The organism is Streptomyces sp. NBC_01264 (assembly GCF_026340675.1).
In the GTDB taxonomy this organism is placed as follows: Bacteria; Actinomycetota; Actinomycetes; order Streptomycetales; family Streptomycetaceae; genus Streptomyces.
Genome location: NZ_JAPEOX010000001.1, coordinates 3,192,477 through 4,104,526 on the forward strand (window position 1 = coordinate 3,192,477; position 912,050 = coordinate 4,104,526).

The 912,050-nt window shown below is 71.7% G+C and carries 835 protein-coding genes, 16 tRNA genes, 3 rRNA genes, 2 other RNA genes, 14 pseudogenes and 2 riboswitches (2 of these 872 cut by a window edge); of the genes and pseudogenes, 400 read left to right on the plus strand and 470 right to left on the minus strand.

Annotated elements, in window-relative coordinates:
• Positions 1-4,274, minus strand: the 5' portion of a protein-coding gene (locus OG435_RS14560) for a BTAD domain-containing putative transcriptional regulator (protein ID WP_266881743.1). Its footprint begins 538 nt before the window's first position; only the first 4,274 of its 4,812 coding nucleotides appear in the window; it begins with the start codon at positions 4,272-4,274; its stop codon lies off the left edge, out of view.
• A 72-nt stretch (positions 4,275-4,346) separates the two neighbouring features.
• On the opposite strand from OG435_RS14560, the gene OG435_RS14565 reads away from it, so the two are divergent.
• Positions 4,347-5,171 carry a site-2 protease family protein gene (locus OG435_RS14565; protein WP_266877252.1) on the plus strand — a complete coding sequence of 275 codons (825 nt, stop codon included), beginning with the start codon at positions 4,347-4,349 and terminating at the stop codon, positions 5,169-5,171.
• Between the two features lie 51 nt (positions 5,172-5,222).
• On the opposite strand, the gene OG435_RS14570 is transcribed toward OG435_RS14565, so the two are convergent.
• The gene (locus OG435_RS14570) at positions 5,223-5,417 is read right to left on the minus strand and encodes a hypothetical protein (RefSeq protein ID WP_266877254.1); all 195 of its coding nucleotides are present in this window, start codon (positions 5,415-5,417) and stop codon (positions 5,223-5,225) included.
• A gap of 173 nt (positions 5,418-5,590) precedes the next feature.
• On the opposite strand from OG435_RS14570, the gene OG435_RS14575 reads away from it, so the two are divergent.
• The gene (locus OG435_RS14575) at positions 5,591-7,699 is read left to right on the plus strand and encodes a TerD family protein (protein WP_266877256.1); all 2,109 of its coding nucleotides are present in this window, start codon (positions 5,591-5,593) and stop codon (positions 7,697-7,699) included.
• Positions 7,700-7,786: 87 nt separating this feature from the next.
• Here OG435_RS14575 and npdG read toward each other — a convergent pair whose 3' ends face one another.
• Complete coding sequence (gene npdG / locus OG435_RS14580) at positions 7,787-8,512, minus strand: NADPH-dependent F420 reductase (RefSeq protein WP_266877257.1); 726 nt, start codon at positions 8,510-8,512, stop codon at positions 7,787-7,789.
• A 150-nt stretch (positions 8,513-8,662) separates the two neighbouring features.
• Between npdG and OG435_RS14585 the strand changes: the two genes are divergently transcribed.
• A complete protein-coding gene (locus tag OG435_RS14585) occupies positions 8,663-9,268 on the plus strand; it encodes a hypothetical protein (RefSeq protein ID WP_266877258.1) in 606 nt (201 codons plus the stop codon).
• A 22-nt stretch (positions 9,269-9,290) separates the two neighbouring features.
• Here OG435_RS14585 and OG435_RS14590 read toward each other — a convergent pair whose 3' ends face one another.
• Positions 9,291-9,530, minus strand: a complete 240-nt coding sequence (locus OG435_RS14590) for a hypothetical protein (RefSeq protein WP_266877259.1) — start codon at positions 9,528-9,530, stop codon at positions 9,291-9,293.
• A 59-nt stretch (positions 9,531-9,589) separates the two neighbouring features.
• On the opposite strand from OG435_RS14590, the gene map reads away from it, so the two are divergent.
• Positions 9,590-10,447, plus strand: a complete 858-nt coding sequence (gene map / locus OG435_RS14595; protein ID WP_266877260.1) for a type I methionyl aminopeptidase — start codon at positions 9,590-9,592, stop codon at positions 10,445-10,447.
• Positions 10,448-10,619: 172 nt separating this feature from the next.
• Entirely contained in the window at positions 10,620-11,267 is a 648-nt protein-coding gene (locus OG435_RS14600) for a heme oxygenase (biliverdin-producing) (protein ID WP_266877261.1), read from the plus strand.
• Between the two features lie 175 nt (positions 11,268-11,442).
• Here the strand turns inward: OG435_RS14600 and OG435_RS14605 are convergent, their stop codons facing one another.
• The 3 genes from OG435_RS14605 to OG435_RS14615 form a co-directional block, all read right to left on the minus strand.
• A complete protein-coding gene (locus OG435_RS14605) occupies positions 11,443-12,111 on the minus strand; it encodes a PhzF family phenazine biosynthesis protein (protein ID WP_266877262.1) in 669 nt (222 codons plus the stop codon).
• Between the two features lie 19 nt (positions 12,112-12,130).
• Positions 12,131-13,606: an HtaA domain-containing protein gene (locus OG435_RS14610; RefSeq protein WP_266877263.1), complete on the minus strand. Its 1,476-nt coding sequence runs from the start codon at positions 13,604-13,606 to the stop codon at positions 12,131-12,133.
• A gap of 237 nt (positions 13,607-13,843) precedes the next feature.
• Entirely contained in the window at positions 13,844-15,484 is a 1,641-nt protein-coding gene (locus tag OG435_RS14615) for an HtaA domain-containing protein (protein WP_266877264.1), read from the minus strand.
• A gap of 152 nt (positions 15,485-15,636) precedes the next feature.
• Here OG435_RS14615 and OG435_RS14620 point away from each other — a divergent pair, with 152 nt between their 5' ends.
• The 6 genes from OG435_RS14620 (at position 15,637) to efeU (ending at position 22,283) form a co-directional block, all read left to right on the plus strand.
• Positions 15,637-16,656, plus strand: coding sequence for a heme/hemin ABC transporter substrate-binding protein (locus OG435_RS14620; RefSeq protein ID WP_266877265.1), 1,020 nt, complete (start codon positions 15,637-15,639; stop codon positions 16,654-16,656).
• 91 nt (positions 16,657-16,747) lie between these two features.
• Positions 16,748-17,806, plus strand: a complete 1,059-nt coding sequence (locus tag OG435_RS14625; RefSeq protein WP_266881745.1) for a FecCD family ABC transporter permease — start codon at positions 16,748-16,750, stop codon at positions 17,804-17,806.
• Positions 17,803-18,726, plus strand: a complete 924-nt coding sequence (locus OG435_RS14630) for a heme ABC transporter ATP-binding protein (RefSeq protein WP_266877266.1) — start codon at positions 17,803-17,805, stop codon at positions 18,724-18,726. The genes OG435_RS14625 and OG435_RS14630 overlap by 4 nt, the downstream gene beginning before the upstream one ends.
• 187 nt (positions 18,727-18,913) lie before the next feature.
• Entirely contained in the window at positions 18,914-20,065 is a 1,152-nt protein-coding gene (gene efeO / locus OG435_RS14635; RefSeq protein ID WP_266877267.1) for an iron uptake system protein EfeO, read from the plus strand.
• Between the two features lie 34 nt (positions 20,066-20,099).
• Entirely contained in the window at positions 20,100-21,416 is a 1,317-nt protein-coding gene (gene efeB, locus OG435_RS14640) for an iron uptake transporter deferrochelatase/peroxidase subunit (RefSeq protein ID WP_266877268.1), read from the plus strand.
• A gap of 18 nt (positions 21,417-21,434) precedes the next feature.
• Positions 21,435-22,283, plus strand: a complete 849-nt coding sequence (efeU, locus tag OG435_RS14645; protein ID WP_266877269.1) for an iron uptake transporter permease EfeU — start codon at positions 21,435-21,437, stop codon at positions 22,281-22,283.
• Positions 22,284-22,393: 110 nt separating this feature from the next.
• Here the strand turns inward: efeU and OG435_RS14650 are convergent, their stop codons facing one another.
• Together OG435_RS14650 and OG435_RS14655 are read right to left on the minus strand one after the other, a co-directional pair.
• A complete protein-coding gene (locus OG435_RS14650; RefSeq protein ID WP_266877270.1) occupies positions 22,394-23,257 on the minus strand; it encodes a PhzF family phenazine biosynthesis protein in 864 nt (287 codons plus the stop codon).
• A gap of 121 nt (positions 23,258-23,378) precedes the next feature.
• Complete coding sequence (locus tag OG435_RS14655) at positions 23,379-24,149, minus strand: SDR family oxidoreductase (protein ID WP_266877271.1); 771 nt, start codon at positions 24,147-24,149, stop codon at positions 23,379-23,381.
• Positions 24,150-24,258: 109 nt separating this feature from the next.
• Here OG435_RS14655 and OG435_RS14660 point away from each other — a divergent pair, with 109 nt between their 5' ends.
• Both OG435_RS14660 and OG435_RS14665 read left to right on the plus strand, forming a co-directional pair.
• A complete protein-coding gene (locus OG435_RS14660) occupies positions 24,259-25,566 on the plus strand; it encodes a Bcr/CflA family multidrug efflux MFS transporter (RefSeq protein ID WP_266877272.1) in 1,308 nt (435 codons plus the stop codon).
• A 66-nt stretch (positions 25,567-25,632) separates the two neighbouring features.
• Positions 25,633-26,637, plus strand: coding sequence for a small ribosomal subunit Rsm22 family protein (locus tag OG435_RS14665; RefSeq protein ID WP_266877273.1), 1,005 nt, complete (start codon positions 25,633-25,635; stop codon positions 26,635-26,637).
• 66 nt (positions 26,638-26,703) lie between these two features.
• On the opposite strand, the pseudogene ddaH reads toward OG435_RS14665, so the two are convergent.
• Positions 26,704-27,522, minus strand: a pseudogene (gene ddaH / locus OG435_RS14670) (dimethylargininase); the annotation flags it as partial.
• 115 nt (positions 27,523-27,637) lie between these two features.
• Here ddaH and OG435_RS14675 point away from each other — a divergent pair.
• Together OG435_RS14675 and OG435_RS14680 are read left to right on the plus strand one after the other, a co-directional pair.
• Positions 27,638-28,336 carry a TetR/AcrR family transcriptional regulator gene (locus tag OG435_RS14675; RefSeq protein ID WP_266877275.1) on the plus strand — a complete coding sequence of 233 codons (699 nt, stop codon included), beginning with the start codon at positions 27,638-27,640 and terminating at the stop codon, positions 28,334-28,336.
• Between the two features lie 137 nt (positions 28,337-28,473).
• Positions 28,474-29,223, plus strand: a complete 750-nt coding sequence (locus tag OG435_RS14680) for a bifunctional DNA primase/polymerase (RefSeq protein ID WP_266877276.1) — start codon at positions 28,474-28,476, stop codon at positions 29,221-29,223.
• A 10-nt stretch (positions 29,224-29,233) separates the two neighbouring features.
• Here OG435_RS14680 and OG435_RS14685 read toward each other — a convergent pair whose 3' ends face one another.
• Positions 29,234-30,190, minus strand: coding sequence for a hypothetical protein (locus tag OG435_RS14685; protein WP_266881747.1), 957 nt, complete (start codon positions 30,188-30,190; stop codon positions 29,234-29,236).
• A gap of 187 nt (positions 30,191-30,377) precedes the next feature.
• Here OG435_RS14685 and OG435_RS14690 point away from each other — a divergent pair, with 187 nt between their 5' ends.
• The gene (locus OG435_RS14690; RefSeq protein ID WP_266877277.1) at positions 30,378-31,016 is read left to right on the plus strand and encodes a MerR family transcriptional regulator; all 639 of its coding nucleotides are present in this window, start codon (positions 30,378-30,380) and stop codon (positions 31,014-31,016) included.
• A gap of 64 nt (positions 31,017-31,080) precedes the next feature.
• Here OG435_RS14690 and yaaA read toward each other — a convergent pair whose 3' ends face one another.
• Complete coding sequence (gene yaaA, locus OG435_RS14695) at positions 31,081-31,881, minus strand: peroxide stress protein YaaA (protein WP_266877278.1); 801 nt, start codon at positions 31,879-31,881, stop codon at positions 31,081-31,083.
• Positions 31,882-32,148: 267 nt separating this feature from the next.
• Between yaaA and OG435_RS14700 the strand changes: the two genes are divergently transcribed.
• Entirely contained in the window at positions 32,149-33,591 is a 1,443-nt protein-coding gene (locus OG435_RS14700) for an RNB domain-containing ribonuclease (RefSeq protein ID WP_266877279.1), read from the plus strand.
• A 25-nt stretch (positions 33,592-33,616) separates the two neighbouring features.
• On the opposite strand, the gene OG435_RS14705 is transcribed toward OG435_RS14700, so the two are convergent.
• Positions 33,617-34,993: a TerD family protein gene (locus OG435_RS14705; RefSeq protein ID WP_266877280.1), complete on the minus strand. Its 1,377-nt coding sequence runs from the start codon at positions 34,991-34,993 to the stop codon at positions 33,617-33,619.
• Positions 34,994-35,146: 153 nt separating this feature from the next.
• On the opposite strand from OG435_RS14705, the gene OG435_RS14710 reads away from it, so the two are divergent.
• From OG435_RS14710 to OG435_RS14730, 5 genes are all read left to right on the plus strand, one after another.
• Positions 35,147-36,052 carry a helix-turn-helix domain-containing protein gene (locus OG435_RS14710; protein WP_266877281.1) on the plus strand — a complete coding sequence of 302 codons (906 nt, stop codon included), beginning with the start codon at positions 35,147-35,149 and terminating at the stop codon, positions 36,050-36,052.
• A gap of 578 nt (positions 36,053-36,630) precedes the next feature.
• Entirely contained in the window at positions 36,631-37,143 is a 513-nt protein-coding gene (locus OG435_RS14715) for an XRE family transcriptional regulator (RefSeq protein ID WP_266877282.1), read from the plus strand.
• Positions 37,144-37,286: 143 nt separating this feature from the next.
• Positions 37,287-37,988 carry a hypothetical protein gene (locus tag OG435_RS14720; protein ID WP_266877283.1) on the plus strand — a complete coding sequence of 234 codons (702 nt, stop codon included), beginning with the start codon at positions 37,287-37,289 and terminating at the stop codon, positions 37,986-37,988.
• A 1-nt stretch (position 37,989) separates the two neighbouring features.
• Positions 37,990-39,162, plus strand: a complete 1,173-nt coding sequence (locus tag OG435_RS14725) for an MAB_1171c family putative transporter (protein ID WP_266877284.1) — start codon at positions 37,990-37,992, stop codon at positions 39,160-39,162.
• Complete coding sequence (locus OG435_RS14730; protein WP_266877285.1) at positions 39,159-39,755, plus strand: hypothetical protein; 597 nt, start codon at positions 39,159-39,161, stop codon at positions 39,753-39,755. Before OG435_RS14725 ends, OG435_RS14730 begins: the two co-directional genes overlap by 4 nt.
• A 22-nt stretch (positions 39,756-39,777) precedes the next feature.
• Here OG435_RS14730 and OG435_RS14735 read toward each other — a convergent pair whose 3' ends face one another.
• The 4 genes from OG435_RS14735 to OG435_RS14750 form a co-directional block, all read right to left on the minus strand.
• Positions 39,778-41,265 carry a S8 family serine peptidase gene (locus tag OG435_RS14735; protein ID WP_266877286.1) on the minus strand — a complete coding sequence of 496 codons (1,488 nt, stop codon included), beginning with the start codon at positions 41,263-41,265 and terminating at the stop codon, positions 39,778-39,780.
• A 31-nt stretch (positions 41,266-41,296) separates the two neighbouring features.
• The gene (locus OG435_RS14740; protein WP_266877287.1) at positions 41,297-42,730 is read right to left on the minus strand and encodes a S8 family serine peptidase; all 1,434 of its coding nucleotides are present in this window, start codon (positions 42,728-42,730) and stop codon (positions 41,297-41,299) included.
• 221 nt (positions 42,731-42,951) lie between these two features.
• Positions 42,952-43,788 (minus strand): hypothetical protein, encoded by an 837-nt coding sequence (locus OG435_RS14745; RefSeq protein WP_266877288.1) that lies wholly within the window; start codon positions 43,786-43,788, stop codon positions 42,952-42,954.
• The gene (locus OG435_RS14750; protein ID WP_266877289.1) at positions 43,785-44,570 is read right to left on the minus strand and encodes a MerR family transcriptional regulator; all 786 of its coding nucleotides are present in this window, start codon (positions 44,568-44,570) and stop codon (positions 43,785-43,787) included. Before OG435_RS14750 ends, OG435_RS14745 begins: the two co-directional genes overlap by 4 nt.
• Positions 44,571-44,646: 76 nt before the next feature.
• Between OG435_RS14750 and rnpB the strand changes: the two genes are divergently transcribed.
• The 3 genes from rnpB to OG435_RS14765 all read left to right on the plus strand — a co-directional run bounded on the left by rnpB (position 44,647) and on the right by OG435_RS14765 (position 45,703).
• Positions 44,647-45,056, plus strand: an RNA gene (rnpB, locus tag OG435_RS14755) — RNase P RNA component class A.
• A gap of 120 nt (positions 45,057-45,176) precedes the next feature.
• Positions 45,177-45,452: a type II toxin-antitoxin system Phd/YefM family antitoxin gene (locus tag OG435_RS14760; RefSeq protein WP_266877290.1), complete on the plus strand. Its 276-nt coding sequence runs from the start codon at positions 45,177-45,179 to the stop codon at positions 45,450-45,452.
• A complete protein-coding gene (locus OG435_RS14765) occupies positions 45,449-45,703 on the plus strand; it encodes a Txe/YoeB family addiction module toxin (RefSeq protein ID WP_266877291.1) in 255 nt (84 codons plus the stop codon). The genes OG435_RS14760 and OG435_RS14765 overlap by 4 nt, the downstream gene beginning before the upstream one ends.
• Positions 45,704-45,759: 56 nt before the next feature.
• Here OG435_RS14765 and OG435_RS14770 read toward each other — a convergent pair whose 3' ends face one another.
• From OG435_RS14770 to OG435_RS14780, 3 genes are read right to left on the minus strand one after another with little or no spacing between them, the layout of a single operon-like run.
• Entirely contained in the window at positions 45,760-47,229 is a 1,470-nt protein-coding gene (locus tag OG435_RS14770; protein WP_266877292.1) for a bifunctional RNase H/acid phosphatase, read from the minus strand.
• Entirely contained in the window at positions 47,229-47,972 is a 744-nt protein-coding gene (locus tag OG435_RS14775; protein WP_266881749.1) for a zinc ribbon domain-containing protein, read from the minus strand. Before OG435_RS14775 ends, OG435_RS14770 begins: the two co-directional genes overlap by 1 nt.
• Positions 47,969-48,838 carry a Nif3-like dinuclear metal center hexameric protein gene (locus OG435_RS14780; RefSeq protein ID WP_266877293.1) on the minus strand — a complete coding sequence of 290 codons (870 nt, stop codon included), beginning with the start codon at positions 48,836-48,838 and terminating at the stop codon, positions 47,969-47,971. Before OG435_RS14780 ends, OG435_RS14775 begins: the two co-directional genes overlap by 4 nt.
• Positions 48,839-48,939: 101 nt before the next feature.
• On the opposite strand from OG435_RS14780, the gene OG435_RS14785 reads away from it, so the two are divergent.
• Positions 48,940-51,348, plus strand: coding sequence for a serine/threonine-protein kinase (locus OG435_RS14785; protein WP_266877294.1), 2,409 nt, complete (start codon positions 48,940-48,942; stop codon positions 51,346-51,348).
• Between the two features lie 70 nt (positions 51,349-51,418).
• On the opposite strand, the pseudogene OG435_RS14790 reads toward OG435_RS14785, so the two are convergent.
• Positions 51,419-52,478, minus strand: a pseudogene (locus OG435_RS14790) (ABC transporter substrate-binding protein).
• Between the two features lie 219 nt (positions 52,479-52,697).
• On the opposite strand from OG435_RS14790, the gene OG435_RS14795 reads away from it, so the two are divergent.
• A complete protein-coding gene (locus tag OG435_RS14795; RefSeq protein ID WP_266877295.1) occupies positions 52,698-53,864 on the plus strand; it encodes a hypothetical protein in 1,167 nt (388 codons plus the stop codon).
• A 20-nt stretch (positions 53,865-53,884) separates the two neighbouring features.
• Here OG435_RS14795 and OG435_RS14800 read toward each other — a convergent pair whose 3' ends face one another.
• The 4 genes from OG435_RS14800 to OG435_RS14815 all read right to left on the minus strand — a co-directional run bounded on the left by OG435_RS14800 (position 53,885) and on the right by OG435_RS14815 (position 57,495).
• Positions 53,885-54,352, minus strand: coding sequence for a hypothetical protein (locus OG435_RS14800; protein WP_266877296.1), 468 nt, complete (start codon positions 54,350-54,352; stop codon positions 53,885-53,887).
• Between the two features lie 171 nt (positions 54,353-54,523).
• Complete coding sequence (locus OG435_RS14805; RefSeq protein ID WP_266877297.1) at positions 54,524-55,468, minus strand: 3-oxoacyl-ACP reductase; 945 nt, start codon at positions 55,466-55,468, stop codon at positions 54,524-54,526.
• A 24-nt stretch (positions 55,469-55,492) separates the two neighbouring features.
• On the minus strand, positions 55,493-56,569 hold the full coding sequence (locus OG435_RS14810) for a Zn-dependent alcohol dehydrogenase (RefSeq protein ID WP_266877298.1): 1,077 nt from the start codon (positions 56,567-56,569) through the stop codon (positions 55,493-55,495).
• Between the two features lie 53 nt (positions 56,570-56,622).
• Positions 56,623-57,495, minus strand: a complete 873-nt coding sequence (locus OG435_RS14815) for a MaoC/PaaZ C-terminal domain-containing protein (protein ID WP_266877299.1) — start codon at positions 57,493-57,495, stop codon at positions 56,623-56,625.
• A gap of 282 nt (positions 57,496-57,777) precedes the next feature.
• On the opposite strand from OG435_RS14815, the gene OG435_RS14820 reads away from it, so the two are divergent.
• Positions 57,778-58,155 (plus strand): DNA-binding response regulator, encoded by a 378-nt coding sequence (locus OG435_RS14820; RefSeq protein WP_266881751.1) that lies wholly within the window; start codon positions 57,778-57,780, stop codon positions 58,153-58,155.
• A 145-nt stretch (positions 58,156-58,300) separates the two neighbouring features.
• On the opposite strand, the gene OG435_RS14825 is transcribed toward OG435_RS14820, so the two are convergent.
• Positions 58,301-59,611 (minus strand): cytochrome P450 family protein, encoded by a 1,311-nt coding sequence (locus tag OG435_RS14825; RefSeq protein WP_430625632.1) that lies wholly within the window; start codon positions 59,609-59,611, stop codon positions 58,301-58,303.
• A gap of 179 nt (positions 59,612-59,790) precedes the next feature.
• On the opposite strand from OG435_RS14825, the gene OG435_RS14830 reads away from it, so the two are divergent.
• The gene (locus OG435_RS14830; protein ID WP_266877300.1) at positions 59,791-60,963 is read left to right on the plus strand and encodes an amidohydrolase family protein; all 1,173 of its coding nucleotides are present in this window, start codon (positions 59,791-59,793) and stop codon (positions 60,961-60,963) included.
• Positions 60,964-61,676: 713 nt separating this feature from the next.
• Here the strand turns inward: OG435_RS14830 and OG435_RS14835 are convergent.
• The 3 genes from OG435_RS14835 to OG435_RS14845 all read right to left on the minus strand — a co-directional run bounded on the left by OG435_RS14835 (position 61,677) and on the right by OG435_RS14845 (position 65,774).
• The gene (locus tag OG435_RS14835) at positions 61,677-62,864 is read right to left on the minus strand and encodes a lipid-transfer protein (RefSeq protein WP_266877301.1); all 1,188 of its coding nucleotides are present in this window, start codon (positions 62,862-62,864) and stop codon (positions 61,677-61,679) included.
• A 37-nt stretch (positions 62,865-62,901) separates the two neighbouring features.
• Positions 62,902-65,034: an acyl-CoA dehydrogenase gene (locus OG435_RS14840; RefSeq protein ID WP_266877302.1), complete on the minus strand. Its 2,133-nt coding sequence runs from the start codon at positions 65,032-65,034 to the stop codon at positions 62,902-62,904.
• A 287-nt stretch (positions 65,035-65,321) separates the two neighbouring features.
• Complete coding sequence (locus OG435_RS14845; RefSeq protein WP_266877303.1) at positions 65,322-65,774, minus strand: hypothetical protein; 453 nt, start codon at positions 65,772-65,774, stop codon at positions 65,322-65,324.
• 61 nt (positions 65,775-65,835) lie between these two features.
• On the opposite strand from OG435_RS14845, the gene OG435_RS14850 reads away from it, so the two are divergent.
• Positions 65,836-66,693: a hypothetical protein gene (locus OG435_RS14850; protein ID WP_266877304.1), complete on the plus strand. Its 858-nt coding sequence runs from the start codon at positions 65,836-65,838 to the stop codon at positions 66,691-66,693.
• Positions 66,694-66,711: 18 nt separating this feature from the next.
• Here OG435_RS14850 and OG435_RS14855 read toward each other — a convergent pair whose 3' ends face one another.
• On the minus strand, positions 66,712-68,790 hold the full coding sequence (locus tag OG435_RS14855) for a serine/threonine-protein kinase (protein ID WP_266877305.1): 2,079 nt from the start codon (positions 68,788-68,790) through the stop codon (positions 66,712-66,714).
• Between the two features lie 100 nt (positions 68,791-68,890).
• On the minus strand, positions 68,891-69,277 hold the full coding sequence (locus OG435_RS14860) for a hypothetical protein (RefSeq protein ID WP_266877306.1): 387 nt from the start codon (positions 69,275-69,277) through the stop codon (positions 68,891-68,893).
• A gap of 275 nt (positions 69,278-69,552) precedes the next feature.
• Here OG435_RS14860 and OG435_RS14865 point away from each other — a divergent pair, with 275 nt between their 5' ends.
• Together OG435_RS14865 and OG435_RS14870 are read left to right on the plus strand one after the other, a co-directional pair.
• Entirely contained in the window at positions 69,553-69,930 is a 378-nt protein-coding gene (locus OG435_RS14865) for a hypothetical protein (protein WP_266877307.1), read from the plus strand.
• Between the two features lie 213 nt (positions 69,931-70,143).
• The gene (locus tag OG435_RS14870; RefSeq protein WP_266877308.1) at positions 70,144-70,617 is read left to right on the plus strand and encodes a hypothetical protein; all 474 of its coding nucleotides are present in this window, start codon (positions 70,144-70,146) and stop codon (positions 70,615-70,617) included.
• A gap of 33 nt (positions 70,618-70,650) precedes the next feature.
• Here the strand turns inward: OG435_RS14870 and OG435_RS14875 are convergent, their stop codons facing one another.
• Positions 70,651-70,968, minus strand: a complete 318-nt coding sequence (locus tag OG435_RS14875) for a hypothetical protein (protein ID WP_266877309.1) — start codon at positions 70,966-70,968, stop codon at positions 70,651-70,653.
• Between the two features lie 38 nt (positions 70,969-71,006).
• The gene (locus OG435_RS14880; RefSeq protein ID WP_266877310.1) at positions 71,007-71,762 is read right to left on the minus strand and encodes a CTP synthase C-terminal region-related (seleno)protein; all 756 of its coding nucleotides are present in this window, start codon (positions 71,760-71,762) and stop codon (positions 71,007-71,009) included.
• 77 nt (positions 71,763-71,839) lie between these two features.
• Here OG435_RS14880 and OG435_RS14885 point away from each other — a divergent pair, with 77 nt between their 5' ends.
• Entirely contained in the window at positions 71,840-72,739 is a 900-nt protein-coding gene (locus OG435_RS14885; RefSeq protein ID WP_266877311.1) for a LysR family transcriptional regulator, read from the plus strand.
• A 21-nt stretch (positions 72,740-72,760) separates the two neighbouring features.
• Here the strand turns inward: OG435_RS14885 and OG435_RS14890 are convergent, their stop codons facing one another.
• On the minus strand, positions 72,761-73,480 hold the full coding sequence (locus OG435_RS14890) for a hypothetical protein (protein WP_266877312.1): 720 nt from the start codon (positions 73,478-73,480) through the stop codon (positions 72,761-72,763).
• Positions 73,474-73,815, minus strand: coding sequence for a hypothetical protein (locus tag OG435_RS14895; protein WP_266877313.1), 342 nt, complete (start codon positions 73,813-73,815; stop codon positions 73,474-73,476). Before OG435_RS14895 ends, OG435_RS14890 begins: the two co-directional genes overlap by 7 nt.
• A gap of 275 nt (positions 73,816-74,090) precedes the next feature.
• Here OG435_RS14895 and OG435_RS14900 point away from each other — a divergent pair, with 275 nt between their 5' ends.
• A complete protein-coding gene (locus OG435_RS14900; RefSeq protein ID WP_266877314.1) occupies positions 74,091-74,786 on the plus strand; it encodes a uridine kinase family protein in 696 nt (231 codons plus the stop codon).
• Positions 74,787-74,805: 19 nt separating this feature from the next.
• Here the strand turns inward: OG435_RS14900 and OG435_RS14905 are convergent, their stop codons facing one another.
• Positions 74,806-75,429 carry a hypothetical protein gene (locus OG435_RS14905; RefSeq protein WP_266877315.1) on the minus strand — a complete coding sequence of 208 codons (624 nt, stop codon included), beginning with the start codon at positions 75,427-75,429 and terminating at the stop codon, positions 74,806-74,808.
• A 196-nt stretch (positions 75,430-75,625) separates the two neighbouring features.
• Here OG435_RS14905 and OG435_RS14910 point away from each other — a divergent pair, with 196 nt between their 5' ends.
• The 4 genes from OG435_RS14910 (at position 75,626) to OG435_RS14925 (ending at position 79,451) form a co-directional block, all read left to right on the plus strand.
• The gene (locus OG435_RS14910) at positions 75,626-76,267 is read left to right on the plus strand and encodes a class I SAM-dependent methyltransferase (protein ID WP_266877316.1); all 642 of its coding nucleotides are present in this window, start codon (positions 75,626-75,628) and stop codon (positions 76,265-76,267) included.
• 128 nt (positions 76,268-76,395) lie between these two features.
• Positions 76,396-77,373 carry an N-acetylmuramoyl-L-alanine amidase gene (locus OG435_RS14915; protein WP_266877317.1) on the plus strand — a complete coding sequence of 326 codons (978 nt, stop codon included), beginning with the start codon at positions 76,396-76,398 and terminating at the stop codon, positions 77,371-77,373.
• 148 nt (positions 77,374-77,521) lie between these two features.
• Positions 77,522-78,337 carry a hypothetical protein gene (locus OG435_RS14920; protein ID WP_266877318.1) on the plus strand — a complete coding sequence of 272 codons (816 nt, stop codon included), beginning with the start codon at positions 77,522-77,524 and terminating at the stop codon, positions 78,335-78,337.
• 103 nt (positions 78,338-78,440) lie between these two features.
• On the plus strand, positions 78,441-79,451 hold the full coding sequence (locus OG435_RS14925) for an LLM class F420-dependent oxidoreductase (protein WP_266877319.1): 1,011 nt from the start codon (positions 78,441-78,443) through the stop codon (positions 79,449-79,451).
• On the opposite strand, the gene OG435_RS14930 is transcribed toward OG435_RS14925, so the two are convergent.
• Together OG435_RS14930 and OG435_RS14935 are read right to left on the minus strand one after the other, a co-directional pair.
• A complete protein-coding gene (locus OG435_RS14930; RefSeq protein WP_266877320.1) occupies positions 79,448-79,912 on the minus strand; it encodes a hypothetical protein in 465 nt (154 codons plus the stop codon). The two genes, OG435_RS14925 and OG435_RS14930, sit on opposite strands and share 4 nt — an antisense overlap.
• Positions 79,913-79,988: 76 nt before the next feature.
• Complete coding sequence (locus OG435_RS14935) at positions 79,989-80,624, minus strand: hypothetical protein (protein ID WP_266881755.1); 636 nt, start codon at positions 80,622-80,624, stop codon at positions 79,989-79,991.
• 169 nt (positions 80,625-80,793) lie between these two features.
• Here OG435_RS14935 and OG435_RS14940 point away from each other — a divergent pair, with 169 nt between their 5' ends.
• Positions 80,794-81,096, plus strand: a complete 303-nt coding sequence (locus OG435_RS14940; RefSeq protein WP_266877321.1) for a hypothetical protein — start codon at positions 80,794-80,796, stop codon at positions 81,094-81,096.
• An 11-nt stretch (positions 81,097-81,107) separates the two neighbouring features.
• On the opposite strand, the gene OG435_RS14945 is transcribed toward OG435_RS14940, so the two are convergent.
• The 3 genes from OG435_RS14945 to OG435_RS14955 all read right to left on the minus strand — a co-directional run bounded on the left by OG435_RS14945 (position 81,108) and on the right by OG435_RS14955 (position 84,377).
• A complete protein-coding gene (locus tag OG435_RS14945; protein WP_266877322.1) occupies positions 81,108-82,196 on the minus strand; it encodes a prenyltransferase in 1,089 nt (362 codons plus the stop codon).
• Positions 82,193-82,963 carry a class I SAM-dependent methyltransferase gene (locus tag OG435_RS14950; protein WP_266877323.1) on the minus strand — a complete coding sequence of 257 codons (771 nt, stop codon included), beginning with the start codon at positions 82,961-82,963 and terminating at the stop codon, positions 82,193-82,195. The genes OG435_RS14945 and OG435_RS14950 overlap by 4 nt, the downstream gene beginning before the upstream one ends.
• Positions 82,964-83,024: 61 nt before the next feature.
• A complete protein-coding gene (locus OG435_RS14955; protein ID WP_266877324.1) occupies positions 83,025-84,377 on the minus strand; it encodes a glycosyltransferase family 4 protein in 1,353 nt (450 codons plus the stop codon).
• 261 nt (positions 84,378-84,638) lie between these two features.
• Between OG435_RS14955 and OG435_RS14960 the strand changes: the two genes are divergently transcribed.
• Positions 84,639-85,307 (plus strand): TetR family transcriptional regulator, encoded by a 669-nt coding sequence (locus tag OG435_RS14960; protein WP_266877325.1) that lies wholly within the window; start codon positions 84,639-84,641, stop codon positions 85,305-85,307.
• Between the two features lie 63 nt (positions 85,308-85,370).
• Here OG435_RS14960 and OG435_RS14965 read toward each other — a convergent pair whose 3' ends face one another.
• From OG435_RS14965 to OG435_RS14975, 3 genes are all read right to left on the minus strand, one after another.
• Positions 85,371-86,042: a hypothetical protein gene (locus OG435_RS14965; protein WP_266877327.1), complete on the minus strand. Its 672-nt coding sequence runs from the start codon at positions 86,040-86,042 to the stop codon at positions 85,371-85,373.
• A gap of 150 nt (positions 86,043-86,192) precedes the next feature.
• Positions 86,193-86,426: a ferredoxin gene (locus OG435_RS14970; protein ID WP_266877329.1), complete on the minus strand. Its 234-nt coding sequence runs from the start codon at positions 86,424-86,426 to the stop codon at positions 86,193-86,195.
• Positions 86,426-87,904, minus strand: a complete 1,479-nt coding sequence (locus OG435_RS14975) for an aldehyde dehydrogenase (protein WP_266877331.1) — start codon at positions 87,902-87,904, stop codon at positions 86,426-86,428. Before OG435_RS14975 ends, OG435_RS14970 begins: the two co-directional genes overlap by 1 nt.
• 180 nt (positions 87,905-88,084) lie before the next feature.
• Between OG435_RS14975 and OG435_RS14980 the strand changes: the two genes are divergently transcribed.
• The 7 genes from OG435_RS14980 (at position 88,085) to OG435_RS15010 (ending at position 96,345) form a co-directional block, all read left to right on the plus strand.
• Positions 88,085-89,161, plus strand: coding sequence for an MBL fold metallo-hydrolase (locus OG435_RS14980; protein WP_266877333.1), 1,077 nt, complete (start codon positions 88,085-88,087; stop codon positions 89,159-89,161).
• 42 nt (positions 89,162-89,203) lie between these two features.
• Positions 89,204-89,304, plus strand: a riboswitch (cobalamin riboswitch).
• Positions 89,305-89,463: 159 nt separating this feature from the next.
• Positions 89,464-90,720 carry a prenyltransferase/squalene oxidase repeat-containing protein gene (locus OG435_RS14985; RefSeq protein WP_266877335.1) on the plus strand — a complete coding sequence of 419 codons (1,257 nt, stop codon included), beginning with the start codon at positions 89,464-89,466 and terminating at the stop codon, positions 90,718-90,720.
• On the plus strand, positions 90,720-91,409 hold the full coding sequence (locus OG435_RS14990; RefSeq protein ID WP_266877337.1) for an SCO2322 family protein: 690 nt from the start codon (positions 90,720-90,722) through the stop codon (positions 91,407-91,409). The genes OG435_RS14985 and OG435_RS14990 overlap by 1 nt, the downstream gene beginning before the upstream one ends.
• Positions 91,410-91,618: 209 nt before the next feature.
• Positions 91,619-92,734: an energy-coupling factor transporter transmembrane component T gene (locus OG435_RS14995; protein ID WP_266877338.1), complete on the plus strand. Its 1,116-nt coding sequence runs from the start codon at positions 91,619-91,621 to the stop codon at positions 92,732-92,734.
• 9 nt (positions 92,735-92,743) lie between these two features.
• Positions 92,744-94,726 (plus strand): ABC transporter ATP-binding protein, encoded by a 1,983-nt coding sequence (locus OG435_RS15000; RefSeq protein WP_266877340.1) that lies wholly within the window; start codon positions 92,744-92,746, stop codon positions 94,724-94,726.
• Positions 94,723-95,607: an ECF transporter S component gene (locus OG435_RS15005; protein WP_266877342.1), complete on the plus strand. Its 885-nt coding sequence runs from the start codon at positions 94,723-94,725 to the stop codon at positions 95,605-95,607. Before OG435_RS15000 ends, OG435_RS15005 begins: the two co-directional genes overlap by 4 nt.
• Positions 95,608-95,940: 333 nt before the next feature.
• The gene (locus OG435_RS15010; RefSeq protein WP_266874998.1) at positions 95,941-96,345 is read left to right on the plus strand and encodes a transglycosylase SLT domain-containing protein; all 405 of its coding nucleotides are present in this window, start codon (positions 95,941-95,943) and stop codon (positions 96,343-96,345) included.
• Between the two features lie 127 nt (positions 96,346-96,472).
• On the opposite strand, the gene OG435_RS15015 is transcribed toward OG435_RS15010, so the two are convergent.
• A complete protein-coding gene (locus OG435_RS15015; RefSeq protein WP_266877343.1) occupies positions 96,473-97,642 on the minus strand; it encodes a steroid 3-ketoacyl-CoA thiolase in 1,170 nt (389 codons plus the stop codon).
• A 275-nt stretch (positions 97,643-97,917) separates the two neighbouring features.
• Here OG435_RS15015 and OG435_RS15020 point away from each other — a divergent pair, with 275 nt between their 5' ends.
• Both OG435_RS15020 and OG435_RS15025 read left to right on the plus strand, forming a co-directional pair.
• Entirely contained in the window at positions 97,918-99,162 is a 1,245-nt protein-coding gene (locus tag OG435_RS15020; RefSeq protein ID WP_266877344.1) for a cytochrome P450, read from the plus strand.
• Between the two features lie 144 nt (positions 99,163-99,306).
• A complete protein-coding gene (locus tag OG435_RS15025) occupies positions 99,307-99,657 on the plus strand; it encodes a DUF6193 family natural product biosynthesis protein (protein WP_266877345.1) in 351 nt (116 codons plus the stop codon).
• 317 nt (positions 99,658-99,974) lie between these two features.
• Here OG435_RS15025 and OG435_RS15030 read toward each other — a convergent pair whose 3' ends face one another.
• Positions 99,975-101,933 (minus strand): bifunctional glycosyltransferase 87/phosphatase PAP2 family protein, encoded by a 1,959-nt coding sequence (locus tag OG435_RS15030; RefSeq protein WP_266877346.1) that lies wholly within the window; start codon positions 101,931-101,933, stop codon positions 99,975-99,977.
• A 221-nt stretch (positions 101,934-102,154) separates the two neighbouring features.
• Between OG435_RS15030 and OG435_RS15035 the strand changes: the two genes are divergently transcribed.
• Positions 102,155-102,517: an antibiotic biosynthesis monooxygenase family protein gene (locus tag OG435_RS15035; RefSeq protein WP_266877347.1), complete on the plus strand. Its 363-nt coding sequence runs from the start codon at positions 102,155-102,157 to the stop codon at positions 102,515-102,517.
• Between the two features lie 78 nt (positions 102,518-102,595).
• Here the strand turns inward: OG435_RS15035 and OG435_RS15040 are convergent, their stop codons facing one another.
• The gene (locus OG435_RS15040) at positions 102,596-102,991 is read right to left on the minus strand and encodes a nuclear transport factor 2 family protein (protein WP_266877348.1); all 396 of its coding nucleotides are present in this window, start codon (positions 102,989-102,991) and stop codon (positions 102,596-102,598) included.
• A 294-nt stretch (positions 102,992-103,285) separates the two neighbouring features.
• Between OG435_RS15040 and OG435_RS15045 the strand changes: the two genes are divergently transcribed.
• Positions 103,286-103,717: a GNAT family N-acetyltransferase gene (locus tag OG435_RS15045; RefSeq protein ID WP_266881757.1), complete on the plus strand. Its 432-nt coding sequence runs from the start codon at positions 103,286-103,288 to the stop codon at positions 103,715-103,717.
• A 21-nt stretch (positions 103,718-103,738) separates the two neighbouring features.
• Here the strand turns inward: OG435_RS15045 and OG435_RS15050 are convergent, their stop codons facing one another.
• The gene (locus OG435_RS15050; protein ID WP_323187941.1) at positions 103,739-105,799 is read right to left on the minus strand and encodes an MDR family MFS transporter; all 2,061 of its coding nucleotides are present in this window, start codon (positions 105,797-105,799) and stop codon (positions 103,739-103,741) included.
• A gap of 1,340 nt (positions 105,800-107,139) precedes the next feature.
• On the opposite strand from OG435_RS15050, the gene OG435_RS15055 reads away from it, so the two are divergent.
• Both OG435_RS15055 and OG435_RS15060 read left to right on the plus strand, forming a co-directional pair.
• Positions 107,140-107,847: a peptidoglycan-binding domain-containing protein gene (locus tag OG435_RS15055; RefSeq protein ID WP_266877350.1), complete on the plus strand. Its 708-nt coding sequence runs from the start codon at positions 107,140-107,142 to the stop codon at positions 107,845-107,847.
• Between the two features lie 132 nt (positions 107,848-107,979).
• Positions 107,980-108,663, plus strand: a complete 684-nt coding sequence (locus tag OG435_RS15060; protein WP_266877351.1) for an HAD-IA family hydrolase — start codon at positions 107,980-107,982, stop codon at positions 108,661-108,663.
• A 464-nt stretch (positions 108,664-109,127) separates the two neighbouring features.
• Here the strand turns inward: OG435_RS15060 and OG435_RS15065 are convergent, their stop codons facing one another.
• Positions 109,128-109,580 carry a VOC family protein gene (locus OG435_RS15065; RefSeq protein WP_266877352.1) on the minus strand — a complete coding sequence of 151 codons (453 nt, stop codon included), beginning with the start codon at positions 109,578-109,580 and terminating at the stop codon, positions 109,128-109,130.
• 645 nt (positions 109,581-110,225) lie between these two features.
• Between OG435_RS15065 and OG435_RS15070 the strand changes: the two genes are divergently transcribed.
• From OG435_RS15070 to OG435_RS15090, 5 genes are all read left to right on the plus strand, one after another.
• Entirely contained in the window at positions 110,226-110,879 is a 654-nt protein-coding gene (locus tag OG435_RS15070; protein ID WP_266877353.1) for an HNH endonuclease family protein, read from the plus strand.
• A 165-nt stretch (positions 110,880-111,044) separates the two neighbouring features.
• Positions 111,045-112,697: an alkaline phosphatase D family protein gene (locus tag OG435_RS15075; RefSeq protein WP_266877354.1), complete on the plus strand. Its 1,653-nt coding sequence runs from the start codon at positions 111,045-111,047 to the stop codon at positions 112,695-112,697.
• Between the two features lie 159 nt (positions 112,698-112,856).
• Positions 112,857-113,489: a DedA family protein gene (locus OG435_RS15080; RefSeq protein WP_266877355.1), complete on the plus strand. Its 633-nt coding sequence runs from the start codon at positions 112,857-112,859 to the stop codon at positions 113,487-113,489.
• A 1,155-nt stretch (positions 113,490-114,644) separates the two neighbouring features.
• Positions 114,645-115,178, plus strand: coding sequence for a hypothetical protein (locus OG435_RS15085; protein WP_266877356.1), 534 nt, complete (start codon positions 114,645-114,647; stop codon positions 115,176-115,178).
• A 115-nt stretch (positions 115,179-115,293) separates the two neighbouring features.
• Positions 115,294-116,196, plus strand: a complete 903-nt coding sequence (locus OG435_RS15090; RefSeq protein ID WP_266877357.1) for a universal stress protein — start codon at positions 115,294-115,296, stop codon at positions 116,194-116,196.
• A gap of 14 nt (positions 116,197-116,210) precedes the next feature.
• On the opposite strand, the gene OG435_RS15095 is transcribed toward OG435_RS15090, so the two are convergent.
• From OG435_RS15095 to OG435_RS15115, 5 genes are all read right to left on the minus strand, one after another.
• Positions 116,211-116,441, minus strand: coding sequence for a DUF2277 domain-containing protein (locus OG435_RS15095; protein WP_266877358.1), 231 nt, complete (start codon positions 116,439-116,441; stop codon positions 116,211-116,213).
• A 156-nt stretch (positions 116,442-116,597) separates the two neighbouring features.
• Positions 116,598-116,735 carry a hypothetical protein gene (locus OG435_RS15100; RefSeq protein WP_266877360.1) on the minus strand — a complete coding sequence of 46 codons (138 nt, stop codon included), beginning with the start codon at positions 116,733-116,735 and terminating at the stop codon, positions 116,598-116,600.
• Between the two features lie 164 nt (positions 116,736-116,899).
• The gene (locus tag OG435_RS15105) at positions 116,900-118,249 is read right to left on the minus strand and encodes a hypothetical protein (protein WP_266877362.1); all 1,350 of its coding nucleotides are present in this window, start codon (positions 118,247-118,249) and stop codon (positions 116,900-116,902) included.
• A gap of 61 nt (positions 118,250-118,310) precedes the next feature.
• Positions 118,311-118,469 (minus strand): hypothetical protein, encoded by a 159-nt coding sequence (locus tag OG435_RS15110; RefSeq protein WP_266877363.1) that lies wholly within the window; start codon positions 118,467-118,469, stop codon positions 118,311-118,313.
• Positions 118,470-118,626: 157 nt separating this feature from the next.
• Complete coding sequence (locus OG435_RS15115; RefSeq protein WP_266877364.1) at positions 118,627-119,130, minus strand: helix-turn-helix domain-containing protein; 504 nt, start codon at positions 119,128-119,130, stop codon at positions 118,627-118,629.
• 216 nt (positions 119,131-119,346) lie between these two features.
• On the opposite strand from OG435_RS15115, the gene OG435_RS15120 reads away from it, so the two are divergent.
• The 34 genes from OG435_RS15120 (at position 119,347) to OG435_RS15285 (ending at position 134,442) form a co-directional block, all read left to right on the plus strand.
• Positions 119,347-119,556: a helix-turn-helix domain-containing protein gene (locus OG435_RS15120; RefSeq protein ID WP_266877365.1), complete on the plus strand. Its 210-nt coding sequence runs from the start codon at positions 119,347-119,349 to the stop codon at positions 119,554-119,556.
• Positions 119,553-119,858, plus strand: coding sequence for a hypothetical protein (locus OG435_RS15125; protein WP_266877366.1), 306 nt, complete (start codon positions 119,553-119,555; stop codon positions 119,856-119,858). Before OG435_RS15120 ends, OG435_RS15125 begins: the two co-directional genes overlap by 4 nt.
• Before the next feature lie 107 nt (positions 119,859-119,965).
• The gene (locus OG435_RS15130) at positions 119,966-120,238 is read left to right on the plus strand and encodes a hypothetical protein (RefSeq protein ID WP_266877367.1); all 273 of its coding nucleotides are present in this window, start codon (positions 119,966-119,968) and stop codon (positions 120,236-120,238) included.
• Positions 120,231-120,458: a hypothetical protein gene (locus OG435_RS15135; protein ID WP_266877368.1), complete on the plus strand. Its 228-nt coding sequence runs from the start codon at positions 120,231-120,233 to the stop codon at positions 120,456-120,458. The genes OG435_RS15130 and OG435_RS15135 overlap by 8 nt, the downstream gene beginning before the upstream one ends.
• Entirely contained in the window at positions 120,455-120,640 is a 186-nt protein-coding gene (locus tag OG435_RS15140; RefSeq protein WP_266877369.1) for a hypothetical protein, read from the plus strand. The genes OG435_RS15135 and OG435_RS15140 overlap by 4 nt, the downstream gene beginning before the upstream one ends.
• On the plus strand, positions 120,637-120,843 hold the full coding sequence (locus tag OG435_RS15145) for a hypothetical protein (protein ID WP_266877370.1): 207 nt from the start codon (positions 120,637-120,639) through the stop codon (positions 120,841-120,843). Before OG435_RS15140 ends, OG435_RS15145 begins: the two co-directional genes overlap by 4 nt.
• A complete protein-coding gene (locus tag OG435_RS15150) occupies positions 120,843-121,313 on the plus strand; it encodes a hypothetical protein (protein ID WP_266877371.1) in 471 nt (156 codons plus the stop codon). Before OG435_RS15145 ends, OG435_RS15150 begins: the two co-directional genes overlap by 1 nt.
• On the plus strand, positions 121,313-121,690 hold the full coding sequence (locus OG435_RS15155; protein WP_266877372.1) for a hypothetical protein: 378 nt from the start codon (positions 121,313-121,315) through the stop codon (positions 121,688-121,690). The genes OG435_RS15150 and OG435_RS15155 overlap by 1 nt, the downstream gene beginning before the upstream one ends.
• 107 nt (positions 121,691-121,797) lie before the next feature.
• Positions 121,798-122,607, plus strand: a complete 810-nt coding sequence (locus OG435_RS15160; RefSeq protein WP_266877373.1) for a Rad52/Rad22 family DNA repair protein — start codon at positions 121,798-121,800, stop codon at positions 122,605-122,607.
• A complete protein-coding gene (locus OG435_RS15165; protein ID WP_266877374.1) occupies positions 122,604-123,137 on the plus strand; it encodes a hypothetical protein in 534 nt (177 codons plus the stop codon). The genes OG435_RS15160 and OG435_RS15165 overlap by 4 nt, the downstream gene beginning before the upstream one ends.
• 174 nt (positions 123,138-123,311) lie before the next feature.
• Entirely contained in the window at positions 123,312-123,725 is a 414-nt protein-coding gene (locus OG435_RS15170; RefSeq protein WP_266877375.1) for a hypothetical protein, read from the plus strand.
• Positions 123,722-124,030 carry a hypothetical protein gene (locus OG435_RS15175; protein WP_266877376.1) on the plus strand — a complete coding sequence of 103 codons (309 nt, stop codon included), beginning with the start codon at positions 123,722-123,724 and terminating at the stop codon, positions 124,028-124,030. Before OG435_RS15170 ends, OG435_RS15175 begins: the two co-directional genes overlap by 4 nt.
• The gene (locus OG435_RS15180) at positions 124,027-124,278 is read left to right on the plus strand and encodes a hypothetical protein (RefSeq protein WP_266877377.1); all 252 of its coding nucleotides are present in this window, start codon (positions 124,027-124,029) and stop codon (positions 124,276-124,278) included. Before OG435_RS15175 ends, OG435_RS15180 begins: the two co-directional genes overlap by 4 nt.
• Positions 124,275-125,093, plus strand: coding sequence for a hypothetical protein (locus OG435_RS15185; protein WP_266877378.1), 819 nt, complete (start codon positions 124,275-124,277; stop codon positions 125,091-125,093). Before OG435_RS15180 ends, OG435_RS15185 begins: the two co-directional genes overlap by 4 nt.
• Positions 125,094-125,287: 194 nt before the next feature.
• Positions 125,288-126,040 (plus strand): hypothetical protein, encoded by a 753-nt coding sequence (locus OG435_RS15190; protein WP_266877379.1) that lies wholly within the window; start codon positions 125,288-125,290, stop codon positions 126,038-126,040.
• On the plus strand, positions 126,041-126,871 hold the full coding sequence (locus tag OG435_RS15195) for a hypothetical protein (protein WP_266877380.1): 831 nt from the start codon (positions 126,041-126,043) through the stop codon (positions 126,869-126,871).
• A gap of 71 nt (positions 126,872-126,942) precedes the next feature.
• Entirely contained in the window at positions 126,943-127,992 is a 1,050-nt protein-coding gene (locus OG435_RS15200) for a hypothetical protein (RefSeq protein ID WP_266877381.1), read from the plus strand.
• Entirely contained in the window at positions 127,989-128,693 is a 705-nt protein-coding gene (locus OG435_RS15205; protein WP_266877382.1) for a zinc finger domain-containing protein, read from the plus strand. The genes OG435_RS15200 and OG435_RS15205 overlap by 4 nt, the downstream gene beginning before the upstream one ends.
• Positions 128,690-128,905 carry a hypothetical protein gene (locus OG435_RS15210; RefSeq protein WP_266877383.1) on the plus strand — a complete coding sequence of 72 codons (216 nt, stop codon included), beginning with the start codon at positions 128,690-128,692 and terminating at the stop codon, positions 128,903-128,905. The genes OG435_RS15205 and OG435_RS15210 overlap by 4 nt, the downstream gene beginning before the upstream one ends.
• Complete coding sequence (locus OG435_RS15215; RefSeq protein WP_266877384.1) at positions 128,902-129,207, plus strand: hypothetical protein; 306 nt, start codon at positions 128,902-128,904, stop codon at positions 129,205-129,207. The genes OG435_RS15210 and OG435_RS15215 overlap by 4 nt, the downstream gene beginning before the upstream one ends.
• Positions 129,204-129,671, plus strand: a complete 468-nt coding sequence (locus OG435_RS15220) for a DUF4326 domain-containing protein (RefSeq protein WP_266877385.1) — start codon at positions 129,204-129,206, stop codon at positions 129,669-129,671. The genes OG435_RS15215 and OG435_RS15220 overlap by 4 nt, the downstream gene beginning before the upstream one ends.
• A gap of 73 nt (positions 129,672-129,744) precedes the next feature.
• Positions 129,745-129,918, plus strand: coding sequence for a hypothetical protein (locus OG435_RS15225; protein ID WP_266877386.1), 174 nt, complete (start codon positions 129,745-129,747; stop codon positions 129,916-129,918).
• Positions 129,919-129,964: 46 nt separating this feature from the next.
• The gene (locus tag OG435_RS15230) at positions 129,965-130,192 is read left to right on the plus strand and encodes a hypothetical protein (RefSeq protein WP_266877387.1); all 228 of its coding nucleotides are present in this window, start codon (positions 129,965-129,967) and stop codon (positions 130,190-130,192) included.
• A gap of 73 nt (positions 130,193-130,265) precedes the next feature.
• Positions 130,266-130,688, plus strand: a complete 423-nt coding sequence (locus OG435_RS15235; protein WP_266877388.1) for a DUF4326 domain-containing protein — start codon at positions 130,266-130,268, stop codon at positions 130,686-130,688.
• On the plus strand, positions 130,685-130,930 hold the full coding sequence (locus OG435_RS15240; RefSeq protein ID WP_266877389.1) for a helix-turn-helix domain-containing protein: 246 nt from the start codon (positions 130,685-130,687) through the stop codon (positions 130,928-130,930). The genes OG435_RS15235 and OG435_RS15240 overlap by 4 nt, the downstream gene beginning before the upstream one ends.
• Positions 130,927-131,106, plus strand: coding sequence for a hypothetical protein (locus OG435_RS15245; protein WP_266877390.1), 180 nt, complete (start codon positions 130,927-130,929; stop codon positions 131,104-131,106). The genes OG435_RS15240 and OG435_RS15245 overlap by 4 nt, the downstream gene beginning before the upstream one ends.
• Complete coding sequence (locus OG435_RS15250) at positions 131,103-131,315, plus strand: hypothetical protein (RefSeq protein ID WP_266877391.1); 213 nt, start codon at positions 131,103-131,105, stop codon at positions 131,313-131,315. The genes OG435_RS15245 and OG435_RS15250 overlap by 4 nt, the downstream gene beginning before the upstream one ends.
• A 165-nt stretch (positions 131,316-131,480) precedes the next feature.
• Positions 131,481-131,825, plus strand: coding sequence for a hypothetical protein (locus OG435_RS15255; RefSeq protein WP_266877392.1), 345 nt, complete (start codon positions 131,481-131,483; stop codon positions 131,823-131,825).
• The gene (locus OG435_RS15260; protein ID WP_266877393.1) at positions 131,822-132,103 is read left to right on the plus strand and encodes a hypothetical protein; all 282 of its coding nucleotides are present in this window, start codon (positions 131,822-131,824) and stop codon (positions 132,101-132,103) included. Before OG435_RS15255 ends, OG435_RS15260 begins: the two co-directional genes overlap by 4 nt.
• Positions 132,100-132,291: a hypothetical protein gene (locus OG435_RS15265; protein WP_266877394.1), complete on the plus strand. Its 192-nt coding sequence runs from the start codon at positions 132,100-132,102 to the stop codon at positions 132,289-132,291. Before OG435_RS15260 ends, OG435_RS15265 begins: the two co-directional genes overlap by 4 nt.
• On the plus strand, positions 132,288-133,211 hold the full coding sequence (locus OG435_RS15270; RefSeq protein WP_266877395.1) for a hypothetical protein: 924 nt from the start codon (positions 132,288-132,290) through the stop codon (positions 133,209-133,211). Before OG435_RS15265 ends, OG435_RS15270 begins: the two co-directional genes overlap by 4 nt.
• A complete protein-coding gene (locus OG435_RS15275) occupies positions 133,204-133,812 on the plus strand; it encodes a DUF6221 family protein (protein WP_266877396.1) in 609 nt (202 codons plus the stop codon). Before OG435_RS15270 ends, OG435_RS15275 begins: the two co-directional genes overlap by 8 nt.
• Positions 133,809-133,952 (plus strand): hypothetical protein, encoded by a 144-nt coding sequence (locus OG435_RS15280; protein ID WP_266877397.1) that lies wholly within the window; start codon positions 133,809-133,811, stop codon positions 133,950-133,952. The genes OG435_RS15275 and OG435_RS15280 overlap by 4 nt, the downstream gene beginning before the upstream one ends.
• A gap of 139 nt (positions 133,953-134,091) precedes the next feature.
• Complete coding sequence (locus OG435_RS15285; RefSeq protein WP_266877398.1) at positions 134,092-134,442, plus strand: hypothetical protein; 351 nt, start codon at positions 134,092-134,094, stop codon at positions 134,440-134,442.
• Between the two features lie 43 nt (positions 134,443-134,485).
• Here the strand turns inward: OG435_RS15285 and OG435_RS15290 are convergent, their stop codons facing one another.
• Positions 134,486-134,758: a hypothetical protein gene (locus OG435_RS15290; RefSeq protein WP_266877399.1), complete on the minus strand. Its 273-nt coding sequence runs from the start codon at positions 134,756-134,758 to the stop codon at positions 134,486-134,488.
• Between the two features lie 231 nt (positions 134,759-134,989).
• Here OG435_RS15290 and OG435_RS15295 point away from each other — a divergent pair, with 231 nt between their 5' ends.
• The 12 genes from OG435_RS15295 to OG435_RS15350 all read left to right on the plus strand — a co-directional run bounded on the left by OG435_RS15295 (position 134,990) and on the right by OG435_RS15350 (position 141,173).
• Entirely contained in the window at positions 134,990-135,148 is a 159-nt protein-coding gene (locus OG435_RS15295; protein ID WP_266877400.1) for a hypothetical protein, read from the plus strand.
• Complete coding sequence (locus OG435_RS15300) at positions 135,145-135,327, plus strand: hypothetical protein (RefSeq protein WP_266877401.1); 183 nt, start codon at positions 135,145-135,147, stop codon at positions 135,325-135,327. Before OG435_RS15295 ends, OG435_RS15300 begins: the two co-directional genes overlap by 4 nt.
• The gene (locus tag OG435_RS15305) at positions 135,327-135,494 is read left to right on the plus strand and encodes a hypothetical protein (RefSeq protein WP_266877402.1); all 168 of its coding nucleotides are present in this window, start codon (positions 135,327-135,329) and stop codon (positions 135,492-135,494) included. Before OG435_RS15300 ends, OG435_RS15305 begins: the two co-directional genes overlap by 1 nt.
• 39 nt (positions 135,495-135,533) lie before the next feature.
• Complete coding sequence (locus tag OG435_RS15310) at positions 135,534-135,698, plus strand: hypothetical protein (RefSeq protein ID WP_266877403.1); 165 nt, start codon at positions 135,534-135,536, stop codon at positions 135,696-135,698.
• 35 nt (positions 135,699-135,733) lie between these two features.
• Complete coding sequence (locus tag OG435_RS15315; protein WP_266877404.1) at positions 135,734-135,889, plus strand: hypothetical protein; 156 nt, start codon at positions 135,734-135,736, stop codon at positions 135,887-135,889.
• Positions 135,889-136,071, plus strand: a complete 183-nt coding sequence (locus tag OG435_RS15320; RefSeq protein WP_266877405.1) for a hypothetical protein — start codon at positions 135,889-135,891, stop codon at positions 136,069-136,071. The genes OG435_RS15315 and OG435_RS15320 overlap by 1 nt, the downstream gene beginning before the upstream one ends.
• A gap of 12 nt (positions 136,072-136,083) precedes the next feature.
• Positions 136,084-136,395: a hypothetical protein gene (locus OG435_RS15325; RefSeq protein ID WP_266877406.1), complete on the plus strand. Its 312-nt coding sequence runs from the start codon at positions 136,084-136,086 to the stop codon at positions 136,393-136,395.
• Positions 136,392-137,663 carry a hypothetical protein gene (locus tag OG435_RS15330; RefSeq protein ID WP_266877407.1) on the plus strand — a complete coding sequence of 424 codons (1,272 nt, stop codon included), beginning with the start codon at positions 136,392-136,394 and terminating at the stop codon, positions 137,661-137,663. The genes OG435_RS15325 and OG435_RS15330 overlap by 4 nt, the downstream gene beginning before the upstream one ends.
• A complete protein-coding gene (locus OG435_RS15335) occupies positions 137,660-139,735 on the plus strand; it encodes a hypothetical protein (protein WP_266877408.1) in 2,076 nt (691 codons plus the stop codon). The genes OG435_RS15330 and OG435_RS15335 overlap by 4 nt, the downstream gene beginning before the upstream one ends.
• Positions 139,736-139,872: 137 nt before the next feature.
• A complete protein-coding gene (locus tag OG435_RS15340; RefSeq protein ID WP_266877409.1) occupies positions 139,873-140,481 on the plus strand; it encodes a hypothetical protein in 609 nt (202 codons plus the stop codon).
• A complete protein-coding gene (locus OG435_RS15345; RefSeq protein WP_266877410.1) occupies positions 140,481-140,957 on the plus strand; it encodes a DUF6197 family protein in 477 nt (158 codons plus the stop codon). The genes OG435_RS15340 and OG435_RS15345 overlap by 1 nt, the downstream gene beginning before the upstream one ends.
• Before the next feature lie 42 nt (positions 140,958-140,999).
• Positions 141,000-141,173, plus strand: a complete 174-nt coding sequence (locus OG435_RS15350) for a hypothetical protein (protein WP_266877411.1) — start codon at positions 141,000-141,002, stop codon at positions 141,171-141,173.
• Here OG435_RS15350 and OG435_RS15355 read toward each other — a convergent pair whose 3' ends face one another.
• The 3 genes from OG435_RS15355 to OG435_RS15365 are packed head-to-tail and all read right to left on the minus strand — an operon-like array spanning position 141,174 to position 142,196.
• Positions 141,174-141,371, minus strand: coding sequence for a hypothetical protein (locus tag OG435_RS15355; RefSeq protein WP_266877412.1), 198 nt, complete (start codon positions 141,369-141,371; stop codon positions 141,174-141,176).
• Between the two features lie 40 nt (positions 141,372-141,411).
• Complete coding sequence (locus OG435_RS15360; protein WP_266877413.1) at positions 141,412-141,951, minus strand: DUF6221 family protein; 540 nt, start codon at positions 141,949-141,951, stop codon at positions 141,412-141,414.
• Positions 141,948-142,196, minus strand: a complete 249-nt coding sequence (locus OG435_RS15365) for a hypothetical protein (protein WP_266877414.1) — start codon at positions 142,194-142,196, stop codon at positions 141,948-141,950. Before OG435_RS15365 ends, OG435_RS15360 begins: the two co-directional genes overlap by 4 nt.
• Positions 142,197-142,263: 67 nt before the next feature.
• On the opposite strand from OG435_RS15365, the gene OG435_RS15370 reads away from it, so the two are divergent.
• From OG435_RS15370 to OG435_RS15530, 33 genes are all read left to right on the plus strand, one after another.
• Entirely contained in the window at positions 142,264-142,641 is a 378-nt protein-coding gene (locus tag OG435_RS15370) for a hypothetical protein (protein WP_266877415.1), read from the plus strand.
• Between the two features lie 90 nt (positions 142,642-142,731).
• The gene (locus tag OG435_RS15375) at positions 142,732-143,217 is read left to right on the plus strand and encodes a hypothetical protein (RefSeq protein WP_266877416.1); all 486 of its coding nucleotides are present in this window, start codon (positions 142,732-142,734) and stop codon (positions 143,215-143,217) included.
• The gene (locus tag OG435_RS15380) at positions 143,217-144,551 is read left to right on the plus strand and encodes a phage terminase large subunit (protein ID WP_266877417.1); all 1,335 of its coding nucleotides are present in this window, start codon (positions 143,217-143,219) and stop codon (positions 144,549-144,551) included. Before OG435_RS15375 ends, OG435_RS15380 begins: the two co-directional genes overlap by 1 nt.
• A 191-nt stretch (positions 144,552-144,742) precedes the next feature.
• Positions 144,743-146,350: a phage portal protein gene (locus tag OG435_RS15385; RefSeq protein WP_266877418.1), complete on the plus strand. Its 1,608-nt coding sequence runs from the start codon at positions 144,743-144,745 to the stop codon at positions 146,348-146,350.
• Positions 146,347-146,625 (plus strand): hypothetical protein, encoded by a 279-nt coding sequence (locus OG435_RS15390; RefSeq protein ID WP_266877419.1) that lies wholly within the window; start codon positions 146,347-146,349, stop codon positions 146,623-146,625. The genes OG435_RS15385 and OG435_RS15390 overlap by 4 nt, the downstream gene beginning before the upstream one ends.
• 161 nt (positions 146,626-146,786) lie before the next feature.
• Positions 146,787-147,653, plus strand: coding sequence for a head maturation protease, ClpP-related (locus OG435_RS15395; RefSeq protein ID WP_266877420.1), 867 nt, complete (start codon positions 146,787-146,789; stop codon positions 147,651-147,653).
• A 10-nt stretch (positions 147,654-147,663) separates the two neighbouring features.
• Positions 147,664-149,004, plus strand: coding sequence for a phage major capsid protein (locus OG435_RS15400; protein WP_266877421.1), 1,341 nt, complete (start codon positions 147,664-147,666; stop codon positions 149,002-149,004).
• Positions 149,005-149,086: 82 nt separating this feature from the next.
• Positions 149,087-149,497, plus strand: coding sequence for a hypothetical protein (locus OG435_RS15405; RefSeq protein WP_266877422.1), 411 nt, complete (start codon positions 149,087-149,089; stop codon positions 149,495-149,497).
• Positions 149,494-149,955 carry a hypothetical protein gene (locus OG435_RS15410; RefSeq protein ID WP_266877423.1) on the plus strand — a complete coding sequence of 154 codons (462 nt, stop codon included), beginning with the start codon at positions 149,494-149,496 and terminating at the stop codon, positions 149,953-149,955. The genes OG435_RS15405 and OG435_RS15410 overlap by 4 nt, the downstream gene beginning before the upstream one ends.
• A 458-nt stretch (positions 149,956-150,413) precedes the next feature.
• Positions 150,414-152,132, plus strand: a complete 1,719-nt coding sequence (locus OG435_RS15415) for a hypothetical protein (protein WP_266877424.1) — start codon at positions 150,414-150,416, stop codon at positions 152,130-152,132.
• A gap of 1 nt (position 152,133) precedes the next feature.
• Entirely contained in the window at positions 152,134-153,180 is a 1,047-nt protein-coding gene (locus OG435_RS15420) for a hypothetical protein (RefSeq protein WP_266877425.1), read from the plus strand.
• Entirely contained in the window at positions 153,180-153,566 is a 387-nt protein-coding gene (locus OG435_RS15425) for a hypothetical protein (protein ID WP_266877426.1), read from the plus strand. The genes OG435_RS15420 and OG435_RS15425 overlap by 1 nt, the downstream gene beginning before the upstream one ends.
• Positions 153,567-153,570: 4 nt before the next feature.
• Positions 153,571-154,029 (plus strand): hypothetical protein, encoded by a 459-nt coding sequence (locus tag OG435_RS15430; protein ID WP_266877427.1) that lies wholly within the window; start codon positions 153,571-153,573, stop codon positions 154,027-154,029.
• Positions 154,026-154,772, plus strand: coding sequence for a hypothetical protein (locus OG435_RS15435; protein ID WP_266877428.1), 747 nt, complete (start codon positions 154,026-154,028; stop codon positions 154,770-154,772). Before OG435_RS15430 ends, OG435_RS15435 begins: the two co-directional genes overlap by 4 nt.
• An 8-nt stretch (positions 154,773-154,780) precedes the next feature.
• Positions 154,781-155,215, plus strand: coding sequence for a hypothetical protein (locus OG435_RS15440; RefSeq protein WP_266877429.1), 435 nt, complete (start codon positions 154,781-154,783; stop codon positions 155,213-155,215).
• Positions 155,212-155,580 carry a hypothetical protein gene (locus tag OG435_RS15445; RefSeq protein WP_266877430.1) on the plus strand — a complete coding sequence of 123 codons (369 nt, stop codon included), beginning with the start codon at positions 155,212-155,214 and terminating at the stop codon, positions 155,578-155,580. Before OG435_RS15440 ends, OG435_RS15445 begins: the two co-directional genes overlap by 4 nt.
• Positions 155,581-155,608: 28 nt before the next feature.
• Complete coding sequence (locus tag OG435_RS15450) at positions 155,609-156,016, plus strand: hypothetical protein (protein ID WP_266877431.1); 408 nt, start codon at positions 155,609-155,611, stop codon at positions 156,014-156,016.
• A gap of 31 nt (positions 156,017-156,047) precedes the next feature.
• Positions 156,048-156,449, plus strand: a complete 402-nt coding sequence (locus OG435_RS15455; protein ID WP_266877432.1) for a hypothetical protein — start codon at positions 156,048-156,050, stop codon at positions 156,447-156,449.
• Between the two features lie 129 nt (positions 156,450-156,578).
• Entirely contained in the window at positions 156,579-159,731 is a 3,153-nt protein-coding gene (locus OG435_RS15460; protein WP_266877433.1) for a hypothetical protein, read from the plus strand.
• A gap of 41 nt (positions 159,732-159,772) precedes the next feature.
• Entirely contained in the window at positions 159,773-162,460 is a 2,688-nt protein-coding gene (locus OG435_RS15465; RefSeq protein ID WP_266877434.1) for a hypothetical protein, read from the plus strand.
• Positions 162,460-163,071 carry a hypothetical protein gene (locus tag OG435_RS15470; RefSeq protein ID WP_266877435.1) on the plus strand — a complete coding sequence of 204 codons (612 nt, stop codon included), beginning with the start codon at positions 162,460-162,462 and terminating at the stop codon, positions 163,069-163,071. The genes OG435_RS15465 and OG435_RS15470 overlap by 1 nt, the downstream gene beginning before the upstream one ends.
• Positions 163,072-163,083: 12 nt before the next feature.
• Entirely contained in the window at positions 163,084-163,563 is a 480-nt protein-coding gene (locus OG435_RS15475) for a hypothetical protein (protein ID WP_266877436.1), read from the plus strand.
• Positions 163,564-163,895: 332 nt separating this feature from the next.
• Positions 163,896-164,534, plus strand: coding sequence for a peptidoglycan recognition protein family protein (locus OG435_RS15480; protein ID WP_266877437.1), 639 nt, complete (start codon positions 163,896-163,898; stop codon positions 164,532-164,534).
• 2 nt (positions 164,535-164,536) lie between these two features.
• Positions 164,537-164,800: a hypothetical protein gene (locus OG435_RS15485; protein ID WP_266877438.1), complete on the plus strand. Its 264-nt coding sequence runs from the start codon at positions 164,537-164,539 to the stop codon at positions 164,798-164,800.
• A 2-nt stretch (positions 164,801-164,802) separates the two neighbouring features.
• Positions 164,803-165,123, plus strand: coding sequence for a hypothetical protein (locus OG435_RS15490; RefSeq protein WP_266877439.1), 321 nt, complete (start codon positions 164,803-164,805; stop codon positions 165,121-165,123).
• Positions 165,123-165,563 carry a hypothetical protein gene (locus tag OG435_RS15495; RefSeq protein ID WP_266877440.1) on the plus strand — a complete coding sequence of 147 codons (441 nt, stop codon included), beginning with the start codon at positions 165,123-165,125 and terminating at the stop codon, positions 165,561-165,563. Before OG435_RS15490 ends, OG435_RS15495 begins: the two co-directional genes overlap by 1 nt.
• On the plus strand, positions 165,560-165,943 hold the full coding sequence (locus tag OG435_RS15500; protein ID WP_266877441.1) for a hypothetical protein: 384 nt from the start codon (positions 165,560-165,562) through the stop codon (positions 165,941-165,943). The genes OG435_RS15495 and OG435_RS15500 overlap by 4 nt, the downstream gene beginning before the upstream one ends.
• 103 nt (positions 165,944-166,046) lie before the next feature.
• Positions 166,047-166,439 (plus strand): hypothetical protein, encoded by a 393-nt coding sequence (locus OG435_RS15505; RefSeq protein WP_266877442.1) that lies wholly within the window; start codon positions 166,047-166,049, stop codon positions 166,437-166,439.
• Positions 166,436-166,849, plus strand: a complete 414-nt coding sequence (locus tag OG435_RS15510; RefSeq protein ID WP_266877443.1) for a hypothetical protein — start codon at positions 166,436-166,438, stop codon at positions 166,847-166,849. The genes OG435_RS15505 and OG435_RS15510 overlap by 4 nt, the downstream gene beginning before the upstream one ends.
• Complete coding sequence (locus OG435_RS15515) at positions 166,846-167,862, plus strand: hypothetical protein (RefSeq protein WP_266877444.1); 1,017 nt, start codon at positions 166,846-166,848, stop codon at positions 167,860-167,862. The genes OG435_RS15510 and OG435_RS15515 overlap by 4 nt, the downstream gene beginning before the upstream one ends.
• A gap of 8 nt (positions 167,863-167,870) precedes the next feature.
• Positions 167,871-168,104: a hypothetical protein gene (locus OG435_RS15520; RefSeq protein WP_266877445.1), complete on the plus strand. Its 234-nt coding sequence runs from the start codon at positions 167,871-167,873 to the stop codon at positions 168,102-168,104.
• Positions 168,105-168,184: 80 nt separating this feature from the next.
• On the plus strand, positions 168,185-168,361 hold the full coding sequence (locus OG435_RS15525) for a hypothetical protein (RefSeq protein ID WP_266877446.1): 177 nt from the start codon (positions 168,185-168,187) through the stop codon (positions 168,359-168,361).
• Between the two features lie 397 nt (positions 168,362-168,758).
• Positions 168,759-169,574 (plus strand): phage antirepressor KilAC domain-containing protein, encoded by an 816-nt coding sequence (locus OG435_RS15530; protein ID WP_266877447.1) that lies wholly within the window; start codon positions 168,759-168,761, stop codon positions 169,572-169,574.
• A gap of 580 nt (positions 169,575-170,154) precedes the next feature.
• Here the strand turns inward: OG435_RS15530 and OG435_RS15535 are convergent.
• The gene (locus tag OG435_RS15535) at positions 170,155-170,442 is read right to left on the minus strand and encodes a hypothetical protein (protein ID WP_266877448.1); all 288 of its coding nucleotides are present in this window, start codon (positions 170,440-170,442) and stop codon (positions 170,155-170,157) included.
• A 233-nt stretch (positions 170,443-170,675) separates the two neighbouring features.
• Between OG435_RS15535 and OG435_RS15540 the strand changes: the two genes are divergently transcribed.
• The gene (locus OG435_RS15540) at positions 170,676-171,338 is read left to right on the plus strand and encodes an HAD family hydrolase (protein ID WP_266877449.1); all 663 of its coding nucleotides are present in this window, start codon (positions 170,676-170,678) and stop codon (positions 171,336-171,338) included.
• Here the strand turns inward: OG435_RS15540 and OG435_RS15545 are convergent.
• Positions 171,319-172,539: a transcriptional regulator gene (locus OG435_RS15545; protein ID WP_266877450.1), complete on the minus strand. Its 1,221-nt coding sequence runs from the start codon at positions 172,537-172,539 to the stop codon at positions 171,319-171,321. The genes OG435_RS15540 and OG435_RS15545 overlap by 20 nt on opposite strands.
• Positions 172,540-172,731: 192 nt before the next feature.
• On the opposite strand from OG435_RS15545, the gene OG435_RS15550 reads away from it, so the two are divergent.
• Entirely contained in the window at positions 172,732-172,959 is a 228-nt protein-coding gene (locus tag OG435_RS15550; protein ID WP_266877451.1) for a hypothetical protein, read from the plus strand.
• A 432-nt stretch (positions 172,960-173,391) separates the two neighbouring features.
• On the opposite strand, the gene OG435_RS15555 is transcribed toward OG435_RS15550, so the two are convergent.
• Complete coding sequence (locus OG435_RS15555; protein ID WP_266877452.1) at positions 173,392-173,622, minus strand: helix-turn-helix transcriptional regulator; 231 nt, start codon at positions 173,620-173,622, stop codon at positions 173,392-173,394.
• A gap of 389 nt (positions 173,623-174,011) precedes the next feature.
• A tRNA-Val gene (locus OG435_RS15560) sits at positions 174,012-174,083 on the minus strand.
• A gap of 116 nt (positions 174,084-174,199) precedes the next feature.
• Here OG435_RS15560 and OG435_RS15565 point away from each other — a divergent pair.
• The 3 genes from OG435_RS15565 to OG435_RS15575 all read left to right on the plus strand — a co-directional run bounded on the left by OG435_RS15565 (position 174,200) and on the right by OG435_RS15575 (position 177,367).
• Positions 174,200-175,447, plus strand: coding sequence for a hypothetical protein (locus OG435_RS15565; RefSeq protein WP_266877453.1), 1,248 nt, complete (start codon positions 174,200-174,202; stop codon positions 175,445-175,447).
• A gap of 286 nt (positions 175,448-175,733) precedes the next feature.
• The gene (locus OG435_RS15570; protein ID WP_266881759.1) at positions 175,734-176,276 is read left to right on the plus strand and encodes a DUF4383 domain-containing protein; all 543 of its coding nucleotides are present in this window, start codon (positions 175,734-175,736) and stop codon (positions 176,274-176,276) included.
• 398 nt (positions 176,277-176,674) lie between these two features.
• Positions 176,675-177,367: a FadR/GntR family transcriptional regulator gene (locus OG435_RS15575; protein WP_266877454.1), complete on the plus strand. Its 693-nt coding sequence runs from the start codon at positions 176,675-176,677 to the stop codon at positions 177,365-177,367.
• A gap of 91 nt (positions 177,368-177,458) precedes the next feature.
• On the opposite strand, the gene OG435_RS15580 is transcribed toward OG435_RS15575, so the two are convergent.
• The gene (locus OG435_RS15580) at positions 177,459-177,641 is read right to left on the minus strand and encodes a hypothetical protein (protein ID WP_266877455.1); all 183 of its coding nucleotides are present in this window, start codon (positions 177,639-177,641) and stop codon (positions 177,459-177,461) included.
• Between OG435_RS15580 and OG435_RS15585 the strand changes: the two are divergent.
• The 3 genes and pseudogenes from OG435_RS15585 to OG435_RS15595 form a co-directional block, all read left to right on the plus strand.
• Positions 177,567-177,806, plus strand: a pseudogene (locus OG435_RS15585) (enolase C-terminal domain-like protein); the annotation flags it as partial. The gene OG435_RS15580 and the pseudogene OG435_RS15585 overlap by 75 nt on opposite strands.
• Before the next feature lie 247 nt (positions 177,807-178,053).
• The gene (locus OG435_RS15590) at positions 178,054-178,671 is read left to right on the plus strand and encodes a bifunctional 4-hydroxy-2-oxoglutarate aldolase/2-dehydro-3-deoxy-phosphogluconate aldolase (RefSeq protein ID WP_266877456.1); all 618 of its coding nucleotides are present in this window, start codon (positions 178,054-178,056) and stop codon (positions 178,669-178,671) included.
• Positions 178,668-179,660 (plus strand): sugar kinase, encoded by a 993-nt coding sequence (locus OG435_RS15595; RefSeq protein WP_266877457.1) that lies wholly within the window; start codon positions 178,668-178,670, stop codon positions 179,658-179,660. Before OG435_RS15590 ends, OG435_RS15595 begins: the two co-directional genes overlap by 4 nt.
• A gap of 55 nt (positions 179,661-179,715) precedes the next feature.
• Here the strand turns inward: OG435_RS15595 and OG435_RS15600 are convergent, their stop codons facing one another.
• The gene (locus OG435_RS15600) at positions 179,716-180,105 is read right to left on the minus strand and encodes a hypothetical protein (protein ID WP_266877458.1); all 390 of its coding nucleotides are present in this window, start codon (positions 180,103-180,105) and stop codon (positions 179,716-179,718) included.
• Positions 180,106-180,253: 148 nt separating this feature from the next.
• Here OG435_RS15600 and OG435_RS15605 point away from each other — a divergent pair, with 148 nt between their 5' ends.
• On the plus strand, positions 180,254-180,466 hold the full coding sequence (locus OG435_RS15605; RefSeq protein ID WP_266877459.1) for an FmdB family zinc ribbon protein: 213 nt from the start codon (positions 180,254-180,256) through the stop codon (positions 180,464-180,466).
• A 6-nt stretch (positions 180,467-180,472) separates the two neighbouring features.
• On the opposite strand, the gene OG435_RS15610 is transcribed toward OG435_RS15605, so the two are convergent.
• The 4 genes from OG435_RS15610 to OG435_RS15625 are packed head-to-tail and all read right to left on the minus strand — an operon-like array spanning position 180,473 to position 185,676.
• The gene (locus tag OG435_RS15610) at positions 180,473-181,132 is read right to left on the minus strand and encodes an O-methyltransferase (protein WP_266877460.1); all 660 of its coding nucleotides are present in this window, start codon (positions 181,130-181,132) and stop codon (positions 180,473-180,475) included.
• 19 nt (positions 181,133-181,151) lie between these two features.
• Positions 181,152-181,982, minus strand: coding sequence for an HAD family hydrolase (locus OG435_RS15615; RefSeq protein ID WP_266877461.1), 831 nt, complete (start codon positions 181,980-181,982; stop codon positions 181,152-181,154).
• Positions 181,979-184,501, minus strand: a complete 2,523-nt coding sequence (locus OG435_RS15620; RefSeq protein ID WP_430625633.1) for a phosphoribosyltransferase — start codon at positions 184,499-184,501, stop codon at positions 181,979-181,981. The genes OG435_RS15615 and OG435_RS15620 overlap by 4 nt, the downstream gene beginning before the upstream one ends.
• Before the next feature lie 8 nt (positions 184,502-184,509).
• On the minus strand, positions 184,510-185,676 hold the full coding sequence (locus tag OG435_RS15625) for an HpcH/HpaI aldolase/citrate lyase family protein (RefSeq protein ID WP_266877464.1): 1,167 nt from the start codon (positions 185,674-185,676) through the stop codon (positions 184,510-184,512).
• 193 nt (positions 185,677-185,869) lie between these two features.
• On the opposite strand from OG435_RS15625, the gene OG435_RS15630 reads away from it, so the two are divergent.
• Positions 185,870-186,607, plus strand: coding sequence for a TerD family protein (locus OG435_RS15630; RefSeq protein WP_266881761.1), 738 nt, complete (start codon positions 185,870-185,872; stop codon positions 186,605-186,607).
• A gap of 47 nt (positions 186,608-186,654) precedes the next feature.
• On the opposite strand, the gene OG435_RS15635 is transcribed toward OG435_RS15630, so the two are convergent.
• The 6 genes from OG435_RS15635 to OG435_RS15660 all read right to left on the minus strand — a co-directional run bounded on the left by OG435_RS15635 (position 186,655) and on the right by OG435_RS15660 (position 191,256).
• Positions 186,655-187,395, minus strand: a complete 741-nt coding sequence (locus OG435_RS15635) for a TerD family protein (protein ID WP_250745558.1) — start codon at positions 187,393-187,395, stop codon at positions 186,655-186,657.
• A gap of 145 nt (positions 187,396-187,540) precedes the next feature.
• Complete coding sequence (locus OG435_RS15640; RefSeq protein ID WP_266881763.1) at positions 187,541-188,656, minus strand: DUF475 domain-containing protein; 1,116 nt, start codon at positions 188,654-188,656, stop codon at positions 187,541-187,543.
• Positions 188,657-188,681: 25 nt separating this feature from the next.
• Positions 188,682-189,257 (minus strand): TerD family protein, encoded by a 576-nt coding sequence (locus OG435_RS15645; RefSeq protein WP_266877467.1) that lies wholly within the window; start codon positions 189,255-189,257, stop codon positions 188,682-188,684.
• Positions 189,258-189,416: 159 nt separating this feature from the next.
• Positions 189,417-189,992, minus strand: a complete 576-nt coding sequence (locus OG435_RS15650) for a TerD family protein (protein ID WP_112446263.1) — start codon at positions 189,990-189,992, stop codon at positions 189,417-189,419.
• Positions 189,993-190,155: 163 nt separating this feature from the next.
• Entirely contained in the window at positions 190,156-190,614 is a 459-nt protein-coding gene (locus OG435_RS15655) for a peroxiredoxin (protein WP_250745560.1), read from the minus strand.
• A 216-nt stretch (positions 190,615-190,830) separates the two neighbouring features.
• Positions 190,831-191,256 carry a DUF3052 domain-containing protein gene (locus OG435_RS15660; RefSeq protein WP_266877468.1) on the minus strand — a complete coding sequence of 142 codons (426 nt, stop codon included), beginning with the start codon at positions 191,254-191,256 and terminating at the stop codon, positions 190,831-190,833.
• Between the two features lie 444 nt (positions 191,257-191,700).
• Between OG435_RS15660 and aceE the strand changes: the two genes are divergently transcribed.
• Together aceE and OG435_RS15670 are read left to right on the plus strand one after the other, a co-directional pair.
• Positions 191,701-194,433: a pyruvate dehydrogenase (acetyl-transferring), homodimeric type gene (aceE, locus tag OG435_RS15665; RefSeq protein ID WP_266877469.1), complete on the plus strand. Its 2,733-nt coding sequence runs from the start codon at positions 191,701-191,703 to the stop codon at positions 194,431-194,433.
• A 72-nt stretch (positions 194,434-194,505) separates the two neighbouring features.
• The gene (locus OG435_RS15670; RefSeq protein ID WP_266877470.1) at positions 194,506-195,309 is read left to right on the plus strand and encodes a potassium channel family protein; all 804 of its coding nucleotides are present in this window, start codon (positions 194,506-194,508) and stop codon (positions 195,307-195,309) included.
• Here OG435_RS15670 and OG435_RS15675 read toward each other — a convergent pair.
• Positions 195,290-195,796 (minus strand): peptidase inhibitor family I36 protein, encoded by a 507-nt coding sequence (locus OG435_RS15675; protein WP_266877471.1) that lies wholly within the window; start codon positions 195,794-195,796, stop codon positions 195,290-195,292. The genes OG435_RS15670 and OG435_RS15675 overlap by 20 nt on opposite strands.
• A 261-nt stretch (positions 195,797-196,057) precedes the next feature.
• Positions 196,058-197,674, minus strand: coding sequence for an MFS transporter (locus OG435_RS15680; protein WP_266877472.1), 1,617 nt, complete (start codon positions 197,672-197,674; stop codon positions 196,058-196,060).
• A gap of 91 nt (positions 197,675-197,765) precedes the next feature.
• Between OG435_RS15680 and OG435_RS15685 the strand changes: the two genes are divergently transcribed.
• From OG435_RS15685 to OG435_RS15695, 3 genes are all read left to right on the plus strand, one after another.
• On the plus strand, positions 197,766-198,425 hold the full coding sequence (locus OG435_RS15685; protein WP_266881765.1) for a TetR/AcrR family transcriptional regulator: 660 nt from the start codon (positions 197,766-197,768) through the stop codon (positions 198,423-198,425).
• Between the two features lie 256 nt (positions 198,426-198,681).
• A complete protein-coding gene (locus OG435_RS15690) occupies positions 198,682-199,821 on the plus strand; it encodes an alpha/beta hydrolase (RefSeq protein WP_266881767.1) in 1,140 nt (379 codons plus the stop codon).
• Between the two features lie 64 nt (positions 199,822-199,885).
• On the plus strand, positions 199,886-200,731 hold the full coding sequence (locus OG435_RS15695) for a DUF4429 domain-containing protein (RefSeq protein WP_266881769.1): 846 nt from the start codon (positions 199,886-199,888) through the stop codon (positions 200,729-200,731).
• Positions 200,732-200,913: 182 nt separating this feature from the next.
• Here OG435_RS15695 and OG435_RS15700 read toward each other — a convergent pair.
• Positions 200,914-201,954, minus strand: a pseudogene (locus OG435_RS15700) (aldo/keto reductase); the annotation flags it as partial.
• Positions 201,951-202,367: a MerR family transcriptional regulator gene (locus OG435_RS15705; RefSeq protein WP_266877473.1), complete on the minus strand. Its 417-nt coding sequence runs from the start codon at positions 202,365-202,367 to the stop codon at positions 201,951-201,953. The gene OG435_RS15705 and the pseudogene OG435_RS15700, both read right to left, overlap by 4 nt.
• A 51-nt stretch (positions 202,368-202,418) precedes the next feature.
• On the opposite strand from OG435_RS15705, the gene OG435_RS15710 reads away from it, so the two are divergent.
• Positions 202,419-203,246, plus strand: a complete 828-nt coding sequence (locus tag OG435_RS15710) for a serine hydrolase domain-containing protein (protein WP_266877474.1) — start codon at positions 202,419-202,421, stop codon at positions 203,244-203,246.
• A 21-nt stretch (positions 203,247-203,267) separates the two neighbouring features.
• On the opposite strand, the gene OG435_RS15715 is transcribed toward OG435_RS15710, so the two are convergent.
• Positions 203,268-203,948, minus strand: a complete 681-nt coding sequence (locus tag OG435_RS15715; protein WP_266877475.1) for a pirin family protein — start codon at positions 203,946-203,948, stop codon at positions 203,268-203,270.
• 111 nt (positions 203,949-204,059) lie between these two features.
• Between OG435_RS15715 and OG435_RS15720 the strand changes: the two genes are divergently transcribed.
• The 5 genes from OG435_RS15720 (at position 204,060) to fabF (ending at position 208,940) form a co-directional block, all read left to right on the plus strand.
• Positions 204,060-205,247: a PucR family transcriptional regulator gene (locus tag OG435_RS15720; protein ID WP_266877476.1), complete on the plus strand. Its 1,188-nt coding sequence runs from the start codon at positions 204,060-204,062 to the stop codon at positions 205,245-205,247.
• A gap of 89 nt (positions 205,248-205,336) precedes the next feature.
• On the plus strand, positions 205,337-206,263 hold the full coding sequence (locus OG435_RS15725; protein ID WP_266877477.1) for an ACP S-malonyltransferase: 927 nt from the start codon (positions 205,337-205,339) through the stop codon (positions 206,261-206,263).
• Between the two features lie 19 nt (positions 206,264-206,282).
• Entirely contained in the window at positions 206,283-207,287 is a 1,005-nt protein-coding gene (locus tag OG435_RS15730; protein WP_266877478.1) for a ketoacyl-ACP synthase III, read from the plus strand.
• A 62-nt stretch (positions 207,288-207,349) separates the two neighbouring features.
• On the plus strand, positions 207,350-207,598 hold the full coding sequence (locus OG435_RS15735) for an acyl carrier protein (RefSeq protein WP_266877479.1): 249 nt from the start codon (positions 207,350-207,352) through the stop codon (positions 207,596-207,598).
• Positions 207,599-207,674: 76 nt separating this feature from the next.
• Complete coding sequence (gene fabF / locus OG435_RS15740) at positions 207,675-208,940, plus strand: beta-ketoacyl-ACP synthase II (RefSeq protein ID WP_266877480.1); 1,266 nt, start codon at positions 207,675-207,677, stop codon at positions 208,938-208,940.
• A gap of 74 nt (positions 208,941-209,014) precedes the next feature.
• Here fabF and OG435_RS15745 read toward each other — a convergent pair whose 3' ends face one another.
• Positions 209,015-209,509: a DUF3145 domain-containing protein gene (locus OG435_RS15745; protein WP_254385450.1), complete on the minus strand. Its 495-nt coding sequence runs from the start codon at positions 209,507-209,509 to the stop codon at positions 209,015-209,017.
• 250 nt (positions 209,510-209,759) lie between these two features.
• Between OG435_RS15745 and OG435_RS15750 the strand changes: the two genes are divergently transcribed.
• The gene (locus tag OG435_RS15750; protein ID WP_266877481.1) at positions 209,760-210,671 is read left to right on the plus strand and encodes an SGNH/GDSL hydrolase family protein; all 912 of its coding nucleotides are present in this window, start codon (positions 209,760-209,762) and stop codon (positions 210,669-210,671) included.
• A gap of 90 nt (positions 210,672-210,761) precedes the next feature.
• Here the strand turns inward: OG435_RS15750 and OG435_RS15755 are convergent, their stop codons facing one another.
• A complete protein-coding gene (locus tag OG435_RS15755; RefSeq protein ID WP_266877482.1) occupies positions 210,762-213,221 on the minus strand; it encodes a beta-glucosidase family protein in 2,460 nt (819 codons plus the stop codon).
• A gap of 149 nt (positions 213,222-213,370) precedes the next feature.
• On the opposite strand from OG435_RS15755, the gene OG435_RS15760 reads away from it, so the two are divergent.
• From OG435_RS15760 to OG435_RS15770, 3 genes are all read left to right on the plus strand, one after another.
• Positions 213,371-213,949 carry a TetR/AcrR family transcriptional regulator gene (locus OG435_RS15760; protein WP_266881771.1) on the plus strand — a complete coding sequence of 193 codons (579 nt, stop codon included), beginning with the start codon at positions 213,371-213,373 and terminating at the stop codon, positions 213,947-213,949.
• A 112-nt stretch (positions 213,950-214,061) separates the two neighbouring features.
• Positions 214,062-214,835: a carbon-nitrogen hydrolase family protein gene (locus OG435_RS15765; protein ID WP_430625634.1), complete on the plus strand. Its 774-nt coding sequence runs from the start codon at positions 214,062-214,064 to the stop codon at positions 214,833-214,835.
• 242 nt (positions 214,836-215,077) lie between these two features.
• A complete protein-coding gene (locus OG435_RS15770) occupies positions 215,078-215,812 on the plus strand; it encodes a class I SAM-dependent methyltransferase (protein WP_266877483.1) in 735 nt (244 codons plus the stop codon).
• 16 nt (positions 215,813-215,828) lie between these two features.
• On the opposite strand, the gene OG435_RS15775 is transcribed toward OG435_RS15770, so the two are convergent.
• Positions 215,829-216,179 carry a winged helix-turn-helix transcriptional regulator gene (locus OG435_RS15775; protein ID WP_266877484.1) on the minus strand — a complete coding sequence of 117 codons (351 nt, stop codon included), beginning with the start codon at positions 216,177-216,179 and terminating at the stop codon, positions 215,829-215,831.
• A 97-nt stretch (positions 216,180-216,276) separates the two neighbouring features.
• On the opposite strand from OG435_RS15775, the gene OG435_RS15780 reads away from it, so the two are divergent.
• Positions 216,277-217,200, plus strand: a complete 924-nt coding sequence (locus OG435_RS15780; protein ID WP_266877485.1) for an NAD(P)-dependent oxidoreductase — start codon at positions 216,277-216,279, stop codon at positions 217,198-217,200.
• Here OG435_RS15780 and OG435_RS15785 read toward each other — a convergent pair.
• The 3 genes from OG435_RS15785 to OG435_RS15795 form a co-directional block, all read right to left on the minus strand.
• A complete protein-coding gene (locus OG435_RS15785; protein ID WP_266877486.1) occupies positions 217,190-218,056 on the minus strand; it encodes an EI24 domain-containing protein in 867 nt (288 codons plus the stop codon). The genes OG435_RS15780 and OG435_RS15785 overlap by 11 nt on opposite strands.
• Positions 218,057-218,146: 90 nt before the next feature.
• Positions 218,147-218,569, minus strand: coding sequence for an organic hydroperoxide resistance protein (locus OG435_RS15790; protein ID WP_266877487.1), 423 nt, complete (start codon positions 218,567-218,569; stop codon positions 218,147-218,149).
• Between the two features lie 65 nt (positions 218,570-218,634).
• On the minus strand, positions 218,635-219,657 hold the full coding sequence (locus OG435_RS15795; RefSeq protein ID WP_266877488.1) for an NADP-dependent oxidoreductase: 1,023 nt from the start codon (positions 219,655-219,657) through the stop codon (positions 218,635-218,637).
• A 98-nt stretch (positions 219,658-219,755) separates the two neighbouring features.
• Here OG435_RS15795 and OG435_RS15800 point away from each other — a divergent pair, with 98 nt between their 5' ends.
• Positions 219,756-220,178: a MarR family winged helix-turn-helix transcriptional regulator gene (locus OG435_RS15800; RefSeq protein WP_266877489.1), complete on the plus strand. Its 423-nt coding sequence runs from the start codon at positions 219,756-219,758 to the stop codon at positions 220,176-220,178.
• Between the two features lie 26 nt (positions 220,179-220,204).
• Here the strand turns inward: OG435_RS15800 and OG435_RS15805 are convergent, their stop codons facing one another.
• Positions 220,205-221,011, minus strand: a complete 807-nt coding sequence (locus OG435_RS15805; RefSeq protein WP_266877490.1) for an SCO2400 family protein — start codon at positions 221,009-221,011, stop codon at positions 220,205-220,207.
• Positions 221,012-221,090: 79 nt separating this feature from the next.
• Between OG435_RS15805 and OG435_RS15810 the strand changes: the two genes are divergently transcribed.
• Positions 221,091-221,708 (plus strand): hypothetical protein, encoded by a 618-nt coding sequence (locus OG435_RS15810; protein WP_430625635.1) that lies wholly within the window; start codon positions 221,091-221,093, stop codon positions 221,706-221,708.
• A 7-nt stretch (positions 221,709-221,715) separates the two neighbouring features.
• Here OG435_RS15810 and OG435_RS15815 read toward each other — a convergent pair whose 3' ends face one another.
• On the minus strand, positions 221,716-222,492 hold the full coding sequence (locus tag OG435_RS15815; protein WP_266877491.1) for an esterase/lipase family protein: 777 nt from the start codon (positions 222,490-222,492) through the stop codon (positions 221,716-221,718).
• Positions 222,493-222,733: 241 nt separating this feature from the next.
• Here OG435_RS15815 and OG435_RS15820 point away from each other — a divergent pair, with 241 nt between their 5' ends.
• From OG435_RS15820 to OG435_RS15830, 3 genes are all read left to right on the plus strand, one after another.
• Positions 222,734-223,771, plus strand: a complete 1,038-nt coding sequence (locus OG435_RS15820) for a rod shape-determining protein (protein WP_266877492.1) — start codon at positions 222,734-222,736, stop codon at positions 223,769-223,771.
• Entirely contained in the window at positions 223,768-225,363 is a 1,596-nt protein-coding gene (locus OG435_RS15825; RefSeq protein ID WP_266877493.1) for a sensor histidine kinase, read from the plus strand. Before OG435_RS15820 ends, OG435_RS15825 begins: the two co-directional genes overlap by 4 nt.
• Positions 225,364-225,615: 252 nt before the next feature.
• Positions 225,616-226,983: a carboxyl transferase domain-containing protein gene (locus OG435_RS15830; protein ID WP_266877494.1), complete on the plus strand. Its 1,368-nt coding sequence runs from the start codon at positions 225,616-225,618 to the stop codon at positions 226,981-226,983.
• A 30-nt stretch (positions 226,984-227,013) separates the two neighbouring features.
• On the opposite strand, the gene OG435_RS15835 is transcribed toward OG435_RS15830, so the two are convergent.
• The 3 genes from OG435_RS15835 to OG435_RS15845 all read right to left on the minus strand — a co-directional run bounded on the left by OG435_RS15835 (position 227,014) and on the right by OG435_RS15845 (position 229,628).
• Positions 227,014-227,550 carry a hypothetical protein gene (locus OG435_RS15835; protein ID WP_266877495.1) on the minus strand — a complete coding sequence of 179 codons (537 nt, stop codon included), beginning with the start codon at positions 227,548-227,550 and terminating at the stop codon, positions 227,014-227,016.
• A gap of 9 nt (positions 227,551-227,559) precedes the next feature.
• Positions 227,560-228,651 (minus strand): esterase-like activity of phytase family protein, encoded by a 1,092-nt coding sequence (locus OG435_RS15840; protein ID WP_266877496.1) that lies wholly within the window; start codon positions 228,649-228,651, stop codon positions 227,560-227,562.
• Positions 228,652-228,803: 152 nt separating this feature from the next.
• Positions 228,804-229,628 carry a helix-turn-helix domain-containing protein gene (locus OG435_RS15845; RefSeq protein WP_266877497.1) on the minus strand — a complete coding sequence of 275 codons (825 nt, stop codon included), beginning with the start codon at positions 229,626-229,628 and terminating at the stop codon, positions 228,804-228,806.
• Positions 229,629-229,988: 360 nt separating this feature from the next.
• On the opposite strand from OG435_RS15845, the pseudogene OG435_RS50690 reads away from it, so the two are divergent.
• A pseudogene (locus OG435_RS50690) lies at positions 229,989-230,072 on the plus strand (hypothetical protein); the annotation flags it as partial.
• Between the two features lie 187 nt (positions 230,073-230,259).
• Complete coding sequence (locus tag OG435_RS15855) at positions 230,260-230,673, plus strand: cupin domain-containing protein (protein ID WP_266877498.1); 414 nt, start codon at positions 230,260-230,262, stop codon at positions 230,671-230,673.
• Between the two features lie 34 nt (positions 230,674-230,707).
• On the opposite strand, the gene OG435_RS15860 is transcribed toward OG435_RS15855, so the two are convergent.
• A complete protein-coding gene (locus tag OG435_RS15860) occupies positions 230,708-231,982 on the minus strand; it encodes an MFS transporter (protein WP_266877499.1) in 1,275 nt (424 codons plus the stop codon).
• Positions 231,983-232,490: 508 nt separating this feature from the next.
• On the opposite strand from OG435_RS15860, the gene OG435_RS15865 reads away from it, so the two are divergent.
• The gene (locus OG435_RS15865) at positions 232,491-233,666 is read left to right on the plus strand and encodes a carboxylate-amine ligase (RefSeq protein ID WP_266877500.1); all 1,176 of its coding nucleotides are present in this window, start codon (positions 232,491-232,493) and stop codon (positions 233,664-233,666) included.
• A gap of 71 nt (positions 233,667-233,737) precedes the next feature.
• On the opposite strand, the gene OG435_RS15870 is transcribed toward OG435_RS15865, so the two are convergent.
• A complete protein-coding gene (locus OG435_RS15870; protein ID WP_266877501.1) occupies positions 233,738-234,667 on the minus strand; it encodes an AraC family transcriptional regulator in 930 nt (309 codons plus the stop codon).
• 210 nt (positions 234,668-234,877) lie between these two features.
• Here OG435_RS15870 and OG435_RS15875 point away from each other — a divergent pair.
• Together OG435_RS15875 and OG435_RS15880 are read left to right on the plus strand one after the other, a co-directional pair.
• Positions 234,878-235,731, plus strand: a pseudogene (locus OG435_RS15875) (SDR family NAD(P)-dependent oxidoreductase).
• On the plus strand, positions 235,686-236,849 hold the full coding sequence (locus OG435_RS15880; protein WP_266877502.1) for a hypothetical protein: 1,164 nt from the start codon (positions 235,686-235,688) through the stop codon (positions 236,847-236,849). The pseudogene OG435_RS15875 and the gene OG435_RS15880 overlap by 46 nt, the downstream one beginning before the upstream one ends.
• 173 nt (positions 236,850-237,022) lie before the next feature.
• Here the strand turns inward: OG435_RS15880 and OG435_RS15885 are convergent.
• The 3 genes from OG435_RS15885 to OG435_RS15895 form a co-directional block, all read right to left on the minus strand.
• A tRNA-Ile gene (locus OG435_RS15885) sits at positions 237,023-237,099 on the minus strand.
• 189 nt (positions 237,100-237,288) lie between these two features.
• Positions 237,289-237,361 (minus strand) — tRNA-Asn (locus OG435_RS15890).
• Positions 237,362-237,366: 5 nt separating this feature from the next.
• Positions 237,367-237,439, minus strand: a tRNA-Asn gene (locus tag OG435_RS15895).
• Between the two features lie 146 nt (positions 237,440-237,585).
• On the opposite strand from OG435_RS15895, the gene OG435_RS15900 reads away from it, so the two are divergent.
• The 4 genes from OG435_RS15900 (at position 237,586) to OG435_RS15915 (ending at position 243,304) form a co-directional block, all read left to right on the plus strand.
• Entirely contained in the window at positions 237,586-237,894 is a 309-nt protein-coding gene (locus tag OG435_RS15900; protein WP_266877503.1) for a YtxH domain-containing protein, read from the plus strand.
• 139 nt (positions 237,895-238,033) lie between these two features.
• The gene (locus OG435_RS15905; RefSeq protein WP_266877504.1) at positions 238,034-239,485 is read left to right on the plus strand and encodes an FGGY family carbohydrate kinase; all 1,452 of its coding nucleotides are present in this window, start codon (positions 238,034-238,036) and stop codon (positions 239,483-239,485) included.
• 163 nt (positions 239,486-239,648) lie between these two features.
• Entirely contained in the window at positions 239,649-241,382 is a 1,734-nt protein-coding gene (locus tag OG435_RS15910; RefSeq protein ID WP_266877505.1) for an ABC transporter ATP-binding protein, read from the plus strand.
• Entirely contained in the window at positions 241,379-243,304 is a 1,926-nt protein-coding gene (locus OG435_RS15915; RefSeq protein WP_266877506.1) for an ABC transporter ATP-binding protein, read from the plus strand. The genes OG435_RS15910 and OG435_RS15915 overlap by 4 nt, the downstream gene beginning before the upstream one ends.
• Positions 243,305-243,368: 64 nt before the next feature.
• Here OG435_RS15915 and OG435_RS15920 read toward each other — a convergent pair whose 3' ends face one another.
• Positions 243,369-244,484 carry an RNA polymerase sigma factor gene (locus tag OG435_RS15920; protein ID WP_266877507.1) on the minus strand — a complete coding sequence of 372 codons (1,116 nt, stop codon included), beginning with the start codon at positions 244,482-244,484 and terminating at the stop codon, positions 243,369-243,371.
• Between the two features lie 175 nt (positions 244,485-244,659).
• Between OG435_RS15920 and OG435_RS15925 the strand changes: the two genes are divergently transcribed.
• Both OG435_RS15925 and OG435_RS15930 read left to right on the plus strand, forming a co-directional pair.
• Positions 244,660-245,241 carry a hypothetical protein gene (locus OG435_RS15925; protein ID WP_266877508.1) on the plus strand — a complete coding sequence of 194 codons (582 nt, stop codon included), beginning with the start codon at positions 244,660-244,662 and terminating at the stop codon, positions 245,239-245,241.
• Entirely contained in the window at positions 245,238-246,233 is a 996-nt protein-coding gene (locus OG435_RS15930; RefSeq protein ID WP_266877509.1) for a nucleotidyl transferase AbiEii/AbiGii toxin family protein, read from the plus strand. The genes OG435_RS15925 and OG435_RS15930 overlap by 4 nt, the downstream gene beginning before the upstream one ends.
• On the opposite strand, the gene OG435_RS15935 is transcribed toward OG435_RS15930, so the two are convergent.
• The 4 genes from OG435_RS15935 to OG435_RS15950 all read right to left on the minus strand — a co-directional run bounded on the left by OG435_RS15935 (position 246,230) and on the right by OG435_RS15950 (position 250,047).
• On the minus strand, positions 246,230-248,329 hold the full coding sequence (locus OG435_RS15935; protein WP_266877510.1) for a molybdopterin oxidoreductase family protein: 2,100 nt from the start codon (positions 248,327-248,329) through the stop codon (positions 246,230-246,232). The two genes, OG435_RS15930 and OG435_RS15935, sit on opposite strands and share 4 nt — an antisense overlap.
• Before the next feature lie 46 nt (positions 248,330-248,375).
• Positions 248,376-248,522, minus strand: coding sequence for a hypothetical protein (locus OG435_RS15940; RefSeq protein ID WP_266877511.1), 147 nt, complete (start codon positions 248,520-248,522; stop codon positions 248,376-248,378).
• 73 nt (positions 248,523-248,595) lie between these two features.
• Positions 248,596-249,417 carry a glucose 1-dehydrogenase gene (locus tag OG435_RS15945; RefSeq protein ID WP_266877512.1) on the minus strand — a complete coding sequence of 274 codons (822 nt, stop codon included), beginning with the start codon at positions 249,415-249,417 and terminating at the stop codon, positions 248,596-248,598.
• Positions 249,418-249,432: 15 nt separating this feature from the next.
• Positions 249,433-250,047 (minus strand): SanA/YdcF family protein, encoded by a 615-nt coding sequence (locus tag OG435_RS15950; RefSeq protein ID WP_266881777.1) that lies wholly within the window; start codon positions 250,045-250,047, stop codon positions 249,433-249,435.
• Positions 250,048-250,387: 340 nt separating this feature from the next.
• Between OG435_RS15950 and OG435_RS15955 the strand changes: the two are divergent.
• The 4 genes and pseudogenes from OG435_RS15955 (at position 250,388) to dnaG (ending at position 256,019) form a co-directional block, all read left to right on the plus strand.
• A pseudogene (locus OG435_RS15955) lies at positions 250,388-251,265 on the plus strand (sirohydrochlorin chelatase).
• 76 nt (positions 251,266-251,341) lie between these two features.
• Complete coding sequence (locus OG435_RS15960) at positions 251,342-252,685, plus strand: deoxyguanosinetriphosphate triphosphohydrolase (RefSeq protein ID WP_266877514.1); 1,344 nt, start codon at positions 251,342-251,344, stop codon at positions 252,683-252,685.
• A gap of 93 nt (positions 252,686-252,778) precedes the next feature.
• Positions 252,779-254,053, plus strand: a complete 1,275-nt coding sequence (locus OG435_RS15965) for an NAD(P)/FAD-dependent oxidoreductase (RefSeq protein WP_266877515.1) — start codon at positions 252,779-252,781, stop codon at positions 254,051-254,053.
• A gap of 34 nt (positions 254,054-254,087) precedes the next feature.
• Positions 254,088-256,019, plus strand: a complete 1,932-nt coding sequence (dnaG, locus tag OG435_RS15970; protein WP_266877516.1) for a DNA primase — start codon at positions 254,088-254,090, stop codon at positions 256,017-256,019.
• A gap of 16 nt (positions 256,020-256,035) precedes the next feature.
• On the opposite strand, the gene OG435_RS15975 is transcribed toward dnaG, so the two are convergent.
• Positions 256,036-256,500, minus strand: coding sequence for a gamma-glutamylcyclotransferase family protein (locus OG435_RS15975; RefSeq protein ID WP_266877517.1), 465 nt, complete (start codon positions 256,498-256,500; stop codon positions 256,036-256,038).
• Between the two features lie 213 nt (positions 256,501-256,713).
• On the opposite strand from OG435_RS15975, the gene OG435_RS15980 reads away from it, so the two are divergent.
• The 4 genes from OG435_RS15980 to OG435_RS15995 all read left to right on the plus strand — a co-directional run bounded on the left by OG435_RS15980 (position 256,714) and on the right by OG435_RS15995 (position 260,266).
• Entirely contained in the window at positions 256,714-257,424 is a 711-nt protein-coding gene (locus tag OG435_RS15980) for a hypothetical protein (RefSeq protein ID WP_266877518.1), read from the plus strand.
• An 8-nt stretch (positions 257,425-257,432) separates the two neighbouring features.
• Positions 257,433-258,698, plus strand: a complete 1,266-nt coding sequence (locus OG435_RS15985; protein WP_266877519.1) for a sensor histidine kinase — start codon at positions 257,433-257,435, stop codon at positions 258,696-258,698.
• A 220-nt stretch (positions 258,699-258,918) separates the two neighbouring features.
• Positions 258,919-259,482, plus strand: a complete 564-nt coding sequence (locus tag OG435_RS15990; protein WP_266877520.1) for a hypothetical protein — start codon at positions 258,919-258,921, stop codon at positions 259,480-259,482.
• A gap of 151 nt (positions 259,483-259,633) precedes the next feature.
• Complete coding sequence (locus tag OG435_RS15995; protein ID WP_266877521.1) at positions 259,634-260,266, plus strand: class F sortase; 633 nt, start codon at positions 259,634-259,636, stop codon at positions 260,264-260,266.
• 11 nt (positions 260,267-260,277) lie between these two features.
• Here OG435_RS15995 and OG435_RS16000 read toward each other — a convergent pair whose 3' ends face one another.
• A complete protein-coding gene (locus OG435_RS16000; RefSeq protein WP_266877522.1) occupies positions 260,278-260,892 on the minus strand; it encodes a helix-turn-helix domain-containing protein in 615 nt (204 codons plus the stop codon).
• Positions 260,893-261,007: 115 nt separating this feature from the next.
• Here OG435_RS16000 and OG435_RS16005 point away from each other — a divergent pair, with 115 nt between their 5' ends.
• A complete protein-coding gene (locus OG435_RS16005; RefSeq protein WP_266877523.1) occupies positions 261,008-262,429 on the plus strand; it encodes an MFS transporter in 1,422 nt (473 codons plus the stop codon).
• On the opposite strand, the gene OG435_RS16010 is transcribed toward OG435_RS16005, so the two are convergent.
• The 4 genes from OG435_RS16010 to OG435_RS16025 all read right to left on the minus strand — a co-directional run bounded on the left by OG435_RS16010 (position 262,426) and on the right by OG435_RS16025 (position 266,698).
• The gene (locus OG435_RS16010; RefSeq protein ID WP_266877524.1) at positions 262,426-262,938 is read right to left on the minus strand and encodes a hypothetical protein; all 513 of its coding nucleotides are present in this window, start codon (positions 262,936-262,938) and stop codon (positions 262,426-262,428) included. The genes OG435_RS16005 and OG435_RS16010 overlap by 4 nt on opposite strands.
• Entirely contained in the window at positions 262,935-263,945 is a 1,011-nt protein-coding gene (locus OG435_RS16015; RefSeq protein WP_266877525.1) for a class I SAM-dependent methyltransferase, read from the minus strand. The genes OG435_RS16010 and OG435_RS16015 overlap by 4 nt, the downstream gene beginning before the upstream one ends.
• Before the next feature lie 51 nt (positions 263,946-263,996).
• Positions 263,997-264,773, minus strand: a complete 777-nt coding sequence (locus tag OG435_RS16020; RefSeq protein ID WP_266877526.1) for a sulfite exporter TauE/SafE family protein — start codon at positions 264,771-264,773, stop codon at positions 263,997-263,999.
• 623 nt (positions 264,774-265,396) lie between these two features.
• Entirely contained in the window at positions 265,397-266,698 is a 1,302-nt protein-coding gene (locus tag OG435_RS16025; RefSeq protein ID WP_266877527.1) for a ferredoxin reductase family protein, read from the minus strand.
• A 167-nt stretch (positions 266,699-266,865) separates the two neighbouring features.
• On the opposite strand from OG435_RS16025, the gene OG435_RS16030 reads away from it, so the two are divergent.
• The 3 genes from OG435_RS16030 to nirD are packed head-to-tail and all read left to right on the plus strand — an operon-like array spanning position 266,866 to position 271,285.
• Positions 266,866-268,371 (plus strand): NAD(P)/FAD-dependent oxidoreductase, encoded by a 1,506-nt coding sequence (locus OG435_RS16030; protein ID WP_266877528.1) that lies wholly within the window; start codon positions 266,866-266,868, stop codon positions 268,369-268,371.
• A 2-nt stretch (positions 268,372-268,373) separates the two neighbouring features.
• Positions 268,374-270,947: a nitrite reductase large subunit NirB gene (gene nirB, locus OG435_RS16035; protein ID WP_323187831.1), complete on the plus strand. Its 2,574-nt coding sequence runs from the start codon at positions 268,374-268,376 to the stop codon at positions 270,945-270,947.
• Positions 270,944-271,285: a nitrite reductase small subunit NirD gene (gene nirD, locus OG435_RS16040; RefSeq protein WP_266877529.1), complete on the plus strand. Its 342-nt coding sequence runs from the start codon at positions 270,944-270,946 to the stop codon at positions 271,283-271,285. Before nirB ends, nirD begins: the two co-directional genes overlap by 4 nt.
• Here nirD and OG435_RS16045 read toward each other — a convergent pair whose 3' ends face one another.
• Together OG435_RS16045 and OG435_RS16050 are read right to left on the minus strand one after the other, a co-directional pair.
• A complete protein-coding gene (locus tag OG435_RS16045; protein WP_266877530.1) occupies positions 271,286-271,693 on the minus strand; it encodes a VOC family protein in 408 nt (135 codons plus the stop codon).
• A 113-nt stretch (positions 271,694-271,806) separates the two neighbouring features.
• Entirely contained in the window at positions 271,807-272,313 is a 507-nt protein-coding gene (locus tag OG435_RS16050) for a group III truncated hemoglobin (RefSeq protein ID WP_266877531.1), read from the minus strand.
• 265 nt (positions 272,314-272,578) lie between these two features.
• Between OG435_RS16050 and OG435_RS16055 the strand changes: the two genes are divergently transcribed.
• The gene (locus OG435_RS16055; RefSeq protein WP_266877532.1) at positions 272,579-273,739 is read left to right on the plus strand and encodes an alkaline phosphatase PhoX; all 1,161 of its coding nucleotides are present in this window, start codon (positions 272,579-272,581) and stop codon (positions 273,737-273,739) included.
• A 53-nt stretch (positions 273,740-273,792) separates the two neighbouring features.
• On the opposite strand, the gene OG435_RS16060 is transcribed toward OG435_RS16055, so the two are convergent.
• The 3 genes from OG435_RS16060 to dusB form a co-directional block, all read right to left on the minus strand.
• On the minus strand, positions 273,793-274,878 hold the full coding sequence (locus tag OG435_RS16060) for a helix-turn-helix domain-containing protein (RefSeq protein ID WP_266877533.1): 1,086 nt from the start codon (positions 274,876-274,878) through the stop codon (positions 273,793-273,795).
• A 457-nt stretch (positions 274,879-275,335) separates the two neighbouring features.
• Positions 275,336-278,044, minus strand: coding sequence for a pyruvate, phosphate dikinase (ppdK, locus tag OG435_RS16065; protein ID WP_266877534.1), 2,709 nt, complete (start codon positions 278,042-278,044; stop codon positions 275,336-275,338).
• Positions 278,045-278,419: 375 nt separating this feature from the next.
• Positions 278,420-279,562, minus strand: coding sequence for a tRNA dihydrouridine synthase DusB (gene dusB / locus OG435_RS16070; protein WP_254382970.1), 1,143 nt, complete (start codon positions 279,560-279,562; stop codon positions 278,420-278,422).
• A 64-nt stretch (positions 279,563-279,626) separates the two neighbouring features.
• On the opposite strand from dusB, the gene OG435_RS16075 reads away from it, so the two are divergent.
• Positions 279,627-281,087 (plus strand): MFS transporter, encoded by a 1,461-nt coding sequence (locus OG435_RS16075; RefSeq protein WP_266877535.1) that lies wholly within the window; start codon positions 279,627-279,629, stop codon positions 281,085-281,087.
• A gap of 59 nt (positions 281,088-281,146) precedes the next feature.
• Here OG435_RS16075 and OG435_RS16080 read toward each other — a convergent pair whose 3' ends face one another.
• On the minus strand, positions 281,147-281,602 hold the full coding sequence (locus OG435_RS16080) for a MarR family winged helix-turn-helix transcriptional regulator (RefSeq protein ID WP_266877536.1): 456 nt from the start codon (positions 281,600-281,602) through the stop codon (positions 281,147-281,149).
• A 90-nt stretch (positions 281,603-281,692) separates the two neighbouring features.
• Between OG435_RS16080 and OG435_RS16085 the strand changes: the two genes are divergently transcribed.
• From OG435_RS16085 to OG435_RS16110, 6 genes are all read left to right on the plus strand, one after another.
• Positions 281,693-282,037 carry a DoxX family protein gene (locus OG435_RS16085; RefSeq protein WP_266877537.1) on the plus strand — a complete coding sequence of 115 codons (345 nt, stop codon included), beginning with the start codon at positions 281,693-281,695 and terminating at the stop codon, positions 282,035-282,037.
• A gap of 111 nt (positions 282,038-282,148) precedes the next feature.
• Positions 282,149-282,565 (plus strand): polyketide cyclase, encoded by a 417-nt coding sequence (locus OG435_RS16090; RefSeq protein WP_266877538.1) that lies wholly within the window; start codon positions 282,149-282,151, stop codon positions 282,563-282,565.
• A complete protein-coding gene (locus tag OG435_RS16095; RefSeq protein WP_266877539.1) occupies positions 282,565-282,993 on the plus strand; it encodes a MarR family winged helix-turn-helix transcriptional regulator in 429 nt (142 codons plus the stop codon). Before OG435_RS16090 ends, OG435_RS16095 begins: the two co-directional genes overlap by 1 nt.
• Before the next feature lie 106 nt (positions 282,994-283,099).
• Entirely contained in the window at positions 283,100-284,143 is a 1,044-nt protein-coding gene (locus tag OG435_RS16100; protein ID WP_266877540.1) for an aldo/keto reductase, read from the plus strand.
• Between the two features lie 21 nt (positions 284,144-284,164).
• Positions 284,165-284,758 (plus strand): TetR family transcriptional regulator, encoded by a 594-nt coding sequence (locus OG435_RS16105; protein WP_266877541.1) that lies wholly within the window; start codon positions 284,165-284,167, stop codon positions 284,756-284,758.
• Positions 284,759-284,882: 124 nt separating this feature from the next.
• Complete coding sequence (locus OG435_RS16110) at positions 284,883-285,611, plus strand: VC0807 family protein (RefSeq protein ID WP_266877542.1); 729 nt, start codon at positions 284,883-284,885, stop codon at positions 285,609-285,611.
• A gap of 69 nt (positions 285,612-285,680) precedes the next feature.
• Here the strand turns inward: OG435_RS16110 and OG435_RS16115 are convergent, their stop codons facing one another.
• Entirely contained in the window at positions 285,681-287,063 is a 1,383-nt protein-coding gene (locus OG435_RS16115; protein ID WP_266877543.1) for a glycine--tRNA ligase, read from the minus strand.
• 156 nt (positions 287,064-287,219) lie between these two features.
• Here OG435_RS16115 and OG435_RS16120 point away from each other — a divergent pair, with 156 nt between their 5' ends.
• From OG435_RS16120 to OG435_RS16135, 4 genes are read left to right on the plus strand one after another with little or no spacing between them, the layout of a single operon-like run.
• On the plus strand, positions 287,220-288,218 hold the full coding sequence (locus OG435_RS16120; protein ID WP_266877544.1) for a metal ABC transporter substrate-binding protein: 999 nt from the start codon (positions 287,220-287,222) through the stop codon (positions 288,216-288,218).
• A 35-nt stretch (positions 288,219-288,253) separates the two neighbouring features.
• Positions 288,254-289,045, plus strand: coding sequence for a metal ABC transporter ATP-binding protein (locus OG435_RS16125; RefSeq protein WP_266877545.1), 792 nt, complete (start codon positions 288,254-288,256; stop codon positions 289,043-289,045).
• On the plus strand, positions 289,045-289,911 hold the full coding sequence (locus tag OG435_RS16130; RefSeq protein ID WP_266877546.1) for a metal ABC transporter permease: 867 nt from the start codon (positions 289,045-289,047) through the stop codon (positions 289,909-289,911). The genes OG435_RS16125 and OG435_RS16130 overlap by 1 nt, the downstream gene beginning before the upstream one ends.
• 59 nt (positions 289,912-289,970) lie before the next feature.
• Positions 289,971-290,402: a Fur family transcriptional regulator gene (locus OG435_RS16135; RefSeq protein WP_323187833.1), complete on the plus strand. Its 432-nt coding sequence runs from the start codon at positions 289,971-289,973 to the stop codon at positions 290,400-290,402.
• On the opposite strand, the gene OG435_RS16140 is transcribed toward OG435_RS16135, so the two are convergent.
• The 6 genes from OG435_RS16140 to OG435_RS16160 all read right to left on the minus strand — a co-directional run bounded on the left by OG435_RS16140 (position 290,399) and on the right by OG435_RS16160 (position 295,489).
• Positions 290,399-290,923 carry a YcxB family protein gene (locus OG435_RS16140; RefSeq protein ID WP_266877547.1) on the minus strand — a complete coding sequence of 175 codons (525 nt, stop codon included), beginning with the start codon at positions 290,921-290,923 and terminating at the stop codon, positions 290,399-290,401. The genes OG435_RS16135 and OG435_RS16140 overlap by 4 nt on opposite strands.
• A gap of 23 nt (positions 290,924-290,946) precedes the next feature.
• Positions 290,947-291,768: an isoprenyl transferase gene (locus OG435_RS16145; protein WP_266877548.1), complete on the minus strand. Its 822-nt coding sequence runs from the start codon at positions 291,766-291,768 to the stop codon at positions 290,947-290,949.
• 11 nt (positions 291,769-291,779) lie between these two features.
• Entirely contained in the window at positions 291,780-292,526 is a 747-nt protein-coding gene (gene recO, locus OG435_RS16150) for a DNA repair protein RecO (RefSeq protein WP_266877549.1), read from the minus strand.
• Positions 292,527-292,659: 133 nt separating this feature from the next.
• Positions 292,660-293,721: a nucleobase:cation symporter-2 family protein gene (locus OG435_RS16155; RefSeq protein ID WP_323187834.1), complete on the minus strand. Its 1,062-nt coding sequence runs from the start codon at positions 293,719-293,721 to the stop codon at positions 292,660-292,662.
• Positions 293,606-294,160 (minus strand): solute carrier family 23 protein, encoded by a 555-nt coding sequence (locus OG435_RS50120; protein WP_323187835.1) that lies wholly within the window; start codon positions 294,158-294,160, stop codon positions 293,606-293,608. The genes OG435_RS16155 and OG435_RS50120 overlap by 116 nt, the downstream gene beginning before the upstream one ends.
• Before the next feature lie 633 nt (positions 294,161-294,793).
• Complete coding sequence (locus OG435_RS16160) at positions 294,794-295,489, minus strand: TerB family tellurite resistance protein (RefSeq protein WP_266877550.1); 696 nt, start codon at positions 295,487-295,489, stop codon at positions 294,794-294,796.
• Positions 295,490-295,697: 208 nt separating this feature from the next.
• Between OG435_RS16160 and OG435_RS16165 the strand changes: the two genes are divergently transcribed.
• Positions 295,698-296,456, plus strand: coding sequence for an SDR family NAD(P)-dependent oxidoreductase (locus tag OG435_RS16165; protein ID WP_266877551.1), 759 nt, complete (start codon positions 295,698-295,700; stop codon positions 296,454-296,456).
• 69 nt (positions 296,457-296,525) lie between these two features.
• On the opposite strand, the gene leuA is transcribed toward OG435_RS16165, so the two are convergent.
• Positions 296,526-298,289: a 2-isopropylmalate synthase gene (leuA, locus tag OG435_RS16170; protein ID WP_266877552.1), complete on the minus strand. Its 1,764-nt coding sequence runs from the start codon at positions 298,287-298,289 to the stop codon at positions 296,526-296,528.
• Positions 298,290-298,859: 570 nt separating this feature from the next.
• Here leuA and OG435_RS16175 point away from each other — a divergent pair.
• From OG435_RS16175 to OG435_RS16195, 5 genes are all read left to right on the plus strand, one after another.
• Positions 298,860-299,915, plus strand: coding sequence for a M4 family metallopeptidase (locus tag OG435_RS16175; RefSeq protein WP_266877553.1), 1,056 nt, complete (start codon positions 298,860-298,862; stop codon positions 299,913-299,915).
• Positions 299,916-299,939: 24 nt separating this feature from the next.
• Complete coding sequence (locus OG435_RS16180; RefSeq protein WP_266877554.1) at positions 299,940-300,209, plus strand: protealysin inhibitor emfourin; 270 nt, start codon at positions 299,940-299,942, stop codon at positions 300,207-300,209.
• A 27-nt stretch (positions 300,210-300,236) separates the two neighbouring features.
• Positions 300,237-301,058, plus strand: coding sequence for a GNAT family N-acetyltransferase (locus OG435_RS16185; protein ID WP_266877555.1), 822 nt, complete (start codon positions 300,237-300,239; stop codon positions 301,056-301,058).
• Entirely contained in the window at positions 301,055-301,717 is a 663-nt protein-coding gene (locus OG435_RS16190) for an SMI1/KNR4 family protein (RefSeq protein WP_266877556.1), read from the plus strand. The genes OG435_RS16185 and OG435_RS16190 overlap by 4 nt, the downstream gene beginning before the upstream one ends.
• Positions 301,718-301,824: 107 nt before the next feature.
• Complete coding sequence (locus OG435_RS16195) at positions 301,825-302,490, plus strand: SAM-dependent methyltransferase (RefSeq protein WP_266877557.1); 666 nt, start codon at positions 301,825-301,827, stop codon at positions 302,488-302,490.
• Positions 302,491-302,500: 10 nt separating this feature from the next.
• On the opposite strand, the gene era is transcribed toward OG435_RS16195, so the two are convergent.
• From era to OG435_RS16215, 4 genes and pseudogenes are all read right to left on the minus strand, one after another.
• A complete protein-coding gene (gene era / locus OG435_RS16200; RefSeq protein WP_374213701.1) occupies positions 302,501-303,451 on the minus strand; it encodes a GTPase Era in 951 nt (316 codons plus the stop codon).
• Positions 303,452-303,952: 501 nt separating this feature from the next.
• Positions 303,953-304,759: pseudogene (locus tag OG435_RS50125) on the minus strand (WxL protein peptidoglycan domain-containing protein); the annotation flags it as partial.
• Complete coding sequence (locus OG435_RS16210; RefSeq protein WP_266877558.1) at positions 304,756-306,177, minus strand: beta-xylosidase; 1,422 nt, start codon at positions 306,175-306,177, stop codon at positions 304,756-304,758. The pseudogene OG435_RS50125 and the gene OG435_RS16210, both read right to left, overlap by 4 nt.
• Positions 306,178-306,297: 120 nt before the next feature.
• A complete protein-coding gene (locus tag OG435_RS16215; protein WP_266877559.1) occupies positions 306,298-307,347 on the minus strand; it encodes a GlxA family transcriptional regulator in 1,050 nt (349 codons plus the stop codon).
• Positions 307,348-307,418: 71 nt separating this feature from the next.
• Here OG435_RS16215 and OG435_RS16220 point away from each other — a divergent pair, with 71 nt between their 5' ends.
• Together OG435_RS16220 and OG435_RS16225 are read left to right on the plus strand one after the other, a co-directional pair.
• Entirely contained in the window at positions 307,419-308,777 is a 1,359-nt protein-coding gene (locus tag OG435_RS16220; RefSeq protein ID WP_266877560.1) for an MFS transporter, read from the plus strand.
• Between the two features lie 25 nt (positions 308,778-308,802).
• Positions 308,803-309,294, plus strand: a complete 492-nt coding sequence (locus tag OG435_RS16225; protein WP_266877561.1) for an ankyrin repeat domain-containing protein — start codon at positions 308,803-308,805, stop codon at positions 309,292-309,294.
• 25 nt (positions 309,295-309,319) lie between these two features.
• Here the strand turns inward: OG435_RS16225 and OG435_RS16230 are convergent, their stop codons facing one another.
• From OG435_RS16230 to OG435_RS16255, 6 genes are all read right to left on the minus strand, one after another.
• Positions 309,320-309,676 carry a cytidine deaminase gene (locus OG435_RS16230; protein WP_266877562.1) on the minus strand — a complete coding sequence of 119 codons (357 nt, stop codon included), beginning with the start codon at positions 309,674-309,676 and terminating at the stop codon, positions 309,320-309,322.
• A gap of 206 nt (positions 309,677-309,882) precedes the next feature.
• Positions 309,883-310,245, minus strand: a complete 363-nt coding sequence (locus OG435_RS16235; protein WP_266877563.1) for an MmcQ/YjbR family DNA-binding protein — start codon at positions 310,243-310,245, stop codon at positions 309,883-309,885.
• 4 nt (positions 310,246-310,249) lie between these two features.
• On the minus strand, positions 310,250-311,557 hold the full coding sequence (locus OG435_RS16240; protein ID WP_266881783.1) for a hemolysin family protein: 1,308 nt from the start codon (positions 311,555-311,557) through the stop codon (positions 310,250-310,252).
• Positions 311,554-312,051 carry an rRNA maturation RNase YbeY gene (ybeY, locus tag OG435_RS16245; protein WP_266877564.1) on the minus strand — a complete coding sequence of 166 codons (498 nt, stop codon included), beginning with the start codon at positions 312,049-312,051 and terminating at the stop codon, positions 311,554-311,556. Before ybeY ends, OG435_RS16240 begins: the two co-directional genes overlap by 4 nt.
• 13 nt (positions 312,052-312,064) lie before the next feature.
• A complete protein-coding gene (locus OG435_RS16250; protein WP_266877565.1) occupies positions 312,065-313,111 on the minus strand; it encodes a PhoH family protein in 1,047 nt (348 codons plus the stop codon).
• A 545-nt stretch (positions 313,112-313,656) separates the two neighbouring features.
• On the minus strand, positions 313,657-314,754 hold the full coding sequence (locus tag OG435_RS16255; protein ID WP_266877566.1) for a carbohydrate kinase family protein: 1,098 nt from the start codon (positions 314,752-314,754) through the stop codon (positions 313,657-313,659).
• Positions 314,755-315,034: 280 nt separating this feature from the next.
• On the opposite strand from OG435_RS16255, the gene OG435_RS16260 reads away from it, so the two are divergent.
• Positions 315,035-316,435, plus strand: coding sequence for an MFS transporter (locus tag OG435_RS16260; RefSeq protein ID WP_266877567.1), 1,401 nt, complete (start codon positions 315,035-315,037; stop codon positions 316,433-316,435).
• Positions 316,436-316,724: 289 nt separating this feature from the next.
• On the opposite strand, the gene OG435_RS16265 is transcribed toward OG435_RS16260, so the two are convergent.
• The 7 genes from OG435_RS16265 to hrcA all read right to left on the minus strand — a co-directional run bounded on the left by OG435_RS16265 (position 316,725) and on the right by hrcA (position 322,942).
• Positions 316,725-317,054, minus strand: coding sequence for a hypothetical protein (locus tag OG435_RS16265; protein WP_266877568.1), 330 nt, complete (start codon positions 317,052-317,054; stop codon positions 316,725-316,727).
• A 272-nt stretch (positions 317,055-317,326) separates the two neighbouring features.
• Positions 317,327-318,235 carry a ribonuclease Z gene (locus OG435_RS16270; protein WP_266877569.1) on the minus strand — a complete coding sequence of 303 codons (909 nt, stop codon included), beginning with the start codon at positions 318,233-318,235 and terminating at the stop codon, positions 317,327-317,329.
• A 3-nt stretch (positions 318,236-318,238) separates the two neighbouring features.
• Positions 318,239-318,598, minus strand: coding sequence for a histidine triad nucleotide-binding protein (locus tag OG435_RS16275; protein ID WP_266877570.1), 360 nt, complete (start codon positions 318,596-318,598; stop codon positions 318,239-318,241).
• 167 nt (positions 318,599-318,765) lie between these two features.
• Positions 318,766-319,509 (minus strand): 16S rRNA (uracil(1498)-N(3))-methyltransferase, encoded by a 744-nt coding sequence (locus OG435_RS16280; protein ID WP_266877571.1) that lies wholly within the window; start codon positions 319,507-319,509, stop codon positions 318,766-318,768.
• Positions 319,506-320,597, minus strand: a complete 1,092-nt coding sequence (locus tag OG435_RS16285) for a nitronate monooxygenase (protein WP_266877572.1) — start codon at positions 320,595-320,597, stop codon at positions 319,506-319,508. The genes OG435_RS16280 and OG435_RS16285 overlap by 4 nt, the downstream gene beginning before the upstream one ends.
• A 191-nt stretch (positions 320,598-320,788) precedes the next feature.
• Positions 320,789-321,925, minus strand: coding sequence for a molecular chaperone DnaJ (gene dnaJ / locus OG435_RS16290; RefSeq protein ID WP_266877573.1), 1,137 nt, complete (start codon positions 321,923-321,925; stop codon positions 320,789-320,791).
• Complete coding sequence (hrcA, locus tag OG435_RS16295; RefSeq protein WP_266877574.1) at positions 321,926-322,942, minus strand: heat-inducible transcriptional repressor HrcA; 1,017 nt, start codon at positions 322,940-322,942, stop codon at positions 321,926-321,928.
• Between the two features lie 154 nt (positions 322,943-323,096).
• Here hrcA and OG435_RS16300 point away from each other — a divergent pair, with 154 nt between their 5' ends.
• Both OG435_RS16300 and OG435_RS16305 read left to right on the plus strand, forming a co-directional pair.
• The gene (locus OG435_RS16300; protein WP_266877575.1) at positions 323,097-323,822 is read left to right on the plus strand and encodes an MBL fold metallo-hydrolase; all 726 of its coding nucleotides are present in this window, start codon (positions 323,097-323,099) and stop codon (positions 323,820-323,822) included.
• A gap of 28 nt (positions 323,823-323,850) precedes the next feature.
• Positions 323,851-324,648, plus strand: a complete 798-nt coding sequence (locus tag OG435_RS16305) for a DUF3097 domain-containing protein (RefSeq protein WP_266877576.1) — start codon at positions 323,851-323,853, stop codon at positions 324,646-324,648.
• Positions 324,649-324,676: 28 nt separating this feature from the next.
• Here OG435_RS16305 and hemW read toward each other — a convergent pair whose 3' ends face one another.
• The 3 genes from hemW to lepA form a co-directional block, all read right to left on the minus strand.
• A complete protein-coding gene (gene hemW, locus OG435_RS16310; RefSeq protein ID WP_266877577.1) occupies positions 324,677-325,909 on the minus strand; it encodes a radical SAM family heme chaperone HemW in 1,233 nt (410 codons plus the stop codon).
• A gap of 57 nt (positions 325,910-325,966) precedes the next feature.
• Positions 325,967-327,859 (minus strand): AMP-dependent synthetase/ligase, encoded by a 1,893-nt coding sequence (locus OG435_RS16315; protein WP_266877578.1) that lies wholly within the window; start codon positions 327,857-327,859, stop codon positions 325,967-325,969.
• A 286-nt stretch (positions 327,860-328,145) separates the two neighbouring features.
• On the minus strand, positions 328,146-330,011 hold the full coding sequence (lepA, locus tag OG435_RS16320) for a translation elongation factor 4 (protein ID WP_266877579.1): 1,866 nt from the start codon (positions 330,009-330,011) through the stop codon (positions 328,146-328,148).
• 254 nt (positions 330,012-330,265) lie between these two features.
• On the opposite strand from lepA, the gene rpsT reads away from it, so the two are divergent.
• Complete coding sequence (rpsT, locus tag OG435_RS16325; protein ID WP_250739437.1) at positions 330,266-330,532, plus strand: 30S ribosomal protein S20; 267 nt, start codon at positions 330,266-330,268, stop codon at positions 330,530-330,532.
• A 952-nt stretch (positions 330,533-331,484) separates the two neighbouring features.
• Here the strand turns inward: rpsT and OG435_RS16330 are convergent.
• Positions 331,485-332,141 carry a TetR/AcrR family transcriptional regulator gene (locus tag OG435_RS16330; RefSeq protein ID WP_266877580.1) on the minus strand — a complete coding sequence of 219 codons (657 nt, stop codon included), beginning with the start codon at positions 332,139-332,141 and terminating at the stop codon, positions 331,485-331,487.
• Positions 332,142-332,233: 92 nt separating this feature from the next.
• On the opposite strand from OG435_RS16330, the gene OG435_RS16335 reads away from it, so the two are divergent.
• Positions 332,234-333,631, plus strand: coding sequence for an MFS transporter (locus tag OG435_RS16335; RefSeq protein WP_266877581.1), 1,398 nt, complete (start codon positions 332,234-332,236; stop codon positions 333,629-333,631).
• A 548-nt stretch (positions 333,632-334,179) separates the two neighbouring features.
• On the opposite strand, the gene holA is transcribed toward OG435_RS16335, so the two are convergent.
• Entirely contained in the window at positions 334,180-335,172 is a 993-nt protein-coding gene (holA, locus tag OG435_RS16340; protein WP_266877582.1) for a DNA polymerase III subunit delta, read from the minus strand.
• Between the two features lie 55 nt (positions 335,173-335,227).
• Here holA and OG435_RS16345 point away from each other — a divergent pair, with 55 nt between their 5' ends.
• Together OG435_RS16345 and OG435_RS16350 are read left to right on the plus strand one after the other, a co-directional pair.
• On the plus strand, positions 335,228-335,488 hold the full coding sequence (locus tag OG435_RS16345; protein WP_266877583.1) for a hypothetical protein: 261 nt from the start codon (positions 335,228-335,230) through the stop codon (positions 335,486-335,488).
• 56 nt (positions 335,489-335,544) lie between these two features.
• Positions 335,545-335,793: a hypothetical protein gene (locus OG435_RS16350; protein WP_266877584.1), complete on the plus strand. Its 249-nt coding sequence runs from the start codon at positions 335,545-335,547 to the stop codon at positions 335,791-335,793.
• Positions 335,794-335,895: 102 nt separating this feature from the next.
• Here the strand turns inward: OG435_RS16350 and OG435_RS16355 are convergent, their stop codons facing one another.
• The 14 genes and pseudogenes from OG435_RS16355 to OG435_RS16420 all read right to left on the minus strand — a co-directional run bounded on the left by OG435_RS16355 (position 335,896) and on the right by OG435_RS16420 (position 350,502).
• On the minus strand, positions 335,896-336,777 hold the full coding sequence (locus OG435_RS16355; protein ID WP_430625636.1) for a YceI family protein: 882 nt from the start codon (positions 336,775-336,777) through the stop codon (positions 335,896-335,898).
• Positions 336,778-336,913: 136 nt separating this feature from the next.
• Positions 336,914-339,145: pseudogene (locus OG435_RS16360) on the minus strand (ComEC/Rec2 family competence protein); the annotation flags it as partial.
• A 212-nt stretch (positions 339,146-339,357) separates the two neighbouring features.
• On the minus strand, positions 339,358-340,353 hold the full coding sequence (locus OG435_RS16365) for a ComEA family DNA-binding protein (protein ID WP_266877585.1): 996 nt from the start codon (positions 340,351-340,353) through the stop codon (positions 339,358-339,360).
• A gap of 98 nt (positions 340,354-340,451) precedes the next feature.
• Positions 340,452-341,297 carry a DegV family protein gene (locus tag OG435_RS16370; RefSeq protein WP_266877586.1) on the minus strand — a complete coding sequence of 282 codons (846 nt, stop codon included), beginning with the start codon at positions 341,295-341,297 and terminating at the stop codon, positions 340,452-340,454.
• Between the two features lie 492 nt (positions 341,298-341,789).
• A complete protein-coding gene (locus tag OG435_RS16375) occupies positions 341,790-342,476 on the minus strand; it encodes a hypothetical protein (protein ID WP_266877587.1) in 687 nt (228 codons plus the stop codon).
• A gap of 145 nt (positions 342,477-342,621) precedes the next feature.
• Positions 342,622-345,495 carry a leucine--tRNA ligase gene (leuS, locus tag OG435_RS16380; protein ID WP_266877588.1) on the minus strand — a complete coding sequence of 958 codons (2,874 nt, stop codon included), beginning with the start codon at positions 345,493-345,495 and terminating at the stop codon, positions 342,622-342,624.
• A 287-nt stretch (positions 345,496-345,782) separates the two neighbouring features.
• Positions 345,783-345,855: transfer RNA gene (locus OG435_RS16385), tRNA-Ala, on the minus strand.
• 131 nt (positions 345,856-345,986) lie between these two features.
• Entirely contained in the window at positions 345,987-346,220 is a 234-nt protein-coding gene (locus OG435_RS16390) for a hypothetical protein (RefSeq protein WP_007264019.1), read from the minus strand.
• Between the two features lie 136 nt (positions 346,221-346,356).
• Positions 346,357-346,429 (minus strand) — tRNA-Ala (locus OG435_RS16395).
• Positions 346,430-346,541: 112 nt separating this feature from the next.
• Complete coding sequence (locus OG435_RS16400; RefSeq protein ID WP_430625759.1) at positions 346,542-347,246, minus strand: histidine phosphatase family protein; 705 nt, start codon at positions 347,244-347,246, stop codon at positions 346,542-346,544.
• Complete coding sequence (gene rsfS, locus OG435_RS16405; protein WP_250739445.1) at positions 347,243-347,689, minus strand: ribosome silencing factor; 447 nt, start codon at positions 347,687-347,689, stop codon at positions 347,243-347,245. The genes OG435_RS16400 and rsfS overlap by 4 nt, the downstream gene beginning before the upstream one ends.
• Positions 347,690-347,830: 141 nt before the next feature.
• Positions 347,831-349,567 (minus strand): LCP family protein, encoded by a 1,737-nt coding sequence (locus OG435_RS16410; RefSeq protein WP_266877589.1) that lies wholly within the window; start codon positions 349,565-349,567, stop codon positions 347,831-347,833.
• Positions 349,568-349,591: 24 nt separating this feature from the next.
• A complete protein-coding gene (gene nadD / locus OG435_RS16415; RefSeq protein WP_266877590.1) occupies positions 349,592-350,209 on the minus strand; it encodes a nicotinate-nucleotide adenylyltransferase in 618 nt (205 codons plus the stop codon).
• Between the two features lie 125 nt (positions 350,210-350,334).
• Positions 350,335-350,502: a hypothetical protein gene (locus OG435_RS16420; protein ID WP_266877591.1), complete on the minus strand. Its 168-nt coding sequence runs from the start codon at positions 350,500-350,502 to the stop codon at positions 350,335-350,337.
• Positions 350,503-350,643: 141 nt separating this feature from the next.
• Here OG435_RS16420 and OG435_RS16425 point away from each other — a divergent pair, with 141 nt between their 5' ends.
• Entirely contained in the window at positions 350,644-351,747 is a 1,104-nt protein-coding gene (locus tag OG435_RS16425; RefSeq protein ID WP_266877592.1) for a M48 family metallopeptidase, read from the plus strand.
• On the opposite strand, the gene OG435_RS16430 is transcribed toward OG435_RS16425, so the two are convergent.
• From OG435_RS16430 to OG435_RS16460, 7 genes are all read right to left on the minus strand, one after another.
• Positions 351,731-352,903 (minus strand): hypothetical protein, encoded by a 1,173-nt coding sequence (locus tag OG435_RS16430; protein ID WP_266877593.1) that lies wholly within the window; start codon positions 352,901-352,903, stop codon positions 351,731-351,733. The genes OG435_RS16425 and OG435_RS16430 overlap by 17 nt on opposite strands.
• 67 nt (positions 352,904-352,970) lie before the next feature.
• Positions 352,971-353,531, minus strand: a complete 561-nt coding sequence (locus OG435_RS16435) for a hypothetical protein (RefSeq protein WP_266877594.1) — start codon at positions 353,529-353,531, stop codon at positions 352,971-352,973.
• A 77-nt stretch (positions 353,532-353,608) separates the two neighbouring features.
• Positions 353,609-354,886, minus strand: a complete 1,278-nt coding sequence (locus tag OG435_RS16440) for a glutamate-5-semialdehyde dehydrogenase (protein WP_266877595.1) — start codon at positions 354,884-354,886, stop codon at positions 353,609-353,611.
• A gap of 234 nt (positions 354,887-355,120) precedes the next feature.
• Positions 355,121-355,519, minus strand: coding sequence for a hypothetical protein (locus tag OG435_RS16445; protein WP_266881789.1), 399 nt, complete (start codon positions 355,517-355,519; stop codon positions 355,121-355,123).
• 98 nt (positions 355,520-355,617) lie between these two features.
• A complete protein-coding gene (gene proB, locus OG435_RS16450) occupies positions 355,618-356,745 on the minus strand; it encodes a glutamate 5-kinase (RefSeq protein WP_266877596.1) in 1,128 nt (375 codons plus the stop codon).
• 78 nt (positions 356,746-356,823) lie between these two features.
• Complete coding sequence (locus OG435_RS16455; RefSeq protein WP_266877597.1) at positions 356,824-357,306, minus strand: GtrA family protein; 483 nt, start codon at positions 357,304-357,306, stop codon at positions 356,824-356,826.
• Entirely contained in the window at positions 357,306-358,334 is a 1,029-nt protein-coding gene (locus OG435_RS16460; protein ID WP_266877598.1) for a glycosyltransferase family 2 protein, read from the minus strand. The genes OG435_RS16455 and OG435_RS16460 overlap by 1 nt, the downstream gene beginning before the upstream one ends.
• Before the next feature lie 156 nt (positions 358,335-358,490).
• Between OG435_RS16460 and OG435_RS16465 the strand changes: the two genes are divergently transcribed.
• Positions 358,491-361,370, plus strand: a complete 2,880-nt coding sequence (locus OG435_RS16465; RefSeq protein WP_266877599.1) for a bifunctional glycosyltransferase/CDP-glycerol:glycerophosphate glycerophosphotransferase — start codon at positions 358,491-358,493, stop codon at positions 361,368-361,370.
• Positions 361,367-362,572: a glycosyltransferase gene (locus OG435_RS16470; protein ID WP_266877600.1), complete on the plus strand. Its 1,206-nt coding sequence runs from the start codon at positions 361,367-361,369 to the stop codon at positions 362,570-362,572. The genes OG435_RS16465 and OG435_RS16470 overlap by 4 nt, the downstream gene beginning before the upstream one ends.
• A 97-nt stretch (positions 362,573-362,669) precedes the next feature.
• On the opposite strand, the gene galE is transcribed toward OG435_RS16470, so the two are convergent.
• The 20 genes from galE to folC all read right to left on the minus strand — a co-directional run bounded on the left by galE (position 362,670) and on the right by folC (position 387,945).
• The gene (gene galE, locus OG435_RS16475) at positions 362,670-363,659 is read right to left on the minus strand and encodes a UDP-glucose 4-epimerase GalE (protein WP_266877601.1); all 990 of its coding nucleotides are present in this window, start codon (positions 363,657-363,659) and stop codon (positions 362,670-362,672) included.
• A 71-nt stretch (positions 363,660-363,730) separates the two neighbouring features.
• Complete coding sequence (locus tag OG435_RS16480; RefSeq protein ID WP_266877602.1) at positions 363,731-365,353, minus strand: glycosyltransferase family 2 protein; 1,623 nt, start codon at positions 365,351-365,353, stop codon at positions 363,731-363,733.
• A gap of 129 nt (positions 365,354-365,482) precedes the next feature.
• On the minus strand, positions 365,483-366,925 hold the full coding sequence (obgE, locus tag OG435_RS16485) for a GTPase ObgE (RefSeq protein ID WP_266877603.1): 1,443 nt from the start codon (positions 366,923-366,925) through the stop codon (positions 365,483-365,485).
• 179 nt (positions 366,926-367,104) lie between these two features.
• Positions 367,105-367,359: a 50S ribosomal protein L27 gene (gene rpmA, locus OG435_RS16490; protein ID WP_030384676.1), complete on the minus strand. Its 255-nt coding sequence runs from the start codon at positions 367,357-367,359 to the stop codon at positions 367,105-367,107.
• 13 nt (positions 367,360-367,372) lie between these two features.
• Positions 367,373-367,693: a 50S ribosomal protein L21 gene (gene rplU / locus OG435_RS16495; protein ID WP_214950890.1), complete on the minus strand. Its 321-nt coding sequence runs from the start codon at positions 367,691-367,693 to the stop codon at positions 367,373-367,375.
• A 426-nt stretch (positions 367,694-368,119) separates the two neighbouring features.
• Entirely contained in the window at positions 368,120-372,226 is a 4,107-nt protein-coding gene (locus tag OG435_RS16500; protein WP_266877604.1) for an Rne/Rng family ribonuclease, read from the minus strand.
• 246 nt (positions 372,227-372,472) lie between these two features.
• Positions 372,473-373,264 (minus strand): TIGR03936 family radical SAM-associated protein, encoded by a 792-nt coding sequence (locus OG435_RS16505; protein ID WP_266877605.1) that lies wholly within the window; start codon positions 373,262-373,264, stop codon positions 372,473-372,475.
• A gap of 139 nt (positions 373,265-373,403) precedes the next feature.
• Entirely contained in the window at positions 373,404-374,483 is a 1,080-nt protein-coding gene (locus tag OG435_RS16510) for a hypothetical protein (protein ID WP_266877606.1), read from the minus strand.
• A 51-nt stretch (positions 374,484-374,534) separates the two neighbouring features.
• Positions 374,535-374,960 carry a PIN domain nuclease gene (locus tag OG435_RS16515; protein WP_266877607.1) on the minus strand — a complete coding sequence of 142 codons (426 nt, stop codon included), beginning with the start codon at positions 374,958-374,960 and terminating at the stop codon, positions 374,535-374,537.
• Positions 374,961-375,179 carry a type II toxin-antitoxin system VapB family antitoxin gene (locus OG435_RS16520; protein WP_266877608.1) on the minus strand — a complete coding sequence of 73 codons (219 nt, stop codon included), beginning with the start codon at positions 375,177-375,179 and terminating at the stop codon, positions 374,961-374,963. It lies immediately after the preceding gene.
• Positions 375,180-375,345: 166 nt separating this feature from the next.
• A complete protein-coding gene (locus OG435_RS16525; protein WP_266877609.1) occupies positions 375,346-377,271 on the minus strand; it encodes a TIGR03960 family B12-binding radical SAM protein in 1,926 nt (641 codons plus the stop codon).
• 73 nt (positions 377,272-377,344) lie between these two features.
• Positions 377,345-378,871: a CYTH and CHAD domain-containing protein gene (locus OG435_RS16530; protein ID WP_266877610.1), complete on the minus strand. Its 1,527-nt coding sequence runs from the start codon at positions 378,869-378,871 to the stop codon at positions 377,345-377,347.
• A gap of 135 nt (positions 378,872-379,006) precedes the next feature.
• The gene (rodA, locus tag OG435_RS16535; protein WP_266877611.1) at positions 379,007-380,209 is read right to left on the minus strand and encodes a rod shape-determining protein RodA; all 1,203 of its coding nucleotides are present in this window, start codon (positions 380,207-380,209) and stop codon (positions 379,007-379,009) included.
• Between the two features lie 15 nt (positions 380,210-380,224).
• Positions 380,225-382,405: a penicillin-binding protein 2 gene (mrdA, locus tag OG435_RS16540; protein ID WP_266877612.1), complete on the minus strand. Its 2,181-nt coding sequence runs from the start codon at positions 382,403-382,405 to the stop codon at positions 380,225-380,227.
• Positions 382,406-382,418: 13 nt separating this feature from the next.
• Positions 382,419-383,123: a rod shape-determining protein MreD gene (gene mreD, locus OG435_RS16545; protein ID WP_266877613.1), complete on the minus strand. Its 705-nt coding sequence runs from the start codon at positions 383,121-383,123 to the stop codon at positions 382,419-382,421.
• Between the two features lie 12 nt (positions 383,124-383,135).
• Positions 383,136-384,083, minus strand: a complete 948-nt coding sequence (mreC, locus tag OG435_RS16550) for a rod shape-determining protein MreC (protein WP_266877614.1) — start codon at positions 384,081-384,083, stop codon at positions 383,136-383,138.
• Positions 384,084-384,246: 163 nt separating this feature from the next.
• Complete coding sequence (locus OG435_RS16555) at positions 384,247-385,266, minus strand: rod shape-determining protein (protein ID WP_069923827.1); 1,020 nt, start codon at positions 385,264-385,266, stop codon at positions 384,247-384,249.
• Positions 385,267-385,562: 296 nt separating this feature from the next.
• Positions 385,563-385,973: a nucleoside-diphosphate kinase gene (ndk, locus tag OG435_RS16560; RefSeq protein WP_214950910.1), complete on the minus strand. Its 411-nt coding sequence runs from the start codon at positions 385,971-385,973 to the stop codon at positions 385,563-385,565.
• 94 nt (positions 385,974-386,067) lie between these two features.
• Positions 386,068-386,427, minus strand: a complete 360-nt coding sequence (locus OG435_RS16565; protein WP_266877615.1) for a DUF4233 domain-containing protein — start codon at positions 386,425-386,427, stop codon at positions 386,068-386,070.
• Between the two features lie 3 nt (positions 386,428-386,430).
• Entirely contained in the window at positions 386,431-387,945 is a 1,515-nt protein-coding gene (gene folC / locus OG435_RS16570; protein ID WP_266877616.1) for a bifunctional tetrahydrofolate synthase/dihydrofolate synthase, read from the minus strand.
• Positions 387,946-388,063: 118 nt separating this feature from the next.
• Between folC and OG435_RS16575 the strand changes: the two genes are divergently transcribed.
• Positions 388,064-389,113, plus strand: coding sequence for a rod shape-determining protein (locus OG435_RS16575; RefSeq protein WP_266877617.1), 1,050 nt, complete (start codon positions 388,064-388,066; stop codon positions 389,111-389,113).
• A gap of 33 nt (positions 389,114-389,146) precedes the next feature.
• Here OG435_RS16575 and OG435_RS16580 read toward each other — a convergent pair whose 3' ends face one another.
• On the minus strand, positions 389,147-390,295 hold the full coding sequence (locus tag OG435_RS16580) for a sensor histidine kinase (RefSeq protein WP_266877618.1): 1,149 nt from the start codon (positions 390,293-390,295) through the stop codon (positions 389,147-389,149).
• A 140-nt stretch (positions 390,296-390,435) separates the two neighbouring features.
• On the opposite strand from OG435_RS16580, the gene OG435_RS16585 reads away from it, so the two are divergent.
• Positions 390,436-391,017 (plus strand): vitamin K epoxide reductase family protein, encoded by a 582-nt coding sequence (locus OG435_RS16585; protein ID WP_266877619.1) that lies wholly within the window; start codon positions 390,436-390,438, stop codon positions 391,015-391,017.
• An 88-nt stretch (positions 391,018-391,105) separates the two neighbouring features.
• Here the strand turns inward: OG435_RS16585 and OG435_RS16590 are convergent, their stop codons facing one another.
• Positions 391,106-393,727, minus strand: a complete 2,622-nt coding sequence (locus tag OG435_RS16590) for a valine--tRNA ligase (protein WP_266877620.1) — start codon at positions 393,725-393,727, stop codon at positions 391,106-391,108.
• 127 nt (positions 393,728-393,854) lie between these two features.
• Here OG435_RS16590 and OG435_RS16595 point away from each other — a divergent pair, with 127 nt between their 5' ends.
• A complete protein-coding gene (locus tag OG435_RS16595) occupies positions 393,855-394,811 on the plus strand; it encodes a hypothetical protein (RefSeq protein WP_266877621.1) in 957 nt (318 codons plus the stop codon).
• 85 nt (positions 394,812-394,896) lie between these two features.
• On the opposite strand, the gene OG435_RS16600 is transcribed toward OG435_RS16595, so the two are convergent.
• The 6 genes from OG435_RS16600 to OG435_RS16625 form a co-directional block, all read right to left on the minus strand.
• Positions 394,897-395,190: a hypothetical protein gene (locus OG435_RS16600; protein WP_266877622.1), complete on the minus strand. Its 294-nt coding sequence runs from the start codon at positions 395,188-395,190 to the stop codon at positions 394,897-394,899.
• A gap of 188 nt (positions 395,191-395,378) precedes the next feature.
• A complete protein-coding gene (clpX, locus tag OG435_RS16605; protein ID WP_250739478.1) occupies positions 395,379-396,665 on the minus strand; it encodes an ATP-dependent Clp protease ATP-binding subunit ClpX in 1,287 nt (428 codons plus the stop codon).
• A 153-nt stretch (positions 396,666-396,818) separates the two neighbouring features.
• Positions 396,819-397,469 (minus strand): ATP-dependent Clp protease proteolytic subunit, encoded by a 651-nt coding sequence (locus OG435_RS16610; RefSeq protein ID WP_250739479.1) that lies wholly within the window; start codon positions 397,467-397,469, stop codon positions 396,819-396,821.
• 107 nt (positions 397,470-397,576) lie between these two features.
• Entirely contained in the window at positions 397,577-398,194 is a 618-nt protein-coding gene (locus tag OG435_RS16615; protein WP_250739480.1) for an ATP-dependent Clp protease proteolytic subunit, read from the minus strand.
• A gap of 320 nt (positions 398,195-398,514) precedes the next feature.
• Positions 398,515-399,927, minus strand: a complete 1,413-nt coding sequence (gene tig, locus OG435_RS16620) for a trigger factor (RefSeq protein WP_266877623.1) — start codon at positions 399,925-399,927, stop codon at positions 398,515-398,517.
• A gap of 187 nt (positions 399,928-400,114) precedes the next feature.
• A tRNA-Pro gene (locus OG435_RS16625) sits at positions 400,115-400,191 on the minus strand.
• A gap of 201 nt (positions 400,192-400,392) precedes the next feature.
• On the opposite strand from OG435_RS16625, the gene OG435_RS16630 reads away from it, so the two are divergent.
• A tRNA-Gly gene (locus tag OG435_RS16630) sits at positions 400,393-400,463 on the plus strand.
• Between the two features lie 333 nt (positions 400,464-400,796).
• On the opposite strand, the gene OG435_RS16635 is transcribed toward OG435_RS16630, so the two are convergent.
• From OG435_RS16635 to OG435_RS16660, 5 genes are all read right to left on the minus strand, one after another.
• The gene (locus OG435_RS16635; RefSeq protein ID WP_250739483.1) at positions 400,797-400,991 is read right to left on the minus strand and encodes a hypothetical protein; all 195 of its coding nucleotides are present in this window, start codon (positions 400,989-400,991) and stop codon (positions 400,797-400,799) included.
• 130 nt (positions 400,992-401,121) lie between these two features.
• Entirely contained in the window at positions 401,122-401,577 is a 456-nt protein-coding gene (locus OG435_RS16640; RefSeq protein ID WP_266877624.1) for an HD domain-containing protein, read from the minus strand.
• Complete coding sequence (locus OG435_RS16645) at positions 401,574-402,974, minus strand: pyridoxal phosphate-dependent decarboxylase family protein (RefSeq protein ID WP_266881791.1); 1,401 nt, start codon at positions 402,972-402,974, stop codon at positions 401,574-401,576. The genes OG435_RS16640 and OG435_RS16645 overlap by 4 nt, the downstream gene beginning before the upstream one ends.
• A gap of 185 nt (positions 402,975-403,159) precedes the next feature.
• Positions 403,160-404,017 carry an ABC transporter ATP-binding protein gene (locus OG435_RS16650; RefSeq protein WP_266881793.1) on the minus strand — a complete coding sequence of 286 codons (858 nt, stop codon included), beginning with the start codon at positions 404,015-404,017 and terminating at the stop codon, positions 403,160-403,162.
• A 938-nt stretch (positions 404,018-404,955) separates the two neighbouring features.
• The gene (locus OG435_RS16660) at positions 404,956-406,101 is read right to left on the minus strand and encodes a PP2C family protein-serine/threonine phosphatase (RefSeq protein WP_266877625.1); all 1,146 of its coding nucleotides are present in this window, start codon (positions 406,099-406,101) and stop codon (positions 404,956-404,958) included.
• 116 nt (positions 406,102-406,217) lie between these two features.
• On the opposite strand from OG435_RS16660, the gene OG435_RS16665 reads away from it, so the two are divergent.
• A complete protein-coding gene (locus OG435_RS16665) occupies positions 406,218-407,453 on the plus strand; it encodes a GNAT family N-acetyltransferase (protein WP_266877626.1) in 1,236 nt (411 codons plus the stop codon).
• A 17-nt stretch (positions 407,454-407,470) separates the two neighbouring features.
• Here OG435_RS16665 and OG435_RS16670 read toward each other — a convergent pair whose 3' ends face one another.
• Together OG435_RS16670 and OG435_RS16675 are read right to left on the minus strand one after the other, a co-directional pair.
• Complete coding sequence (locus OG435_RS16670; RefSeq protein ID WP_266877627.1) at positions 407,471-408,277, minus strand: Fpg/Nei family DNA glycosylase; 807 nt, start codon at positions 408,275-408,277, stop codon at positions 407,471-407,473.
• An 80-nt stretch (positions 408,278-408,357) separates the two neighbouring features.
• Positions 408,358-408,843, minus strand: coding sequence for a ribose-5-phosphate isomerase (locus tag OG435_RS16675; RefSeq protein WP_266877628.1), 486 nt, complete (start codon positions 408,841-408,843; stop codon positions 408,358-408,360).
• A 220-nt stretch (positions 408,844-409,063) separates the two neighbouring features.
• Here OG435_RS16675 and OG435_RS16680 point away from each other — a divergent pair, with 220 nt between their 5' ends.
• Positions 409,064-410,503 (plus strand): amino acid permease, encoded by a 1,440-nt coding sequence (locus OG435_RS16680; protein WP_266877629.1) that lies wholly within the window; start codon positions 409,064-409,066, stop codon positions 410,501-410,503.
• 88 nt (positions 410,504-410,591) lie between these two features.
• On the opposite strand, the gene OG435_RS16685 is transcribed toward OG435_RS16680, so the two are convergent.
• Entirely contained in the window at positions 410,592-411,173 is a 582-nt protein-coding gene (locus OG435_RS16685; RefSeq protein WP_266877630.1) for a biotin transporter BioY, read from the minus strand.
• Positions 411,174-411,457: 284 nt separating this feature from the next.
• Here OG435_RS16685 and OG435_RS16690 point away from each other — a divergent pair, with 284 nt between their 5' ends.
• The gene (locus tag OG435_RS16690) at positions 411,458-412,858 is read left to right on the plus strand and encodes an amino acid permease (protein ID WP_266877631.1); all 1,401 of its coding nucleotides are present in this window, start codon (positions 411,458-411,460) and stop codon (positions 412,856-412,858) included.
• A gap of 73 nt (positions 412,859-412,931) precedes the next feature.
• Here OG435_RS16690 and OG435_RS16695 read toward each other — a convergent pair whose 3' ends face one another.
• Positions 412,932-413,714, minus strand: a complete 783-nt coding sequence (locus OG435_RS16695; RefSeq protein WP_266877632.1) for an SDR family NAD(P)-dependent oxidoreductase — start codon at positions 413,712-413,714, stop codon at positions 412,932-412,934.
• A gap of 166 nt (positions 413,715-413,880) precedes the next feature.
• Here OG435_RS16695 and OG435_RS16700 point away from each other — a divergent pair, with 166 nt between their 5' ends.
• Together OG435_RS16700 and OG435_RS16705 are read left to right on the plus strand one after the other, a co-directional pair.
• A complete protein-coding gene (locus OG435_RS16700; protein WP_266877633.1) occupies positions 413,881-415,302 on the plus strand; it encodes an amino acid permease in 1,422 nt (473 codons plus the stop codon).
• Positions 415,303-415,486: 184 nt separating this feature from the next.
• The gene (locus OG435_RS16705; protein ID WP_266877634.1) at positions 415,487-416,143 is read left to right on the plus strand and encodes a superoxide dismutase; all 657 of its coding nucleotides are present in this window, start codon (positions 415,487-415,489) and stop codon (positions 416,141-416,143) included.
• 38 nt (positions 416,144-416,181) lie between these two features.
• Here the strand turns inward: OG435_RS16705 and OG435_RS16710 are convergent, their stop codons facing one another.
• Together OG435_RS16710 and OG435_RS16715 are read right to left on the minus strand one after the other, a co-directional pair.
• Positions 416,182-416,877, minus strand: a complete 696-nt coding sequence (locus tag OG435_RS16710; protein ID WP_266877635.1) for a hypothetical protein — start codon at positions 416,875-416,877, stop codon at positions 416,182-416,184.
• A gap of 77 nt (positions 416,878-416,954) precedes the next feature.
• Entirely contained in the window at positions 416,955-417,602 is a 648-nt protein-coding gene (locus OG435_RS16715; RefSeq protein ID WP_266877636.1) for a DsbA family protein, read from the minus strand.
• Between the two features lie 110 nt (positions 417,603-417,712).
• On the opposite strand from OG435_RS16715, the gene pepN (OG435_RS16720) reads away from it, so the two are divergent.
• Both pepN (OG435_RS16720) and OG435_RS16725 read left to right on the plus strand, forming a co-directional pair.
• Positions 417,713-420,268 (plus strand): aminopeptidase N, encoded by a 2,556-nt coding sequence (gene pepN / locus OG435_RS16720; protein WP_266877637.1) that lies wholly within the window; start codon positions 417,713-417,715, stop codon positions 420,266-420,268.
• Between the two features lie 255 nt (positions 420,269-420,523).
• Positions 420,524-421,483, plus strand: a complete 960-nt coding sequence (locus OG435_RS16725; RefSeq protein ID WP_266877638.1) for a hypothetical protein — start codon at positions 420,524-420,526, stop codon at positions 421,481-421,483.
• Positions 421,484-421,503: 20 nt separating this feature from the next.
• Here OG435_RS16725 and OG435_RS16730 read toward each other — a convergent pair whose 3' ends face one another.
• Together OG435_RS16730 and OG435_RS16735 are read right to left on the minus strand one after the other, a co-directional pair.
• A complete protein-coding gene (locus OG435_RS16730) occupies positions 421,504-422,409 on the minus strand; it encodes a pyridoxamine 5'-phosphate oxidase family protein (protein ID WP_266877639.1) in 906 nt (301 codons plus the stop codon).
• A complete protein-coding gene (locus OG435_RS16735) occupies positions 422,409-422,867 on the minus strand; it encodes a VOC family protein (RefSeq protein ID WP_266877640.1) in 459 nt (152 codons plus the stop codon). The genes OG435_RS16730 and OG435_RS16735 overlap by 1 nt, the downstream gene beginning before the upstream one ends.
• 119 nt (positions 422,868-422,986) lie before the next feature.
• On the opposite strand from OG435_RS16735, the gene OG435_RS16740 reads away from it, so the two are divergent.
• The gene (locus OG435_RS16740; protein WP_266877641.1) at positions 422,987-423,559 is read left to right on the plus strand and encodes a CGNR zinc finger domain-containing protein; all 573 of its coding nucleotides are present in this window, start codon (positions 422,987-422,989) and stop codon (positions 423,557-423,559) included.
• A 273-nt stretch (positions 423,560-423,832) separates the two neighbouring features.
• Positions 423,833-427,150: a S8 family serine peptidase gene (locus OG435_RS16745; RefSeq protein ID WP_266877642.1), complete on the plus strand. Its 3,318-nt coding sequence runs from the start codon at positions 423,833-423,835 to the stop codon at positions 427,148-427,150.
• Positions 427,151-427,236: 86 nt separating this feature from the next.
• On the opposite strand, the gene OG435_RS16750 is transcribed toward OG435_RS16745, so the two are convergent.
• Complete coding sequence (locus OG435_RS16750; protein WP_266881795.1) at positions 427,237-428,727, minus strand: M28 family peptidase; 1,491 nt, start codon at positions 428,725-428,727, stop codon at positions 427,237-427,239.
• Between the two features lie 251 nt (positions 428,728-428,978).
• Here OG435_RS16750 and OG435_RS16755 point away from each other — a divergent pair, with 251 nt between their 5' ends.
• Positions 428,979-430,007 (plus strand): aspartate-semialdehyde dehydrogenase, encoded by a 1,029-nt coding sequence (locus OG435_RS16755; protein ID WP_266877643.1) that lies wholly within the window; start codon positions 428,979-428,981, stop codon positions 430,005-430,007.
• A gap of 107 nt (positions 430,008-430,114) precedes the next feature.
• Here the strand turns inward: OG435_RS16755 and OG435_RS16760 are convergent, their stop codons facing one another.
• Positions 430,115-430,624, minus strand: coding sequence for a DUF1203 domain-containing protein (locus OG435_RS16760; protein ID WP_266877644.1), 510 nt, complete (start codon positions 430,622-430,624; stop codon positions 430,115-430,117).
• A gap of 140 nt (positions 430,625-430,764) precedes the next feature.
• Between OG435_RS16760 and pepN (OG435_RS16765) the strand changes: the two genes are divergently transcribed.
• The gene (gene pepN / locus OG435_RS16765) at positions 430,765-433,347 is read left to right on the plus strand and encodes an aminopeptidase N (RefSeq protein ID WP_266877645.1); all 2,583 of its coding nucleotides are present in this window, start codon (positions 430,765-430,767) and stop codon (positions 433,345-433,347) included.
• Between the two features lie 83 nt (positions 433,348-433,430).
• Here pepN (OG435_RS16765) and OG435_RS16770 read toward each other — a convergent pair whose 3' ends face one another.
• Genes OG435_RS16770 through OG435_RS16780 form a run of 3 tightly spaced genes read right to left on the minus strand, consistent with a single transcriptional unit; the run spans position 433,431 to position 436,263 of the window.
• Complete coding sequence (locus OG435_RS16770) at positions 433,431-434,333, minus strand: LysR family transcriptional regulator (RefSeq protein ID WP_266877646.1); 903 nt, start codon at positions 434,331-434,333, stop codon at positions 433,431-433,433.
• A gap of 10 nt (positions 434,334-434,343) precedes the next feature.
• Positions 434,344-435,270: a DMT family transporter gene (locus tag OG435_RS16775; protein WP_430625637.1), complete on the minus strand. Its 927-nt coding sequence runs from the start codon at positions 435,268-435,270 to the stop codon at positions 434,344-434,346.
• Positions 435,271-435,312: 42 nt separating this feature from the next.
• Complete coding sequence (locus OG435_RS16780) at positions 435,313-436,263, minus strand: EamA family transporter (RefSeq protein WP_266877648.1); 951 nt, start codon at positions 436,261-436,263, stop codon at positions 435,313-435,315.
• A 141-nt stretch (positions 436,264-436,404) separates the two neighbouring features.
• Between OG435_RS16780 and OG435_RS16785 the strand changes: the two genes are divergently transcribed.
• On the plus strand, positions 436,405-436,905 hold the full coding sequence (locus tag OG435_RS16785; RefSeq protein ID WP_266877649.1) for a MarR family winged helix-turn-helix transcriptional regulator: 501 nt from the start codon (positions 436,405-436,407) through the stop codon (positions 436,903-436,905).
• 86 nt (positions 436,906-436,991) lie between these two features.
• Here OG435_RS16785 and OG435_RS16790 read toward each other — a convergent pair whose 3' ends face one another.
• The 3 genes from OG435_RS16790 to OG435_RS16800 are packed head-to-tail and all read right to left on the minus strand — an operon-like array spanning position 436,992 to position 439,573.
• Positions 436,992-437,231 (minus strand): hypothetical protein, encoded by a 240-nt coding sequence (locus tag OG435_RS16790; RefSeq protein ID WP_266877650.1) that lies wholly within the window; start codon positions 437,229-437,231, stop codon positions 436,992-436,994.
• 20 nt (positions 437,232-437,251) lie between these two features.
• Complete coding sequence (locus OG435_RS16795) at positions 437,252-439,324, minus strand: 4-alpha-glucanotransferase (RefSeq protein ID WP_266877651.1); 2,073 nt, start codon at positions 439,322-439,324, stop codon at positions 437,252-437,254.
• 15 nt (positions 439,325-439,339) lie between these two features.
• Positions 439,340-439,573 carry a hypothetical protein gene (locus OG435_RS16800; RefSeq protein WP_430625760.1) on the minus strand — a complete coding sequence of 78 codons (234 nt, stop codon included), beginning with the start codon at positions 439,571-439,573 and terminating at the stop codon, positions 439,340-439,342.
• A 405-nt stretch (positions 439,574-439,978) separates the two neighbouring features.
• Between OG435_RS16800 and OG435_RS16805 the strand changes: the two genes are divergently transcribed.
• Positions 439,979-443,014 (plus strand): beta-N-acetylglucosaminidase domain-containing protein, encoded by a 3,036-nt coding sequence (locus OG435_RS16805; protein WP_266877653.1) that lies wholly within the window; start codon positions 439,979-439,981, stop codon positions 443,012-443,014.
• Between the two features lie 260 nt (positions 443,015-443,274).
• On the opposite strand, the gene OG435_RS16810 is transcribed toward OG435_RS16805, so the two are convergent.
• Positions 443,275-443,829 carry an HNH endonuclease gene (locus OG435_RS16810; RefSeq protein ID WP_266877654.1) on the minus strand — a complete coding sequence of 185 codons (555 nt, stop codon included), beginning with the start codon at positions 443,827-443,829 and terminating at the stop codon, positions 443,275-443,277.
• A 261-nt stretch (positions 443,830-444,090) separates the two neighbouring features.
• On the opposite strand from OG435_RS16810, the gene OG435_RS16815 reads away from it, so the two are divergent.
• The 10 genes from OG435_RS16815 to OG435_RS16860 all read left to right on the plus strand — a co-directional run bounded on the left by OG435_RS16815 (position 444,091) and on the right by OG435_RS16860 (position 456,539).
• Positions 444,091-445,194: a mechanosensitive ion channel family protein gene (locus tag OG435_RS16815; RefSeq protein WP_266877655.1), complete on the plus strand. Its 1,104-nt coding sequence runs from the start codon at positions 444,091-444,093 to the stop codon at positions 445,192-445,194.
• A 149-nt stretch (positions 445,195-445,343) separates the two neighbouring features.
• On the plus strand, positions 445,344-446,591 hold the full coding sequence (locus tag OG435_RS16820) for an ROK family transcriptional regulator (RefSeq protein ID WP_266877656.1): 1,248 nt from the start codon (positions 445,344-445,346) through the stop codon (positions 446,589-446,591).
• 330 nt (positions 446,592-446,921) lie between these two features.
• Entirely contained in the window at positions 446,922-448,256 is a 1,335-nt protein-coding gene (locus OG435_RS16825; RefSeq protein ID WP_266877657.1) for an ABC transporter substrate-binding protein, read from the plus strand.
• A gap of 4 nt (positions 448,257-448,260) precedes the next feature.
• Positions 448,261-449,211 (plus strand): carbohydrate ABC transporter permease, encoded by a 951-nt coding sequence (locus tag OG435_RS16830; protein WP_266877658.1) that lies wholly within the window; start codon positions 448,261-448,263, stop codon positions 449,209-449,211.
• Positions 449,208-450,137 carry a carbohydrate ABC transporter permease gene (locus tag OG435_RS16835; RefSeq protein WP_430625761.1) on the plus strand — a complete coding sequence of 310 codons (930 nt, stop codon included), beginning with the start codon at positions 449,208-449,210 and terminating at the stop codon, positions 450,135-450,137. Before OG435_RS16830 ends, OG435_RS16835 begins: the two co-directional genes overlap by 4 nt.
• Positions 450,138-450,142: 5 nt before the next feature.
• The gene (locus OG435_RS16840; RefSeq protein ID WP_266877661.1) at positions 450,143-451,408 is read left to right on the plus strand and encodes a 6-phospho-beta-glucosidase; all 1,266 of its coding nucleotides are present in this window, start codon (positions 450,143-450,145) and stop codon (positions 451,406-451,408) included.
• The gene (locus OG435_RS16845; RefSeq protein ID WP_266877663.1) at positions 451,399-452,412 is read left to right on the plus strand and encodes an N-acetylglucosamine kinase; all 1,014 of its coding nucleotides are present in this window, start codon (positions 451,399-451,401) and stop codon (positions 452,410-452,412) included. The genes OG435_RS16840 and OG435_RS16845 overlap by 10 nt, the downstream gene beginning before the upstream one ends.
• 280 nt (positions 452,413-452,692) lie before the next feature.
• Entirely contained in the window at positions 452,693-454,018 is a 1,326-nt protein-coding gene (locus tag OG435_RS16850; RefSeq protein ID WP_266881797.1) for a hypothetical protein, read from the plus strand.
• A 152-nt stretch (positions 454,019-454,170) separates the two neighbouring features.
• On the plus strand, positions 454,171-455,106 hold the full coding sequence (locus OG435_RS16855; protein ID WP_266881799.1) for a glutamate ABC transporter substrate-binding protein: 936 nt from the start codon (positions 454,171-454,173) through the stop codon (positions 455,104-455,106).
• 116 nt (positions 455,107-455,222) lie between these two features.
• Positions 455,223-456,539: a hypothetical protein gene (locus OG435_RS16860; protein WP_266881801.1), complete on the plus strand. Its 1,317-nt coding sequence runs from the start codon at positions 455,223-455,225 to the stop codon at positions 456,537-456,539.
• A 70-nt stretch (positions 456,540-456,609) separates the two neighbouring features.
• On the opposite strand, the gene OG435_RS50695 is transcribed toward OG435_RS16860, so the two are convergent.
• The gene (locus tag OG435_RS50695; RefSeq protein ID WP_430625638.1) at positions 456,610-456,963 is read right to left on the minus strand and encodes a hypothetical protein; all 354 of its coding nucleotides are present in this window, start codon (positions 456,961-456,963) and stop codon (positions 456,610-456,612) included.
• Between the two features lie 10 nt (positions 456,964-456,973).
• On the opposite strand from OG435_RS50695, the gene OG435_RS16865 reads away from it, so the two are divergent.
• Genes OG435_RS16865 through OG435_RS16880 form a run of 4 tightly spaced genes read left to right on the plus strand, consistent with a single transcriptional unit; the run spans position 456,974 to position 463,749 of the window.
• Positions 456,974-459,292, plus strand: coding sequence for a tetratricopeptide repeat protein (locus OG435_RS16865; RefSeq protein WP_430625639.1), 2,319 nt, complete (start codon positions 456,974-456,976; stop codon positions 459,290-459,292).
• A gap of 3 nt (positions 459,293-459,295) precedes the next feature.
• A complete protein-coding gene (locus OG435_RS16870) occupies positions 459,296-461,251 on the plus strand; it encodes a protein phosphatase 2C domain-containing protein (protein ID WP_266877665.1) in 1,956 nt (651 codons plus the stop codon).
• A gap of 26 nt (positions 461,252-461,277) precedes the next feature.
• Positions 461,278-462,603 carry a vWA domain-containing protein gene (locus OG435_RS16875; protein ID WP_266877667.1) on the plus strand — a complete coding sequence of 442 codons (1,326 nt, stop codon included), beginning with the start codon at positions 461,278-461,280 and terminating at the stop codon, positions 462,601-462,603.
• A 60-nt stretch (positions 462,604-462,663) separates the two neighbouring features.
• Entirely contained in the window at positions 462,664-463,749 is a 1,086-nt protein-coding gene (locus OG435_RS16880) for an FHA domain-containing protein (protein ID WP_430625640.1), read from the plus strand.
• Between the two features lie 75 nt (positions 463,750-463,824).
• Here OG435_RS16880 and OG435_RS16885 read toward each other — a convergent pair whose 3' ends face one another.
• Genes OG435_RS16885 through OG435_RS16895 form a run of 3 tightly spaced genes read right to left on the minus strand, consistent with a single transcriptional unit; the run spans position 463,825 to position 466,131 of the window.
• Positions 463,825-464,700 carry a hypothetical protein gene (locus OG435_RS16885; RefSeq protein WP_266877668.1) on the minus strand — a complete coding sequence of 292 codons (876 nt, stop codon included), beginning with the start codon at positions 464,698-464,700 and terminating at the stop codon, positions 463,825-463,827.
• Positions 464,697-465,074, minus strand: coding sequence for a PadR family transcriptional regulator (locus OG435_RS16890; RefSeq protein WP_266877669.1), 378 nt, complete (start codon positions 465,072-465,074; stop codon positions 464,697-464,699). Before OG435_RS16890 ends, OG435_RS16885 begins: the two co-directional genes overlap by 4 nt.
• Positions 465,075-465,117: 43 nt before the next feature.
• On the minus strand, positions 465,118-466,131 hold the full coding sequence (locus OG435_RS16895) for a methyltransferase domain-containing protein (protein WP_266877670.1): 1,014 nt from the start codon (positions 466,129-466,131) through the stop codon (positions 465,118-465,120).
• A gap of 126 nt (positions 466,132-466,257) precedes the next feature.
• On the opposite strand from OG435_RS16895, the gene OG435_RS16900 reads away from it, so the two are divergent.
• The gene (locus tag OG435_RS16900) at positions 466,258-466,662 is read left to right on the plus strand and encodes a globin (protein ID WP_243334938.1); all 405 of its coding nucleotides are present in this window, start codon (positions 466,258-466,260) and stop codon (positions 466,660-466,662) included.
• Between the two features lie 54 nt (positions 466,663-466,716).
• On the opposite strand, the gene OG435_RS16905 is transcribed toward OG435_RS16900, so the two are convergent.
• From OG435_RS16905 to ettA, 3 genes are read right to left on the minus strand one after another with little or no spacing between them, the layout of a single operon-like run.
• Complete coding sequence (locus OG435_RS16905; protein WP_266877671.1) at positions 466,717-467,430, minus strand: hypothetical protein; 714 nt, start codon at positions 467,428-467,430, stop codon at positions 466,717-466,719.
• Positions 467,427-467,900, minus strand: a complete 474-nt coding sequence (locus tag OG435_RS16910) for an acyl-CoA thioesterase (RefSeq protein WP_266877672.1) — start codon at positions 467,898-467,900, stop codon at positions 467,427-467,429. The genes OG435_RS16905 and OG435_RS16910 overlap by 4 nt, the downstream gene beginning before the upstream one ends.
• An 18-nt stretch (positions 467,901-467,918) precedes the next feature.
• The gene (gene ettA / locus OG435_RS16915) at positions 467,919-469,583 is read right to left on the minus strand and encodes an energy-dependent translational throttle protein EttA (protein ID WP_266877673.1); all 1,665 of its coding nucleotides are present in this window, start codon (positions 469,581-469,583) and stop codon (positions 467,919-467,921) included.
• Between the two features lie 292 nt (positions 469,584-469,875).
• On the opposite strand from ettA, the gene OG435_RS16920 reads away from it, so the two are divergent.
• A complete protein-coding gene (locus tag OG435_RS16920) occupies positions 469,876-470,433 on the plus strand; it encodes a hypothetical protein (RefSeq protein WP_266877674.1) in 558 nt (185 codons plus the stop codon).
• A 38-nt stretch (positions 470,434-470,471) separates the two neighbouring features.
• Here the strand turns inward: OG435_RS16920 and OG435_RS16925 are convergent, their stop codons facing one another.
• The 5 genes from OG435_RS16925 to OG435_RS16945 all read right to left on the minus strand — a co-directional run bounded on the left by OG435_RS16925 (position 470,472) and on the right by OG435_RS16945 (position 477,411).
• Positions 470,472-471,965, minus strand: a complete 1,494-nt coding sequence (locus OG435_RS16925; RefSeq protein WP_266877675.1) for a bifunctional phosphatase PAP2/diacylglycerol kinase family protein — start codon at positions 471,963-471,965, stop codon at positions 470,472-470,474.
• Positions 471,966-472,010: 45 nt separating this feature from the next.
• Complete coding sequence (locus OG435_RS16930) at positions 472,011-473,339, minus strand: thioester domain-containing protein (RefSeq protein ID WP_323187837.1); 1,329 nt, start codon at positions 473,337-473,339, stop codon at positions 472,011-472,013.
• A 68-nt stretch (positions 473,340-473,407) separates the two neighbouring features.
• Positions 473,408-473,815 (minus strand): single-stranded DNA-binding protein, encoded by a 408-nt coding sequence (locus OG435_RS16935; protein WP_266877676.1) that lies wholly within the window; start codon positions 473,813-473,815, stop codon positions 473,408-473,410.
• Between the two features lie 136 nt (positions 473,816-473,951).
• A complete protein-coding gene (locus OG435_RS16940) occupies positions 473,952-475,778 on the minus strand; it encodes a GTPase (RefSeq protein ID WP_266877677.1) in 1,827 nt (608 codons plus the stop codon).
• 4 nt (positions 475,779-475,782) lie between these two features.
• Positions 475,783-477,411 (minus strand): dynamin family protein, encoded by a 1,629-nt coding sequence (locus OG435_RS16945; RefSeq protein WP_266877678.1) that lies wholly within the window; start codon positions 477,409-477,411, stop codon positions 475,783-475,785.
• A 332-nt stretch (positions 477,412-477,743) separates the two neighbouring features.
• Between OG435_RS16945 and OG435_RS16950 the strand changes: the two genes are divergently transcribed.
• Positions 477,744-477,816, plus strand: a tRNA-Arg gene (locus tag OG435_RS16950).
• A gap of 224 nt (positions 477,817-478,040) precedes the next feature.
• Here the strand turns inward: OG435_RS16950 and OG435_RS16955 are convergent.
• Positions 478,041-479,267 carry a cytochrome P450 gene (locus OG435_RS16955; RefSeq protein ID WP_266877679.1) on the minus strand — a complete coding sequence of 409 codons (1,227 nt, stop codon included), beginning with the start codon at positions 479,265-479,267 and terminating at the stop codon, positions 478,041-478,043.
• Entirely contained in the window at positions 479,264-481,072 is a 1,809-nt protein-coding gene (locus OG435_RS16960) for a non-ribosomal peptide synthetase (RefSeq protein WP_266877680.1), read from the minus strand. The genes OG435_RS16955 and OG435_RS16960 overlap by 4 nt, the downstream gene beginning before the upstream one ends.
• Before the next feature lie 267 nt (positions 481,073-481,339).
• Between OG435_RS16960 and OG435_RS16965 the strand changes: the two genes are divergently transcribed.
• Positions 481,340-482,095, plus strand: a complete 756-nt coding sequence (locus OG435_RS16965) for a thioesterase II family protein (protein WP_266877681.1) — start codon at positions 481,340-481,342, stop codon at positions 482,093-482,095.
• Between the two features lie 98 nt (positions 482,096-482,193).
• Here the strand turns inward: OG435_RS16965 and OG435_RS16970 are convergent, their stop codons facing one another.
• The 3 genes and pseudogenes from OG435_RS16970 to OG435_RS16980 all read right to left on the minus strand — a co-directional run.
• Positions 482,194-482,517: a branched-chain amino acid transporter permease gene (locus OG435_RS16970; protein ID WP_266877682.1), complete on the minus strand. Its 324-nt coding sequence runs from the start codon at positions 482,515-482,517 to the stop codon at positions 482,194-482,196.
• Positions 482,514-483,248 (minus strand): AzlC family ABC transporter permease, encoded by a 735-nt coding sequence (locus OG435_RS16975; RefSeq protein ID WP_266877683.1) that lies wholly within the window; start codon positions 483,246-483,248, stop codon positions 482,514-482,516. The genes OG435_RS16970 and OG435_RS16975 overlap by 4 nt, the downstream gene beginning before the upstream one ends.
• 279 nt (positions 483,249-483,527) lie before the next feature.
• Positions 483,528-484,235 (minus strand): annotated as a pseudogene (locus tag OG435_RS16980) (glycosyltransferase); the annotation flags it as partial.
• A 600-nt stretch (positions 484,236-484,835) separates the two neighbouring features.
• On the opposite strand from OG435_RS16980, the gene OG435_RS16985 reads away from it, so the two are divergent.
• From OG435_RS16985 to OG435_RS17005, 5 genes are read left to right on the plus strand one after another with little or no spacing between them, the layout of a single operon-like run.
• Positions 484,836-485,534 (plus strand): AfsR/SARP family transcriptional regulator, encoded by a 699-nt coding sequence (locus tag OG435_RS16985; RefSeq protein WP_266877684.1) that lies wholly within the window; start codon positions 484,836-484,838, stop codon positions 485,532-485,534.
• Complete coding sequence (locus OG435_RS16990) at positions 485,506-486,918, plus strand: condensation domain-containing protein (RefSeq protein WP_266877685.1); 1,413 nt, start codon at positions 485,506-485,508, stop codon at positions 486,916-486,918. The genes OG435_RS16985 and OG435_RS16990 overlap by 29 nt, the downstream gene beginning before the upstream one ends.
• A 10-nt stretch (positions 486,919-486,928) precedes the next feature.
• A complete protein-coding gene (locus OG435_RS16995; protein ID WP_266877686.1) occupies positions 486,929-487,186 on the plus strand; it encodes an acyl carrier protein in 258 nt (85 codons plus the stop codon).
• Positions 487,183-488,343 (plus strand): acyl-CoA dehydrogenase family protein, encoded by a 1,161-nt coding sequence (locus OG435_RS17000; RefSeq protein WP_266877687.1) that lies wholly within the window; start codon positions 487,183-487,185, stop codon positions 488,341-488,343. The genes OG435_RS16995 and OG435_RS17000 overlap by 4 nt, the downstream gene beginning before the upstream one ends.
• Positions 488,340-489,161, plus strand: coding sequence for a hypothetical protein (locus OG435_RS17005; RefSeq protein WP_266877688.1), 822 nt, complete (start codon positions 488,340-488,342; stop codon positions 489,159-489,161). The genes OG435_RS17000 and OG435_RS17005 overlap by 4 nt, the downstream gene beginning before the upstream one ends.
• Positions 489,162-489,333: 172 nt before the next feature.
• On the opposite strand, the gene OG435_RS17010 is transcribed toward OG435_RS17005, so the two are convergent.
• The 7 genes from OG435_RS17010 to OG435_RS17040 are packed head-to-tail and all read right to left on the minus strand — an operon-like array spanning position 489,334 to position 495,920.
• Positions 489,334-489,936, minus strand: a complete 603-nt coding sequence (locus OG435_RS17010; RefSeq protein WP_266877689.1) for an O-methyltransferase — start codon at positions 489,934-489,936, stop codon at positions 489,334-489,336.
• Positions 489,933-491,150 carry a cytochrome P450 gene (locus tag OG435_RS17015; protein WP_266877690.1) on the minus strand — a complete coding sequence of 406 codons (1,218 nt, stop codon included), beginning with the start codon at positions 491,148-491,150 and terminating at the stop codon, positions 489,933-489,935. The genes OG435_RS17010 and OG435_RS17015 overlap by 4 nt, the downstream gene beginning before the upstream one ends.
• Positions 491,150-491,854 (minus strand): RraA family protein, encoded by a 705-nt coding sequence (locus OG435_RS17020; protein WP_266877691.1) that lies wholly within the window; start codon positions 491,852-491,854, stop codon positions 491,150-491,152. The genes OG435_RS17015 and OG435_RS17020 overlap by 1 nt, the downstream gene beginning before the upstream one ends.
• Positions 491,851-492,105 carry a hypothetical protein gene (locus tag OG435_RS17025; RefSeq protein WP_266877692.1) on the minus strand — a complete coding sequence of 85 codons (255 nt, stop codon included), beginning with the start codon at positions 492,103-492,105 and terminating at the stop codon, positions 491,851-491,853. Before OG435_RS17025 ends, OG435_RS17020 begins: the two co-directional genes overlap by 4 nt.
• A 46-nt stretch (positions 492,106-492,151) precedes the next feature.
• A complete protein-coding gene (locus OG435_RS17030; protein WP_266877693.1) occupies positions 492,152-493,324 on the minus strand; it encodes an aminotransferase class III-fold pyridoxal phosphate-dependent enzyme in 1,173 nt (390 codons plus the stop codon).
• On the minus strand, positions 493,321-494,988 hold the full coding sequence (locus OG435_RS17035) for an amino acid adenylation domain-containing protein (protein ID WP_266877694.1): 1,668 nt from the start codon (positions 494,986-494,988) through the stop codon (positions 493,321-493,323). The genes OG435_RS17030 and OG435_RS17035 overlap by 4 nt, the downstream gene beginning before the upstream one ends.
• A complete protein-coding gene (locus OG435_RS17040; RefSeq protein WP_266877695.1) occupies positions 494,985-495,920 on the minus strand; it encodes a 3-oxoacyl-[acyl-carrier-protein] synthase III C-terminal domain-containing protein in 936 nt (311 codons plus the stop codon). The genes OG435_RS17035 and OG435_RS17040 overlap by 4 nt, the downstream gene beginning before the upstream one ends.
• Before the next feature lie 246 nt (positions 495,921-496,166).
• On the opposite strand from OG435_RS17040, the gene OG435_RS17045 reads away from it, so the two are divergent.
• The gene (locus OG435_RS17045) at positions 496,167-497,441 is read left to right on the plus strand and encodes an MFS transporter (protein ID WP_266877696.1); all 1,275 of its coding nucleotides are present in this window, start codon (positions 496,167-496,169) and stop codon (positions 497,439-497,441) included.
• Positions 497,438-498,133, plus strand: coding sequence for a 4'-phosphopantetheinyl transferase family protein (locus OG435_RS17050; RefSeq protein ID WP_266877697.1), 696 nt, complete (start codon positions 497,438-497,440; stop codon positions 498,131-498,133). Before OG435_RS17045 ends, OG435_RS17050 begins: the two co-directional genes overlap by 4 nt.
• Here the strand turns inward: OG435_RS17050 and OG435_RS17055 are convergent.
• Positions 498,117-498,542 (minus strand): phospholipase, encoded by a 426-nt coding sequence (locus OG435_RS17055; RefSeq protein WP_266881808.1) that lies wholly within the window; start codon positions 498,540-498,542, stop codon positions 498,117-498,119. The two genes, OG435_RS17050 and OG435_RS17055, sit on opposite strands and share 17 nt — an antisense overlap.
• Positions 498,543-498,839: 297 nt before the next feature.
• Here OG435_RS17055 and OG435_RS17060 point away from each other — a divergent pair, with 297 nt between their 5' ends.
• Entirely contained in the window at positions 498,840-499,424 is a 585-nt protein-coding gene (locus OG435_RS17060; protein ID WP_266877698.1) for a hypothetical protein, read from the plus strand.
• A gap of 20 nt (positions 499,425-499,444) precedes the next feature.
• On the opposite strand, the gene OG435_RS17065 is transcribed toward OG435_RS17060, so the two are convergent.
• Together OG435_RS17065 and OG435_RS17070 are read right to left on the minus strand one after the other, a co-directional pair.
• The gene (locus tag OG435_RS17065) at positions 499,445-499,984 is read right to left on the minus strand and encodes a deaminase (RefSeq protein WP_266881810.1); all 540 of its coding nucleotides are present in this window, start codon (positions 499,982-499,984) and stop codon (positions 499,445-499,447) included.
• A complete protein-coding gene (locus tag OG435_RS17070; protein ID WP_266882315.1) occupies positions 499,981-500,103 on the minus strand; it encodes a hypothetical protein in 123 nt (40 codons plus the stop codon). The genes OG435_RS17065 and OG435_RS17070 overlap by 4 nt, the downstream gene beginning before the upstream one ends.
• 228 nt (positions 500,104-500,331) lie before the next feature.
• Between OG435_RS17070 and OG435_RS17075 the strand changes: the two genes are divergently transcribed.
• The 5 genes from OG435_RS17075 to OG435_RS17095 all read left to right on the plus strand — a co-directional run bounded on the left by OG435_RS17075 (position 500,332) and on the right by OG435_RS17095 (position 506,165).
• Positions 500,332-500,745 (plus strand): GNAT family N-acetyltransferase, encoded by a 414-nt coding sequence (locus OG435_RS17075; protein ID WP_266881812.1) that lies wholly within the window; start codon positions 500,332-500,334, stop codon positions 500,743-500,745.
• A gap of 88 nt (positions 500,746-500,833) precedes the next feature.
• On the plus strand, positions 500,834-502,105 hold the full coding sequence (locus OG435_RS17080; protein ID WP_266877699.1) for a S8 family peptidase: 1,272 nt from the start codon (positions 500,834-500,836) through the stop codon (positions 502,103-502,105).
• A gap of 344 nt (positions 502,106-502,449) precedes the next feature.
• Positions 502,450-503,742 carry a hypothetical protein gene (locus tag OG435_RS17085; RefSeq protein ID WP_266877700.1) on the plus strand — a complete coding sequence of 431 codons (1,293 nt, stop codon included), beginning with the start codon at positions 502,450-502,452 and terminating at the stop codon, positions 503,740-503,742.
• A 101-nt stretch (positions 503,743-503,843) separates the two neighbouring features.
• Complete coding sequence (locus OG435_RS17090) at positions 503,844-504,866, plus strand: WxL protein peptidoglycan domain-containing protein (RefSeq protein WP_266877701.1); 1,023 nt, start codon at positions 503,844-503,846, stop codon at positions 504,864-504,866.
• Between the two features lie 75 nt (positions 504,867-504,941).
• The gene (locus tag OG435_RS17095; RefSeq protein ID WP_266877702.1) at positions 504,942-506,165 is read left to right on the plus strand and encodes a hypothetical protein; all 1,224 of its coding nucleotides are present in this window, start codon (positions 504,942-504,944) and stop codon (positions 506,163-506,165) included.
• 81 nt (positions 506,166-506,246) lie between these two features.
• On the opposite strand, the gene OG435_RS17100 is transcribed toward OG435_RS17095, so the two are convergent.
• From OG435_RS17100 to iolC, 4 genes are read right to left on the minus strand one after another with little or no spacing between them, the layout of a single operon-like run.
• Positions 506,247-507,746, minus strand: a complete 1,500-nt coding sequence (locus tag OG435_RS17100; protein WP_266877703.1) for a CoA-acylating methylmalonate-semialdehyde dehydrogenase — start codon at positions 507,744-507,746, stop codon at positions 506,247-506,249.
• A gap of 11 nt (positions 507,747-507,757) precedes the next feature.
• Positions 507,758-509,638, minus strand: coding sequence for a 3D-(3,5/4)-trihydroxycyclohexane-1,2-dione acylhydrolase (decyclizing) (gene iolD / locus OG435_RS17105; protein ID WP_266877704.1), 1,881 nt, complete (start codon positions 509,636-509,638; stop codon positions 507,758-507,760).
• Positions 509,635-510,702, minus strand: a complete 1,068-nt coding sequence (gene iolB, locus OG435_RS17110; protein ID WP_266877705.1) for a 5-deoxy-glucuronate isomerase — start codon at positions 510,700-510,702, stop codon at positions 509,635-509,637. Before iolB ends, iolD begins: the two co-directional genes overlap by 4 nt.
• Positions 510,686-511,792: a 5-dehydro-2-deoxygluconokinase gene (gene iolC, locus OG435_RS17115; RefSeq protein ID WP_266877706.1), complete on the minus strand. Its 1,107-nt coding sequence runs from the start codon at positions 511,790-511,792 to the stop codon at positions 510,686-510,688. Before iolC ends, iolB begins: the two co-directional genes overlap by 17 nt.
• Before the next feature lie 66 nt (positions 511,793-511,858).
• Here iolC and OG435_RS17120 point away from each other — a divergent pair, with 66 nt between their 5' ends.
• From OG435_RS17120 to OG435_RS17135, 4 genes are all read left to right on the plus strand, one after another.
• Positions 511,859-512,773 carry a sugar phosphate isomerase/epimerase family protein gene (locus OG435_RS17120; RefSeq protein WP_266877707.1) on the plus strand — a complete coding sequence of 305 codons (915 nt, stop codon included), beginning with the start codon at positions 511,859-511,861 and terminating at the stop codon, positions 512,771-512,773.
• 53 nt (positions 512,774-512,826) lie between these two features.
• Positions 512,827-513,840, plus strand: a complete 1,014-nt coding sequence (locus OG435_RS17125) for a Gfo/Idh/MocA family protein (protein ID WP_266877708.1) — start codon at positions 512,827-512,829, stop codon at positions 513,838-513,840.
• Positions 513,841-513,873: 33 nt separating this feature from the next.
• Positions 513,874-514,410: a GNAT family N-acetyltransferase gene (locus OG435_RS17130; RefSeq protein ID WP_266877709.1), complete on the plus strand. Its 537-nt coding sequence runs from the start codon at positions 513,874-513,876 to the stop codon at positions 514,408-514,410.
• 258 nt (positions 514,411-514,668) lie between these two features.
• Entirely contained in the window at positions 514,669-514,869 is a 201-nt protein-coding gene (locus OG435_RS17135; protein WP_266877710.1) for a helix-turn-helix transcriptional regulator, read from the plus strand.
• A gap of 44 nt (positions 514,870-514,913) precedes the next feature.
• On the opposite strand, the gene OG435_RS17140 is transcribed toward OG435_RS17135, so the two are convergent.
• Entirely contained in the window at positions 514,914-517,169 is a 2,256-nt protein-coding gene (locus OG435_RS17140) for an MMPL family transporter (RefSeq protein WP_266877711.1), read from the minus strand.
• A 141-nt stretch (positions 517,170-517,310) separates the two neighbouring features.
• On the opposite strand from OG435_RS17140, the gene OG435_RS17145 reads away from it, so the two are divergent.
• Positions 517,311-518,081 (plus strand): TetR/AcrR family transcriptional regulator, encoded by a 771-nt coding sequence (locus OG435_RS17145; protein ID WP_266877712.1) that lies wholly within the window; start codon positions 517,311-517,313, stop codon positions 518,079-518,081.
• Here OG435_RS17145 and OG435_RS17150 read toward each other — a convergent pair.
• Positions 518,059-519,306 carry a cation:proton antiporter gene (locus tag OG435_RS17150; RefSeq protein ID WP_266881814.1) on the minus strand — a complete coding sequence of 416 codons (1,248 nt, stop codon included), beginning with the start codon at positions 519,304-519,306 and terminating at the stop codon, positions 518,059-518,061. The genes OG435_RS17145 and OG435_RS17150 overlap by 23 nt on opposite strands.
• Before the next feature lie 186 nt (positions 519,307-519,492).
• Between OG435_RS17150 and OG435_RS17155 the strand changes: the two genes are divergently transcribed.
• Positions 519,493-519,726: a heavy-metal-associated domain-containing protein gene (locus OG435_RS17155; RefSeq protein WP_266877713.1), complete on the plus strand. Its 234-nt coding sequence runs from the start codon at positions 519,493-519,495 to the stop codon at positions 519,724-519,726.
• A gap of 129 nt (positions 519,727-519,855) precedes the next feature.
• Positions 519,856-522,120 carry a heavy metal translocating P-type ATPase gene (locus OG435_RS17160; RefSeq protein WP_266877714.1) on the plus strand — a complete coding sequence of 755 codons (2,265 nt, stop codon included), beginning with the start codon at positions 519,856-519,858 and terminating at the stop codon, positions 522,118-522,120.
• 293 nt (positions 522,121-522,413) lie between these two features.
• Here the strand turns inward: OG435_RS17160 and OG435_RS17165 are convergent, their stop codons facing one another.
• Together OG435_RS17165 and recD2 are read right to left on the minus strand one after the other, a co-directional pair.
• Positions 522,414-523,703: a citrate synthase gene (locus OG435_RS17165; RefSeq protein WP_243335006.1), complete on the minus strand. Its 1,290-nt coding sequence runs from the start codon at positions 523,701-523,703 to the stop codon at positions 522,414-522,416.
• A 183-nt stretch (positions 523,704-523,886) separates the two neighbouring features.
• Positions 523,887-526,133 carry an SF1B family DNA helicase RecD2 gene (gene recD2, locus OG435_RS17170; RefSeq protein ID WP_266877715.1) on the minus strand — a complete coding sequence of 749 codons (2,247 nt, stop codon included), beginning with the start codon at positions 526,131-526,133 and terminating at the stop codon, positions 523,887-523,889.
• A 299-nt stretch (positions 526,134-526,432) separates the two neighbouring features.
• Here recD2 and OG435_RS17175 point away from each other — a divergent pair, with 299 nt between their 5' ends.
• Entirely contained in the window at positions 526,433-527,041 is a 609-nt protein-coding gene (locus OG435_RS17175) for a DUF937 domain-containing protein (RefSeq protein WP_266877716.1), read from the plus strand.
• 159 nt (positions 527,042-527,200) lie between these two features.
• Here the strand turns inward: OG435_RS17175 and OG435_RS17180 are convergent, their stop codons facing one another.
• The 15 genes from OG435_RS17180 to OG435_RS17250 form a co-directional block, all read right to left on the minus strand.
• Positions 527,201-527,575, minus strand: coding sequence for a nuclear transport factor 2 family protein (locus tag OG435_RS17180; protein ID WP_266877717.1), 375 nt, complete (start codon positions 527,573-527,575; stop codon positions 527,201-527,203).
• Between the two features lie 63 nt (positions 527,576-527,638).
• Positions 527,639-528,883: a PLP-dependent aminotransferase family protein gene (locus OG435_RS17185; RefSeq protein ID WP_266877718.1), complete on the minus strand. Its 1,245-nt coding sequence runs from the start codon at positions 528,881-528,883 to the stop codon at positions 527,639-527,641.
• The gene (locus OG435_RS17190; protein WP_266877719.1) at positions 528,880-530,229 is read right to left on the minus strand and encodes an MFS transporter; all 1,350 of its coding nucleotides are present in this window, start codon (positions 530,227-530,229) and stop codon (positions 528,880-528,882) included. The genes OG435_RS17185 and OG435_RS17190 overlap by 4 nt, the downstream gene beginning before the upstream one ends.
• A complete protein-coding gene (locus OG435_RS17195; protein WP_266877720.1) occupies positions 530,226-532,838 on the minus strand; it encodes an ATP-grasp domain-containing protein in 2,613 nt (870 codons plus the stop codon). Before OG435_RS17195 ends, OG435_RS17190 begins: the two co-directional genes overlap by 4 nt.
• A gap of 97 nt (positions 532,839-532,935) precedes the next feature.
• Positions 532,936-534,216 (minus strand): ATP-grasp domain-containing protein, encoded by a 1,281-nt coding sequence (locus tag OG435_RS17200; protein WP_266877721.1) that lies wholly within the window; start codon positions 534,214-534,216, stop codon positions 532,936-532,938.
• A complete protein-coding gene (locus OG435_RS17205) occupies positions 534,213-535,502 on the minus strand; it encodes an amidohydrolase (RefSeq protein WP_266877722.1) in 1,290 nt (429 codons plus the stop codon). Before OG435_RS17205 ends, OG435_RS17200 begins: the two co-directional genes overlap by 4 nt.
• A gap of 55 nt (positions 535,503-535,557) precedes the next feature.
• Entirely contained in the window at positions 535,558-536,937 is a 1,380-nt protein-coding gene (locus OG435_RS17210) for an MFS transporter (RefSeq protein WP_266877723.1), read from the minus strand.
• A complete protein-coding gene (locus OG435_RS17215) occupies positions 536,924-537,637 on the minus strand; it encodes a hypothetical protein (RefSeq protein WP_266877724.1) in 714 nt (237 codons plus the stop codon). Before OG435_RS17215 ends, OG435_RS17210 begins: the two co-directional genes overlap by 14 nt.
• 72 nt (positions 537,638-537,709) lie before the next feature.
• Positions 537,710-539,044: a diaminobutyrate--2-oxoglutarate transaminase family protein gene (locus OG435_RS17220; protein WP_266877725.1), complete on the minus strand. Its 1,335-nt coding sequence runs from the start codon at positions 539,042-539,044 to the stop codon at positions 537,710-537,712.
• Positions 539,041-541,488: a carbamoyltransferase HypF gene (gene hypF, locus OG435_RS17225; protein WP_266877726.1), complete on the minus strand. Its 2,448-nt coding sequence runs from the start codon at positions 541,486-541,488 to the stop codon at positions 539,041-539,043. Before hypF ends, OG435_RS17220 begins: the two co-directional genes overlap by 4 nt.
• 23 nt (positions 541,489-541,511) lie before the next feature.
• Positions 541,512-542,537, minus strand: coding sequence for a hydrogenase expression/formation protein HypE (hypE, locus tag OG435_RS17230; protein ID WP_266877727.1), 1,026 nt, complete (start codon positions 542,535-542,537; stop codon positions 541,512-541,514).
• A 43-nt stretch (positions 542,538-542,580) separates the two neighbouring features.
• Positions 542,581-543,165: a cysteine hydrolase family protein gene (locus tag OG435_RS17235; RefSeq protein ID WP_266877728.1), complete on the minus strand. Its 585-nt coding sequence runs from the start codon at positions 543,163-543,165 to the stop codon at positions 542,581-542,583.
• A gap of 295 nt (positions 543,166-543,460) precedes the next feature.
• Positions 543,461-544,042: a GNAT family N-acetyltransferase gene (locus tag OG435_RS17240; RefSeq protein ID WP_266877729.1), complete on the minus strand. Its 582-nt coding sequence runs from the start codon at positions 544,040-544,042 to the stop codon at positions 543,461-543,463.
• 200 nt (positions 544,043-544,242) lie between these two features.
• Complete coding sequence (locus OG435_RS17245) at positions 544,243-545,046, minus strand: hypothetical protein (RefSeq protein ID WP_266877730.1); 804 nt, start codon at positions 545,044-545,046, stop codon at positions 544,243-544,245.
• Between the two features lies 1 nt (position 545,047).
• Complete coding sequence (locus OG435_RS17250) at positions 545,048-545,239, minus strand: hypothetical protein (RefSeq protein WP_266877731.1); 192 nt, start codon at positions 545,237-545,239, stop codon at positions 545,048-545,050.
• A 208-nt stretch (positions 545,240-545,447) separates the two neighbouring features.
• Here OG435_RS17250 and OG435_RS17255 point away from each other — a divergent pair, with 208 nt between their 5' ends.
• Positions 545,448-546,323, plus strand: a complete 876-nt coding sequence (locus tag OG435_RS17255) for a helix-turn-helix transcriptional regulator (RefSeq protein ID WP_266877732.1) — start codon at positions 545,448-545,450, stop codon at positions 546,321-546,323.
• Positions 546,324-546,385: 62 nt separating this feature from the next.
• Here OG435_RS17255 and OG435_RS17260 read toward each other — a convergent pair whose 3' ends face one another.
• A complete protein-coding gene (locus tag OG435_RS17260) occupies positions 546,386-547,354 on the minus strand; it encodes an EamA family transporter (RefSeq protein WP_266877733.1) in 969 nt (322 codons plus the stop codon).
• Between the two features lie 108 nt (positions 547,355-547,462).
• Between OG435_RS17260 and OG435_RS17265 the strand changes: the two genes are divergently transcribed.
• Together OG435_RS17265 and OG435_RS17270 are read left to right on the plus strand one after the other, a co-directional pair.
• Positions 547,463-548,419, plus strand: a complete 957-nt coding sequence (locus OG435_RS17265; protein WP_266877735.1) for a LysR family transcriptional regulator — start codon at positions 547,463-547,465, stop codon at positions 548,417-548,419.
• A gap of 10 nt (positions 548,420-548,429) precedes the next feature.
• The gene (locus tag OG435_RS17270; RefSeq protein ID WP_266877736.1) at positions 548,430-550,310 is read left to right on the plus strand and encodes a glycoside hydrolase family 3 protein; all 1,881 of its coding nucleotides are present in this window, start codon (positions 548,430-548,432) and stop codon (positions 550,308-550,310) included.
• A 45-nt stretch (positions 550,311-550,355) separates the two neighbouring features.
• Here the strand turns inward: OG435_RS17270 and OG435_RS17275 are convergent, their stop codons facing one another.
• The 3 genes from OG435_RS17275 to OG435_RS17285 all read right to left on the minus strand — a co-directional run bounded on the left by OG435_RS17275 (position 550,356) and on the right by OG435_RS17285 (position 554,008).
• Positions 550,356-551,825, minus strand: a complete 1,470-nt coding sequence (locus OG435_RS17275) for a S28 family serine protease (RefSeq protein WP_266877737.1) — start codon at positions 551,823-551,825, stop codon at positions 550,356-550,358.
• Between the two features lie 84 nt (positions 551,826-551,909).
• Positions 551,910-552,323, minus strand: coding sequence for a hypothetical protein (locus OG435_RS17280; protein ID WP_266877738.1), 414 nt, complete (start codon positions 552,321-552,323; stop codon positions 551,910-551,912).
• Between the two features lie 71 nt (positions 552,324-552,394).
• On the minus strand, positions 552,395-554,008 hold the full coding sequence (locus OG435_RS17285) for an aldehyde dehydrogenase family protein (RefSeq protein ID WP_266877739.1): 1,614 nt from the start codon (positions 554,006-554,008) through the stop codon (positions 552,395-552,397).
• 99 nt (positions 554,009-554,107) lie between these two features.
• On the opposite strand from OG435_RS17285, the gene OG435_RS17290 reads away from it, so the two are divergent.
• The 4 genes from OG435_RS17290 to OG435_RS17305 all read left to right on the plus strand — a co-directional run bounded on the left by OG435_RS17290 (position 554,108) and on the right by OG435_RS17305 (position 556,444).
• Positions 554,108-554,662, plus strand: coding sequence for an EF-hand domain-containing protein (locus OG435_RS17290; protein ID WP_266877740.1), 555 nt, complete (start codon positions 554,108-554,110; stop codon positions 554,660-554,662).
• A 159-nt stretch (positions 554,663-554,821) separates the two neighbouring features.
• Positions 554,822-555,223 carry a hypothetical protein gene (locus OG435_RS17295; RefSeq protein WP_266877741.1) on the plus strand — a complete coding sequence of 134 codons (402 nt, stop codon included), beginning with the start codon at positions 554,822-554,824 and terminating at the stop codon, positions 555,221-555,223.
• 274 nt (positions 555,224-555,497) lie between these two features.
• A complete protein-coding gene (locus OG435_RS17300; protein ID WP_266877742.1) occupies positions 555,498-555,932 on the plus strand; it encodes a hypothetical protein in 435 nt (144 codons plus the stop codon).
• 80 nt (positions 555,933-556,012) lie between these two features.
• Complete coding sequence (locus tag OG435_RS17305) at positions 556,013-556,444, plus strand: hypothetical protein (protein ID WP_266877743.1); 432 nt, start codon at positions 556,013-556,015, stop codon at positions 556,442-556,444.
• Between the two features lie 71 nt (positions 556,445-556,515).
• Here the strand turns inward: OG435_RS17305 and OG435_RS17310 are convergent, their stop codons facing one another.
• Positions 556,516-557,277, minus strand: coding sequence for a hypothetical protein (locus OG435_RS17310; RefSeq protein ID WP_266877744.1), 762 nt, complete (start codon positions 557,275-557,277; stop codon positions 556,516-556,518).
• A gap of 389 nt (positions 557,278-557,666) precedes the next feature.
• Between OG435_RS17310 and OG435_RS17315 the strand changes: the two genes are divergently transcribed.
• A complete protein-coding gene (locus OG435_RS17315; protein WP_266877745.1) occupies positions 557,667-558,101 on the plus strand; it encodes a hypothetical protein in 435 nt (144 codons plus the stop codon).
• A 262-nt stretch (positions 558,102-558,363) separates the two neighbouring features.
• Positions 558,364-558,783: a hypothetical protein gene (locus OG435_RS17320; RefSeq protein WP_266877746.1), complete on the plus strand. Its 420-nt coding sequence runs from the start codon at positions 558,364-558,366 to the stop codon at positions 558,781-558,783.
• 68 nt (positions 558,784-558,851) lie between these two features.
• Here OG435_RS17320 and OG435_RS17325 read toward each other — a convergent pair whose 3' ends face one another.
• Positions 558,852-562,709 (minus strand): ABC transporter ATP-binding protein, encoded by a 3,858-nt coding sequence (locus OG435_RS17325; protein WP_323187838.1) that lies wholly within the window; start codon positions 562,707-562,709, stop codon positions 558,852-558,854.
• Between the two features lie 83 nt (positions 562,710-562,792).
• Complete coding sequence (locus OG435_RS17330; protein ID WP_266877748.1) at positions 562,793-563,557, minus strand: GntR family transcriptional regulator; 765 nt, start codon at positions 563,555-563,557, stop codon at positions 562,793-562,795.
• Between the two features lie 163 nt (positions 563,558-563,720).
• Between OG435_RS17330 and OG435_RS17335 the strand changes: the two genes are divergently transcribed.
• Positions 563,721-564,131, plus strand: coding sequence for an ATP-binding protein (locus OG435_RS17335; protein WP_266877749.1), 411 nt, complete (start codon positions 563,721-563,723; stop codon positions 564,129-564,131).
• Here the strand turns inward: OG435_RS17335 and OG435_RS17340 are convergent.
• The 5 genes from OG435_RS17340 to speB all read right to left on the minus strand — a co-directional run bounded on the left by OG435_RS17340 (position 564,121) and on the right by speB (position 570,078).
• Positions 564,121-564,678 (minus strand): hypothetical protein, encoded by a 558-nt coding sequence (locus OG435_RS17340; RefSeq protein ID WP_266877750.1) that lies wholly within the window; start codon positions 564,676-564,678, stop codon positions 564,121-564,123. The genes OG435_RS17335 and OG435_RS17340 overlap by 11 nt on opposite strands.
• Positions 564,679-564,775: 97 nt before the next feature.
• Positions 564,776-566,926: a DUF6571 family protein gene (locus OG435_RS17345; protein ID WP_266877751.1), complete on the minus strand. Its 2,151-nt coding sequence runs from the start codon at positions 566,924-566,926 to the stop codon at positions 564,776-564,778.
• 16 nt (positions 566,927-566,942) lie between these two features.
• Positions 566,943-567,317, minus strand: coding sequence for a hypothetical protein (locus tag OG435_RS17350; RefSeq protein WP_266877752.1), 375 nt, complete (start codon positions 567,315-567,317; stop codon positions 566,943-566,945).
• Between the two features lie 82 nt (positions 567,318-567,399).
• Positions 567,400-569,067 (minus strand): thiamine pyrophosphate-binding protein, encoded by a 1,668-nt coding sequence (locus OG435_RS17355; protein WP_266877753.1) that lies wholly within the window; start codon positions 569,065-569,067, stop codon positions 567,400-567,402.
• A gap of 42 nt (positions 569,068-569,109) precedes the next feature.
• A complete protein-coding gene (gene speB, locus OG435_RS17360) occupies positions 569,110-570,078 on the minus strand; it encodes an agmatinase (RefSeq protein WP_266877754.1) in 969 nt (322 codons plus the stop codon).
• A 117-nt stretch (positions 570,079-570,195) separates the two neighbouring features.
• On the opposite strand from speB, the gene OG435_RS17365 reads away from it, so the two are divergent.
• From OG435_RS17365 to OG435_RS17385, 5 genes are all read left to right on the plus strand, one after another.
• Entirely contained in the window at positions 570,196-571,683 is a 1,488-nt protein-coding gene (locus tag OG435_RS17365) for a PucR family transcriptional regulator (protein ID WP_266877755.1), read from the plus strand.
• Positions 571,684-571,724: 41 nt separating this feature from the next.
• Positions 571,725-572,219 (plus strand): hypothetical protein, encoded by a 495-nt coding sequence (locus OG435_RS17370; RefSeq protein ID WP_266877756.1) that lies wholly within the window; start codon positions 571,725-571,727, stop codon positions 572,217-572,219.
• Between the two features lie 161 nt (positions 572,220-572,380).
• The gene (locus tag OG435_RS17375) at positions 572,381-573,538 is read left to right on the plus strand and encodes an acyl-CoA dehydrogenase family protein (protein WP_266877757.1); all 1,158 of its coding nucleotides are present in this window, start codon (positions 572,381-572,383) and stop codon (positions 573,536-573,538) included.
• An 18-nt stretch (positions 573,539-573,556) separates the two neighbouring features.
• Positions 573,557-574,435, plus strand: a complete 879-nt coding sequence (gene tesB / locus OG435_RS17380; RefSeq protein WP_266877758.1) for an acyl-CoA thioesterase II — start codon at positions 573,557-573,559, stop codon at positions 574,433-574,435.
• A gap of 27 nt (positions 574,436-574,462) precedes the next feature.
• The gene (locus OG435_RS17385; RefSeq protein WP_266877759.1) at positions 574,463-575,425 is read left to right on the plus strand and encodes a cation diffusion facilitator family transporter; all 963 of its coding nucleotides are present in this window, start codon (positions 574,463-574,465) and stop codon (positions 575,423-575,425) included.
• A gap of 44 nt (positions 575,426-575,469) precedes the next feature.
• Here the strand turns inward: OG435_RS17385 and OG435_RS17390 are convergent, their stop codons facing one another.
• The 14 genes from OG435_RS17390 to OG435_RS17455 form a co-directional block, all read right to left on the minus strand.
• On the minus strand, positions 575,470-575,889 hold the full coding sequence (locus tag OG435_RS17390; protein ID WP_266877760.1) for a hypothetical protein: 420 nt from the start codon (positions 575,887-575,889) through the stop codon (positions 575,470-575,472).
• 262 nt (positions 575,890-576,151) lie between these two features.
• Entirely contained in the window at positions 576,152-576,574 is a 423-nt protein-coding gene (locus OG435_RS17395; RefSeq protein ID WP_266877761.1) for a hypothetical protein, read from the minus strand.
• 415 nt (positions 576,575-576,989) lie between these two features.
• Positions 576,990-578,060, minus strand: a complete 1,071-nt coding sequence (locus tag OG435_RS17400) for an aspartate-semialdehyde dehydrogenase (RefSeq protein WP_266877762.1) — start codon at positions 578,058-578,060, stop codon at positions 576,990-576,992.
• 340 nt (positions 578,061-578,400) lie between these two features.
• On the minus strand, positions 578,401-579,576 hold the full coding sequence (locus OG435_RS17405) for an ATP-grasp domain-containing protein (protein WP_266877763.1): 1,176 nt from the start codon (positions 579,574-579,576) through the stop codon (positions 578,401-578,403).
• The gene (locus OG435_RS17410; RefSeq protein WP_266877764.1) at positions 579,573-580,145 is read right to left on the minus strand and encodes a flavin reductase family protein; all 573 of its coding nucleotides are present in this window, start codon (positions 580,143-580,145) and stop codon (positions 579,573-579,575) included. The genes OG435_RS17405 and OG435_RS17410 overlap by 4 nt, the downstream gene beginning before the upstream one ends.
• Entirely contained in the window at positions 580,081-581,355 is a 1,275-nt protein-coding gene (locus OG435_RS17415; protein ID WP_266877765.1) for a methylaspartate mutase, read from the minus strand. The genes OG435_RS17410 and OG435_RS17415 overlap by 65 nt, the downstream gene beginning before the upstream one ends.
• 1 nt (position 581,356) lies before the next feature.
• On the minus strand, positions 581,357-581,857 hold the full coding sequence (locus OG435_RS17420; protein ID WP_266877766.1) for a cobalamin-dependent protein: 501 nt from the start codon (positions 581,855-581,857) through the stop codon (positions 581,357-581,359).
• A gap of 90 nt (positions 581,858-581,947) precedes the next feature.
• Positions 581,948-583,198, minus strand: a complete 1,251-nt coding sequence (locus OG435_RS17425) for an MFS transporter (protein WP_266877767.1) — start codon at positions 583,196-583,198, stop codon at positions 581,948-581,950.
• Between the two features lie 11 nt (positions 583,199-583,209).
• A complete protein-coding gene (locus OG435_RS17430) occupies positions 583,210-584,451 on the minus strand; it encodes an ATP-grasp domain-containing protein (protein ID WP_266877768.1) in 1,242 nt (413 codons plus the stop codon).
• A 48-nt stretch (positions 584,452-584,499) separates the two neighbouring features.
• On the minus strand, positions 584,500-585,585 hold the full coding sequence (locus OG435_RS17435) for an LLM class flavin-dependent oxidoreductase (protein WP_266877769.1): 1,086 nt from the start codon (positions 585,583-585,585) through the stop codon (positions 584,500-584,502).
• A gap of 10 nt (positions 585,586-585,595) precedes the next feature.
• Positions 585,596-586,756 (minus strand): hypothetical protein, encoded by a 1,161-nt coding sequence (locus OG435_RS17440; RefSeq protein WP_266877770.1) that lies wholly within the window; start codon positions 586,754-586,756, stop codon positions 585,596-585,598.
• Positions 586,746-587,966 (minus strand): hypothetical protein, encoded by a 1,221-nt coding sequence (locus OG435_RS17445; protein ID WP_266877771.1) that lies wholly within the window; start codon positions 587,964-587,966, stop codon positions 586,746-586,748. The genes OG435_RS17440 and OG435_RS17445 overlap by 11 nt, the downstream gene beginning before the upstream one ends.
• Positions 587,963-589,366 carry a diaminobutyrate--2-oxoglutarate transaminase family protein gene (locus OG435_RS17450; RefSeq protein WP_266877772.1) on the minus strand — a complete coding sequence of 468 codons (1,404 nt, stop codon included), beginning with the start codon at positions 589,364-589,366 and terminating at the stop codon, positions 587,963-587,965. The genes OG435_RS17445 and OG435_RS17450 overlap by 4 nt, the downstream gene beginning before the upstream one ends.
• A gap of 130 nt (positions 589,367-589,496) precedes the next feature.
• The gene (locus OG435_RS17455) at positions 589,497-590,783 is read right to left on the minus strand and encodes an ATP-grasp domain-containing protein (RefSeq protein ID WP_266877773.1); all 1,287 of its coding nucleotides are present in this window, start codon (positions 590,781-590,783) and stop codon (positions 589,497-589,499) included.
• A gap of 483 nt (positions 590,784-591,266) precedes the next feature.
• On the opposite strand from OG435_RS17455, the gene OG435_RS17460 reads away from it, so the two are divergent.
• Positions 591,267-594,329, plus strand: coding sequence for an AfsR/SARP family transcriptional regulator (locus OG435_RS17460; RefSeq protein WP_266881816.1), 3,063 nt, complete (start codon positions 591,267-591,269; stop codon positions 594,327-594,329).
• Between the two features lie 17 nt (positions 594,330-594,346).
• On the opposite strand, the gene OG435_RS17465 is transcribed toward OG435_RS17460, so the two are convergent.
• The 3 genes from OG435_RS17465 to OG435_RS17475 form a co-directional block, all read right to left on the minus strand.
• On the minus strand, positions 594,347-594,499 hold the full coding sequence (locus tag OG435_RS17465) for a hypothetical protein (RefSeq protein ID WP_266877774.1): 153 nt from the start codon (positions 594,497-594,499) through the stop codon (positions 594,347-594,349).
• 258 nt (positions 594,500-594,757) lie between these two features.
• A complete protein-coding gene (locus OG435_RS17470) occupies positions 594,758-595,537 on the minus strand; it encodes a phosphatase (RefSeq protein ID WP_266881818.1) in 780 nt (259 codons plus the stop codon).
• Between the two features lie 77 nt (positions 595,538-595,614).
• Positions 595,615-596,193: an SACE_7040 family transcriptional regulator gene (locus OG435_RS17475; RefSeq protein ID WP_243337072.1), complete on the minus strand. Its 579-nt coding sequence runs from the start codon at positions 596,191-596,193 to the stop codon at positions 595,615-595,617.
• A gap of 100 nt (positions 596,194-596,293) precedes the next feature.
• Between OG435_RS17475 and OG435_RS17480 the strand changes: the two genes are divergently transcribed.
• The 5 genes from OG435_RS17480 (at position 596,294) to OG435_RS17500 (ending at position 603,269) form a co-directional block, all read left to right on the plus strand.
• Positions 596,294-597,910, plus strand: coding sequence for a carboxyl transferase domain-containing protein (locus tag OG435_RS17480; protein WP_266877775.1), 1,617 nt, complete (start codon positions 596,294-596,296; stop codon positions 597,908-597,910).
• Between the two features lie 16 nt (positions 597,911-597,926).
• The gene (locus OG435_RS17485; protein WP_266877776.1) at positions 597,927-600,002 is read left to right on the plus strand and encodes a biotin carboxylase N-terminal domain-containing protein; all 2,076 of its coding nucleotides are present in this window, start codon (positions 597,927-597,929) and stop codon (positions 600,000-600,002) included.
• Positions 599,999-600,931: a hydroxymethylglutaryl-CoA lyase gene (locus OG435_RS17490; protein WP_266877777.1), complete on the plus strand. Its 933-nt coding sequence runs from the start codon at positions 599,999-600,001 to the stop codon at positions 600,929-600,931. The genes OG435_RS17485 and OG435_RS17490 overlap by 4 nt, the downstream gene beginning before the upstream one ends.
• Before the next feature lie 8 nt (positions 600,932-600,939).
• The gene (locus OG435_RS17495) at positions 600,940-602,100 is read left to right on the plus strand and encodes an acyl-CoA dehydrogenase family protein (protein WP_266877778.1); all 1,161 of its coding nucleotides are present in this window, start codon (positions 600,940-600,942) and stop codon (positions 602,098-602,100) included.
• A gap of 125 nt (positions 602,101-602,225) precedes the next feature.
• A complete protein-coding gene (locus OG435_RS17500) occupies positions 602,226-603,269 on the plus strand; it encodes an ABC transporter substrate-binding protein (protein ID WP_266877779.1) in 1,044 nt (347 codons plus the stop codon).
• Between the two features lie 100 nt (positions 603,270-603,369).
• On the opposite strand, the gene OG435_RS17505 is transcribed toward OG435_RS17500, so the two are convergent.
• Positions 603,370-604,962 carry a beta-N-acetylhexosaminidase gene (locus OG435_RS17505; RefSeq protein ID WP_266877780.1) on the minus strand — a complete coding sequence of 531 codons (1,593 nt, stop codon included), beginning with the start codon at positions 604,960-604,962 and terminating at the stop codon, positions 603,370-603,372.
• A gap of 52 nt (positions 604,963-605,014) precedes the next feature.
• On the opposite strand from OG435_RS17505, the gene OG435_RS17510 reads away from it, so the two are divergent.
• The 3 genes from OG435_RS17510 to glmS all read left to right on the plus strand — a co-directional run bounded on the left by OG435_RS17510 (position 605,015) and on the right by glmS (position 608,286).
• Complete coding sequence (locus OG435_RS17510; RefSeq protein WP_266877781.1) at positions 605,015-605,995, plus strand: DUF4429 domain-containing protein; 981 nt, start codon at positions 605,015-605,017, stop codon at positions 605,993-605,995.
• A gap of 120 nt (positions 605,996-606,115) precedes the next feature.
• Positions 606,116-606,391, plus strand: a complete 276-nt coding sequence (locus tag OG435_RS17515; RefSeq protein ID WP_214951593.1) for a hypothetical protein — start codon at positions 606,116-606,118, stop codon at positions 606,389-606,391.
• A 77-nt stretch (positions 606,392-606,468) separates the two neighbouring features.
• On the plus strand, positions 606,469-608,286 hold the full coding sequence (gene glmS / locus OG435_RS17520; RefSeq protein ID WP_266877782.1) for a glutamine--fructose-6-phosphate transaminase (isomerizing): 1,818 nt from the start codon (positions 606,469-606,471) through the stop codon (positions 608,284-608,286).
• Between the two features lie 100 nt (positions 608,287-608,386).
• Here glmS and OG435_RS17525 read toward each other — a convergent pair whose 3' ends face one another.
• Together OG435_RS17525 and OG435_RS17530 are read right to left on the minus strand one after the other, a co-directional pair.
• A complete protein-coding gene (locus OG435_RS17525; protein ID WP_266877783.1) occupies positions 608,387-608,953 on the minus strand; it encodes an acetate uptake transporter in 567 nt (188 codons plus the stop codon).
• Between the two features lie 99 nt (positions 608,954-609,052).
• Positions 609,053-609,583, minus strand: a complete 531-nt coding sequence (locus OG435_RS17530) for a universal stress protein (protein ID WP_214951587.1) — start codon at positions 609,581-609,583, stop codon at positions 609,053-609,055.
• A gap of 475 nt (positions 609,584-610,058) precedes the next feature.
• Here OG435_RS17530 and OG435_RS17535 point away from each other — a divergent pair, with 475 nt between their 5' ends.
• The 4 genes from OG435_RS17535 (at position 610,059) to OG435_RS17550 (ending at position 612,789) form a co-directional block, all read left to right on the plus strand.
• On the plus strand, positions 610,059-610,379 hold the full coding sequence (locus OG435_RS17535; RefSeq protein ID WP_430625641.1) for a hypothetical protein: 321 nt from the start codon (positions 610,059-610,061) through the stop codon (positions 610,377-610,379).
• 376 nt (positions 610,380-610,755) lie between these two features.
• Positions 610,756-611,925 (plus strand): helix-turn-helix domain-containing protein, encoded by a 1,170-nt coding sequence (locus OG435_RS17540; RefSeq protein ID WP_266877784.1) that lies wholly within the window; start codon positions 610,756-610,758, stop codon positions 611,923-611,925.
• A gap of 92 nt (positions 611,926-612,017) precedes the next feature.
• Positions 612,018-612,620, plus strand: coding sequence for an oligoribonuclease (gene orn / locus OG435_RS17545; RefSeq protein WP_266877785.1), 603 nt, complete (start codon positions 612,018-612,020; stop codon positions 612,618-612,620).
• Positions 612,621-612,716: 96 nt separating this feature from the next.
• Positions 612,717-612,789: transfer RNA gene (locus OG435_RS17550), tRNA-His, on the plus strand.
• A 51-nt stretch (positions 612,790-612,840) separates the two neighbouring features.
• Here the strand turns inward: OG435_RS17550 and OG435_RS17555 are convergent.
• Together OG435_RS17555 and OG435_RS17560 are read right to left on the minus strand one after the other, a co-directional pair.
• Positions 612,841-614,565 carry an FG-GAP repeat domain-containing protein gene (locus tag OG435_RS17555; RefSeq protein ID WP_266877786.1) on the minus strand — a complete coding sequence of 575 codons (1,725 nt, stop codon included), beginning with the start codon at positions 614,563-614,565 and terminating at the stop codon, positions 612,841-612,843.
• Positions 614,566-614,648: 83 nt separating this feature from the next.
• Complete coding sequence (locus OG435_RS17560) at positions 614,649-615,488, minus strand: NAD(P)H-binding protein (protein WP_266877787.1); 840 nt, start codon at positions 615,486-615,488, stop codon at positions 614,649-614,651.
• Positions 615,489-615,590: 102 nt separating this feature from the next.
• Between OG435_RS17560 and OG435_RS17565 the strand changes: the two genes are divergently transcribed.
• Entirely contained in the window at positions 615,591-616,094 is a 504-nt protein-coding gene (locus OG435_RS17565) for a MarR family winged helix-turn-helix transcriptional regulator (protein ID WP_266877788.1), read from the plus strand.
• Positions 616,095-616,229: 135 nt separating this feature from the next.
• Positions 616,230-617,516 (plus strand): MFS transporter, encoded by a 1,287-nt coding sequence (locus OG435_RS17570; protein ID WP_266877789.1) that lies wholly within the window; start codon positions 616,230-616,232, stop codon positions 617,514-617,516.
• Between the two features lie 82 nt (positions 617,517-617,598).
• Here the strand turns inward: OG435_RS17570 and OG435_RS17575 are convergent, their stop codons facing one another.
• From OG435_RS17575 to OG435_RS17595, 5 genes are all read right to left on the minus strand, one after another.
• On the minus strand, positions 617,599-618,273 hold the full coding sequence (locus OG435_RS17575; RefSeq protein WP_266877790.1) for an NADPH-dependent F420 reductase: 675 nt from the start codon (positions 618,271-618,273) through the stop codon (positions 617,599-617,601).
• A 139-nt stretch (positions 618,274-618,412) separates the two neighbouring features.
• The gene (locus OG435_RS17580; protein WP_266877791.1) at positions 618,413-618,655 is read right to left on the minus strand and encodes a hypothetical protein; all 243 of its coding nucleotides are present in this window, start codon (positions 618,653-618,655) and stop codon (positions 618,413-618,415) included.
• 178 nt (positions 618,656-618,833) lie between these two features.
• The gene (locus OG435_RS17585; protein WP_266877792.1) at positions 618,834-618,998 is read right to left on the minus strand and encodes a DUF5993 family protein; all 165 of its coding nucleotides are present in this window, start codon (positions 618,996-618,998) and stop codon (positions 618,834-618,836) included.
• Positions 618,999-619,114: 116 nt separating this feature from the next.
• The gene (locus tag OG435_RS17590; protein WP_266877793.1) at positions 619,115-620,488 is read right to left on the minus strand and encodes a sensor histidine kinase; all 1,374 of its coding nucleotides are present in this window, start codon (positions 620,486-620,488) and stop codon (positions 619,115-619,117) included.
• Between the two features lie 7 nt (positions 620,489-620,495).
• Positions 620,496-621,182 carry a response regulator transcription factor gene (locus tag OG435_RS17595; protein ID WP_266877794.1) on the minus strand — a complete coding sequence of 229 codons (687 nt, stop codon included), beginning with the start codon at positions 621,180-621,182 and terminating at the stop codon, positions 620,496-620,498.
• Between the two features lie 79 nt (positions 621,183-621,261).
• Here OG435_RS17595 and OG435_RS17600 point away from each other — a divergent pair, with 79 nt between their 5' ends.
• On the plus strand, positions 621,262-621,807 hold the full coding sequence (locus OG435_RS17600; protein ID WP_266877795.1) for a hypothetical protein: 546 nt from the start codon (positions 621,262-621,264) through the stop codon (positions 621,805-621,807).
• Positions 621,808-621,884: 77 nt separating this feature from the next.
• Positions 621,885-623,378, plus strand: a complete 1,494-nt coding sequence (locus OG435_RS17605) for a class I adenylate-forming enzyme family protein (RefSeq protein ID WP_266877796.1) — start codon at positions 621,885-621,887, stop codon at positions 623,376-623,378.
• 1 nt (position 623,379) lies between these two features.
• Here OG435_RS17605 and OG435_RS17610 read toward each other — a convergent pair whose 3' ends face one another.
• Together OG435_RS17610 and OG435_RS17615 are read right to left on the minus strand one after the other, a co-directional pair.
• Positions 623,380-624,279 carry a spermidine synthase gene (locus OG435_RS17610; protein WP_266877797.1) on the minus strand — a complete coding sequence of 300 codons (900 nt, stop codon included), beginning with the start codon at positions 624,277-624,279 and terminating at the stop codon, positions 623,380-623,382.
• Between the two features lie 34 nt (positions 624,280-624,313).
• On the minus strand, positions 624,314-624,730 hold the full coding sequence (locus OG435_RS17615; protein WP_266877798.1) for a hypothetical protein: 417 nt from the start codon (positions 624,728-624,730) through the stop codon (positions 624,314-624,316).
• Between the two features lie 304 nt (positions 624,731-625,034).
• Here OG435_RS17615 and OG435_RS17620 point away from each other — a divergent pair, with 304 nt between their 5' ends.
• Positions 625,035-626,387 carry a tetratricopeptide repeat protein gene (locus OG435_RS17620; RefSeq protein ID WP_266877799.1) on the plus strand — a complete coding sequence of 451 codons (1,353 nt, stop codon included), beginning with the start codon at positions 625,035-625,037 and terminating at the stop codon, positions 626,385-626,387.
• A gap of 27 nt (positions 626,388-626,414) precedes the next feature.
• On the opposite strand, the gene OG435_RS17625 is transcribed toward OG435_RS17620, so the two are convergent.
• Positions 626,415-627,008, minus strand: a complete 594-nt coding sequence (locus OG435_RS17625; RefSeq protein ID WP_266877800.1) for a histidine phosphatase family protein — start codon at positions 627,006-627,008, stop codon at positions 626,415-626,417.
• A 148-nt stretch (positions 627,009-627,156) separates the two neighbouring features.
• On the opposite strand from OG435_RS17625, the gene OG435_RS17630 reads away from it, so the two are divergent.
• Genes OG435_RS17630 through OG435_RS17645 form a run of 4 tightly spaced genes read left to right on the plus strand, consistent with a single transcriptional unit; the run spans position 627,157 to position 632,246 of the window.
• Positions 627,157-628,155 (plus strand): phosphatase PAP2 family protein, encoded by a 999-nt coding sequence (locus tag OG435_RS17630; RefSeq protein WP_266877801.1) that lies wholly within the window; start codon positions 627,157-627,159, stop codon positions 628,153-628,155.
• Positions 628,136-629,314 carry a hypothetical protein gene (locus OG435_RS17635; RefSeq protein WP_266881822.1) on the plus strand — a complete coding sequence of 393 codons (1,179 nt, stop codon included), beginning with the start codon at positions 628,136-628,138 and terminating at the stop codon, positions 629,312-629,314. Before OG435_RS17630 ends, OG435_RS17635 begins: the two co-directional genes overlap by 20 nt.
• On the plus strand, positions 629,302-630,906 hold the full coding sequence (locus OG435_RS17640) for a hypothetical protein (RefSeq protein WP_266877802.1): 1,605 nt from the start codon (positions 629,302-629,304) through the stop codon (positions 630,904-630,906). Before OG435_RS17635 ends, OG435_RS17640 begins: the two co-directional genes overlap by 13 nt.
• Positions 630,903-632,246, plus strand: coding sequence for an AAA domain-containing protein (locus OG435_RS17645; RefSeq protein ID WP_266877803.1), 1,344 nt, complete (start codon positions 630,903-630,905; stop codon positions 632,244-632,246). The genes OG435_RS17640 and OG435_RS17645 overlap by 4 nt, the downstream gene beginning before the upstream one ends.
• Before the next feature lie 81 nt (positions 632,247-632,327).
• Here the strand turns inward: OG435_RS17645 and OG435_RS17650 are convergent, their stop codons facing one another.
• Entirely contained in the window at positions 632,328-632,816 is a 489-nt protein-coding gene (locus OG435_RS17650) for a MarR family winged helix-turn-helix transcriptional regulator (protein WP_266877804.1), read from the minus strand.
• A gap of 129 nt (positions 632,817-632,945) precedes the next feature.
• Here OG435_RS17650 and OG435_RS17655 point away from each other — a divergent pair, with 129 nt between their 5' ends.
• Positions 632,946-633,509 (plus strand): NADPH-dependent FMN reductase, encoded by a 564-nt coding sequence (locus OG435_RS17655; RefSeq protein ID WP_266877805.1) that lies wholly within the window; start codon positions 632,946-632,948, stop codon positions 633,507-633,509.
• Here OG435_RS17655 and OG435_RS17660 read toward each other — a convergent pair.
• Positions 633,499-634,761 (minus strand): M20 metallopeptidase family protein, encoded by a 1,263-nt coding sequence (locus tag OG435_RS17660; RefSeq protein WP_266877806.1) that lies wholly within the window; start codon positions 634,759-634,761, stop codon positions 633,499-633,501. The two genes, OG435_RS17655 and OG435_RS17660, sit on opposite strands and share 11 nt — an antisense overlap.
• A gap of 138 nt (positions 634,762-634,899) precedes the next feature.
• Between OG435_RS17660 and OG435_RS17665 the strand changes: the two genes are divergently transcribed.
• The 3 genes and pseudogenes from OG435_RS17665 (at position 634,900) to OG435_RS17675 (ending at position 636,028) form a co-directional block, all read left to right on the plus strand.
• On the plus strand, positions 634,900-635,247 hold the full coding sequence (locus OG435_RS17665; protein ID WP_266877807.1) for a hypothetical protein: 348 nt from the start codon (positions 634,900-634,902) through the stop codon (positions 635,245-635,247).
• Positions 635,248-635,390: 143 nt separating this feature from the next.
• Positions 635,391-635,964, plus strand: a pseudogene (locus tag OG435_RS17670) (bifunctional DNA primase/polymerase).
• Positions 635,955-636,028: transfer RNA gene (locus OG435_RS17675), tRNA-Lys, on the plus strand. Before OG435_RS17670 ends, OG435_RS17675 begins: the two are co-directional and overlap by 10 nt.
• Positions 636,029-636,117: 89 nt before the next feature.
• On the opposite strand, the gene OG435_RS17680 is transcribed toward OG435_RS17675, so the two are convergent.
• On the minus strand, positions 636,118-637,353 hold the full coding sequence (locus OG435_RS17680; RefSeq protein WP_266877808.1) for a M6 family metalloprotease domain-containing protein: 1,236 nt from the start codon (positions 637,351-637,353) through the stop codon (positions 636,118-636,120).
• 399 nt (positions 637,354-637,752) lie between these two features.
• Between OG435_RS17680 and OG435_RS17685 the strand changes: the two genes are divergently transcribed.
• Positions 637,753-639,627 carry a putative bifunctional diguanylate cyclase/phosphodiesterase gene (locus OG435_RS17685; protein ID WP_266877809.1) on the plus strand — a complete coding sequence of 625 codons (1,875 nt, stop codon included), beginning with the start codon at positions 637,753-637,755 and terminating at the stop codon, positions 639,625-639,627.
• 126 nt (positions 639,628-639,753) lie between these two features.
• Here OG435_RS17685 and OG435_RS17690 read toward each other — a convergent pair whose 3' ends face one another.
• The gene (locus tag OG435_RS17690; protein ID WP_266877810.1) at positions 639,754-641,445 is read right to left on the minus strand and encodes a glycosyl hydrolase family 18 protein; all 1,692 of its coding nucleotides are present in this window, start codon (positions 641,443-641,445) and stop codon (positions 639,754-639,756) included.
• Between the two features lie 516 nt (positions 641,446-641,961).
• Positions 641,962-643,095 (minus strand): LLM class flavin-dependent oxidoreductase, encoded by a 1,134-nt coding sequence (locus OG435_RS17695; protein ID WP_266877811.1) that lies wholly within the window; start codon positions 643,093-643,095, stop codon positions 641,962-641,964.
• Positions 643,096-643,334: 239 nt separating this feature from the next.
• On the opposite strand from OG435_RS17695, the gene OG435_RS17700 reads away from it, so the two are divergent.
• On the plus strand, positions 643,335-644,093 hold the full coding sequence (locus tag OG435_RS17700) for an IclR family transcriptional regulator (RefSeq protein ID WP_243337173.1): 759 nt from the start codon (positions 643,335-643,337) through the stop codon (positions 644,091-644,093).
• Positions 644,094-644,207: 114 nt separating this feature from the next.
• On the opposite strand, the gene OG435_RS17705 is transcribed toward OG435_RS17700, so the two are convergent.
• From OG435_RS17705 to OG435_RS17725, 5 genes are all read right to left on the minus strand, one after another.
• Positions 644,208-644,281 (minus strand) — tRNA-Lys (locus OG435_RS17705).
• 111 nt (positions 644,282-644,392) lie between these two features.
• Positions 644,393-646,069 carry an AMP-binding protein gene (locus OG435_RS17710; protein ID WP_266877814.1) on the minus strand — a complete coding sequence of 559 codons (1,677 nt, stop codon included), beginning with the start codon at positions 646,067-646,069 and terminating at the stop codon, positions 644,393-644,395.
• A 58-nt stretch (positions 646,070-646,127) separates the two neighbouring features.
• Positions 646,128-646,754: a lytic polysaccharide monooxygenase auxiliary activity family 9 protein gene (locus OG435_RS17715; protein ID WP_266877816.1), complete on the minus strand. Its 627-nt coding sequence runs from the start codon at positions 646,752-646,754 to the stop codon at positions 646,128-646,130.
• Positions 646,755-646,999: 245 nt separating this feature from the next.
• Positions 647,000-649,222, minus strand: coding sequence for an SPFH domain-containing protein (locus OG435_RS17720; RefSeq protein ID WP_266877818.1), 2,223 nt, complete (start codon positions 649,220-649,222; stop codon positions 647,000-647,002).
• An 890-nt stretch (positions 649,223-650,112) separates the two neighbouring features.
• Positions 650,113-651,465 carry a peptidoglycan-binding protein gene (locus OG435_RS17725; RefSeq protein WP_266881824.1) on the minus strand — a complete coding sequence of 451 codons (1,353 nt, stop codon included), beginning with the start codon at positions 651,463-651,465 and terminating at the stop codon, positions 650,113-650,115.
• Between the two features lie 248 nt (positions 651,466-651,713).
• On the opposite strand from OG435_RS17725, the gene OG435_RS17730 reads away from it, so the two are divergent.
• A tRNA-Lys gene (locus OG435_RS17730) sits at positions 651,714-651,787 on the plus strand.
• Between the two features lie 87 nt (positions 651,788-651,874).
• On the opposite strand, the gene OG435_RS17735 is transcribed toward OG435_RS17730, so the two are convergent.
• The 13 genes from OG435_RS17735 to OG435_RS17795 all read right to left on the minus strand — a co-directional run bounded on the left by OG435_RS17735 (position 651,875) and on the right by OG435_RS17795 (position 664,723).
• Positions 651,875-652,537 carry a class F sortase gene (locus OG435_RS17735; RefSeq protein ID WP_266877820.1) on the minus strand — a complete coding sequence of 221 codons (663 nt, stop codon included), beginning with the start codon at positions 652,535-652,537 and terminating at the stop codon, positions 651,875-651,877.
• A gap of 12 nt (positions 652,538-652,549) precedes the next feature.
• On the minus strand, positions 652,550-653,221 hold the full coding sequence (locus tag OG435_RS17740; RefSeq protein ID WP_266877822.1) for a hypothetical protein: 672 nt from the start codon (positions 653,219-653,221) through the stop codon (positions 652,550-652,552).
• Between the two features lie 92 nt (positions 653,222-653,313).
• Positions 653,314-654,093 carry an HAD-IIA family hydrolase gene (locus OG435_RS17745; protein ID WP_266877823.1) on the minus strand — a complete coding sequence of 260 codons (780 nt, stop codon included), beginning with the start codon at positions 654,091-654,093 and terminating at the stop codon, positions 653,314-653,316.
• 179 nt (positions 654,094-654,272) lie between these two features.
• Positions 654,273-655,799 carry an alkaline phosphatase family protein gene (locus tag OG435_RS17750; protein ID WP_266877824.1) on the minus strand — a complete coding sequence of 509 codons (1,527 nt, stop codon included), beginning with the start codon at positions 655,797-655,799 and terminating at the stop codon, positions 654,273-654,275.
• A 148-nt stretch (positions 655,800-655,947) separates the two neighbouring features.
• A complete protein-coding gene (locus tag OG435_RS17755; RefSeq protein ID WP_266877825.1) occupies positions 655,948-657,027 on the minus strand; it encodes a 2-aminoethylphosphonate ABC transporter substrate-binding protein in 1,080 nt (359 codons plus the stop codon).
• Positions 657,028-657,083: 56 nt separating this feature from the next.
• On the minus strand, positions 657,084-657,881 hold the full coding sequence (locus OG435_RS17760) for an ABC transporter permease (RefSeq protein ID WP_266877827.1): 798 nt from the start codon (positions 657,879-657,881) through the stop codon (positions 657,084-657,086).
• Positions 657,868-658,857 carry a 2-aminoethylphosphonate ABC transporter permease subunit gene (locus OG435_RS17765; protein WP_266877828.1) on the minus strand — a complete coding sequence of 330 codons (990 nt, stop codon included), beginning with the start codon at positions 658,855-658,857 and terminating at the stop codon, positions 657,868-657,870. Before OG435_RS17765 ends, OG435_RS17760 begins: the two co-directional genes overlap by 14 nt.
• The gene (locus tag OG435_RS17770) at positions 658,850-659,899 is read right to left on the minus strand and encodes an ABC transporter ATP-binding protein (protein WP_266877830.1); all 1,050 of its coding nucleotides are present in this window, start codon (positions 659,897-659,899) and stop codon (positions 658,850-658,852) included. The genes OG435_RS17765 and OG435_RS17770 overlap by 8 nt, the downstream gene beginning before the upstream one ends.
• Positions 659,896-660,627 (minus strand): phosphonatase-like hydrolase, encoded by a 732-nt coding sequence (locus tag OG435_RS17775; protein ID WP_266877832.1) that lies wholly within the window; start codon positions 660,625-660,627, stop codon positions 659,896-659,898. The genes OG435_RS17770 and OG435_RS17775 overlap by 4 nt, the downstream gene beginning before the upstream one ends.
• Positions 660,628-660,632: 5 nt before the next feature.
• The gene (locus OG435_RS17780) at positions 660,633-661,754 is read right to left on the minus strand and encodes a TIGR03364 family FAD-dependent oxidoreductase (protein ID WP_266877833.1); all 1,122 of its coding nucleotides are present in this window, start codon (positions 661,752-661,754) and stop codon (positions 660,633-660,635) included.
• A gap of 147 nt (positions 661,755-661,901) precedes the next feature.
• Positions 661,902-662,675, minus strand: coding sequence for a GntR family transcriptional regulator (locus tag OG435_RS17785; RefSeq protein WP_266877835.1), 774 nt, complete (start codon positions 662,673-662,675; stop codon positions 661,902-661,904).
• 9 nt (positions 662,676-662,684) lie between these two features.
• Positions 662,685-663,467 (minus strand): hypothetical protein, encoded by a 783-nt coding sequence (locus tag OG435_RS17790; RefSeq protein ID WP_266877836.1) that lies wholly within the window; start codon positions 663,465-663,467, stop codon positions 662,685-662,687.
• A gap of 200 nt (positions 663,468-663,667) precedes the next feature.
• Positions 663,668-664,723 carry an ROK family protein gene (locus OG435_RS17795; protein ID WP_430625642.1) on the minus strand — a complete coding sequence of 352 codons (1,056 nt, stop codon included), beginning with the start codon at positions 664,721-664,723 and terminating at the stop codon, positions 663,668-663,670.
• A gap of 107 nt (positions 664,724-664,830) precedes the next feature.
• Between OG435_RS17795 and OG435_RS17800 the strand changes: the two genes are divergently transcribed.
• Complete coding sequence (locus tag OG435_RS17800) at positions 664,831-665,928, plus strand: Gfo/Idh/MocA family oxidoreductase (RefSeq protein WP_266877839.1); 1,098 nt, start codon at positions 664,831-664,833, stop codon at positions 665,926-665,928.
• A gap of 126 nt (positions 665,929-666,054) precedes the next feature.
• Here the strand turns inward: OG435_RS17800 and OG435_RS17805 are convergent, their stop codons facing one another.
• The 6 genes from OG435_RS17805 to OG435_RS17830 all read right to left on the minus strand — a co-directional run bounded on the left by OG435_RS17805 (position 666,055) and on the right by OG435_RS17830 (position 670,944).
• On the minus strand, positions 666,055-666,912 hold the full coding sequence (locus tag OG435_RS17805; RefSeq protein WP_266877840.1) for a fumarylacetoacetate hydrolase family protein: 858 nt from the start codon (positions 666,910-666,912) through the stop codon (positions 666,055-666,057).
• Between the two features lie 122 nt (positions 666,913-667,034).
• Positions 667,035-667,778, minus strand: coding sequence for a YidC/Oxa1 family membrane protein insertase (locus tag OG435_RS17810; protein ID WP_430625643.1), 744 nt, complete (start codon positions 667,776-667,778; stop codon positions 667,035-667,037).
• Positions 667,779-667,896: 118 nt separating this feature from the next.
• Complete coding sequence (locus OG435_RS17815; RefSeq protein ID WP_430625644.1) at positions 667,897-668,247, minus strand: DUF6412 domain-containing protein; 351 nt, start codon at positions 668,245-668,247, stop codon at positions 667,897-667,899.
• A gap of 77 nt (positions 668,248-668,324) precedes the next feature.
• On the minus strand, positions 668,325-669,890 hold the full coding sequence (locus OG435_RS17820; protein WP_266881830.1) for a sodium:solute symporter family protein: 1,566 nt from the start codon (positions 669,888-669,890) through the stop codon (positions 668,325-668,327).
• 38 nt (positions 669,891-669,928) lie between these two features.
• Positions 669,929-670,111, minus strand: coding sequence for a DUF3311 domain-containing protein (locus OG435_RS17825; protein WP_266877841.1), 183 nt, complete (start codon positions 670,109-670,111; stop codon positions 669,929-669,931).
• 50 nt (positions 670,112-670,161) lie between these two features.
• Positions 670,162-670,944, minus strand: a complete 783-nt coding sequence (locus OG435_RS17830; protein WP_266877843.1) for a class E sortase — start codon at positions 670,942-670,944, stop codon at positions 670,162-670,164.
• Positions 670,945-671,000: 56 nt separating this feature from the next.
• Here OG435_RS17830 and OG435_RS17835 point away from each other — a divergent pair, with 56 nt between their 5' ends.
• Complete coding sequence (locus tag OG435_RS17835) at positions 671,001-672,008, plus strand: SEC-C domain-containing protein (protein WP_266877845.1); 1,008 nt, start codon at positions 671,001-671,003, stop codon at positions 672,006-672,008.
• Here the strand turns inward: OG435_RS17835 and OG435_RS17840 are convergent, their stop codons facing one another.
• From OG435_RS17840 to OG435_RS17850, 3 genes are all read right to left on the minus strand, one after another.
• Positions 672,009-673,130 carry an MrcB family domain-containing protein gene (locus tag OG435_RS17840; protein ID WP_266877846.1) on the minus strand — a complete coding sequence of 374 codons (1,122 nt, stop codon included), beginning with the start codon at positions 673,128-673,130 and terminating at the stop codon, positions 672,009-672,011.
• A 116-nt stretch (positions 673,131-673,246) separates the two neighbouring features.
• On the minus strand, positions 673,247-674,350 hold the full coding sequence (locus OG435_RS17845) for a hypothetical protein (protein WP_266877848.1): 1,104 nt from the start codon (positions 674,348-674,350) through the stop codon (positions 673,247-673,249).
• Between the two features lie 606 nt (positions 674,351-674,956).
• Positions 674,957-675,499 (minus strand): GNAT family N-acetyltransferase, encoded by a 543-nt coding sequence (locus tag OG435_RS17850; RefSeq protein ID WP_266877850.1) that lies wholly within the window; start codon positions 675,497-675,499, stop codon positions 674,957-674,959.
• 197 nt (positions 675,500-675,696) lie between these two features.
• Between OG435_RS17850 and OG435_RS17855 the strand changes: the two genes are divergently transcribed.
• The 3 genes from OG435_RS17855 (at position 675,697) to OG435_RS17865 (ending at position 677,104) form a co-directional block, all read left to right on the plus strand.
• A complete protein-coding gene (locus OG435_RS17855) occupies positions 675,697-675,873 on the plus strand; it encodes a hypothetical protein (protein ID WP_266877851.1) in 177 nt (58 codons plus the stop codon).
• Positions 675,874-675,938: 65 nt separating this feature from the next.
• Positions 675,939-676,238, plus strand: a complete 300-nt coding sequence (locus OG435_RS17860; RefSeq protein WP_266877853.1) for a hypothetical protein — start codon at positions 675,939-675,941, stop codon at positions 676,236-676,238.
• Positions 676,239-676,333: 95 nt separating this feature from the next.
• Complete coding sequence (locus OG435_RS17865) at positions 676,334-677,104, plus strand: class I SAM-dependent methyltransferase (RefSeq protein WP_266877854.1); 771 nt, start codon at positions 676,334-676,336, stop codon at positions 677,102-677,104.
• 64 nt (positions 677,105-677,168) lie between these two features.
• On the opposite strand, the gene OG435_RS17870 is transcribed toward OG435_RS17865, so the two are convergent.
• From OG435_RS17870 to OG435_RS17890, 5 genes are all read right to left on the minus strand, one after another.
• On the minus strand, positions 677,169-678,539 hold the full coding sequence (locus OG435_RS17870; protein ID WP_430625645.1) for a DUF445 domain-containing protein: 1,371 nt from the start codon (positions 678,537-678,539) through the stop codon (positions 677,169-677,171).
• 122 nt (positions 678,540-678,661) lie between these two features.
• Entirely contained in the window at positions 678,662-679,399 is a 738-nt protein-coding gene (locus tag OG435_RS17875) for a DUF1707 SHOCT-like domain-containing protein (RefSeq protein ID WP_266877858.1), read from the minus strand.
• A 125-nt stretch (positions 679,400-679,524) separates the two neighbouring features.
• Positions 679,525-680,502, minus strand: coding sequence for an ABC transporter ATP-binding protein (locus OG435_RS17880; RefSeq protein ID WP_266877859.1), 978 nt, complete (start codon positions 680,500-680,502; stop codon positions 679,525-679,527).
• 2 nt (positions 680,503-680,504) lie between these two features.
• On the minus strand, positions 680,505-681,455 hold the full coding sequence (locus tag OG435_RS17885) for an ABC transporter permease (protein ID WP_430625646.1): 951 nt from the start codon (positions 681,453-681,455) through the stop codon (positions 680,505-680,507).
• Complete coding sequence (locus OG435_RS17890; protein ID WP_266877860.1) at positions 681,448-682,284, minus strand: ABC transporter permease; 837 nt, start codon at positions 682,282-682,284, stop codon at positions 681,448-681,450. Before OG435_RS17890 ends, OG435_RS17885 begins: the two co-directional genes overlap by 8 nt.
• 186 nt (positions 682,285-682,470) lie before the next feature.
• Here OG435_RS17890 and OG435_RS17895 point away from each other — a divergent pair, with 186 nt between their 5' ends.
• Positions 682,471-684,936: a transglycosylase domain-containing protein gene (locus OG435_RS17895; RefSeq protein ID WP_430625647.1), complete on the plus strand. Its 2,466-nt coding sequence runs from the start codon at positions 682,471-682,473 to the stop codon at positions 684,934-684,936.
• Positions 684,937-685,037: 101 nt separating this feature from the next.
• Here the strand turns inward: OG435_RS17895 and OG435_RS17900 are convergent, their stop codons facing one another.
• The 4 genes from OG435_RS17900 to OG435_RS17915 form a co-directional block, all read right to left on the minus strand.
• Positions 685,038-685,979 (minus strand): FG-GAP repeat domain-containing protein, encoded by a 942-nt coding sequence (locus OG435_RS17900; RefSeq protein ID WP_266877861.1) that lies wholly within the window; start codon positions 685,977-685,979, stop codon positions 685,038-685,040.
• A gap of 334 nt (positions 685,980-686,313) precedes the next feature.
• Positions 686,314-686,634: a DMT family transporter gene (locus OG435_RS17905; protein ID WP_030026576.1), complete on the minus strand. Its 321-nt coding sequence runs from the start codon at positions 686,632-686,634 to the stop codon at positions 686,314-686,316.
• Between the two features lie 31 nt (positions 686,635-686,665).
• Positions 686,666-686,759, minus strand: a riboswitch (guanidine-III (ykkC-III) riboswitch).
• Between the two features lie 52 nt (positions 686,760-686,811).
• Positions 686,812-687,156 carry a GroES family chaperonin gene (locus OG435_RS17910; protein ID WP_243337241.1) on the minus strand — a complete coding sequence of 115 codons (345 nt, stop codon included), beginning with the start codon at positions 687,154-687,156 and terminating at the stop codon, positions 686,812-686,814.
• 46 nt (positions 687,157-687,202) lie between these two features.
• On the minus strand, positions 687,203-687,571 hold the full coding sequence (locus OG435_RS17915; protein ID WP_266877865.1) for a DUF3618 domain-containing protein: 369 nt from the start codon (positions 687,569-687,571) through the stop codon (positions 687,203-687,205).
• Positions 687,572-687,635: 64 nt separating this feature from the next.
• Here OG435_RS17915 and bcp point away from each other — a divergent pair, with 64 nt between their 5' ends.
• Together bcp and OG435_RS17925 are read left to right on the plus strand one after the other, a co-directional pair.
• Positions 687,636-688,103: a thioredoxin-dependent thiol peroxidase gene (gene bcp, locus OG435_RS17920; RefSeq protein ID WP_266877867.1), complete on the plus strand. Its 468-nt coding sequence runs from the start codon at positions 687,636-687,638 to the stop codon at positions 688,101-688,103.
• 1,072 nt (positions 688,104-689,175) lie between these two features.
• Positions 689,176-689,259, plus strand: a tRNA-Leu gene (locus tag OG435_RS17925).
• 60 nt (positions 689,260-689,319) lie between these two features.
• On the opposite strand, the gene rdgB is transcribed toward OG435_RS17925, so the two are convergent.
• The 4 genes from rdgB to OG435_RS17945 all read right to left on the minus strand — a co-directional run bounded on the left by rdgB (position 689,320) and on the right by OG435_RS17945 (position 691,707).
• The gene (gene rdgB, locus OG435_RS17930) at positions 689,320-689,937 is read right to left on the minus strand and encodes an RdgB/HAM1 family non-canonical purine NTP pyrophosphatase (protein WP_266877869.1); all 618 of its coding nucleotides are present in this window, start codon (positions 689,935-689,937) and stop codon (positions 689,320-689,322) included.
• Positions 689,938-689,980: 43 nt separating this feature from the next.
• The gene (locus OG435_RS17935; protein WP_323187840.1) at positions 689,981-690,424 is read right to left on the minus strand and encodes a hypothetical protein; all 444 of its coding nucleotides are present in this window, start codon (positions 690,422-690,424) and stop codon (positions 689,981-689,983) included.
• A gap of 68 nt (positions 690,425-690,492) precedes the next feature.
• Entirely contained in the window at positions 690,493-691,224 is a 732-nt protein-coding gene (gene rph, locus OG435_RS17940) for a ribonuclease PH (RefSeq protein WP_266877871.1), read from the minus strand.
• 144 nt (positions 691,225-691,368) lie between these two features.
• A complete protein-coding gene (locus OG435_RS17945) occupies positions 691,369-691,707 on the minus strand; it encodes a PTS glucose/sucrose transporter subunit IIB (protein WP_323187841.1) in 339 nt (112 codons plus the stop codon).
• 175 nt (positions 691,708-691,882) lie between these two features.
• Between OG435_RS17945 and OG435_RS17950 the strand changes: the two genes are divergently transcribed.
• Both OG435_RS17950 and OG435_RS17955 read left to right on the plus strand, forming a co-directional pair.
• Complete coding sequence (locus tag OG435_RS17950) at positions 691,883-693,184, plus strand: PTS transporter subunit EIIC (protein WP_266877873.1); 1,302 nt, start codon at positions 691,883-691,885, stop codon at positions 693,182-693,184.
• A 408-nt stretch (positions 693,185-693,592) separates the two neighbouring features.
• Positions 693,593-694,858: a PTS transporter subunit EIIC gene (locus tag OG435_RS17955; RefSeq protein WP_266877874.1), complete on the plus strand. Its 1,266-nt coding sequence runs from the start codon at positions 693,593-693,595 to the stop codon at positions 694,856-694,858.
• An 86-nt stretch (positions 694,859-694,944) separates the two neighbouring features.
• Here OG435_RS17955 and OG435_RS17960 read toward each other — a convergent pair whose 3' ends face one another.
• The gene (locus OG435_RS17960; RefSeq protein ID WP_266877876.1) at positions 694,945-695,697 is read right to left on the minus strand and encodes an MBL fold metallo-hydrolase; all 753 of its coding nucleotides are present in this window, start codon (positions 695,695-695,697) and stop codon (positions 694,945-694,947) included.
• Between the two features lie 205 nt (positions 695,698-695,902).
• Here OG435_RS17960 and OG435_RS17965 point away from each other — a divergent pair, with 205 nt between their 5' ends.
• Together OG435_RS17965 and OG435_RS17970 are read left to right on the plus strand one after the other, a co-directional pair.
• Entirely contained in the window at positions 695,903-696,337 is a 435-nt protein-coding gene (locus tag OG435_RS17965; protein ID WP_266877878.1) for a hypothetical protein, read from the plus strand.
• Positions 696,316-696,678 carry a DUF488 domain-containing protein gene (locus OG435_RS17970; RefSeq protein WP_266877880.1) on the plus strand — a complete coding sequence of 121 codons (363 nt, stop codon included), beginning with the start codon at positions 696,316-696,318 and terminating at the stop codon, positions 696,676-696,678. Before OG435_RS17965 ends, OG435_RS17970 begins: the two co-directional genes overlap by 22 nt.
• A 209-nt stretch (positions 696,679-696,887) precedes the next feature.
• Here the strand turns inward: OG435_RS17970 and OG435_RS17975 are convergent, their stop codons facing one another.
• The 7 genes from OG435_RS17975 to clpS all read right to left on the minus strand — a co-directional run bounded on the left by OG435_RS17975 (position 696,888) and on the right by clpS (position 701,726).
• Positions 696,888-697,838 carry a PLP-dependent cysteine synthase family protein gene (locus OG435_RS17975; RefSeq protein WP_266877882.1) on the minus strand — a complete coding sequence of 317 codons (951 nt, stop codon included), beginning with the start codon at positions 697,836-697,838 and terminating at the stop codon, positions 696,888-696,890.
• The gene (locus OG435_RS17980; RefSeq protein ID WP_254383264.1) at positions 697,838-698,125 is read right to left on the minus strand and encodes a MoaD/ThiS family protein; all 288 of its coding nucleotides are present in this window, start codon (positions 698,123-698,125) and stop codon (positions 697,838-697,840) included. Before OG435_RS17980 ends, OG435_RS17975 begins: the two co-directional genes overlap by 1 nt.
• 88 nt (positions 698,126-698,213) lie before the next feature.
• Entirely contained in the window at positions 698,214-698,321 is a 108-nt protein-coding gene (locus tag OG435_RS50130; protein ID WP_323182362.1) for a putative leader peptide, read from the minus strand.
• Between the two features lie 99 nt (positions 698,322-698,420).
• On the minus strand, positions 698,421-698,843 hold the full coding sequence (locus OG435_RS17985; RefSeq protein WP_266877885.1) for a M67 family metallopeptidase: 423 nt from the start codon (positions 698,841-698,843) through the stop codon (positions 698,421-698,423).
• A gap of 197 nt (positions 698,844-699,040) precedes the next feature.
• Positions 699,041-700,462 (minus strand): amino acid permease, encoded by a 1,422-nt coding sequence (locus tag OG435_RS17990; RefSeq protein WP_266877887.1) that lies wholly within the window; start codon positions 700,460-700,462, stop codon positions 699,041-699,043.
• Between the two features lie 335 nt (positions 700,463-700,797).
• Positions 700,798-701,412 (minus strand): DUF2017 domain-containing protein, encoded by a 615-nt coding sequence (locus tag OG435_RS17995; protein WP_266877888.1) that lies wholly within the window; start codon positions 701,410-701,412, stop codon positions 700,798-700,800.
• The gene (gene clpS / locus OG435_RS18000; RefSeq protein WP_243337276.1) at positions 701,412-701,726 is read right to left on the minus strand and encodes an ATP-dependent Clp protease adapter ClpS; all 315 of its coding nucleotides are present in this window, start codon (positions 701,724-701,726) and stop codon (positions 701,412-701,414) included. The genes OG435_RS17995 and clpS overlap by 1 nt, the downstream gene beginning before the upstream one ends.
• 81 nt (positions 701,727-701,807) lie before the next feature.
• Between clpS and OG435_RS18005 the strand changes: the two genes are divergently transcribed.
• On the plus strand, positions 701,808-703,136 hold the full coding sequence (locus tag OG435_RS18005; protein WP_266877890.1) for a nicotinate phosphoribosyltransferase: 1,329 nt from the start codon (positions 701,808-701,810) through the stop codon (positions 703,134-703,136).
• A gap of 243 nt (positions 703,137-703,379) precedes the next feature.
• A complete protein-coding gene (locus OG435_RS18010; protein WP_266877892.1) occupies positions 703,380-703,988 on the plus strand; it encodes a nicotinamidase in 609 nt (202 codons plus the stop codon).
• Here the strand turns inward: OG435_RS18010 and OG435_RS18015 are convergent.
• Together OG435_RS18015 and OG435_RS18020 are read right to left on the minus strand one after the other, a co-directional pair.
• A complete protein-coding gene (locus tag OG435_RS18015) occupies positions 703,969-704,337 on the minus strand; it encodes a hypothetical protein (protein WP_266877894.1) in 369 nt (122 codons plus the stop codon). The two genes, OG435_RS18010 and OG435_RS18015, sit on opposite strands and share 20 nt — an antisense overlap.
• 111 nt (positions 704,338-704,448) lie before the next feature.
• Complete coding sequence (locus tag OG435_RS18020; protein ID WP_266877896.1) at positions 704,449-706,854, minus strand: immune inhibitor A domain-containing protein; 2,406 nt, start codon at positions 706,852-706,854, stop codon at positions 704,449-704,451.
• 469 nt (positions 706,855-707,323) lie between these two features.
• Between OG435_RS18020 and OG435_RS18025 the strand changes: the two genes are divergently transcribed.
• Positions 707,324-707,611 carry a hypothetical protein gene (locus OG435_RS18025; RefSeq protein WP_266877897.1) on the plus strand — a complete coding sequence of 96 codons (288 nt, stop codon included), beginning with the start codon at positions 707,324-707,326 and terminating at the stop codon, positions 707,609-707,611.
• A gap of 84 nt (positions 707,612-707,695) precedes the next feature.
• Here OG435_RS18025 and OG435_RS18030 read toward each other — a convergent pair whose 3' ends face one another.
• Together OG435_RS18030 and OG435_RS18035 are read right to left on the minus strand one after the other, a co-directional pair.
• On the minus strand, positions 707,696-708,466 hold the full coding sequence (locus OG435_RS18030; protein ID WP_266877898.1) for an RDD family protein: 771 nt from the start codon (positions 708,464-708,466) through the stop codon (positions 707,696-707,698).
• 88 nt (positions 708,467-708,554) lie between these two features.
• Complete coding sequence (locus tag OG435_RS18035; RefSeq protein ID WP_266877899.1) at positions 708,555-710,306, minus strand: RDD family protein; 1,752 nt, start codon at positions 710,304-710,306, stop codon at positions 708,555-708,557.
• Between the two features lie 295 nt (positions 710,307-710,601).
• Here OG435_RS18035 and OG435_RS18040 point away from each other — a divergent pair, with 295 nt between their 5' ends.
• Complete coding sequence (locus OG435_RS18040) at positions 710,602-711,081, plus strand: SsgA family sporulation/cell division regulator (RefSeq protein ID WP_266877900.1); 480 nt, start codon at positions 710,602-710,604, stop codon at positions 711,079-711,081.
• Positions 711,082-711,139: 58 nt separating this feature from the next.
• Here OG435_RS18040 and OG435_RS18045 read toward each other — a convergent pair whose 3' ends face one another.
• Positions 711,140-712,522 (minus strand): FAD-binding oxidoreductase, encoded by a 1,383-nt coding sequence (locus OG435_RS18045; protein ID WP_266877902.1) that lies wholly within the window; start codon positions 712,520-712,522, stop codon positions 711,140-711,142.
• A 9-nt stretch (positions 712,523-712,531) separates the two neighbouring features.
• Here OG435_RS18045 and OG435_RS18050 point away from each other — a divergent pair, with 9 nt between their 5' ends.
• Entirely contained in the window at positions 712,532-714,097 is a 1,566-nt protein-coding gene (locus OG435_RS18050) for a tetratricopeptide repeat protein (RefSeq protein ID WP_266877904.1), read from the plus strand.
• Between the two features lie 126 nt (positions 714,098-714,223).
• Here the strand turns inward: OG435_RS18050 and hppD are convergent, their stop codons facing one another.
• Complete coding sequence (gene hppD, locus OG435_RS18055; RefSeq protein WP_266877906.1) at positions 714,224-715,375, minus strand: 4-hydroxyphenylpyruvate dioxygenase; 1,152 nt, start codon at positions 715,373-715,375, stop codon at positions 714,224-714,226.
• A 133-nt stretch (positions 715,376-715,508) separates the two neighbouring features.
• On the opposite strand from hppD, the gene OG435_RS18060 reads away from it, so the two are divergent.
• The 7 genes and pseudogenes from OG435_RS18060 (at position 715,509) to OG435_RS18090 (ending at position 720,276) form a co-directional block, all read left to right on the plus strand.
• Positions 715,509-715,979 (plus strand): Lrp/AsnC family transcriptional regulator, encoded by a 471-nt coding sequence (locus tag OG435_RS18060; protein WP_266877907.1) that lies wholly within the window; start codon positions 715,509-715,511, stop codon positions 715,977-715,979.
• A gap of 38 nt (positions 715,980-716,017) precedes the next feature.
• Positions 716,018-716,170: pseudogene (locus OG435_RS18065) on the plus strand (ABC transporter permease); the annotation flags it as partial.
• Positions 716,158-717,003 carry an ABC transporter permease gene (locus tag OG435_RS18070; RefSeq protein WP_266881838.1) on the plus strand — a complete coding sequence of 282 codons (846 nt, stop codon included), beginning with the start codon at positions 716,158-716,160 and terminating at the stop codon, positions 717,001-717,003. The pseudogene OG435_RS18065 and the gene OG435_RS18070, both read left to right, overlap by 13 nt.
• A pseudogene (locus tag OG435_RS18075) lies at positions 717,004-717,990 on the plus strand (glycine betaine ABC transporter substrate-binding protein).
• 92 nt (positions 717,991-718,082) lie between these two features.
• A complete protein-coding gene (locus tag OG435_RS18080; RefSeq protein WP_266877908.1) occupies positions 718,083-718,691 on the plus strand; it encodes an ArsR/SmtB family transcription factor in 609 nt (202 codons plus the stop codon).
• A gap of 38 nt (positions 718,692-718,729) precedes the next feature.
• The gene (locus tag OG435_RS18085) at positions 718,730-718,975 is read left to right on the plus strand and encodes a hypothetical protein (protein ID WP_266877909.1); all 246 of its coding nucleotides are present in this window, start codon (positions 718,730-718,732) and stop codon (positions 718,973-718,975) included.
• Positions 718,972-720,276 carry an MFS transporter gene (locus tag OG435_RS18090; protein ID WP_266877910.1) on the plus strand — a complete coding sequence of 435 codons (1,305 nt, stop codon included), beginning with the start codon at positions 718,972-718,974 and terminating at the stop codon, positions 720,274-720,276. Before OG435_RS18085 ends, OG435_RS18090 begins: the two co-directional genes overlap by 4 nt.
• Here OG435_RS18090 and OG435_RS18095 read toward each other — a convergent pair.
• The 5 genes and pseudogenes from OG435_RS18095 to OG435_RS18115 all read right to left on the minus strand — a co-directional run bounded on the left by OG435_RS18095 (position 720,206) and on the right by OG435_RS18115 (position 726,036).
• On the minus strand, positions 720,206-721,006 hold the full coding sequence (locus OG435_RS18095; RefSeq protein ID WP_266877912.1) for a S16 family serine protease: 801 nt from the start codon (positions 721,004-721,006) through the stop codon (positions 720,206-720,208). The genes OG435_RS18090 and OG435_RS18095 overlap by 71 nt on opposite strands.
• Before the next feature lie 93 nt (positions 721,007-721,099).
• A complete protein-coding gene (locus OG435_RS18100) occupies positions 721,100-721,741 on the minus strand; it encodes an IclR family transcriptional regulator (protein WP_054222485.1) in 642 nt (213 codons plus the stop codon).
• A gap of 402 nt (positions 721,742-722,143) precedes the next feature.
• The gene (locus OG435_RS18105; RefSeq protein WP_266877913.1) at positions 722,144-723,928 is read right to left on the minus strand and encodes a DEAD/DEAH box helicase; all 1,785 of its coding nucleotides are present in this window, start codon (positions 723,926-723,928) and stop codon (positions 722,144-722,146) included.
• 199 nt (positions 723,929-724,127) lie between these two features.
• A pseudogene (locus OG435_RS18110) lies at positions 724,128-724,346 on the minus strand (type II toxin-antitoxin system death-on-curing family toxin); the annotation flags it as partial.
• A 229-nt stretch (positions 724,347-724,575) separates the two neighbouring features.
• Positions 724,576-726,036: an MFS transporter gene (locus tag OG435_RS18115; protein ID WP_266877915.1), complete on the minus strand. Its 1,461-nt coding sequence runs from the start codon at positions 726,034-726,036 to the stop codon at positions 724,576-724,578.
• A 204-nt stretch (positions 726,037-726,240) separates the two neighbouring features.
• On the opposite strand from OG435_RS18115, the gene OG435_RS18120 reads away from it, so the two are divergent.
• Positions 726,241-726,312: transfer RNA gene (locus tag OG435_RS18120), tRNA-Cys, on the plus strand.
• A gap of 82 nt (positions 726,313-726,394) precedes the next feature.
• Here the strand turns inward: OG435_RS18120 and OG435_RS18125 are convergent.
• The 15 genes from OG435_RS18125 to OG435_RS18195 all read right to left on the minus strand — a co-directional run bounded on the left by OG435_RS18125 (position 726,395) and on the right by OG435_RS18195 (position 737,534).
• Positions 726,395-727,669: a tyrosine-type recombinase/integrase gene (locus OG435_RS18125; RefSeq protein WP_266877916.1), complete on the minus strand. Its 1,275-nt coding sequence runs from the start codon at positions 727,667-727,669 to the stop codon at positions 726,395-726,397.
• A gap of 11 nt (positions 727,670-727,680) precedes the next feature.
• Positions 727,681-727,917, minus strand: a complete 237-nt coding sequence (locus OG435_RS18130) for an excisionase family DNA-binding protein (RefSeq protein WP_266877918.1) — start codon at positions 727,915-727,917, stop codon at positions 727,681-727,683.
• 279 nt (positions 727,918-728,196) lie between these two features.
• Positions 728,197-729,747, minus strand: a complete 1,551-nt coding sequence (locus OG435_RS18135; protein ID WP_266877919.1) for a YfjI family protein — start codon at positions 729,745-729,747, stop codon at positions 728,197-728,199.
• Positions 729,744-730,670: a bifunctional DNA primase/polymerase gene (locus tag OG435_RS18140; RefSeq protein ID WP_266877920.1), complete on the minus strand. Its 927-nt coding sequence runs from the start codon at positions 730,668-730,670 to the stop codon at positions 729,744-729,746. The genes OG435_RS18135 and OG435_RS18140 overlap by 4 nt, the downstream gene beginning before the upstream one ends.
• Before the next feature lie 86 nt (positions 730,671-730,756).
• A complete protein-coding gene (locus tag OG435_RS18145) occupies positions 730,757-731,047 on the minus strand; it encodes a hypothetical protein (protein WP_266877922.1) in 291 nt (96 codons plus the stop codon).
• A 12-nt stretch (positions 731,048-731,059) separates the two neighbouring features.
• Positions 731,060-731,362 (minus strand): hypothetical protein, encoded by a 303-nt coding sequence (locus OG435_RS18150; protein WP_266877923.1) that lies wholly within the window; start codon positions 731,360-731,362, stop codon positions 731,060-731,062.
• A complete protein-coding gene (locus tag OG435_RS18155; RefSeq protein ID WP_266877925.1) occupies positions 731,359-731,964 on the minus strand; it encodes a hypothetical protein in 606 nt (201 codons plus the stop codon). The genes OG435_RS18150 and OG435_RS18155 overlap by 4 nt, the downstream gene beginning before the upstream one ends.
• Positions 731,961-732,161: a hypothetical protein gene (locus OG435_RS18160; protein ID WP_266877927.1), complete on the minus strand. Its 201-nt coding sequence runs from the start codon at positions 732,159-732,161 to the stop codon at positions 731,961-731,963. Before OG435_RS18160 ends, OG435_RS18155 begins: the two co-directional genes overlap by 4 nt.
• A 4-nt stretch (positions 732,162-732,165) precedes the next feature.
• Entirely contained in the window at positions 732,166-732,447 is a 282-nt protein-coding gene (locus OG435_RS18165) for a hypothetical protein (RefSeq protein ID WP_266877928.1), read from the minus strand.
• Between the two features lie 140 nt (positions 732,448-732,587).
• On the minus strand, positions 732,588-734,744 hold the full coding sequence (locus OG435_RS18170) for a cell division protein FtsK (RefSeq protein ID WP_266877929.1): 2,157 nt from the start codon (positions 734,742-734,744) through the stop codon (positions 732,588-732,590).
• Positions 734,745-734,843: 99 nt separating this feature from the next.
• A complete protein-coding gene (locus tag OG435_RS18175; RefSeq protein ID WP_266877931.1) occupies positions 734,844-735,101 on the minus strand; it encodes a hypothetical protein in 258 nt (85 codons plus the stop codon).
• A gap of 27 nt (positions 735,102-735,128) precedes the next feature.
• Positions 735,129-735,473, minus strand: a complete 345-nt coding sequence (locus OG435_RS18180) for an RRQRL motif-containing zinc-binding protein (protein WP_266877932.1) — start codon at positions 735,471-735,473, stop codon at positions 735,129-735,131.
• Positions 735,473-736,570 (minus strand): conjugal transfer protein, encoded by a 1,098-nt coding sequence (locus OG435_RS18185; protein WP_266877933.1) that lies wholly within the window; start codon positions 736,568-736,570, stop codon positions 735,473-735,475. Before OG435_RS18185 ends, OG435_RS18180 begins: the two co-directional genes overlap by 1 nt.
• Positions 736,570-737,217, minus strand: coding sequence for a GGDEF domain-containing protein (locus OG435_RS18190; protein WP_266877935.1), 648 nt, complete (start codon positions 737,215-737,217; stop codon positions 736,570-736,572). Before OG435_RS18190 ends, OG435_RS18185 begins: the two co-directional genes overlap by 1 nt.
• Complete coding sequence (locus tag OG435_RS18195) at positions 737,214-737,534, minus strand: hypothetical protein (RefSeq protein WP_266877937.1); 321 nt, start codon at positions 737,532-737,534, stop codon at positions 737,214-737,216. Before OG435_RS18195 ends, OG435_RS18190 begins: the two co-directional genes overlap by 4 nt.
• A 259-nt stretch (positions 737,535-737,793) precedes the next feature.
• On the opposite strand from OG435_RS18195, the gene OG435_RS18200 reads away from it, so the two are divergent.
• The 4 genes from OG435_RS18200 (at position 737,794) to OG435_RS18215 (ending at position 740,852) form a co-directional block, all read left to right on the plus strand.
• A complete protein-coding gene (locus OG435_RS18200) occupies positions 737,794-738,171 on the plus strand; it encodes a winged helix-turn-helix domain-containing protein (RefSeq protein WP_266877939.1) in 378 nt (125 codons plus the stop codon).
• A gap of 247 nt (positions 738,172-738,418) precedes the next feature.
• Entirely contained in the window at positions 738,419-739,429 is a 1,011-nt protein-coding gene (locus OG435_RS18205) for an AAA family ATPase (protein WP_266877941.1), read from the plus strand.
• Positions 739,426-740,013, plus strand: coding sequence for a guanylate kinase (locus tag OG435_RS18210; RefSeq protein WP_266877943.1), 588 nt, complete (start codon positions 739,426-739,428; stop codon positions 740,011-740,013). Before OG435_RS18205 ends, OG435_RS18210 begins: the two co-directional genes overlap by 4 nt.
• Positions 740,010-740,852 (plus strand): NAD(P)-dependent oxidoreductase, encoded by an 843-nt coding sequence (locus OG435_RS18215; protein ID WP_266877945.1) that lies wholly within the window; start codon positions 740,010-740,012, stop codon positions 740,850-740,852. Before OG435_RS18210 ends, OG435_RS18215 begins: the two co-directional genes overlap by 4 nt.
• Here OG435_RS18215 and OG435_RS18220 read toward each other — a convergent pair.
• On the minus strand, positions 740,831-741,553 hold the full coding sequence (locus tag OG435_RS18220; protein ID WP_266877947.1) for an HAD family hydrolase: 723 nt from the start codon (positions 741,551-741,553) through the stop codon (positions 740,831-740,833). The two genes, OG435_RS18215 and OG435_RS18220, sit on opposite strands and share 22 nt — an antisense overlap.
• Positions 741,534-742,496: a HEAT repeat domain-containing protein gene (locus OG435_RS18225; RefSeq protein WP_266877949.1), complete on the minus strand. Its 963-nt coding sequence runs from the start codon at positions 742,494-742,496 to the stop codon at positions 741,534-741,536. Before OG435_RS18225 ends, OG435_RS18220 begins: the two co-directional genes overlap by 20 nt.
• Before the next feature lie 105 nt (positions 742,497-742,601).
• Between OG435_RS18225 and OG435_RS18230 the strand changes: the two genes are divergently transcribed.
• Positions 742,602-742,913, plus strand: coding sequence for a hypothetical protein (locus OG435_RS18230; RefSeq protein ID WP_266877951.1), 312 nt, complete (start codon positions 742,602-742,604; stop codon positions 742,911-742,913).
• A gap of 667 nt (positions 742,914-743,580) precedes the next feature.
• Positions 743,581-743,778, plus strand: a complete 198-nt coding sequence (locus OG435_RS18235; RefSeq protein ID WP_266877953.1) for a hypothetical protein — start codon at positions 743,581-743,583, stop codon at positions 743,776-743,778.
• 276 nt (positions 743,779-744,054) lie between these two features.
• Here OG435_RS18235 and OG435_RS18240 read toward each other — a convergent pair whose 3' ends face one another.
• Complete coding sequence (locus tag OG435_RS18240) at positions 744,055-744,609, minus strand: hypothetical protein (RefSeq protein ID WP_266877955.1); 555 nt, start codon at positions 744,607-744,609, stop codon at positions 744,055-744,057.
• A 1-nt stretch (position 744,610) separates the two neighbouring features.
• On the minus strand, positions 744,611-745,054 hold the full coding sequence (locus OG435_RS18245; protein WP_266877957.1) for a hypothetical protein: 444 nt from the start codon (positions 745,052-745,054) through the stop codon (positions 744,611-744,613).
• A gap of 172 nt (positions 745,055-745,226) precedes the next feature.
• Between OG435_RS18245 and OG435_RS18250 the strand changes: the two genes are divergently transcribed.
• Positions 745,227-746,432: an ISAs1 family transposase gene (locus OG435_RS18250; RefSeq protein WP_266874681.1), complete on the plus strand. Its 1,206-nt coding sequence runs from the start codon at positions 745,227-745,229 to the stop codon at positions 746,430-746,432.
• Here OG435_RS18250 and OG435_RS18255 read toward each other — a convergent pair.
• From OG435_RS18255 to OG435_RS18305, 11 genes are all read right to left on the minus strand, one after another.
• Positions 746,401-748,284, minus strand: coding sequence for a DUF6571 family protein (locus OG435_RS18255; protein WP_266877959.1), 1,884 nt, complete (start codon positions 748,282-748,284; stop codon positions 746,401-746,403). The genes OG435_RS18250 and OG435_RS18255 overlap by 32 nt on opposite strands.
• A gap of 16 nt (positions 748,285-748,300) precedes the next feature.
• Positions 748,301-748,726, minus strand: a complete 426-nt coding sequence (locus OG435_RS18260; protein WP_266877961.1) for a hypothetical protein — start codon at positions 748,724-748,726, stop codon at positions 748,301-748,303.
• Positions 748,727-748,780: 54 nt separating this feature from the next.
• Positions 748,781-749,980: a type VII secretion-associated serine protease mycosin gene (mycP, locus tag OG435_RS18265; RefSeq protein ID WP_266877962.1), complete on the minus strand. Its 1,200-nt coding sequence runs from the start codon at positions 749,978-749,980 to the stop codon at positions 748,781-748,783.
• Positions 749,981-751,462, minus strand: a complete 1,482-nt coding sequence (locus OG435_RS18270; RefSeq protein ID WP_266877964.1) for a hypothetical protein — start codon at positions 751,460-751,462, stop codon at positions 749,981-749,983.
• Positions 751,462-751,959 (minus strand): hypothetical protein, encoded by a 498-nt coding sequence (locus OG435_RS18275; RefSeq protein WP_266877965.1) that lies wholly within the window; start codon positions 751,957-751,959, stop codon positions 751,462-751,464. Before OG435_RS18275 ends, OG435_RS18270 begins: the two co-directional genes overlap by 1 nt.
• A 145-nt stretch (positions 751,960-752,104) precedes the next feature.
• Positions 752,105-754,345 (minus strand): xanthine dehydrogenase family protein molybdopterin-binding subunit, encoded by a 2,241-nt coding sequence (locus OG435_RS18280; RefSeq protein WP_266881840.1) that lies wholly within the window; start codon positions 754,343-754,345, stop codon positions 752,105-752,107.
• A gap of 89 nt (positions 754,346-754,434) precedes the next feature.
• Positions 754,435-756,375: a 2Fe-2S iron-sulfur cluster-binding protein gene (locus OG435_RS18285; protein WP_266877966.1), complete on the minus strand. Its 1,941-nt coding sequence runs from the start codon at positions 756,373-756,375 to the stop codon at positions 754,435-754,437.
• Entirely contained in the window at positions 756,372-757,304 is a 933-nt protein-coding gene (locus tag OG435_RS18290; protein WP_430625648.1) for an FAD binding domain-containing protein, read from the minus strand. Before OG435_RS18290 ends, OG435_RS18285 begins: the two co-directional genes overlap by 4 nt.
• A gap of 312 nt (positions 757,305-757,616) precedes the next feature.
• The gene (locus OG435_RS18295; RefSeq protein WP_266877967.1) at positions 757,617-759,266 is read right to left on the minus strand and encodes a beta-N-acetylhexosaminidase; all 1,650 of its coding nucleotides are present in this window, start codon (positions 759,264-759,266) and stop codon (positions 757,617-757,619) included.
• Positions 759,267-759,419: 153 nt separating this feature from the next.
• Positions 759,420-759,707, minus strand: a complete 288-nt coding sequence (locus tag OG435_RS18300; RefSeq protein WP_243337322.1) for a DUF3039 domain-containing protein — start codon at positions 759,705-759,707, stop codon at positions 759,420-759,422.
• Between the two features lie 82 nt (positions 759,708-759,789).
• Positions 759,790-760,350 (minus strand): YqgE/AlgH family protein, encoded by a 561-nt coding sequence (locus OG435_RS18305; protein WP_266877970.1) that lies wholly within the window; start codon positions 760,348-760,350, stop codon positions 759,790-759,792.
• Between the two features lie 273 nt (positions 760,351-760,623).
• On the opposite strand from OG435_RS18305, the gene murA reads away from it, so the two are divergent.
• Positions 760,624-761,967: a UDP-N-acetylglucosamine 1-carboxyvinyltransferase gene (murA, locus tag OG435_RS18310; RefSeq protein WP_266877971.1), complete on the plus strand. Its 1,344-nt coding sequence runs from the start codon at positions 760,624-760,626 to the stop codon at positions 761,965-761,967.
• Between the two features lie 188 nt (positions 761,968-762,155).
• On the opposite strand, the gene OG435_RS18315 is transcribed toward murA, so the two are convergent.
• The 8 genes from OG435_RS18315 to OG435_RS18350 all read right to left on the minus strand — a co-directional run bounded on the left by OG435_RS18315 (position 762,156) and on the right by OG435_RS18350 (position 772,204).
• Positions 762,156-762,437 carry an HU family DNA-binding protein gene (locus OG435_RS18315; RefSeq protein ID WP_007264399.1) on the minus strand — a complete coding sequence of 94 codons (282 nt, stop codon included), beginning with the start codon at positions 762,435-762,437 and terminating at the stop codon, positions 762,156-762,158.
• 331 nt (positions 762,438-762,768) lie between these two features.
• A complete protein-coding gene (locus tag OG435_RS18320) occupies positions 762,769-764,193 on the minus strand; it encodes an NAD-dependent malic enzyme (protein ID WP_266877972.1) in 1,425 nt (474 codons plus the stop codon).
• A 447-nt stretch (positions 764,194-764,640) separates the two neighbouring features.
• The gene (locus OG435_RS18325) at positions 764,641-766,971 is read right to left on the minus strand and encodes a HelD family protein (RefSeq protein ID WP_266877974.1); all 2,331 of its coding nucleotides are present in this window, start codon (positions 766,969-766,971) and stop codon (positions 764,641-764,643) included.
• Between the two features lie 128 nt (positions 766,972-767,099).
• The gene (locus OG435_RS18330) at positions 767,100-767,678 is read right to left on the minus strand and encodes a CGNR zinc finger domain-containing protein (RefSeq protein WP_266877975.1); all 579 of its coding nucleotides are present in this window, start codon (positions 767,676-767,678) and stop codon (positions 767,100-767,102) included.
• Positions 767,679-767,801: 123 nt separating this feature from the next.
• Positions 767,802-768,344 (minus strand): GNAT family N-acetyltransferase, encoded by a 543-nt coding sequence (locus OG435_RS18335; protein ID WP_266877976.1) that lies wholly within the window; start codon positions 768,342-768,344, stop codon positions 767,802-767,804.
• 47 nt (positions 768,345-768,391) lie between these two features.
• Positions 768,392-769,552 carry a uroporphyrinogen-III synthase gene (locus tag OG435_RS18340; protein ID WP_266877977.1) on the minus strand — a complete coding sequence of 387 codons (1,161 nt, stop codon included), beginning with the start codon at positions 769,550-769,552 and terminating at the stop codon, positions 768,392-768,394.
• 168 nt (positions 769,553-769,720) lie between these two features.
• Positions 769,721-771,091: a nitrate/nitrite transporter gene (locus OG435_RS18345; RefSeq protein WP_266877978.1), complete on the minus strand. Its 1,371-nt coding sequence runs from the start codon at positions 771,089-771,091 to the stop codon at positions 769,721-769,723.
• A gap of 141 nt (positions 771,092-771,232) precedes the next feature.
• On the minus strand, positions 771,233-772,204 hold the full coding sequence (locus tag OG435_RS18350) for a LysR family transcriptional regulator (protein WP_266877980.1): 972 nt from the start codon (positions 772,202-772,204) through the stop codon (positions 771,233-771,235).
• A gap of 94 nt (positions 772,205-772,298) precedes the next feature.
• On the opposite strand from OG435_RS18350, the gene OG435_RS18355 reads away from it, so the two are divergent.
• Entirely contained in the window at positions 772,299-773,711 is a 1,413-nt protein-coding gene (locus OG435_RS18355; RefSeq protein ID WP_430625649.1) for an MFS transporter, read from the plus strand.
• The gene (locus OG435_RS18360) at positions 773,687-773,875 is read left to right on the plus strand and encodes a Txe/YoeB family addiction module toxin (RefSeq protein WP_266877981.1); all 189 of its coding nucleotides are present in this window, start codon (positions 773,687-773,689) and stop codon (positions 773,873-773,875) included. The genes OG435_RS18355 and OG435_RS18360 overlap by 25 nt, the downstream gene beginning before the upstream one ends.
• A gap of 58 nt (positions 773,876-773,933) precedes the next feature.
• Here the strand turns inward: OG435_RS18360 and ssrA are convergent.
• The 3 genes from ssrA to OG435_RS18375 all read right to left on the minus strand — a co-directional run bounded on the left by ssrA (position 773,934) and on the right by OG435_RS18375 (position 776,156).
• Positions 773,934-774,322, minus strand: a transfer-messenger RNA (tmRNA) gene (ssrA, locus tag OG435_RS18365).
• A gap of 127 nt (positions 774,323-774,449) precedes the next feature.
• On the minus strand, positions 774,450-774,935 hold the full coding sequence (gene smpB, locus OG435_RS18370) for an SsrA-binding protein SmpB (protein ID WP_250741074.1): 486 nt from the start codon (positions 774,933-774,935) through the stop codon (positions 774,450-774,452).
• 18 nt (positions 774,936-774,953) lie between these two features.
• The gene (locus tag OG435_RS18375; RefSeq protein WP_266877986.1) at positions 774,954-776,156 is read right to left on the minus strand and encodes a S41 family peptidase; all 1,203 of its coding nucleotides are present in this window, start codon (positions 776,154-776,156) and stop codon (positions 774,954-774,956) included.
• Between the two features lie 184 nt (positions 776,157-776,340).
• Here OG435_RS18375 and OG435_RS18380 point away from each other — a divergent pair, with 184 nt between their 5' ends.
• The gene (locus OG435_RS18380; RefSeq protein WP_266877988.1) at positions 776,341-777,063 is read left to right on the plus strand and encodes an RNA-guided endonuclease InsQ/TnpB family protein; all 723 of its coding nucleotides are present in this window, start codon (positions 776,341-776,343) and stop codon (positions 777,061-777,063) included.
• A gap of 35 nt (positions 777,064-777,098) precedes the next feature.
• Here OG435_RS18380 and ftsX read toward each other — a convergent pair whose 3' ends face one another.
• Together ftsX and ftsE are read right to left on the minus strand one after the other, a co-directional pair.
• Positions 777,099-778,022 carry a permease-like cell division protein FtsX gene (ftsX, locus tag OG435_RS18385; RefSeq protein WP_266877990.1) on the minus strand — a complete coding sequence of 308 codons (924 nt, stop codon included), beginning with the start codon at positions 778,020-778,022 and terminating at the stop codon, positions 777,099-777,101.
• Positions 778,023-778,039: 17 nt separating this feature from the next.
• Complete coding sequence (ftsE, locus tag OG435_RS18390; protein WP_243337359.1) at positions 778,040-778,729, minus strand: cell division ATP-binding protein FtsE; 690 nt, start codon at positions 778,727-778,729, stop codon at positions 778,040-778,042.
• A gap of 225 nt (positions 778,730-778,954) precedes the next feature.
• Between ftsE and OG435_RS18395 the strand changes: the two genes are divergently transcribed.
• Positions 778,955-779,149, plus strand: a complete 195-nt coding sequence (locus OG435_RS18395) for a hypothetical protein (protein WP_266877993.1) — start codon at positions 778,955-778,957, stop codon at positions 779,147-779,149.
• 112 nt (positions 779,150-779,261) lie between these two features.
• Here OG435_RS18395 and prfB read toward each other — a convergent pair whose 3' ends face one another.
• Positions 779,262-780,371: a peptide chain release factor 2 gene (prfB, locus tag OG435_RS18400; protein ID WP_266877995.1), complete on the minus strand. Its 1,110-nt coding sequence runs from the start codon at positions 780,369-780,371 to the stop codon at positions 779,262-779,264.
• 327 nt (positions 780,372-780,698) lie between these two features.
• Here prfB and OG435_RS18405 point away from each other — a divergent pair, with 327 nt between their 5' ends.
• Positions 780,699-781,733: an isopenicillin N synthase family dioxygenase gene (locus tag OG435_RS18405; RefSeq protein ID WP_266877996.1), complete on the plus strand. Its 1,035-nt coding sequence runs from the start codon at positions 780,699-780,701 to the stop codon at positions 781,731-781,733.
• A gap of 423 nt (positions 781,734-782,156) precedes the next feature.
• On the opposite strand, the gene OG435_RS18410 is transcribed toward OG435_RS18405, so the two are convergent.
• Together OG435_RS18410 and OG435_RS18415 are read right to left on the minus strand one after the other, a co-directional pair.
• The gene (locus OG435_RS18410; protein ID WP_266877998.1) at positions 782,157-783,425 is read right to left on the minus strand and encodes a serine/threonine-protein kinase; all 1,269 of its coding nucleotides are present in this window, start codon (positions 783,423-783,425) and stop codon (positions 782,157-782,159) included.
• Positions 783,426-783,620: 195 nt separating this feature from the next.
• Complete coding sequence (locus OG435_RS18415; RefSeq protein WP_266878000.1) at positions 783,621-785,399, minus strand: serine/threonine-protein kinase; 1,779 nt, start codon at positions 785,397-785,399, stop codon at positions 783,621-783,623.
• 495 nt (positions 785,400-785,894) lie between these two features.
• On the opposite strand from OG435_RS18415, the gene OG435_RS18420 reads away from it, so the two are divergent.
• The 5 genes from OG435_RS18420 (at position 785,895) to OG435_RS18440 (ending at position 796,511) form a co-directional block, all read left to right on the plus strand.
• On the plus strand, positions 785,895-790,046 hold the full coding sequence (locus tag OG435_RS18420; protein WP_266881846.1) for an FHA domain-containing protein: 4,152 nt from the start codon (positions 785,895-785,897) through the stop codon (positions 790,044-790,046).
• Positions 790,047-790,405: 359 nt separating this feature from the next.
• On the plus strand, positions 790,406-791,794 hold the full coding sequence (locus tag OG435_RS18425) for an ABC transporter substrate-binding protein (protein WP_266878001.1): 1,389 nt from the start codon (positions 790,406-790,408) through the stop codon (positions 791,792-791,794).
• 4 nt (positions 791,795-791,798) lie between these two features.
• Positions 791,799-793,205, plus strand: a complete 1,407-nt coding sequence (locus OG435_RS18430) for a carbohydrate ABC transporter permease (protein WP_430625650.1) — start codon at positions 791,799-791,801, stop codon at positions 793,203-793,205.
• A complete protein-coding gene (locus OG435_RS18435) occupies positions 793,202-794,107 on the plus strand; it encodes a carbohydrate ABC transporter permease (protein WP_266878003.1) in 906 nt (301 codons plus the stop codon). Before OG435_RS18430 ends, OG435_RS18435 begins: the two co-directional genes overlap by 4 nt.
• Before the next feature lie 154 nt (positions 794,108-794,261).
• Positions 794,262-796,511, plus strand: a complete 2,250-nt coding sequence (locus tag OG435_RS18440; protein ID WP_266878005.1) for a bifunctional glycosyltransferase/CDP-glycerol:glycerophosphate glycerophosphotransferase — start codon at positions 794,262-794,264, stop codon at positions 796,509-796,511.
• 189 nt (positions 796,512-796,700) lie between these two features.
• On the opposite strand, the gene OG435_RS18445 is transcribed toward OG435_RS18440, so the two are convergent.
• On the minus strand, positions 796,701-797,333 hold the full coding sequence (locus OG435_RS18445) for a TetR/AcrR family transcriptional regulator (protein ID WP_266878007.1): 633 nt from the start codon (positions 797,331-797,333) through the stop codon (positions 796,701-796,703).
• Positions 797,334-797,489: 156 nt separating this feature from the next.
• Between OG435_RS18445 and OG435_RS18450 the strand changes: the two genes are divergently transcribed.
• Positions 797,490-798,449, plus strand: coding sequence for an ABC transporter permease (locus tag OG435_RS18450; protein ID WP_430625651.1), 960 nt, complete (start codon positions 797,490-797,492; stop codon positions 798,447-798,449).
• Positions 798,442-799,254: an ABC transporter ATP-binding protein gene (locus OG435_RS18455; protein WP_266878009.1), complete on the plus strand. Its 813-nt coding sequence runs from the start codon at positions 798,442-798,444 to the stop codon at positions 799,252-799,254. The genes OG435_RS18450 and OG435_RS18455 overlap by 8 nt, the downstream gene beginning before the upstream one ends.
• Positions 799,255-799,326: 72 nt before the next feature.
• On the opposite strand, the gene OG435_RS18460 is transcribed toward OG435_RS18455, so the two are convergent.
• The 3 genes from OG435_RS18460 to OG435_RS18470 form a co-directional block, all read right to left on the minus strand.
• Entirely contained in the window at positions 799,327-804,309 is a 4,983-nt protein-coding gene (locus OG435_RS18460; protein ID WP_266878011.1) for an NAD-glutamate dehydrogenase, read from the minus strand.
• A gap of 402 nt (positions 804,310-804,711) precedes the next feature.
• Positions 804,712-805,392, minus strand: coding sequence for an HAD family hydrolase (locus OG435_RS18465; protein ID WP_266881852.1), 681 nt, complete (start codon positions 805,390-805,392; stop codon positions 804,712-804,714).
• 116 nt (positions 805,393-805,508) lie between these two features.
• A complete protein-coding gene (locus OG435_RS18470; RefSeq protein WP_266878012.1) occupies positions 805,509-806,009 on the minus strand; it encodes a DUF6912 family protein in 501 nt (166 codons plus the stop codon).
• Positions 806,010-806,706: 697 nt separating this feature from the next.
• Between OG435_RS18470 and OG435_RS18475 the strand changes: the two genes are divergently transcribed.
• Positions 806,707-807,486, plus strand: a complete 780-nt coding sequence (locus OG435_RS18475) for an Rv3235 family protein (protein ID WP_266878013.1) — start codon at positions 806,707-806,709, stop codon at positions 807,484-807,486.
• Positions 807,487-807,583: 97 nt separating this feature from the next.
• On the opposite strand, the gene secA is transcribed toward OG435_RS18475, so the two are convergent.
• Positions 807,584-810,358, minus strand: a complete 2,775-nt coding sequence (gene secA / locus OG435_RS18480; RefSeq protein ID WP_266878015.1) for a preprotein translocase subunit SecA — start codon at positions 810,356-810,358, stop codon at positions 807,584-807,586.
• Positions 810,359-810,611: 253 nt separating this feature from the next.
• Between secA and OG435_RS18485 the strand changes: the two genes are divergently transcribed.
• Entirely contained in the window at positions 810,612-811,193 is a 582-nt protein-coding gene (locus OG435_RS18485; RefSeq protein ID WP_266878016.1) for a GNAT family N-acetyltransferase, read from the plus strand.
• Positions 811,194-811,202: 9 nt separating this feature from the next.
• A complete protein-coding gene (locus OG435_RS18490; RefSeq protein WP_266878017.1) occupies positions 811,203-812,372 on the plus strand; it encodes a winged helix-turn-helix domain-containing protein in 1,170 nt (389 codons plus the stop codon).
• A gap of 206 nt (positions 812,373-812,578) precedes the next feature.
• Here OG435_RS18490 and OG435_RS18495 read toward each other — a convergent pair whose 3' ends face one another.
• From OG435_RS18495 to mtrA, 6 genes are all read right to left on the minus strand, one after another.
• Positions 812,579-813,307: a response regulator gene (locus OG435_RS18495; RefSeq protein WP_266878018.1), complete on the minus strand. Its 729-nt coding sequence runs from the start codon at positions 813,305-813,307 to the stop codon at positions 812,579-812,581.
• 280 nt (positions 813,308-813,587) lie between these two features.
• Entirely contained in the window at positions 813,588-814,289 is a 702-nt protein-coding gene (gene hpf, locus OG435_RS18500; protein WP_389434907.1) for a ribosome hibernation-promoting factor, HPF/YfiA family, read from the minus strand.
• Between the two features lie 359 nt (positions 814,290-814,648).
• Entirely contained in the window at positions 814,649-815,413 is a 765-nt protein-coding gene (locus OG435_RS18505; RefSeq protein WP_266878021.1) for a ComF family protein, read from the minus strand.
• A gap of 132 nt (positions 815,414-815,545) precedes the next feature.
• Positions 815,546-817,381 carry an LpqB family beta-propeller domain-containing protein gene (locus OG435_RS18510; RefSeq protein WP_266878022.1) on the minus strand — a complete coding sequence of 612 codons (1,836 nt, stop codon included), beginning with the start codon at positions 817,379-817,381 and terminating at the stop codon, positions 815,546-815,548.
• Positions 817,371-819,425, minus strand: a complete 2,055-nt coding sequence (gene mtrB, locus OG435_RS18515) for an MtrAB system histidine kinase MtrB (RefSeq protein WP_266878023.1) — start codon at positions 819,423-819,425, stop codon at positions 817,371-817,373. The genes OG435_RS18510 and mtrB overlap by 11 nt, the downstream gene beginning before the upstream one ends.
• A 1-nt stretch (position 819,426) precedes the next feature.
• Entirely contained in the window at positions 819,427-820,116 is a 690-nt protein-coding gene (mtrA, locus tag OG435_RS18520) for a two-component system response regulator MtrA (RefSeq protein ID WP_274552971.1), read from the minus strand.
• A 261-nt stretch (positions 820,117-820,377) separates the two neighbouring features.
• Here mtrA and OG435_RS18525 point away from each other — a divergent pair, with 261 nt between their 5' ends.
• The 6 genes from OG435_RS18525 to OG435_RS18550 all read left to right on the plus strand — a co-directional run bounded on the left by OG435_RS18525 (position 820,378) and on the right by OG435_RS18550 (position 826,952).
• Positions 820,378-821,598 carry a hypothetical protein gene (locus OG435_RS18525; protein ID WP_266878025.1) on the plus strand — a complete coding sequence of 407 codons (1,221 nt, stop codon included), beginning with the start codon at positions 820,378-820,380 and terminating at the stop codon, positions 821,596-821,598.
• Between the two features lie 7 nt (positions 821,599-821,605).
• Positions 821,606-822,268: a DUF4129 domain-containing protein gene (locus OG435_RS18530; protein ID WP_266878026.1), complete on the plus strand. Its 663-nt coding sequence runs from the start codon at positions 821,606-821,608 to the stop codon at positions 822,266-822,268.
• Complete coding sequence (locus OG435_RS18535; protein ID WP_323187843.1) at positions 822,265-823,779, plus strand: DUF4350 domain-containing protein; 1,515 nt, start codon at positions 822,265-822,267, stop codon at positions 823,777-823,779. The genes OG435_RS18530 and OG435_RS18535 overlap by 4 nt, the downstream gene beginning before the upstream one ends.
• Positions 823,776-824,738, plus strand: a complete 963-nt coding sequence (locus OG435_RS18540) for an AAA family ATPase (RefSeq protein WP_266878027.1) — start codon at positions 823,776-823,778, stop codon at positions 824,736-824,738. The genes OG435_RS18535 and OG435_RS18540 overlap by 4 nt, the downstream gene beginning before the upstream one ends.
• Positions 824,738-826,048 carry a DUF58 domain-containing protein gene (locus OG435_RS18545; protein WP_266878028.1) on the plus strand — a complete coding sequence of 437 codons (1,311 nt, stop codon included), beginning with the start codon at positions 824,738-824,740 and terminating at the stop codon, positions 826,046-826,048. Before OG435_RS18540 ends, OG435_RS18545 begins: the two co-directional genes overlap by 1 nt.
• A 73-nt stretch (positions 826,049-826,121) precedes the next feature.
• Positions 826,122-826,952: an alpha/beta fold hydrolase gene (locus tag OG435_RS18550; protein WP_266878029.1), complete on the plus strand. Its 831-nt coding sequence runs from the start codon at positions 826,122-826,124 to the stop codon at positions 826,950-826,952.
• 52 nt (positions 826,953-827,004) lie between these two features.
• Here OG435_RS18550 and rrf read toward each other — a convergent pair.
• The 4 genes from rrf to OG435_RS18570 form a co-directional block, all read right to left on the minus strand.
• Positions 827,005-827,122, minus strand: a 5S ribosomal RNA gene (rrf, locus tag OG435_RS18555).
• 74 nt (positions 827,123-827,196) lie between these two features.
• Positions 827,197-830,320, minus strand: a 23S ribosomal RNA gene (locus tag OG435_RS18560).
• Positions 830,321-830,604: 284 nt separating this feature from the next.
• Positions 830,605-832,129: ribosomal RNA gene (locus OG435_RS18565) — 16S ribosomal RNA — on the minus strand.
• Together the 16S, 23S and 5S rRNA genes form the textbook arrangement of a ribosomal RNA operon.
• Before the next feature lie 604 nt (positions 832,130-832,733).
• Positions 832,734-833,741, minus strand: coding sequence for a stage II sporulation protein M (locus tag OG435_RS18570; RefSeq protein ID WP_266878030.1), 1,008 nt, complete (start codon positions 833,739-833,741; stop codon positions 832,734-832,736).
• A 118-nt stretch (positions 833,742-833,859) separates the two neighbouring features.
• Between OG435_RS18570 and OG435_RS18575 the strand changes: the two genes are divergently transcribed.
• Positions 833,860-834,771 carry an RDD family protein gene (locus OG435_RS18575; protein WP_266878032.1) on the plus strand — a complete coding sequence of 304 codons (912 nt, stop codon included), beginning with the start codon at positions 833,860-833,862 and terminating at the stop codon, positions 834,769-834,771.
• Here OG435_RS18575 and OG435_RS18580 read toward each other — a convergent pair.
• Together OG435_RS18580 and ahcY are read right to left on the minus strand one after the other, a co-directional pair.
• The gene (locus OG435_RS18580; RefSeq protein ID WP_266878034.1) at positions 834,768-835,406 is read right to left on the minus strand and encodes a hypothetical protein; all 639 of its coding nucleotides are present in this window, start codon (positions 835,404-835,406) and stop codon (positions 834,768-834,770) included. The two genes, OG435_RS18575 and OG435_RS18580, sit on opposite strands and share 4 nt — an antisense overlap.
• Positions 835,407-835,526: 120 nt before the next feature.
• Complete coding sequence (gene ahcY, locus OG435_RS18585) at positions 835,527-836,978, minus strand: adenosylhomocysteinase (protein ID WP_266878036.1); 1,452 nt, start codon at positions 836,976-836,978, stop codon at positions 835,527-835,529.
• A 365-nt stretch (positions 836,979-837,343) separates the two neighbouring features.
• Here ahcY and OG435_RS18590 point away from each other — a divergent pair, with 365 nt between their 5' ends.
• Positions 837,344-839,437 carry a fructose-specific PTS transporter subunit EIIC gene (locus OG435_RS18590; RefSeq protein WP_323187844.1) on the plus strand — a complete coding sequence of 698 codons (2,094 nt, stop codon included), beginning with the start codon at positions 837,344-837,346 and terminating at the stop codon, positions 839,435-839,437.
• Between the two features lie 64 nt (positions 839,438-839,501).
• Here the strand turns inward: OG435_RS18590 and OG435_RS18595 are convergent, their stop codons facing one another.
• The 6 genes from OG435_RS18595 to OG435_RS18620 all read right to left on the minus strand — a co-directional run bounded on the left by OG435_RS18595 (position 839,502) and on the right by OG435_RS18620 (position 845,237).
• A complete protein-coding gene (locus OG435_RS18595) occupies positions 839,502-840,446 on the minus strand; it encodes a cation diffusion facilitator family transporter (RefSeq protein WP_266878038.1) in 945 nt (314 codons plus the stop codon).
• Between the two features lie 93 nt (positions 840,447-840,539).
• A complete protein-coding gene (gene manA / locus OG435_RS18600) occupies positions 840,540-841,712 on the minus strand; it encodes a mannose-6-phosphate isomerase, class I (RefSeq protein WP_266878039.1) in 1,173 nt (390 codons plus the stop codon).
• A 39-nt stretch (positions 841,713-841,751) separates the two neighbouring features.
• Entirely contained in the window at positions 841,752-842,885 is a 1,134-nt protein-coding gene (locus tag OG435_RS18605) for an SIS domain-containing protein (protein WP_266878040.1), read from the minus strand.
• An 83-nt stretch (positions 842,886-842,968) separates the two neighbouring features.
• On the minus strand, positions 842,969-843,157 hold the full coding sequence (locus tag OG435_RS18610) for a Trm112 family protein (RefSeq protein WP_266878041.1): 189 nt from the start codon (positions 843,155-843,157) through the stop codon (positions 842,969-842,971).
• 256 nt (positions 843,158-843,413) lie between these two features.
• Positions 843,414-844,784, minus strand: a complete 1,371-nt coding sequence (locus tag OG435_RS18615; RefSeq protein ID WP_266878042.1) for a phosphomannomutase/phosphoglucomutase — start codon at positions 844,782-844,784, stop codon at positions 843,414-843,416.
• A gap of 78 nt (positions 844,785-844,862) precedes the next feature.
• Complete coding sequence (locus OG435_RS18620; RefSeq protein WP_266878044.1) at positions 844,863-845,237, minus strand: DUF3499 domain-containing protein; 375 nt, start codon at positions 845,235-845,237, stop codon at positions 844,863-844,865.
• Positions 845,238-845,351: 114 nt separating this feature from the next.
• Here OG435_RS18620 and OG435_RS18625 point away from each other — a divergent pair, with 114 nt between their 5' ends.
• Positions 845,352-845,846, plus strand: a complete 495-nt coding sequence (locus OG435_RS18625; RefSeq protein ID WP_430625652.1) for a metallopeptidase family protein — start codon at positions 845,352-845,354, stop codon at positions 845,844-845,846.
• A gap of 239 nt (positions 845,847-846,085) precedes the next feature.
• Here the strand turns inward: OG435_RS18625 and OG435_RS18630 are convergent, their stop codons facing one another.
• From OG435_RS18630 to OG435_RS18640, 3 genes are all read right to left on the minus strand, one after another.
• A complete protein-coding gene (locus OG435_RS18630; protein ID WP_266878046.1) occupies positions 846,086-847,576 on the minus strand; it encodes a DUF5719 family protein in 1,491 nt (496 codons plus the stop codon).
• On the minus strand, positions 847,573-851,229 hold the full coding sequence (locus OG435_RS18635) for a glycosyltransferase family 2 protein (protein ID WP_266878048.1): 3,657 nt from the start codon (positions 851,227-851,229) through the stop codon (positions 847,573-847,575). The genes OG435_RS18630 and OG435_RS18635 overlap by 4 nt, the downstream gene beginning before the upstream one ends.
• A 322-nt stretch (positions 851,230-851,551) precedes the next feature.
• Entirely contained in the window at positions 851,552-851,815 is a 264-nt protein-coding gene (locus OG435_RS18640; RefSeq protein ID WP_112450237.1) for a WhiB family transcriptional regulator, read from the minus strand.
• Positions 851,816-852,475: 660 nt separating this feature from the next.
• Here OG435_RS18640 and OG435_RS18645 point away from each other — a divergent pair.
• From OG435_RS18645 to OG435_RS18655, 3 genes are read left to right on the plus strand one after another with little or no spacing between them, the layout of a single operon-like run.
• On the plus strand, positions 852,476-853,015 hold the full coding sequence (locus OG435_RS18645) for a cysteine dioxygenase (RefSeq protein ID WP_266878051.1): 540 nt from the start codon (positions 852,476-852,478) through the stop codon (positions 853,013-853,015).
• Between the two features lie 30 nt (positions 853,016-853,045).
• Positions 853,046-854,005 carry a 2-phospho-L-lactate transferase gene (gene cofD, locus OG435_RS18650; RefSeq protein ID WP_266878053.1) on the plus strand — a complete coding sequence of 320 codons (960 nt, stop codon included), beginning with the start codon at positions 853,046-853,048 and terminating at the stop codon, positions 854,003-854,005.
• Entirely contained in the window at positions 854,002-855,306 is a 1,305-nt protein-coding gene (locus OG435_RS18655) for a coenzyme F420-0:L-glutamate ligase (protein WP_266878054.1), read from the plus strand. Before cofD ends, OG435_RS18655 begins: the two co-directional genes overlap by 4 nt.
• Before the next feature lie 35 nt (positions 855,307-855,341).
• On the opposite strand, the gene OG435_RS18660 is transcribed toward OG435_RS18655, so the two are convergent.
• Both OG435_RS18660 and OG435_RS18665 read right to left on the minus strand, forming a co-directional pair.
• Entirely contained in the window at positions 855,342-856,376 is a 1,035-nt protein-coding gene (locus tag OG435_RS18660) for a DNA-3-methyladenine glycosylase family protein (protein ID WP_266881860.1), read from the minus strand.
• Positions 856,377-857,189: 813 nt separating this feature from the next.
• Positions 857,190-858,626, minus strand: a complete 1,437-nt coding sequence (locus OG435_RS18665) for a peptidoglycan recognition protein family protein (protein ID WP_266878056.1) — start codon at positions 858,624-858,626, stop codon at positions 857,190-857,192.
• A gap of 150 nt (positions 858,627-858,776) precedes the next feature.
• Between OG435_RS18665 and OG435_RS18670 the strand changes: the two genes are divergently transcribed.
• The 4 genes from OG435_RS18670 to OG435_RS18685 all read left to right on the plus strand — a co-directional run bounded on the left by OG435_RS18670 (position 858,777) and on the right by OG435_RS18685 (position 864,690).
• Entirely contained in the window at positions 858,777-859,526 is a 750-nt protein-coding gene (locus OG435_RS18670; protein ID WP_266878057.1) for a TIGR03089 family protein, read from the plus strand.
• Between the two features lie 179 nt (positions 859,527-859,705).
• A complete protein-coding gene (locus OG435_RS18675; RefSeq protein ID WP_266878058.1) occupies positions 859,706-860,941 on the plus strand; it encodes an LCP family protein in 1,236 nt (411 codons plus the stop codon).
• 222 nt (positions 860,942-861,163) lie between these two features.
• Complete coding sequence (locus tag OG435_RS18680; RefSeq protein ID WP_266878060.1) at positions 861,164-862,921, plus strand: LCP family protein; 1,758 nt, start codon at positions 861,164-861,166, stop codon at positions 862,919-862,921.
• 101 nt (positions 862,922-863,022) lie between these two features.
• Positions 863,023-864,690, plus strand: a complete 1,668-nt coding sequence (locus OG435_RS18685) for an LCP family protein (protein ID WP_266878061.1) — start codon at positions 863,023-863,025, stop codon at positions 864,688-864,690.
• A gap of 97 nt (positions 864,691-864,787) precedes the next feature.
• On the opposite strand, the gene OG435_RS18690 is transcribed toward OG435_RS18685, so the two are convergent.
• Positions 864,788-865,813 (minus strand): glycosyltransferase family 2 protein, encoded by a 1,026-nt coding sequence (locus OG435_RS18690; protein WP_266878062.1) that lies wholly within the window; start codon positions 865,811-865,813, stop codon positions 864,788-864,790.
• A gap of 141 nt (positions 865,814-865,954) precedes the next feature.
• Between OG435_RS18690 and OG435_RS18695 the strand changes: the two genes are divergently transcribed.
• Positions 865,955-867,484: an LCP family protein gene (locus OG435_RS18695; RefSeq protein ID WP_266878063.1), complete on the plus strand. Its 1,530-nt coding sequence runs from the start codon at positions 865,955-865,957 to the stop codon at positions 867,482-867,484.
• Between the two features lie 41 nt (positions 867,485-867,525).
• Here OG435_RS18695 and OG435_RS18700 read toward each other — a convergent pair whose 3' ends face one another.
• The 4 genes from OG435_RS18700 to OG435_RS18715 all read right to left on the minus strand — a co-directional run bounded on the left by OG435_RS18700 (position 867,526) and on the right by OG435_RS18715 (position 870,563).
• Entirely contained in the window at positions 867,526-868,437 is a 912-nt protein-coding gene (locus OG435_RS18700) for an SDR family oxidoreductase (protein ID WP_266878065.1), read from the minus strand.
• Positions 868,434-869,069: a TetR/AcrR family transcriptional regulator gene (locus tag OG435_RS18705; RefSeq protein ID WP_266878066.1), complete on the minus strand. Its 636-nt coding sequence runs from the start codon at positions 869,067-869,069 to the stop codon at positions 868,434-868,436. Before OG435_RS18705 ends, OG435_RS18700 begins: the two co-directional genes overlap by 4 nt.
• A gap of 80 nt (positions 869,070-869,149) precedes the next feature.
• Positions 869,150-869,977 carry an SGNH/GDSL hydrolase family protein gene (locus tag OG435_RS18710; RefSeq protein WP_266878068.1) on the minus strand — a complete coding sequence of 276 codons (828 nt, stop codon included), beginning with the start codon at positions 869,975-869,977 and terminating at the stop codon, positions 869,150-869,152.
• 43 nt (positions 869,978-870,020) lie between these two features.
• Positions 870,021-870,563 (minus strand): acyl-CoA thioesterase, encoded by a 543-nt coding sequence (locus OG435_RS18715; RefSeq protein WP_266878070.1) that lies wholly within the window; start codon positions 870,561-870,563, stop codon positions 870,021-870,023.
• A 106-nt stretch (positions 870,564-870,669) separates the two neighbouring features.
• On the opposite strand from OG435_RS18715, the gene OG435_RS18720 reads away from it, so the two are divergent.
• Positions 870,670-872,025, plus strand: coding sequence for an LCP family protein (locus OG435_RS18720; RefSeq protein ID WP_266878071.1), 1,356 nt, complete (start codon positions 870,670-870,672; stop codon positions 872,023-872,025).
• Positions 872,026-872,092: 67 nt separating this feature from the next.
• On the opposite strand, the gene OG435_RS18725 is transcribed toward OG435_RS18720, so the two are convergent.
• The 3 genes from OG435_RS18725 to OG435_RS18735 all read right to left on the minus strand — a co-directional run bounded on the left by OG435_RS18725 (position 872,093) and on the right by OG435_RS18735 (position 875,275).
• The gene (locus OG435_RS18725) at positions 872,093-873,175 is read right to left on the minus strand and encodes a nucleotidyltransferase family protein (RefSeq protein ID WP_266878072.1); all 1,083 of its coding nucleotides are present in this window, start codon (positions 873,173-873,175) and stop codon (positions 872,093-872,095) included.
• Between the two features lie 133 nt (positions 873,176-873,308).
• On the minus strand, positions 873,309-873,959 hold the full coding sequence (locus OG435_RS18730) for a hypothetical protein (protein ID WP_266878073.1): 651 nt from the start codon (positions 873,957-873,959) through the stop codon (positions 873,309-873,311).
• Positions 873,960-874,102: 143 nt separating this feature from the next.
• Positions 874,103-875,275, minus strand: a complete 1,173-nt coding sequence (locus tag OG435_RS18735) for an acyl-CoA dehydrogenase family protein (RefSeq protein ID WP_266878075.1) — start codon at positions 875,273-875,275, stop codon at positions 874,103-874,105.
• Positions 875,276-875,526: 251 nt separating this feature from the next.
• Here OG435_RS18735 and OG435_RS18740 point away from each other — a divergent pair, with 251 nt between their 5' ends.
• Both OG435_RS18740 and OG435_RS18745 read left to right on the plus strand, forming a co-directional pair.
• A complete protein-coding gene (locus OG435_RS18740; protein ID WP_266878076.1) occupies positions 875,527-876,882 on the plus strand; it encodes a UDP-glucose dehydrogenase family protein in 1,356 nt (451 codons plus the stop codon).
• A gap of 126 nt (positions 876,883-877,008) precedes the next feature.
• Positions 877,009-878,331, plus strand: coding sequence for a glycosyltransferase family 87 protein (locus tag OG435_RS18745; RefSeq protein ID WP_266878078.1), 1,323 nt, complete (start codon positions 877,009-877,011; stop codon positions 878,329-878,331).
• Between the two features lie 7 nt (positions 878,332-878,338).
• Here the strand turns inward: OG435_RS18745 and OG435_RS18750 are convergent, their stop codons facing one another.
• From OG435_RS18750 to OG435_RS18765, 4 genes are all read right to left on the minus strand, one after another.
• Positions 878,339-879,415, minus strand: coding sequence for a membrane dipeptidase (locus OG435_RS18750; protein WP_266878080.1), 1,077 nt, complete (start codon positions 879,413-879,415; stop codon positions 878,339-878,341).
• Positions 879,416-879,621: 206 nt separating this feature from the next.
• A complete protein-coding gene (locus tag OG435_RS18755) occupies positions 879,622-880,833 on the minus strand; it encodes a dipeptidase (RefSeq protein WP_266878081.1) in 1,212 nt (403 codons plus the stop codon).
• Positions 880,830-881,366 (minus strand): 5-(carboxyamino)imidazole ribonucleotide mutase, encoded by a 537-nt coding sequence (gene purE / locus OG435_RS18760; RefSeq protein WP_266878082.1) that lies wholly within the window; start codon positions 881,364-881,366, stop codon positions 880,830-880,832. The genes OG435_RS18755 and purE overlap by 4 nt, the downstream gene beginning before the upstream one ends.
• On the minus strand, positions 881,363-882,481 hold the full coding sequence (locus OG435_RS18765) for a 5-(carboxyamino)imidazole ribonucleotide synthase (protein ID WP_430625762.1): 1,119 nt from the start codon (positions 882,479-882,481) through the stop codon (positions 881,363-881,365). The genes purE and OG435_RS18765 overlap by 4 nt, the downstream gene beginning before the upstream one ends.
• 244 nt (positions 882,482-882,725) lie before the next feature.
• On the opposite strand from OG435_RS18765, the gene OG435_RS18770 reads away from it, so the two are divergent.
• On the plus strand, positions 882,726-883,277 hold the full coding sequence (locus OG435_RS18770) for a GtrA family protein (protein WP_266878086.1): 552 nt from the start codon (positions 882,726-882,728) through the stop codon (positions 883,275-883,277).
• A 36-nt stretch (positions 883,278-883,313) separates the two neighbouring features.
• On the opposite strand, the gene OG435_RS18775 is transcribed toward OG435_RS18770, so the two are convergent.
• Entirely contained in the window at positions 883,314-884,579 is a 1,266-nt protein-coding gene (locus OG435_RS18775) for an ATP-binding protein (RefSeq protein WP_266878087.1), read from the minus strand.
• Positions 884,580-884,640: 61 nt separating this feature from the next.
• Complete coding sequence (locus tag OG435_RS18780; protein ID WP_243335168.1) at positions 884,641-885,318, minus strand: response regulator transcription factor; 678 nt, start codon at positions 885,316-885,318, stop codon at positions 884,641-884,643.
• Between the two features lie 498 nt (positions 885,319-885,816).
• On the opposite strand from OG435_RS18780, the gene OG435_RS18785 reads away from it, so the two are divergent.
• Positions 885,817-887,313, plus strand: a complete 1,497-nt coding sequence (locus OG435_RS18785; RefSeq protein ID WP_266878091.1) for a peptide MFS transporter — start codon at positions 885,817-885,819, stop codon at positions 887,311-887,313.
• A gap of 89 nt (positions 887,314-887,402) precedes the next feature.
• Here the strand turns inward: OG435_RS18785 and OG435_RS18790 are convergent, their stop codons facing one another.
• From OG435_RS18790 to hutU, 8 genes are all read right to left on the minus strand, one after another.
• Positions 887,403-888,692: a hypothetical protein gene (locus OG435_RS18790; RefSeq protein ID WP_266878093.1), complete on the minus strand. Its 1,290-nt coding sequence runs from the start codon at positions 888,690-888,692 to the stop codon at positions 887,403-887,405.
• Between the two features lie 14 nt (positions 888,693-888,706).
• A complete protein-coding gene (locus OG435_RS18795) occupies positions 888,707-889,903 on the minus strand; it encodes a neocarzinostatin apoprotein domain-containing protein (RefSeq protein WP_266878094.1) in 1,197 nt (398 codons plus the stop codon).
• Between the two features lie 5 nt (positions 889,904-889,908).
• Positions 889,909-890,958, minus strand: a complete 1,050-nt coding sequence (locus tag OG435_RS18800; protein ID WP_266878096.1) for a hypothetical protein — start codon at positions 890,956-890,958, stop codon at positions 889,909-889,911.
• Between the two features lie 17 nt (positions 890,959-890,975).
• Positions 890,976-891,635, minus strand: a complete 660-nt coding sequence (locus tag OG435_RS18805; RefSeq protein WP_266878097.1) for an LPXTG cell wall anchor domain-containing protein — start codon at positions 891,633-891,635, stop codon at positions 890,976-890,978.
• A gap of 187 nt (positions 891,636-891,822) precedes the next feature.
• On the minus strand, positions 891,823-893,001 hold the full coding sequence (gene hutI / locus OG435_RS18810) for an imidazolonepropionase (protein WP_266878098.1): 1,179 nt from the start codon (positions 892,999-893,001) through the stop codon (positions 891,823-891,825).
• Positions 893,002-893,244: 243 nt separating this feature from the next.
• Positions 893,245-894,606 carry a formimidoylglutamate deiminase gene (locus OG435_RS18815; RefSeq protein WP_266878100.1) on the minus strand — a complete coding sequence of 454 codons (1,362 nt, stop codon included), beginning with the start codon at positions 894,604-894,606 and terminating at the stop codon, positions 893,245-893,247.
• On the minus strand, positions 894,582-895,787 hold the full coding sequence (locus OG435_RS18820; protein ID WP_266881862.1) for an allantoate amidohydrolase: 1,206 nt from the start codon (positions 895,785-895,787) through the stop codon (positions 894,582-894,584). The genes OG435_RS18815 and OG435_RS18820 overlap by 25 nt, the downstream gene beginning before the upstream one ends.
• A 44-nt stretch (positions 895,788-895,831) precedes the next feature.
• Positions 895,832-897,496, minus strand: a complete 1,665-nt coding sequence (gene hutU / locus OG435_RS18825) for a urocanate hydratase (protein ID WP_266878102.1) — start codon at positions 897,494-897,496, stop codon at positions 895,832-895,834.
• Positions 897,497-897,600: 104 nt separating this feature from the next.
• Between hutU and OG435_RS18830 the strand changes: the two genes are divergently transcribed.
• Positions 897,601-898,956, plus strand: coding sequence for a diaminopimelate decarboxylase (locus tag OG435_RS18830; RefSeq protein WP_266878104.1), 1,356 nt, complete (start codon positions 897,601-897,603; stop codon positions 898,954-898,956).
• Positions 898,957-899,516: 560 nt separating this feature from the next.
• Here OG435_RS18830 and OG435_RS18835 read toward each other — a convergent pair.
• Positions 899,517-900,359, minus strand: coding sequence for a MurR/RpiR family transcriptional regulator (locus tag OG435_RS18835; RefSeq protein WP_266878105.1), 843 nt, complete (start codon positions 900,357-900,359; stop codon positions 899,517-899,519).
• A 229-nt stretch (positions 900,360-900,588) separates the two neighbouring features.
• Here OG435_RS18835 and OG435_RS18840 point away from each other — a divergent pair, with 229 nt between their 5' ends.
• Together OG435_RS18840 and OG435_RS18845 are read left to right on the plus strand one after the other, a co-directional pair.
• Positions 900,589-901,851 (plus strand): MFS transporter, encoded by a 1,263-nt coding sequence (locus tag OG435_RS18840; RefSeq protein WP_266878107.1) that lies wholly within the window; start codon positions 900,589-900,591, stop codon positions 901,849-901,851.
• Positions 901,852-901,860: 9 nt separating this feature from the next.
• Complete coding sequence (locus OG435_RS18845; protein WP_266878108.1) at positions 901,861-902,244, plus strand: hypothetical protein; 384 nt, start codon at positions 901,861-901,863, stop codon at positions 902,242-902,244.
• Between the two features lie 393 nt (positions 902,245-902,637).
• On the opposite strand, the gene OG435_RS18850 is transcribed toward OG435_RS18845, so the two are convergent.
• Positions 902,638-904,023, minus strand: coding sequence for a cystathionine beta-synthase (locus tag OG435_RS18850; RefSeq protein WP_266881864.1), 1,386 nt, complete (start codon positions 904,021-904,023; stop codon positions 902,638-902,640).
• Positions 904,024-904,190: 167 nt separating this feature from the next.
• On the opposite strand from OG435_RS18850, the gene OG435_RS18855 reads away from it, so the two are divergent.
• From OG435_RS18855 to OG435_RS18865, 3 genes are all read left to right on the plus strand, one after another.
• The gene (locus OG435_RS18855) at positions 904,191-905,294 is read left to right on the plus strand and encodes an SGNH/GDSL hydrolase family protein (RefSeq protein WP_266878110.1); all 1,104 of its coding nucleotides are present in this window, start codon (positions 904,191-904,193) and stop codon (positions 905,292-905,294) included.
• A gap of 67 nt (positions 905,295-905,361) precedes the next feature.
• Positions 905,362-906,582: an acetyl-CoA C-acetyltransferase gene (locus OG435_RS18860; RefSeq protein WP_266878111.1), complete on the plus strand. Its 1,221-nt coding sequence runs from the start codon at positions 905,362-905,364 to the stop codon at positions 906,580-906,582.
• A 313-nt stretch (positions 906,583-906,895) separates the two neighbouring features.
• Positions 906,896-907,711, plus strand: coding sequence for a hypothetical protein (locus tag OG435_RS18865; protein WP_266881866.1), 816 nt, complete (start codon positions 906,896-906,898; stop codon positions 907,709-907,711).
• 28 nt (positions 907,712-907,739) lie between these two features.
• Here OG435_RS18865 and OG435_RS18870 read toward each other — a convergent pair whose 3' ends face one another.
• Complete coding sequence (locus OG435_RS18870; RefSeq protein ID WP_266878112.1) at positions 907,740-908,150, minus strand: hypothetical protein; 411 nt, start codon at positions 908,148-908,150, stop codon at positions 907,740-907,742.
• A gap of 106 nt (positions 908,151-908,256) precedes the next feature.
• Between OG435_RS18870 and OG435_RS18875 the strand changes: the two genes are divergently transcribed.
• Positions 908,257-908,487: a DUF4287 domain-containing protein gene (locus OG435_RS18875; RefSeq protein WP_250736957.1), complete on the plus strand. Its 231-nt coding sequence runs from the start codon at positions 908,257-908,259 to the stop codon at positions 908,485-908,487.
• A 125-nt stretch (positions 908,488-908,612) separates the two neighbouring features.
• Here OG435_RS18875 and OG435_RS18880 read toward each other — a convergent pair whose 3' ends face one another.
• Positions 908,613-909,476: a Bax inhibitor-1/YccA family protein gene (locus OG435_RS18880; RefSeq protein WP_266878116.1), complete on the minus strand. Its 864-nt coding sequence runs from the start codon at positions 909,474-909,476 to the stop codon at positions 908,613-908,615.
• Positions 909,477-909,664: 188 nt separating this feature from the next.
• Positions 909,665-909,746: transfer RNA gene (locus OG435_RS18885), tRNA-Leu, on the minus strand.
• Positions 909,747-910,337: 591 nt separating this feature from the next.
• Here OG435_RS18885 and OG435_RS18890 point away from each other — a divergent pair.
• Together OG435_RS18890 and OG435_RS18895 are read left to right on the plus strand one after the other, a co-directional pair.
• Positions 910,338-911,102 (plus strand): ABC transporter ATP-binding protein, encoded by a 765-nt coding sequence (locus OG435_RS18890; protein WP_266881868.1) that lies wholly within the window; start codon positions 910,338-910,340, stop codon positions 911,100-911,102.
• Positions 911,103-911,165: 63 nt separating this feature from the next.
• Positions 911,166-912,050, plus strand: partial view of an ABC transporter permease gene (locus OG435_RS18895; RefSeq protein ID WP_266878118.1) — the 5' end (the start) only. It continues 1,668 nt past the right edge of the window; only the first 885 of its 2,553 coding nucleotides appear in the window; the start codon lies at positions 911,166-911,168; its stop codon lies off the right edge, out of view.

Consider the following 912,050-nt stretch of genomic DNA (forward strand, 5'->3'; position numbering starts at 1 on the left):
CCGAGGAGGGAGGTGAGGATCTCCTCCGCCTCCTCCAGGTGGCCGTCCTCGGCCAGGGCGCCGGCCATCCGCACGCGCAGCACCGAGACCTGGGCCTTGGCCCCGAGCCGCCCGGCGTGCTCGATCGCGGCCCGGTAGTCCGCGGCGGCCAGGGCGTATTCGCCGTAGCGCTCGCGGGCCTCGGCGCGGGCGGAGAGCGCCTCGGCGCAGCCCCAGTCGTCGCCCAGGGCCGCGTAGAGGGCGAGGCTCTCCTCGGCGTCGCGGGCGGCGTCGTCGGCCCAGTCCGCGCGGTTGGCGAGGATGTTGGCCCTCAGCTGGAGAGCGGCGGCCAGCTCCCAGCGGTAGCCGAGGGCCCGGGCCGTCTTCACGGTCTCCACGGCGACGGTGAGCAGCAGGTCGGGCTCCCCGGAGATCATGACGGCGAAGATCCACAGCGAGGCGGGGGTCCGACAGGTCTGCGGCAGGCCGGGCCGGTAGACGGCGTTCATCCGCGCGACCTGGGCCCGGATCCCGGGGTCGGCCCAGTTCTCGTGGTGGTGGTCGCGCGAGGACAGGAGCAGCAGTTGGACGCCGCGCCACGCTTCGGTGAGCAGTTCGCCCTCGTACGGCGGAGGCGTGTCGACGATCCGCTCGTGGACGGGCTCGGCCGGGACGACCGGCTCCGCGAAGGGGTCCGGCCCGAGCGCGGCGGCGGCCTCGGCCCAGTGCCGGATCTCGGCCCGCAGGTCGTGCATCTGCCAGTACCAGGCCAGAGAGTGCAGCAGGCACAGGACCTCGCCCGCGTCCCGGGTGGCGACGGCCCGGCGCAGCGCGGTGCGGAGGTTCTCGTACTCGGTGGCGATCCGGTCGGCCGCGGCCCGCTGGCCGTGACCGCGCAGCAGCGGCTCGGTGGTGCGGGCCAGTTCCCGGTAGTGGGCGAGGTGACGCCGCTCGGTGCGGTCCCGGTCCCCGCCTGCTTCCGTGAGGCGGTCGGAGGCGTACTCGGCGACGGTTTCCAGCAGCCGGTAGCGCATCCCGGCGGGGCCGTCGGGGGCGGCGACGACGAGGGACTTGTCGACGAGGGAGCCGAGGAGGTCGGCCGCGTCGAGGCCCTCGGCGGCGTCGGTGCAGACGGCCTCGGCGGCGTCGAGGTCGCAGCCGCCCGCGAAGACGGACAGCCGGCGCAGGACGGCCCGTTCGGGCTCGTCGAGGAGGTCCCAGGACCAGTCGACCACCGCGCGCAGGGTCTGCTGGCGGGGCAGGTGCGTGCGCGAGCCGCCGGTCAGCAGCCTGAACCGGTCGTCCAGCCGGTCGGCGATCTGGCGCGGGGTGAGCAGCCGCAGCCGGGCGGCGGCCAGCTCGATGGCGAGCGGCATCCCGTCGAGCCGGCGGCAGATCTCCACGGCCGCGGCCGGGTCCTCGTCCACGGTGAACCCCGCCCGGGCGGCTGCCCCGCGGTCGTCGAGGAGCCGCAGTGCGACGGGGTCGGGCAGCGGCTCCACCGGGCGCAGGGTCTCCCCGGGCACGCCGAGCGGCTCGCGGCTGGTGGCCAGGATCTGTACGCCGGGGCAGCGCGCGAGCACTTCCTCGGCGAGGCGGGCGGCGGCGTCGACGACGTGCTCGCAGTTGTCGAGGATCAGCAGCATCCGGCGCCGCGCGCAGTGCTCCGCGAGGCGGTCGAGGGGGCTGTCCGCGCGCTCGGTCAGCGCCCGCATCTCCTCGGCGGATCCGCCGCGCAGCTTGGTCTCCCGGGCACCGAGCGCGGCGAGCACGGCCTCGGGAACGTCCTCCGGATCATCCACGGGAGCCAGCTCCACGAACCACACCCCGTCACCCCACGCGGACCCCCCGCCGGGGGCGGAGGCGGGGCCACCGGGGGCGGAGGCAGGGCCGCTGGGGGCGGAGGTGGAGCCGCCCGGGGCCGTGTCGGGGCGCCCGAGGGCGGAGGTGGAACCTCCGGGGGCCGCCCCTGGGCCGCCGAAGGCGGACGCGGAACCGCCCGGGGCCGCCCCCGGCCCGCCGAAGGCGGAGGCGGAGCCACCGGGGCCGCCGGGTGTGCAGGCCCCGGCGCCGGGGCCTCGGCCCGTGGTGGCGGGGCCGGGGCCGCCCGGGGCCGTGTCGGGGCGCCCGAGGGCGGAAGTAGAGCCGCCGGGGGCCGCCGCCGGTCCGCTGAAGGCGGAGGTGGAGCCGCCCGGGGCCGCCCCCGGGCCACCGAAGGCGGAGGCAGCGACGCCCGGGGCCGCCCCCGGCCCGCCGAAGGCGTAGGCAGAGCCACCCGGGGCCGTGTCGGGGCCACCGAAGGCGGAGGTGGAGCCGCCAGGGGCTGCGGGCACGGAGGCCCCGGCGGCTGGGCCTGGGCCCGTGGCGGCTGGGCCGGAGCCGGCCGGGGCGGGGCCGCCGGACAGGTGCTCCGGGGTGGCTGGGCCGGAGCTGGCCTGGGCGGGGTCGCCCGACAGGTGATCCGGGGTGGCGGGGCGTGTGTCCGGCGTGCCGCGGCCGGCCCGTGCGTGTGCCTCGGCGGCCTCCTGCGACAGCCGGGTCTTGCCGGCGCCGCCGGGTCCGAGCAGGGTGACGAGCCGGGACCGGGCGAGGTCGTCGCCGATGACCCGGATGTCCTCTTCCCGCCCGACGAAGGTGGTCAGCCGCATCCGCAGGTTTCCCGCGCCCGCACCGGGCGGCACGTGCCCGGCCCCGGCCCCGTAGGGGTACCCATTCCCCGGCCCGGCTCCGTACGGGTCTACGCTCCCCGGCCAGGCCGGACCGGAGCCCCCGCTCGGTCCGGTGGTACGGCGGGAGCCCGAACCGTCAGGTCCGGACGCGTAGCCGGAGCCCGTACCGGCAGGCCCGGGCGCGTAGCCAGAACCCGAACCGGCAGGCCCCGCCGCATAGCCAGAACCCGAACCGGCAGGCCCCGCCGGGTGGCCGGAGCTCGAACCATCAGGTCCGTCCCCGATGCCGGAGCCCGATGCACCAGTTCCCGCCGCGTAGCCCGAGCTCGAACCGTCAGGTCCCGCCGCGTGGTCGGCGGCCCGGTCCGGACGGGCCGAGTCGTCGGAGTTCGCCCGGTCGGGGCCGGACGGGAGCGCAGTGGTGGTCCCGGGCTGCGCAGCACGGGGCGTCCCGTCCCCGGACGGTGCCGGGCGGGACCGGTCCGGCTCGGCCGGGGCGGTGGGCCCGCCGTGCCGGCCGAGGCCCGGTCCGGGGGTGGCGGAGGCGGGGCCGGCGGAGGCGGAGTCAGCAGAGGTAGCGGCAGAGGCGCCGGGCGTGTTCCCCGCGAAGGCGTCGGCCCCGCCCGGCTTCACCCGGCCGGTCAAGGGCGCGGCGGCTTCGCCGGGGCCCCCGTCAGGACCGGATCCGGCCTGCCCGGTCCCGGCCGGCCGTCCGGACCGCTCCGGCCCGGGGACCGACTCGGAGCGCTCGGAACCAGCCGCCGATTCGGTGTAGCCAGGGCCCGCCGTCGCGGCGGCGTACCCAGAGCCCACCATCGTGTCGGCGTACCCGGGGCCCACTGCCGTGTCGGCGCGCTCGGGGCCCGCCGTCACATCGGTGTACCCGGGGCCCGTCGTCGGACGTGCCCGGCCGGGGCCGGGTGTCGGGGGTGTCGGCGACAGCAGGGCCGCGTGGAGCATGCGCAGGGCGGGGCCCGGGGTGGTGCCCAGGCGGGTGGCCAGGTCCCGGCGGACCTCGTCATAAGCGGCCAGCGCCTCCGCCGGGCGCCCCGCGTCGCCCAGCGCGCGGATCCGGAGGGCCTGCAGGGGTTCGTCCAGCGGCAGCTCCGCGCACAGCGCGGTCAGCTCTGGCAGGGCCCGCCCGGCCTCCCCCAGCGCCAGCGCCGCGTGCAGGCGGCCCCGGCGCGCGTCCAGCCGTAGCGCCTGCCAGCGGGCGGCCTCCGGCCCGGAACCCGGCAGGGAGCTCAACGGTTCGCCCCGCCACAGGGCGAGCGCCTCGTCGTACAGGGCGGCCGCCTCCGCCGGGGCGGCCTGCGCCGCGGACCGCGCGAGCCGCTCGAAGCGGTACAGGTCGATGTCGTCCCGATCGGCGACGAGCCGGTAGCCGCCCTCCCCGGACCCCACCGCCTCGCGCCCCAGCGCCCTCCGCAGCCGCCCCACCAGCGCCTGGAGCGCCGCGGGGCCGTCCGCGGGCGGGTCGCCGTCCCACACCTCGTCGATGAGCGAGGCCACCGGCACCGGCCGCCCCGGCCGCAGTGCGAGCGCGGTCAGGAGCGCGCGCAGCCGCGCTCCGCCGACCGGGACCGTACTCCCGTCGTCGCGGATGGCCTGGGTGGTGCCGAGCATCGCGTAACGCACCGGCCCATTGTCTCCGGCCCGGGGGCCCACCGGGCGCCGCCTCCGGGATAGGTTCGCCGCATGGGTTTCCAGGGCAGTCGCAACCGTAGCCACGACCGCACTCACGACCGCGGCGACCGGCGGATCAGTCCCGTCTTCCTCGGCATCTTCGCCGTCATGGCGGTGACGGGATGGGCCGTGTGGACGGAGTACGCGACCAGCACCGGTCTGGCCGTCTTCCTCTTCGTCACGTCGGCCTGGATCGTCTCCCTGTGCCTGCACGAGTACGCGCACGCCCGCACCGCCCTGCACAGCGGCGATCTCAGCGTCGGCGCGAAGGGCTACCTGACGCTGAATCCCCTCAAGTACACGCACGCGCTGCTCAGCATCGTCCTGCCGGTCCTCTTCGTGATCATGGGCGGGCTGGGTCTCCCCGGCGGCGCGGTGTACATCGAGCGCGACCGCATCGAGGGCCGGTGGCGGCACAGCCTCATCTCGGCGGCCGGCCCGCTGACGAACGTCGCCTTCGCGGCCGTCTGCACGGCCCCGTTCTGGCTGAACGCCCTGGACGGGGTCCCGATCCCGTTCCGCTTCGCGCTCGGCTTCCTGGCGCTGCTCCAGGTCTCGGCGGCGATCCTGAACTTCCTGCCGGTCCCTGGCCTGGACGGCTACGGCATCATCGAGCCCTGGCTCTCCCACCGGTTCCGCCGCCAGGTGGCGCCGCTGGCGCCGTTCGGCCTGCTGGCCGTCTTCGCGCTGCTGTGGATCCCGGAGATCAACGCGTACTTCTTCGACGCGGTGTACGCCGTGCTGTCGGCGCTGGGCGTGAGCGACCTGGAGGCCTACTGCGGCCGCGACCTCTACCAGTTCTGGCGGGACACCAACGGCCTCTGCCAGACCTCGTAACCGGCGGCTCGGAGGCCCGGAGGCCCGACCCCCGGCCCCGGCCCCGGCGTCCTAGGCCGCGGCGCGGGCCGCCGCCGCGGCCTTCTCGATCTTGGCCTTGCGCACGTAGAACCACGCCATGTTGGACGTGATGCCCGCCATGAACACCCACACGATCCCGAGCAGGCTGCCCTCGACGAAGGACACCACGGCGGCGGCCACGGCGAGGACGCAGAGGACGACGGCGAACACGGCAAGGCGGGGCATGGCGAAGGCTCCTCGAAGACACTGAAGCGGTTCAAGCCCCTCCAGTGTCCCCCATGCCCCGCCGTGCTCCCGTCCGGCCCATTTCCGCCATCCCGTGATCTTTTCCTCCTCCCGCCGCTACGGTTCGCCGAGACGCACCGCTCAGAGGGGTGCGGAAGGACCGGGGGTAGGACATGCAAGAGATCCCGAAGGGCGCGAACGTCAGCCTGACCGCCCTCAGCGAGGACGCCGGGGCGGTCGTCGTGAGCCTGGGCTGGAGCAGCGCTTCGGGAGCCGGCGACGCCGACGTCTCGGTGCTGTTGCTGGACGAGAACGGCAAGATCCGTGACGAGAACGACTTCTACTTCTACAACAACCCCGCTGCCGCCGACGGGAGCGTGCAGCTGCTGGGCAAGGTCCCGACCGACAACGGCGACGAGGACCGCATCAGCGTGGACCTGACGGCGGTCCCGGAGGGGGTCGCGCGGATCGTCGTGGCGGCCAGCCGATACGCCGGCGCGCGCTTCGGAGACCTCGACGACCTGCGGATGACGGTCGCGGACCGGTCCGGGGAACCGCTGGTCGGCTACTCCATCGAGGACGCGGGCGTGGAGACCGCCTTCATCTTCGGCGAGCTGTACCGGCGGGGCGAGGAGTGGAAGTTCCGCGCGGTCGGCCAGGGGTACGAGACCGGCCTCGCGGGACTGGCCACGGACTTCGGCATCCCGGTGCTGGAGGACTCCGAGGAAGCGGAGGAGGCCGGCGAGACGGGGCCGGCGGGGGAAGGGGATCCGGCGGCGGCCGGTGAACCGGCGCAGGCCCCGGCCGCCGTGCCCGTCACCGGACCCGGCGCCGAACCCTTCGCGGAGCCCACGCCCACGCCCACGCCCACGCCCACGGCCGCGTCCGCGTCCGTCGAGACCGCCGAGGCCGCCGCCCCCGTCGCCGTACCGGCGCAGACCCGCGGCCGGGGCCCCCGTACGACCAGGAAGAAGGTCACCCTGCCCAAGGTGGCCAAGAAGTCCCTCGCCGAGAACGAGTCCTGGAGCCAGGCCCGTCTCTTCCCCGTCCCCTCCCTCAAGAGCGACCGGGAACGGGAGGTGCGCGCCACCTCGGTCCTGCTGTCGGTCATGGCCCAGGTACCGGAGTTCGGCCGCCGCCTCACCGCCGGGTTCGGCGCGCCCGCCGGACGGATGCAGACCTTCACGGAGGTCTCCCTCCCCCACGGGGACACCCCGCGACGGCCGGACGGGGTGATCCGGGTGGAGCGCGCGGGCAAGCTGTGGACGGCGCTCGTGGAGACGAAGACGAACGGCAACCCGCTCAAGGCGGAGCAGGTCCAGGCGTACATGGACATCGCCGCGCGCCGCGGCTACGAGGCCGTGATCACCCTCTCCAACGACGTGGCCCTGGAGGGCCGCCCCATGGTGGAGGTGAAGATCGACGGCCGGCGCAAGCACAAGGTCAGCCTCTGGCACCTGTCCTGGGCCGAGGTCGCCCATCAGGCGCAGCTGCTGATCCGGCACGAGGGCGTGGGCAACGCCGCGCACGCCTGGCTCCTCCAGGAACTCCTGGAGTACCTGCGGCACGAGCAGTCCGGCTGCCACGGGTTCCAGAACATGGGCGCCGCGTGGGTGCCCGTACGCAAGGGCATCGAGGACGAGACCCTCGGCCTCGGGGACGCCCGGACCGTGGAGGTCGTGGAGAGCTGGGAGCGGCTGATCCGGCAGGTCTGTCTGCGGCTCGGCGGGGAGCTCGGGCAGAAGGCGCTGCCGGTGCAGCGGGCCCGGCGGGGCAGTGATCCGCAGGCACGGCGGGTCGCCGCGGCGGACCGGCTGTGCGCGGACGGGAAGCTCTCCGCGGAGCTGCGCGTCGACGGCACCAGCAGTGTCATCGCGGTGAGCGCCGACCTCAGGACCTCCAAGGTCCGGACGTCCGTCGACGTGCCGGCGCCGGAGGGCGCGTACCCGCTGGTCATGGTGAAGCGGCTGCTCAGGCTGCTCGACGGGGCTCCGGCGGACCTGCACGTGGAGAGCCTCGTCGAACTGGGGCCGGGCGCCGGGCCGGGGAGCGGGCCGCGCGGGACGCTGGAGCGGTTGCGGCCCGAGCCGGGCGACCTGCTGCCCGTGGACGGCTCGGCCGTCGTCGGCTTCCGGCTGTCGCTGCTCAAGGGCATGGGGAGCACGCGGGGGAACACGGAGTCCGGGTTCATCCGCAGCGTGGACGATGCCGTGGAGCGCTTCTACCACGGTGTGGTGGCGCAGCTGGGCCCGATCGAGGGCCGCGGCGGGCGGCGCGGCTGAGGGGACGGGACGGACGCGGTGCCACCCGTCCGCCGACCCGTCGGACGGGTGGCGGGGCGGGTGGCCCGGGGCGGGTGGCCCGGGGGGTCAGACGTCCGTGATGCGCAGGCCTGCGTGGGCCTTGTAGCGGCGGTTGGTGGAGATCAGGTTGGCCACCAGGGACTCGACCTGGTGGGCGTTGCGCAGGCGGCCCGCGAAGACGCCGCGCATGCCCGGGATCCGGCCGGCGAGGGCCTGGACGATGTCGGTGTCGGCGCGGACCTCGCCGAGGACCATCACGTCGGTGTCGATCTCGTCGATCGACTCGTCCTGGAGGAGCACCGCCGAGAGGTGGTGGAAGGCGGCCGTGACGCGGGAGTCCGGCAGGAGGGCGGCGGCCTGCTGGGCGGCGCTGCCCTCCTCGACCTGGAGGGCGTACGCGCCCTGCTTGTCGAAGCCGAGCGGGTTGACGCAGTCGACCACGAGCTTGCCGGCGAGGTCCTCGCGCAGCGATTCCAGGGTCTTGGCGTGGCCCTCCCACGGCACCGCGATGATCACGACGTCGCTGCGGCGCGCGCACTCGGCGTTGTCCGCGCCCTCCACCCCGAGGCCGAGCTCGTCGGCGGCGGTCCGCGCGCGGTCGGCGGCGCGGGAGCCGATGATCACCTTCTGGCCGGCCCGGGCGAGCCGGTAGGCGAGGCCCCGGCCCTGGTCGCCGGTACCGCCGAGGACGCCTACGACGAGGCCGGACACGTCGGGGAGGTCCCACGGGTCCTTCGCGGGGGCCTTGGCGGGGGCCTGCGCGGGCTGCTGCGTGCTGTCTGTGGAGGTCATGGGGGCGAGGGTAACCGCGAGATCGTCAGACGCGAATGCGCGGACACTGTGAGATGCGCGAGGAGGCGGACCCGCCGAAGTGGGCGGGACCGGGGAGGGAGATGGGGGGAAGGGCTCCCGTATGTCCCTTCCATGGGGCAGGATGCCGATATGGACGCCGTGAGAGTCGCGCTGCTGCGCGAGGTGCTCGCCGGTACGGAGTGGCCCGGCGCCGCGCGCCGGTTCGCCGGGACGCTGCGGCGGTCGGTCGTTCCGGCCGGCGGGAACCTGCTGCTGGTCGGGACCGAGCAGTACGAGCCCTGGCACCTGGCGGCGCACCTGGTCGACGAGGCCGCCTGGTCGGGGCTGCCGGAGCTGGCACCCACGCTCGTACGCCACCACGTGCTGCCCGGTGACGCCCCGCACCTGTCGGTCGGCCTGAGCCGGCTGGAGGCGGCCCGGCGCGGTCACACCCTGCTGGTGGTGGCTCCTGAGCAGCCCGGGGACGGGCTGCTCGAGCGGGTGCACGACGCCCGGCGCGCGGGGGCGACCGTACTGTCCCTGGACGGCGGGGACCCGGATCTCGGGACGCTGGCGCACGAGGTGCTGTCCGTACCGGCGCAGGCCGCCGAGCTGGACCTGGACACGGTGCAGCACCTGGTCAGCGCCGCGGCCGGGGAGAACAGCCTGCCGGTGCAGCGCGGGCCGCGGCGGTTCCGTGACCGGCTGGCGCGGCTGGCCGACCAGCTCGCCGCGCCGCCGCCCAGCCGCTGGTAGCCGCGGACATGCGCGGCCGTGGCTACGGCGCGCCCGTGCCTTCCTCGGACTCGCGCGTCTTGTCGTTCCATTTGGGGTCGTTCTGCCATTCGAGATTGCGCTCCTGCGCCGTCTCCATGGCGTGGTTCGCCTCTTCGGGTGTCGCGTAGGGCCCGAAACGGTCCTTCGCCGGGCACTCGGGGCCTTCCTCGACCTTCTTGTGGACCAGGCAGTAGTACCACTCGCCGGGTTTGCCCACCTGGCGCTTCTTGAACAGGGCCATCGTCAGGCTCCTCTCTCTGTCGCCATGCTGCCCCATACCCGCTCGATACACTCGCTCGTATGTCTGGCCAGTCGCTGCTCGTACCAGGCGAGCTCACTCCCGTCCGTTCCGTTCCCGGAAACATCCGCCGGCCCGAGTACGTGGGCAAGCCCGCGCCCACTCCGTACACCGGACCGGAGGTGCAGACGCCCGAGACCATCGAGGCGATGCGCATCGCCGGCCGGATCGCCGCCCAGGCGATGGAAGAGGCCGCCAAGCACATCGCTCCGGGGGTGACCACCGACGAGCTGGACCGGGTCGCCCACGCATACATGTGCGACCACGGCGCCTACCCCTCGACGCTGGGTTACCGCGGCTTCCCGAAGTCCCTGTGTTCCTCGCTCAACGAGGTGATCTGTCACGGGATCCCCGACTCGACCGTCCTGCGGGACGGCGACATCGTCAACCTCGACGTGACCGCGTACATCGGCGGGGTGCACGGCGACAACAACGCCACGTACCTGTGCGGCGACGTGGACGAGGAGTCGCGGCTGCTCGTGGAGCGCACCCGCGAGGCCCTGAACCGGGCCATCAAGGCCGTCAGGCCGGGCCGCCAGATCAACATCATCGGCCGGGTCATCGAGTCGTACGCGAAGCGCTTCGGCTACGGCGTCGTCCGGGACTTCACCGGTCACGGGATCAACTCGTCCTTCCACTCCGGCCTGATCGTCCCGCACTACGACAGCCCGCACGCCACCACCGTCATCGAGCCCGGGATGACCTTCACCATCGAGCCGATGCTGACCCTGGGCACCCACGAGTACGACATGTGGGAGGACGGCTGGACGGTGGTCACGAAGGACCGCAAGCGGACCGCGCAGTTCGAGCACACACTGGTGGTCACGGACACCGGAGCGGACATCCTGACGCTCCCCTGAGCATCCCTGGGCATCCCCTGGGCAGAAGAACCGACCTCGCGGAGGCTTTTGCCGACAAGGCGTCGGGAACACATTGACTTAGGCAAGCCTAAGTAGGAGGATCGGGCGTGGCGGCACTCGCTGTCGCCACGTCCGGCTCCCCCTTTTTCTTCCGATTCCTCGGAGGTCCGTCTTGGACGCCTTCTCCACCGTCATCCGTGTCGCCTCGCACGAGCAGCACACTGAGGCCGAGACCTCGTCCTTCATGAGCGACCTGCTCGGCGGCCGGCTCGGGGTGGACGCCTACACGCGCTACACCGAGCAGCTGTGGTTCGTGTACCGGGCCCTGGAGGACGCGGCCGAATCCCTCCGGGACGACGCGGTGGCCGGGCCGTTCATACAGCCCGAGCTGATGCGCCTCTCCGAGATCGAGCGGGACCTGGCCCACCTGCGGGGTCCCGCGTGGCGCGAGACCCTGGTCGCGCTGCCCGCCACCGAGGCCTACACGGCCCGCGTGAGCGAGTGCGCCGCCTCCTGGCCGGGCGGGTACGTGGCCCACCACTACACCCGCTACCTGGGCGACCTCTCCGGCGGCCAGATCATCCGCGACAAGGCGGAGCGGACCTGGGGCTTCGAGCGCAAGGGCGACGGCGTCCGCTTCTACGTCTTCGCGGACATCTCCAACCCGGCCGCCTTCAAGCGGACCTACCGCGAGCTGCTGGACGCGATCGCCGCGGACGACCTGGAGAAGCAGCGCATCATCGACGAGTGCAAGCGCGCCTTCGACTTCAACGGCGCGGTCTTCCGCGAGCTGGGCGAGCAGTTCCCGCTGAGCGCGTAGCGCGTGCCGCCTGCGGCGGGCTGAACGGGGAAGGGGGTGGGCCCATCGGGCCCACCCCCTTCCGGGCTTCGCCCCCCAGGGCACGGCGGCCTGCGGCTCGGCGGCACCCCCGGGGCTCCACCCCGGACCCCGGTCGTCAAACGCCGGACGGCTGAGAAGCCCCCGCCCCCGCGCCTCAGAGGCCGGCGGGGCCGACTGCGGCGAAGCGGACGCGGCCGCCGATCTCCACCGTGCCGTCCGGGCCCGGGGCCGTGAGGATCTGGGAGCCCCTGCCCTGGGTGATGTTCAGGGCCCGGTTCAGCTCGGCCGTCAGCAGGATCGCCGCCGAGCCGGTGGCCTCGTCCTCGACGATCGCCCCACCGGGGCGGCGCGGGAAACCGCGGGCCCGGATCCGGCCCGCGGCCTCGTCCTCCCAGGCCCAGGCGTACAACCAGCCCTCGCCCGGCGGCGGTCCGGGCAGCGCCTCGACCGCGGCGGCGTCGGCGTACCGCTCGGTGCGCTTGCCCTCGACCCACTCGGGCCGGGCCGTGATCCAGGTGAACTCCCCGTCGTCGCGCGCCCATACGGCGCCCGCCGGGGGCTGGAGCTCCTCGATGTCGAGCAGCCACGCGACGCCGACCAACGGGTGCCCGGCGAAGGACATCCGGGTGCCGGGGGTGCGGATGTCGACGACCCCGCGTTCGGGATCGTCGACGAACACCGTCTCGCTGTAGCCGAGTTCGGCGGCCAGCGCCTGCCGTGACGCGTCGTCGGGGCAGGACCGGCCGTCGCGTACGACGCCGAGCGTGTTGCCGTGGCTGCCGTCACCCGCGCAGAAGACCCTCAGGACGTCGAGATCGTTCACGCGGGAATTGAAGCACGGGTCAGTTCTGGGCGGTGCGGCGCCTGCGCGCGACGAACACCGCGCCCGCGCCCGCTGCCACGATGGCGGCGGAGGAGCCGAGCAGGGCGCCCGCCGGGATCTCGGATCCGGTGGCGGCGAGGCCGCCTCCGACCGTGCCGCCGCCTCCGGTGCTGCCGGCGCCGCCGGTGCCGGCCGGGGTCGTGGGCAGGACGGCGTCCTTGTCCACGGAGACGGTCAGGTTGACGTCGTCCGCCCGGGTCCCCACCGGGTACATCGAGCCGGTGGTGTCGTTGGCGAAGGCCGCGGAGCCCTCGGCCGTGAGCGCGGTGCGGACCGCGTTGAGGGCGAGTACGCCGTCCTTGGTCTTGTAGTCGGCCTTCGCGAGGTCGAGCGTGGCGAACGGGATGTCCGCCTTGACCCCGGCGGGCGTCTTCACGTCCAGGACCAGGGTTCCCTTGTCGCCCTCGGCGTTGATGCGGACGTTGCCGAAGGTCATGTCGATGCCGTGGGCCGCGTACTGGAAGCGCAGGTTGCCGGCGAAGGTGGCGTTCAGCTTGCGCGCCTTGGTGTCGAGGGTGCCCTTGCCGCCGCCGAAGGCGAAGCTGTCGCCGTTCGCGACCGCGCCGTCCGCCGGGGTGACGGTGCCGCCCGCGGTCTGGACGTACTTGCGGAAGGACTCCTTGATGCCCCAGGCCAGCCTGCCGCTGAGGATCTGCTGCGGGCCGCCGGTCGCCGGGGAGCTGGTGGAGGCGGAGGGCGAGCCCGGCTTCGACGGGGACGGGGACGCGCTCTGGGAGGGGGACGCCGAAGCCGATGCCGACGGGGACGCGCTCTGGGAGGGGGAGGGGGACGTGGGGGCCGAGGCGGACGGGGAGGGACTGGGGGACGGCGGCGGCGGGAACTCCAGTACGGCCGTCAGCGGGTCGCCCGCCTTGTCCTTGTAGCTGTCCGAGCCGAGGAGCGCCGCGGCGTCGGCCGTCAGCGTGGTGCCCAGGTCTGCCATCGACTGCCCGCCGAAGGCGACCTTCGCGAAGCCGACGTCCTTCGTGAGCACGCCGTCCCGGGTGACGTCGACGATCAGCAGCTTCTTGCCGGTGTCGATGCGCAGGTTCGCGAGCTTCACCTCGAAGCGGTGCGCGGCCGACTTGAAGGTGACGCTGCCCTTGAAGGCGGCGGTCACGAGGTGGGTGGCCGGGTCGTACTGGCCGGTGGCCGAGCCGAAGGTGAAGCCCTTGGCGGTCTTCTTCGCGCCGTCGGCGACGGTGATCTCACCCTGGGCGATGGTCGTCACGTAGGTGCGGTAGCTCTCCAGGACGCCCCAGTCGAGGGTGCCGCCGACGACCGGGATCGCCGCGCGGGCGGCCTGGGCGTTGGCGCCCGCGGGGCCGGCGGCGGAGCCGGCCGCGGTGGCGGGCAGCACGAACGCGGTGGCGGCGATCGCGGCGGAGGTGGCCACGGCGGCCGCGAGGGCGATGGGACGGCGGATCGATGACATGGCGGAGTCTCCTGAAACGGGGGTGAAGGAGGGGGTGGTGCGGGGCGGGGCGGGGCTCGGGAAGGCACGGCGAAGCCGAGCCCTGGCGGTACGGGGCCCTGCGGGGCTTGTGCGGGGGTGCGGGGGTTGCGGGTGAGTGCGGTACGGGGCTTGCGGGCCGGGCCCTTCGGTCGGGCCCGGCCCGCACAGCGGGGCGGTGCGATGCCCGACGGGTGCGGGCCGTACGGGCGCTACGGGTCAGCCGCGCGGAGCGGCCCCGTCGGCCCCGGCGCCACCGGTGGAGCCCGGGGAGTCGGGCTTCCCGGGGGCCGGGACGGCCGGGGTTCCGGCGCCCGGAGCCGGGGCGTCCGTGCCCGGGGCCTGGGCCTGGGTCGGGGCGTCCGTGCCCGGAGCCGGGGCGGGGGCCTGGGCCGGGGCCGGGGTCGGTGCCGGAGCCTGGGCGCTCGGGGTCCGAGTCGGAGCCGGGGTCGCGGTGCCGGTGCCCGGCGGGGGCGTCGGCGGCTGGTTCTTCGTCCGGTTGCGCAGGGTCAGGAAGGCCGCTCCGCCCGCCAGGACGAGGGCGGCCACCGCGAGGGCCGCGTGCAGGCCGGTGTTGGAGGGCTCGTCCGGCTTCGCGGCGGTCGCCGGGGCCGGGGCCGGCGGGGCGGCCGGGGTGGCCGTGGAGCCGAGGTTCGGGAGGGCCGGGAGCTTCGCGGCTCCGTCGAGGGCTACCGCGAGGGAGACGGGGTCCATCTCGGTGCCGGATTTGTACATGGAGTTGAAGGCGGCGGCTCCGCCTTCCGTCAGCGTGGCCGGGGCTTCCGCGAGGGTGGCGAGGCCGCCCTCGGTCTTGAGGGCCTTGGCGTCGAACTCCACGAGCGGGACGGCGGGCTTGGTGTCCGTGCCGGTGGTGACGTCGGCGGAGAGCACGCCCTTGCCGTTCTCCACCTTGGCCGTGAACTTCGCGAGCTTCAGGTCGAGGTGCGCTCCGGTGAAGTGCACGGAGCCGGCGAAGGCGGCGTCAAGGGTGCCCTTCGCGCCGTCGTACGCGCCCTTGCCCTGCGGGAAGCGGAACAGCGCGCCGCCGTCCTGGGCGCCCTCGGCCAGCTCCCACTTGCCCTGGCCGATGGAGCCGGAGACGTACTCGCGGAAGGTGCGCCGCACGCCCCAGTCGACGGCGGCGTCGGTGAACTGCCCGGCGGCGGCCTGCGGGGAAGGGGAGGCGGACGGGGCACTCGGCGAGGGCGGGGCGGGCTGCTCGGCCGCCGCGGCCTTGACGTCCACGGACAGCGAGACCGGGTCGAGCTGCGCGCCCGCGGCGTAGTAGCCGGCGAAGGCCTTGGCGCCCTGGTCGGTGAGGGTGGCCGGGATGTTGGTGAGGGCGATCGGGCTGCCGCCGCCCTTCATGTTCACCCCGCCCACTCTCAGCTTGGCGAAGGGGACCTGGGAGGCGGTGGTGACCGCTCCGCCCTCCTTGGCCTTGCTGGAGACGTCCACGTAGAGGGTGCCGCTACCGCCGCTGATCTTGACGGTGGGCCGGCTGACGCTCATGTCCAGTTCGTACGTGCCGTCCGGCTTCTGGTGGCCCTGGAAGGTGACGCCGCCGCTGAAGGAGGCCTCCAGGGCGCCGCTGTCCGGGTCGTAGGAGCCGTTCGCGGAGTGGAAGCGGAACAGGCTGCCGCCCGCGGTGGCGGCTCCGCTCTTCAGCTTGAACCCACCTTTCGCCACCGGCCCGGTGACGTAACTCTGGAAGGAGGATTTAATGCCCCAGTCGAGCCGGCCGCCCTCCACGGTGCGGCCCGCGGCCTGGGCGGCGGTCGCCGGGAGCAGGGCTCCCAGCAGGGCCGCCAGGGTCGCCAGCAGGGCGACGGCGGAAGCACGGGCGGGTCCAGCGGACATGAATGTCCCCTCCAGGGTCTAGCGAGCGAGGTTAGGCTAACCTAAGCTACGTTCGGCCGGGTGTGAAACCCCCTGGCCCACGGAACCTTCGGAACCCTCGGAACCTCGGATCCGGGCCCAACTCCCAGTCGGACGATCAGGACGGTGCCTTCGTGCCTACGCCCGCCGCGTCAACCCGCGTGTCCCGCTTCGCCGTCGCCCTGACCTCCGTGGCCCTGGCACTCGCCGTGAGCGCCTGCGGAGGTACGGCCGCCCCCTCCCCCACCGCCGGAGCCGGCGCCCCCGCCCTCCCGGACCGGGTGGAACCGCTCGCCCAGGCACCCGCGCCCGTGCTTCCGGCGACCGTGGCCTCGGCGGACGGCGCGCAGGTCACCGTCACCTCGGCGGAGCGGGTGGTCCCGCTGACGGGCGGCCTCAACGAGATCGTGTTCACCCTCGGGCTCGGCCCCAAGGTCGTCGCCAAGGACATCACCGCCACCTTCGAACAGGCCGCGGACCTCCCGGTGGTGACGCGGGGCCACGACGTCTCCGCCGAGAGCGTGCTGTCGCTGCGTCCGACCCTGGTGCTGGCCGAGACCACCTCCGGCCCCGCCGAGGCGATCCAGCAGATCCGCGACGCGGGCGTCCCGCTGCTCGTGGTGGCCCCGGCCAAGTCCCTGGAGGACGTGGCGAAGCGGACCGGTACCGTCGCCGCCGCGCTGGGCGTCAAGGAGGCCGGTGCGCAGCTGAACCAGCGCACCGCCGACCGCATCGCCGCCGCCCGCAAGGCCCTGCCCGCCTCGGGCGAGAAGCCGCGCGTGGCCTTCCTCTACCTGCGCGGCACCGCCTCCGTGTACCTGATGGGCGGCTCCGACTCCGGCGCCGGCTCCCTGCTCGAGGCGGCCGGCGCGGTGGACACGGGCCCGGAGTCGGGGCTCGGCAAGGACTTCACCCCGATCACGAGCGAGGCCCTGGCGGCCGCCGCGCCCGACGCCATCCTCGTCATGTCCAAGGGCCTGGAGTCCGTCGGCGGCGTGGACGGGCTGGTCAAGATCCCGGGCGTGGCCCAGACCCCGGCGGGCATGGACCGGCGGGTGGTCACCGTCGACGACGGGGTCCTGCTCAACTACGGTCCGCGCACCGACCAGGTCCTGACCTCCCTCATCACCCAGCTCTACGGCAAGGCCTCCTGACGTGTCCCTCTCCTCCGAAGCCCCCGAGACGCCGCCCGCGCCGCCCGGAGCGGATCCCCTTCCCGCTCCCGGGCGGGCGACGTCCCGGGCCCTGCCCACCGCCGCCGGCGCACCGCCCCGGCGGCGGTGGGGTTCCGCCTGGCTCACCGGCGCGCTGGCCGCCGTGCTCGTCCTGCTCGCGCTGGTCTCCGCCGGAGTGGGGGCGTACGAGATCCCGCTCGGGGAGGTGATCGGGTCGGTGCAGCACCGCCTCGGCCTCGGGGGCGCCGCCCTCGACCGGGTCGGGGAGAGCGTGCTGTGGAACGTACGACTGCCCCGCGTGGTCCTCGCCCTGCTCGTCGGGGCCAGCCTCGGCTGCGCCGGGGCGTTGATGCAGGGGGTGTTCGGCAATCCCCTCGCCGAGCCCGGGGTCATCGGGATCTCGGCGGGTGCGGCCGTCGGCGCGGTCGCCGCGATCGGGCTGGGCCTGAGCTTCTTCGGCAACTGGACCATCACCGCCTGCGCGTTCGTCGCGGGGCTGGTCACCGTCGCCGCCGTGTACCTGCTGTCCCGCAACGGCGGCCGGACGGAGGTCGTCACCCTCATCCTGACCGGCATCGCCGTCAACGCCTTCGCGGGCGCCCTGATCGGCCTGTTCGTCTTCTTCGCGGACAGCGGCCAGGTCAACCAGATCACCTTCTGGCAGCTCGGCTCCCTCGCCCAGGCCACCTGGCCCAAGGTGCTGGCGGTCCTGCCCTGCGCCCTCGCCGGTCTGCTGGTCGCCCCCTTCTACGCGCGCAAGCTGGATCTGCTGTCCCTGGGCGAGCGCCCCGCCCGTCACCTCGGCGTCGACGTGGAGCGGCTGCGCCTCGCGCTGATCCTGGTCGTCGCGCTGCTCACGGCGGCGGCCGTCGCCGTGGCCGGGATCATCACCTTCGTCGGGCTGCTCGTACCGCACCTGCTGCGCATGGCCAACGGTCCGGGCCACCGCTTCCTGGTGCCCGGCAGCGCGCTGGCCGGAGCCGTGGTGCTGGCCGCCGGGGACCTGGCCGCCCGAACCCTCGCCCAGCCCGCCGAGCTGCCGCTCGGCGTCCTGACCGCCCTGCTCGGCAGCCCGTTCTTCTTCTGGCTGCTGCGCCGCACCTGCCGCAAGCAAGGAGGCTGGGCATGAGCGTCCGGCTGCGTTCCGGCCTCGCCGCACTGCGCCTGCGCGGGAGCAGGCGCACCGTTCCCGTCCGTCCGGCGCCCGGAGCGCCGCTCGCCGAGGTCACGGACCTGCGCGTACGGCTGGGCGGGCGCGAGGTGCTCGCCGGGATCGGGCTGACCGTGCGCGCCGGGGAGGTGCTGGCCCTGGTCGGGCCGAACGGCGCGGGCAAGTCCACCCTGCTGGCGGCCCTGTCCGGGGACCTGCCGGCCGCCTCCGGGGAGGTACGGATCCACGGTCGCCCGATGGCCGACTGGCCGGCCCCCGAGCTGGCCCTGCGCCGGGCGGTGCTCCCCCAGTCGGCGGAACTGGCCTTCCCCTTTCCCGTGGAGGACGTCGTACGGATGGGCCGCGCCCCCTGGGCGGGCACCGAGGCCGCCGGTTCCGACGAGGAGGCGGTGGCCGCCGCCATGGCGGCCACCGAGGTGACGGGCTTCGCGGCCCGCCCGTTCTCGGGGCTCTCGGGCGGCGAGCGGGCCCGGGTCGCGCTGGCCCGCGTACTGGCCCAGGCGGCCCCGCTCCTGATGCTCGACGAGCCGACGGCTGCGATGGACCTGCGCCACCAGGAGCTGGTGCTGCGGATCTGCCGGGAGCGGGCGGCGGCCGGGGACGGGGTCGTGGTGGTCCTGCACGACCTGGGCCTGGCGGCGGCGTACGCGGACCGGGTCGCCGTCCTGCACGACGGCCGGATCGCGGTGGACGGCCCGCCGGCGGAGGTGTTCGAGGAGGGGCTGCTGAGCCGGGTCTACCGCCAGCCCGTGGAGGTGCTCCCGCACCCGCGCACCGGGGCGCCGCTGGTGGTCCCCGTACGGGACGGGGAGCCGGGGAAGCCCGGAGGGGAGCATTCCGGCGTACGGAACGGTCACCTGGGCTTGACCTCCGCTTGACCTCGGCATGGGGGCGGCGTGGGGCACCCGTAACGGCCCCGTGTCCGACCCTCGAATGTGTGGGCTGAATCACTGGACGCACGGGTATGGGTCAGGTAAGCCTCGGTTAAGTTAGGTCCGCCTCACCGGCCGCCCCCACTAGATCGGGGCGGTCGTCTGCCGAACGCCAGACTGCCAGGAGCCCCCTATGCGCCCCGTCCGCCTCTCCGTCGTCACCGCGGCAGCCGTCGTGGCCGCCCTCACCGCGGTCACCGGCTGCTCCGAGAAGAGCGACGCGTCCGGCGACGGCACCATCAAGGTGGCGGCGTCCGACTCCGCGTGCGAGGTCTCCACCAAGGAGTTCCCCGCGGGCAAGGTCGCCTTCGAGGTCGAGAACAAGGGCTCCAAGGTCACCGAGCTCTACGTGCTCTTCCCCGACGACCGCATCGTCGCCGAGCGCGAGAACATCGGCCCCGGCACCAAGGCCACCATCACCGCCGAGCTCAAGGCGGGCGACTACGAGATCGCCTGCAAGCCCGGCATGAAGGGCGACGGCATCCGCCAGCAGGTCAAGGCCACCGGCACGGGCGGCACCGAGAAGCGCAGCCCCGAGGCCGACGCCGCGGTCGCCGCGTACCGCAAGTACGTGCAGGAGCAGGCCGACGAGACCATCCCGAAGGCGCAGGCCTTCGCGGACGCGGTCAAGGCCGGCGACGTCGAGGCCGCGAAGAAGGCGTACGCCCCCTCGCGCATCGGCTGGGAGCGCACCGAGCCGGTCGCCGAGTCCTTCGGTGACATCGACCCGAAGGTCGACGTCCGCGAGGACGGCCTGGAGGCGGGCCAGGACCCGGAGAAGGACTGGACCGGCTGGCACAAGCTGGAGAAGTCCCTCTTCGAGGGCAACAAGATCGACGACAACGACAAGAAGCTCGCCGACACCCTGATGGCCGACCTGGCCGTGTGGCAGAAGAAGGTCGGCCAGGCGGAGATCACCCCCACCTCGATGGCGAACGGCGCCAAGGAGCTCCTCGACGAGGTCGCCACCGGCAAGGTGACGGGTGAGGAAGAGCGCTACAGCCACACCGACCTGGTCGACTTCAAGGCCAACGTCGAGGGTGCGGAGAAGGCGTTCGAGCTGCTCAAGCCGATCACCTCGAAGACGGACCCCGCGCTCACCACCGAGCTGGAGAAGCAGTTCGCGGCGCTGAACAACCTGCTGGAGAAGTACCGCCCGAACAAGGCCGCCTACGAGTTCACCTCGTACGACAAGGTCGGCGAGGCCGAGCGCAAGGAGCTCTCCGACGGCGTCAACGCCCTGGCGGAGCCGCTCTCGAAGCTCGCCGCCGCGGCCGCGAAGTAACTCCGGAACAGCAGAGCAGGCGGGAGAACCTCACATGAGCGAGTCGGTGTCCGGGCAGCAGCCCGCGCAGGACGAGCCGCACGGCGCGCCCGAAGCCGCACCGGAGCAGACGGGCCCGGTCACCGGCGCGCCCTCGCGCCGGGCCGTCCTCGGCTGGGGCGGCGCGGGCCTCGCGCTCGGCGCGGCGGCGGCCGGCGGTACGGCCATCGCCCTGAACTCCAGCCCCGACATGGTCTCGGCGGCCTCGGCCGGCGCGGCCGTGCCGTTCCACGGTGAGCACCAGGCCGGCATCGCCAGCGCCGTCCAGGACCGCCTGCACTTCGCCGCCTTCGACGTGAAGACGAAGGACCGCGCCGAGCTGGTCCAGCTCCTCAAGGACTGGACCGAGGCGGCCCGGCTGATGACGGCCGGGCAGCCCGTCGGCGAGGGCGGCTACGGCGGCCTCCCGGAGGCCCCGCCGGACGACACGGGCGAGGCGCTGGGCCTGAAGGCCTCCCGCCTCACCCTGACGATCGGTTTCGGGCCGGGCCTGTTCGCCAAGGGCCGCTTCGGCCTGGAGGGCAAGCGCCCCGGCGCCCTGATCGACCTGGAGCTCTTCCCCGGCGACAACCTCGACGCGGCCCGCTCGGGCGGCGACCTGTGCGTGCAGGCCTGCGCCGACGACCCGCAGGTCGCGGTGCACGCCATCCGCCAGCTCGCCCGCATCGGCTTCGGCAAGACGGCGGTGCGCTGGTCGCAGCTCGGCTTCGGCAAGACCTCCTCGACCACCCCGGACGAGCAGACCCCGCGCAACATGATGGGCTTCAAGGACGGCACCCGGAACATCTCGGGCACCGACAAGGCGGCCCTGGACAAGCACGTGTGGGTCGGCGCCGGCGACGGCAGCGACTGGCTGGCCGGTGGCTCGTACCTCGTGGCGCGCCGGATCCGGATGAACATCGAGACGTGGGACCGCACGCCCCTGGGCGAGCAGGAGGACATCTTCGGCCGCGACAAGGGCGAGGGCGCCCCCGTCGGCAAGTCCAAGGAGCGCGACGAGCCGTTCCTGAAGGCGATGAAGCCCGAGGCGCACGTCCGCCTCGCGCACCCGGACTCCAACGACGGTGCGACGATCCTGCGCCGCGGCTACTCCTTCACCGACGGCACGGACGGACTGGGCCGCCTCGACGCGGGCCTGTTCTTCCTCGCCTACCAGCGCGACGTGCGCACCGGCTTCGTACCGATCCAGCGCAAGCTGGCGAAGTCCGACGTCCTCAACGAATACATCCAGCACGTGGGTTCGGCCGTCTTCGCTGTCCCGCCGGGCGTCCGCGACAAGGACGACTGGTGGGGCCGGACGCTGTTCGCGTAAGGGACCGGGAGAACCGAAGTGTTCAGCAACTATCTGATCGGGCTGCGCGAGGGGCTGGAAGCCAGCCTCGTCGTCTGCATCCTCATCGCCTACCTGGTCAAGACCGGGAACAAGGACAAGCTGGGGCCGCTGTGGCTGGGCGTCGGCCTGGCCGCCGCCCTGTCCCTGGCCTTCGGCGCCGGTCTCGAATTCGGCACGCAGGAACTGACCTTCAAGGCCCAGGAGGCGATCGGCGGCACCCTGTCGATCGTCGCGGTCGGCCTCGTCACCTGGATGGTCTTCTGGATGAAGCGCACCGCACGGCACCTGAAGGCCGAGCTCCAGGGCAAGCTCGACGCGGCGCTCGCGATGGGCACCGGCGCCCTGGTGGCGACGGCGTTCCTGGCCGTCGGCCGGGAGGGCCTGGAGACCTCGCTGTTCGTGTGGCGCTCGGTCCACGCGGCCGGTGACGGAGCGGCCCCGCTGATCGGCGTGCTGCTCGGCATCGGCTCGTCGATCCTCCTGGGCTGGCTGTTCTACCGGGGCGCGCTGAAGATCAACCTGTCGAAGTTCTTCATGTGGACCGGCGGCATGCTGGTGGTGGTCGCCGCAGGCGTGCTCGCGTACGGCGTCCACGACCTCCAGGAGGCCGACTTCCTGCCGGGGCTGACCGACAAGGCCTTCGACATCAGCTCCACGATCCCGCCGGACAGCTGGTACGGGACCCTGCTGAAGGGCACCCTCAACTTCCAGCCGGACCCGACCGTGCTCCAGGTCGTCGTGTGGGCCCTGTACCTGGTCCCGGTGCTCGCCCTGTTCCTGGCGCCGTCCCTGGTCAAGCGCGCCAAGTCGGAGCCGAAGCCGGAGTCGGCGGCGAGCGGCTCCTGAGTCACCAGAGCCTGTCGAGGGTCCCCGGGTAGACGGGGACCCGGATGCCGGTGAAGGCCGCGCGGACCTGGTCCGCGCGGCCTTCGTCGTCGCCGGTGAAGAACGCCCGGCTACGGGATCAGCGCCCCCGTGCCGCTCACCCGGACCCGGGTGTCGCCGGAGCGCAGCTCGACGGTGAGCACGCCGGGGCGGCCCATGTCGGCGCCCTGGTGGAGGGTCAGCACGGCTTCGTCGGGGACGAGGCCGAGCTCGCGGGCGTACGCCCCGAAGGCGGCCGCGGCCGCGCCGGTCGCCGGGTCCTCGACGACGCCGCCGACCGGGAAGGGGTCGCGTACGTGGAACTCCGCCGGGCCGGCCCGGTAGACGAGCTGGACGGTGGTGAGGTCGAGGCGCAGCATCAGCGCCTCCAGCCGGTCGAAGTCGTACGCGAGGTCGGCGAGCCGGGCCCGGGTGGCGGCGCCGAGCACCAGGTGGCGGGCGCCCGCGTAGGCGATCCGAGGCGGGAACGCCGGGTCCAGGTCGGCGGCGGGCCAGTCCAGTGCGGCCAGGGCCTCGGCGAGGTCGGCCGGGTCCAGGTCCTCGGTGTGCGGTTCGACGCTGGTCAGGGTGGCGCGCAGGCCGCCGGCCCCGTCCTCCCGGGTCACCGACACCGGCACCGTGCCCGCGCGGGTGGCGAAGACCAGCTCGCCCGGGCCGATCCGCTCGCCCAGGGCCACGGCGGCGGCCACGGTGGCGTGCCCGCAGAAGGGGACCTCGGCCTTGGGGCTGAAGTAGCGCACGGTGAAGGCCCTGCCCGGCTCCCCGCCCAGGCCCTCGGGCGGGGCGGTGAGGAAGGCCGACTCGCTGTAGTCCAGTTCGGCGGCGATCTTCAGCATGGCGGCCTCGTCGAGGCCCGCGGCGTCGAGGACGACGCCGGCGGGGTTGCCGCCGGCCGGGTCGTCGGAGAAGGAGGTGTAACGCAGTACGCCGGTCATGATGGCCTCAACGGTGCACCCCGGGCCCGCATTCCCGAATCCGGAGCGTATGCGCAGGTCGGGACGGGGGCGGGCACGGGGCGGGGCACGGGAGCCGGACCGGGTGCGGGGCCGAACCGGGTCAGCCGCGCCCGATGTAGGGCATCGCGGTCGCCATCACGGTCGCGAACTGCACGTTCGCCCCGAGCGGGAGCTCCGCCATGTGCAGCACCGTGCGCGCCACGTCGGCCGCGTCCATGACGGGCTCCACCGCGAGCTGTCCGTTGGCCTGCATGATCCCGGTCTGCATCCGCTCGGTCATCTCGGTGGCCGCGTTGCCGATGTCGATCTGCCCGCACGCGATCCCGTACGGACGCCCGTCCAGGGACAGGGACTTCGTCAGGCCGGTCATGGCGTGCTTGGTCGCGGTGTACGCGATCGAGTTCGGCCGGGGCACGTGCGCCGAGATGGAGCCGTTGTTGATGATGCGGCCGCCCTGCGGGTCCTGGGCCTTCATCACCCGGAAGGCCGCCTGCGCGCAGAGGAAGGAGCCGGTGAGGTTGACGTCGACCACCGAGCGCCAGGCCTCGTAGGAGATGTCCTCCAGCGCGACCCCGGCCGGGCCGAAGGTGCCCGCGTTGTTGAAGAGCAGGTCGACCCGCCCGTAGCGCTCCCGGACGGTCTCGAAGAGCGCGGCCACGTCGTCCGGGTCGCTCACGTCGGCCCGGACGCAGAGCACCTCGGCGTCCGGGTGGGCGGCCCTGGCGGCCTCGGCGGTCTCTTCCAGCGGCCCGCTCCTGCGGCCGGCCACCGCCACCGCCCATCCGGCGGCGGCCAGCGTGATGGCCACGGAACGGCCGATCCCGGATCCGGCTCCGGTCACCACGGCGATCTGCTTCATGCGTGCGTTCATGGGGCCGCAGGCTACGTCACAGGGCGCATCGGCTCCGGGACGTTCCGATTGCTGAGAACATGGGGCGATCAGGGGGTGTGAAGACACGATAAGAAGACTGGAGTTCCGTATGCCGGAGCGAGGCCACGCGACAGCGCCCTCGAAGGATTCGTCACCCGCGATTCCCTCCCCCCTCACCACCGCTCCCCTCACGGCCGCCCGCCGGACGGGACTGCTCGTCACCTTCATCCTCGGCGGACTCACCGCCCTCCCCCCGCTGTCCATGGACATGTACCTGCCGGCCCTGCCGACGGTGACCACGGCCCTGAACAGCCCGGCGGCGACCGTCCAGCTCACCCTCACCGCCTGCCTCGCCGGCATGGCCCTGGGCCAGCTGGTGATCGGCCCGATGAGCGACAAGTGGGGCCGTCGCCGCCCCCTGCTCATCGGCATGGTCGTCTACGTCCTCGCCACCGCCATCTGCGCCTTCGCCCCGACCGTCGAGCTGCTGATCGCCTTCCGGCTGCTCCAGGGCCTGGCCGGCGCGGCCGCGATCGTGATCGCGCGGGCCGTCGTGCGCGATCTGTACGACGGGGTCGAGATGGCCCGGTTCTTCTCCACCCTGATGCTCATATCCGGCGTGGCGCCGATCATCGCCCCGCTCATCGGCGGCCAGGTGCTGCGCTTCGCCGACTGGCGCGGGGTGTTCGTCGTCCTCACCGTCGTGGGGGCCCTGCTGACCCTCCTGGTCTGGCGCAGGCTCGGCGAGACCCTGCCGCCCGAACGGCGCCAGACCGGCGGCGTCGGCGCCGCGCTGCGGACCATGCGCGGACTGTTCGCCGACCGCGTCTTCGCCGGCTACACACTGGCCGGCGGGTTCTCCTTCGCGGCGCTGTTCGCGTACATCTCCGCCTCGCCGTTCGTCGTGCAGGAGATCTACGGGGCTTCGGCCCAGACCTTCAGCCTGCTGTTCGGCGTCAACTCCCTCGGGCTGATCGCGGTGGGCCAGATCAACGGCAAGCTGCTGGTCGGCCGGGTCAGCCTGGACAAGGTGCTGGGGTACGGACTCGCGGTCATCACGGCCGCCTCGGTCGCCCTGCTCCTCATGACCGCCGGGGTCTTCGGCGAGGTCGGGCTCTTCGCGATCTGCGCCGGGCTGTTCGTCCTGATGTCCGCGATGGGCCTGGTGCTGCCGAACACCAACGCGCAGGCCCTGATGCGCGCCCCGCACGCGGCCGGCTCGGCCTCCGCCCTGCTCGGCACCTCCTCCTTCCTGGTCGGAGCGGTGGCCTCCCCCCTGGTCGGCATCGCGGGCGAGGACACGGCGGTACCGATGGCCCTGGTGCAGGCGGCCTGCTCCTTCCTGGCGGTCCTCTGCTTCGTCGCCCTGTGCCGTCCGTGGCGCACCGGCTCCGCGCCGGCAACGCCCACGGCCTGACCGTCCGGGCCGGGACCGGGCTTCGGCCCCGGTCCCGGCCCGTCCCCCGCCCCGTAAACTTGGCGGGTGAACGACACCGCCACCACCACCGCCGAAACCCTGCGCAGCGCCCTCGCCGGGCTGCTCGAAGGCCTCCCACAGAAGCAGGCCACGGCCGCCGTGGAGCGGCTGATCGCCAACTACCGCGGCACCATCCCGACCCACACCCCGGTCCTGCGCAACCGCTCCGACGTGGCCGCGTACGCGGCGTACCGGATGCCCGCCACCTTCGAGGCCGTACGGTCCGCCCTGGACGGGCTCGCCGAGGCCGCCCCGGGCTGGTCCCCGGCCTCGCACGTGGACGTGGGCGGCGGCACCGGCGCGGCGGCCTGGGCCGCGGACTCCCTCTGGGGCGGGCCGCGCGAGACCGCGGTACTGGACTGGGCCGACCCCGCCCTGGTCCTCGGCAAGGAGCTGGCCGCGGCTTCCTCCTCCCCCGCGCTGCGGGCCGCCGAGTGGCGCCAGAGCGTCATCGGGGCGGGCATGAACCTCCCCGCGGCGGACCTGGTGACGGTCTCCTACGTGCTGGGCGAACTCACCCCCGAGGCCCGCCGCGAGGTCGTCGCCGAGGCGGCGCGGGCCGGTCAGGCCGTGGTGCTGGTCGAGCCGGGCACGCCGGAGGGGTACCTGCGCATCCGCGAGGCCCGCGACCAGCTGATCGAGGCCGGGTTCCAGGTGGCCGCTCCGTGTCCGCACGACGGGACCTGCCCGATCGAGGTCGGCAAGGACTGGTGCCACTTCTCGACGCGGGTCAGCCGCTCCTCCCTGCACCGCCAGGTCAAGGGCGGCTCCCTCTCCTACGAGGACGAGAAGTTCAGCTACGTGGCCGCCACCCGCTTCCCGGTGGAGCCGGCCGCCTCCCGGATCACCCGCAGACCGCAGATCCGCAAGGGGCTGGTCCTGCTGGAACTGTGCGGACCCGAGGCCGAGGGGCAGACCAAGGTGAATGTGACCAAGCGCCACGGGGACCTGTACAAGGCCGCCCGGGACGCCGACTGGGGCCAGGAGTGGCCGCCCCCGCAGGACGCGTAGGGGGCTTGAGTCCGTAGGGGCCCGAGCCCGCAGGCCCGGGCCCCTCGTCCGGACGTGCGCCGCCGGCTAGGGCCTCAGCTCCTGCGTGCAGCACTTCACGCTGCCGCCGCCCTTGAGCAGCTCCCCCAGGTCCATCGGGACCGGTTCGAACCCCCGCTCCCGCAGGGGGGCGAGGAGTCCGGTCGCCTCCTGCGGGAGCAGCACGTGCCGGCCGTCGGAGACCGCGTTGAGCCCGAGGGCCGCCGCGTCCTCGGCCCGCGCGATCAGCGCGTCGGGGAAGAGCCGGCGCAGTACGGCCCGGCTGCCCTCGGAGAAGGCGTCCGGGTAGTACATGATCTCGTCGCCGTCGAGCACGGACAGGGCCGTGTCCAGGTGGTAGTAGCGCGGGTCGACCAGGTCGAGACCGATGACCGGGCGGCCGAAGAACTCCTGGGCCTCGTCGTGCGAGAGCGGGCTGGAGCGGAAGCCCCGGCCGGCCAGGAGGTAGGTGGCGGTGACGGCGAAGTCACCCTCTCCCTCGTTGACGTGGGACGGCTCGTGGACGTCCTGGAAGCCGTTCGCACGGAACCAGTCGAGGTGGATCTCCGCCTCGGCGGCCCGCTCGGGGTAGGCGAACCGCGCACCCAGCACCCGGCCGTCGACGACGAGGGCGCCGTTCGCCGCGAAGACCATGTCGGGCAGTCCCCGGTCGGGGACGAGGGTCTCGACGGTGTGGCCCAGGGCCACGTAACGGTCGCGGAGGTCCTCCCACTGGGCCATGGCCAGGGGCAGGTCCACCGGTTTCGTGGGGTCCATCCACGGGTTGATGGAGTACGTGACCTTGAAGTGCGCGGGTGGGCACATCAGGTAACGCCGGGGTGTGGCGTCTCTGCGCAATGAAGGCTCCTCACGGTGATGAGAAGAGAATCGTCCCTCCTCCGCGGGGACGGCGCAGTGAACTGATTGGGTGGTTTCCCGAACGGCTGAAAGTCGAGTGGTTCGGGGTTGATAAGTTTCCGAAATGAGCTCCCGCCCCCTCCCCGCGCCCGACTCCGGCGCCGACTCCGACTCCGGCACGGGCACCGGGACCGGCACCGGCACCTCCGCCCCCCGGTCCCCGGACGCCACGCGCCGCAGCGACCGTTCACGGCGGGCCATCCTGGACGCGGCGCTCGAGCTGGTGGGGGAGGTCGGCTACAACAAGCTGACCATCGAGGCCATCGCCGCCCGCGCCGGGGTCGGCAAGCAGACCATCTACCGCTGGTGGCCCTCGAAGGCCGCGGTCCTGCTGGACGCCTCGGTCGCGCTCGCCGGGGACGCACAGACCGAGGGGGCGTGGACCGGCTTCCCCGACACCGGGGACCTGGCCGCCGACCTGAAGTACGTACTGCGGGCGACGGTGGACGAGTTCGCCGACGAGCGGTACGCCGCCCCCGCGCGCGCCCTGACGGCGGCCGGCGCGACCGACCCCGAGCTGGGGGCGCGTTTCACCGAGCAGCTGCTGGAACCGCAGCTCGCGCTGTACGAGGCACGGTTGCGGTCCGCGTGCGAGGCCGGACAGCTCCCGCCGGACACCGACCTGCGGCTGACCGTGGAGATGCTGCTCGGACCTCTGACCTACCGCTGGCTGCTGCGCACGGCGCCGCTCTCGCACGCGTACGCGGATGCGCTGGTGGACGCGGTGCTGGGCGGGGCCGGGGCGGGGTGGGATAAGTCATGACCCCCTGACGGCCGAGAACGTATGGCCGAATTATGTGCTTATGTGGTAGTCCTGGTCGGGGGGTGCGGTCACCCGGCGCCCAGGATGGTGGGAACATGTGAGGGTCTGCCGGGGCAACGCTGTAGGTGAGGGGATAGATGGGGTCTGAGTCGGGCCGCGTCAAACGCGGCGAGCAGAGCAGGATTTCCCAGTGGCTGCGCCGCAAGCCGAAACCCGACGCCGAGGACCCCGCACGGGAACGCGAAGCCCTGCTGCTGGCCGTGGCCGCCGCGGGTCTGCCCATCTCGCCCGCCGCGCATCCGGCCGGCTACCGGTGTTCGTGCGACCGGATCGGCTGTCCGACGCCCGCACGGCACCCCATCTCCTTCGCCTGGCAGACGCAGTCCACGACGGACCGCGCGCAGGTCGAACGCTGGGCCCGCAACCAGCCCGCGGCCAACTTCATCACCGCGACGGGCATGGTCCACGACGTACTGGACGTCCCGCTGGAAGCCGGCCACAGCGCCCTGGAACGCCTGCTGGCCGCCGGCGTCGAGGTCGGCCCGGTCGCCGAGTCCGGCGGTACGGGCGACCAGGCCCGGATGCTCTTCTTCACCGCGACCCGGGGCACGCCCGAGGACGAGGACGAGTGGTGGCCCTGCGAACTGGACTGCCACCCCGAGACGATGGACGAGCACCCCGGACTGCGCTGGCACTGCCGGGGCAGCTACGTCCTGGTACCGCCGGCCGCACTGCCGGGGGACTTCGCGGTGACCTGGCTCCGCGGCATGGAGCATCCGCTCGTCGATCCGCTGACCCTGCTGGAAACCCTCACGGACGCGTGCGCCACCTACGCGGGCGCGTCGGACCAGACCCCCGCCACGGTCGCCTGGCCCCTGGGCCGCTGACGGCCTAGGCCTAGGAGCCGGAGCTCCGCACCGAAGACCGCGGCACGGAAGCGGGGCCCGCCGGGTCGGCGCCCTCGCGCACGCCGGGCCCGCCGCCCCGGCGGAGGCTGAGCAGGGTCCCCAGTCCGGTCGCCGCCAGGATCAGCGTGGCCGCGCCCAGCGTCGGCCCGTCCGGGGAGGTCAGCGGCCGACCGCGCAGCGCCTGCCAGACCAGCAGGGCCAGTACCGCCGCGTACGCCGAGCCGGCCACCCCCACCAGGCGCAGCCGTGCCCGCTCCTCGCGCAGTACGGGCAACCGCACCGCGAGGACGGCCAGCAGCAGGACGAACAGCGGCAGCAGCTGGAGCGCGTGCATCCCCACGAAGTGCGGGATGCACAGGTCGCCGCCGGTGGTGGACCAGCCGGTGAGCGGCATGCCGGGCCCGCCGTCGGGCACTCCCACGGCGTGCCCGCCCACGATCGGGGCGTCGTCGTCGCCGGCCGCGAGCTGCTCGGCCGTCGGCTGGGTCATCAGGAAGCCGAGCCCCGCACCGGCCAGCGCCAGGGCCGCGGCGATCCGGATCGACCAGGTGGTGGCCCGGTCGCCGATCCGGGCCCGGAACAGCAGGACGGCGATCACCAGCGCACCCAGCCACAGCGACACGATGGTCCCGGCCATGACGTCGTACAGCCGCGCGTCGAAGGGAGTGGCGTGGTTGAAGTGGCTCTGCCGGCCGCGGAACACCTGCGCGGTGATGAGCACCATCTCCACGGCGCCGGCCACCGCCACCACCGTGCCCGCCCACCACGCGGGCCGGGCGAGCCGGGGCCGGGCCCGTGCGAGCAGGGAGATCATCCAGGCCAGGCTCAGCGCGTAGGCGAGGATCGAGGCGGCGAACTTGAAGGGCTTGGCCCAGATCGGGGCGCCCACCAGGATCCGGTCGTCGACGAGGATTCCGACGGCGGAGCCGGCCGTCCATAACGCCATGAGGCCGGCGAGCACCACCAGTGGACGGTGCCAGGTACGCGGGAAAGCCAACGGTAACGACATCTCTCTACCCCCAGACAGAAGACCAAATGGATAGTGACACTTACCGCTATCCAGTAGTGCCACTATCTATGATGGGCACGGCACACGCAAGGGCCCCAGGAACCAGGGACGGACGGAAGCGACCATGCGCATCGGAGAGCTGAGCGCGCGGACCGGGGTACCGGTACCGACGATCAAGTACTACGTACGGGAGGGCCTGCTCCCGGCCGGCCTGCTCAGCAGCCCGAACCAGGCGCACTACGACGAGACGCACGCACGCAGGCTGCGTCTGATCCGCGGCCTCCTGGAAGTGGGGAAGCTCCCCGTGGCGGCCATCGGGGAAGTGATCCGCGCCATCGACGACAAGGAGCGGTCGGTCCACAATCTGCTCGGCCCGGTGGCGAACGCGCTGGTTCCCGAGCACGGCGGGACGGCTGACGCCGAGACCGAGCGCGCGCGGGCGAAGGTGGCCGGGATCATCGAGCGGCGCGGCTGGCAGGTGGGCGCGGACACCCGCGCGGGCGAGGCACTGGCCGCCGCGCTGGCCGCGCTGGAGCGGGCCGGTCACGGAGCCTTCGCGGAGGTGCTCGACACGTACGCGGAGGCGGCCGAGCTGGTCGCCGGCGCGGACCTGGCCTACACGACCCAGGTGGCGGCACGGGAGGACCTGGTCGAAACGGTCGCGGTCGGCACGGTCCTGGGCGACGCGATGTTCGCGGCGCTGCGCAGGCTGGCCCACTGGGACGCCTCGTCCCGCACCTACGGCACCCCGCAGCAGGACTGACCGCGCGGGGCCGGGGCCGGGCCGGACCGGCCATGCCCCGGCCCCGGCCGGGAGTCGCGCCCGGTCAGTGGATCTGGGTGACGACCACGTCGAGGGACCAGGACTTGCCCGGCTTCGCGGGGGCTTCGGCCTCGACCGTGAAGCCCAGGTCGCGCAGGGCCGTCACCAGTTCCGCCGGGGACGCGGGGGCCGCGCCCGCCGACAGGAGGTCGCGGACCAGCCGGCCCTTGGTGGCCTTGTTGAAGTGGCTCACCACCGACCGCTTCTCCACGCCGTCCACCATCTGCGAGTGCAGGACCCGGACCGTGGCCGTGCGCCCCGCCACCTCGCCCTTCGGCTTCCACGCGGAGGCGTACGCCGAGGACCGCAGGTCCAGGACGAGGCCGTCCCCCGCCGCCTCCGGCATCACCGAGGCCATCGGTTCGCGCCAGAACGCGCCCAGCGCCCCCAGCCCCGGCAGCTTCACACCCATCGAGCAGCGGTAGGAGGGGATGCGGTCCCCGACCCCGACCGCTCCCCACAGGCCCGAGAAGACCAGCAGGGACTCCGCGGCCAGCGACGCCGCCGCCGGCGTGAGGGTCGACAGGCCCAGCGCGTCGTACAGGACGCCCGTGTAGATCTCCCCGGCCGGCCGGGCGACCGCCGTCAGCAGCTCCGCGTTCTTGGCGACCTCACCGCGCAGGCCCTCGCTCAGGCCCAGCACCTCGCGGGCCTTCGGCTCGTCGCCCACGCACAGCTCGACCAGCTCCTCCAGCACCGCCGCCCGCGCCGCGGCCAGCCCCGGCAGCGAGAGCGTCTCCGGCTTCAGCGGTGCGCCGGAGCCGCCGGCGGCCTTTCCTTCGGACGGCGGCAGCAGCACGAGCACGGTGGTTCTCCTTCGACGGGCACGGCACAGCGGTGGGGGTGCGGCCCCCGACCAGGGTAGACGGCTCACCGCGCCGCCCAAGCCCACCGGCCCCAGGGGGTGTCTTGCCGATCGGACCGGGCTCGCGGCGTCTGCCACGCACGCTCGCCGCGTTGTCGTCACTCGCCGACGCTCCGCGTCGACTCCCTCCTCCGCCTTGCGATCGCACGCGTCAGACACCGCTCCCTGATCCGGCCCGATCGGCAAGACACCCCCTAGGCTCGGCTCATGCCACGCCGTCACATGATCATGACCGGCGCAGACGGGGCTGCTCTGCGGGCCGCGCTGCGTGAACTGCGGACGAAGCTGGAGGTGCCGGAGGAGTTCCCGGCGCCCGTACTCGCCGAGGCCGAGCGGGCCGTACGCAGCCCCCGCCTGCCGGACTTCGACGCGACCGACATCCCCTTCTTCACGATCGATCCACCGGCCTCGCGCGATCTGGACCAGGCCATGCACCTGGCGAAGCGTCCCTCCGGCGGCTACCGGGTGCACTACGCCATCGCCGACGTCGCCGCCTACGTCACCCCCGGCGGCGCCCTCGACGCCGAGGCCCACCGCCGGGTCTCCACCCTCTACTTCCCCGACGAGAAGATCCCCCTGCACCCGGCCGTGCTCTCGGAGGGCGCCGCCAGCCTGCTCCCCGACCAGACCTGCCCGGCCCTGCTGTGGCGGCTCGACCTGGACGCCGAGGGGCGGGTGGAGAGCACCGGGGTCCGCCGCGCGCTCGTGCGCAGCCGGGCCAAACTTGACTACGACGGCGTCCAGAAGGCCATCGACGCGGGCACCGCCGAGGAGCCGCTCGCCCTGCTGAAGGACATCGGGAGGCTGCGCGAGGCCTTGGAGGCGGAGCGCGGGGGGATCTCGCTGGACGTGCCCGAGCAGGAGATCGTCGAGCACGAGGGCTCGTACAGCCTGGCCTACCGGGCTCCGCTCCCGGCCGACGGCTGGAACGCGCAGATCTCCCTGATGACCGGCATGGCCGCCGCCGATCTGATGCTCGCCGCCGGGACCGGCATCCTACGGACCCTGCCGACCGCTCCCGACGGAGCCGTCGGGCGGCTGCGCCGGACGGCGAAGGCCCTGCGGATCGACTGGCCGCACCACGTCCCGTACGCGGAGCTCGTGCGCGGGCTCGATCCGCACCGGCCCGCCCACGCCGCCTTCCTCCAGGAGTGCACGTCCCTGCTGCGCGGAGCCGGCTACACCGTCTTCACCGGCGGCGAGACCCCGGACCCCGTCCTGCACGCCGCGGTCGCGGCCCCGTACGCCCACTGCACCGCGCCCCTGCGCCGGCTCGTCGACCGGTACACGGGCGAGCTGTGCGTGGCGGCCGTGGCCGGGGCCGAGCCCCCCGGGTGGGCGGTGGAGGCGCTCGACGCCCTGCCGAAGGAGATGGCGGACGGGACCCGGCTGGCGAACTCGGCGGAGCGGGAGGCCGTGGACCTGGTGGAGGCGGCGCTGCTCAAGGACCGCGTCGGCGAGACCTTCGAGGCGACGGTCATCGACGTCAAGGACCGGGAGCCGCTGGTCGGCACGGTCCACCTGGAGGAGCCGGCGGTGATCGGCCGCGTGGAGTCCACGTCGGCGGAGCTGCCGCTGGGCGGCCGGATCAGGGTCCGGCTGACGGAGGCGGATCCTGGGCGGGCGAAGGTGCTGTTCGCACCCGTCTAGAGGGTGTTGGGGGGCGGGGTGCAGGTCAGCGGTGGCGGAGCCAGAAGCTGACGGGGTTCAGTTCCGTGGGTTCGATGGACCAGGGGCCGGGAGCGTCGATGATCAGCAGGCGCGGGCTCAGGGGGAGCGTGGCGACGCCGCGGCCGCGGTCCGGGCGGTAGAAGACGCGCTCGCGGTTGTCGTTGTTCCGGACGGCCTGCACCTCCATGGGGCCCCGTTCCTCATCCTTCCCGAGGTTCCTGACCTTGATGTCGAGGAGGTGGTGGCTGTGGGCCAGTACGTCCGGCCCGTGCCCCTCGACCCGGTCGACGAGCTCGGGTACGACCGTCACCGGCCGTAGGGTGACCGTCCACGCGCACCGTGTGTCCACCTCCAGCCGCAGCGGACGGTCCGCGAGGTTGCGGAAGACGGCCCGGCCGTGCAGATCGTCGATCCGGCTGGACATGATCTGCTTCGTCCGGCGGCCGTTGGGCTTCAGGAGGGCGAGGTTCACGTACCCGGCGCCCGCCTTCATCAGCTCGACCACCACGAAGCCGCGCGGGAGCCGACTGCCGATCTCCACGATGCCGGGGCCCAGGCCCGATTCCCGGATCGGCGGGAACTCCTTCCCGAACTCGAAGGGAAGGGAGTTGAGCCGACCCGCCGGCACGCGGGGCGGGGCATCGGAGACCGGCACCGCATCCGCGGTCTTCAGGACGACCTGGGGCTGCGGAGGTTCGGGCGGCGGCACGGGTACGGGTACGGGTACCCGTACGGGCTCGGCCGCCGTCGCCGGCTCCGGCAGGGGCGGCGGGGGTGGGAGCCGGTCGGGCATCGGCGCCGGGGTGGGGGCCGCCGCCGGCTCCTCGCGCGGCTCCGCGGATGCCTCGTCCGGCACGGTGAAGCCGAAGTCGGTGGCCAGGCCCGGCAGTCCGGACGCGTAGCCCTGCCCCACGGCGCGGAACTTCCATCCGCCGTCCCTGCGGTAGAACTCGCCCAGCAGGATCGCGGTCTCCGTCGTCGCGTCCTCCACGGAGTACAGCGCGAGCTGCTCCCCCGTGGCCGCAGCGACCGCCCGCAGGTACAGGTCCGCGACCTCCCCGAACGTCCCGCCGTCACAGGACGCCGCGACCACGATCCGTTCCACGGCCGGCTCCACGCGGCCGGGGTCGATCTCCAGCCAGTCCGCGGTGACCCCGCCCTCGCCCCGGGCGTCGCCCAACAGCCGTACGGCGCTCGCCGCGTGCTCGGGCTGGTTGTAGAACACCAGGTCGCCGCGGCCCCTGACCTTGCCGCCCGCCCCGACGAGCAGGGCGGCCGCGTCGACCGCCGGCGAGCCGGGCCCGCCGTCACGGCGTACGACGGCGACGCGCATCGGCTCGCCGCTGAGCGGAAGGTTTCCCCCCTTGATGATCTCTGTCATGCACGCATCCTGACATCACGGCCCGGCCCGCCGGCAGGGGCGGCGGACCTGATCAGCTGCCGGACCGCTCTGGTCATCGCGCCCTGTGACCTGCCATCATCGGCCGACCGCGCGGTATCACCGACCGCGCAACAGCGGTGGGAGGGACCGGACATGGGCTCGGTCGACGTCTTGGATCCACGCGCGATGCCCGCCGCCGCCCCGGGCAGCCGATCGGCGCGCCGCCGCCCGCCGGCCGCCGCGCTGCGACCGTTCATCATCAACTACACGGGCTTCCACACCGAGTTCACCACCCCGAGGCGCCGTCTGGAGCTGCCCACCGGCTGCGTGACGCTGGTGTTCAGCTTCTCCGAGGGCCTGTGGGTCTCCCGTACGGAGAACCTCGCGACGGCCCAACTGCGGCCCGCCGCCCGGGCCATGATCAGCGGCCCGCGCACGGTGCCGGCGATCGGGGTGCACGCGGGGGTGGTGCACGGGCTGGAGGTGAACATGACCCCGCAGGGCTGCTACCGGCTGTTCGGCATCCCGATGTGGCACTTCGAGGACGCCCACGTGGATCTGGTGGAGGTGCTCGGGCGCCAGGGCCACCACCTCACCGAACGGCTCCAGGCGCTCCCCTCGTGGACGGAGCGGTTCGCCCTGCTGGACGCCCTCTTCTGCGCCCGACTCGACGCCGGCCCCTCCTGCGCGCCCGAGGTCGTCGGCGCCCTCTCCGGGCTCTGGGCCGACACCCGCTCCCTGACCCGGGTGAGCGCGGCGACGGGCTGGAGCGCCCGTACCGTACGGGCCCGGTTCCGCGAGCAGGTGGGCCTGTCCCCCAAGGCCATGGCCCGGGTGTTCCGGCTGCAGCACGCGCTGCGGATGCTGGCGGCGGGAACGGCGGCGGCGCAGGTGGCGGCGGCCTGCGGCTACCACGACCAGGCGCACCTGAGCCGCGAGGTGAAGGCGATGACGGGGCTGCCCCCGTCCCGGTTCGTCGTACTGCGGGGCGGACTGGCACCGGGCTCGGTCCTGGACCGGATGCGGGGCCGGGTCAGCAGCGTGATGCTGTCGGGCTAGACAGGCCGGATCAGGGTCCGCCCGGGTCCGGCTCGGATCGCGACCCGAGACCGGGTCAAGACCGGGCCCGGACCCTGACCCGGACCCGGATCGCGACCCGGGGCGCGCCTCGGATCGCGTCCCGGGTCGCAGCCCGGCCGTGCGGCCCGGCGGCGGCTCCCCCGTTGGAATTCCGCCGGACCCCGTCGGCGGGCGTCGGCTCCCGTCGACGGGCGGTTCACCCGCTCTGGGCTGAGGACCCCCGTACCCCAGCCCACGAGCGAGCGCTCCCTCTTCCGGCTGCGCCCACCGGCTCCACCACTCAGCCCGCTAGACGCTGCGCGTCGAGCGGTTGAGCGCGGAGCCATCTAGTGCGCTAGACGGCTGGACGAAGATACGCCGTCGCACACACGCCCTGTCAAGGCTCTATGGGGCGCCCCGAGGCCATTATGACGTGGGTCACATTCCCCCGGGTCCGCTAGCTGGGTAGACGGAATTCGTTGCACTGTGTGGCGAAGCCATCTAGGCAGGTAGATAATGCTGGTGATGATTTAGTACTGGACTACACGATCCAGCAGCAGACGGGAGCAGTGACGGTGATGGGTGAGGAGACCCCCACCGGCCGGCGGGACACCATGGGTGACCGCCTCGGCTTCTTGATCGAGACGATCCACCCGGCGGGCCGCGGTCCGTACACGTACCAAGAGATCGCCGAAGGCACCAAGAAGCTGTCCGGACCCTCCGTCTCGCACGGCACGGTCCAGACCATCCGCCTGAACAACAACCCCAACCCGGGCATCGACTCGATCCGCGCGATCGCCAACTTCTTCGGCGTCACCGTCGGATACCTGGCCGACGGCGAGAACGCCCAGGCGATCGAGCAGCGGATCGAGGAGCGGATCGCACGGCTGCGCGAGGAGATGGGCAAGGCCGCGGCGGCCGACGAGTTCGCCCAGGTCCTCGAGGACGAACAGGTCAAGGCCGCGGCCTTCCGCCTGAGCGGACTGTCCGCCGGATCCATGCGCTCCGTCACCGGCCTGATCAAGCAGCTCCGCAAGGCCGAAGGACTTCCGGATGTGAACCCGCGCCGGCGCCGCGGCAAGGATTCCTGAGGCGCGAATCAGCCACGCGCTTCCCCCTGGTAGCCGTATTCCGGCCACCGATAGGCCCTCATCCGGCCCCTGCCCCGCTTCCGGTTACTCTCAAACCCGATCAGGTGTGCGGACTGGGCGACGAGGGGCGGGGAGGGGCGACGATGCGCTGGTGGAAGCGCGCCGACGCGGAGTGCGCCGCCGTCGCGGACCGGCTCGTCATCCCCCGGCCGTTCGACCTGGAAGCCTTCTGCGAGGGGATCGCCGCGCAGCGCGGCCGGCCGCTGATCCTGCTGCCCCTCGACGGACCACCCGACCCGTCCCTGCCCTGCGGGATCTGGCTCGGACTGGACGTCGCCGACCTCGTCTTCTACGACGCCGTCGCCGCCGAGATCCTCAAGGTGCAGATCGTCCTCCACGAGATCTCGCACATGCTGCTCGGCCATGTCGCTCCCGAACTCGACATCCCCGAACAGGCGTCGGACCAGGAGATCGCCCGGGCCTCCGAGCACTTCCAGCGCCTGCTGACCCGTACGCACACGGCCGTCTCCGGAATCGACCGCCCCGAGCTGCCCGTGGCCTCGATCATCCGCACCGAGGCGGCCCGGATCAGGAGCGTGGCGCGCGCGACCGAATCGATCGACGAGGAACTCGGCCTCGACATCGACCGCCTGGCGCACCTCATGGGGCGGAGCAAGTTCGCCAGCCCGCAGGAGCGGCAGGCGGAGACCCTGGCCACGCTCATCCACGAGCGGGCCGGCCGCTACGACACGACGCAGTCGACCTCCAGTGACAGCGAGGCCGAGGACCGTCTCGTACGCCTCCATGACGCCCTCGGGCACCCCGTTCGAAACACGTGGTCGTGAAGTGAAACACCTCGAAGCAGCCATCCTGGTCATGCTGTGGACGGTGACGCTCTGGCGCGCCCCCTCGGCCGTCCGCTCGGTCAAACAGCGGGCCCTGTGGGCGGCGTTCGCCGCCCTGACCGTCTCCATGACGCTGCGCCTGCCCGGAGTGATGCGCACGCTGGACGACTGGGCGGGGGTCAACAACCTCTCCACCCTCTTCAAGCACTGGCTGGGCATGATCGCGGCCGGCGCGGTCGTCGACTTCGTCGTCGCCATCGCCCGTCCGGAGACCGGCCGCCGGCTGCGGGTCCGTCACTACGCCGCCCTGACCGCGATGACGGCCATGGCGGTGCTCTTCGCCTTCTTCGTCCCGCGGCCCCACGAAATGACCGACTTCTTCGAGGAGACCGCCGGCAACGGCTGGGCCACGGTCTACTACCTCCTGTTCGTCGTCTACCTCGGCATCGCCATGGCCACCGCCACCTGGCTCTTCTGGGGCAGCGCCCGGCACGCCAGCGCCCTGTGGCTGCGGACCGGCGTCCGCCTCATGGGCATCGGGACCGCCGTCGGCGTGCTCTACACCCTGATGCGGGCCGGGTACATCGCGAGCCGCCTCGCGGGCCTCACGGACGACACCAGCGATGTCGCGGTCGACAACGTCACCGACGCCCTGAAGTACCTGGCGATCGGCTTCATCCTCATCGGGAGCAGCATCCCCGCCTTCGGCGTGGCCTGGCGCACCGTCCAGGACGGCCGCCACCACCGCCAGCTCCAGCCGCTCTGGCAGGACCTGACCGCGGTCACCCCCGACATCGTCCTGAAGACCGGGCTCCTGCGCAGCCCGCGCCTGCGGCTGTACCGCAGGGTGATCGAGATCCGCGACGCCGCCCTGACCCTGGACGCGTACACCGCCCCGGAGGTCCGCGAGCGCGCGCACCGCGCCGCCCTGGAGGCGGGGTTCGACCCGGCGACGAGCCCGGCGGCCGAAGCCCTCCGGATGCGGGCGGCCCGCGAGGGCAAGGCCCGCGGGGCGCTGCCGCTCCACGGCGCCCAGGAGCCGGCCGCCACCGTCGGGATCGACGACCTCGACTTCACCACCGAAGTACTGCGCCTCATCCAGCTCGCCCGGATCTACCACTCCGCCGTGGCCGACGAGTTCCTCACCACCACCAGCCAGGAGGCCACGGCGTGACCGCCACGCTCGACCAGCCCACCGAGTCCCGATCCGCCCGTCTGATCACCGACGGCCTCGATCCCAAGACCTGGATCATCGCCGACACCCTCCTGATCGGCTGGCACACCGCCGGCCTCGAGGGGATCGGCTGGGGACTCCTGGGCTGCCTGTTCGCCGCCGTCATCCCGCTGGCCTTCATCAAGTACGGGATCCGGCGCGGCCGCTGGGCCGACCGGCACGTCGGCCAGCGCCAACAGCGCATCGTCGTGATGGTGTTCATCATCGGCTCGGTCGTCACCGGCATCCTGCTGATGTCGTTCCTCGGCTCGCCCCGCACGATGATCGCGCTGATCGCGGCCATGCTGACCACCCTCGTGGCCCTGCTCGCCGTGACCCCCGCCTGGAAGATCAGCGTGCACGCGGCCGTCTCCTCCGGGAGCGTCGCCATGCTCGCCCTGACCTACGGGCCCTGGCTGCTGCTCGCCTACCCGCTGGTCGCCGTCGTCGGCTGGTCCCGGGTCGAGCTGAAGGACCACACCCTCGCCCAGGTCCTCGCGGGCACCGCGGTGGGCGCGGCCGTGGCGGCCACGACCTTCGCGCTGATCCGCTAGCCCGGTCGCGGGACCGGAGCCGTCAGTAGCGGGCCGCGGACACCAGGGGGCCGTAGTGCCGGCCCCTGATGGGCCTCGAGGGGTCCCCGTAGAAGCCGTACTCCTCGTGACGCCGGCTGTGCGCGGCCGCGTCGTCCACCAGGGTGCGGATGGTGCGCGCCGGGGCACCGTCCTCGCAGCGGCCGGAGTGGACGCACAGGGCGGCGATGCCGGTGACGACGGGGGCCGTGAGGCCGGTCCCGAAGTAGATCGCGGGAAGCGGATCCTGCGGACGGGGCGTGGTCGCGATGCAGATGCCGGGAGCGGCGACGATGTGGCGCCGGTCGGCGGCGGAGCGCGCGAACTCGGCGAACCTGAGCGTCGCCTGGTCGTCGGCGTGCCCGACCGAGCCCAGTTCGATGCCGTAGCACTCGGGGGCCGCCTTCGCGCCGGGCCGGCCGTCCATGTCCGACATCGCGGTGGAGGTGAGGACCTCGTCGTACGAGCCGGGTGCCTCCATCGCGATGCCGACGTTGGCGCCCGCACCGCTGGCCACGAGGGTCACGCCCGCCCGGGTCGTATTGCAGACGGCGAGGTGCAGCGCGTCGTTGTTGACGGTCCCGCAGTGGCCGTCGTCCGCCTGCTGGTACAGCCGCAGGGTGCCGAAGCTCATGTTGGCGACGGTGATGTCGTTGCCCGGGTCCGCGTCGGCACGGGTCGAGGCGACCCAGTCGAGGGCGCACAGCACACTGCTGTCGAGGGCGGCCCGGCCGTCGTCGGGGAACACCTTCACCGACCACAGCGGGGCTCCGGGGGCGACTCCGACGATGCCCCGGTCGTTGTCCTTGGCTCCGACGACGGCGGCCAGGGCGGTCCCGACCTCCTGGGGGTCCTGCAGGGCCGCGCCCGGCAGCACCGGGGTGCCGGTGAGGCAGTCGGCGCCGCCGCGCACGTTCAGGTCGGGGTGGCCGCCCGCGATGCCGGAGTCGATGAGCGCGACGTTCACATCGGTGGCCCGACCGCGGCCGTCTCCGGAGCGGGCGGAGGACTTCTCCGCGTCGATGCGGTCGGCCCACTCCGGCAGGCACTGCCGCACGGTGAGGTCCGGTACGGCGCCGCACCGTACGGCGGCACCGGGTGCGGTGGCGCCGGGTGCGGCGGTACGGGGAGGCACGGTACGGGGCTCCGCCGAGACGGGGTGCCCGTAGGACCGTTCCGCCGCGACGAACCGTACCGCCCGGTCCCGGCGCAGTTCCGCCGCCTGGCTCTCGGTCAGCTCGGCGGCGTACCCCTTGAGGGCGTGCCGGAACCGCGCGGTGGGGGTGGTGCGGAAGCGGCGGGTCTGCCGGTCGGCGAGGGCCGCGGGGTCGGGGGCTGCGTCCGCGAGGACGACGATGTACCGGGCGCCCTTCTCCCCGGCGCCGGCCGTTCCCGCGGTCGCGGCGGCGGAGGTCAGCGGGGCCAGGGTCGCCGTCAGCGCGAGGGCGAGGGCGACGGCGGGCAGCGCGGTGGAGCGCCGGGGAGGGGTCATGCCTGTTCCTGTCTCACGGCCGCGGCCGCCGTCAGTAGCGGCCGGCATGGACGAGCGGTCCGTAGTACCGCTTCGGGAAGGGGTGGTTGGGGTCGCCGTCGAAGCCGTAGTCGGGGTGCCGGCGGGTCTGCCGGGCGGCGTCGTCCACGATCGTGCGCAGGTTGCGGGCCGGGGTGGAGTGCCCGCACGGGCCGTGCGCGATACACAGGGCGGCGGTCCCGGCGACCACGGGTGTGGAGAAGCTGGTGCCGTCCACGGCGGTGTAGGGCGCGGCCGGGTCGGAGCTGGTGGTCGCCACGCACACGCCGGGCGCGGCCACCGTGTGCTCGCGGTCCCGGGGCACCCGGACGAAGTTGCTGAACTCCAGGGCCGCCTGATCGTCCTCGTCGCCGAACAGCCCGAAGTCGAGGCCCTGGCAGTCGGGCCTTCCCCCGGCCCCGGGCTTGCCGTCGAAGTCCACCATCGCGGTCGCGGTGAGCACCTCCTGGTAGGCGGCGGGCCCGTGCCGCGCCAGATCGTGGCTCTCGTTGCCCGCCCCGGCCACGACGGTGATCCCGGCCCGGACCGCGTTGCACACCGCGAGGTGGAACGCGTCGCCGTTGAGGGTGCCGCACGCCTCGTCGTCCTGGTCGGGAACCGCGTCCAGGGAGGTGAAGCTCATGTTCGCGACGTGGATGTCGTTGGCGGGGTCGCCGTCGGTGCGGGTGGAGACGATCCAGTCCATGGCGCACATGCCCGCCTCGTCCGAGCCGAGCCCCGAGCTGTCGTCCGGGAAGATCTTGACCGCCCACAGCTCCGCCCCCGGCGCCACGCCCACGACCCCGATCCCGTTGTCCTTCGCGCCGATGACCCCGGCCGCCTCCGTCCCGTGCGGGTCGGGGGCGATCAGGCTGGTGCCGGGGACCTCCGGGCTGCCGCTGAGGCAGTCCGTACCGCCGAGCACGTTGAGGTCCGGGTGGGTGCCCTGGATGCCACTGTCGAGGACGGCGACGCGGACGCCCTTCACCGTGCCCTTCCCGTCGCCGGAGCGGGCGGAGGAGCGGTCGGCCTCGATCCGGTCGGCCCACTCGGGCAGGCACTGCCCGGGCCCTCCCAGGGCCTCCCCGCAGTGCACGGGGGTGTGCTTGCGCGGCGGGTCGAGCCGGTAGCGGCGCTGCTTGCTGACGAACCGTACGGCGGAGTCCGCGCGCAGTCCGGTGGCCTCGGCCTCGGTCAGCCGCGCGGCGTAGCCCTTCAGCGCGTGCCGGAACACGGCGGTCGGCGGCGCCCCGTACCGCTGCCCGAGCCGCTTCGAGGCGGTGGCCGGGTCACCCGCGCCGTCCTTGAGGACGACGATGTACGGCTCTGCGCGCCCGTCCCGCTTCTCGGCGCTCACGGCGGCCGGGGCGGCCGGGGCGGCCGCGGCAAGGGCGAGCAGGGCCAGTACCGAAGGCCCCAGCAGCGCGAAACGCGCCCGATTCCTCATACCCGGTCCCGTCGGACGGCCGCTGTGTCAACGCGCCCATCCGACCCGAAGCCGCGGCCCGCGCCGCCGCGCGCACCGTGCGCCACCCGCGAGTTCACCCGGCCGGACCGGTGCGGGCCTCCGTTCGGCCGCGCTGCGGAGACAGCCGTGCCGTTTTTGACAAGACAGGCGCGCGGCGGCTTGTCACGCTCGGCGGACACCCTCGGCACTGCGGCAGCCCGTCACGGGGGTGCGGGCTGCCGCAGTGCGTCGACCAGCGCGCGGGGCTCGTCCGCGTGGAAGCGGATGACCCGTGCCTCGCCGCGGGCCCCGAGCGGGCGGCGGAAGGCGAGCGGGCGGGTCAGTTCCACGGTGACCGTGGTCTGGCTGCCGACGATCAGGTCGAGCACCCCGTCCTCGGAGAGGGTGACGAGCCGCCCCTCGGGATAGCGCCGGTCCACCCGGACCGAGGCCACCGCGTCCGGCGGGACGGTCAGGTCGAAGAGGGCTCCGTAGCGGACGCGCAGGGTCCCGTCGGGGCTCACGACGTGCGGCCGGGTGACGCAGGCGGCGTGCAGTCCGAGCATCAGCAGCACCCCGTACACGTCGAGGACGAGCACCACGCGGTGGACGGCAGGCCAGGGGATCAGGAAGGCCAGCGCCACGGTCTCGATCAGCGACACGAACACCAGCCCGTACATCATGGCCGTCTGCGGTCCGGTGTACGGGGCCGCGTGGTCCGCGGACCGCACCCCGTGCGGGGGCCTGCGCAGCGCCCACCGCAGCAGTGAGGCGGACGCGCGCAGTTCGTGCAGCACGAGGCGGCGTACGGGGACGGGGACCACGGCCCGTACGGCCTCGCGGCGGGCCGCGCCCGGGCCGGCGCCGCGGGCGCGGGCGGCGGCGTACAGCGAGTACAGGACGCGGGCCTCCAGGAGGAGGACCCCCAGCACCAGCGCTTCGGCGACGGCGAGGGCCCAGCCGGGCGGGCGCACCCCGGCCGCCACGCACACCACCAGCGCCAGCTCCATGGGGAGCACGGCGGCCACCCCGATCCGTGCCGCGCGTATCGCGCTCATTCCCGGCCCCTCTCCGTCTGCGTCGCCCACGTGTCCGTGAAGGCCTCCATCACCCGGCGGACGACCTCCGCCTGCGCCGGGGCGTACTCGGCGAGCAGGGCCTCCAGGAAGCCCGGCAGCTCCTGCGGCCCGCCGGCCGCCCCCTCCGTCACCGCCGTCGCCGGCGCCATCGCCGCGAACGCCTCGGCGGGCACCGCGGCCACCAGTTCCGCGGCGAGCGGCCCGATCCGGGGGTCGTCCTCGTCCGCGTCGGCCAGCTCGTCGAGCCGCTCGTACAGCGCGAGCACGGCCGGGTCGGCGGCGACCGTCCCGAGTGCGGCGTAGAGCTCCTCCCCCACGGCGCCCGAGGCGTCCAGCAAGCCCAGGTGCTCGCGGTCGAGCGCGGCGGAGGGCGAGGCCGTCGCGGGCGCCTTGGACAGCAGCTCCGCGAGCGCGGGCGAGACCGGCTCGGCCTCCCCGGGCGGGGCGGCGAGCAGGACGGCCAGGCGCCGCCTGCGCTCGGCCAGTTCGGCCTGCTGGCGGGCGAGGTCGGCGTCGAGCTCGGCCAGTACCTCGGCGAGCTCGCGCCCCGCGTCGTCCGCGAGCACGTCGCGCACCTCGTCGAGGCTCAGCCCGAGCTCGGTCAGCCGGCGCACCCGGGCCAGCCGGACGGCGTCGCGCACGCTGTAGGTGCGATAGCCGTTGGGGCGCCGGTCCGGCTCGGGGAGCAGGCCGACGTGGTGGTAGTGCCGGATCGCCCGGGTGGTGAGCCCGACGAGCGCGGCGATCTCTCCGATCCGCATGAGCCCAGTAGAAGCCTTGCCGCTGCGTCAAGGTCAAGCGCTGACACGTTGCAGGTAGCATGGGCGGCACGACAGACGAGTCGGCCGGGCGGCCGCGTCGGGATCTCCGGATCCCGCCGAGGAACGTCCGGGCTCCACAGGGCAGGGTGGTGGCTAACGGCCACCCGGGGTGACCCGCGGGACAGTGCCACAGAAAACAGACCGCCTGGGGCTTCGGCCCCCGGTAAGGGTGAAACGGTGGTGTAAGAGACCACCAGCGCCTGAGGCGACTCAGGCGGCTAGGTAAACCCCACCCGGAGCAAGGTCAAGAGGGTCCGGCCGTTTTCGGACGGCAGGACCTGCGCGAACGTTCGAGGGCTGCTCGCCCGAGTTCGCGGGTAGACCGCACGAGACCGGCGGCAACGCCGGTCCTAGATGGATGGCCGTCTCCCCGGCGACCGCGAGGTCCCCGGGTGACAGAACCCGGCGTACAGGCCGGCTCGTCTGCCACACCTCTCCGACCCGCGGATACGCGGTACGGGGAGGTTTTTTCTTGCCTCGCGCACCGAACCGGCCAGACTGGTACGGTAACACCGTACGAGTCCGCGTGACAGGGAGGTTCAGTCCATGCCTATCTCCGCGAATGAAGCCCGCACACGCTTCTACCCGCTGATCCGGCAGGTCAACGAGGACCATGAACCGATAGAGGTCACCTCTCGAGAGCACGGCGACGTGGTCATCATGGCCGCCGAGGACTTCCGGTCCTGGCAGGAGACGGTGTACCTCCTGCGCTCACCCCGTAACGCGCAGATCCTCATGGAGTCCATCGCCGAGCTGGACGCCGGCCACGGGCAGGCGCGCGAGCTCATCGAGCCGATGGACAGCTCCGGGTCAGCCGCGTGAAGGTGATGTTCTCCAGCCGCGCTTGGAACGAGTACACGTTTTGGGCGACGGCCGATCCGAAGATCCTCAAGCGGATCAATCGGCTGGTCAAGGAGATCCAGCGCACACCGTTCGAAGGCGTCGGAAAGCCTGAACCGCTCAAGGAGAACCTTTCCGGCTGGTGGTCCAGACGGATCACCGATGAACACCGCCTCGTCTACCGCATCAACGACGAGGCCGTGGAAATCGCCCAGGCCCGCTACCACTACTGAGCGACAGCGGTTCCCGCCGCACGGCGGCCCCCGCCCAGCGGGGGCCGTCCCGTCGGCTACCTCAGGTGGGACGTGTCGTTCAGGAGGCGGACCGAGGCGTTGCCGTCGGCGTAGTAGGCGACCGCCGACAGGGAGGCCGCCGAGAGTTCCATGCGGAACAGGGCCTCCGGCGGGGCGCCCAGGGCCAGGCGGACCAGGATCTTGACCGGGGTCACGTGCGAGACCAGCAGGACCGTGCGGCCCGCGTGCTCGGCGAGGAGCCGGTCCCGGGTCGCCGAGATGCGGCGGGTGGCCGTGGCGAAGCTTTCGCCGCCGCCCGTGGGGGCGGCCTCCGGGGAGTCCAGCCACGCCTGGAGGTCTTCGGGGTGGCGCTCGCGCGCTTCCGCGAAGGTCAGCCCCTCCCACGCGCCGAAGTCGACCTCGCGCAGGCCCTCTTCGACGGCGACCGTGAGCCCGAGCCGGTCGGCGACGGCCTGCGCGGTCTCCCGGCAGCGGCGCAGCGGGGAGCTGATCACCGTCTCGATGGTGCCGCGCGCCGCGAGCGACTCCGCGACGGCGGCGGCCTGGCGGCGGCCCGCCGCGGAAAGCTCCGGGTCGCTGCCACCGCTGCCGGAGAACCGCTTCTGCGGGGTCAGCGCGGTCTCTCCGTGGCGCAGCAGCACGAAGGTGGCGGGCGGCCCCATGTCGGGCCCCCAGCCCTGCCCGGCGGGGGCGGTCGTGGGCGCGGCGCTGGTGGACGTGACGCCCGGCGCATCGGCGGTGGCGGGGGTGGCCGAGACTGCCGCGTCGGCCAGCGCCGACGGGCCGACCGGGACCACCTGGTCTGCCGGACCCGCCGAGTCGGCGAGGTCCGCCGGGCCCGTCGGGGCGGCCAGGTCCGTCAGGTCCGTCGGGTCCCCGAACAGGGTGTCGGCGGCGGCCGGTGCGGAGCCAGCCCGGGCGGGCGCAGCCGTGCCCGCGCGGGTTCGCGTACCGCCGCCGGAGGCCAGGGCGGCGCGGACCGCCGCCGCCCCCTTCGCCGCGTCGCCCGGAGGGCCCTGCGGCGGCGGGGCCGCCAGGGTGCGGGCCGCGGAGGCGTCCAGGGCGGCCGAGGAGTTCGCGGGCTCCCAGCGCTCGCCCCGCTTGCCCGCGTCCATCGCCTCGTTCGCGAGCCGGTCCGCGTGCTTGTTCTTCTCGCGCGGGATCCACTCGTACGTCACCTGCGCGCGCGGCATGACCTTCGCCGCCTCCGCCGCGAGCGGCTTCATGTCCGGGTGCTTGATCTTCCAGCGGCCCGACATCTGCTCGACGACGAGCTTGGAGTCCATGCGTACGAGGACCACCGCGTCCGGGTCCAGCTCGCGGGCGGCCTTCAGCCCGGCGATGAGGCCCTTGTACTCGGCCACGTTGTTCGTCGCGACGCCGATGTACTCCGCGCGCTCGGCCAGCGTCTCGCCCGTCACCGGGTCGAGGACGACGGAGCCGTACCCGGCGGGCCCCGGGTTGCCCCGGGAGCCGCCGTCGGCTTCCACAACGAACTTCGGCATCAGATGCCCGAGTCGGCCATGCGGACCAGGATGCGGCCGCAGCTCTCGTGCCGGACGACCTGGTCGCGGGCGGCGGCCTTGATCTCGTTGACCTCGGCGAGGTCGAGCTCCAGGCGGCAGCCCTCGCAGCGGCGCTGCGACAGGCGGGCGGCGCCGACGCCGCCCTGCTTCACGCGGATCTTTTCGTACAGGGCGATCAGCGCGGCCGGCATGGCCGTGACGATGACCTCGCGGTCCTTGGCGATGCCCGCGATCTCGGCGTCGATCTCGCCGGTGGCGGCGTCGCGGCGCGCGGTGGCGTCGACGAGCTTGGTCTCCAGGGAGGCGACCCGGTCGGTGAGCTCGGTGACGCGCTCCTGCGCACCCTCCAGACGCTCCATGACCTCCAGGACCACGTCCTCCAGGTCGCCCTGGCGCTTCGCGAGGGAGACGACCTCGCTCTGCAGGTTGGCCAGGTCGCGGGCGGAGATGCCGACGCCGGTGTCCAGGCGGGCCTGGTCGCGGGCGGCGCGCTGGCGCACCTGGTCCACGTCCTGCTCGGCCTTGGTCTGCTCGCGGGCGGCGTCGGTGGCCTGCGTCTGGGCGGCGACGAGGAAGTCGCGCTGCTGGGCCAGGTCGCTGGTCAGCGAGTCGACCTCGGCGTGCTCGGGCAGCATCTTGCGCTTGTGGGTCAGCTGAGACAGCCGGACGTCCAGGGCCTGGACGTCGAGAAGTCGGATCTGGTCGGCGGGCTCGGCGTTCAGTTGGGGGCTCCAGGGAGAGAAGGGGAGTTCGAAGGGGATGTCACGGACGGAGCGTGAGCCGTCCACGGGTCTGTGGCCGTGCGCGAGACGTGGGTCCGCAGACCCCAGCCGTTGCGCTCGGAGATGGCGTCGAGCTGGGCCGCGGCCTGCTCGCACCAAGGCCATTCGGTGGCCCAGTGGGCGGCGTCGACGAGGGCGAGCGGGCTCTGCTCGCGGGCCTCGGACACCGGGTGGTGGCGCAGGTCCGCGGTGACGTACGCGTCGACACTGGCAGCCCTGACCTGCGCGAAGAGGCTGTCGCCGGAGCCGCCGCTGACGGCGACCGTACGGATCATCGCGTCGGGGTCACCGGCCACCCGGATGCCCTGCGCGGTCGGCTGGAGCCAGGCGGCGACGCGCGCGGTGAACTCGCGCAGGGTCTCGGGCCGGTCCAGCTCGCAGAGCCGGCCCAGGCCCCGGCGGCCCTTGGGGTCGCTCGGGTCGGGCACCAGCGGGCCGGTGACGCGCAGGTCGAGGGCGCCGGCGAGGGCGTCGGAGACGCCCGGGTCGGCGGTGTCGGCGTTGGTGTGGGCGACGTGCAGCGCGATGTCGTTCTTGATCAGCGTGTGCACGACGCGGCCCTTGAAGGTGCCGGCCTCGACGGTGGTGGTGCCCCGCAGGTAGAGGGGGTGGTGGGTGACGAGCAGGTCGGCACCCAGCTTCACCGCTTCGTCGACGATCTCCTGGACGGGGTCGACGGCGAACAGGACCCGGGAGACCTCGGCGTCGGGGTCGCCGCAGACGGTGCCGACGGCGTCCCACTCCTCGGCCCGCGAAGGGGGCCACAGAGCGTCCAGCGCGGCGATGACTTCAGAGAGACGGGGCACAGGCCAAGGCTACCGTCCGTGGCGACCGGCCCCGGTCTTCCCGTCCCATCCGCGGGCCGATGCGGATACTGTCTGCGGCGGCAGGGGAAACGGGGGGATCCATGCGTGCCGGAGAAGTGCTCGACGCCCGATATGAGCTGGTCCGGCGGCTGGACATGGGCGGCATGGGCGAGGTCTGGGAGGGCATCGACCGGCGCATCCGCCGCAAGGTCGCGATCAAGCTGATCCGTGAGGAGGCCGATCCGGCGCTGGTCCCGGAGCTGGTGTCCCGGCTCGGCCGGGAGGCGACGGCGGCGGGACGGCTCGCGCACCCGCACATCGTCGCCGTGTACGACTACAACAGCGTGGAGCAGGACGACGTACCGCTCGTCTACATCGTCATGGAGCTCGTACGGGGCCGCTCGCTCGCGGAGGAACTCGCGCAGCGGCTGCCCCCGCTCCCGCAGGCGCTGGCCTGGGCCGAGCAGATCGCGCTGGCCCTGGAGTCGGCGCACGGACCGGAGGCGGGAGTGGTCCACCGGGACCTCAAGCCCGGGAACGTGATGGTCACCTACGGCGGGCTGGTCAAGCTCCTCGACTTCGGGATCGCCCGCTTCCTGGAGGACAACGACACCCACCACACGAAGCTCACCGGTGCCCGGATGGTCGGCACCCCGGCCTACATGGCGCCCGAGCAGTGCGAAGGCCGGCCGGTGGACGGGCGGACCGACCTGTACGCCCTGGGCTGCCTGCTCTACACGATGCTCACCGGGCGTCCGCCCTTCACCCTGGAGCGGGGCCTGCTCCAGGTCATGTACCAGCAGGTACACGAGCTTCCGCCGCCGCCGAGCGCGTACGGGCCGGTGCCCGCGCCCGTGGACCGGCTGGTCATGGAACTGCTGGCGAAGGATCCGGCGGACCGGCCGGCGGACGCCGCCCAGGTGGTGGACCGGCTGCGCACGCTGAGCCGGACGCTCGCGGCGGCGTCGGCCCCGGCCACGGAGGCCCCGGAGCCCGCGGCCGCCGCTGCGGGGGCGTACGTACCGACCGAACCGGACCTGCCGCCCGCGCCGCCGTTACGAGAAGCCCGGGAGGCCGACGCCAACGAGGACGAGGTACTGGAGGGCGAGTACGCCGATCCCGACCCGGGCGAGGCCTTCGGCGCCCGGATCCGCGCCGCGCTGGTGGAGCGCGGCCGGGCGGCGCGCGCGGAGGACGACCCCGGGATCGCGCGGCTGGCGCTCGGCGAGCTGCTCGCCGACACCGTCCGGCTGTTGGGCGCCGAGGACCCGCTGACCGTGGAGTTCGGCTTCGACCTGGCCTGCACCTGCGCCCGCGACGGCCTCTTCGGGGAGGCCTCCGCGCTGCTCGGCGAGATCGTGCCGCGAATGGAGGCCCTGCACGGGCCCGGGGACCGGCGCACCCTCTACGCCCGCTGCCTGCTGCCCCGGTACCTGGCGAACGCGGGGGCCCTGCGCGAGGCCGCCGAGCTCTACGCGGAGATCGTGCGCGATCTGCGGCGGGTGCTCGGCGAGACCGACAGCCTCACCCTGCACACCCGCTACCAGTACGTCGCCCAGCTGGCCAAGGCCGGTGACGACATCGGCGCGGTCCAGCTGTGGCTCTCCCTGATCCCGCGGCTGGACTCCGAGCAGCGCACGGTGGGGTCGCTCGGCGCGGACGCGCGACGCGAGCTGTGCGACGCGGTCCTGCGGCTGCGGGGCAACCCGGAGGCGGCCGTCCGGCTGCGCGTGCTCGTGTCCCATCTGGTGGGGCTGCTGGAGGACGGCCGGGAGGAGGCCTACGCGGCCCGGATCGTGATGGCCGGCTGGGTCGCCGAGGCGGGGACCGCGCAGGAGACGCTGCCCACCTGGCGGGTGCTGATCAGCGACTGCACCGCGGCGCTCGGCGAGGAGCATCCGCTGACGCTGCTGGCGCGGTTCCGGCTGGCCGAGCACACCGAGGGCGCGGGCCGGCCGGCGGAGGCGCGCGCCCTGCTCGTGGCACTGATGCCGGCGCTGTACGCGCACCAGGGCCCGGCCGGGGAGCTGGTGCTACGGGCCCGCTACCTGCTGGCGCTGACCGCGCGGGCGGCCGATCCGGCGGCGGACCTCGCGCAGTGGGAGGAGCTGGCACCGGACCTGGAGGCGCTGCTCGGGAGCGGGGACCGGCTGACGGTGGACGCCTGGTTCCGGCTCGCGCTGGCCCTGTCCGCGCGGGACCGGCAGGCGGAGGCGCTGCCGCTGCTGAACGCCGTACTGCCGCGGCGGAGCGACCTGTTCGGGGCGGACGAGCCGGTCACCCTGCGGGGGCGGTACGCGCAGGCCGCCGGGGTGGCCGCGCTGCACGGGGAGGCGGTGGCCCGGCCGATGTGGCGGGAGCTGCTCGCGGAGGTGACGCGGGCGATGGGCGGCCGGCACTACCTGACCCGCGCGGTCCGGGAGCGGCTGGGGCTCGCTCCCGAGCCGGAGGGGGCGGGGTCGGCGGACCTCCCCGGGCCCTGCCCGGTCTGGACCGTGCGGGCCACGTGACGGCCGGCCGCCGACGTGACGGCCGGACACCTGACGGCCGGCCACCTGACCGGGACCGGGACCCTGCGGGCTACTTGACCAGGAAGCCGCGCAGGTCGTCCAGGACCTTGTCGGCGGCGGTCACGCCGAGGCCCAGGTACCAGGTCTCGTCCGGGACGTCCTTGGCCCGCCCCTGCTTCACGGCCTCCAGGCCCTTCCACAGCGGGTTGTCCTCGGCGGAGTCGCGCTTGGTCTTGTCCTTGGCCCCGTAGACGCCGGTGAAGATCCAGTCGGCGGCGGCCTCGTCCATGCGCTCCGGGCTGATCTCCACCGCGAGGTCCTACCTGCTGGTTCTGCGGGCGCGGGATGCCGGAGTCCTTCAGGATCGTGCCGATGAAGGAGGCGCCGGCGTACAGCCGGGTCTTGCCGGGCATGTAGCGCAGCATCGTGACGGTCGGCTTCTTCTCCCCGAGGTCCGCGCCGAGCTTCTACGCCTTGGCCCGGTAGGCGTCGAGCTTGGCCTTCGCCTCGGCGGTCTTGTCGAGGGCGGCCGCGTTCAGGAGGTAGTTCTCCTTCCACGGGAAGCCGGGGCGGATGGAGAAGACGGTCGGGGCGATCTTCGAGAGCGCGTCGTACTTGTCCGCGGAGCGGAGCCGGCTGCCGAGGATCAGGTCGGGCTTGAGTGCGTTGATCGCTTCGAGGTTGAGTTTGTTGATGGTGCCGACGGACTTGGGCTCGCCGGCGTCCTTCTTCAGGTAGCCGGGGATGCCCTCGTCGCCCTCGGTGGGCGCGTAGCCGACCGGCCGCAGGCCCAGCGAGACCACGTTGTCGAGCTCGCCGACGTCGAGGACGACGACCCGCTTGGGCGCGGCCTTGAGCTCCGTGGAGCCCATGGCGTGGGTGACCGTGCGCGGGAACTGCCCGGCCGGCGCGGTGGTCCCGAAGGCCGCCGTCTTCTTCGCCGCGTCGGAGAAGTCCTTGCCGCCCTGGGCCGCGGCCTTCTTCTCGGTGCCTCCGGCCGGGGCCTCCTTGCCCGACTTAGCGGCCCCGCCGTCCTGGCCTCCGCAGGCGGTGAGGACGAGTGCGGCGGCAGCGGCCAGGGCGACGGCGGCGACGGAGCCACCTCGGGGCGTGCGGCGTCGGAGGGACATGGATCGTCTCCTGAGAACGGGAAGCGTGCAAAGACCGGAAAGGTGGGTTAGGTGTACCTAACCAGGACTCTCACCCTAAACAACCCGATATCGCACAGCACAATCGCCTCCCCTTCCACAGCCGAATCACCGCCCCGCCACCCGTATGTGTGAAGCGGGGATTGTCGCGTTGTCCGGAGGGAAGCTCGATCACTACCTTCCTCGGCGGAGGTAACCGCGATGACTGTCTGTTCCATCGAGAAGACCAGCGCGACCCCGTTCACCATCGCCGCCGACGGGTCCTACGCCGCCCGGCTGGCCGGGGAGGGCGAGGCCCGCTACCCGGAGCGCTGGACACTGACCGGCCCCGAGCCGTACGCGGTGCCCCTGCCCCTCGCCCAGCCCGAGGAGGCCGACAGCGAGGTGCTGCCACTGACCGACGGGCGGGTGCTGATCCGCCGGCGGGTGGCGGAGCGGCACGCCTTCGCGCTGCTGTACCCGACGGGCGGGGGAACCACCGGGAACGGGGCCGCCGGACCCCGGACCGGGGAGCTGCAGCTCGGCGCGATCACGCCCGGGCCCCAGGAGGAGGATCCGGGGACGGGCGAGGGCGTACGGATCACCCTGCTCCCCCCGTCCCCCGACGGGCACGGGGCCTTCGCCCTGGCCGTGGGGGCCACCTCGACCACGGTCTGGCAGGTGGCCGGGGTCCCCTTCGGGCCGGAGCGGGTCGCCCGGATCCCGGGGCGCTGCTCGGGTGGGGTGTGGCTGGACCGTACGGGCCGGCTGCTGGCGCTGGACCGCGAACTGGACGGCCCGGCCGGGCCGGTGACCAAGGCGGTGGCCGTGGACCTGCGGCGGGGCGGGGAGGTCTCGCCGCTGCTCCAGATCACGGAGGACAGCAACGACCGGCTGCTGCTGGCCGACGCCGACAGCGGGCTGCTGCTGATCCGCTCGGACGCGCCGGGTGAACCCCGGCTCGGCTGGGGGGTCCTGGGCAGTGCCCGGCCGGTGCGCTTCCCCGACTGCCTGCGGGCTGTCGGGGCCACGGCGACGCCGTTCGCGGTGCAGCCCGGGCAGGTGCTGATGCCGGAGAGCTGCGGGGTGGCCCTGCGGGTGGACGAGGCCGGCGACGGCTACGGCGGCTCGGTGGCCGGGCTGGCCCTGTGGCGCCCCGCCGACCGGCACGTGTTCCGGCTCGGCGCTCCGGCCGGCTGGCTCGGCGGCACGGGCCGCTGGACCACGGAGGGCCGCCTGCACCTCCCGTACTCCACCCCGGAAGTCCCCTGCGGCCTCCTCGGGGTGAACATCCCGGTCTCCCCGCCGCCGCCGATCCGCCTGGACCCGATCCCGCTTCCACCGGCCCCGGCTCGCCCGGTCCCCCTCCAGCAGGCCCCGCTGGGGTGAGGCCGGCCGCCGGGGTCGGGCTATCCGTCCTCGTCGCTCCGCTGGAGGTATCCGGTATCGGCGCAGCCCTCGTCGGCGTCGGGGGCCGGGCACATCGCGGGGTCGGCGTCGTCGCCGTACAGGTAGACGTCCACGCTGCACCGGCGGCCGTCGAACTTCAGGGACAGCATGGTGCCGCGCGTGGCGGTCTCCTCCACGGTGAAGGAGGTGCCGCCGGGTTCGATGGGGGCCCAGAACGCCCAGGTGCCGGAGGTCAGGTCCTCGGGGTTCCCGCACTTCGAGGTGACGGGGTACTTGTCGAGGGACTCGCTGCTGAAGGTGTGGTCCGCACGGAAGGTCAGGGACGCGGTCCCGCCGTCGGTCCACCGCCCCTCCAGCCGGTCCGCGGTGATGTCGGCGGCGTAGATCCCCGCGGCGAGGTCGCACGACGCCGTCAGCGCCATCGCCGCGGCCGCCAGAGCGACCGGCTGCCATATCCGTCGGTTCACGCGCACACCCCTCCAACTGCCCGGACAGCATCACGGGTTCGAGCCCTTACGACTCACCCCCCACACTAATTGAACACATTCAAATTTCCTAGCCGTCCCCCGGAACGACGCCGGGCCCGGGGTGTGGAACCCCGGGCCCGGCGCTTGTGTACCTGTGTACCTGTGTATCCGTCAGCCGTCGTGCTTGAGGCCGAGGACTTCTGTCGCCGCGAAGGTTTCGTTCGGGGGGCGGGAGTCGTAGTGCGGGGTGAGGACCTCGTCGAGTTCCTCGTAGGAGAAGGACTCCTTGGTGGTGTCGAACTTCGCCGCCACCTTGGGGCGTTCCATGACGACGACTATGCCTCCGTGGACGACGAACAGCTGGCCGTTGGCCTTCGCCGAGGCCGGGGAGGCCAGGTACCCGACGAGCGGGGAGACGTGCTCGGGGGCGAGGGCGTCGAGCTTGCCCTCCTCCGGGACCTGGAAGCCCGCGAACACGTCCTCGGTCATACGGGTACGGGCGCGCGGGCAGATGGCGTTGGCCGTGACCCCGTACTTGCCGAGGGCCAGGGCGGTGGACGTGGTCAGGCCCACGATCCCGCCCTTGGCCGCCGCGTAGTTGGGCTGGCCGGCCGAGCCGCCGAGGAAGGCCTCGGAGGAGGTGTTGATGATGCGGCCGTAGACCGGTCCGCCCGCCGCCTTGGAGCGTTCGCGCCAGTGCACGGAGGCGAAGTGGGTCGTGTTGAAGTGGCCCTTGAGGTGGACCCGGATGACCGAGTCCCACTCCGGCTCCGACATCGAGAAGACCATCCGGTCGCGCAGGATGCCCGCGTTGTTGACCAGGATGTCGAGCTTGCCGAAGCTGTTCACCGCCAGCTCGACCAGCTCGCGCGCCTGCTCGAAGTCGGCCACGTCGCCCAGATGCGCCACCGCCTGTCCGCCCGCGGCACGGATCTCCGCCGCGACCTCCTCCGCCGGAGCGGCCGAGGCCTCGCCGGAGCCGTCGCGGCCGGGCTGCCCGAAGTCGTTGACGACCACGCTCGCGCCCAGCCGGGCGAGTTCGATCGCCTCGGACCGGCCGAGGCCGCGGCCCGCCCCGGTGACGATGGCGACGAGTCCCTCAAGTGGCAGTGACATCCGTACGGTTCCTCTCGAAACGGGTCAGAGTTCGATGCAGGTGCGCAGGGCCACGCCCGTACGCATCTGGTCGAGCGCGTCGTTGATCTCGGCGAGCTGCACGCGGTGGGTGATCAGGCCCGCCAGGTCCACCCGGCCGGCCCGCCACAGCGCGATGGTGCGCTCGTAGGAGCGGAGCACGTCGCCGCCGCCGTACATCGACGGCAGGATCTTCTTCTCGTCGAGGAAGAGGGAGAACATGTTGATCGAGTAGTTGTCGTCGAGCGCGCCGGCGCCGACCACGACGACGGAGCCGCCGCGGCGGGTCATGTCGTAGGCGGTCTTGGTGGTCGCGGACTTGCCGACGACCTCGAAGACGTAGTCGAAGCCCTCGCCCGCGGTGATCCGGTTCTTGGCGTCGGCGAACTCCTCCGGGGAGACCGCCTCGGTGGCGCCGAAGCGCAGCGCGGCCTCGCGCCGGGAGGCGACCGGGTCGACGGCGATGATCTGCGCCGCGCCCTGAACCTTGGCGCCCTGGATGACGGAGATGCCGACGCCGCCGCAGCCGATGACGGCGACCGAGGAACCGGCCTCCACCTTCGCGGTGTTGATGGCGGCTCCGAGGCCGGTGGTGACCCCGCAGCCGATCAGGGCGGCGATGTCGAAGGGCACGTCGTCGGGGATCGGTACGGCACAGCCGGCCGGGACCACCATCTCCTCGGCGAAGGTGCCGGTGCCCGCGAAGCCGAAGATGGGGCTGTCGCCGCGCTGGAAGTTGGGGGTGGCCACGTTGCCGAAGGCCTCCAGGCACAGGTGGCCCTGGCCGCGCTTGCAGGAGGGACAGTGCCCGCAGGGCGGGAGCCAGCAGACCAGGACCCGGTCACCGATCTTGTGGCTGGTGACACCGTCACCGACGTCGGTGATCACGCCGGAGCCCTCGTGGCCCGGGATGAAGGGGGCGGGCTGCGGGAGGACGCCGCTCATCGCGGAGAGGTCGGAGTGGCACAGGCCGGTGGCCTTGATGCGGATCTTGACCTTGCCGGGGCCGAAGCCCACGGCCTGCATGTCCTCGACGACTTCGAGTTTGTCCTGGCCTATCTCGCTCTGCAGTGCTGCGCGCACGGTGCGGCTCCTTCGGTCTGCCTGACGGTGTCTCTGGCGGTGTCTCTGACGGGTTAGGAGTGTTCGACGACGGTGTCGGCGAGGACCGGGGCGTCGTCCCGGTCGGCGGCGCTGACCGTGACGAGGACGCGGCCGGGCTCCTGCCACATCCGGATCCGCAGGGTCTCCCCGGGGAAGACGATCCCGGCGAAGCGGGTGCGGTAGGCGCGGACGCGGGACACGTCGCCGTCCAGGAGGGTGTCGACCACGGCCTTCAGGGTCATTCCGTACGAGCACAGGCCGTGCAGGATCGGCTGGTCGAAGCCGGCCAGCTTGGCGAACTCGGGGTCCGCGTGGAGCGGGTTCCAGTCCCCGGAGAGGCGGTAGAGCAGCGCCTGCTCCTCGCGGATCTTCCGCTCCTCCACCCGGTCGGGCGCCCGCTCGGGCTGCTCGGCCTTGACGGAGGGGCCGCGGTCGCCGCCGAAGCCGCCTTCACCGCGTACGAAGATCGACGCGTCGGAGGTCCACAGCGGCCCGTCGGCGTCCGCGACCTCGGTGCGCAGGACGATCACCGCCGCCTTGACCTTGTCGTAGACCGCGGCGACCGTGGCGGTGGAGGAGGCCTCCCCCTTGACCGGGATGGGCCGGTGCAGCTCGATGGACTGGCTGCCGTGCAGCACGTGGGCGAGGTTGACCTCGATGCCCGGGGCGGCGAGGCCGCCCATCATGGCCATCCCGGCGCCGGCGACGGTCGCGAAGCTGGGGAGCACGTGGAGCTTGGACTCCAGGGTGTAGCGCAGCTCGTCGGGGTCGGTGGCGGCCCCGGGATTGTTCGGGGAGGTCCCCGCGCCGAGTCCGAGGTGGTAGAGCTGGATGTCCTTGTGGTCCCAGGCGATGTTCCCCTTGCGGGGTTCGGCGGCGAGGGCCTTGGCGGCATCGATCGGCATGGGCGTGCTGCTCCCTGTGTTGGAAACACCGTCTTTGAGGCACCGGCTGTGGAAGCGCGGTGCCTTGGAAGACCTCGGCGCGGCCGTCCGCACCGTCGGCCGCACCGAGGTCGTATGCGGGACCCGGCACTCTAGAACGCGTTCTAGGTTGCCCGGTGAAGGAATGTATAACGCACGCCCCAGCACTTGGGAAGACTCCTGACGATCTGTCAGCCACACTTCCCGTGCGGCGCGTTGCGCCGGTACGGGACACTTCGCCCCTACCCTGGCCGGGTGGATGAGATGCCCGTTGCCCAGCGCCCTGCCCGATCCCTGCGGGTGCTCCTGGACCCGCCGAACCCGGCCCTGGCGGTCCTCCTCGGCCTCCAGCCGGACATCGAGGTCGTGACTTCGCCACTGGCCCGCCCGGCGGTGGCGCTGACGGAGTCGGTGGACCGCGTCCCCGCGCTCCTGGCGGAGGATCCGGAATGCCGGATCCTGGTGCTGACCGGCTCCGCGCACCCGGGCCTGCCCGAGGCCGCCCTGGCCGCCGGCGCGGCCGGCCTGGTCCTGCGGGACGGCCCGGTCGAGGACCTGGCGGACGGCATCCGCCGCGCCTCCCGGGGGGAGTCGGTGGTCGACCCGGCGCTGGAGACTCCGCGGGCGCCGCAGGCCCCGTAAGCCCGTAAGCCCGTAGGCGCTACCGGACATGCGCCCGCCCCGCGGATCCTCCGGGAGGATCCGCGGGGCGGGGGGGGCTTCGGCGGCGGCGCGAAGGGCGGTCCGGGTACGGCGGACGACTCGGCCGGAGCCGGACTACGGCGACTCAGCCGGAGGCGTTCGTCTCGGTCCAGTCGTCGACGGTCCGCGACGGGTCCAGGGCGACCGGCAGCCTCTCCAGCCCGCGGAAGGCCGGGAACGGCCCCTTGAGCCACTCCTCGTGGCCCGGCTCCGGCGTTGCCAGGACCATGTCGGGGAACCGGTCGAGCAGGGCCGTCAGCGCGGTCTCCAGCTCCATCCGGGCGAGCGGGGCACCGAGGCAGTAGTGGGGCCCGTGGCCGAATCCGAGGTGGGTGCCCTGCAGCCCCTTCCGCGTCACGTCCAGGGTGTCCGGCTCCTCGAACTTCTCCGGGTCGCGGTTCGCGGAGGAGATCGCGATCTGGACCAGGGAGCCCCGCGGGATCGCGACTCCCCCGATCTCCAGGTCCTCCAGGACGTAGCGGAACGTGGAGGTCTCCACGGAGCACTCGAACCGGACGAGCTCCTCGATCGCCTGCGGCAGCAGCTCGCGGTCCTCCCGTACGAGCGCCAGTTGCTCCGGGTGGGAGAGCAGCGAGAAGACCGCGTTGCCGATCTGATAGGTGGTGGTCTTGTGCCCGGCGAAGAGCAGGACCCACATCATCGAGACCAGTTCGTCGTCGGTCAGCGCCCCGTCCTCGTGCTCCGTCTGGATCAGCACGGTGAGGAAGTCGTCCGCGGGCTCGGCGCGCTTGCGGGCGACCAGGCCGAGGAAGTGGTTCCGCAGCCAGTCCTCCGCCGCGGCCAGGTCGTCGGCCATGTCCTTGCTGAACCGGGACCGCGTCACCTGCCCGAACCACTTCAGGACGTCGGTGCGCTCGTCCCCGACGATGCCGAGCAGCTCACAGATGACCATGACGGGGAGCGGCAGGGCGAAGGCGGCCATCAGGTCGACGGGTGTGTCCGTAGGGCACTTGGCCAGCAGTTCGTCGGCGAGCTCCTCGATGCGCGGGCGCAGGAGCTTGACGTGGCGCGGGGTGAAGGCCTCGTGGGCGATGTGCCGCAGCCGGGTGTGCCGAGGGGGGTCGGCGAAGATCAGGTTGTCGTCGAGGGCGTCGCAGGTGTCCCCGAAGACCGCGTGGTAGATGTCGATGCCCTCGTGCATGTCCTTGCCGATGCGCGGGTCCGACAGCGCGAGCCGGGCGTCCTCGTACCGGGTGATGAGATACGTGTCCACCCCGTGGCGCGTGGTCAGCTTGCCGACGGGGGCCTGCTCGCGCAGGGACCGGTAGACCGGGTAGGGGCACGTACGGTATTCCGGCGTGCCCATGGACACCGCCGCCAGGGCTTCGCCGACGGGGAGGCCGTCACTCACGGCCACTGCGGGTTCGGTCGTCACGGCTCAGACCTCTCGTGGGGCTCGGGACTCGACTGTCCAGCCACCTCACTCCCGCGGCCCGCGGCCCGCATAACCTCCGTTACCCCGTTCGGACCCGAAACTACGCCCGCCTGAGCGGATCGGCCGGGTCCCGGAGCCGTCCCGCGATCACTCGCGCGGCCCCGCCATAAGGTCCCCCCATGCCGGACATCGCAGACATCACCCCACTCCAGCCGGACGACGGCAGCCACGACAGGATCGACGTCCACCACCACTTCTGCGCCCCGGAGTGGCTGGAGTGGGCCGAGGGCCAGGGCCTGGCGAACCGCAAGGCCCTGCCGCCCTGGGCACGCTGGGACGCGGCGGCGGCCTTGGACCTGATGGACCGGGCTGGGATCGCCACCGCCGTCCTCAAGCCGATGCTGCCGGCGCGCTACGCGACGTCCGCGCAGCTACGCGAGGCCACGGCCGTCACCCTGCGGGCGGCGGCGGAGGTGACGCGGGCCCATCCGGGCCGCTTCGCGTTCCACGCCCCGCTCTTCCTCGACGACCCGGAGGTCGCACGCTGGGCGCTGCGGCTGGGGCTCGACGAGCTGGGGGCGGTGGGGGTGAACGTGACCGCGAACTACGGCGGCGTCTACCTGGGCGACCCCTCGTACGACCCCCTCTTCGCGGAACTCGACGAACGCTCCGCGGTGGTGGACACCCACCCCCACAACCTGCCGGGCGTCGGCGGGGGCGGGGGCGGCGGCGGGATGGCACCGGCGGGCGGGCCAGGACCGGATGCAGGGCCCGGCGCGGGCCACGGGTCGGGCGGTGGGCCGGGGGCGGGCCTCAGGACAGGGGCGGACGCGGGGCCCGGCGCGGGCCGGGGTCCGGGGGCGGGCGGTGGGCCGGGGGGCGTGGCCGTTCCGGGGATTCCGCACTTCCTGTGCGACTTCCTGCTGGACACCACGCGGGCCGCGCTGAACATGATCCACAAGGGCACCCTGGACCGGTTCCCGAACCTGTCGGTGATCCTGCCGCACGCGGGCGGCTTCCTCCCGCACATCGCCACCCGGGTGCAGGCCTTCGCGGGATCGCTCACCCCACCCGTCGACCCGGCGATGGTCCGCGACTACCTGCTCCGCTTCTACTACGACACGGCCGGGCCCATGTCCCCGGCGGGCACCCTGCTGGCGATGGCGTCCCCCGACCGGATCCTCTTCGGCAGCGACTGGCCTGCGTGTCCTTCGGACATGGTGACCGGCATCGCCCTGCCGGGGCTGGCGGACGACCCCGCGCTGACTCCGGCACACCGGCGGGGGATCAACCGGGACAACGCCGTGCGCTTGATGCCGAGCCTGGCTCCGCTGAGCCCTGCGCGCGTCTGAGCGACGCCCCCCTGGCCGCTGCGCGGGGCCGCGCCCGCCGCCGCACCCGGCTGCGGATGTGCCGCTGTGCGGGGCCGCGCCCTTCGCCGCACCCCGGCTGCGGATGTGCCGCTGCGCGGGGCCGCGCCCTTCGCCGGAGCCCGGCTGCGACCCTTGCCGCTGCGCGGGGCGGAGTTCCCCTACCCGCCCTTCCACCGTTCCCCGGGCGCTGCCCGGACCCGCGCCTCAAACGCCGGCGGGGCTGGGAGGCGCCCCGGGCTGCGCCCGGACCCCCTGGGGCTCCGCCCCAGACCCCGGTCCTCAAACGCCGGACGGCTGAAAGACCAAACCCCGGCCGGGGCTAGATGTCCCCGGCCCGGGACCGAATGCCCCCGGGCTGGGACTGAACTGTCCCCCGGCCGGGACCGAATGCCACCGAGCTGGGACTGAACTGCCCCCCCCCCCCCCCCCGGCCGGAGTCGGGGGCTGTGGGGCCAGGGCCGGGGACGGGGGCGGGGTGGGGTGTCGGCCGGGACGTAAAGCGTGATTTGTGGCGCACAAGAAAACCATGACTGTCGACTGTTGGGCACAGGGCGCCTAAATCATGCAGTCCAGGCCGACACCCCACCCCGCCCCCGGCACCGGCCCACCACCCGCAGCCAACCCGCCGCGCAGGCCACCCCCAGCCCCGCCGGCGCTTGAGGCGCAAGGGCCCGGGGACCGGGACCCGGCGGCTACCGCCGCAAGAGGGTGACCACCGCCGCACCCCCCAGCCCGATGTTGTGCGCCAGCCCAACCCTCGCCCCCGACACCTGCCGAGCCCCCGCCGCCCCCCGCAGCTGCCACACGAGTTCCGCCGCCTGCGCGAGCCCCGTCGCTCCCAGCGGGTGGCCCTTGGAGATGAGGCCGCCCGAGGGGTTGACCACCCACCGCCCGCCGTACGTCGTCGCGCCCGACTCCACCAGCGGCCCCGCGCCGCCGTCCTCGCACATGCCCAGCGCCTCGTACGTCAGCAGCTCGTTGATCGAGAAGCAGTCGTGCAGCTCGATGACGTCCACGTCCCCGATCCCGAGCCCGGACGCCTCGAACACCGCCCGCCCCGCCGCCGCCGTCATCGGCTTGCCGACCACGTCGATGCAGGAGCCCGACGCGAACGACGCCTCCGTGTCCGTCGTCATCGACTGCGCGACGATCTCCACCGCCCGCTCCCCCAGCCCGTGCCGCTCCACGAACCGCTCCGAGACGACCACCGCCGCCGCCGCGCCGTCCGACGTCGGCGAGCACTGCAGCTTCGTCAGCGGCTCGTGGATCGTCTTCGCCGCGAGGATCTCCTCGACCGTGTAGACGTCCTGGAACTGCGCGTTCGGGTTGTTCGCCGAGTGCCGGTGGTTCTTCGCCCCGACCGCCGCCAGCTGCGCGGCCGTGGTCCCGTACAGCTTCATGTGCTCGCGCGCCGCGTTCCCGAAGATCTGCGCCGTGGGAGGCGACATCTCGAAGCCGTGCCCGGCGGCCATGATCCCGTAGTGCCGGGCCACCGGCGAGGTCTTGAAGTCACCCCCGTCGGCCCCGCCCCCCAGCGCGCCGCGCTTCATCTTCTCGAAGCCCAGCGCCAGCACGCAGTCGTTGATGCCGCCCTCCACGAACTGCCGCGCCATCATCAGCGCCGTCGAGCCCGTCGCGCAGTTGTTGTTGACGTTGTAGACGGGGACCCCGCTCAGCCCCAGCTCGTACGCCGCCCGCTGACCGGCCGTGGAGGCCTGGAAGCAGTAGCCGACCGGCACCTGCTCGACCAGCCCGTAGTCGATGCTGGCGTCCGCGAGCGCCGCGTCGCCCGCCTCCTTCGCCATGTCCCAGTACTGCCAGTCCCTCGACTCCGGCTTCTCGAACTTCGTCATGCCGACGCCCACGATGTACGACTTCATGCGTGTCCCCACTGCCCTTCGGTTCAGTTCGGTTCGGTCAGTCCCTGGGAAGGCCGAGAATCCGCTCGGCGACGACGTTGAGCTGCACCTGCGTGGTGCCTCCGGCGATGGTCAGGCAGCGGGACATGAGCATGCCGTGCACCGCCCGCTTCCCCGCCCCCTCGCTCACCGCGCCCGCCGGGCCCAGCAGTTCGAGCGTGAGCTCGGCGGTCCGCTGCTGGTGCGGGGTCTGGACGAGCTTGCGTACCGACGCGCCCGCGCCCGGCTCCAGTCCGGAGACCTGCTGGAGCGTGGTGCGCAGCCCGATGCAGGCCAGGGCGTGCGCCTCGGCGGCCAGGGCCCCGATGCGGACCCGGTACCCGCCTTCGAGTTCGGCGGAGCGGGCGAGCAGCGCTTCCAGGCCGGTGTCGAAGGTCATCTGGTCGGCCATGTGGACGCGTTCGTTGCCGAGGGTGTTGCGGGCGACCTTCCAGCCGCCGTCCGCCGCGCCCACCAGGGCGTCCGCCGGCAGCGGCACGTCGTCGAAGTAGACCTCGTTGAAGAGGGCCTCGCCGGTGATCTCCTTGAGCGGCCGGATGTCGATCCCGGGGGTCTTCATGTCCACGATGAAGTAGCCGAGCCCCTTGTGCTTGGGGGCGTCCGGGTCGGTGCGGGCCAGCAGGATCCCGTAGTCGGCGCTGTGCGCGGAACTCGTCCACACCTTCTGCCCGTTCACCACCCAGGAGCCGTCCCCGGCCGCCGCCCGCTCCGCCTTCGTCCGCAGCGAGGCGAGGTCGGACCCCGCCCCCGGTTCGGAGAAGAGCTGGCACCAGGTGACGTCCCCGCGCAGCGTGGGCAGCAGGTAGCGCTCCTGCTGCTCGGGGGTCCCGTAGGCGAGGATCGAGGGCACGACCCAGGTGGCGATGCCGAGGTCGGCGACCTTGACCCCGGCGGCCGCCAGTTCCTGCTGCACGACGAGCTGTTCGACCGGGCCCGCGCCGAGTCCGTACGGGGCCGGGAGGTACGGGGCCGCGTACCCGGTGGGCGCCAGCACCCGCCGTGCGGTGGCCGGGTCGAGCCCGGCCGCGTCGGCGATGGCGCTACGGGCCTTCGCGCGGTGGGTCTCGGCCCGCGCGGGCAGCTCCAGGCGCAGCTCGCGCCGGGCGCCCGCGGCGGCGAGCCGTACGGCCCGGACCCGGTGGCCGTCGCCGGAGCCGAGGAGCTGGCGGGCGACGAGGGCCCGGCGGAGGTAGATGTGGGCGTCGTGCTCCCAGGTGAAGCCGATGCCGCCGAGCACCTGGACGCAGTCCTTGGCGCAGGAGTACGCGGCGTCCAGCGCGGTGCCGGCCGCCAGCGCGGCCACCAGGGAGCGCACCTCGGCCGGTTCCGCCGCGGCCTGCGCGGCGTCCCAGGCGAGCGCCCGGGCCTGCTCCACGCGCACCAGCATGTCGGCGCACAGGTGCTTGATGCCCTGGAACTGCCCGATGGGCCGCCCGAACTGCTCGCGCACCTTCGCGTACTCGGCGGCGGTGTGCAGCGCCCAGGCGGCGGTGCCGCAGGCGTCGGCGGCGAACAGCACGCAGGCGAGGTCCCGTACGAGGGCGGCGTCGAGTTCCAGCAGGGCCCCCGGCCCGGCGGTGACCCCGCGGGCGCGGACCTCGGCGGTGGGCCGGGTCGGGTCGGCGCTGTCCTGGGTACGGACGTCCAGGGCCGCGGCGTCGACGGCGAACCAGCGGGTCCCGTGCGCGGTCTCGGCGGCGAGCAGGACCAGGTCGGCCTCGCCCGCGCCCAGCACCGGCGGCGCGGTCCCGTCGAGGAGGTAACCGCCCTCCACGGCCACGGCGGTCAGGTCCCCCGGCCCGAGCGCCACGGCGCCGACCCGCCCGCCGAGGGGCTCGGCCCCGGCCCGGTCCAGGAGCACGGAGGCCAGCACGCTCGGCAGGTACGCCCCGGGCAGCGCCGCCCGGGCGGCCTCCTCCACCACGACGGCGAGGTCGAGCAGGGTGCCGCCCTCCAGGTGCGGTTCCAGCAGCCCGGAAGCGAGCAGCCCGTCCCAGTAGGCGGGCCGCGAGCCCGTCTGCGGCGGGGTGTCGAGGAGCTTGCGCACCTCCTCGGGCGGCACGGCCCGCGCGACCCAGCCGCGTACGGCCTCGGCCAACTCCCGCTGTTCCTTTGTGATTCCGATGCCCATGCGCGGCAGAGTAGAACACGTTGCATTCTGACGGAAGGTCAGAACTGAAACGTGTTCTCACTTTGCGAAGGGCGTGCGGGGGCGGCCGGGGAGCCGCCGGGGGCCGGGAGGCCGGGACCGGGAGGCCGGGACCGGGAGGCCGGGACCGGGAGGCCGGGACCGGGAGGCCGGGACCGGGAGGCCGGGACCGGGAGGCCGGGACCGGGAGGCCGGGACCGGGAGGCCGGGACCGGGAGGCCGGGACCGGGAGGCCGGGACCGGGAGGCCGGGGCCGGGAGGCCCGGAGGTCAGGGCATCAGGGCTAGGCCCGTCACGGCCGCGGCGCACATGGCGATGGCCGCGATCACCGTCCACACGGCGGCGCGGAGGAACGCCTCGTGTTCCGCGCGCTCCTTGCGCACCGCGGACATCGTGCCCATGTGGACCGTCATCGCCGGGCCCGGCAGCCGCACCAGCGCGTACGTCTCGCCCACGACGTACAGGGGGTTGGGGCCGACGTCGGCGGTGTGCCGGGCCGTCGAGCCGTCCGCCGCCGGATACTCGTAGGAGACGCGCAGGCCGTCGGCGTCGGCCAGCGGCTCCAGCGCGACCAGGACCGCCTGGACCTCGACACCGGTCTCGTCGAGTTCCCTCATCTCCTTGAACTCGTCCCGCCCGCCGATGATCGCCAAGAGGGTGAGGAGAAGGGCGCCGCCACCCGCCGCGACGGACCAGCCGAGCACCTGGGAAACCGTGTCCACAGCCGTGACCGTACGGCTTCGGGACACCTCCGGGAAACCCCCGGCCCCTACGCTCGCGGCCATGTCGTCCATACCCGCCCTCCTGGGTGACCGAGGTACCGAACTCCGTGCGGACAGCGGCGCGCTGGTCTTCCGCCGCCTCCACGAGGAGGTCCGCATCCCCCTCGCCGCCGTCGCCCGCGTGCACGCGAGGGGGCGGGCGGTGGCCGTGGAGTTGAGGGTCCCCGCCGGGACCAGGCCGGTCCCGTACCGGATCGGGGGCGTGGGCCGCGCCTCGGCCGCCGCCTTCGCTGCGGCGGTGAACGGCTCCGTTCCCCAACCCCCCGCCGGACGGGCACCTGCGGACGGATCGGCACTCGTGACGGTCACGCCCCGGGACGACGCGGTCACGCCCCGGGAGGGCACGGCCGCCGCCGGTGAGGAGGACGCGGAGCAGCTGCAGCCGGCCGAGTTCGTCGGCCGCTGCGCGATGGCCGCGGCCGGCCTCGGACTCGTCGCCCTCGCGGCGCGCGTGGTGATCGCCGGGGACCACGTGAGCCGCGCGCTCGCGGTACTGCTGCTCGGCGTCCCCGTCCTGCTGATCGGCAGGCTGGCGGTGACCACGGTGGCGATGGTGTGGAACGAGTGGTATCTGCCCCGCCACGGCATCACGACCGAGGCGCGGCCCCTCCTCATCCACGGCCAGGTCGCCTACGGCTACACCGCCACCGACGGCAGGATCCGCCCCGCCCCCACCTATGGCGCCGCGCACGGCACCACGTTCCAGGTCGCCTACCACCCCAAGTACCCCGCGCGCGCGGTCGTGTTCGGGAGCCCGGGCCAGGTCCTCCAGTTGACGGTCCTGCCGACGGTCTTCGTGACCGTCACCGCCCTCCTCTGCTGGGCCACCCTCGCCCTCGCCCAGCCCGCCGCCCGCTGAGGCGCCCCTCGGCGGGAGTCAGGACTTCTCGTAGTAGTAGCCCTCGCCGTGGGAGGGGCCGACGTTGTGCTGGAGGCCGACCGGGAGGCTCTTGGTGAAGAAGGAGGGGTCCAGGACCCCGCAGAACTGGCTGGTGGACTTGGATTTGTCCACCGCCGCCGCGCCGATGTTGATCCGGGTCCCGCCGGAGGCCAGTGAGGTCACCTTCGCGATGTTCTCGCAGTGGCCCATCTGGGTCTCGTTGATCAGGCGGACCGCCCCGGACCGGGTGATGATCACCGTCCCCGGCTGGCCGATGTTGAGGTTGTCCTTGTAGGTCCAGGTCCCGGCGAAGTACGCGGGGACCGCGTCGCCGCCGCCGGAGCCGCCACCGCTCGGCGAACCGCCGCCACTGGGCGAACCGCCGCCGCTCGGCGAGCCCGATCCCCCCGGGGTGGCGCTCGGGCCGGTGCCCGTACCGGCGCCGCCGGCGGCCGGGCCCCCGGCGCCGCCCTGGCTCGCACTGCTCCCGCCCGGGGTGCCGGAGCCTCCGCCGGGGGTACCCGCGCCCGCCGCGGCGCCCTGTCCGGCGGTGGCCTGTCCGTCCGGCGCCGGTACGGGCGGGCTCTGCGCGGCCTGGGGGCTTTCGGGGTTCGGTGTGCCCGGGGCGGGCGAACCGCTCCCCGCCGAAGGGGAGCCCGAGGAGGCGCCGGGCGTCACGGAAGCACTGCTCGCCGGGGGCGAAGCCTGCGATCCGCCGCCGTCGCCGCCGAACGGCTGGAGTAGGGCCACCGTGCCCCCGCCGACGGTCAGCACCAGGACCGCCGGCACGGCGACGGTCAACCGCCGCCGGGCCCCGCGCCGCTCGCCTTGCGCCGCGCCGCCGGCGGCCGGGCCGGCCACCGGCGCGGGCACGGGCCCGCCCGACGGGCCGCCCGACGGCCCGCCCGACGGCTCGACCACCGCGACGACCTGCTCGCCCGACGTACCCACCCCGCCGGACGCTTCCGCCTCCGGCCGCGGCCCGAGCGTCGCCCGGTCCGGGCTCGGCGCATCCCCCGCTCCCCCGTCCCCCGCGGGCGCGGGCCCGGGATCCGACACCGGCACGGGATCAGACACCGGCAATGGCGCCGGAACCGGCACCGACAGCGGTTCCGAAACCCGCACCGCCTCCGCGTCGAGGAGCCGCGCCGCCTGCCGGGCCAGCCGTTCCACCACCTCGGGCGGCAGCCACGCCCCGCCGCGCGCCGCCGGGAGGACCCTCTCGGGGTCCGCGAGCAGCTCGTCCACGCCCGGCCGGTCCTCCACACCCTTGACCAGGCAGCGGCCGATCAGCGCGCGCAGCGGGGCGTCCGCCACCCGCTCCAGGGCCGGTTCGCCCTCCACGATCTGGAACATCACCGCGTGCTGGTTGCTGGCGCCGTGCCCGAAGGGCAGCTCGCCCGTGGCCGCGTACATCAGGACACAGCCGAGCGTGAACACGTCGCTCTTCGCCCCGGCCCGCTGACCGCGCACCTGCTCGGGCGACATGAACCCGGGCGAGCCGACGACCATGCCGGTGCTGGTGAGCCGCGATTCGACGGAGGTCTCCAGGGCGCGCGAGATCCCGAAGTCGATGACCCGGCTGCCCTCGACGGTCAGCATCACGTTCGACGGCTTGAGGTCGCGGTGCACGATCCCGGCGGTGTGGATGTCCTTCAGCGCGTGCAGCAGCCCGTCCGCGAGGGCGTGTACGGAGTCCACGGGCAGGGGGCCGTACCGGCGCACGATCTGCTCCAGCGAGAGCCCGGGTACGTATCCGGTGGCCACCCAGGGCCGCTCGGCGTCGGGGTCCGCCTCCAGGACGGGCGCGGTGTACCGCTCGCCCACCTTCCGGGCGGCGTCGATCTCGCGGCGGAAGCGGGCCCGGAACTGCGCGTCGGCCACGTGTTCCTCGTGCACCACCTTCACGGCGACCGTACGCCCGCCCTCGGACCGGGCCAGGAACACCCGCCCCATCCCGCCAGCCCCGAGGCGCCCGAGCAGCAGGTACGGTCCGATCCGGCTCGGATCCCCGGCCGCGAGCGGCTTTATGCCGCCGTCGGCGTTGTCGTCGTCGCCCTTGCGCGCGCTGCTCATACTGCCCGTCCCCCGATGGTCCGCCGCGGCCGGCCGGACTGGCGTGTCCGGCCGAACCCGCATCAGGGTAAAGCCAGTTACGTTCAGGATGAAGCTACGCCTACGCGGCGGTGCAGACGACCCAGGCCGAAGCGGTGTTGCTCTGGCCGCTGTCGGTGTTCTTCACCCCCACCGTCCAACCCGTGGGACTGGGAAGGGAGTCGGTGACGAACGTGAGCACGCTGCTGGTCTGGCCGCCGCCCCCGGTGGGCACCATGCCCGCCGGACAGTTCACGTGCACGAAGCTGAAAGCGCCGGCCGGGATGGAGACGCTGTCACCCCGGTACTGCGGATGCGCGCTCTGCGGCGCGACGACACCGGGCTCGGTGGGGGGCGCGGGCTTGGGCGGATCGCCTCCGGAGTCCCACGCGTTGGCGGAGAACGCGCTTCCGGCGAGGAGCACGATCGAGGTCACGGCGGCCAGGGCGAGAGAGCGGGCGGGTTTCATACCGGCCTTCCTTTGCACACGCGGGTTCGGGTCGGCCCTGGACTTCCCCGAACCAGCGGGGTGACCCGCCCGGCCACCCGTCCGGCGGAGGAAGAAACGTATGTGCGCATGCCGAACGAGTGACCCCCGCATCACGCGACCACGGTGGGGGACGTGTGGCCTTCGACCGCAACGCAACGAGGAGGCCGCGATGATCCGCGCGCGAAGTTTCCGAACCGCCGCACTGACGACCGGTGCTCTTTCCGCCGCCGCCCTCCCTGCTCCGCCCCGTACGCATGGGCACACGGCGAGCCGGCGGCGCCGACCACGATGTCCACGACCCGCAGTGCGACGCAGCAGCCGGGCCACCCGATCGTCCCGTACCCCGGCAGACAGGGCACCGCGGTGGCGGCTCCCAGCACGTCGTGGGCGGCGGCTTCCAGGCCGGACCTCGCACGTTCGCCAGCGCATCGGACTGGGAGAACGGAGCGACGGGGACGGCCCACGCGGAGTGCCCCGCCGGGCAGGTGCCGAGCGGAGGCGGCGGATCCGGCAGCTTCGACGTCCTCCTCACCACCTCGGGCCCGACCGAGACGGGCTGGACGGTCCGGGCGAAGAACATGGGCTTCGCCCAGAACACCCTCTTCGCCTCGGCGATGTGCACGGCCCCCTGAAGGCTGTACCACCGGCCGTACGGGTACTTCCGCCGGGCCGGGCCGGTTCGGGGAGGCCTCTCACCCGAATCCTTTCTGCTCAAGGCAGGGCGGGCGGTGCCGGCCGCCCTGCACGGCTCACGGGACGCCGGAGCCCCTAATGGGCGCTATGCCCGCCCCATGGATGTTGCTTGAGTGCGCGTGTTCCGTGCACGCCGTCACCAGGGAGTCCCCATGTCCTACCGCCCCCGCCTCCGCAGCGCGTTGATCGGCGCGTGCACCGCGGCGCTGCTCGCCGGCCCCGGACTGCTCGCACTCCCCGCACAGGCTGAGAGCCCGCAGGCTCCGGCGGCAGCGTCCCGGATGTCGACGCGGCCCGAGATGCAGGTCATGACGTTCCTCGGCGACTACCGGGACGCCGTGCTGGGCCAGCACTCGGAGGGCAAGAGCACGGCCGACGTCCGGAAGGACTTCCTCACGTCCGGCCTCGACGGCAGCCTGTACGACTGGGGCGCGGCGAACCAGAAGGACGCGATCTTCCGCACGAACGAGCTGCCCAGCGGCTGGTCCGCGGTGGAGCAGGAGCAGGCGAACGGCCACGCCAAGGTCGTCCTGACCCAGACCTTCGAGAACGGCACGACGTCCGAGGTCTGCTACCAGGTGAACCTCGACGGCCTGCTCATCGACGGCCTGACCGACCCCTCCTGAACGCCCCGCCGGCCGACGGACCGTGAACCTCCGTCAGGCCAACCGCGCACCCGCCGAGTCCGGCGCGGGGGCGATCCGCCGCTCGGGCAGCCAGGGCCCGGGCTCGGGTACGGGCACCGGCTCCGGCTCGGCCGCGGAGTGCCCCTCGGCGAAACGGGGCAGGTGGTCCCGGTCCAGCACCAGGAACTCCTCCGCGAGTCCGTGCGTGCCGGACGCCCGGGGTCCGAGGGGGTGGACCGTGCACGGCACGCCGAGGTCGGCCGCGATGTGCGAGGGCGGCAGCGGGTGCCAGTCCTCGTCCAGGTAGGAGTTGGTCTCCAGCGACACCACCGCCACGGCGTCGTTGGCCACCGCACCACCCCCCGAGAACCCGATTCGGTCACCGCCGGTCAGCGGGTGCGCGCGTGCTCGACGGCCGCCGTCGCCAGGCCCGCCACGAACGGGTGGGCGCGGGTGCCGTCGCCGTCCAGTTCGGGCTGGAAGAGGGTGGCCAGGAAGAAGGGGTGCCCGGCCAGTTCGGCGATGCGGATGTCGCCGGATTCGTCGGCGCCGGTGAAGGTCATGCCGTGGGCACGGAGCATGTCCAGGTGGAGGGGGTTGGGGCCGTAGTTGCAGTGGTACCGGGCCTGCGTGCGGTCCGCGCCGAGCAGGCGGGCGGCGCGGGAGCCGGGGGTGACCCGTACGGCGCCTTCGTGGCCCACCAGCGAGCAGGCCAGCGGGACGACCACCGCGTCCGTCTCGGCGGCCGCCGGGTCGTTCTCGGCGTGGGCGGCCCGGTCGAGGCCGCAGACCGTACGGGCGAACTCCAGCAGGGCGTGCTGGAAGCCGCCGCAGGTGCCGAGGAAGGGGATGCCGTTCTCGCGGGCGTCCCGGATCGCCCCGAGCACCCCGCCCTCGCTGCGGTACGGGCTGCCGGGCAGGACCCAGACGGCGTCGAAGCCGGCCATGCCCTCGCCCGCCTCCTCGGTGGGGATCCAGTAGGCGTCGAGGTCCAGGCCCTCGCGCAGGCGCAGCGCCTCCAGCAGGCCGGGGACGCGGGCGTGGGACCGTACGGCGTCGGAGCGGTCCGCGATCAGGGCGATGCGGGCGGGTGACACGGGGGCGGGTGCCGTGCGGGCGGGTGACGTGGGGTGGTTCGCGTTCATGACCGCCATCCTCCGAGCCGCCGGCCCATCACGTCCAACGATGATCCTCACTACCCGCATAAGCGATACTGATGCCCATGGATCCGCATCTCCTCCGCACCTTCGTCGCGGTCCTCGAACACCGCTCCTTCTCCACCGCCGCCTCGGTCCTCGGCTACACGCAGTCGGCCGTCTCCCAGCACATCGCCGCGCTCGAGGCCGACCTGGGCGCCCGCTTGGTCGAGCGGCGGCCCGTCGCCCCCACCGAGGCGGGGGCCCGGCTGATGGAGCACGCCCCGGCGCTGCTCCTGCGCCTGGACGCGGCCCGCGCCGACATCGCCCGCCTGCACTGGACCCCCGACGCCCGGCTGACACTGGCCTGTTCCCCCGCGGCCGTCGGCCCGGCGCTCGCGCGGGCCCTGGCCCGGCTGCGCGCCGCGGGACCGGTGGAGATCGACCTCCATGTCCTGGGCAGGGACTCCGTCCTCGAGGAGGTCCTGACCGCCCGCGCCGACCTCGGCCTCGTGGACGGAGTGGCCGCGCCCAGCGACCCCCTCCCGCTGCCGGACCTCGGCCCCACCGTCACCCTCGCGGTCGCCGAGGAGCCCCTGGCCGTGCTCTTCCCGCACACCCATCCCCTGGCGCGCCGGAGTTCGGTCCGGCTGCCCGACCTCGCGCAGGCGCAGTGGATCGACGCCCCCGACACGGCGGTCCCCCTCGCCCGGCTCCGCGAGGTCAGCCACACCCCCGGCTTCCGCCCCCGGATCCGCCACCACGGCACCGATCCGCACGCCCTGGCGGCCCTGGCCGCCGCCGGCCACGGCCTGACCGCTCTCCCCCTCTCTGTGGCCGCCAACTTCCCCGCCACCACGGCGATCCCGGTCCGCACCCCCCGCCTGGTCCACCGCACGGAACTCCTCCACCCCACGACCCCGACCCCGCACGCGGCGGAACTGGCGGCCCTCCTCACGGTCACCGGCGCGCAACGGGGTGGGTGACCCGGGATCACGACACGGCGCCTACTTCCAGTCCACGCCCTTGACCGACAACTTGGTCGCCCCGTACGCGTCGGTGGAGAGGACCGTCGCAGGTCCACCACCCTTCAGGACCTCCACGACCGCTGTCACGCTCCACACTTCCTCGAGGCTGGCCCATTTGCGGCGCCCCCCACCGAGCAGCGCCCCCGATGTGTTCTCCGCGCGCATCTCGATCCAGTTCCCCGCAGTGCGGCCTCGGTCCCTGTAGATCCCCTCGAGCGTGCACGTGACCAGGGAGCCACCGTTCTCCAGCGCGAAGACCGGCAGTTCTTCCCCCACCGGCCGGTAGGAGAAGCTGCGCTGCAACTCGTCCTCGTCCCACCCGTTGAAGTGGTCCACCAACTTGCTGGTGAAGTCACCGCGTTCGAAGTGCGGACTGTCCGGCTTCCCGGCCGGCACGGTGAAGCTCAAGTAGTCCGCGTATCGCCCCCACACACCGAGGTCCGCCGTCGCGGTCGGTGACAGCCGCACACTGCCGACCGCTTCCCGGGCCGGCGCCGGCATCACCTTCGGCCGGGCCTTGACGACTCCGTCCTTCGGAGACTGCGTCGGCGTCGGCTCGTCGCTCCCGCCGGGCGGCGGGGGCTCGGTGACCACCCAGGTGGCCGCCACCGCCTTCCATCCCGCACCGTCTCCGCCGCGAGTGAAGTAGTGCAGGACGGAGCTCCGGTCCGTCTCCGCCCCCTCCCGCTTGCTCAGCACGGCGAATCCCGGGGAGCCGGGGCACCCTCCACCACCGACGGAATCAGAAAGGTCGGCCGCACGTACCGGACGGGCGTGTCCTTGGTCCCCAGGGCCTGGTGCAGCCGCGCCGAAGCCCGGCTCTCCTCCAGCAGCCGACCGCCCTCCACACGGGCGAGCGCCTCGGGGTCCCCCTTCGCGTCGGCCGCGGCGTTCTCCAGCACGTACCTGTCGAAGACCTCCTTGGCCTGCGCCTCCGTCAGCAGCGGCGCGGCGGCTTCAGTGCCGGGCGAAGAGCGGCCGGGGGATCCAACGGCCCCGCCGCCGCTCGTGCACCCGGCCACGACCGTCCCCACCAGGACTACGGCTCCCCACGCACTCCACGCACGCCCACGAACGACCATCGCCCGCCCCCCCCTGTCGGTCCATCAGATCGACGTGATCATAGAGTGCGAGGATGGCCGTGATCGTCGAAGGAGTTGAGTCCCCGTGCCCGCAAGCCACTACGGCTTTCCTCCCGAACGCGCCGCTCTCCTAGCCCACTTGGTCGGCCGGTGCACACCGTTGCTCGAGCGGGGCGAGGGCATGGAACACCGTCCAGCGGCTGCTGCGGGAGCTCGGGACGGGGGTGATGGACTCGATCATCGTCACCCGGGAACTGCTGGGGGTCGGCCTCATGGAGGCGCAGGAGATCGTGGTGTCGAGTGCCGCCTGGACACCCGGGCTGCCGGAGGACCGGCAGCCCGTGGATCCGGCGGAGCGGGCCGGGGATGTCACCGAAGCCCTCCTGCGGCTGCCCCCGACCCGACGGGCCACCAGGCTCCTCGCCGTCGACGGCGCCGGAGGATCGGGCAAGACGACCTTGGCCACGGTGGTGGCCGCGCGTCTCGACGGCGCCGTCGTGGTGCACGTGGACGACTTCTACCGCCCCATGCCCGAGCGCGAGCGACTCGACGCGGAACAGGGCTACCACCGCTACTTCGACTGGGAGCGCCTGCGTGACCAGGTCCTGATACCGCTGCGGGCCGACCGGGCCGCCCGCTACCAGCTCTACGACTGGAGCACCGGACGGCTGGGGGCCTGGCGCGAGGTCGCCGCCGGCAGCGTGGTGATCGTCGAGGGGGTCTACTCCGCCCGCCCGGAAACGGCCCCCTACTACGACCTCACCGCCTACGTGGACACCCCTCGGGACGTCTGCCTGCGAAGGGTGCGCGCACGCGGTGAGAACTCCGAGGCATGGATCCTGCGCTGGCGCGCCGCCGAGGACCACTACCTGCGCACGACCTGGCCCCAGACCCGGGCCGACCTCCTCGTCAGGGGCTACTGAGCGGGCGGCACCCACACCCTCAGGAAGCCGGCCCGCCTTCCTGGGCGCGGCTCAAGAGGTACTCCGTCGCCCGGGCGATGGCTTCGGCGTACGTGGGGTGCACCGCCTCCGACTCCTCTTCCTGTCCGTCCGCGGCCACGGCGGTGTACCACCAGGCGTCGGCGTCCGGGTCGTGGTGGATGACGGCGGTGCCGCCCGCGTAGCGCAGCGGGATGGACTCGCTGGCGGACCGCTTCGCCACCGCGTGGGGCCACTTCAGGCGGGCGGACTGGCGCTTGATGCCGCCCCAGGCCGCGCCCAGCTGCGCGTAGCTGGCTCCGCTGCGGCCCGCGACGGTCGCGGCGCTCTCCGCCATCCGGTCCACGGAACGCTTGGCTTCGTACAGTGCCCGCAGCAGGGCCAGTTGCACATCGGGGGCGGCCATGAGGGCGGGGTCGAAGGGCTTGCCGGCGGCGCGGTAGGCCTGCGCGCGCGTCGAGATGCGCTGGGCCAGGGGGCGGACCGCGTCGAGCACTTGGTCGTCCATCGCGAACGCCTCGTCGTGGTCGGGCTCGCTCCAGGCGGGCTCCACCAGGCTCACGACGGCGGCCCAGAAGTCCTCGTCGTTCCGGTCGGGGGTCGGGATCCGAGTTGAATCGTCCATGCGACATGTTTACCTGTCGCTGGTCGCCATGACAAGTAAAACTGTCAGAAGAGCAGAAGGCTGGTCACCCCTGCCTCATCGCATCGCCGACGCCCGCCCGACCCCGGGCATGGCGCCCTACCAGCGGGTAAGGCACCATGGGCCGCCGATGTACGCCGCCGTACGCGCATACGGCCCACCCCGCAGGAGGAACACCATGGCCAGCCCCAAGCCGGAGACCCTCGCCGCCTTCGAGGCCGCCAAGGGGTTCATGCCCGTAGGGGAAGGGCTCGCCCTGTACGAGGCGGCCGCCGCCGCGGCGGCGCTCGGGCTGCCGCTCCTGGAGGTCGGCACGTACTGCGGGCGCTCCACGATCCTGCTCGCCGACGCCGCCCGCGAGGCGGGGGTGAGCGCGCTCACCGTGGACCACCACCGGGGCAGCGAGGAGCAGCAGCCCGGCTGGGAGTACCACGACCCGAGCGTCGTGGACCCGGAGATCGGGCTCATGGACACCCTGCCGACCTTCCGCCGGACCCTGCACAAGGCCGGCCTGGAGGACCACGTCATCGCGATCGTCGGCCGTTCCCCGCAGGTCGCCGCGGCCTGGGGCGGCAAGCTCGGCCTGGTCTTCATCGACGGCGGCCACACCGACGAGCACGCCACGGGCGACTACGAGGGCTGGGCCCCGCACGTCGCCGAGGGCGGCACGCTGGTGATCCACGACGTGTTCCCCGACCCGGCCGACGGCGGCCAGGCCCCGTACCGCATCTACGTGCGCGCCCTGGCCTCGGGCGCCTTCGAGGAGGTCTCGGTGACGGACTCCCTGCGCGTCCTGCGCCGCACGGGCGCGGGCATCTGACCTTCAGGTCCAGCGGCGGGGCCCTGGGCGGGGCCCGGCGCGGGGCCGGCCCCGGCATATAAGCGCACCGCGCCCCCGGATGGCCCACGGTCCGCACACCCGACCGACCGCCGGTCTAGCATCGCCGGGTGCGCTACGACGAAAGCTCCCCGCCGCTCCCCGAGTCCTCGACGTCCATCAGTCCGGACCGGCCCTGGTACGCCCGCCGGTCGACCCTGGTCGTCGCGGCGGCGGCGATCGCCCCGACCGTTCTGGCCGGGTGGGTACTGACCGAGGTGCTGGGCGGGGGCGCGAGCGACGACTCGCGGCCGCCCCACATCGTGATGCCGCTCGCGGCGTCGGCGTCGGCCCCGGCCGCGACTCCGGCCGTGACTCCGGCCGCGACTCCGGCCGCGAACCCGGCTCCCGGAGGGACCACCCCCGCCAAGGGCCTCGCCGGCCGCACCGTCGTCATCGACCCCGGCCACAACACGGGCAACTTCAAGCACACCACCGAGATCAACCGCCAGGTGGACATCGGCACCAACCGCAAGGAGTGCGACACCACCGGCACGACCACGAACTCCGGCTACATGGAAGCCGAGTTCAGCATGGACGTGTCCCGGCGGCTGCGCACCGTCCTGGAGGCCAAGGGCCTCAAGGTGGTCCTCACCCACGAGGCCGGCAAGGAGCGCCCCTTCGGCCCCTGCATCGACGAGCGCGCCCGGATCGGCAACGAGGCCGCCGCCGACGCCGTGGTCTCCGTCCACGCGGACGGGGTCTCGGCCGGGAGCCGCGGCTACCACGTGATCCTCCCCGCCAAGGTCAAGGGCGGCGGCGCCGACACCGCGAAGATCATCGAACCGTCCCGGCAGCTCGGCGAGCGGATCGCCGGGAACTTCGCCCGGACCACCGGTTCCGCCCCCGCCAACTACCTCGGCAGCGGCACCGGATTGGTCGTGCGCGACGATCTGGGCGGACTGAACCTCTCGACCCGCCCCAAGGTGTTCATCGAATGCGGCAACATGCGTGATGCCAAGGACGCGGCACAACTGTCGAGTCCGGAGTGGCGCCAGAAAGCGGCCCAGGGCATCGCGGACGGCATCGTCGGCTTCCTCGGCGGGTAGGGCCACGGGGACCGTCCTTCCGGACGGCCCGCAGCCCCGACCCTCTCGGCCGCGGTGAAGCTCCGTACCATGGTGCCGCCCGCCCCCTGCGTCACGGCGGGCGCCCACGGCACCACGAGACGACGAGACCGAGAAGGACACCTAAGACGTGAACATCCGATCCCTCACACGAGGCGACGGCGTGGTGATCGGAGCAGCGGCGTTGCTGTTCATCGCCTCGTTCCTTGATTTCTACTCCGTGCCCAACTTCGACGCACCGAGCGCGTGGGACACCGATGCGTACCGCCTGGCGCTGCCGAGCATCTTCCTGCTCGCGTTCATCGCCGTCGGCCTGCTCGTCGCGGCCCGCCTGCAGCCCGCCGGACGCCAGCTCCTGGGCCTTCCCTTCCAGGCCTGGGGCACGGTGCTCGCCGTCGCGGCCGCCTGGTCCGCACTCTGGGGCCTCATCACCTGCCCGACCGGGGCCGACCTCGGCGCGGGCGCCATCATCGCCTTCCTCGCCACGGCGGCGCTGGCCGGCGTGACTCTCTTCGGCTCGAAGGTCCCGGCGCTCGCCGGGCAGCTGATCCCGGACCCGAAGCCCGCCGCCGCGGCCGTCCCGCCGTACGGCGGCCAGCCGCAGCCGGGCGCCGGGTACGGGTACCCGGGCGGCCAGGAGCCGCAACCGTACGGGGCCGCCCCGCAGCCGGTCCCGCCCTACGGTGGCGGCCACGAGCAGCCCCAGGCCCCGCAGGACGCGACCCCGCAGCCCGCCCCGGCGGCGGACTTCACGCCGTTCTGGTTCGCCGTTCCGGTGGCCCGCCCGCTCTTCGCCGAGGACGGAAACCCCGCCCCGATCGCGGAGCTCGCCCCCGGCACCTGGTACCTGGCCGTGGAACAGCGCGGCCAGGCCACCCTGATCGCCCAGACCCAGGACGGCCGCCGCGGCGTCCTGAACGACACCTCGGGCATCCAGCGCGGCTGATCCCGGGCGCACGCACGCACAACGGCCCCCCGCCCTTCCGGGCGGGGGGCCGTTGCCCTACAGTCACCTGACGCATCGTCAGATTCGTGGAGGGGACCGTCACATGCGCCTCGGACTCGCACTCGGATACTGGGGCCGCGGCCCCAATCCGGACCACCTCGACCTCGCCGCCGAAGCCGAGAACCTCGGCTACGACTCCGTGTGGACCGCCGAGGCCTGGGGCTCGGACGCCTTCACCCCGCTCACCTGGATCGCGGCGCACACCTCACGGATCCGCCTGGGCACCGCCATCGCGCAGATGGCCGCCCGCACCCCGACCGCCACCGCCATGCAGGCACTGACCCTGGACCACCTGTCCGGCGGCCGGATGATGCTGGGCCTGGGCCTGTCCGGCCCGCAGGTGGTCGAAGGCTGGTACGGGCGTCCCTTCCCGTCCAGCCCCCTGACGGCGACCCGGGAGTACGTGGACGTCATCCGCCAGGTGCTGCGCCGCGAGGCACCGGTCGCCCTGGACGGCCGCTTCCACAGCCACCCGTACCGGGGCGCGGACGGCACCGGCATCGGCAAGCCGCTCAAGCCCATCACCCACCCGCTGCGGGCGGACCTGCCCGTCCTGCTCGGCGCGGAGGGCCCGAAGAACATCGCCCAGACCACCCGCATCGCGGACGGCTGGCTCCCCCTGTACTGGTCGCCGACCCGCACGGACGTCTACCAGGCCTCGCTGTCCGAGCTCCCCGAGGGGTTCATGATCGCCCCGATGGCCCGGGCGAAGGTCTGCGACGACGTCGCGGAGGGACTGCTCCCGGTGAAGGCGATGCTGGGCTTCTACATCGGCGGGATGGGCCACGCGGCACGCAACTTCCACGCCGACCTCATGGGCCGGATGGGGTACGAGGAGGAGGCGCAGCGGATCCAGGAGCTGTTCCTGGCCGGGCGCAAGGAGGAGGCCGTCATGGCCGTCCCGGACGCCTTCGCGGACGAGATCTCCCTGGTCGGCCCCCGGGAGCGGATCGCCGAACGCCTGGAGCTGTGGCGCAAGGGCCCGGTGACCGACCTGCTCCTGACCGCCCCCGACCCGCACACCCTGCGGGTCCTGGCGGAGCTGAACAGCTAGAGGGCGTCTCTCCGTCGCGGCTGCCGCGACTCGGTGTCCGGGGCTTCCTCCGCCAGGGGCTCCGGGAGGGACCCCGGGGCCGTCTCCGGGAGGGCCGCCAGGAGCTCCCGCAGGTCCAGCGGCATCACGGCGATCTCCATGGAGCCGCCGTCCCCCGCGAACTCCACCGTCACGATCCGCGAGCCCGGGTTGATGGAGATGCCCTCCCGCACGGAGGGCACCCGTACGCCGGTGGCCCGGGCGCCGGTCAGCGGCACGGGCTCGGCCCGGCGGGGTACCCAGCGGGCCGCGCCCTGGCCGGCGTACACCCGGCCGCTGCGCCAGCGGCCCGTGCCCGCGGCCCGGCGCGCCATGCAGGGGATCCCCGCCGGGGAGCCGGCGGCCTGGCGGCGGCGGTGCTTGCGGCGCATCAGCCAGCCGGTCGCGGCGGCGACGGCGGCGAGGAACACGAACTCGATCACCGGGCCATTGAAACAGGCGAAGCGGGCCGGACCGGAATACTCCGGTCCGGCCCGCTTCCGGGAACGCGTCAGCCGGTCAGCCGGTCAGCTGGCCCGCGCTCGGGACCTTGTCGGTCACCGTGGCGCCCGCGCTCTCGCCGGCCTCCTTGACGCCGTTGACGACGTTCTCGAAGGCGCCGATGTCGGCGTCGCCCGCCTGGCCCTTGCGCAGCTTGGAACCGAGCCCCTTGAGGGATTCGATGCTCGCCGCCAGAGGCCCCACGGCCTTCGACAGCAGCGGGTCGTCCTTGGCGTTCTCATGAGCCGCCTTCAGCCGGTTGTAGGCGAAGGCGCCCGCGAGGCCCGCCTTGACCATGGCGAAGGTGCGGCCCTTGGCGCCCTTCTTGAACTTGCCGGCACGGTGCGGCTTGATGATCCACTGGTAGGTGGCACCGGTCGCGAGCCCCGCGTTGGCGACGAAGCGGGCCTTGGCGAACTTCTGCTTCTCTGCCGGGCTGGCCGAGGGAGCGGCGGCGGCCGCTTCCGCATCCTCGGCGGAGGCCGCCGCATCGGCCTCGGCGAACGCGGCCATGGCCACCGAAACCTCGTCGGCCTGACCGACGGCGGTCTTGTCGCCACCGCCCGAGCCGCAGGCGGTGGCACCGCCGAGCAGGGCGCAGGACAGGAGCACCGCCGTGAGGGTGCGGCGGAAGCGGACGGGTGTGGTGGGCAGCGACACGGGTTTCCTCCGGGGCTGAGGCGTCCCCCGCAGCCTCACCCCGACCACCCGGCTCCGCCACCCGGGCGGCCCGTTCGGGTTGCCGTTCGGGTTTGCGCCTACGGATGCCCCTCGGATACACCCCTTCGGGTTTACCCGGCCCGGGAGCGGCCAGAAGCGCGGCATGCCCACACACACGCGAGTGCACACCAGAGGAAGCAGCCAGGCGGGCCGCGCCGTCGCGGTCGTCGCCGACGTCATGGCCTTCGTCATCGGCCTGTGGATCCTGCTGTACCTGCTGGACGCCAACCAGGGCAACGCCCTGGTCGAATTCATCCACGACGCGGCGACCTGGCTCGCCGGCTGGTCCTACGACCTCTTCACCTTCAACCGCGACTGGGTCCAGGTGGTGATCGGCTACGGCATCGCGGCCGTCGCCTACCTGGTCATCGGCCACGCCATCGCGGGGCGGCTCTACCGCCGCTAGGCCGAGACGGCCTAGCCGCAGCAGTCCGGTTCCAGGCCCGCCGGCAGGGTCAGCCCGCCGAAGACCGTGCCGGTGGCCTCGTCGCCGCCCAGGGCGGCCACCGCGAGGAGCAGCGAGCCCGCCGTCCAGGTGGTCTGCTCGACGGGCCAGACCGCCCCGTCGTCGAAGACGTACCCGGTCCAGTACATGCCGTTCTCGGCCCGCAGGTGACCGATCGAGCGCAGGATCTCCAGCGCCCGGTCCGACTCCCCCGTCGCCCACAGCGCGAGCGCCAGTTCGCAGGACTCCCCGCCGGTCACCCAGGGGTTCGGCAGCACGCACCGTACGCCGAGGTCCGGGACGACGAACTCCTCCCAGCGTTCCTCGATCCGGGCCTTCGCCTCCGCACCGGTCAGCGCGCCGCCGAGGACCGGGTAGTACCAGTCCATGGAATAGCGGGACTTGTCGAGGAACCGCTCCGGGTGCCGGCGTATCGCGTGCCCGAGGGCGCCCGCGGCCAGTTCCCAGTCGGGCTGCGGGTCGCCCCGGTACTCGGCGATGGCCAGTGCGCAGCGCAGCGCCTGGTGGATGGAGGAGGAGCCGGTGAGCAGGGCGTCCGAGACGTCCTCGCCGGACGGTTCGCGCTTCCAGCCGATCTCGCCGCCCGGCTGCTGGAGCCGCAGGACGAACTCGACGGCCGCGTACACGGCGGGCCACATCCGGTCGAGGAAGGCCTCGTCGCCGGTGGACAGGTAGTGGTGCCAGACGCCGACGGCGAGGTACGCGGTGAAGTTGGTCTCGCGGCTCGCGTCCTGCGGCTCGCGGGTGTCGACCCCGTCCTCGCGGTCGGCGTAGGCCGCGTACCAGGAGCCGTCGTCGTTCTGGTGGCGGACCAGCCAGTCGTAGGCCCGCTCGGCGGCCTCGTGCTCGCCGGCCGCGTCGAGGGCCATCGCGGCCTCGGTGTGGTCCCACGGGTCGAGGTGGTGCCCGCGGAACCACGGGATGGCCCCGTCGGTGCGCTGCGCGGCGAGGATCCCGGCGACGGTGGCGGCGGCCTGATCGGCCGTCAGTACGCCGTCCAGTACGAGGTGTTCGGGTGCGGTGCGCCCGGGAGAACTCACTGCGCGGCGCCCACGGCCTCGGCCGCCGCCGCGTCCCCGACCGCGACTGCGGGCAGGTGCGGCTTGGTGGCGTAGGCGACGAAGCTCTTGCCTATGACCGGGTTCAGGGCCTGCTCCGCGAGCCGGGTGAGCGCGGGCTTCTTCATGATGTCCCAGACCAGGAGCTTGTGGTACGCCTTGACGGGCAGCGCCTGGTCGTTGTCGACGCCGAAGGCGCACTTGAGCCACCAGTACGGCGAGTGCAGGCCGTGCGCGTGGTGGGTGCCGTACGGCTTGAGGCCCGCGGACTCCATCTTGCCGAGCAGCTCCTCCGCCTTGTAGATGCGGATGTGGCCGCCCTCGACCTCGTGGTAGGCGTCGGAGAGCGCCCAGCAGATCTTCTCGGGGCCGTAGCGCGGCACGGTGATGGCGATGCGTCCGCCGGGCTTCAGGACGCGGACCATCTCGGCGAGGACGCCCTTGTCGTCGGGGATGTGCTCCATCACCTCGGAGATGATGACGACGTCGAAGGACTCGTCGGGGAAGGGCAGCGCGAGGGCGTCGCCCTCCATCGCGGTGGCGGTGGCGCCGGCCGGGGCCTCGCCGGCCTCCTTCATCGCGGCGAACCACTTGGCGACCTCGCGGATCTCCTCGCCGTTGCGGTCGAGGGCGACCACCTGGGCTCCGCGCCGGTAGCACTCGAAGGCGTGCCGGCCTGCGCCGCAGCCCAGATCGAGTACGCGGTCGCCTGCGGCGAGCGGGAACCGGGAGAAATCGACGGTCAGCACGTGGTCCTGCCTTCGCGGTCGCGGGGTGGGGAGAGGAACTGCATCGGACGGAAGGGGGAGGTCACCGGGCGGCGGTACGGGACTTCGCGCCCGCCGCCGCCCGCTCGATGGCGGCGCGGTAGTGGACGACGGTGCCCTCGGCGGCCTTGGCCCAGGTGAAGCGGGACAGCACCCGTTCGCGGCCTGCGGCGCCGAGCCGGGTGCGCAGTTCGGGGTCGCCCAGCAGCCGGCCCAGCGCGGCGGCCAGTGCGCCCGCGTCGCCGGGCGGCACGGCCAGGCAGCTCTCGCCGTCGGGGCCGGTGACCTCGGGAATCGCACCGCCTGTGGTGGCGACCAGCGGGGTGCCGGTGGCCATGGCCTCGGCCGCCGGGAGCGAGAAGCCCTCGTACAGCGAGGGGACGCAGGCGATCTGGGCGCTGCGGACGAGGTCGACGAGCTCGGTATCGGTGATGCCCTTGACGAAGCGGACGGCGTCCTGGAGTCCGTACGTCTCGATCGCGCGGGCCACCGGGCCCTGTTCGGCGCGCTTGCCGACGACGACGAGGTGCGCTTCGGGCTGTTCGGTACGGAGCTTCGCGAGCGCCTCGACGAGGTGCACGAGCCCCTTGAGCGGGACGTCTGCGCTGGAGGTGGTCACGATCCGCCCGGGCACCTCGGCGACGGAGGCGTCGGGCGACCAGAGGTCGGTGTCGGCGCCGATGTGGACGACGTGGATGCGCTCGCCCGGGACGCCGAGGTGCTCGGCGATCTCCTTCTTGGAGGAGCCGGAGACGGTGAGCACGGAGGCAAGCCGCCGGGCGACGCGGCCCTGCATGCGGGTGAACCCGTACCAGCGCCGTACGGAGGCCCGCTTCCTGCGGTCCTTCGCGGCGGCCAGGTCCAGCTTGCGGTCGACGGTGATGGGGTGGTGGATGGTGGTGACCAGCGGGGCACCGAGGTCCGCCAACAGCCCGTAGCCGAGGGTCTGGTTGTCGTGGATGACGTCGAACTCACCGGCGCGCGCGGCCAGATGCCTGCGCGCGCGCAGCGAGAAGGTCAGCGGCTCGGGGAATCCGCCGGTCCACATGGTGGCGACCTCGACGGCGTCGATCCAGTCGCGGTACTCGTCACGCCCCGGCGTGCGGAAAGGGTCGGGGCTGCGGTAGAGGTCCAGGCTGGGGAGCTCGGTGAGGGTCGCGCCGGCGCCGGTGAGGGCGTCGGTGTCGAGCACCGGGTAGGGCTGCGCGCCGATGACCTCGACGGAGTGGCCCAGCTTCACGAGCTCGCGCGCGAGGTGGCGGACGTAGACGCCCTGGCCGCCGCAGAACGGGTTCCCCTTATAGGTGAGGAGTGCGATCCGCAACGGGCGGCCGTCTTCGGCGGCGGGAGCCGTTGACGGGCTCGTAGGGCTCGTCACCATGGCCTCTGCGGTCACTCTCGGCCCCCTTCTCCCTGCACTTTCGCCGGAGCGTAACCGCTCGGATAATCTAGAACAAGTTTCAGACTTGATCCGTTGAAGAGCATTGAATCTACCGGCCGGAAACCACACCGTAAGAGGGGTGGCAGGTGATTCGCGCCACGGATCGGGTGCCTGCCATGCTGGGGCGCGCGACGGCCCGGAGGTAGCACGTTCGGCCGCCCCGGCGCAGACATGAACGCCTTGGAACTGGAACGCCTCGGAACCGGAACGGGACAGATGACAGCGGAAGCGAAGGCCGTGACCCCAGCCGTCACCACACCGGCGTCTCCGCCCCTGACGGAGCGCCAGGAAGCACGCCGCAGGCGGATCCTGCACGCCAGCGCCCAGTTGGCGAGCCGGGGCGGCTTCGACGCGGTGCAGATGCGGGAGGTGGCGGAGTCCTCCAGCGTGGCCCTGGGCACCCTGTACCGGTACTTCCCCTCCAAGGTGCACCTGCTCGTCGCGACCATGCAGGACCAGCTCCAGCACATGCACGGAACGCTGCGCAAGCGCCCGCCGGCCGGGGACGAGCCCTCGGCCCGGGTCGCGGAGACCTTGATGCGCGCCTTCCGCGCGCTCCAGCGGGAGCCGCACCTGGCCGACGCGATGGTCCGCGCCCTCACCTTCGCGGACCGCAGCGTGAGCCCCGAGGTGGACACGGTCTCCCGGCTGACGACGGCGATCATCCTGGACGCGATGGGCCTGGACGCCCCGCCGACGGCGGAACAGCTGTCGGCGGTCCGGGTCATCGAGCACACCTGGCACTCGGCCCTGATCACCTGGCTCTCGGGCCGGGCCTCGATCGCCCAGGTCAAGATCGACATCGAGACGGTCTGCCGCCTGATCGACCTCACGGCCCCGCAGCCCCCGGCGGCGACCGCTCCGACGCCCCCGAAAAAGTCCTGATCTGACGGGTCGGGCGGGCCGCGGGCGGGGCGCGGGCGGAGCGCGGGCGCTCTGGTGGCGCCGCTACTCCTGGGACTCGTCCTTGAAGGCCTCTTCCATCTCCGCCTCCGTGAAACGGCCTTCGCAGGCCAGGTCCGAGGCGAAGAAGGACAGCATGTCGGGCATGCCCGTGCCGGAGCCCTTGCCCGCGGAGAAGTCGTAGCGGCGGGCGAACAGGACCCAGCCCTGCTTCTTCAGGGACACCTGGCTCAGCATGTTCTCCTGGAACGGGTCGCCCCCGGCCTTCCAGCCGAGCCGCTCCAGTTCCGCGATCGTGGCCGTGTACGCCTTCTCGGGATCCTCGACCCGCTCCATCGTCTGCCAGGGCACCATGCAGGCGAGCAGCTCGGCCCGGCGCCCGGCCACGTCCGCGGCCACCCCCGTCGGCGACGGGAAGGCCGTGGCGTCCGCCTCGGGCTGCGGGAGCCCGGCCGCCGTCGTGGCGGCGACGACATCGGCGGCGGCCTGCTCCTTGCCGAAGGCACCGGTGGCCCCGGGGGACGCTCCGGAGGCGGCCGGGGAGGCGCCCGCGCCGGCCGACGCGGCGGACCCCGTGGGCGCCGCGGCTCCGTTCGGCGACTTCGACGGGCTCGACGGCTTCTCCCGGGCCGGCGACGCCGACCCTCCGTCCGCCCCGCAGCCCGCCACCAGCAGCGCCCCGAGCACCACCCCGGCCGTCCACCCGCTCCTGCGCATACCGTTCGCCCCCACCTCACCTGCCGCCCGTTCCGTGCACCGGGCGGTCCTTCGTGGCAGGAGTCTCACACGCCCGCACGAGCAGGCCGGGACTCGGGGCCGGGAACCACGCTGTCCCCCGGCCCCGGCCCCGGCCCCCGGGCGGCCCCCTCACTCCTCCGGAGGGAACACAGCCTCGCCGCTGCCCAGCAGGGTGATCGCGATCGCCTCGACCGGGCATCCCTCCGCCGCCGCGAGCACGGGCTCACTCGCGTCCGTCTCGGCCGCCCGCGGGTGGGACTGCCGCGCCGAGTCGAGGGCGAAGCCCTCCGGGGCGTGGTTCACGCACATGCCCGAGCCGATGCAGACCCCCCGGTCCACCTCGACGTGCCACCGGTCGCCCATCACTCACCGGCCGCGGGGGGTACGTACCCTGCCGGGAGGTGGATCATCTTGTGCTCCAGGTACTCGCCCAGCCCCTCCGGGCCGAACTCCCGCCCGACGCCGCTGTTCTTGTAGCCGCCGAACGGCCCGAGCATGTCCAGGCTGAAGGTGTTCACGTTGAAGGTGCCGGTGCGCACCTGGCGCGCGAAGTCGATGCCGTGCTCCACGTCGCCGGTCCAGACGCTGCCGCTGAGCCCGAACTCCGAGTCGTTGGCGACCCGTACCGCCTCCGCCTCGTCCCCGTACGGGATCAGGCAGACGACCGGGCCGAAGATCTCCTCGCGGGCGATCCGCATCGAGTTGTCGACGTCTCCGAAGAGGGTCGGCTCCACGTACCAGCCCTGCTCCAGGCCCGAGCCGGACGGACGCCCGCCGCCCGAGAGGACCTTGGCGCCCTCCTCCTGGCCGATCCGGATGTAGTCGAGCGAGCGCTGCTGCTGCCGCCTGGCCACCAGCGGGCCGAGCTGCGTCGCAGGGTCCATCGGGTCGCCGACGACCAGCGCCGAGGCCGCGGCGGCGAGCGCCTCGGCGATCTCCTCGTAGCGGCTGCGCGGGGCGAGGACGCGGGTCTGGGCCACGCAGGCCTGGCCGTTGTTCATCCAGGCCGCCGGGACGATGCCGGCGATGGTGGTGTCGAGGTCGGCGTCCGGGAGGATGACGGCCGCGGACTTGCCGCCGAGTTCGAGGGTCACGCGGGTGAGGTTCTTCGAGGCGACCTCCATGACCCGCCGGCCGGCGGGCACGGAGCCGGTGAAGGCGACCTTGTCCACGTCCGGGTGGCCGACGAGGTACTCGCTGACCTCGCGGTCGGCGGGCAGGATCGACAGCACGCCCTCGGGCAGCCCGGCCTCGCGGGCGATGTCGGCGAGGATGTAGGAGTCGAGGACCGCCTCCGGGGACGGCTTGAGGATCACCGTGCAGCCGGTGAGCAGCGCGGGCGCCAGCTTGGCGGCGGCCACGAACTGCGGGACGTTCCACGGGATGACGGCGGCGACGACGCCGACCGCCTCGCGCCGGACGAGGATCGGGCCGAGGACGCCCTGGCGGAACTCCTCGTAGGGGTAGTCGCGGGCCACGGTGATCGCGGCGTCGTAGACCATCATCGGGCCGAGGGCCTGAGCGAGGATGCTCCAGGAGTACGGGGACCCGTTCTGGGAGCTGATCGAGCGGGCGATCTCCTCGTGCCGGACGGCTATGGCGTCCTTGATCCTGGTCACCACCGCGATCCGCTCCTCGAGCGTGGTGCGCGGCCAGGGGCCCTCGTCGAAGGCCTTGCGGGCCGCGGCGACGGCCCGGTCGACGTCCGCCTTCGAGGCGTGCGGGACGCTGCCGATGACCTGCCCGGTGTGGGGCGAGACGACCTTGATCGTGTCGGAGCCCAGCGGATCCGTCCACTCACCGCCGATGAACAGTTTTCCGTGTTCCACGAGCTCGGTCATGGCTTGTGCCTCCTGCGGCTTGGCGTTGCAGAACTGATACCAGTTCTAGTTCTAGGAGTCCACGGCCCTGACCGAACCGCCTCGTACAACACATCGAAGATCCAACGACTAGTCAGATCGCCCCGAAGATGGTCGACTTGGGCTACTAATGCAACACGTTCTCGTGAGAGTGGAGCCAGAGTGGAGCCCTTCAAGGCAGAGGACACGACACTGGGCACCCCCCACGTCACCGATCACGGCGGCGGCGTGTGGGGCATCAAGGTCCCCATCCCCGACAATCCGCTCGGCCACACCCTCGTCCACGTCCTCGACACCGATCGCGGCCCGGTCCTCATCGACACCGGCTGGGACGACCCCGAGTCCTGGGACACCCTCGTCGCCGGGCTCGGCGCCCTCTCCATCGCCGTCGCCGACGTGCACGGCGTGGTCATCACCCACCACCACCCCGACCACCACGGCCTGTCCGGCCAGGTCCGCGAGGCCTCCGGCGCCTGGATCGCCATGCACGCCGCCGACACCGAGGTCGTCGTACGGACCCGGGCCTCCGAACCCGGCGTCTGGTTCGACTACATGGCCGAGAAGCTGGCCACCGCCGGAGCCCCCGAGGAGCACATCGCCCCGCTGCGCGCCGCCCGCGCGAGCGGCCGCATGACCACCCTGCCCGGACTCCGGGCCGCCGTCCCCGACCGGGATATCGTGCCCGCGGAGCTGCTGCCGCTGGCCGGCCGCCGGCTGCGGGCGGTGTGGACCCCCGGGCACACCCCCGGCCACGTCTGCCTGCACCTGGAGGAGAAGCACCCGGGGAACCTCCCCGGCAACGGCCGCCTCTTCTCCGGGGACCACCTGCTGCCCGGGATCTCCCCGCACATCGGCCTCTACGAGGACCCCTCCTCCGAGGGGGTCGCCGATCCCCTCGGCGACTACCTCGACTCCCTCGAACGCATCGGCCGCCTCCAGCCGGCCGAAGTGCTCCCGGCCCACCAGTACGCCTTCACCGACGCGCAGGGCCGCGTACGGGAACTGCTGGACCACCACGAGGAGCGGCTGACCGGGCTGCGCGCGCTGCTCGCCGCCGAGCCGCTGACGCCGTGGGCGCTGGCGGAGCGGATGGAGTGGAACCGGCCCTGGGAGCAGATCCCGTACGGCTCCCGCAACATCGCGGTCTCGGAAGCGGAAGCCCACCTGCGGCGCCTGGTGAAACAGGGCCGGGCGGAGGCGGTTGCGGGCAGCGACCCCGTGACGTACCGCGCCGTGTAAGGGGCGCGGGCGGGCGGCGGCACCGGGCCCACACCCTACGGGCCGGTAGAGTATGGCCGTCGTCCACACTTCCGTACGGGGGGAAGCCGGTGCGAATCCGGCGCTGACCCGCAACCGTGACCCGCCCCGGCAGCATCGGGGGCGGGGAGCCGGATTGCCCCGTACCGGAGGTGCGCGGCTCGTGCCGCCGGGTCCTCCGGCGGCCGGCACCGTCGAGGTAAACGGAGCCGGAGCCCGGTACCAGCCTCCATCGCTGTGCTGCCTGCCTCCGGGTCCCCGGCACGAGAGGCACCCGCCCCGCCATGAACGTCCGCCGCAGCGCCGCCACGCTCGCCGCTTCCGCCGTGCTCTGCGTGGGCGCGGCCCCCGTGGCCCTCGCCGATGTCGCCACGCCGTCCCCGGCACCCGTCATCCCCTCCGGACTCTTCGGCAAGAACGACCCGTCGTTCGACGGGGTGTGGCGGCAGTCGTTCGCACTGCTCGCGCAGCACACGGTCGGCGAGAAGCCCGCGCAGGCGGCCGTGGACTGGCTCGTCGGCCAGCAGTGCGCCGACGGCTCCTTCGCCGCCTTCCGCGCCGACCCGGCCAAGGCCTGCGACGCCTCCGCGTTCATCGACTCCAACGCCACCTCGGTCGCCGTGCAGGCCCTGGCCGCGCTCGGCGGCCACGCCGAGACGGTGAAGAAGACGGTCGGCTGGCTGAAGTCCGTACAGAACGACGACGGCGGCTGGAGCAACAACCCCGGCGGCGCCATGGACGGCGGCTCGGACGCCAACTCCACCGCCCTCGTGATCAGGGCCCTGGAGGCGGCCGGCGAGAAGCCGGCCGAGGTCAAGTCGAAGTCGGGCAAGTCCCCGTACGAGTCCCTCCTCGGCTTCCAGCTGGGCTGCTCGGCCGAGCCGGCGGCCGACCGGGGCGCCTTCGCCTTCCAGCCGGCCGGCGGCAAGCTGCCCGCCAGCGCCGACGCGACGGCCGCCGTCGTCCTGGCCGGACTCGGCACGGGCCCGGTCGTCACCCCTTCTCCTACGGACACCCCCGCGGCCCCGCTCACGTGCCCGGCGACCGCCGGTGACCCGGTGGCGGCGGCCCAGGGCGGCGCCGGATACCTGGCCCAGGCACTGAAGAAGGACGGCCACCTCACCGCCCTCACCCCGGGCGCCGACCAGTCCACCGCGGACAACGGCAACACCGCCGACGCGGTGATCGCCCTGGCCGCGGCCGGGCACAAGCAGTCCGCGGCGGGCGCGCTGGAGTGGCTGAAGGGCAACTCGGCCGAGTGGTCCAAGGGCAACCCGGCCGGTCTCGCCACCCTGATCCTGGCCGCGCACGCGACGGGCACCGACCCGAAGGCCTTCGGCGGCACCGACCTGGTCGCGGCGCTGAACGCGACGGGCCCCGCGCCGCAGAGCGCCTCCGCGAAGGCGTCGGAGCAGCCGGCGGAGAAGAAGGAGAAGGATTCCGGTGGTGGCAACGTCTGGTGGATGATCCTCGCGGGCGCGGCGGCCGGCATGGGCATCGGCATCGTGCTGAGCGGGCGCCGGAAGAAGAACCAGCTCTGATGCGCGCACGCCGCCCGTCGCTGCCGGCCCTCGTCACCGGCATGGTCCTGGCCCTGGCCATGACCCTGCTGGCCGCGTCCCCCGCCCTGGCCTCGACCTACCGCTACTGGTCGTTCTGGGACGGGGCCCGCGGCACCTGGGCCTACGCCACCCAGGGCCCCTCCTCGGCACGTCCGGCGGACGGCTCCGTGCAGGGCTTCCACTTCGTGGTGAGCAAGGACGCGGCCGATCAGGCCGCCCCGCCGCGCGCGGACGCCGATTTCGCGGCCATCTGCTCGGCCACCGCCCCGGTGGCGGGCAAGAAGCGGATCGCGCTGGTCATCGACTTCGGCACGCCCGCCGAGGCCCAGGCCGGCGAGACCCCGCCGCAGGGCGCTCCGCGTACGGCGTGCGCGCAGGTCGGCCCGGACGCCACGACGGCCGAGGCGCTGGCGGAGGTCGCGAAGCCGCTGCGCTACAACAGCGCGGCCCTGCTGTGCGCGATCTCGGGCTACCCGAAGCAGGGCTGCGGCGAACCGGTGTCGGACACGGCCACGGCCCCGGCGACGACCACGGACAAGTCCAACACCACCACCGGCTCCGGCTCCGGCGGCGGGGGCCCGTCGGCGGGCCTCTTCGCCGGCATCGCAGCGGTGGCCGCCCTGGGCGCGGCCGCCTTCTGGCAGTCCCGCCGCCGCCGCGCCCGATGACCGACCGGCCTGCGGAGGACGGCGGGGCGGGCGCCGACGGCGCTCAGCCACCCACCAGGGCCACCCGCACTCGCCCCTCCCTCCGCACGGGTGGTGCGGGTGGGAACGCGGCCCGGCCGCAGGCCGGGCGCACCACCCACGGCGCGACACGCGACGTCCCGACCCCGCCCGGCCCGAACGCACCCGACCGGGCAACCGGGAGCCCGCGCGTGCCGACGTACAGAAAATGGCACGCCCCCGAGGCCACGCGGAGCAACGCCCTGCACGCGGGTGCCTGGTGGCTGTGGGCCCTCGGGCTCGCCACCGCCGCCTCGCGCACCACCAACCCGCTCCTCCTCGGGCTGATCGTCGGCGTCGCCGGGTACGTGGTCGCGGCCCGCCGTACCGACGCCCCCTGGGCGCGTTCCTACGGGGCGTTCGTCAAGCTCGGGCTCTTCGTCATCGGCCTGCGCCTCGCCTTCTCCGTGGTCCTCGGCTCCCCCATCCCCGGCGTGCACACCCTCTTCACCCTTCCGGAGGTCCCCCTCCCGGACTGGACGCAGGGCATCCGGCTCGGTGGCCGGGTCACCGCCGAGCAGCTCGTCTTCGCCTTCTACGACGGCATGAAGCTGGCCACGCTCCTCATCTGCGTCGGCGCCGCCAATGCCCTCGCGAACCCGGCGCGGCTGCTGAAGTCGCTGCCCGCGGCCCTGTACGAGGTCGGCGTCGCCGTGGTCGTCGCGATGACCTTCGCGCCGAACATGGTCGCGGACGTGGTCCGCCTGCGCACGGCCCGCCGCCTGCGCGGCCGCCCCACCGGCGGGATCAAGGCGATCCTCCAGATCGGCCTGCCGGTGCTGGAGGGCGCCCTCGAGCGTTCCGTGGCCATCGCCGCCTCGATGGACGCGCGCGGCTACGGCCGTACGGCGCGGGTTCCCGCCGCCGTCCGCCACACCACCAACGTGCTCACCCTCGGCGGGCTGCTCGGCATCTGCGCGGGTACGTACGGACTGCTGGCGGCGGAGGGCGCCGAGTACGGCCTGTCCCTCCTCCTCTTCTCCCTCCTCCTGGCCCTGGCCGGGCTGCGGCTCGGCGGCCGCCGGTCGGTCCGGACCCGGTACCGGCCGGACCGGTGGGGCGTACGGTCCTGGCTGGTCGCCGGGTCGGGCGCGGCGGTCGCGGCGCTGCTGATCCGGGCCGCGTCCCTGGACCCGGAGGCCCTGCGCCCCGGCGTGGTCCCCCTGGTCGTCCCGACCCTCCCGCTCTGGCCGGCTGCGGCGATCCTGCTGGGCCTCCTCCCGGCCCTGGTTGCCCCGCTGCCCCCCACCCCACCGAAGGAGGCGTAGAACTTCCCCGTGATCCACTTCGAAGACGTATCGGTGACGTACGAGGGCGCGGCCGCCCCCTCCCTCTCGCACGCCGACTTCACGCTCCCGGAAGGCGAGCTGACCCTCCTGGTGGGCCCCTCGGGCGTCGGCAAGTCCACCCTCCTCGGAGCGGTCTCGGGCCTGGTCCCGCACTTCACGGGCGGCACCCTCAAGGGCCGGGTCACGGTCGCCGGCCGGGACACCCGCACGCACAAGCCGCGGGAACTCGCGGACGTGGTCGGCACGGTCGGCCAGGACCCGCTGGCCCACTTCGTGACGGACGTGGTCGAGGACGAGCTCGCCTACGGCATGGAATCCCTGGGCCTGGCGCCCTCCGTCATGCGCCGCCGCGTCGAGGAGACCCTCGACCTGCTCGGCCTGAACGACCTCCGCGACCGCCCCATCGCCACCCTCTCCGGCGGGCAGCAGCAGCGGGTGGCGATCGGTTCGGTCCTGACCCCGCACCCCCGCGTCCTGATCCTGGACGAGCCCACCTCCGCCCTCGACCCGGCGGCGGCGGAGGAAGTCCTGGCCGTCCTGCAACGCCTGGTCCACGACCTGGGCACGACCGTCCTGATGGCGGAGCACCGCCTGGAGCGGGTGGTCCAGTACGCCGACCGGGTCCTGCTCCTCCCCTCCCCGGGCGCACCCCCCGTCCTGGGCACCCCCTCGGCCGTCATGGCCGTCTCCCCGGTCCACCCCCCGGTGGTAGCCCTGGGCCGCCTGGCCGGCTGGTCCCCCCTCCCCCTCTCCATCCGAGACGCCCGCCGCCAGTCCACCCCCCTCCTCACCCGCCTGACGACACCCCCCCGGTCCGCCACCGGGGCACAGCCTCCGACCGAGGCCGGCCAGGGGTCCGGGGCGGAGCCCCGGGCAGGGTCCGGGGCGCAGCCCCACGCGGGGTCCGGGGCGCAGCCCCAGGCTTCGGCCGGTACGGACCCCCGTAACGGTTCCCGGGCGCAGCACCAGTCCGGCGCCGGGGCACAGCCTCCGGCCGAGGCCGGCCAGGGGTCCGGGGCGGAGCCCCGGGGAACGGGCGAAGGGTGGGTAGGGGACGGCCGCCTGCAGGGCCCCCGCCCCGGCCTGCTCGCCCGGCTGCGCCGCCACCGCCTCCGCACCCCCCGACCCGCCCCGGCCGACCCCAACGGGACCACGGGGGCGACGGGGGCCACCCCGGCCCCGGCGACGGTCAAGGCCGTCTCCCTCCGCCGCGGCCGCGCCGAAGTCCTCCGCGACATCAACCTCACCGTGGAGAAGGGCGAGACCATCGCCCTGATGGGCCGCAACGGCGCCGGAAAGTCCACCCTCCTCGCCACCCTCATCGGCACCCTGGAGCCCACCACCGGCCAGGTCACCGTCAGCGGCCGCACCCCCCACCGCACGCCGCCCCCCGAGATGGTGACCCGCGTCGGCCTCGTCCCCCAGGAGCCCCGCGACCTCCTCTACGCCGACACCGTCGCAGCCGAGTGCACCGCCGCCGACCACGACGCCGGCCAGGCGCCCGGCACCTGCCGTGCCCTCGTCGCCGCGCTCCTCCCCGACGTCCCCGACGACACCCATCCGCGCGACCTCTCCGAGGGCCAGCGCCTGGCCCTCGCCCTGGCCCTGGTCCTGACCGGCCGCCCGACCCTGCTGCTCCTCGACGAGCCGACCCGCGGCCTGGACTACGCCGCCAAGGCCCGCCTCGTGGAGATCCTGCGCGGGCTCGCCGCCGACGGCCACGCCATCGTCCTGGCCACCCACGACGTGGAACTCGCCGCCGAACTGGCCCACCGCGTGGTGATCCTCGCCGGCGGCGAGATCGTCGCGGACGGCCCGACCGCCGAGGTCGTCGTCTCCTCCCCCGCCTTCGCCCCGCAGGTGGCCAAGATCCTGGCCCCGGGCCACTGGCTCACGGTCTCCCAGGTCGAAGCGGCCCTCTCCGGCGGGCCCCTCTCCGGCGGGCCCCTCTCCGGCGGAGCCGCCTCATGAGCACCTCCGCCCCGACCCCCCACCCCCGTTCCCGCCCCCTCCGCATCGGCCCCCGCGCCGCCGCCGCCCTGGTCCTCGTCACCCTCATCGGCATCGCCGCCTTCGGCTGGCCGCTCCTCGCCGACCGCCAGTCCGGCGTCGCCCACTCCCAGGACGCCCCCTGGCTCTTCGCGGCCCTGCTCCCCCTCCTGGTCGGGGTGGTCGTCGCGACCATCGCCGACGACGGGATGGACGCCAAGGCCGTCGCCATGCTCGGCGTACTGGCCGCGGTCGGGGCCGTGCTGCGCCCCCTCGGTGCCGGTACGACCGGCCTGGAGCCCATGTTCTTCCTGATGGTGCTGAGCGGCCGGGTCCTCGGCCCGGGCTTCGGTTTCGTCCTGGGCGCGGTCACGATGTTCGCGTCGGCCCTGCTCACGGGCGGTGTCGGGCCGTGGATGCCGTTCCAGATGCTGGCCCTGGCCTGGTTCTCGCTGGGCGCCGGGCTGCTGCCGGGTCCGGACCGGATCCGGGGGCGGGCCGAGCTGGCGATGCTCGCGCTGTACGGCTTCCTCGGCTCGTTCGCGTACGGCACGATCATGAACCTTCAGGGCTGGGTGATCCTTCAGGGCATGGACCAGGGCATCGCCTTCCACCCCGGGGACCCGGTCCCGGCGAACCTCGTGCGCTTCCTCGCGTACTGCCTGGCGACCTCGCTGGGCTGGGACCTGGGCCGGGCCGCGCTGACCGTCGTACTGACCCTCACGCTCGGCGGGACCCTGCTGAAGGCGTTGCGGCGGGCGACGAGGAAAGCGGCGTTCAACGCGCCCGTGGCCTTCGATCCGGGGGCCGCGAACGCCCCGAAACCTTCTCCCGAGAGGGGTACGGGTAGCCACGGAGGGTGAGATCCGGGCCCCCCGGCGGTGACCCGCCCCACAGGACCTAGGTCACATACGAAGCGGGATAGTAGTCCTTAGGCGTCCCGCACCCACCCCCACGCACCACTCCCCACCAGCGGTGATGTCGTCCCGCCCCAAAGGGGGTCGTTGCACCCGGGCTGCGAGGACCACTAGTAAGAGGGGGCGTTGCCGGGCGGGCTCTACCCCCGTAGAACTGGATGAGTCGCAGGGCGGACGGAGGTCCCCCGGATCCCCGCTCCCGCTGACGAACCCCTTTTCTTCACGTGAGTGGCTCATCCATGCCTGCGACTGCCCTTGTCTCCTTCGGAAGGTCCGTCCGTGTCCACCACTGTCATCCGCCGCATCGCCGCTTCGAAGAAGACCCTCGCGGGTACCGTCCTCGCCCTGGGCGTCGCCGGTTCCATGCTGGCCGCGGTTCCCGCGCAGGCCGCCCCGCTGAGTGCCAAGGCGATCGCCCAGCAGATGATCAAGGACCCGGCGCAGTTCGCGGCCTTCAACAACATCGTGTCCCGTGAGAGTGGCTGGGACCACACCGCCACGAACTCCTCCTCGGGCGCCTACGGCCTGGTCCAGGCCCTGCCGGCCTCGAAGATGTCCTCGGCGGGCTCGGACTGGAAGACCAACCCGGCCACCCAGATCAAGTGGGGCCTGGACTACATGAACTCCCGCTACGGCAGCCCCGAGGGCGCCTGGACCTTCTGGCAGAACCACCACTGGTACTAAACCACCAGCGGCAGCGGCCAAAGCAGCACGCGCACATGCGAAGGCCCCGGCGGCCGACCTCCCCAGGTCCGGCCTCCGGGGCCTTCGCGATCCCATCCCACAGGGTCCAAAGGCGGCGCAGCAGGTGCTACAGCCGCTGGATGATGGTGCCGGTCGCCAGCGCCCCGCCCGCGCACATGGTGATCAGCGCGAACTCCTTGTCGCGGCGCTCCAGCTCGTGCAGTGCGGTGGTGATCAGCCGGGCCCCGGTCGCGCCGACGGGGTGGCCGAGCGCGATGCCGCCGCCGTTGACGTTGACCTTCTCCAGGTCCTGGTCGAAGACCTGGGCCCAGCTGAGGACGACGGAGGCGAAGGCCTCGTTGATCTCGACGAGGTCGATGTCCTTGAGGGACATGCCGGCCTTGCCCAGCACGGCCCGCGTGGCGTCGATCGGCCCGTCCAGGTGGAAGTGCGGGTCGGAGCCGACCAGCGTCTGGGCGACGATCCGGGCGCGCGGCCGCAGCTTGAGGGCGCGGGCCATCTTGCGCGAGGCCCACATCACGGCGGCGGCGCCGTCGGATATCTGCGAGGAGTTCCCCGCGGTGTGCACGGCGGTCGGCATGACCGGCTTGAGCCGGGCGAGCGCCTCCATGGAGGTGTCGCGCAGGCCCTCGTCCCGGTCGACCAGCCGCCACATGCCCTGCCCCGCGGCCTGCTCGGCCTCCGTGGTGGGCACCTGCACGGCGAAGGTCTCGCGCTTGAACCGCTCCTCGGCCCACGCCGCGGCGGCCCGCTGCTGGGACAGGACCCCGAGCTTGTCAACGTCCTCGCGGGTCAGGCCCCGGTGGCGGGCGATGCGCTCGGCGGCCTCGAACTGGTTCGGCAGGTCGACGTTCCACTCGTCCGGGAAGGGCTTGCCCGGCCCGTGCTTCGATCCCGACCCCAGCGGCACGCGGCTCATGGCCTCGACCCCGCAGGCGATGCCGATGTCCATGACACCGCCGGAGATCATGTTGGCGACCATGTGGTTGGCCTGCTGGGAACTGCCGCACTGACAGTCCACGGTGGTCGCGGCGGTCTCGTACGGGAGGCCCATGGCCAGCCAGGCGTTGCGGGCCGGGTTCATCGACTGCTCGCCGGCGTGGGTGACGGTACCGCCGACGATCTGCTCCACGCAGTCGGGCTGGATCCCCGTGCGGGCGAGGAGCTCGCGGTAGGTCTCGCCGAGAAGGTAGGCGGGGTGAAGGTTGGCGAGCGCGCCCCCGCGCTTGCCGATCGGGGTGCGTACGGCTTCGACGATGACGGGTTCCGCGGCCATGAGCTCGTCCTCTCCTGCTCCTGCGTAGCGCACAGCGCGCATCGGCTAGCGCGCCTCAGCTGACGGGCGGGCCGTCCCGGCGCCCCACCCTAACTAGTACGCGTTCTAGTTCTCCCCGCAGTCTTATGACCAGAACACCCGGTACGCAAGGGTCTTGCACGCGGCTTCCACGGATTCCACACGCAACAGTTGGCGCGGGGCCCCTTGTCACTTCTAGAACTCGTTACTACCTTCAAGCCAACTTCTGATGGGCCGTCAGACTCTGGAGCCGCCCGATGACCTGCCCCGCACTGCCCGAAGGCTTCGACGCCACCGACCCGGACGTGCTCCAAGACCGGGTCCCCTACCCCGAGTTCGCTCAGCTGCGGCAGACCGCACCCGTGTGGTGGTGCCCGCAGCCGCGGGGCATCACCGGCTTCGACGACGAGGGGTACTGGGCCGTCACCCGGCACGCGGACGTCAAGTACATCTCCACGCACCCGGAGCTGTTCTCCTCCACCACGAACACGGCGATCATCCGCTTCAACGAGCACATCCGGCGCGAGACCATAGATGCCCAGCGACTGATCATGTTGAACATGGATCCGCCGGAACACACCCGCGTACGCCAGATCGTGCAGCGCGGCTTCACCCCGCGGGCCATCCGCGGGCTGGAGGACGCCCTGCGCGACCGGGCCCGCAAGATCGTCGCGGAGGCCCTCGAAACCTCGGCCGACGGAAGCTTCGACTTCGTCACCCAGGTCGCGTGCGAACTGCCCCTCCAGGCCATCGCCGAGCTGATCGGCGTACCGCAGGAGGACCGCTCGCGGATCTTCGACTGGTCGAACAAGATGATCGCGTACGACGACCCGGAGTACGCGATCACCGCCGAGGTCGGCGGCAACGCCGCGGCGGAGCTCATCGGTTACGCGATGAACCTGTCCGCCGCCCGCAAGGAGTGTCCGGCCAAGGACATCGTCACGCAGCTGGTGGCCGCGGAGGGCCAGGGCAACCTGGGCTCCGACGAGTTCGGCTTCTTCGTCCTCCTGCTGGCCGTCGCGGGCAACGAGACCACCCGCAACGCCATCAGCCACGGCATGCACGCCTTCCTGACCCACCCCGAGCAGTGGGAGCTGTACAAGGCGACCCGGCCCTCCACCGCCGCCGAGGAGATCGTCCGCTGGGCCACCCCCGTGGTGTCCTTCCAGCGCACCGCCACCCAGGACACCGAACTGGGCGGGCAGAAGATCAAGGCCGGCGACCGCGTCGGCATGTTCTACTCCTCCGCCAACCACGACCCCGAGGTCTTCACCGACCCCGACCGCTTCGACATCACCCGCGACCCCAACCCCCACATGGGCTTCGGCGGCGGCGGCCCGCACTTCTGCCTCGGCAAGTCGCTGGCCATCATGGAGATCGACCTGATGTTCAACGCCCTGGCCGACGCCCTGCCCGACCTCCACCTCGTCGGCGAGGGCCCGCGCCGGCTGCGCGCTGCCTGGCTGAACGGCATCAAGGAACTCCGGGTCAGCCACGGCTGACCCGTGATCCAGGACGGCAGGGGCCCACCTCCCACGCCCAGCCCCTGCCGTCCCTCGGTTGTTACCCGCCGGTCACCGGTCGTTATCATCCCGCCACCTTCGGGATCATTGCCTTGGCGGCGGGCCGGACCCCAGACTGCCCGGATGAACCTCGATGACCCCAGCGCGAGACGTTGGCAGCGGCTGCCCACGACGTGGCAGCGGATGGTCGATCTCGGCGATGGGTCCGAGCCCATGAGCCAGGGGGTCCTGGCCCTCATCGAGGCCGCCCGCGAAGAGCCGGAACTGCGCCGCCTCTACCCGTACACCAGCCACTTCACCCTGTGGTTCAGCGCCTCCGCGGGCCACCCCTTCGCCGTGACCGCCCCGGCAGTGGAACCCCTCCCCAACGGCCGCTTCCGCGTCCGCGGCCCCCGCCAAACCACCGTCCTCGGCGAAGCCGACACGGCCCGGGCGGCGATAGCCCTGGTGGTGGCGAACCTGCCGGCGGAATAGCCGAACCCAAGGGCCGACCCACTCCAGCCCCGCCGTGCCAAAACCAGCCCCTCCGGCGTTTGAGGAGCGGGAGCCCGGGGGTAGCGCCCCCGCAACACTGCCGCACGGGCGGGGTCCGGGGCGCAGCCCCGGGGAACGGGCGCAGCCCGAGCAGGGGACAGCCCCGCAGGGCCCGCCGCACCCTCCACCCCACGCCCCCGAGTGGCGCGAGCCACCCCACGGGCGGATCCTGACAGAACGCGGCGATCCATCGCGAAGGGGTGCCGGGGCGGGCTGCTACACCGCCCCGGCACCCCTTCGCGACCCGACCGCCCCGGTCAGGCCCTCGTCCGCTCCGCGGACCCCGCGGACCCCGCGGACCCCACCCCGACCCGCTCCGGCCGCCGCGGCCTCGGCACGGAAACCCCGGCCGGCACGGCATCGCCCCGAGGGCCCGACAGTACGTACACGAGCCCGAACCCCGCCCCGACGACCACCGCGCCGCCGACCGCGTCGAGCACCCAGTGGTTGGCGGTCGCGACGATCGCGCACACGGTGATCGTCGGGTGCAGCACGCCGAGCAGCTTCTGCCACCCCTTCGGCGCGATCGTCACGATCACGATCCCGCACCACAGCGACCAGCCGAAGTGCAGCGAGGGCATCGCCGCGTACTGGTTGGAGATCGCGGTCATGGCCCCGTAGCTCGGGTTCGCCAGATCCTGCACCCCGTGCACGGTGTCGACGAACCCCAGCCCGGGCATCAGCCGCGGCGGCGCCAGCGGGTACAGCCAGAAACCTATGAGCGCCAGCACGGTCGCCAGGCCCAGCGAGGCCCGCGCCCAGCGGTAGTCCTTGGGGCGGCGCCAGTAGAGGACGGCGAGTATCCCCAGCGGAACCACGAAGTGGAACGACGTGTAGTAGAAGTTGAAGAACGCCTCCACCCACGGCACGCTCACCACCGCATGGTTCACGGCGTGCTCGATGTCGATGCCGAGCGCCTTCTCGATCCCGTGGATCTGGCTCCCGTTGCCCTCCGCCAGGCTCCGGCTGGTGGGCGCGGCGGCCCGGATGTGCGAGTACAGCGAGTACCCGACCCGTATCAGGAGCAGTTCCAGCAGCAGGTTCGGACGCGACAGCACCCGCCGCCAGAACGGCAGCAGCGGCACCCGCGCCCACCGCGCGGGCGCGGGCCGGCCGTAGGCCGTGGGGACCGGCTCGCGCCAGTACGGGGAGGAGCGCGGCAGGAACGGCACCGCGCAGGCCGCCGCGAGGGCCGCGAGCAGCAGCACGTTGTCCCGTACGGGAGCCAGCGCGACCAGATTGGGCAGCAGCACGTCGCTCGGCAGGGTCATGGCGAGGACCACCGCCACCGGCCACACCGGCCGGTCGGCGGCCCGCTTGCCGACCTTGCCGGCGACCGCGAGCAGCACCCACAGCAGCTGGTGGCGCCAGCCCGTCGGGGACACGGCGACGGCCACGCAGCCGGTGATCGCGACGGCGAGCAGCAGCTGGCCGTCCCGCGCGTAGCGGGCCGCACGGCGCAGGCCGATCCAGACGATCGGGGCCGCGAGGGCGGCGTAGAGCAGGATCTCGCCGGGGCCGGACAGGCCCAGGCGCAGCAGGGCGCCGTGTACGGACTGGTTGGTGAGGCTGTCGGGTGCGCCGCCGAGGCCGGTGCCGGCCAGGTGCTGGACCCAGTACGTCCACGAGTCGCCGGGCAGGGCGGCCCAGGACAGCGCGGCGGCGCCGGTGAAGGTCAGGGCCGCTGAGCGCGCGGTGGTCCTGCGTCCGGACAGCCACATCAGCGGTGCGAAGAGCAGCAGCGCGGGCTGGAGAGCCGCGGCCAGGCCGATCAGGAACCCGGAGGGGCGCTCGCTCGGGACCCGGAACACGGCGAGGAGCACCAGCAGCACCGGCAGCACGGCGGTCTGCCCCGGCAGCGCGGCCTCACGGACCGGTAGCGAGACCATCATCAGCCCGACGAGCACGGGCGCGGCGAGCAGCGCGGTGCGCCGGGGCACGGGGTCGGGCAGGGCGCGCGCGGCGACCAGCCCGACGGCCGCGACGAGCAGCAGGGTCACGCAGGTCCAGGCCACCTCCAGGGAGGGCGCGGCGAGGCCCAGGAGGGGTTTGAGGACCAGCCCCGCGAAGGGGGTCCCGGTGAACTGGCCGCTGGTGTAGAGCGAGCCCGGCAGGCCGCCCGGGAGGTGGAAGCCTCCGAGCCACTCGCCCGGTGGCACGCGCAGCACGACCGAGGCCTGCCTGACGGCCAGCAGCAGGGCCAGCGCCCACAGCATGAGGCGCGCCGCCCCGAGTCTTCCGCCGCTACCGCCTATGACCCCGGCATGTCCGTTCGCACCACTGTGCTCCGCCGCGTTCGCCACGCCTCGCCGGCCTCCCGCCCTGTTGACTGCAACCCCGACTTCGCCTGGCTGCCGCGTTTCGTACTGCGTTTCATACCGCGCGCTTCATTTACCCGGACGACGATATCCCCCGCGCGATACCTAGGATGGCGTGCATGAGCATCGTGAAGATCAACGCCCTCACCGTCCCGGACGAACAGCGCGAGGTTCTGGAGCAGCGGTTCGCCTCCCGCGCCGGCTCCGTGGAGAACTCGGACGGCTTCGAATGGTTCGAGCTGCTGCGGCCCGTCGAGGGGACCGACCAGTATCTCGTGTACACGCGGTGGCGTTCCGAGGAGGACTTCCAGGCGTGGATGGAGGGGCCCATGAAGGCGGCCCACCAGGGTGGCGGCGCGGGCGGCGCGGCGGGCGGCCCGGCGGGCTCCGAGGGCGGCGCGGAGCGGCCGAAGCCCGCTGCCACGGGCTCGACGGTGTGGTCGTTCGAGGTCGTGCAGCAGGCGGCGCCGAAGCGGGGCTGACCTACGGAGAGGGTCCCGGAGCCGTGGCTCCGGGACCCTCTTTGCTTCGCTTCCGACTTTCCTTCGCTTCCGTCCGGCTCAGCTCCAGAAGGCGTCCATCTCGTCGATGTCCTCGATGCAGACGTCGAGGTCGCTGATCTTCCCGCCGACGATCGTGAAGAAGATGCCCTCGTGGATCTCCATCCCGCGGTCGCCGCGATCGGCGCGCGTTGTGTGGAAACTCATGACGTGGCCGCGGCCGTCCGCGAGCAGTTTGTCCAAGTGGAGCCGCATGGTGCCGTGCGTCTCCTCTCCCATCCGGCGGTAGAGGTCGAGCACGGCCTCGCGCCCCTTGTGGTGCCCGGAGATGGGGCTGCTGCCGGGGACGTGCTGGATGACGTCGGCCGTCATCATCGTGCTCAGCTTCTCCATGTCGCCCTGGCCGAAAGCCTCGTAGCCGCGGCGGATCAGGGCACAGTCAGGATGCTCCGACATGACGGTCACGCCCTTCGTGCGTACGGTTTGACCCTTTTCCTATCATCGGCCCGGCCCTGTGGATATTCCAACGCGGACGGTCGGGAACCGCTCCACAATGACGTCATGACCAGCAGAGAGACCCTCCCCACTGCTACGCCGACACCCACGGCCACGGCCACATCCACGTCCGCGGCCACCCCCGCTCCCACGGCCACTCCCGAGCCCGCCGTCACGGCGTCGCCCGCGTCCGGCCCACCCCCGGCCGGGGCCTGGCAGGTCGCCGCCGAGCCGTTCACCACCCCGGACGCCACGGTGCTGCGCCGCGCGTACTACGCGGAGGTCGCCGGCCGGTACTGGCGGCGGTCCGTCACCGAGGCCGAGATCGACCAGGGCCTCCTGGACTTCCCGGACGACGACCTCACGGCGCCGACGGGCCGGTTCCTGGTGGGCAGACTCGACGGACGGCCCCTCGCCTGCGGCGGGATACGCCTGCTGGACCCCGTCACCGCCGAGCTCACCCGGGTGTACGTGGACCCGCGCGCCCGCGGTACGGGTGGCGGGGCGGCCCTGCTCCGGGCCCTGGAGGACGCGGGCCGCGCGCTGGGCGCCGAGCGGGTCCGGCTGGACACCCGGTCCGACCTGGTGGAGGCCCGCGCGTTGTACGCGCGGCACGGGTACGCGGAGATACCCGCGTACACCTCCGGCCCGTACGCCGAGCACTGGTTCGAGAAGCGCCTGGTCTGACCGTTCACCCGGCGCGGGGGTTCACCTGGCGGAGTGGTCCCGGCGGGGCAAGGTCTCGTAGGGCTCCTCGTCGACGGAACCGCAGAGCTCCGAGTTGATCTCGGCGACCAGCTCGGAAAGGTCGGCTGGGCGGTCCGCGGTCCACCAGTCACCGAGCAGCTCGGCGAGCGACTCCTCCCGCGCGGCGGACAGCTTCAGCGCGCTCTCGCGCCCCTTGTCCGTCAGGACCAGCGGCAGCCCGTCGCGGACGGCGAGGCCACGCTCCTCGATCTGGCGGCCCGCGTCCGTGATGGCACGCAGCGGCACCATGGTCCTCTCGGCGAGCACGGCCGGGTCGGCGCTGCCGTACCTCTTGATCCGCAGCAGCAGCCAGCTGGCGGCGGGCAGCAGGTCGTAGCCGGCCTTCTCGGTGATCTTCTCGTAGACGTGCTTGCGGCCCTGGAGGGTCCCGAGCACCGTCAGGGCGCGGGCGACCTCCTCCCGCGATGAGCGCTGGACGGGGTTGGAGGCGAGGGTCTCGGTGACATCGGGCGCCGTCACCGAGGCGCGCAGCTTGTCCTCCTTGAGGAACCAGGCCACTACGAAGGCCACCAGCACCACAGGGGCCGCGTAGAGGAAGACGTCGGTGATGGAGGTGGAGTAGGCGTCGAGCACGCGCGGCCGCAGCACCGCGGGGAGGACGCCGATGGCGCGCGGGTCGGCCTCCAGCTTGCCCGCGTCCAGCCCCGGCGGCAGCGGGACGCCCCTGAGCGCACCGGCCAGCTTGTCGTCGAGCCGGTTGGTGAAGATCGTACCGAAGATGGCGACGCCGAAGGAGGCGCCGATGGAGCGGAAGAAGGTGGCACCGGAGGTGGCGACGCCGAGGTCGGCGTAGCTGACGGAGTTCTGCACCACGAGGACGAGCACCTGCATGACCAGTCCGAGGCCGGCGCCGAAGACGAAGAAGTAGACGCTCATCTCCCAGGTGGAGCTGGTGCGCTCCAGCTGGTGCAGGAGCAGCAGCCCGACCGCGGTCAGGGCCGTACCCGCGATCGGGAAGACCTTCCAGCGCCCGGTGCGGCTGACGATCTGGCCGGACACGGTGGAGGTGATCAGCAGTCCGAGCACCATCGGCAGCATGTGGACGCCCGACATGGTCGGGGAGACGCCCTGGACCACCTGGAGGAAGGTCGGCAGGTAGACCATGGCGCCGAACATCGCGAAGCCGACGATGAAGCTGATCAGCGAGCAGAGGGTGAAGGTCCGGATCCCGAACAGTTTGAGCGGGAGCACCGGCTCCACGGCCCGCCGCTCGACGAGGACGAAGCAGACCAGCAGCACGAGGCCGAGTACCGCGAGCCCGATGATCTGAGGCGAGCTCCAGCCCCACGTACCCCCGAGCGAGGCCACGAGCACCAGGCAGGTCGCGACGGAGGCGATGAGGAAGGTGCCGAGGTAGTCGATGGTGTGCTTCTCGGTCCGTACCGGGATCTTTAGGGCCGCGGCGATGACCACGAGGGCGACGAGACCGATGGGGAGGTTGATGTAGAAGACCCAGCGCCACGACAGGTGGTCCACGAACAGTCCGCCCAGCAGCGGACCCAGCACGCTGGTGGCTCCGAAGACCGCACCGAAGAGCCCCTGGTACTTGCCGCGTTCGCGCGGCGGGACGATGTCTCCGACGATCGCCATCGACAGCACCATCAGCCCGCCGCCGCCCAGTCCCTGAAGCGCGCGGAAGCCGATCAGCTGCGGCATGTTCTGCGCCAGGCCGCACAGGGCGGACCCGATCAGGAAGAGCACGATGGCGGACTGGAAGAGCTTCTTGCGCCCGTACTGGTCCCCGAGCTTGCCCCACAGCGGCGTGGCGGCGGTCGAGGCGAGCATGTAGGCCGTGACCACCCACGACAGGTGTGACATCCCGCCGAGATCGCTGACGATCGTCGGCAGGGCCGTCGACACGATCGTCTGGTCGAGCGAAGAGATGAGCAGCCCCAACAGCAGCGCACCGATGGAGACGAGCACCTCGCGTGAAGCGTGTTCAGCGCTGGGGCCGGGTGCCCGCTTCCGCGGGTCGGGCTCCGTGGTCACGTCCTGCACCATCGGCTCCTCCTCGGGCCTGATCGACTCCTCCATCCTGAGCGGTGTGTCCGGTTATGGCCTGTCGGGCGGGTTGGGCGGGCTACCGAGGGTCTGCATAATCGCAGGCAGCAGCCAGGGGAGGGATTCGAGTGAGCACTGAGCACTGTCCGGATTGCGGCACAGCGGAAGGAGCCTGCGACTGCGCACCAGGCTTCGAACCCTTGCGCGTCCGCCCCTACGTCACCCTCCCGAACCCCACCCCACCACCCCCGGCCACCAGGCCCCACCCGCACGCGGCAGGCAACGCAGAGGCCACGGACCCGTCAGGCACCACAGGGCACCCCGGCCCGCCGACCTCCCCGTCCCGCCCGGGCACGGCAGGCAACCTGGGCGACGCGAGCACGTCAGGCACCCCAACACACCCCGGCCCACCGGCCTCCCCCTCACGCCCGGGCCCGGCAGGCACCCCGGGCGACGCGGGCGCGTCAGCCACCACGGGGCACCCCGGCCTGCCGACCTCCCCCTCACGCCCGGGCGTGAGAGGCACCCCGTGGGACGCGAGCACGACGGGCACCCCAACACACCCCGGCCCACCGGCCTCCCCCTCACGCCCGGGCCCGGCAGGCTACGCGGGGGACGCTGGCGCGTCAGGCCTCACGGGGCACCCCGGCCCACCGGCCTCCCCCTCACGCCCGGGCGGGGCACCGGCAGCGGCAGCCACCAATCCCCATCCGAACCGCCCAGCCACCCCGCCACACCCAGGCGCGGCAGGCACCACGGCGCCGCACGCGGGCCGGCCGCACACCCCCTCCACCACCCCCGGCCCCGGCCCCGGCCCGGCGAACACGGCACCACCGCGCGCAGCCGGGTCCGGCACCGCCCCGCAACCCGACCCGGGGGCCACCGCGCCGCACTCCGACTCGGCGATCACCCCGCCGACGTACGCCGACCGCGAGGGCACCACGTACCCCGGCCACACGGACGCCTCGGCGGCCCCCGCCAAGCCCCACCCCGACCAACTGGGCACCGCGCCCACCCACCCGGGCCACGCGGCCACCCCGCCACCCCACACCCACCCGGCGGACGCCACTCCGCACCCGGGCCGCGCAGCCAACGTGCCGCCCCACCCCGGGCCGGCAGGCGCCACTGCGTACCCCGACCCGACGGGCAACCCGCCCCACCACCCCGGCGGGGCGGCCGCGTTCCCGGCCTACCCCGGCCCGGCGGATGCCGCATCAGCACACTCGGGCCCGGCCGACGTCCCGACGCCCCCCACCAGCCAGCCCCGCACCGCGCCGCTGCCATCGGGGGACGAGACTCCCGCGTACGGGACTCCCGTAGCGTCCCTGCCCGAAGAAACGATGCAGCTGCGCCCCGTCCCGGCGTACGAGCCGTACGCGCCGCCCGGGACCCACGGCCCGTACGGATCACCCGAGGCCAATCCGGACCCTTACGGGGCACACGCAATGGACGGCGCGGGCGGGCCGCACCCGCCCATACCCCCGAGACGCCGCATCCGCGCACTCCCCGCCGCCGCGGCGGCCATCGTGCTGGTCGGCGCGGCCGTCCTCACGCTGAGGGCGGTCTCGGGCTCCGCCTCCCCAGAGGCCACCCTCGTCGACGCGAAGCCCTCCACACCTCTGACCAGCCTCACCCAGGTCGCCCCGTCACAGCCCGCCAAGAGCACCAGCCCGTCTCCGTCGCCCTCCCCCACGCCGTCACCCTCCCCCAGCCCCTCCCGGTCGACGTCCGCCTCCCCCTCGCCCTCCCCCACCCCGACCCGTTCGTCGACCCCCTCGACCACCCCGTCGCCCACACCGAGCCGTCCCTCCTCGCCGACCTCGCGGCCCCCGTCGCAAGCGCCGACCCTCCGGTACGGGGATTCGGGCCCCGAGGTGGAAAAGCTCCAGCGCCTGCTGGCGGCACAGGGCATCTACCGCGGGAAGTACGACGGCAGGTACGGCGCCCGTACGGAATCGGCGGTCTCGACGTTCCAGGCGTACAACGGCATCGACGAGGACCCTTGGGGCGTCTACGGTCCGGCGACCCGTCGCGCCTTGGAGGGATAGAACACACCGGTTCTGGTGGCGAGCACCCCTCCGAGTTTTGTATTGTTCAGGAACAAAGTGGTTCCGTCCTCACTCCCTGACCGGTGGACGGAACCACTTGTTCTCTTTCCCGTCCCGTCTGGAGCCTCTCCGATGCCGGCCAGCACCACCGCCACCGCCCCCGCCGTCCTGACCGCCAAGGCCCTGCTCCTGGACATGGACGGCACCATCGTCAACTCGGACGCGGTGGTCGAGCGCTGCTGGTACGACTGGGCCGTCGCCCACGGCCTGGATCCGGAGGAGGCCCTCAAGGTGGTCCACGGCCGCCAGGGCTACGCCACGATGGCGATCCTGCTCCCGGACCGCCCGATGGAGGAGAACCTCGCCGAGAACGCGGTGATGCTCGCCCGCGAGACCGCCGACACCGAGGGCGTCGTCCCGATCGGTGGCGCTCCGGCCTTCATGGACGCCCTCAGCTCCCTGCCGCACGCCCTGGTCACCTCCGCCGACGTGGCCCTGGCCACGGCCCGGATGACGGCCGCCGCCCTGCCGATGCCCGAGGTGCGGGTCACCGCCGAGTCCGTGCAGGCCAGCAAGCCCGACCCCGAGGGCTTCCTGATGGGCGCCGCCGCCCTCGGCGTGGACCCGGCGGACTGCATCGTCTTCGAGGACTCGGCCGCCGGCATCGCCGCAGGCCAGGCTGCGGGCATGCGGGTCATCGGCGTGGGCCCCCGCGCCGCCGCCCACGGCCCGACCGCCCACGTCCTCAACCTGACCGCCGTCACCGTCACCACCTCCCCCGACGGCTCCATCACCCTCACCCTCCAGACGGCCTGACCCGGAAGACCCGCCGGCCGGCTCAACGGCCGGCTCGACGGCGGAACGCTCCCAACCGCCCGCATCCCGTTCCGCACCCCATGGACCGACTCTCGGCGACCACGCGCCCTAGCGAAGGACAGCCGGAGATCGCCGGAACCGGCGCGCTCCGGGGAACAGGCTGACGCCACGCCCTTCCCCTCACCCCCGGACCGAGACCGCCCCGAAGGAGACACCCAGCACGCGCCGCCGGCGGCGGGAGGCACTGCGATCGGGGCAGGGCATCCGAAGCCGGCGGGTGTCACCGGTGAAACCCGTTGGTGGGCTGCACCCGTCGGCGGGCATCAGCGGCGGTCACCACCAGTGGGCAGCACCGGCGGCAACCGTCGGCGCAAGTCACGCACGCCCCGACCGGCGCCGGACGTGCACCGGCACAGGCGCCCCGCCCAGATGTGCCAGGTGGCCGAGCCCGCCACATCGCCGACTCAGGCGACGCAGAACTCGTTCCCCTCGGGGTCCTGCATGACCACCCCGTAGTAGGTCTCCAACTCGTCCAGCGCGCGCAGCACGGTCGCCCCCGCACCGGTGAGCCGCTCCACCGTGTCGTCCACCCTCCGTATCCGGAGGTCCATCGGAACCCCGCGCCCGCCGCCGACCTTCAGGTCCAAGTGCACCGGGTTCTTACCGGCCTTGGGCTCCGGAACCTGCTGGAACCACACCCGGGGGCCCCGCCCGGACGGATCCACGATCGACTCCGGCTCCTCACCCACCCCTACGGGCAGCTCCTCCGCGGGCACCCCCATGCCCTCCCAGTACGCACGCCAGGTCGCATGCCCGTCCGGCGCCGACTCCGGCACATAACCCAGCGCTTGGGTCCAGAACGCCACCATCACCCGCGGATCGGCGCAGTCGATGGTCAGTTGCAACGCAGTCTCCATGACCTCAGCCTCGCAGGCGGGTCCGACAATGCGCGCCGGGGAAGACCCTGGACCGAACTGAGCGCTCTCTTCGCCCTGATGGACATCCGGGCCCCGAACGCCATCGTCAAGTGATGCCCCGGGAAGGGCGTCACCGCGGGGAGCCCGCAGCCGAATCCTGATCGAGCTGGAGCGCACCGAGCAGCTACGCAGGCACAGGACCACCCACAGCTCCCGCACAGTCCACAACACCCCCTTCACCACCGGGCTCTGATTCCGGATCACGGTGCCGCTCCCGGAACGACCGGGCGCGGCGCCGTCGCCATGCCCACCGCCGGTACCACTGATACCGCCACCGCCGGAACAGTCAGGGCCGGGTCAGGACATTGACCCCACTCCCGCCCAACCCGACCCAGATCCCCAACTGCCCCCACCTCAAAGCCCGTCACCCACCTCGCCATGACATGCTCATGCCTTCAGACTGTCACCTGGCGCCCACCCCCACGAAACCCGGCGCGGCCAGCATGGCCAGGCCCCACAGCGCACCCACCCACCGCCCAGCCGCCCCTCCCGCCCCCACCCGCTCCCACCCGCTCCCACCCGCTCCCACCCGCTCCCACACTCACGCCCTCCCGCACCCACCCCTGCCCCCTCCCAGGAGCCCTCATGTTCTCCACTCCCTCCGTCTACGCGCGTCGACTCGGCGCACTCGCCTCCATACTCGCGGCCGCCTCCCTGACCACCCTCCTCACCGCCCCCACCGCCGCCGCCTCCCCTCCCACCCCCATCAGCGCCGCGGCCGCCCGCTCCTACCTCGCCACCGTCACCCCGAAGACCGAGGGCACCACCAGCGGTTACAGCCGCGACCTCTTCCCGCACTGGAGCACCGTCTCCGGCACCTGCAACACCCGCGAGACCGTCCTCAAGCGCGACGGCTCGGGCGTGGTCCAGGACTCCGCCTGCGCGGCCGTCAGCGGCAGCTGGTACTCCGAGTACGACGGGGCCACCTGGACGGCCGCCTCCGACGTCGACATCGACCACATGGTCCCCCTCGCCGAGGCCTGGCGTTCCGGCGCCAACTCCTGGACCACGGCCAAGCGCCAGCAGTTCGCCAACGACCTCACCCGCCCGCAGCTCATCGCCGTCACCGACAACGTGAACCAGGCGAAGGGCGACCTCGACCCCGGCAAGTGGCTGCCGCCGCGCACCGCCTACCGCTGCACGTACGCGCGCATGTGGGTCGAGGTCAAGCAGTACTGGGCCCTCAGCATGGACTCGACGGAGAAGACGGCCCTGGTCAACATCCTCAACGCCTGCTGACATCCGCCACCCCCTCACGGACCACCTCCTCACGGACCCACGCCCCCACGGACCCACGCCCCCACCCCTGGCCAAGGATCTTTCCCCCGCCAGGGGGAGGTGGAGCACCCCCTCCCCGTCGTACCGTGATCCAACGGCAAGGCCGGATGAAGGAGGGGGAGTTACATGGGGGCATTGCGCCTGGGACCGCTGCTGCGCCACGTCGACTGGGACACGGGCGACTCCGCCACGCTGTGGATCGAGGCGGACCGCCCGTGCACCGCCGAGGTGCGCTGCGCCGACGGCTCCGGCGGGAGCGTCCACACCTTCCAGATAGCGGGCCACCACTACGCCCTGATCACCGTCACCGGCCTCACCCCCGACTCCACCACGGGGTACGAGGTCCTCCTCGACGGTCTCCGGGTCTGGCCGCTGCCCGACAGCCCCTTCCCCGCGAGCACCATCACCACCCCGCCCGCGCGACGGCCCGGTTCCACGACCGCTCCCGACCTGCGCCTGACCTTCGGCTCCTGCCGCCAGGCCGCCCCGCCGGCCGACCGGCGCGGACCGCACGGCCCCGACGCGCTCGACACCCTCGCCGCCGATCTGGCCGCCGACCCGGAGGCGGTGCGGCCCGACGTCCTGCTCCTCCTCGGCGACCAGGTGTACGCGGACCAGCTCTCCCGCTCCACCCGCCGATGGCTGGCGGCCCGGCGGGACCTGCGCGAGGCCCCCGGCGCCCAGGTCGCGGACTTCGAGGAGTACACCCGGCTCTACTACGAGTCCTGGCTCGATCCGGAGATCCGCTGGCTGCTCTCCACGGTCCCGAGCCTGCACATGTTCGACGACCACGACGTCATCGACGACTGGAACACCAGCGCCGCGTGGCTGGCGGAGATGCGTGCCACCCCGTGGTGGCAGGAGCGGGTCGTCAGCGGCCTCATGTCGTACTGGGTGTACCAGCACCTCGGCAACCTCTCCCCCGCCGAACTGGCCGCCGATCCCGTGTTCGAGGCGGTCCGGGGGACCCCCGACGGCACCGACGCGCTACGGGCCTTCGCCACCGCGGCGGACGCCGACCCGGCCACGGTGCGCTGGAGCTACCGCCGCGACTTCGGCCGGTCCCGGCTGCTGATGGTGGACACCCGGGCCGCCCGGGTGCTCGCCGAGGACGAGCGGGCCATGCTCGATCCGGCGGAACAGCGGTGGCTCCGGGAGAACGCCCTGGCCGGACACGGGGGGTACGACCACCTCCTCATCGGCTCGTCACTGCCCTGGCTGATGCCCCCGCTCGTGCACGACGCGGAGGTGTGGAACGCCGCGCTGTGCCGCGGGGAGCGGGGCCCGAGGTGGGCCCGGATCGGCGAGGACCTGCGCCGGCGGAGCGATCTGGAGCACTGGGCGGCGTTCCCGGCCTCGTTCGCGGCGCTGAGCAACCTGATCGAGGAGGTGGGTACGGGTCCGCGGGCCCCGGCGACGGTGTGCGTGCTCTCGGGAGACGTGCACCACGCGTACGTGGCGGAACCCCGAATACCCAGCACGGCACAGGTGTTCCAGCTGACCTGCTCCCCGGTCCACAACTCCATCCACACGGCCGTGAAATGGGGCTTCCGGCTGGGCTGGTCGCGGCTGGGCCGGTGGCTGGGCCGGGGCTTCTCCCGGCACGGCCGGACGGGCCGGCCTCCGCTGAGCTGGCGGCGTACGGGCGGCCCGTACTTCGGCAACCAGCTCATGACGCTCGCGCTGTCGGGGCGCTCCGCGCGGCTGCGCCTGGACCAGGCCCGCAAAGGTCCCCGTCTGGTGACGGTGCTGGACCGCGACCTCACGCCTCCTCACTGACGCGTGGCGGGGCGGACCCGTCACCCAGGAGCACCGCCCCGGGCGTCCGGTCCGTGGACACCGGGCGTACGCTGTTCCGCTGTCAGCCGCCCATGCCGCTCCCCGCGACGTCGCGGCGCCTCACGCCGAGGCACGTCAACCGGACTGGGGAGTCCCGTTTTGCTTGAGACTCTGGGCTCGCTGACTTCGAGCCCGTGGATCTACGCCCTCGTGGCGCTGTCCATCCTGCTCGACGTGTTCCTGCCGGTGCTGCCCAGCGGAATCCTGGTCGTCACCGCCGCGGCCGCCGCAGCGGCGGCGGCCGGGGCCGCGGGACCCGCGGCCGTCCAGTCCCAGGTGCCGGACATCCTGGCGCTGCTGGTGACGGCCGTCACCGCCTCGGTCCTGGGCGACATGGCCGCGTACCGCCTGGCCCGGCGGGGCGGGGCCCGGCTCGACCGGGCCATCGCCCGTTCGCGCCGGCTCACCCGGGCCCACGAGCGCCTCGGCACCGCCCTCGCACGCGGCGGCGGCGCCCTGGTGGTGGTCGCCCGCTTCGCCCCGGCCGGCCGCTCGGTGGTCTCCCTCGGCGCGGGCAAGACCCACCGCAAGGTCCGCGAGTTCCTGCCCTGGTCGCTCCTGGCCGCCATCGCCTGGGCCGGGTACAGCATCGCCCTCGGCTACTTCGGCACCCAATGGCTGGGCACCACCTGGCTAGGCACCGCGATCTCCCTACTCGCCCTGTTCGCAGCGGGCTCCCTGGCAGCCTTCGTAGTCCGCCGCCCACCCCCCACCGCCACCCCAACCACCTGACCCACCCCACCCCACCTCCCTTGCACCACCGCTACACCCCCACCCACCCGCACCACTGCTACACCCCCTGACCTACCCCACCCACCCGCACCACCTCAATCCCCACCCCCAGGCCCGACCGCGGCTCGCCGCCCTCACACCCGACCTCGCTCCCCCGGCGGGCCCCACCCTGCCCCCCTCGCGCTACCTACAACCCTGCGAGCCCACCCCCACCCCGCCCGTCAGACAAGCCCCCGGCCCGTACGCGCCCACGTCTCCGGCGCGCCCCCGGCCGCCCCACACTCACCCCGCCGTGACGGAGCCCCCGGGCAGCACACGCCACCCGTCACCCCACAAGCCCCCACTCGCCCCCAGCCCCGGGCAGGCCACCCGCCGCCAGACAAACCCCACGGCTGGCGCGCCCACCCCCAACGGCCGGCCCCTGACCACCCGCACCCACCCCCTCCGGCTCGCCCCTCGATCACCCCTCGATCACCCCGCACTCACCCCCTGCAGTCCGGCCCCTGACCACGCGCGCTCACCCCACCCGTTACACAGACCGCGCCGCCGGCCGCCCCACAGCCCCCCGCGCGCCCTCCAGCTCAGCCCCAGCGGCCCGGACCAAGACCGCCCCACACTCACCCCACCCGTCACACCCCCGGCAGGCCGGCTCAATCCCCCGGCCACCCCACCCTCACCCCTCCGGCTCGCCCTCGATCACCCCACGCTCGCCGCCTGCGGCCCGGCCATCGGCCAATCGCGCTCACCCTGCCCGCCAGAGAGCCGCCAGCGGCCTCGCGTCGCCCCGACGACCAGCCCCCTCTCACTTCCTCGCGCCCTGCCCACTCCCCGACACGCCGCCTCGAGGCCCCGTACGGGGGGCCGACCCGCGCCCCGCTCCACCCGCCGCCCCGCGCGGAGCGCCGACTCAGCCCTTCGACTTCACTCCGCAGCGATCGCCGCCGCCATCCGCCCCGGACCAGCCCTGCGCCGATCCCCCCGGGGGCCGACACACCCCCACCCACGCCCCCCACCCCCGGCTCCCCCAGGCGGAGCAGTGGCTCACCCGTTCACCCGGCAGCGATCGCCGCGGCCGCGGCGGGCTCCTAGCGTCCAGAGAACGGTGCGCACCCGAATCCGCGCCGCGCTGGTCCCGGAGCCCGAGGAGTCCTCTCCATGCCCGCCACCCTCCACAGCCCGCACGCCTCCGGCAGCCACCGCCGGTACCGCCCCCTCCCCCGCCTGCTGGCGGTCGCCGCCGCGACCCTCGCCTTCGCCGCGGCCGCGCCACCGACCCTCGCCCAGGCCCAGCCCTCCGGCAACGTCTCCCCGATCAACGTCGCCCCCGGGGACCGGGTCAGTCTCAACGTCACCGGCTGCGGCACCCGCACCGGCAAGGCCAGCTCCAGCGCCTTCGGCGACGTCTGGCTGGCCCCCGGAAACGCCGAGGCCACCAACCTCTTCGGCTCCGCCACCACCTCCCGGAACGTCAGCGCCGGCTCGCATCCCGTCACCTTCGAGTGCGGCGGCCCCGGCGGCGAGCGCGTCACGGTGGCGCTGAACATCACCCCGGGCGGCGCCCGGGGTGGACTCGGCGGCAGCGTCGGTTCCATGAGCCCGGGCCAGATCGCCATCGGTGGCGCCCTCGTGGCCGGCGCACTGGGCGCCGGTGCCTGGATCCTGCGCCGCCGCACGGGCCACGCCTCATGAGCCGGGTACGGGAGTGGCCGATGGTCCCGCCCCACTAGGGACTTTCCCCACTCCCGCCCGGAGCCCCCCTCCCGCAAGGCTGAGTCCACGCACCGCTGCCACCGAGGAGCCCGCCATGGACCAGAGCCCGCACCCCGTGATCGCCGCCGTCGACGGTTCCGCGAACGGCACCCGGGCCCTGGAATGGGCCGTCTCCCAGGCCCTGATGGCCGGAGCCCCGCTGCGCATCGTGCACGCACGCCTCTACATGAACAACATCGGCGCAGCCCTGTCCGGAGGCTTCGCCGAGCCGGGCCTCGACGACGACCCCGTACTGATCCGGGTCCGCGAGGCCCTCGACGGCCGCGCCGGACTCCCTCCGATCGAGTACGCCTCGTATCCCGGCGCCCCCGACCGCGTACTGCCCCAACTGGGCGAGGACGCCCAGGTGATGGTCCTCGGCTCGCGCGGCCGCGGCGGCTTCGCCAGCCTGCTCCTCGGCTCGAACGGCATCGCCTGCGCCAGCCAGGCCGCCTGCCCCGTGGTGGTCGTCCCGCGCGCCGAGCCGCCCCTGCACGACCCGTACGGGCAGGTCGTACTCGGCCTCAACAGCGCGGCCCCCGACGCGAGCACCACCTACTTCGCCTTCCGCGAGGCGGCCCGGCGCGGGGCCCGGCTCCGGGTCGTCGTCGCACACGCCTGGCCCGGCCGGACCTTCACCGCCGCCGGCGCCATCGGCACGGCCGCGCCCGAGGAGACCGCGAACGCCCACGAGGTCGCGGCCCTGGCGGCCGTACACCTGCGTCCGTACGCCGAGCGGTTCCCGGAGGTGCGGATCGAGCAGCTGTCGGCGCCCGGCGACGCGGCCGGCCACCTGGTCGCCGCTTCCCAGGCCGCGGACCTGCTGGTCATCGGCCGCCACCGCAAGCGCCCGCTCTCCCCGCGCCTGTGCTCGGTCACCAACGCGGTCCTGCTCCACACCGCCTGCCCGGTCGCGGTGGTCCCCCTGGAGGAAACCGCCGTCCCGGCCGCCGCCTGACCCCCACCGAGCCCTCACCCGGCCACGGCAGCTCCCGCCCCCCTGACGTGAAGCCCTTCCAGCAGGTCCCTCGTAGCCTCCGCGACCGCGACGACGGCGGCGTCGAAGACCTCCTGGTTGTGCGCGGCCGGCGCTCTGAAGCCGGACACCTTCCGCACGTACTGCAAGGCGGCGGCCCGGATCTCCTCCTCGGTCGCTTTCTCCGGAATCGCGGGCGGACGCAACGTCTTAATCGATCGGCACATACCCCCACTATCCCGCTTCCCGAACACCCCCGGCAGAAAGCCGGAACCAGCAGGGGCACGGCATCCGAAGCCCCGACCGGCGGTCAGACCCGTGAGCTGGCAGGGAGCCGCGGTCCGTCCCCGGCCCCCGACCACAGGCGTCCGGCGGTGGTCGGGCTAGACATCACCCTGAGACCGCTCAAGGCCCTCGATGAACGCGTTGTGGAAGGCGAGTTCTACGGCCCGGCAGGGGGCCGTGATGAACATCCCCTGAGCCTCACCGAGGCTGCACCCGGCCACCTGCCTGGTCGCCATGACCCGACGTTGCCGTCGGGTCCGGGCGCAAAAGACCCCCCGCCGTGAACGGCGGGGGGTCTTTTGGCTGGTGGGCGCGGACGGTTTCGAACCGCCGACATCTGCTTTGTAAGAGCCGGATTAAACACGGCCTTCTGCGTCCTCACGGATCTTGCGACCTGCAGTTACGCTGCTGCCCCCTCCTCCACGAAGATCGTTTGGGAGGAATTTAGGGGGCGCGCCCGCTGGGTCAGGTTTGGAGCCTCAGGCCAAATGCTCGTCCACTTCAGGTTACCCATAGCCCGCTCGTAGATAGCCTGCAAACCCTTGAGCCGCTCGACCCGCATCTCTGGCGTCGGGTGCTGGTAGATGCGCTTGATCCCCGGACGTAGATGGCCGGCCTGGTCATGCGCCAGTGACGCCTTGACGCCAAGCTGGTCCTGGTACGTGTCATGCGTGTGCCTGAGATCCCTCATGGTCAAGCCCGGCATGATGGGCTCCCAGGCGGCCCTCTCTGCCCTCCCCCGCGTCACTGTCAGCGCCTTCCTGCCGTCGGCGGCAGGCCTGATGTGCGCCCGGGTGAAGTTGCTGCGGCGCCAGAAGACCCCAGACGGGGTGCAGAACACGTACTCGTGCGGCCACACCTCCAGGTGCCGCTTAAGTAGCGCGGCGAGGAACGGTGGGATGTCGATGTCCCGAGCGCGGTTACCGTTCTTCGGCGCTTCCAGCTGAAGGACCAGGCCAGTCTTCTCCCCGTCGGGATCGCGGCCCTCGTATTCGGCGAGCTCCCCGACCTCCGGATCGACGCGGATGATCGGGCACTCGAACCATCCGCCGTCGTGCGACTGCCGGCGGGTGCGCAGAACGTTGTCGCGGTGCAGCGCGGCACCCTCCCCCCAGCCGAGGCCCGTAAAGGCGGTGGCGAGGACATGCAGGCCGACTGCAGGACCGAGTCGACGGGCCATTTGGAGCACCACTTCGGGTGGCGCCCACTTCTCCTCGTCGGTCTTCTTCGGCTTCGCTGGTGTCGCGGCAGCCCCTGCTGGAAGCGTCCGCCGCCGGCCGTAGAGCGGATTGACCTCCAGGTAGCGGGCATCAACTGCGCCGGTCATGATCGACGACATCAGGCTGACCGCGTGCCCGGCGGTCACCGACTCGCAGGACAGCTCATTCAGCTGCCAGTCGTCCACGTCGAACCAGGTGATGTTGATGAGCGCCACGTGCTCCCACTTGGGGAAGATGTGCTGCTCCAGCAGGTTCCACCGCTTAGCGACCGTCGCTCCACGCTTGGGCTTCGCCTTCATCCATCGGCGGGCGAGCACTCCGAACTTCTCCTGCTGCTTCGCTGGGTCGATGTACCGGCCGGCCCGGATGGCCGCCTCTTGCTTCTCGCCGTATTCCTCGGCCAGCTTCTTGGTCGGGAAGCCGGGCCATGTGCCCGGCTTCCCGTCGGGCTTCGTCCAGCGCGCCCGCCACGTGAACTGCTTCGTCTGCTTGCCGTTCCGTACCTTGTAGACCTTCTCGGCCCAGGCCATACGCCTGTCTCCTCTCGCGCGGTCAGACCCATGCTGGGGCAGCCGTAGCTGCGGAGGCGGTCTAGCGGCAGGAGACGGCCGCTTCGAGTGACGGAGCGCCCGGCACAAGGCCGAGCGCGGCATTGACCTGGCCTATGCCGGCCTCCGTCAGTGCGCCTTCGAAGGACAGCTGGGGGGCGACGTAGACGAGGAGATGGTCACCCGTCGGATCGACCCACACGACAGCGTCGTCTGGAAGCGCACAACCGCACAGAACATGAACACACATCGGCACCCCGCCCGTTCAATGTGGGGCCCCACCATCAGCGTTCTGTCATGCAACCACACATGTGAGTGACATGTGGAGGGTTCGGAGTGACAGAAGCGATCAAATGCTGTTACGCGCTGTCGCGGTCGGTCGGGTAGCTGAGTTCGTGCAGCATCGGCTGCATGCGGCGCCACGCCCTGAGGTGCCGCTGGCGCTCTTCTGGCGTCGGATTCTTGGAGGCGCCCTTCACGACGACGGTCACCGAGGTTCCGTCCGGGAGCTGGATGACCGCGGTCTCGACGACCGCTCCGTCCCGTTCGAGCTCGTCCTGAACCGTCATTGGGAGCCCCTCCACGCTGGATCGCCGAGAGTTCTCGGCGTCCACAGGATTTCCACGGATGGGATCGCCGCCGGCAAGGATCCGCTCCGGCGAGTCCGGCGTCCAGCCGACCAGTTCAGCGAAGGCGCGGATGGTCGGCGAGACCCTCTTGAACGGCTTCCCCTGCTCGATGTTCTGCACGGTGGCGCGGCTTACGCCGAGGGCTACCGCGACTTCCTCTTGGGTCAGCTTGGGGCGGAGCGCCAGGCGTGCGGCCTTGAGTGCCTCACCGAGTCGTGCGCAGTCCGTGTCCATGGCTCCTCATCATGCACTAGGTCTCTGCAACCAAGAAGCATACTTCTCAGCCTTTGACCAGCGCATTGGTAGTCATTCCGAGCCAAGAAGGTTGCATGGGGCGCACACCCCACACCCTCCCGCGCCTCCTGGCACGCAGTGACGCAACCAAAATTTAGTCGACTGAGGTAGGCGAACTGCTTGCGTTCGTAGTCAAACTGCGACTACATTTTAGTTGTGAGGCCGAACGGACAAGCAATCAGAGCCATACGCCGAGCCCAGCACATGGGGCTCCGTGCGCTGCAAGAACTGACCGGCTTGAACAGGGGCTACCTCTCCCGGCTGGAGAGGGGGCACATCCACGAGCCGGACGACGAGCAAGTCCGGAAGGTCGCCGAAGCCCTGCACGTGGCACTTGACGCCATAACTCACAAGGAGAAGACGTGACCGCCGACGCCACGAAGGCGCGCCCGACCAAGAACCCGAAGGCCCGCGCCCTCGCCGCGGCCGCCGCCGCCAACAGGCGAGTCCAGCGACTCAAGGCCGAAGAGGAGATGGACCTCGTCCGCTGGACGCCGGAGGAGGTCGTCGAAAAGGAGCTGCTCGCCTTCAGGAGCGTCCGACTCCTCAAGGAGGCCTGCTACAAGCGCAAGGTCTACCACCACAAGGACAACGGTCGGATCACGTTCACGCCGGAAGACATCCGGATGGAGAACGCCCGCACCCAGGTCGTCCCGATCGCCGCTTAGCGGCTATGCGGCCCCGACCGCCGGTTTCTTCCCGGTCCCCGGCCAGTCAGGGCCTCCCGAAGTACCGCCCCTCACTGCACGTACATGCAGGAAGAAGAGGAACCCCGATGTCCCACATCATCGCCGGTGATCCGGCTCCCACCAACCCCAGCGGCAAGCTGCGCGTCGAGGTACTCGCCGGTCTGGGTTGTGCCTTCGATGGCATTGAGGACCCTGCGGCACGCGCCGAAGAAATCCTCGCCCGGTACGACGCCCTGAAGCGCGCCGAGGTGCTGGCCGAGGCGGCCGACCGTCTCCGCGCGGCAATGCTGCTGGCCGACGACTGCGCCTGCGAGACCTTCATCCGGAACCAGGCTCGCGGCGGTGAGTCCCGTGGCTGATCTCCTCCCCGCCTCTGACATCGCCCGCCTGGACGTGCCGCTGGCCGAGCTGACCGCGGACCTGCAGATGATCCGCCTGAAGCGCACGGCCGCCGAGCGGATGCGGCGGCTGATGGTCGCCGATCAGCAGTACGAAGTCGATCACCTGGACGCCGACTCCAAGTGCCCGCTGCCCGGCTCCTACCCCGTCAGCCACCTGCGCCCCGGAGGTCAGTCGTGAGCGCCCCGACGGAGCCGCGTCCGCTGGCCGATGTCGCACAGGGCGCGCTGATCGCCCTCGACCTCGGCTTCCAGGAGTCGTTCGGGCCGCGTGACGGCTGGTCGGCCATGGTCTGGGCTGCCTACCGCATCGATCAGCACATCGCCCGGCAGCGGGCCACGAACTGGGGGGAAGCAGCGTGAACTGGGATGCACATGACGCTCGGGCAACCGGGCTGACGCCGAAGGCGGAGGCCGCCCTGATCCAGGGGATGGCGAAGCTGCGGGCGCAGGAGGCCCGGGACCACAAGGCTGGTTGCCGTTGCGTGGCCTGCCAGGTCCGTCGGATCGACGCGAACATGCGGGCCCTGCGGAAGCAGGCCGCTGACGCGAAGGCGGTGGCGTGATGTCCGAGCCGCAACCCCTGCCGCTGCCACAGAGCCGCATCGCGGAGATCCACGCCGCCCTGAAAGCAGTGCCCGCCCCGCCGTGGTGCTGGATCGGTACCCGCAACGGTGGCGGCCCCCAGCTGGTCACCGACCACTCCGGCCGTCAGTACATCCTCGCGGCCACCAAGCCGGCCGACGTCCGCGGCGACGAGCTGATCGACCCGTACACCGACGCACCGATCTATGGCGACCTGAAGTTCCGGGACTGCCAGCCCCAGGAGAGGTGGTCGTCGATGCGGACCGGCGCTGAACTGGCCGTCGGTCGGACCGACTACGACCCGGACAGCATCGTTGACGTCGACAACCCCGTCGCCCGCTGGCTGAGGGACTCGGCCGGATTCGTTACTGAGCTGCTGGCCGAAGTCGCCCTGCTCCGCCAGGAGAACAGTGCCCTTGAGAAGGCCCTCGGCCTGAACGAGGCCGCCTGATGAGCTTCCTCGGCATAGTCCACCCGACGGGCAAGCACCGTGCGGTCGACGAGGTGGACCGGCTGCGGGCTCAGATGCGCCTGCTGCTGTTCCTGCTCTGGTGGATGGCCGTCCAGCTTACTCAGGCCGCCGCGAAGGCCAGCCGCTGCTCCGTAGCTGAGGAGCAGGCGGCCGAGGCCACGCAACGTGCCGATGCCCTCGAGCGGGAGGTGACCGCGCTCCGGTCGCAGCTCGCCAACCACCGCAAGACCGGCAACCTGACCGCGCACCCCGCGGTCGCCGAGACGCAGCCCATCCCGATCGTCTCCACCAGCACCAACCCGCCGGTGTACGTGCCGATGCGGCTCTCCGCCGCAGCCGAAGCCGGCCTCCTCTGAACCGCCGGGCCCGCGCATCCAACGGACCGCGGCCCCGGCCACCAACCACCGCCACGGACGGGCACCACCGCCCGCCCGCGGCCCGCCACACCCTTCACGAGGACACAGTGAGCGCACTCACCGATCCACAGCTCAAGATCCTGCTGGCGCCCGTCAACCCCAAGCGCGTCGGCCAGACCCGCGGTCTCGCCCACATGGAAGCCTGGGACATCCGCCGCCAGCTCATCCGTCTCTTCGGCTTTGGCGGCTATAGCACGGAGACCCTCGCCCTCGACCTCGTTGCCGAGCGCGAGACCAAGCAGGGCGATCGCTCCCGCTGGACCGTCGTCTACCGGGCCCAAGTCCGGCTCACCATCTACGACACCGACGGCAAGCAGCTCGGCTTCTGGGACGACGGCGCCGCCGGCGACTCCGTCAACCAGCCCTCCCTCGGCGACGCCCACGACATGGCCATGAAGACCGCCCTGTCCCAGGCCCTGAAGCGCTGCGCCACCAACCTCGGCGACCAGTTCGGCCTGTCGCTGTACAACGACGGATCCCCGGAACCGGTCGTGCACTGGTCGGCAGCGCACCCGCCGAAGCCCGTCACGGACGAGCCGGCCCAGCCGATGCCCGCCCTTGACGCCGACCCGCCCGTCAAGCCCGAGCCGCAGGCGGAACCCCAGCGCGACGAGACCCCGCAGCCGGCGCCCGTCGCCGAGGAGCGTCCCCGGCCCCGCGCCGTACCCCAGCCCGCACCCGACCCCGACGAACGCGAAGCCGCCCTCGCCGCCATGTGGGACGCAGCCAAGCAAGCCAACTTCACGGACGGCCTGCCCGCCCAGTTCGCCTCAGCCTTCGGACACCCCATAGAGGACGGGACCGCCGACGAGTTCATGCAGGCCCGCCAACTGATCGTCGGGAGCGCAGCTGCATGAGCCTCAAGGACGCAGCAGCACAAGAGGCCTACCTCAAAACCCTCCTCGACGTCATCGACGCCAGCTACAAGCGGCAGCGGCTCGAGGTGCAAAAGCTCCTCGACGAGGCCGCGAGGGAGAGCGGCACGCAGCAGATCGCGGCCAGCCTGCCGGACGGAACGAAGATCGCCACGATCAGCTTGACCAAGGGCAGGGCTGAAGCGAAGGTCACCGACGAGGCCGCCTTCAAGGCTTGGGTGATGGCGAACTACGACACCGAGATCGAGCGTCGCTTCGTCGCCGAAGTCCGCGGCAGCTTCCGCAGCAAGCTCCTCTCCCAGATGACTGCCGCCAACAAGAACGAGTGGGCGGATCCGGAGACCGGTGTCATCCACACAGTTCCGGGGGTGGCCATCTCGCCAGCTCGGGCCCGAGGTCACTCGGTACGGATGACAGAGACCGGGCCCGCAGAAGTCTGGGCGGCCTGGCGCACCGGACAGCTCGCCAACATCGCCCTGCCGGAGCTGATCGCGGGTGACGCCGATGGCTAGGGAACCCCGCTGCACCGAATGCGGCGACGAGAACGGCCCCTTCACCAACCGGGGCCTCTGCGAGGACTGCCACGACCGCAGGCAACCCCCGAAGCAGTAGCTGAACCCGGGGCGCCGCGGCCCGAACCTGCGGCGCCCCACCCAGCCAGGGAACCACACCGGAGGGACCACGTGATGACAGCCCAGCCCACACCCGGAACGTTCGGCGTCTATTGCGCCGGCGAACAGATCGACGGCACCGACATCGGCTTCACCTACGTCTACATCAGCACGCCGCTCGGCAAGGTGCGCATGACGTCCGAGGAAGCCCGGCAGGTCGGACAGAGCCTGATCGCCGCCGCCGACTACAACCACGCCCTCGACGACGAGGACGTTGCCCCCGCCTTCCTGGGGAAGCGATACGTCCTCACCTACGCCCACCTCGAGGCAGTCGCGGCCGTATACCGGAATGCCGTGAGCGCCGGGGAAGGGCCAACCAAGGCGGTTGCACGTTACTTCGGCGTGGCCCATTCAACCGCGGCGAAGTGGGCGGCCAGGGCCCGTAAGCAGGGATCCCTCCAGGCGACCAGCAAGGGGGTCGCGTCATGAACCCCATCCAGCCCCACCTCGACGGCACCGAGCCGGAACCGCAGACCGACTACGAGACCTGGCTCGACCAGATACGCCCCGCGTTCGCCGACGCCGCCCGCTCCGGCCGCGAGTTCGCCTGCTGGCACATCAAGGTCGACAAGAAGCTCCCGAACCCGCCGAAGCCCAAGACGCAGTGGGGGACGGCCATGCACCACTTCGCGACCGAAGGCCTCCTCGAGCCGGCCAGCTTCACCACCACCCGGGATGGATCCGCGGTCCGGACCTGGAGGGGCACCCGTGCCGCACGACGGGAGGCCGCGTGATGGAGACCCTCATCGACCTGGCCATCGTCGTCTTCGTCTTCACCGCCGCCTGGGTCATCCGCCGCCTCACCCGCGACGACGACACCCAGCGCTGGCGGGAGTCCACCAGCGTCGAGGACGGAGGCGACGACGTCGCCGAGCGCCGGCGCAAACGCGAGATCGCACAGCTCGAGGCATGGCTGCACCACCCGTACCGCCCCCGCAACACCATCCCTCACCAGACCCGCCGGACGGAGGAAGACCAGTGACCACCAAGCCGCTCCCGCCCCACGGAACCCTCTCCCGCAGCAAGAACTACGGCTGCAAGTGCTGGGACTGCTGCGAAGTCCTCCGCGCCTACAACCGCGACCGATACGCGGCCATGACCGCAGGCACCTGGCATCCCTTCGTCGACGCCGAACCTATCCGGCAGCACCTCCTCGAGCTGGCAGCCGTCGGCATCACGAGCACCCGAATCACGGAACTGACCGGACTGCCGCACCGTACCGTCGCCGGGTTCCTGCGGCACCAGGGGACGAAGCCCCGCAAGCGCAGCGCGACCCCCGAAACCGCGGCCAAGATCCTCGCTGTCAAAGCCGTGCAAGACAACGCGGCCAAGATCGCGAGCACCGGCACACAGCGCCGCATCCAGGCGCTCGTGGCCATCGGCTGGCCCATGCAAGTCCTGGCCCCTCACCTGGGTCTCAAGCCCAAGTACGTCGCAGACGTGTTCAACAGGGACTTCGTTATGAGCCGCACCGCCGAAGCCACCCGCTACGCATACGAGTCGCTTGGCGGACTGCGGCCGGAGCGACAGGGCGTGCGGCCCGCCTCCGCCAAGCACGCCCGAGCACTGGCCGCCGAACGCCGTTGGGCGCCGCCCCGCTACTGGAACCAGCGGCCCGGCGCCATCGACGACCCGCACTTCACCCCCGAGTACGGCATGAAGAAGGCGGACCTGCTCGCCGAGGAAGCCACCTTCCTCGTCACCGTCGCCGGCCTCACCCGCACCCAGGCAGCCGAACGCCTCGGCAAGGACCGCTCCTACGTCGACCGCGTCCTCAGCCAGCAGCTCGCGGCCTAGCCGTCCCCACCCGCACCAGCCAGAGAGGCCGCCGTGCGCCATCTGCGGATAGTCCCCGAACCGCCGCCAACCGCCTACGAGATCGCGGCCACACCCGGCTGGCCGCCCATCGCCATCCCCGGCAGGCCTGGCTGGTGGAGGCACTGCATCAACGGCCAGCAAGTCGACCAACCCACCCGAGAAGGGAGCAGCAAGTGAACGACGTGACGCTGCCGAGCACCGAGCAGGCGCGAACTCTCACTGACCGTATCAAGATCGCAGTCGAGGGAACCTGGCAGCTCATCCGCGAGGCCTACACCAGCCGTACCTGGGCCGTCCTCGGCTACGACACCTGGGACGCCTACTGCACCGCCGAGTTCGGCGAGAGCCGACTCCGACTGCCTCGGGAGGAGCGGCAAGAGGTCGTTGCGTCACTGCGGGAAAGCGGGATGAGCTACCCGGCTATTGCGGCTGCCACAGGGTCGTCTGTGGGCACAGTCTTCGCGGCCGCCCAGGCTTTCAATTCTGAAAGCCTCCCTGCCCGCACTCAAGGTGCCGATGGCAAGAGCTACGCGGCAACGCGGAGCGCGGCCGAGCCAGACCTCCTCGCCGGCGATGACTGGCAGCAGCCTGCGGGCCCGGGCTTCGAAGCCGCCGTAACCCCTCCGCGGGTCAAACGGCGGCCTCTCCCGGAGGCGTTCACCGACGCTGGCCGCGACCTCACCCGGGCCGCCGAAAAGCTCGCCCGGCTCGCCGAAGACGACCGGTTCGCCAAGAACCGGGAGACCACCCACCACCAGGTACCCGAACTCCTCGGCGCCCTAGAGCACACCGTCCGCCTCGTCGCCGCCATGAACCTTCCGGCCGCCGACGCAAGCGCAGAGGCCCGCCGCTGGTGGGCGGCGAGCCTCCACAACCTCAGCGACGCCCTCGCCAGCATCGCCAACTCCCTCGAGAAGGAGATCTAAATGCGCAAGAACAACGTACCCCCGCAGCGCGGACCCCAGTACAAGGTCGTGGACGTCACTCCCGCGCTCGCCGAGAAGTGGCTGGCGCAGAACACCCACAACCGGAAGATCCGCGAGAACGCCGTGCTCGGCTACGCCCGAGACATGGAAGCCGGGAACTGGGCCGAGAACGGCGAGGCCATCAAGTTCGCCACAGACGGCACCCTCCTCGACGGACAGCACCGCCTGAACGCCATCGTCCTCTCCGGGATCACGCTCCGGCTCCTGGTCGTCACCGGCCTCACCGCGGGCAGTCAGGAAACGATGGACGACGGCCGCAAGCGCACGGTCGCCGACGCACTCACTCTCCGCAAGGAGCCGAACGCCGTACAGCTGGCCGCGATCAGCCGCCGCGCCTTGATGTGGACGCAGGGCATCCACAAGAACGCCGGCAACCGGCCGCCGACGAACACGGAGTGCCTCCAGTTCTTCGAGAGCCACCCCGAACTGCGCACATCCACCAGCATTGCGGTCTCCCTGCGCAAGGCCGTGGCTCTTCCCTCCTCGATCGTGGGCCTCACCCACTGGGTGTTCACCGGCATCGACGAGACCGACGCCACCTGGTTCTTCGAGCGCCTCGGCACCGGCGCCAATCTGCAGCAGTACCACCCCATCCTCACCCTCCGTAAGCGGGCATCGGAGGCTGCGGATGCACCCGGGCGCGTCCCGGAGGACGCCCTCCTCGCCTTCGTCATCAAGGCCTGGAACGCCTACCGCGACGGCGACGAGATGAAGCTCCTGCGCTTCAAGCCCGGCGGCGCGCTCCCGGAGAAGTTCCCGCTCCCCAGGTAGCTGCCCGCGGCGGGGCCGGTCACGCCGGCCCCGCCCCTCCTTCACCCGCACCAGCCAGAGAGAAGCATCCGATGCCCTGGGTCCGACTGGACGACCGCTTCCCCTCGCACCGCAAGGTCGCGCTGCTGTCCGATCGCGCCTTCCGGCTGCACGTCACCGCCCTCTGCTGGAGCTCCGAGAACCTCACCGAAGGCCTCATCCGGGACAAGGAGCTTCCGGTCGTCGCCCGCATCCGCGGCCTGAAGACGGTCGCGAAGGAACTCGAGGACGCCAAGCTCTGGGACCGAACCGAGGACGGCTGGGTCATTCACGACTACCTCGTCTACCAGTTCAGCCGCGAGCAGGTTCTGGCCGAGCGAGAAGGCAACGCCGCCCGGCAGAAGGCTTGGCGGGAGCGGAAGAAGGCGGAGAAGGAAGCCAAGGCCGCGGCCGAGAAGGCAGCCGCAGACGCCGACCATAACGGCGTTACGCAGCAGGGCGAAACGCACGACGGCGACACGAACGAAGCACGACAGCGACACGACAGCGACACGAACTCGCTTCGAAGTGGTGCTGAAAATCATCGATCGTCGCAGGTCAGCGAGATTCGTAACGGTGTTAGTAACGGCGCCCCATACCCATACCCGTCCCGTCCTTCTGTTCCTTCTCCTACGGAGAAGGAACAGAAGAGAGAAGGACAGACGGATCAGCCGGCCCGCATCGGCGACCGTCCCCGGATCCCCACCAACTGCGAACCCCTCGTCGCTGCGCTCCAACAAGCGCAGCTGTACGTCGGCTGGGATCTCGACTCCACCGAGTGGTTCCTCATCGAGGCACTGATCAAGCGGTGCGGAATCGCGGCCCTCGTCGTCTCCGCCAGGGGCAGCTGGCAAGGAGCCCGTACCCAGCCCCGCAAGGGCAACTACTTCATCCCCGCCTGGCGGAAGCTCGCCAGCACTGAGCAGGAGGCCGACTACACGGCCCTGCCTGCCGCTGTAGGCGCCGAAGTCGTCCAGTACGGACCCCGCGCCCACCAGGCCGCTCCCAAGCCCTCAACGACCGATCAGCGGGTGCAGCAAGCCCTCGAGGTTGGCCGCCGCCTCCAAGCCCTCCACGACGCCAAGACCCAGGAGAACCAGTGATCGACTATGAAGGCATCGGGATGCTCCTCGGTCTCGCCGCTGCCCGCGACCAACGCACCGTCGGAGACGCCGACAACCTCGCCTGGCACGCCGACCTCAACACCGCCGGCATCACCTACGCCGGAGCCGAAGAAGCCATCACCCGCTTCTACGTCGACCAAGCCACCCTGCCCGTCGACGAGCGCCGCCGCATCACCACGCCGGACGTCATCAGCCTGGCCCGCAAGATCCGCACCGAACGCCTTAAGAACTTCACCTACGAGCCTCCGCCCGGCGACCACGACCCGCACTACCTCGCCCGCCGCCGCGATCAGATCCTCTCGATCGCCGACGGCCGAGTACCAGCTCCCCTGGACCAGCCCGCCCTCACCGGTGACCCCGGCCCCCAGTTCGCCGCACTCCTTGCCGGTGTCGGCCGCGACGTCCCCGACGAGGAAGCAGCCCCCAACCCGGTCAAGCGCCGCGGCCCCCTCGGCGTTGCCTGCCCCAGCTGCGGCTCCGCCATAGGCCGACCGTGCCGGGCGCCGTCCCGCAACGGCAACAAGGGCCGCGAACGCGCACCCCACTCAGCCCGCGAAACGGTCTCTGCCGGCGGCCAACTCTCCGACCCCGCCGCCATGCAGGCCGAAGCAGACCGGCGCCGCGCAGCCTCCGCACTCCGGCTCCAGCAGCTCGCCGACCTTGAAGGAGAAGCCTCGTGACCACCGAACCGATCTTCAGCGTCGCCGCCTGGAAGGCGATGGCCGCGACGCTCGGCATCCCCGTCACCACGACCACCGACGCTTTCGGCCGCACCGACGTCCTGATCAACCGGGCCGGGATGGAGCGCTTCCGGGACGCCGCGCTCGCCGTGGGTCACACCGACATAGCCGCGATCTTCACCCGCTGCCTCGAGCAGGGCGGCCAGCGATGACCCAGCCCCGTTCCGCTCCGATGCCCGCCAGCCTCCGTAGTGCCGTCCGGCATCCCGCCTACGACGTCCGCTGCCCCCACTGCAACGCCGCCGAGAAGGCCCGCTGCACCACCATCTCCGGCCGCCACACCAAGACCACCCCCTGCCCCGCACGGCTGGCCGCCCACGCCACCGCCACCGCCGTCTGCACCACCTGCCAAGTCGTACCCGGCACCCCCTGCCACGACGACGGGGTGCAGCGGCCCGACACGTCGCCAGTCCACGCCGCTCGCTACACCGAAGCCCTTGGAGCAGTTGCATGAGCCCGATCCGCATCCACCGCCCCGCCGTCCGAGGCTGGAAGCCCCCGGAGAACACGATCTACGTCGGCCGCGGCAGCATCTGGGAAACCCCCTACCGGTGGCGCACCCGCAACGCACTCGCCCGCGTCCCCGCCCTCGACGGCAGCGCCTGGGAGTACGAGACCCGCATCAGCGCCAACGGGCACCACCACCCGTACATGCACTCCGACGGCAGGGTCACCGGCCACACCAGCCGCTACATGACCCGCCGCGAATGCGTCGACCTGTACCGGCAGGCCCTCACCGCACCCACCGACCGCGTGATGATCTGGCGCTACAACCCGAACGGCCCGGGCCGGATCACCGTCGACACCGTTCGCGCTGCACTCGCCGGCTACAACCTCGCCTGCCGGTGCGCCCTCAACCAGCTCTGCCACGCCGACGTGCTCCTCGAGGTCGCCAACAGCGTCGAGGCCGAGCGGTGACCGCCGCCGCCCAGCACTACGCCGACCTCGCCGCCGCCGTCTACCACACCCACCGAACCCGAAAGGCCACGACATGACCGCCTGGACGCCCAGCAACCCCGACGCCGAGCCCGACCACGACAAGCCCGCCCGCACCATCTGCCGTCCCTGCGGCGGCGGCATCACCTGGATCGACTGCCCGACCGGCGGCTGGTGGGCCCACGACATCCACCCCGCCGACGGACACGACGCCACACCCGCCGCCTGACCTGCCCGTCCTGACCACTCGCGCCCGTGACCACCGGAGGACCACCGTGACCGAGACCCGCCTCACCTGCATCAGCCCCGACGCCGCAGCCGCTGTCGTCGACGAAGCCACTCGCCCCGGCGACACCTTTCACACCGTCCGGCAGGACGGCGCCACCGTCGTCATCGGCTACTTCGACCTGCGCTGGCCGATGGACGTCGCCGACTGGGCGTTCACCAACGGTCACGCCCACGACGCCGACGCAGCCCGCGTCATCGGCAGCCTCGGCTGCTGAACGCAGACGGCCCGCCCCCGAAGCAAGCGGGGGCGGGCCACCCACCGATCATCCACCACGCAAGGAGACCGTGATGCCGAACCGAATCCAGCGCCGCCGTACCCGCGGGTGGCGCAAGCCAGAGAACGCCGTGATCGTCAGCCGACCGTCCCGCTACGGGAATCCGTTCACCATCCAGGACGCCATCGACGCCGGCGTCACCGACCCTCGCCGCGCAGCGGCCATCAACTTCGCCGAGTGGCTGCGCGTCGGAACGGCGGGCAGTTGGTACAGCCCGACCTACCGGATCGGCCGCCAGATCTTCGACCGTCGGCGGATCCTAAACGGCCTGGCCGATCTCCGCGGCAGGGACCTTGCTTGCACCTGCCCCCTGCCCAAGCCGGGCCAGCCCGACCTCTGCCACGGGGCGGTGCTGCTGGCCCTCGCGAACTCGGACGGCGACCCGGACGACGTGCTCCGTGCGGCGGGCTCCGCGCTGTACCTGGCAGCGTCGTGACCGCGCCCGCCCGGCCGATGCGCCATCTGCTGCCCGCGCAGGAGCAGATGCTCCAGCTCGCTGCTGACGGTGCCACCGACCGTGAGATCGCCCACCAGCTCCGGGTACCCCTCGCCACGATCCGCTCGCAGTGGCGCTACCACCTCCGCCCAGCCCTCGGCGGCATCGACCGAACCCACACCATCGCGCTCGCCGTCGCCGCAGGCATAGCCCACCCCGTCCCGAAGGAGTCCGCAGCATGACGACCAAGTACCTCGCAGCCCTGCTCGCCCTCGTCGACCTGGCGGAGGAACGTCCGCTGACTGCTGCGGAGGCGGGCAGGCTGCGGACCCAGCTGCACGCGCTGGACGCGAACCGGCGCCGGGTGGGCGGGATGACCGCGGCCGCGAACCGGGCGCGGAGCGGCGGCCAGCCGTGACGGACTGGCCGACCTCGAAGCGCAGCCACAAGGGCCGCCCATCCCTGACCGCCGAGCAGCAGGACTTGGCCGACGAGCTCCACATGCGGGCCCTCGCCCTACGGACCGCATCCGACGGCGACCTGTCCATCACGGAGGCCGTGCACCTCGCGGCCGTGCAGCTCGGGTTGGAGGCGCCAGCGGCCCGGCCGGACGAGACGCCAGATTGACCGACAGGGAATCTCTCCGCTCCGAACTGCCGCCATGCGGGGGCCTGTGTGCCCGCCTGGCGGCCTCGGGGGTGAAATCGATACCACGACTCATCTGGGGTCGCCCCAGAGCCTCACAGAGGCGCACAGCCGATCCGCACCCAACCCGACAGCCCGGAGGACCAGATGAAGCTCGAGACCGCCGAAGAAGTCCGCAAGTTCCTTGTGCTCTGCCTTAAGACCCGGACCATCACCAAGCTCGCCAAGGTCATGCCCGGCTGGCTCGGCGACCAGCTTGACCCTCATGCCCCTCACCTGGCCGAACTCAAGGAAACCGCCGCCCGCCTCGACCGTGAAGCAGAGCGGGCTCACCGCGCCTACGCGAAAGCCCTCGGCGCCTGGATCGCCGCCGACGCGGAGCAGCCCCGCCCTTCGGCCCGCCCCTGCACGTGCGGCTACCCGGACGACGAGGGCGTGCACCACCCCACCGACGGCGCGCCCTGCTACATGGCCGAGGGGGCCAGCCGATGACCGCCCGCCCCCTCGCCATCGGCGACGTCATCCACGGCTTCGCTTACGGGGCGTTCGGCCGCGACCACTACGACTGCGTCCGCATCGAAGCCGTCGGACCCGACTGGATCGTCGCCCGCGACCACAGCCACCCCTGGAACGAGCCGTCGTTCACGTCCGGCCGCGACAGCCTCGAACTCTGCCAGCGGGCACGCGACGAACCCTGCCCCGTCGACAACCCGTGCCCGCTCGCCGGCGCCACCCCTCTGCCGCTGACCACGTACAGGAGCCAGCCGTGACCGGCCTCGCGCTGGAGGTCGACGGCTGGCCACCCGAGCCCTGCGACACCGCCACCCCGGTACCACCCACCCGCGCTGGTCACGGCAGCCCCTACGGCAACGTCCCCGACGGCGAGCCGCGGGCCTACCGACGGACCGTCACCGTCGGCTCCATCGACAACTATCAGCCGCAAGGAGACCCGACATGACCGCCGCCGAACCGACCGTCTGCCCCGACTGCCAGCACGAGCAGCACGCCGCCAACACGGAATGTGTCGGCTCGATCCAGCACGGCACGTCGCGCTGGCACCGCTGTCTCTGCCTCGCCCGCCCCAACGCCAACCGGACATGCCCGCCCCTCATGAACTGCCAGGGCGGCACGCTCGGCTACGCAGACCTCTGGTACCTCCAGCAGGGCCGCAACCTGACCGGGACCGACGGCGAGACGATCACGCCCGACGTGCTCATCGACCAGCCCGAGGGGCCAGTCGTACCCACCCTCCGCGACCGGGCCATCGACGCCGTCGGTCAAGCCCTCAACGACGCCAACTACTGGCTCCCCGTCGAAGGCCGTCCGGTTGTGGTCGACGCCGTCCTCGCCCTCGTCGGTGCCTGCAGCTGCCTCGACAACCCGCAGGTCATGGTCGAGATCGGCTACCCGATCCGCTGCCCGCATTGCCCCACGACCGTCCCGCCCGCCAACTGGACCACGCACATCCAGCAGCACCACCCCGAGCAGCCCGAGCCACTCCGCCCCCGCGCCGAGCGCTGCCCCGAGTCCGACTGCACCGACGAGCAGCAGTGCTGGCGCTGCGACTACGAGGAATCCCAGCACGCATCAGCCACATTCGCCGCCGGCTACTGCCCGCACTGTGGCCGCGGTGACTGCGCGCCCACCGCCGACGAGTACGTGGCCAGTCAGCGGCGGGCGGTTCGCATCCAGCAGCTCCTCGACGACACCCGCGACCGGGTCCGGAAGATCCACCAGCCCGCCCTCGATTCGACTTGGACCGTCTTCGGATGCAACCACGACGGCGGACACTCCAGCCCCTGCGCGCACTGCCGGAGTTGCTACCCCTGCCCGACGATCACTGCGCTCCAGCCGCCGAAGGAGACCCCCGATGCCTGACCTCCACGGCTGGATCAGCGACAAGGTCGACGAGGCGGAGGCCCGAGCTCGTGCAGCCTCGGCGTGGGGCACCGTCTGGTACCACGACGACTTCGTCCACGAGATCAGGGACGAAGGCAACGGCAACACCATTGCCGCCGTCTACCAGCCCGACTACGCCGCGTACATCGTCGGCCAGGCGCCGGACGCGGTCCTCCGCCGGTGCGCCGCCGACCGGAAGATCCTCGCCCGCCACAACGTCGACCCGGACAAGGCGGGCTGGTCCGAAGCCACGATGTGCAAGGGCTGCGGCGTCTACGGCGACTGCGACTGGCCCGAGACCGACAACCTCAACGACTGCCCCGAACTCCTCGACCTCGCCGCCGGCTACGGCATCACCGAGGAGGAGCTCACCCAGCTCGAGCGGCCCGCACCCCCGGCCCGCTTTCCCTCTACCAGTGACGTGATCGCAGAGTCCATCCGCAACCTTTATGCCGCCGTCGCCGAGGCAGGCCTTGCGGTCACGACGCCGCCCCCGCCGACACCCCTCGGGCGGGCGCTCGACATCCTCGGCCCGCACCTGCGAGACCAGCCGCTCTACCGCGAGGAGACCCAGCCGTGAACGAGCCCATCGGTCCGATCACCGCCTTCGCAGCCGCAGCTGTCCAGCTCCACGAGATGTACGTGGCCTTCGTCGAGGCCGGCTTCACCGAAGAGCAGGCCCTCGAGCTGACGAAGACAGCCCTCCTCATCGGCCGGTGAACAGGGGGCGCGCACCATCCGGTACGCGCCCCTGTACCGGAATGGTCTGGCCCCACCCGTCACGAATCGGCAACATGCGGGACGGCCGGTGGTGGTAGCCGGTCGGATGGCCCCTTCGCCACCAGCCCCCGGGGGGACCATGAACACCCGCACCACCGCCGTCGCCGGCACCACAGTCGTCGCACTCATAGCCCTGCTTGTCGGATGCGTTCGAGGCGCAGATCCTGCGCCCGCTTCGGTGACGACCGCACCGCCGAGCCCATCCGTCAGTCCGACAGCGACGCTCAGCCTTACTGCACGTAAGTCCTTGTGCACGGAAGCGCTTATTGCGGGGCATGCCGGGCGGACTGGCTCGATGGAATCCGACCCGCGGCCAGCCGAGTGCATGAGCCTTGAGTACGGCGACTTCTTCGACGCCTACTTCTACGCTCAGCAGGAAGTGAATCGAAAGGCGCGTGAAGCGCTGTTGAGCCCGCACCCTACCGATTGAACTGCGGAAGCCCCCTCCTCAAGGAGGGGGCTTCGTGCTGTCGCTAGGTGCCAGTCGGCGGCTTGGCGGCACCCCGACCGCGGCGCGTGCGGTTCCGAAAGAACTCTTCGATGGGCGCCCAGGGCATAGCCCACGCGTTGCCGATCTTCAGCCAATGGTCCGGCTGGACGGGCCAGTCGGGATCGGTATCTGCGATGTGGCGAACGCCCTGGCGTGTGATCGTCCGGGGCATGAAGTCGCTAGCGTTGAGACGCTTGGCGATCTCAGTAAAGGTCACGAGTTCGGGGATTCCGCCCCCTCCATTTTCAGCCGACATGGCCCCACTTTCTCAGAGTACTTGTCAAAGCGCCAGCTCTGGCGTAGCGTCTTTCTCGTAACCAACCCGGCACCGCTGGTGACACAGCGGCAAGGTGAGGAAACAACGACGGGGCCTGGTGGTGACACACCAGACCCCGCCTCCACGGGCTTGGCGGTGACACGCCGAGACCGCAACGCCCGGACCACTGACATCACCAGGGGACCAGACATGACGAATCGTACTTGCGCTATGCGCAGTAATGACAGCACCCCGGACCGACGTCTCGTCGCCGCGGGGATCAAGCGCACCGGTCAGCCGTGGCTCATCGAGCAGCCGCAGCAGTCCGCCGCCGACCAGGCTGCGCACGCTGCCGCCTCCCACGTCCGCCGCCCGGCGATGACGTCATGAACGTGAGCCGGATCAACCGCGAGGCCACCACGAAGACGGCGCGCGAGGCCTTGGAGGCTTCTCGGGCCATGACCGGCGCGGCCAGCGACAGCGAAATCTGGCGGACGCTCGGTGCCCTCGAGTGCACGGTCGAGGCCCTGCTGCGGGTCATCGACGAGCTGACCGCAGCGGCGAAGTGATGGCCGCCTCCGCCCAGTCGGGCCACAGCGTCATCGATCAGCCGGCCACCGCCCAGGACTGCCGCGCCGAGTACGCCGCCGCCGAGTCCCAGCGTGCCGAGTCCGCTGGCGCCCAGCGTGACCAGCTCGGCTCCGCGACCAGCGCGCAGCTCCTGACCAACCGCTAGACCCCACCCTCCCGGCACGACCAACCGAGGAGCACCGTCATGTCGAATCCCACCGCTGCCGAGATCGCCGCCGAGGCCGCCCGGTACGCCATCGAGAACCCGAGCATGCAGAACCTGCAGACCGCGCACGCCATGCTCCAGGGCGCCCAGGCCGAGGGCGCCACGAACGACGAGTTCCGCGCCGCTGCCGACAAGCTCCGCTAACCCCACCCCGCCTGACCACCGGAAGGACCACCGTCATGCCCAGCTCCCCCCTGATCGAGACGCCCGACGAGTACACCCTCGCCCTCGCCGAGCGTGAGACGCAGACCGACACCATCGACCCGGTGACCGCGCTCATCGAGGCCCGTATCCAGGTCGCCGAGTTCCGGCACAGCTACCTCGAGGCCGCGTGATGCGCAGCGAGCGCACCCGGAAGCCGTCTGTGGCCGACCGGGCGAGCCGGGCCCTGATCAAGGCCGGAGACCAGGCCGGCGGCAACCTCGGCTTCAAGGTCGCCAACCTCGCGAGCATCGTCCTGTTCAACCGGGACTGGAAGCCGTGTGACGAACACTGCGGCTGCCCCGGCGAGCACTGACCGGAGGCCACCGTGCACGCCTACCTGATCACCGCGCAGCCGTCGCGCTGGCGTCGAGCCGGCCGATGGGTCCGGGTGTGCACGACCCGTCTCCTCATCGGCGCCGTCCTCCTCCTCCTGGGGCTGTTGGTCCTCGTGATCCGCAGCCTCCGCCCCATCGTCAACGTCCTCGCCACATGGGCAGTCCGCACCGAGCTGGAGATCAGCATCCGGACCGGACTGCCCTCCATCGGCGCCAGCCTCGGCGCCCACCTGACCGAAGAGTTCGTCCGCGAGTTCCACAAGGGCTGGGACCGCACCACCAAGGAAGGACAGCCGTCATGACCGCCTCCCTCGACCACGTCAACGGCCGGACCGCCGACCCCTTCGAGCCGCGGTTCGACCCGATCGCGCTGGCCGAGGCCGAAGCGATCCGCACGAAGGCCGAAGCCGCAGCAGAGGCGGCGCGGATCGAAGCCGAAGCCGCCGCGCAGGTCGAGATCATCAGGGCCACGGAGGAAGCCGAGAAGCAGCGTCTCGCCAACGTGCGTGCCGCCCGCCGCGATGAAGCCGACGAGGCCGCGCACCGGGTCCGCATGGCGGAGCTGGAGCGGAAGCGCGCCGAGACCCAGCGCGCGGCCGAAGCCGAGGCGAAGGCCGCGGAAGAGGCCGACATCACGGCAGAGGTGGAGCAGGAAGCCCGGGACAGCTCGGCCCAATCCTGGAAGCGGGCCGCTATCGGGTTCGCCATCATCTGCGGCCTGGTCGCCCTGCCGGTGCAGATGTCCGCGTTCTACACCGACGAGCGCCCGTACCTCGGCGGCGTCCCGATCGTTCTCGAAGCGGGAGCGTGGGTCGTCCTCAAGGGTGCGGCAGCTGCGGTGACCGACCACCGACCTCACTGGCACTACCGGCTGATCGCCTGGCTCATTGCAGCCGGCGCCGCAGCGGTGAACCTCGGCCACGGCCTCACCGCCTTCGACACCGTCACGGCCTTCGCCACGGCGGTCGCCTCTATCGCGGGCCCTGGCGTCTGGGATCTCCACGAGCACGGCCGGATCCGGCAGCGCGACGGCAAGCGGACGTTGCGGGAGCGCTGGGCGCAGCGCAGGGCAGAGACCAAGCAGGCCAAGCGCGAGGCGGACCGTGCGGCCGCTCAGGCAGCCGAAGCCGAAGCCGTAGCGGAGGCAGCCGCCGCAGCGGCCGAGCAGATCGCGAAGGACCGTGAGGACAACTTCCCCGAGGTCTGGACCCACGCCCTCAAGCTGGCCGCGGCACTTGGCGAGACGACCGTCACCGACACCATCTGGAACCGCGCACACAACGACATCGAAGGCACCGACCCGGGCGACAGCGTGGAGATCATCAGGGCCCGGCATGTGGCTGAGAAGCGCGTGCTTTCGGCCCGCTCCGAGGCCCCAGGCGAGAAGCCCGTCAAGGTCACAAAAGGCCAGCGTGCGATCCAAGTGAAGGCACCCCGCGGGCCCTCCTCATACAGGCCCGTCCCCCCGCGCCGCACACGCAACGACACCCCGAAGTTCCACCCCGTCGCGCGGGCACTCGCAGCCGACGCCAAGCGCCAGTCCAACTCCGCCGCCGAGGAGCAGTCGTGAGCATCGACACCACCCCCATCGACTGGGACATGTCGAAGGTCATCCCCGGCCAGGTCGTTACCCCGCAGCCGGCCGACGACGAGGACGACATTGCGCCCGGCGTCCTCGAAGTCCGCCCCTCCTACCCGCCCGTCCTTCGCAAGGCTGGCGGCGCCGCGATGGTCGCCGCAGCCGTCACCGGCAAGGCCATCGGGATCACCGCCCGCGCCACCTGGGTCGGGTCGGTCTGGTTCGGCGCCGGCTTCAAGGCGGGCTGCGTCCTCGGCTGGCGATACCTGCGGGCTCACGATCACCAAGAAGTCCTGGGCGGCATGAAGTCGGGGACCGACTGGACCAAGGTCAAGCAGACCCGACTCTCCCGCTGGAAGTTCCTCGGCTGGACCGCGCTGGCCACCCCGATCATCGACCTCCTCGGCTGGTGGGCCATCACCGCCTGGGCCGACATCCCCGCTGCCTCGTCCTGGCCCATCCTCCCCGGCCTCGAAGCGGCCGCTGCGGTCACCGCCATAGCCGCCTACGGGCGCTACCGACTCACAGCCCCGGACATCGCCCCCGGAAAGGTCATTGCCGACATGGACAACCCTGAGAACGAGGACCCGTACCCGATCGCCTGGGTGACCTCTGGCGGCCAGGCGGCCGACTGCCTGGCGCGCGCTCTGTACGCCGAGGGCGCCGACTACCGCGACGTGAAGACGATCGCCCGCCACCCCTGGGGCTGGGAGATCGAGGTCGTCCTCAAGGGCAGCACGCCCGGCAAGGTGCAGGCAGCCGCCGACCAGATGGAATCCCACATGGGCCTCCCCGACGGCGGGTTCATGATCGAGCCCGACACCAGGGACAAGTCCCGCATCGTCGTCCGCCTCGTCCAGCAGAACCCGTTCGCCGACATGCCTAACCCGGCCATCCACGCACCGCGGTCCCTGTCCGTCCATGACGTCATCACCATGGGACGGGCCATGGACGGCGGCCTGTTCGAGCTCACCCTCGACGGGTTCTGCGCCCTCGTCATCGGCGCCATGGGAGCAGGCAAGACCCTCGGCGCGCTCTACACGGTCAACGAGGCACTGACCGCCTGCCGTGATGCGGTCGTCTGGGACCTGGACCCGATCAAGGGTGGGCTGGACATCTTCGGCGACCTGATGGCCCGCCGCGCCCGGACCCCGGAAGAGTGCGAGGAAGCCCTGCAGGAGGCGCTGTCCTACGTCTCCGCCCGCCGCCACCTCATGGCCACGCTTCGCATGGGCGACCGCTGGCACGCCAGCGAGAAGCACCCCAACCTGTACATCAACATCGACGAGTTCATCCAGCTCAGCCCCCGCGGCAAGGACCTGGCCATCAAGATCCTGCGGACCGGACGCCAGTACGGCATCTACCTGATCATGGCCGGTCAGGAAGCGACCGCCGATGCCCTCGGCGACGCTGTCGCCCTGATCATCGCCTACCGGATCCTGATGGCCTGCCGCTTCGAAGACATCAAGATCGCCTTCGGTCCGGGAGCCGGAGCCCAGGGCTGGCGCCCCGACCGCATGAAGCCCGCCGTCGGCCCCGTCGCCAACGACGCAGGCCAAGCCATGATCATGGGCGGGCCCTTCAACCGAGCCATCCGATACCAGTTCAACAAGTACAGCCGCGACCAGGTCACCACCGCCGTCGCCGACCGTCTGACCGCCGGCATGCCCGCCATGGACACCGACACCCTCCTCAAGGCCGGCGCCAAGCTCTCCCGCACCGGACAGCGAGGAAGCCTCACCGGCCGGCTGGCCCAGTCCGGCCACCCCGACGCCGCGCTGATCCTTACCCTCCTGCAGGCATTCGACTCGGCGGGGCGCGACTACCTCGCCACCAACGAGACGCTCCTGCCCGCCCTGATCGCTGCCGGCATCGACGACGTGGACGCCACCGCCCTCGGCAACCGGCTCCGCAAGCACGCACCGGAAGCGAAGGCCGGCCGGGAGGACTGCGTCGAAGGCAAGCACCTCCGCGGCTGGCACCGAGCCCCCGTCGAGAAGGCCGCCGCGGGCCTCCTGGACCCGGCGAAGACCCGGCAGGACCCCGGCAGCACCCCGGCGTAGACCCGGCAGACACCCGGCGGGAGTTCAAGGCATCGGCGCAGGTCGCCGGGTGTCTGCCGGGCTCCCGCCGGGGTCACGCCGGGCCTGCGCCACCCCATTGATCCGCATTCGTACCGTTCCGACGAGGGGGAGCGATCATGCCCACCAAGACCACCCCGAAGAAGCCCACCAACCGCAAGCGGACCACCGCACGCCGCAAGAAGCTCGGCGCCCGCAAGCCCATCGCCCGCACCCCCAAGGGCGGCAGCCTCGTCGACCGAGCGGGCGTCTGGATGGCCATTCGGCTCGCGACCCACGCCCAGGAGTACATGGCCACCACCGTGTCCCGGAAGGACGCCGCGATCCTCCGCATCACCCACGAAGGCTGCCCCACCTGCAACGGCAACGGGCAGATCTTCACCAAGGGCAAGGACGGATCCTTCACCGGATCCAAGCCCTGCCCCGCCAAGCCCAAGACGCAGAAGGTGTCCCGCCTCAAGGTCGCCATAGCCTCCCGGTTCGGCACCGACCGATCCACCGGACTCATCGGCTGGACCTGCCCCTGCGGCAGCAAAGAGAAGCCCCGCTACCGCGACGCCAAGCTCGCCACGAAGGCGCTCCGCAACCACGAGACCAAGAAGCACGGCGGACAGTCCGTCGGCGGAGCCTGGTACGCGCAGGTGACCGAAGAGGCGGCGCTGCAGCCGTCGCAGCCGCTGCCCGCCGCACCCTCGCCGGTGCCGCAGATCGCGGAACAGGTCGTCTGATGGACGCGCCCGCTGTCGAGGCGCTGGTCCTCGACGCACCGGCGGCGGGCCCCGCCCTCACCCTCGACGGGCGCCTCGCCCTGTCTCAGCTGGCCATGGACCACCGCCTCGACGGCGCCAGCGTCCAGTACGTCATCCGTACCGCCCACATCGAGATCCCCGAGATCCTCGTCGACCCGCTCCCGGTCACAGCCCCCGCAGTCCAGCCGACCACCGTCGCCGACGTCCTGGCCGCGGCCCGCCACCTGATCTCCGCCTACGGCTGGATCCGCCAGTACGTCGGCCGCGCCGAGACCGGGTACTGCCTCATCGGCGCCATCCGGGCAGCAGCCGGCGGGAACCGGCGCCTCGAGGACTCTGCCGAGGGGCTGATACTCGACCGGATCCGCGCCCAGGTCCCCGACGTCCTCTCGGTCGGCCAGTGGAACGACAACCAGCACGGTCCGGCGCCCGTGCTGCGGATACTCGGCGGCTGACAGACCCCACTGCCACACTCAACCCAACCCAAGGAGACGCGCATGACCGAGCAGAACGTCATCGAGGAGACCGCCGAGCCGTCGACCGGTGAAGACGACCGGTGCGGCGAGAACATGTGCCATTGCAGCTGTTTGGAGCTGCACCCGTGTGGATGTGACTGCCCCCGTTGCCCCGACTGCCAGCAGCTTGACGACAACTGCGACTGCGAAGACTAGCTACCGCTCGGCCAGGCCCTCGCCACCCGCGGGGGCCTTCGGCGTTGGTACGGCGCGCGCGATCCAGCCGGCGCCATGCCGGTCGGTGGGCAGGATCGTCGGCACCGCGCCGAGGAGTTCACAGATGCGGTCCAGCTCGAGGCGGCACGCCTGCTCGGAACCGGCGCGGATCATGTACGAAACGTCAGAGACCCCCATGCGGGCATCATGCCGGGCTTGGGGGTCTCGGCGTTACGGATCAGGAGGGGTTCGCCGGATCGGGCGTCCACTCCGGCCGGTAGTCCGGATGGTCAGCGTAGGGAAGTGCTAGCGCGCGGAGGATCGGGCACTGGCTGACGTCCGGAACGATCGGTTCGTCGTCGCTGTAAAGGCCGCACCCGGCGCACCGGCGGTCATCTTCCGGCGCTTCCCCCTTGCGGAGGCCGAAGGCGGCCATCTTGGGGGAGACGACTGCGGGGATGTTGTGTAGGAGGAGGATCCGCCGCTTGGCGTCGACCTCGGCGAGGACGCGCGCCGGATCATGGCGGACGATGTGCTGAGCAGCGAACAGGCCGTCATATGACCCGTTCCAACGCCGGGCCAGGCGCCGCCGCTTCCCAAACAGGATGGGGTGCGGATCGCCCACAGTGATGATCCGCCCGTCTTCCTCTTCGTCGCCATCCCGGAACTCCCAAGACGGAGCGGCCGGATGACAGCCGCACAGCGCGGCAGCCTTCTGCGCTGCTTCCTCGTCCTCGTCGAGGCGGGCGCGGAGGAACTGCACGAGGTCGGCGATCATGACCCCTCCTTGCTGGGGCGGCCACCCTTGCGTGAGCGACGTTCGGTCAGCTCCCGCTCGGCGGCTTCGAGTTCAGCGATCTCCTGTGCAGTGCCGTGCTTGCGGATGGAGGCGCGGACGTGGTCGACGAGGTCGCTGCTCCGATCCGTCCCGAGGCGTTCGGTGACGGTGCCGTATGCGTCCCACATGCGGCGGGGGATGCGGAATCGGGTGATGAAGGTGTGGTCGGCTTGAGGCTCGGTCATGAAGTCATGTTCCCACAGGGATAATTCCCCGCAACCCCTTGCGTGGCTACACGGTTACCAATACTGTGTGGCTACAAGGAATCGCAACGAGGGGACCCCGATGAACGCCAAGGCCCGTACCGCCCGCCAGACCCTCCGCCAGCGCACCCGCGCCAACCGAGACGCCCGCCGCCCCCACACCCTCGCCAGCCACCTCCTCACCCGCGGCGCCAACCCCTCCGACGCCAACTGCGTCGCCGGCGCCCTCCGCGGCAAAGCCAAGGCCCTCGGCGTAACCGGACAGCGTTCCCTCACCTGCAAGACCTCCACCGGAAAGCTCCCCAAGCGAGCCCCCAAGCGGCCCTGCACCCGCTACACCGACCGCCAGTTCCTCACCCTCATCACCGCCTACAACCCCCGCGCCGCCCGCTTCGTCGCCATCCGCGCCAACATCCTCGCCGCCTGATTGGCCCACCACTGGCCCGCCATTCCCCACCCAGAGGCGGGCCAATTGCCTGCCCTCCATGCCACCATGGCGTCAGGAAGGGGGCCAATCATGGGAAGCGATCAGCCTCGAGACGGCAACCACAAGTTCGAGTACACGCTCAGCGCAGCCGAACGCGACGCCAAAGCCGCCGAGCTGCGGGCCCAAGGCTGGTCCTACCCAGCCATCGCCGAAGAGCTCGGCTACTACGACCGTAGCCACGTCTGGCGCCAACTCCAGCTCGCGAAGAAACGCGTCCTCAAGGAACCGGTCGAGAACCTGATCTCCGTCGAGATGCAGCAGCTCGACGCCCTATACGTCGCCGCCCTCGAGATCCTCGAGAAGGAACACGTCGCCATCTCCCAGGGCAAGGTCATGAAGGACGACGCCGGCAACCCCATCCTCGACGACGGCCCCCGCCTCGCCGCCATCCGCGAGATGCGCATGCTCCGCGAATCCTTCCGCAAGCTCTACGGCCTCGACGCCGAGAAGAAGGTCAACATCTCCGGCGGCGTCCGCTACGAGATCGTCGGCATCGACAGCACGGACCTCGCCTGATGACCGAAGCGGCGGTCGACACGGTCGTCCGGTACGAGCCGCGCGGTGCCGCCCGCACCCTGTTCCAGACCCGCAAGTCCGAGGTCGCCATGGCTGGCCCGGCAGGCACCGGCAAATCGTTGGCCTGCCTCTTCCGCGTCCACCTTGCCGCGTTGAACAACCCTGGTATCCGCTGCCTGATCGTCCGCAAGACCGCCGTCAGCCTCGGCGCCACCACACTCGTGACGTTCGAGAAGAAGGTCGCCAAGCATGCCCTCGAGGCCGGCCTGCTCCGCTGGTTCGGCGGCTCGCCCCGCGAGGCGGCCTGCTACCGGTACGAGAACGGCAGCGTCATCGTCGTCGGCGGCATGGACAAGCCCGAGAAGGTGCTCTCCTCCGAGTACGACCTGGTGTTCGCCGATGAGGCGACCGAGCTGACCGAGACGGACTGGGAGACGCTCGGCACCCGCCTCCGTAACGGCGTCCTTGCCTGGCAGCAGCAGATTGCCGCTTGCAACCCCGACCGGCCGACGCACTGGATCAAGCAGCGATCCGACCGCGGCAGCATGCTCATGCTCCACTCCCGCCACGTCGACAACCCTGCCTACATCAGCGCCGACGGAAGCCTCACCACCAAGGGTGCCGACTACATGGCCAAGCTCGACGCCCTCACCGGCGTCCGCCGGCTCCGATACCGAGACGGCATCTGGGCAGCAGCCGAAGGCCTCATCTACGAAGGCTGGGACGACGCTCTCCACCTCATCGCCCCGTTCGAAATCCCCAAGGCTTGGATGCGCTGGCTCGTCATCGACTTCGGCTTCACCAACCCGTTCTGTGCCCAGTGGTGGGCTGAGGACCCAGACGGCCGGCTGTACCTGTACCGCGAGATCTACCGCACGAAGCGCCTCGTCGAAGACCACGCCCGCCAGATCCTGCGGCTGGTCACTGACGACGAAGGCAACTGGACTGAGCCCCACCCGCGGGCCGTGATCTGCGACCACGACGCCGAAGACCGGGCCACCCTCGAGAAGCATCTCGGCATGGGTACGTGGGCTGCGAAGAAGGGTGTCTCGGACGGGATCCAGGCGGCCCAGTCACGGTTCAAGGTCCAAGAGGACGGCAAGCCACGCCTGTTCCTGGTGCAAGGTGCGCTGGTCGAGCGAGACCCGGACCTAGAGGCCGCCAAGAAGCCCACCTGCACCGAAGAGGAGATCACCGGCTACGTGTGGGGCGTGAAGCCCGGCGGCTCCCTGAAGGAAGAGCCGCTGAAAGAGAACGACCACGGCATGGATGCACTGCGGTACATGGTGGCCCAGCGAGACCTCGTTGGCCGGACTCGGGTGAGGTGGCTGTGAAGCGCATGACGGTCCTGGGGCTTCTGAATAAAGTCCTACCTTCCGCTTTGTCATTGACTGGAACTATGCTTGTGGCAATTGGCATAGGCATGGCCTATGAACCAGCGGGCTGGGTTGCCGCTGGGCTGGGGGCTTGGCTCCTCGAGTGGCGTCACTACGGCGGCCCCGAGGCGTAGCGCTAGGAGGTGGCCATGGGCAGGACAATGCTCGGCGCCATCCTCAACCGCGCCACCAGCCCTGCCGCCCCGCCCGTCCCCTTCTCGAGCCGCGCCCAGTCCTTCGCGTTCGGCCTCGGCGGCCGGCGTGACGCGCAGGCCCAGATGGCCGCGATGGGCTCCGTTGGGACGTTGTTCTCCATCGTCAACCGGACGTCCAACGCCACCTCCCAGGTGCGGTGGAAGCTCTGGCGCAAGGCGAAGTCCGGCCGAGACGAGGACCGCACTGAGGTCACCTCCCATGCGGCCCTCGACCTGTGGAACAAGCCCAACCCCTTCATGCCGCGGCAGGAGTTCGTCGAGGTCGTCCAGCAGCATGTGGACCTGACCGGCGAAGGCTGGTGGGTGATCGGCCGGCACAAGGCCTCCCCGATACCGCTCGAGCTGTGGCCCGTCCGTCCCGACCGGATCACCCCGGTCCCGGACCCGGACACCTACCTCAGCGGGTACATGTACACCGGCCCAGACGGGCAGCAGATAGCCCTCGAGCTGGACCAAGTCATCCAGCTCCGCATGCCCAACCCCCTCGACCCGTACCGCGGCATGGGCCCGGTCCAGTCGATCCTCACGGACCTCGACGCCACGAAGTACTCGGCCGAGTGGAACAAGAACTTCTTCCTCAACTCGGCCGAGCCCGGCGGGATCATTGAGGTGCCGCAGGCCCTGTCTGACCCGGACTTCGATCAGCTGCGTGACCGCTGGAACGAGCAGCATCGCGGCGTCGCCAACGCGCACAGGGTCGCCATCCTCGAGCACGGCAAGTGGATCGATCGGAAGTACACGCAGCGGGACATGCAGTTCGCCGAGCTGCGGTCCGTCTCCCGCGACGTGATCCGCGAGGCATTCGGCATCCCCGCCTTCGCGCTCGGCGAGGTCGCCGACGTCAACCGCGCCACCGCCGAAGCCTCGAGCACCTGGTTCGCAGAGATGCTGACCGTACCCCGCCTCGAACGCATCAAGGCCGCACTCAACCACGACCTGCTGCCGCTCTTCGGCACCACCGGCCAGGGCCTCGAGTTCGACTACGAGAGCCCCGTCGCCGAGGACCGCGAGCTAGCCGCCCGTGAGCTGACCGCGAAGGCTGCCGCCGCCCGCGAGCTCATCGAGGCTGGCGCCTACGGGCCCGAAGTCCTGGCAGCCCTCGACCTCCCGGAGATTGCCTTCGGCCAGCCGGGCGCCGACCAGGACCGTGAGCTGCTCATCAAGCTGGTCATCGGGGCGCCGCTGCTGTCGCCGCTCATCCTGCCGATGCTCGGCTTCGACCTGCCGGACACGCCGGCCACCGATCCGAAGGCGCCTGCCGGTCCAGCGAATGGTCTACCGCTGGGCCCTGAGATGGCCGCGCTGCTCAGCATCCCGGACGTGCAGGCCGCACAGAAGTGGGTGGCCGTCTCCGAGGACGACGACAACACCTGCGAACCCTGCCGTGACAACAACGGCCAGACGTACCGCAACCGGGCCGCAGCCTACCGGGACTACCCGGGCGGCGCCGGCTACATCCACTGCGAGGGCACGAAGTTCGGCAATGACTGCCGGTGCAAGGTCGTCAAGCGCGGCAAGGCCGACAAGGGGGACGACGAATGAGCAAGGACGGGCGCGGGTCAAGCTCGCTGCGCATCAGCGGGAGCGGCCTGCCAGGTGGCACCGAAGTGCAGCTCGATGGCCAGAACATCGAGCGGGCACTGAAGGGGGTGACCCTTCGGGTTGCGCACGACGTGGTTCCGACCGCTGTCCTCGACGTGATCCTTCACGACCTCTCGACCGAGGTCGAGAACCCGCGGCTTGTCGTTCCGGGCGAGACCCACAAGCTCCTCGTTTTGATGGGCTGGACGCCTCCTGAGGGGGATGGTGCATCATGAGTCGTAGCTCGTGGGGAGTTGCGGAGTCCGTCGTGCGCAGGCTGGGGCCTCTCCCGCGCCGTCTGTTCAACATGTCGACCCTGTCGCAGGGCGCCACTCGGGAGCTCCTTGCTGGCGCACTCCGTGGATCGGCAGAGGCTGACAACGTTGTCAGGCCTGGCGTGGACCTGAAGGCGTCGATCGCGGAGCGCCGAGACTGGTACCGCATCACCAACAACGCGGGCGCCGTGACCGTCGACATTTTCGACGAGATCGGCTTCTGGGGCGTCAACGCCGCCAACTTCCAGCGCGAGCTCGCCCAGGTCAACGCCAGCGAAATCACGGTGAACCTCAGCTCTCCCGGCGGGGAGATCTTCGAGGGCATCGCGATCTACAACGCGCTCCGCTCCCACCCCGCGAACGTCACCATCCGGGTGTCCGCCCTCGCCGCATCCATCGCCTCCGTCATCGCGCAGGCAGGCGACCGGATCGTCATGCTGTCCGGCTCGCAGATGATGGTGCACGAAGGCGCCGGACTTTGTATGGGCAACGCAGCCGAGATGCAGCAGATGGCCGAGCTCCTCGACCGGCAGTCGGCCAACATTGCCGCGATCTATGCGGAGCGCGCCGGCGGCACGCCCGAGCAGTGGCGCGAACGCATGCTCGCCGAGACCTGGTTCAACGCCGACGAGGCTGTCGCCTCTGGACTAGCCGACGAGGTCGAGACGCTGCCCCGCAAGGGCGAGCAGGCCGATGAGCAGGTCACCGCCCAGTGGGACCTCAGCGTCTTCAACTACGCCGGCCGCGCCGCAGCGCCCGCCCCCCTCATCAACGCGACCCCCGCGGCTGAGCCGGTCACGGAGCCCAAGGTCGAGGCGCCACTCACCAACGAGGCCCCGGTCATCGAGGAGCCCACACCCGACCCTGAGCCCGAACCGGACTGCTGGGACTCCCTGACCGCACACCTCACCCAGCCTGCCCCCGATCCGTGGGCTGGCCTCGTCGCACACCTGACGTCGTCCAGCGCGGCGACGAGTACCCCCGCCTGAAGGAGGCACCATGACCACCGTCGCGCGCACCGCGGACGAACTGACCGAGGCCCTCGGCGACACTGCCAGCCTCCGGGAGATCGTTAAGTCTCCCGAGACGCTTCAGAACTACATCCTCGAGTACGCGAAGAACCAGGCCCGCTCGGACGACTCGATCGCCCAGCAGGTCCGCGAGGAGACGCAGAAGGCGTTCGCCGAGCACCTCCGCACGGACCAGATCGAGAACATCAACCGGCTCAACCTGACCCCCGACGGTCAGCCCGCCGCCCGGTCCAAGCACTACAACGCGAAGGCCCCCGGGGCAAAGCTCGACAAGTCGTTCTCCGACTGGACCTCGTACATGACCGCGGTCTGGGATGGTGCGAAGACCCAGGAAGCGTTCACGGCGCGGGCCGAACTCGCGAAGATCCAGAACTCGTTCGGGTCGACCGTCCCCTCCGACGGCGGCTTCCTGATCCCGGAGACGCTCCGCTCCGAGCTTCTGCAGGTCTCCCTCGAGCAGTCGCTCGTCCGGTCCCGCGCCCGCGTCGTCCCGATGGAGACGCTGATGGTGCCGTACCCGATGGTCGACACCACATCGAACGCGTCGACGGTCCACGGCGGCATCCTCGGCTACTGGACCGAGGAGGGTGGCACCCTCACCGACTCCAGCCCCACGTTCGGCCGGATCGAGCTGCAGGCGAAGAAGCTGACGCTCTACTCGGAGATCCCGAACGAGCTGTTCCAGGACTCCCTCGCCACGCTTCAGCAGTTCATGTCGCAGTCGTACCCCGAGGCCCTGGCCTGGTTCGAGGACATCGCGTTCATAGAGGGCAACGGCGTCGGTCAGCCGACCGGCTTCCTCAACGCCGCTGCTGCGGTGTCTGTCGCGAAGGAGTCCGGGCAGAGCGCGGCCACCATCCTCTGGGAGAACATCGTCAAGGCGTACTCCCGGATGCTGCCCGCGTCGATCGGCCGGGCAGTGTGGGTCGCCCACATCGACACGTTCCCCGAGCTCGCCACGATGGCGCTCTCCGTGGGCACCGGCGGGTCCGCCGTCTGGGTCGGCAACGGTGACGGCGCCGGCGCCCCGCCGATGACGATCCTCGGCCGCCCAGTGATCTTCACCGAGAAGGTCAGCACCGTGGGCACGGTCGGCGACATCAACTTCGTCGACTTCGGCTACTACCTCATCGGTGACCGCCAGGCCATGCAGATGAGCACGTCGACCGAGTACAAGTTCGGCAACGACAAGACCGCCATGCGCGTCATCGAGCGCGTCGACGGCACCCCCTGGATCAAGTCCGCGATCACCCCGCGCAAGGGCTCCAACACCCTGTCCCCGTTCGTCAAGGTCGCAACCCGCGCATGACGTAGCCGGTTGGGGCGGGCACTGACACCCCCGCCCCGGCTCGCTCCGAAGTGGCAATCAACCCCCACCAGGAAGGCACACCATGGACGCCCTCGGCCGGCTGTTCAACGCAGCCACCAGCGCCACCACCGCGGCCACCCCGTTCGGACTCAAGGACGCGGGCGGCGCCACGATTTTCCTGATCGGCGCCACCTCCGGCGCCGCCACCCTCCAGGAAGCGCAAGACTCGGCCGGTACCGGCGCGCAGAACCTGGCCTGCGTCACGAAGTACTACCGGCAGGCCTCCGGCGTCTGGACCAAGGTGACCCAGGCCGCCGCAGCCACTGTCACGGCGGGCACTGGCGGTCTCCTCGCCTTTGAGGTCGAGGGCTCCCAGCTGTCCGACACGTACACCCACATCACGGTCTCGCACGCCTCCGGGTCGTTCCTGGTCCTGCCCCGCGACCTGACCGTCCAGCGCAAGCCGGAGAACCTGCGGTCGGTGACCTCATGAGCGTTCTGATCCAGGGCTCGCAGCTGCGGATGATCGGCCTCGGCACGAAGGTCGACCGGGCCACCGCCGCCCTCCCGCAGACCACGACCGGCAACCTGTTCGCGGTGACCGGCGGCCGGATCCTGCTGACGTCGATCGTCGGCGAGGTCACCACGGTCATCCAGACCCAGGCCAACAACACCAAGCTGGTCAGCACTCCGACCACGGGCACGGCCGTCGACATCTGCGCGGTCCTCGATATCTCCGCAGACGAGGCCGGCTGCCTCTACGGCATCACGGGCGTCTTCTCCGATGCGCTCGTCGGCGCCAACGCGGGTGCCACGACCGCGCAGCAGCGAGCCACGGTCATCCCGGTCGGGAACATCAAGCTGTCCTGCGCGGCGTCGAACACCGGCTCGGTGAAGTGGTCGATGACTTACATCCCGCTCGATGACGGCGCGTCTGTAGCGGCGGCCTAACCGATGGCCGGCTGGGTGTGCGCGGACTGCACCACCGTCTACTCGGTGGGCGCTCCGCGCTGCCCGCAGTGCACGTCTACGAGCTACACGGAGGAAGGCGCAATGCCGAAGATCACCCGCCATGGCGGGGTAACCGGCCCCCACGGCATCAGCGCTACCTGGGGCGACGAGCCCCCCGAGACAGCCGGTGCCGTTGAGCCCCCCGCGAGCACGGCACCGGCCCCCGACGACGAAGGAGGCACGCCATTTCCTGGGAACAGCTCTCCAGCATCCTTCGAGACGGAGCCGCCGAGTACCGAGCCGAGCGAGACCGCCCCCCGGTCGCCTGTCCGCAAGACGGCGAGCCGCTCGAAGAAGGCCCAGACGGAGTCCTCTTCTGCCGATGGGACGGATGGAGAGCCGACGGACGACACGTCTAAGGCCTGACCCCGCACGACCGCATCGGAAGGAGGTGACTGATGAGCACGAAGAACACGGCCGCGCCTGGCCGCTCCAACCTGGAACTCGGTGACGCCGCGACCATGAACGTCGGCACCACAGCCGGCACGGTTGCGGCGGGCGATGACGCCCGCTTCTCCTCTGCGGCGCCGTGGGTGTTCGATGTCGCCTCCTACGGTGCCGTCGGCGACGTCAAGACAGCGACCGACGGCGCCATATCCTCCGGCACCGCCATCCTGACCTGCGCTTCCGGGCCGTTCACTGCTGCTTCGCAGCCGGTCGGCAAGTACGTGATCGTCAAGGGTGCGGCAGCTAACGGCGTGACCAGCCTCGTGACCACGATCATCAGCAGGCAGAGCAACACCCAGGTCACCCTCGCCGCCAACGCTGCAACGACCGTCACTGGCGCCCTGGTCATCTGGGGGACCGACAACACGGACGCCATTCAAGACGCCGTAGATGCTGCGGAGGCCTACCTCGCCGCTGGCGCGACCTACGCGCAGGTCTACACCCCGCCGCAGCCGCACCTCATCGCCGGGCCGCTCAACAACAGCAAGTCCGGCAACGGTCAGATTGTGTTCGGCGTGTACTCCACCGCCGCCAACAAGCCGATCTTGGAGTTCCGCGGCGAGACCGACGGGGCCGCGGCGGTCCGGCACTGGGAGCAGACCGTCCCGCAGATCTCCGGTAGCGCCTGGATCTCTGCAGGCGTGTTCGCCTCCACGGGTGCGCAGACGACCAACATCAACGCCGACGGTAACCCGGCCGTGCTGTCCGGCCCCAACGAGGGCTTTGGCTACGGCGTCTCCGCGCTGTACAGCAACATCATGCCCGTCATCCGCAACATGACGATCATGACCACGCACTCCAGCTTTGGGCTGACCTACGGGGCCGCGAACCTCTACGGCTGCGCGAACGCCCACGTGGAGAACCTGGGCATCGGCACGCTCGGCACGGTGGCCAGCCCGTCCACGGACTACAGCTCCCCGGGAACTTTCGGGACCGGTCTGTCCGTCGGCCTGCTCCTGCCCGCGCCGGGGAACAACGCCAACGTCATCGCCAAGAACATCAGCATCGGCGGCGGCTACACCTACGCCATGTTCATCACCGAACACGCGGTCGTCGACCGCTACATGGCCCTCTACTGCTGGGCCGGCTTGGTCGCGGTCGGAACCTACGCGGGGTCGGTGGGCTCCGTCCACGCCATGCTCGTGCTCTCCGCCAGCATCGAGGCGTGCACCAACGAGCTGTACATCATGGGCGCCGGCTCAAGTGGCGTCGGCCCGATCATCGACATCAATCAGTTGAGCACCGAATCCGGCACTCCCAACATTGCCGGGAGCAGTGCAGCGGCCATGCTGGCGGCGCGCGGAGTCGTCCGCCTGACTGGTCTGTTTACCGAGTCAGGCGTGAGCGTGGGTAACCCCTGCGGCATCAAGCTGATCAACGGCCAGGCGCCGTACCCCGTCCGGGCTGTGACCGCGAGCACGACGGTTCGCGTCATCGACGAGGTTCTGCTCGTGGACGCTACGGCCGACAACGTGACCATCACGCTGATCTCCGCCGCCAGCACGCCGAACCAGTACACGATCAAGAAGGTCGACGCGTCGGTCAACACCGTCACCATCGACGGAGCCGGCACCGAGACCATCGACGGCGCCACCACCAAAGTCCTCACCGCCCAGTGGGAGACCGTCACGCTCGTCCCCAGCGGCGGCAACTGGTACGTGGTGAGCTGACATGGGCATCGTGTACGCCACCCGCGAGGACGTCATGCGGGCCGCCGACAGCAAGGAGACCGCCCGCAACGCCGCGCAGATCGACCGCGGCCTCGAGGCAGCCAGCCGGAACATCGACGCACTGTGCCACCGCACCTTCTACCCGCACGTTGCGACGAAGTCCTTCGACTGGCCGAACTCGCAAGGCGCGGCGCCGTGGCGGCTGTGGCTGGACGCGAACGAGCTGATCTCCGTCAGCGCCGTCAGCTCCGGCGGGAGCACGATCTCCCTGGCCGACGTCCTCCTCGAGCCCAATGCCTACGGCCCGCCGTACAACCGTCTCGAGCTGGACCTCAGCAGCAGTGCAGCCTTCGGTGGCGGCGACACGCACCAGCGGGACATCACCATCACCGGCCTGTACGGCTACCGCGACGACGAGCAGCTGGTCGGCGACCTCGACGGCAGCATCACCAGCAGCGCCACCACGCTGGACGTCACCGCTGCTCCACTGATCGGCGTCGGCTCTCTTCTTCGGATCGGCACCGAACGCCTCACCGTCACTGCCAAGGCGATGCGCAGCACATTCGTGACCACCACCGCAGCGCTCATCGCCAAAGCCTCCGACGACGTCCTCACTGGCGTCAGCGCCGGCTTCGCCGTAGGCGAGACCATCCTCGTCGACGGGGAACGGATGCTCATCGTCGACCAGTCACCCACCTCGCTGATCGTCAAGCGGGGCTGGGACGGGTCCACGCTCGCCGAGCACAGCCTTGGCGCCACCATCTATGCCCCCCGCACTCTTGCCGTCACCCGCGGCGCCCTCGGGACCACAGCGGCCAGCCACACCAATGGCGACGACGTCTTCCAGTGGGAGCCGCCGGGACCCGTCCGAACGCTGGCCATTGCCGAGGTGCTGAACACGCTAGGTCTGGAGCAGGCCAGCTACTCCGTCGCGCTCCGAGCCGGCGAGGCAGGCAGCGAACGCACGCGCGATGTCCGGGGGCTTGCTGCCCTCCGCGCCGCGGTCTACGACGGCTTCGGCCGCAAAGCCCGACTGAGGGGGATCTGATGGCCGACGTCGACATCACCATCAGCGGGCCCCTGTTCGACGGGCGGGCGGCCCGCGAGTTCGCAGCCTACGCCGACGATGCGCGCGAGCAGATCTCTGAGTTTGCTGAGGAGCACGTCCTCAACCTGAACGGACAGGACTTCCGACACCCCAGCGGCTACTACGAGTCGAATGTCATGACCGAGCGAGCCAGCGCCGACGTGTCTCGCGTCCACGACTCGGGAGTCGTCTATGGCCCTTGGCTCGAGGGCGTCGGCACCCGCAACCGGGCGCGCCCCGGTTTCCCTGGCTACTTTCACTGGCGCCGGACCAAGGCCCTCGTCGCCCTCCGCGCGCCCGAGATGGCCCAGCGTCTCCTGCAGCAGTACCTGCCGAGGGTGAGGTGACCTGATGACCCTCAACATCAGCGGGATCCTCGACGGAGTCGTCTCCCACGCCATGGCCTCCGGTCACTTCGAGCAGGTCAATGGCCACGAACCGGCAAACGCACCGGGCCTCGGACTGACTGCCGCCGTGTGGACGGAAACGGTTCAGGCGATTGGGAGGGTCTCCGGTCTGTCCTCGACCAGCGCGCTCCTGGCCTTCAACGTGCGCCTCTACACGCCCGTCCAGGCCGAGCCGGCAGATGCCATCGATCCCAACCTGATCACGGCCGTAGATGACCTGTGCGCGGCCTACATCGGTGACTTCACGCTCGACGGCCTCATTCGGCAGGTCGACATCTTCGGCGCCCACAGTCCGGGGCTCCTCGTCCGCGCCGGCTACATCCAGCAGTCCGGTGCGATCTTCCGGGTGATGACGATCACCCTGCCCGTCATCGTCAACGACCTTTGGGAGCAGGTGGCATGAGCAAGCAAAGCGGCCTGGGTGACAACCTGTACATCGCGGGCTACGACGTGTCCGGCGACATCGGCGCCATCAACAGCATCGGAGGCGGGCCCACCCTCCTCGACGTGACCGGCATCGACAAGCTGGCATTCGAGCGGATCGGTGGCGTCCGAGACGGCCGTATCGACTACACCGCCTTCTTCAACCCGGCGGTCGGCCGGGCCCACGCGCGACTGTCAACGCTTCCCACGGCCGATGTGATCCTCAGCGTCTACCGCGGTACCGCCCTTGGTGGAGCCTCCGCGAACCTGGTAGCCAAGCAGCTCAACTACGACGGCACTCGCGCCGACGACGGAGCATTCAACTTCGCCGGCCAGAACCAGGGCAACGGCTACGGCCTCGAGTGGGGCACGAACCTCACTGCTGGGAAGCGGACCGACACCACCGCCACGAACGGCAGCAGCGTCGACTTCGGCACCGGCTCGACGGCCTTCGGCCTTCAGGCCTACCTGCACGTCTTCAGCTTCACCGGCACCAGCGTCACGGTAAAGCTCCAGGAGTCCAGCGACGACGGGGTGGGTGACGCCTTCGCCGACGTGACCGGCGGCGCCTTCACCGCGGCCAGCGGGATCACCAGCCAGCGGATCGCCACCTCGTCCAGCCAGACCGTCGAGCGCTACCTCCGTGTCGTGACCACCGGCACCTTCACCAACGCGATCTTCGCCGTATCCGTCAACCGCAACGAAGTCGCCACGAGCTTCTAGGAGGTGCCATGCAAGCCATCAACCGGATCCCGCCGCTGCACGCCGTACAGGCCTACCAGACGTACAGCATCGTGCAGATCTCCGACGTCCTCGTCCGCGCTGCCTGCCGGCAGGTCGGCTGCACTGCGTGGCTGTCCGGCTGGGAGTCGACCGTCGACGAGGGCACGCCGCTCGGCCGCCAGCAGGCCGCGTACATCCGCACCCAGTCGGGCCGGACGTTCCGTGAGCTGCGGAACGCCGGCGGCCTGACGGTCTTCCGGTTCGACTCCGGGCAGCGCTGCTTCGCCGAGCACAAGACCAACCCGGAGGCCTACGCCGTCCGGGATGGCGACTGGCGAGGCAACCCCACCGGGCGAGTCCGTCAGCACCAGCGGCCCGCCGACTGGGTCGAGGACATGTCGGAGACCCTCGCCACCGTTGCCCAGGATCGGAAGCGCGGATGAAGCACTGGCAGCTGTGGATCGATGGGCTGGATTACACGGACGACTGCGACGTGCTCGATGTGAGCACTCCGCGGCTGGTGTACGAGGTGCCGCACGACCGACGCTGGACAACGAGGGTGCTGGGCCCTCAGGGCTTCACCATCGTGCTGACCAACCCGAGCGAGCGGTTGCGCAAGTTGGTGGACGACGGCGTGATCGTGCACGACGTCAAGGTCACTGTGTCGGGCCACTCGCTGTCGAACCCCACTCAGTTCCACATGGAGTGGGTCGAGCGCAGCCAAGTCCGCAAGATGTTCGGCTGCCTCGCCTCCAACGCGGACAGCGAGGCCAAGTGGGCCGACGAGTCGCAGCTCACGGACGCGTAATAGAAATTCGGACAGAAAGGCGTAAATCATGGCGAAAGAGTCAGGCATCGGGTGGTCGACTTGCTCGGTAGACGATGCATCGGGCACCCCGCAGGCGATCAAGAACGACATCACCAACCTGCAGTTCGCGACCCCGCGAGCTGTTCAGGACATCACGGGCATCGACAAGAGCGCGATGGAGCGGCTGCTCCTCCTCGCCGACTTCTCAATCACCCTCAACGGCGTCTTCAACGACGCCGCGAACATGAGCCACGCCGTCTTCAAGACGGTGCCGTCCACCAGCGTCGCCCGCACCGTGAGCCTCGCCGTGTCCGGTCAGACGCTCGCTAACGAGTGCCTTTTCACGGACTACCCGCTGTCCCGCTCGGACTCCGGCGAGTTGACCTTTGCCGTGCCTGGCGTGCTCTCAGACGGCGCCGTCCCGACCTGGAGCTAAGGCCGCTTCCACTACTGCAAGGGGGCTCACCATGGGCTACAAGCCGAAGCGCAAGATCTACAACCTCGACTTCGCAGGGACCGACCACGAGGGCCTGCAGGTGTCTATCCGAGGGCTCAACACGGGCCAGTACATGGACCTGTTCGAAGCGAAGGCCGAGGCGGAGGCCGGAGGCGAGACCAACAACCTGCTCACCATCATGGCAAGCCGACTGGTGTCCTGGAACGTTGAGGATGACGACGACCAGCTCGTTCCGCCCACCCTCGACGGCATCAAGACGCAGGATTTGGATCTCAACCTGGCGATCGTCAACGCCTGGACGACTGCGATGGCTGGGGTTCCGGCCCCTTTGGAGCAGCCCTCGACCTCTGGCGGGTCATCCCTGGAGGCGTCGATTCCGATGGAAGTCCTGTCGCAGAGCCTGGCCAGCTGACTCGGGCCCGTCTGGTCCTGAGCCTGTGTTCGCGCTTCGGCTGCCTGCCGAGCGTGCTGTACGAGGAGCCTGTCGAGCTCCTCCAACTCCTGATGATCGAAAAGCGTGGGACGCCGGAAGGAGGCGACGATGGGCAATGACATCGAGATCAATGTCCGTGTCTCCAACCAGACGGCCGGCGGCCTCGCAGGTGTCAACGCTTCCATGGCACAGTTGAAGTCTCGGGCTCGCGAGGCGAGTACGGCTGTCACTGCGTTGAGAGCATCCCTGGCCGGGGTTGCCAGTCTGGATGTGGATCTCCACGACAACACGGCTTCTGGTGTGGCTGCGATCGAGAGCGCGATTTCGGCGCTTCGGGCTGAGAGCCCAGTCCGTATTGAGGCCGAGTTCACGGGCGACGCGGCGGAGATCGCCTCGACTGCTCAGGCTGTCCGGAACCTGCGAACCAACGCGGGCAGCGCGAGCACGGCGTTGACGAACTTGTCGGCGAGAGCGTCGGCAGCCGCTGCCGCCCTAACCGTCCTCAAGTCGGCAGCGCAGGAAGCGTCGAACGCACTGCGAACCCTCCGCGGCCGGGCGGCGGCCACCGCGACCGCCATGCAAGACCTCCGGAACCATTCGTTCGCCGCCGGCAACTCACTCCGGACGATGTCGACCCGGGCGAACAGCGCTAACGGACGTATGGAGACGCTTGGGACCCGCACTGTCGCGCTGGCCACCAGCATGGACGGCTTGAACGGGAGCCTGCGCCGCGTAGGCGGCAGCATGACAGGCCTCCGCGGCGGGATGGGTTCGTTGAGCTCGGCGTCTGGTAGCGCCGCCGACGGGTCGAGGAACCTGATGATGGCGGCAATCGCTCTCGCTCCCGCCCTGGTCCCCGTTGCTGCGGCTGTGGCCCCTCTGGTGCCGGCCTTTGCCGCAGTTGGTGTTGCCGCTGCAGCCTTTGGTGCCGTGCTGATTCCACAAATCATGTCTCTCGGCGATCTGAGCAAGGCGCATGAGAAGTACAAGGAGGCGGTGGAGGACAGCGGGCGCGCGTCAGTTCAGGCCGGTGAGGCGGAGAAGGCGTGGCTGAAGGAGGTCTCCAAGGCATCGCCCGAGGTCCGGAAGGCTTCTGCAGCTCTGGATCTGATGAAGGACGCGTACAAGGACTGGACGAAGAGCCTCGCCGGCGACACGCTCCCTGTTGCCACGAAGGGTTTCGGGATCCTGAGTGCCCTCTTCCCGAAGCTGACGCCGCTGGTGAAGGCGGCGGCGTCTGAGTTTGACCGGCTGATGAACCTGCTGGCCGTAGGGGTGCAGTCGAAGGGCTTCGACGAGCTGATAGCGAAGACGGCAGACTTCAGTCAGCGGAGCCTGCGGGCAGCCATCGACGGCATGGTTGCCTTTGGGCAGGCAGTCAGCCGTGGCATTCAGAGCGATGGCTTCCGGCAGTTCCTGGCCTATGCCCGCGAGAGCGGACCTGCCGTGGTTGAGACGCTCGGCAACTTGGTTCGGGCGCTCGGGAAGGTAGTGGTTGCGGCAGCTGACACGGGCGTCGGTGTCCTGACCATCGTCAATGCCCTGGCAAAGCTCGTGAATGCTGTACCGACCGAGCTGCTGAGCGTGCTCTTGCAGATGGCTTTCGCGATGAAGGCGCTGCAACTGGTGTCGACGGGGCTGGGCCCTGCGCTGGCCGCGGCGGCGACGGGCGCATCGGGCTTCATCCGGGCTGCTCGGTTCGGCGGCGTGTCCGCAGCGATCGCTGGCGTGACGGCAAGCCTGACCGCACTACAGCGCGCGTCCATTGTTCTTGCCGTCCTCACTGCCGTCGTGATCGGGATCAACGAACTTGCCGAGAAGGCCAAGGGTGCGCCGCCGGATGTGGACCGGCTCACTACGTCGCTGAAGAGCCTTGGTGCTGCGGGGAATTTCACCGGAGAGCTCAAGAAGACTTTCGGTGACATGGACGGATTCGTGGCAAAAGTCCAGGAGATGCACGCGAAAACCTCCGCCTTTGACGAGTTGAAGAAGTTCACCAGCCTCGTGCCTATGGGGCCTCTGATCGATAAAGCGACGGAGAAGATCAGCGAGCTCGCATACGGCGCCAAGAGCCTCGGTGCGCTGAAGGACGACTTCAAGGCCTTCGATGATGCCTTCGCCTCCCTGGCTAAGGGTGGACACGCGGACGAGGCGGCGGCCCAGTTCAGCCGATTCGAGGAAGCCCTCAGGGCAACGGGCATGACGACCGAGCAGATCACCGAGATGTTCTCGCAGTACCAGGCGGCCGTAGCGGCTCTCGCCGCCGATCAAGAGATTGCGGCCCGGTCCATGGGCCTCTTCGGAGAGCAGGCCGTTGCCGTGCAGTCAAAGCTCGATCTGCAGAAGCAGTCCGCCGACGGCTTGCGTCAGTCCATTCAGGCTCTGAACGACGTCAACCGGTCCGCGCTCGACGGCATGATCGGCTTCGAGGCTGCGATCGATGCCGCAGCGAAGGCCGCAGCCGACAACAAGGGCCAGCTCCACATGGTCAACGGGGTCCTGGACCTCAATAGCGAGAAGGCCCGCGCAGCCGCAAGTTCCCTCAGCGCTCTCGCGGACAAGACGGACGAGGCCGCCGGGGCGGCCCGGGAGAACGGCGAATCGTGGGCAGCTGTCAGCGGGATCTACGAGCGAGGCCGCCAGCAGCTGATTGCGAACGCTGAGCAGATGGGGCTGAACAAGGACCAGGCGGCGGCGTTGGCGGCCCAGATCCTTGCTACGCCGGACAAGACGGCATACCTGACCGGAGACATCAGCGATTTGCAGGCGAAACTTAAGGATGCGCGGGCGCGGCTGGCGGCAGCGCCGTCGGCGAAGCAGGTGGCTATCCGTGCGGAGATCGCCGATCTCCTCGAGAAGATGCGGCGGGCCAACGCCGCAGTGAACGCGGTACACGACAAGACCGTCTATATCCGCACCATCTATCAAAACTTCACGTCTAACCACCCGGGCGGTCAGGCGCAGGCCCACGGCGGGATCATCGGCGCTGCGGGTGGTGGGCCACGATCACGGATGACGCTCGTCGGCGAGCAGGGACCTGAGCTGGTGGACCTGGCTCCCGGGTCCCGGGTCCGGTCGAACCCTGACTCGAAGCGGATCGCCGCCGGCATGGCCGGCGGTGGCGGAGGAGGCGGCCCGATCGTCGTGCAGGTCATGCTCGACGGCCGCCAGGTCGCCGAGGCATTGATCGACCCGCTGCAGTACGAGATCGGCCTGCGCGGAGGCAACGTTCAGTCAGTGATCGGAAGGGGGACGGCGTAATGGTCTTTCCGGATCCGGGTGTGGAGCTCCAGATAGGTGGGGTGTGGACCACCGTCACGAATGACGCCCTTCGCGCGGGCGGCGGCATCCGCTACCGGTGGGGCCGGCGGTCCGAGGGGACTCGCACAGACCCTGCTACGGCGGGGCTGAGCCTGTTCAACCCCGATGGCAAGTACTCGAGCCGCAACCCCACCAGCCCCTATTTCGGGCAGCTCGGCCGCAACACCCCCGTTCGGATCAGTCACGGGGGTGCGAACGTGGCGCTCGTCATCCCCAGCGGTGTGCGTGGGCGCGCTACCACCCCCGACACTGCCGCCCTAGATATCACTGGTGATCTCGATGTCCGTGCTGATCTGACCCCCAGCGTGTGGGCGTGCCGCACAGGGGTGTTCGGATGGTCCGTGTTCGGAAAGTACAACAGCACAACGAATCAGCGGTCGTGGCTGATGGCGATACGCGACGACGGGGTGATCGAGTTCCGTTGGTCCGCGGACGGCACCGCCTTCAGCTTTGCACTGTCCACGCTGCCGCTGCCGTTCGGCCCCGGAGAGCGCGGGGCTGTCCGGGCAACACTGGATGTCAACAACGGCATCGGTGGCTACACGGTCGCGTTCTATACCGCGCCAACCTTGGCCGGCTCGTGGACACAGCTCGGCACGTCGACTGTCACCACAGGGGGTACGACATCGATCTTCAACTCGACGTCGGGTGTCGAGGTGGGGGACATTGCCAGTAACACGTATGCACCGGTCTCCCGTCAGTACCACGGGGTCGAGATCCGAAGCGGCATCGGCGGCTCGGTTGTGGCGGACCCTGACTTCAGTGCGCAGGCGAGCGGCACTACGAGCTTTGCTGACGGGGCAGGTCGTACCTGGTCGACCGCGAATGGTGGCGAGGTCACCTCTCGTCGGATCCGTGCCGTCCTTGAGGCGTCGGCTTGGTCACCTCGCTGGAGTTCCGGGGGGCTTGACGTCACCACCCCGGTGGAGGCGTCCGGGATCCTGCGGCGCCTTGGACAGGGCGACAAGGCTCTGGCGTCCACGCTACGTCGCCGGCTTCCGACCCAGGGCCCGGTAGCGTATTGGCCGATGGAGGACGGCCGGGACTCTATCCAGGCGTCCTCGCCGATCTCCGGCTGCCCGCCGCTCACGGTCGGCGATTTGGCGTTCGGTCAGGACGACACCTGTCCGGGATCATCGGCGTTGCCTGTAGTCGGAGACGCGGCCTTCATGTACGGCCTTGTGCCCGCCTACACCAGCAGCACCAACGGGTACATGGTGTCGCTGCTGTACAACCTCGACGCCATGCCAGCCTCATCGTCCTCTTGGCTCGCGTTCTCCACGACCGGCACCGCCCGCGGCTTGGTCATGCGGTTCACGAGCACGACGGTGGTCGCGGACCTTTACGCCCTCGGTGGCTCGGTCATCACCACCGAAGTGTTCTCCAACGCGGGCGTCTACGCACCCGGCACGTGGTTCCGATTTGACTGCACTGCGCAGCTCAATGGGTCAAACACCGACTTCCATTTTGGCTTCGTGGACGTCGATGCCGGGGGTGTCCAATACAACTTCTCCATCGCCGGAACACCCGGCCGAGTGACAGACATCCAGACAGGATTCGGCACCCTCTTGGCCGGCATGAAGATCGGCCACGTCGGGATCTTTCCCTCATCCGATACGAGCATCTGGGGGACCGCTGACAACGGCTACCGGGGTGAGACGGCCGCTGATCGGATGCTCCGCCTTGGAACAGAGGAGGGGCTGTCCATCGTCATCGCCCCCTCCAGCGCTGGCTCGTCTTCAGAGATGGGCCCGCAGCGGCCGAGCGCGCTTCAGGCCCTCTTGTACGAGTGCGAGGACGCTGACGGAGGGATCCTCTACGAAGACCGGGAACGGGCTGGTCTCTGCTATCGCAGCCGGTCGACTCTCTACAACCAGGCCCCGAAGGCCACCCTCGCCTACTCGCAACTGGTGACGCCTCTGGAGCCCGTCGACGATGACACAACGGTCCGCAACGACATCACGGTGGCGCGTACCGGTGGCTCCTCTGCACGCGCCATCCTGACGAGCGGTCCAATGTCGGTCGCAGCCCCACCGGATGGTGTCGGGACCTACGACGACTCCCGGACCCTGAGCCTCGCCACGGACGGCCAGTGCGATGACGTCGCCTACTGGCTCCTGCACCGGGGCACGTGGGATGAGGCCCGATATCCACGGGTGCGGATCCTGCTGCACAAGTACCCGGCCCTCATACCTACGGTGGCCGCTCTGTGCCCCGGGGACATCATCCGGATCACTGACCTGCCCGCCTTCCTGCCGCCTGGACCACTGGACTTGATGGTCGAGGGTGCCGAGGAGGAGATCCGCAGTCTGGAGTGGACGATCACGCTGACATGCTCTCCGGCTGGCCCGTGGACCGTGGGCGTGATGGATGATCCGGTCCGGGGGCGCGCGGATACCTCAGGCACAGTCCTGTCGGCCGGTGTCGACACCAACGACACGATCTTGTCGCTCACGACGGCCACGGGCCCACTGTGGACCACTGACCTGGGCGACACGCCCTTCGACGTCCAAGTTGGCGGCGAGGTCATGACCGTGACAGAGATCAACGGCAGCCGGCAGGACCGCTTCCAGCGAACTGTCTCATCCGGCTGGGGCACCTCCGATGCCGGGCAGGCCTGGACGACGACTGGCGGATCCGCCGCCGACTACAGCGTGGCGGTGGTGTGATGGCCGGCTATGGGCTGGTGTCTCTCACCAGCGTCAACGTCGCCCGGGGTACGACGCTCGACTCACCCGGCGCCAATGCGGACCTCATGGCGACTGTCGCGACCGACAAACTCGCCGTCGGGGGGAGCCATTTCTGCTCCCTCGTGGCCCGGTGGACAGACGCCAACAACATGTACCTGGCAAGGGTCGAATTCACCACCACCCAAACCGTACTGCTGACGCTCCGAAAGCGCGTCGCAGGTACAGATACCTCCCTCACATCGACGTACACCACCCCCTATACCCATGCGGCCGGCCGCCGCTTCTGGATTCGCTTCGAGGTCTCCGGCACCACCCTGCGGGCCCGGGTGTGGCCGGACACCCATCCGGATCCCGGAGCGTGGCAACTGACGGTCACGGACACGGACCTGAGCGCTGACGCGGAAATCGGCACCCGCACCAGCCTGTCCAGTGCGAACACGAACACGCTGCCAGTGACGGCATCGTGGAGCGATTTCCAGGTGGTGTCACCGCAGCGGATGACCGTGACCCGCAGCACCAACGGCATCGTCAAATCCCACGCTTCCGGCGTGAGCGTCAGTCTCGCCCAGCCCGCAATAGCGGCTCTCTAAAGGGAGGTGCACATGGCCATCTACGCCGGCCAAATCATCACGGCGGAGCTCCTCGATAAAGTCGAGAGTCCGCCGCTCGCGATTCTTCAGCAGACCGTCGTACAGTCCGTCGCGCATGGCGCCTGGGCTGCGATCACGTTCGACACGGAGATCAAGGACACCTATAGCGGGCACTCCACCACATCCAATACCTCCCGCTACACCTGCCAGCTCGCTGGGACATACCGCATCACCGGCAGAGCAGCCTTTGCCACCAACTCGACCGGGTCCCGAGGCGCCCGCATCCACCTGAACGGCACCTACATCCAAGGCGGCGCCAACCTAGGCGCCGCTGGAACTCTGGCTGGAATCTTCGAGGCTAGCCACATCCTCGACCTGGCCGTCGGCGACTACGTGGAAGTCGCTGGCGGACAGAACAGTGGCGGAGCTCTATCCACCGCCTACGCCGGCGAGTCCGCATCGATGATGTACGTCGAATGGATCCACGCATGAAGGCCTGCCATGAGTGCGGTGAGGACGCGGTGGTGCAGTGGCGCCAACGGGCGTCCGAGAAGGGCGACACCACGGTGGCCGTGTACGCGTGTGCCGACCACGGTGTCTCGCCTGCGGCTGCAAGCTACGTCCACGAGGCCAAGTGCTCCGGGCCGAGCAAGGGCGGCGGCTGCTCATGCCCGGCGCCGGCTGAGCCCGAGTTCCCATTCATCGCGCCAGAAGATCCGAAGCGGCCACGGAAACGGCTCCCACCCGGCTGGTAGCCACCACTGAACCTCTCGCTGGACAACGGCGAGACCTCAACACCACCCGAACGTGGACCTGGAGGGCCCATGGCCTGGTATCCCGGGGCTCGCAAGATGGAGCTCCAGCCCGAGAGTGACAGCCAGCCGTCGATTCGGCCGACGCAGTTCATCATGCACAGCATCGCCGCCCCGTGGACGAAGGAGCGGACGTTCGAGTACTGGCGCGACAGCACCAACCTCGAGAGCCACTTCGGCCAGTCCTACGACGGCAGCATCGCCCAGTACATCGGCACTCAGACCAGGGCTGACGCCAACTACCTGGCAAACCGCCGCTCCGACGGAACGGGCGCTGTCTCCATCGAGACCGCCTCGAACCTGAACCACACGGACCCGTGGACCGACGCCCAGGTCGAAGGCCTCATCGCCCTCGGCGTGTGGCTCCACAAGCAGCATGGCATCCCGCTGCGGATCTGCCGCACCGCCTCCGATCCCGGCTTCGGCTATCACCGGCTCCACGCCGACTGGGCGGTCGGCGGCACCAACTGCCCTGGCGATGCCCGGGTCAAGCAGTTCAAGGAGCGGATCTTCCCCGGCATCGTCGCCCGCGCCAACGGCACGCCAGCCCCCAAGCCGCCCGCCCCGCCCACTGTTCCGCCTCCTCCCGTCACCCCTCCTCCCGTGCCGGAGTACGTCCGGCCGGTGGCCTTCCGAATGATCGGAGTCTGACCATGAGCACTCCCACCCCGAAGATCCCGCGCCCCGCAGGTGTCCTGCTCCTCAAGTCGGCTGGTGGTGGACGTGGCTCCTCCAGCGGTGCCACCGATGCCAGCGTTTTCGCGATCTTCCCCAACGGGCTCATCCGACGTGCCACGAAGGCCGAGCTCACCCGCTGGGACGACGTCACCATCGACTACACCGTCCCCCTCGGCCAGCAGTACGACGGGGAGTGGCTCGATGTCGCGACCGTCGACAACGCGATCCGAAAGGCCTGACCATGACCGTTACCCTTGACCGCGCCTACTGGCTCGGCCTCCTCGTCTCCGTGATCCTGCCGGTCCTCGTCGGCCTGGTCACCACCCGCGTCACCTCGGCCGGGACCAAGGCGGTCCTGCTGCTGGCGCTGTCCACGGCCAACGGCCTGGTCGTCGAGATAGCCAACCCGGGCCCCGGCTTCGACCTCGGCACCGCCGCTGTTCTCGCCGCCGTCTCCTTCGGGACTGGCGTCCTCGCCCACTTCGGGTTCTGGAAGCCGGCCGGCGTCAGCGGCAAGATGCAGGACAGCCTGGTTACGGCCGGCTCGCCCCGGAGCGTCTAGTGATCTGCCGTGCGGTCCGGTGGCTGCGCAAGCTGCTGGGCCGCCGCGGCCCATTCCTCATCCTGCTGGGCATTGGCATGACGAACCTGGGGATCAGCTTCATCGCCGATCCACCCAGCACCCAAGGGCTGTGGCTGCTCACCCGGTGGTGCCCCATAGAGTCCTGGGCCTGGCTCTGGATCGGCGCCGGCTTCGTCACCACATTCAGCGCCTTCCTGAAGATCGGCCGCGACTGGGCGGGATTCGCCGCCGCTCTCGTCCCCCCAGCTGTCTGGGCGATCGCATACTTCGCCGCAGTCATCACCGGCGACTACTCACGCGGCGGCTACGTCGCTACCTGGTACCTCACTTCCCATGTGGGGGTGATTCTGTGGGCCTCGACGGTGCCCGAGTACTCGGTACCCGCTCTCCGCGCGGCCCGGAAAGCTGAGGGCGGATGAACATTGGGGAGTGGGCGGCCGTGGCCACGGCGGGCGGCAGCATCCTTGGCGGCGGCGGCTGGTTCGTATCCCGTGCCACTGTTCGTGCGGCACAGGTGACAGCGGACGCGCAGCGCGCCATCGGCCGAGCCAACGAGGCGGCGGCCCGCGCAACCGCCGCACCAGCCCAGCAGGAAGCCAGCCTCGCAATCCTGCAGGCATCCGTGCAGAGGGTCGACGAGGAGAACGGCTCCTTGCGCGGAAGGGTCTACCGGCTTGAGGTCCTCGTCCGGTCGTTCTCCACCTACGTAGGCAGACTGACTGCCCAGATGCGCGCGGCCGGACTCGAGCCGCCGGCGCCACCGGATGCGGTTGACGAGTACAACCGAACTGGAGTCTGACCGCCCCCACCGCCGCCGCGGTGGGGGCCTTTTGCTATGCCCGGCGCAGGAGTTGAACCCAGATAAGATGCCATATCGGCGCCCATTTTTGGTACAATTGAGCATGTCTCAGGAACTGTCCCTTGAGGACATCCGCCGGGAACTTCACCGCCTCGTGTCGATAGCCGACAGCGCTGAACGCCCGAAGCCGACGCGCATCAACGGCCCCGACCACGCATGGCCGGGCCACGAGTGGGACCTGCGGGAGACGCAGACACCCCACGGAACCAAGAAGAACGTGTGGGTGGTCCGCACCGCTGACGAACAGGACACCGCCGACGGGCTGGTGTACGTCTCCACCCCAGAGTCCATGTACCCCGGGATCGACTTCGTCCCGCTGTACGCCTCCGATGCCCGGCGCATCGCCATGGCACTGCTCGCCGCCGCCGACCGCGCGGACCACCAAGCCTTCGGGGTGACCCGCCTCGAAGACCACCGGAAGGGGAAGACGGCGTGACCGACCGCCTCGAACGTCGCCAGCGTTACGCCGAAGCGCTTGCGGGACACGCCGGATCCAAGGCCTTCTTCGCAGACGGCCACGAGTGGAACCACGCGCGCTCCGCCTGGTTCGCGCACGCCGACGTCGCCATCCGGGAGGCTGATCTGGAACTGCGCGCCCAACAGGAGCGGCAGATAGAGCAGTCGACCGAGCTGTTGCACAAGCTCGCCGACGTTCAACTTGAGAACGACCAGCTCCGCGAGAAGCTGCGGAAGGCGGAGCGTGCGGCCAACCTGCTCGCTGCGGACCACCGTGCGGTCGAGCGAGTGCATCGCAGGCTCGACGCCTGGGAGCAGCGACTCCCGGCGAACGTGTCGAAGGCAACCGTCATCGACGTCCTGCGTCAGGACTTGGACGAGGCGGCATGACCGACCTCGTCCCGCTCCAGCCGAGCGCCGCTCCGGCCGTCTACGACCCGGCGACCCTCGCCGTCCTCGCCGCCATGGAACAAGCCGCCGAGGAACACCTCGATGCCATCCGACCCCACAACACCAAGCGCGGGTACGAGAACGACTGGAACCTGTGGGCCGAGTTCCATGGCTGGCTCGCTGAACGCACCGGCCACCCGTTGGCGCTCACCGATGTCACCAAGGGGACACTCGTTGGGTTCGTCATCTGGCTCGACACCGTGAAGATCGCAGCACCCGCCAGCATCGACCGGCGGATCACCGGAGTTACGGTCACCGCGCGGTCCCTCGGCGTCGAAGTCTCCAAGGACGCGACGGTCGCCGCCCGCAAGGCCTTGAAGCCCCTCAAGCTCGACCCCGACCGCATCGCCCGCGGCCGAGGCAAGGCCCCCGCCGCCACACCCGCCCAGCTCCGGCAGATGTACGCCGCCGCGCCAGCAGGCCTCGCCGGACTTCGCGACCGAGCGCTCTGGCTCATGGCCTTCGGGATCGCCGGCCGATCCGCCGAAGTCTCCGCGCTCCGCGTGGACGGCATCCAGCTCGTCAGCGAAGGCCTCGACGTCCACGTCCCCTCCGTCAAGCAGCGACCGCCCCGGGACGTCGTCGTCGCCTACGGCAAGAACCCCGACACCTGCCCCGTCCGCGCCTGGCTCACCTGGAAAGCTGCGGCCGGACTCGCCAGCGGCCCAGCATTCCGGCCCGTGAGCGTCCACGGACACCTCGGCGACGACGGGCTCACCGCGTCCGGCTGCCAAGAGATCATCTCCCGCAGCGCCGAACGGGCAGGCGTCGCGGTCCGTCTCACCGGCCACTCGATGCGGGCCGGGTTTATCACCACCTCCCGCAAGGCCGGGAAGCGCGAGGAGAAGATCCGCGCCCAGTCCGGGCACGCCGCCAACAGCCCCGTGTTCTGGGGGTACATCCAGGAAGCCGACCGCTGGGTCGACGCCGCATCCGATGACATCGGCCTGTAGGGGGAGTCGTGAGCACGGCCCGAGAGAACCTGTACGAAATGGCCACGGTCGCCTTCAAAGAGACCGGCGTACCGCCCGCTGTCCACGCGGCCGTGACGCTGATGCTCGACATGGTCGAACGCGAGCACGCCTCACACTTGGCTCGAAAGATCCGCAACAGGGATGTCGACTACCTCGGCCACTACAACATGGGCTGGCAAGACGCTGCCGATCTGATCGACCCGGACGTGGACCGCGACTGACCAGCAAGTAAGGGAACGTTATGCGCTCCCGGAGTTACGTCGTCTGTCCTCAGTGAAGACCGCTCACCGAGGAGGATGCGATGGAGTGCACGTTCTGCGGGATGCCGCTGAAGGGCAGCGACCCGGGCCTGGTGTGGAGTGCTGGCGAGAATCGGGAGCCGTTCTGTGGCCTGGAGTGTGAGCGGGCGGAGGCCGCGGCCTGGCTGCTGGCCCACGTCGGCAACCGGCGCCGCAAGCTCCGGCCGACCAACCGCTGACCGTTGTCGGCGCCGCGTGCCACACTGGGTGCAGCAGCTGACCCGGTCGCATGGCCGGTGTAGGCCGCTTCCGCGGACGCTCGTCTGCTGCGGGAAACCGTGGCACCCGGTTCAGCCGGCTGAAGCCGGGCGACGCCTCAGCCCTCACCTTCGGGTGGGGGCTTTCTCGTGTTCAGTCTGACGCAGGGCCAGGTACGCCATTCGGCCGAGCGTGAGAGGGGCGTGCGGCGGAGGAGAAACGCCCCCGCGCGCCCCCTGGTTGGAGCAGCGTCCCGTGGATCACCGGGAGTAGCGTTTAGGCCATCCGTGGATGCATATGCCGACGCGGATGCCCCGACAATAGATGAGCCCCCGCGCGGATTGAGGCCGCCGGGGGCAGGGATCCAAGGAGAACCCCTTGAACCAAGGCCACCTTAGCCTGCCCGACGGCGGCGGAGCGAGTGGATCGAGCCCCTTCGACAAGATCATGCACGTCGACATCAACGGCGAGGAACGTTGGTCCGCCCGCGACCTGCAGCAGCTCATGGGGTACGCAAGCTGGCAGGACTTCGACAAGGTCGTCGTCCGGGCCCGTGACGGGCTCGACACGACGGAGGTCAATTCGCTTGATCACTTTATGGGTGCCCATAAAGTGATCAAGGGCGGTCGCTGGGGAAACCAGCAGGCCGCGGACTACCGACTCACCCGGCTCGGCGCGTACCAAGTCGCCCTCGCCGGCGACAGCCGCAAGCCGGAAGTCGCTGCAGCCAAGCTGTACTTCGCCGTGCAGACCCGCAGGGCCGAAGTCGCCCAGGCCGCAGTGCCGGACATCTCCACCTCGCGCGGCGTCCTCGAGATGGCCTCCATCCTCCACGAGACCGCCCTCAAGCTGGTGAAGACCGAGCTCGAGCTGGAGCAGGCCAAGCCGAAGGTCGAGGCCTTCGAGCACTGGCAGGACGAGAAGGACAACGTCCGCCTCCGTCAGGTCGCCAAGGAGATCGGCGTCAAGGAGAGCGAGCTGCGGGAGCGGCTCATCGAGGACCACTACGTGTTCGCCTACCCGCACCCGGAAGACCAGCGCCGCATGCAGTACGACGTGTACGCCGACCGCAACAGCGGCCGGTTCGCCTTCGTTCGGGAGAGCCTCCCCAACGGCAGCTGGACCCGGACCCTGCTGCTGACCCCGAAGGGCGCTGAGTGGGTGCGGCAGCGATACGGAAGCGCCGCCGCCTGAACGACCTGACGCCCGTCTCCGCATCCAGCGGGGGCGGGCGTCCTGCTTTCCGCCGGTGGGGGTCGGGTGGGACTCGAACCCACTTGGGATTGATGTCATCTCCCCGTATCAACCTGACGCCACGGGAGCGACCCGCAGCCCGACCGTCAGCCAGCGTACCGCCCCGCTGTCAGTACCCCCTGGCACAATCGGACCATCACATCGGCTCTAGTACGCGGGGATGCTGCTGGACCGACCTCCGCCCCACCGGATCAGCGCCCGGTGGGGCGGAGTGCTGTCTACGCCGATCACCGTCCACCATCCGGCCGCCACCCCATAGACCAGCGGACCGTCCCGCCCAGGAGCCCACCACCAGGCGCGATCCCTGCATATGGTGATCGGGCTGGCCGGGGGACCCTCGAAGCGCTCGGCCAGCGCCCACTCTTGCCGGCGGCTACGCCTGAGGCCGCCGGGTACGACCTGCGGCACGCCCGCCCCCACGCGCGTGACCGCAGAAGCGGCGGCTGGGCCCTTCGGCGAGGTACCCCAGCCGCCGCCCCGCCTAGAACGGCGGCCCTGGCCCCGGTGGGGCGGAGTGCTGTCAGCCCTCAGTCGGCTCCGGATGGCGAACGGCTTTCTTGACCTCCGCCTCCAGCTTCCCCCGGTCCTGGCTGGTCGCCGCGGCGTGGTCGGTCACGGCCTGCTGGGCTTCGGCGCCCCGCTGCCGCCACACCTCAAGCGCCTCATCCCACGCCGCGTGCTGCTCCTCGGTCCAGCCGACCTCCTGGGTCGGCCTGCCGTACTCCTCCGACAAGGCCTTGAGCTGGGCGTGCGCCTCGTCCGCGGCCCTCTGCAGGGCCAACAGGTCATCGTTCAGTTCGATTGCCACGGCCGGATCTTAGGCGGCAGGTCTGACGGTCGCACGGATCGCCGCGGACCACTCCTCAAGGAGCTCCTCATACCGCGGCGAGGCCGCCCCGCCCGCAGCGACAAGCGCCCGGATCTCCGCGTTGATCTCCGCGAGAGGGCGCACAGGGCCACGGTCGGGCGGGGTGGGGGACATGTCGCACAGGATATCGGGCCCCACCCACAGCACGGCTACGCCTCTCGTAGGGTGAACCCATGATTCGAGCTGTTGTCTTTGACGTCGGCGAATGCCTCGTTGACGAGACCCGCGAGTACGGCACTTGGGCCGACTGGCTAGACGTTCCGCGCCACACCTTCGCCGCGATGTTCGGCGCCGTCATCGCCCAGGGCCGCGACTACCGCGAGACCTTCCGGGAGTTCCAGCCCGGCTTCGACCTCACCACCGAGCGGGCGGCGCGAGCGGCGGCCGGGAAGCCGGAGCACTTCGACGAGTCCGACCTCTATCCGGACGTCCGCCCTGCGCTGGCGAAGCTCCGCGCCGACGGACTGTGGCTCGGCATCGCTGGCAACCAGACCGTTCGTGCCGGCGGCATCCTCCGCAGTCTCTTCACCGAGGACGTCGACCTCATCGGCACTTCCGACGACTGGGGGGCAAGCAAGCCGGACGTCGAGTTCTTCGAGCGGGTCGCCGCAGTCGTGCCGTTCGCCCCGGAGGAGATCCTGTACGTGGGCGACCGGATGGACAACGACATCCGCCCGGCCGCCACGTTCGGCATGCCCACGGCCCTCATCCACCGGGGACCGTGGGCCAACATCCAATGGCACCAAGGAGACACCCAGGCTCTCCCGACGATGCTGGTCGAGAGCCTGCTTGAGCTCCCCGAGAGGATCGCGGACTTCAATTCGCGAGAGCGCTGAGCATCGCACCCCAGCTGTACAGCCGGTCATCCAGCGCGCGGACGCACGGCTCGCTCTGCCACGGAGCGAGCTCGCGCCGTACTTCCCGGACCCGCTCCATGCCCGTCGCGTACCAGTGCACCTCGAGCAGATCCAGAGCGCGGACCGAGTAGTCGCAGGCCGCCTCCGGGTGGCCAGCTGCCGCCTCGACCGCGGCGAGGTCGCCGAGCACGACGGTCCGCTGCTTGTCTGCGTCTGCAGGGAGATCCTCGAGGACGCTGAGGAGCGTCTCGCGGGCCTGCGGCAGGTGCCCGGCCCGAAGCTGCGTGTTCCCCTTGAAGGCTGCCAGACGGACAGCGCTGAACCAGTCCATCCAGTCAGGGCTCGCCTCCTCACTACCGGCCTCGAGGATGTCCTCGCCACGCGAGATCAGGTTGAGCGCGGCCCGGGTGTTGCCGCAGCGGGTCTCGCACTCGGCCTCGACCGCGTCCAGCCACGCCAGGAGCTCGGCTGAGGCGGGCCCCCGGCGGGCGGAGGTGCGGGCCATCGCCATCCGCTCCGAGGCGCCCGCCCGGTCACCGGCCCAGCCGGGCACGAACGCGGTGTGCGCGAGGATTGCGGCACCCAGCAGCGCGTCGTCTGCATCCCCTGCGGCCTGCAGTGCGCGCAGCCACGTCTCCCGCGCCCGGCCCGGCTCGTTGAGGTCGAAGAACTCGATGCGGCCGGCGAGCAGCCACGACTCGGCGAGCGCCGACGCCACTGCCTTGCGGATGACACCGGACGTAGCAGGGAGCAGCGCGCCGCCCAGGGTGGCGTGGGCCGAGACAGCGGGGTGCAGGGTGGCGGGCGCGACGGTCCAGTACAGGCGGCGGTGGGCGCGAGTGACCGCCGCGAACGCCGAGGCTGCGCTCGCTGGCTGCACCGCATTGGGTACGGCCATCGGCGCGGCCGGCGGCGTCCGCAGCACCCGGCCCGCATCCGGCCCTGTGGGGGCGGAGGGGAAGCCGAGCTCCTCGATGCTGGTCACACCCAGCAGCTCGACGAGGGCGCGCTGCAGGTCCAGGTACGGCAGCGGCGGTGCGTCGGACTCCCAACGCCTCACCTGCCGGGAGCTGACGCTCAGCCCGCGGTCGGCCAGCGCGTCGGCGAGATCCTGCTGCGAGCGGTATCCCGCTGCCTGACGCGCCGCCCGGAGGCGTGCATTGCCTAGCGGTCGGGACATCCCAACCTCCATACGTTGTAGGGGCGGTGGCAAGTCTGGCAGTCGGACCGCTACCAGGCCACGCATCACCCACACGAGCGCACAGACGTCCGCTTTACGGCCACAAAGAGGCCGCTCGATGTCCTCGCCATACGTCCGCTAAGAGGCCACGCTGATCCCCACCACCCGCTGAGACTGGCAGGGAGCACCCCCGTGGCACCATCACCACCCAGCGAGACCCGCGGCCACCGCACGCCGCACGAATTACCCGCACTGTCGGAGCTGTCCGAGCAGCAGGTCCGCGGGACCGCCTGCGTGTACTGCGGGATCCACCTCGACAACGGGGATGCCGTCGATCTCGGAGAGCGCCCCATCTTCCGAGCCGGGCAGCGCAGCCGCTGGTTCCCCAGGGCCTGCCCCCAGCACGGGGCGCTCGCATGACCGCCGGCCGGATCTGCTGCGAGTGCCAGCAGGCCATCGTTGGCGAGGCCCGCGAGATCGTGCGGCATAGTGCGTCGGGCGTCCGCCCCAACGACTACGTCCACCCCGACCCCTGCCCGCCACGGCAGCCGAGCCGGTCCCGCGTGGCCCGTCTGCTGCCGCGGCTCCCCTAGACCCCCGCCTCTCCGGCCGCGGCGGCAGCGGGAGGGGCGGGTACCGGCAGTCTGGTTCGTGTTCGCTTCAACAAAGCTTCGAGCGCACGTTCGAACCGGCGGCAGTCAAGTCCCCGCAAGCGCACGACCGTTGTGGGCGATTCACACGGGGTGCGAACGATGCGCGCGCATATATGCGGAAACACCTACCCCGCAAGGCGTAGACCAGGCAAGATGGGGGACTAGTCCCTTGGCCTAAACCAGACGGGGACTGGCTCGATCATGGCATGAGGTCCCGCGCCGGGAGGCGTAGGGCTCGAGCGAGGCGAAGCAGTTGCGAGAACTTGGCGTCCGTCTTGCCGGCCTCAGTCTTCTGCAGGGTTGTCCGGTCGATCCCAGCCAGCTCGGCAAGCTTCTCCTGCGTGAGGTCCGCCTGGAGGCGGGCGTCGCGGATCCGATTACCCAGGTCAACGCGGGCCTGGAGGATCCAAGGAGGTGTTGCGGGTTGCACCTACTAGACACTCAGACCTGAAGATCGTTTTGTCTGCGGGATACATCCCGCTATTTCTGATCAACGCCGATTTGATCGGCGACATAGGCGGCCGCAGGGTGTAGCGGCGCGGGCCCCACCATCAGCGTGGTCGGGGCGCGTCAGGCACCCGGCGGCGAAGGTGACCCCCCTCCGACGCATGGAGGGGGGTCACCGCATTTGGGCCCTGACCTGCGATAACAGCAAGATCCCTTGGGGGGATTTTAGGGGGCAGGGTGTCGTATTAGTGCTGCATGAGAGCGTAGCGAGACTGCACTGACGTGTAGTCAAGCTGCACGCAGGCACGAGAAAGCCCAGGCCGAGAAGCTTCTGACCTGGGCTTTCCTTCACCTCTTACGAGGTCAACGCGGTGGGCGCGGACGGTTTCGAACCGCCGACATCTGCTTTGTAAGAGCAGCGCTCTACCCCTGAGCTACGCACCCGTGGATGAGTGGACAGCCTACATGCAGCGCACACCCCCCACGCAAACCCGTTCCCGTGGGGGAGAATGGACCGGGGCAGGGGAATTGCGGACGGACCGGGTACGGGAGAGGCGACTGTGACGACGGCACCCCGGCGGTGGTTCGGCGGCGGGCGGGACGAGAGTCGGCGGGCGGATGCTCAGGCGGCGAAGGACGCTGCCGCGGCGGCGTTCTACGAGCTGGACACCGCGCAGCGGGATCTGCGGATCTCGATCGAGACGATCGCGGCCGCGGACGGCTCGCCGGAGGCGCGTCGGGTGGGTGAGGGGTTCGCCGCGCTCGGGCAGCGCATCGACCAGGTGAGTCATGTCTACATCGACGCCGTCGACGCGCACGATCTCGATCGGGTGGAGTTGGAGGCGTCCGCCGCGGCGCGGGCCCGGGAGGAGCTGACGCGGGCCAAGGAGGAGCTGGTCCGGGTCAAGGGCGAGCTCGACCGGTTCGCGCAGGGGCTGCAGCCGCTGCTGGACCGGGCCGAGACGCAGCTGGCGCGGGTCGCGCCCGCCCGGGAGCGGGCCAGGGCCGCGCTGCTCGCGGCGAGCACGGCGCTGGACGAGGTGCGCGGCAAGGGGATCCGGGCCGACGACCTGGCCGCCCGGCTGGCCGCGCTCGGGCCGGAGCTGACCAAGCTGAACCAGGGCGCCGCGCAGCACGGCGTACAGGAGACCGTGCAGCGCGCCGACCGGATCCTGCGCGACGCCGAGGCGATACGGGCCGAGGCGGCGCGGCTCCCGGAGCGTGCGGCGGAGATCGACCGGCGGCTGGTGAGCCTGCGGACCCGCGCGCAGGCGCTGCGCAACCGGGCGGACCGGGTGGATCCGGTGCTCAGCGAGCTGCGCCGGCGTTTCAGCGCGGCCTGCTGGCAGGACCTCCAGCACGTCCCGGAGCAGGCGGTACGGGACGTGGCGCAGGCGGAGGAGCGGCTCGCGGAGGCCGGCCGGGCGCGCGATCAGCAGCAGTGGGCCGTCGTAGCGGCCCTGGTCGAGGCGGTACGGGCCGCGCTGGACGCCACCGACGAGGCGGTGTCGGCGGCGCAGGACCGGCTGACCCGGCTGGAGGCGGTGGCCCGGGACCCGCAGGCGGAGGTGCAGCGGACCCGGTTCGCGATCCGGGACGCGCAGCGCCTGGCGATGGAGGGCCGTACGGTCCCCGAGGAGCGGCACGCGCGCCCGCTGGACGACGCGGTGGCGCGGGTGGCGCGGGCGCTGGCCGCTCTGGAGGACCGCCACCCCGACTACTGGGCCTTCCTCCAGGAGATGGAGTCGGTACGAGCCTCCGTGCAGCGGGTCGTGACGGACATCCGGACCGAGCGCGGCCACGCCTGAGCGGACCGGGCGGGGAGGCCGGGGAGGGCGGAGAGGCCGGACTTGTCCGGGTGCGGGCATCGATGGATGCTGGAGGGGCCAGACCGGAGCAGAGGAGGGCGCCATGGCCGCCCACGCTTCCCCCGCGCGCCAGAGGCCGGACGAGCCCCCCGCGCCGCATGAGCCGTACGCACCGCACGCGCTCTACGGGTGCCACGAGCAGCACGAGAACTACGCGCCCTACGTGGCCCACGAGCCGTACGCCACGGCGGCGCCGCCCCCGAGTTCGCCGGGGATCCTGTACCGCATGATGCGTCCCGTCAACGCACGCCTCGACGAGCACCTGCCCAGCGATCACCGGCTCAGCAAGGTCTACCGGGTCGGCGCCGGCCTGACCGGACTGCTGCTCGTGGTCTTCGGGATCCTGGGGCTCATCGACCGGATCGGGTTCTTCGACACCGGCGGGGACACGGTGCTCGCGCTGAACACCAACGGCGCGCTGAGCGTGCTGTCGATCTGCATCGGGCTGCTGCTGTTCGTCGGGATGGTCATCGGCGGCAGCTTCGCCTCCACGCTCAACATCGTGCTGGGCGTGCTGTTCATCGCGAGCGGGTTCGTGAACCTCGCGCTGCTCGACACGCAGATGAACTTCCTGGCCTTCCACATCCCCAACGTGCTGTTCAGCTTCGTGGTGGGCGTGATGCTGATGTGGTTCGGGATGTACGGACGCGTGGGCAGCGCCCTGCCGCACGACAACCCGTACTGGCGTGCGCGCCACCCCGAGCAGGCGGCTCGGGAGCAGCGGGCGCAGTCCCGTACGGGCGGGAGGCCCGTCGGCAGGCCGGCGTGAGGACGGTCCGGCCTGGGCCTCGATGCGCTTGCGCTTGACCATCCAGTCGGACCAACTGCCACCGCCATGTCGCGGCCGCCGACAGCTCCGCCCGGGCCCGGGGCGGAGCTGTCGGCGGTGGCCCATGCCCCTCCCTCTTCAGACGGCCCCGAGGTGTAGACGGCATCAGCGCCCAGGCGTGGGCCTCCCTCGCCACGTCCGGCGCCACGATCGACAGGACGCCCGACCGCGCGGTCGCGGAACCCGGCCTCGCGGTTCCGTGGAACGAGGGGCGGAATCACTGATTCCGGTAGCGCCTCGCAATAATTGCTAATTAACGATTACTTGTGCAACTCTTTGCCAAGTCATGGGGGCATTTAGGGACTAAAGTCCCATACACACCAAGAGGAAGGCGCGCAATGGGTGGCGATGACGCCGCGTACGCCGGCCGCGGGGTCCACAGGACCGCCGTCGAAGGCCTGGCCCGCCGGATCTTCGACGGCACCTACGCAGAGGGCGCCACGCTCGACCTCCCCCACCTCCTGGAGGAGCTCGAGGTCAGCCAGACCGTGCTCCGTGAGGCCATCAAGGTGCTCATGGCCAAGGGGCTGCTCGACGCCCGTCAGAAGCGCGGCACCTTCGTGCGCCCGCTCGCCGACTGGAACCTCTTCGACGCCGACGTCCTGCGCTGGAAGCTCGCGGCGGGCGCGCCCGCCTGCTTCTTCTCGGACCTGCTGGAGCTGCGCCGCTCGATCGAGCCGGCCGCGGCCGCGCTGGCCGCCGAACAGGCCACCGAGCAGGACCTGGCCGCGCTGGACGCGGCGCTGACCGCGATGGCGGCGAGCGACTGCGACCCCGTGCTGCACGTGCGCGCGGACACCTCGTTCCACCTGGCGCTGCTGACCGCCTCGCACAACCTCTTCTTCACCCAGATGTACCGGGTGATCATCCCGGCCCTGGTGGAACGCGACCGCGCGGTGCACAAGGGGGACTTCGAGCAACCGCATGCCATCCACCGGGACGTGGTCGACCAGATCCGGCGCGGGGACCCGGACGGCGCCTACATGGCCGTGCTCGACCTCCTCGACATGGCCCAGCGCGACCACCCGTAGCGCGTCCGCAGCACCCGCAGTACGGCGCCCGCAGCGCCCACCCGAAACAGCACCGCAGTGCCGCAGCACCGCAGACCCGTCCTGCCACCCCTTACGAGGAGAGGACACCGTCAGCTGTGAAGATCACCCGCGTCGGGACCTTCATGGCCCCACCGCGCTGGATGTCCGTGCGCGCGGAGACCGACGAGGGCGTCGTCGGCTGGGGCGAACCCGTGGTCGAAGGGCGTGCCGCGAAGTCTCGGGCGACGAGCGGGACTTCGGGCTCGACTTCCACGGCCGGGTCTCCCCCGCAAACGCCCGCCAACGCCCGCCACCGCCCGCCACCGCCCGCCGGATCCTGCCCCTGCCGGCCCCGTACGACCCGATGTTCGTCGAGGAGCCGGTCCTCCCCGAGTACGTGCAGGCCGTCCCCGATCTGGTGAACGCCTCCAGCATCCCCCTCGCGCCGGGCGAACGGCTCTTCTCCCGACGGGAGTTCCTCGCCCTGCTGCGGACCGGCGTGTCACCACCCCGAACTTCCCCATCCAGGAACAATCCATCGGCATCCACTGCAACCAGGGCGCCGAGCGCCACACCGGGCGCGACCCGGTGTGGCGCCACGAAGACGGTTCCTTCGCCGAGCGGTGAGCCCCCACCACCACCCGGCAGCACCCCCACCCCCCACACATCAGAAGGCAGGCATTCCCATGGAGTTCGGCGCAGCGCTGCGACAGGAGCGGCTCGTCGCCATCGTCCGCGGACGGGACGCGGAGGCGTCCTTCCGTACCGTCATGGCCCTCGTCGAGGAGGGCGTCCCGCTCATCGAGGTCTCCCTCAGCGGGACCGACGCGCTGGACGTCATCGGCCGGGCCCGCAAGGAGCTCGGTGACGAGGCCTGGCTCGGGGCCGGTACGGTCCTCACCGCCGAGGACGCCCAGCGGGCCGCCGAAGCCGGAGCCAACCTGATGGTCACCCCGGGCCTCGGCGCCGGCGTGCGGGAGTCCGTCCGGCAGGGGCTGCCGGTACTGGCCGGGGTCATCACCCCGACCGAGGTCATCGCGGCCGACGCGGCGGGGGCTGCCGCGCTCAAGCTGTTCCCCGGCTCGATCGGCGGACCGGCGTACCTGCGGGCCCTGCGCGCACCCTTCCCCGACCTGCCGTTCGTACCGGTCGGCGGGGTGGACGCGGCCGCCGCGGCCGAGTACCTGTCCTCCGGCGCGGTGGCGGTCGGCGTCGGCTCCCCGCTGATCGGGGACGCGGCCGACGGCGGTGACCTGCTCGCGCTGCGGCGCCGGGCGGCGGAGTTCAAGGCGGCCTGCGCGTGAGCCGGCCCGACGCCGCGCCCGACACCGCCGCCCCCGAGGTGCTGACCTTCGGGGAGACGATGCTCGCCCTGCGCGGCAGCGGCCCGCTGCGCCTGGGCGGGAGCACGGACGTCTCCGTCGCGGGCGCCGAGTCGAACGTCGCGATCGGCCTGGCCCGGCTGGGGCACGCGGTCCGCTGGGCGGGCGCGGTCGGCGAGGACGAAGCCGGTGAGCTGGTCCTACGGACCCTGCGCGCCGAGGGCGTCGACGTCTCCGGGGCCTCCCGCGACGACGGCGGTGCCCCGACCGGGCTGATGCTCACGGAGCCCAGGCTGCCGGAGGTCACGCGGGTGCACTCCTACCGCGCGGGCTCGGCGGGCTCCCGCCTCAAAGCGTGCTCCCTGGAGCGGGCCTTCACCGCGGCCCCGCCCAAGGTCCTGCACCTGACGGGGATCACCCCGGCGCTGTCCCGCTCGGCCCGCTCGGCCTGCGCCCTCGCGCTGCGCCTCGCCGCCGAGCACTCGGCGCTGGTCTGCCTGGACGTGAACTTCCGGTCCCGGCTGTGGTCCTGCGAGGAGGCGGCGGCGGTGCTGCGCACGTGGGCGCCGTCGGTGGACGTCCTCATCGCCTCCGACGACGAACTCCCCCTGTGCCTGCCTCCGGACGCCCCGGCCGACACGGCCCTCCGGGCGAAGGAACTCCTCGCCCTCGGGGTCGGCGAGGTGGTGGTCACGCTCGGCTCGGCCGGCGCGACGGCCTACACGGACGAAGGCCGGACGGTCCACGCCCCGGCGCGGCCCGTCCGCGCGGTCGACACGGTCGGCGCGGGCGACGCCTTCGTGGCGGGCTACCTCTCGGCGTTCCTCGACGGCTCCACACCGGAGACGCGACTGGACCGCGCGGTCACCACGGGCGCCTTCGCGGTGGCCTCCCGGGGCGACTGGGAAGGCGCCCCCACCCGAGCGGAACTCGGACTCCTGTCGGCCCCCGCCGGCACCGTGGTCCGCTGACGATCTCGTCGGGTCCGGGACGACACGGGGGTGCGTCCCGGGCCCGGCGGCTCCATCAGTCGCCGGAGAAGCCCCAGAAGTAGATCTCCTCCGGATGGCCCGCGGCGTCGTGCAGGACCGCACACCTGCCGAACCAGCGCCGGGAGGCGAGCGGTCCCATCGCCGGCACGTGCTCCCGGGTCAGTCGCTCCGTACCGGCCACCCGGCGCGCCTCGTCGGGCCCCACGGGCTCCACGGTGCAGTACTCGGGCTCCTCCCCCGGCCCCAGCACCCTGTACACGTCCAGGATCGAGTGCGTGCCCTCCGTCTGGATCTGCTCGTCCTCCAGCAGCAGGTCGAGGGTCGCCGGCCGGGGCCGTGCCCCGCCGGCCTCGTCCTCGTCGTCCCCCCAGGGCTCCCAGTAGTAGTCCTGCGACGCGAAGACGCTCTGCCTCAGTGCGTCCAACGCCGCTCCGAGGTCCTCCCGATGAGGAACGTAGTACTCCCACCCCGACGCACCCACGACAGCCCCGCCTCCACAACCCGTTCCGACAGTGAGGTGGAAGCTAGCAGCGGGCACTGACACCCGGCCGCGCACTGCGTAGCCTGTCCGCATGCCCCGTTACGAATTCCGCTGCCGGACCTGCGAAGACACCTTCGAGGTCAGCCGCCCCATGGCCGAGTCCTCCGCACCCGCCGACTGCCCCGCCGGGCACGCCGACACCGTCAAGCTGCTCTCGGCCGTCGCCGTCGGCGGAACCAGCGCGGCCCCCGCCGCGCCCATGGGCGGCGGCGGAGGCTGCTGCGGTGGAGGCGGCTGCGGCTAGGACGACCTAACGCTTGCGGGACAGGGTGATGCCGTCGGAGATCGCCAGCAGCACCGATTCCATGCGGGGGTCCGCCGCGACGTGCTCGTTGTAGGCCTGGACCCCCGCCGCTCCACCGGTCGCGGCAGGATCCAGCACCGAGCCGTGGAACAGGGTGTTGTCCGTGACGAGCAGCGCGCCCGGGCGCAGCCGGGGCACGAGCTCCTCCCAGTAGGCGATCTGGCTCTGCTTGTCCGCGTCCATGTACGCCATGTCGATGTGCGGCTCCGCCGGCATCGCGCGCAGCGTCTCGATCGCGGGCGCGATCCGCAGGTCGATGCGGTCCGCGACCCCGGCCTTCGCCCAGGCCTCGCGCGCGTACGCCGTCCACTCCTCCGAGACGTCGCAGGCGATGAGGCGGCCGTCCGCCGGCATGGCCTGTGCCATCGACAGGGAGGAGAAGCCGGTGAAGGTGCCGATCTCCACGATGTGCCGGGCGCCGGTCAGCCGGACCAGGAAGGCCAGCAGCGGCCCCTGCTCCTGCGCCGACTGCATCCCGGCCGAGTCCGGGAACACCTCGTAGGTGGTCGCCACCAGCCCCCGCTGGACCTCGTCCAGCGGGGGATTGTGCGCGAGCACGTACTGGTAGAGCTCGTCTGTGATCTTCGTGCTGTTGCCCTTGGTCATGGGGCCAGTGTGCCCATGATCAGGCGTCAGGGGCGGCGAGTCGCGCGACTTCGCGGGTGAACGCGCGCACGATCTCCTCGCCGGCCAGTACGCCCGCCTGCGCCAGCGACGTCACGTGCGGCGCCGTCCAGTCGGCGTCGGCCAGTTCCCCGTGGCCCGGCCGCCAGGCCGTGTCCGCCGCGAGCAGCAGGTCCGCGTCCAGCAGCGAGTCGCCGGCGGCCAGGGTGCTCGTGGCCCCCGTCCGCTCGGCCACCTCCCGCATCGCCGCGCTCTTGGTCAGCGGCCGCGGGACGGCGTAGATCTTCCGGCCCTGGAGCGAGACCGTCCAGCCGCGCGCCTCGGACCACTCCGTCAGCGCCTTGATCCACTCCGCGGGGACCAGCGCCCGCTCCACGACCAGGTACGCGAACAGGTCCTCGGCCACCCGCGCCTTGCGCAGCCAGGCCGGATCGGCCACGGACAGCAGGTGCGCGTTCATCTCCTCCAGCGGGACGGACTCCGCGGCGAGCCGCGCCGCGACCTGGCGGCGCCAGTCCCGGTCCGGGACCCCGTCCACCAGCAGCTGGCCGCCGTTGGCGCAGATGGCGTATTTCGCCGGCCGGCCGGGGAAGCGGATGCGCTGGTACTGCTTGCGGGTCCGGGTGGTGGTCGGCACGAATACCGCGGCCGGGTCCGCGGACAGTTCCGCCAGCAGACCCGCCGCCGTCTCCGTCATGAACGACAGGGGCTTGCTCTCGTGCACCTCCACGCACAGCAGCCGCGGGGCCACCGGGTCGGGCATGGTCAGGCCGAGCGCGGCCGCCGAGTAGATGAGCGTACGGTCGAGGTCACTGGCTACGAGAACGGTCACTTGGTGGCCACGGCCTTTCCGTCGGCGCCGGTGGCGCCGCGCGTGAAGCGGGGATGGATGAGTCCTACGCAGCTGTACGGCAGGCCGTCGACCTCTTCCACCGGCACCCCCCGCTGCTCCGCGAGGAGGCGTACGTGGTCCAGGTCGGCCCCGGCGCCGCGCTGCGCGAGGATCTTCCACGGCACCCGGCGCAGCAGCACCCGCGTCGTCTCGCCGACGCCGGGCTTCACCAGGTTCACGTCGTGGATCCCGTACTCCTCGCTGATCCGCTCCACCGCCCGCCAGCCCACCCAGGTCGGCGTGCGGTCGGCTGCGAGGAGCTCCTTGACCTCGGCGTCCACGGCCTCGGCCACCTCCTCGAAGTGTGCGGAGACGGTGTCGACGAACGCGACGGAGACGTCGGCCCCGGCGAGCTCGCGGTAGAACTTCGCGCCGTGGAAATCGGCGGGTCCGACCAGGTCGGACCTGAGCACCGTACGCGAGACCAGTCCGGAAACGGTGGAATTGAGACAGGCGGAGGGGATCAGGAAGTCCTCGCGGGTGCCGTACGTCTCCACGCACGAGCCGGGGTCGGCGAGGACCACGATCTCCGGGTTGAAGCCCTCGAACTCGCCCAGGGCCTCGCGCAGTTCGCGGGTGATGGCACCCTTGCCGGTCCAGCCGTCGACGAAGACGACGTCGGCCGGGTCGTGGTGGGCGGCCAGCCAGCGCAGCGCGTTGGCGTCGATGCCGCGGCCGCGCACGATGGAGACGGCGTAGTGCGGCAGGTCCAGGCCGTGGCGGGCCTGCGCCCAGCGCCGCATCAGCACGCCCACGGGGGTGCCGGCGCGGGCCAGGGAGACCAGGACCGGGGACGGAGAGCGCTCGGCGAGGACCGTCTCGGTGACGGTGCCGACGGCGCGGGCCATCCGGGCGGCGGAGGCGGTCAGCGCGCTCTGGTAGAGCTGCTGGTACTCCGGGGACGGCTGGAACTCCACCGGCAGCGATTCCGCGTAGTGCGCGCCGCCCGCCTGGATGGCCTCCTCGCGCTCCTCGGTCGGGGCTTCCAGCTCCACGTCGGAGAGGTCCTGGAGCAGCCAGCCGACGTCCTCGGCGGCGTAGGAGGAGAAGGCGGGCCCGCGCAGTGGCCCGCCCAGCGGCTCGCCCGGCGCTTCTCGCGGGGGCTCGGTCATGATCGGCTCCTGCCGGTCGGGTTTGTACGAAGGTATGACCGCCAGCACGACCCGGCCGGTGTGCGGCGCGAGGGCGGCGAGCAGGCCGGTACGGAGCTCGGCGGTGTCCCCGGCGGAGTCCACGACGGCGATCACGGCGTCGAAGCCGGCGCCGGCGGTGCTCGCGACGTTGTACGCGTACCGGTCTCCCGGGCCGTCGGCCGGGGCGTCGTGGGCGGGGAACACCAGCCTGGTGCGGATCGCGTAGCCGGGGTCGTCCACGGCGAGCACCGGCGAGCGGGTGGTGGTGGAGAAGCGCACCTCGACCGGCGCGGACGGGGCGCCGGACGCCTCCAGGGCCTGCGCGAGGCGCAGCGGGGCGTACATCAGCTCCTCGTTGCCGAGTACGAGGACCCGCGTGGGGCCGTCGCCGAGCGCGGCCTTGAGCCGGTCCGCCATGCCCGGCAGGGCGGCCTCCAGGGCTGCGCGGTGCGCGGGGGTAAAGCCGTGGCGACCGCCGTCGGGTATCCCGGCGGGCCACTCCAGTTCCACGCGGGTGAAGCGCGAAATCAGCCCCTCCGGCGTTTGAGGAGCGGGGTCCGGGGCGGAGCCCCGGCGGACGGCCTGCGCCTCGTACCGCTCCACCAGTGCCTGGCCCTTCTCCAGGACCCCCTCTGGGAGGGAGACCGTGCCCGAGGCCAGGGATATGAGGTCGACCCGCGCCCCCAGCTCCTCCGCGAACGCGACGAGGCGGTCGCGGTCGGCCGGGGAGCGCATGTCGACCAGGGCGACGACCACGTAGTGATCGCGCGGGTGGCGGGCGTGGAGGTCGGCGATGGTGTTCAGGACGGTGTTGCCGGTGGAGAACTCGTCGTCGACGAGGACCAGCGGGCCCGCGCCCGCCAGCAGCTTCGGGTCCTCCGGCAGCAGCAGGTGCGAGGTGGCGTGCGAGTGGGCCTCCTCGAAGCCACCCGCGGCCTCCACGCCGGGCACGGGGCGGCGGGTGGAGTGCAGGTACGGGGCGCTGCCCAGGCCGTCGGCCACGCAGTGGCCCAGCCCGGTCGCGGTCTCCGCGTACCCCAGGACCACGGCCGAGGCCGCCCCGGCCTCTCCCAGCAGCTCCCGGACCCGCTCGCCGAGCCCGTACCCGGCGGCGTACACGGCCGCCGGGGACTGCGGGACGTGCTTGCCCAGCACCTGCGAGACCAGCAGGTGCGCCCGCTTGGGGTTGCGCCGCAGCGCCAGCCCGAGCAGTTCGTCCAGCCGCGGGCCGTCACCCGTCCCGTCCTCCAGGCTCACGCCCAGCCGGTCCGCGACCCAGGTTCCCGACCACACCGCTTCGATCTTCTTGCCCTTCTTCGCAGTCAACGGCCCGCTCACACCTGGAGCCCGGCCGTGAGGAGATCGACGAAGCCGACCTCCTCCTTCGCCACACCGAAGACCTCGGCGCGCAGCATGGTGCGCTCGGCCCAGGCCCGGTGGGGCTTCACCTCGTTCATCTTGTTCGTGTAGGCGGAACGCATCACTCCACCGCCTCCGCTCTCGGGGCGCAGGATGTCTTGAGCATCGCTGAACTCCTCGTGCGACACCACCGAGAGCGCGTGGACCGGGGTGACGTGGGCGGGGTGGATGCAGGTCTTGCCCAGCAGCCCGTTGGCCCGGTCGAGCTCTATCTCGCGCAGCAGCCCGTCCAGGTCGTGCTCGATCAGCGCGGTGCGCAGCTCCTCGACGCCCTCCTCCAGGAAGGGGCTGCGGCGCAGCTGCGGCTTGAAGAGGCGCTGCTGGCTGCGGAAGTACTCCCACACGGGCCCGGTGACGGTGAAGCCGGTGCCGTCGGCGCGGCTGAGCACGTTGACCACGTCGGCGATCACTCCGGCGACGATCTGGACGTCGTAGGCGGTCATGTCGGGGGTGCGGCGCAGTCCGTACGCGGAGCAGAAGTCGGTCACGCCCAGGCGCAGCGCCAGGACCCGCTCGCGGTACTTGTTGACCGTGCGGGAGATCCCGGCGAGGGCCTCGACCCGGGTCTCCAGGTGGAGCAGCTCGGGGGTCTCCAGGACGGGCATCGCGTACAGGCGCGACAGGCCGCTGGCGGCCTCCGCCTGCGCGACGGCGTCGAGGAAGGCGTCCCCCCGGCTCTCGCTGAACTTGGGAAGCACGAATCCGGCCAGTCGCGCCGCCGAGCCGCCGAGCCGGTGCACGAGGTCGGGGATCTGCTCGGGCTCCCGGACGCGGATGAAGAGCAGCGGGAGCTCCGCGGGGTCCTCGTGGAGGGCGGCGAACTGCCGGACGAGGTTCTCCTCGCCCCCGGCGACGTCCGCGTCGCTGATGGAATCCTCCAGGCAGAGGACCATGGAGACGACCCCGAGTCCGGCCTGCTTGCGGATGTCACGGGCGAGCTGGGGCCGGGTGGCCGGGCTGTAGAGCGTGGCTCCCAGCGCGGCCGCGAGCGTGGCGGAGGGGGAGGCGGCGGTGAATTCTGCCGGCTCCTGGTGGAAGAGGTCCTTGCGGACGGTGGGCGAAATATGCCCGAAGTGACGCATGTGCTTCCCCCGTACAGGCTCGGCGGCCGATCTGGCATGGCCGGTAATAGTACGTACGAACGTGAGTCAAGAGTTCCTCAAGCACATGAAATCCAGGTAACCCTCTTGCACCATGCCCAGGTCTCGCGATCCGGACAAGGTCTACGGGGGGCCGCATTGTCCCGCTCCCGTCCGGGAGGGCAGGATGACCGCCATGACGCACGCGATGCAGAAGGGCTCCAACATCCCCGTGGCCGCCTTGGCGGTCCGCGCGGTGCTGCGCTGGACCGGGGGGCCCGACGTGCCCGACGTGGACGCCTCCGCACTGCTCGTGGGGGCGGACGGGCGCGTGCGCTCGGACGAGGACTTCGTCTTCTACAACCAGCCCCGGCACCCCTCGGGGGCCGTCTGGCGCCTCGGGAAGAAGCAGCTCGGCGACGGGATCACCGACGCCGTCCAGGCGGACCTGCGGGCCGTGACACCGGCCGTGGACCGGATCCTGGTCGTCGCCTCCGCCGAGGACGTCCCCTTCGAGCGGGTCCACGACCTGCGGATCCTGCTCTACGACGCCACCGCGACCGGCGGCTCCGAGCCGCTGGCGTACTTCGACGTACGGCCGGAGACGGGCGCCGAGACGGCGCTGATCTGCGGCGAGCTCTACCGGCGGGCCGACGCGTGGAAGTTCCGCGCGCTGGGCGAGGGGTACTCCAACGGGCTCGTCGGCCTGGCCACCGACCACGGGATCTCCGTGGACGAGAACGCCCCCGAGGCTCAGGAGCAGCCCCGGGCGCAGGCCGCCACGGCGACCCCGGCGCCGCCCACCCAGGCCCCGCCGGTCGCCGAGCCCGCCTACGGCTACCCGCAGCCGGTGGCGCAGGCCCCGGTGCCGGCTCCGGGCGGGGACCCGTCCTTCCGGCTGCCGGCGCAGGGCCCGCAGTTCATCCGCCGCTGAGCACGGGGCCCGCGGGAGCGCCCCTGCCGCTCCCCGGCCCCGTCGTGTCAGGTCTTGGTCTTGTAGCCCCGGCCCCACTGGAGGCCCCACCCGTACAGCCGGTCGAGCTCGGCCTGGAACCCGTACACGAAGGTGACCTCGCGCCGCACGATCAGCTCTCCCTTGACGTTCTCCAGGGAGACGACGGCGCAGGAGCGGGCGTGCGGGTGGCGCTCCTCCAGCGGGATCTCGATGCGCGGCCCGGTGATCGGGTAGAGGGTGACCAGGGCGTGCGTCCGGTCGAAGGCCGGGGTCTGGTCGTAGATGTACACGAAGACCAGCAGCCGCTTGATCTCCTCGGCGTGGTCGAGATTGACGAAGATCGTCTCGCCGGAGGGCGCCCCGAACCGGTCGTCCCCGCTGAGTTTCACGTACGGCGGGCTGTTGATGTCCCCGTGCAGGTTCCCCAGGGGCTGGACGACGCCCCGGGTGCCGTCGGTCAGCTCGTAGAGGCAGCCGATGTCGAGGTCGACATTGACCATGCCCTGGGTGTGCGCCTGCACCATGTCCGGTTTGAACAGCTTGAACGGATGCCGGAAGAGCTGCCCGCTCTGGCCGGCGCTGCGGCCGCCGATGTCCGAGGTCCGCATCCGCCAGGAGAGGTTCACGCGCAGATTGCCGTGCACCGCCCCCTGTTTGGTGAGCGATACCGTCGGATGGCGTTTGGTCAGCTCGATCGCGTTCGACGAGGCACTGCCCGACTGGAACTGCGTGCCGCGGCTTCCCCTGATGCCGTCGAAGAATCCCATCCCCACAACCCCCCTGCTCCCTTGGCCCGCTTGGCCCCCTGCAGTCATGCCGGCGTCGCGTCCCGGCATGCGGACGGGGCGGCCCGGTGGGTCCGTGGACCCGCCGGACCGCCCCGCACTTGAGCGTTCCGCATTACCGCCGCGATCATGCCTCGGCGGTGGAACCCTCCAGTTCCAGGCGCTTGTTGCGGCGCACGGAGGACCAGAAGGACCAGGCGATCAGCACGACGCCGACGAGGCCGGTGATGACCTCGTTGATCTCGTGCTGGATGGTGACGAGCAGGATGACGGCGAGCGCGCCGATGGCGTAGTGCGCGCCGTGCTCCAGGTAGACGTAGTCGTCCAGGGTGCCCTGGCGGACCAGGTAGACCGTGAGCGACCGGACGTACATGGCACCGATGCCGAGGCCGAGGGCCATGAGCACGATGTCGTTGGTGATGGCGAAGGCGCCGATGACCCCGTCGAAGGAGAAGGAGGCGTCGAGGACTTCGAGGTAGAGGAACATGAAGAACGCGGCCTTGCCGGCCATGGCGATGGCCGTCACCGGCTTGCCGGACTTCTTGGCGGCTTCCTCGGCCTCGTGCTCGGCCTCTTCCTCTTCTTCGAGCTTGTTCTCGAAGTAGCCGGAGAGACCGCCGACGATCATGTAGGTGATCAGACCGAGGGCGCCCGAGATCAGGACGGTCTGGGCCTTGTCCACGTGGGCGCCGCCGTGCTGGTGGGCCTGGGTGGCGAAGGTCATCGCGGTGATGACGAGGACGATCAGCGCGATGCACGCGGACAGCATGTCGATCTTGCCGAGCTTCGCGAGCGGACGCTCCAGCCAGGCGAGCCACTTGATGTCGCGGTCCTCGAAGATGAAGTCGAGGAAGATCATCAGCAGGAACATGCCACCGAAGGCGGCAATGGACGGGTGGGCGTCCGTGACCAGTTCCTGGTACCGGTTCTTATCGGTGAGGGCAAGGTTGACGGCGTCGATGGGCCCGATCTTGGCGCTGATCGCGACGATGACGACCGGGAAGACCAGTCGCATGCCGAAGACGGCGATCAGGACACCGATCGTGAGGAAGATCTTCTGCCAGAAGGCATTCATCTTCTTCAGGATCCCGGCGTTGACCACCGCGTTGTCGAAGGACAGGGAGATCTCGAGGATGGACAGGATCGCGACGATCCCGAGCGCCTCCCAGCTCCCGTAGAGCAGCGCCGCAACCAGTCCGAGCGCAGTGATTGCGAACGACCAGCCGAAGGTTTTCAGAACCACTGGCATCCCATCGTGTTGTACGGCTTTACGAAACGTTGACCCCGAAGTCTAGAGCGATGCCGCGGAGCCCCGACGCGTACCCCTGCCCCACCGCACGGAACTTCCATTCACCCCCGTACCGGTAGACCTCACCGAAGATCATCGCGGTCTCGCTGGAGGCGTCCTCGGAGAGGTCGTAGCGGGCCAGCTCCTGGCCGTCCGCCTCGTTCACCACGCGGATGAAGGCGTTGCTGACCTGGCCGAAGCTCTGCCGGCGGGCCTCGGCCTCGTGGATCGAGACCGGGAAGACGATCTTGTCCACACCGGCCGGCACCTTGGTGAGGTCGATGATGATCGACTCGTCGTCGCCTTCACCCTCGCCGGTGAGGTTGTCCCCCGTGTGTTCGACGGAGCCCTCGGGGCTCTTCAGGTTGTTGTAGAAGACGAAGTACTCGTCCCCGAGCACCCGGCCGTTGCTGCACAGCAGTGCGCTGGCGTCGAGGTCGAAGTCGGCGCCCGTGGTCGAGCGCGCGTCCCATCCGAGGCCGATCAGAACCCGGGTGAGGTTCGGTGCGGCTTTGGAGAGGGAGACATTGCCCCCCTTGGCGAGTGTGACGCCCATGTTGTGGTCCTCCCCGGACGACGGTGGCGATGTGGCGGTACGGCGATGTGGCGGTACGGCGTGTGACCTTGCGGCGGTACGGCCGTAAAGCCGGTCCGGCGCCGTACACACGAGTGCACGGCGCCGGACGGATGGTACGACTGCTCTGGTCGAGCAGGATCAGACGTTGACGCCGAAGTCCTGCGCGATGCCTCGCAGGCCCGAGGCGTAGCCCTGACCGATGGCGCGGAACTTCCACTCCGCACCGTTGCGGTAGAGCTCGCCGAAGACCATGGCGGTCTCCGTCGAGGCGTCCTCCGACAGGTCGTAGCGGGCGAGTTCGGCGTTGTCGGCCTGGTTCACGACGCGGATGTACGCGTTGCGGACCTGACCGAAGCTCTGCTGGCGGCTCTCGGCCTCGTAGATCGAGACCGGGAAGACGATCTTGGCCACGTCGGCGGGCACGCCGGCGAGGTTGACCTTGATCGCCTCGTCGTCGCCCTCGCCCTCACCGGTGGTGTTGTCACCGGTGTGCTCGACCGAGCCGTCGGGGCTCTTCAGGTTGTTGAAGAAGACGAAGTTCGCGTCGCTGGCGACCTTGCCCTGGTCGTTGGTCAGGATCGCGCTGGCATCGAGGTCGAAGTCGACACCGGTGGTGGTGCGAGCGTCCCAGCCCAGTCCGACGATGACCGCCGTCAGGTTCGGCGCGGCCTTGGTCAGCGAGACGTTGCCGCCCTTGCTGAGGCTGACTCCCACGGGTCCTCCATAAGGTTTTGTGTGGGGCGGGGCCCCGTCGTGCGGTTGCTACCGGATCAACGTTTCGATCCTAGTGACGGGTTCCCGCCTGTACGGGCTTATTCCAGGCGAACGGGCCCGCGTGCCTGCCGGCACACCGTGCCCATGAGCCTGCGGCACGGACTCAGAGGCTGTCGAGGGCCTTGATGTACTCGTTCAGGTCACGTGCGTCGGGCAGTCCGTTGACGACGCTCCAGCGCACGATCCCGTCGCGGTCGATGACGAAGGTGCCGCGCACCGCGCAGCCCTTCTCCTCGTCGAAGACCCCGTAGGCGCGGGAGGCCTCCCCGTGCGGCCAGAAGTCCGACAGCAGCGGGTACTCCAGTCCCTCCTGCTCGCCGAAGACGCGCAGGGTCGGTACCGAGTCGTTGGAGACGGCGAGGAGCTGCACGTCGTCGTTCTGGAAGCGCGGCAGCTGGTCGCGCAGCTCGCAGAGTTCGCCGGTGCAGACGCCGGTGAAGGCGAAGGGGTAGAAGAGCAGAACGACGGCCTTCTCACCCCGGAAGTCGGAGAGCCGCACGACCCTGCCGTGATTGTCCTTGAGTTCGAAGTCCGGGGCCTTGCTGCCGACCTCGATCGCCATCTGTCGCATCCCTTCGTGCCGCGTTCGTCCCGCACCCCTGCGTTGGGCTGTTCGGGTGATCCCACCTTATGGGTCCGCCTGTGGGTCCGCTCGGGGGTCCGCCCCCGCGCGCCCCGCGCGTCCGGCTCCGCGCCGCCCGCGAAACGCACGCACCCCGCCCACCGGAAAGGTTCCGGCGGGCGGGGTGCGTGGGTCCGCATGACTGCGGGGCGCGGCTCAGCGCTTGGACTTGGCCGTCTTCGGAGTCGCCAGCTTGGTGGCGGTCCACTCCTTGCCGACGGGGAGACCCTTCGCCAGCGAGAGGCCGGCGGTCTCGGCGGCCTCGCTGATGTCACTGGCCTCGACAAAACCGTCCTTGCCGGTCTTGGGGGTCACCAGCAGGATCAGTGCGCCGTCCTCGACCAGCTCGGTCGCGTCGACCAGGGCGTCCGTCAGGTCGCCGTCGTCCTCCCGGAACCACAGCAGAACCGCGTCTGCGACATCGTCGTAGTCCTCATCGACGAGTTCGGTGACGTGATCCTCTACGGCATCACGGAATTCCTGATCGACGTCGTCGTCGAAGCCGATTTCCTGGACCACCTGTTCGGACTGGAAACCCAGCCTGGCGGCCAGGTTCTCCGCGTGGTCCGCGGTCGCGCTCACGGGGTGCCTCCTGCTCATGTTCGGTGAATGTTCTTCGGCGGCGCGCGTACGCGCAGCATGGGCGTAGTCCACACGGGCGCGGCGGATCGCGCAAGTACCCGGCCGCCGAGACCGTCGAAACGGTGACGATTGCGGCCGTCTCGCCGCAACTTTCAGCCCTTCCGCATGTACCCCTCGTGATTCATCCCACACCATTCCACCTCATTCGGCACGGCCCCGGGACTTTCGCACCTGTTTGAGGGACGAACGGCCTTGCGAAGGGGGTGATCGTCGTGGGCGTAAGGTTGCGGTTTGGGCGTTGTCGTCGCCACAGCCAGCACAATCCCGCCACCTCCAGGGATTACCCAACGGTAAAGATGACGATTTCTGCCGAGCGTAAGACCATGGGAGGCGGCGAACCCCAGCACGGCTTCAGCACGACTCCCCCGACAGCGAAGGAACAGCGTGGCTTCCGCATCCGATCGCAATCCGATCATCATTGGTGGCCTGCCGAGTCAGGTACCGGACTTCGATCCGGAAGAGACGCAGGAGTGGCTCGACTCCCTGGACGCCGCGGTCGACGAGCGGGGCCGTGAGCGCGCCCGCTACCTGATGCTGCGGCTGATGGAACGCGCCCGCGAGAAGCGCGTGGCCGTGCCCGAGATGCGCTCCACGGACTACGTCAACACGATCGCCACCAAGGACGAGCCCTTCTTCCCCGGCAACGAGGAGATCGAGCGCAAGGTCCTCAACGCCACCCGCTGGAACGCGGCCGTCATGGTCTCGCGCGCCCAGCGCCCGGGCATCGGCGTCGGCGGTCACATCGCCACCTTCGCGTCCTCCGCCTCCCTCTACGACGTGGGCTTCAACCACTTCTTCCGGGGCAAGGACGAGGGCGACGGCGGCGACCAGATCTTCTTCCAGGGCCACGCCTCGCCCGGCATCTACGCCCGCGCCTACCTCCTGGACCGGCTCTCCGAGCAGCAGCTCGACGCGTTCCGCCAGGAGAAGTCGAAGGCCCCGTACGGCCTCTCCAGCTATCCGCACCCGCGGCTCATGCCGGACTTCTGGGAGTTCCCGACCGTCTCGATGGGCCTCGGCCCGCTCGGTGCGATCTACCAGGCCCGGATGAACCGGTACATGGAGGCCCGCGGGATCGCGGACACCTCCAAGTCACACGTTTGGGCGTATCTCGGCGACGGCGAGATGGACGAGCCGGAGTCGCTCGGCCAGCTCTCCATCGCGTCCCGCGAGCACCTGGACAACCTGACCTTCGTCGTCAACTGCAACCTGCAGCGCCTCGACGGCCCGGTCCGCGGCAACGGCAAGATCATGCAGGAGCTGGAGTCGCAGTTCCGCGGCGCCGGCTGGAACGTCATCAAGCTGATCTGGGACCGCTCCTGGGACCCGCTGCTGGCCCAGGACCGCGACGGCATCCTGGTCAACAAGCTGAACACCACCCCGGACGGCCAGTTCCAGACGTACGCCACCGAGACGGGCGCGTACATCCGTAACCACTTCTTCGGCGGCGACCACCGGCTGCGGGCCATGGTCGAGAACATGACCGACCAGCAGATCCAGCACCTGGGCCGCGGCGGTCACGACCACAAGAAGGTCTACGCGGCCTACGCGGCGGCCAAGGCCCACAAGGGCCAGCCGACGGTGATCCTGGCGCAGACGGTCAAGGGCTGGACGCTCGGCCCGAACTTCGAGGGCCGCAACGCGACCCACCAGATGAAGAAGCTGACGGCCGACGACCTCAAGCGCTTCCGCGACCGTCTGCACATCCCGATCACGGACGCCCAGCTGGAGGACGGCGCGCCGCCGTACTACCACCCGGGCCGCAACTCCCCCGAGATCCAGTACATGCACGACCGCCGCAGCGCGCTCGGCGGCTACGTGCCGACCCGCGTGGTGCGCGCGAAGCCGCTCCAGCTGCCGGGCGACGCCACGTACGCGGCCGCCAAGAAGGGTTCGGGACAGCAGTCGATCGCCACCACCATGGCCTTCGTCCGCATCCTGAAGGACCTCATGCGGGACAAGGAGATCGGCAAGCGCTTCGTGCTGATCGCCCCCGACGAGTACCGCACCTTCGGCATGGACGCGTTCTTCCCGAGCGCCAAGATCTACAACCCGCTGGGCCAGCAGTACGAGGCGGTCGACCGCGACCTGCTGCTCGCGTACAAGGAGTCGCCGACCGGCCAGATGCTGCACGACGGCATCTCGGAGGCGGGCTGCACGGCCTCGCTGATCGCCGCGGGTTCGGCGTACGCGACGCACGGCGAGCCGCTGATCCCGGTCTACGTCTTCTACTCGATGTTCGGTTTCCAGCGCACGGGTGACCAGTTCTGGCAGATGGCCGACCAGCTGGCGCGCGGTTTCGTCCTCGGTGCGACCGCCGGCCGGACCACCCTCACGGGTGAGGGCCTGCAGCACGCTGACGGCCACTCGCAGCTGCTGGCCTCGACGAACCCGGGCTGTGTGGCCTACGACCCGGCGTACGGGTACGAGATCGCGCACATCGTCAAGGACGGTCTGCGGCGCATGTACGGCCCCGACGCCGAGGACGTCTTCTACTACCTGACGGTCTACAACGAGCCGATCCAGCACCCGGCCGAGCCGGCCGGCGTGGACGTGGACGGGATCCTCAAGGGCATCCACCGGATCTCCGAGGGCACCTCGGGAGCCGTCGGGGCGCAGATCATGGCCTCGGGCGTGGCGGTGCCGTGGGCGCTGGAGGCGCAGCGGATCCTGGCCGCCGAGTGGAACGTCAAGGCGGACGTCTGGTCGGCGACCTCCTGGAACGAGCTGCGCCGCGAGGCCGTCGCCGTGGAGGAGCACAACCTGCTCCACCCGGAGGAGGAGCAGCGCGTCCCGTACGTGACCACCAAGCTGTCCGGCGCGGAGGGTCCGTTCGTCGCGGTCTCCGACTGGATGCGGGCGGTCCCGGACCAGATCTCGCGCTGGGTGCCCGGCAAGTACACCTCGCTGGGCGCGGACGGCTTCGGCTTCGCGGACACGCGGGGCGCGGCCCGGCGCTTCTTCCACATCGACGCGCAGTCGGTGGTCCTCTCGGTGCTGACCGAGCTGGCCAAGGAGGGCAAGATCGACCGTTCGGCGCTGAAGCAGGCGATCGACCGGTACCAGCTGCTGGACGTCCGGGCGGCCGACCCGGGCGCGGCCGGGGGCGACGCGTAGCCGTCACTTCTGCGTGAGGGGCGCCGGTACACCTGTCCCGGCGCCCCTTACGCGTTCTTTACGATGCTCGGCATGAAACAACCCTCCCCCCAGGCCCGGTGGGAACGCCGCACGCAGACGCCGCTGCTGGTGCTCGCCCTGGGATTCGGCGTGGCCTACGCGGTGCCCATCGTCCTGCCCGACGCGAGCCAGGCGGTGCACAGCGCCTGCCGGCACGCGGAGTGGGTGGTGTGGGCGGCCTTCGCCGCCGACTACCTGATGCGGCTGGGCCTGGCGGACTCGAAGAAGGCCTTCGTACGGACCCACTGGCTGGACCTGGCGGCGGTGGTGCTGCCGATGATCCAGCCGCTGCGGCTGCTGCGGGTGGTCTCCACCCTGATGCTGGTGGGCCGGCGGGCCCGGATGGCCCCGCAGATCCGGCTCACCACGTACGTGGCGGGCTCGGTGGTCGGCCTGCTGATGTTCGGCTCGCTGGCGGTGCTGAGCGTGGAGCGCGACGCCCCCGAAGGCAACATCAAGAACCTCGGGGACGCACTCTGGTGGTCGGTGACCACCATGACGACGGTCGGGTACGGGGACCACTCCCCCACCACGGGCCTCGGACGGCTGCTGGCGGTCGGGCTGATGCTGTCCGGGATCGCCCTGCTGGGTGTGGTCACCGCGAACATCGCGGCCTGGTTCATCTCCCGCTTCGAGCGCGACGACCTGGTCGAGCGCGCCCAGACGGCGGCGATCACCGAACTGACGGCGGAGGTACGGGCGCTGCGTGCCGAGGTCGCCCGGCTCGGCGGGCAGCCCGGCCTGGGCGCCGGGGTCGGCGCCCAGGCCGGGCCGGTCCAGGCGGGCGGCGGCGCCGTCAGCGCTCCCACACCTTGAACGCCCTGACCTGGTAGGGCGACTGGGGCAGCCAGACCCCGTCGCCCGGGTAGGTCTGGAACTCACCGGTCTCGGCGCATTCGGCGGACTGGTAGGTGGTGACCGGGCGGCCGGTCCGGTTCGTGAGGGACTGGGCGGTGGTCCCGGCGGGCAGGGCGGTGCAGCTGTTGATGTCGAGGGTGCTGAGCTCGTGGGTCGTGCGGGCCCCCTTGAACTCCGGCTTCGCCCACAGGCACAGCTGCCCGGTGGCGCAGGCCCCGAGGGCCGGCGGCCCGGCGGCCCGCCCCTTCGTCTTGGCCCGCCCGGAGGCCCGTACGGGAGCCGGAGCGTCGGCGCGGGCCTGCGCCCGGGCCTGCGCTTGAGGCTGCGCCGGGGCGAGGCCCGCCGCGTGGGCGGATTCCGCGGTGCCGGGGATCAGCAGGGTGGCGGCGAGAACGGTGGCCGTGGCGGCGGTGCGCTGCGAGAAAGTGGTGCTCCACGTACGCATGACGGGTCAACTCCTGGTGGACGTACGGGCCCCGGACCGATTCCGAAGCTCCGTCGGCACCACGCTGACCTGCGCGGACGTCCCGGCGGAAGGGGCCGCGAGCGTGTCCACCCTGATAGGCGACAACCCCGCCGGATCGCCCGGCGGGGCTGCCTCGGCCCCGGAGTTGACGCCTCCGGGGCCACCGTGACCGCCACGGCCGCCCGGCCCGGGACACGGTGCCAGCGGGACACCGTGCCGGGGCGGGAGGCCGGGGCGGAGCTAGATGTGGGCCGCGCCCGCTCCCGCGGCGGCGTTCTCGCCGCGCTTGGTGAAGCCGGCCACGACCGCGGCGAGTACCGCGACCACGCCCGCGACGGTGAAGGCCGTGCTCATCCCTGACACGAACGTGTCGTGCGCGACCCCCGTGATGGTCGCCGCGAGCTGCTCGGGAGCCTCCGGCGGGATCGGGGAGATGCCGACCTGGATGCCCTTCTCCGCGAGGTCCGCCTGCTCCGGGGTGAGCGGCGGCAGTCCGGCCCCGGCCCAGTTGTCCTCGAAGACGCTGCCGACCTTGCTCGCCATGACCGCGCCGAGCACGGCGGTGCCCAGGCTGCCGCCGACCTGCATGGCGGCCTGCTGCAGACCGCCGGCCACGCCCGAGAGCTCCAGCGGGGCGTTGCCGACGATGACCTCGGTGGCGCCGACCATGACGGGCGCGAGCCCGAGGCCCATCAGGGCGAACCAGAGCGACATGGTGGGGGTGGAGGAGCCCGGGGTCAGCTGGGCCATCCCGAAGCAGGCGACGGCGGTGGCGACCATGCCCGCGACGAGCGGCGGCCGGGGGCCGACCTTGGTGATGGCGAGGCCCGCCAGCGGCGAGCCGATGATCATCATGCCGGTCAGCGGCAGCAGGTGCAGGCCGCTGTCGACGGGGCTCATGCCGTGGACGTTCTGCAGGTAGAAGGTGACGAAGAAGAGCCCGCCCATGAAGGCGAAGGCCATCAGGACCATCAGCACCGTGCCCGCGGACAGCGGGAGCGAGCGGAACATCCCGAGCGGGATCAGCGGCTCGGAGACGGAGTTCTCCCAGAAGGCGAAGGCCACGAAGCACAGGACGGAACCGCCGAGGAAGGCGAGCGTCTTCGTGTCGCCCCAGCCCCACTCCGAGGCCTTGATCAGCGCCCAGATCAGCGAGAACATCCCGGCCGACAGCAGCAGGATGCCCAGCACGTCGAAGGAGCGCGGGGCGTTCTCGGCCCGGTGGTCGACCAGGATGAACAGGCCGAAGGCGAGCGCGAGGATGCCGACGGGCACGTTGATGAAGAAGACGGACTGCCAGCTCACGTTCTCGACGAGCAGGCCGCCGACGATGGGCCCGGCGGCGGTCGAGGCGCCGATGACCATGCCCCAGATGCCGATGGCCATGTTGAGCTTCTCGGCCGGGAAGGTGGCGCGCAGCAGGCCCAGCGCGGCGGGCATCAGCAGCGCTCCGAAGACGCCCTGGGCGACGCGGAAGCCGATGACGAGCTCGACTCCACTGGACAGGCCGATGGCCGCCGAGGAGACGGCGAAGCCGGCGATGCCTATGAGGAAGGTCTGGCGGTGGCCGAAGCGGTCGCCGAGCTTGCCCGCGGTGATGAGGGAGACCGCGAGGGCGAGCAGGTAGCCGTTGGTGATCCACTGGACGTCGGCGAGCGAGGCACCGAGGTCCTTCTGGATGGCCGGGTTGGCGACGGCGACGATCGTGCCGTCGAGGGTGACCATCATGACGCCGATCGCGACGGCGAACAGGGTGAGCCACGGGTGGCCCCGGAGGCCCGTACGGGCCGGCGAGGGGCCCGGTTCCTTGGTGAGCGAGAGTGCGTCCCCGCCGTCGACGGTGATCTGACTAGTCATGCGGACAGATTAGTGACAGCGACTGACACTTCACAGACCGGTTCGTCGGACAACCTCTGTCAGGTCGGTCACAGGTACCCTGACGGCCGTGATGACCGATCAGCGGCCCGCGTCCGCACCGCCGGCCGGACTGCGCGAGCGCAAGAAACAGCGCACGCGCGACGCACTGCTGCGCGCGGCCCTCCTCCTCTTCATCGCCCAGGGGTACGAGGAGACCACCGTCGACGAGATCACCGACGCCGTTGACGTCTCCCAGCGCACCTTCTTCCGGTACTTCGCCAACAAGGAAGAGGTCGCCTTCGCCGTCCAGGACCTGGTCGAATCGCACTTCGTCGAGGCGCTGCACTCCCGCCCGCCCGCCGAGGGCCCCTTCGAGGCCATGCGCTCGGCCGTGCTCGCGGCCTGGGACACCGTCGACGAGGCCATCTCCGACCTGGTCCCCATCGACCTGTACATGCGCACCTACCAGCTGATCGAGTCCACCCCGGCCCTGCTCGCCGTGCACCTGCGCCGCTCCACCGAGCTGGAGGAGCGCATCGCCCGGCTGCTGGCCGAGCGCGAGGGCCTGGACGTGGACGCCGACCCGCGCCCGCGGGTGGCCGTCGCCGCCTTCACGGGGGTGATGCGCGTCACCGGACGGCTCTGGGGGCAGGGCGAGGACACCAGCGTGGCCGCCATCCGGCGGATGACCGAGGTCTACCTCGACCAGATCGGCCCGGCGCTGGCCTCCGACTGGCGCCGGCCCGCTTGACCTGCGCGGTTCCCGACCGGCCGGGCGAAGACCCGTACGGATGCGGACGCCCGCACGCCCGGTCCCGTACGGGAGCGCCGCCGCCGGCCGTCCCACGGTCGGGCGTGAGTCCCGTCACCCGGCGCGCAGGCACGCTCGGCGGTCTCCTAGGCTGGGCTCAGTGAACCTGCCCGGCCCCGCCCATCCCCGCCCCGCCGACGCCCCCGCGCGCCCGGCCGCCCTGCACGCGCTGCTCGCGCTGACGGTGGTCTTCCTGATGCTCGCCACCACGGGCTGGACGGCCGTCTACCGGGCCGCGGACGACCCGTCCCCGCGCCAGGCGGCGCTCGCGTCCTGGGCTGCGTCGCGCTTCGACGGCCGGGCCCTGCCCGCCGCGGATGCCCCGGCAGGCGTGGTGGCACGTTTCTTCGCGAGCCTCGACGGCGCCCAGCACGCCCGGCTCGCCGAGGGCCATCCGCTGGTGGTCGGCAACCTCGACGGCGTGCCGCCCGGTGTCCGCTACCGGGCCAACCGGATGGCCCTGCAGGAGGCCGCCCGGGTCGAGGGCATCCGCGCGCACGACATCACGCTGGCTCCCTCCGACCGCGCCACCGCCGCCCGGCGCTCCCACCGCTTCGAGTCCCTCGCCGAGCCCGGCCGGCAGATCCTCGTCTTCGACCCCACCGGCGGCGCCCTCGTCGCGGAGGTCTTCGGCGACCTCCGCGAGGCCCGCCGGGTCTCGGTGGTCGTCCCCGGGGTCGACACTGACGCGCTCACCTTCGAGCGCACGGTGCGCCGGCTGACCTCCCCCGTCGGCATGGCCGAGTCCCTGTACGCGGCCGAGCGCGCGGCCGCCCCCGGCAGCCGGACCGCGGTCATCGCCTGGGCCGGCTACACCGCCCCGACCGGAGTCGGCATGGACGCGGCGACCGGGCGGCTGGCCGTGGACGGCGCGGCGAAGCTGCGCACGCTGACCTCAGGGCTGCCGGGGCGGGCGAGCGTGGCGCTGTTCTGCCACAGCTACGGATCCGTGGTCTGCGGGGTGGCGGCGCACGAACTGCCGCCCCGGGTCACGGACATCGTGGTGGCGGGCAGCCCCGGCATGCGCGCCGGGAACGCCGCCGAGCTGGGGACCTCCGCGCGGGTGTGGGCGATGCGGGATGCCGGTGACTGGATCGCCGACGTGCCCCACCTGGAGTTCGGGGGCCTGGGCCACGGCGCGGATCCGGTCTCCCCGGAGTTCGGCGCGCGGGTCCTGTCGGCGGCCAAGGCCAAGAGTCACACCGGCTACTTCGAGCCAGGGACCGAATCTCTGGACAACTTCGCCAAAATCGGAACCGGTGCGTTCGGTTCCACCGTGTGCGCCGCCGGGGACGACACCTGCCGACGCGGAACATCCGGTACGGACGGTCCCTGACCGCTCCGACGACCCGAAATCGGACCTCGCAGCGGGGGGACGCACGGGGGTGCGTCCCTTTACGATGTGCCGCATGGGTGACGTACTGGCCGGAAACCATGCCGTCTGGGAGTTCGACCGCACCACGAACTCGCTCATCATCCGCTTCGCACGGGGGATACGAACGCCCAGACTCTGGCACGCCCTGGGGGAACGCCGGATTCCTGTGGAGGCGTTGACCGGGGTGGGCCTGACCGTGGGACGGCGGGACACCCTGGTGCTGCACGCCCGCGTGCGGGCGGGAGCGGACCCGCTGATGGAGGCCGCGGCGGGGCAGTTGCGCGAAGTCTGCGATCCGTACCGGCTGGTGCTGCCGGGTGGCGGCGCGGGGGCCGTCCGGGCGGCCGCCTTCACCGAGGCCCTGCGCGAGCGGCTCGGTCCCGCCGGACCGGCCGAGCGGTTCCTCGTCCGCGTCCCGGAGCCGCCGGCCACGCTGAAGGCGTACGACGCCCGGCTCTCCTTCGACGGCGGCGCCGTCACCTTCCGCTGGTCGCGCACCGGGGCCACCAGCGCCAAGTGGAAGGCGGGCGACCAGCGGTATCCGCTGGCCGCCCTGGCCGGACTGGTCTGGCACTCCCCGGAACGGCCCGGAGGCCACCTGCGGCTGCTGCCCCGCGAGGGGGTCGGTGATCCGCGGCCGGACCACGATCTGGCCTCCGTGGTCTTCGGCGTGGGGTGCGGGGCCGTGCACGAGTCACTGCCGTTCGCGGCGGCGGTGCTCGCGGCTCTGCGGGTGCGCAGCCCGGTCGCGGCCGTGCCCCCGCAGCGGTCCTGGGAGCGGATCCAGCATCTCGCCGAGCTGCACAGCGCGGGGCTGCTCACCGACGCCGAGTACCGCGCTCTACGTGACCGCTTCACGGCCGGGGCCTGACCCTGCGGGGCTGTCCCCTACCCACCCTTCCACCGTTCCCTGGGGCTCCGCCCCAGACCCCGCGCCTCAAACGCCGGCGAGGCTGAATGTGCCCGCCGCCGGCGAGAATCCAGCCCCTCCGGCGTTTGAGGAGCGGGGGTCCGGGGGCTGGCCCCCGGCAACGGCGCCGGGCGCGGTTGCCCCTCCCGCGCCGCCGACGTGGAGCTCATGTCGGGGTAGCGGTCGCCCGCCACCTGGGTGGCGATCGGGTCCAGGAGGGACAGTTCCGCTGCCGTCAAGGTGATGCGGGTCGCCGCCGTGTTCTCCGCGAGGCGGGAGGGCTTGCGGGTGCCCGGAATCGGGACCACCGTCAGACCGTGCACCGCCGAACGCCGCTGCACCCACGCCAGGGCGATCTGCGCCAGCGTGGCCCCGCGGGCCGCCGCGATCTCGCGTACCGGCGCCAGCAGCGCCGCGTTCGTCCTCGCGTTGTCGCCGGTGAACCGGGGCTGGTAGCGCCGGAAGTCATCGGCCGTCAGATCCGCCGAAGCGTCCGCGAAGGCCCCGGTCAGGAAGCCGCGCCCGAGCGGGGAGTACGGCACGAAGGCCACGCCCAGCTCCGCCGCCGCGCCCACCGCGCTGCGCTCCACGTCCCGGCTGAACAGCGACCACTCCGACTGGAGCGCCGCGATCGGGTGCACCGCGTGCGCCTCGCGCAGCTCGGCGCCGGTCACCTCGCTGAGCCCGAGGTGGAGCACCTTGCCCTCCTTCACCAGCTCCGCCATCGCGCCCACCGACTCCGCGAACGGCACGGCCGGATCGCGCCGGTGCATGTAGTAGAGGTCGATCACGTCGGTGCCCAGCCTGCGCAGGCTGTCCTCCACCGCGCCGCGGATGTACGCGCGGTCGTTGCGGACCGCCCGGTACTGCGGGTCGTCCGTCCGCTCTATGGCGAACTTCGTGGCGAGGGTGATCCGGTCGCGGTGCGCGGCCACGAACGGCGCGAGGAACTCCTCGTTGGCGCCCCGCCCGTAGATGTCGGCGGTGTCGAAGAGGGTGACCCCGGCCTCCAGCGCCGCGTCCAGCGTCTGCCGGGCGGCCGCCTCGTCGGTGGCCCCGTAGAACTCGCTCATGCCCATGCAGCCGAGCCCCTGGACGCCCACCAGCGGGCCGCCCCGGCCCAGTTCGACCTGCTCGAGGACTGCCGTGGGCCTTGCCGTGTTCCCTGCCGTGTTCCCGGTCATGTCCGGTCTGCCTCTCCCGCGACGTTGGTGCACATCGCATACGTATCGATCTTGTAGTCCAGGACGGCGAGCGCGTCCGTCAGTTCCGCGATCCGCGTCCGTACCTCGTCGCGCGTGCGCTCCAGCAGTTCGCGCCGGTCGTCGGCGGTGTGCGGGCCCTCGCGGACGAGTTCCGCGTACCGGACCATGTCCGCCACCGACATTCCGGTGGTGCGCAGCTTCCCGACGAAGCCGAGCCAGTCGAGGTCCTTGTCGGTGAACCGCCGCTGCCCCGAGTGCGAGCGGTCCACGTGCGGCATGAGGCCGATCCGCTCGTACCAGCGCAAGGTGTGCTGGGTCAGACCGGTCCGTGCCTCGACCTCGCTGATCGTGTACCGCGTCCGCGTCTGCAGGGGGGTCTGCGTCAGGCTCATGCCTCCACGCTAAATCCTTGGAGTGCACTCCAAGCAAGTACCCTCGGCCGCATGGAGAGCTTGCAGAGTCTGCGCATCATCGAGAACTGGCCGGTTCCGACCGCCGCCGCGGCCGTCGTCCATGCCGACGGGACCGTGCTCGGTACGCACGGCCCGGTGGACCACCGCTTCCCGCTGGCCTCCGTGACCAAGCCGCTCACCGCCTACGCCGCCCTCGTCGCCTACGAGGAGGGCGCCATCGAGCTGGACGAGCCGGCCGGGCCCCAGGGCTCCACCGTGCGCCACCTGCTCGCCCACACCAGCGGTCTGGCCTTCGACGAGCACCGGGTGACGGCGCCCCCCGGGGAGCGCCGGCTCTACTCGAACGCCGGTTTCGAGGAGCTCGGCGACCACATCGCGAAGGCCACCGGGATCCCCTTCGCCGCGTACCTGGCCGAGGCCGTCTTCGAGCCGCTGGGCATGACGTCGAGCAGCCTGGAGGGCTCTCCCGCCAAGGACGGCGTCTCCACCGTGTCCGACCTCCTGCGCTTCGCCGCGGAGCTCCAGCAGCCCCGGCTGCTGGACGTCCGCACCGTCGCGGAGGCCACCGCCGTGGTCCACCCCGGGCTCAAGGGCGTCCTGCCCGGCTACGGCCACCAGGCCCCCAACGACTGGGGCCTCGGCATGGAGATCCGCGACGGGAAGGCCCCGCACTGGACGGGCGCCGGTTCCTCGCCGCGCACCTTCGGACACTTCGGGCAGTCCGGGACCTTCCTGTGGGTGGACCCGGACGCCCGCGCCGCCTGCGTGGCGCTGACGGACCGCGCCTTCGGGCCGTGGGCCGTCGAGGCCTGGCCCCCGTTCACCGACGCGGTGCTCGCCGAGCTCAGGACCCGCTGAGGCCCCTGCCCGGGGACTCGCCTACGAGAACTCCCAGATCAGCACCTCGGCCGGCGATCCGGCGACCAGCTCCAGCTCCGGCTCGCCGGTGATCCGCGCCGAGTCCCCGGGGCTGAGCTCCTCGGCGCCGTCGGCCGATCCGCCGTCCAGCCGCAGGTCTCCCCGTACGACGTGCAGGTACACCCGTCCGGCGGCCGGTACGGCGACCCGCTCGCCCGCGCCCGGACGGCGTACGTGCAGGACGGCCCCGGCGGCGGGCACGGCGTAGGGCGTGCTGTCGGCGATGCCCCTGACCAGCGTGTACGAGGGCTCCCCGGCCGGATCGGCCGGGGCCAGCCACATCTGGACGAACCGCAGCGGGCCGGGGCCGTCGTTGCGTTCCACGTGCCGGGTCCCGGACGCCGCGGCGAGGTGCTGTACGTCACCGGGCCGCACCAGGGTGGCGGCGCCCGTGGCGTCCCGGTGGGTGAGCTCTCCCTCGGCCACCCAGGTCACGATCTCGGTGTGGCTGTGGGGGTGCTCGTCGAAGCCCGCGCCGGGGGCGAGGCTCTCCTCGTTGCACGCCAGGAGCGGGCCGAAGCGCAGGTTGTCGGGGTCGTAGTGCGCGCCGAAGGAGAAGGCGTGCCGGGTGGTGATCCCCGCGGCGTCGACGTCAGGGCCCCCGCCCTCGTACCGGTCGGAGCCTCGGCGTACATCAATCATGGAGGCCACCGTAGCCCCCGGAGCGCGGCCCGGGACGGGACCGGACTCCGCGCACCGGCCCCGATAAGGCAGTCTTGTCACGTGCCCCAACCCGAACGTGAGCATTCACCCGTGGTCCACTCCGCGCATCCGGCTCCGGCCCATCCGCACGCGGCGACGCTGCGACGACTGGAGAAGTCCTCCGGCCGGCTCGCCGCCAACGCCATCGCGCGCATGGACGAGACGCTGTCGTGGTACCGGGCGATGCCGCCGGAGAACCGGTCCTGGATCGGTCTGGTCGCCCAGGCCGGTATCGCCGCGTTCACCGAGTGGTTCAGGCATCCGGAGACCCCCCAGGCGATCTCCACCGATGTCTTCGGGACGGCTCCGCGCGAGCTGACCCGGGCGATCACCCTGCGCCAGACCGTCGAGATGGTGCGCACCACGATCGAGGTCATGGAGACCGCGATCGACGAGGTCGCGGCGCCCGGCGACGAGTCGATCCTGCGCGAGGCCCTGCTCGTGTACGCCCGGGAGATCGCCTTCGCGACCGCCCAGGTGTACGCCCAGGCCGCCGAGGCCCGCGGTGCGTGGGACGCCCGGCTGGAGTCCCTGGTGGTCAACGCGGTGCTGTCCGGGGAGGCCGACGAGGGCGCGCTGTCCCGGGCTGCGGCCCTCGGCTGGAACTCCCCCGAGCACGTGTGCGTGGTGCTGGGCACGGCTCCGGAGGGCGACAGCGAGCTGACGGTCGAGGCGATCCGGCGGGCGGCCCGCCACCACAAGCTGCAGGTGCTCACCGGTGTGCTGGGCGACCGGCTCGTGGTGATCGCGGGGGGCAGCGACAATCCGATGCAGGTGGCGAAGTCGCTGATCGGGCCGTTCGCGGCCGGTGCGGTGGTCGCCGGGCCGGTGGTCCCGGACCTGCTGAACGCCACGAAGTCGGCGCAGGCGGCCGCGGCCGGACTCAAGGCCTGTACGGCGTGGCAGGACGCTCCGAGGCCGGTCCTCGCGGATGATCTCCTGCCGGAGCGTGCGATCGCCTCCGACCCTTCGGCCCGCGAGCAGTTGGTGGAGGAGATCTACAGACCGCTCGAAGAGGCGGGCTCCGCCCTGCTGGAAACGCTGAGTGTTTATCTGGAGCAGGCGAGCAGCCTGGAAGGGGCGGCCCGGATGCTGTTCGTGCACCCGAACACCGTGCGCTACCGGCTGCGACGTGTGACAGACGTCACCGGCTGGTCGCCCTCGGATGTCCGCTCCGCGTTCACGCTGCGGATCGCCCTGATCCTCGGGCGTCTGGCCGACGGCGATCCTCAGTCCTAAGCTTTTGTCGGACATCAACAATTACCCCGATGGTTCTTCGTCCCTGTCCCCACGGGCGGCGCGGACCGAACACAAGAGAGAGTGTGAGGGTGCTCGTACTCGTCGCTCCCGGCCAAGGCGCACAGACGCCCGGCTTCCTGACTCCCTGGCTCGAACTGCCCGGCGCCGCTGACCGCGTCGCCGGCTGGTCGGACGCCATCGGGCTCGACCTTGCCCACTACGGCACGAAGGCCGACGCGGACGAGATCCGCGACACGGCCGTCGCACAGCCCCTGCTGGTGGCCGCGGGCCTGCTCGCCGCGGCCGAACTGACCACCAAGGTCGGCCCCGGCGCCTTCGGCGCCGCAGCGGGCCACAGCGTGGGCGAGATCACCGCCGCCGCGTACGCCGGGGTGCTGTCCGACGCGGACGCGCTGTCCTTCGTACGCACCCGCGGGCTCGCCATGGCCGAGGCCGCGGCGACCACCGCGACGGGCATGGCCGCCGTTCTCGGCGGGGACCAGGACGTCGTGGTCGCGCACCTGGAGAAGCTGGGTCTGACCCCGGCCAACGTCAACGGCGCGGGCCAGATCGTGGCCGCCGGGACCATGGAGCAGATCGCGGCCCTGGAGGCCGAGAAGCCCGAGGGTTCCATGAAGGTCGTCGCCCTCAAGGTCGCGGGCGCCTTCCACACGCACCACATGGCTCCGGCGGTCGCCGGTCTGGAGAAGGCCGCAGCGGCCCTGTCCCCGGCCGACCCGGCGCTGACGTACGTATCGAACAAGGATGGTCAGGTCGTGACCACGGGCGCCGACGTCGTCGCCCGGCTGGTTGGCCAGGTGGCCAACCCGGTCCGCTGGGACCTGTGCATGGAGACGTTCGCCGCACTGGGCGTCACCGGGATCGTCGAGCTGTCCCCCGGTGGCACCCTGACGGGTCTGGCCAAGCGCGCGCTGAAGGGCGTACCGAGCGTGGCGCTGAAGACCCCGGACGATCTCGACAAGGCCGCGGCGCTCGTATCCGAGCACGCGGTCTGAGAGAAGGAGCCCACTCAGCATGTCGAAGATCAAGCCTGCCAAGGGCTCCCCGTACGCCCGCATCCTCGGTGTCGGCGGCTACCGTCCGACCCGCGTGGTGCCGAACGAGGTCATCCTCGAAACCATCGACTCCTCCGACGAGTGGATCCGCTCCCGGTCCGGCATCGCGACGCGTCACTGGGCCTCCCCCCAGGAGACCGTCGCCGCGATGTCGGTGGAGGCCTCGGGCAAGGCCCTGGCCGCCGCCGGGATCGCTCCGGAGAAGATCGGCGCCGTGATCGTCTCGACGGTGTCGCACTTCAAGCAGACCCCGGCCGTGGCGACCGAGATCGCGCACCGCATCGGCGCGGGCAAGCCCGCCGCATTCGACATCTCCGCGGGCTGCGCCGGGTTCGGCTACGGCCTGACCCTGGCCAAGGGCCTCGTGGTCGAGGGTTCCGCGGAGTACGTCCTCGTCATCGGCGTGGAGCGGCTCTCGGACCTGACCGACCTGGAGGACCGCGCGACGGCCTTCCTGTTCGGTGACGGCGCGGGCGCCGTGGTCGTCGGACCCTCGGACGAGCCTGCCATCGGCCCCACGGTGTGGGGCTCGGAGGGCGACAAGTCGGAGACCATCAAGCAGACCGTGCCGTGGGACGAGTACCTCGGCAAGGACAGCGGAGAAAAGTTTCCCGCCATCACGCAGGAGGGTCAGGCGGTCTTCCGCTGGGCCGTCTTCGAGATGGCCAAGGTGGCCCAGCAGGCGCTCGACGCAGCCGGGATCACCGCCGATGACCTGGACGTCTTCATTCCGCACCAGGCGAACATGCGGATCATCGACTCGATGGTGAAGACTCTGAAGCTGCCGGAGCACGTCACGGTCGCCCGTGACATCGAAACCACCGGCAACACCTCGGCCGCCTCGATCCCGCTCGCAATGGAGCGGCTCCTGGCGACCGGAGCAGCGAAGAGCGGCGATACCGCGCTCGTCATCGGCTTTGGGGCGGGGCTCGTCTACGCCGCCACGGTCGTTACCCTCCCCTAGGGCCCGGGATCCACATCCCGGACTCCGTTCGACCCCCAGCTAGCTATAGAAGGAGCGCCAACATGGCCTTCACCAAGGAAGAAATCGTCGAAGGTCTCGCGGAGATCGTCAACGAGATCGCGGGCATCCCGACCGAGGACGTCGAGCTTGAGAAGTCCTTCACCGACGACCTGGACGTCGACTCGCTGTCCATGGTCGAGGTCGTCGTCGCCGCCGAAGAGCGCTTCGAGGTGAAGATCCCGGACGAGGACGTCAAGGGTCTCAAGACCGTCGGCGACGCCGCGAGCTACATCCTCAAGCACCAGGCCTGAGCCTGACGAGCGTTTGTCGCCACCTGGCGGTGGCGCCGTGACAATTCACCCCCTGAAACGTGGAGAAAGAATTCCTGTGAGCCCGACCAATCGCACCGTGGTCGTCACCGGTATCGGCGCAACCACTCCGCTGGGTGGCGACAGCGCTTCGACCTGGGAAGGTCTGCTTGCCGGCCGTTCCGGCGTAAAGCCCCTCGAAGGTGAGCGCTACGCCGAACTCCCGGTCCGTATCGCCGCCACTGCCGCCGTGGACCCGAGTGAGGTCCTCCCCCGGCCGCTGGCCCGCAAGTTGGACCGCTCGGCCCAGTTCGCGATCATCGCGGCCCGCGAGGCATGGGCCGACGCCGGCTACACCGCCCCGGCGGGCGAGGACGCGTCCATCGCGCCCGAGCGCCTGGGCACCGTCATCGCCTCCGGCATCGGCGGCGTGACCACCCTGCTCGACCAGTACGACGTACTGAAGGAAAAGGGTGTGCGCCGGGTCTCCCCGCACACCGTCCCCATGCTCATGCCCAACGGCCCGTCGGCCAACGTCGGCCTGGAGGTCAACGCCCGCGCGGGTGTGCACACTCCGGTCAGCGCCTGCGCCTCCGGCGCCGAGGCCATCGGCTACGCCGTCGAGATGATCCGTACCGGCCGTGCCGACGTGGTCGTCGCCGGCGGCACCGAGGCGGCGATCCACCCGCTGCCGATCGCGGCCTTCGCCAACATGATGGCGATGTCCAAGAACAACGAGAACCCGACCACGGCCTCCCGCCCGTACGACAAGGCCCGCGACGGCTTCGTCCTCGGCGAGGGCGCCGGCGTCATCGTCCTGGAGTCCGCCGAGCACGCCGCCGCGCGCGGCGCCCGCGTCTACTGCGAGGTGCTGGGCCAGGGCCTGTCCGCGGACAGCCACCACATCGCGCAGCCGGAGCCCACCGGCCGCGGTGTCTCGGCCGCGCTGCGGAACCTGCTCGACAACACGGGTCTGGACCCCGCCGAGCTGGTCCACGTGAACGCGCACGCCACGTCCACCCCGCAGGGTGACACGGCCGAGCTGAAGGCCCTGCGCAAGGTGCTGGGCGAGGACCTCGACCACATCGCGATCTCGGCCACGAAGTCGATGACCGGTCACCTCCTGGGTGGCGCGGGCGGCATCGAGACCGTCGCGACGGTGCTGGCGCTGTACCACCGCCTCGCCCCGCCGACGATCAACCTCGACGACATGGACGACGACATCGACGCGGACATCGTGCGCGACGAGCCCCGCAAGCTCCCGGCGGAGGGCCCGATCTCCGCGATCAACAACTCCTTCGGCTTCGGCGGCCACAACGTCTCGCTGGCGTTCCGGACCGTCTGAGCCAGGCGCTGACGCGTAGAAGGCCCGCCCGGGGTTTCCCGGGCGGGCCTTCGGCATGTCGGCATGTCCGGGGCTCAGACCACTTGGTGGAGCCAGCGCACCGGGGCGCCCTCGCCCGCGTAGCGGAAGGGTTCGAGCTCGTCGTCCCAGGGTTTGCCGAGCAGTTTGGCGATCTCCTCCTCCAGGTCCGTCTCGCCGTGTGCGGACCGGGCGAGTGCGGCGCGCAGCCGGTCCTCGGGGATCAGGATGTCGCCGTGCATGCCGGTGACGGCGTGGAAGATGCCCAGGTGCGGGGTGGAGCTGTAGCGCTCTCCCTCGGCGGTCGGACAGGGTTCCGCGGTCACTTCGAAGCGGAGCAGGTGCCATCCGCGCAGCGCGGAGGCGAGTTTCGAGGCGGTGCCCGCCTCGGCCTGCCAGGAGAACTCGGCTCTCCAAGTGCCCGGGGAGGCGGGCTGACGGATCCAGTCGAGGTTCACCCGCACCCCGAGCACCCCCGCAACAGCCCATTCCACGTGCGGGCAGAGCGCGCGCGGTGCGGAGTGCACGTACAGGACTCCACGTGTCGTCACCGGGACCTCCAGTGTGGGACGAGGTCGGGAATAAACTCCAGAAAACGGACAGTATGTGACGTGATGTAATGTAACGGAAATTATTTGACATTGCGTTGCGGGACTTGCGGCCGAAACGCCACGGGAAAAAGCTACCGTGCGCCGGGGGTCATGGTGTGACGTACGGTCGCTCCCAAGCCCGTAAACACAGAGCATTCACTCAGCAGGACGCCGCCGAATGACGCGGGGGCGACGAGGAGGGACCTTCCGCATGCGCACCACCGCCCCACGCCGCCGCGCGCGTCGGACTTCCGCGGGCGCCGGTGCGGGCGCGATGGTCGCCCTGACGCTCCTGGCCGCGGGGGCGCTGACAGGGTGTTCGGCGGACGGGACGGAGCCCGGGGGCGAGCGCGGGGCGCAGGCGGCTCCGCGGTGGAACACCGCGCCGGCCTCGGTCGCCGCCGTGGGCGACTCCATCACGCGCGGTTTCGACGCCTGTTCGGTGCTGGTCGACTGTCCGGAGGCCTCCTGGGCCACCGGGGACGATCCCGAGGTCCGCTCGCTGGCCGCCCGGCTGCTCGGCGAGGCCGAGGCGCCCGCGCGGAGCTGGAACTACGCGGTGACCGGCTCCCGGATGATGGACCTGCCGGGACAGCTCGCCTCGGCGGCCGCGCACAAGCCTGGCCTGGTCACGGTGATGGTGGGCTCGAACGACGCCTGCCGGCCCTCGGCTTCGTCGATGACTCCGGTCGCCGATTTCCGCTCCGGCTTCGAGAAGGCGCTGGCCGGTCTGCGGGCGGCCTCGCCGGCCTCGCAGGTGTACGTCTCCAGCGTCCCGGACCTCCAGCGGCTGTGGGAACAGGGCAAGGACGACCCGATGGTGCGCCGGATCTGGAAGCTGGGCATCTGTCAGTCGATGCTCGCCGATCCGATCTCGGCGGCCACCGGTGCGACGGCCCGGCGGGAGAAGGTGCGGGCGCGCGTGGTCGAGTACAACGAGGTGCTGCGCGAGGTCTGCGCGAAGGACGAGCTGTGCCGCTACGACGGCGGCGCGGTCTTCCAGTACCCCTTCTCGGCGGAGCAGTTGAGCCGCTGGGACTGGTTCCACCCGGGCAAGGACGGGCAGGCGCGGCTCGCGGAACTGGCGCACCGACAGGTGACCTCCATCGAGCCTCCGCGTTGACGCGGTGGACGGATCGGACCGGGGGCGCGTGTCAGGGCCCGCCCCCGGTCCAGCTGTGGGATCACCTCCGAGTGGGGTGATTTCCGGCCATTACAGGTCGAGGGCCGCCGTCAGCCGCGTGTCGCCGTGCGAACGGCTCGCGCGCACCTCGTAGCCGCCGCCGATCCGGCGCCAGGAGAGGGACGGCTGGTCCCAGATCTCGAAGGCCCGCTCCGGCAGCGGGATCTCCACGTCGACGCTCTCGCCGGGGCCGGCGGTCACGCTCGCGAAGCCCGCCAGCCAGCTCGCCGGGCGCTCGACACCGTCCGCCACGGGCGCCAGGTAGACCTGTACGGTCTCGCGGCCCGGCCGGGTGCCGGTGTTGGTGACGCGGACCTTCGCCAGCGTGGGGGTGGCTTCCAGGGACTCGTAGGCCCAGTCCGTGTAGCCGAGGCCGTGCCCGAAGGGGAAGGCGGGGGCGATCCCGTGCTTCTCGTAGGCCCGGTAGCCGATGAAGAGCCCCTCGGTGTACTCCAGGCACCCCTCGACGGGGGTGACTTCGGTGACCGGCGCGTCGGCGAACTCGGCGGGCCAGGTGGTGGGCAGCCGCCCGCCCGGCTCGGCCTCGCCCAGGAGTACGTCGGCCAGCGCGGCCCCGCCCTCCTGCCCGGGGAACCAGGTCAGCAGGACGGCGGCGACCTCCTCGCGCCACGGGAGTTCCACCGGGGAGCCCGCGTTCACGACGACCACGGTGTTCGGGTTGACCGCGGCGACGGCGCGCACCAGGTCGTTCTGGCGGCCCGGGAGGGTGAGGTCCTTGCGGTCGAAGCCCTCGGACTCCACCCGCTCGGTGGTGGCGACGACCACGACGGCGGTGTCGGCGGCGCGCGCGGCCTCCACGGCCTCGGCGATGAGCTCGTCGGCGGAGCGCTGCGGGCCGAGGTGGAGGAAGGAGAACATGATCGCCTTGAGCGGCAGCGCCGTCACGTCGGGGACCTGGTAGGTCAGCGAGACCTCTACGGCCTCGCCCTCGGTGAGGGTGAGGCGGGCCCGCTCGTTGGGGGCGCCGAAGAAGGCCTCGAAGGGGTCGGCCTCGCTGCCCATCTGCTGGACTCCGTGCCAGCGGACCTCCCCGCCGACGGCGAGGCTGAACGCACCGAGTCCGCGGGTGCCGAAGGCGTGCTCGCCGCTCTCGCGCGGGACGAACGTACCGACGACCTCGATGCTCGCCATCGTCTCGTACGTGACGCCCTCGGGCAGGTCGTCGCCGATCCACTGGAGCTGCCCGGTGGGCAGGGAGCCCGAGCCGAGGACGTCCCCGGAGGCGTCGCGGCAGATCGCGCGGAGTTCGAAGCCCTTGTCGGCAGGGGTCAGTTCGTCGCTGGGGTCGGCGCCGACCGTGAAGGTCAGGGCGCCTTCGGGCAGGGCCTCGGTGAGCCCGTCCAGCGGGGAGACGATCCGCTCGGGGAAGACGGTGGCCGAGCCGCCGCCGAGGACGCGGGCGTCGCGGGCAGCCGCGCCGATGAGGGCGACGGTGCGGCCGGGGGCGGTGTCGAGCGGGAGGGCCGGGCGCTCGCCGGCGACCGCCTCGTTGCGTACGAGGACGAAGCCGCGGGCGGCCAGCTCGCGGGCCAGTGCCTGGCCGTCGACGGGGGCCGGGACCTCGCCGACGGCGGCGGGGGCGCCCTCCAGGATGCCGACGCGGGCGGCGAGGCGCAGGACGTTGCGGACGGCGTCGTCGACGGCGGACTCGGGGACCTCGCCCGCGCGGACGGCCTCGGCGAGCGGGGCGCCGTAGACGGAGACCGGGCCGGGCATGACCACGTCGAGGCCGCCCAGGATGTCGCCGGTGGTGGAGCGGGCGGCCATCCAGTCGGAGACGTTGGCGCCGTCGAAGCCCCACTCGGCGCGCAGGACCTCGTTGACGAGGTGGGCGTTCTCGCTCATGAACACACCGTTGACCCGGTTGTAGGCGGTCATGATGCCCCACGGGTGGGCGTTCGCGACGATCGCCTCGAAGGGGGCCAGGTACAGCTCGCGCAGCGGGCGGGGGGCGATGACGCTGTCGACGGTGAACCGCTCGGTCTCGGCGTCGTTGCCCACGAAGTGCTTGACGGTGGTGCCCACGCCGCCGTCCTGGACGCCGTTCACGTAGCCGCTGCCGACGGCGCCGGTGAGGTACGGGTCCTCGGAGTAGCACTCGAAGTGCCGGCCGCCGAGCGGGGAGCGGTGCAGGTTGACGGTGGGCGCGAGGAGGACGTGGACGCCCTTGCGGCGGGCCTCCTGGGCGAGGAGCCGGCCGGCCCGGCGGGCCAGCTCGGGGTCCCACGCGGCGGCGAGCGCGGTCGGGGAGGGCAGGGCGATCGACGGGTCGTCCGCGGTCCAGCGCACGCCGCGCACTCCGATGGGGCCGTCGGAGAAGACCAGGGACTTCAGTCCGATCTCGGGGACGGCGGGCAGGGACCACATGTCCTGGCCGGCCAGGAGCCGGGCCTTGGTGTCGAGATCCAGCTTGCCCAGCGCCGCCTCTACGACGTCGTTGCGGACCTGATCGGCATCGGTCACGGCCATGCCTCCTCGTTGAGTGCGGGTGCGCGGTGCGGCGCGGTGACCCCATGGTGGACCCGTTACCTGTAGAACGGTAGGGTTCGTAACCTGTTCGTAATCGATCGATGTCGTACGGTCTGCTGGCAGCTGTGGAACGGAAGGGGTGGCGGGCGATGGTCAGGGCCAGGAGTGAGGAACGGCGCGCGGAGATCGTCCGCGCGGCCCTCGAGGTGATCGCCGAACGCGGCTACCGGGGCGCCGCCCTGGGCGCCGTCGCCGAGCGCGTGGGCCTGACCCAGCAGGGGCTGCTGCACTACTTCCCGAGCAAGGAGGCCCTGCTCGTCGCGGTCCTGGAGGAACGCGACCGCTGGGACACCGGCGGCGGCAGCCGCGCCATGGCCGACGCCTGGCGCCCCGACCTGCTGGCCTCGCTGGTCGAGTACAACGCCATGCGCCCCGGCATCGTGCAGACCTTCTCCGCGCTGCTCGGCGAGAGCGTCACCGAGGGCCACCCGGCACGGGAGTTCTTCGCCGAGCGGTACGCGCAGGTGCGCTCCGCGATGGCGGGCGTACTGCGCGCGGAGTACGGTGACCGGCTCCCCTCGGGCCTCACCCCCGAGCAGGCGGCCCCGCTGCTGGCCGCCGTGATGGACGGCCTCCAGTACCAGTGGCTGCTGGCCCCGGAATCCGTGGACATGCCCGGCACCTTCCGCGCCTTCCTGGACCTGATCCAGGGACGCCGGGCGGCCTGACCCGGGGACACCGGGCGGCCGGGCCGGGGTCGGGGTCGGGCCTTCCCGGGGCCTTCCCCCGGCCGGCCTGCGGCCGTTCGGGGCCACGTCGGGACCCGGGAGGAGGGCTGGCATGCTGGGCCGGGTGAAGATCGCTGCCGCGCAGCTGAGCTGCGTCCCCGCCGACGTGTCCGCCAACGCCGCACGGGCGGCCGCGCTCGCCGTGCGGGCCCGGGAGGAGGGCGCCGGGCTGGTCGTGTTCCCCGAGCTCACGCTGACCGGCTACGAGTTGGCCGCGCTCGGCGCCGACCCCGGGCTGTGGCTGGCCGACGCCGAGGATCCCCGGCTGGACCCCGTGCGTTCCACCGGGATCGCCACCGCCGTCAACGCCGCGCTGCGCACGGACGGCCCGCGGCCCCTCATCGCGACCCTGGTCCACGACGCCGACGGCGCGCACGTGACCACGTACGCCAAGCAGCACCTGTTCCGCCACGAGCGGGAGTTCTTCGCCGCGGGGACGGCCCCGGGCCGCTTCGAGCTCGGCGGGATCCGCTTCTCCCTTGGGATCTGCTTCGACAACCACTTCGCGGACGTGCCCGGCGCGGGCGCCGCGGCCGGCTGCCGGGTCCACCTGGCGAGCTCGCTCTACGGAACGGGCGACGGCATCGCCGAGCGGGCGGCGGTCCACCCGGGGATCGCCCGGGACTTCGGGATGTACGTGGCCCTCGGCAACCACGTGGGTCCCGCCGGACCGTGGACGGGCTGCGGGGGCGCGGCCGTATGGGCGCCGGACGGGACCCTGCTGGCCGAGGCGGACGCGCACACGGCGTCGATCGCCGTGGCGGAGGTGCCGGTGGAGGTGCCGGAGGAGGTGCCGGTGGAGGGGTCGGCGCAGGTCCGGGCCTGACGGGGCGTCCGGGTGCGCGGCTCCGGAACCCGTAGGGAAACAGGGCCCGGAGCAACCGGGAAAGGGCCCGTGAGGGCGCTGGAAGAGGTCTTGGGGCGTCCGGCCTCCCCGCCCGCGGGGGCGGGGACCGGCCCGGCCGCACCAGGGCGCCAGACGGCCCGTCAGGCATGCTCCACACCCGCCCTGACCTGGGCTTTTCCCTGGTCCGCCGATAAAATCGGGAACATCTGAAAGGGGTTCGGATGGACCGGAACATACGCAGTGTCGACGACGTACTCGCCCTCATGGACGGCCTCTTCGCACCGGAGGCCGACCGCTGGACGGCCGCCGGCTCCGACTGGTGGGACGGCTTCTACGCGGACCGCGAGCGGTCGGTGCCCTTCTTCGTGGCGAAGCCCGACGAGAACCTCGTCTCCTGCCTCGACCGCGGGCTGGTCCCCGCGGGCGGCCGCGCCCTGGACCTCGGCTGCGGCCCCGGCCGCAACTCCCTGTACCTGGCCGCCCGGGGCTTCGAGGTGGATGCCGTCGACCTCTCCCCGACGGCCCTGGCCTGGGCCGGGGAGCGGACTTCGGCCGCGGGGGCCCGGATCCGTTTCCACCAGGGGGACGCCTTCGGCGCCGCCGGCGCCGGGCTCGCGGGCCCGTACGACCTGATCTACGACTCGGGCTGCTTCCACCACCTGCCGCCGCACCGCCGGGTCAGCTACCTGGCCCTGCTGGACCGGCTACTGGCCCCGGGCGGCCGCTTCGCCCTGACCTGCTTCGCCTCGGGCGCGATGGGATCCGAGCTGCCCGACGAGGAGTTCTACGGCCGGGCCCGCCTCGAAGGCGGGCTCGCCTACACGCCCGAGGAGCTGCGCTGGGTCTTCGAGGACCTCACCGAGGTGGAGCTGCGCCGGATGAACGACGAGCCCGCATCCTCCGGCTCCTTCGGCGAGGCCTTCCTGTGGACGGCGCTGTTCCGCCGCCCGGAGTGAGGACCCGGTCCTCTCCTCACATGGGGACCGTCCGGGCGGCGTCCGGGAGGAGGTGCTTCGTGCCCCACGCGCCGAGGGCCTCCATGGCCTCGTTCAGCTCGTGGCCGAGCGGGGTCAGCGAGTACTCCACGCGCGGCGGGACCTCCTCGTAGACCTCGCGGTGGACGATGCCGTCCGTCTCCAACTCGCGCAGCTGGGCCGCGAGGACCTTCTCCGAGACCCCCGGGACCAGGCGGCGCAGCTCGCCGAAGCGGCGCGGGCACTGCTCCAGCTCCCACAGGACCGACACCTTCCACTTGCCGTCGATCACGGACATCGCCGCGGCGATCCCGCAGTGATCCGCCCCCGGCCGCTGTGTCATTGCCATCGCGCACCCCTCCCCACCTGTTCGCTCACCTCGGGGTAATCACCCACTCCGAAGTGCGTACTTGAGCACCTGACGTCCCTCCACCAGGCTAATCGGCATGACCGACACCAGCACGAAGACCGGCACGAAGACCGGCACCGACAACGCGGCACAGACCCCGCTCACCCTCCTGGGACTCGGCGCGATGGGCACCGCCCTCGCCCGCACCTGGCTCGCCGCCGGGCACCCCCTCACCGTGTGGAACCGCACCCCCGCCAAGGCCGAGGCCCTCGCGGCCGAGGGCGCCGTCGTCGCCGCGACCCCCGCCGAGGCGGTGGCCGCGAACGGCCTGATCGTGGTCTGCCTGCTGGACCACGCCAGCGTCGGCTCGGCCCTGGAGGGCCTGGACCTCACCGGCAAGGACCTGGTCGACCTGACCACCGGCACCCCCGCCGACGGCCGCGCCCGAGCCGCGTGGGCCCAGGAGCGCGGGGCCCGGTTCCTCGACGGCGGGATCATGGGCACCCCGTCGATGATCGGCGCCCCCGCGGCCGGCGGGTACGTCTTCTACAGCGGCTCCCCCGAGCTCTTCGAGGAGCACCGGAGCACGCTGGAGGTCCCGGCCGGCGTCCGCTACGTCGGCTCCGACCCCGGCCACGCGGCCCTGCACGACGTGGCCCTGCTGAGCGCGATGACCGGGCTGTTCGCCGGGATCTCGCACGCCTACGCGCTGATCGAGGGCGAGGACGTCTCCCCCAAGGACCTGGCTCCGCTGCTGACCGAATGGCTGGGCGCGATGGGCTTCTTCGCGGGCGCCGCCGCCGAGCGACTGGTCTCGGGGGACTTCACCACGGGCGTCGAATCGAACCTGGCCATGCAGGTCGCGGCGAGCGCCACCTATCTGCGGACCGCGGCGGAGCAAGGGGTCAGCGCCGAGCTGATCAGCCCGTACCTGGACCTGATGCGGGAGCGGCTGGAAGCCGATCCGGCGGCGCACGGCGGCGAGGACACCGCCGGGGCGATCACCCTGCTCAGGCGCTGAGCCGCTTTCCCCGCGGCCGGGCCTGGGACTGGCCCTGAGTCGGGTCCTGGGTCCGGGTCGGGCCCTGCCCCTGCGCCTGCTCCTCTGCATGCGCCTGCTCCCGGTCCGGCTCCCCCGTGGTTTCGCCCACCAGGTCCCGGACCATGAGCGTCGCCCCGGCCACCGCGCCGGGCATCAGGAACACGGCGACGAAGGGCACCAGGAACGACAGCACGAGCGGCACCCCGAAGCCGAGCGCCAGCATCCGCCGCCGGCGCAGCAGCGCGAGCTGCTCGGTGAGCTGCACCCGGCGGCGCATCAGGGCGACGGAGGTGAGCTCCTGGGCGAGGAAGAAGCCGGAGACGCAGAAGCCGAGGACCGGCACCACGGTCTGCCCGATCACCGGAACGAAGCCGAGCGCGAAGAGCAGGATCCCGAAGAGCAGCACCCGGCCGAGGATCCGCAGGCTGTCCCGGGCGGAGATCCACAGTTCCCGCGCGAGCGTGAGGCCGGACTCCGGGACCTCGCCGCCCTCGGTGCGGTCGACCTGCTCCGAGAGGGACTCGTAGAACGGCTGGCCCACGAGCAGGGTCACGGCGGTGAAGGTGATCACCGCGAGGAAGAGGCCGAGGCAGAAGACCAGGGCCGTCAGGAAGCCGCGGAAGAGCCCGAGCCACGGGGAGGACCAGCCGTCGGCGAAGGGGGTCGCCCAGGCGGTCAGGTCGTCGGCGCCGTAGCCGAGGCCGATGAGGGCTCCGGCGTACAGCACCAGGGAGACGAGCCCGGGCAGCAGCCCGAAGCCCAGCCATCGGCCGTGGCCCAGTACCCATCGCTGTCCGGCCAGCAGATAGCCGAATCCCCCCGCAAGATCACGCATGGCTCCAGTTTAGGTCGGGCGCCCGGGCAGGAGGATGCCGGGCATGACGAAGGCCGCACCCCGGTGCCTGGGTGCGGCCTTCGACGTAGATCAGACCGCGAGCTCGACCGTGATGTTGCCGCGGGTCGCCTTGGAGTACGGGCAGACCTGGTGGGCCTTCTCGATGAGGTCCTTGGCGGTGGCGGCGTCCACGTTCGGGATGGAGGCCGAGATCTTGACGATGATGCCGAAGCCGTCGTCGTTCTTGCCGATGCCGACCTCGGCGGTGACCGTGGAGCCGGAGATGTCGGCGTTCTCGTTGCGGGCGACGACGCCGAGCGCACCCTGGAAGCAGGCGCTGTAGCCGGCGGCGAACAGCTGCTCGGGGTTGGTGCCCTCGCCGCTGCCACCGAGCTCCTTCGGCGGGTTCACGACGACGTCGAGGCGACCGTCGTTGGTGGCGACGCGACCGTCACGGCCGTTCTCGGCGGTGGCAACAGCGGTGTACGCGACGTCGGACTGCTGGATGGACATGTAAGGAAATCCTCCTGGTAATCGCCGGGACTCGCGCCCACGCGTCACGGCGGTGTGGAGTGAGCCTAACCGGTGAAAGAAACGATCATCTTTCCGGTGTTGTCACCGCGCAGCATTCCGAGGAAGGCGTCGGCGGCGTTCTCCACTCCGCGGACGACCGTCTCGTCCGCGACGAGCTCCCCGGAGCGCAGCCAGCCGGCCACGTCCTGGACGAACTGCGGCTGCAGTCCGGCGTGGTCTCCGACCAGGATCCCCTGGAGGCGCAGCCGCTTGCCGATGACCAGGGCGAGGTTGCTCGGGCCGGGGACCGGCTCGGTGGCGTTGTACTGGGCGATGGCCCCGCACAGGGTGGCCCGGCCGTGGACGTTCAGGGAGGAGATCGCGGCCTCCAGGTGGTCCCCGCCGACGTTGTCGAAGTAGACGTCGATGCCCTCGGGCGCGGCCTCGCGCAGCTGCTCGGCGACGGGGCCGTTCTTGTAGTTGAAGGCGGCGTCGAAACCGTACTTCTCCGTGAGGAGCGTCACCTTCTCGTCGGAGCCGGCGGAGCCGATGACGCGGGAGGCGCCCTTGATCTTCGCGAACTGGCCGACGAGGCTGCCGACGGCGCCGGCGGCGCCGGAGACGAAGACGGAGTCGCCCTCCTTGAAGGAGGCGACCTCGAAGAGCCCGGCGTAGGCGGTCAGACCCGGCATTCCGAGGACGCCGAGGTAGGCGGAGAGCGGGGCGAGCGCGGCGTCCACCTTGGTGGCGTGCTTGGCGTCCAGCTCCGCGTACTCGCGCCAGCCCAGGCCGTGCAGCACGTGGTCGCCGACCGCGAAGCGCTCGTCGGCCGAGGCCACGACCTCGCCGACCGCGCCGCCGTCCATGGGCCGGTCGAGCTGGAACGCCGGGATGTACGACTTCACGTCGTTCATCCGGCCGCGCATGTACGGGTCCACGGACATGTGGAGGTTGCGCACCAGGATCCGGCCGGCGGCGGGCTCCGCGTTCACCGGTACCTCGCGCAGGGCGAAGTCCTCGGCGACGGGCCAGCCCTGCGGACGGCGGACGAGGTGCCACTCGCGGCTGACGGCAGGAATCTGGGACATGTGGCGCTCCTGGGATGAGGGGAGGAAATGCTTCACAACGTGAAACAACCATGCGCCTGGATATTTCATGTTGTCAAGTAAATGGGTACGCTGGATCCATGCCCAGTCGTCGCGCAGACCCCCTGACCCTCGAGGTCGTCGAGCTCATCGGCGACGTCGTGGCCCGCTACCACCAGGAGTACGAGCACGCGGCCTCCAGCCACCAGCTCACCGGCGCCCAGGCCCGCGTCCTGAACCTGCTCTCCCTGGAGCCCATGCCGATGCGCAAGATCGCGCAGAAGCTGCGGTGCGAGCCGTCGAACATCACCGGGATAGTGGACCGCCTGGAGACCCGCGGGCTCGTCGAGCGCCGCCCCGACCCGGCCGACCGCCGGGTGAAGCTCGCAGCGGCCACCGAGGAGGGCCTGCAGACCGCCGACCGGCTCCGCGAGTCGCTGGACTTCGCCCGGGAGCCGCTGGCCGGGCTCACCGCGGCCGAGCGCGCGGTCCTACGGGACCTGCTCAGGCGGATGCTGGGCTGAGCTCCCCGCTCACCAGCACAGCCCGTTCACCAGCACAGCGGGTTCCACCACGGGCAGTCCGGGGTGGGCTCCGGGGTCGGCGTCGGAGACGGCTTCGGATTCGGATTCGGCTTCTTGGTGGGCTTCGGCGGCTTGGGGTCCCTCGAACTCGGGCTCCCGCTCGGAGTCGCGGAGCCGCCGGACCTCGATGCGGTCGGAGTCGCGGACGTGGGGGTCCGGGAAGCGCTCCGCGACGGCTCCGCCGGCTCGGAGGCGGACGGCCCGGCACCGGAGGCCCCGGTGCTCCGACCGGTCCCGCCCGGCTTCGGACCCCCGGCCGTGGCCTTCCCGGAGCCGGCGGCCCGGCCCTTCCCCGAAGCCGTGCCCGTGGGCGCGGCGGGCCCGTCCGTCAGACCCGGAAGCGGCGCCGGCTCCGCGGGACCCGCGTCGTCGGTCAGCACCACCGTCGCCGCCCGGTCGGTGCGCTGCCCGTCGACCGCCAGCCTGGCCAGGCCCAGCGTGGCTCCGGCGGCGAGCAGCAGCCCGAGCCCCACGGTGAGCGCGGTCCGGCGGCGTCTGCGGTGGCCGGCGCGGCGGCGGTCGGCGGCGCGGCCCCGGGCCCGGCCGCGGCCCTGCCCCCGGCCCTGCTCGCGTTCCCCGGACAGCACGACGAGGGAGTCGGCGTACACGTCGGCGAGTCCGGCCGGGTCGCTTCCGAAAGCGGCGGCGGAGCCGGGGGCGGGCGCGGCGGGCACTGCCGGCGCGGCGGATCTCAGGTGTTCCGCCGGGGTCCCGCATCCGGCGCACGCCAGCGCGCCGTTGAGGTACCTGCGGCAGGCGATGCAATAGTCCATGGCGCCCCGCAGGCTACGCGTTCACTCACAACGGCCGTATACCGGGATCGTGAGGATCCTGTGTGGAAGGCTTGATTCCATGACAAGGACGCCAAGGACACCGGGGTCGCCGGGGGCGCCGGGGGCACGGCCCCCCGCACCGGGCCCCTTCGGCCCCGCCGGCTTCCAACTGGTGCTGCTGCGCCGGATGGCGGACTTCCAGCCGGGCCTCGCGGAGGAGGCCCGGCGGCTGCTCGGCGTCTCCCCCGCCGAGCAGCGGGAGGCCAACAAGCGCTGGCAGGCCATGGTCCGGTCGCCGCGCTCGCGGGGCGCCCTGGCCCGCTACCGCTCGGTGCTCGGCCCGCCCGAGGCCGTCTCCTCGCGCACGATCGGCGATCTGACGTGCGAGGCCCTGCTGTGGCCGGTGCCCCTCTGGCCCGACCTCCGCTTCGAGGTGCTCGCCGCGCCGGACGGGGCCGTGTGGAACGAGTGGCTGGTCCGGGCCCCGGGCGCGCCCGGTCCCGTACTGGAGTCGCCCGAGGACCTGCTGCCCTGGTCGGCGACGGTCGACGAGGTGGCGCGGGCCTTCGCCCCGGTCCGCCCGATGGAGGGCAGCGCCCCGACGCGGTGGCGCCTCGCGTTCACCGCGTCGGGGCGGGCGTGCGTCGCGGAGTTCACGTACGGCCTGCTCCAGGAGGTCGCCGTGGAGAGCGGCTAGGGACGGCCTAGGAGCGCAGGAAGGCCCGTACGCCCGCCGAGGTGGGGTCGTCCCCGAGCAGGTCGTTGTGCTTGAGGCAGCCGACCGGGGTGTTGGTCGCCCCGGTGAGCGGGACGCTGTCATCGGGGTTGATGACTTCGTCGCAGGGGGACCAGAAGGTGGCGTACCGCACCGCGCCGGGGGTCTCGTCGCCGGAGTTCAGGTTCTTCACCACGTAGGAGCCGGGGGTCATGTCCCGGCATGCCTGGTCCCACAGGGCGCAGGCCCAGGCGGTGGAGGTGCCGCGGTTGGGGCCGGCGAGGGAGACCCAGCGGTCCACGTACGGGGCGCCGCCGCCGAACTTCACGTACCAGCGGGTGACCAGCGAGCCGAAGGAGTGCGCGACCAGGTCCACCCGGGCGGCGCCGGTCTGCCGGCGGACCCCGTCCACGTACGCGGCGAGCCGTCCGGAGAGGACCTCGTTGACGGACTGGTGGGTGTCGTAGCCGAAGGAGAACAGCTCGGAGTCGGCGTAACCGTCGGCGCGCAGGTCCTCGCGCAGGGAGCCCCAGACGCCGGGGTCGGCGTTGTAGCCGTGCACGAAGACCAGCGGATTGCGCGCGGCGGCCGGTCCGGAGGACGCACCGGGGGCCACCCCCCAGATCGCCCCGGAAGTCGCGCCGGGAGACGCGCCCCAGATCGCCCCGGGAGAGACGCCGACGGCCTGCGCCGGGAGCGCGGGCGCCGCGAGGAGCGCCAGGCAGAGTGCCAGGAGGGCGAGCAGTCGCTGGCGGACCGTCAGCATCGAGTCCCCTTTACCTTGTTACGCACGAGTAGCACGATCGGTGCGGGCATGGTCGCGCCTGGCGTCGCAGAATTCCACCCCCGTGCAGCACTCACCCGCACCCCTCGTGACCCTTCCGTATCTCACGACACCCCCCACCCGGAGCATCAAATCGGGCAATACGGGTAATTCACCCGAGAAGATACGAAGTGTGACCGGCAACCGCCGGTCTTCTTGCGTCAGCGTCTCGGGAGGATCTGCCGTGACCGTCAGTCTTGAGCAGTTGCGCCGCTGCCACGTGGCCGTCGACCTCGGAGCGGCCAGGACCCGCGTCTACGTCAAGGGCCTCGGCCTGGTCGTGGACGAGCCCAGTGCCGCCGCCGTGAACACGCGGACCGGCGCACTCATCGCCGTCGGCACCTTCGCCGAACGGATGACCGGCCGCACGCCCGACTACATCCGCGTCGTCCGCCCCATCTCCGGCGGCACCGTCGTGGACATCGAGATGGCCCAGCGCATGCTGCGCCACCTCCTCGGCGAGAAGCTGCGGCGCGCCCTGCGCCGCAAGCCCCGGCTGCGGGCCGCCGCCTGCACCCCGCACGACGCCGACCCGCTCGCCCAGCGCGCGACAGTGGAGACGATGGTCGGACTGGGAGCCCGGCGCGTCGAACTGGTCGACACCCTGATCGCGGCGGCCGTCGGCTGCGGCCTCCCCGTGGAGCAGCCGACCGCGACGATGATCATGGTGTGCGGGGCCGCCGCCACCCAGGTCGCCGTCCTCTCCCTCGGTTCGATCGTCACCGCCGTACGGATCCCGGTGGGCGGCGAGGCCATCGACCACGCCGTCGTCCAGCACCTGCGCCACGCGCACGAGCTGATGCTGCCGAGCCAGGCCGTCCGCCCGCTCCAACTGGCCCTGCACGGCAACGGCATCACCGCCGGCGGACCGACCTCCACCCTCATCCACGGCCGCGACGTGGCCACCGGACTCGCCCGCTCCGTCCACGTGGACACCGCGGCCGTCCGGGACGCCATCCACACCCCGCTGACCGCCGTGCTCGACGGCATCGGCAAGGTGCTGCGCGACTGCCCGCCGGACCTGGTGGCCGATCTGACCGACCGAGGGATCATGATGGTCGGTGGCAGCGCCCTGCTGCCGGGCCTGGACCAGATGCTCCGCGATGCGACCGGGATGCCCGTGGCCATCGCCGAACGGCCGGACGTCTGCGCGGTACTGGGCCTCGGCATGATGCTCGAAGGGAAGATCGCCCCCATGGTTCTGAACCCCCTGGCCGAATGACGCACACCGATCCACCCCCGCCGGGCCCCGGGAACGGGCAGGCCGTCGCCGCCCGACAGGCGGCCAGCCTGCCCGTCCTCCTGGAGGCGGTCCTCAGCGTCGGTTCCGAACTCGAACTGCGGACCACCCTCCAGCACCTCGTGGATTCGGCGACCGAGCTGTGCGCGGCACGGTACGGAGCGCTCGGGGTCGTCGACCCCGAGCGCGCCCGGCTGACCGAGCTCTTCACCTCCGGCATGACCGAGGCCGAGAAGGCAGCCATCCTCCACCTGCCGGACGGCCGTTCCGGCCTGCTCGGCGCCCTGATCACCGATCCGCGCCCGCTCGTGCTGGAGGACCTGAACCAGGACCCCCGCACGGCGGGCTTCCCGCCGGGACACCCCCCGATGAAGGGTTTTCTCGGCGTCCCGATCCGGGTCCACACCGAGGTCTTCGGCAACCTCTACCTCACCGACAAGCGGGGCGGCGGCCCGTTCACGGACGAGGACCTCGCGCTGGTGCGCGTCCTGGCCTCGCAGGCGGGGATAGCGATCGGCAACGCCCGGCTGTACGAGACCGCGCGCCGCCGGGAGCGCTGGATCGAGGGCGCCGCCGCCGTGACCACCACCCTGCTGGCGGGCCGGCCCGCGGCGGACGCGCTGATGTGCGTGGCCGAACGCGCCCGGCTGCTGGCCGACGCCGTGGCCGGGGTCGTCCTCCAGCCGACCCCCGAGGGCGGCATGGAGATCGTGGCCGCCTCCACGCAGGGCGACCCCGGTGACCTGGTGGGCACGGCCATCGCGCCCGGCTCGGCGGTCCTGGAACAGCTCCTGGGCGGCGAGCCGGTCTTCATAGAGGACTCGGCGACGGACCCCCGGATGACCACGCACGTGCGCGAACGCTTCGGCCCGAGCATGATGCTGCCCCTCCAGAGCGGCGGTCAGCTCATCGGCACGCTCGCCCTGCCGCGCGCCCGCGGCGGCCCCGCCTACGACGCGGTCGACCGGCTGCTGGCCTCGCAGTTCGCCTCCCAGGCCGCGCTGGCCCTGGTCCTGGCGGACGCCCAGCACGACCGGGAGCAACTGGCCGTCTACGAGGACCGGGACCGCATCGCCCGCGACCTCCACGACCTGGTGGTCCAGCGGCTGTTCGCGACGGAGATGATGCTGGAGAGCACCCGTCGGCGCTCCGCCAAGGCGCCCAGCGGGGACACCGTCGGCGAGGAGCTGGGGCGGGCCGTGGACGAGCTCGACTCCACCATCCAGGAGGTCCGCACGGCCATCTTCGCCCTGCAGCAGCCGCCGACGGACGCCCCGACCACCTTCCGGGGCCGGGTCCTGCGGGAGACCGGCGGGGCGGCGGTGCTGCTGGGCTTCCAGCCGTCGGTGCACTTCGCGGGCACGGTGGACGCGCTGCTGCCCGATCCGGTCGCGGACGACCTCCTCTCCGCCCTGCGCGGGGCCCTGGCCGCGGCGCACCGCCGGTCCGAGGTCACCTCCATCGAGGTCGAGGTCGACGCGGTCCCCAGCCGGGTCCGCCTCACCGTCTCCGACGACGGCCGCACGGACTCGGGCACCCGCGGCACGACTCTGACCTGGGAAGCCCCGCTCTGACCCTGGCGGGGGGGTGGGTCGACCCTGCGGGGCTGTCCCCTACCCGCCCTTCCACCGTTCCCCGGGGCTCCGCCCCGGACCCCGCGCCTCAAACGCCGGCGGGGCTGGATTTGCCGCTGCGCGGCAAACTCCAGCCCGCCCGGCCGCACCGGCCCGTCGGCCCCGCCCCAGGCGGCAGTGGCGGCCACCACCGGGGAGGAGCCACCACAGCCCTGCGAGCGGAGCGAGAGGGGGCACCCGTAGGGTGACGCCGTGACGACCCGCCCCTCGGCCCGCGCCGCCATCGCCTCCGCCACCGACCCCGGCAGCTTCACCGAACTCCCCGCCCCACCGGGGCACTCCGCCCCCGACGGCCCCCTCGGCTGGGCCGGCTACGACGACTCCCGTGCCCGCGCCGCGCAGCGGACCGGCGAGGACGAGTCCGTCGTCACCGGCACCGCCCGCATCGGCGGCCACGAAGCCACCGTGATCTCCTTCGAGTTCGGTTTCCTCGGCGGGTCCCTCGGCCACCGCACCGGCGACCGGCTGGAGGCGGCCTACACCCACGCCCGCACCCACCGCCTCCCTTTGGTCTCCCTCATCGCCACCGGCGGATCCCGCATGCAGGAGGGCATGCTCGCGCTGACCCAGCTGCAGCGCGTGGCCCGCCAGTCCGCCCTCACCCGCGCCTCCGGCCTCCCGCAGATCGCCGTCCTGCGCGACCCCACCACCGGCGGCGGCTGGGCCACCCTCGGGGCGGGGGCCGACGTGATCCTCGCGCTGCCCGGGGCGCAGGTCGGGTTCGCCGGGTCCCGGGTGCGGCCGCCGGACGCGGATCCGGCCGCCTACACCGCCGAGGGGCAGTACGCCGCCGGGCACGTGGACGCCGTCGTCCCCGCCGCGCAGCTCCCCGTGACCCTGACGGCCTGGCTCCGGGTGCTCGCCGCGCCCCGCTCCCCCGAGGCCGTGGAACCCCCGGCCGCGCTGGCCGACGTAGCGCTGCCGGCCACGGGGTGGGACGCCGTCCGGCAGGCCCGCCACCCCGGCCGGCCGCGCGCGGAGCAGTACCTGGACGCGTACTTCGAGCTCCGTCTCCACCTCTCCGGGGACCGGGCGGGCGGCACGGACCCCGGGATGCTGTGCGGGTTCGGGCTCCGGGAGGGCCGGGCCGTGGCCTACGCCGCCCAGTGCGGCACCGCCACCCGCCCGGCCGGGTACCGTACGGCGGCCCGCGTCGTCCGGCTCGCGGACCGGCTCGGGATCCCGGTGCTCACCCTCGTGGACACCCCCGGCGCGGCCAACGACGCCGCGGCCGAGCACGCGGGCGCCGGCGCGGCCATCGCCGACGTCTTCGCGGCGCTCGCCTCGGCCACGGTGCCCCTCACCACGCTCCTCATCGGCGAGGGCGGCTCGGGCGGGGCACTCGCCCTGGCGGCGCCGGGCAACACCTGGGTCACCCCGGACAGCTACTTCTCGGTGATCGCTCCCGAACTGGCGGCGGCCATCCTCAAGCGCCCCCCGGAGTCGGCCCCGGCGACGGCGGACCAACTGCGCGTCCGCCCCCAGGACCTGGTCGCCCTGGGCGTCGCCCGCGGCATCGTCTCCCCGGCGAAGGACGCGCAGGATGCGGAGGACGCCTAGGAGGAGGCCCGCCAGGCGCCGTCCGCCGGATCAGGGACGGACCGCGAGGCGACGGACCGGGGCTGAGCCGACGGCGGGGACGGGGCCGCTCGTCGTCAGGACCTCGCCCGTGTCGGCGAACTCCCAGGTGGTCGCGTGCCTGCCTCCCTCGGAGGGCCAATCGACGCGGACCACAGGGCGGCTCAGCAGGCTCTCGAACCAGTCCGCGCACCGCTCCGCGAGCTCCGCGACCGTGCCGGAGGCCCGGAAGAAGCCGCGCTCGGGCGACTCGTCCAGGTGGAAGAGCTGGTCACGGACCCGCCCGGCCCGCACGTGCGTGCCGTGGAAGTGCACGGCCCACTCGCCGAGCACGATCCGGCGGGCCTCGTCGACAAGGCTGATGTGGACGAGGAACGACGACTCGTCCTCGGGCCGTCCGACCTGGCTGGGAGCCCACGGCACCCGCCAGTCGGCTGCCCGGCCCCGCAGGGCCGCCAGGAAGGCGAGTTCGGCCTCACCGAAGTCCCATGGCTCCTCGCCGCACTCCTCGGGGTCCTCGACCTCGAACCACCAGCTCGTGACGTCCACGGACGAACTCTAGAACCACCGGCTCCGGGCCGGGAGCTTCACGTCCACCCGGTACAGCCGGGTGATCTGCTGTGCCAGCTCGTTGTCGTCGCTGGTCAGCAGCAGCCTTACCCGACCGGACCCGTCGTGATCCGTCACCACCATGCCCTCGACGTTGTCGACCAGCGGGTGGTTCTGCGGCAGCTTCGAGGGCGCGCCCAGCGTCGGGCAGCCGTCGAGGTCCCCGATCGGGGTCTTGCGTGCGGTCCGCAGGGCCGGGCCCTCCGCCAGCGCCGCCACCTTCGAGGTGTCCGTGGCGCCCAGGGGGTCGGCGACGTACAGCCGCACCGTGATCTTGAACTGCTGTGTGAAGCCGCGCTCCAGCACGATCAGCCGGCCGTCGCGCGTCGGCGCGAGCTCCACCAGCCCGTGTCCGGCGTCCACCGGGTACGCGTACTGCCGCCCGAGGACGAACTCACCGTCCCGGCCGCGGCGTTCCCAGGTCTGGATCCGCTGGAGCGTCCGCCCCTGCGCGTCCTTCCCGTCGCCCGCCAGCGCTCCCTCGACGCCCGCGACGAGGGTGTGCCCGCCGGGCAGCAGGGTCAGGGACTCGAAGGTCTGGTTGACCGTGGCCCGGCCCTCGGGCGCGAGCTTGAACCCGGCCGGGATCGGCAGCGAGCCCAGCACCTCGCCGGTGCGGGCGTGCCGCCGGATGGCCGGCGCGGTCTCGTCCGTCACCAGGTAGGTGCCGTCGCGGTCGACGACGATGCCCTCGGAGTCGAGGACCTTGCCCGCGCCGTCGGTCAGCGGCAGCCGCGCGGCGGCCGTCGCCGTCGGGGTGTCGCCGCGGCCCACGTTCAGCTTGTACAGCACCGACTTGTCGGAGATCGCGGCGACCGTGCCGTCCCGGTCCACCGCGAGCCCGGAGAGCCCGCCGACCGGCTTCCCGTCGACGAGGGCCTTGTCGAGGGAGTCCGCGTAGCCCGCGATCGAGAGGTACGGCGAGCAGGAACGGTCCGCCTTCGGCACCCGGTGAGCCGCGGAGGCCTGGGCCTGCGGAACGAGGGCTCCGGCGAGCGCGGCGGTGGCCACGGCGGTGGTGACGAGCGTACGAAGGCGCATGAAGGCCTTCCTCCTGGATCGACTGGGTCTGGGGGCGGGGGGTAGGGGCGGGGGCCGAGGCCGGAGCCTCGATCTTCCGAACTGTCATATGGCTAATCGAAAGAAAATGGAAGACCCGGCAACACGACGGCAACGAACCCGCCAACTTCCCTTCACACCCGCCCGGATCGGGCGAACCGCCCCGGACCGATCCCCACGTGCCGCCGGAAGTGCCGTGCCAGGTGCGCCTGGTCGTAGAAGCCCGCCGCCACCGCCGCCTCGGCCGGCCGCGTCCCCGCCAGCAGCAGCCGCCGCGCCTTCGCGACCCGCAGCCCGGTGAGGTAGGCGTGCGGAGGGAGCCCGAACGCCTGCCGGAAGCTGCGGATCAGGTGGGTGGGATGGGCGTGTCCCAGAAGCGCGGAAGCCTCCTCCAAGGTGATCCCGCCGATGACCCGCGCATCGAGGAGCTCGCGCAGTCGTACGGCCGTATCCGGGCCCGGAGCCCCGTACGGGATCACCTGGCGCCCCTCCAGCCACGTGCGCAGCCGCTCCTGCACGAAGGCGAGCCGCGACTGCGCCTCCAGCCGCTCGACCGCACCGGCCGGCAACTCCCGCGCGCCCAGCGCGCGGTGCAGTCCGTGGACCCGGTCGCGCAGGGCGGCGTCGAGGAGCAGCGGCGCGTCGACGGCGGCCCCGGTCAGCGACTGGGGCAGCACGGAGGCGTCGAGGTACAGCACACGCTTGCGGAAGCCCGCCTCGGTGACGGTCCGCCCGTCGTGCACCACCCCGGGCGGCAGCAGGGCCACGGTGTCCGAGCCGCCCACGCCGTGCCGTTCGCGGTCGAGCCCGAAGTCGACGCGGCCACCGTCGAGGATCATCAGCGTCCACGTGTCGTGGACGTGCGCGGGGTAGGCGTGGTCGGTGAACCGGGCGTGGAACACCTCGGCGATCCCCGGCACCGGCGGCTGCCAGGCCGAGACCGTACTGGGCGGACGCATCGCAACCATCCTTGGACTTGTGTCGGTATCCCCGGCTTCAGCCGGGGAGGGAAACGCACCTTTGTCTCCGGCGGCGCGAAGCGTCTGATTTCACCGCACCCGTGTCCGCTTCCAGGGCGTCGGGCACGTCAAGGTCAACCAGCACCGGCCCGTGGCCGGCATCGACATGGGCATAGCGTCGTTCCTCACCACCTCCAACGGCGTACACGTCGACAACCCGCATCACGGCCGCCAGGCCGACGCGAGGCTGGCAGCGGGAGCTGAGCCGCTGTCCACGCCGCAAGGCGAAGGACCGCACACGGATGGGGGGCGTTCCTGACGATCCTGCACGCCAAGGCTGAAAGCGCCGGACGGGAAGCGATCGCCGTGGACCCCCGCAACACCTCCCGGACCTGCCCCGAATGCGGGCACGTCTCAGCGGAGGACCGGCCCCCACAGGAGCAGTTCCCATGCGGCGCCTGCGGCCACCAGGTGCACGCCGACCCCGTTGGAGCACTCAACGTTCTACGGGCCGGGCTGGTCCGTCGCACAGCCCACCGGGCCTGGCGAGAAGCCCCCTCGTTCACGAGGGGGAGGAGTCACGTCAGGAACGTACAAGACCGGGAAGGGCGCACCCGGGCAGCCTGCCCCCATGACGACACCCGAGAGCACGCACGAGAACGGCCGCCCGGCAGACACGGCGGACGCGGCACACGTGGTGAACATCGCGGAGAAGCTCGCCGGTTTCACCGAGCAGTGGACCCCGCACCGGATCGCGCGGGTCAACGACTACGAGGTCAAGATCGCCAAGATCCAGGGCGAGTTCATCTGGCACACCCACGAGGAGACCGACGAGCTCTTCCTCGTCGTCAGCGGCACCCTGAGGATCCGGCTGCGCGCCGGGGACGTCGTACTGAACCCCGGGGAGATCTACGTGGTCCCGCGCGGGGTGGAGCACTGCCCGCAGGCCGACGGGGAGACGGCGATCCTGATGTTCGAGCCCGCCGGGACCGCCAACACCGGCGGGGAGGTCAGCGACCGCACCCGCGAGCCGGTGGACGCGTGAGCCCACCGGGGCGGACGGCCGGCCCCGCCCCGCCTCAGGCCTGCGGCGATCGCGCGTCGTAGCGGGCGAAGCCCCGCCAGCGCGCGGCCAGCAGCGCCAGGACGAGGACGCAGCCGAGCCCGCCGCCCGTGATCGCGACGGTCGGGGAGGTGAGCTCGGCGGTGGCCCCGGCGAGGAAGTCCCCGAGCCGGGGTCCGCCGGCGACGACCACGATGAAGACGCCCTGCAGGCGGCCCCGCATGTCGTCCGGGGTCGCGGCCTGGAGCATGGTGGTGCGGAACACCATCGAGACGCTGTCGGCGCATCCGGCCAGGGCCAGGAAGAGCAGCCCGAGCCAGAGGTTCCGGGTCAGCCCGAAGACGGCGATGGCCAGACCCCACCCGGCGACGGAGAGCAGGATCGCCGCCCCGTGCCGGCGGATCCGCCCCTGCCAGCCGGAGAGCAGTCCCCCGAGCAGCGCCCCGACGGCGGGGGCGGCCACGAGCAGCCCGACCGTCTTGGCGTCGCCGCCGTACCAGAGCACGGCGATGGCCGGGAACAGCGCCTTCGGCTGGGCCAGCACCATGGCGGCCAGGTCGGAGAAGAAGGTCATCCGGATGTTGGGCCGGGTCCCCAGGAAGCGCAGGCCGTCGAGCACGGAGGCCCGCCCGGTGCGGCCGCCGGCCCCCTCTGGCTTCATCGGCGGCAGCCGCCACATCGCGTAGAGGGCGGCGACGAAGGTGAGGGCGTCGATCAGGTAGGCGGCCTGGTAGCCCCACCAGCCGACGATGACCCCGCCCAGCGCCGGGCCGACGGTCATCCCGAAGGTCCATGTCATGGAGTTCAGGGCGTTGGCGGCGGGCAGCTGCTCCGCGGGCAGCAGCCGCGGGATCATCGCGGACCGGGCGGGCCCGTTGAGGGCGCCGCAGAGGGACTGGAGCGCGACCACGGAGTACAGCAGCCAGACCCGGTGGTAGTCCAGGAGCGCGGCACCGGCCAGGGCGATGGACAGGGCGGCCAGACCGAGCGCGCTCACGAGGCCGAGCATGCGCCGGTCGACGGTGTCGGCGATGGCCCCGCCGTAGAGCCCGAAGGTGACCAGCGGGATGAGCGAGCAGAGCCCGACGAGTCCGACGGAGAAGCTGGAGCCGGTGATCTCGTAGACCTGGAGCGAGATGGCCAGGGCGGTCATCGCCTGGCCCAGCGAGGAAACGGTTCCCCCGAACCACAGCCGGCGGAAGTCCGGGGACGTTCTCAGCGGGGTGAGGTCGGCCCATATGCGGCGGCGGGGGCGGAGGGGCTGCGAGGGCGGAGCGGTCGTACGAGTCACAACGGATGATAAGCCGACCCCGGCAGGGGCCGGACCGGATCCCACCCCGGGGACCACTCGAAGCCGGACCGGATCCCACCCCGGGGACCACTCGGAGCCGGACCGGACCCCACCCCCGGGGACCGCCCGGAACCAGGCGGGAGCCCACCCCGGGGGCCACCCGAAGCCGGGCCGGAGCCGGGAGGGAGCCCACTCTGGGGACCGCCCTGAGCCGGCCCGGAGCCGGGTGGTGGCCCACTCTGGGGCCGCTCGACGCCCGCCCAAAGCCCGCCCAGAGCCCGCCCGGAACCCGGCCGGAACCCGGCCGGATCCCGCTCGAAGCCCGAGGGCGCGGGCTCCCGCTCCTCCCGCACGCGCACCATTCACCCCACCCGGAACCCGGGCCCCGCGGCGGCCGGATCCTTGCCGCTAACTCGCCACTATCACCGGACATTTGACCGAATAGACGTGCGCTCCTCGCCTGAAGTTCAGCTCATGATGAAAAGACTCGTATGTCCAGGGAGGCGCAGTGATCGAACCTGGCACCAGCACCACGAGCACCGGCACCACGAAGACGGGCGCGCTCCGCGCGACCGCGACCGATCCGGTCTTCCCCCTCACCCTCGGCGTCGAGGAGGAATTCCTCCTCGTCGACGCCCGCACCCTGCGGGTGGTCCCCGCCGCCCCGCTCGTCCTGTCCACCGCCGCGGGGCTCCCCCACGAACTGCACCCCGAAGGCACCCGCTACCAGGTGGAGATCTCCACCCCCGTCGCCGACTCGGCCGCGACCCTGCGCAGCGAGCTCGCGACCCTGCGGCGCACCCTCGCGCGGGCCGCCCGGGCCCACGGCTGCCGGCTGCTGGCCGCGCCCTCGCCGGTGGTCGCCCTGGAGGGCCCGCTCCACCTGACCGACGACGAGCCGCGCCAGCGCGAGCAGGCCCGGCGGTTCGGCGCGCTCACCGACACCCTGGTCAGCTGCGGCCGGCACATCCACATCGGCACCCTCGACGTGGACACGGCGGTGGCCGTCTCCAACCGGCTCCGGCCCTGGCTGCCCACGCTGATCGCGCTGGCGGCCAACTCCCCCTTCTGGGGCGGCCGCGACACCGGTCACGCCAGCTGGCGGGCGATGGCCTGGGCGGGCTGGCCCTCGGCGGGCCTGCCCCCGCACTTCACCTCGACGGCCCACTTCCGGCGCTCGGTGCAGACCCTGCTCGGCTCCGGGGCCGCCCTGGACACCAAGATGGTCTACTGGGACCTGAGGCCCTCGGGGAACTGGCCGACGCTCGAACTGCGGGCCCCCGACATGTCCCCGGACATCGACTCGGCCATCCTCCAGGCCGAACTGGCCCGCGCCCTCGTCGCGACGGCCCTGCGCGAGATCGCCGAGCAGCGGCCCGACCCGCCCGTACGGGAGGACGTACTGCGCCTCGCGCGCTGGCGGGCGGCCCACGACGGCCTGGAGGGCTTCGGGCTGGACCCGTACACGGGCGTCGAACTCCCGGCGGCGGATCTGGCGGAGGCCCTGCTCGACCTGGTGGCCCCCGAACTGGCCGCGTCCGGCGACCTCGACCACGCGGCCAGAACCATGGCCGGCCTGCTGCGCGACGGCTCGGGCGCCCACCGCCAGCGCACGGCCTTCGCCCGCCGCGGCGACCTGAAGGACGTGCTGCGCCACCTGGCGGACGAAACGGAGGCCTCCTGACCCCGGCCCCGGCGGCGAGGTGGCCGCGCCGGGGCCGGCCCGCCCCCGGACGACCCGGTGGCGCCTGACCGTCAGACGGCGACCGCGCGGCGGTAGCGGCTCGGCGGGACGCCCAGTTCACGGGTGAAGGCCCGGGAGAAGGCGAACTCGGAGGCGTATCCGACCTTGCGGGCGATGATGCCGAGGGAATCGTCGGTGTCGCGCAGTTGGCGTGCGGCCTGGTCGAGGCGGACGCGGGAGAGGTAGGCGAGGGGGCTGGCGCCGACGGTGGACTTGAACCGGCGGGCGAACGTGGGCCGGGACATGGCCACCGCGCGTGCGAGGCTGTCGACGGTCCAGTCCTCCTGCGGCCGCTCGTGCATCAGCGACAGTGCGGCGCCGATGTCGGGGTCGCGCAGAGCGGTCAGCCATGACGGGCCCGAGTCCTCGGCGCCGGCGCGCTCCAGCCAGTTGCGGACGGTCAGCACGAACAGTACTTCGGTGAGGCGGGTGGCGACCGCTCGGGATCCCGGCCGGCCGTTGGTGGCTTCCGAGGCGAGGAGCCGGACGACGCTCTGGAGCTGGGGATCGGCCGCCATGCCGGGCACGTGCACCACTTCGGGCAGGACCGACAGCACCGGATGGCGGTCGGTGGACGTCGCGTACTGGAATTTCCCGCACACGATGCGGACCAGCGGGCCGTCGCCGCCCAGGTGCACGACGCCCGTGCGACCCGGAGGATTCTCGGCCGCGACCTCCGAGTAGGGGCGGGTCTCGGTGCCGGGGCTGCCCAGGAGCTGGTGCGGGGTGCCCCTCGGGAGCAGGACCACGTCGCCGGACACCAGCTGTACCGGCGCTGTGTTCGCGGTCCGGAGCCAGCACGCACCGTCGGCGATCAGGTGGAATCCGGCGACGCTTCCCTGGTCGAGGTCGCACCCCCACTGCGATCCGTTGGAATGGAGCTGCGCGAGAAGTGCTCCCGTGAACCCCGTGGACGCCAGAACGTCGGCAAGTACATCCATGCTCGTCACGCTATCCGCATCCCGCCGCTGACTCCATACCCCTTACGTCACCTCGATGAGCGTCAGGGGTATGAGGATGAGCTCTTCTGCCATGGATGCTCTCACTCCCGAAGACCTAGCGTGTGGTGCAAGCGAGGATGCGGACGGCTCGGAGCAGCGCCGTCCCGTCGCCCGGACCGCACCTCACGTACCGGAAGTGGTGACAGCACGATGTCAAAGGAACAGCAGACTCCCCTGGGCAGCGGATTCGGCCCCGAGAGCACCGTGGACGATGTCCTCGAGGGCATCGACCTCACGGGGCGGTTCGCCGTCGTGACGGGCGGGTACTCCGGCATCGGCCTGGAGACCACGCGGGCGCTGGTCGGCGCGGGCGCCACCGTCGCGGTTCCCGCCCGTCGTCCGGATCTCGCCCTCGGGGAACTGAAGGACCTTCCCCGGGTGGAGGTCGGCGCGATGGATCTCACCGACCTCGGCAGCGTCGCCTCCTACGTCCGCGGCCTGGAGTCCGCCGGCCGGCGCATCGACCTGGTCATCAAGAGCGCCGGCGTGATGGCCGCACCGCTCACCCGGGTCGGAGCCGAGGGCTGGAAGTTGCAGGTGGCCACGAACCACCTCGGACACTTCGCTCTCGTCAACCGGCTCTGGCCCCTGCTGAGCGGCGACGCCCGCGTCGTCGCCGTCTCCTCGCGCGGACACTGGACCGTCTGGCGCGCGACGCCGGCCCCCGCGCCTTCGCCCTGCACCCCGGCGTCATCGCCACGCCCCTGGGCCGCTACCTGAGCGATGCCGATCTGATCGCCGCAGGCGCCATGGACACCGACGGCAACCTCACCCCCAACTTCGGCAAGTCGCCCCGGGCCGGAGCCGCGACCCAGGTCTGGGCCGCCACCTCGCCGCTCCTCGAAGGCAAGGGCGGTCTCTACCTCGAAGACGTCGACATCGCGGCCGTCTTCGACAGCCGTACGGAACGAGGCGAGGTCCAGGAGTACGCGATCGACCCGGACGAGGCCGCGCGGCTGTGGGACTGGTCGGCGGAGCTGACCGGCGTCAACGCCTTCGGCTAGACGCCGGGTACGTCCCGACCAGCCGAACACCTCGCCTCGCACAATCCAGATCAAGAACGGAGACCGTTCCCCTGCCCGAGTACGCCGCCTCCCGGCCCCAGGCCCTCATCCTGCTCTCCTCAGCGCGCGAGCTGCCCCTGAGCGAACCGGCGGACCACCGTCTCTCCACCGGATTCTTCCTCGTCGAGGTCGCCGCGGTCCTGGCACGGTTCGAGAACGACTACGACTTCATCCTCGCCACCCCCGACGGCAAGCCGCCGCAGCTCGACATGAACGGCCTGGGGCTCAGCTTCCACGCCGGCCGGAGCACCGGCACCGCGGCGGCCCGCACCACCCTGCAGAGCGCCGGCAAGCGGTTCACTCCCGAGGGTCTGCGAAGGAAGAACCCTGAGCTCGTCGAGCGCCGCGACGCCGAACTCGCACTGGCCCGGCGCCACCTCGGACGCATCTCCGTCTCCGCCCCACTGCCCAGGACGGACAAGGAGGCCGTCTCGATCCGGGACGAGGTCGTCGCCGGCTTCGAGGCCCTGCCCGAGAAGACGTACTTCTCGATCCAGGAACTGATCGAGCGGCACCGCGACCCCGACACCGCGTTCTCCTTCCAGGACCTGGCCTTCGTGCACGCGCTCGGCGGCCACGGCCCGATGGTCGACTTCCACGCCAACCCGTGGATGGGAGAACTCCTGCACAGCCTGCGGGAGAACCGCGTCCCGATCTCGCTCATCTGCCACGCCCCCGTCGCACTCACCTCGGCCAGGTACCGCGTCGCCGAGGACGGAGGGGTCACCACCGATGACCGACACGCTTTCAAGGGCGCCAAGATCACCACGTTCGCCCAGGTGGCCGAGCGCATCGTGCTCGCCTCGCAGTACCCCAAGGTCCCCGGGCGGCGCACCCGGCTCCCCTACTTCGTCGATGTGGCACTCAAGGACGCCGGATACGACGTCAGCCTCGCCGTCAGCCCCTCGGGGGTCAAAGTGGTCTGGGCCGAAAGGCACGCCCTGCTGACCGGCAACGGCCCGCAAGCCATCGACGCCCAGACCGCCCGTCTCGCCGAGATCACGCGCAGCCGGCCCTCGGCCCGAACCGGGGCCGGACGCGGTCGTCGTAACGCCTGAACGAGCTGCGGGAGATAGCGACCCAGGCCCAGACGGTGAACAGGCCGGACCTGGCAGCCGAGGTGTGGCGCACGGTCGCGCGGAACGCCGTCTGATCCACAGGCGCCGGGCGGCCGGGGTTTTGACTGCGACGGCCCATAGGAACGTATCCGCACGTCAGAACGATTTTGCTGTGGTGGGGCGGGTGGGACTCGAACCCACGGCCGACGGATTATGAGTCCGCTGCTCTAACCGGCTGAGCTACCGCCCCTTCACGGCGTGGCGCGTACATGTGTGCGCGCCGTCTGCCGCAGCATAGCCGCTCATACGATCTCCTGCCTCGGATGCCTCGCATGATCGGCTTCGCCTGCCCAGAGAGACCGCACCGGGCCGTGTCCGGTTGCGCGTGGAGGGCAGAAAAAAGAAAAAAGGACCCACCTGGGGTCCTCGTTCCTTCTTGCTCCCCCGACTGGACTCGAACCAGTAACCTGCCGATTAACAGTCGGCTGCTCTGCCAATTGAGCTACAGGGGACCGCGCTCCCCCGACTGGACTCGAACCAGTAACCTGCCGATTAACAGTCGGCTGCTCTGCCAATTGAGCTACAGGGGATTGCTGCGTTGCACCGAACAGCCCACCTCTGGCCTTGGCCAGGGGGCGAGCGCCCGTTGCGAGTCATAGATTAGCGCAAGCAGGGGGGTGCTCCGCCAATCGGTATCGCCAGCGGGCCGGGCACCACACGACGAAGGGTGGCAGGCATGCGGTACAAGGTCACGTTCGCGGTCGGGCTGGCCCTCGGGTACGTGCTCGGGACCCGGGCCGGACGCGAGCGGTATGAACAGTTGAAGAAGTCCGCGCGTGAGTTCGCGCAGAACCCGGCCGTCCGCAACGCCGCCGAGAGCGCAGGTCAGAGCGGCCGGGAGTTCGCCGGCAAGGCCTTCGCCGCGGTGAGCGACAAGGTGGGCGACGCGGTGCCGGACGCCCTCGCAGGGCGGGTACGGGGCCTGCGGGCACGGGTCGGAGGCAACGGCGCGGGCGAGGACGACTGGGGCACCAGCAACACCTGACCGGCCCGGCCCGGAGCGGGGTCCTCCTGCGAGGGCCCCGCTCCGGGGTGCCGTCCGGCCGTGGCCGTGGGGTTCCGCATAAGGGACGGCGCGCTCCGGGGCGGTCGCGCCCGCCCCCGCGTGCGGCAGAATTCTCCGCATGGGGATAGTCGCCGGGCTGGACAGCTCTTCCGCGTTCACACGCATCGTCGTCTGTGACACCGAGACGGGCGCCGTGCTGCGCCAGGGGTACGCCCCTCATCCGCAGCCCACCGGCGAGGCGGTGCCGCACGAGACCGATCCACAGGCCTGGCTGCTCTCGCTCGGCGAGGCCGCCGGCGGCGGGCTCCTCGAAGGGGTGCAGGCCATCGGGGTCTCCGCGCAGCAGCACGGGCTGCTGCCGCTGGACGCGCAGGGCGGCCTCGTGCGCCCCGCCCTGATCGGCAACGACAAGCGCGGGCAGGCCGCCGCCGCCGAGCTGATCGAGGCCTTCGGCGGCCGGCAGGCCTGGGTCGAGGCCGTCGGCTCCGTCCCCCATGCGGCGCAGCCCGTCGCGAAGCTCGCCTGGCTGGCCCGTACCGAGCCGGAGGCGGCCCGGCGGGTGGCCGTCCTGATGTCCCCGCACGACTGGCTGGTGTGGCAGCTGCTGGGCCGCCCGGCCCGGCGGACCACCGACCGCGGCGGCGCCTCCGGCACCGGCTACTGGTCGGCGGCCGCCGGCGCCTACCGCCCCGACCTGGTCGAGCTCGCGCTGGGGCACCGGGCGCTGCTCCCCGAGGTGCTCGGCCCGGCCGAAGCCGCCGGGACCACGCCCGAGGGGCTGCTGATCTCCGCCGGCACCGGGGAGACCATGGCGGCCGCGCTCGGGCTGGGCATGGGACCCGGCGACGCCGTGGTCTCGCTGGGCGCGTCCGGATCGGTGATGGCGGTGCACCACGAGGCGCTGTCGGAGCCGGGCGGGCTGATCACTTCCCTCGCCGACGCCACCGGGCGGCACCTGCCGGTGGTGAACACCCTGAACGCCGTACGGGCCCTGCGCGGCACCGCCGAACTGCTGGGCACCGATCTGGAGGGGCTGAGCGAGCTCGCGCTGAAGTCGACGCCGGGCGCGCACGGGCTCGTACTCCTGCCGTACCTGGAGGGTGAGCGGACGCCGAACCTGCCGCACACCGCCGGGACCCTGTCGGGGCTGCGCCGGGACTCCATGAAGCCGGAGCACCTCGCGCGGGCCGCCTTCGAGGGCATGCTCTGCGGGCTGGTGGACGCGCTCGACGTGCTGCGCAGCCGCGGTGTGGAGATCCGCCGGGTGTTCCTGCTCGGCGCCGCCGCCGAGCTGCCGGCCGTTCAGGCCTTCGCGCCGGGGCTGTTCGGTACGCAGGTCCTCGTCCCGGCGCCGGCGGACTACGCGGCCCTGGGCGCGGCCCGGCAGGCCGCGTGGGCGCTCGGCCTGGCGCAGGGCGGCGCGGCCTCGAACACCCCGCCGGTGTGGCCGGCCCCCACGGCGCAGCTGTTCGAGCCGGACGAGGAGTACCCGGCCTGGCAGGGCGCCCGCCAGCAGTACGTCGCGACCCGGGACCAGATCCACCCGGGGGCGTTCCAGAACCCGGCCTAGGCCGGGCCCGGGCCCCGGCCGTACCCGGCCCGCGCCCCGGCCTACGCCCTCCCGTGCCCGGCCTACTCCTTTTGACCGGGCTTTACGAAAAGCGGTGGGTTCCGGCCTCCGGTTGGCAGAAGATGGAGTGAACCCCCTCGATCATGCCGACCGGAGCCTGCGCGTGCTCATACGACTTCTGCGGAACCACCTGGGTCCGTACCGGAAACCGATCGCCGTGCTGGTCCTGCTGCAGCTGCTGCAGACCAGTGCGAGCCTCTACCTGCCCACGCTGAACGCCGACATCATTGACAACGGTGTCGTCAACGGCGACACCGGCTACATCCTGCGCTTCGGCGCACTGATGCTCGGCGTCTCGCTCGTCCAGCTCGTCTGCAACGTCGGCGCCGTCTACTACGGGGCCCGCACCGCCGCGGCCTTCGGCCGGGACGTCCGGGCCGGCATCTTCGACCGCGTGCAGAGCTTCTCCGCGCGTGAGCTCGGCCACTTCGGCGCCCCGTCGCTGATCACCCGTACGACGAACGACGTGCAGCAGATCCAGATGCTCGTGCTGATGACCTTCACCCTGATGGTCTCCGCGCCGATCATGTGCGTCGGCGGCATCTTCATGGCGCTCTCGCTGGACGTGAAGCTCTCGGGCGTCCTGCTCGCCGTCGTCCCGATCCTCGGCCTGTCGGTCGGGGCGATCGTGCTGAAGACCCGGCCGCTGTTCCGTGCGATGCAGACGCGTCTGGACACGGTCAACCGGGTCCTGCGCGAGCAGATCACCGGCAACCGGGTGATCCGCGCCTTCATCCGCGACGACTACGAGAAGGAACGCTTCCGCGAGGCCAACGCCGACCTCACCGGCGTCTCGCTGGCGGCCGGCAAGCTGCTCGCGCTGATGTTCCCGACCGTGATCGTGGTCGTGAACATCTCCAGCGTCGCCGTCGTCTGGTTCGGCGCGATGCGCATCGACTCCGGCGACATGGAGATCGGCCAGCTGACGGCGTTCCTCGCCTACCTGATGCAGATCGTCATGTCCGTGATGATGGCCACCTTCATGTTCATGATGGTGCCGCGCGCCGAGGTCTGCGCCGAGCGCGTCCAGGAGGTCCTGGACACCGACTCCAGCGTGATCCCGCCCACCGACCCCGTCCGCGAGCTCGCCCGCCACGGTCTGCTGGAGCTGCGCGGCGCCGACTTCCGCTACCCGGGCGCCGAGGCCTCCGTCCTGCGCGGGGTCGACCTGGTGGCCCGTCCCGGTGAGACCACCGCGGTGATCGGCTCGACCGGCAGCGGCAAGTCCACGCTGCTGGGGCTGATCCCGCGGCTCTTCGACGCCACCGGCGGCGACGTGCTCGTCGACGGCGAGGACGTACGGCGCCTCGACCCAGACCTGCTCGCCAGGACGGTCGGCATGGTCCCGCAGAAGCCGTACCTGTTCTCCGGGACCGTCGCCAGCAACCTGCGCTACGGGCGCCCCGACGCCAGCGACGAGGAGCTGTGGCACGCGCTGGACGTCGCGCAGGCCAAGGGCTTCGTGTCCGAGCTGGAGGGCGGGCTCGAAGCGCCGATCGCCCAGGGCGGCACCAACGTCTCCGGCGGCCAGCGCCAGCGGCTCGCGATCGCGCGCACGCTCGTACAGCGCCCGGAGATCTACCTGTTCGACGACTCCTTCTCGGCCCTGGACTACGCCACGGACGCGGCGCTGCGCTCCGCGCTCGCCCGCGAGACCGAGGAGGCGACCGTGGTCATCGTCGCCCAGCGGGTCTCCACGATCCGCGACGCGGACCGGATCATCGTCCTCGACGAGGGGCAGGTGGTGGGCGAGGGGCGCCACCACGAGCTGATGGCCGGCAATGAGACCTACCGGGAGATCGTGCTCTCCCAGCTGACGGAAGCGGAGGCGGCGTGAGCGGGCCCGGAGGACGGATGATGATGGGACCGCCGACGACGCGGTCCATGGACTTCAAGGGCTCGGGCAAGCGGCTGCTGAGCGCGCTGGCGCGCGACCGGGCCAAGCTGTGGGGCATGATCCTCGCGGTCGTCGGCAGCGTCGCCGCGTCGGTGACCGGGCCCAAGATCCTCGGCGAGGCCACCGACCTGGTGTTCGCGGGGATCGTCGGCCGGAACTTCGACAAGGGCCTCACCAAGCAGCAGGCGCTGGACGGCCTGCGCGCCAGGGGCGAGGGCGGGATGGCGGACATGCTGTCCGGCACCGCCTTCACCCCGGGCAAGGGCATCGATTTCGGCGCGGTCGGGGTGGTGGCGCTGTGGGCGCTGGCCGTCTTCACGGCCGCCGGTCTGCTGATGCTGGTCGCCACCCGGCTGTCGAACCACATCATGAACGGCACCGTCTACCGGATGCGCGAGGAGCTCCAGGCGAAGCTGTCGCGGCTGCCGCTGTCGTACTTCGACCAGCAGAAGCGCGGTGAGGTGCTCAGCCGGGCCACGAACGACATCGACAACATCGGGCAGACGATCCAGCAGACGATGGGTCAGCTGCTCAACTCGCTCCTGACGATCGTCGGCGTGCTGGCGATGATGTTCTGGATCTCGCCGGTGCTGGCCCTGGTCGCGCTGGTGACCATTCCGGTGTCCGCGTACGTCGCCGCGAAGATCGGCAAGAAGTCGCAGCCGCAATTCGTGGCGCAGTGGAAGACCACGGGCGCCCTGAACGCGCACGTCGAGGAGATGTACTCGGGCCACACCCTGGTCAAGGTCTTCGGCCGGCAGAAGGAGTCCGCGGCCCTGTTCGCCGAGCAGAACGAGGCGCTGTACCGGGCCTCCTTCAAGGCGCAGCTGGTCAGCGGGATCATGCAGCCGGTGATGCTGTTCATCTCGAACATCAACTACGTGCTCGTCGCGGTCGTCGGCGGTCTGAAGGTCGCCTCCGGCACCCTGTCGATCGGTGACGTGCAGGCCTTCATCCAGTACTCGCGCCAGTTCTCGATGCCGCTCACGCAGGTCGCCTCCATGGCGAACCTGGTGCAGTCCGGCGTCGCTTCCGCGGAGCGGGTCTACGAGCTGCTGGACGCTCCGGAGCAGGAGGCGGACGCGGAGGTTCCTGAGCGTCCGGAGAACCTGCGCGGGCAGGTCACCTTCGACAAGGTCGCCTTCCGCTACGAGCCGGACAAGCCGCTGATCGAGAACCTCTCGCTGAGCGTGGACCCCGGGCAGACGGTCGCCATCGTCGGCCCGACCGGCGCCGGCAAGACCACGCTGGTCAACCTGCTGATGCGGTTCTACGAGGTCACGGGCGGGGAGATAGCCCTCGACGGGGTGGACATCGCGAAGATGACCCGCGAGGGGCTGCGCGGAGGCATCGGCATGGTGCTCCAGGACACCTGGCTGTTCGGCGGCACCATCGCGGAGAACATCGCCTACGGGGCCACGCGCGAGGTCACGCGCGCCGAGGTCGAGGAGGCCGCGCGGGCGGCCCACGCCGACCGGTTCATCCGTACCCTGCCCGAGGGCTACGACACGGTGCTGGACGACGAGGGCGCCGGAGTCAGCGCGGGCGAGAAGCAGCTGATCACCATCGCGCGGGCGTTCCTGTCCGACCCGGTGATCCTGGTGCTCGACGAGGCGACGAGCTCGGTGGACACCCGTACCGAGGTGCTGATCCAGAAGGCGATGGCGCGCCTCGCGCACGGCCGTACGTCCTTCGTGATCGCGCACCGGCTGTCCACGATCCGCGACGCGGACCTGATCCTGGTCATGGAGAGCGGCTCGATCGTGGAACAGGGCACGCACGAGGAGCTGCTGCTCTCGGGCGGCGCCTACGCGCGGCTGTACGCGGCGCAGTTCGCGCAGGCGGTCGCCGAGGTCGATTAGCCGAGGTCGAGCGGCACGGCCGGTATCGGGAGGGGCGCCCTGCGGGGCGCCCCTTTTCCCGTACTCAGTCCAAGTACCCGCGCAGCTGGTCCGCGAAGGCGTGGTCGCGGAGCTTGTTGAGGGTCTTGGACTCGATCTGCCGGATCCGCTCCCGGGTCACCCCGAAGATCCGCCCGATCTCCTCCAGGGTGCGCGGCCGCCCGTCGGCGAGTCCGTAGCGGAGCTGGACGACCTTGCGCTCGCGCTCCCCGAGGGTGGAGAGCACCGCTTCCAGGTGCTCGCGGAGCAGGAAGAACGCGGCCGATTCGACCGGCGAGGCGGCGTCGCCGTCCTCGATGAGGTCGCCGAGGGCGACATCGTCCTCCTCGCCCACGGGTGCGTGCAGCGAGACCGGCTCCTGTGCGAGGCGCAGCACTTCCAGCACCCGCTCGGGGGTCAGCTCCAGGTGGACCGCGACCTCCTCTGCGGTGGGTTCGTACCCCCGCTCCTGGAGCATGCGGCGCTGGACGCGTACGACGCGGTTGATCAGTTCGACGACGTGGACGGGCACCCGGATGGTGCGGGCCTGGTCGGCCAGTGCCCGGGACATCGCCTGGCGGATCCACCAGGTGGCGTAGGTGGAGAACTTGTAGCCGCGGGCGTAGTCGAACTTCTCGACGGCGCGGATCAGTCCGAGGTTCCCCTCCTGGACCAGGTCGAGCATGGTCAGTCCGCGGCCGACGTATCGCTTGGCGACGGAGACGACGAGCCGCAGGTTGGACTCGATGAGGCGCCGTTTGGCCATGCGGCCCATGACGACGAGCTTGTCCAGGTCGAGCGTGAGCTGCAGGTCGAGCGTGGCTCCGCTGCCGAGCTTCTCCTCCGCGAACAGTCCCGCTTCCACGCGCCGCGCGAGCTCGACCTCCTCGACGGCGGTGAGCAGCGGGATCCTGCCTATCTCGCGCAGGTACTGCCGGAACAGGTCGGCGGAGGGTCCCGCTCCGCCGGAGCCTTCCGCCGGGCGCTTGCGGGGCGGGGGCACCTTCTCCAGCAGGTCCGGGCCTTCCGACTCCGCAACCTCTTCGGCCTCCTCGGCCTCCTCCTCGTGCATGGCGTCGGCCTCGGCCTCGGGCTCGGGCTCTTCGGCCACGGGCGCTTCGGCGGGCGGGCTGACGGTGACGGTCAGGCTCTGGGTCTGCACGGGGGCGACCTCCACAGGGCTCCGAGGACGGGTGCACCGCACCTCAGTGTGGGGTACGACACATCGCTGCCACGAGGGGCGTGCGACCACTTTCTGGGTCCGGTGCGTGACCCATGGTTACCCCCGGACCAGAACCCCGATGCGGATCGGACGCATGTCCGAGAGGATCGTGGCCATGTCTGTGTACGAAACGCACGTCACCGTGCGCTGCCCGGATCCGGTGGAGTTGGCGCGGCTCGAATCGTGGTCCGCGCGGCGGGAGTTGAAGGTCACGCACATCGTGCTGGCCAGGGGCCGGATGACCTCGCAGCCGATGCTGACGCTGCCCGACCGCGACGGGCACGAGGTCCTGGTGCCCGGGCTGCGCGCGGCCGGCTTCGACCCGGTCCGGGTCAAGGTGGAGACGGTCCCGTGGACCGCGGAGCCCCCGGGGCCGGGCGGCGGGTACTTCGAGCACCACCTCAAACTGCGGCTCCCCGCGGACTGGGACCGCCCGGCCCTGGAGTCCCTGGTGGTCCGGCACGCGGCACACGTCTCGTGGAACGCCCGCCGGGTCCTGCCGGGGGCGGGGCAGGAACGATTCGTGACCCAGCGGTGGCGGGGTACGGCGGCGGAGGCGGGGGCGGCGTGCGACGCGCTGGTCGCCGCGCTGCTGGGGGCCGGGTACGAAATCCGCTCGGAAGAGCGGGAGTTCGTGCTGTACGACAGTGACCTGTCGGTGGACGACGGGTGGATCGAGGAGGGGGACGCGCGATGAGCGGCCAGGAGTGGAAGCCGTCGATTCCGGGCGGCCCGGACGATCCGGCGGAGCCGGAGGCGGAGCGGCGGCGGCGGATGCACCAGCCGCCCCGGACCTTGAGGACGGGCGACAGGGGTGATCCGACCGCGGTGGCCTTCGATCCCGCCCTCAAGCACTTCTCCGAGGCGTACCGGCCGCTGGATCCGGTGATCCCGGAGCCGGCGGCGCGAGCGGCCTGGCGGTCGGCCCGACGGGCGGCGATGGACGTGGCGTTGGGCGCGGTCGGGGCCTCGGGCGATGCCGGTTCACTGGTGCTGCGCGGCAGCATGCTGATGTCCCGGTGGTTCGGGAAGATCGCGCGGGAACCGCACGACCTGGACTTCGTCGTGGTCCCCGCGGACTGGATGATCGAGGAGGACCGCACCGGGCGCATGCTGGACGCGATCGCGGCCGGGGCCGAGCGGCTGGCCCCGTACGGCGGCCTGGTGATGCCGGCTTCGGAGGCGGTCTCCGAGTACATCTGGACGTACGAACGGGTTCCGGGGCGCAGGCTGGTCCTGCCCTGGTCCGCACCGGGGATGCGGGGCGGGCAGGTCCAGCTGGACTTCGTCTTCAACGAGCACCTGCCGGCCGCGCCGGAGCCGGTGGAGGTGGCGGGGGTACCGCTGCTGGGGGCGGGCCGGGAGCTGTCCCTCGCCTGGAAGCTGTTGTGGCTGGCCGGGGACCTGTACCCGCAGGGCAAGGACCTCTACGACGCGGTCCTGCTGGCGGAGGACTGCGCGCTGCCGTACCCGCTGCTGGCGGAGGTGTTCCGGCTCTCCGGGGAGTTCGAGGTCGGCGGCGGGCAACCGGTGCCCGCGCCCGCGCACTTCGAGGAGCTCGCGCGGACGGACTGGGCCGCGTTCCACCAGGAGTACCCGGGGATCCCCGGCTCCGCCGAGTCCTACGCGGACCGCCTGCTGGCGGCCCTGGCGCCCACCTTCGCCGGAGCCCCGGAAGGGACGGCCTAGGCCGGTTCCACCCGGACCGCGCACACCTTGAACTCCGGCATCCGGGAGACCGGGTCCAGCGCCGGGTTGGTCAGGGTGTTGGCCCGGCCCTCGCCCGGCCAGTGGAAGGGCATGAAGACGGTGTCCGCGCGGATGGTGTCCGTGATGCGGGCCGGGGCGACCGCGCGGCCGCGGCGGGAGGTGACCGCGAGGGGGGCTCCGTCGACCGCGCCGATGCGGGCCGCGAGGCGGGGGTGGAGTTCCACGAAGGGGCCGGGGGCGGCCGCGTTGAGCTCGTCCACCCGGCGGGTCTGCGCGCCCGACTGGTACTGGGCGACGACCCGGCCGGTGGTGAGGAGGAGCGGGTACTCCGTGTCCGGCACCTCGGCGGCGTCGCGGTGGGAGACGGGCACGAAGCGGGCCCGGCCGTCCTCGGTGGCGAAGCGGTCCAGGAAGAGGCGCGGGGTGCCGGGGTGGGGCCCGGCGGCGGGGCCGGGCTCCGCCGGGCAGGGCCAGAAGACGCCCTGCTCCGCTTCGATGCGGGCGTAGGTGATGCCCGAGTAGTCCGCCGGGCCGCCCGCCGAGGCGCGGCGCAGCTCCTCGAAGACCTGCTCGGGCTCGCTCGGGAAGGCCTTCGGCATGCCCAGGCGGGTGGCCAGGCCGTGCAGGACCTCCAGGTCGGAGCGGACCCCCGGCGGCGGGGTCAGGGCCCGGCGGCGGAGCAGGACGCGGCCCTCCAGGTTGGTGGTGGTGCCGGTCTCCTCCGCCCACTGGGTGACCGGGAGGACCACGTCGGCCAGGGCCGCGGTCTCGGACAGGACCACGTCGGCGACGGCCAGGAAGTCCAGGGAGCAGATGCGGTCCTCTATGTGGCCGGCGCGGGGGGCCGAGACCACCGGGTTGGAGCCCATCAGGAGGAGGGCCTTGACGTCCGAGCCCAGCTCGTCGAGGAGTTCGTACGCGCTGCGGCCGGGCCCGGGAAGGTCGTCGGGGTCGATCCCCCAGACCCCGGCGACGTGGGCCCGGGCCGCCGGGTCGGTCAGCTTGCGGTAGCCGGGGAGCTGGTCGGCCTTCTGGCCGTGCTCGCGGCCGCCCTGCCCGTTGCCCTGGCCGGTGAGGCAGCCGTAGCCGGAGAGCGGCCGGCCGGCCCGGCCGGTGGCGAGGCACAGGTTGATCCAGGCTCCGACGGTGTCGACCCCCTTGGACTGCTGCTCGGGGCCGCGCGCGGTGAGCACCATCGCGGATTCGGGCGCGCAGAACATCGCCACCGCGTCGCGGAGTCTGGGGACGGGGACGCCGGTGATGCGCTCCACCAGCTCCGGCCAGTGCGCCATCACGGCCGCGCGGGCCTCCTCCCAGCCGCTGGTGCGCCCGGCGATGAACTCCTCGTCGGTGTGGCCGCCGGCGACGACGAGGTGCAGCAGGCCGAGCGCCAGCGCCAGGTCGGTGCCGGGGCGCGGGGCCAGGTGCAGGTCGGCCTGTTCGGCGGTGCGCGTGCGGCGCGGGTCCACCACGATCAACGTGCCGCCGTTCGCGCGGAGTTCCCGGAAGAAGCGCAGCGCGGGCGGCATGGTGTCGGCGGGGTTGGAGCCGACGAGGATGACGCAGCCGGTCCGGGGGATGTCCTCCAGCGGGAAGGGCAGCCCCCGGTCGAGCCCGAAGGCCCGCTGGTGCGCGGCGGCGGCCGAGGACATGCAGAACCGGCCGTTGTAGTCGATCTGCGAGGTCCCCAGCGCGATGCGGGCGAACTTCCCGAGGGCGTACGCCTTCTCGTTGGTCAGCCCGCCGCCGCCGAACACCCCGACCGCGTCTGCCCCGTACGACCGCCGCGTGCGGGCGAGGCCCTCGGCGACGGCGTCCAGGGCCTCCTCCCAGGTGGCCGGCTCCAGCCGCCCGGCGCGGGTGCGGACGAGCGGCTCGGTGAGGCGCATCCGGGAGGAGAGCACGGCGGGGGCGGTGCGGCCCTTGCCGCACAGCGCGCCCCGGTTCACGGGGAAGTCGGCCCGCTCCTCCACTGCCACGCCGCCGACCGCGCCCGGCTCGGGGCGCAGGTTCATCCCGCACTGCAGCGCGCAGTACGGGCAGTGCGTGGCGGTAACGGACTCCGAGGTGTGCATGCGGCCCAGCGTGCGTCGGCGGTGTTACACGGGCCGCCGCCCCGCGTTACGAGTCTGCGTGCTCCGCCTCAGCGTCCGCCGCCGGCTCCGGTGAGGCCCTGCGCAGTGGGGGGCGGCAGAGGACCTCCACGTACACGATCCGGCCGTCGACGGCGTCGACGTGCAGCATGCCGCGCTCGGGGAGCAGGGGCACCGTGCGGTGGCCGGGCCCGAAGGGCGTGCCCGGCGGCGGGCATCCGAATGTCCGCCGGGGCGCCGGGGCCGGGTCACTGGCCCGTCAGGTACTTCACCGTGAGGCCGGCCGTCCAGCCGCCGTCGACCGCGAGCTCGGCGCCGGTCATGTAGCCCGCGGCGTCCGAGAGGAGGAAGGCGACGGCGGCGGCGATCTCCTCGGGGAGGCCGACACGGCCGAGGGGGGCGCCGGGGTAGTTGCCCTCGCCCGCCCGGATGCCGACCGGGGCCGTCATTGGGGTGAGCGTCATGCCGGGGTGTACGGAGTTGACGCGGATCCGGGACTCCGCGAGCTCCACCGCGCCGATCTTCGACAGTCCGCGCACGCCCCACTTGGAGGCTCCGTAGCCGGCGGTCAGGGCGAGGCCGGTGAGGCCTGCGGCGGAGGAGATGTTGACGATGGAGCCGCCGCCGTTCTCCCGCATCAGCGGGATCGCGGCCTTGATGCCGATGAAGACGCCGACCAGGTTGATCTCGACGACCTTGCGGAAGTGCTCGACGCTCTCGTGCTCCAGGAACGCGCCGGAGGCGATGCCCGCGTTGTTGACCAGTCCGTCGATGCGGCCGAATACGGCGAGGGCGAAGGCGAGGGCCGCGTCCCAGTCGGATTCGCTGGTCACGTCGTGACGCAGGAAGCGCGCCGCGTCGCCGAGCTCGGCCGCCGTCTCGGCGCCCTCGGCCTCCAGGACGTCGGTGATCAGCACCTTGCCGCCGCCGTCCACGACGGCCCGCGCGGCCGCCGCGCCGAGGCCCCGGGCCCCACCGGTGACGACGACGACCTTGCCGCTCAGATCCACAACAGCCACGGTTCCACACCCCTGACGCACGAGACAGATCGGTATATGACTAATCGGCATATGCCGATCGCGGCGTCAGTCTGCCACGGAGGCCAGGGCGCGCGACACCCCCTCCTCCTTCGGCCCCAGGAACCGCGGCTCCGGCTCGAACACCGCGTCCAGTGCCGCCTTGCCCGCCGCGAAGACCTCGCGGGCCCCGCCGTAGTACCAGGTCGCGTCGTGCACGTCGGACACCCCGACCCCGTAGGAGTCCACGCCCGCCGCCCGGCAGAGCGCGACCGCCCGGCGGATGTGGAAGCCCTGGCTGATCAGCACCGCCCTGTGCACGCCGAACACCTCCCGGGCCCGGACGCAGGAGTCCCACGAGTCGAAGCCGGCGTAGTCGCTGACGACGCGGGAGTCGGGCACCCCGTGGCCCGTCAGGTACGCGCGCATCGCGTCGGGCTCGTCGTAATCGGTACGGCTGTTGTCGCCGGTGACCAGGACGACCCTGACCTTCCCCGCGCGGTAGAGCTCGACGGCGGCGTCGAGGCGGCGCGCGAGGTACGGGGTGGGCCGGCCGTTCCACAGCCCGGCGCCGAACACCACGGCCACCTCGGCGGCGGGCGCGTCGGCGGTGGTCCGCAGCCGGGGCCCGGCGGACGCGTGCGTCCACGCCGAGGGCAGCAGGGCCAGCACGCAGCCCGCCATCACCACCCGCACGGCCCGCCGCCGGGCCCGTACGGTCCGGGGCACCGTGATCCGTACGGCCCCCAGCCGGCCCCCTACGGCCTTCAGCCGGCCCCGGGTCGCCCCGAACAGGTCACGTACCGCTGCGCGCTTCAATGCAATGCCCTCCTGGTGGTCCTGTCGACTACGGACGCGCGGACGCCCCCGGCGGTTTCCCCGAGGCCAGCGCCTCTCGGGGTACGCCGCCCCCGGCGCCGGAGGAGCTGGATTCCCCCCGCCGTCCACCCCCCTGTGAGCAGGTGGAAAACACCCGTCACGCCCGCGCAACGCACCGGCAACCTGCCGCGCGCAGGATCGGTTCATGACGGAGCCGGCGCACCCTCCCGAATTCCTGCCCATGCCCCTTCCGCCCGCGACCACCGCGGAGCTGCTGACCCGGATCACCGCCCAGCTCGGTACGCAGCTCAGCGGGCTGCGTCCCCGACACCACGCAGGAGTCCTCCCATGCAGCAGCCCGCCCTCGTCGCCGTGGCCCACGGCAGCCGCGATCCGCGCGCCCTCCACACCGTCGAAGCCCTGCTCGAACGGGTCCGTGAGCTCCGCCCCCGCCTCGACGTCCGGCTCGGTCACATCGAGCTGAACCACCCGCTGCTGGAGCGCACCCTCGACCGGGCCTCCGGAGACGCCGTCCTCGTACCGCTGCTGCTCGGCCGTGGCACCCACGTCAAGCGGGACCTGCCGGCCGCCGCCGCCCGCGCCGGGCATCTGCGGGCCCGTGTCGCCGCCCCGCTGGGCCCGCATCCGCTGCTCGTCGAGGCCCTGTACGAGCGGCTCGTGGAGGCCGGCTGGAGCCCCGGGTCGGCGGTGGTGCTGGCCGCCGCCGGGTCCCGCGACCCCGACTCCGGCGCCGATGTGCGCGCCACCGCCGACCTGCTCTCGGAGCGCCTCGGCGGGGTGCCCGTGGTGCCCGCCTACGCCTCGGGCACCGCGCCCTCGGTGCCCGCCGCCGTACGGGCCCTGGCCGCGCGGGGCCTCCACCCGGTCGCGGTCGCCTCCTACTTCACCGCCCCGGGCCGCTTCGCCGCCGCGAGCGCCGCCGCCGCGCCGGGTCCGGCCGCCGCCCCGCTGGGCGACCATCCGGCGCTGGCCCGGCTGGTGCTCCAGCGCTACGACGAAGCCGCCGCCGCGCTCGCAGGGCCCGTAGCGCACGAGGAGCCGCTCGAACTGGCCACCGCCTAACGGCCGGGTTGGGTCCCAATCGCTCGGATTGCTCCTCTTGCCTCGTCTTGTCGGTTCGTGCGGTTACCGTTTGACCATGGAAGGCATGGAAGGCACCACCGCACCTGTCCGACCCGCCCTCGACCTGCCCGGCGAGCCGTACGATCCCGCCGATACCGAGCGCTGGGCCACCGAGCCCGACAAACGGCCCGGGCGGACCGCCTTCCAGCGTGACCGCGCCCGCGTGCTGCACTCCGCCGCCCTGCGCCGGCTCGCGGGGAAGACCCAGGTGGTGACCCCGGGGACGCGTTCGTACGACTGGGACGCGAGTCCCCGTACGCGGCTGACGCACTCCCTCGAATGCGCCCAGGTCGGCCGGGAGCTCGGCGCCGCGCTCGGATGCGATCCCGACCTGGTCGAAGCCGCCTGCCTGTCGCACGACATGGGGCACCCGCCCTTCGGCCACAACGGCGAGGAAGCGCTCAACGAGTTCGCCAAGGACTGCGGCGGTTTCGAGGGCAACGCCCAGTCGCTGCGCCTGCTGACCCGGCTGGAGCCCAAGCGGTTCGTCCCCGATCCGGTGAGCGGCGAACTGGTCAGCGTCGGGCTCAATCTCACCCGGGCCTGCCTGGACGCCGCCACCAAGTACCCCTGGGCGCGCGGGGACCACCCCACCGACCCCGGTTCGGTGAAGTTCGGCGCCTACGAGGACGACCTGCCGGTCTTCGACTGGCTGCGCCGCGGCGCACCCGCGGACCGCAAGTGCTTCGAGGCGCAGGTCATGGACTGGTCCGACGACGTGGCGTACTCCGTCCACGACTTCGAGGACGGCCTGCACGCTGGCCACCTCGACCCGAACCTGCTCTTCGCCGAGCCCGAGCGCACCCAGATCTGGCGGGTGGCCATCGGCCGGTACGTGCCCTCCGACACCGAGCCGGAGGAGCTCCGCGAGGCTCTGGACCGGCTGATGGAGGAGGAGTGGTGGCCGCACGGCTACGACGGCTCGGCCGTGGCCCAGGCCCGGCTGAAGGACGCGACGAGCCAGCTGATCGGCCGTTTCTGCCTGGCCGCCGAGGGCGCCACCCGGCAGGCGTACGGGACCGGGCGGCTGACCCGGTACGCGGCGGAGCTGGTGGTGCCGCGCGAGGCCCGCAACGAGTGCGCGGTGCTGAAGGCGGTCGCCGACCTGTACGTCATACAGCGCGACGAGCAGGAGCGGATCCGCGCCGATCAGCGCATCGTCCTGGCCGAACTGGCGGAGGCCGTCAGCGCCCGCGCGCCGGAGGGTCTGGACCCGCAGTTCCGTGCGATCTTCGACGCGGCCCCGGACGACCGGGCCAGGAAGCGGGCGGTCGTGGACCAGCTCGCGGCCCTCACCGACGCCTCCGCGCGCTCCCTGCACGCCCGCCTCACCCAGCGCGCGCGACGCGCCGAAGGGTGAGGCGATCGGGCCACTCCCCCTTCACGCGGCAGGCTCGGTGCGGGACGCTCGCATGTGGTCGCATGTGGCGCAGAGGTTATGAGGAGGCATCAGGTGGTCGACGCACACCGGACGTTCGTCATCGTCGGCGCAGGGCTCGCCGGGGCTAAGGCGGCCGAGACGCTGAGGTCCGAGGGGTTCACGGGGCGGGTGATCCTGATCGGCGACGAGCGCGAGCATCCCTACGAGCGGCCGCCGCTCTCCAAGGGGTACCTGGCGGGCAAGGAGGAGCGCGAGAGCGTCTTCGTCCACGAGCCGTCCTGGTACGCGGCCTCCGACATCGAGCTGCACCTCGGCCAGCCCGCGGTCCAGCTCGACCGGGAGGCCAAGAAGGTGGTGCTCGGCGACGGCACGGCACTGCCCTACGACAAGCTGCTGCTCGCCACCGGCGCCGAACCGCGCCGACTCGACATCCCGGGCACCGAACTGGTCGGGGTGCACCACCTGCGCCGGCTCTCGCACGCGGAGCGGCTGCGCAAGGCCCTGGCGGGCCTGGGCCGGGACAACGGGCACCTGCTGATCGCGGGCGCCGGCTGGATCGGCCTGGAGGTCGCGGCGGCGGCCCGCGGGTACGGGGCCGAGGTCACCGTGATCGAGCCGGCGCCGACCCCGCTGCACGCGGTGCTCGGTCCGGAGGTCGGCCGGCTCTTCGCCGACCTGCACACCGAGCACGGGGTCCGCTTCCACTTCGGTTCCCACCTGACGGAGATCGTCGGGCACGACGGCATGGTGCTGGCGGCCCGTACGGACGACGGGGAGGAGCACCCGGCACACGCGGTCCTCGCGGCGATCGGGGCCGCCCCGCGGACCGCGCTGGCGGAGACCTCGGGCCTGGCCCTGGTGGACCGGGAGCACGGGGGCGGGATCGCCGTGGACGCCTCGCTGCGCACCTCGGACCCGGACGTCTTCGCGGTCGGGGACGTGGCCGCCGCGCACCACCCGGTGCTGGGGGCCCGGCTGCGGGTGGAGCACTGGGCGAACGCGCTGAACGGCGGGCCGGCCGCCGCGCGGGCGATGCTGGGGCAGGAGGTCTCGTACGACCGGGTTCCCTACTTCTTCTCCGACCAGTACGACGTGGGTCTGGAGTACTCGGGGTACGCCCCGGCGGGCGGCTACGACCAGGTGCTGATCCGCGGGGACGCGGGCAAGCGGGAGTTCATCGCCTTCTGGCTCTCGGACGGCCGGGTGCTGGCCGGGATGAACGTGAACGTGTGGGACGTCACGGAGGACATCCAGGCCCTGATCAGGTCGAAGGCGCCCGTGGACCGGGAGAAACTGGCGGATCCGTCGATTCCGCTTTCGGCCCTGGTTCCGGCGGAAGGGGCCTGACGGGATTGTCCCCGCCCGGCCGTAGACTGGCGCGGTGGCAGGACGGATCAACGACGACGACGTGAAGGCGGTACGGGACGCGGTCCCGATCGACGCCGTGGTCTCGGAGTACCTCCAGCTGCGCAACGCGGGCGGCGGCAACCTCAAGGGCCTCTGCCCCTTCCACGACGAGAAGTCCCCGTCCTTCCAGGTCAGCCCCAGCAAGGGCTTCTACCACTGCTTCGGCTGCCAGGCGGGCGGGGACACCCTCGACTTCGTCATGAAGATCGACCACCTCTCCTTCTCGGAGGCGGTGGAGCGGCTCGCCGGCCTGGCCGGCATCACCCTGCGGTACGAAGAGGGCGGCTACACCGCCGGCAGCAGCGGGCGCGGCGAGCGGATCCGGCTGGTCGAGGCGCACAAGGCGGCGGCCCAGTTCTACATGGACCAGCTCGGCAGCGCCGAGGCGGAGATCGGCCGCAAGTTCCTGGCCGAGCGCGGCTTCGACCAGGCCGCCGCCCAGCACTTCAGCGTCGGCTACAGCCCGGCCGGCTGGGACCACCTGACCCGCTTCCTGCGCGGCAAGGGCTTCAGCGACAAGGAACTGATCACCTCGGGCCTGTCCCAGGACAGCCGCAGCGGAAAGCCCATCGACCGCTTCCGCGGCCGGCTGATGTGGCCCATCCGCGACATCAGCGGCGAGGTCGTCGGCTTCGGCGCGCGCAAGCTGCGCGACGACGACAACGGCCCCAAGTACCTGAACACCCCCGAGACCGCGATCTACAAGAAGTCCCAGGTGCTGTACGGCATCGACCTGGCCAAGAAGGAGATCGCCAAGACCTCCCGGGCCGTCGTGGTCGAGGGCTACACCGACGTGATGGCCTGCCACATGGCCGGGGTCACGACCGCGATCGCCACCTGCGGCACCGCCTTCGGCGGCGACCACATCAAGATCCTGCGCCGGCTGCTCATGGACAACGCGACCGCCGAGGTGATCTTCACCTTCGACGGGGACGCGGCCGGGCAGAAGGCCGCGCTGCGCGCCTTCGAGGACGACCAGAAGTTCGCAGCGGAGACCTCCATCACCATCGCCCCGGGCGGCATGGACCCCTGCGACCTGCGCCTGGCCAAGGGCGACGCGGCCGTGGCGGGGCTGGTCGAGGCCCGCACCCCGCTGTTCGAGTTCGCGCTGAAGCACATCGTGGCCCGGCACAACCTGGAGAACCCGGCGGGGCGGGCGGCCGCGCTGGAGGAAGCCGCCCCGATCATCAAGAAGATCAAGAACGTCGCGATCCAGCACGAGTCGGCGGTCCAGCTCGCGGGCATGCTCGGCATGCGCGACGAGCAGTTCGTGGTCAAGCGGATCGCCCAGCTCGACCGCTGGGCCCGCGAGCGCGGCAACCAGCCGCAGCAGGGGCGCCGGGGGCCGTCGGGCAACTCCGGCGGCTCGGGCCACTCCGGCCACTCGTACGAGGACATCCCCGCGCCGTCCGCCACCCCCACGGGGCCCGCGCTGAACCTGCGCAGCCCCGCGCACATCACCGAGCGCGAGCTGCTCAAGCTGGCGCTCCAGCGCCCGGCGCTGGTCTCGCCCGCCTTCGACGCGTACGGGATGGACGAGTTCACCGCCCCGCCCTACGCGGCCGTCCGCCAGGCCATCCTGGACGCCGGCGGCGCTTCGCTCGGCACCGAGGACTACGTGACCCGGGTCCGGGACGCCGCGCCGAACGACACCGTCCGCGCGCTGGTCACCGAGCTCGTCGTGGAGGCCATCCACGCGAAGACCGTGGACGAGGTCTACGCCGGGGTCCAGCTGGTCCAGGTCAGGCTCCGTGCGGTGGACCGCCGGGTGCACGAGATCCAGGGCACCCTGTCCCGTCTCGGCCACCAGGACGCGCCGGAGCAGCTGGCGGCGGTCCAGGAGGAGCTGTGGGTCCTCCAGCAGTACGGCCGCCGCCTGCGCAACCGCGGCGCGGAAGGCCTGTAGGACCGCAGGGCGCGCCCTAGCGCCGCAGCCAGTCGCCGCCCGGGATGCGCGTGCCGGAGCGGGCGAGGTGGTGGGCCAGCGGCGGGGCCGCCAGGTAGACCCAGGCGCGGACCGGGGTGCCGTCGGGACGCAGGGCCTCGCGGGCGGTGCGGTCGTAGATGTTCGCGGGGTGTCCGGGGCCGGCGTACTCCTCCAGCAGGTCGAGCGCCGCGAGGAGTTCCCCGTAGGCCCCCGGGACCGGGGTGATCAGCTCCCCGGCTATGGCGGAGCCGGGGCGGTGCACGGCGTACGGGTATCCGGGGCCTTCGTACAGGGCCGCGTCCGGGAGTCGGGCGGGTTCCTCGGCGGCCGTGCGGCCGCGCAGGAACAGGTCGTGGTTGACCTCGCCGGGGCGCAGGGTCCCGTAGACGAAGAACGGGAGCTCCTCACTCTGAGGAATCGTTTCTTCGGCGTGACCTTCCGGCCGATCGGCCGATGTCATGCGGGCCTCCCTCGATTCAGACTGAGCTGCTGACCGGACTCCCACCGGCCGCGGGGCGGGCCGAAGGTCCCGAGTTCGGCCCCGGGAGCCCGCGTACGCACCGCTGTTACACGTCCGCCCGGTTCCCGTGACCGACGCCTTCTACCGTCAGTCTGCCTCTGCGCACCCAGCCCCCACGCCCCGCCCTCCCCACCACCGACGGTTCCGCCTTCCATGACTCGACCGACCTACCGCCGCCTCGCCGCTGCCGCCCTGCTCTGCATCGGCCTCGGCGGCTGCGGCACGCCCGGGGGCCTCGGATCCGGCGAGGTCGCGCCGCCCGTCTCCTCCCAGCCCCGGCCGAAGCCGCTGTGGCCCTCTTGGACCGAGTCGCCGAGCGCCGGCGGTACGGCGGTGGCCGGCCGGGAGGCGCCGCCGAAGCCGCTCGAAGGCGCCCCGTCGGTGGGGCCGGAGGGGATCGAGGAGGTCGACATGATGGCCGTGATCCGCGCGGACAAGAACATGAAGCGCTTCAGCCGGGAGAAGCAGATCCAGGCGCCGGGCAAGGCCGGGGTACGGCCGGCCCGGTACATGGATCTCACGGGCGACGGGAAGCACGAGCTGATCGTCGCCGCCGACACCCAGACCGGGCGTTCGGTGCTGAGCGTCTACACCGCCGCCGGCGGGAAGATCGTGCCGATCCTGTTCACCAGCGGCCGGCGGATGAGCATCGAGACCCTCGGCGCCGACCTGCTGGTCCGCACCACCGACGAGGACGGGTCCTCGCACGACATCCGCTACCACTGGGACGGCCAGCGGATGAGCGTCCTCAGCGACGACCACAAGTTCGGCAACGCCATCTCCGTGCCGCGCTCCGGCACCTGCCCGGCCCCGCAGCCGTCCTACGCCCAGCCCCCCGCGCCCTCGAGCCGGGCGGCCAGGTGAGGCGCTTCGTGCTCCGCTGCCGCCGCCTCGTGCACTCCCTCGGCCTGCGCTGGAAGATCGCCGTCCTGCTCGCCGTCGGCTGCTCGCTCGTGGCGCTCACCATCGGCATCCTGATCCACGAGGCCCGCGCGAACCAGGTGGCCGACGCGGCGCGCAAGAGCGCCCTCGCGCAGCTCGTCCGGGTGCGGCAGGTGTACGAGCTCACGGGCCAGCTCGACTTCGACAAGGTCGGGGAGGCCGACGCGCGCCTCGACTGCCCGACCCTGCCGCAACCCCTGCGGAAGGCCGCCCTGGCCGGGGAGCGCACCACCTACCTCGACCTGCACGGACCCCACCCGGCGGTGTGGGCCGCCCGGCCGGTCGGCGGCGCCCAAGTGCTCTCCGTACGCCAGTCACTGGCCGGGGAACAGTCGGAACTGCGGGAACTGGACCAGAAGTTGATGGCCTTCGGGGTGGTCGTCGTCACCCTCGCGGGAATCGGCGGGGCGGCGCTGGCCAGTCGGCTGAGCAAGGACCTGCGGTCCGCGGCCGAGACGGCCCGGCGGATCAGCACGGGCGAACTCGACGCGCGCATAGGCCCGTCGGGCGTTCCCGGGACGCGGAACGAGGTGGCCGAGCTGTCCGCGGCGGTCGACACGATGGCGGCGAGCCTGCAGCGGCGGCTGGTGGCGGAGCAGCGGTTCGCGGCGGACGTGGCGCACGAACTGCGGACCCCGCTGACCGGTCTGCTCACCGCCGCCGAGCTGCTCCCCCCGGGGCGGCCCACGGAGCTGGTGCGCGACCGGGTCGCGGCCCTGTGCGGTCTGACGGAGGACCTCCTGGAGGTGGCCCGGCTGGACGGGGACCGGGAGGTGGCGCAGCTGGACGTCCACCTCCTGGGGCCGCTGGTGGAGACGGTCACCCGGCGATCGGGAGTGGAGGCTCAGGTCCTGGGCGCCGCCGACGGCCATACCCGGGTCCGCACGGACGTCCGGCGGCTGGAGCGGATCCTGACGAACCTGCTGCTCAACGCCCGCAGGCACGGCGGGGGCCCGATCACCGTGACGGTGGCCGCGAACACCGTCACCGTCCGGGACCACGGCCCGGGCTTCCCCCAGACGCTGCTGCGGGACGGCCCGCAGCGGTTCCTGACGGGCGCGACCGAACGCGGCCAGGGCACGGGCCTGGGCCTGACCATCGCCCTGGGCCAGGCCCAGGTCATCGGCGCCCGCATCACCCTCACCAACGCCGCTCCCACGGGCGCCTCGGCCGCCTTGACCCTCCCCCCGGCATAACCCTCCCGAAGCGGCACCCCCGCAGCGACACCCGCACCCGCGAGGCCACCGTCACCCGGACGGCGTGGGGCCCCGCAAATGCCCTCCCACCCCACCCCACCTGCGAGAACACCCCACCGCCCCGTCCCCCCGGCGCCAATCTGACACCACATCAGCAGGCGCCCGCCCGGCCGCCCCGGTTACCTCGGAGACACGACCCCGTGTCCACAGGAGACCCCCCATGCGCCGACGCACCGCCCACGTGCTCACCGCCACCGCGCTGACCGCCGTCGCGTTCACCGGCCCGGTGGCCGGCGCGGTCGCCGCCGCGGACCTGGGCATGACGGGCTTCGGCATGACGGGCTTCGCGGCCGGCGACTTCGCCCCGCTGGAGGTCTGGCCCACGTCGGCCGCCCCCGGCACCACCGTCACGGTCAACACGAAGGCCTGCGGCCCGGGCAGTCACGCCGAGGGCGATGCCACCACCGTGGGGGGCGGCCGCTTCAAGCTGTCCCCGGGCACCCACAAGGAGGTGGTCGTGGGGCAGTTCCAGGTCGCCCGCGGAACCCACCCCGGCACCCACGCGATCGGCGCCACCTGCGCGAACGGCAAGTTCGCCACCGGCGACCTGATCGTCACCGAGCACGACCGCGCCCCCCAGGGCCACGTGCGCACCGGGGTGGGCGGTGGCACGACCACCACCACCGACCCCGCCAAGATCGCGGCGGGAGCGGCAGTGCTGGCCGCGACCGCCGTCGGCGGTACCTGGTTCCTGCGTCGCCGGGCGAGCGGCACGCGGAACTGACGGACGCCCACCGCGGCTCCGGCCGCAGTCCGACCGGTACCGTCCCCCGTCGCCCGCCCCGCGAGGTCCCCCCCGTTCGCGGGGCCGGGCGACGGCCAGTCACCACGTCATCCCGTCACCACATCACCACGTCACAAGCCGAGGGGGCCGCATGGAGGCAGAGGCACGCCGCGCCCGCGCCCGCGCCGGCGGGCTCGTCGCGCTCGCCACCTGCGTCGGCGTCTGGCTCATCGGCAGCGGCTCCGGCGAGCCCGTCCGGCCCCCGCTGCCCTCCCTCGGTGAGGCGCTGAGCGCCCAGGCCCGCTTCACCGGCGCCATCGCCGCGCTCCCCGGCTCCCCGCCGACCCGGATCCGCATCCCGTCCATCCGGGTGGACGCCCCGCTCACCGGGCTCGGGCTGCAGGCCGACGGCAGTCTCGAGGTACCGCCGCCCTCCCGTCGGAACCTGGCGGGCTGGTACCGGGAGGGCACCACCCCGGGCGCCGACGGCACCGCCGTCGTCGCCGGGCACGTGGACGACGCCACCGGGCCCGCGGTCTTCTACCACCTCGGCGCGCTGCGCCGGGGCGCCCTGATCGAGGTCGCCCGCGCTGACGGCCGTACGGCCGTGTTCACCGTCCACGCGGTGGAGGTCTACGACGCCAAGGCCTTCCCCGACTCCCGCGTGTACGGGTCGGCGCCGCGCGCCGAGCTGCGCGTCATCACCTGCGGCGGGGGCTTCTCCCCGCGCACCGGCTACCAGGGCAACGTGGTCGTCTTCGCCCACCTGACGGGCACGTACTAGGGTCCTGCCGGCTAGGGGGCCGTCCCGCCGGTGCGGACGACCGCCTGGTCCCCGTGGGGTCCGAACAGGTGCAGGATCTCCACCACCTCGCCTTCGGCGGGGCCGAACCAGTGCGGTTCGCCGGTGTCGAACTCGGCGACCTCGCCGGGGCGCAGGGTGAGGGTCCGCTCGCCGATGACGAGGCGGAGCTCGCCGGCGAGCACGTAGAGCCACTCGTAGCCCGCGTGGGTCACCAGTTTCGGCTCCCGGTACGCGAGCACCTGCTTGAAGACCTGGACCCGGCCGGGGTACGTCGTCAGGGGGACCAGGACGCTCCCGTCCCTGCGGCGGGGCTTCAGGTGGACGCGCGGGTCGCCGGTGACCGGGGCGGCCACGAGCTGGTCCAGGGGCACGCGGTGGGTGCGCGCGAGCGGGATGAGCAGTTCGAGGGTGGGGCGCCGTTTGCCCGACTCCAGGCGGGAGAGCGTGCTCACGGAGATTCCGGTGGCCCGCGCGAGCGCCTCCAGGGTGAGGCCGCGCTCGCGCCGCAGCGCCCGCAGGCGCGGGCCGATGGCGTCGAGGGTCCGCGCGAGTTCGGCGGGGTCGGTCGGTTCGGCGGGGTCGGTCGGTTCGGCGTCCCTGTCCATGGGGCCATTTTGCGGTATCGGCAAATTTCCTGGGCCGCGGGCGTCGCCCGGTCGGAGCATGGGCCGACATCCGAAGCCGGAGGCCGACAGGCCCTCGCGGACCGAAGGCGGACCCATGACCCCGACGACCACGACGATCCCGGCCGGGACGGCCGCCGGACCAGCCCCCGGCGCGCGCCGCCGGTGGACGGTACTGGCCGTCTGCGCGCTGAGCATGTTCCTCATCGGGGTGGACACCACCATCGTCAACGTGGGCCTGCCCGCGATCGGACGGGGCCTGGGGGCGGGCACCCGCGGGCTGGAGTGGGTCGTGGACGCCTACACGGTGGTCCTCGCCAGCCTCCTCATCGCCTCCGGCGCCCTCGCGGACCGGTTCGGACGCCGCCGCGTGTTCCGCTGCGGGCTGGTGGTCTTCGCCCTCGCCTCGGTCGCCTGCGCCCTCGCCCCGTCGCTCGGCCTCCTCACCGCGGCGCGGGCCGTCCAGGGGGTCGGGGCCTCGATGCTGAGCCCGGTGGCCCTGGCGATCGTGGTCAACGCGATGCCCGACCCGCGGGAGCGGGCCCGGGCCATCGGCATATGGGCCTCCGTCTTCGGACTCAGCATGGCGGCGGGCCCGGTCATCGGCGGGACCCTCATCGCGGCCTTCGGCTGGCGGTCGGTGTTCTGGATCAACGCCCCGGTGGTCGCCGTCGCGCTCGTCCTGGTCGCGGTGTTCGTACCGGAGTCCCGCGGACAGCGGGCCCGGCGGCTCGACCTGCCCGGCCAGCTGCTCCTGACGGCGGCCCTGTGCGTGTCGGTCGGCGTCCTGATCGAGGGCCCCCGCATCGGCTGGGCCTCCCCCGCGGCCCTGGCCTGCTACGCGGCCGTCGCGGCGGCCACGACGGCCTTCGCCCGGGTCGAACTCCGCCGGACCGAGCCCCTGATCGACCTCCGCCTGTTCCGGCGGCCGCCCTTCGCCTCGGCGGTACTGGGCGCGGTCGCGGTGTTCGCCGCGCTGAGCGTGAGCCTGCTGCTCACCACCCTGTACCTGCAGAACTCCCGAGGCTGGACCCCGCTCGCCGCCGGCGCCGCGACCCTGCCCATGGCCCTCGGGGCGACCGTGTGCGCGCCGTGGTCCGGCGGCCTGACCGGGCGTCTGGGGCCCCGGCGTCCGCTCCTCCTCGCGGGCGGGTTCACCGCCGCGGGCGGGCTCTGCATGGTGGGCCTCGGCCCGGACCCGGGCGTGCCGTCGCTGCTGGCGGCCTACCTGCTCATCGGCATCGGGTTCGGCTTCGCCAACGCCCCGCTCACCCACACCGCGGTCGGCGGACTGCCGCCGTCCCGCGCCGGTGTGGCCGGGGCCGTCACCTCCACCGCCCGCCAGGTCGGATCGGCGGTCGGCGTCGCCGTGGCGGGAGCCCTGGCCGCGGGCGTCGCCCCGGACGGCCTCGCCCGGGCGGCCCGGCCGGGCTGGCTGCTCGTCACGGCCTGCGGACTGTTCCTCTTCGCGGTGGCCCGGGCCTCCGGGCGGGGGCCTGATCGACAAGACACCCCCTAGACCGGAAACGCGTACCAGCGGCGTTGGACGTACGGCTCCACGCACAGCACCGCGGCGCCCGCCACGACCGCCACCAGGAGCGAGGTCCAGCCGCCTCCGGCGACGAGCGCACCGGCGCAGGCCCCGGCCACGATCAGCGGCCGGGCCAGGGTCAGCGGGCCGAGCCCGATGACCATGGCGAGGGTACTGGCCCGGTACGGCAGGGCGAAGTAGGAGGCGAGCGAGAGCCCGACGGCGAGGGCGTAGGCCGCGAGCGGGAGGAGGAAGCCGGTCCCGCCGTCGGCGAGGGCCGCGTACGCCCGGTCCGGGTCCTCGGCGAGCAGCAGCACGGCGCCGGCCGTGACGGCGGGGGCCAGCAGCAGGACGGAGCCGACGGCCAGGCCGCGCAGGGCCGCGCGGCCGACGGCACGGTGCTTGCGGATCCGGGCGTCCCGGCCGGCGTAGGCGCGGAAGCCGCTGAACGCGGCGTCGACGAGGCCCAGGACGAGCAGCGGCAGGACCGGGTTCATCGCGCGGCCCCGGCGGCGGATCCGGCGGCCGACCCGGCCCCCGCGGCCGACCAGGACGCGGCGTCGTGCGTCGGCGCTCCCCCGCGGGTCAGGTGCTCCACGCCCACGAGGCGGCGGGAGGCGCGGCCGAGGGCCTGGCGCAGCGGGTCCTCCAGGTAGGGGCGGATGCCCAGGACCGGGCGCAGGGTGGTGCAGAAGGGGTTGGACAGGCCCCGGGGTTCGTAGACCAGCGGCCGGATGCCCGGTACGTTCGCGGCGCGCAGCAGGGTTTCGTCCGAATGGGCGCGCCGGGCGGAGGCGACCCCGTCGTGGCGGCCGAGCGGATGGCGCATGCGGGCGCGGTGGAACATCCAGGCGCCGACGGGTGCCAGCCGGGTGGCGGCTATGTCGAAGTGGCAGAAGGCGAGGGCCTGGGAGTCGGCCTGCGCCTCGAAGAACTCCGCGAGCGCGGGGCCGCGGAAGTGGTGCAGCACCCCGGTGGAGACGTAGACGGTGGCGACCTCGGGCAGGTCGAAGGCGTTGCCGTGGACGAACCGGCAGTCGAGTCCCTCGGCGCGGGCCAGCCGGTCGGCCTCGGCGACGAGGGCGGCGTCGAGGTCGACGCCGATCAGCTCGACGTTGCGGCCCAGGGCGCCGGTGGACGCCAGCCAGCGGACGAGGTAGCCGAGCCCGGACCCGATGTCGACCAGGCGGAACCGGCCGTTGCGGCCGGCGATCTCCCGGATCGCCTCGAACAGCGGGTCCAGTACGTGCACCAGCCGTTCCCCGATCCGCAGTTCCTCGCTGAGCCGCTGCAGCCCGGTGTGGACGCCGATCATCAGCCGGTCCACGGCGAGCGGGTCGAGCACGTCGTCCGGGCCGGCGGGCAGACCGGCGACGATCCGGGCGCCGCGCGGATCCCCGGCCTCGTCGAACCGGCGGACCACGTCACCCCGGCGGACGGGCAGTCGAGCCCCGCTGAGCGGGTCGGTGACGGTGATCAGGTCGGATATCTCGAGGTGGGGCACGACGGAAACCTTATCCCCCGGACAGGCCGGTCAGCGGCTGGTCGCAGCAGGTCAGCCCCACTGTTCGAGGCCGAGTTTGACCACCAGGGCTCCGACGACCGTCAGGAGGACCCCGCGGACGAAGCCGCTGCCCTTCTTCAGCGCCATCCGGGCGCCGACCATGGCGCCCGCCAGGTTGAACACGGCCATCAGGGCGGCCAGTTGCCACAGCACCATGCCCTGGTAGGCGAACATGGCGAGCGCTCCGGCGTTGGTGCACACGTTGACGATCTTGGCCGTGGCGGAGGCGGTGACCAGGTCGAGGTGGAGGAGGGCCGTCAGCGCCAGAACCAGGAAGGTGCCGGTGCCGGGGCCGATGAGCCCGTCGTAGAAGCCGATGCCGAGGCCGGCCAGGGCGATGGTGAGCAGGACGCGCCGACGGCTGACGGCGGCCGCCCCGGGAGCGGCGCCGAAGGCGGGCCGGAAGAGGACGAAGGCCGCGACGACCACCAGGACCACCATGATCAACGGGCGCAGCGCGTCCTTGCTGATGCCGCCAGCCAGGGCGGCCCCGCCCATCGAGCCGACGAGCGCGGCCAGGCCGATGCGGACGGCGAGCTTCACGTCCACCGGGGTCTTGCGCAGGTACGAGACGGCCGCGCCCGAGGTGCCGACGATGGCCACGGCCTTGTTGGTTCCGAGGACGGTGGCGGGGTGGGCGTTCGGCAGGCCGAGGAGCAGGGCGGGCAGGAGCAGCAGTCCGCCCCCGCCGACGACGGCGTCGATCCAGCCGGCCGCGGCGGCGGCCACGCACAGCACGATGATCATGGTTGTCGATATCTCAGGCACGGCCCGACCCTATGGAGCGGATGGGTGCACTGACCATCAATCCCCGGAAACTTGCGCAAAGGTTGAGCTTCGCCCGGCCGGCGCCCGGTCCGGGGACACGGGAGCCGCCGGATCCACCACCACCGTCAGCACGCTGGCGGCCACCGCACTGACCAGCCCGAGCCCGACCCCGACCCGCCTGCCCGGCGGCACGGAACCCAGCACGCCCAGCACCACGCGCACCGGCGAGCTACGCGGCCGCCGATGCCGCGCCACCACCACGGGAACACCCGCCGCGGGCGCGGCCAAATCCAGCCCGTCCGGCGTCTGAAGACCGGGGTCCGGGGCGGAGCCGGGGCCGGAGCCGGGGCCGGGCGCGGCCAAATCCAGCCCGTCCGGCGTTTGAGGACCGGGGTCCGGGGCGGAGCCCCGCAAAACGGGGTCCGGGGCGGAGCCCCGCAAAACGGGGTCCGGGGCGGAGCCCCGGGGAACGGGCGAAGGGCGGGTAGGGGACGAGCCCCGCGCAGCGGCCAGGGACACGGGCAGGGTGACGTGCAACGGGTGACGCACGGGGCGGCGACCTCTCGGGGCCTCGGGGGCGGAACGGAACTGGGCACGGAAGCGGCAGCGAACCAGTGGCGGGCTCAGAGGCCGAAGCACTCGGCGTGGATCCGCCCCACCGGCACCCCGGCCCGCACCAGCGCGGCCATCGTCGCGTCCGCCATCCCCGGCGGCCCGCACAGGTACACGTCGTGCTCGGTCAGCTCCGGGACCAGCGCGGCCAGCGCCTGCGGGGCCAGCGGGTCGAAGGCGGCGCCCGACGGCCCGAGCAGGTAGTGCAGCCCGGCCCGCCGTTCGGCGGCGATGGCCTCCAGCTCCTCCCGCAGCACCAGCTGCTCCTCGGCGCCCGCCCGGTAGAGCAGGGTGATGTCCCCCGGCCCGCCGGGCAGGGTCTCGAACAGGGCCCGCATCGGGGTGATCCCGACCCCGCCGGCGATCAGCAGCACCTTGGTCCGGGTCCGCCGCGCCGCGGTGAGCGCCCCGAAGGGCCCGGTGGCCAGGACCCGCGTGCCCGGACGCAGCCGGCGGATCCGCCGCGAGTGGCCCCCCAGCGCCTTCACGGTGATGCGCAGGGTGTTCCCGCGGACCGGCGCCGACAGCGAGAACGGCAGCGCGGTGTGCCACAGCCTGCGCTGGAGGAACCGCCAGCGCAGGAACTGCCCCGGCTCCGCGCGCAGCTCCGCGAGGTGCTCCCCGTAGACGAGGACGGAAACGACCCCGGGCCCCTCCACCCGGACCTCGGCGACCCGCAACGCGTGCCGCAGCGCCTGGCGTACGGGGACCACGGCGCGGTACCAGACCAGCAGGACGGCGACCCCCGCGTGGGCCAGGGCCCAGAACCAGGCGACGGGGCCCAGGTCGGGCCCGGCGAGCTGGTGCCCGAAGGCGAGCGCGGCGGCGAGGTACACCAGGAGGTGGACCCCCCGCCAGGTTTCGTGGCTGACCCGGCGGCGTACGGAGCGGGCGGAGGTGACGCCGACGGCGACGAGGAGGGCGGTCCCGGCCGTCGCGGCGGCCAGGGCCGGATAGCCGAGCAGCTCCCGGACCGCCGAGAGCACGTCGACCCCCTGGTGCACGGCGTAGCCGCAGAGCGCGAAGGCCGCGTGCCCGAAACAGAGCAGCAGGACGTGGCGGCCGCCCAGCGCGTGCCAGCGGGCGAGCCGGGCCGCGCCCACCCCGTGCTCGACGGCGGGGACCCGGGCCATGAGGAACAGGAGCACGAGCACCCCGTACCCGGCGAGCAGGCCGGACAGGTGCGCGGCGGTCGCGAACAGCGCGTCGAGCCGGGCCGAGGGCCGCACCTGGGCGGCCCACAGCAGGGCGACGGTCCCCGCCCCGCCGAGCATCCCGCCCTTGACCCGAACCGCCATGTCTCGCTCTCGCATACGGCCACGCTACGGGCGGTCCCACGGGCTCCCGAGCCCTCCCGGTGATCCTTAAGGCGGCCTTGAGGAACGCCTCACGGACCCTTAACCCGCGCGCTGAGGTCGGCGTTCCGTCCGGGTAACAACGGCGATGCCGTGGGGAAACAGCGGCCGCGCACTCTCGTGTCATGACCTCGGAACAGCAACGCGTGGTGGTGATCGGCGGCGGCCTGGCCGGCCTGCGGCTCGCCGCCCGGCTGGGCGGGGACGTCCGCGTCCTCGGTGAGGAGGAGCACGCCCCGTACAACCGGGTCCTCCTCGCGGAGGTCCTGGCCGGCCGGTACGCGCCGGAGGTGACGGCCCTCCCGGCCCCCGGCCCGGCGCTGCGCCGGGGCGTGCGGGCGGTCCGGATCGACCGGGCGGAGCGGGTGGTCCACTGCGACGACGGCTCGGTCGAGCGGTACGGCACCCTCGTCCTGGCCACGGGATCGAACCCGGTCCTCCCGCCGCTGCGCGGCCTGTTCGAACCCGAGGGCCGGGAACTCCCCGCCGGGGTCCACGCGTTCCGCACCATGGACGACTGCCTGGCCCTCTCGGCGGCCGTACGTCCCGGCGTGCGCGCGGTGGTGATCGGCGGCGGCCTCCTCGGCGTCTCGGCGGCCCGCGCCCTGGCGGAGCGGGGCGCGCAGGTGGTCCTCACCCAACAGGGCGAGCGCCTGATGGAACGCCAACTCGACGCGGAAGCCTCGGAGCTCCTGAGCATCCACCTCTCGGGCCTGGGCGTGGAAATCCACACGGAATGCCGAGTCCGCGGCCTGTCGACAGCTCCGCTCCCGGGGCTCCGCCCCGGACCCCGCGCCTCAAACGCCGGCGAGGCTGGAATTGCCCAGTCCACCGGCTCGCACGTGCAGGCCGACGCCAGCCGTAAACCAGCCCCTCCGGCGTTTGAGGAAAGGGGCACCCCCAGCGGTAGCCGGGGGAGGGTGCGGGCGGAGCCCGGAACGCCCCGCAGGGCCGCCGCTCCCGAAGCCGGACCCGCCCGCGTCCCTGGCCGGCACCCGGGAGCCAACCCCAGCCAGGGGCCCCGCCGGGTCACCGGCGTCGAGCTGGCCGACGGCTACCGCCTGGACGCCGACCTCGTCGTCCTCGCCTGCGGCGTGCGCCCCCGCACGGGCCTCGCCCAGGCCGCCGGCCTCGACGTCCGCAAGGGCATCCTCGTCGACGACCGGCTCCGCACCAGCGACCCCCGCATCCACGCCATCGGCGACTGCGCCGAGCACACGGGCCGCGTCTACGGCCTGGCCGGCCCCGCCCTGGAACAGGCCGAGGCCCTCGCCGGCGTCCTCCTCGGAACCGGCGAGGGGATCCCCACCGGTGCTGCCTCCGGATACACCGGAACCCACGCGCTGACCCGCCTCACCCTCACCGGCGGCGGCGACCGGCCCCTCGATCTCGCCGCCTTCGGCGAGACCACCCCGCTCCCCGGCGACGACGTGGTCCGGCTCGCCGACGCCACCCGCCGCACCTACCGCAAGGTCGTCATCCGCGGCGACCGCCTCGTCGGCGGGGTCCTGTTCGGCGAACTCTCCAGCGTGGGCGCCCTCGCCCGCAGCTGGGAGGACGGCGCCCCCCTCACCGACCAGCACGGTCCCACCGACCTGCACCACCTGCTCACCGACGACGGAGGCTCCTGATCATGGCCGCAGCCACGCCCCATCCCGCCCAGGCCCCGGCCACCGCCCCCGCCAACGCCCCCGCCCTCGTGCTCATCGGTCACGGCATGGTCGGCCAGCGCTACCTGGAGGCGCTCGCCGAACTCGGCGCCACCGCCACGCACCGGATCACCGTGCTCTGCGAGGAGCCGCGGCCCGCCTACGACCGCGTGCACCTGACCTCGTACTTCTCCGGCAGCACCCCCGAGGACCTCTCCCTCACCCCCGCCTCCTTCATGGCGGAGCACGGGATCGCCCTGCACCTCGACGACCCCGCCGAGCGCATCGACCGCGAGGCCCGGACCGTCACCTCCCGCTCGGGGCAGGTGTTCCCGTACGACGTGCTCGTGCTCGCGACCGGCAGCTACCCCTTCGTGCCGCCCGTCCCCGGCAAGGACGCCCCGGGCTGCTTCGTCTACCGCACCATCGAGGACCTCCTCGCGATCGAGGAGTACGCCAAGACCCGGACCACGGGCGCCGTGGTCGGCGGCGGCCTGCTCGGGCTGGAGGCCGCCGGCGCGCTCAAGGGCCTCGGACTCGCCACCCGCGTCGTGGAGTTCGCGCCCCGGCTGATGCCCGTCCAGGTCGACGAGGGCGGCGGCGCGGCCCTGCTGCGCACCATCGAGGACATGGGACTGACCGTCCACACGGGCGTCGGCACCCAGGAGGTCCTCACCGGCACGGACGGCTCGGTCAGCGGCATGAAGCTGTCCGACGGCTCCAGCGTCGACACCGACCTGGTCGTCTTCTCGGCCGGTGTCCGCCCCCGCGACCAGCTCGCCCGCGAGAGCGGCCTGGCCATCGGCGAACGCGGCGGCATCTCCGTCGACGCCCGCTGCCGCACCTCCGACCCGTACGTCTACGCCATCGGCGAGTGCGCGCTGGCCTGCGACGGCCGCGTCTACGGCCTGGTCGCCCCCGGCTACGAGATGGCCGAGACGGCCGCCGCGGACCTGCTGGGCCGGGAGAAGGAGTTCACCGGCGCCGACCTCTCCACCAAGCTCAAGCTCCTCGGCGTGGACGTGGCCTCCTTCGGCGACGCCCACGGCGCCACCGCCGGCAGCCTCGACGTCGTCTACTCCGACTCCCGCTCCGGCGTCTACAAGAAGGTGGTCGTCTCCGCCGAAGGCGTCCTGCTCGGCGGCGTCCTGGTCGGCGACGCCGACTCCTACGGTCTGCTCCGCCCGCTCACCGGCTCCGTACCGCCCGTCACCCCCGAGCAGCTGGTGCTGCCCGCCGGGGCCGGCGCACCCGTCGCACTCGGCCCGGCCTCGCTCCCGGACGGCGCGGTGATCTGCTCCTGCCACAACGTCACCAAGAAGGCGATCACCGCCCACAGCACCGTCCCCGAGGTCAAGAAGTGCACCAAGGCGGGCACCGGCTGCGGGAGCTGCCTCAAGGTGATCGGCCAGCTCATGCCGCCCGCCGCCGACAAGGGGCTCTGCGACTGCTTCCCCTACACCCGCGCCGAGCTCTACGAGATCGTCCGCACCCTGCGCGTGACCTCGTACGAGAAGCTCCTCGACAGCCACGGCCGCGAGGAGGCCCGCGGCGGTGAGGGCTGCGAGGTCTGCAAGCCCACGGTCGGTTCGATCATCGCCTCGCTCGCCCCCACTCTCGGCGCGAGCGGCTACGTCCTGGACGGGGAGCAGGCCGCCCTCCAGGACACCAACGACCACTTCCTCGCCAACCTGCAGCGCAACGGCTCGTACTCGGTGGTCCCGCGCATCCCCGGCGGTGAGATCACCCCCGACAAGCTCATCGTGATCGGCGAGGTGGCCCGCGACTTCGGGCTCTACACGAAGATCACCGGCGGGCAGCGCATCGACCTCTTCGGCGCCGCCATCGACCAGCTCCCCCTCATCTGGGCCCGGCTCGTCGAGGCCGGTTTCGAGTCCGGGCACGCGTACGGCAAGGCCCTGCGGACGGTGAAGTCCTGCGTGGGCCAGACCTGGTGCCGCTACGGGGTCCAGGACTCCGTACGGATGGCCATCGACCTGGAGCTGCGCTACCGGGGCCTGCGCGCCCCGCACAAGCTCAAGTCGGCGGTCTCCGGCTGCGCCCGCGAGTGCGCGGAGGCGCAGAGCAAGGACTTCGGGATCATCGCGACGGCGAGCGGCTGGAACCTCTACGTCGGCGGCAACGGCGGGGCCACCCCGCGCCACGCCGACCTGCTCGCCCAGGACCTGTCCGACGCCGAACTGGTCCGGCTCATCGACCGGTTCCTGATGTTCTACATCCGCACCGCCGACCGGCTGGAGCGGACCTCCACCTGGCTGGACCGGCTGGAGGGCGGCCTCGACCACCTGCGGGACGTGATCGTGCGCGACTCCCTCGGGCTGTGCGCGGAGCTGGAGTCGCTGATGGCCGACCACGTGGCGCACTACCGCGACGAATGGGCCGAGACCCTGGACGACCCGGAGCGGCTGCGCCGGTTCGTGTCCTTCGTCAACGCGCCGGGCGCACCCGACCCGAGCGTGAAGTTCGTCCCCGAACGCGGCCAGGTCAAGCCCGACCTGACCGTCCTGACCCTGGAGCCCCTGGGAGGCACCCGATGACCGTGGAACTTCAGGTGGCGGAGGGATGGCTCACCGTCTGCGAGCTGTCGGCGCTGATCCCCGGGCGCGGAGTGGCGGCCCTGCTGCCCGATGGGAGCCAGGCCGCCGTGTTCGTCGACCGCGCGGGACGCCCGTACGCCATCGGCAACCGGGACCCCTTCACCGGGGCGCAGGTGCTCGCGCGCGGGCTGGTCGGCTCGGCGGCCGGGCGGGCCTTCGTGGCCTCGCCGCTGCTCAAGCAGCGCTTCGACCTGGAGTCGGGGCACTGCCTGGACGACGAGGAGGTGACGGTCCGGACGTACCCGGTACGGACCGCCGCGACCTCGGTGGGCGCCTGATCAGCCCTGGATCATCGCCGGGTCCATCCACATGATCTCCCAGGTGTGGCCGTCGAGGTCGTCGAAGGCCCGGCCGTACATGACCCCGTGGTCCTGGGCGGGACGGGGCTCGGTGGCGCCGGCCGCCAGGGCCCCGTCGACGAGCTCGTCCACGGCGGTGCGGCTCTCGGCGCTCAGACACAGCAGCACCTCGGAAGTCTTGGTGGCGTCCGCGACGGCCTTGTGCGTGAAGTCCTTGTACCGGGCCTCGGTCAGGAACATGGCGACGATCGAGTCGGTGATGGGCATCGAGGCGCAGTTCTCGTCGGTGAACTGGGCGTTGTAGCTGTAACCGAGCTTGCTCCAGAAGGTCTTGGTGGCCTCCAGGTCCTTGACCGGCAGGTTGACGAAGATCATGGTGGAGGACATCGCGGTCTCTCTTCTCTCGGTGCGTTCGCGTCGCTTTCGAGAGGTAGACCGGAGCCCTCCGGGAAACTCATCGCTCCCCGCGAAACTTTTCCAAGAATCTCCGAACCCGCAGGTCAGAACCTGGTCGAGCGCAGCTCCAGGGCCGCCAGCGGTACGAAGCCCAGCCCGTCGGCGCTCTCCGTCGAGGCTTCGGCGCCGGCCAGCCGCTTGTGCAGGGTCAGCGCGATCCGCTCGCCGTGGGCCTTGGCCCGCTCCGCGTTCGGCCCCCGGTGCAGTCCGTCGATCGTGGCCCGCCACAGCTGCACCCAGCGGCCGAAGTCCTCGGCGGTCATCGCGCGGGCCGACTGGAGGGCCGCGTGCGGGGCGAAGGCGTTGCGCCGGTACTCGGCGCTGCGGAAGAGGGCCCGCTCCCAGAAGTCCGTGATCCGGGGCAGGTGCACGTCGAGGTCGGTACCGGCGATCTCGGTGAAGAAGGGCCCGATCCGCGGATCGGCGAAGGCCGCCGTGTAGAAGCGGCGCAGGACGACGTCGAGGTCGGCGCGGCCGGCGATGTCGGTTATGTCGGTGAGATCGGTGATGTGAGCGATGTCGGTGACGTCGGCAGCGGCATGGGGGGTCATCACTCCACCATCCTCCCGCACCCGCTCCCTCCCCAGGGCAGAAAGTCCCGCATTACGCCGTCCCGCACTGCTTCGCGGTACTGCCGCGATACCGCTTCCACGCCTCCGGGATTTCAGGAAATCCCTGCGGGCGGATTGACCTCGTGCCGGTCGCTCCCGCGTCATGTGGAATTGATGTCGCGTCAACTCCACGCTCCTAGGTTCCTCGACGCGTGCGTGACTCCCGCCCGACCGGGTGCGGAGCCCCTCCTCCACAGGAGTGACCGTGGAACGTCGTACCTTCCTTCGCGGGGCCGTCATCGGCTCCTCCGCCGCAGCCTTCGGCGGCACGCTGATGCACGGCGCGGCCTACGCGGCCCCCGCCCAGCCCGGCGCCGGACCCTACGGGGCGCTCGGTGCCGCCGACGCCAACGGCATCATGCTGCCCGCCGGCTTCAGCAGCCGGGTGATAGCGCGCTCCGGCCAGACGGTCACCGGCACCTCGTACACCTGGCACAGCGCCCCCGACGGCGGCGCCTGTTTCGCCGACGGCACGGGCTGGATCTACGTGTCGAACTCGGAGATCAACCCCTCCGGCGGCGCGAGCGCGGTCAAGTTCAACTCCTCCGGCACCGTCACTGGCGCCTACCGGATCCTCTCCGGCACCCGGCAGAACTGCGCGGGCGGCAAGACCCCGTGGAACACCTGGCTGTCCTGCGAGGAGGTCGACCGCGGCTTCGTCTACGAGACCGACCCCTACGGGGTGAACGCCTCCGTGCAGCGCCCCGCGATGGGCCGCTTCAAGCACGAGGCGGCGGCCGCCGACCCGGTGCGCAAGGTCATCTACCTGACCGAGGACGAGACCAGCGGCTGCTTCTACCGCTTCATCCCCACCGCCTGGGGCAACCTCTCCTCCGGCACCCTGCAGGTCCTCAAGGCCGGCACCGCCACCTCCGGCTCCTTCACCTGGGCCAACGTCCCCGACCCGGACGGCTCGCCGACCTCCACGCGCACCCAGGTCTCGGGCTCGAAGAAGTTCAACGGCGGCGAGGGCTGCCACTACGCCAACGACACCGTGTGGTTCACGACCAAGGGCGACAACCGGGTCTGGCAGCTCAACCTCGCGAACAGCACCTACGAGCTGGCCTACGACGACTCCCTGGTCCCCGGCGGCAACGCCCCCCTGACGGGCGTGGACAACGTCACGGGCTCCTCGTACGGCGACCTGTACGTCGCCGAGGACGGCGGCAACCTGGAGATCTGCGTGATCACCCCGGACGACGTGGTCGCCCCCTTCCTGCGGGTCACCGGCCAGTCCTCCTCGGAGATCACCGGCCCGGCCTTCTCCCCCGCCGGCAACCGCCTCTACTTCAGCAGCCAGCGCGGTACGAGCGGCAGCTCCTCGGGCGGCATCACGTACGAGGTCACGGGCCCCTTCCGCACCTGACCGGCCCACCGACCGCACCCCGACGGGTCACGAACCCGCCGGGGTGCGGCGCGTCACGACACCACGGACCCGCCCTTGAGCAGCGCGGCGCCCAGGGGCGTCACCGTGTGCAGCACGGCGTTGCCGCGCCGCAGCGTGGTGACCAGCCCGGCCTCCCGCATCACCCCGGCGTGCTGGCTCGCGGAGGCCAGCGACACCCCGGCCCGGCGCGCCAGCTCGCTCGTGGTGGCCCCGTCACCGATCGCCTGGAGCACCACCGACCGGGTGTGCCCGACGAGCTTGCCCAGGGTGTGCTGGCGGTGCCGGCGCCGCTCCTCCGCCGGGCGGGCCGCCTCGCCGCCGGCCTGCGCCGAGGAGAGTTCGGCCGCCGCCGGATACACCAGTACGGGCGCCAGCTCCGGATCGTGCAGGGTCACCGCCGTGCGCCGGCAGAAGAAGGAGGGCTGGAGCAGCAGCCCGCGCCCCCGTAGCCGTACGTCCCGGTCCACGGGGTAGTCGCACTCCAGCACCGGCGCCCGCCAGCGCAGCATCGGCGGCAGCGAGGCCAGCAGCTCGTCCGCTCCCCCGTCGAGCAGCGCCCGACCCCGCGCGGCCCGCTCGGCCTCGATCTGCGCCTGGATGTGGCTCCAGTACGGCTCCACGGCCGCCCGGTGGTACCCGCGCAGCTCCCCCAGCAGCCGGGGCAGGTGCGCGGTGTCCCCCTCCATGAAGTCCCGCAGCCGCCTGGGGACCGGGCTCTCGGAGCCCCGGTACGCGCCCCCGTCGGCCGCCGCCGGCATCCCGAAGGCCGCTGCCATGCCGGAGCCGGCCTCCACGCCCCGCCCGAGCAGGACGAGTTCGCGGCGCAGCCGCTCGGGGCGGATCCCGCGCAGCGCGTCGAGGCCCACGTCCCACCCGTACTGCCCCTCCGTGGGGGTCAGGAAATCGGGGAAATACCCGCGGCTCGGTATCAGCGCACCGAGAAGTCGTGTTTCACCATTCAACCTGGTGCGCGTTTCCGCACGCCAATCGCCGAAGAGCCGGGTATCCCGCCGGTCCCTTAAGCGGTGAAAACTCAAGATGGTTTCCCACAACGCATCCGGACGCCCTGCCATCCTTACGCGTGCGAGGTCCACTCCAGTGAAATGGATACGCAGCACCCGAACCCCCACCTGTGCAACCGCAATCCCCCCGCCCCTTGAGTATGCACGCCGTCACACGTGGTCACCATGGCCTTTCAGCCACAGTTGAAACCCCTTTCGGCGAAGGTGTGACAACCGAAATCCTGTACTCCGCCGGGCACACTCCGGCGCGACCGAAACGCTCCGCGAAGGCCGTGGGGGGCTTTGCGGGGCCTGGCGGTCGGTCGCACCGGGAAGCGCCGACGTGTCCGGCGGATTGGCGGCAGGCGGTGGACGGGTGGGGATCCGTCCACCGCCTGTTGCCGTTAAGGCATCTGGAACAACATTGAACCAATACTGGCCCGGGAGAACGCTCGGGTACGGCGGAGAACGGCGGAGAAGGCCGGGGAAATAGACGCGCCTGCCACCGGACGTCAGGGAACCCGGGGGCAGGCGCGGTCAAGGGGGCCCCGGCGTCAGGGCCGGGCGGCGGCGGTCAGCGGCTGTCGCTGCCCTTCGCCTCGGCGGCGGCGCGGCCCGCCTCCAGGCGCGCGACCGGAATCCGGAACGGCGAGCAGGAGACGTAGTCCAGGCCGACCTCGTGGAAGAAGTGGACGGACTCGGGGTCGCCGCCGTGCTCTCCGCAGACACCGAGCTTGAGGTCGGGGCGGGTGGCCCGGCCGGCCTCCACGGCGCTGCGGACCAGCGTGCCGACGCCGTCGCGGTCGATGGTCTCGAAGGGCGAGACCCCGAAGATGCCCTTCTCCAGGTAGGCGGTGAAGAAGCTGGCCTCGACATCGTCGCGGGAGAAGCCCCACACGGTCTGGGTCAGGTCGTTCGTGCCGAAGGAGAAGAACTGCGCGGCCTCGGCGATCTGGCCCGCGGTGAGGGCGGCGCGGGGCAGCTCGATCATGGTGCCGATGGTCAGCTTGAGGTCGGTGCCGGTGGCGGCCTCGACCTCGGCGATGACCGCGTCGGCCTCCTCGCGGACGATCTCCAGCTCCTGGACGGTGCCCACGAGCGGGACCATGATCTCGGCGCGCGGGTCGCCCTTGGCGTTCTTGCGCTCGGCCGCGGCCTCGGCGATCGCCCGGACCTGCATCTTGAACAGGCCGGGGATGACCAGGCCGAGGCGGACGCCGCGCAGACCCAGCATCGGGTTCTGCTCGTGCAGCTTGTGCACGGCCTGGAGCAGGCGCAGGTCGTTCTCGTTGGCGTCCTTGCGGGACTCGGCGAGGGCGACGCGCACCGACAGCTCGGTGATGTCGGGCAGGAACTCGTGCAGCGGCGGGTCGAGCAGGCGGACGGTGACGGGCAGCCCGTCCATCGCCTCGAACAGCTCGACGAAGTCCTTCTTCTGGAGCGGCAGGAGGGCACTGAGTGCCTCCTCGCGCTCGTCGTCGGTGTCCGCGAGGATCAGTCGCTCCACCAGTTCGCGGCGCTCGCCGAGGAACATGTGCTCGGTGCGGCACAGGCCGATGCCCTGGGCGCCGAAGCGGCGGGCGCGCAGCGCGTCCTCGGCGTTGTCGGCGTTGGCCCGCACGCGCAGGCGGCGTACGCGGTCGGCGTAGGCCATGATCCGGTGCACGGCGGCGACGAGCTCGTCGGCGTCGTCCGCACCGGCGTGCATGCGGCCCTCGAAGTACTCGACGACCGGGGACGGTACGACGGGTACCTCACCGAGGTAGACCTTGCCGGTGGAGCCGTCGATGGAGACGACGTCACCCTCCTCGACGACCGTTCCGCCGACCGTCATGCGGCGGCGCTTGGTGTCGACCTCGAGGTCCTCGGCGCCGCAGACACAGGTCTTGCCCATGCCGCGGGCGACGACGGCGGCGTGCGAGGTCTTGCCGCCGCGCGAGGTCAGGATGCCCTCGGAGGCGATCATGCCGTCGAGGTCGTCCGGGTTGGTCTCGCGGCGGATCAGGATGACCTTCTCGCCGGACCGCGACCACTTGACGGCCGTGTAGGAGTCGAAGACCGCCTTGCCGACGGCCGCGCCCGGGGAGGCGGCGATGCCGCGGCCCAGCAGCGTGGTCTTGGCGCCCTCGTCGAAGCGCGGGAACATCAGCTGCGCGAGCTGGGCGCCGTTGACGCGCTGGAGGGCCTCGGCCTCGTCGATGAGGCCCTGGTCGACGAGCTGGGTGGCGATGCGGAACGCGGCGCCGGCGGTGCGCTTGCCGACGCGGGTCTGGAGCATCCACAGCTGGCCGCGCTCGATGGTGAACTCGATGTCGCAGAGATCCTTGTAGTGGTTCTCCAGCGTCGTCATGATCGTCATGAGCTGGTCGTACGAGACCTTGTCGATGGTCTCCAGGTCCGCGAGCGGCACGGTGTTGCGGATGCCCGCGACCACGTCCTCGCCCTGGGCGTTCTGCAGGTAGTCGCCGTAGACGCCCGCGTGGCCGGTGGCCGGGTCGCGGGTGAAGGCGACGCCGGTGCCCGAGTCGGGGCCGAGGTTGCCGAAGACCATGGAGCAGATGTTGACCGCGGTGCCCAGGTCGCTCGGGATGCGCTCCTGGCGGCGGTAGAGCTTGGCGCGGTCGGTGTTCCAGGAGTTGAAGACCGCTTCGACGGCGAGGTCGAGCTGCTCGCGGGCGTCCTGCGGGAACTCGCGGCCGGCCTGCTTGGCGACGATCTTCTTGAAGCGGGTGACCAGCTTCTTGAGGTCGGCGGCGTCGAGGTCGGTGTCGACGGTGACCTTCTTGGCGGCCTTGGCCTCGTCGAGGGCTTCCTCGAACAGCTCGCCGTCCACGTCCAGGACGGTCTTGCCGAACATCTGGATCAGGCGGCGGTACGAGTCCCACGCGAAGCGCTCGTTGCCGGCCTGGGTGGCGAGGCCGGTGACGGACTCGTCGGAGAGGCCGATGTTGAGGACCGTGTCCATCATGCCCGGCATCGAGAACTTGGCGCCGGAACGCACGGAGACCAGGAGCGGGTCGTCCGACTGTCCGAGCTTCTTGCCCATCTTCGCCTCGAGGGCGGCGAGGTGCGCGCTGACCTCTTCGCGCAGCTCGGCCGGGGCCTCGCCGCTGTCGAGGTAGACCTTGCAGGCCTCGGTGGTGATGGTGAAGCCGGGAGGGACCGGCAGACCCAGGTTGGTCATCTCGGCGAGGTTGGCACCCTTGCCACCGAGAAGGTCCTTGAGGTCGCGGTTGCCCTCCGTGAAGTCGTAGACGAACTTCTGATCTTTGTTTTCCGACACGGGTCTCGACTCCTCGAGGCTCGGTGGCTGCCCTGACGGCCAGGAACATACCCAGATCGAAGGCTTATGGGTACGTCCACTTGGCGGTCATGTGGCCGTAACCACCTGGGTGCCAGCCAATCGAATGTAACTGATGAGTAGCCAAAACCTACGAAGACCCTTCAGGTCCCGAAGGATGAGGTGCTCACTGAGGCTTGTTTCCGCTCCGATGAGCGATCATCGATACATTTGCGTTCAAGAGTTGAACGAACAAAGGGTGGCACCCAGTGCCACCCTTTGAAAGTCTTACCCGTGACCATTGCGCTCATCTGAGCGAAACCTCACCCATGCGTGGTGTATGTCACGTCACAAGTGGCACGTTTTGCCACGCGTTTCTCAGCCTCCGGACGTGTCCAGTTCGGCGTCCTCGCTCACACCCGCGCAGTCGTACGGATCGTTCAGCCAGCCCTCGGGCAGGACAACCCGGTTGTTTCCGGACGTACGGCCCCTCGGGCCGTCGGCGCTGTCGGGCCAGGGCTGATCCAGGTCCAGCTCGCTCAGATGAGCGTCCAGCTCGGCCAGGGAGGAGGTCACGGCGAGCTTCTGCCGCATCTCCGAGCCCACCGAGAAGCCCTTGGTGTACCAGGCCACGTGCTTACGGAAGTCGATCACCCCGCGCGCCTCGTCGCCGATCCACTCCCCGAGCAGCTCGGCGTGGCGCAGCATCGTGCGCGCGACCTCGCGCAGCGTCGGCTTGTGGAAGTCCTCCGGGCGCCCCTCGAAGGCCGCGACCAGGTCGTTGAAGAGCCACGGGCGCCCCAGGCAGCCGCGTCCCACGACCACGCCGTCGCAGCCGGTCTCGCGGACCATCCGCAGCGCGTCCTCGGCGCACCAGATGTCTCCGTTGCCGAGCACCGGGATCTCCGGCACGTGCTCCTTGAGCCGTGCGATGGCCTCCCAGTCGGCGGTGCCGCCGTAGTGCTGGGCGGTGGTGCGGCCGTGCAGGGCTATGGCGGTGACGCCCTCCTCGACGGCGATCCGGCCGGCGTCGAGGTAGGTGAGGTGGTCGTCGTTGATGCCCTTGCGCATCTTCATCGTCACCGGCAGGTCGCCGGCGCCCGCGACGGCCTCGCGCAGGATCGCGCGCAGCAGGTTGCGCTTGTACGGGAGGGCCGAGCCGCCGCCCTTGCGGGTGACCTTGGGCACCGGGCAGCCGAAGTTGAGGTCGATGTGGTCGGCGCGGTCCTCTTCGACGATCATGCGGACCGCCTTGCCGACCGTCGCGGGGTCGACTCCGTACAGCTGGATCGAGCGGGGCTTCTCGGTCTCGTCGAAGTGGATCAGCTGCATGGTCTTCTCGTTGCGCTCGACCAGGGCCCGGGTCGTGATCATCTCGCTCACGAACAGCCCCTTGCCGCCCGAGAACTCGCGGCACAGCGTACGGAAGGGGGCATTGGTGATGCCGGCCATCGGCGCGAGCACCACCGGGGGCTGCACGGTGTGCGGGCCGATCGCGAGAGGCGGGGGGAGCGTGGTCATCCCCCCATTGTGGCTCAGCCGTGCCGTTGATCGCATGTCGTTAGTTAGGCGTACTATCGGCCCTATGGACGAGCTGACCCAGCGGCGGCGCCTGCTGATCCTGACGATCTGCTGCATGAGCCTGCTCATCGTCAGCCTGGACAACACCGTCCTGAACGTCGCCCTCCCCTCCATGCGCCGCGATCTGCACGCCTCCGTGGCCGGAATGCAGTGGACGATCGACGCGTACACCCTGGTCCTGGCCTCGCTCCTGATGCTGGCCGGCTCCACCGCGGACCGCATCGGCCGCCGCAAGGTCTTCACCGCCGGTGTCGTGCTCTTCACCGCCGGCTCGGTGCTCTGCTCGCTCGCGCCCAGCCTCGGCTGGCTGATCGCCTTCCGGATGATCCAGGCCGTCGGCGGCTCGATGCTCAATCCGGTCGCCATGTCGATCATCACCAACACCTTCACCGAACCGCGCGAGCGCGCCCGCGCCATCGGCGTCTGGGGCGCCGTCGTCGGCATCTCCATGGCCGCGGGCCCGCTGATCGGCGGCCTGCTCGTGGACTCGGTCGGCTGGCGGTCCATCTTCTGGATCAACCTCCCCGTCGGCCTCCTCGCCCTCGTACTGACCCTGCGCTACATCCCGGAGTCCCGGGCCGACCATCCGCGCCGCCCGGACCCGGTGGGGCAGCTGCTGGTCATGGGGCTGCTCGGCTCGGTCACCTTCGGGATCATCGAAGCCCCCTCCGCCGGACTGGGCTCCCCGCTGATCCTGGGCTGCGCGTGCGTCGCGGTCCTGTCCCTGGCCGGGCTGCTGGCCTACGAGTCACGGCGCGCGGAGCCCCTGATCGACCCGCGGTTCTTCCGCAGCGCCCCCTTCAGCGGGGCCACGGTGATCGCGGTCAGCGCCTTCGCCGCGCTGTCCGGGTTCCTGTTCCTGAACACCCTCTACCTTCAGGACGTACGGGGCCTCGACGCCCTGGACGCCGGCCTGTACATGCTGCCGATGGCGGTCTTCGCCTTCCTCTGCGCCCCCGTGTCGGGACGGCTCGTCGCCACCCGGGGACCGCGGCTGCCGCTGCTGGTCGCGGGCGTGACGATGGGGGCGAGCGGGCTGCTGTTCGCCGCCTTCTCGGCCGAGAGCTCGACGCCGATGCTGTTCTGCGGGTACGTGCTCTTCGGCATCGGGTTCGGCCTGGTGAACGCGCCGATCACCAACACCGCGGTCTCCGGGATGCCGCGCGCCCAGGCCGGCGTGGCCGCGGCGGTGGCCTCCACCAGCCGGCAGACCGGCGGGGCGCTGGGCGTGGCGATCGTGGGCGCGGTCCTGGCCGCGGGGATGGCCGGCGGATCCGGCTCCGCCGCCGCGTTCGTGTCCGCGGCCCGGCCCGCCTGGTGGATCATCACGGTGTGCGGACTGCTCGTCCTGTGCGTGGGCTTCGCCACCAGCGGCGGCTGGGCCCGGGAGACGGCCCTGCGCACGGCCCGCGCCCTGGAGCCGCAGTCCGACCCCGCGCGTACGGGCTCCGCACCGCGGCGCTGAGGCGGGGCGGCGGGGGCGGGACGGCCGTGCGGCTGCCCGCGTGCCGGCCGCCCGCGCCCCTACTCGCCGCAGCTGAAGTCGTCGCTGTGCGAGTCGATCCGGTCCAGGAGGCCGCGCAGCGCTTCCTGGTCCCGGTCCGTGAGCCGGGCGAAGAGTCCGAGCTCCACCGCGTCGAGGGCCGCGTTCGTCTTCGCGAGGGCCGTGGTGCCCGCGTCGGTGATGGCGACGTTGTGGCGGCGGCGGTCGGCCGGGTCCCGGCGGCGCTCGACGAGCCCGTCGCCCTCCAGGTCGTTGAGGATCCCGACGAGCACGCTCGGGTCCACCTCCAGCCGCTCGGCCAGTGCGCGCTGGCCGATGGGGCCGCCCTCCAGGTGCGTGAGGGCCATCGCGTGGCGCGGGGTGAGTCCGGCGGCGCTGAGCGCCTGCTTCATGCGGGTCTGGGTGACCGATCCGTGCCAGGCCAGCAGCATGCCCAGCCGCTGCGGCGGGTGCGTGGGGTCCTGAGGCGCCGTCATGTCCACATCGTAACAACCGAGAAATAATTGCGCTTCATCGATCGTTGATGGTATTCAATGATTCCACATCGCCGATCGTTGGAGTCCACCATGTTCATCGCCTATGCCGTCGTCGCCGGACTGCTCGCGCTCGCCCTCGCCGGGTCCGCGACCTTCACGTTTCAGCGCAGCCCCGCGATCACGGAGAACATGACGAAGGTCGGGGTGCCCGAATCCTGGCTCCCCCGACTCGCCGCCCTGAAGGCGGCCGGCGCGATCGGCCTGGTCGCGGGCCTGTGGCTGGCCCCGCTGGGCATAGCCGCCGCCGTCGGTGTGGTCCTCTACTTCATCGGCGCGATCGTCTTCCACCTGCGCGCGAAGGACTACGCCTTCGCCCCCGCGGCCGTTCTCGCCCTGGTCGCGGCGGCCGCCCTGATCCTGCGCGTGGTGGCCTGATCCTGCGCGTGGTGGCCCGACGGTCGCCCGCCGCGACTCCCGCCCCGGATTCCTGGACGATTGCTCTCCGCGCAGATAGTCTGCGCGGAGAGCATCTACTTGGAGGCCCCCATGTGGGAGTACGAGCACGCCGTCGAGACCACCGCCGCACCCGAGGCGATCTGGGCCCTGTGGGCCGATGTCGAGAACTGGGGCGCCTGGAACGCCGACATCGAGAAGATCGAGCTCCGGGGCGCCTTCGCGGCGGGCGCGGAGATCACCATGACCCCGGCCGGCCAGGACCCGGTGGAACTGCTCGTCGCCGAGGCCGCCGAGGGCGAGATGTTCGTCGACGAGGCACACTTCGCCGGCCTGGTCCTGCGGACCACCCACCGGATCGACCGGCTCGGCCCGGAGCTCAGCCGGGTGGTGTACCGGATGGAGATCAGCGGCGAGAGCGCGGCCGAAGCGGGCCCGCAGATCGGCCCGGCCGTCACGGCCGACTGGCCCGAGACCATGGCCGCACTGGTGCGGACGGCCCGGGGCTGATGGCCCTGACACCCGGCGAGAGCCCCGGTTTCCTGCTCTGGCACGCCACCCTGCGCTGGCAGCGGGGCATCGCCGCGGCGCTGGGCCCCCTGGGCCTGACCCACGTGCAGTTCGTCCTCCTCGCCTGCGCCTGGTGGCTCAACGAGCAGGGCGAGCACCCCAACCAGCAGGCCCTCGCACGCCAGGCGGGCACCGACGTGAAGATGACCTCCCAGGTGGTGCGCACCCTGGAACAGAAGGGGCTGCTCGCGCGCGAGGTCGATCCGGCGGACACCCGCGCCAAGCGGCTGCGCGTCACGGCGGCCGGGGCCGAGCTGGCCCCGCGGGCCATCGCCGCCGTCGAAGGAGTGGACGAGGAGTTCTTCCGGCCGATCCCGCGCGGGGACGCCGTCACCCTGCTGAGCCGCCTGGCCCACCCCGAGTCCTGACGCCGCCCCTCCCCCACCCAGCCCCGTCCGCCTTGCGGGCGGGGCCTCCTCGCACGAACGAGTGACAGATATTGAAATCTGTCAGCCGTCATGCCATTCTCGTTCCATGACGAAGAACCAGAGCACCTCGGCGAGCACCTCACAGACCGGCACCCGCACCCTCGGCAGCACCGGCCCCACCGTCTTCCCCCTGGGGCTGGGCTGCATGGGAATGTCCGCCCTCTACGGCGAGGCCGACCGGGCGGAGTCCCTCGCCACCATCCACGCCGCCCTCGACGCCGGGGTGACCCTGCTCGACACCGGCGACTTCTACGGCATGGGGCACAACGAGCTCCTCATCAACGAAGCCCTGCGCACCGCCCCCGCCGCGGCCCGCGAGAAGGCGCTGACCAGCGTGAAGTTCGGCGCCCTGCGCACGGTCGAGGGCGGCTTCACCGGGTACGACGGGCGGCCGGAGGCCGTCAAGAACTTCCTGGCCTATTCGCTCCAGCGGCTCGGCCGGGACCACATCGACGTCTACCGCATCGCCCGCGTGGACCCCGACGTGCCGATCGAGGAGACCGTCGGCGCGATCGCCGAGGCCGTCACGGCCGGGCACGTCCGGCACATCGGACTCTCCGAGGTCGGCGCGGACACCCTGCGCCGGGCCGCGGCCGTGGCTCCGATCGCCGACCTCCAGATCGAGTACTCCCTGATCTCGCGCGGAATCGAGGAGGAGATCCTGCCGACCGCCCGCGAGCTCGGCATCGGCATCACGGCGTACGGCGTGCTGTCCCGCGGCCTGATCAGCGGCCACTTCACCCGCGACCGCGCACTGGCTCCGGGCGACTTCCGCGGGATGAGCCCGCGCTTCCAGGGCGACAACCTCGACCGGAACCTCGACCTGGTCGACGCCCTGCGCAAGGTCGCCGACGAGAAGGGCGTCAGCGTCGCCCAGACCGCCATCGCCTGGGTGCTCTCGCGGGGCGAGGACATCGTGCCGCTGGTCGGCGCCCGCAGCCGGGACCGGCTCGGCGAGGCACTGGGCGCCCTTCAGGTCTCCCTGACCCCCGCCGACCTCGCCGCCATCGAGGACGCGGTCCCGGCCGGTGCGGCCGCGGGCGATCGGTACCCCGCTGCCCAGATGGCCCACCTGGACAGCGAGCACTGATCCGGCTGTACGGTCGTACTCATGCCACCCGCAGCCGCCGAGCCCCTCACCCCCGAGCGCATCCTCGAAACCACTGAGGAGGTGCTGCGCCGCTTCGGCCCGACCAAGGCGACCGTGGTGGACGTGGCGCGGGCCCTGGGCGTCAGCCACGGCAGCGTGTACCGGCACTTCCCGTCGAAGGCCGCACTGCGCGAGGCCGTCACGGACCGCTGGCTCGCCAAGAGCGTGGTCATGCTGGAGGAGATCGCCTCGGCGCCGGCCGAGCCGGCCCCTTCCAAGCTGGAGTCGTGGCTGGAGGCCCTGTTCGAGGCCAAGCGCCACAAGGCGGGCGACGACCCGGAGCTGTTCGCGACGTACATCGTGCTGCTCGGCGAGAGCAGCGGCGTGGTGGAGCACCACATCACCGAGCTGATCGGGCAGCTGTCCCGGATCATCGGCGAGGGGGTCGCGGCGGGCTCCCTCAGCGCGCCCGACGTACCGGCCGCGGCGCGCGCGGTGTTCGACGCCACCGGCCGCTTCCACGATCCGCAGTACGCGGCGGACTGGCTGGAGCCGACCATCACCGCCGAGTTCGAGGCGGTCACCGCCCTGGTCGTCCGGGGCCTGCGCGCCTGACGCCCGGAAGCGGCTAGTCCGGACAGCTTGATCATCATTTGGGGCGGCGAGCCCTTGCCGTGCGGCTCCCCTGTTCCTACGTTCCCCCTTACCGCACACCATCAGGTCTGTTCCAGGGGGAACCTTGTCCACTCAGCAAGAACCGGCAGCGCGGTCCGGGCCGCCGGCCAGATCCGGATCGGCCGCCGCCATCGGCTGGATCCTGACCATCGCGTTCAACGTGGTCGCGCCCATCCTCACGTACAACATGCTGACCGACCGGGGCTGGAGCGAGTTCGCCGCGCTCCTGGTCAGCGGCGTCTGGCCGGTGGTCGACTCCGCCGTCCACCTCGCCTGGCGCCGCAAGGTCGACGAGTTCGCCGTGGTCACCCTGGTCTTCCTGGTGATCACCGCTCTCGTCGCGCTGATCGGCACGCACTCGGCGCGCGCCCTGCTCATCAAGGACTCGGGGGTGACGGGTCTGTTCGGCGCGCTCTGCGTCGCCACCCTGTTCACTCCCCGGCCGCTGATGTTCTACTTCGGCCGCAAATTCGGGACCGACGGGACCAAGGAGGGCGTCGCGTACTTCAACGGGCTCTGGCAGTACCCCGACTTCCGCAAGGCGATGCGGCGGATGACCACCGTCTGGGGCGTCGCGTACCTGGTGGAGGCCGCACTGCGGGTGGTGCTGGCGTACGCGCTGAGCGTCGACACGATGGTCTGGGTCAGCCCCCTCCTGATCTACGGCTTCCTGATCTCGCTGATCTTCTGGACCATCCGCTTCTCGAAGCGGAGCCAGGTCGAGGGCCAGGCCAGGGCCGCTGCCGCCGCGGCGGCGGCAGCCTCCGATGCCGGCAGTCCCGCACCGGCGTAACCGGCCCGGAAGACGGCAGTGGCCCGGTGCGCATCGCGCACCGGGCCACTGCCGCATCCGCGGCGGAACCTAGCAGCCGAGCAGGCGGCTGCCGAGGTAGCTCTGGATCTGGTCCAGGGAGACGCGCTCCTGCTTCATGGTGTCGCGCTCGCGCACGGTCACCGCGTTGTCGTCGAGGGTGTCGAAGTCGACGGTGACGCAGAACGGCGTGCCGATCTCGTCCTGACGGCGGTAGCGGCGGCCGATGGCGCCCGCGTCGTCGAACTCGATGTTCCAGTGCTTGCGCAGGTCGGCGGCGAGGCCCTTGGCCTTCGGCGACAGCTGCGCGTTGCGGGACAGCGGCAGGACGGCGACCTTGACCGGAGCCAGGCGCGGGTCGAAGCGCATCACGGTGCGCTTCTCCATGACGCCCTTGGCGTTCGGGGCCTCGTCCTCGTTGAACGCGTCGAGCATGAAGGCGAGCATGGCGCGGTTGACGCCGGCGGCCGGCTCGATGACGTACGGGGTGTACTTCTCCTTGGTCTCCTGGTCGAAGTACACGAGCTCCGAGCCGGAGGCCGCCGAGTGGGCCTTGAGGTCGAAGTCGGTGCGGTTGGCCACGCCTTCGAGCTCGGAGAACTCATTGCCACCGAAGTTGAAGCGGTACTCGATGTCGGCGGTGCGCTTCGAGTAGTGGGACAGCTTCTCCTTCGGGTGGTCGTACCAGCGGATGTTCTCCTCGCGGATGCCGAGGTCGCGGTACCAGTTCCACCGCTCCTGCATCCAGTACTCCTGCCACTGCTCGTCCTCGCCCGGCTTGACGAAGAACTCCATCTCCATCTGCTCGAACTCGCGGGTGCGGAAGATGAAGTTGCCGGGGGTGATCTCGTTGCGGAAGGACTTGCCCATCTGCGCGATGCCGAAGGGGGGCTTCTTGCGCGAGGTGGTCATCACGTGGGCGAAGTTGGTGAAGATGCCCTGGGCGGTCTCGGGGCGCAGGTACGCCTTGGAGCCGGTGTCCTGGGTCGGGCCGAGGTGGGTCTCCAGCATGCCGGAGAACTGCTTGGGCTCGGTGAACTGGCCCTTCACGCCGCAGTTGGGGCAGTTGATGTCGGCGAGACCGTTGGCGGGCACGCGGCCGTGCTTGGCCTCGTACGCCTCTTCCAGGTGGTCGGCGCGGTGGCGCTTGTGACAGGAGGTGCACTCGGTCAGCGGGTCCGAGAAGGTGCCGACGTGACCGGAGGCCACCCAGACCTCGGGAGCCAGGATCACGGAGGAGTCGAGGCCGACGATGTCCTCACGCCCGGTGACCATCGCCTTCCACCACTGGCGCTTGATGTTCTCCTTGAGCTCGACACCGAGCGGACCGTAATCCCAGGCAGCCCGAGAGCCGCCGTAGATGTCACTGCACGGGAAAACGAAGCCACGGCGCTTGCTCAGGCTGACGATGGTTTCGATCTTGTCGGCGGCCACGGTGCTCTCTTCATTTACGAGGACGAACGGCGAAGCCTCAAGGTTACCGGCGCCCGCACCCCCCCTTTCAAATCGGGACCCCCCTCCACGGGCTCTCCGTACCCCTCCCACCAGGGTTTTTGACAATCGTTTCCATCTTTGATGAAAATGGATGTCATGAACGTACGACGCCTCATACCCACCGCCGCCCTCGCCGGAGCCGTTGCCCTCGCCGCCACGGCCCTCACCGCCTGCTCGGGTACGGCCGGAGCCGCCGGATCCAAGGACGGCAAGCTCGACGTGATGGCGTCGTTCTATCCGATGCAGTTCCTCGCCGAGCAGATCGGCAAGGACCACGTGAAGGTGGAGACCCTCACCAAGCCCGGGGTCGAGCCGCACGACCTGGAGATCACCCCGAAGCAGACCGCGCAGCTCGGCGAGGCCGATGTCGTCCTCTACCTCAAGACGCTGCAGCCCGCCGTCGACAAGGCCGTCGCCCAGTCCGGCGTGAAGAACGTCATCGACGCCGCCACCCTCACCAAGCTGGAGGTGCACGGCGCCTCCGAGCACGGCGAGGCGGGTCACGAGCACACCGAGGGCGACGAGCACGCCGGTGAGCACGCCGAAGGCGACGGCCACAACCACGGCGAAGCCGGCGAGGACCCGCACGTGTGGCTCGACCCGGTCAAGTACGCGGAGATCGCCAAGGGCGTCGGCGCGGCCCTCACGAAGTCCGACCCCGACCACGCGGCGGACTACAAGAAGAACACCGACGACCTCGTCGCCAAACTGGGCACCCTCGACACCGAGTTCAAGGACGGCCTGAAGAACACGGCCTCCAAGACCTTCATCACCACCCACTCCGCCTTCGGCTACCTCGCCGAGCGCTACGGCCTCGACCAGGAGGGCATCTCCGGCGTCGACCCCGAGTCCGAGCCCAGCCCGGCCCGGATGAAGGAGCTCCAGACCCTCGCGAAGCAGGACAATGTCTCGACGGTGTTCTTCGAGACCCTGGCCAGCGACAAGACCGCCAAGACCCTCGCCAAGGACACCGGCCTGAAGACCGACGTCCTGGATCCCCTGGAGGGAATCTCCGACAAGTCCCAGGGCGCTGACTACTTCGAGGTCATGCGGGCCAACCTGAAGAACCTCCAGAAGGCACTCGGCAGCAAGTAATGGCGACAGCAGTAGCGGCATCGGAGGCGCGAGCCATGGAGTCCACGCCCACACAGGCCCTGGACCAGCCCGTCATATCCCTGCGCGGGGCCGCGGCCTCGCTCGGCTCGCGCCCCGTGCTGCGCGGCATCGACCTCACCGTGCGCAGCGGTGAGGTCGTCGCCCTGCTCGGCGCCAACGGCTCCGGCAAGTCCACGGCCGTCCGCGCCGTGGTCGGCCAGGTCCCGCTGAGCGACGGCGCCCTGTCCCTCTTCGGCACCGACTTCAAGCGGTTCCGCGACTGGTCGCGCATCGGCTACGTGCCCCAACGCACCACCGCCGCCAGCGGTGTCCCCGCCACCGTCCGCGAGGTCGTCTCCGCCGGCCGGCTCGCCCGGACCCGCTTCGGGTTCCTGCGCAAGGCCGACAGGGACGCCGTGGACCGCGCGCTGGACCTGGTCGACATGGGCTCCCACGCCGACGCCTCCGTGAACGCCCTCTCCGGCGGCCAGCACCAGCGGGTGCTCATCGCCCGCGCGCTCGCCGGCGAACCGGAACTGCTGATCATGGACGAGCCGATGGCCGGTGTGGACCTGGCCAACCAGGAGGTCCTGGCGAACGCCCTGCGCACCCAGGTCGCCGCCGGCACCACGGTGCTGCTGGTCCTGCACGAGCTGGGCCCGCTGGAGCCGCTCATCGACCGCGCCGTCGTCCTGCGCGACGGCTGCGTCACGCACGACGGCCCGCCCCCGGAGGCCCTGGGCCAGCACGCGCTGCCCGGCCACGACCACGTACACCCGCACTCCGCGCACGACGCCGAGCCCCTCCGGACGGGACTGCTGAGCTGATGGACCTCCTCGACTACGCCTTCATGCAGCGGGCCCTGATCGCCGCCGCCCTCGTCGGCATCACGGCCCCCGCGATCGGCACGTACCTGGTGCAGCGCCGGCAGGCCATCATGGGCGACGGCATCGGGCACGTGGCCATGACCGGTGTCGCACTCGGCTTCCTGCTCAACACCAGCCCGGTCTGGATGGCCACCCTGGTCGCCGTCATCGGCGCGGTCGGCATGGAGCTGATCCGCTCCCGCGGCAAGACCAGCGGGGACATCGCGCTCGCCATGCTCTTCTACGGCGGCATGGCCGGCGGCGTCATGATCATCAATCTGGCTCCGGGCGGCTCCACGGCCAACCTGACCAGCTACCTGTTCGGGTCCATCACGACCGTCTCGGCCGAGGACACCATCACCGCCACGGTCCTCGCCGTGTTCGTCATCGCGGTCACCGTCGGCCTGCGCCGCCAGCTGTTCGCGGTCTGCCAGGACGAGGAGTTCGCCCGGGTCACCGGCCTGCCGGTGCGCTTCCTGAACCTGCTGATGGCGGTCACGGCCGCCGTCACCGTGACCGTCGCGATGCGCATCGTCGGCCTGCTGCTGGTCAGCGCGATGATGGTGATCCCCGTCGCCGCCGCCCAGCGCGTCACCCGGGGCTTCACCGCCACCCTCGGCCTGGCCATGCTGATCGGCGTCCTGGTCTCGCTCTCCGGAACGGCCGCGACCTACTACGTCAACGCGCCCTCCGGGGGTGCCATCGTGCTGCTCGCCATCGCCGTGTTCATCGTCATGTCGGCGGTGTCCACCCCCCTGGCCCGGCGCCGGGCCAGGGCCGCCCGCGCCGCCGAGGAAGTCTGTACGCGGGACGACGTAAAGGTGTGAAGGGTTCGGGCAGTCGGCCGCCTGGCACAATGGGCCGCACCCGAGACGAGGAGGAACCGGTGGCGACTGCGCCTGGCGAGATGAACACCGCGCCAGTACGAGGACGATCCACCCGACAGCGGGCCGCCGTCGCGGCGGCGCTGGACGAGGTGGACGAGTTCCGCAGCGCCCAGGAACTCCACGACATGCTCAAGCACCGTGGCGATTCCGTGGGCCTGACCACCGTCTACCGCACCCTGCAGTCCCTCGCGGACGCCGGCGAGGTCGACGTGCTGCGCACCAGTGACGGCGAGTCCGTCTACCGGCGCTGCTCCACCGGGGACCACCACCACCACCTGGTCTGCCGCAAGTGCGGCAAGGCCGTCGAGGTGGAGGGCCCGGCGGTGGAGAAGTGGGCGGAGAGCATCGCCGCCGAGCACGGCTTCGTGAACGTCGCCCACACGGTGGAGATCTTCGGCACCTGCGCGGACTGCGCGGCGGCGGGCGCCTAGAGCCTGCGCAGGTTCCGGCCCAGGATCGCCCGCAGCCGGTCGAGATCGGCCGGCACCAGGGCTGCCCGCTTCGGCAGCCAGGCCAGGTCCCCGTTGCCGTGGACGAAGACGAACAGGTTCCGGGTCTCGGTCCAGCCGGTGTACCGGGCCCACGCGTACACGGCCGCCGTCCCGTCGGGCCGGTGGTTGCGCACCTCCCGCTCGGCGATCACGCACCGGTACTCGGGGTGCTTCGAGGCCCAGCGGTACATCCGGCGGGCCAGCCGCCACAGGTCCAGGCAGAGGCAGGCTGCGCCCAGGACCACCCCCACCCCGGCGGCGAAGGCCAGGCCGGCCGGGTCCGTCCCCCGACCGTGCTGGACCACGATCAGCGTGAGCGGCGCCAAGGGGACCAGTACCAGCCACACCAGCAGTTGCACGCGCCCCCCGGGCGCCCTGACGGCGCGCCAGCGCAGCACTTCCCGTACATCGCGGCGGGCTGCGGAGTAGTACAGCTCCACCGCCTGGTCGGTCGTGTCCATGACGGCGGAGCCTAGCGGCAGGCTCAGCCGGCGGATCCCTCGCCCTGGTTCGGGACGGCGCCGCCGAAGCGGCGGTCGCGCTGGGCGTACTCGTAGCAGGCCGCCCACAGGTCGCGGCGGTCGAAGTCGGGCCACAGGGTGTCCTGGAACACCATCTCGGCGTACGCGCTCTGCCAGATCAGGTAGTTGGAGGTGCGCTGCTCGCCGCTCGGGCGCAGGAAGAGGTCCACGTCCGGCATGTCCGGGTAGTAGATGTACTTCGCGAAGGTCTTCTCGTTGACTTTCGACGGGTCCAGCTTCCCCGCCGCCACGTCGCGCGCGATCGCCTGCGCCGCGTCCGCGATCTCGGCGCGGCCGCCGTAGTTGACGCAGAAGTAGAGGGTCATCGCGTCGTTGTCGACGGTCTGCTCCTGTGCGACCTGGAGCTCCTGGACGACCGACTTCCACATCTTCGGCATGCGGCCGACCCAGCGGATGCGGATGCCCAGCTCGTTCATCTCGTCGCGGCGGCGCCGGATGACGTCGCGGTTGAAGTTCATGAGGAAGCGCACCTCGTCGGGCGAGCGCTTCCAGTTCTCCGTCGAGAAGGCGTACAGGGAGAGGTTCTTGACGCCCATCTCCAGGCAGCCCTTGAGCACGTCGAGTACGACGCCCTCGCCCACCTTGTGGCCCTCGGTGCGCGGCAGCCCGCGCTCCTTGGCCCAGCGGCCGTTGCCGTCCATGACGATCGCGACGTGGTTCGGGACGAGCTCGCCGGGGATCTTCGGCGGACGCTCACCGGAGGGGTGCGGCTCGGGAACCTTGTACTCGCGGCGAGAGCGCCCCAGAATCCCGCGTCGTGCCATGTGCCCAGCTCCTATTTCTCGACGTACCGAAGCGAGCGTAGCCCGCGCTCCAGATGCCAGTGCAAGTAGGCCGAGACCAGCCCGCTGCCCTCCCGCACGTGACGCGCCTCGCACGCGTCGGCATGCCCCCAGTCACCCGTCAGCAGCGCGCTGAGCAGGGCGATGGCCTCCGACGAGGGTACGACGCTGCCGGGGACGCGGCAGTCGCCGCATATGACTCCGCCCGCGGCGACGGAGAAGTGCCGGTTGGGGCCGTGGATCCCGCACTTCGCGCAGTCGTCGAAGCTGGGCGCGTAGCCGTTGACGGCGAGGGAGCGCAGCAGGAAGGCGTCGAGGATGAGGTGGGGGGCGTGTTCGCCGCGCGAGAGGGTGCGCAGGGCGCCGACGAGCAGCAGGTACTGCTGTACGGCGGGCTCGCCCTCGTGGTCGGTGAACCGCTCGGCGGTCTCCAGCATCGCGGTGCCGGCGGTGTAGCGGGCGTAGTCGGTGACGATGCCGTTGCCGTACGGGGCGATGATCTGGGTCTGCGTGCAGAGCGGCAGACTGCGGCCGATCAGTTCCCCGCTGCGCGAGAAGAACTGCACGTCGGCGTGGGAGAAAGGTTCCAGCCCGGCGCCGAACTTGGACTTGGTGCGCCGCACGCCGCGGGCGACGGCCCGGACCCGGCCGTGGCCCCGGGTCAGGAGCGTGATGATGCGGTCCGCCTCACCCAGCTTCTGGGTGCGCAGCACGATGCCGTCGTCGCGGAACAGACTCATGGACTCCATTGTCCCGTACGCCACCGACAGGACGGCCTCCCCGGATGGGAGCGGCCCCCGGACAGCCGCGCCCCCCTGACAGCAGCGATCCCCGCCGGGCACGAGGCCCGGCGGGGGACACCCCTTGGGAGGATCAGGCGGTCGGTGCCGGGGCGGGCTCGCCCTCGCCCGACTGGGCCGGGATGGCTGCCGTCGGCTCGTCGCCGTCCGCCGCCGGAGCGTCGGACGCGGGGGCGGCGGCCAGCAGGGGGTCGGCCGGCGGGGCGTCGTGCGCACCGTCCTTGCCCAGACCGTTGAAGATCAGGTTCAGGACGATCGCGGCCGTGGCACCGAGCGTCACACCGCTGTTGAGGAGCGAGGAGAGGTCCGCGTCCATGTGGTCCTTGAAGAGGACCGGGACGGTGGCGGGGAGCAGCGCGAAGGCCAGGGAGACGCCCACGACGAGCGCGTTCTTCTCCTCCTTGAGGTCGACCTTGGCGAGGGTCTGGATGCCCGCCAGGGCCACCATCGCGAACATCACGGTCGCGGCGCCGCCGAGCACTCCGTGCGGAACGGCGGCGACGATCGCGGCGGCCTTGGGGATCATGCCGAGCACGATCATGAAGACGCCCGCGGCGACCACGACGAAGCGGCTCTTGACCTTCGTCATGCGGACCAGGCCGACGTTCTCGGCGAAGGCCACGTACGGGAAGGAGTTCAGGACACCGCCGAGGGCGGTCGCGGCACCGTCGGCACGCAGGGCGCGGGCCACGGTCTCGCTGTCGATGTCCTTGCCGACGATGTCACCGACGGCGTAGGTGTCACCGGTGGTCTCGACCATGGTGATCAGCATGACGATGAGCATCAGCACGATCGGGAACCACTCGAACTTCGGCGCACCGTAGTAGAACGGCGTGGTGATGCCGATCCAGTCGGAGTTGCCGACGTTGCCGAACTTGGCGTCGCCGAGCAGGAAGGCGACGGCGGTGCCGCCGACCAGGCCGAGCAGGATCGAGATGCTGTTGAGGAACGGCTTGCCGAGCTTCATCAGGATCAGGATGAAGAGCATCGTGCCGCCGGCGTAGGCGAAGTGCTTCGGATCACCGAAGTCGGGGCTGCCGAGGCCGCCCGCGGCGTCGTTCAGGCCGACCGGGATCAGCACGATGCCGAGGACGGTGATCACCGTGCCGGTGACGACCGGCGGGAAGAGCCGCATGATCGTGCGGAAGGCCTTGGGGGGGCAGCCAGGCGAAGGCGAAGGTGGCGATGCCGGCCGTGATGACCGCGCCGTAGATGACGAGCAGGCCCGCCGTCCCGCCGCCCGCTCCGAGACCGATGGCGATCATCGGGGACACCGCGGTGAAGGTGACGCCCTGGATCAGGGGCAGCCGTGCGCCGACCCTGCCGATGCCCCATGCCTGGATGATCGAGGCGATACCGCAGGTGAAGAGGTCGGCATTGATCAGGTAGACCAGCTGCTCGGTGGAGAGCCCGAGGGCGCCACCGACGATGATCGGAACGATCACCGCACCGGCGTAGAACGCGAGTACGTGCTGGAAGCCGTACAGCGCGAGCTTGGGGAGGGGGAGCACCTCGTCGACCGGGTGCGTGCTCTGCTTTCCGGTGGCGGAAAGCGGTGCGGCGACACGTGCCATCTCTGCCTTGCCCTTCAATGAGGTAGGTAACTGAGAGGAAGCTGAAGGAGCTGCTCGTCCCTGGCCGAAGTGGGTCGTTAGCCCGTTGATCCGGCAGGGTCGTCGTTGCGTCCACGTGAATCGAAGCTCCGCGGTGTTACCGGCGGCGTCTCCTCGTGTGACCGGAATTGAACGCCTGTGGGGCCGCTCACAGATATCGTCGACTTCTACAAAATGTTGACGCGGGGGCGCGCTCGATCTGGAGGTTTCTCCAGTGGTGGAGACCCCCGGCGTCGACTATGGCCAACGCTTTACGGAATCACCGCTTCCCGCTGCGCGAACGCGAAGGCCGCTCCAGTTGACCTGCGGGTCAGTCCTCCGCAGCCCGTTCGGCCACGCAAAGAAGAAGGCCCCGCTCCGGCCGTCCACCTGGTGGAAACACCCCGTACTGATGACACGCCTCCGCGGTTCACGGCACGCGGAAGGATCTCCCCCATCGGGCCGTGAGGCCCGATCGTTACCTCAGAATGTGCCGCTTTCGACCACACCTTGAGACGCGGCCGCGTCCGAAACCACCGGCGCGGTTGCCGTGGCGGCGCAGCAGAGCCCCTACGGGTACCCGTAGGGGCTCTGCTGCGACCCGTACGGGGCCCTCTACGGCGCCCGGACCGCCGACAGCAGCCGTGCGACCTCGTCCGCGTCGATCCGCAGCGCCGCGCCCACGGTCGCCAGCACCTCGCGCTCCGCGGGGATGTACGGGCCGTCGGCCAGGGCCACGCGCGCGCCCTGCAGCAGGATCGATTCGCGGCCCGGGCCGGCCAGGTGCGGGGCCAGCGGCTCCAGGGCCTCGTGCAGCTCGATCGAGAGCGCGGCGCCGTAGCAGTCGGGGCCGTCGTAGAGCCCGAGCCTGCCCTCCTCGGCGGCCAGCCCCTCGACCAGGGACTCCAACTGCTCCTCGGAGCAGTCCTGGAACCCGGCGGACCGTACGGCGCCCACGGCGGCCTCCAGCGCGCTGCGCGAGGCCGTTCCGCCGGCGGCCAGCACGGCCAGGGTCACGGTGTGCACGGCGTCGCGCAGCAGCGCGGAGAAGCGGGTGGTGGTGAGGTGGTCCAGGACCTCGGTGCCGAAGCGCTCGCGGCAGCCCTGGCACTCGACGACGGGACCCGCCTGCCCGCGGGGCAGCACCGGCACCCCGAGGACGGTGAACCGGCGGCGCCCCGTGCGCCGGCGGTAGTTGCGGTCGCCACCGCAGTCGGGGCAGAAGAACTCCCCGTCCCCCACGGTGCTCCAGGTGGTGCGGATACCCCAGACCGTCAGCTTCCGGCCGTCCCCACCCCGAACTGGCAGCACGTCGCACCTCCGTAACCTTCCGGCAACATCGCCGGGTTGGCGTGATGTTAGCCACATCGGTGAGGATGCGTCAGTCGTGTGACAAGACAACATCGCCCGTCCCCCATACTTGGCCGATCTGCGCCCCTGCCCCCATCCGGCCCCGCACCCGGCCCCACCTGCGCGCCCTTGGCCCACGGCCGCCCCCGGCTTCCCTACCCTCGGCCGCATGAACGAGAAGTCTTGTCTGGTGACCGGAGCCGCGAGCGGCATCGGCCGGGCGACGGCCCTGCTGCTGGCCCGCTCCGGCGCCCGGGTGACCGCGTCCGACGTCAACGGCCCCGGCCTGGACGCCTTGCGCGCCCAGCTGGCCGGCGAGGGCCACGAGGTCACCGTGGTGACCGGTGACGTGTCCGATCCACGGTCCAACCGCGCGATGGTGGAGGCCGCGACCGGCGCGTACGGACGGCTCGACGTCGCCGTCGCGAACGCCGGAGTGCTCCCTCTTTCGGATGTACGGGAGACCAGCCCCGAGGACTGGGACCGCGTCATGGCCATCGACGGCCGGGGCATGTTCCTGACCTGCAAGTACGCCATCGAGGCGATGCTCCTGCAGCCGCGGCCCGGCGGGGCGCTGGTCTGCGTGTCCTCGATCTCGGGGGTGGCCGGGCAGGCGCGCCAGGCCGCTTACGGGCCGGCGAAGTTCGTGGCCTCGGGGCTGACCAAGCACCTCGCGGTGGAGTGGGCGGCGCGGGGGATCCGGGTCAACGCCGTGGCACCCGGGACCATCCGTACGGAGCGGGTGCTGGCGCTGACGGACGAGCCGGGCGGGCCCGAGTACCTGGAGGAGATCGCCGCGGCTCACCCGATGGGCCGGCTCGGCGAACCGGAGGAGGTGGCCCGCGCCATCGCCTTCCTGACGTCGGACGCGGCCTCGTTCGTGACGGGCGCCATCCTGCCGGTGGACGGCGGCTACCTGGCGCGCTGAGGCCCCCGGAAACGGCGGAACCCCGCCCCTCCGGAAGGGAGGAGCGGGGTTCCGTCACGTACCTACGGTTCAGCGGCCCGCGCGGTTGACGGCGGAGATGACCGCCTTCAGGGAGGCGCGGGTGGTGTTCGCGTCGATGCCGATGCCCCACAGGACGCGGCCGTCGATCGCGCACTCGATGTACGAGGCGGCGACGGCGGAGGCGCCCTCGCTCATCGTGTGCTCGGTGTAGTCCAGCAGGCGGGCGTCGATGCCGATGCCGGCCAGGGCGTCGAAGAAGGCCGAGATGGGACCGTTGCCGGTGCCGTCCAGCACGGTCTCCGCGCCGTCCACGACCGCCTCGACGGTCAGCGTGTCGGTGCCGTCCTTGTCGGTGGTGGTCTGGCCGGAGCGCAGCTGGACGCGTCCCCACGGGTTCTCGGGGTTGGGCAGGTACTCGTCCTGGAAGACGTTCCAGATCGCGGTCGGGGTGACCTCGCCGCCCTCGGAGTCGGTCTTGGCCTGGATGATCCGCGAGAACTCGATCTGCATGCGGCGCGGCAGGTCCAGCTTGTGGTCGTTCTTCAGGACGTACGCGATGCCGCCCTTGCCGGACTGCGAGTTGACCCGGATGACCGCCTCGTAGGAGCGGCCGACGTCCTTCGGGTCGATGGGCAGGTACGGGACCGCCCACTCGATGTCGTCGACGGTGACGCCCTTGGCGGCCGCGTCGGCCTCCATGGCGTCGAAGCCCTTCTTGATGGCGTCCTGGTGGGAGCCGGAGAAGGCGGTGTAGACGAGGTCGCCCGCATAGGGGTGGCGCGGGTGGACTTCCATCTGGTTGCAGTACTCGCTGGTGCGACGGATCTCGTCGATCTGCGAGAAGTCGATCTGCGGGTCGATGCCCTGCGAGAACAGGTTCATGCCCAGCGTGATCAGGTCGACGTTGCCGGTGCGCTCGCCCTGCCCGAACAGGCAGCCCTCGATGCGGTCGGCGCCGGCCATCAGGGCCAGCTCGGCGGCCGCCACGGCGGTGCCGCGGTCGTTGTGCGGGTGCACGGAGATGCAGATGTGCTCGCGGCGGGTCAGGTTGCGGGCCATCCACTCGAAGCGGTCCGCGTGGGTGGAGGGCGTCGAGCGCTCCACGGTGGCGGGCAGGTTCAGGATGATCTCGCGGCCCTCGGACGGCTGCCACACGTCACAGACGGCCTCGCAGACCTCCAGGGCGAAGTCCAGCTCGGTGTCCGTGAAGATCTCCGGGCTGTACTGGTAGCCGAAGACGGTGTCGTCGCCCAGCAGCTTGTCCGCGTACTCCATGACCAGGCGGGTGCCGTCGACGGCGATCTGCTTGATCTGCTCCTTCGAGCCGCGGAAGACGACCCGGCGGAAGGTGGGCGCGGTCGCGTTGTACAGGTGCACGGTGGCGCGCTTGGCGCCGACCAGCGACTCCACGGTCCGCTCGATCAGGTCCTCGCGGGCCTGGGTCAGTACGGAGATGGTCACGTCGTCCGGGATCGCGCCCTCTTCGATGATGGAGCGCACGAAGTTGAAGTCGGTCTCACCGGAGGACGGGAAGCCGACCTCGATCTCCTTGTAGCCCATGCGCACCAGCAGGTCGAACATCTCGCGCTTGCGGGCGGGGGTCATCGGGTCGATCAGCGACTGGTTGCCGTCGCGCAGGTCCGTGGACAGCCAGCGGGGCGCCTTGGTGACGCGGGCCTCGGGCCAGGTGCGGTCGGGGATGTCCACCTGCTCGTACGAGCCGTACTTGTGGATGGGCATCCCGGAGGGCTTCTGGGTGTGGGTCGCGTTCGTGATGGGCGTGGGGCGACCGACAAAAGTGTGCTGGCTCATGACGTAGGGCTCCTCGCGTGTCCGCGTGTAGTTCGCTGGGACGGCCGACGGACGGTCGCAAAACCGCAACACCAAACTCCGCGGGGAGGGGGTCGGCCTACGACTACAGGCCCTCGCCGCGGCAGCTAAGGAGAAGCAGCCCGAAACGCATGATGGGCCGAGCCTAACCGAGCCGCCCCGTAATGCGGGACCTGTTTCAGTATGCAAGACCCGCAGGTCCGTTTTGCACCCTTTGTGAGCTAAGCCTCTTTCGGTGCGGCAGGGTCGGTCCGATCCCCCAATGAGCATCACATTCGTACATACGATCACATGATCACTGATTGCGACGATGCGCACACGGAATGCGAGCGATGGGAAGTGCGGGCCACTGCCTCCGCCACCGTGAGGCCGGTGGTGAAGGTCAAGCCACTGCCCACGCCCGCAGAGGCGTGGGCGCTCGCGGTGACCGCACCACACCCAGCGATGTGCCGTAACGCAAGCCCGTCGCCCCGCGACGGGCATGTGACACGACCGAATGAATCATGGTTGCACCTAGTGACATCGAGGTGACCCGCTGCCACATTGCCGGGCATGGATGCCTTCTTCGCCCCCCGCCACCCCGTCTTCTGCACCGTGGTGCCGCCGCACCTCCTGGACAAGATCGCCCGGTCCGAGGACCCCGCCCGGGCCGCCGCCGCCCGGCGGACCCTCGAGCTGGACGCCTCCCACCGGGTGCGGCGGCTGATGGCGGTGCTCCCGCCCGCCGGGGAAACACCGTCCGAGAACCCCGAGCGGACCATCTACGACGCCCAGCACCGGACCCGGCTGCCCGGGACGAAGGTGCGCGGCGAGGGTGAGGACGCCGGCCAGGACGCCAGCGTCAACCGCGCCTACGCCGGGCTCGGGGCCACCTTCGAGCTCTTCTTCAAGGCCTTCGGCCGCCACTCCATCGACGACGCCGGCCTGCCGCTGAACGCCAGCGTCCATTACGACCGGCTGTACAACAACGCCTTCTGGGACGGCAGCCAGATGGTGTTCGGCGACGGCGACGGCGACCTCTTCCTCGACTTCACCGTCTCCGTGGACGTCATCGGGCACGAACTGGCCCACGGCGTCACCCAGCACACCGCCGATCTGGAGTACTACGGCCAGTCCGGCGCGCTCAACGAGTCCATGTCCGATGTCTTCGGCTCCCTCATCAAGCAGTACTCCCTGGACCAGACGGCCGGGGACGCCGACTGGCTGATCGGTGCCGGGCTGCTCGGGCCCTCCGTGGACAGCGGATTCGCCCTGCGGTCGATGAAGGCGCCCGGGACGGCGTACGAGGACGACGAGCTCGGCAAGGACCCGCAGCCCGCGACGATGGACGACTACGTCCGCACCTCCCGCGACAACGGCGGGGTGCACATCAACTCCGGCATCCCCAACCACGCCTTCTACCTCGTGGCCACCGAGCTCGGCGGCAAGGCCTGGGAGCGGGCCGGGCGGATCTGGTACGACACCCTGACCGGCGGGGAGCTGGGCCCGAAGGCGGACTTCGCCCGGTTCGCCGCCCTGACGACCGCCGCGGCCGTCACCCGGTACGGCGACGGCGGCGCGGAACACCAGGCGCTGCAGAAGGCGTGGTCGGCGGTCGGCTTGGGTTAGCGGACGCCGGGTAGAAGGGCGGTCATGCGGATTCAGGTGGTGCGGACGGGCGGCTTCGCGGGGATCGAGCGGCGGGGCGAGGTGGACACCTCGTGCCTGCCCGACGCGGACGAGTGGCAGGCGCTGGCCCAGCTGGCCCTGCGGCCCGTTCCGCCGGGGGATCCGGCGGACCGAGTCCGGGACGGATTCTCGTACCGGATCACGGTGGACGGGCGGACGGTGCTCTGCCAGGAGCCGAACCTGTCGGAGGCCCAGCGCTCGCTGATCTCGCGCGTGCTGAAAGAAGGTGCCTGATCGCGGTGTCCTTGCTTGGATGGCCGGATGATCACCCCTTCCGACCACCTGCCCGAGCTTGAGCGCTACTACGACGCGGCCCCCCGGGCCGGCGGGGCGCGGGCCGAGGACTTCGGCCCGCTGACCCTGTTCGTCCAGGAGGGCGAGGGCTGGCCCTACTACGCGCGGCCCGCCCTCGGCGGCGCCCGCGCCGAGGGCGTCTCGGTGGCCGACATGGAGCGGGTGCTGGCCCGGCAGCGGGAGCTGAAGGTACCCGAGGCCTTCGAGTGGGTGGCCGAAACCACCCCCTCCCTACGGGCCGCCGCGGAGGCGGCCGGGCTGACCGTGCACGCGCATCCGCTGATGGTGCTCGACCCCGCGGCGGTACGGCTCCCCGCGCATCCGGACGTACGCGTACTCGGCGCGGCCGACCCGCTGCTACGCCCGGCCGTGACGGTGCCGATGCTGGCCTTCGCCGCTCCCGGCACGGCCGTGGGCGAGGCGGGCCCGGCTGAACTGGCGATCGCGGAGCGGGACCCGGCCTCGGAGGGCCGCCGGATCCGGGTCGCCGGGATGATCGAGTCGGGCCGCACCGCCCTGGCGGCGGCCGTGCGCGACGGCGCGGTCCTGTGCTCCGGCCAGTACATCCCGGTCGGCGACGTCGCCGAGGTGGTCGGTGTCGGCACCCTCCCCTCGGCCCGCCGCCAGGGCCTGGCCCTCGCGGTGACGGCCGCCCTGGTCGCCGACGCCCTGGACCGCGGAGCCCGCACGGTCTTCCTCTCGGCGGGCGACGAGGACGTGGCCCGCCTCTACGCCCGCCTCGGCTTCCGCTCCGCGGGCACGGCCCTGATCGCGGACCGGCCGCTGTGATCCGCCGGCTGCTGGTCCGCGGCCTCACGCGGCCGCGGGGCCCGGCCCCGGGAAGGTCCGCCGCTCCCCCGCCGCCGGACCACCCGCCGCTGACCGGGGCCGAGGTGGACCGGGCGGAGACGGAGCTCGGCGTCCGCTTCCCGTCCGCGTACCGCTCGTACCTCCTCGACGTGAGCGCGGGCGGCCCGCTGCACCGGCTGGAGCGGGGCCCGGACGGCTGGTGGTGGGCGGGGAACCAGGACACGCGGCGCGATCTGCTGCCCCTGCCCTTCCCGCACCCCGATTCCTACGTCGAGGCGGATGCGGCGCTGTGGGAGCGGTGGCCGCGCGAGGAGGACTTCCCCGACGAGGCCGCCTGCCGGGCGGCCCGGCAGGCCTGGAACGAGACCGAGGGCGACGAGTTCGAGGACCGCAAGACGGCCGGCGCCGTGGTGCTGCGGGACAACGGCTGCGGCTTCGCCACGCTGCTCGCGCTGACGGGGCCGCTGGCCGGCACCGTGTGGTGGGACGGCCGGGCCACCTGCGGGCTGATCGTGCCGCTGTCCCTGGACCACCCGGGCGGCGGGGCGCCGCTGACCTTCGGGCAGTGGCGGGAGCGCGGCCTGGGCGACCTCTCTGACCTGCTGCCCCCGGACTGGGGGCGTCCCGCGCAATTCTGAGGCTGTTGTTTTGCGGGAACGGCAAGGTCGCTTGGCCGGGGCGGAGGTCGGGGCGGAGCATCGGAGGCGCGGGCACCCGTACCCGTATCGACCGGAAAGAGACCGAAATGGCGCACGCGCACGACCAGACCCCCCACGCCCCCTCCCCCGAGACCGACTTCGCGGGCGAGGAGTTCTGGGACTCCCGCTACCGCGAGAGCCACAGGATCTGGAGCGGCGACGCCAACGCCGTACTGGCCCGGGAGGCCGCCCAGCTCACTCCCGGCAGGGCCCTGGACCTGGGCTGTGGAGAGGGCGGCGACGCCGTGTGGCTCGCGCGGCAGGGGTGGCACGTGACGGGGACGGATATCTCCGGGGTCGCCCTGGAGCGGGCCGCGGTCCACGCCGCCGAGGCCGGGGTCGCGGACCGCACCGCCTGGGAGCGGCACGACCTCGCGGAGTCCTTCCCGGCGGGCGCGTACGACCTGGTCTCCGCGTGCTTCCTGCACACCTTCGGGGAGTTCCCGCGCGACCGGATCCTGCGCCGGGCCGCCGCGGCCGTGGCCCCCGGCGGGATCCTGCTCGTCGTCGGGCACGCGGGCTGGGCGTCCTGGCAGGAGGACCGCCCGGAGGTGGACTTCCCGACCCCGGACGATGTCCTCGCCCAGCTGGAACTGGAGGCCGGTGCCTGGGAGGTCCTGCTGGCGGAGGAACACGTACGGGCCCAGAACCAGCCTGACGGCCGGCCCGGGACCCGTACGGACAATGCGGTGAAGGTGCGCCGGCTTCCGTAGAAGCCTGCTGCTAGAACCCCAGCTTGCGCAGCTGCTTGGGGTCGCGCTGCCAGTCCTTGGCGACCTTCACGTGCAGGTCGAGGAAGACCGGGGTGCCGAGCAGCGCCTCGATGTGCTTGCGCGACTTCATCCCGACCTCCTTCAGGCGGGCGCCCTTCGGGCCGATGATGATGCCCTTCTGGCTCGGCCGCTCGATGTAGAGGTTGGCGTGGATGTCCAGCAGCGGGCGGTCCGCCGGGCGGTTCTCCCGGGGGATCATCTCCTCGACGACCACGGCGATGGAGTGCGGGAGCTCGTCCCGTACGCCCTCCAGCGCGGCCTCGCGGATCAGCTCCGCCACCATCACCATCTCGGGCTCGTCGGTGAGGTCGCCCTCCGGGTACAGCGGCGGGCTCTTGGGCAGCATCGGCGCGATCAGGTCCGCCAGCAGCTGGACCTGGGTGTCGCCGACCGCCGAGACGGGAACGATCTCGGCCCACTCGAAGCCGAGCTCCTCGGCGAGCTGGTGCACGGCGATGAGCTGCTCGCCCACCACCTTGGACTCGACGAGGTCGGTCTTGGTGATGATCGCGATCTTGGGGGTCTTCTTGATCCCCGCGAGCTCCTTGACGATGAACTTGTCACCGGGGCCGAGCTTCTGGTCCGCGGGCAGGCAGAAGCCGATCACGTCGACCTCGGACCAGGTCGCGCGCACGACGTCGTTGAGGCGCTCGCCGAGCAGGGTGCGCGGCTTGTGGAGGCCGGGCGTGTCGACCAGGACGAGCTGGGCGTCGGGACGGTGCACGATGCCGCGGACCGTGTGGCGGGTGGTCTGCGGCCGGTTGGAGGTGATCGCGACCTTGGTACCCACGAGCGCGTTGGTCAGGGTCGACTTCCCCGCGTTGGGACGGCCGACGAAGCATGCGAAGCCCGCACGGTGCGGGCTGGTGGTCTCGGGGGAACGATCGCTCATACGGGCCATTCTCCCCGATGCGGCTCCCAGCGCCGACCAGGCCGCCGCGACGAGGGCCGATGCGGCCGCCAGCAGGCCGTTCAGGGCGGGGTGCGCGGCGTGTCCGGTGGTGGCCTCGGCCGCCGTGCCGTCGGCCCGGGCCACCACCGCGACCTGGGCCCATTCCAGGGCGGGCGGGTCCGCCCACCGCGCGGTGAGCCGGACCCGCTGGCCGGGCAGCAGCTCGGCGGGCAGGCCGGTCAGGGGGCGGGAGAGCAGTCCCCGGCCCAGCGCCCCGGAGGCGGTCAGGGTGGCGCGGGGGCGCAGGGTGACGTTGCCGAGGTTGTGGAGCGTGTACGAGACCTCCGCGCCGGCCGCGCCGCGACGGACGGTGCGGAGTTCCTCGACGGCCAGGGCGGGGGCGGTGGGACCGGTCACCCGGAGGTAGACGCGGGCGGCGACGGCCTGCTGGATCCCTATCCCCTGAGTGGCGGCGCCCGGCCGGTCCTCCAGGGCGACGACGGCTCCGGGGTGGTCCCCGGGTTCGGCCCGGTCGGGGACGGTGAGGGTGAAGCCGACGTCGACGGCCGTCTTCGCCGGGACGGTGATCCGCTCCCGCGCCAGCGCCGTCCAGGCACCCGTGGCGGTGCGCGGCTCCTCGGGCCCGCGCAGGGCGAAGCCGCCGTCTCGGGCGGTGTTGTAGGCGTCGGCGGCGTAGAGGCGGAAGGTGCGGGGGCGGTCGGTGCGGTTGGCGATGGTCACGGAGTCGGTGACGCGCTGGCCGGGGGCGGCGGCGAGGTAGAAGTACGGGCGCTGCCCGAGGGTGTTGGCGGCGGGCAGCACGGACCACTGCCCGTTGTCGGCGGCCCTGGCCGTCCCGGCCCCGCCGAGCAGGATCCCGAGCCCCACGAGCAGGGCGGCGACCGCCACCCCGACCGGACGGCGCCATGCGTGCGGGGCCGGGGCCCGGGCCGGGGCCAGGGCCTGCGCGGCTTGCGCGCCTGCGGGGCGGTGGTGGCGTGCATGTGCGGGGAGGCCCCGGGGGGTTCCTCTCCCCGCCCCGCCCTTCCCCTGTTCCCCGGGCTGCGCCCGGACCCCCCTGGGGCTCCGCCCCAGACCCCGCTCCTCAAACGCCGGAGGGGCTGGATGTGGCCGGGCTGGATGTGGCCGACGCCGGCGAAAATTCAGCCCCTCCGGCGTTTGAGGAGCTGGGGTCCGGGGGCTGGCCCCCGGGAACGGGTCCGGGGCGGAGCCCCGGGGAACGGGCGAAGGGCGGGTAGGGGACTTCGCACCGCGCAGCGGCACACGGGGGGCTGCGGCGAGGCCGGGCCCGGTCACGACAACGTCAGCGTCAGCACCGCCGTGTACGCACCCGGCGGGGTGTACGGGGGCACCTGGAGGGTGACGCCCGCGTCGACGGTGAAGGTGCCGCCCACGAGCGCCGCGTCACCGGTGGAGGCCAGCACCGCGCCATCGGGCCCGACGGTGCCCGCGCTGCCCGGCGCACACACGCTGGGGCTGCCGGCCGCGGCCACGCACGTCGGGGTCCAGCTCAGGGAGGCGCCCGGGATCCGGAGCCCGCCGGCGCCCGTGAAATCGGTGACCTTGCCGATCAGGGACCACCCGGCCGGCCCGCCGCGGGCGTCCTTGACGGTGACGGTGCCGATCCGGCCGGCCGCCGCGCCCCCGTCCCCGTACGGGACCGCGGCCAGGGTCACCGCGTCGCCCTGCTGGGTCATGCCGAGCTCGCCCGGCTCCACGACCGCCGTCACCGTCTGGCTGCCCGGCGGCAGCGGGGCGGCGACGATCACCGTGTACGCGGCCGGGCCGGATCCGAGCTCCGGGGTCCAGGCGGCGCCCTCGTACGCCACGACGGCGGTGGTCGCCCGGTCCGTGACCGGCAGCTCCGCGAGGACCACGCCGAGCTCGTCGGCCTTGGCGATGACCCGGTCGGCGGTCTCCGCCGTGCCCGCCCGGCCCGCCACGGTCACCTCCGCGCCGGGGAGGAAGCCGGCTCCGGTGACCTTGACCTTGGCGCCCGGGCCGCCCGCGGCCGTGCCGAGCGCGACGGCGCGCACGTTGGCCGCCGGCAGCGGGCTCGCGGTGATCCGCTGCGCCACCGGGGCTCCGCCGGGGAGCGGCGCCGGCAGCGGCAGCGCCCCCGGCGACGACGGGGCCGACGGGACCGCAGACGCGGACGCCGATGCCGAAGCCGAGGCCGACACAGAAGGCCGCGGATCCGGATCCGGCCCCGCCTCCCCGCCCCCGGCGACCGCGCACACGGTGTCGAGTTCGAGGAGGTGACCGGTGTGCAAGGTGTAGCCGCCCGGGGCCAGGGTGATCTCGCCGGGAGCGGTGACGGTGAAGGTGCCGGTCATGGTGACGGCGGGCAGCGCCCCGCCCACCTCGACGGGGTCGTTGCGCTTGGCTCCGACGACGGTGACCTCGCCCTGCTGTGCGCCTCCGAGGACGATCCGCCCCGTCGGGGTGAGGACGTCACCGGGCAGCGCGACGGCGAGCGGGTTCACGGCGGGGGTCCGGGCCACCTGGTAGGTGACGGTGACGGTGTCGCCCACGCGCGGCGTCAGGTCGTCCACGGTGACCCGGGCGGTGGTGGGCCCGTCGGCCGGTGGCAGTCCGGCCTCCTGGGGCGGCAGGCAGTGCGTCGGGAACTCGACCTGCCCGGGCGGCGTCTCCCCCTCCGCGGCCGCGGGTGCGCTCAGCGCGCCCCCGGTCGCCGCGGCCAGTACCGCCATGCCGACGGCCGCCGACCATCCTCTGTGCCGCGCCGTTATTCGCGCCGAAGTCCGCACCGACCGCCCCCTGGGATCCCGTACCCCGCCAGGGGGCCATTCACGAGCGGGCGGGGGGATAAGTCAATGCACGGACCCGGCAGCAACTGATGTCCCATCAGGAGATGGCAGGGTGGCTCCCGGTGCGGCCGCCCTGAAGGTCCGCCGGTAGGCCGTCGGGCTCACGCCGAGCGCCGCCTGGACGTGCTTGCGCAGGGACTGCGCTGTCCCGAAGCCCGCCTCCCGGGCCACGTGTTCCATGGGCAGATCGGTCTGCTCCAGCAGGGCCCGGGCCCGCTCCACCCGCTGCCCGACGATCCATTCGCCCGGGCTGAGCCCCGATTCCTCGCGGAACCTGCGCGTGAAGGTCCGTACCGACATGGCCTCCTGCCGGGCCAGGTCGGTCAGCCGCAGCGGTTCGTGCAGCCGGTCCAGTACCCAGGCGCGGGCCGCGGTGGTGGCCGACCGCTGCGGCTGCGGCACCGGGCGCTCGATGAACTGGGCCTGCCCGCCCTCGCGGTGCGGCGGTACGACGGTGCGCCGGGCCACGTCGTTGGCGACGGCAGCGCCGTGGTCGCGGCGCACGATGTGCAGGCACAGGTCGATCCCGGCGGCGACTCCGGCGGAGGTGAGCACGTCCCCGTCATCGGTGTAGAGCACGCCCGGGTCGACCAGGACGGCCGGGAAGGTCCGCTGGAAGTGCTCGGCGGAGGACCAGTGGGTGGTGGCCCGGCGGCCGTCCAGGTACCCGGCGGCGGCCAGGACGTAGCCGCCGGTGCAGATGGAGACGAGCCTGGTGCCCGGCCTGATGTGGGCGAGGGCCGCCGCCAGTTCGGGGGTGAGCCGGCCCTCGTCGTGGACGGGGCCCAGCTCGTAGGAGGCGGGGACCACCACCGTGTCGGCCGTGGCCAGTAGTTCGGGGCCGTGCTCGACGTGGACGTCGAAGTCGGCGTCCGTGGGGACCCGGCCGGGGGCGAGCCCGCAGGTGACGATCTCGTACAGCGGCCGCCCGGCGGCATCCTTCGCCCGCCCGAAGATCCGGTGCGGGATCCCGAGCTCGAAGGGCAGCAGCCCGGCGAGGGCGAGTACGACGACACGGTGGACGCGGGGGACACGGTGCGCGCGGGGCTCCATGGCCCGATCATATCGAAGGGTGTCGGTCAGGCCACTGTCGTAGGGGTCCCCGGCGGCCGGAAACTGTCGACGTGACGCAGACAGACCCGGGCCCCGGCCCCTCCCCCGCACCGACGCCCGCCTCCGGCCAGGCCGCCGACCCCGGCGTCCCCGGCGCCCCCGCCGACGCATCGCCGCGGGGGCCGCACCGCGTCCACCGCGCCTGGTTCGTGGCCGCCGTCGCCTTCGTGACGATCATCGGCGCCGCCGCCTTCGCCTCGCTCCCCGGTCTGCTCATCGAGCCGCTGCACGAGGAGTTCGACTGGTCGCGGGGCACGATCGGCCTCGCCGTCTCCGTGAACCTCGCGCTGTACGGGCTCACCGCGCCCTTCGCCGCCGCCCTGATGGACCGCTTCGGCATCCGCCGGGTCGTCGCCCTCGCACTGACCGTCATAGCCGGCGGCTCGGTGGCCACGGTGTGGATGACCGCCTCCTGGCAACTGGTCCTCTACTGGGGCGTCCTGGTCGGCCTGGGCAGCGGCTCGATGGCCCTGGCCTTCGCCGCGACGGTGACCAGCCGCTGGTTCACCGCCCGGCGCGGCCTGGTCACCGGCATCCTGACCGCCGCCGGGGCCTCCGGCCAGCTGGTCTTCCTGCCGCTACTGGCCTGGCTGGTCGAGAACCACGGCTGGCGCCCGGCGGCCGTCACCGTCTCGCTCGCGGCCCTGGCCGTGGTGCCCTTCGTCTGGCTGCTGTTGCGCGACCACCCGGCGGACATCGGGACCACGCCGTACGGGGGCCCGTACACGCCCAAGCCCGCCCCCGTTCCCGGCGCCGCCCGCCGGGCCCTGGGCGTCCTGGCCAAGGCGGCCCGGACCGGCCCCTTCTGGCTGCTGGCGGGCACCTTCGCGATCTGCGGGGCCTCGACCAACGGGCTGGTGAAGACCCACTTCGTCCCGTCGGCCCACGACCACGGCATGCCAGTGACGGCGGCGGCCGGGCTGCTCGCCGTGATCGGCGTGTTCGACGTGATCGGCACGGTCTTCTCCGGCTGGCTGACGGACCGCTTCGAATCGCGCCGCCTCCTCGCCGTCTACTACGCCCTGCGCGGGATCTCCCTGCTCTTCCTCCCGATGCTGCTGGCCCCGACCGTGCACCCGCCGATGGTGTTCTTCATCGTCTTCTACGGCCTGGACTGGGTCGCGACCGTCCCGCCGACGATCGCGCTGTGCCGCGAGCACTACGGGGACGACGGAGCCATCGTCTTCGGCTGGGTCCTGGCCTCGCACCAGATCGGTGCCGCGCTGGTGGCCTTCCTGGGCGGCCTGGCCCGGGACGCCTTCGGCTCGTACGACCCCGTCTGGTACGCCTCGGGCGCCCTGTGCGCGATGGCCGCCCTGATGGCGATGGTCATCCGCCGCCGGAGCCCTGCCGGGGCCGTCGCGGGCTGAGGGGCCGTCCTGCGACCATGCGCCTGTGGACGACAGGGGTGGGGCAGCCGCGGCGGAGGAGCTCGTACGGGCGTCGGGGACCGGGGACGAGGCGGCCGTGTCGCGGCTGCTGGGCCGGGGCGTCCCCGCGGACACGCGCGACGCCGAAGGGCGTACGGGCCTGGACCTCGCGGTACGCGGCGGCCGGGACGGCGTGGTGCGCCTGCTGCTCGCGGCCGGCGCGGACCCCGAGCAGACCACGGGCCCGTACGACGAGGAACTGCCCCTGGTGCAGGCGGCCACCGGGGGCCGCACCGGCATCGTGAGGCAGTTGCTCGCCGCAGGCGCCGACCCCGACCGCGCCAACCGGCTGCGCGCCACCGCTCTGGGCCGCGCGGGGGCCGAGGGCCACACGGGAACGGCCAGGGTCCTGCTGGAGCACGGAGCGGATCCGCACTTCCGCTGGAAAGCGCTGACCCCCGCCGAGTGGGCGACCCGCTTCGGTCACACCGAAACGGCGGACCTGCTGCGGATCTGAGCCGGGGCGGGGCCCAGGCTCCGGCCTAGGCTCCGGCCGCAGTCGTCGACTTCAGGGTGCCGTCCGGGCCTGCCAGGAGGACCGGGGTGTCCGGGCCGCCGAGGTCGCGGACCGCCGCGCGGTCGGCGTCGGAGGGGGTCTCGGCGGCGCTGACGACGGCCGCCGCCTCCAGGGACTGGGCGCCGCTGGCCACGGCCATCGCGACGGCCGTCTGGAGCGCGCTCAGCTTCAGGGAGTCCAGTGCCACGGTTCCGGCGACGTACGTACGGCCGGTCTCGTCCCGGACCGCCGCCCCCTCGGGCACGCCGTTGCGGGCCCGGGCGCTGCGCGCCAACGTGATGATCTTGGTGTCTTCGGGGTCGATCCCGGTGCTGTCGGTCATAGCCCGAAGCATATGGAGCGCGTCCGCGGGGCCGCACGACGACCCCGCGGACGCGCTCTCCCCTCCACCCCTGGTGTCCCCCCGGGATCTTGGTGGCGCAGGGATAAAACTTAGCGCTGCGTAAGCGCGGGCACGGCCCCGAAGGTCCCTTGATCGATGACCTTGGACCCCTCCCCGATTCCGCCGCCCGGAGCGCAGGACGCCCCCTACGGCCGGTCGAGCCGCAGCCGCTCCGCCCTCGGCAGGCCCGCGACCACCAGGTCGTACGAGTCCTCGACCAGCTCCCGTACGAGCGCGTCGGGCAGTGCCCCCGGCCCGCCCGCGGTCACGGTGTTCCAGTGCCGCTTGTTCATGTGCCAGCCCGGCACGATCGCCTCGTGCTCCGCACGCAGCGCCACCGCCCGCTCCGGTTCGCACTTGAGGTTGACCTTCAGCGGGTCGCCGTCCAGCGCGCTCAGCGCGAACACCTTCCCCAGCACCTTGAACACCGAGGTCTCCGGGGTGAAGGGGAACTCCTCCACCGCCGCGTTGAACCCCAGGCAGAAAGCGCGCAGCTCCGCAGGCGTCACTCGGTCACTCCGTTTCGCCGTCCTGGCCGTCCGCCGGGGTCACCGGCTCCACCAGCACGGTCACGATCTTGTTCCGTCGTCCCGCCGGGGACTCCGCCGTCAGCCGCAGCGGCCGCCCGTCGGGCAGGTCCACCATCGCCGAGGCGCCGGCGATCGGGACCCGGCCCAGCGCCTTGGCGAGCAGTCCGCCGACCGTCTCGACGTCCTCGTCGTCGAAGGAGTCCACCTTGAACAGTTCACCGAGATCGGTGATGTCCAGCCGCGCGGTGACCCGGTAGCGGTCCCCGCCCAGCTCCTCCACGGGCGGGAGTTCCCGGTCGTACTCGTCGGTGATCTCGCCGACGATCTCCTCCAGGATGTCCTCGATGGTGACGATGCCGGCGGTGCCTCCGTACTCGTCGATGACCACCGCCACGTGATTGCGCACCGACTGCATCTCGCGCAGCAGGTCACCCGCGTTCTTGGTGTCCGGCACGAACACCGCCGGCCTTATCGCCGTGGAGACGAGTTCGCTCTCCGTGTCCCGGCTGATGTGCGTCTTGCGGACCAGGTCCTTCAGGTACACGATGCCGACGATGTCGTCCTCGTTCTCCCCGGTCACCGGGATCCGCGAGAAGCCGGACCGCAGCGCGAGCGTGGTCGCCTGACGGACCGTCTTGTACCGCTCGATGCAGACCAGATCGGTGCGCGGCACCATGACCTCGCGCACGAGGGTGTCGCCCAGCTCGAAGACCTGGTGCACCATGCGGCGCTCGTCGTCCTCGATCAGCGATTCCTTCTCCGCGAGGTCCACCATCGCGCGCAGCTCCGCCTCGGAGGCGAAGGGCCCCTTGCGGAAGCCCTTTCCGGGCGTGAGCGCGTTGCCGAGGAGGATCAGCAGCTGAGGGACCGGCCCCATGATCCGGGCGAGCGGTACGAGGACGTACGAGGCCGCCGTCGCCGTGTTCAGCGGGTGCTGCCGGCCGATGGTGCGCGGGGAGACCCCGACCGCCACGTAGGACACGAGCACCATCACGCCGATGGCCACGAGCAGCGCGGTCCAGTTCTCCCCGAACTCGTCGAGGCAGACGTACGTGACGAGCACGCCCGCCGCCATCTCGCAGGTGACCCGGACCAGCAGCGCGACATTGACGTAGCGGGTGGGGTCGCCGGCGACCTGCGCCAGCTTCGCGCTGCCGCGCCGGCCCTCCCGTACGGCCTGCTCGGCGCGGAAGGCCGAGATCCGGGCGATTCCGGACTCGGCGCACGCGGCGAACCAGGCCACCACCACCAGCACCACGGCGCCGGCGATGAGCTGCGGATCGCCGGTCACGAGACGGTCGGGGCCGGGGACGGGCCGGTCACGCCGTTCTCGCCGCGCCATCCGTCGACGATGGCCGCCTGGAGGCCGAACATCTCGGCCTTCTCGTCCGGCTCCTCGTGGTCGTACCCGAGCAGGTGCAGCACCCCGTGGACCGTCAGGAGCTGGAGCTCCTCGTCCATGGAGTGCTGCGTCGGCGCGTCCTCGCCCTGCTTCTTGGCGACCTCGGGGCAGAGCACGATGTCACCGAGGAGCCCCTGCGGGGGCTCCTCCTCGTCCTTCTTCGGCGGACGCAGCTCGTCCATCGGGAAGGACATGACGTCGGTGGGTCCGGGCAGGTCCATCCACTGGATGTGGAGCTGCTCCATCGCGTCCTCGTCCACGACGATGACGGAGAGCTCCGAGAGCGGGTGGATCCGCATCCGGGCGAGTGCGTAGCGGGCGATGTCGAGGATCGCCCGCTCGTCGACCTCGGTTCCGGACTCGTTGTTGACGTCGATCGACATGGTGCGCTGGTTTCTACTTCCGCTGGAAGCCGTTCCGCGACTGCTTCGCGTCCTGGCTGTCGTCGTACTTCTCGTACGCGTCGACGATACGGCCGACCAGCTTGTGCCGGACGACATCCTCGGACGTGAGCCGCGAGAAGGCGATGTCCGGAACGCCTTCGAGGATGTCCTGCACCTGCCGCAGACCGCTCTTGGCGCCACCCGGCAGGTCGACCTGGGTCACGTCGCCGGTGACGACGATCTTCGAGTCGAACCCGAGCCGGGTCAGGAACATCTTCATCTGCTCGGGAGTGGTGTTCTGCGCCTCGTCGAGGACGACGAAGGCCTCGTTGAGCGTCCGGCCGCGCATGTAGGCCAGGGGCGCCACCTCGATGGTCCCCGCCGCCATCAGCCGCGGGATCGAGTCCGGGTCGATCATGTCGTGCAGGGCGTCGTAGAGCGGCCGCAGGTACGGGTCGATCTTGTCGAAGAGCGTGCCGGGGAGGAATCCCAGCCGCTCTCCGGCCTCGACGGCGGGGCGGGTCAAAATGATCCGGCTGACCTGCTTGGACTGCAGGGCCTGGACCGCCTTGGCCATGGCGAGGTAGGTCTTGCCGGTACCGGCGGGGCCGATGCCGAAGACGATCGTGTGCTTGTCGATCGCGTCGACGTACCGCTTCTGGTTGAGCGTCTTGGGACGGATGGTCCGGCCGCGGCTGGAGAGGATGTTCTGGGTGAGCACCTCGGCGGGGGTCTCGTCCGGGCCACCGCCGTTGCCGCTCGACTTGAGCATGGCGATCGAGCGTTCCACTGCGTCCTCCGTCATCGGCTGCCCGGTGCGGAGCACCAGCATCATCTCATCGAACAGGCGCTGGATCAGCACGACTTCCGCCGCCGAGCCGACCGCACTGACCTGATTGCCCCGAACATGGATGTCAGCCCTCGGGAAGGCCTTCTCGATCACGCGCAGCAGGGCGTCGCCCGAGCCGAGGACGGACACCATCGGATGGGTGGCCGGTACGGAGAAGTGGGCTCGCGCCTGCCCCGGCGCGGGGGTCTTGGCTGTCGGTGTCTGAGTCATGGGCCGGCACTGTGGCCTGCGCATACCTCCCACTGAGGGGCCGCGCCGATCGACGGCCACCGGACTTCCAAGCCTACGTCGCCACTCGGCCATCCCCGAGGGGTTTTACGGGGTCGCGTACGGGGACCCGCCCGGGGCGGGCCGCGAGCCCGGCGGATCCGGGGCCGTCGCGGTCCGTTCCCCGGCGGGCGCGGGCCCGGCCCGGGCGCGCGTCACAGGGCGGCGGGGCTCATTCTGACTGGTGTCCCCCTGTCCATACCGGCCCTACCGGCCCGAATCAGCCCCTCCGGCGTTTGAGGAGCGGGGGTCCGGGGGCCGGCCCCCGGGAACGGCGCCGCACCCGACCGACCCGCCGGGGCCGGACCGCCCAGGTCGGGGGCGAGGGCGCCCGGGGCGCGGACCTCAGGGGCCGGGGGCCTCCGGGGCAGGGGCCCCGGGCCTCCAGAGGCGCGGGCCTCCGGGGCCGGGGGCCTATGGGGTCGGGCCCCGGGCCTCCGGGGGCGGGGGCGCGGCCCCGCATGCCCCGTTCCCCCGGCCGGCCAGGCCTACGCCGAGTGGCGGAAGCCGATCGTCGGGACCGCCCGGCGCCGGCTCGCCGGCTCCGCCGCCCGCGGGACGAGGTCGTCCAGGAAGCCGTACCGCCCCCGCAGGGCCTCCGGGGCGGTGCGCCACCAATGGGCCACCTCCGTCCAGCCGGGGGCCGACAGGGAGCCGCCGAACTCCTGCACCGACAGCGCGGCCGTCAGACCCGCGAAGGCGAGCCGGTCGGCGAGGGGCCACTCGGCGAGGGTGCCGGTGAGGAACCCCGCCACGTACACGTCACCCGCCCCGGTCGGATCCAGCGCGTCGACCGCGATCGCGGGGACCTCGGCCGTCTCCCCGGTCCGCCCGTCCACCGCGTACGAGCCCTCGGAGCCCATCGTCACCACCGCGATCGGCACCTTCTCGGCCAGCGCCCGGGCCGCCGCGCGCGGGCAGTCGGTGCGCGTATAGGCCATCGCCTCCCCCGCGTTGGGCAGGAAGGCCTCGCAGTGCTCCAGGTCGGCCAGCGCCGCCAGGTCCCACCGCCCGCTGTCGTCCCAGCCGACGTCGGCGAAGACCCGGGCCCCGCGCCGGGCCGCTTCGGCGACCCAGGCCTCGCCACCGCCCGGGCCGAGCGAGGCCACGGCCGCGCGGGCGCGGGGCGGGCACTGGGGGAACGGGCCGGGGCCCGCCGGGGGCGGGGCCTCGTGGCCGTGGGAGACCATCGTGCGCTCGCCCTCGTACGCCATCGAGACGGTGACGGGGCTGTGCCAGCCGGGCACGGTCCGCGACATCGACAGGTCGATGCCCTCGCCCTGTTCGAGCGCGTCCCAGCAGTACTCCCCGTAGTGGTCGTCCCCGAAGGCGGCGGCCAGGGAGGTGCGCAGGCCGAGGCGGGCGAGGGCGGTGGCCATGTTGGCGACGCCGCCGGGGCTGGAACCCATGCCGCGCGCCCAGGACTCCGTGCCGCGCACGGGGGCCGATTCGAGGCCGGTGAAGATGATGTCGAGGAAGACCGTGCCGGTCAGGAAGACGTCGCAGCCGGGTTCATGGGGGTCGCGCAGCGGACCGAGCGGGTCCACGGCGGAGTCGAGGCTGTCCCGGCTGCTGCGACTGGTCACGTTGTACTCCCCGTTCGGTTCGGCGCGCGTTCTGATCTTGGCGGGTCGTTTCTTCAATGGACGTCTCTTCAACGGGCTTCCCCATGGAACTTCCTGAGGGGACTTCCCAAGGGATTCAACCCACGCCCGCCGTCAGGCCCTCCCTCCCGGGCGGGCCCGGAATACAGTGTGACGCAGATCACCGCCTGAACGCCCTTCTCGGAGGATCGGGCCGCTTGATAGATATGAGCCCCGCGGTCTTGCGGTATCTCATGCTCCACCTGCACCACATGGAACAATCGTGCCCGACCGCACCCCCGCGCCGCCCGCCGCCTGGCCGCTCGTCGCGCTCTTCACCTCCGGTTACGTCGCCCCGTACCTGCTGCCGACCGTCGTCGGCCGACTCGACGCGCACCTCCCGCTGAGCCCCGCGCAGGCCGGGCTGATCGGCTCGGTCCTGCTGCTCGGCTCGGCCGCCGCCGGATTCACCCTCGCCTCCCGCATCCCGCGCCTCGGGCCGCGCCCGCTGGCGCGGCTCGGGCTGCTGCTCGCCGTTCTCGGGTACGGCACGGCCGCCGCCACCGCGCAGCTCCCCCTCGTCGTCGCGGGCGCCGTCCTCGGCGGCTTCGGCTCGGGCACGGCCACCGCCGTGGCCGCCTCCGGGATCGCCGCGCAGCGCGACCCGCACCGGACCTCCGCGCTGGGGCTGCTGTCGGTGTCGGCGACGGCCGGGGCCCTGTACCTGACCCTGCCCCGGCTCGGCGGCGGGCACGGACTGCCGTTCGCGGCGATCGCCCTGGTCGCGCTGGCGTGTTGGCCGGCGACGGGCCGCCTGCCCGGGGCCGACCGCACGGACCCCACGGGCCGTCCCGAGGACACCGACCCGGCCGTACGGGCCTCCGGGCGGCTCCCGTACCCGCGCGCCGGGGTGGTGCTCGCCGGGGCCCTGATGCTCTGGTCGCTGGCCCAGAACGCCCTGTGGGGCGTCAGCGGCCGCATCGGCGCGCAGCAGGCGGGCCTGTCCGAGGTCACCCTCGGGATCGTCTTCGCGGCCGCGCTCGGCGCCGGGCTGCTCGGGGTCACGGCCGCCTCCCTGCTCGGGTCCCGGCTCGGTCGGGCGGTCCCGGTGGGCGTGGGCACGGTGGTCATCGCCTGCTGCGTGGTGCTCGCCTCGCACGCGCGGGACCTGGGCTCCTTCGCGGCCGGGGAGATCCTGTGGAACGCGGTGTACCCCGTCGCGCTCTCCTACGCCATCGGCCTCGCCGCCGCCCTCGACCCGCGCGGGCGCTGGGCCGTCCTGGTCGGTTCCGCGTCCTCGCTCGGCGTGGCCTGCGGGCCCGTCACCGGGAGCCTGCTCGCCGAGGCCGCCGGGTTCCCCGGCATGGGCCTGGCCCTCGGGATCCTGCTGCTGGCGGTGGCCGGGCCGATGGCCGGGGTCGCCCTGCACGTCGGTGGCCGCCCGCTGACCCCCGGCTCGGTGCGGCGGCGCGGCGGGGCTCCGGCGGCGGTGCTCGCCGCCGGAGCCGGGACGCCGGCCGGTTCGGTGCCGCGCGTCGGGGCGCAGGAGCTGGAGGTCGTGGAACTCCCGCAACTCCGCGCCCGCCCACTGCGCCTGCCTCCGCTCCGGGTCCTGCTCCCCTCCCCGACGGCGACCCGCCGCGGCCGCGACAGGGCACGACGCCGGGTCGGGGCCGACGTGTAGGCACCGCCTCCCGGCCCCACACCCGCGCCCCGCATGGGCAGGCTCCGAAAGCGCCGGCGAGCACTACGCCTGGGCCGATCCCACACGGCTCCGGCGGCCGATCCGGCGTGGCCCCCGGGTCGTTCTCTTCCTGCCCCGCGGGAACGCCCCGCGCGGGCCGCGGCGCCAACGGCCTGCGCCCCGTGCCCACATGTCCCGCACGGGCAAGCCGTCGTGCCGGTCGGTCGCCCCTGCGCGTACGCACGCGGTCGTGCCGGGAGCGGGCATCGGAACCGGCTCCGTCCGAGGGTTACCGGTCCGCCGCGCCCGTTCCCCCGCCCGACCCGGGGTCGTCCCGGGAGCCGTCCGCCTCTCCAGCTCCGGAGGGCCACTCCTGCGCACCCGTGCCCGCGCCCGGGGGAAGGGCGGATCCGTCGGCCGCGGTGCCGTCGGCGGCAGGGTCCTCGTACACCTCGACGGCGGCGTCGGCCCCGGCGTGGTCGTCGGCCGGGGAGAACTCGGCCCCTGCTTCCGCCCCCTCCGCGTCCTCGGACGGGGCGTCGTCCGGCGCGGCATCGGCGGGGCCCTGCGCTCCGTCGCGCTCCCCGTCCCGGAGCCCCTTGAAGCCGGCTTCCGTCATCGTGGCCCCGAACCCCGTGCCCCCGAAGGCAGCCGAGGCAGCCTCAACGGAGGCCTTCACCGATTCGGCGTCCGCTCCCGGCCCTCCCGGCCCTCCCGGCCCCCCTCCCGGTCCCCACGACGCGCCCCTCGCCCCACCCGCTCCGGATGTCCCGGTCATGTCTCCCCCTCGCCGTGCGTCGATTCGCCGTGCGGGCCCCACGGGCCGCGGCACCCCAAGCATCCGCACGGCGAGGTGCGGACACAAGGAGTCGGCGGGAGGCGGCGATCGGCCTACCCGGCCCGCCTCGGCACGGGTACCCGTACGAGATCCGCGGCGATCGTCAACTCCCCCTCGAAGCCGGCCGCCCGGGCCTGCCGTTCGAACTCCGACGGATCGGTGTAGCGCTGCGAGAAGTGCGTCAGCACGAGGTGCCGCACGCCCCCGTCCCGCGCCACCCGCGCCGCCTGCCCCGCGGTGAGGTGCCCGTGGTCGGTGGCCAGTTGGACGTCCTCGTCGAGGAAGGTCGACTCGATGACCAGCATGTCGCAGCCCGCCGCGAGCTCCTCGACGCCTTCGCAGAGCCGGGTGTCCATGACGAAGGCGAACCGCTGTCCGGCCCGCGCCTCACTGACCTCGTCGAGGGTGACTCCGCCGATGGAGCCCTCCCGCTGGATCCGGCCCACGTCCGGCCCCTTGATGCCGTGGAGCGCGAGCAGTTCGGGCAGCATCCGGCGCCCGTCGGGCTCGGTGAGCCGGTAGCCGAAGGACTCCACCGGGTGCGAGAGCCGTACCGCGTCCAGGGTGTACGCGTCCCCGCGCGCCAGGATCCCGTCCTCGGCGACGGGTTCCTCCGCGAGCTGCACGGTCTCGCGGTAGGCCGTGGCGTACCGCAGCCGGTCGAAGAACTTCTGTCCGGAGGCCGGGTAGTGGGCGGTGACGGGGTGCGGGACCCGGTCGAGGTTGATCCGCTGGATGACCCCGGCGAGACCGAGGCTGTGGTCACCGTGGAAGTGGGTGACGCAGATCCGGTTGATGTCGTGCGCGGCCACCCCGGCGCGGAGCATCTGGCGCTGGGTTCCCTCGCCGGGATCGAAGAGGATGCCCTCGCCGTCCCAGCGCAGCAGGTAGCCGTTGTGGTTGCGGTGGCGGGTGGGCACCTGGCTGGCGGTGCCCAGCACCACGAATTCTCGTGACGACACGGTTTATCCCGGGGGCCATTCGAAGCCACGGCCGCCGAGGACGTGGGCGTGGGCGTGGAAGACGACCTGGCCGGCGCCGGCGCCGGTGTTGAAGACGAGCCGGTAGCCGCGTTCGGCGAGCCCCTCGTCTACCGCGACGCGGCCGGCCTCGGCCAGGACCTCGGCGGCGGTCCCGGGCTCCGCGGCCGCGAGGGAGGCGGCGTCCGGGTAGTGCGCCTTCGGGATGACGAGGACGTGGGTGGGCGCCTGCGGGTTGATGTCGCGGAAGGCGACGGTCGTGTCCGTCTCCCGGACGACCGTCGCGGGAATGTTCCCGGCGACGATCTTGCAGAACAGGCAGTCGGCCTGCGGTTCCCCGGCCATGTGCTGAGCCCTTCGTGACGGGTGATCGGTTCCGGCATCGTATCCACCGCCACCCCGCCGGACCCGTCAGGGCCGGGCGCCCTTCAGCACCGGCGGCCCGTCACGACTACCGGCCCGTCACGGCCACCGCCCCGTCGTCCCGCCGTCCCGTCAGGACCAGCGCCCCGTCAGGACCAGCGCCCCGTCCGCGCCAGCAGGACCGCCGCCGCAGCCGTGCCCGCCGTGGAGGTGCGCAGCACCGAGGGGCCCAGCCGGTACGGGTGCGCCCCGGCCGCGGCGAAGGCGGCCAGTTCGTCCGGGGAGACCCCGCCCTCGGGTCCGACGACCAGGACGATGGAGCCGGCGGCCGGCAGTTCCGCGATGGCCAGCGCGCCCGAGGGTGCGTCCCGGTCCTCGTGCAGGACCACCGCGAGGGCGGCCTCCGCGAGCAGCGCCGCCACCTGCTTGGTGGACAGTGCCTCCGCGACCTCGGGGAAGCGGACCCGGCGGGACTGCTTGCCCGACTCCCGGGCGGTGGCCCGCCACTTCGCGAGGGATTTGGCTCCCCGGTCGCCGCGCCACTGGGTGATGCAGCGCGAGGCCTGCCAGGGCACGATCGCGTCGACGCCGGTCTCCGTCATGGTCTCGACGGCGACCTCGCCCCGGTCGCCCTTGGGCAGCGCCTGGACGACGGTGATCCGTACGGCCGGCTCCGGCTCCTCGAAGGCCCCGGACACGGAGACGACGAGGCGGTCCTTGCCCTCGGCGGCCGTCACGACGGCCTCGGCCCAGCCTCCCCGGCCGTCGGTCAGCACGAGGGCCTCGCCGGGCCCCAGCCGCTTCACGGAGACCGCGTGGCGGCCTTCGGAACCGTCCAGGACGAACTCCGGTCCCGCGGGAACCTTTTCGACCACGAACACCGGGGCGGTCATGACGCACTCCTCATCTGCATTGCCTTCAACGCGTTCTGCGCCGCGCCGAGTTCCGCCGCGAGCACCTCCACCAGCTCCCCGGCCGGCAGGGCCCGCGCCAGCCGGTGCCCCTGGCCCGCCCACAGGGCCATGCCCTGCGGGTCCCCGGCCGCCGCGGCGGCCTTGCGCAGCGGCGCGGTCAGGTGGTGGACCTGCGGGTACGCGGCCGGGGCGTACGGGCCGTGCTCGCGCATGAACCGGTTGACCAGTCCGCGGGCCGGCCGTCCCGAGAAGGCCCGGGTCAGCTCCGTCCGGACGAACAGCGGGTCGGTCAGGGCCTTCTTGTGCAGGGGGTGCGCGCCGGACTCCGGGCAGGCCAGGAAGGCCGTGCCGAGCTGCGCGGCCTCCGCGCCCGCGGCGAGCAGCGCGGCGATCTGCGAGCCGCGCATCAGGCCGCCCGCCGCGATGATCGGGAGGGCCACGGCCTCGCGCACCTGCGCGACGAGCGCGAGCAGGCCGACTCCGGCGGTTCCGTCGCCCTGCGGGTCGTCGCGGTGGGTGCCCTGGTGGCCGCCCGCCTCCACCCCCTGGACGCAGACGGCGTCGGCGCCGGCCGCCTGGGCGGCGCGGGCCTCCTCGACGGAGGTGACGGTGGCGATCGTGTACGTACCGACCTTGCGCAGGCAGGTGAAGGCCGCGGGCGAGGGCAGGCCGAAGGTGAAGGAGACGACGGGTACCGGGTCTTCGATGAGAATGGCCAGTTTGGCGTCGTAGCCGTCGTCGATGGTGCCGATGATGTCCTCGTCGGCGAGGGAGATCTCGTACCAGGAGGCCTCGCTGGCGAGGTGCCCGCGGTAGGCCTCCAGGGCGGCCGGGTCCGCGTGGGAGGCCTGCGGCAGGAAGAGGTTGACGCCGAAGGGGCGGCGGGTGAGCGCCCGCAGCCGCTTGATCTCCTGGTACATGCCGTCGGCGGTCTTGTAGCCGCCGGCGAGGAAGCCCAGTGCCCCCGCTTCGCACACGGCGGCCGCGAGCGGCGGGCAGGACGCGCCGCCCGCCATGGGCGCCTGCACGATCGGGTACGCGAAGAGACCGTTCGGTGCGGAGGACATGAGCTGCATCGTGCCATGTCCCGCTCACGGGACCGAATCACGGCATTCGCCTGGCATAGTCCCGTTCCCCGGGGTGCCCGAATACCGCCGCCGCCCTGCCGCCCCGCATGCCGCGAGCCCGGTCCGGGGCATCCCCGGACCGGGCTCGCAGGTGTTCTCGTACGCTGCTCAGCGCCCGTCGAAGGCGTCGCTCAGCGCCCGTTGAAGGCGTCCTTCAGACGGCTGAACAGGCCTTGCTGACCCGGCGCGAACTGGCCCATCGGCCGCTCCTCGCCCCGCAGCTTGGCCAGCTGGCGCAGCAGGTCCTCCTGCGCCGGGTCCAGCTTGCCCGGGGTGGTGACCTCGACGTGCACGATCAGGTCGCCGCGCCCGCCACCGCGCAGGTGGGTGACGCCGCGCCCGTGCAGCGGGATCGCCTGCCCGGACCCGGTGCCGGGCCGGATGTCGATCTCCTCCAGGCCGTCCAGCGTCTCCAGCGGGCACTTGGTGCCCAGGGCCGCCGCGGTCATCGGGATGGTGACCGTGCAGTGCAGGTCGTCCCCGCGCCGCTGGAAGGTCGGGTGCGGCAGCTCGTGGATCTCCACGTACAGGTCACCGGCGGGGCCGCCGCCGGGGCCGACCTCGCCCTCGCCCGCGAGCTGGATCCGGGTGCCGTTCTCGACGCCGGCCGGGATCTTGACGGTGAGGCTGCGGCGGGAGCGGACCCGGCCGTCGCCCGCGCACTCGGGACACGGGGTCGGGACCACGGTGCCGAAGCCCTGGCACTGCGGGCAGGGGCGCGAGGTCATGACCTGGCCCAGGAAGGACCGGGTGACCTGCGAGACCTCACCGCGGCCGCGGCACATGTCGCAGGTCTGCGCCGAGGTGCCGGGGGCGGCGCCTTCACCGGAGCAGGTGGTGCAGACGACGGCCGTGTCGACCTGGATGTCCTTGGTCGTGCCGAAGGCCGCCTCGTCCAGTTCCAGGTCGAGGCGGATCATGGCGTCCTGGCCGCGGCGGGTCCGCGAGCGCGGTCCGCGCTGCGAGGACTGACCGAAGAAGGCGTCCATGATGTCGGAGAAGTTGCCGAAGCCACCCGCTCCGAAGCCGCCGGCCCCGCCGCCGCCCGCGGAGGACAGGGGGTCGCCGCCGAGGTCGAAGACCTGCTTCTTCTGCGGGTCCGAGAGGACCTCGTAGGCGGCGTTGATCTCCTTGAAACGCTCTTGCGTCTTGGGATCGGGGTTCACATCCGGGTGCAGCTCGCGTGCGAGCCGCCGGAATGCCTTCTTGATCTCGTCCTGCGATGCGTCGCGGCGCACGCCGAGAACGGCGTAGTAGTCCGTGGCCACTTACGACTCCGCCAGGATCTGTCCGACGTAACGTGCCACTGCGCGTACCGCTCCCATCGTTCCGGGGTAGTCCATGCGGGTCGGTCCGACCACGCCGAGTTTGGCGACTGCTTCGCCGCCCGAACCGTAGCCGACCGAGACGACGGACGTGGAGTTCAGTCCCTCGTAGGCGTTCTCATGCCCGATCTTTACGGCCATTCCCGACTCATTGGCCTCGCCCAGCAGCTTGAGGAGCACGACCTGCTCCTCCAGCGCTTCGAGCACCGGCCTGATCGTCAGGGGAAAATCGTGTCCGAAGCGGGTGAGGTTGGCGGTGCCGCCGATCATCAGCCGCTCCTCCGCCTCCTCGACCAGCGTTTCGAGAAGGGTGTCGAGGACGGCCTTCACCGTCACCCGGTCCTCGTTCTCGAAGGACTCCGGAAGGTCCTTCACCAGCGGCGGCACGTCGGTGAACCGGCGGCCGACGACACGGCTGTTGAGGCGGGCCCGCAGGTCCGCGAGCGAGGTGTCCGCGAAGGGGGTCTGGCAGTCGACGAGCCGCTGCTCGACCCGGCCGGTGTCCGTGATGAGGACGAGCATCAGGCGGGCCGGGGCCAGCGAGAGCAGTTCCACGTGCCGGACGGTGGACCGGGTGAGCGAGGGGTACTGGACGACGGCGACCTGCCGGGTCAGCTGCGCGAGCAGCCGCACGGTACGGCCGACGACGTCGTCGAGGTCGACGGCCCCGTCGAGGAAGTTCTGGATGGCCCGGCGCTCGGGCGTCGAGAGCGGTTTGACCCCCGCCAGCCTGTCGACGAAGAGGCGGTAGCCCTTGTCGGTGGGGATCCGGCCGGCGCTGGTGTGGGGCTGGGCGATGTAGCCCTCGTCCTCCAGCACGGCCATGTCGTTGCGCACGGTGGCGGGCGAGACGCCGAGCCGGTGCCGCTCGGTGAGCGCCTTGGAGCCGACCGGCTCCTCCGTCCCGACGTAGTCCTGGACGATGGCGCGCAGCACTTCGAGTCTGCGATCGCTGAGCATCGCGCGCACACCTCCATCGTTTCCGTCGTTCGTGGCTTCGGCAGGCTCCTGCCTGCTGGCACTCCGGGCGTTCGAGTGCCAGAGATCCCCCGGCCAGTGTACGGCGGGGTGGTACACCCCTAGCAAGGGCGGCCCGCCAAGGTAGCGTCGCGGCATGGACGTGCGTTGGGAAGAGGCGGGCTGGGAACGACTCACCGAACGGGCCGGCCGAAAGCGCCTGCCGGTGTGGGATTGCACCGTGGGACTGGTGGTGGGCGAGGATTCGGCCCTCCTGATCGACCCCGGGTCCTCCCTGCGGGAAGGCGCGCTGGTGTGGGCCGAGGCGGAGCGGCTGGCGGGGCGCCGCGTGACCCATCTCGCATTCACACACGGACATTTCGACCACGTTCTGGGCGGGGCGGCGTTCGCGGGGGCGGAGGTGTACGGCCCGGTCGGGCTGGACGCCCTGCTCTCCGTGAGCCGGGACGAGCTGCGGGCCGACGCGGTCCGGCACGGCCTGGCCGAGGCCGAGGCGGCCGAGGCGGCGGACCTGCTGGTGATCCCCCGGCACCTGGTGTCGGGCGAGTGGACGCTCGACCTGGGCGGGGTGCAGGTGCTGCTGGCGAACGTGGGCCCGGGGCACACCCGGCACGATCTGGCCGCCTTCGTGCCCGGCGCGCGCGAGGTGGTCTTCTGCGGCGACCTCGTCGAGGAGTCGGGCGAGCCGCAGGCCGGCCCGGACGCGACGCCCCGGCAGTGGCCGGCGGCCCTGGACCGCCTCCTCACCCTGGGCGGGGACGACGCTCTGTACGTGCCGGGTCACGGAGCGGTGGTCGACGCGGCCTTCGTACGTGCCCAACGCGACACACTGGCCGCCCGCTTCGGCGTGTCGGGCCGCTGAACCGGCCCGCTCTCCTACCCTCGGCCGGATGCGCGAGTACTCCCCCGACCTGACCCCGCAGTGGAAGCGCTCCAAGCCCGTCCCCGAGGTACCGGCCGATCCGGACCTGGTGGTCGAGGTGGCGGGTACGGACTTCTGCGGCGCGGTGGTCGCCTGCGAGGCGGGCACGGTCACCCTGGAGGACCGCTTCGGCAAGCGCCGCGTCTTCCCCCTCGAACCCCGCGGCTTCCTCCTGGACGGCGCGGTGGTGACCCTGACCCGCCCGCCCCGGGGGCCGTCCGCCCCGGCCCGTACGGCCTCGGGCTCCCTCGCCGTGCCCGGGGCCCGTGCGCGGGTGGCCCGGGCGGGCCGGATCTACGTGGAGGGCCGCCACGACGCCGAACTGGTCGAACGGGTCTGGGGCGACGACCTGCGGATCGAGGGCGTCGTGGTGGAGTACCTGGAGGGCATCGACGACCTCCCTGCCGTCGTCGCCGACTTCGCCCCCGCGGCCGACGCCCGGCTGGGCATCCTGGTGGACCACCTGGTCCCGGGCTCCAAGGAGTCCCGCATCGCCGCCGCGGTGACCTCCCCGCACGTCCTGATCGTGGGCCACCCGTACGTGGACGTCTGGCAGGCGGTGAAACCCTCGGCCCTGGGCATCCCCTCCTGGCCGGTGATCCCGCCCGGCCAGGACTGGAAGACGGGCATCTGCCGCGCCCTGGGCTGGCCGGAGAACACCGGAGCCGCCTGGCAGCACATCCTGTCCCGCGTGACCTCGTACAAGGACCTGGAGCCGACCCTCCTGGGAGCGGTGGAGCACCTGATCGACCACGTGACGGCGTAGCCCCGCAGGGCCAGGCCCCCGGAGGGGGTCAGTCGACCAGGTCCCGGACCACCGCGTCGGCCAGGAGCCGCCCACGGAGGGTCAGGACGGCCCGCCCGGCCGCGTACGGGCCCGCCTCGAGGAGACCGTCCGCCAGGGCCCGCCCGGCCGCGGCAAGGCCCGCAGGGACCAGCAGGGACAGCGGCACCCCGTCCACGAGCCGGAGCTCCAGCAGGATCCGCTCCACCCGCCGGTCCTCCTCCGAGAGGAGCTCCCGCCCGGCCCCGGGCGACCGCCCCTCCGCCAGCGCAGCCGCGTACGCGCCGGGATGCTTCACGTTCCACCACCGCACCCCGCCCACGTGCGAGTGCGCCCCGGGCCCGGCCCCCCACCAGTCGGCCCCGCGCCAGTACAGCTCGTTGTGGAGGCACCGCCCGGCCTCGGAGGTGGCCCAGTTCGAGACCTCGTACCAGGAGTACCCCGCCTCGGCCATCACCGAGTCGAGGATCAGGTACCGGTCCGCGTGGACGTCGTCGTCCGTCATCGGGACCTCGCCCCGCCGGATCCGCCGCGCCAGCTGGGTGCCCTCCTCCACGATCAGCGCATAGGCGCTGATGTGATCGGGCCCGGCCCCCAGCGCCGCCGACAGCGACGCCCGCCAGTCCTCGTCCGATTCCCCCGGCGTCCCGTAGATCAGGTCCAGGTTCACGTGCTCGAAGCCCGCCGCCCGCGCCTCCGCGACGCAGGCCTCCGGCCGCCCGGGGGTGTGCGTACGGTCCAGGACCTTCAGGACGTGCTGCTTCGCGCTCTGCATGCCGAAGGAGATCCGGTTGAAGCCGCCCGCGCGCAGCTCCGCCAGGTACTCCGGGTTCACCGACTCCGGATTGGCCTCGGTGGTGACCTCGGCGTCCTCGGCCAGCCCGAATTCCTCGCGGATCGCCGCGAGCATCCGTACGAGGTCGCCGGCGGGCAGCAGCGTGGGCGTGCCGCCGCCCACGAACACGGTCCGTACGGCCCGGGGGTCGTCCCCCAGGACCTTCCGCGCCAGCCTGACCTCGTCGATCAGGGTGTCGGCGTAGTTCTCCCGGGAGGCGAGCACACCGCCGGTGCCCCGCAGCTCGGTGGCCGTGTAGGTGTTGAAGTCGCAGTACCCGCAGCGCGTGGCGCAGTACGGAACGTGCAGGTAGAACCCGAGCGGCCGCTCGCCTGCTCCCGCGAGGGCGTGGAGCGGCAGCGAGCCGTCTTCGGGCATGGGTTGACCGTCGGGCAGTGCGGAAGGCATGGGCCCATTGTCCCGCACTGCCCCAAGGTCGTTTACGGTCCTGCGCGGTGCCCGGTGCTACTTCTCGCGGGAGCCCTCGTACATCTCGTCGATGAGGTGCTTGAACTCGCGCTCGACGACCGGCCGCTTCAGCTTGAGGCTCGGGGTGAGGTCCCCGTGCTCCACGTCGAGGTCGCGCGGCAGGAGGCGGAACTTCTTGACCGTCTGCCAGCGCTGCAGGCCCTCGTTGAGGGTCTGGACGTAGGTCTCGATGAGCCGGTTCGTCTCGGGCGCGGCCAGGACCTGGGAGTACGTCTTGCCCTCCAGGCCGCTCTCGGCGGCCCAGACCAGGATGGAGGGCTCGTCGAGGGCGATGAGGGCGGAGCAGAAGTTCCGGTCGGCGCCGTGGACGACGATGCTGGAGACGTAGGGGCAGAGCGCCTTGAACTGTCCCTCGATCTCCGCCGGGGCGACGTACTTGCCGCCCGAGGTCTTGATCAGGTCCTTCTTGCGGTCGGTGATGCGCAGGTAGCCGTCCGCGGAGAGCTCGCCGATGTCGCCCGTGTGCAGCCAGCCGTCGGCCTCCAGCACCTCGGCGGTCTTCTCGGGCTGCCCGTGGTAGCCCTGCATGATCCCGGGGCCGCGCAGCAGCACCTCGCCGTCGTCGGCGATGCGGACCTCAGTGCCGGGGAGCGGCTTGCCGACGGTGCCGGTGCGGTAGGCCTCGCCCGGGTTGACGAAGGAGGCGGCGCTGGACTCGGTGAGCCCATAGCCCTCCAGGATGTGGATGCCCGCTCCGGAGAAGAAGTAGCCGATCTCGGGAGCGAGGGCGGAGGCGCCGGAGACGGCGGCGCGCAGGTTGCCGCCGAAGGCCTCGCGGAGCTTGGAGAAGACGAGCTTGTCGGCGACCTTGTGCTTGGCGGCGAGGCCCATCGGGGCGCTCGCCCGGCCGGTGCGGCGGAAGTTGTCCTGGGTGACCTTGGCGTACTCGCGGGCCACGCCGACGGACCACTGGAAGATCTTGTACTTGGCGCCGCCGCCGGCCCTGGCCTTGGCCGCGACCCCGTTGTAGACCTTCTCGAAGATGCGCGGGACGGCCGCCATGTAGGTCGGCTGGACGATCGGCAGGTTCTCGATGATCTTGTCGATGCGGCCGTCGACGGCGGTGACGTGACCCACCTCGATCTGGCCGGAGGTCAGCACCTTGCCGAAGACGTGCGCGAGCGGCAGCCAGAGGTACTGGACGTCGTCCTTGGTGATCAGGCCGGTGGCCACGGTGGCCTTGGCCATGTACGACCAGTTGTCGTGCGGCAGCCGCACGCCCTTGGGCCGGCCCGTGGTGCCCGAGGTGTAGATGAGGGTGGCGAGCTGGTCGGCGGTGATGGCCGCGATCCGCTCCTTGACCACCTCGGGGTGCTTGGCCAGGTACTCGCGGCCGCGCGCCTCCAGGTCCGCCAGCGAGAGCACCCAGCCCTCGGGGTCGCCGTCGGCCGGGACCGCGTCGGCGGCCTCGACGACCACCACGTGCGCCAGCTCGGGCAGGTCGGCGCGGCGCTCACGGGCCTTGGCCAGCTGCGCACCGTCCTCGGCGATCAGGATCCGGCTCTCGGAGTCGGAGAGGATGAACGCCGATTCCTCGGCGTTCGTGCTCGGGTAGATGGTGGTCACGGCGCCGCCGGCGCACATCACGCCGAGGTCCGCGAGGATCCACTCGACCCGGGTGTTGGAGGCCAGCGCGACGCGCTGCTCCGGCTGGATCCCGAGCTCGACGAGTCCGGCCGCGATGGCGAAAACCCGCTCGGCGGCCTGTCCCCAGCTGAGGGACTTCCAGTCGTCCGGGCCGCCCTTGCCATCCGCGGCGGGGACCGGGTAGCGGTAGGCCTCGGTGTTCGGCGTGGCGGCGACACGCTCCAGGAAGAGGGTCGCCACGGTGGGCGGGCGGTTCTCGATCAAGGTCTGTGTGTCGCTCACGGACATCCTCCGGACCACGCGGCAGGGCATGTACAGGGCTTGTAACTGGCGAGTAACCATCGAGCAGTGATCAGACTAGGGGCCCTCCGCCTGGCGCGTAAGGGCCCCTGGGCCGCCGATTCATAACGAAGCGGACGCCCGCGACCGGCCCGCGACCGCGCATTCCGGTCCGCGGCCGGATGCGGGACCGGATGTGAAGAGGCCCCCGCGCCGGAGCGCGGGGGCCTGCTTCACATCTGCTTCGTATCCAATGACGTCGCCGATGACGTCTGTGATGACGTCGCGGCTACTTCTTCTTGCCGCCGGACTCGTCGCTGGACAGGACGGCGATGAAGGCCTCCTGGGGGACCTCCACGGAGCCGACCATCTTCATGCGCTTCTTGCCTTCCTTCTGCTTCTCCAGCAGCTTCCGCTTACGGGAGATGTCACCGCCGTAGCACTTGGCGAGGACGTCCTTGCGGATGGCGCGGATGGTCTCGCGGGCGATGACGCGGGAGCCGACGGCCGCCTGGATCGGGATCTCGAAGGCCTGCCGCGGGATGAGTTCGCGCAGCTTGGCGACCAGTCGCACGCCGTAGGCGTAGGCGGCGTCCTTGTGGCAGACCGCGGAGAAGGCGTCGACCTTGTCGCCGTGCAGCAGGATGTCGACCTTGACCAGGCTGCCGGCCTGCTCGCCGGTGGGCTCGTAGTCGAGGGAGGCGTAACCGCGCGTCTTGGACTTCAGCTGGTCGAAGAAGTCGAAGACGATCTCCGCGAGCGGGAGCGTGTAGCGGATCTCGACCCGGTCCTCGGAGAGGTAGTCCATCCCGAGGAGGGTGCCGCGGCGCTGCTGGCAGAGCTCCATGATCGCGCCGATGAACTCGGAGGGCGCGAGCAGGGTGGCCCGTACGACCGGCTCGAACACGTCCCTGATCTTGCCCTCGGGGAACTCGCTCGGGTTGGTGACGGTGACCTCCTTGCCGTCCTCCAGGACGACGCGGTAGACCACGTTCGGCGCGGTGGCGATGAGGTCGAGGCCGAACTCGCGCTCCAGGCGCTCGCGGACCACGTCCAGGTGCAGCAGGCCGAGGAAGCCGACGCGGAAGCCGAAGCCCAGCGCCGCCGAGGTCTCCGGCTCGTAGACCAGCGCGGCGTCGTTGAGCTGGAGCTTGTCCAGGGCCTCGCGCAGGTCCGGGTAGTCCGAACCGTCGAGCGGGTACAGGCCCGAGAAGACCATCGGGCGCGGGTCCTTGTAGCCGCCGAGGGCCTCGGTCGCGCCGTTGTTCAGGCTGGTGATGGTGTCACCGACCTTGGACTGACGGACGTCCTTCACGCCGGTGATGATGTAGCCCACCTCGCCGACGCCGATGCCGTCGGCCGGGGTCATCTCCGGGGAGGAGACACCGATCTCCAGGAGCTCGTGGGTGGCTCCGGTCGACATCATCCGGATGCGCTCGCGCTTGTTGAGCTGGCCGTCGACCACACGCACGTACGTCACGACGCCGCGGTACGAGTCGTAGACGGAGTCGAAGATCATCGCGCGGGCCGGGGCGTCCTTGGGACCGACCGGGGCCGGGACCGTGGCGACGATCTTGTCGAGCAGCACGTCCACGCCGAGACCGGTCTTCGCCGAGACGCGCAGGACGTCCTCGGGCTGGCAGCCGACCAGGTTCGCGAGCTCCTCGGCGAACTTCTCCGGCTGGGCGGCCGGCAGGTCGATCTTGTTCAGGACCGGGACGATCGCCAGGTCCTTCTCCATCGCGAGGTACAGGTTGGCGAGGGTCTGCGCCTCGATGCCCTGGGCCGCGTCCACCAGGAGGACCGTGCCCTCGCACGCCGCCAGGGAGCGCGAGACCTCGTAGGTGAAGTCGACGTGCCCAGGGGTGTCGATCATGTTGAGGACGTGGGTCCTGCCCTGGTCCTCGCCCGTGTTCGGCGCCCAGGGCAGCCGGACGGCCTGGGACTTGATCGTGATGCCGCGCTCACGCTCGATGTCCATGCGGTCGAGGTACTGGGCGCGCATCTGCCGCGAGTCCACCACACCGGTGAGCTGGAGCATCCGGTCGGCAAGCGTCGACTTGCCGTGGTCGATGTGCGCGATGATGCAGAAGTTGCGGATCAGCGCCGGGTCGGTACGGCTCGGCTCGGGCACGTGGCTGGGGATCGCGGGCACGCAGTGTCCTGATTCTCGGGTCGCAGTCGGAACGAAGTGTGGGCGTCGGTCTGCGCGAAACCAGATCTGGTCGGGTCTAGGCCATCTCTTTCGGATCTATACGCAGACTCCCATGGTCCCATGAACCGGAGAGTGCGCTCGGTTTGGGCCGGTCGGACGGCAGCTGGTAACCTGAGCAGCTGTGTCTCGTGTGCCCTCTAGCTCTACGGGACGCAATCCGAAGATCAAATCTCTGAACCTGCAAAGGCTCTTTCGTGGCGAACATCAAGTCCCAGGTCAAGCGCAACAAGACGAACGAGAAGGCTCGCCTTCGCAACAAGGCCGTCAAGTCCTCGCTCAAGACCGCCATCCGCAAGGCCCGTGAGGCCGTCGTCGCCGGTGACGTCGAGAAGGCCACCGTGGCTTCCCGCGCCGCTTCCCGCGCGCTCGACAAGGCCGTCTCGAAGGGTGTCATCCACAAGAACGCCGCCGCCAACAAGAAGTCGGCGCTGGCGACCAAGGTTGCCTCCCTTCAGGGCTGAGCCACTGATGTGATCGCCGGGCAGGGATCCAGCGGGCCCTCTCTCCCGCTCCCGACCGGCACTCCGCGCCGCACACGAAGCGTTCGCCACGCGGGTGCGGCGCACCCCGAGAAGTAACCGCAGGCCCCGACCGCCACCCTTCCCCAGGACAGCGACCGGGGCCTTCGGCATGCCCGGGGCCTTCGGCACCCCCAGGGCCTCACGCCGGCCCGGGGCTCCCGCGACGCCGGACTCCACGCGACGTCGGACTCCACGCAACGCCGGGACTCCACGTGGCCCCGGGCCGTACGGGCACCTGGCCATGCGGAGAGTGCGGTCGTACGAGGCCCCTCGCCATGCGGAGTACGGCTGTACGGGACCCCTGGCCATGCCGAGTGCGGCCGTACGGGACCCCTGCGCCAAACCGGGCTCTGCCCCCCTACCGGGCCCGGGTCGGTACGGCCCACCCCGGACGGCACGGCCAACCCGAGCGGCACCCAGCCGTACCGGCCCCGGGCCCGACGAGCACTGGACTATCCGAAGGTCGGGCGGCACGGGCGGCTCGGCCCACCAAGGCCCAAGGCGGCACAGGCGGCTACGGCCACCCCAGGCGGCACGACCAACCCCTTCGACAGGCGGGACCAGCCGTACCGACGGCGAGCCCGACGAGCACTGGACGGTCCGAAAGCCGGGGCGGCATGGGCAGCTTGGCCCGCCGAAGCCCGGGGGCACAGGCGGCTCGGCCGCCCGGAGCTCTGCGGCCACACGGGCCATACGCGTACCAAGCCGTACGGGGCTCCGGGCCGCCAGGGCCGGGCCGCCCGAGGGCCCGAACCTGGGGAACGCCCCGAACCCGGGACCTGGGCCCTGCGGAGCCCTCGACCACCCCGCCCAAGGCCTACCGCCCCCGACCTCCTGGCCGCACGGGGCCCGGGCCCGTCAGGGAGCGGGAGGCTCCGTCGACGCGGGCCCCTCAGCCCGGCTCGGCCGGCTCGGGAGGGCTTTCGGGCGTGACGGGCCGGGCCGAGACCGCGGCGAGGACGGTGGCCGTGAGGATCTCCGGCGCCTCGACGGGGGTCATCCGTCCGGCCTGGACCTCGGCGGCGGCCGCGTGGACCAGGTTGTAGACGACCGTGACCAGCCAGTCGGCGGGCAAGTCGGCGCGCACCTCACCGCTGTCCCGGCCACGGCCGATCAGCCGGCGGACGGGAGCGAGGATCCGGTCGTGGCGCTCGCGCAACCGCTCCGGCGGCAACGCCGCGGAGACGGCCGCGAACACCGCGGAGTGCCGGTCGAGGACCCGCCACGAGCTGCGCATGAGAACCCCGAGGGCCTCCTCCACTCCGCCCTCACCACCCTCACCACCCCCACCGCCCCCACCACCCTCGCCACCGAGCGGCTCCAGCGTCGCCGCGGCCTCGTCGACGGCCCGGTCGAGGGCGGCATCGAGGAGGGCTTCGCGGGTCGGGAAGTGCGAGTAGAGCGTGACGCGGCTGACCCCGGCGGCGCGGGCGATCGCGGCCATGCTCGCCTGCGGATCGGCGAGGAAACAGTCCAGGCCCGCGTCGACGATCGCGGCGGTGTTGCGCTCGGCGTCTGCGCGGCGGGGGCGGGGTGCGTCGGAGACCATGCCCGCAAACTTAACACCACTGTTCACATTCCCCGAGCAAGGCCGCATACTCAATCCCTAACACCCCTGTTAACTTTAGGAGCGGCCTCGCCATGCCCCCACACGCCCCACACACGCAGAACCAGAACCAGAACCGAGCCAAGGACGCACACCCCCACCCGAACCCCCACCCACGCCGCCGCTCCCTCCTCGTCCTCCTCTGCCTGGCCCAGTTCATGCTCATCGCCGACGTCACCGTCGTGAACGTCGCCCTCCCCGCCATCGGCGCCGACCTCTCCCTCTCCGGCCCCGGCCTGACCTGGATCGTGACGGCGTACACCCTGTTCTTCGGCGCCCTCCTGCTGGCCGGCGGGCGGCTCGCGGACCGCTTCGGTGCGGTGCGGACGTTCCTGACGGGGCTGGCCCTCTTCACCGCCGCCTCGGCGGCCTCCGGGCTCGCGGTGGACGCCGCCACACTGATCACGGCCCGCTCCGTACAGGGCGTCGGTGCGGCACTGCTCTCGCCGGCCGCCCTGTCCCTGGTCACGACCCTGTTCCAGGGCCCGGCCCGGCACCGCGCCCTCGGCGCATGGGCGGCGATCGGCGGCACCGGCGCGGCCCTCGGGGTCCTGCTCGGCGGGATCCTCACCGCCGGACCCGGCTGGCGCTGGATCTTCTACCTCAACCTGCCCGTCGGCGCGCTCGCCCTCCTCGGAGTCCCGCTCCTGCTCGGCCGCCCGCTCCCCGCCACCCGCGCCCCGGCAGGCACCGCCCACCGCACACCGGTGAACGTGTCGGCGATCCTCCTGCCGACCGTGGCCGCTGCCGCACTCGTCTACGGCCTCACCGAACGCTCCTGGCTCCCCACCCTCGGCGCCCTGGCCGTGTCGATCCTCCTGATCGCCACGCAACGCCGTTCCCCCACCCCCCTGATGCCCCCCGCCATGCCGGGCCGACGCTCCCTCCTGGGCGGCAGCACGGTGATGCTGGGGGCGGCGGGCCTACTCGTGACCGGGTTCTACCTGAGCTCCCTGCACATCCAGCATTCCCTCGGGCACAGCCCCCTGGTCACCGGTCTGGCCTTCCTCCCGGCGGCGGTGGCCGCCACCGCGGGCGCGCACCTGGGCTCCCGGCTGCTCCCCCGCTCCGGCTGGCGCCCGGTCGGCGCGACGGCGTTCACCGTGGCCGCCGCGGGCGCGGCCCTGACCGCCCTGGGCGGCCTCTGGTCGGGCCTGGTCCCCGGCTTCGCCCTGCTGGCCCTCGGACTCGGCGCGGCGTTCGTGTGCGCCACCACCTCGGCCCTGTCCGAAGTGGGCCCGGCCCACACCGGCCTGGCCTCCGGCCTGGTCGGCACCTCGCACGAACTGGGCGCGGCCATCGCCATCTCCGCCCTGGCTTCAGCCGACTTCACGACCCTCGCCTACCCAGCCTTGGCCCTGGCCCTGGCCATCCCCCTACTCCTCCCCAAGGGCCACCCCGACCCCACCTCCACCCAACCCATGGCCCACTGACCCACCCACCCCACCCCCGGCCACTTCAGCCGGGGCCAAGAAAAGCCCTCTCAGCCATACGGCGTCGGAGCCCCAAACCCGAGTCGGACCCCAGCGGCCCCGACACCCGCCCGGCCCTCAAAGCGCGGCATCCAGCCCCTTCCAGCCGTCCAGCATCCGAGGCCCCAGGTCCGGGGGCGCAGCCCCAGGGGGGTCCGGGGGCGCAGCCCGATGCCCCGCTTTTCAGCCCGTCCGGCGTTTGAGGACCGGGTCCGGGCGGAGCCCGGGGAACGGTGGAAGGGCGGGTAGGGGACTCCGCCCCGCAGGCAGCCCACCCGCACCGGCCCACCCACCGGCGTCGACAGACCGCCCCCGCAACACGGCCGGGCGACAGCCGTCAGAGCACAGCCGCCCGTGCCCCGAACCCCCGGACCCACGACCCAGAGGGTTCAGTGCCCGGCGCCGGCCCGGAAACGGCCTCCCGCGTACTGGACGCACTCGGGCGCCACGGCACTGCGGCGAGGCCCGGCACCGGAGCCCGCGGGCCAGGCAAATCCGAAAGGGACGGCCTAGCCCCGCCGGGCCCGTGCCGCGCGGGCGACCGCGACGACCGCCTTCTCCAGGGCGTACTCCGGGTCGTCACCCCCGCCCTTGACCCCCGCATCCGCATCCGCCACCGCCCGCAGCGCGTCCGCGACACCATCCGCCGACCACCCCCGCATCTGCTGCCGCACCCGGTCGATCTTCCACGGCGGCATGCCGAGATCCCGCGCGAGGTCCCCGGGGCGGGCCCCCCGCGGGGCCGAGGCCAGTTTCCCGATCGCCCGTACCGCCTGGGCCAGCGCACTGGTGATCAGGACGGGAGCCACACCGGTGGACAGGGACCAGCGCAAGGCCTCCAGAGCCTCCGCCGCGCGCCCCTCCACCGCCCGGTCCGCGACGGTGAAGCTCGAAGCCTCGGCCCGGCCGGTGTAGTAGCGGCCGACGATCGACTCGTCGATCGTGCCCTCGACGTCCGCGCACAGCTGCGCCGCCGCGCTCGCGAGCTCCCGCAGGTCGCTGCCGATGGCGTCGACCAGCGTCTGGCAGGCCTCGGGCGTGGCCGAACGGCCCAGCGTCCGGAACTCTCCCCGCACGAACGCCATCCGGTCCGCCGGCTTCGTCATCTTCGGGCAGGCGATCTCACGGGCACCCGCCTTCCGCGCCGCGTCCAGCAGACCCTTGCCCTTGACCCCGCCCGCGTGCAGGAGGACGAGGGCGATCTCCTCGAAGGGCGCTCCGAGGTACGCCTTGACCTCCTTGACCGTGTCGGCCGAGAGGTCCTGCGCATTGCGCACGACGAGCACCTTGCGCTCCGAGAAGAGCGAGGGGCTGGTCAACTCGGCCAGGGTGCCGGGCTGGAGCTGTTCGGAGGTGAGGTCACGCACGTCCGTGTCGGCATCGGCGGCTCGCGCCGCCGTCACGACCTCCCGCACGGCGCGGTCGAGTAGCAGGTCCTCCTGCCCCACCGCGAGGGTGATCGGGGCAAGCGGATCGTCGGTGGAATTCTTCCTGGTGGCCATCGCCTCCAGCATCCCACGCCGCACTGACAGACCCTCGCGGCCCGGCCCTTCCCCCATGGCCGAGAATGTCCGGGTGAACGTGCGACATGTACTGGTCCTGCCCGACCGCGACGCCGCCGAGGAGGTGGCGCGCGAGGTCGTCGACCGCTTCGGCCTCCCGGAGGAACCGCAGCTGGTCCGCGACGCCCTCGCCGGTGAGGACGACGCCGAGGACGCCCAGTGGCTGGTGGTCGTCGAGGACCCGCGCGAACAGCTGGACGCCACGGCCCTGGACGAGCTCGCCACCGAGTACGACGGCTGGCTCGAAGCCCCGTAGCTGCCCGGCTCCGTGTCGATCCTGGTGAGCGTGCCCTGTGCCGCGCTGCTCTCCGGATGCGGCGGCGGGGACGGGCCCGGATCGCCGCATACGGCGGGCGGGACTGGGACGTCAGCTGGAGCCGCACGTCGGAATTCAGCGGCATGTGGAAGGTGACGCTCAGCGGCACGGCCGGTACGGACCGGGCGCCCGTCCCGGTGACCGAGACGGTGACCTGGGAGGGCGAGCACTGGGTGATGGCCCCGCTGGACGGAGTCGTACCCAGGCCCTCCGACGCTGCGGACACGACACCACCCGGCAGCTGACCGCGCCTCCCTCGGCCTCCTGGCGTTCCCCCGCCGCGGCGGTCCGCGCATCCGGTGGATGTGCGGGCCGCCGCGGCACAGCCGCCGGCGGACCCCGCTCGGTCAGGCCTTGTGCACGACCTGCATGTCCAGGGTCACGTCCACGTTCGAACCGATCGCCGCGATCCCCTGCGCCAGCATGGACTGCCAGTTCAGCGTGAAGTCCTCGCGGTTCAGTTCGGCCGTCGCCCGGCAGGCCGCCCTCGGCTCGCCCTCCAGGCCCGTGCCCAGCCCCAGGTACTGGGTGTCCAGGGTGACGGACCGGCTGACCCCGTGGAGGGTGAGAGCGCCCGCCACGGACCAGCGGCTGCCGCTGCGGTGGATGAACCGCTCGCTGTAGAACTCCACCGTCGGGTGGCGGGCCGCGTCCAGGAAGTCCGCGGAGCGCAGGTGGTCGTCCCGCATCCGCAGCCCGGTGTCGATGCTCGCCGCGTCGATGATCACGCGCATGGAGGAGTCCTCCATGCGGTCGGCTATCCGCACCGCGCCGACGAAGGTGTTGAACCGGCCGTTGATCCGGGCGAAGCCGATGTGCCGGGCCGAGAACCCGATCGAGGAATGCCCCGGGTCGAGCTCCCAGTGGCCCGGCTGCGGCAGCCGCGGCGGGTCCACCGGATCCAGGACGATCTCCCCGGTGCCCGGCTGCGCCGAGTCCCCCACCAGGGTCGCCCCGTGGAAGGGCGCGTACCCCTCGGCCGTGACGGCCAGCCGGTACTCGCCCTCCGGCACGGCCGCCGTGAACCCGCCGAACGGGTCGGTCTCCCCGCTGACGATCCGCCGGCCTATCGGGTCGGTCACCTCGAACGTGGCCTGCCGCACCGGCCGGTGGACCGCGTCGAGCACCCGGCAGCTGAGCAGCCGTGCGGTATGAGGAAGCGTCAGTGTCGCGGATGTCTGGGGACTGGCGCTTCCCGCCGTCTCCATCCCCCGTCTGCGACTGAACATGGTTTATGCACCCCCGTGCTGTGTGGACTTGGACCGCTCTGGCGAAAACGCATTCGATCATGCTGTCGGGTTGGGGGCAAACGGAGTGGTCACTCCTGGTATGCCCGGGACGGCCCCGTCGGCGAATGGCCGGGAACGCCCGCAGTCGCGGACCGCTGCCGGTGACGGCGACCGACCCGTCCTGGTCCGTGCGCAGCACGGCCGCGCCCAGCTCCCGCAGCCGGGCGAGCGTATCCGCCGCGGGGTGCCCGTACCTGTTCCCGGCGCCCACCGGGACGATCGCGAGGCGCGGCCGGATCCGCTCGTGCAGTCCGGGATCCTGATGGGCGCTGCCGTGGTGGGCGACCTTGAGGACGTCGACGGGCCCCAGTTCCGGATGGTTCCTCAGCAGAGCCTGCTGGGAGCCAGGTTCGAGGTCGCCGAGCAGGAGGAGGGTCAGGCCCGCGGCGCGCACCAGCAGGGCCACGCTCGCGTCGTTGGGCCCCTCGGGGAAGGCGTCCCCGGCCGGCCACAGCACCTGCCACTCCAGAGGCCCGGCCCGGCGCCGCTCCCCCTCCACGGCACGGACGAGGGGGGCTCCGGCCGCCGCGGCCGTCCGCCGCACGAACGCGGCCTGCCCGGGCGGTTCTTCCAGTCCGGTGACTTGCACCACACCCACCGAGCGGCCCTTGAGCACCCCCGCCAACCCGCCCACGTGGTCGGCGTGAAAGTGCGTCAGCAAAATCAACGGAACCCTGCTCACACCCAGTTCCCTCAGGCACGCGTCCACCGGCCCCGGCTCGGGGCCCGCGTCCACCACCACCGCCGTACCCGGGCCGACCGCGAGGACGGCGGCGTCCCCCTGGCCCACCGCGCACTGGGTGTAGATCCAGTCGGGCGGCGGCCAGCCCCTGACCGTACGAGTGACCAGTGGCGGCCTGAGTACGGCGAGGATCAGCAGCACGGCCAGGGCGGAGGCGAGCCATCGTCCACGGCCGACCCGTCTGCCGAGCAGCACCGCCGCGAAGGTGGCCGCGGCGAGCAGCAACCCTCCGCCCACCCCGCCGGGCCAGCCCAGCTCCGCCCCGGGCAGTCCCGCCCCGGCCCGGGCCACGGCGGCGATCCACCCGGCGGGCACGCCCGCGCACCAGGCGAGCAGTTCGGACACGGGCCGGCACACCGGGGCGGTCGCCAGCGCGGCGAACCCCAGGATCGTCGCGGGTCCCGCCGCCAGCTCCGCCAGCAGGTTGCAGGGAACCGCCACGAGGCTCACCCGGGCCGACAGCACCGCCACGACCGGCGCGCACACCGCCTGGGCCGCCGCGGCGGCCGCCAGCGCCTCGGCCAGGCGGGGCCGCATCCCGCGCCGAACCAGGGCCTCGCTCCACCGGGGAGCCAGCGTCAGCAGGGCCCCAGTGGCCAGGACGGAGAGGAGGAAGCCGTAGCTCCGGGCCAGCCAGGGGTCGTAGAGCACCAGGAGCAGGACGGCGGCGGCCAGTGCCGGGATCAGGGATCTGCGCCGCCCGGTGGCGATGGCCAGCAGGGTGACCGAGCCGCAGGCCGCCGCCCGCAGCACGCTGGGCTCCGGCCGGCACACCACCACGAAGGCCAGGGTCAGCGCCACCCCGCACAGGGCCGTCGCCCGCAGCGAGAGCCCGAGGCGCGGGGCGAGCCCGCCGCGCTCGGCCTGCTGCGCGCGGGCCGGTGCCCCGATGAGCAGGAAGAGCACCACGGTCAGGTTGGAGCCGGAGACGGCCAGCAGGTGCAGCAGATCGGTGGCGCGGAACGCGTCGTGCAGATCGGGCTCCACCCGGGAGGTGTCCCCGACCACCAGCCCGGGCAGCAGTGCCCTGGCGTCCGGGGCCAGCCCGTCGGTGACCTCGCGCAGCCCGGCCCGCAGCCGCCCGGCGATCCGCTGCACGGTGTCCGGCCCGCCGGTCACCCGTGGTGGGGTGTCCCCGGCCGGACGGAGCAGGGCGACGGCCCGCTCCCCGTCCCGTGCCGGGGCCAGCCGGGCCACCACCTCGACCCGTGTCGAAGGCTGCAACCGGGCCCACCCAGGATGCCCGGCCAGCACCCGCACGGGCGTCGAGACCCGGGTCCGGGCACCGTCGGGCCCGGTCACCCGGGTCACCACGGCGTCGAGCACCACCACCGGCGGCCCGCTCCCGGTCCGCGCCGTCCGCGGATCGGAGCCCACGGTGAGGTCCGCCAGCACCCGAGCATGCTCCCGGGCCAGCTCCGGGACCGGTCCGGCCCGCGCCTCGGCCCGCTGGAGCCCCGCCACTCCGGCCCCGGCGGCCGCGCACAGCAGAACCGCTGCCAGGGCCGTCCGGAACGGTACGGAGCGCCTGCGGCCCGCCAGCATCAGCAGCCCGGCCGCACCCATCCCCAGCCCCGCCATGACGGCACTGCCTCCGACGGGCATCCCGAGCCCCACGGCAGCCGCACCCCAGAAGGCGAGGGCCGGCCCCACGAGCCGCAGATCCACCGGCCCTGCATCCCCCACCCCTTGCTCCCGCCCGCCCGGACCCCCCTCCAAGTCCCCCCGCGCGGCCGGACCCACGGCGGCCGGACCCTGCCCCGGTCCGGCGTGCCGCCTCACGGCCGCACCAACTCGCGCAGGTCGGCGAACCGGCGCTCACCGATCCCGTTGACCTGGCGGAGCTCCTCCACGGAGCGGAAGCCCCCGCGCACCGTGCGGAAGTCCACGATGTGCTGCGCGAGGACGGGGCCCACCCCCGGCAGGCCGTCCAGTTGCTCGGCCGTGGCCGTGCCCAGGCTCAGCGGTCCGGAGGCGGGGCCGCCCCGGCCCGTCGGTGGCGGCGGGGCGGGAGCGCCCACCATTACCTGTTCGCCGTCCAACAGGACGCGGGCCCTGTTCAGGCCGGTCGTGTCCGTCCCGGGCCGCACTCCCCCGGCGGCGGCCAAGGCGTCCTCCACCCGCGATCCCGGTGGCAGCTTGCGCACCCCGGGTTCGCGGACCTTGCCGCTGACGTCCACCAGGACGGGACCGGCACCCGGACCCGCCCGCACCGCGGTCGGAGCCGGCACGGCGGCCGCCGCGGGGGCCACCACGGCGGGTGCGGTCACCGGCCGGGGCCGGGCCGCCCCGTACTGCTGCACGGCGAACCCGAGGGCGACGACGAGCACCACCGAGACGGCCGCCACCGTGCGCGGCTCCACCCCGCAGCGGGTGTGGAGCCACACGGGCAGCCGCTCCCTCAGCGCGAGCCACCGTAAGGCCCCGCCGGGCACCGCCCGCTCCTCGGGCGGAACCTCCGCCCCGCCCCGGGCAGGCACCTCGGACCGGACCGCCGGACGGGGCCTGGCCGACGGATCCGGCAGGGTCGGAGCCTCCGGGCCGGCCACCACCCCGACGGATGGGTTGCCCCGCGGCGCCGCCCCAGCTGGCGGCGGAGCGCCCGGGGGCCGGCCCGCTCCGAGCAGGGCCTCGGCCCGGCGCCGCACCACCGCGGGATCGGGGTGGCCCGGTCGCGCTGCGCGGCGGTGGCGCAGACGACCGTCGGAGAGGCGGGGACGGCCGGGGCCACTGGTGGCGCCGGCGGGACCTGACGTGCGCGTACGAAGAGTCATGCCACGACGGTAGGGCCGATCCCCGACACGCGTTCGGAAGCTTCAATTCCGGTGGATGGACCGGCTGTTGTGGATATCTCCGTCACTCGATCCGGTGATCAGCGCGGGGAGACGACCGCCGCCAGCAACCCCGGTCCGGTGTGTGCGCCGATCACCGCACCGACCTCGCTGACGTGCATCTCGACCAGCCCGGGGATGCGCTCCCGAAGCCTCTGCGCCAGTTTCTCCGCGCGTTCCGGGGCCGCGAGGTGGTGCACGGCCACGTCGACGGGGCCCGACCCGGCGCGCTCGACGGCAAGCTCCTCGAGGCGGGCGATGGCCTTGGAGGCCGTACGCACCTTCTCCAGCATCTCGATCCGTCCGCCGTCCAGCGTCAGCAGCGGCTTGACCGCGAGCGCCGAGCCGAGGAGGGCCTGCGCGGCCCCGATGCGGCCGCCTCGGCGGAGGTAGTCGAGGGTGTCCACGTAGAAGTACGCGGACATGCCAGCGGCCCGCTTCTCGGCGGCGGCGACGGCCTCGTCGAGGGAACCCCCGGCTTCGGACACCTCCGCCGCGGCCAGGGCGCAGAAGCCCAGGGCCATGGCGACCATGCCGGTGTCGACGACGCGGACGGGCACCGGGGCGGTCTTCGCGGCGAGGACGGCGGCGTCGTAGGTGCCGGAGAACTCCGCCGACAGGTGCAGGCTGACGATGGCGGTCGCCCCGGCCTCCACGGCGGCCCGGTAGGCCCGGGCGAAGTCCTCGGGGCTGGGGCGGGACGTGGTGACCGAGCGGCGCTTCTGCAGGGCCAGGGCGAGACTCCTGGCCGAGATCTCGGTGCCCTCTTCCAGGGCCTCGTCGCCGAGGACCACGGTCAGCGGGACGGAGGTGATTCCGTGCCGCGCCATGGCCGGTTGGGGCAGGTAGGCCGTGGAATCCGTGACGATCGCGACATGGCGGGACATGAGGCGGAGGTTACCGGCAGTGGGGGTGTTCCGGCAGCCCGGGTCCGTCGGCGGGCCTGCGGCCGTCGCTTCGGGTGGCGTCCGGCCGGGCCGTCCCGGCCCTCCCCGGGCCGTCCCCGGGCTCTTGGTGGTCCCTCGCCAGCTGCCCCTGGACTCTCGGCTGGGGTCCGGCCGGGGCGGCGTGCGGTGCGGCTGGGTGGGCCCTGCGGGGCTGGGTCCCCTACCCGCCCTTCCACCGTTCCCCGGGCGCTGCCCGGACCCCGGTCCTCAAGCGCCGGACCGGCTGGAAGCAGAGGCCCCGGGCTGCACCCGGACCCGGTCCTCAAACACCGGACCGGCTGGAAGCAGAGGCCCCGGGCTCCGCCCGGACCCGGTCCTCAAACGCCGGACGGGCTGGAGGGGTACCGGGCTGTGCCCGGACCCCCTGGGGCTCCGCCCCAGACCCCGGTCCTCAAACGCCGGACGGCTCAACAGGCCCAACCCCCGCCCCGCTCAGGTCGTCGCCTCCGGGCGGCGGGTCTTCTGCCAGGGGTACTCGGGGGTCGGCGTGGGTACCGTGAGGGCCGCGGGCTCGGGGGTGTTCCATGTGGGAGGCGGCGTGGGGGTCGAGTGGGGGAAGGCATCGGACGGGGGGCTGGACCAGTCCCTCAGGGCGCCCGACTCGACGTCGATCTGGGCCGACAGGTGCGTCAGGTCGTCCTCCGCGAAGCGCCGGGCCCGGTCGCGCGCCGCCCAGCGCAGGGAGTCCGACGCCTGCGTGATCTGCGCCGTGCGCTCCCGCAGGTCCGGCAGGACCGCCGCGATCCGCTGCCGGTCGGGCTCCGCCTCCAGGCGCTTCAGCTCGCCGTCGAGTTCGTGCCCGTGCGCGCTCAGCCGCTCGAACAGTCCGATCGACTCCTTCAGCGAGGCGTCCGTCTGGACCCCCTCGTACAAGGCCTGCTGCGTCGCCCGCATCGAGTTCCGCAGGTCCAGGCGCAGCGTGGCCAGCGCGCCGGGCACACCGACCTGGCCGAAGCTGCGGGCCTTCAGGGTGGTGTCCTCCACCGTGCGTCGGGCCTGGGTGATGGTCCGGTCCACACCGCGCGCGGCGGCCTTGACCACCTTCGTCGTCACGTAGACACCGAGCCCCAGGAAGGCGAACAGCAGCACCAGGGCCACGATGATAAAAGCCGCCTCCATGAGGGTCCCTTCCCCAGCCGATTGCGTCCCTTCCACCGTAAACGCCACGGGCAGGCCGCGGGTTCCAATCGAACCCCCAACCTGCCCGTACGGGAATACCCCTAGACGCGTCTGACAACAGACGTCAGACACCAGACGTCTGACGTCAGACGACGATGTTCACCAGCTTCGGCGCGCGCACGATCACCTTGCGGATCTCCGCCCCGCCCAGCGCCGCCACGACCGTCTCGTCGCCCAGCGCCAGCTGCTCCAGCTCCGCGTCGGAGATCGCCGGAGACACCTCCAGGCGGGCCTTGACCTTGCCCTTGATCTGGACGACGCACGTGACGCTCTCGTCCACGACGTACGCCGGGTCCGCGACCGGGAAGTCCTGGTGGACGACCGACTCGCCGTGGCCCAGGCGCTGCCACAGCTCCTCGGCGATGTGCGGCGCCAGCGGGGCCACCAGCAGCACCAGTCGCTCCGCGACCGAGCGCTCCAGCGGCCGGCCCGCCTTCGTCAGGGTGTTGTTCAGCTCGGTGATCTTCGCGATGGCCGTGTTGAACCGCAGCCCGGTCATGTCACCGCCGACCCCGTCGATCGCCTTGTGCAGCGCGCGCAGGGTGGCCTCGTCCGGCTCCGCGTCGACGACCGTCACGGTGCCCGTCTCCTCGTCCACCACGTTGCGCCACAGGCGCTGCAGCAGCCGGTACTGGCCGACGACGGCACGGGTGTCCCAGGGGCGCGAGACGTCCAGCGGGCCCATCGCCATCTCGTACAGGCGCAGGGTGTCCGCGCCGTACTCCGCGCAGATCTCGTCCGGCGTGACGGCGTTCTTCAGGGACTTGCCCATCTTGCCGTGCTCGCGCTTGACCGGCTCGCCCTGGTAGAAGTAGCCACCGTTCCGCTCTTCGACCTCGGCCGCCGGGACGTACACACCGCGCGAGTCGGTGTACGCGTACGCCTGGATCATGCCCTGGTTGAACAGCTTGTGGAACGGTTCCACCGAGGAGACGTGCCCCAGGTCGAACAGCACCTTGGACCAGAAGCGCGCGTACAGCAGGTGCAGCACCGCGTGCTCGGCGCCGCCCACGTACAGGTCGACGCCGCCGTGCGGCTGACCCTCGCGCGGGCCCATCCAGTACTGCTCGATCTCCGGGTCGACCAGCGCCTCGGAGTTGTTCGGGTCCAGGTAGCGCAGCTCGTACCAGCAGGAGCCGGCCCAGTTCGGCATGGTGTTGGTCTCGCGCCGGAACGGGCGCACCCCGCGCCCGTCGCCCAGGTCCAGCTCGACGTTGACCCACTCCTGGTTGCGCGACAGCGGGGTCTCCGGCTGGGAGGCCGCGTCGTCGGGCTCGAAGGTGCGCGGCGAGTAGTCCTCGACCTCCGGCAGCTCCAGCGGCAGCATCGACTCGGGCAGCGGGTAGGCGACGCCGTCCTCGTCGTAGACGATCGGGAAGGGCTCGCCCCAGTAGCGCTGGCGGCTGAACAGCCAGTCCCGCAGCCGGAAGTTGACGGTCCCCTCGCCGATGCCGCGCTCGTTCAGCCAGTCGGTGATCGCGGCCTTGGCCTCGACCACGCCCAGACCGTCCAGCGAGATGCCCTCGCCCGTCGAGTTGACGATGGTGCCGTCGTACGAGGTGAACGCGCCGTCCCACTCCAGCGGGTCGGCGTCGCGGTCGTCCGTGGGCTGGACCACGCAGCGCATCGGCAGCTCGAAGGCGCGCGCGAACTCGAAGTCACGGCCGTCGTGCGCCGGGACGGCCATGATCGCGCCGGTGCCGTAGCCCATCAGGACGTAGTCCGCGATGAAGACGGGGACCAGGTCGCCGCTGACCGGGTTGACCGCGAACGCACCGGTGAAGACACCGGTCTTGTCCTTGGCCTCGGCCTGCCGCTCGACGTCCGACTTCGCGGCGGCCTGCTTGCGGTACGAGTCCACGGCCTCGGCGGGCGTCGCGTTGCCGCCGGTCCACAGCTGGTGGGTGCCCTCGGGCCACTCGGCCGGGACGATCTTGGCGACCAGCTCGTGCTCGGGGGCCAGCACCATGTAGGTGGCGCCGAACAGCGTGTCGGGGCGGGTGGTGAAGACGGTGATGGCTTCGCCGTCGCCGACCGCGAAGTCCAGGCGCGCGCCCTCGCTGCGGCCGATCCAGTTGCGCTGCTGCAGCTTGATGGCCTCGGGCCAGTCCAGCGCCTCCAGGTCGTCGATCAGGCGGTCGGCGTAGGCCGTGATCCGCATGTTCCACTGGCTCAGCTTGGACTTGAAGACGGGGAAGTTGCCGCGCTCGGACCGGCCGTCGGCGGTGACTTCCTCGTTGGCCAGTACGGTGCCCAGCCCGGGGCACCAGTTGACGGGCGCGTCGGAGGCGTACGCCAGCCGGTACCCGTTCAGTACGTCGGCCCGCTCGCCCGCGCTCAGCGAGGCCCAGGAGGCTCCGCCGGGCAGCTCACGTGAGCCGTCCTCGAAGGAGGCGACCAGCTCGGCGATGGGCCGGGCCTTGGCGGCGTCCGCGTCGTACCAGGAGTTGTAGATCTGCAGGAAGATCCACTGGGTCCACTTGTAGTAGTCCGGGTCGATCGTCGCGAACGACCGGCGCTTGTCGTGGCCCAGGCCCAGCCGGCGCAGCTGGACCTTCATGTTCTCGATGTTCGCCTCGGTCGACACGCGCGGGTGCGTGCCGGTCTGCACGGCGTACTGCTCGGCCGGCAGGCCGAAGGCGTCGAATCCCAGGGTGTGCAGGACGTTGTGGCCGGTCATCCGCTGGTGGCGGGCGAAGACGTCGGTGGCGATGTACCCGAGCGGGTGGCCGACGTGCAGGCCCGCGCCCGAGGGGTACGGGAACATGTCCATGATGAACTTCTTGGGGCGCGCCACGACCGCGGCGTCGCCGGCCAGGTCACCGGTCGGGTTGGGGGCCTCGTACGTGCCCTGCGCGTCCCATACGTCCTGCCAGCGTGCCTCGATGTCGGCGGCCATGGCAGCCGTGTAACGGTGCGCCTCGGCCGCCTCGGGGGCCGGGGTGTTCGTCTCGCTCATGATTTCTGAAGCTCCATCGATCGTCTCTGCCGTCTCTGCTGCCCAAACGAAAAAACCCCTCGCACAGGAGGGGGCGCCGCGCCGGGGCCGACCGCTTCGTGGGGTCGGAACTGTTCAGCGCGGCTCGGTAAGCAGAAGGCGTACGGCACGCATGGCGTCAGGGTACCGCAGCGGCCCCCGACGGTGCTCTGCCCTTCCGGCCGGTGGACGCACGACGGGACACGACGGGACCGGCAGGACATAACGAGAAGCGGGCCACCCGTTCCGGGTGGCCCGCTTCTTCACTGTGGAGCTATGGAGAATTGAACTCCAGACCTCCTGCATGCCATGCAGGCGCTCTACCAACTGAGCTATAGCCCCTTGCCCTACCTGCCGCTTCGCTCCCCGTTTCCGGTTCCCCTTGGCGACGTCCCAAACATTACACGGTCATGGCCCTGGTCCAAAAATTGGTTTCTACCACCCGGGAGCCATGACCGATTTGACCCATATCGTCACGCGCGAGCGAACTGGTAGAACCGCTTCAGCGTGCAGTGCTCGTCGAGCAGTCGCCCGTAGATCGGCTCGCCCTCCAGCTCGCGGTAGGTCTCGATCGGGTCGCCTTTTATGATCAGCGCCCGCGCGCATTCCTCGCACCAGTACTGGTAGTCGGGGTTGACCGGCTCCATGTCCCGCACGATCGGCGTGCCGTTGTTGCACCAGTCGCACCGCCGCCGGTGTGCACCCATCCGTCAGCGACTCCCTCCCGCGTCGGGCCGTCGTCGTCCCCCTCCGGCCGTCCGATTCTGCCATGCCGGTGCCCGCTCGGGCAGCTGTGGACAAAAGCAAAGATCCCGCCCCCTGTTGGGGACGGGATCTTGATTGTGGAGCTATGGAGAATTGAACTCCAGACCTCCTGCATGCCATGCAGGCGCTCTACCAACTGAGCTATAGCCCCGCTCTCCGCGACGCTCCCCCCGTTTCCGGTGTTCTGCGCTGCGAACAAGAAGAACTCTAGCCTGTGACCAGCCGGAAAGTGAAATCCGGGTGGGAGCCGCTCCGAGGTGGGCTCAGTCGTCGTCGCCGAGCACCGGTTCGGGCAGCGTGCCGGCGTTGTGTTCCATCAGCCGCCAGCCGCGCGCGCCCTCGCCCAGCACGGACCAGCAGCAGTTGGAGAGCCCGCCCAGGCCCTCCCAGTAGTACGAGTCCAGGCCCAGCAGGCGGCCGATCGTCGTACGGATGGTGCCGCCGTGGCTGACCACCACGAGCGTGCCGCCCGGGGGCAGTCGGTCGGCGTGCTCCAGCACCACCGGCGCGGCCCGGTCGGCGACCTCGGTCTCCAGCTCGCCGCCGCCGCGGCGGACCACCTCGCCGCGCTTCCACGCCGCGTACTGGTCGCCGTACTTGTCCAGGATCTCGTCGTGCGTGAGGCCCTGCCATTCGCCGGCGTACGTCTCGCGCAGCTTCTCGTCGTGCGTCACCGCCAGACCCGTGACGGCCGCCAGTTCGGCAGCCGTGGCGGCGGCGCGCATCAGGTCCGAGGCGACGATGGCGTCGGGCTTCAGTGAGGCGAGCAGCCGGGCGGCACGGCGCGCCTGCGCCACACCGGCCTCGGTCAGCTCGATGTCCGTGGAGCCCTGGAAACGGCGCTCCAGGTTCCAGGAGGTCTGGCCGTGCCGCCACAGGACGATCTTGCGGCTGGTCCGGCCGTTGCCGCTGGTCGTACCGCCACCGGGCGTACGGCCGTCGGTCGTGCCCTCGTGGGTCGCGCTCAGAACAGATCACCGTCCAGTTCGTCGTCGCCCTGCGCGGCGCGCAGCGCGGCGTGCTCCTCGGCCTTGCCCTTGGTGAGCTTGGCGTCCTCGGGGAGGTCGATCTCGGGGCAGTCCTTCCACAGGCGCTCCAGCGCGTAGAAGACGCGCTCCTCGCTGTGCTGCACGTGGACGACGATGTCGATGTAGTCGAGCAGGATCCAGCGGGCGTCGCGGTCGCCCTCGCGGCGCACCGGCTTGGCGCCCAGCTCCTTCAGGAGCTTCTCCTCGATCTCGTCGACGATCGACTTGACCTGGCGGTCGTTGGGCGCCGAAGCGAGCAGGAAGGCGTCGGTGATCGACAGCACGTCGCTGACGTCGTACGCGATGATGTCGTGCGCGAGCCGGTCGGCCGCGGCCTGGGCGGCGGCGGTGATGAGCTCGATGGAGCGGTCCGTGGCGGTCACTGGCCATGCTTTCGGGTTGGCGGGCAGATCCTTACAAGGGTCTCATGTACCGCCGACACCGCCCGCGCGCAGCGTGCCGCGCGGGCGGAGCCGCACCCGACGGGTGCCGCCGCAGTAGGCCGCAGTAGGCCTCGGGAGGGGTCAGGACGCTTTGTAATCCTTGCCCAGCGTCACCACGATGTCCGCGTTCACCGCGTTCTCGGCCTTCTTCACTGCCGTCTCGGGCAGTCCGAGCGTCTTGGCGACCTCCATCGCCCTGTCCCGCTGCGCGTCGTCCTGGTACGTGATCTGCGACGTGGGCGCGGTCTTGTCGGCCTTTCCGCCCTCCACCAGCGTGTAGCCGCCGTTGAGCAGGGCCGCCTTCGCCGCCGTGCCCGTCTTGTCGTCGCCGGTCGCGTCCTTCAGGCCGACCCGCGGCAGGGCACCGGGCTGGGCCTCCGTGACGGAGCCGCCGAGGACCTCCTTGACGACCTTCTTGTTGGCCTCGTCCGTGAGGCCGCCGTCCGCCTTCACCCCGAGCAGGTCGGTGCGGTACGCGCCCACCTTGGCGTGCTCGCCGAGCTTGCTCAGCAGCGCGCCCAGCGTCTGCGCGTTCAGCGCCGGGTCCAGGATCTGGCCGGTGGTCTCCACGGTCATCGCCGCCGACTTCGGATCGCTCGGCACCTTGCGCAGCAGGCCCAGCAGGACCTTGCCGAGCCGGTCCAGCTGCTTGGCCTCCGGCTCGCCCTGCGCCCGGTACGTGGCGTACGCGACGGCCATGGCACCGCTGAGGCTCTGCTTCGGGCCCTTGCCGACGGCGGGCACCTTCGCCGCGTCGTCCGCCGGAACGGCCACGTCGGTGTCGACCTCGATGCCGCCGACCAGCTCGACGAAGTTCTCCAGGAAGGGGGTGTCCAGCCGCCAGGTGCCGCCGATGCGGGTGCCGAAGACCGAGTCGAGGGACTCCCGTACGCCCAGGCCCCCGTCCGCGACGGCCTTGCCCAGCTGGGCGGTGGTGCCGTCGTCCTTGGAGACGTTCAGGGTGTTCGGCACCAGGACGGTGGCGCCCTGCTTGGTGGTCACGTTGTCGACGAGCAGCGCCGTGGACGTGCCGCCCTTCCTGGTGTTGTGCAGGTGCACGACGATCATGTCGCGCTTCTGCGGACCCGAGGCGACCGCGCCGTTCGACGCCTTGCCCGGTCCCTCCAGGAACGGCAGCTTGCCCGCGTACCAGAGGTAGCCGACGCCCGCGACGACGAAGAGGGCCAGGACGACGATCAGCGCCACCACCCGGTTGCGGCCGCGCCTGCGGGCCTCCTCGCGGCGCTCGGTCCGGCTCTCGGTGAAGGCGAGCCAGTCGATGACGTCCTCGGAGTCCTCGTCCTCCTGGTCGATGAAGGCGAACTGCTCGGTGCGGTACGAGGGCCCCTGGTCCTGGCCGCCCGGTCCCTCCGCCCGGCGCGGCTCCGGGACCTGCGCGCCGGTGGGCCGGGACTCCGGCTCGCGCGCGGGGGCCCGCAGGGGCGCCTGCGCCGGGGCCTCGGGGGCGGCCTGCTGCGGGATCCAATGCTGGGTGGCCTGGGTGTCGTACAGCGGGACGCCCTGGGTGTCGTACCCGTACTGCGGGGCCTGGGGGCCTTGCGGGTACTGCTGCTGGGGCTGCTGAGGCTGCTGCGCGTAGTACTGCTGGGGCTGCGGGGCCTGCTGCCCGCCGTACCCCTGGTAGTCGTACCCGTAGCCCTGCTCGTACTGCTGCTGTTGCTGCTCGTAGGGGGGCGCCGGGTCGGAGGCCGGCTGCGCGGGCACCTGGCCGTACACCGGCCGCCCGTACGCGTCGTATCCGACGAGCTGCTGCTCCTGGCCGGCATACGGGTCGTACGGCTCGTGTCGGTCGTTCACCGCGGGGCCCCTCTCTCCGGAAGCTCAGGCTCCCCGGTACAGCTCACGCTTGTCGATGTAGCGGACCACGCCGTCGGGCACGAGGTACCAGACAGGATCCCCCTTGGCCACGCGTGCACGGCAGTCCGTGGACGAAATGGCCAGCGCCGGAACTTCCACGAGGGAGACGCCTCCCTCGGGCAGGCCGTCGTCGGTGAGCACGTGGCCCGGCCGGGTGACGCCGATGAAGTGCGCGAGGGCGAAGAGCTCCTCGGCGTTCCGCCAGGTCAGGATCTGCGCGAGGGCGTCGGCGCCGGTGATGAAGAAGAGATCGGCGTCGTCGTTGAGGGCGCTCAGGTCCCTCAGGGTATCGATCGTGTAGGTGGGGCCGCCACGGTCGATGTCGATGCGGCTCACCGAGAACTGCGGGTTCGACGCGGTCGCGATGACCGTCATCAGATACCGGTCCTCGGCGGACGACACGGCCCGCTGCGACTTCTGCCACGGCTCGCCGGTCGGTACGAACATCACCTCGTCGAGGTGGAACAGCGCGGCCACCTCACTGGCGGCCACGAGGTGTCCGTGGTGGATCGGGTCGAACGTCCCGCCCATCACGCCGAGCCTGCGCTTGACCGGGCCGGTCTGCATTTCCTGCTCTCCCATGAGCGCAGAGCCTACTGGCCCGGTGGCGCGGCAGGGACCCGCCTACGGGCTCGTACTCGACGTACGCGGTGTCCTGGGCGTTCTGGGCGTTCTGGCCGTTCTGGTGGTGCTGAGCCTTCGACGGGTCAGCGGTCCCGGTTCAGGCGCGTGGTGACCCACAGCATCAGCAGGAGGATGCCGAACGCGGCGCCACCGGTGAGGTACGGGCTCAGGCTGTCGTGGTTGCCGCCGTGCTTCTCGGCTCCCTCGGAGGCGAGGACGACCAGGTTGTGGGCGGTGGAGGCGAGGCTCATCAGGCAGGTACCTATCGAGTCGGGGAGCGGGCGGAGATTTCGCTCACATCGTATGCGGGTGCCTGGGGCACGCTCACGTCGACTCAGGCGTTGGAGAGGATAGACGGGCGGGTGGCCGCACACATCAACGGGGAGGGCGCTATGACGGGGACGGGATTCGAAAAGGCACCGGCGCGGGACCGCAAGAGGTTCCCCGGTATTTCCTCACGGGCGTACGAGCATCCGGCGGACCGGTCCGCGCTCGTGGCCCTGCGCAAGCTGACCGGCTTCGACACGGTCTTCAAGGCACTGAGCGGGCTGCTGCCCGAGCGCAGTCTGCGACTGCTCTTCCTCTCGGACTCCGTCCGGGTGGGCGAGACGCAGTTCCGGCATCTGCACACGATGCTCCTGGACGCCTGCTACATCCTGGACCTGGAGAAGGTCCCGCAGATGTACGTGCAGCAGGACCCCAGGCCCAACGCCATGTGCATCGGTCTGGACGAGCCGATCATCGTGGTGACGACGGCCCTGGTCGAGCTGCTCGACGAGGAGGAGATGCGGGCGGTGGTGGGCCACGAGGTGGGCCACGCCCTGTCGGGGCACTCCGTGTACCGCACGATCCTGCTGTTCCTGACGACCCTGGCGCTCAAGGTCGCGTGGATCCCGCTGGGCAATGTGGCGATCATGGCGCTCGTGACGGCGCTGCGCGAGTGGTTCCGCAAGTCGGAGCTGTCCGCGGACCGGGCGGGCCTGCTGGTGGGACAGGACGTGCACGCCTCGATGCGCGGGCTGATGAAGCTGGCGGGCGGCAACCACCTGCACGAGATGAATGTGGACTCCTTCCTCGCCCAGGCCGACGAGTACGAGAAGAGCGGCGATCTGCGCGACTCCGTACTGAAGATCCTCAATGTGCTGCCCCGCACGCACCCCTTCACGACGGTGCGCGCGGCCGAGCTGAAGAAGTGGTCCCAGAACCGGGACTACCAGCGGATCATGGACGGCCACTACCCGCGCCGCGAGGAGGACAAGGACGCCTCGGTGGCGGATTCCTTCCGCCAGTCCGCCTCGCACTACGCCGACTCGGTGCGCACCAGCAAGGACCCGCTGATGAAGCTGGTCGGCGACATCGCCGGCGGTACGGCGGACCTCGGCGGCAAGCTGCGGGACAAGTTCACGGGCGCCACCGGCGGCGCCTCGAGCTCGAGCGGCAGCGGCAGCGCCGAGGACCGGGACACCGGCAAGGGCGGAGCTACGGAGCAGGGCTGACGCCCTCCTTCGGGGTGCTCTCCGGGGTGGCCCGCGGGTCGGCCGTCGGCGCGAGCACCCCGCACAGCCCGGACGTGCGGCGCGGACTGCCACTGGCGTACGGGTCGGTCGCGGCCGGGCCGGTGGTGGTCGGCCCGGCGCCGGCCGTCAGCGGGCGGAAGCCTCCGGCCGGGTCGGCGGAGCAGGCCTGCGGGCCCGCCATCACGTAGGCCGAGACGAGCTCCGCCCGCCGGGCCGTGAGGTCGTCGCGGTCGAAGCGCAGCCGCAGCTCGCGGCGGACGGTGAAGAGCGAGGCCCCGTCCGCCACGACCGGCTGCCCGGTGGCGGGGCGCACGGCGTAGACGAAGGTGTGGTCCGAGGTCACCTCCAGGGCGTTCGGGGCGGTCTCCGCCGCCGCGAGGACCCCGCTGACCCGGACCCGGGTGTCGGCCACCACGGCGGTCGCCGGATCGAAGCGGACCAGCCAGCCCGTGACGGCGTGCCGCCCGTCGCCGGACGGCGCGAGCATGCTCTGGTCGAACTGCGTGAGCTGGTCGGGGTCGAGCAGGACGCGCACCGGCCGGGAGGCCTCGCCGGACAGCACGTCGGGGTCCAGCGAGGACTGCACCAGGTAGTCCTTGGCGATGGTCAGCGCGGTTTGGACCTGCTCCTCGCTGAAGTGGCGGGTACGGCGCACGCCGGGGAAGGTGATCCCGGCAGCCCCGATGCGGTACTGCGCCGCCGGGCTGTGCGCGTACAGGTCGGCGGGCCGGCCGCCCGGCACGGGCTCGGAGGGTGCGAGCGGGACGACGGTGCCGCTCATCGCCTCGGCCGGGTTCCCGGCGGGCGGCACGTAGGGATTGCGCAGCCCCATGTAGACCGCGCCGGCGAGCGCCAGGGTGATGCACAGCACGATGATCCGGCCCTGCCGGGCCGCCCTGCCGCCGGAGCCGCTTCGGGAGCCCGGATGGCCCGCGCCGCTCGACCAGATCGAGCGGCTCCGTACGGCGCGGGCGTGCTCGCCCATGCGCTCCTGTGCGGAGAACTCCTGGAGCCGGGCAGCCCGGACGAAGTCCTCGTCGAACACCACGGACCGGTACTCGTCGGACCGGAACTCGTCGTCGGCCCCGCCGGCACCCTCGGGGGTGCCGTTCGGCGGATCTCCTGGCATGGCCATCGCTTCTCCCCGCTGTCCCCGCTCCAGAGAAGCCCCCGCTCCGGCGATGGGGAGCGGGGTCGTACCTTCAGGGTTGGCGGCTGACGCGGTCCATAAACGCTCCGGCGCCGGCGACTTCGCTCATGGGGGTGATGGCGGGGGCCGGAGCCGGTTCCGCGTCGCTCGCCGCGCTGCGGTACACGGCGCTGAAGGCGAGCGCGATCATGCCGAGCCCCATCACGAAGGCGAGCACCCAGGCGACCGGGCGCAGCCACGGAGAGCGGCCGCGATAGGGGCGCAGACTGCCGCCGTAGGCCCCGTACGGACCTTCCGCGGCACCGGCTCCGTGGCCGTGGTCCCAGCCGGAGTCCTCGTAGTGGTGGCCGTCGGCGCCGCCGTAGGCGTACGCGTCGTAGTCCTCGTCGCCCGTCCAGCCGCCGGCGAAGGCCGCGCGGGCGGCCTCGGCCGCCTCGGCGCGTGCCCGGTCGCCGGCCCGCTGGCGCTCTGCGGCGCTCGGTTCACGGATCTCGGCGTTCCGGACGAAGTCCTCGTCGAACACCACGGAGGCGAAGTCCTTGTCCGCGCCTCCGCGGTCCTCGTCGGGCTCCCCGTCGTCCGGGAACGGTTTGCCCCCCACGTCGTCCGGCACGAGACCAGCGTAGACCTGAGGGACACCTTTGGGCAGGGTGTAGGCCGAAATCCGGCCACACCGTGTTCAGGCGGTGACTACCTCACGTGACCGTCGCCGGTGACGATGTACTTGGTCGAGGTGAGCTCGGGAAGCCCCATCGGGCCCCGGGCGTGCAGCTTCTGCGTCGAGATGCCGATCTCGGCGCCGAAGCCGAACTGACCACCGTCCGTGAACCGGGTGGACGCATTCACGGCGACCGTGGTCGAGTCGACCAGCTGGGTGAAGAGGCGCGCGGCGGCCTGCGAGGTGGTGACGATGGCCTCGGTGTGGCCGGAGGTCCAGCGGCGGATGTGGGCGACGGCCTCGTCGAGGGAGTCGACGACACCGGCGGCGATGTCGTAGGAGAGGTACTCGGCGGCCCAGTCCTCGTCGTTGGCGGCCAGGGCGGTCACCTTGGAGTCCTTCGCGTACGCGAGCACCCGCTCGTCGCCGTGGACGGTCACGCCGGCGTCGGCGAGCGCGTCCAGGGCGAGGGGCAGGAAGGCGTCGGCGATGTCCCGGTGGACGAGCAGGGTCTCCGCGGAGTTGCAGACGGAGGGGCGCTGGGCCTTGGAGTTGACGAGGATGTCCACGGCCATGGCCAGGTCGGCCTGGGCGTCCACGTAGACGTGGCAGTTGCCGGTACCGGTCTCGATGACCGGGACGATGGATTCCTCGACGACGGTCTTGATGAGCGAGGCGCCGCCGCGCGGGATGAGGACGTCGACGAGGCCGCGGGCGCGCATCAGCTCGCGGACGGAGTCGCGGGACTCCCCGGGGACCAGCTGGATCGCGTCGGCGGGCAGGCCGGCGGACACGACGGCGTCGCGCAGGATGCCGACGAGGGCGGTGTTGGAGGCGTAGGCCGAGGAGGAACCGCGCAGGAGGACGGCGTTGCCGGACTTCAGGCAGAGGGCGGCGGCGTCGACGGTGACGTTGGGGCGGGCCTCGTAGATGATGCCGACGACCCCGAGCGGGACGCGGATCTGGCGGAGGTCGATGCCGTTGGGGAGCGTGGAGCCGCGGACGACCTCGCCGACGGGGTCGGGCAGGGCCGCGACGTCACGGACGTCGGAGGCGATGGCCGCGATGCGGTCGGGGGTGAGGGTGAGACGGTCGATGACGGTCTCGCTGGTCCCGGCGGCGGCCGCCTTCGCCGTGTCGACGGCGTTGGCCTCGACGATCTCGGCCGTACGGGCCTCCAGCGCGTCCGCGATGGCCAGCAGGGCCTTGTCCTTGGCGGACCGCGGCAGTGGGGCGATGGCCGCGGCGGCGGTCCGGGCGGCTTGCGCGGTGGCGATCACGGGTGAGGTCGTGGCATCGAGCGAGGTCATGCCGCCAGGGTAATCCCCGCGGGGCCCGGCCCCGATGGGGGTTCCACCCCCCGAGATGGCTCCCTCTTTGCCGCGCCGCTCGCGCGGGGCGGCCCCTTGGGGGCCTTACCGGCTTCGCCCCGCCGTCCCGGCGTGGGCCCGGTGGGACGGCGGTGGCGCCGGCCCCGCCCGGCCACCGCCGGACGGAGTCCGGCGCAGCGGGGCGAAGCCCGCGCAGCGGTGCGAGCTCCGCGTCTAGTAGGGGTGCACGCCCACGGGGTGGGCCGGGGGTGGGCCGTAGCCCTCGGCCACGCGTTGGTGGTAGGTGGCTCGGTCGATGACCTCCAGGCCTACGATCTCCCACGGCGGGAGTTTCGCCGAGGAGCGGTGTTCGCCCCAGAGCCGCAGCGCCACGGCCGCCGCGTCGTGGAGGTCGCGGGCTTCCTCCCAGTAGCGGATCTCCGCGTGGTCGTCGGCGTAGCGGCTGGTCAGCAGGAAGGGGTGGTCATGGGCGAGCTGCTCCAGCCCGCGGCGTACGTCGCACAGCGGCGCGGGCTTCCCGGAGACGCTCAGGGTGATGTGCCACAGACGGGAGGCGTCCCGGTCCTCCCCGCTCCCGCCGACGTCACCGTCCCCGGTGCCGACGCTGGTCAGCGCTCGTCTCACCAGCCGCCTCCTTGTCTGCGCTACGCGTGTCCGCCCCTCACAGTTGACCAGTCCTCGGCGCACCGCGCGGCGGTTTTACGCAAACCTCAGCCCTGCAGCAGAACCAGATCGTCGCGGTGGACGACCTCCCGCTCGTACTCGGGTCCGAGTTCCCGGGCGAGCTCGCGCGTGGAGCGGCCGAGGAGCTGCGGGAGCTCCTTGGCGTCGAAGTTGACGAGGCCGCGCGCCACGGCCCGGCCGTCGGCCGCGCGCAGTTCCACGGGGTCCCCGGCGACGAAGTCGCCCTCGACCGCGGCGATCCCGGCGGGCAGCAGCGAGCTGCCGCGCTCGGTCACCGCGCGGACGGCGCCGTCGTCCAGGACGAGGTGTCCCTGCGGGGTCGAGGCGTGCTGGAGCCAGAGCAGCCGGTCCGTCGAGCGGCGTCCGGTGGAGTGGAAGAGGGTGCCGGTCGCGCGCCCGGCCAGGGCGTCCGCGGCCTGGCTGGCCGAGGTCAGGACGACCGGGATGCCGGCCGCCGCGGCGATGCGCGCCGCCTCGACCTTGGTGGCCATGCCGCCGGTGCCGACGCCCGCCTTGCCCGCGCTGCCGATGGTGACGTGGGCGATGTCCTCGGGGCCGCGCACCTCGTCGATGCGGGTGGTGCCGGGCTGGGACGGGTCCCCGTCGTAGAGGCCGTCCACGTCCGAGAGAAGGACGAGGAGGTCGGCGCGGACCAGGTGGGCCACGAGCGCGGCGAGGCGGTCGTTGTCGCCGAAGCGGATCTCGTCGGTGGCGACGGTGTCGTTCTCGTTGACGACGGGCAGCGCCCCCATGGCCAGGAGCTGGTCCAGGGTCCGGTAGGCGTTGCGGTAGTGCGCGCGCCGGCTCGTGTCGTCGGTGGTCAGGAGCACCTGGCCGACGCGTACGCCGTACCGGGCGAAGGAGGCCGTGTAGCGGGCGACGAGCAGGCCCTGGCCGACGCTCGCGGCGGCCTGCTGGCGGGCCAGGTCGGTGGGGCGGCGGCGCAGGCCGAGCGGGGAGAGTCCGGCGGCGATGGCTCCGCTGGAGACCAGCACGATCTCCTTCTCGCCGCCGCTGCGCGCCTTGGCCAGTACGTCGACCAGCGCGTCCACCCGGTCCGCGTCGAGACCGCCTTGCGCCGTGGTCAGGGAGGAGGAGCCGACTTTGACGACGATCCTGCGCGCGTCGAGCACGTCCTGCCTAGCCGCTGACACTGCTGTCCCCTTGCCCCTTGCCGAACATGACCCTGCCCGCCCAATCTACGGGGTAGCCGGGCGGGGCCGCTTTCGGGTTCAGACCGTGGACGTCGTACGGGTCGGCTCGGCTTCCCGGCCGGTGTCGCCCGTCCCCGGGATGAGGATCTTGCGGGAGAGGACGTAGGTGAACGGGATGGCCACGACGGCCGCGACCAGGGGTGCGATCTGGGTGTTCATGTCCGCCCAGGTGACCAGGGCGTAGAGACCCGCGGACTGGATCACGTAGTTCGTGATGTTGGTCAGCGGGAAGAGCAGGAACTTCTTCCACGTCGGCCGGGTGCGGTAGGTGAAGTAGGTGTTCATGAAGAACGAGCCGATCATCGCCAGCACGAAGGCGATGGAGTAGGCGGCGAAGTACGGCATCCACGGGTGCAGGAGCAGGTAGATGGCGTAGAAGGTCCCGGTGTTGACGCCGCCCACCAGGCCGAACCGGATGATCTGTGCGAGCTGGGCCTTCCGGTCGGCGGCCGGCGGCCCGTCCGGCTGCCCGGCCGGCTGCCCGTTCGTCGTCCCTGCCATCAGTTGCTTCGCTCCGCGATCACGGCCTGGGCCTCGGGTACCAGCGCGTCACGGGCGTCACGGGCGTCACGGGCGTCACGGGCGTCCGTGGAGCCGCCCGTCCGGTCGGCGCCGTGCGCCTCCTTCACCAGGAAGTGAGGCCTGCGCTTGGTCTCGTAGTAGATGCGGCCGATGTACTCGCCGATCAGGCCCAGCATGATCATCTGAACGCCGCCCAGGCCCGCGATGAGCGCGACGATCGTCACGTAACCCGGGGACTCCACCCCGTTGGTCATCGCCATGACGGCGATGAACAGGGCGTAGAGCACCGTCAGGGCCACCAGCGACACGCCGGACCAGATGCCGATGCGCAGCGGCCGGTTGTTGAAGGAGATGAGCCCGTCCATGCCGTAGTTCAGCAGGGCGCCGAACTTCCACTTCGTCTCGCCGGCCTCGCGCTGCGCGTTGCGGTAGTCGAAGTGGACCGTGTCGAAACCGATCCAGGAGAAGAGGCCCTTGGAGAAGCGGTTGTACTCGGGCAGCGACAGCAGCGCGTCCACGGCCGGGCGGGACAGCAGCCGGAAGTCGCCGACGCCGTCGGTGAGCTCCACGTCGACCCAGCGGTTGATGCCCCGGTAGTAGAGGCGGCTCAGCGCCGTGCGGACCTTCTTGTCGCCTTCGCGGGTGCGGCGGGCGATGATCTGGTCGTGGCCCAGCCGGTAGTAGTCGAGCATGGTGGCGATGAGTTCCGGCGGGTGCTGGAGGTCCGCGTCCATGATCACCACGGCGTCGCCGGTCGCCTCGCGCAGGCCGGCGAGCATGCCCGCTTCCTTGCCGAAGTTGCGGCTGAAGGAGACGTAGCGGGTCTGGTCGCTGTACTGGGCCGCGATCTTGCGGAGTTTGCCCAGGGTTCCGTCGCGGCTACCGTCGTCGACGTAGCAAACCTCGTACTCGACGGGAAGCGCGTCAAGGACCTTGCGAATCTCCGTGTCGAAGCTGTCGATGACAGCTTCCTCGTTGTAGCAAGGGACTACTACAGACAGCTTCATGCACACTTCCTGCGGTCCGAACGGGTGATTTACGGCGACCGGACCTGCCACTCACCTCTTCGTTAGAAGTATGCACGGCGGTGGCCGCCCTGCCGGGCACGAGTGCGGCACAGGGTAGCTTTGACGGGATAAACGCAATGAAACAGAGGGATCGAGGTGCACGTGCCTGACGTCTCCGTGGTCGTCATCGTCTACAACGACGCAGAGCGTCTCCCGGCAGCCGTCCAGTCGGTTTTGGACCAGACCCTGCAGGGGGTCGAGGTCGTGATCGTGGACGACTGCAGCAAGGACGGGTCCTACGCGGTCGCCCAGAAGCTCGAAACCGCGCATCCGGGGAGGGTGCGCGCCTTCCGGCTGCCGGAGAACAGCGGGGGCTGCGGCGCCCCGCGCAATCACGGCATCCAGCAGGCCACCGGCACGTACGTCATGTTCCTGGACAGCGACGACGTGCTGGAACGCAACGCCTGCCGCAACATGCTGGACGCCGCCGAGAAGACGGGTTCCGACCTGGTCTCCGGCATGTGCGTCCGGGTCCACCTCGACAGCCGTTCGGGCAAGACCACCGAGTGGTACCCGTGGATCTACGCGCGCACCCGCACGCTGGAGTCGATCACCGAGTACCCCGACCTGCTGGTCTACGACACCCTCTCCACGAACAAGTGCTACCGGCGCGCGTTCCTGCTGGAGCAGGGCCTGGAGTTCCCGGTCGGCATCCACTACGAGGACCTGCTCTTCTCCGCGCAGGCCTACGTCGCCGCCCGCCGCATCACGCTCATCCCGAACCACGTCTACTACTGGAACGTGCTCGAGAGCGCCTCGGCGAAGTCGATCAGCAACCGGCGCCACGAGATCGAGAACTTCGTCCACCGGATGGAGATCCACCGCCGCGTGGACGAACTGCTGGCGTCCAAGGGCCACGCGGAGATCAAGTCCGCGAAGGACGCCAAGTTCCTCAAGCACGACCTGGTGCTCCACCTGCGTGACCTGCCGCTGCTCGACGACGCCTACCGCCAGGAGTTCGCCCGGCTGGCCAACGGCTACCTGGCCGGCATCGACCCGGCCGCGTACGACAACGTCAGCAACCTCCAGGCCATCTGCGCCTACCTGCTCGGCAAGGAGGACTGGGACAACCTCCTGCCCGCCGCCGACGCCATGACCAACCGCGGCCGGCTCACGTCCCCGCTCGCCGAGCGCGACGGACGCGTCTACTGGTGCGACCAGCACATCGACGGTCCCGACGCAGACGAGGCCCGCCGGATACTGGACGTCACCGGGCAGTCCTACGCCGGTGCGCCGCTCGCCTCCCTCGCGCTGGGCAACCGCCTCACCGCGTACGAGGACGACGGCCGCGGCTCGGTCACCATGTCGGGTGCCATCGTGAACCCGCTGGGCCGGATCCGCCCCGACGCCGCACTGAAGGCGACCCTGGAGTTCCGTGCCCGCCGGCAGATCGGTGTCCGCTCCTTCAGCTTCCCGGTGGCCACCGTGTGCCACGCCGGGGACACGATCGAGTGGAAGACCACGGCCGACGTCCGCGGCACCGTCCGCCCGCTCGGCATCATCGACGCGGTCTGGGACGTACGCCTGAAGTTGACGGTCGACAAGGACCGGCTCACCACCCGCGTCTCCGTCGGCGAGGTCGATCTGGAGAAGGCGGCCCGGCTGCGCGTGCGCCCGAGGCTCACCCGGCTGGTCTCCGACCGCTTCGCGCCGGAGATGACCAAGAAGGGCAACCTCTCCTACGTCCTGACCGCCGAGGGCGCCGCCGCCGTGCGCACCCAGGCGCTGATCGACGGCGCGATGCACGGCAAGGCCGCCGGCGTGGTCAAGCGGAGCCTGCGCAAGGCCCTGCGGGCCCGCCGCAACATGGGCTCGGGCGAGCAGAAGGTGAAGGTCTACCACGAGGTCCTCTCGAAGCTGCCCATCAAGAAGGGCACGATCGTCTTCGAGAGCCACATGGGCAAGCAGTACAGCGACAGCCCGAAGGCGATCTACGAGGAACTGGTGCGCTCCGGCGCGCAGTTCGAGGCGATCTGGTCGCACTCGGGCGGCAAGTCCACCGGGTTCCCCAAGGACGCCACCCTGGTGCGGCGCTGGAGCTGGGCCTACCTGCGGGCGCTGGCGCAGGCCGAGTACTGGGTCGACAACCAGGGCTTCCCGCTGGCACTGGCCAAGCGCCCGGGGACCACGTACATCCAGACCTGGCACGGTTCGGCCCTCAAGCGGATGGGCTTCCACGAGCCCCGCACCAAGGCTCAGGACCAGGGGGGCCAGGCGCGCTTCCAGGAGGCCGTCGACCGCTTCGACCACTTCCTGATCCGCTCCGAGCACGACGCCCGCACCCTCGCCAAGGGCTTCCGGCTGCGTGACGAGGTGCTGCTGCGCACGGGCTACCCGCGCAACGACGCCCTGGTCGCGGCCCACCGCTCCGAGGCGCAGAGCGGCGAGCGGGTCCGCGGCCCCCTGGCCGGCGAGTTCGGGATCGACCCGGAGAAGAAGGTGCTGCTGTACGCACCGACCTTCCGGGCGAGCGCGGACGGCACGGTGGAGGGCTTCGAGTTCCCCTTCGACGTGGAGGAGTTCGCCGACCGGCTCGGTGACCGCTTCACGCTGCTGGTGCGCACCCATTACCTCAACAGCGTGACGCTGCCGCCGTCGGTCGAGGGCCGGGTCATCGACGTGTCCAAGCACCACGACATCACTCCGCTGCTGGCGCTCGCCGACGGACTGATCACGGACTACTCGTCCGTGATGTTCGACTACGCGGTCCTGGACCGGCCGATGCTGTTCTTCGCGTACGACTACGAGAAGTACGCGAACGACATCCGCGGCACGTACTTCGACCTCAAGGAGAAGGCCCCGGGCCCGGTCGTCGCCACCGCGGACGAGCTGCTCCAGGCCCTCTCCGCCTTCGACGAGGCGGACGCCAAGTACGCCGAGGCGCGCCAGCGGTTCCTCGCCGAGTTCGGCGAGTACGACCGCGGGGACGCGGCCCGGCAGATCGTCGAGAAGTTCTTCACCAGGAGCGGCAAGTGAGCCAGCAGACTTCCACCGCCCCCAGCACCCGGGAGAACGCGGCCGAGGCAGTCGGCGGTCGTGACATCTTCCTCGTCTCCAACAGCGTGGACGAACTCGGCGGCGTGACCACCTGGTCGCACCAGATGGCCCGGCTGTTCACCGACCGCGGGCACCGGGTCCACATCATCGGCATCGCTCCCGTCGACGAGGAGATCCGCCAGCAGCTCCCGGCGGACCTCCCCTACGCGGTGACCACGCTGTACGACGCACGGCCGCCGGCGGCCCGCAGCCTGCACGGCATCAAGGGCCGGCTCAACGCGCCCGAGCGGCGCCGCCAGGCGGCCCGCCGGGCGAAGATGCAGGCCAAGGCGGACCAGCTGGGCGAGCTGCTGCGCGCGGCCCGCCCCGGCGCCGTGGTGATCGTCACCCAGATCTGGGCGATGGAGTGGGTGGCCCTCGCCGACACCAAGGGGTGCTCGGTGATCGGCATGAGCCACGAGTCCTTCGAGGCGAGCAACAAGTCCTCCAGGGGCCAGCGGGTCCGCCGGTACTACCGGGGGGTCGACCGCATGCTCGTCCTGACCCCCGAGGACTCGGACCTCTGGATCCGCTCCGGCATGGAGAACGTCTCCAGCATGCCGAACCCGCTGCCGTTCATGCCCGCCTCCCCCGCTCCGCGCACCGAGAAGGTCGTGGCGAGCGTCGGGCGTCTCGCCTTCGAGAAGGGCATGGACCTGCTGCTCGACGCGTGGGCCGACGCCGCCCCGCAGCACCCCGACTGGGTCCTGCGGATCTACGGGGCCGGGCTGGAGGAGGCGACCCTGCGGGCGTACGCCACCGGGCTCGGCCTGGACGACTCCGTGGAGTGGATGGGCAGCACCAGCGATGTGCTGGGCGCGCTGAACGGGGCCTCCGTCTTCGCCCAGGCCTCGCGCGCCGAGGGCTTCCCGATCACGCTGCTGGAGGCGATGGCCGCGGGTGTGCCGGTGGCCGCCTTCGACTGCGCGCCGGGTGTCCGGGAGATCGTGACGCACGGCGAGGACGGGCTACTGGCCAGGCTCGGCAACACCATTGAGCTGGCCGGACAGCTGGAACGGCTGATGGCCGACCGCGAACTGCGCGACCGGCTCGGCGACGCCGCCTTCCACAACGTGCAGCGGTACTCCAGCGTCGAGATCACCGACCGGTGGGAGGAGCTGTTCTCCTTCCTGGAGCGCTGACCCCGCCGGACCGGGCCCCTCGGGGCCCTGCGCACGTACGACGCCGCCCGCCCCGGAATCGACCGGGGCGGGCGGCGTCTCGTACGTGCTGCGGGCGTCAGGCCTTGCGGTGGGCCTCCCAGCCCTCCCAGGCCGAGGTGATCATCTCGCGGACGTCGTGGCGGGCCTTCCAGCCCAGCTTCGCGGAGATCCGGTCGGCGGAGGCGACGACCTTCGCCGGGTCGCCGGGGCGGCGCGGGGAGACCACGGGCGCGTAGGCGGGATCGGTGTGCCCGGTGGCCTCGTTCACCAGATCGACCATCTCGCGGACGGAAACGCCCTCGCCGCGGCCGATGTTGACGGTGAGGTCCTTGTACTCGCCCTGCGCGCTCCATTCGACGAGCTTGCGGGCGGCCACCACGTGGGCCTCCGCGAGGTCGGCGACGTGGATGTAGTCGCGGATGCAGGTGCCGTCCGCAGTCGCGTAGTCGTCGCCGAAGATCCGGGCGCCCTCGCCCTTGCCGAAGCGCTCGAAGATCATCGGGACCAGGTTGAAGACCCCGGTGTCGGCGAGCTGGGGGGTCGCCGCGCCCGCCACGTTGAAGTAGCGCAGGCACGCGGTGGAGACGCCGTGGGCCTTGCCCGCGGCGCGGACCAGCCACTCGCCCGCCAGCTTCGTCTCGCCGTACGGGCTCAGCGGCAGGCACGGGGTGTCCTCGGTGACGAGGTCCACGTCGGGCGTCCCGTACACGGAGGCGGAGGAGGAGAAGAGGAAGTTGCGCACGCCCGCGGCGGCCACGGCCTGGAGCAGGACGGTGAGGCCGCCCACGTTCTCCTCGTAGTAGTGCAGCGGCTTCTCGACGGACTCGCCGACCTGCTTCTTGCCCGCGAGGTGCACCACGCCGGTGATCCGGTGCCGGGCGAAGGTCTCGTCGAGGACCTGCCGGTCGAGCACGGAACCGACCACCAGCGGGACACCCTCCGGGACGCGGTCGGCGTTGCCGGTGGAGAGGTCGTCCAGAACCACGACCTCCTCCCCCGCAAGCAGCATCGCGCGGACGACGTGCGCCCCGATGTAACCGGCACCACCAGTGATCAGAAACGTCATGCGTGTCTCCCTAGCTCTCTTGCTAGCTCGCTCGGTTGCAGCTCTCTGGGCTGCAGCTCTTTGGTCTGCTTCTAGCCGCGGACTATCCTCGCCCGGTTGAACCGGTGGCGGGCCAGGCTCATGACGCCCGCGGCACCGGGCGCGAGCCGCAGCGCCAGGGATCCCCCCGTGGTGCGGTACGGCTGCGCCAACAGCACACCGTACCGGCTGCTGGGCAGCACCCGGCGGTGGAGCAGGCGGCGCAGGGGGCGCGGGGAGGTGAGCACCGAGCTCCCGTCGGCGCACTCCACGTTCAGCTTCACGTCCCACGCCTGCAGGCCCCGCCGGCCCTCGCCGCGCCCGAGGCTCGCCAGCGTGGTGAGCCGGAAGGGCAGCTCCGCGGTCCACCCCTCGCCGTCCGCGGCGGGGACGAGGTCCACCGGCTCGGCGACCAGCAGCTCGCCCAGGTCGCCCCGGGGCTGGAAGCGCAGCTGGACGGTGCGCGGGCCGGCCGCGGCCAGGCGCCCGTACAGGTCGTGCACCCGGATCCGGAGCCCGGCGAAACCGCTCGGCTCGGCGTCGATGGTGACGGGCAGCTCCGCCGTCTGCAGCTTGTCGAGCCCGTCCAGCTCGACCGGCAGCGTCTCGCTCCAGACCGGCGCCCCGGAGGGCCCGGTCGCGTACGGGGGCAGCAGGCGGGGCGGGTCGGCGGCGAAGCGCGTCAGGCGCCGCAGGTCCGCGTCGGCCGGCGGCGCCTCGGTGGCGCGCAGCACTCGTACGATCCAGCGCGCGTGCGCCCCGGCGGCCTCGATGTCGGCCTCGGAGAACCCGGCGACGTAGTCACGGGTCAGCGTCCACCAGGCGGCCTGGTAGCCGGGGTCCTGGCCGAGCTCGCGCAGGTACATGCGCAGGTCGTACTCCAGGAACTTGACCTGACAGGCCCGGCCCAGCCCGGGCGAGGAAGCGGCCATGAGCCGGGAGGCCACCCGGTGGGCCTCCACGCGCGCACTCCAGTTGCCGACGTCCTTGCGGTCCAGGGAGATGGAGACCTGGGCTGCGTTGCGGCGCACGTGCCACACGTAGACGAGGTCGCCGATCACCGCGATGCGGGGGCGGGCCGCCAGCACGCGGGCGGTGAACACGAAGTCCTCGTAGATGAACCGGCCGTCCGGGAAACGGATCCCGTTCATGTCCAGGAAGGCGCGCTCGTACAGCTTGTTGACGCAGAGCGTGTCGCGGACCAGCTCCGGCCGGTCCGCCGGGCGCTCGATGACCTCGCCCGGCGTGTACAGGCCGGGCACCCAGGGCACGTCGCGGCTCTCGGGCAGTTCGCGGCGGACGCAGGAGCCGACGGTGACCGGCGACCGGTGCTCTCCGGCCGCGCGCACCAGGGCGTCGATCGCCCGGGGGGGCAGGACGTCGTCGCTGTCCAGGAACATGACGTACGGGGCGGTCGCGGCCGCGATGCCGTCGTTGCGGGGGGTGCCGCAGCCCCCGCTGTTCTCCGTGCGGTGCACGACCTTCACGCGGGGGTGGCGGGCCGCCAGCTCGTCCAGCACCTGGGCGGTGCCGTCGCTCGACGCGTCGTTGACCGCGATGACCTCGGCGACGACCGGACCCTGGGCGAGAGCCGAGGAGACGGCCTGATCGACGAGCTCGGCATCGTTGTACGCGATCACGACGACGGCAACTGTGGGGGAATGGGTGCTCGTCACTCGTGGATCCTAGGCCACCTGGGTAAACGTCACCTTAAGACGGGCCACTCGAACGGGGGATAAACGGAATCCTGTGACGAGCCTGTGACGGCGGCCGGGGTCCCGGCCGCCGCCTCGGTCACGGCCCGGTCAGAAGGGACGGAACTCGTCGTACTCCTTCTGTGCGGAATCCCGCTCGGCTTCCTTTTCCTTGCGGCGCGTGGTCGCCGGACGCGGCGCCTCCAGACGGTGGTCCTCACCGCGGCGCCCCAGCATCTCGGCGCCGGCCATCATCGTCGGCTCCCAGTCGAAGACGACCGCGTTGTCGTCGGAGCCGATCGCGACGCCGTCACCCGCACGGGCACCGGCCTTCTTCAGCGCCGCCTCGACGCCGAGGCGGTTGAGGCGGTCGGCGAGGTAGCCGACGGCCTCGTCGATGTTGAAGTCGGTCTGGCGGACCCAGCGCTCCGGCTTCTCGCCGCGCACGCGGTACACGTCCTCGGCCTCGTCGTAGGTGATGGTGAAGCCCGAGTCGTCCACGGCCTTCGGACGGATGACGATGCGGGTCGCCTCCTCCTTCGGCTTGCGGGCGCGGAACTTCGCGATGACCTCGGCGAGGAAGTAGGACAGCTCCTTCAGACCCGTGCGGTCCACCGCGGAGACCTCGAAGACCTTGTAGCCGCGGGCCTCCAGGTCCGGGCGGACCATGTCGGCGAGGTCCTTGCCGTCGGGGATGTCGACCTTGTTGAGGACGACGAGGCGCGGGCGCTTCTCCAGGCCGCCGCCGTAGAGCTTGAGCTCCTCCTCGATGGCGTCGAGGTCGGCGAGCGGGTCGCGGTCGGACTCCAGGGTGGCGGTGTCCAGGACGTGCACCAGGATCGAGCAGCGCTCGACGTGCCGCAGGAACTCCAGGCCGAGGCCCTTGCCCTGGCTGGCGCCCGGGATGAGGCCCGGGACGTCGGCGATCGTGTAGACCGTCGAGCCGGCGGTGACGACACCCAGGTTCGGGACCAGGGTGGTGAAGGGGTAGTCGGCGATCTTCGGCTTGGCCGCGGAGAGCACCGAGATCAGCGAGGACTTGCCGGCGCTCGGGAAGCCGACCAGCGCCACGTCGGCGACGGTCTTGAGCTCCAGGATCACGTCGCCGCCGGTACCGGGCACGCCGAGGAGGGCGAAGCCGGGCGCCTTGCGGCGGGCGGAGGAGAGCGCGGCGTTGCCGAGGCCGCCACGGCCGCCTTCGGCCGCCACGTAGGTGGTGCCCTGGCCGACTAGGTCGGCGAGGACGTTGCCCTCCTTGTCGAGGACGACGGTGCCGTCCGGCACGGGCAGGATGATGTCCTGGCCGTCCTTGCCGGAGCGGTTGTCGCCCGCGCCGGGCTGGCCGTTGGTGGCCTTGCGGTGGGGGCTGTGGTGGTACTCCAGCAGGGTGGTGACCGCCTGCTCCACCACCAGGATGACGTCGCCGCCACGGCCGCCGTTGCCGCCGTCGGGGCCGCCGAGCGGCTTGAACTTCTCCCGGTGAACGGAGGCGCAGCCGTGGCCCCCGTTACCCGCGGCGACGTGCAGCTCGACGCGGTCCACGAAGGTGGTCATGGTTGTTCCTCCAGATACAGCGGGAATATCCCGGAAAGCCCGGGGGGTAGGCCTTGCTACCCATTAAACGTGTCTATGTGACAACGCGCCGAGGGCGGACCTCTCTTCCCGGCTGACGCCGGGAAGAGTTGAGATCCGCCCTCGGGATGCTTCGACTACCGATTCAGCAAAAGCTGAAATCAGGCAGCCGGAACGATGTTGACGACCTTGCGGCCACGGTGCGTGCCGAACTCGACCGAACCGGCCAGCAGCGCGAACAGCGTGTCGTCGCCACCACGACCGACACCCGAACCCGGGTGGAAGTGGGTGCCGCGCTGGCGGACGAGGATCTCACCAGCGGAAACGACCTGACCGCCGAAGCGCTTCACGCCGAGCCGCTGAGCGTTGGAATCGCGCCCGTTCCGGGTGGACGATGCGCCCTTCTTGTGTGCCATGTCTCAGTCCCTCTTACTTCGCAGCCGCGGGGATACCGGTGACCTTGATCGCCGTGTACTGCTGGCGGTGACCCTGGCGACGGCGGTAGCCGGTCTTGTTCTTGTACCGAAGGATGTCGATCTTGGCACCCTTGTGGTGGTCCACGATCTCGGCCTGGACCTTGATGCCGGCCAGGACCCACGGGTCGCTGGTCACGGCTTCGCCGTCGACAACGAGCAGGGTCGAGAGCTCGACCGTGTCGCCAACCTTGGCAGTGGGAATCTTGTCAACTTCAACGATGTCGCCGACAGCAACCTTGTGCTGGCGACCACCGCTGCGCACGATGGCGTACACGCGGATCTCTCTCTCACTCGAGTTCGGGAACCCCTGAAGCCAGCCGGCCCCGCGTCAACCGCAGGCCGGCCTCCCCCGAGCCGCGAGGCGGTACGGGAGGTGAGGTGCTCAGTGGATTGGCGTATGCATAGACACGCCAGCGACCTAGGTTACGGGGCCCGGTCGGAAGGGTCAAACCGGGGTCCTACGGGGCCCTGGAGACGGGCCCGGGCATGCGACCGGGCGGCCCGGCGGGCCCGTACGGCGCCGCTGACACCCCCCACGGGCCCTGCCGGCCGGCCCGGACGGCCGGGCACCGCCGTCACCCCGCAGGGCCGGGAACACGGCTCAGCGCGACCCTGAAGGCCACAAGCCCCCGCCCGGCACCGAGAGGTGCCGGGCGGGGGCTTGTGGGGCGGGATCAGCGGGATCCGCTTGATCCGGGGATCAGGCCTCGGTCGGAGCCGAGACGGAGGGCAGCGTCTGCTGCTCCGCCGCCGCGGTCTTCTTCGTCGCCCGCTTCGTGACCGTCGTCTTGGCGGTCGTCGTCTTCTTGGCCGCGGTCTTCTTCACGGCCGCCGCCTTCTTGGCCGGGGCCTTCTTGGCCGGGGCCTTCTTGGCCGCGGTCGTGGCCGTCTTCTTGGCGGCCGTCTTGCGGACCGCCTTCTTGGCGGGAGCCGCCGGGGCGGTCTCCTCCTCCACGACGATCTCGGCCGGGGCCTCCACCTGGGTCTCGACCGGAGTCTCGACCGGCGCCTCGACGACCAGTACGGCCGCCTCCGCGCCCACCGGGGAACCGGCCGGAGCGGTGGCCTTGCGGGTGGCACGGCGACGCGGACGGGCCGGCGCGGCCTCGACAGCCTCGGCCGGGGCCTCGACGACGGCCGGTGCGGCCTCGACGACGGGCTCCGGCTCGGCCACGGGGGCCTCGACGACCGGCTCCGGGGCCTGGACCGCCTCGGCCGGGGCGCCCGCCGGAGCGGTGGCCTTACGGGTGGCACGGCGGCGGGTGCGGCCCTGGGGGGCCTCCTCCACGACCGGCTCCGCGACGACCGCCTCGATCTCGACCGCGACCTCGGGCTCAGCCACCTCGACGACCTCGACGAGCTCCACCTCGGGCTCGACCTCGGCCACCGGGGCCGCCGGGGCGCGGTCCGTCGCCGCACCGCGCGGGGCGCCCGCCGGAGCGGTCGCCTTGCGGGTGGCGCGACGGCGGTTGCGGCGGCCGCTCACTCCGCCGGCAGCGGCCTCGGCCTCGGCCGGGCTGCTGTAGAGCTCCTCGTCGGCGACGAAGGAGGGCTCGGGCAGCGCGACGGGCGCGGCGACCTCGGCAGCCAGCTCCGCCTCGGTCTCAATCTCGTAGACATCGCCCTCGGCGCTGTCCACGGCCTCGATCTCGTGGTCGTGCTCGTGCCCGGCACCCTGGCCACCGCGGCGCTTGGAGCGCTTGCCGTTGCCACCGCCGCCGACCGCGGTCGGGGTCTCCATGTGCACGATGACACCGCGGCCGTTGCAGTGGACGCAGGTCTCGGAGAAGGACTCCAGCAGACCCTGGCCCACGCGCTTGCGGGTCATCTGGACCAGACCCAGCGAGGTCACCTCGGCGACCTGGTGCTTGGTGCGGTCACGGCCCAGGCACTCCAGCATGCGCCGCAGGACCAGGTCGCGGTTGGACTCCAGGACCATGTCGATGAAGTCGATGACCACGATGCCGCCGAGGTCGCGCAGCCGCAGCTGACGCACGATCTCCTCGGCCGCCTCCAGGTTGTTCCTGGTGACGGTCTCCTCGAGGTTGCCGCCCTGACCGGTGAACTTGCCGGTGTTGACGTCGATGACGATCATCGCCTCGGTCTTGTCGATCACAAGCGAACCGCCCGAGGGCAGCCACACCTTGCGGTCGAGCGCCTTGGCGAGCTGCTCGTCGATCCGGTACGTCGCGAAGACGTCGACCTCGGAGGTCCAGCGCTTCAGCCGGTCGGCCAGGTCCGGGGCCACGTGGTTCACGTAGCCGTGGATGGTCTCCCAGGCGCTGTCACCGCTGACGATGACCTTCGAGAAGTCCTCGTTGAAGATGTCGCGCACGACGCGGACGGTCATGTCCGGCTCGCCGTACAGGAGGCTCGGGGAAGAGGTCGAGATCTGCTTCGACTTCTTCTGGATGTCCTCCCACTGGGCCTGCAGACGCTCGACGTCGCGGCGCAGCTCGTCCTCGCTCGCGCCCTCGGCGGCGGTGCGCACGATGACGCCCGCGTCCTCGGGGACGATCTTCTTGAGGATGGTCTTCAGGCGGGCGCGCTCGGTGTCGGGCAGCTTGCGGCTGATGCCGGTCATCGAGCCCTCGGGCACGTAGACCAGGTAGCGGCCGGGCAGCGAGACCTGGCTGGTCAGGCGGGCGCCCTTGTGGCCGATCGGGTCCTTGGTGACCTGCACCAGGACCGACTGGCCGGACTTGAGGGCGGACTCGATGCGGCGCGGCCCGTTGGCCATGCCGAGCGCCTCGAAGTTGACCTCACCGGCGTACAGGACGGCGTTGCGGCCCTTGCCGATGTCGATGAAGGCGGCCTCCATGGACGGCAGCACGTTCTGGACCTTGCCCAGGTAGACGTTGCCGACGTACGAGGTGGCTTCTTCCTTGTTGACGTAGTGCTCGACGAGCACGTTGTCCTCGAGGACGCCGATCTGGGTGCGCTCGCCCGACTGGCGGACGACCATGACGCGCTCGACGGCCTCGCGGCGGGCCAGGAACTCGGCCTCGGTGATGATCGGGACGCGGCGGCGGCCCTGCTCGCGGCCCTCGCGGCGGCGCTGCTTCTTGGCCTCCAGACGGGTCGAGCCCTTGATGGACTGGACCTCGTCGGAGGAGGTGGAGCTGGACGCGAGGGACTCCGCGCGCTCGCGCGCCGGGCGGGGCTCGCGGACCTTGACGACCGTGCGCACACCGTCGTCCTCGGCCGCGTCGGCGTCCGTGCCACCGTCACCGCTGCGACGGCGACGCCGCCGGCGACGACGGCTGGAGCTGGAGCCGAGGGCGCCGTTCTCCTCGTCGTCCTCGGCCTCTTCGGTGTCTTCGGCATCCGCCTCTTCGGCGGACTCGGCCTCTTCCTCGGCGGACTCGTCGAGGTCGGCGGCCTCACCGCGACGGCGGCGACGGCCACCGCGACGGCGACGGCGCGACGGGCGGTCGCCCGACTCGTCGGTCTCGTCCTCGTAGAGCTCGGCGGACTCGGGCTCGGCCTCTTCCTCGGCCAGCTCTACGTCGGCCAGCGTGACCGGGCCGGACGGCGCGGCGGCGGCCGGAGCCGGGGCCACGGGCGCGGCGGTCTCGGCGGCGGCGCCGCGGCCACGGCGGCGGCGACGGCCGGCCGGCTGCGGGGCCGGAGCGGCCTCGACCTCCACCTCGGCCTCGGCTTCGACGAGGTCGAGCTCCTCCTCCTCGAGCTCCTCGGCCGGGGCGGCGGCAGCGGCGGCCGCGGCCATCATGGCCGCGGTCTCCGGGGTCTGGAACATCGGCTCGGCGAACACCGGGGCCTGGAACACGGCGACGGCGGGACGCCCGGCGCGGCGGCCACGGGCCGGAGCCTCGGCGGCCGGGGCCTCGACGGCGGGAGCCACCGGCTGCGCGGCGGCGGCCGGGGCGGTGGTGGAACGGGTGGCGCGGCGGCGGCCGCCGCGCTTCGGGGAGTCCACGGCGTCGGCCACGGTGACGGTGGCCTTGGCGGGCGCGGTCACCGGCGCCTCGGCGACGACGGGCTCGGGGGCGGCGACCGCTTCGGCGGCGGGCGCCTCGGGGGCGGTCACGGCGCGGGTGGCACGGCGACGGGCACGCGGCGCGGGAGCAGCGGACTCCTCGACGGAGGCGACCGGGGCGGCAGCGGGAGCCTCGACGGCCGGGGCTTCGGCCACGACCGCCTCGGGGGCGGCCAGGGCGCGGGTCGCACGGCGACGGGCACGCGGGGCCGGAGCAGCGGACTCCTCGGCAACCGGGGCGACCGGAGCAGCGGCGGGAGCCTCGACGGCCGGGGCTTCGGCCACGGCCGCCTCGGGGGCGGCCACGGCGCGGGTCGCACGGCGACGGGCACGCGGCGCCGGAGCGGCCGGCTCCTCGACGGAGGCGACCGGGGTGGCCGGAGCGGCCACGGGGGCCTCGACCACGGCCTCGGCGACGGGCGCCTCAGGAGCGGCCACGGCGCGGGTGGCACGGCGACGGGCACGCGGCGCGGGAGCGGCCGGCTCCTCGACGGAGGCGACCGGGGTGGCCGGAGCGGCCACGGGGGCCTCGACCACGGCTTCGGCGGCGGCCGCCTCGGGGGCGGCCACGGCGCGGGTCGCACGGCGACGGGTACGGGCCGGGGCGGCGGCCGGAGCGGCCTCCTCGGCGGGAGCCGCGGCCACCACGGGCGCGGGGGCGGTCTCGGCGGCGGCTACGGCGCCGCCCGGCGGGCCCGCCGGGCGGGACGCGGCCCGCCGGCGCCTGCGCGGCGGCAGGTTGTCACTCGGGCTGCCACTGTCGGCGGCACCGTTGTTGGCGGTGGTGTCGTTTTCGTTGTTGAGCATGCGGGGTTTCTCCCGTCACGCTCCCGGGCGCCGCGGCTGACTTCCGGTCCGGCACGGCTCCGCGTAATGGGCGCGGAGCCGGCCTCCGGGGCGCGTTCGCCACACGGGAGCTCAGTTCAATGGCCGCCGGTTCCGTACGCGAAAGTCGGTACGGCCTGGCGGAAGTCTTCAAGTCTTCAGGTCTGTCTGTGCGCGGCCCGACCCAGGTGGCTCCCGAGTCCCAGGGCTGCGCGACGACGACGATCCCTACGCGGCGGGACCTTCCGGCGCCTTCGCGTCGGCGGATACGGCCGCCGTGGGTGGGGCGGTCGTGCCAGCCTCGCGGTCGGGCGCGAGCGGGTCGGTCACCGTGCCGGACTCCTCGTCGAAGAGCCCCTGCGCCAGCCTGGTCACCGCAGCGGGGACCGGCGGCGTTAGGTCGGCCACAGCTCGGAGACCGGACAGGACGTCGTCGGGTCGAACGGCAGGTGTCAAATGCCGAACAACCAGCCGCAGTATCGCACAGGCATTGTCCAGGGGCCTATCAGCCTCTGTGGCCGCCGTAACCGGAACCACTTCCAGACCGACCACGGCGCCGCGCGTGTCGAAGGTCCGCATGCCGTTCTTGGTGCGGCGCTGGACCTCCACGTTCTCCGCCGCGAGGAAGGCCTCGACCGCCTTCTCGGCGTCCCCGGGCTCCACGCCGTCCAGGCGCAGCTCCCACACGGAGGCCGTGAGCCGGTCGGCGAGACCGGAGGTGTGCGCCTCCACGGCGTCGATGATGTCGAGGCCGACGGGCATCGACTCGTCGAGCAGCTCGCGCAGGACCGCGGGGTCGCGGGGCTCGGCGAGGGCGATCTCCAGGTACTCGGCCTCGCTGCCGGTCCCGGTCGGGGCGGCGTTCGCGTACGAGACGCGCGGGTGCGGGGTGAAGCCCGCCGAGTACGCCATGGGCACCTCGGAGCGGCGCAGGGCCCGCTCGAAGGCGCGCTGGAAGTCCCGGTGGCTGGTGAACCGGAGGCGGCCGCGCTTGGTGTAGCGCAATCGGATGCGCTGCACTACCGGTGCGGGAGGCGGGCCTTCGGGCTGTCGCTTGCCCAGTGGTTCATCTCCTTGTGCGGGGCTCCGCGGCTCGCGCGTCGCCCTGAGGTCTGTGTGGCCTGCGGGCCACACCTACCCTCCGGCTCACCCCTGCCACCTATTTGTGCAGGGAGATCTCGGGGGCGGGCGCGTCGCCTGCGGCTCTGTTACTACCCAGAGTACGCGCCTGTGACCTCGCCGGTTCCCGGGGCGGCCCTCCGAACACCGCCCGTCGCACGTCGGCCCGTGCCTCGCGCACCGCGAGGCGGGTGGTCCGCCACACCTCGCCGACGGCGCGCCCCACGGGAGCGACGGCCTGCCGGTGCACCGACCGGGCGACCCTGCGGCCGGCGGCCCACCCGGCGCGCAGCACGTTCCCGACGGGGGTGACCACGCGCCGGCGCACCCACCCGGCGGGCCGCACCACACCCCACCGCCACCACCACACCAGCCCCCGCCCCAGCGCCCGACTCACCCGCCCCGCAACATGCCAGGCCCCGACGACCACCCCCCAGAACGGCACGAGCAGATACGCCCAGACCCCCCGCCCGCCCGGCGCGAGCAGGTACTGCCACACTCCGGTCACCACGGGCCGTACGAGATACCGCCACAGCGCCGCCCACGGCCAGACGAAGAGCGCCTTCGCCAGCCAGGCCGCGCCGGCCGCGAACCCCCGGGCCAGCCACCGCAGTGCATGCCCGACGGGGGTGAGGACGTACCGGTACAGGGCGCCGCCCGGCAGCACGAGCAGGTACCGGACGGTGCCCACGAGCAGCCAGGCGATGCCGCGCCCGGCGGGCAGCAGCCCGTACTCCCAGAACGGGACCAGCAGGTACCGCCAGATCCCCACGCCGACCGGCTTCAGCAGATACGCGTACGCGGCCTGCCCCACCGGGAGCATGACGTACCGCCAGAGACCCACCCAGGGCCAGTAGAAGGCCAGCTTGAACAGGGCCCCGATCAGCCACCCGGTCCCCCTCAGCACCGGCAGCAGGGCCCGCTCGTACAGCCAGGCCGACGCCCGCCCCAGCGGCCCGAGCACGCTCCGGTTCAGCATCCGCGCGAAGGCGACGAGCAGGTCCCAGACCACCCGCAGGGGCAGCACGACCAGCACCGCCACGATCTTCACGGGTACCCGGACGACCCCCACCAGACACCCGTCGCCCTGCGGCGCGGGCAGCGCCCTCTCCATGTCCATACCGCTAAGGACACACCACGGCCCGAGACCGTTGCGCCCAAGGGGCCGCCGTCAGTCGATGGAGCCCGGTTCGGCGAGCCATTGCGCGCTGAACTCGGTGACACCCGCGATCGTGTCGAAGTCGCGGTCGTAGTGCAGCACCGTGAGTCCGTGGGCCCGAGCGGTGACGGCAACCAGCAGATCGGTGCCGCTGGCGGAGCGATGGGCGCCCCGCTGCACCAACGCCTCTTGCAGATCCAGGATCTGGTGCCAGCCGTCTTCGGGTACGGGCCGCCACCCGAAAAGGTCCCGCAACTGGGCCTTGGTCCGCTGGTAGTCCTGCGCCGAGCGCGCCGAGAAGAGCATCTCGAACTCGGTCGGCTCGCACAGCGAGATGCGCCCGGCCTTGAGGATCTCGACCCAAGCGTCACGGACTCCCGGGCGAAGGATCCGCCCGGCCGCGGACTTGTCGATCAGGAAGTGTTGCTGCCCGGCCATTCAGCGCCACGCCTCGTCTTCGAAGCCTGGCTCGGTCAGCGCGTCGAACGCACCCTCGTCGGCCAGCTCGATGAGCTTCTCCAGTGCACGTTCACGACGCAACCGCGCTCCTATTTCTTCGAGCGCCGCGTTGACCGTGTCCTTCTTCGTGGTGGTTCCGAGGGCCTCCATGGCGAGTGCGAGCGCTGCCTCGTCGATATCGATCACGGTCTTGGCCACGTCGACCACCTCCTGACATCAGGCGCAGAGTATTCCCCTGCAAGCCCCTCCAGGATATCCACCGACGTCAAGTGCAGGAACGATAACCCGGCGCTCGAATGAATATGCCCCCCACCGGGAACGGTGGGGGGCATAGACAAGCGGCGCCGGACGGCTCAGTCGCAGGTCACTTCACGACCGACAGGGGCAGCAGCTTCTTGCCCGTCGGGCCGATCTGGATCTCCGTCGAGAGCTGGGGGCAGACTCCGCAGTCGAAGCAGGGGGTCCAGCGGCAGTCCTCGACCTCGGTTTCGTCGAGGGCGTCCTGCCAGTCCTCCCAGAGCCAGTCCTTGTCCAGGCCGGAGTCGAGGTGGTCCCAGGGGAGCACCTCCTCGTAGGTGCGCTCGCGGGTCGTGTACCAGGCCACGTCGACGCCGTAGGCGGGCAGGGTCTTCTCCGCCGCCTGCATCCAGCGGTCGTAACTGAAGTGCTCGCGCCAGCCGTCGAAGCGGCCGCCCGACTCGTACACGGCGCGGATGACGTCGCCGATGCGGCGGTCGCCGCGGGACAGCAGGCCCTCGACGATGCCGGGCTTGCCGTCGTGGTAGCGGAAGCCGATGGAGCGGCCGTACTTCTTGTCGCCGCGGAGCTTGTCGCGGAGCTTGCCGAGGCGGGCGTCCGTCTCCTCGGCCGACAGCTGCGGGGCCCACTGGAAGGGGGTGTGCGGCTTGGGGACGAAGCCGCCGATGGAGACGGTGCAGCGGATGTCGTTCTGGCCGGAGACCTCGCGGCCCTTGGCGATGACGTTGACCGCCATGTCGCCGATCTGGAGCACGTCCTCGTCGGTCTCGGTCGGCAGGCCGACCATGAAGTACAGCTTCACCTGGCGCCAGCCGTTGCCGTACGCGGTGGCGACCGTACGGATCAGGTCCTCTTCCGAGACCATCTTGTTGATGACCTTGCGCATGCGCTCGGAGCCGCCCTCGGGGGCGAAGGTCAGACCGGAGCGGCGGCCGTTGCGGGTCAGCTCGTTGGCCAGGTCGACGTTGAAGGCGTCCACGCGGGTCGACGGGAGGGACAGGCCCACCTTGTCGTCCGTGTAGCGGTCGGCCAGGCCCTTGGCGATGTCCGCGATCTCGGTGTGGTCCGCCGAGGAGAGGGACAGGAGGCCGACCTCCTCGAAGCCCGTGGCCTTCAGGCCGCGCTCCACCATCTCGCCGATGCCGGTGATGCTTCGCTCCCGTACGGGACGCGTGATCATGCCGGCCTGGCAGAAGCGGCAGCCGCGGGTGCAGCCGCGGAAGATCTCCACGGACATCCGCTCGTGGACGGTCTCGGCGAGCGGGACCAGGGGCTGCTTGGGGTAGGGCCACTCGTCGAGGTCCATGACGGTGTGCTTGGACACACGCCACGGCACGCCGGAGCGGTTCGGGACCACGCGGCCGATGCGGCCGTCCGGCAGATACTCGACGTCGTAGAAGCCCGGCACGTAGACGCCGCCGGTCTTCGCGAGGCGCAGCAGCACCTCTTCGCGCCCGCCCGGGCGGCCCTCGGCCTTCCACGCGCGGATGATCTCGGTCATGTCGAGGACGGCCTGCTCGCCGTCGCCGATGATCGCGCAGTCGATGAACTCCGCGATCGGCTCGGGGTTGAAGGCCGCGTGGCCGCCCGCGAGCACGATGGGGTGGTCGACCGTACGGTTCTTCGCCTCGAGCGGGATGCCCGCGAGGTCCAGCGCCGTCAGCATGTTGGTGTAGCCGAGCTCGGTGGAGAAGGAGAGCCCGAAGACGTCGAAGGCCGAGACGGGGCGGTGGCTGTCCACGGTGAACTGCGGCACCTTGTGCTCGCGCATCAGTTCTTCGAGGTCCGGCCACACGCTGTACGTGCGCTCCGCGAGCACGCCCTCGCGCTCGTTCAGCACCTCGTACAGGATCATGACGCCCTGGTTGGGGAGCCCGACCTCGTACGCGTCCGGGTACATCAGCGCCCAGCGGACGTCGGCGCTCTCCCACGGCTTGACCGTGGAGTTGAGTTCACCGCCGACGTACTGGATCGGCTTCTGGACGTGCGGAAGCAGGGCCTCAAGCTGAGGGAAGACCGACTCGGTCATCACGCGACTTTCGTGAAGCGGGCAGGGGGCGACTCTCAAGCGTACCCCGGGGCCCGGAGCACCCCCGCCCGCAAGATCAGCCGCGCAGTGCCGCCGCCGGCCCCGCGGTGGCCGCCCACACCTGCGGCAGCTCCCGCTCGCGGCGCTCGGCCAGCGCCTCCTCGCGGGCGTAGAGCACGCCCCAGGTGAAGGAGGACTCCCCCGCGCCGGCCGCCTGGACGCCGAGTCCGCGCAGGGCTTCGCGGGCGACGACCCCGTCCTGGTGGTCGCCGAGCAGGCTCTGGACCGCCTTCACCGCCTTGGCGAGCTTGCGCGCGGGTTTGCCGAGGGCCGGGGCCGCCGCCTCGGCCGCGTACCGGGCGCGCTTCGCGGCCTTGCGCGCCTCGTGCAGGGCCAGGTCGCGGTCCTCGCCGGGGTCCATGGACAGCGCGGTCCCGATCCGGCCGGCGAGGCGTTCGTAGTCCGCGAGGACGGCCGCGGGCAGGGCGGATCCGGCGGGCCGGGCCGCGGCCTTCAGCAGCGGCGGGTCGGCTAGCAGGGCGTCGAGGGAGTTCAGCAGGGCCACGTGGCGCCTGCTGTCGAGCGCGGCCAGCGCCGCGCGGCGCGAACCGGTGCGGCGGGAGACGTTCCAGATCTTGAGGCGGCCGCGGACCGGGCCGAGCACCAGGGTGCGCGGGAGTTCGTCGAGCCGGCTCTGGATCCGCTCCAGCAGTACTTCCTGGTCGCGGTCGACGCCGAGTTCCGCGGCGAGCCATCGGAGCTCCTCGCCGATCGGGCCGGTCTCAGCGGGGTCCAGGAGCCGCCGGTAGGTCTTGAAGGCGCTGCGCAGGCGCCGGGTGGCGACCCGCATCTGGTGGACGGAGTCGGGCAGTGCGCGGCGTACGGCGGGGTCCTGCGCGATGAGGGTGTCGCGCTGTTCGCGCAGGTACGCGAGCACGTGCGCGCCCACCGTGTCCTCGGCCGGGCCCGCTTCGGGAGCGGTCGTACGGGCCGGGGGTTCCCCGCCGGTCTCGGTCAGCGCCCGGGCGAGCTTCGAGGGGGCGTCGCTCACCCGCAGTCCGGCCTTGCGGAAGGTCTTCTCCACGGCGTCGAGGAGCGCAGGGTCGGCGCCGTCGGCGAGCTCGACCTCCACCTCGGTCCAGGCGGCGGTGGCGTCCGCGCGCTCGGCCCGTACAGCGTCGGTGGACAGCTCGGCGAGGAGGGCGCCGTCGGCGTCGAGCAGGTGGCTGACCTTGCGCGAGGACAGGAGCCTGACCTGGGGTTCCAGCGGGGCGTCGCGGACGCGGGAGCGCAGCAGCGCGGTCAGCGCGTCCGGGACGGTGTCGCCGAGGGGGGCGGTGATCTCGTCGCGCACGCCGGGGGCCACGGGCAGTTTGAGGTGCCAGCCGGCGTCCTTGCCGCCGGTGCGGCGGCGCAGGGTGAGCCCGTCGGTGGCGAGCCGCTGGTCGGGGGTGTCGTAGTAGACGGCGTCGAGCTCGGCCGTGCCCTGGTCGGTCACGGCCGCGATGGCGGCCGTGCCCGTCAGGTCGGGTACGCCGCGCCGTCCGGCCTTGGTGGTCCTGAACTCGAATTTGCGCTCGATCTCGCGCTTCGTGTCCGCCATGGTTCGAACGTAGTCCTGAACGGAACGCGGCGGGAAGGAAAACGGCGGGTGCGGCGGAAAACCTGCCCGGGAACCGACGGATCGAGCCGACCCCGGGCCGATCCCGGGCAGAACCCGGGCAGAACCCGCGCCGCATCAGGCCGACATCGGCCGCTGCACCCTGATCGACTGGAGCAGCCCGATGGCCACCCACACGGCGAACATCGAGGATCCTCCGTAGGACACGAACGGCAGCGGCAGTCCGGCCACGGGCATGATCCCGAGGGTCATGCCGATGTTCTCGAAGGACTGGAAGGCGAACCAGGCGATGATCCCGGCGCACACGATCGTGCCGTACAGCTCGGTCGTCTCGCGGGCGATGACGCAGGCGCGCCACAGGATGACCCCGAGGAGCACCAGGATCAGCCCGGCTCCGACGAAGCCCAGCTCCTCCCCCGCCACCGTGAAGACGAAGTCGGTCTGCTGCTCGGGGACGAACTGGCCGGTGGTCTGCGAGCCCTTGAAGAGCCCGGAGCCGGTCAGGCCGCCGGAGCCGATGGCGATGCGCGCCTGGTTGGTGTTGTAGCCGACGCCCGCCGGGTCGAGCTCGGGGTTGGCGAAGGCGGCGAAGCGGTTGATCTGGTACTCGTCGAGGACGCCGAGCTGCCAGATCAGGATGGCGCCGGCGGCGCCCGAGCCGATCAGGCCGACCACCCAGCGGTTGGAGGCGCCGGAGGCCAGCAGCACGCCGAGCACGATGACGACCATGACCATGACCGAGCCGAGGTCGGGCATCAGCATGATGATGCCCATCGGGAAGGCGGCCAGGCAGAGCGCCTTGACCACCGTGCGGTGGTCGGGGTGGGCGAGGTCTCCCGCGTCCACCCGGGTGGCCAGCAGCATCGCCATGACCAGGATGATCGTGATCTTGACGAACTCGGAGGGCTGCAGCGAGAAGCCGCCGCCGACCACGATCCAGGCGTGTGCGCCGTTGATGGTGGCGCCGAGCGGGGTGAGCACGGCGAGGATCAGCACGACGGAGAGCCCGTAGAGGATCGGCACGGCCCCGCGCAGGGTGCGGTGGCCGAGCCAGATGGTGCCGATCATCAGCACGAGGCCGATGCCGGTGTTCATGGCGTGCCGGAAGAGGAAGTAGTACGGGTCCCCGTTGTTCAGCGAGGTCCGGTTGCGGGTCGCCGACCACACCAGCAGGGCGCCGATGAGGGAGAGGGCGAGCGCGGAGAGGAGTATCGGCCAGTCGAGCCGGCGCACCACGGAGTCGCGGGCGGTGAGCTTGGCCATCGCTCCCCGCTGCTCCGGCGCGTACCGGGCCACGGAGAATTTGTTGGCGGTCTGCATGTCGGTCCTCGGTACTCAGTCGTGCTGCGCGGGGCGCTGGGCGGGCGGGCCGGCCAGCACGGGCGGCGCCAGTTCTTCCGGGGACGGGGGTACGTACGGCCGGATCTCGGGGGAATCGATGCCGCCGTCGGGGCGGATCTTGGGCAGCTTCTTCTCCGGGCCCAGCAGGAGCGCCTTCTTCGGGTCCTGGACGCCGGCCATGTCGAGCCCGTAGATGGCGTTGTAGAGGTTGCGGACGGCGGGGCCCGCGGCTCCGGAGCCGGTGCCGCCCTGGGAGATGGTCATGACGATGACGAAGTCCTTGGTGTAGGTCGCCAGCCACGAGGTGGTCTGCTTGCCGTAGACCTGGGCGGTGCCGGTCTTGGCGTGCATCGGGATCTTGTCCATCGGCCAGCCGCCGAAGCGCCAGGCGGCGGTGCCGCCGGGCTCGACGACCATGCGCAGGCCCTTGTCGAGGTCCTTGACGGTCTTGGCGTCGATCGGCAGCCGGCCGTGCGACTTGGGCTTGATCATCTGGACCTGCTTGCCGTCGGCGCTGATCACGGCCTTGCCGACGGTGGGGTCGAAGAGGGTCCCGCCGTTGCTGATGGCCGCGTAGGCGGTGGCCATCTGGATGGGGGTGACGAGGACGTCGCCCTGGCCGATGGCGAAGTTGATGCTGTCGTACGCCTTGAGCTGGTTGCCTTCGAGGCAGCTCTCGTAGGCGATCTGCTCGACGTAGGTGCCGCCCTTCTTGCCCTGCTTGCACCAGGAGTTCTTGTTGGCCGCCCAGAAGGACTGCTTCCAGTGGCGGTCGGGGATGCGGCCGGAGACCTCGTTGGGCAGGTCGATCCCGGTCTCGGAGCCGAGGCCGAACTCGCGGGCGGTCCGGTAGAACCAGTCGTGGGCGTCCTTCTTGGGCTTGAGGCCGCCGTCCCGCTGCCATTCCTTGTGCCCGAGGGCGTAGAAGACGGTGTTGCAGGAGAACTTGAGGGCCTCGCCAAGAGTGATGGGGCCGTGCCCCTTGGACTCGAAGTTCGCGAAGCTGCGGTTGCCCATGCTGTACGAGGCGCTGCAGTTGTACTTGTCGTCGAAGGCGTATCCGGCCCGGACGGCCGCGCTCGCCGACACCACCTTGAAGATGGAGCCCGCGGGGGCCTGGCCCTGGATGGCCCGGTTGAGCAGCGGGTAGTTGGACTTCTCGCTGGTGAGGGAGGCGTAGTCCTTGGCGGCGATGCCGCCGACCCACTTGTTGGGGTCGTAGTCGGGCTGGGAGGCCATCGCGACGACCCGGCCGGTCTGGGCCTCCATGACGACGACGGCGCCGGAGTCGGCCTCGTACTTGCGGCCGGTGATGTTGTCGGTCTCGTTGCGGACCACCTTCATGGCCTGCTGGAGCTCGTACTCGGCGACGGACTGGACCCGGGCGTCGATGCTGGTGACGAGGGTGGATCCGGGGACTCCGGCATCGGACTCGGTCTGGTGCATGACCCGGCCGAGGTTGTCCACCTCGTAGGAGGTGACCATCGCCTTGCCGCGCAGGTACTTGTCGTACGTGCGCTCGATCCCGGAGCGGCCGACCTGATCGGAGCGCAGGTGCGGCGAATCGGTGTCCTTGGCCTTCTGGATCTCGTCGTCGGTGACCGGCGAGAGGTAGCCGAGCACCTGCGCGGTACGGGCCCCTCCGGGGGCCGGGTAGCGGCGGACGGCAACCGGCTCGGCGGTGATGCCGGGGAACTCCTCGGGGCGTTCGCGCAGCTGGAGCGCCTGCTGCGTGGTGGCGTCGAGGGTGATCGGGATCGGCTGGTACGGGGAGCCGTTCCAGCAGGGCGCGGGGGTCTGGGAGTCGCAGAGGCGGACCTTCTCCATGACCGCCTTGGGGGTCATGTCCAGGACGCCGGCGAGGCGGGTCATGACGGCCTGGCCGCGGTCCTTCATCTTCATCAGCGCCGTGCGGCTGGTGGAGACGACCAGGCGGGTCTCGTTGTCGGCGAGCGCGACGCCCCGGGCGTCGAGGACCGTTCCGCGCACGGCGGGCTGGACGACCCGCTGGACGTGGTTGCTCTTCGCCTCGTGGTAGTACTCGGCGCCGTTGCGGATCTGGAGGTACCAGAGCCGGCCGCCGAGGGTGAGGAACATCGAGCAGACCAGAACCTGGATGATCACGAGCCGGATCTGCACCCGGGAGGTACGGCCGGTCTCCGGAATGTTGGTCACGTGGACTCCTCCCTCACAGCTTCTTGACGCTCTTCACACCCTTGATTCCCTTGACGCCCTTTATCCGGCCGGCCCGGTTGGCCCGGCTGCGGGCCGTCTTCATCCGCAGTCCGCCGCGCTGGCTGCCGATGCGCAGTCCGGTGCCGCCGGCGAGCCAGCCGGAGGCGACGTCCTTGCCCGCGGGCGGGCCGCCGTTGGCCTCGACGGCCATCGGGTCGTTCTCCGCGCGGCGGGCCAGGGCCATGATGAACGGCACGGTGAAGGGGGCGAGCAGCAGGTCGTAGAGGACCGCGGTGAACACCAGTCCGCCGATCCCCACGTGGCGGGCGGCGGTGTCGCCGACCAGGGCTCCGACGCCCGCGTAGAGCAGGGTGGAGACGAAGGCGGCGCCGACGACGGTGAGCATCGGGCCCCAGGCGGAGCGGAACCGCCCGGTGTCGGGGCGGACCAGGCCGGCGACGTAGCCGATCACGCACAGCACGAGCGCGTAGCGGCCGGCGGCGTGGTCGGCGGGCGGGGCCAGGTCGGTGAGGAGGCCGGCGGCGAAGCCGATGAGGGCGCCGCTGACGCACCCGTACACGAGTGCGAGGGCGACGACCGTGAGCAGGACCAGGTCGGGGACGGCTCCGGGGAGTTGGAGGCGACCCAGGACGGAGACCTGGACGACCAGGGCGACCACGACGAGCGTGCCCGAGAGCAGGATCCGGTTGAAACGCATGATGATCGGCTCCTAGTCCTCGGCCGGCTTACCGGACGCGGACGCGCCGGGCGACGGGGTGACCGTGACGGTGACCGTCGGGGTGGGCTTGGGCGCCTCGGGCTTGGGCGGCAGGACCGTGTCTCGCGGGTCCTCGCGCGGCGGCATGACCACGACGCCGACGATGTCCAGGCGGGAGAAACCGACGAAGGGGCGGACCCAGACGGTCCGGGTCAGGTCGCCGCGCGAGGGGTCGATCTTGATCACCTCGCCGATCGGGACACCGGGCACGAAGGGCTTGTTGCCGCGCGAGCCGAAGGTGACGAGCCGGTCGCCGGTGTTGATCTTGGCCTTGCCGTTGAGCATCTGCACGGAGAGCTCCCGGTCGCCCTGGCCGGTGGCGAAGCCGAGTTCGCCGGTCTTCTCCAGCCGGGTGCCGACGGTGAAATCGGGGTCGTTGGCGAGGACCACGGTGGCGGTGTCGGGGCCGACGGTGGCCACGCGGCCGACGAGCCCGTCCCCGTTGAGGACGGTCATGTCGCGCTCGATGCCGTCCTTGCTGCCCGCGTCGATGGTCACGGTCCAGGAGAAGCCCTGGGCCGCTCCTATGGCGATGACCTCGGCGCCCTTGATGCCGTACTGTCCCGCGCCCGCCCGCTTGAGCATCTCGTCGAGCTCGCGGATCCGGCTGCGGGTCTGGTCGTCGCTGCCGAGCTTGGCCTTGAGAGCGGTGTTCTCGCGCTCCAGCGTCGCGATGCGGTTGTGCCGCTCGCCGGAGTCCCGCACCGCCCCTATGGCGTTGGCGACCGGGTCGACCCCCTTCGCCACGCCCTTCTCGACCGGCCCGAAGACCGCTGCGGCGGCCTGTCGGGCACCGTCGACCGGAGACTCCTCACCTGTCCTGATGTCCACCGTGATCAAAGCGAACGCGATGGCGATCAGAAGCACCAGGAGCAGCCGGCTTTCTCGTGTGTCCCTCACGTGCGGCGGCCGTGCCTTCCTCATAGATACCGTGCGGCGAAGCCGCTCCGGAGGAGCCGGGGCTCGCACCGGACCTTGCCTGTATATCAACGATCCGCCGCACGGGCCCGGTAGCACCCGTACGGCGGATCATTTGTGTTCCACCGCCGCGCGGCGGGCCGGATCAGCGCCGCGGCTGGGCGTCCAGGACCTGCTGGAGCGCCTCGAACTCCTCCACGCACTTGCCGGATCCGAGCGCGACGGAGTCGAGCGGGTCCTCGGCGATGTGGATCGGCATGCCCGTCTCGCGGCGCAGCCGCTCGTCGAGGCCGCGGAGCAGGGCGCCGCCTCCGGTCAGGACGATGCCGCGGTCCATGATGTCGCCGGAGAGCTCCGGCGGGCACTTGTCGAGGGTGGTCTTGACGGCGTCGACGATCGCGTTGACCGGCTCCTCGATCGCCTTGCGCACCTCGGCGGCCGAGATCACGACGGTCTTGGGCAGGCCCGAGACCAGGTCGCGGCCGCGGATCTCGGTGTGCTCGTCCTTGTCGAGGTCGTAGGCCGACCCGATGGTGATCTTGATCTGCTCGGCGGTGCGCTCACCGAGGAGGAGCGAGTACTCCTTCTTGATGTGCTGGATGATCGCGTTGTCGAGCTCGTCGCCGGCCACCCGGATGGACTGTGCCGTGACGATTCCGCCGAGCGAGATGACGGCCACCTCGGTGGTGCCGCCACCGATGTCCACGACCATGTTGCCGGTGGCCTCGTGGACGGGCAGGCCCGCGCCGATGGCGGCGGCCATCGGCTCTTCGATGATGTGCACCTGTCGGGCACCGGCCTGCGTGGACGCCTCGATGACGGCGCGGCGCTCCACTCCCGTGATGCCGGAGGGAACGCAGACCACGACGCGCGGGCGGGCCAGGTAACGGCGCTTGTGGATCTTGAGGATGAAGTACCGGAGCATCCGCTCGGTGATCTCGAAGTCGGCGATGACGCCGTCCTTGAGGGGCCGCACGGCGACGATGTTGCCGGGCGTGCGCCCGATCATCTTCTTGGCTTCGGAGCCGACCGCCAGGATGCCACCGGTGTTCGTGTTGATGGCGACCACGGACGGCTCGTTCAGGACGATTCCCCGGCCCCTCACGTACACCAGCGTGTTGGCGGTCCCGAGGTCGATCGCCATGTCACGGCCGATGAACGACATGTTGTTCCCCTTGTTCCCCATGAGGAGCGTCTGGCCTTCCAGTTGATAGCGGCTGCTGTCAGGTCGGCGAGGTGGGTGTGTGGGTGGAGGCCCCATCGTAGTGCCGCAAGTACGGCCTCCGCGCGACGGGACTCCGGCAAGCCCGCCGGAACGGATACCCGCCCCCTTAGTGGTGACGTCGTGTCCTGTCGATGCGTTCCCGAATGTGCCCGGTAATACCGCAGGGCGACCGAAATTACTTCGGTCGCCCCAGGTCATGAGCGCTATTCGGCTGATGTTGCGTCAGAAAAGAGTGATCACAGCGCCGGGAAGAACAGCTTCAGTTCCCGCTCCGCGGACTCCTCGGAGTCCGAGGCGTGGATCAGGTTCTCCCGGGTGACGGTACCGAAGTCGCCCCGGATGGAGCCGGGCGCGGCGGCAATCGGGTCAGTGGGTCCGGCCAACTGGCGGACACCCTCGATCACGCGCTCCCCTTCGACGACCAGGGCCACGACCGGGCCGCTGGCCATGAAGCCCATGAGGGGCTCGTAGAAGACCTTGCCCTTGTGCTCGCCGTAGTGCGCCTCCAGGGTCTCCTGGTCCAGCGTGCGCAGCTCCAGCGCGGGAATGGTCCAGCCGGCCTTCCGCTCGATGCGGCCGACGATCTCGCCGATCAGACCGCGACGGACGGCGTCGGGCTTGAGGAGGACGAGCGTGCGCTGGGTCATATGGGTAACTCCTTGCGGCATACGGGTGCGGTCCGACGAGGCTACAGGGGCCGGAGCCCCCGCCGTACGGGGCCTTCCCGGGCCCCGCTGCGGGCTACGCCTCGGTCGGGGCGGCGGCCTGGGCCTCCGCCTGGGCGGCCCAGCGGGCCTTGATCACGTCGATGCGGCGGCCGTAGCGGATCGAGCACCACCACAGGCCGGCGAACACCACGCCCAGGATGAACATCATCGGCACGACGAAACCGCTCAGCACGAGCCCGATCTGCAGGGCCCAGCCGATCTGGACGGCCCCGGGACGCGAGAGCATCCCGCACAGCAGGACCGACACCAGCATCGCGATCCCGCAGACCGTCCAGACCGTGGCCTGGCTCAGATCGCCCTTCATCGCGACCAGTCCCGCGAAACCGATCACGAAGAACTCGGCGATCAGCGTCGAAGCACACAGCGTGCGCATCCCTCAGCCCCTCTTCAGCAGCAGGCGGGCCTCGCCCACCGTGATGACGGACCCGGTCACCAGGACCCCGGCCCCTCCGTACTCCGCCTCTTCCTCCGCCAGGGTGATCGCCGCCTCGATGGCGTCGTCCAGCCGCGGCTCCACCTGCACGCGCTCGGCGCCGAAGACCTCGACCGCGATGGCCGCCAGGTCGTCGGCGGAGATCGCCCGGTGGCTGGTGTTCTCCGTGATCACGACCTCCGCGAAGATCGGCTCGAAGGCCTCGAAGACCCCGCGCACGTCCTTGCCGTCGCTCGCGCCCACGACCCCGATCAGCCGGCTGAAGCCGAAGGCCTCGGTCACCGCCTCCGCCGTGACCTGCGCCCCGGCCGGGTTGTGCGCCGCGTCCAGGACCACCGTGGGGCTGCGCCGCACGACCTCCATGCGGCCGGGCGAGGTCACCGAGGCGAAGGCCTTGCGCACGGTCTCCACGTCCAGGACCCGCGCGTGGTCGGCGCCGATCCCGAAGAAGGCCTCGACCGCGGCCAGTGCCACCGCCGCGTTGTGCGCCATGTGGGCGCCGTGCAGCGGCAGGAAGATGCCCTCGTACTCGCCGCCCAGGCCGCGCAGCGTCAGCTGCTGCCCGCCGACCGCGACCTCGCGGGTGACGACGCCGAACTCCATGCCCGCCCGGGCGACGGTCGCGTCGACCTCCACTGCCTTCTTCAGCAGCACCTGCGCCGCGTCCACCGGCTGCTGCGCCAGGATCACGGTGGCGCCCTGCTTGATGATGCCGCCCTTCTCCTGCGCGATCTCGCCGGTGGTGGAGCCGAGCCGGTCCGTGTGGTCCAGGCTGATCGGGGTGACCACGGCGACCGCGCCGTCGATCACGTTGGTGGCGTCCCAGGTGCCGCCCATGCCGACCTCGATGACGGCCGCGTCCACGGGGGCGTCAGCGAAGGCCGCGTAGGCCATGCCGGTGAGGACCTCGAAGAACGACAGCCGGATCTCCTCGGCCGCGTCCACCATGTCCACGTACGGCTTGATGTCCTCGTACGCCTCGACGAACCGCTCGGCGGCGATGGGCGCCCCGTCCAGGCTGATCCGCTCGGTGATCGACTGCACGTGCGGGCTGGTGTAGCGCCCGGTGCGCAGCTCGAAGGCGTTCAGCAGCGCCTCGATCATGCGGGAGGTGCTCGTCTTGCCGTTCGTGCCGGTGACGTGGATGGAGGGGTACGCGCGCTGCGGCTCGCCCAGGACGTCCATCAGCGCGGCGATCCGCGTGACGGACGGCTCCAGCTTGGTCTCGTCCCAGCGGCCGGCCAGCTCCTGCTCCACCTCCCGCAGCGCCTTGGCCACCTCGGGGTCTGCGGGCTCTTCGGGTACGGGGTCGCCCTGGGGCGGACCGGCCTGCGTGCGCAGGGTGCGGCTGCCCGCCTCGATCACCGCCAGGTCGGGGTCGCGGTCGGACTCTTCCGCGACGATCTGGTCGAACGCGTCGAAGCTGTCATCGTGGCTCTCGGGCTGCTGCTCACTCACGGGACCCAGTCTACGGACGAGGACCGGGAGGACTTTCGGCCCGGTCGCATCAGGACCTTCGGCTGCGGGTGCGACCTGATCGTTATGCAAGCCTTGCGGACAGGAGATTGGGGAATAAATGCCGCAGGCCAGCACGAACAAGACAGGTTCCAGCCGCGACATAGGGATAGACCTGGGGACCGCGAACACCCTCGTCTACGCACGGGGGCACGGCATCGTCCTCAATGAGCCGTCCGTGGTGGCCGTCAAGGCGGGCACCACCACCGCACTCGCCGTCGGCAGCGAGGCCAAGGAGACCATCGGCCGCACTCCCGGCTCCATCACCGCGATCCGCCCCCTCAAGGACGGCGTGATCTGCGACTACGAGGCCGCCGAGGAGATGATTCGGCACTTCGTGCGCAAGGCCGTCCCCGGCCGCCGGGTGCGCGCCCGCATGGTGATCTGCGTACCGTCCGGGGTCACCCCGGTGGAGCGGCGGGCGATCATCCACGCCTCCGCGAGGGCCGGCGCCAAGACCGTGCACCTCATCGAGGAACCCATGGCCGCGGCGATCGGCGCCGGGCTCCCGGTGTCCGAACCGCGCGGCTCTATGGTCGTCGACATCGGCGGCGGCACCTCCGAGGTCGCGGTCATCTCGCTGGGCGGCATCGTCACCGCGCGGTCCCTGCGGGTCGCTGGCGACCGGATGGACGCGGCGATCACCGACTGGGTCCGCAAGGAGCACTCCCTGCTCATCGGCGACCGCACCGCCGAGGACGTCAAGATCGCCATCGGTTCGGCGTGGCCGGTGCCGGACCGGCCGGAACTGGAGAGCGCCACCTTCACGGTGCGGGGCCGCGAGAAGGTCGGCGGCATGCCGCAGACGCTCGCGCTCGACGCGCGCGACGTGCGCGCCGCCCTGGACGAACCGGTCGAGGCGATCATCGCGGCGGTCCGCGCCACCCTGGAGGAGTGCCCGCCCGAACTGTCCGGCGACGTCATGGAGCACGGCATCGTCCTGACCGGCGGCGGCGCGCTGCTGCCCGGCCTGGACCTGCGGATGGCCTCCTCGACCGGGATCCCGGTCTTCGTCGCGGACGACCCGCTGGACTGCGTGGCCCTGGGCTCGGGCCGCTGCGTGGAGGACATGGACGCGCTCAGCAGCCTCCTGGCGCCGGCGCGGGCCTGAGCCGTCCGGCCCTCCCGAAGGGCTCGGCGGGCTTCAGCCCTTCGGGAGGGTCGCCAGCACCTCGTACGCGTCCTGCGTGCGCGTCGCCGTCAGGGTGCCGCCCAGGCTGCGCACGCGCTCGGACATGCTCGCCGTGCCCGAGCCCGCCGAGACGGGGGCCCTGGTCGGATTGCGCTGCGCCAGCCCGTTGCGGACGGCGATCTCCAGGTGCGGACCGTCCGCCGCGATGGACACCTCGATGGTTTCGCCGCGGGCGTGCTTGGCGGCGTTGGTCAGGCATTCCTGCACCACCCGGTAGACCGCCGCCTGGCGCAGCGGCGACAGCCCGTGCACGGCCGGATCCAGGGCGAGCCGTACGGGCGAACCCGCGCGCCCGCTCTCCTCCGCGAGCGCCGCCAGCCCCTCCACGCCCGGGGTGGCCGCCCGCTCCCCGCGCTGCACGATGATCTCGTTGAGCACGAGGTGGGCCCGGCGCGCGGTGTCGGCGAGCTCCTCGAAGTCCTTCGCGTACGCCGTCTCGCGCGAGCGCATCGACAGCACCTCGGAGCGGACCGTCAGCAGGGTCAGCTCGCGCCCCACGAAGTCGTGGACGTCGCGGGCGACGGAGGTCCGCTCCTGCTGGACCGCCTGCAGGACGGCGGACTCGGCGCGCCGGGTGTCGAGTTCGCGCACGAGGTCGTGCCGGTAGGCGGCGATGCCCACGGCCGAGGCGAGGACGCCGATGGGCACGACGAGGCTGAGGAAGGAGCTGAGGGTCTCGGCCCGCGGCTCGGGCCAGCCGGGCAGGCTGAACACCGCCAGCGCGAAGGCCACGTACCCGAGCGTGGCCAGGATGCCGGCGCGGCGGCCCCGGTAGCGGCCGACGGAGTACAGGGCGAACTGCACCAGGGTGAGCTCGTGCAGCCAGCCGATGAAGAGCAGCGCGGTGAGGTACGCGACCCAGGGCGCCTGCCGGCGGACCAGGAGGGTGAGGCAGCCCGCAGCGAGCACCAGGGCCGCGCGCGGGCCGTTCAGGGAGTTGTCGGCGGCGGCCAGACCCGGCAGGTCCAGCGCCATCAGGGCGAAGCAACCGATTGCCGTGAGCATGTCCATCGCCCGGGTGGACCCGCTCCAGCTCTCGCTCAACCGGCGGCCGGCGGCCATGGCCCGGTGGAACGCGCGGACGGCGGGCTTCACGTGCATGCTCCCCATCATCCGGGGTCCGCGCCGGGGATCCGTGTCCCCGACGCCCGTCATGACGTGACATACGGCACTTCGGACGGGTACGGACATGGCCGGATGGCCCTGCCGCCGGGGCACCCCTCTTTCGTAGCGTCGAAGGAATGACCCCGCGAACGCCCCAACGGACGAGCAGCCGGACGACCCCCTCCCGGGCGCTCCCGCTGCTCCTGCTCATCGGCGGCCTCATCGGCACCTTGGCCTCCGGCGTCCTCACCTACGACCGCATCCGCACCCTGGAGGATCCGCTCTTCACCCCGGGCTGCAACGTCAACGCGGTGCTGAGCTGCGGCGACGTGATGACCACCTGGCAGGGCAACCTCCTCGGCTTCCCCAACATGCTGCTCGGCATCGCCGGCTTCGCGGCCCTCGCCGGACTGGGCACGGCCCTGGTCGCCGGGGCGCTGCTCCCCCGGTGGCTGTGGCGCGGACTGTGGGCCGGGATCGCGGCCGGGTTCGCCTTCACGGTGTGGCTGATCAGCCAGTGCCTGTACGTGATCGGGGCGCTGTGCCCGTGGTGCATGGTCGTCTGGGCGGTGATGATCCCGCTGTTCTGGTACGTCACCCGGCACCTGGCCCCGGCCGGCTCCCGGCTGCGGGCGCTCCCCCACTGGGTGGTGCCGCTGGCCGCGTACGGCGTGGTGGCGGCGCTGATCCTGACGAAGTTCGGCACCCGGCTGCTGTGACGCCGGGCCCCTCGCGGGGCACAGATACGGCGAAGGCCCCCACGTCGACCGACGGCGTGGGGGCCTTCGCTTGGGCTGTACGGGTCGGCTAGCCCTGGGGCAGCGCGGCCAGCTGGTCGGTGAGGCGGGCGATGTCGCCCTCCGCCTTGGCCAGCCGGCCCTTGATCTTGTCCACGACGTTGTCGGGGGCCTTGGCGATGAACGCCTCGTTCCCGAGCTTCGCCTCGGCCTGCTGCTTCTCCTTCTCGGCGGCGGCCAGGTCCTTGCTCAGCCGCTTGCGCTCCGCCGGGATGTCGATGGTGCCCGACAGGTCGAGCGCGACGGTGGCGCCGGCGACCGGCAGGGTCGCGGTGGCGCTGAAGGCGTCCCCCTCCGGCTGGAGGCGCAGCACCTGGCGGATGGCGGCCTCGTGGGCGGCCAGCGCGGTGGCGGACAGGTCCAGGCGGGCCGGGACCTTCTGCTTGTCGTCGAGACCCTGCTCCTTGCGGAACCGGCGGACCTCGCGGACCAGGCTCTGGACACCCTCGATCTCGGCCTCGGCGGCCGCGTCGCGGAAGCCGCTGTCCTTGGGCCATTCGGCGATCACCAGGGACTCGCCACCGGTCAGCGTGGTCCACAGCGTCTCGGTGACGAAGGGGACCACCGGGTGCAGCAGGCGCAGCATGACGTCGAGGACCTCGCCGAGGACGCGCGCGGAGGCCTTGGCCGGCTCGCCGCCCGCGAAGAAGGTCGTCTTCGACAGCTCGACGTACCAGTCGAAGACCTCGTCCCACGCGAAGTGGTAGAGCGCCTCGCTGAGCTTCGAGAACTGGTAGTCCTCGTAGAAGGCGTCGGCCTGCGCGACCGTCGCGTTGAGGCGCGACAGGATCCAGCGGTCGGTCGCCGACATCTCCTCGACCGAGGGCAGCTCGCCCTCGATCGTGGCGCCGTTCATCATCGCGAAGCGGGTCGCGTTCCAGATCTTGTTGGCGAACTTGCTGGAGGCCTGGACCCAGTCCTCGCCGATCGGGACGTCGACACCCGGGTTGGCGCCGCGCGCCAGGGTGAAGCGGACCGCGTCGGAGCCGTACTTGTCCATCCAGTCCAGCGGGTTGACCGCGTTGCCGAAGGACTTCGACATCTTCTTGCCGCGCTCGTCGCGGACCATGCCGTGCAGGGCGATGGTGTGGAACGGCGGGGTGCCGTCCATCGCGTACAGGCCGAACATCATCATCCGGGCGACCCAGAAGAAGAGGATGTCGTAGCCGGTGACCAGGACGGCGTTCGGGTAGAACTTCGCCAGGCTGTCGGTCTGCTGCGGCCAGCCGAGCGTGGAGAACGGCCACAGGCCGGAGGAGAACCAGGTGTCCAGGACGTCCGTGTCCTGGGTCCAGCCCTCACCGGTCGGCGGCTGCTCGTCGGGGCCGACGCAGACGATCTCGCCGTTCGGGCCGTACCAGACGGGGATGCGGTGGCCCCACCACAGCTGGCGCGAGATGCACCAGTCGTGGAGGTTGTCGACCCAGTCGAAGTAGCGCTTCTCCATCTCCTGCGGGTGGATCTTGACCTGGCCGTCGCGGACCGCGTCACCGGCGGCCTTGGCGAGCGGGCCGACCTTGACCCACCACTGGAGCGAGAGGCGCGGCTCGATGGTGGTCTTGCAGCGCGAGCAGTGGCCGACGGAGTGCGTGTACGGACGCTTCTCGGCGACGATCCGGCCCTCGGCGCGCAGCGCGGCGACGATGGCGGAACGGGCCTCCAGCCGGTCCAGGCCCAGGAAGGGGCCGTGGACGGTGATGACGGCGTGCTCGTCCATGACCGCGAGGTTGGGCAGGCCGTGGCGCTGACCGATCTCGAAGTCGTTGGGGTCGTGCGCCGGCGTCACCTTGACGGCGCCGGTGCCGAACTCGGGGTCGACGTGCCCGTCGGCGACGACCGGGATGCGGCGGCCGGTGAGCGGCAGCTCGATCTCGGTGCCGACCAGGTGCTTGTAGCGCTCGTCGTCGGGGTGGACGGCGACGGCCGTGTCACCGAGCATCGTCTCGGCGCGGGTCGTGGCGACGACGATGGAGGCGTCACCCTCGCCGTACCGGATGGAGACGAGCTCGCCCTCGTCGTCCTGGTACTCGACCTCGATGTCGGAGATCGCGGTGAGGCAGCGGGGGCACCAGTTGATGATGCGCTCGGCGCGGTAGATCAGCTCGTCGTCGTAGAGCTTCTTGAAGATGGTCTGGACGGCCTCGGACAGGCCCTCGTCCATGGTGAAGCGCTCGCGCGACCAGTCGACGCCGTCGCCGAGGCGGCGCATCTGGCCGGAGATCTGCCCGCCGGACTCGCCCTTCCACTGCCAGACGCGCTCGACGAAGGCCTCGCGGCCCAGGTCGTGGCGGGACTTGCCCTCCTTGGCGAGCTCGCGCTCGACGACGTTCTGGGTGGCGATGCCCGCGTGGTCCATGCCGGGCTGCCACAGGGTCTCGTAGCCCTGCATGCGCTTGCGGCGGGTGATGGCGTCGATCAGCGTGTGCTCGAAGGCGTGCCCCAGGTGGAGGCTTCCGGTGACGTTCGGCGGCGGGATGACGATGGCGAAGGGAGGCTTGTCGCTCTTCTCGTCCGCCTCGAAGTACCCACGCTCTACCCAGCGCTCGTAGAGCTTCCCCTCTACATCGGCCGGCGCGTACGAAGTCGGCAGTTCGGAGTAGGGGCTGCTGGGTGTCTGCGTGTTCTCGGTCACGAGCCACAGTTTAGGGCCGTAACGGTCCGGTCATGAAACCGGGTTTCCGGGGGCCCGGGGCCCTTAGCCGCTCTGGCTTCCGCCAGGATGTGTGGGACGCATAAACAACCTCATGGGGGGACGCGGGATGAGCTACAACCAGCCGGGACCGTACGGAGGCCAGCAGCCGCAGCAGCCGGGGCCCTACGGACAGCAGCCTCAGCAGCCGAACCCGTACGGCGGCCAGCAGCCCGGCCCCTACGGACAGCAGCCCGGCTACGGCTACCCGCAGCAGGCCCCCCAGGGAGTCCCCCAGCAGGGCTACCCGCAGCAGCAGCCCGGCTTCCCCCAGCAACAGCAGCAGCCTCCGTACGGCGGCTACCCGCAGCAGCCGCCGTACGGCGGCGGCACGCCCCCGAAGAAGTCGAAGGCCGGCGTGATCATCGCGGTGGTCCTGGCGGTGGCCGTGATCGGCGGCGCCGGCTGGTACTTCACGCAGGGCGGCGGCTCCTCGGCGTCGGTCTCCGCGGACACCAAGGGCTACAAGCTGGTGGCTCCGGCGGCGGTGGACGAGTACAAGAAGAACCCGAAGAGCTCGAAGGAAGAGTTCTCCGACAAGGACCGCAAGGAAGTCGAGGCGGTCGGCGTGAAGAACCCGACCCAGGTTTCCGAGGCCTACCAGTCCGGCGACCTGAAGAACCCGCTGGCCGCGAAGGCACTCAACTTCCAGGGCGTGTACGGCGAGATCGCCGACCCGGAGAAGGCCGTGGACGCCTACTTCGCCATGGCCAAGGCCAATTCGATGAAGGACGACAAGGACGGGGAGGCGGAGCTCGTCGGCTCCCCCAAGGTGATGAACCCCGCCGGCTTCAAGGGCGCCGTGATGAAGTGCCAGGAGCTCAAGATGACTCCGAAGAAGTCCGCGGACAACCCGCTCACGAAGCCCTTCACCATTCCGGTCTGCATCTGGGGCGACTACAGCACCCTGTCCGTCGTGAGCATGGCGGACTTCGCCTCCATCATGGGCGGCACCCAGGGCTTCACCCTGGAGCAGACTGCGGGCTACACCGCGAAGCTCTACAACACGTCGCGCACCAAGCTGTGAGGTGAGGCCGCCGCATAGGGCGGCCCGGAAGGCGCTGTCACGACGGTCCGCCGCGTCAGCGCCTTCTCCCGTGCACCGGTTGGTTTCACGCCGGACGTGAGGCCTGGTAGCACGCTTCCTGGACGTGACCCGCGTGCTTCACCCCTGCCAGCACCAGCATGCCCTGACAGGCAGGCTGGGCCGTGGCGGAACCGACGCCCCTCGCCGCGCCCCGGTCGCAGGCGGAAATCACCTGCGACCCCACGCGGTAGCGCATGTTGTGCATGTAGTTGGTGCAGTCACCAGACGTGGCGTGCGCGGGCGCCGCCACCAGGACGGGCAGCGCGCCCGCCATCACCGCCGCCGCCACGAGCCCGATCGTCCGCCGCAACTCCACCATGGATCACTCCCCACTCACGTGCATGGGTGTCGGACAGTAGTGGATCACTCGACCCTTCCCGGGGTCCGCGGAGATCGCACCTTTGACCGACCGTGCACCCCGTGGGCACCCTGTGGCAGGCCGCAGACATGAGTGAGGGGCGCCACCCCTAGCGGGTGGCGCCCCTCACTCATGTCTGCGGCCTGCGGCTACGCCGACTTCTCGTGCGGCCCCTGGTCCTTCGGGACGATCCGCGGGACCAGCGTCGGGTTGACGTTGGAGCGGACCACGTCCGAGGTGATGACCACGCGGGCCACGTCCTTGCGGGACGGGACCTCGTACATCACCGACATCAGGACCTCTTCCATGATGGCGCGCAGGCCGCGCGCGCCGGTCTGGCGGAGGATCGCCTGGTCGGCGATGGCCTCGAGGGCCTCGCGCTCGAAGTCCAGCTCGACGCCGTCGAGTTCGAACAGCCGCTGGTACTGCTTGACCAGCGCGTTGCGCGGCTCGATGAGGATCTGGAGCAGGGCCTCGCGGTCCAGGTTGTGCACCGAGGTGATGACGGGGAGACGGCCGATGAACTCGGGGATCATCCCGAACTTCACCAGGTCCTCCGGCATGACCTCCTGGAACTGGTTGCTCGCCTCGATCTCGCGCTTCGAGCGGATGGTCGCCCCGAAGCCGATGCCCTTGGCGCCTGCGCGGGATTCGATGATCCGCTCCAGGCCGGAGAAGGCGCCGCCCACGATGAACAGCACGTTCGTCGTGTCGATCTGGATGAACTCCTGGTGCGGGTGCTTGCGGCCGCCCTGCGGCGGTACCGAAGCGGTGGTGCCCTCCAGGATCTTCAGCAGGGCCTGCTGCACGCCCTCGCCGCTCACGTCGCGCGTGATCGACGGGTTCTCGCTCTTGCGGGCGACCTTGTCGATCTCGTCGATGTAGATGATCCCGGTTTCGGCCTTCTTGACGTCGTAGTCGGCCGCCTGGATCAGCTTGAGCAGGATGTTCTCGACGTCCTCGCCGACGTACCCGGCCTCCGTCAGCGCCGTCGCGTCCGCGATGGCGAACGGGACGTTGAGCATCCGGGCGAGCGTCTGGGCCAGCAGCGTCTTGCCCGAGCCCGTGGGGCCGAGCAGGAGGATGTTGGACTTCGCGAGCTCGATCGCGTCGTCACGGCCCGTCCCGCCGCCGTTCTCGCCGGCCTGGACGCGCTTGTAGTGGTTGTACACCGCGACGGAGAGCGCCTTCTTCGCCGGCTCCTGGCCGACGACGTAGCTCTCCAGGAACTCGTAGATCTCACGAGGCTTGGGGAGTTCCTCCCACCTGACCTCGGAAGTCTCGGCCAGTTCCTCTTCGATGATCTCGTTGCAGAGGTCGATGCACTCGTCGCAGATGTACACACCGGGTCCCGCGATGAGCTTCTTCACCTGCTTCTGGCTCTTTCCGCAGAACGAGCACTTGAGCAGGTCGCCGCCGTCACCGATGCGTGCCACGAGGTGCTTCCCCTTCGCCTGGGAGACGCCTGGTTCAGCGCTCCTGGTGCCTCATATCCGACGGTACCTTGCCGGGGGCCCCGTGCGGGGCCCCCTTGACGTGGTTCACATCGCCCAATCCGGCGATGCGTCCGCGTCAACTGGCGGCAAGGATCAGTTCGAAGTCTTGCGGGTCGCGACGACCTGGTCGATCAGGCCGTACGCCAGCGCGTCCTGAGCCGTGAGGATCTTGTCGCGCTCGATGTCGTCGCGGATCTTCTCGATCGGCGTCGAGGAGTGCGTGGCCAGCATGGTCTCCAGCTGGTCGCGCATGCGCAGGATCTCGTTGGCCGCGATCTCCAGGTCGGAGAGCTGCTCACGGCCGGTGCCGCCCGAGGGCTGGTGGATCAGCACGCGGGCGTTCGGCAGCGCCATGCGCTTGCCGGGCGCGCCGGCGGCGAGCAGGACCGCGGCGGCGGAGGCCGCCTGGCCCATGCAGACCGTCGAGATGTCCGGCTTCACGAACTGCATCGTGTCGTAGATCGCCGTCAGCGCCGTGAAGGAGCCGCCGGGGCTGTTGATGTACAGGTAGATGTCGCGGTCCGGGTCCATCGACTCCAGGCACAGGAGCTGTGCCATGACGTCGTTGGCGGAGGCGTCGTCGATCTGCACGCCGAGGAAGATGATGCGCTCCTCGAAGAGCTTCGCGTACGGGTCGTACTCGCGCACGCCCTGCGAGGTGCGCTCCACGAAGCGCGGCACGACGTAGCGGTTGTCCACCGGCGCGCCGGTGTAGAGGCCGCTCGCGGGAGAAAGGTTGTTCATGTGCATCTGAGTGTTCACCGTCCTGGTGGCGTTCTGCGGGCTGAGGCTTGCCTGGTGCGGGCGGGCGTACGAGCTCCCGTACGGGATCCCGTGCGCCGGGGCCGGGATCAGGCCCCGGTGCCGCCGCCGCCCGGGACCAGCGACGCGGCGGAGATGATCTCGTCGATGAGGCCGTAGGCCTTGGCCTCTTCCGCCGTGTACCAGCGGTCGCGGTCGCCGTCGCGGATGATCGTCTCCACGGTCTGGCCGGAGTGGTGCGCGGTGATCTCAGCCATGCGCTGCTTGGTGCGCAGCAGGTACTGGGCCTGGATCTTGATGTCCGACGCGGTGCCGCCGATGCCGGCGGAGCCCTGGTGCATCAGGATGTCGGTGTTCGGGAGGGCGAAGCGCTTGCCCGGGGTACCGCCGGTGAGCAGGAACTGGCCCATGGAGGCCGCCATGCCCATGCCGATGGTGACCACGTCGTTCGGGATGTACTGCATGGTGTCGTAGACCGCCATGCCCGCCGTCACCGAGCCACCGGGGCTGTTGATGTACAGGTAGATGTCCTTCTCCGGCTCTGCGGCCAGGAGCAGGAGCTGTGCGGTGATCTTGTTGGCGATGTCGTCGTCGACCTGCTGGCCGAGGAAGATGATGCGCTCGCCGAGCAGCCGGTTGTAGACATGGTCGCCGAGGCCGCCACCGATGGACGGCTCACCCGCGGCGTAAGGCTTCAGATTCGTCACGTATCCACCTGCTCGTCTCCGACGGCCATGTGCCGTCTCAGCGTCTCGTTCTGGGGCGCGGACCTGCCGTGCGGACGATGTCCACCGGCGTCGGGCACTCCCGTGCCCTCGTATTCATGGACCCTAACGCGCAGCTAGGACAACGCCATCCCGCTTCCCGAACTGTTCGCTCGGAGCGCAAGGTCAGAGGCCCCTCACGGAGGGTCCCGGGGAGGGTGTCCCCCAGCTGTCCCACAGCAAGGCCGAAGGGCCCGGACGCGATGGCGTACGGGCCCTCCGGGCCGTGCTCTGGTGCTGCTCAGCGGGGGTGAGCCCGGGTCTTACTTGGCCTCGTCGGCCGCGATCTCACCGTCGGCCTCGACGACGTTCTCGACGGTCTCGGCGGCCGTCTCGACCGCGTTCTCAGCGTTCTCGTCGTCTTCGTCGTCGGAGAGGTCGACGACCTCACCGTTGGTGTCGGTGACCTTGGCGGCCTCGACGACGGCCGCGAGGGCCTTGCCGCGGGCGACCTCGCCGACGAGCATCGGAACCTGGCCACCCTCGACGACCGCCTGGGCGAACTGGTCGGGGGACATGCCGGAGGAGGCGGCGCGACGCATGAGGTGCTCGGTGAGCTCCTCCTGGTTCACGTTCAGCTTCTCCTTGTTGACCAGCTCGTCGAGGACGAACTGGGTCTTGATGCCCTTGATGGCCTGCTCGGCGGTCTCGGCGTCGAACTCCTCGACCGTCTTGCCCTGGATCTCCAGGTACTTCTCGATGGTGAGGCCCATCTGGCCGAGCTGGTGGTGCTCCAGGTTGTGCTTGCGCGTCTGGACCTCGTCCGCGAGGAGCTTCTCGGGGATCGGGACCTCGACGAGCTCCAGCAGCTTCTCCAGGACGCGCTCCTGGGCCTGCGTGGCCTGGTCGTACTGCTTCATGTTCTCGAGGCGCTTGCGGCTGTCGGCCTTCAGCTCCTCGATGGTGTCGAACTCGCTGGCCAGGCCGGCGAACTCGTCGTCCAGCTCCGGCAGCTCACGGGCCTGGACCTTGGTGACCTTGACGGTGACCTCGGCGTCCTTGCCCTCGGCGGAGCCGCCCTTCAGCTGGGAGGTGAAGGTGGCCTCGCCACCGGCCTCCAGGCCCTTGACGGCCTCGTCGATGCCTTCGAGAAGCTCACCCGAGCCGATGGTGTAGGAGACGTCCTGGGCGACACCGTCCTCCAGCACCTCGCCGTCGACCTTGGCCTCGAGGTCGATGGTGACGACGTCGCCGTCCTCCGCCGCGCGCTCGACGTCCTTGGTGGTCGCGAAACGGCCGCGCAGCTGCTCGACCGACTTTTCGACGTCCTCGTCCGAGACCTCTACGGCGTCCACGGTGACCTCGATGCCGGAGTAGTCCGGGATCTCGATCGCGGGACGGATGTCGACCTCGGCGGTGAAGGCCAGCAGCTCGCCGTCCTTCAGCTCCGTGATGTCGACGTCGGGCTGGCCCAGCGGGTTCAGGTCGGCCTCGTTGACGGCCTCGGTGTAGAACTTCGGGAGGGCGTCGTTGACGGCCTCCTCCAGCACCGCACCGCGGCCGAAGCGCTGGTCGATGACGCGGGCCGGGATCTTGCCCTTGCGGAAGCCCTTCACCGTGACCTGCTGGTTGATCTTCTTGTAGGCCGCGTCGAGGCTGTCCTTGAGCTCCTCGAAGGGCACCTCAACAGTGAGCCGAACCCGAGTCGGGTTCAGGGTCTCCACGGCGCTCTTCACGGTTCGGTCTCCTTGTGGCTGACTGCTGGGGGTCTCTGCTCATCGCCGCGGTCTAGCGGTTCTCAGCGGATCGGGCCCGGTACATCAGACACACGGGCACGCAGCTTGCATAGTAGCCGCAAGCGGCAATCAGCCCACAACGCGATCATCGACGCGGTCCCGGAGGGGGATCGCGCGGTCCTCCTGCTGGTCGGGGTGGCCGGATTCGAACCGACGACCTTCCGCTCCCAAAGCGGACGCGCTACCAAGCTGCGCCACACCCCGTCGGTGCGACACGTAGGGTACATGCCCGAAGACCCTCCGCCGTGCGGACTTTCGGCGAATGCGCCACCGGGACTCGGAGGCGCCGCACCTCCCGCCACGGCTACGGCCACACGCGGAGGCGAAATGCGGTGTGCGATCCCCCGCCGGAACCCGCTAGGATGCTCTTCGTGCAGAGGTCCCCGGGCCTCGGGCGCGCATGCTGCGGGTGTAGCTCAATGGTAGAGCACTAGTCTTCCAAACTAGCTACGCGGGTTCGATTCCCGTCACCCGCTCAGAGACGCAAAGGGCCAGGTCAGAGGATTTTTCCTCGACCTGGCCCTTCGTCGTGCTCGTGGAGATCCGGACCCGGACGGCATGATGCCGTCCGTGACGAACAGCGCAGGCCTGCACCCTGACCGGATACCGGGGTACGACGGCGGCCCCCTCACGCACGAGGTGGGGTTCCTGGAGGAGCCGCTGTTCTGGCTCGGACACCTGTACTCGTGCGTGCATTCCGAGGAAGCCGAGGCCCTCGGAACCATCCTCCTGGACGCCCAGGGGGCGCCGGGCCCCGCGTGCTGGACTACAGACGGCCGCGGGCCTCGACGGCCCCGGGGACGGATCCGTCAGAGCTTGATGCCCGCGATGGTGTCCGCGAGGGAGTTCAGGAAGCGGTTGACGTCCGGGGCGATGGAGCTGGACGCGAGGAAGAAGCCGAAGAGGACCGCGACGATCGCGGGGCCGGCCTTGAGGTGGCCTCCGCGGACGAGCACCACCAGGATGATCGCCAACAGGACTACCACTGACAGCGAAATGGCCACTTCTGATCACACCTTCGGTCGTCCCCTGGTCGGCCCGGGATGCGGCCGTGCGCACCCCCACATGGTCCATCCTCCCACCAACGCGCCCCGGCTATCCGTCTCGTGACGAAGAGACAGTGACGCTTTTGCGTCAGGAGGCGGTGATGCCGAGGAGCGAGCGGACATAGGCATACTTCCCGGACAGCCTGTCGCGGGTGGGGGCGTCGAGGACCGCGAGCCTGGCGGGGTCCGCGTTGTGGGCCAGGTCGGCTTCCTTGACCAGGAGGGCGCCGGGGGTGGCGAGGATGCGGGCCGTGTACGACTCGACCGGTTCGCCGGGGCGTTTGGTGACGGCCAGGACCATGTCCTTGACGGACTGCGGGAGTCCGGCCGATTCCAGCCAGTCCGGGGTGAGGGCCTCGTCCTCGATCGCGTCGTGGAGCCAGGCCGCCGCCTGCTGTTCGGCCGTGCCGCCGCGGGCGCGTACGCCCTCGGCGACGGCGGCGAGGTGTTCGGCGTAGGGGCGGCCGGCCTTGTCGGTCTGGCCCTCGTGCGCGGCGCGGGCGAGGGCTTCCACCTCGAGGAGGGTGAGGGGGCTGTCGGTCATCCGAGCTCCTTCGCTGCGGTGTGGAGGGCCTGCGCGATCCGGCGTACGTCCGCTTGCGTGGTGCGCCAGTTGGAGAACGCGGCGCGCAGGGCGGGGGTTCCCGCGTACGTCGTGGGGGTGACGAACACCTCGGGTCCGGCCGCTTCGCGCAGGGCCGTGAGGCGGGCCGGGGTGGGCGCATGGGCGAGGGTGAAGCAGACGACGTTCAGGCGGACGGGGGCCAGCACCGTGAAGCGCGGGTCCCGCGTGAGGGATTCGCCGAGGGAGCGGGCGCAGGCGATGTCCCGTTCCACGATCTCGCGGTGGCCCTCGCGGCCGTAGGCGCGCAGGGTGAACCAGGCGGCGAGGGCGCGCAGCCGGTGGGAGTTCTCCGGGGTGAGGTGGACGAGGTCCGGGTTCTCGCCGAGGGGGCCGAGGTAGGCGGCGGCGTTCTGGAAGACGCGGGCCTGGAGGTCGCGGCGGCGGGTGAACTGGACGGCGCTGTCGTAGGGGACGTTGAGCCATTTGTGCAGGTCGACGCAGACGGAGTCGGAGGCGTCGAGGCCGTCCGTGAGGTGGGCGTGCTCCGGGGAGAGCGCGGCGAACGCGCCGAAGGCGGCGTCCGTGTGCAGCCAGAAGTCGTGCCGTTCGCGGAGGGCGGCGATGGCACGGAGGTCGTCGAAGTCCACGGTGTTGACGGTGCCGGCGTTGGCGACGACCACGGCGGGCCGGCCGGGAGCGTCCGCGAGGGCGCGGTCCAGGGCGGCCGGATCGACGGCCTCGCGACCGGGCAGGGTCGGTACGGGGACCAGCGCGGCGCGGCCGAGTCCGAGGAGGGAGAGGGCCTTGGCGATGGAGGAGTGCGGGGCGCCGGACAGGACGCGGACCGGGCCGAGCGCGGCCGCGCCGTACTCGGCCGGGGAGACGCCGAGGCGTTCGCCGAGCCATTCGCGGGCGATGGCCAGGCCGGTGGTGTTGGACATGGTCGCGCCGCTGACGAAGGTGCCGGTGTGGGCGGCGGAGAGGTGGAACAGGTCGCGGAGCCAGGTGACGGTCTCGCGTTCGAGGTCCTGGCCCGCGCCGTCCAGGGCGGAGTTGGAGTTCTGGTCGTGGGTCGAGGTGAGCCAGTCGCCCGCGAGGGCGGCGGGGGTGGCGCCACCGGTGACGAAGCCGAGGTAGCGGGGACCGGCGGAGGCCGACAGCCGGGGGGCCCAGCGCTCCGCGAAGGCCGCGAGGGCGGCTTCGGTGCCGGAGCCGTGCTCGGGCAGCGGCGGGGCCGGCTCCGCCGGATCCCGTCGTACGGGCGGCGGTACGACGGGACGCGCGTCCAGCGCCGCGAGCGTCGCGGCGGCGGCTTCGCGGGTGGCGTCGAGGAGCTCGGGGAGGCGGGCCAGGTCGGCGGCGAGGGTGCGGTCCATGGGGGAACGGTAGGGGCCGCCGGGGGCCGGCGGACCGGCCAATCGGGGGCGAGTGGCCGGTGTCGCCGCCGGGGTGCCGCTGCTCGGGGCCGACCGGGGACGTGGTGACGGCTCGCGGGTCGGGAGCGGACCTTCGGGTCTCGCTCCGCCCCGGACTCCTCGCCGCACCGGTGCCGGGGGCGACATCAGGCGGCTGCGCCCGCGTACCGGGGAGCGGAGTGGGCGGCGGGCGCCGTCAGCGCAGTCAGCGCCGTCATGCGGGCGGCGATCGTGGCGGCCGGGCTGCGCGGGAGCCGGTCGGCGATGAGGCCGTCGGCGAGGAAGAGCACCTGGTCGGCGTGGGCGGCGGCGGCCGGGTCGTGCGTGACCATGACGACGGTGGCACCGAGGGTGTCCACGGCGTCGCGGAGCAGGCCGAGGACCTCGGTGGCGGTGGCGGTGTCGAGGGCGCCGGTGGGCTCGTCGGCGAAGACCACGTCGGGGCGGGTGACCAGGGCTCGGGCGATGGCCACGCGCTGCTGCTGGCCGCCGGAGAGTTCGGCGGGGCGGCGGCGGCCCTTGCCCTCCAGGCCGACCCGGGCGAGCAGGTCGGCGGCGCGGGCCCGGGGGTGGGGGTGGGCCTGGGAGGCGGTGCGGCCGTGGCTGTGGCTGTGGCCGCCGGCCAGGCGCATGGGGAGCAGGACGTTCTGCTCGACGGTGAGGGAGGGGAGGAGGTTGAAGGCCTGGAAGACGAAGCCGAGGCGGCTGCGGCGGAGTTCGGTGAGCTGGTTCTCGTCCATGCCGGTGATCTCGGTGCCGCCCAGGCGGACGGAGCCCTCGGTGGGGAGGTCCAGGCCGGCGGCGCACCGGAGGAACGTGGACTTCCCGGAGCCGGAGGGGCCCATCACCGCGGTGAAGCTGCCGTGGGGGAGGGCGAGGTCGATGCCGCGCAGGGCGTGGACCGCGGTGTTGCCGCGGCCGTACTGACGGCGGACCGAGCGGAGCTCGACGGCGGGGGTGGGGGTGGCGTGGGCCGCCGACCCGGGGTGGCCCGGGTTGCCCAGGTGGCCCGGGTTGCCGGGGTGGCCCGGCTGGCCCAGGTGGCCGGGGTGGCCCAGGTGGCCCGGCTGACCCGGGTTGCCGGGGTGGCCCAGGTGGCCCGGCTGGCCCGGGTTGCCGGGGTGGCCCGGGTTGCCGGGGTGGCCCGGGTGGCCCAGGTGGCCCAGGTGGCCCGGGTGGCCGGGGCCCAGGGAGCCCGGCTGGCCCAGGTGGCTCGGGTTGCCGGGGTGGCCCAGGTAGCCCGCGTGGTCTTGCTGGCCTGTGTGGCCCGGCTGGCCGGCCTGCTGGGCGTGCTGCTCGGCCTGTCGCTTGCTGCGCCGGAGCTCCATGGTGTGCCGCCTTCCGTGCCGGTCGAGCACCTGGTGGTGATCGTGTCTCCGACGCTACGGAGGGTGGGGTGGTCGTGACCATGACGGGAGCGGGTGGACCCGTGGTGGGGGTAACCCGACCATCGGCCCGGGGGATCGGGCGGGTCCGAACCGGAGGCCCGGCGATGCGCGGCCCGGCCACGGCTGCGGGTGTGCCGCTGCGCGGGGCGGAGTCCCCTACCCGCCCTTCCATCGTTCCCCGAGCTCTGCCCGGACCCCGGTCCTCAAACGCCGGACGGGCTGAAAAGCGGGGCCCCGGGCTGCACCCGAACCCCCTGGGGCTCCGCCCCCGGGAACGGCGCCGCACCCGGCAGGGGTCCGGGCGGAGCCCGGGGAACGGGCGAAGGGTGGGTACGGGACCTCGCCCCGCAGGGCCGACCCAGCCGCACCCGCCCACCCGCCCCGCGCCGGGACGGCAGTGGCCGCAGCGCCGACCGACCCGCCACCGCCGGACGGAGTCCGGCGCAGCGCCACGAAGCCCGCGCAGCGGTGCGAGCGGCGCGTCAAGAAGGTGCCCGGCGCAGCGAGGCGAAGCCCGCGCAGCGGTGCGAGCGGCGCGTCAAGAAGGCGTGCGGCTAGTGGGGGGCTCGGCGGATCAGGAGGAGGGCTCTGTCGTCGTTGACGTCCTTGGCGACCTTTTCGATCAGGTGCCAGGTCGCGCCCTCCCAGCCCGCGCCGACGTAGCGGTCGGCCTCGCCCGTGAGGCGGTCGATGCCCTCGCTGATGTCGCGGTCGGCCGTTTCGACCAGGCCGTCGGTGAAGAGCATCAGGACGTCGCCGGGGCGGAGGTTGCCGCGGGCGGGGATGAAGTCGGCACCGTCGTAGACGCCGAGGAGCGGGCCCTCGCCGGTCTTCTCCTGCCAGCGGCCGGTGCCCGCGGAGAGCTGGAGGGCGGGCAGGTGGCCGGCGGAGAGGAGTTCGTAGTCGCCGGTCTCTAGGTCCAGGACGAGGTGGATGGAGGTGGCGAAGCCCTCGTCCCAGTCCTGGCGGAGCAGGTAGCCGTTGGCGGCCGGGAGGAAGTCCTGGGGCGGGAGGGCGCCCAGGAGGCCGCCGAAGGCGCCGGAGAGGAGGAGGGCGCGGGAGCCCGCTTCCATGCCCTTGCCCGAGACGTCGGTGAGGACGATCTCCAGGGTGCGGCCGCCGTTGGTGCGGGCGGCGACGACGAAGTCACCGGAGAAGGACTGGCCGCCCGCCGGGCGCAGGGCCATCTCCCGGTGCCAGCCGCGCGGCAGGGAGGGCAGTTTGCTCTGGACCCGGATGCGTTCGCGCAGGTCGAAGAGCATGGTGCCGCCGCGCCGCCAGGGCACGCCCACGCGGCTGCGGAACTGGGCGATGACCAGGCCGAAGAACCCGCAGGCCGCGACGACGAGGACGGTGCCGGGGGTGACCCGCGCCGGGCCCTGGGTGTAGGGGCCGAGGACGAGGGCCTCGACGATGAGCGCCGCCGCGGAGGCCGCGTACAGGGCGAGGAGGCTGGCGGGGCGCAGGAGCAGGCCGCCGGCCACGATCGGCAGGACGAGGGCGGCCGGCGAGAACCAGACGGGCAGCATCAGCGTGCCGCAGGCGATGGCCGGGATGGTCAGGAGGAGGCCGCCGAAGGCCAGCCAGTCGGAGGCGTCGCCGCGGAAGTAGTCGACGGCGGATTTGCGCAGCGCCGTGCGCGCCCGGTGCCACATCATGCGGGACCGGGCCAGGAGGGACTCCACGTGTGCTCCGGCCATTGCTTCGGGACCCTATCCATCCTGGCTGTGCGCGCGCAGGGGTACCCCCTGAGATGGGTCCATCGGCGACCGAAAAGAGATCGACCGGGACGGATTGCCCTGATAGGGATGGCCGTATGCCTCTTGAGACGCGCGTATTGCAGCCGGATGAGTGGGATGTCTGGTACGACCAGCTGGAACTGGCGTTCGGTGGGGTGCCCGAATCCCCCGAGGAGCGGGAGCTCTACCGGTCGCTGACGGAGACCGAGCGTTCCCTCGGCGTCTGGGACGGCGGGACCTGTGTCGCCACGGCGGGGGCCTTCTCCTTCCGGCTCTCCGTGCCGGGCGGGTCGCTCGTCCCGGCCGCCGGGGTCACGATGGTGGGCGTCTCCCCCACCCACCGCAGGCAGGGCGTGCTCACCTCCCTGATGCGGCGCCAATTGGACGACGTCCGGGCGGGTGGCGAACCGATCGCCGTGCTGACGGCGTCGGATCCGGCCATCTACGGGCGCTTCGGCTACGGCACCGCCGCGTACTCGATGTCCGTGGAGATCGACAAGACCCGCGTACGGCTCTCCGTGCCGCCGGGCACCGACGGCGTACGGCTGCGGCTGGTCGATCCGCGCAAGGCCCTGGCCGACTGCGAGCGAGTCTACGCGGCGCTGGTCGCGGGCCGTCCCGGGATGCCGGCCCGGCAGCCGGGCTGGGAGTTGCAGGCGCTGCTCGACCCGGAGGCGATGAGGAACGGCGGGTCACCGCTGAAGTGCGTGGTCGCGGAACGGGCGGACGGCGAGGTGGTCGGGTACGCCCGCTACCGGGTCAAGCCCGAGTGGGACCTGACCGGTTCGGACGGCCGGGTGGACGTGGCGGACCTCGACGCGCTCGATCCGGCGGCCTACGCGGCGCTGTGGCGTTACGTGTGCTCCATCGACCTGACCTGGACCGTACGGGCCGTCAAGCGGCCGTCGGACGATGCGCTGCTGCACCTGGTCACCGATGTCCGGCGGACGCAGGTGCGACTGCGCGACTCCCTGCACCTACGGCTCGTGGACCTGCCGGCGGCGCTGACCGCGCGGGCCTACGGGGCTCCGCTGGACGTGGTGCTGGAGGTGGAGGACGCGTTCTGTCCGTGGAACGCGGGTCGCTGGCGGCTGGCCGCCGGCGCGGACGGGGCCGCGGTCTGTACCCGGACGGAGGACCCGGCCGACTTGGAGCTGTCGGTACGGGAGCTGGGCGCGGCCTATCTGGGCGGGGTCACCCTGCACTCGCTGGCCGGGGCGGGCCTGGTGCGCGAGCTGCGCGCGGGAGCCCTGGCCTCCGCCTCGCGCGCCTTCGCGGGCGACGTGGCCCCCTGGCTGCCGCACGGCTTCTAGCCGGGGCGCCGGCCGGCCTAGCGGCTCTGGCACCCCGGGCACCAGAAGAGGTTGCGGGCGGCGAGACCGGCGGTGCGGATCTCGCCCCCGCAGATGTGGCAGGGCATGTTGGCCCTGCGGTACACGTACACCTCGCCGCCGTGGTCGTCCACCCTCGGCGGGCGGCCCATGGCCTCGGGCAGGTGCTCGTCGCGCACGGTGTCGATGCGGTTGTTGCGCACGCCCTCGCGCATGAGCAGGACGAGGTCCGCCCAGATCGCGTCCCATTCGCGGCGGGTCAGGTCCTTGCCCGCGCGGTAGGGGTCGATGCCGTGCCGGAAGAGCACCTCGGCGCGGTAGACGTTGCCGACGCCCGAGACGACCTTCTGGTCCATGAGCAGGGCGGCCACGGTGGTGCGGGAGCGGGAGATCCGGTGCCAGGCGCGGTCGGGGTCGTCAGTGGGCCGCAGCGGGTCCGGGCCGAGCCGGTCGTGTATCGCCTTCTTCTCGCCCTCGCCGATGAGCGCGCACGCGGTGGGGCCGCGCAGGTCGGCGTAGTGGTCCTCGTTCAGCAGCCGGAGCCGGACGGTCTCCGCGGCGGGCGGGGCCGGGGCGGGGCCGAAGCCGAGCTTGCCGAAGAGGCCGAGGTGGATGTGGATCCACGCGTCGCCGAGCTCGAGGAACAGGTGCTTGCCGTGCGCCTCGGCGGATTCCATCTCGCGGCCGTCGAGCAGGGCCGCGCTCTCGGCGAACCGGCCCTGCGGGCTGCTCACCCGGACCGGCCGGCCTGCGAAGCGCTCGGTGTGGTCCTGGGCGAGGCGGTGGATCGTATGCCCCTCGGGCACGGCGGTACTCCTCGGAGAAGCGGGCAGGAAAAGAAAAACCGGCCGCGCCGCCCCGGAGGGCGGCGCGGCCGGAAGCGGGATCAGCCCTGCGGGTGGTGCGCCGGGATCGGGGGGAGCTCGCCGGTGGCCTCGTAGGCGGAGAGCATGTCGATCCGCCGGGTGTGGCGCTCCTCGTCGGAGTACGGCGTCTTCAGGAACGCGTCGATGAAGCTGACGACCTCGTCCTGGGTGTGCATGCGGCCGCCGACGGAGATGACGTTGGCGTTGTTGTGCTCGCGGCCGAGCTCGGCGGTCTGGACGCTCCACGCGAGGATGGCGCGGATGCCCTTGACCTTGTTCGCGGCGATCTGCTCGCCGTTGCCGGAGCCGCCGATCACGATGCCGAGGGAGCCGACGTCCGCGGCGGTCTTCTCCGCGGCGCGGAGGCAGAACGGCGGGTAGTCGTCCACCGCGTCGTAGATGTGGGGCCCGCAGTCGACGGGCTCGTGGCCGTTGTTCTTGAGCCAGTCCACCAGGTGGTTCTTGAGCTCAAAGCCGGCATGGTCGGATCCGAGGTACACGCGCATGGTCCGAGTGTGGCACGAGCCGGGCCGAGGACCCGCCGCGGGGTGTCGCGTAAGTCACTTCTAAAGCTCAAGTAAACCCAAAGAACGCAGATGGGACACCACGGGACCTAGGTCCTGGACGTTCGTCCCGGCGCAACGATCCGGATTGGGGTCTTCCGCCCTGCGTTCATCTCGGGTTTGAATGCCGGGGCTCGCCACCCGAGAACCTAAGGATCCGTTCATGAGCTCCACGACGACCCTTCAGAAGGAAGGCTCCCCCACCGGCGATCCCGGTGAAGGCCAGCCCTCCGACGGCCTGAAGGCCGGTCTCAAGAACCGCCACCTGTCCATGATCGCCATCGGTGGTGTCATCGGCGCCGGACTCTTCGTCGGCTCCGGCGGCGGTATCGCCAAGACCGGCCCCGCCATCCTGATCTCCTACGCGCTGGTCGGCGCCATGGTCGTCTTCGTGATGCGGATGCTGGGCGAGATGGCCGCCGCCAGCCCGAACTCCGGCTCCTTCTCGGCGTACGCCGACCGGGCCCTGGGCCGCTGGGCCGGTTTCTCCATCGGCTGGCTGTACTGGTTCTTCTGGGTCGTCGTCCTGGCCGTGGAGGCCACCGCCGGCGCCGTCATCCTCGAAGGCTGGGTCCCGGCCGTCCCGCAGTGGGCCTGGGCGCTGATCGTGATGGCCGTGCTGACGGTCACCAACCTCGGCTCGGTCGCCTCGTACGGCGAGTTCGAGTTCTGGTTCGCCGGCATCAAGGTGGTCGCCATCGGCGGCTTCGTGATCATCGGCCTGCTGGCCGTCTTCGGCGTGCTGCCCGGCTCGGACAACCCCGGCGCCGGCTTCGCCCACCTCACCGACACGGGCGGCTTCATGCCGAACGGCTGGGGCTCGGTCCTCACCGGTGTGCTGATGGTCGTCTTCTCCTTCATGGGCAGCGAGATCGTCACCCTGGCCGCAGGCGAGTCCGAGGACCCGCGGCGCGCGGTCACCAAGGCCACCAACTCGGTGATCTGGCGCATCGGCGTCTTCTACCTGGGCTCGATCTTCATCGTGCTGACCCTGCTGCCGTGGAACGACAAGTCGATCGTCGACAAGGGCTCGTACGTCGCCGCCCTGGACTCGATCGGCATCGCGCACGCCGGCCAGATCATGAACGTGATCGTCCTGACGGCGGTGCTGTCCTGCCTGAACTCCGGCCTGTACACCGCTTCCCGCATGGCCTTCTCGCTGGGTGAGCGCGGCGATGCCCCGAAGGCCTTCGCCAAGGTCAACAAGAGGGGCGTGCCGGTGGCCGCGATCCTCGGGTCGGTCGTCTTCGGCTTCGTCGCCGTCTACTTCAACTACGCCTTCAAGGACACGGTCTTCAGCTTCCTGCTGAACGCCTCGGGTGCGATCGCGCTGTTCGTGTGGCTGGTGATCTGCCTGACCCAGCTGCGGATGCGCGGGATCCTCATGCGCGAGGCCCCGGAGAAGGTGACGGTGAAGATGTGGTTCTTCCCGTACCTGACCTGGGCCACCGCCGCGATGATCACCTTCGTCCTCGGCTACATGGTCTACGACAAGGACAACCGCGAGACCGTCCTGCTGTCGCTGCTGGTCGCGGCCGTGGTGATCGCGATCGGCGTGGCACGGCAGCTGCGCCGCAAGGCCGCCCTGAAGGCCTCCGCGTAACCGCTCCGGACATGACGGCAGCCCCGGACCGCACTGCGCGGTCCGGGGCTGCCGTGTGAAGCGTGTGAAACGCAGGGCGTACGAGCGCTCACGCGCGGCCGAGCAGCTTCCAGGCGGCCGGCAGCAGGCCCATCGCCAGCGCGGCCTTGAGCGCGTCGCCGATCAGGAAGGGCGTCAGCCCGCCCGCGACGGCCGCGCCGAAGGACATCCCGGTGGACAGCGCGAGGTAGGGGACGCCGACGGCGTAGACGACCGCCGAGCCCAGCACCATCGCGCCCGCGGTACGCAGCACCGAGCGGTCGGCGCCGCGCCGCGCGAGGGCGCCGACGAGGGTGGAGGCCAGCAGCATGCCGAGGACGTACCCGAAGGTCGCGCCGCCCGCGCCGGAGGCGCCGCCCGCGAACCACGGCACGCCGGCCATGCCGACCAGGGTGTAGAGGGCCAGCGAGAGGAAGCCGCGGCCGGCGCCCAGCGCGGTGCCCACGAGCAGCGCGGCGAAGGTCTGCCCGGTGATCGGGGCGGCCAGGCCGTCGACGTGCACGGAGATCTGAGCGGCCAGGCCGGTGAGCGCGGCTCCGCCGGCCACGAGCGCGATGTCGCGGACGCGGCTCGCGGGCAGCAGGTCGGCGAGGACGGCGCCGGGCCGGAAGGAGACGGAAGCAGTGCTCATCGGGGACTCCGCAGGAGGTGGGGGCGGCAGGGACGATCACCGACGTTAGTCCCGGGTCCGGGGTCCCATCAGGGTGGCCCGGGACAAAGCCGTACTCCCCGGTTTGGTGGGGAGTGCACAAAGGCCCCGCTCAACGCCCGAGTTGGAGTGATCCGCATCACGGGCGATGACTGCTGACACGTCCGTTTTGCGCGGATGGGCGCTCTCCGGAGAGACTGTAGGGTCCCTCCAACTGTCGCGGAGCCCCCACCGCCGCCAGGCCTTAGAGAGTACGAGCACCCCTCATGCGCGACCTGCCGTCCGCCCCTCCCGGCACCACGGACGAGCTCCTCACAGCGGAGCCCCTGAGCCACAGCCTCAAACAGCGCCACCTGACCATGCTGGGTCTCGGCGGCGTGATCGGCGCCGGGCTGTTCGTCGGCTCCGGCGCCGGCATCACCATCGCCGGGCCCGCGATCATCTGCTCGTACCTGCTCGCGGGCATCCTCGCGATGCTGGTGATGCGGGCCCTCGGCGAGATGTCGGCGGCGATGCCCGCCTCCGGCTCCTTCTCCGTCTACGCGGAGAAGGCGCTCGGCCGCTGGGCCGGCTTCACGGCAGGCTGGCTGTACTGGTTCCTGCTGGTCGTGGTGCTGGCCGTGGAGGCGACCGCCGCCGCGAAGATCGCGAACGGCTGGCTGCCCTCGGTGGACCAGTGGGTCTGGGTGCTCCTCTTCATGGTGGTCTTCACCGTGAGCAACCTGGCCGCCGTGCGGAACTTCGGCGAGTTCGAGTTCTGGTTCGCGGCCCTCAAGGTCGGCGCCATCGTGCTGTTCCTGATCCTGGGCACGCTGGCCGTCTTCGGCCTGCTCCCCGACACGGACCCGATCGGGATGGCCAACCTGACCGGCCAGGGCGGTTTCTTCCCGAACGGCGCGAGCGGCGTGGTCGCCGGCATGCTGGCCGTGGTCTTCGCCTTCGGCGGCCTGGAGGTCGTCACCATCGCGGCCGCCGAGTCCGACGACCCGGCCCGGTCCGTGTCCCGCGCGGTGCGCAGCGCCGTGTGGCGCATCCTCTTCTTCTACGTCGGCTCGATGCTGGTCATCGTGACCCTGCTGCCGTGGAACTCGCTGACGCCGGGCCAGAGCCCGTACGTGGCCGTCCTCGACTCGATCGGCATCGCGCACGCGGGCCAGATCATGGACGTCGTGATCTTCGTGGCCCTGCTGTCGGCGCTCAACGCCAACCTGTACGGGTCCTCGCGCATGGTGTTCTCGCTGGCGGAGCGGGGCGAGGCGCCGAAGTCCCTGCTGAAGGTGTCGGGCGGCGGGGTGCCGCGCCGGGCGGTCTTCGCCTCGGTGGCCTTCGGGTTCGTCTCGGTGGTGCTGAACCTGCTGTGGCCGGACACGATCTTCCTCTACATGCTCAACGCGGTGGGCGCCGTCCTGCTCTTCGTGTGGGCGCTGATCGCGGTCTCGCAGCTCAAGCTGCGCAGGAGGATCGAGCGGGACATGCCGGAGCGGCTGACGCTGCCGATGTGGCTGTTCCCGTACGCGACGTGGGCGGCGCTGATCGGGATGGCCACGGTGCTGGTCCTGATGCTGTTCGACGATTCGGCGCGGCCCCAGCTGCTGTGGTCCACGGGGGCCGCGGCCGCGGTGCTGATCGTGGCGTGGATCCGGGAGCTCCGGGCCGCGAAGGCCTGACCCCTGGCCGGTCCCCCGCGAAGGCCCCCGCGCACATCGCGCGGGGGCCTTCGCGCGTCAGGTGCGCGGCGCATCAGGTGCGCAAGTACGAGGCCCCGTTGACGTCGAGGACGGCGCCCGAGCTCCAGCGCGCCGCGGGCGAGGCCAGGTGGAGTACGGCGGCGGCGATCTCCTGCGGGGCTCCCACCCGGCCGAAGGGGCTCTGCGCCCGGATCCGCTCGCCCTCCTCCCCCTCCAGTCGGCCGGCGACCCGCTCGGTGGCGACGAAACCGGGTGCGACGGAGGCCACCGCGATGCCGTGCGGGGCGAGGGAGACGGCGAGGGACTGGCCCAGCGCGTGCAGCGCGGCCTTGGTGGCGCCGTAGGCGGGGTGGTCGGGCTCGCCCCGGAAGGCGCCGCGCGAGCCGATGTTGACGATGCGTCCCTCGCGGCCGCCGTCGATCATGTGGCGGGCCGCGCAGTAGGCCAGGTTGGCGGCGCCGAACAGGTTGACCGCGGCCGTGTGCTGCCAGGCGGCCTGCCAGTCGGCGTACGAGGTGGTGGGCAGGGGATGCGCGACCATCACGGCGGCGTTGTTCACGAGCACGTCGATCCCGCCGAGCGCCTTCTCCGCCTCGGCGGCGAGGGCTTCCACGCGCGCCGGGTCGGCGAGGTCGCCGGCGACGAGGACGTGCCCCTCGCCCGGCAGCTCCGCGAGGGTCCGCCCGGCGTCGGGCCCGCGGACCGTGCAGTGCACCGCGACCCGGTCGCCCTGCTCGGCGAACGCCGTGGCGATCGCCCGTCCGATGCCCCGCGAGGCTCCGGTGACGAGCACGCCCCGGCCCGTCGCGGCCAATTCCCTTGTGCCGTGGTCCATTCGGCCCTCCGTCGTGCGCTCCGGTCCGATGCGCCAGCGTACGGGGACGATCACACCTGGTCACCCGCCTGTCCGGATAGCGGACACTTAAGGTCCGAGGATCGGACACGGGAGAGACTGGGGCACTCCCTCCCGTCCCACCGCACACCGGACAGGCATCTCCCCCATGAGCCAGAGCACCCTGACCCCGCCCGAGGAACAGGCCCCGATACGACCCGGAGCCGAAGCCGGATCGCCCCTCGGCAACGGACTCAAGCAGCGGCACCTTTCGATGATCGCCCTCGGCGGGGTCATCGGCGCGGGCCTCTTCGTCGGCTCCGGCGCCGGCATCGCGGCCGCCGGTCCCTCGATCGTGCTCGCGTACGCCGCTTCCGGGCTGCTCGTGATGTTCGTGATGCGGATGCTCGGCGAGATGTCCGCCGCGAACCCCTCCTCCGGCTCCTTCTCGGTGCACGCGGAGCGGGCCATCGGCCCGTGGGCCGGTTTCACGGCCGGCTGGATGTTCTGGACCCTGCTGTGCGTGGGCGTGGCCATCGAGGCCATCGGCGCGGCGCACATCATGACGGGCTGGTTCCCGGGCACCCCCTCGTGGATGTGGGTGCTGGTCTTCATGGCGATGTTCTGCGGCTCCAACCTGGCGGCCGTCTCCAACTTCGGTGAGTTCGAGTTCTGGTTCGCCGCCCTGAAGATCGGCGCGATCGGCCTCTTCCTGGGCCTGGGCGTGCTGGCCGTCCTGGGCGTGCTGCCCGGTACCGGCTCCCCCGGCACCGCCAACCTGCTCCACGACGGCGGCTTCCTGCCGGGCGGCGTGGACGGGCTGCTGGTCGGCCTGCTCGCCTCCGTGGTCGCGTACGGCGGGCTGGAGACCGTGACCATCGCGGCCGCCGAGTCCGACAACCCGGTCCGCGGCGTCGCCAAGGCCGTGAAGACCACCATGTGGCGGATCGCGATCGTCTACGTCGGCTCGATGCTGGTCATCGTCACCCTGCTGCCGTGGAACGACCCGACGGTCACCACCGACGGCCCGTACGCGGCCACCCTGGACCACCTGGGCATCCCGCACGCCGGCCAGGTCATGAACGTGGTCATCCTGATCGCCCTGCTGTCCGCGATGAACGCGAACATCTACGGCTCCTCCCGCATGGCCTACTCCCTGGTCTCCCGCGGCCAGGGCCCCAAGGCGCTGGGCAAGCTCTCCGGCCGGGTGCCGCGCCGGGCGGTGCTCGCCTCCTCCGGCTTCGGCTTCGTCACCGTGCTGCTGTCGTACTGGTACCCGGACACCCTGTTCGCCTGGCTGCTGAACATGGTCGGCGGCGTCATCCTCGTCGTCTGGGGCTTCATCGCCGTCTCGCAGTTCGTGCTGCGGCGCCGCACCGAGCGCGAGGCCCCCGAGAAGCTGGTCGTGAAGATGTGGGGCTTCCCCTATCTGACCTGGGTCGCGCTGGCCGGACTCCTCGGGGTCCTGGTCCTGATGGCCAGGGGCGACGCCACCCGCATCCAGCTCGTCTTCACCGGCGGCCTGACCGTGGCCCTGGCCGCCACCGGCTACCTCATCCAGCGCAGGGCGGCGGCGCGCGAAGCCGCGTAGCACCCCGCCGGACGGCGGCTCCGGAAGCCGGGCTCATGCGATCGCATGGGCCCGGCTTCCGGCGTTCCGGAGGTCCCGACAAGTGAGGTGACCCTTATGAGAATCATGGAATAGATACTGCTAGCGTGCAGTTGCGCATTGATTGCAATAAGCGGTTGGCACGCCGAGGGGACCGGATACACGCATGGCCATTTACACGCTTCCTGAGCTTCCTTACGACTACGCGGCTCTCGAGCCGGTGATCAACCCGCAGATCATCGAACTGCACCACGACAAGCACCACGCCGCCTACGTCACGGGCGCCAACAACACGCTGGAGCAGCTGGCGGAGGCGCGCGACAAGGAGAACTGGGGCGCGCTGAACGGCCTGGAGAAGAACCTCGCGTTCCACCTCTCCGGCCACATCCTGCACAGCATCTACTGGCACAACATGGCCAGCCCGAAGACCGGCGAGGGCGGCGGCGAGCCCACCGCGGCCGAGGGTCTGGGCGAGCTGGCCGACGCGATCACCGAGTCCTTCGGCTCCTTCGCGAAGTTCAAGAAGCAGCTGACCTTCGCGTCCTCCGCGACCCAGGGCTCCGGCTGGGGCGTGCTCGCGTACGAGCCCGTCAGCGGCCGCCTGATCGTCGAGCAGATCTACGACCACCAGGGCAACGTCGGCGTGGCCAGCACCCCGGTCCTCGTGTTCGACGCCTGGGAGCACGCCTTCTACCTTCAGTACAAGAACCAGAAGGTGGACTTCATCGAGGCGATGTGGAACGTCGTCAACTGGCAGGACGTGGCCAAGCGCTACGCCGACGCCAAGGCGAACACCCCGCTGCTGATCCCCGTCAAGGGCTGATCGGCGCCACCCAGCCCGTCCGCCTCGTGATCGTCTTCTCAACCTTCACTTGCGGGCGTGTCCACCAGAAGGCCCCCGTGAGGACGTGACTCGCGGGGGTCTTCTGCGTCCACCAGGCCGTCGACCTCGCCGACCACCGTGAACTCCCGCGCCAGCCCGGTCTCGTGGAGCCGGGCGAACGGGGTGAAGGGGACGCCGAACTCCGACTCCCCGCGGTCGAAGTTCCAGCTCTTGTGCACCTGGAAGCGGTAGTCGCTCACCACGGAGCCGTCCTCGTGGACCCGTACCGTGCCGCTGATCCGGTACTGGGCCCCGCGCAGGGCCAGCCACCAGTCCGCGCTGCCTCCCTCGCGGGCGCGCCGGGTGATCAGCACCCCGCGCCAGCCGCTGTCCGCCGCGTAGGCGCCGGGCTCGCCGAGCGCCCGCGCGGCCTCCCGCCACTCGGCCAGGCGCCGGTCCACGTCCTCCCGTACGGCGGGCACCGCGAGCAGCGCCCGCGCGTCGACCCGGTACGGGCGGCCCGTGCCCCGGAGGTAGTGGCGCAGGGTGCCGGCGGCATGGCGGACCCCGAGGGCCGTCCACAGCGGGGGCACCGCGACGCAAGCCGCCCGCAGCACCCGGTCTCGGGGGCGTGCGGGCAGGCTGGCGTGCGCGGCGTTGTCGTTCGGTATCGCCGGCTCCGCCCGGCCGCCGCTGCGGCCGAGTGGTTCCTCCCGTGTCGGAGCAGTCCCCATAGGGGGACGTTAAGGGAGGAACCGGACCCCTGCGAGTCGGGCTGCTCCGGCTGGTCGGGCTGGGCGGACCAGGTGGACTAGTCGAAGATCGGGCCCTGCGTGCGGGTGCGCTTGATCTCGTAGAAGCCCGGGGTGGAGGCGACGAGCAGGGTGCCGTCCCAGAGGCGGGCCGCGGCCTCGCCGCGCGGGGCGGGGGTGACGACCGGGCCGAAGAAGGCGACCTCTTCGCCGTCGGCGCCCGGCACGGAGATGACCGGGGTGCCGACCTCCTGGCCGACGCGGTTGATGCCGTCGTTGTGGGAGTCGCGCAGGACCTCGTCGTACTCGTCGGAGTCCGCGTAGTGGATCAGCTCGGCGGGCAGGCCGACCTCGTTCAGCGCCTCGGCGATCGCCTCGCGGGTCGGGCCCGTTCCCTCGTTGTGGAAGCGGGTGCCCAGCGCGGTGTAGAGCTTGCCGGTGACCTCGTCGCCGAACTTCTGCTGGGCGGCGACGACCACGCGCACGGGGGCCCAGCCCTTGGGGCCGAGCAGTTCGCGGTAGCGCTCGGGCAGTTCGTCGAGCTTGTTCTCGTTCAGGACCGCCAGGCTCATCACGTGCCAGCGGACTTCCACGTCACGGACCTTCTCGACCTCCAGCATCCAGCGGGACGTCATCCAGGCCCAGGGGCAGAGCGGGTCGAACCAGAAGTCGACTGCGGTCTTCTCGCGCACCTGGGTGTCAGCCATGTCTCTCCTCAGATCGGAACGTTCCTCCCTGCCCAACCGCTCCGGCCGTACACGCATTCCCCCGTGGGAGGATTCCGTCAGGTATCGCGATCACGCACGAAGGAGTGCACGTGCCCGGAGAGAATCTGTCCCGTGACGAGGCCCGTGAACGGGCCGAGCTGCTGTCCGTCGACGGGTACGAGGTGGTCCTCGACTTGAGGTCCGCGGTGGACGAGGCCGAACCGGCCGACGGGCCCAGGACCTTCCGCTCGGTGACCACCGTCCGGTTCCGTGCCGCCGCTCCGGGGGCTTCGAGCTTCGCGGACCTCGTCGCGCCCCGGGTGAACGGCGTGACCCTGAACGGGCGCGCGCTGGACCCGGCCGTCGTCTTCGACGGCGCGCGGATCGCCCTGGACGGGCTGGCCTCCGAGAACGTGCTCGTGGTCGACGCCGACTGCGCGTACAGCCGCACCGGCGAGGGCATGCACCGCTTCGTGGACCCGGAGGACGGCGAGGTCTACCTCTACACCCAGTACGAGCCGGCCGACGCGCGGCGGGTGTACGCGAACTTCGAGCAGCCCGACCTCAAGGCCCCGTACCGCTTCGAGGTGACCGCGCCCGAGGGCTGGCAGGTCTGGAGCAACGGGGTCGAGGAGTCCCGCGAGGGGCGGACCCGGCGGTTCGCCGAGACCGCGCCGATCTCCACGTACATCACGTGCGTGGTGGCGGGGCCGTACCACTACGTCACGGACTCCTACACCCACGGGGACCTGACGATCCCGCTGGGCGCGATCTGCCGCAAGGGACTGGCCAAGCACTTCGACGCGGACGACGTGTTCCGCGTCACGAAGCAGGGCTTCGACTTCTTCCACGAGATCTTCGACTACCCGTACCCCTTCGGGAAGTACGACCAGGCCTTCGTGCCGGAGTACAACCTGGGCGCCATGGAGAACCCGGGGATGGTGACCTTCAAGGAGGAGTACATCTTCCGCGGGAAGGTCACGCAGGCCTCGTACGAGCGGCGCGCGAACACGATCCTGCACGAGATGGCGCACATGTGGTTCGGCGACCTGGTCACCATGAAGTGGTGGGACGACCTGTGGCTGAAGGAGTCCTTCGCCGACTTCATGGGCTCCTTCGCGCTGGTCGAGGCCACCCGCTTCGACCAGGCGTGGGTCACCTTCGCCAACAGCCGCAAGGCGTGGGCCTACCGCGCCGACCAGCTGCCGTCCACGCATCCGGTCACGGCCGACATCCGTGACCTGGAGGACGCGAAGCTGAACTTCGACGGCATCACCTACGCCAAGGGCGCGGCGGTGCTCAAGCAGCTCGTGGCGTACGTGGGGCGGGACGCCTTCCTGGAGGGCGCGCGCCGCTACTTCAAGGCGAACGCCTACGGGAACACCACCCTGGGCGACCTGCTGTCGGTGCTCGCCGAGGTGTCCGGGCGGGACATGACGGAGTGGTCGCGGGCCTGGCTGCAGACGGCCGGCGTGAACGCGCTGACCCCGGTGGTGACCTGCGACGCGGGCGGCCGGGTGACCGAGCTGGCGGTGGTCCAGGACGGCGCCGAGCTGCGCCCGCACCGAATCGCGGTGGGCCTGTACCGGCTGGACCCGGACGGCGCGCTGGTGCGCTACGCGCGGGCCGAAGCGGACGTCGCGGGGGCCCGGACGGCCGTCGGCGAGCTGGCCGGGCAGGAGAAGCCCGCGCTGGTGCTCGTCAACGACGAGGACCTGACGTACTGCAAGATCCGCTTCGACGAGGCCTCGCTGGCCACGCTGCGCTCGCACCTGGGCTCGGTGACGGACCCGCTGAGCCGCGCGCTGTGCTGGTCGGCGCTGTGGAACCTGACGCGCGACGGGCTGATGCCGGCGCGGGACTTCGTCTCGCTCGTGGTGGCCCACGCGGGCCGGGAGACGGACGTCGGCGTCCTGCAGATGGTGCACGCGCAGGCACTGACCGCGGTCACCCACTACGCGGCGCCCGACTGGCGGGAGCAGGGCGGCAAGGTGCTGGCCGCTTGCGCCCTGCAGGAACTGCGGTTCGCGGAGCCGGGGTCGGAGCACCAGCTCACCTGGGCCCGCTTCTTCGCGGCGGGCGCGGCGACCGAGGGCGACTTCCAGCTGCTGCTGGGGCTGCTGGAGGGATCGGCGCGGATCGACGGGCTGGAGGTGGACCAGGAGCTGCGCTGGGACTTCCTGCTGCCGCTGGCCGCGCACGGGGCGATCGGCGAGGAGGTCCTCGCGGCCGAACTCGCCCGGGACGACACCGCGTCGGGCAAGCGGCACCAGGTCCGGTGCCTGGCGGCGCGGCCGTCGGCGGCGGTCAAGGACCAGGCGTGGGCCGCGGTGGTGGAGTCGGACGCGCTGTCGAACGCGCTGGCCGAGGCGACGATCGCGGGGATGCAGCGGTCTTCGCAGCGGGAGCTGTTGGCGCCGTACACCGGTCGCTATTTCGACGCCATCGAGCGGATCTGGGCCGAGCGGTCGATCCAGATCGGCATCCATGTGGTGCGGGGGCTGTACCCGTCGCTGCAGGACTCGCAGGAGACGGTGGACGCGACGGACGCGTGGCTCGACGCCCATGTGGATGCGGCGCCTGCGCTGCGACGCCTGGTGCTGGAGTCGCGTGACGACCTGGCGCGGGCGCTGCGGGCTCAGGCTTGCGACGTGGCGGCGGGCTGACCCTGCGGGGCCGTCCCCTACCCGCCCTTCCACCGTTCCCTGGGGCTCCGCCCCAGACCCCGCGCCTCAAACGCCCGGCGGGGCTGATTTTTCAGCCCCGCCCGCGTGCGTGCCCCCTGAAGCGGTGCTCGGCCTGGTCAGCGGGGGGTGCCATCGGCAGTCGAACGTCCGTACTTTAGCCCCGTCTTGTCCCGATTTGCCGACGGATGTGTAACAGGGGTTAGCGAGGCCATGGCCTGAGGGAACCTCAGCGTCATGAACCACAACGCACCCCTCCCCCTCGCCCACCTCACCGACAACCGCCCCCGCGTGCTGTCGCTGGCCCAGCTCCGCGAGCACGGGGTCTCCGCCTCCGACGCCGCCGAGCGGTCCTGGCAGCAGATCCTGCCGGGAGTGTTCCTGCTCCACTCCGGTACCGCGACGAGCGAGGAGCGGCTGCACGCGGCGCTCCTCTACGCGGGGCGCCGCGGGGACGAGGTCATGATCACGGGGCTGGCCGCCCTCGCCCTGTACCGGTTCTCCTCCGTCCCCGCGCTGCTCGGCCTCCCGCAGATCGACGTGCTCGTCCCGAACACCCGCCGGCTGCGCTCCGCCGGACAGGTCCGCATCGTCCGCGCGCACACCCCGCCCCGGCCGATGGAGGTCACCGGACTGCCCGTCGCCCCCGTGGCCCGCGCCGTCGCCGACGCCGTCGCCCACCTCTCCGACGCCGGTACGGTCCGCCGCCTGCTCAGCGAAGCCGTCCGCGGCGGGCACTGCGAACCGGCCGCCGTGGTGCGGGAGCTGACGGTGGCCCGGCTGCTGAACCGCCCGCACGTGGTGGACGCCGTCGAATCGCTGCTCGCCGAGGGGCGGGCCATCGCCGAGGACCGGCTGTACCAGCTCGTACGGGGCTTCGAGCTCCCCGAGCCCGTCTGGAACGTGGACCTGCGGCTGCCCGGCGGCCCGCACCTGGGCGGGGTCGACGCGTACTGGCCGGAGCAGGCGGTGGCCGTCGAGATCGACACCCGGGCCCCGCGCCAGGGCGAGGACGAGGCGTGGACGGAGTCCGTCCGCAAGCGGGAGACGCTGGAGCGGTGCGGAATCACCGTCCTGCACATCACCCCGCGCAAGCTCCGCGACTGGCCCGAGCAGCAGGCGGCGGTCGTACGGACCGCCCTGACGGCGTCCGCCGACCGCGAGCCCGCCGCCTACCTCGTCGTCCTGCCCAGGTGAGGGCCCTGCCCCCGAACCACCTACCGCGAAGGCCGCCAAGGCGGCGCGGGCAGCACCGGATTGGCCGGCGAGTACTCCGGGGCGCTCCACAGCAGCCGCCCCGGGTGCACGCTCTCCACCACCGACTCGATCCGGAAGCGGACCCGCCGCTCCCCGCCCGCCCCGAACTCGGGCTCCGCCCGCCCGCTGAGCTGGAGCAGCGCCCCGCTCTCCCAGTCGGGGAAGAGCAGCCCGGCCCGCGGGTCGGCCAGCAGGTTCCCCAGGGTCAGGAACATCGCGTTGCCCGCGTAGTCCGGCCAGGCCAGTTCCGTCGGGGACAGCACCTCGACGAACCCCGGCATCCCGCCCCGGTGGCTCGCGTCGGCCCCGTCCTCCCCCGCGGAGGTGGCGACGAAGAAGGTGTCGGCGGCGCGGACGGCCCGTTCCTGGTCGGGGGTGAGCGCGTCCCCGCGCCGCACGACACCGGCTCCTTCGGCGGCGAGCTGGACAGGCTGCCGCTTCTGGAGGTACTTGGGGCAGTTGGCGAAGACCCGTTCGGCCGCCAGCGCGAATCCGCCGGGGGTCACCTCCAGGGTTCCGCCCAGCCGCATCCGGCGCCGGGTGCGCGGGTCGAGGGAGATGGTCCCGACCCGGGTGCCGGCGGTGGCCAGCGCCTCGGCGAGCGGATCGCCCTCGGGGATCCCGCCCTTGACCGCGATCCGGTCCGGCCCGGTGGCCCGTACGAAGCCGGGGGCGCCAGTCAGCAGTGAGGCCCAGAACAGGCCTCCGGGATCGGCCGCGCCGACGACCAGGTGCGGCTGCAGCCCCAGGAAGGCCGCCGCCACGTCCTTGACGTGCGGGGTGACGGACCGGCCGACGTGCACGGCGTGCTCCCGGACACCGACCCGCTCCTGGATGGCCAGCGAGCCCCAGTGGTACCCGGACATTAGAAGAACCCGCAGGTCGGGGCCCCTGTGGTGGGAGCCTCGGCGCCTTCGGCGCCGCTCGGCACGGAGATCTCCAGACGGGTCCCGTCGGGGTCGTGGAAGAAGATCCCGCCGGAGGCCGCCCCTTCACCGTGGGCGACGACGCCTTCGTAGGCGAAGTCGACGCCCAGACCGCGCAGCCGCTCCTCGTACGCCCTGACCTCCTCGATCCCGTCGGCGGAGAGCGCCAGGTGGTGCAGTCCGGCCGCGGCGGGTGCGTAGGCCCCGTCGGCCTGCTGCCACAGGGTGAGGACGAGCTCGCCGTCCTGACCGAGGAAGGCGAAGCGCCGGTCCTCCTCCTTGCCCTCACCGAGCAGCTCGAAGCCGAGGCCGTCCCGGTAGAAGACGAGCGACCGGTCGAGATCCGTGACGTTCAGGCCCACGTGGCCGGTGCGCAGCTTGCTGATGACGGTCGTCACAACGGTTCCTTCCCCGGAACTACTCGATACCTAACCTTCTAAATCGAGATTAAAGGTTAGATGATCGAGAGTCAACCGCTCACGTACTCTTGAAGGGTTAGTGCCACGAGGAGGCGGACATGACGGCGGCGGACACGACGACGGACCCACGACCCCTGACCGGGGAACCGGTGGCCCTGGACCTGGTCAACACCCGGTGGGTCCAGGAGGGCGAGCCCGTCGACCTCTTCGCGGGGGCCTTCGGACTCACCCGCGTCGAAGGGCTCGCGCTCTGGCTGGAGAGCACCGGGCTGGCCGGCCGCTTCCGCGCCGACGCCTCGACCCTGGTCCACCTGCTCACCGCCCGCGAGGCACTGGCCCGCGCGGTCGCGGACCCGGCCGACGAGAGTGCCCGCACCCTGGTCGACGCCGTCCTGGAGCACGGCCGGATCCGGGCGACCCTGACCGCCGAAGGCCCCGGGGAGCGGACCGAGTTCGACGACCCGACCTGGGGCCCGGCCTGGACGGCCGCCCGCGACTACCTGGAGCTGCTCGGCTCGGACCCCGCCCGGATCCGCAAGTGCGCCTCCGAGACCTGCGTGCTGCGCTTCCACGACACCTCGCGCAACGGCACCCGGCGCTGGTGCTCGATGTCCGCCTGCGGAAACCGGGCGAAAGCATCCCGTCACTACGCGCGCACGCGCGAGCGCTGAACACCCGGAAGTTGTCACACCCGATCTGAGACCCGGGTCCGCCCGGCCCCTGACGCACGGTCGGGGAGTCTACAAATCCATGTTCCACCCCGAGGGTTCGCACCGGTTCGGTCCGGTACGGGCCCTCTGGCGTATGTCCCGAGCTGGCGGGAGTCCGCCATGGCAGGTATCGGTCCGTGACAACTCTCCCCAAAGAGCTGTCACTTACGCGAGGCTGACCGGTCATCCGGCACCGAAATCCGGACCGTACCTTTCACTTAGCCAGGGATGCTGATGACCCTCGACTCCCCCAGCGCCATACCCGCGACCCGGCGCGCCGCGCGCGTCGCGGCCGCGGCCGGCCTGGTGGCCGCCCTCGCGGCCACCGGTGCCATGCCCGTTTTCGCGGCGACCGGCTCGAATACCCCCGCGCCCAACCCCGCAGTGAAGTCTGCCGACCAGAAGCTCGGGTCGGCCGATGCCGAACTGCTTCAGGAAGCCAAGACCAAGGGCGAGAAGACCGTCACGGTCATGGTCGCGACGGCTCCCGGCCAGACCCAGCAGGTGGCCAAGCAGCTCGACGACGTCCAGGGCGCCTCGGTGGGCCAGACGTACGACAAGCTCGGCTACGTGCGGGCCACCCTGCCGACCGACAAGGCGGACGCCGCACTGAAGGCGGCCGCCAAGCTGTCCACCGTGCACGGCATCGACCTGCGGCACGAGATCCAGCTGCCGGACCCCCGTCCGGACGCGGACCGCGAGACGGGGACGGTGAAGCGGACCGCCGCCGAGACCTACCCCGGGCCGGACAAGAACACCCCGGCGAAGAACCCGTACAACCCGTCCTTCGAGACGGGTGCGCTGGACTTCCTCAAGAAGAACCCCAAGGCCGACGGCCGCGGCGTGACCATCGGTGTCCTGGACTCGGGTGTCGACCTCGGTCACCCCGCGCTCCAGAAGACCACCACCGGCGAGCGCAAGATCGTCGACTGGGTCACCGCGACCGACCCGCTCGCCGACGGCGACGCCACCTGGCGCGCGCAGATCACCCCGGTCGCCGGTGGCACCTTCACCGCGGGCGGCGGGACCTGGAAGGCCCCCGCGGGCTCGTTCCAGTGGAGCCGCTTCACCGAGTCGATCACCGCCACCGGTGACATGGCGGGCGACGTCAACCGCGACGGTGACACCACCGACCGGTTCGGCCTGCTCTACGACCCGGTCGCCGGGACCGTCCGCGTCGACACCGACCAGGACAACGACTTCACGAACAACGAGCCGATGAAGCCGTACAAGGACGGCTACCAGATCGGCTACTTCGGCACGGACAACCCGGCGACCGAGGTCGCCGAGCGCATCCCGTTCGTGATCGAGATCCGCAAGGACGTCCCCATGGACCCGCTGGGCGGTGACTGGGTCGGCAAGAAGGCCGACTTCGTCAACGTCGGCATCATCGAGTCCGAGCACGGCACGCACGTCGCGGGCATCACCGCCGCCAACGGCCTGTTCGGCGGCAAGATGAACGGCGAGGCGCCCGGCGCCAAGGTCGTCTCCTCGCGCGCCTGCTCCTGGTCCGGCGGCTGCACCAACATCGCGCTGACCGAGGGCATGATCGACCTCGTCGTCAACCGCGGCGTGGACATCGTCAACATGTCGATCGGCGGCCTGCCGGCCCTGAACGACGGCAACAACGCGCGCGCCGAGCTCTACAAGAACCTCATCGACACCTACGGTGTCCAGCTCGTCATCTCGGCGGGCAACGAGGGCCCCGGCATCAACACCATCGGCGACCCCGGTCTCGCGGACAAGGTCATCTCCGTGGGTGCGGCGGTCTCCAAGGAGACCTGGGCGGCCAACTACGGCTCCGGCGTGACCAAGAAGTACAACATGTTCCCCTTCTCCTCCCGCGGTCCGCGTGAGGACGGCGGCTTCACGCCGACGATCACCGCCCCGGGCGCGTCGATCAACACCATCCAGACCTGGCTGCCCGGCGCACCGGTGAAGGAGGCCGGCTACACCCTGCCGGCCGGTTACGGCATGCTCCAGGGCACCTCGATGTCCTCGCCGCAGGCGGCGGGCGCCAGCGCCCTGCTGATCTCGGCCGCCAAGCAGCAGAAGATCGCCCTCACGCCGGCGACCCTGCGCATCGCGCTCACCAGCAGCGCGAAGAAGATCGACGACGTTCCGGCGCACGCCCAGGGCGCGGGCCTGATCAACATCCCCGGCGCGTGGGAGTCCATCCAGCGCGGCGCGAAGGCCAACGAGTTCACCGTCAAGGCTCCGGTCGACACCGCGATCGACCAGTTCCTGAAGACCCCGGGCTTCGGCACCGGTGTCTACGACCGTGAGGGCGGCCTGAAGGTCGGCCAGAAGAAGGTCTACGACGTCGTCGTCACCCGCACCACGGGCGTCAAGTACGGCACCCCGCACCAGCTCAGCTGGCGCAACGACGACGGGACCTTCAAGGTCATCGGCGGCTACGACTACGTCACCCTGCCGCTGAACAAGCCCGTCACCATCAAGGTCGAGGCCAAGGCCAAGACGGCCGGCGTCCACAGCGGCATCCTGCAGCTCGACGACCCCTTCACCGAGGGCATCGACAAGCAGATCCTCTCCACGGTCGTCGTCTCGACCCCGCTGGCACAGCCCGCGTACAGCTACTCGGACACCTCCTCCGTGCAGCGCAACAGCCACAAGTCGTACTTCGTGACCGTCCCGGCGGGCGCGAAGACCCTTGAGGTCGCCCTCGGCGGTCTGAAGCAGGGCAGCCAGACGCGCTTCATCTCGATCCACCCGTACGGCGTGGGCGTCGAGGACAGCGCGACGACCCAGTGCTACCCGAACTACGACAACCCGGCCAACCAGTGCCGCCCCGACCTGCGTTCGTACCCGAACCCGCAGCCGGGCGTCTGGGAGATCGAGGTCGAGTCGCGTCGTACGTCGCCGCTGCTCGACAACCCGTTCAAGCTGGACGTCTCCGTGCTCGGCGCGGCCTTCGACCCCGCGGTCAAGGTCCTGCCCGAGGTCAAGCAGGGCACCCCGGCGCCGGTCCAGTGGACCGTGAAGAACGACGGGGCCGCCATCTCCGGCGGAAAGCTCCAGGGTGGGCCGCTCGGCTCCGCGAAGGTCGCCAAGCCGACCATCGCCGCCGGTGAGACCCACACCACCGAGGTCACGATCGGCGAGGGCGTCTCCCGCCTCGACATCGCGATCGGCAAGGTGTCCGACACCGCCGCCGACCTCGACCTGGACGTGTACAAGGACGGCGTCAAGGTCGGCACCTCCGCCGACGGCGACTCCGAGGAGGCCGTGAGCCTCGTCAACCCGGCCGCGGGCACCTACACCATCGAGGTGTTCGGCTACGCGATCCCGTCCGGCTCCACCACGTACGACTACCGCGACGTCTACTACTCGGCCGCCCTGGGCACCGTCCAGGTCGACGAGGCCGCCGCGGTCAACCTCGCCAACGGCGCCTCGGCGACCGTGTCCGCGAACGTGCTGGTCAACAGCGCCGCTCCGGAAGGCCGCCAGTTCTTCGGCGAGGTCAAGCTGCTCAACGCCCGCGGCACCGCCGCCGGCACCGGCAGCGTGCAGATCGAGAAGGTCCTGCCGTAACCCGGTAGGAGCCTGAAACAGCGGGGGCGGTGCTCGTCAGAGCACCGCCCCTCCTGTTTCCCCCTCTTCCCCCCTCGGGTGCGGGGCTACTTCCCCAGCGAGCTCAGGTCCTGCGCGTAGGTGCCGACCGCGTGGGCGATCACGTCCAGGTTCGTGTCGAAGGCCTTCAGGTCGATGTTCTTCAGGGTGTCCCCCGCCCCGTGGTAGTTCGGGTCGTACGGGGCCCCCGCCTGGCCGCCGTACCGCTTGGCCTGCTCCGGCGTCTTGATGCCCTCGGCCCCGGTGAAGGTGCCGCCGGCCGGGATGCCGTTCGCGATGAAGGGGCCGTAGTCGGAGCGGCCGTCGAAGTCACTGCCCTCGTGCGGCTTGCCCTTCTTGTCGAGGAAGCCGTTGATCAGCGCCTCGATCTGCGCCGAGCCGGCCGGGCCGGCGCCCTCGCCGGTCTTGTCCGAGTCGTCTCCGTCGTAGACGAACTGCGCCGGGTTCGGCGAGGCGATCATGTCGAAGTTCAGGTAGAGCGCGAGGTCCTTCTTCTGCTTCTCGGAGAGCTGCGCCACGTAGTGCTCGGAGCCCTGCAGGCCGAGCTCCTCCGCCGACCACCAGGCGAAGCGGACCTTGTTGGCGGTCTGCTTGCCCTTGCCCTTCTTGTTGGCCCCCTCGTCCGCGAGCTTGAGGGCCACCTCCAGCAGGCCGGCCGAGCCGGACCCGTTGTCGTTGATGCCCGGGCCCTCGGGGACCGAGTCCAGGTGGGAGCCGACGGTGACCACGCGGTCGGCCCGGCCGCCCCGGGTCTCGGCGATCACGTTGCGGGTGGTCTTCTTCACGTGCTCCTGGTCCAGGTCCAGGCGCAGCGTCACCTCGCCCTTCGCGGCGGCCGCGGTCAGCGCCTCCCCGTCGGCGAGGGTGATCCCGGCGCTCGGGATGATCCCCTCGGCGGGCGAGGAGAAGGTGCCGCGGACCGGGGTGGTCCCGCTGTGGTTGTAGACGATCACGCCGAGGGCGCCCGCCTCGGCGGCGGCCCGCTGCTTCTCCACGAAGGTGCAGGTGCCGCGCTTGACCAGGGCGATCTTCCCGGTGAAGGTGCCGGTCGCGTAGTCGTCGGCGGTGCAGCCGGGGCTCTCGTCGACCCGGGCGAGGGCCAGCGGCGCGGTGAGGCCGCCGGCCGGGGTGGACTTGGTGAAGGTGAAGGCGGCCGTGGCCAGCTCGCGGGGGTCCGCGCCGCTCAGGACCGTGGCCTTCTCCGTCTTCGTGTGCGCGTCGTAGATGTCGAAGTCCTGGTACGAGACCTCGTACCCGGCCTTCTTCAGCGTGTCGTGGACGTAGGCGGCGGAAGCGGCGTGGCCGAGGGTGCCCGCGGCGCGGTTGCCGCCGTTGGCGGCGGCGATCTGCTGGAACTTCACCAGGTGCTTGTAGGCACCGCGGGCGGTGACCTCCGACACCAGTTCCCTGGCCAGCCGGCCCTCGCGCGGGTGGGCGGCCGCCGGGGTGGCGGCGAGCAGGACGGGTGCCGCGACGGCGGCTGCCGCGAGGGCGGCGAGGGCCGGTATGGACCGGCGGCGGTGGCGGATGGCGCGCACGTGGTTCTCCCCGAGTTCGAAGTGCGGAACGCGCGTCCGGAGTACGGACACGACAGACCGGACGCTAACCGGCCGCCACCAGGCAAAAGGGGCAGTGGGCAGGGGTGAAACACGGCCGCCACGGAGTTGTCACCGGGGTTCACACGGAGAACACCGTCCGCTCCTCGGACAATGGATTGGACAAGGCTCGTGGGGTCGAACGCATGATGGCTTCACGCGCGCCCGCGTCGTACGTACCAAGAGGAGTCACCGTGAGGGTCGGAATCGTCGGAGCCACCGGACAGGTCGGCGGAGTCATGCGCGGCATCCTGGCCGAGCGCAAGTTCCCGGTGGACGAGCTGCGGCTGTTCGCCTCGGCCCGTTCGGCCGGCTCCACCCTCGAGTGGGAGGGCCGCGAGATCACCATCGAGGACGCCTCCACGGCCGACTACTCCGGCCTGGACATCGTGCTCTTCTCCGCGGGCGGCGCCACCTCCAAGGCCCTCGCCGAGAAGGTCGCCTCGCAGGGCGCCGTCGTGATCGACAACTCCTCCGCCTGGCGCCGCGACCCCGAGGTCCCCCTCGTCGTCTCCGAGGTCAACCCGCACGCGATTCGGAACCGCCCCAAGGGCATCATCGCGAACCCGAACTGCACCACGATGGCCGCGATGCCGGTGCTGCGCCCGCTGCACGACGAGGCCGGTCTGACCGCGCTGATCGCCACCACCTACCAGGCCGTGTCCGGCTCGGGCCTGGCGGGCGTCGCCGAGCTCAAGGGCCAGGCCTGCGCGGTGTCCGAGGCCGCCGACCAGCTGACCTTCGACGGCGACGCGGTGCAGTTCCCGGAGCCGGCCGTCTACAAGCGTCCGATCGCCTACAACGTGATCCCGCTCGCGGGCTCGATCGTCGACGACGGCTCCTTCGAGACCGACGAGGAGCAGAAGCTCCGCAACGAGTCCCGCAAGATCCTGGAGATCCCGGAGCTCAAGGTCTCGGGCACCTGCGTGCGCGTGCCGGTCTTCGCCGGCCACTCCCTCCAGGTCAACGTCCGCTTCGACCGTCCGCTGAGCGTCGAGCGCGCCTACGAGCTGCTGAAGGACGCCCCGGGCGTCGAGCTCTCGGAGATCCCGACCCCGCTGCAGGCCGCCGGCAAGGACGCCTCCTACGTGGGCCGCATCCGCGTCGACGAGACCACCGAGAACGGCCTCGCGCTGTTCCTCTCCAACGACAACCTCCGCAAGGGCGCCGCGCTGAACGCGGTCCAGATCGCGGAGCTGGTCGCGGAGGAGCTGCGCGGCTGATCCCGCTCGCACCGGCGAAGGGCGGCACCGTGACGGTGCCGCCCTTCGGCGTTCTTGCCTGCCCTTCGGCGTTTCCGCCCCTTCGGGGTTTGCGCCCCGCGGCGCCCCTAAGCCCGGCGGACCTCGAAGAGGTAGCAGCCGAACTCGGCCGCGCGGACGTGGACGAGCGCGGTCCGCGGGTCGGCGAAGGCCTCCGTCAGCGCCCGCCCGACCACCGCGTCCGGGTCCTCGGCGAGGTCGAGCACCCGTCCGCCGAGGATGTGGCCCTCGGCGTCGTAGCGGCGGGCCGTGCGCAGGGCGCCGGGGTGGCCGAAGGGGAGGCCGGTCAGCGGGGCCGGTCCGCCGCAGTCGGCGGCGTGGATGAACACCGGGCCCTGTTCGTCGTAGGCCCCGGGGTCGGCGCCCGTCTCGGCGGCCCAGCGGCGCAGCGGGGCGTACGCGACGAGGGCGATCCGTTCGCCGGGGACGCTGCGGCGCAGGCAGCAGCGCAGCGGAGCGCCGCCCTCCGGGTCCTCGTACGGGGTGCAGGGCCGCCCGGCGTCGTCGAGGGTGCGCAGGCGGGAGAGGGCGGCGGGGGCGATGGCGAGCACGGTGTGGGTGGTCACGTGGGTGGTCATGACGTCCAGGGTGCTCCGGCGGAACGGGCGGAGCTGGCAGAAATCAGACGTCGAGTTTTCGCCCGTGGATTACTCCGGCGCGATGGCCCGGCCCGCGTGGAAGGATGGGCGGGAATGTCACCATCGAAGGAGATGACCGCGTGCCAGGCACGAATCTGACCCGTGAAGAGGCTCAGCAGCGCGCGAAGCTGCTCAGTGTCGACTCGTACGAGATCGAGCTCGATCTCAGCGGAGCGCAGGAGGGCGGCACGTACCCCTCCGTGACCACCGTGCGCTTCCAGTCCGCCGAGGCCGGCGCCGAGACCTTCATCGACCTGGTCGCCCCGGCCGTGCACGAGGTCGTCCTCAACGGCAAGTCCCTCGACGTGGCCGCCGTCTTCCGGGATTCCCGGATCGCGCTCGCCCACCTCGCGGCCGGGGCCAACGAGCTCCGCGTCGTCGCCGACTGCGCCTACACCAACACCGGTGAGGGTCTGCACCGCTTCGTCGACCCGGTCGACGAGCAGGCCTACCTGTACACCCAGTTCGAGGTCCCGGACGCGCGCCGCGTGTTCGCGAGCTTCGAGCAGCCCGACCTGAAGGCGACGTTCCGGTTCACCGTGACGGCCCCCGCGGGCTGGACGGTCATCTCGAACTCCCCGACGCCCGAGGTGCCCGCCGACAACGTCTGGCGCTTCGAGCCCACCCCGCGCATCTCCACGTACATCACGGCCCTGATCGTCGGCCCCTACCACGCGGTGCACAGCTCCTACGAGGGTGCGGACGGGCAGTCCGTCCCGCTCGGCATCTACTGCCGGCCCTCGCTCGCCGAGTTCCTCGACGCCGACGAGATCTTCGACGTGACCCGGCAGGGCTTCACCTGGTTCCAGGAGAAGTTCGCGTACGACTACCCCTTCGCGAAGTACGACCAGCTCTTCGTGCCGGAGTTCAACGCGGGCGCGATGGAGAACGCGGGCGCGGTCACCATCCGCGACCAGTACGTCTTCCGCTCGAAGGTGACGGACGCGGCGTGCGAGACGCGCGCCGAGACCATCCTGCACGAGCTCGCGCACATGTGGTTCGGCGACCTCGTCACCATGGAGTGGTGGAACGACCTGTGGCTGAACGAGTCGTTCGCCACCTACACCTCCATCGCCTGCCAGGCGTACGCGGAGGGCTCGAAGTGGCCGCACGCCTGGACCTCCTTCGCCAACTCCATGAAGACCTGGGCGTACCGGCAGGACCAGCTGCCCTCCACGCACCCGATCATGGCCGACATCCGTGACCTGGACGACGTCCTGGTCAACTTCGACGGCATCACGTACGCCAAGGGCGCCTCCGTCCTCAAGCAGCTCGTGGCCTACGTCGGCCAGGACGCCTTCTTCAAGGGCGTGCAGGCCTATTTCAAGGCGCACGCCTTCGGGAACACGCGCCTGTCGGACCTGCTGGGCGCGCTGGAGGAGACCTCCGGCCGCGATCTGACCGCCTGGTCGAAGGCGTGGCTGGAGACGGCCGGCATCAACATCCTGCGCCCGGAGATCGAGACGGACGAGAACGGCGCCATCACCGCCTTCGCCGTCCGCCAGGAGGCCCCGGCGCTGCCCGCCGGCGCCAAGGGCGAGCCCGTTCTGCGCCCGCACCGCATCGCGGTCGGCCTGTACGAGCTGACCGACGGCAAGCTGGTGCGCGGCGAGCGGATCGAGCTGGACATCGACGGCGACCTGACGGCCGTGCCGGAGCTGATCGGCCGGACCCGTCCGGCCGTGGTCCTGCTGAACGACGACGACCTGTCGTACGCCAAGGTCCGCCTCGACGAGGTGTCCCTGGCCAACGTCACCGCGCACCTGGGTGACTTCACCGAGTCGCTGCCGCGCGCGCTGTGCTGGGCCTCGGCCTGGGACATGACCCGCGACGGAGAACTGGCCACCCGCGACTACCTCGCCCTCGTCCTGTCGGGCATCGGCAAGGAGTCGGACATCGGCGTCGTCCAGTCGCTGCACCGCCAGGTCAAGCTGGCCGTGGAGCTGTACGCCGACCCGGCCTGGCGCGACCAGGGCCTGGCCGTCTGGACGGAGGCCACGCTGGAGCACCTGCGCGCGGCCGAGCCGGGCAGCGACCACCAGCTGGCGTGGGCCCGCGCCTTCGCGGCGACGGCCCGCACCGAGGAGCAGCTGGCCTACCTGTCGGCGCTGCTGGACGGGTCGGCCGAGCTCAAGGGCCTGGCGGTGGACACCGAGCTGCGCTGGGCGTTCCTGGAGCGCTTGGTCGCCACGGGCGTCGCCGACGAGCCGGCCATCGCGGCCGAGCTGGAGCGGGACAAGACGGCGGCGGGCGAGCGGCACGCGGCGACGGCCCGTGCGGCGCGTCCCACGGCGGAGGCCAAGGCGGAGGCGTGGGCCTCGGTCGTGGAGAGCGACTCGCTCCCGAACGCGGTGCAGGACGCGGTGATCGGGGGCTTCGTCCAGACCGACCAGCGCGAGCTCCTGGCCCCGTACACGGAGAAGTACTTCGCGGCGGTCAAGGAGGTCTGGGAGACCCGTAGCCACGAGATCGCCCAGCAGATCGCGGTGGGGCTCTACCCGTCCCTCCAGGTCTCCGCGGAGACCCTCGCGGTGACGGACGCCTGGCTGGCCTCGGCCGAGCCGAACGCGGCGCTGCGGCGGCTCGTCTCCGAGTCCCGCGCGGGCGTGGAGCGCGCGCTGCGCGCCCAGGCGTCCGACGCGGCTGCCGCAGCCCAGGGCTGACCAGAGCCCGGACGCCGGGCGGTGCCGGACCCTCCGGCCCCGCCCGGCCCCGTGCCCTGCGGGCCGCCCACCCCCGGCAGCGGCTACGGCCGGGCCGCGGCGACGGCTCGTAGGGCCGCCAGGACGTGGGCCACGGCCGGGGCCGACTCCGAGCCCCGCCGCAGGGCGGCGACGACGTGCCGGGTCGGCCGGTCGTGGGGCAGGTCGCGGACGGCGACTCCCGCCGCGCGGCTCGCCACCATGCGGGGCACCAGCGCCACGCCCATGCCCGCCTCGACCATGGCCAGGATCGCGGTCCAGCCGGAAGCCGAGTGCGCCTGCTCGGGCACGAACCCCGCCGCCTCGCACGCATGGCGGGTGATCTCCGACCAGGGCCCGGAGCCACCGTAGATCCAGGGGTCCCCGGACAGGTCCGCGAGCCGCAGCTCGCCGGCTCCGGCCAGCGGGTGGTCCGGGGGCAAGGCCACGTCGAGGGGGTCCTCCAGCAGGGTCCGGCGGGTGAAGCGCGGGTCACGGGCGGTCGGGGCGTGCGCCGCGAGGGAGAGCGCGAGGTCGACGCCCCCGGCGGACAGCAGCTCGTAGGACTCGGCCGCCTCGGTCTCCCGTACGCGTACCTCCACGCCGGGGTGCGAGCGCCTCAGGGCGGCGACCGCCGGGACCACGAGGACCGGTACGGCGGTGGAGAAGGCCCCGACCCGCACCTCGCCCGCCTCCCCCGCGAGGTATCCGGTGAGTTCCGCGTCGGCCCGCTCCAGCTGCGCGAACACCGCCTCCGCGTGCCGCAGTACGAGGTGGGCGGCGTCGGTGAGCCGGACCCGCCGGCCCTGGGCCTCCAGCAGCGGGACCCCCAGCATCCGGGCCAGGTTGGTCAGCTGCTGCGAAACGGCCGAGGGCGTCATGTGCAGCGCCTCGGCCGTCGCGGTCACGGTCCCCCGTTCGGCGAGGGTCCGCAGGATCCGCAGCTTCTTGATGTCCCACTCGATCATGGGACCGAACTTACCGCCGGGCACCCAGACCCACGCCGCCCAGGATCAGCGCCATGCAGAGGAGCTGCGTCGGCCCGGTCGTCTCGCCGAGGAGCAGCAGGCCGAGGCCCGCGACGCAGACCGGCTGGAGGTAGTAGACGACTCCGGCGCGGGCGGCGCCGATCATCGAAACGGCCTTGTTCCAGGCGAAGAAGGCGACGGCGGAGGAGAAGACGCCGACGTACAGGAGCATTCCGGCGGTGGAGGGGGTGACCTGGAAGCCGCCCTGGACCCCGACGGACACCGCGTAGGCCGGGGCGAGCATCAGCGCGCCGAGGACGAAGGTGGTCAGCAGGAAGGCGAGGCCGCCCAGTTCGGCGGGCTTGCGCTTGAGGAGCGCGCTGTACGTGGCGAAGGACAGGGCGGCGCCGAACATCCACAGGTCTCCTGCGGCGAAGTCGAAGCGGATCGATCCCTTGCCGACCAGCAGGAGCACGCCGAGGGCGGCGAGGGCCAGTCCGAAGGTGCGCCGGGCTCCGAGCTTCTCGCCGCCGAGCCGGGCGTACAGGGCCATGATGACCGGCGCGGCAGCCATGATCATGCCCATGTTGGAGGCGGAGGTGGTCAGGCCGGCCTGGTGGACGAGGGTGTTGTAGAGGGTGACGCCGAAGAGGGTGGCCAGAGCGACGTAGCCGAAGTGCTTGCGGATCAGGGCCCGCTGCTGCCAGGCCTGCCGGGCGGCGAAGGGGGCGATGGCCACGGTGGCGATCACCCAGCGCCAGAAGACGGCCTGGACGGGCGGGATGCTGTCGGCCATGCCGCGGGTGGCGACGAAGCTGCCGGACCAGACGACCGTCGCGAGCAGGGCGAGGAGCACGCCGAGACCGGCGGCCCCCTTCTTCGCCTTGCCGGGCACTGCTTCCTGCGGGACGGTGCGGACTCGGTCCATGACGGCCACGGTGTGTCTCCCCCTCGGGGTTCGGAGTGTCGGTTCGTCGGTCTACCGTCGCACCGGTCCACCCGTCAGGTCCATCGAAACATTTCGATGGGTTTCTTCAGCAGAACTGAACGGTTCGGCCTTCGGCCGCGGCGCGCCCGCCGAGCCCGCCGCGAGCTGCCCCGCGACGGTGGCACCGAAGGCGATCACCATGCCCAGCACCTGCACCGGAGACAGCGCCTGCCCCAGGGCGGCCCAGCCGATGACGGCGGCGGTGAGCGGCGAGAGCGGGCCGAGGAGGGTGACCGACGTGGCGGTGAGCTGCCCGATGCCGCGGAACCAGAGCCAGTACGCGATGCCGGTGTTGATCAGCATCATGTAGCCGTAGCCGAGGAAGGCCTTGCCGTCGAGCGCCGGCGGCGCCCCTTCCACCAGCGCGGCGACCGGGATGATGATCAGGCCGCCCGCGGTGAGCTGCCAGCCGGTCATGGCCAGGGGGCCGACGCCCTCCGGCCGCCCCCACCGCTTGGTCATGACGGTGCCCGCACCCATCGAGGCGGAGGAGACGACGCCGGCCACCACCCCGACCAGGTCGAGCCGCGCCTCCGCGGTCAGCACGACCATGCTGACGCCGAAGGCCGCCACGACGGCGGCGAGCACGGTCCGCAGCCGGGCCCGCTCGCCCAGGAGCAGGGCGGCGAGCCCCACGACGAAGAGCGGTCCGGCGGAGCCCAGTACCGCCGCGACCCCGCCGGGCAGGCGGTAGGCGGAGAGGAACAGGAGCGGGAAGAAGGCGCCGATGTTGAGCCCGCCGAGGACGGCCGCCTTCCACCACCACCGCCCCGTGGGCAGCTTCCGCGCGAGGGCCGTGAGGAGCAGTCCGGCGGGCAGGGCGCGCATCACGCCGGTGAACAGCGGCCGGTCGGGCGGCAGCAGCTCGGAGGCCACGGCGTAGGTGGAGCCCCAGGAGATGGGGGCGAGGGCGGTCAGGGCGAGGGTGGTGATGCGCTTCACGGCGGTGCTCCTCCGGCAGGGACGAGTAGCTCGAGTGAGTGACACAAGCGAGTAGCTCACTTGGAAGTAGCTTAGCGCTAAGCTACTTTTCCGCAAGCAACTTTCTTGCCAACGAATCTGCGGAAGCCGGATACTGCGCCCATGACCGACAAGGACCCCGTCGACGCGGTCGACGCGATCACCGACCAGTGGTTCGCGGTGCGACCCGATCTGGACACCACGCCCATGGCCGTCTTCGGCCGGATCTACCGGATCTCCAAAGCCATGGGCGACGCGATGGAGAAGGCCTACGGGCGCTACGGGATCTCGCGCGGGGAGTTCGACGTCGTGGCCACGCTGCGCCGGAGCGGAACCCCGTACACGCTCTCGCCCCGCCAGCTCTCGGCCACGCTGATGCTCACCACGGGCGGGATGACGGGACGGCTCGACAAGCTGGAGAAGGCCGGACTGCTCTGCCGCAACCCCGATCCGGACGACCGCCGGGGGCTCCGGGTGACCATCACCGACCGGGGCCTCGCGCTCATCGACGAGGCGGTCGGGGCGGGGCTGGAGGTGCAGCGCGAGGCGCTCACCGGGCTGGACGAGGCGGAGATCACGGCGCTCACCGCCCTGCTGCGCAAGGTGATGGCGGGGGTTCCGTAGGGAATCCGGGCCACGGAACCGGGTCCGGGGTACGACAAGGCGCCGGGTGTCCTCACGGACCCCCGGCGCCTTCGTTCAGTCTTCGGTCAGCTCTCGTTCTGCGTCTTGCGCGACTTGTCGCCGACCATCACCAGACCGGCGATGACCAGGAACAGCACGATCGGCGCGGCCACGTAGAGGCCGAGCGTCTCGGCGACGCTCAGGCCCGGACCCGGGTCGTCGCCGTCGTCACGGGTGAGCGCGAGGGCGGGAGACGTCATCAGCAGCATCATCAGCGTCGTTCCGGCCGTGACGGCGCCGGCGCGCAGAGCGTTCTTCTTGTCCACGGTGCAAACGTAGCGAACACCTAAACGCCGCGCGCGCCCGGGGGTGCCGTACGGGTGCCCGCGGCCCCCCGCACCGCCCCCAGCAGGGCGTTCGCCCGCGCCGAGGCGGCCAGCGCCTCCAGGCTCAGCGGCCGCCCCTCCGCGTCGGCCACCGGGAGCCTCCAGTTGGGGTACTGGTCCCAGGTGCCGGGCAGGTTCTGCGGGCGCCGGTCGCCCACCGCGTCGGGCAGCCACACCCCGACCAGCCGGGCCGGGGTGCGCAGCAGGAACGCGTACAGGGCCCGTACGGCGGCCTCCTCGCCCTTGGTGTCGAGCCCGAGGTCCTCCAGTACGTCCAGCCAGCGCGCGGTGTCGGCGGAGTCCTCGGCCCGCTCCCGCTCGGCCGGCCGGGTCAGCAGGCCGAGCCGGTCGCGCAGTTCCACGTGGGAGCCGGCCAGTTTGGCGGCCGTGGGCGGCAGGTCGTGGGTGGTCACGGTGGCCAGGCAGTCGGCCCGCCAGCGCTCCGGCTCCAGCGGCTCCCCGTCGCCGCCCCAGTCCCGCTCGAACCACAGCACCGAGGTGCCCAGCACCCCGCGCCGGGCCAGCGCCTGACGGACCCCCGGCTGCACGGTGCCGAGGTCCTCGCCGATGACCAGGGCTCCGGCCCGGTGCGCCTCCAGGACCAGCAGGGCGAGCATCGCCTCCCCGTCGTACGCGACGTACGCGCCTTCGGCGGGCGGGGCCCCTTCCGGGATCCACCAGAGCCGGAAGAGTCCCATGACGTGGTCGATCCGCAGGGCGCCCGCGTACCGGAACACCCCCCGCAGCAGCGCCCGCAGCGGCGCGTACCCGGTGGCGGCCAGCCGGTCGGGCCGCCACGGGGGCAGTCCCCAGTCCTGGCCGCGCGCGTTGAAGGCGTCCGGTGGGGCGCCGACGGAGACGGCCCGGGCATAGTGCGGGGCTCCGAAGGGGGCGCCGGTGGCGTCCGAGCCCTCCGGGTGCACCCCGACGGCCAGGTCGTGCACGATGCCGACCGCCATCCCGGCCTCCTTGGCCGCACGCTGGGCGGCGGCGAGCTGGGCGTCCGTCAGCCAGACCAGCCAGCGGTGGAAGTCGGCCCGGGCCTGCGGATCCTCCCCGGCGTGCCCGGCGCACCAGGCGGCGTGCCGGTCCAGCTCCGCGCCCTGCGCGGCACGGAACCTCCCGTAGTCCGCGTCCCGTTCGGGGGTCCGCGGGACGGCGTACAGCAGCTCCAGGGCGGCCCGCTTGAGGGCCCAGACGGCGTCCCGGTCGATCAGCGCCCCCTTCTCCAGCACCTCGCACCTCAACTGCGCACCCCGGTCGGCCAGTTCCGCGAGGGCGGCCCGCTCCGGGCAGTCGGCGTACTCGGGGACGTCCTCGATCCGCAGGTGCACCGGGTCGGGGAAGCGGCGCGAGGAGGGCCGGTACGGGGAGGGGTCGGTCGGGGTGCCGGGCACGGCCGCGTGCAGCGGGTTGACCTGGACGAAGCCGGCTCCGTGGACACGGCCCGCCCAGCGCGCCAGCTCCGCCAGGTCGCCCAGGTCGCCCATGCCCCAGGAGCGTTCGGAGAGCACCGAGTAGAGCTGGACGAGCAGCCCGTGGGTACGTTCGGGGGCCGCCGGGGCCCGGTCGGGGGCCACGATCAGGGTGGCGGTCGCGGTGCGGCCGTCGGGGGCCTCCGCGTGGATCAGGTGCACGCCCAGCGGCGGCTCCCCCGCGTCGGCCGCGCTCCAGGGCACCGCGCGGCCCGCCGCCTCCGGGGCCCGGGCCGAGTCCGCCTCCGAGTCCGCGGCAGATTCCGCCTCCGCCTCCGCCTCCAGCAGGGTCCGCGTCCCCGGGGGCAGGGCGGCCAGCTCCACGGGGGGCCGGGAGCCGGCCCACCACACCAGCACGCGCGGCAGCAGCCGGTGCGCCGCTTCGCGTTCGGCCGCGGCCAGGTCCGCGCGCAGGGACTCCGGGGTGTCCGTGTTCACCCCCAACCGCCGCAGTACGGCGGCGACGGTGGCCTCCGGGACCCGGAGGGTGACGTCCTCGGCGGGCTGGTAGGTGGTGGCGACTCCGTACAGGGCCGCGAGCCGGGCGAGGTCGTCCATCTGGTTCCTTGTCCTCTAGTCACCCGCGGCGGCCGCCGCGGCATGGGTGGTCGGCTCGCTGGTCAGCGGGGCCTCGCAGGCGAGCGGGGGCTCACTGGTCAGCGGCGCGTGCGCGGCGTCGGCGAGCGACGGCTCGCTGGTCAGGGTCCGCTCGTTGGGGTCGGACTGCGCCGGCAGGTGGGCGAGCGGCGGGCGCCGTTTGGGGGCGGATATGGCGGTGGTGGCGCTCTTCGTCTTCGCGGCCTTGATGTTCACCGGCAGGCACTCCTTCGTGAGTGAGGATCCGTCAGGACCCGTGAATGGGTCCCACTGTGTCGGTCCGCGCGCCGCACGCGCACCACCGACAGCGGAAATTCTCCTGTGCGGGCCGTGAATTCGCACAGACGTGCCTGCGTTCGCGCCGCGCACAGGAGGTGTTGCCGAGCTCCGCGCCGATCACCGCGCGTCCGGAGCCATCGGCCCTGGCGTGCGGGAACGTCGGGAACACCCTCCGGCGCGCGGACCGGAGAACATCCCCTCCCTACCCAGTCGGCCGCACCGCATTCCTGGCCGATCCAGGTCAGATCACCCGCCGGCGTTGACACCCCGGCCGTACGGATGGTGGGCTCTGGCTCATTCGTACGAGCGGGGGACGACTCGGGACGGGGTGGCTCCGTGCACAGTAGGGGCAGCAAGCGGGCCACGGCCACGGCCGCGGCGGTCGCCGTCATCGGTGCGCTGCTCAGCGGCTCGGCGGTAGTGGGTCCCCCCACCGGCTTCGCCGCGCCGACCGCACCGGACTCGCCCACCGCCCCGGACGCGGGAGCGGCCCCCGCGCCCCCCATGACTCCCGCGGCGCTGCGCGAACCCGCGGCCGCCCCCGTGCTCGACCCCGGCTCCGATCCGGTGCGCTCCGCCGCCGAGGGGCCCGCGGTGCATCCCCGGCCGCAGTCGATGACCGCTGACCCGGCGCGCGCGGTGCCGCTGGGCGCCGAGGCCGTCCTGGTGCTGCCCGCGGGCGTGGACCCGTACGCCGTCCAGGTGGTGCGCGACGCCCTGCACGGGGCGGGCGTACGGACCCTGCACGAGCGGGCCGACGGGGAACCGCTGCCCGCGACCGGGACCGTCGTACGGCTCCAGGGGCACGGCGACGGGGACACGGAGCGGGCGCTGCGGGCGCTCGGCGCGAACGCGGCCGGCGACCTGCCGGCGGGCGGCTACCGGCTGGCGGTGGGCCGGGCCGAGGGGCGGGACACGGTCGCGCTGGCCGGCGTGGGCGAGGACGGCCTGTTCCACGCGGCGCAGACACTGCGCCAACTGCTCGCCGGGAGCGGCGGGAAGGTGCCCGGGGTCCTCGTGCGGGACTGGCCGTCCGCACCGGTGCGCGGGATCACGGAGGGGTTCTACGGGACTCCGTGGACGGCCACCCAGCGGCTCGCGCAGGTGGACTTCATGGGCGCCACCAAGCTGAACCGGCTGCTGCTGGCGCCCGGTGACGACCCGTACCGGACCACGGAGTGGCGCCGCGACTACCCGGCGGCGCAGGCCGCGGAACTGCGGAAGCTGGCCGACCGGGCGCGCTCCAACAAGGTGGTGCTCGCCTGGGCGGTGGCGCCCGGGCAGTCGATGTGCCTGGCCTCCTCGGCGGACCGGGCGGCGCTCGCCCGCAAACTGGACGCCATGTGGGACCTCGGATTCCGTGCGTTCCAGCTGCAGTTCCAGGACGTCAGCTACACCGAGTGGGGCTGCCGGGACGACCGCGAGCGGTACGGCAGGGGCCCGGCGGCGGCCGCGAAGGCGCACGCGGAGGTGGCGGGCGAGCTGGCCGCGCACCTGGCCCGGCGCTATCCGGGGGCGCCCGCGCTGTCGCTGCTGCCGACGGAGTACTACCAGGAGGGCTCGACGCCCTACCGGACCGCGCTGGCCGGGGCCCTGGACGCCCGGGTGGAGGTGGCCTGGACGGGCGTCGGCGTGGTGCCGCGCACGATCACCGGGCAGGAGATGAGCGGGGCGCGCTCCGCACTCGGGCAGCACCCGCTGGTCACCATGGACAACTACCCGGTCAACGACTGGGACCCGGGCCGGATCTTCCTCGGCCCGTACGCGGGACGGGACGCCGTGGTCGCGGGCGGTTCCGCCGCCGTGCTGGCCAACGCGATGCCCCAGGGCACGCTGTCGCGCATCCCGCTGTTCACGGCGGCGGACTTCACCTGGAACCCGCGCGGCTACCGGGCCTCCGACTCCTGGGCGGCGGCCGTGGCCTCGCTCGCCGGACCCGACCCCAAGGCCCGGGAGGCCTTGGCGGCGCTGGCCGGGAACAACGCCTCCTCCGGCCTCGCCCAGCCCGAGTCGGCCTACCTGGTCCCGCTGACGGAGGAGTTCTGGCGGGCCCGCAGCTCCGGCGACCCGGCGGCGGGCGACCGGCTGCGCGCCGCCTTCCGCGTGCTGCGCGAGGCACCGGACCGGCTGCCCGCGCTCGCGGAGGAGGCCGGGCCCTGGCTGTCGCGGCTCGCGCGCTACGGGGCGGCCGGGGAACTGGCCCTCGACGTCCTCCAGGCGCAGGCCCGCGGGGACGGGGCGGCGGCCTGGCGGGCCTCGCAGGCCTTCACCACCGCCCGCGCGGCGCTGTCCGGTGCGGAGACCGCCCGGGTCGACGAGGCGGTGCTGGACCCCTTCCTGGCCCGGGCCGCGGCCGAGGCCGACGCGTGGACCGGCGCGGCCCGCCCGCAGGGCACGGTGACCCGGCAGGCCGACGCCTTCACGGTCGCGCTGTCCACCGCCCGGCCGGTGTCGGTGGTGACCGTGATGACCGACCCGCTGCCGCCGGGCAGCCGGGGCGCCGCGATCGAGGCCCACGTACCGGGAGAGGGCTGGCGCAAGGTCGCGGAGGCGGCGGCCTCGGGCTGGACCCAGGCGGACGTGGGCGGCCTGCGGGCCGATGCTTTCCGGCTCGTCTGGTCGGGCCCGGCCCCGGCCGTGCACAGCGTGGTCCCGTGGACGGCGGACGGCCCCGAAGCCCGCTTCGAGCTGCCGCAGAGCGTGGACGCGGAGATCGGCGGTGCCCCGCAGCGGATCCCGGCGCAGCTGTCCGCGCTGCGCCCCGGCGAGGTCCGCGGGCCCCTGTCGGCGACGCCGCCGCCGGGTATCTCGGTGCGCCTGCCGCAGACGGCCGCGGCCGCGCGCGGTACGACGGCGGTCGTCCCGGTGGAGGTCACGGTGGCCGCGGGCACGGCGCCGGGCACCTACGAGGTCCCGGTGACCTTCGGCTCCGAGAGGCACACCCTGAAGGTCCGGGCGTTTCCGCGCACGGCCGGCCCGAACCTGCTGCGCTCCGCCGTGGCCTCGTCCTCGGCGGACGAGACCCCGGCGTTCCCCGCGTCGGGGGTGCTGGACGATTCCCCGGGCACCCGCTGGTCCTCTCCCGCGCAGGACGGGGCCTGGTGGCAGGCGGAGCTGCCGGCTCCGGCGCGGATCGGGCTGCTGCGTCTGCGCTGGCAGGAGGCGTACCCGTCCCGGTTCCGGGTGGAGACCTCGGCGGACGGTGTCGCCTGGCACCCGTCCGCGACGGTCGCGTCCCGCGGCGGGGTGGACTCCGTCCACCTGGACCCGGTGGCCGCCCCGGCCCGCTTCGTCCGGGTCACCTGCGAGACCCGGGCCACCCGCTACGGCTGCAGCCTCCTGGCCGCCGAAGCCTTCGCGGTGGCCCCGTAGGGGGCCGGGCAACCCTGCGGGGCCGTCCCCTACCCGCCCTTCGCCCGTTCCCCGGGCTCCGCCCGGACCCGTACGTGCGCTCCGCGCCCATGCCCTCAAACGCCGGGCGGGCTGGTTTTGCCGCTGCGCGGCAGAATCCAGCCTCGCCGGCGTTTGAGGCGCGGGGTCCGGGGCGGAGCCCCGGGGAACGGGCGAAGGGCGGGTAGGGGACCTCGCCCCGCGCAGCGGCACTCCCCGCGGCCGGGCCCCGGCTCAGGGGGCTACGACGCGACCGCCGCGGCGGCGACCGGAACCCCGATGCGATCCAGCGCATCCTCCGCCCCGTACGGCTGGAGGTACGGCATCCAGCACGGATCCCGGTGCCCCGTCCCGATGATCCGCCAGGCCAGCCCCGACGGCGGAGCCGGCTGGTGCCGCAGGCGCCAGCCGAGGTCGACGAGGTGGCGGTCGGCCTTGACGTGGTTGCAGCGACGGCAGGCGGCGACGACGTTGTCCCAGGCGTGCTGCCCGCCCCGGCTGCGCGGGATGACGTGGTCGACACTGGTGGCGACGGCCCCGCAGTACATGCAGCGGCCGCCGTCCCGGGCGAACAGCGCGCGGCGGGTGAGTGGAACGGGCCCCCGGTAGGGGACCCGCACGAAGCGCTTGAGCCGAACCACGCTGGGCGCGGGGACGGCCCTTGTCGCACTGTGCAGAAAGGCGCCGGATTCTTCCAGGGAGACGGCTTTGTTCTCCAGGACGAGGACGAGCGCGCGACGGAGCGGTACGACGCCGAGGGGCTCGTACGACGCGTTGAGGACCAGGACGTGCGGCACGGACTGCCTCCTTGTACGCCGGCGGCGCGTGGCTCGCGCCGGGACGATCTGCTTTCCAGTCTCCCCTTACGGCTGGTCGAAGCGCCACCACGCGCCCGTAACGGGTCCGAGGTGTTTTCGACCACAACCGCTTCATCCCCGCGTGAGTCTGGTCTCTCCCTCGAACACGGCAACAAGTCAGGCCGAGTGCCCCGTTAGGGTGGATGGTCTGCCCGCACCATCCCTTCCGCGGGCAGGACGCCATATCTGGAGGTTCCCGCCGTGCCCAGGCCTGCCGCCCTGCTCCCGCTCGCAGCCGAGAACCCGGACGCGGCGGAAACGATCAGAGAAACCCACGAGAGCGTCACGAACGCCGCCAGTTTCATCGAGGAGAACTGGGCCGGATGGCTCTACCTGGGCCTGCGGATCCTGCTGATCCTGGTCATCGCCTTCGCCCTGCGCTCGGTGGTCCGCAAGTCGCTGACCAAGCTGATCACCCGGATGAACCGCGGCGCCGACGCCGTGGAGGGCACCGCCCTGAGCGGGCTCCTGGTCAACGCGGAGCGGCGTAGGCAGCGGTCCGAGGCCATCGGTTCGGTCCTGCGTTCCGTGGCCTCGTTCCTGATCCTCGGCACCGCGGCCCTGATGGTGCTCGGCGCGCTCGACATCAACCTGGGGCCGCTGCTGGCGAGCGCCGGTGTGGCCGGTGTGGCGATCGGTTTCGGCGCCCGGAACCTGGTCACGGACTTCCTCTCCGGCGTGTTCATGATCCTCGAGGACCAGTACGGCGTCGGTGACAAGATCGACGCCGGGGTGGCCTCGGGCGAGGTCGTCGAGGTGGGGCTGCGCGTCACCAAGCTGCGCGGCGACAACGGCGAGATCTGGTACGTCCGCAACGGCGAGATCAAGCGGATCGGCAACCTCAGCCAGGGCTGGGCCACGGCGAGCGTCGCGGTGCAGGTCAAGCCCACCGAGAGCCTCGGCCGCATCCGCGAGGTGATCAAGGACATAGCCGACACCATGGCCAAGGAGTCCCCGTGGGACGAGCGGCTGTGGGGTCCGGTGGAGGTGCTGGGCCTGGACGAGGTGCTGCTGGCCTCGATGTCGGTTTCGGTGTCGGCCAAGACGATGCCGGGCCAGCAGTTCGCCGTGGAGCGCGAGCTGCGCTGGCGGATCAAGGGCGCCTTCGACGCGGCGGGCATCGGGATCGTCGGGGGCCTGCCGGTGCCCGAGGAGGACGCGGCCCCGGCCGACCCCTCGGCCGCCGTCGCCCCGCCCTCGGCGCTGGCGAACCCGACCTCCCCGCAGTCCCTGGCCGCCGCGGAGATCCCGCATCCGGCCGCGGGCGGCGCGGCCTCCGGCTCCGGCCCGCGCATCACGAAGTAGCGCCCGCCGCGCCCGAACCCGCGTCCTGACGCCACTGCCCCCGTAGGTCCTGCCTGCGGGGGCAGTGGCGTACGCAGCGCCATTGACACGAGCGACCACCAATAGGAAACTTACCTAACAGTTCACCTCGGTGAGAGAGAAGTCACCCCATGCCCGCCACCCCCGGTACGCCCAGCCTGTTGCGCGCCCTGAACGACCGGGCCGCGCTCGAGCTCCTGCTGACGCACGGTCCCCTGTCCCGGACCCGGATCGGGCACCTCACCGGCCTCTCGAAGCCCACCGCCTCCCAGCTGCTGGCCCGCCTGGAGGCCGCCGGGCTCGTCGTCCTCACCGGCACCGCCACCGGCCGCCCCGGCCCCAACGCGCAGCTCTACGCCGTCAACGCGCGGGCCGCGTTCGTCGCCGGACTCGACGTCACCCCCGGCCGGATCCTCGCCTCCGTGGCCGACCTGGCCGGAGAGGTGATCGGCAGCCACGAGCTCCCGTACGCGGAGGGCACCGGGCCGGTCGAGCAGGTCACCCGCGCCCTCGGCGAGGCCGTCAAGGACGCCGGACTGCACCTCGCCGACATCCACCGGGTGGTCATCGCGACCCCCGGCTCCTTCGACCCCCGCACCGGGGTGCTGCGCTACGCCGACCACCTGGCGGGCTGGCAGTCCCCCACGCTCCTCGACGAGCTGGCCGCGGCCCTGCCGATGCCGGTCGAGTACGAGAACGACGTGAACCTCGCCGCCGTCGCCGAGCAGCGGCTCGGCGCCGCCCGCGGCCACGAGGACTTCGTCCTGCTGTGGAACGAGGAGGGCCTCGGGGCCGCCCTCGTGCTCGGCGGCCGGCTGCACCGCGGCTGGACCGGCGGCGCCGGGGAGATCGGCTTCCTGCCGGTCGCCGGGCACCCGCTGGTCCGCCAGGTCACCCGGGTCAACTCCGGCGGCTACCAGGAGCTGGCCGGCGCACAGGTGCTGCCCGCGCTGGCGGCCCGGCTCGGCGTCGACGCGCCGCCGGCCGCCGAGGCCGGGGCCGGTTCGGTGCACGGCGCCGTGCACGGGGCCGAGTCCGGGGCCATGGTCGAAGCGGCGGCCGCGTTGCTGGCCCAGGCCGCCGCCTCGCCCGAGGGCGGCCACCTGGAACTCCTGCGGGAGTACGCCACCGCTCTCGCCACCGGACTCGCCTCGCTGGTCGCCGTACTGGACCCGGAGGTCGTGATCCTCTCCGGCGCGCTGACCATCGCCGGCGGCGAGCCGCTGCGCGAGCTCCTCGAAGCCGAACTCGCCGACCTCGCCCCGTCCCGGCCCCTGCTGGTGACCGGCGAGGTACGGGAACGGCCCGTACTGCGCGGGGCACTGGAGAGCGCCCTCGCCGCCACCCGCGACGAGGTCTTCGACACCTCCCGCCGCTGAACCGCACCACCCGCACCGCCGCACCACCGCACCACCCGCACCGCCTGCAAGGCCCGCACTGCCGCACCACCGCACCGTCTGCAAGGCCCGCACCAACCGCATCACCCGCACGGACCCGCAAGGCCCGCACCGCCCGCATCACCCGCATCACCCGCACGGACCCGCACCGCATCCCGCCCGATCAAGCCCCCGGCACACGCAGCCCCGTACAGCGCTCCCCCACCACCTGCCCCGCACCTCCCCCGCGTGAGCCCGCATCGCACGTCTCCCCGCACCACGGTTCCTCCCCACCCCTCCAGGAAGTCCCCCCGCGCAGAGAGCGACTCCGCCATGCCCAGAATCAGCCGCCTGACCTCCGCCGCCACCGCCGTCGCCGCGATATCCGTACTCGCCACCGCGTGTGCGGGCTCCACCTCCGACACGGCCGCCGACGACCCCAAGAAGGACGTCACCCTCAACTTCTGGCACGGCTGGTCCGCCCCCAGCGAGGCCAAGGCCATCGAGGACAACATCGCCCGGTTCCAGAAGGCGCACCCGAACATCAAGGTCAACGTCACGGGCAACATGACGGACGACAAGATCAACCAGGCGCTGCGCGCCGGCGGCGACAAGGCCCCCGACGTGGTGGCCTCCTTCACCACCGACAGCGTCGGCAAGTTCTGCAACAGCGGCGCCTTCACGGACCTGAACCCCTTCCTGAAGAAGTCCGGGATCGACAAGGAGAAGGTCTTCCCCAAGACCCTTCTCCAGTACACCCAGTTCAACGGCAACCAGTGCACGCTGCCGCTGCTGAACGACGCGTACGGCCTCGTCTACAACAAGACCGCCTTCGCCGCCGCCGGGATCACCGAACCGCCCAAGACGTGGAGCCAGTTCGAGGCCGCCGCCCAGAAGCTGACGATCGCCAAGGGCGACTCGTACCAGCAGCTCGGCATCATGCCCACCTACCACGGCTACGAGACCGCCCCCCAGCGCCTGGCCGCCATGTGGAGCCCGTCGTACTTCGACGCCGACGGCAAGTCGAACCTGGCCAAGGACCCCGGCTTCGCCAAGATGCTGACGGCGCAGAAGGACCTGGTCGGCAAGCTCGGCGGGTACGAGAAGCTGGAGAAGTTCCGCACCACCTTCGGTGACGAGTGGGGCGCGGAGCACCCCTTCCACCTGGGCCTGGTCGCCATGCAGATCGACGGCGAGTGGCGGGCGAACATGGCGAAGGAGGCCGGGGTGAAGTTCGAGATCGGCACCGCCCCGATGCCCGTCCCGGACGACCAGGCCGCCGACTATGGCAAGGGCTACCTCTCCGGCACGATCATGGGCATCGCCTCGGGCAGCAAGAAGCAGAACGCCGCCTGGGAGCTGGCGAAGTACATGACCACCGACACCGACGCGGTCGTGGAGTTCGCCAACGCCATCCACAACGTGCCCTCCACCCTGGCCGCCCTGGACTCCCCCAAGCTCCAGGTGACCCCGGAGTTCAAGACCTTCATCGACATCGCCAAGCACCCGAAGTCGACCACCACCCCGGCGCAGGTGGACGGCGGCACCTACCAGCTGACCTTCACGGACTTCGCGTACGCGGTCGAGAAGGGCGACGTCGCGGACATCCACGCCGGGCTCGCCAAGACCGACCAGCAGATCGACACGGACATCGCGAAGGCGAAGTAGCACCATGGCCGGCACCCTCTCCCCCGAGCTGCGCACCAGGCGCCGCAGGTCCTCCCTGCGCACGGCGGCCTTCATGTCGCCCTGGCTGATCGGGTTCAGCGTCTTCTTCGCCTACCCGCTCCTCTCCACCGTCTACTTCTCCTTCACCAAGTACGACGGCTTCCGCCCACCCGTCTTCAACGGGCTGGACAACTGGGACTACGTCTTCAACGACCTCCCGATGTTCTGGCCGGCCATGCGCAACACCCTGTGGCTGGTCCTGGTCATGGTGGCCTGCCGGGTCGCCTTCGGCCTGGGCATCGGCCTGCTCATCACCAAGATCAAGCTGGGCACGGGCGTCTTCCGCACCCTGTTCTACCTGCCCTACCTGGCCCCTCCGGTGGCGGCGACCCTCGCCTTCGTCTTCCTGCTCAACCCGGGCACCGGCCCGGTGAACACCCTGCTGGACGCGGTCGGACTGCCCACGCCCGGCTGGTTCACGGACGCCGACTGGTCCAAGCCGGCGCTGACCGCGCTCGCGGTGTGGGGGGTCGGCGACCTGATGGTCATCTTCATGGCCGCGCTGCTCGACGTACCGCGCGAGCAGTACGAGGCCGCCGAGCTGGATGGAGCCGGGCCGCTGGCGCGGTTCCGCCACATCACCCTGCCGAACATCTCGCCGATCATCCTGTTCGCGGTGGTCACCGGGGTCATCCAGGCCATGCAGTACTACACGCAGCCCCTGGTCGCGGGGAAGGTGGCGGCCGGCGTGATCGCCGGCTCGGGCCAGCAGTTCGAGCCCGGGTACCCCGACAAGTCCACGCTGACCCTGCCCCAGGTCATCTACAACGCGGGCTTCCAGCGCTTCGACTACGGCACCGCCTGCGTGGTCGCCCTGGTGCTGTTCGCCCTCTCCATGGCCTTCACCGCGCTGCTCATGCGGCGGCGCGGCGGGCTGATCGAGGCAGGTGACTGAGGATCATGAGCCAGACCATCACCCGCGAAGCGCGGCGCACTCCCCGTCCCACCGGATCATCCGGTACGACGGACTCCGCGCGGCCCGTGCGCACCGCGCGCCGCCGGGCCGCCCTGCACTGGGTGGCCGTGCACTCCCTCGGCGTCGCCGCGGCGCTCTTCTTCGTCCTCCCGTTCGTGTTCCTCTTCCTGACCTCGGTGATGAGCGACCAGCAGGCGCTGACCCGCGACCTGTGGCCGCACACCTGGGAGTGGGGCAACTACGCGAAGGTGTGGGACACCCCCGGCTTCCTGACCTGGTGGCGCAACACCCTGCTGTACGCGGGCCTCGGCACCGTGCTGACCGTGGTCTCCTCGGTGCCCGTCGCCTACGCGCTCGCCAAGTTCCGCTTCCGCGGCCGGCGGCTGTCGCTGCTGCTCGTGATCGCCATGATGATGCTGCCGCCCCAGGTGGTCGTCATCCCGATGTACCTCTTCTGGGCCAAGCAACTGGACCTCTCCGGCACCCTGTGGCCGCTGATCATCCCGATGGCCTTCGGCGACGCCTTCTCCATCTTCCTGCTGCGCCAGTTCCTGCTGACCATCCCCGACGAGTACCTCGACGCGGCGAAGGTCGACGGCTGCGGCGAGCTGCGCACCCTGCTGCGGGTGGTCCTGCCGATGGCGAAGCCCGGGATCGCGGCGGTCGCACTGTTCCAGTTCTTCGCCGCCTGGAACGACTACTTCGGCCCACAGATCTACGCCTCGGACAACCCGGCCGCCTGGACCCTCAGTTACGGGCTGGAGTCCTTCAAGGGCGCACACCACACCAACTGGAACCTGACCATGGCGGCGACCGTGCTGGTCATGGCCCCGGTGATCGTCCTCTTCTTCTTCGCCCAGAAGGCGTTCGTCGAAGGCGTCACCCTGACCGGAGTGAAAGGCTAGTCACGATGAAACTCGCAGTGGTGGGCGGCGGTTCCACCTATACCCCCGAGCTGATCGACGGGTTCGCCCGACTGCGCGACACCCTGCCGATCAGCGAGTTGGTGCTGATCGACCCGGCCGCCGAGCGGCTGGAGCTCATCGGCGGCCTGGCCCGGCGGATCTTCGCCAAGCAGGGGCACCCGGGCCTCATCACCACCACCTCCGACCTCGACGCGGGCGTCGCGGACGCCGACGCGGTCCTGCTGCAGCTGCGCATCGGCGGGCAGGCGGCCCGGCTCCAGGACGAGACCTGGCCGCTGGAGTGCGGCTGCGTGGGCCAGGAGACCACCGGGGCCGGCGGTCTCGCCAAGGCGCTGCGCACGGTCCCGGTGGTCCTCGACATCGCCGAGCGGGTCCGGCGCTCCAACCCGGACGCCTGGATCATCGACTTCACCAACCCGGTCGGGATCGTCACCCGGGCTCTGCTCCAGGCCGGGCACAAGGCCGTCGGGCTGTGCAACGTGGCCATCGGCTTCCAGCGCAGGTTCGCCGCGATGCTGGACCTGACCCCGGCCGACATCCACCTCGACCACGTGGGCCTCAACCACCTCACCTGGGAGCTGGGGGTGCGCAAGGGCGGCCCGGAGGGCGAGAACCTGCTGCCGCAGCTCATCGCCCGGCACGGCGAGGCCATCGCCGCGGACCTGCGGCTGCCGCGCGCGGTCCTGGACCGGCTCGGGGCGGTCCCCTCGTACTACCTGCGCTACTTCTACGCGCACGACGAGGTGGTCCGGGAGCTCGGGACCAAGCCCTCGCGGGCCGCCGAGGTCGCCGCGATGGAGAAGGAACTGCTCGGCCTGTACGGGGATCCCGCGCTGGACGAGAAGCCGGAACTGCTCTCCAAGCGGGGCGGCGCCTTCTACTCGGAGGCGGCGGTGGACCTGGCCGCGGCCCTGCTGGGCGACGGCGGGAGCGCCGTACAGGTGGTCAACACGCTGAACAACGGCACCCTGCCGTTCCTCCCGGACGACGCGGTGATCGAGGTCCAGGCGCGCGTGGACCGCTCCGGACCCTCGCCGCTGGCCGTACCGCGGCTGGACCCGCTGTACGCGGGGCTCATCTCCCACGTCACGGCCTACGAGGACCTCGCGCTGGACGCGGCGCTGCGCGGCGGCCGCGAGCGGGTGTTCAAGGCGCTGCTGGCACACCCGCTGGTGGGCCAGTTCGACCTCGCCGAGGGGCTGACCGACCGGCTCCTCGCGCACAACAAGGAGCACCTGGCATGGGCGTGAGCCGGCCCCTGAAGGCAGCCGTCCTCGCCGTCGACGCGGGCAACAGCAAGACGGACGTGGCGTTGATCGCCGCGGACGGCCGCGTCCTCGGCACCGGACGCGCGGGCGGCTTCCAGCCCCCGCGCGTCGGGGTCGAGGCGGCGGTGGACGTCCTCGCGCAGGCCGTCGCCGAGGCGGCCGCGGCCGCCGGGCTGCCGGAGCCCGCGGCCGGGGCCCCGTACGCCGACCGGGTCTCGGCCTGTCTGGCCAACGCGGACCTCCCGGTGGAGGAGGCCCTGCTCGCGCAGGCCATCGGCGCGCGGGGCTGGGGCGCGGACACCGAGGTCCGCAACGACACCTTCGCGATCCTGCGGGCGGGCCTCGGCGAGGACGCCGGGGGGCCGCGCGGGGTCGCGGTGGTCTGCGGGGCGGGCATCAACTGCGTGGGCATGCTGCCCGACGGGCGCACCGCCCGGTTCCCGGCGCTGGGGCAGATCTCCGGCGACTGGGGCGGCGGCGGCGGGCTGGCCGCCGAGGCCATGTGGTGGGCGGCGCGCGCCGAGGACGGGCGCGGCGGTCCCACCGAGCTCGCGGCGGCCCTGCCGGGGCACTTCGCACGGGAGTCCGTGTACGCGCTGATCGAGGCGCTGCACCTGGGCATCGTCGAGCCCGTACGGATGCACGAGTTGGTGCCGGTGCTGTTCGCGGTGGCCGCGGCCGGTGATGCGGTCGCCGCGGCCCTCGTCGAGCGGCAGGCCGAGGAGGTCGTGGCGCTGGCCTCGGTGGCGCTGGAGCGGCTCGGGCTGCTGGCCGAGGAGGCGCCCGTCCTGCTGGGCGGCAGCGTACTGGCCGCCCGGCACCCGCAGCTGAACGGCCGGGTGGAGGCCCTGCTCGCCGAACGGGCGCCGCACGCCCGGGTGTCGGTGGTGACGGCCCCGCCGGTGCTGGGCGCCGGCCTGCTGGGCCTGGACGCCCTGGGCGCCGGCCCCGAGGCCTACGGGAAGCTGCGTGCCCACTTCGGTTGAACCGCGCCCGATGCGGAACCATCGCGGCCCGCAGGGCGTACTGACGGTGAAGGGGTGGAGCGGACGGGGGGATACCGGCCGGGGCAGGACCGGGGACGGATCGGGGCGGATCGTGCCCGATCTCGGACCGCGTGCTGTGGAGGACCGCCACTAAGGCCATACTGCTGCGAAGCACGAAGGACCGAGGGGGAGGTCAGGGGTGGCCATCACATCACGCGCGCCCGCGCCCGGCGGCGTCGTCGCGGCGTCCTCCGGGACGCCCGCGCCGCCGCCCGACGGGCTGCCCCGGCGCGGCACCGCCTGGGCCGAGGGCGTGGAGCGGCTGCGCGCGGCCGCCACCACCGAGCCCGGCCGGCTGCGGATCATCGGGGCGGCGCTGGCCGCACTGGTCCTGCTGTTCGGCGCGGTGGCCGTCTGGGAGATCTCCGGCCGGGTCGCCGCCGCCGACGACGTCGTGGGCCGCAGCCAGCCCCTGAGCGCCGACGCGGCGAGCATCTACCGCTCCCTCGCGGACGCCGACACCGCCTCCTCCAGCGGTTTCCTCGCGGGCGGCCAGGAGCCCCGCGAGGTCCGCAGCCGGTACGAGAAGGACATAGCCAACGCGTCCCGGCTGCTGGTGAACGCGGCCGCCAGCACCACGGCCGGCGAGGACTCCCGCAAGCAGATCACCCTGCTGAGCGAGCAGCTCCCCCGCTACGCCGGACTGATCGAGCAGGCCCGGGCCACCAACAAGCAGGGCCTGCCGCTCGGCGGCGCCTACCTCCGGTACGCGAACGAGCAGATGAGCACCCAGCTGCTGCCCGCGGCGCAGCGGCTCTACGAGGCGGAGACCGGCCGGCTCTACACGGACTACGACGAGGCCCGCGCGCTGCCCCTGGCCTCGTTGGGGGCCGGTCTGCTCGCCCTCGTCGCCCTGGTCTGGGCCCAGCGGCGCAACTACCGCCGGACGAACCGCGTCCTCAATCACGGGCTCGTCGCCGCGACCACCGCCTCGCTGGTGCTGCTGCTGTGGCTGGCCGCGGGGCACACGGTCGCCCGGTCGGGGCTGAGCGAGGCCCGCACGGACGGTCAGGAGTCGCTCAAGGTGCTCAACGACGCGCGGATCGCCTCGCTCCAGGCGCGGGCCAACGAGAACCTGACGCTGGTCTCGCGCGGCGCCGTACTGGCCGAGGACAAGAAGTCCGACAAGTACGACGTGGACTACTCGAACAACATGAAGGACCTCGACGCGGGCCTGGCGACGGCGGCGAAGCTGGCCGACGACAAGGCCGGCCGGGATCCCGTGGCCCGCGCCGCGGAGGGCGTGCGGCAGTGGAAGGGGCTGCACGCGGCGGCCCGGCAGACCGACCTGACGGGCGATTACCAGGGCGCCGTCGGGCAGGTCATCGGCGACAAGGACCATCCGAAGCCCACGGGGAGCGCCTTCGACACGGTGGACGCCTCGCTGGAGGAGGCCGTGGCCCACGAGCAGCGTGAGTTCACCGGCGCGGCGCGGGACGGGCTCGGGGCGCTCGACGGTTTGGTGACGGGTACGGCGGCCCTGGCGGTCGTCGGCGCGGTGGCCGCCCTGCTCGGCATCGGGCGCAGGCTTTCGGAGTACAGGTGAGAGCGATGCCGGGACGGGTGAAGCACGCGGTCATGGGCTCCGAGGGCTCGGGGGGCACCGCGTCCCCCACGGTGGCCTCCGAGGAGGTACGGGAGGTACGCGGCCTGCGACGCCTCACCGGCCGGCTGCGCGGCTGGGGCGGGGTCGGTGCGATGGCCGCGGCCTGTGCGCTGACGGCCGCCGCCGTGCTGCTGCCGCTGGCCCAGGCGGCCCCGGGCGGCCCGGGTATCTCCGCACCGGTGCGCGGGCCGGCCAGGACGGCCGTCGCTCCGCAGGCACCCGCGGACACCTGCGAGAACCCCGAGGCGAGCCTGCGCCCCAACGGCCTGGACGGCTCGTCCATCGAGCGGATCCGCGCCGCGGGCCACCTCGTCGCGGGCGTGGACCAGAACAGCTTCAAATGGGGCTACCGCAACCCGGCCGGGGAGCTCGACGGTTTCGACATCGCCCTGGTCCAGGCCATAGCGAAGGACATATTCGGCACCGACGGCAAGGTCATCTACCGGGCCATCCCCACCAGTCAGCGCATCCCCGCGCTCAAGGACGGCACCGTCGACATCGTCGTGCGCACGATGACCGTCAACTGCAAGCGGCTGGAGGAGGTCGCCTTCTCGACGGCGTACTTCGAGGCCGGGCAGCAGGTGCTGGCCCCCAAGGACTCGAAGATCACCGGCTACGACGCCTCGCTGAAGGGCCGCCGCATCTGCACGGCGGCCGGCTCGACGGCGGAGGCGGCCCTGGCCACCCAGTCCTACGGCGCCGTCCCGGTCAGCGTGCCCAACCAGCTGGACTGCCTGGTCCGGCTGCAGTTGGGCGAGGTGGACGGCATCATCACCGACAACGCCCTCGCCGCGGGCCAGGCCGCGCAGGACCCGTCGATCCGGCTGGTCGGCTCCCCGTTCACCAAGGAGTTCTACGGGGTGGCCATGAACAAGGACGCCGGTGACCTGGTGCGCCGGGTCAACAAGGTGCTGGAGGACTACCGCGCGGGCGGCGACGCCAGCCCCTGGATGGCGGCCTACAAGCACCACCTGGAACCCGTGCTGCCCGGTGTGGCCGGCCCGCCCGTTCCCAAGTACCGGGACTGAGGCCGGTGGCGGATTCTGAGCCCGATGTCACGAGACCGGAGGCGGAATCGGTGGAGTCCCATCCTTGGGGATCGCAGCCTCGGGGCGCACAGCCCCCGGGAGCGCAGCCGGCGGTGATGGACCGGGACGGCGTGGACCGTGCGCTGGCCCGGCTGGGCGCGGAGCACGAGGCCGTCGAGACCTCGCTGCTCGCGCTCCAGGACCACTCCGGCCGGCGGCTCCTGGAGGGCGCCGGGCTGACCGGGGTCACCAAGGAGCGGTGGGCCGGGGCCGACGCGGCCATCACCCGGCTGTGGCGGTACTTCGACGCCTACAGCGGGGCGCTGGGCGCCGCCCGGGAGATCCGCGAGCGGCGCCGCTGGCCGAGCCGCGAGGACCTGGTCGAGCTGACGGACCGGCTGCGCGGGCCCGGGGTGCTGATCTCCGGGGCCGCGGTGGAGGGGGCCCCGCTCGCGGAGCGGTTCTCCCTCGCCGAGCTGGTGTCGCGCATGAACGAGCTGTACGCGAGCTCCCTGGACGTGGTGGTCGCCGCGGACTCGGTCTGGTCGGCGCTGCCCGCCCGGATCGACCTGCTCTCCGCCGAACTGCACCGCACCCGTACCCTCGCCCACTCGGTGGGGGTCCGGCCGGGGGAACACCCCTCGGGGGACGACCTGGAGGCCATCACGGCCGAGCTGGCGGACCTGCGGGCCCGGGTGATCGAGGACCCGCTGGCGTTCTGGTTCTCCGTGGCCGGGAGCTCCGCCCCGGGCGGCGGCCGTCCGGACACCGGGCGCTACGACCGGGCCGCGCTCGCGCTGGAGGACGTACGCCGGGAGGTCGAGGCGGTACTGGCCGTCCGGCAGGACGCCGAGCAGCGGCTGATCGGGCTGCGGGACCTGCTCTCGCGGGCCGACCGGACCCTGGCGGAGGCCCGGGTGGCCCGCGGCGAGGTGCTAGCGAAGATCGCGGCGTCCGAGGTGCCCGCGGTGAGCGGCCCGCCGACGGCGCTGCAGGAGCAGCTCTCGGCGGCGGCCGAGTACCGGCGCCGGGCCCAGTGGCACCGGCTGTCGCCGCTGCTGGAGTCGTTGGAGGAACGGGCCGAGGAGGAACTGCTGAGGGCCCGCGAATCGTTGACCGCGGTGACGGCTCCGCTGGCCGTGCGGGCGGAACTGCGCGGCCGGCTCGACGCCTACAAGGCGAAGGTGGCGCGGCTCGGCATGGCGGAGGATCCGCTGCTGATGGAGCGGTACGACACCGCCCGGCGGATGCTGTGGAGCGCGCCCTGCGATCTGCGGGCCGCCGAGCAGGCGGTGCTCCGCTACCAGTGGGCGACGGCCGAGGCGCTGCCGGCGCCTCAGCAGGACCGGCAGAGCCCGCAGGACCAGCAGGACCGGCAGGGGCACCGACCGGTGCACGAGTGGCCCGACGGGCCGAGGGAGGGGGACGCGTGAGTCTGATCGGAACGGCGTGCATGCGCCCCGGCTGCCCGGGGACGTACGAGGACATGGGCGGCGGCGAGGTCTACTGCGACACCTGCGGGCTGGCGCCGGCAGGCGCCGTCGCGGCGGGCGCCGAGGAGCTGGTGTCGGTACCGACGGCGATGACGAGCGCGGCCCGCCACGGGGACTCGCAGGGCTCGCACGGGTCACAGGGGTCCCAGGGCTCGCACGGGTCCGGGCGGTCCTCCTCGTCCTCCTCCTCGCGGGCCTCCCGGTCTTCGCGGTCCTCGCGTTCTTCGTCGTCCCGCCGCTCCGTGTCGGGCCGGCTCTCGCGCGCGCTCTCGGGAGCCGCGTCCACCCGGTCGGTGTCGGTGCGCAGTTCGGGTTCGGCCGCCTCGGCGTCGGGCCGCAGCCGACTGGGCGCCGGGCTGGTCAACGTACCGGAGGTGCCCCGTCCGGATCCTTCGGCGGCGGTGCTGGAGAACCCGGAGGTCCCGGAGCGCAAGCGGTTCTGCTCGCGCTCCGACTGCGGAGCGCCCGTGGGGCGCGCCCGCGGCGAGCGGCCGGGGCGGACGGAAGGTTTCTGTACCAAGTGCGGCCACCCGTACTCCTTCGTGCCCAAGCTGCGCGGGGGCGACCTCGTCCACGGCCAGTACGAGGTCGCGGGCTGCCTCGCGCACGGCGGGCTGGGCTGGGTCTACCTCGCGGTGGACCGGGCCGTGTCGGACCGGTGGGTGGTGCTCAAGGGCCTGCTGGACACCGGGGACCAGGACGCGATGGCGGCCGCGATCTCGGAGCGGCGCTTCCTCGCGGAGATCGAGCACTCCAACATCGTGCGGATCTACAACTTCGTGGAGCACCTGGACCAGCGGACCGGTTCGCTGGACGGGTACATCGTCATGGAGTACGTGGGCGGCAAATCGCTCAAGGAGATCGCCAACGAGCGGCGCAGGCCCGACGGCCGCCGCGATCCGCTGCCGGTGGAACAGGCGTGCGCCTACGGCATCGAGGCGCTGGAGGCGCTCGGCCACCTGCACTCCAGGAACCTCCTGTACTGCGACTTCAAGGTGGACAACGCCATCCAGCAGGCCGACCAGCTGAAGCTGATCGACATGGGCGCGGTCCGGCGGATGGACGACGAGGAGTCGGCCATCTACGGCACCGTGGGCTACCAGGCGCCGGAAGTGGCGGAGCTCGGCCCGTCGGTCGCCTCCGACCTGTACACGGTGGCGCGCACGCTGGCCGTGCTGACCTTCGACTTCCAGGGCTACACGAACGTGTTCGTGGACTCCCTGCCGGACCCTCAGCACATCGAGGTGTTCGGGCGGTACGAGTCCTTCTACCGGCTGCTGGTACGGGCCACCGACCCGGATCCGGGACGGCGGTTCGCGTCCGCGCAGGAGATGGCGGACCAGCTGACGGGAGTGCTGCGCGAGGTCGTCGCGCTCCAGACGGGCCGCCCGAGGCCGCAGGTCTCCACGCTCTTCGGGCCGGAGCTGCGGGTTCCGGACGACCGGCTGTTCACCGACGACCGGTCGGGCGGGCACGTGTCCCGGCTGGGCGAGCGGCCCGCGAAGCGGTGGCGGGCGGGCCGGGGCCGGGCTCCGGCCGAAGTCCCCGGACCGGCGCCGGATCCGGTTCCGGCGCTCACCGCCGCCGCGTCCGCGGGGGCTCCCGCCGCTCCGTCGGCCGCGCCGATCACGGGGTACGGCACCACCGGGCTGGTCACCACGGCGACCCACCGGGCCGCCGGCCCCGGCGTGCCGGCCCCGCGCCGGGCACCGGCGGCCGCGCCGCCGCCGCCCGTCGGGATCACCGCCTCGCGGCGGCCGGAGCTGTCCACGCTGGACACCCGCGAGGCCGCGCTGGCGCTGCCCGTGCCGCTGGTCGACGCCGGGGACCCCAACGCAGGCTTCCTGGCGGGTCTGCTGGCCTCCGCGCCGGCCGACCTGCTGGCCGCGCTGGGTTCGGCGCCGGCCGAATCCGCGGAGCTGCGGCTGCGGGAGCTGCGGGCCCGGCTCGAACTGGGCGGCGCCGACGCGCCGCTCGTCGCCGACGCGCTGACCCGGCTGGAGGCACGGCACCCCGACGACTGGCGCGTGGTGTGGGCCCGGGGCATCTCCTCGCTGGCCGTCGGGGAGGACGAGACGGCGGCGCTGTCCTTCGACGCCGTCTACGACGCCTTCCCGGGCGAGCCGGCGCCGAAGCTGGCGCTGGGGCTGTGCGCGGAGGTGCTGGGGCAGTTGGACAACGCCGCCGAGTACTACCGCCTGGTGTGGGCCACGGACCCCGGCTTCGTCGGCGCGGCGTTCGGGCTGGCCCGGGTGCAGCTGGCCACCGGGGACCGGGACGGAGCCGTGCGCACGCTGGAGTCCGTACCGGAGGTGTCGATCCACCACACCGCCGCGCGGGTGGCCGCCGTACGGGCACGCCTGCGCGACCGGTCGCCCCAGGAAGCCCTGCTGCCCGATCTGACGGCGGCCGCGGCGCAGGTGGAGGCCCTGGGACGGTTCGGCCTGGACTCGGTGCGCCACGAGCGGCTCAGGGCGGAAGTTCTGGGCTCGGCGCTGGACTGGGTACTGTCGGGCAGCCGGGGTTCCGACCCCGGCCGTACCTCGCTGCTCGGCTGCCAACTGGACGAGCGGGGACTGCGCTTCGGCCTGGAGCGCTCGTTCCGCGTGCTGGCACGGCTGGCGCAGCGGGGCGAGGAGAGGATCGAACTGGTGGAGCGGGCAAACCGTTTCCGTCCCCGGACGTGGGTGTGATTGATGTCGATGCATCGGCTGTCGGGCTGCCCCAGCTGCGCGGAACCGCTGGAGGAGGGTGACCGTTTCTGCGGGCTCTGCGGCTACGCCCTCACGACCCCGGACCGGACGGCGGCGCACACACCGCCGGCCGCTCCCACGAGCGCGGCGTACGCGGCCCCGGTCGCCCCGGCCGGGGCGGCTCCGGCGGCACCGGCGCCCCCGGTCCCGGCGGCGCCAGCCCCGCCCGCGCCGCCCGCCCCGGAGCCGGCCGGCTCCGCTCACGCGGGCGCCACCGGTCAGGCCACCCCGCCGGCCGGGATCCCGGCCACGCGCGGGCTCCCGTCGTCCGGCGAGGACTTCGCGCCCCGGCACTCCGGCGGCCACCCCGAACCGGCGGCCCCCGGGTACGCCGGCGAGGCCGCGCCCGGCTGGGGCAGCGTCTCCACCGCCGCCCCCACCCTGGTGTCGGGCCCCACCGGCTGGTCCGACGCCGGGCACGGCACGCCCCGGACCTCCGAGAGCCCGTACGCCACGCCCCCTCAGGGCCCGCACCCCGCGGAAGCCACCTCCTACGGCGCGGGCGCGCAGGGCGCGGGTCCCACGGGCGCGGCCTCTTACGGCAGGGCCGACGGTTCCGACGCGTACGGCACCCCGGGCCCCGGAGAGCACGCCCTCCCCTACGAAGCCACCCCCTACGACCCCGCCCCGCAGGGACAGCACCCCGGCGGCCCGGCCCCGTACGGCGGCCCCCCGTCGCCGGAGTACGCCCCCGGCGGCGAAGCCCCGTACGGCGGCCCCGCTCCGCAGGGGCAGCACGGCGGCGAGACCCCGTACGGCGGCCCGACCGGCGGGCACGGCGCCGGCCACGGCCCCCAGGAGCCGGGCCCGGGGCACGAAGCCCCGTACGGCGGTCCCGCCGAGCAGGGCCACGCCCCCGGCGGCGAGGTCCCGTACGTCAGTGATCCCTCAGGTCAGGGCCCCGCCCCGCAGGGGGACCCCGGGGGGAAGACCTGTGTGGCCTGCCGCGCCGGGCGGGTGGACACCGACGGGTACTGCGAACACTGCGGGCACGCGCAGCCCCGGGAGCGGGACCACCTCGAGGAGGAGCTCGGGAGCGTCGCCGCCGTCAGCGACCGCGGGCTGCGCCACCACCGCAACGAGGACTCCTTCGCCGTCGCGGCCACCGCGCTGCCGGACGGCTCCGCCGCCACCGTGGCCATCGTCTGCGACGGCGTCTCCTCCGCCAGCCGCCCCGACGAGGCCTCCGCGGCCGCCGCCGGAGCCGCCAACGAGGCGCTGCTCGACGCCCTCCCCCGCGGCGCCCACCCCCAGGAGGCCATGCACGAGGCGATCCTGGCCGCCGCCGCCGCGGTGAACGCCCTCGCACCCGAGGTGCCGAGCGCCCAGAACGCCCCCGCCTGCACCCTGGTCGGCGCCGTGGTCAGCGGTGGCCTGCTGACCATCGGCTGGGTCGGCGACAGCCGCGCGTACTGGGTCCCCGACGACCGCGCCGCCCTGCCCCGTCGCCTGACCGAGGACGATTCCTGGGCCGCCCAGATGGTCGCGGCGGGCCTGATGGGCGAGGCCGAGGCCTACGCCGACGTCCGCGCACACGCCATCACCGGCTGGCTCGGGGCCGACGCGTACGACCTGGAGCCGCACACCGCCACCTTCAAGCCCGACCACGACGGCGTGGTCGTGGTCTGCACCGACGGGCTGTGGAACTACGCCGAGTCCGCGGGCGACATGGCCCGGGTCCTGCCGCAGGACGCCGCCGTCCGGCCCCTGCACAGCGCGCAGGTCCTGGTGGGCCACGCCCTCGACGGTGGCGGGCACGACAACGTGACCGTGGCCATCGTCCCCTTCGCGGCGACCCCGCCGGTGGCGCAGCACCCGTCGGCGCCGCAGGCCCCGCCGATGCCGCCGACCCCGCCCACGAGCCCCGCGGGCCCCGCCGGCCCGCAGGCCCAGGCCTGATCCCCGTCCCCCAGGAGGAGCGACCGATGGCGAACTTCGCCAAGCCGAGCGCCCCGCGCTTCAGCGTGGAGGTGTACCAGAACGAGTTCCTCGCCGAGGGCGCCCGCGACGTCCACGCCATCGTCACGGTCACCTCCACCGGCGGAGCCACGGCCACCCGGACGTCCGTCGCCCCGGGCGGCGCCGCCGTGGTGATCATGGTGGACTGCTCCGGTTCCATGGAGTACCCGCCCGACAAGATGCGCGGGGCCCGCGAAGCGACGGCCGCCGCCGTCGACACCCTCCGCGACGGCACCGCCTTCGCCGTGATCGCCGGCACCCACGTGGCCAAGGAGGTCTTCCCCCGCCGGGGCCTCCTCGCCGTCGCGGACGCGACCACCCGCGCCCAGGCCAAGGAGGCCCTGCGCGGCCTCTCCTCCGGCGGCGGCACCGCCATCGGCACCTGGCTGCGGCTGGCCGACGGACTGCTGCGCGGATCCACCGCGGCGATCCGCCACGGGATCCTGCTCACCGACGGCCGCAACGAGCACGAGGACCCGGCCGTGCTGCGCGCCACGCTCGACGCCTGCGCGGGCCGTTTCACCTGTGACGCCCGCGGCGTGGGGACCGACTGGGAGGTCAAGGAGGTCACCGGCATCGCGAACGCGCTGCTCGGCACGGCCGACATCGTGGCCGACCCGGCCCGGCTGAGCGCCGACTTCACGCACATGATGGAGGAGGTCATGGGCAAGGAAGTGGCGGACGTCTCGCTGCGCCTGTGGACCCCGGTCGGCACGGAGGTCATGTACGTCAAGCAGGTCGCCCCCGCCGTGCAGGACCTGACCGGCCGCCGTACGGAGGCGTCCCCGCGCGCCGGGGACTACCCGACGGGTTCCTGGGGCGACGAGTCCCGCGAGTACCACGTGTGCGTACGGGTCCCGGGCGCGGCCGTCGGCCAGGAGATGCTGGCCGCCCGCGCCGCCCTCGTCATGCCGGGAGCCCCCGGCGAGGACCCGGCCGTGCTCGCCCAGGGCCTGGTCAGGGCCGTCTGGACGGACGATCTCGCCGCGTCCACCGCCATCAACCCCCAGGTGGCCCACTACACCGGCCAGGCCGAGCTCGCACAGGCCATCCAGCAGGGCCTGGAGGCCCGCAAACTGGGGGACGTCGGTGGTGCCACGGCCAAGCTCGGCCGGGCCGTGCAGCTGGCGAGTTCCTCGGGCAACGCCGACACCGCCAAGCTGCTGGCCAAGGTGGTGGATGTCGTCGATGCGGCGGCGGGTACTGTGCGACTGAAGGCAAAGGTCGCCGACGCGGACGAGATGACACTAGAAACGCGTTCCACTCAAACCGTTCGAGTGCGAAAATCTTGACGTGAAGCGTGACGCTCTGATCGTGACCTGATCAGACGCGAAGAAGAAGAACCTGCCTCTATGACGCAGGAAGAAGGAGGAAGCGCCGCGATGCCGACCTGCCCGAACGGGCACCAGTCCGCCTCCGACGACTGGTGCGAGGTCTGCGGCCACCGCATGGCTGCCCCTACGGGCACCCCCGCGGCGCCCTCCTACGGCTACGGCTTCCCTCCCACCGGCGAGCCGACCGCCCAGGCCGAGCTCTGCCCGCAGTGCCGGACCCCGCGCGAGGCCATGGCCCCGTTCTGCGAGGAGTGCCGGTACAACTTCCTGACCCGTACGGCGACCTCGTACACCCCGGTCTCCCCGGACCTGCCCCCGCCGCCGCCGCCGTCCCCGGGCCCGCCCGCGGCACCGCCGGCGTACTCGCAGGACCACTTCGACTACCAGGGCTCGCGGCCCTCCCGGGTCAACCGCCCGGCCGAGCCGCTGCAGCGCGAGGACGACTGGATGCTGCCGCCCCCGGCGCGCCAGGACTTCCAGCAGCCCCCGTACCAGCAGCAGCCGCCGCCCCCGCAGCAGCACCAGCAGCCGGGCCAGGGCCAGCAGCAGGGGCACCAGCCTCCGCCGCCGTACCAGCAGCAGCCGTCCCGGACCGGGCAGTACCAGCCGCCGCAGCCGCCGCAGCACCAGCAGCACCACCAGCAGCAGGCGCCGCAGGCGCACCCGCCCTACCAGCAGCAGCCCTACCAGCAGCCGGGCAGGTCCTGGAGCGCGACCATCGGCCCGGACCGCTCGTACTTCATGGCGATGATGCACCGCAGCGGCCCCGAGGCGGCCGGGCTGGACCTGCCCGCGTACTCCCCCGAGCAGCACCTCCCGCTCTCCGGTGGCCAGATCACCATCGGCCGGCGCCGCGCCTCGACGGGCGAGTCCCCCGACATCGACCTGTCGGTGCCCCCGGAGGACCCGGGCGTCTCGCACCAGCACGCGGTGCTCGTCCAGCAGCCCGACGGCAGCTGGGCCGTGGTGGACCAGAACTCCACCAACGGCACCACGATCAACGGCGGCGAGGAGTCGATCCAGCCGTACGTGCCGGTTCCGCTCGCCGACGGGGACCGCGTCCACGTCGGTGCCTGGACCACGATCACCGTCCGGCGCGGCTGAGCCCGCGCGGCCACCGGTCCCGAACGCGGCGAAGCCCTCCGGTATCACCGGAGGGCTTCGCCGTTTGACGGATCCTCAACCGCCGACCAGCGGGTCCCCGGCCCCGCGCCGGCGCCGCACGCTCACCACCGCGGCGGCGGCCAGCAGCAGGACGAACAGACCGGCCAGGGCGAGCGGGAGCAGCGTCCCGGGGTGGAGGGCGAGGAACAGGACCGGCAGGCCCGCGAGCAGCACAGCGGGCGCGGTGCGCAGCCCGGCGAACGCCCGGCGTCCGGCCAGCAGCAGGCCGGCGGCCAGCGTGACGGCGAAGCGCAGCTGGGTGAAGGGGTACACCAGCGGGACCAGCACCACCGCACTCGTCAGCACCAGCGTCCACGCCATCACCGCGAGCACGCCGGCCCGGGTGCGGACACGGGGAGCGGGCCTCAGGTCCGGCGGGCACGCCACGGCCACCAGGGCCAGGACGAGCATGGGCCCGTCGGTGAGCGCCGAGAACCCGATGGAGCCGATGCCCATCCGGACCGCGCCGAGCGCGAACACCACGACGGTTCCCGCCAGCACGGTCCAGCTGCCCGCCGCCCAGCGTCCGGCCAGCGCGAGGAACACTCCGAACACCATGACGAGGTAGGCCGCGACCATCCCCGCGAAGCCCGGACCGATCTCGTCCAAGTCCGCGATGAAGAAGACGTTGCGCATCACTCCGGCCCAGCTCGACGCGGCGGCCCCGACGGCGACCAGGGCGAACGGTGCCAGCGCCGCCAGGAGCCGGCCGGGGCGTCCCGCGGAGCCCAGGCCCAGCCGCATGCGCAGGGCGTGTCCGGCCACATCCGCGCCCTCCCGCACCCGGGCGGGGACCGCCGCTCCGCGCGTCGCCTCGTGGTACGCGTCGGCGATCTCGTCGCCGAACTCCCGCCGGTAGGCGGCGGGATACAGCCTCAGCAGCGCGCTCACGTGCCCACCGCCGTGCGTCCGAGGCGCAGGGCCGTGCCGAGGGAGGCCGCGGACCCGCCGAGCCCCAGCCGCCGGGTGGCCTCCTGCGCGGTGCGTGCGAGCCGGGCCGCCTCGGCGGCCAGGGTCTCCCGGCCGCGCGGGGCGAGCGTGTAGCTGCGCCGTCTGCGGCCGTCGACCACCTCTTCCTCGTGGACGGCGATCAGTTCTTGTTCGAGGAGCCGCTCCAGGGCCCCGTAGAGCGTTCCGGTGCGCATCTTGGTGCGGCCTTCCGAAATCTTCTCGACCTCCTGGGCGATCGCGTATCCGTGCCGCGGGGCATCGGCGATCGCCGTGAGGATCAGCAGGGTCGGCTCACGGAGAGCTTGATCAGTCACACCCCGACCATAGCTCGGTGGCCGACATATGTCGATGACCGACCTATGGGTCCCCCGCCGTCTCCCCCGCCACCTGCCCCACCGCCTCCCCCAGGGGCCACACGTAGGGTCCCTGCGGATCGTCGAGCCAGCACCACTGCCCCGCGGCGCCCACCGTCACCCCGAAGCGCTCGCGCGCCGGCCGGTCCTCGCGCCGCCACAGGTCCAGCGCCTCCCTCGGGTGCAGGGCGCCCGAGGTGAGCACGAGCATGAACTGGACGCGCTCGTTCTCCACCAGCTCGTACGGGAGCCCCTGCGGCATCCCGTACGTGCCCGGCGGCGCGGCCGTGGACCCGCGCAGGGGCACGAAGTAGGCCGAGGTGTGCAGGAAGCGGCCCTCGGCGAACGCGGCGTCCCGCACCGTGAGCGCGATCAGCCCGGTCGACAGCGGGGCCAGGATCCGCGCCCCGGGCCGGCACTGCCCCAGCCAGGCGGGCGGGATCAGCGGGATCGTGCAGGTCACCAGGATCCGGTCGAAGGGAGCGCGGGCGGGGCAGCCGCGCGCCCCGTCGCCCGTGACGACGGCCGGGTGGTAGCCGAGCCGGTCCAGGTGCCCGCGCGCCGACTCGGTGATCTCCTCGTCCAGGTCGACGGTGGTGACCAGCTCGTCGCCGAGCCGGTGGCACAGCAGGGCCGCGTTGTAGCCGGTGCCCGCGCCGATCTCCAGCACGCTGTCCCCGTCGCGCACCTCCAGGGCCTCCAGCATCTTCGCCATCAGCGAGGGCTGGCTGCTGGAGGAGACCAGTTCGCCGTCGCGCAGCCGGGTGGCGAGCGGGGCGTCGGTGTAGACCCCGCGCAGCCAGCGGGCCCGCTGTTCGGGGTCGGGGTCCTCGGCCCAGAGCCGCTCGTGGCCGGCGCCGCGGCCGGTGTAGAAGTACGGGACGAACACGTGCCGGGGCACGGCGGTGAAGGCCGCCCGCCAGCGCGGATCCTCCAGCGCCCCGGCGGCGGTCAGCTCCCGTACCTGGGCGGCGTGCGCGGTCTCCCGGACGTCGCGTACCTCGGCGTGTGCGCCCATGTCTCCACTGTCCTGCGGACACCGCCCGGGTGCGACCGCGCCGCGGCCGTGCGGAGCACGGGTCCTCCTCCACGGGGAGGTCCTAGGACCGGGGTCCTCCGTCCGGGCGTCTGAGACGATGGTCGGGTGAATGAGATTCCGCGGGGCACGGTCCAGGAGCAGACCTTCTACGAACTGGTGGGCGGCGAGGACACCTTCCGCCGTCTGGTCCACCGCTTCTACCAGGGGGTCGCCGAGGACCCGCTGCTGCGCCCGATGTACCCGGAGGGGGACCTCGGTCCGGCCGAGGAGCGGTTCGCGCTGTTCCTGATGCAGTACTGGGGGGGCCCGAACACCTACAGCGAGAACCGCGGCCACCCGCGCCTGCGCATGCGGCACGCGCCGTTCCAGGTGGACGCCGCCGCGCACGACGCGTGGCTGGCCCACATGCGGGTGGCGGTGGACGAGCTCGCCCTCGCGCCGGAGCACGAGGCGCAGCTGTGGCGGTACCTGACGTACGCCGCCGCGTCGATGATCAACACCGCGGGCTAGGGCGTCCGGGATCCCGTACCTGTTCCCGTACGGGTCCCCGTACGGGGCGGCCGGCTAGACCGGCCGGACGAGCAGGGTGCCCAGGCCGCCGGGGCGGCGCGTGGCCACGGACCCGTACGGGGTGCGCAGTCGCAGCCAGCCGCCGGAGGCGAACAGCGCCACCGGTTCGGTGGCTCCGGCCGCGGTGGGGGCGGCGGGCACGGTCGACCGTACCGGCCGCAGGAAGCCCAGGGACTGCGCGGCGTGCACGGCGCGCAGCGGAAGTTCGGTGTCCCCCAGCGTGCGGGACCAGATCTCGCGGCCGATGCGGTCGCGCTCGGAGCGGGTCCGGTGCTGCGGGGGCAGGGCCTCGTCGCGGGCCCGGAACTCGGCGACGGCGACCGCAAGGGCCCGGGCCATCGCCTCGGGGCCGGGCAGACCGGCCACCGGGGTCCAGCCGCCGCGGGGCGGCAGCACGCCCGCCCAGGGCGGTCCGGTGACGGCCGCGGGGACGGCGGCTCCGGCCCGCTCGCCCTCGTCGACCGACTCCAGCAGCTCCCCGGCCGAGACGGTCAGGTCGAGCGGAGCGGACAGCGGAGCGGCGAGCCGCACCGTGCGGACGGCCAGCACGTCGAAGGACGGCGGCCGCCCGAAAACGGCGAGCGCGCCACCGCCGGCCTGCGCCTGCAGGCGGACGGCGGCGGCGCGGTCGTAGTGCACCAGCCGGCCCAGGAAGGCGGCGAGGTCCGCCGCCTCCCCGGAGTCGGCGAAGTGCAGCTGCTCGTTCATGCCGCGATGCCCCCGGCAGGGGCGCCGGTCTTCGGCTGTGCCTTCGGCTCGTCCAGGTACTCCTGGAGGAAGAGCTTCTCCTCGGCCGTGATGCGGCGGGGCCGCCCCTCGGCGAGGTTGTAGGGCACGACCACGGTCTCGGCGCGCACGTACACCGTCTCGGGCGCGTCCGCGGTCGCCTCGTCCTTGACCTCGTAGCGGATGGTCAGGGACGCGGCGCCTATCCGGGTCACCCAGGACTCGATGAGGACCGGCTCGTGGCGGTGCACGAGGGGCAGCTTGTAGTCGATCTCGTGCCGGGCCACGACGGAACCGCCCGTGAAGGACTCACTGCCCTCCCCCGGCGCGAGGCGGAACATGAAGTCGATCCGCGCCTCCTCCAGATAGCGGAGGAAGACGACGTTGTTGACGTGCCCGAAGGCATCCATGTCCGCCCAGCGGAGGGGGCATCGGTAGCGGTGTCTGGCCATGGCCCGTTTCCTCGGCCCTCAGCCTCGGGTGAGCTTCTTGTAGGTGGCACGGTGCGGACGGGTCGCGTCCGCGCCGAGCCGCTCGATCTTGTTCTTCTCGTACGACTCGAAGTTGCCCTCGAACCAGTACCACTTGGAGTCGCCCTCGTAGGCCAGGATGTGCGTGGCCACTCGGTCCAGGAACCAGCGGTCGTGGGAGATGACCACGGCCGCACCCGGGAACTCCAGGAGCGCGTTCTCGAGCGAGGACAGGGTCTCGACGTCGAGGTCGTTGGTGGGCTCGTCGAGGAGCAGCAGGTTGCCGCCCTCCTTGAGCGTCAGCGCCAGGTTCAGGCGGTTGCGCTCACCACCGGAGAGGATGCCGGCGGCCTTCTGCTGGTCCGGACCCTTGAAGCCGAAGGCGCTGACGTACGCGCGCGACGGCATCTCGACCTGGCCGACGTTGATGTAGTCCAGCTCGTCCGACACGACGGCCCACAGGGACTTCTTGGGGTCGATGTTGGCGCGGCTCTGGTCGACGTACGAGATCTTGACGGTCTCGCCGATCTTGACGGAACCGGAGTCCGGCGCCTCCAGACCCAGGAGCATCTTGAAGAGCGTGGTCTTGCCGGCGCCGTTCGGGCCGATGATGCCGACGATGCCGTTGCGCGGCAGCGTGAAGGACAGGTCGTCGACCAGGACCTTGTCGCCGAACGCCTTGTTGAGGTTGTTGACCTCGACCACGATCGAGCCCAGACGCGGGCCCGGCGGGATCTGGATCTCCTCGAAGTCCAGCTTCCGCATCTTGTCCGCCTCGGCGGCCATCTCCTCGTAGCGGGCGAGGCGGGCCTTGGACTTGGTCTGACGCCCCTTGGCGTTCGACCGCACCCACTCGAGCTCTTCCTTGAGGCGCTTCTGGCGCTTCTCGTCCTTGCGGCCCTCGACCTTGAGACGGGTGGCCTTCTTCTCCAGGTAGGTGGAGTAGTTGCCCTCGTACGGGTGGGCGCGGCCGCGGTCGAGCTCGAGGATCCACTCGGCGACGTTGTTCAGGAAGTAACGGTCGTGGGTGACGGCCACGACGGCACCCTTGTACTGCGAAAGGTGCTGCTCCAGCCAGTTCACCGACTCGGCGTCGAGGTGGTTGGTGGGCTCGTCGAGGAGGAGCAGGTCCGGGGCCTCGATCAGCAGCTTGCAGAGCGCGACGCGGCGCTTCTCGCCACCGGAGAGGTTGGTGACGGGCCAGTCGCCGGGCGGGCAGCCCAGGGCGTCCATGGCCTGCTCCAGTTGGGCGTCGAGGTCCCAGGCGTTGGCGTGGTCCAGGACTTCCTGGAGCTTGCCCATCTCGTCCAGCAGCGCGTCGGTGTAGTCGGTCGCCATTTCCTCGGCGACCTCGTTGAAGCGCTTCAGCTTGGCCATGACGTCGGCCGCGCCGTCCTGGACGTTCTCCAGGACCGTCTTGGACTCGTCGAGCTTGGGCTCCTGCATGAGGATGCCGACGGTGAAGCCGGGCGAGAGGTAGGCCTCGCCGTTGGACGGCTGCTCCAGCCCCGCCATGATCTTGAGGACGGTGGACTTACCGGCGCCGTTGGGGCCGACCACACCGATCTTCGCGCCGGGCAGGAAATTCAGGGTGACGTCATCAAGAATCACCTTGTCGCCGTGCGCCTTGCGCGTCTTGCGCATGGTGTAGATGAACTCAGCCAAGAGAAACCGTCCGGCAGATCGATGGGTGGGCAGATACACCCCATCTTGCCTGAGGTCCACCCCCGGGGGGAAACCCGTATGGACCCGGGGCCCTGACCTGGGCCCGCCCGCGTGCTGTGCCCATGTGTAGGAGGCCGCCGTTCCGTCGGGCCGGTGGTTCGACATTCCCCGCTCGTGGACCGGGCAGCGGCCCGACCGGGATGGCCGAAAGGGTCGCCCGGCCTTGTGTCGCACGGCAGGATGACGCCGACGAGGGGGTGGCCGGGGGGCTGCGTCCGAGGTGGGGGGACATATGGACAGCGGGCTGATCGCGCTCGGGGCCGCGGTGGTCGGCGTGGCCGGGACCTTGCTGGCGACGGTGCTTTCGCAGCGGATGGTGGCGCGGGTGCAGGCGGCGCAGTTCGAGCGGGAGCAGCGGGTGGCGCAGCTCGGGTGGGCTCGGGAACAGCAGCTGGCGGAGCTCGACCGCAGGCGGGAGTGCTATGCGGCGACGAACGCCGCGTACCGGCGGTACCGGATCGCGCTCATGTCCTTCCTCTGGGTCGTCCACAACGCGCCGGCCGATCCGGCGGAGCGGCCGACGCCCGCGCGGGCGGCGCTGGAGGAGGCACGGGGCGGCCATCACGCCGCCTTCGCGGAGGCGCAGATGATCGCCTCCGCCGCCGTCCTCGCGGAGCTGGACTCGATGACCCGGGGCATGGCGGGGGCCTACGCCCGCACCATGCGGCTGGCCGAGGGCGCTCCCGGGCCGAACTGCTCCTTCGAGGAGATCCATGCCGAGCTGCTCAGCCTCACGGAGCGCTCGGACGTCATGCGCGGCACCATGCGGGCGGACCTCGGCATGGCCTGAGCGCGGGCTGGGCCGGGCGGGCCCCTGGGAGGGACGGGTCAGCGGGGGCGGTAGACCGTGAGGGCGTCCGGGAGGTCGTCCAGGACCAGGGCCTTGGGGGCTTGGGCGTACTCGCCGTCGTAGGCGAGCGGGGTGCCCTCGGGGATGTCGCTGAGGCGCAGGCTGCGCAGGCGGGTGGCGACGTGGACCGGGGAGCGGGTCAGCGGGCCCGCGAAGGCGGCGGCGAGCAGCCGGGGGCCGGGGCGGCCGCCGCCGTGGACCAGGCGTACGTCGAGCAGGCCCTCGCCGAGGCTCTTGCGGGTGCGGGGCGCCGGGCCCGTGCCCTGGTAGGTGCCGTTGCCCGCGAAGAGCAGCCAGACGCTGCGCGGCTTCCCGGCGAGCTTGAGCCGTACGGGGCGCTCCGCGCGCAGCACCCGGTACGCCGCCAGGAGTGCGGCGGGGCCGCCGCCGATCCGGGGGGCCCAGCGGAGCCGGTGGCCGAGCAGCTCCGGGTAGGCCCCGATGCTGAAGTTGTTGAGGAAGTACCCGGCCCTGGTGTCCTCGGGGTCCGGGCCGGGGCCCGGGGTGAAGCGGCCGACGCCGATGAGGACGGCGTGCCCGGCCGCCACGGCGCGGCAGGTGTCCTCGACCCCCGCGAGGCCGAGGTCGAGCGCGAAGTGGTTGAGCGTGCCGCCGGGGAACACCGCCAGGGGAACCCCGGCGCGCAGCGCGGCGGTGGCGGCGGCGTTTATGGTGCCGTCGCCGCCGCACACGCCGAGGACGGTGGCCCGCTCGGCGGCCGAGGCCAGTTCCGCGGCGAGTTCCGGCCCCTCGCACTCGACGAGCTCGGCCTTCGGCAGCCGCTCGCGCAGCAGTACGTCGAGTCCCGTCGTGGCGGCGGTGCCCGACCCGGCGTTGACCACCACGGTGAGCCCGGCCCCGTCGGGCAGCGCGGGTGCTCCCGCGGCAGCCCGCTCGTCGCCCGGCGTGATCCGGGCCTCCACGGCGTCCTGCGTGAGGCGGCGCACGACGAGTCCGGCCGCCACTCCGAGCGCGGCGCCCGCCAGCACGTCCGAGGGGTAGTGGACGCCGGTGTACACGCGGGAGAAGGCGACGGAGGCGGCGACCGGGACCAGCGCGGCGCCCCAGAGCGGGGACTCCAGCGCCACGCCGGCGGTGAAGGCGAACGCGGACGCGGCGTGCCCCGAGGGGAAGGAGGTGGTCCGCGGCTGCGTGGTGAGCTGCCGCGCGGCGGGTACCCCGTCCAGCACCGGGCGCGGCCGGCGTACGGACCATTTGCCGACGGTGTTGATGGTCGCGGAGGCCAGCGCCAGCGAGGCGACCCCGCGCACGGCCGCCTTGCGGGCCCCGGTCGAGCCCAGGACGGCGATCCCGGCGGCGGCCCCGCCCCACAGCAGGCCGTGGTTCGCGGCCCGGCCGAGCCGCGGCAGCACCCGGTCGGCCCCGGGCCAGTGCCGCCGGGCCACGACGTCGAAGAGCCACCGGTCCCCTCGTGCGACCGCGCCCCGCCACGTCAGTTCTTGATCAGCCATTTCCTGCCTCTACCCGAACCACCGGATCCGAACCAGCCCCCGGTGCTACTCCGGGTCCGTCGCCCGCTCCGGGCCGGGGCCGTCCTCCAGGGGCCGCTTGCGCAGCAGGAGGACGACCACGCCGCCCAGGACGACCAGGCCGACGGCCAGGGAGGCGATCACCGGGGTGGCCGCCGAACTGCCGCTGGCGGCCAGTCGCACCCCGGAGGTGTCCGGCTCCGGCGCCGGGGCGGAGGCCGACAGCGCGCCCAGCGCCGTCATCGCCCCGCCCGAGGCCGCGTCGTCCGCCGACTGCGGGGCGGGGAGCTGTGCCCACGTGGCCGCCACCGTGGCCACGGTGGCGGACTGGCTGGAGCCGGCCACGATCTGGACCTGCGCCGGGACCCCGCTGGTGAAGACCCTGCCGACCGGCACGCGCGTGGACCCGCGCAGGGTGACCTCGGCGCTGCCGTCGGGCGTCCCCTCCGGCACCTCGAAGTACAGCTTCCCCCCGTTGACCGCGGAGGTGACCGGCAGCCCTTGGGCGTCCACCACGCGCACCCCCATGGCCACGGCCGCCGGGTCCGGGGTCACGCTCACGCTCTGCGCACCCGTACGCACGGTGACCGGTCCGATCCGGGTGCCCAGGGGCCCCGACACCTCGCCGGGATCCACCGCGAGCGACGCCGGCGGTTCGGGCAGCCTGCGCGCCGCCCGCTGGAGGTAGTCGGCCAGCTTCTCCGCCTGCGGGTCGACGGCCTCCACCGATACGCCCTCGGCCAGCCGCCAGATCGCCACCTGGGTCCCGGCCGCCGCGCTCTCCGCGGTGAGCACCGTCGTTCCGGCCGCCTTGGCGAGGCCCGCGAGATCGTTCAGCTGGGGGTAGGAGTGCTCCAGCACCCAGCGGATCCGGCCCGCCTCGCCGTTCCCGGCGAGCGGCGTGCCGTTCCATCCGATCTCCGTGAACCGCGCCTGGGGCTGCGCGTCGCCCGCGACGCCGACCCCGTAGGTCTGGAGCATGCCGCCGCCGTCGACCCGCATCTCGTACAGCCCGGCCGGGATCCGGCGCACGGTTCCGTCCGGGCCGCGCAGGACGGCCTGTCCGTAGGTCTTCAGCCCGTCCAGGACGGCGCTCGCTCCCTCCGGCGTCCTGGGTGCGGCCGGACCGGTGTCAGCGGCCGCCACCGCACCCGGTGCCCCGGCCAGCGCGGCGGCGAGCAGGGCCATCGCGACGGGCCGCCGCACGGCGCCCCGTATGGCCGCGGCGACCGTGGTGCGCGGAGCCGGTGCGGCGCCGGCCCGCCCGGCAGCGGGAACCGGAACACCGCCCGGAGGGCGGACAGGAGCGACGCCGGCGGCGGCAGGAGTGGAGGGAGCGGGAACGGCAATCGACACAGTCTTCCCCTTCGGGCCGAAGGCCCAGGTGCCCGTGAGTACCGGGGAATCCTAGCCTCCTCGAACACTCAGACCACCGCCGCCTTCTGAGTGGTCATCAGCGGTACGTCCGTCCTGACGACCCGCCGGAAGGCCGCCGTGCCGCGGTTGAGGTCGTGCCCGATGGCGGTCGCGTCGATGTTGGCCGAGAACCACCGGTTGCCCTCCCCGTCGGGCGGGTCCTCCCGCACCCGCAGCCTTCCGTGCACCACGAGCGGTTCACCGACGGATACCGACCCGGCCAGGTTCACCGCGAGTCCGCGCCGGGCCCACACCGTGTAGAAGCTCGTGGGCGCGTCCGCCCAGGCCTCCTTCTTCCGGTCGTAGTACCGCGGGGTGACGGCGAAGCGGAACCGGGCCGCCGGACCGCCCGCCGTGTCCTTGTAGTCGATCTGCGTGGCCACGTAACCCACCAGCGTCACCTGGGTGTCGTTCATCCCGGCCGCCCTTCCGGGGTCCGGCGGCGCGCTCGACCACGCGCCGCCCCGACCCGCGTTCCCTACCCGTCCGGCCCATCCGCACGGGGTGGGACCATGCTGGCCCGGGCGGCCGGAACCCGTCGGCGCCTGTGGACTACTGGCGGCTTGTGGACAACTTCGCCACCGTCGCGTACTGCTCGCGCACTTCCCGGTAGCGCAGCAGCTCCGCCGCCACCGGCTCCAGCACCCGGGCCCGGCCGCAGCCGGCCGCCGCCTGGCGCAGCCGCCGCTCCGCGTCCTGCCCGTAGCGCCGCGCCGGACCGCGGGCCCCGATCGAGCAGGCCCACTCCACGAGGGGTCCGCCGATGATGCCGGCCACCATCAGCAGGACCGGCGGCATCAGGCTCGGTGCCAGGAATCCGGCGATCTGCCCGGCCAGCCACAGCCCGCCGTAGATCTGGAGCAGGGTCATGGCCGCCTGCGCCAGCACCGCCGCCGGCCACCACGAGGGCCGCGGCGGGCGGGCGCTGGGCATCGCGACCGCCGGCCCGAGGGTCACCGCGATCTCGTCCAGCGCCTGGGGGAGCCCTTCGGCACCGCGGACCGCGGTCTCCCGTACGGCCTGGGCCCAGGGGTCGGGCAGGCCGATGACCGCCTCGTCGGCGACGGTCCGTACGGCCTGTTCCACCCGCTGGCGGGCCGTCACCTCTTCCTCGACCGGCTGTTCGGGGGCCGTCTGGGAACGCCCCATGGCCGCCAGGACGGCGAGGCCCGACAGCGAGCGCGGGGCGCGCCGGCTCTCGTACCACCGCCACAGGCGCAGCCACGGGGTGCCGCAGGCCTTGCCGGCGTTGCGCCGCCAGGCCCGCTCGGCGGCGAGCCCGGCCGCGTACGCCCCGACCGCCTCGGCGAGCCGGTCCTCGAACTCGGCGCGCGCGGTCTCCCCGATCTCCGGCCCGGCGTGGCCGTCGGCCACGTAGAGCGGCCGCAGGCGGGCCGCGGCCCTGTCCACGTCGGCGCAGATGCGGCGGGTCGCGGCGCCCTTCTCCTGGGTGAACTGTCCGAGCATCTCGCGCAGTTCCCCGACGCCCTCACCCGTAAGGGCGGAAAGCCCGATGACGGTGGCTCCGGGCTCGCCGTGTTCACCGAGCGCGATCCCGTCGTCGTCGAGGAGTCTGCGCAGGTCGTCCAGGACGAGGTCGGCGGATTCCCCGGGCAGCCGGTCCACCTGGTTCAGCACGACGAAGGTCACCTCGGCGTGCCCGGCCAGCGGGCGCAGGTAGCGCTCGTGCAGGACGGCGTCCGCGTACTTCTCCGGATCCACCACCCACACCACCGCGTCGACCAGCGCCAGTACCCGGTCCACGTGGTCGCGGTGGGCTCCGACCGCCGAGTCCAGATCGGGCAGGTCGACGAGGACCATGCCGCGCAGCGCCTCGGCCTCCGAGGTCTCGCGGGGGCGGCGGCGCAGCCGTCCGGGGATCTCGAGGCGGTCCAGCAGTCCCGCGGCCCCGTCGGACCAGCTGCACGCGATGGGCGCGGCGGTCGTCGGCCTGCGCAGCCCGGTCTCGGAGATCTGCACTCCGGCGAGTGAGTTGAAGAGCGTGGACTTGCCGCTTCCGGTGGCTCCGGCGATGGCGACGACGGTGTGCTGCGCCGACAGCCCGCGGCGCGCGGCCGCCTCGTCGAGGACGCGTCCGGCTTCGGCGAGGGTCTTCCCGTCGAGGATCCGGGTCCGGGACAGCCCGATGAGCTGGCGCAGTGCGTCGAGTCGGACGCGCAGGGCCTGCGCCTCGGGGCTGAGCGGGGGCGCGGGGGCCTTGCCACCGTCGCTTCCGGCGCCGGAAACCGCTCGTACGAGTGCTTCGTCGCCCTCCGCGTCACCGCTCGCGGGCCAGTCGTCCTCGCCGGCCCGGGGGCGTGAGCGGGCGATCAGTCCGTCGTCCCAGCGGTCGTCGGTGCGGTCGGTCAGGGCGGTCACCGCGTCACCTCTCCTTCTGCAGTAGGGACAGCGCGGCGATCAGCTCGGCCTGGGGTTCGGGACTGACTTCGAGCGCTTCGATCGGGGCGAGGCGGCGGTCGCGTTCGGCGCGCAGCACCTGGTCGAGGTGCTCCGCGACGAGCTCGCCGCCCCGGTCGCGCAGGCGTACGGCGGCCTGTACTCCGATCCGCTCGGCGAGCTTCTCCCCGGCCGGCCGGGCCCGCTTGCCGCCGAGGAGGGCCGCGACGAGCAGGGCGGCGACCCCGTCAGGGTCGGGCGCGGGCTGCTTGTCGAGCCGCGCGACCTCTTCCTCGGCGAGTTCCTCCAGCACGCGCCGCCAGCGGCGTACGGCCATGCCGATACGTTCCGCCGCCTCCCGGTCGGGGGCGGGCAGGGACACGGCGCCGGCGGCGGGCTCGCGGCGCCAGGCATCTACGATCCGTTCGTCGGCGGCGGCCACGGCGCACTGGAGCAGCGCCGCGAGGGATTCCGCGAGGGAGTCGAGCAGTTCGTCGGCGCTGGTGTCGAGCGGGTAGCCGCGCCAGCGGGTCAGCGCGTCCCCGGCGAGTACGGCGCCCCGGTCGAGGCGGCCCCGGACCCGCTTGCCCTCCCTCTTGTAGGCGTCCTCGACGGCGAAGGTCAGCCGTACGGCGGCGGCGTGCTGGGCCGCGACGGCCGAGGCGAGCTCCGGCATCCGGCGCCCGAGGGAGTCGAGCGCGCCGAGGGCGGTGCGCCCGACGGCGTACTGGCGGGCGGCCGGGTCCTGCGCGTGGTGCGCGAGCCAGGCGAACAGCGGGGCCACGGCGCTGGCGGGCAGCAGCCCGCCCCCGCCGGCCGATTCGGGCAGCTCGGGAACCGTGAACCGGGGCACCTCGCCCAGCCCGGCCCGCGTGAGCAGAGCCCCGTACTGCCGGGAGACCTCGGTGAGCACCTGGTGCGGGACCCGGTCGAGGACGGTGACGAGGGTGGCCTTGTACTGCTTGGCGGTGCGCAGGAGGTGCCAGGGCACGGCGTCGGCGTACCGCGAGGCGGTGGTGACCATCACCCAGACGTCCGCGGCGCAGATGAGCTGGGCCGCGAGCGTCCGGTTGTCGACCACGAGGGAGTCGATGTCGGGGGCGTCGAGGATGGCCAGGCCGCGGGGCAGGGTGGAGACGGTCTCGATCCGCACCTCGCGGGTGGTGGCCGGGTACCCGTGCCCGTACTTGTCACCCGGTCGGCGGGGGGTCCGCCGGGCGGACGCGGGGGTGTCCTCGTCGTCCTGGGGTGCCCAGACCCGCATCAGATCGGGCAGCACCCGCACCCCGGCGAACCAGTGGTGGTCATCCGGATGGCAGACGAGGACGGGGGTGCGCGTCGTGGGCCGGAGTACCCCGGCTTCACTCACCTGGCGCCCCACGAGGGAGTTGACGAGGGTGGACTTACCGGCTCCGGTGGACCCGCCGACGACGGCGAGCAGCGGCGCCTCCGGCGCCTTCAGCCGGGGTACGAGATAGTCGTCGAGCTGCGCGAGCAGCTCCGCTCTGGTCTGGCGGGCGCGGGGGGCGCCGGGCAGGGGCAGCGGCAGACGCACGGACGCGACCCGGTCGCGCAGGGCGGACAGGGCATCGAGCAGCTGAGGCCGAACATCCAAGGTCACCACATGCGAAGAATGCCCAATTTAGGAGCATTTTTGAAGCTTATACGTCCTCTGCGCGCCGAGCGCTACTCCAGCGGCACATCCCGGACACAGCGGACGAGTGGGGCGCAGGCATAACGAGTGCACAACACCCAGGGCGCCACGGCGCAAAAGCGATGCGAGAATCGCACCTGCCTGCGATTATCGGGACCGCTTCACCGAACCTCCACATCGTGGCACGCGAGTGAAGCAACCGGGACAAGGCAACCGGAGCCCTATCCTTGACCCGGCACGGACCACAGCCCCACCCCCACCCAGGGGCTCCAGGCCACCACGGCCACCTTCCGGCCCCCGTAGCTCAGTGGATAGAGCAGGTGCCTTCTAAGCACTTGGCCGCAGGTTCGAGTCCTGCCGGGGGCACTTTTCCCGTCCCACCCCGAAGCCCTCCCCCGTGGAGGGCTTTCGTGCAGGTCAGGGCACTTTAGCCTGGACTCCGTAGCGATGACGTAAGCCCGGACACGGCACCGGGCGGATGGCGTGCCCCTCCGCCGCCGATCGCGCCTCGGCCCGTGCCCCTCGCCGGCTGCGGACGGCGGACACGGCCCGAGGCGTGGACAGCGGTCAGCGCTGCCCGCCCCCGTGTTTCATCGGGTCAGCGCGACCGGGAGCCTGGTGATGCCCTGGATGAAGTTCGACCGCAGCCGGCGCGGCGGTCCGGCGACCGCGATCCTCAGGTCCGGATCGAGCAACTTGCGGAAGAGAACGGTCAGTTCCGTGTGCGCGAGCATGGCGCCGATGCACCGGTGGATGCCGATGCCGTACGACATGTGCTTGTTGGGGCTACGGGTGATGTCGAAGGACTCGGGGTTCCGGAACTGTGCGGGGTCCCGGTTGGCGGAGACGTTCCACTTCGTGACGGACTCACCGCGCCGGATGTCCTTGCCCCGTACGACCGTGTCACGCAGGGCGACCCGGTGCACATAGAGGTTGGTCGAGTTCCACCGCAGGATCTCGTTGAGAGCGCCGTCCAGCAGCTGAGGGCTGCTGCGGAGCCGCCCGAGCTGATCGGGGTGCTCATCGAGGGCCACCACGCCGGCGCAGGCCGTGTAGGAGGAGGTCTCGTCGCCGCCCACCGCGATGTTCATGCAGTTGAAGAGGATCTCGTTCTCGGTCCACGGGCGGCCGTTGAGTTCGGCCCCCAGCAACCGGCTGATGAGGTCGTCACCCGGGTTCGCGCGCTTCTCGCGCAGGAGCTCGGCGCAGAATTCGAAGATGTCCGCCTGAATCACGGCGAGCCGCAGCCGCTCGTCGTCCTCCGCGTCGGTGACCAGGAGCGGGTCCCGGTAGCCGATCATGCTGCGGGTCAAGCCGATGAGCTCGTGGGCCCGGGAGCGGGAGATCCCCATCATCACCATCAGCGCCCCGGCCGGGAGTTCCTCGGCGATGTCGGTGGAGAAATCGCAGCCGCCATCGGCCAGCGCCCGCCCGATGGCGGCGTCCACCAGCTCCCCGACCTGATGGGCGACCTGCTTGATGACGTGCTGGGAGAACGTCTGGTGCAGCTGCTGGCGGAGCATCCGGTGGCGCGGCGGGTCGGTGGAGACCAGCATCTGGCCGGCCGAGGGGTCGCCGTCGCTGTACAGGGAGCCGCCCAGCATGGGGCCGGCCTCCGAGCTGAAGTCCGTGTGGTTGAGGTAGCCGGCCGCCACGTCCTCGTAGGTGGTCAGCGCCCAGAAGCCGGGGCCGTCACCGGTGGCGTGCCAGTGCACCGGGTCGTTCTCCCTGAGCCAGGAGAACATCTCGTAGTGGCGCTGCTCCACGAACTGGTCCGGGTCGGTCAGATCGATCTGGACTGCGGTGGGGGAGGTCATGCGCGCTGCGGCTCCTTGTCCTGGCTGGGTTGGCTGTCCTGACTGCCCTTGCTGTCCTTGCTGTCCTTGCTGTCCTTGCGGTCCCTGATCAGCCGGGCCAGGTCTTCGAGGCGGCCGGTGGCGAGGACCTCACGGGCGCTGACCTGCACGTCCAGGTCACGGGTGAGCCGACGCAGCATCCTGAAGGACAGCAGCGAGTTGCCACCGAGGGCGAAGAACTCGTCGGTGGCGCCGACCTGTTCGACGGCGAGCAGCTGGACCCACAGGTCGGCGAGGTAGCGCTCGATCTCGTCCCGCGGCGCCACGTGGTCGACGCTGCGGCGCAGCGTCTCATCGGCGAGGTCGCGCAGCCGTGCCAGGTCGCGCTTGCCGTGCGAGTTGGCCGGGATCTCGGTGACCCGGCTGATGGAGCTGGGGACCATGAAGTCCGGCATCTCCCGCTCGGCGTACGCGCGCAGCTGGTTCAGGGGTATCGAGTCGTCGTTGACCACGAGGGCGACCAGATGCTTGTCACTGCCCGAGCCGACCGCGAGCACGGCGACGTCCTGGATGCCGGCGCAGCGGGTGAGGATGCGCTCGACTTCCCGGGGCTCGACCCGGTAGCCGCGGATCTTCACCTGATCGTCGGCACGCCCCACGTAGGAAAGGACACCGTCGCCGTCGCGGCGTACGACATCGCCCGTGGCGTACATCCGTCCACCCCCCGCGGCGAACCGGTCCGGGTGGAACTTCTCGTCCGTCAGGTCCGGGCGGCCCAGGTAGCCACGGGCCACACCCGGGCCACCGATGAACAGTTCGCCCGCCTCCCCCTCGGCAACCGGTGCGCCGGTGGAGTCCAGGACGTAGAGGAAGCTGCCGTCGAGGGCGCGGCCGATCGGCACCGAGTCCGCGTCGGCCGCGAGTTCGGCGACGTGGTGGGCCGTACAGGCGGTGGCGCCCTCGGTCGGGCCGTAGAGGTTGTAGAGCAGGCCGGAGAAGGTGCCGGCGAGCAGCTCCCGGCAGGCGGAGGCGAGCACGACGTCGCCGCCGGTGCACAGCACACGCAGATCGGCGAAGGCTTCGCGGTCCTCGCGGACCACATGGTTGACGGCCATCGTGGGCACGAGCATGGCCGTGATCCGGCGGCGGCGCAGCTCCCGCTTGATGTCGCGGGTCAGCAGATCCGGCATGGTCGGCAGGACGACGATCTCAGCGCCGCCCGCGAAGCCGCACCAGGTCTCCCAGTGGAAGGCGTCGAAGGAGAGGCTGGAGACGGCGCCGACACGGTCCTGTGAAGTGAGGGCGGGCAGCGCCGGGTTGGTGGCGAAGTGGACCAGGTTGCGGTGTTCCAGGACGACGGCCTTGGGCTTGCCCGAGGAACCGGAGGTGAACAGGACCGCGGCCGCGTCCACCCCCTCGGCCTCGGGAAGCTCCTCACGCAGGGGCTTGTCATGGTCGTCGAGTACGAACTCGAGGATGTCCAGGTCCTCGTCGCCGAGGGAGGCGAGGCGCGTCGCCCAGCCCGGCTCCGTGACGACCAGCGAGGGCTGGCTCTCCGTGATCATCAGGTCGCGGCGGGCGTCCGGGTAGCGGGCGTCGACCGGAACGTACGCGGCGCCCGCCTTGAGGATCCCGAGCAGGGCCACGTAGACCTGCACCCCGCGGTCCAGGCAGTAGGCGACGTGATCCTCACGGCCGATGCCCCGGTCGCGCAGTGTCTGGGCGAAGGAGTCGGAGCGGGCGTCGAGCTCCGTGTACGTGAGGGCCGTGTTCTCGTCACGGACCGCGACACCCTCCGGCCGGCCCCGCACTGCCCCCCGGAACATTTCCAACAGAGTCACAATGGTCCCCCTAGGAATTACCATCTCAGAACAGCACGAACAGCAGAGTTCGTACGAGAATTCAACGCGGCCACTTAGGGTCCATTGAGCGGACCACCCAGGCAGCGGGAAACAAGCTAGGCAGTCCCGGCAGTGGCCGACAACTCCGTATCATCATCCGAGATGGGCAATCTGGAGCTTATCCCGGAAATCCCTTGATCGCCCCGACCTCATCCACTAGGAAGGATGTCGACACTTATCAGAAAGGCTCTCATGCCCGAGACTTACATACGCACGGGAAACAGCAGTGCGCCGGTCCGTTTCCTGGCTTTCCATCACGCCGGAGGCTCCGCCTCCTCTTTCCTGCCGGTGGCCCAGAAATTGCAGGATTCCTGCGAGAGCGTGCTCTTCGAACTCGCCGGGCGCGAGCCGGGCGAGGAGGCAGTTCGCGCCCGCAGTTTCAAAGAAGCGCTGGAGCGTCTGCAGCCGGATGTGGAAGCACTCGTCGACCGGCCCGTGGTGGTCATGGGGCACAGCCTCGGCGCCCTCTTCGCCTACGCCGCGGTGCAGGCACTCGGCGCCGAAAAGCGGTCCCTGGTCACCCGGGTCGTGGTTTCCTCCTCCCGGTCCGCACGGGCCACCGCGGATTCGGCGACCATGCCGTCGGAGCCATTCGTGGTCCGGAATCACGAACAGCTGCTCGCCGCACTTCACGCGTTCGGTGGATGCCCTCCCGAAATGTTCGAGGACGAGGAATTCCTGGACTACGCGCTCAGCCTGCTCGGGCACGACCTACACCTGGCCGACACTTTTTCACAGGTCGACCAGGAGGAATGGATGCCGCTGGAGGTCTGGTACGGAATGGACGACAACACGCTGATCGAAAAGGAGCTCACGTCGTGGCAGAATCCGTCTGCCACACCCGCCCCTTTCCGGGGATTTCCCGGAGGTCACTTCTATGTCTATGAACGGCCCGAACCCGCACGGGCCCTGCGCGAGCTGATCGAGGTCGCGGTCGGCGCCCGCTGACCGGACCCCGGCGGGCGGCTCCGCGAAGTGGCCGCCGAGGTGCCCGCCGAGGTCACGGTCAGTCGAGGTCGAGGTCGAGGTCGCGGTCGCGGTCGCGGTCAGCCGAGAAGGCGCAGCAGGGCCATGTACGTACAGGTACCGGTGACGATGCCGAGCAGAGCGTTGCGCTTCCAGTGGTACGCCGCGGCGGTCGCGACGATGCCTCCCACGGCCGGCACGTAGTCGGAGAGGGCCTCGGTCTCCAGGGAACTGACGCTGTACAGCACCAGGATCACCATGACGCCGGGCGGCATCAGCCCGCCGAGGGAACGCATGACCGGCGAGTCCGAGACCCGCTGCAGCATCACGAACGGCGCGGCGCGCAGGGCGAGGGTCACCGCCGCCATGACCGCGACGGCCGCGATCAGGTAGCCGCCGCTCACCGCGACGCCTTCAGTGCCCGTCGGCTGTCCCGCACGGCTTCCGCAGCCACCATCACCAGGAATACCGCCATGGCCACGGTGAGGAACTGCTTGTTCCCGGCGAAGGTTCCCGCCACGCCCGCCACCGCTCCGTACAGCATGGGCCTGGCGTTCTCCCGCTTGTAGAAGTGCTCCTGGGCCAGCACCACGAAAAGTGCGGTGAGCGCGAATTCGATCCCCTGGATCCCGCTGGGCAGCGCCATCGAGGCAACGGCACCGATCGTGGAGCCGATGATCCACCAGGCATGGCTGAACAGCTGGATGAACAGGATGCGCCGACCCGAAAGGGACTCCCCCGCCTTGGCCGCGATCAACGAGTAGGTCTCATCGGTCAGGGCGAACACGCCGTAGGCGCGGCGCGCGGAGCCGTCCAGCTTGCGCAGCGGGAAGGAGAGTCCGTAGAAGACGTGGCGAAAGTTGATCACGAGCGTGGTCGTGGCGAGCTGAAGAAGCGGAATTCCGGCTGCCAGCAACGGAACGGAGAGGAACTGCATCGCGCCGGCGAATACGAGGACGCTCGACAGCGGCGCCCAGTACCAGTCCAGGCCCGCATCCACCATGAGCAGCCCATAAGCAGCTCCGAGCGGGATGTATCCCATGGCCACCGGCACCGTGTCCCGCAGCGCCAGGCGTACTACAGGATCTAACCTTTCCACGCCCACTTCGTGTACCGATTCGTGCGTATCGGTCACTTCCGTACGTCCCCCTCCCCCAGGAAGTCCTCCGGTGAAAACCCGGCGGACATGCCACTCAATACGTGATCACATCGTCGATCGAACTGTCAAACAGCAACCATTACCTGGACGGCCGGGATCGATTTCAGCGGCGCCCGATCGCCGATCGTCCCGATGATTCGCCCGTAATATGCGCGCGCCGTCATACGGAACCGGAATTCCCTCCTCCTTCCTGGAATGGCCGGAATGCGCGGGGCAGGTGGCGTCGCAGGCGTTCCTTCCGGGATCCCTGGAGGTCACCAGGGCGCGGAGGCTGCGGCCGAAGTTCCAGGCGTGGATGCGCGCCTTCGCCTCCAGGGCCTGGTAGACGGCTCCTTGGGCGGTCATCTGACCTGCGTGCTGGCGGTACCGGTAGACCGGCCGGGGCAGGAGGATGCCGGGAGCGAGGCCGGTGATGCCCAGGGCCGAGACGTAGTCCTCGCCCTGGACCAGCCCGCCCATGGGGGCGGCGCGTACGAGATCGGTGCGGGCCAGGATCGTGGTGGGGCCGATCGGGATGGTGTGCGAAGGGCTCTTCCAGTACGCCCACACGTCCCCGGCCTCGTGCCGTCCGGGCGGGGTGGGGCACCTCCACAGGGTGGTCGAACCGTCCGGGTGGAGGTCTTCGCTGTATCCGGCGACCCAGCCGACCCCGGCGTGCCTGAACTCCGTCAGCCGCGCGCCGAGACTGTCCTCGGTGAGTTCGTCGTCATCGTCGGCCCAGTTCATCAAGGGGGTACGCACCTCGTTGAGCGCGAGGTTGCGGGCGCACGCGGCTCCGACGGGGCGGGGCAGCGCGAGTGTCCGCACGCGCGGGTCCTCGGCCAGGGGCGCGGGCAGGCGGGCGGGGTCGGCGCCGTCGATCGCGATCACGGCCTCCCACGGCACGCTCTGCCGGCACAGGCTGGCATGCATGGCGTCGAGATAGCCGAGCCGGTCCTCGCGCAGCTGGGTGGCGATGACGATCGTGATCTCGGGGCGGGCATACGGGGACAGCGGATTCTCCAGGAGAAGCAATGCGGATTGCGGAGCGGGGAGAAGCTTCACCCCGGCATTCCTGGATCAGCAACAGCAATCAAACGTGACAATTGGGTCGAATGGCGAGATGGGGGCGGCTTCGGTGGCTGATATTGAGCGGCGTATCGGCTCCGCATCAGGAACTCCCCCAGACGTGTCAGCTTCATATCAGGAACTCCCCGAGGCGTGTCAGCTCCGTATCAGGAACTCCGGTCGACCCGCCGGGCGCCGCACGGCCCGACAGCCGGCCGTGTCCGCCGTGCGGTGCGACGACGGGGCCCCTGCGCGGCGTCCCGCCGGGTGGAGCGGTCAATATGTTTGCGCGCAAGCCGGTTAGTGGTTTAGACCAAATGGTGAGATGGCCGTTGACTCCTCCCATGGGTCACGTGTGAACATGATCAACGCATGGGCCGCCGCCGTGGATACCGCATTGTCGGGACATGGGCGGCGAGAATGGGGGATTCTGCTATGCGCGTGTCTCTATTGGGACCTATATCCATCCAAACGACTCAGGGAACATTCGCCGTCAGGGGAGAACGGCTCTGCACCTTGCTCGCCCTTCTGGCGAGCGCTTCTCCTGCAATCGTTTCCAACGCCGCGCTGGTGGGCGAGATCTGGACCCGGGGAAGCCCCGAGAAGACCGACAACGCCCTGCACGCCCTGATGTCCAGGCTGCGCAGGGACCTGGACTCCGCCTGCGGAGCCGGGTTCGCCAATGCCCGCGTGGTCACCGGCCGGCCGGGGTACGGACTGCGGTTAGGCGAGAACGAGGTCGACTCGCACCTCTTCGACCGGCTGTGCGCCGAGGCCCGTGCGGTGAGCGGGGAGGAGGCGCTGGTTCTGTACGACCGCGCGTTGTCCCTGTGGCGCGGGCCCGCCCTGGGCGGAGTGTCGGACGGCGCCTGGCTGCGCGGCGTCCAAGCCCGGCTGGAAGAGAGCCGGCTGGCCGCCACCAGCGAGAAGATCAACATTCAGCTCGTCCTCGGCCATCACGCACAAGTCCTGTGTGAACTCCAGGAGTTGACGGCGCTGTATCCGGTGCATGAGGACTACTCCCGCCAGCTCATGATCGCGCTCTACCGGGCAGGGCGACAGACGGAGGCCCTGACGGAGTACGCCCGTATCAGGCGGGCCTTGCGCGAGGGGCAGGGCGTCGAGCCCTCCCCTCTGCTGAGGGAATGCCTGACGGCCGTCCTGCGGCACGACATCCCGTCCGCCGATGCGCGGGTTCCCGCTTCGGCGGCGTGAGGGGACCAGGCCAGAAGAGGTGAATGCGTTGACATATTTTCCGCTCTCGCCGGAACAAGAGAGCATGTATTTTCTCGAAGGGCTATTCGGGCCGGGGATCTTCCACAACATGCGCGTCACGGTGGCCGTGCCCGAGGGGGTGGGCGTCGACGCCGTGCGTGACGCCGTGACCCGCTTCCAGCAGCGCCAGGACGCGCTGCGCACCCACCTCTGCGGGCGCTCCCCCTTCGTGCAGACGGTGACCGCCGCCACGGCCGGCCTGGTCGTCACCACGGCCGGGCCCGGGGAGGACGCCGTAGCGCTCCTGGAGCGACGGCGCGGCGAACTGCTCAACACCGAGCAGCGCCGCGGCGAAGCCGCCCGTACCCACTTCGAACTCGTCCAGGACGCGGAGGGGCGTACCCGTCATCTCACCGTCGCCCTCGATCACTTCACGTGCGACGGCAACTCGGCGGCGATCGTCGCCGCCGATCTGACCCGTCTCCTCGAGGGAGGCGGAGACCTCGAGCCGCTCCCCAAGGGCTTCGCGGAGTTGTGCCGCGACCGGACGACCGGGGCGGGTGCGCGGCGCGAGAAGGAACTGAGGGGCTGGACCGAGGCCTTGGAGGGCGTCGAGCCGCTCACCGGGCTCATGCCGCACCGGCCCGCCGACGGGCCGGCGCCCCTGACCCGAAGTCAGGTCGACAGCACCTTCGTCGGGTCGGAGCTGCACGATCTGGTGACGGCGGTGAGCGCGACCCACGAATCCACGCCCTTCGCGGTGATGGCCTCCCTCACGGCGCTGGCCATCTGGCGCCGCAGCGGCCGCAACCGCTTCGTCCTCTTCAGTCCCGTCTCCACGCGCCGCGACGCCGCCTCGGAAGTCGCCGTCGGGCTCTTCGCCCATGACCGGCCCGTGGTCTGCCGGGTGGACCCCGACCAGCCTCTGTCGGCCTTCATGAAGGCGATGATGGCCGGCACCTGGCGCGGGTTCCGGGGAGCACTCCTGAGCGTTTCCGAACTGGCCTGGGAGATCCCGGAGTTCGGCCGGACCCTGCTCGACGACGGAGCGGAGTACATCCAGCTGCACGTCTGGATGGAGGACGCCGACGACGCCCATGCCGCCGATCCGGTGGAGCGGCGCGTCGTGACCGGGCACGGCGCGTTCGAACCCTCGCACGATCTGACCGTGACCACCTGGCGGTTCGGCTTCTCGCCCCGCCGGACGACCCTCCGTTCGTACTTCGGAGGGCCGGCCGGGGGCCTGGAGGCCTCCGAGGAGATCGGCCACGAAGTACTGGCCCTGCTGCGGGCCGCCGCCGGAGCCGACGACGGTCCGGTCAGCCGCCTCGTCGAGTCGACGCTCGGCGCGGCGACCGTCTCGCCACATCGCCCGGAGCACTGAGGAGAAGCACATGGAAGAGGAAATCAGGAAGGTCATCTCCGAGGTGCCCAAGCTCCGCGAGATCGTGCCGCAACTGGCGGCCGGCGGGGACCTGTGGGACGCCGGCATGGATTCGATGACCAGCGTGCAGATGATGCTGCGACTGGAGGACCACTACGGGGTGGAGTTCCCCGACGGGTCCCTGACCCGGGACACCTTCGCCAGCATCCGCAGTCTCGGGACGGTGCTCGCCCCGCTCCTCGAAGAACGGAAGGCCACCACCGGATGACCTCGCCCACGGGGGAACACCTCCCCCCGGACATCGAACAGGCCGTACGGGCCGCGGCAGAGCAGGCCGCCGCGTCCGCCGCCGACGTCGACCGCGGGGCCCGGCTGCCCGCCGAGGCGCTCAAAGTGATCCGCGATACCGGTCTGTTGACCGCCGTGGCCCCCGTCGAGCTGGGCGGGGCCGGCCTCGGCCCGGCCGCCCTCGTGACCGTCGCCGAGCGGCTCGCCCGCGGCTGCGGGGCCACCGCGATGATCTGGGCCATGCACCAAGCCCAGCTGGCCTGCCTGGTGCGCCACCACCCGGACGCGCCGCTGACGCGGCGGGCCGTCGCCGACCGCTGGCTGATCGCCTCGGTGACCAGCGAGCGCGGAGTCGGCGGGGATCTGGGCAGCAGTCTGGCGGGCGTCGGCGGCGGTGAGGGCGGGAGCGGGGGCACCCGTACGCTCGAGAAGGAGGGCACGACCGTCTCCTACGGAGCGCACGCGGACGCCTACCTGATCACCGCCCGCAAGAGCGCGGACGCCGGCGCCGGCGGTCAGGTGGCCGTGCTGGCCACCCGCGACCAGACCGAGCTGGTACAGACCGGCGAGTGGGACACGCTCGGCATGCGCGGCACCTGCAGCCCCGCGTTTCGGCTGCGGGCCTCGTTCGACGAGTCGCAGGTCCTGCCGGTCCCCTTCGGGGAGATCGCGGCTCGCACCATGGTGCCGCTGTCCCACCTGCTGTGGGCCGGCGTCTGGAGCGGGCTCGCCGCCGAGGCGGTCCACCGGGCGGTGTCGTACGTCCGCGAGAAGGCCCGCTCGGGCGCGCCCGCACTCGTGCCCGCCCTCGCCGCGGCGCACGCGAAGCTGGCGGGGATACGGGGCCAGGTGGACGCGGCGGTACGGGCCGCCGCACCCGTGCTCCACGCGGGCCAGGAGCCGACACTGGGCCTGGGCATCGAGCTGAACGCCCTCAAGGTGGGTGTCTCGGAGAACGCCGTCGAGACGGCCCGGCTCGCCCTCCAGGTCTGCGGCATGGCCGGCTTCGCGGAGCCCGGCCCCCACTCCGTCGCCCGGATCCTGCGCGACACCTACTCCGCGCCGCTGATGATCGGCAACGGCCGGCTGCTGGCGGCCAACGCACAGTCACTACTGCTCGCCAAGGGGGAACGATGACCACGTCGGTACCGACGACCGCGCACCGGGCCGGAGCACCCGGGGTGACCCTCGCTCCCGGCAGGGACGTCCGCGTCATCGACGGGCTGCGCGCCGGCCTCGCCGCGCTGTTCGGCACGCAGACCCTGGAGCACTACAGCGCCCCGCCGGTGATCGCCCGCGCCACCCTGGACCTCGCCGGGTACCCGCAGTCGTTCCCCCAGCTCCTCGGCACCGTGCAGGGCAACCCGGACGGCGGCGAGCCCGGCCCGACGGACCTGGCCCTCACCTCGGCGGCCTGCCACCACCTGTACCCGCTGGTCGCCGGAGAGACGATCACGGGGGAACGTTCCCTGAGCGTGGAGGCCACCTGCTACCGGGGCGAGGCCACCTCGGAGACCGGGCGGCTCCGCTCCTTCCGGATGTACGAGATCGTGCGGTTCGGGGCTCCGGACGCCGTCGAAGGCTGGCGGGACGAGGTACTGGTGGTCGCCGACGGCTGGCTGCGCGGGCTGGGTCTGGCCACCGAGGTGATCGCTGCCAGCGACCCCTTCTTCGGCCGCCCGGGCCGCCTGGTGGCAGCCGTACAGCGGGCCGAGGAGCTCAAATGGGAGGTGACCACCGAGCTCGCCGACGGGCTCGTGCAATCGATCGCCTCGGCCAATTGGCACAAGGAGCACTTCGGAGAGACGTTCGGCTTCACGCTGCCCGACGGGTCCTTCGGTCACAGTGCCTGTCTGGCCTTCGGCCTGGACCGCATCCTGATCGCACTGCGCCACCGGCACGGCGACGACCTCGCGTCCTGGCCGCCGGCCGTCCGCCGGGTGCTGGACCTCTGACACGGCTGGACCTCTGACACCGCTGGGCCTCTGACACCGCTGGAGCTCCGACACCACTGGAACTCCGACACGGCTGGAACGACCCGCCACCGCGCAGTACTTCGCCCCGCCGACCGACCGGTCGACGGGGCGAAGCAATGCCCGGATGAAGCGGCCTCATCCGCCACGGGCCTCAGATCCTGGCGGCGACGATCAGGCCCGAAGACCAGTCGAGGCGGGTCGCCCTGAGCCGCCCGTCGGACATCAGGCGCTCCGCCAGCGCCTCGGCCTTCGGGCCATGCCCGGCGGGCCAGGAGGGCTGGGGCAGCAGGTCGTCCACCACGTACAGCGCCCCCGGGGCGAGCAGTTCCAGGGTCTCGTCGAGCCTTTCGAACTTCCCGGCCCAGGTATCGGCGAAGACCAGGTCGAACCGGTCTCCTTCGAGCCGCTCGATCAGCGCACCGGCATCACCGTGGACGAACCGCACCCGCGGGTCGTGCCCGAGATGCAGCCGGGCCACCTCGACCAGGGGCGACTCGCTCTCCACGGTCAGCAGCGTGCTGTCGGCGGCCATGCCGTCGAGCAGCCAGGCGGTGGACATGCCCGCTCCCGTGCCGAGTTCGAGGATCCGGCCACCGGGCCGGGCCGCCGCGAGGGTGCGCAGCAGCGCTCCGGTGCGCGGGTCGCACGACATGTCGAAGCCGAGCAGGGCACAGGACCGGGCGAGCGATTCCAGTACGTCGGCGGGCGATCCCGCCGGGTTCTCGGGCCGTACGGCCGCTGGTTCCACGCTCACCGGGTGCTCCTCAGCAGGACGGGCAGGCTGCGCGGCCTGCGGAAGGTGACGCCCACCACTGGCGGCACGGTCCCGTCCGGTGAGGACAGGGACGTCGTGCGCGCGAGCAGTTCGTCGACAGCGTATTCGATCTCGGCGGCCGCCAGCCGGTTTCCGGGGCAGGAGTGCCGGCCTCGGCCGAAGGTCAGTTCCGAGCGTTCGGAGCGGCCCGCCACGAACCGGTCGGCGTCCGCGAAGACGGTCTCGTCCCGGTTGGCGGAGGCCAGGTTCAGCTGTACCGCCGCTCCTGCCGGGATGGCGACCCCGCCGAGCTCCGTGTCCTGGCGGGCGTAGCGGAGGGTGAAGTGCATGGGGGGCTGCCAGCGCAGCACCTCGCGGACGAAGTCCGTCACGCTCACCCGCCCTTCGCGTAGATCCTCCTGGACGCCGTCGACCGTGAGCAGGCAGACCACCGCGTTGGCCAGGGAGCAGACCGTGGTCTCGGTGCCCGCGCTGAGCAGCAGGGTGGCGGTCCGGACGATCTCCGCCTCGGAGAGGTCCAGGCCGTCGGCCTGCGCGCAGCGCCCCAGGAGGCCGCCGCGCCCGAGGCCCTTGCGGAGCACCTCGGCGGTGTGCGCCTCAAGGGCGTCGCGGGCATCGGCGGCCGGGCCGAGCGGGGCGGTGGTCCGGTCCAGGCAGTCGATGAGGGGGCGCAGCCGGTCGGCAAGCCAGTACCGGTCGGCGGGGTCGAGGCCGGTGAGGGCCACCGCCACCCGCAGCGGCAGTTCCATGGCGAAGTTCTCCACGAAGTCGCCCGCGCCCAGGGCCGACATTCTTGTCGCGAGCTCCGCCGCGGTGGGCCTGACCACCCGCTCGATCAGTGTCCGTACGGCGGTCCCGGTCAGGTCGGCGTTCACGAAGGGCCGCAGCCGGGTGTGGTCGGGGCCGTCGGTGTCGAGCAGCGTCGGCCCCAGTGCCTGGCGGCTGCGCCGGAAGGGGTGCTCCACGGTGAAGTGCGAGCTGCGGAACACGGTGTCGGCGGGGGCGTGGCCGTGGACGAAGAAGCACCGGTGGACCTCCGACCAGCCGACCGGCCGGTGCTCGCGGAACCAGGCGTAGTACGCCCAGGGGTCCTGCGGATGCAGGGAGGCGTCGAAGTCGGCGAGCCCCTCGGCGTCCGCCGGTTCGACGAGGGCCGGTTCGACGACGGCCGGTTCGACGACGGCCGGCCGCATCAGACGTCCATGCGCAGGGGGCCGGTCCCCGCGATGTAGTCGTGGAGTCCGCAGACCTCGCTGAGCCGGTGGCCTCCCCGCAGCGCCTCGCGCAGTTGCTCCTCCTGCCCTTGCAGGATCCTGGCCGCGGAGAACACGGCCGACAGGTGCCGGGCGCGCACGAGTACGACGGCGTCCTCGTCGCCGAAGACCCAGTCACCGGCGCCGACCTCGATCGTCGCGTCGACGCTCCCGGACTCGTCGACGATCGGGACCGTGACCTCCATGGGCAGCTGGGCGGCCGGGACCAGCGCGGTCTTCGCCGAGATGATGTCGACCTCGGTCGAGTACACGGCGAGGTCGAGGCCCCGCAGATAGCCGACGTCCCGGACGGCGCCGTTGACCACCAGGCCGCCCAGCCCCTGGGCGACGGCGGCCGTGGCCAGGATGTCTCCGGCAAGCGCCTCGGAGCGCGGGGCGGTGTTGGTGACCAGCAGGACGTGTCCCGGCGGAGTGGCGTCGAGGCCCTGCAGGACCGGGAGCATGTCGTTGTCCGTGGCGACGGGGAAGGCCGGGCCCGCGAGGTGGGTGACCGGGGTGCGGCGCTGCAGCGGCCAGGCCACCACCTCGACGTACTTGGGCGCCGCGTCCCGCAGCTGGGCGCAGCCGAAGCCGGCGAAGTCCGCGCGGATCTCGGCGATCCGCTGCTCGTCGGGGGTGCTCATGCCGCCACCTCCGCCACGTAGGTGTCGTAGATGCGCTCCAGGTTGTGGAAGGTGCGCAGGGAGTCGGCGGTGAGCTCGATCTCCCGCCCGACGAGCTCCTCCAGGTGCATCAGGACCTCCACCATCGCGAAGGAGTCCAGGAAGCCGAGGTCCCAGAGGTTGTCCGCGGGGCCGGGCACCGGCAGTTCGCGGGGCGCCCTGAGGGTTCGTAGGGTGTCGGAGAATCGGGCGTAGAACTCTTCACGCTGCATGTGTGCTGCTCCTGTGGCAGAGGGTCGGTGGCGGCGGGCGTCTTCGTCAGACGGCCTGCTGCGCCTCGTGTACGAGTACGTCGAGCGCCTCGGCCAGCTGCTCGCGCGGGATGGTCAGCGGGGGTGCCACCCGGATCCGGTCGCCCGCCGCTCCCCCGGTGAAGGGCAGGACGCGGCGGCGTACGCAGCCGCGCACGACCTCCTTGGCGCGGGCGTGGCCGAACGACAGGGTGGGGCCCGTGATCTGGACGTCGTGGACGGCCGGGATGTCCCCGAGGCGCTTGGCACACAGTTCCAGTGCCTCGCTCACCTCGCCGACCAGGTCGTCCAGGGGGCTTCGGTCGATCCATTCGGCGACGGCCGCCGCCGCGCGGAAGCCGAGCACGCCGGTCTGGAAGGTGTGGGCGAGTGCGAGGGCGGTGCCCGCGCTCGCGTCGAACGCCTTCGGGTACACGACGGCGGACAGCGGGTAGATGCCGTTGGTCATGGACTTGCTGAACAGGTGGATGTCGGCGTCGATCCCCAGGGCCCGGGTGGGGCTGAGGTGGCCGTGCCGGTAGTAGCCGGCCTGGATCTCGTCCGCCACGACGACGACCCCGGCCCGCCGCGCCGCCGCGACGGTCGCCGTGAGCCACTCGGGGTCGATCGGCAGGTAGCCGTTGGCGCCCTGAACCGGCTCGAAGACGAAGCAGGAGACGTCCTCCCACGCACCGAACTCCGCGCCCGGCCTCAGACGCGTCACGAGCGGGTCGACCGCCGCCGTGAAGGCGGTGTTCTGCAGGGCCAGTTCGCGGTGCGTGCTGGTCGCGGCGAGGGCGTCGAGCCCCAGGCCGTGGAAGGCGCCTTCCAGGGTGAGCACCTTGCCCGGCCGGACCCGCTGGGCGATGGCAAGCGCGCTGGACACGGCGAAGCTGCCGCCGATCTGGAAGAGGACCTGATGGCCGGGAAGGCCCAGGCGGTCCGTGAGCCATTCGGCGAACTCCGCGGCCTCCGGCGGGTACACGCCGGCGGCCATGTCCGCGGTGAGGTCGAGGCAGGGAGTGATGAGGGGGTTGAGGTGGCCGAAGTTCACCGCGCCGTACGCGCTCATCAAGTCGGTGTACGAAGCGGTGTCGCCCTCGGCGTCGCGCAGGAGGAGCGTGGCGTTGTCGGCGCTCTGGAGGGTGAGCCCGCGGCCCAGCACGGAGGACTCGTCGAGCGGGCTGATCCGGGTGGTCATGAAGATCCTTCTGTCGCTGGTCCGCTCCCGGCGTACCGTGCGAGCAACCGCGCTCGGTCGATCTTGCCGTTGGGCGTGGTGGGGAGCGGTGAGTCGGTGAAGTGGAGGCTGTCGGGCACCATGTACGGCGGCAGCCGGTCCGCGCACCAGCGGCGGAGTTCCGCCGTGGCGAGCGGACCTGCGGGGGCGCGGTTACCCGGCATGTCGTGAATGTCGCGAGTGTCGTGGGAGTCTCGGGAGTCGGCAGGAGCCGGACGGCGGGCGATCACGGCCAGCAGCCCGTCGGCCGCCGCGGCGACGGCGGCCCGGGCGACTCGGGGATGGCTGCCCAACACCCGCTCGACCTCCTCCAGTTCGACGCGGTTGCCCCGCACCTTGACCTGGAGGTCGTCCCGGCCCCTGAAGTAGAGGTGTCCGTCCGCGCCGAGTTCGGCCCGGTCACCGCTGCGGAACACCGACTCGCGGTCGCGGGGGCGCAGCGGGTTCGGCACCAGGGCCCGGGCGGTGGCCTCGGGATCGCGCCAGTAGCCGGAGAAGAGGTTGTCGGCACGCAGGTACAGCTCTCCGGTCGTGCCCGCCTCGGTGACGGGTGCGCCGTCCTCGTCGAGCAGCAGCAGCTGAGCCCCCGGATGGCCCCATCCCATCGGCAGGTCGTCGCCGTCCTCGGGCAGCGGGTCGGGCAGGTCGAGGAAGGAGCAGGCCACGGACTCCGAGTGGCCGAAGCAGTTGATGATCCGCAGGCCGGGGAACGCCGCCCGCAGGGTGCGGAGTTCGGAGGCCGGAAAGCCCTCGCCGGCGAAGAGGACCGTACGGAGCGACGCGGCCCGGTGCAGTTCCCCCGGGACGTAGCGCAGGATGGAGGACCACAGCGAGGGCACGCCGTTCATCTGGGTCACACCCGTGGCGCCGAGGAAGTCGAGCATGCGGCGCGGCTGGTGGAAGAGGGTTCGGTCCACCAGGACGAGCGTGGCGCCGGAGCCCAGGGCGAGCCCGTAGTCGAGCAGGGAGAAGTCGAACTGCAGGGGCGAGAAGCTGCCGACCCGTGCGTCGCCGTCCAGGGCACAGTGCTCGGTCAGCCCCCGCCAGAAGGCCAGGACCGCCGTGTGGCTCATCATGATGCCCTTGGGTTCCCCGGTCGTCCCCGAGGTGAAGATGAGGTAGGCGAGGTCGTGCCCCGTGGTCTCCAGTCGGACCGGGCCCGGCGACGCCTCGCGGGGCCCGGAGAACTCCAGGGCCCCACCGTGCAGTCGGGCCCTGGACCACCGGGCGTCGGCCTCCGGGGACCGCGGACCGGTCCCGTCCTCGGCGATGAGCAGGACCGCCTCGGTGCGGTCGGCGAGGGAGCGGAAGCGGGCCTCGGGGGTTTCGGGAGCGACGGGAACGAACACCGCGCCCGTCATGGAGCAGGCGCACAGCAGAGCCAGCGCGTCGGGGGACGGGTCGAGGCCGAGTACGACCCGGTCCCCGGGCTCCACCCCCCAAGCGGCGAGCTGTCCGGCGAGGGTGGCCGCGCGGGAGGCGAGTTCGGCGTAGGTGAGGGTCGACTCACGGCCGATCACGGCGGGCCGGTCGCCGAGGCGGGCGGCGTGCCGCAGAAGGAAGTGGTGCAGCAGCGATGCGTGCCGCTGCTCGTACGGGAGTGCACCCGGAGCGGTCGGCGTCACTGGGCCTCCACCACGGAGACGCCCCACTGGTTGGGGCCGGAGGCGAGCAGCAGCATGCGTTCTCCTGGTACCGCCGGATTCGATGCGAGCGAGTCCGCGAGATTGATCAGGTTGTCGGAGGCCAGCGCGTGGCCGAGCCGCGGGATGTTCGCCATGAACACCTGGCCGACGGAGAATCCGGCGATCTCGGCGAGTCCGCGGTTGACACGGTTGTTGTAGTTGTTCGGCAGGACGCGGGAGATGTCCTGCGGGAGCGATCCGACCGCCGACAGGGCCGCCCCCGTCGTATGCGCGCAGCCCTTCCCGAACACGGACATGTGGCGCAGGAAGTTGACGGACGGGTCGATGTCCGCGAGGGCGGGATCGATGTGGAGTTCGGTACGGAGCAGGCGCAGCGAGCCGGGCAGCGGATCACGCGTCACGAGCACGCTGCTCGCCGCGTCACAGTGCACCGAGATGCCCCCGCTCACCGAGCGGTCGCCGTCGGGCCCGAGGGCGTCCGCGCAGATCACGAGGACGTCGCCGGCGGCATCCGCGCAGATCAGCGCCGCCGCCAGGTGCAGCGCGACGTGCAGGTTGGCGCAGTACCCGAGGGAGACTCCCAGCGGGAAGGCCTTCGTCAGGCCGAGGGACTGCTGCAGGCGGCCGCTGCCCACCTCATCCGTCGCGGACGGGTCGTGGTGGCTGTTGGTCGCGTGGATCACGTGGGTGATCGCGTCCCGCCGGCCCTGCCCGACCGCTTCGAGCGTGCGCAGCGCCGAGGCGTGCCCCAGCTGGGCACAGGTGCGGGAAGTGGTCCGGAAGTCCGACACCCCCAGCTCGCGCAGCCCGTCCAGGACATCCGCGGGGAAAGAGGTGAGATCCGACAGAGACCTTTCCTGTTCACCGAGTTCATAGGCGATTCCGGCGAGGAATACCGCAGTTCCCGTCATGACTTCCGCGTGCCCCCGTTATCAATTGATCGTCCGGCTCAGTGGAGCCCGCGATCCCTGGGGAAGTCCAGCGGTTTCGAGGGCCCGTACGGCCGTGTCAACGGGCCGTCAGACCCATGTCAGAGGCGTGTCAGGTTGGGGTCAGCATGGGCTCCGAGCAGTTGCCCGGGACGTACTGATCTCCGATCATGAGCTCGGCCGGCTGGTGGCGGGCCATTCACGAATCGGGGAAGGGGTTCTGCGCTTATGCCCGGCCTTTCGGCGCGTGACGCGGTCCGTGATCAGAGCCCGGACAGCGATGCGCCGGCCGGCAGGTCGATCCGGTCGCGGGACTTCAGCCTGTTCCTCACGGCACGGGCGGCCGCCCGGCTGGGCGAGACCATGCTGCCCGTCGCGCTGGCCGCGGGGCTCCTGCGCGTCGGCTACGACGTCGGCGCGGTGGGTCTGGCGATGGCCGCCCCACTGGCCAGTTTCGTGGCGCTGATCATCCTCGGCGGTGTCTTCGCCGACCGGTTCGACACCCGGCGGCTGATGATCGCGGCCGACCTGGTCCGGGTCGCCACGCAGGCGCTCACCGCCCTCCTCTTCTTCTCCGGCCACGTGGTGCTGTGGCAGATCTGCGCGATCGGAGCGGTGAGCGGCGCGGCCATGGCCGTCTTCCAGCCCGGTGTGGCCAGTACGATCCCGGCCCTCGTGGACGACGTGCAGAAGGGCAACGGCGCGATCCGGGTCGCGGAGTCGGTCATGGCGCTCGCGGGTCCCGCGCTCGCCGGCCTGGCCGTCGCGTTCTCCTCGGCGGGCGGCGTCTTCGTCCTGCATGCCGGAACGTACCTGCTCAGCGCGGTCTGTCTGCTGCTGATCCCGCACCGGCCGCGGGCGACGCCCGGCAAGGAGCGCGCGACCGGCGTCCTGCGCGATCTGAGGGACGGCTGGCAGGAGTTCACGTCCCGCACCTGGCTGTGGAGCGTCATCGTGATCTGGTGCGTGCTCACCCTCACGGTGTGGGGGCCCGCGGTGCCGCTGGTCGCGGCGAGCGTGGTCGAGGAGCACGGGCCGCGTTCCTTCGGCCTGATCACTTCCGCGCTGGGAGCCGGCACGATCCTCGGCGGACTGCTCGCCCTGCGGCTGCGCCCCTTGCGGATGCTGCGCGCCGGCGCCTTCGCCTTCGCCGGTTTCGCCCTGTACCCCGCCTCTGTGGGCTTGCAGTTGCCGGTACCGGTGATCGCGCTCTGCATGGCCGTGGCGGGCGCCGGGATGGCGTTCTGGGGAGTGATGTGGGCCACGAGCATCCAGACCCAGGTGCCACCGGCCGTGCTCAACAGGGTCTCCGCGTACGACCTGGCGGGTTCGCTGGTCATGCTGCCGGTCGGGCAGGCGCTCGCGGGACCCGCCGCCTCCGTCTTCGGAGCACGCCATGTCCTGCTGGGCAGCGGGGCGATGACCCTGGTCGTGTCGGCGGCCCTGCTGGCCGTCCCGGCCGTGCGCCGGCTGCGCCGGATCGACGCCCCCGCGGACAAGTGAGCCGCCTGGCGTCCGCCACCACCCAGGTCCGCTCGGCGGACACCGCCCACGTGCTGGCCCTGTTCCGCCCGCTCGCGGTGGCGCTCACCCCCGCGGAGCACGCGCGGGCGGCCCGGTTCGCCTCGCCGCTCGACCGCGACGACTACCTGGCGGCCCACCTGCTGGTCCGCGCCTGCGCCGCTGCCGCCACCGGGTCGCAGGCCACAGAGCTCTCGTACACCCACGTGTGCCCCGACTGCGGCGCGACGGACCACGGCAGGCCCCGGATTCCCGAGCTCCCGGAGCTGTCCGTCAGCGTGAGCCACACCCTGGGCCGGGTAGCGGCCGCCGCGGGCCCGGGGAGGGTGGCCGTGGACATCGAGGGGACCTCCCTGACCCCCGGCCGCCTCGCCGCGGCGTACCGGATGCTCACGCCGACGGAGCGGGTGGCGGTCGAGGCGGCCCCGGATCCGCGGGCGGCCGCGGCGCTCCATTGGACCTACAAGGAATGTCTCGTCAAATGGGGTGACTCGGCCCTCCACGGCACGGGAGGCATCGAGGCTCCGCCGCTGGCCCGGCGGGGCGGCCCCCTCCGGCTGGCGGACCGCTGGCTCTGGACCTGGGTGGACGACGCGAACGGAACGAGCGGAACCAGCATGACGTCCGAGCGTCCCGACTTCGCGGGAGGGGGCACCTCTACTCGAAGGCCCTGACGGCCTGGTAGTAGGTCCACGCGGTGCCGTCGCAGGAGGCCTTGCGGGCGCCCGAGTAGCGTGCGCAGACCCGCTTCAGGTCGGCGTGGAACATCTCGTCCAGCCGCGGCTTGGCCGCCTGGAACTCCCCCGCCGCCTTGTAGTTGCGGTAACCGAAGTCGTGCCGGGCGCAGGCCGTCCGGAAGGGGAAGCCGAAGGGATTGTCCGGGGACGTGGTGCAGTAGTCGGTGGTCCAGTCGAAGCCGTACGGCTCCCACTCGCCCCGGTTGCCGCGCGCCGCGGCCCAGGCCTCCTGGCTGGCCGCGGCCGGCTGCGTCCAGCCGCTCAGCACCTGCGGCTTGTCCTGCGGCACCAGCGGGGCCTGCCGGGCCGCGGACGCCGGGGGCGCGAAGGCCAGTACGGCTGCCACGGCGGCGGAGAGGAGGCCGGACACGCGGGCTCCGGTCCGGGTGGGGGCCGGCGCGGGGGCCGGGACCGGGGCGGCTGGGGCGGGGCGGCGGGGCACGCATCCTCTAACGAGGGTGGCCGTCACGGGTGTCGGGGCGCACGCGCGGGCGCCCGGCTTCGGCCCTGCGCGGGATCCGGGTCCTGTGCTCGTGATCGGAACCGGTACTCAGGTATGAGCCGATGTCACCCTTCCGGCAGAGAACCGGTTCAGCCTCGGGAGGGACGCGGACTACGGCCACCGCCGCGAATACTCGTGAACATGAACCGCCGTCCTCTCGTCATCGTCGCCGCCACCGTCGGAGTCCTCGCCACCGCTGCCATCGCCCTGCCCAACCTCCCTCCCAACCCCCTGACCGACACGATCAACGACCGGGTGTTCAAGGAGAGGGGCATGCGCTTCGCGACGGCCGCCGACGCTCCGACGGGCGGGGAGGCCACGCGCGGCGAGGCAGCCCGTGGGGGTGCGGCACGCGGGGGTACGGCACGCGGCGAGGACACGTGGGTGCTGCCGCGCTGGGTGCCGAAGGACGCGACCGACGTGCGAATAATGGCGCGCACTGACGGCAAGGCGCGGCTGCTCCGCTTCACGCTGGGCGCGACCCCGCTGGACGGCCCGCAGTGTTCGGCGGGCACGCCGAGCAAGCACGCGGGGACGAGTCTGGCGGCCAAGTGGTGGCCGGCGGGCACCAGGGCCGAGGAGCGGCCCGAGTGCCGTGGCGCCTACCAGTACCAGGTCACCGTGCGCGGCAAGGAGGTCTACGCCTGGACCGACGGCACCCTCTCACCCGGGGCGGGGACGCAGGACGGCGCTCCCGTCCGGCAGGTGTCGGTGACGACCCCCTGAGCCATGACCACCCGGTGTCCTCAGCGACGCGTGCGCAGCTCGCGGGCCGCCGAGAGTTCCGCGAGACGGGCCCAGTGGGGGCGCAGCCAGTCCTCCGGTGAGGCGGCCGTCGGCAGGCCCCTCGGCAGGGTGTCGTGGAAGGCCGTGGTCTCCGGTTCGGCGGTCCGGTGGTGTGTCAGGATCCGCGGTTCTGCAGGACCGTCCGTGGCCACGACCACGCTCCGCAGGAACATGGCATTGGCCACGAGCAGCCAGTGGGTCCTGCCCGCCGGGTCGGCGTCGCAGCCGCCCCCGTCGCCGCTCGACAGCGCCCAAGGGTCCGGGGCCACGTACCGCACCCGCCCGACACCGGTGAACTCGGCTGCCGCCGCGCACATCGAGCACGGCTCCTGGGTGCTCCACAGCGTCGCCGTGCCCAGGTCCCAGCCCGTGCGGGCGGCGCCCAGCGCGTTCATCTCGGCGTGCGCGAGCGGTGTCCCGCGCAGCGGACCGGTGCCCGGGCCGTCCTCGTACGCCTCGTTGCGCCCTTCCGCGACCGGCTTCCCTTCCGCGTCCGTCAGACGGCACCGACCGCCAGGCCGCCGGCCGCGAGCGACTCGTAGGCGAGGGCGAGCGCCCTGCGCAGTGGCTGCGGCGCGGCGCGCCATTCCGTGTCGAAAGCGTGCTCCCCGTTGATCATCCGGCCATTGTCGCCAACACCTTTCGCGGCCGCCCCGGACACTGCCTCGCCGCTGCCTCGCTCTGCCTCGCCACCCCGTTCGTCGCCCCCGGCGGTGCCTCGCCGGTCATCGGCAGGGGCGCCTCATTCGTCGCGGCCCTCCTGATCGCCCCCGGCACCGGTATCGCCCTCCGCACCGCTGTCCACACCCGTATCCGCACCCGTATCCGCACCGCTATCGTCGCCGTCATGGACATCCGCCCCGCACGCACCGTCGCCGAACTCCAAGCCGCGGAAGCCCTCTTCGACGGGCCGGCCCGCGCGGACTGGTCGGAGCGGTTCCTCGCCGCCCCGGGGCACCTGATGCTGATCGCCTACGTGGACGGCGTACCCGTCGGCATGGTCTCCGGCATCGAGATGATCCACCCCGACAAGGGCACCGAGATGTGCCTCTACGAGCTCTCCGTGGACGAGGCCCACCGCCGGCACGGCCTCGGCCGGGCCCTGACCGAGGCGCTCGGCGCCGAGGCGGAGTCGCGCGGCTGCTACGGCATGTGGGTGGGCGTCGACACCGACAACGAGGCCGCGCTGGCCACGTACGGGGCGGCCGGCGCCCGCGACGAGGGCGTCTTCAGGATGCTCGGCTGGCCCTACGCCCGGTAGCCCCCGGCGCCCCCCGGGGCGGCGTGTCGTGGGGCCAGTCGGCGCACCCTCCGCGCGGCCGGCCCGTGCCTCGCCGAGCATCGGCGGCATGACCGCATTCACCGCGCTGCTCCCGGCCGCCGCCCTGCTGGCGGCGGCCACCGCCCTGCCGCCGTACGCCTCCCACGCCGCAGCCGCCACCCCCGACGCCCCCACCGCCCCCTACGTCGTCGTCCTCAAGGACGGCGCCACCCGCGGCTCCGCCGCCGCGGCCACCCGCGCGCTCGCGGCCGAGTCCGAGGCCGCCGGCGACAGCGTCGGCGTCGTCTACGACACCGTCCTGAGCGGCTTCGCCGTCCGTACGACGGCCGCCCGCGCCACCGAACTCGCCGCCGATCCCAGAGTTGCCTCCGTGGAGCCCGACACGGTCTTCCGGATCGACGACGACACCCCCCTCCCCGGCACCGCCCCGTCCGGCACCCCCGCCCCTGCCCCCGCCCCCGCCGCCGCTCCGCTCGTCCAGACTCCCGCGCCCTGGTCCCTGGACCGGCTCGACCAGAGCGCGTTGCCGCTCGACGGCTCGTACACGTACCCGGCCAAGGCCGAGGGGGTCACCGCGTACATCGTGGACACCGGGATCAACACCCTGCACCAGGAGTTCGGCGGCCGGGCCCGCTGGGGCGCCAACGCGGTGTTCACGGAGGGCGCCACGGACTGCAACGGCCACGGCACGCACGTCGCGGGGACCGTCGGCGGAGCCACCTACGGGGTCGCCAAGGGGGCTTCGCTCGTCGCCGTGAAGGTCGCGGACTGTCGCGGGGACGCGGCGCTGTCGGCCATCACCCGGGGCATCGACTGGATGGTGAAGGACGCCCTCAAGTCCCCCGCCACCCCGGCCGTGGCCAACATGAGCCTGGGCGGCAGCTACAGCTTCGCCCTCAACCGCGCGGTGACGCGGGCGATCGCGTCCGGGATCACCTTCGCCGTGGCGGCGGGCAACTCCGGCGAGAACGCCTGCACCGGCTCCCCCGCCGGGGTCCCGCAGGCGCTCACCGTCGGCGCGACGGACGCACTGGACCAGCGGGCCTCCTTCTCCAACTACGGCGCCTGCGTGGACCTCTCCGCCCCCGGCGTGGCCGTCACCTCCGCCTGGAAGGGCTCCGCCACGGCCCTCGCCCGCGCCTCCGGCACCTCGATGGCGGCCCCGCACGTGGCGGGCGCCGCCGCCCTGGTGCTGGCGCGCGGCCTGGCGGCCGGCGGCCCGCGCCAGACGCCGGCCCAGGTGGCCGAAACCCTCGTACGGGACTCCGTGCGGGACCGGATCACGGCCCTGCCGACCGGGACGCCGAACCTGCTGCTGCACGTCCCCTCCGACAAGTAGCCGGGCGAGGAACAGCCCGACGAGCAGCCCGTACGGGACCCTCCGCCGGCGGCGCCTCCCCGCCCCGGCGGACCCCCGCGGACCGCGGCCGGCCGCCCCGTCGGCCCCGTTCGGGAGCCCGGTCCGAAACCCCACCCGCCCCACCCGCGCCGCCCCGGGCCCATGGGTATCCGCCCCTCCGCTCCACCCGGCCTGATGGCACATCAATTTCTGTGTGCTTCGGGCGAAAGCAAGTCATTGACTTCTCAATCCCGCGACGCGTCAATGTCGGCCACCGCACCGGCTCGACCTCCCCCACACAGCGGGTGGGGGGAGGGTTCGTATGACGAAGGAGTCGCGACCCAGTGAGTACAACGTTTCGACGAAGAGTTCTGGCCGGGGCTGGCGCTCTGTCCCTGGCCCTGACGGGCGCCGTGGTGGGTCTGTCGGGCACCGCGCAGGCCGCGACCAAGACGACGCCCGTCCAGATGGACTGCGTCGCCCCCGCGCCCCAGCCGGGTGGTTCGGGCACGCAGAACTACACGATCACGCTGCCCGACGGCGCGAAGGCCGGCGACGTGGTCCCGATCACCATCGACCCGGGTCCGAGTCCGGTCATCCCCGGCTTCGCGGTGACGACCACCAACGTCTCCAAGATCACCCTCAAGGTCGGTTCGACCCTCCAGACGGTGGTCAGCCCGCCCGAGACGGTCAACGTGACGCCCGGCGTGCCCCTCGACCCCGCCGGCTTCTCCGGCACCGTCAAGATCCCAGACGGTTCCGAGGGCACCACGGTGGGCGTGGCCCTGGACCTGGCGGTGACCGACGCGAGCCTCATGGGCTCGGTCTTCACCACCACCTGTACGCCGAACCCGCGTCCGAGCGCCTCGCTCGGCTCGGTGGCCGTGGAGGCCCTGCCCAAGGACCCGATCACCACCAAGCTGTCGCCCAACAGCGGCGAGGCGGGCCAGGAGGTCGTCGTCACGGGCGCCAACTTCCCGGCGGGCGCGGTCACCTGCTCCGCGCTCAAGAACGGCACGCCCACTGGTGACACGGGTACCGGCACGGCCAACGCGGCCGGCGTCGCGACCTGCAACATCATCGTCAACCAGGCCGCCGACACGCTCAAGATCGACGGCTCGATCCTCCCGTACAAGGCCTACGTCTTCATCGTCAAGGCCCCGGGCGTACAGAACCCGGTCGACGTCGAGGTCCTCCCCGGCCCGCTGGCCATCGGCCCGCAGGCCGGCAACCCCGCCGTCAGCTTCGGTTCGGTCACCATCAACGGCAAGTCCCAGTCGGTCGTGGGTCAGTTCACCGCGATGGCCGTCCAGGACTTCCGCGGCGGGACCCTCGGCTGGGACGTCTCGGCGACCCGTACGCCGTTCCTGAACTCGGTCACCGGACACTCCATGGCCACGGCGCAGATCGGCATCCAGCCGACCTGCAAGGTGACCAACCCGGCCAGCCCGAGCGCCTGCACCGCGGGTACGCCCGGTGCGATCTCGGACGTCCCGCTGAAGGTCGCCTCGGCGGCCGCGGGCGGCGACAACCTGACCGGTGGCGAGTTCGAGATCGGTGGAGCCGGAATGATCCAGCTCCCGCCGTTCATGTTCGCGGACACCTACCAGTCGGTCGTCACCTTCTCGATCGCCTGACCCGTACGACCCCGCTCCACCCCGGGTGGTGCGGCGCTCCGGCGCCGCACCACCCTTCCGCGCACCACCCTCCCCCGTCCGGCCCGACTGGAGAACCGCCCATGCGCACCCGCACCCTCCTCCTCGGCCTGCTCCTCGGCCTCGCCGCCCTGCTGCTCCCCGCCCTCCCCGCGACGGCCGCGGACAACGGCACCTGGGGCGTCTTCCCGACGCCCCCGGCCGGTGCGGCGATGACCGACCGCGCGTACTTCTTCCACCAGGGCGAGGCCGGCACCACCATCAGCGACAGCGCGACGATCGTGAACTCCTCCGACAAGGAGCTGACGTTCCAGATCTTCGCCACCGACGCCGTCAACACCCCGGTGGGCGGCGGCTTCGCCCTGCTGCCGGTGGAGACGAAGCCCAAGGACGTGGGCACGTGGGTCGTCCTGCCGCCCGAGACCAGGACCACTGTCACCGTGCCTCCCAAGGGCCGCAAGGACATCCCGTTCTCCGTGAAGGTCCCGGCGGACGCGACGCCCGGTGACCACGTGGGCGGGATCGTCGCCCTCAACACCGCCGTGGAGGGCATCCAGCAGGAGGGCAAGGTCCAGGTCGGGGTGAAGCGCCAGGTCGGCGCCCGGATGTACTTCCGGGTTCCCGGGCCGGTGACCCCTGGGCTGAGCGTGGAGGACGTGAAGGTCAGCCGGGCGGCGCCGCTGCTGCCCTGGGTCAAGGACGCCCGCGCCAAGATCACGTACTCCCTGGTCAACCGGGGCAACGTGGTCGTCGAGCCGAAGGTGACGGTCTCCGCCGAGGGGCTCTTCGGCCGCCGCGTTCTCGACCGGCCGGCCCGTGAGCTGAAGCTCGTGCTGCTGCCGGGCCAGCGGATCGAGCTGACCGAGGAGTGGGCGGACGCGCCCCAGTCGGACTGGGTCACCGTCGACATCACCGCCGGAGCCTCGGCCTATCCCGACCTCGTCTCCTCCTCCACCACGGGGTTCCTCGCCGTGCCGTGGACCGCACTCGGCGCCCTGCTGGTCCTGGCCGGCGCCGCCATCGCCATCCGGGTGCTGCGCCGCCGCCGTCGCGCCGCTGACGTCGAACGTCCGGAACCGGCACCGGACTTGGCTGAAGCGCGCTGATCGGCAAAGGTGTCCCCAGGTGACGGCATCCGGCCATCGCCGGGCAGGCGAAGGCGCCGGGGGGGGGCACCACACATGGCACGACAGCACGGCGAAGCGGGGACCGGCCGGCCGGCGTACGGAACCGTTCCCGCAGGCCCGCCGGCGGATCCCGCCGCCGCGGGGATCGGGCTGCTGACCCTCGTCGAGCGGACGCTGGGCACGGGCACCGCGGTGTACGTCCCGGGGGACGGCTGGATCCGGCTCACGCTCCCGCTCGACGACGGCGGTCCGGCCCCCGTCACGGTGGACGTGGTCGCGGACACCCGGCGGACCCCGCGCGGGATCGCGTACCTCCTGCCGGGAGGCGGGCTGAACTTCGGCTCCTGCTTCTTCACCCCGTCCGACCTGAACCTCGTCCACCGGATGCGCCGCGAGGGCCTGCTCGTCGTCGGCGTCACCCCGCGCGAGGACGCCGCGACCGCGCAGGACATCGGGCCCGACTGGGGGCTCGCGGCGCACCGCCGGGATCTGGCCTCCGTCGTGGAGGCGCTGGACGGGGCGTTCGGGCTGCCGTACCAGTACGTCGGGCACTCCGCCGGGGCCCTGCTCGCCCTGGACGCGGCCTCGCACGACGACTCGCCCCGCCTGACCCGGGTGGTGGCCCTGGACACGACCGGCCCCTACTCCGGCGACCTGGCCGTACGGGCGGCCCAGACCCGGACCGCGTACGAGGCCCGGATCGAGCGGGGCTCGTACGCGACGGACCCGGGTCTGGCGGCGGTGCTCGCCCGGGCGGTCACGGATCCGGCCGGCTCCTCGGAGGTCCCCTGGCCCCCGGACCCGGAGCTCCGCTTCACCCACGCCGGGCTCGCCCACTTCGTGCTGGTCCGCACCTCCCTGCTGCCCGGCCCGGCGAACTGGATCTACACGCAGGGCCATGCCGCGGGCTCGTACTCCTTCGGGGCCACCCCGGCCGCGGACCGCTTCGCCCTCGCCCACACCACGCTCGCCACCTGGCACGCGGCCACCGCCGCCCTCGGCAGCGGGCTGATCCCGGACGCCCTGCTGCGGGACCTGGCCGCGGTCTGGGCGGGCGAGGGGAAGACGTACGCGATCGACTGGGAGCGGATCTCCGCCGAAGTGGTGTGGATCAACAGCGAACTGGGCCGCGGCGACCACTCGCGCGGCGCCCGCCTGATCCGAGTGGGCGAGGGCCCGCAGCCGCGCCGCGTCCGCTTCGCCGTCGTCCCGGGGTACGGACACGGCGACCCCCTCTGGTCGCGGACCGCTGCGGCGGACGTCTGGTCGCTGTTCTGAGCCCGGCCGGAAACGGGCCCGCCCCCGCGGTGAGGGTTGCGGGGGGGCGAGCGGTCCTGCTGGGCGTACGGGACCGGGCGGTCAGTGGTTCCGCGGGAAACCGAGGTCCACGCCGGCCGGGGCGTCCGACGGGTCGGGCCAGCGGGTCGTGACGACCTTGCCCCGGGTGTAGAACTGGATGCCGTCGTTGCCGTAGATGTGCAGGTCGCCGAAGAGCGAGTCCTTCCAGCCACCGAAGGAGTGGTAGCCCACCGGCACCGGGATCGGCACGTTGACGCCGACCATGCCCGCCTCGATCTCCAGCTGGAAGCGCCGGGCGGCGCCGCCGTCACGGGTGAAGATGGCGGTGCCGTTGCCGAACGGCGAGGCGTTCATGAGCGCCACGCCCTCCTCGTAGGTGTCCACGCGCAGCACGCAGAGCACCGGGCCGAAGATCTCGTCGCGGTAGGCGTCGGAGTCGGTCTTGACGTTGTCCAGCAGCGAGAGGCCGATCCAGTGGCCGTTCTCGTTGCCCTCCACCGTGTAGCCGGTGCCGTCCAGGACCACGTCGGCGCCCTGCGCGGCCGCGCCCGTCACGTACGAGGCGACCTTGTCGCGGTGGGCGGCGGTGATCAGCGGGCCCATCTCGGAGGCCGGGTCGTTGCCGGGGCCGATCTTGATCTTCTCGGCGCGCTCGCGGATCTTCTCGACGAGGGTGTCGCCGATGGAGCCGACGGCCACGACCGCGGAGATGGCCATGCAGCGCTCGCCGGCCGAACCGTAGGCGGCCGAGACGGCGGCGTCCGCGGCGGCGTCCAGGTCGGCGTCCGGCAGCACCAGCATGTGGTTCTTGGCGCCGCCCAGGGCCTGTACGCGCTTGCCGTTGGCGGAGGCGGTGGTGTGGATGTGGCGGGCGATCGGGGTCGAGCCCACGAAGGAGACGGCCGCGACGTCGGGGTGCGACAGGAGCGCGTCGACGGCGACCTTGTCACCGTGGACCACGTTCAGCACGCCCGCCGGCAGACCGGCCTGGCTCGCCAGCTGCGCCAGCAGCGTGGAGGCCGAGGGGTCCTTCTCGCTCGGCTTGAGGATGAAGGTGTTGCCGCAGGCCACGGCCAGCGGGAACATCCACATCGGCACCATCGCCGGGAAGTTGAACGGGGTGATGCCGGCGACCACGCCGATCGGCTGGCGGATCGAGGAGACGTCCACGCGGTTGGACACCGAGGTGGACAGCTCGCCCTTGAGCTGCACGGTGATCCCGCAGGCCAGCTCGACGATCTCCAGGCCGCGGGCGACCTCGCCCAGCGCGTCGGAGTGCACCTTGCCGTGCTCGGCGACGATCAGCTCGGCGATCGCGTCGCGGTTGGCGTCCAGCAGGGCGCGGTAGGCGAACAGCACCTTGGTGCGGGCGGCCAGGGAGGACTGCCCCCAGGACAGGAACGCCTCCTTGGCGACCTGTACGGCCGCGTCGACCTCGTCGGCGGACGCGAGGGCGACCTGCGTGGTGACCTCGCCGGTGGCGGGGTCGGTGACCGGGCCGTAGTTGCCCGACGCGCCCTCGACGGTCTTGCCACCGATCCAGTGGTTGACGGTCTTCATGCCTAACTCCTTCACAGATGGCGACGTCGCTGCGCGGCTTGCCGGTCGTACTCTTCTCGGGCCAGGGCCGCCGACGCACGGGTCGCGGTCTCGGCCACAGGGACATCCCACCATGCCTGTGCGGGAGGCGGGCCCGACACAGTGTCGGGTGTTCGGGTCTGCGCGTAGACACATGTGGGACGGTCCGCCGCCCGCGCCTCGGCGAGGGCTTTGCGCAGGTCACCGATGGTGCGGGGGCGGATCACGGCCATCCCGAGGGAGGCCGCGTTGGCCGCCAGGTCCAGCGGCAGCGGCGCACCGCTGTACGAACCGTCCACCGCCCGGAAGCGGTAGGCGGTACCGAACCCCTCGGCGCCCACCGCGTCCGAGAGGCCGCCGATCGAGGCGTACCCGTGGTTGTCGAGGATCACCAGCCTGACCGGGATCCCCTCCTGCACGGCGGTGACGATCTCGGTCGGGTTCATCAGGTACGTCCCGTCGCCGACCAGCGCCCACACCGGGCGGCCGGGGGCGGCCAGCGCGGTGCCGATGGCGGCGGGGATCTCGTATCCCATGCAGGAGTACCCGTATTCGACGTGGTACTGGTCCGCGGAACGGGCCCGCCACAGCTTGTGCAGGTCCCCGGGGAGCGAACCGGCGGCATTGATCAGGATGTCGTCACCGTCGACGACCTCGTCCAGCAGACCCAGCACCTGTGCCTGCGTCGGGACGGAGTCCTCGTCGGGAGCGGCGTAGGCCCCGTCGACCAGCCGCTCCCACGCCCTCTTCCCTTCTTTGTACGCCGCCTCGTACGGGGGGTCCACCCGGTACCCGGCGACCTCGGCCAGGAGTTTCTCCAGGCCCTCCCGCGCATCGCAGACCAGGGGGCGGGCGGCGAGCTTGTGGGCGTCGTACGGGTCGAGGTTGAGCCCGAGGAACCGCACGCCGGGGTGCTGGAACAGCGTCGCGGAGGCGGTGGTGAAGTCGGTCAGCCGGGTCCCGGCGGCGATCACCAGATCGGCTTCGCGGGCCAGCGCGTCGGCGGTGGCCGTGCCGGTGTGCCCGATCCCGCCCACGTCGGCGGGGTGGTCCCACGGCAGGGCCCCCTTGCCGGCCTGGGTGGAGGCCACCGGGATCCCCGTGGCCTCGGCGAACCGCGCCAGGGCCGCGCCCGCCGCGCTGTGCCGGATCCCGCCGCCGGCGATGATCAGCGGCCGCGCGGAGCCCCGTACGGCCCGGGCGGCCGCCGCGAGCTCGGTCCGGTCGGGGCGGGGGCGGCGTACGCCCCACACCCGCTCGGCGAAGAACTCCTCCGGCCAGTCGTACGCCTCGGCCTGTACGTCCTGGGGCAGCGCGAGCGTGACGGCGCCGCTGCTCACGGGGTCGGTGAGCACCCGTACGGCTTGGAGCGCGGCGGGGATCAGGGCCTCGGGCCGGGTGACGCGGTCGAAGTACCGGGACACCGGCCGCAGGGTGTCGTTGACGGAGACATCACCCGCATGAGGGACCTCCAACTGCTGGAGCACGGGGTCGGCGGGCCGGGTCGCGAAGGCGTCCCCGGGCAGCAGGAGCACCGGGATCCGGTTGATGGTGGCGAGGGCGGCCCCGGTGACGAGGTTGGTGGCGCCGGGTCCGATGGAGGTGGTGACGGCGTGCGCGGACAGCCGCCCGCTCTGCCGCGCGTACCCGACGGCGGCGTGCACCATGGCCTGCTCGTTGCGGCCCTGGAGGAACGGCATCTCCGCACGGCCGCTCTCCAGCAGGGCCTGGCCGATGCCGGCGACGTTCCCGTGCCCGAAGATCCCCCAGGTGGCGGCGATGAGCCGACGGCGCTGTCCGTCGCGCTCGGTGTACTGCCGGGCGAGGAAGCGGACGAGGGCCTGCGCGACGGTGAGCCGGACGGTGTGCGTCATGCGGGATCCTCCGCTCGGTGGTGGAACGGCAGCCGGGGGTCGACGTCCTGGCCGGTCCAGGTGGAGCGGATCCACCCGTGGTCGGGGTGGTCCCGGATGAGCCACTCCCGGGTCGCGCCGGGTCCCGCCATGACGTTGAGGTAGTACATGGCGTGGCCGGGCGCGGCGATGGAGGGACCGTGCCAGCCGTCCGGGATGAGGACCGCGTCACCGCTCCTCACCTCGGTGAGGATGTCGGTCTTCCCCGCCGGGGAGGGGCTGACACGCTGATAGCCGAGGCCGGGCGTGTCCCCGTGCGGGGCGATCTCGTAGTAGTAGATCTCCTCCAGCCGGGATTCCACGCCGGGGTGGTGCTCGTCGTGCTTGTGGGGCGGGTACGAGGACCAGTTGCCGCCGGGCGTGAGCACCTCCACGGCGATGAGCCGGTCGCAGTCGAAGACCCCGGCGGCGGCGAAGTTGTTGACCTGCCGGGAGCACTGCCCCGCTCCGCGCAGCTCTACGGGAACCTCCGCGGCGGGACCGTACCGCGCGGGCAGCCGCTGCTCGCAGCGGGCGCCGACGAGCGCGAAGCGGCCGCCGCCGGTGGAAGTGACCTCGGCGTGCCCGTCCCGGGGGAGGTAGGCGAAGTCGGTGGGGCCGTCGAACACCCCGCGCCGCCCCCGAAGTCGGAAGACCTGCGGTCCGCTCCCGGGGCTCCGCTCCGGACCCCGCTCCTCAAACGCCGGAGGGGCTGGATTGTGGCCGGCGTCAGCCTTCCCGTACGGGTGACCCACCGCGCGCCCTGGCAGGCCGGGTTGCCGCGCAGCGGCCACCCCGGCCGCGCCGGCGTTCGAGGCTCGGGGGTCCGGGGCGGAGCCCCGGGGCGGGGGGCCGGGGGCGGCGCCCCCGGTTTCGGGAAGGGGCGGGGTGGGGGAAGGCTCCGCGCAGCGGACCTCGCACGCCCCCGCGAGCGGGAGCACGATCCACTCCGACTCCCCGCACGGGTGCGCGTACACCTCCCCCGGCGCGAGCTCGAGCACGAGCAGCCTCGTCCAGTCCATCGCCCACTCAGACAGCACCGGCACGGCCGAGCACCTCCTCCACTTCCTCGGCGAACGGCATCGCCGTCGAGCACGCCAGCCGCGAGGCCACGATCGCCCCGGCCGCGTTCGCGTAGCCGATCACCCGCTCCAACTCCCATCCCGCGAGCAGCCCGTGGCACAGGGCCCCGCCGAAGGCGTCCCCCGCGCCCAGGCCGTTGACGACCGTCACGGGCACCGGCGCGGCCTCCACCACCGTCCCGTCCCGGTGGGCGGCCAGCACGCCCGCCGGGCCCCGCTTCACGACCGCCAGCTCCACCCCGGCCGCGAGCAGCGCCCGCGCCGCCGCGTACGGCTCGGTCTCGCCGGTGGCGATCGCGCACTCCTCGGCGTTGCCCACGGCCACGGTGGCGAGGGACAGCGCCCGGCGGTACCACTCCCCCGGCCCGGCGGCCCGGACTTCGGTCACCGACCCGGCCCCGGCTCCGGCCTCCGGCCCGGCGGCCCGGACTTCGGTCACCGACCCGGCCCCGGCTCCGGCCTCCGGCCCGGCGGCCCGGCCCCCGGGCACCGCTCCGGCCACCGCCCCCTCCCCGGAGGGCCACAGCATCGGGCGCCAGTCCAGGTCGAACACCGTGAGCGGGCTCCTGCCGCGCGCCTCCAGCGCCGCCAGCGTCGCCGCGCGGCTCGGCTCCGCGCTGAGCCCCGTACCGGTCATCCAGAACACCCGCGCCGCGCGCACCGCGTCGAGGTCGAGCTCGTCCGCGGCGATCTCCAGGTCGGGCGCCTTCGGGTACCGGTAGAAGTACAGCGGGAAATCGTCCGGCGGGAAGATCTCGCAGAAGGTGACCGGCGTCGGATAGGCCGCCACCTCCCCGGCCCACCGGTCGTCCACCCCGAACCCGCGCAGCTCCGCCCGGAGATACGCGCCGAAGGGGTCCGCGCCGGTCCGGGTGATCACCGCCGTCCGCCGGCCCAACCGGGCAGCGGCGACGGCGACGTTGGTCGGGGAGCCGCCCAGGAACTTCCCGAAGGTGTCCGCCTCGCCGAGCGGTACGCCCGCCTTCAGGGGGTAGAGATCCACCCCGATCCGCCCCATCGTGATCAGGTCGAACGCCAACGGATCCGCAGCCATCACCACACCAATCCTCCCGACCGAGTGCTCCCCGTACCTCAGAGCCTCGCACCCTAAGGTGGCCGTATGACGTCCTCACCGCCCGCGTTGACCCGTATCCGCGTCGGTTCGGCTCCGGACTCCTGGGGGGTCTGGTTCCCCGACGATCCCCGGCAGACCCCGTGGGAGCGGTTCCTCGACGAGGTCGCCGAAGCCGGGTACGAGTGGATCGAGCTCGGCCCCTACGGCTATCTGCCCACCGATCCCGTCCGGCTCGCCGCCGAGGTCGCCGCGCGCGGTCTGCGGGTCTCCGCGGGAACCGTCTTCACCGGACTCCATCACGGGCCCGCCGTGTGGGAGGCCACCTGGGAGCACGTGTCGCGGATCGCGGAGCTCACCCGGGCCATGGGCGCGGCGCACCTCGTCGTGATCCCGTCCTTCTGGCGGGACGACAAGACCGGCGAGGTGCTGGAGGACCGCACCCTCACCCCGGAGGGCTGGCGCCAACTGACCACGCAGACCGAGCGGCTGGGGAAGCGGGTCCAGGACGAGTACGGGCTGCGGATCGTCGTCCATCCGCACGCGGACACCCACATCGACACCCCCGGGAACGTGGCGCGCTTCCTCGACGCCACCGATCCCGCACTGGTCTCCCTCTGCCTGGACACGGGGCACTACGCGTACTGCGGCGGCGACAGCGTCCGGGCCGTCGAGACCTTCGGCGAGCGGATCGGCTACCTCCACCTCAAGCAGGTCGACCCGCGGATCCTCGCCGAAGTCGTCCGGGACCAGGTCCCCTTCGGGCCGGCCGTGGCCCGCGGGGTGATGTGCGAGCCGCCGGCGGGGGTACCCGCGCTGGAACCGGTGCTGGCGGCCGCCGAGCAGCTCGGGGTGGACCTGTTCGCGATCGTGGAGCAGGACATGTACCCGTGCCCGCCCGACCGGCCGCTGCCGATCGCCCGCCGCACCCGCGCCCACCTGCGCTCCTGCGGCGCCCGCTGAACCGTGCGCGCCGACCGCAACCGCCGTACGCACCCTCGTGGAGGAGCAGAAACATGACCAGCACGCTCGGCATCGCCGTCATCGGTACCGGGAAGATGGGATCCGACCACGTCCGCCGCTTCGGCCGGACCGTCGGCGGGGCCCGGGTGGTGGCCGTGGCCGACCCGGACGGGGACCGGGTCAAGGAGGTCGCGGCCGGTCTGGAGGGGGCGAGCGCGCACACCGATCCGGCGGCCGCGATAGCGGCGCCCGGGGTGGACGCCGTACTGATCGCCTCACCCGGGCCCGCCCATGAGGAAGCGATCCTGCACGCGCTGGAACGGCGGCTGCCCGTGCTCTGCGAGAAGCCGCTGACCCCCGATCCCGCGGGCGCCCTGCGGATCATGGAGGCGGAGGCCCGGCTGGGCCGCCGGCTCGTCCAGGTCGGCTTCATGCGGCGCTACGACGCCGAGTACGCGCGTCTCAAGGAGCTGCTCGACGCGGGCGGCATCGGCCGGCCGCTGTTCCTGCACTGCCGGCACCGCAACGCCTCCTCGCCGTCCTTCTTCACCAGCGAGATGCTGATCAGCGATTCGGTGGTGCACGAGGTGGACGCGGCCCGCTGGCTGCTGGGCCAGGAGATCACCGCGGTGACCGTGCTCTCGCCGACGCCCACCTCGGCCGCCCGCGAGGGACTGCAGGACCCCCGGCTGGTCCTCATGGAGACCTCGGGCGGAGCCGTCGTGGACGTGGAGATCTTCGTCAACTGCGGCTTCGGCTACCAGGTGCAGTGCGAGGCGGTCGGCGAGTCCGGCAGCGCCCGGATCGGCGACGGTCACGCGATGGTCGTCCAGTCGGCGGGCCGGTGGGGCGGGGAGATCGACCAGGACTTCACGGTCCGCTTCGCCGACGCCTACGACCGCCAGCTCCGCCGCTGGGTCACCGCGGCCGCGCGGGGGCTGGTGGACGGCCCCGACGCGTGGGACGGCTACGCGGCGGCGGCCGTCTCCGAGGCGGGCCTCACCGCGGCCCGCAGCGGCGCACGGACCCCGGTCGAACTGACCGAACGCCCCTCCCTGTACCGCTGATCCGGTCTCCGGCCGACGGGGCATCATGGGGGAATGCCCGAGATACCTTCCTCCGCGATCCCGGTCGCGACGCGACTTTCCCGGTACACGAAAACGGAACAGGACGAGATCCTCGGTGGCGGCGCCGACCCGTTCGGTGTGAGCGCGGCCGGCTTGACGTGGCTGCCCAAGGAGGAACACTTCGGCGTCACGTCCGGGGACCGGCTGCTGGCCCACGCGGGCCTGCTCCGGCTGCCCGTCGCGGTCGGCGCCGCCGAGAGCGAGGTGGTGGGCGTCGGAGGAGTGGCGGTCGCACCCGACGTACGGGGTCGCGGGCTGGCGCGGCTCGTCCTCGCGGCCGCACTGCGCCACGCACGCACGATGGGCCCGCGGCACGCGCTCCTGTTCTGCCGACCGCCGCTCGTTCCGCTGTACGAGCGCCTCGGATGGCTCCTGCTCGACGAGGACGTCCTCGTCGAGCAACCCGGAGACCGCTTGGTCGCCATGCCGCTGCGCACCATGGTGATCCCGCTGCACGACGACGCGATCTGGCCCTCGGGGCCGGTACGGCTGCTCTCCCTCCCGATGTAGCGCGGCGACCGGGGTGAGCGGGGCACGACCGGGGATGCCCGCCCGCGCCCTGTGTGCCACCTGTGTCACGGGGGTCGTCGGGGTGTCACACATGTCCGCATTACGCGGGTCTTCCGTCACAGCCGGACGACAGCCCCTCCCCTGACCTCACCCTGCGTCGTTCCCCGGGCACAACCTGAGTGATCGTCAGTGTCCACGCGCCGGCTCCCCCGACGGCCTCCCGGCCGGCCCCGCGGCGTGGACAAGGAGGTGTCGAGGATGAGCGACCGACAGCTGTGGTCGTACAAGGAGATCGCCGCTCACATCCGGGTCCAGCCGGACACGGTGCGCTCCTACCGCAAGCACGGGCTGCTGCCCGCACCCGACCACGTGGAGGGCGGCAAGCCCTTCTGGTACGCCGACACCATCCGCGCCTGGGTGGCACGGCGGCCCGGCAACCGCGGACGCCGCGAGGACTGACGCGGCGTCCGGTCCAGGGACGGGACCCTCCCGGGCCCCGTCCGCTAGCGGCTCCCGGCGGGCACCGGCTCGGGTTCGGGCCGCTCGACGGCCGGCGCCGGCTCCCCCTCGCTCAGCCCGATGCGTTCGTGCAGTCTGCGCAGCGGCGCCGGCGCCCACCAGGTGGCCTTCCCGGTCAGCTTCATCACCGCCGGCACCAGCAGGCTCCGCACGACCATCGCGTCCATGAGTACGGCCAGCGCGATCCCCAGGCCCAGCATCTTGGTGTTGGTCACCCGCGAGCTGCCGATGGCGACCATCACCACCGCCAGGATCACGGCGGCCGCGGTGATCAGCCCACCCGTGCGGGTCAGCCCGGCGCGCACCGCGCCCTCGTGGTCCCCGGTCCGGTCGTACTCCTCCTTGATCCGGGATATGAGGAACACCCCGTAGTCCATGGAGAGTCCGAAGGCGATGCAGAACATCAGCACCGGCAGGGTGGTCTCGATGTCTCCGGTTGAGGTGAAGGAGAGCAGTCCGGAGAGGTGGCCCTCCTGGAACACCCACACCACCGCCCCGAACATCGCCGTCAGGCTCAGCGCGTTGAGCAGTACGGCCTGGACGGGTATCAGCAGGCTTCCGGTGAGCAGGAAGACCAGGAGCAGCGTGGCCAGCACCACGACGGCCAGGGCCAGGGGCAGTTTCTCGGCTATGGCGTCGCGGGCGTCGACGAGCACCGCGGCCTGTCCGGTCACGGCGGTGTCGAAGGGCGCGTCCACCGCCCTGACCAGGCCCACGAGGTCCTGGGCCTTCTCACCCACTTCCTCTCCCCCGGTGAGCACCGAGAAGTAGGCGTATCCGGTGCCGGCCGGCGAACTCACCGGCCCTTCCACCCCCACCACCCCGGGCAGGGCTTCCACCCGCTTCTTGTAGGCGTCGAGTTCGGCGGGGCCGGAGGCCCCCTCGGTCAGTACGGTCAGGGCTCCGCCGGGGCTGCCCGGGAAGCCTTCGCGGATGTGCTGCTGCACCACGTGGGATTCGGCGGTGGCCGGCAGCTGCCGGTCGTCCACGGTGCCGAACTTCACGCCGAGGAAGGGCAGTCCCAGGAGCAGCAGCCCGGCCGTGGTGGCCACGGCGAACAGCGGGGCGCGGCGCATCACCAGGCCGGTCAGCCGGGCCCAGCCCCGCCCACCCCCACCCCCGGCACCGGCACCGGCCGGATCGCTTCCGCCCGGCCCGGACCGGCGCCACAGCCGGCGCAGGTCGAAGGAGTTGACCCGCTCCCCGAGCAGCACGAGCGCCGCGGGCAGCACGATGAGCGCGGCCGCCGCGGCGAGCAGGACCACCGCGACTCCGGCGTAGGCGAAGGAGCGCAGGAAGTACATCGGGAAGAAGAGCATGGCCGAGAGGGCGACGGCCACGGTCAGCGCCGAGAACAGGACCGTCCGTCCGGCGGTGCGCAGGGTGACTCCGACGGCGGCCACCGGGTCGCGCCCGGCGGCCAGTTCCTCGCGGAACCTCCGCACGATGAACAGGGCGTAGTCGACGGCGAGGCCGAGCCCCAGGGCGGTGGTCAGGTTCTGCGCGAAGACGGAGACGTCGGTGAACTCGGTGAGCCCGCGCAGCACGGCATTGGTCCCGATGATGGCGATGATGCCGACCCCGAGGGGCAGCAGGGCCGCGACGGCGCTGCCGAAGACGAGGATGAGCAGGACGAGCGTCACGGGCAGGGCGATCAGCTCTGCGCGCAGCAGGTCCTCCTGGATGGTGGAGGTCACCTCGCGCTGGACGGCGGCCGGGCCGCCGATGGACACCGTCAGCGGTCCGTGCTCGCCGCGGTAGTTCGGGACGATCCGGTCCACGACGGCGTTGGCCGTCTTCTCATCACCCGGCACGCGGGCGGCGATCAGGGCCTGCCGGCCGTCCTCGGAGCGCAGGGTGGGCAAGCCGGTCCGCCAGTACGAGCCCACCCCGGTCACGCCCTGTTCGGCGGCGAGCCGCGCCGTCAGCCGCTCGGCCTCGGCGGCGACGGCCGGATCGTCCACCCCGGCCGTCCCGGCCGCCCCGGCTTCGACGAGCAGCAGCAGATTGGGCTGGGAGCCCGGGAACTCGCGTTCCAGCGCCTTGGTGGCATAGGTGGAGCGGGCATCGGGCGCCTCCCAGCCCCCGCTCCCCAGACGGTCGGCGACGCCTCCGCCGGCGAAGACGGCCAGGGCCGTGACCACGAGGGCGAGCAGCAGCGAGAGCCGCGGCCGTGTGGTGACGAGCCCGGTCCACCGGCCGCCCTCCCCAGGCGACGGCGGTTTCTTGACTTCGGACATGTCTCGGTGTCCCCTTCACCGTGATTGCCAGGCCACTTAGACTGGCAAACACGAGCAGTCGCTCGCGTTTCTCAAGAATGCGAGCGACCTCTCGCGTTTGTCAATCACCCACGGGAAGCAACGGGAAGCAAGGGATTGGACATGCGGAAGACTCCTCAGGCCACGAGTGCGGACAAAGCGGGTGAATCAACCGCGGAGACGGCGCCGGAGACGGTGCTGGAGACAACTCTGGAGACAGCCCTGGAGACAGCCCCGCAGCCGGCGACCGGACCGGAGGCGGAAGCCGCCCCCCGCCGCCGCCAGGCCCGCGGTGAGCGCCGGATCGCCCAGCTCCTGACCGCCGCCGCCGGGGTGTTCTGCCGTACGGGCTACGCGGCGGCCAGCACCAACGCCATCGCCCGCGAGGCCGGCGTGTCCCCGGGCACGCTCTACCAGTTCTTCCCGAACAAGGAGGCCATCGCCGTCGAGCTGGGCGGGCAGCTCCTCCAGCGCGCCCACGAGGCGCACGGTCTGGCCTTCCTCCCCGAGAACCTGGACCGCCCGCTGCCCGAGCTGCTCGACGCCGTCCTGGATCCGGTCATCGCCTTCAACTGCGAGAACCCAGCTTTCGTGGCGCTCATGCACGGCTCCGGCATCCCCGGCATCGCCCAGGAGCACGACGAGCTGCACGTCGGCATGCTGACCCGCGTCGAGGGGGTGCTGCGCGCGTGCGTCGCCCCGGCCGCCGACGGCGCCCCCGCCACCGACGCCGAGTTCACCCACGTCGCCACCATGGTGCTCGCCATCGTCCAGACCTCGCTCGAACTGATCCTGGCCAGCGAGGGCGCGGAACGTGCCGCGTACGTCGCGGAGCTGAAGACCGTCCTGTTCCGCTACCTGGACCCGATGATCACCACGCCTCCTCCTCGCTGACCATCTTCCCGACGCCCCCCGGCCCCGCCGCAGCGGAGTCCGGACCCGAGCCGCCACCGGACCCCGCCCGCAACCGCAGCCCCAGCAGCGGGAAGACCAGTACGGACACCATCCCGGCCCCGACCAGCGCCGCCGCCTCCCCCGACCCCAGCTTTCCCTCCTGAACGCCCAGGGTGGTGATCGCCACCACCAGCGGCAGCGCCGTGGAGCCGAACAGCACCAGGGCCGACCGGTCCCCCCGCCCGAGGTCCCGGGGGGCCAGCAGCCACATCGGGAGCCCGCGCACCACGAGGAAGAGCAGCAGGAACACCGGCAGCAGCAGGAGCACCCGCCCGCCCCCGAGCAGCGCGGACAGGTCGAACTCGATCCCGGTGACCACGAAGAACAGCGGCACCAGGAAGCCGAAGCCCATGGCCTCCACCTTCGACAGCACGGCCTCGCTGCTCTCCGGGGCGGCCCCGTGCAGCACCAGCCGGGTGATCAGCCCCGCGGCGAAGGCACCGAGCAGGACGTCGAGGCCGAGCACCTCGGACAGCGCCAGGAACGCCACGAGGATCAGCATCACCAGGCGCACCGCGAACTGACCACTGCTGTTGAGGGTCTTGACGATGACCCGGGAGAACCACGGCGGCTTCGGCCGCATCGCCCAGAACACGGCGCCGGCCGTGAGCACCGCGAAGCCGATCAGCAGCGCCGCCGACTGCGCCGGAGCCCGCCCGCTGAGCAGCAGGGCCATGGCGATGATCGGCCCGAACTCGCCGACCGCGCCCATCGCCATCATCACCGTGCCGAACCGGCTCTGGAGGTCCCCCGAGTCCCGCAGGACCGGCAGGATCGTGCCGAGGGCGGTGCTGGTGAGCGCGGTGCCGATGTAGACGCCCTTGTCGAACTCGCCGCCCGACAGCAGAAGTCCGAGCCCGAGCCCGAGCACGAGGGCCGCCATCCAGGCCCACACCGACCGCTTCAGGGTGTCGCCCTTGACCTGGGCGAACTGGATCTCGTAGCCGGCCAGGAAGATCAGCATCGCCAGGCCGAGCTCGCTGAGCACGTCGACGACCTCGGTGGAGTGCGCCCAGCCGAGGACGTCGGGTCCGACCAGGACGCCCAGGACGATCTCGAAGATCACCAGCGGGACGGGGAGCCAGCGCGCGACCCCGTACGCGAGCAGGGGCGCGAGCACGGCGATCGACATGATCAGGATGAGAGTGGTCCCCGAGTGCGCCATGTGTGCCATTTACATACGCTTCACACCGATTGTCCACCGCAAAAGATCTCACCGGGCGCCCGCGCAGCGCTCGCGTTGATACCCCCTAGGGGTATAGTCTCGAAGTGTCGGGATGAACGGTGGACTCCCCACGAGCGATCCGCCGCCTTCCGGCCGCCCGGAAACGCCCCTGAAGAGGAGAACGACATGAGCGCCGACACGGACACCCAGACCACCACCGTCTACCGGGTGACCGGCATGACCTGTGGGCACTGCGAGGGCGCGGTGACGGCCGAGCTCTCCGAGCTGGCGGGCGTCAGCTCGGTCAAGGCCGTCGCCGCGACCGGCGAGGTCACCGTGGTCTCGGCCGCCCCGCTCGACGAGGCCGCCGTGCGCGCCGCCGTCGACGAGGCCGGGTACGAGTTCGCCGGCCAGGCCTGAGCACCTCCTCTTCGGCATCACCCGCTTCGGCATCACCCGCTTCGGCAGTACCCGCAGCACCCCGCCGGGCCGTACCGGCCAGCTCATACTGGTTCCGTACGGCCCGGCCCGCCCCCTGGAGCCCGGATCATGAGCAGCAGCACAGTGCACGACGGACCCATAACGACCGCCGAGGTCGAGCTGACCATCGGCGGGATGACCTGCGCCTCCTGCGCGGCCCGCATCGAGAAGAAGCTGAACCGGATGGACGGGGTCACCGCATCGGTGAACTACGCCACCGAGAAGGCCAAGGTCTCCTACGGCGCCGACGTGCAGGTCGCCGACCTCATCGCGACGGTCGTCAAGACCGGCTACACCGCCGAGGAACCCCCGCCGCCCGTGCCCGAGCAGCCCGAGGAGGCGCAGGCCCCCGACGAGGCCCGCGACCCCGAACTGGCCGCGCTGCGCCAGCGCCTGCTGGTCTCCGTGGTGCTCTCGCTGCCCGTGGTCCTGCTCGCGATGGTCCCGGCCCTCCAGTTCGACAACTGGCAGTGGCTCTCGCTGACCCTGGCCGCCCCCGTCGTCGTCTGGGGCGCGCTCCCCTTCCACAAGGCCGCCTGGACCAACGCCCGGCACGGCGCGGCCACCATGGACACCCTGGTCTCGGTCGGCACCGGCGCGGCCTTCCTCTGGTCGCTGTGGGCCCTGTTCTTCGGCCACGCCGGAATGCCCGGTATGCGGCACGGCTTCGACTTCTCGGTCTCGCGCACCGACGGCTCCTCGGCGATCTACCTGGAGGTGGCGGCCGGCGTCGTCAGCTTCATCCTGCTCGGCCGGTACCTGGAGGCCCGCTCGAAGCGCAAGGCCGGCGCGGCCCTCAAGGCCCTCATGCGGCTCGGCGCCAAGGACGTGGCGGTCCTGCGCGGCGGCACCGAGGTGCGCATTCCCGTGAGCGCGCTCGCGGTGGGCGACCGGTTCGTCGTCCGGCCGGGCGAGAAGATCGCCACCGACGGCACGGTCGTCGAGGGCAGCTCCGCCGTGGACGCCGCCATGCTGACCGGCGAATCGGTCCCGGTCGAGGTCACCGTGGGCGACGGGGTCACCGGAGCCACCGTCAACACCTCCGGCCGCCTTGTCGTCGAGGCCACCCGCGTCGGCTCGGACACCCAGCTCGCCCGGATGGCCAGGCTGGTCGAGGACGCGCAGAACGGCAAGGCCGAGGTGCAGCGCCTCGCCGACCGGATCTCGGGGATCTTCGTCCCCGTCGTGCTCGTCCTGGCCCTGGGCACCTGGGTCACCTGGCTGCTGATCACCGACAATCCGACGGCCGCCTTCACCGCCGCCGTGGCCGTCCTGATCATCGCCTGCCCGTGCGCCCTGGGCCTGGCCACCCCGACCGCGCTGATGGTCGGAACCGGCCGGGGCGCGCAGCTCGGCATCCTGATCAAGGGCCCCGAGGTGCTGGAGTCGACCCGCCGCGTGGACACCGTCGTCCTGGACAAGACCGGCACCGTGACGACCGGCCGGATGACCCTGACCGCCACCCACCCCGCCGAGGGCGTGGACGCGGACGAACTGCTGCGCCTGGCCGGGTCGCTGGAGCACGCCTCCGAGCACCCGATCGCCCGGGCCGTGGCGGCGGGCGCCGCGGAGCTCCCCGGCGGCCTGTCCGTCCCGGAGGGCTTCGAGAACCACGGAGGCCTCGGCGTCCAGGGCGTGGTCGACGGGCACGCCGTCCTGGTGGGCCGCGAGAAGCTGCTCGCCGACTGGTCGATCGCGCTGCCCGCCCCCCTCGCCGAGATCAAGGCGGCCGCCGAGGCCGAGGGTTCCACCGCCGTCCTGGTCGCCTGGGACGGGGAGGCCCGCGGGGTGCTGACCGTGGCCGACGCGGTCAAGGAGACCAGCGCCGAGGCCGTCTCCCGGCTGCGGGCGCTGGGCCTGACCCCGGTCCTGCTGACCGGCGACAACCAGGCCGTCGCGCAGAGCGTGGCCCGCGCGGTGGGCATCGAGGAGGTCATCGCCGAGGTCCTCCCGCAGGACAAGGTGGACGTCGTACGCCGGCTACAGGCCGAGGGCCGTACGGTCGCCATGGTCGGCGACGGGGTCAACGACGCGGCCGCGCTGGCCCAGGCCGACCTGGGGCTGGCGATGGGCACCGGCACCGACGCGGCGATCGAGGCGAGCGATCTGACCCTCGTACGGGGCGACTTGCGGGTCGCGGCGGACGCGATCCGGCTCTCGCGCCGGACCCTGGCCACCATCAAGGGCAATCTCTTCTGGGCCTTCGGCTACAACGTCGCGGCGCTTCCGCTGGCCGCCGCCGGACTGCTCAACCCGATGATCGCGGGGGCCGCGATGGCCTTCTCCTCGGTCTTCGTCGTCACCAACAGCCTGCGGCTGCGGTCCTTCCGCTAGTGATCACCCTTCACGTCCCGCGCACACCCTCTTCACGCGAGACGCAGATCACAGGGACCCCGACGTAACCTTCGGACACCCCCATGGGTCTAATGGGGCGATGCCGAAAACGTGTTGGAACGACTACACGTTGCCTCGGCACGCAGACACCCGGTCCGGGTCCCGTGGGGGGAATCCGTTCCGGGGTAAGGAAAGCGCCCCGACCTTCGACCCGTGGGGGGATCGATGGCGGGGCGCTTTTCCTGTACTGCAAGCCCTACGGGTACTGCGTGTGCTGCGGCTCGACCCTCGGGTCAGCGGGACTCGACCGGGACGAAGTCGCGCAGGACCTCGCCGGTGTAGATCTGGCGCGGGCGGCCGATGCGGGAGCCGGGCTCCTTGATCATCTCGTGCCACTGGGCGATCCAGCCGGGCAGCCGGCCGATCGCGAAGAGCACGGTGAACATCTCGGTCGGGAAGCCCATGGCCCGGTAGATCAGGCCGGTGTAGAAGTCCACGTTCGGGTAGAGGTTGCGCTCGACGAAGTACTCGTCGGCCAGCGCGTGCTCTTCCAGCTTCAGGGCGATGTCGAGGAGCTCGTCGTCCTTGCCGAGCGCCGAGAGGACATCGTGCGCCGCCGCCTTGATGATCTTCGCCCGGGGGTCGAAGCTCTTGTAGACGCGGTGCCCGAAGCCCATCAGGCGGACGCCGTCCTCCTTGTTCTTCACCTTGCGGATGAAGGCGTCGACGTCGCCGCCGTCGTTCTTGATGCCCTCGAGCATCTCCAGAACGGACTGGTTGGCGCCACCGTGCAGCGGGCCCCACAGGGCCGAGATGCCGGCGGAGATCGAGGCGAACATGTTCGCCTGCGAGGAGCCGACCAGACGCACGGTGGAGGTCGAGCAGTTCTGCTCGTGGTCCGCGTGCAGGATCAGCAGCTTGTCGAGCGCGGCGACCACGACCGGGTCCAGGTCGTACTCCTGGGCCGGCACGGAGAAGGTCATGCGCAGGAAGTTCTCGACGTAGCCGAGGTCGTTGCGCGGGTAGACCACCGGGTGGCCGACCGACTTCTTGTACGCGTACGCCGCGATCGTCGGGAGCTTGGCCAGCAGCCGGATCGTCGAGAGGTTGCGCTGCTTCTCGTCGAACGGGTTGTGGCTGTCCTGGTAGAACGTCGACAGCGCGCTGACCACGGAGGACAGCATCGCCATCGGGTGCGCGTCGCGCGGGAAGCCGTCGTAGAAGCGCTTGACGTCCTCGTGCAGCAGCGTGTGCTGGGTGATCTCGTTGCGGAACGACGCGAGCTGGTCGACGGTCGGCAGCTCCCCGTTGATCAGCAGGTAGGCGACCTCGATGAAGGTCGAGCGCTCCGCCAGCTGCTCGATCGGGTAACCGCGGTAGCGCAGGATGCCCTGCTCACCGTCGAGGTAGGTAATGGCGGACTTATAGGCGGCGGTGTTTCCGTAGCCGCTGTCCAGGGTGACCAGCCCGGTCTGAGCCCTGAGCTTCGAGATGTCGAAGCCCTGGTCACCGACGGTGCTCTCGACCACCGGGTAGGTGTATTCACCGTCCGCGTACCGCAGTACTACAGAGTTGTCGCTCACGTCATCCCTCACCGACGTAGTGCCTCTTCTTCGAGGTGCCCTGACTGCCTCTACCTTCCCCCATTTGGCGCAGGTGAGTGCACTCGGGGTCGAGCTTTGGTGTTTTCGACGGCACTCAGTGCCGCCAGCGTGCACATCCTGCCCCCTCGGGAACCGTTGTAGGAACCCCAAATGATCGATCATCTAGGTGATGTTTCCCACCGGTATCCGGCCGGACAGCCTGGGTGCGACCGCCGTGTACCTCCTGCCTGCGGAAACGGTACGCACCGCCTGAGCCAGGGCTTTGCGGGACCCGACCAGGACGACCAGTTTCTTCGCCCGGGTGACGGCCGTATACAGCAGGTTCCGCTGGAGCATCATCCAAGCGCCGGTCGTGACGGGGATCACGACGGCCGGATATTCACTCCCCTGCGAGCGGTGGATGGTCACGGCGTAGGCGTGGGCCAGCTCGTCGAGCTCCGCGAACTCGTAGGCCACTTCCTCATCTTCGTCTGTGCGCACCGTCAGCCGCTGTTCCTCCAGGTCAAGGCCGGTGACCACGCCGACCGTGCCGTTGAAGACCCCGTTGGCGCCCTTGTCGTAGTTGTTGCGGATCTGCGTGACCTTGTCGCCGACCCGGAAGACCCGGCCGCCGAACCGCTTCTCGGGCAGGTTCGGCCGGGCCGGGGTGATGGCCTGCTGGAGCAGCGCGTTGAGGTTTCCGGCGCCGGCCGGGCCGCGGTGCATGGGGGCGAGGACCTGGATGTCCCGCCTCGGGTCGAGGCCGAATCTGGCCGGAATACGACGGGCGGCGACGTCGACGGCGAGCTTTCCGGCCTCCTCGGTGTCCTCCTCGGGGAAGAGGAAGAAGTCGGGCAGCCCGTCGGTGATGGGCGGCAGGCCGGTGTTGATCCGGTGGGCGTTGGTGACCACCCCGGACTGCTGCGCCTGCCGGAAGATGGTGGTCAGCCGGACGGCCGGGACCGGCCCGCCCTCGGCGAGCAGATCGCGCAGCACCTCGCCCGCCCCCACCGAGGGCAGCTGGTCCACGTCCCCGACCAGCAGCAGGTGGGCACCGGGTGCCACGGCCTTGACCAGCTTGTTCGCGAGCAGCAGGTCGAGCATGGAGGCCTCGTCCACGACGACCAGGTCCGCGTCGAGCGGCCGCTCCCGGTCGTACGCCGCGTCCCCGCCCGGTTTCAGCTCCAGGAGCCGGTGCACGGTGGAGGCCTCGGCCCCGGTGAGCTCGGCCAGCCGCTTCGCCGCCCGGCCCGTGGGAGCGGCGAGGACCACCTTGGCTTTCTTGGCCCGGGCCAGCTCGACGATCGAGCGGACGGTGAAGGACTTCCCGCAGCCGGGCCCGCCGGTGAGCACCGCGACCCGGCGGGTGAGCGCGAGGCGGACCGCGTCCCGCTGCGCGGGGGCCAGCTTGGCTCCAGTCCGGCCGGCGAGCCAGCCCAGGGCCTTGTCCCAGTCCACGTCCCGGAAGGCGGGCAGCCGGTCCTCGTCCGCGTTCAGGAGGCGGCGTACCTGACCGGCCAGGGACAGCTCGGCGCGGTGGAACGGCACCAGGTACACGGCCGTGAGGGGGTCCGGGCCGCCCTGCGGGTCGGGCACGGATTCCCGTACGACCCCTTCCGGATCGGCGGCGAGCTCGGCCAGGCAGTCGATGACCAGCCCGGTGTCCACCTGGAGCAGCTTGACCCCGTCGGCGATGAGCCGGTCCTCGGGCAGGAAGCAGTGCCCCTGGTCGGCGGACTGGGACAGGGCGTACTGGAGTCCGGCCTTGACCCGCTCCGGGCTGTCGTGCGGGATCCCGACGGCCTGCGCGATGCGGTCGGCGGTGAGGAAGCCGATGCCCCACACGTCTGCGGCGAGCCGGTACGGCTGGTTCTTCACCACCGAGATGGAGGCGTCGGCGTACTTCTTGTAGATGCGCACGGCGATGGAGGTGGAGACGCCGACCCCCTGGAGGAAGACCATGACCTCCTTGATGGCCTTCTGCTCCTCCCAGGCCGCGCCGATCAGCCGGGTGCGCTTGGGGCCGAGGCCGGGCACTTCGATCAGCCGCTTCGGCTGCTCCTCGATGACGTCGAGGGTGTCGAGGCCGAAGTGCTCCACGATCCGGTCCGCGATCTTCGGGCCGATGCCCTTGATCAGACCGGAGCCGAGGTAGCGCCGGATGCCCTGGATGGTCGCGGGGAGCAGCGTCGTGTAGTTCTCCACGGTGAACTGCCTGCCGTACTGGGCGTGCGAGCCCCAGCGGCCTTCCATGCGCAGCGATTCACCCGGCTGGGCCCCGAGGAGGGATCCGACCACCGTGAGCAGGTCGCCGGCGCCACGGCCGGTGTCCACCCGGGCGACCGTGTACCCGCTCTCCTCGTTGGCGTAGGTGATGCGCTCCAGCACGCCCTCGACCACCGCCGGTGCCACGGCCACGTTCGTCGTCATGGCCCGAAACTACAGCCCGGGTGCGACAGTCCGGCGGGCCTGTGGACAACTCGGCGCCGACCGGGCGGCCGAACCGAAAGGGGGTCCCGCCTTTCGGCCGGACCCCCTCACGGTTACCCCTCCCTCGTCGGACTTCCCGATCCCCCCGGATCCCCCCTGGAAGTCCCGACGCACCATACGACCCGCGACCCACGCCCGTGGTTGCACGCGGATACGGAACTTTACCTTTCCGTTATCCACCAGGGCTCCGGAGGCCATCCGAGGTGCCGACGAATCATCACAGAAGTAGCGTTTCAGGCATGAGTGAACCTTCCTTCCAGGACGACGTGCTGAACGAACTGGGCGACGACCGGCTGACCGAGATCGCCGGCCTCCTCGGCACCGACACCAACGGCGCCCGGGACACCGTCGCGGCCACGGTCGGGGCGATGACCGGCGACCTCCAGCAGAAGGCCGACGCCGATGACGACGACGGCAACGAGGTGCGCCAGGCCTTCGCCGAGGTCACCCAGGCCCCGCTGGAAGGCGTGGCCACCCTGGGCGGCGGCCTGGGCGGCATGCTCAGCGGCGGGATGATGGCCGGGGTGCTCGCCAAGGTGAGCAAGCCCGTGGCCAATGCCGTCTCGAAGAAGACCGGCATCCCCGCGCCCACCGTCGCCCGGGTCATCGAGCTGCTGATCCCGGTGCTGCTGGCGGTCTTCGCCAAGCGCGCGGCCGGGAAGGCCGGGGGCGCGGGCGCCGGTGCGGGCGCCCCGACGGCGGCCGGCGGCGAGTCCCCGATCCCGTCCCCGGGAGCCGTACCGGGAGCGGCCGGCGCCGCCCCCGCGGGTCCGGCCGGCGGGGCCCCCGCGGCGGGCGGCAGCCTCGGCGACCTGCTCGGCCAGATCCTCGGCGGCGGCAAGAAGTAGCGGGGCTCCTCAACCGGCACCGCACCCGTTCGGACGCAACGCATCCGGGCCTGGTCCGGACCGCCCCCCCGGCGGTCCGGACCAGGCCCGCATACTGCCCGCATGCCGCCCGGATGCGGCTCGGACGCGGCTCGAACGCGGCTCGGGCCCGCCCCCCGGTCAGATCGCCGGGCGGTAGAAGAAGGTCTTGCGGCGCTCGATCCTGCCGTCGCGGACCAGGTAGGTGTCGGCGAAGGCCTCGTCCAGGGCCCTGCCGTCCCGGTCGGCGCCCCGGAACCGCCCCCAGCAGGCGGCCGCGGCCAGGCCGCCGGTCACCTGGCTCACCTCGTGGGCGCCGGAGGTGACGATCCGTTCGTGCTCGTAGAACCGGCGGATCCGGTCGAGGCCCTCCAGCGCCGGGTAGCCCGGCCGTTCGTACACGGCGTCCGGCGCGAAGACCTCGCCGAGCCGGTCCCACGAGCGGGTGTCGATCACCTGGAACAGCCGGGCCACCAGGGATTCGGCGGTCACCGGTGCGTACGACGTCGTCGTCACGGTCTTGCTCCTTGGGGGTGTGGAGGAAAAGGACGGTGTACGGGGCCTCGCGCACGGGGTGGATCACACCCCGTCGGCGAGTGTCTTCTCCCAGGCCGCGGCCAGCCGGGAGACGCCTTCCCGGCGCTGCGCGCCGTCCAGGGAGGCGAAGGACAGCCGCAGGACCCGCGAGCCGTCCTCCTCGATGCAGAAGGGCGTGCCGGGCACGATGGCGACGCCCTGCGCCAGCGCGTGCGCGTACAGCGCGTCGGAGCCCACCCGGGGGTCGGTCAGCCGGCACCAGAAGAAGAGCCCGCCGCGCGGCCGTTCGAAGTCCAGCCAGGGCAGTCGTTCGCGCAGCAGCGTCTCCATGGCGCGGGCCCGGCCGCCGTACAGCGTGCGCAGGCCCGCCAGATGGGCCGGCAGGAACTCCGGGTCGCCGAGCAGGTCGGCGAGGAGGTACTGGCCGAAGGTGTTGGTCTGCAGGTCCCCGCACTGCTTGGCGGCGACCAGTTCCCCGATCAGCTCGGCGGGGGCGACCAGACCGGCCACCCGCAGCCCCGGGCAGACCGTCTTGGAGAGGCTCATCAGCCGGACCACGCGCCCGCTGTGGACGTCGGTGGACGGCAGCCGGCTCCCCTCGAAGGCCAGGTCCCCGTACGGGTCGTCCTCGACGACGAGGAAGCCGAACCGTTCGGCCAGCGCGGCCAGGTGGCGGCGCCGCTCCTCGGAGAGCACGGCCCCGGTCGGGTTGTGGAAGTGCGGTACGACGTAGACGAGTTTGGGCCGGGCCCCGGCGAGGAGGCGCTGCTCCAGTACGTCGGTGCGCATCCCGTCCGCGTCGGCGGGGACCGGCAGCAGCCGGGCTCCGGCCCGCCGGAAGACCTGGACGGCGCCCAGGTAGCTCGGGTCGTCCAGGGCCACCTCGTCGCCCTCGTCGACGAGGGTCCGCGCGACGAGGTCCAGGCCCTGCTGACTGCCCGCGGTGACCATCACCCGGTCGGGGCCGACGGGGGCCCCGGTCGCGCTCGCCCGGGCCGCGATCACCTCCCGCATCGGGGCGATGCCGTCCGTGGGGGCGTACTGGAGCGCCCGTGCGGCGGACCCGCCCGACCCTCCCGCCCCGGCGAACAGCCGGTCGGTGGCCTCGGCGAGCCGGGCCACGGGGAAGCTGTCGGGGGCCGGGATCCCGCCGGCCATCGAGAGCACCCCCGGGGCGGCGGCCGCCGCCAGGATCCCGCTCACCGCGTCGGAGCGGCCCCAGCCGGTGCGGCGGGCGAGCAGGCTCCCGATGGCGCCGGGCGCCGGTGCCTGCGGTACGGCACTCACCTCGCGTCCGCCTTCCGGGGGACCCGGGTTTCCGGGGCGATCTGGGGCGGGAACTCCTTCAGCCGCCACACCGGTGATTTCAGGACGCCCAGGACCGCGGTCAGGAAGAGCGCGGCGGTGACGAACAGCGTTTCCCGCAGCCCGATGAGGTCGCCGAGCCAGCCGCCCAGCAGGGCGCCGAGCGGGAGCGTCCCCCAGGAGATGAAGCGGTACCCGGCGTTCATCCGCCCCAGGAGGTGGTCCGGGGTCATGGACTGGCGCAGGCTGATGATGTGGATGTTGGCCATGGTGCCGCCGGCTCCGATCAGGCCGAAGGCGGCGACGAACAGGGTCAGCGAGAGCGCCCCGCCGTTCGCCGGGGCCGCCGGGATGGCCACGGGGGCCAGGCAGCACAGCAGCAGCGCCGCCAGGACGGCGTAGCCGAGTCCGATCCGGCGCTTGAGCCACTGCGCGAGCATCGAGCCGGCCAGCGAGCCCACCGCCCCGGTGCCCAGCAGCAGGCCGATGCCGCCGGGCGAGATGCCGAGCGTGCGGGCCGCGTAGAGCACGAACACCGTCTGGAGGGACATCCAGCACAGGTTGTACAGCCCGGACTGGAGGGCGCAGGCCCGCAGGTGGGCGCTGTCCCAGATGATCCGGATGCCCTCGGCGATGCTGGTGCGGATCCCGGTCCGCTCCTGCTGGGGCACCGGCTCCGGCTCGGCGCGCCGTACCGCGAGCAGGGTGAGCACGGAGACGAGGTACGAGACCCCGTTGATCAGCAGCGCGTAGGGGGCGGTGACCCAGCCGATGAGCAGACCGGCCAGTCCGGGCCCGCCGATCTGGGCCAGCGAACTGGTGCCCTGGAGCTTGCTGTTGCCCTCCACCAGGTGCTGCTTGCCGACCAGGGTCGGCAGGTAGGACTGGTAGGAGACGTCGAAGACCACCGTGAGGGTGCCCACGAGCAGCGCGGCGACGTACACGTGCTCGATGCGCAGCAGGTCGAGCACGGCCAGCAGCGGCACCGCGCCGACCAGCAGCGCCCGCCCCACGTTGGCCATGATCATCAGGGGCCTGCGCCGCACCCGGTCGACCCAGACGCCGACCAGGAGGGTGACCATCAGGAAGGGGGCGTAGGAGGCGGCGTTGACGAAGCCCACCTGGGAGGAGCTGGCGTCGAGCGTCAGTACCGCGGTGAGCGGCAGCGCCAGGGTGGTGACCTGGGCCCCGACCTGTGAAATGGCCTCCCCAGACCAGAACTTGAGGAACTCCGGGTCCCGCCAGAGCGTGGCGGGTGCGGCGGCGGCGGAGGGTGCGGCGACCGTCTCCTGCACCGATTCGGCGGCTCCGTTCCCGATGTCGGTCACTTGGCTTCCACTCCCTCGGCGGCCGGGGCGACGTGGAACGCGCAGCCGATCCGGGCGCCGCGCAGCATGCTCACGATGCCGACGGCCGGGTCGGTGACGCCGCGGGCCAGGGTGCCGGCGTAGCGTCCGTCGACCATCAGGGTTCCGTAGGCGACGGCCATGTCCTCGCAGGTCTCGCCGTCCTCGGAGAGGAACCGCTCGGTGGTCGGCAGCAGCCGGTGCTGCAGGACGTACGGGCCGTCGACGGCCTGGCGCAGCTGGGCCACCCACTCCTTCTGGTCGGTGGTCCAGCCGGGGGTCACCCCGACGCCGCCGTAGAGGAGGGTGGGCTTGAGGACCAGGTGGTCCTTGTTGGCGATGGCGTAGGGCAGCAGGTCGATCCTCTCGCCGTCGAAGGTGACCTTCTCGTCGCGCACGAAGCGGGTCCAGGGCAGGATCCGGTCGATGAGCTCGCTCTCGGCCTCGGTGAAGACGGCGCGGTTGCGCTCGTCGCTGAGCATCGCGAGGCTGCCCTTGTTGCCGTACAGCTCGCAGTCGAGCGGGGCGAACAGTGCGACCGTGCCGGCCTCGACGGCGTCGAGCAGCGGGTTGACCAGGTCGTAGGTGCGGGGCTCGTCGGGCATTTCGCCGGGCAGGAACATCCGGTAGACCACGTCGACCTCCCGGCCCGCGTGCAGCACCTTGCCGTCCTCGTACGCGAAGTCGCCCAGGTGGCAGACGACGGTCTCGAAGCCGAGCCGTTCGAAGGCCGGGACGACGAACTCCATCCAGCACTTGGACTTCTCGAACCCCTCGGGCCAGTCGGTGATCGCCAGGTACGGCCGCTCGATGCCTTCGAGGGAGGGGGCCTGGCGGCGCAGCACCTCGGTGATGCGGGCCAGCGGGTCGGGGTACACCAGGCCCTCGGCGGCCGCGAACTCGGCGAAGTCGGTGTCCTGGATCAGGGCGCGGGCGAACTCGCCCATCTGCCAGCCGCCCAGCGAGGAGCCGGTGTTGAGTTCCATGACGCGAAAGCCGCCGGTCTCGCGGTACAGGTCGGCGCGGGAGAGCGGGGCGAGCTCGTCCACGGAGCCGCGCAGGACCAGGTCGGCCTGGGTGGGCGACATGCCGACGGCGGTGGCGAAGGCGCGCAGGTCCCCGTCGAAGAGCCGGGCGGGCACCGCCTTGAGCAGTTCGAAGAGGCCGTTCAGGTCGTTCTCCAGGCCCGTGACGTCGGCCTCGCTGAGGAAGACGGGGCGGTTGAGCCCCTCGCCGCCGCCGGCTCCCTGGCGGAACCGCTCCACGCCCTGGACTCCGGAGACGCTCTGGCGGGCCGCGGTGCGCTCGTGGTCGAAGAAGCGGCGGGTCACGGCGTTCTCGACGCGGGCGCCGAGCCGGTGCGCGGCGACTCCGGAGACCTCCGTACGGGAGAGCGCCTCGGCGCGGTCCAGGGCGCGGCGGGTGCCGGCCGGGGTCCGGCTGACCGCGATGAGCGCGGCGGAGCGGGGGGTCAGGCCGCGGGGCGGGAGCAGCAGCTCGTCGCCGGGCTCCACGAGGGCGACGGCCTCGGCCAGGTCCTCGACGTCCTCGGGGGCGGGCAGGACGACGCGGTCGACGGCGCCGTCGTAGGACGGGTAGAGGAAGCGGACCTCGGCGCTGAGGGCGCGGGTCGGGGTGAGGTCCGGGGTCTCCTCGAAGGCGATCCGGGCGGCGGCCAGCGGCAGGTCCACGCCGGTGGCGAGCTCGTTCAGGTGCGGAATGAGGTCGCCGCCGAGGCGGCCGTTGAGCTCGATCAGGCGGGGTCCGTCCGCGGTGACGCGCAGCTCGGTGTGGGTGACGCCGTAGTCGACTCCGGCCGCGCGGTGCGCGTCCTGGACGAGCCGGGTGACGGCGTCGACCCAGGGCTCGTGGCGCCAGTCGGTGACCAGGTGGCCGACCTCCTCGAAGTACGGGTGGGCGCCGAGGCGCTTGCGTGCCACGCACACGGGGGTGGTCACGCCGTCCACGACGACGCTGTCCACGCTCAGTTCGGGGCCCTCGACGAACTCCTCGACCAGGACCGAGGCGGTGGTGCCGGCGCCGCGCAGCCGGCTGCCGGAGGCGAGCCGGAAGGCCCGGCGCACGCCGTCGGCGTCGCGGGCCATCATCACGCCGAAGCTGCCGCCGAGGGTGCGGGGCTTGACGACGACGGGGAAGCCGATGGACTCGGCGGCGGCGACGGCCTCGTCCTCGGTGGTGGCCGGGGCGTGGCGGACGGCTGCCAGGCCGGCCGCTTCCAGGGCCTGGCGGGTGGCGTACTTGTCGCGGCAGATCCTGGCGGCCGCCGGGTCCATGGCCCGCATGCCGAGCTTCTGGGCGACGGAGGAGACGGCGACCAGCGACCACTCGTCCCAGGTGACGATCGCGGCGTCGGCGACCTCGCCGCGCAGGTCGGCGACCGGGGCGTACAGCTTCGCGGCGTCCGTGGCATCGGCGATCCGGTGGGTCTCCACGTAACGGGCCTGCCAGGTGGGGGCCTGCGGCCCGACGAGGGTCACCTCGTAGTGCCGGGCGAGGGAGGCCAGGGCGTATTCCCGGTACTGCTGTATGCGGCTGCCTACGAGGATGACGCGCCGGCGTTCGGGGGTCATGAGGACCACGGTGGATTCCTTTCCGGTACGGGGCGTGGAGCGGGTACGCCCCGGAGAACAGGGGTGCGGGAGGGGATGCGGGACGGGCGTTCGGGGGTCAGCCCTCGTCGGCGGCCGGGGCGCCGACCGGTACGCAGGTCAGCCGGAAGGAGTGCGCGGACTCGGTGATGGCCGCCTCGACCTCCCGGGTGGTGGCCCCGCGGAAGCGGAAGCGGGTGCCGACGTGCTCGTAGCCGCTGATCGCCGGGGCCGTGGAGCCGACCGGGGTGTGCTTGACGGCGTACGGGAGGCGGCCCGGCGCGGGTTCCCGTACCCAGCCGGCCGCTTCGACGCGGCAGGGGGCGGGGACCGGGAGCGGGAGCAGCAGGTAGCCGCCGACCTCGCCGGTCTTGAGCGGCGGCAGGACCGGGGTCAGGCCGAGCTGGATGTCCACGGCGGCGGCCATCAGGTCGATTCCGTGGACGTCGCGCCAGGTGAAGGGGATCTCCCCGCCGCCCACCCGGGCCCCGCACTCCAGAAAGACCAGCGCGGGCCCGCCGTCCGGCGCCGGGGTGACGAAGGCCTCCAGGTGGAAGACCCAGGGCCGGGCGCCGCCGAGCGCGCGGCCGACCGCGGCGGCGAAGGCCTCCACCGCCTCCAGCAGGGCGGGGTCGTCCTCCTCGACCGAGCCGAGCCAGGTCCCCCGGGTGAAGTCGGCGCAGGTGCCGCCCACATAGCGCGAGACGGTCCAGCTGCCGAGCGAAGCCCCTTCCCACAGGCCGTCGATGTGCAGGATCGGCCCGACCACGTAGCGCTGGACGAGGTGCGGCTCGGCCGCCAGCGCTGCGTCGAGCCGGCCGTCCGGGCCGTTCAGCGCGGCCAGTTCGGCGGCGGAGTCGATCCGGACCACGCCCCGGCTGGCGGTGCCGCGGTGCGGTTTGACCACCAGCGGCCAGCCGTGTACCCCGCCGAAGGCGAGCACGGCGGCCGGGTCCGGCGCGGGGGCGAAGGCGGGCACCGGCAGGCCGGCGGCCTCGGCCGTACGGCACATGGTCAGCTTGTCGCGGAACACGGCCAGTTCGGCGGTGTCCTGGCCGGGGATCGCGAACTCCTCGCGGATCAGCGCGGCCGTGTCCAGGTCCCCCTCGTTGAGGGCGATCAGCCGGGCCGGGGCGCCGAAGCGGGCCACGAGCCCGGTGACGGCCGCGCGGACGGCGGGCAGGTCGTCGGTCAGTGCGACGGTGGTGACCGCGGCGGCGGTCCGGGGTAACGAGGCGCGGCCGAGCCCGGTGCTCACGTAGGTCACGTGGGCGGCGCCGTGGTCGATGTAGTCGGCGTAGTGCGCGTGGGTGTCCCGCCAGCGGTGCAGGACGACGATGTGCGGCCGGTCGGTGCTCATGCCGCCTCGCCCCCGTGACCCGCGGCGGCGCCGCCACCGGACGCGGCGAGCCAGGGCAGTGCCGCCGTGGCCATCGTGCGGACGCCGACGGACAGCGCGGGTCCGGCGACGGGCGCGAAGGTGGAGGAGTGGTTCTGCGGGAGCTCCTCCAGCTTCCCGGCGGCGAAGGCCTCGCCGAAGGCCTGCGGGTCGAGGCCGCCGTAGAACCAGTACACCGAGGGGACCTGGGCGGCAGCGGCGAGCAGCCCGAAGTCCTCGCTGGCGGTGGTCGGGCCCATCGTCATGACGGCGCCGGCCCCGAAGTGCTCGCGGTGCGCGTCGGCCACCCGCTCGGCGGCCGCGGTGTCGTTGACGGTCATCGGCAGGTGGTAGACGGAGGTGATCGCCGGGTCGGCGGTCGCGCCCGCGGCGGCCGATTCGGCGCGGGCGAGGCGCTCGATGGCCGCGAGGACCTTCTCGCGGACCGGCGCGGAGCTGGTGCGCACGTTGATGCCGAGCTCGGCGGTGTCGGGTATAACCGCGGCGGTGGTTCCGGCGTGCAGCTTTCCGACGGTGACCACCACCGGTTCCGGGGCGGCGATCTCGCGGGAGACCACGGTCTGGAGCCGCATGACCAGCGAGGCCGCCATCACCACGGGGTCGACCGCGGCCTCGGGCTTGGAGCCGTGGCCGCCGCGCCCGAAGAGGGTGACGGTGATCGAGTCGGTGGCGCCCATGACCACCCCGGGCAGGGTCGCGACGAGCCCGGCCGGGCCGGGGCCCACGTGCGAGCCGAGGATCACGTCGGGGCGCGGGAAGCGCTCGAAGAGCCCGTCCTCGACCATCTCGCGGGCTCCGTAGCCGCTCTCCTCCCCCGGCTGGAAGACGGCGACGACGGTGCCCCGCCAGGCCGCGCGGTTACGGGCGAACAGGGCGCAGGACCCGATGAGCGCGGCCACGTGCAGATCGTGCCCGCAGGCGTGCATCACCGGGACCTCGGCGCCGGATTCGTCGGTGGCGGTCGCGGTGCTCGCGTACGGCAGCCCGGTGGCCTCCTTGACGGGCAGCGCGTCCATGTCGGCGCGCAACATGACCACCGGGCCCTCGCCGTTGGCCAGGACCGCGACCACGCCGGTGCGGCCGACGCCGGTGGTGATCTCCCAGCCGCCCTGGGCGGCCAGCCGCTCGGCGGCGAGGGCGGCCGTCCGCTTCTCCTGGAAGGCGAGTTCGGGGTGGGAGTGCAGCTCGCGGTAATCGGCTTCGAGGGCCGGCATCAGCGAGTCGAGACCTTCGAGCAGTGCAGTCATGGCGTCCTTCTCAGGCATGAGGGGTGATGGACACGGGGTGTTCGTGACCGGCGTGTCAGTGACCGGGGTGTTCGTGACCGGCGTGTTCGTGTACGGCCCATGAGGCGGCCAGCGCCGCCGCGGCGGTCAGTGCGGGCCACCACGGCAGCCAGGCGCCCAGACCGGCCGACCTCAGGAGCTCCGCGAGCATCGGGAAGGTGCCGCCGAACAGGCTGATCGCGGCCGCCGTGGGCAGGCCCACGGCGACGGCGCGCACCGCGGGCGGGAACAGCTGCCCGGCGAAGACGTTGCTCACCGCGAGCGGCAGGCCCAGCAGGAAGAGCAGCACCACGGTGACCAGTTGGACGGGGACCCGTCCGGAGTCCATGGCCAGCAGCAGCGGTACGGTGCCCAGCGCGAGCCCGGCGAAGCCGAGCCGCAGGACGGGCAACGCCCCGAACCGGTCGGCGGCCCTGCCCCCGCCGAGCATGGCCGCGAGGAGCGCCACCATGCCCAGGAGCAGTGCGGCGGAGGTCTCCTCCTTGCCGGCGGCCCCGGCGCTCTCGGCGTACGAGGGGAAGTCGACGGTGACGAAGTAGAAGGTGGTGGTGGCCCCGGAGGTGATGGCGAACACCACGGCGAGCCGCCCGAGATGGGCCCGCAGCACCGGCCAGGGGCTCGCGGCCCTCGCCGGCGGTGCCGCCCCGGTCTCCTCCCCCGCCTCCGCGGGCGGGGCCGCTCCCTGCGCGGCCCCGCCCGCGGTGGCGGCCGTGAAGACGGCGCACTCCGCCGCGCCGCGCCGGATCCACAGGGCGGTCAGCCCGAGCAGTCCGCCGAAGACGAAGCCGTAGCGCCAGGCGCCGTCCTCGACCCCGCTCTCCCCGAACACCGCGAGCAGGACGTTCATGACGATGAAGGAGAGCGCGCTGCCCAGCACCACGCCCCCGTAGGAGACGGCGCTGTAAAGGTAGCGGCGCCCGGCCGGTGCGGTCTCGGTGACGTACGCGGCCACACTCGGGTTCTCCGCCCCGACCGACAGGCCCTGCACCAGCCGGGCCCCGACCACCAGGAGCGGAGCCGCCAGGCCGATGGAGGCGTAGCCGGGGACGACGGCCAGGAGCAGGGAGCCGGCGGCGATCAGGCCGACCGTGAGGGTCAGTCCGTAGCGCCGGCCGCGGGTGTCGGTGAGGCGGCCGATGAGCACGCTGCCCAGTGGGCGGACCAGGAAGCCGAGGGCGAAGCCGAGGTAGGCGGCGATGAGTCGGGTGGTGGGCGAGGTGCCGGGGAACAGCGCCTCGGCGAAGTAGGGGGCGAGGATCCCGTAGATGGTCCAGTCGTAGGCCTCGACGACCGAGCCGACGGTGGCGGCGGCCAGTTCCCCGCGGGGCCGCCGGGCCGGTGCGGCGGCGGGGGTCGCCACCACCGCCGCACGGCCCGCTTGTTCAGTGCTGGTCATCCGTTACTCCGTAGACCCTGATCAATGAGGTGTCCTGCCCGGGGAAGGGCACGGCGTGCAGCCGGACCCCGGTCGCCGGGAGGGCGTCCAGGCCGGTCAGGCCCGTGAGGGCGGGCAGGCCGGCGGCGGCGAGCGCCGCCGCCACCGGCCCGTCGCCCTCACGGCTGTCGGTCGCCACGAGGAGCGCGCCCTGCCCGGCGAGCAGGTCCACCGCGTCCTCGGTGAGGTACGGGCCGGCCGCGCGGCCGGTCTGCACGACGACGGCGTGCCCCGCGAGGTCGAAGGGGGCCAGCGCGAGCCGGTCGGCGACCGGCGCTCCGGCTCCGAGGAGCCGGACCAGGACCACGGGAAGGTCCACCAGGCCGGCGAGGCCCGGGGTGGCGCCCGCACCCGTCGGCCAGTCGGCCCGGGTCGCGGGGCCGGTCAGGTCCGTCGTGGTGCGGCCCGCACCGGCGGCGCCGGTGTCGCGGGAGCCCTTGTGGGGCTCCTGGAGCAGCTCCCGGCGGGTGATCTTCGTACTGCCGACCATCAGCAGTCCGAGGTGGCGGACGATCAGTTCGCCCAGGTCCCCGTCGGTGATGTCGTCACCGGGGATGTCCAGGCGGAACCCCTGCATCTGCAGGGCGCCTCCGTTGCTGAAGACGACCTCCGCGTCGAAGTCGACCCGCCACTCGGCGCAGTTGTTCGTTCCCGTGGTCATGTTCTCTGTCCTTCTCTCCGTGGATCCGTGCGCTGGATCCGTGCTCCGACGTGCCGAACCGGCCTCTCCGGTTCAGGCGCAGTCGATCAGAGCCTTCTCCAGCGCCGCCGCCATCTCGTGGATCTCCTCGTCGGTGATCACCAGTGGCGGGAGCAGCCGGAGCACGGCGCCGTGCCGCCCGCCGCTCTCCAGCAGCAGCCCGTGGTCCAGGCAGGCGCGCTTGACGCGTTTGGCCCGGGCCCCGTCGGCGGGAAGCGAACCGAGGGAATCGGCGCGGCCCGCGGGGTCCACCATCTCGATGCCCCACATCAGCCCCCGGCCGCGGACCTGGCCGATCTCGGGGCGAGCGGCGGCCAGCCGGCCGAGCAGGTCGGCGAGCAACCTGCCTTTGGCGGCGGCCTTTTCGATCAGCCCCTCGGACTCGGTGACCCGCATGGCGGCGAGTCCCGCGACCAGGGCGACCTGGTTGCCGCGGAAGGTGCCCGCGTGGGCTCCGGGGGTCCAGGCGTCGTACTTGCGGTGGTAGAGCAGCAGCGACAGCGGGAAGCCGCCGCCGGCCGCCTTGGACACGAGGACGGCGTCCGGCTCGATCCCGGACTCCTCGAAGGCCCACATGGTGCCGGTGCGTCCGAAGCCCGCCTGGATCTCGTCCAGGACCAGCGGGATGTCCAGCCGGGCGGTGATCTCCCGCAGCCCGCGCAGCCAGGCCGCCGGCGCGGGGATGACCCCGCCCTCGCCCTGGACCGCTTCGACGAAGACCGCGGCCGGTGTGGTGATGCCGCTCTCCGGGTCGGTGAGCAGCCGCTCGATGTAGGTCAGGCCGGCCCGGACGCCCGCCTCGCCGCCGATGCCGAAGGGGCAGCGGTAGTCGTAGGGATAGGGCAGGTGGTGCACGTCCGGCATGAGGGAGGGCACGGACTCCTTGGCGCCCAGGTTGCCGGTGAGGGCGAGGGCGCCCGCCGTCATCCCGTGGTAGGCCCCGTGGAAGGAGATCACCGTTCGGCGGCCGGTGGCGATCTTGAGCAGCTTGATCGCGGCCTCGGTGGCGTCGGTGCCCGCCGGTCCGCAGAACTGGGTCTTGAAGGTGTCCGCCATGGTGCCCGGCAGCCGTGCGTACAGCGCCCGGAGGTACTCGTACTTGGCCGGGGTGGTCAGGTCCAGTGCCTGCTGGACCTGACCGGAGGTGAGGTACTCCCCCACCGCGGCCAGGACGTCCGGGTGGTTGTGCCCCAGGGCGAGGGTGCCCGCCGCGGCGAGGCAGTCCAGGTACTCGCGGCCGTGCCCGTCGCGGATGCGTGCGCCGTGGCCCTCCGCGAGGAGCCGGCCGAAGGCGTTGGCGTAGGTCCGGGCGCCCGATTCGCGCGCCTCGACGAAGGTGTACATCTCGTCCGGCGTGAGGGTGGTCACGTCGTCACTCCTCTTCCATTCCTCAGGTGTGAGCGGGCGTCGGCGACCATGACCTGGCCGAGGGCGATCCCGCCGTCATTGGTCGGGACGAGCCGGTGGACAAAGGTGTCGAAACCGTCGGCGGTCAGCCCGGTCAGACAGTTGAGCAGCAGGAACTCGTTGAGGAACACGCCTCCGGAGAGGGCGACCTGGTTGACCCCGGTCTCCTCCCGCAGCGCCCTGCAGCGCTCGCGGACCATGTCGACGACGGCCGTGTGGAACCGGCGGCTGATCCGCTCCACGGGCAGTCCGGCGGCGATGTCGGCGGCCATGGCCCGGATCACGGGCCGCGGGTCCACCTCGGTCAGCCCGTCCGCCTCGTAGGCCCCGAAGCGGTACGAGGCCTGCGGCTCGCGGGTGGCGTCGCGGTCGAGCAGCCCCTCCAGCTCGATCGGGCCCTGGGCCTCGTACTCGGCCGTGGCGCAGACCCCGGCGAGGGCGGCGGCCCCGTCGAAGAGGCGGCCCATGCTGGAGGTGGGCGGGGAGTTGATCCCGCGGGCCGCCATCGTCGCGAAGACCCGCCGGCGCTGCCCGTCGAGGACGGCGAGGGCGGGGAAGCCCGCCAGCGCCCGGTCCCCGTCCCCGTCGAAGGCGTCCAGGGCGAGTGCGTACCCGGTGCGGATGGGTTCGCGCACGGCCTGGTCCCCGCCGATCAGCGGCAGGCCGCGCATCCGGCCGACCCGGCGGAAGGCGGCGTAGTCCCCCAGGAGGAACTCCCCGCCCCAGACCGTGCCGTCCTCGCCGTAGCCGAAGCCGTCGAAGATCACTCCGAGGGTGGTGCCGCTCACGTGGTTCTCCGCCATGCAGGAGGCCATGTGGGCGTGGTGGTGCTGGACTTCCACGGTGGGCAGCGCCGGGCCGGTGCCGTCGTCGTCGAGGGCGGCCCGGGTGGAGCGGAACTGCGGATGCATGTCGTGCGCCGTGGCCTCGGGCTTCAGGGCGTACAGCTGCGCCAGGTGCCGGGCGGTGCGGTGGTGCGCGGCGAAGGTCTCGTCGTTCTTGAGGTCGCCGACGTGCTGGCTGAGGAAGACCTGGGAGCCGTTGGTGAGGGCGACGGTCGTCTTCAGTTCGGCGCCGAGGGCGACCACGGGGGCCAGCTCACGGCCGACGTCCACGGGGTAGGGGGCGTAGCCGCGGGCCCGGCGGATGAACTGGAGCAGCGGTTCGTCGAGTTCGGGGTGGTCGGAGAGGCGCACCACGGAGTCGTCCACCCGGATCTCGATGTCGCGGTCGTGGTAGAGGATCACGTCCGCGATCTCGAAGAGCTGCTCCAGGGCCTCCTCGTTGCGGTAGGCGATGGGGTAGCCGGAGATGTTGCCGCTGGTGGCGACGAGCGCTTCGAGGCCGGGCTCGTCCAGCAGCAGGTGGTGGTGGGGTGCCGAGGGCAGCATGATCCCCAGGTTGGGGTTGCGCGGGGCCACGGACTCGGGGAGGGAGCCCGCGCGCTTGCGGGCCAGCAGGATGGGCCGGGCCGGCGAGCGCAGGACGTCGATCTCCGCCTCGGAGAGCTCCACCAGGCCCTGTGCGGTGACGAGGTCGCGGACCATCACCGCGAACGGCTTGGAGTCGCGGCGCTTGCGGCCGCGCAGCAGGGCCACGGCCTCGGCGTTGGTCGCGTCCACCACGAGGTGGAAGCCGCCGACGCTCTTCATGGCCGCGATCCCGCCGTCGGCCAGCACCCGGGCCGCCCGCAGGAGGGCCTCGTCCCCTTCGGCCGTGCCCCCCTCGCGGTCCCGGAGCAGCAGCCGGGGGCCGCAGTCCGGGCACGCGTTGGGCTGCGCGTGGTAGCGCCGGTCCATCGGGTCCTCGTACTCGCCCTTGCAGTCCGGGCACATGGTGAAGGTGGCCATGGTGGTCATCGGACGGTCGTACGGCAGGTCCTGGATGATGGAGTAACGGGGCCCGCAGTTGGTGCAGTTGATGAAGGGGTAGCGGTGCCGGCGGTCCTTCGGGTCGCGAAGTTCCGCCTGGCAGTCGCCGCATACGTGGGTGTCCGCCGGGAGCAGCGCGGACCGGGCTCCGGTGTGCTCGCTGTGCACGATGGTGAACGGGCCCGCGGGCACGGTGCCGCGGTCCAGTCCCCGGGTCGGCCGGACCTCGTCCACCCGGGCGAGTTCGGGGGCGCGTCCACTGAGGCCCGCCGCGAACTCCTCCAGGGCGGCGACCGGTCCGGACGCCTCCACCAGCACGCCTTCGGGGTCGTTGCGAACCCAGCCTGAGAGGCCGAGTTCACGGGCCAGCTTGTAGACGAACGGCCGGTAGCCGACGCCCTGGACCACGCCGGTGACGCGGATGCGCCACTCCTCGACAGCGCTGCCGGCGCTACTTGCGCGGCCCGCGTTGCTGTCGGCGCTGCCGGTCCCGGCGGGCCGCTCCGTGACGGTCTGCTGCTCGGTGCTGCTCATGGCGGTTTCCTCGGTCCCTTGTCTCAGCAGAGCCGGGGAAGTTCGGCGCCGAGGAGTTCCTCCAGCTGGGTCTCGCGGCCGTCCTTGTCGCGCAGCAGCACCAGACCTTCGGTTTCCTCGGAGATCTCGCCGATGGTGACCGCGTGCTTCCCGTAGGGCAGCGAGCGCAGGGCCGCCAGTACGTCGGCCTCCGCCTCCGGGGCCACGAAGACCGCGAGGCAGCCCTCGTTGGCGCAGTGCAGCGGGTTGATGCCGAGCATGTCCGCGGCCATCGCCGTCTCGTGCTGGATGGGCAGGTCGTCCTGGGCGACGCGGATGGTGCGGCCGAGCTTGTGGGCGTACTCGTGGAGCACGGCGGTCAGGCCGCCGCGGGTGACGTCGCGCATCGAGCGGACGGCGCCCGCCGCGACGTTCGACAGGACCGTGTCGACCAGGCCGTTGAGGGGCGCGCAGTCGCTGTCCACCCGCTGCTCGAAGCCGAGGCCCTCGCGGATGGAGAGCAGGTGCACCGTGTGGTTGCCGATGGGGCCGCTGAGGATCACCTTGTCGCCGGGGCGCACGTCGGTCATGGTGAGCGGCTCGCGCTCGAAGACCCCGACGCCCGCGGTGTTCAGGTAGATCTGGTCGGCCTCGCCCGTGCGGACCACCTTGGTGTCGCCGCCGACGATCTGTACGCCGGCCTCGCGGGCGGTGTCGCGGATCGACTCCAGGACCTGGACCAGCTTGGGGACGGGGAGCCCGGTCTCCAGGATCATGCCGAGGGTGAGGTACTTGGGCCGGGCGCCGGCGACGGCCAGGTCGTTGACGGTGCCGCAGACCGCGATCTTCCCGATGTCCCCGTTGCCGAAGAACGGCGGGTCGATCACGAAGGAGTCGGTGGTCATCGCGATGCGGTCGCCCTCGATCTTGAGGACCGCGCTGTCCTCCATGATGCCGACGTACACGTCGCCGAGGGTGGCCGCGATGAGCTGGACCAGGTCCTGGCTGAGCTTCGCGCCGGTGCCGTGGTCGAGGACGATGAATTCGGTGGGATCCACGCTCGTGGTCATGCCTGTGCCTTCCTGGAACGGGGAGTTGTGGGGAGGGGCGTGGTCACGGGGTCTTGATGTTCTTGCGGGGCAGCCCGCCCTCGGCGTCGAGGACCTTGATGACGTCGGCGGAGTCGCTCACCGTGGCGCAGTAGCCCTCCAGCCAGTCCAGGGCGCGCTGCTTGTCGTCCAGGCGGGCCGAGACGACGCAGTCGGAGGGGACCCAGATGTTGTAGCCGCGGAAGAAGGCGTCGGCGGCGGTGGTCTGGACGCATATCTGCGTCTGCATGCCGGTGATCAGCACGGTGTCCACGCCGAGGGCCTGGAGGCGGTCGTGCAGGTCGGTCTCGTAGAAGCCCGAGTCCTTGCTCTTCTCCATGACGACGTCCTCGGGGGCCAGGAAGGCCTCGATGATGTCGGCGCCGTGGGTGCCGCGCTGGACCGGGAGGTAGCCGTCGTAGCGCTCGGCGTTCGGGTCGTCCGGGTCGTTGACCAGCTGCAGGTGGAAGACGTGGTGGCCGCGGGTGCGCATCTCGTCGAGGAAGCCGGTGAAGTGCGGGGTCGCGGCCTCGACGGCGGCGACGCGCTCCGGGTTCTTCTCGACCAGTTCGTACTGGAGGTCGTTGGTCAGGACGGCGATCTTGGACATGGCTGTGCCCTTCGGTGGGGTGGAGGGGTGTGGTCGAGGGAGCGGCGCACCGGCCGGCCGGCCGCGGGGGGCCGTGGCGCACGGGCGGACCGGCCCGGGGCGGGGTACGGCGTGCTCGGTGCGGGGCCTGCGCGGCCCGGGGGGGCGGCGCGGCGGTGAGGAGGGGCGCGGATGCGGGTGCGCGGGGCGTACCTCGGGCGGGTGCGCGGACGACGTGCCGCGCGTACGGCCTGCCGGTACGGAGGTCAGAGGGGGCGGCCGGAGGCCGGGCGGAAGTCGGGCGGGGGCCGGGCGGTCAGCTCGCGACCGGGACGCGGTCGGATCCGAGCTCGTGCAGCCAGCTGCCGGTGGCCTCGAAGTGGGCCGTGACGTCGGCGAGCCGGGCGTGCATGTAGAAGCCGGTGACGGGGCGGCCGTCGGCGCGGGCGTAGTCGGGCAGCCGCCCGTACTCGCGGAAGCCCAGGCGCTTCCAGAGCACGGAGGGGCCGTCGTCGCGGACTTCGAGCGTGATGACGTCGCAGCCCATCTCGCCGACCTTGCGCAGGGCCTCGGCCCAGCCTTCGAGCAGGAACTGCCCGCGGTGGTCGGGGGCCACGACGCAGCGGCGCATTTCGACGATGTGGCGCCGGGCCGGCAGCGGGGCCCGGGCGAGCGTCACCATGCCGACGATGCGGCCTTCGTCGTTGCGGACGTGGAGGAGGTCGACGGCGCCCTCGCGCAGGTCGGCCTCGAAGGCCCGCATCAGGGGCAGGCCCTTCTCCAGGCCCACCGGTTCGTAGAAGCCGAGGGTCATCTCCTTGACCGCGACGGCGTCCATCAGCTCGATCATTTCGCGCATGTCCCGCTCGGACAGTTCGCGAGGCCATGAATAGTGCATCGTCTTCCTTGGTGAGTAGACGGTGGAGCAGCCGGACCCCGGACATCGCGGCACTGCCCCCGTGGGGGCCGCGCGGCACATCTGGAACGCAATGCCCGGGATCGCCGGACTGCGGGGGTGTCGGCCCTTCAGCCCTTCAGAGGCGTCGGCGCTGCGGCGTCGGCCCTTCAGGGCATCGCCGGCGGGTGGGGGCCGGCCGGTCAGACCGAAGCGGTGGCCTTCGTCTGCAGGTTGGTCTGTACGGCGGCGGCGGGCGCGGCCTGGGTCAGCAGCGAGGCGTCCGCGCCGGCACCGAGCACGGTGGCCGCGTAGACCTCGACGAAGTAGGACACGAACAGCGAGTTGATCTTGATGAGGTGGTCGACGAAGCGCTCCTCGTCGGCCTCGTCCTTGATGACGCGCATGATCAGGTTCCAGACCATGTCGACGTGGTCGTCGTCGTCGTCGAGGGCCAGGTGGGCGCGGGCGCCCTTGGTCTTGTCGGCGCCGACGTGCTGCTCCATGATGTCGAGCCAGTCGGGCTGGGTCTTGCCCGCGATGTACTCCAGGTAGAACCCGCTGATCATCGCGGCCAGCGGGCCCTCCGTGGCCATCGTGTAGTAGAAGTAGCCGTTGAGGAGTTCGGTGGCGAAGGTCGGACGGATCGCGTAGATCTCCTCGTCCGTCATGCCGACCTTGTGCAGGTCGCCGGCGAACATGCGGTCGTGGCGGCCCTCCTCCGCGCCGTACAGGCCCCACTCCTTGCAGAGCTGCGGGTCCCTGGTGGCCCAGTAGTTGGCGACGAGCGGGTCGACGGCACGCTTGAGGCCGATCCGGATCATCGTCTCGACGTTGTGCCGCTTGTACAGCTCGAGGTCGAACTTCTCCTTGTCGAGCATCCCGTCGGCGCCCGCGCTGCGCTCGTAGAAGTCCCGCTCGAACTTCAGCAGGAGCTCGTCGACGCGCCCCCGGAACTCAGGGCGCTGCAGGTTGGAGTACGTGTTGTACGACTTACTTCGAGGCATCTCATCCCCAGCCGAGATCGTTGACTACCTGACCCGGACCAGTGGTATCGGCGATGTTCGCCGCACCACTCGTCGACGGGGCGAGGAAGACGGGCACCGCGAAATCTGCCGCAATGGCGATGAGGAAACTCGCGATACGTGGCATGCTTGCCTGCCCCTCAAGATGTCTTGCGGTCCGGATCAGCTTCGGCATCATCCTGTCCGTTCGGCCACATCCGGAGCCATCCCTTTCTGGGATCATGTTGCCGCTGGCGAAAACATGACAGGGGGATGAATTGAACCCAATCAGACAAGTCCGCTCTTTTCCCATACCCCGGCTCACCCCTGCCGGAGACCGTCTCTACCTGTTCTGCACGCGGACACCGGGTACAACCTGCGAAACGGCTGCCGAGGCCCTGGACATGGACCTCTCGGAGGTGGACGCGGCCGCGACCGCCCTCGACGAGCTGGGGCTGCTGAGCACGTGCCCCGTGACCGGCATCTACACCCCGTACCCCGTGGACCACGCGCGCATCAAGGTCCTCAATCCGGCGCAGCACAGTCTGAACGCGACCCAGACGCACCTCGATCAACTACGCGGAGACTTGGATGAGTTGACCCTGACGACGGCGCACCTGCAGGACGACACCGCACTGGAGCTGGTCCCGGGCGTGGGGGACGTGCGCAAGCTCATCGCCGGCCTCGCGGACGGCGCGCGCACCGAGGTACTGACCTCCCAGCCCGGCGGGGCCCGGGACGAGGAGGTGCTCCAGGAGAGCCTGGAACGCACCGAACGGCTGCTGGAACGCGGCGTGCGGATGCGGACCCTGTACCAGCACACGGCCCGGTTCAGCCCGGCCACGGCGTCCTTCGTCGGGCGGGTCACGCCGCTCGGCGCGGAGGTGTGCACGCTCGCCCACGGATTTCCGCGCTGCATCATCTTCGACGAGGAAGTGGCGATCCTGCCGCTCTCGGACGGATCCCACGGAGCCGCCATATCGAGAAACAGCCACCTCGTATCGTTTCTCGTGGAGGCTTTCGAGCGGGCTTGGAGCGCGGCCGAGAAATTCACCGCGGAGGACGACCGGCCGGCCCGCGCGGCCATTACCTCCGACATTCAGCAGACCATCGTCTCCCTGCTCATCCAGGGAGAATCGGACAACCGAATCGCTCATGTCGTCGGGATATCGCTGCGCAATTGCCAGCGCCACATCGCGAACATCATGAAGAGCATCGGCGCCCGCAACCGGCTGCACGCCGGATATCTGCTGGGCAAGGAGCCCTTCAACGGCGTCTGACCCGTCGGCGGCCCGGGCCGCGAGAACGCGTACCGGGCCGCCGGAGGCCGAGCGGGCGGCTCTCAGCGGCCGCCCACCGCCGGAAGCGGAACCGCCGTCCCGGCGCCGGGCGCGGGGGCGGAGCCGGGGTCCGACACGGGGTCGGCCACCGCCGCGACGGGCGCCGCGGCCCGGGGCTTCGAGGGGACCAGCGAGGTCACCGCCACCCCGCCGACCAGCAGGACGGCCGCCACCCAGCGCAGCCCGCTCACGTCCTCGCCCAGCACCAGCGCCGCCGAGCTCATCCCGAAGACCGGGACCAGCAGCGAGAAGGGCGCCACCGAGGAAGCGGGATAGGTGCGCAGCAGGAACCCCCACGCCCCGAAGCCGAACACCGTGGTGATCCAGGCGAGGTACACGATGACCCCGACCCCGCTCCAGTCGAGCCCGCGCAGCGCCGCGAGGTCCCGCTCCGGGCCCTCCAGCAGCAGCGACAGCCCCGCCAGCGGCAGCACCGGCACCACGCTCACCCACACCATGAAGTTCAGCGCGTCGGGCGGGGACGCCTTGCGGGTCAGCACGTTGGACACGCCCCAGCACGCGGCGGCCGCGATCACCAGGGTGAAGCCCAGCACCGGCCCTGAGGCGCCCTCGTCCACGGCGGCCACCGCGATCCCCGCGAAGGCCACGGCCATGCCCGCGATCCGCAGCCGCCCGGGCCGCTCCTTGAGCACGACCGCCGCGAACACGGCCGTGAACACCGCCTGCACCTGGAGGACCAGCGAGGACAGCCCGGCCGGCATCCCGCGGTCCATCCCGGTGAACAGCAGCCCGAACTTCGCGATCCCGAGGACCGCGCCGACCCCGATGATCCACTTCCAGGCCACCTTGGGGCGCCCGACGAAGAACACCGCGGGCAGGGCGGCGACCAGGAAGCGCAGGGCGGACAGCAGCAGCGGAGGGAAGGATCCGAGGCCGAACTCGATGACGACGAAGTTGAAACCCCATACCGCGGCCACGAGGACCGCCAGGGCGATGTGAATGGGTCGCATGCTCCGAGCATCGACTCATCAACCGTTTAGCACCAGCACGGATGTCTTCAGGGTCGGATGTAGCGTTGCTTCATCCAACTGCCCTGCCCGCGCCCTAAGCTGCCGGACATGCTCGACCTCTCCCGGCTCCGCGCCCTGCACGCCGTCTCCGTCCACGGCTCGGTCGGCGCCGCCGCGGCCGCCCTCGGGTACACCCCCTCCGCCGTCTCCCAGCAGATCGCCAAGCTGGAACGGGAGACCCGCACCACCCTGCTCGAACGCCACGGCCGCGGGGTCGCCCTCACCGAGGAGGCCAAACTGCTGGCCGCCACGGCCCAGCAGCTCATGGACATCTCGGAGCAGGCGGAGACCGCGCTGGAGGAGTCCCGCGGCCAGCCCGTCGGCCGGCTGCGGGTCGCCGCCTTCGCCTCGGCCGCCCGTGGCCTGCTGCCCGGGGTCCTCGCGGACCTGGCCCGGCGTCACCCGGCCCTGGAAGTACGGCTCACGGAGATCAATCCGCACCTGTCGATGGACCTCGTCTCGCGCGGGGTCACCGACCTGGCCGTGACCCACGACTGGGACATCGCCCCGCTGCCCGCCCCCGAGGGCGTGGAGCAGGCGGTGATCGGGGACGACCGCTGCGACCTCCTGGTGCCCGCCGGACACCCCTTCACCTCCCGCACCGTCATCCACCGCTCGGACCTGGGCGGGCAGCGCTGGGTGTGCCAGCCGCCCGGCCGGGTCTGCCACGACTGGCTGGTGCGGACCCTGCGCACGGCCGGGTTCGAGCCCGACATCACGCACGTCGCCGAGGAGAACCACACCATCGTCTCGCTGGTCGCCGCCGGGCTCGGGGTGGCCGTCGTACCGCGGCTGGGCACCGGGACGCTGCCGCCCGGCGCGGTGGCCGTACCGCTGGAGCCGGGCCCCGTACGCCGGTTGTACGCCCTGTGGCGGACAGGGGCGGCCCGCCGGCCGGCGATCACCGAGACCGTACGGACCCTGCGCGAACACTGGCCCCTGGTCGCCCCCCGTCCGGGGGACTCCGCGAGTGTCCCCCGCTCCGGAGGCCCCGCCCCGCAGTAGCGTCCGGCGCGTGCCGAACCACGCCTCCCGCCGGACCCTGCTCACCGTCGCCGCCGTGGCCGCCGCCACCGCCGCGGGGGCCGCCTCCGCCACGGTGGGCCCCGCCCGCGGCCCCGGCGGCCCGGCCCCCGACGACGCCCGGCCGGGGGACCGCGCGCCGGGGCGCTCCACCGCCCGTCACTCGTCGGGGGCCGCGCCGCGCGAGGCGATGGAGCGGATGGGCCTGGCCGAACTGGTCGGGCAGCTCTTCGTGTCGCGGGTCTACGGGCATTCGGCGACCGAACCCGACTCCGAGGACGCCGCGCTCAACGAGCGGGCGTTCGGGGTGCGCACCCCCGCCGAGCTGGTCGCCCGCTACCACCTCGGCGGGATCGTCTACTTCGGCTGGGCGCACAACACCCGCTCCCCGCGCCAGATCGCCGAGCTGTCGGCCGGGCTCCAGCGGGCAGCCACGGCCCCCGCGAACGGGGTCGCGGGCATCCCGCTGCTGCTCTCCATCGACCAGGAGCACGGCGCCGTCGCCCGCGTGGGCCGGCCCGCGACCCTGCTCCCGGGCGCCATGGCGCTGGGATCCCTGGCCCTGGGCACCGGCGGGTCCACCGCCGAGGCCCGCCGGGCCGCGCGCCTCGCGGGCGCCGAGCTGGCGGCCATGGGCATCCGGCACAACTACGCCCCCGTCGCCGACGTCAACGTCGACCCCGCCAACCCCGTCATCGGCGTACGGTCCTTCGGCGCCGACCCGCACGCCGTGGCGGCCCTGGTCGCGGCCCAGATCCGCGGCTACCAGGGGGCCGGGGTGGCCGCCACGGCCAAGCACTTCCCAGGGCACGGGGACACCGGCACCGACAGCCACGTCGGGCTGCCGCTGATGACGCACACCCGGGCCCGGTGGGAGGAGCTGGACGAGCCGCCGTTCCGGGCGGCCGTGGAGGCGGGCGTGGACGTGGTGATGACGGCGCACATCGTCTTCCCCGCGCTCGACCCCTCGGGGGATCCGGCGACCCTCTCGCGGCCGATCGTCACCGGGATCCTGCGCGAACGCCTGGGCTTCCGCGGAGTGGTGGTCACCGACGCCCTCGACATGGCCGGGGTCCGCCAGAAGTACGGGGACGACCGGGTCCCGGTCCTGGCCCTGAAGGCGGGCTGCGACCAGTTGCTGAACCCGCCGGACCTGGGGCTGGCCGTCCGCAGCGTGCTGGCCGCCGTGGAGTCCGGCGAGCTGACGCGGGCCCGGATCGAGGAGTCGGTGCTGCGGATCCTGGAGCTGAAGGCCCGCCGCGGGCTGTTCGACGCGCCGGAGCGGGACGCTGACACCGCGCGGGCGATGGACACGGTGGACGCGGTGGTCGGCATCCCGGCGCACCTGGCGGCCGCCGGGGAGATCGCGGACCGTACGACGACCCTGCTGGCCAACCCGGTGGGGCTGCTGCCGCTGGATCCGGCGGACCGGCCGCTGCTCCTGGTCACCGGGACCGACCCGGCCTCCCCCACGGGTACGACGGGGCCCCCTACCTCGGTACTGGCCCGGGAGCTGTCCGCGCTGGGCTGCCGGGCCACGGCCCTGCCGCCGGCCCGCGCGGTGGCGGCCGCACCCGGCAACGCGGCCGTGCTCGTGTGCACGTACAACGTCCCCGAGGGCGAGAGCCCGCAGCGCGAGCTGGTCACCGGGCTGCTGGCCACCGGGGTGCCGGTGGTCCTGGTGGCGATCCGCAATCCCTACGACCCCGCCCGGCTGCCGCGGTGCGCGGCCGAGCTGGCCACCTACACCTGGACGGACGTGGAGCTGCGGGCGGCGGCCCGGGTGCTCACCGGGACCGTACGGCCCGTCGGGCGCCTGCCCGTCCCGGTGCCGGGCCGCTACCCGCTGGGCCACGGGCTGGCGTACGGGTAGTCCCCGTACCCCTCCCGCGGCCCTTCCCGGGGTCCTCCTACGGAGCTACGGGCGCAGCATCGGCTCGCGCTCGATGTCGCGCTGGTCGAGCTGCGCGTCCGGCTTCGCCAGCGGCGCCGCCTTCGCCGCACCGGTCGGCGTGGCGGCCGGGGCCACTCCGGCCCACTTGAGGATCTTCTCGGTGGCCAGTGCCTTCTCGGCATCCATGAGCTTGGAGACGTTGGCCCCGTGGTTGGCGCCCGGAGCGGTCATCACGTAGCTGTCGCGGGCCCCGTAGCCGAGGTGGAACGGTTCGGCACCCCACGGGTCGTTCTGCCCGTAGACGAAGAGCATCTGGTTCGCGTTGTGCTTCACCCAGGTGTCCACGTCCCGCATCGCCGCGGGCTGGAAGGTCATCGGGATGTCGCGGGGCACGAAGTTGCGCGGCGGCTGGTAGCCGTAGCGGCTCAGGTTGCCCAGGTGGGGCTGCTTGATGTCGGGGGAACCGAGCTGGGTGCCCGCCTGGTAGTAGTACGGGGTGTACGTCTCCAGGCCCTGGTCGGCGTAGGCCGAGAAGCCGGAGATCGCGTCGATCGTGTCCCAGATCTCCTGGTCCGTCGCGGTGGCGGCGGCCGGGATGGTGGCGCAGTCGGCGAGCAGGCTGTACTGCCAGAAGGCCCACACGTAGTCGAGCACGACGGCCTCGTAGGCCTTGTCGAGGTTGCCGACGGTGGTGAAGGTCCAGCCGTTCTCGGCGGCGGCGACCGCGTACTTGGCCTCCAGCGGCTCGCGGCGCACGAGCGCCTCGCGCTGCACCGCGTTCAGCTTGTCGCGGCACTCCTTGGTGCCGACCTTGGCGAAGAACCGGTCGTAGGCCGAGTCCTCCTTGTTCACCACGTCGTTGGGGGCGACGTACGCGACGACGCCGTCCATGTCCCGCGGGTAGAAGCGCTCGAAGTAGGTGGCCGTCATGCCGCCCTTGCTGCCCCCCGTGGCCAGCCAGTTCTTCTTGTAGACCTTCTTCAGGGCGGTGAAGACGCGGTGCTGGTCACTGGCCGCCTGCCAGATGTCGAGGTTCGACCAGTTCGCCGGATCGGGCCGGGACGGGGTGAAGAATCGGTACTCCAGTGACACCTGGTTGCCGTCGACTATGGTCGTCGGCTCACTGCGGCGCGGGCTGGTGTTGACGTTGTAGCCGGAGGTGAAGAACACCGTGGGCCGCGTGACGTCCTTGTGCAGCAGGGTCAGGCGCTGCTTGAAGGTGCCCTTCCACGGCGCGCGGTGGTCGACCGGCTGCTCGTAGTTCAGGACGAAGAAGCGGTAGCCGGGATACGGCTTCTCCTCGATCAGGCTCATCCCGGGGATCGCGAGGATCCGGTCCTTGATGTCTTCCGTTGCGGCCTTGGCATCCGTGGCGGTGGCATCCGTGACGGCGGACGGTTCCGCGGCGGTGGCCGCTTGCGCCGTGGTGCCGGCCGCACCCGCGGTGCCGATCAGCACCGCGAGCGACAGCAGCCATCCGAGCTTCTTGCGCATTCACACTCCCCATGAGTTCACATCGGTCGCCGTGAACCTAGCCGGGGGAACACGCGGCTGAACAGACCTAGTTGGGCCGCTCCATCAGCAAAGGATCCAGCCGGAATCGACGGATCCGGCTCCTACACTCCCCTTTACATACACGCAGCGGTTGATCGCATGGGCGGTGACAGGTCCGGCGTACCGGGTGAATTGCCCCGCATCGCGCACCGGGAAGCCGCCGCGCGGCTGGATGCTCACCGACATCGCCCGTCGCTGACCGGGCTCCCGGGCGACCGCCATCGCGCAGGCCTGGTCGCGGGTCTTGTAGACGCGCACCTCCCCCGTGGAGAAGGGCAGCGTCCGCACCAGGTTCCCGGCACACCTGCTGCCCGCCGCCTGCGCGGGCTGCGCCGCCAGCAGTCCGGCCGCGCCCAGCGACAGCGTCATGGTGATCACCCCGGCGCAGGCGGCCCATCGCCCGCGCCCGTTGCGCGCCTTCAACACCCTGTCCCCCATCGGTCGTACGTACAAACTGCGTACGTTCGTACGACGCCGAGCCGCCTCGTATGGTTGCTCGGGACAAGAACTCAGCCCGTGGAGCCCGCCGGCCCGGACCCGCACGCCGCAGTGTGGTCGAAGACCGCCTCCCGCGGCCGGACCAGGGTGGCCACGGCGATCGACTGGAGGTGCGTGGTGCGCACGGCGGGCATGTTGGCCTCGCCGAAGATCCCGCCCGTCGCTCCCGTACCGCCGTTGTACGGAAGCAGGGGCAGGCAGCCGATGTGCGAGTCGTTGACCTTCAGCATGCCGCCGTTGACCACCTCCTCGCAGAACCGCTCGACGACCCGCTCGTCCCGGCTCCACAGGGAGTTGCGCAGGCCGTAGCGGTTGGCGTTGAGGAAGCCGATGGCCTCCTCCAGCCGGACCGGCGCCTCGGGCACGACCACGCACAGCAGCGGGAAGAAGGTCTCCTCCCGGAAGGCGCGCAACCGGGCGGCCCGGGCCAGCCCGTCCACCCGGACGACCGCCGGGCGGATGAACGGCCCCTGCGCCGCGGGCTCGTCGTCCACGTCGACGAACTCCCCGCCGCACAGCAGCTCCCCGCCGGCCGCCAGCACCTCACCGAGGAACTCGGTGAACTCCGCCCGCTTCACCACCGGGCTCAGCACCGTGCGCCGGTCCTCCGGCGGACCGGGCCGGATCTCCCGCACCTGCTCCATCAGCTCCTTCAGCAGCAGGTCGGCCACCTCCGGATGCACGATGGCGAACTTCGGGGTCATACAGATCTGCCCGGAGCCGTAGTAGCGCTCGCACAGGGCCCGCGCGGCGAGATCGGCCTCGGCGTCGTGCCACACCAGCACCCCGTCGTTGCCCGACAGTTCGAGTACGGGCTTCTTCCCCGCGGCCACGCACTCCCGCTCCAGCTTGAGGCCCTGCTCGGAGCCGCCGAAGAAGACGAGGTCGTCGCAGTCGGGGCTGTCCAGCCACTGGCGCACCACGGCGCGGGCATGGGTGCAGACCACGTTCAAGGTGCCGGGCGGGGCGCCGATCCGCTCCAGGAGCGGGGCCACGATCTCCCGGTAGACGAAGCTGATGCCCAGCGGGGCGGTGGGCGGCGCGTTGACGACCAGGCTGTTGCCCGCGGCGAGCGCCAGGACCCCGTAGAAGGAGTTGGAGGTCGGGGCGTTGCGCGGCGGGCTCAGGCAGACCACCCCGTCGGGCTTGCGGACCATACGGGTACGGCGGCCGGCCGCGGTCCGCTCGGGCTCCCGCAGCCGCCCGGCGAAGTCGGCGACGGAGTCCGGGTGGAAGGAGGCGGTCACGGAGTCCAGCTCCCAGGCGGCCAGCCGTACGGGGTGCCCCTCGGCGACCAGCAGCCCGGTCAGCTCCTCGCGCCGCCCGACCACGGCCCGGTGGACTCCGTGGAGCAGCTCCAGCCGGTCCGCGAGCGGGATCCGTGCCCATCCCGGCTGGGCGGCGCGGGCGGCGGCCAGGGCGCGCAGGCCCTGCCCGGGGGTGGACATGGCGACGCGGCCGGCCAGCAGCCGGTCGTCGTACGGCAGCTCCTCGCCCCGCTCCAGCCGGGCCTTGAGCCCGAGCACCTCGAAGGGCTCGCGGAGCAGCTGCCCCACCCGGGGCCAGTAGACCCAACGGGTGCCGGGCTCCTCGGCGCCGTTGACCCATACCTCGTAAGAGTGCATCCACAACTTCCTAGCGGGATAACGGGAGTTCGTGATCACGCAGGAGATTACGCTACGTGCACGCAAGACCCCGCACCGTAGCCGTGAGAGGCACTTGAAATGACGAACGACCTGCTCGACCGCAAGCTGGACCGCGCCTTCGCCCACCTGGACGTCAACGAGGACCAGGTGATCGACGAGCACGACATCATCGGGCTCGGCTCCCGCCTGCTGTCGGCCCTCGGGGAGCCGGCGACCTCCCCCAAGGCGACCCAGGTGATGGGCGGGCTGGTCGACTTCTGGCAGGAGCTCTTCACCGAGCTGGACCTGGACCGGGACGGGAAGGTCACGCCGCAGGAGTACAAGCAGGGCATGACGCGCCTCTTCCAGAACGGCGGCGCGGCCTACGACAAGTCGTTCCGGCCGATGGCGCACGCGATGCTCCTGGTCGCCGACAAGGACGACGACGGGCGGATCAGCCCCGAGGAGTTCCAGAAGGCCCAGTCGGCCTTCGACACGAAGCTGAGCCGCGAGGACACGGACGCGCTCTTCGCCCGGATCGACGCGGACCACGACGGGTTCCTCTCGGTGGACGAGCTCCTCGGCGCGGTGCGGGAGTACTACACCGGCACCGAGGAGGACGCCCCGGGCAACCTGCTCTTCGGCGAGCTCTAGCCCCCGGAGCTCTGGCCCGGGGAGCTCCGACCCCGGGCGCGGCTTAACCGGAGACCCGCGTTCCGTCAAGCCGCGAGATGTCGGGGCGTGACTCCGCTCGGCCGGCGGGGCGTACTGGAACGAACCCCCAGCAGCCCCGCTGACCAGAGGAGAGCAGTCATGAACCACGTTTCCAGGAAGCCGCGCCTCGTCCTGTTCGCCGCTTCGGCAGCCATCGTCGCGGGCGGCGTGCTCGCGCCGGCGGCCGCGTTCGCCGCCACCCCCGCGAGTTCGCACGCGGTCAGGGCGGACGACACCGGCAACGAGTCCACCCTCCTGCTCCGCACCGACTCCGACGAGGGCCGGATCCGCACGGATCAGCCCGCCGAGGACAGCCCTGGAAAGTGGGGCAAGGGAAAGCACGGTAAGCGCCCGGGCAAGCACTCTCCCGAGAGCCCCCCGGTCTTCCAGGCTCCCGACAAGCCGGAGTGGCAGTGCGTGGCCGCCCCCTGCGGGCCGCCCGAGCACCTCGACGACACGGCGTTGGGATACCCGACCGTCCCCAACAACGCGAGGACGTGAGGTCGACGCAGGAGCACACCGGAGCCCCGGGTCCGCACGACGGACCCGGGGCTCCGGTGCGCGTACGAGGAGACGCGAGCAGCGCTTTTACGCGAGGCCACTCCCGGCGTCAAGCCCCGAATGCGAGTGGCGTGACGCGGATCCCGCCATCGGGTTTATTTGAAGTACGCCCTCACCGGGAACTCCCGGAAAGTCAAGAGGGCAGGAAATCACCCGGATCATTCCGCCGGAAGAGATTCCCGAATCCCCTTCCCTTTCCGAATGGAGAACGACCATGTTCAAGATCCTCTCGACCCGCCGCATCGTCCTCGCCTCCGCTTCCGTCGCCCTGCTGGGCGGTGGCATCGCCCTCCCCGCCACGGCGATGGCCGCTCCTTCGGTCGCCCCGCAGCACGCCGTCTCCGTCCTCCAGGACGACAGCGCCGACGGCATCGGCACTGGTGGCGACGCCAACGCCGAGAACACCACGGTCGGCGGCACCTCCCGAGGCGGCGACGCCAACAGCGGCGTCGGCAACTGCAAGGGCAAGTGCACCATCACCACCGGCAACGCCCGGGGCGGCGACTCCAGCGCCGACGCCATCAACAGCGGCGACGCCACCGCCGTCGGCGGCGACGGCACCGGCACGGGCGGCAACCTGAACAAGGTCAACAAGCAGACGGTCAAGAACCAGCTCAAGCAGGACCTCAAGGCCAAGCTCGGCAAGTAATCACCCCGGACCCTTCCCGCTTTTCCATCCCACCCCCTCCCTCCCCCCTTCTTTTCTTTTCCCCCGAATGGAGAACCGTCATGTTCAAGATTCTCTCGACCCGCCGCATCGTCCTCGCCTCCGCTTCCGTCGCCCTCCTGGGGGGTGGCATAGCCCTCCCCGCCACCGCCATGGCCGCCCCGGCCACCGCCCCGCAGCACGCGGTGTCCGTCCTCCAGGACGACAGCGCGGACGGCATCGGTACCGGTGGCGACGCCAATGCCGAGAACACCACCGTCGGCGGCGACTCCCGAGGCGGCGACGCCAACAGCGGCGTCGGCAACTGCAAGGGCAAGTGCACCATCGACACCGGAGACGCCCGGGGCGGCGACTCCAGCGCCGACGCCATCAACAGCGGCGACGCCACCGCCGTCGGCGGCGACGGCACCGGCACGGGCGGCAACCTGAACAAGGTCGACAAGCAGACGGTCAAGAACCAGCTGACGAAGGACCTCAAGGCGAAGCTCCACTAGTGAGCCCAGCACGCCACCCAGCAGAACGGCGCCCCCCGGGAATCCCGGGGGGCGCCGTCGTGTGCCCGCTGTCAGGCGTTGCCGCCCGTGGCGGTCGCGTCACCGCTCACCGCGGTCGCGTCGCCGGAGTTGATCGCGTCGGCACTCGCGTTGCCGCTCGTCGCGTTCCCGGTGGTGATCGTGCACCTGCCGATACACGTGCCCACACCGGAGGTGGCGGGGCCCGAGGTGGCCGTGCCGCCGACGGTGGTGTTCTCGGCGTTGGCAGAGCCGCTGACGGCACTGGCGTCGCCGACCCTGCGGTCGCCCCCGCCGCCCTCGTCCCCGCCCCGCACCGTCTTCCCGGTCGAGCTCGCGGCCGTGTGGCTGCTACGGCTCAGTACGTCGGCGGTCACCGCCGTGTTGACGCTGTCGAAGCAGAGGCCGTTGCACCGGTTGGAGGCCCCGTCACCCACCGCGGTGTTGGTGCTGGTGCCGCAGAGGCCCGAGCACTCGTTGAACGCACCCGCCCCGACCGAGGTGGTGGTGCTGTCGCCGCACAGGCCCGTGCACAGGCCGGAGGCGCGGTCGCCCACGGCGGTGTTGGTGCTGTCGCGGCACAGGCCCGTACAGCTGCCGGAGGCACCCTCGCCCGTGGCGATGTTGTTGCTCCCCTGGCAGAAGCCTTCACAGGCTCCGGGGGAAGCTGCGCCCACGAGGGCGCTGATGCTGCTGTGGCCGTAGTACGGGGCCGCCGGTGCGGCCATCGCGGTCGCGGGCAGGGCGAAGCCGCCGGCCAGTGCCACGGAAGCCGTGGCCAGCACGATGCGACGGGTCCAGGAACGCTCGTTCATCGGAAATTCTCCGGGATTCGTGTGCGGAGTAATTCGACTGTGGCCAAGCGTGCGCGCGCCGAGGCCGCCGGTCAGATACGTCCGGTGAGATACGGACGCGGGGATCCCCTGGGGTTTGGTCGGGCCGACGCTATCGCGCGGATCCCCCCACCGTACGGATTCACCCGAACACGGCGTGTTGCCCAACCTCGGGGGTCGCGGGTGGGGCTGGCGAGGATTACCAAAATCGACCAGGTGCGTCAAGCCCCGAATGCGAGTGGCGTGACGCGGATCCCGCGATCGGGTTTATTTGGAGTACGCCCTCACCGGGAAGCACCGGAAGAAGCAGAGGGCAGGGAATTCCCCCTCGGATTCCCGAATCCCCCTTCTTTTCCGAATGGAGAACGGCCATGTTCAAGATTCTCTCGACTCGCCGCATCGTCCTCGCCTCCGCTTCCGTCGCCCTGCTGGGCGGTGGCATCGCCCTCCCCTCCACGGCGATGGCCGCCCCGGCCACCACCCCGCAGCACGCGGCCTCCTTCGTCCAGGACGACAGCGCGGACGGCATCGGTACCGGTGGCGACGCCAACGCGGAGAACACGACCGTCGGCGGTGACTCCCGAGGCGGCGACGCCAACAGTGGCGTCGGTAAGTGCAAGGGCAAGTGCACCATCACGACCGGAGACGCCCGGGGTGGCGACTCCAGCGCCGACGCCATCAATACAGGCGACGCCACCGCGGTCGGCGGCGACGGCACCGGTACGGGCGGAAACCTGAACAAGGTCGACAAGCAGACGGTCAAGAACCAGCTCAAGAAGGACCTCAAGGCCAAGCTCGGCAACTGAGCCCAGCCACCACCTCACACAACGGCGCCCCCGGGAATCCCGGGGGCGCCGACGTGCGCCACAGCCCTTCCCGACCACCAACGGGAATTACCAAGATCTACCATCTACGTCAAGCCCCGAATGCGAGTGGCGTGACGCAGATTCCGATATCGGGTTTATTTGAAGTACGCCCTCACCGGGAAACACCGGAAAAGTCAGAGGGCAGGGAAAACGCCCCGAATCCCTTTCCCCCCTCTTTTTCTTTTCCGAATGGAGAACGACCATGTTCAAGATCCTGTCGACCCGCCGCATCGTCCTCGCCTCCGCTTCCGTCGCCCTGCTGGGTGGTGGCATCGCCCTCCCCGCCACCGCGATGGCCGCCCCGCAGCACGCGGTCTCCTTCGTCCAGGACGACAGCGCGGACGGCATCGGGACCGGCGGTGACGCCAACGCGGAGAACACCACGGTCGGCGGCACCTCGCAGGGCGGCAACGCCGACAGCGGCGTCGGGAGCTGCAAGGGCAAGTGCACCATCACCACCGGCAACGCCACGGGCGGCAACTCCAGCGCCGACGCCATCAACAGCGGCGACGCCACCGCCGTCGGCGGCGACGGCACCGGCACGGGCGGAAACCTGAACAAGGTCAACAAGCAGACGGTCAAGAACCAGCTCAAGAAGGACCTCAAGGCCAAGCTCCACTGACGAAGCCAGACCCCCACACACAACGGCGCCCCCGGGAAACCCGGGGGCGCCGTTCTCATGCCGCGGACCTACGCCGCCGCGGCCGGCTCGTCCTCGCCCGCGAAGGTGCGCCACAGCTCGGCGTACCGGCCGCCCCGGGCCAGCAGCTCGGCGTGGGTGCCGTCCTCCGCGACCCGGCCGCGGTCCATGACGACGACCCGGTCGGCGCGTGCGGCCGTGGTCAGCCGGTGCGCCACGACCAGGGTGGTGCGCTTGCCCGCGAGCCGGTCGGTGGCCTGGTTGACCAGGGCCTCGGTGGCCAGGTCGAGGGCGGCGGTGGCCTCGTCGAGCAGCAGGACGTCGGGGTCGACGAGCTCGGCGCGGGCCAGTGCGATCAGCTGGCGCTGGCCGGCGGAGAGGTTGCGGCCGCGCTCGGTGACGGTGTGCAGGTAGCCGCCGTCCAGCGTGGCGATCATGGCGTGAGCGCCGACCGCGTGCGCGGCGGCCTCCACCTCGGAGTCGCTCGCCTCGGGCCGCCCGTAGGCGATGGCGTCGCGGACCGTGCCCGGGAAGAGGTAAGGCTCCTGGGGGACGACGCCGAGGCGGTGGCGGTAGCCCGTGAGGTCCAGCTCGCGCAGGTCCACCCCGTCGGCGGTGACCCGGCCGGCGGTCGGATCGTAGAACCGGGCCACCATCTTGACCAGCGTGGACTTGCCGGCTCCGGTCTCGCCGACGAAGGCGACGGTCTGGCCGGCGGGGATGCGCAGGCTGATCCCGGTGAGTGCCTGCTCCTTCTCCCCGCGCTCCTCGGCCGTGCCGTAGGAGAAGTGGACCCCCTCGAAGGCGATCTCGCCGCGCAGCTCGGGGACCGGGCGGGGGTCGGCCGGGGCCGGGGTGCTGGTGGGCTCGCGCAGCAGGCCCTGGATCCGGCCGAGGGAGACGGTGGCCTGCTGGTAGCCGTCGAAGACCTGCGAGAGCTGCTGGACGGGGGCGAAGAACAGGTCGATGTAGAGCAGGTACGCGACCAGCGCGCCCGTGGTGAGCGTGCCGGCCTCCACCCGCCCGGCGCCGACGATCAGTACGGCGGCAGCGGCCCCGGAGGACAGCAGCTGCACGAAGGGGAAGTAGACGGATATCAGCCACTGGCCGCGGACCCGGGCCTCGCGGTACGAGTCGCTGCGCTCGGCGAACCGGACCGCGCCGGCGCGCTGGCGGCGGAAGGCCTGGACGATGCGCAGTCCGGCCACGGACTCCTGGAGGTCGGCGTTGACCAGCCCGACCCGGTCGCGGGCGAGCTCGTAGGCGGCCACGGACTTCCGGCGGAAGAAGACGGTGCCGATGATCAGCAGGGGCAGCGTGGCGAAGACGATCAGCGCCAGCTCCACGTCCAGGACGAGCAGCGCGACCAGGATGCCGAAGAAGGTGAGGACGGAGACGACGGCGGTGACGAGCCCGGTCTGCAGGAAGCTGGACAGGGCGTCCACGTCGGTGGTCATCCGGGTCATGATCTTGCCGGTCAGCTCGCGCTCGTAGTAGTCGAGGCCGAGGCGCTGGAGCTGGGCGAAGATCTTGACGCGCAGGGCGTAGAGCACGCGCTCGCCGGTGCGGCCGGTCATCCGGGTCTCGGCGAACTGCGCGGCCCACTGGGCCAGGACCACGCCGAGCGCGAGGAGGGACGCCGCCCAGACGGCGCCGAGGGCGGCCGCTTCGACGCCCTGGTCGATGCCGTGCCGGATCAGGATCGGCAGGAGCAGTCCGGAGCCCGCGTCGAGGGCGACGAGGCCGAGGGATATCGCGAGCGGGGCCCAGAAGCCGCGCAGCAGGCGGCCCAGGTTGTAGCTGTCCTCGGCGGACGCCGCGCGGGTCTCGTCCACGTCGGGGGTGTCTTCGGCGGGCGGCAGCGCGGCCACCTGCGCGAGCAGTTCGGGGGTGGCGGACATCCCGGCGGGGGCGGCGGTCTTGTCTTCCGCCTCCTCCAGCCGCCGCCAGAGCTCGGGGGTGATCCCGCCGGCCACCCGGCGCTTGGCGTTGACGGGCTCGGAGTCGATCTCGGCTTCGAGCTCGATGCCCCGCTCGAGATCCCGCTCGAACTCCTCCATCGCAGGCGCCTCGGGCGTCCGCGGGGAGCCGGCGCCGAGCGCGTCCGGGTCGGTGAGCAGCCGCCGGTACAGGGCGGAGCGGCGCTCCAGCTCCTCGTGCGTACCGACGTCGGAGAGCCGCCCGTGGTCCAGTACGGCGATCCGGTCGGCCAGCGCGAGCGTGGAGCGGCGGTGGGCGATGAGCAGGGTGGTGCGGCCCGCCATGACGGCGCGCAGCGCCTCGTGGATCTCGTGCTCGACGCGGGCGTCGACGGCGGAGGTGGCGTCGTCGAGGAGCAGCAGGCGGGGGTCGGTGAGGATGGCGCGGGCGAGCGCGATGCGCTGGCGCTGGCCGCCGGAGAGGGTCAGGCCCTGCTCGCCGACCTTGGTGTCGTACCCGGCGGGGAGCGCCTCGACGAAGCCCTCGGCCTGGGCGGCCCGGGTGGCGGCCCGGATCTGCTCGTCGGTGGCGCCGGGGTGTCCGTAGGCGATGTTGGCGCGGATGGTGTCGGAGAAGAGGAACGAATCCTCCGGCACGAGCCCGATGGCATCGCGCAGGGAGTCGTAGGTCAGTTCGCGGACGTCGTGGCCGCCGACGCGGACGGTGCCGCGGTCGGCGTCGTAGAAGCGCGGCAGCAGCAGCGAAACGGTGGACTTGCCGCTGCCGGAGGACCCGACGAGGGCGACGGTCTCCCCCTCGGCGATCGACAGGCTGAACCCGTCGAGCACGGGCCGCTCGGGGTCGTACCCGAACCGCACGTCGTCGAACTCGACGGTGGCGGACGCGTCGACGGGCAGCTCCTTGCTCCCCTCCTGGATCACCGGCTCGGTGTCGATGAGCTCGAAGACCCGCTCCGCGCCGGCGCGGGCCTGCTGGCCGACGGTGAGGACCATGGCGAGCATGCGGACGGGGCCGACGAGCTGGGCGAGGTAGGTGGAGAAGGCGACGAAGGTGCCGATGGTGACCTGCCCCTTGGTGGCCATCCAGCCACCGAGGGCCAGCATGGCGACCTGGGCGAGGGCCGGTACGGCCTGCAGCGCCGGGGTGTAGCGGGCGTTCATCCGGATCCCGCGCAACCGCCCGGCGAACAGCCGGCGGCCGGCGTCGCGGAGCTTGCCGGTCTCCTGCTCCTCCTGGCCGAAGCCCTTGACGACGCGGACACCGGTGACGGCCCCGTCGACGACGGTGGCGACGGCGGCGGCCTGGCTCTGGGCGTACCAGGTGGCGGGGAAGAGCTTCTTGCGGCTGCGCTTGGCGATGAACCAGAGGGCCGGGGCCATGAGCAGCGCCACGACGGTCAGCAGCGGCGAGAGCCACAGCATGATCCCGAGGGATATCCCGAAGAGCAGGAAGTTGCCGATGGTCATGGGCAGCATGAAGAGCAGCCCTTGGATCAGCTGGAGGTCGGTCGTCGCCCGCCCCACGACCTGCCCGGTGGACAACTCGTCCTGGCGGCGGCCGTCGAGCCGGGCGATGGTGTCGTACATGTCGGTGCGCAGGTCGTGCTGCACGTCGAGGGCGAGCCGCCCGCCGTAGTACCTGCGGATGTAGGTGAGTACGTACACGAGGACCGCGGCGCCTATGAGCATCAGGGCCCAGGGCGTCATGGGCTTGCTCTGGTCACCGATGACGTCGTCGAGGATCACCTTGGTGACGAGCGGCACGAGGGCCATGACGGCCATGCCGCCGAGCGATGACCCGAGGGCCAGCAGCACATTGGCCTTGTACCGCCAGGTGTAGGCGGCGAGCCGCCTCCCCCACCCCTGTTTGCTCCCAGCCGCCGTTTCCGCCGTCGCCGTAGCCACGTACTGCCTCCCCGTTCGTCCTGCCCTACCGGAAGCCCCAACGCTCCGACCGGCGGATTTCATCCCGCCGCAACAATTCGAACTGGGTTGCGCGGGTTCCGCGCGCGGTGCTGGTCCTACGGGGTCCTAGCGGGTCCTACGGGGTCCTACGAGGCGTCGAACTCGTACTCCAGTACATAGGCGGAGGCGTCGAGCACCATCTCGTTGACCTCGACCACCCGCCCATCACCGTCGAAGGCAGTACGGACGACCAGCACGACGGGCGTCCCGGCGGCCAGCCCGAGGCTCGAGCCCTCCTCGGAGGTGGGCATCCGCGACCGAACCTCCTCCCGGAACCGCGCGGGCTCATGCCCCAGCTCGGCGAGCCGGGCGTAGATCCCGCCGGGGCCGCTGTCGGCCTCGGCGACGGGCGTACCCGCCACGAGGGCGGCGTCGAGGTAGGAGGTCGCGAACATGACGGGCTTCCCGTCGAGCAGGAACCGGCGCCGCCGGACGCAGGCGGGCGCGCCGTCGCCGAGCCCGAGCACGTCGGCGACGGCCTCGGACACGGGTTCCTCGGTGACGCCGATGAACTCGACGACGGGGTCGCGTCCCTTGCCGTCCGCCGCCCAGATGGAGCCTCCCGCGCCCCACACCTCGACGGCCAGCCGCTGGATGCCGCGCCGCCGGATGCCGACGCGGAACTCACGAACGTAGACCCCGGCACCCTTGCGCGCTTCGGTCAGCCCCTCGGTCTGGAGGACGGCGAAGGCCTGCCGTGCCGTCATCCGGGCGACCCCGTACGTGGCCATGAGGTCGCTCTCACCGGGCAGCCGGTCCCCGGGCCCGTACTCACCGGAGGCGATGGCGTCCTTCAGCGCGGCGGCGATACGCAGGTACTTGGGCTGCCGTGCGGCGCCGTCGTTCGGCATGCGGTCCTCCCCGATCATCTCCCGACAGCCTAGGGGCGCATCGGGGCACGGGAGGCCGCGCGCCCGCGCAACACTCGCCAGCATCGGACATATCTAGATACCTATTGACGACCGATCGCGCGCTCGCTTCACTGATCTCAGGTATCTAGATAGGTGAGGTCTCATGACACTGCCCTGTGCTGCCAACGAGAACTACTGGCTCGTGCCCCGCAACACCCGCGCTCCGGGCCGGGCGCGCGCGCTGCTGCGCGAGCAGGCCACCGCGTGGGGCATCGGAACTCGGCCCGCCGAGGCGGCGGAGCTGCTGCTCTCCGAGCTGGTCACCAACGCCGTACGGCACTCGCGCGCACCGCAGGGCCGGGACCTCGGCATCCGGCTCGCCCGCTACGAGGGGCTGCTGCGCGTGGAGGTCGCCGACGCCGGCCCCGCCGTGAAGCTCACGCCCCAGGTGGTGGCGGACGCGGACGAGCGGGGCCGGGGCCTGGCGATCGTCGCGGCCCTGGCCGAACGCTGGGGCTGCTGCCCCCGGCGGCACGGCATCGGCAAGGCGGTCTGGGCCGAGGTCAGGGAGTAGGCAGCGGCTTCACCACGGGGGGCTTCGCCAACGGCTTGTTCTCGCAGCCGAGGGCTTCGGTGACGCGGCGGGCCATGAGGTAGGTGAAGGCCGTCTGCCGGTCCCTGGCCTCCTGGTCGATGTCCTCGCGCGGGATGTTGACCGTGAAGGAGCCGCTCGCCTTGAGCCACACCTCGTCCGACAGCGGTCGGAGATCTCCCGGCAGGGCGCACGGGAGGTACAGCCTGGATGCGATGTCACTGGTTTCGCCGGACGTGCCGTTCGCGTCGAAAGGAACGCCGCCGGGCAGCGGCGGCTCCTTCGGTGCGTCACGCGGGGCCCAGTTGACCTCGAACCGCACCCGTTGTGACTTTGCCTGCTGCGAAGGGACGTAGGCGCACACCGTGCGAGCACCGGTGTCCTTGCCCTGCGCCCTGCCACGCAGGTCCTCCGTCAGGTCGGTCGCCCGCTCGACGCTGGTGCCGTACGCCTCGGTCCGGTACTCGCCAGGACCGACGATCCGGCGGAGCGCCGCTCCCTCGGGCGAGTCCTCGACCACGTCGCACAAGTGATCCTCCGCGGTCTCCCGTGGCTCCCCGGAACACGAGGAGACCGCGAGGACACACGCGAGGGCAGCCATCGAGCGCCGCACTACCTTGCCGGCCTCACTGCCGGAGGTGCCCCCGCGCCGCTTCCCGACCGTCGTAGTAGCCACCATTCGCACTGTCCTTCGCCTCGCTGAACGGACCATTGCCCCTGATTCCCCGCTGATCGCCCCAGTCGTCAAGGAGCCCGTTCGTCGCGTCCATGCCCCTCCCCATGTTCTTGCTGGAGTCCTCCTTCATCTGCTGCTCGGCCTCGCTCGTGACCCCGTTCAGCCACTCGAACTTGGCCGAGTCGATGAGCGACCCGCCGAGTGTCCCCACGATCGGGATCTCGCCGATGAGGGCGTTCCCCACCGACGCAGTGTGTTCGGAGGTCCGTTCCGCCCACTCGACCTGGTCGTCGTGCTTGTCCATGTAGACGTCGGCACCGATGCCGTTGAGCGCGCCGGCAGCCATTCCGATTCCGGTGCTCCGGTGGTTCCACTCCGAGCTCGCTCCGTGCGTTGGATCCCCGTCGAAGGCCGGCGCAGTCGCGAGCCGGTCCGCCGAGTACGCCCGCTCCGCCTCGTAGATCAGCGCGAAGGCCGGGCCGTCGTCGGCGATGCCCCGCACCACGCGGACCAGGCTGCCCTGGCCGACCGCGATGTGCGCCTGGTCACCCGACCCGGCGATCGAGTCGCTTCCTCCGGAGCCGCCCAGGCTGGAGTCCTGGCCGCCGAAGATGAGGTGCGTGTCCGCGACGTAGTCGACCAGGGCCTTCGCCATCGGCTGGCGCAGGCCCTCCAGGTCCTTCGGGAACTCGTCGCCGCCCATTTCCTTGTCCAGCAGGCGGATCGCATCGTGCATCACCCGCGCCTGGCCCTCCGTGTGCGGGCCGGGCGGGCCGAGCTTCTCGCCGTCCACGTGGCCCGTGGCCGCCGACTGGATGGCCGCGCCGAGGCCGGACGTCTTGTCGCCCTCCATCTCGATCGGCTGGCCTACGCCCGTGGAGATCCAGGGGTCCGGCATGTCGCGGTCGGTGAGGAGGTACTTGAGGTGTTCGTTCTTGTTGCCCGGGGCTTCGGGGTCGAGGAAGTGCGTCGCCGCGTCCGGGTCCTTGGCCATGATGCCCAGGAGGCCGTCCAGGGGGTCCGAGACCAGGTTCGGGCGCTGGGAGTCGTACGCGTGGTCGTACATGTGGGGCTTCGACTTCTCGGCCTCGATCATGCCGTCGCCGAGGTCGTTCAGGAACTGCTTGCCGTAGCCGTCGCCGCGCTGCATCACGGTCACCAGGGACTGGTAGCCGTACGTCGGGCGCAGGCCGTCGGCGACCAGGGCCGGGCCCTGCTCCTTCAGGCCCGCCATGAAGGGCTTGTAGGCGTAGCTCTCCGGGTCCTTGGTGCCCGAGGCGATGGTTCCCGCGAGGCCCGTGCCGATGGACTCGTAGAGCTTCCTGTCGGCCGCCGAGGCGCCGCGTTCGTTGGAGGCCAGGTTGAGCTGGTCGGCGAGGTGGACCGTGTCCTTCGCGCCCAGCGCGTGCAGGTACGCCTGGCTGAAGTGGCTGTCCTTCGCGTTCTGCCGCAGGAGTTCGTCGTAGTGCTTGAGCTCGTCGGGGGAGGCGTCACCCGACTGGATCTTGTGGGTGAGGGCCAGGGCCTCCACCGCCTCCACATCGCCCACGGCCCGGGAGTTGAAGCCGAAGAGGGAGGTGCCGTCGGCTCCGGACGCGTTGAGCAGGGCGATCCGTACGTCCTCGTCGAACTCCGTGACCGCCTTGACGGTGTCCGCGATGCGCTGCGTCCAGGACCGCTCGACCTCCGGGAGGTCGGGGTCGTGGCAGATCGCGTTCGCGGCGGCCGCGTCCTCCTTGGAGAAGTCGTAGCTCGCGATGCCCGCGTCCGAGACCTTCATGCCGGCCTTCACCGCGTCGGCGACGGCGGAGGTCACCCGGCCCTTGAGGTCCGTGAAGCGGGCGTGCGCGTCGCGGAGCAGGGATTCCATGGCCAGTGCCTGGGTCTGCGCGGCGTCGAACTCCCGCCGGGTGATGGCGGCGTTGTTGCTCGCCGTCTGCGCGCTGCTGCCCATCCAGCCGTTTCCACTGGAAACGCTCTGGACTTCCTTCTCGTAGACGTCTTCCATCGTCTTGAACTGCGTCGCCATCGACTTCCAGCCGTCGGCGGCCGTCGTGAGGGCTCCGAGGTCGGTGGTGACGATCTCCTGGTAGGTCGGCATCGTGTCCCCGAATCCCCTACAGGCCTGCGAGCTTGGACGTGACCGGCTGGAAGCCCTGGCCCGTCAGCTGGTCGTTGCCGGTGAAGAGGTTCGAGGCACCGCGCAGGGCCGTCTTCTCCGAGCTGAGGCGTCCCATCAGGCGCTTGACCTGGTCGTCCCAGTGCGTGTGGGCCTTCGTCAGGCCCGTCGCGGTCTCCCAGCCGGCCAAGGCCTTGACCGCCGCGCTCGTCGGCTCGTCGGCGGCGTCCGCCGCCTTCGTCGTACCGGGCTGGAGGACGTTCTCGATGGTGTCGGCCGCCTTCTTCTTCTCGGGCGGGGCCGTCCCCAGGACTCCGGTGCCCGGCGCGGGCGCGGACCGCCTCTGCTGGGCCCACTGCTGCTCGAACGACACCGCTCCCCCAAGGATGTGCGGCCGGGACCGGCCCGGGCCAACCGGAATGACCGGTACCAACCTAACCCGGGCCGCGGTTCGCTCAGACGTGGGTGGGTGCGAACATCTTCAGCTTGGCCGGAAGGAGCAGGAGCGAAGGGCCCGGCGTCTTCAGGGCCTTGGCCAGGTCCTCGCGGAGGGACTCCGGGGTGGTCCTGGTCGCCGGAACGTCGAAGGAGGCGGCCAGGGCCACGAAGTCGGGGCGGGTCAGGCTCGTGCCCGTCTCGCAGCCGTACTCGCGCAGGATGCCGTAGCCGCCGTCGTCCACGATCAGCCAGGTGACGTCCAGGTCGTGCTGGCGGGCGGTGGCCAGGTCGGCGATCGAGTACATCGCGCCGCCGTCGCCGGAGACGGCCAGGACCGGGGTGCCCGGCTCCGCCACGGCCGCGCCGAGGGCGGCCGGGAAGGCATAGCCGAGGCCGCCCGCGCCCTGCGCCGAGTGCATGGTGTTGGGGTGCTTGGCGTCGAAGGCCGACCAGGCCCAGTAGGACAGGATCGTCATGTCCCAGAAGGACGGGGAGCGGGGCGGGAGAGCTTGGCGGACCGAGGTCAGGAGCTGCTGCTCCAGGGTCAGGTCCTGCTCGGCCAGGCGGGCCGCGATGTCGGCGAGGAGCAGGCGGACGCGCTCGGGTGCCTGCGGGTCGGGGCGTTCGGCGACCGTTTCGAGGAGGGCCTGCAGGGCGAGGCGGGCGTCCGCGTGGATGCCGAGGCCCGCGTGGTTGGACTCCAGCTTGCCGAGGTCCGCCTCGATCTGGACGACCCGGCCCTCCGGGAAGAACGTGTGGTAGTTCGAGGACAGTTCGCCCAGGCCCGAGCCGACCACCAGCAGGACGTCCGCGTCCTCCAGGAAGTCCGTCATGTGGCGGTCCTCCAGCCAGGACTGGAGGGACAGCGGGTGGGTCCAGGGGAAGGCGCCCTTGCCGCCGAAGGTGGTGACGACGGGGGCGTTCAGGCGCTCCGCGAGCTGCTTCAGCTTGCCCGCCGCGTCCGAGCGGATCACCCCGCCGCCCGCGATGATCACCGGGCGCTCGGCGTTCTCCAGCCAGTGCGCGGCCAGCGCGGTCAGCTCGGGGCGCGGGGCCAGTTCGTGCGGGGTCGCGTCCATGCCCGTGACCTGCGGGATGACGGTTTCCGCGCGCAGGACGTCTTCCGGGATCTCCACCCACACCGGCCCGTGCGGGGCGGTCAGCGCCGATTCCCAGGCCTCCGCGATCACGGAGGGGATCTGGGAGGGGGTCCGGGCGGTGTGCACGGACTTGACCACGTCCCGGAAGGAGGCCGACTGGTCGCGCAGCTCGTGCAGGTGACCGCGCCGGCCGCCGCCCAGGCCCGGGGTCGGGACCTGCGAGGAGATCGCCAGCACGGGCGCGGACGCCGCCGCCGCCTCGGCCAGGGCCGGGAGCGCCATGAGCGCGCCCGGGCCCGTGGACAGCAGGAGGGGGGCCGCCTCGCCGGTCATCCGGCCGTACGCGTCGGCGGCGAACCCGGCGTTGTTCTCCGTACGCAGGCCCACCAGGCGCAGGTCGGAGCGGCCGACCGCGTCGAAGAGGCCGAGCGCGTGCTGGCCGGGCAGGCCGAAGACGGTGGTGGCGCCGAGCGAGCGCAGCGTCTCCACGACCAGGTCCCCGCCCGTGCGCCCCGGCGGGGGCGCGAGCGCGGCCGCCTTCTGGGCTTCGGTGGGACGGAGTACCAGGTCGTGGTCGTGCGTCACTCGTGCGTGCCCTTCGGGTTGGCCTTCGCCTGCGCGCTGTGCCTAGCCGGCGTTGCGTGCCGCGGAGATCTGGCGGCTCATGATCGTGGTCAGCTCGTACGCGGTGTGCGAGGCCGCGACCGAGGTGATCTCCGCGTGATCGTACGCCGGGGCCACCTCGACGACGTCCGCCGAGACCAGGTTGCAGGAGGAAAGGCCGCGGATGATCTCCAGCAGCTCACGGGAGGTCATGCCGCCCGCCTCCGGGGTGCCCGTACCGGGCGCGTGCGCCGGGTCCAGCACGTCGATGTCGATGGAGATGTACAGCGGGCGGTCGCCGATGCGCTGGCGCAGCTGGTCCGCGACCTCGTCGGCGCCGCGCCGGTAGACGTCGGCCGAGGTGACGATGCCGAAGCCCATCTTGGCGTCGTCGTCCAGGTCCTGCTTGCCGTACAGCGGGCCGCGCGTGCCGACGTGGGACAGGGCCTCGGTGTCGAGGATGCCTTCCTCGACGGCACGGCGGAACGGGGTGCCGTGCGTGTACTCGGCGCCGAAGTACGTGTCCCAGGTGTCCAGGTGCGCGTCGAAGTGGAGCAGCGCGACCGGGCCGTGCTTCTTCGCCACCGAGCGCAGCAGGGGCAGCGCGATGGTGTGGTCGCCGCCGAGGGTCATCAGGCGGGAGCCGTTGCCGATCAGCTCGTCGGCGGCGGCCTCGATCGTGTCGACGGCCTCGTTGATGTTGAAGGGGTTCGCCGCGATGTCGCCGGCGTCGGCGACCTGCGCGAGCGCGAACGGGGAGGCGTCCTGCGCCGGGTTGTACGGACGCAGCAGGCGGGAGGCCTCGCGGATGGCGTTGCCGCCGAAGCGGGCACCGGGGCGGTACGAGACTCCGGAGTCGAACGGCACGCCGACGACGGCCACGTCGGCCTTGCCGCCGACCTCGTCCAGGCGGGGCAGCCGGGCGAAGGTCGCGGGGCCCGCGTAGCGCGGGATGCGGGAGGAGTCGACGGGGCCGCGCGGCTGCGTGCTCATGGGGGGCCTTCCGGGGAGGTGTGCGGTGCGGTCCTTCGAGCGTAAACGGACACCCCGGGTGGGCGAAGTGTACGTTTCATCCATCCAGCTCCTCTGATGTGTACGGAGTATCCACTCATGGAGGCCCCTCCCACCCCGCCCGTACCGCTCGCCCGGCTGCTCGCCGACCGCGAGCTGGGCCTACGGCACCTGGCCGGTCCCGCCGACGGCGAGGTGCACGGGGTGCACGCCTCCGAGATGGCGGACCCGTCGCCGTACCTGCTCGGCGGCGAACTCCTGCTGACGGCGGGCGAGGGCCTCGCGGTGGCGGAGGCCGGGCCGGCCGGGGCCTGGCCGGCCGGGGGGACGGAACACGGCGCGCTGATCGACGCCGGGGCGTACGTCGCGCAGCTGGTCCGGGCCGGGGTCGGGGCCGTCGGCTTCGGGGTGACGCCGGTGCACGGGACCGTACCCAGGGCACTGATCGAGGCCTGCGAACGCCACGGGCTGCCCCTGGTCGAGGTGCCGCCCGGGACCCCCTTCACCGCGGTCGGCCGGAGCGTGTGGCGGCTGATGGCACAAGCCCGGACCGCCGAACTCCGCCGGGTGACCGAGGCCCAGCAGTCCCTGGCGGCGGCCGCCGCCCGCCCGGACCCGGTCCCGGCCGTCCTGCGCCGCCTGGCGGCGGCCCTGGGCGGCTGGGCGGGGCTGCTCCCCACCGGCCCGCCGGACGCATCGGCGGCCACCGGGGCCTCCGCCGGAGCGGCGCCCGCCCCCGAGGTGCTCGACGTGCTCGACGGCCTCGCCCGGCGGGTCGCGCCCGGGTCCGCGGTCACCGCCACGGCCGCGCACGACGGGCTCCACCTCAGCGTCCACGCCCTCGGCGACGGGTGGGCCCTCGGCGTCGCCGCCCCGGCGCGGGCTCCCGGGGACCACACCGTCGCCTCGGTCGCGGCCGTCCTGCTGACCCTGCTCACCGCGCGCCGCCCGGCCGGGGCGGAGGCCGCCCTGACCCGGCTGCTGCTCGGCGGGGACCCGGCCGGGGCGCTGGGTCCCGGGCCCTGGTACGCCGTACACGCCCGCGGGACCGGGGACCCGCGGGCCCTGGCGGCCGCGCTGGGCACCGTACTGCTGGACCCGCGCGGGGATTCCGCGCACACGGGCTCCCCCCTCGCGGACTCCGTGCGCCTGCTCACCGACCGCGAGCCCGCCCCGCAGCCCGGATGGCGGCTCGGGGTCAGCGCGCCGGCCCCGGCCGGGGGCCTGCCCGGCGCCGACGCGCAGGCCGGGCGGGCCCTGGAGCGCGCCGAGGCGGCCCGTACCCTCCTGGCCCGCCACGCGGAGCCCGGCCTCGCGGGCCTGGTCGGCGCGGCCGAGGCCCGGGCCCACGCCGAGGCCCTGCTCGGCCCGCTCTCCCCCGCGCTCCGGGTCACCCTGCGCGGCTGGCTGGCCCACCACGGCAGCTGGGACCGCAGCGCGGCCGCGCTCGGGATCCACCGCAACACCGTCCGCCAGCGCATCGCCCGCACGGCCGCGCTCCTGGGCGGGGCCGACCTGGACGACCCGGACACCCGGATGGAGCTCTGGTTCGCGCTCCGCCACTCCGACGGCCCGGACGCCCCGTAGGCCGTGTCGCGGTGCGCGACGGGCGGGGTGACGCTGGGGACATGAACCGGCCCGACAGCCCCTCGGACCCCCCTCGATGGGGACCGCGCCCGCCCCAGCACCCGCCCGGGCAGTCCTACCCGTACCCGCCGCCGCCCCGGAGGCGCCGCCGCTGGCCGTGGGTGCTCCTCGGCCTGCTCCTGCTGTTGCTCGGCGGCTGCGCCGCCCTCTTCGCCGTCTTCGTCAACGAGGTGTCCGAGGAGGCCGCGCGGCCTGCCCGGATCACGTACGCGGCCACCGGTACGGCCTCGGGCCCGGTCTCCCTCACCTATTCGACCTGGCGCGACGGGAGCCTCTCCACCAGTCAGGTCGGCGCCGCGACCCTGCCCTGGAGCAAGGAGCTCACCACGAAGGGCTTCGTCAAGGGCGGCTCGCTCGTCGTGACGCTGGGCGCCGACGGCGGCACCGCCACCTGTTCGGTGACGGTGGACGACGACCCGCCCGTCACGGCCACGGCCACCGGCCCCTTCGCCTCCGCCGTCTGCGACGGCTTCTGACCGGCGTCCGGCCCCTCCGACCGGCTTCGGACCGGCCTCCGACCCGCTTCCGCACCGACGTGCCGGACCTCACTCTGGACAGCGCGACCAACTCGCCGGTAACTTAATCTGAGCAAGCGCTTAGATTGGGCGGCTGACTGCCGCGACGAAGGGAGTCGGCCGTGCGCCGTACGGTGTTCAACGAGGACCACGAGGCGTTCCGCGAGACCATCCGCGCCTTCATCGAGGCCGAGGTCGTCCCGGTCTACGACGACTGGTTCGCGGCCGGCCAGGCCCCGCGCGAGTTCTACTACAAGCTCGGCGAGCTGGGCATCTTCGGGATCAACGTCCCCGAGGAGTTCGGCGGCGCGGGCCTGGACACCCACAAGTTCGAGGCCGTCCTCTACGAGGAGACCTCCCGCGCGGGCGTCAACTTCGGCGGCTCCGGCGTGCACGTGCTGCTCGCCCTCCCCTACATCAAGATGCTGGCGAGCGACGAGCAGAAGAAGCGCTTCCTGCCGAAGTTCGTCTCCGGCGAGGAGATGTGGGCCCTGGCGATGACCGAGCCGGGCACCGGCTCCGACGTCGCGGGCATGAAGACCACCGCGAAGCTCTCCGAGGACGGCACGCACTACGTCCTCAACGGCTCCAAGACCTTCATCACGGGCGGCGTCCACGCCGACCGCGTGATCGTCTGCGCCCGCACCTCCTCCCCGAGCGAGGACGACCGCCGCTTCGGCATCTCCCTCTTCGCCGTGGACACCAAGTCCGAGGGCTACTCCATCGGCCGCAAGCTCGACAAGCTCGGCCTGCGCACCTCCGACACCGCCGAGCTGGCGTTCGTCGACGTGAAGGTCCCGGTCGAGGACCTGCTCGGCGAGGAGAACAAGGGCTTCTACTACCTCGGCGCCAACCTGCCGTCCGAGCGCTGGGGCATCGCCTTCGGCGCGTACGCGCAGTCCAAGGCCGCCGTCCGGTTCGCCCAGCAGTACGTGACGGACCGCACCGTCTTCGGCAAGCCCGTCGCGCACTTCCAGAACACCAAGTTCGAACTGGCCGCCTGCCAGGCCGAGGTGGACGCCGCCGAGGCCGTCGCCGACCGCGCCCTGGAGGCCCTGGACGCCGGTGAGCTCACCGCCGCCGAGGCCGCTTCCGCGAAGCTGTTCTGCACCGAGGTCGCGCACCGCGTCATCGACAAGTGCCTCCAGCTGCACGGCGGCTACGGCTACATGAACGAGTACCCGATCGCCCGCCTGTACGCCGACAACCGCGTGAACCGCATCTACGGCGGCACCAGCGAGGTCATGAAGTCCATCATCGCCAAGTCGATGGGCCTGTAAGGCATCTAGCCTTCCCCCATGAACGAGGCACTGACGACGCTCCTCGATCTGCTCGACCTCGAGCAGATCGAGGAGAACATCTTCCGCGGTACCAGTCGTTCCGCGCTGGTACCGCGGGTCTTCGGCGGCCAGGTCGCCGCCCAGGCCCTGGTCGCGGCCGGCCGCACCGTGCCCGAGGACCGCACCGCGCACTCGCTCCACTCGTACTTCCTACGAGCCGGGGACCCGGGCGCGCCCATCGTGTACTCGGTGGACCGGATCCGCGACGGGCGCTCCTTCACCACGCGCCGCGTCGTGGCCGTCCAGCACGGGCAGCCGATCTTCCACCTCTCCGCGTCCTTCCAGACGTACGAGGAGGGCCTCGACCACCAGACCGCGATGCCCGACGCCCCCGACCCGGAGACCCTCCCGACGGCCGCCGAGTCCCTCCCCCGCTACCGCGAGATCTTCCGCGACCCGGGCACGGTGGAACGCCTCATCGAGGCGCGCGGAGCCGTGGACCTGCGGTACGCGACGGTCCCGCCCTGGGGCAGCGTCGGCGAACCGGTCGAACCGCGCTCGCAGGTGTGGTTCCGTACCGCCGGCAAGCTGGAGAGCGACGACGCGCTCCTGCACACCTGCCTGGCCACCTACGTCTCCGACATGACCCTGCTCGACTCGGTGCTGCTCGCACACGGGAAGGGCGGATGGGCGGTGGGCGACGTGGTCGGTGCCTCACTCGATCACGCGATGTGGTTCCACCGCCCCTTCCGCGCCGACGAATGGCTGTTGTACGACCAGGAGTCGCCCTCGGCTGCCGCCGGCCGGGGCCTCGGCCAGGCCAGGATCTGGACCCAGGACGGCAGGCTCGCCGTGACGGTCATCCAGGAGGGCGTGGTGCGCGTCCCGCGCGCGTAGTACGGACGTCCGACGTACCGTCACACCATGTCCAGCAGCGATGCGATGGTGAACGGAAACGGAATCGACGACCAGGGCGAGAGCGTCGGCACGGTCGCCGTCGCCGTCGTCACGAACCTCGGCATCGCCGCGGCCAAGGCCGTGGGCGGGATCGTCAGCGGATCGAGCGCCATGCTCTCCGAGGCGGCGCACTCGGTGGCCGACACGGTGACCGAGGTGATGCTCCTGGCCGCACTGAAGCGGAGCGCGAAGCCGGCGGACGAGGCGCACCCGCTGGGCTACGGGCCGGAGCGCTACATCTGGGCACTGCTCGCATCGGTCGCCACCTTCATCGGCGGCGCGGTGTTCGCCGTCTACGACGGCATCCACACCCTCCTCCACGGCGAGGAACCCGGAAACCCGACCCTCTCCTACATCATCCTGGCCGTGGCCGCCGTCCTGGAGGGCTACTCCCTCCTGGTCGCCTGGCGCCAGGTCAAGGGCGAGGCCGCACGGATGCGGGCACCGCTGGGCCTGTACGTGAAACACACCCCGGACACGGCGGTGAAGGCCGTCCTCCTGGAGAACGTGGCCGCGCTGATCGGTCTGGCACTGGCGGCGGGCGGCCTGCTGGGGGCGCAGCTCACGGGCTCGGGCGTGTACGACGGGGTCGCCTCGCTCCTCATCGGACTGCTGCTGGTGTGGGTGGCGTGGGAGCTGGGACGCTCGAACGCGCAGTACCTGATCGGGCGGCCGCTGCCGGAGAAGATGCGGGCGGAGGTACGGGAGGAACTCCTGTCGGTGCTGCACATCGAGGCCGTGCTGGAGCTGACCACGCTGGTCCAGGGGCCGTCGGAGGTGCTGATCGCCGCGAAGATCGACTTCCACGACCTGGCGTCCGCGGCGCAGGTGGAGGCGGCCTGCGAGATCGCCGAGGCCCAGCTCCGGGAACGCTTCCCGGCGATCCGCCGGGTGTACTTGGACCCGACCCCTTCGCCGTCCGCGGCATGAGAACGGCGCCCCCGGGTTTCCCGGGGGCGCCGATGTCTGAGGGGTCAGTGGAGCTTGGCCTTGAGGTCCTTCTTGAGCTGGTTCTTGACCGTCTGCTTGTTGACCTTGTTCAGGTTTCCGCCCTTGCCGGTGCCGTCGCCGCCGACGGCGGTGGCGTCGCCGCTGTTGATGGCGTCGGCGCTGGAGTTGCCGCCCGTGGCGTTGCCGGTGGTGATGGTGCACTTGCCCTTGCAGCTCCCGACGCCGCTGTCGGCGTTGCCGCCCTGCGAGGTGCCGCCGACCGTGGTGTTCCCCGCGTTGGCGTCACCGCCGGTGCCGATGCCGTCCGCGCTGTCGTCCTGGACGAAGGAGACCGCGTGCTGCGGGGCGGCCATCGCGGTGGCGGGGAGGGCGATGCCACCACCCAGCAGGGCGACGGAAGCGGAGGCGAGGACGATGCGGCGGGTCGACAGGATCTTGAACATGGTCGTTCTCCATTCGGAAAAGAAAAAGAGGGGGGAAAGGGATTCGGGGCGCTTTCCCTGCCCTCTGACTTTTCCGGTGTTTCCCGGTGAGGGCGTACTTCAAATAAACCCGATATCGGAATCCGCGTCACGCCACTCGCATTCGGGGCTTGACGTAGATGGTAGATCTTGGTAATTCCCGTTGGTGGTCGGGAAGGGTCGTGGCGCACGTCGGCGCCCCCGGGATTCCCGGGGGCGCCGACGTGTGGGGTGGTGGCTGGGCCTAGTTGCCGAGCTTGGCCTTGAGCTGGTTCTTGATCGTCTGCTTGTTGACCTTGTTCAGGTTTCCGCCCTTGCCGGTGCCGTCGCCGCCGACCGCGGTGGCGTCGCCGGTGTTGATGGCGTCGGCGCTGGAGTCGCCACCCCGGGCGTCTCCGGTCGTGATGGTGCACTTGCCCTTGCACTTACCGACGCCACTGTTGGCGTCGCCGCCTCGGGAGTCACCGCCGACGGTCGTGTTCTCCGCGTTGGCGTCGCCACCGGTACCGATGCCGTCCGCGCTGTCGTCCTGGAGGACGGACACCGCCTGCTGCGGGGCGGTGGCCGGGGCGGCCATCGCCGTGGCGGGGAGGGCGATGCCACCGCCCAGCAGGGCGACGGAAGCGGAGGCGAGGACGATGCGGCGGGTCGAGAGAATCTTGAACATGGCCGTTCTCCATTCGGAAAAGAAGGGGGATTCGGGAATCCGAGGGGGAATTCCCTGCCCTCTGCTTCTTCCGGTGCTTCCCGGTGAGGGCGTACTCCAAATAGACCCGATGGCGGGATGCCCGTCACGCCACTCGGATTCGGGGCTTGACGGAGATGGCCGATCTTGATAATTCCCGGAGCGGGGCCGCCGACAGGGAGGACGAGGGGCCGGGAGGCGTCGCGGGCGTGGCGTACCCCGCGGAGGTCACGCGGAGCCGGTCAAGTACAGGAAGGGTCGGAGACGACGCGCCGACAGGCACGGTCTCCCAGTCGGATCACGGGGCGTCGAAAACTCCGTGATCCTGGAAGTCCGTGCCTGTTGCGTTCCCGGCCCGCTCAAGCCGGCAGACCATTGCGAACCGGACAGCATGGAACTACGCCGAAGCCCTGAGCCAGACCCTGAGCAGGTTCGCCGCGACCACCTCGGCGACCTGGACAGCGTTGAGGGCCGCGCCCTTTCGCAGGTTGTCGTTGCTGATGAAGAGGATGAGGCCACGCCCCTCCTCAACGCTCTGGTCCTGGCGAATCCGGCCCACGAAGCTGGCGTCCTGGCCGCACGCCTGGAGCGGGGTCGGAATGTCGGACAGCTGGACACCGGGGGCACGCTTGAGCAGCGCGGAAGCGCGTTCAGCGGAGATGGGACGGGCAAACTCCGCGTGCACCGCGAGGGAGTGGCCGGTAAAGACCGGGACCCGGACACAGGTCCCGGCGACACGCAGCGAAGGCAGGCCGAGAATCTTCCTGCTCTCATTGCGCAGCTTCTGCTCCTCGTCGGTCTCCGCGGATCCGTCGGTCACGATCGAACCGGCCATCGGCACCGCGTTGAAGGCGATGGTTCTGGCGAACTTCACCGGAGGCGGGAAGTCCACCGCCGCCCCGTCGAGCGCCAAGCCGGCTGCTCCCTCGATCGCCCCGCTCACCTGAGACCTGAGCTCTTCCACTCCGGCGACCCCGCCGCCGGACACCGCTTGGTAGGTGCTCACAGTGAGCCGCACCAGACCGGCCTCGTCGTGCAGCGGCTTGATCACCGGCATCGCGGCCATCGTCGTGCAGTTGGGGTTGGCTATGATGCCGCGCCGCGCCTCGGACACAGCTTCCGGGTTGACCTCACTGACCACCAGTGGCACATCGGGATCCATCCGGAACGCCGAGGAGTTGTCGATGACGACGGCTCCGGCCGCCGCGAACCGGGGTGCCAGTCGCAGGGCTGTTGATCCTCCGGCGGAGAAGATGACGATGTCCAGGCCGGAAGGGTCTGCCGTTTCGGCGTCTTCCACCACGATGCTGCCGTCGCCCCAGGGAAGCCGCAGACCCGCCGATTTCGCGGAGGCGAAGAAGCGCAGCTCTCCGATCGGGAAATCACGCTGCCGAAGGATGCTGCGGATCACTACTCCGACTTGCCCGGTCGCGCCCACTACGCCGACTCGGAGACCTTGAGTGGCCATTACTGCCCTGCTTTCTTGTCTTGGGTTCGAACTGGGCACTCGTGAGATCAGCGGGACCCGGGGCTCCGGGTATGGCTGTCATGGTGGCGCCGTGAGATGGCTGGAAAGGCTTGGCCGCCCGGAGTCCCGCGACGACTCGACCGCTCAGGGGGGATGCGACTCGATCGCTGTGCAGGGCAACGTCGGCGAGGTCGTCTGCCGGGCTGTGGGGGGCGACCTCCATCGCGGCGGATCCGCCCTGCTGGTCGTGGCTGCTGCTCAGCCACGACCAGCCGATGGTCTACATCACCGGCCTGGCTCCGGCTCCGCGGGGCTCCGGCCGTGTCTGCGTGGAATGCGGCTAAACGGTGGTGACGACCAGTGTCTGCTGGACGAACGTGATGGCACTCTCGAGCTCGGGGGAAGACGGAGCGGCCAGCACGATCGCGCCCGTCCGATGACCCGAACTCCGCACCGCCAGGACCGTGTCCCCGAGCTCGACCTCCACGCCCGCATGGAGCACCGACGGGTGACTTCGCACCTCGTCCAGACCGGAGATGTCCTTCACCACACCCGGTTCCGAGATGGTGAAGATGCTGGCGGCGTGCCGGAACGGGCCGACCGGCGGTTGGGGCAGCGGCATCCCCACCGCCATCCGGACCACCATCTCGTACCAGTCGATGCCGTACGTGGCACCGAGGAGATCCATCAGATAGTCGCCCGGAGTGCGGACCGCGACCTCGATGGGAACGGGCCCAGCGGCGGAGAGGCGGAACTCCATGTGGACCAAGCCGGTCCGCATCCCCAACGCGCGCAGCACCCGGGCACCGGTATCGGCAACCTGCTGGGCACTCGGTTCCGGCAGTTCTACGCCAGTGCGATGACCCACCTCGACGAACTGGGGCGGTCCGGTGGTTTCCTTGGCGGTGATGTTGGCAAACCACACCTCGCCGTCGAGGACCAGTGCCTCCCAGCTGTACTCCGGGCCGACGATCGCCTCCTCCACGATGACCCGCTCACCGGCGCGGGCCTGCGCCGCGGCACGGAAGCTCTCGGCATCGGTCACCAGTTCCACACCGTCGCTGCCGGCGGAGGACAGCGGCTTGACGATCACCGGCCAGCGCTCGGCGGCCCAGGCCATCTCCTCGGCGAGGGAGTCGGTCACGGTGTACGCCGGCTGAGTGACCCCGGCCGCGGTGAACAGCGCCCTTTGCAGGGCCTTGTTCCGAGAAGCCGTCGCGGCGTGCAGGGACGGCCCGGGGAGACCGAACCGATCCTGGATCATGGCCGCGACGATGACCTGGGGCTCGTTGAAGGCGATGACGCCGTCGAACGGGCCGTTTTCGAGGGCGAGGCAAGCGCCCTCCATCCAGTGCTCGTCGAGCTCGCCCCGGGCCTGCGCCACACTCGCCGTACCCGTCACCTGATCGGCACGGGAGGCCGCCTCGACAGCATGGACGCTCACCCCGAGTCGACCCGCGGCGGCGACGTACGGCCGGCCCATCTGGCCGACCCCGATCAGCATGAGCTTCTTCACAGGGCTCCCTCCAATACGGGCAGCGACGCGTCATGGTGGGACGACCAGGCGCTGTATTCGCCGCGGCGGTACAGCAGCGGGACGCGGGGAAAGACAGCGGTGCCTTCCACCCGGGCGGTGAAGAGCCAATGGTCGTCGACACGGGTGGTGCTGACGATCCGGCACTCGGCGTAGCTCAGGGCGATATCCGTCAAGAGCGGTGCCCCGGCCGCGAGGGCGGAGGGCTCCCAGTCCACGTGCGCGAACTTGTCGGCTGCCTTGCTCGCGAACAGCTCCGATGCGGCCTGGCCTTCCACCGAAAGGAAGTTCACCGCGAACGCCTGGGAGGCGACGATCGCCGGCAGCGTCCGCGAGCCCGCACCCACCGATATCAGTAGCGAGGGCGTCGCTGCCGACACCGCGCACACCGCATTGCTGGTGAAACCGAACGGGGTGCTGTCCGCACCCATCGCAGTCACGATTGCGACCGGGGTGGGAAAGGAACCGAAGAGTTCCCTGAAGCGGTCAGGACTTTCCATCATCGCCCTTCTCTCTGTTTGGCTGACCGTGGTCATAGCGATGGGCGACATGATTCAACATACGGTAGAGATCGCTCGAATGGAGCTGCCCCACCGCATTCTGACGCACCGATCCCCGGAATGGCAGATTCCCGATTTCGCCCCATTTGAGCGCACCTTGATCGTCCAGCACACACGTCGTTCTGTTCTTGTTATCGGCGTGCAGGCAAAAGGGAATGTCGAGCAATCCCAACGCGAAGGCACGGGTCAGCGCCGTGCCGACATCGGCGTCCAGATTGAGGACTCCCTCAATCAAGCATCGGGCTTCTTCCATTATTTCATCGAAGTATTCCTTTTCCTGCGGGCCGGCAGCTGCCCGCGGCCCACCGGCGGCAGCGGATGCCACCCGCAGTGCGTCCAGGTTTTCCGCCACGCTGGGTATCTGCCACGCCTCGGACACCGTTTTCACGATGAGGCGTTCACAGTGCGTATCGCGGGCCAGCCGTGCGCTGCTGCGAATCAGCTCCGTGGCACCGTCAGGAGTGCCTGGAAACAGCCCCATGTAGGTGTAGAGGACGACATGCCACGTGGCCGAAGGAAGATATTCCTGCGCCAATGTCCGCAGCACGCGCACAGCCGCTCTGTCCTGATCGTCGTGCGTCCCCTGGGCGTAGCTCAGCGACATGGACCGCACGCCGTGCTGTGCGAAGAACACTCCTTCGAGCACCGTCATGGCGATCAGCAGCGACGGCGGGCACAACTGCCCCAGCAGGCACCCTCCGAAGCTCTCGATGTGCCCGTGCTCCACCTCGCCGACGAGGTAGCGGCAACTCTCGGCCCACGCCGATACCGCCTGCTCGAGCGGGAGACGGCTGTACGGCAAGCAGTAGGAGACCGGCCCGCCTTCCGTCGTGTCCAGGCCGGCGGCCACCAAGCTCTGGATCACCCGCAGCGGCAGGGCGGTGCCGTGCCGGACCTGAATGGGAAACCCGGGCCCGTACAGTCCGTCGAGCATTTCCCGGGTCTTTTCCATCGGGTGGGAGACGATGGGGTACCCGTTGAGTTCCTCCCCCGCCCTCAGCCGCTCGATCGAGCTCACATGGTCGCCGACACGGGTGTAACTGTCGACGGTGATGGTTCCGACGACGGGGATATCGAGATCGTGTACCTCGCGCAGGCCCGCGCGCATCGCAGCGATGTTGCCGAACCCCATCCGGGGCTGCACCACCAGGGTTTCGCGTCGGCGGGCGTCGGCAATGAACCGATCCATGTAGCCGGCCATGCTATTGGGCCACGGACAGGCTGGCGACGCGTCCGTCCCACGGCGCGACCACCGGCATGCTGGGCTGCCAGGCAGCGAACCCGTAACGGATACCGAAAGCCATGAACTCGCGGAAGCGGTCGATGGCATCCTCACCCAGGAAGACGTCGGTGCAGCCCTGGGAGAGCAGTTCCCGGCGTACCCGGTCATTGTCCGACGGTGCCGTGGTGAGCTTGCCGCCCGCGACACAAGGAACGCTGATGCCGGCTCGCTTGAGCTCCGTCAGCACGACGCTGGTGCCGTAGTAGCCATGACCGTTGACGCTGGAGACCACCAGCAGATCCGGCTGAAATTCGTTGACCTCCTTGACGACCAGGTCCGCGGGCGTGCAGCCGCCTAGATTGCGAACCTCTCCGCCGTTCTCGGCAATGAACTTCTCCAGATAGATGAGGTTCCAGAAATGGGAGTCGGATTCGACAGTGGTCAGCAGGCAGCGAAAGGCTCGGCCTTCCCCAATGCTCATTGTACGGGATTCCTCTTATGTGGAAAGTGCGAAACTGAGCGAACGTATCGTCAAACGAATTGATGGCTGCAGCCGGCGGCTGGACGTGGCCTAACCGTTCAATGCGCGGTGGAAGGAACGCATCGTCAGCGGGAGCAGGACGGCGGCCACCGCACTCAGCGCGATCGCGGAAACCGCGATGAGCGCTTGCGGCCCGAGACTGGTGCCGAGGCCGGCCAGCAGCAGTCCACCGAGCGGCGCCGCCAGGAGATTGATCATGTAGAACGGCCCCATGACCTTGCCCAGATGCTCCGGCGCGATCACCCTGATCCGCTGGGTGCGGTTGTAGACGTTGAAGTAGGTCACCCCGACCATCGCCACGACGAAGGCCGGTCCGTAGATCAGCAGCGACGGCGCGAATCCGAGCACCACCAGACAGGCGCACAGGATGGCGAGTCCGACCACCCCGATCACCCTGACGTCGAAGAAGCGCAGCAGGAACGGGATGGCCAGCAGGTTGGCCAACCCGACGACGCCGATACAGACGTTCAGGAGGGCGAATGCCGATTCCGGGCCGTCGAAGACGTCGGTCACCAAGGCCGCATTGGCGCTGAGCGCCGTACCGAAGACCAGGTTGATCGAGAAGTTCAGGCCGGCCAGCAGGACCAACGGCCTGCTCCTGGCCAGAAGCTTCCAGCCCAGGCCCAGCTCGGCCATGGTTTCCCTCGCGGTGCCGGGCTTCGCGGCCCTCGGACCGCGGGGTATCGGCAGCCAGCAGCAGGCAGCGGCCAGGAACACCGCCGCGGCGACGCCGAGGAGCATGGTCTTGTCGAAGAACATCACGCCCAGCAGCGCGAGCGCGGGGCCGACGGCCATCGCCGAGACCTCCATGCTCTGGACCAGCCCCTGCGTCTTCGGCAGGTCCTTGTCCGAGGCCACTTGTGGCACGACCTTCTCGATCGCCATGTGAACCGGCGCCAGGAGCAGGGCGAGGAGCGCTCCGCAGGTCATCAGGATCGGAGTCTGCCAGTCCGACAGCAGCAGGCAGCCTGCCAGGGCGAGGACGAGAACGACCGACCGGCCGGCGGTGACGACGGAGAACAGCCGGGGACCCCCGTCCCGGTCGGCTATCAACCCCGCGAAGGGATATGCCAGCAACGCCGGAAGCCATTCGATGGCATAGGCGAGGCCCAGGAGGGCGACATCGTTCGTCTTCTGGAAGATGAGCAGGGGAAGGGCGAAGAGCACGACCTGTTCTGCCACAGCGCCCAGCAGGACCCCGGTCAGGAACAGGGGGCGTTGACGGCTGGTGCGCTCCGCCACCGGCGGAATCGGCGTGACGGTCTTTACCGGGGACGACATCTCTTTCCCCTTCACACCGGAAGCAGACTGGTCTCAATACGGAAGTTTTCAATGATGTGCTGAATGTCCGCTTCGACTTGCGCTTCGTCCCCGACGAGGATGTACCGCCCGCTGTGGATCGAGTCGTAACTGCCGTCCGGGTCCAGCACCTCCCCCGGGCTGGGCACGAGTTCGCGCCAGACCGTCGGGACCGAGGACCGCATCGAGGTCCGGTGGAGCACCTTGGCGGGAAGCCGGTCACGCTTGGGAATGATCAGCCAGCCACCGGACGGGTCCGACGTCTTGGCCGGGAGGGAAACGGGCTCTCCGCAGATCGCCTGCAGCCACACCCAGCTCAAGTTGACGCCGAAGAGCCGGTTGATGAGATGCGGCACCTCGGCGCCGCCGACACGCCCGGCGATCTCCAGGAAGACGATCTCTTCGTCCTTGGTCACGAAGAGTTCCAGGTGGATCGCCATCGACCTCATGTCGAGCGCGGCGACACAGACCCGGGCGAACTCTTCGACCCTTTCCCTCAGCGCGGATTCCTGCACGACCACCGAACCGAGCGGTTCTCCCGACGTCTCGAACGCAAGGCAGTCGTTGATGTAGCGGGACACCACCTGGAAGGGCACCCGCGCCTCGTGGTCGGCGAATCCGTCGATGTGGTAGACGGTCCCGTCGATCAGTTCTTCGATCTGGTAGTCGGCGCTGTCGACGCCCGCCAGCCAGGACCGGAGCGACGCTTCGTCCGCCACGCGGTGGACGCCCTTGCTGGCCGCCCCGGCGACCGGCTTGAGGATCAGGGGATAGCCGATGTCCCGGGCGGTCCGTGTGGTCGTCTCCACATCCGCGCAAGGGGCGAACCGAGGCACCCGTACACCGGAGTCGGCGAGGATCTGCTTCATGGTCAGCTTGTTCCGATAGGTACTGACCTCCGCCGGGCGCGGCCCGGGGATCTCCAGTTCCTCTCGGACCTGGGCAGCCACTTCCAGCAGATACTCCGACAGCGCCACCAGCTGATCGACGGGTCCGACGCGGTCGGCTATCCCCCGTACGGCCGCACACACCGCGGCGAGATCTGTCAGATCTTCCAGAACGACGAAATCCGCGATGTGCGAACGGTCGGCAAGGACTCCGGTAGCCCCTTCCGCGTCGACCACATAGCTGATCCGGTGCCGGTCATGGTCGAGATCCTCGAATCGCTCAAGTTCGTTGTCCCAGCGCCGTTCGTCGGAGAACCTGGGCCAGCGGTTGAGCACCACGATGTGCATGGGGATCCATCTTTCAGTGAGTTGAGTTCAGCGGGCTTGAGCGAGCAGTCACGACTGCGACTGCGCGTCACGCTCCAGCTCACGGATGAGGGGCACCACGTGGGTGAAGAAGGTCCTCATTTCCGGCCGGGTCGGCCACCCGGAGAAGATGAACTCGCTGATGCCGGCCTGCTTGTACTCGAAGAGGTAGTCGGCCACCTCCTGGTAGCTACCGACCAGGCACAGCGCCGGGCCTCCGCGATAGGGGACGGCGCCGGTGTAGATGTAGGGCGAGAGCCACTTCTCGGAAGCCTGATCGGCGAGCCGGAAGGAGGACTTCACCGCTTCGGAGTCGACGTTCTTGACGAACTCGCGGATCCACGCCTCGTGTTCGACGTCGGGATCGCCCATCAGCTCGGCGAGTTCGGCCAGCGCCTCCTCGCGGGTCTCCCGGGCGAGGACGTGCATCCGGGTGCCGACCCGGCAGCCCCCCTCGATCAGCGGCAGGCTTGCCTGACGCATCCCTTCCGGGGTGTCGCCGTAACGCATCCAGCAATCGCCGTAGGTGAGGGCGGTCTGCTGCGCCACCTCCGAGGCACCGCTGATGTAGATCTCGGGACGCTTGCCGCCCTTGTAGCCGAGATGCAGTTCCGCGTCCTTGATCGTGTAGTGCTGCCCGTCAAAGGTCTGCGGGACCTCGCCCTCCCAGAATTCCCGGAGGATGTGGAGGAACTCACCCGACCTGGCGTACCGCTGGTCGTGGTCCAGGAAATCTCCGTAGCCGGCCTGCTCGGCCACCGAGATCCCGGCGACCACATTGAGGGAGAGGCGGTCGTCGGACATCCAGGAAAGGGTATTGACGATCTGCGTGAAGAGCGTCGGCGAAAGGAGCCCCGGGCGGTACGCGAGCATGAACTTGACCCGCTCCGTCTGTTGGGTCAGGGCCGCGATGATCGGTACGGGATCCGGCAGGTAGTGCCCGATCCCGAACAGGAGGCTGTCGACGCCGAGTTCCTCGGCCTCCTTGACGAAGTCGGTGATTTCGCCCATGTCCAGGGCGCCCAGCTTGTACTTTTCCGTGGGCTTGGCCTGACCGCCCCCGTCCGTCGGTACGTCCCAATGGATGCGCAGCGGTTCCACTGTCGTTCTCCTCATTCAGAAAGATTTACGGGTTGGTGCCGGCGGAACCGACGAGCAGTCCGCTGTTGGCCGAGCGGGTCTTCGGTGCGAGGCGCGCCGGATCCGTGGAACCGGGCTGCTGATACAGCCGGCCGTGTTCGCGCCGGACGTGGGCGTCCACCTCGTCCAGTGGGACCAGCCACCGCCGGGCGGTGCCGTCCGGTTCGACGACCGACATCAGCCCGGTGCCGTGCACGGCCTCGGCCGTCACCCCGGCGCCGGCCAGGGCTTCGGCCACACCACGCTGGTCACCTGTGAACGCCAGGACGGGCTCGGCGGACGGCACTGTCACGGAGACGAGTGCCGTCTCCCGCATCAGCGCGGCGACCTGGTCGGGGTCGACACCGGTCGCGAGCCGGAAGACCTGGGCCTTGCGGTCACCGACCACCGTGGTCGTGCCCGCCCCCGGACCCACGACGGTTCCCTGGTCGTTGCCCAGGGACCGGCACGCGATGGCGACGCCGTACCGCCTGGCCGCCGCCACCGACCCGCCGAACAGGACCTTGGCCCCGCTGTCCGACATCGCTTCGCACTGCGCGTAGGACAGCTCCGGCATCAGCCGGGCCGCGGGTTCGGTGTAGGGGTCGGTGGTGTACACACCGGGGACATCGGAGTAGATCTCACACTCGGTGACGCCGAGCGCCCCGGCGATGGCGACCGCGGTGAGGTCCGAGCTGTTGCGGCCGAGCATGGTGATGCGGCCATCGGGCCGTACCGCCTGGCCGCCGGCCAGCACGACGACCTGATGCTCGGTCAGCGCCTTCAGCACGGGCGCGGGGTCGATCGTGACGATCTTCGATCGGGTGGCGGTGTCGTCACCGACGATGCCCAGCTGGTGCGCCCAGAGATCGATCGCCGTGCTCCCCTGCGCGTGCAGGGCGGCCCGGAGCAGAGTGGCGCTCAGCATTTCGGCGGTGGCCAGCGCCTGGTCCTGCACCTCCGGCTTCAGGTCCGGATCAACGGCCAACGCCGCCTCGAGCAGACGTCCGGTGGAGCCGGACATCCCGCTCACTACGGCGATCACCCCGGTGTCGCCGTCGTTGGTCATCTCGATCAGATGAGCAGCGACCCGGGCGTAGTCCGCCAGCTCCAGGAAGGACGATCCACCGAACTTGACGACACGCAGGTTCGCGGAGTCACGCGGCATCCTGCACCATCCCCGACGGCGAGTTCGCTGCCTGCGCGCCCTCGGACGTGCGCCTCTTCTCGCCGCCGAGCCCCCATTCGGTGGGCTTCTCCTGGCTCAGAATCGTGAACACCCGGCCGATGGCATCGTTCATGCCCCAGACGTCGGTGTACGCGGGCCACTTGGGGTGGCCGGCGTCGATGTCGTGCTGACGGGCGTACGCCGCGCGGACCCACTCCTTGGTCGAGGGCCGCCGGTGGTGGAAGTCGTGCACAGCGAGATCGCCGGGTACGACGAGGGCCCGAGCCGGGATGTGGTAGAAGGCGAGGCGGGCACCCCATCGGAACCAGGCACCGAACGCGGCGGACAGGCCAAGGCCCGTCGGCGGCAGCGGATCACCGCAGAACCGTCCCCAGGAATGCGACACGTGGAAGGCCCGGCCGCTCAGGCTGCCGTCCTTGGCCTTGAACCAGGCGTGCTCGCTGAGGAACTCCAGCAGCGCGACGACCTGGTACAGCGGGATCATCGGGACGAGCACGGCGACGGTGAACTCCCACCACACCCCTTGCCAGGTCACCACGCCGAGAACGCTCGCCAGGTAGACGAACCCCATGACCCGTCGGTACGGCGCACAGCGGACGAGGTTCTGGGCCAGCCGGGTGTACAGGAACTCGGCATGGAACCGCGGGGACACGATCATCAGGGCCAGCCGGCGCCACAGCGTCCGGGTGGACATCCCGGGCCGGAATCCGAGCACGAGCAGGTGCTGGATGGTGGGATCGGCGAGGGTCGCGAAGGTTTCCTTGCGATGGTGGAGATTGACGTGGTCCTCGTAGTACTGATCCGCGTCGTCGGTGCATACGAGCGTGGACAGCACCTGGTGGATCAGTCGGTCCTGCCGTATCCGACCGGTGAAACGGGTGTGGATGGCGTGGTGCGCGATCACCGTCGAGCACACGCGCGACGCGGACACGGTGATGGCCCAGGACAAGGGCAGCAGTACGAGCGTCCAGAGCGGACCCCCTGCGACGATCCACCAGGCACTGCCGATACCGGCGGCGAGTGCGACGAGGTCGCAGAGCAGGTAGGTGACAGGGTTCAGGCGAACCAGTGGCTGCTGGCCGGGGAGCGCCTTACCGGTGATCCATGTCCAGCCGTGCTGCGTCCACCGTGGGAAGCGCTGATAGGACGCTCTGATCTCTTCCGAACGTATTGAGGATGTTGCCGTCATGCGTGGATCGCTTCCTTCTCTTGACTACCGTCTTGGCGGCCGACGTGGACACCGAGCGCTTCGGCGCTCACTTCGGCGAATGCCGCGCCCAGGATGTTCAGGGCCTCCTGGGCCTCCCCGCGGCTGAGGTTCAGGGGCGGCAGGAACCGGGCGACACAGTCGTCCCGTCCTGCGAGCTCGAAGAGCAGCCCCCGGTGGAGCGCTGCCAGCCGGACCCGGCCGGCGACTTCGCTCGCGGTCCAGCTGCCGACCGGGTTCAGCTCGACACCGAGCATCAGCCCGCGCCCCCGGACCTCGCCGATCATGGGGCCGATGGCGTGGTCCAGCTGCAGCGCGTTCAGGCCCGAACGGAGGAACTCCCCGGTCTCGAGCACATGCGCCAGCACGTCATCGCGCTCGACGATCCGCATGAGGGCGGCACCCGCGGCGAAGGCGAGCTGGTTGCCGCGGAAGGTCCCGGTGTGCGCGCCGGGCGCCCAGCCGTCCAGCCGCTCGTCGTAGATGATGACCGAAGCCGGGTGGCCGCCGCCGAGGGCCTTGGACGAGACGATGACGTCGGGCTCGATCCCGTACTGCTCGAAGGCGTACCACGTACCGGTCCGCCCGCAGCCGGTCTGCACTTCGTCGACCACCAGCGGGATGTTCAGCTCGCGCGTGATCCGGCGAAGCTCAGTGACGAACTCGAGCCGGGCCGGGACCACCCCGCCTTCGCCCTGAACCATCTCGAGCACCACAGCGGCCGGAAGGCGCACACCGCCATTCGGATCGGCCAGCATGTTCTCCAGGTAGCGCATGCAGTTGACCTGGCAGCTCTCCGGGTTCAGAGCCAGCGGGCACTTGAAGCAGTACGAGTACGGGAAGAACGTCGTACCGGGCATCAGATTGTGCAGGTGTTCCTTCGAGCCACGCAGCCCGGTGATCGCAAGCGTGCTCTGCGTGCTGCCGTGAAAGCCCCCGTGGAACGAGATCACATCGGCCCGCCCGGTCGCGGTCTTGCAGAGCTTCAGCGCAGCATCGATTCCGTCCGCACCGGTCGGCCCGCAGAAGTGAATCTTCATTCGGTCCCGGATTGCCTCGGGCAGCATGCCGAGGAGCCGGGTGGAGAACTCCGACTTCGCTTCGGTGGGGAAGTCGAGCATGTGGGAAGCGACATTCAGCTGAGCCTGTGCGGCGGCGATCAGTTCGGGATTGCTGTGGCCGAGAGCAAGCACGCCGGCCCCGGACAGAAAGTCGAGAAACTGGTTTCCGTCGACGTCGTGCAGATAGGAACCCTGTCCGCCGGCGACCGCGATCGGCGTGTGCCGCGGATAGGTACGGGCCGAGGACTCTTCCCGCTCCTGCTGCTCCAGCAACCGCCGCGAAATGGGCCCCGGGAGACTGGTGACAACGGACGCACTCACGAAGAATTCCTTTCGCCCCACTCAGGAGCCTGCTTTGACTGCTTGATGCCCTGGCCGAGAGGGGCGACGCATACGAGGTGGAGCGGGTCGCGGGCCATCCCGACGAGCCGTTCCGCTCTGCTTTCCGCCATCACGGTTCGACGCTGAAGAGGTTCTGGCCGTGTGCCGCCGCCAGCTCCGCCACCCGCGCCTGGAATTCCTGGGAGTCACCAGGACCGCGCCCGTGCTCGAAGCACTCGATGACGCCCTCGCGCCCCAGGTAGGAGACCGGCGGGCGGGAGTGGTCGCCGGGCTTCGCCGTCACATAGAGCGCGCGCTCGACCGGATCGAACCCCTGCGGCTTGTGTACGCCGGTGATCGTGCCGCCGGCGGCCTTCAGGAAGCCGGTCGCCGCGATCCCTCGGGGCGTGTCGGGGATCTGCGGCAGCTCTTCGATCGTCCGGCGGTACGTCGCGATGTGCAGGTCGTACGGGCTGAAGCCGTAGACCCGGTCGATCAGGTCCATGATGCCGTCGCCGCCAGGACGGGCCCCGACCTCGACCACGCTCAACTCGTCCCCGTTGACCAGGATTTCGACGTGCGCGATGCCGCGGTCGATGTGGAGCGCCTCGCATGCCTTGAGCGCGAGCTCGCGCAGTGCGGCGTTGCCGGTCTCCCGGCTCGGCACCAGCTGGCCGGTCTCGGCGAAGTACGGGGGTGCGCTCTTGTTCTTGTCGGTGACGGCCAGGACCGCGCGGCTGCCCTCGTAGTTGATGACCTCGACGGAGACCTCGTGCGTCGAGACGAAGAACTCCTCCACCTGGAAGCGTCCGTCACTGAGATCGAAGGTCCCGGCGACCTCCATGAGCGAGGAACGGCAGTGCTCGTAGGCGTCGTCGAGTTCGTCAGCCGAGTTGACCCTGATGATCCCGACGCTCCCGGCGAAGTCCCTCGGCTTCAGGACCAGGGGGAACTCCAGCTCCGCGGCTATTGCTCGCAGCTCCTCGGCGGTGGAGAACAGCCGGTGCCGAGCACAGGAAACACCGGCTTCTTCGAATGCCACCTTCATCGTGTGCTTGTCCCGCGAGAGCCGGAGCGCTTCGTCGGAGAGCGCAGGCAGCCCGTAGTGGTGGGCAATCGCCACGGAGGCGTGCAGGTTCATCTCGTAAATGGGGACCACCGCGTCCGGCTTCAGGCCGGTCTCCCGCTCGAATTCCTCCACTGCCTTCAGCGCGTCCTTGGCCTTGTAGCTACTGGCCGGGAGGATGTGGTCGAAATACCGGATCGCACCGGAAACGGGATCCTCCGTCATACCGATCACCGGGCCGGGATAGGCACGCAGGGCGGAAACGATGGCTCGCTCACGCAACATCAGATCGGCACCGAGCAGCAGGAGGTACCGGTCCCCGTTAGCGTGGGCACGCTGCAAACTGAACATGGACTTCCTTAGCACGTCGTCACCTTGATGTGCTGAGGTTCGCAGTGGTGGTTCCCGAACCGTTCCCCCTCCGGTACTGAGCTTTGAAATTCACCCTCGCAGGTCACCTGACCTGCTGGTTTACGGTTCTTCCCGGGACAGGCGGCACGGCCTTGTACGCCACGGTCACCGCGGCCCAGGTGCGGGAGGTCGTCGACCGCCTGATCGCCCCGCGAGCGGGTGGCGCCCCGGCGACCCGGACCGGATCTGGCGGACCTTTCTGCGCCGATTCGACCTGCAACACACATATGGGCTACTCGAAGGCATCCTCGGCTGGACCGCCTCATCCCCGGGCCCGCACCCGGCTCCGCCTAGCCCGGGTCCGCCAAGGGCTTCGCCGCGTCCACGTGTAAACGCTCAATGAACGGCGCGGCAAGTGGCTTTTGATCCCAAACCATGCCTTTGACCTTGGGTTATTCTGCATGGGTGGGCGAAAGAGGAACGATGACAGGCACAGGCTCGGGAAAGGATGGGTTTCCGTCCGCACAGGAACCCCGGTTCCTTGTACTCGGCTCGCTCGAGGTATGGGCCAGCGGCGTACGAGTGCGTCTCGGCGGAACCATCCAGGAGCGAGTGCTGGCCACCCTGCTCCTCGAACCCGGGCGGGTAGTACCGATTGCCAGACTGGTTGAGGCCGCCTGGGAGGAGGACCCTCCCGCGACTGCGTCGCACCAGGTGCGCAAGGCTGTCGCCGATCTCCGCCGACGCCTGCCGTCCGGTGGAAAGATGATCAGCACGGACGGCCCGGGCTACCGGGTGATCACGTGCGTCAGCCAACTTGATCTTCTCGATTTCAACGCACGGATCCAGACAGCGGCACAAGCCGTGGGCGTCGGGAGGCTCAACGACGCCTGCGCGGAGCTGCAGGGCGCTCTCGATCTGTGGCGGGGACCCGTCCTCGCGGGTGAGGGCGGCCCGGTGATCGGCCGCACGGCAACCGCGCTGGAGGAGCGCCGTCTCGCCGCGGCCGAACAACTCCACGAACTGCGCCTCGAGCTCGGCGCAAGCAGCGAGCTCGTCGCGAGTCTGCGGGCACTCGTCGATGCACACCCCTTGCGTGAGACGCTGCGCGGCCAGCTCATGCTCGCCCTGTACCGCTCGGGACGACAGGCGGACGCCCTGGCGGAGTACGGGAAGGTACGCGAGCTGCTCGCCGACGAGCTCGGCATCGATCCGGGATCCCGACTGGTCAAGCTGTACGAGGGGATCCTGCGCGAGAGTCCGGAGCTGACAGCCCCGCAGGGCGAGCCGCCCGCCGCTGCCTCCGCGATGCCGGCTGAGCAACGCGGTCCGGTTTCCACACTGCCGTATGCGCTGCCGGATTTCACCGGCCGGGACAAGGAGCTGGCGATCCTGCTCAGCCGGGTCCGGGCCGAGAGACTGCCGGGCGAGCACGGCGCCCGGGTCGCAGCCATCGACGGGATGGGCGGCGCGGGCAAGACCTCCTTGGCCGTACGCGCCGCTCACATGCTGACCGAGGAGTTCCCCGACGGGCAACTCTATGTGGACCTGCGCGGGTTCACCCCCGGTGAGCAGCTCCCCGTACCGGCATCGACAGCACTGGACATCCTGCTGCGCGCGATCGGTACGCCGAGCGAGCACATCCCCGAGGACCTGCCCGGCCGCACCGTCACCTGGGGGTCTGCACTGGCGGGGCGCCGGATGCTGCTCCTCCTCGACAACGCCTCCGACGCCGCTCAGATCCAGCCGCTGCTGGCGGCTCCCCCCGGCTGCCTCGTGCTCATCACCAGCCGGGTGCGGTTGCTCGACCTCGACGGCATCGAGTGGATCTCCCTGGGACTGATGCCACCCGAGGACAGTGCCACGCTGGTGGCGCGGACGCTGGGCCCGGCCCGTGTGGAAGCCGAACCGGAGGCGGCCACCGAGCTCGCCGAGCTGTGCGGCCATCTCCCCCTGGCGCTGCGCATCGCCACCGCACGGCTGCGCAACCGGCCCCGGTGGACCGTGCGGCATCTCGTCGAGCGCCTGCAGGACGAGAGCCGCCGGATGGACGAGCTGAGCTCAGGCGAACGCAGCGTCGCAGCGACACTTCAGTTGTCATATCTGGCCATGGACAACAGGCACCGTGCCGCGTTCCGCGCCCTCGGGTTGCACCCCGGTGATGGCGTCGACGCACACTCGGCGGCCGCGCTGCTCGACACCGGTGTCCGGGATGCCGAGGACATTCTGGAGCTTCTGCTCGACGTACATCTGCTCCAACAGCCCGGATTGGGCGAGTACACCTTCCACGACCTCGTACGCAGCTTCGCCCAGAGCCAGCACGGACCGATGACGGAGCAGACCGACGCGGACGCCGTCGAGCGGCTGCTCAACTACTACCTGACCGCCACCAACGTCGCCTGCGACGTGCTGTTCCCAGGCCGTGCCGCCCGCTCGACCGGGATCCCCCGGTATCAGGGAGAGCTCCCGAAACTGGCGGACGAGAAGACCGTCAGCCTCTGGTTCCGTCGCGAACACCAGCGACTGCTGGCGGTCGTGGACCTGTCCGACCGGCTCGGCTACGACCGGCATACTGGCTGGTTGGTCCGCGACCTGGTCTTCCATCTGAACGCGGGTGGGTACTTCGAAGAGTTCCGGGCACTCGGCCGCCTCGCGGTCCAAGCCGCGCGCCGGCTCGACGATCCGGTCCTGTTGAGCATCAGCCTGGCCAGTCTTGGCGCCGCTTGCTGGAAGCTCGGCTACTTCGAGGAGGGCATCAACGTCGCCCGGGAGGGACGCGAGATCGCGGTACGCCTCGGCGACCGTGACGCCGAGGCGAACAGTGAGTCCACTCTCGGGCTGCTCCAGTCGATGCTGGGGCGGTACAACAAGGCCCTTCCCCTCTTGGAGCACGCGGTCGAACTCGCCAGGGAACTCGGCACTGCCCGCGTCGAAGCGGAGACCCAGACGATTCTCAGCTCGCTGTACGCACGATGGGGCCGCTATCCCGAGGCTGCGGCGTCCGCCCTCCAGGCCCTTGAGCTGGAGCGGGACACCGCGAACTCGGTCAACGAGACCATGGCTCTGGCCGATCTGGCCTTCGCCCAGCTGGGCATGGGTCAGTACGTCGATGCCGAGGCGACTCTGAGGCGGGCCCGCGAGTTGTGTGACGAGAGCGCGCCGCAGGGCGATGTCGCCCTGGTGCTGGCTCTGTCCGCCGAGGTGGCGCACCGTCTGGGCTACAGTCACGCGGCGTCCGAGCTCGCGGACCGTGCGCAGATCCTCGCACGGTCCGGTGGTACGCCGGTCCGCCAGGCGAAGGCCGAGAACGTCCTCGGTCGGCTGCATACCGCACAAGGGCAGTACGCATCGGCGACGGCGTTGCACGCCCACGCGCTCGAGGTCGCCTCGGCCATCCAATTCCGCTCCGAGCAGGCGTCCGCGTACCTGGGTCTGGCCCGAGCGGCCGAGGGACTCGGCGACGGCGCGACGGCTGGAAAGAGCCATCTGGCAGCAGCCGAGTTGTTCGACCTCATGGAGATTCCGGAGGCCGGCCGCAGTCATTGAGGACGGCGGCGCGGACCTTACGGCTTGGGGCTCGCCGGCCCCTTGTCTTCCGCGAGGATCTGCTGCTGGGCCGACTGGCCGGTTGCGGCGGCCTGCACGGTCGCACCGATCCCGAGCGCCAGGACGGCAGCCGCGATGATTCCGGTCAGTCTGATCAGCTTGGTGTTCATGGTTCGTCCCCCTGTGGTGATTCGAGCGGACAAGGCGCCGTGTGGCGCGCATCCGTGTTCGACATCCATGAAGATGTCACAGGCCGATACCGGAACGTTCCCGCCTGCATACCTTGGAGGGAAGCACCTGCTTGAGGGTTCCCCGGGATGCTCAAAGAACCTGATGGTGGTCTGGTTCCGGCCGGTCACGGTGAACCGCCCCGGATTCGGTGAGGACATGCTAAGGCCCTCGTGCCGGACGGCTCCGGCTCCGGCCGGCTACAGCAGGCCCGCCGCCCCCAGCAGGTACGCGACCATCGGGTCGTAGAACCGCGGATCCCGCACGTGGTCGTCCAGCGGCACCGCCACCTGGAGCGTCCCCTCCGCCTCCGCCAGGAACAGCGCCGGGTCGTTGCAGTCGGCGTACCCCACCGCGTCCAGCCCGCGCTGCGCCGCGCACCCCGCCCAGCCGTGGTCGGCGACGACCAGGTCGGGCTGGGGGCGGCCATGAGCCGCCAGCGCGTCCAGGATCGCCGCCATCGGCTCCGGCGAGTGGGTGTGCCACAGCGTCGCGCCCCGCTCCAGCACCGCGACGTCCGCGAACTGCCACACCGAGCCCTCGTCGGCGACCAGCCCCGGCGGGATCACCACGATCTCGCAGCCCGCGGAGCGCAACGCGTCAGCCGTCGCCCGGTGCACGTCCAGCAGCCCGCCCGGGTGCCCGGTGGCCAGCAGCACGCTCTGCCGGTCCAGCGCGGCCTTGCGCAGCCGCGCGGCCATCCGGTCCAGGGCGGACACGGTGAGCTCCGGGTCGATGGTGTCCTGGCCGACGCGGTGCGCGGGGTCGTCCACGACACCGCAGCGTTCCGCCATCACCGCGAGGACGTCCTGCTCGTCCGTCCAGCGGTCGCCCAGCTCCAGGCCCAGCCAGTAGTGCCGGTCACCGTTGGCGAGCTTGCGGTAGTGGGAGAGGTTGTTGTCGCGCGGAGTGGCGACGTCCCCCGCGATCCGCGTGCGGACCAGGTGGTCGATGAGTTCGGCTCGACTGGGAACAGCTATCGGCTTCGGCATGCGGCCCATTCTGCCGCCGAGCCCCCGGAGCCGTCCCGTCCATCCCGACCTGCGGACGCGGCCGGTCATCCCGACAGCGCCCCGAAGGCCCCGTTCGCGAGCCGCCTCAGCAGCGACTCCGTGGCGTCCCGGCCGAGCGCCGCGAGGTGCGGGGTGGAGTTGAGCAGGCCGAAGACCGCGTGCACGGAGACGCGTACCTCCGCCTCGCCCACCTCGGGGTGCAGCTCCCGTACGACGTCGACCCACAGCTCGACGTACTTGCGCTGCAGCTGCCGTACGAGCTTGCGGTCGGCCTCGCGCAGCCGGTCCAGCTCCCGGTCGTGGAGGGTGATCAGCGCCCGGTCGTCGAGCGCGAAGTCGATGTGGCCGTCGATGAGGGAGGCCAGTACGCCGGACGGGTCACCGGCGGCCTCCTCCACCCGGCGGCGGCCGCCCGTGAGCAGCCGCTCGCTGATGCCGACGAGCAGCTCGGCGAGCATCGCGTCCTTGCCCGCGAAATGCCGGTACAGGCCGGGGCCGCTGATGCCCACCGCGGCCCCTATCTCGTCCACGCCCACGCCGTGGAAACCGCGCTCGGCGAAGAGGCGCGCAGCCTCGCCGAGGATCTGCTCGCGCCGGGTCGGGGCGGCTGCTCTGGTGCTCATGGGAATCCATTCTAGACAGGGCCGTTAGCGGTCGTTAACCTAAGTCCCACATGCGTTAACGCTCACTAACAAGAGCGCACCGAGCAAGGGAGCTCGACCGATGCAGCAGGCACCAGTGCTGACGAGCGCCGCCGATCCGGCGTCCGACGCCTGGCGGGCCAACGAGGCCGCCCACCGCGAGCTCTCCGAGGGCCTGCGGGCCCGGCTGGAGGCGGCCCGGCTCGGCGGCGGAGAGAAGGCCCGCGCCCGCCACACCGCCCGCGGGAAGCTGCTGCCGCGCGACCGCGTGGACGCCCTCCTCGACCCCGGATCCCCCTTCCTGGAGCTGGCCCCGCTGGCCGCCGAGGGAATGTACGGGGGCGCGGCCCCGGCCGCCGGGGTGATCGCCGGCATCGGCCGGGTCAGCGGCCGCGAGTGCGTCATCGTCGCGAACGACGCCACCGTCAAGGGCGGCACGTACTACCCGATGACCGTGAAGAAGCACCTGCGCGCCCAGGAGGTGGCTCTGGAGAATCGTCTCCCCTGCCTCTACCTGGTCGACTCGGGCGGCGCCTTCCTCCCCATGCAGGACGAGGTCTTCCCCGACCGGGACCACTTCGGCCGCATCTTCTACAACCAGGCCCGCATGTCGGGGGCCGGCATCCCGCAGATCGCCGCCGTCCTCGGCTCCTGCACGGCGGGCGGCGCGTACGTCCCGGCGATGAGCGACGAGGCCGTCATCGTCCGCGGCCAGGGCACGATCTTCCTCGGCGGCCCGCCGCTGGTGAAGGCCGCCACCGGCGAGGTGGTCACGGCCGAGGAGCTGGGCGGCGGCGAGGTCCACTCCCGGATCTCCGGGGTCACCGACCACCTCGCGGAGGACGACGCCCACGCGCTGCGGATCGTACGGAACATCGTGGCGACCCTGCCCGAGCGCGGGGCCCTGCCCTGGTCGGTCGAGGCTCCCGAGGAGCCCAAGGTGGACCCGTACGGGCTGTACGGCGCGGTGCCGGTCGACTCCCGCACCCCCTACGACGCCCGCGAGATCATCGCCCGGATCGTGGACGGCTCCCGCTTCCAGGAGTTCAAGGCCGAGTTCGGGCAGACCCTGGTCGCCGGCTTCGCCCGGATCCACGGCCATCCGGTCGGGATCGTCGCCAACAACGGCATCCTGTTCTCCGAATCCGCCCAGAAGGGCGCGCACTTCATCGAGCTGTGCGACCAGCGCGGCATCCCGCTGCTCTTCCTCCAGAACATCTCCGGCTTCATGGTCGGCCGGGACTACGAGGCGGGCGGCATCGCCAAACACGGCGCCAAGATGGTCACGGCCGTGGCCTGCACCCGGGTCCCCAAGTTCACCGTGGTGGTCGGCGGCTCGTACGGCGCGGGCAACTACTCGATGTGCGGTCGGGCCTACAGCCCCCGCTTCCTGTGGATGTGGCCCAACGCCAAGATCTCCGTGATGGGCGGCGAGCAGGCGGCCTCGGTCCTGGCGACGGTCAAACGCGACCAGATCGAGGGCGCGGGCCAGGAGTGGCCGGCCGAGGACGAGGAGGCCTTCAAGGCCCCGGTCCGGGCGCAGTACGAGGAACAGGGCAACGCCTACTACGCCACGGCGCGCCTGTGGGACGACGGGGTCATCGACCCGATGGAGACCCGGCAGGTGCTGGGACTGGCCCTGACCGCGTGCGCGAACGCCCCGCTGGGCGACCGCGGCTTCGGCATCTTCCGTATGTGACGTGAGGACCTCACTGATGTTCAGCACTGTTCTGGTCGCCAACCGGGGCGAGATCGCGGTCCGCGTCATCCGCACGCTGCGGGAGCTCGGCATCCGGTCCGTGGCCGTCTTCAGCGACGCCGACGCGGACGCCCGGCACGTACGGGAGGCCGACACGGCCGTCCGCATCGGCCCGGCGGCGGCCGCAGAGAGCTACCTGTCGGTGGAGCGGCTGCTCGACGCGGCGCGCCGCACGGGCGCCGAGGCCGTCCACCCCGGCTACGGCTTCCTCGCGGAGAACGCCGCCTTCGCGGCCGCCTGCGCGGACGCGGGCCTGGCCTTCATCGGGCCGCCGGCCTCGGCGATCTCCCTGATGGGCGACAAGATCCGCGCCAAGGAGACCGTCAAGGCCGCGGGCGTGCCCGTGGTCCCCGGCTCCTCGGGCAGCGGGCTGTCCGACGCCGACCTGGTCGCCGCCGCCGAGGAGATCGGCATGCCGGTCCTGCTGAAGCCCTCGGCGGGCGGCGGCGGCAAGGGCATGCGGCTGGTACGGGACTCCGCGCTGCTCGGCGAGGAGATCGCGGCGGCCCGGCGCGAGGCGAAGTCCTCCTTCGGCGACGACACCCTGCTCGTGGAGCGCTGGGTGGACCGGCCCCGGCACATCGAGATCCAGGTACTGGCGGACGCGCACGGGAACGTGGTCCACCTCGGGGAGCGCGAGTGCTCGCTCCAGCGGCGCCACCAGAAGGTGATCGAGGAGGCCCCGTCGGTCCTGCTGACGCCGGAGCTGCGGGCCTCGATGGGCGCGGCGGCGGTGGAGGCGGCGCGGTCCTGCGGGTACGTCGGCGCGGGCACGGTGGAGTTCATCGTCCCGGGCGGGGACCCCTCCTCGTACTTCTTCATGGAGATGAACACCCGGCTCCAGGTGGAACACCCGGTCACCGAGCTCGTCACCGGACTCGACCTCGTGGAGCAGCAGCTCCGGGTCGCGGCGGGCGCGGAGCTGGGCTTCGGCCAGTCGGACGTCACCCTCACCGGCCACGCCATCGAGGCCCGCGTCTGCGCCGAGGATCCGGCGCGGGGCTTCCTGCCGTCCGGCGGTACGGTCCTGGCGCTGTCGGAGCCCTCCGGCGGCTCGGTCCGTACGGACTCCGGCCTCGCGGCGGGGGTCGACACCGGGTCCACCTACGACCCGATGCTGTCGAAGGTCATCGCCTACGGGCCCGACCGGGCGGCGGCCCTGCGGGTGCTGCGGGGCGCCCTGGCGGACACCGTGATCCTGGGCGTGCAGACCAATACGGGCTTCCTGCGGAGGCTGCTCGCGCACCCGGACGTCGTCTCCGGCGACCTGGACACCGGTCTGGTCGAGCGGGACCTGGCCGACCTCCTCCCCGAGGGGGTGCCTGCGGAGGTGTACGCGGCTGCGGCCATGCTCTCTGTCCCCCACCCCGCCCCTTCCCGAAACCCTGCGGGGGGCTGGACTGACCCGTTCGACTCCGCCAACGGCTGGCGCCTCGGCGGCACCCCCGCCTGGACGGTCCACCACTTCCGCCTCCCGGGCCAGGACCCGGAAACGGTCCGCACCCGGCCGAGCTCAGCCTCGCCGGCGTTTGAGGCGCGGGGTCTGGGGCAGAGCCCCAGCACCACCGGCCCGCACACGGAACTCCTCCTCGGCGACGCGGAGGGCACCCCGGCCCGGGGCCGGATCGTCGAGCTCACCCCCGAGCACCTCACCGTGGAACTCGACGGGGTCACCCACCGGTTCAGCCACGCCACCTCCCCGGAGGGGACCTGGCTCGGCCGCGACGGCGACTCCTGGCACGTGCAGGCCCACGACCCGGTCGAGGCGAACCTCCGCGGAGCCGGCCGCGGCGGGGCGGACACCCTCGCCGCCCCCATGCCCGGCACCGTCACCGTCGTCAAGGTGGCCGTCGGGGAGAAGGTGACCGCCGGCCAGAGCCTGCTCGTCGTCGAGGCCATGAAGATGGAGCACGTCATCTCCGCCCCGCACGCCGGAACCGTCACCGAACTCGACGTCACCCCCGGCACCACGGTCGCCATGGACCAGGTCCTGGCCGTGGTCACCCCGGACGAGGAGGAGAAGGCCGAATGAACGGGCTTCCGATGAGCTTCGCGGACGAGGGCCTCCCGGCCCGGATCCGGATCCACGAGGTCGGCGCGCGCGACGGGCTGCAGAACGAGAAGACGTCCGTCCCGACCCATGTGAAGGCCGAGTTCGTGCACCGGCTGGCTGCCGCGGGGCTCACCACCATCGAGGCCACCAGCTTCGTGCACCCCGGGTGGGTCCCCCAGCTGGCCGACGCCGACGAGCTGTTCCCCCTCCTCGCGGACGTACAGGCCGCGCTGCCGGTCCTCGTCCCCAACGAGCGCGGGCTCGACCGCGCGCTCGCGCTCGGTGCCACCCGGATCGCCGTCTTCGGCTCCGCCACCGAGACCTTCGCCTCCCGCAACCTCAACCGCACCGTCGCCGAGTCCCTCGCGATGTTCGAGCCCGTCGTGGCCCGCGCCAAGGACCACAAGGCACACGTGCGCGGCTACCTCTCCATGTGTTTCGGCGACCCCTGGGAGGGCCCGGTCCCGGTCCACCAGGTGGTCGGCGTCGCCAAGGCCCTCCTGGACCTCGGCTGTGACGAGCTGAGCCTCGGCGACACCATCGGCGTCGCCACCCCGGGGCACGTGCAGACCCTCCTCTCCGAGCTCAACGAGGAGGGCGTGGGCACCGACCGGATCGGCGTGCACTTCCACGACACTTACGGCCAGGCCCTGTCCAACACCCTCGCCGCGCTCCAGCACGGCGTGACCACCGTCGACGCGTCCGCGGGCGGCCTCGGCGGATGCCCGTACGCCAAGAGCGCCACGGGCAATCTCGCGACCGAGGACCTCGTCTGGATGCTCGACGGCCTCGGCATCGAGACCGGGGTCGATCTGGCCGCCCTCACCGCCACGAGCGTGTGGATGGCCGAGCAGTTGGGGCGTCCCAGCCCCTCCCGTACCGTCCGCGCCCTCTCCCACAAGGAGTAACGAAGACCATGGCCCTCGACCACCGGCTCACCCCCGAGCACGAGGAACTCCGCCGCACCGTCGAGGCGTTCGCGCACGATGTGGTGGCGCCCAAGATCGGCGATCTGTACGAGCGGCACGAGTTCCCGTACGAGATCGTCCGCGAGATGGGCCGCATGGGCCTGTTCGGCCTGCCCTTCCCGGAGGAGTACGGCGGCATGGGCGGCGACTACCTCGCCCTCGGCATCGCCCTGGAGGAGCTGGCCCGCGTCGACTCCTCGGTCGCCATCACCCTGGAGGCCGGCGTCTCGCTCGGCGCCATGCCCCTGTACCTCTTCGGCACCGAGGAGCAGAAGCGGGAGTGGCTGCCGCGGATGTGCTCCGGCGAGATCCTCGGCGCCTTCGGCCTGACCGAGCCCGGCGCGGGCAGCGACGCGGGCGGCACGCGCACCACCGCCGTCCGGGACGGCGACGAGTGGGTGATCAACGGCTCCAAGTGCTTCATCACCAACTCCGGTACGGACATCACCGGTCTGGTCACCGTCACCGCCGTGACGGGCCGCAAGGCTGACGGCCGCCCGGAGATCTCCTCGATCATCGTCCCGTCCGGCACCCCGGGCTTCACCGTGGCCGCCCCCTACTCCAAGGTGGGCTGGAACTCCTCGGACACCCGTGAGCTGTCCTTCGACGGCGTACGGGTCCCCCTCGCCAACCTGGTCGGCCAGGAGGGCCGCGGCTACGCCCAGTTCCTGCGGATCCTCGACGAGGGCCGCGTGGCCATCTCGGCGCTCGCGACGGGCCTGGCGCAGGGCTGCGTGGACGAGTCGGTGAAGTACGCCAAGGAGCGGCACGCCTTCGGCAAGGCGATCGGCGACAACCAGGCCATCCAGTTCAAGCTGGCGGACATGGAGATGCGCGCCCACATGGCCCGGATCGGCTGGCGCGACGCGGCCTCCCGGCTCGTGGCCGGGGAGCCGTTCAAGAAGGAGGCGGCCATCGCGAAGCTCTACTCCTCGACGGTGGCGGTCGACAACGCGCGCGACGCCACGCAGATCCACGGCGGCTACGGGTTCATGAACGAGTACCCGGTGGCCCGTATGTGGCGCGACTCCAAGATCCTGGAGATCGGCGAGGGCACGAGCGAGGTGCAGCGCATGCTGATCGCCCGTGAGCTGGGGCTTTCCGTCTAGCGACGGTCGGTGGTGCGGTACGGGGCCCTCCCCTTGGAGGGCCCCGTACGGCGTTCAAGGAAGGTTAGGCTAACCTTCCTATCGACGCCCGAGCCGCCCCCCGTACGCACGAAGTGGACACCCCCATGCCCAAGTCCCGCTCCTCCCTCCTCACCCGCCGCGGCCTCATCGCGGCAGGCGGCGCCCTCGGCCTCGTGGCCGCGCTCACCGCCTGCGGTGGCGGCGACTCCGCGAAGGACGGTTCGGGCGACAAGGGCGACTCGGCCGCCTCCGGCCCCTGGAGCTTCAAGGACGACCTCGGCAAGAACGTCACCACCAAGTCCGCGCCGAAGAACATCGTCGCCTTCAGCGGCACCGCGGCCGCGCTGTACGACTACGGCGTCCAGGTCAAGGGCGTGTTCGGTCCGACCAAGGCCGCCAACGGCGAGCCCGACGTGCAGGCCGGTTCGATGGACATCTCCAAGGTCGAGATCCTCGGCAACGCCTGGGGCCAGTTCAACATCGAGAAGTACGCGTCCCTCCAGCCCGACCTCCTGGTCACCAACACCTGGGACGGCTCCTACTGGTACGTGCCGGACGAGTCCAAGGACAAGATCCTGGGGCTCGCCCCGGCCGTCGCGATCGGCGCCGGCGGCGACGTCACGATGGACAAGGCCCTGGCCCGCACCGCGGAGCTGGCCAAGTCCCTGGGCGCCGACCTGAACGCCAGGAAGGCCGTGGACGCCAAGGCCCGCTTCGAGGCCGCCTCCGCCAAGGTCCGCGAGGCCGTCAAGGCCAACCCCGGCATCAAGGTGCTCGTCGGCTCGGGCGACGCGGACCAGTTCTACATCTCCACGCCGAAGACCGCGGCCGACCTGAGCTACTTCCAGCAGCTGGGCGTCGAGTTCGTCACCCCGGACAAGCTCGACGAGGGCAGCACCTTCTTCGAGAGCCTCAGCTGGGAGAACGCCGGCAAGTACGCGGCCGACCTCGTCCTGCTCGACAACCGCAGCAAGACCCTCCAGCCGGAGCAGCTGACGAAGGACAAGCCCACCTGGAACGCCCTCCCCGCCGTCAAGGCCGGCCAGGTCGCCCCGCGCTCCGCCGAGCCCGTCTACTCGTACGACAAGTGCGCGCAGATCCTGGAAGACCTCGCGAAGGCCGTCCAGAACGCCAAGAAGGTCAGCTGACCCGGCACCCCGGTCGTACGGGACCCCGACGAGGACCCGACCGCGGAGCTCTGGCCGCCCGGCGGAACGGGTGTTCCGGAAGCCGGCCTCAGGACCGCCGTCAGGACCACGGCACGTCCGGTGCCCGGTGGTAGGTGATGTCCTGGGCGTCCAGGCGCGGGGCCTGCGCCGCCAGGCGGACGCGGTACGAGGTCCAGTCGTGGGTGGCGGCCGGGGACCAGCCCAGTTCCGCGAGGCCCAGGACGCGCGGGAAGGCCATCAGTTCCCAGTCGCCCCGCGTCGCGATGGTCTCCGTCCAGAGCGGGGCCTCCACACCGAGGACCGCGGACTCCGGGAGGTCCGTCAGATAGGCCCCGGGGTTCCAGTCGTAGGCGCGGCGCACCGGTACGTACCCGGCCCAGGCCAGTCCCGGCTTCGTCTCCTTGTCGTACTTCATGTCCAGGTAGAGCCGGTCCGCCGGGGACAGGATCACCGGGCTGCCCGCCTTGGCCGCCGCGGCCACCGCCGCCTTCTCGGCCGCCGCCGTGCGGTCGTGGCCCCAGTACTGGAGGACCGCGCCGGGGGTCGGCCGGGCCGTCGCGAGCTGGTGCCAGGCCACCACCGTCTTGCCGTGCTTGGCCACCACCGCCTGGGCCCGGTCCATGAAGGCCGCGTAGTCCGCCGCGGGCGTGGAGTGGGCCTCGTCGCCGCCGATGTGGAGGTACGTGCCCGGGGTCAGCTCCGCGAGCTCCCCCAGCACCTGGTCGATGAACGCGTAGGTCCGCTCCTCCCCCACGCACAGCGAGCTGAAGCCGACCTTGATCCCGGTGTAGCGCTCGCGCGCCTTGCCGTCGCAGTTCAGCTCGGCGTAGGCGGCCTGCGCGGCGTTCACGTGGCCGGGCATGTCGATCTCGGGGACCACGTCCACGTACCGCTCCGAGGCGTACGCCACCAGGTCCCGGTACTCGTCCTTCGTCCAGTGCCCGCCGGGTCCGCCGCCGACCTCGCTCGCGCCCCCGTACTCCGCCAGCCGCGGCCAGGAGTCGATCGCGATGCGCCAGCCCTGGTCGTCGGTCAGGTGCAGGTGCAGGGTGTTGACCTTGTACTGCGCGAGCTGGTCGACGTACCTCTTGACCTGCTCCACCGTGAAGAAGTGGCGGGCCACGTCCACCATCGCCCCCCGGTACGCGAAGCGCGGCGCGTCCGTGACCGTGCCGCCCGGCACCGTCCCCGGGCCGGACACCGGCAGGAGCTGGCGCAGCGTCTGGCCGGCGTGGAAGAGGCCCGCGGGCGTGCGGGCGGTGAGGGTGACCCCGCCGGGCCCGGACTCCAGCCGGTAGCCCTCCTCCCCCGCCCCCTCGGCCTCCGCGTCGATCCGCAGCCGGATCCCGTCGCCCTGCGCGCCGTCGACCACGGGCAGCGGCAGCCCGCTGGGGCCGCGCAGCTGCTCGGCGAGGAGTTCGCCGACCTTGCGGACCTCCTCGTCGCCGGTCGGGCCGGTACGGATGACCGTGCCCGGGCCGAAGGCGTACCCCGGGCCCCCGGCGCGGGCGGAGACGGGCGCGGGCAGGAGCCGTTCGTAGGGCGCGAGCGCGACGGGAGGCTCGTCGCCCGGCCGGGCGTCGTCCCCCCTCGCGGCGCCGGAGCAGGAGGCGGCCGCGGGGACGGCGGCGAGGACCAGGAGGGCGGCGAGCATGCGTCGCGGGACTCTCATGCGCATAGGTATAGGCCAACCGGGCCCGTGGGGCCGGTGCGAGAATCCAAGGATGGCGGAAATCATCCAGAAGGACGGCACATGGACCTTCGACGGGGACGCGGTGCGCATCGTGCCGGGCCGCGACAAGGGGGTGGGACTGCTGCGCCAGACGCTGGGCGAGGTGCTCGTCCCGCTGCGCGCGCTGGCCGGCATCTCCTACGAACCGGGGCGCAAGGCGGGCCGGCTGCGCCTGCGGCTGCGTGACGGCGCCGACCCGCTGCTCCAGGTGACGGGCGGCCGGCTGCCGGAGGCCTCCGACCCGTACCGGCTGACCGTGGAGCCGGACCGAGGCGGGGTGGCGGAGTACTTCGTGGACGAGGTGCGCAACGCCCTGCTGCTGGACCAGGTGGACGCCGGGCCCGCCGACTCCTACCTGCTGCCGGGACCCGCCGTGCCGATCGCGGTCGGCGCGGGCGACGGGACGGTCGCCTTCGACGGCGACCGGGTGTCCCTGGAGTGGAACTGGACCACGGAAGAGGCGAAACGGTCCGGCGGGGCCCGGGCGTTCAGGGTCGCGGACCTGCGGTCGGTGGAGTGGGCCCCGTCCCGGGGGCTGGAGAACGGGTGGATCCGCTTCGCCCTGGCCGGCGCCGGCCAGAGCGCGGCGCCGAAGTACGACCCGCACACGGTGGAACTGTTCGGCTTCAAGAAGGACCCGCTGATGGCACTGGTCGCGGCCGCCGTCGCGGTCCGCATGCCGCACCCGGCGGCGCCCTCGCCGGAGCCCGATCCGTCACCCTCCCCCTCGTTCCCGCCCTCCTTCGCGCCCGCGCCCTCGCTCCCGCCCGCGCCCTCGCTCCCGCCCGCGCCCGCGCTCCCGCCCGCGCCCGCGCCCGGCCCGGCCGCCGCACCGGCCCACGCCCCCGCTCCAGCGGAGGACCACGACGCCCTGCTGCGCCGGCTGCGCGAGCTGGGAGAGCTGCATCAGGCGGGGATCCTCACGGCCGAGGAGTTCTCGACGGCGAAAGCAGCGATTTTGGGTCGTTTCTGACCATCGAAGACCGGAATGCCGCATCACCAAGCAGGCCTCCCCTGGTCCAGACCAGCGAGATCCTGCCCGATTCCGGGCAGAATTTTTGCGTTCTGCGGCTCGTACCGCCAATATCGACGGATGCCCGACCGCCGCCCGTCGCACGACGACCTCGTCGACCACTTGGTGCGCAGCACCTCGCTCCAGCGGGGCGAAGCCGCCCGAGTGGTGCTCGACGTCCTCGCGTACTTCGACGAGAGCACCGAGGAGTTCGTGCGCCGGCGCCACCGTGAGCTCCAGTCCGGGGGCGCGGTCAACGCTGACATCTTCGAGCGGATCGCGGCAGAACTGCCGCACCGCGCCGTGGCGCCGCCGGAGCTCTCGCTCCGGCAACTGCGCCGCATCGTCTACGGCTGAGCACCACCCCCGGCCGCACGCCGGGGCGCTGCAGGGCAGCGGCAAGAGCAACCGAACTTCAGGAGGGGAAAGACCTTATGTGCGGAATCGTGGGTTACATCGGCAAGCGTGACGTGGCACCGCTGCTGCTGGAGGGCCTGCAGCGACTCGAGTACCGCGGCTACGACTCCGCGGGCATCGTCGTCAACAGCCCGAAGGCCGCGGCCCTGAAGGTCGTCAAGGCCAAGGGCCGCGTACGCGAGCTGGAGTCCCGGGTCCCCAAGCGCTTCGCCGGCACCACCGGCATCGCCCACACCCGCTGGGCCACCCACGGCGCCCCGAGCGACATCAACTCCCACCCGCACCTGGACGCCGACAACAAGGTCGCCGTCGTGCACAACGGCATCGTCGACAACGCCTCCGAGCTGCGCGCCAAGCTGGAGGCCGACGGGGTCGTCTTCCTCTCGGAGACCGACACCGAGGTGCTCGTCCACCTCATCGCCCGCGCCCAGGCCGACACCCTGGAGGAGAAGGTCCGCGAGGCGCTCAAGGTCGTCGAGGGCACCTACGGCATCGCCGTCATGCACGCCGACTTCCCCGACCGCATCGTCGTGGCCCGCAACGGCTCCCCGGTCGTCCTCGGCATCGGCGAGAAGGAGATGTTCGTCGCCTCGGACATCGCCGCGCTCGTCGCCCACACCCGCCAGATCGTCACCCTCGACGACGGCGAGATGGCGACCCTGAAGGCCGACGACTTCCGGACGTACACCACCTCCGGTACGACGACCACCGCCACGCCCGAGACCGTGGAGTGGGAGGCCGCCTCCTACGACATGGGCGGCCACGACACGTACATGCACAAGGAGATCTCCGAGCAGGCCGACGCGGTCGACCGCGTCCTGCGCGGGCGGATCGACGACCGCTTCAACACCGTCCACCTGGGCGGCCTGAACCTGGACCCGCGCGAGGCGCGCGGCATCCGCCGGGTCAAGATCCTGGGCTGCGGCACCTCGTACCACGCCGGTCTGATCGGCGCGGGCCTCATCGAGAGCCTGGCCCGCATCCCCGCCGACGCCGAGCCGGCCTCGGAGTTCCGCTACCGCAACCCGGTCGTGGACCCCGACACCCTCTACATCGCCGTCTCCCAGTCCGGTGAGACGTACGACGTGCTCGCGGCCGTGCAGGAGCTCAAGCGCAAGGGCGCCCGCGTCCTCGGCGTGGTCAACGTGGTCGGCTCCGCGATCGCCCGCGCCGCCGACGGCGGCGTGTACGTGCACGCCGGCCCCGAGGTCTGCGTCGTCTCCACCAAGTGCTTCACCAACACGGTCGTGGCCTTCGCGCTGCTCGCCGTGCACCTCGGCCGCATCCGCGACCTGTCCGTCACCGACGGCAAGCGGATCATCGACGGCCTGCGCAAGCTGCCCGCGCAGATCCAGGAGATCCTGGACGGCGAGGAAGACATCAAGAAGCTGGCCGCCGAGTACGCCGAGGCCAAGTCGATGATGTTCATCGGCCGCGTCCGGGGCTACCCGGTGGCCCTGGAGGCCTCCCTGAAGCTCAAGGAGATCTCCTACATCCACGCCGAGGCCTACCCCGCCTCCGAGCTCAAGCACGGCCCGCTGGCCCTCATCGAGCCCTCGCTGCCGACGGTCGCCATCGTCCCGGACGACGACCTGCTGGAGAAGAACCGCGCGGCGCTCGAGGAGATCAAGGCCCGCAGCGGCCGGATCCTGGCGGTCGCCCACACCAAGCAGGAGAAGGCCGACCACACGATCCTCGTGCCCAAGAACGAGGACGAGCTGGACCCGATCCTGATGGGCATCCCGCTGCAGCTGCTGGCGTACCACACCGCCCTGGCCATGGGCCGGGACATCGACAAGCCGCGCAACCTGGCGAAGTCCGTCACGGTCGAGTAGGTCGCCCAGCCCGCGTAGCCCGCGTAGCTCGCGTGGCTCGCACGCACGAAGAAGGCCCCCGGGGATCCCCCGGGGGCCTTCTCCTGTGGTGCGGCGTCCGTCAGCTCGCGGCGACCGCGCCGCGCGAACCCTTTCCGAAGGCCATCGGCCAGCTCGCCAGCGCCGCGGTGGCCCCGTACCAGGCCAGCAGTCCGGAGAGCGCCGCCACCCAGCCGGCCGCCTTGGCCAGCCCGTCGTTCTCGGCGAAGGCGCCTATCGCCAGGAGCAGCAGGGAGAGGGTGAACAGGCCGTACACGCCCTGCCCGAACAGCCCGCGCGAGGCCGAGGCGGCGAGGGTCAGTGCCAGCATGGCGAACAGGACGAGGAACAGTCCGGCCGCGTGTGCCGAAACCTTTCCGTCGGCTCCGTTGGCCCAGGTGAACCAGAAGGCTCCGATGCCCGCGAACGCGGTGCCGTTGAAGCCGTTGCCGCCCCGGTACTCCATGACTCCGAGGACGAACAGGGCGAGACCGCCGAGGAATGTCGCGAGCGACACGGAGTTGGCCACGGTGACACCGTCGATGATCCCGGTGTGGCCGATACCGAACGCGAGAAGGGTGAGACCCAGGGCGATGTGCCCGAGGGTCGAAGTCGAGGCCGTGCTTCCCGCAGAGACACCATTGTCCACGGCGGGCTCCCTTCGATCTGCAGTTGTTTGCTGCGTCCCAGCAGCCTTTATTTACCCCTTACATGGGGGTGCACAACCGCACAATCGACATACAGTCGGTTACGGGATGACAACGACCGGTCGCTGCGCCCGCTTCGCCAGCCGGCCCGCCACCGATCCGAAGATCCGGCCGACGATCCCGTGCGTGGAGCCGACCACGATGGCGTCCGCCGAGTACTCCCGGCCGACCTCCTCCAGCTCGTGGCAGATGTCCCCGCCGCGCTCGACGAGGATCCACGGCACCTCGGACAGGTAGTCCGCGCAGGCCAGCTCCAGACCCAGCACCTCGGTGCGGTGGTCCGGCACGTCCACGAAGACCGGTGGCTCGCAGCCGGCCCACACGGTGGTGGGCAGCCGGTTCGCCACGTGGACGATGATCAGACCGGATCCGGAGCGACGGGCCATGCCGATCGCGTACGCGAGAGCGCGCTCACTGGACGTGGATCCGTCGAAGCCCACCACGACCCCGTGCCGGAAGGCCGGGTCGCATGGATGACGTGGTTGTTCCACCGCGCGCAGGTCGGCCGATTCTGGATCGGCGAGTCGTTTGCGCTTGCGGTCCGCGGGTTCGGAGAATTCGTGACCGGCCATGGGTGTCTCGGCGAAGAGGTCCTCAGGGGAAGGGACAAGGGGACGGGGCGCCAGTAGGCGGAAGCGACGATTCAAGCGGGACGATTCCAGAAAATGACAACTCAGTGTGACCGAGCTCTGTCCGGGAAGCATCTTCCCAAGCCCATACCCACCAGGGTACGGCGACACTCCTGTGCTGCACAGGTCATGCCGCCCTTGGAGAGCGTCCAAGGGAGCATGCCGCAGCCACGCCTCCTTGGCAATGTCCGCTGCCCCCTACAGCCAGTGACCGGGAGCACCCCATCGGGTGTGTGCCACCCCTGCGCGCAGTGACCGAGCCGCGCCGCACGCCGTTGGGTACGAGTCCGACCGTCCAGGAAGAGCCCGCAGGGAGCACGCCGTGCCCGGTCGTCCGGTTCACCCCGTCCAGCCCGCTCAGTCGCCCGCTCAGCCGAAGCAGTCCGTCCACATGCCGCCCCCTCCCCTTCACTCGTCCGTGCAGCCCTCCCGGCGGCCCCAGGAGGACCCGGCGGGTGACGTGGTGCGCTGGGCGGCCTTCAGCTGCCTGCTCGTCCCCGTGGTCCTCGTCGTCTACGGGACCTCCTTCGGCGGGGCCGCCGTCGCCACCCTGGGCCTCGCGGCCGTCACGGCGGCCTGCCGGGTGCTGCTGCGGCACTCGGAACGGGCGGAGCGGAATGCCGCCCGTGTCCTCGCGGAGGACCGATTGACGCCCGCCCACCGGGGCCGGCATTCGCGCGCCGGGGCCGGAACCCAGCGCGGATGTCAGGTTTCCAGCGGGATGTCCCCTCAGGACTGACCGATTCGCACATCCACACCCGCATGTTTTCAGCCAACTTCCCGGCAGGTCCCCCTCCTTGCCGGAATGTCCCCCCGCCCCCCTCACCATCAGCGACTACGGGGTTACCAGGGGGCTTTGACCCTACGAGTACTGGCCATGGCCGGACAGTGCGCTTTCCACCCGGGTAGCGGAGTGGAACGCTTCCTGATCGAATGTTTTTCGCCAAGTTGCCAAGTCGACATAGCGCTGCGTGCTGAACTTGTCACGCCGACACCACGGGACGCAGTAGATTCGATCATGTATTTACGGCGGGGGAGCCACGTGCAAGGCCGAGGGGATACGTGCAGGTGCGACCAGACCAAGGAGTCGCGACACCCAAGGGGGGCTTAGCGCCATGAGCCAGGATTCCACCGCCGTCGTCGTAGACGGCAGGAAGCTCGCGGGGCGTCGCCGCAGGGAGATCGTCGCGGTGCTGCTCTTCAGCGGCGGACCGATCTTCGAGAGCTCCATTCCACTTTCCGTGTTCGGCATTGACCGGCAGGACGCGGGAGTTCCACGCTACCGACTGCTCGTGTGCGCCGGTGAGGACGGTCCGCTGCGGACCACCGGCGGACTCGAACTGACCGCGCCATACGGGTTGGAGGCGATCGCCCGGGCAGGCACGGTCGTCGTCCCCGCGTGGCGTTCCATCACCTCACCGCCGCCGCCGGAGGCGCTCGACGCGCTGCGTCTGGCGCACGAGGAGGGGGCCCGGATCGTCGGCCTGTGCACGGGTGCGTTCGTGCTCGCCGCCGCCGGCCTGCTGGACGGCCGGCCCGCGACGACGCACTGGATGTACGCGCCGACGCTGGCCAAGCGCTACCCGTCCGTCCACGTCGATCCGCGCGAGCTGTTCGTCGACGACGGCGACGTGCTGACGTCCGCGGGCACCGCGGCCGGAATCGATCTGTGCCTGCACATCGTGCGCACGGACCACGGCAGCGAGGCGGCGGGCGCACTGGCCCGCAGGCTCGTCGTCCCGCCGCGCCGCACGGGTGGCCAGGAACGCTACCTCGACCGGTCGCTGCCGGAGGAGATCGGCGCCGACCCGCTGGCCGAGGTCGTCGCCTGGGCACTGGAACACCTCCACGAGCAGTTCGACGTGGAGACGCTGGCGGCGCGCGCCTACATGAGCAGGCGCACCTTCGACCGGCGGTTCCGCTCGCTCACCGGCAGTGCGCCGCTCCAGTGGCTGATCACCCAGCGGGTGCTTCAGGCGCAGCGGCTGCTGGAGACCTCCGACTACTCGGTCGACGAGGTCGCCGGACGCTGCGGGTTCCGCTCACCGGTCGCGCTGCGCGGGCACTTCCGCCGCCAGCTGGGGTCCTCCCCGGCCGCCTACCGCTCCGCCTACCGGGCCCGTCGCCCGCAGACGGACGTGGCCCAGGTGGCTCAGCTGTCGGAGTCGCCGGTTCCGCACCAGCGCACTCCGCAGCCGCAGCGGGCCGCCGCGGCACTGGCCGCGGCCGGTTCCACGGTGACGGAGCTGTACGCCCCGGGCCGGGTGCTGCGCGAGCACGCGTAGCCGCGCATCAGCAGGTCCTGGGAAGGTCCCCCGCGTCAGTGGTCACCTCGGTGGTCACCGATGCGGGGGACCTTCCGCATAAGGTGGGGCGCATGAACGATCGCATGGTGTGGATCGACTGCGAGATGACCGGGCTCTCGTTGACGGACGACGCACTTATCGAGGTGGCCGCACTGGTCACCGACTCGGAGCTCAACGTGCTCGGCGAAGGCGTGGACATTGTGATCCGCCCGCCGGACGCGGCCCTGGAAACCATGCCCGACGTGGTGCGCGAGATGCACACGTCGTCCGGCCTGCTCGACGAGCTGGCCGGCGGGACCACCCTCGCGGACGCGGAGGCACAGGTCCTGGCCTACGTACGGGAACACGTGAAGGAACCCCGCAAGGCCCCGCTCTGCGGAAACACGGTCGGTACCGACCGCGGCTTCCTGCTGCGCGACATGGCCGCGCTGGAGGGGTACCTGCACTACCGGATCGTGGACGTGTCCTCGATCAAGGAGCTGGCACGCCGCTGGTACCCGCGCGCCTACTTCAACAGCCCGCCGAAGAACGGCAACCACCGGGCGCTCGCGGACATCAAGGAGTCCATCGCCGAGCTGCGCTACTACCGGGAGGCCGTCTTCGTGCCGCAGCCCGGTCCGGACTCGGACACGGCGCGCACCATCGCCGCCAAGCACGTCGTCCCCGGCGCCTAGCACCCACCGCGAAGGGGTGCGGGGAAAGGGGGGAGCGAGCACCCTCCCGGACCCTGTACCCTTTTCTTCGGCCGGTCGGTTTTCCGACCGGACATGGTGGGTGTAGCTCAGTTGGTAGAGCACCTGGTTGTGGTCCAGGTGGCCGCGGGTTCAAGTCCCGTCACTCACCCTGACGAGAAGGCCCCGGTCCGCGAAAGCGGGCGGGGGCCTTCCGCGTTTCCTAGAACAGCAGGTTGTACGTGCCGAAGCCGGTGCCGATCTTCACCCCGGCGGCGTACGGCTTCGCGGCGACTCCCGTGCCCTGGTAGAGCCACAGGCTGCCGGCCTTGTCCCGGGCCACCAGGTCGGCCTTGCCGTCGGAGTTCAGGTCACCCGGCGCGACGATCGAGTTGAAGATCTGCCAGTTGGTGCCTATCTGCTGCTTGGGCGCGAACGGCTTCGCAGCCGCCCCCGTGCCCTGGTACAGGTACAGCTTCCCGGCCTTGTCCCGGGCCACCATGTCGGGCTTGCCGTCACCGGTCAGATCGACACCGCCCACCAGCTGGTCGTAGATGCTCCAGCCGCGGCCGACCTGCACCCTGGTCTCGAACGGCCTCGAGTTCAGCCCCGTGCCCTGGTACAGCCACAGGACACCCGCGGTGTCCCGCGCCAGCAGGTCCGCCTTCTTGTCGCCGGTCACGTCGGAGACACCGACCAGCGTGTCGTAGACGTTCCAGCCGGCACCGACGCGTATGCGGTTCTTGTAGATGCTGCCGTCACCCGAGGTCGGGAGGAGCCACAGGACCCCGTCCTTGTCCCGCCCGACGGCACCCCGCCCGGTGCTCTGGATGGTCACCGGCGCCAGCCGGGTCAGCGCGGTGTACCGGTTCCAGTCGAAGGTGCCGCCGACCGGGTCGACCGGCGCGAACGGCTCGGCGACCTTGCCCGTGCTCTTGTAGTCCCACAGACCGCCCGCGGCGTCGCGGCCCACGATCCGGTACCGCTGGGTCACCGGTATCGAGCTGGAGATCGCGAAGTCCGAGGCCGCCGCCGGGATGAAGCCCCAGCCGCCGGTGTACACCTCGTAGGCCGAAGCCGCGCTCAGCTTCCACGCCGGCGTGGTCGCATCGGCCGTCAGCCCGTAGGTGACCGTGTAGTCACCGGGCTTCGCGATGTCGCAGCGGATCTCGTGGCCCCAGCCGATCTCGCCGAAGGAGTGATCGCACTCGGCACCGGCCACGCCACCCGCTTGGACACCGGTCACCGTGACCTTCAGCTCGTCCTGGTCCCACCGGCGGAAGCCCGCCGCCGGGGAGAGGCTCACCTGCAGCCTGCCCTTGTCGACCGCGTGCAGCTTCACCGTCTGCATCACCGAGCCGCCGGCCGCCAGCGCCGGCGTCGACTGTGTGACGGTGTTCTGCGCCACGTGCGCCTTGCTCTTCACCGTGACCGTGGCATGCGCCCGACGCGGACCGATCGCCTTGGATCCCGCGGTCTGCGCCTCCTTGATGCCCGCGGTGATGCTGGCCCCACGCGGCACGTAGACGAGGCCGTAGTAGGCCGTCACGCCGTGCGCCGTCGAGCTCGGAGCCGATATCTGGGGATACGGGTTGTTCCACCCGTTCAGGTTGCACAGGTACACGCCGGCGATCCCGGCCTTCGGTGCACAGCTCTCCGTCAAGGCCACCTTCAGCCCGGTCGGCGCTCCACCGCCGGACCAGCCGGCGTCCGTGAGCGGCTTCTTGCTCACTACGTAGACGTAGGTGCCGTCCGCCTTTCCGTCGCCGGTCCCGCCGGTGCTCGACGGAGCCAGCTCGGCCCACCCCTCACCCGGCATGAGGACCTTGTCCTCGACCGGACTGAAGTAAAACCCCGGATCCCCGGCCGCCATGGCCGTGCCCGCGCCGGCGATACCGCCGGTGACCACCAGCGCCACCGCGACACCGGCTCCCAAAAGCCTCTTCATGTTCCCCCCTGGGAAATCGATCAACCGGCGGACGCTAGCACGCACCATCGTCGGCCGATGCCGTCGGGGCCACCCTTGATCGCCTACGCCCTGAAGGCGTCCGCATGGTCCGCAGACCAGGTCTCGAAGGTGCGCGGCGCGTGGCCCGTGAGCCGTTCCAGGTCGTCCGTGAGGTCGACCGGAAGCCCGTCCGAGGCGGCCCAGAAGTCGAGCAGGGCTTCCGCGTACGGCCCCGGTATGTAGCCGTCGACCTCGGACTTCCACTGCTCACGGGAGACGGGCTCGAAGGGTATGGGGCGGCCGAGGGTGTCGCCCAGTAGGGCCAGCTGGGCGGTGAAGGTCAGCGCCTGCGGGCCCGTCAGGGTGTACGCGCGACCCCCGAGCGCGGGGTCGGCCAGGACCGCGAGGGCGGCTTCGGTGAGGTCGCTCTCGTGGACCGGGTCGCTGTACGCACCCGGGAACGGCAGGTGCACCGGGCGGCCCGATTTCAGCGACCAGTCCCAGCCGAGGGCATTGCTCGCGAAGGACCCGGGGCGCAGAAGGGTGGTGCGCAGCGGGGAGGCGAGGAGGGCCCGTTCCACCGCGAGGTGGGAGGCGGCGAGGGGGCTGTCGGCGGCGTCGAGGGCGAGGACCGAGGAGGAGGACAGGAGGACGACGTGTTCGACCCCGGCACGGACGGCCTCCTTCACGAAGGCGTCGATGGCTGCGGCCTCGGCGTAGAGGAAGACGGAGCGGACGCCGGCGAGGGCTTCGGGGAAGGTCGCGGGATCGGTGAGGTCGCAGCGGACGGTGCCGGGCGAGTCCGGCTCGCGGGATGCGCGGCGGTACGGGACACCGCGGGCGGCGAGGAGGGACGAGAGACCACGGGCGACGGAGCCGCGGCCACCGGTGACGAGGATATTGGGCATCGGGGTGTTCGACATGGCGGATTCCTGCTCTTCCTGTCCTAGACTGCATACGTGACGCAGATTCTGCGTGACGCAATCTCTGCGTCACGCAGATAAATTTGAAGCACGGAGAAGCCGATGTCAACCGATTACGCTCGTTCGAGTGATGAGTGGACCCGCGCCGAGCTGCTCGCGCGCATCGTCACCGAGAGCCAGCGGCATTACGCCGACTACTCGCTCTTCAACCAGGCCATGGCCGACCACGTCGGCCTGCACCCCACCGACATGCAGTGCGTCGCCCTCCTCGACATGGAGACCGAGCCGGTCAGCACCGGTGACATCGCCCGCCTCACCGGACTGACCTCCGGCTCCGCCACCCGCCTCGTGGACCGCATGGTCAAGGCCGGCGTCGTCGAGCGGCACGCCGACCCGAACGACCGCCGCCGCTCCCTCGTCGCCCTCTCCCCCAGCGCCCGCGAACGGATCGGCGCCGCCTGGGAGACCCCCGGCCGCGCCTTCGGCGCCGTGCTGGCGAGCTACTCCGACTCCGAACTGGCCGTCATCGCCGACTACCTGCGCCGCGCCGCCGAGGTCGGCCGCGCCCAGGCCAAGCGGCTGACCTCGGGCGACTCCGCCCCGTAGAGACCCTTCCCCGGCGCCTCCCCGGCCCTTTACCGGCCCTTCCCAACCGGCCCGCTCCGGCGTTAGCGTCCAGCCCAACGGGCAACGGCGCGCGCCGGAGAAACGGGAGGGTCGGCGTGCGGCTGGAGGTTGTCCATGTCCACGCCCGCACCCGCCGGCTTCCGCGGGGTGTTCGCCCTCGGTGGCCGGGCCCTGCCCGTCCACGGGTTCCTCGCCCGCCTGCCCGCCGCGCTGTGTCCCATCGGGACGCTGCTGCTCATCAACGAACGCGACGGCATCGGCGACGCCGGGACCGTCGCCGCCGCCCTCTGGCTCGGCCAGGCCCTCGGCGGCCCGGTCATCGGCCGGCTCGCCGACCGGCGCGGACACCGGCCCGTCCTGCTCGTCGCCTGCGTCGCGAACGCCGTCGTGCTCCTCGCCCTCGTCGCCGCCGTCCTGGGCGGGCTGCCGCTCGCCGCCCGCCTCGCGCTCGCCGTCGCGGCCGGCCTCACGGCGGCCCAGGTCGGACCACTGGCCCGGGCCCGGTGGGCGCGGCTGGCCGGGGAGGACAAGGCCCTGGTCGGGGCGGCGCTCTCCTTCGACACCACCCTCGACGAGGTCGGCTTCATGGTGGGGCCCGCACTGGCCGGGATCCTCGCGGTGACCGTCCACCCCGCATCGGCGCTCGTGCTCGCGGCCACCCTGGGCCTGGTGTTCGGGACGCTCTTCGCCCTGCATCCCACGGCGCCGGGCCCGATGGGACAGGTCGGCGCCGCCGCGCGGGGCGACGTACGCCTGTGGTCTCCGGGGCTCGCCCTGCTGTTCCTCGTGGCCGTCCTGCAGGGCGCCGCCTGGAGCGGGGCCAATACCGGGGTCAACGCCCTCGCCGTGGCCGTCGGTTCCCCCGGGGCCGCCGGGCTCGTGTGGGCCGCCATGGCCGTGACCAGCTCGGTGGCCGGCTTCGTGACCGTGGCCCGGCCCGGTACGGCCGGCCTGACCGTCCGGCTGCGCCGGACCATCGCCGCCCAGGCCCTGCTGACGCTTCCGCTGCTCGCCGTGTCCGGCCTGTGGGGCGCGGCCTTCGCCGTCGCCGGGATCGGACTGGCGGTCGCCCCGCACCTGATCGCACTGTTCGGCCTCGTCGAACGGGCCGGACCCGCACGGCGGATGGGCGAGGCCATGACCCTGGCCGGCAGCGGTCTGATCATCGGCCAGGCACTGGCCGCGGCGGCCACCGGTCCGCTCGCCGCAGCCTACGGGTACCGGGCGGCCTTCGCCGTCTCCTGCACGGCCGCGGCCGCCTCCGCGGGCCTGGCGTGGGCGGCCGCCGACAAGGTCCTGGGGCCGGCCCTGACACCGGTCCCGGTGCCCGGGCTCAGCCCGGGCTCTTCATCGCCGCCAGCCCCTTCGCCAGACCGGACGCCCTCGTGGAGGCCGAAGTAGGCGGCCTCCGGCTTCACCGTGTCCATGGTCCGGGAGGCGGCACCATCTCCGCCTCCGTCCGGGCGGGGCCGACCCCCTCCGCCTATTCCGTCCGGTTCGCGCCCTGGATGTGGAAGTTGAAGTCCGTGTGCCCGAGCGTCCCCATCAGCCGGAGCCAGACCGGCAGCAGCATCTCGGTGCCCCGTGCGCTCTCGATGCCGCCCAGATCGATGACGGTGTGCTCGCTCCAGTCGAAGGAGTAGAGGAGTTCCCGTACGGCCTTCTTCGCCTCGGCGTCCTCACCCGAGAGGAACACCGTGTGGTTGCCGGGCACCCGGCCCGGGTCGACCATGACCTGGCAGTTCATCGTGTTCAGCGTCTTGACCACGCGCAGCCCCGGGAAGGTCCGCTGGATCAGCTCGCCCAGGCTGTCGCTGTCCACCGGGTCGAGCCCGGGCGGGAACCCGCGCGAGAAGTCCAGCGGGTTCGCGATGTCGATCAGGATCTTGCCGTCCAGGTGTGCGGCGTCGGCCTCCGTCAGGGCGGCCACGCTGACCTGCCCGCCCGTGGCGTTGACGAGCACCTCGCCGCGCCGCGCCGCCTCCGCGAAGGGGGCCAGGGCCGCCGCCGGGTGGTCCTGCTGCCACCCCGCGTACTCGGCGCGCTCGAGGGTGGCCCCGGGATCCCGGGTCCCGATGACCACCTCGTGGCCGAGGGAGAGCAGCCGGGCGGCCACCGTACGGCCGACGATCCCGGTGCCGAGCACTGCGTAGCGCATGACGGTTTCCCCTCGCATACGGAAGGAACGGAAGGTCCCAAGGACTCAAGGAATCGAGGAATCAGGGAGAAAGGCGGACCCACTCAATCAGGTCGTACGGATTCCCGCACGGGAGCCGTCAACTCCGCGCCAACCTCAGCTAGTCCAGGATTCCCACGTCGTAGAAGAACTGGTAGCGCGTCGGGAACATCTCGCTCCCGTACCCCTTGTCGCCGGGCAGGACGTGCAGCATCGTCTGCCGCCACGAGGCGAACGAGCCGGCGGTCACGGCGACCAGCGACAGGCCCCAGCCCATCATGTAGTCGCGGCCGGTCACCGACCCGCGCGACAGCGCCGTCCGGACGATGTGGGCCGCCCCCATCGCCGCCAGCAGCATGAACATCCGCTGCACGATGCAGAGCGGGCACGGGTACTCCCCTTCCCGAACTGGTAGAAGAGCCCGCCGCACACCACCCCCGTCCAGCCGACGGCGAAGGCGCACGCGAACCAGAACTGGACCCGGCCCAGCAGTCCGCCCTCCAGCGGCGGCTCCGGGAGCAGGCTGGACATCGCGGCCACGGTCAGTAGCTCAAGGTGAGGGCGAGGCCGCTGGTGATGTGGTGCGCCATCAGCAGGATCACGGCGAGGAGCACGAGCCACCAGGCACCGAGCACGACGAACCGCGGGGAGTCCCGGTACATCGCGATCGAGGTGGCGAGGAGGCCGCCGAAGACGAGGGTGTCCATGGCGCGGACCGTACCGACAGGGGGACATACCGGACGCGCGGCGCGCCCCGCCGCCGCAGGGTTACATCGGTTGCGCCCCCGCCCGCCACAGGGCCCCCACCTGCAACAGGGTCACGTCAGTTGCGCCGCCGCTTGCGCCGCCCGCGTCCGGCCCGGGCGGACTCGCCCCGCGTCCGCCCGTCCAGCGCGATCCACACCCGCACCTCGGTACCGCCGAGCACCGAGCGCCCCAGCCGCACGTCCCCGCCCGTCGACTCCGCGACCCTCCGTACGATGTCCAGCCCCAGGCCCGTGGACCCGTCGCGGCCGCCGTCGTTACCGCGCCGCAGGGCCGCGTCGGGATCGGCGATGCCGCCCCCCGCGTCCGAGACGAGCACGATGACCGCGTCGCCCGCGTCGTGCACGTCCACCGCGAAGGGGGTGCCCTCGGGGGTGTGCCGGAACACGTTGCCCAGCATGGCGTCCAGCGCCGCGGCGAGCTCCGGCCGGGCCACGGGAATGCGTACCGTACGGTCCACCCCCGCGAGCCGCACCTCGCGGCCCTCGTCCTCCGCCAGCGCCGACCAGAACCCCATCCGGTCGCGGATCACCTCGGAGGCGTCGCAGCCGGCTCCCGGCCCCTGCGCGGCGGCCGGGCGCTGCTCGCGGGCGGTACGGATGATCGTGTCGACCTCCCGCTCCAGCTGCTCCACGGCCGCCCGGGTCTGCTCCGCGGCCGGGCCGTCGCCGAGCGAGGCCGCGTTGAGGCGCAGCACCGTCAGCGGGGTCCGCAGCCGGTGCGAGAGGTCGGCGGCCAGCTCCCGCTCGTTGGCCAGGAGTTCCACCACCTGGTCCGCCATCGAGTTGAACGCGACGGCCGCCGAGCGGAGTTCCTTCGGCCCGTCCTCCGGGACCCGCGCCCCCAGCCGGCCCTCGCCCAGCCGGTGCGCGGCGTCCGCGAGCCGCTCGGCGGGCCGCACCAGGCGGGCGCCGAGCCGGTCCGCGACCGCCACCGAGCCCACGATCAGGGCGAGTCCGACGCCCGCGAGAATCACCCAGGCGGTGGCGACGCCATTGCTGACCTCGCTCTCCGGCACCAGGATCTCCACCACGGCGATGTCCCCGGAGCCGAGCGCCACGGGCTGGAGCATCGCGAAGCCGCCGCCCGCCACCGGGGCCGTCGCGGCCCGCCCGATCCGCCGGACCTCGGAGACGGCGCGCTCGCCGGCCCAGCCGTCCCCGATGTCCACGCGCGGGTCTTCCCCGACGGCCGGCACGTGCACGGCCATCCGCCGGTCGGCGCCCATCTGCGTGGACTCCACGGCCTTGCGCAACTGCGCCGGGTCGGTGGTGATGGACAGCGTCGGCCCGATGGTGGCGGCCTGCCGCTCGGCGTTGGAGAACGCCCGGTCACTGGCCATCTCCTGGACGACCAGCCCGAGCGGTACGGCGAAGGCCACGACCACCATCACGGTGACCGCGAGGCACACCTTGACCAGCGCCCACCTCATCGGCGGATCACTGCGGCGGCTCCAGCTTGACCCCGACCCCCCGCAGCGTGTGCAGGTAGCGCGGACTGGCGGCGGTCTCGCCGAGCTTGCGGCGCAGCCACGACAGGTGGACGTCGATGGTCTGGTCGTCTCCGTACGACTGCTGCCAGACCTCGGCGAGCAGTTCCCGGCGGGCCACGACCACGCCCGGCCGCCCGGCCAGGAAGGCCAGCAGGTCGAACTCCCGCCGCGTGAGGTCCAGTACCGCCCCGTCCAGCTCGGCCTGCCGGCGCAGCGGGTCGATGGCGAGACCGCCGACGCGCAGGACCCGGGAGGGCGGTTCGGCGTCGGCCGCCTGGGTGCGGCGCAGGACGGCTGCCATCCGGGCGGAGAGGTGTTCCACGGAGAAGGGTTTGGTCAGGTAGTCGTCGGCGCCGTCGTTGAGCAGCCGGACGATCTCCGCCTCGTCGTCGCGGGCGGTCGCGATGATGACGGGCACGTCGGTGATCCCGCGCAGCATCTTGAGCGCCTCGGCGCCGTCCAGGTCGGGCAGTCCGAGGTCGAGGATCACCACGTCGAAGCGGTGGTGGGCGACCTCGCGCAGCGCCTCCAGGGCGGTGCCGACGCTGCGCACGGTGTGCGAGGCCTCGGTCAGGTGCCGGATGAGGGCGGAACGTACGAACTGGTCGTCCTCGACCACGAGCACACTAGCCATGGCCCGCACCGTAGCCCATTCGGGGGACGCCGAGGGGTGCCGGGCCGGGTCTGGGACGGGTGGTGCAGTATGTCCCCCGATGCGACGAGCACATGTCGGTAGAGCAGTCAGCCATGCGGGGGCCTGGACCCTGGCGACCGGGGCGGCCGTGACGCTGTCCTGGTGGGGCGTGCACTCGGTCATGTCCGGGACCGCCTACGATCCTCCGCTCGCCGTGCCGCTGGCCACGCAGCCCCGCTCCTCCTCCACACACCAAGCGCAGCCGCCGGAGCCGACGCCCTCGCCGTCGGCTTCCCCGTCGCCATCGCCGTCCGCGTCGACGGCGCCGGCCTCCCCCTCCCCTTCCTCCAAGCCTTCCGCGACGCCCACCCCCCGTTCGCAGCGGGGGCAGGGGCCCCCGGGCGAGAACGTGAAGGCGTACAGCGTCTCGGGCGGCCGGGTCGTCTTCGGTCTCGGCGCCACCTCCGCCGAGCTGGTGTCGGCGACCCCGCTGGCCGGCTGGCGGATGCAGGTCTGGAAGCAGCCGTCCTGGATCCGCGTCACCTTCACCCGTGACGGCCGCGAGGTGTCGGTGTTCTGCACCTGGCACGACCACCCGCCGCTGGTGGAGATCGTCGACCCGTAGACGGCGGGGCCGGTGGACGGCAGGCCCGTAGACGGCCGGCCCGGAGACGGCCCGGGCCCGCCGGATACCGTGGCGCCATGAGCACCGGCGCGCGCTACGTCACCGACCTGATCGACGCCTGCGAGCGGTACGCGGACCGCCCAGCCTTCGGTTCCGGTCCCTGGGTCCTGACCCACTCCGAGGTGCTGGCCTGGACGTACCGGCTGGCCGGCGCCCTGGCCGAGCTGGGCATCCGGCGCGGCTCCGGGCTGGCCTGCGTATCGGCGGGGAACCCGCCCGAGACCCTTCTCGTACGGCTGGCGGCGCACGTGCTGGGCGCCCGGCTGACCCATGTGTGCGTCGGCCCCACCACCCACGGACTCGACCACCTGCTACGGGACTGCGAGCCCGCCCTGGTGGTCCACGACACCCCGGTGCCGCCGGACCCGGGAGCCCGCATCGCCCTGGCCGCGCTGCTGGAGCTGGCCTCCGCCCGGGAGGCCCTGCCCGTCGCGGTGGCCGCGCGCGGCGAGGACGTGGCCCGGGTGACCTACACGGGCGGTACGACGGGCCGGCCGAAGGGGGTGGCCTCGACCTTCGCCGCCATGGCGGCCCGCACGGCCACCCGCACCGACTCCCCTCACACGGCTCCCCTCACCTTCGTCTCGACCGACTCCCTCTCCCAGCGCTCCGGCGGCCGGTGCCTGGAGCAGCTGCGCGTCGGCGGCCGCTCCGAGATCCTGCACCCCTTCGGCACCCGGGAGTTCGCCGAGGCCTGCCGGCGGCTCGGGCCCGCGTCCACGTACCTGACGCCGTCGATGCTGTACCGGCTGCTCGACGACCCGGAGACCGCCGACGGCGTACCCGGCCTGGTGCGCGTCTCCTACGGCGACTCCCCCGTCCACCCGGAGCGGCTGCGGCGGGCGCTGACCCGGTGGGGTCCGCAGGTGCGCTGGACCCAGGGCTACGGGTTGAACGAGGCTGGGGTGCTCAGCCGGCTCTCCCCCGCCGACCACGACGCGGCGGCCGCCGACCGCCCCCACCTGCTCGGCTCCGTGGGCCGTCCGGCGCCCGGCGTGGAGGTCGGGGTACGGGGCTGCGCGCCCGGGGCGACCGGGGAGGTGTGGGTGCGCTCCCCGATGGTGATGGCGGGCTACCGCAACCAGCCCGCCCTGACCGCCGAGGTCCTGCGCGACGGCTGGCTGCGCACCGGGGACGTCGGCCATTTCGACGCCGACGGGTACCTGTACCTCGACGACCGGGTCAAGGACGTGGTCATGGTGCACGGGGCCAACATCTACTGCGGCCCGATCGAGGCGGCCCTGACCCGCCACCCCGCGGTGGCCCGGGCGGCCGTCGTGGGGCGGACGGACCCGCTCACCGGGGAGGCGGTGTGCGCCTTCCTCGTCGCGGCCCCCGGCCACGCCCCGACGGACGCGGCGGCGGCCGAGGCGTGCGCACGGGTCGCGGCGGAGCTGGCGCCGGGGCAACGGCCGGCGGCGGTGTTCTGGCTGCCGGAGCTCCCGCTGACGGACCGCGGCAAGCCGGACAAGCGCCGCCTGCGCGAACTGGCCGCCGGCTCGGCCGACTAGATCAGCGGAAGACCGACGGCGGGGGCTCCGGCGAGGCCACCGCCGAGGCGTCCGAGACCGGGACGGCGCCGCCCGCGAAGTCGATGAGGGCGCGGCCGTGTTCGACCCGGCCGGGGTGCGGGTCGCTCGCCACCCGTCGGGTGAACTCGGCGACCGGGAGCTCCCGGTCGGCGGCCACCAGCACGGCGTTGCCGAAGCGTTTCCCCCGCCACACCACGGGGTCGGCGGCCAGCGCCAGCTCCGCGAACCGGGACGCGGCGGTGGCGATCTGGCCCCGCAGATGGGAGAGCGGCGGACCGTCCGCGAGGTTCGCCACGTACCAGCCGCCCGGCGCCAGGGCCCGGCGTACGTCGTCCAGGAACTCGGCGCTCGTCAGGTGCGCCGGGGTGCGGGCCCCGCCGAACACGTCGGCGATCACCAGGTCGGCCCAGCCGTCGGGGATCTTCGCCAGCCCGGCCCGGGCGTCGACCGCGCGGACCCGGACCCGCGCCTGCGGGTCCAGCGGCAGGTGTTCCCGTACGAAGGCCACGAGCCCGGCGTCGATCTCGACGATCTGCTGCGTCGAGCGGGGGCGGGCGGCGGCCGTGTAGCGGGCGAGGGTGAAGGCGCCGCCACCGAGGTGGAGGACGTTGAGGGGCTGGCGGGCGGGGGCGTAGAGGTCGATCAGGTGGCCGATCCGGCGCTGGTAGGAGAAGTCCAGGTGTCCGGGGTCGTCGAGGTCCACGTGCGACTGCGGGGCTCCGTCGATCAGCAGGGTCCAGGCGCGCGACCGCTCCCGGTCGGGCTCCAGCGCGGCGTGACCGCCGTCCACCGGCCCGGCCGGGGCCTCGGAGGCGTCCCGGCCGCCGCGCCGCCTGTCGTTGCCCTTGTCGCTGCTCTTGCCCTTGCCCTTGCTCGCCACGCCCTCATTATGGCTGGTCAGGGCCCGACAGGCCCTAGCGGCAGTTGTCCGCGGCCTCGATCAGCCGGGCCGCCTCACCGAGCGCCGCCCGCAGCACCTCCGGGTCGGTGACCGGCCCGACGGCCTCCGGAGGCAGCAGCCAGCCGGTGTCGCCCGCGGTGGGCGAGGTGTCGCCGAAGCGCATGCCGCGCCCGTTGGTGTGCGTACAGGCGCTGCCCGGGAGGTCCCAGGCGTCGGCGGTGCCGGGCGGGACGAGGAAGCCGAGGGTGCTGCCGGAGCTGTCGTGCAGGACCGGGCCGACGCCGCCCGCACGGCTGGCCTGGCCGGCGGCCCGCTGGATGATGTCCACGGCCTCCAGCCCCTGCCGGGTGGGCACCGTGACCAGGTCCGGGGCGCCCGTGAGGAGGGCCGCTCCGGGCTCGGGCGCGGTGTTCGTGTCCGTACTCTCCATGCCGCCCTCCACCAAGGGAACCCCTCCTCGATCCGCGTACGAGCATCGCGGCAGCGGTCCCGGAAGCCGACGGGCTTCCTCCCACTCCGCACGGGTTCAACGCACGGGAACGTCAACAGGTGCGGCGGCAAGACGCTGCAAAGGATGGCAGTTCATGGCGGATCGCGGGTGAGATATCCGTTTTGTAGCCAAACACCGAGTCAACCCTCCGCCGGTGGCGGTACGTTCATGCCCGCCGGGCAGCGCGTCACAGGCACCACACAGTCACCGGCAGCGCAATCACTTGCCCAGAGAGGCCGCGTCCATGGCGACGTCCCCCCACTCACCCAACACCCCCTTCCGGCGGCTGCGCGGTCAGCACTCCCCGGCCGAATTCGCCGCGTTGGTACGCAGGGCGGCGAAGGAAATCGGAGAAACGGTTTCCTGCGACGCCCGTTACATCGGCCGGGTCGAGTCCGGCGAGATCCGCTGCCCCAACTACGCCTACGAGCGGGTCTTCCTCCACATGTTCCCCGGCCGCACCCTGGCCGACCTGGGGTTCTCCCCGCGCGAGACGGTACGGGGACGGCTGGCGCAGCGCGAGCAGGCCGCGCCCTTCTCGGCCTTCGCCCAACGCCCCCACCCCACCGGCTCCCCCGCCCCTTCGCGTTCCAAGGAGAGCGACGTGCTGCGTCGCGCGTTCATGGCGGGGGGCTCCGCGACCGTCGCGGCCGCGACCCTCAGCCTCACCCTGCTCGGCGCAGAGCGAGCCCCCCTCCCCTCCCGCGCCGGCGAGTCCGAGGCGGCCGCCGTCGAGGACGCCGTACGCCAGATCCGGCTGCTGGACGACCGGCACGGCGCCGATGCCCTGTACCGGCGGGCCGCCGAACCCCTGCGCACCGCCTACGCGTTGCTCGACGCGGGGGCGACCCGGCAGTCCACCGAGGACCGGCTGCACGCGGGCGCGGGCGAGCTGGCCATCTCGGTGGGCTGGCTCGCGCACGACTCGGGCCGCTTCGACGACGCCCGCTCGCACTACGCGGAGGCGCTCGCCACGGCCCGGGTCTCCGGGGACGCCGGTCTGGAGGCGCACGCCTTCAGCAACATGGCGTTCCTCGCCCGGGACTGCGGGCGCCCCCGCGAATCGGTACGGGCGGCCCAGGCGGGCCGCCGCGCCGCCCGTTCGCTCGGTTCCCCGAGGCTGCTGTCGCTGCTCGCGCTGCGGGAGGCCGGCGGCTGGGCGGGGCTGTCCGACCGCAAGGCCTGCGAGGAGGCGCTGACCCGGGCGCACACGGAGTTCTCGCGCGGTGAGGCGGGGGCGGATCCGGAGTGGATGTCCTTCTTCGGCGAGGCCGAGCTGGAGTCCCTGGAGTCCCGCTGCTGGGCCGCGCTCGGCGAGCACGCCCGGGCCGCCCGCCACGCCCGCCGGGCGGCGGACCTCCAGGACCCGCACTTCGCCCGCAACGTCGCCCTCTACACGGCGGAGCTGGCCGACAACCTGGCCCACGCGGGCGCCCCCGACGAGGCCGCCTGGGCCGGCGGCCGGGTCCTGGAGCTGCTGGAGGAGGTCCAGTCGACCCGCATCCAGTCGATGCTGGCGGCAACGGCCCGCACCCTGGTCCCCCACCAGCGCTCCCCGCGCGTGGGCTCGTTCCTCGCCAAGCACGCTTCGGCCTGACTCCGCTCCTCAAACCCCGGGGCTGGATTACTCCAGGTGCCCCGTGTCGTTCCAGCGCTCCAGCGCGGGGGCCCCGTACGCCCAGCCCAGGACGGACAGGGAGGTCGGCTCCAGGCGGATGCGGGCGCCGAAGGAGGCGTCGAAGCCGAGCCAGCGTGCGGCCAGGGTGCGCAGGATGTGGCCGTGCGCGAAGACGAGGACGTCGCGTTCGGCCGAGCGGGCCCAGGTGACGACCTCGTCGGCGCGGGCCGACACGTCCGCGACGGACTCACCGCCCGGGACGCCGTCGCGCCAGATCAGCCAGCCGGGCCGGATCGCCTGGATCTCGGCCGGGGTCATGCCCTCGTAGTCGCCGTAGTCCCACTCCATCAGCGCGTCCCAGGGCTCCGCCTGGATGCCGAAGCCGGCCAGGTCACAGCTCTCGCTCGCCCGGACCAGGGGGCTGGTGCGCACCTCCAGCCCGCGCAGGCTCGCCCACGGGTCGCGGGCGAGGCGCTCGCCGAGCAGCTTCGCGCCGCGCTTCCCCTCCTCCAACAGCGGCACGTCGGTGCGTCCGGTGTGCTTGCCGAGCTGGGACCACGCCGTCTGGCCGTGACGGGCCAAGAGGATGCGGGGGGCCATATGAGTTCTCCCGGTCGAGGGGGTGCGGTGGGCGGAGCAACGACGGAACCGACTATTCGCACTGCTTTGCGGGGGTTCCGTCGCCGCTCCATCATCCATCAGGTGAACACCACGCAACCCTTACCTCTTCACACACGTCATATGCCGTATGACTAATAGGCGGCAGCCTCCGCGCTGGTGGGCCGAACTGCTGCTCCTCGGGCTCGTCTACGCGACGTACTCGGGCGGCAGACTCCTCGCCCGGGGCGACGTCGGGATGGCGGTGGACCACGGGCTCGCGATCCTGCGCATGGAGGAGCTCCTGGCCCTCGACCTGGAGCGACCGCTCAACCGGCTCTTCACCGGCCAGGCGGTCCTCGGCATACCCGCCGACTTCGTCTACGCCTCCCTGCACTACCTCGTCACCCCCGCGGTGCTGGTCTGGCTCTACCGGCGCCGCCCCCAGCAGTATCGATTCGCCCGCACCTGGCTGATGATCTCCACCCTCCTCGGGCTCGTCGGCTTCGCCCTGGTGCCCACCTGCCCGCCCCGGCTGCTCGACGCCTCGTACGGGTTCACCGACACGATGGCCCGCTACAGCTCCTACGGCTGGTGGGGCGGGGAGGCCAGTGCGCCGCGCGGGCTCGGCTCCTTCACCAACCAGTTCGCGGCCATGCCCAGCCTGCACGTGGGCTGGGCGCTGTGGTGCGGGGTCATGCTGTGGTGCTGCGCCCGCCGGCCGCTGGTCCGGGCGCTCGGCGCCGCGTACCCCGTCGTCACCACCGTCGTGGTCATGGGCACGGCCAACCACTACTTCCTCGACGCCGTCGCCGGGGCCGCCGTGATGGGGGCCGGCTACCTCGCGGCCCGCGCCCTGCCGGCCCGGATCGCCGGATACACCGGGCTCACCGCTCCCACCGGGTCTCCGCACACCACCCGAACAGCCGGTTTCCTCCGTAAGTCCACGATTGTCAGTGGCGGATGGGAGACTTCCGCGGGTGAGCTCCTACCCGTCCAGCGGTCAGCCGCCGCAGACCCCGCCGCCGCCCCCCGGACCGACGACGGGTCCGGCGGCATGGCAGGCGACGCAGGCCGCCCGGGCCCCGCAGGCCGCGCAGCCGGCGAGTCCCGCGAATCCCCCGAAGACGCTGCGGCAACGGCTCGCTGATCTGCGCGGCCCCGCCGTGGCGCCGCGCCCGCTCGACGCCCGCGCGCTGGCGGCCCTCGCCGCCAACCCCGGCTGCGGCAGACGCGCCCTGCTCGACGGCGCCGGCGTGGACAAGACCGTCCTCGCGGCGGCCCTCGGCTCCCCCGCGGCCTTCGGGCAGTCGCAGTTCGCCATCGTGCGCGGCAACTCCTTCGAGGCCAAGGTCAAGGGGGACGGCGGAGCCGAGCTCCTGCGGCTGGTGTACGAGCACCTCGGCGCGGGGCCCGCCGGCGCGGCCGGCCCGCCCGGACCGGACGCACTGACCCCCGACCTCACCGCCGCGGGCCCCCAGGGCCGCGCCGCCCGCACCGCGCTCGCCCTGCGCGAGGCGACCGCCGCCGGGGCCTGGACCCTGCTCGACCACCCCATGCTCGCGCTGGAGGTGGCCGGCTCCCCCGCCTACCTGGAGCCGGACGCGGTCGTCGTGCACCCCGACGGGCGCTGGACCGTCGTGGAGATCAAGTCGTTCCCGATGATCGACGGGGCCGCCGACCCCGCGAAGGTGGGCGCCGCCGCCCGCCAGGCCGCCGTCTACGTCCTGGCCCTGGAGACGACCGCCGCGAAGGTGACCGGCGCCGAGGTCGGGCACAGGGTGCTGCTCGTCTGCCCCAAGGACTTCTCCAACCTGCCCACCGCGGCCCCGGTCGACGTCCGCCGCGAGCGTTCGGTGACCCGGCGCCAGCTGGAGCGGCTCACCCGGGTCGAAGAGCTGGCCGGGGCCCTGCCGGAAGGTCTCACCTTCGATCCGGCGTGCTCCGCCGAGGAGCTGACCGAGGCCGTCTCCGCCGTGTCCGCCTCCTACGCCCCCGAGTGCCTGGCCGCCTGCGAGCTGGCCTTCCACTGCCGGGACCGGGCCCGCACGGCCGACGAGGTGACCGCGCTCGGCCGCTCCGTACGGGGCGAGCTGGGCGGGCTGACCACGGTCGAGGCCGCCCTCGCGGCGGCGGCCGGTCACTGCGCCCCCGCAGGCACCGGCGCCGCAGACACCGGCCCCGCCTCCGGCGTCGCCTTCGACGACCCCACCGCGGCCGCGCTGCGGTACGCCGCCCGGTTGCGCGCCGAGGCACTGGAGCAAGCCCCCGCCCGCATCCGCCCTAAGGTCGTCGAATGTCCCTGCTGAACACCCTGGCCCGGCTGGAGGCCGTCCGCGCCGGGCGGGCCCAGCCGCTGGCGACCGTACGGCACCGGCATCTCGGTGAGCAGCCGCTGGTCTTCGTACCGCTGACGACGGCGGGTGAGGCCGGGGCCCCGCTGGGCGCGATGTTCGGCACCGACCCGCACGACCCGCGGATCCTGGTCGTGCCGCAGCCGCGCGACCGGGACATGCGGTGGGAGTTCCTGGCCGAGCTCGCCCGGAACCTGATGCCGTACATCGACGGGTTCGCGGACGCCGTCGAGCCGGTGGAGCGGACCGAGACCGACCCGGAGACGGGCAAGCGGGTCAAGGTGGAGGCCGAGCTCTGTCTCGACGCTCCGCAGCTGATCGTGCCGAGCCGCGCGGGCGTCGAGTACGTCCGGCTGCTGGGGCGGTCCATGCGGTTCCGGCGGACCGCCGAGGAGGACCCCGAGAACCCGTATCCGGTGCCCGCGCAGGTCCCCCTGCTGGGCCGCTGGTTCACCCACTTCGCCGAGCGCTCCCGGGTGCCTGGGTCCTCGATGCTGATGTCGGCGACGGACCTGCTCGCCCGGCACTGGGCGACCGGCCAGAGCAACCTGGAGGACCAGCACCTGCAGGCGCTGCTGGCTTGGATAGACCCCGCGGAGGGGACCTCCGGCGCCGAGCAGGCGCTGCGTGCCGAACTGGGCCGGGACGAGCACGGCCAGTTGCTGCTCCCACCGGCCGGTCCGGCCACCGATCCGGCCTTCGACAACAAGCTGCTGGCCCCGGCGATCGCGAAGTTCGACGCGGCACGCATGACCGAGCCCCGGGACGGCGACGGTCCGCGGTTCGCCGAGCGGGCGCTCCGGCGGCTGGTCGTGGACCAGATGCAGAGCACCTGGTGGGCCGTGTGGCACGCGCTGGACCTGATGCGCGAACTACCGGCGGGCGAGCGGGCCGAGGACCGCTGGACCGGTGACCGCTGGTCGTACACCGGCCACCGGGACCGGGTCCGGGCGGGCGAGGGCCCGCAGCCGCGCCGCGACGACGCGGTGACGGCCGCGCGCAAGCTCGCGGCGCGGGAGACCGAGCAGGTGCGGCTCGACGCCCAGGAAGCGCTGGACGACCTGCTGGTGATGGCGGGCCGGCGGCTCTCGGGCGAGGCCTTCGCCGGGGAGGTCACCGAAGTGGTCATGGAGTGGACGGAGTCGAAGCGGCCGAGCCCGCGCCCCCTGGTGTGGGTGGCCACGGAGGACCGGCCGCAGCTCGCGGAGGACGGCACGGGCGGCAGCAGCGGCGGCGGCCCGAAGGTGTACCGCTCGCTGGACGGGCGCCCGCAGAGCGCGCAGTTCGTACGCCGGGAGGAGGACGGCCGGCTCGTGCTGCGCGTCCTCGACAAGATGGGCCGCGGCAAGGACCCGGAGCCGGGCTCGGTGCCGGAGAAGGGCGACCGCGTGTGCTGGACGCTGTTCGAGCACGATGCGCGCGGCGGCCCCAAGCTGCCGGACGCGGAGCAGACCCCGTGGACCCACGGCGGCCCGCCCGCGCACCTGACCGGTGACGCCCCCGTGCTGCCGCTGCCCGACCCCGTGACCGCCGAGGACCTCCTGTGAGCACCGCGAGCACCGCTTTCGATCCGGGTGCGGCCGCCGGCCGGGCCACCGACGCCATCCTGCGCGACACCCTGCACGGCGGGGCCCGGGGCGTGGTCGTCGACTCCCCGCCCGGGGCCGGGAAGTCCACCCTGGTGGTGCGGGCCGCCCGGGACCTGGCGGCGGCCGGGCGCCGGCTGATGGTGGTCGCGCAGACCAACGCCCAGGTCGACGACCTGGTGCTGCGGCTGCACGCGAAGGACCCGGAGCTGAAGGTGGGCCGGCTGCACAGCAGCGAGGGCGACGCCTACGATCCCGCGCTGCGCGACCTGGACTCGGTGGTCCTCTCGGCGAAGCCGGGGGAGCTCGCGGGGCTGCCGGTGACGATCTCGACGGCGGCCAAGTGGGCGTGGGTCAAGGACGTGGAGCCCTGGGAGCACGCCATCGTGGACGAGGCGTACCAGATGCGCTCCGACGCCCTGCTGGCCGTGGCCGGGCTGTTCGACCGGGCGCTGTTCGTGGGCGACCCGGGGCAGCTCGACCCCTTCAGCGTGGTCGGGTCCGAGCAGTGGGCGGGTCTGTCCTACGATCCCTCCGCCTCGGCGGTGTCCACCCTCCTCGCGCACAACCCGGACCTGCCGCAGCACCGGCTGCCGGTGTCCTGGCGGCTGCCGGCTTCGGCCGCGCCGCTGGTCTCCCGCGCCTTCTACCCGTACACGCAGTTCCGCAGCGGTACGGGCCCGGGCGAGCGGCGGCTGTCCTACGGGGTCGCGGGCGACGGCTCGGGCCCCGACCGGGTGCTGGACGAGGCCGCCGAGTCGGGGTGGGGGCTGCTGGAGCTGCCGGCCCGGCACACCCCGCGCACCGACCCGGAGGCCGTCCGGGCGGTGGCCCTGGTGGTGCGCCGGGCGCTGGACCGGGGCGCCGTGACGGTGGACGAGCAGCCGGGCGGCCCGTCCCCGCTGACGGCGGACCGGATCGCGGTGGGCACCGCGCACCGGGACCAGGCGGCGGCGGTCCGGGCGGCGCTGTCGGCGCTCGGGGTCACGGGGGTCACCGTGGACACGGCCAACCGGCTCCAGGGCCGCGAGTACGACCTCACCGTCGTCCTGCACCCGCTGTCGGGCCGGCCGGACGCGACGGCCTTCCACCTGGAGACGGGCCGGCTCTGCGTCCTGGCCTCCCGGCACCGGCACGCCTGCGTGGTGGTGGCCAGGGCGGGGATAGCGGAGCTCCTGGACGCCCACCCGTCCTCGGAACCGGTGCAGCTGGGCGTGACGATGAAGTTCCCGGACGGCTGGGAGGCCAACCACTCGGTGCTGGCGCACCTGGCCGAACACCGGGTGGTCTGGCGGCCGTAGCCCGGCGGATCAGCGGCGCAGCGGCGCAGCGGCGCAGCGGCGCAGCGGACAAGCAGGTCAGCGGACAAGCAGGTCGGCGACTCAGCGGGTCTTGCGCTCGACGCCGAGGCGGGTGCGGAGCAGTTCGCCCACCTCGGCGAAGGTCTGCAGCTGCTCCGGGGTCAGGATGTCGATCAGGTGGCGGCGCACCGATTCCACGTGGAGCGGGGCGGCCGTCATGATCGTGGTGACGCCCTGCTCGGTGAGCACCACTTCGGCGCCGCGCCCGTCGTGGACCACCTCTTCGCGGCGGACGATGCCCCGCTGCTCCATCCGGGTGAGCTGGTGGGAGAGCCGGCTGCGGGACCACTGCATGAGGACGGCGAGGGCGCTGATGCGCATGCGGTGGCCGTCGGTGGAGCCGAGCACGGACAGGACGTCGTAGTCGGCTTCGGAGAGCCCGCTGTCCTGGGTCAGATCGCGCGCGATATCGGCGTTGACCAGCGGGAACATCCGCCGCCAGGCGTACCAGGCCTGCTGTTCGGGCGCGCTGAGCCAGCGCGGTGCGGTCTCACCCTCGTTCTCGGTCATGGTCGCAGTCTAGACCGATACGTGACACGTCACCTATCTAGTTGACACGTCACCCACTCCTGCGTTCTCATAGGCCCCACGCCATAGGTGACACGTCAACAAAATCCCGAACGCGCCCGAGGAGCCACCATGAGCCCCCGCCCGATCCGCCTGCACGTCGTCTCCGCCTCCGTGCGCCCCACCTCCGCCGCCCGCCCCCTGGCCCGCTGGGCCGCCGACCGGGCACGGGGACGCTTCGAGGTCACCCCCATCGATCTCGCCGAGATCGCCCTGCCCTTCCTGGACGAACCCGAATACGCCTCGACCGGGATCTACACCCACCCCCACACCCGCGCGTGGAGCGCCCTGGTCGACTCCGCCGACGCCTTCCTCTTCGTCCTGCCGATGTACAACGGCGGCTTCACCGCCCCCTTCAAGAACGCCATCGACTTCCTCTACCGCGAATGGCAGGGCAAGCCGGCCGGGCTGCTCTCCTACAGCGACGGCGGCTCCGGCGGCGCCCCCGCCGGACGGATGCTGCGGCCGGTGCTGGAGGCCGTCGGCATGGTGCCCGCCGAGGCCTCGGCGGCCGTCCCGGGCATGGCCGGGCTGGTCACGGCCGACGGGTTCCGCGCCCCGGAGGGCCTCGCGGGCGAACTCGCGATCGTACTGGACGAGCTCGCCGCCCTCGCGAGGACGCCGGTCAGCGCGTGACGAGCGCCCCCGTCAGGTGGTCGTACGCGGCGTGCGCGTGCAGCCGTACGCCCGTGAGCAGGGTGTCGTCGTCGGCGTAGAAGCCGGGGTGATGGTTGCCCACCAGGCCGCGCCCGCCGGGGACCGGCACCGGTTCGCCGCTCGCCGGGTCCAGTGCGGTGTCCTGGACGCCGAGCATCACGTACAGCCCGCCGAAGCGGGTGATGAACTCGGATACGTCGTCGTAGCCCAGCGTGCCGCCGACCTCCACCACCCGGTCCGCGCCCGCGACCCGGCGCAGGGTGGGCAGCGCGGCCTCGACCCAGGCCGCGTCGTTGTGCACGGCGGGCACGTCCTGGAGCAGTTCGACGGTCGCGGAGGCCCCGTAGGCCTCGGCGGTGTGCTCGGCCAGTACCGTCAGCCGGCGCTTGACCTCGGGCATGTCCCGCTCCTCGGCGCAGCGGATCGTGCCCCACAGGGTGACGGTCTCGCCGATGACGTTGAACCGGCCGACGTCCTCGATGTGCCCGATGGAGACCGTGACCGGGGAGTACGCCGACACCTGCCGGTAGAGCTGGCCGATCCCGGTCAGCAGCGCCCCGACCGCGGGCATCGGGTCGATGCCGTGCCAGGGGGAGGAGGCGTGCGACTGCCTGCCGGTGACGGTGACGCGGACCAGGCAGGAGGCCCCGTACATCGGGCCGGACTTGTAGCCCACCCAGCCCTTGGGGTGCGGGGTGACGTGCATGCCGAAGGCCATCGTGGGGACGGGGTCCGCGAAGGCCCCCTCGGCCACCATCAGCCGCGCCCCGCCCTCCTCGTCGACCGGCGGACCCTCCTCGGCGGGCTGGAACACGAACAGCACGGTTCCGGGCAGCCGTTCCCGTACCCGTACGTCGGCCAGTGCGCGCGCGGCCCCGAGGAGCATCGCGGTGTGGCAGTCGTGGCCGCAGGCGTGCGAGGCCGCGCCGGTGGCGGCGAAGTCCGCGCCGCAGCGGTCGGGGACGGGCAGGGCGTCCATGTCGGCCCGCAGCGCCGCCACCCGCTCCCCGGGCAGGCCGCCGCGCAGCACCCCGACCACCCCGTGCCCGGCGATGCCGGTCCGCACCTCGTCCAGTCCGAAGCCGGCGAGCTCCCGCGCCACGAGCCGCGCGGTGGCGGCCTCGCGGTTGGGCAGCTCCGGATTGCGGTGCAGATGACGGCGCCAGCCGATCACCTGCTCGATGCCCTCGTCACAGAGCTTGTCCAGCTCCTCGTGCACACCATGGGTCATACGTACGTTCTAGCCCATGGGCAGGTCCTCTCGGGCGCCCTTGCGCGAAGCGGGACAATGGACGGTGGCCCGGAAGCTTTCGACCCCGCAGGCTCCTCGGCCCGGAAGCCTTTTCCCACGTCCAGCAGGAGGACACGCATGGCAGAGCCCGAGCGGACCGAGCGGAGGCTGCGGCCCGCGCAGTTGCTCTTCGAGCCGTCGGAGACCGTCACGGACCCGGAGCACTTCTTCGACCTCGAATCGATCGACGACCCGCGGGAGCTGCTGGCCCGGGCCACGGAGCTGACCCTGGCCTTCCGTGCCGCCCAGGAGCGGGCGGTGGAGTTCCAGGCGGTGGCGGCGGCGCAGCTCGCGGACCCCCGGCGGTTCGACCGGCTGCCGCCGGCGGCGATCGCGGAGCAGGCCGAGTGGACCGAGGACTACGCCCGCAAGATGATCGAGTTCGGCGAGTCGCTGCTGCGCGGCACCGCCCCCGAGGGCACCTGAGGTCACGCCGGGGGACACGCCCGGCCGTGACCCCTGGCATATGCGGAGCGCAACATACCCCAGTCACACCCGGCCTGTCCCGGTTTCCCGTAACTCCCGGAGATCGGTCCGCTACCGCGGGTAGACCTGGACGCATGACGACGATGACCGGCTGCCCCGCGCTCGACCTGCGGACGACGACCGCCTCCGCGACCCACGTCACCCCGGCCGGCGCCGCCTGGCTGGCCTCGTCCTCCGCCCAGCCCGGAGGCACGCTGGCCGCCTGGCAGGCCCGGCCCACCGCGCCCGCCGTGCTGCCCTGCGGGACCGCCTTCGACGTCGTCAACGTCCCCCTCGCCCTCGGGCGCCGGATGCTCGACCTGCTCTGGGCCGAAGGCCCGGGCTCCGGGCCGGCCGCCGTGCACCGCGGGCGGACCCTGCTCTTCGCCACCCCCGGCACGGCCCACCGCCTCCCGGCCCTGCTGGCCTGGGAGGAGTGGAGCACCCCGGTGCCCGCGCCGCTCTGCCACGGCCCCGGGGACGCCGTCACCGTGCCCCCGCTGGCCGCCGACGGGGGGCCCTCGCGCTGGCTCGTGGCGCCCGACTCGCGGCTGCCCTGGCTGCCCGGACCCGAGGCGCTGCTGTGGGCCTTCGTCCGTGCCACCCGAGCTGCGGATATCGATTTTTCCGATCGCCGCTCGGGGTGCTAATGTCTCTCTCGTCACCAAGCGCCGCTAGCTCAGTTGGTTAGAGCAGCTGACTCTTAATCAGCGGGTCCGGGGTTCGAGTCCCTGGCGGCGCACAGACGGAGAAAGACCCCCATGCGAGTGGGGGTCTTTTTCGTGTCTCCCGGTTCACCGGTCTCCCGGTCACCCGCCTCCCCGTTCGCCCCTATCTGGTGATCTTCACCGTGTACGCGCCCGACTGCGTCCGGTCCGCCACCTCGATGGTGACCCCCTCGCCCGGGACGGTGAAGGTCTCCCCCACCTCCAGCGGAGCGTCCGCCAGCGGCGGGTACACCGACCGGTCCCAGCAGGCCTCGGTGTCGGGATGCGCGTCCACGACCTCGATCGGCCCGCCGCCCGAAGCCGCCTCGTTGCGGACCCGGTAGACGAGGACCCCTTCGGTGCAGGTGTCCCCGTCGTTGCCGGCGGAGCCCCGCGCCTCGACGGCGATCGCGCTGCCGGGGCCCGTACGGACCACCGCCATCCGCGTGCCGCCCGTACCGCCCGGGCGCGGGACCTCGGACAGCGGCTGGAGGGTGTGCAGGGAGGAGCCGGATCCCACGCAGTCCACCTGCGAGGCGTCCAGCCAGCCGAGCTTCCACTTCTGCCAGGCGAAGAGGTCCGGGGCCATGCCGAACTGGCTGCCCATGACGTCCCAGTCGCCGACGTACGTGTCCCAGTCGCCCTTGCCGTCCGTGGGCCGGTGGTAGAGGTCGGGCAGGTCGAAGACGTGCCCGGTCTCGTGGGCCAGTACGTTGCGGTCCGGCGGGTGCTTCTCGAAGACCGTGACGATGCGGCGCAGGTCGGCGCCGTCCGCCCGGATCGGCTGCTCGAAATTGACGACCTTGGTGGCGTCGGAGTCGACGCCGGGCGCCTCCGGGTCGGCGACGAAGTAGACGACGTCGTACTGGCTGAAGTCCACCGAGGCGTCCGCTCCGGCCACCGCGTCGCGCAGGTAGGCGGCCCGGTCCGCCGGGGCCCAGTCGCGCTGTATCCCGTAGGCGGCGGACGGCTTCGGCATCTGGATCCACCGCTTCTGCGGGTGCGGGACCAGCCGGAAGCGGCCGTAGGAGGCCCGCTCGAAGAACTCGCTGGTCGCCGGGAAGTAGTCGGCGGTGAGCTGCTCGGTGGTGAGCGTGGTGCGGTGGTCGGGGAAGGAGAGGAAGACCATCACCGCGTTGAGGGTGCGCTCGGGCTTGGGGTAGGCGCCGTTCCAGCTGTCCAGCCCCAGGGAGTGGTGGGCCGCGGTACGGGTCAGCGCGCAGGGGCCGGCTCCGGGAGAGGCCACCGCGGGTCCCGCGACGAGCGACATGGCGGCGAGCGCCGTCAGGGAAGTGAGCGCCGCCGCCGTGGTTCGCATGCGGGAGCGGTCCACTCCCCCGGGTGTCTGCTGTCGCGGCACATCGACCTCCGGTGGTGGATTAGTACCTGTTCATCCACCTTGGGGCGATTGTCTTACTAATGCCCTGTTCCGCTGCCCCACACGAGTGAGCACTAGGGCAAGCCGGTGACGCCGGGTTTCGCACATGCACCTACGGAAAGTCACGACCGATCAGGTCGGGTCAGTGGTGGGCGCCGGATGCTCACAGCCGTGCGGAAACGATCATTCGCCGTCAGGCCGACGAACCGTCATCACACCGAACTCCCGCGTCACACGCGGCGTCGCCGCTGGATAGGGCCGTCCGGGAGCCTCTATGATCGGCACACTTTCCTGCACGGACACTCACACGCACTGCGGGAGCCAACGGTGAGCGGAACCCCAGATGGACCCGGTTCGGCGGCCGACAGCATCCGACCGGCCATGACGCAGCGTCACCCGGCGGCGCCGGCGACAACGGCAACTCCGGACCGCGACGACCGCCGGGCCGACTACCGGGCCGACCACCAGGCCGAGTACGGAACCGAGTACGGCACCGAGTACGAGGCCGACTACCGGGCCGCCTTCAACGCGGCCCACCTCCCCATGGCCGTGGTCGACCGCACCGGCCACATCGCCGGAGCCAACGAGGCCCTCGCCGCGCTCCTCGGCTCCGAGCCGCACCTCCTCGCCGGGCAGTCCGCCGCCGAGCTGGTGGACCTGGCCTCCGAGGCCCGGACCTGGCAGGCCTACCAGGAGGTGCTGCGCGGCCGGCAGGCCCGGCTCCGCTGCACCCGCCGCCTCAAGCACCCCGACGGGCACTCCCTGTGGACCGAGATCACCCTCGGCCCCGTCCCCGGCACCGGTGACGTCCTGCTCTCCGTGGCCGACATCAGCGACCGGCGCGACCTCCAGGCCCGGCTGCGCCACCTCCAGATGCACGATCCGGTGACCCGGCTGCCCAACCGTGCCCTGTTCTTCGAGCGGCTCTCCGCCGCCCTGGAGGCCTCCTCGTACGGGCAGAGCGGCACGGGCCGGATCGGCCTCTGCTACCTGGACCTCGACGGGTTCAAGGCCGTCAACGACACCCTCGGCCACCGGGTCGGCGACCGACTGCTGACCGCCGTCGCCCAGCGGCTCACCCAGTGCGCCGACCAGTCCGGCTACGGGCGCACCGGCGGCCACCTGGTGGCCCGGCTCGGCGGCGACGAGTTCGCCCTGCTGGTCGAGGAGTCCACCGGCACCGAGCAGCTCGCGGACCTGGCGCGCAGCGTCCTGGCCGCCGTACAGGAGCCCTTCGACCTGGCCGGCCAGCGGCTCTCGGTCTCCGCGTCGATCGGCGTGGTGGAGCGGGCGGCCGCCGGGACCTCGGCGACCGGCCTGATGCAGGCCGCGGACACGACCCTCTACTGGGCCAAGGCGGACGGCAAGGCCCGCTGGACCCTCTTCGACCCGGAGCGCAACGCGCACCGGATGACCCGCCAGGCCCTCTCCTCGACGCTGCGGCCGGCCGTGGAGCGCGGCGAGTTCACCGTGGAGTACCAGCCGCTCGTGGACCTGGAGAGCGGGGCGGTGCGCGGGGTGGAGGCCCTGGTGCGCTGGAACCACCCGCAGTTCGGCCTGCTGACGCCGAATCGGTTCATCGGAATTGCCGAAGAGGACGGCTCCATCGTCCAGTTGGGCCGCTGGGTGCTCCGGACCGCCTGCCGGCAGGCCCGGCGCTGGCAGATCGAGCAGCCCAGCGACTCCCCCGTCTTCGTCTCCGTCAACGTGGCCGTCCGCCAGGTCTGGGACTCCGACCTCGTCGGCGACGTCGCCGAGATCCTGGCGGAGACGGGCCTCGCCCCCCAGCTCCTCCAGCTCGAACTGACGGAGTCGGCCGTCATGGGATCGGCAGGCCGCCCGCTCCAGGCCCTCCAGGCGCTGAGCGACATGGGGGTGCGGATCGCCATCGACGACTTCGGCACCGGCTACTCGAACCTCGCCTACCTCAGCCGCCTGCCCGTCTCCGTCCTCAAACTGGACGGCTCCTTCGTCCGCGGCTTCCGCTACGAGGAGGGCTCCCACCCGAACCCGGCCGACGAGACCATCGTCGAAGCCCTGGTGCAGCTCGCGCACCGGCTGGGTCTGACGGTGACCGCCGAATGCGTGGAGACCGCCGGCCAGGCAGCCCGCCTGCGACGCGTCGGCTGCGACACCGGCCAGGGCTGGTTGTACTCCCGGGCGGTGGCCCCGGAGGCGATCGCCGCCATCATCAGCCGCCAGGCGGCGGCGGGCCCCGCCCAGCCGGAGGGGCCCGCGCCGCATCCCGAGGTGTGAGCCGAAGGCCCCGAAGGCCCCGAACCACGGCAGGGCCGCATCGTGTGGGGCGGCGCTCACACAGCAGCCCCCGCACCCTGGGAGGGGAGTGCGGGGGCTGCCGGCGCTCGGCGCGGGGTGGGGGGATCAGCAGGCGCCGAGGTCCTTCCAGACACCCCATTCACCGGTGGTGCCGGGCACCTCGTTCTGCGTCCACCACTGGGCCTTGTACTTGCGGCCGTTGTACGAGACCTCGCTGCCACCGGTGTAGACGGTGCCCGCGACGTAGGCCGGAGCGGTGCAGCCCGCGGGCGGCGTGGTCGGCGGGGTGGTGGGAGGCGTCGTGGGCGGGGTGGTGGGAGGCGTGGTCGGCGGGGTGGTCGGCGGCTGGGTGGTGCCGCCGAGGGAGTCCGAGATCTGGTTCAGCAGGGTCGCGTTGGCGTCCAGGCCGAGCAGGGAGTACATCATCGCGCCGGCCAGGCCGCGCTGCTTGCCGTAGTCGACACGGGCCTGGATGGACTTCTGGTTGAGGCCGGTGAAGAACTCGCCGTCCTTGTAGAAGTACGAGGCCTTGGCCTGGTCGTCCCAGAAGGTGGTCGCCGGGTTGTCGACGATGCCGCCGAGCTCCTTGTAGAGCGCGATGCCGGCCTGCTGGCTGGTCGGACGGGCCGCGGAGGCCAGGGTGGCGGGCTGGGCGAGACCGTTGGTGGTGCCGGGCTGCACGCCCTTCCAGCCGCGGTAGTAGAACTCGTAGCCCAGGACCAGCTTGTTGGCGGGGAAGCCGCCGGTGATCCCGTAGGACGCGTTGCCGTCGATCCAGGAGTCGATGGCGTTCTTGATGCTGTACTTCTCGGTGCCCGGGGCGATCACGTCGGTCGGGTCGGACGACGAGGGCAGCAGCGGGGACTGATGGTACGTCGGGCCGTCCGAGTCCCAGGCGCCGTGCATGTCGTACGTCATGATGTTCGCGTAGTCGAGGTACGCGCCGATCTTGTCCGTCTCGATGTACTTGATCTTGTCCTGGCCGGCCGGGAGGGCCGAGGTCAGCAGGTACTTCTTGCCGCCGTTGGCCGTGCCGTAGGCGTCGAGCTGCTCGCGGAACTCCTTGAGCAGGAGCGTGAAGTTCTGCTTGTCCTCGGGGGCGTAGTGGTTGCCGAGGTGGCCGCCCGACGAGCCCGGGTACTCCCAGTCGATGTCGATGCCGTCGAAGATGCCGGCCGCGCTGCCCGCGCCGCCGTAGCCGCCCTCGACGGGCAGGTTGCCCTTGATGTACTGGTCGATGCAGGAGGAGACGAGCTTCTTGCGGGAAGCGTCGGTCTTGGCCGCGTCGCTGAAGTACTTCGAGTAGGTCCAGCCGCCGAGCGAGATGTTGATCTTCAGGTTCGGGTACTTCGCCTTGAGCTGCTTGAACTGGTTGAACACGCCGACGATGGGCTGGTCCCACTTGTCGGCGACGCCGCTGACGCTGTCGGCCGCGCTGAAGGACTTCTGGTAGTCGGCGTACGAGTCGCCCGCGCCGTCACCGGCGTTGGGGTTGTTGTCGTCACCCGCCGCCTTGTTCGCCTCGAAACAGGTGAGGTTGGTGGGGTGGATGTTGCCGAACGAGTAGTTGATGACGTCCAACTTGCTCGCTATGCCACGGGTATCGAGGTGCTTGGGATAGAAGGCGTTCCCGTACACGGACCACTGGTCGTAGTAAGCGATCTTGACGTTGCCGGCCGTCGCGGTGGTCCCGGCCTCGGCGGCCGAGGCGGAGGTGAGTCCCGCGAAGGCGGCCAGCGTGCCGCCGGCCAGCGCGGCCGTGGCGGCGGCCGCGATGAGGGATTTACGGATGTGCATGAACTGCCTCCGGGGAGTGGGAGGGGAAGGCAAGACTTCAGGTGGGGACAGTGATAGCGATCACTCCGGGCCCGAGTCAATGGTTTGGACCAAAGAAGGACTAGACCACTCGGTGACCAGAAGCCCACGTCAGCGACGTGGGACCACACCAAAAATCGCTCGCCACCCATGGTGACGAGCGATTTAAGGCTGGCTTCATTCACCCTCCGGCAAGGTTTCGGCAACAAACCAGCCAAACTCCGGATGCCGGCCCGTGCGGGTCCCTCCGGGCCGGTGTACATCCGTAAACCCTCCCGGGCGGACGCCCGTCGGCGACAGAATCACGGGATGACCGCCAACCGGATCGCCCGTCGCGTCGTGGACGGCGTCCGCATACCGGGTACTTGGCGGGCCGCCGACGGCCATGCCTCCGTACGCGGCCTGGCACGCTGGAAGTTCGGCGCGCCGGAACCGAGGCACCCCCGATCCGGGGGTCCGGGCGTAGCCCGGGGCGCCTCTACGACCGGGGCGGTCGGGTCAGGCGTCGAGGTGCGGCATGCCGTACGCGTCCGCGACGAGGGCGTACGAGCGGAGGCGGGCCTCGCCGGCGTGGGCGTTGGCCGTGAGCATCATCTCGTCCGCGCCCGTCAGCTTCGCGAGGGCGTCCAGGCCCGCGGTGACCTCGTCCGGGGTGCCGTGGACCACGCTCGCGAGGCGGTCGTCCACGAACTCCCGTTCCAGCGGCGTGTACGGGTACGCCGCCGCCTCTGCGGGCGTCGGGACCAGCCCGGGGCGCCCGCTGCGCAGCCGGAGCATCGACAGCGCGCCGGTCAGTACCTGCGCGCGGGCCTCCGCGGCGGTGTCGGCGGCGAGGGCCGCGACTCCGATGACGGCGTACGGGGCGTCCAGGACGGCCGAGGGGCGGAAGGACTGCCGGTAGAGGTCGAGGGCGGGCAGGGTTCCGGCCGGGGAGAAGTGGTGTGCGTAGGCGAACGGCAGCCCGAGTCCGCCGGCGAGGCGGGCGCTGAAGCCGGAGGAGCCGAGCAGCCAGATGGGCGGCCGCCCGGCGGGACCCTGCACGGGGCCCGGCACGGCGTGCACGCGGGCGTATGGATGCCCGTCGGGGAAGTCGTCGTCGAGGAACCGGATCAGCTCCGCGAGCTGCCGGGGGAACTCGTCCACGGCCTCGTCACGGCGCCCGGGCCCGCGCAGCGCGGCGGCCGTCTGCCCGTCGGTGCCGGGAGCGCGCCCGAGGCCGAGGTCGATCCGACCCGGGGCCAGGGCCTCCAGGGTGCCGAACTGCTCGGCGATGGCGAGCGGGGCGTGGTTGGGCAGCATGACCCCGCCCGAGCCCAGCCGGATCCGGGAGGTGTGGGCGGCGAGGTGGGCCAGGATCACGGCCGGGGAGGAACTGGCGACCCCGGGCATCGAGTGGTGTTCGGCGACCCAGTGGCGGTGGAAGCCGCGGGACTCGGCGAGCCGGGCTATGTCGACGCTGGTCCGCAGGGAGGCGGACGCGGTGCTGCCGGCGCCCACGGTGACGAGGTCGAGCACCGAGAGCGGTACCGGCGCGCGGCCGTGAGCCGTCCCGCGGATCTCCCCCTCGCCCGTGCCGGCGCTCCCCGGTCGTCCGGTGTCCCCCGCGCCTCCCAGATCACTGAGCTCACTCATCGTCTCTCCCGCTCCGCTCGCCCGTCCGTCCTCGTCCCTACGAAGAACCCGAACCGCGCGGCCGGTCCGGGCATTCCCGGCGCTCTCGGACACCACCCATGACCTTGGCATATGCCAGAGGAGTAGATCCAGGCAGAGCGATGTAATTGAGCCATCAATCTCACCAACAGGCGCTCCACACGGGCCTCTTGATGGCTATCGTGTGAGAGCAAGCGGTAACAACCTGCTAGGGGGAAACCGTGGCGCTGAAGCCCGAGCCGACCGCGCCGTTCCACTCGGTGCAGTACGCCCTGCGCGTACTCGAAACGGTCGCCCGCCATACCGGCGGCGTGACCGACGTACAGATCGCGCGTGAGACCGGCCTGCCCGCGGTCCATCTCGCCCCCATGCTCCTCATGCTGCGCCGTGAGGGGTACGTACTGCAGGTGTCCGACGGCGCCTACGCCATCGGGGACTCCCTCGTCCTGCTCGGCTCCGGCGTCGACCGCCAGCAGGCGCTGCAGGACAAGCTTCAGGACACCCTGGACCGGCTGCGGGACTCCGTCGGCGCCGCGGTCTACATCAGCCGGTACGTGGACGGCGAGGTCCGGATCACCCAGTTCGCGGACAGCCCGCGCACCCCCAAGGTCCACGAGTGGGTCGACTTCCGCTCGGCGGCGCACGCCAGCGCGGTGGGCAAGTGCCTGCTGACCCAGCTCGACCTGGACGGACGGCGCGACCACCTGTCCCGCCACAAGATCGCCCGACTGACGTCGAAGACCATCGTGAACGAGCGGATCCTCTTCTCGAAGCTGGACAGCCAGCCGGCCACGGTGCCCACGCTCGACCTGCAGGAATACGCCGTCGGCACGGTCTGCGCGGCCGTCCCGATCACGGCGGGCGCCTCGGTGGGCTGCCTCGCCCTGTCCCTGCCCGTGGAGCACGCCCACCGACTGCGGGCCGCCGCCGACGTGCTGAACCGCAAGGCCGCGCCGCTGCTGCTGTCGCTCACCCTCTGAGCGGTGGCCGGGGGGTGAGCTGCCCGCCCCTGCCCCCGCGCGCACCCGGCACCGGGCACCCGGAAAACACTTCGGGCGGTTCCCGGTGAAACCGGAAACCGCCCGAAGGACAGGTGCGCCGCCAGGGACTCGAACCCCGGACCCGCTGATTAAGAGTCAGCTGCTCTAACCAACTGAGCTAGCGGCGCCTGCTGACAGAGAAAATACTACCTGCTCCCCCGGGGTGCTCAAAACCGGTTCCGGAACCGCCCGCTGCGGACCCCCGCGCCGCCCTTCACCGGCCCCGTCGGCCGCCCCGGTCAGCGGCCCAGCAGATCCGCGCGCCCCTGGGCCTCGTAGGCCTCCAGGAGCCCCGCCAGGTCCTCCGCCTCCAGCCTCCGGTAGGCGTCCTCCCCGCGCGGCCGCCACCAGACCGGGTCGCCGGTCCGGAAGGCCTCGCCCCGCAGGGAGACCCGGTGGACCTTGTTGGTCGCCGTGGTCGGCATGGCGCCGACGACCCGTACGTAGCGCGGGGCCATCTTCGTGCCGAGGTCGGGCTGGGCGGCGAGGAAGGCCGCGAAACCCTGCGGGGAGAAGACGGCCCCCTCGCGCAGGGCCACGGCGGCCATGACCTGGTCGCCCGCCACCTCGTCCGGTACGGCGTACACGGCCACCGCGGCCGCCCGCGCCCAGCGGGCCAGGATGTTCTCGATCACCGCGGCGGCCAGGTTCTCGCTGTCGACGCGCAGCCGGTCGTCGGTGCGGCCGGCGAAGTAGAGGAAGCCGTCGGGGTCGCGGAAGAAGAGGTCCCCGGTCCAGTACCAGCCGTCGCGGGTGCGGGCGGCCTCCGCGTCGGGGTTGCGCCAGTAGCCCTCGAAGAGGCTGCGGCCCTTGTTGACCAGCTCGCCTATCGCCTCGGAGCCGTTGAGGAGCCGGCCCCGGGCGTCGAGCGCGGCCGGCGGGCACTCGAGCCCCGTCTCCGGGTCGATGACGGCCAGGTCGTCGCTGGCGCCGGCCCGGCCCAGGGCGCCCGGCGGGGTGTCGGGGGTGCGCTGGACGGAGGCGCCGCCCTCGGTGGCCCCGTAGCCCTCGACGAGGCGGACCCCGAAGCGCTCGGCGAAGCGGGCCGCGTCGACGGCGCCGGCCTCGGTGCCGAAGCCCAGGCGCAGGGTGTGCGCGCGGTCGTCGGGGCGCGGCGGGGTGGCGAGGAGGTACTGCACGGCCCGGCCTACGTAGGTGAAGTACGTCGCCTCGTAGACCCGTACGTCGTCCAGGAACGCGGAGGCCGAGAAGCGGCGGCGCAGCGCCACGGCGGCCCCGCCCGCGAGCGCGGGGAGCCAGTCGGCGATGACGGCGTTGCCGTGGAAGAGGGGCATGCAGATGTAGTGGACGTCGTCCGGGGTGACCGAAAAGTGACGTGCGAGCGAGGCCCCGGCCCCGGCCAGGCGGCCCTGGGTGCAGATCGCGGCCTTGGGGGCTCCGGTGGAGCCGGAGGTGAAGTAGAGGAGCAGCCGGGAGGAGGGGGTCGGGCCGGGGCCGAGCGTCGCGTCGCCGGGCTTCGCGCCGGCGTACGGGGCGAGCAATGCCTCGTACTCGTCCGTGTCCGTGACCAGCAGGCGTACGCCGGGCAGGTCGAGCCCGCGCAGGAGCGGCAGGTGGGTCCGCTCGGTCACCAGGATCCGGCAGTCGGTGTGCAGGATGTCGCGGGCCAGCTCGGGACCGCGCCGGGTGGGGTTGATCCCGGCGACGGCGGCCCCGGCCAGGGCCGCCGCGCCGAGCCAGAACGGGAACTCGGGGGTGTTGTCGAGCAGCACCCCGATGTGCGGCTCCGCCCCCGGCGGCAGCAGGTCGACGAGGAGCGCGGCGCGCGCCGCGGCCTCCAGGGCGGTCCGGTGGTGGCTGAGCACGCCGTCGGCGTACTTCAGACCGGGCCGGTGGTCGCCCCATTGGCTCGTGATGAGCTCCGCGACGGTTTCGGGTGTCCTCGTTGGCCGCATGCCGCCGGAGAATAGCTGACGTCCCGTCAGAATTGAACGCCGTGGTGAGCCGTGGCGATCAGAACTGGACGTCGGAGCAGGAGTAGAAGGCCATCGCGGTGTCGTTGACGGTCCACACGGCGAGGATCATGTGCCGGCCGGTCTTGCCGCTCGGCATGGTGCCCTGGTGGACGGTGGTCATGGCCGGGCGGGTGCCGTTGTAGGCGACCGTGAGGAAGGGCTGCGGGTCGAGGGCGGCGCGGGTGAGCGGCTTGGTGGAGTCCCAGCCGTTCTTGGTGACGTAGTACCGGAAGTCGGTGGTGGAGTGGTTCGCGGTGAACTGCCAGCGGAAGCTGTAGCTCTGCCCGCTGGTCACCGGGGTGGCCGGCCAGGCGCCGCCGCGCGGGTCGTCGAGCTGCGCGAACTCCGGGTGGTTGCCCGCACATATGCGGCCGTCGGCGGGACCGGCCGCGGGGAAGCCCTTGAGGCCTTCGACGCTCTGGGGCTCCCACTGGATGGGGCCGCAGTCGGAAACGGTCTTGTTGGCACAGAGCTTCTGGCGGCTGATCGGGGTGTCGGTGTACCCGTGGCTGCTGGCCGTGGGGGCCGTGACGAGCGCGAGGGCGGCGACCACGCCGAGGCCGACGGTGGTGGCGGTGGCCGTGGCGGCGGCCCGCTTGGTTCTGGGCATGCGGAAGGAACGCATGATGCTGATGCTCCTTGAACGTGGGGGGATGTCCGGAGAGAGCGTGCGCACGCGTGGGGATGGGCCGTACCGGTGTCGGCGGCACGGCCCGTTCACGAGCTCTGGTTTTAGGTCTAGACCAAGTTCCACAGTATTGACGGGAGTTGGCCATGTCCAGACCAACGGAAGAACGGGTGGTCCGGACCACCCGGATTCCACCCGTTCTCCAATCGGCCCCGCGTCGGACCCGCTTCGGCCCGCCTCGGCTACTCGGCGCGGCCCGTGTAGAAGGCGACGGTCAGGTCCTTCACGAGGGCCTTGCGCTCGTAGTCGTCGAGCTCCACGATCCCGCGCGAGGTGAGCCGGTGGACGGTGTCGTCCACCGCGTCGACCACCGAGGTCAGGACGGTGTCCCGGTGCTTCGCGTCGATCGCCGCGACCCGGCGCCGGCGCATGGCGTCCGCGACTTCGGGCGCGTACTCGATCCGGGTGGGCTGCGCCGAGAACACCTCCACCCCGACCGCCTCGGTCTCGGCCGCCAGCATCCGGGTCAGCGCGTCGCCGACGGCCTCGGCGTCGCGCAGGGTCGGGGCGTCCTCGTGGAAGGCGTCGGCGGGGAGCTGGGACAGGACCCGCGCCATGGCCGATTCGACCTGCTCGGCGAGGTAGTCGACGTGGTCCTCCACCGCCAGGGTCGCCCGGGCGGTGTCCTTCACCTGCCAGACCACCTGGACGACGACCTGGAGGGCGAGCCCGCCGGAGTCCACGGCGGGCATCGGGTCGCTGCGCCAGTGGCGCAGCCGGACGTCGACCCGGCGGCGCAGCAGGAGGGGGCTGATCCAGGTCAGGCCGCTACGGCGGACGGTGCCGCGGTAGCGGCCGAAGAGGGTGAGCACCCAGGCGTGGCCGGCCAGGCCCCGGCCGAGACCGCCGAGGGCGAGCAGGGCGATGACCCCGAGGAAGGCGAGCGGGGGCCAGAACCGTGCCTGCAACCCCTGGTAGGGGCGGGGCTCCGCACCGAACGCCACCGCGAGGGAGTCGGGGACGGCCCCGGCCCGCCAGAGCACGACGGCGCAGCCGGCGAGCGCGATGCCGCCGATGGCCACGGCGATCCAGCCGGGGAGCACCGGGCCGCGGTGCTCGTGGAGCCGGTCGTCGCCCCGGGGCACGCGGCGTCCGGGGGCGGGGCGGGGCGGGGCGATGCCTGCCTTCGGCCGGGGGTTCGGCTGCGCCTTCGGCCGGGGCTTCGGCTGGGGCTTCGGCTGCGGGTGGGCCGCCCCGCGGAACGGCAGGTGCACCGGCACCTCGGTCACCGCGCCCCCGCGCGGCGCGGCGATGCGGGGCAGGTCCTGCGTATCGTCCTCCCCGATCCGCGATACGGCTCGCGCGACCAGCTCGGAGACGTCTGCGCTGCCGGCGCTCTCGTTGCCGTTGGCGCCGTCGGCGCTGCCGGCTCCGTCTGCGACCCCGGGGCCGGGGACGCCTCCGCGGCCGGTGGCGTGCTCCGACTCGGGCACGGCTTCGCCGGTGGCGGACCGCCCGACGGCGTCACCACCGGCCGTCGCGCGGTGTGCGGTCGCGCCGTGTGCGGTCGCGCCAGTGGCGGTCCCGACTGCGGCGGCCCGCGTGGTGGCGGCCCCGCTGGTGGCGCCCTGCCCGTCATCGGCCACACCCGTGGTGGCCCGCCCGGCATTGCCCCCATCGGTGGTGGCCCGCCCAGCATCGGCCCCACCTGGGATGGCCTGCCAGTCATCGGCCCCGTCGGTGGTGGCCCGCCCGTCTGCGGGCTCCGGTCCGGGGTCGGCGTTGCCGACGGGTCCTGTGCCGGCGGAACTGCCGCCTACGGGCCCGGCGTCGCCGGCGGTGCCCGGAGCGGGCACGGACCAGGTCAGCTCCCGCCCTCCGGCCGGGTCGGCCGGACCGGGTTCGCCCGGCTCGGGCAGGTCCCGTACGGGGTACGGATCCGCGTACTCGGCCTCCGGGGCGGGGCCCGGGAACGCGTGCTGCGGGGCACGGCCCTGCTCGACGGACGAAGTGCTCTGTCCCGGCAGGTCCCAGGCAGCGGGCGGACCCGCGTGCCGCGGGGCGTGCTCCGCCCTGGGGGTCGTGGCGGCGAGAGTCACACCCGGGGCGGACGCGACCACCGGGGGCCAGGCCTCGTCCTGCGGGTGCGGGCGGGCACTTTCGGAGTCGGGGTTCCGCAGCCGGAGCGTGGCCGCACCCGCGTGGGCCGCCTCGTCCTGGGGATGCGAGATGTCCACCCCCGGCCCGGCCTGGGCCCGAGCCGCCGGTACGTCGCTGCGCGCCGCCTCCCCGACGGGCCCGTGCGGCGCACGGGCCGAAGCCTGCACCGCCACGCCCGCGGCGACGAGTCCCTCGGCTTCCCGGCCGCCCCCGGCGGGGACCGCGGCCGCGGCCTCCGCGTGGACGGGCCCGGAGAGCTGTTCGTCCGCCAGGACCCAACCGGTCGGCGCGGCCCACCCTGTCACCGTTGCCGCACTCCCGGACGCGGACGCGGAAGCCGCGGAAACCACGTCCAGTGCCGTGTCGGTGGAGGACCCGGCCCACCCGCCGACGCCCGGCGCGGGTGCGGGCTGCGCGGACCCGGCCCTGTCGAGCGCACCCGACGGGCACGCACCCCGCTCGGCGTCCCCCTGGGCGGAGCCCCGCCCTGCCGCGACCGGCGCGAACCCGGCCCGCTCATGCTCACCCGGCAGGTACGCACCCCGCTCGGCACCTGCCTCGGCCGCTGCCCGCCCTACGGCAACCGGCCCGGCTGCGCCAGACACAGGCACGGCCCGCCCGTGCTCGACCGGAACGGCCCACCGGGGACCGCCCGCTCCGGGCGCGGCAGCGCCGGAACCGGCTCCGGTCCGGGTGGCTCCAGCCGAGGTGGCTCCACCCGGACCGGCTCCGGCCGGGGCCCCACCGGCAGCATGCGGCGCGGAAGCGGCCCGCACCGAACCCGCGCGGTCGTGCTCGGCCTGAACGGCCCACCGGGGGCCGGCCGCTGCCGGTGCGACTCCACCCGGGCCGGCTTCCGCTTGCGCGGCGGAAGCCGGACCGGCTCCCGCCCGGGCCCGACCGGCGGCATCCGGCGCGGAAGCGGCCGGCACCGAACCCGCCCGGTCGTGCTCGACCGGAACGGCCCACCGGGGACCGCCCGCCCCGGGCGCGGCAGCGCCGGGACCGGCTCCGCCCGGGGTGGCACCAGCCGGGGTGGCTCCGCCCAGGCCGGCTGCGCCCGCGGCCGCATCGGAACCGGCCGGCCGCTGCGGGGCTGGCGCCTGCGGGGTCGCCGGGTGGGGGGTCGGGTGTGGGGGGATCTGGAAGGTGCCTGTGGTCGAGGTCGTGCGCGTGGGGTACATCGTTGCCTCCGTCATGCGAACAGCCGGCGCCAGGTTTCCGGGCCCGGGTAGCCGTTGGCCTCGGCGCCGCGCCAGCCCTGGGCGCGCTGGAACGCCTCGACGTTGCGGCGGTCGGCCTCGCCCCAGCGGGGGCCCGGTCCGGATGTGTAGTACTTGCCGAAGCCCCTCTTCACCAGCTGGCGGCCGAGGGCGGTGATGGCCGGGTGGGACGCGCCCGGCCGGAAGAACGACGCCCCGGGGTAGGCGGGTTTGCCCGCCGGGCCCGGTGCGGCGCCCGTGGTCGGCGGGATGTCCTTGCCCTGGTGCAGGGCGAGCAGCCGCCAGGTTTGCGCGCCCGGGATGCCGTCGGCGTCGGCGCCCGTCCAGCCCTGGGCGAGCTGGAAGGCCTGGGTCGCCAGCCGGTCGGCGTCGGTCCACTTCGAGCCGATGCCCTTCGGGTAGAAGCGCAGCCCGCCCCGGTCGGAGAGCATCCGGCCGAGTTGGGTGACGTAGACGTTGTCCGCGCCCGGCCCGAACTTCGAGGCTCCCGGGAAGGTGGCCGAGACGCCGCCCGTGCCGCCCGGCGCGGGCGGCTCGCCCGTGACCGGGGGCTCGGGAACGACTCCGCCGGCCACCCCGTTGAACCGGTACGGGAGGTACTTCACGGCGTTGTTCCAGTAGCCGTACGGCGTGGCCAGCTTCCGCGTCGTCGGCCGCGTCTGCTCGTAGGCGACGTAGTGCGTGCGCGTCGCGTCCACCCACCCGCCGAAGATCACGACGTGCGAGCCCTTGTTGGGGTCGGCCGGGTTGTGGAAGAGCAGCATGTCTCCGGGGAGCAGCTCCTCCTTCGTGATCCGCGTCGCGAACTTGTCCAGGCTGCCGGTCCACTCGTTCGTGCCGAGGTTCCAGGCCATCGAGACGAAGCCGGAGCAGTCCTGCCGGTACCCGTCCGACCAGTACTGCTCCATGCTGTACGGGACCTGCGCGTCCAGCCACAGCTTCGCCCGGTTGATGATCGTCGCCCGGTCGGTCCGCCGCACCACCGAGGGCGCTCCGGGCAGCCCGGAGGGCTTCGCGGGGGTCCCCTTCGGCCCGTGCAGCGGGGCCCGACCGCCTTGGGGAGTGCCCGGTCCCGGGTCGTCCAGGGCCACCCGGCCGCCGGGTCCCGGCGTGGCCGCGGCCACGGCCGCTCCACCGCCTCCGCCGAGGACCACCCCCGCGGCGGTGGCCAGCACCAGCGCCCGGCGCGCTCCGCGCGCGGCGGGGTGTCCGCCGTCGCGCAGCGGTATGGCCCGGGCGCGCGCGAGGGTGCGGCGCCGCTGGGCGCAGCCCTGGCACGGGCAGTCGCCGGTGGGTTCGTACTCCTCGAAGGAGGGCAGCGGCATCGGCGGCATCGCCTCGGCCGTGGGCATCACTTCGTACACATGCGTCGGAGGCTGCATCGTCATGCGGTTCCGTCCACTCCCCTGCTCGTCGCCGGCCGGCCGGGACCGCATCTGGCGGGGCATCAGATCCGGCCTGGCCCAGACATATCGTGCACGACAAAACCCCCAAACATGGGTTAATCGGACAGAACGCGCGCAGCTTGTCACGAGCACCCGCGACGGTGGGGTAGAGTTTTCCCTGTCACCAAGCGCCGCTAGCTCAGTTGGTTAGAGCAGCTGACTCTTAATCAGCGGGTCCGGGGTTCGAGTCCCTGGCGGCGCACAGACGCAAAGAAGCCCCACGCAGTGAAAACTGCGTTGGGCTTCTTCGTGCATCCTTCGTACGTCCGGAGCGTCCGCAGCGTCCGGGTCAGACCGCCGTGCCCGGGCGGACTCCGACACCCGTCAGGTACGCCGACACGACCACGTTCGCCGAGTACTCCTTGGCCACCTTGTCGTAGGTGCCGCCGCAGGTGACCAGCCGCAGTTCGGCCCGGCCGCGGACCCTGGGGCCGTACACCTTGGCGGGGTCGAAGCCGGCGCGCTCGTGGACCCGTACGTCCTCGATCGTGAACTCCGCCACCGAGCCGTCCGCCCGCACCACGCGGACCTTGTCGCCCGCCTTCGCCGAGCTCAGGCCGTAGAACACCGCCGGCTTCTGCCGCGTGTCCACGTGGCCGACCATCAGCGCGGTCCCGGCCGTGCCGGGCTGGGCGCCGCCGCGCCACCAGCCGACCGCGCCCGGGTTCTCGTACGGGGGCGGTTCGATCGCCCCCTTCGCGTCGAGGTCCCGGACCATCACCGGGGCCTGGACGCCGAGGGACGGTACGTCGACCCGCGCGGGCGCGGCCGGCCCCAGCGGGGCGTGGGCCGCGGGCATGCCCGGGGCGGCCGGTCCACCGGCCTGCCCGGGCAGGGGTATCGCCACTCCGGTGATCTCCCGGCCCCACAGCCACAGGCCTAGGACCAGCACCGACCAGGCCGCGAAGGTCAGCAGCCGGGAGCCGCCGGAGCTCCTCGGCTCGCCGCTCACCCGATCACCCGGTCACTCGCCGCTGCGGCGACGGCGCAGCGTCAGCGCACGGCCGGCGACGGCCAGGGTGGCCACGGCGGCGAGCACGGCGCCGATCACCGTGTGCGGCAGACCCGGGCCCTCGCCCTCGTGGCTCTTCTTCGACGCCGCGGCGAGCTGCGCGGAGTCGGCGGCCCCGGCCTTGGCGGCCTCCGCCGCGGACGCCGCCTTCGACTTCGAGGCGATCTCCTCGGCCATGCCGCCGCCGCCCGCGTGGACCGGCCAGACGGGTGTGTGGTGGGGGTCGGGGCGGTGCTCGCGGCGGCGCTCGATCTCGATCGTGCCCCACTCGCGCTCGCCGCCGCGGCCACCGCACTTGATCTTGATGTCGTGGCGGCCGGGCTCGGCCCAGGAGCGGATCATCGCGTCACCCCACAGGGTGCGGCGGTCGTCACGCCCGGTGGACAGGCGGACCTCGGAGACGAAGGCGACGGACGAGGCGACGGCCCAGTCGTCGTCGCAGCCGCGGACGCGCAGTTTGACCTGCGCCCCCGGCTCCGCCTGATTGGGGTCGGCCGAGACTCTGCCGCGTTGCCGGTTCCAGTCATCCTCCCCCGCGAAGGCGAAGGGAGCGGTCACGGCGGACAGGGCCGTCAGGGCGACGGCCACCCCGGTGACACGGAAAGCGATCACATCACTGCGCATGGTGAACCTCCTCAACTAGGAGATTCACGCGCGGCGCGCCGCTCCGCATCCGGAGCGGCGCCCTCTTGGCCCGTACGTGTCAGCCGTACGACCTAAACCAGATCGACCAGATCGGCGATGGAGTCGAAGGTGTGGGTCGGCCGGTAGGGGTACTTCTCGGTGTCCTCGACGGACGTCAGACCGGTCAGCACGAGGAAGGTCTGCATGCCCGCCTCCAGCCCGGCCAGGATGTCGGTGTCCATCCGGTCGCCGATCATCGCGCTGCTGTGGGAGTGCGCGCCGATGGCGTTCAGGCCGGTGCGCATCATCAGCGGATTGGGCTTGCCGGCGAAGTACGGCTGCTTGCCGGTCGCCTTGGTGATCAGCGCGGCGACGGCGCCCGTGGCGGGCAGCGGGCCCTCGGTGGAGGGGCCGGTCTCGTCCGGGTTGGTGCAGATGAAACGGGCGCCCGCGTTGATCAGGCGGACCGCCTTGGTCATGGCCTCGAAGCTGTACGTCCGGGTCTCGCCCAGGACCACGTAGTCCGGCTCGTGGTCGGTCAGGACGTAGCCGATGTCGTGCAGGGCGGTGGTCAGACCGGCCTCGCCGATGACGTACGCGGTGCCGCCCGGACGCTGGTCGTCGAGGAACTTCGCGGTGGCCAGCGCCGAGGTCCAGATGTTCTCGACCGGGACGGACAGGCCCATCCGGCTCAAGCGGGCCTGGAGGTCGCGCGGGGTGTAGATGGAGTTGTTCGTCAGCACGAGGAAAGGCTTGCCGGACTCGCGCAGCCGGTTGATGAAGGCGTCGGCGCCGGGGATCGGGGTGCCCTCGTGGATGAGGACCCCGTCCATGTCGGTGAGCCAGGATTCGATCGGCTTGCGCTCTGCCACTGGACTGTTCTCCGCTCTCGGTGGCGTCTGACCTCTGTGACCTCTGGTCTCTACCACCTTATCCGGGCCGGACCGCGGACGCGGTGGGCGTCCACGGCCCGGACCGTACGGCGGAACGGGTCGCCGCGAAGGACCGTGCGGGCCCGGCGGCGAAGGTCCCGTACCGGCCGGAAGCGACCTCAGCCGAGCTTGACGTTGTCCACGGTCCAGTACCAGTTGTTGCTGCCGGCGTAGCGGAAGCGGACCTGGACGTCGGTGGCGCCGGCCGGGATCTGGAGCGCGATCGACTCGGAGCGGGCGACCGCGTCGGCGGTGTAGCTCTTGACGACCGAGGCGGCGGCGCCGTTGTAGGAGACCAGGACCTGGGCGGTCTGGCCGGCCTCGTGGTGGTAGTGCGTCTGGAAGGTCAGGTTGCGCGTGGTGCCGCCGGTGACCGCCCACTTGGGGGTGGCCAGGGTGGAGTCGTAGGAACCGGTGTGGCTCTTGTCGTCCCACTCGTCGGAGTCGGCGACGGCGAACACGTCACGGGAGCGGACGTTCAGCTCGCGCCACTGGTCGCGCTGGGACTGGCTCCAGAACTCGTCGGTCGCGAAGGCCCATCCGGCCCACTCGGTGACGCCGCCCGTGCCCATCTTGGAGTTGTCGACCGACCAGCCGGCCGGCGGGGTGTGCGTGAACCCCTTGGTGCCGGCCGGGATGCCGGTCTCGTCGACGCGCGCCTGGAGGCTGGGGCGCAGGGTGTCGAAGGGGTCGTCGTCCGGGGCGTTCAGCGGGACGCCGTCCAGCCCGGTGGTGGGGACGCCGACCTGCTGGAGCGCGGTCGCGGCCACGTCCACCAGCTTCACGTCCTCCCGTACCGAACCGGCCGGGATGCCCGCGCCCTTGGCGATGACGAAGGTGCCGCGCTCCTGGATGCTGGAGCCGCCGTGGCCACCGGCGTTGGTGTGGCCGTGGTCGGTGGTGACCAGGACCTTCCAGTTCTCCTGGGCGTACGTGGGGCGGTTCTGGAGGGCGGTGAGGAGCTGGCCGACCAGTGCGTCGGACTCGGCGATGGTGTCCAGGTACTGCTGGCTGGCCGCGCCGTAGGAGTGGCCGGCGTGGTCGATGTCGCCGAAGTAGACGAAGGCGGCGTCCGGGTTCTGGTCGCGGAGTTCGGCGGAGGCCGCGGCCGCGATCTTCGGGTCCTCGGTGTGGTAGCCGTCGCGGTCGCCCTTGAGGGAGAGGCGCTTGTCGACCTTGGCCGAGAAGATCGGGCCGTTCTGGTCGGTGGAGGTGATGGGCTCCCAGTCGGCGGCCGCGTACGTGTTGAGCGCCGGCTTGGCGTTCTCGATGCGGGTCAGGAAGTCCGGGTAGGCCGTGTAGTTCTTGCCGGTGAAGGAGTTGTCCTTCACCCCGTGCTTGTCGGGCCAGACACCCGTGGCGATGGTGGACCAGCCGGGGCCCGAGGAGGTGGCGGCCATCGGGTTCGCGTAGAGGGTGCTCTTGGCGGTCAGGCCCTGGGCCATCAGGCCCTTGAGGTGCGGAGCGTTGGCGGCCTTGATGCGGTCGAGGACGGCGCCGTCCAAGCCGATGACGAGGACCTTGTCGGTGACGGCGGCCGCGTCCGCGGCGGTGGCGGTGGCGGTGTGCACGCCGAGGGCGGTGGCGAGCAGGGCCGTGGCGGTGGCGGCCACGGCGAGGGTCCGTCCGGACAGGACAGTGGACACGTACTCCTCCTGGGGAGCAAGTGAGCGGCGGAAGGTGCAGGACCGTGCGGGGGGCATGAGGCCGGGTCCGGACCGAAGGGATGTTTTCGGTCCAGACCCGTTATGCAAGCGTCACTATCCCGGTCGTGGGTGACCGGGAGGCGACCAGTCAGCTTCCGGTGGCCGACTTCCACGCGTCGACGTAGCTGGTGAGGTTCTTGTCGATGTCGGCCCAGTCCGGCTCGAAGATCTCGACGCCGGTCATGAGCTTGGTGAGCTCGACGGCGTTGGCGTCGGTGGGCTTGACGTCCGTGCGGGACGGGAAGCCGCCGCCGACACCGCTGACCAGCTTCTGGGCGTCCTCGCTGAGCAGGTAGTCGAGGAGCTTCTTGCCGTTCTCGGTGTGCGGGGCCTTGTCGACGAGGCCGGCCGCGTACGGGAGGGAGAAGGTGGTGGGCTTGCCGCCGTCCTTGGCGGGGAACCAGATGCCGAGGTTCGGCATGGACTTGGACTGCGCGAAGTTCATCTGGACGTCGCCGTTGGCGACGAGCAGCTCGCCCTTGTCGGTCTTCGGCGCGAGCTTGCTGGTGGAGGAGGACGGGCCGACGTTGTTGGCCTGGAGCTTCTTCAGGTACTCGTTCGCCTGGTCCTTGCCACCGAAGTCGTGCATCGCCTTGATGAGCACGGCGGTGCCGTCGCCCGCGACGCCCGGGGTGGAGTACTGGAGCTTGCCCTTGTACTTGGCGTCCAGCAGCTCTTCCCAGGTCTTGGGGGCGGCCGGCAGCTCCTTCTTGTTGTAGATGAAGCCGAAGTAGTTGTTGACGACCGAGGTCCACTTGCCCTCGGAGGACTTGTTCGCCCCGTTGACCTTGTCGGCGCCCTGCGGTGTGTAGGCCTGGAGGAGGCCCTTGCCGTCGGCCTGCTGGATGAACGGGGGCAGCGTGATCAGGACGTCGGCCTGCGTGTTGGTCTTCTCGCGGACGGCGCGCTGCACCATCTCCCCCGAGCCGCCCTCGACGTACTTGACCTCGATCCCGGTCTTCTTCGTGAAGTCGGCGAAGACCTTGTCGTACCAGCCGTCGCCCTTGTCGCTCTTGAGGCCGTCGGCGCTGTAGACGGTGACGACCTTCTCGCCGCCGTCCTTGGAGTCGGTGGCGGAGGAGGAACCTCCGCAGGCCGTGAGGCCGGCGGCGAGGGCGAGGCTGCCGGTGACGGCGGCGGTGATGCGGAGGAGTCTGTTGCTGGGCATGGAACTTCCTTACGGCAAAAGGGAGTCAGCAGGGGAATCAGCGGGGACAGCAGGGTCTAGCGGTACGTGGCCCTGGTGCGGACGCGGGAGACGGCCAGCAGGACCAGCAGGGTGGTGGCCATGAGGACCACGGCGACGGCGGATCCGCTGAAGAGCGAGCCGCGGTCGGTGGCGGTGAAGATCCGGACCGGGAGGGGCATCCAGTCCGGCGGGTAGAGCATCATCGTGGCGCTCAGCTCGCCCATGGACAGGGCGAAGCAGAGCCCGGCCGCCGCGGTGAGCGACGGCAGCAGGAGGGGGAGCTTGACCCGCCACAGCACGTACGCGGGGCGGGCGCCCAGGGAGGCCGCCGCCTGCTCGTACGCGGGGTCGAGACGCACGATGGCAGCCGAAACCGACTGGTAGGCGAACGCCGTGACAAGAATCGTGTGCGCCAGGATCACGATCGAGCTGGTGCCGTTGAGGAGCAGCGGCGGCTTGCTGAAGGCGACGAGCACGGCGAGGCCGACGACCACGGACGGCACGGCGACCGGCAGCATGAACAGCGCGTCCAGGGAGCTCTTTCCGCGCTTCTTCAGCCCGGCGGCGGCGAGCGCCGCCCAGGTGCCGACGGTGAGCGCGATCCCGCTGGCGGCCAGGGCCGTGAGCAGCGAGGTGGTCAGCGCCTGGAGGGATTCTCCCCGGACGGCCGCGGCGTAGTTCTCGGTGGTGGGGCCGGAGGGGAAGGCCCCGGACCAGTGCGTCGAGAGGGACGCGGCCACCACGACGAGCAGCGGGAGCGCGAAGAGGGGCAGGAAGAGGATGCCGAAGAGGCTCCAGGCGGCCCAGCGGCCGCTCTTGCTATGCACCAGCACGCTTGCTCACCACCCGGTAGAGGCCGAACAGGCCGACGGAGATCACGATGTTGACGACGGCGACCACGCAGGCGGCCGAGTAGTCGGATTCGAGGATCGCCTTGCCGTAGATGAGCATCGGCAGCGTGGTGACGTCCTTGGCTCCGGTGAACAGGACGATCCCGAACTCGTTGAGGCACATGACCAGGACGAGGCTGCCGCCGGCGGCGAGCGCCGGGAGGGACTCGGGGAGGATCACCCGGCGGATGATGCGGCCGGGCTTCGCGCCGAGCGAGGAGGCCACTTCCAGCTGGGCGGTGTCCAGTTGGGAGAAGGCGGCGAGCAGCGGGCGCATCACGAAGGGCGTGAAGTAGGTGATCTCGGCGAGGAGGACGCCCCAGGGGGTGGTCAGGAAGTGGAAGGGGCCCTCGGTGGCGCCGAATCCTTCGGTCCACAGGCCGTTGGCCATGCCGACGGTGCCGTAGATGAAGAGGAGGGCGAGGGTGATGAGGAAGGAGGGGAAGGAGAGGAAGACGTCGATGAACTTGGCCACGGCGCGGGCCCCGGGGAACGGGACGAAGGCGATGACCAGCGCGAGCGCGAAGCCGAGGACCAGACAGCCCGCGGTGGCGCCGACGGCCAGCCAGACCGTGGTCCCGAGTGCTTCGCGGAAGGAGTGCGAGGCGAAGACGAAGGCGTAGGCGTCGAAGGCGCCGCCCCCGTTCTCGGGGGACAGCGACTGCTGGACGACCAGCACGAGGGGGTAGAGGAAGACCAGCGCGAGCACGGCGACGGGAGGCACGGTCCACAGCCAGCCGGGAACGCTACGGGGGCCCCGTGCGGCCTTCGCCGCGAAGCCGTCGGGGGCTCCGGCCGGGCTTTGGGGCGTGCCGGGGGCAGGGCTTCGTACGGGCTGGTGGGGTATGACCCGGGCGGGCTCGGGGTCGGTGGCCGCCGGCCCCGGTGCGGGGGTGCGCCGGTCCGTGGCCTCAGCCATCGGAGACCCCCGCGGCCAGCAGTACCGCGTCCCGCGGCTCGAAGTGGAGGGTGACCTGGTCGCCCAGCGCCGGGGTCTCGCGCAGTTCGGGCAGGTCCGCCTTGACCCGGTGGCCCTCGATGTCCACGTAGAGCCGGTGGGTCGAACCGCGCCACTGCACCTCGGTGATGGTCCCGCTCAGCGCGTTGGGGCCGGCGCCGAGGCCGAGCAGGTGCGGGCGTACGCACAGGGTGGCGGTGGCGCCGACGGCCGCGCGGCCGGGGTCGAGGGCGAGGGGGTGCCCGGCGAAGAGCGCGCCCCCGTCGGCGACGGTGACGGGCAGCAGGTTGGCGTTGCCGACGAAGGAGGCGGTGAACTCGGTGCGCGGGGCCCGGTACAGCTCCTGCGGGGTGCCGCAGTCCTGGAGGCGGGCCCGGTCCATGACGGCGATCCGGTCGGCCAGGGTCAGGGCCTCGACCTGGTCGTGGGTGACGTAGAGGATGGACACGTCGGGCAGTTCGCGGTGCAGCCGGGCCAGTTCGGCGAGCATCCCCGAGCGCAGCTGCGCGTCGAGCGCGGACAACGGCTCGTCCAGCAGGAGGACCCCGGGGCGGATGGCGAGCGCGCGGGCGATGGCCACGCGCTGCTGCTGTCCGCCGGAGAGCTCGCGGGGGTAGCGCTTGGCGTAGGCCGCCATGCCGGTCATCTCCAGCGCCTCGGCGACCCGGCCCGGTATCCCGGCCTTGGGCGCCTTCTGCGCCTTGAGGCCGAAGGCGACGTTGTCCGCGACGCGCATGTGCGGGAACAGCGCGTACTGCTGGACGACCATGCCGATGCCGCGCTTGTGCGGCGGGAGCGCGGTGACGTCCCGGCCGCCGAGCAGGATCCGGCCCGAGGCGGGCCGGACGAAGCCGGCCACCGCGCGCAGGGCCGTGGTCTTGCCCGAGCCGGAGGGGCCGAGCAGCGCCATGACCTCGCCGGGCTCGACGGTCAGGTCGAGGGAGTCCAGGACGGTGTTGCCGCCGTAGGCGACGGAGACGGAGTCGAAGCGGATGCCGCTCACGCGCCGGGCTCCCCGGACTCCTCGTGCGCGACGCGCTCCAGCAGCGCGGGCAGTTCGGCGATGGAGCCCAGGACGTGGGTGGCGCCGTGCCCGGTCAGGGCCGCGCGGTCGTGGGCGCCGGTGAGGACGCCCGCCACGATCCCGGCGCCGGAGCGGACCCCGCTGAGCATGTCGTACGAGGTGTCGCCGGCGACCACGGTGTCGCGTACGTCGGCCACGGCGCCGGTGCGCAGGAAGGCGGCCAGCACCATGTCCGGGTAGGGCCGGCCGCGGCCGCCCGCGTCGGCGGGGCACAGGGTGAGGTCGGCCAGGTCCTGCCAGCCGAGGGCGTCGAGGATGGCGTCCTGGGTGACGCGGGCGAAGCCGGTGGTCAGAGCTACGGTGCGGCCGTCGGCGCGGAGCTTCTCGATGGCCTCGCGGGCGCCGGGGATCGGGGCGATGAGGCCGCCGTCCACGAGTTCCCCGTAGGCCTGCTCGAAGGCGGAGTTGGCGCGCTGGGCGAGGTCCTCGGCGCCGAAGAGGTGGCGGAAGACGGAGATCTTCGACTCGCCCATGGTGTCGCGGACGTACTGGAGCTTGGTGGCGTGGTCGGCGCTGCCCGGCTCGACGCCGAGGCGCTCGGCGGCCCGCTCGAAGGCGCGCTCGACGAGGCCGCCGTCGGCGACGGTGGTGCCGGCCATGTCGAGGACGATCAGGCGGCGAGTGCGGGGGGTGTCGGTATCGGTCATGGTGCTTACCAGCCCAGTTCGTTCGCGGTGGTTTCGGCTATGGCGGGCGAGCAGGTCATGCCCCGGCCGCCGGGTCCGGTCACCAGCCAGACGCCGTCGGCCACCTGCTGGCGGTGGACGACGCGGGTGGTGTCGGTGCATTGCGCGTACACGCCCGCCCAGCGGTGCCTGATCTGCGGCAGCGGGCGGCCCAGGAAGGACTCGACGACCTCGGTGAGGTGCGTGTACGGGTCTTCGAGGGTGTCGAACGCGAAGGGGTGTTCGTACTCGTGGGTGTCGCCGATGGTCAGCCCGCCGTCCTGCCGCTGCACCATCAGGAGCTGCATCTTGTGCGCGGCGGCGATCGGCGCCTGGGCCTGCTCGGCGTTGAGCTCGTCGAGGGCTTCGCTCTTGTAGGCGGGGTAGTAGCGGAAACTGTCGGCGTCGGCGACCGAGGTCGTCAGGGACTCGCCGAGCGGGGCGGTCTGCATCATCTGCAGCCGGACGCGGCGCACGGGCAGGTCGGGGACCAGCTCGCGGACCAGGCCGGAGAGCCAGGCTCCGGTGGCCAGGATCACCGCGTCGCCCCGGTGGACGTCGCCGTGGTCGTCGCGGACGGCTCCGTGCCCCACGACCTCGCGCACTTCCCGCCCGGGGAGGAAGGTGTAGCGGCCGGAGGCCTTGAGGGCTTCGCGCAAGTGGAGCTGTGCGGTGCGCGGTTCCACGGCCGCGTCCCGCTCGCACCACAGGGCGGCCTCGAACGCGCCGCGCAGGGCGGGGTTGATCGCCCTGGCCTCCTCGGCGGTGACCAGCTTGTAGCCGCGGGCGGCGGCGTCGGCGCGGGCCACGGCGGCCTCGGCGACGGCGTGCTCGCGGGAATTGCGTACCGGGGTCAGCGAGCCGATGGCGCGGAAGCCCAGGCCGGGCACCCGCTCACCGATCGCCTCCCAGAGCTCGCGGGCCCGCAGGGCGGTGTCGAGCTCCTCGCCCCCGGCCCGGCCACTGACCCAGATCTGGCCGAAATTGCGCAAGGATGCGCCGCGGGCCTCCGCTTCTCGCTCGATCTGGACCACCTCGTGGCCGCGTTCCACTGCTTGCCAGGCGTGCATGGTGCCTACCACGCCGCCTCCGACGACTATGACTCTCACGTGCTCCAAGGTGACGGCGGCCCGTGACCCCGGAGGATCCCCCGGGCGGCGCCAAGGTGAACAGCCTCCAACGCTTGGACTAGACCCGTTACCATTTTGTGATCGCTGTTCGCCCTCTTTGATCTCATTCGGGGGCTTCGGTCGGGACTATTCGGGCCGCAGGTGGGTCGTGAAGCTGAACCGGTCACCACGGTAGAGAGAACGCACCCGCTCCAGCGGCCTGCCGTCCTGATCCCGGGAGAAGCGGTGGATGAGCAGCATCGGGAGCGCGGGCGGGGTGCCGATCAGCAGGGCCTCGCGGGGGGTGGCGAGGACCGTTTCCAGCTTCTCGTCGGCGTCACCGAAGGCGATGCCGAGGCTGTCGTGGAGGTACCCGTAGAAGGAGGAGTCCGGCTGGAAATCGACGTCGAGGCGGGGTGCGCGGGCGACCCGGACGTACGTGCTCTCCAGCCCGACCCTCTCCTCGTCGGCGAGCAGCACCCGCTCCAGGTGCCAGACGGGCTCCCCGGGCTCGGCGCCGATGCCGGGGGCGACGGGGGCCGGGCAGGAGAAACGCTCGAGGCCGATCAGGTGGCGCCCCGGGGTGCGTCCCTGGCGGCGCACGCCCTCGGTGTAACTCGCCAGCGACAGGGGCTGTTCGAGCTTCGGCCCGGCCGCGACGGTACCGCGGCCCGAGCGGCGCAGCCGGCCCTCCAGCAGCAGCTCGCGCAGGGCCTGGCGGACGGTCTCGCGGGAGACCTCGTACTGCTCGGCGAGATCGCGCTCGGTGGGCAGCAGGCCCCCCTCGCCGAGCTCGTCGAGCAGCCCGGCGATGCGGGCCTTGACGGCGTAGTACTTGGGGATGCGGCCGTGCTCGGGGATGCCGGAGCGGACGGGCAGGCCGGGCTGATGGTGGTGCGCGTAGGCGGTCGGTTCTTCCACCCTCGGACTCTACGTGGCCTGCGTGCCGGTCCCCTTGCGCAGCCGGCGGGCCCCGAGCAGGAGCCCGCCGCCACCGGCCAGGGCGGCCGCGGCGCCCGCCCCGTACGCCCAGGCCGCCGGGGTGCGGCCGGTCGCGGCCAGCGCTCCGGCCTCGCCGGTCTCGCCGCTCTCCGCGTCCGGACCCTGGATCTCGAACCGGTAGCCGCCCGCCTCCCCGATCCAGTCGCCGTCGTCACCCTTGCGCTGCACCAGCGCGGCGTCGGCGACGGCCTCGCCGAGGGGGGCGCCGGGGGCGAAGGCGAGCCGGACGGTGACGGTCACGGAGCCGCCGGGGCCGATGGTGAAGCCGGAGAACGCGTCACCCCCGTCGAAGACGGCGACGATCTCGTCCCGGTCGGTGCGCTCCAGACTGACGGGAAGGGCATGGCCGGGGGCGTCGAACTCCATCCGGAAATGGGCGGGCCGCAGGGCGTGCGCCGGGTCGGTGAAGACCACGACGGGGTGGATGGCCGTGCACCGGGCGGTGGTGGTGTTGGTGAGGTCGAGGTACCAGGTCTGCGCGGCGCCGCCGGTGCGGTACACGGCCGGTCCCCCGCGGATACGGGCGCCGATGGGGAACTGCGTGCTCTTCCCGTCACCGCAACTGGCCTCCACCCGCGAGGGCAGCGCGGGCGCGGGACGGGCTCCGCCGCCGTTGCCGATGTCCGCGTACGCAGTGGTGGCGGTGGTGACGGCGGGGGCCGTGGCGGCCACGAGGACGGCTGCAAGGGCAAGGGCTTTGCGCAGTCGCATGGAGAACCCCTACTCGCCGACGCCAGAACAGAACGACCCATTAAACGATTGCCGGACAACCCGACAATCACCCCGGCCTTGCCCGCACCCTCCCACGCCCCCCGAACCCCCTGTCCAGCACCACGCCCAAGTTCTACCCGTTTCCCCCCATTCGGCGCACGGGGTCCGGGGGGGGCGGGGGCCTCCTGGCCGGCCCCCCCTCAATCCCCCCGCCCGAACAACGGGCCAAGCACCAGCTCCGCCGCCCCCTCCGCCACTCCCCCCTCCACCAGTTCCACCCTCACCGCACCCCCCACAAAGGCCCGCACCCCCAAAACCCCCCGCACCCCCTCCAGGAACACGCCCGGCGCAGCCGCCACCACCCGCCCCCCGAGCAACACCCGGTCCACATCCAGCAGCGCGACCAGGTTCGCCGCCGCCTCCCCCACGATCCGCGCCGCTTCCTCCAGCCGGCCCCCGGCGACCGCGTCCAGGCACAGCACCTCCGCGCACCCGCGCCCCCCGCACCGGCAGGCCGGCCCGTCCAGCCGCAGCACCTGGTGCCCGAACTCCCCCGCCGCCGAGCGCCGCCCCCGGTAGACCTCGCCGGTGCCGGCCAGCCGGAGCCCCGCCCCCAGTCCGGTGCCGACGTGCACGTACGCCACGGCCTCCCCGAAGCCGGCCTCTCCGAAGCCCGCCCCCGCCGCGACCCCCGCGTTGGTGTCCTTGTCCACCCGCACGGGAACCCCCAACCGCCCCTCCAGCACCTCCCGCAACGGGAATCCCTCCCACTCCGGGAACCCCGTCACCCTCCCCAGCACCCCGGTCCGCCAGTCCAGCGGCCCCGGCGCGGCCACGCCGATGCCCAGCAGCGGCCGGTCACCGCACACCCGCGCGACCGCCCGTACGACGTCCTCGACCACCGGCTCCGGACCGGCCCCGAAGTCCAGCGGGGCATGCCCGTCCGCGACGACGCGGCCCGCCAGGTCGACCCGTACCGCCGTGAGCTCGTCGCGGTCCAGGTGCACCCCGACCGCGTGCCGCGCCTCCGGCACCAGCCTCAGCAGCGTGCGCGGTTTGCCTCCCGTGGACGCCTCGCGTCCGGCGTCGGCCACCAGGCCCTCGCCCCGGAGCCGCGCGGCGATCTTGCTGACCGCCTGCGGGGTGAGGCCCGTACGCGCGGCGAGGTCGCCGCGGCCGAGCCCGGCGGGGCCGGCTCCGCGCAGGAGATCCAGTACCAGCGCGTCGTTGTGCCCGCGCAGCACCGGAAGATTCACGCCGCTGCCGCCATTCGCGTCACCTCTGCTGCCCCTGCTACCCCTGTCCACCTGGCCATTGTCCACCCTCCTTGCACTTAAGCAACACTGTTGCCAAAGTGGTCACCATGAACGCCACCACCCCCGCCACCTCCCCCGCACCCCTCCGCGTAGGTCTCGTCGGCTACGGCCTGGCCGGTTCCGTCTTCCACGCCCCGCTGGTCTCCGCGACCGAGGGCCTGGTCCTCGACACCGTCGTCACCTCCGACCCGGGCCGCGCCGCCCAGGCGCGCGAGGCCTACCCGGACGTCCGGATCGCCGCCACCGCCGACGAGCTGCTCGCCCAGAGCCCCGCCCCCGACCTGATCGTCATCGCCTCCCCCAACAAGACGCACGTCCCGCTCGCCACGACCGCCCTCACCGCCGGCATCCCGGTGGTCGTGGACAAGCCGCTCGCCGCCACCGCCGCCGAGGCCCGCGAGCTGGCCGCGCTCGCCGACCGGACCGGAACCTTCCTGTCGGTCTTCCAGAACCGCCGCTGGGACAACGACTTCCTCACCCTGCGCCGCCTCGTCGCCGACGGCGAACTGGGCGAGGTCCAGCGCTTCGAGTCCCGTTACGAGCGCTGGCGTCCGCAGCTCAAGGGCGGCTGGCGCGAGTCCGGCGCCCCCGAGGAGATCGGCGGGCTGCTGTACGACCTCGGCAGCCACGTGGTGGACCAGGCCCTGGTGCTGTTCGGTCCGGCCGTACGGGTCTACGCGGAGACCGACGTACGCCGCCCGGGCGCAGAGGCGGACGACGACACCTTCATCGCGCTCACGCACGCGAGCGGGGTCCGCTCCCACCTCTACGTCAGCGCGACCACGGCCCAGCTGGGCCCGCGCTTTCGCGTACTGGGCTCGCGCGCGGGCTACGTCAAGTACGGACTGGACCCCCAGGAAGCGGCCCTGCGCGAGGGCCTGCGCCCCGGCGACCCCGAGCGGACCTGGGGCGAGGAGCCCGAGCACCTGTGGGGGCGGCTGGGCTCCGGCGAATCGCCGCTGACCGGCGGGGGCACGCCGGTGCGGACGGCACCGGGCGACTACCCGGCGTACTACGCGGCCGTGGCCGCGGCCCTGCGCGACGGCGGCCCGGCCCCCGTCACGGCCCTGGAGGCGGCGCACTGCCTGGACGTGCTGGAGGCGGCCCGCAGGTCGTCGAGCGAAGGGTGCACGGTGAAGGTCTGAGCCGTCCGGAGCCCGTCCGGGGAACGGGAAAAAGGGGCGGCGCCGTCGACGACGGCACCGCCCCTCCCTGTCGATCCGGGTCAATCCGCGAGGCGCGTGGAGCGCTGAGCGCTGAGCGTGGAGCGACTACGCGTCCTTGAACTCCTGGCGCTGACGGCCGAGCCCGTCGATCTCCAGCTCCACGACGTCACCCGCCCGCAGGAACGGCTTCGGCTCCGGCTGGCCCGCGGCCACACCGGCCGGAGTGCCGGTGACGATGACGTCGCCCGGGTACAGGGTCATGAACTGGCTCACGTACCGCACGACCTCGCCGACCGGGAAGATCTGGTCGGAGGTGTGGCCGTCCTGCTTGAGCTCACCGTTGACCCACAGCTTCACGTCCAGCGCCTGCGGGTCCGGGATCTCGCCCGCGGTGACCAGCCAGGGGCCGAGCGGGGTAAAGGTCTCGCAGTTCTTGCCCTTGTCCCAGGTGCCGCCGCGCTCGGTCTGGAAGGCGCGCTCGGTCACGTCGTTGACCAGGACGTACCCGCCGACGTGCGCGAGGCCCTCCTCGGGGGAGGCCAGGTAGCGGGCGGTGGCACCGATGACGACGCCGAGCTCGGCCTCCCAGTCGGTCTTGACGCTGGTGCGCGGGATCAGCACGGTGTCGTCGGGGCCGACCACGGTGTCCGGGGCCTTCAGGAACACGATGGGCTCGGCCGGCGCCTCGGCGCCCACCTCGGCCGCGTGCCCGTGGTAGTTCAGGCCGATGCCCACGACCTTGCCTATGCGGCCGACCGCGGACCCGATGCGCAGACCCTCGGCGTCCAGCACCGGGAGCTCACCGGACTCGGCCGCGTCCCGTACTCGGGACAGCACGGAGTCGTCGGCGAGCAGCGCGCCGTCCACATCCGTGATCAGGCCGGACAGGTCCCGCAGGGTCCCGTCCTGGTCGAGCAGCGCGGGGCGCTCCGACCCGACGGGTCCTACACGCAGCAGCTTCATGGGCATTCTCCCGTGGTCCAGGGTGGTCGGCCCAAGGGCATGCCCCGGGCCGGACGATGGGTTGCGGCCATCGGAGGATTGGTCGATCCTCCAAGATGTCGGCCTCATCCGCAAGACCCTGTTCACATAGCGGAACGCGCAGCTCCACTGGCCACCAACCCGGCACGCTCCGACCGGTCCTTCCGGTGCTGGAGCCAGGCTCGCTCGGCGACCGACCACGCGGTGGTGGTGACCAGGTACAACCCGGCCGCGAGCGGCACCAGCGCGGCCGTGATCAGCGTCCCGAAGGACAGCAGGGGCAGTACGCCGCCCACCTTGCGCATGACCTCCTGCTGCTCGGCGGTCAGCCCGGCGACCGCCCCGCCTCCCCCGACCCCCGAGGCCTTACGAACCTTCGCCCCGCCGGCCTTGGCCCCACCGGCCTTGGCCCCACCGGCGGCAGCCATCAGCGCCGCCGCCTTGCGCCCGCGCGCCGCACTCCACGCGGCCACCACCGCGACGACCGCGAACAGCCCGAGGAACACGAGCCCCTGCTCGCCGAAGAAGCCTCCCTCCCCGAGCGCCTCGCCCCACCGGTCCCCGAGCGGCGCGGCGAACAACCGGTGGCCGAGCAGCTCGTTGGCGGCCCCGCCGATCTCCGCCGAGGAGAACGCCCGGTACATCAGGAAGAACACCGGCAGTTGGAGCAGCACCGGCAGGATGCCCGCCACCGGGGTCGCCCCGCGGAAGGCGGCCCGGCTCAGCGGGTGCAGCGCGAGCCGCACGAGCACGGTGAACAGCACGATCGCGGCAGCGGTCGCGGACTCGGCCAGCACCGGCTCCAGGAACCGGCCCAGCACAGCAACAAGATCGATGAAAACGGACACGTGGGCCCTCCGAAGGGACTCGTCGAACGTCGAAAGAGATGCGTTTCGGCGTGACGACCCGCGAGGGGCGGCAAGGTGAGTCGATCAGAAGTGATCGGGAGGAAGGAGCTGCGCGCCCCTACGCGGCCGTCGGAAGGAGACGGCCGGGCGCCCTGGGCCGCGACCGGCCCGAAGCGTCGGGATCGCGCTGCGGCAAGAACGCCGTGCGCTGCTCGCGATCACGGATCGCGGTACGTATTCGGTGCGGCGGCACCGGCCGCACCAGCCGGGCGGCCAGGGCCGAGGCACCCACGGCGACGGTCGCCGCCAGGACCACCACGACAGCGCCGAGCCCGCCCTCCCCGGCGAACAGCCCGAGGAACCCGCCGAGCAGCAGGAGGGAGGTCAGCGAGGTCAACAGGGCCAGGGCCACGAGGCGCGCGGACGACGCGGTGAACCGCACGGGGCGAAGCCCGCTGTGCTCTGCCACACGAACCACCCCCTCCCGCTCCCGCGCACGAACTCCCGTAGGAGATCGGCGACTCGCACTCGCACTCGCACTCGATACTAACCGTGCGCACTGACAACGGACGGGGCATCGTTTTGATCCCCGGCCCCGGCTCCCGCCCCCGCCCCCGCCCCGGGCAGCGGATCGCGCGCCAGCACGTCCTCGTCCGGCCGGGGGTCCCCCGCCCCGCTGCCCACCCGCTCCTTCGGGCCGAGCCAGGTCACCGTCAGCGCGATCGCCAGGTTCACCGCGAGGGCGATCATCCCGGCGTTCACCCCCCACACCGGGTCGTTGTCCGTGAAGACCAGCCCGCACACCACCGCGACCCCCGCGGCGAGCCCGCACACCGCGGCCGCCGTCGTGAGCCGGCGCCATACCAGACCCAGCAGCAGCATCGGCACCAGTTGCGCCATGCCCTCGTAGGACACGAGCGAGAGCCTGACCAGCGTGTTCGGCGCCGTGTACGTCATCACCAGCGCGATCGTCCCGGCCGCCACCACGACCACCTGCGAGGCGAGCTTCTGCCGCTCGCCCGAACTCCAGCGCGGCAGGAACGAGAGCACGCTGCGCCCCCACATCGTGCCGATGACCAGCATGAACACCGCCATCGGAACGATCGACGACAGCGCCGCCGCCGCCCCGATCACCCCCACCGCCCACGCCGGCAGGGAGTCCACGACCAGCTTGAACAGCGCGAGGTTGGACTCCGCGCCCGTCAGCCCCGGTACGACGAACAGCGCCGCCATGCCCAGCAGCATCGGCACGAAGAGCAGCACGTTGTAGGCGGGCAGCAGGATGGCGTTGCGCCGCAGCGCGTCGGCGTTCCGCGCGCCCAGGTAGCCCGCCACGGTGGTCGGGAAGATGACGACGGTCAGCGCGTTCAGCACGGTCGTGGAGGCGAACCACCCCACCCCCAGCCCGCCCCGGCCGCCCTCGCCGCTACTGGCGCCGGGAAGCGTCAGCCACTGCGGGCGTTCGGCCGTGAGCCGCTCGAAGAGTTCCCCGTAGCCGCCGAAGTAGTGCAGGGGCACGTAGACGGCGAGGAAGCCGAGGGTGCCGATGACCAGCACGTCCTTCAGTACGGACACCCACGCGCTGCCGCGCAGCCCGCTGACCACGACGAAGCCGGTGGTGACGGCGAAGGCGATGAAGTAGGCCCATTCCAGGGACACCGCGCCGTAGGTGACGGTCGAGACGACCACACCCATGCCGGTGATCTGGAGCTGGATGTAGGGGAGCAGGAAGACGGTCGCGAGCACCGCGACCGCGGCGCCGAGCCAGGGGCGCCCGTACCGGTGGCTCACCATGTCGGCGATCCCGACCAGCCCGTGCCGGCGCGCGTAGTCCCACAGCATGGGGCCGACGACGTAACCGACCGCGTAGCCGCAGGACATGTACGCGACCACGTACATCACGGGGGCGCCGTAGTTGTAGCCCCAGCCGGCCGCGCCGAGGTAGCTGAAGCTCGTGTACCCCTCGCCCGCCATCAGGACCCAGATGAAGACGGTGCCCAGCGAGCGCCCGCCCACCGACCACTCGGCGAGCCCGCCGCCGCCACCGCCCCGCCCACCCCGCCCGCCGCGCCCGCGCACCGCGAGCAGACCGAGCGCGACGGTGGCCACCATGAACACGCCGAAGACGGTGGTCGCCACGGCCACCGGGCTCACCGGTGATCACCGCGCCAGGTCAGCCAGACCGCCAGCGGGGTCAGCAGGGTCGCCCCGATGAACCAGAGGAGCAGGAACGGTACGCCGCCCGGCGCCGGCTCCACCCGGTTCGCGAGGGGCAGGGCCCCGACGAAGAAGACGAACGGCACGGCGAGCCACACCAACTGAGGACGTTTCACCCATTTCCGACGCACCGCCCCACCCTAAGGCCCCGCCCCCCGCCCACGCGTCAGCGCTTGAGGGTCCCCCACACCACGAGCCGGTACTTGGAGCTGTACTCGGGCGTGCAGGTCGTCAGCGTGATGTACGCACCGGGCTCGCTGTACCCGGCCCCCGGCCTGACGATGCTGCGCGGGACGGGCGCGATCACCCCGGTGTCGCGCTCGGTCGTCTCCGCCAGCGTCTGCCCGACCAGGTACACGTACCTCTTCCCGCGCACGTCCACGATCAGCTCGTCCCCGGCCCTGAGCCGGTTGATGTAACGGAAGGGCTCCCCGTGCGTGTTGCGGTGCCCGGCGACCGCGAAGTTCCCCTCGGCCCCGGGCTGCGCGGTCCCGGCATAGTGTCCGGCGTACCCCTTGTCGAGCACGGACCGCTTGTCCACACCCTGTGCGACGGGCACGGCGACACCGAGACGCGGAATGCGCAGGATCCCGTACGCACCCTCCCGGGGCGGCGGCTTGGCGGCGCGCGGCCCGAAGTTCCCCGACACCTCGCCCGAGGACCCTTCGGGCTCGCCGGACGGCTCCAGGGAAACATCGGGGGCGGGATCCGCCTCCCCCTCGCCCTCCGGCACGGAGGCCCACCCGCCCGCCTCCAGCTCCCTCACCATCTCGTGCGCGGCACTCAGCGCCTGCCGGTTGGTCCACCACACCTGGTGCACCACCAGCAACATCACCACCACACCTACGGTGACGGCCAGTTCACCGACCGCCCACAGCGCACCCGCGATGCCGGCCCGGCGCGACCGCCGCCCCTTGCCCTGCACCACGACCCGCACGCGATCTCGCACGGGCGGCACACTAAGTCCTCCCCCCTCAACTGACCAGCGGCAGTACGCTGCAAACCATGCGCCCCGACACGCCTGCCGAGCACATCGCCGAAGCCGAGCGCCTCATCCGCACGGCGACCCGCTACCCCGAGGACCAGGAGCCGTTGCTCCTCCAGGCCGCGGCCCACCTCGAACTGGCCGACGAACGCGAACGGGCGAGCGCCCTCTACGACCAACTCCTGGCCTCGGACTCGACGGACGATCCGTCCCTCATCAAGGCCCTCCAGGCGGCCAACCTCTGGGAGTACGGCCACGAGCCCGAGGCCCGCGCCCTCATCCAGGGCATCCGGGCGGCAGCCCCCGCGGACCCCGCCCCCTGGGAGGTCATCGCCGAAGCCCTGGAAGCCCACGACGAACTCGAGGCCTCCCACGAGTGCTTCACCGAGGCGGCCACCCTCCTGGCCCCGGACAACACCCCCCTCACCCCGGCCACGACCGCGCTCCTCACGGGCCGCCACCGCGTACGCCGCCTCCTCGGGCTCCCCCACGACGACTGGGACATGGTCGCGGACACCCGCCACATCGGCCCGATCCCGCTGGACGAGCTCCACGACCCCAAGCGCATCTGGGCCCTCGGCTCCGACGACCCCGCCGAACTCCGCGCCGAGATCGCCCGCCTGCGCGCCGAACTGGGCGACCGCCGCGCCGCGCTCTCCCGCCCCTTCCCGGTGGCCATCCTCCACTGGCCGGCCCGCGAACTGGCGGAACTCCTCACCTCGTACCCCACCCTCTCGGCGGAGTACCCCTCCCACGACGCCCACCTGGCCCAGGTAGAAGCCTCCCTCCGCACCCTGGCCGCCTCGGGCACCACGAACCTGGGCATCGTCACGGCCAGCGTCCCCTCCTACGAAGCCTTCGCCGCCTCGGAGAAGACCTCCCCGTCCTCCCCGTCCCTCCTGGCGGAATACGCCACCACCCTGGCCGCCCGAGGCAAGGCCACCCCCTGGCCCCCGACGCGCACCACGGCCTGCTGGTGCACATCAGGACGGCCTTACGGGGAGTGCCACGGAAATAGCGCTGCCTGATCAGCCGACCATGCCCCAGGCAACAGCGGTGACGGTCCCGTCCCAGCCATCGCTGGTCTGCCAGATCGCGGCGATGCCTTCGGCTTCCAGGTACGACGCGAACACACCGATGTCCTCGGAGAAGAGAGCGATGAGGTGGGGGGCTTTCAGCCCCTTCTCTCCGTAGAGGAAGTAGCTGTACTCCTTGAGCTGACCAACGGCCGCGCGGACGGCAGCAGCAGCGTCGCCGTTCCGCAGCACTTTGGCTTCGACGAGCCACTCCTGGGGATCAGCCACTCCGGCATCGCCCGCAGCCGCATCGGCCGGATGGAGCGTCAGATCCTTGGGATGGATGTTCTGGTTCCTCGCCTTGTAGTTCCGCTCGGCGATGTGGGTGGCGAACTCCTGGATCAGCAGCTCGTGCTTGCGGCTCTTCAGCTGCTCGTGAGCCGCGATGGCCACCCGGTAGGCCGAGCTATTGCCCGGCTTGAACCCGACCGCCGGAGCTGCCCCGGCCTTCCGCTTGCGCTTCGGCCGGGCAGGCCCCGGCTCGCCCTCGTCTTCTGCACGCAGCGCTTCCTCCGCCGTGGCCGCGCTCCTCAGCAGGCGCTCGGCCACGCGAAGGTCCTGCTGGAGTTTTTCCTCCGCAGGAAGGTTGCTGATCTCGTACGGGCGAGCCACCACGCTGGCGGCCTCGTACGCTTCCGGACGCTCCTGCGAACCGAAGGACGGATGGTAGTTCCACTCCTCGGCCAGCTTCGCCGGCAGAGCCGTGAAGAGACGATCCGCCTGCCGCTCAAGATGGCTGAGGAGGACCCTTCTCTCACGGATTTTCTCCTCCAGATCCGTGACCCCCTGCTGGAGGGTCAACGTCACCGTCTTCAGATCCGTGCTGAAGATGTACGCAAGGTACAGACCGGCCTTGGGATTGCGGTTGATGTTTGGATCGAATACCCCAACCCAAGGCGAATGGGCCGCAGTCCCCTTCCCTCCGTAGCCTTCGGCTTCCCAGCCGTCCAGCACCCCAAGGTCGGTGCGACCGGCGACCTTCCGAAGCACCTTCTGGCCGGGAACGTGCTCCTTTGTGCTTGCTGTCTGATCGTACTTCTGCGCAATTTCGAAGAGCAGATCTCGCATCGTCATGCCGAAACGCTACGCAAAGATCAACACCAGTCAATCCCGATCGATCACAGGCTGGTTATCTCTGGCCAAATTTCGTTACAGGCGAACCCGACGTGGACAGAGAGGCAAAAGACCAGTTAAGGACTTCCTCGGAACAGCGCCAGTTGCTGGTGGCCGCGGGCCAGGGCTGTGGGTGGGGTGGGGCGGGTGGTGGTCAGGGTGAGGAGGGTGCGGAGGGCTGCGATGACTTCCGACGGGGTGTCTCTGATCATCGAGGGGGTGGCGCTGACCACCAGGATGCCGTGGGACTCCAGGCGGAGGCGGCGGTGGAGGGTGGCGTGCCAGGAGTCGCGGGTGTAGTGGTACTCCGCCGAGTCGATCTCCAGGGCTACGCCCTCGTCGGGCCAGTAGGCGTCCGGGCTCGCCAGGAACGTGCCCTCCGGGGTGTGGAGGCGCGCGTTCCAGAGGGGGGTCGGAAGGTCCGTGGCGGAGAGGACGTCGCGGGCCTGTGCCTCGGCCACCGAGCGGACTCCGGCGAGGAGTTCCGCTGCTGCCGCGCGGATGGCGGGGCGGGTCAGGAGGCGAGCGGCGCGGAGTTCGGTGTGCAGGTCCTGTGGGTGGCACCACCCCGACTGGACCACGTGGGCGAGGACCGAGCGGATCTGGTCCGCCGGCTGATCGCTCCGGGCCGCGAAGTCCGCGGCCGCGCGCACCGGGCGGGTGCTCGGGATGCCCGAGACGGTGATGGTGCGCGGCCAGCGGGTGGTGGGGTACGGGCGCACCTCCGGGGGCCCGGCGAGCTTGCGCGGGGCGCGGATCAGGACGTCGGTCGGCGTGTACGGGGCTTCGCGGATCCCGAGCAGGGCGAGGGCCGCGCCGCCGGTGAGGGCGGCGGTGTCGCCGGAGAGCGGGTCGGAGCCGGGCTCGGCGGCGTAGAGGACGGCGGCGAGGGCGCGTTGACGCTGGTCCGGGGGGCCGGTCTGGAGGAGGTAGACCCGGGGCAGCAGGCGCTGCCAGGGGCCGCCGGGGCGGGTGCGGGAGGTGATCGTGCCGGGTGGGATGCCGGCGGTGGTGGTGAGTTGGTGGCGCGTGGCGAGGTTGAGCTGGCGGCGGGCCGTGGGATTTGGGTTGGGGGTGGGGTGAGGAGTACGGGTGGGAGTGGCAGCGGGGGTGGGATTGGGGGCGGCACGGGAGGTCTGGCCGGACCGTGTGACGGGCCTGGACAGCGCCGGGCGGGGCACGGGCGCCGCGTGAACCGCATGCGTGGCGGGCACCGGACGTGTGGCAGGTGACGCGTGGGTCTGGGGCGTGACGGGCACCGCGGCCGCCGGACGTGTGGCGCACGCCGGGGGCGAGGCGGGGGTCGCGTGGGTTGGGGGGTGCGGGTGGGTGGCGTGTGGGGTGGGGTTCATGGGCGCGGTATGCCCCGCCCATGTGGGTTGGATGCCCCGCCGGGCGATCTTTCGAGACTGCCTCGGGCGCCGATCTGGGCATGTCCCGCGCCGTTCGGCGGCGCTTCGCGGCGCGTAGGGCGGGGGAGTTCGCCGGTGCGGATGCGCAGGGACTCCGCGGTCCGGGGGCGGCTGACGGGTCCGTCCGCCGGGGCGAGGAGGGCGTCGGCTGCCGCTCTCGTCGCGGGCGGGGGTGGGGCGGCCCGGGCCCGGGTCTCCCCGGGTCCGGCCGAAGGGGCGGGCGGACAGGTGGGGGTGACGTGTGTTCCGTCTTCGGACGTGTTCGCGCGCCCCGCGAAGGCAGGGGGCAGCTCTCGGCAGTCGCCCTCCGGAGGCGAGTAGTGCCGGTCCCCGGCGGGCGGGGCCATCCGGGCGAGGCTCGGGAGGGCCGCCCCGCTACGCCGCTCGGTTCGGGTGGTCCGGGGACAGGAAGACGATGACGCCCGTCTCCGTGCCGGGGAGGGGGGTGACCTCGTGCCAGCCCAGGCGGCGGTACGTGGCCACCGTGTTCTTGGCCAGGCGGCTGGTCAGGAGCCAGGCGCGGCGGTCCGGGGCGTCGGTGGTGATCTCCGCGAGGAGGTCCCGGGCGGTGCCGCGACCGCGCGCGTAGGGGCGTACCGCGAGTTCGTCTATCTCCAGCGCCCCGGTGAGGAGTTCCTTCACCCGGGCCGAGCCGAGCTGCGCCGCGACCTGGGCGTACGCCCGGTTCTTCGGGAAGGCCGCCGGGGTGATCCAGCCCGTGGCGAAGCCGTCGATGCCGGTGGCGGACTGGATGAAGGCCGTACGGAAGCCACGGCGCCGGGCGTCGGCCGGGAGGCGGGTGGCGAACTGGCGAATGGTTTCTTCGTCTTCGTTCCACGGCGGGGCGGAGAAGACGTCGGCGTAGGCGTCGACCAGCTCGTCCGCGAGGTCGAGGACGGACTGTCCGTAGCAGATCACGATGTCCTGGCTCCTGATGTGGGTGGGGTGGGGTGGGGCGGGCGGGTGGGACCGGGGTGGTTTGCCCCTTTGGGTGGGAGATTGAATTTATGCCCATCGGGTTCCCTCAGCAGACATCGCGCGGATCCGGCGAGTGTGCGACAAATCCCCTCGGCGCGGTCCGTGTCGGGCGGCCGGGCGGCCGCGTTGAGCAGCACGTGGACAGACTCCTTCGGGCCGTCGGCGGGTGCGGGCTCGCGTTTCTGCTCGTGTTGGGCGTGGTGGCGGTGCTGCCGCGCGGTGTGCGGGACGCCGTGCCGGATCCGGTGATCGGCGGCGCCGTACTGGTGTTGGGAGCGGTGGGGGCCCGGCGGGTGGTCAAGCGGCCCGGTTAGCCTCGGGGGTGAACAAGCGTGCGCGTATGAACCGATGAACCGATGAGGTGAGGGAGTTGGACAGCATGGCACGGGTACCGAGCTCTGTAGTGGCGGCCGCCGGTCTGGTCGGGGGTTACGCCGTCGCGCGGTGGACCAAGAAGCGGCCGCTCGGCGGTGTCGTGCTCGGTGCCGCGGGCGTCGTGGCCGGGCGGGAGTGGCACAAGCGCGGCGGCGCTCCGGCCGCGGCCGGGCTCGGTGCGCTGTACCTTGCCGGCTTCGCCGGTGCGCACCCGCTGGCGAAGAAGGTCGGCGCCTGGCCGGCGGTCATCGGCGCCGCGAGTGTCGTGGCCGCCGCGTCCTGGGTCGTCGCCGACCGGGGCTGACTCCCCGCCCGGGACCCCGCCCGGGACCCCGCCACGGCGCCGGGCCCGGCCCCGGTCCGGACCCGGCGCCGTGGCGGGCATGCCAGGATCCCCGTATGCCTGATCGCGCACTGAGCTTCGGAGCGATGGCCGAGGCCTACGAACGGTTCCGACCCGGGTATCCCGTGGAACTCTTCGACCTGGTGATGGAGTACGCCGCCCGGCCGGTCCCGACCGCCCTCGAAATCGGGGCCGGGACCGGCAAAGCGACCCGGCTCTTCGCCGGACGGGGTGTCTCGGTCACCGCGACCGAGCCGGACGCGGCCATGCTCGCCGAGCTGCGCGAGCACGTACCGGCAAGCGTCAGGACCGTCCGGGCCACCTTCGAGGCGTTGCGACCGGACGGGCAGCGGTACGCGATGGTCTACGCGGCGGCGGCGCTGCACTGGACCGACCCCGAAGGCCGCTGGGCCCGGGTGGCCTCCCTGCTGGAGCCCGGCGGCGTGTTCGCCTCGTTCGGCGGCCCGGTCCGGCTGGCAGACCCGGAGGTGGAGGAACTCGTTCGTGCGGCGCGGGCACCGTTCCTGGAGAGCGACGAGATTCCGTCCCCGGACGGGACGCCACCCGGATCTGCCATGCAGTGGCCGGGGACGGAGCTCCGGCGGTCCCCCTGGTTCAGCGGTGTTCGGCAGGCCGTGATCGACCGCCGCCTGACGATGAGCTCGGACGACTACATCGGCTACCTCTCCACCGTCTCGGCCTATCTCATCCTGCCCGCCGTGGCGAGGGAGCGGGTGTTCCGCCAGATCACGCGGGTGCTGCCGGCGAGGGTCGAGATCGCCGCTGACCTCACCGTCCATCTCGCGCGTCGGCGCTCCGAGCCGTAGCGCCGGTACCGGTACCGGTACCGGTACGAGTTTCAGTGCCAGTGCCAGCACCGGAACCCGCCCTCTACGCCCCGAAGGCCCGTGACACCGTGTAGATCAGCAGGCCCGCCAAGGCTCCGACCACCGTGCCGTTGATGCGGATGAACTGGAGGTCGCGTCCGATGTGGGCCTCGATCTTGCGCGAGGTGTGCTCCGCGTCCCAGCCCGCCACCGTGTCCGTGATCAGCGAGGTGATCTCCGTACGGTAGGTGGTGACCACGTACACCACCGCGCCCTCGATCCAGCCCTCCACCTTGTCCTGGAGGCGGCCGTCCGTGGCCAGTCGGGCGCCCAGGGACATCAGTGAGGAACGGACCCGCAGGCGCAGCGCACTGCGTTCGTCCTCCGCCGCCGAGATGATCATCGAGCGGACCGCCGTCCAGGTGGAGGCGATCACGTCCTGGATCTCCTCCCGCTGCAGGATCTCCGACTTCAGGCGCTCCACCCGCGCCCGCGTCTCTGTGTCCGACTGGAGGTCCGCCGCGAAGTCCGCGAGGAAACGGTCCACCGCCCCGCGCGCCGGGTGCTCCGGCATGTCCCGCATCTCCTGGACGAAGCGGAGCAGTTCCTTGTAGACGCGGTCGCCGATCTTCCGGTCCACGAACCTCGGGGTCCAGCCCGGCGCCCCGCCCTGCACCGCCGCCTCGACCGACTCGGCGTGGGTGACCAGCCAGTCGTACGCCCGCGCGCACACCAGGTCCACGACCCGGCGGTGCCCGCCGTCCGCGACGACCTTCTCCAGCGCCTTGCCGATCCCCGGCGCGATCTCCGCCGTCTCCGCCCGCCGCGTGATCGCCTCACCCACGACGGCCTGCACGTCGGAGTCCCGCAGGACGGTCAGCGCCCCGCGCAGGGCCGTGGCCAGCTCCGCCGTGACCCGGTCGGCGTGCGCGGGCTCGGCCAGCCAGGCGCCGAGCCGGCCGCCGATGCCCAGCGCGTGCAGTCTCGTACGCACGACGTCGGCGGAGAGGAAGTTCTCCCCGACGAACTCCCCGAGCGAGACCCCGAGCTGGTCCTTCTTCGTCGGGATGATCGCGGTGTGCGGGATGGGCAGCCCGAGCGGCCGCCGGAAGAGCGCGGTGACGGCGAACCAGTCCGCGAGCGCGCCGACCATGCCCGCCTCGGCCCCGGCCGCGACGTACCCGGCCCAGCCGCCCGCGCCCGTGTGCTCCGCCCACTTCGCCGCTACGTAGATCAACGCGACCAGGACCAGCAGGCCGGTGGCGGTCCGCTTCATCCGGCGGACGCCGCGCCGACGCTCCTCGTCGGCCTCGCTGAACACGAACCCGCCGCGTGCCGTGACCCCGTTCGACGAGTTCGACGAGTTCGACGGCTTCGCCGACGAAGGCGACGAAGCCGCGGCCTCCTCCGTAGCCGTCGTGCTGCCCTGCTCCACGTGCTCCTGCCTTCCCCCGGGCGACGGTTTCGTCCGCATAGCATCCGACTCCCGGGGCGCCCGGGGAGTTCCCGGCGCGCCGTACTGGTCCCCCGTCTGTGGACCTCCCCGCCCGCCCCGCCCTACAGCTCCTTGCGCGGCTTCGACTTCGTGACCGCCCGCTGCTTCGGCGCTTTCACCTTCACCTCGACCCCGCCCCAGAAGGCGAGGCCCGTCACGACCACCCGCGGAGCCCCCGGCTCGACCGGGCCGGGGCTGTCGCGCTGGTCGAAGCCGCCCATCACACCGATGCCGCGTACGTCGACCTCGGTGCCCGGCGGCACGATGATCTGGATGCCGCCCATGATGGCGACGCAGTTGATCACCACCTCCCGCTCCGCGAAGTTGGCCTCGCGCAGGTCGATCTCACCGCCGCCCCAGAACGCCACCGCGTGGAACCGCGCGGGCACGGTCCAGTTGCCCTTGCGCTGGAAGCCCGACATGACCGCCACGGCCATGGCCGGGCCGCCCGCAGGCCCTCGTCCGCCCACGATCCGGGCCGGCCAGGCGGCCTCCGATCCCGCCGGCGCCGCCTTCGTCAGCCCGACCGGGCCCACCGGGGCGGCCGCGATCGGGGCCGTCGCGCCGGGCGCGGGCAGGTCCCGCGTCAGCGGTTCGAGCTCCGCGTACGTACGGGACCGGTAGGCCGCGTCCAGCCGCTCCTCGAACTCGTCCATGTCGAGCCGGCCCTCGGCGACGGCGTCCCGCAGCCGGTCCACCACCCGCTCCCGGTCGGCGTCGGAGGCCCTCAGCTCGGGCAGCGACGGCGACAGCGACAGCGGCTTCTCGGGCAACGGCTTCTCCGGCCGCTCATCACTCATACGGACCAGCCTATGCAGTCACCCCGGAGAGCGGTACGGCCCGAACCCCGCTCCGGCTCAGGGTTGTCCCTGATTTAACCCGGCCCCGCCCCGTACCTCATCGCACCCGCTAACCCCGCCCCGCCCTACCCCCGCCCCGCGTACATCCGCGCGATCACGTCCTCGATGTCCGGCTCCCGCACCGACAGGTCCAGCAGCGGATACTCCGCCGCCACCGCCGCCACCAGCGGAGCCGCCGAGGCGCGCGCCGGGAACGCCAGCCACTGCCGCGCGCCCTCCACCTTCACCACGCGCGCCCCCGCCACCTCGATCGGCGGGAGCTCCCGCTCCAGGTCCACCACCAGCGTCCGCTCGCTCACCGCCGCGCCGTCCTCACCGCCCGCCGTGTGCAGTCCGCCCAGCGAGCCGTCGTACACCAACCGCCCGTGGTCGATCACCATCACCCGTTCGCACAGCTGCTCGATGTCCTGGAGGTCGTGGGTGGTCAGCAGCACCGTGGTGCCGAGTTCCTCGTTCAGCTGCCGCAGGAAGGCCCGTACGCTCGCCTTGCTCACCACGTCCAGCCCGATCGTCGGCTCGTCCAGGTAGAGCACGTCGGGATCGTGCAGCAGCGCCGCCGCGATGTCCCCGCGCATCCGCTGCCCCAGCGACAGCTGCCGTACGGGTACGTCGAGCAGCTCGGCGAGGTCGAGCCGGTCCACGCAGCGCTCCAGGTTCTCGGCGAACCGCGCCGGCGGGATCCGGTACATCCTGCGCATCAGCGCGTACGAGTCCTTCAGCGGAAGGTCCCACCACAGCGTGGTGCGCTGCCCGAACACCACGCCGATCCGGTGCGCGAGGCGCATCCGCTCCCGCGCCGGGTCGATGCCGGCGACCCGCAGCCGGCCGCCGCTCGGGGTGAGGATGCCGGTCAGCATCTTGATGGTGGTCGACTTGCCGGCGCCGTTGGGCCCGATGTAGCCGACCATCTCGCCCCGGGCCACCTCGAAGCCGATCCCGTCCACGGCCCTGACCTGCCGCTTCTCCCGGCGCACCAGACCCACCCGGCGCCGTACGTCGAAGACCTTCTCGACCTCGTGCAGTGAAATCAGCGCATCCGACACGACTAGCTCCCCGTACTGCGGTACGAACGGACCCCCGCGCGCCAGGCCAGCGACGCGGGGAGGAACACCACGAAGGCCACCAGCGGGCTCGCGAACGCCACCCACCCCGGCAGCCCCAGCGGATCGGGCCGGCCCAGCACGTACAGCGCGGGCAGCCAGTTGACGAAGGCGAGCGGCACGATGAAGGTGACCCCGCGCAGCAGGTCCTTCGCGAAGACGGTCGGCGGGTACTGGAGCATGGTGCAGCCGCCGTAGGTGAAGCTGTTCTGCACCTCCGCGGCGTCCCCGGCGATGAACTGGAAGGCCGCGCCGCCCACCATCACCGCGCCGAAGATCGCCGCCCCGGCGGTGATCATCACCGGCACCATCAGCGCCTTCCCGACCGTCCAGTGCAACTGGTCCAGCTCCGAGACCGCCCACCCCAGCACCGCGATCCCCTGCCCGATCCGCCCCAGCCGGCGCAGCGCGAAGCGGTCCGCGGCGACTTGGGCGAGCACCGGGACCGGGCGCACCAGCATGGTGTCGAGGGAGCCGTCGCGGATCCGGGTGCCGATCCGGTCGGTGTTGCCGAGCAGCAGGTCGGCCAGGCCCAGGGAGGCCGAGCAGGACCCGTACAGCAGGGCGATCTCGGGCAGCGTGAAGCCGCCCAGCTCGTCCACGTGCGAGAACATGATCATGATCGCGACGAAGTCGAGGAGGGTGATGGCCGCGTTGCCGAAGGTGGAGAGGAGGAAGGAGGTGCGGTACGTCATCGTCGACCGGATCCACATCGCGGCGATCAGCCCGTAGCCGCGCAGCCCTTCCAGCACCCGGCTGCGCCGCGGGACGAGGAGTCCGTGCCCCGCGGGCCGTTCGGCCGGCGCCCTCGGCCCGGCCCCGCCCGCCTTCGCCCCGCCCTCCGCACTCGCCCCGCCCGCCGCGACCGCCCCGTCCTCCGCCACCCGCTCAGCCACCCTGGACCACCACCTTCCGCGTCGCGGCCGACTGCACCAGCCGGCCCAGCCCGAGCAGAGCCACCGCCCACGCGGCCTGGAACCCCAGCGCCCCCGCCGTACGCGCGGCCCCGCCACCCGCGCCACTCCCGCCGAGCAGTACGTCCACCGGCACCTGGAGCATCGCCGCCCAGGGCAGGACGCGGACGAACTCCCCGAAGCCGCCCGGGAACACGGTCAGCGGCAGCAGCATCCCGGAGAAGAAGATGGAGACGACCGTGGCCATCATGTTGATCCCGGCCCCGTCCATCAGCCAGAAGGCCGCCAGCCCCAGCAGGTAGCGCAGCGCGAAGCTCACCACGAGCCCCAGAAGCACCGAGACCAGGAAGAGCAGCCAGCGCAGCGGAGCCGTCGGCAGCGCCAGCTGGAAGGCGAGCCCGCCGATCACCAGCGGTACTACGCCACGGCCCAGCAGCTGAAACCCCGCCCGACCCAGATCACCCGCGAGCCACCAGGCCTGGAGATCGGCCGGACGGTACAGGTCGACGGCGATGTCACCCGTACGGACGCGTTCTTGGAACTCCTCCTGGAAGCCGCCGCCGATCAGCGCCCCGGCGGCGAGCAGGGCCTGACTGACCCACATGAACGTCAGGGCCTCGGACTGGTCGTAGCCGCCGAGCCCCGGCCGCTCGTCCCAGAGCGCGATGTACGTGTAGGCGAGGATGAAACCGAACACGGTGTTGGTGAACACCCCGGCCGCGGTGGCCGTCCCGTAGGTGGCGTACCTGCGAAAGCCCCCTGCCGCGACCGCCCCGTAGAGCCCGGCTCGTCCCACTACCGGCTGGCGCACCTCATCCCCTCCGTTTCCCAGGTCGTTGCTGCGTCGTTCCTACGTCGGCCAAAGCGCGCGAGCTTAGTGCGGAGGGGCGATCCACGCGAACGAATTACGCCCGTCCGGAGCGGAAGCGACGGCCATCGGGTAGACAGCATGAGGTACAGATGTGGATATTTCGTACGGCGCCGAGGAGTCCCGGAGATGAGCGACCCGTCACCCCCGCCCGGCTGGACGCCTCGCGATCCCGACACCCCCGACGGACAGCCCGCTCCGGGCTCCGCCGCGCCCCCGCCGTCCGGGCCGCCGGCGCCGCCCAAGAACGCCAAGGAGGCCAAGAGGGCGGAGAAGCAGCGGGCGAAGGCGGCGAAGAAGGCCAAGCGCAAGCGCACCGGCTGGCGCCGGCTCCTCCCGACCTGGCGCATGGTCCTGGGCGCCTGCCTCCTGCTCGCCCTGCTCATCGGCGGCGCCCTCGTGGCCGGCTACCTGCTGGTCCACATCCCGCCCGCCAACGCGGCCGCCACGGCGCAGTCCAACGTCTATCTGTACACCGACGGCACCCAGCTCGCCCGCGACGGCGAGGTCAACCGCGTCAACGTGCCGCTCTCCCAGGTCCCCCTGACCGTCCAGGAGGCCGTACTGGCCGCCGAGGACCGCGACTTCCACTCCGAACGGGCGGTGGACCCCGCGGCGATGCTGCGCGCCGCCTGGAACACCGCGACCGGCAAGGGCACCCAGTCCGGATCGACCATCACCCAGCAGTACGTCAAGAACTACTACCTGGGCCAGGAGCAAACGATCAAGCGGAAGGTGAAGGAGTTCTTCATCGCGATCAAACTCGGTCGCGAGAAGTCGAAGAACTACATCCTCGAGGGGTACCTGAACACCAGCTACTTCGGCCGCAACGCCTACGGCATCCAGGCAGCCGCCCAGGCCTACTACGGCAAGGACGTCGGCAAGCTCACCACCGCCGAGGGCGCCTACCTCGCCACCCTCCTCAACTCCCCCAGCGCCTTCGACGTCGTCGCCCACCCCCAGGGCCGCGGCCGCGCCCTCGCCCGCTGGAACTACGTGCTCGACGGCATGGTCAAGAAGGGCTGGATGACGCCCGCCGAACGCGCCGCCACCCAGTTCCCCGAACCCGGCAAGGTCCGCCCGGCCGCCGGCCTCTCCGGACAGCGCGGCTACCTCGTCGAAGCCATCAAGGAGTACATCGTCGAGAACAAGATCCTCGACGACAAGACCTTCGCCGAGGGCGGCTACCGCATCAGCACGACCATCGACAAGACCCGTCAGACCGCCATGGTCGACGCCGTCAACGACAAGATGGTCAGCAAGCTCGACCCCGGCAAGCGCAAGGCGGACCGCGTCGTACGCACCGGGGCCGTCTCCATCGACCCGGACAACGGCAAGGTCGTCGCCATGTACGGCGGCATCGACTACACCAAGCAGTTCGTCAACAACGCCACCCGGCACGACTACCAGGTCGCCTCCACCTTCAAGCCGTTCGTCTTCGCCTCCGCCGTGCAGAACGACTCCCGCACGCAGGACGGCCGCACGATCACCCCGTACACGATCTACAACGGCGACAACAGGCGGCCCGTCGTCGGCAGCCGCATCCCCTTCGACCCCGAGAACGAGGGGCAGGTCAGCTACGGCAACATCACCGTCACCTCCGCCACCGACCTCTCCGTGAACAGCGTCTTCGCCCAGATGGTCGTCGACGTCGGCACCGACAAGGTCAAGCAGACCGCCATCGCCCTCGGCATCCCCGAGAGCACCCCGAACTTCGCCCCGGTACCGGCCATGGCCCTGGGCACCATGCAGGCCAGCGTCCTGGACATGACCCAGGCCTACGCGACCCTCGCCGACCACGGCCAGCGCACTCCGTACACCTTCGTCGAGAAGATCACCAAGGCCGGGGACACCATCCCGCTCCCGTCCCGCGACAAGGCCCAGGCCGTCAGCCGCGAAGCCGCCGACACCACCACGTCCATGCTGGTCAGCGTCGTGGACAACGGCACCGGCACGGCCGCCCTGGCCGCCGGCCACCCGGCCGCGGGCAAGACGGGCACCGCCGAGCAGGACCGCTCGGCCTGGTTCGCGGCGTACACCCCGGACCTGGTCACGGTCGTCTCGATGATGGGCCAGGACCCGGACACCGGCGCCCTGGAACCCCTCTACGGGGCCCTGGGCGAGGCCCGCATCGGGGGCGGCGGCTACCCGGCCCGGATCTGGGCCCAGTACACGAAGACGGCCCTGGCGGACAGCGACCCCGTGGACTTCGACCTGGAGCTCATGCCGGGCGCCAACCGACCCCCGCCGCCCCCGCCCGTGGATCCGGCCCCGAGCCGGTCCGAGGAGGACACCCCGGGCGACCGCCCCTCGGGCCGGCCGGGCCGCCCGACCCGGAGCCCGTCGACGGGCGGACAGACGAACGGGGGCCAGACGAACGGAGGCCGGACCACGGGAGGCCAGACCAACGGGGGTCAGACGAACGGGGGTCAGACCACCAGAGGCCAGACCAACGGGGGTCAGACCACCGGCGGCGAGACCACCGGAGGCCAGACCGACGGCGGCACCACGAACGGCGCCACGGACGGCACCACCACGGGCCCCCAGGGCGGCGCCACCGAGGGCCTGCGCCCACCGGCGGACCTACTGGAGTAGAGCCTCCGCTCGGCCGGCGGCCCGGGACGCCGCAGGGCCCCTGACATGACGGTGGCCGCCCCCTTCCTCGGGGGCGGCCACCGTCATGTCCTACGGACCGGTCACAGCAGGTTGTAGACCTGGTAACCGCTGCCGATCTTCACCGGCTTCGCGAACGGGGCGGCAGCGCTGCCGGTCCCCGAGTAGCGGTAGAGGTCCCCGTTGGACTTCCGCGCGACCAGGTCGGTCTTGCCGTCGCCCGTCAGGTCACCCACCGACACCAGCCGGTTGTAGGTGTTCCATCCGGCACCGATCTTCGTGCGCGGCGCGAACGGGGCCGCGTAGTTGCCGGTGCCCTTGTAGAGCCACAGCACCCCGGAGCCGTCCCGCGCCACGATGTCGGCCTTGCCGTCACCGGTCAGGTCGCCCTGCCCGGCGATCTGGGTGTACTGGCCCCAGCCGGCGCCGATCTTGATCCGCGAGGTGACCCGGCCGTCCGGGTAGGCCAGGTACTCGTAGAGCACGCCCGCCTTGTCGACACCCAGCAGATCGGCCGACGTGCCGCCGCCGAGGTTGCCCGGGGACAGCATCGTCGAACCGTAGATCTGGTACCCGGTCCCGACCTGCTTCGACTGGATCTGGCCCTGGGCGTCCTCCCAGAGGTAGCGGACCTTGCCGTCCTTGTGCACGGCCCAGAAGGCCTCGCCGAACCCGTCCTTGTCGTTGTCCACGTCAATGAAATCGGTGAGGTACGAGTAGTCCAGGTCGACGTTGTACGGGGCCTGGAAACCACCCGTCCCGTTCGGGCCGAACAGGTCCAGCGAGAAGTTCTTCTTGTTGACCCCGTACAGCGGAAAGGTCGGCGTCTCGACCGAGGCGAGTGCCCGCGCCGTCGGCTGCCCGGCCTGGTGCGCGCCGCGCTGCGAGGCGGCGGCCTTCGCGGCCGCAGCGTCGGCCGAACCGCCGTTGGCGAACGCCGTACCGCCCGCGACGGCAGCCGCGAGCGCGACTGCCGTACCGACGACGACGCCGCGCAGAACGGCGGAACGCTTACCGAAAGCCATGTGTATCCCCCTGAGAATGAAACCGCGGCCCTGTTGATCACCGCCGCGGTGCCAAACCCTCTCACACGTCCGGCCCGTCCCCCGCCGGGTTTTCCGCGGTGCCGCGCCCCCGGAAAAATTCCCGTCCGCACCTACAACCCTCGCCGCCCCACGGGGGTCTGACCTGTAGCGCCCACGCGTGCCGGAGCCCTGAACGGGCCCGCGCACCGACCTTCGCCGGGCGCTGGTTCCGGCATGTCCGCCGGCCCCCGGCAGAGCGGTCCGGGAGGCCCGCGCCCCCCGTCCCCCCGCCCCGGCCGGGGATCCCTGTGACATGAACCACCACCGGCCGAAATCAGTGACCGGAGGTCGCCTTCAGCCCCACGACGGCGACCAGCAGCAGACAGATGAAGAAGATCCGGGCGGCGGTGACGGGCTCCCCCAGCACCGCCATACCGAGCACCGCCGCGCCGGCAGCGCCGATACCGACCCAGACGCCGTACGCGGTACCGATCGGCAGGGTCTTGGCGGCGTACGACAACAGCACCATGCTCGCCACGATGCCGGCACCCGTGAACACGCTCGGCCACAGCCGCGTGAACCCCTCGGTGAACTTCATGCCGATCGACCAGCCGACTTCGAGCAGACCGGCGAGAAGAAGCAGAACCCAGGCCATGACGGACACCTCCGGGACGAGAGCGGAACGGGGTGCGTCGTCTTGTCATGCAGCCATCGGCAACAGCGCGACAGCCACCCGGTACGGCGCGTCTCGTCGGGGGTTCCCCACCACCGTAGCAAAACCGAACGAAAAGGGCCGGTGACGATGGTCACCGGCCCTTCCCGCACTCAGGATCTAGAGATAAAGCCCCGTGGAGTCCTCCGACCCCTCCAGCCGCTCTGCGGCCACGGCGTGCAGGTCCCGCTCCCGCATCAGCAGGTACGTCGCCCCGCGCACCTCGACCTCGGCCCGCTCCTCGGGGTCGTACAGCACCCGGTCCCCCGGCTCGACCGTCCGTACGTTCTGCCCGACCGCGACCACCTCGGCCCAGGCCAGCCGCTTGCCCACGGCGGCCGTCGCCGGGATCAGGATGCCGCCGCCCGAGCGGCGCTCCCCCTCCGGCGAATCGGATTTCACGAGCACGCGGTCGTGCAGCATGCGGATGGGCAGCTTGTCGTGGGTGGTGGTGTTCTCGCTCACGCCCCGAACCTACCCGCCCGCACCCACCCCGCACCCCGCCGGGTCATCAGCGCTTGCGTCGCGCCGACAGCACCAGCAGCCCCACGACACCGGCCGCCAGCAGCGCCACGGGCACGATCCGCTCGACGCGCGGGGCGCCGTCGTCGTGGCGCAGTCCGTCGCGGGCGTCGGTGACGAGACGGTTCACCGTCGCCACCGCGCGGCCGACGACGTGGTCGACGTTGCTGACCACCTTCGCCTTGGCGTCCCCGACGATCGTCTTGGGGTGCAGGCGCACCCCGATCTCGTCGAGCGCCTCGGCGAGCTGCTCGCGGCGGCGGACGATGTCCGCCTCGATCTGTGCGGGGGTCCTGGCTTCCGGCACCGCGCTGCCTCCGTCGTCGTGGTCGGTCCCATGGCGGGCGTAGCCCACCATGAACAGTCAGTCAGCAGCTTAGTCTCGACACCGTACCGATCCCCTCTTGAGGAGACTGTTGAGCATGAGCGAGCGACTTGAGCCGGGCGACATCGCCCCCGCCTTCACCCTGCCCGACGCGGACGGCAACGCGATCTCGCTCGCCGACCACAAGGGCCGCAAGGTCATCGTCTACTTCTACCCGGCCGCGCTGACGCCGGGCTGCACGAAGCAGGCCTGCGACTTCACGGACAACCTGGCGGTCCTGGCCACGGCCGACTACGACGTCATCGGCGTCTCGCCCGACAAGCCGGAGAAGCTGGCGAAGTTCCGCGAGCAGGAACACCTGAAGGTCACCCTGGTCGGCGACCCCTCGAAGGAGGTCCTGACGGCGTACGGGGCGTTCGGCGAGAAGAAGCTGTACGGCAAGACCGTCACCGGGGTCATCCGCTCCACGGTGATCGTCGACGAGGAGGGCAAGGTCGAACGCGCCCTCTACAACGTCAAGGCCACGGGCCACGTAGCCAAGATCATCAAGGACCTGGGCATCTGACCCCGCCCCCTCCTCCCGGACCGGCCCGCACCCACCCGGTGCGGGCCGCTCTGCTTGCCGGACGAATCCAGCCGTAACCGTCCGACTATCGGTCCGTTACTCCGTACGAGGGCCGCACGCGCGGCCGACACGGAGGGGACCATGGCCGACCCGTACGACCGAGGCACACTGACCGCTGCCGTCGCCGACTCCAAGGACTGGGCCGACCTCATGCGGCGACTCCACCTCAAGGAGAGCGGCGGGCGGCGGCGCACGCTCCAGCAGAAAGTCGCCCTCTTCGGGATCGACAGCAGCCACTTCACGAAGCGCAGCCCGTGGCGCAAGTACCCGGACGAGGCGATAGCGGCGGCCGCCGAGTCATCCGGCACGCCGCGCGAGGTGGCCCTCAAGCTCGGCATACGCCCTGCCACCGGAGCCCTGTCGCACATCGTCCGGCGCATGACGGCAGCGGGCATCGACACGAGCCACTTCACAGGCATGCGGCGCGAGGTGACCGAACCGCCGTTCACCTCAACCGAGCTCTCCGAAGCAGCAGCCTGCGCCGACAGCATCCGCGGTACGGCTCGCGCACTGGGCATGGCCGACGACAGCCGGTCCCGATCCGCTCTCGGGAGAATGCTCCGGACCTACGGCATCGACACCACACACTTCCGCAACTCCCGGCTGACCATTGCCGAGGAACAAGCGGCGCCCCTGGGCATCCGGCGCAGCGGTGACACCGAGAGCCGTCACACCCGACACCCTCAAGGTCCTCCCAGAGGGGTCCGCCCGGCTGAACCGACCCCGCCTCCACCGCGCACTCCAGGAGGTCGGAGTTCCATGCACCTGCGCGACCTGCGGGAACCCCGGCGAATGGCTAGGGCGTCCGATCACGCTCCACATCGACCACATCAACGGGGACTGGCGCGACAACCGGCGCGTAAACCTCCGCTACCTGCGCCCCAACTGCCATGCGCTGACCGACACCTGGTGCCGCGGGGGCCGCGGTCGCAATGGTGTCGCCCGCCAGAGCCGGGCAGTCGTACACTAGCCGCAGCCGGCCAAGCCCGATGTCCGAATTGACCGGTTAGTCGCGGTCGTGGTGGAATTGGCCTACACGCAACTTTTAGGTAGTTGTGGGAGAAATCCCTTGAGGGTTCGAGTCCCTCCGACCGCACGTACACGAAGGCCCCCCTGCGCAGCCGCGTAGGGGGCCTTCGGCGTTGTCCGGGGCGCGTCAGCCCAACAGCTCCCGCACCGCCGGGACCAGGGCTCGGAAGGCCTGGCCTCGGTGGGAGATGGCGTTCTTTTCCGCCGCCGTGAGTTCCGCGCAGGTTCGGGACTCGCCGAGGGGCTGGAGGATCGGGTCGTAGCCGAAGCCGCCCGTGCCCGCCGGGGTGTGGCGCAGGGTGCCCAGGAGGCGGCCCTCGACCACGCGTTCCGTGCCGTCGGGGAGGGCGAGGGCGGCCGCGCAGAAGAAGTGGGCTCCGCGGTGGGGGGAGTCGATGTCACCGAGTTGGGCCAGGAGGAGCGCGAGGTTCGCGGCGTCGTCGCCGTGGGCGCCGGCCCAGCGGGCCGAGAAGATGCCCGGGGCGCCGTTGAGGACGTCCACGCAAAGGCCCGAGTCGTCCGCGACGGCCGGCAGGCCGGTGGCCTGGGCCAGGGCGTGCGCCTTGAGGAGGGCGTTCTCGGCGAAGGTGACGCCGGTCTCCTTGGCGTCCGGGATCTCCGGGTACGCGTCCGCGCCGACCAGCTCGAGCGGCAGGCCGGCGGCGGACAGGATGTCGTGGAGCTCCGTGACCTTGCCCGCGTTGCGCGTGGCGAGGATCAGGCGGCTGGGCTGCGTGGAGGTCATGCAGCCATTATCCGGGCCGCCCGCCGGCCTCCGGGACGCGGGCTCAGCCCGGGGTGCAGACCTTCGAGATCTCCTTGGCCGCGTCCGCGACCGGGGTGACGTCGGGGGTCGTGGTGCCGCTCTCGATGGAGGTGCGGACGTTCTGGACGGCCGTGTTCATCGAGGAGATGGCCTTGCTCAGGTCGGCGTTGTCCGTCTGGTCGCCGACCTTCTTCAGGTTGGCCTCGATCGCGTTGAGCGCGTTCTGCGCGTCCTGCGGGCTGTTGCCGGCCTGCGAGACCGCCTGCTGGAGGTCGTTGGCGCCGTCCGTGATCGCGACCGCCGTGCTCGCGCAGTCCATCGCGGTGGAGATCGCGTCGCAGGAGGTGATCGCGGGTATGGCGAGCGCTGCCGTCAGGGCGACGGCTGCCAGGCGGTACTTCGGCTTCACTTCGGCCCCCAGGAGGATGGTGTGCGTGCGAACGTGCGGGTACGTGGACGGGCGCACGGCTTCGACGCCGTGCACCCGTACCCCGAGAGACGCGCGGACGGGCCGCGCGGTTGCCGCAGCCTGCGCTAGAGCGTGAGCTCCAGGGCGGAGAGCTGGAGGGCTTCCAGGTCGGCGCAGCCGCCCGCGGCCAGGTCGAGGAGGGCGTTGAGTTCCTTGCGGTCGAAGGGCTCGCCCTCGGCCGTGCCCTGGACCTCGACGAAGCGGCCGTCGCCGGTGCAGACCACGTTCATGTCGGTCTCCGCGCGCACGTCCTCCTCGTAGCAGAGGTCGAGGAGCGGGACGCCGTCGACGATGCCGACGCTGACGGCGGCGACGGTGCCGGTCAGGGGCTTGCGGCCGGCCTTGATGAGCTTCTTGCCCTGGCCCCAGGCGATGGCGTCGGCCAGGGCCACGTAGGCGCCGGTGATGGCCGCGGTACGGGTGCCGCCGTCGGCCTGGAGGACGTCGCAGTCCAGGACGATGGTGTTCTCGCCGAGGGCCTTGTAGTCGATGACGGCGCGCAGCGAGCGGCCGATCAGGCGGGAGATCTCGTGGGTGCGCCCGCCGATCTTGCCGCGTACGGATTCGCGGTCGCCGCGGGTGTTCGTGGCGCGGGGCAGCATCGAGTACTCGGAGGTGACCCAGCCTTCGCCGCTGCCCTTGCGCCAGCGCGGGACGCCTTCGCTGAAGGAGGCGGTGCAGAAGACCTTGGTGTCTCCGAAGGAGACGAGGACGGAGCCCTCTGCGTGCTTGCTCCATCCGCGTTCGATGGTGACCGGGCGGAGCTGTTCGGGCGTACGGCCGTCGATGCGAGACATGGCACCGAGCCTAGCCGGTGCGGGCCCTGGCCCGTGTCGCTGCGAGAAGACCCCGTCCGGGTGCGTCCGGTCGGGGTCCTGTCGTACGTACGGGTGCGCGCGGGGGCGCGTGTACGGGTGTGCGTGCGAGCCGGTGGGCTCAGCTCACATCATGTCTTCGATGTCGGCGGCGATCGGGTCGGCGTCGGTGCCGATGACGACCTGGATCGCGGTGCCCATCTTGACGACGCCGTGGGCGCCGGCGGCCTTCAGCGCGGCCTCGTCGACCTTGCTCGGGTCGATGACCTCGGTGCGCAGGCGGGTGATGCAGCCCTCGACCTCTTCGATGTTCTCGATGCCGCCGAGCCCGGCGACGATCTTCTCAGCCTTGGTGGCCATGTGTTTCTCCCTGAGTTCTACGAAGAACGAGTCCGACTGACATCCGGCGCCGGCGCGTGTACGCCTGTCGCCCGACCGACCAACCAGGGCGGTCCGCTTCGTCACGGTAGCCCACGATTGGCCCAGCTACGAGGGCACGTGCCCTATATCTGCCGAATGATGATGATCAGCACCAACCTGCCCTCAGGGCGGGTGAAATGCGACAGCAACACAAGTGGTCTACACCAGTGTGCCGCAAGTGTCGCGACTGCCAAAAACGGGCCGGTCAGGGAGGACGCGGATGAGCGCGAGCAGCGCCGCAGCAGTGCCACAGCAGAAGTGGTGGAACGGCTTGTTCCAAGGGCTCCAGAAGATGGGTCGGAGCCTCCAGCTGCCGATCGCCGTGCTGCCGGCGGCGGGCATCCTGAACCGGTTCGGGCAGGACGACGTGTTCGGCAAGGACGGCCTGGGCTGGACGAACGTCGCCAAGGTCATGGCGGCCGCCGGCGGCGCCCTGCTCAACGCGGACATCGGCCTGCCGCTGCTCTTCTGCATCGGCGTCGCGATCGGCCTGGCCAAGAAGGCGGACGGCTCCACCGCCCTCGCGGCGGTGGTCGGGTTCCTCGTCTACCGGGGCGTGCTGCACGCCTTTCCCAAGTCCTGCCCGGAGGGGACCAGGGACATCCAGGGCGCCTGCCTGGGGGCGGGCGACGCCTTCAGCGAGTACACCTACCAGAACCCGGGGGTGTTCGGCGGCATCGTGATGGGCTGGCTGGCCGCCTGGTTCTGGATGCGCTACCACCGGGTCAAGCTGGTCGACTGGCTCGGCTTCTTCAACGGCCGCCGGCTGGTCCCGATCATCATGACCTTCGTGGCGATCGCGTTCGCCGTGATCTGCCTGTGGATCTGGCCGCCGATCGGCGACGCACTGGAGAGCTTCTCGGACTGGCTGGTGGGTCTGGGGTCGGTGGGCGCCGGCATCTTCGGACTCGCGAACCGCGCGCTGCTGGTGATCGGCCTGCACCAGTTCCTGAACGTGCCGGTGTGGTTCCAGTTCGGCAGCTACACCAAGCCGGACGGGCAGACGGTCCACGGTGACATCCCGATGTTCCTGGCGGGCGACCCGAACGCCGGCCAGTTCCTCACCGGCTTCTTCCCGATCATGATGTTCGCGCTGCCCGCGGCGGCGCTGGCCATCACGCACTGCGCGAAGCCTGAGCGGCGCAAGGAGGTCGGCGGCCTGATGCTGTCGGTCGGCCTGACCTCGTTCGTCACCGGCATCACCGAGCCGCTGGAGTACTCGTTCCTCTTCCTGGCCCCGGCGCTGTACGCGGTCCACGCGGTGCTGACCGGTGTGTCCATGGCGGTGACCTGGGCGTTCGGGGTGAAGGACGGCTTCACCTTCTCCGCGGGCCTGATCGACTACGCCATCAACTGGGGTCTGGCGACCAAGCCCTGGATGATCATTCCGATCGGCCTCTGCTTCGCGGTCGTCTACTACGCCGTCTTCCGCTTCGCGATCACCAAGTGGGACATCAAGACCCCCGGGCGGGAGTCCGACGAGGACATCGCGGCGATGGAGGGGGAGAACACGAAGGCATGAGCCGCGCAGGGACTTCCGGCCCGTGCGAGCCGCGGGCGGCGCAGGGTCCGAAGCACCCCCCGAACCGCACCGAAGTACCCGCCCGGCCGCGCCGACGGCCTCCTCCCGCGAGTCACCGAACGGCCTGTCCCGCGGTGCCGTAAGTCCTGGTCAGGACAGAGAAATACGAGACGAAGGCCTCCGGACCCACAGGGTCCGGAGGCCTTTGCCGTGTATGCCCCAGTGTGTCTTCCACCACGGAATTGGTGGGTTCCTTACGCGGACCTCACCGTGCTACAACTGGTCTACACCACTGAGTGGTGTAGACCACGTAGGCCTTTCGGCCCGGGGTCCTCCCCTTTCCTGAGACGCCGCCATCCCCCCTTTTGCCAAGTCCCCAGGCAGCGTCTTGTCCACTGGAGGAAGTTGATGAGTACGGCCACCGCCGCTCCCGCCAAGAAGCGGGGCTCCGGCCTGATCCAGGGTCTGCAGAAGGTCGGCCGCAGCCTTCAGCTGCCGATCGCCGTCCTGCCGGCCGCAGGTATCCTGCTGCGCCTCGGCCAGCCCGACGTCTTCGGCAAGGACGGCCTCGGCTGGGGCAAGGTCGCCACGGTGTTCGCCACTGCCGGTGACGCCGTCTTCGCCAACCTGCCGCTGCTCTTCTGCATCGGTGTCGCCATCGGCTTCGCCAAGAAGGCGGACGGCTCCACCGCCCTCGCGGCCCTGGTCGGCTTCCTGGTCTACAAGAACGTCCTCACCGCCTTCCCGGTGACCGAGGCCGTCATCAACACCACCGAGAACAAGGGTGTGGACGTCGCCGCGACGTACAACAACCCCGGTGTCCTCGGCGGCATCATCATGGGTCTGCTCGCCGCGGTCCTGTGGCAGCGCTTCCACCGCACGAAGCTGGTGGACTGGCTCGGCTTCTTCAACGGCCGCCGCCTGGTCCCGATCATCATGGCCTTCGTCGGCGTCCTCGTCGGCGTCTTCTTCGGCCTGGCCTGGGAGCCGATCGGTGAGGTCATCACCAACTTCGGCGAGTGGATGACCGGACTCGGCTCGGTCGGTGCCGGCATCTTCGGCCTCATCAACCGCGCCCTGATCCCGATCGGCATGCACCAGTTCGTCAACGCCGTCGCCTGGTTCCAGATCGGCGACTTCACCGACGCCACCGGCGCGGTCGTCCACGGTGACCTCACCCGCTTCTTCGCCGGTGACCCGGACGCGGGCATGTTCATGACCGGCTTCTTCCCGATCATGATGTTCGGCCTCCCGGCCGCCGCCCTGGCCATCGCCCACAGCGCCCGTCCGGAGCGCCGCAAGGCGGTCACCGGCATGATGGTCTCGCTCGCCCTCACCTCGTTCGTCACGGGTGTCACCGAGCCGATCGAGTTCTCCTTCTTGTTCATCGCGCCGGTCCTGTACGCCATCCACGCGGTCCTGACCGCCGTGTCCATGGCCGTCACCTGGGCGCTCGGGGTCCACGCGGGCTTCACCTTCTCCGCCGGCCTGATCGACCTGGGCCTCGGCTGGAACAAGGCCACGTCCCCCTGGATGATCCTTCCGATCGGCCTGGTCTTCGCGGCGGTCTACTACTTCGGCTTCCGCTTCGCGATCACCAAGTTCAACCTTCCGACGCCGGGCCGCGAGTCCGACGAGGAGCTCGCCGAGATGGAGAAGGCCGAGGCCAAGTAGGTCTCCCGCCCCACACCACGCGAAAGCCCCCGCTCTCCCGGAAGGGAGGGCGGGGGCTTTCGCGTATCCGTGCGGAGGGCCTGGCCTCAGACCTCGTACACCGCGCCCGTGTACGCCAGCTCCACCGGGCCGTCGTAGACCGCGCGGGCATCGGCCAGGTTGCGTTCGGCGTCCGTCCACGGCGGGATGTGGGTCAGGACGAGCCGGCCGGCGCGGCCGGCGCGGGCGAACTCCCCGGCCTCGCGGCCGTTGAGGTGGAGGTCCGGGATGTCCTCCTTGCCGTGCGTGAAGGAGGCCTCGCACAGGAACAGGTCGGTGTCCTCGGTGAGCAGGCCCAGCTCGGGGCAGACCCCGGTGTCGCCGGAGTACGTCAGCGCGCGGCCGCCGTGCTCGACGCGGATCCCGTAGGACTCGACGGGGTGGCAGACCCTCTCGGTGCGGACCTGGAACGGGCCGATCTCGAAGGTGCCGGACTTCAGGGTCCGGAAGTCGAAGACCTCGCTCATGGAACGCTCGTCGGGGACGTCCTCGTAGGCGGTGGTCAGCCGCTTCTCGGTGCCCTCGGGGCCGTAGACGGGGATGGTGCCGCAGCGGCCGCCCTCGTGGCGGTAGAAGCGGGCGACGAAGTACGCGCACATGTCGATGCAGTGATCGGCGTGCAGGTGGCTGAGGAAGATCGCGTCGAGGTCGTAGAGCCCGATGTGGCGCTGGAGCTCGCCGAGGGAGCCGTTGCCCATGTCGAGGAGCAGCCGGAAGCCGTCGGCCTCGACGAGGTAGCTCGAGCAGGCCGATTCCGCGGACGGGAACGACCCGGAACAGCCGACGACGGTGAGCTTCATGGAGCGTGAACCTCCGTGGACGGTCCGTGGACGGAATGCGGGCCGTGCGTGGGTCGAGCGTAAGGCGCGAAACGTCCGGTCGCTCCTCCGCGGCAGGCCGTTGTGGGGCGAATCACCTGAGCTGTCACCCGGGGGAGCGACAGGGCGGACGCGGGTTGCCGTGCGCTGCCGCGCCGGGGCCGCCGGGCGGGACTACGGTCGGTGTATGGACACGTCCTGGTGGCCGGCGGTCGCTGCCGTGGTGGTCGTGATCCTGCTGGTGCTCCTCCCCCGGCGGGCGCGGTCGCCGCGGCGGGCCGCGGCGCCGCCGCACGGACCGGGACCGCTGCCGCGGCCGGTGGCCGGTGAGCTGTGGTCCCTGGAGGACGGGCGGCGCGTCCTGGTACTGGGCGTACGGGGCCACCGGGCGCGGATCGCGCGGATCACCGGGAAGTACGACGACCGGCGCGCCGGGGTGATCCCGCTGCCGCCGGGGGTGGTGGGGGCGCGGGGCGCGTTCCTGGAGGCGGACCGGGTGGTGGAGGTGTCGGTATGGGAGTTCGCGAGGGCGCGGCCGCTGGGGGTGGTGGATCCGGCGGTGTGGGACGAGGTGAAGGGACTCGGGGGGCCGGGGCCCGGGTGGCACCAGTCGTCCGGCTGAAGCGGGTCTACGATCCCCCGGAGCCGGGGCTGGACGGGGTCCGGGTGCTCGTGGACCGGCTGTGGCCGCGGGGGCTGTCGAAGGAGGCGGCGGGGGTCGACGAGTGGGCGAAGGCGGTTGCCCCGTCGGGGGAGCTGCGGAAGTGGTTCCACGGGGGCGGGTCGGTGGCGGAGTTCCGTGAGCGGTACGCGGTGGAGCTTCGCTCGGAGTCGGCCGGGGCGGAGCTGGGGCGGCTGCGAGCCCTTGCCGCGGCGGGGCCGGTCACGCTGCTGACTGCCGTCAAGGATCCGGGGGCGAGCCACGCGGGGGTGCTGGCCGCACTGTTGACGGCCTGTTCTTGACGCGCCGCTCGCGCGGTGCGGCCCCTTGGGCGGGTGCGGGTGGGCCGGCCCTGCGGGGCGAAGTCCCCTACCCGCCCTTCCACCGTTCCCCGGGCTCCGCCCGGACCCGCGCCTCAAACGCCGGCGGGGCTGGAGGGGTCCCGGGGAACGGGCGAAGGGTGGGGCGGCGCGGGGCGGGGCCGGATCGTGTCGGCTTCGCCGCCCGGGGGCTATGCCCAGAGTTGGCCCTGGAGGACCTCGATGGCTTCCTCCGTGGTCGCCGCCGTGTAGACGCCCGTCGACAGGTACTTCCAGCCGCCGTCGGCCACGACGAAGACGATGTCGGCCGACTCGCCCGCCGCCACCGCCTTGCGCCCGACGCCGATCGCCGCGTGCAGGGCCGCGCCCGTGGAGACGCCCGCGAAGATGCCCTCCTGCTGGAGGAGTTCGCGGGTGCGGGTGACCGCGTCCGCCGAGCCCACCGAGAAGCGGGTCGTCAGGACGGTGGGGTCGTAGAGCTCCGGGACGAAGCCCTCGTCGAGGTTGCGCAGCCCGTAGACAAGGTCGTCGTAGCGCGGTTCCGCCGCGACGATCTTGACGCCGGGGACGTGTTCGCGCAGGTAGCGGCCCACGCCCATGAGGGTTCCGGTGGTGCCCAGGCCCGCCACGAAGTGGGTGATCGAGGGGAGGTCCGCGAGGATCTCCGGGCCGGTCGTGGCGTAGTGGGCGCCCGCGTTGTCCGGGTTGCCGTACTGGTAGAGCATCACCCAGGAGGGGTTCTGCTCCGCCAGTTCCTTCGCGACGCGGACGGCCGTGTTCGAGCCGCCCGCCGCCGGCGACGGGATGATCTCGGCTCCCCACATGGCCAGCAGGTCGCGCCGCTCCTGAGAGGTGTTCTCGGGCATGACGCACACGATCTTGTAGCCCTTGAGCTTCGCGGCCATCGCGAGGGAGATGCCCGTGTTGCCCGAGGTGGGCTCCAGGATCGTGCAGCCGGGGTACAGCCGGCCGTCCTTCTCGGCCTGCTCGACCATGTGGAGCGCGGGGCGGTCCTTGATCGAGCCGGTCGGGTTGCGGTCCTCCAGCTTCGCCCAGATGCGGACGTCGTCCGAGGGCGAGAGCCGGGGCAGGCGCACGAGCGGCGTGTTGCCGACCGCGGCCAGGGGGGAGTCGTAGCGCATTACTTCGATCCGCCGGCTACGGCCGGGAGGATGGTGACGTTGTCGCCGTCCTTGAGGGCGGTGGAGATGCCGTCGAGGAAGCGGACGTCCTCGTCGTTGAGGTAGACGTTGACGAAGCGGCGCAGCTCGCCGCCCTTGGCCTCGTCGATGATGCGCTCCTGGATGCCCTTGTGGCGGGTCTCCAGGTCGGAGAACAGCTCGGAGAGCGTCGCACCCGCGCCCGTGACGGCCTTCTCGCCGTTGGTGTAGGTGCGGAGGATGGTGGGGATGCGGACCTCGATGGCCATGGCAGGCTCCAGTCAGGATGGTGAAGGGAAGGCGGGCGAAGCGGAGCGGGCACGAGCGCGCGCGGCCCCGCGAGGGGGCCGTCGGGGCTCAGGCGGCTGTACAGATGGCGCTGGCGAGGCGGCACAGGTCGACGTGCAGCCGCGCCACAAGCAGCAGCCTGCCGGGCGTCTCGATGCTCACGTCGTGGGAAACCATGCGGTCATGTTAACGATTCCCGACCCCTGGTTTGGAGTGTGATTCCGCATCGTGGACGGAAGTTTCTCGCATACTGAGAAGTAGCCCTCCGCCGCGGTCTCAGTAGGCCGCTACGACCTGCACTTCTTCCTCGGTGATCACGCCTTCGACGATCCGGTACGACCGGAACTGGAACTCCCCGAGGGCGTCCTTGTCGGCCGTGGAGACCAGCACGTAGTGCGCGCCGGGCTCGTTCGCGTACGTGACGTCCGTGCGCGAGGGGTAGGCCTCGGTGGCGGTGTGCGAGTGGTAGACGATGACGGGCTCCTCGTCCCGGTCGTCCAGCTCGCGGTAGAGCTTGAGCAGGTCCTTGGAGTCGAACTCGTAGAACGTGGGCGACCGGGCCGCGTTCAGCATCGGTACGAACCGCTCCGGGCGGTCCGTACCGGCCGGGCCGGCCACCACGCCGCAGGCCTCGTCGGGGTGGTCCTGGCGGGCGTGCGCGACGATGCGGTCGTACAGGTCCTGGGTGATGGTCAGCATGAGCGACAGGATAAGCAGACGGGCCCTCCCGTACCGAGGACTGGTACGGGAGGGCCCGGATGGTGGACACGGCACCTTGCGGACAAGGGATCGTGCCCGGAATGCCGCGCGGTTCCCGGCCGTGACAGGCGGCCGGGACCCGCGGTTCGCGGAGGCCTTACGAGGCCCTGTCAGGCCCTGCCAGGCCCTGGGTGTGGCTACGAGGCCTTGGTGAAGGCGGCGCCGCGCGGGTCGCGGGACTTCATCACCTGGTAGGAGACGCCCAGCAGCAGGCCCCACAGCGGGGCGCAGTAGAGCGAGACCCGGGCGTCCTTGTCGATGCCCATCATCACGATGACCATGCCGATGAAGGCCAGGGCGAAGTAGCTCGTGAAGGGGGCGCCGGGGGCGCGGAACGGGGACTTGGGGAGGTCGCCGCGGTCGGAGGCGGCCCGGTAGCGGATCTGGCAGACCAGGATCATGATCCAGGCCCACATGCCGGAGATGGTGGCGAAGGCGACGGTGTAGTTGAAGGCCTTGCCGGGGGCGACGTAGTTGATCCAGACGCCCACCAGCATCAGCGCGGCCGAGAAGGTGGTGCCGACCAGCGGGGTGCCGCTCTTGGTGAGCTTGGTGAAGAACTTCGGGCCCTGGCCGTTGAGGGCGAGGTCGCGCAGCATGCGGCCGGTGGAGTACATGCCCGAGTTGCAGGAGGACAGGGCCGCGGTCAGGACGACGAAGTTGACGATCGCGGCGCCGACGCCGAGGCCCATCTTCTCGAAGGCGGCGACGAAGGGGCTGACGCCGGGCTGGAACTCGTGCCACGGGACGACCGACAGGATCATGATGAGCGCGCCGACGTAGAAGACGGCGATGCGCCAGGGCACGGTGTTGATGGCCTTGGGCAGGGTCTTCTCGGGGTCCTTGGACTCGCCGGCGGTGACGCCGACCAGTTCGACGGCGAGGAAGGCGAACATCACGATCTGCAGGGTCATCAGCGTGCCGCCGAGGCCCTTGGGGAAGAAGCCGCCGTCGTTCCACAGGTTGGAGACGGTGGCGGTGTCCGCGGCGTCGGAGAAGCCGACGGTGAGGATGCCGGCGCAGATCAGGATCATGCCGACGATGGCGGTGACCTTGACCATGGAGAACCAGAACTCCAGCTCGCCGAAGAGCTTCACGGAGATCAGGTTGGCGCCGTAGAGGATGACGGTGAAGATCAGCGCGTACGCCCATTGCGGGAAGCTGTCATGGGTCCAGTACGACATGTACTGCGCCGCGGCGGTGACTTCGGTGATGCCGGTGACCACCCAGAAGAGCCAGTAGGTCCAGCCGGTCACGTACCCCCAGAAGGGGCCGAGGAATTCCCGGGCGTAGTCCGAGAAGGAGCCGGACACCGGGCGGTACATGAGGAGTTCGCCCAGGGCCCGCATGATGAAGAAGATGACCAGGCCCGCGATGGCGTAGGCCAGGATCAGGCTGGGGCCGGCCTTGGAGATGGCCTTGCCGGCGCCCAGGAAGAGGCCGGTGCCGATAGCGCCGCCGATCGCGATCATCTGGATCTGGCGGGCTCCGAGTGCGCGGTGGTAGCCGTCGCCCTCGCCTGTGTCGTGCTGCTGCTCGTCGACCTGTACGGAGGTCATGTCTTGGTGCGCCTTTCTCCACGCCGACCCGCGCCATGACTGGCAGCGGATCGGGTCCTCGATCCCCCCGGATACGGATGGAGTTGCACGCCGGCGGTCAGCCGGTTCAAGCAGGCCGGGGGACATGGGTGGCGCCCCGTCGGCGGTCGTGAAGATTTATCACGTGCTTACCGGTGCAGGAGGGAGGAAAGTGTGACGCAGGGCGCAAAAAAATCAGGACAAAGGTCCTGAAACAGATCAGGTCACCACATCGTGGTGACCTGATCGTTATCCGGATTTGAGCGTCCGCTGAGCGAACGAATGAGTGGTTTGAGGCCCCTCTGAGGACGGCTGGGTCAGAGGGTGTCGGTGAGCGTCTCGATCAAGGTCTCCTGAAGACCGCCGAGCCAGAGGTACGCCATCACCATCGGCTTGCGCGGATCGTCGTCCGGCAGCCGGAAGAGCACGGCGCTCTCGTCGTCCTCCGTGATGTCGAGGCGGGCCGCGATGGTGAGCCGCAGGTCGTTCAGGGCGCCCAGCCAGCGCAGCCGCAGCTCCCCGTCGACCTCCAGGACGGCCGCGCCGTCCCCCTCGGGGCTCAGCCCGTCCAGGCTCCGTACGACGGCCAGCGCGTCCTCCCGCTTGCGGGAGCGCAGGTCGTTCTCGGTGAAGCGGCGGAACTCGGCCGAGTGGGCACGCAGCTCCTCCGTGTCGGCGTTCGCCGGGGTCTCCGGGCCGCCGTAGGCGTCGGGGAAGAGCCGGGCCAGGGCCGGGTCGGACGGGGGTTCGGTGGGGCCGTCGGAGGCGGCGAAGAGCGCGGCCAGCGGGTCGGCGTCCGGCTCGGGCTCCGGTTCGCCGGGACCGATGAGCTCCAGCAGCTGCACCGCCAGGGAACGCAGGATCGAGATCTCGATCTCGTCCAGTGCGATGGCCGCCCCGCCGGCCTTCAGGGGCTCGAAGACGCCGCCCATCAGTTGCGGTCCTGGGACATGGTCGCCCAGAGGCCGTAGCCGTGCATGGCCTGCACGTCCCGTTCCATCTCCTCGCGGCTGCCGCTGGAGACGACCGCCCGACCCTTGTGGTGGACGTCCATCATCAGCTTGTTCGCCTTGTCCTTGGAGTAGCCGAAGTACGCCTGGAACACGTACGTCACGTAGCTCATGAGGTTGACCGGGTCGTTGTGCACCAGGGTCACCCACGGGACGTCGGGTTCGGGGACCGCGAAGGTCTCTTCGGCCGATTCGGTGCGTTCGATCTCAATGGGAGCAACACTCACTTGTCCCATGCTGCCACTGACGGGGGCCCGTCGCACAAACGGGCCCCTACATCTCGTCACTTTGACGAGATGTGCGCTAGCATCCGTCGCATGAACCCTGCGGACCTGGGCCTGCCGGTGGACGTGCCGTCGACAGCGCTCTTCACGGACCATTACGAGCTCACGATGCTGCAGGCCGCGCTGGCCAACGGCACGGCCGACCGCCGCTCGGTCTTCGAGGTGTTCACCCGCAGGCTCCCCGAGGGGCGCCGCTACGGAGTGATCGCGGGGACCGGCCGGGTGCTCGACGCGGTGGAGAACTTCCGCTTCGACGGCGCCGTACTGGAGTTCCTGCGCGAGCGGAACGTCATCGATGCCCGCACCCTCGACTGGCTCGCCTCGTACCGCTTCTCCGGCGACATCTGGGGCTACCCGGAGGGCGAGGTCTACTTCCCCGGCTCCCCGGTCCTGCGCGTCGAGGGCAGCTTCGCCGAGTGCGTGCTGCTGGAGACCGTGATCCTGTCGATCCTCAACCACGACTCCGCGATCGCCGCGGCCGCCTCCCGGATGTCCTCGGCCGCCGGCGGCCGGCCGCTCATCGAGATGGGCGCCCGGCGCACGCACGAGCTGGCGGCCGTCGCCTCGGCGCGCGCCGCGTACGTCGGCGGTTTCACCTCCACCTCGGACCTGGCGGCCGGCTTCCGGTACGGGATCCCGACGGTCGGCACCAGCGCCCACGCCTTCACCCTGCTGCACGACAGCGAGCGGGACGCCTTCACCGCCCAGGTCGCCTCGCTGGGCAGCGGCACCACGCTGCTGGTGGACACCTACGACGTGGCGGAGGCGGTCCGCACGGCCGTGGAGGTCGCCGGGACGGGCCTGGGCGCCGTCCGCATCGACTCCGGGGACCTGCTGCTGGTCGCGCACCGGGTGCGGCAGCAGCTCGACGAGCTGGGGGCCACGGAGACCAAGATCGTGGTGACCTCGGACCTGGACGAGTACGCGATCGCCTCTCTGGCGGCCGCTCCGGTGGACGCGTACGGGGTCGGCACCCAGCTGGTGACGGGCAGCGGGCACCCGACGTGCTCGATGGTCTACAAGCTGGTGGCGCGGGCCACCTCGGCCGATCCGAAGGCGCCGCTGGTGTCGGTGGCGAAGAAGTCCTCGGGCGGCAAGACCTCCGTCGGGGGGCGCAAGTGGGCGGCCCGCCGGGCCGACGCCGAGGGGATCGCGGAGGCGGAGGTCCTGGGAACCGGGCCGGTGCCGGCCGCGCTGGCCGACAGGCAGCTCCTCGTGGAGCTGGTCAAGGGCGGTGAGGTCGTGGCCCGCGAGTCCCTGGAGGCCGCCCGGGACCGCCACCGCGAGTCCCTGGCGGGCCTGCCGCTCTCCGCGACGCAGCTCTCGCGCGGCGAGGCCGTGATCCCGACCGAGTACGCGTAGCTCCGGGGGCGGGGCGGGGCGGCCCTGCGGGGCTGTCCCCTACCCGCCCTTCCACCGTTCCCCGGGCTCCGCCCAGACCCGGTCCTCAAACGCCGGGCGGGCTGGATTCGGCGCGGGCTCAGAGCGCCCGCGCGGGGTCTGGGGCGGAGCCCCAGTTTCGGGAAGGGGCGGGGTGGGGGAAAGGCCCCGCAGGGCCCACGCCGCCGCACCAGAACCACACCACCCAACCGAAGGGCACCGGACATGCACCGCGCACTGATCGTCGTCGACGTACAGAACGACTTCTGCGAGGGCGGCAGCCTCGCGGTCACCGGCGGAGCCGACATCGCCGCCGCCATCACCGAGCTCATCGGCCAGGCCACCGCCGGGTACCGGCACGTCGTGGCCACCCGCGACCACCACATCGACCCCGGGTCCCACTTCGCGCACCCCCCGGCCCAGCCGGACTACGAGACCTCCTGGCCGGTGCACTGCGTCGCCGGGACCGAGGGCGTGGGCTTCCACCCGAACTTCGCGCCCGCCGTCGCCTCGGGGGCCGTGGCCGCCGTCTTCGACAAGGGGGCGTATGAGGCCGCGTACAGCGGTTTCGAGGGCGCGGACGAGAACGGCCGCGGGCTCACGGAGTGGCTGCGCGACCGGCAGGTCACCGAGGTCGACGTGGTCGGCATCGCCACCGACCACTGCGTCAAGGCCACCGCCCTGGACGCGGTCCGCGCGGGGTTCCGCACCCACGTGCTGCTCGACCTGACGGCCGGCGTGGCCCCGCACACCACGGCCCGCGCGCTGGCCGAGCTGCGGGAGGCCGGGGTGGAGCTGAGCGGGACCCCCGTGGTCACCCCAGCAGGGCCCTGATCGGGTGCCACAGCTCCGCCGCCCGGTCCGGGGCGGAGCGCCAGAGCAGGCCGTCGGGGTGGTGCAGGACGGCGGTGATCTCGTCCGGGGTGGGCGGCTGCGCGTTCCCGCGCAGGTAGACGGCGCGCAGTCCGAGGTTCCGCAGCCTGGTCAGGGCGCGGGCCCGGTTCACCGCGTGCACCAGCACGCGGACATTTCCACCTTCGACGGCGCCTGCGATGCCGCCCTTGATCCCGCCTGTGATGCCGCCCGCGATCCCGCCCGCGACGGCACCGCAGGGCGGTCTGGGCAGCGTGAGCGCGACGACCACGCTGCCGCCTGGCAATCGGACGAAACCTCCACCGGGCATGTCTTCATCTCCCCCGTCAATAAGAAACTCAGCCCACGCATCTAAACGCGAACGGCCGCCGCCCGCTAGAGGGCGACGGCCGATCATGCTTTGACCTGCGGTTTTACCGAATTACTTAACGGAGGGACCGACCTCGACCGTCATGACGAGACCGTCGTAGGTCTCCTTCACGACCTTGATCTTGGTGTTGGTGTCAGTGGTCTTCACCGAGCCGGTCGGGTTCTCGTCGTAGAAGTACTTGCCCTTGTGGTCGTCGAAGACGAGCTGCGCGGGCTTGGGCTTCAGGAAGAGCTCCTGGCCGTTCTTGTGCAGGGTGATCGCATCCGTCTTGTACGCGCTGAAGGCGGCGTCGTACGGCTGGATCTTGTTGCGCAGCAGGGTGCCGTCCGACCACTTCATCGGCTTGGCGTTGGCGTCGATCGGAAGGATCAGACCGGCGCCGGGGTGCTGGCTGGTGTTGTTGTCCTTCTGGGAGGTGTCCCACTGCCAGATCAGGAGGCCGTCCTGGTAGGCGTAGTGCTCGACCCAGTTCGGCTTCGTGTTGGCGAAGCCGAAGTTGTACGGACCGACCTTGAGGGTCTTGTCGTACGAGACGTAGCGGCGGTTCTCGGCCAGGTAGTACTGGGCGTACTCCTTGGTGAAGCCGGAGCCGACGCGGGAGAAGCCCTTGCCGGTCCAGCCGTTGTCGCCGTTCTCGGCACCGTCGGTGAACAGCGTGGAGCCGTCCGCCGTGATGCTGAGCGCGTCGCCCGTGAAGCCCTTGCCGCCCGCGCCGCCGTCCGTCTGGTAGCGGAAGCGGAGGTCGACCTTCTTGCCCGCGTACGCGTTCAGCGAGTAGGCCAGGTTCTTCCAGCCGCCCGAGACACCGGTGAGCGAGGGGCTGTTGGAGGCGTCGACCGGGATGGCCACGCCGTCGGCGGTGCCGGCGAGCGCGGTCCAGGTGGCGCCGCCGTCGGTGGAGACCTCGGTGTACAGGAAGTCGTACTCCGCCTCGATGTCCCACCAGCCCTTGAGCGACAGGGCCGCGGAGGACTTGCCGGTCAGGTCGACCGAGCGGGTGAGGGTGTTCTTGAGGTCGTCACCCATGTTGCTCCACCACTGCGAAGCACCCTCGGCGGGAGCGACGATCTCGGTGGTGACCTTCTTCTTCGGCAGCTCGACGACGAGCGCCTGCTTGTCCTTGGTGTTGTACTCCGAGACGCCCAGCTTGTGGGTGGACTTCGTCGCGGCCTTGGCCGTGTCGTAGTTCAGCCAGCCCAGCTGGAACTTGTCCCAGGCGGTCATGTCGCCCGGGAGGTCGCCTATGGAGTCCTTGCCGTTGCCGAGCCAGGAGCCGGCCGACATCAGGGACCAGAAACCGACCGAGTTCTCGCCGCCACCGGAGGTGTCGTAGAGGTCCGGGAGGCCCAGGTCGTGGCCGTACTCGTGCGCGAACACGCCGAGGCCGCCGTTCTCCGGCTGCATCGTGTAGTCGCCGACCCAGATGCCGGTGTTGCCGATCTGGGTGCCGCCGGCCTTGTTGTTCGCGGGGCCGTTCTTGCCGGCCTCGGTCCCGTAGGCGTACCAGCGGTGGGCCCACAGGGCGTTGGGGCCCTGCACGCCGCCGCCAGCCGACTCGTCCTCGCCCGCGTGGACGATCTGGAAGTGGTCGATGTAGCCGTCGGGCTCGTTGAAGTTGCCGTCGCCGTCGAAGTCGTAGCGGTCCCAGAGGTCGTACTGGGCGAGCTGCGCCTTGATCTGGGCGTCGGTCTTGCCGGCCTTCTTCTGGCCCTCGGCCCAGGCGGTCACGCCGTCCTTGACCGTGTCCCAGACGTTGGAGCAGTTGCTGGAGCCGCAGTAGTTCGAGCCGTAGCGGGCCTCGTTGTACGGGACCTTGACCCAGTCGGCGACCTCGCCCTCGACCGAGTAACGGCCCGAGGAGGTCTTCTCGTAGTAGGTCTTCAGCGAGTTCTTGCCCTTGCCGGTACCGAAGTACAGGTCCTGGAAGTACGCGCGGTTGAAGTCCTTGCGCCAGGCCGTGCTGTTGTTCACCGCACGGTCGGGCTGGGCGATCTGGTTGTGCTGCGGGCCCGGGTTGCCGCCGTACTTGGGCACGGGCGGCTTGGGGCCGGCGCCGTCCGGGTCGAACATGGTGGTGCTGTCCACCTGGTCGCCGAAGTCGACGAGGATCGTGAAGATCTTGTCGGTCTTCTCGCGGCCGAGCTCGACGTACTTCTTGTCGTCGAGCTTGACGACCTTGGAGGCGCCCCGCTGCTCGACGCCCTTCTTGCCGCTCAGCACCTGCTCCAGGGCAGCCTTGCGGGCCTGCTCCTGCTGCTTGCTGAACGGGCCTTCGAGGTTGTGCTGGACCTGCTCCTTCGAGGGAGCGGTCGGGTCCTGGCGGTCCGCGGCAGACACCTTCGCACCCGGGTCTGCCGTGGCCATCGTGAAGGCGGCTCCGGTGGCCGCCGTCGCTGCCAGGGTCACGCCGATTGCGGCGGCGCGCAGCGCTCGTCTTCTGGCCGAGTTGCTGGTCACTTGATGTCGTTCCCCTCCCGCGGCCGCGAAGTGGTGCGGAACTTCTCCGTAGGAGTGGGGGGTTCCGTGCGGCGCGCGTCTCAAGTGACGACATTTGACCGGAGAGACGCGAGAAAAGACAGACCTTGACTTGTTCCTTACAACTGCACTATGCGGTCAACGAGTTCCGCTATTCGGACGTTCGGCGGCCATAGGGGACGAACGGTACTTCTGGTCCCATCGGACCTTCGCCGGACCGTCGCCGAGACGTCGTCGGGTCCCATCGAATCCCATCGGTCCCGGCCGCCCCTCCCCGCCCCCCGGACCCCAGCGGTGCTCCCCGTGCGCCCCCTGTGCTCCGCTGCTTCCCGTCGCGCGGGTGAGGTCACGCTTACCGACAGTTCCGCTCGGGCATCCACCGTCGTAGAGTCACTCGGCGCCAGCCCTGGCCGAGCCGACTCCCCCTCCCGCTTCGAGGACGGATATCGCCATGCCGCGTCCGACTGCCGCACAGCTCGCCTACGGGTCCGCCACCGTCATCGTCTCGACGATCGCCATGCTGCTGCTCTCGCAGACGAGTACGGGACTCGGCATCGCGGTCATCTCCGCCGCCGCCCTCGCCCTCGGGGTCCTCGTCGCCCTCACCGTTCCGCTGCCCCGCCGGCGCGGGCGGCACACGGCGACCCGTACGAGGACCGCCTCGCCCGTGCCGGACACCGTTCCGCGGGACGTGGCGGCGAGCGCCGCGGCCCCGGTCGAGCACCCCGTGCACCACTGACGCGACGCGACCGATCCGCGCACAGCGCGGCGCGGGCGGCCTCCCCCGTGGGGAGACCGCCCGCGCACACCGGACCGGGTGCTTCTAGGTCGCCTGGACCACCACGGTCTTGGCCACCTTGTCGTGCAGACCCTGCTTGTAGGGCTTGTCGACGAGCATGGAGATGACGAGCGCGATCGGCCACAGGCAGAAGCAGCAGATCAGCGTCGGCAGCCAGAGCACGGCGGAGCGGGAGAGGGCGGCCCCGGACTGCGGGACGCTGCCGTCGTTGAGCATCGCGACGCGCAGGCCCATCCACTTCTTGCCGAGGGTCTGGCCGTTCTTCTTGACGAACCACCAGTCGTAGCCCACGTAGGCCACGATCGAGATGAGCGTCATGACCAGTCCGCTGCCGCTGTAGGACTTGGTGATGACCTCGGTGACGTCCTCGCCCTCGTTCGTCTTCACCGTGTACCGGTTGCGGTCACCGACGATCAGCTGGATGACGAACAGCGGGACGGCGATGATCAGCAGGTCGATGATGCGGGCGGCGAGCCGCTTGCCGAAGTCGGCGAGCGGGGGCATCCCGGCGAGCGGGTCGGGCATGCCGTAGCCGCCACCCCCGCCGTACGGGTCGTTGCCGCCTCCGCCGTACGGGGGCGGCGGGGGCGGGTAGCCCCCTCCCCCGGGCGGGGGCGGCGGAGGGTAGCCCCCTCCGCCTCCGGGCGGCGGTGGAGGGAAGCCTCCGCCTCCGCCCGCGCCCGCGGGCGGTGAGCCGTACGGCGAACCGCCCGACGGCGGAGGCGTCGGCTCCTGGGGCTTCTTGAGGAACGGGTCGTCCTCGGGCGGCTGGCCCGGCGGCTGGTCGGTGCTCATGGCCCGAGTCGAACCCGGCCCGGAGCAACCCGCAACGGGGACGCGTCCATTCAGGGGACACGGGGGCCGGGGACGGCCTGCAGGGGCCCTAGCGGGCCACGTACGTGCGTGCGGCGCGGTCGTGGAGGGTCCGGCGGCGCTGACGGTCCGCGAGGGCCCACAGGGCCCCCGGGAGGCCCAGGAGGGCGTATACGAGCCAGCGGCGCAGTGCCGCGCCGAAGCGGGGCGGGCGCAGCGTGGCGGTGGCCAGGACCCGTACGCCGAGCAGCTTCTTGCCCGGGGTGCGGCCCCAACGGGCGGTGGGCAGGGCTTCGTAGAAGACGCCGAAGAGGAGGACGGCGCCCAGTACGAGGCCCAGCGAACCCGCGGTGGTCCCGTCGAGCAGCCACACGGTGGTGGTCCGGCCGCCCGCCCGGGCGGCGTCGACCTTGGCCTGGACGTGTGCGGTCGCCCCCGGCAGGAGGGGCAGCGCCACCCCGGTCGCGACGGCGGCGTACACGAGGGAGTCCAGCAGCCGGGCCGTCGCGCGGCGCACGAGCCCGGCGGGGCGCACGGCCCGCTCCGCCATCCGCTCGAACACCGCGCGTCCGGTCCGCTCGGGACGCGGGGCGGGAGCCGGCGCGGCCCCGGCCCGCTCCGCACGATCCGCCTGCTGCTCTACGGGGGCCCCGCGCCGGGCGGGCTCCGCCGGGACGGCCGGGGCCGGGCGCTCGGCGCGGCGCACCCGCTCCACCGGCCCCGGATCCGAGGCGGGCGAACCCGGGGCGCCGGGCCACACGGGGTCGGGGGCCTGCGCGGCAGCCGGGGCCGAGGCAGCGGCGTGGGCCGCGACCGGGGAGGGCGCCGAGAGGATGCCGAGCCCGCCCGGGGCCGCGGACCCGGGCGCCTGCGCGGGCAGGGCGGCCGACACGGGGGCTGCCGCCGCCGACTGCCGGGCCGGTGCCTGCGCCGAGCGGTGGGCCTGCGCCTGCGCCAGCCGGAGTGCCTGGGGCGACACCTGGGCCTGGACGGGCGCCTGGGCCTGGTCCTGTAGCTGGGCCGATGCCTGGGACTCGGCCGATGCCTGGGCCTGGGCCGGTGCGGGTGCCTGGTGCGATACCTGGGCCTGGACGGGTGCCTGGGCCTGCGCCTGCCCCTGCGCCGAGCGGTGAGCCGGTGCCTGCGCCTGTGCCTGTAGCTGGGCCCGTGCCTGGGCATGGGCCGGTGCGGGTGCCTGGTGCGGAGTGGGGGCCGGTACCGGCGTGCGGGCCAGGGAGATCCCGCCGGGGCGGGCGGCGGCCGCCTCTTCCTCGTGGCCCCAGGACACCCGGCGGTCGCGCGGCCCGCCGAACCCGGACTGGTGGAGCGGGTCGGCCTGCCATTCCGCGGAGGCGGACGCGGACGCGGAGCCGGGCTCGGAGGCCGGCTCCGCTCCCGGGACGTATCCCGACGCGTGTCCGGACGCCGCGTCCGCGGACGCGGACCCGGACCCGGACCCGGCCTCCGGCCAGGACGCGAAGTCCGACCGCGACGCGGACCGCGCACACGACTCCACCTCGGACCGCGCGGCCGGAGCCGCCACGGAGCCGGCGGGTTCCGGCCAGGACGCGGGCGCCGGGGCCGGGGCCGGTGCGGGCCGGGGCTCCGGCCCGCGTTCGGGCCGCGCCGGCTCGCGCAGCGCCTCGCTCATGCCCGTCTGGTCGAGGAACACGGGACCCGTCTCGTCGGCAGGGGCCGCGGGGCGGCTCGTACCGGGAACCCAGTTCAGGCCGTTCCAGAACCTGACGTACCCGGGGATGGACGGATCGGGGTAGTAGCCCTCGCGGGCCGCGTGCTCGCCGTCACCAGGGGAGGCCGTCAATGTCCCCAACTCCGATCGTGGCTTGAGGCTTCTTGCAGGGGTGGACCATAGCCAAGAACCGCCCCCCGACAGGTCCGGTAACGGGAGAATCCAAGCGATCGGGCGAACCCTGGCCAACCCTGACGAGCGCGGCCCCGCACGCAAGATTTCGGTCAGCCGATAGATTTCGGCCATTCCTTGAAGTGCCTCGCGAAGTCGCGTCATACCCGGGCACTTCGGCGCTCTCTCCGGTGTGGGCCGCTCCACGGCCCCGCGCAGCACCCGAACACGTACCCCGTACCGAAGTGAGGCCGCCATGCAGCACCCCGTCGTCGAGCGCGAGCTGGAACTGAAGCTGGTCCTGTCCCCCGAACGCAGCGTGCCTGTCCCCGCCCGCCTGCTGTACCTGACGGACGACCCGTACGCCGTGCACATCACCTTCCACACCGGCTCCAGCACCCCGGTCAACTGGACCTTCGCCCGCGAGCTGCTGGTCGAGGGCGTGTTCCGTCCGTGCGGCCACGGAGACGTGCGCATCTGGCCCACGAAGGTCGGCCAGCAGGCCGTCCTGTGCATGGCGCTCAGCTCCCCCGACGGCGACGCCCTGCTGGAGGCCCCCGCCGTGTCCGTGTCGGCCTGGCTGGAGCGGACCCTGCGGATCGTGCCGCCCGGCACCGAGGCCGACCGGCTCGGCCTGGACGCGGCACTGGCCGAGCTGCTCACCCCGACGCCGGCCGACGAGCTGTGGATGCGCGACCCGTGGCCGTCGGACGAGTCCGCGGACGGGGAGCTGTGACACTACGGGCGGCTGTCACCCGACGGAGAGCCGTGACCCGACGGGGAGCCGCCGTGCCTCAGAACAGCTTGCCCGGGTTGAGCAGCCCCTCCGGGTCGAAGGCCTGTTTGACGGCGCGCTGCATCTCCATTCCCACCGGGCCGAGTTCGCGGGCGAGCCACTCCTTCTTCAGGACGCCGACCCCGTGCTCCCCTGTGATCGTCCCGCCCAGTTCGAGTCCCAGCGCCATGATCTCCTCGAAGGACGCGCGGGCCCGCCGGGCCTCGTCCTCGTCGGCGGGGTCGAAGCAGACGATGGGGTGGGTGTTCCCGTCGCCGGCGTGCGCGCAGACCCCGATGAGCAGGTCGTGCGTACGGGCGATGGCGGCGGTCCCGTCCAGCATCTCGGCGAGCCGGGTCCGCGGTACGCACACGTCGTCGATCATCGTCGCGGGCCGCAGGGCCTCCAGGGCGGGCAGGGCCATCCGGCGGGCCTGGAGGAGCAGTTCGGACTCCGCGGCGTCCTCGGCGAACACGACGGCGCTCGCCCCGGCGGCGGCGCACAGCTCCCCCACGGCGGCCAGGTCCTCGGTCGGGTGCGGGCTGTCGAAGGCGGCGACCAGCAGCGCCTCGGTGGTCTCGGGCAGGCCCATCTTGCCGAGCGCGTTGACGGCGCGGACGGTCGTACGGTCCATCAGCTCGAGCAGCGAGGGCGTCAGGCCGGCCTCCATGACGGCGCAGACGGCCGCGCAGGCGGCCGCGGCCGAGGGGAACTCGGCGGCGAGGGCGAGCTGGCGGGGCGGGGCCGGGCGCAGGGCGAGGACGGCCCCGACGACGATGCCGAGGCTGCCTTCGGAGCCGACGAACAGGCGGGTGAGGTCGTACCCCGCGACGCCCTTGGCGGTGCGCCGGCCGGTCCGCAGGAGCCTGCCGTCGGCGAGGACCACGTCGAGGCCGAGGACGTACTCGGCGGTGACCCCGTACTTGACGCAGCACAGACCGCCGGCGGCGGTGCCGATGTTCCCGCCGATGGTGCACTGCTCCCAGCTGGAGGGGTCCGGCGGGTAGTGCAGGCCGCGCTCGGCGACGGCGCGCGAGAGGACGGCGTTGACGACGCCCGGTTCGACGACGGCGATCCGGTCGACGGTGTCGATCTCCAGGATCCGGTCCATCTTGACGAGGGACAGCACGACGCAGCCGTCGGAGGCGTTGGCCGCGCCCGACAGGCCCGTGCGGGCCCCCTGGGGGACCACGGGGACGCGGAGCGCGTGGGCGGTGCGCATGACGTGCTGGACCTGTTCGACGGTCCGGGGCAGCACCACGGCGGCCGGGGTGCCGGCCGCGCAGAAGCTCGCCATGTCGGTGGCGTAGGAGGCGGTCACCTGAGGGTCGGTGAGCAGGGCCTCGGGCGGAAGTCCTTCGAGGAGCCGGTCGTGGAGCGCGCGTGATACGTCGTCAGCCATGGTGCCAGCGTGACAGTCGGGGCCATCGGTGTGAACACGCCCGCGACGCTCTTCGGACACCTCGGCGAACTCTTCATATTGACGCACAGTGACTCCATGGACCCTCTGCGCGACGCATCCGTCTCCCGGGAGAGGCAGCACCAGGCTGCCCCGCCCGTGACCTTCACCGGCCGCAAGACGCTCGTGGCGGCGGCGGCCCTGGTCGTCCTGATCGCCGGGGCCCTGCTGATCCGGCCCGCCCGCACGGGCGACGACGCCCGCCCGCCGGAGCCCAGCGAGCGGGCCCGCGCGGCGGTCGGGATGGGCGCGCCGGCGGCGGCGGTGGACCTGTCGGCGCTGGTCTCCGACCGGGAGAAGTGGGTCGCGGAGCACCCGGACGACGAGGCCTCGTGGGCGGTGCTCGGGGCGGCGTACCTGGAGCAGGCCCGGCGGACGGCCGATCCCGTCTGGTACCCGAAGGCGGAGGGCGCCCTGAAGCGCTCGCTGGAGCTGCGCCCGGCGGAGAAGGGCAACTTCGACGCGATGACGGGCATGGGCACCCTGGCCAACGCCCGGCGGGACTTCGGGACCGGGAAGAAGTGGGGCGAGCTCGTACGGGCGCAGGCGCCGAAGCGGTGGACGGCGTACCCCGTGCTCGTGGACGCGTACGGCGGTCTCGGGGACTACAAGGCGGCGCAGGGCGCGATGGAGCGCCTGGTGGACCTGCGGCCGGGTCTGGCGGCCTTCACGAAGGCCTCCCAGGTGTACCGGGACCGGGGCTGGCGCGAGGACGCGGCCATGTCCATGGAGCACGCGGGGGGCGCGGCGAAGGCCCCGGCGGAGAAGGCGTACGTACTGTTCCGGCTCGGGGAGCTGGCGTGGGAGCGCGGGGACGACGCGGAGGCCCTGAAGCAGTACGAGGCCGCGCTGCGCACCGATCCGGGTCTGGCGGCGGCGCTGGGCGGGCGGGCGCGGGTGCTGGCGGCGCTGGGCCGCGGTGGTGAGGCCGTACGGGACTACCGGCTGGCGCTGGGCCGATCCTCGGTGCCGTCGCTGTCGCTGGAGCTGGGCGAGCTGCTGGAGTCGCTGGGCCGGGGCGAGGAGGCGAGGGCGGTGTACGACGGGATCGCGGCGCAGGCCGCCCGGAGCGGGGTGAACGAGGAGCTGCTGCTGGGCCGCTTCGAGGCCGACCACGGCGATCCGACGGCGGCCGTACGGCGCCTCACGGCGGAGTGGGCCCGGCACAAGAGCCTGCCGGTGGCGGACGCGCTGGGATGGGCGCTGCACAAGACGGGCGACGACACGGCGGCGCTGGAGTACGCGAAGAAGGCCACGGAGCAGGGGCTGCGGCTCGCGGAGTTCTCGTACCACCGGGCGGTGATCGAGCGGGGCCTGGGCGACGAGGCCGGGGCCCGGCGGCACCTGGAGGAGGCGCTGCGGACGAACCCGGGCTTCTCCCCGGTACGGGCGCCCCTGGCGAAGCAGGCCCTGGCGTCGATCGGCAAGCCCCCGGCGGGCGGCCCGGAGAACATGGAGCCCACCAAGCCGTGGGTGGCCCCGGAACTCCCCAAGGCGAAGCCCGTCCCGAAGCCGTAGGGGGCGCGGAGCCCGGGCAGGGACCGCTGCGCGGGGCCTCCCGGGCTCTGCCCCAGGAGCAGCGCCGCAGGGGCGCCGCTACCCGGTTCCCGCTGCCCGGTTCCCGCTGCCCGGTTCCCGCAATCCCTAGAGGTTGCCCCTCTTCTCCTGCTCCCGCTCGATCGCCTCGAACAGGGCCTTGAAGTTGCCCTTGCCGAAGCCCATCGATCCGTGCCGCTCGATCATCTCGAAGAAGACCGTCGGGCGGTCCTGGACCGGCTTGGTGAAGATCTGCAGCAGGTAGCCGTCCTCGTCGCGGTCGACGAGGATCTTCAGCTCGCGCAGGGTCTCTACGGGGACCCGGGTCTCGCCCGCCCACTCGCCGAGGGTGTCGTAGTAGGAGTCCGGGGTGTCCAGGAAGGTCACACCGGCGGCCCGCATCGACCGCACCGTGCCGACGATGTCGTTCGTGGCCAGCGCGATGTGCTGGACACCGGCGCCGCCGTAGAACTCCAGGTACTCGTCGATCTGCGACTTCTTCTTCGCGATCGCCGGCTCGTTGATCGGGAACTTCACCTTCAGGGTGCCGTCCGCGACGACCTTCGACATCAGCGCCGAGTACTCGGTCGCGATGTCGTCGCCCACGAACTCCTTCATGTTCGTGAAGCCCATGACCTTGTTGTAGAACGCCACCCACTCGTTCATCCGGCCGAGCTCGACGTTGCCCACGCAGTGGTCGATGGCCTGGAAGGTGCGCTTGGCCGGGGGCTCGACCATCGGGGCGACGGAGACGAAGCCGGGCAGGTAGGGGCCGGTGTAGTCGCCGCGCTCGACCAGGGTGTGCCGGGTCTGGCCGTAGGTGGCGATCGCCGCGAGCCGCACGGTGCCGTGCTCGTCGGTGAGCTCGTACGGCTCGTCCAGGCCGCGCGCGCCGTGCTCGACGGCGTAGGCGTAGGCCGCCTTCACGTCGGGGACCTCGATCGCCAGGTCGACGACGCCGTCGCCGTGGTCGGCGACGTGCTCGGCGAGGAAGCGGCCGCGGTCGGTGGAGGCCTTGATGACCGAGGTGAGGACGAACCGCGCGCCGCCGTTGGTGAGGACGTAGCTGGCCGTCTCGCGCGTGCCGTTCTCCGGTCCGGAGTAGGCGACGAGCTTCATGCCGAAGGCGGTCGAGTAGTAGTGCGCGGCCTGCTTGGCGTTGCCCACTGCGAAGACGACCGCGTCCATGCCCTTGACGGGGAACGGATCGGCCTTGGCGGCGGTGCGCGGTGCGGTCTCGAGCGGCTGGGTCTCAGTCATGACGGCAGAGTCCCGCCGTTCCACAAGATGCGCAATAGTTTCCATTTCTGCTGTACATGCTGACCAGTCTCAGCCGACCATGGCTGGGATATCTGTGCACTATGACCACCGACCGACCGCCCGGGAGGCACCCATGGGAATCGACGAACTCGACGGCCGGCTCATCGTCCTGCTCGCCCGGGAGCCCCGGATCGGGGTTCTGGAGGTCTCGCGCCGGCTCGGCGTGGCACGCGGTACGGCGCAGGCCCGGCTGGACCGGCTTCAGTCGAACGGAGTCATCCGGGGGTTCGGCCCGCAGGTGGATCCGGCGGCCCTCGGGTACCCGGTGACGGCCTTCGCGACGCTGGAGATCAAACAGGGGCAAGGAGCGGACGTACGGGCCCACTTGGACGGGGTTCCGGAGGTGCTGGAGCTGCACACGACGACCGGTCACGGGGACATGCTGTGCCGGCTCGTGGCCCGGTCCAACGCGGATCTCCAGCGGGTGATCGACCGAGTTGTCGCGTTTGATGGGATCGTGAGGGCTTCGACCGCGATTGTCATGGAAAACCCCGTACCCTTGCGGATCATCCCCCTGGTCGAACAGGCGGCCGCGGACTACTGACCACTGACGTGCGGCAACGACCGACGGGGTGACGCGGCGTGAGTTTCTGGTCCTACCTGTCCAACCGCCACCAGCAGCTCCTCACCGACGCCTTCCAGCACGCCAGCGCCGTCTTCCAGTGCATGGTGATCGCGACCGCCCTCGGCGTCGCCATCGGCGTCCTCACCTACCGCAGCGGCTGGGCCGGAACCCGGTCTCCCCCGAACGCCCGCCCGGCGAGCACGAACTCAAGGGCCACGTCTTCCGGGACCCGGAGGAACCCGAGCCCGGCGTGGAGGTCATGGCCTCCACCACGCCGCCCCGCCCCGGGAGCCGGCTCACCTGGTCCCGGCTGGTGACCCTGCCGATCGTGCTGGCGCTGGTGCTGCTGGCCACGTACCTGTGGATCACCAACGCCACCCTGGACACGATCGCCGAGAACTCCCTCAAGGACGGCAACGTCGAGCTCCGGCTGTGGCAGCACGTACAGCTCACCGCCATCTCCACCTTCTGGGTGCTGGTCATCGCGATCCCGCTCGGCATCGCCCTGACCCGCCGCGGCCTTCGCCGGGCGGCCCCGCTGGTCACCGCGATCGCCAACATCGGGCAGGCCACCCCGGCCATCGGACTGCTGGCCCTGCTGGTCATCTGGCTCGGCATCGGCCCCTCGACGGCGATCATCGGCATGGTCGCCTACGCCGTCCTGCCCGTGCTGTCCAACACCGTCGCGGGGCTGCGCGGTATCGACCCCCAGCTGGTGGAGGCCTCCTCCATGGGAACCCTGATGAAGGCGGAACTGCCGCTGGCCGTCCCGCTGATCCTGGCGGGCGTCCGGACGGCCCTCGTCCTCAACGTCGGCACCGCGACCCTGGCCACCTTCGGCGGCGGCGGGGGCCTCGGCGACCTGATCACCTCCGGGATCCAGACGCAGCGGATGCCGGTGCTGGTGCTGGGCTCGGTGCTGACGGTGGCGCTGGCGCTGTTCGTGGACTGGCTGGCCTCCCTGGCCGAGACGGTCCTGACCCCGCGCGGGCTGGAGGCGTAGATGGCCGGGCTCCCCCTCTCCGTACGGACGGCCGCGGCGGGCGCGGCCCTGCTGGCGCTCGGCCTGCCGCTCGCGGGCTGCGGGCTCAAGAGCGGCTCCCCGATGGTGGACGGCGTCCTGCCGGGCTCGGTCGGCCAGGGGCAGCCCCTCAGGGGCGCCTCGCTCACGGTCACCTCGAAGAACTTCAGCGAGAACATCGTGCTCGGCCAGATGATCGGCCTGATCTTCAAGGCGGCCGGCGCGGAGGTCCTGGACCGCACCAACCTGCCCGGGTCGATCAGCGCCCGCGAGGCGATCATCCAGGGCGACGCGGACGCGATGTACGAGTACACGGGCACGGCCTGGATCACCTATCTGGGCAACGACAAGCCGATCACGGACCCGTACGAGCAGGGAGGCGGTGCGGGACGCGGACGTGGAGAACGGCGTGGCCTGGCTGCCCGCGTCCACGCTCAACAACACCTACACGCTGGCCATCAGCAAGAAGAACAACGCCAAGTACGGACTGAAGACCATGTCGGACGTGGCGGCGCTGTCGCAGCGCGACCCCAAGGCGGTGACGGTCTGCGTGGAGAACGAGTTCGCCTCGCGCGAGGACGGACTGCCGGGGATGGAGAAGGCGTACGGGATGAAGATCCCGGCGGGCAACGTCATGAAGATGGACGCCGGGATCATCTACACGCAGGTCTCCAAGCCCGATTCCTGCCTGCTGGGCGAGGCCTTCAGGACGGCTGGATCAGGGCCATGGACCTGGACACCCTGGTCGACGACCGGCACTTCTTCCCCAACTACAACGCGGCGCCGGAGCTGCACGCGAAGACCCTGGAGAAGTACCCGGTGATCGCGGGCCTGTTGGACCCCCTGTCGAAGCGGCTGACGACGGAGACGGCGCAGCGGCTCAACGCGCTGGTGGACGTGGAGGGGCGGGATCCGCACGAGGTGGCGAAGGACTGGCTGGTGGCGGAGGGGTTCATCAAGGAGGGGTGAGCCCCAAAGGAGTAGCCGCAAAGGGAAAGTTCCAAAGGAACAGTTGCAAAGAACCTCTTGCATAGAGTTCTTTGCAACTCTACTGTGGGGGCATGCCCGAAACCCCTGATCCCGAGAGCGCCGATCCCCGCAAGCCGGCCGAGCCGACGGTCCGCAAGCTCGACCCGCACTCCCTGCGCGGCCTGGCCCACCCGCTGCGCATCCGCCTGCTGGGCGACCTGCGCCTGCACGGGCCGGCCACCGCCTCGCAGCTGGCGGAGCGGCTCGGGGAATCGAGCGGCTCCACCAGCTACCACCTGCGCCAGCTCGCCGCGCACGGGTTCGTCGAGGACGCCCCCGAGCACGGCAAGGGCCGCGAGCGCTGGTGGCGGCCCTCGCAGGACGGCACCTCGTTCGACGAGGAACTGATCTACGACTCCGACCCCGCCACGCGCGGGGCCGCGGAAGTCTTCCTGTCCGAGATCGTGAAGATCCACGCCCAGGAGCTGTCCACCTGGATGAGCGGCGCGGCCGACTGGCCGGCGGAGTGGCGCCGCGCCTCGGACCTCAGCGACTTCTCGCTCCAGCTGACCCCCGACCAGAGCCTCGAACTGGTCCGCAAGATGCACGACTTGATCAACAGCTACAGCGATCTGCCGCCCTCGGAGGGCACGGAGACGGTCCGTTTCCACACGCACGCCTTCCCCCGACGCATCAAGTAGCCCACTCCACCGTCCCTTTTCGCAGAAGGAGTCCTGCCGTGCACGCCTTCAGCCATGCCCAGATCCACGCCGACACCCACGCCACCCGCACCGCCGAGGCCGCCGCCTGGCGCCTCGCGAGGGAGGCAGCTCCCCACCCCGGCCACCACCCCGCCGCCGCCCTGCGCAACCAGCTCGGCGAGAGCCTGATCGCCCTCGGCATCCGCCTGATCCAGCCCGCGCACCTGCACGCCGCCATCACCCGCAGCACCCGGATCTCCCGCCCGCACGGCGGCATCGCGTGAACCGTCGCCCCTTCGTCGCCGTCCTGCTCGCCAACACCATCTCGATAGCCGGAAGTTCACTGACCCTCATCGGGGTCCCGTGGTTCGTGCTCCTGACCACGGGCAGCGCCGGCCGGGCCGGGATCGTCGCCTTCTGCGCCACCCTGCCCGTCGCGGTCGCCGCCCTCGTCGGGGGCCCGGTCATCGACCGGCTCGGGCGCCGCCGGGTCTCCGCCGTCTCCGACCTGATCTGCGGACTGTCCGTGGGCGCGATCCCGCTGCTGCACCAGGCGGGGCTGCTGGAGTTCTGGATGCTGTGCGCGCTGATGGCCGTCGGCGGCCTCGTGCACACCCCCGGGCTGACCGCACGCTACGTACTGCTCCCCCACCTCGCCGAGCACGCCGGCACCACCGTCGCCCGCGCCGCCAGCCTCTACGACGCCGTCTCGCGCGGAGCCCGCATGATCGGGGCCGTGCTGGCCGGCGTACTGATCACCACGATGGGCGCCGACAGCGTCCTGCTCCTCGACGCGGCCACCTTCGGCGCCTCCGCGCTCCTGGTCACCGCGTTCCTGCGCGGGATACCGGCCGCCGAACCGCAGCGCGCCGCCGGGAAGGTGTCGTTGGCCGGCTACCGGGCCGAACTCGCCGAGGGCTGGCGGTTCCTGACCCGCACCCGGCTGCTGCTGGGCGTCACCGTGATGGTGATGATGACCAACGGCCTCGACCAGGGCTGGTCCTCGGTCCTGCTGCCCGTGCACGGCCGCGACGCCCTCGGCGGACCCACCGCCCTAGGCCTGATGGTCGCCCTCTTCGGCGGGTTCGCGCTGCTGGGCGCCCTGCTCTACGGAGCCTGGGGCGAGCGGTTCCCCCGTAGGGCCGTGTTCGCCGCGGCGTTCCTGCTGTGCGGGGCCCCGCGCTACGTGGTCGCCGCCTTCACCGACACCCCGCTGCCGCTCGCGGTGACGATGGCCCTGTCGGGGCTGGGCGCGGGCGTGCTCAACCCGATCCTGACCACGGTGATGCTGGAGAAGGTGCCCGACGCACTGCGCAGCCGGGTCTCGGGCGTGACCCAGGCGGGCTGCGAGCTGACCATGCCGCTGGGCGGACTGGCCGCGGGACTGCTCATCGACGGCTTCGGCGTGACGAAGGCACTGCTGGTGTTCGGCGGGGTCTACTTCCTCGCCACGCTCTCCCCGCTGGTGTTCCCGTCCTGGCGGAGCATGGAAGCGGCGCCGGCGGCCCCCCGGATCAGCACGAAGGAACCGCTGCGCCCTTCTTCTGCAGAGCCCGCAGCGCGTTCACCGCATCCGTCAGCGTAGTGACGGGGACCAGCCGGAGCCCCTCGGGGAGTTCGGACGTGGCGTCCGAGCACTCCGCCTTCGGTACGAGGAACACGCTCGCCCCGTCGCGCCGCGCGGCCTGAGTCTTCAGGGCCACCCCGCCGACCGCGCCGACCTCGCCGTCCGCGCTGATGGTGCCCGTACCGGCGATGGTGCTGCCGCCGGTGAGATCGCCGCCGCTGCCGTTCCCGTCGAGCTTGTCGACGATGCCCAGCGAGAAGAGCAGTCCGGCGCTCGGACCGCCGACGTCGGCGAGGTTCAGCTCGACCTTCACGTCCTTGGGGTCCTTGTGGAGGTAGCCGAGGGCGGCCTCGGAGGCCGTCGACTGCGACTTGGTCATCTCCTCCAGGTTGTGCTCCTCGATCTCCTTGTCGCTTCCGCCCGACGGGTACACCGACTCCCTGGGCATCACCGCCCGGGAGGTGTCGAACCAGTCGCCGACCAGTTCGCGCAGGGTGACGGAGGTGGAGGGACCGGTGGCCTGGATGGTGGTCATCCGCAGCTGGCCCTTGGTCTCGCGGGTGGGCGCCCCGGTGATGCTGATGACCTGCTTGCCGTCGCGGGAGCCGAGCACGTCGGCCGTGAGGCCCGGCTGCGCGATCACGAAGGGCAGCGGTGCGAGGGCCGCGACGGCGAACAGCGCGAGCACGGGCACGGCGCAGACGGCGAGGGCGGCGGGACGCGGCAGACGTGTGAGGCGAGAGAGCACCGGGCCAATCTAGCGCGGGCGCCCCCGAACGGGTCGAGCCGCGCCCCCGGTGATCGGGGACGCGGCTCGGTGTCCGGCTGTACGGCGTGCGGCTCAGCGCAGGGCGTCGGCCACCTCGCGGGCGGCGTCCACCACGCGCGGGCCGACCCGCTCGGGCACGGCGTCGGCCAGCATGACGACGCCCACGCTGCCCTCCAGCCCGGTGATGCCCACGAGGGGCGCGGCAGCGCCGCTGGCGCCCGCCTCGAGCTCGCCGTGGGTGAGCGTGTACCCGGGCTCGATGAGCGTGCCCTGACGGGCGGCCAGGATGGCCCGGCCGGCCGCCCCGCGATCCAGCGGATGGCGGAAGCCGGGCCGGTAGGCCACGTGGTAGTCGGTCCAGGTCGGCTCGACGACCGCCACGGCGAGCGCTTCGGTTCCGTCCACGAGGGTCAGGTGCGCGGTGGCGCCTATGTCCTCGGCGAGGGAGCGCAGCGCCGGCAGTGCCGCCTCGCGCACGAGGGGGTGCACCTGGCGGCCCAGGCGCAGCACGCCGAGCCCGACGCGGGCGCGTCCGCCGAGGTCGCGGCGGACCAGGGCGTGCTGTTCGAGGGTGGCCAGGAGGCGGTAGACCACGGTGCGGTTCACACCTAGCCGGTTGGAGAGCTCGGTGACGGTCAGACCGTGGTCGGTGTCGGCGAGCAGTTTGAGAACTCGGAGTCCTCGGTCGAGAGTCTGGGAGGTTTCCGCGGTCACGACGCCTCTCCCTCTTTCGGTGGGCGGCGGTGACTCTCTGGGGATAGCGGCGCCGGTCCCTCGGCGACGCACGGAGAGGCCGCCGGTAGCGGCCATGGCACCGGCTGCGCTCCCGCGGCGGCGTTGCCACGGGGCGTTCGATGCCGGGACACTAGCGAGCGGGTTCGCTCAGCGGAAGGGCTCGTCCAGAATCCGGGCGCCTACTGGCGTTTTGTGCCGGTTGAAAACGCACATCGCCGTCGATTCGTGACCTTCGGCCCGTCGGCCGCGGCTCATGCCGCCGGGTCGTCCGCGCGGCCCCTCACGGCCTCCCACCACGGGTGCGGCGACACCGCTACGGCGGCCCGGGCGGGCGGAGCCGTACGAATCTCCCCCGCCGCCCGTGCCGTATTCCGTAGGAAATCACCGCATCCGGGTGGCCCACTCCTGGACCTTCTTGATCCGCTCGCGCAGCTGTCCCGCCGTGGCTTCCGCACTCGGCGGTCCGCCGCACACGCGGCGCAGTTCGGTGTGGAGCACCCCGTGCGGTTTGCCGCTCTGGTGGACGTAGGCGCCCACCATCGTGTTGAGCGACTTCCTCAGCTCCAGCAGTTCCTTGTGGGAGACCACCGGCCGCCGGTCGGCGGGCAGCTCCAGCAGGTCCGCCTCGGAGTCCGGCTTGCGCTTGCTGTGCGCGATCTGCCGCGACTGCCGCTTCTGGAGCAGCATCTGGACCTGGTCGGGCTCCAGCAGCCCGGGGATGCCGAGGTAGTCTTGCTCCTCTTCACTGCCCGGATGCGCCTGCATGCCGAACTCGGCGCCGTCGTAAAGCACCCGGTCGAAGACGGCGTCGGACTCCAGCGCCTCGAAGGACATCTGCTCCTCGTCGCCGGTGTCCTCGTCCTCCTGCTTGTTCGCCTCCTCCATCTCCTTCTCGGAGTCGGCGTACGGGTCTTCCTCGCCCTGCTTCTTCGGCTTGTCGAGGACGTGGTCGCGCTCGACTTCCATCTCGTTGGCGAAGCCCAGCAGGTAGGGGATGGTCGGCAGGAACACCGACGCCGTCTCGCCGCGCCGGCGCGAGCGCACGAAGCGCCCGACGGCCTGCGCGAAGAACAGCGGGGTCGAGATGGTGGTCGCGTACACGCCGACCGCGAGCCGCGGTACGTCGACGCCCTCGGACACCATGCGGACGGCGACCATCCAGCGGTCGTTGCTCGCGGCGAACTCGTCGATGCGCTTCGAGGCCCCGGTGTCGTCGGACAGCACGACGGTGGCCTTGCTCCCCGTGATCTCCCGGATGAGCTTGGCGTAGGCCCGCGCGGAGTCCTGATCGGCTGCGATGACCAGCCCACCGGCGTCCGGGATGCCCTTCCTGACCTCGGTCAGCCGCTGGTCGGCGGCGCGCAGCACGTTCGGCATCCAGTCGCCGCGCGCGTCGAGCGCCGTACGCCAGGCCTGCGAGATGGCGTCCTTGGTCATCGGCTCGCCGAGGCGCGCCGCGATCTCGTCGCCCGCCTTGGTGCGCCAGCGCATGTTGCCGCTGTAGGAGAGGAAGATGACGGGCCGCACGACCCCGTCGCCGAGTGCGTTTCCGTAGCCGTACGTGTAATCGGCGGAGGACCGCCGAATTCCGTCATTCCCTTCTTCATAGGCCACGAAGGGAATGGGATTCGTATCGGACCGGAAGGGCGTGCCGGTGAGGGCGAGCCGCCGGGTCGCCGGATCGAACGCCTCCAGGCAGGCCTCGCCCCAGGACTTCGAGTCACCGGCGTGGTGGATCTCGTCCAGGATCACCAGCGTCTTGCGCTGCTCGCACCGGTTGCGGTGCAGCATCGGGCGCACGCCCACACCCGCGTAGGTGACGGCGACCCCGTGGTAGTCCTTGCTGAGCGGGCCGGCGGAGTAGTCCGGGTCCAGCCGGATCCCTATCCGGGCGGCGGCTTCCGCCCACTGCTTCTTCAGGTGCTCGGTGGGCGCGACGACGGTCACCTGCTGCACCACGTGGTGGTGCAGCAGCCAGGACGCGAGGGTCAGCGCGAAGGTGGTCTTTCCGGCGCCGGGGGTGGCGACGGCGAGGAAGTCGCGCGGCTGGGTCTCCAGGTACCGGTCCAGCGCACCCTGCTGCCAAGCTCGCAGGGCGCTGGCGGTACCCCAGGGCGCGCGGCCGGGGAAGGCGGGTGAGAGGTGGTGGGAGGCGGTAGTAGTCACGGTCTCCGGTTCGGTCTCTCGGCGGCGTTTCCGTTCCGGGCGTGCAGTCCGGGCATCTTCCGGGCGTGCGGTCCGGGCATCGGTACGGCCGGCGGTACGGGCAGTCGTACGTAGGACAACCGGGCCACCTTACCGGCCCGGGCCCACCCCTCGCGGAGGGACAGGCCCGTGACCTCGGCGCGTGCGGCGAGCGTCACACTCACCGGGTCAGCGCACGCAGCCGCTCCGCGATCCGCCCGATGTGCTCCTCGTTCCCCGCCGCCACGTCGATGACCAGGTCGTACGCCCCATCCTGATCGACATCCCCGAGATCGACTCCGTTGAGGGCGAGGAAGGTCGCGGCGGCGAGCCAGGCGGTGCGCTTGTTCCCGTCGACGAGGGGATGGTTCGTCGCGATCCCGTGCAGCAGCGCGGCCGCCAGCCCTCACGTCCGGCCCGCTCCCGCTCACCCCGCACCCAGCCCCGCACGGCGGCCAGTACGGCCTCGTCGACGCCGGCCAAATCCAGCCCCTCCGGCGTTTGAGGAGCGGGGGTCCGGGGGCTGGCCCCCGGCAGCGGCGCCGCGCCGGACCACGGGCCTGCCCGGCCCACGGGTGCACCCGGCCGTCGGGCCGGGGCGCCGGCGGGGCGGCCAGGGCAAACGGATCTCAGCCCCGCCGGGGCTCCGCGTCCAGCCGGGTGGCCACCCACGCCCCCACCAGCGCCACGCAGGCCATCGGCAGGAACACCACCACGAACGCACCGGGGTGCGAGGCCCCGGCCCCCTCCGCCACGGAGTGCGCCGCCCCCACCGCTCCCCCGCCCAGCGCGGCGAACGCCGCCCCGCCCGCCGCCAGCAGCACCACGTTCGCCAGCGCGTCCGAGATCTGTAGCGAGGCGGAGTTCGCCCCCGCCTCCTCCGGCGCCGACAGCTTCAGCAGCAGCACGCTCGTGGACCCGATGACGAGCCCCATCCCCAGGCACCCCAGCGCCCACACCAGCGCGATGATCCACACCGGCACCCACTCCACGAGCACCGCCGGCGCCCCGGCGATCGCCACGGCGACCATGATCATGCCCAGCACCATCAGCCGTTCCCGGTACGGCGCGGTCCGCCCCTGCGACTGCACCCACGAACCGGCCGCCCAGGTCACCCCGCCCAGCGCGAGCGAGAACCCGGCCATCGTCGGGCTCAGCCCCCGCTGGGTGACCAGCATCAGCGGGATGAAGCTCTCCGCCGCGATGAACGACCCCGCCGCCACGCCCCGCAGCAGCACCACCGACGGCAGCCCGCGCCGCGCCAGGTAGGTCCCGCGCGGGAGCAGCCCCAGCACCGCGGGCACCAGCAGGGCCGCCCCCGCGAGCCCCGGCAGCAACGACAGCCACCGAAGGTCCTGGGCGGCGTACTGCAGCAGCCCCGCGCCGACCGAGATCCCGAGGGCGAGCCGGATCCGCCGCCGGTCGAACGCCACGGGCGGAGCCTCGGGGTCCACCGGCCCGGACGCGCTCCGCCGGATCGCGGGCAGCGCCACGGCCAGCGGTACGAAGACCAGCGCGGGTATCCCGAGGAAGACCCAGCGCCACCCGAGGTGCTCGGTGACGGTCCCCGCGGCCAGCGGCCCGACGATCGACGGCACGACCCAGCTCGCGGCGAAGGCCGCCATGATCGCGGGCCTCAGCCGTTCCTCGTAGGCCCGGCTGACGACCACGTAGAGCGCGACGATGACCAGCCCGCCGCCGAACCCCTGCACGGCCCGCCCGAGCACGAACATCCACATCGTCCCGGCGGTCCCGGAACACACCAGCCCGGCGGCGAAGGCCCCGATCCCCACGGTCAGCGGCCGCAGCGGCCCCTGCCGGTCGGCCCACTGCCCGGAGAGCACCATCCCGAAGAGGCTGGTGGTGAAGTAGGCGGAGAAGCCGAAGGCGTAGAGCGCGATCCCGTCCAGCTCCCGGGCGGCCACGGGCATAGCGGTCCCGACGGCCGTGGCCTCGAAGGCGATCAGAAAGATGACGGAGATGATCCCGATGCTGAGCGTCCGGTACGCGGGCCCGAGGATCCCGCCCTTCGGGCCGTCGGGTATCGCTTCGACGGGTGCGGCAGCAGCTCGCTGTGGGAGGACGCTCATCGCCCCAGAGTAAGGCTCACACCTCAGTTTCGACCCTGTCATTCCGACCGATCCCACTCCCTCCCCCAGCCCTAGGCCAAAGGTCCCGCCCGCCCCCCTCGCCCCTCCCTCTGCGAACGCGGCATGGCAGTCGCATTGCACGCCCCCCGAACCCCTTCCCCACCCTCCCGCCCCCTCGTACGGTCATACACATCACCACCACCCAGCCGTGTGCCCGAGTGGTTGAGGGACTCGCCTGCAAAGCGAGTTACGCCGGTTCGATTCCGGTCACGGCTTCTGATGGCCCGACCAGCCATAACGAATGGGCGGCACCCCACACGGGGTGCCGCCCATTCGGCTGTTCGTCTCAGTTCCCGTCTCAGTTGGCAGGTACGAGCACGCCGGCCGTGCCGTCGTCGTCCTCATCCGGTCGGTCCGTCTCGGTCTTCCAGATCAGTCCGTCGACCTGCCGCGCCACATCGGTCCGCACCGCGTCGACCATGTGCTGATACCGCGCGGCCATGGCCGTGGTCGACCACCCCATGAGGCCCATGACGGCCCGCTCGGGGACGCCGAGGATAAGCAGCACCGTGGCCGCCGTGTGCCGTGCGTCGTGGAGCCGTCCGTCACGAACCTTCGCTTCCACGAGCAAGGCCTTCCACTCCGCCCAATCCCTCCGGTGCGAGGGGCTGCGCCCGTGCTCGTCGGGGAACACCCACTCCCCTTCTACCCAGCGCTTCCCAACTGCCTGCCGCTCCGCGTCCTGAGCCTTGCGGTGGGCTCGCAGTAGGTCAACGAGCTGTTCCGGGAGACCTACCGCGCGGCGGCCGGCACGCGACTTGGTGACGGAGGTCTCCGGGTTAGTACGCCGCTTCTCCGGGCAGTACCCGGCCTTCCGGCCGCAGGGAGCGCTGCACCCGTGCGCGTACTGCGGGCGGTGGCGACTACGGCGGACCACGAGGAACCCACCTTCGAGGTCTACGTCATCCCACTTCAGGGCAAGTACCTCCCCCTGACGCAGCCCGAGGGCGAGCGCGACGGCCCAGCGCGCCGAATTCCGCTGCCGACCAGAGGCCTCCAGGAGCCGCTGTACCTCTTTAACCGTGTAGGGCTCCGCCTCGTAGTCGCCCGTCTTCGGAGCCTTGGCCAGCTGGACCGGGTTCTTCCCGAGGTGGCCGCGTCGCACTGCCTCGTTGAGCGCGGTACGGAAGGTGCGGTGCACCTGATGTGCGGTCGCGGGCTTGCTGCCGTTGGCCTGCATCTTCGCGTAGAAGACCTCGATGTGCTCGGGCGTGAGCCTGTCGAGACGGTGAGCGCCCAGTCCGGGGATGAGGTGCTTCCGCACGGCGACTCCGTACCCGACCATCGTGTTGTCGTTGACCCCGAGCGGGGCGACGTTCTCGATCCAGTGCGTCAGCCACACCTTGACCGTCATAGCCTTGCCCGGCTTCCGCACGGTCTTGGCCTCCCGCTCCTTCTCCAGTTTCCTTACGGCGGTCGTGACTTCAGCACGGGTCTTGCGCTCCACGTGGCGCCGGTCAGGTGAGCCGTCGTCGCGCACACCGACCGTGACGCGGCCGTGCCACTTTCCGTCCTTCCCGAGATAGATGGAGCTACGGCCGTTGGGCTGGCGGGTCCGCTTGTTCTCTGTCATGGGCAGCCCCTTCAGGCAGCGGTGGAGGTAGGGCGGTGCGCTTCGCGGAGCCGGGCCAGGAAGTCGTTCACGGCTTCCGCCGGCACGCGGCGAAGCCGGCCGATGGGCACGGACTCCAGCTGTCCGGAGCTGATGAGGTGAAAGCACGTGGTCCGGCCGATGGAGAGTCGGCGGGCGGCCTCTTCGACCCTCAGCAGCACCAGGGTTGGATCTGCCACGTGGGACACGGCGTCATGGGCGTCATGCATGGGCTCGCTCCTTGGGGCGCCACAGAAACCACGAAATACACAGAAACCCGGGACAGGACCGCTGACCTGCGGGAACGAGGGGGTTGGGGCCGGTGGCTGGGCTGCCACAGAAAGGGCGGGAAGTCCCACAGAAATAAGCGGCCCGGGGTGGGCTCGTATTTGTGTGGTTCTTCTGCGGGTTTCTGTGGCAGCCACCCGGGAGCCCTCATTGAGGGTGTTCGCGCAGGTCAGGGGCCGGGTGGGGCTATTTCTGTGATTCTGTGGTTTCTGTGGCGGGGGTCAGAGGGTGGGTTCGCTCAGCTGGGGGTGGATGAGGTAGCGCGGGGACGGCGGCCGGCCCCTGCCTCCGGTGCGCTGGGCGGGCTGGCAGCGGACGTACCCGTGGTCCTCCAACAGGTCCAGCGCGGGGTCCAGATCGGCGACCGTGGGGAACTCGGAGCGGGAGAGCTTCACCATGAGGTCGCGCTTGCTGACCTCGGTCCACTTTTGGGTGCGCAGCAGTTCCAGCACGGTGTGAGCGCGGGAGGCGGTGTGGTCGGCGCCCATCAGGTCAAAGACCGCGAGGGCGTGGCCGGTGAAGTAGTCCGAGAGCTTGACCGCGTCGCGCATGGTGTCGGCGGTGATGGGCTGGGTGTGCCCGTCCTCGGTGTGGGAGGCCAGGTGCAGCAGTCCTGCGAGGCGGCAGGTCGCACCACCGAGCTTCGCGGCCCAGTTCCTGATGTGGCCGAGGTCTCCGCCGCGCTTGCGCAGCCGCGGTTCCTGTCGCCGCTCGTAGGCGGCCAGCGCTTCGTTCGCTTCGGGGGTGAGCTGGAGTACGGCCGGGTCGGTCCAGCCTGCGAGAGCCATCGTCAACGCGGTGACGCGCTCTTCGTAGGCGTCGGCCACGTCCTCGGAGAGAGGCTCGGGGAGCACTTCCCGGTAGCCCACAAGGTCTTCGGGCAAGGAGTACAGGAACCGCCCCAGCAGTCCCCTGTCACCTGCCCCCTTGATGCGGCTGATGTCTTCCAGAACCGAGGGCTGCACCGTCTGCCCCATGGTGAGAGCGGGGGACTCGATGAACTCCTCACGCCCCCTGCGGTCGACGCGCAGGCGGTCGCCTGCCTGCCCCTTGAGGAACACTTCCATGTTGGGGGTGCCCGAGTAGCGTCCGGCGATGATGTCGAAGATGCCGCCCTCGGCGGACATGACCGAGAGCCTGCCGCCCTGTTCGGCCAGCAGAGAGGCGATGACCTCGGGGGTGGCGTCGTCGGCCAGGAGCCGGGGCTTGGTGGGCACGACGATGGACTCCGCGACCTGCGCGAGGCCGATTGCCTCGGCCACGAGCTGGTCGCGCTTGTCTGCCTCCGCGCGGGCTGCTTTCGCAGCCGCGTTGTCCGCGACTTCCTTGGCGAGTTTCGCCGTGAGTTCGGCTTCGATGATGGCGCCGGCCGATGCTGCGGCAAGCAGTGCCTCGCACCTGTAGAGCGGGTTGGTCATCAGGCTGAACACCGCCGATTTGCGGCTGCCCGGGGGGAGGGCCATGACGACGAACAGGTTGACGGGCTCGCGCCACCGGCCTCGGACGTGAACGACGGCGCGGCCCCCGGCGGCCGTGGACAGGACCGCGAGGGCGAGTGAGGCGGCCGCGTCCACGGACGTCTGCGTCTCCTCGGCCACGCCGCGCACGAAGTCTCCGAGCCAGGCCGGGAAGACCTCGGTGGGGAAGGCGGGAAGTTCACGCTGGGCGGTGAGCGGGATCGGCTCGTCCCACGGCGCTGCGGCCGCCTGCTGGGCGTCCAGTGCTTCGAAGCCCGCCCACAGCTCCGAGCTGTCCACGGGGTGTGTGGTCATGCCGCCCCTCCCAGGGTGTTGCGGGCGCTGCGCTGGATGCCGTCGCGGATGCTGGCCGCGATGCGGGACGGCGCGAGCCCCTGGGGCGCGGCGGCGGTGAGCGCGGCGGTGACTTCCGTCTCGGTGAGGGTTCCGGCGGCGATGAGGCGGCCGAGGGCGTAGGCGGCGTTGTAGAGCGTGGTGTTCTGGGTGCCGGTGGTAGCGGCGGCGACCTTGGCGACCTCGCCGTTGAGAGCGGCCGTCGCGTACCGGTCCGCCTTCCCGATCCGGGAGCGGAGCACAGCCACAGGGACCGGGGCGGGTGCGGGCGGTGTGGCGAGCAGGTCACAGAGCCACGTGGGGAGAGCAGCGGGGGGCGCGTCGTGAATGATCTCGTACGAGCCGGTGCCGACCGTGCTGCCGGCCGCGACCACGTACCCGCCCCAGGCTCGCGTATCGACCTTCCAGCCCAGGCGTCCTGCGCTGCCACGCAGCTGCTTTTCGGCGGGGGCGGTGAAGTACAGGTGCTGGCCGCCACGGCGGGTGCGCACCGTGAACGTCTCGGTCGGCAGCCGCTCGCCAGCGCGCTCGCAGATCATCGCGAAGACGTCCAGACCGTCGGTGGCTCCGGCCCATTCCTGGGGTGCGGGTCCGTCGTCGTCCTTGGGGATGTCGAGGTCCACTACGAGGAGTCCGGCGGGGCCGGTGGCGAGGCCGACGTTGTAGGGGGCCGCCTGCCAGCACGCGGTGATGTTCCCGGGGTCGAGGGTGGCTCGCTGTTCGGGGGTGCGGTGGCCGTCCGCGCAGCGACCCGTACGGGGGCAGTTGCGTTCGGGGTGTCCGGCGGGCCGCTTGTCCCCGGGGCGCAGGGGGAAGACGGGCCAGCCTCGCTCTGCGGCGGCCAGGGCGGCGCTCAGCAGCGTCGGGGCGGGGGTTGGTGTCATGCTGGGGGTGCTCCTGTTTCTGCGAAGGGACTGGGCAAGCCGGGGCGGTCGCGGTCTTTGGAGAGAGGCGACCGCCCCGGGCACAGCTACAGGTCGGTGAGTGCGGCGGTGGGGATCTCGCAGACGTCGATGACGTCCTTGACTCCGTGCCAGCGGCCCGGGGTGTGGTGGATGTAGACCACGTGGAGCGGGATTCCGTCGCGGCTGGTGAAGGCGTAGACGTTGACCGCGTCCACGTTCTTGGGGCTCTTACGGGCGCTGCGGATGTGGGACAGGGCCGCGATCACGCTGATGCGCTCGGGCCGGTAGCTGAGACCGTCGACCTGCGTGTGCATCGTGGGGTGCTGCGTGGTGCTCAGGGCGGGACTGGAGGTCATGGCGATCTCTCTTCAGTGGTGGTGGAGCCAGAGGGTGTATTCCTGGCGGACGTAGCCCCGGGGGTCTGCGGTGCGGGGACCGTCCGCGCGGTCGATCTCGATCAGCCGGAGCGCCGCTTCGGTGGCGCAGGTCGCGGCGTCGCCGCTGACGGGGTCGTCGTCGGTGAGGGCGATGCGGTCCAGCAGTGCGGCCTTGCGGAGCCAGAACTCCCGGACACGGATCCCGCCCCGACAGTCGCGGGCCCCGCGTACGGTCCAGCCGATTTCGCTGATGACGCTCGGCGCGGTGGCGTATGCCGCCTCGGGCCCGGTCACCAGTCCTTCCCCTCGGCCACGGGGAGTTCGGGCAGTCCCGCGCCCGTGATGGCCTGCGGGTTGTAGCCGGGCAGGGTGGAGCGGGTGATGAGGGCGTTGGCGAGTTGCTCGGCGTAGGCGGCGCCGGAGCGGGCGACTTCGATCTGTGCTCCGGCGCGGAGCGCTTCGACGCGTTCGACGTGGGCGTGGTCCTCGCGCCGGCCGAGGGTCTGCCGCTCGTGCGAGACGGTCTCGCGGCGGTCGGTGCGCCAGTAGCGGGCGGCGAGTCCGTAGGCCACGGCGGTGGCCAGTGCCCACAGCAGGATCGGGAGGGAGAGGCCATCGGCGTATCCGGCGACTCCGGCCAGGGCCAGGCCGCCGGATGCGGCGAACGCGGTTCCGGCGATCACGCTGCCCCCGGACTGGTTGCCGGAGGAGAACGCGCCGGCCGCTGCGGCCCCGGCGGCGAGCACGACCATGAGGGCCGCGTTCCCGACGCTGTGTTCGGCGCCGTTGGCGTTCCAGATCCGGCCCAGGATCAGGACCGTGGTCGTGGCGAGGGCGGGGGCTGCCTTGGGGGCGAGGTCGATAGCCCAGTGGCGGTAGGTGATGGGCTCGTTCATCCCTGGCTCCCGAGGTCCGTGACGGCGTTGACGACGGCGGTGGTGAGTTCGTTGATGGGGCTGGAGGCTCCGGTGGAGGCGAGGAAGAAGCCGAACATCATGGCGATGAACGCGGAGCCGTAGCCGAGGGTCTTGGAGCGGAGGAGGAAGTACAGGACCAGGCCGAACAGGAAGACGAGCGAGACGGTGATGGCCATGGGGTTATCCCTTCGGGGCGAACGTCTTGCGGGGGGCGGGGTTGGCGTCGCGGTAGAGGTGCAGCCACAGGTTGTAGAGGTGGCGGCCGGTGCGGATGCGCTTGCCGTGGCCGTCGCAGCGGCGGCAGTGCTTGCCGCGCTTGAGGCGTCCCTTGCGGTCGGTCTTCATCGCGTAACCGAAGCCCTTGCACTTGCGGCAGGTCCCGAACGGGCTGGACGCACACACGCTGACGTAACCGAGAGTGATGACGAGCAGGCAGGCGCTAGCAAGGAGGATGGGGGTCATGGGGTGCCTTCCGGGCGGGGTTTCCGGTGTTTTCGCAGGTCGGCTGCTAGGTGCGAGATCGCTGATGGGGGCCGGTTTGGGGTGCTAGCGGGGGTGCTAGACCTAGCAGCGATGGCCGCTAGGTCTAGCAGCGGTGCGAGTCAGCCCCCGACCCGCTTCCCGTCACGGAGGGTGATGGCTCCCGTGATGTCGGCGCGGGCGATTCCGCGTCGGGTGGTGCCCTTGCCGCCCGTGGTGGAGCCCCAGACGTCCTGGGCGGTGATGCCGTGCGGCTTCAGGTTCGTGGTGACCGTCTCGGCCTTCCAGCCGCTGTAGACCTCGGGGCGGAGCGAGGCGAGGCGGGCGGCGACCTTCTCGTTCCAGACCTTCTCCTCATCGGCCGGCACCACGCGGAGGATGTCGGCGAGGAGGTCGAAGGAGGCTTCCCCGGACTCGGGTTCCTGGCCGATGGCGTGGCCGGTGACGTTGCCGTACTCCTCGCGCATCCGGCGGGCCCGCCCCACGACCTGCTCGGCGGCGACCGCGTCGACGAACGCTGAGGCGACGATGCGCGGGTCATCCCCTTCACCGGCCATCCAGCAGATGCCCCGGTCGGTGCGGGAGAACATCGTGGCCCGGTATCCCGCCTTGTACATCGAGGTGCCCAGCACCATGTCGTTGGCGGGCTGACCCATGACCTTGAGGCAGAACCGCAGCACCGCGTTCGCGGAGATGCCGGTCGGCAGCGACTTCGCGTCGGGGCGCTGGGTACCGAACAGGGTGACCATGCCGAGGGCGGGGCCGCGCTTGCAGAGGTCGGTGCAGATCTCTTCGAGTTCCTTGCCGTACTTCTCGTGCTCGAAGGGGACCTGGCACTCATCGAATCCGGCAACGATCGGGTGCAGGCCCAGGCTCTTGTCGTTGGCCAGCTCGGCGGTCACCTTCGACTCCGGGCAGCGCGAGCGCGGCAGCGACTTGATGACCTTCGCCCTGCGGCGCAGCTCGGCCCGCAGCTCCCGCAGCGATTCGAGGACGTAGAGGATGTCCTCATCCTCATCCCCCGCCCGGTAGCGGTGACAGACCGGCTCCAGCGCGCCGAAGTCACCGGTCCCCTTGAAGTCGAACGCGTAGAGCTGAGCACGCGGGTCCAAAGCGGCGATCAGCAGGAACAGACGCATCAGGAACGTCTTGCCCATACGCGGGATGGAGCCGACCACCACGGAGGCGAACATCAGGGTCACGGCGACATCGGCCATGCGCTGGTTGTTGCCGAAGACGACCGGCTTGAACAGGTCCACCTGCCCGGACTTCAGCAGCGGCCAGGCAGGCTTCTTGGTCTCGTTCATGGGCTTGTCGCCCACCCACAGGACCAGGCGCCCCTCATGCTCCGTGGGGTCGGAGGACGGCCACACGGAGCCGACCTTGCGGCGCAGGCCGGAGGCGAGCGGCTTACGGGCCTCCATGATGTCCTCCGGGGTAACACCCCACGGGAGATCGAGGTCGGCCCGGTAGCCGGGCCCGTCCCGGGTGATCTCCGAGGTGAAGCGCAGGCCGTTCATGTCGCCGCCCTTCTTGATGGCGGCCGACAGCTTCGCGTTGCCGATGTTGTCCAGCGCCCGGAGCACGAGCATCCCGGTGAGCTTCTCCAGCTCCGTCTTCAGCACAGCCGGGCCGATCACCGGCTGATCCTTCGGGGCGCCCCAGAACCCGGCGGTGAGCACTGCGGCCGAGGCGAACACGGCGAGCCAGCCGGGCGCCATGACGTACATGGTCAGTGCGAATCCGGTACCGAAGATGAGCCCCACCACGGTGACCAGGGTCCGCAGGCGTACCCGGCTGTCGCGCTGCCGCGACAGCTTCAGGTACTCGGCGGTGTTCTCCTTGTAGACCTCATACGCCCGCAGCGGGGCCGCCTCGGCATCCCACACCCACGCGTTCGTGTCGCGGACCAGCCGGGCCATGCCACGTGGGGCGAGCAGCCCGAGCTGAAGCGCGTACCAGGGGGTGCGGATCCCGTGGAATGCGGTGGCGTAGAACGCGTTGCTCGTGGCGCGCTGGGTGGTGGAGACGAACCCCGGCTTCGACTTCAGCCAAGAGGGGATGATCGGCAGCCGCTTGTAGGTCGTGATCCCCGGAGACGGCAGGTCCTTCGAGTCGACCGGCCGCGACCGCGGCGACTCCTCCTCATCGTCCTCGTACCGGTCGGCCGGCGGCGCGGGCGGGGCCGGGATGGTGGGGCGCTTGGTGGTGATGTCGAAGACCTCGGCGCCGGGGCGCTCCAGGTCCTCGTTCTGGTCAGTGACATGGACATCAGACACGGTGGGTCTGCTCCCTCATAGCGAGTGGGGTGGAAGGGGGACCCGGACGACGCTTAGACGGCGAGGCGTCCGGGTCCCGCTGAGCAGGGACTTGCGTGGTCAGCCCGTGGTCGTGGCCGTCTTGAGGCAGCGGACGCAGAGGTCACCGGTGTGCGTGTTCGGGCCGATGAAGAGGTGGTGGCCGCAGAAGTAACCGCCGCAGCCGTACTCGTCTCCGCCGGGCATCTCGCCACAGAGGTAGGCGAGTCCACGGTCGATCGACTCCGTGCAGCCCGGCTCTTCGCACACGGCCTGCACGTCGTATCCGGCCTCGATCTGCTCTCCGTCACGATGAACGATGTAGTGGGCATAGCCCATGGCTGGTCTCCAAGGTGAAGTCGCGGATTAGGCGGCGCGCTGTTCTTCGGGGTAGGCGCAGGGCACGCACATGCCGAGCGAGGCCGGGATGACGTATCCGGCGTCGGTGGAGCACTGGGGGCAGGTGCGGCGGGCGAGCATCGCCAGGGCGAGCGCGTCCCACTTGGCCGGGGTCATGGGCCGGACGGGCTTGGCCAGGTCGACGCGGTACAGGTAGGCGGTCAGCGGCTTCCGCCGGTAGCGGGGACGCTCAATCTGGGCTACGACGTCCTGTCCACCGGGGCGCAGGCCGGCCGCGCGGAGTTGACGGCGCGTGGCCAGCCCGTCCGGGGCGAGCCTCCATGAGTAGACAGGTATGCCGGGCCCGGCCATCACGCGGCCGTCGCTTCAGCAGCGGCGGCGCGTTCGGCCTTGAGCGTGTCGCGCAGCAGACGGCCCCTGGCGGACGACGTACGGACCGCCTTACGGATGCCCTCGGCTGTCAGCTCGGCATCAGACCAGTTGGCCGTGACCGACCGGGCCTCATCCAGCAGCTCATCCGAATCGCGCGTCGGTCGGGGCGTACGGGCCGACTTCGGCACCCGACCGGTCGCCCGACGCGGAGCCGACTCCGCAGCGGCGACCGTCTTCACCAGAACCGACTGGGGAGGCTCGACCGGCTCGACTACCGGGACCGGCTCCGGCAGGGCAACCGGCTCGATGACCGGTACCGGGTCGGCCGACTCAAGAGCGGGGAGTTCGGCCGTCGCGGTCGGGGCCTCGGCGGCCGACTTCCGCAGGTCAGACCCCAACCGATTTACGATGAACTCTGGCGTTTCATGCCGGTTTGTGGATGTGGTGAACATGGCGGCCAGGGCATCGTCCGCCCCTCCGGTAAGGCGCTCGCGCTGGACGTCCAGCAGTCGAGCACCCAGCGAGGCGTCCCCCAGGCCGACTTTCCGAGCCAGCCGCCACGACGTCTGGTCGGACCACTTCCGTACCCACGACCACGGGTGGTTCGCAGCGCGGGCCCGGTGGTAGGCCAGGGCCCGAACCACGGTCGCCGCTTTGGCTTCGGCCTCGGCATCACGACCGTCTTGGTGGACGACAATCCGCCGGGCCAGGAACGCCATACCCTCCGCCGCGACGCACATACCCATCGGGGTCACGGCATAGATGACGGTGCGGCCCGGGTCATCGGCGGCCATCGCCGCCATCACCGAAGCGGCGGCCGGCAGGGCCCACAAGCCGATACGGATGATCCCCGGGGAGGACTGTCCGAGCATCGTCAGCCCGAGCAGCACCAGCGCCAGAACGGCGGTCGCACCCTCACCGGCCGCCACCGCACCGAGCGCCGTGCCCGAGCCGTAGGCGCGGCTGATGTTGCTGTAGGTCCCGACCCCACCGGCGACTCCGGTGGCGAGCATGGGCAGGAACGCGGCCGTCAGAACGACCTTCTGCACCGTGGTCAAAGCCTTGCGGGTCGCCATCACGCCGCCACCTCGCTGGCACCCTGACGACCAGCGCGCCGGCCGTTGACCGTCGCCCGTTCCGGGGCGTAGCCGAGGGGGGCCTTCATCCACGGGGCGCCACCGCGCTTGGCCCGGTACATCTGCTCGTCCGCAACCCGCAGCAGCTCGGAGAGGTCTGCCTCATCCGCGCGGGCATTGAAGCAGACCAAGCCGATCGCAGCGCTGACGGTCAGCAAATGACCCCCGACGTCTACCGGCTGCTCCAGCCCTGCGGTGAGGCTGCTGAGGGTCTCGGCGAGCTGGTTCTCGCTGTAGGCGGGAGCCACGGCGGCGAACTCGTCGCCGCCCAAGCGCCCCACGACAGCCGAGTTGTTCACGGCCCAGGCACTCAGACGCTTGCCAACGGCGCGGATGACCGCGTCCCCGGCGGCGTGGCCGTAGGTGTCGTTGATCTGCTTGAACTTGTTGAGGTCGATCAGGCACACAGCCCTCGGCCGGTGCGCCAGCCGACGCTGGGCCACCTCGGTGAAACCGTCCCGGGTCAGCAATCCGGTGAGCGGGTCGCGACGGGCCGCCGCGATCCGGCGCCGCATCCACAGACTGTGAACCGACCAGCCGGACGCCAGCGGAAGCGCTGCGGCCATGGCCGCCATGGTGTGGCTCATGCCGCTTCCCCCATCCAGGAGGAACGGCCGGCGTCACGGGCCGCGCCCCGCAGGAAGGGGACCGTGCGGGTCAGCGCGTCGGCGTAGAGCGCGTCCCACGCAGCGATCTCGTCCCCGCCCTCACCCAGCGCGGCCAGCTCGGCGATGACCTCACGGGCCACGGCCTCACGGGCCGCACGCTCCTGGGCCGTCTCCGGGGTCAGCGGGCCCCGGAACAGGTCCCTGTCCAGCCCCAGAGGCAGTTCATCGAAGCCGAGCGCCAGCTCCTCGAACTCAGCCGGGTTCACGATCTGGTGGTTACCGATGTACGAACGCATGTGGATCTCTCCTGATCAGCGAAGGGAACTGGGTCGGTCACGGTCTTTGGAGAGAGGCGACCGACCTCGGGGGTGAAGCCGCGAACGGGTGGAACGCACCGCCGGGCAGACGGGCGTTGTCGCTCTGGCCCTGAGGCTCCTTGCGGAACCTTGCGGGTTCTGCCTCAGAGTGCACTGTGAGGCAGAGTTGCGCAACCCCCCTCGGAACAAGCGGGGGCGGGTACTGGTCCTCTCTGTGCCGCTTGGGCACTATGAGGCAGTGACAGCGAAGAGACTTGAGGTGCAGATGGTCGAGTGGACCGGCAAGCCCGCCTACCAGCAGGTGGCGGACCAGCTACGTGGGAGGATCGCGGCCGGCGAGTTCGCGGCGTCGGGCAAGCTGCCCTCGCTGGCCGAACTCCAGAAGACGTATGGAGTCACGGTCACCGTGGCCCGGGACGCGATCCGACAGCTCAGGACCGACGGCCTCGCAGTGAGCCACCAGGGCAAGGGTGCGTTCCTGACTGCGGACTCCGTTGAGGCCGCGAAGCTCGCAGACCCCGCCGGCGCCATCACCGAGCTGCGTCAAGAGGTTGCTGGCCTCAGGGGCGAGGTAGCGGAGCTCCGCGAGCGACTCAGCGCGCTCGAAGGGAACTAGGCGTCGTTCTGGGTCGGATTGGGGCTGCCCTCCTGGGGTAGCCCCTCCCTTGCTGCGGCGCATGAGCACCTCCTCGGTCGGTGTGGTTCTAGTTCACCTCCGCAGCGAGGAAATCGGTATCACAAGCGGCTACCTGACAAAGTCTCAGCTGCTTTACACATCCGCTTACACACGTGCTATCACGAAGTTTGCTGTACCTAGCCGGACCGCTACATTGGCGGCTCCAACAGCTATCTAGGAGGGGCAGATGGCTCGCAAGAACCCGGACTGGAATCCTGAACTCCTACGCCAACACCGCGAGAAGTTCGGGCTAACCTTGGAAGACACGGGGGAAAAGCTGCGCGAGATTGCCGAGCGACACGGCTTCAACATCGCGGCCAACTTCCAAACCGTCTGGGGCCACGAACGAGGATCGATATACCCGGGACCGCATTACCGTCGGGCCTATTGCCGCCTCTATCGTCGCAACGAAGCCCAACTGGGCTTCCGTGCAGCCCTCCCCGGAGAGGATGCCCCCGTGGATTCCATCCCGGTGGCCACGACCCGCACCTTGCCTGATCAGTCCGAAGCAGTCAGGCAGGCACTCGGCAGTATCCGCGCCGGCACTGCCGACGTGGACAGTGACGCTCTACGAGACCGGGTGATCGACGCGTGGCGTCGTCGCACGGCAGGCGGCAGCAACGACGGCCCGTCTGTGGTCCTGGTAGGAGGGTTCGCAGGATCCGGCAAATCCGAGTTCGCGAAGTTCCTCGGGGGTGTGACCGGCTGGCCAATCCTCGACAAAGACTCGCTGACGCGCCCACTCGTCGATCAGCTTTTGATCGCACTCGGTGGAGAGGCCCACGACCGAAGCTCGGCACTGTACCGCGAGAAGGTTCGCCCGCTCGAATACCGGTGCCTCATGGAGGCAGCCTGGGATAACGTCGACTGCGGAATCTCAACAATCCTCGACGCGCCGTTCATTGCCGAGTTCGCCCAGGCGGATTGGATGCAGCGATTCCAAAACCGATGCAGGTCCAAGCGGGTATCCGTAGCAACGATATGGGTCGAATGCGACCCAGAGTCCATGCGGGAGTACATCGAGTTCCGGGGCGCTGCCCGTGACGCCTGGAAGATGGAAGCATGGGACGAATACATTTCCACGGTCGATATGGAACTCCGACCTCAGGGACCCCACTTCATAGTCGATAACCGGCTCGGCGCGGCCGTGGCCCTGGTCGATGAAGCCCGGGACGTATTGAGCGGAGCAGACCTGTGACGCAGTCCGGCGTGGTCCTCTACGGGCCGCCCAGCTCCGGGAAGGACACGGTTTCTGCGGAGCTGTCTCGGCTCCGCCCAGAGTACGAGCTGTTCCAGCGTCTCAAGGCTGGCCCCGGCCGGACGACGGGCTACCGGCTCACGACGGCCGAGCACATTGAGCAGCTGGCCCGGGAGGGCGAACTCCTCTACCGGAACTCCAGGTACGACGCTGAGTACGCCATCGACAAGCGTGGGGTGTCTGAGCTCGTGGACTCCGGGTGCATCCCCGTGATGCACATGGGCCAGGTCACCGGTGCCAGGGCAGTCGGAGCATTCCCGATTTCCTGGGTGAAGGTCCTGCTTTGGTGTCCGCGAGATGTCACGGAGGACCGCTGCCAGGGGCGTGGCGACAAGGACGTGGAGACGAGACTCAAGGTCTGGGACGAGACCCGGCGAGATCTCCTTGACCATGCGAGTGAACCGTGGTCGCTCGTGATCGAGACACAGAGCATCGATCCTTCCCAAACTGCGCGCGCTATCGATCGAGCCGTACAGGACTCAACACTCGCCGAAGTACATGACATTGAAAAGTTGGTCGGATGACGACGCTCGGCATTCTGCATCCCGGGAGCATGGGCGCTGCTGTTGCTGCCCAAGCCAAGCGGACAGGTACAGATGTCTTTTGGTGCCCGGAGGGACGCAGCGAGGCCACCCGAGAGAGAGCACATCGGTACGACCTGAGCGAGGTACGCGACCTTGCGGAGATGGCCCAGCGCTGCGAAGTGATTCTCAGTCTGTGCCCGCCGGCCAACGCCGAAGAAGTCGCGACAGCGGTTGCAGCGGAGTCCTTCGCCGGGATCTACGTCGAAGGGAACGCGATCTCACCGGCGCGCATGGAGAGAATCAGCACGGCGCTGGCCTCGCGCGGCGCGACCGTAGTCGACGGCTCGGTCATCGGCTCGCCTCCGTCCGAAGTGAAGTCGCCGCAGCTGTACCTGTCGGGGCCGGATGACGCTGTGGCCGCCGTGGCCCTGCTGTTCGAGGGGACGGCCGTAGTGCCGCACCCCTTGGAGGGCGGTACCGGGAAGGCCTCCGCCCTGAAGCTCTCATACACCAGCTACCAGAAGAGCAGCCGGGTGTTGGCAGCCGTCTCCTACGCCCTCGCCGATGACCACGGGGTGGGTGAGGAACTCCTCGCCATCGCGCAGGGCCGCTCTACGAGCTACCTGGCTGAGACCGCGTATATCCCGAAGGTTGCTGCACGGTCTTGGAGGTGGGCACCGGAGATGCGGGAGGCAGCAGACGCGCTCGATGAGGCAGGCCTACCGAGCGACCTCGCGGCAGCCTCAGCGCTAGTCATGGAGCGCTGGGCAGGTTCACGGGACCAGAAGCTGGACATCGGCGAGGCCCTCGCGAAGCTTCACACCGCACCAGAGGAGTAAGCCGCGGTTTGCTCCAACAGCAAGCCGATTGCCTCTGAGGCAGTCCTCGCCTCCAGGTCGGGGCTGCGGGCCCCTGTCGGCCACTGCCGCCCGGCGGAAATCCATGCCGTCCGCAGCCCTGCCGCGCGACCACCTTCGATGTCTGTCTCAGGGTTGTCGCCCACCATCCAGCCCCCCTTGGCAAGGGTGGTGCCGCAGCGCTCTGCGGCGGCTTGGAAGACGGCCAGGTCGGGTTTCCGCACGCCGACCTCTCCCGACGCGCACACACCGTCGAACAGATCAGCCAGCCCCGCGCCCTCCAGCTTGGCTCGCTGGATGTCCACAGCACCATTAGTCACCACTCCGAGCGTCCAGCCGCTCGCCCGCATCCGAGCGAGGGCACCTGGCAGCCCGGGAAGACAACGTGCTCGGGCGGACATCCCCGAGACGTACTCGCTCCACAAGGATTCAACGGGATCAGCGAGGCTGAGGACCGCCCTGAGCCTCGCTAGGTCCGCCGGGTAGGCCCGTGCATGGAGTGCCTCAACAATCACGTGCTCGGCCTGCACTGGCAGCACGCGAGACTCGCAGAACTCCCGAGCCCACTCCTCAAGGCTGCCTTGCCTGTCGATCAGCGTGTTATCTAGGTCGAAGAGGGCGAGTAGCTGCACGCTGTCTATGGTACAGGGCTTACCGTCCGCCTCATTTCCCTTCTTGCTCAACAGGTAGGAGCCTCCTCATTCCCGGAAAATAGGTTTCCACAAATTCGCGAGCAATTTTCCTTGCCGCATCATGGGGATCATTTGCGCATCTATCTAGGGCGAACTCTCGACGCTTCCTGTGTTCCCTCCTCCCTTCAGCCGACCTCCCCGCGAGAGCGGCATGTAGCGCTTCTCTCCGAACGGTCCAATCCTCCTCATTCACCGCACGACTAACAACAACCCCTCGACTCGTCAAATCCTCGCGCCAGTCACCCGACAAAGCCTCGATTGAAAGTCTCCGGACATTCAGGTCAGGATCGTTGACGGCTCGATCGATTAGAAGATCGCGAGTGAATACGTCACTACCCCACCCCTCGCGAAGCGCATCCAAGGCGGCGTACCGAACAGTCCAGTCCGGGTCGGCGACGGCACACGATCCAATCAATTCTCGCATGAAGTGATCATTTGGCCAGCCTGAATAAAGGGCTTGCAGCGCTTCCTCCCTCATCTCACCATTCGAATCATTCTCGATTCTATCTACAACGGCGCGATAAGTAGTCTCTTCGCGCGGCCATGAATGAACCAGAATGTCGAGAGCGACTTGCCGGACTGTTAATTCGACGTCGACACTCAGCCTCTCTAGGGAAATCTCTCGGAGCCTCTCCGACCTAGGCCGAACTTGACTTAGGGCCGCCAAGGCAGCGGCCCTTACGTATTCGCTCGCATCTGAGCGAGACCGCTCCTCCACGAGTTTTAGGACCTTCGGGTCATGCTCATAGTTCAAGCAAAGACTGGTAACTGCCGCCTCGCGCAAATCTCCGTCCGGGTGAGATGCGGCACGCACAAGTAGATTGAACTCACCCCCGTCAGGTTCTCCAGCCATATCACCTACCAATCGGCGTGAAAGATCTTCCGCCGCCCTTTCATTACGGTCGTTTATTTCCCCCACTTTCGCCAACGCCACGGCGATATCGTCAAGCGCAGGCCCTGTAAGGAGGTCTTGCCGAAGTGCAACAGTTGCGCTAGCGGCACCCGATGTCCCGCCAGCCTGACCCGCCAAAATCCCTGGATGTCGCGAAAGGCGCTGAAGTTCGATGCGAGCTTGATCCCAGAGAGCCTCCAGAGTGCGCCTACGGCCGTCTACCCTATCCAGTTCAACTTCGGCACGAGCCCGATATCTCAGGGCTTCATCGCGCCGATCTTCCGCGCCCGAACCTGCTCGAATATCAATCTGAGAGACCTGTCGCACATCGAGATCAATGATCACATCCCGCAGTGCGCCGATAATTTGAAGCAGCATATTCATGAGCATTTGCGCATCGCTCAAAGCCCATCGGAGATTGTCTGCCAATCGGAGAGCCTTTTCGAGATCCAGCTCTAATTTTAGACTACTTGCATTATCCGCAATAGCGACAGGTGGGATCTCTCTGGCTGGTTCTAGAGTGGCCATTCGAATCGATCGACTATCCGACCGCAGAAGCAACTCGGCTTGAGTGCAGAGTTTCCGATATTGTTCCACCGAAACTCCGCCCGCGCGGCTAGTTATACTCAGGAAGGTTCGCACGAACCGTACTGACGGCATTGATGTCTCGCCTCTGTAGAGGCGATCGAGATGCGACTTTGAATAGTGCATCCTGCTGATCGGCGGTTCATTTCCAGCCCCGCCGGTCTCCTCGGGTTGGTTGGCAAGCCGCTGGAAGCTGTCAGACATGTCGCGTGTGCTGAGGCCAGCCGCTTCAGCCTCCAGCCGGAGAAGTCGACCAAGCGCCGCGCGCGAGCCTCCGTTGTCCATCCCTAGTTGCGGCACTGCCCACGTCCCTCCCTGCGTCCGGCCAGGCACCCGGCGGCTGCCCCATGCGGTCCCTGCCCTGTCCCCTCCTGTCCCTGGGGCAGGGCAGGGACAGGGCCCATGGCCAGGGCAGGTTCTCTAGCTGCCCCACGCTGTCCCCCCTGGCCGCTTGAGAGTTGGGGGCAGACGCCTTCAGCACGATTCTCGCCTGGACCGCCACGCCAGGCATGAGGTTCTGGCGCGTACCTCAAGGAGAAAAGTGCTCGAGTACGTCTTCGACAACGGGTTCGAAACCCTCCCCCTCGACTGCGGGTCTCCCTGGGGGCTCGCAGTCGCAGCCGCCCCAGAGTGCCTCGGCGCTCTAGCTGCCGCGTGCATCATCGCCGGCATCTCGTGGTGCAGGCTCAAGCTGCGCAAGCTCCGGAAGCCGTCAGTGCCTGAACAGGAGCAGAACTAAGCAGGCGGCGAGGTCAGGCGCCCCTACTGCCAAGCCATCAACGTCTCAGTTTTCGTCTCATTCATCGTCGTACGCAGCGGTTCAGGCTCATCCATACCTCTGCGACGGTCACAGCGGTCGGCCGGAGTTGAACGTGCTTGAACACGCCTAGCTCTGACAATGATCACAACGGACAAACCTGCAAAGCGAGTTACGCCGGTTCGATTCCGGTCACGGCTTCTACGACGAAGGCCGCTCAGGACATTCCTGAGCGGCCTTCGTCCTGTCACCCGTCGGTTAGGCGGAGCAGTGCAGCTGCTCCACCGCGAACCGGTGATACGGCCCCATCATCTCCGTGAAATAGGCGCGCGGAGCTTTCGGTTTCCCCACCCCGGACCCACTGGTCAGGACGAGCTCCACTTTGTAGGGGCCCTCGGGGCTCTTGCACGTGAAGGAGATCGCCGCGCCACTGTTCCAGACGATCCCGCTGCTTCCGATCTTGATCCTGTCGGGGTTCGCCTTCTCCCAACTGAACCAATCGAAGTTCTGCTCCACAGAAATCCGCGAGGCACGGGCGCTGAAACGGAGGTCCCCATCGACATACAGGTGACACGAGGTCCCCTTGTTGTTTCGGGGCAGAGCGAACATGGCCGGCGAATCGTCCCGGACCTTGTTTCCGTTGCCGGCCGTCCGGGCCACATCCTTGCCCGCGAAGGCGCCCATACCCCAGCAGACACGGTCCGGCAGCGGTGCCGCCCCCGGCCCGGTCTGGCCTGAGCATGCGGACAGGACCACGACCAGGACCGCGGCGATCGCGCTCGCAGCGAAGCCGGGGAACCACTTGAGCGCCATATCAGGAACCCGCCTTACCGGAAGCCATGAGATTCCGGCCCGTCGAATGCGCGGTCCCGCTCTCCCTCGACGCACCCAGCTTGAGGTCGTCGATGTCCGTGGCCGTCATGTCCGAGCCCCTGGCCGCGTTCGCGACGGCAGCCGCCGCCGCCGCCCTGCTCGCTGCCCCCTCCGCATCCACGTAGTCGGCCATGACCCCCTTCTCGGTCTTGCCCGTCTTCTCCGCCACGTCTTCCTTGGCGCTGTCGACGACCGCCTCGGTGATGTCCTCCTGAAGCCATTCGACGACGTCCCCCGCCAGCGGGACCAGTTCCAGGTACTTGCCACCCGCCATGGTGATACCGCGATTGACCCACTTCGCGCTGTCCTCGACGCCCTTTACGTACTCTTCGTTGGCGTGGGCGGCAGCGCCATAGGTCCCCTGCGCCCTGGCCTCGGAAAGCATGCCCGCGATCTGCAGGGCGGTTGCAAGTTCCGGGGTCGTGCGAGCCGGTCGGTGTTGTGGCGGGTTGGGGTGGTTAGAGGAGCAGGCGCGGGCTTCGTGATCATTTGGGTGTCTACGCCCGTTGATCATGAGGTGGCCCGTGCCTGCTGCCATATCTTCTCCCGTCCCGGCTGTGCTTGTGAGGCTGGGTCCGCTGGACGCTGACCGGGTCGCTGATCTGCGCCCCTACTTCGATGCAGTGCCCGATCCGCGCTCACTGCGGGGCCGCTGGTACTCACTGACCGCGGTCCTGCTGGTGTGTGCCTGCGCGGTCGTCTCGGGAGCCAGGAGCATCGACGAGCTCGCCGAGTGGGGCCAGCGCGCCTCGGACACACTCCTGACAGTGATCGGTATCCGCCGTCACCTGCTCGGATGGCGGCGCGCCCCGTCGCCGGCCACGATCGGTCGCGTGCTGGGGGCTGTCGACGGCGATGTGCTGGACCGGGCGGTGGGCGCCTACCTGGCCGACCGGCACCGTGCTGCCACCGAGCCCACCCGGACACCACCCTCGGCGTCGGAGCGGCTGCGTGTGATCGCTGTCGACGGCAAAGCACTCAAGGGATCAGCCCGTCTCACCGCGAAGCGCCGACACCTGCTCTCCGCGGTCACACACGGCACCGTCGTCACCATCGCCCAGGTGGAGGTCGGCGCGAAGACGAACGAGACCACACACTTCCAACCGCTTCTGACACCGCTGGACCTGGCCGGCACCGTCGTCACCTTCGACGCCCTCCACTCGGTCCGAGCGAACATCACCTGGCTGGTCGAGACCAAGAAGGCCCACTACATCGCCGTGATCAAGACCAACCAGCCGACGGCTCACCGCCAGCTCGCATCCCTGCCGTGGCGGGACATCTCCATCCAGCACACCGCCTCCGCCACCGGGCACGGCAGGCGCGAGTCCCGCTCGGTCAAGACCTGCGCCGTCCCCGACCAACTCGGCGGGATCGCTTTTCCCCACGCCCGCCTGGCCATCCGCATCCACCGGCGCCGCAAGCAGACCGGCCAGCGCGAGACCCGGGAGAGCGTCTACGCCGTCACCAGCCTCGACGCCCACCAAGCCACCCCAGCCGACCTGGCCGCCGCAATCCGCGGGCACTGGGGCATCGAGAACTCCTCGCACCACACCAGGGACGTCACTTTCGCCGAGGACGCCTCCACCGTCCACACCCGAACCGCACCCCGCGCGATGGCAACTCTCCGCAACCTCGCCATCGGCGCCCTGAAAACCCTCGGCGCCGCCAACATCGCCAAGACCACCCGAGCCATCCGCCACGAACCGCAACGAGCACTCGGCATCCTGGGCATCACCCACGATCCGGACACCCACGGAACTTGATCAAGCCCTGCGCGATCTGGCCACCGGGATTGACGGAATTGGCAATCGCCAGATCCAGTTCCGAGTGGTCGGCGCGGTGCGCGATGACGTCACTGACCAAGGCCGTCGTGTGGGTCTGCTGAGCCGTGGTGATCACGCCGTACGCTTCGGGATCCTGAGCCACGACCCCCAGGAATCGCGCCATGTCGGACTTCTTGAAATCGGCCGGCTCGCCGAAGGACTTGATCTCCTGCGTGCCGTTCGCGGCGGTCGCCTGCAAGTCGGGCATGTACTCGGCGGCCATGCGTCCGAAGCTGCCGGACAGACCGCCCAGCGCGGTCGGCTCGTCGGCAGTCGGCTTCGCCACGAGTTCCGGGTTGTCGCTGATCTTCTCGACGACCCGTTCCATGACGTCCGTCATCGGGCCGGTGTGCGGTACGGCCTTCGCGTCCTCGTCGCCCGCAACGCGGCCCGACACCGCCGCTTCCAGGGCTCCACCCAGCGCCTCTTGGGCCGCGTGCGGGTCACCCGCCTTCGCGATGTCGAAGCTGTCCATGTACGGCTTCTTGTCGAGCATGTAGTCGACCATGCCCTGCTCCTTGCCGTGCCGGCCGCCGACCGGCTTGACGTCCTTCGTCACGATGCCGTCGCCGTTGGAGTCCTCGCGGACCGGCTCGTTGAAGAAGGCCGTCGCCGCGTCCGGGTTGTTGCCCAGCGCCTCCATCAGGCCCGTCAGCGGGTAGAAGCCCCGGCCGCCGCCCTCGCCCTGGTTCAGGACCGAGTCCGGGCCGTACGGAGCGTGGTACTCCCAGGCCTTCGGATCCTTGCGGTCCATGGCGACCATGTCGCGGCCGACCGAGGTCAGGAACTCCTTGTGGTACGTGCCCTCGCGGATCAGCGCACCGAGCGCCTGGTAGCCGTAGATCGTCGTCACACCACCGGTGACCTGCATCTCCTTGCGGCCGGCCCGCATCAGCTCGGTCGTCCACGCGGCATCGAGGTGGTTCGGTACGTCCTTGTGCGTGGCCAGGCCGAGCATCGCGCCCATGTCGCTCTGGATGTTCGCGACCATCAGCGCACGGTCCCTGCCCGCGACACCGAGGCTCGTGGCGTCCAGCGACATGGTGGCGTACATGTCCAACGTGCCCTCGGCGCCGATCGTCCGGTAGAAGCCCGTCGCGAACTCCGGGTCCTCGCGATTGTCGTCGAGCAGGTCCTCCAGCTCGCGCAGCGCCTCGGGGTTGCGGGCCGTCCCGCCGTCACCCGTGACCTTCTTCATCAGCGCGGCCGCCCGGTCGACTTGTTCGGCGTCCAGGGTGGAGTACTTCGGTGCGGTGAAGTCGTTGTCGTCCGTGACGTTGGCCTGGAGCGCGCGCACGAGGGAGTCGTCCGCGTCCTGGGCATCCTCGACGGCCCGGTCGACCCGGTCCTGCCACAGGCCCTGGTTCTTGCGGAGCATGGCCTGGTAGTCCGGATCGTGCCGGGCCGCGTAACGGTCCTGCGCGTCGGCGAGCGGGACGGCGGACACCCGCCCGCTCCCGTCTATCCGGAAGCCGGCGGCCGGGGCGTCCGCGACCAGCTTCTTGATCTGCTCCTGGACCGCCTTGAGGGTGGCGTGGCCGTCGGTGAGCAGGAGGTGGATGCCCTTGGCCTGCCGGGCCGCGTCGTCGAACTCCTTGGCCGTCTTGTCGACGAACGGGCGGGCGACACCCGCGGTGACACCGCTCCACTGGGCCTTGTCCGACTTGCCCTTCATCCCACTGCGGGCCGACTCTGCCAGCTCGTCCAGCTTCTTGACCATCGCGGCCCAGTCGGTGATCGCGGTCTGGAGGAGGCCCAGGGGCGCGTTCATGACGTTCTCGTACGTCAGCACGTGTCCGACACCTTCGTCATGTGAGGAGCTCGTCGACCTTGGAAGCCGTGAAATCGGCGTGCAGCTGCTGCTCTTCCTTGCTGTGCGAGGAGAGCGAGTAGTTCAGGCCCTTGGAGATGTTCGCGCAGGCGGCGACGAGGGTCTTGAGCTGGCTCTCCCAGCGGGTGGTGACCTTGAGCAGGGCCGCACCGCTCGCGAAACCCTCGCGCGTGAGCGCGCCGGCCGCCTCGGCGGTGGCGGCGGCCGCGTGCTTGCCGTCGGCGGAGAGCCGGCTGTGGAGCTTGTAGGCCTCGGAGCCGACCTCGCCGATGTGGTCCTGGTTCAGCTCCAGATCGGCACTGCCGCCACCCGGGCCGGGCGCGGCCGGGACGCCGTTAAGCCGCGTGGCGACGTTGGCGGCGGCGGTGCTCCTGGCGGCGGACCATTCCTCGTCGAACGACATGCGGTGGCCTTCCCTCTGGCTGTGTCGGTTCAGGCTTCCGCGCCTTGGCGCGGGTCAGCGGCTCCGGCGCCGGAGGGCCACGGCGGTAACGGCCCCCCCGATGAGCACGCAGGCACCGAGCCCGAGGGCCAGCCAGGGGAGGCTACCGCCGTCCTCTTCCTTTGCCCCGGCCTGGGGCGCGGGGGCCGAGGCCTGGCCGGAGGGGGCGGTGGAGGAGGGCGCCGACGGGGCCTTGGTTCCGGTACCGCCGCCGGCTGCGGCGAGGTCGGGGATCGGGTAGACGTCCGCGGGGCCGGGGTCGCCGGGGTTGGGTACGGCGATGCGGGGGCGGACGACGCCGTAGCCGACGAAGTCACTGCGCTCGGCGCCGTCGACGGGCTTGCCGGCGGTGTTCATCATGACCCGGAGCACCTGGTTGTTGGTCCAGTCGGGGTGGGCGGACCAGATCAGCGCGGCGGAGGCGGAGGCGAGGGCGGTGGCGTTACTTGTGCCGCTGCCCTTGCAGGCTCCAGTCTTGCCAGCACAGGCCGTGACGATGTCAGCGCCAGGTGCTGTCAGATCAACCTGTGGTCCATGCTCCGACTCGGCAGTCGCTTTGCCCCCGGAGTCGACAGCAGCAACGCCCACCACTCCCGGTGTCGCAGCAGGGTAGAGGACGTCGTTGGATCCATCTCCGCGATTGCCCACACCGGCAAAAATCAGCTTTCCCTTGGACAGTGCGTACTTCACAGCATCGAGACGTGCCGGATCCTCTGCACCAGAAGCCAGAGAGATGCTGATGATCTTCGCTTCCGTGTCTGCCGCATATCGAATCGCCGCCGTCCAGGCCGCGTTCTCCACGTCGACACCCTCTGGTACGCGAATCGGAAGGATCTTCGCCCCAGGCGCAAGCCCGAACGCCCCGTCACCGCTCGGATGCTTCCCGGTCCCAGCAATCAGCGCGGCCATCGCCGTGCCGTGCTTATTCGAGTCCGTCCGCTCATCTCCGCTGTACGACGTAGCGAAATCCTTGCCCGGGACGACCTGCCCTTCCAGCTCAGGGATGGGCGCTACACCACCATCGATGACAGCAACGGTGACACCCTTACCGGTGCTGGTCTTCCAGATGTCATCGGCCTTCATCGACGTGAGATGCCACTGCTGGGACCGAATGGTTTCGGCATGTGCCGGAGTCGCTGCGACCCCGGCCAGCACAAAACCGGCCAATGCCGCCGTCGCCCTATACATACGCATCCCGCGCAACGCCCGCTCCACTCAGTCGATCACCGGCGGAACGACACGACCATCGCCCCGCCACGTCTCTTCGTCCTCAGCCAGGTAGTCAGGGCGCTCACCCTGCCGGCCATCGCCACGTCGGCCCGAAGCAGGTGCACCTGCGCCGCCGTGACCCATCGGACCAGCCATCGGGCTCGCACCCGATGCGCCGCGAACCAGCCCGGAACCACCCTGGGTAAAGGGCTGCCCGCCAGCGATTGAGCGACCGCCTACACTTGGCTGGCGTCCACCGACGACGCCACCCGGTTCGGTGGCGAGGCGACGACCGGCCGTGGGGCTGCCGAGACCGCCTTGCACTCCACCACCCCCCATACCCATGCCGCCGCCCATGCCCATGCCACGCCCGGCCGTCTGAGCGCCCTCACCGCCGATGACGGTGCCGCGGGGAATGCTCGCGCCTGGCCCACCGGGCATCACCGGACGACCGCCCGAGATCCCGCTGTCGCGCGGAGGCAGTCCGGCAACACCGCCTAGCCCGCCGCCGCCCTTCCCGCCCGCGCCGGGAATGGTTCCGCCGGGGCCGAAGCTGCCCGGGCCGACACCGCCGATCGGCTTCTGTCCACCACCCCCCGGCGGCAGTGTCACGGGCGGGACGAACCCACCGGGGGTGATTCCCGAACCGCCACCGCCCGGTCCGACCGGCTCCGGGCCTCCGGGGACTCCCGGGGTTGGGGGAAGGGTCGTACTCGGGGCCGGGCCCACGGTGTCAAGATCAGTACCGATGTTGCGGTCCGGTGGCACAGGAACGGGTACAGGAGACGGCTGCGGGCCGGGCGCCGAACCGGAGCCAGGCTGCGAACCGCCAGGACCTGCCGGTGATGGTGCAAACGATGAGCCACCTCCCCCAATTGCCCCCTGCGAAGCACCTCCGCTTGGCCCCTGAGAACCCCCTCCAGCCCGTTCGAGATCCCCATATCCAGCGACCGGTGGTGGAACGAACGGATCCGGAAACTTAGGAAACGTCGGAATCTCCGCCATCTCCATCCCAGTAGCCGAAGCCTCGTACCCCTGCGCCAGCTTCGTCATCTGCTGGATCGCCAACTGCCGGTCGCCGCTCAGCTTCGAGTGGGCCTGCTGGCCGATCTGCTGCGCGTCCGGGTCGTTGTGGTACTCGCGGGCCGCATCGAGGTTGGCGGCCGCCGACGCGTCGTAGCTCGGCATGTTGGCCTTGACCTCGATGACGACCTGGCTGGCCTGCGTCAGCTGCTTGCCGCCCTCGGCGCTGTACTCGCTCAGGCGCAGCGTGGCGTTGCCCGCGCGGCTGACCCAGTCCTGGAAGGCCGTGCCCGATTTACCTTCCCAGCCGGTCACCCGGTGTTCCTTGAGGCTTTCGCCGATCTGCTGGATGATCACCGCGGCATCCGTCAGCTGCGCGCCGCGCAGCTTGAGGGTCTCCGCGTTCGCCGAGGCGAGCATGGCCAGCAGTTCCTGGTGCGTGTGACTCTCGAAGTTCGTCGCCATCAGAAGTCCACCTGAGTTCCTGTCGCCGAACTTCCCTGCGAAGCCGAACTGTGCGGCGGCGGCGGTGCCAACGGGTCCCGTTCCGGGACGTAGTTCGCGTCGGCCTGCTTGCTGATCGCCAGCATCCGCCGCTGTGTGTCCTCGTCCACGCCCGCGAACCCACGGCCGCTCGTCCCGATCGCGATGCTGAGCCCCTCGATCTGGTCCGCCAGCCCCTTGGACAGCGCGAGCAACTGCGTGTGCACGTTCGTGTAAGCCGTGAACAGTCGCTTGGCCTCCGCGAAGCCCTCGCCGAGGGAAGTCTCCGGGAGGGTGCCGTCCGCCAGCTTCTTGTCGCTCGCCGGGGAGTCGTTCAGCTTCTCCAGCAGACCGTCGACCCGCTTCTTGTACTCCGTCAGCGATTCGTATTCGACCTGCAGCGCACCCAGCACCTCCGGCGAGGCCACGCCCACACCGAAGTCCACTCCGAACACGCCCGGCCCATAGTCCACTGCCACGATGGCCTCCCCGACTCCCCGTCGTCCCCGTTCGCACTGCTTCGCGCGCCTTCGCACACGCACGTCGCCAGTGTCCACAAACACTCTATCTAGAGAGTCCGACAGGCCCAAGTTCCGAGTTGCAGGTGCAATCAGGGTCACAAGGTTACGAGTTGGGCGCCGCCACCGCCGCCGATGGCCGGATCGGGAGCCTGTTGACCGGGCGGCCCGTGGCCGCGCGGACCGCCGAGGCGATCGCGGCCGGGGCCGTGACCACCGGGACGGCGCTCGCCGGCTTGGCGCCGAAGGGGGCCACCACGTCGCGTTCCTCCACGAGCTTGACGATGCGGACCGTCGGGGCGTCCAGGGAGGTGGGCAGGGCGTAGCCCGTCAGGTCCGGGTGGCGGATCAGGCCCGAGGCCGTGCGGAGGTTTTCCGTCAGGGCCGCGCCCACGCCCTGGATGACGCCCGCTTCGATACGGGCTTCCAGCTGGCGGGGGTTGAGGACGCGGCCGACGTCCTGGGCGACCGCGAGCTCCACGACGCGTACGGAGCCCAGCTCGATGTCCACGTCGACCACCGCGCGGATCGCGCAGAAGGCGAGGCCGACGAAGGCGTCGCCCTGGCCGTCGCCGTCCAGCGGCTCCGTCGGGTGCGGGCGGCACTGGGCCGTCGCCCAGAGTTCCTTGCCCTCCATCGCCTCCGCGACGGTGGTGGAGAAGGCGCCGTCGTACGACGTGATCCGGCCATCCGCGATCTGGAGCAGTTCGGTGGACATGCCGAGCTTGTGCGCCATCGGCTGGAGGAGTTGGGTGCGGACCATCTTCGCCGCGCGTTCCACCGCACCGCCCGAGACCCAGGTGTGGCGGCCGTGGGCGGAGGGGCCCGCCGGCGGCTGGTCGGTGTCGACCGGGGCCGTGACGACCTCGTCGACGCCCAGGGTCTCCTGGACGATCTGGCGGGCGAGGGTGGAGAAGCCCTGGCCGGTGTCGACGGCCGCGCAGATGACCGTGGCCGCGCCGCCGACGATCTTCACCGTGGCCGTGGACACCTCGTCGGTGCCCTCCGCGCCGAGCATGTGGACCATGCCGACCCCGTACCCGACCCCGCGCCGCACCGCGCCCGGCTCGCCCGCGCCCTCCAGGCCGCCGGGGAGCAGCCACTCCTCCTCCGGGGTGTCCTTGGGGAGGGCGGGCAGCTCGTAGTCGCGGACCGCGCGCAGGAGTTCCGCCACGGGGGCGGGGCAGGTGACCGTCTGGCCCGTCGGGAGGAGGTCGCCGGTGGCCAGGACGTTGCGCAGGCGCAGTTCGGCGCCGTCGATGCCGAGGGCGGCCGCCAGCTTGTCCATCTGGCCCTCGTAGGCCGCGCAGACCTGCAGGGCGCCTTCGCCGCGGACGTGACCCGACGGGGGGTTGTTCGTACGGACCGCCCAGCCTTCCACGAAGGCGTGCGGGACCACGTACGGGCCGCAGGCGAAGGCCACCGCCGCGGCCAGGGATTCCGAGGAGGCGTCGGCGTAGGCGCCCGCGTCCATCAGGATCTGGGCCTCGACCTTGACCAGCCGGCCCTCCAGGTCCGCGTGGTGGCGGTAGCGCAGCAGCGTCGGGTGGCGGTGGGCGTGGCCGAGGAAGGACTCCTCGCGGGTGGCGGCGAGCTTCACCGGGCAGCCGGTGCGCAGGGCCAGCAGGCCGAGCGGGAGCTGGAACGCGGCGTCCTCGCGGTCGGCCGTCGCGCCCGGGACCCCGGTGACCACGACCCGTACGCGGTCCGGTTCCAGCCCGAAGCAGGCTGCGGCCAGGTCGCGGTCGGTGTGCGGGTCGGTGGAGGCGGTGTAGATCTCCACGCCGCCGTCCGGGCGCGGCACGGCCAGCCCGGCCTCGGCGCCGATGGGGGCGGGGTCCTGGCGGCCGATGCGGTAGAGGCCCTCGACGACGACGTCGCCGGTGGCTTCGGGGTCGCCGTAGCGCAGCGGGATGTGCCGGATCAGGTTGCCGTCGGGGTGCAGGTCGGGGGCGCCGAAGGCCTGCTCGGGGTCGGTGACCGGGTCGAGGAGCTCGTACTCGACGGCGATCGCGGCGGCCGCGAGGCGTGCGGTGTCCGGGTGGTCGGCGGCGACGGCGGCGATGGGCTCGCCGTGGTGGCGGACCACCTCGTGCGCGAAGACGGGCCGGTCGGCGATGCGGCGGCCGTGGGTGGTGGCGCCGGGGACGTCGGCGTGGGTGACGACGGCCCGCACGCCGGGCATGTCGACGGCGGCGGAGGTGTCGATGGACAGGATGCGGGCGTGGGCGTGCGGGGAGCGCAGCACGGCGGCCCAGAGGAGACCCTCGGCCCACAGGTCGGCGGCGTAGGGGAAGGTGCCCTCGGTCTTGGAGCGGGTGTCGGTGGCCGGAACGGACGCACCGATGCCGCGCGGGACCGCCGCCTCCGACGGGTCCGCGCCCTCGGCGACCGGTGCCGTGACCGATACCGGGACCGTCGCCGCGTCGTGGCCGCTCACGCCGTGCCTCCCTCGTGGTTGACCTGGTTCCCCTGGTGGCCCTGCATCCCGTGGAAGCCGCCCTCGCCCGGCGGGGCCTGGTGCGGGATCCGCGCCTCGGCCGAGGCCGCCGCGGCGGCTTCCGCCGCCGATCCGCGCTCGGCCACGACCTCGCGCACGGCCTCGATGACGCCCGAGTACCCGGAGCAGCGGCAGAGGTTGCCGCACAGCGCCTGGCGGGTCTCCAGCTCGCTGGGGGCGTGGTTGCCTTCCAGCAGGTCGTGGATGGTCATGGCCATGCCGGGCACGCAGAACCCGCACTGCACCGCACCCGACCTGCACAACGCCTCTTGCACGTCCGACAGTTCCCCGTCGGTCGCGAGACCTTCCACGGTCCGCACCTCGCTGCCCGCGGCGGTGGCGGCGGGGACGAGGCAGGAGGCGACGAGCCGGCCGTCGACCTGCACGGCGCAGGCGCCGCATTCGCCCTGGGAGCAGCCGTCCTTGGCGCCAGCGAGGCCGAGGCGCTCGCGCAGCACGTAGAGGAGGGACTCGCCGATCCACGCGCCGGTGACGGGGCGGTCGGCGCCGTTGACGCGCAGGACGTAGGAGGCCGACGGGTGCTCGTGCTGGGCGACGGCCGCGGCGTCCGCTCCGTCGGCTGCTTCTTCCTCGTACGTCTCCCCCTCGGCCGGGATCCCTTCGGCCGTCCCCGCCGGAGCGGACCCGACAGCCAGGTCGGCGTCGTCCCCGCTCGGCACGGGCGCGGCCACGGCTCCGCCGTCGGCCGCCACGGCTTCGCCGTCACCCGGCTCCGCCTCCACGGCCCCGGCTCCGGCCTGCTCCCCGGCCCGGTCCCCGTCCCGCTCCCCGGCCCCGACCGGGGCTCCGTCCAGAGCCTCACCCCGGGCTTCGCCCTCGGTCCCCGGATGCTGCCGCTCCCCCGAGTCGGCGACCTGCGCCGGGCCGTGGGCGGCTTCGATGTCGTGCGGGGCCGGGTAGCCCGGCTCCCCGTCCAGCGGGGTGCCGACCCCCGGGCCGCCCAGTACGCGCGGTCCGCGCCCCGGACCGGATGCGGAGCCGAAGGGTCCACCGGCCGGCGCGGAAACCCCGGGAAGCACCCCGGAGCCCAGCGGATCGGAGCCCAGCGGACCGGAACCCGGCAGATCGGAGTTCAGCGGATCGGAACCCGCCCCCTCCCCGCCCGGCTGCTGCGCCACGTACCCGCGCGCACCCTCGAACTCCGGGTGCGTCGCCCACGGGGCCGCGGCCCCGCCCGGCAGCGTCGCGGGGGCCTGGCTCCAGTCGGCCGAGGCCGCGAGCTGCCCGAAGCTGCCGGTGTCGCCCGCGCCGCCCGGGGTCCACACGTCGCTCGCCACCGCGTCGGGGAACCGCCACTCGGCGGTCGATCCCGGTTCGTGCGGGGCGGCCCGGCCGCCCCCGAACGGCTCCCCGAACGGCTCCCCGAAGGAGTCCCCGTAGGGCTCCGCGAACGGCTCCGCGAAGGGTTCGCCGAACGACTCCCCGTAGGGCTCCGCGACGGGCTCGGCCACCGGCTCCGCCGCCGGATCCGCGAACGCCGCGGCCACCGAGGCCGGAATCGGCACCGACGCCGGGATCGGCGCCCGCACGGCGGCCCCCGCAGTCCCCGCGCCCGCATCCCCACCGGCGCCCGTGTCCGCCGGAGCCGCCGCGCCCGCCTCGGGCCACTGCACCGGGATCGTCCACGTGCCCGTGGCCGCCGGATCCGCGCTCGCGGTACCCAGCGGCACGATCATCGGCGGCGGCACGTAGCCGTGCCCGGGGGCCGCGAGGGGCTCCCCGGTGCCGAGCGCGTCCAGCATGTCCTGCGGCAGTTTCACGAAGGCCGTCGCGTCGGAGTCGTACTCGGCGCCGTGCGGCACCGGCTCCCAGCCCCACGAGGGGCCCGCCGGTGCCGTGTTCTCGTTCTCACTCATGAGCTCAGCGCCCTCCCCAGGGCCCTCCGTGCCAGCACGGCCACCGTCCGCCGCAAATGCAGTACTGCGGGAGCCACCGGCTCCCCCTGGTCGGGCACGCACGCCGCCGCGACGTACTCGCCGAAGGCTTCGAGCGCCTCGGGGGCCAGACTGCGGTCCCCGTCCCAGTCGATCAACGAAGCAACCCACTGCTCGGCTTCCAGCGGCCGCAGCGGCATCGGCGCGACCGCGCCGATCGCGCAGCGCACACCCCGGCGCGCGGGGTCCAGTACGAGCCCCACGGACGCCACCGCGCGCCCCGGGCCCGTACGGCCCGTGGCCTTGAGGAACACCTGCGGCGCGTGCAGCAACGGCACCCGCACGAAGCCGATCAGCTCTCCGGGGCGGAGCATCTCCCGGCCGGCGAGCAGGTGCGAGACCGGGATCTCGCGCCGCGCTCCGCCCGGCCCGACGATGACGAGCACGGCCTCCAGCGCGGCCAGCACGGGCAGCGCGTCACCCGTCGGCGCGGCCGTGGCGATGTTGCCGCCGAGCGTGCCGGCATTGCGGATCTGCGGCGGGCCCGCGGCGCGCGCGGCGGCGGCCAGGGCCGGGATCAGGGCGGCGAAGTCGGGCCGGCCCATGCGGGCGTGCGTCAGACCGGCGCCGAGCAGCGCGTGGCCGTCCTGGTACTGCCAGCCGCGGATCTCGTTGATCCGGCCGAGGCCCACCAGGGCGGCGGGGCGCAGGAGTCCCGCGTTGACGGCGGCCATGAGGTCGGTGCCGCCCGCCACGGGGACGGCGGCGGGCATGGCCGCGAGCGCCGCCACGGCCTCGTCCAGCGAGGCCGGCAGCGTCACGGACTGCGCCGCGTTCCCCGCCCGCGGGTCGCTGCGGGGCCCCTGGGACGAGTCCCGTGCCTGCGGTGCGTGCGGTGCGTGCGTGGTCAACCCAGCTGCCCCTTCCCGATGTCCCGGTCCCGGCGCTCACGCCTGTCCGCCGTACGGTACGTGCTCACCGCCGGGAGGTGGCAACTCTGGCACATCTTCCAGAGCACCGGACGCGAGGGTCCACCGGCCGCGCACCACCGGCGCACCACCCCCGCAAGACCCCGTCCCCGACCGCGAACACGCCCCCCGCACGGCCCCGGACCACCCGCGCGATCCGGCCGTGACCCGGCCGCGATCGGGCCGGGACCGGGCCGTGATCCGGTCTCGTTCCGGCCTCGATCCGGCCTCGGTCCCGCGCCCGCCCGGGGCTCGTCACACGTTCGGGGGCGCTCCCTCGATCGGGCGTCCGAGCACTCCGGGCCGGCGCTGCCACGGCAACGGGCCGCCCGGCGGCCGGTAGTCGACGCCGAGGGCGTCCAGGCGCCGGTAGTGCGCCGTCATCCGGGCCTCGAAGTCCGCGTAGTCCCGCTCCTCCGGCAGCGGCAGCCGGGACCACACCGCCTCGGCGAAGGCCGCGAGGCGCGGGAACACCTGGTAGTCGACGCGGCTCTGGTCCTCCATCACCTCGGTCCACACGTTGGCCTGCGCGCCCAGCACGTGGGCGGCGGCCTCTTCGGACAACTTCGGCGGTACCGGCTCGAACCGGTACACATCCTCCAATGTCCGTACGTACCCGATGGGCATCGGCTCGTCCTCGCCGCCCGCCTGACGGTGGTCCAGGTACACCTGCTGCTCGGGGCACATCACCACGTCGTGGCCGGCCTCGGCGGCGGCGATGCCGCCCGCGTAGCCGCGCCAGGAGGAGACGGCCGCTCCCGGGGCCAGTCCGCCCTCGAGGATCTCGTCCCAGCCGATGAGCCGGCGGCCGCGCTCGGCGAGCCAGCCGTCGAAGTGCCGGATGAACCAGGACTGCAGACCGTCCTCGCCGTCGACCCCCAGCTCGCGGATCCGCTCCTGCGCCACCGCGGAGGTCCTCCACTGCGCCTTCGGGCACTCGTCGCCGCCCACGTGCACGAAGGGCGAGACCTCCGCCGGGAACACCTCCAGCAGCTCCTCGAAGACCCCCTCGTAGAACCGCAGGACGGCCTCGGTGGGTGCGAGCACGTTCTCGTTGATGCCCCAGTCGTCCCACACCCCGAGCGCCGCCGTGTCCACCACGTCGGTGTTCCCGAGCTCCGGGTACGCGGCGATCGCGGCCTGCGAGTGCCCCGGCACGTCGATCTCCGGCACCACCCGCACGTGCCGCTCCGCCGCGTACGCGACGATCTCGCGCAGGTCGTCCTGGGTGTAGAAGCCGCCGTGCGGGGTGTCGTTCCACAGCGGCGAGGCCCGGTGGCCCCACCGGCTGCGGGCCCGCCACGCACCGACCTCGGTGAGCCGCGGGTAGCGCTTGATCTCGACCCGCCAGCCCTGGTCGTCCGTCAGGTGCAGGTGCAGCACGTTGAGCTTGTGGGCGGCGAGCAGGTCGATGTACCGCAGCACCGCGTCCTTGGGCATGAAGTGCCGGGCGACGTCGAGCATCAGCCCGCGCCAGCCGAAGCGGGGGCCGTCGGCGACGTCCCCGACCGGCAGCCGCCACACCGCGCCGGGCAGCGGGGCCCGCCGGTGGGCGTCGGGGCCGAGCAGCTGACGCAGCGTCTGGGCGGCGTAGAAGACGCCCGCCTCGTCGGCGCCGTCCAGGAGGACGACGCCGGGCTCGACGTGGATCCCGTACGACTCCGCCCCGGCCTCCCGCGCGAGGCCGGGGCGCAGCGCGAGCCGGATCACCGGGCGCCCGGCGTGGTCCTCCCCGCGGACCGGGGCCGCCAGCGCCCAGCCGGTGGCGGCGCCGAGTTCGCGGCGCAGCCAGCGGGCCGTGGCCTCGGTGCCGGGTCCGGCGTCGAGGAGCGGGTCGGCGAGCTCGAACGTGCCGCCGTCGGCCGGGAATCGCGCGGACCGGGGCTGCGGGATCAACTCGGGCATGGCCTCGACTCCTCCACCGTTGCATCAGGTGCAACGTACGTTTCACAGGGCGCTGATGCGGCGACCCTAACCCGCCCCCGGAGCACGGCAAAGGCCCCCGGGCGCACAGATGCGCACCGGGGGCCTTCGTCCCGTTTCAGGAGGGCCGGACGGCTACTTCCCGTCCTTGCCGCCCTTGTCCTTGTCCCCGCCAGGGCCCATGGACTCGTAGATCTCCTTGCACATGGGGCAGACCGGGTACTTCTTCGGGTCCCGGCCCGGTACCCAGACCTTGCCGCAGAGCGCGACGACGGGGGTGCCCCCGAGCGCGCTCTCCATGATCTTGTCCTTCTGGACGTAGTGGGCGAAGCGCTCGTGGTCGCCGTCGCCGTGGGACACCTGCGGCGTCGGCTCTACGAGGGTCCCCGTACCAGTCCCGCGATCGGGCTCAAGAGTGCTCATGACTGCCAGGGTACCGAGTCCCTCGCGCGCGAGGGATCCGCAGTGGCCCCCCGGGCCACCGGGCCCCGGCCGCCGACGGGGCTCAGTTCAGCGACGGGTCGTCCGCGTACGTGGCCACCATGGCCAGCTCGCTGCGCTGGCGCCGCAGCACGGCGCGCCACAGCCGCTCCGGATCCGGGAAGGAGACGTCGCCCGGCTCGGAGTCGACCACGTACCAGGCGCCCACGTCCAGTTCCTCCTCCAGCTGCCCCGGGCCCCAGCCCGAGTACCCGGCGAAGATGCGCAAGGCCCCCAGGGCCGCCGCGAGCAGTTCGGGCGGGGCCTCCAGGTCCACCAGGCCGATCGCCCCGTGCACCCGGCGCCAGCCGAGCGGGCCCTCCTCGCCCGGGATGACCGCCAGCCCCAGCGCCGAGTCCAGCGCCACCGGGCCTCCCTGGAAGACCACTCCGGGGTCCTTGGCCAGCGGGGCCCAGGGCAGCAGGACGTCACCGACGCCCACCGGGGTGGGGCGGTTGAGGACGACACCGAGCGAGCCCTGGTCGTCGTGGTCGAGCAGCAGGACGACCGCGCGGTCGAAATTCGGGTCCGCGAGGGCGGGGGTGGCCACGAGCAGCCGCCCTGTGAGGGAGGACACCTCGGTCATGGCCACATGATCTCGCACATTCGCCCGCAAGGGGGAGTGGGCGGCACATCCGGAACGTACGCAGCTCAGGGCGCACGGCGGCAGCGCGGGGCGCGCGGGGCCCGCCGGCCGGACCCCGCCCGGAAGGGGACGCTCCGCCACCTGGCGGGCACCCAGGGTGTTGTGCCGAATTCATGACAGTCCTACGGCCCCGTCAGCCTTACGAACAGGGGGGTCATGCCCCTTACCCTTTTGACTGGCCCCCTGCCCACCCCTCTCCGGAACGCGAGATTCATGACCGGCATCAGTGACGATGTACTGCTTGTCCACGGCGGAACCCCGCTCGAGGGCGAGATCCGTGTCCGCGGCGCGAAGAACCTCGTACCCAAGGCGATGGTCGCCGCCCTGCTCGGCAGTGAGCCCAGCCGGCTGCGCAACGTTCCCGACATCCGGGACGTCCGGGTCGTGCGCGGGCTGCTCCAGCTGCACGGGGTGACCGTCAGGCCCGGCGACGAACCGGGCGAGCTGGTCCTCGACCCCACGTACGTCGAGAGCGCGAACGTCGCCGACATCGACGCCCACGCGGGCTCCTCTCGAATCCCGATCCTGTTCTGCGGCCCGCTGCTGCACCGCCTCGGCCACGCCTTCATCCCCGGCCTCGGCGGCTGCGACATCGGCGGCCGTCCGATCGACTTCCACTTCGACGTGCTGCGCCAGTTCGGCGCGACCATCGAGAAGCGCGAGGGCGGTCAGTACCTGGAGGCCCCGCAGCGGCTGCGCGGATGCAAGATCCGCCTGCCCTACCCGTCGGTCGGCTCGACCGAGCAGGTGCTGCTGACGGCCGTCCTGGCCGAGGGCGTCACCGAGCTCAGCAACGCCGCCGTCGAACCCGAGATCGAAGACCTCATCTGCGTCCTGCAGAAGATGGGCGCGATCATCTCCGTCGACACCGACCGGACCATCCGGATCACCGGTGTGGACCGCCTCGGCGGCTACAACCACAAGGCGCTCCCGGACCGGCTGGAGGCCGCCTCCTGGGCGTCCGCGGCGCTGGCGACCGGCGGCAACATCTACGTGCGCGGCGCGCAGCAGCGTTCGATGATGACCTTCCTGAACACCTTCCGCCGGGTCGGCGGGGCGTTCGAGATCGACGACGACGGCATCCGCTTCTGGCACCCGGGCGGTCCCCTCAACGCCATCGCGCTGGAGACGGACGTCCACCCCGGTTTCCAGACCGACTGGCAGCAGCCGCTGGTCGTGGCGCTGACCCAGGCCACCGGCCTCTCGATCGTCCACGAGACGGTCTACGAGTCCCGCCTGGGCTTCACCTCCGCGCTCAACCAGATGGGTGCGCACATCCAGCTCTACCGGGAGTGCCTGGGCGGCAGCGCCTGCCGTTTCGGCCAGCGCAACTTCCTGCACTCGGCCGTCGTCTCGGGGCCCACCAAGCTCCAGGGCGCCGACCTGGTCATCCCCGACCTGCGCGGCGGGTTCTCGTACCTCATCGCGGCGCTCGCCGCCGAGGGCACCTCGCGGGTCCACGGCATCGACCTGATCAACCGGGGCTACGAGAACTTCATGGAGAAGCTCGTGGAACTGGGCGCCAAGGTCGAGCTCCCGGGCGGGGATCTCGTCTAGATCCACCCAGACCATCACAGAACGCCCCCACGGGCCCGTACAGGGCCTGTGGGGGCGTTCTGGCTCCCGGGGGCCACTCGGCCGCCGGGAGCGCCGGAGGCGGCCACCCGGTGCCGGGTGGCCGCCTCCGGCGTACTACGTACTACTGCCGTCCCGGGGGCCGGTGCGGCCCTCGGCACAAGGGCTGACTACTTGCCCTTGGCGGCTTCCTTGAGCTTGGAGCCCGCGGAGACCTTCACGCTGTAGCCGGCCGGGATCTGGATGGGGTCGCCGGTCTGCGGGTTGCGCGCGGTGCGAGCGGCACGGTGGGTGCGCTCGAAGGTCAGGAAGCCGGGGATGGTGACCTTCTCGTCGCCCTTGGCGACAATCTCGCCGACGGTCTCGGCGAGCGCGGCCAGAACGGCGTCGGCGTCCTTGCGGGTCACCTCGGCGCGCTCGGACAGAGCGGCCACCAGCTCACTGCGGTTCATGTTGTACTCCCGTGTTCAACGTGCCTTAGAGGCGTGAGATCGAAGCCGATGCTGCCAGGGCCCTAGGACAGTCCCCGGACCCGGGTCTGACGTCAGACCCTCTCGCCCGGTTACGCATCCTGCCCCCACCACCGGCGGGAAAGCCAATCCGGCACCCGCCGGGGTCACACGAAAAGCGCCACAGTCACGCCGCGGTGACGCTCCGTCCGCACCGGAAGGCGCCCGGATGGTGTCCGGAATGCCGTCCGTGGACGCGGACCGCGGGCCACGCGGGCATCCCCGCAACCCTATGGGCGGCCCGGGGGGCCCGCATCCCGCGACGCGCCGGGGATCAGACGGAGGTGGGCGCCGTCACGGCCGCGGAGGCGGCCTTGCGGACGGCTCCGGCGACCGCGCCGGCGACCTTGTCGTTGAAGACCGAGGGGATGATGTAGTTCGCGTTCAGCTCGTCCTCGCCGACCACGTCGGCCAGGGCGCTCGCGGCGGCCAGCATCATGTCGGTGTTCACGGTGCGGGACTGGGCGTCCAGCAGACCGCGGAAGACGCCCGGGAAGACCAGCACGTTGTTGATCTGGTTCGGGAAGTCGGAACGGCCGGTGGCCACGACGGCGGCGGTCTGACGGGCGATCGCCGGGTCCACCTCGGGGTCCGGGTTCGCGAGCGCGAACACGATCGCACGTTCCGCCATGGCGGCCACGTCCTCGCCGGACAGGACGTTGGGGGCCGAGACGCCGATGAAGACGTCGGCGCCGACCACGGCCTCCTTCAGGGTGCCCGTGTAGCCCTCGGGGTTGGTGTTGTCCGCGATCCAGCGCAGCGGGGAGTCCGGGGCCGCGTCGACGAGGTCGGGGCGGTCCGCGTGCACGACACCGTGGATGTCGGCGCTGACGGCGTTCTTGACGCCGGCGGCGAGGAGCAGCTTGAGGATGGCGGTACCGGCCGCGCCGGCGCCCGACATGACGACCTTGACGTCACCAACGGCCTTGCCCACCACGCGCAGTGCGTTGGTGAGGGCGGCGAGGACCACGATGGCGGTGCCGTGCTGGTCGTCGTGGAAGACGGGGATGTCGAGGGCCTCGCGCAGCCGGGCTTCGATCTCGAAGCAGCGCGGCGCGGAGATGTCCTCCAGGTTGATGCCCGCGAAGCCCGGGGCGATGGCCTTGACGACGGCCACGATCTCGTCGGGGTCCTGGGTGTCCAGGCAGATCGGCCAGGCGTCGATGTCGGCGAAGCGCTTGAAGAGGGCCGCCTTGCCCTCCATGACCGGCATGGCGGCCATCGGGCCGATGTTGCCCAGGCCCAGCACGGCGGAGCCGTCCGTCACGACTGCGACGGTGTTGCGCTTGATGGTCAGACGGCGGGCGTCTTCGGGGTTCTCGGCGATCGCCATGCACACGCGGGCCACGCCCGGGGTGTAGATCATCGAGAGGTCGTCGCGGTTGCGGATGGGGTGCTTCGACTGCATCTCGATCTTGCCGCCGAGGTGCATCAGGAAGGTGCGGTCGGAGACCTTGCCGAGGCTGACGCCCTCGATCCCGCGGAGCTTCTCGACGATCTCGTCGGCGTGCGCCGTGGACGTCGCCGCGATGGTGACGTCGATGCGGAGCTTTTCGTGACCGGATGCGGTCACGTCGAGGCCGGTGACCGAGCCACCGGAGGACTCCACGGCGGTGGTGAGCTGGGAGACCGCGGTTCCGCTCGCGGGCACTTCCAGGCGGACCGTCATCGAGTACGAGACGCTGGGCGCCGTTGCCATGGCCGAGTTCCTCTTCTGTCCCTGGTTCTTTTTCACACAGGGCCCAGCTCTGCTCCGGCCGAAACATGGCAGGTGCGGCAGGACCTGTTGTCCGATCGTCCCACCTACCAGCCGGTACAAGGTAACCAGCTACAAATTTCGGAAGAACTCTTCCACCATACGAGATAACCGGGGCCTGGGGAATGGGTGGCCCATACAAAAAAGGTCCGCGCCCCCCACGGAGTGGGGGGCGCGGACCTGGTGCTTCCTACGTCTATGACACCGACCCGCCATGCTCGCCTCGCGGCAAGTGGTCGCTCTAGGCGACGAAGGTTGGGCCCGGGGGCTTGGATCGAGTCGGTGCCGTAACCCAGGCTAACAAAGGTTCGCCGGAAGTGATCCCCCTACCGGCGACCGGTTGTCGGGACCACGCCCCTGGCCGTCCACCAACCGGCCCTACGCCCGGTGCTACGGCTTGAGCAGCGCCGCGACGCCCTCCGGATCCGGCTCGTCCCGGTCGGTGGCGATCACCGTCAGCTGCTGGGTCGCACGGGTCAGGGCCACGTAGAGCACCCGCAGACCCGCCGGGGACTCGTCCGCGATCTCCGCCGGGGAGACCACGACCGTGGCGTCGTACTCCAGGCCCTTCGCCTCCAGGCTGCCCAGGGCGACCGCCCGCTCCCCGAGGTCCGCGAGCCAGCCCGCGGCCTCCGCGCGCCGGTCCATGGCCACGACCACGCCGACCGTGCCGTCCACCTGCTCCAGCAACCGCCGGGTCTCCTCGACGACGGTGGAGCGCAGGTCCCGTCCCTCGGGGCCCACCGCCGTGAAGCGCGGCAGCAGCCCCGTGGAACGGACGGCCGTGGGCGGCTCCGTGCCCGGCGCCGCCAGCTTCAGCACCCGCGAGGCGACCTCGGCGACCTCGGCCGGGTTGCGGTAGTTCACCGTCAGGGTGAACTTGCGCCGCGGCCGCGTGCCCAGCGCCTCGTCGCGCGCCGCGGCCGCCTCCTCGGGATCGGTCCACGAGGACTGCGCCGGGTCCCCGACCACCGTCCACGTGCCGCCCCGGCCGCGGCGGCCGACCATCCGCCACTGCATCGGCGTCAGGTCCTGCGCCTCGTCGACGATGACGTGCGCGTACTCGGTGCGCTCTGCCGCGAGCCGCTCGGCCCGCTCCCACTGGGTCTCCTCGCGGGTCGGCATCAGCTCCTCCAGCCCGCTCAGCTGGTCCAGCGGGTTGAGCTCCCGCTTGCGCTTGGGCCGCGCGGGCGCGCCCAGCAGCTGCTGGAGCTCGTCCAGCAGCGCCACGTCGTGCACCGACAGGGCGCCCTTGCCGTCCGGTCCGACCCGGCGCAGGGAGCGCGCCACCTGTCGGGTCTCGCGCGGGTTCAGGTCCCGGCGCGACCAGCGCGACAGGCGCCGCTCGTCCGCCATGGAGGCGAGCACCCCGCGCGGCGTCAGCTCGGGCCACCAGGCGTTCAGGAAGTCGATGAACGCGTCCTCCGTCGAGACGTCCTCGTCGAAGGCGGAGCGCAGCTCGGCCGCGAGCTCCGGGTCGCTGTGCCGGCCGGCCCCGCCGGACTTGGAGTACAGCGCGTCCAGCAGCAGCTTGCGGGCGCGCGGGCGCAGCAGGTTGACCGGGGCGGTGCCCGACAGGACGTTCTGCCGGATCCGGTCGAGGTCGGGGGCCTCCAGCTCCTGGCGGCGCCCGAAGGCCACCACGCGCAGCCGGTCGGGGGCGGGGGTCCCGCCGGGACCGCCGAACTCCAGTGCTCCCCGGACGGCCTTGCGCAGCACCTTCAGCATCCGGGACGAGCCCTTGACGCGCGCCGTGGACGGGTCGTCGTACGTGGTCGCCTCGGCGCCGTCGACGAGCGAGCCGAGCGCCCGGATGGCGACCTGGCCCTCCTCGCCGAGGGAGGGCAGGACGCCCTCGGTGTAGGCGACCAGGAGCGGGGTCGGGGAGACGATCAGGATGCCGCCGGCGTAGCGCCTGCGGTCCTGGTAGAGCAGGTAGGCGGCGCGGTGCAGGGCGACGGCGGTCTTGCCGGTGCCCGGTCCGCCCGCGACCTCGGCGACCGAGGCGGCGGGCGCCCGGATGACGAGGTCCTGCTCGGCCTGGATGGAGGAGACGATGTCGCGCATCGAGTGGGTACGGGCCCGCCCGAGGGCGGCCATCAGGGCGCCGTCACCGATGACGGGCAGCTCGCCGCCGTCGAGGAAGGCGGTGACCTCGGGGCGCATCAGGTCGTCCTCGACGCCGAGCACCTTGCGGCCCTTGGAACGGATGACCCGGCGGCGCACGACGCGGCCGGGATCCTTGGGGGTGGAGCGGTAGAACGGCGCGGCCGCGGGGGCCCGCCAGTCAATGACGAGCGGCGCGTAGTCGGAGTCGAGGACCCCGATGCGGCCGATGTGGAGCGTCTCGGCGATATCGGCCGTGAGGTCGGTGCGGATCGCGTCCTCGGCCGGCTCGACGGAGGTGAAGGCGCCGTCGGGGCCCCGCTCCCCGTCCTTGCCGAGGACCAGGTCGATGCGGCCGAACAGGAAGTCCTCGAACTCGTTGTTGAGACGGTTGAGGTGGATCCCGGCGCGGAACACCTGCGCGTCCCGCTCCGCGAGGGCGCCGGGCGTGCCGACCTGGCCACGCTTGGCGGCGTCGTTCATCAGGAACTCCGCCTCGTGGATCTTCTCCTCAAGGCGTCGGTACACGTGATCGAGATGCGTCTGCTCGACCGCGATCTCCCGATCGCGGACGGAATCCGCCGTGCTGTCGACAGCGGCATTCTGCGCGGCCACCAAGGCCCCTTTCTGACGTGCATGGGCAGCCGTCAACCGTACGCCAAGGGGCCCGCCCGCGCACGCCCCTTCCGGGACGGCTCGCGGATCAGGACGAAGATCACGCCCCGCGGGCCCCGCGGACGGGGTCAGCCCGGGCGGGATTCCAGGACGCGCCGCCGGTGCCGGGCCACGCGCTCGCGGTTGCCGCAGAGCTCGCTGGAGCACCAGCGGCGGCGGTGTCCGCGCGAGGTGTCGAGGTAGACCCGGGCGCAGCCGTCGCCCTCGCAGGCCCGCAGCAGGTCCCGTTCGCCGGGATCGGTGAGCAGTTCGACGGCGTCCCGGGCCACGGCGGCGAGCAGCCCGGCGCATTCGACTCCGCCGCACAACTCCCGTACGAGGTGACCTTCTTGGTCCTGAACTGCACACAGTCCCGGGGGTGGACCGGCGGCCGCGGCGTTGACCCGGGCCAGCGGGGCGTGCGGCGGCGCGGCTCCGGCCAGCTCGGCCCGTACGAGGCTCTCGACGTCGGCGCGCAGCAGCCGGAAGGCGTGCACCCAGTCGTCCCCGACCCGGGTGAGCGGCGTCCGGTCGGGCACCAGCCCGGCTCCGGTGAGCCACAGCCGCAGCCCGTCGCCGTCCCGGATGCCCTCGGTGCCCCCGGGGTGCCCGTGGGGCGAAGAAGTAGCCACCAGGTCCAGGCAGACCCGCCCGGAGTCGAACCACATGCCCGTCACCGCCTCCCGCTCGGGGCGTGCCCCCAGAGTGCCCGTCGCGCGGGCACTCGGCTAGGGCCTGTCGCCACATTCCCGTCGTCGCCCGCGGGGCAGGCGGGAATGTGGCGACAGGCCCTAGGGGGCGGGCGGGTCGTCGTTGAGCAGCCGCTGGAAGAGGCGGTGGTCCTGCCAGTCCCCGCCGACGTGCAGGTAGCGGGGCGCGAGCCCGTACTGCTCGAAGCCGGCCTTCGCGAGCACCCGCTGCGAGCCCAGGTTGTCCACGCGCGTGCCCGCCTCGACGCGGTGCAGCCGGAGCTCGTCGCGGGCGATCCGGCAGATCTCGTGGACGGCGGCGGTGGCGACCCCCTTGCCGGCCCAGGCCTGGTCCACCCAGTAGCCGATGCCGCCGCTGCGCAGCGGCCCGAGCGCGATGGAGCCGAGGTTGATCGTCCCGATCGGCACCCCGCCCCCGAGCAGCACGTACGGCCGCACCCGCCCTCCGTCCCGGTCCGCGAGCAGCGCCTCGATGCGCTCGCGCTGTCCGGCCTCGGTGTAGAAGCCCGGCAGCCGCAGGGGCTCGTAGGGGGCCATATACGCCCGGTTGCGGTCCAGTGCCTCGGCGACCCCGGCGGCGTCGGCCGTCCGGATCTCGCGCATCTCCACCCCGTCAGTGATCATCCCAGCACGCTAACGGACGGCCCGGTCCCGGGCCAGACGCGTGCTCCTCAGGAGTCCGCGTACTTCGTGTCGGCGGCCATGTCCAGCGACAGCCGGTAGCCGCGCTTGACGACGGTCTGGATGAGGTTCGCCGCGCCGAGGGCCACGCGCAAGCGGGCCATCGCCGTTTCCACCGCGTGCTCGTCGCGGCCCGCGCCCGGCAGGACCCGCAGGAGTTCGGAGCGGGCCACGACCCAGCCCGGGCGCCGGGACAGGGCCCTGAGCAGGGCCATGCCGGCCGGCGGGACGGGGCGCAGCTCGCTGTCGAGGAGGACCGCGTGGCCGCGCAGCTCCAGCCGGTGTCCGGCCACCGGGAGCACGCGGGCCCGGCCCGGCAGTTCCTGGCACAGGAGCTGCACGAGGGGTCCCAGCCGGAACCGCTCGGGCTGCACCGTGGGCACGCCCTCCGCCTGCAGCGGCAGGGCCGTCACCGGCCCCACGCACGCGGAGAGCACCGACCCTCCGGTCAGCGCCGCGATCACCTGGTCCCGTACTCCCCGCTCCGCGGCCCGCGTCAGCAGGGAGGCCGCCGCCGGAGCGGAGGTGAAGCTCACCGCGTCCACCCCGCCCGCGGCCACCGCGTCGAGCAGCCGGTCCAGCGGCGCGAGGTCCTCCGGCGCCATCCACCGGTAGACGGGTACGCCGACCACCTCGGCCCCGCCGGCCCGCAGGGCCTCGATGAACCCGGGCAGCGGCTCCCCGTGCAGCTGGAGGGCGATGCGCCGACCGGCCACCCCGGCCGTGAGCAGCCGGTCCAGTACCTCGGCGAGCGATTCCGACCGCGGGGACCAGGTCTCCACGAGCCCGGCGGCCCGGATCGCCCCCTTCACCTTCGGTCCGCGCGCCAGCAGTTCGGTCTCCCGCAGCCGCCCGATCAGTTCCTCGCCCAGGCCCCACCCGTCGGCGGCCTCGATCCAGCCGCGGAAGCCGATGGCGGTGGTCGCCACCACCACGTCGGGCGCGCAGCCGATCAGTTCCTTGGTGGCGGACAGCAGTTCGGCGTCGTCGGCGAGCGGCACGATCCGCAGCGCGGGCGCGTGCAGCACGGTGGCCCCGCGGCGGCGCAGCAGGGCGATGAGCTCGTCGGCCCGCCGGGCGGCGGTGACCCCGACGGTGAATCCGGCGAGCGGGCCGGCCGGCGGACCGGTGGGAGTGTCCTGGTCGTGCATGGTGACCTGCCTCGCGCAGTGGTCGGGTCCGGTGTCGGGGTCCGATATCGGGGTCCGGTGTCGCGGTCACACGCAGTCGTGACGCTCGCGTGAACCGAGCCTGCCCTGGGGGCGTATCAGGCTCGGTTCACGCGTATTTCGGTGCCGTTAACCGACGTGTGCCCGCCGTTACACCGAGGTGAGCTGGGGCTTCGCCTCCGCCCCGGCGGTGGGGATCATGGCCTGGGCGGGCCGGCGAAGGTATACCGCCCAGGTGACGGCGCAGCACACCGCATAGAAGCCGAGGAAGGTCACGAAGGCCGCCGTGCCCGAGCCGGAGCTGAGGAACGCCTCGCGGAAGACCAGGTTGATGGCGAGTCCGCCGAGCGCGCCGACCGCGCCGATGAGTCCCATGGAGGCGCCGGACAGCCGCCGCCCGTACGCGGCCGCGTCCTCGCCGCTCATCCCGCGGGCCAGCGCCTTCGCCTGGAAGATGCCGGGGATCATCTTGTACGTGGAGCCGTTGCCGAGCCCGCTGAGGACGAACAGCCCCACGAAGCCGACCAGGAACACCGGCAGGGATTCCCGTACGGAGGCCAGGATCACCACTCCGGTCGCCGCCGCCATCGACACGAAGGTGCCCAGGGTGATCCACGCGCCGCCGAAGCGGTCCGCGAGGGCCCCGCCGACCGGCCGGATCAGCGAGCCGAGCAGCGGTCCGATGAAGGTGAGCGAGGCCGCCTGGAGCGGGGTGCGGCCGAACTGCGTCTGGAGCACCAGGCCGAAGGCGAAGCTGTAGCCGATGAAGGAGCCGAAGGTGCCGATGTACAGGAACGCCATGATCCAGGTGTGCGCGTCGCGGACCGCCTCCCGTACCGCTCCGGTGTCGTTGCGCACGGGCGCCAGGTTGTCCATCCGCAGCGCGGCGAGCGCCGCCGCGACCACGATGAGCGGGATGTAGGCGCCGAGCAGCAGCCGCGGGTGGCCGGCCCCGGCCGTACCGATGACCAGCAGGGCGGCGAGCTGGACCACGGGGACGCCGATGTTGCCGCCGCCCGCGTTGAGGCCGAGCGCCCAGCCCTTCTTGCGGAGCGGGAAGAAGGCGTTGATGTTCGTCATCGACGAGGCGAAGTTGCCGCCGCCGACCCCGGTCAGCGCGGCGACCAGCAGGAAGGTGTCGTACGAGGTCCCGGGCTCCATCACGATCCAGGCGGCGACCGTCGGCGCCAGCAGCAGCAGGGCGCTGACCACCGTCCAGTTGCGGCCGCCGAAGCGGGCCACGGCGAAGGTGTAGGGCACCCGGACCAGGGCGCCCACGCAGGTGGCGGTGGCGATGAGGAAGAACTTCCCGGCGGGGTCGATCCCGTACTTCGGGCCCATGAAGAGCACCATCACGGACCACAGGGACCAGATCGAGAACCCGATGTGCTCCGAGAGCACCGAGTAGATCAGGTTGCGGCGGGCCGTCTTCTCGCCCGTCTCCCGCCAGAAGGTCTCGTCCTCCGGGTCCCACCGCTCGATCCAGCGGCCACCCTTGCGCGGTGCGGTCGTACTGGTCATCACACGCCTCCACAGCTGCTGCGATCACGTCGCGCTCGTCGGCCTTGTCGGGGCTCATCGCGTCTCGTCCGTGGTGACGACCGTAGGAAGGGCTCGTTTCGGCCCCGGTCCCCGCCGGATGACCGGCGGGAAACCTTGCACTCACCCGTCGCCCGGGGCTGGTGTGAGCGCGGGCAGCCAACTGTCCGGGGGCACCTCCAGCCAGCCGCGCCCGGCCCCGAGCTCCGCGGCGGCGCGGCGCAGCGCGTCGAGCCCGGGATGGCTCGATCCCTTCCGCCACACCATGGAGAGCGGCGACAGCGGCACCGGGGCGGTCAGCGGCCGCTTGACGCAGCCGGGCATGTCGAGGAAGTCCACGGTGGCCAGGACCGGGTTGCCGGTCTTGACCATGACCCGGCGGAACTCGTCCTTGCCCACCGCCACCGGCGCGGGCGGCGCGGCCGCGATGCCCCGGCCGGCGAACAGCTCGCGCGCCAGCCCGGTCCACTCCCGGGTCCGCGGGTTCCCGGCCCCGGTGTACACCGTCTCGCCGCGCAGCGCGTCCAGCGGTACGGCGTCCAGCGCGGCCAGCGCGTGCCCCTCGGGCAGCAGCACGGCGAGCGGCTCGTACCGTACGGGCGCATGCGCGAGGCGGGCCCGCAGCGCCGGGTCGAGGCCGTCGGCGTACCCGAAGGAGACGTCGAGGCGGCCCGCGGCGATCTCGGCGGCGGCGTGGGTCAGCCCGGACTCGAAGCGGGCCATCAGCTCGCAGTCGGGGGCCAGTTCGCGGGCCCGGTCCAGGACGCTGCGGGCGGTCCCGGGGCCATCGGTGTTGAGGTCGACGAGCAGCGGCCGGGGCCCCGCTCCGGCGGTGAACGCCGAGGCCAGCTCCTCGTGCGCCCGCAGCACGCCCCGGGCCAGGGGCAGCAGCCGCTCCCCGTCCGGGGTCAGCTCGACGGCGCGGGTGGTGCGTACGAACAGGGGCGCGCCCAGGGTCTGTTCCAGCCGGCGCACGTCCCGGCTGAGGGCCTGCTGGGCCACGTAGAGGCGGGCTGCGGCCCGGGTGAAGTGCAGTTCCTCGGCCACGGCGAGGAAGGCGCGCAGCAGGCGGGGTTCCACGTCTCGGGGCGTCATCTGCGGAGACTAGACCACATTGACAGCACAGAGCGGTGAATCACCCCCGAACAGGTGTTGGACCGCTGACGGCCCCCGGCCCGAGCCTTGATCCATGCCCACCACCACCCCGCCGTCCGCTGCCGCTGCCCCGGGCCCTGCCCCTGCCCGTGTCCCTGCCCCCGGCACCGGCACCGCCCGCCGCGCCGCCCCGGCCGCGAGCGGCCCGCCGCTCATGGCCGTCTCCGGCAGCACGCTGGTGCTCGCCGCCGCCCCGGCGCGGCAGGGGCATCCGGGCCGCGCGGCGCGGCCGGCCCGCGCCCCGGGCCCGTACCGCCGGCTCTTCGCGCTCCCCGGCACCCGCGGGTTCACCACCGGGAACCTCATCGCCCGGCTCCCCATGGGCATGTTCGGCGTCAGCGCCGTCATGATGATCGCCGGGCAGCGCGGCTCCTACGCCCTGGCCGGCGCCGTCGTGGCGGCCGGCCTGACCGCCACCGCCCTCGTGGCGCCCTGGACGGCCCGGCTGGTGGACCGGTACGGGCAGGCCAGGGTCGCCGTGCCCGCCACCCTGATCGCGGTCCTCGGCTCGCTCTCCCTGATCGCGTGTGTCCGCGGCGGCGCCCCCGCGTGGACCCTCTTCGCCTCCTACGCCGCCACCGCGACCACCCCCAACATCGGCGGGATGTCCCGTGCCCGCTGGACGCACCTGTTGCGGGACGACCAGGCCGCCCGGCACACCGCGATGTCCTTCGAGCAGGCCGCCGACGAACTGGCGTACATGCTCGGGCCGGTGGCCGCCGCGTTCCTGTGCACCGCCGCCTTCCCGGAGGCGGGCACCCTCGCCGGGGCCGTCCTGCTCCTCACCGGGATGCTGGTCTTCACGGCGCACCGCGCCACCGAGCCGCCGCCGGCGCCCGCGGTCCGGGGGCCGTCCCCGCTCCGCGCCCTGGGCGGACTGCTGCCGCTCTTCCTCGCCCTCGGGGCGATGTTCGGCTCCATGGAGATCACCTCGATCGCCCACCTCGGCGCCCACGGGCTCGGCGGGCTCTCGGGCCCGGTCCTCGCCCTCCAGGCGGCCGGCTCCTGCGCGGCCGGCCTGCTCTACGGCACCCTGCGCCCGCGCACGCTCCCCGTCTGCCTCGGCGCCCTGGCCCTCGCCATGTTCCTGCCCCTGGCGGCGGCGGCCACCAGCTCCCTCCTCGCCCTGGGCCCGGCCCTCCTGCTGGCCGGCATGGCCACGGCCCCGGTCATGGTCACCGCGATGTCCCGGATCCACGCCGTCACCCCGCCGGGCCGCCTCAACGAGGGCATGACCCTCGCCGTCACCGCCCTCTTCGCGGGCATCGCGGCAGGCTCCGCGACGGCCGGCGCCGCGATCGACCACTGGGGCCCGACCACCCCGTACGCCCTCCCGGCGGGTGCGGCGCTGCTGGCGCTCCTCCTGGGCGGGGTCGCCGTGCCTGGGACGACTTCCTCTTCTGGCTCGCATGGGACCGGAAGATGGCCCGCAGGATCAGTCGCCTGATCGGCGAAATCCAGCGCGACCCGTTCGGCGGGATCGGTAAACCCGAACCCTTGCAGGGCGAGCTGTCGGTATACGGGTCCCGCCGGATCGACGACGAACACCGGCTCGTCTACCGGGCCGACGAGAAGGAAATGAAGATCCTGAAGGCCCGCTACCACTACTGACGGGCACGACAAAGGCCCCGCAGCCTGATGGCCGCGGGGCCTTTACCCAACATGGGGGTTGTGGAGATGGCGGGAATCGAACCCGCGTCCAACGGTGCAGAAGTAGGGCTTCTCCGAGCGCATTCCGCTGCGCTTTTCTCGGCCCCGGAGATCACACGGACAAGTCTCCGACGGGCTCAGTCACTGTTTGATTTCCCTCTATCCCCCGTGACCGGAGTTAGAGGTTTAGATCCCTAATTGACGCCAGGATCCGGACCGGGACCACTTCCGGGCTGACGCTCCTCACAGAGGCTTCAGCTCACTGTTATTAGGCAGCGAGGGTGAAGCGGGAGTTATCGCTCTTGGAGTTGGCGATTATTGTTTGCGACATATGGTTAACGAGATCATTGCCGCTTTCTCGGCTCGCTTCCCCTACATCGACATCCGCTGTCGAAACCGATCATCCCCATGTTTCACGCTGTTCAGTTATGAGATCCAGCAGGCGCTCTCCATGCGTCCCGCCCGACCGGCGCCACCCGCAAGCGCGTGGTGCTGACGCCATGGTACGCGAAGTGGACCACTGCGTGCCAGAAGATTAAAGCTGGCCGCGTTCCTTGCGCTTCACGGCCGAGATCACCCGGTTCGTCTCGCGCGTGTCCTGCTTCTCGCGCAGCGCCTGCCGCTTGTCGTACTCCTTCTTGCCCTTCGCCAGCGCGATCTCGATCTTCGCCCGGCCGTCCTTGAAGTAGAGGGCGAGCGGCACGATCGTGTTGCCGGTCTCCCCCGTCTTCGAGTCCAGCTTGTCGATCTCCTCGCGGTGCAGGAGGAGCTTGCGCTTGCGCCGCGCGCTGTGGTTGGTCCAGGTTCCCTGGCTGTACTCCGGCACGTGCACGTTGTAGAGCCAGGCCTCGCCGCTCTCCACCGACACGAAGCCGTCCACCAGCGAGGCACGGCCCTGACGCAGGGACTTGACCTCGGTACCCGTGAGCACGAGGCCGCACTCGTAGGTGTCGATGATCGTGTAGTCGTGCCGCGCCTTCTTGTTCTGGGCGATCAGCTTGCGCCCTGTTTCCTTAGCCATAGTGCGGTCATTTTCGCACTACGGACCCACCCCGATGCCACTCAATACCGTGCGGGCCCGTTCCTCGACCCGGTCCGCCGCCGCCAGGTCCGGGGTGATGCCCGTGCCGTCCAGACTGCGGCCCGCCGGAGTGCGGTACGTCCCCACCGTCAGCTCCGCCACCGATCCGTCCGGCAGCTCCGTGGGCATCTGCACCGTGCCCTTGCCGAAGGTGCGGGTGCCGACCGCCACCGCGCGGCCCCGGTCCTGGAGGGCTCCGGTGACCAGTTCGGCCGCGCTCATCGTGCCGCCGTCCACCAGCGTCACCAGCGGCCGGGCCGTGTCGCCGCCCGGGGTCGCGTAGAGGGCGCGCTGGGCGCCGCGCACGTCGTACGTCGCCACCAGCCCGCCGTCCAGGAAGGCGGAGGCGGCCGTCACGGCCTCGGTGACCAGGCCTCCGGTGTTGCCGCGCAGGTCGAGCATGACCCCGCCGCCGGCCGGGGCGGCGCGCACCGCGGTACGGACCCGCTCGCCGGACCCCCGGGTGAAGGAGGCGACCTTGATGACCGTGATCCCGCCGGGCAGTTCCCGTACCGTCACGGGCTCGCTGCGCAGCTCCTCGCGCCGCACGGTCTGCGTGAGGTCGGTCCCGCCGCGGGTCAGCTTCAGCTCCACGGGGGTGCCGGCCTCGCCGCGCAGCAGCGCCACCACCTCGGCCACCTTGAGCCCGGTCACGCCCTGCCCGTCGATGCTGAGCAGCCGGTCCCCGGCGCGCATCCCGGCCCGCGCCGCGGGACTCCCGGGCTGGACCCGGTCGATCTCGATGCGGCCGTCGCGCAGCCGCCCGGCCCACAGGCCGACGCCCGTCCAGCGGCCGTCCAGGTCGTCGGCGAAGGCCTCGTACTCGCCCTGGTCGTACACCGCGGCCCAGCGGTCCCCGCTGCGGCTGACCACGTCCTGGGCCGCCGACTTCGCGGACTTGCCCTCGGCGACGGCCTCGGCGGCCGCGCGGGCCACCGCGTCCCGGTCGGCGGTGGCCGCCTCCCGGGGCGGCTGCGGGTGCGGCCCCGGCGCGGGAGGATCCGTACGGGCCACCAGCAGGGTGGACCCGGCCTCCCCGTCGGCGAAGTCCCAGCTCCCGGTACACGCGCCGGCGCCCACGGCGGCGAGGAAGACCAACGTCAAAACGGCCCCGCGACGCACGTCGCGGGGCCGGAGACGGAGAGCGGTCAGTCCCGGCATGGCGCCGAGTGTACGACAAGCCGCGTGACGGCAAGGAGCGTTGAGCAGACCGCACGAGGGCGCTCACCACCACCCAGCCAGAGGATGCGCACCCCTTCCCGCGGCACGAATGGTCGGCCGCTCGTTCGGGTGGGGAATCTGCGTACCGGGGAGAGAAGCAGGCCGGGCTCCCTGGGTTGACGTCATGGCGGCAATCGCAGAAGGCGGGGAGGCCGGACACGCCCGGTACACCTATCGACTGCGCGTGTCGTCCACGGCCCGCACAGCCCTGCTGTCCGAAGGGGACCGGTGCCGGTGGGTGTGGAACCAATGTGTCGCCACGTCCCGCGCGGCGCACAGGGCCGAAGAGAAGTGTGGACCTGCCGGTCTCGACAGGATGCTGACCGGCTACCAGCGGATGATGGCCCGCCGGAAGCCCAGGCTCGGACAGGCTGCCTCGAAGGGCTACCGCAAGGTCAAGCACCAGGCCGCGAAGGCTCACAAGAAGATCGTCCGGCAGCGTCAGGACACGGCTCGCAAGTGGGCCAAGCGCGTCGTGACGGACTTCGATCAATTGGCGGTGGAGGACTTCCGGCCGAAGTTCCTCGCGAGGTCCAACATGGCCCGCAAGGCCGCGGACGCGGCGATCTCGGCCACCAAGCGCGAGTTGATCAACATGGCGCGCAAGCGCGGCCGCGACCTACGGCTCGTGCATCCCGCGCACACCACCACGGACTGCGGACGATGCGGAGCGAGAACCAAGCACGCACTGCCGCTCTCGGAACGTACCTACACGTGCACCGCGTGCGGAGCCGTGTCCCCCAGGGACAAGAACTCCGCACGCGTGATGCTCGTCCGGGCTGGTCTCATCCCGGCTACCGCTGATCGCGTGAGACCTGGCGGGCCGCCGGCCCGCCAGGCAGCGTGAGGTAGGAATCCCCTTCGTCGCCGAAGGGGAGGACGTCAAACCTTCAGGTACTTGCGCAACGCGATGAAGGCGGCCAGGGAGGGCATCAGGACGCCGATGACCAGGACGAGCGGCAGCTTGGTCAGGACCGAGTCCCAGCCGATGAAGTTGATGAGCTCCATCTTGTCGCGCAGCGCGGCCCCGTGGTCGATCACGAAGTACTGGCCCGCGCCGAGCATCCCGCAGGCGAGCAGCGCGCCGATGAGGCCGGCGAAGGCCGCCTCCATGATGAACGGCACCTGGATGTAGAAGCTGGAGGCGCCCACCAGGCGCATGATCCCGGTTTCGCGCCGACGGCTGAAGGCCGAGACGCGCACCGTGTTGACGATCAGCAGCAACGCCACGATCAGCATGATCAGCATGATGCCGAGGGCGGCCCAGTTGAGGTAGCCGAGGAGTCTGAAGAGGTTGTCCAGCACGGTGCGCTGGTCCTCCACCGACTGGACCCCGTCGCGCCCGGAGAAGGAGGTCGTGATGACCTTGTACTTCTCCGGCTGTTTGAGCTTCACCCGGAAGGATTCGGGCATCTGGTCCGGGGTGATGGACGCGGCCAGGGCGGTGTGCCCGAACTGCTCCTTGTAGTGCTTGAAGGCCTCGTCGGAGGACTCGTAGGTGACGGCCTCCACGAGGTCCATGCCCTTGAGCTCGGTCTCCAGGGCCTGCTTCTGCTCCGGAGTCACCGCGCCCTTGGAGCAGGCGGCCCCGTTGGTGGACTCGGCGTCGCTCTTGTTGCAGAGGTAGATGGAGACGTTGACCTTGTCGTACCAGTACCCCTTCATCTTGCTCACCTGGTCGCGCATGAGCAGGGAACCGCCGAACAGGGCCAGCGACAGGGACACGGAGATGATGACCGCGAAGGTCATGGTCAGGTTACGGCGGAGACCGACCCCGATCTCCGACATGACGAACTGGGCGCGCATCGCGTCTCAGGAGCCTTTCAGTGCTGGTAGCCGTAGACGCCGCGCGACTGGTCGCGGACGAGACGGCCCTGCTCGAGTTCGATGACGCGCTTGCGCATCTGGTCGACGATCTGCTGGTCGTGGGTCGCCATGATCACGGTGGTGCCGGTCCGGTTGATCCGGTCCAGCAGCTTCATGATGCCGACGGAGGTCTGGGGGTCCAGGTTGCCGGTGGGCTCGTCCGCGATCAGCAGCGCCGGCCGGTTGACGAAGGCGCGGGCGATGGCCACGCGCTGCTGCTCACCACCGGAGAGCTCGCCGGGCATCCGGTCCTCCTTGCCGCCGAGGCCGACGAGTTCGAGGACCTGGGGAACGGCCTTCTTGATCTCGCCGCGCGGTCTGCCGATGACCTCCTGGGCGAAGGCCACGTTGTCGGCCACCGACTTGTTGGGCAGCAGGCGGAAGTCCTGGAATACGGTCCCCAGCTGGCGCCGCATCTGCGGAACCTTCCAGTTGGAGAGCTTGGCGAGGTCCTTGCCCAGGACGTGCACCTGGCCGTGGCTCGCCCGCTCCTCGCGCAGGATGAGCCGCATGAAGGTGGACTTGCCGGAGCCGGAGGAGCCGACCAGGAAGACGAACTCGCCCTTCGCGATGTCCAGGGAGACATCTCTGAGTGCGGGGCGGCTCTGCTTCGGGTAGGACTTGGAGACGTTGTCGAATCGGATCACGGGTGCACCACGGTCGCCGGGAGTAGGTGTGCGTGACCATACGCGAACAGGCGCGAGGTGTGGACCCGGCGTCCGGAGTTGCCCGATATATCCCCTGGTCCGGGAGGTGCGCGACCGCGATTGCACGGAGGGGCCGCGCCGAATGTCATCGAAGCTGGCACAGTGGGAGGGGGAACGGACCGGTTCCCGCGACCGTTGTAACCGAGGGGACGAAAGGAGGAGCGCATGACATATGACCGGCTCGTGTGCGCGAACTGCGCCGGACCTGTCAGCCAAGGCCGCTGCCGGGTGTGCCGGGCGAACCGGGAGCGCCTCCAGCAGGAGGGCCCCTTCTCCGGCGGTATCAACCCGATGGCGCTCATCGCGCTGCTGGTGATCCTCGTGGCCGCGCTGGCACTGGTGGCTCAGCAGACGGCGTAGCTTCCTCAGCCGCCACGTCCCGATCAGACGCAGAAGACGCAGGAACGGAAGGGCCCGGACGCCTCCACGGCGTCCGGGCCCTTCTGTGATGTCTGACTACGCGACTACGCGACTACGCGGTCTGCTCCTGCTGCTTGCGCCAGCGGATCCCGGCCTCCAGGAAGCCGTCGATCTCGCCGTCGAGCACCGCCTGCGGGTTGCCGACCTCGAACTCCGTACGGAGGTCCTTGACCATCTGGTACGGGTGCAGGACGTAGGACCGCATCTGGTTGCCCCAGGAGCTTCCGCCGTCCTTGAGGGCGTCCATCTTGTCCTTCTCCTCCTGGCGGCGCCGCTCGAGCAGCTTGGCCTGGAGGACGTTCATCGCGCTCGCCTTGTTCTGGATCTGCGAGCGCTCGTTCTGGCACGAGACCACGATGCCGGTCGGCAGGTGCGTGATGCGGACCGCGGAGTCGGTCGTGTTGACGCCCTGGCCGCCGGGGCCCGAGGCGCGGTACACGTCCACGCGCAGCTCGCCCTCGTCGATCTCGACGTGGTCGCTGGACTCGACGACCGGCAGCACCTCGACGCCCGCGAAGGAGGTCTGGCGGCGGCCCTGGTTGTCGAAGGGCGAGATCCGGACGAGCCGGTGGGTGCCCTGCTCGACGGAGAGGGTTCCGTAGGCGTACGGGGCCTTGACCACGAAGGTGGTCGACTTGATGCCGGCCTCTTCCGCGTACGAGGTCTCGTAGATCTCGGTCGCGTAGCCGTGGCGCTCGGCCCAGCGCAGGTACATGCGCTGCAGGCGCTCGGCGAAGTCAGAGGCGTCCACGCCGCCGGCCTCGGCACGGATGTTGACCAGCGCCTCGCGCTCGGCGTACTCGCCGGAGAGCAGGGTGCGGACCTCCATCTCGTCCAGCGCCTTGCGTACGGAGACCAGCTCGGTCTCCGCCTCGGCGAGGGTGTCCGCGTCGTCCATCTCCTGGGCGAGGTCGAACAGCACCGCCAGGTCGTCGATGCGCCCGCGCAGGTTCTCGGTCTTGCGGACCTCCGCCTGGAGGTGCGAAAGCTTGCTCGTGATCTTCTGGGCGGCCTCCGGGTCGTCCCACAGGGACGGCGCGGCGGCCTGCTCCTCGAGCACGGCGATATCTGCCCTCAGCTTGTCGAGGTCCAGGACGGCCTCGATCGACCCCATGGTCGAGGAGAGGGACTTCAGCTCTTCGGAAACATCGACGACTGCCACGGGTCCAGCGTAGCCGGTCCCCGGGGGGCGCTCTCCGGGCAGGCCGGATCCCCCGTACTGAGGACGGGTCGCACGGGCGTACGCTCACGATATGACCGCCCTCCCCGTCACGCGCCGTCTCGTGAAGCGCCGCCATGTGGACCACATGCGTGTCACGACGACGAGCTGTCTGCCGCCGGACCATCCCCAAGCCTGATCCACCCCGATCCGACTTGGTCCTGTACGCGGCCCCGCGGCCCCGGCGCCAACCCTGCCGGCGGCCCTCCCCCGCCGCGGCCCCCGCCACCCCTGGGGACAGGACCCCGTGACATCCGAAACGGAGCCGTCATGCCGTCCGCGCACCCTTCTTCCCCCGATTCATCCTCTGCCCTGCCCTCCCTTCCGGTCCTGGACCTCTCCCAGGCCGATGATCCGGCGCTGCGCGATTCCTTCCGGAAGGAACTGCACGCAGCCGCCCGGGACAGTGGCTTCCTGCACCTCACCGGGCACGGGATCACCGCCGCCGAGAGCGCCCGCATCCTGGCGCTGACCAGGGAGTTCTTCGCCCTTCCGGAGGCGGACCGGCTGGCCGTGAGCAATCTCAACTCCCCGCACTTCCGGGGGTACACCCGCATCGGGCACGAGCTGACGGGCGGCGCCTCCGACTGGCGCGACCAGCTCGACGTGGGCGCGGAGCGGCCGGCGCGGGACGTGGGACCGGACGACCCGGCGTACCTGTGGCTGGAGGGCCCCAACCAGTGGCCCGCGGCGCTTCCGGAACTGCGGGACGTGGTGCTGGAGTGGCAGTCCCGGCTGGCGGCGGTGGCCCACCGGCTGCTCCAGGAGCTGCTCGCCTCGATCGGCGCCCCGGCGGACTTCTTCGACGCGGCCTTCGCGGACCGCCCCCACCTGCACACGAAGCTGATCCGCTACCCGGGATCCGCCCCGACGGGCACCGACCAGGGGGTCGGGGCCCACAAGGACTACGGCTTCCTCACCTTGCTCCTCCAGGACTCGGTGGGCGGGCTCCAGGTGGTCCGGGACGGGGCCTTCCTGGACGTCCCCCCGCTGCCCGGGGCCTTCGTGGTCAACCTGGGCGAGCTGCTGGAGATCGCTACGGAGGGGTACCTGACGGCGACGGACCACCGCGTGGCTAGCCCGGCGGGGGGTGTGGAGCGGTTCTCGGTGCCGTTCTTCTACAACCCGCGCCTGGACGCCGTCATCGAGACGGTCCCGGGCGATTACCTGGACTCGGCGCCGGGGATAGCGCACGACGCGTCCAACCCGCTGCACGCGGAGTACGGCCGCAACGAGCTGAAGGGCTGGGTCCGCGCGCACCCGGCGGTGGCGCGGCGCTGGCACCCGGAACTGACCGGGGCGTAGCCTCCGCAGCCGCGCCCCGGAGCCCCGCGGGGCCGTAGCCGGGGAGCCCTGCGGGGCCGTAGCCCCGGAGCCCTGCGGAGCCGTAACCCTGGAGCCCGCGGGGCAGTAGCCGGGGAGCCCTGAGGGGCGAGGTCCCCTACCCGCCCTTCCACCGCTCCCCGGGGGCTTCGCCCCGGACCCGTTGCCGGGTGCGGCGCCGTTCCCGGGGGCCAGCCCCCGGACCCCCGCTCCTCAAACGCCGGAGGGGCTGATTGTGCCCGGCCGGAGCTGGATTGCCCGCAGGGCAATGCCAGCCCCGCCGACGTTTGAGGCACGGGGTCTGGGGCGGAGCCCCAGGAGGGGTCCGGGCGCAGCCCGGGGAACGGGCGAAGGGCGGGTAGGGGACCCGGCCCCGCAGGGCCCGCCCGGCCCGCGCGCGCCCCGCTACGGGGACGTGGAGCCCGACTGCTTGTCGTTCTGGGGCGGCGCCGAATCGGAGGAGACGGCCAGCCAGCTGCCGACTCCGACCGCCGCGGCCAGCGCGACCGCGGCAGCGGACAGCGCGAGCCGCCGCTTGCGGACGGTCTCCGCCCGGTGCCGCGCGGACCCCGGCCGGTACCCGCCGGCAGGACGCGGAACCCGGGCCGTGCCCAGCGCACCCCCCGCCAGCTCGTCCGGCCCCGGCACCCGCATCGAGGTGTGGGTGTCCCGGTTGGAATCCGTGGAGGACCCGGGGACCAGCGGCACCACACCCCGCCGCCGCACCGGATCCCCGGCGGCAGCGGCAGAGGCGGCGGCAGAGGCCTCCGCCTCCGTGAACTCCGCCTGCTCCGGCTCGTCCGGTTCGTCCACGTCCAGCGGCGGCATCCCCGCGAGCAGCGGCAGCAGGTCCCGTAGCCGCAGGGAGAGCTCCGAGGCCCGCAGCCGCGAGGCGGGGGCCTTCGCCAGGCACTGGACCATCAGCTGCCACAGCTCGTCGGGGATCCCCGGCAGCGGGACGACGGTCTCCGTCACATGGCGCCGCAGCACCGCCCCGGGATGCCCGCCGCCGAACGGTGTGAACCCGGCGAGCAGTTCGTACAGCACGGTGGCCAGGGCGTAGATGTCCACCGCCGCACGCGGCGGCAGGCCTTCGACGATCTCCGGCGCCAGGTAGTCGGGCGTGCCGATGATCCGGGTGGTCGGGGCCGAGGCCCGGCCGCCGGTGGCCCGCCGGGGGGAGTCGATGAGCTTGGCCACGCCGAAGTCCGTGAGCAGCGCCGGGTGCGCGCCGCCCGGGCCGAGCGGGCCCTGCATGTCGAGCAGGACGTTCTCCGGCTTCACGTCCCGGTGCACGACCCCGGCCGCGTGCGCCGCGGCGAGCGCGTCGGCGACGTCCGCGACGATGGCGACGGCCGCCTCGGGGGCGAGCCGTCGCTCGCGGTCGAGGCGCGTGCGCAGGTCCGTACCGCGGACGAGGTCCATGACGAGGGCGAGGTCGTTGCCGTCCACGACGAGGTCGCGGACGCAGACGACGTGCGGGTGCTCCAGGCCCAGGAGCGCGCTGCGCTCCTGGACGAACCGTCCGACGAGTTCCTGGTCGGACGCGAGGTCCTCGCGCAGCAGTTTGACGGCGACGGGGCCGTCAGGCCCCTCGCCCAGCCACACCGTGCCCGCGCTGCCGCGTCCCAGGATCTGGTGCGCGGTGTACCGGCTGCCGATCTTCCGTGCCACGACTGCTCCCTCAGCGGCTGGCGTACGCACCAAAGCTACGCGGCCGGATGGGGGTTGGAGTCCACGGATCGCGGCGACCTTCACTTCTGCGGGCGAAATCACGTCCCGGAAGTCGACAAATCCACGAAGTCACCGGTATGGAGCCCGGTTCGGGCGGTTTACGCAGGTACAGCGCGCCCAGCGGGCGCGGAGGAGTCAGGGGCTCGTACCGCCGCCCGTGGCATCGCCGATCGCGGTGACCCAGTCCACGGCGTCCGAACCCCAGGTCCACACCTGGTCCCACCAGCCGCGGCCGGTGCCGACCCACTCCTGGAGCGGGGTCAACTCCCAGACCAGCCAGCCCGCGACGAAGAACACCAGGATCATCACCAGGCAGCCCTTGAGGCATCCCAGCCCGGGGATCTTCACCGGGTTCGCGCTGCGGCGAGGCTCGCGGGGCTCCCGCTGCGGCGGCTGCTGACGCGGCGGCGGGCCCTGCGGTGGCTGCTGCTGCGGCTGCTGGGGCTGGCGGTACTGGGGCTGCTGCGGCTGCTGGTACTGCTGGGGCTGCTGCGGCTGATAGTGCTGCGGCGGGGGCTGCGGCGCGTACTGCTGGGGCTGGTACTGCTGAGGCTGCTGGTACTGCTGCGGCGGCGGGGCCTGCCGGTACGGCTGCTGCTGCGGAGGCTGCTGCGGTCGCTGCGGCTGCTGCGGGGGCCGCTGCGGCTGCTGGTACTGCTGCCGCGGCGGCGGGCCCTGGCGCTGCGGCCGGCGGCGCAGCGGGTCCTCGCTCGGGTCCAGGTAGTGCATCTGCGTCTGCTCGTTGCGGTCGCGGGCCGCCTGCATCTGCGACTGCCACGGGTGCGGCTGGTCCGGCCGCTGCACGGGCGGCATCACGGAGGTCGGGTCGGCGCCGGGCGCACCCGTGCTCGGGAGCACGGACGTGGCGTCGGCCCCGCCGACCGGCGGCATCACGCTGGTCATGGCGTTGGGGTCGTAGGCCCCCATCGGGGAGGCCCCGGCCGCGCCGGGCAGCATCTGCGTCGCGTCCGCGGCGCCCGGGGTCTCGGGCACGGGCGCGGGCGAGGGGTCGGGCGCGAGGAGCGCGCCGACGCCGAGGGCGGCCTCGACCTCGGCGGCCGTGGAGTGCACGCCGATGCCGGAGGCGACCACGCGCAGGCCGCGCGCCAGGGTCTGCGCGCTCGGGCGCTCGCCCGGCTCCTTGCGCATGCAGCGCTCGATGACCGTCCACAGGGGCTCGGGCACGTTCGGCGGGCGCTGCGGATCCTCGCTGAGGTGGCGGTGCAGGACCTCCAGCGCGGTGCCCCCGGCGAAGGGGGGCCGGCCGGTGAGGAGCTCGTAGAGCAGGATGCCGGCGCCGTAGATGTCGACGGCGGAGGTCTGCGGGCGGCCCTCGGCGGACTCGGGGGCGACGTAGGCCGGGGTGCCGACGAACTCGTGCGTGCGCGTCAGGCCCGGGGAGTCCGCCAGTCGCGCGATGCCGAAGTCGGTGAGCATCGGCTTCATCTGGCCGTCGCGCTCGTCGACCAGGACGTTGGCGGGCTTCAGGTCGCGGTGGACCACGCCGTCGGCGTGGCTCGCGGCGAGCGCGTCCGCGATCTGGGCGGTGAGCAGGCTGGCGGCGACCGGCGAGAAGGGGCCGTTCTCGCGCAGGTACTTGTGCAGGTCCGGGCCGTCGATGAGGTCCATGACGAGGGCGAGGAGGTCGCCCTCGACCACGAGGTCGCGGGTGCGGACGATGTTGGGGTGCGTCAGGCGCAGCAGGACCGAGCGCTCGCGCAGGAAGCGCATGACGATGTCCGGGTCCTGGGCCAGCTCCTCCTTGAGGACCTTGATGGCCACGGTCTCGCCGGGGTGGCCGGCCACGGCCGCCTCCGCACCGGCCGCCTCACGCTGGCGGGCGCGCCAGACGGTGCCCGTGGCGCCGCGCCCGAGCGGCTCCTCGAGCAGGTACTTGCTGCCGACTGGCCGCACGTCACGCGCTCCCTGCTGTCGTCGATTCCGGCGAGTGGTCCGCGCGTGTTCCACGCGTGATCCAGGCCTGATCTGCGAAATGGTTTTCCGGCCCACTCTAGGGCTTGTCCCGAGGGAAGACGCGGGGTGAGGGAGGTTGGTTGCCGCACATATGCACGAAGGGTGATGTTTGCGGCGTATGCCGGGGGCGATTTTCCCTGCCATCCTGTCGATATCCGATCGGCGCGCTTGCAGGTCCGGTGCCGGTCCGCGACCGATCAAGATCACTTGGCGGTGGGCGGCGGGCGTGTCGAAGACGACAGGTGCGAGGATGCACCCGTACGGAACGGCCGGGACGGGAGCCCCGCCTTCCGGGCAGACCTGACCGGACGACGCGTCCGTGCCGGGTGGGGGCGGGCGGACGGGCAGCGCGTGCGAACGGCACGGGTGATCCGTCCCGCAGGTCCCTGCCGGGCGCACGCACCGCGCACCGCGCAGAAGGGACCGCTGACGGCGATGCAGATCCGGCTGACCGTCCTCGGGTCGGGGTCGCGCAGCGGCCACCAGACCGCCACCGCGACCGCCTCCGGCGGGGGTACCGGCGCAGGAGGCGCCCCTGCGAGCTGTGACGTGCTCGTCACCGCGCCCGCCGGAACCGCCCTGTCCGCGGTGGCCTCCGGGCTCGCGGCGACCGTCGGCGGCCCCGACACCGGTGGCACGGTCGTGCTGTACGCCGGTACGGAGCGGCTGGACCCCGCGCGGTGCGCGCTCGGCGAGCCGCCGCTCGTGGACGGGGCGGTGCTGTCGCTGAACGTGCCCGGCCCCGACGTCCGCACGGACGGGACCGCGGCCGCCCTCGGCGACGGGCCGCAGCTGCACGTCGTGGCCGGGCCGGACGCGGGCGGGGTGCACCTGCTGCACCCGGGGGCGATCCGGATCGGGCGCTCGGCCGACGCGGACGTCCCGCTGGACGATCCGGACGTCTCGCGCCTGCACTGCACCGTGACGGTGCTGCCCGACGGGCGGGTGGCGGTGGCCGACCTCGGGTCGACGAACGGTACGACGCTGGACGGCGCGGTGGTCGGCGCGGAGCGGGTGGCGCTGGCGCCCGGGGCGCTGCTGCGGGTCGGCGAGTCCACGCTCCGCCTGGCCGTGGGCCCGGCGACCTCCCCCCTCCCCCTCACCCCGGACCTGGAGGGCCACCTCTCCGTCTCCCTCCCGGGCCACCCCGACCCTACCCCCACCGACGACCCACCGGCCCCCGAGCCGGGATCACACCCCGAGGGCGGCACCCCCGGCGGAGCCTGGGCCGGCGCTACGCCCGGCACCCCGGCGGGATCACACCCCGACGGCGGCGGCTCCGGCGGAGCCTGGACCGGATCCACGCCCGGCACCCCGGCGGGGTCACGCCTCGACGGCGGCGGCTCAGGCGGAGCCTGGCCCAGCGCAACGGGCACCCCCGCGGGATCACCCGACGGCGGCACCTCGGGCGGAGCCTGGACCGGATCCACCCCCGGCACCCCGGCCGGATCGCACCCCGGTGCCGGAGCCTGGACCGGATCTACGCCCGGCACCGCGGCCGGGTCACGCCCCGACGGCGGTGGCTCCGGCGGAGCCTGGGCCGGAGGGGCGTACCCCGACGCGGGGGGCCGGGGAGCGCAGGGACAGATCCCCCACCCCGCCCCTTCCCGAAACGGGGGCTCCGCCCCCGACCCCGTCCGGCCCGGGTACGGAACTCCGGGCGCGCCCGGGGCCCACGGCAGCACCGGAACGGTCCCGGCCGCCCGTGGCGCCGAACAGCCCACCGGGGGCGGCCGGGGCCCGTCGAGCTCCGTTTCCCCGGACCCCTGGCCGTACGGCGAGGCCGGCCAGGACGGCGAAGCCGACCCGCACCGGGCCGGCCGGATCGCCAGGCCCGGATCCGGATCCGGATCCGCTTTCGCGTCCGAATCCGGTTCCAGGTCCGAGTCCGGTTCCAGGCCCAGGTCCGGGTCCGCATCCCATTCCGGCGCCTCAGGTGCCGGGCACCACCCGTTCCCAGACCGGCCCGACGCCGGGCAGTACTCCGGACCGGCACACCCCGGCCACAACGCCGGCGCAGCGCACCCCAGCGGCACGCCCGGCCGCAACACCGGGCCGGCACACCCCGGCGGCACGCCGGGACACAACGCCGGATCGGCACAGCCCGGCGCAACCCCCGCAGCGCCGTACCCGGCCGGGGCCGCAGGCCCGTACGCCGGAGCGGAGCACGGAGGCGGAGCCGGCGGAGGCTACGCCGGACAGCCGCACCCCGGCGGCACGCCCGGCCGGCACGCCGCAGCGGCACACCCCGGCAGCGCACCCGCCCGGCAGGGCGGACCGGCGCACCCCGGCGCAGCCCCCGGGCAGCACCCCGGAGCCGCAGGCCCCTACCCCGGAGCCGAGCACGGAGGCGGGGCCGCCGGGGCGCCGTACCCGGTCGGAGCCGTCGGCCACGACGGCCCCGCGCGGACCGGCGTCGAGCATCACGGTGCCGGCGGCTGGGAGGAACCCGGGGCGGGTCGGGAGGCCGAGCCCCGGCGTGCGGGGCGGCGCGGGATCGGGGCCTGGGCGCGGAAGTGGGTGCGCGGGGCGGAGGTCGCCGAGGTGGAGGTGGTCGCCGAGGCGGCGGCCGCCGTCACCGCGCGGCCCGGCTCCGACGATCCCGCGACCCTGCTGCTCACCGCCCTGGGGCCGGCCCCGCGGCTGTGGGCCGGCCCCGCCGGGCTGGACGTCACCCTCGGCGCGGGCAGCGAGGTCGCGCTCCGCGAGACCGGCGCGCTCGGCATCGCCGGACCCCGGGCCCGGCTGACCGGTGTGGCCCGCTCCGTCATCGCGCGGCTAGCGGCCCTGCACGCCCCCGGCCAGCGTCTGGAGATCGTGCTGGTCTCCACCGACCGGGCCCGCCCGCTCGCCGAACGCCGCCGCGACTGGGGCTGGCTCGGCTGGCTGCCCCACGTGCGCCCCGCGCACGGACAGGACTGCCGGCTGCTGCTCGCGTACGACCGCGATCAGGCGGCCGCCCGCGCCGGGGAGCTGACCCGGCGGCTCGACGACGGCCCCCTCGGCACCCACTGGGCCGCCGCGGGCGCGGACGCGGTGCGCGAGGCCTCGTACGCCTACCGGGGCCCGTACACCCTCCTGGTCCTCGACGGGGACCCCGGTCCCGGGGTGCTGCGGGACATCACCAGCCGGCTGACCTCGCACGGGCCGGCCGCCGGGATCCACGTGCTGGCCCTGGCCGAGGCGCCGGCCGCGACGCCCGCCTCGCCCGTCACCGAGACCTACGAGGCCGCCTGCGCGGCTGCCCCCGCCTTCCGGGACTGTTCGACCGCGGCCCTGCTCAGCGGTGATGTGGCCACGACCGTACGGACCTTCGCGGTCTCCGGCGGCAAACCGGCCGCGTCCGGCGGGACGGCCACGGCGGACGCCGTCTCGGCGGCCTGGGCGGAGCGGTTCGCCCGCGCCCTGGCCCCCCTGAAGGCCGACTCCCCCGTCGCGGAGGGCGGTTACCGGCCGGCCGCCGCCCATCTGCCCCAGACATCGCGGCTACTGGACGAGTTGGGGCTGGCCCGGGCCACCCCGGCTTCCCTGATGGCCCGTTGGGCCGCCGCCACCGACCAGGGGCAGCGCGTCGGCGGGCTCGCGGAGATAGTGCTCGGCACCGGCCGGCGCGGGCCGGTGGGCGCCGAACTGGTCACCGACGGGCCGCACCTGCTGATCGAGGGGCCCGCCGGCAGCGGCCGTACGGAACTGCTGCGTTCCGTGGCGGCCTCCCTGTCGGCCGCCGCCCGGCCCGACCGGCTCGGCCTGGTCCTGCTCGACGGGGCCGGCGGCGAGCGCGGCGACGGCCTGCTGCCCTGTACGGAGCTGCCGCACGTCTCGGCGCACCTGGTCGCCTCGGACCCGCTGCGGATGCGGGAGTTCGCGCAGGCGCTGGGCGCGGAGCTGAAGCGGCGGGCCGAGCTCCTGGACGGGGTGCCGTTCTCCGAGTGGCACGCCGTGCGCGAGGTCTCCGACCGGATGGTCTCCCCCCGCCCGCCGACCGCGGGCGAGCTGCGCGGCGATCTCGAACCCCAGCGTTCGGGCACCCTGCGGCTGCGTTCCTCGGCCACCCGGACCGATCCGGCGGCCGGGCCCAGCCCGCTGCCGCGCCTGGTCGTGCTCGTGGACGACTTCGACGCGCTGGTCGCACCGGGGCTGGGCAGCACGGGCCGGCCCGCCGCCGGTTCGGTGGTCCGCGCGCTGGAGGCGGTGGCCCGCGAGGGCGCCCGGCTCGGGGTGCACCTGGTGGCCACCAGCGCCCGTCCGGACCGGACGGCCGACACCGAGCTGGCCCGGCTCGCGACCCTGCGCGTGGAGCTCGACGCCCCCGACCAGCCGGGTCCCGGCCGGGGCGTGCTCCGGTACGCCGACGGGCGCTCGGTGCCGTTCCAGGGCGGCCGGGTCACCGGCCGGATCCCCCGGACGGCGACGCTGCGGCCGACGGTGGTGCCGGTGGAGTGGGAGCGGATGGGCGATCCGCCGGCCCGCCGCCCGGTCCGCGAGCTGGGCAACGGCCCGACCGACCTGGCGCTGCTGGCCAGCGCCCTGGACCGGGCCTCGCACCTGGTGTCGGCGGTCCCGGTGCTGTTCCCGCCGGCGCCCTGAACCGCGGGCCCCCGGCGCCCTGAACCGCGGGCCGGGCGGCGCCCGCCCAGCCTCCCGGCCTGACGCCCGAACGCCCCGGTCGGAGGCCCTGACGGGTCCTGCCCGAACGCCCCGGTCGGAGGCCCTGACGGGTCCTGCCCGGACGCCCGGGCGGGCCCTGGCCGGACACCCGCGCGGGTCCTGGCCGGACGCCCGGGCGGGCCCACCCGAGCAGGCCCTGCCCGCGGATCCCGGCAGGACCCCGACCTGCCCTCCGCACACCCCCTGCCCCGCGAGGCGCTATTGCGGGGGTGCGCGGGGCGGCGTAGACCTTGTGGCACGGGACACACCATCGCCAGCGAGGCATCGGGGGCACCGCCATGCGCAAGCAGGGAACGAGCCGCACGACACCGCGTACCACCCACGGCCGACGGCACACGTGGGCCGCTCTGGCCGTAGTGGGCGCGCTCGCGCTCAGCGCGTGCGGCAGCGACGGCAAGGAGCCCGCGAAGGGCCCGGACGGCCCCGACACCTCGGGCGGGCCCGCCGTCGCGTTACCGCGTCTCGACGGGGAGAAGCTGGAGGTCGCCGCCGTCTGGACGGGCGCGGAACAGGCCAACTTCGTCAAGGTGCTCAAGGAGTTCGAGCGGCGGACGGGTGCCACGGTCACCTTCGTCCCCGCGCAGGACCCGATCGTCACCTTCCTCGGCTCGAAGATCGCGGGCGGCGCCCCGCCGGACGTGGCGCTGCTGCCGCAGGTCGGGGCGCTGGTCTCGGCGGTGAAGAACAAGTGGGCGCAGCCGGTCGGCGCCGAGGCGCAGGCCCAGCTCGACAAGAACTACTCGAACGGCTGGAAGACGCTGGGCGCGGTCGGCGGCACCCAGTACGGCGTGTACTACAAGGCCGCCAACAAGTCGCTGATCTGGTACAACGCCAAGGCCTTCGAGGCGGCGGGCGTAACGCCCCCGAAGACCTGGAAGGAGCTGCTCACCGCGGCCGACACGCTGTCCGCGTCCGGCACCCCGGCGGTCTCGGTCGCCGGGGCCGACGGCTGGACCCTGACCGACTGGTTCGAGAACGTCTACCTCTCGCAGGCGGGCCCGGAGAAGTACGACCAGCTGGCGAAGCACGAGATCAAGTGGACGGACGACAGCGTCAAGCAGGCGCTGACCTCCCTCGCCGAGCTGTTCGGCCGCAAGGACTTCCTGGCGGGCGGCCAGAGCGGGGCGCTGGCGACCGAGTTCCCGAAGTCGGTGACGCAGACCTTCACCGGCGGGGACCGGCCGGCGGCCGCGATGGTCTACGAGGGCGACTTCGTGGCGGTGAACATCGCGCAGACCGAGGCGAAGGTGGGCACGGACGCGCTGGTCTTCCCCTTCCCGGCGGTCGGCGCCAAGGCCCCGGTGGTCTCGGGCGGGGACGTGGCGGTCGCGCTGAAGGCCTCGAAGGGCGCGCAGGCGCTGCTGACGTTCCTCGCCTCGCCGGACTCGGCGCGGATCCAGGCCCGTGAGGGCGGGTTCCTCTCCCCGAACAAGGCGCTGGAGCCGGCCGCGTACCCGAACGACATCCAGCGCGGCATCGCCGAGGCACTGATCGCGGCGGGCGACGGCTTCCGCTTCGACATGTCGGACCAGGCTCCGGCGGCCTTCGGCGGGACCCCCGGCGCGGGCGAGTGGAAGGCGCTCCAGGACTTCCTGGCGAACCCGGCCGACGTGGCGGGGACGCAGGCGAGGCTGGAGGCGGACGCGGCCAAGGCCTACGGGAACTGATCCGGTGACCCCGGCAGCCTCCCCCGCGGGACCCCCGGCGGCCTCACCCGCGGGATCCGCGGCAACCTCCCCCGCCACGGCCCCGGTTCCGGGCCCCGCCACCGCCCCCCGCTCCCCGAAGCGCAAGGAGGCCCGGCGCCGCCGCCTGACGGCAGCGGCGTTCCTCCTCCCCTCCCTCGTCCTGCTCGGCGCGCTCGTCGTGCACCCCATCGGGTACTCGCTGTACCGCAGCTTCTTCGACCGCTCCGGCGAGGAGTTCGTGGGCGCCGGCAACTACGGGGAGATCCTGCGCGACGACACGATCCGCACCGCGCTGGGGAACACGGCGATCTGGGTGGTGCTGGCCCCGGTCAGCGCCACCGCGCTCGGTCTGCTCTTCGCCGTGCTGACCGAACGGGTGCGCTGGGGAACGGCCTTCAAGCTGATCGTCTTCATGCCGATGGCCATTTCGATGCTCGCGGCGGGCATCATCTTCCGGCTGGTCTACGACGCCGACCCCGACCGGGGCGTCGCCAACGCCGTCTGGGTCGGCGTGCACGACACCTTCGCCGAGTCCTCCGCCTTCCCCAAGGCCCGCCCCGGCCGGGATTCGCCGCTGGTCCCGGCCGACGGGGGCGCGTACGTGACCCGCGATCCGGTACGGGCGGGCGTGCCGGCGGCCCTCCCGCTGGTCGGGATCGCCCCGGAGACGCTGCCCAAGGGCACGGCCACGGCCAAGGCGGCCGCCCCCGGGGCCGGGAGGGTCACCGGCACCGCCTGGCAGGACTTCACCCGGGGCGGGGGCGGTACGACGAACACGGTCGACCCCACCGAGTCCGCCCTGTCGGGGCTGCGGGTCGAGGCCGTCAAGGACGGCCGGTTGGTCGACTCGGCGAGGACCCGGGCCGACGGCACCTTCACGCTGTCCGCCGCGGCCGACGGCGCACTGCTGCGGCTGCCCGCCTCGAACTTTCGGGAGGCCTACGCGGGCGTCGAGTGGCTCGGCCCGACCCTGGTGACCCCGGCGGTGATCGGGGCCTACGTGTGGATGTGGGCCGGTTTCGCGATGGTGCTGATCGGGGCCGGGCTGGCCGCCGTACCGCGCGAGCTGCTGGAGGCGGCGCGGGTGGACGGGGCGAGCGAGTGGCAGGTGCTGCGGCGGATCACGGTGCCGCTGCTGGCGCCCGTCCTGGCCGTCGTGCTGGTGACCCTCGTCATCAACGTCATGAAGGTCTTCGACCTGGTCTTCGTGATCGCGCCGGGGGCGGTGCAGGACGACGCCAACGTGCTGGCGCTCCAGCTGTACCGGACCTCCTTCGGCACGGACGCCGATCCGGGGCTGGGCAGCGCCATCGCGGTGCTGCTGCTGGTGCTGGTGGCTCCGGTCATGGCCTACAACATCCGCCGGATGCGCCGGGAGGCCCGCCGATGAGCACACCGCCGCGCACGCAGCCCCGTAAGCCGTCCCTCGCCCCGCCCGGCATCCCGGCGGCAGCGCGGTCCCTGGCCGCCCGGGCGGCCGGCGGGGCGCTGCGCGTGTTCCTGATCCTCGCGGGCCTGTTCTGGCTGCTGCCCACGCTCGGGCTGCTGGTCTCCTCCTTCCTCTCCCCCACCTCGCTGAACGACGGCGGCTGGTGGCAGGCGCTGACGGCGCCCTCCCGCCTCACGGGCGACAACTACGAGCGGCTGCTCGCCAACGACACCGTCACCGGCTCGCTGATCGACACGGCGGTCATCGCCGTCCCGGCGACCCTGCTCGTCCTGGCACTGGGGTCGTTCGCCGGATACGCCTTCGCCTGGCTGGAGTTCCCCGGCCGCGACTGGCTGTTCCTGCTCGTGGTCGCGCTGCTCGTCGTACCCGTCCAGGTGGCGCTGATCCCGGTCTCCGAACTCTTCGGCTCCATAGGCCTGTTCGAGACCACGGCGGGCGTGGTCCTCTTCCACACCGCCTTCGGGCTGCCGTTCGCCGTGTTCCTGCTGCGCAACTTCTTCGCGGAGATCCCGCGCGAGCTGCTGGAGGCCGCCCGCCTCGACGGGGCGGGCGAGCTGCGGCTGTTCGCGCGGGTGGTGCTGCCGCTGGGCGGTCCGGCGATCGCCTCGCTCGGCATCTTCCAGTTCCTGTGGGTGTGGAACGACATGCTGGTCGCCCTGGTCTTCGCGGACTCCGCGCACCCGCCCGTCACGGTCGCGCTCCAGCAGCAGGTACGGCAGTTCGGGAACAACATCGACGTACTGGCGCCCGGCGCCTTCCTGTCGATGGTGGTGCCGCTCGTCGTCTTCTTCGCCTTCCAGCGGCAGTTCGTCTCGGGGGTGATGGCCGGAGCGATCAAGTAGAGCGATCAAGTGGAGCGATCGAGCAGAGCGGTGTGGATCACGGCATTGACGTGCGCGGTTGACGCTCCGTAACCCGAATGCCGCACCCTGCGTAACCCGATCACCACGCCGGGGGTTCCTGGGCCATATGTCCGCGCCGACCCCTGGATGTGCCGTGCCCCGGTTCAGCGTCATCGTGCCCGCGTACAAGGTCCAGGCGTACCTCCAGGAGAGTCTGGACTCGGTCTTGACCCAGTCGTACCCGGATCTCGAACTGATCGCGGTCGACGACGCCTCCCCGGACGCCTGCGGTTCGATCATCGACGACTACGCGGCCCGCGACCCCCGGGTCACCGCCGTCCACCTGGCGCACAACCTGGGCCTGGGACCGGCCCGCAACGCGGGCCTCTCCCGGGCCACCGGCGACTACGTCCTCTTCCTCGACGGCGACGACACCCTGGCCCCCGGCGCCCTCCAGGCCATCACCGACCGGCTGAAGGCCACCGGCTCCCCGGACGTCCTCGTCTACGACTACGCGCGCACTTACTGGACCGGCGAGCTGGTCCGCAACAGCCAGTCCCACCGCCTCTCCGAGGAGGGCCCGGCCAGTTTCCGCCTCGCCGACCGCCCCGCCCTCCTCGGCATGCTGATGGTCGTGTGGAACAAGGCCTACCGCCGCGAGTACGTGGAGCGCGAGAGCCTCTCCTTCCCGCCCGGCTTCTACGAGGACACGCCCTGGACCTATCCGGCGCTCCTGGCGGCGGAGTCGGTCGCCGTCCTGGACCGGGTCTGCGTGCACTACCGCCAGCGCCGCACGGGCTCGATCCTGACCACCTCCACCCGACGCCACCTGGACGTCTTCGACCAGTACGACCGCGTCTTCGGCTACCTCGCCACCCGCCCCGAGCTGGAGCGCTGGCGGCCCGCCGTGCACCGGCGGATGGCCGAGCACTTCTGCGCCCTGTACGCGGATCCGCGCCGGCTCCCGCGCGCCGCCCGGGCCGAGTTCTTCGCCCGGGCCTCGGCCCTGCTGCGCCGCTACCGGGTGCCGGGCCCCCGGCCGCTGTCCCTGAGCCGCACGGACCGCACCCGCCACCTCCTGATGCGCCTCGGCACGCGGCGCGCGTACCGCGTGCTGTCCGTGCTCCGCTCGGCCTCGCTCGCGGCGGGCCGGGCCGGGCGCACCCTGGGCCGGGGCCTCGGCGAAACCGCCCTGCGCCTGCACTACCGCGCGCAGCGCCTGCTCCCGCTCCGGCCGGAGCTGGCGGTCTTCTCCGCGTACTGGCACGGCGGTTACGCCTGCAACCCGGCGGCGATCGAGGCCAAGCTGCGCGAACTCGCCCCGCGCATGCGGACGGCATGGATCTGCGACCCCGCGCACGCCTCGACCCTGCCCCGCGGCACGACCCCGCTCCGCCCGGGTTCGGCGGCGTACTGGACGGCCCTGGCCCGCGCCACCTACCTCGTCACGAACGTCAACTTCGACCGTGCGCTGGTCAAGCGCCCCGGCCAGATCCTGGTCCAGACGCAGCACGGCACCCCGCTCAAGCGGGTCGGCCTCGACCTCCAGGACCGCCCGGCGGCCACCCCCACGACGGACTTCGCGGGCCTGCTCTGCGGCGCGGACCAGTGGGACTACCTGCTCTCCTCGAACCGCCACTCCACGCTCGTCTGGGAAAAGGCGGTCCCCTCCTCGTACACCACGCTCGAATACGGCTACCCCCGCAACGACGTGTTCCACCGGGCCACCCAGGCCGACGTCCTGGAACTGCGCGAACGCCTCGGGATCCCGCCGGGCTCCACGGCGATCCTGTACGCGCCGACCCACCGCGACTACCGCCGAAGCCGCCCGGCCCACCCGGACTTCGACCGCATCCTGCGCGACCTGGGCCCGCGCTACACGATCCTGACCCGCACCCACCTCACGTACGCGGGCTCGCCCGCGCCCGACCCCCACCCGCGCCTCCTCGACGTCTCCTCGCACCCCTCCGTCGAGGAACTCTGCCTGGCCTCAGACGCGTTGGTGACGGACTACTCGTCCCTGATGTTCGACTACGCGGCCCTGGACCGCCCGATCGTCATCCACGCGGACGACTGGGAGGCGTACGAGGCCTCCCGCGGCACGTACTTCGACCTGCGGGCCTTCCCCCCGGGGGCGATCGCCCGCACCGAGGACGAGCTGGTGGACATCTTCTCGACGGGCCACTGGCAGGGCTCCCGCTCCGCCCAGCTCCGCGCGTCCTTCCGGACCCGGTTTTGCACGCACGACGACGGCCAGGCGGCGGAACGCGTGGTCCGCCGCGTCTTCCTGAGCCAGCCGACCACCCCCATCACCCCCCTGGAAGACCGCCGCCCCACCCCGGCAGCCCCCTCAGCCACCCCGGAACCCACCCTGGCCCACCTGACCACGAGCCGCTGGCCGTAACCGATCAAGCCGTCCGGCGTTTGATCTTTTCAGCCGTCCGGCGTTTGAGGACCGGGGTCTGGGGCGGAGACCCAGGGGGTCCGGGCAGAGCCCGGGGAACGGTGGAAGGGCGGGTAGGGGAACTCCGCCCCGCGCAGCGGCACACCCGCAGCCGGCGCGAGGAGGGACGGCCGCGCGCAGCGCAAGCCCTCAGGCGGCCGGCCCGGCCGTGAGCCCGGCGACGACCGACCGCGCGAGGTCGTCCAGGTATCCCCCCGGGACGGCGTCCCGCACGACCACCTGCCGCCAGTACAGCGGCCCGATCGCCAGATCGAGCGCCCTCCCCGCATCCACCCCCACCGGCAGCTCGCCCCGCGAGACCGCCTCGGAGATGATCCCCTCCGCCATCCGCCGCTGCCCCTCCAGCAGCGCCCCCCGCACCGCGTCCGCGATCTCGGGGTTCCGCGCCGCCTCCACCAGCAGGTCGGGGATGACCGCCGAGGCCACCGGATGCCGCAGCACGTGCGACATCACCTCCAGCAGGGCCCGTACGTCCCCGTAGAGCGACCCCGTCGACGGCACCGGCAGGCCGTCCGTGGCGAAGGCGCCCACCAGGTCGAGCACCAGGTGCAGCTTCGACTTCCACCGCCGGTACACGGCCGTCTTCCCGACGCCCGCCCGCCGCGCGATGCCCTCGATCGACATCCGCGCGAACCCCACCGTCGCCAGCTCCTCGACGACCGCCGTCCGGATCGCCTCGGTCACGTCCTCACGCAGGACGGCGGCCCCCGCGGGGGCTCTACGGGCGGCGGGGGCGGCAGGGGAAGCGGGCTCAGGCGTCATAAGCAGAGCATAACCCGCGACGACGATACGGTTGCGTTTCGACGCCGCACGACCTAACCTCACCGTAGCGACGATACGGACCCGTCCCATCGTCAGCCAACGCCGGGAGGTGCCCCCGGCGAGCCGACGTCCCGACCCCCGTCGAAAGCGACCCTCGTGACAGTGACCACCGCGCCACCGCCCGTTCCCTCGCACCGCAAGGGCCGGACCACGGGCAAGGGCAGGGAAAACAACAGGGCCCAGTCCCCGGACCTCATCGCCGAGCTGGCGGCGGCCCACGACCTGACCCTCAGCGGAGCCCGCCCCACCCTCCCCCGCTACATCGCGCAGCTCTGGGGCCGGCGCCACTTCGTGACCGCGTACGCCACCGCCCGGATGCACGCCCAGTACAGCCAGGCGAGCCTCGGCCAGGTCTGGCACCTGATGACCCCGCTGCTCAACGCGGCCGTCTACTACTTCATCTTCGGCGTCGTGATGCACGCCCAGAAGGCCGTACCGGACTACATCGCGTTCCTGATCACGGGCGTCTTCGTCTGGGACTTCATCGGTAGCTGCTTCAACGCCTCCACCCGCGCCGTACAGTCCAACCTCGGCCTGGTCCGCGCCCTGCACTTCCCGCGCGCCTCGCTGCCGCTGTCCACGGTCGTCCAGCTCTTCCAGCAGCTCCTGATCACCATGGGCGCGCTGGTCATCCTGCTGCTCATCTACGGCCAGACCCCCGACCTGAGCTGGCTGCTCGCCGCGCCCACCCTCGTCCTCATGGCCGCCTTCTGCGCCGGCTGCGCCATGTTCATGGCGCGGATCGGCGCGAAGAGCCCCGACATCAGCCAGCTGATGCCGTTCATCCTGCGGACCTGGATGTACGGGTCGGGCGTCATGTGGTCGATCGACGCGATGCTGAAGACGGACCACCTGCCGTCCTGGGTCTCGATGGCCCTCAAGCTCAATCCCGCCGCCGTCTTCATCGACCTGATGCGCTTCGCGCTCATCGACTCGTACAAGGCGAGCCAGCTCCCGCCGCACGTCTGGCTGGTCGCCCTGGGCTGGGCCCTGCTCGCTGGCGTCGGCGGGTTCGTTTTCTTCTGGAAGGCAGAGGAGGAGTACGGCCGTGGCTGACACCGCAACCGCATCCGCACGCACCACCACACCCGCACCCGAGACCCGGACCCCGACGGTCATCGCCGACGACGTCCACGTGATCTACAAGGTGCAGGGCTCGGGCGGCCGCAAGGGCGGCGCGACCGCGGCCCTGAGCCGGATCTTCTCCCGCAAGCCCGCCCCCGGCATCCGCGAGGTGCACGCCGTCAAGGGCGTCAGCTTCACCGCGTACAAGGGCGAGGCCATCGGCCTGATCGGCACCAACGGCTCGGGCAAGTCCACCCTGCTGGCCGCCATCGCCGGCCTCCAGCCGGTCGCCCGCGGCCGGATCTTCTCGCACGGCCAGCCGTCTCTGCTCGGCGTGAACGCCGCCCTGATGAACGACCTGACCGGCGAACGCAACGTGGTCCTCGGCGGCCTCGCCATGGGGATGACCAAGCAGCAGGTCCGCGAGCGCTACCAGGAGATCGTCGACTTCTCCGGCATCAACGAGAAGGGCGACTTCATCTCCCTGCCCATGCGCACCTACTCCTCCGGCATGGGCGCCCGGCTGCGCTTCTCCATCGCCGCCGCCAAGGACCACGACGTCCTGATGATCGACGAGGCCCTGGCCACCGGCGACGCCGCCTTCCAGCGCCGCAGCCAGGCCCGCATCGAAGAGCTCCGCGAACACGCCGGCACCGTCTTCCTCGTCAGCCACGGCATCGGCACGGTCCGGGAGACCTGCGACCGCGCGATCTGGCTCGAATCGGGCGTCCTACGCATGGACGGCCCCTCGGAAGAGGTCTGCGACGCGTACGAGGAGTTCACCAGGAAGCGCTGAAGAACGGGCCGGGCCCGGAACCCCAGAAGGGGTCCCGGGCCCGGCCCGTTCCATCAAGCCGGCCCGCCAGGGCTACGCGTGCGCCCGGAGCAGCGAGCGCATCGTCCGCATGGCGACGGACAGGTTCGCCAGGTCGAAGTCGTCCGACCCCTGGATCTCATCCAGGGTCGTCCGCGCACGCCCGATGATCGCCGCGTTCTTCTCCTCCCACGCCTTGAAGCGCTCCTCGGGAGTCGAGGTCCCGTTCCCGACCGCCAGCACGTCCGCGGTCAGCGCCGCGTGCGCCGAGAACAGGTCCTCGCGGATGGACGCGCGGGCCATCGACTGCCAGCGGTCGGCCCGCGGCAGCTCGATGATCCGGTCCATCAGCTGGGTGATGTCCAGCCGGTCGGCGAGGTCGTAGTACACCTCGGCGACGGCCAGCGGCTCCACACCCGTACGGTCCGCGATCGCCACGATGTCCAGCGTCGGGAAGGCGGACGAGAAGCCGGCCACCTTGGCCGCCAGCTCCTCCGGCACGCCCTCGCCGATCAGCTCGGCCATGACGGCCTCGTACCACTCGAGGTCCGCGCCGCGCACCAGCTTCGGCACGTCCGACCAGACCCGCTCCACCCGCTCCGCGAAGAGCTCGATGGTCTCGGTGATCTGGAGCGGCTGCGGCCGGTTGTTGAGCAGCCAGCGCGTACCGCGCTCGACCAGGCGCCGCGAGTGCAGCCGGATCCGGGTCTGGACGTCGGCGGCGACCTCGTTGTCGAGGGCCTCGACCGCGTCCCACACCTCGGCCAGGCCGAAGATCTCACGGGCCGCGAGCTGCGCCCGGACGATCTCCTCCAGGGAGGCTCCGGTCTCCTCGCGCAGGCGGTGCAGGAAGGTCGAGCCACCGCTGTTGACGGTGTCGTTGACCAGCACCGTGGTGATGATCTCGCGGCGCAGCGCGTGCCCGTCGACCTGCTCGGGGAACTTCGCGAGCAGCGCGCCCGGGAAGTAGGCGTGCAGCAGGCGGGCGAGGTACGGGTCGTCCGGGAGCTCGGTGTGGATGAGCTCCTCCGCCACCGTGATCTTGGTGTAGGCGAACAGGACGGCCAGCTCCGGCTGGGTCAGGCCCTTGCCGTTGTTCAGCAGCTCACGGATCTGCCGGTCGTTGGGCAGGAACTCCAGCTCCCGGTTGAGCAGGCCCTCGCGGCCCAGGCGGCGCATGAAGCGCTGCTGGGCGTGGAGCAGGCTGGGCGCCTGCGCGGCGCCGTTGGCCAGGGCCACGTTCTGCGCGTAGTTGTTGCGCAGCACCAGCCGGCCGACCTCGTCGGTCATCTCGGCGAGGAACTTGTTGCGCTGCTTGACGGTCAGGTCGCCTTCGGTGACCACCGAGTTCAGCAGGATCTTGATGTTCACCTCGTGGTCGGAGGTGTCCACGCCGGCGCTGTTGTCGATGGCGTCGGTGTTGATCTTGCCGCCCTCGCCGCCGGCGCCGCTGCGGGCGAACTCGATGCGGCCGAGCTGGGTCAGGCCCAGGTTGCCGCCCTCGCCGATGACCTTGGCGCGCACGTCGGAGCCGTTGACGCGGATGGAGTCGTTGGCCTTGTCGCCGACGTCGGCGTGCGTCTCGGCCGTCGCCTTGACGTACGTACCGATGCCGCCGTTCCACAGCAGGTCCACCGGGGACTGCAGGATCGCCTTCATCAGGTCGGCCGGGGTCATCTTGGTGACGCCGGCCTCGATGCCGAGGGCCTCACGGACCTGCGCATTGACCGGGATGGCCTTCGCGCTGCGCGGGTGGATCCCGCCGCCGGCGGACAGCAGGGAGCTGTCGTAGTCCGCCCACGAGGAGCGCGGCAGCTCGAACAGGCGCCGGCGCTCGGCGTAGGAGGTCGCCGCGTCCGGGTTCGGGTCGATGAAGATGTGCCGGTGGTCGAAGGCCGCGACCAGGCGGATGTGCTCGGAGAGCAGCATGCCGTTGCCGAAGACGTCACCGGACATGTCGCCGACGCCGACGACCGTGAAGTCCTGCGTCTGGGTGTCGTGCCCGAGCTCGCGGAAGTGCCGCTTGACGGACTCCCAGGCGCCGCGGGCGGTGATGCCCATGCCCTTGTGGTCGTAGCCGGCCGAGCCGCCGGAGGCGAAGGCGTCGCCCAGCCAGAACCCGTAGGACTCCGCGACCCCGTTGGCGATGTCGGAGAAGGTCGCGGTGCCCTTGTCGGCGGCGACGACGAGGTAGGTGTCGTCCTCGTCGTGGCGGACCACGCCCTTGGGCCGCACGACCTCGCCGCCGACCATGTTGTCGGTGATGTCGAGCAGCGCCGAGATGAAGATCTTGTACGAGGCGATGCCCTCGGCGAGCCAGGCGTCGCGGTCCACCGACGGGTCCGGGAGGTTCTTGGCGACGAAGCCGCCCTTGGCGCCGACGGGCACGATGACGGTGTTCTTGACCATCTGCGCCTTGACCAGGCCGAGGATCTCCGTACGGAAGTCCTCGCGGCGGTCGGACCAGCGCAGGCCGCCGCGGGCGACCTTGCCGAAGCGCAGGTGGACGCCCTCGACGCGCGGGGAGTAGACCCAGATCTCGAAGGCCGGACGCGGCGCCGGCAGATCGGGGATGGCCTGCGGGTCGAACTTCATCGACACGTAGGAGTGCTGCTCGCCCGCGGAGTCGAGCTGGAAGAAGTTGGTGCGCAGCGTCGCCTTGATGAGGGTGAGGAAGGAGCGCAGGATCCGGTCCTCGTCCAGCGAGGCGACCTGGTCCAGGGCCCCGTCCAGCTCCTCCAGCATCGCGTCGACGAGCTCGGTGCCCGCGGACTGGCGGCCGGGCGACATCCGGGCCTCGAAGAGGGAGACCAGCAGCCGGGTGGTGTGGACGTTGTTGCGGAGGGTGTCCTCCATGTAGTCCTGGCTGAAGGTGGCGCCGGCCTGGCGCAGGTACTTGGCGTACGCGCGCAGGACCACGGCCTGGCGCCAGGTCAGTCCGGCGCCCAGCACCAGGGTGTTGAAGTTGTCGTTCTCGGCGTCGCCCTGCCAGACCGCGGAGAAGGCGTCCTGGAACCGCTCGCGGGCGTCGTCGCCGAGGTAGTTGGAGCTCGCGGAGTGGTCCCCGCCGCTGCTCGGGAGCGGCATCCGCAGACCGAAGTCGTAGATCCACGCGTTGGTGCGGTCGGTGCAGCGCAGCTCGTACGGCCGCTCGTCGGTGACCTCGACGCCCAGGCGCTGAAGGACCGGCAGGACCGCGGAGAGCGAGACCTGCTCGCCCGTCCGGTAGATCTTGAACCGGCGTTCGCCGGGGCCCGCGCCGACCGGCTCGTACAGCGACAGCGCGAACTCGCGGTCGCTGGCGTTCAGCCGCTCCAGGTGGCACAGGTCCGCCACGGCCGAGCGCGGCGAGTGGTCGGCCTTGTAGCCCTCGGGGAAGGAGTTCCCGTACTTGCGCAGCAGCTCGGCGGCGCGCTCCTCGCCCAGTTCCGCGACGAGCGCCTCGCCGAAGCCGTCGGCCCAGGAGCGGGCGGCCTCGACCAGCCGGCCCTCGATCCGCTCGACGTCGGCGTCGGTCAGCACGGGCAGCTCAGTGCCCTGCGGGACGCGGACGACGAAGTGGATGCGGGAGAGGATCGACTCGGTGTTCCAGGCGGTGAAGTCGACGCTGATGCCGTCGAGCTCCTCCTGCAGGATCGCGATCAGCCGCAGCCGCACACCGGTGGTGTAGCGGTCGCGCGGCAGGTAGACCAGCGCGGAGTAGTAGCGCCCGTACTCGTCCTGGCGCAGGTACAGCCGCAGCCGGCGGCGCTCCTGGAGGTACAGGACGGAGGTGGCGATGGCCTGGAGCTGGTCGACCGGGGTCTGGAACAGCTCGTCGCGCGGGTACGTCTCCAGGATCTGGAGCAGGTCGCGTCCGTCGTGGCTGGACGGGGCGAAGCCGGCGCCCTCGAGGACCTCGGCGACCTTGCGGCGGATGACCGGGACCCGGCGGACCGACTCGGTGTAGGCGGCGGAGGAGAACAGGCCGAGGAAGCGGCGCTCGCCGACGACGTTGCCCTCGGCGTCGAACTTCTTCACGCCGACGTAGTCGAGGTACGAGGGGCGGTGCACGGTGGAGCGGCTGTTGGCCTTGGTCAGCACCAGCAGGCGGTGCTCGCGGGCCTTGGCGCGGGCGTCGGCCGGCAGCCGGTTGAAGGACGGGGAGACGGGGTGCGCCTCGTCCTGGCCGTGGTGGACCGGGTCGGAGCGCAGGATGCCGAGGCCGGTGCCGGGCACGGCGGTCAGGGAGTCGCCGTCGACGAGGTCGTACTCGCGGTAGCCGAGGAAGGTGAAGTGGTCGTCGGCGAGCCAGCGCAGCAGCTCGCGTGCCTCTTCGAGCTCGTACTCGCGCAGGTCCGGGGCGGTCGGCTCCTCGGGCAGCTCCTGCGCGATGCGCAGCGCCGCTTCGCGCATCTTTTCCCAGTCCTCGACGGACTCGCGGACGTCGGACAGGACGCGCTGCAGATCGCCGGTGATCTGCTTGAGGTCGGCCTTGTCGGTCTCGCGGTCGATCTCGACGTGGATCCAGGACTCGACGAGCGAGTCGTGGGGGCGCGCGGTGCGGGGACCGTGTGCGTCGCAGTCGGGGCCGAGGATCTCGATCAGCTTGCCGGTGACGTCGCGGCGGACGACCACCTGCGGGTGGATCACGACGTGGATGCCGCGCCCGTGGCGGGACAGCTCGTTCGTCACCGAGTCCACGAGGAACGGCATGTCGTCGGTGACCACCTCGACGACGGAGTGGCTGGAGGTCCAGCCGTTCTCCTCCACCGTGGGCGTGTGCACGCGCACGCTCGCCGTGCCCTGCGGGCGCTTCTCCGCGAGCCGGTAGTGCGAGAGCGCTGCCCCGAACACGTCGACCGGGTCCCGGTCGAGCAGGTCCTCCGGGGCGGTGTGCAGGTAGTAGCGCTGGAGGTAGGCGAGAGTCGTGTCCCGGTCGGGACGCTCCCCCTGCTCGGACCCAGTCGGAAGTAGCCCCCCGGCCGGGCTGTTCTCAGCTACCCGTGCCGCCCGCGCGAGCAGCTCGGCCTTTGCTTCGTCCAGCTTGGTCTGCATGTCCTCTGGCTCCTGTCGCGCGCCATTGCGTGACGTAGGTGAAGGAAGGAATGGCATAGCACCGCGGGGCGGGGTTTCGATGTCCGTCCGGGATCGACGCTATGCCGTCGAAAGAACCCACCGGGAGGAAATCGGCCATGATCGGCGGGATGTCCAGGGACCGGGGGCGGGGATCAGCGACGGCCCGGGCACGGTGGTGCGCCGGGCGTCGGGCGGAGGCTTCAGTGCCTCCGAGAACTATCGCGCTGATCACGGGTACCAGGCTATCTCGCTCCACCCCCGGCTCGTCATGAGCTGTATGTGTACAAAAGAGGGGGAGTAACTTTGACACTCTGGACAGCGCCCCGCCGGGCCGGGCGTGCCAGGCCGGTGGACGGTCGCTCTCCGCTCATGCGCCGGTCGCTATCCGGCCAGCTCGCGAGCAGTGCGTACGGCCTCCGCCAGGCTGTCCACTACGGGTACACCGGCTGATTCCAGACTGCCCCGGCTGTGCGAACCGCCCGTATAGAGGACGGCCCGCGCGCCCACGTGCGCGGCGGCCAGCGCGTCGTCCACGGCGTCTCCGATGAGGACCGTACGTCCGGCCGTCACTCCCGTCCCGTCCAGGGCCGCCAAGTGACGTACGAGGTGTCCCGCCTTGGTGGTGTGGGAGGGCCCGGTACGCCCGTCGACGCGCAGGAAGTGCGTGTCGATGCCGTGTGCCCGGACGAGCGGCACGAGCTTGTCGTGGGGCGCGAGGGACAGCAGGGACTGGGTGAGCCCCTCCTCCTGCCAGCCCCGCAGCAGCTCGCGGGCGCCCTCGGCGAGCCCCGCGTCCTCGGCGGCCGCCCAGTAGTGGCGGTGGAAGGCCTCGTCCATGACCAGCCACTCGGCGTCCGTGGGGAGCCGGCCCATGAGGCGCTCGTAGAACTTCGGCACCGGTACGACGTACAGCTCGCGGTACCGCTCCAGGGTGATCGGCTCGAAGCCGAGCTCGGCGAAGGAGGCGTTGGTGGCGGCTATCACGGCGTCGATGTCGTGGAGCAGCGTGCCGTTCCAGTCCCAGATGATGTGCGGGGCCGCGGGAGCGGGGACCGGCGCCACCGGGGCCGCCACGGCCGCCGGCGCGGGCGCGGGCGCCGCGGGCGCGGGACCCTCGGGCGTCGGGACGACAAGCGGGGCGCCTTCTGATCCGGCTGCGGGATGTCCGGGTGCCGCGCTCACTTCAGCAGCCCCGGAATCTCCTGGATCCCGAACCACAGCAGCTCGTGGTCCTCGGCTCCGTCGACGGTGAAGCGCGCGTCCTCGTCGCCCCCGTCCGCGGCCGGGACGGCCGCCACGGCGGCGCTCACGTCCTCCAGGGCCTCTTCGGCGTCCACGTGCACCGCGGCCGCCACCGAGAGCCGTACGGCCCCGGCGAGGGCCACCTGGCCGAGCGTGGCCTCGTCGACGCCCGGGGTGGCGGTGGCGGCCTTGTCGTCCACGTCGAGGGCCACCACGACCCGCTTGCGGGGCGCGGCCCCGTCCTCGGCGATCATCCGCAGCGAGGCGGCGGCGGCCCTGGTCAGGGCGGCGTACTCCAGTTCCTCGATGTCGTCCGAGACGTACCACTCGCGCAGACCGGGCGTGACGGCGTACGCCCGCAGCGGAGCCGGGCCCAGCTCACCCGCCTGGTGCGCCTCGGCGAGCCCGGGCAGGGTCAGGGGGACGTACACGCGCATGGCCGGCTGCTTTCGGTAGTCGGAAACGCCCCCAGGATACGACCGCACCCCGCCTCCCCGATCCCCCATCGCCCCCACCCACCACGGCCCCCCGCAGCTCCCGCACACCGCCGGCAACCACCCGGGGCACCCGGACCGGGTGGGGACCCGGACCGGTGGGGCCCGGACCCGGAGGGGCCGAACCCGGAGGGGCCGAACCCGGAGGGGCCGAACCCGGTGGGCCCGGACCGGTGGGCGCCCGGACCCGGTGGGGCCCGGACCGGTGGGCGCCCGGACCCGGTGGGGGCCGGACCCGGTGGGGGCCCCGGCCCGGTGGGCGCCCGAACCCAGTGGACGCCCGGGCCGTCCGGGGCCCGGAGCGGGTGGGGGCCCGGACCGGGTGCCAGCCCGGACCCGGTGCGAGCCCGGGTTCCGGCTCCTCCCGGAGCTGAGGCCGGAGCCCCGGTCCGGACTCCGTCCGTGACGGCCCGCGTCCCCCTTCGGGGTGCCGCGGCGGGGCCCGGCGGCGTCCACTTCGCTCCCGGCGAGATCCGGGGCGGGGCCCGGGGCGGCCGGGGGCCGACCCGGATAGGTGAAGGCGGGCCGGGTGCATCGCGGCCCCGCGGCGTCGTTGCGGAGCGTGTTCGCAGCCCCGTAGAAGTCCCCTACCAAGTTACCGCCCGGTACCACGCCGGGCCCGACCCCGGGGACGACCGCCATGACCACCAGCACACCCCGCACCACCACGGGAACCACCCCCGCGACCGGCGCCATGGAGGCCGACGCAAGGTCCCGCGTACCTGGGCCCAGCGGGAGCAGCCCCACCGCCGTGGGAGCCGGTCCCGGGACCGCACGACCGGCTCGCACCGCCGAAACCGGGGCCGCAGGGCCGGCCCGCACCGCCGGTCCCGGGACCGCAGGGCCGACCCGCACCGTCGAAACCGGGGCCGCACGGCCGGCGCGCACCGCCGGAGCCGGGGCCGGAGCCGCCGGGCTGCCCGGGGCCACCAGGAGCGGCAGCCCCCGCACGGCCGGCGCCGTCGGCGGCAGCGCCGGCACCGGTCCCGGCCGGGGCGCCGCGAGGCCTGCCGGGACCGGCCCCGGTGCCGCCAGGCCCGGCCGCCCCGGCCGGCGCCGGCCGCCCACCGCCCCACACCGCGGCAGCGGCCCGCACCACTGGTTCGCCGAACGGCTGCTCGCCGTCCTCAGCGGACGCCGCCCCGTGCACTCCCTGATCGGCCACACCATCGGCCCGGCCTACGACCAGCTGATCACCCTCGCCCCCGCCGACCCCCCGCAGGAGTACGCGTACGAGGCCCGCCGGCTCAGCCCCGTCCTGCACGGATGCGGCCGCTTCACCCCCGGCCCGGGGGTCATCGAGGCCTTCGCCCGCATCGCGACGGGCGACCGACTCACCGCGCTGGCCTTCCGCCTGGAGCAGGGACCCGACCTGCGCTGGCGCTGCGCCGCCGTGGAACTCCACGGCCCCCGCCCATGACCCCCGGCCCGCACACCTGGACGCGAACGCGGCCGGGGCCGGACCCCACGCTGTGCGTGGTGTCCGGCCCCGGCGGTGATCCCGCGAACGGCGCGGGTTACTTCTTGCGGCGACGGCCGCCCGTGGCCTTCGCGGCCTTACGGCGCTCCGCGCGCGTCATCCCGGAGTCCTCACCGGAATCCGATTCGAAGTCGCCCTCGACGACGCCGCCCTCACCGTCGACGCTGGGAGCGGAGAAGTGCAGCCGGTCCGGCCGCTGCGGGGCGTCCAGACCCTTCGCCCGGATCTCCGGCTTGGCCAGGGACGGACCGGAGTCCGACACCAGGACCTCCTCGACCTGCTGCTCGACCTGGACCTCCAGGTTGAACAGGTAGCCGACGGACTCCTCCTTGATGCCCTCCTGCATGGCGTTGAACATGTCGAAGCCCTCGCGCTGGTACTCGACCAGCGGGTCCTTCTGGGCCATCGCGCGCAGGCCGATGCCCTCCTGCAGGTAGTCCATCTCGTACAGGTGCTCGCGCCACTTGCGGTCCAGCACCGACAGCACCACGCGCCGCTCCAGCTCGCGCATGATGTCGGAGCCGAGCGTGGCCTCGCGCGCCTCGTACTGCTCGTGGATGTCGTCCTTGACGGACTCCGCGATGAACTCGGCGGTGATGCCCGCGCGGTCGCCCGCGGCGTCCTCCAGCTCCTCCACCGTGACCTTGATCGGGTAGAGCTGCCGGAAGGCGTTCCACAGCCGGTCCAGGTCCCACTCCTCCGCGAACCCCTCGACCGTCTCGGCCGTGATGTACGCGTCGATCGTGTCGTCCATCATGTGACGGATCTGGTCCTGGAGGTCCTCGCCCTCCAGGACGCGGCGGCGCTCCTTGTAGATGACCGTGCGCTGGTTGTTGAGGACCTCGTCGTACTTCAGGACGTTCTTGCGCGTCTCGAAGTTCTGGGTCTCGACCTGCGACTGGGCCGAAGCGATGGCCCGCGTGACCATCTTGTTCTCGATCGGCACGTCGTCCGGCACGTTCGCCATCGACATGACGCGCTCGACCATCTGCGCCTTGAACAGCCGCATCAGGTCGTCGCCGAGCGACAGGTAGAAGCGGGACTCGCCCGGGTCGCCCTGTCGGCCGGAGCGGCCGCGCAGCTGGTTGTCGATACGGCGCGACTCGTGGCGCTCGGTGCCCAGCACGTACAGCCCGCCGAGGTCCTTGACCTCCTCGAACTCCGCCTTCACGGCCGCCTCGGCCCGCGTGAGCGCCTCGGGAAGGGCGTGCGCCCACTCCTCGATGTGCTCCTCCGGGTCCAGGCCGCGCTGGCGCAGCTCGGCCTCGGCGAGGTCGTCCGGGTTGCCGCCGAGCTTGATGTCGGTACCACGGCCGGCCATGTTCGTGGCGACCGTGACGGCGCCGCGGCGGCCCGCCTGGGCGACGATCGTGGCCTCACGGTCGTGCTGCTTCGCGTTCAGCACCTCGTGCGGGATACCGCGCTTGGAGAGCTGCTGCGAGAGGTACTCGGACTTCTCGACCGACGTCGTACCGACGAGGATCGGCTGGCCCTTCTCGTGCTTCTCCGCGATGTCGTCGACGACGGCGGCGAACTTCGCGACCTCGGTGCGGTAGATCAGGTCCGCCTGGTCCTTGCGGACCATGTCGCGGTTGGTCGGGATCGGGACGACACCGAGCTTGTAGATCTGGTGGAACTCGGCGGCCTCGGTCATGGCCGTACCGGTCATGCCCGACAGCTTGGAGTACAGGCGGAAGAAGTTCTGGAGGGTGATCGTGGCGAGGGTCTGGTTCTCGTCCTTGATGTCCACCCCTTCCTTCGCCTCGATCGCCTGGTGCATGCCCTCGTTGTAGCGGCGGCCGGCGAGGATGCGGCCGGTGTGCTCGTCGACGATCATGACTTCGCCGTCGATGACGACGTAGTCCTTGTCGTTCTTGAAGAGCTCCTTGGCCTTGATCGCGTTGTTGAGGTAACCGACGAGCGGGGTGTTCACCGACTCGTAGAGGTTCTCGATGCCGAGCCAGTCCTCGACCTTCGCGACACCGGACTCGTGGATGCCGACGGTGCGCTTCTTCTCGTCGACCTCGTAGTCGCCGGTCTCCTCGATGCCCTTGAGGGGCTGGCCGGGCTCGCCCTTGGTCAGGCGCGTGACCAGCTTCGCGAAGTCCGCGTACCACTTGGTGGCCTGGTCGGCCGGGCCCGAGATGATCAGCGGGGTGCGGGCCTCGTCGACGAGGATCGAGTCGACCTCGTCGACCACGGCGAAGTTGTGGCCGCGCTGGACGAGCTCGTCCTGCGACCACGCCATGTTGTCGCGGAGGTAGTCGAAGCCGAACTCGTTGTTCGTGCCGTACGTGATGTCGGCGGCGTACTGCTCACGGCGCTGCGCCGGAGACATGTTCGCGAGGATGCACCCGACCTCCAGGCCGAGGAACTTGTGCACCCGGCCCATCATCTCGGAGTCGCGCTCGGCGAGGTAGTCGTTCACCGTGATCAGGTGGACGCCCTTGCCGGACAGCGCGTTCAGGTACGCCGGGAGCGTGCCGACGAGGGTCTTGCCCTCACCGGTCTTCATCTCGGCGACGTAGCCGAGGTGCAGGGCGGCGCCGCCCATCATCTGGACGTCGTAGTGACGCTGGCCGAGGACGCGCTTCGCGGCCTCGCGGACCGTCGCGAAGGCCTCGGGCAGCAGGTCGTCCAGGCTCTCGCCGTCCTGGAAGCGCTGCTTGTACTCGTCCGTGAGCGCACGCAAGTCGGCGTCGGAGAGGTTGACGAAGTCCTCTTCGATGGAGTTGACCTGGTCCGCGATGCGGTGCAGTTTTTTGAGGATCTTGCCTTCGCCTGCACGCATGAGCTTGTTGAAGACGGACACCGAGGTTTGTCTCCTTGCCGGTCGGGCCTGGCACTGTTTTCGTGCACGGGCACGGAGGGTGGGCCCCACCGCAACGGCCATCGTAAGCGAGGACGCGGTCGCGTCGGGAGGTCCGCACTGCCGCGGGGCTGGACTGCCCGGAAATGAGAACGTGTGAGGGGCACCGAAGGTGCCGGTATGGGCGGTCCCTCTTCCGGAATCCCGCTGCGAAATCCACTTCGCCTCCGCCGTCCTCCCACAGCAGAATCCCTTCATGGAACCGACCACGCTGACCACCGCGCGCCTCGTCCTGCGCCCCCACGTCCCCTCGGACACCGACGAGGTGTACGCGGCCTGCCAGGACCCGGCGATCCAGCGCTGGATCCCCGTACCCGTCCCGTACGGTCGCGCGGACGCCGAGTCCTACGTGGCCAAGGTCCCGGCGGGGTGGCGCGAGGACTCCGAGTACGCCTTCGCCGTCCTCCTCGGCGCCGACGGCCCGCTGGTCGCCACCATCGGAGTCATGCCGCGCGGCACGAACGCGCACGAGGTCGGCTTCTGGACCGCCCCGGATCACCGGCGCCGCGGCTACCTGGCCGAGGCCCTGCCCGCCGTGGCCCGCTGGGCCTTCACCGAGGCCGGCTGCGTACGGCTGATCTGGCGCGCCGGCGTCGGCAACCAGGCCTCCCTCGCGGTGGCGGAGAAGGCCGGCTTCGTCATCGAGGGCGTCCAGCGCGCGGGCATCGAGATCCGCGAGACCCTGCGGGACTGCTGGACCGGCGCCCTGCTCCCCTCGGACCTGGACCTGCCCTCCCGCCTCCCGTACCTTCCCTCGCCTGTCGGTGCCACCCCCTAGGGTTCCGCCATGACGCCCACGCCCTCCCTGTCCCTCTCCGCCGACGAGGCCCGCCGCATCGCGCTGCGCGCGCAGGGATTCCTGGGCGCTCCGGACCGGCGCGGCGGGGTCCGCGGCGTCCTGCGCCACCTGGGCGCCGTCCAGCTCGACACGATCTCCGTCCTGGCCCGCTCCCACGAGCTCGTCCCGTACGCGCGCCTCGGCGCGGTCGGGCGCTCCAGCGTCGAAGCCTCGTACTGGTCGGACCACCACGCCTTCGAGTACTGGTCGCACGCGGCCTGCATCCTGCCGATCGAGGAATGGCCGCACTTCGCCTTCCGCCGCCGGGCCCGCAAGGCCCGCGGCCACCGCTGGCACGTCCTGGCCGACAAGGACCGCTCGACGAAGACGGTGCTGGACCGCCTCACGGCCGAGGGCCCCCTGACCTCCACCGAACTGGGCGGCGCCAAGAACGGCGGCGAGTGGTTCGAATGGTCCGAGACGAAGATCGCGGTCGAGTGGCTCCTCGACATCGGCGAGGTCGTCTGCACCGAGCGCCGCGGCTGGAAGCGGGTCTACGACCTCCCGGAGCGCGCGGTCCCTTCCGCCCTGCTCCACGACGAGCTGGACGACCGCGAGTGCAAGCGCCGCCTGGTGGCCCTCGCGGGGCAGTCCCTGGGCGTGGGCACCCGCTCCGACATCGCGGACTACCACCGCCTCAAGAACCAGGACTTCGACGCGGTGGCCGAGGACGCGGGCCTGGTCCCCGTGGAGGTCGAGGGCTGGGGAAAGCCGGCCTGGGCGGACCCCTCGGCCCTTTCCACGCTCCCCCGGGGCCGCCACCGCACGACGCTCCTCTCCCCGTTCGACTCCCTGATCTGGGAACGCCCGCGCACGGAGCGGATCTTCGGCTTCACCCACCGCCTGGAGGCCTACGTGCCCAAGCCCCGGCGGATCCACGGCTACTTCGCGATGCCCCTGCTGGCCGGAGGCCACCTCCAGGGCCGCGTGGACCCGGCCCGCGAGGGCACCACCCTGGTGGCCCGCCAACTCTCCCTGACCACACCGAAGGCAGCCCGCCCCATGGCCGAAGCCCTCCGCGAAGCCGCCACCTGGGTCGGCTGCGACACGATCCGCATCGACCGCGCGAGCTCTCCTGCGGAAGCAGCAGCGGTAACGGCAGAGCTGACGACCCTCTGAACCCGCGTCAGCCGTCCGGCGTTTGAGGACCGGGGTCTGGGGCGGAGCCCCAGGGTCTTTCCAGCCCGTCCGGCGTTTGAGGACCGGGTCCGGGCGGAGCCCGGGGAACGGTGGAAGGGCGGGTAGGGGACAGCCCCGCAGGGCCTACCCACCCGCACCCGGCACCGGCACCGGCACCCGCACAGGACCCGCCCGCCCGCCCGCCCCTACCGAATCTCGAGGATCTTCTCCCGCATCGCGTACACCACCGCCTCCATCCTGGAGTGCAACTGCAGCTTCTCCAGAATGTTCCGCACATGGTTCTTCACGGTGTTCTCGGAAATGAACAACTCCTTCGCGATATCGCGGTTGTTCATCCCTGTGGCCACCAGCTTCAAGACCTCGAGCTCCCGATCCGTCAGCCGCGGCGCCGGCACCAACCGCCGCTCGTCCGTCCGCTGGATCATCGACTTGAACTCCGTGAGCAGCTTCGACGCCATCGAAGGGCTGATCTGCGACTGCCCGTCCGCCACCGCCCGGATCGCCGTGGCGACCTCGTCCGTGGAGATCTCCTTCAGCAGGTACCCGGTGGCCCCCGCCTTGATCGCGTCGTAGAGGTCCGCCTCCTCGTCGCTGATCGTCAGCATGATGATCTTCGCGGAGGGCGCCACCTCCTTGATCGAGGTGCACGCCTCGATCCCGCCGCGCCGCGGCATCCGCACGTCCATCAGCACGATGTCCGGCAGCAGATCCGCCGCCTTGTCCACGGCCTCCGCCCCGTCACCCGCCTCGCCGACGACCTGGATGTCCTCCTCCTGCGCGAGGACGATCTCCAGCCCGCGCCGGAACAGCGCATGGTCGTCGACCACGAGCACCCGGATCGGCTCTGCCACCCGGTCCTCGTCACGGCAGCCCGCACCGTTGTCATCACGCACCGGCCCGAAGCTGTCCGCCATCGTTCCTCCCCCTGCACCACGGTGCTGAGCTGCTGGGTCAATCCGACGAGAGCGGCCGCCGGCTGACTGCCCGACATGATTCCATGCCCAGGTAACCGAACGGGGGCCGACGATTACAGGCCGACCCATACAAGCCAACCTTGCGCAGCCATCACCTCACACGAGTGCCCCCGCGCCCGCCTGGGCGAACACGGGGGCACCACACCGGCACCGCACGGACGTCCGGATCCAGCCCGGAATCAGTCCGGAATCAGTCCGGAATCAGTCCGGAATCAGCGGCTCAGCCTCCCAGCGCGCCACCCGCTCCCGCGCCGTCGAGCTCACCCGAGCTGGAGGCGGCGTCGGAGGCATTGAGGTGGATCACGCCGTAGTCGTAACCGTGGCGCCGGTAGACGACGCTCGGCATCTTGGTGTCGGAATCGACGAACAGATAGAAGTCGTGACCGACCAGTTCCATCTCGTACAGGGCCTGGTCGAGCGACATGGGTGCGGCCGAGTGGGTCTTCTCGCGCACGACGAGCGGGCCGTCGCCCTGCACTTCCAGCGATCCGATCCTCGTCGTCGGAATCGCGTCCGTCTTCTCGCCGTTGACCGGCTCGCCGTTGCCGTTGAGGGTGGCGGCGTTCGGGACCACGTCGGCGACCTCGGCCGCCGAGAGCCGTCCCGCGCCGCGCCGCGTGTAGCGCTTGTCGTGCTGCTTGCGCAGCCGGGCCTCCAGCTTGTCCTGAGCGAGGTCGAGCGCCGCGTACGCGTCGGCGGCGGAAGCCTCGGCACGAATCACCGGGCCCCGCGAACGCAGGGTGATCTCCACGCGGTCGGAACGGTCGGCCTGGCGCGGGTTGTGCTCCTTGGACACCTCGACGTCCAAGCTGATCACCTTCGCGTCGAGCTTCTGGATCCGCTCCGGATTCAGCTTCTCGGCCACGTGCTTGCGGAACCGGTCGGGCACCTCGGTCTTACGGCCCTTGACGACGATGTCCACGCAGAACTCCGTTCCCGGATAGCTCCGCCTCAGGGGCGAAGCGTCTCCCTTTCGCACCAGACCCCGGTGAACACCGGAGCCTCGGACTTGGCGACTTCCACCTCCTCCTCCCCCATCGGCAAGATCTACACCCCACCGACTTCGGAGTAGAGGGACAACCTCTGACACGAAGTTTCCGAAACGTACAGACGCTCGAAACGTGCGCTCCGATGCGTGGGGCCCAAGGTTCGCCAATTCCTTACAACCGAACATATCCCTCTATGCCGGTTGTCGGCACCCGCTACCGGTACGTACCTCCGTTCAGGGGGCCGTTCCCTCTTACTACCTGCAACGATGCGCCTTCCCCTCCAGTTCCAAATCTATTCACAAGTTTTTTGCTCTGTCCGAGTTGCGCCCCCGCCGCGACGGACGAAGGAGTCCGCCGGCGCGGCCACCACGGCGGCCACCAGCGCCTCCGCGCCGGCCGCCCCGGCCGCGCGCAGGGCCCGCGCCGCCTCCGCCAGGGTGGATCCGGTGGTCACGAGGTCGTCCACGATGACGATCCGGGCCGCCTGCGCCGTCACCCGGCCGGCGCCGGGCCGCGCCTCCAGGGCCCCGGCGAGGTTCTCCCGGCGCTGCGCCGCCCCCAGGCCCGCCTGGTCGGCCACCGCCCGCCGCAGCCGCAGTACGGGCGTCACGCGCGCGGGCACGCCCTCCCGCCGCAGCCGCGCCGAGGCGGCCAGGGCGATCCTGCGCGCCGGATCGTGCCCGCGCGCCCGCACCCGGTGCCGCGCGGAGGGCACGGGAACCAGGGCCACAACCCCCGCGGCCGCCCCACCGGCCCCGCCCGCGCGCACCGCGGCCGCCAGAGCGGCTCCGAGGGCGCCGGCCAGCGGCAGCGCGCCGCGCTCCTTGTGGGCCAGTACGACGGCCCGTACGGCCTCCCGGTACGCGGCGGCCGCATACACCGGGGGCAGCCCCGCGGGGCACGGAGACGGCCGTACCGGCCCCGCCTCGGCCCCACTGAGCTCCGACCGGCAGGCTCCGCACAGCATCGCCGCGCCACCGGCTCCGCAGCCGACGCACCCGACCGGCAGCACCAGCCCGGCGAGCTCACCGGCCAGTCCGCGCCACCACTCCCGCATGCCGCCCACTCTGCCGGGCCGGGACAGCCGTCCACCACCCCTGTGGACAACCGCGCAACCGGGCAACCAGGCAAAAGGGCAGGCCACAACAGCCCCCGGGCCCGGTCCGCCGGGCCCGGTCCGGCGCAGCCGTCAGCCCGGGTAGACCGGAGCCTTCCCGCCGGCCACCACCGTGCGCCACTGCGCCCCCGGCGGCAGCCACACGATGCCGTCCTCCAAGGACTCGGCGACCACCGGCTTCTTCTCGTCCTCGCTCGCGGCGACCGCCACCAGCCCCGTCGCGCCGGGCAGCCCGGCCCCGACCATCGAGCCGTCGGACAGCATGTAGCGGGCCTGCACGACCCCGCCGCTCTCCCGGCCCACCACCAGCAGCCGGCCCCGCGGCGCCCAGCTCATCGCCGTCACGTCGGCCAGCTGCGGAGCGGCCGGGCGCAGCTCGCGCACCGCGACCGCCGAGGCGTCGCCCTTCTCGGGCCGCTCGATCCGCCCGGTGTACAGGTACTTGCGGCTCTCCCGCTGCACCAGCAGCGCGATCCGCACCCCGTCGGGCGAGGCCTTCAGCCCCGTGATCCGCCCGCCGGCCAGCCCGGACACCTCGACCCGTTCGGGTGCTCCGGTGCCGCCGGGCAGCCGCCACAGCGCCGGGTCCTGCGGGTCGGGGTCCGCGACCCACAGGTCGCCGGTCGCATCCCACGTCGGGGTGGCGAGCCCGTAGGGCTTGGCCCCCTTGCCCGTCAGCATCGGCGGCGGCATCGGTCCGGCGGTGGTCAGGTTGACCACGTACAGCCCGTGCCCGTCCTCGGAGACGACCGCGGCGCGCTTCTCGTCGTAGGACACGGCGGCGGAGCCCACCTTGAAGGCCGGGTTCCCGGACAACGGCCCGGGAGCCGGTGACGGCGGGTCCTGCTGGTCCTCGCGGTTCGGGTCCAGGTTGAGCCGCTGCAGCCGGTGCTCGGCGTCCACGTAGTACTGGTGCCCGGGCGAGAGCGGCAGGTTGGCGATCACGGCGGCGTCCACCTCGGACACCTGGCAGCGGGTGGTGCCGTCGGAGCGCACGATGTCGACCCGGTCGATCCGAAAGCCCGTCAGGTCCTTGACCGTGTACAGGAGTTGGGTCGCCATCCGGCGGCACTGCGGCTCCACGACGTCGTCCGCGTTCTTGTTCAGCGGTACGCGCAGCGCGTTCTGGCCGTCGATCGAAAGGGACTTGGTGCCCTCGCGCAGTTCCGTACCGGTCGGGAAGCTGGAAGTGACCACCGGCCCGAGCCACTTGGAGGGACCGTCCAGCAGCGAGGTGACGGTCTGAGTGGTGGGGTCCATCCGGGAGTCGGGGTCGCTGCGCTGGCGCACGTAGACGGGGTCGGCGACGAGCGTGGAGCCCGCGAAGTAGTACTTGTTGACCGGCCGGTAGATGCGCTGGAAGTCGGACTCGCTCAGCACCAGGCTGCTGGGCGGGGTCGCGATCCGCCACTGGTCGCCCGTCTGCTGGAGCTGGAGGAACTGCTCGTAGCGCCGGTCGTCCGGCTGGTAGGCGCTGCGCTCGTCCACCGTGGCCAGCATCTTGCCCGCGATCTTGAACCGGGGGGCCGCCGGGTCCTTCTCGCCCGGTACGGAGAACCGGTCCAGGCCCGAGGAGAGCACGGTGACGGCCGCTCCGGGCTTCCATTTCTCCGCCGCTTCCGCAGTGAGGTACTTGCGGGCGGTCTGGAGCTGCGGATCATCGCTGGTCATGGCCTCCAGGAAGCCGTCGACGATCTCCTGCGGACTGGCCTTGTCGGCCGGCGGCACGCCGAAGACGCGGACCTGGGAGTCGACGCCCTGGGAGGCCTCCACGGGACGGACCTCACCGTGGTCGGGCATGGAGGCGCAGCCGGCCAACAGCAGCCCCGCCACACCGAGGGCGAGGGCCCTGACGACGCCGAGGGCGCGCGGCGCGCGACGGCGCGACCGGCCCGGCTCAGCGCCCATGCGATCCACCCGCCGCGCCCGCTCCACCGCTGCTGCCACCCTCTCGGTCGGTTGCTCCCGCGGTCCCGCCGGAGCGCGCGTTCGCCGCCCCGCCCCCGGAACCCTGTCCCTGCTCCGCCGGCCGGGTCACGACCCGCGCCCCGTTGCCCGGCAGCGCCGTCGGGTCGGCCGGTACGGGCACCGCGCCCCCGACCGGGGACCTCGGCGGTATCGGCGACCGGTCGTTCCGCCCGGCCTGCTGCGCCTGGCGCCCGGCCGCCGCGGAGCCTTCCGCGGCCTCGGCGGCGGCCCTGGCCCGGTTGGCCCGGGAATCCTCGGGCTCCAGCGGGATCGGCGATCCGCGCAGCGGCTCGTCGGCCGTGCGCGGCAGCGTCAGCCGGAACTGCGAGCCGCCGCCGGGCTCGCCCCACGCCTGGAGCCAGCCCCCGTGCAGCCGGGCGTCCTCGACGGCGATGGACAGGCCGAGGCCGGTACCGCCGGTCGTGCGCGCCCGCGCCGGGTCGGCGCGCCAGAAGCGGTTGAAGACACGGGTGGCCTCGCCGGGCTTGAGCCCGACTCCGTAGTCCCGTACGGCCACGGCGACGGCACCGCCCGCCGAGGCGAGCCGCACGACCACGTCGCGGCCCTCGCCGTGCTCGACGGCGTTGACGACGAGATTGCGCAGGACCCGCTCCACGCGCCGGGCGTCGGCCTCGGCTATCACCGGCTGGGTGTCCCCGAGGACGCGGATCCGGGTGTTCTTGTGATCGGCGAGCGGCTGGGCCCCGTCGATGACGCGGTGCACGACGTCCCGCAGGTCGATGGGCTCCGCCTCCAGGGCCGCGGCGCCCGCGTCGAACCGGCTGATCTCCAGCAGGTCGGCCAGGAGCGACTCGAAGCGGTCGAGCTGCCCGGCGAGGAGCTCGGCGGAGCGCGCGGTGACCGGGTCGAAGTCGGCGCGGGCGTCGTGGATCACGTCCGCCGCCATACGGACCGTCGTGAGCGGGGTGCGCAGCTCGTGGGAGACGTCCGAGACGAAGCGCCGCTGGAGCCGGGAGAGGTCCTCCAGCTGCTGGATCTTGTTCTGGAGGGTCTGGGCCATCTTGTTGAAGGCCTCGCCCAGGCGGGCGATGTCGTCCTCGCCGGTGACCTTCATCCGCTCCTGGAGCCGCCCCGCCGAGAGCCGCTCGGCGATCCCGGCGGCCATCCGGACGGGGGTGACGACCTGGCGCACGACCAGCCAGGCGATCCCGCCGAGCAGCACCACGACGAAGAGGCCGGCGGTGGCGATGGTGGCCTTGACCAGGTTGAGGGACTCCTCCTCCTGGGTGAGCGGGAAGAGGTAGTACAGGTCGTACGGGTCGCCGTTGATGTCGGTGAGCCGCTTGCCGATGACGAGCGCGGGCTCGGGCAGCTTGTCCCCGGCGTCGGTGTAGCGGATCTGCGAGAAGGTCTTGAAGGCACCGGTCGCGTGGTTGACGTTGCGCCGCAGCCCCAGCGGGACGCTGGTGGCCGGGTCCACGTTGCCGGAGGCACGGGCGCCGCGGACGCCACCGAGGGCTCCGCGGGCCGGCGTTTCCTCGCCGGTTCCGGTTCCGGCGCCCAGCGCCGCCACCTCGAAGGCGCTCTGCCCACCACTGGCGAGCTGCTTGACCAGGGAGTTCATCCAGGTACTGGCGTCCCGGCCGACCTTGTTGTCGGAGGCGTCGGACCCGTCCACCGTGTAGGGCGTGTTGGCCTTCTCCTGTGCGACCGCGAAGCCGCCCGCGGCCTGGCTCTGCGCGGCCTCCTCCTTGGCGTCGAGGAGGCCCTTGCTGACCTGCGCGATGACCACGAACCCGAGGGCGAGGACCACGGCGAGGGAGATCAGCAGGGTGGCGGCGACCACCCGGAGCTGGATGTTGCGCCGCCACAACCGGACAGCCGGAAGCAGCGGCCGGCGTACGAGGCGTACGAACAGCCGCAGCACGGGGCCGCCGGGCGCTCCGACCGTGTTGACGCGGAGCTGCCGGCCGCCCCGCAGCGCCCCCCAGCGGGAGCGGCCACGGGGCTCGCCGGGTGTCATGTCAGCTCGGTCCGGCCTTGTAGCCGACCCCGCGCACCGTCACGACGATCTCGGGGCGCTCCGGGTCCTTCTCGACCTTGGAGCGCAGCCGCTGGACGTGCACGTTGACCAGGCGGGTGTCGGCCGCGTGGCGGTAGCCCCAGACCTGCTCCAGCAGCACCTCGCGGGTGAACACCTGCCAGGGCTTGCGGGCGAGCGCGACCAGCAGGTCGAACTCCAGCGGGGTCAGCGCGATCGAGGCGCCTTCCCGCTTCACCGAGTGCCCGGCCACGTCGATGACCAGGTCACCGATGGTCAGCTGCTCGGGCGCCGGCTCCTCCGAACGGCGCAGGCGGGCCCGGATGCGGGCCACCAGCTCCTTCGGCTTGAACGGCTTGACGATGTAGTCGTCGGCCCCGGACTCCAGGCCCACGACCACGTCCACGGTGTCGCTCTTGGCGGTGAGCATCACGATCGGTACGCCAGACTCGGCGCGGATCAGTCTGCACACCTCTATGCCGTCCCTACCGGGGAGCATGAGGTCGAGCAGCACGAGATCCGGCTTCGCCTCCCGGAAGGCAGCCAGTGCCTTGTCACCGTCCGCTACGAACGACGGCTCAAAACCTTCTCCACGCAGCACAATGCCGAGCATCTCGGCCAGCGCGGTGTCGTCGTCGACGACAAGGACGCGTCCCTTCATGGTTGACATCATCCCATTAGCTAATCGTTACCCGGCGGTGAGCTGTCCCACAGCCAAAGGGGCTGGAAATAGTCCCTCGGACCTGCGTGGAGATCAGGGCGCCCAGTGTGCCTCGGATCCGCCCGTCAGACGAAGGCGCGAACATGCCTGATCCATCCGGGATCCAGGAGACCCCTGGTCCGTTCGGGACGGCTGGTCCGTTCGAGGTTGTCACATGGCACGATGGCAGCCGGACCAAGCGCCCGCACCCCGCGTGCACGTGAAGGAGCGACGATGAACGACTCTCCGGGCTGGGCTACGCCCGGATCCTCCCCGTCCGACGGTGAGGGCTCCCACGGTACGCAGCCGCCTACAGGCGGAACCGGCGATTCCAAATGGTCCGCCGAGCAGCCTCCCCCCGGCCAGTGGTCGAGCCCGACCCCGGGCCAGACCCCGCCGAACCCGCAGCAGCCGCCCGCGGCCCCGCAGCCGGGCACGGGCTGGGGTTCGTACGGCACCGGCCCCCAGAACGGCGGCCAGGGCGGCTGGGGCGCCCACACGCAGGCGGCGAAGCCCGGCGTGATCCCGCTGCGGCCGCTGGGCCTGGGCGAGATCCTCGACGGTGCCGTCAGCACCATGCGCAAGCACTGGCGCGCGGTGCTCCCGATCACCCTGGTCGTGGCCGTCATCGTCCAGCTGGCCAGCCTGCTCTCCCAGAAGTACGTGTTCGGCGACCTCGTGCTGGACACCTCGGGCACCACGGCGCAAGAGCAGCTCGATTCGCTCGGCGCCATGGTGGGGGTGAGCGCGCTGGACGGTTTCATCCAGCTCGTCGGCTCCATCGTGGCCACCGCCATGCTCACGATGATCTACAGCCGTGCGGTGCTCGGCCACGGCTCCTCCATCGGCACCGCCTGGCGCGAGGCCCGCCCGCAGCTCCTGCGGCTGTTCGGCCTGACTCTGCTCCTGGGCATCGGATCGGCCCTCGTCGTCACCGTCCTGGTCCTGCCCGGCGCCCTGGCCGGACAGGGCGGCCTCGCCGTCCTCGGCGGCCTCGTCGCCGTGGGCCTGGTCCTCTGGCTCTGGATCCGGTTCGCCCTCGCCTCCCCCGCCCTGATGCTGGAGAAGACGACGGTGTTCAAGGCCCTGACCCGCTCCTCGAAGCTGGTCAAGGGCTCCTGGTGGAGGATCTTCGGCATCACCCTCCTGACCAGCGTCATCACGACCTTGCTCGCGGCCCTCATCGTCCTGCCCCTCACCCTCGTGGGCGGGCTGGTGTTCGGCGGCGGCCTCGAAGGCATGGCCGACGGCTCCGGGGCGACGAACTGGGGCTACTTGATCTTCGCGGCCATCGGCGGGATCATCGCCCTGACGATCACCATGCCGGTCCAGGCGGGCGTCAGCGTCCTGCTCTACATCGACCAGCGCATCCGCCGCGAGGCCCTCGACCTGGAACTGGCCCGGGCGGCGGGCATCGAGAACTACGGCACCACCACGCCGCCGACCGGAGGCTGACGCGGGAATGAGGAGCACGGGGGGCCTGCTCGCACCACAACCCACGCCACAACCCGGCATCGGCCGCGAGGCCGCCCGCGAGGCGGCCCGCCACGAGCTGTCCAAGCCCGCCTACCACGAGAACGACCCGGGGCTGGTCCAAAGGGCCCTGAACCGCTTCTGGGACTGGGTGGGCGAGCTCTTCGACCACGCCTCCGGCGCGACCCCGGGCGGCCCGCTGGGCCTGCTGGCCATCGCCGTGTTCGTCCTCCTCGTCGTCGCCGCCCTGTGGTGGCGCCTGGGCGCCCCCCGCCGTACGGCCTCCCGCGCCGCGGGCACCCTCTTCGACGACGGCGTCCGCAGCGCGGCGGACCACCGCGCCACCGCCGAGGCACTGGCCGGCGAGGGCCGCTGGAGCGAAGCCGTCCAGGAGCGCATGCGCGCCGTGGTCCGCTCCCTGGAGGAGCGCACCCTCCTCGACCCCCGACCCGGACGCACCGCGGACGAGGCGGCCACGGAAGCCGCCCGCTCCCTCCCGTCCCACGCCACGGCCCTCCGCACGGCGGCGCGCACCTTCGACGACGTCACCTACGGCGCCCACCCGGCCACGCCCGAGATGTACACGGCCCTCACCACCCTGGACCAGGCCCTGTCCCGAACCAAGCCCCTCCTGACAGGCCCCACCGGATGACCGCCCCCACCCCGGACCCGACCACCCCCGACCCGGACGACCCGGCTCCGAGCACGGACACGGCCCCCGGTACGCAGCCCCCCTCAGCCCCCGGCACGACCCGCCGCACAGAAGGCGCAGCCTCCCCGGCAGCGCCCCCGCCGGCCGCCGCAGCCTCCGACATGCCGGACGCCGCCCGCGGCACGGGCCACCCACATCCGGGCGCAGCCCCCGTGCCCCCGCTCCACGCGGCAGCGACCGGCACGCCCGGCCCCGCCGGGTCGGCCGCACCCGCCGGAGCCCCCGCCACGCTGTCCGGCGGGGCCGGCGCGCCTCCCCGTACGGCCGCCGCAGGCGCATCGCCCCGGGACCTGTGGGCCCGGTCCCGCGGTTTCCTCCTCGCGCTCGCCGTGCTCCTCACCGCCGCGCTGGCCCTCGCCGCCCTCAACTCCGGTGCCCGGCACGGCTACCTCGACCCCCGCTCCGCCGACCCCTCCGGCAGCCGGGCCGTGGCCGAACTGCTCGCGGACCGCGGGGTCACCACCCGGGTCGTCACCACCGCCGCGGAGGCCGCCGACGCCGCCGGCCCCGACACGACCCTGCTGGTCACCGACCCCGACCGGCTCGGGGAGACCCAGCTCCGCGACATCCGTTCCGCGATCGACCTCTCCGGCGGCCGGACCGTCCTGCTCGCGCCGAGCGCCCTCAGCCTCCCCTCCCTCGCCCCCGGCATCCGCACCGACGGCGACGCCCCGGACGTGAACCTCGATCCGGGCGCCAGCACCTGCACCCTCCCCGCCGCCACCACCGCGGGCCGCGCCGCGACCGGCGGCGGCCACCGCTACACCACCGCCCCCGGAGCCACCGGCTGCTACCCGAGCACCGGCCACCCCACCCTGCTCGTCCTGCCCACCGGCACCCGCGGCGGCGACACCGTCCTCCTCGGCTCCGAGGGCATCCTCCTCAACAACGCCATCGCCAAGGAGGGCAACGCCTCCCTCGCACTCCAACTCCTCGGCTCCCGCCCGAACCTCGTCTGGTACCTGCCGTCCCTCGCCGACAGCGACCCCGACGCCGAAGGAAGCGGCGAGGAGCAGAGCTTCCTCGACCTGATCCCCGCCGGCTGGAGCTGGGCCCTGCTCCAGCTCTTCCTCGCCGCCGCCGTCGCCGCGCTCTGGCGCGCCCGCCGCCTCGGCCCGCTCGTCACCGAACGCCTGCCCGTCCTCGTCCGCGCCTCCGAGGCCACCGAGGGCCGCGCCCGGCTGTACCGCAAGGCCGGCGCCCGAGACCGCGCGGCCACCGTGCTGCGCGCCGCCGCCCGCGAACGCCTGGCCGCGCTGGTCGGCGTACCGGCCACCCGGGCCCACGACCCGGCCTCCCTGGTCCCCGCGGTCGCGGCCCGCCTCACGGCAGGGCAGCCCCCGAACGACCCGGACACCCTGCTCTTCGGCACGACCCCCACCACGGACGCGGCGCTCATCGCGCTCGCCGACCACCTCGACGCCCTCGAAAGGGAGGTCCGCACCTCATGACGGCCACCACGGACAGCGCCCGCTCCGCCCTGGAGGCGCTCCGCACCGAGATCGGAAAGGCCGTGGTCGGCCAGGATTCCGCCGTCACCGGTCTCGTCGTAGCCCTCCTCTGCCGCGGCCACGTCCTCCTCGAAGGCGTCCCCGGCGTCGCGAAGACCCTCCTCGTCCGGGCCCTCGCCGCGTCCCTCGAACTCGACACCAAGCGCGTCCAGTTCACCCCCGACCTGATGCCGAGCGATGTCACCGGCTCCCTCGTCTACGACGCCCGCACCGCGGAGTTCTCCTTCCAGAACGGCCCGGTCTTCACCAACCTGCTCCTCGCCGACGAGATCAACCGCACGCCTCCCAAGACCCAGTCCTCCCTCCTCGAAGCGATGGAGGAGCGCCAGGTGACCGTCGACGGCACGCCCCGCAAGCTCCCGGAGCCCTTCCTCGTCGCCGCGACCATGAACCCGGTCGAGTACGAGGGCACCTACCCCCTCCCCGAGGCCCAGCTGGACCGCTTCCTCCTGAAGCTCACCGTCCCGCTCCCCTCCCGCGAGGACGAGATCGGCGTACTGACCCGCCACGCGGCCGGCTTCAACCCCCGCGACCTGCACTCCGCGGGCATCCGCCCGGTCGCCGGCCCCGCCGAGCTCGACGCCGCCCGCAAGGCCGTCGAAGCCACCAGCGTCTCCCCGGAGATCACCGCATACGTCGTCGACATCTGCCGCGCCACCCGCGACTCCCCCTCCCTCACCCTCGGCGTCTCCCCGCGCGGCGCCACCGCGCTGCTGGCCACCGCCCGCGCCTGGGCCTGGCTCGTGGGCCGCGACTACGTCACCCCCGACGACGTGAAGGCCCTCGCCCTGCCGACCCTGCGCCACCGCGTCCAACTGCGCCCCGAGGCCGAGATGGAGGGCGTCACGGCCGACGCGGTCATCACCGCGATCCTCACCCACGTCCCCGTCCCGCGCTGATGGCGCTCACCGGACGCGCCGCGCTGCTCGCGGCCCTCGGCAGCATCCCCGTCGGCCTCCTCGGACCGAGCTGGGCGGGGATGCTGGCGGTCAACGCCCCCATCGCCCTGGCCTGCGCGGTCGACTACGCCCTCGCCGCGCCGGTCCGCACGCTCCAACTGGCACGCTCCGGCGACACCTCCGTCCGCCTCGGCGAATCCGCCGACGTCCACCTCACGATCACGAACCCCTCCCCGCGCGCCCTCCGCGCCCGGATCCGGGACGCCTGGCCCCCGAGCAGCTGGGTCCCCGGAACGGAAGTCGCGGACTCCCGCCACACGCTGACGGTCCCCCCGGGCGAACGCCGCCGCCTCATCACCCGCCTGCGGCCCACCCGCCGCGGCGACCGCCAGGCGGCCCGCGTCACGATCCGCTCGTACGGCCCGCTCGGCCTCCTGGCCCGCCAGGGCCACCACACCGTCCCCTGGACGGTCCGTGTCCTGCCCCCGTTCACCAGCCGCAAGCACCTCCCGTCCCGCCTCGCGCGCCTGCGCGAACTCGACGGCCGCACCAGCGTCCTGACGCGCGGTGAGGGCACGGAGTTCGACAGCCTGCGCGACTACGTACCCGGCGACGACACCCGTTCCATCGACTGGCGGGCCACCGCCCGCCAGCACAAGGTCGCCGTCCGCACCTGGCGCCCGGAACGCGACCGCCACATCCTCATCTGCCTCGACACCGGCCGCACCGCGGCCGGCCGCGTCGGCGACGCGCCGCGCCTGGACTCGGCGATGGACGCGGCCCTGCTCCTGGCCGCCCTGGCCACCCGCGCGGGCGACCGCGTGGACCTCCTGGCCCACGACCGCCGCCTCCGCGCCCAGGTCCAGGCCCGCTCGGCGGCCGACACCCTCCCCGCCTTCGTGAACGCGATGGCCACCCTCGAACCGGAACTGGTCGAAACCGACTCGCGCACCCTGGTCTCCACCATCCTGCGCAGCGCCCCGCGGCGCTCCCTGGTGGTCCTCCTGACCAGCCTGGACGCGGCCCCCGTCGAGGAGGGCCTGCTCCCGCTCCTCCCCCGCCTCACCCAGCGCCACACGGTCCTGCTGGCCTCGGTCTCCGACCCCCACGTCGCGGAGATGACGAAGTCCCGCGGCACGGTGGAAGCCGTCTACGAAGCCGCGGCAGGCACCCAGTCCCAATCCGCCCGCCGCCGCACGGCCGAGCAGCTGACCCGCCACGGCGTCCACGTGGTCGACGCCACCCCGGACACCCTGGCCCCGGCCCTGGCCGACGCCTACCTCGCCCTCAAGGCCGCCGGCCGGCTCTGACCGGCGCCATGCCCGGAGGACCGGGAGTCCGGTTGACCGCAACCGGACGGCTCCCGGCTCTACGGTGGGACGCATGATCGAGCGACCGCGGCAGTGGTGGACCCACTCGGGCGTCAGACTGCGCCGGGCCTCGCAGCGGCCCGGCCGCTGGAACTGGCTGTTCGTCCCTGGCGGCCCGGGCCTGGGCTCCGAGTCCCTGGCCGGCCTCGTACGGACGGCAGCGGTCCCGGGGACGGCCTGGTTGCTCGACCTCCCCGGTGACGGCTCTAACACCGACCCGCCCACCACCCCGCGCGATCCGTACGCCCTCTGGCCGGCCGTCCTCACGGAAGCCGCCGAGGCCCTGCCCGAGGTCGTCGTGGTCGGTCACTCCACCGGGGGCATGTTCGCCCTCTCCACACCGGCGCTGGAACCGCACCTGGCCGGCCTTGTCCTCATCGAAAGCGCCCCGCACTCGGGCTGGCAGTCCGCCTTCGCGGCCCACGCCCTGGCCCATCCGCTCCCCGGGGTCGCGGAGGCGGCCACCGCGTACGCCCACACCCCCTCGGACGCGACCCTGCGTGCCCTCACCCTCGCCGCGGCCCCGTGGAACTTCACCCCCGCCTCACTGACCGCGGGCCGTGCCCTCCTCGAAGCCCTCCCGTACAACAACGCGGCGACGACCTGGGCCTCAGCCCACTTCGACGACACCTACAGAGCCCGCTGGGCCCCCCGCACCCTGCCGACCCTGATCATCAGCGGCACGGACGACCACGTCGTCGACCAAAGCCTGTGGCGAACGGCCCCGTCCTTCAACGGCCCGCACATCCTGCATCGCCTGATCTCCGCCGCCGGCCACTTTCCCTGGCTGGACGCCCCGCAGGCCGTCCGAGCCGCGTTCACCGAGTTCGAAAAGGGCCTCTGAACGCAGAAAAGCCCCGTACCGGTTACCCGGTACGGGGCTTTTCTCAAAATTTGTTCGGCGGCGTCCTACTCTCCCACAGGGTCCCCCCTGCAGTACCATCGGCGCTGAAAGGCTTAGCTTCCGGGTTCGGAATGTAAACCGGGCGTTTCCCTAACGCTATGACCACCGAAACACTATGAAGTTAACCAACCGGACATGAACACAGTTCGTTACTTCAGAACTAACACAGTGGACGCGAGCAACTGAGGACAAGCCCTCGGCCTATTAGTACCAGTCAGCTCCACCCGTTACCGGGCTTCCACATCTGGCCTATCAACCCAGTCGTCTACTGGGAGCCTTACCCTCTCAAGGAGGTGGGAATACTCATCTTGAAGCAGGCTTCCCGCTTAGATGCTTTCAGCGGTTATCCCTCCCGAACGTAGCCAACCAGCCATGCCCTTGGCAGGACAACTGGCACACCAGAGGTTCGTCCGTCCCGGTCCTCTCGTACTAGGGACAGCCCTTCTCAATATTCCTACGCGCACAGCGGATAGGGACCGAACTGTCTCACGACGTTCTAAACCCAGCTCGCGTACCGCTTTAATGGGCGAACAGCCCAACCCTTGGGACCGACTCCAGCCCCAGGATGCGACGAGCCGACATCGAGGTGCCAAACCATCCCGTCGATATGGACTCTTGGGGAAGATCAGCCTGTTATCCCCGGGGTACCTTTTATCCGTTGAGCGACGGCGCTTCCACAAGCCACCGCCGGATCACTAGTCCCGACTTTCGTCCCTGCTCGACCCGTCGGTCTCACAGTCAAGCTCCCTTGTGCACTTACACTCAACACCTGATTGCCAACCAGGCTGAGGGAACCTTTGGGCGCCTCCGTTACTTTTTGGGAGGCAACCGCCCCAGTTAAACTACCCATCAGACACTGTCCCTGATCCGGATCACGGACCGAGGTTAGACATCCAGCACGACCAGAGTGGTATTTCAACGACGACTCCACAACCACTGGCGTGGCCGCTTCAAAGTCTCCCACCTATCCTACACAAGCCGAACCGAACACCAATATCAAACTATAGTAAAGGTCCCGGGGTCTTTCCGTCCTGCTGCGCGAAACGAGCATCTTTACTCGTAGTGCAATTTCACCGGGCCTATGGTTGAGACAGTCGAGAAGTCGTTACGCCATTCGTGCAGGTCGGAACTTACCCGACAAGGAATTTCGCTACCTTAGGATGGTTATAGTTACCACCGCCGTTTACTGGCGCTTAAGTTCTCAGCTTCGCCACACCGAAATGTGACTAACCGGTCCCCTTAACGTTCCAGCACCGGGCAGGCGTCAGTCCGTATACATCGCCTTACGGCTTCGCACGGACCTGTGTTTTTAGTAAACAGTCGCTTCTCGCTGGTCTCTGCGGCCACCCCCAGCTCACGGAGTAAATCCGATCACCAGGACTGGCCCCCCTTCTCCCGAAGTTACGGGGGCATTTTGCCGAGTTCCTTAACCATAGTTCACCCGAACGCCTCGGTATTCTCTACCTGACCACCTGAGTCGGTTTAGGGTACGGGCCGCCATGAAACTCGCTAGAGGCTTTTCTCGACAGCATAGGATCATCCACTTCACCACAATCGGCTCGGCATCAGGTCTCAGCCTTATATGAGGGACGGATTTGCCTACCCCTCGGCCTACACCCTTACCCCGGGACTACCACCGCCCGGGCTGGACTACCTTCCTGCGTCACCCCATCGCTTACCTACTACAAGTCTGGTTCGCCGGCTCCACCACTTTCCTTTCCCCGAAGGGTCCGGAACGGCTTCACGGGCTTAGCATCGCCTGATTCGATATTGGGCGTTTCAAAGCGGGTACCGGAATATCAACCGGTTGTCCATCGACTACGCCTGTCGGCCTCGCCTTAGGTCCCGACTTACCCTGGGCAGATCAGCTTGACCCAGGAACCCTTAGTCAATCGGCGCACACGTTTCTCACGTGTGTATCGCTACTCATGCCTGCATTCTCACTCGTGAACCGTCCACAACTAGCTTCCGCTGCTGCTTCACCCGGCACACGACGCTCCCCTACCCATCACAGCGGGCGTTGGCCCTATTGCTGCAATGACACGACTTCGGCGGTACGCTTGAGCCCCGCTACATTGTCGGCGCGGAATCACTTGACCAGTGAGCTATTACGCACTCTTTCAAGGGTGGCTGCTTCTAAGCCAACCTCCTGGTTGTCTCTGCGACTCCACATCCTTTCCCACTTAGCGTACGCTTAGGGGCCTTAGTCGATGCTCTGGGCTGTTTCCCTCTCGACCATGGAGCTTATCCCCCACAGTCTCACTGCCACGCTCTCACTTACCGGCATTCGGAGTTTGGCTAAGGTCAGTAACCCGGTAGGGCCCATCGCCTATCCAGTGCTCTACCTCCGGCAAGAAACACGTGACGCTGCACCTAAATGCATTTCGGGGAGAACCAGCTATCACGGAGTTTGATTGGCCTTTCACCCCTAACCACAGGTCATCCCCCAGGTTTTCAACCCTGGTGGGTTCGGTCCTCCACGAAGTCTTACCTCCGCTTCAACCTGCCCATGGCTAGATCACTCCGCTTCGGGTCTAGAGCGTGCAACTCAATCGCCCTATTCGGACTCGCTTTCGCTACGGCTTCCCCACACGGGTTAACCTCGCTACACACCGCTAACTCGCAGGCTCATTCTTCAAAAGGCACGCAGTCACGACCGTTATTCCGAAGAATAACGGCGACGCTCCCACGGCTTGTAGGCACACGGTTTCAGGTACTATTTCACTCCGCTCCCGCGGTACTTTTCACCATTCCCTCACGGTACTATCCGCTATCGGTCACCAGGGAATATTTAGGCTTAGCGGGTGGTCCCGCCAGATTCACACGGGATTTCTCGGGCCCCGTGCTACTTGGGAGATTCTTAAGCAAGCCGCTGATGTTTCGTCTACGGGGGTCTTACCCTCTACGCCGGACCTTTCGCATGTCCTTCGACTACATCAACGGTTTCTGACTCGCCGACCGGCCGGCAGACCGATCAAAAGAATTCCCACAACCCCGCATGCGCAACCCCTGCCGGGTATCACACGCATACGGTTTGGCCTCATCCGGTTTCGCTCGCCACTACTCCCGGAATCACGGTTGTTTTCTCTTCCTGCGGGTACTGAGATGTTTCACTTCCCCGCGTTCCCTCCACACTGCCTATGTGTTCAGCAGTGGGTGACAGCCCATGACGACTGCCGGGTTTCCCCATTCGGACACCCCCGGATCAAAGCTCAGTTGGCAGCTCCCCGGGGCCTATCGCGGCCTCTCACGTCCTTCATCGGTTCCTGGTGCCAAGGCATCCACCGTGCGCCCTTAAAAACTTGGCCTACAGATGCTCGCGTCCACTGTGTAGTTCTCAAGCAACGACCAGTCACCCATCACCCTCACCCAAAAGGCGAAGTTCACTGGGGCCGGCATCACGAAGATAAGACCTTACGGCCGTACCCTCAGATACCCAACAACGTGCCAAGCACGATCCCCCGTCAGTGAGTCACTTTCCACGCCGAAGCAGTACTTGTGATCCATCCAGGAAACCGTGCCAACTAATCAACGTTCCACCCTGAGCTGACCGTGCAGAACGTTTGTCTGCAATCGGTACTGTGCTCCTTAGAAAGGAGGTGATCCAGCCGCACCTTCCGGTACGGCTACCTTGTTACGACTTCGTCCCAATCGCCAGTCCCACCTTCGACAGCTCCCTCCCTTACGGGTTGGGCCACCGGCTTCGGGTGTTACCGACTTTCGTGACGTGACGGGCGGTGTGTACAAGGCCCGGGAACGTATTCACCGCAGCAATGCTGATCTGCGATTACTAGCAACTCCGACTTCATGGGGTCGAGTTGCAGACCCCAATCCGAACTGAGACCGGCTTTTTGAGATTCGCTCCACCTCACGGTATCGCAGCTCATTGTACCGGCCATTGTAGCACGTGTGCAGCCCAAGACATAAGGGGCATGATGACTTGACGTCGTCCCCACCTTCCTCCGAGTTGACCCCGGCGGTCTCCTGTGAGTCCCCATCACCCCGAAGGGCATGCTGGCAACACAGGACAAGGGTTGCGCTCGTTGCGGGACTTAACCCAACATCTCACGACACGAGCTGACGACAGCCATGCACCACCTGTATACCGACCACAAGGGGGGCACTATCTCTAATGCTTTCCGGTATATGTCAAGCCTTGGTAAGGTTCTTCGCGTTGCGTCGAATTAAGCCACATGCTCCGCTGCTTGTGCGGGCCCCCGTCAATTCCTTTGAGTTTTAGCCTTGCGGCCGTACTCCCCAGGCGGGGAACTTAATGCGTTAGCTGCGGCACCGACGACGTGGAATGTCGCCAACACCTAGTTCCCAACGTTTACGGCGTGGACTACCAGGGTATCTAATCCTGTTCGCTCCCCACGCTTTCGCTCCTCAGCGTCAGTAATGGCCCAGAGATCCGCCTTCGCCACCGGTGTTCCTCCTGATATCTGCGCATTTCACCGCTACACCAGGAATTCCGATCTCCCCTACCACACTCTAGCTAGCCCGTATCGAATGCAGACCCGAGGTTAAGCCTCGGGCTTTCACATCCGACGTGACAAGCCGCCTACGAGCTCTTTACGCCCAATAATTCCGGACAACGCTTGCGCCCTACGTATTACCGCGGCTGCTGGCACGTAGTTAGCCGGCGCTTCTTCTGCAGGTACCGTCACTTTCGCTTCTTCCCTGCTGAAAGAGGTTTACAACCCGAAGGCCGTCATCCCTCACGCGGCGTCGCTGCATCAGGCTTTCGCCCATTGTGCAATATTCCCCACTGCTGCCTCCCGTAGGAGTCTGGGCCGTGTCTCAGTCCCAGTGTGGCCGGTCGCCCTCTCAGGCCGGCTACCCGTCGTCGCCTTGGTGGGCCATTACCCCACCAACAAGCTGATAGGCCGCGGGCTCATCCTTCACCGCCGGAGCTTTTAACCCCCGCCCATGCAGGCAGGAGTGTTATCCGGTATTAGACCCCGTTTCCAGGGCTTGTCCCAGAGTGAAGGGCAGATTGCCCACGTGTTACTCACCCGTTCGCCACTAATCCACCCCGAAGGGCTTCATCGTTCGACTTGCATGTGTTAAGCACGCCGCCAGCGTTCGTCCTGAGCCAGGATCAAACTCTCCATGAATGTTTACCCGTAATCGGGTGCACACGCACTTAGAGCGGGACAGTCATGTCGGAATAAGACCGACCGTCCACTGCGTCCTCGCTGTGTAATTGCCTGCAAGTGTCAGGGCCGAAGCCGCGACCTCACAGGTCTTTTTCAAAGGAACCTCATCCACCGAAATGGACGGGGTATCAACTTTTTGGCGTTGATTTTTGGCACGCTGTTGAGTTCTCAAGGAACGGACGCTTCCTTTGTACTCACCCTCAGTAACACTTACTGGGGCTTTCCTCCGGGCTTTTCGTTCTGTTCTTGCGTTTCAGACTCTATCAGAGTCTGTCTCGCTTGTTTTCCGCCTTCCAGTTCTTCGCTTTCGCGTTTCCCTTTCCGGCGATTCCGACTCTACCAGAAGTTTTCCACCGGATTTCCCGGCTTCAGTTTCCTGAATGAAGAGTGGGGTGTGCCCTCTTGGAATTCAATTCCTGGGGGGCGAGAAAGACTTTAAACCATCGCTGCCGAACTTGTCCAGTTCGAGGCAACCCTTCGAATCTACCTCCCCGCAGCCACCGTGTCAACGGTGTTTGCGGGACGACGAGGAGACTAGCAGCTCAGCATGCTCGTACGCACATCAGGCCGCGGTGGGGAGCGTCGCCGTCTGGTCGGCGTGTTCCACGTCCCCCGTGTCGCCGGCTCGGGCCGCGCGGCCGCCCAGGACGTAGACGTAGAGCAGGAAGGCGGCCTCGGCGGCCACGCCGATGCCGATGCGGGCCCAGGTGGGCAGGCCGGAGGGGGTGACGAAGCCTTCGATCAGGCCCGAGAGGAAGAGGACCGCTGCCAGGCCGATGGCCATGCCGAGGGCGGCGCGGCCCTGTTCGGCCAGGGCCACGCGGCGGGTGCGGTGGCCGGGGTCGATGACCGTCCAGCCGAGGCGCAGGCCCGTACCGGCGGCTACGAAGACCGCCGTCAGTTCGAGCAGGCCGTGCGGGAGGATCAGACCGAGGAAGACGTCGAGGCGGTCGGCCGAGGACATCAGGCCGATGCCGACGCCCAGGTTCAGCATGTTCTGCCACAGGATGTACAGGACCGGCAGGCCCAGGAAGCCGCCCAGGACCAAGCAGATCGCGGCCGCCTGGGCGTTGTTCGTCCAGACCTGGGCCGCGAAGGAGGCCGCCGGGTGGCTGGAGTAGTACGTCTCGTACCCGCCGCCCGGCTTCGTCATCTCCTTCAGGTCCTCCGGAGCCCCGATGGCGCTCTGGATCTCCGGGTGGGTGGCTATCCACCAGCCGACGAGCACGCCCACGGCCGTCGAGAGCAGAGCCGTGGGTATCCACCAGCGGCGGCTGAGGTAGACGGCCGCCGGGAAGCCCGACGTGAAGAAACGGGCCGCGTCGCGCCAGCCGGACCGGCGGGCGCCCGTCACGGTGGCGCGGGCGCGGGCGACCAGCTGGGTCAGGCGGCCCGTGAGCATCGGGTCCGGGGTGCTGGACTGGACGAGGGAGAGGTGGGTGGCCGTGCGCTGGTAGAGCGCGACGAGCTCGTCGGCCTCGGCTCCCGTGAGGCGGCGACCGCGGCCCAGGAGCTGCTCCAGGCGGGCCCACTCGGACTGGTGGGCCGCAACGAAGACGTCGAGATCCATGTGCTTGGCGCTCCCCTGCCCCTGATCCCTACCGGTTTCTCCTACTGCTTGCTTCGTCAGCTTGGCAGACTGGAGGCCGATGGGGCGGGGCAGGTCACGTGAAGGGGTGTGTGCATCGGTGAGCGATCTGGTGACGGGGGACGCGGTCGTCCTGGGGCTTCGGCCGGCGAGGCTGCCGAGCCGGGCGCTGGCGATCCTGCTCGACCTGCTCGTGTACGTCGCCGGATACCTGCTGATCTCCCTCGGGCTGGTCCTCGCCACCGCTTCCATGGACGGCGCGGCCCAGGCGGCCGTGTCGGTGGCCTCGTTCGTCCTCGTCCTGGTCGGCGTGCCGATCGCGGTGGAGACGCTGAGCCACGGACGTTCGCTGGGCAAGCTCGCGTGCGGGCTGCGCGTGGTGCGTGACGACGGCGGGCCGATCCGCTTCCGGCACGCGCTGGTGCGCGGGGCCTTCGGGGTCTTCGAACTGCTGATGACCTTCGGGTCGGTGGCGTGCATCGCCTCGCTGTGCTCCGAGCGGGGCCGGCGGCTCGGGGACGTGTTCGCGGGGACGCTGGTCGTCCGGGAGCGGGTGCCGGGTGCGCGGGTCATGCCGGTGCCGCCGCCGCCTCCGTGGCTGGCCGGGCGGTTCGGCGGGCTGGACCTGTCCGCGGTGCCGGACGGGCTGTGGCTGGCGATCCGGCAGTACCTGACGCGCATGGACCAGCTGGATCCGCAGGTGGGCGCCTCGATGGCGGCCCGGCTCGCGGACGATCTGGTGGCGCGTACGGGGGCTCCGCCGCCGGTCGGGGTGCCCGCCGCCGCGTTCCTGATGGCCGTGGTGCACGAGCGGCAGTCGCGGGACGCAGCCCGGGCCTTCCGGCAGCAGCCCGCGCCCAGGGCGGCTCCCGTTCCGTACGGGCAGCCGTACGGGCAGCCCGCGCCCGTGGTGGTGCCGGCCGTGGTGCCCGCCGCGGCTCCGGTGGCGCCCGTACCCGTACCGGTGCACGTGGACCCGCCGAAGGCGACGGGGTTCGCGCCGCCCGCCTAGGCCTGGTCGGACGATGCTTCGGGGAAGGCCGACGGCGGGGTCTCCAGGTGTTCGAGTTCGATGCCGGGGGCCGAGAGGACCACGTCGCCCGCGATGTGGACCGTGTGGACCTCGCCGGTGTCCAGGGCGGTGACCCGGTACTCGTCGACCAGCAGCGGGCCGCTGTCCGTGGGGTGCTCCGCGCGGTCGACTAGGGCCCAGGCCTGGTCGGTCGTACGGGCCGCCAGGACGGGGTCGGTCAGGGCGACGAGGCGGACGCGGGTGGCGGGGGCGCCGGGGGCCAGGCGCAGCAGCCGGGCCGTGGCGACGAGGAAGGCCGGGGAGGTGCCGGTGAAGCCGGCGGCCCCGGGGACGTTGCCCTCGGTGGCCTCGGCTCCGGCGGGGTCGGTGCGGACCCAGGTGATCCCGTCGATGGCGGCGCCGCGGACCTGCCAGCTGGAGGCGTTGACCTCGAGGCGGATGGGGCGGCCCAGCTCGTCGACGGCCAGGTCGACGGAGCCGCGGTGCGCACCGTCGGGCGCGGTGAGCTGGGAGACGTAGCGCCAGCCGGAGGGGCCCGGGGCGCAGTGGAAGTGCTCCTCGCCGAGGGGGGTGTGGTCGTGCGGGTCGTGGAGCGCGTAGCGGCCTCGGGGCATGGGGCGTCTTTCTGGGTGTCCCTGGGTTGCGGTCGGGTACGGGGCAGGCCCCCGGCACGGGTGCCGGGGGCCTGACGCGTGGTGCTGCCGGGTGCTGCTGGTGCTGCGGATCCGTGGGGATCAGTAGCGGTAGTGGTCCGGCTTGTACGGGCCCGCGACGTCCACGCCGATGTACGCGGCCTGCTCCGGGCGCAGGGTGGTCAGGCGGACGCCGAGGGCGTCGAGGTGGAGGCGGGCCACCTTCTCGTCGAGGTGCTTGGGGAGCACGTAGACGTCGGTGGGGTACTCGGCCGGCTTGGTGAAGAGCTCGATCTGGGCCAGGGTCTGGTCCGCGAAGGAGTTCGACATCACGAAGGACGGGTGACCGGTGGCGTTGCCCAGGTTCAGGAGGCGGCCTTCGGACAGGACGATGAGGACCTTGCCGTCGGGGAACTTCCAGGTGTGGACCTGGGGCTTGACCTCGTCCTTGACGATGCCCTCGATCTTCGCGAGACCGGCCATGTCGATCTCGTTGTCGAAGTGGCCGATGTTGCCCACGATGGCCTGGTGCTTCATCTTGGCCATGTCGGCGGCCATGATGATGTCCTTGTTGCCCGTGGTCGTGATGAAGATGTCGGCCTTCTCGACGACGTCGTCCAGCGTCGCGACCTGGTAGCCGTCCATGGCCGCCTGGAGGGCGCAGATCGGGTCGATCTCGGTGACGATGACGCGGGCGCCCTGGCCGCGCAGGGACTCGGCGCAGCCCTTGCCGACGTCGCCGTAGCCGAAGACCACGGCCGTCTTGCCGCCGATGAGGACGTCGGTGGCGCGGTTGATGCCGTCGATGAGGGAGTGGCGGCAGCCGTACTTGTTGTCGAACTTCGACTTGGTGACGGCGTCGTTCACGTTGATCGCCGGGAAGAGCAGGGTGCCTTCGGCCATCATCTCGTAGAGGCGGTGGACACCGGTGGTGGTCTCCTCGGTCACGCCGCGGATCTCGGACGCGAGCTGCGTCCACTTCTGCGGGTTCTCGCCCAGGGTGCGGTTGAGGAGGGTGAGGATGTTCGCGTACTCCTCGGAGTCCGCCGTCGACGGGTCCGGGGCGGAGCCGGCCTTCTCGAACTCGACGCCCTTGTGGACGAGGAGGGTGGCGTCGCCACCGTCGTCGAGGATCATGTTCGGGCCGCCGGTGGGGGTGTTCGGCCAGGTCAGCGCCTGCTCCGTGCACCACCAGTACTCCTCCAGCGTCTCGCCCTTCCAGGCGAAGACGGGGACGCCCTGCGGGTTCTCCGCGGTGCCGGTCGGGCCCACCGCGATGGCGGCGGCCGCGTGGTCCTGGGTGGAGAAGATGTTGCAGGAGGCCCAGCGGACGTCGGCGCCGAGGGCGACGAGGGTCTCGATGAGGACGGCGGTCTGCACGGTCATGTGCAGGGAGCCGGTGACGCGGGCGCCGGCGAGCGGCTGGGTGGCCGCGTACTCCCGGCGGATCGACATGAGGCCGGGCATCTCGTGCTCGGCGAGGGTGATCTCCTTGCGTCCGAAGACGGCGAGGGAGAGGTCCGCGACCTTGAAGTCGGTGAAAGCGGCAGTCATGTGTGTGCTGCTCCTCGTGCTGTAGAGAGGTGGGTACGGCTGAGCAGTGCACCGTCGTCAAGACGTCGCACGTGGCGCTCAGTCCGTCGGGGGTCCTCTCTCCCCTCGGCCGGTCGCGAAGACCGCCCGACCGCCATCAGCAGCGACGCCTGACACTGATGACCAAGCTACACCGATCGGCGGAGCGCGGCCCAGGTGACTGGGAGGCAAGTCCCGGCCGGGCTGCGGGACGGGTTGAGGGCCTCTGGCGGAGTTTTAGGGGCCTTTCGGACTTTTGATCACACCCTTACATGCGCGACGATGCCGTGGGGTCGGGTTGTAAGCACGATCCCGCAAGGCAACGTACGTGTCGTGAGGAGATTCCAGTGACCAGTCCGGCAGGCCCTCCCGAAGGCGGGGACGCGAGCGGGCGCAAGCCCGTGAAGATCGTCGCCGTTACCGCGTGCCCCACCGGTATCGCGCACACGTACATGGCCGCGGAGAAGCTCCAGCAGGCCGGCGAGCGTCTCGGCGTCTCGATCAAGGTGGAGACCCAAGGCTCGATCGGGGCCGAGAACGTGCTCTCTGACAACGATGTCAGGGAAGCGGACGCCGTCATCATCGCCGCCGACAAGGAGGTCGACCTCGACCGGTTCGCCGGCAAGCGGGTCCTCTCCACGGGCGTCGCGGACGGCATCCACAAGCCGGAGGAGCTGATCCAGCGCGCCCAGAGCGCGCCGGTGCAGGCCGGGACCTCGGCGGCGGCGGGCTCGGGCGGTGGCGCCGGTGGCGGCCACCAGCGCAGTCAGGCGTACAAGGCGCTGATGAACGGCGTCTCGCACATGATCCCGTTCGTGGTCGTGGGCGGTCTGCTGCTCGCCGTCTCGCTGTCCCTCGGCGGGCACCCGGACGCCAAGGGCGGGCTGGTCATTCCCGACGGGACCTTCTGGTTCTACGTCAACAAGCTCGGCGTGACCGGCTTCTCCCTGATGCTGCCGATCTTCTCCGGCTACATCGCCTACGCACTGGGCGACCGGCCCGCCCTCGTACCCGGCATGATCGGCGGCTTCCTCGCCGCGGACGCCGTGCACATCTACGGGGCCGATGCGAACGCCGGCTTCCTGGGCGCCATCGCGACGGGCTTCCTCGCGGGCTATCTGGTCATGTGGATCAAGAAGGTCAAGGTCCCCAAGGTCATCCAGCCGATCATGCCGATCATCGTGATCCCGATCGTGTCGACCGTGGCGTTGGGCCTGTTCTACATCTATGTGATCGGGCAACCGATCTCCTGGGTCTTCACGCACCTGACCAGCTGGCTGAACGGGATGACCGGATCCAGCGCGATCGTGCTGGGCACCATCATCGGCCTGATGATCGCCTTCGACATGGGCGGTCCGGTCAACAAGACCGCCTTCCTCGTCGCCGTCGGACTCATCGGCACCAACAACCACGTCATGGGCATGGCCGCCGCGGCCATCCCCGTCATGCCGCTCGGCCAGGGCCTGGCCACGCTGCTGCGCCGCAAGCTCTACAGCGACGAGGAGAAGGAAACCGGCCTCGCCGCCCTGTTCATGGGCTTCTTCGGCATCTCCGAAGGAGCGATCCCCTTCGCCGCGGCCCGGCCCGCCCAGGTCATCCCCGCCAACATGCTCGGCGGCGCGGTGGCCGGTGCGATCGCCGGTGTGGCCGGGGTCCAGGACTCCGTGCCGCACGGCGGCCCGATCGTCTCGCTGTTCGGTGCGATCAGCGGCGTCGCGATGTTCTTCGTGGCCATCGCGGCCGGTGCGGTCGTGACCGCCCTGGCGACGAACGCCCTGATCGAGTTCAAGCTGCGCCGGGAGGGCGTGATCGGCGGCGGGTCCGCGGGTCTCGCGCCGGAGCCGGCCCTGGTCGGCGCGGGTGTCCCCGTGGGCGCCGGCGGTGGTGGCGGTGCGGCTTCCGCCGCGGGTGCGGGAGCGGCCGTTGCGGCCGTACGGGCACAGCAGCCGGCGGCCGCGGCTCCGGTGGCCGCGGGCGGGACCCCGGAGGTGCTGTCCGGGTACCTCACCGAGCAGACCGTGAAGACGGAGCTGTCCTCCGGTTCCAAGGAGGCCGCGATCCGCGAGATGGCGGAGATGCTGGCCACGACCGGCAACGTCACCGACGTGGACGAGCTCGTACGGGTCGCCCTGGCCCGGGAGGCGCAGGGCACGACCGGCCTCGGCGAGTCCATCGCCATCCCGCACGCCAAGACGGACGCGGTGAGCCGCCCGACGGTGGGCTTCGCCCGGTCCGACGAGGGCATCGAGTGGGGCGCGCTGGACGGGACGAAGGCCAGGCTGGTCTTCATGATCTCCGTACCGGAGGCCGCGGCCGGGGACGAGCACCTGCGGATCCTGGCACTGCTGTCGCGCAAGCTGATGGACACCGGCTTCCGGGAGCGCCTGCAGGCCGCCCCCGGCAAGGCCGCGATCCTGGACGTGCTGCGCGAGATCCAGTAGCAGCAGGACACGACGAGGCCCCCCTGCACGCGTGCAGGGGGGCCTCGTCGTGCCGGGGTGCGGGTCAGACGCCCGGGTTGGTGCCCTTGGCCGCGGCCTCGGCGTTGTAGATGTCGGGCTCCAGGTAGATCACGCGGGCGATCGGGACCGCCGCGCGGATGCGGGCCTCGGCGGCGTTGATGGCGTTGGCCACCTCCGTCGCGGTGTCGTCGCTCTGGACGGCGATCTTCGCGGCGACCAGGAGCTCCTCGGGGCCCAGGTGCAGGGTGCGCATGTGGATGACGCCGGTGACCACGTCGCCGTCGACGACGGCCGCCTTGATCTTCGCCACGTCCTCGGTGCCGGCGGCCTCGCCGAGCAGCAGGGACTTGGTCTCGGCGGCGAGCACGATGGCGATGACGATCAGCAGGACGCCGATGCACAGGGTGCCGATGCCGTCCCAGACGCCGTTGCCGGTCAGTAGGGCGATGCCGACGCCCGCGAGGGCGAGGACGAGGCCGATGAGGGCGCCGAGGTCTTCGAGGAGGACCACGGGGAGCTCGGGGGCCTTGGCGCGCTTGATGAACTGGCCCCAGGTGAGGCTGCCGCGGATCTCGTTCGACTCCTTGATCGCGGTGCGGAAGGAGAAGGACTCCGCGACGATCGCGAAGAGCAGGACGCCGACCGGCCAGTACCAGTGGGTGATCTCGTGCGGGTCGTGGATCTTCTCGTAGCCCTCGTAGATGGCGAACATGCCACCGACGGTGAACAGCACGATGGAGACGAGGAAGGCGTAGATGTAGCGCTCGCGCCCGTATCCGAAGGGGTGTTCCGGAGTCGCCTCGCGCTGGGCCTTCTTGCCGCCCAGCAGGAGCAGGCCCTGGTTTCCGGAGTCCGCCAGCGAGTGGACGCTTTCCGCGAGCATCGAGGACGAGCCGCTGAAGACGAAGGCCACGAACTTGGCTACCGCGATGGCCAGATTGGCGGCGAGTGCCGCCACGATCGCCTTGGTACCGCCCGACGCGCTCATGGTTGCGATGTGTCCCTTCCTCGGTGCGGCGCCCCGGGCCGGGACGCCGCGCTACGGCCGCAGATTCTCACAGCCACCGAGAGGGACGGTACGTCAGACCACCACAGTGGCACGGAAGACGGTGCCGGTTCCGGACAGTTCGACCTTTTCGCCGGCCGGTACGAAGACCGATTCGCCGGGGGCCAGGGTCAGTTCACCGGACTTCACGGAGCCCGCCGTCGGGGAGCCCGCCGTGCACAGCAGGATCTGCGCGGTGGCGTCGGGGACCACCCGGGGGGCGCCGCCGGGGGCCAGGACGAAGCGGGAGAGCCGGAACTCGTCGATGGGGGTCTCGTAGACCTCCTCGCCGTTGCCCTCCGGGCGCAGGACTCCGGGGTCGCCGGGCTCGAAGACGACGATCTTCAGCAGCTCCGGCACGTCGACGTGTTTGGGGGTGAGCCCGCAGCGCAGGACGTTGTCGGAGTTGGCCATGAGCTCCACGCCGAGGCCGTCGAGGTAGGCGTGCGGAATGCCGGCGCCGAGGAAGATGGCTTCGCCGGGCTGGAGTTGCACGTGGTTGAGGAGCATCGCGGCGATGACGCCCGGGTCGCCCGGGTAGTGGTGGACCAGTCCGGCGTACGGGGCGTACGGGCCGCCGAGTCGCTCGGCGGCGGCCGCGGCCTCGGTGACCGTACGGGCCATCTCGGCGCGGTCGGAGGTCAGGACGGCGGTGAGCACCTCGCGCAGGGCCGCCTCTTCGGGGTGTGCCCGCAGGAGGTCGGCGTAGGGCTTCAGGGAGTTGACGCCGAGGCCCTCCAGCAGGGCGGCGGCCTCCAGCGCCGGGCGGAACCCGGACAGGCCCTCGAAGGGGGTGAGGGCGCAGACCAGCTCGGGCTTGTGATTGGCGTCCTTGTAGTTGCGGTCCGGCGCGTCGATGGGGACGCCGCGGCGCTCCTCGTCCTCGAACCCGGCCTTCGCCTGGGTGAGATCGGGGTGGACCTGGAGGGAGAGCGGGGCGCCGGCGGCGAGGAGCTTGAGGAGGAAAGGCAGCCGGGGGCCGAACTTGGCGACGGCTGCGACTCCCAGCTCGCCTTCGGGGTCGGCCGCGATGACGTCCGAGAGGGCGCGCTCGCCCGCTCCGCGGTCGAGGCGGGAGGGGGCGCCCGGGTGCGCGCCCATCCACATCTCGGCCTGGGGTTCGCCGGTGGGCGCGACTCCGAGGAGCTCGGGGATCGCGGTGGGCGATCCCCAGGCGTAGGGGCGGATCGTGTTCGTGAGGCGGTCCATCGGTCGTCTTCCTGGGTGAGAGGCGCGCGTGCGTGCGCCTCAGCTGTGTCCCCCGGAGGCCAACGCCAGGTAGGCGGTGGCGAAATCCGTGACGGCGAGGAGTTCGGCGAGCTGCTCCAGCTCTGTGCCCTCCTCCGGTTCGAGCTCGCTGATGGCCGTGTCGTGGCTGAGGGCGAGCTCTCGTGCGGCAGGGGCGGCTGTCAGTCCGCCTGCGGGCCTGTCGCGCAGCAGGACGATGCGTGCGCGAAGGGCCTGCGGTTCTTCCACTCGGTCGCGGAAGAAGTCTTCGGGGTCGGCGCCTGCGGCGAAATCGCCGGCGAGCAGGACCCCGTGGGCCGGCAGGGCCTCGGGAAGGTCGGCGGCGAGTGCGGGCCGGCCGGCGAGTTCGGCGAGGGTGGCGGCGAAGCGGCGCCCGGCGGGTCCGGCGGCGGCGCCCTCGCTCCAGATGAGCGGGAGGGAGTCGGCGAGCTCGGAGGCCAGGGTCTTGGCCGGGTTGGAGTAGGTGACGATGGCGGGGCCGCAGCGTTCGGCGGTGCGGTCGAGCCGGTCGGCGACGAGCTGCAGGGTGTGCGGGGCGGCGGTGATCAGGCCGACCCGGTCGAGGAGCACCAGCAGCGGGGTCAGCAGGGCCCAGAGGGCGCCGGGGCCGGCCGCGGCCGACTCGTCGTACTCCTGGTACGGGGCCTTGGCCATCGGTACGAGGAGCCCGTGCGCGCCGTCCACCGCTTCGCTCAGCGGCGAGCGCTCGGGGGCGACGGCGACGACGGTGCAGCCGCGCCGGTAGGCCTGCTCGGAGAGGACCGCGAGGCCGGGCTCGGTTCCGTCGGTGGTGGCGATGAGCAGCAGGTCGACGGGGCCGGCCCAGCCGGGCAGGGTCCAGCGCAGGGCCCCGGCGGCGTGCGCGACGCCGGTCGGGTGCAGCCGGATCACGGGTGCGGAGGCTCCGGCGAGCGCGCCGAGCAGATCGGCGACCCCGGTGGCGGCGGTACCCGGCCCGGCGATGAGGACCGCCCGGGGGCGGCCGTCCGGGCGCAGGTCCGCGATGCCGGCCTCGGCGGCGTGCCGGGCCGCGGTGCGTACCCGTGCGCCGGCGTCGGCGGCGCCGCGGAGCAGACCGCGGCGGTCGGCGCGGGCGAGATCGTCAGGTGCGTCGAGGAGTGACTCGTCGAGCATGGCGGCCTCCGGCTGTGTCTGTGACGGAACCTGTGTGGTGACGGAACCAGTCTCGGCTTTGGCACCGGGTGGCGGTAGGAGGCTCAGGCGGGGCGGCGCGCCTCGTCGACGAGGAGTACCGGAATGCCGTCGCGGACCGGGTAGGCGAGACCGCAGTCCTGGCCTCCGGTGCAGATCAGCTCGGGGCTCTGCTCGTCGGCCGACTTGTCCTCCAGGGGCGAGTGGCAGGCGGGGCAGGCGAGGATCTCCAGGAGGCCGGCTTCGAGCGGCATGTGCGGTTCCCTTCGGGGATGTGGATGTGGCCTGGTCAGCGTACCGCCGAGTCACCTCTGGTGACGGGTTGAGGAGTACCTCGGGTGGCGGGTGGAGGAGGGCTCGGCGGTACGGCGGACATCGGGTGCGGCGGCACTGCCGGGGCTCCGCCCCGGACCCCGCGACTCAAACGCCGGCGGGGCTGATTTTTGCCTGCCGGGGCCTGGAAGTACGGGCGGCCGGGGCGTGCGCGCAGCGCGCCCCGGCTGTGCAGCACTACGCGCGGATGAGCGCCAGGACCTCGTCGCGGACCTTGGCGAGGGTGGCCTCGTCCCGGGCCTCCACGTTCAGGCGCAGGAGCGGCTCGGTGTTGGAGGCGCGGACGTTGAACCACCAGTCGGTGCTGGTCGCGGTGAGGCCGTCCAGTTCGTCCAGGGTGACGCCCTCGGTGGAGCCGTAGGCCGCCTTGACGGCGGCGAGGCGGGCCGTCTGGTCGGCGACGGTCGAGTTGATCTCCCCCGAGCCCGCGTAGCGGTCGTAGGAGGAGACCAGCTCCGAGAGGGGGCCGTCCTGGCCGCCGAGGGCCGCCAGGACGTGGAGCGCGGCGAGCATGCCGGTGTCCGCGTTCCAGAAGTCCTTGAAGTAGTAGTGCGCCGAGTGCTCGCCGCCGAAGATGGCGCCGGACTTGGCCATCTCCTCCTTGATGAAGGAGTGGCCGACGCGGGTGCGGACGGGGGTGCCGCCGTTCTCGCGGACGACCTCGGGCACGGACCAGGAGGTGATCAGGTTGTGGATCACGGTGCCGGTGCCGCCGTTGCGGGCCAGTTCGCGGGCCGCGACCAGTGCGGTGATGGCGGACGGGGAGACGCCCTCGCCGCGCTCGTCGACGATGAAGCAGCGGTCGGCGTCGCCGTCGAAGGCGATGCCGAGGTCGGCGCCCTCGGCCAGGACGCGGGCCTGGAGGTCGACGATGTTCTTCGGGTCGAGGGGGTTGGCCTCGTGGTTCGGGAAGGTCCCGTCCAGTTCGAAGTACATGGGGACCACGTCCAGCGGGAGGCCCGTGAAGACGGTGGGGACGGTGTGCCCGCCCATGCCGTTGCCCGCGTCGACGACCACCTTGAGCGGGCGGACGGCGGTGAGGTCGACCAGGCCCTTCAGGTGGTCGGCGTAGCCGGTGAGGGTGTCCTGCTCGGTGACGGTGCCCGGGACGGTGCCGGCGGGGATCGCCGGGGCGCCCTCGTCGCTCCACTTCTCGGCGAGCTCGCGGATCGTGGAGAGGCCGGTGTCCTGGCCGACCGGGGCGGCGCCGGCCCGGCAGAGCTTGATGCCGTTGTACCGCGCCGGGTTGTGCGAGGCCGTGAACATCGCGCCGGGCAGGTTCAGCTTGCCGGAGGCGTAGTACAGCTGGTCGGTGGAGCACAGCCCGATGAGGGTGACGTCGACGCCGCGGGCGGCCGCGCCGCGGGCGAAGGCGCCGGACAGGGCCGGGGAGGAGGGCCGCATGTCGTGGCCGATGACGATCGCCGAGGCACCGGTCACCTCGACGAAGGCGGCACCGAACAGTTCGGCCAGGTGCTCGTCCCACTCGTCCGGCACAACGCCCCGTACGTCGTACGCCTTGACGATGTTCGAAAGATCGGTGGCCACTGCCTGCCCTCCTGAAGGTCATGTGCGGTGAAGCAAACCTACCGTGGACGCAGCGCGGCTTTTCAGATCAACCGAATGTCAGGAATCCGGCGAACGCAGGACGCGCAGGTGTCCGCGACGGGTCTCCCCGGTGGTGGGACCGCCCTGACCTGCGCCGCCCGCCCCGGCCGCGCGTTCCGGCGGGCGCGCCGCCTCGCGCACGGCGTTGGCGAGGGCTTCGAGGTCGTCACCAGTGGGACGCGAGGGCGCCGACCCGTCGGTGAGGCGTACGACGTCCCAGCCGCGCGGGGCCGTCAGGCGCTCCGAGTGCTCGGCGCAGAGGTCGTAGCAGTGGGGTTCGGCGTAGGTGGCGAGCGGGCCGAGAACTGCGGTCGAATCGGCGTAGACGTACGTCAGAGTCGCGACGGCAGGGCGGCCGCACGCGGTGCGCGAACAGCGACGTACAAGGCTCACGACGTTGGACCGTACCGCACTCTTGACCGGGCCGCGACGACGCTCCCCCCGTCGCTCCCCCGTGTCGTCCGATCTCCCCCGCCCCGGCGCGGATGCGCGGGCTACCCTGCGGGGGTGACGGACAGCACTCTGCCTCCCCCTCCCGTGCCCCCTGCCGCCTCCCTGCCCGGCGGGTCCCCCGCTGGTGAGCCACGGGTGCGGCGGCGCGACCGGCACGGGCGCGGGATGCGCGGGCCGGTGGCTCCTCCGCAGGTTCCGCTGTCGGCCAGCCGGGGGGAGCTCTTCGGGGACCTCGTACGGGACTCCGTGGAGCGGCTGGAACGGCGGTGGCCGCAGCTGGCCGAGGTGGAGTTCATGATCGGCGACGTACCGGGGGCGCCGGGGGGCGCGGAGACCGGGTGGAACGACGAAGCGGTGCCGCTGGGGGCGTTGGCGGAGGCCTCGGGTGGGCGGCCGGCGCGGATCGTGGTGTTCCGGCGGCCGGTGGAGATTCGGGCGAAGTCTCGGGACGAGCGGGCGATGCTGGTGCACGAGATCGTGGTGGAGCAGGTCGCGGAGTTGCTCGGGCTGTCGCCCGAGACGGTGGATCCGCGGTACGGGTCGGACTAGGAGTCCGGGGCCCTGGCCCTGCCCTTGGCGTTGCCCTTGCCCGGGGCGTCCCGGCCCGCCCGGGGCGTCCTCGACTGCGTCGGCGGTGTGGGGGCGGCCCTGCGGGGCTGTCCCCTACCCGCCCTTCCACCGTTCCCCGGGCCAGCCCGGACCCAGTCCTCAAACGCCGGACGGGCTGAGAAGACCCTGGGGCTCCGCCCCAGACCCCGGTCCTCAAACGCCGGACGGCTGGATTCGGCCTAGCGGGTCAGGACCGTGAGGTTTTGGGTCGCCTTGGGGACCGAGACCGTGGAGTGGTCGTCCGTGAGGGTCTGGACCGTGAACATCGGGATTCCGTCGCGCGGGATCGACAGGGTGCGGGACGCGTGGACGGGGCCGCCGGAGAGGGTTTCCACCGTGAGGGCGTAGGCGCCCTTGCCGGCCGTCGGGGCGAGGGTCAGGGTCTGGGTGGTTCCCCCCTTGACCTTGACCTCCTGCGAGGCGGGTTCGCCGCCCTCCGTGCCCGGCGAGGCGGTCACCTTGACCGTGGCGTCGGCGCCGGCCGGGGCCGTGAGGGAGAGCAGGGTGGCGTTCGGCTCGGGGCGGTTGTCGACGACGGTCGCCCGGGTGCCCACGGGGGCGGACGCCTGGATGAAGCCGACCTCCTGCTTGGCTCCGGTGCCGCGGACCACCCGTACGGCGGCGACCACCGGGACGGCCGTCTTCTTGGCGTCCGCCGGGGAGAGGATCAGGGAGCCCGGCTCGCCCCGGGTGACGTCCTTGAGGTCGAGGCTCGCCGTCATGCCGGCCTTGACGTGGAGCTGCTCGGCGCCCGCGGGGCTGATCGAGCCGCTCGCCCCGGCCAGCTTCACCTTGAGGTCCGCGTCCTCCTCGCCGGGGGCGAAGGCGACGAGCCGTACGGAGGTGGCGTCCGCCGGGATGCCGGGCAGGACCAGGGTCCCCGCCGCGTCCACGGAGGCGGGCAGCCAGTCGGCGCCGACGCCTTCCTCGCCCGCCTGGGCGGTGGCGCCGACGCGGCCAGCCCGGGTGGTCACGTGGGCGGTGACGTCCGCGAGCTGTGCGCCGGGGGCGAGGGAGGCCAGGGAGATGGCCTTGCTGGACTTCGGGTCGATGCGGATGTTCTCGCTGGTGCCCGCTTCGGCCTTGACCGCGCCGTCCGGGCCGAACAGCTTGATGTCCACCACGGCCGCGGTGTCGTCGGGGTTGGTGAGGTGGACGTAGTCCTCGCGGCCCTTGGCGGTGCTCACGCCGGGGAACCAGAAATCGGTGCCGGGCGAGGTGCAGCCGACGCCGAGCAGGCCGCGCGTGCGGCCCACCGAGACCACGGTGGTCTGCTGCGCGCTCCAGCCGGGGGCGAGGAACCCGTCGGCGACTCCGCTCAGCGCGGGGGCCTCGGCGCCGGAGGCCTTGGCGCCCACGGGCTTGCCGGGCTCCTTGAGTTCCAGGACGGGCTTGGCCTCCTTGGTCGCGCCCAGCAGCCGGGCCGTGCCCTTGCCGCCCGGGGAGGCGGCGCCCGGGGTGATCGCCGTGTACAGGGTCTCGGCGATGTCGGAGGTGCTGGGCGCGGGGCACACCAGCAGGGACCGCTCGACGGGCATCCGGGCCGCGGGCTTGCCCCCGGCAGCGGTGGAGGCCCCGTCGGCGGCCGGCGCGGTGAGGGTGGCGAGGCCGGTGACGGCGGCCAGGGCGGCCGTGACGGCGGCGAGCGTGAGGGGGACGCGCTGCTTCACTGCTGGGTGCTCCCGTCCGGACGCGGGGCGTGCTGCCCGCCCTGCTCCGCGTCGTGCTGGCCGTAGGTGTCGTAGCCGGTGTGGGGATCGGGGTGCTGCTGGTAGGGCGGGTACGGCTGCTGCTCGTACGGCTCGTAGGGCTGCTCGTACGGCTGCTCGTACGCGGCGTCCGGGTGCCCGGTGTATTGCTGCGGCTGCTGCTCGTACGGGTACGGGGCGTACTGCTGCGGCTGCTGCTCCTGGGCGCCGTAGGCGTAGCCGCCCTGGTCCCCGTAGGCCGGCTGCTGGTAGGCGTACGCGTCCTCGCCGTAGGCCGGCTGCGCCGGGATCTGGGCGTACGGGTCGGCCGCGACGGCCGCCTCGGCCGGGGCGGGCTCGGAGCGGGGTTCCGGCTCGGACTGCTCGCGCAGGCGGCGGGCCCGGCGGCCCTCGCCGGCCTCCTCGGCGGCGGGGGCCTCGTCCTCGGGCAGGTCGTCGTCGAGGCGGGCGCGGCGGCCCGGCAGCGCCATCACCAGGAGCACCAGGGCGAGCAGGCCCTGGGCCCAGTGCCAGGCGGTCCGGGTGAGGGCGTCCTCGTGGACGAGGTCGAGCTGGCCCGCTTCCGCGGGGAGTTCGAAGCCCTGGGCCCAGCCGTCGACGGTCTTGGCCTTGAGCGGCTTGCCCTTGAAGGTGGCCTGCCAGCCGGGGTCGGCCCGGTCGGCGATGCGCAGGACGCGTCCGGCCTGACCCGCCGGGATCTTGGTGTGCACCTCGACGGGGCCGGAGGCGACGGGGATGGGGGCCTCGCCGGGCTTGCCGGAGACGATGACGGCGCGGGCGACCTGCCGGTCGACGCGCCACAGGGCGCTGCCTTCGAGCTTGCTGAGGCGGCTGAGGCCGGGGGTGGCGTCCAGGACGCGGCCGATCTCCTGCGGGGCGCCGTCGCGGACCAGGACGTAGCGGATGGCGAAGCCGCCGAGCTGGTCGGTCTGGTCCGCGCCGGAGCCGGCGACGAGGCTGGAGACGACCTTGTCGAGGCGGGTGTCGCTGCCGGCCCGGGCGGCGAGTTCGGAGTCGCCGAGGCGGCCGCCGGAGCCGCGGACCAGGCTGTACTCGAGGACGGCCGGGGAGTCCGCGCCGATGACGAGGGTGCGGGCCTGGTCACGGGTGCCGCTCTCCTCGGCGACGAAGGCGGGGACCTGGACGGGGTCGCGGCGCTCCAGCGGTCCGGCGGCGCCGCTGAGCATCCAGCCTGCCGCGCCGACGAGCGGGCCGACGGCGGCGGCGAGCGCGATCAGGGCGGCGAGGGGCTGGCGCCAGCCGAAGCTGCGGGTGGCGACGCGGTGCTTGGCCCCGTCGGCGCCGATGAGGGCGGCGGCCAGCAGGGCGAGTCCGTACACGAGGGTGGCGGGGCCGGCCCAGGTGGTGCGGTTGACGAGGACGGCCAGCACGAGCGCGGCGAGCGCGGTGGCCCAGGCGGCGCGTACGGCGAACTGCCGGTCGGCGCGCAGCAGCGCGGCCAGGGCGGCGAGGACCACGCCGAGGAGGATCAGACCGCCGGCGGTGCGGGGGCCGCCGGGGCTGATGCCGAGCAGGTCCAGGCCGGTGGCCGAGCCGGCCCCGTAGGGCAGTCCGGCCTCGCGCAGGAAGTTCGCGGGGTGGGTGAGCAGGCTCAGCGACCAGGGGGCGAGCACGAGGAGGGGAACGCCGAGGGTCGCCAGGAGGCGGGCGCCGTACGTCTTCCACCGCGCGCGGCGCAGGACCAGCGCGGCGAACCCGAGGAGGGCGGCGAGCGGCCAGACGACGGGGGTGAAGGCCGTGGCCAGGGTCAGCAGGAGGGTATAGGTCCAGACGGAGCGCCAGCTGCCGCCTCCCTCCCCGTCGGCGAATCCGAAGGCGGAGACGGCGGAGCGGGCGATGAGCGGGAGCAGGATCGCGAGGACGGCGGTGCCGATGCGGCCGCCGGCCAGGGCGCCGGTGACGGCGGGGAGGAAGGCGTACGCGACGGCGGCCCAGGCGCGCAGCAGCCGGGATTCCACCAGCGGCCGGGAGGCGAAGTAGGCGGTGAGTCCGGCGAGCGGGACCGAGCAGACGAGCAGCAGGGTCAGGGCGGCGTCGGTGGAGCCGAGGAGCAGGGTGGACAGGACCCCGAGGACGGCCAGGTAGGGCGGCGCCCCGGCGGTGGTGCCGGTACCGACGGGCTGCCAGTCGTCGGCGTAGACGCGCCAGAGGGTGAGTCCGCCGTCGGGGGCGGGCAGCAGGGCTCCGCCCATGAGGGAGCCGCCGCCGAGGAGCGAGCGGCAGGCGATGAGGGAGACGAGCAGGAGGAGGCCGAAGAGGACGGGCGCGGGCTTGCGGGCGATCCGCTTGAGTCGCGCGAACTGTTCGATCTCCAGGTAGTCGGCGTCGTCCCCGCCGGGTCCCGATTCGACGGCTCCGCCGTGCCGGCCGGCGGCGCTGCTCTCGGTGTCGCCGTTGGCGCCGAAGTACTCGGCGAGCTGTTCGGCGTTGGCGCGCAGGCTGGCGCCGGGCGGCGGGAAGAGGGGGCGCAGGACCGGTGCGGCGACGAGGGCGCGGCCCCGTCGGCGGCGGGCTCCGAGGATGCGGCCGGGGCGGAGCAGGGTGGCGAGGAGGCCGGTGACCTCGTCGACGGCCTGTCCGGGGGCCTTGCCGACGAGGTAGGCGAGGGTGCGCACGACGGTGCCGAGCAGGATGCGCAGCAGGACGTACGGCAGGGCGCGGCCGGAGCTGTTGGCCAGCATCGTGTAGACGGCGCCGGCCTTGTCGACGCGGTGCGGGCTGGCGGCGGAGCGGCCGACGCAGTCGACGGTGCGGCGTTCGCGGGCGGAGGCCTCGGCGTGCCGCAGGACGGCGTCGGGGGCGACGAGGACGGCCAATCCGGCGCTCTGGGCGCGCCAGCACAGGTCGACGTCGTCGCGCATGAGGGGCAGTCGGCGGTCGAAGCCGCCGAGCCCGTCGTACACGTCGCGGCGGATGAGCATGCCGGCGCTGGAGACGGAGAGGACGGGCTGGACCTGGTCGTGCTGGCCCTGGTCCTGTTCGCGCCGGTCGAGGCCGGTCCAGCGGCGGCCGCTGCGGGCGATGGTGACGCCGACTTCGAGGAGCTGCCTCTTGTCGTACCAGCCGCGCAGCTTGGGGCCGATGACGCCGGCGTCGGGGTTCTCGTCGGCGACGCGTAGCAGTTCGGCGAGGGCGTCGGGTTCGGGTGCGCAGTCGTCGTGGAGCAGCCAGAGCCACTGGACGGGTTCGCCGTGGGGCAGGTCGGGGAGGTCGTACGTCTCGTCGCGCCAGGTGCGGCTGACGGGATCCCAGCCGGAGGGGCGCTTGAGGTACGGGAGTTCCTCGGGGGTCAGGGTCCCGGCGGTGCGGGCGGCCTCGTCGACGGCGGCGCCGAAGCCGGTGCGGCGGGCGAGGTGCAGGACGCGGTCCTCACCGAAGGCCTCGCCGAGCAGGCGCGCGGAGTCGTCGGCGCTGCCGGTGTCGGCGGCGATGTGGCTCTGCGCGGGGCGTTCCTGACCGAGGAGTCCGGCGAGGGTCCGGGGCAGCCAGCGGGCGCCGTCGTGGGCGACGAGGACCGCGGTGACGACGTGCCGGGGGAACTCTGGTGCGGCGGCAGCCTGGTGGGAGGCGCTCGACTGGCTGTGCAGGGACATCGCGGTACGGGCCCTCCGGCCGGGGGTCCGGGGGTGGTGTGCCCTCGGAGGCTGCTGGACAGCGCCCCACCCTAACGGCTGGGAACACAGCGGTCCGCCTCCTGCGGGGAAGGTGCGGGAGGCGGACCGTTTGCTCTGCTCGTTGCCGTGCGGGCCGTACCGTTCGACGTACTGCGTTTTGTACCGTTGCGTGCACTTCGGCCGCTGCCGTGCGTGAGGCCGGGTGCACAGGGGGCTATCTCTCCGGGTGGGTCGCCGGATATGTCGTGGGCCGTGCCGCGGGCCCTGCCGTGGGCGCCGTTCGGTGCGCGCCGAGGGCGCTTCAGACGGCGGCCTTCTTCAGGCGTCGCCGCTCGCGCTCGGACAGGCCGCCCCAGATGCCGAATCGCTCGTCGTTGGCGAGGGCGTACTCAAGGCATTCGGAGCGGACCTCGCAGGCGAGGCAGACCTTCTTCGCCTCGCGGGTCGAGCCGCCCTTCTCGGGAAAGAAGGACTCGGGGTCGGTCTGGGCGCAGAGAGCTCGCTCCTGCCATCCGAGCTCTTCGTCCGCCTCCTCGACCAGCAGTTCCTGAACCAGCTCGGTCATGTGCGCCCCTCGCTCTGTCTGTGCGTCCCCGTGGTCATGTCGTCACTCATCGCTACGTAACGACACGAGTGAAATTACAAGTGCGGGGCTCCAGCGCAGTCAAGCCGAGATCTGCTATTGGGCCCCTTATTCACTCTGCGGAACCAAGCCTATGCAGAAAGTGTTCATATCGCCAAAAATCGTGACACATGCCACAGGCGTCACTCCCGGCACTCCCTCCCCCGTAGTCGACGCGTCACTCTGTGGTGGGGTTCCGATCCGGCCGAAGAAGCGGCACAGATCACATTTCAGCCACAGAAGGACGTCGCACGGCTTTACGGGTTTGAGAGCCGCCACAGCGGGCTGCGGCGCGACTCGCAGCGCCACATCCCCTGGTACCGACTGCACAAACCTTTCTCCGGGCACGGTAACCGGATGAGGTGAAACTTTTCTACCAAATCGGACATTGAGTTGACAGTCCGACCCTCCACCGGGTCTTCTTGTACGCATGTCAGCGCCCTCAGCAGTCACCCGGACCCCCATTCGTGGGTTCCTGTGCGCTGCCCAGGTTCGCTGTTGCTGTTGCGGCTGTTGATGCCTCGGGAGTTCCGACTCCCCAGAGCTCCAGCTCGCCCCCCACAGCAACCGCCGCATGACTGACATCCGTCGAGGAACCCCCCGATGAACAGCACCAGCACCCTGAACGCCACCACCGCCACCACGTCGGCGATGGTCGAGAGCGACCTCCAGATCGCCGGCGACATCCTCTCCGTCCAGCACCTCCTGCAGCCCGCCCGCGAGCACCCGGCCACCGTCGCCGAGTTCGTGGGCCTCGCGCGTTCCATCGCCGCCGACCGCTCCGAGTGGGAGCACCTGGTCCGGTACGACGCCACGACCCGCTGGTACCACCGGCTGCGCACCGGCCCCGGCTACGAGGTCTGGCTGCTCAGCTGGGTCCCCGGCCAGGGCAGCGGCCTGCACGACCACGGCGCCTCCTCCGGCGTGCTGACCGTCCTGGAGGGCGAGCTCACCGAGCACACCGCCCGCGGCCCGCTCGCCCTCGGCGCCGGCTCCCAGCGCGTCTTCGCCCCCGGGTACGCCCACGAAGTGCAGAACGACAGCCTCGAAGGGGCCGTCAGCCTGCACGTGTACTTCCCCGGTCTGACCGAGATGCCGATGCACAGCTGCTCTCCGGCCCGGCCCGAGGCCCTCTCCGTCTGACCCCGGCCGCCGCCTGAGACACTGCGTGGCATGCGCATTGTTGTTCTGGCCGGCGGCATCGGCGGCGCCCGTTTCCTCCGAGGTCTCCAGTCCGCCGTTCCCGACGCGGACATCACGGTCATCGGCAACACCGGTGACGACATTCACCTGTTCGGGCTCAAGGTCTGCCCCGACCTGGACACCGTGATGTACACCCTCGGTGGTGGCATCAACGAGGACCAGGGCTGGGGCCGCACCGACGAGTCCTTCACCGTCAAGGAGGAACTCGCCGCGTACGGGGTCGGACCGACCTGGTTCGGCCTCGGTGACCGAGACTTCGCCACCCACATCGTCCGTACGCAGATGCTCGGTGCGGGCTACCCGCTCAGCGCCGTCACCGAGGCCCTCTGCGACCGCTGGCAGCCCGGGGTCCGGCTGCTCCCCATGTCCGACGACCGGGTCGAGACCCACGTCGCGATCACCGACTCGCAGAGCGGCGAGCGCCGGGTCGTCCACTTCCAGGAGTACTGGGTCCGCATGCGTGCCGCGGTGGACGCCGAGGCCGTCGTACCCGTGGGCGCCGAGCAGGCCAAGCCCGCGCCCGGCGTCCTGGAGGCCATCGCGGCCGCCGACGTGATCCTCTTCCCGCCGTCCAACCCCGTGGTGTCGGTGGGCACCATCCTCGCCGTGCCCGGCATCCGCGAGGCCGTGGCCGCCGCCGCGGCGCCCGTCGTGGGGCTCTCCCCCATCGTCGGGGGCGCCCCCGTGCGCGGGATGGCCGACAAGGTGCTGGCCGCCGTGGGCGTCGAGTCCACCGCCGCGGCCGTCGCCCTGCACTACGGCACCGAGCTGCTCGACGGCTGGCTCGTCGACACCGCCGACGCGGACGCCGTCACCGAGGTGGAGGCCGCCGGCATCACCTGCCGGGCGGTCCCGCTGATGATGACCGACCTGGCCGCCACGGCGGAGATGGCGCGGGCCGCGCTGGAACTGGCGGAGGCCTCGCGGTGACCGCCCCGCACGGGACCTCGTACGAGGTCCGGGCCGTCAGCGGGATCCCCGAGGTACGGCCCGGCGACGACCTGGCGGCGCTGATCGCGGCCGCCGGGCCGGAGCTGCGCGACGGCGACATCCTGCTCGTCACCTCGAAGATCGTCTCCAAGGCGGAGGGCCGGATCGTCCGCGCCGATTCGCGCGAGGAGGCGATCGACGCCGAGACCGTACGGGTCGTCGCGCGCCGGGGGACGCTGCGGATCGTGGAGAACCGGCAGGGGCTGGTCATGGCCGCCGCCGGGGTCGATGCCTCGAACACCGAGGCCGGGACCGTCCTGCTGCTGCCCGAGGACCCCGACGCCTCGGCCGCCGCGATCCGTGCGGGGCTGCGGGAGCTGCGGTCCGTGGACGTGGGCGTGATCGTGACGGACACCTTCGGGCGGCCGTGGCGCACCGGGCTCACGGACGTGGCGATCGGCTCGGCCGGCGTACAGGTCCTGGACGACCTGCGCGGGGGCACCGACGCCCACGGGAACCCGCTGAGCGCGACGGTCGTCGCCACCGCCGACGAGCTGGCCGCCGCGGGCGACCTGGTCAAGGGCAAGGCCCTGGGCCTGCCGGTGGCGATCGTGCGCGGGCTGGAACACGTCCTGGGCGAGGGGTCCTCGGCGGCCGACCTGGTCCGCTCGCCGGCCGACGACATGTTCCGGCTGGGCACCTCGGAGGCGGTACGGGAGGCCGTGACGCAGCGGCGTACCGTACGGGCCTTCACGTCCGAGCCGGTGGACCCCGGCGCGGTGCGCCGCGCGGTGGCGGCGGCCGTGACGGCCCCGGCCCCGCACCACACGACGCCGTGGCGGTTCGTGCTGCTGGAGTCCGCGGGTGCGCGGCTGGAGCTGCTCGACGCGATGCGGGACGCCTGGATCGAGGACCTGCGGCGGGACGGGAAGTCCGAGGAGTCCATCGCGAGGCGGGTCCGGCGGGGCGACGTCCTGCGGGCCGCGCCCTACCTGGTGGTGCCCTGTCTGGTCACGGACGGCGCGCACGACTACGGGCACGCCCGGCGGGACGCCGCCGAGCGGGAGATGTTCGTCGTCGCGATGGGCGCGGGCGTGCAGAACTTCCTGGTCGCGCTGGCCGGGGAACGGCTGGGCTCCGCGTGGGTGTCCTCGACGATGTTCTGCCGGGACGTGGTGCGCAAGGTGCTCGGCCTGCCGGAGGACTGGGACCCGATGGGCGCGGTGGCCGTCGGGCACGCCGCGGTCGCTCCGGCGGAGCGGGGCGCGCGGGCGGCGGAGGAGTTCATCGAGGTCCGGTGAGCCTGGGGGCCGGGGCTCACCCCGCTCGCCCTGGCCTAGAGCTTGCCGATGTCGCCCCGGGGCATCCGGGGTGCCCGGCGGGGCGGGGTGGCCCCGGCCAGGAGGACGAGGCGGGCCGCGCGGTGGCGCTGGCCGGCGTAGGGCGCGAGGAGCTCCAGCATGGCGGCGTCGTCTGCGTCCCGGTTCCCGGCCAGGGCGTAGCCGATGATGCCGGGCAGGTGCAGGTCGCCGGTGGTGACGGCGTCGGCCGCGCCGTTGCTTCGCTGGAGGGTCTCGGCGGAGGTCCACGGGCCGATGCCGGGGATCGCCTCCAGGCGGGCGGCGGCGGCCGGCAGGTCCATGGCGGCGGCCTCTTCGAGGCGTGCGGCGTGGCGGGCCGCGCGGACGATGGTGGCGGAGCGTTTGGAGTCGACGCCGGCCTTGTGCCAGTCCCAGGAGGGGATGAGGGTCCAGGTGCGGGGGTCGGGCATGACGTAGAGGCCGGGGCCGGGGATCGGGCCCGGGCCCGGAGCCGGTTCGCCGTACTGGCGTACCAGGCGGCGCCAGGCGCGGTACGCCTCGTCGGCGGTGACCTTCTGTTCCAGGACCGTCGGGATCAGGGACTCCAGGACCAGGCCGGTGCGGGTCAGGCGCAGGCCCGGGCGGCGGCGGTGGCTGGCGTGCACGAGCCGGTGCCGGGGGACGAAGGCCGCCGGGTCGTCGGCGGAGCCGAGCAGCTCGGGCAGTCCGTCGAGGATCCAGTCGGCACCGGGGCCCCAGGCGGTGGCGCACACCGCCGTCCCGTCCAGCGCGACCCGGAGGGTGGCGGGGCCGGCGGGGGTGCGGGTGGCTCGCCAGACCGTGCCGGGGGTGATGCGGAAGGTGGGGTCGGCGGGGCCGCGTCTGAGGGGGCCGAGGGTGAGGCCGAGATCCACCGGGCCGGGTGGGGTCCAGGAGCGGGTCTTGGGGTGGGCGGGGTGCCCGCCGGCGGCGGGGTGGGCGGGGTGCCCGCCGGCGGCGGGGTGGGCAGCGGGCTCGCCTGCGGCTTGACCGGCACGCTCGCCCGCGCCCGGACCGGGGGGCTGGGCCATACCCCTGCTTGCGCCTTGGCCGGGAGGCTGGCCCGTGGCCGGAGCCGGGGCCTCGGCCGTGGCTGGGGCCTGGGATTTGGCCGGGGCCGGAGCCTCGGCCGAGGCCGGAGCCGGAGCCTGGGCGTCGGCCGCGCCGGTGGCTTGGGCGGGGTCCGGGGGTGGCGGGGGTACCTGGGTGCGGCCGCCGCGGATCGCGGTGCGGGTGAGGGGGTCGTAGCGGCCGGCCATGTCTTGAGCGTAGCCCTGCGGGGCTTGTCCCCTACCCGCCCTTCCACCGTTCCCAGGGCTCCGCCCTGACCCGGTCCTCAAACGCCGGACGGGCTGAAAGGACCCTGGGGCTCCGCCCCAGACCCCGGTCCTCAAGCGCCGGACGGCTGGATTGGCGCGGCGAGGCTTGGAAGGGGTACCGGGCTGCGCCCGGGCCGCTTCCAGCCTCGCCGGCGTTTGAGGCGCGGGGGTTCCGGGGGCTGGCCCCCGGGAACGGCGCCGCACCCGGCAGGGGTTCGGGCGGAGCCCGGGGAACGGGCGAAGGGCGGGTAGGGGACCTCGCCCCGCAGGGCCGACCCAGCCGCACCCGCCCACCCGCCCCGCGCCGGGACGGCAGTGGCCGCAGCGCCGACCCGCCACCGCCGGACGGAGTCCGGCGCAGCGCCGCGAAGCCCGCGCAGCGGTGCGAGCGGCGCGTCAAGAAGGTGCCCGGCGCAGCGCCACGAAGCCCGCGAAGCGGTGCGAGCGGCGCGTCAAAAAGGTGCCCGGCGCAGCGAGGCGAAGCCCGCGAAGCGGTGCGAGCGGCGCGTCAAGAAGGTTGGCGCCTCAGGGGCGGCCCTGGAGTTTGGCTGAGGCCGTTCGGGTGGGGGGGAGGGTGTTGTAGAGCTGGCGGCCCGGGCATTCCGTGGCGAAGCCGTCGCGGTGGCCGGAGATGACGTTCAGGCGGACGTTGCTGCCCTTCGCGTAGAGGTTGCCGCCGCCCGACTTGAGGGTGGTCTTCGCGCGGGGGTCCGCTCCGAAGAGGCCCAGCTTCCAGGCGGTGAGGCGGGCCACCGCGTCGACCGCCGCCTTGGGGGCGGCCGTGGAGGTGAAGGTGCCGATGACCGCGACGCCCATGCTGTCCGTGTTGAAGCCCATGGTGTGCGCGCCGAGCACCGCCTTGGCGACTCCGCCCGCCCGGCCCTCGTAGACGGTTCCGCACTTGTCGACGGCGAAGTTGTAGCCGATGTCCCGCCAGCCGCTGCTGACCACGTGGTAGCGGTACAGGCTGCGCAGGACCGCCGGGGCGTCCTTGCAGGCGTAGTTGTTGCCGGACGCGGTGTGGTGGACGAAGGCGGCCTTGACCGTGTTCGTGTAGACGAAGCCCTTCTCGCGCAGGCTCTCGTCCGCGCCCCATCCGAGCCGGGTGACGATCTTCGGGCGCGGGCCGATGTACGGGGCGGCCGCGAGCGCCTCGTCGGCGAGGACCGCGTCGGCGGTGGAGTCGGCCTTGTTGAGGGCGGGGATCTCCTGGGCGCCGAGGGGGGCCATCGGCACGTTGGCGGAGGAGGACTCCGCCATCTCCATCGTCATGCCGGGGAGCAGGGGCAGTTCTCCCTTGTCGTCGTCGTCGACGGCGGGCGAGGTCTCCCCGGTGCCGTTCTTCGCGTCCGAGTGGGGGCGGGAGGAGTCTCCCGGGTCCACGAGCTCGATGCGCATGCCCGTCGGGAGCCCGCTGCTCACCTCGCGGTCACCGTGTTCCGCCTGGACGCGGACCTCGATGCCGTCGGACTCCCCGACCCACAGGGGGGCGGTGCTGCCGCGGACCCGGCCGGTGCCGCGTTCCGCAGTGTCGGGGTCGGCGGCGTGTTCGCTGTTGTGGGTGTCGACCTCCTGCCACTCGGACCAGGCCGAGGTGGTCACGGAGCGGGTGCGGACCTGGACGCGGCCGTCGAGGTGGGTGCCCGCGTCGTCCCAGACGACGCCGACGAGCGAGAAGGTCTTGACCTCGCGCGCCGACAGGCCGCGGGTCTCGGGCAGCCGGGGCGAGGTGCTCATGCCGGGGACCCCGGTGGCGCGGTCCGCCGCGGGTCCGACGGGGACGAGCGGCAGGGACTGGGTGGATCCGGCGACGGCCGGCGGGGCCGCGGGGGCCGTCGACCCCGCCCCGGCCGATTGCCGCGTCGCCGCCGGGTGTGCGAGGGCCGTGGAGGGGAGCGCGAGCGGCAGGGCCAGTGCGGCAGCCGTCGCGACGCCGATGGAGGAAGCAAGGAATGCACGCATGGAAAGGATGCTGGGGACTGCCGGAGGCGGGCGCCATCCGAGAACTGATGTGCCGTCCGGTCCCGGTACGGATACCCCTCCTCCGTACGGGGGATCGTGCTGCGTCCGTACGGAGGAGGGGCGCGGGCTCCCCCGCGTAGGCTCTGGTCCGTGAACGCCACTGACCGCACCCCTGCCGACCTGCTGCGATCCGCGCTCGCCGCCGATCCCGGCCGCCCGCTCGTGACCTTCTACGACGACGCCACGGGCGAGCGCGTCGAATTGTCCGTCGCCACCTTCGCCAATTGGGTGGCCAAGACCGCCAATCTGCTCCAGGGAGACCTGGGCGCCGAGCCCGGCGACCGGCTCGCCCTGCTGCTCCCCGCGCACTGGCAGAGCGCCGTGTGGCTGCTCGCCTGTGCCTCGGTCGGGGTCGTGGTGGAGGTGGGCGGGGATCCGGGCGGCGCCGACCTCGTGGTGAGCGGCCCGGACACGCTGGAGGAGGCCGCCGCGTGCTCCGGCGAGCGGGTGGCGCTCGCGCTGCGGCCGCTGGGCGGGCGCTTCCCGCAGCCGCCGGCCGGGTTCGCCGACTACGCGGTGGAGGTGCCGGGGCAGGGCGACCGGTTCGCGCCCTTCCAGCCCGTGGACGCGGACGGCCCGGGCCTGGTGGTCGGCGGCGAGGAGCTCTCGTACGCCCGGATCTGCGAGCGGGCCCGCGAGGACGCGGCGAAGCTCGGCTTCGGCGAGGGTGCCCGGGTGCTGTCCCGGCAGGGCTACGACAGCTGGGAGGGGCTCTCGGCCGGGCTCTACGCGGCCCTGGCCACGGGCGGCTCCGTGGTGCTGTGCCGCAACGCCGGGGAGCTGGCGGAGGGGGCACTGGCCCAGCGGATCGAGAGCGAGCGGGTCACCCACACGGCCTGACCCGGTCCGGTACCGCCGTCACCCACACCGCCCAATGCCGGATCTGGGCGATTTGTCACCCACATGGCCCTATACACGGCCGTGCCCCCGGGCCGCATCGAGGACCCGGGGGCAGGATCGGCACAGGCCGTACTCACCCGTACGGCCCGTACCGGTTCGGGTGAGGGGACGGAACGCGAGTGACGGACAGCGCGGGCATACCGGGCGGCACCGATGCGGCCGGAGGCGAGAAGCCTCCGAACGGCCGCAAGCGGCGCCGCCTGCTGCGCTGGATCGGGCTCGGGACCGGCCTGCTCGTCGTCGCCGGAGCGGGCACGGGCTGGTGGATCTACGACAAGCTCGACGGGAACATCGTCGAGGACACCTCCGCCGCCGCCGAGCTGCGCCGCTACGACAAGGAGCGCCCGGCCCACCTGGCGGGCGGCGCGCAGAACATCCTGCTGATCGGCTCGGACTCCCGCACCGGCGCGGGCAACGCCCGGTACGGGCAGGACCAGGGCACCCAGCGCTCGGACACCACGATCCTGCTGCACCTGCCGGCGGACCGGAAGAGCGCGACGGCGGTGTCGGTACCGCGGGACCTGATGACGGAGATACCCGCGTGCCTGAAGCCCGACGGAAGCCGGACCAGGGAGCAGTTCGCCCAGTTCAACTGGGCCTTCGAATGGGGCGGGACCGCCTGCACGATCCGTACGGTGGAGGCGATGACCGGGATCCGGGTCGATCACCACATGGTGCTGGACTTCAGCGGCTTCAAGAAGATGGTGGACGCCATAGGCGGCGTGGAGGTGTGTCTGCGGCGGCCGGTGGACGACACCGAGGCCAAGCTGAAGCTGCCGGCGGGCCGCCAGACCCTGCAGGGCGAGCAGGCGCTGGGCTTCGTACGGGCCCGCTACAGCCTGGGCAACGGCAGTGACACCGAGCGGATGGAGCGCCAGCAGGCGTTCCTCGGGTCGCTCGTCAAGAAGGTGCAGAGCAACGGGGTGCTGCTCAACCCGGCGCGGCTGTACCCGCTGCTGGACGCGGCGACCTCCTCGGTGACCACCGACCCGGGGCTGGCCTCGCTGCGCGGGCTGTACGAGCTCGTCCGGGGCGTGCGCGACATCCCGACCGAGCAGATCAAGTTCCTCACGGTGCCGCGCCGGCCGTACGCCGCCGACCGCAACCGCGACGAGCTGCGGGAGCCGGACGCGACCCAGCTCTTCCAGCGGCTGCGGTCGGACCAGCCGCTCGCCATCGCCCCGCCCGCGGCCACGCCCGCTCCGGCCGGGGACCGGGCAGATGAGGACAAGGCGGTCACGGACGAGGCGGACGGCGCCACGAGCGGTACCGGGGAGCGCCCGGGAACCGCAGAGCCCTCCACGCCCGTCCCCACCTTCACGGGCACCACGGCCGGCGTGGCCGACTGCCGGTAAAGCAATCCCAAAAGCCGGAGCCGGGGCCGAGCTTGTTGGGGCGATTGCCCCGTTGTAAGTGCGTGGAATTCATCACCAGCATGGTTTGCGGCGAACCTGTCCGGATAAGGTGAGCGATCCGGCGCCCGGCCAGCACAGAGGCCGTGTGCCAGCAGCCGGATCGTTGACCGTGCGCCTGGGGGAGGCGCGTCGCGAAGCACCGACGGAGGATTCGAGCAAACCGTGGATGCGCAAAGCCGTGGACGGGCCGACGAGATCGACCCCGCAGACCAGTGGGTACTCAACCCCCGCACCGGCAACTACGAACTGCGACTGGAGCAATCCGCTCCGCAAGCGCCTCCTCAGCGGCGCGCGCCCGGCGCGACACCGCGCAGGGCCCCCGGTGCCCCCGCTTCCCCCGGCTCCCCCGCCTCTCCCGCGGGCCCCGCGGTTCCCGGACCGCGCCGCGGTGAGGCCCCGCCCGGCGGAGGCCGCCGCGGCGGACGCCCCCGCAGGGGCGGAGGGGGCGGCGGCCGGCGCAAGAAGATCCTGGTGGTCACCGGCGGAACACTGGCGTTCCTGCTGGTCGGCGGGTCGATCGCCGGCTACCTCTACTACGACCACCTGAACGGCAACCTCAACGTCACCGACATCGGTGACGCCGGTACGAGCGGCGGATTCAAGAAGGACCAGGCGATCAACATCCTGGTCATCGGCACGGACAAGCGCAGCGGCACGGGCAACGAGGGCTACGGCGACGCCGGCAGCGTCGGGCACGCCGACACCACGATCCTGTTCCACGTCGCGAAGGACCGCTCCAACGCCACCGCGCTGTCCATCCCGCGCGACCTGATCACCAACGTGCCGACCTGCCCGACGAAGCAGCCGGACGGCTCGACGAAGGACATCCCCGGCGAGCGGGGGGCCCGCTTCAACACCAGCCTGGGGCAGGCGGGTCGCGACCCGGGCTGCACGATGCGCACGGTCAAGGAGCTCACCGGGATCCAGGTCGACCACTTCATGATGGCCGACTTCAACGCGGTGAAGAACCTGAGCACGGCGGTCGGCGGGGTGCCGGTCTGCGTGGCCAAGGACGTCAACGACAAGGACTCCAAGCTCAAGCTGAAGGCGGGCTCGCACCGGCTGCAGGGCGAGCAGGCGCTGGCCTTCGTCCGGACCCGGCACGCCTTCGGCCAGCGCAGCGACCTCGACCGTATCAAGACCCAGCAGCAGTTCCTCGGTTCGATGATGCGGGAGATGAAGTCGAAGGAGACGCTGACCAGTCCGCAGAAGTTCCTCTCCCTCGCCGAGGCGGCCACCAAATCGCTGAGCGTGGACTCGGGAATAGGATCGATCGCCAAACTCACCGATCTCGCGAGTGAGTTGAAGAACATCGACCTCAAGAACATCACCTTCACCACGCTCCCGGTCATCGACAATCCGGCGGAGCCGGTCGGCGCGAAGGCCACCGTGGTGGTCAAGCAGGCGCAGGCGGAGCCCCTGCTCCAGATGATCCGGGGCGACGTCTCCCTCACCGAGGTCGAGAAGAAGGAGCAGGCCGCGAAGGACGCGGCGGCCACGGACGCGAAGGCCAAGCTGGACGCCCTCATGCAGGGCCCCCGCGCGGCGGCCAAGGACGTCCGGGTGGACGTCTACAACGGCGGCGGCCCGGCCGGATCCGCGTCCGGCACCCTGAACTGGCTGCAGAACACCAAGGGGGTGCCCAAGTCCAGCAACCTGGGCAACGCGCCCGCCAAGGTGGCGACCACGCAGCTGGAGTACGCGCCCAACCAGGCCGACCAGGCAAGGGCGTTGGCGGACATGATGGGCCTGCCGGCGACGGCGTTGAAGGTGGGCACGGCCGACGCCGCGCCCAAGACACCGATGAAGCTGACGCTCGGTCCGGATTTCAAGGGGGCGGGGGTCTCCATGACGGCGCCTCAGCAGGCGCCGGAGGGCGTCCAGCGGGTGGAAGCGGACAAGTCCGTCTGCGCCAAGTGACCGACAAGGGGGCCGACCGGCTCTCCGCGGTCGCGACATGACGTGCCGGAGCCCGTCGGACCGGCACACTACCGACACAGAGTGATCGTGATGGGGGACGCGTGAGGCACAGCAGCGTGCAAGGGGAGGGGGCGCCGGGCCGGGCCGGCGACGGCATATCCGGCGCCGGCACCCGTCCGACGGCCACCAGTGCCGTACCCGCACCGAGGTCCGGCTCCGGCCGGGGCGGGGGCGCGGGCGGGGGCCGGCGGCCGACCCGGCGGGGGCGCCGCGTACTGCGCTGGACGGCTTCCATCCTCGCACTGCTCATACTCGGGACGGCGGCGGCCGGTTACCTCTACTACCGCCACCTCAACGGCAACATCCGCAGCGGCCAGCGCCTGAGCGGCGACAGCGGGGTCGCCAGGAGCGAGGCCGACGCCGCGGGCCGGCGCCCGATCAACATCCTGATGCTCGGCTCCGACGTCCGCGACGAGGAGAACGCGAAGCTCGGCGGGGACTGGGACAACATCGGCGGCCCCGCGCGGGCCGACGTGCAGATGCTGATCCACATATCGGCCGACCGGAAGAACGCCTCGGTGACCTCCGTTCCGCGCGACACGATCGTGGACATCCCCGAGTGCTCCGACCCCAAGACGGGCGCGAAGTACAAGGCCACCAAGATGATGATCAACGAGAGCTTCTCGCGCGGGGGTCCGGGCTGCACCCTGGCCACCTGGGAGAAGATGGCCAACGTCTACATCGACCACTGGATGACGATCGACTTCGTCGGGGTCGTGAGCATGGCCGACGCGATCGGCGGCGTGGACGTCTGCGTCAACCAGAACGTCTTCGACCAGTCGGAGCCGGGGTCGGGTACGGGTGGCTCCGGCCTCAAGCTGAAGGCCGGTACCACCAGGGTCCAGGGCAAGCAGGCACTCCAGTGGCTGCGCACCCGGCACGCCTTCGGCAGTGACATGGCCCGGGCCAAGGCGCAGCACATGTACATGAACTCGATGATGCGCGGGCTCAAGAGCCAGAACGCCTTCACCGACCTGCCCCGCCTCACGGGCCTGGCGGAAGCGGCGACGAAGGCGCTGGAGGTGTCGGAGGAGATCGGGACGGTCAAGAAGCTCCTCGACCTCGCCCTGCTGCTCAAGGACGTGCCGATCAACCGCATCACCTCGACCACGATCCCGGTGCTGACGGCCCCGAGCGACAAGGACCGGCTGATCCTCGACCCCAAGGACGCCCCGAAGGTGTGGGAGCTGCTCCGCGAGGACGTAGCCATGGACAAGAACGGCGACCCGGCGCCCGCCGCGAGCGCGTCGGCGTCCACCCCCGCGCCGGCCACGCAGCCGTCCTCCGCGCCGCCGGCCTCCGCCCCCGGAAAGATCGCCGTACAGGTGGTCAACGGCACGGGCTCCGGTGCGAAGCCCGTGCCCAAGCGGGCCACGGCCATCGCGGGCCAGCTCGTCGGCAAGGGGTTCACCCTGGCCAAGGCGGACGTCGCGCTCATCCCGGAGAAGGCGACGGTCGTCCGCTACGCCACGGACGCCCAGGCCGCCGACGCGCAGAGCGTGGCCGCGGCGCTCGGCATTCCGGCCACCTCGGTGCAGAAGGCTGCCTCGGCGGCCAGGATCACGGTCCTGGTGGGCGCAGATTGGCGCGAGGGCAACGTCTACCCGCAGCAGGCACCGCCCGAGGCCGGCGACGTCCCGGAGTCGGCCGACGTGCTCAACGCCACGGACACCAGCTGCATGGACATCTACAAGCCGTTCCGCTGGTGACCTGAGAGGCCGGCGGCCTCGAACACCGAAAGGGGTGACCCGGTCCGACGAGGACCGGGTCACCCCTTTCGTGTTTGTTCCGTGCGGCTACGGGAGCTCAGAGCCCGGCGGGGTCCCGGCTCACCGACGGGCGGCGGCTCGCGATGACCTTGGCGGCGAGCGAGCGCGGGCTGGTCAGGAAGCCGTAGCCCCAGCACACGTGCATGGTCGCCAGGGCGACGGGGATCCGCAGCCGCGCTCCCAGCGAGAGCCCCTTGCCGGCCGGGACGGATCCCGCGGTGATCGCCGCGAGGTAGCCCGCCGGGAGGACGAAGGCCCACGGGGTGACGGCCGCGCCGACGACCAGACCGGCGGCGATCGCGCAGACGGCGGCCGGCGGGGCGAGGTAGCGCAGGTTGATGGAGCCCGCGTGGTACCGGGCCACCACGTGGCGCCAGCGCCCGTAGTCCTTGTACTGCTTGGCGAGCGCCCGCACCGAGGGGCGCGGCCGGTACTGGACCTTCAGCTCCGGCGAGAACCAGATCAGCCCGCCGGCCTCGCGGATGCGGAAGTTCAGCTCCCAGTCCTGCGCGCGGATGAACTCCACGTTGTACCCGCCGGCCGCCTCCAGGGCCTCCCGACGGAACACCCCGAGGTAGACGGTGTCAGCGGGGCCGGCCTTGCCACCGGTGTGGAAGGCGGCGTTGCCGACGCCGATCCGTGAGGTCATCGCGGCGGCGACTGCGTCCTCCCAGGGGTTCTCGCCCTCGGCGTGCATGATGCCGCCGACGTTCTGCGCGCCGGTCTCCTCCAGGAGACGGACCGCGGTGGCGATGTAGTTCGGGGAGAGCATGCCGTGGCCGTCCACGCGGACGACGATCGGGTGGCGCGAGGCCTGGATGGCCGCGTTGAGGGCGGCGGGGGTGCGGCCGGTGGGGTTCGGGACGGTGTGGACCCGGGGGTCTTCCCGTACCAGCTCGGCGGCGATCTCGTCCGTACGGTCCCTGGAGGGACCGAGGGCGATCACCACTTCCATCTCACCCCCGTACTCCTGTCCGAGGATGTGGTGGACCGAGTCGCGCAGGTGGCGCTCCTCGTTGAGCACCGGCATGATCACCGAGACTGCGGGCTGCTGGGCGGGCATGTGGTCCTTCAAGGTCGGGTATCGGTGTCACGTTACCGCGTACGGGGGAACCGGGTGCGCGCCGGATGAGCAGTACGGACAGCAGCTGATCGTATGGACCTACTGTTCTGACGAATCTGCCGATCGTGCGAGGTGTCCCCCGTGCCCCAGCCGCACCGTCCCACCCGACCCGCCCTGCCCGCCCGGTCCGCCCGGCCGTCGCAGCGCGCGCCGCGGCCCGGCGGTCCGGCCGGGCCCCGGGCGGGCGGGCACCGGCCGGCGGACAGACCCCGCTGGGGCGTCCGGCTCGCCGCGGGACTGTCGGTGCTCGTCCTGGGCTCGGGGGCCCTGGGGCACGCGGTGATGACCGGACTGGACACCGGGATCCAGCGCGTGGACCCCTTCAAGGACATGAAGAACCGCCCGCAGGCCGGACACGGGGTGAACTTCCTGCTCGTCGGCACCGACGGCCGCGACAAGATCACCGCCGCGGAGAAGCGCGAGTACCGCCTGGGCGGCGCGCCCTGTCACTGCACCGACACCGTCATGCTGGTCCACCTCTCGGCGGACCGGGCCCGGGCCAGTGTGGTCAGCCTCCCCCGGGACAGCTTCGTGGAGCTGCCCGCGCACGTCGACGGCTCCAGCGGCAAACCGCACGGGGCCCACCCCGTGAAGCTGAACGCCGCCTACGCCGAGGGCGGGCCCCAGCTGACCGTGCGCACCGTCGAGAACATGACCCGCGTGAAGATCGACCACTACCTGGAGGTCGACTTCACCAGCTTCATGAAGACGGTCGACGCCATGGGCGGCGTGGAGATCTGCACGGCCAAGACCATGAAGGACCCCAACACCGGCCTCGACCTGCTCCCCGGCACCCACCGGCTCAGCGGTGGCCAGGCCCTGCAGTACGTGCGCTCGCGCCATGTCGACGGGGCCTCGGACCTGGGCCGGATGCAGCGCCAGCAGCGGTTCATCGCCGCCCTGATCAAGCAGGCCACGGGCGGCGGGGTGCTGCTCAATCCCGTCAAGTTCAAGCAGGTCAGCTCCACCCTGCTGAGCTCGGTCCGGGCCGACCGGGGCTTCGGCTCCGAGCAGATGCTGGCGCTCGGGCAGGCGATGCGCGATTTCACCCCCTCCTCCTCGGAGTTCGCCTCCGTGCCCGTCGGCAACCCCTCCTTCCCGGTCAAGGGCCTCGGTTCCACCGTGAAATGGGACGAGGCGAAGGCCGCGAAGCTCTTCCGGGCACTGCGCGAGGACCGGCCGATGGCCCCGCCCCCGGCTGCCGCCGCCGGCAAGCCGGTGCAGCGGCAGCCCGCGGTGCCGGTGGACGTGCCGCCCGGGCAGGTCCGGGTCCAGGTGGAGAACGGCACCCGGATCGACGGGCTGGGCACCCGGGTGGACTCGGCGCTGCGCGCCACCGGCTTCGACACCACCCGGGCTCCGGGGAACGGCGCGAGCCGGGACGTCAAGCGCACGGTGATCACGTACGACCCGCGCTGGGACCGGTCGGCCCGTACGGTGTCCACCGCGCTGCCCGGCAGCGAGATGCGGGCCGTGCGGGGGCAGGGGCGGACCGTCGTGGTGATCGCGGGCGCGGACTACCGCAAGGTGGTGGCGGTGCGCGCGGAGGACCCGTACCAGGGCGAGTTCGGCGTGGTCACCGGCGACCAGGTGGTCTGCGGCGGCTCCTGAGCGGGAGCGGGAGCGGGTACGGGCCGGGGCGGCGGCCGGGGTTACAGCGGGTCGCCGAGGGGCCCGTACTCCTCCTCCAGGTTCTCGGCCCAGTGGGCGGCGAAGTCTGGCTGGGTGCCGTCGGCGTCGGTGAAGCCGTACTCGCGGTACAGGCCCCAGGTGGCCAGGGCCCGTCCCGTCCTGGCCATGACATCGGGGTCGGCGGCCAGTGCGGCGACGGCGCGGCCGAGGTAGGCCGGGGTCTCGGAGTGGGCGAAGTTCGGGTCCTGGGCCGCGCCGTCGCGCCAGTTGTCCTCGGTGACGCCGAAGTGCTCGAGGAGGGCCTCCGAGCGCAGGAAGCCCGGCGTGATGGCCACGGCCGCGACGCCGTGCGGCCGCAGCTCGGCGGCCTGGGCGACCGCGAGGCGGATGACCGCCGACTTCGCCAGGTCGTAGAAGAACGTGCCGCGGTAGCGGGCGGTGTTCCCGTCGGTGACCTCCACGACCAGGCCGCTCTTACGGGCGACCATGAGCGGGAGCGCGAACCGGCTGGTGATGACGTGGGTCTCCACCGCCTGCCGCAGCAGCCGCAGTCCGGTCTCCAGGTCCTGCTCCCACAGGGGGTGTTCCCAGTCGGTCAGCGGGTCTCCGCCCCAGACGGAGTTCACCAGGACGTCGAGCCGGCCGTCCTGTTCGGCGGCGATCCTGTCGACGAGGGCCCGGACCTCGTCGGGCCGGCTGTGGTCGGTCCGTGCGGCGATGCCCAGGCCGCCCGCCGCGGTGACCTGCTCGGCGGTCTGCTCGATGGTTTCCGGGCGGTCCAGGTCGGAGCGCCCACCGGTGCTGCTGCGGCCGGTGACGTACACCGTCGCGCCGGCGGCACCGAGCTCGACGGCGATGCCCCGTCCGCCGCCCCGGGTACCGCCGGCGACCAGGGCCACCTTGCCGGCCAGCGGGCGTGCGTCGGTCTTCATGATTCCTCCAGGTCGTGGCGGCCGGCTCGCGGCGGAAGGTGAGGAGGGTGCGGAAGGTGCGGGGCCAGCACGACGTCGAGCTCCTGCCGGAGCCGCTGTCCGAGGGTGCCCTCGCGTTCGAGTGCCCAGGTCAGACCGGCCCCGGCGGCGATCGCCTGTACGGTGCGGGCCAGCGCGGCGACATCGGTTCCGCCGCGGAGCTCGCCCGCGCCGACCGCCTCCGTCAGCAGCTCCCCGATCACCCGCCCGTGCGTACGGTGAACGGCGAGCGCACGCTCGTAGAGCTGCGGGTCCCCGAGATCCATGCACAGGAACGCCAGGTGATGGGCGAAGCTCTCCGGCGTGGCCATCACGGCCGCCGACTCCACCGTCAGCGCCACCAGGGCCCCGAGCGCCGAGTCGTGCGACCCGCGCACGCGCTCGGCCGTCTCGCTCGCGCCCTTCTCGGACAGGTCGGCGAGCGCCAGGAGCAGTCCGCGCTTGGATCCGAACCGCTGCACCAGGGTCGCCGGAACCAGTCCGACCTCGCGCGCCACAGCGGCCAGGGTGAGACCCGCGGGCCCCACCCGGCCCATGACCTGCGCCGTCGCACGCAGGATCACCGCGTCCTCGATCCCCCGGGGACGTGCCATCACCGCCACCCCCTCATTCATAAATGCTCGTTCATTTATTAAAGCACGCAGAAGCCGCCCCTGGGGGGGGCGATCCGCGCTCACATCCGGAACCAGCCGTCCGAGTGGGCCTGCTCCATCGCCTCGAAGAAGGCGTCCGCCACCTTCGCGTAGCCGGTGTCGTTCGGGTGCAGGCCGTCGGCCAGCTCGGCCGGCGTGGTCGCGTCCGCCCGTTCCGCGGGGGTCAGCCAGGGCGCCTTGGCGAACCTGAAGTGCTTGCCCTCCCCCTGCTCCCGGGTCTCGATCCGCTTGAGGCGCCGGTTGTACACCGCGATGGGCTCGGAGATGTCCTGGCCCTTCGAGCCGGGGGTCGAGGGGACCAGGCCCTGCATGACGACGGTGACCCCCGGGCGCAGGGTGAAGATCCGGTCGACCAGTTCCTCGGCCTCGTCCGCGGCCCGGTCGGGGTCGCCGCCGCGGTTCAGGTTGTTCAGTCCGATGTGCAGCAGGACCACGTCGGGCTTCGCGGCCGCGATCCACCGGTCGACCCCGGCACGGATCCGGCCGACGGTGTATCCGGGGTGCCCCTCGTGCTGGTTGTCCTCCATCGGGCCCTGGGACCGGGAGCCCACGAAATCGATGGCGTACTTCGACTGGCCCGCGACCAGACGCCCCAGCGGCAGCCGGTAGCCGCCGAAGTCGGTGCTCCCCACGCCGGCGGTCGTCGAGGCCCCGAGGGGCATGACGCGCAGGGTGCGGGGCGATCCCGTATCGGAGGAGGCCCCCGGGGAGGCATCGGGGGAGGCCTTCGGGAACGACGGCGCCATGGAGGCGGGAACCTCCTCCGAGGCCGTCGTCAGCAGGGGGACCGCGACGGCGAGACCTGCGAGTCCGGCGACGCCTGCGAACACGGCCGATCGGCGGTTCATGGTGCCTTCCAGGTAGTGCGGGACGGGAGCAGTACCGGGAGCACTAGACGTCGGCGTCCAGCCCCTGCGCGGACCGCTCTTCCCGCAGGTCACGGATGGCCTGGCGGCGGGCGAGCCGGTGGGTGCGGCGGATCTGGGCCTCCTGGTAGCGCCGCTCGTCCCGCTCCGTCTCGGGGAGGACCGGCGGGACCTGGCGGGGCTTGCCCTCGGAGTCGACCGCGGCGAAGACGAGGTAGGCGCTGCCGACCTGGGTGGCTGGGGTGGACTCGTTCCACCGCTCCGCGAGGACGCGTACGCCGATCTCCATGGAGGAACGGCCGGTCCAGTTGCACTGGGCCTTGACGTGGACGAGGTCGCCGACGCGGACGGGGGCGAGGAAGGCCATCTCGTCCATGGAGGCGGTGACCGCCGGGCCACCGGAGTGGCGGCCGGCCACGGCGCCGGCCGCGTCGTCCACCAGCTTCATGATCACTCCGCCGTGCACCGTTCCGAGCAGGTTGGTGTCATTGGCGGTCATGATGTGGCTGAGGGTGGTGCGGGACGCCGAGATCGGCTTTCCCGGCAGCTCGCCCGGTATCTCTGTCATGGAGACAGCTTAAGTGCGGCCTGGCGGCATCAGCTCTGCAACAGCACCGGTACGAACAGCCGCCGGGGGTGTTCCGGGCCCCTCCCGGCCAGGCATTCTTAGGCACATGAGTGACTGGGACGGGTGGAGCGGCGAGCAGGACCAGCGTGGCCGCCGCGATGACGGGTACGGCCGCGGCAGCGGCCAGGCGGAGCCGGAAGGCGCACAGCGGATGAGGCGCGTCCAGCGGCCCGGCGCCGGCCCCCAGGCGTCCCGGCAGCCGCAGCCGCCGCAGCCCCGGCAGCCCCCGCGCCGCCCGGCCCAGCCGCCGGCCGGACCCGCGTACGTGCCTCCGCAGCAGGACGGCTCGTACAGCGGCAGCGGCGGCAGCTACGACAGCGGCTACAACACCGGCCAGGTCTACGGCGGCGGCCAGCCGCCCAGCGGGCCGCGCGGGCGCGGACCGGGCGGCCCCGGCGGCCCGGCCCGGCCGGCGGGCCCGGCCCCGGACTGGCGCAAGCGGATCAAGATCGGCTCGATCGTGCTGGTCTCCGGCCTGCTCGTGACGGGCATCGGCACCTACTTCTGGGCCGACTCCAACGTGCGCCGCGAGGTCGACCTCTCCAAGGTCATCGAGCGCCCGAAGGAGGGCGACTGCACGACCTACCTGATCGTGGGCTCCGACAGCCGTGAGGGCATGTCCGCCGAGGACAAGAAGAAGCTCCACACGGGCTCGGCCGAGGGCAAGCGCACCGACTCGATGATGATCCTCGCCAAGTGCTCCAGCGGGAACACGATGATCTCCCTGCCGCGCGACTCCGACGTGGAGATCCCGTCCTTCGTCGGCTCGGAGTCGGGCAAGAAGTTCGCGGGCACGGGCAAGCGGACCAAGCTGAACGCGGCGTACGCGCAGGACGGCCCGGAGCTGCTCGTGCGGACGGTGGAGTTCAACACCGGCCTGCGCATCGACCACTACGCGGAGATCGGCTTCGCCGGCTTCGCGAACATCGTGGACGCGCTGGGCGGGGTGGAGCTGAACATCGAGAAGGGGTTCAAGGACGAGAAGTCCGGGGCCGACTTCAAGGAGGGCACCCAGACACTGAACGGCGAGCAGTCGCTGGCCTACGTACGGACCCGCTACGCCTTCGCCGAGTCGGACCTCCAGCGGACCAAGAACCAGCAGAAGTTCCTGTCGGCGCTGGCGAGCCAGGCGGCGACCCCCACGACGATCATGAACCCGTTCCGGCTGTACCCGGTGCTGGGCGCGGGTCTGGACACGCTGATCGTGGACAAGGACATGGGCCTGTGGGACATGGGGTCGATGTTCTTCGCGATGAAGGGCATCAGCGGCGGTGACGGCGTGTCCATGAACATGCCGATCTCCGGTCAGCGCGGCGGCAACCTCGTCTGGGACAAGGCCAAGGTGCAGCAGCTGGTGCAGCAGATCCAGAAGGACGAGAAGGTCACCGTCCGCGGGAACTGACCACTCCGCGGGAACTGATCACACGGGCGGGGCTCCCGGCACCGGGCGCCCCGCTCCGCAGGACGGCTCAGGCGTCGGAGGAGAACCGGATCGCCGCGTCGGGCAGCCGCGCCCCGCACCAGACCCGGGCGCCGGCGCGGAGCTCGTTGTCGGCCCCCACTTCGGCTCCGTCACCGATGACGGCGGCGTCCAGTACGGTCCGCGCGCCCACCGAGGCGCCGGCGCCGATCAGACTGGCGGACACCTGCGCGTCGGGCCCGACGACCGCGTCCGCCAGCACGATGGAGCCCTGGACGACGGCGCCGGCCTCGATGCGGGCTCCGGCGCCCACGACGGTGCCCCCCGACAGCTTGGCCCCGGCCGCCACGTGGGCTCCGGGCAGCACGAGGGACTCGCCGCGGCGTCCGGGGACGGCCGGGGAGGGGACGACGCCGCGGACCAGGTCGGCGGAGGCCTGGATGATCGCCTCCGGCTTGCCGAGGTCCATCCAGTACGTGTTCTCGGTGACCCCGTGCAGGGTGGCGCCGGAGGCGAGCAGCCCGGGGAAGGTCTCGCGCTCCACGGAGACGGACCGCCCGGCGGGGATGGTGTCGATCACGCTGCGCCGGAAGACGTAGCAGCCGGCGTTGATCTGGTCGGTGATGATCTCCTCGGGTGTCTGCGGCTTCTCCGTGAAGGCCAGCACCCGCCCGTGGGCGTCGGTGGGGACCAGGCCGAAGGCGCGCGGGTCGTCGACCCGGACCAGGTGCAGGGAGACGTCGGCGTCGGCCGCCTTGTGCGATTCGACGAGCCCGGCGATGTCCAGGCCGGTGAGGATGTCCCCGTTGAAGACGAGCACGGAGGAGTCCGGACCGCCGGTGAGCAGCCGCGCCGCGTTGCGGATCGCGCCGCCGGTGCCGAGGGGCTCGTCCTCGACCACGTACTCCAGGTGGACCCCGAAGTCGGATCCGTCCCCGAAGTAGGGCTCGAAGACCTCGGCGAGGTAGCAGGTGGCCATCACGATGTGCGTGACGCCTGCGGCGGCGGCGCGGGCTATCTGGTGGGCGAGGAAGGGAACGCCTGCCGTGTGCACCATCGGCTTCGGCGTGTTCACCGTGACGGGGCGCAGCCGCGTCCCCTGTCCGCCGACCAGCAGGATCGCTTCCGTCATGTGCGTTCTCCCCAACCGGTTCCGGCGTACGAAGGTCCAAATTTAGCCCATCCGGGGGGTCCCCAGGGAGCTGGTGCCCGATGTGCGGGGCAGGGTGCGCCGCTGCTCAGGGCGGTCGGAGCGGTCACGGCGCTCAGCAGGCGAAGGGGTTGGCGTGGCCGGGGAGCTGCTGGCCGGGGCGCAGGAATCGCTGCGCTCCGTGCTCGTCCCGCACCTGGAGGTACCCGGCGTCCTGCAGCCGCTGTGCGATCCGGCTCCGGCGGACGGCGCCGAGCCGGAAGGCGCCGACCAGGAAGGCCGTGAGGAGGCCGCCGACAGCCAGCGCGAGGACCGGCTCTCCGACGACCAGCATGAGGAGGACGACGAACGCGCAGGATCCGTACGCGGTCATCTGCTGGCGCTTGTCCGCCGCGGCGGCCAGGGTGTCGAACAGGATCCGGTCCTTCATCAGGGCGACGGCCCCGGCCGCTTCGGGCAGGGCCTTGAGCGTGCCCTGCCGCATCCCCGGTACCGTCCCGCCGTTGCCGGCCTGCGGGTGGGCGGTGATGACGGCCGCCTCGCGGGCCCTGGCCTCGGGGCGCGGGTCCCGGTACATCCGGACCAGGACGTTCGCCTTCTTGTGCCCGGTGCGCAGCGCTTCGTAGTACTCGAAGCCGTAGCTCTCGGCGATGTGGGCCAGGGAGGCCCCCCGCGCGGTCCCGATGGACCCGTCGGAGCCGATCTCCACGACGTCCTGCCGGGCGATCTGCTTCAGCAGTCCCGCTATGTCACGTTCTACGAACACGCTCGTTCCCCGCCCCGAATCCCGTACCGAATCCCGTACCGACGACCGGTCGGGCGCACAGCCTAACCACGCCTTACGGGGCACCGGTGTCGCCCCCGACATATGCCGGGGGCGACACGGGTTCAGGCGGGCCGGGAGCCCGCCTACGGCAGGTTGCGGGCCATGACGATGCGCTGGACCTGGTTGGTGCCCTCGTAGATCTGGGTGATCTTCGCGTCGCGCATCATGCGCTCCACCGGGTAGTCACGGGTGTAGCCGTAACCGCCGAGGAGCTGGACCGCGTCCGTGGTGACCTCCATGGCCACGTCGGAGGCGAAGCACTTGGCCGCGGCGCCGAAGAAGGTGAGGTCCTCGTGCGGGCCGCCGCCGGAGACGCGCTCCGAGCGGGCCGCGGCCGAGTAGGTCAGCTGGCGGGCGGCCTCGATCTTCATGGCCATGTCCGCGAGCATGAACTGCACGCCCTGGAAGTCGCCGATCGGCTTGCCGAACTGCTTGCGCTCCTGGACGTAGCCCTTGGCGTAGTCCAGGGCGCCCTGGGCGATGCCCAGCGCCTGCGCGGCGATGGTGATGCGGGTGTGGTCGAGGGTCTTCATCGCGGTGGCGAATCCGGTGCCCTCGGCGCCGATCATGCGGTCGGCCGGGATCCGGACGTTGTCGAGGTAGACCTCGCGCGTCGGGGAGCCCTTGATGCCGAGCTTCTTCTCCGGGGCGCCGAAGGAGACTCCCTCGTCGGACTTCTCGACCACGAAGGCGGAGATGCCCTTGGAGCGCTTCTCCGGGTCGGTGACGGCCATGACCGTGTAGTACTCGGAGACGCCGGCGTTGGTGATCCAGCGCTTGACGCCGTTCAGGACCCAGAAGTCGCCGTCACGCACGGCGCGGGTCTTCATGCCGGCCGCGTCGGAGCCCGCGTCGGGCTCGGAGAGGGCGTACGAGAACATCGCGTCGCCCTTGGCCAGCGGGCCGAGGTACTTGGCCTTGAGCTCTTCGGAGCCGGAGAGGATCACCGGGAGCGAGCCGAGCTTGTTGACCGCCGGGATGAGGGAGGAGGACGCGCAGACGCGGGCCACCTCCTCGATCACGATCACGGTGGCCAGGGCGTCGGCGCCCGCGCCGCCGTAGGTCTCGGGCACGTGGACGGCGTGCAGGTCGCTGGCGACGAGGGCGTCCAGGGCCTCCTGCGGGAAGCGGGACTCCTCGTCGACCGCGGCGGCGAAGGGCATGATCTTCGCCTCGGCGAGCGCGCGGACGGACTCGCGGAGCATGTCGTGCTCCTCGGCCGGGCGGTACAGGTCGAAGTCGGCAGAACCCGCCAAGATCTCTCACTCCCCAGGTGGTGCGTGGTGTTAACTACCGTTAAGTAGCCCCAGCTTAGTGTCCGCCCGCCGACCGCGACACGGCCGTCCCACGTGAGTTGCGTGACAGCCGGCCCGGTGCGGGCACCGGACGGGCGGCTACGGTGTGGCCACCGGGTGGCGGACGGGTGACGGACGCCGGAATGCATCCCCGGCCACCGGCCCGACTATGCTCGGTTGCCGCGAACGGCCCAGCACCTCCAGGAGCACTCATGGCCCCCCTCAAGATCACTGTGATCGGCACCGGATACCTCGGCGCCACGCACGCCGCGGCAATGGCGGAGCTGGGGTTCGAGGTGCTCGGACTGGACGTGGTGCCGGAGAAGATCGCCATGCTCGCCGCCGGCCGCGTCCCCATGTACGAGCCGGGACTGGAGGAGTTGCTCGCCACCCACGTGGCCGGGCTGCCCGGGTCCACGGGCCGGCTGCGCTTCACCACCTCCTACGAGGAGCTCGGCGCCTTCGACGCCGACGTGCACTTCGTCTGCGTGAACACCCCGCAGAAGCACAACGAGTACGCCTGCGACATGAGCTACGTCGACGCGGTCGTGGAATCGCTCGCCCCGCACCTGACCCGGCCCGCCCTGGTCGTCGGCAAGTCCACCGTGCCCGTCGGCTCCGCCGAGCGCCTCGCCGCCAAGCTGACCGCGCTCGCCCCGGCCGGCGAGGAGGTCGAGCTCGCCTGGAACCCGGAGTTCCTGCGCGAGGGCTTCGCCGTCCAGGACACCCTGCACCCGGACCGGATCGTCATCGGGATCGACGGCGAACGCGGCGAGCGTGCCGAGAAGCTCCTGCGGGAGGTCTACGCGACCCCCGTGGGCGAGGGCACCCCGGTGGTCGTCACCGACTTCCCCACCGCCGAACTCGTCAAGACCGCCGCCAACTCCTTCCTCGCCACGAAGATCTCCTTCATCAACGCCATGGCCGAGGTCTGCGAGGCCGCCGGCGGCGACGTGGCGAAGCTGGCCGAGGCCATCGGCCACGACGAGCGCATCGGGAAGAAGTTCCTGCGCGCCGGCATCGGTTTCGGCGGCGGCTGCCTGCCCAAGGACATCCGCGCGTTCATGGCGCGGGCCGGCGAGCTCGGCGCCGACCAGGCCCTGACCTTCCTGCGCGAGGTCGACTCCATCAACATGCGCCGCCGCGGCCACATGGTCGAGCTGGCCCGCGACGCCGTCGGCGGCTCCTTCCTCGGCAAGCGGGTCGCCGTCCTGGGCGCCACCTTCAAGCCGGACTCCGACGACGTCCGCGACTCCCCCGCCCTGAACGTGGCCGGCCAGATCCACCTCCAGGGCGGCCAGGTCACCGTCTACGACCCCAAGGGCATGGACAACGCCCGCCGGGTCTTCCCCACCCTCGGGTACGCCGACACCGCCCTGGACGCCGCCCGCGGCGCCGAGGTGGTCCTGCACCTCACCGAATGGCGGGAGTTCCGCGACCTGGACCCCGCCGCCCTCGGCGAGGTCGTCACCGACCGGCTCGTCCTCGACGGCCGCAACGCCCTCGACCCCGCGCTGTGGCGCGCGGCCGGCTGGACCTACCGCGCGATGGGCCGTCCCCGCGCCTGACGCGGCGTCGGCCCGGTGCGGGCCTTGATCCGCTTCGTTGCGGAACGAGTGGTTTCACATCTCGTCACCGGATCGTTGGCGTGACCAGCCGGGGCCGCGCGCAACGGATCGCTAGACTCACGCCCGATGACCAGTACGAGCACGACCATCGACTCCGCACTCCGGGGGCACGCCGGCCGCCTGGCCATGGCGGGCTTCTGGCTGGCCACCCGGACCCTGATGGTGGTCCTTCTGGTGGTGAACCTGCAGGGCACCTCATCGGTCCGCGTGGAGATCACCCAGACCTACAACAACTGGTACAACGTCCTCGTCACGGGGACGATGCCGCACGGCGACGTCATGTGGCAGTACCCGCCGGCCGCGGCCGCGATCTTCCTGTCACCCGACCTGCTCCCCTTCTTCAGCTACTTCGAGGCCTTCGTCGCCCTGACGGTGATCTGCGACGCGCTGATCACCGTCGGCCTGGTCCGCGCCGCCCGCCGCGCCGACGGCAGCCTGGCCGGCGCCGTGCTGTGGCTGACCACGCTGCCGCTGATGCTGTCGCTGCCCTTCGCCCGCTACGACCTGCAGGTCACCCTGCTCGCCGTCGGGTCACTGCTGTGCCTGCGCTTCCGCCGCAAGCTCGGCGGGGTCCTGGCCGGAGTCGGCGCCCTGGTCAAGGTCTGGCCCCTGCTCACGCTGATCGGCACCCCGCGCGGCCGCACCACCCGCGACGCCGTCCTGTCGGCCGTGGCCGCCGGGGCCGTCCTGCTCGCCGTGCTCGCGCTGTTCTTCCGCGACACCCTCGGCTTCCTGGACAACCAGGGCAACCGCGGCATCCAGGTCGAGTCCCTCGGCGGCTCGGCCCTGATGTTCGGCAAGCTCGTCGGCGCCTGGTCCGGGACGTCCGAAGTCCGCTACGGGGCCTACGAGTACGTCGGCCCGTACGTCTCCAGCGTCGCCCTGATCTCCGTCGGCCTCACGGTCGTCGGGTTCGCGTGGCTGCTGCTGTGGCGGGTGAAGGCGCGGCGCTGGACGACCGCGACCCCGCTGGACGCCGCGCTCTGCGCGATCCTCGTCTTCACCATCACCAGCCGCGTGCTCAGCCCGCAGTACCTGATGTGGCTGGTCGGCCTCGTGGCCGTCTGCCTGACCTGCAAGCACACCACGCAGCGGCCGGTGGCCTGGCTGATCGTGGCCGCGACCGCGGTCACCACGGCGATCTACCCGCTGACCTACGTCTCGGAGATCCTCGCGGGCACCGGCCTCGGCACGTTCCTCCTGGTGCTCCGCAACGGCCTGCTGGGCTGGGCGGCCGTCCTGTCCTGCGTGCGCCTGTGGCGGGCGAGCGTGAGCCCCGTCCCCGTCCCCGAAACGGGGTCCGGGTCCGGATCCGGTACGAGCAGCGGTGCCGGGGCCTCGGCGGCCCCGGCACCCCAGGCGGGCTCCGGCGTACCGGCCCGCGTCTGACGACAGCTCAGGAAGTCCTACGGTGCTGCGCCGCGCGGGCGGTGAACTCCGCGTCGCGCACCACCCGCTGGGCGTTGCCCCAGGTGAGCAGCGCCAGGTCGGTCTCCGGCCAGCCCCGCTCCAGCAGTTCCGCGATCAGCCGCGGATAGCCCGAGGGGTCCGCCAGTCCGGCCGGCCGGGGGCTGCCCGGCTCGGCGCCGAAGCCGGCGCCCAGGCCCACGCAGTGGGGGCCCGCGACGGCCCGTACGTGCTCCACGTGGTCCGCGACCGCGTGCAGGGAGTCCCCGGTCAGTGCGGTGTCGAAGCTGACCATCGCCAGGCCGTTCGCCGCGCGCAGCGCGAGCAGCACCTCGTCGGTCACGTTGTCCGGGTGCGGGTTGAGGGCGGCCGCCCCGGTGTGCGAGACGATCACCGGCGCCTTGGAGGCCGCGGCGAGCTGACAGGCCGGTGCGGGCCGGCAGCCCCTGAGGTCCAGCAGCATCGCCAGCAGGTTCATCTCCTTGACCACCTCGTGGCCGAAGGCGGTCAGCCCCTCCATCGCCCACGGGGCCCCGGCGGGCGCGAGGATCCGTACGCCCAGCGCGTGGAAGGCGCGCAGCGCGCCCAGCGAGTCCGTCAGGGTGCGGCCGGGCACGGGGCCGAGGAAGGAGGCGATGCGGCCCCGGTTGCGGGCGTCCGCCAGGTCGTCGGCGCTCAGCGCGAGGCAGAGGCTGTCGGGGTACCGGCGCATCAGGGCCAGTGCCCCGTCGATCTGTTCGAGGGTGTCGGACACCACCTGGTCGGTGGCCGCGGCCTCGCGGGGCAGGAGCAGCGACCAGAACTGCGCCCCCACTCCCCCGGCGCGCAGCCGCGGGATGTCGGTGTCGACGCCCGTGTCCGAGGTCTCGATGTCGTGGTACGGACTCGTCCGCAGGGTCCAGACGAGGGTGTTGCAGCCATCCGCTACGGGATGGACGCTGAGCAGTGCGGCGGCCCGGTCCAGGGCGCCCGGGAGCAACGTGCCGGTGGGATCCTCGGCTCCTAGGGAGCCGGGGCCCACGGGGGTCACCGGGTTCGTGTGCGGTTCGTCCTGCAGGTCGGCCATGGCGTGCGCTCCGGTCTCGGCGGCTGTGTCGTTGCGAAAAGCAGCGGGAGAGAAGCAGGGAAGATGTTGCCACCGTGACATGTGGGACGCCGGAGGCGCCCGGCGGATGTGGCGTTCGGGTGTAACCAGCGGGTGTGCGCTGGTCACGGCCCGTACGCCGGATCCGCCGGGCGGGGCCGGTCAGGAAGGTGCGGGACTCCTCGGCCTCAGACCGGGAGCACCGCGTTGGACGGGCCCCTGGAGGCCGACTGCTCGCGCGCCACCGCTTCGGCGTCGCGCAGCGTCCGTACCGCGTTCGACCAGGTCAGCTTGGCCAGGTCGGCCTTCGACCAGCGGCGGGCCAGCAGTTCGGCGACCAGGTTGGGGTACCCGGCCACGTCGTCGAGCCCGCTCGGGGTGAAGGCGGTGCCGTCGTAGTCCCCGCCGATGCCGATGTGGTCGACGCCGGCCACCTCGCGCATGTGATCGAGGTGGTCGGCGACCGTGGCGGCCGTGGCCACCGGGCGCGGGCGCGCCTCCTCGAAGGCCCGGTGCAGGGCCATCGCCCCGGGGGTGGTGTCGAGGTGGTGGTAGCCGTGCGCGCGCAGGTTCTCGTCGGCGGCCAGGGTCCACTCGACGGCTGCCGGGAGGATGAACTTGGGCACGAAGGTGGCCATCGCGATCCCGCCGTTGGCCGGCAGCAGCGCCAGCACGTCGTCGGGGATGTTGCGCACGTGGTCGCAGACGGCCCGGGCCGAGGAGTGCGAGAAGACCACCGGCGCGGCCGTGACCGCGAGCGCGTCGCGCATCGTGGTCGCGGCGACGTGCGAGAGGTCGACGAGCATGCCGATCCGGTTCATCTCGCGGACGACCTCGCGGCCGAAGTCGCTGAGGCCGCCGTGCCTGGGCTCGTCGGTCGCCGAATCCGCCCAGTCGATGGTGTCGTTGTGCGTGAGCGTCATGTACCGCACGCCGAGCCGGTGCAGGGCGCGCAGGGTGGCGAGCGAGTTGTTGATGGAGTGCCCGCCCTCGGCGCCCATCAGCGAGGCGATCCGGCCCCCGGCGCGCGCCGCCTCCATGTCGTCGGCCGTCAGCGCCCGCACCAGGTCGCGCGGATAACGGTCGATCAGCTGGGCGACGACGTCGATCTGCTCCAGGGTGGCGCTGACCGCGTCGTCCCCGGCGTAGTCGGAGCGCACGTAGACCGACCAGAACTGCGCGCCGACCCCTCCGGCACGCAGCCGGGGGATGTCGGTGTGCAGGTGGCCCTTCTGGTCGCGGCCGATGTCGCGCCGGTCCAGGTCGTAGCGCACGGTCTCGCGCAGGGCCCAGGGCAGGTCGTTGTGCCCGTCGACGACCGGGTGCTCGGCGAGCAGTTCGCGCGCGGCGTCCAGGTGCCGGGACGCGTCCGGGGCCCCTGCGGCGTTGCCGGGGGTCACTTGCCGAATCCGAAGGAGTCCTGGCCGGCCACCTTGGAGCGCAGCCGCTTGCCCTTCTCGGTGGCCTGGTCGTTGAGGTCCTGGAGGAAGTCGTTCATCCGGGCCCGCAGCTCCGGGTCGTGCGCGGCCAGCATCCGTACGGCGAGCAGCCCGGCGTTGCGGGCACCGGCGATCGAGACGGTGGCCACGGGGATCCCGGCGGGCATCTGGACGATCGACATCAGGGAGTCCATGCCGTCGAGGTACTTCAGCGGGACGGGCACGCCGATGACCGGCAGCGGGGTGACGGAGGCGAGCATCCCGGGCAGGTGGGCGGCGCCGCCCGCGCCCGCGATGATCGCCTTGAGGCCGCGCCCGTCGGCCCGCTCCCCGTACGCGATCATCTCGCGCGGCATCCGGTGGGCGGAGACCACGTCGACCTCGTAGGGGATCTCGAACTCGTCGAGGGCCTGGGCGGCGGCCTCCATGACGGGCCAGTCGGAGTCCGAGCCCATGACGATGCCGATGACGGGAGCTGCTGCGGAGGTGCTCATGCGGTGATGGTTCCTCTGAGATAGCCGGCTGCGTGACGTGCTCGCTCCAGCACATCGTCCAGGTCGTCGCCGTAGGTGTTGACGTGGCCGACCTTGCGGCCGTGTTTCACGTCCTTGCCGTACATGTGGATCTTCAGCTGGGGATCGTGGGCCATGCAGTGCAGGTACGCCGCGTACATGTCGGGGTAGTCCCCGCCGAGCACGTTCGCCATGACCGTCCACTTCGCCCGCGGGCGCGGGTCGCCCAGCGGGAGGTCCAGGACCGCCCGTACGTGGTTGGCGAACTGGGAGGTGATGGCACCGTCCTGCGTCCAGTGGCCGCTGTTGTGCGGGCGCATCGCCAGTTCGTTGACCAGGATCCGGCCGTCGGTGGTCTCGAAGAGCTCCACGGCCAGGTGGCCGGTCACGCCGAGCTCCTTGGCGATGCGCAGGGCCAGGGCCTGGGCCTCGCCCGCCAGGGCCTCCGAGAGGTTCGGCGCGGGGGCGATGACCGTGTCGCAGACCCCGTCGACCTGGATGGACTCCACGACGGGGTAGGACACGGCCTGGCCGTGCGGGGAGCGGACGATGTTGGCCGCGAGCTCGCGGACGTAGTCCACCTTCTCCTCGGCCAGGACCGGGACGCCCGCCTTGAACGGGGCCTCGGCGTCCGCCTGCGTACGGACGAACCACACGCCCTTTCCGTCGTACCCGCCGCGCACCGTCTTGAGGATGACGGGGAACCCGCCGACCTCTTCGGCGAAGGCGGCCGCGTCCGCCGGATCGCTCACGATCCGGTGGCGGGGGCTGGGCGCGCCGATCGCGTCGAGCTTGGCGCGCATCACCCCCTTGTCCGCGGCGTGCACCAACGCGTCGGGCCCCGGGCGGACGGGGATGCCGTCGGCTTCCAGGGCCCGCAGGTGCGCGATGGGCACGTGCTCGTGGTCGAAGGTGATCACGTCACAGCCGCGCGCGAAGGCGCGCAGGGTCTCCAGATCGCGATAGTCGCCGATGACGACGTCGCTCACGACCTGGGCCGCCGAGTCCTGTGGAGTGTCACTGAGGATCTTGAATCTGATGCCGAGGGGGATACCCGCCTCGTGGGTCATGCGGGCGAGCTGTCCGCCGCCGACCATGCCGACTACCGGGAACGTCACTCCTCCAGGGTATCCGGCGGTATTCCGCCATCCGGACCCACCCGGGGGCGGCGCTGGCCGGTACCCGCCGTGCCCGTATGGCGGGTGTGCCGTGTGTCGCACGGTGCCCGAAGGCGCAGACGTACCGATGGGGCGACACTTAGCATGGGCACGCACGGTCAAACGTGTGACGTGTACGTGCGACGCCTCATACGGGGGCCCCGAAGACAGGACTGAGCCTCATATGAGCAAGCCGGAGAACGGATCCGTCCTCGGCCGTGCGCGCGGTCTCGTGCGCGAGATCGCCAGGTTCGGGGCCGTCGGCGGGCTGGGCGTCCTGGTCAACCTGGGCGTCTTCAACCTGATCCGGCAGGTCACCGACCTCCAGGTGGTGCGCGCGAGCGTGATAGCCACGCTGGTGGCCATCGTCACGAACTACCTGGGCTTCCGCTACTTCGCCTACCGGGACCGGGCCGACCGGACCGGGGCGGGCCGCACCCGTGAGCTCGGGCTGTTCGTCGCGTTCAGCGCGATCGGGCTCGTGATCGAGAACGGCATCCTCTTCACGGCCACCTACGGCTTCCACTGGGACGGGCCGCTCGCCTCGAACTTCTTCAAGTTCACCGGCATCGGCATCGCGACCGTGTTCCGGTTCTGGTCCTACCGCACCTGGGTCTTCAAGGCCCTGCCGGCGCCGGCCGCGGCCTCCCTGGTCGTCGAGCAGCGTGACGGCCAGGCCGCGGCGGAGGTCCAGGCCGCCCCGGTGGCGCGGACCCCGGAGACCGCGGCCAACTGAGGCCCGCGGCCTCCAGCCCCTCCCAGCGGACCTTCCTCAGCGGACCGTCTGCTCCGGTTCCGAGCGCTGCGGCGCGGTCCGGCTCAGGAACAGGGCGAACACCGGCGGCTGGGCCTGGAGCAGCTCCAGGCGGCCGCCGTCGGCCTCCGCGAGGTCCCGGGCCACGGCGAGGCCGATGCCGGTGGAGTTGCGGCCACTGATGGCCCGCTCGAAGATCCGGTTGCCGAGGTCCGGCGGGACGCCCGGTCCCTCGTCGGTGACCTCCAGTACGGCCTGGTTGCCGATCACGCGGGTCCGCAGCGCCACGGTGCCGCCGCCGTGCATGAGGGAGTTCTCCACCAGCGTCGCCAGGACCTGCGAGACCGCTCCGGGGGTGCCCACGGCGCGGATGCCGGTCTTCCCGGAGCGGACGACGGCCCGGCCCGCGCTGCGGTAGGCGGGGCGCCACTCCTCCAGCTGCTGTTTGACGACCTCGTCCAGGTCGAAGGGGACGGCCGAGCCCGTGCGCGGGTCTCTGGAGTTCGTCAGCAGCCGCTCGACCACGTCCGTGAGCCGTTCCACCTGGGTGAGCGCGATCGTCGCCTCCTCCCGCACGGTCTCCAGGTCGTCGGTGACGGTGATCTCCTCCAGCCGCATCGACAGGGCCGTGAGCGGGGTGCGCAGCTGGTGCGAGGCGTCCGCGGCCAGGCGCCGTTCGGCGGTGAGCATGCGGCCGATCCGCTCGGCGCTGGAGTCCAGTACGTCCGCGACCCGGTCCAGCTCGGGGACCCCGTACCGCTTGTGCCGGGGACGGGGGTCCCCCGATCCGAGGCGCTCGGCCGTCTCGGCGAGGTCGGTCAGCGGGGAGGCCAGCCGGTTGGCCTGGCGTACGGCGAGCAGGACGGCGGCCACGACGGCGAGCAGGGCGACGGCGCCGACCACGGCCAGGGTCCGGCCCACCTCGCGGGTGACGGTGGACCGGGACTCCTCGACGACCACGGTCTCGCCCTGCTCCCCGCGGGCGGTGCCCCGGATGACGCTGTCGGTGATGCGCGTCCCGATCTCGACCGGTTCACGGCCGGGCATCGTGATGCGGGCGTACCGGCCGGGGCCGAGCTGTTCGGAGATCGCGCCGGGGTCGACCGGCTTCTTCTCCAGGACGTCGCTCTCGACGATGCCCACCAGCCGCAGCGCCTCGGACTCGATGCGGTCCTGGGCACCGCTGGTGATGGTGCGGGTCTCGACGATGACGAGGGAGACCCCGAAGACGGCGATGACGACGAGCACCACGGCGAGCGTGGAATTGATCAGGCGGCGGCGCATGGCTCCGAGAATGCCCTAGATATACGGTCCCGGGTGGATTCAGCGCTTCTCGAAGGTGCTCTCAGCTCTTCTCGAAGCGGAAGCCGACCCCGCGGACGGTGGCGATGTAGCGGGGGTTGGCGGCGTCGTCGCCGAGCTTCTTGCGCAGCCAGGAGATGTGCATGTCGAGGGTCTTGGTGGAGGACCACCAGGTGGTGTCCCAGACCTCGCGCATGAGCTGGTCGCGGGTGACGACCCGGCCCGCGTCGCGGACGAGGACCCGCAGCAGGTCGAATTCCTTGGCGGTGAGCTGCAGCTCCTCCTCGCCCATCCACGCCCGGTGCGATTCGACGTCGATCCGCACCCCGTGGGTGGCCGGAGCCTGGGAGGCCTCGGTGGCGCCGCGCCGCAGGAGGGCCCGTACGCGGGCGAGCAGCTCGGCGAGGCGGAAGGGCTTGGTCACGTAGTCGTCGGCGCCCGCGTCCAGGCCCACGACCGTGTCGACCTCGTCGGCGCGGGCGGTGAGGACCAGGATCGGGAATCCGTGCCCCTCGGCGCGCAGCCGGCGGGCGACCTCCAGCCCGTCCATGCCCGGCAGTCCCAGGTCCAGGACGACGAGATCGATACCGCCCTGCAGTCCCGCGTCCAGGGCGGTGGGGCCGTCCTCCCGGACCTCGACCTCGTACCCCTCCCGGCGCAGGGCGCGGGCCAGGGGTTCCGAGATGGATGCGTCGTCCTCGGCGAGCAGTACACGCGTCATGTGGGTGATGGTAGTCCGCGGCGGGCGAAAGAAGAGGCCCGCCTACAGGCCCCTGTTGATCTGGGCTCAGAAAGTACTAACAGCCTTCGAATGTACCCAGTTGGTTCCACTGCAACCTGTGATCCATATCTCAAGTACTTTCATATGCGGCACTGTCGTGTCGTATGGTGTCGAGACGCCTGATGCACTACCTCAAAGAGACTTTCGAGCGAAAAACAGCCGAAAGTCTCTATTTCTGCCCTGATCGGGCAGGCATTGTTGTCGCACCGCCCGTTCGGGCAGCTGGCAGATGACAGTGAATGACCTATGGGCCGGGCCCTTCGCGCGATGGAGCGCGACAGGGCGTGGATCCCGGTTACGGATGTCCCTTCGTCTCCGCCCCACGGAGCGAGACCCCCGGGCGTGGGGTTCGGATCATCCGCTGCCGGTACCGGCCACCCCTCACCGGGCGCCGTTGAGCTCACGAAGCCGCGCGTCCCGAGCAAGCAAGGATCGACCATGGCTTCCAGCCTGACGAAGGACTCGGCCGGCACCTCGGCCGAGAAGACCTTCCTCGGCCACCCCAGCGGCCTCGCCTTCCTCTTCATGACGGAGATGTGGGAGCGCTACAGCTTCTACGGCATGCGCGCCCTCCTCGTGCTCTTCCTCGCCACCAACGTGGCCGACGGCGGACTCGGGATGAACGACGCGACCGCGGTCGCGATCTACTCCGTCTACAACGCGATGGTCTACCTGCTCGCCCTCCCGGGCGGCTGGCTCGGTGACCGCGTGTGGGGCGCCCGCAAGGCCGTGGCCGTTGCCGGTGTCGTGATCATGACGGGTCACTTCCTGCTGGCGGTGCCCTCGTCCATCTCGTTCTTCATCGGCCTGGCGCTCATCGCCGCCGGTTCCGGCGTGCTCAAGGCCAACATCTCCACGATGGTCGGCCAGCTGTACAAGGACAAGAACGACCCCCGCCGTGACGGCGGCTTCACGATCTTCTACATGGGCATCAACCTCGGTGCCTTCGTCGCGCCGCTGACCATCGGCTACGTCGGCCAGGAGGTCAGCTGGCACCTCGGCTTCGCCATGGCCGGTGTCGGCATGGCCCTGGGCCTCGCCTTCTACTTCTTCGGCTTCCGCCACCTGAACCCGGTCTCCAACACGGTTCCGAGCCCGCTGAGCGCCGCCGAGAAGTCCTCCGTCGTCAAGAAGGGCCTGATCTGGCTCGGCGTCGCCGTCGCCGCCTACGCCGTCATCGGCCTGGCCGGCATCTTCACGATCAACTACGCGCTGTGGCCGCTGACCATCGCCGGTCTGCTCCTCCCCACCTGGGCGCTCCTGCGCATCAAGCGCGACAAGGACCTCTCGGGCGTCGAGCGCTCGCGCATGTCGGCGTACGTCTGGTTCTTCGCCGCCGCCGCCATCTTCTGGGCGATCTACGACCAGACCGGCTCCACGCTGGCCCTGTTCGCGAAGGACAGCACGGACAGCACGCTGTTCGGCTTCAACTTCCCGGAGAGCTGGTTCCAGTCGCTCAACCCGCTGTTCGTGATGGCGCTCGCGCCCCTCTTCGCGATGCTGTGGGTGGCGCTGGCCCGTCGCTCCAAGGAGCCCACCACCCTCGCGAAGTTCTCCTTCGCGCTGGTCATGATCGGCGTCTCCTTCGGCGTCATGATGATCGCCCAGGGCCTGGCCACCGGAGACACGAAGGTCAGCCCGATGTGGCTGGTCGGCGTCTACTTCATCCAGACCGTCGGTGAGCTCACCCTCTCCCCCGTCGGCCTGTCGCTGACGACCAAGCTGGCGCCGCAGAAGTACGCCTCCCAGATGATGGGTGTCTTCTTCCTCGCGGTCACCGCCGGTGACTCCACGATCGCCCTGCTCCAGCTGCTCGGCGCCCCGACGGACACCCAGGGCTGGTTCGCCACCCAGGGCGTGCTCGCGGTGCTCGCCGGCATCGCGATCTACATGTACCGCAAGAAGGTCCAGCCCCTCATGGGCGGCGTGCACTGACGCACCCCCGTACGGGCAACGGCCCGGCGCGCCTTTCGGCGTGCCGGGCCGTTCCTTTGTGCGGTGTACCGGTGTGTGCCGGTGTGCCGTTACCGCTGGCCGCGCAGGCGGCGCCACGGGGTGAAGGTGAAGACGGCCGCGCCGAGGAGCATCACCGTGCCGGCGACCAGGGCCAGGGCCTTGATGCCGCCGTCGTCCGAGGCTCCGGTCTCGGCGAGGCCGCCCGAGGTGCTGCCCGAGGAGCCGGAGGTGCCGGAGCCGCCGGGCTGGGCGGCGGTGTCCAGCGTGAGCGAGACCGCGCTGGACTTCGCGACGCAGGGCACCACGATCGGGGCGGAGCCCGGGGCCATGACCACGTTGATCGTCAGCTTGTCCGGGGTCAGCGTGGTCTTGCCGGTCTTTCCGGGCTTGTAGGTGCCCTTCATGTCACTGAGGCTGACCGGTGCGCCGCCCTTGATCGGCTCGGGGTTGCCCGGGCCGCTGACCTTGACGATGCCGCTGTCGGCGCCGCCGAGCTTGATGTCCAGGGCGGGCTGGAGAGCTCCCGCGGGAAGGTCCATGGGGCTGTTCATCACGCCCTTGGCGGTGGTGGCGGTCAGGTCGTAGCTACCGCCGTTCTTCTTCGCGTTGATCGTCACCTTGCCCTTGAGCGGGCCTCCCGGGAGGAAGGTCCCGCAGTCGAAGGTGACGTCCACGGTCTGGCCCGGGAAGTCGCTCTGACCCCCACCGGACGGGGAGGGCGTGGGGCTGGTGGGCGGCGCGCTGGTCGGGGGCCGGCTCGTCGGGGGCGCGCTGGTCGGGGGCTGGCTCGTGGGCGGCGCGCTGGTCGGAGGCTGGCTCGTCGGCGGCGTGCTGCCCGATGCGCTGACCTTGATCGTGGCCCCGACCGGGACGGTCGTCCCCTCCTTGGCCGCGCACGCGGTCTCCGTGCCCATCACGCTGATCTTGTACGAGGCCGGGGTCAGGGTGACCGTGCCGGCCTTCGTCAGCTTGAGCTTCGCCTTCATGGGAGTGATCACCATCGGCGAGTTCTTGGGGATCGGCGGATTCTCCGCCTTTCCCTGCACCGCCAGGTCACCGGTGGCGTCCCCGCCCAGCTTGAGCACCCCGGACGGGGTCACGGAGTTCGCTTCCAGGTCTACGTAGCCCGGGTTGTCCGAAGCCGCCTTGGTGGTCTTCCAGACCACCTCCACCTCATCGCCCACCTTGGCCTCGGCGGGCGTCACGGTGACCTCGGCCTTGGTCGTTCCCTCGATGTTGGCCCCGATCGGCGGGTCGCACACGGTCGGGAACGAGATCTCGGCCGCGCCGGCCGGGGCCGCGGCCACCATCACCACGCCCGCGCCGCCGAGAAGCAGCGCGATCGCGGCCGCGCTCATCCTCCGTTGGGTGTTCACAGGGTTCCTTTCGTCGTCGGACTGTTCTCAGACGGTGCGGACGTCTGTGCTGCCTGTGGTGCCTGTGCTGCCTGTGGTGCGTCGGATGGTGCTGCTGTCCCCGGCGCGTCGTCCGGGGTGAACCACGGCAGTACCGCCGTGGTGGTCTGTGGGGGTTCGTCCGCCGGGGCGGAGCGGGCCAGCGGTCCTCGTACGGGGCCTCGCGCGGGACCCCGTACCGCCGGGATCCGCGGCAGCCGGGCGGTCACCGCCGCCGCCGGGTCGGGCTGCGGACGGTGGCCGCGGTGGCGGCCCGACTCGCGCGGGCGGACCTTGTCGACGACGGCCATGCCGATCCGGAAGACGCCGGCCGGGATCACCAGCAGGAGCAGGCCCCAGAACAGCAGCACCCCGTACGGGCGGTCCACGCCCCAGGGCTGCGTGGCCAGGACCGTCTCCCCGTACTTGAGGGAGAGGGTGTAGTCCCCGTGGGCGCCGGCCGTCAGGGTGGCGTCGAGGGAGACCTCCGCCTTGCCGCCGGGCGGGATGGTGCCCTTCCAGCGGACCTCCTCCCAGGTCGGCGCGAACACTCCGTGGGCGGTGCCGAGCTGGAAGACCGGGTCCTTGACCGCGGCGGAGCCGAGATTGCCCACGGTGACCGTGAACTTCCGGCCGGGCGGGGCCCCGAACCAGGTCAGCACCCCGTCCTCGCCCTTGAGCCGGACCCCGGTGAGCAGGGCGAGCCGGCCCGTGCCGCCCTCGGCGGGCAGGTCGGCGACCGCGTGGTCGGTGATCTTCAGCGGGGCGGCGACGGTGGACTGGTCCCCGTTGACGGAGGTCACGTTGACCACGCAGGGGCAGGGCTTGGGCGGGGCGACCACCGGGAGCTGGGCGGAGAAGTGCCCGTCGGCGGCGACCGAGACGGCCACGCCGTCGGCGTTCGCGCAGCTGTTGGTGCCGCCGATCATGTTCTGTCCGCAGACCAGCAGCATCACCATGGTGTTGGCCCGCCAGCCGGTTCCGGTGACGGCTAGCTCCGTGCCCTTGGCGGCTTCCTTGAGCGAGAGGGCCACGGCGGGTTTGGGCCCGTCGTCCGCGGCCGCCGGGGCCGCGGCGGACAGCGCGAGCGCGCACACCGCCAGCCCTGCCGCCAGCCCCGCGCGTCCCGCCGCGACCAGGGCCCTGACCTTGTCGCCGTGTCTCCCACCGGCCATGGCGCTCACCTGGGTGCTCCCGTCAGTTCGTGTTCCGGCGCTGGGGCTTCTTCGGGTACGGCGCTCCCGTGCGGCGCGGGCCCGGTGCCCGGTCCGGACCCGCCGGAGCGGATCCGCCGCTTGCGTACGAGGAGCAGCGAGGCCGTCGCGACGCCGCCGAGGCCCAGCACCCCGAGGCCGGTGGTGCCCGCGATACCCCAGGGCACGAACCACGCCGAGGTGCTCCCCGTGGCGCGGGCGCCGCCCGGGGCCGTGACGGTGAGGGTCAGGGCGACCCGGTCGAACACGGGCGCGCCGGGCCAGGGTTCGGTCAGCTCGACGCGCTGACCGGGCAGCACCTCGACGGGCAGGGCGCGCACGCTGCGGCCCGCGACCTTGCCGAGGGCGCCGTCGGCGCTGATGGCGAGCTCGGGGGCGAGGGCCACGTTGCCCCGGTTGACCAGCGTGTACGCGACGCGCGCGGTCGCGCCCTTGCCCCGTACGGCCACGTCCTCGACCGTGAGCGCCGCCAGCGCGGGGCCACCGACGCGCAGGTGGACCCGTACGCCCACCTCGCGGCCGGACTCGGTGGCGACGACGGCGGCCGGGTGGTCCCCGGGCGGGGAGCCGGGCGGCACGGTGACGGTGAAGGGGACCACGGCGCGGGTGTGCGCCGGGACCTTGACCGTGGTGGCCGCGCCGAAGCTGATCCACAGGCCCGCGCCGGTCGACTCTTTGGCGCTGCGCACGGCGAAGGCGCCGGCCGCCGTGTTGTAGGCGTCGGCGCCGCGCAGGGTGATGGTGTGCTCCTGGTCGCTGGTGTTGGCCAGGGCGAGGCGGTCCTCCAGCACGGTGCCGGAGTTCCCCGCGGCGTAGAAGAACGGGCGGGCGAAGTACGGGCGGGCCCCGGCCTTCGCCGCCGCGGGCGCGCTCCCGGCGACGGGCTCGGCGGTCCAGCCGGGCCCGTCGGCGGCGGCCGGGGCCGCCACCGCGCAGGGGAGCGCGGCGACGATCGCGGCGGCGACGGTGGCGAGGAGGAGCCCGCCGGACCTTCGGGGCGAGTGGAGCACGGGCATGACCGGGTGCGCTCCGTTCAGGACCGGGCCCGCTGGCCGCGCCGGGTCAGCCAGAGCACGCCGGCGGCGCCGGAGAGGATCACGGTGGCGCCGAGGGTTCCGAGGGCGATGGCGGAGTCCTCGGGACCGGTCTGCGGGAGGCTGTCCCCGGTGGTGGTGTCGCCGCCCGAGCCCGTCGCGTCGAGTTCGAGCGAGGGCTTGGGGCTGTTGCCCGGGGTGCAGGTGGTGGTCGTACCCATCGCCTTGATCGTGAGCACGCCCGCGGTGAGGGTGACCTTGCCGGACTTCTTGGGCGTGTACGTGCCCGAGAGGTCGCTGATCTTGATGGGGGTGTTGGCCGGAATGGCCTCGGGGTTGGGCGGCCCTGAGACCGGCACCGACACCTTCTCCGCGCCGTCGACCACGATCACGGCGCTGGGCGTCATCGCGCCCTTGCCGAGCTCGATGGGGCTGGAGGAGACGCCCTTCTGGAAGGACATCGTCAGCTTGTACCCGCTGCCCTCCTTGACTCCTTTGATCTCGATCGGCGACACCGCCGATTTGGGGCCGATGGGGGTCTTGCAGTCGTACTGGACGTCGACGACGGCCGCATGGGCTGCGGGGGCGGCCAGCAGTACCGCCGCCCCCGCCAGCGCGGAGGCCAGCGCGAGCGCGGTGGAACGTTTCCGGTCGGACACCTTCGTCTTCCCCTCGAACCTTGGGCCACAAGTTACTGACGGCACATCAGATTGGTGGCTCAAGGTAGCCCCGGGGCCTTACGGAGGGAAGACAAAGGACAGCGCCGTATCAACAGCCCGTCCACAGGCCGCGATGGGCCGCGATCCGCCCCCGGAGGCGACCGACGGCGTCCGGATCCCGACTGTTTCAGGCCGTCTTGAGGCCCTTCTGCCAGACGGCCGACACCAGCGGGACACCCGGCCGGTAGGCGAGGTGGACGTGGCTGGGGGCGTCGAGCAGGGCCAGGTCCGCGCGGGCGCCGGGAGTCAGGATGCCGATGTCGGCGCGGCGCAGGGCGCGGGCGCCACCGGCGGTGGCCGCCCACAGGGCCTCGTCCGGCGTCATCCCCATGTCGCGGACGGCGAGGGCGATGCAGAACGGCATCGAACTCGTGTAGGAGGAGCCGGGGTTGCAGTCGGTCGACAGCGCCACGGTGACCCCCGCGTCGAGGAGCCGGCGGGCGTCGGGCCACTGCGCGCGGGTGGAGAACTCGGCGCCGGGCAGCAGGGTGGCCACGGTGGTACCGGACGCCTGGGCGAGGGCGTCGACATCGGCGTCGGTGAGGTGGGTGCAGTGGTCGGCGGAGGCCGCCTCCAGCTCGACGGCGAGCTGTACGCCGGGGCCGTGGGAGAGCTGGTTGGCGTGGACGCGCGGGATCAGCCCGGCGGCGGCGCCGGCGGTGAGGATCGCCCGGGCCTGGTCGCCGTCGAAGGCGCCCTTCTCGCAGAACACGTCCACCCAGCGGGCGTACGGGGCGCAGGCGGTCAGCATCTCGCCCGTGACGAGGTCCACATAGCCCGCCGGGTCGTCGGCGTAGTCCGGGGAGACGATGTGCGCGCCGAGGTAGGTGACCTCCTCGGTGTACGCGGCGGCGATGCGGAGTGCTCGTGCCTCGTCCTGGACCGTGAGGCCGTAGCCGGACTTGGTCTCGAAGGTGGTGGTGCCCTGGCGGCGGGCCTCGTGGAGGTGGCGCACCAGGTTCGCTTCGAGCGCGGCGTCGGAGGCGGCGCGGGTGGCGGCGACGGTGGTGCGGATGCCTCCGGCGGAGTAGCTGCGGCCGGACATGCGGGCGTTGAACTCGGCGGTGCGGTCGCCCGCGAAGACGAGGTGGGAGTGGGAGTCGACGAAGCCGGGGATCGCGGACCGGCCCTGGGCGTCGTGGGTCTCGTCCGCCGCCGGGGCGTGGGTGGCTGCGCCGACCCAGGCGATCTTGTCGTCCTCGATGACGACGGCCGCGTTCTGGATGAGGCCGAGGGGGGTGCCGTCGCCGAGGGCGGGGTCGTTGGTGACGAGGCTGCCGATGTTGGTGATGACGGTGGTGGTCATGAGTCCTCGGGTGGTCGAGTGGTTTCGTTCCCCCACCCCGCCCCTTCCCGAAACCGGGGCTCCGCCCCGGACCCCGTTCCGGGCGCTGCGCGCCCGGTGCGCTCAAACGGGGTTCGGGGGCGGAGCCCCCGCCGGGTCCGGGGCGGAGCCCCGGGGCGGGGGCCGGGGCCGCCAGGCCCCGGTTTCGGGAAGGGGCGGGGTGGGGGGGAGGCCCGCCGCAGGCGGAGACGTTGGGCGGAGACGTCAGCCGCGGAGGGCGGCGATGGTGGTGGCCAGGGCCGTCGGGACGTCCTCGACCAGGGTGTGGGCACCGTCGCGGACGATGTGGCGGCCGGCCACGACCGTGTGGCGGACGTCCGCCGCGGAGGCGGCGAACACCGCCGTCTCCGCGCCGAGGCGGGGCAGCGCGCCCGCCGTGCGGACGGAGTCCAGGGCGATGGTGGTGAAGTCCGCGAGGGCCCCCGCCTCCAGGCGGCCCGCCTGCGACCAGCCGAGCGCCGCGTGCCCGTCCTCCGTGGCGGCGGTGAGCAGCGCGTTCGCCGTCCAGTGGCCGCGCGTACGGCTGCTCAGGCGCTCGTTCAGTTCCATCGCCCGTGCCTCTTCGAGCAGGTCGATCACGGCATGGCTGTCGCTGCCCAGCGAGAGCGGACTGCCCGCGCGCTGGAGGCGTACGGCCGGGCCGATGCCGTCGGCGAGGTCGCGTTCGGTGGTGGGGCACATGCAGGTGCCGGTGGTGGTGGAGCCGAGGAGCGCGATGTCGGCATCGGTGAGGTGCGTGTTGTGCACCCCGGTGGTGCGCGGGCCGAGCACCCCGTGGTCGGCGAGCAGTTGGGTCGGGGTGCGGCCGTGGGCCGCCAGGCAGGCGTCGTTCTCGGCGGTCTGCTCCGAAAGGTGGACGTGCAGCGGGGCCCGCCGTTCGGACGCCCAGGCGGCGACGGTGGCGAGCTGCCCCGCGGGTACCGCGCGGACCGAGTGGATCGCGGCGCCGATCAGGGCGTGCTCGCGGGGCTTGAGCGCCGAGACCCGCTCGGCCCAGGCGTCCGCGGTGGAGTCGGAAAAGCGCAGCTGGTGGGGTTCGGGGGCCTTCCCGAAGCCCGACGACAGGTACGCCGTGTCGAGGAGCGTGATGCGGATGCCGGCCTCGGCGGCGGCCGCGATCAGCGCCTCGCCCATGGCGTTGGGGTCGGCGTACGGGGCTCCGCCGGGGGCGTGGTGGACGTAGTGGAACTCGCCCACCGCGGTGATGCCGGCCAGCGCCATCTCGGCGTAGACGGCGCGGGCGAGCGCGAAGTAGCTGTCCGGGGTGAGGTTCTGGGCGACCTTGTACATGAAGTCGCGCCAGGTCCAGAAGGTGCCCGAGCCGACCTGCACGGTCGAGCGCAGGGCCCGGTGGAAGGCGTGGCTGTGCGCGTTGGCCAGGCCCGGGACCGTCAGGCCGCGCAGGACCTCCGCTCCCGGGGGCGGGGTCTCGTACCCGGGACCGGTCCGCAGGGCGGAGATCCGCCCGTCGTCCGCTACGTCCAGGGCCACGCCCGGCTCGACATGGGTGCCGAGCCAGGCGTGCTCCAGCCAGTACGTCTTCAACTCGTGCCCCTTGAACCGCATGCCAGGCCTTCCAGTACGTCGGCGAGGGCGAGGACGCCCGCCACGCAGTCGTCCTCGGCGGCGAACTCCCGCGGGGAGTGCGAGACCCCGGTGGGGTTGCGTACGAACAGCATGGCGGTCGGGACGGCCGCCGAGAGGATTCCGGCGTCGTGTCCCGCGCCCGTGCCGAGCACGGGGACGGCTCCGCCGAGGATCCGGTTCATCTCCTCGCGCAGGGCGTGCTCGAACTCGACGACCGGGGTGAAGGACTCCCGGACCACGTCCAGGTCGATCCCCTCCGCGTCCGCGCGCTCGCGGGCGGCCTTCTCGATCGCGGTCACGACCGTGTCGAGGGACGCCTGGTCGGCGGCGCGGGAGTCGAGCCAGCCGCGGACGAGCGAAGGGATGGCGTTGACCCCGTTGGGTTCGACGGAGATCTTCCCGAAGGTGGCCACGGCCCCGGCGAGGGCCGCCTCGGCGCGGGCCGCGAGCACGGTCTGCGCGTACGTGAGCATCGGGTCGCGGCGGTCGGCCAGCCGGGTGGTGCCGGCGTGGTTGGCCTCGCCCCGGAAGTCGAAGCGCCAGCGGCCGTGCGGCCAGATCGCGGAGGCGATGCCGACCCGGTCCCCGGACAGGTCCAGGGCCCGGCCCTGTTCCACGTGCAGTTCGACGAAGGCGCCGATGCGGGCGAGGCGTTCGGGGTCGGCGCCGATGGTCTCGGGGTCGTAGCCGGCCGCCTCCATGGCGGCCGGCAGGCTGATGCCGTCCGCGTCGCGGAGCGCGTACGCCTTCTCCTTGGTCAGCTGCCCGGCGGCCAGCCGGGAGCCGACGCAGGCGAGGCCGAAGCGGGCCCCTTCCTCGTCGCCGAAGTTGGTGATGGCCAGGGGCCGGGAGAACTCCGCTCCCCTCCTGCGGAGTTCGTCCAGGGCCGCGAAGGAGGACACCACCCCGAGGGGGCCGTCGAAGGCTCCGCCGTCGGGGACGGAGTCCAGGTGGGAGCCGGTGACGACGGCGTCACCGGCTTCGGGGTCGCCGAGCCAGGCCCACTGGTTGCCGTTGCGGTCGGTCTCGTAGGCGAGCCCGCGCTTTTCGGCTTCCGCCTGGAACCAGGTCCGGCAGTCGGCGTCCGCGCCGGTCCAGGCGTAGCGCCGGTAGCCGCCGGACTCCGCGTGGCGGCCGATGGGCCGGAGCTCGGCCCACATGGAGTGGAACGAGGCTCCGGCGGCGGTGCCTTCGACGGCCTCGCTCACGCGTCGTCGCCCTCGCGCATCGGGATGCGGACGCCGCGCTCGTCGGCGACCGTCTCGGCGATGTCGTAGCCGGCGTCGACGTGGCGGATGACGCCCATGCCCGGGTCGTTGGTCAGCACACGGCGGATCTTCTCGCCGGCGAGCTTCGTGCCGTCGGCGACCGTGACCTGGCCCGCGTGGATGGAGCGGCCCATGCCGACGCCGCCGCCGTGGTGGATGGAGACCCAGGACGCGCCGGAGGCCACGTTGACCATGGCGTTGAGCAGCGGCCAGTCGGCGATCGCGTCGGAGCCGTCGAGCATGGCCTCGGTCTCGCGGTACGGGGAGGCCACCGAACCGCAGTCGAGGTGGTCGCGGCCGATCACCAGCGGTGCGGCGAGGGTGCCGTCGGCCACCATCTCGTTGAAGCGCTCGCCGGCCTTGTCGCGCTCGCCGTAGCCGAGCCAGCAGATGCGGGCGGGCAGTCCCTGGAAGTGGACGCGCTCGCCGGCCATCTTGATCCAGCGGTGCAGGGACTCGTTCTCCGGGAACAGCTCCAGCATCGCCTTGTCGGTCTTGTGGATGTCCGAGGCCTCGCCGGACAGCGCCGCCCAGCGGAAGGGGCCCTTGCCCTCGCAGAAGAGGGGGCGGATGTAGGCGGGGACGAAGCCGGGGAAGGCGAAGGCGCGGTCGTAGCCGGCCAGCTGGGCCTCGCCGCGGATGGAGTTGCCGTAGTCGAAGACCTCGGCGCCCGCGTCCATGAAGCCCACCATGGCCTCGACGTGCGTGGCCATGGACTCGCGGGCGCGGGTGGTGAAGCCCGCCGGGTCCTTGGCCGCGTAGTCGGCCATGTCGTCGAACTCGACGCCCACGGGGAGGTACGCGAGCGGGTCGTGGGCCGAGGTCTGGTCAGTCACGATGTCGATCGGGGCGCCCTCGGCCAGCATCTGCGGCAGCAGGTCGGCGGCGTTGCCGAGCAGGCCGATGGAGAGCGGCTTGCGGGCGTCGCGCGCCTCGACGGCGAGCTGCAGCGCGTGCCGCAGGTCGTTCGCCTTGACGTCCAGGTAGCGGTGCTCGATGCGGCGGTCGATGGCGCGCGGGTCCACGTCGATGCAGATGGCGACGCCGTCGTTCATCGTCACGGCCAGCGGCTGGGCGCCGCCCATGCCGCCGAGACCGGCGGTGAGGGTGATGGTGCCGGCCAGCGTCCCGTTGAACTTCTTCGCCGCAACGGCGGCGAAGGTCTCGTACGTACCCTGCAAAATCCCCTGGGTGCCGATGTAGATCCACGAACCGGCCGTCATCTGGCCGTACATGGTCAGGCCCAGGTTCTCCAGGCGGCGGAACTCCTCCCAGTTGGCCCAGTCACCGACCAGGTTGGAGTTCGCGAGGAGCACGCGCGGTGCCCACTCGTGGGTCTGCATGACGCCGACCGGGCGGCCGGACTGGACGAGCATCGTCTCGTCCTGCTTGAGGGTCTGGAGGGTGCGGACCATGGCGTCGTACGAGCGCCAGTCGCGGGCCGCCTTGCCGGTGCCGCCGTAGACGACGAGCTTGTCGGGGTGCTCGGCGACCTCGGGGTCGAGGTTGTTCTGGAGCATCCGCAGGGCGGCCTCCTGCTGCCATCCCAGGGTGCTCAGCTCGGTACCTCGCGCGGCACGTACGGGGCGGGGTCCTGACATGGCGGTGCCTCCTCCATTGTTGGTCTATCTATTCACATCCTGGCCCCCTGAATAGGTTCAGTCAACAGCTGCGCGCGGACGCGCCGGATGATGGGATGGCGAACATGGCAGCCGACGCACACGCGCACGCCGTCGCGGATTCCGCCGGGCGACGGGACCTGGCCGTACGGGCCGCCGTCGAACAAGGCCTGATCGACGAGGACACCCCCCTCGTCTGCCTGCTCGACACGGCCGGCATCCGCGCCTCCGCCGCCGCCCTGACCAGCGCCTTCGCCCGGGCCCTCGCCCCCGGCACCCCCGTCCTGCACGCCTTCGCCGTCAAGGCGGCCCCGCTCGTCCCCGTCCTGCGGCTGCTCGCCGACGCCGGACTGGGCTGCGAGGTGGCCAGCCCCGGCGAACTGGCCCTGGCCCGCGCGGCCGGGGTCGCGCCGGAGCACATCGTCCTGGACTCCCCCGCGAAAACGGCCGCCGAGCTGCGCGAAGCCCTCGCCCTGGGGGTGGCGGTGAACGCCGACAACCGCCAGGAGCTGGAACGGCTCGACGCCCTCGTCGCGACGGCCTCCACCGCCTCCACCTCCCCGATCGGCGTACGGATCAACCCGCAGACCGGCGCGGGCACCATCGACGCCCTCTCCACCGCCACGGCCACCTCGAAGTTCGGCATCGCGCTGCGCGATCCGGGCGCGCGCGCATGGCTCGTACGGGCCTACCTGGACCGGCCGTGGCTCACCCGGCTGCACACCCACTCGGGCTCCCAGGGGGTTCCGCTCCCCCTGATCGCCGAAGGAGTACGGGAGCTGTACGCACTGGCCGAGGAGATCAACGCGGCGGCCGGGCGGCGGCAGGTCGACACCCTGGACATCGGCGGCGGGCTGCCGGTGAACTTCACCTCGGACACCACCACCCCCACCTACGCGCAGTACGCGAGCGCGCTGCGCTCGGCCGTCCCCGGGCTCTTCTCAGGGGCGTACGGGCTGGTCACGGAGTTCGGCCGGTCCCTGACGGCCAAACACGGGCTGGTCCTCTCCCGGGTGGAGTACACGAAGACCACCGGCGGCCGGGCCATCGCGCTCACGCACGCGGGGGTCCAACTGGCCACCCGCACGGTGTACGCCCCGGCGGCCTGGCCGCTGCGCATCCTCCCCTACTCCGCGAAGGGGGCGCCGCTGACGGGGCCGCCCGTCGCCCAGGACATCGCCGGGCCCGCCTGCTTCGCGGGCGACCTGCTCGCCTCCGCACGGGAGCTGCCCCTGCTGGCCCCGGGGGACCTGGTCTGCGTGCCCGACACGGGGGCGTACGCCTTCACCGCGCACTACGGCTACAACAGCCTGCCCCGCCCGGCGGTGCACGGCTTCGCCGTGGACGCCTCCGGGGTCCGCTTCACCCTGGCCCGGGCGGCGCAGCCCCTGACCTCAATCCCCGCGGAAGCGGGCGCAGCCACCCCCGACGCCCTCCTCTGACGGGGCCGGTTCGCCCCCCGCGGCACACCCCTCCCCGCTGCGACCTTTGCCGCTGCGCGGGGCTTGTCCCCTACCCGCCCTTCCACCGTTCCCCGGGCTCCGCCCGGACCCGCGCCTCAAACGCCGGCGAGGCTGGAGAAGGTCCCCGGGCTCCGCCCGGACCCCCTGGGGCTCCGCCCCAGACCCCGGTCCTCAAACGCCGGACGGCTGAAAAGCCAAACCCCGGCCGGGGCCAAAGGTCCCCCGGCCGGGACCGAATGCCCCCGAGCTGGGACTGAACTGTCTCCCCCGGCCGGAGTCGGGGGCTGCGGGGCCAGGGCCGGGGACGGGGGCGGGGTGGGGTGTTGGCCGGGACGTAAAGCGTGATTTGTGGCGCACAAAGAAGCCGCGCCCTGTCGAAAGTCGGGGACAGGGCGCCTAAATCATGCAGTCCAGGCCAACACCCCACCCCGCCCCCGGCACCGGCCCCCAGACGCAGCCAACCCGCCGCACAGGCCACCCCCAGCCCCGCCGGCGCTTGAGGCGCAAGGGCCCTGAGACCGGGACCCGGCAACCGCCGGCTACTCCACGAACAGCCCCCGCGCCGCCGCCCCCGCGTCAAACGCCTCCAGCCGAGCCTGCGCATCCGGCAGCGCATCCGCCATCGCCTCCAGCAGCACCCGCCCCAGCAACATCGGCGCGCACGCCGTGTCGAAGGCCAGGCCCGTGCCGACGGGCGCCGGGATCAGCAGGTCGGAGTGGCGGGCCACCGGCGCGAAGGCCGAATCGGCGACCGTGACCACGGTCAGCCCGGCCCCCCGCGCGTGCTCCAGAGCCTCCGCGACCTCCTTCGGATGGCGCGGCAGCGCAAAGCACAGCAGGGCCGAGGCCCCCGCCCCCGCCGCCGCGTCGAGCCGGTCGGCGAGCATCGAGCCGCCCTCGTCGAGGAGCCGTACGTCCGGATGGACCTTCGCGGCGAAGTACGCGAACCCGCGCGCCTGCGAGGACGCCGCGCGCAGCCCCAGGACGGGCAGCGGGCTCGACCCGGCCAGCAGCCGGCCCGCCTCGCGCACCGGCTCCGGATCGGCGAGCATCGCGGAGAGCTGCCGCAGGTTCTCGATCTCGCCCTGAACGGCCTGCTGGTACTCGTTGTACGCGTCCTCCTCCCCGCCGCCAGCCCGCTCGGCGGGGGCCACTTCCCGCAGGTGCCGACGCAGCGCGGGATAGCCGTCGAAGCCCAGCGCCACCGCGAACCGGGTCACCGACGGCTGGCTCACCCCGGCCAGCTCGGCGAGCTCCACGCTCGACAGGAACGGCACCTCGGCCGCCCCGCGCACCATGCAGTGCGCGATGCGCCGCTGCGTGGGCGTCAGCCGGTGCCCCTCGAACAGCTTCTGCAGCCGGGCCGCAGGGCTCTCGTTCATCCCGTTCCCCTCCGTCCGACGAGATATTCAGTCACCGAGCACTCTGCATGCGGCTATGCAGGACGGCAAGCCGATCCCGCGATCCGAGACCTTCCGAAACCCACCGGAAGCCGTCTCGAACCCCTCATCAATTCGCTTGACCGGTCCGCCGCCGGCGCTTGATCCTCAAGGGCCGGCCACCGGGATCCGACCGGCCAACCTCCCACCGACTTCAAGTGAATCGGCCCCCATGGTGTCTTCGTCCGTTTCCGCCACGCCCCGGCCCGGAACCCGCCTGTGGACCAGGAACTTCGGCCTGTTCTTCACCGCCCGCATCGTGTCGATGCTGGGCGACATGATGATGCCGGTCGCCCTGGCCGTCGCCATGATCTCGCTCGGCTACGGGGTGAGCGGCATCGGGTACGCGCTGGGCGCCTGGATGGGGTCCTTCGCCCTCTTCATCGTGTTCGGCGGGGTGATCGCCGACCGCTTCCACCCCCTGCCGCAGATGATCGGCGCCGACGCGGTCCGCTGCGTGGCGCAGGGCTCCTTCGCCGTCTACCTCTGGCTCGGCCACCCCACCCTGTGGTTCGTCATCGGCGGATCGGTCCTCGGTGGCATCGCGACCGCGATGTTCCAGCCGGGCACCTCCAGCCTCGTCCCCCAGGTCTCCACCGCCCCCACCCAGGCCAACGGGGTGCTGCGGGTGAGTCAGGGGATGGCCACGATGGCCGGGCCGGCGCTCGCCGGTGTCCTCGTCGCCGCCACCTCCACGGCCTGGGTGTTCGTGATCGACGCCGCCACCTTCGCCATCAGCGGGGTCTGCCTGCTCGCGCTGCGCCTCCCCCGCTTCGCACCCGACCACTCGCAGTCCATGCTCACGAACCTGCGCGAGGGCTGGCACGAGTTCCGCTCCCGGTCCTGGCTGTGGGCGGTGATCCTGATCTGGTGGGTGCTCGGGGTCTTCGTCTGGGGCCCGCTCACCCCGCTCGGCGCGGCCTCGATCATCGCCGAGCACGGCAAGGCCGCCTTCGGCTACGCGGAGGGCGCCTTCGGGGCCGGCTGCGTCCTGGGCGGCCTCGTCGCGCTCCGGGTCCGCCCGGCCCGCCCGCTGCTCGGCGGCGGCGTCGCGATGTTCCTGTTCCCGATGATGCCGCTGGCCGCGGCCCTGGTACCGGCCCTGCCGCTGCTCATGCTCGGCTACGCGATCAGTGGCGTGGGCTGGGCGTTCTGGGGCGTCCAGTGGTCCACCACGATGCAGACCCAGATCCCCGAGGACCGGCTCAACCGGGTGACCGCGTACGAGGTGGGCGGTTCGATCCTCGCCATCCCCCTCGGCCAGGTCCTCTCGGGCCCGGCGAGCGCCCTCTTCGGCGTCCGCCCGCTCCTGATGACGGGCGCCGCGATCGGCCTCGGCTGCGCCTTGGCCCTCCTCCTCGTCCGCCCCGTCCGCGGGCTCGTACGGCGCGATACGGGGGCTAGCCCCAGTGCCGTCGAGGACGGCGTTTCCTAGGGTGGCGGGATGGAGTCCCAAGAGCTGAAGAAGGAATTCGCCGCCACGCTGGACGCCCGGCGGGAGCTGGGGGCGGAGTACGAGGCCGCGCTGGTGGACTCGTTCGTGGAGAAGGTCGACACGCAGGTCCGCCGGCGCCTCGCGGAGGAGCGGCTCTCCGCCGCCCGCGGCACCCGGACCGGCTCCGACTCCCCGGACGGCAACTTCGGCGAGCGCTTCGGCTTCGCGATCATCACCCTGGTGCTGGCGATCCCGCTCTCCGCGATCGGCGCCGCACAGGCCCGTCTCAGCGGCCTGATCGTGGTCTGGCTCGGCATCCTGGGCGTCAACTACGTCCACGCGGCGAAGTTCTTCCGCCACCGAGGCGAGCGCGGTACCGATCAGCTGAGCTGACGGCCGGGCGGGGGGCGGCAGGGCCGACGGGGCGCCCGCGCACATGTTTATGCGCGGGGACCGCCGCACCCCGGTTTCCCGGGGGCGGGACGACGGCGGTCCCCGCGCAGGACACGGGCCGGGTCAGGGCCGTCCGCGCGTCCGTGGCGTCCAACGCGGTCCGGGAGCCGCTCCGGAGGTGCGCCGACGCCGTTCGTGGTGCCGGCCGGGTCCCGGTCTCCCGGGCTTCCCTGCCGACAACCACCACTGTGCCGGAGTCGTGTTAAGCCGGTGCTGCCGTCACGTGTCGGGCCCGTACCGTTTGCGCGTCGCCCGCGCGCGGACCCGTACACCTACTCGTGCGCGTACCGGTACGCGTACCGGTACGCGCACGCGAACGCCGACCCCTGCGGGCTACTTGGCGCCCTTGGCCAGGAACGCCAGCAGGTCCTGACGGCTCACCACACCGGTCGGCTTGCCCTCGACCAGCACGATCGCCGCGTCGGCCTCGCCGAGCACCGCCATCAGCTCGGAGACCGGCTCGCCCGAGCCGACCTGCGGCAGCGGCGCGCTCATGTGCTTCTCCAGCGGGTCACCGAGGGACGCGCCGCCCGCGAACAGGGCCGCCAGCAGCTCCTTCTCGACCACGGAGCCGATGACCTCGGCCGCCATCACGTCGGGGTGGCCGGCGCCCGGCTTGACGATCGGCATCTGCGAGACGCCGTACTCGCGCAGCACCTCGATGGCCTCCCCGACGGTCTCCTCGGGGTGCATGTGGACCAGCGAGGGGATGCCGCCCGCCTTGTCCGCGAGCACGTCGCGGATGCGGGCGGAGGGGCCCGCGTCCTCGAGGAAGCCGTGTCCGGCCATCCACTCGTCGTTGAAGATCTTGCTGATGTAGCCGCGCCCGCTGTCCGGGAGCAGGACGACGACCACGTCGTCCGGGCCGAGGCCCTCGGCCGCCTTCAGCGCGGCGACGACCGCCATGCCGCAGGAGCCGCCGACCAGCAGGCCCTCCTCCTTCGCGAGGCGGCGGGTCATCTGGAAGGAGTCCTTGTCGGACACCGCGATGATCTCGTCGGCCACCTCCGCGTCGTAGGCGGTCGGCCAGAAGTCCTCGCCGACGCCCTCGACGAGGTACGGACGGCCGGAGCCTCCGGAGTAGACCGAGCCCTCGGGGTCCGCGCCGATGACCTTCACGCGGCCGTCGGAGGCCTCCTTGAGGTAGCGCCCGGTGCCCGAGATCGTGCCGCCCGTGCCGACGCCCGCGACGAAGTGGGTGATCTTCCCGTCCGTCTGCTCCCAGAGCTCGGGGCCGGTGGTCTCGTAGTGCGAGCGCGGGTTGTTCGGGTTGCTGTACTGGTCGGGCTTCCAGGCTCCCGGGGTCTCGCGCACGAGGCGGTCGGACACGTTGTAGTACGAGTCCGGGTGCTCGGGGTCGACGGCGGTCGGGCAGACCACGACCTCGGCGCCGTACGCGCGCATGACGTTGATCTTGTCAGTCGAGACCTTGTCGGGGCAGACGAAGATGCACTTGTAGCCCTTCTGCTGGGCCACGATGGCGAGTCCTACACCCGTGTTGCCGCTCGTGGGCTCCACGATGGTGCCGCCGGGCTTGAGTGCTCCGCTCTGTTCGGCGGCCTCGATCATCCTGACGGCGATCCGGTCCTTCGCGGATCCGCCGGGGTTGAAGTACTCGACCTTGGCAAGGACGGTGGCCTGCAGGCCTTCGGTCACACGGTTGAGCTTCACCAGCGGGGTGTTGCCGACGAGGCTGATCATCGAGTCGTGGAATTGCACCATGTTCTCCAAGGAGGGGACTCCACGGGTTCTCCGGGAGGCACCGCCAGACTATGCGGAAAGGGATTGACCGACCGTCCGTACGGGGCAGGAAGGTCAACAGGACGGCAGGGTCGAGCAGGCACGGCGCAGGGATCCGGCCAAGGACCGAGAAGGTGGCTTGAAGGGTGTCCAGGGCGAGGACGGCCCGCCGCATCGCGGCGGGGGCGGCGTACGGCGGTGGCGGGCTCGGGCTCGTCGGGGCCGCCGCGGTCGGGCTGGTGGTCGCGGAAATGCAGTTCGCGAAACGGACGGTCGGCACCGGCCTCCCGGATCCGCCGCGCGCGGACGGGCTGTACGGGAGCGAGTTCGGCGGACCCGAGCTGAGTCCGGGCCCGCTGCGGTTCGGCGTGCTGGGCGATTCCACGGCCGCCGGGCTGGGGGTGCGGCGGGCCCGGCAGACTCCGGGCGCCCTGCTGGCCTCGGGGCTGGCGGCGGTGGCCGAGCGGCCGGTCGAGCTGCGCAACGTCGCCCTTTCGGGCGCCATGTCGGACGACCTGGACCGCCAGACGGGTCTCCTGCTGGACGGCGACGCCCCGCCCCCCGACGTGTGCGTGATCATGATCGGCGCCAATGACGTGACCCGCCGGATGCCGCCCACCCAGTCGGTGCGGCTGCTGACCGCGGCCGTACGCCGGCTGCGGCTCGCGGGCTCCGAGGTGGTGGTGGGCACCTGCCCGGACCTCGGCACCATCGAGCCGGTCTACCAGCCGCTGCGGTGGCTGGCCCGCCGGGTCTCGCGCCAGCTCGCGGCCGCCCAGACGATCGGGGTGCTCGCGCTGGGCGCCCGTACCGTCTCGATCGGCGACCTGATGGGGACGGAGTTCGCGGCGAACCCCCGCGAAATGTTCGGACCGGACTCCTACCACCCGTCGGCCGAGGGGTACGCGACCGCGGCGATGGCCATACTGCCCACCCTGTGCGCGGCCCTCGGCGTCTGGCCCGAGTCGGACCGGCTGGACGTCTCGCGCAACGAGGACATGCTCCCGCTGGCCAAGGCCGCCTCGGCGGCGGCGGGCCAGGCCGGCACGGAGGTGACCGGGGCCCGCGGCGCGTGGGCGCTGCTCAAGTACCGGCGCAGGCGCCGGGTGCCGGGCGAGGACCTCACGGGACAGGCGGAGCAGACTGGAGGAGCGGCGCCGAACGGCGCGGCGACCGGTGCGGGGAACGGCGGGGCGACCGGCCCGGCGGGATCGCCCAGAGCGACCGGAGTCACATCGCAAGGGCAGTGACCTCGACGGTACGGGGCGGTAACTTCGCATGCGGTCCCGGTACGACACCACTTCCCTTGGAGCCCCGATGCCCGAAGCCGTCATCGTTTCCACCGCCCGTTCGCCGATCGGGCGCGCTTTCAAGGGATCCCTCAAGGACGTCCGCCCGGACGACCTGACCGCCACGGTCATCCAGGCCGCCCTCGCCAAGGTCCCCGGGCTGGACCCGCGCGAGATCGACGACCTGATGCTGGGCTGCGGTCTGCCGGGCGGCGAGCAGGGCCACAACCTCGGCCGGATCGTCGCGGTGCAGATGGGCATGGACCACCTGCCCGCGACCACGATCACCCGCTACTGCGCCTCCTCGCTGCAGACCTCCCGGATGGCGCTGCACGCCATCAAGGCGGGCGAGGGCGACGTCTTCATCTCCGCGGGCGTCGAGATGGTCTCCCGGTCCGTGAACGGCTCCTCCGACGGCATCCCGGGCACCCACAACCCGCTCTTCGCCGAGTCCGAGGCCCGCACCAAGGAGGTCGCCGAGTCCACCGGGTCCTCCTGGCACGACCCGCGCGAGGACGGCCGCACCCCCGACGCGTACATCGGGATGGGGCAGACCGCGGAGAACCTGGCCCGGCTCAAGGGCGTGACCCGCGCCGACATGGACGAGTTCGGCGTGCGCTCGCAGAACCTGGCCGAGGAAGCCATCAAGAACGGCTTCTGGGCCCGCGAGATCACCCCGGTCACCACCCCGGACGGCACCGTCGTCTCCCAGGACGACGGCCCGCGCGCCGGGGTCACCCTGGAGGCCGTCCAGGGGCTCAAGCCGGTCTTCCGCCCCGACGGCCTGATCACGGCCGGCAACTGCTGCCCGCTGAACGACGGCGCCGCCGCGCTGGTCGTCATGAGCGACACCAAGGCGCGCGAGCTGGGCCTGACCCCGCTGGCCCGGATCGTCTCCACCGGCGTCACCGGCCTCTCCCCCGAGATCATGGGCCTGGGCCCGGTCGAGGCCTCCAAGCAGGCACTGAAGCGGGCGGGCCTGACCGTCGGCGACATCGACCTGTTCGAGATCAACGAGGCCTTCGCGGCCCAGGTGATCCCCTCCTACCGGGACCTGGAGATCCCGCTGGAGAAGCTGAACGTCAACGGCGGGGCCATCGCCATCGGTCACCCGTTCGGGATGACCGGCGCGCGCATCACCGGCACGCTGATCAACAGCCTGCAGTTCCACGACAAGCAGTTCGGACTCGAAACCATGTGCGTCGGCGGCGGTCAGGGCATGGCCATGATCATCGAGCGTCTCAGCTAGTCCGCCGCGAGCGGGGCCGTCGGGATCAAGAGCCGAGGTCAGACGCCGCAAGGGATCCGCTTGATCCCTTGCGCCGTACTGACACCGAATCTAATCCTGTCGCGGCCATTCTGTGACCAAATGTCCCCCAGGATGTGACCTTAGTCCTGGGGGATCATTGTTTTCCCAGGTCAGACCTGGTTCGGGTGGGGCTCCTGGGACGAAAGACCTGTCCAATTCATGACGTAATGCACTGCAAGCCATTCCCAGGTCAGGACAAGCTGATGTAGGAAGTCGGGGGATCGAATCAATCAGGAGTTAGTCAGTGAGCGCCATGTCTCTTGCCCTACTGCTGACCACGGCCGCTGCCACGGCCGTCGGCGCTGCTGCGCTGCACGCCGTCCACGGCCTGCGCAAGCAGGTCACCGCACTGCGCGGTGAGCTGACGGTTTCGCACCCCCGTGGCGGCGCCGCCACCGTTCCGCACGCCCGCAGCGCCGTGGAGTCCCCCGCCGCCGAGATACGAGCCGCCGTGGCCGAGGCCCTCGCCGAGGAGCGCGAGCGCGAGCTCGCCGAGGCGCGTGCCTTCTGGGCCGCTCAGGAGGCGCGTGACGCCGCCGACGCCCCCTCGCTGCTGGGCGGCCTGTCCGGCCTCGGCGAGGAGAGCCCCGTCTTCCTGCCCCGGCAGGCGGACATGGTCGGCCTGGAGCCGCTGCTGGGCGACGACGCCGAGGACTACCAGGGGTACCCGGAGGACTCGGCCGAGCTGGCCGCAGCCCGCCGGCGCCACCCCTCGCACCCGGACTTCGTCCCCGTGCAGGCCTCGCACCCCGGCGCCGACCACGAGCGCACGGTCAACCGCCTGGAGGAGCTCGCGGAGGCCCGTACGGCCCTCGCGGACGTCCGCCCCGGCCCGCTGGGCACCCTGGACGTGTACGTCTTCACCGACGGCACCACGCTCTGCATGACCCCGGGACACCGGGAGACCGCCGAGCGGCTCGCCGACGCCCTGCGCTCGGGCAGCGCACCGGTCCTGCTGGGCGGCTCGGGCATCTCCGGCGCCTACGCCCTGACCTTCTCCTGCGGAGACTCCGAGGACCCGGACAGCAACGTCTACATCCTCGCCGACCGCGTCATCGCATCGCTCTGAGCACCCTGATTCAGCACAGCACCCTGATTCACCGCAGCGCCCTGGCTTCCGCCTGATCGACCAGCCGAACGGCCTCGTCCAGCACCTCGGACGGGGCCTTCGCCGCGTCCGGGCCGGGCGCACTCCCGGGCGCACTCCCGGGGCCGCCCACGGCGCCGTGCAGGGCCTCGGCGAGGTCCAGTCCGGCCACGGCCAGCTGGTCCCCGACGACGAAGATGCCGGCGTCGGGCATCGTCCGCGCCGGAGCCGCCCCCGCGCCGTCCCCGGCGGCCGTACCGTCTGCGGCCGCCGCCTCCAGCCGCTGCGCGCGCAGCGAGAGCTCCCGGGCCAGGTCCAGCGCCACCTCGGCGGCGCCCTGCTGGAGCCTGCTCTGCGGCGCGGCCCGCAGCCGGTCGGCGAAACGTTCCACGGCGGCGGTCAAGGGTGAGGTATCGAGCACCCGGCCGACCTTACGCGCCGCCCCGGCGCCATTGCCAACGGCCGAACTCTCCGGCACGGTGGCGTGAAGAGAACAGCACAGCACGGCGAAACCCCCGGAGGCGCCCATGTCCGTCGAGTTCTCCGAACAGACCCACCGCAACATGATCGACAGAATCCCCCAGACCACCGGTCGTGAACTCTCCGACTGGCTCCGGGCCGTGGACGACGGCCCCTCCCTCGTCCGGTTCGAAGAGAAGGTCAGCTGGCTGCTCGGCGCGCACGAGCTGTCGTACGGCCAGGCCAAGGCGATCATCCACGAGTACGACCTGCGCAGGGCCGCCCGCAAGTTCGGCTGAGCCGGCCCCTGCCCCCGTCCGTAGCCCCCGATCCCCCGATCACCCGATCCGCTGACCCCCGACATGCGGGAAGGCCCCGCGAGCGTGTGCTCGCGGGGCCTTCCTCTGCTCAGTGGGTGGCGCTACTAGTCACCCTTGAGGATGGAGATCAGGCGCAGCATCTCCATGTAGATCCACACCAGGGTCATGGTGAGGCCGAAGGCCGCCAGCCAGGACTCCTCGCGGGGGGCGCCGTAGGCCACGCCGTCCTCGACCATCTTGAAGTCCATGGCGAGGAAGGCGGCACCGAGGAGGATGCCGATGACGCCGAACAGGATGCCCAGGGGGCCGCTGCGGAAGCCGAGGCCGTCGCCGCCCGCGAAGACGGAGAACAGCAGGTTGACGACCATCAGGAGCATGAAGCCCACGGCGGCGGCCATCACGAAGCCGACGAAGCGCCGGTTCACCCTGATCCAGCGCATCTTGTACGCGAACAGCACGCCGGCGAAGACGCACATCGTGCCCATGACGGCCTGGACGACCGTGCTGGGGCCGGCGTCGATGTAAGTGCTGACGGCCGAGCTGATGACGCCGAGGAAGACGCCCTCGAAGGCCGCGTACGCCAGGATCAGCGCCGGGACGGGCTTGGCCTTGAACGACTGGATCATCGCGAAGACGAACGCGATGAGCGCGGCGCCGATGGCGATGCCGTACGACGTGTTGATGTTGGCCGGGTCGACCGGAAGCGCGATCCAGGAGATCGCCGCCGTCAGGATGACCGTGCCGAGCGTCAGAGCCGTGCGGCTCACGACGTCGTCGATGGTCATCGCGTTGCCGCGGACCGGCGCCTGCGGCATACCCGTGGCCGGGTCGGTCGCGTAGGGGTTGGTCGCGTACGGGTTGGTGGCGGTCCCGGCCTGGGCCTGGGGCTGCTGCGTGCCGAAGCCCGCATAAGCACCGTTGTCGCGGCTGAACCCCCGTCGCGAGAAGACCGGGTTGCTGCTCCTCATCTCACTCCTCCATGGCCACCGTGCGCGGCCTTGGAGTCAAGAGTAATGCGAACGCAAAGGAATCGCCCTACTGCTGGAGGAGGATCTTTCCCTCGGGTACGGGGCCCGCCGGGCGGGACTGGCGGGGGTACCCGTGGCGCCCCCGCCCTCCGCGTGTTCCGGCCTGAAACGGAACATCAACTTCATCGTGCCCGAAGCCGGACTTGAACCGGCACGACCCGAGGGTCAGCGAGGTTTAAGCTCGCCGTGTCTGCATTCCACCATCCGGGCAGGGCGTGGCGGCCCCGTAGGAAAAGCCTTGAACGCTGCGCCGAGCCTATCCGGAACACTTGCGCCCCCACCTGGGCATCTCGCCGATGTTGTCTGATTTTATTGGTGATTGATGGCCCGTCAGGGGACAGAAGGCGCGGTCGGCACGTTCCGGGCGTCGATCATGGCCGCCACGGGATTGACGGAATTTCGATGGCCCCGCGCCACCCCGCACGCCACCCCGTGCGCCACCCCCTCGGGCCCGCTCCGGTTGTGGTCCCTTCCGGGGCCTGTGCCACGTCCCGTTCCGCGCCCCGTTCCGCTCCGGTTGCGCCTCCGCTCGGGGCGCCGCTCGGGGCACCGTCCCTCACCGCTCGGGGCACCGTCCCTCATCGCTCGGGGCGCCGTCCCTCACGCGTGCCCGGGGCCGCTGTCATACCAAAGGAGGAGGCGGGGCCCTCCGTGGTCAGTCTCCGGTGGACCGGAGAAGGGGCATCACGGCTGATCCGGAGCGGGGGTGGGCGCCACGAGGATGGAGGTGTCCCGCCGACCGCGGGCCGTGAGCCCGGTCCGCATGCCCCGCCCCCGACAGGAGTCGCCCCCGTGACCACCATGAACTTCGCCCCGCACACCACCCAGGCCGTCGCCGCGCGCGCCACCGGCCTCTCCAAGGTGTACGGCCAGGGCGAGACGCAGGTGGTCGCCCTGGACAACGTCTCCGTGGACTTCGCGCAGGGCCAGTTCACCGCGATCATGGGCCCCTCCGGTTCCGGCAAGTCCACGCTGATGCACTGCGTCGCCGGCCTGGACACCTTCTCCGCCGGGTCCGTCCGCATCGGCGAGACCGAGCTGTCCACCCTGAAGGACAAGCAGCTGACGCAGCTGCGCCGGGACAAGATCGGCTTCATCTTCCAGGCCTTCAACCTGCTGCCGACCCTGACGGCCCTGGAGAACATCACGCTCCCCATGGACATCGCCGGCCGCAAGCCCGACCAGCAGTGGCTGGACGCGGTGATCAGCATGGTCGGCCTCTCCGACCGCCTCTCCCACCGCCCCACCCAGCTGTCCGGCGGCCAGCAGCAGCGCGTGGCCGTGGCCCGCGCCCTGGCCTCCCGCCCCGAGATCATCTTCGGCGACGAGCCCACCGGAAACCTCGACTCGCGCTCCGGCGCCGAAGTCCTCGGCTTCCTGCGCAACTCCGTGCGCGAGCTCGGCCAGACCGTCGTCATGGTCACGCACGACCCGGTCGCCGCCTCCTACGCGGACCGCGTCATCTTCCTCGCCGACGGCCGCATCGTCGACGAGATGATCCAGCCCACCGCGGACGGCGTGCTCGACCGCATGAAGGCCTTCGACGCCAAGGGCCGCACCAGCTGAGGGACGCGCACCCCCTCGTAGCCGTCCGCCCCCGCTGACCCCTTAGACCTGGACTCCTCCACCATGTTCCGTACCGCCCTGCGCAACGTGCTCGCGCACAAGGCCCGGCTGCTGATGACGGTGCTCGCCGTCGTCCTCGGCGTCGCCTTCGTCTCCGGCACGCTCGTCTTCACCGACACCGTCGGCAAGGCGATGTCGAACCAGTCCGCCAAGAGCTTCGACGGCGTCGCCGTCTCGGTCACCTCCTACGGCGCCCCCCGCAACGACGAGGGCGTCAAGGAGGGCGAGCCGGGCATCAGCCAGAAGACCGTCGACAAGGTCAAGGCCCTCGGCGGCGTCGACTCCGTCTCCGGCCGCGTCCACGGCTTCGCCGCCGTGGGTGACCAGGACGGCAAGCTGATCGGCAACGGCTGGTCCAACACCGGCGCCAACTTCGTCCCCCTCAAGGACGGCAAGGACCCCCGCTACACCTTCACCGAGGGCAACGGCCCGGCCAAGGCCGGCGAGATCGCCCTCGACAAGGAGACGGCCAAGCGCGGCAAGTACAAGGTGGGCGACAAGGTCCGGGTGGCCGACAACGGCCCGGCCAAGGAGTACACGCTCGCCGGCGTCTTCACCACCGAGGACGGCGCGGTCAACGCGGGCGGCTCGCTCGTCCTGTTCGACACCCCCACCGCCCAGCAGCTCTACCTGGAGCCGGGCTTCTACGACGAGCTCGCGGTCAGCGCCAAGGCCGGCACCTCCGCCGACCAGCTGCTCACCGAGATCAAGCCGCTCGTCGGCAAGGACGCCAAGGCCCAGACCGGCGCGGCGCTCGCGGCCGAGCAGGCCAAGGACATCGAGGCCAGCATGAGCAGCATGAACCAGATGCTGCTGACCTTCGCGCTGATCTCGCTCTTCGTCGGCGTCTTCCTGATCTACAACACCTTCACCATGCTGGTCGCCCAG

Excerpts from the sequence above, each read along its gene's own strand:
- OG435_RS17290 (WP_266877740.1), top strand. The coding sequence starts at position 554,108 with ATGACGAACGACCTGCTCGACCGCAAGCTGGACCGCGCCTTCGCCCAC.
- OG435_RS18240 (WP_266877955.1), bottom strand. The coding sequence starts at position 744,609 with ATGGCGCTCAAGTGGTTCCCCGGCTTCGCTGCGAGCGCGATCGCCGCG.
- nirD (WP_266877529.1), top strand. The coding sequence starts at position 270,944 with ATGACCGTGGAACTTCAGGTGGCGGAGGGATGGCTCACCGTCTGCGAG.
- OG435_RS14820 (WP_266881751.1), top strand. The coding sequence starts at position 57,778 with ATGCCCGTTGCCCAGCGCCCTGCCCGATCCCTGCGGGTGCTCCTGGAC.
- OG435_RS15995 (WP_266877521.1), top strand. The coding sequence starts at position 259,634 with ATGGAGGCAGAGGCACGCCGCGCCCGCGCCCGCGCCGGCGGGCTCGTC.
- OG435_RS17905 (WP_030026576.1), bottom strand. The coding sequence starts at position 686,634 with ATGGCCTGGGTTCTGCTTCTTCTCGCCGGTCTGCTCGAAGTCGGCTGG.
- OG435_RS14735 (WP_266877286.1), bottom strand. The coding sequence starts at position 41,265 with ATGACCCCTCCCCGGCGCTCCACCGCGCTGCCCGCCGTCGCCCTCGCC.
- OG435_RS17480 (WP_266877775.1), top strand. The coding sequence starts at position 596,294 with ATGCAGCAGGCACCAGTGCTGACGAGCGCCGCCGATCCGGCGTCCGAC.
- OG435_RS15255 (WP_266877392.1), top strand. The coding sequence starts at position 131,481 with ATGAAGCTCGAGACCGCCGAAGAAGTCCGCAAGTTCCTTGTGCTCTGC.
- OG435_RS15635 (WP_250745558.1), bottom strand. The coding sequence starts at position 187,395 with ATGGGATTCTTCGACGGCATCAGGGGAAGCCGCGGCACGCAGTTCCAG.
- OG435_RS15100 (WP_266877360.1), bottom strand. The coding sequence starts at position 116,735 with ATGGCGACCAGGCAGGTGGCCGGGTGCAGCCTCGGTGAGGCTCAGGGG.
- OG435_RS17755 (WP_266877825.1), bottom strand. The coding sequence starts at position 657,027 with ATGCCCAGCAACAGACTCCTCCGCATCACCGCCGCCGTCACCGGCAGC.
- OG435_RS17570 (WP_266877789.1), top strand. The coding sequence starts at position 616,230 with ATGTCCACGCCCGCACCCGCCGGCTTCCGCGGGGTGTTCGCCCTCGGT.
- OG435_RS15300 (WP_266877401.1), top strand. The coding sequence starts at position 135,145 with ATGAACGTGAGCCGGATCAACCGCGAGGCCACCACGAAGACGGCGCGC.
- OG435_RS17500 (WP_266877779.1), top strand. The coding sequence starts at position 602,226 with ATGCCCAAGTCCCGCTCCTCCCTCCTCACCCGCCGCGGCCTCATCGCG.
- OG435_RS17275 (WP_266877737.1), bottom strand. The coding sequence starts at position 551,825 with ATGCGCAAGAAGCTCGGATGGCTGCTGTCGCTCGCGGTGCTGATCGGC.
- OG435_RS18180 (WP_266877932.1), bottom strand. The coding sequence starts at position 735,473 with ATGGCCGGGCCCGGCATACCTGTCTACTCATGGAGGCTCGCCCCGGAC.
- OG435_RS14910 (WP_266877316.1), top strand. The coding sequence starts at position 75,626 with ATGGCCAGCCCCAAGCCGGAGACCCTCGCCGCCTTCGAGGCCGCCAAG.
- OG435_RS16425 (WP_266877592.1), top strand. The coding sequence starts at position 350,644 with ATGACGGGGACGGGATTCGAAAAGGCACCGGCGCGGGACCGCAAGAGG.
- OG435_RS17725 (WP_266881824.1), bottom strand. The coding sequence starts at position 651,465 with ATGCCGCTGCCCTCCTTCGAGGAGTACGAACCCACCGGCGACTGCCCG.
- mtrB (WP_266878023.1), bottom strand. The coding sequence starts at position 819,425 with ATGACACCCGGCGAGCCCCGTGGCCGCTCCCGCTGGGGGGCGCTGCGG.
- OG435_RS16440 (WP_266877595.1), bottom strand. The coding sequence starts at position 354,886 with ATGACCTCGCTCGATGCCACGACCTCACCCGTGATCGCCACCGCGCAA.
- OG435_RS17430 (WP_266877768.1), bottom strand. The coding sequence starts at position 584,451 with ATGCACATCGTGGTGCTCAACCGCTGGCCCAGGTTCTCCGACGAACGG.
- OG435_RS15825 (WP_266877493.1), top strand. The coding sequence starts at position 223,768 with ATGACGCACACCGATCCACCCCCGCCGGGCCCCGGGAACGGGCAGGCC.
- OG435_RS14925 (WP_266877319.1), top strand. The coding sequence starts at position 78,441 with ATGCGCCTCGGACTCGCACTCGGATACTGGGGCCGCGGCCCCAATCCG.
- OG435_RS15435 (WP_266877428.1), top strand. The coding sequence starts at position 154,026 with ATGAGCAAGCAAAGCGGCCTGGGTGACAACCTGTACATCGCGGGCTAC.
- OG435_RS16840 (WP_266877661.1), top strand. The coding sequence starts at position 450,143 with ATGAAACTCGCAGTGGTGGGCGGCGGTTCCACCTATACCCCCGAGCTG.
- OG435_RS16455 (WP_266877597.1), bottom strand. The coding sequence starts at position 357,306 with ATGGCAGGGACGACGAACGGGCAGCCGGCCGGGCAGCCGGACGGGCCG.
- OG435_RS15030 (WP_266877346.1), bottom strand. The coding sequence starts at position 101,933 with ATGCTGTGGGCGCTGGCCCTGCTGCTGGCCGTCAGGCAGGCCTCGGTC.
- OG435_RS14585 (WP_266877258.1), top strand. The coding sequence starts at position 8,663 with ATGGACGCCGTGAGAGTCGCGCTGCTGCGCGAGGTGCTCGCCGGTACG.
- OG435_RS16825 (WP_266877657.1), top strand. The coding sequence starts at position 446,922 with ATGCCCAGAATCAGCCGCCTGACCTCCGCCGCCACCGCCGTCGCCGCG.
- OG435_RS17655 (WP_266877805.1), top strand. The coding sequence starts at position 632,946 with ATGAGCCCCCGCCCGATCCGCCTGCACGTCGTCTCCGCCTCCGTGCGC.
- OG435_RS18160 (WP_266877927.1), bottom strand. The coding sequence starts at position 732,161 with ATGGCCATCACCGTCTCGCTCGTCTTCCTGTTCGGCCTGGTCCTGTAC.
- OG435_RS18745 (WP_266878078.1), top strand. The coding sequence starts at position 877,009 with ATGACCAGTACGAGCACGACCATCGACTCCGCACTCCGGGGGCACGCC.
- hypF (WP_266877726.1), bottom strand. The coding sequence starts at position 541,488 with ATGAGCAGCACCGAGCAGCAGACCGTCACGGAGCGGCCCGCCGGGACC.
- dusB (WP_254382970.1), bottom strand. The coding sequence starts at position 279,562 with ATGACCACGCTCCCCCCGCCTCTCGCGATCGGCCCGCACACCGTGCAG.
- OG435_RS15760 (WP_266881771.1), top strand. The coding sequence starts at position 213,371 with ATGGTCAGGGCCAGGAGTGAGGAACGGCGCGCGGAGATCGTCCGCGCG.
- OG435_RS16715 (WP_266877636.1), bottom strand. The coding sequence starts at position 417,602 with ATGGCTGACACCCAGGTGCGCGAGAAGACCGCAGTCGACTTCTGGTTC.
- OG435_RS15165 (WP_266877374.1), top strand. The coding sequence starts at position 122,604 with ATGAGCCTCAAGGACGCAGCAGCACAAGAGGCCTACCTCAAAACCCTC.
- OG435_RS17775 (WP_266877832.1), bottom strand. The coding sequence starts at position 660,627 with ATGACCGATACCGACACCCCCCGCACTCGCCGCCTGATCGTCCTCGAC.
- OG435_RS16265 (WP_266877568.1), bottom strand. The coding sequence starts at position 317,054 with ATGACGGAAGCCGGCTTCAAGGGGCTCCGGGACGGGGAGCGCGACGGA.
- iolC (WP_266877706.1), bottom strand. The coding sequence starts at position 511,792 with ATGGCTGCGGATCCGTTGGCGTTCGACCTGATCACGATGGGGCGGATC.
- OG435_RS17240 (WP_266877729.1), bottom strand. The coding sequence starts at position 544,042 with ATGCACTATTCATGGCCTCGCGAACTGTCCGAGCGGGACATGCGCGAA.
- OG435_RS18720 (WP_266878071.1), top strand. The coding sequence starts at position 870,670 with ATGAGTGACTGGGACGGGTGGAGCGGCGAGCAGGACCAGCGTGGCCGC.
- OG435_RS15540 (WP_266877449.1), top strand. The coding sequence starts at position 170,676 with ATGATTCGAGCTGTTGTCTTTGACGTCGGCGAATGCCTCGTTGACGAG.
- OG435_RS16350 (WP_266877584.1), top strand. The coding sequence starts at position 335,545 with ATGCGGCGGCGGGGACGGGCCCGGATCGCCGCATACGGCGGGCGGGAC.
- OG435_RS18880 (WP_266878116.1), bottom strand. The coding sequence starts at position 909,476 with ATGAGGAGCAGCAACCCGGTCTTCTCGCGACGGGGGTTCAGCCGCGAC.
- OG435_RS15060 (WP_266877351.1), top strand. The coding sequence starts at position 107,980 with ATGCCGGCCAGCACCACCGCCACCGCCCCCGCCGTCCTGACCGCCAAG.
- OG435_RS17250 (WP_266877731.1), bottom strand. The coding sequence starts at position 545,239 with ATGCCGAAGCTGATCCGGACCGCAAGACATCTTGAGGGGCAGGCAAGC.
- OG435_RS15810 (WP_430625635.1), top strand. The coding sequence starts at position 221,091 with ATGACAAGGACGCCAAGGACACCGGGGTCGCCGGGGGCGCCGGGGGCA.
- smpB (WP_250741074.1), bottom strand. The coding sequence starts at position 774,935 with ATGGCTAAGGAAACAGGGCGCAAGCTGATCGCCCAGAACAAGAAGGCG.
- OG435_RS16050 (WP_266877531.1), bottom strand. The coding sequence starts at position 272,313 with ATGACCCCCCATGCCGCTGCCGACGTCACCGACATCGCTCACATCACC.
- OG435_RS17990 (WP_266877887.1), bottom strand. The coding sequence starts at position 700,462 with ATGACCTCCGTACAGGTCGACGAGCAGCAGCACGACACAGGCGAGGGC.
- OG435_RS18705 (WP_266878066.1), bottom strand. The coding sequence starts at position 869,069 with ATGGCACGTCCCCGGGGGATCGAGGACGCGGTGATCCTGCGTGCGACG.
- OG435_RS14710 (WP_266877281.1), top strand. The coding sequence starts at position 35,147 with ATGGGCTCGGTCGACGTCTTGGATCCACGCGCGATGCCCGCCGCCGCC.
- OG435_RS17860 (WP_266877853.1), top strand. The coding sequence starts at position 675,939 with ATGGCACGGGTACCGAGCTCTGTAGTGGCGGCCGCCGGTCTGGTCGGG.
- OG435_RS17840 (WP_266877846.1), bottom strand. The coding sequence starts at position 673,130 with ATGACGATGCGAGATCTGCTCTTCGAAATTGCGCAGAAGTACGATCAG.
- OG435_RS15105 (WP_266877362.1), bottom strand. The coding sequence starts at position 118,249 with ATGGCCTGGGCCGAGAAGGTCTACAAGGTACGGAACGGCAAGCAGACG.
- OG435_RS18780 (WP_243335168.1), bottom strand. The coding sequence starts at position 885,318 with ATGACGCGTGTACTGCTCGCCGAGGACGACGCATCCATCTCGGAACCC.
- OG435_RS18350 (WP_266877980.1), bottom strand. The coding sequence starts at position 772,204 with ATGACGCCCCGAGACGTGGAACCCCGCCTGCTGCGCGCCTTCCTCGCC.
- OG435_RS14610 (WP_266877263.1), bottom strand. The coding sequence starts at position 13,606 with ATGTCATCGATCCGCCGTCCCATCGCCCTCGCGGCCGCCGTGGCCACC.
- OG435_RS14850 (WP_266877304.1), top strand. The coding sequence starts at position 65,836 with ATGTCGTCCATACCCGCCCTCCTGGGTGACCGAGGTACCGAACTCCGT.
- OG435_RS18505 (WP_266878021.1), bottom strand. The coding sequence starts at position 815,413 with ATGCGGGAGTGGTGGCGCGGACTGGCCGGTGAGCTCGCCGGGCTGGTG.
- OG435_RS18840 (WP_266878107.1), top strand. The coding sequence starts at position 900,589 with ATGGTGTCTTCGTCCGTTTCCGCCACGCCCCGGCCCGGAACCCGCCTG.
- OG435_RS17385 (WP_266877759.1), top strand. The coding sequence starts at position 574,463 with ATGTCCAGCAGCGATGCGATGGTGAACGGAAACGGAATCGACGACCAG.
- OG435_RS15670 (WP_266877470.1), top strand. The coding sequence starts at position 194,506 with ATGAAACAACCCTCCCCCCAGGCCCGGTGGGAACGCCGCACGCAGACG.
- OG435_RS17695 (WP_266877811.1), bottom strand. The coding sequence starts at position 643,095 with ATGAGTGAGCTCAGTGATCTGGGAGGCGCGGGGGACACCGGACGACCG.
- OG435_RS17790 (WP_266877836.1), bottom strand. The coding sequence starts at position 663,467 with ATGCGACTGCGCAAAGCCCTTGCCCTTGCAGCCGTCCTCGTGGCCGCC.
- OG435_RS17690 (WP_266877810.1), bottom strand. The coding sequence starts at position 641,445 with ATGCACATCCGTAAATCCCTCATCGCGGCCGCCGCCACGGCCGCGCTG.
- OG435_RS15500 (WP_266877441.1), top strand. The coding sequence starts at position 165,560 with ATGAACATTGGGGAGTGGGCGGCCGTGGCCACGGCGGGCGGCAGCATC.
- OG435_RS17205 (WP_266877722.1), bottom strand. The coding sequence starts at position 535,502 with ATGACTGCACTGCTCGAAGGTCTCGACTCGCTGATGCCGGCCCTCGAA.
- hemW (WP_266877577.1), bottom strand. The coding sequence starts at position 325,909 with ATGCCTTCCGCACTGCCCGACGGTCAACCCATGCCCGAAGACGGCTCG.
- OG435_RS16025 (WP_266877527.1), bottom strand. The coding sequence starts at position 266,698 with ATGCGAGAGCGAGACATGGCGGTTCGGGTCAAGGGCGGGATGCTCGGC.
- OG435_RS16100 (WP_266877540.1), top strand. The coding sequence starts at position 283,100 with ATGACGAAGAACCAGAGCACCTCGGCGAGCACCTCACAGACCGGCACC.
- OG435_RS17370 (WP_266877756.1), top strand. The coding sequence starts at position 571,725 with ATGAACCGGCCCGACAGCCCCTCGGACCCCCCTCGATGGGGACCGCGC.
- OG435_RS15055 (WP_266877350.1), top strand. The coding sequence starts at position 107,140 with ATGCAGCTGCGCCCCGTCCCGGCGTACGAGCCGTACGCGCCGCCCGGG.
- OG435_RS16760 (WP_266877644.1), bottom strand. The coding sequence starts at position 430,624 with ATGACCACCCACGTGACCACCCACACCGTGCTCGCCATCGCCCCCGCC.
- OG435_RS15025 (WP_266877345.1), top strand. The coding sequence starts at position 99,307 with ATGAACCTCGATGACCCCAGCGCGAGACGTTGGCAGCGGCTGCCCACG.
- OG435_RS16005 (WP_266877523.1), top strand. The coding sequence starts at position 261,008 with ATGACCCCGACGACCACGACGATCCCGGCCGGGACGGCCGCCGGACCA.
- leuA (WP_266877552.1), bottom strand. The coding sequence starts at position 298,289 with ATGAGCCAGCACACTTTTGTCGGTCGCCCCACGCCCATCACGAACGCG.
- OG435_RS15625 (WP_266877464.1), bottom strand. The coding sequence starts at position 185,676 with ATGCGTCACTTCGGGCATATTTCGCCCACCGTCCGCAAGGACCTCTTC.
- OG435_RS17715 (WP_266877816.1), bottom strand. The coding sequence starts at position 646,754 with ATGCGTTCCTTCCGCATGCCCAGAACCAAGCGGGCCGCCGCCACGGCC.
- OG435_RS15545 (WP_266877450.1), bottom strand. The coding sequence starts at position 172,539 with ATGTCCCGACCGCTAGGCAATGCACGCCTCCGGGCGGCGCGTCAGGCA.
- orn (WP_266877785.1), top strand. The coding sequence starts at position 612,018 with ATGAACGATCGCATGGTGTGGATCGACTGCGAGATGACCGGGCTCTCG.
- OG435_RS16710 (WP_266877635.1), bottom strand. The coding sequence starts at position 416,877 with ATGGGGACTGCTCCGACACGGGAGGAACCACTCGGCCGCAGCGGCGGC.
- OG435_RS17345 (WP_266877751.1), bottom strand. The coding sequence starts at position 566,926 with ATGCCGACCTACCAGGAGATCGTCACCACCGACCTCGGAGCCCTCACG.
- OG435_RS15790 (WP_266877487.1), bottom strand. The coding sequence starts at position 218,569 with ATGTCCATCCAGCAGTCCGACGTCGCGTACACCGCTGTTGCCACCGCC.
- OG435_RS16120 (WP_266877544.1), top strand. The coding sequence starts at position 287,220 with ATGAACGTACGACGCCTCATACCCACCGCCGCCCTCGCCGGAGCCGTT.
- OG435_RS17155 (WP_266877713.1), top strand. The coding sequence starts at position 519,493 with ATGAGCGCCGACACGGACACCCAGACCACCACCGTCTACCGGGTGACC.
- OG435_RS18215 (WP_266877945.1), top strand. The coding sequence starts at position 740,010 with ATGACGACGCTCGGCATTCTGCATCCCGGGAGCATGGGCGCTGCTGTT.
- OG435_RS18435 (WP_266878003.1), top strand. The coding sequence starts at position 793,202 with ATGAGCACACCGCCGCGCACGCAGCCCCGTAAGCCGTCCCTCGCCCCG.
- OG435_RS18335 (WP_266877976.1), bottom strand. The coding sequence starts at position 768,344 with ATGATCACTGACGGGGTGGAGATGCGCGAGATCCGGACGGCCGACGCC.
- OG435_RS14650 (WP_266877270.1), bottom strand. The coding sequence starts at position 23,257 with ATGACCGGCGTACTGCGTTACACCTCCTTCTCCGACGACCCGGCCGGC.
- tesB (WP_266877758.1), top strand. The coding sequence starts at position 573,557 with ATGAACGAGGCACTGACGACGCTCCTCGATCTGCTCGACCTCGAGCAG.
- OG435_RS17095 (WP_266877702.1), top strand. The coding sequence starts at position 504,942 with ATGGCACGACAGCACGGCGAAGCGGGGACCGGCCGGCCGGCGTACGGA.
- OG435_RS18375 (WP_266877986.1), bottom strand. The coding sequence starts at position 776,156 with ATGCCGGGACTGACCGCTCTCCGTCTCCGGCCCCGCGACGTGCGTCGC.
- OG435_RS18080 (WP_266877908.1), top strand. The coding sequence starts at position 718,083 with ATGCCCGAAACCCCTGATCCCGAGAGCGCCGATCCCCGCAAGCCGGCC.
- leuS (WP_266877588.1), bottom strand. The coding sequence starts at position 345,495 with ATGAGCGAGACGAACACCCCGGCCCCCGAGGCGGCCGAGGCGCACCGT.
- OG435_RS17120 (WP_266877707.1), top strand. The coding sequence starts at position 511,859 with ATGACGTCCTCACCGCCCGCGTTGACCCGTATCCGCGTCGGTTCGGCT.
- ahcY (WP_266878036.1), bottom strand. The coding sequence starts at position 836,978 with ATGACTGCCGCTTTCACCGACTTCAAGGTCGCGGACCTCTCCCTCGCC.
- OG435_RS15320 (WP_266877405.1), top strand. The coding sequence starts at position 135,889 with ATGCGCAGCGAGCGCACCCGGAAGCCGTCTGTGGCCGACCGGGCGAGC.
- OG435_RS18185 (WP_266877933.1), bottom strand. The coding sequence starts at position 736,570 with ATGGCGACCCGCAAGGCTTTGACCACGGTGCAGAAGGTCGTTCTGACG.
- OG435_RS15795 (WP_266877488.1), bottom strand. The coding sequence starts at position 219,657 with ATGTCCCAGATTCCTGCCGTCAGCCGCGAGTGGCACCTCGTCCGCCGT.
- OG435_RS16075 (WP_266877535.1), top strand. The coding sequence starts at position 279,627 with ATGGACGAGCTGACCCAGCGGCGGCGCCTGCTGATCCTGACGATCTGC.
- OG435_RS17575 (WP_266877790.1), bottom strand. The coding sequence starts at position 618,273 with ATGCGCTACGCAGTGCTCGGCACCGGGATCGTCGGCCGTACGGTGGCC.
- OG435_RS14750 (WP_266877289.1), bottom strand. The coding sequence starts at position 44,570 with ATGCGGATCGGAGAGATCGCCGCGCTCGTCGGGCTCACCACCCGGGCG.
- OG435_RS15245 (WP_266877390.1), top strand. The coding sequence starts at position 130,927 with ATGACGACCAAGTACCTCGCAGCCCTGCTCGCCCTCGTCGACCTGGCG.
- OG435_RS17955 (WP_266877874.1), top strand. The coding sequence starts at position 693,593 with ATGAGTACGGCCACCGCCGCTCCCGCCAAGAAGCGGGGCTCCGGCCTG.
- OG435_RS15815 (WP_266877491.1), bottom strand. The coding sequence starts at position 222,492 with ATGCTGACGGTCCGCCAGCGACTGCTCGCCCTCCTGGCACTCTGCCTG.
- OG435_RS16250 (WP_266877565.1), bottom strand. The coding sequence starts at position 313,111 with ATGACTCAGACACCGACAGCCAAGACCCCCGCGCCGGGGCAGGCGCGA.
- OG435_RS14990 (WP_266877337.1), top strand. The coding sequence starts at position 90,720 with ATGCGCGCACGCCGCCCGTCGCTGCCGGCCCTCGTCACCGGCATGGTC.
- OG435_RS15115 (WP_266877364.1), bottom strand. The coding sequence starts at position 119,130 with ATGGACACGGACTGCGCACGACTCGGTGAGGCACTCAAGGCCGCACGC.
- OG435_RS15855 (WP_266877498.1), top strand. The coding sequence starts at position 230,260 with ATGACGACACCCGAGAGCACGCACGAGAACGGCCGCCCGGCAGACACG.
- OG435_RS14835 (WP_266877301.1), bottom strand. The coding sequence starts at position 62,864 with ATGAAGTCGTACATCGTGGGCGTCGGCATGACGAAGTTCGAGAAGCCG.
- OG435_RS18860 (WP_266878111.1), top strand. The coding sequence starts at position 905,362 with ATGCCCGAAGCCGTCATCGTTTCCACCGCCCGTTCGCCGATCGGGCGC.
- OG435_RS16345 (WP_266877583.1), top strand. The coding sequence starts at position 335,228 with ATGGCCGAGAATGTCCGGGTGAACGTGCGACATGTACTGGTCCTGCCC.
- OG435_RS15460 (WP_266877433.1), top strand. The coding sequence starts at position 156,579 with ATGGGCAATGACATCGAGATCAATGTCCGTGTCTCCAACCAGACGGCC.
- OG435_RS15950 (WP_266881777.1), bottom strand. The coding sequence starts at position 250,047 with ATGGCGGGCTGCGTGCTGGCCCTGCTGCCCTCGGCGTGGACGCACGCG.
- OG435_RS17440 (WP_266877770.1), bottom strand. The coding sequence starts at position 586,756 with ATGCCGCGTGACTCCGCGAACCTGCGTGTCGTCAAGTTCGGTGGATCG.
- OG435_RS18775 (WP_266878087.1), bottom strand. The coding sequence starts at position 884,579 with ATGCGCCGCCGCCTGATCAATTCCACGCTCGCCGTGGTGCTCGTCGTC.
- hppD (WP_266877906.1), bottom strand. The coding sequence starts at position 715,375 with ATGACTGAGACCCAGCCGCTCGAGACCGCACCGCGCACCGCCGCCAAG.
- OG435_RS15945 (WP_266877512.1), bottom strand. The coding sequence starts at position 249,417 with ATGCCGATTAGTCATATACCGATCTGTCTCGTGCGTCAGGGGTGTGGA.
- OG435_RS16280 (WP_266877571.1), bottom strand. The coding sequence starts at position 319,509 with ATGACCGCCCCGGTGTTCGTGGTCGAAAAGGTTCCCGCGGGACCGGAG.
- OG435_RS18830 (WP_266878104.1), top strand. The coding sequence starts at position 897,601 with ATGGCAGCCGACGCACACGCGCACGCCGTCGCGGATTCCGCCGGGCGA.
- OG435_RS16875 (WP_266877667.1), top strand. The coding sequence starts at position 461,278 with ATGGCGAACTTCGCCAAGCCGAGCGCCCCGCGCTTCAGCGTGGAGGTG.
- rpmA (WP_030384676.1), bottom strand. The coding sequence starts at position 367,359 with ATGGCACACAAGAAGGGCGCATCGTCCACCCGGAACGGGCGCGATTCC.
- OG435_RS17980 (WP_254383264.1), bottom strand. The coding sequence starts at position 698,125 with ATGGCCATCGAGGTCCGCATCCCCACCATCCTCCGCACCTACACCAAC.
- OG435_RS15035 (WP_266877347.1), top strand. The coding sequence starts at position 102,155 with ATGAGCATCGTGAAGATCAACGCCCTCACCGTCCCGGACGAACAGCGC.
- OG435_RS14965 (WP_266877327.1), bottom strand. The coding sequence starts at position 86,042 with ATGCGCAGGAGCGGGTGGACGGCCGGGGTGGTGCTCGGGGCGCTGCTG.
- OG435_RS18115 (WP_266877915.1), bottom strand. The coding sequence starts at position 726,036 with ATGAGCGTCCTCCCACAGCGAGCTGCTGCCGCACCCGTCGAAGCGATA.
- OG435_RS15005 (WP_266877342.1), top strand. The coding sequence starts at position 94,723 with ATGAGCACCTCCGCCCCGACCCCCCACCCCCGTTCCCGCCCCCTCCGC.
- OG435_RS17445 (WP_266877771.1), bottom strand. The coding sequence starts at position 587,966 with ATGACGGCAACATCCTCAATACGTTCGGAAGAGATCAGAGCGTCCTAT.
- OG435_RS17195 (WP_266877720.1), bottom strand. The coding sequence starts at position 532,838 with ATGACCCCCGAACGCCGGCGCGTCATCCTCGTAGGCAGCCGCATACAG.
- OG435_RS16285 (WP_266877572.1), bottom strand. The coding sequence starts at position 320,597 with ATGTCCTCCGCACCGAACGGTCTCTTCGCGTACCCGATCGTGCAGGCG.
- OG435_RS17900 (WP_266877861.1), bottom strand. The coding sequence starts at position 685,979 with ATGGCTTTCGGTAAGCGTTCCGCCGTTCTGCGCGGCGTCGTCGTCGGT.
- OG435_RS18060 (WP_266877907.1), top strand. The coding sequence starts at position 715,509 with ATGGGAATCGACGAACTCGACGGCCGGCTCATCGTCCTGCTCGCCCGG.
- OG435_RS17960 (WP_266877876.1), bottom strand. The coding sequence starts at position 695,697 with ATGAAGCTCACCGTCGTCGGCTGTTCCGGGTCGTTCCCGTCCGCGGAA.
- OG435_RS18800 (WP_266878096.1), bottom strand. The coding sequence starts at position 890,958 with ATGCCCGTGCTCCACTCGCCCCGAAGGTCCGGCGGGCTCCTCCTCGCC.
- OG435_RS17600 (WP_266877795.1), top strand. The coding sequence starts at position 621,262 with ATGCGACGAGCACATGTCGGTAGAGCAGTCAGCCATGCGGGGGCCTGG.
- OG435_RS15455 (WP_266877432.1), top strand. The coding sequence starts at position 156,048 with ATGGGCTACAAGCCGAAGCGCAAGATCTACAACCTCGACTTCGCAGGG.
- OG435_RS17045 (WP_266877696.1), top strand. The coding sequence starts at position 496,167 with ATGCCCGGCCTTTCGGCGCGTGACGCGGTCCGTGATCAGAGCCCGGAC.
- OG435_RS14745 (WP_266877288.1), bottom strand. The coding sequence starts at position 43,788 with ATGAGCGCGATACGCGCGGCACGGATCGGGGTGGCCGCCGTGCTCCCC.
- OG435_RS15475 (WP_266877436.1), top strand. The coding sequence starts at position 163,084 with ATGGCCATCTACGCCGGCCAAATCATCACGGCGGAGCTCCTCGATAAA.
- OG435_RS18710 (WP_266878068.1), bottom strand. The coding sequence starts at position 869,977 with ATGAACCGCCGATCGGCCGTGTTCGCAGGCGTCGCCGGACTCGCAGGT.
- OG435_RS15735 (WP_266877479.1), top strand. The coding sequence starts at position 207,350 with ATGGCCTTCACCAAGGAAGAAATCGTCGAAGGTCTCGCGGAGATCGTC.
- OG435_RS18715 (WP_266878070.1), bottom strand. The coding sequence starts at position 870,563 with ATGACAGAGATACCGGGCGAGCTGCCGGGAAAGCCGATCTCGGCGTCC.
- OG435_RS17070 (WP_266882315.1), bottom strand. The coding sequence starts at position 500,103 with ATGATCAACGGGGAGCACGCTTTCGACACGGAATGGCGCGCCGCGCCG.
- purE (WP_266878082.1), bottom strand. The coding sequence starts at position 881,366 with ATGAGCACCTCCGCAGCAGCTCCCGTCATCGGCATCGTCATGGGCTCG.
- OG435_RS17590 (WP_266877793.1), bottom strand. The coding sequence starts at position 620,488 with ATGAGGTGGGCGCTGGTCAAGGTGTGCCTCGCGGTCACCGTGATGGTG.
- OG435_RS16685 (WP_266877630.1), bottom strand. The coding sequence starts at position 411,173 with ATGAGCACTGCTTCCGTCTCCTTCCGGCCCGGCGCCGTCCTCGCCGAC.
- OG435_RS15195 (WP_266877380.1), top strand. The coding sequence starts at position 126,041 with ATGCGCAAGAACAACGTACCCCCGCAGCGCGGACCCCAGTACAAGGTC.
- OG435_RS15380 (WP_266877417.1), top strand. The coding sequence starts at position 143,217 with ATGACCGAAGCGGCGGTCGACACGGTCGTCCGGTACGAGCCGCGCGGT.
- OG435_RS17510 (WP_266877781.1), top strand. The coding sequence starts at position 605,015 with ATGGCGGAAATCATCCAGAAGGACGGCACATGGACCTTCGACGGGGAC.
- OG435_RS17080 (WP_266877699.1), top strand. The coding sequence starts at position 500,834 with ATGACCGCATTCACCGCGCTGCTCCCGGCCGCCGCCCTGCTGGCGGCG.
- OG435_RS14840 (WP_266877302.1), bottom strand. The coding sequence starts at position 65,034 with ATGGGCATCGGAATCACAAAGGAACAGCGGGAGTTGGCCGAGGCCGTA.
- OG435_RS14970 (WP_266877329.1), bottom strand. The coding sequence starts at position 86,426 with ATGGGCGACCGGTGGCACGTCGAGGTGGACCGGGGGGTCTGCATCGGC.
- OG435_RS17625 (WP_266877800.1), bottom strand. The coding sequence starts at position 627,008 with ATGGCCCCCCGCATCCTCTTGGCCCGTCACGGCCAGACGGCGTGGTCC.
- OG435_RS17415 (WP_266877765.1), bottom strand. The coding sequence starts at position 581,355 with ATGGCCGGCTACATGGATCGGTTCATTGCCGACGCCCGCCGACGCGAA.
- OG435_RS15800 (WP_266877489.1), top strand. The coding sequence starts at position 219,756 with ATGCCCAGTCGTCGCGCAGACCCCCTGACCCTCGAGGTCGTCGAGCTC.
- OG435_RS18320 (WP_266877972.1), bottom strand. The coding sequence starts at position 764,193 with ATGGCAACGGCGCCCAGCGTCTCGTACTCGATGACGGTCCGCCTGGAA.
- OG435_RS14795 (WP_266877295.1), top strand. The coding sequence starts at position 52,698 with ATGACTGTCTGTTCCATCGAGAAGACCAGCGCGACCCCGTTCACCATC.
- OG435_RS16045 (WP_266877530.1), bottom strand. The coding sequence starts at position 271,693 with ATGTCCTCCACCATGATCTTCGTCAACCTGCCGGTCAAGGACCTGGAG.
- OG435_RS18525 (WP_266878025.1), top strand. The coding sequence starts at position 820,378 with ATGAACGACTCTCCGGGCTGGGCTACGCCCGGATCCTCCCCGTCCGAC.
- OG435_RS17805 (WP_266877840.1), bottom strand. The coding sequence starts at position 666,912 with ATGAAGCTGCTGCGTGTAGGACCCGTCGGGTCGGAGCGCCCCGCGCTG.
- OG435_RS16105 (WP_266877541.1), top strand. The coding sequence starts at position 284,165 with ATGCCACCCGCAGCCGCCGAGCCCCTCACCCCCGAGCGCATCCTCGAA.
- OG435_RS17020 (WP_266877691.1), bottom strand. The coding sequence starts at position 491,854 with ATGAGCACCCCCGACGAGCAGCGGATCGCCGAGATCCGCGCGGACTTC.
- OG435_RS15470 (WP_266877435.1), top strand. The coding sequence starts at position 162,460 with ATGGCCGGCTATGGGCTGGTGTCTCTCACCAGCGTCAACGTCGCCCGG.
- OG435_RS15350 (WP_266877411.1), top strand. The coding sequence starts at position 141,000 with ATGACCGAGCAGAACGTCATCGAGGAGACCGCCGAGCCGTCGACCGGT.
- OG435_RS15490 (WP_266877439.1), top strand. The coding sequence starts at position 164,803 with ATGACCGTTACCCTTGACCGCGCCTACTGGCTCGGCCTCCTCGTCTCC.
- OG435_RS18795 (WP_266878094.1), bottom strand. The coding sequence starts at position 889,903 with ATGGCCGGTGGGAGACACGGCGACAAGGTCAGGGCCCTGGTCGCGGCG.
- OG435_RS16145 (WP_266877548.1), bottom strand. The coding sequence starts at position 291,768 with ATGGCACGACGCGGGATTCTGGGGCGCTCTCGCCGCGAGTACAAGGTT.
- OG435_RS15645 (WP_266877467.1), bottom strand. The coding sequence starts at position 189,257 with ATGGGCGTCACACTCGCCAAGGGGGGCAATGTCTCCCTCTCCAAAGCC.
- OG435_RS17820 (WP_266881830.1), bottom strand. The coding sequence starts at position 669,890 with ATGGTGGCCACCGTCGCGCTCGGTCTGCTCGCGGTGCGCGGGCGCGGC.
- OG435_RS15400 (WP_266877421.1), top strand. The coding sequence starts at position 147,664 with ATGACCACCGTCGCGCGCACCGCGGACGAACTGACCGAGGCCCTCGGC.
- OG435_RS15050 (WP_323187941.1), bottom strand. The coding sequence starts at position 105,799 with ATGGTGCAGGACGTGACCACGGAGCCCGACCCGCGGAAGCGGGCACCC.
- OG435_RS17315 (WP_266877745.1), top strand. The coding sequence starts at position 557,667 with ATGTTCAAGATTCTCTCGACTCGCCGCATCGTCCTCGCCTCCGCTTCC.
- OG435_RS17160 (WP_266877714.1), top strand. The coding sequence starts at position 519,856 with ATGAGCAGCAGCACAGTGCACGACGGACCCATAACGACCGCCGAGGTC.
- OG435_RS17325 (WP_323187838.1), bottom strand. The coding sequence starts at position 562,709 with ATGAAATCCGCCGGTCGGAGCGTTGGGGCTTCCGGTAGGGCAGGACGA.
- OG435_RS18305 (WP_266877970.1), bottom strand. The coding sequence starts at position 760,350 with ATGACCGAGGTGTCCTCCCTCACAGGGCGGCTGCTCGTGGCCACCCCC.
- OG435_RS15355 (WP_266877412.1), bottom strand. The coding sequence starts at position 141,371 with ATGGGGGTCTCTGACGTTTCGTACATGATCCGCGCCGGTTCCGAGCAG.
- OG435_RS14565 (WP_266877252.1), top strand. The coding sequence starts at position 4,347 with ATGGGTTTCCAGGGCAGTCGCAACCGTAGCCACGACCGCACTCACGAC.
- OG435_RS16920 (WP_266877674.1), top strand. The coding sequence starts at position 469,876 with ATGGACAGCGGGCTGATCGCGCTCGGGGCCGCGGTGGTCGGCGTGGCC.
- OG435_RS16925 (WP_266877675.1), bottom strand. The coding sequence starts at position 471,965 with ATGGCTGATCAAGAACTGACGTGGCGGGGCGCGGTCGCACGAGGGGAC.
- OG435_RS14720 (WP_266877283.1), top strand. The coding sequence starts at position 37,287 with ATGCGCTGGTGGAAGCGCGCCGACGCGGAGTGCGCCGCCGTCGCGGAC.
- OG435_RS16990 (WP_266877685.1), top strand. The coding sequence starts at position 485,506 with ATGCGCGGGTTCCCGCTTCGGCGGCGTGAGGGGACCAGGCCAGAAGAG.
- OG435_RS17475 (WP_243337072.1), bottom strand. The coding sequence starts at position 596,193 with ATGAGCACCAGAGCAGCCGCCCCGACCCGGCGCGAGCAGATCCTCGGC.
- OG435_RS15085 (WP_266877356.1), top strand. The coding sequence starts at position 114,645 with ATGCCCGCCACCCTCCACAGCCCGCACGCCTCCGGCAGCCACCGCCGG.
- OG435_RS15155 (WP_266877372.1), top strand. The coding sequence starts at position 121,313 with ATGAGCTTCCTCGGCATAGTCCACCCGACGGGCAAGCACCGTGCGGTC.
- OG435_RS15870 (WP_266877501.1), bottom strand. The coding sequence starts at position 234,667 with ATGGATGTACTTGCCGACGTTCTGGCGTCCACGGGGTTCACGGGAGCA.
- OG435_RS14830 (WP_266877300.1), top strand. The coding sequence starts at position 59,791 with ATGCCGGACATCGCAGACATCACCCCACTCCAGCCGGACGACGGCAGC.
- OG435_RS17580 (WP_266877791.1), bottom strand. The coding sequence starts at position 618,655 with ATGTTCATGCTGCTGGCGGCGATGGGGGCGGCCCACATCGTCCGGACG.
- OG435_RS15365 (WP_266877414.1), bottom strand. The coding sequence starts at position 142,196 with ATGACCGAGCCTCAAGCCGACCACACCTTCATCACCCGATTCCGCATC.
- OG435_RS17975 (WP_266877882.1), bottom strand. The coding sequence starts at position 697,838 with ATGCGCTACGACTCCCCCCTGGCCGCGGTCGGCAACACGCCGCTCGTG.
- OG435_RS17515 (WP_214951593.1), top strand. The coding sequence starts at position 606,116 with ATGCCCGACCGCCGCCCGTCGCACGACGACCTCGTCGACCACTTGGTG.
- OG435_RS15765 (WP_430625634.1), top strand. The coding sequence starts at position 214,062 with ATGCTGGGCCGGGTGAAGATCGCTGCCGCGCAGCTGAGCTGCGTCCCC.
- OG435_RS17005 (WP_266877688.1), top strand. The coding sequence starts at position 488,340 with ATGACCACGTCGGTACCGACGACCGCGCACCGGGCCGGAGCACCCGGG.
- OG435_RS14705 (WP_266877280.1), bottom strand. The coding sequence starts at position 34,993 with ATGACAGAGATCATCAAGGGGGGAAACCTTCCGCTCAGCGGCGAGCCG.
- OG435_RS15315 (WP_266877404.1), top strand. The coding sequence starts at position 135,734 with ATGCCCAGCTCCCCCCTGATCGAGACGCCCGACGAGTACACCCTCGCC.
- OG435_RS17060 (WP_266877698.1), top strand. The coding sequence starts at position 498,840 with ATGAACCGCCGTCCTCTCGTCATCGTCGCCGCCACCGTCGGAGTCCTC.
- OG435_RS16390 (WP_007264019.1), bottom strand. The coding sequence starts at position 346,220 with ATGGGTGCACACCGGCGGCGGTGCGACTGGTGCAACAACGGCACGCCG.
- OG435_RS17420 (WP_266877766.1), bottom strand. The coding sequence starts at position 581,857 with ATGAGCATTGGGGAAGGCCGAGCCTTTCGCTGCCTGCTGACCACTGTC.
- hypE (WP_266877727.1), bottom strand. The coding sequence starts at position 542,537 with ATGACCACGAGCGTGGATCCCACCGAATTCATCGTCCTCGACCACGGC.
- OG435_RS18045 (WP_266877902.1), bottom strand. The coding sequence starts at position 712,522 with ATGGCTGACGACGTATCACGCGCGCTCCACGACCGGCTCCTCGAAGGA.
- OG435_RS16305 (WP_266877576.1), top strand. The coding sequence starts at position 323,851 with ATGCGCGAGTACTCCCCCGACCTGACCCCGCAGTGGAAGCGCTCCAAG.
- OG435_RS17090 (WP_266877701.1), top strand. The coding sequence starts at position 503,844 with ATGCGCACCCGCACCCTCCTCCTCGGCCTGCTCCTCGGCCTCGCCGCC.
- OG435_RS50120 (WP_323187835.1), bottom strand. The coding sequence starts at position 294,160 with ATGGCACGTGTCGCCGCACCGCTTTCCGCCACCGGAAAGCAGAGCACG.
- OG435_RS15075 (WP_266877354.1), top strand. The coding sequence starts at position 111,045 with ATGGGGGCATTGCGCCTGGGACCGCTGCTGCGCCACGTCGACTGGGAC.
- OG435_RS16000 (WP_266877522.1), bottom strand. The coding sequence starts at position 260,892 with ATGGACAGGGACGCCGAACCGACCGACCCCGCCGAACCGACCGACCCC.
- OG435_RS16905 (WP_266877671.1), bottom strand. The coding sequence starts at position 467,430 with ATGAACGAGCAGCTGCACTTCGCCGACTCCGGGGAGGCGGCGGACCTC.
- OG435_RS17330 (WP_266877748.1), bottom strand. The coding sequence starts at position 563,557 with ATGCCGAACGACGGCGCCGCACGGCAGCCCAAGTACCTGCGTATCGCC.
- OG435_RS14770 (WP_266877292.1), bottom strand. The coding sequence starts at position 47,229 with ATGCCGAAGTTCGTTGTGGAAGCCGACGGCGGCTCCCGGGGCAACCCG.
- OG435_RS17555 (WP_266877786.1), bottom strand. The coding sequence starts at position 614,565 with ATGAAGAGGCTTTTGGGAGCCGGTGTCGCGGTGGCGCTGGTGGTCACC.
- OG435_RS17025 (WP_266877692.1), bottom strand. The coding sequence starts at position 492,105 with ATGCAGCGTGAAGAGTTCTACGCCCGATTCTCCGACACCCTACGAACC.
- murA (WP_266877971.1), top strand. The coding sequence starts at position 760,624 with ATGACCGGCATCAGTGACGATGTACTGCTTGTCCACGGCGGAACCCCG.
- OG435_RS15090 (WP_266877357.1), top strand. The coding sequence starts at position 115,294 with ATGGACCAGAGCCCGCACCCCGTGATCGCCGCCGTCGACGGTTCCGCG.
- OG435_RS16785 (WP_266877649.1), top strand. The coding sequence starts at position 436,405 with ATGACCGACAAGGACCCCGTCGACGCGGTCGACGCGATCACCGACCAG.
- OG435_RS17265 (WP_266877735.1), top strand. The coding sequence starts at position 547,463 with ATGCTCGACCTCTCCCGGCTCCGCGCCCTGCACGCCGTCTCCGTCCAC.
- OG435_RS17740 (WP_266877822.1), bottom strand. The coding sequence starts at position 653,221 with ATGCGCAGTGATGTGATCGCTTTCCGTGTCACCGGGGTGGCCGTCGCC.
- OG435_RS17665 (WP_266877807.1), top strand. The coding sequence starts at position 634,900 with ATGGCAGAGCCCGAGCGGACCGAGCGGAGGCTGCGGCCCGCGCAGTTG.
- OG435_RS17335 (WP_266877749.1), top strand. The coding sequence starts at position 563,721 with ATGACACTGCCCTGTGCTGCCAACGAGAACTACTGGCTCGTGCCCCGC.
- OG435_RS17285 (WP_266877739.1), bottom strand. The coding sequence starts at position 554,008 with ATGCACTCTTACGAGGTATGGGTCAACGGCGCCGAGGAGCCCGGCACC.
- OG435_RS16640 (WP_266877624.1), bottom strand. The coding sequence starts at position 401,577 with ATGACCGACAGCCCCCTCACCCTCCTCGAGGTGGAAGCCCTCGCCCGC.
- era (WP_374213701.1), bottom strand. The coding sequence starts at position 303,451 with ATGGCCCGTATGAGCGATCGTTCCCCCGAGACCACCAGCCCGCACCGT.
- OG435_RS14940 (WP_266877321.1), top strand. The coding sequence starts at position 80,794 with ATGCCCACACACACGCGAGTGCACACCAGAGGAAGCAGCCAGGCGGGC.
- holA (WP_266877582.1), bottom strand. The coding sequence starts at position 335,172 with ATGGCCACCAGGAAGAATTCCACCGACGATCCGCTTGCCCCGATCACC.
- OG435_RS14860 (WP_266877306.1), bottom strand. The coding sequence starts at position 69,277 with ATGAAACCCGCCCGCTCTCTCGCCCTGGCCGCCGTGACCTCGATCGTG.
- cofD (WP_266878053.1), top strand. The coding sequence starts at position 853,046 with ATGCGCATTGTTGTTCTGGCCGGCGGCATCGGCGGCGCCCGTTTCCTC.
- OG435_RS16955 (WP_266877679.1), bottom strand. The coding sequence starts at position 479,267 with ATGACCTCCCCCACCGCAGTCCAGATCGATCTGACCGACCCGGACCAG.
- OG435_RS15420 (WP_266877425.1), top strand. The coding sequence starts at position 152,134 with ATGGGCATCGTGTACGCCACCCGCGAGGACGTCATGCGGGCCGCCGAC.
- OG435_RS17305 (WP_266877743.1), top strand. The coding sequence starts at position 556,013 with ATGTTCAAGATTCTCTCGACCCGCCGCATCGTCCTCGCCTCCGCTTCC.
- OG435_RS15410 (WP_266877423.1), top strand. The coding sequence starts at position 149,494 with ATGAGCGTTCTGATCCAGGGCTCGCAGCTGCGGATGATCGGCCTCGGC.
- OG435_RS15505 (WP_266877442.1), top strand. The coding sequence starts at position 166,047 with ATGTCTCAGGAACTGTCCCTTGAGGACATCCGCCGGGAACTTCACCGC.
- OG435_RS16960 (WP_266877680.1), bottom strand. The coding sequence starts at position 481,072 with ATGTTCCGGGGGGCAGTGCGGGGCCGGCCGGAGGGTGTCGCGGTCCGT.
- OG435_RS16845 (WP_266877663.1), top strand. The coding sequence starts at position 451,399 with ATGGGCGTGAGCCGGCCCCTGAAGGCAGCCGTCCTCGCCGTCGACGCG.
- OG435_RS15925 (WP_266877508.1), top strand. The coding sequence starts at position 244,660 with ATGTCTGTGTACGAAACGCACGTCACCGTGCGCTGCCCGGATCCGGTG.
- OG435_RS15630 (WP_266881761.1), top strand. The coding sequence starts at position 185,870 with ATGACGCACGCGATGCAGAAGGGCTCCAACATCCCCGTGGCCGCCTTG.
- OG435_RS15755 (WP_266877482.1), bottom strand. The coding sequence starts at position 213,221 with ATGGCCGTGACCGATGCCGATCAGGTCCGCAACGACGTCGTAGAGGCG.
- OG435_RS15405 (WP_266877422.1), top strand. The coding sequence starts at position 149,087 with ATGGACGCCCTCGGCCGGCTGTTCAACGCAGCCACCAGCGCCACCACC.
- galE (WP_266877601.1), bottom strand. The coding sequence starts at position 363,659 with ATGACGTTTCTGATCACTGGTGGTGCCGGTTACATCGGGGCGCACGTC.
- OG435_RS18425 (WP_266878001.1), top strand. The coding sequence starts at position 790,406 with ATGCGCAAGCAGGGAACGAGCCGCACGACACCGCGTACCACCCACGGC.
- OG435_RS15690 (WP_266881767.1), top strand. The coding sequence starts at position 198,682 with ATGCTCGCCACCACGGGCTGGACGGCCGTCTACCGGGCCGCGGACGAC.
- OG435_RS16860 (WP_266881801.1), top strand. The coding sequence starts at position 455,223 with ATGGACCGGGACGGCGTGGACCGTGCGCTGGCCCGGCTGGGCGCGGAG.
- OG435_RS18125 (WP_266877916.1), bottom strand. The coding sequence starts at position 727,669 with ATGACAGAGAACAAGCGGACCCGCCAGCCCAACGGCCGTAGCTCCATC.
- OG435_RS18510 (WP_266878022.1), bottom strand. The coding sequence starts at position 817,381 with ATGGGCGCTGAGCCGGGCCGGTCGCGCCGTCGCGCGCCGCGCGCCCTC.
- OG435_RS14615 (WP_266877264.1), bottom strand. The coding sequence starts at position 15,484 with ATGTCCGCTGGACCCGCCCGTGCTTCCGCCGTCGCCCTGCTGGCGACC.
- OG435_RS15215 (WP_266877384.1), top strand. The coding sequence starts at position 128,902 with ATGACCCAGCCCCGTTCCGCTCCGATGCCCGCCAGCCTCCGTAGTGCC.
- ftsX (WP_266877990.1), bottom strand. The coding sequence starts at position 778,022 with ATGCGCGCCCAGTTCGTCATGTCGGAGATCGGGGTCGGTCTCCGCCGT.
- OG435_RS18195 (WP_266877937.1), bottom strand. The coding sequence starts at position 737,534 with ATGCGTTCGTACATCGGTAACCACCAGATCGTGAACCCGGCTGAGTTC.
- bcp (WP_266877867.1), top strand. The coding sequence starts at position 687,636 with ATGAGCGAGCGACTTGAGCCGGGCGACATCGCCCCCGCCTTCACCCTG.
- OG435_RS16770 (WP_266877646.1), bottom strand. The coding sequence starts at position 434,333 with ATGATCGAGTGGGACATCAAGAAGCTGCGGATCCTGCGGACCCTCGCC.
- OG435_RS15575 (WP_266877454.1), top strand. The coding sequence starts at position 176,675 with ATGGGTGGCGATGACGCCGCGTACGCCGGCCGCGGGGTCCACAGGACC.
- OG435_RS17130 (WP_266877709.1), top strand. The coding sequence starts at position 513,874 with ATGCCCGAGATACCTTCCTCCGCGATCCCGGTCGCGACGCGACTTTCC.
- OG435_RS16370 (WP_266877586.1), bottom strand. The coding sequence starts at position 341,297 with ATGTCCCGCCATGTCGCGATCGTCACGGATTCCACGGCCTACCTGCCC.
- OG435_RS18025 (WP_266877897.1), top strand. The coding sequence starts at position 707,324 with ATGCCGCGTCCGACTGCCGCACAGCTCGCCTACGGGTCCGCCACCGTC.
- OG435_RS16330 (WP_266877580.1), bottom strand. The coding sequence starts at position 332,141 with ATGGTCTCCGACGCACCCCGCCCCCGCCGCGCAGACGCCGAGCGCAAC.
- OG435_RS15295 (WP_266877400.1), top strand. The coding sequence starts at position 134,990 with ATGCGCAGTAATGACAGCACCCCGGACCGACGTCTCGTCGCCGCGGGG.
- OG435_RS15015 (WP_266877343.1), bottom strand. The coding sequence starts at position 97,642 with ATGGCCGCGGAACCCGTCATCGTCGAAGCCGTACGCACCCCGATCGGC.
- OG435_RS16820 (WP_266877656.1), top strand. The coding sequence starts at position 445,344 with ATGCCCGCCACCCCCGGTACGCCCAGCCTGTTGCGCGCCCTGAACGAC.
- OG435_RS17455 (WP_266877773.1), bottom strand. The coding sequence starts at position 590,783 with ATGTTCAGTTTGCAGCGTGCCCACGCTAACGGGGACCGGTACCTCCTG.
- OG435_RS16195 (WP_266877557.1), top strand. The coding sequence starts at position 301,825 with ATGGCGCACGCGCACGACCAGACCCCCCACGCCCCCTCCCCCGAGACC.
- OG435_RS17620 (WP_266877799.1), top strand. The coding sequence starts at position 625,035 with ATGGCGACGTCCCCCCACTCACCCAACACCCCCTTCCGGCGGCTGCGC.
- OG435_RS17765 (WP_266877828.1), bottom strand. The coding sequence starts at position 658,857 with ATGGCTGAGGCCACGGACCGGCGCACCCCCGCACCGGGGCCGGCGGCC.
- OG435_RS14815 (WP_266877299.1), bottom strand. The coding sequence starts at position 57,495 with ATGCCGATCGATGCCGCCAAGGCCCTCGCCGCCGAACCCCGCAAGGGG.
- OG435_RS16645 (WP_266881791.1), bottom strand. The coding sequence starts at position 402,974 with ATGGACCGCACCCTCGCCGCCGACCTGGCCCGCCTCCCCGAGCTCCTC.
- OG435_RS15450 (WP_266877431.1), top strand. The coding sequence starts at position 155,609 with ATGGCGAAAGAGTCAGGCATCGGGTGGTCGACTTGCTCGGTAGACGAT.
- OG435_RS17015 (WP_266877690.1), bottom strand. The coding sequence starts at position 491,150 with ATGCGGCCGGCCGTCGTCGAACCGGCCGTCGTCGAACCGGCCCTCGTC.
- OG435_RS18550 (WP_266878029.1), top strand. The coding sequence starts at position 826,122 with ATGATCGAGCGACCGCGGCAGTGGTGGACCCACTCGGGCGTCAGACTG.
- OG435_RS14905 (WP_266877315.1), bottom strand. The coding sequence starts at position 75,429 with ATGGACGATTCAACTCGGATCCCGACCCCCGACCGGAACGACGAGGAC.
- OG435_RS16210 (WP_266877558.1), bottom strand. The coding sequence starts at position 306,177 with ATGGCGGTACTGGCCGCGGCGACCGGGGGCGCGCTGAGCGCACCCGCG.
- OG435_RS18820 (WP_266881862.1), bottom strand. The coding sequence starts at position 895,787 with ATGTGGGCCGAGCTCCGGCCCATCGGCCGCCACGCGGAGTCCGGCGGC.
- OG435_RS16125 (WP_266877545.1), top strand. The coding sequence starts at position 288,254 with ATGGAGTCCACGCCCACACAGGCCCTGGACCAGCCCGTCATATCCCTG.
- OG435_RS16585 (WP_266877619.1), top strand. The coding sequence starts at position 390,436 with ATGACCCCGCGAACGCCCCAACGGACGAGCAGCCGGACGACCCCCTCC.
- OG435_RS18640 (WP_112450237.1), bottom strand. The coding sequence starts at position 851,815 with ATGACCGAGCTGGTTCAGGAACTGCTGGTCGAGGAGGCGGACGAAGAG.
- OG435_RS18175 (WP_266877931.1), bottom strand. The coding sequence starts at position 735,101 with ATGGGCTATGCCCACTACATCGTTCATCGTGACGGAGAGCAGATCGAG.
- OG435_RS16355 (WP_430625636.1), bottom strand. The coding sequence starts at position 336,777 with ATGTTCAGTCGCAGACGGGGGATGGAGACGGCGGGAAGCGCCAGTCCC.
- manA (WP_266878039.1), bottom strand. The coding sequence starts at position 841,712 with ATGGACCGCCTCACGAACACGATCCGCCCCTACGCCTGGGGATCGCCC.
- OG435_RS14675 (WP_266877275.1), top strand. The coding sequence starts at position 27,638 with ATGAGCTCCCGCCCCCTCCCCGCGCCCGACTCCGGCGCCGACTCCGAC.
- OG435_RS16740 (WP_266877641.1), top strand. The coding sequence starts at position 422,987 with ATGACGGCGGCGGACACGACGACGGACCCACGACCCCTGACCGGGGAA.
- OG435_RS16155 (WP_323187834.1), bottom strand. The coding sequence starts at position 293,721 with ATGCGGCTCTTCCCGCCGGTCGTCACCGGCACGGTGATCACCGTCCTC.
- OG435_RS18645 (WP_266878051.1), top strand. The coding sequence starts at position 852,476 with ATGAACAGCACCAGCACCCTGAACGCCACCACCGCCACCACGTCGGCG.
- OG435_RS15605 (WP_266877459.1), top strand. The coding sequence starts at position 180,254 with ATGCCCCGTTACGAATTCCGCTGCCGGACCTGCGAAGACACCTTCGAG.
- OG435_RS17255 (WP_266877732.1), top strand. The coding sequence starts at position 545,448 with ATGGACCTCTCGGAGGTGGACGCGGCCGCGACCGCCCTCGACGAGCTG.
- OG435_RS15840 (WP_266877496.1), bottom strand. The coding sequence starts at position 228,651 with ATGCGCCTTCGTACGCTCGTCACCACCGCCGTGGCCACCGCCGCGCTC.
- OG435_RS15655 (WP_250745560.1), bottom strand. The coding sequence starts at position 190,614 with ATGGCGATCGAGGTCGGCAGCAAGGCCCCGGACTTCGAACTCAAGGAC.
- OG435_RS18485 (WP_266878016.1), top strand. The coding sequence starts at position 810,612 with ATGGAACCGACCACGCTGACCACCGCGCGCCTCGTCCTGCGCCCCCAC.
- OG435_RS15675 (WP_266877471.1), bottom strand. The coding sequence starts at position 195,796 with ATGCGTACGTGGAGCACCACTTTCTCGCAGCGCACCGCCGCCACGGCC.
- OG435_RS17650 (WP_266877804.1), bottom strand. The coding sequence starts at position 632,816 with ATGACCGAGAACGAGGGTGAGACCGCACCGCGCTGGCTCAGCGCGCCC.
- OG435_RS16610 (WP_250739479.1), bottom strand. The coding sequence starts at position 397,469 with ATGAACAACCTTTCTCCCGCGAGCGGCCTCTACACCGGCGCGCCGGTG.
- OG435_RS17540 (WP_266877784.1), top strand. The coding sequence starts at position 610,756 with ATGAGCCAGGATTCCACCGCCGTCGTCGTAGACGGCAGGAAGCTCGCG.
- OG435_RS18005 (WP_266877890.1), top strand. The coding sequence starts at position 701,808 with ATGAACCCTGCGGACCTGGGCCTGCCGGTGGACGTGCCGTCGACAGCG.
- OG435_RS18725 (WP_266878072.1), bottom strand. The coding sequence starts at position 873,175 with ATGACGGAAGCGATCCTGCTGGTCGGCGGACAGGGGACGCGGCTGCGC.
- OG435_RS16580 (WP_266877618.1), bottom strand. The coding sequence starts at position 390,295 with ATGCACGTGAAGCCCGCCGTCCGCGCGTTCCACCGGGCCATGGCCGCC.
- OG435_RS18420 (WP_266881846.1), top strand. The coding sequence starts at position 785,895 with ATGCAGATCCGGCTGACCGTCCTCGGGTCGGGGTCGCGCAGCGGCCAC.
- OG435_RS17100 (WP_266877703.1), bottom strand. The coding sequence starts at position 507,746 with ATGAAGACCGTCAACCACTGGATCGGTGGCAAGACCGTCGAGGGCGCG.
- OG435_RS17260 (WP_266877733.1), bottom strand. The coding sequence starts at position 547,354 with ATGCGACCCATTCACATCGCCCTGGCGGTCCTCGTGGCCGCGGTATGG.
- OG435_RS17595 (WP_266877794.1), bottom strand. The coding sequence starts at position 621,182 with ATGGCTAGTGTGCTCGTGGTCGAGGACGACCAGTTCGTACGTTCCGCC.
- OG435_RS18635 (WP_266878048.1), bottom strand. The coding sequence starts at position 851,229 with ATGTCCCTGCACAGCCAGTCGAGCGCCTCCCACCAGGCTGCCGCCGCA.
- OG435_RS18140 (WP_266877920.1), bottom strand. The coding sequence starts at position 730,670 with ATGACACCAACCCCCGCCCCGACGCTGCTGAGCGCCGCCCTGGCCGCC.
- OG435_RS18340 (WP_266877977.1), bottom strand. The coding sequence starts at position 769,552 with ATGCACGACCAGGACACTCCCACCGGTCCGCCGGCCGGCCCGCTCGCC.
- OG435_RS15430 (WP_266877427.1), top strand. The coding sequence starts at position 153,571 with ATGACCCTCAACATCAGCGGGATCCTCGACGGAGTCGTCTCCCACGCC.
- OG435_RS17800 (WP_266877839.1), top strand. The coding sequence starts at position 664,831 with ATGAACGCCACCACCCCCGCCACCTCCCCCGCACCCCTCCGCGTAGGT.
- OG435_RS15290 (WP_266877399.1), bottom strand. The coding sequence starts at position 134,758 with ATGTCGGCTGAAAATGGAGGGGGCGGAATCCCCGAACTCGTGACCTTT.
- OG435_RS18260 (WP_266877961.1), bottom strand. The coding sequence starts at position 748,726 with ATGTCGTTCGACGAGGAATGGTCCGCCGCCAGGAGCACCGCCGCCGCC.
- OG435_RS17640 (WP_266877802.1), top strand. The coding sequence starts at position 629,302 with ATGTCCCTGCTGAACACCCTGGCCCGGCTGGAGGCCGTCCGCGCCGGG.
- OG435_RS18190 (WP_266877935.1), bottom strand. The coding sequence starts at position 737,217 with ATGAGCCACACCATGGCGGCCATGGCCGCAGCGCTTCCGCTGGCGTCC.
- OG435_RS18245 (WP_266877957.1), bottom strand. The coding sequence starts at position 745,054 with ATGCTTTCCGAGGCCAGGGCGCAGGGGACCTATGGCGCTGCCGCCCAC.
- OG435_RS17465 (WP_266877774.1), bottom strand. The coding sequence starts at position 594,499 with ATGAACACCAAGCTGATCAGACTGACCGGAATCATCGCGGCTGCCGTC.
- OG435_RS14865 (WP_266877307.1), top strand. The coding sequence starts at position 69,553 with ATGGGCACACGGCGAGCCGGCGGCGCCGACCACGATGTCCACGACCCG.
- OG435_RS16555 (WP_069923827.1), bottom strand. The coding sequence starts at position 385,266 with ATGTCGTTCATCGGCCGTGACATGGCGATCGACCTCGGGACCGCCAAC.
- clpS (WP_243337276.1), bottom strand. The coding sequence starts at position 701,726 with ATGGGACAAGTGAGTGTTGCTCCCATTGAGATCGAACGCACCGAATCG.
- OG435_RS16275 (WP_266877570.1), bottom strand. The coding sequence starts at position 318,598 with ATGGCCGGGGAACCGCAGGCCGACTGCCTGTTCTGCAAGATCGTCGCC.
- OG435_RS17995 (WP_266877888.1), bottom strand. The coding sequence starts at position 701,412 with ATGGGCGGCGTCTTCGAGCCCCTGAAGGCCGGCGGGGCGGCCATCGCA.
- OG435_RS18355 (WP_430625649.1), top strand. The coding sequence starts at position 772,299 with ATGCCCACCACCACCCCGCCGTCCGCTGCCGCTGCCCCGGGCCCTGCC.
- OG435_RS14975 (WP_266877331.1), bottom strand. The coding sequence starts at position 87,904 with ATGACCGAGCTCGTGGAACACGGAAAACTGTTCATCGGCGGTGAGTGG.
- OG435_RS16140 (WP_266877547.1), bottom strand. The coding sequence starts at position 290,923 with ATGGACACGACCGACCAGGCGGTGGAGCTGTACTACTCCGCAGCCCGC.
- OG435_RS16695 (WP_266877632.1), bottom strand. The coding sequence starts at position 413,714 with ATGGACCACGGCACAAGGGAATTGGCCGCGACGGGCCGGGGCGTGCTC.
- recD2 (WP_266877715.1), bottom strand. The coding sequence starts at position 526,133 with ATGACGACGAACGTGGCCGTGGCACCGGCGGTGGTCGAGGGCGTGCTG.
- OG435_RS17710 (WP_266877814.1), bottom strand. The coding sequence starts at position 646,069 with ATGCGGCCAACGAGGACACCCGAAACCGTCGCGGAGCTCATCACGAGC.
- OG435_RS15275 (WP_266877396.1), top strand. The coding sequence starts at position 133,204 with ATGCCTGACCTCCACGGCTGGATCAGCGACAAGGTCGACGAGGCGGAG.
- OG435_RS18165 (WP_266877928.1), bottom strand. The coding sequence starts at position 732,447 with ATGACCCCCATCCTCCTTGCTAGCGCCTGCCTGCTCGTCATCACTCTC.
- OG435_RS15260 (WP_266877393.1), top strand. The coding sequence starts at position 131,822 with ATGACCGCCCGCCCCCTCGCCATCGGCGACGTCATCCACGGCTTCGCT.
- OG435_RS14660 (WP_266877272.1), top strand. The coding sequence starts at position 24,259 with ATGCCGGAGCGAGGCCACGCGACAGCGCCCTCGAAGGATTCGTCACCC.
- OG435_RS17000 (WP_266877687.1), top strand. The coding sequence starts at position 487,183 with ATGACCTCGCCCACGGGGGAACACCTCCCCCCGGACATCGAACAGGCC.
- OG435_RS18130 (WP_266877918.1), bottom strand. The coding sequence starts at position 727,917 with ATGCATGACGCCCATGACGCCGTGTCCCACGTGGCAGATCCAACCCTG.
- OG435_RS15750 (WP_266877481.1), top strand. The coding sequence starts at position 209,760 with ATGCGCACCACCGCCCCACGCCGCCGCGCGCGTCGGACTTCCGCGGGC.
- OG435_RS15515 (WP_266877444.1), top strand. The coding sequence starts at position 166,846 with ATGACCGACCTCGTCCCGCTCCAGCCGAGCGCCGCTCCGGCCGTCTAC.
- OG435_RS15330 (WP_266877407.1), top strand. The coding sequence starts at position 136,392 with ATGACCGCCTCCCTCGACCACGTCAACGGCCGGACCGCCGACCCCTTC.
- rodA (WP_266877611.1), bottom strand. The coding sequence starts at position 380,209 with ATGCAGACCGCCAACAAATTCTCCGTGGCCCGGTACGCGCCGGAGCAG.
- OG435_RS15130 (WP_266877367.1), top strand. The coding sequence starts at position 119,966 with ATGTCCCACATCATCGCCGGTGATCCGGCTCCCACCAACCCCAGCGGC.
- OG435_RS18040 (WP_266877900.1), top strand. The coding sequence starts at position 710,602 with ATGCAGCACCCCGTCGTCGAGCGCGAGCTGGAACTGAAGCTGGTCCTG.
- OG435_RS15175 (WP_266877376.1), top strand. The coding sequence starts at position 123,722 with ATGAACCCCATCCAGCCCCACCTCGACGGCACCGAGCCGGAACCGCAG.
- efeB (WP_266877268.1), top strand. The coding sequence starts at position 20,100 with ATGAGCGAGTCGGTGTCCGGGCAGCAGCCCGCGCAGGACGAGCCGCAC.
- OG435_RS18665 (WP_266878056.1), bottom strand. The coding sequence starts at position 858,626 with ATGCGTGCATTCCTTGCTTCCTCCATCGGCGTCGCGACGGCTGCCGCA.
- OG435_RS18395 (WP_266877993.1), top strand. The coding sequence starts at position 778,955 with ATGACATATGACCGGCTCGTGTGCGCGAACTGCGCCGGACCTGTCAGC.
- OG435_RS17210 (WP_266877723.1), bottom strand. The coding sequence starts at position 536,937 with ATGACCAGCACTGAACAAGCGGGCCGTGCGGCGGTGGTGGCGACCCCC.
- mreD (WP_266877613.1), bottom strand. The coding sequence starts at position 383,123 with ATGCGTTTCAACCGGATCCTGCTCTCGGGCACGCTCGTCGTGGTCGCC.
- OG435_RS50130 (WP_323182362.1), bottom strand. The coding sequence starts at position 698,321 with ATGGTTTCCCACGACGTGAGCATCGAGACGCCCGGCAGGCTGCTGCTT.
- OG435_RS18845 (WP_266878108.1), top strand. The coding sequence starts at position 901,861 with ATGGAGTCCCAAGAGCTGAAGAAGGAATTCGCCGCCACGCTGGACGCC.
- OG435_RS17965 (WP_266877878.1), top strand. The coding sequence starts at position 695,903 with ATGGACACGTCCTGGTGGCCGGCGGTCGCTGCCGTGGTGGTCGTGATC.
- OG435_RS18545 (WP_266878028.1), top strand. The coding sequence starts at position 824,738 with ATGGCGCTCACCGGACGCGCCGCGCTGCTCGCGGCCCTCGGCAGCATC.
- OG435_RS17605 (WP_266877796.1), top strand. The coding sequence starts at position 621,885 with ATGAGCACCGGCGCGCGCTACGTCACCGACCTGATCGACGCCTGCGAG.
- OG435_RS17295 (WP_266877741.1), top strand. The coding sequence starts at position 554,822 with ATGAACCACGTTTCCAGGAAGCCGCGCCTCGTCCTGTTCGCCGCTTCG.
- OG435_RS17435 (WP_266877769.1), bottom strand. The coding sequence starts at position 585,585 with ATGAGGAGAACGACAGTGGAACCGCTGCGCATCCATTGGGACGTACCG.
- OG435_RS18285 (WP_266877966.1), bottom strand. The coding sequence starts at position 756,375 with ATGAGTGAGAACGAGAACACGGCACCGGCGGGCCCCTCGTGGGGCTGG.
- OG435_RS17395 (WP_266877761.1), bottom strand. The coding sequence starts at position 576,574 with ATGTTCAAGATTCTCTCGACCCGCCGCATCGTCCTCGCCTCCGCTTCC.
- OG435_RS17410 (WP_266877764.1), bottom strand. The coding sequence starts at position 580,145 with ATGTCGCCCATCGCTATGACCACGGTCAGCCAAACAGAGAGAAGGGCG.
- OG435_RS16460 (WP_266877598.1), bottom strand. The coding sequence starts at position 358,334 with ATGAAGCTGTCTGTAGTAGTCCCTTGCTACAACGAGGAAGCTGTCATC.
- OG435_RS16575 (WP_266877617.1), top strand. The coding sequence starts at position 388,064 with ATGCCGCAGGCCAGCACGAACAAGACAGGTTCCAGCCGCGACATAGGG.
- OG435_RS16500 (WP_266877604.1), bottom strand. The coding sequence starts at position 372,226 with ATGCTCAACAACGAAAACGACACCACCGCCAACAACGGTGCCGCCGAC.
- OG435_RS16420 (WP_266877591.1), bottom strand. The coding sequence starts at position 350,502 with ATGAGCCTCGCCTCCACCGCCCACAACCTGGTCGTCCTCGCCTCCGAG.
- OG435_RS14700 (WP_266877279.1), top strand. The coding sequence starts at position 32,149 with ATGCCACGCCGTCACATGATCATGACCGGCGCAGACGGGGCTGCTCTG.
- OG435_RS18460 (WP_266878011.1), bottom strand. The coding sequence starts at position 804,309 with ATGCAGACCAAGCTGGACGAAGCAAAGGCCGAGCTGCTCGCGCGGGCG.
- OG435_RS17200 (WP_266877721.1), bottom strand. The coding sequence starts at position 534,216 with ATGAGCACCGACCGGCCGCACATCGTCGTCCTGCACCGCTGGCGGGAC.
- OG435_RS18610 (WP_266878041.1), bottom strand. The coding sequence starts at position 843,157 with ATGCCGCTCGAAGCCGGCCTCCTGGAGATCCTCGCCTGCCCCGCCTGC.
- OG435_RS15385 (WP_266877418.1), top strand. The coding sequence starts at position 144,743 with ATGGGCAGGACAATGCTCGGCGCCATCCTCAACCGCGCCACCAGCCCT.
- OG435_RS15980 (WP_266877518.1), top strand. The coding sequence starts at position 256,714 with ATGACTCGACCGACCTACCGCCGCCTCGCCGCTGCCGCCCTGCTCTGC.
- OG435_RS16795 (WP_266877651.1), bottom strand. The coding sequence starts at position 439,324 with ATGGACGACCTCGCCCGGCTCGCGGCCCTGTACGGAGTCGCCACCACC.
- OG435_RS18605 (WP_266878040.1), bottom strand. The coding sequence starts at position 842,885 with ATGCTCGACGAGTCACTCCTCGACGCACCTGACGATCTCGCCCGCGCC.
- OG435_RS18765 (WP_430625762.1), bottom strand. The coding sequence starts at position 882,481 with ATGGTCGGCGGCGGACAGCTCGCCCGCATGACCCACGAGGCGGGTATC.
- nirB (WP_323187831.1), top strand. The coding sequence starts at position 268,374 with ATGGCCGCAGCCACGCCCCATCCCGCCCAGGCCCCGGCCACCGCCCCC.
- OG435_RS16530 (WP_266877610.1), bottom strand. The coding sequence starts at position 378,871 with ATGGCGGACACGAAGCGCGAGATCGAGCGCAAATTCGAGTTCAGGACC.
- OG435_RS17490 (WP_266877777.1), top strand. The coding sequence starts at position 599,999 with ATGAACGGGCTTCCGATGAGCTTCGCGGACGAGGGCCTCCCGGCCCGG.
- iolD (WP_266877704.1), bottom strand. The coding sequence starts at position 509,638 with ATGACGCACACCGTCCGGCTCACCGTCGCGCAGGCCCTCGTCCGCTTC.
- OG435_RS16730 (WP_266877639.1), bottom strand. The coding sequence starts at position 422,409 with ATGTCCGGGTACCACTGGGGCTCGCTGGCCATCCAGGAGCGGGTCGGT.
- OG435_RS17365 (WP_266877755.1), top strand. The coding sequence starts at position 570,196 with ATGGAGGCCCCTCCCACCCCGCCCGTACCGCTCGCCCGGCTGCTCGCC.
- OG435_RS17685 (WP_266877809.1), top strand. The coding sequence starts at position 637,753 with ATGACGCAGCGTCACCCGGCGGCGCCGGCGACAACGGCAACTCCGGAC.
- OG435_RS15340 (WP_266877409.1), top strand. The coding sequence starts at position 139,873 with ATGCCCACCAAGACCACCCCGAAGAAGCCCACCAACCGCAAGCGGACC.
- nadD (WP_266877590.1), bottom strand. The coding sequence starts at position 350,209 with ATGGGAGAGCAGGAAATGCAGACCGGCCCGGTCAAGCGCAGGCTCGGC.
- OG435_RS15525 (WP_266877446.1), top strand. The coding sequence starts at position 168,185 with ATGGAGTGCACGTTCTGCGGGATGCCGCTGAAGGGCAGCGACCCGGGC.
- OG435_RS15150 (WP_266877371.1), top strand. The coding sequence starts at position 120,843 with ATGTCCGAGCCGCAACCCCTGCCGCTGCCACAGAGCCGCATCGCGGAG.
- OG435_RS17135 (WP_266877710.1), top strand. The coding sequence starts at position 514,669 with ATGAGCGACCGACAGCTGTGGTCGTACAAGGAGATCGCCGCTCACATC.
- OG435_RS15235 (WP_266877388.1), top strand. The coding sequence starts at position 130,266 with ATGCCGAACCGAATCCAGCGCCGCCGTACCCGCGGGTGGCGCAAGCCA.
- OG435_RS16600 (WP_266877622.1), bottom strand. The coding sequence starts at position 395,190 with ATGGTGGAGTTGCGGCGGACGATCGGGCTCGTGGCGGCGGCGGTGATG.
- OG435_RS15480 (WP_266877437.1), top strand. The coding sequence starts at position 163,896 with ATGGCCTGGTATCCCGGGGCTCGCAAGATGGAGCTCCAGCCCGAGAGT.
- OG435_RS16080 (WP_266877536.1), bottom strand. The coding sequence starts at position 281,602 with ATGACGGCGCCTCAGGACCCCACGCACCCGCCGCAGCGGCTGGGCATG.
- OG435_RS15425 (WP_266877426.1), top strand. The coding sequence starts at position 153,180 with ATGGCCGACGTCGACATCACCATCAGCGGGCCCCTGTTCGACGGGCGG.
- OG435_RS15805 (WP_266877490.1), bottom strand. The coding sequence starts at position 221,011 with ATGGACTATTGCATCGCCTGCCGCAGGTACCTCAACGGCGCGCTGGCG.
- OG435_RS15780 (WP_266877485.1), top strand. The coding sequence starts at position 216,277 with ATGACCGACACCAGCACGAAGACCGGCACGAAGACCGGCACCGACAAC.
- OG435_RS17390 (WP_266877760.1), bottom strand. The coding sequence starts at position 575,889 with ATGTTCAAGATCCTGTCGACCCGCCGCATCGTCCTCGCCTCCGCTTCC.
- OG435_RS17585 (WP_266877792.1), bottom strand. The coding sequence starts at position 618,998 with ATGGACACCCTCGTCTTCGGCGGCCTCCTCGCCACCTCGATCGCGATG.
- OG435_RS18890 (WP_266881868.1), top strand. The coding sequence starts at position 910,338 with ATGAACTTCGCCCCGCACACCACCCAGGCCGTCGCCGCGCGCGCCACC.
- OG435_RS15775 (WP_266877484.1), bottom strand. The coding sequence starts at position 216,179 with ATGGCAATGACACAGCGGCCGGGGGCGGATCACTGCGGGATCGCCGCG.
- OG435_RS14760 (WP_266877290.1), top strand. The coding sequence starts at position 45,177 with ATGCCTATCTCCGCGAATGAAGCCCGCACACGCTTCTACCCGCTGATC.
- OG435_RS14680 (WP_266877276.1), top strand. The coding sequence starts at position 28,474 with ATGGGGTCTGAGTCGGGCCGCGTCAAACGCGGCGAGCAGAGCAGGATT.
- OG435_RS14805 (WP_266877297.1), bottom strand. The coding sequence starts at position 55,468 with ATGTCACTGCCACTTGAGGGACTCGTCGCCATCGTCACCGGGGCGGGC.
- OG435_RS18530 (WP_266878026.1), top strand. The coding sequence starts at position 821,606 with ATGAGGAGCACGGGGGGCCTGCTCGCACCACAACCCACGCCACAACCC.
- OG435_RS15065 (WP_266877352.1), bottom strand. The coding sequence starts at position 109,580 with ATGGAGACTGCGTTGCAACTGACCATCGACTGCGCCGATCCGCGGGTG.
- OG435_RS18445 (WP_266878007.1), bottom strand. The coding sequence starts at position 797,333 with ATGACGCCTGAGCCCGCTTCCCCTGCCGCCCCCGCCGCCCGTAGAGCC.
- OG435_RS15270 (WP_266877395.1), top strand. The coding sequence starts at position 132,288 with ATGACCGCCGCCGAACCGACCGTCTGCCCCGACTGCCAGCACGAGCAG.
- OG435_RS18230 (WP_266877951.1), top strand. The coding sequence starts at position 742,602 with ATGTCGCGAAAGGCGCTGAAGTTCGATGCGAGCTTGATCCCAGAGAGC.
- OG435_RS16130 (WP_266877546.1), top strand. The coding sequence starts at position 289,045 with ATGGACCTCCTCGACTACGCCTTCATGCAGCGGGCCCTGATCGCCGCC.
- speB (WP_266877754.1), bottom strand. The coding sequence starts at position 570,078 with ATGAGCACGCAGCCGCGCGGCCCCGTCGACTCCTCCCGCATCCCGCGC.
- OG435_RS18835 (WP_266878105.1), bottom strand. The coding sequence starts at position 900,359 with ATGAACGAGAGCCCTGCGGCCCGGCTGCAGAAGCTGTTCGAGGGGCAC.
- OG435_RS15960 (WP_266877514.1), top strand. The coding sequence starts at position 251,342 with ATGGAAGGCATGGAAGGCACCACCGCACCTGTCCGACCCGCCCTCGAC.
- OG435_RS17280 (WP_266877738.1), bottom strand. The coding sequence starts at position 552,323 with ATGGGGGACAGGGTGTTGAAGGCGCGCAACGGGCGCGGGCGATGGGCC.
- OG435_RS16335 (WP_266877581.1), top strand. The coding sequence starts at position 332,234 with ATGCCCCCACACGCCCCACACACGCAGAACCAGAACCAGAACCGAGCC.
- OG435_RS18405 (WP_266877996.1), top strand. The coding sequence starts at position 780,699 with ATGCCGTCCGCGCACCCTTCTTCCCCCGATTCATCCTCTGCCCTGCCC.
- hutU (WP_266878102.1), bottom strand. The coding sequence starts at position 897,496 with ATGTCAGGACCCCGCCCCGTACGTGCCGCGCGAGGTACCGAGCTGAGC.
- OG435_RS14900 (WP_266877314.1), top strand. The coding sequence starts at position 74,091 with ATGGACTCGATCATCGTCACCCGGGAACTGCTGGGGGTCGGCCTCATG.
- OG435_RS18300 (WP_243337322.1), bottom strand. The coding sequence starts at position 759,707 with ATGAGCACTCTTGAGCCCGATCGCGGGACTGGTACGGGGACCCTCGTA.
- OG435_RS16510 (WP_266877606.1), bottom strand. The coding sequence starts at position 374,483 with ATGGACATGGAGAGGGCGCTGCCCGCGCCGCAGGGCGACGGGTGTCTG.
- OG435_RS17565 (WP_266877788.1), top strand. The coding sequence starts at position 615,591 with ATGTCAACCGATTACGCTCGTTCGAGTGATGAGTGGACCCGCGCCGAG.
- OG435_RS18785 (WP_266878091.1), top strand. The coding sequence starts at position 885,817 with ATGGCTTCCAGCCTGACGAAGGACTCGGCCGGCACCTCGGCCGAGAAG.
- OG435_RS14715 (WP_266877282.1), top strand. The coding sequence starts at position 36,631 with ATGGGTGAGGAGACCCCCACCGGCCGGCGGGACACCATGGGTGACCGC.
- ybeY (WP_266877564.1), bottom strand. The coding sequence starts at position 312,051 with ATGTCGATCGACGTCAACAACGAGTCCGGAACCGAGGTCGACGAGCGG.
- OG435_RS15375 (WP_266877416.1), top strand. The coding sequence starts at position 142,732 with ATGGGAAGCGATCAGCCTCGAGACGGCAACCACAAGTTCGAGTACACG.
- OG435_RS17875 (WP_266877858.1), bottom strand. The coding sequence starts at position 679,399 with ATGAGTGATGAGCGGCCGGAGAAGCCGTTGCCCGAGAAGCCGCTGTCG.
- OG435_RS16995 (WP_266877686.1), top strand. The coding sequence starts at position 486,929 with ATGGAAGAGGAAATCAGGAAGGTCATCTCCGAGGTGCCCAAGCTCCGC.
- OG435_RS17660 (WP_266877806.1), bottom strand. The coding sequence starts at position 634,761 with ATGACCCATGGTGTGCACGAGGAGCTGGACAAGCTCTGTGACGAGGGC.
- OG435_RS17505 (WP_266877780.1), bottom strand. The coding sequence starts at position 604,962 with ATGAGAGTCCCGCGACGCATGCTCGCCGCCCTCCTGGTCCTCGCCGCC.
- OG435_RS18490 (WP_266878017.1), top strand. The coding sequence starts at position 811,203 with ATGACGCCCACGCCCTCCCTGTCCCTCTCCGCCGACGAGGCCCGCCGC.
- OG435_RS16855 (WP_266881799.1), top strand. The coding sequence starts at position 454,171 with ATGGCCGCGGCCTGTGCGCTGACGGCCGCCGCCGTGCTGCTGCCGCTG.
- OG435_RS16660 (WP_266877625.1), bottom strand. The coding sequence starts at position 406,101 with ATGGCCGGAGCACACGTGGAGTCCCTCCTGGCCCGGTCCCGCATGATG.
- OG435_RS18815 (WP_266878100.1), bottom strand. The coding sequence starts at position 894,606 with ATGCGGTTCAAGGGGCACGAGTTGAAGACGTACTGGCTGGAGCACGCC.
- OG435_RS15415 (WP_266877424.1), top strand. The coding sequence starts at position 150,414 with ATGAGCACGAAGAACACGGCCGCGCCTGGCCGCTCCAACCTGGAACTC.
- OG435_RS16430 (WP_266877593.1), bottom strand. The coding sequence starts at position 352,903 with ATGGCCATGCCAGGAGATCCGCCGAACGGCACCCCCGAGGGTGCCGGC.
- npdG (WP_266877257.1), bottom strand. The coding sequence starts at position 8,512 with ATGACCTCCACAGACAGCACGCAGCAGCCCGCGCAGGCCCCCGCCAAG.
- OG435_RS15935 (WP_266877510.1), bottom strand. The coding sequence starts at position 248,329 with ATGCACACCTCGGAGTCCGTTACCGCCACGCACTGCCCGTACTGCGCG.
- OG435_RS18595 (WP_266878038.1), bottom strand. The coding sequence starts at position 840,446 with ATGAGCGCGTCGGGCGGTACCAAGGCGATCGTGGCGGCACTCGCCGCC.
- OG435_RS18295 (WP_266877967.1), bottom strand. The coding sequence starts at position 759,266 with ATGCCCGAGTTGATCCCGCAGCCCCGGTCCGCGCGATTCCCGGCCGAC.
- OG435_RS18475 (WP_266878013.1), top strand. The coding sequence starts at position 806,707 with ATGACCACCAGCACACCCCGCACCACCACGGGAACCACCCCCGCGACC.
- OG435_RS16830 (WP_266877658.1), top strand. The coding sequence starts at position 448,261 with ATGGCCGGCACCCTCTCCCCCGAGCTGCGCACCAGGCGCCGCAGGTCC.
- OG435_RS14785 (WP_266877294.1), top strand. The coding sequence starts at position 48,940 with ATGCGTGCCGGAGAAGTGCTCGACGCCCGATATGAGCTGGTCCGGCGG.
- OG435_RS18030 (WP_266877898.1), bottom strand. The coding sequence starts at position 708,466 with ATGAGCACCGACCAGCCGCCGGGCCAGCCGCCCGAGGACGACCCGTTC.
- OG435_RS15730 (WP_266877478.1), top strand. The coding sequence starts at position 206,283 with ATGTCGAAGATCAAGCCTGCCAAGGGCTCCCCGTACGCCCGCATCCTC.
- OG435_RS16090 (WP_266877538.1), top strand. The coding sequence starts at position 282,149 with ATGTGGGAGTACGAGCACGCCGTCGAGACCACCGCCGCACCCGAGGCG.
- OG435_RS17145 (WP_266877712.1), top strand. The coding sequence starts at position 517,311 with ATGCGGAAGACTCCTCAGGCCACGAGTGCGGACAAAGCGGGTGAATCA.
- OG435_RS18470 (WP_266878012.1), bottom strand. The coding sequence starts at position 806,009 with ATGCGCGTGTACGTCCCCCTGACCCTGCCCGGGCTCGCCGAGGCGCAC.
- OG435_RS18270 (WP_266877964.1), bottom strand. The coding sequence starts at position 751,462 with ATGGCGACGAACTTCGAGAGTCACACGCACCAGGAACTGCTGGCCATG.
- OG435_RS18380 (WP_266877988.1), top strand. The coding sequence starts at position 776,341 with ATGGCGGCAATCGCAGAAGGCGGGGAGGCCGGACACGCCCGGTACACC.
- OG435_RS18345 (WP_266877978.1), bottom strand. The coding sequence starts at position 771,091 with ATGACCAGTACGACCGCACCGCGCAAGGGTGGCCGCTGGATCGAGCGG.
- OG435_RS15680 (WP_266877472.1), bottom strand. The coding sequence starts at position 197,674 with ATGACTAGTCAGATCACCGTCGACGGCGGGGACGCACTCTCGCTCACC.
- OG435_RS16085 (WP_266877537.1), top strand. The coding sequence starts at position 281,693 with ATGTTCATCGCCTATGCCGTCGTCGCCGGACTGCTCGCGCTCGCCCTC.
- OG435_RS18015 (WP_266877894.1), bottom strand. The coding sequence starts at position 704,337 with ATGCCCGGTGGAGGTTTCGTCCGATTGCCAGGCGGCAGCGTGGTCGTC.
- OG435_RS16565 (WP_266877615.1), bottom strand. The coding sequence starts at position 386,427 with ATGCGCACGCTGTGTGCTTCGACGCTGATCGCCGAGTTCTTCGTGATC.
- OG435_RS14655 (WP_266877271.1), bottom strand. The coding sequence starts at position 24,149 with ATGAACGCACGCATGAAGCAGATCGCCGTGGTGACCGGAGCCGGATCC.
- OG435_RS18315 (WP_007264399.1), bottom strand. The coding sequence starts at position 762,437 with ATGAACCGCAGTGAGCTGGTGGCCGCTCTGTCCGAGCGCGCCGAGGTG.
- OG435_RS16175 (WP_266877553.1), top strand. The coding sequence starts at position 298,860 with ATGGATGCCTTCTTCGCCCCCCGCCACCCCGTCTTCTGCACCGTGGTG.
- OG435_RS18700 (WP_266878065.1), bottom strand. The coding sequence starts at position 868,437 with ATGAAGACCGACGCACGCCCGCTGGCCGGCAAGGTGGCCCTGGTCGCC.
- OG435_RS16680 (WP_266877629.1), top strand. The coding sequence starts at position 409,064 with ATGAGCTCCACGACGACCCTTCAGAAGGAAGGCTCCCCCACCGGCGAT.
- OG435_RS17125 (WP_266877708.1), top strand. The coding sequence starts at position 512,827 with ATGACCAGCACGCTCGGCATCGCCGTCATCGGTACCGGGAAGATGGGA.
- OG435_RS17485 (WP_266877776.1), top strand. The coding sequence starts at position 597,927 with ATGTTCAGCACTGTTCTGGTCGCCAACCGGGGCGAGATCGCGGTCCGC.
- OG435_RS17140 (WP_266877711.1), bottom strand. The coding sequence starts at position 517,169 with ATGTCCGAAGTCAAGAAACCGCCGTCGCCTGGGGAGGGCGGCCGGTGG.
- OG435_RS17560 (WP_266877787.1), bottom strand. The coding sequence starts at position 615,488 with ATGTCGAACACCCCGATGCCCAATATCCTCGTCACCGGTGGCCGCGGC.
- OG435_RS16180 (WP_266877554.1), top strand. The coding sequence starts at position 299,940 with ATGCGGATTCAGGTGGTGCGGACGGGCGGCTTCGCGGGGATCGAGCGG.
- OG435_RS16365 (WP_266877585.1), bottom strand. The coding sequence starts at position 340,353 with ATGACTCTTCGTACGCGCACGTCAGGTCCCGCCGGCGCCACCAGTGGC.
- OG435_RS17175 (WP_266877716.1), top strand. The coding sequence starts at position 526,433 with ATGAGTGAACCTTCCTTCCAGGACGACGTGCTGAACGAACTGGGCGAC.
- map (WP_266877260.1), top strand. The coding sequence starts at position 9,590 with ATGTCTGGCCAGTCGCTGCTCGTACCAGGCGAGCTCACTCCCGTCCGT.
- OG435_RS16700 (WP_266877633.1), top strand. The coding sequence starts at position 413,881 with ATGAGCCAGAGCACCCTGACCCCGCCCGAGGAACAGGCCCCGATACGA.
- OG435_RS18010 (WP_266877892.1), top strand. The coding sequence starts at position 703,380 with ATGCACCGCGCACTGATCGTCGTCGACGTACAGAACGACTTCTGCGAG.
- efeO (WP_266877267.1), top strand. The coding sequence starts at position 18,914 with ATGCGCCCCGTCCGCCTCTCCGTCGTCACCGCGGCAGCCGTCGTGGCC.
- OG435_RS18360 (WP_266877981.1), top strand. The coding sequence starts at position 773,687 with ATGGCCCGCAGGATCAGTCGCCTGATCGGCGAAATCCAGCGCGACCCG.
- OG435_RS18135 (WP_266877919.1), bottom strand. The coding sequence starts at position 729,747 with ATGACCACACACCCCGTGGACAGCTCGGAGCTGTGGGCGGGCTTCGAA.
- OG435_RS17950 (WP_266877873.1), top strand. The coding sequence starts at position 691,883 with ATGAGCGCGAGCAGCGCCGCAGCAGTGCCACAGCAGAAGTGGTGGAAC.
- OG435_RS15095 (WP_266877358.1), bottom strand. The coding sequence starts at position 116,441 with ATGTGCCGATCGATTAAGACGTTGCGTCCGCCCGCGATTCCGGAGAAA.
- OG435_RS14590 (WP_266877259.1), bottom strand. The coding sequence starts at position 9,530 with ATGGCCCTGTTCAAGAAGCGCCAGGTGGGCAAACCCGGCGAGTGGTAC.
- OG435_RS17630 (WP_266877801.1), top strand. The coding sequence starts at position 627,157 with ATGACTAATAGGCGGCAGCCTCCGCGCTGGTGGGCCGAACTGCTGCTC.
- OG435_RS17985 (WP_266877885.1), bottom strand. The coding sequence starts at position 698,843 with ATGCTGACCATCACCCAGGACCTGTACGACCGCATCGTCGCGCACGCC.
- OG435_RS15445 (WP_266877430.1), top strand. The coding sequence starts at position 155,212 with ATGAAGCACTGGCAGCTGTGGATCGATGGGCTGGATTACACGGACGAC.
- OG435_RS17245 (WP_266877730.1), bottom strand. The coding sequence starts at position 545,046 with ATGCCTCGAAGTAAGTCGTACAACACGTACTCCAACCTGCAGCGCCCT.
- OG435_RS17320 (WP_266877746.1), top strand. The coding sequence starts at position 558,364 with ATGTTCAAGATCCTGTCGACCCGCCGCATCGTCCTCGCCTCCGCTTCC.
- OG435_RS15785 (WP_266877486.1), bottom strand. The coding sequence starts at position 218,056 with ATGCGTGATCTTGCGGGGGGATTCGGCTATCTGCTGGCCGGACAGCGA.
- OG435_RS15305 (WP_266877402.1), top strand. The coding sequence starts at position 135,327 with ATGGCCGCCTCCGCCCAGTCGGGCCACAGCGTCATCGATCAGCCGGCC.
- OG435_RS17530 (WP_214951587.1), bottom strand. The coding sequence starts at position 609,583 with ATGGCCGGTCACGAATTCTCCGAACCCGCGGACCGCAAGCGCAAACGA.
- OG435_RS15570 (WP_266881759.1), top strand. The coding sequence starts at position 175,734 with ATGATGCGTCCCGTCAACGCACGCCTCGACGAGCACCTGCCCAGCGAT.
- OG435_RS15990 (WP_266877520.1), top strand. The coding sequence starts at position 258,919 with ATGCGCCGACGCACCGCCCACGTGCTCACCGCCACCGCGCTGACCGCC.
- OG435_RS15345 (WP_266877410.1), top strand. The coding sequence starts at position 140,481 with ATGGACGCGCCCGCTGTCGAGGCGCTGGTCCTCGACGCACCGGCGGCG.
- OG435_RS15225 (WP_266877386.1), top strand. The coding sequence starts at position 129,745 with ATGACCGCCTGGACGCCCAGCAACCCCGACGCCGAGCCCGACCACGAC.
- OG435_RS17835 (WP_266877845.1), top strand. The coding sequence starts at position 671,001 with ATGCGCCCCGACACGCCTGCCGAGCACATCGCCGAAGCCGAGCGCCTC.
- OG435_RS15975 (WP_266877517.1), bottom strand. The coding sequence starts at position 256,500 with ATGACATCGGCCGATCGGCCGGAAGGTCACGCCGAAGAAACGATTCCT.
- OG435_RS16880 (WP_430625640.1), top strand. The coding sequence starts at position 462,664 with ATGACGCAGGAAGAAGGAGGAAGCGCCGCGATGCCGACCTGCCCGAAC.
- OG435_RS16165 (WP_266877551.1), top strand. The coding sequence starts at position 295,698 with ATGAACGAGAAGTCTTGTCTGGTGACCGGAGCCGCGAGCGGCATCGGC.
- OG435_RS16725 (WP_266877638.1), top strand. The coding sequence starts at position 420,524 with ATGAACCACAACGCACCCCTCCCCCTCGCCCACCTCACCGACAACCGC.
- OG435_RS15360 (WP_266877413.1), bottom strand. The coding sequence starts at position 141,951 with ATGATCGCCGACCTCGTGCAGTTCCTCCGCGCCCGCCTCGACGAGGAC.
- OG435_RS16300 (WP_266877575.1), top strand. The coding sequence starts at position 323,097 with ATGGACGTGCGTTGGGAAGAGGCGGGCTGGGAACGACTCACCGAACGG.
- OG435_RS15685 (WP_266881765.1), top strand. The coding sequence starts at position 197,766 with ATGACCGATCAGCGGCCCGCGTCCGCACCGCCGGCCGGACTGCGCGAG.
- OG435_RS15845 (WP_266877497.1), bottom strand. The coding sequence starts at position 229,628 with ATGCGTCCGCCCAGTACGGTCTCGGCCTGGCAGCCGCCGGTGCCGGGG.
- mtrA (WP_274552971.1), bottom strand. The coding sequence starts at position 820,116 with ATGATGTCAACCATGAAGGGACGCGTCCTTGTCGTCGACGACGACACC.
- OG435_RS15390 (WP_266877419.1), top strand. The coding sequence starts at position 146,347 with ATGAGCAAGGACGGGCGCGGGTCAAGCTCGCTGCGCATCAGCGGGAGC.
- OG435_RS16030 (WP_266877528.1), top strand. The coding sequence starts at position 266,866 with ATGACCTCGGAACAGCAACGCGTGGTGGTGATCGGCGGCGGCCTGGCC.
- OG435_RS16230 (WP_266877562.1), bottom strand. The coding sequence starts at position 309,676 with ATGACCGACAGCACCGGGATCGACCCCGAAGACACCAAGATCATCACG.
- OG435_RS17075 (WP_266881812.1), top strand. The coding sequence starts at position 500,332 with ATGGACATCCGCCCCGCACGCACCGTCGCCGAACTCCAAGCCGCGGAA.
- OG435_RS17215 (WP_266877724.1), bottom strand. The coding sequence starts at position 537,637 with ATGACCACGGGAACGAACAACTGCGCCGAGTGGCGGGTCGACTTCGAC.
- OG435_RS14880 (WP_266877310.1), bottom strand. The coding sequence starts at position 71,762 with ATGAACGCGAACCACCCCACGTCACCCGCCCGCACGGCACCCGCCCCC.
- OG435_RS15705 (WP_266877473.1), bottom strand. The coding sequence starts at position 202,367 with ATGAGCCTGACGCAGACCCCCCTGCAGACGCGGACGCGGTACACGATC.
- OG435_RS15200 (WP_266877381.1), top strand. The coding sequence starts at position 126,943 with ATGCCCTGGGTCCGACTGGACGACCGCTTCCCCTCGCACCGCAAGGTC.
- OG435_RS15040 (WP_266877348.1), bottom strand. The coding sequence starts at position 102,991 with ATGTCGGAGCATCCTGACTGTGCCCTGATCCGCCGCGGCTACGAGGCT.
- OG435_RS16665 (WP_266877626.1), top strand. The coding sequence starts at position 406,218 with ATGCCTCTTGAGACGCGCGTATTGCAGCCGGATGAGTGGGATGTCTGG.
- OG435_RS14885 (WP_266877311.1), top strand. The coding sequence starts at position 71,840 with ATGGATCCGCATCTCCTCCGCACCTTCGTCGCGGTCCTCGAACACCGC.
- OG435_RS15770 (WP_266877483.1), top strand. The coding sequence starts at position 215,078 with ATGGACCGGAACATACGCAGTGTCGACGACGTACTCGCCCTCATGGAC.
- OG435_RS18770 (WP_266878086.1), top strand. The coding sequence starts at position 882,726 with ATGAGCAAGCCGGAGAACGGATCCGTCCTCGGCCGTGCGCGCGGTCTC.
- OG435_RS18155 (WP_266877925.1), bottom strand. The coding sequence starts at position 731,964 with ATGAACGAGCCCATCACCTACCGCCACTGGGCTATCGACCTCGCCCCC.
- OG435_RS14740 (WP_266877287.1), bottom strand. The coding sequence starts at position 42,730 with ATGAGGAATCGGGCGCGTTTCGCGCTGCTGGGGCCTTCGGTACTGGCC.
- OG435_RS16910 (WP_266877672.1), bottom strand. The coding sequence starts at position 467,900 with ATGGCCAGACACCGCTACCGATGCCCCCTCCGCTGGGCGGACATGGAT.
- OG435_RS14570 (WP_266877254.1), bottom strand. The coding sequence starts at position 5,417 with ATGCCCCGCCTTGCCGTGTTCGCCGTCGTCCTCTGCGTCCTCGCCGTG.
- OG435_RS18865 (WP_266881866.1), top strand. The coding sequence starts at position 906,896 with ATGTCTCTTGCCCTACTGCTGACCACGGCCGCTGCCACGGCCGTCGGC.
- OG435_RS18330 (WP_266877975.1), bottom strand. The coding sequence starts at position 767,678 with ATGTGGTTCGACTCCGGGCGGGTCTGCCTGGACCTGGTGGCTACTTCT.
- OG435_RS15285 (WP_266877398.1), top strand. The coding sequence starts at position 134,092 with ATGAACACCCGCACCACCGCCGTCGCCGGCACCACAGTCGTCGCACTC.
- OG435_RS15900 (WP_266877503.1), top strand. The coding sequence starts at position 237,586 with ATGCGGTACAAGGTCACGTTCGCGGTCGGGCTGGCCCTCGGGTACGTG.
- OG435_RS18495 (WP_266878018.1), bottom strand. The coding sequence starts at position 813,307 with ATGGCGGACAGCTTCGGGCCGGTGCGTGATGACAACGGTGCGGGCTGC.
- OG435_RS17030 (WP_266877693.1), bottom strand. The coding sequence starts at position 493,324 with ATGACCACCCGGATCAGCCCGCTCGACGAGTCCTCCGTGCTGGGCCGC.
- OG435_RS18570 (WP_266878030.1), bottom strand. The coding sequence starts at position 833,741 with ATGGATCTCGACGTCTTCGTTGCGGCCCACCAGTCCGAGTGGGCCCGC.
- OG435_RS16095 (WP_266877539.1), top strand. The coding sequence starts at position 282,565 with ATGGCCCTGACACCCGGCGAGAGCCCCGGTTTCCTGCTCTGGCACGCC.
- OG435_RS15590 (WP_266877456.1), top strand. The coding sequence starts at position 178,054 with ATGGAGTTCGGCGCAGCGCTGCGACAGGAGCGGCTCGTCGCCATCGTC.
- OG435_RS15170 (WP_266877375.1), top strand. The coding sequence starts at position 123,312 with ATGACAGCCCAGCCCACACCCGGAACGTTCGGCGTCTATTGCGCCGGC.
- OG435_RS18145 (WP_266877922.1), bottom strand. The coding sequence starts at position 731,047 with ATGACCTCCAGTCCCGCCCTGAGCACCACGCAGCACCCCACGATGCAC.
- OG435_RS18205 (WP_266877941.1), top strand. The coding sequence starts at position 738,419 with ATGGCTCGCAAGAACCCGGACTGGAATCCTGAACTCCTACGCCAACAC.
- OG435_RS16895 (WP_266877670.1), bottom strand. The coding sequence starts at position 466,131 with ATGGGCGCACACGCCGAGGTACGCGACGTCCGGGAGACCGCGCACGCC.
- OG435_RS17040 (WP_266877695.1), bottom strand. The coding sequence starts at position 495,920 with ATGACGGGAACTGCGGTATTCCTCGCCGGAATCGCCTATGAACTCGGT.
- OG435_RS15070 (WP_266877353.1), top strand. The coding sequence starts at position 110,226 with ATGTTCTCCACTCCCTCCGTCTACGCGCGTCGACTCGGCGCACTCGCC.
- OG435_RS16935 (WP_266877676.1), bottom strand. The coding sequence starts at position 473,815 with ATGAACGACACCCAGGTGACGCTGGTGGGTTACGTGGCCACGCAGATC.
- OG435_RS17235 (WP_266877728.1), bottom strand. The coding sequence starts at position 543,165 with ATGTCCAAGATCGCCGTCCTGACCAACGACCTCCAGTACGAACTGGTC.
- OG435_RS17495 (WP_266877778.1), top strand. The coding sequence starts at position 600,940 with ATGGCCCTCGACCACCGGCTCACCCCCGAGCACGAGGAACTCCGCCGC.
- recO (WP_266877549.1), bottom strand. The coding sequence starts at position 292,526 with ATGAGTCTGTTCCGCGACGACGGCATCGTGCTGCGCACCCAGAAGCTG.
- ndk (WP_214950910.1), bottom strand. The coding sequence starts at position 385,973 with ATGACCCAGCGCACGCTCGTCCTCCTCAAGCCCGACGCCGTCCGTCGC.
- OG435_RS14685 (WP_266881747.1), bottom strand. The coding sequence starts at position 30,190 with ATGGCGTTATGGACGGCCGGCTCCGCCGTCGGAATCCTCGTCGACGAC.
- OG435_RS17300 (WP_266877742.1), top strand. The coding sequence starts at position 555,498 with ATGTTCAAGATCCTCTCGACCCGCCGCATCGTCCTCGCCTCCGCTTCC.
- glmS (WP_266877782.1), top strand. The coding sequence starts at position 606,469 with ATGTGCGGAATCGTGGGTTACATCGGCAAGCGTGACGTGGCACCGCTG.
- hrcA (WP_266877574.1), bottom strand. The coding sequence starts at position 322,942 with ATGCTCAGCGATCGCAGACTCGAAGTGCTGCGCGCCATCGTCCAGGAC.
- OG435_RS16215 (WP_266877559.1), bottom strand. The coding sequence starts at position 307,347 with ATGGAGCCCCGCGCGCACCGTGTCCCCCGCGTCCACCGTGTCGTCGTA.
- OG435_RS16965 (WP_266877681.1), top strand. The coding sequence starts at position 481,340 with ATGCCCGAGACTTACATACGCACGGGAAACAGCAGTGCGCCGGTCCGT.
- OG435_RS14630 (WP_266877266.1), top strand. The coding sequence starts at position 17,803 with ATGAGCGTCCGGCTGCGTTCCGGCCTCGCCGCACTGCGCCTGCGCGGG.
- OG435_RS15610 (WP_266877460.1), bottom strand. The coding sequence starts at position 181,132 with ATGACCAAGGGCAACAGCACGAAGATCACAGACGAGCTCTACCAGTAC.
- OG435_RS16705 (WP_266877634.1), top strand. The coding sequence starts at position 415,487 with ATGGCCATTTACACGCTTCCTGAGCTTCCTTACGACTACGCGGCTCTC.
- OG435_RS18790 (WP_266878093.1), bottom strand. The coding sequence starts at position 888,692 with ATGAGCGCGGCCGCGATCGCGCTGCTTCTCGGCGGCGCGGGCGTGGTG.
- OG435_RS15905 (WP_266877504.1), top strand. The coding sequence starts at position 238,034 with ATGGGGATAGTCGCCGGGCTGGACAGCTCTTCCGCGTTCACACGCATC.
- OG435_RS18750 (WP_266878080.1), bottom strand. The coding sequence starts at position 879,415 with ATGGCCGACCTGCAGGACGAACCGCACACGAACCCGGTGACCCCCGTG.
- OG435_RS14960 (WP_266877325.1), top strand. The coding sequence starts at position 84,639 with ATGACAGCGGAAGCGAAGGCCGTGACCCCAGCCGTCACCACACCGGCG.
- OG435_RS17915 (WP_266877865.1), bottom strand. The coding sequence starts at position 687,571 with ATGGTGGGCTACGCCCGCCATGGGACCGACCACGACGACGGAGGCAGC.
- OG435_RS16375 (WP_266877587.1), bottom strand. The coding sequence starts at position 342,476 with ATGGAGGCGGCTTTTATCATCGTGGCCCTGGTGCTGCTGTTCGCCTTC.
- OG435_RS18580 (WP_266878034.1), bottom strand. The coding sequence starts at position 835,406 with ATGCCCCGAGGCCGCTACGCGCTCCACGACCCGCACGACCACACCCCC.
- OG435_RS17460 (WP_266881816.1), top strand. The coding sequence starts at position 591,267 with ATGACAGGCACAGGCTCGGGAAAGGATGGGTTTCCGTCCGCACAGGAA.
- OG435_RS17895 (WP_430625647.1), top strand. The coding sequence starts at position 682,471 with ATGAGCGACCCGTCACCCCCGCCCGGCTGGACGCCTCGCGATCCCGAC.
- OG435_RS18740 (WP_266878076.1), top strand. The coding sequence starts at position 875,527 with ATGGCCCCCCTCAAGATCACTGTGATCGGCACCGGATACCTCGGCGCC.
- OG435_RS15710 (WP_266877474.1), top strand. The coding sequence starts at position 202,419 with ATGGAGAGCTTGCAGAGTCTGCGCATCATCGAGAACTGGCCGGTTCCG.
- obgE (WP_266877603.1), bottom strand. The coding sequence starts at position 366,925 with ATGACCACCTTCGTGGACCGCGTCGAGCTGCACGTCGCCGCGGGTAAC.
- OG435_RS14985 (WP_266877335.1), top strand. The coding sequence starts at position 89,464 with ATGAACGTCCGCCGCAGCGCCGCCACGCTCGCCGCTTCCGCCGTGCTC.
- OG435_RS18875 (WP_250736957.1), top strand. The coding sequence starts at position 908,257 with ATGTCCGTCGAGTTCTCCGAACAGACCCACCGCAACATGATCGACAGA.
- OG435_RS15715 (WP_266877475.1), bottom strand. The coding sequence starts at position 203,948 with ATGATTGATGTACGCCGAGGCTCCGACCGGTACGAGGGCGGGGGCCCT.
- OG435_RS16515 (WP_266877607.1), bottom strand. The coding sequence starts at position 374,960 with ATGGCCGGGCAGCAACACTTCCTGATCGACAAGTCCGCGGCCGGGCGG.
- hutI (WP_266878098.1), bottom strand. The coding sequence starts at position 893,001 with ATGACCACCACCGTCATCACCAACATCGGCAGCCTCGTCACCAACGAC.
- OG435_RS16595 (WP_266877621.1), top strand. The coding sequence starts at position 393,855 with ATGAGCTACAACCAGCCGGGACCGTACGGAGGCCAGCAGCCGCAGCAG.
- OG435_RS15930 (WP_266877509.1), top strand. The coding sequence starts at position 245,238 with ATGAGCGGCCAGGAGTGGAAGCCGTCGATTCCGGGCGGCCCGGACGAT.
- OG435_RS17425 (WP_266877767.1), bottom strand. The coding sequence starts at position 583,198 with ATGTCGTCCCCGGTAAAGACCGTCACGCCGATTCCGCCGGTGGCGGAG.
- OG435_RS18540 (WP_266878027.1), top strand. The coding sequence starts at position 823,776 with ATGACGGCCACCACGGACAGCGCCCGCTCCGCCCTGGAGGCGCTCCGC.
- OG435_RS16745 (WP_266877642.1), top strand. The coding sequence starts at position 423,833 with ATGACCCTCGACTCCCCCAGCGCCATACCCGCGACCCGGCGCGCCGCG.
- OG435_RS16675 (WP_266877628.1), bottom strand. The coding sequence starts at position 408,843 with ATGCGCGTGTACCTCGGATCCGACCATGCCGGCTTTGAGCTCAAGAAC.
- OG435_RS17310 (WP_266877744.1), bottom strand. The coding sequence starts at position 557,277 with ATGAACGAGCGTTCCTGGACCCGTCGCATCGTGCTGGCCACGGCTTCC.
- OG435_RS14855 (WP_266877305.1), bottom strand. The coding sequence starts at position 68,790 with ATGAGCAGCGCGCGCAAGGGCGACGACGACAACGCCGACGGCGGCATA.
- OG435_RS17615 (WP_266877798.1), bottom strand. The coding sequence starts at position 624,730 with ATGGAGAGTACGGACACGAACACCGCGCCCGAGCCCGGAGCGGCCCTC.
- OG435_RS16185 (WP_266877555.1), top strand. The coding sequence starts at position 300,237 with ATGATCACCCCTTCCGACCACCTGCCCGAGCTTGAGCGCTACTACGAC.
- OG435_RS17865 (WP_266877854.1), top strand. The coding sequence starts at position 676,334 with ATGCCTGATCGCGCACTGAGCTTCGGAGCGATGGCCGAGGCCTACGAA.
- OG435_RS14870 (WP_266877308.1), top strand. The coding sequence starts at position 70,144 with ATGTCCTACCGCCCCCGCCTCCGCAGCGCGTTGATCGGCGCGTGCACC.
- OG435_RS18535 (WP_323187843.1), top strand. The coding sequence starts at position 822,265 with ATGACCGCCCCCACCCCGGACCCGACCACCCCCGACCCGGACGACCCG.
- OG435_RS15310 (WP_266877403.1), top strand. The coding sequence starts at position 135,534 with ATGTCGAATCCCACCGCTGCCGAGATCGCCGCCGAGGCCGCCCGGTAC.
- rdgB (WP_266877869.1), bottom strand. The coding sequence starts at position 689,937 with ATGACCTCCACGCAGCCCAGCCGCCTGATCCTCGCCACGCGCAACGCG.
- OG435_RS17400 (WP_266877762.1), bottom strand. The coding sequence starts at position 578,060 with ATGGCCACTCAAGGTCTCCGAGTCGGCGTAGTGGGCGCGACCGGGCAA.
- OG435_RS18660 (WP_266881860.1), bottom strand. The coding sequence starts at position 856,376 with ATGGCCCAGCCCCCCGGTCCGGGCGCGGGCGAGCGTGCCGGTCAAGCC.
- OG435_RS15020 (WP_266877344.1), top strand. The coding sequence starts at position 97,918 with ATGACCTGCCCCGCACTGCCCGAAGGCTTCGACGCCACCGACCCGGAC.
- OG435_RS16010 (WP_266877524.1), bottom strand. The coding sequence starts at position 262,938 with ATGAACCCGGTCCTGCCGCTGCTCGTCCTGGGCCTCGTCGACGCCGCG.
- OG435_RS15220 (WP_266877385.1), top strand. The coding sequence starts at position 129,204 with ATGAGCCCGATCCGCATCCACCGCCCCGCCGTCCGAGGCTGGAAGCCC.
- OG435_RS15485 (WP_266877438.1), top strand. The coding sequence starts at position 164,537 with ATGAGCACTCCCACCCCGAAGATCCCGCGCCCCGCAGGTGTCCTGCTC.
- OG435_RS16870 (WP_266877665.1), top strand. The coding sequence starts at position 459,296 with ATGTCGATGCATCGGCTGTCGGGCTGCCCCAGCTGCGCGGAACCGCTG.
- OG435_RS16690 (WP_266877631.1), top strand. The coding sequence starts at position 411,458 with ATGCGCGACCTGCCGTCCGCCCCTCCCGGCACCACGGACGAGCTCCTC.
- OG435_RS14690 (WP_266877277.1), top strand. The coding sequence starts at position 30,378 with ATGCGCATCGGAGAGCTGAGCGCGCGGACCGGGGTACCGGTACCGACG.
- rph (WP_266877871.1), bottom strand. The coding sequence starts at position 691,224 with ATGTCTCGCATCGACGGCCGTACGCCCGAACAGCTCCGCCCGGTCACC.
- OG435_RS17150 (WP_266881814.1), bottom strand. The coding sequence starts at position 519,306 with ATGGCGCACTCGGGGACCACTCTCATCCTGATCATGTCGATCGCCGTG.
- OG435_RS18690 (WP_266878062.1), bottom strand. The coding sequence starts at position 865,813 with ATGCCCGCCCAGCAGCCCGCAGTCTCGGTGATCATGCCGGTGCTCAAC.
- OG435_RS15440 (WP_266877429.1), top strand. The coding sequence starts at position 154,781 with ATGCAAGCCATCAACCGGATCCCGCCGCTGCACGCCGTACAGGCCTAC.
- OG435_RS15695 (WP_266881769.1), top strand. The coding sequence starts at position 199,886 with ATGTGCCGCATGGGTGACGTACTGGCCGGAAACCATGCCGTCTGGGAG.
- OG435_RS14575 (WP_266877256.1), top strand. The coding sequence starts at position 5,591 with ATGCAAGAGATCCCGAAGGGCGCGAACGTCAGCCTGACCGCCCTCAGC.